Here is a 922,746-nt window from a genome sequence, read left to right on the forward strand (position 1 = left end):
ACTGCTTCTACAACCCCTAATTCAGCAACACGTTTACGTAAAATCGTTAAATTTTGCTCAATGGCTAAGTCGCGTGCTTCATTTAATGCTGCAGTAGATAGCCCTAAATTAATACTATCAGCATCAGGCTCAGTAATGTCTAATGTTGGATGCAATTGGCGAATAATTCGCTCAGCTTTAGCACGCTGGCTTACATTAGCTAAGGTTATCAACGTACCAAAATGCTCAGTATTTTTAATAGCAGTATATTGAATTTTTTCTTTACGAAGTTCGCCACGCAAACTGTCTTGTAACTGCTCTTGGCGTTTTACAAGTGCTGCATTCATATCCACTTCCATCAAAAAACGAACCCCACCGCGTAAATCCAATCCCCATTTCATTGGGTTAGCACCAAACATACTTAACCAAGCTGGAGTCGCAGGAGCAAGATTTAATGCAGTGGTGTAATTATTGCCAAGACGTTCAGCAATTTTATCTTTAGCAAGAAGTTGATCATCGGTATTAGTAAAACGAGCTAGAATTGAGCCATTCTCAAGCACGATAGATTTGGTTGGAAGATTATTGGTTTTAAGCACATCTTGAACTTGTCCAAGCACGCTAGTATTCGCTTCTTGACCGCGTGTACCGGAAATTTGCACCGCAGGATCTTCACCATAAATATTTGGAAGAGAATATAAAATCCCGATGGCCACAATAAAAATAACCATCAAATTCTTCCATAATGGATAACGGTTTAACATAGTTTTCCTTTTCTTTTCTAACGCACAGAGCCACAATGCGTGGCTCTGGAAAATAATTTAACGTTACTCTTAAAGTGATTTTAATGAACCTTTAGGAAGAACGCTCACAATGTAGTTACGATTAATCGTAATTTCTGTCGTGTCGTTTAACGCAATCACGATGCTATCGCTACCTTCGGTTACTTTAGTAATTTTGCCGATTAAACCACCAGCAGTTAAAACTTCAGTACCTTTTGCAAGCTCAGACATCAATTTTTTATGTTCTTTATTGCGTTTAGCTTGCGGGCGATAAATCATAAAGTAGAAAATTAAACCGAAGATCACGAAAATAAATAGCGTGGACATTGGGCTTTGTGCTTCCATTGTGTTTTCCTTATTAATTTAAGTTAAAAATTTTGCGTAAAATACCATAAATTGCTTCATTGGGAAAGGCGAACCATCCTCAATATTCACTGTTATATAAAATGACTGAAAATATTGATTGTTTATCGTTCATTTCTTGAACATCATTGAACTTATCAATGAAATATATACTGTGGAAAAATGATGATTGACAATATTATTTAATGGAGAATGATTTTGATCAAAATTTAGGCTCAAATTAATCTGACAGATATTTTAACTTAAAAAGATCTGTCAGATTGAGTTTGAGCTTCTATAAAGAATATTTCTATTTCACTGATAAAAAACGCTTAATTACCATTCATAACCATAAGCAGCACCAAGCATAACATCTTTCTTACCAGACATATTAGATGCACCGCTGAGTTTGATAATGTGTTTACCATTATCCGTCACGTGGGAGTATCCAACAGCTAAGGCTTGTTCGCCGCGATAATGTGTAGCCGCCGTGCCGATGGAAGATTTACCATTAGTCGAGGTTGCGGCAATAGCCCCATCGCACCAGCAATGGCTGCACCACGACGACCTCGACGATCAATTTCATCAACTTTTGTCGCTTTTGAACCTAAACCTATCGCAGTTGCATCACTATCACTTGCTTCAGAATTTACACCTATAGCGGTAGATAGATTGCCTGTAGCTTTCGCATTATATCCCACTGCAGTACCCACATAACCTGCTTGTGCGTTGTTCCCAATAGCTGTACCACCAGCACCATTTGTGCCAAATTTTTGTTCTAATTGGTAATTCGATTAATCAATGTGTTGTATTCTTCTTGTGTGAGAGTAACATTATCCTCCCACGCAGGCACACTTAAAACAGAAAAAAGAGAAAGGAAAATAAGAGAAATTTTCGCACTAAAGTGCGGTTGATTTTTGCTGTGTTTTGCTAAATTATGGCTGGCAGATTGTACATCATAAGTTAATTCCTTTTTGTTATATTTGTTTAAAAAATTTCATTGTTTCTTATAAAAAAGAAGTCGTGAATTCTACTTAAACGCTCAACAAAAAGCTATAAAATGAAGACTTATCTAAAATACCACTTCGCTAACAACACACCCGCATTCACCGCAATGTTTAGGCCTGATTTAATTGGGCTTGCGAGCGTTAAACGCACTTGCGTGTCTTCTGGCGTCGCCAAACTTTCCGTAAAACTTTCACTTAGCACAAAAACCACTTTATTTTTTAACCGCACTTTATCCAACGGTTCGCCTTGTTTATTGTGCGATACGTGAATAATTTGATAGCCTGATTCACGCAATTGCATCAAAGCCGAATCAATATAATCTGTTTCTAGCACACGAATGTATTCCGCGCCACCTTCTGCTACACGCATTGAGGCTGCTGAATACAGATTTTCCACATTATCGGCAACAATATTTTTCACGCCAAAATAAGCACAAGTACGCAATACGCCACCAATATTTTGTGCATTATTCACATTGTCCAATAGCACTAAACAATCCTCGTTACGAGGAATATCCAAATATCCTTGCAACGTAAAAGCACGCGGTTTCTTCACCAATAAGCAAATGCCACCGTGATGTTCTGTTCCGCTCACGCGAGCTAATTCTTCGCTATCTACAATATGATAAGCCTTTTTGTTTTCAGCTAAATAACTCAATACTTCGCCAATTTTGTGTGACATTTGTACGGTTGCCCACAATCGAACAATACTTTGAGCGCGTTCAGCAAATAAAGCTAAACAGGCATTTTCACCGTAAACTTTCATTTCTTCTGCACGGTTTTTCTTAATTTTTTCAGGTGCTCGAGGAGAAAGTGCACCCGTTTTCTTTTCTTTTGTTTTATAAACCGTACCCGTACTTTTTATCGTCACTTGAACCTTAGGTTTTTCTACATTTTTATTTGATGGCGCACGAGATAAAGAAAGTTGCGTAATTTTAGTTTCTTTCACTTCTTGTTTATCACGAGAAAAACGAGATTTTTCGTTTCTCTTTCCATTAAATTTATCATTAAAGTGCGGTCGATTTTGGCTTGGTTTTTCTCGATACTTTTCCCCCTCTGAGCGTTCTTGAAAGGTTTTGCCTGCGGATTGAAAAGACGGTTTGCGTTTGTCGTTCATAGGGTTTTCCTGAATTAAAATGGCTATTATTTAGCCAAAAAATGCTAAAATTTGTGAGCATTATAACGAAAAAAAGCCTTTTTTCTATTAATAAGCACGTGAAATATTGTAAACTAGCACACTAGTCTTCAATCACGAGATGGATTATGTTAATCAATAAAACCAAACGAGCTGAACAAAATTTAAATAATTTGCCATTCCTTGCTTTGCAAGCTGAGCAAATTGAATTTTTGGGTAGCCCGGCTGAATTTAAAACTCAAATTATTGAATTAATCAGAAACGCAAAAAAACGTATTTATGTCACCGCACTTTATTGGCAAAAAGATGAAGCGGGACAGGAAATCCTCGATGAAATTTATCGCGTGAAGCAAGAAAATCCACACTTGGATGTAAAAATTCTAATAGATTGGCATCGCGCACAACGCAATTTATTAGGTGCGGAGAAATCTGCCACCAATGCAGATTGGTATTGCGAGCAACGCCAAACTTATCAGTTACCAGATGACCCAAATATGTTCTTTGGCGTGCCAATTAACACGCGCGAAGTTTTTGGTGTATTGCACGTTAAAGGCTTTGTATTTGATGATACGGTGCTGTATAGCGGTGCAAGCATTAATAATGTCTATCTTCATCAACTTGAAAAATATCGTTATGACCGCTATCAAAAAATCACTCATGCCGAATTAGCTGATTCGATGGTAAATTTCATCAATGATTACTTGTTAGATTTCAGTGCCGTTTATCCACTTGATGTGACCAACCGCCCTAGAACTAAAGAGATCCGCAGCAATATTCGCATTTATCGCAAAGACCTTGCTCAAAATGGAAAATATTCATTAAAAAGTGCGGTGAAATTACCAAATGTTTTAAGCGTATCGCCATTGTTTGGCTTAGGCGCATCGGGCAACGAATTAAATCAAGTGATTGAAGATTTATTCTTGCAAGTGCAAGAAAAATTGGTGATTTGTACACCATACTTTAATTTCCCACGCACATTGCAACATAAAATAGCAACGTTGTTGGAAAATGGTAAACAAGTAGAAATTATTGTTGGCGATAAAGTCGCAAACGATTTTTATATTCCACCAGAACAACCATTTAAAATGGTAGGGGCGTTACCTTATCTTTATGAAAGTAATCTTCGCCGTTTCTGTGAAAAATTTGAGACTCAAATTGAAAGAGGTCAGCTTGTGGTGCGTTTGTGGCGTGATGGCGATAATACCTACCACTTAAAAGGTGTGTGGGTAGATGATCGTTATATTTTACTTACGGGCAATAATCTTAACCCTCGAGCGTGGCGTTTGGATGCAGAAAATGGCTTATTAATTTACGACCCACAACAACAACTTTTAGCCCAGGTGGAAAAAGAGCAAAACCAAATTCGCCAACATACAAAGGTATTAAAATATTACACTGAATTAGAAGAATTGAATCAATACCCAGAACCAGTGCAAAAACTTCTGAAAAAATTTGCACGGATTAAAGCAGATAAATTAGTGAAAATGATTCTGTAATTATAAGAAAAGTTTTATATTTTTTCTTAAATTCGCTTCCAGTATTAATCTGATAAATTCTGTGGTAATCGTTCAAGAATAGCTTTCCAATAGGTCGAAGAACGTAAATTATTTTTACGGATGCAATCCACTACTGCATCGGCATTTCCCTCAAGACAAATTTGTTGCATTTCTAAGTAAAATTGCTTTGTTAATTCACGGTGTGTTTTTTCTTTAAAAAATAACAATCCTATTCGCTGATAAACGCCTTTTAAACTATTGAAAATTAAACGATAAAAGGGTTTGTTGGCAACAACAGTGAATTGACGAAATAATTGGTAATCAAATTCTGTGTAATCTTGTGCTGTGTTTTGTAATTGCCCTAATTCAGCAAAAAGTGCGGCAGATTTTTGAGGAGAATTCTTTACGGCTTCATAAATGTAAGATTCCGACATTTTACTACGTAAAGACAGCATATTATCAATAATTAAGGGCGCGGATTGCATATCTAAAGCAATTAGGGTTTCAATAATATTCGGCCCAGCAGCATCCCAAATATTATTTACTTTAGTGGGTTTGCCGTGCTGAATTGTTAGCCAACCATCACGAGCCAAACGTTGTAAAACTTCACGTAAGGTAGTGCGAGTTACACCAATCTTATCGGCTAAATCACGTTCTGATGGTAAATTACTGCCCGCAGGAAAAACATCTTGCCAAATACTTTTTACAATATATTCCTCTGCTAAAGCAGCTGGACTTTGGGCTTTTAAAATATCGTTATTGTTTTGCATTACAATTAAAAATCAGATAAAAATCAAAAAAAATGCAATTTTATAAAAAAATTACTTGGTTTTTATTATCCTTTAAAGGGGGATATATTACAATGTTCAGGTGATAAAAATAATGGAGTTCACTATGACAAATACTCAGGCTTTTATGAAAAACTTTCTTGGGGCAAGTCCAGACTGGTACAAACTTGCCATTGTGGTTTTTCTTATTATAAATCCAATTGTTTTCTTTTTTATCAGTCCTTTTATTGCGGGTTGGTTACTCGTTGCAGAATTTATTTTCACATTGGCAATGGCATTAAAATGCTATCCGCTTCAACCAGGTGGTCTATTAGCAATTGAAGCTATTATTATCGGAATGACAAATGCCAAACACGTCAAAGCAGAAATTATGGCAAACTTTGAAGTGATCTTGCTACTGATGTTTATGGTGGCAGGTATTTTCTTTATGAAACAATTACTGCTTTATGTATTTACTAAATTACTTGTCAAAATTCGTTCTAAAATTGCACTTTCTATTGCCTTTTGTTTTAGTGCTGCTTTTTTATCGGCTTTTCTCGATGCTTTAACGGTTGTAGCTGTTATCATTAGTGTCGCAATGGGATTCTATGGTGTGTATCACAAAGTTGCATCAGGCAATAATTTAATTGATGCGGTTGATATTTCAGACGATAGAAAAATTATTGAACAACAGCACGAAATCTTAGAAAAATTCCGTGCATTCTTACGTAGTTTAATGATGCACGCGGGTGTAGGTACTGCACTTGGTGGTGTAATGACCGTTGTTGGAGAACCACAAAACTTAATTATTGCAGAACAAGCAAAATGGAACTTTATGGAATTTTTCTTACGTATGGCACCCGTGACTATTCCTGTATTTATCTGCGGATTACTCACTTGTTTCTTAGTCGAAAAATTCAAATTATTTGGTTATGGCGAGAAATTACCAGACGAAGTGTGGAAAATCTTATCAGATTTAGACCGCACTAATTCAGAAAAAATGTCTAAACAAGATAAAATTAAATTAGGTATGCAAGCGTTAATCGCAATTTGGTTAATTCTTGGATTAGCATTCCATCTTGCCGCAGTCGGTTTAATTGGTTTAAGTATCATCATTTTTGCTACTTCCTTCACTGGTGTGACGGATGAACATACTATTGGTAAAGCCTTTCAGGAATCTTTACCCTTTACTGCATTGCTCGTTGTATTCTTTTCTGTTGTTGCAGTAATTATTGATCAAAAACTTTTTTCACCAATTATTCACTTCGTTCTTTCTGCGGAAGAAAATACACAACTTGCTTTATTCTATGTGTTTAATGGCTTGCTTTCTTCTATTTCTGATAATGTATTTGTTGCAACGGTTTATATTAACGAAGCTAAAGCTGCACTGACTAACGGCGTTATTGCACCGCATCAATTTGAATTGCTTTCTGTTGCCATTAATACAGGTACAAACTTACCGTCAGTTGCAACACCAAATGGACAAGCTGCTTTCTTATTCTTATTGACTTCATCACTTTCGCCATTAATTCGCCTTTCTTATGGCAGAATGGTTTATATGGCTTTGCCTTACACGATTGTACTTTCAATCATTGGTTTACTGGCTATTGAATTTATTTTACCAGCTGCCACAATTTGGTTAGCAAGTTTAGGTTTAATTTTGCCAATTTAAGGAGAAAAAATGCTCGCGCTATTAAAACAATTTTCTGAAAAACGTTTTGTGTGGTTTTTATTGGCTTTTTCAAGTTTAGCCTTAGAATCTACCGCACTTTACTTCCAATATGGAATGGGCTTACAACCTTGTGTGCTTTGTGTTTATGAACGTTTAGCAATGATTGGCTTATTTGTAGCGGGCATTATCGCTTTACTTCAACCTCGCGTTTTCATCCTTAGATTAATCGCCTTGGTTTTAGGCTTATTCAGCAGTATTAAGGGCTTATTAATTTCGTTTCGTCATCTTGATTTGCAAATAAATCCAGCCCCTTGGAAACAATGTGAGTTTATTCCAAACTTTCCCGAGACTTTACCATTTCATCAATGGTTTCCATTTATATTTAACCCGACTGGCTCTTGTAATGAAAGCCAATGGTCATTATTTGGTTTAACGATGGTGCAATGGCTGGTGGTTATTTTTTCACTATATGTGGTTATTCTTACATTATTGTTAATTGCTCAAGTGATTAAAACACGGAAACAAAGAAGATTATTTAACTAAAAAATACGGTGAAATTTCACCGTATTTTTTATTACATTAAAATCAACCGCACTTTATTCTACGGTAACTGATTTTGCTAAGTTACGAGGTTGATCTACGTCAGTACCTTTAATTAAAGCCACATAATAAGAAAGCAATTGCATTGGAATGGTATAAAAAATTGGTGCAACAATATCATTGACTTTTGGCATCGTGATGATTTTCATTCCTTCACTTGGCGTAAATCCTGCTTCTTTATCGGCAAATACATATAATTGACCACCACGAGCTCGCACTTCCTCAATGTTCGATTTTACTTTCTCTAATAATTCATTATTTGGTGCAACGACAATCACTGGCATATCGGCATCAATTAACGCTAATGGTCCGTGTTTCAATTCTCCCGCCGCATAGGCTTCAGCGTGAATATAAGAAATCTCTTTCAATTTCAAAGACGCCTCTACCGCAATAGGATAAAATTCGCCACGACCTAAGAAAAGTGAATGATGTTTTTCAGCAAAATCCTCTGCTAATGCTTCAATTTCTGAATCAAAGGCTAACGCTTTTTCAATTTCAGCAGGTAAGGATTGCATTGCTTTAATAATTTCACGTTCTTTTTCTGCAGAAATATGACCTTTAACTTTACCAAGTGCCGTCACCAACATTAATAACGCAGCTAGCTGTGTCGTAAATGCTTTTGTTGATGCCACCCCGACTTCAACACCGGCACGCGTCATAAATGCAAGATCTGATTCGCGTACGAGCGAAGATCCAGCAACATTACAAATTGTTAATGCTGCCATATAGCCCTTTTCTTTCGCTAAACGAAGTGCGGCTAAAGTATCTGCTGTTTCGCCAGATTGAGAAAGGGTAATCAATAAGCTATTTGGACGGGTAACAAATTTGCGATAACGAAACTCTGATGCAATTTCAACATCACAGCTCACGCCAGCCAAAGATTCAAACCAATAACGCGCCACCATACCTGCATTATAAGATGTGCCACAAGCAACAATTTGAATATGCTCAACTTTTTCTAAAATGTCTTTTGCACCATTTCCGATTGAATCGACAATCACATTTTCGTGATTGATACGCCCTTCCATTGTATTAATAAGTGCGGTTGGCTGTTCGTAAATTTCTTTCTGCATAAAATGGCGGAATTTACCTTTCTCTGCCGCGTCATTTTCAAGATTAGACTCGTGAATTTCACGTTTAGCCTTATTACCGTGAGTATCATAAATATCAACTGTACGACGTGTAATTTCTGCAATATCCCCTTCTTCTAAAAAGATAAAACGGCGAGTAACACTTAATAGCGCAAGTTGATCTGAAGCTAAGAAATTTTCGCCAATACCTAAACCAATCACAAGCGGACTACCAGAACGAGCTGCGACTAAATGTTCAGGATTACGACTATCCATTACCACCATCCCGTATGCGCCCGTGAGTTGTTTTACCGATTTCTGCACAGCCTCTAAAAGGGAATCCGTGCTACGCATTTCCCATTCAACCAAATGTGCGATCACTTCAGTATCTGTTTGCGATAAAAAGACATAGCCACGAGATTTTAATAATTCTCGAAGTTCTTCATGGTTTTCAATAATACCGTTATGTACTACAGCAAAAGTACCTGACGCATGGGGGTGCGCATTAGTTTCTGATGGTTCGCCGTGAGTTGCCCAGCGAGTATGTGCAATTCCCGTTCCACCAATCAATGGTTTTTCTGATACGGCTTCATCTAATGCTTTAACTTTACCTAAACAACGAATACGTTGTAATTCATTTTGTTTATTGATTACTGCAACACCAGCTGAATCGTAACCACGATATTCCAAACGATGTAAACCATTAATTAAGATTTCCGCTACATCTCGTTGCGCTACTGCGCCGACAATACCACACATAAGTCTTCCTTATTCATTCTATTACTAAGTTTGTTTTTACATTTGCCACGCTATACAATAAAAAAACCCTGCGTAATCGACAGGGCTTCATTTCATTGATGTTATCAATTATTTAATTGCATCTTTTAATGCTTTACCAGATACAAATGCTGGCACTTTAGATGCTGCGATTTGGATTTCAGCACCAGTTTGTGGGTTACGGCCAGTACGAGCAGCACGTTCATTTACTTTAAATGTACCGAAACCGATTAATTGTACAGGCTCACCTTCTTTTAGGCTTGCAGTAATTGCATCTAAAGTCGCTTCTAACGCTGCTTTAGCTTGTTTTTTGTTTAACTCTGCAGCGTTTGCAATTGCATCAATTAAATCTGTTTTGTTCATAAATTTGTACCTTCTGTTAAATAAAAATTTGATTCTTTAAAAGTATCTTTGCGAACTCGTCGCAAAAGCTGTGCAAAGGATAATCTAACTTGAGATGAATTAAAAGCATGATTTATAAAAATTGTGACAAATCTCACGTTATTGATGAAATTCTATACCAATGTTAGATATGCCCTCAGTCCGAATTTCATTTTTTAAAGCTAAAATTAATTCAATATCACGTTTTTCACATTCTTTAAGCAAACGATAAACTTGCCATTGCACATCAAGTTCTGTTTGAATATCTTCATTTTCTTTTAGCTCACTTTCTGACCAATCTCGTCCAGTTTCTGTTTCCAATAACGCTCTTATTGTTCCCAACGAAATTAAGCTTATTTCCACCGCCCTTTCTAAGGTTTCTCCCGCAATAATAGCGTGTAAAATTTCAGCTAAAGCCTGACAGGCATCTAATGCAGGCACAACACCAAAACTATCATAATCATTCACATCGGGAATAATGCTTTCTAATTTCTCCAACTGATTTTCAAAGTTGATTTTGACATCTTTAATTGTTAAATATTCCCACACCAAATTGAGAATATTTTGATACGTTTTAGCTTCAACGCTAAGCTCGTTCATTTGACAGAACAATTTAAAATTTGGTGCCATACGTTCACATAAAGCAGCCATAAAAGTAAGATGTTGCCAACTTTCTAAGTTTTCTAAGCGTTTATGAATCGGATTTCGCATCTTATTTCCTTAATTTATAAGAGTTGGAATATTTATTAATCGCGTTTATTTTCCGCTTTACAGAGTTCAAGCGTTGCGTGAATTAATTTACGAGCGATAGTACCTGTTGGCGGTAATTCTGGCAAGGGTTGATCATAAGAAAACCATTGTGCGTCATAAATTTCACTTTCCTGCAATGTTATTTCTCCGCTTTCATAATCAGCAAGAAAACCGACCATTTGAGAGTTTGGAAATGCCCAAGGCTGGCTACCAAAATAACGAAGATTTTTTATTGAAATCCCCGTTTCTTCAAAAACCTCTCTATTCACCGCTTGTTCAAATGTTTCCCCTACTTCGACAAAACCTGCAAGCGTCGTATATATTCCTCCGTTGGGACTATAATGTCGCTTATGATTTGCCAATAGAATTTCGTGACCACGACGAACCGCAACAATAATTGATGGGCAAATCACAGGATAAGTTCGATACCCACAGTGAGTACATTGCACTGCAAGTTCATCTTGAGTTTGTTGTGTTTTATGACCGCACTTTCCACAGAATTTATGGGTTTTCAGAAAATGATTAATTTCCACTCCTCGACTTAATATATAAAATTCATCCTCTGGCAGTGAAAGTAATTTACGCAAACTCACATATTCTCGTTCGTCATTTATTTGCTCTGCAACAAGCCACAAGGGATGATTTTTCCATTCTCCAATTTGCATTGCTTTCAATCCTTCCAAATCAATATCTTTAGCGATACCAAAAGGCAATTCATTATTCACTAAATACAGATTAGAACCTTGTGTAAGCAACCAATAACCAAAATCATCTTGTTGAAGTATTTTCATTTTTTCTCCATAAAAATAACCGCACTTTCAAAAGTGCGGTTATTATAAATCTTCTTTTTATAACTCACTAATAATAAGAATGTTCGCCACGTTGATGCTCGGTTATATCTTTTGCACCTTTTAATTCATTCGGGAATAGGCTAATAAGTTGTTTTTCTACGCCATCTTTTAATGTAACGTCCACCATTGAACAACCATTACAACCACCACCGAATTGTAAAATTGCGTAACCATCTTCAGTAATTTCAATTAAGGTTATGCGTCCACCGTGATTTGCAAGCTGTGGATTAATTTGAGTTTGAATGACATATTCAACACGTTCAATTAATGGCGCGTCATCAGCCACCTTACGCATTTTGGCATTTGGTGCTTTTAAGGTAAGTTGCGCACCAAGTTCTTCGGTAACATAATCAATTTCTGCTTCTTCTAAGAAAGGCAGGCTGACCTCATCAATAAATGCAGAAAAAGTGTCATATTTCATTTCAACATCACTTTCTTCCACGGCATTCGGTGGGCAATAAGATACGCCACATTCCGCATTAGGCATACCCGGATTAACGACGAAAATACGAATATTGGTTCCTTCTTCTTGGGTGTCTAAAAGTTTTCTAAAATGCGCTTGTGCGGCATCAGAAATAGCGATTTGCTGGGTTGCTTGTTCCATAATTATGTCCTAAATACTTGAGAGAAAGTATCGGAAATAATACGCTCATCGCGTTTTTTTTTCCAGTGCTTTATATTAAGCCCGTGCCAGTCCCCACACTTGGATCTCCTCCACACCTAATTTTCGCAACAATTTTGAGATTTCATTGAGTGTAGAGCCTGTAGTAATTACATCATCCACCAGCGCGACTCGATGATAAGGAAATTCATTTTTCAAAACAGCAAGAGAAAAGGCATTTTTTAAATTCTGACGACGATCTTTTGCACTCAAACCACGTTGAGTATGCGTATGTTTCACACGTTTTACGATATTGTTCAAATTAGGAATATCCAGCCAACGACTTAATTGCCGAGATAATAAATCAGCCTGATTATAACCCCGTCGCCACTGACGAAAATGATATAAAGGCACAGGAATGATTGCTTCTGGCAATTTAAGTTGATGCGTTCGCTTAGCATTACGCACCGCAAGATATAAAAGCCGAGCTAAAGTGCGGTCAATCCAAAATTGATTTTGAAATTTAAAACGATGAATTAACACTGAAAGTGGCTCAACATAATGCCCTATAATGACCATCTTATCCCAACTAGGTTCTTGTTTAAGACAATTTCCACAATGCTGCGCATAATATTGCAATTCCGCACCACAATGACCGCAATAAGGAAAAGATTTAATTTGTTTTTGGCAACCTGAACATAACCCATTTTTTGCGATATGAAGATTGCCACGACAGTGGATACAGCGAAAATTTAAAAAATTCATTTGAACCTTATTAGTGATTACTGCAACCTAGGGTAGGTACAAGTGCTACAGTGACCTAGGGTAGGTATACCCTAGGCTAATTGTAATGCTACCCCGTTGGGGTAGATATAAGCGTTCCCCAAAGGGGAACCACGATTACCATCACTAACCGTGGGTATACTTACCCACGGCTTACAAACCGAGGGTAGATATAAGCGTTCCCCAAAGGGTAACCACGATTACTATCACTAACTGTGGGTATACTTACCCACGGCTTACAAACCGAGGGCAGATATAAGCGTTCCCCAAAGGGGAACTACGATTACTATCACTAACCGTGGGTATACTTACCCACAGCTTACAACATTCCCAAAAACAACTAAACATTTCTCTCAAACCATTCTACGTTAAAATCTATTCCTTCACGTTGAAATAGGCTCTTCATTTCATCATTGAAATGGGTTTCTTTGTGATGCTGTTTTTGATTCTTAATATAATTAATAAGTTGATATTTATCACTGTCGCTATAAGTTAATGCGCAATATCCTACTGACCAAGCCGTAAATTCTGGAAATAATGGTTTATTTTCATCTAAAAAACGGTGTGTCGATTTTTTTAATTTACGAACAAATTCAGCTACTGAAATCGTTTGGTGTAATTCAACAAATAAATGTAGATGATCTGGCATACCATTAATTCGATGAAGTATAGAATGGTGTGATTTAACAAATCCCCAAATGTAATCATAGAGAATTTTCTCATTTTCTTCATTAATGGCATAAACACTGTCTTTTGTCCTAAAAACAATGTGATAAAACAAACGGCAGTAACTCATTGTAACTTTTTCCCCGCACTTTTTTGCTTCAACGCCTCTAACGTTTCTCCTGCTTTTAAAATATGCGGCGTGACAAAAATCACTAACTCACGTTTTTGATGTCGTTCGCTTTCTTTGCTGAATAATCGTTTAATAACGGGTATATCGCCAAGCAATGGCACCTTATCTTCGCTTTTCGTAATTGTGTCGTGAAACACGCCGCCAAGCACAATGGTTTCCCCATCTTTGGCAAAAACCTGAGTATTAATTTCTTGCTTATCAATAGAAACCACCTCATTTTGTCCATAAGAAACACGAGAACCTGGTGAGTTTTGGCTCACTAATAAATCAAGTAAAATATTGTTATCTTTAGAAATATGTGGTGTGACTTCCAAACCAAGCACCGCCTCGCGAAATTCCACAGATTGCGTATCGTTACGAGTATTGCTCACAATATAAGGAATTTCTGTCCCCTGTTTAATGCTTGCACTTTTCTTATTTGTGGTTAGTAAGCGAGGGCTTGCGATAATTTCCACATTATTTTCACGCTCTAACGCGCTTAATTCTAAATCGAGCAATCGACCATTAATTTTCGCGACTTGTAATGCTATCGAGCCAGCAGGTGTCGTCGTTGTCGCAAAATTTACATTAAGATTATCCGCAATATTTTCAAAGCTATTGCCGGATAAGCTGCCCGCTACACGCGCAGCATTTTCCGTTGGATTAAAAATCCCCCACCGAACGCCAAGTTCTTTCAAACTTTCGTCCGTAATTGTCACAATACGCGCTTCAATAGCGATCTGCTCAATAGGTTTATCCATTTCAGCAATTAGTTTTTTAATATTTTGCACAGAACGAGGTTCATCTTGAATCACGAGCAAATTACTACGATCATCAAAGGTAATGCTCCCAGCTGATGAAAGCAAAGAGCCACTTCCTGTCGTTAAGGACTTCATTAATTCAGAGGCTTTAGCAAAATGGAGTTTTACCGTGTGACTCATTAAGTGCGGTTCATTTGTAGTAAGATTTCCTGCAACTTGCCCTTTGCCTGATTGCCCTCCATTCAGATAGTAAATACCCTCATCTTTATTCAAAGTAAGCTTCTTACTTTTAGCGATTATTTGTAGTAAACGTGGCATATCAATATTATCTAATCTCAATGAAATATTACTTTCTAATGCTTCATCCATCACTAAATTCACATCTTGTTGAAAAGCCAACTGTTCCAATGTTTGGGCTAAAGGTGCTTGCGATAAACGAATAAAAAAACGTTCGTTATCAGTTTTGGGATTAGCAAAAACGATTAATGGCAAACAAAAACAGACTAAAAAATAACCGCACTTTAAAAAATATTTCTTCATAATCTTCCTTTAAAAACTTAATTTTTTCCATTCACTACTATCACATTGCTCTCCGAGCTTGCGCATAAATTGAACATTGTTTTGGTCGATTTTTTCTACAATATAGCCCTCTTGAGCCACATCAACACCCTCTAAAATGCTGTAAACTTGCAAACCTTGATCTTGCAATAATGCAAAGGCTTTATCTTTAGAAATCACTACCCCCACCAATTTTAAAGCATTCAAGGGAATTTCAGCCGCTTGGCGATTTTCATCCGCTCCGCATAGATTATTAGGTACATCTGAGGAAATTATTTCTGTCTGTTCCATTACTGTTTGTGCGTTATCAAACTGAGAACGGTTACGTTGTGTTTTATCGAAAGGATCCTGCCCCCAACTGCAATTTATAAAAAGCAATACAGTTAGGAAAAACCAATACTTCATTTTGTCTCCTTCTCTAGCTGAAAAATAATCTCGGTTTGCAATGGGCTGTCTTCGGGTTTCATAAATTGCAGCCGACTTACTGAAAGCTGTGACGTATTAGCTAAAAGTGCGGTTAAAAATGTCTTCGTTTTTTCAAAATGCCCAATAAGCTGTAAATGCAAAATGGGCTGTTGCCCCATTTCCCAACGTAAATGCTGAGATAATCCGTTGCGCGCAGCTAAACGTTGAATTTGTTTATTCAAAGGAATAATTTGTGCAGCCAGTTCTGGAGAAAGTTTTCGACTTTCCGATTGCTGCTGTAAAGAAGTTAAAATTTTCTGTTGATGTAGCAATTCCGAACTTTTTTTTGCTAATTCATATTCAGTTTCAGCAAAATGTTCACTAGCCTCGATATAATCTAAAACAGGGCGAAAAATCACCGCACTTAATAACAACAAAAAGGTTAAACTCTGTATATAAACAGGCTGACTTAGCCATTTGCCAAAAGGAGTAAAAGGATCGTTAAAAAAGGTTTTCACTTATCTTCTCCAACTTGTTCCACATCAAAGAGAAAATACAATGACTGTTGTTCAGGTTGAAACTGGCTTAATTTCACATTGGGAAAATGTTTCTTTAAAAATTGATGAATCAGTTCAAATTCTCTTTGATCTTGTGCGAGACCTTCCAAACTTAAGTTATGAGCATCTTGTTTAAATTTATTCAGTTCTCCTTGCTGAAAAGGTAATTCACTTAGCCGCTGTAAACTCTTTTTTACTTGCTCTTTAGGAATAGATGTCAAAATTTCGCCAACCTGCACTGCACTACGCAACTGTTCAATTTTCTTGGCGGTTTTATAAAGTTGCTGATTAAGTTGTTCAAAAGATGTTTGCTGCGCTTGCAGATCTTGTTTTTGTTGTTCAATTAAATTACTAAAAGCCAAAGTTAAATTAATAGCAAGCAAGATAAATAAAGCGATATAAAAAGCTAAACGACGTAAACGGTTTTGATGTTGATAAGTACGCCAAGGCAATAAATTCATCGACATTTAGTTATCTACTTTTTGTTGATATAAATCTTTTTGCCATAGTGCGTTGCCCAGTGCAATAAAAGGGAGTTCTGTTTCTACTCGCTGCCAGTGTTCTGGTAATGGCGTATGACTTGAGGGAATTTGATACACAAAAACTTGTTCAAGTTGCCCTTCAAAACGTTCGGTAAATTGTTCATAAAGTGCGGTCAAATTTTCGTGAGATTGTAAAATTTGCGATTGCTGCGATCTTTCACAAATCGCCAAACAATAGTCATCTTCTTGAAATAAAAATAAGCTATTTTCTGACCGCACTTGTTCATTCAACAAATACTGAAATGCACGCAAAATAGCATTTGACGCAACATCCAATACATTAATTTTAAATGGCTGAAAATCTTGCAAATAAGTTTGAGCAGTACTTTTACGAATTGCAGTAACGTCTAATCGAAAACCTTGCTTTAACGGGGTAGAACGATAATCAAACCATAATTCATCTAAAGAAATAGGCAGCTCTTTTTCAAGCACAAATTTACATTGTTGATGACATTCTTGCGCATTTAACACTTGTGGCAACATTAATACTTTCGACCAAGTTAAGTGAGCGGGAATGCTTGCCACAAACTGTAAAGGAAAGGTTTTCCCTTGATATTGTGTTTTTAGTTGTTGTAAAAAACGATTTTTAAAATCACGATCATTAACAAAAATTTGATAACTTTGTGGCTGTTCAAGATCATCAAACCACACAAAATCAAAATAACTCTGCTTACGATGAATGCCGATTTGTAAAGTGAGGTAATTTTTCAGGGAGAATTGCATATTCTTTCCTATTCTTTAAAGGCTGAATCTTTTATACTTAACAACTAAATCATAGGTCTCTTGACAAGAATATTCATTAACCAAGCGAGAATTTTACGATGCGGATCGCAAAATTAATATTAAGCACCCTATTAACTTTATGTATTTTAGGTTTAGTGGCTGGTGGAATGCTGTATTTCTACCTAAAATCGGAATTGCCCTCAGTAGAAACATTAAAAACCGTTGAATTACAACAACCAATGCAGATTTATACGGCTGACGGTAAATTAATTGGCGAAGTGGGCGAGCAACGCCGTATTCCAGTGAAATTAGCTGATGTACCGCAACGCTTAATTGACGCATTTTTAGCAACGGAAGACAGTCGTTTTTACGAACATCACGGATTAGACCCTATCGGCATTGCCCGTGCATTATTTGTCGTAGTGAGTAATGGCGGTGCATCACAAGGTGCAAGTACGATTACTCAACAATTAGCGCGTAACTTTTTCTTAACCCCAGAAAAAACTATTATTCGTAAAGCTCGTGAAGCGGTGCTTGCGGTAGAAATCGAAAATACCCTCAACAAACAAGAAATCTTAGAGCTTTATTTAAACAAAATCTTTTTAGGCTATCGTTCTTATGGTGTTGCAGCAGCGGCACAAACCTATTTCGGTAAAGCATTGAATGAATTGACCTTATCTGAAATGGCGATTATTGCTGGTTTACCTAAAGCACCTTCAACAATGAATCCGCTTTATTCGCTAAAACGTTCAGAAGAACGTCGCAATGTGGTGCTAAGCCGAATGTTAGATGAAAAATACATCAGCAAAGAAGAATATGATGCTGCATTGAAAGAGCCGATTGTGGCGAGTTATCACGGCGCAAAATTTGAATTTCGTGCTGATTATGTCACTGAAATGGTGCGTCAAGAAATGGTTCGCCGTTTTGGAGAAGAAAATGCCTACACCAGTGGTTATAAAGTATTTACCACTGTACTTTCAAAAGACCAAGATGAAGCACAAAAAGCTGTGCGTAATAACTTGATTGATTATGATATGCGTCACGGTTATCGCGGTGGTGCGCCATTATGGCAAAAAAATGAAGCCGCTTGGGACAATGATCGCATTGTCGGTTTTCTACGCAAATTGCCAGATTCAGAGCCATTTATTCCTGCTGCAGTGATTGGAATCGTGAAAGGCGGTGCTGATATATTGCTTGCCTCTGGGGAAAAAATGACCTTATCAACCAATGCAATGCGTTGGACAGGCAGAAGTAATCCTGTGAAAGTCGGCGAGCAAATTTGGATTCGTCAGCGTGCTAATGGGGAATGGCAATTAGGACAAATTCCCTCAGCAAATTCAGCATTAGTTTCTCTTAATTCAGATAATGGCGCGATTGAAGCCATTGTTGGTGGCTTTAGCTATGAACAAAGCAAATTCAACCGTGCGACACAATCCTTGGTTCAAGTAGGTTCTTCTATTAAACCATTTATTTACGCGGCGGCATTAGAAAAAGGCTTAACGCTTTCAAGCGTATTACAAGACAGCCCGATTTCTATTCAAAAACCAGGACAAAAACTGTGGCAACCGAAAAACTCGCCTGATCGTTATGATGGGCCGATGCGTTTACGCGTAGGATTAGGTCAATCCAAAAATATGATTGCTATTCGTGCGATCCAAACGGCAGGTATTGATTTCACTGCAGAATTTTTACAACGTTTTGGCTTTAAACGTGATCAATATTTTGCTAGCGAAGCCTTGGCTCTTGGTGCAGCCTCTTTCACGCCATTAGAAATGGCTAGAGCTTATTCGGTGTTTGATAATGGCGGTTTCCTTATTGAACCTTATATCATCGAAAAAATTCAAGATAACACAGGAAAAGAATTATTTGCCGCAAACCCTAAAATTGCTTGTATTGAATGTAATGATATACCTGTGATTTATGGCGAAACTAAAGACAAAATCAACGGCTTTGCCAATATTCCTTTAGGCGAGAATGCCTTAAAACCAACAGATGACAGCACCAATGGCGAAGAATTAGATCAACAACCTGAAACCGTGCCTGAATTGCCAGAATTACAATCAAATTTCACCGCACTTAAAGAAGATGCGATTGATTTAATGGCTGCAGCAAAAAATGCTTCGTCGAAAATAGAATATGCACCACGAGTCATTAGTGGCGAACTTGCTTTTCTCATTCGTAGTGCCTTAAATACGGCGATTTATGGCGAACAAGGTTTAGACTGGAAAGGCACAAGTTGGCGTATTGCACAAAGCATTAAACGTAGCGATATAGGCGGTAAAACAGGTACCACCAACAGTTCAAAAGTGGCTTGGTATGCGGGATTTGGTGCAAACTTAGTCACTACAACTTATGTTGGATTTGATGACAACAAACGTGTACTTGGGCGTGGAGAAGCGGGTGCAAAAACAGCAATGCCTGCTTGGATCACTTATATGAAAACGGCTTTAAGTGATAAGCCAGAACGTAAATTGACACTGCCGCCAAAAATTGTGGAAAAAAGCATTGATACTTTTACAGGTTTGCTTTCTCCAAACGGTGGACACAAAGAATACTTTATTGTAGGTACTGAACCGACACGTACCTATCTTTCGGAAATGCAAGAGCGTGGTTATTACGTTCCTACAGAGTTACAGCAACGCTTGAACAATGAAGGCAATACGCCAACGCCTGCTGCACAACCAGAAGAACTCTTCTAAAAATAACCGCACTTTAGTGTGTAATAGGGCGAGTCTATTGGCTCGCCTTCGTTATTAAACAAATAAGGAATATATTATGCTAAGTTATCGTCACTCATTTCACGCAGGCAATCACGCCGATGTCTTAAAACATATCGTCTTAATGCTTATTTTGGAAAATCTTAAACTCAAAGAAAAAGGCTTTTTTTACTTAGATACGCACTCTGGCGTGGGGCGTTATCGTTTATCCTCAAACGAATCAGAAAAAACGGGGGAATATAAAGAAGGTATTGGACGCTTGTGGGATCAAACCGACTTACCCGAAGATGTTGCACGTTATGTAAAAATGATCAAAAAACTCAATTATGGTGGCAAAGAACTACGTTATTACGCGGGTTCTCCATTAATTGCTGCGGAATTGTTGCGCCCACAAGATCGTGCACTATTGACCGAGCTTCATCCTAGCGATTATCCAATTCTTCGCAATAATTTTAGCGACGACAAAAATGTCACCGTAAAATGTGACAATGGCTTTCAACAAGTCAAAGCAACGCTACCTCCAAAAGAACGCCGTGGCTTAGTGCTAATCGATCCGCCTTATGAATTAAAAGAAGATTATGATCTTGTCGTCAAAGCTATTGAAGAAGGCTATAAGCGTTTTGCCACTGGCACCTATGCGATTTGGTATCCCGTTGTATTACGCCAACAAACTAAACGTATTTTTAAGGGCTTAGAAGCAACGGGAATTAGAAAAATTCTAAAAATTGAGCTCGCTATTCGCCCTGATAGCGATCAACGAGGAATGACCGCAAGCGGTATGGTGGTAATTAATCCACCTTGGACATTAGAAACCCAAATGAAAGAAATTTTGCCTTATCTGACAAAAACATTAGTTCCAGAAGGTACAGGAAGTTGGACGGTCGAATGGATTACACCAGAGTAATTCCTCATTATAAACGCCACTAAATTTCACCGCACTTTATAGCTTAAAAGTGCGGTGAAATTTTCTGAGATTTTAAATAAATCCCACAGTTCCCAAAAGCCTATTTTTTCGCTAGAATGCACGCAATTTTTGACTTAATAAAGGATAACATTATGTTTGGAAAAGGCGGTTTAGGCGGCTTAATGAAACAAGCCCAACAAATGCAAGAAAAAATGCAAAAAATGCAGGAAGAAATCGCGCAACTAGAAGTAACGGGTGAATCTGGTGCAGGTTTAGTGAAAATCACAATTAATGGTGCACATAACTGCCGTCGCATTGACATTGATCCGTCTTTAATGGAAGACGATAAGGAAATGTTAGAAGATTTAATCGCAGCTGCTTTTAATGATGCGGTACGTCGTGCAGAAGAATTACAAAAAGAAAAAATGGCATCGGTTACCGCTGGAATGCCATTACCTCCAGGAATGAAGTTTCCGTTTTAATCGAACACTTGTCTTCCCCTGCTTGCGGGGGAAGGTGTCGCAAAGCGACGGAAGGGGGTTCCCCCTAAGCCTTCGGTAGCTTCCTCCGTAAATAGAGGGAGCGGAAAGTAGCCTTATATTTCATCTCAAATTATGCAAAGCAGTCCACTTTTAGAACACCTTATTGAAAACTTACGTTGTCTTCCAGGCGTAGGGCCTAAATCTGCGCAACGTATGGCTTATCATCTTTTACAACGTAATCGTAGCGGTGGAATGAATTTAGCTCAAGCACTCACAGAAGCCATGTCTAAAATTGGTCATTGCTCACAATGTCGAGACTTTACGGAAGAAGACACTTGCAACATTTGCAATAATCCACGCCGTCAAAATTCAGGTTTGCTTTGTGTCGTTGAAATGCCAGCAGATATTCAAGCGATTGAGCAAACGGGGCAATTTTCAGGACGTTATTTTGTTTTAATGGGACACTTATCACCACTTGATGGTATTGGACCTCGTGAAATTGGCTTAGATTTACTGCAAAAACGCTTAGTAGAAGAATCTTTCCACGAAGTGATTCTTGCAACAAATCCAACGGTGGAAGGCGATGCGACGGCAAATTATATCGCTGAAATGTGCCGCCAACACAATATCAAAGTGAGTCGTATCGCTCACGGTATCCCTGTGGGTGGGGAACTAGAAACTGTAGACGGCACAACGCTTACCCACTCATTTCTAGGTCGTCGTCAAATCGACTAATCTTCTCATACCATTATGCGTTTATTTATCGCCGAAAAACCAAGCTTAGCTCGCGCTATTGCAGATGTGCTACCCAAACCCCATCAACGTGGAGATGGTTTTATTAAATGTGGCGATAATGATGTGGTAACTTGGTGTGTGGGGCATTTGCTTGAGCAAGCAGAACCCGATGCCTATGACCCTAAATTCAAACAATGGCGTTTAGAACATCTCCCTATTATTCCTGAAAAATGGCAACTTTTACCGCGAAAAGAAGTAAAAAAACAGCTTTCTGTGGTGGAAAAACTGATCCATCAAGCGGATACACTTGTTAATGCAGGAGACCCTGATAGAGAAGGGCAATTGCTGGTAGATGAAGTGTTTAGCTATGCTAATTTAGCTACCGAAAAACGCGATAAAATTTTACGCTGCTTGATTAGCGACCTAAATCCAAGTGCGGTAGAAAAAGCAGTAAAAAAATTACAACCCAACCGTAACTTTATTCCTCTTGCCACCTCTGCACTCGCACGAGCCCGCGCAGATTGGCTTTATGGCATTAATATGACCAGAGCCTATACCATTCGTGGCAGACAAACTGGCTATGATGGCGTGCTTTCTGTTGGCCGAGTGCAAACCCCAGTGCTAGGTTTAATTGTACGTCGAGATTTGGAAATTGAACATTTCCAGCCCAAAGATTTCTTTGAAGTACAGGCTTGGGTTAATCCAGAGACTAAAGAAGAAAAAACTCAGGAGAAATCAACCGCACTTTTTAGTGCCTTATGGCAACCTAGCAAAGCTTGTGAAGATTACCAAGATGATGACGGCAGGGTGCTCTCTAAAGGCTTGGCAGAAAACGTTGTAAAACGTATTACAAATCAACCTGCGGAAGTAACCGAATACAAAGACGTTCGTGAAAAAGAAACCGCCCCTTTGCCTTATTCCCTTTCTGCATTACAAATTGATGCGGCAAAACGATTCGGTATGTCCGCTCAGGCCGTATTAGATACGTGCCAACGCCTGTATGAAACTCATCGTTTGATTACTTATCCGCGTTCTGATTGTCGCTATTTACCCGAAGAACATTTTGCCGAACGACACAATGTACTAAATGCAATTTCAACCCATTGTGAAACTTATCAACGCTTACCAACTGTTATTTCAACTGAACAGAGAAATCGTTGTTGGAATGATAAAAAAGTAGAGGCTCATCACGCAATCATTCCGACTGCCAAAAATCGTCCAGTAAATCTAACACAAGAAGAACGTAATATTTACAGTCTTATCGCTCGCCAATATTTAATGCAATTTTGTCCTGACGCAGAATATCGTAAAAGCAAAATCACATTAAACATTGCTGGCGGTACTTTTATCGCTCAAGCGCGAAATTTACAAACCGCTGGGTGGAAAGAATTATTAGGCAAAGAAGACGACACAGAAAATCAAGAACCCTTATTACCAATAGTAAAGAAAGGACAAATTTTGTATTGTGAACACGGAGAGGTAATTAGTAAAAAAACTCAACCGCCAAAGCCTTTCACAGATGCAACCTTGCTTTCAGCAATGACGGGTATTGCACGATTTGTACAGGATAAAGAACTCAAAAAAATTCTGCGAGAAACGGATGGATTGGGCACAGAGGCTACTCGCGCAGGCATCATTGAGTTACTTTTTAAACGCGGTTTTTTAACGAAAAAAGGGCGAAATATTCATAGTACAGAAACAGGAAGAATTTTAATTCAGGCATTACCAGATATTGCCACCCAACCAGATATGACGGCTCATTGGGAATCGCAACTCACAGACATTAGTCAAAAACAAGCCACTTATCAGCAATTTATGTATAACCTAAATAAAATGCTACCTGATTTAGTCCGTTTTGTAGATCTTAATGCATTAAGACAATTAAGTCGCATTAAAATGATTAAATCTGATAGAGCAAAACCTAAAAGTGCGGTAAAAAAATCGAGTAAATCAAACGGTGAAACTGATTAAAGTTAAACCAATTAATATTTTTTTTATGCAAAGCACTTGCGAGAAAATTGAATTTTCTATAACATTCACGACCAGTTTTCTTGCAAAATTGCAAATTAGAGAGAAAAAATGTATCAAGTTCTTTTATTTATTTATGTTGTTGTCGCGATTGCCTTGATCGGGTTTATTCTCGTTCAACAAGGTAAAGGAGCGAACGCTGGTGCATCTTTTGGTGGTGGCGCATCAGGTACAATGTTTGGCTCTGCTGGTGCAGGTAACTTTTTAACACGTACTAGTGCGATTTTAGCAACCGCATTTTTTGTTATTGCCCTTGTTTTAGGTAACATGAATTCACATAAAGGCAATATTCAAAAAGGTGCTTTTGACGATTTATCACAAGCTGCAGAGCAAGTTCAGCAACAACAAGCAGCTCCAGCGAAAGACAATAAAAATAGCGACATCCCACAATAAAATAGGATTAGCATAAAAATTAACGCTCTGGTGGTGGAATTGGTAGACACGCTATCTTGAGGGGGTAGTGACCACAGGTCGTGCGAGTTCAAGTCTCGCCCAGAGCACCATTTGACTAAACAAAGCCCCGCAAAACTAATCGCGGGGTTTTGTTTTATCCAGGTTTCACAAGGGTTTATAGCACTTTCACCCCTCATATCTAATCGTCTTTAATTGTCTTTAATCGCTGTTTTTAGTAACACTATTAGTAACACCAACTTATTATGTTACTATATCCATTATTAGATGCTCGCGCTAAACGTGAAGAATATCGTGCGTCACTTACGAAAGGTATCGATCCACAAGAAGAAAAAATACGCATTCAACAATAATATGAAAACTGCTTAAAATATACTTTTCATTCTGTTGCAGAAAGTTATTTTTATGGCATTTATAAAGAAAAGGCTAAAAATTCAGAAACACGAGAAAAGAATTGGGAACGATTGAAAAATCATATCTTCCCTTATATTGGTGATAAGCATCTATCAGAAATAAAAGTAAAAGAGTTAGTTAGCATTTGTGAAAAAATAGCAGATAGAAGTAACACGCTCAAAAAATACACCAGATTATCGGTGCAATAATGGATCGTGCGATAACACAAGGTATCATAGAAAGTCATAATTGCAGATTGGTCTTGAAAAACTATTAATTTGCTGCTCTTTCTTAACGACATTACGATTAAAAGAGACAGTAAGTGCGTAATAGTCAGAAATTGGTTTTAAAATGCTTGAATTTACTGACTTCGATTACATCTATAAGCAAATAGTTTTTGAGTTATTATCTAGTACATTAATTTTATTTTTTCAAGATAACAATAAATTCTTTTTCCGAAGTGTAATATTGCTCGACCAAAGCAACAGAATTTTCTTCTGCAAAAATAGAAAAATTTTCTACCGCACTTTCAAGGTTTAAAATCAACATTAGCTCATCATTTTTATCTAAATTTTTTAAGGCTTTTTTGGCACTTAAAAGAGGAATTGGGCATCGAAGTGCGGTTAAATTGAGCTGATATTTCATTCTGGAACTTGACGACGAATGCTCATATTTTTACCCATTTCAGACAACACATCATCAGCTAAAAATTCTCGCCCCATTTCAAATAAAGGTTCTTCTAACGTAATATGACGCTCATAACCTTGAATAAAGCGTTCAATTAAATGCTCATCAATATTTTGACGTTGTTCAGAAATAAGCTCTTCTAACTGCGCAGATAACGCATTCCAATTTTTATGCAAATTTTTGTGCTGTTGTTCCAATTCATCAATGGTGCTTTGTGCTTGCGGAGCCACTTTGACTAATTGAGGGAAAAAATCTAATTCTTCATCATCGTGATGTAAAGGCGCGGCACGATTAAAATAGCTTAAAATCTGCTCAACATCATTTAATACAGCCTGAGTATAGCCGTGTTTTTCTAGATAATCAGGCAAAATGCTTAACTGACGACAAAAACGTTTTACCTTGCTATGGCAGGCATAAAGCATTTCAATAGGTTCATTCCATGTAGCGAATTGTTGGGGTTCAAGAATTTGCATAAGATTTCCTTTGTTAAAAAGTGCGGTCAAAAAACGTTTCATTTTTCTACCGCACTTTCATCAATTATGATTTATCTGCTAATTGTAATGGCGGAACAGGTTTGCCCATACGAGCATAAAATTCTACTACAAAATCATCAAAACGATCATCTTCTATTGCTTGACGAATTTCTGCCATTAAACGTTGATAATAGCGTAAATTGTGAATGGTATTTAAGCGTGCACCTAAAATTTCACCACACTTATCTAAATGATATAAATAAGCTTTGGTGTAGTTTTTGCAGGTGTAGCAATCACATTCAGGATCTAACAGACTGGTATCATCACGATATTTTGCATTACGGATTTTAACAATACCATTAGTCACGAATAAATGACCGTTACGGGCGTTACGGGTTGGCATTACGCAGTCAAACATATCAATACCACGGCGAACACCTTCCACTAAATCTTCTGGCTTACCCACGCCCATTAAATAACGTGGTTTATCCGCAGGAATTTGTGGGCAAATATATTCTAAAATGCGGTGCATATCTTCTTTTGGTTCGCCGACAGCTAAACCGCCCACCGCATAACCGTCAAAGCCAATATTCACTAAGCCTTCTAGTGATATTTTGCGTAATTCTTCAAATACGCCGCCTTGAATAATACCGAATAGCGCATTTTTATTGCCTAATTCATCAAAGCGATCACGGCTACGTTTTGCCCAACGAAGTGACATTTCCATAGATTTTTTCGCATAATCGAAAGTCGCTGGATAAGGCGTACATTCATCGAAAATCATCACGATGTCAGAACCCAAATCATATTGAATTTCCATGGATTTTTCAGGCGAAAGGAAGATCCGCTCGCCGTTAATTGGGTTTTGGAATTTCACGCCTTCTTCAGTAATTTTACGTAATTTACCTAAACTGAATACTTGGAAACCGCCACTGTCAGTCAAAATCGGGCGAGGCCATTGCATAAAGTTGTGCAAATCGCCGTGTTTACGCATAATTTCTTGCCCTGGACGTAACCATAAATGGAAAGTGTTACCCAAAAGAATTTCTGCACCTGTCGCACGCACTTCTTCTGGCGTCATGCCTTTCACGGTGCCATAAGTACCTACTGGCATAAATGCAGGGGTTTCTACGCTGAACGTGCCTTGTGGACGCTCAAATACTAAACGACCACGACGGGCATTGCCGCTTGTTTTATCTAATTCATACTTCATTTTTGCTCCAACGAATAAACAGTTCGAAGATTTTTGTGAATAAAAAAGCCTGTTCAAAGTTACAGGCTTTATGCTATCATATTTTTAATGCTCTTTGAGCAGAGGCGGATCTGCTAAGATAGTCCGCCAGTTGCCGCTGTCGGGCTATTTCGTAGATCCTGAGTGTGTTAATCATACTAAGGATAAAAATATGACTAAATTTATGATTAAGTTGGTCATCATTATTCTACTTTGCCTGTTATTGAAAAGTAGCACTGGCCATTAGTAGTTGATGCCGACAAGGGATGGTAACCGCCATCTGTTGTTCTTTATTGTAAGTGCTGACTAATTACAAGTCAAACAACTTATTCTAATCCTTTTACATTTGGATTTTTAGTGATGAACATCGCATCGCCATAACTGAAAAAACGATAGTGATTCTCGACCGCACTTTTATAAGCATTCATTGTATTTTTATAACCAGCAAAAGCTGAAACTAACATAATCAATGTGCTTTCAGGTAAGTGGAAATTAGTAATTAAGCAATCCACCACTCGGAATTTTTTCCCTGGATAAATAAAAATAGAGGTATCAGAAAAATAAGGCTCAATTAAATCTGGATTGCCAAATTCTTCTGCAGAAAGCGCCGCACTTTCAATAGAACGAACAGAAGTGGTTCCCACTGCAATTACACGTTTGCCCGCTTTTTTTGTTGCAATAATCGCATTGCAAACTTCTTGGGAAACTTCCACGTACTCCGCGTGCATTACGTGATCTTCAATATTTTCCACACGAACAGGCTGGAATGTTCCCGCGCCGACATGCAATGTAACAAATTCAAAATTCACACCTTTTGCTTTGAGTTTTTCAAGTAAATTTTCATCAAAATGTAAGCCCGCTGTTGGTGCCGCTACAGCACCTGGGACTTTACTATAAACGGTTTGATAACATTCTTGATCGGCTTCTTCATCTGGACGATCAATATAAGGTGGCAATGGCATATGTCCAATGGCTTGTAATATATCTAAAAGAGCGGTTGATTTATCACTTAATTCCACTTCAAACAATGCACCATGACGCGCTTTCATTACCGCTTTAATGCCATTATTTTCGCCTAATTTATCTTCCCCTAAAAATAATTCAGTCCCTTCTTTAGGGGATTTCGATGAACGAATATGCGCTAAGAAACGATGTTCATCTAACATTCTCTCAACTAAAACTTCAATTTTGCCACCACTGGCTTTACGCCCAAACATTCTTGCAGGAATAACGTGCGTATTATTAAAAATCAACAAATCGCCTTCATCAATTAAATCTAATACATCAGAAAAAGTGCGGTGAGAAATTTCCCCGTTTTCGCCATTTAACTGTAATAAACGACAAGAAACACGATCAATTTTAGGATAACGAGCAATTAATTCATCGGGTAAATCAAAATTAAAGTCTGAAACACGCATAATAAAATTTAGGTTAAATAAAATAGGCGATAAGTCTAGTTTGAATTGAAAATGATCTCAAGAAAAAATCTTTTCTACAGGAAAGATAAAATAACCAGCAATTATGCTGGTCATTTGGGATTAATTATGAATTTGCTTTTTTAGTTGCTTTTACGTTTACATCACAATTTTTGACGATGATATTATCGCTAGATTTACCTTTTTGAATTAAATTTACAGGCACAACAGAATCAAATTTATCTAACGTTAAGCCACTATCTACATTCCAAACATAATCCCCAGAAACGAAACTTGTAAAGTCATTTTGTGATTTATCACGAGTAAAATCTTTCGCAATAATGCCATCGCCCACACTTACCATTGCAGCAACTGGTTCTTGGTTTTCAAATTGATACACCGCAGTCACAGTTTGTTTATTGCAAGAATATACAGCTGTTTTATCAGTGATTGTTGGAATTGTTTGCATTTCAGCCATTTGTGCAGATGATTTTGTCATTTCAGGTGCATCCTTTGCACAAGCAGATAATACGACGGCAGCAGCAAATGCTGGTAAAAGTTTAGTTAAATTCATTATTAAATCCTCTTAATTAATCCCCTATAGGGTGCTACTTAGATACTTTTAATTAAATAAAGTTCCATTATTAGAATAAAATTATGTTGATTTTTACCAACGATATCCTAATTTCACGCCCATATTTCGCTGTTTACCGAGTTGCGAACCTTGAGATTTAGAAATAAAAGCAGAAAGTTGGAAATGTAAAATTTCCGCTTTTAATCCCACTTCTTTTTGCCAATAACGTCCAAATGGTTGTTGCAACACCGTGAGATTTACCGTGGTTTGTACGTTGGCGTTTGAAACATCAACATAATTGACGAAGAAATAAGGCTTAACGCTGATATTATCCGTCGGGGTAAACGTATAATCGACCCGTACTCCAGCATTATAGCGATTAAATGCAAGGCTCGGTGTTTGCACTTTCACTTCCTCAGATTGATAATTTTCACGTTCAATAAAATAGCGATTAACTCCAAAATAAGGCTGAATACCCAATTGCCCTAAATGGAACGAATAACTTGCATTCACGCCATAATTTATCGCTTTTCGATGAATTTTTCGGCTTTGTTCTTCAGCCATTTTACTCGCACTGATTCCCGTTCCCACGTTTACACCAAATTGTAAATCGCCCCATTGATATTGGGCAAAACCCGACATCATCGTTAATGTCGCGTGATTTTTAACCTGTTCATCAAAGGTATTATCTGAACGGCTATGCGAGAAAACTGCCCCAATTCGTCCATTAGCTAAGGCTTTTTGCACCCCAATTTGACGTAAGTTCGTTTTCTGCTGATAAGCACGGAACGCATCAGAATCATAGCGTCTTTTATCCTGTGCGATATTTGTCCACACGGCAGATTGTGCTTGATCTACAAAAAGACGATCTAATTCATCTTGAACGGAAAGCATACTATTTACTGTCGCAGACAACTCCGATAACGCACTATTTGAATAACGGCTGATCAAGTCTTTTTGTTTGCGTTGTCTTTCCGCTTCTTCTTGAGCTAGACGTTCTTTTTCTGCTTGCTCAGCCACTGCTAAGGCTTTTTCTAGTTGTTGTGTTAAATTCAACTTAGCTAATTTTGCATTAGCAAAATCAATCTGAGCGGTTTCTTTTTCCACCAATGCAGTTGCCAAGGCTAAATTTGCGTTATCTAACGCTTTCGCTGTTTGTAAATTTGGTGTGGTTTGATAATCAGCTTTGGCAGTTTGTGCTTTTTCTTGAGAGGTTTTAACTTGCTCGTTCTTTTGGTTAAGTGCAGTTACTTTCTGATTTTGCACCGCTTGTGCCATTTGCTGTTGGGCATTAATCACCTCAAGCCCGGCTTGTAATACGTTTAACTGGCTTTGATCAGGCGGAGGCAGGGTATCAGAAAACGCCGCTCTTCTTGACCGCACTTTTGCTTTAGAGCTTTGTGTTGTTGGCACCAGCTCAGCTTGTTTTGCTTCTAATGTTCGTTCTGCTTGCTCTGATCTTACTAAGTCATTGCGCAATTCCTGCTCTTTTATTGGGTTATGCAAGCGGAATTCGCCATTATTCTTCACTAATTTATAACGTAATGCACCTGCATCAACGTGGTCATTTTCTAAAGTAAATTTGAGCTTATCTGATAACGGTTTATTATCTTTGCTTTCAACCAAAGTTAATTGCTCAAGGGTCACGGGTTCTGTGCCTGTGTTGCGAACAGATAATGTGTAATCGCCCTCAGCGTCATAGGATAATTTTAATTTATCGCTTTTATAGCCAAATAAAGATGAAGTAAATTGGAATGTGCCTTGCCCGCTCAATTTACCATTTACTGTCAATGTGTTGAAACGATGTTCTGCCGATTTTGGTGTCATTTCCGTCTCTAATGAACGGCGGCGACGGCGTGGTGCATTATTTGAGCTAGCTGAATAAGCTGAATTTAACGTAACAGTACTATTATTTAGCGTTAAATTATGCAATGTGGTATCACTAGGCATTGTCCAAGTCGCATTTTCCAACATCACTGTTGTGCCTTTGTCGCCCTGAATTTGGTGCGAAAAATGGCTGTTTTTTAAAGAAAATTGAGCTGAATCCGTTAAATGCACATTACCCATTAAAGTAGCATTATCCACCGTTGCATTTGCATTATCAAAAAGTTGAATATTGCCTGTTTGGGTGGCATTGTTGCTTAATGTAAATTGGCTGTGATTTGTTAAAGTGACATTGCCATTAAGTTTTGCTAAACCTTTAACATTCGCCGTTGCATTATCAGTTAAATTAATAGAGCCATTAATTTGTGTTGTCGGTATGGAATTAATAACTTTTGTGTCGGTTAAATTCTCTGTTTTACAAGTCGTTAATCCTGTCCAATCCGAACGTGTACAAATGGTATTTTTCTGATTTGGCACAACACCAAATGTGGCATTTGCATTATTGCTGACTGTCCAATTTCCCTCAATTGAAGAAACATTGCGAGAAACCACCGCACTTCCGCCTTGAATATAAAAGTTTTCAGCTTTAAATGTACGGTTGATCCAATCGTGATCCCACACAATTTCGCCTTGTGGTATATTTTCCATTTTTGACCAACGTTCGTTCAAATGATTGTAGGCGTGCGGTGTCGGTCTACCGCTGAAAAATAGTTTGCCTTTTGTTTGGGTAATATCGCCGTTTAAGTTTGTACCGCCTGAAAGTAGTAAAGTACTATCTTCTGCAGTGGGTTGATAAATAAGGTTTAATCGCCCATTGTGTTTATTTTCATCTGTTTCGCCAAACCAACCGTTAAATGCAATATCTCGCTTATTAGTTAATTGTTTTAAATCATCATTTATGGTGTCATAACCTGTAATAGTAATATTAGCGGCTTGAGTTGTATTATGGTTCACAATCATCGCCCCCTCGTCCGTATTTTGGATACGTTTAAAGGTTAATGAATGTCCGTTAAGATCTAAGCGACCACCACGAAAGCCGAAATAAAATTTATCGGTATCAAATTGCTTGTCATCGTTTAATTGGACAGTCCCTCTACCGCTAACCAATCCGATTTCACTAAAGGCTTGTTTTTTGCCTTGCTCGTCTGCCTGCTGATCCAAAATGACTGTACCATCGCCTACACTGATGGAACCTTTATTTTCGCCTTTCCCCTGAACGTGTAATGTTCCTTTACCGATTTTAGAAAGGCGATCATTTTCTACGCCATTGACTTTCCAAATTACGGTACTTTCATCACTGATCGATATACCCGCCCCTTTCCACGTTTCATTATGGGTAGGCGAAACTATAAAATCTCCCTCAAAATACAAACCGCCTGCACCTTGATCAATATCGCTTGTTAAAGTAATTGTTCCATTTCCTTTATCAATAAAAGCAATATTTTTACCATTACTTAGTGCTGGAGAATAATAATTATTCCCATCATATGTATAAATTGGCTCTTTTTTACGATTGGGCAAATTATAATTCGCTATCTGTACTCTATACTTTTTATTATCTTGTGCTGTAACAGAAGCAGAACCATCTTTATTATCAGTAAAAGTATAATGGCGATCCTTAGGTGTTCTAGGATTAAATATGGTATGAATATCCTTAGCATAAACTTCATCGTAAAACCATTCTTCACGCACTAACTGAAATCCATTACCTCTTCCCACAAAAGGATTTCCGCTTTGTAATACACCATTTATAAGCCATTTTTCTTTTTTTGCATCATAAATAAACATTGGCGAACCACTATCGCCTTTAGAACCACCCGTTGGTAATGGGCCATAATGATTAGGGCTAACTACATTACCACTAAAATTGACTGTACCATTACCATTTCCACTCTGAGTATGAGTATTTCCTGCAGTAAGATAATGATATGCACCTGAGACATAATATGAACTATCTAAATTCTTTTCTTCATCTTTATCTGTACGCCAATACTGACGTCCTGAGCCTATACGCACACGCTCAGGATAATCCTCTTTATTAGCATATACCTTTCCATCCACAAGCGGTGTCATACCTATCGGTTCAATTTCAGTTACAAATTTATGTAAACGAGGCATATGGTAATCCCCATCATAATGATTACGTCCCTGATCAGGCTTATAATTGTTACGCTTAGCTATTTGATAAGTAAAACGATGTTGATCGGGATTTACTCCTTCCGCACCAAAATCAGCATCAGTGTACCCTCCATTGTGAGCAACACTTACAATATATTGCTCTCCCACTAATGTTGCATAGCCACCTCGCGACACCACAGAAAAATCAATCATCGGGGCTTTTGTCATTGATGTGCCAACTAATTGCCCTTGTTTGTTATAAACCTCAATATTTTTAGCCCCAACTGTGAACTTCCCTTTATTCTCGGCAAAATCACGATAATATTGGTAGTCAATCCCAAAATAAGTGTGACCTGCCCACGCTTGTGATACTATCCCTAATGAAATGCAAGCGGTTAAAAAATTCAGACGAAATACAGTTTTTTTCATAATGTTTATTTAATTAAGTAATTTTTCGTATTAAAAAATACGTGGTTAAACGACTATTGAACAATAAAAGTGCGGTGATTTTCTAAGGGATTTCAGCTAAAAAAACGAACTAAAAGGCACAAAAGAAAATAAATGAGTAAAACTATATAGTAATTAAGCCAAAATTTCTAGGTTTTTGCTTAATACTTAGTGGGTAATCTAATCTTGCGATGTGGTAATATTGTATATAATTTACATAGGCAACTAAAGTTAAAACAATATCACTAATAAAATAACCGCACTTTATGTGAGTTTTCTCTGAAAGTGCGGTCATTTTTTCTAAGGTTTTTCTAAAATCGGTTTAAGGAAGCGAGCGGTGTGGGAGCTTTTTACTTTAGCAACTTGCTCTGGTGTACCCGTCGCAATAATTTGTCCGCCGCCACTGCCTCCCTCTGGGCCAAGATCGACAATCCAGTCTGCGGTTTTAATCACATCAAGATTGTGTTCAATGACGACGATAGTATTTCCTTGGTCGCGTAATCGATGCAGTACTTCAAGTAATTGCTTAATGTCAGCGAAATGCAAACCAGTCGTCGGTTCATCTAGAATATACAAAGTTTTACCCGTATCACGTTTAGAAAGCTCGGTCGCTAGCTTAACGCGTTGTGCTTCGCCGCCTGAAAGTGTTGTGGAAGATTGACCTAATCGAATATAGGATAATCCCACATCCATCAAGGTTTGTAATTTTCTTGCAATCATTGGAATCGCATCAAAAAACTCGCAAGCTTCTTCCACTGTCATATCTAAAACTTGATGAATTGTTTTGCCTTTATAACGAATTTCTAAGGTTTCGCGATTATAGCGTTTGCCTTTACATTGGTCGCAAGGAACATAAACATCGGGTAAAAAGTGCATTTCAACTTTGAGTACACCATCGCCCTGACAGGCTTCACAGCGTCCACCTCGTACGTTAAAGCTAAAACGCCCAGGATTATAACCACGCGCACGGGCTTCTGGCACGCCAGCAAAAAGCTCACGAATCGGGGTAAATAAGCCTGTATAAGTGGCTGGATTTGAACGTGGCGTGCGTCCAATCGGGCTTTGGTTAATATCAATAACTTTATCGAAATGTTCTAACCCCTCAATGGATTGATAAGGTGCGTAATCTGTCTTTTCCGCTCGATTTAACGCATTTTGCGCAAGGGGAAATAAGGTGTCATTAATAAGCGTGGATTTTCCCGAACCTGACACACCAGTCACGCAAGTAAACAAACCAACGGGAATCTCTAAATTCACATTTTTTAAGTTATTCCCCGATGCCCCTTTAAGTTTTAGCCATTTTTTCTTATCAAGTGCGGTGCGTTTTTTCGGAATTTCGATTTTATCTGCGCCCGATAAAAATTTTCCTGTAATGGAATTTGGATTGAGCATAATTTCATCGGCATTTCCTTGCGCAATAACTTGACCGCCGTGTACGCCAGCACCAGGCCCAATATCAATAATATGGTCAGCCGCACGAATTGCATCTTCATCGTGTTCCACAACAATTACCGTATTACCAAGATTACGCAGATGAATTAATGTGTTAAGTAAGCGTTCATTATCACGTTGGTGCAAACCAATAGAGGGTTCATCTAATACATACATCACACCAACAAGTCCCGCACCGATTTGACTCGCAAGGCGAATACGTTGCGCCTCCCCACCTGAAAGGGTTTCCGCAGAACGAGAAAGAGAAAGATAATTCAAACCAACATTGACTAAAAACTGCAAACGCTCGCGGATTTCTTTAAGAATTTTTTCCGCAATTTGGGCTTTTTGACCTGTTAAAGAAAGTGCGGTAAAAAATTCAAGGGTTTCGCCAATGCTTTTTTCCGCAATTATCGGCAAATTGGTTTTTCCAATATACACATTACGCGCTTCGGGTCGCAAACGAGAACCGCCACAATCTATACAAGGTCGATTGCTAATATTTTTTGCCAATTCTTCACGCACCGACATTGATTCCGTTTCTTTATATCGGCGAGCCATATTATTCAAAATCCCTTCAAAAGGGTGCTTGCGAATAACCACATCGCCACGATCATTCATATATTGGAATTCAATTTCCTCTTTGCCTGAACCCTGCATAATGATATGTTGAATTTTCTTTGGCAAAGATTCATAAGGGGCTTCAACATCAAAATCATAATGTTTCGCTAATGATGTAAGCATTTGATAATAATAGAAATTACGACGATCCCAACCTTTCACTGCACCGCCTGCAAGGGAAATCGTTGGATTTTGCACCACACGATCTTCATCAAAATATTGCTGCACACCCAAGCCATCACAAGTTGGGCAAGCACCTGCAGGATTGTTAAAGGAAAACAAACGAGGCTCTAATTCTGGCACAGAATAACCACAATGCGGACAAGCAAAATTTGCCGAAAAAACTAATTCTTCCGCTTTCGGATTATCCATTTCTGCCACAATTGCAGTGCCACCAGAAAGCTCTAATGCGGTTTCAAAAGATTCGGCTAAACGTGTTGCCAAATCTGACCGCACTTTAAAGCGATCCACCACCACTTCAATTGTATGTTTTTTCTGTAAAGCTAATTTTGGCGGATCAGATAAATCGCAAATTTCGCCATCAATACGCGCACGAATATAACCTTGCGCAGCAATATTTTCTAAAATCTTGAGATGTTCGCCTTTGCGATTTTTGACCACTGGCGCAAGTAACATCATTTTGCTGTCTTCTGGCAAACTTAATACTTTATCCACCATTTGACTAATCGTTTGTGCCGTTAAGGGAACATTATGATCGGGACAACGAGGTTCTCCCACTCGAGCAAACAATAAACGTAAATAATCGTAAATTTCCGTAATGGTTCCCACTGTAGAACGTGGATTGTGTGAGGTTGATTTTTGTTCAATGGAAATTGCAGGGGAAAGCCCCTCAATAGAATCCACATCAGGCTTTTCCATTAAAGATAAAAACTGACGGGCATAAGCGGAAAGGGATTCAACATAACGGCGTTGCCCTTCCGCATAAAGCGTATCAAAGGCTAAAGAAGATTTCCCCGAACCTGAAAGCCCTGTGATCACCACAAGTTTATTGCGTGGAATGGTTAAATTAATATTTTTCAGATTATGGGTTCTAGCCCCGCGAATATCAATATTTTCCATAAAATAACTCAAAAGTATGAAATAAGTGTAAATTTTGCGATCATTATCGCATATTTTAATATCTGTGCAAATATCCAGTTAAAATATATAGATCTTTTAAAAAATTTCAGGCAAAATAACCGCACTTTTTTAGATAAAAAATGAGGTTTTTTATGGCTGGAGTTAATAAAGTCATTATTGTAGGTCATTTAGGTAATGATCCTGAAATTCGTACTATGCCAAACGGCGATGCCGTTGCAAATATCAGCGTAGCAACCAGTGAAAGCTGGAACGATCGTAATACGGGCGAACGCCGTGAAGTAACAGAATGGCACCGCATTGTATTTTATCGTCGTCAAGCGGAGATTTGCGGCGAATACTTGCGCAAAGGTTCTCAAGTTTATGTGGAAGGTCGTTTAAAAACACGTAAATGGCAAGATCAAAATGGTCAAGATCGCTACACCACAGAAATTCAAGGCGATGTAATGCAAATGCTTGGTGGACGTAATCAAAACGCAGGTGGTTATGGTAATGATATGGGGGGCGCACCACAATCCTCTTACCAAGCTCGTCAAACTAACAATGGTGGTAGTTATCAATCATCTCGTTCTGCGCCACAATCAGCCACATCACAACCAGCAACACCACAGGCTGAGCCACCAATGGACGGATTCGATGACGATATTCCGTTCTAAATGACATAGATTGAAAAGTAAATGATAAAAATCTGAGAGAAGTTGAATAAAAAAGAGCTTCTCTTTTTTTATTTTAATTTTTAAATTAAAAGGACTAAGCCTATGATTATAGACTTAGTCCTTGATTTTACAGCTTCACTTTTGAGGAAGATTAATCGCTATTACTTATCTTCTGCATTACATTTTATTGAAGCGTAAAACTAATTTGCACATTTAAACTCGAAGGAAAGCCTGCTGGTCTTGCTCCCACAGAACGAGAAACGTTAATAGCGTCTAATGCCGCCTTATCTAAACTTTCGTCGCCTGAGGATTTTGTAACTCTAGCTCCACTTAGCGAACCATCAGCTCCCACATTAAAAGATACACTCACTTTTCCTTGTTTACGCATTATCTTCGCTCGAGTTGGATAACGTTTATGACTTTCAATTTCACGGCGAATTGCAGAACGGTAAGCCGCTATTTCACTCGTATCCGTTCCACTTCCTGCTACCTGTGCATTGCTATTAGCAGCGCTTGTTGTGCTTGCTTTATCATTTACGTTAGCACTTGAATCAATATTTTTATCGCCTTTTGGTAGATCTTTATTGATTGGTTTCTGTTGTGGTTTAACCTCTTTTTTAGGTTTATTCTTTGGCTTTTCTTTCGGTTTTTCTTTGGGCTTTGGCTTTTCCTTTTCGGGTTCTTTGATTTTTTTCGGTTCAGGTTTTATTGTTGGATCTTCTACAATTTCTTGTTTTTCTGGCTCTGGCTCTGGCTCTGGCTCTGGCTCAGGCTCTTTTTGTACATTTTCAGGCTCTGGAGCAGGTTCTTCCAACACCATACCTTGCAAAAGCTCCATAGAAATACTTGTAGATATATCGCCTTGTGCACTATTTGCGCTATCACTTGGCTTATTCCAATTCCACAAGATAAATCCTATAACAATACCGTGTACGATCAAAGAAATAAGCAAACCCAATAGCGAACGTTTTGTTTGCTGCATAATTATTCCTTACGGCGTAGTTGGTACAGATTGGGAGGGAGTAGATTCTTGAGAATTTTTACCCGCACTTTTTCCCTTATCTTTCATAGAAACAATTGCCACATTTTTGATTTCATTTTTAGAAAGCATATCTGTAATAGTCACAAAATCTTGGAAGGAGGCTTCGGCATCAATTTTTAAAGTGACTTTCTGATCTTTATTCCATTGAGCAATTTCTGCTTCAAGAGCTTCTTGCGTAATAGGTCTATCATTGAAATAGAGCTGTTTATCCGCTGTCACTGTTAATAATTTAGCGAGCTCGTCAGATTTAAATGCGACTGCTGTACTGGCTTTTGGTACATTTACTTGAATTTTACCTTGAGAGATAAAAGATGCAGTAATAAGCACCACAGTAAGCAATACCAACATAATATCAATGAAAGGGATAATGTTGATTTCATCAAATTTTTTCACTGATTATTCCTTATCTTTTTGTTCGTTTAATACTTTCCATTTCAAACGATTAACTTCCACTTTACGACCTAAACCGTTATAAAACACCATAGATGGAATAGCCACTAGAATACCTAATGCTGTTGCTTTTAATGCTAAAGATAAGTGCAACATAATTTCACTTGGATCAATGTCGCCACCGCCGTGACCGATTTGATAGAAAGTTAATAAAATCCCGATAACTGTACCAAGTAATCCAACATAAGGTGCATTGGCACCGATGGTAGAAATCACTGTCATATTACGGTTTAAATCAATTTCTAATGCGTGAATAGTAGAATAATGTGCCACATTTACCTTTCTTAAAAAAAGGTAACGTTCAATTACCATCGCAAGCATAATAACGCTCATCAGTAATAATAAACCGATGATAAAATAATCACTGTACTGTTGTAAAAAATCAAAAAGTTGTAGCATTTTTTTTCCTTGTTATTTGAGAATGAATTTCAATCAGGCGAGGAATTCTAACAAAGGCTGAATAATGCGTAAACCTTGAATTGAAAAATTTATGAATTTTTACCGCACTTTATGTGGAAAAGTGCGGTTATTTTTTGAAAAATTATAAGGAGCGAAGATAATCAATGATCATTTGATGATGGTCTTTTGTCTTAAATTTATCAAATACTTGCATAATATTTCCGCTTTCATTAATTAAAAAACTAATTCGATGAATACCGTCGTAAGTTCTCCCCATAAATTTTTTTTCGCCCCATACGCCAAATTGTGCCGCAACTTGATGATCAGGATCAGAAAGCAATGTGAAATTAAGTTCTTTTTTCTCAATAAATTGAGCTAATTTTTTCGGAGCGTCAGGGCTAATGCCAAGTACAACTAAACCTAGTGCATCTAATTCGGATTTACTGTCACGCAATCCGCAGGCTTGTGTGGTACAGCCTGGCGTGAGTGCCTTTGGATAAAAATAAATTAAAACTTTTTTACCACGAAAATCATTTAAAGAAACAGGTTTTTCCTGTTGATTTAATAAGGTAAAAGCAGGTGCTTGATTACCAACAGATAATGGATTCATAAAAAAACTCCTTTAATGAAAAAAATTTGCAAATCAAAGTTATTTTAGCGACTATAACAAGTGAAACCAAATAATAAAATTAAAAACCGATGGAGGTTATATGTCAGCACAAAATCCTTTATTTTCGGGTAGTATTGTTGCCCTTGTTACGCCAATGAATCATTATGGCGAAGTCGATTTTTCCTGTTTAGAAAAATTAGTAGAACACCACATTGAAGCAGGTTCTAATGCGCTTGTTTCTGTAGGTACAACGGGAGAATCTGCCACGCTAAGTATTGAGGAAAATGTAAAAGTCATTGAAAAGACCGTTGAATTTGCCAAAGGACGTATTCCTATTATTGCGGGAGCGGGCGCAAATGCGACGAGTGAAGCAATTACAATGACTAAATTATTACGAGACAGTGGCGTAGCAGGATGTTTATCTGTTGTGCCTTATTATAATAAACCAACCCAAGAGGGAATATATCAACACTTTAAAGCCATTGCGGAATGTACTAATTTACCACAGATTCTTTATAACGTTCCTAGTCGCACAGGCAGTGATATGAAGCCAGAAACGGTTGCTCGTTTAGCTAAAATTGAAAATATTGTAGGTATTAAAGAAGCAACGGGAGATGTGAGCCGAATAGTTAAAATTAAGCAGCTTGCGGGTAAAAATTTTATTGTTTTAAGTGGTGATGATGCAACAGGCTTAGAAGCAATAAAATTAGGTGCTGAGGGAGTAATATCAGTAACAAATAACATTGCAGCAAAAGATATGGCTGATATGTGCCGTTATGCACTCGTGGGAGATTTTGATAAAGCGGAAGAAATTAATGCTCGTTTAATGCGTTTACATCACGACCTATTCATTGAATCCAATCCAATTCCAGTGAAGTGGGCAGCTTATCGATTAGGCTTAATTAAATCGCCACATTTACGCTTGCCACTTACGACACTTAGTGAAGAAATTCAACCAAAAGTAGAAGATGCACTAAAAATTGCAGGATTGTTATAAAAATAAAAGGGTAAGTAATTACCCCTCACTTTTATGTATTATAGATCAGTAAAATGATCAGAAAAGTGCGGTCAGAATTTATCAAATTTTCAATTTAGTTAAGGTTAGTATATGAAAAAAATAATATTGAGTTTAATAACGGCTATTATTCTAGCTGGTTGTTCGTCTAATCCCGAAACCTTAAAAGCAAGCAACGATTCATTTCAAAAATCTGAGGCGAGCATTCCCCATTTTTCCCCTTTGGCTACTGGAGGTGTACAATTACCAAAAGCTGATGATGCTTATTCGTTACCTAATATTGAAGTGAAAAAAAGGGGAGATATTGATATTCGTCCACCATTAATCCCTCTTGCTATTATTCAAAATTCAATAACAAAATTTGATGGAGAACGCTCGTTGATTGTCTATCCAAAACAAGAGGCAAAACTATATAATCTTCAGCAAGTTAAGCGTTTGTTGAAAGAAGAGGGTATTTCATCAACAACAAATGGTTCGATTTTAACGACCGATTGGACAAAAACAGAACGAATTGGCGATAAGTCTATAGAAATAAAATATCAAATAGAACAAGTTATGACACCTGATGTGAGTGCGATTACCGTATCTATTTTGCATATGCGCCGAGATGGTATTATTTTTACACCAAATGTATCAGATAAACAATATTATACTTCGGAACGTTTAAATCGCATTGTTTTAACACTCACTACCGCATACAACAAACAATTACAGGATTTATCAAGCACTTCAATTCAATAGGGTTTCGTCACATAATAATTTTTCGAATATAATAAATGTTTAAAAATGAGACATAGATCATCCTTTTGAAAATTATTCTGATATTTATCTTTAAAGCACTTGAAAATCTAAAATAAGAACACTATTTTGTTATTAACTAGAATTTAAATCACGCAACAAAGAGGTAAATGCTATGACACTTAATATTACCAGTAAACAAATGGACATCACCCCTGCAATTCGTGAACACTTGGAGGAAAGACTTGCGAAGTTAGGTAAGTGGCAAACGCAGTTAATTAGCCCACATTTTGTTTTAAACAAAGTACCTAATGGATTTACTGTCGAAGCCTCTATTGGCACACCTTTAGGCAATTTATTAGCCAGTGCAACTTCAGATGATATGTATAAAGCAATTAATGAAGTGGAAGAAAAATTAGAACGTCAGCTTAATAAACTTCAACATAAAAGTGAATCTCGCCGAGCGAATGAACGTTTAAAAGATTCTTTTGAAAACTAAATACTGTAAAAGATAAAATCTAATCTGGCAGTCTTATTGTAAAATAATATGTCTGTCAGATTAATTTTTTCTTAAATTGGTTTTAATAGAAATAAAGACTAATGAAAGATACAGATTGTATTTATATTTTTTAACGAGATAGATATTATTTGACGGGATTAATGGCGGTGAGAAAGGGATTTGAACCCTTGATGCAGTTTCCCACATACACGCTTTCCAGGCGTGCTCCTTCAACCACTCGGACATCTCACCGTAAAAGGTTCGCAAACTATAAAGATTTACTCTGGTTTAGTCAAGTTTTTTACTATAAAAAATAAAAATCTTTAGAAGATTAGTTAAAAAATAGGCAATAAAGCTATTGATCTAATCCAGAGTTAGAAGAAATTAATAATTATTAAAACAGTTGATTTTTAATAGATGCCATATATTAATTTATCTTTTATTCTCTTTCTTAACCTTTTTATTTTAATTAAAAAAGGGATTTTCTCAAAATGATCATACCAAGATGATGGTATATCAATAATTTTATCCATTTCTTTTAAAAGTAAATTTCCTATATGACAATTTAAGTGACCGCATTTTTTGTGCCAAAATTTATATGGACCACAATAATGAGAAATAATTATTGGCATTTTTACGTGTAATAAATTTTTATTTTTAATCAAACCTCGATCTGTTGGTGTAAAATTAAATCTATTATTAATAAATTTTACTTTTCCTTTACAGATACCATTTAGAATATCTTGATCTTGGTATTTCATAACATTATTGTATTTATTCATCCAGTTTATTGATTTTTGGAAAATATTTTCTTCTTTCCATTTATTTAAATTAATTAATAATATACCTGCATTAAAATAAGAATATCCTTCTAAACCAATGGATTTTTTATAAGCTTCATTTTTTACGTCAATAAAAGTATCTCGACATGCTGCCAAATAATAATTCGTTATATCTATATCCCAAAGTTCTTGAAGTGAAGAGTTTGTTAATGTATCTACATCGATATAAATAGCTTTTTCTATATTCTTTATATATTTAGTTAAATTTAGTCTAGCGTAAGTCGCTAAAGATATGTAATCTATTGTTTTTGGAAAATTTTGAAAATCTGCCTCACAAACAGGCAAGAAAAATACTTTACAGGAGTATGAGCTTGCTAAATTATTTATTATGGTCTTATTTTCCTGATTTATTTTCATATCAAGAATATAAAAATTTATTTTTTCAGGTGTATTTTTAATAATGCTAAAAATACTTATAGCTAAATAAGTTGCATAATAGTTGTCAGATGAAAATATAATATTTATTATCTGTCTGTCTGTCTGTCTGTCTGTCTGTCTGTCTGTCTGTCTGTCTGTCTGTCTGTCTGTCATAAAATTATCTTCTGATTAACGTGTCAATTATTTTTTATTAATAGATTAAATACTTTTATTAACTTTATAATTTATTTTTTAAAACGCTCAATGCCTTTGCACGATGAGAAATTTTTTTCTTCTCAGCTGTTTCTAATTCAGCAAATGTGCAACCTTGTTCTGGACTAAAGAATAAACTGTCATAACCAAAACCATTTTCGCCTTTTTCTTCAAAACCAATCACACCACAACACTCGCCTTCGGCAATAATTGGCGATGGATCTGTTGGATGCTGTAAAAACACGATACAACTCACAAATTTGGCTTGGCGTTGATCTTGTGCAACATGAGCAAGCTCTGCCAATAATTTCTCACGGTTTTTAGCATCATTACCCTCTTCGCCAGCATAACGTGCAGAATACAAACCTGGCGCGCCATTAAGTGCGGAAACTACTAAGCCAGAATCATCCGCAATAGCAGGTAAACCTGATTTCTCTGAGGCATAGCGTGCTTTTAATAAGGCATTCTCAACGAAAGTTAAGCCAGTTTCTTCTGGGCTTTCAATGCCTAAATCTGTTTGTGCAATCACTTCAAAGCCAAAATCAGATAGGACATCAGCCATTTCTTTTACTTTTCCTTTATTGCCTGTAGCAAGTACGATTTTTTGTTTCATAATCAATCCTTTTATTGATGATAAGCTGACGTTAAATCAGCCCAGTTTTGCTCGGTAAATTGAATATTCATTCGTCCAACTTCTTTTTCGAAGGAACGTTTTAAACGGTTCAGATTCTGCACTTTCCAAAAATCTCCAGATTTTTCGCCGCACTTATCAAAATCCAGTAACCAACATTTTTGCCCTTGTTCAGCTTGTTGAAGCAAAATATTGTGTGCATTCAAGTCTGTATGGCAAATCTGTAAATCATGTAGTTTTCGAATCAAACGACCAATTTGCCTCCAAGTTTCTTTTGGCAATGTTTGTGTTTGTAAAAGTGCGGTTAAATCCTGCGCGTTTTCGATTTTTTCCGTCAAAATATCCGCTTGATAGCAAATACCTAACTTGCCTTTTTGAATACGTGCAGCAATGGGTTTAGGCACAGGTAACCCCGCTTCATACAAACGTTGCAACAAATGAAACTCAGCAAAACTACGGGTAGTTTCAAGAGCAGAAAAACGATAACGATCTTTGTTCAGTTTACCCCAAAGTCCACCGCGATAATAATGACGCAACGCACAATTTACACCAAACCAATCTTCGGTTTGCAAGAAATAAGTGGTGCCTCGACCTTTTGCACTCCCTATCACTCGTTCTTGTTTTTGCCAAAATTCTGCTTGGAAAAACTCGGTTGCTTGGTCAAAAGTGCGGTCAAAATTAAAGATAAAATATTGGTTATCTTGTTGGAATTGGTGCATTAGAACGTTGTTATGAATAGAAAATGGGGTCATTCTACTTTAAAATAGGCACAAATTAAATGATAAAGGAACGTCAATGCCACTTTTTACCGAAGCTCCAAAATCCCTTTGTATTCTCCGATTATCAGCGGTAGGCGATGTCTGCCATGCCTTAGCGGTGGTTCAGCACATTCAAGAATATTATCCCCAAACAGAAATGACTTGGATTGTAGGAAAAACCGAAATGGGCTTGCTTTCGGGCATTCCTAATATCACGCTCATTCCTTACGATAAAAAAGCGGGATGGAAAGGTGTATTGTCTTTATGGAAACAACTAAAAAATAAACAATTTGATGCGCTATTAAATATGCAAACAGCATTTCGTGCATCAATCCTTTCTTTAGGAATTAAAGCAAAATTCAAAATTGGATTTGGAGAAAAACGTTCTCGAGAAGGGCAATGGCTATTTGTAAATCGTCGCATCAGAGATCCTTTTTCCCCTCACGTATTAGATGGATTTATGGCTTTCGCTGAATATATTGGCGTACCGAAAGCAGAACCAAAATGGGAATTAGCTATCTCACAAGATGATTATAAATTTGCCGATCAATTTATTGATTTTTCTCGTAAAAATTTATTGATTTCCCCTTGCTCTAGCAAAGCAGAAAAAGATTGGCTAATTGAACGTTATGCAGAAATTGCCAATATTGCCCATCAGCATAATATCAATGTGATTTTCTGCAGTTCGCCAGCGAAACGTGAATTAGAAATAGTTGAAAAAATTACCGCACTTTGCCATTTCACGCCAACCAATATTGCAGGAAAAACAAACCTAAAACAGCTTACCGCTTTAATTTCTAAGGTTGATCTAGTACTTTCGCCAGATTCTGGCCCTGCCCATATTGCGACAACACAAGGTACACCCGTTATTGGCTTGTATGCCTATCACAATCCTTTGCGTACTGCACCTTATAATAATTTAGATAACGTGGTATCTGTATATGAAGAAAATGCCCAAAAAGAATTTGGCAAACCGTCTTCTGAACTACCTTGGGCAACCAAACTAAAAGGGAAAAATTTGATGGCAGAGATTCAAGTCGAACCCGTTATTGAACAAATGAAAAAATTAGGATTATTTTGAAAAAATGATCTGCATCTCAAAAGTTAGATGGTTAAGTTAAACGTTTTAATATAGCCAACTTGAAAGTTGTTTTTGGAAAGTAAGAGTTTTATTTTTTAAGTTAAAAATCAATAACTTGTTGTTAAATTAGTTTATATTTAGTCATAAAAATCTATACCTTAATCTCTTGCTTATTTAGTCCAATTTTTGCAGGTACAGATTGAAATCCAAAATTAGTTTAAATTTTACGCTACTAAATGCAAATGATTATAAATAAATCAATTGATTATTATTGTAATTATCATTATTATCATCGCCATTCTCCTATTTTTAATTATTACAATAAGGAAAACAGATGCGATTTTCTAAACTTTCCCTTGCAATTACAACAACCTTAGTGACAGCAAATGCACTAGCGCAATCCGTTGAATTAGACTCTATCAACGTTATTGCGACACGAGATCCAAGTAGGTTTGCTTATACGCCAGAAAAACAATCTAAAGATAGTCTTCTTTCTAAGCAAGCGACTAGTGTTGCAGCAGCGTTAGAAGACATTCCCAATGTTGATATTAGAGGCGGTTCGAGAAGCATTGCTCAAAAACCTAATATTCGAGGGTTAAGTGATAATCGTGTTGTGCAAGTCATTGATGGCGTAAGACAAAATTTTGATTTAGCACATAGAGGTTCTTATTTTCTTCCGATGTCACTTATTCAAGAAATTGAAGTAATCAAAGGGCCAAGTAGCTCCTTATGGGGTAGCGGTGCATTGGGTGGTGTTGTGGCAATGCGTACGCCAAATGCTTTAGACTTATTGAAAAATAATGACAAATTCGGGGTTAAAATTCGCCAAGGTTATCAAACTGCTAATAATTTATCGGAAAAGGATGCTTCTGTATTTGCGGCAAATGACAAATTCGATGTTCTTATTAGTGCTTTCTATAATAATGCGGATAATTTACGCATTGGTAAAGGCAACAAGCTGAATAATACAGCCTATAAACAGTTTGGGGGCTTAGCAAAATTCGGTTGGCAAATCAATGATGCGAACCGTGTGGAATTATCCCACCGCGAAACTCGTTTTAAACAAACAGCACCAAGCAATAATGAGGTGGAAAACGAACTTACCAATGAAAAAATTATAGATCAAATCAACGAGTTCCACGGACCAAGCGACAGTTTTCCGCCGATAAAAAGAAAACCATCAGAAATATCAGAGTTTTACTCTAAAGTGAAAACACGTTTTGGCAGTGTCAGTTATTTAAGTGATCAACAAATTCCTGATCAAAGCACGGTATTTAACTATTATTTAACGCCTGATAATCCTTATCTAAATACGCATATTGCGCTATACAACAATAAGACTATTGAGAAAGAACAGCGTAAAGTCAGTGGTGTGAAAGATCAGACTAAATTGACTACCCGAGGTATAAATTTACGTAATTCTTCCGAATTATCTCACATTTCCTTTGTTTATGGGGTGGATTATATGCGAGATAAAATTAGTACAGAACGCGGCACAAACAGTAATGATGCGAAGTTTCGAGCGGACCCCTATAATGCGAATTCAAACACTACAGGCGTTTATTTAATCGCCCATATTCCACTATTTGGGGAAAAATTGCTAGTTTCGCCAAGTGTACGTTATGACCACTACGATACCTCAAGTAAAACTGTAAAATATAAGGATAATCATTTATCGCCTGCCACAAAATTAACTTGGAAAGTGACCAATTGGTTAGATTTTTCTGCTAAATATAATGAAGCTTTCCGAGCCCCATCTATGCAAGAACGGTTTGTGAGTGGATCTCACTTTGGAGCAGACCTAGCTGGGCGAACTGAAACCAATAGATTTGTGGCAAACCCAAATTTGCGCCCTGAAACAGCGAAAAATAAAGAAATTACCGCAAATCTACATTTTGATAGTCTGTTTAAACAGGGCGATAAATTCAAAATTGAAGCGACTTATTTCCGTAATGATGTGAAAGATTTTATTAACTTAAAAATATTTAATGATGCAAAGACAAATACAAATGCAAGTGCAAATCCAAATACAAATGGAGCATTGTTGCCAAAAAATTCCCAGTATCAAAACATAACTAATGCCCGTTTAAGCGGTATTGAATTGCAAGCTCAATACCAAACAGAACGTTTAACGCTGTTTACTAATTATGGCAGCACCAAAGGTAAAGATAAAGATAGTGGCGAAGCTTTATCAAACATTGCCGCAAGCAAAATCGGCGTAGGGGTAAATTATGCTTTAGTAAAAGACAAATTCACGGTGGGAGCGACAATAACCCATTACGCTGCCCAACATCGAGTGCCTAAAGATCACGCTGTTACCTACCCAAGTTATATACTGACCGATCTTCGTGCTACCTATGCGCCATTAAAAGGCGAATGGAAAAACCTGCGTTTAGATTTTGCACTGGAAAACTTGTTTGATAGAAAATATCAACCAGCATTTAGTTTAATGGAAGGCACAGGTCGCAATGCGAAAATTAGTGCAGTTTATAGCTTCTAAATTTACTTTGGAAAAACGCCCTAAAGCTGTTTTCCCTCAATTTTTGTAATTTTATCAATTAATAGGACATAAGGAATGAAAATGAGACCTCGTTATTCTGTTATTGCAAGTGCGGTCAGTTTAGGCTTTGTTTTGAGTAATTCAGTGATGGCATTAGTGCCAAATGCTGGATCATTGAACCGTGAACTAGAACAGCGTCAAATTCAACCAGAAGCCAAACCTAGTGGCGAATTATTTAATCAAGCAGCAAAATCGCCTTATACCGCACAGTATAAACAAGAGCTAAAATTCCCACTTACGCAAGTACAGATTTTAGATCGAAACAATCAGGAAGTAGTCACAGACGAGCTTGCACATATTTTAAAAAATTATGTAGGAAAAGAGGTATCGCTGTCAGATTTAAGTAATTTGGCAAATGAGATCAGCGAATTTTATCGTCATAATAATTATTTAGTGGCAAAAGCAATTTTACCACCGCAGGAAATTGAGCAAGGTACGGTAAAAATTTTGTTACTCAAAGGTAATGTAGGCGAAATACGCTTGCAAAATCACAGTGCATTAAGCAATAAATTTGTATCCCGTCTCTCTAATACAACAGTGAATACGTCCGAATTTATTTTGAAAGATGAGTTAGAAAAATTTGCTTTAACAATAAACGATGTTCCAGGGGTAAATGCTGGTTTGCAACTCTCCGCAGGCAAAAAAGTCGGCGAAGCGAATTTACTGATTAAGATTAACGATGCAAAACGTTTTTCTAGTTATGTTTCAGTAGATAACCAAGGCAACAAATATACAGGGCGTTACCGTTTGGCTGCGGGGACAAAAGTCAGTAATTTGAATGGCTGGGGCGATGAATTGAAACTGGATTTACTGAGTTCTAATCAGGCTAATTTAAAAAATGCTCGTATAGATTATTCCTCTTTAATTGATGGTTATTCTACGCGTTTTGGTGTAACTGCTAACTATCTCGACTACAAATTAGGTGGTAATTTTAAATCATTACAATCTCAAGGGCATTCCCATACCTTAGGGGCTTATTTGTTGCACCCAACAATCCGTACACCAAATTTTCGTTTAAGTACTAAAGTGAGCTTTAATCATCAAAACCTTACGGATAAACAACAAGCGGTTTCTGTGAAACAAAAACGGAAAATAAATAGTTTAACTGCAGGGATTGACGGCTCTTGGAATCTTATTAAAGATGGGACAACTTATTTTTCATTATCTACCTTGTTCGGTAATTTAGCGAATCAAACTAGTGAAAAACAACATAATGCAGTAGAGAATTTTCAACCACAATCGCATTTTACGGTATATAACTACCGCTTGTCTCACGAGCAAATTTTACCAAAATCTTTTGCTTTCAATATTGGTATAAACGGTCAGTTTGCCGATAAAACCCTTGAAAGCTCACAGAAAATGTTGCTTGGTGGTCTGTCTGGAGTACGTGGACATCAAGCTGGTGCGGCTTCTGTGGATGAAGGGCATTTGATACAAACAGAATTCAAACATTATTTACCAGTCTTTTCCCAAAGTGTGCTAGTAAGCTCATTGTTCTATGACTATGGTTTGGGAAAATATTATAAAAATAGCCAATCTCTCGCACAAAGCGTGAAAAATAACGTGAAATTACAAAGCGTTGGTGCAGGACTTTCTCTTTCAGATGCAGGCAGCTATGCCATCAACGCTAGTATCGCTAAACCGCTTGATAACAATATTAATAATGCCGATAAACACCAATTTTGGCTTTCTATGATTAAAACTTTCTAAGGAGGTATGTCATGTATAAATTAAATGTAATTTCTCTTATCATTTTGACCACTTACACTGGTGCGACATATGCCTCTACACCGGATTTGCCACAACAGGACAAGGTCGTTTTGGGAACGGCGACTTTTTCTACAACTGGAAATAAAATGACGATTAAGCAAGAAACCCACACAACTCAAATAAACTGGGATAGTTTTAATATCGGCAAAGATAAAGAAGTGAAATTTGAACAGCCTGATGCCAATTCTGTGGCATATAACCGTGTAATTGGCGGGAATGCTAGTCAAATTCAGGGGAAATTGACGGCAAACGGTAAAGTTTATTTAGCAAACCCTAATGGGGTTATTATTACCAAAGGGGCAGAAATCAATGTAGCTGGTTTACTTGCAACAACTAAAGATTTAGGGAAAATCAGTGAAAATGGCAATAGCAATACCAATAAATTTACCCGTAAAACAAAAGATGGTCAGGTGGTAAAAGACCGTCTGGTGCTAAAAGACGGTCAGGAGCTAAAAGAAGGTCAAGTTATCAATGAAGGGAAAATTACGGCGAAAGATTTCGTGGTACTTAATGGCGATCAAGTTATTAATGAAGGGGAAATTGACGCTACAAATGGCAAAGTATATTTATCCTCAGGCGATAATTTCACATTTACCTTGTCAGATAGTGGTATAAGTGTGGCATTAGAAGATAATACAGTACGGGGTATTGTTAAAAATGAAGGGATTATTAAAGCAGAGGACATTACGCTAAATGCAAAAGGGCGTAAAGAAGCATTAGATAGCTTGGTTGTGAATAATGGTGTGTTAGAAGCAACTAAAGTTAGCAATAAAAACGGCAAGGTTGTGTTATCTGCTGACGATGTTCAGTTGAATAGTAAAAGTGATATTAAAGGGGAGAGTGAGGTTGCATTTACCTCAAATGGAGATAAAAAACTTAAAATCACTTCTCAAACTGGCTCAAAAGTTACCTCGCCTAAAATCAACTTTAAAGGCAAAAGCGTTAATATCAACGGTAACTTTGGACGTGAAAATAGTGGAACGCACTATAATGATGAACATAAAACATTAAAAACAGAAGTTAATATTGACGTGCCAGACACTGAAAATATTCGTATTGCGGATCAAGATAAAGATAAAACGGATACGGGTTCATTTATACAAACAGATGCGTTAAGTTCATTACTAGCTAATAATGGAAAAGTAACTCTTAAAGGAAAGGACGTTAATATTTCAGGACGTATTCATATAGATTCCTTTAGAGGTACAGATTCGCTATTAAAGCTGACTAACCAAGGTCATATTAATATTGATCATGCGGATATTCACTCAAAAGGTCGTTTATTTGTTGTAACGAGTTTGCAGAATAAGGAAGATTTTAAATCAGATATTACCATTACTGACAGCAAAATAAATCTTGGTAACGGAGCGATGGGATTGGGGCGTAGTGCCAAAGATGAGTATTATGAAACTAGATGGAAGAGAGCAGAAAGTTCACAACGCAAGAAGTTTAATGTAAATATGCGTAATGTAGTCTTTAATCAGGTTGATGATGTGGTTTTAGCGGGTGGATTTGAAAAAGTTAATTTAGATCACATCGTTGCCACAGGACAGACGAATTTTTACATTGACGGGGGTGTATCCCGTAATAGAAATGGTGTGAGTTCGAAATATGAATACGGTGTATTAGATTTAGACAAACGTACGCTGTTATCGGAGTTAGATCAACGCAGACGCCGTTGGGGATATTACAGTGATTTAGATTTAGATATGAACAAAGCTTATTGGCATCGTTTTGATATGTTTGCCACCAAAAATACAGGGCGAGCAGCTATTAAAGACACAGAAATTAATATTTCTAACAGTAATATCAACCTGAAAAATGGATTTGTGCATTTACTGGCAGAAAAAATTAAATTAGATAATAGCAAGATTGATATTACTTTTGATAAATATAATTCAGAAGACATTTCAACTCAAATTAACCGTTTAGGAATGAATGGTAAAGTGTCAATGGTAAACTCACATATCAAAATCGTGGGCGATGAGAAAAGCGATATATCTCCAAAAGCACCTTATGCTACGATGTTTTTAATCGGGGAATTAATAGGGGAAAAAAGTTCTATTTTTGTGAAATCTCATCAGGGTTACACCTTTAGAACTGATGGCGATACAAAAATTGCAGGTAAAAACAGCAAAGATGACTTGAAAATTACTGCAATTAACACAGGTGGAAGAACTGGGAAGGAAGTGATCATTAATGGTGCGCCAGGCTCAATTGATAATGATGCTAATATTGCCAATATGGCATTTACTATTGGTGATAACGCAGATACTAAAACAACCATTGAAAATGCTGAAATTACTGCCTTAGCACCTAACGGTGGAACAGCTTATTTAAGCTCCAAAGGGGTAGAAATTGATGTAAAACCAAATTCGGATTTCACATTCTTTGAACTTCCTCGTGAGAAAAACTTTAATCAGACAAAAATTAAAGGCGATTCTACCAAACTCAGTGAACGTGGTTTTGCTAGACTTTATGACAAAATTAACGGTGTGCGAGCCACCAACTTGTCTGCTGAGCAATTGAATGTTACGGACTCAAGCGAAAAAATCATTAATACAAATTTAGTGAGTAGCTTAGATGTTGAAAAACTTGTTTCTGTTGCAGTTTGTGATGCAGGTAAAGGTTGCGAAGAACAACAATTCGGCGATAAAGGTAATAATACTAAAGTGAGTGTTGGAGAGTTAGAAGCTGAACAATAACTATTCAGAACACAAGGTAAAAGCATAAAGCCAATCTGACAGACACCAATTAAATTGCGTGCCTGTCAGATTTTTTAATAGCCATTGTCGCTACATTATTTTAAACATCCACGTATAATCAATACGCCAACATTTCGAGCTTGTGCGACAGCTTTTGGTTTACTCAGTTTAATTTTTAATCCTTGAAGTTGATAACGTGATTCAAGCAACTCTGCCACTTCATAAGCCACTCGCTCAATCAACAAGAAAGGTTTACTTTCCACATAATCAATTATCACTTGGCTCACTTCAGCGTAATTTAAACAATAGGCAACATCATCCGTTTCTGCTGCTTGTTTACAATCCCACGCCATTTCCAAATCAAACACGAGTTTTTGCTTTATTTGTTGTTCCCAATCATATACACCGATTTGTGCAAAAACAGTCAATTCTTCAATAAAAATACGATCCATAAGGTTTCCTCTAAAATTATTGTAGGCGTATGCTATCAACTTTGGGTAAAATAACGAACAGTTTTTCTTGCTGGAGTACAAAATGAGCCTTTTCGCCCTTTTTTATATGCTTTTTGCCTATCTTTTAGGCTCTATTTCCAGTGCGATTTTAATTTGTCGCCTTACTGGATTGCCTGATCCTCGTCAAAATGGTTCACACAATCCTGGTGCGACGAATGTATTACGTATTGGAAATCGTAAGTCTGCCTTGGCGGTGCTTATTTTTGATATGTTAAAAGGGATGATTCCTGTATGGGCAGGTTATTATTTAGGTTTAACCCAATTTGAATTAGGGATGGTCGCACTTGGTGCTTGTTTAGGGCATATTTTCCCCATTTTTTTTCAATTTAAAGGTGGCAAAGGTGTTGCAACTGCCTTTGGAGCAATCGCACCGATTTCTTGGGCTGTTGCAGGTTCAATGTTTGGTACGTGGATCTTTGTTTTTCTTATTAGTGGCTATTCTTCATTAAGTGCGGTACTTACGGCGTTACTCGTGCCTTTTTATGTGTGGTGGTTTAAACCAGAATTTACTTTTCCTGTTGCCTTGGTATGTTGCCTATTAATTTATCGTCATCACGATAACATTCAACGCTTATGGCGTGGTCAAGAAGATAAAGTTTGGGCTAAATTTAAAAAGAAATAAAAATTCTACCGCACTTTTTTAATTTCCACTGGAGTTTTCTGTGCATACCAAGCGTTCTGTTTCAACTCGTATTGCTAAATATTTATTTATTATTTTAATTGTTGCTGGCGTGATTAGTTCTCTGAGTTTAGCGATTATAAGTAGTAATAAATATGATGCGAAAGCTATTAATATTTCTGGTTCATTACGAATGCAAAGTTATCGTTTGCTTTACGAAATGCGGACACAACCAGAAAGTATAGAAAATAATTTGCGTCGTTATCAGGTTAGCTTACATTCTTCTGCATTACTGGAAACGCAAAATCAATTTTTTACACCTAAAGCAGTGAAATTATCTTATCAAACCATTTTGCGACGTTGGGCGATAATGGAAAAATATGCACGTCAGTATGATGTGAAAAATTATAGTGAACAGCTCACAGATTATGTTGCAGATGTTGATCATTTTGTGTTTGAATTACAACGTTTTAGCGAGCAGAAATGGATTTTAGGCGTATCGGTGCTTTTTTTCGCTATGTTGTTAATTTTAGCTATGGTGTCTTATGTGATTTGGTACACACAGCGAGAAGTTGTGAAACCTTTGCATTTAATGACAAAAGCCAGTATGCAAGTGCAAATGCGTCAATTCAATCATATTCCGCTTGACACGACTAAACAAAACGAACTTGGCACGCTGGCACGTGTATTTACACAAATGTCCACAGAACTAGGACAACTTTATTCACGTTTAGAAGAAGCTGTAAACGAAAAAACGCAAAAGTTACGCCAAACTAACCGCACTTTAAGCACACTTTATCAAAGTGCTCAACTTCTGAATACAAACACAATTAACGATAAAATTTTAAATCAAGTTTTGAATTACATTTTTATTAGCGAGCATTTGAACTTCGTTAAAGTGGAAGTGATGGGAGCTGAGCATTGGGATATTACATTGGGTGAGCGAGAAACCGATAGTGCATTACAAATCGAACCCCTTTCTGTGGATAACGAAGAATTAGGTGTACTCTCTTGGCAAGCGGGACTACCTTGTCCAGATCCCCGCATTATGCAAAATTTAGCACAAATGCTTGCTCGTGCGCTTTATTTCCATAAAAATTTACGCCAGAAAGAACAGCTTTTATTAATGGAAGAACGCTCAATTATTGCGCGAGAATTGCACGATTCCTTAGCACAAGTCTTATCATTTTTACAAATTCAACTTACTTTGCTCAAACATAATTTGAAGAAAGAAGACGAACAATCAAGAGAAAAGAGTTTGACGATTATTACCGATTTTGAACAAGCCCTTTCTGGTGGTTACGCACAGTTACGCGAGCTTTTAGCCACTTTCCGTTTAACCATACAAGAAGCGAATTTACAACTCGCTTTAGAACAGGTAATTAATTCTTTACGCACTCAAACTTCAATGCAAATGAATGTAAAAAGTCAATTACCCTCACAAAGTTTAAATCCTCAACAGTTAGTGCATATACTTCAAATTGTGCGTGAGGCAACAACCAATGCAATCAAACATTCTCAAGGCACAGCAATTGAAATAAGTGCAAGAATTAATGCAGAAGGCGAATATGAAATTTTAGTTGAAGATGATGGGGTTGGCATTCCAAATCTTGAAGAACCAGAAGGGCATTACGGCTTAAATATTATGGCGGAACGCTGTCGTCAGCTTAATGCACAATTGCATATTCATCGCCGTGAGCAAGGTGGTACGCAGGTAAAAATCACTTTGCCGCATACATTATTTTAGGACATCAAAATGCAAAATTTACAGCCTTTTCATACTTTCCACATTCAATCTAATGCACGTGAAATTATTGAAGCACATAGCATCGAACAGTTACAACAAGTGTGGGCGTATTCTAAATCAGAAAATTTACCCGTACTTTTTTTAGGTCAAGGCAGTAATGTTCTGTTTCTGGATAATTTTAATGGCGTGGTGGTTTTAAATCGTTTAATGGGGATTACGCACGAACAAGATGCAAATTTTCACTATCTTCACGTCAATGGCGGCGAAAATTGGCATAAATTGGTGGAATGGTCTATTAATAATGGTATTTATGGCTTAGAAAATCTGGCTTTAATTCCTGGCTGTGCAGGATCTGCGCCTATTCAAAATATCGGTGCTTATGGCGTTGAATTTAAAGATGTGTGCGATTATGTGGATGTACTTAATTTAAACACGAATGAAACCTTTAGACTCGACACAGAACAATGTGAATTTGGTTATCGTGAAAGTACTTTTAAACATCGTTATCAGCAAGGTTACGTGATTACAGCGGTTGGATTAAAGCTTAAAAAAGATTGGCAGCCTATTCTAAAATATGGTTCGCTTGTAGACTTCGATCCAAAAACTGTCACGGCTAAACAAATTTTTGATGAAGTCTGTCATATCCGTCAAAGTAAATTACCTGATCCAAATGAAGCGGGTAATGCAGGGAGTTTCTTTAAAAATCCAGTTGTCAGTTCAGAACATTTTGAGGAAATCAAAAAACATCACAAAAATCTACCGCACTTTCCACAAGCAGATGGCTCAGTGAAATTAGCGGCAGGCTGGCTGATTGATCAATGCAATCTTAAAGGTTTTCAAATAGGAGGGGCTGCGGTTCATAAAAAACAAGCATTAGTGTTAATTAACAAAAGTGGGGCAACAGGACAAGACGTAGTCAAACTTGCCCATCACGTTCGCCAAACTGTTGCAGAAAAATTCGGTGTATATTTGCAACCTGAAGTAAGATTTATCAGTGAAACTGGCGAAGTAAATAGCGAGCAAACTATCACATAATTTTATAAACTAAGGATAACACTATGAACTTTAAAGAAATTTTAGAAACCTTGCCCAACATCGATCATCTAACGGGTTTAAATGTGATGAATGGAGAAACTATTATCCATAACATTCCTGCGATACAAGGTAAATTAGGATCGCTTCGCCTTTATAATGCGTTGGCTGAAAAATTTAACGGGAAATTAAACCGCACTTCCGCACAACAAGGCGTTGAATGGTTTGCAGAACACGTAGAAGATGCTAAAGCAAATCCAGGCAAACATCCAAACATTGATTTACTATTTAAAGTGGTTGATGAAAATCTTAATTTAACCCTCATTCCACTTTGCTAATTAATCAGAGTTATTTAGAATAATTGAACTTTTGATTGATAAACCCTGTCTTATTAACAAATTGGTTCAATAAGATAGCTTATTGTGCTATAACTAAGTACATTGATTGGCAAAAGCCAAAATAAAGAAGGGAAACGATGGATAAAGAAACACAAATGATGTTAGTTCCTCAAGGCAGTATCGAAGGTTATATTCGTGCGGCAAATGAATATCCGATGCTGACCGCAGAGGAAGAAAAGGAATTGGCAGAACGTTTGTATTATCACGAAGATTTAGATGCAGCGAAAAAACTCATTTTGTCGCATCTTCGTTTCGTGATCCATGTTGCACGTGGCTATTCTGGCTATGGTTTGCCACAAGCTGACTTAATCCAAGAAGGCAATATCGGCTTAATGAAAGCTGTTAAACGTTTTAACCCTGAAGTTGGTGTACGTTTGGTGTCATTCGCCGTACATTGGATTAAAGCGGAAATCCACGAATATGTGCTTCGTAACTGGCGTATCGTAAAAGTAGCGACCACGAAAGCTCAACGTAAATTATTTTTCAACCTACGCAAAACTAAACAACGTTTAGGCTGGTTCAACGAAAATGAAGTTGATATGGTGGCAAATGAATTGGGTGTTTCCAAAGAAGATGTGATCGAAATGGAATCGCGTATGAGCGGTGCCGATGTAGGTTTTGATTTACCTACTGATGATGCAGAAACAGAGACCTATTCTCCATCCCTTTATTTGGAAGATAAAAGTTCTAATTTCGCTGCAGAGCTTGAAAATGAAAACTTTGAAAGCCAAGCCACTGAGCAACTAAGCACGGCATTACAAAGTTTGGATGCGCGCAGCCAAGATATTATCAAAGCTCGTTGGTTAGATGATAACAAAGCAACATTACACGACTTAGCGGCAAAATATAATGTCTCTGCGGAACGTATCCGTCAATTAGAAACCAATGCACTGAAAAAATTAAAAAGTGCGGTGAGTTTTTAAATCATTTAGAAAAAGAAAACCTGCTGATTGGCAGGTTTTTTTATTTGTCATTTAAACGTAATTTCAAATCTTCAGCAGTTTGGCAAGTCTTAATCTTATCAAACTCTTGGTTCGCCTCATCATATTCCTTATTCAAATAACGTAACCATTGTTTAATTCGTGCCACGTGATAAAAACCGCTGTCATATTCATTTTCGACCTTAGCGTATTTTTGCAAGATTTTTTGAATCTCACGCCAAGGCATTTTTTCTGCATTTGATTTTAGAACATGACTTAAATTCGGAATATTCAACGCACCTCGTCCCACCATTAAATCCTGACAACCTGTTTGAGATAAGCAATCTTGCCCATCTTGCCAATGCCAAATTTCTCCGTTAGCAATAACAGGAATGGATAAACGCTCTCGGACTTTACCAATTTTTTTCCAATTAATTCTATCAGCACGATAACCATCAGTTTTTGTGCGTCCATGCACTGTAATTTCGGTTGCACCACCTTGCTCCACCGCATCAGCGATTTCAAAAGATTGAGAAATATCATCCCAGCCTAACCGCACTTTTACACTAACGGGGAATTCACTTGGCACGGCTTGGCGTAAGGCTTGAGTTGCACGATAAATCAATTCAGGCTGTTTCAATAATGCCGCACCACCATTACTGCCATTCACTGTTTTAGAAGGGCAACCACAATTTAAATCAATGCCATGAGAACCAAGCTCGATTGCACGAATTGCATTTTCAGCAAGGTATTCTGGATACTGCCCTAGCAACTGCACTCGCACAGGCGTGCCTGAAGAAGTAAAGCCCTGATTTTTTAATTCAGGGCATAAACGATAAAATACTTTTTCAGGAAGAAGTTGATCAACCACGCGGACAAATTCTGTTATACATAAATCGTAGTCATTCACTTCGGTGAGAAGTTGGCGTACAAAGGGATCTAGAACCCCTTGCATAGGTGCAAGAATAACACGCACTATTTCCAGCCTTTTGCTTTACAAATTAAATCGTAAGCGGCTTGAATCTGTTGAGTTTTTTCTTTTGCCATTTCCATCATTTCTGGCGGTAAACCTTTCGCCACGAGTTTATCTGGATGGTGTTCATTCATTAAACGACGATAAGCGCGTTTTACTGCTTGTTGCTCGTCGGACTCAGTCACACCCAATACTTTATAGGCATCATTTAAAGTTGGACCTGAAGCATGTTGGTAACCACCACTATTTTGTTGCTGATATTGGTAGCCACCTTGATATGCACCTTGTTGATATTGCTGATAAAAACTGCCTTGAGTAAAAGCTCGAGCAGCCATTTCCATCGCAATCATTTGTTCAAATTGCATACGAGAAAGACCAAGTTCTTCAGCGATCACATAAAGTACTTCTTTCTCATTTTCGTGAAGTTCTGAATCGGCAAAAGCCGCTTGAACTTGCACTTGTAAGAACATTCGCAATAAATCAGTACGTTGCCCACAACCAATGCGAAATTCACGGATCACTTGACGAATTGGGAAATCAGATTCTTTACCACGACGAAACGCATCCTGTGCTAATTTACGCCCTGCATCATCTAGTTTAAGCTGAATCATTAATTGATTAGCTAATTGGATATCTTCTTCTGTTACACGCCCTTTCGATTTGCTTAAATGCCCTAGCACTGCAAAGGTGGTTTGCATAAACAAGTCTTGACGCGTTGTTTTCTTTTTAAAGAAACTAGAACTTACCGAACCAAGTTCATACAATTTTTTATCTGCGATGGAGCCTAAGATTAGCCCAGCAATCGCACCAAAAAATCCACCAACTTTCCAACCTAAAAATACGCCTATAATTTTTCCAATAAAATTCATTCTTTCCTCTGTTAAGTCAAAGTGCGGTTATTTTTATAATGTTATTTATAATGATAACAAAAATTTATTTCTCAAGTTTTATACGCCAAATTCGGCACGATAAGCACGCATTTCTGGCAAATGGCTACTGTATCGCGGATCTTGTTCAATAAATTGCATCAAATCATCTAAATCAATAATTGATAACACTTGGCATTGATAATCACGTTCTACTTCTTGAATTGCTGAAAGCTCGCCTTTTCCTCGTTCCTTACGGTTTAAGGCGATTAATACTGCCGCAAGCTCTGCCTGATTTGCACTGATTAATTCCATAGATTCACGAATTGCAGTACCAGCCGTAATCACGTCATCCACAAGCAAAATTTTTCCTTGCAATGGACTACCAATTAAATTGCCGCCCTCTCCGTGATCTTTCACTTCTTTGCGATTAAAACACACGGGTTTATCAATACCATAACGATTAAATAACGCCACCGAAACTGAAGTGCCAATTGGAATACCTTTGTAAGCCGGGCCAAAAACAACATCAAAATCTACCGCACTTGCCTGAATTGCCGCAGCATAAAACTCGCCTAAACGCGCTAAATCTGCCCCCGTATTAAACAAACCTGCATTGAAAAAATACGGACTTTTACGCCCCGATTTCAAAGTAAACTCGCCGAATTTCAATACATTTCGGCTTAAAGCAAATTCGATAAAATCGCGTTTATATTGTTCCATTTTTTAATCCCTATAAACTATGTTTATAAGCCTAACGCTTCGCGTTGAGCGATGAAAATTTGATTACAGCCTTGTTTCGCTAAATCTAATAATGTTAATAATTCTTCATGGCTAAATGGCTCGCCTTCTGCGGTGCCTTGTACCTCAATCATGCGACCATCTTCCATCATCACAACATTCATATCAGTTTCTGCTGCAGAATCTTCCACATATTCCAAATCACAAACGGCTTGCCCCTCAACAATCCCTACAGAAATCGCCGAAACTAGACCTTTAATTGGGTTAGTTTTTAACGTGCCATTCTCAATTAAACCGTTGATCGCATCACATAATGCGACAGCAGCACCAGTAATGGATGCGGTACGTGTGCCGCCATCTGCTTGAATAACATCGCAATCTAAAGTAATCGCACGTTCGCCAAGTGCTTTGAGATCCACCATCGCACGCAAAGAGCGAGCAATTAAGCGTTGAATTTCCATTGTGCGTCCGCCTTGTTTACCTTTAGCCGCTTCACGTTGCATACGACTATGTGTTGAACGTGGCAACATTCCATATTCAGCCGTGACCCAGCCTTGTCCTTGTCCTTTTAAGAAACGTGGTACAGCATCTTCCACTGTTGCAGTACAAAGCACTTTGGTGTCCCCAAATTCAACAAGCACGGAACCTTCAGCGTGCTTGGTGTAATTACGGGTAATTTTAATTTGGCGGAGTTGATTATTTTCTCGATTATTTGGACGCATAATTATTCCTTGATATGGTTTCTAACGATGTAATAAAAAAGCGTACTATTCTAGCACGCTTTGATTTTTATTTTTGTTAAAATTCACTAAGATATTGATTATTGATAATAAAAAAGCAAGGTAAGTAACCTTGCTTTATTAATTTGGTGGAGATAATCGGGATCGAACCGACGACCTCTTGAATGCCATTCAAGCGCTCTCCCAACTGAGCTATATCCCCATAAAAGACAGCAATATGATAAAATTTGACTATGTGGCTGTCAATACGATTTTATTATGTGTTTGTTATCCGATTAAATATTAAGCGTTTTGTGCATTAATAAAATCAATTGCGCGCTGAATACGTGTAAGTACACGATCTCTGCCGATACCGACTAGGGTAACATCCATTGATGGAGATTGACCAGAGCCTGTCACAGCAACACGTAATGGCATGCCAACTTTGCCCATTCCTACTTCTAATTCAGCAGCCGTTTGCTCAATCGCTTCGTGAGTAGAATGTAAATCCCAGCTAGAAAGTGCGGTTAATTTTTCTTTTATTTTTGTAAGCGCTTCAACAGCATTGCCTTTGAAATGTTTTTTCGCTGCAGGTTCATCAAAGGTTTCAAACTCTTCAAAGAAATAGCGGCTTGAGCTAGCCATTTCTTTTAAGGTTTTGCAGCGTTCCGCAAGCATAGAGACAATTTCAGTTAATGCAGGACCATTGGTTGTATCAATGCCTTGATCTTTGTAATGCCATTCAAGATGTTTAACCACATATTCTGGCGGTAATTCACGGATATAATGTTGATTCAACCATTGTAATTTTTCAGTGTTGAATGCACTAGCTGATTTGCTAACGTGATCTAATTCAAAATAATTGATCATTTCTTCGCGACTGAAAATTTCTTGGTCGCCATGTCCCCAGCCTAAACGCACAAGATAGTTGATTAAAGCTTCTGGTAAGTAACCATCATCACGATATTGCATTACGCTCACTGCACCATGTCGTTTAGAGAGTTTTTGACCATCATCTCCATTAATCATGGAAACGTGCGCATAGGTTGGAATTGGGGCTCCAATGGCTTTTAAAATGTTAATTTGACGTGGCGTGTTGTTGATATGATCTTCGCCACGGACAACGTGTGTGATACCCATATCCCAGTCATCTACAACCACGCAGAAGTTATAAGTTGGCGAACCGTCTGTGCGACGAATAATAAGATCATCAAGTTCACTGTTGCTGATTTCAATGCGACCACGTACGGCATCATCAAATACTACCGAGCCTTCAGTTGGATTTTTGAAACGTACAACGTGAGGTTCATCTGGAGAGCGGATGTGATCGTGTAAGCAGTGGCGGTCATAACGTGGTTTTTCTTTATTTTGTTCTTGAGTATGACGAAGTTCTTCTAAGCGATCTTTAGTACAATAGCAACGATATGCTAAGCCTTGTTCAATCATTTCATCGATCACTTGGTTGTAACGATCAAAGCGTTTAGTTTGGTAATAAGGGCCATGCTCCCACGGAAGATTTAACCATTCCATTCCTTCAATAATTGCAGCTGTTGCTTCTGGTGTTGAACGCTCTAAATCTGTGTCTTCAATTCGTAATACAAATTCGCCGTTATTATGTTTTGCGTATAACCAGGAATAAAGTGCGGTACGTGCGCCACCTACATGTAAATAACCTGTAGGGCTAGGAGCAAAACGAGTACGCACTTTTACATTTGGATCTAAATTAAAAGGAGTATCTAGTTTCATTTTTATAACCTATCTTCAATAAAATATTAGTCGTTATTCTACTACGACTTGTTTGACTTCTAAATAAAAAAGCGGATTTTATGCTTATTTTTACGACAATTAAACAAAATTTAGTAAAAAGGTATTGACTGAAAATGCATTCTCCCTATAATGCCAACCCACAACATTAAGGGCGATTAGCTCAGTTGGGAGAGCACCTCCCTTACAAGGAGGGGGTCACTGGTTCGAGACCGGTATCGCCCACCACTTCTCTAAAAAGTGTTCTTAATGTTACTAAGTTTGACCAAGCGGGCGATTAGCTCAGTTGGGAGAGCACCTCCCTTACAAGGAGGGGGTCACTGGTTCGAGACCGGTATCGCCCACCACTTTTCTAAAGTGTCCTTTCCGCTCAAACTTTCCCTTTATATTTAAACGCTTTCTAGTGGGCGATTAGCTCAGTTGGGAGAGCACCTCCCTTACAAGGAGGGGGTCACTGGTTCGAGACCGGTATCGCCCACCACTTAAAAGTGTTTAAATAAACCGAAAATTTAGGGTTTTCCTTAATATTATCGGGCGATTAGCTCAGTTGGGAGAGCACCTCCCTTACAAGGAGGGGGTCACTGGTTCGAGACCGGTATCGCCCACCACTTTATTTTCAAATTATCTAAATAATTTTCTTTTCCCCTTCAATCTATTACGTTTACGTGATAAAGTGTTCAGATATTGTCATGTCTCATTTTAGTCTGTTATGCATCATAGGGAAAATTTATGATCGCTTATATTTTCTTAGCTTTATTCACGATTGCGGCAGTGATTTTTATCATAAACTCCCATTATCGTTGGACTTATTTCTTTGCTATCGCACTCTTTTCTTTTTTATTTGGCGGTATGCTTATGGTTTCCGGCCAATGGCAACGTGCTTTAAATTTTTCATCTGTGCTTTTTGTGGTACTGATGTTATTTCACCGTTTAAAAATTCATTATTACAAACAACCTTTGCTAATTTCAGATTTCTTTCTTGTGGTGGATTGGCGAAATTGGGAAACTTTAATTCATTATAAAGGTGCATTGTTTGACGTTATTGGGCTACTTTCGTTATTAGGTTATGCGATTTTTGGTTTCAATGATATCGAGTCTTTAGGGGTATTAGGTAACAGCATTGGAGCGTTATTGTTTATCCTTAGCTTTAGTTTGATGTGGCATTATTCTAAAAAGCCAAGTGCGGTGCAAGTTTGGTTAGATTCTTTGCCTGATGATGGTCGTGATGTATTTTTAAATTTACCAATGTCTTGCCGCGGTATTTTTTTCAAAGTGCCAAATTTTGATGGCAATAGCCAAAATTTTATTGAAAAAATGACCGCACTTTCATCTGATACAAACAACCTATCTGAAACAAAACCCGATATTGTTGTAACATTAATGGAATCCACGCTGAACCCTCATCAATTTGCTTTTAGTCAGCAATCTATTCCACCACTTTCCATGTTTGAACCCCAAAATGATACGGTATTTACTTCGCCATTGCGTGTACATACTTTTGCTGGCGCAACGTGGAAATCAGAATTTGCTTTTTTAGCCGGTGTGCCTTCGACTGATTTTGGCACGTTAGCAAGTGGCGTTTTTTATTCTGTTGTACCGCACTTGCAATCAGGTTTAGTGAAAAATCTAAAAGCACAAGGATATTTTTGTGTTGCCTTGTCGCCTTTTACAAAAGGTAATTACAATGCGAAATCCGCTTATGATCATTTCGGTTTTGATTTGATGTTACAGCCGCAAGATCTTGGTTATCCTGCACCTATTAGTAAAAATCTTTGGGATATTAGTAGTGAAGAAATGATGAAGTACACCCGAATGATTTTGGAAAAACAGCATCCTGCGTTAGAAAATGTAGATCAGCCAATGTTTGTTTATGTATTGACTATGCGTGAACATGGTCCATATGAATTGGGTATGGAAAATACATTTAATCTTCAAATGCCTAATTTAGGGGCTAAAAGTATTTCTGCATTGAATGACTATACTCAACGTATTGTCGCATTGAATGATGCGATTGAAGGAATGAATAACTATTTACATGAACGTAAAAAGCCTTTTGTGCTAGGTTATTTCGGTGATCACCAAGTGGCATTTGATAATGTTATCCCACCGAAGAAAGGGGATTATGCACAACCTGATTATGTGACACAATTTGTTGTAAGAAGTAATTGTAGTCATCAATTTAAGCAAGAACAAAAGTTTTTAGATCTTGCTTTTGCTGGAGGTGTCTTGATGAATGTAGCTGGATTATCAGCAGATGATGAATTTATGAAAGCGAATATGGCAATGTGCAAATTGAGTAATGGCAAATTAGAAGATTCTTCTGATATTCAGCTACTCAATGATTATCGCCATTATTTGTATCAAACATTGGCGATTGCCCGATAATTTTCTTAGATCGAGCATTATTGCTCGATCTGCTCTCCAATTTCATCCAAGGTTGAAGCTAATTGCGCACCAACTAATACCACAAGCCAACTTATTTGAATCCACAATAACATAATTGGTAAGGTTGCCATTGCACCGTAAATTAATTGATAAGAGGGAAAAGTGACGATATACCAAGTAAATGCTTGTTTACCAAGAGTGAAAAAAATCGCGGCAAGAAATGCACCATAAGCTGAATGTTTAATTTTCACTTTTTTATTCGGTACAACCGTATAAATAAGCGTAAAAATAAACCAAGTAAATAAAAAAGGCACAAAACTGAGCAATTTTAAGCCTAATGATAAATGTTCCGATTGCTCAAACATTATTTTAATATACGAACTAATCCCAATACTGACGCCAATAATAAGTGGACCAAGTGTCAAAATCATCCAATAAATCGCAAAAGAAGAAAGCGGAGAGCGAGATTGACTATTGTGCCAAATACTATTTAATGTTCGGTCGATATTATTAATCAACATCAAGGCTACCGCAATCAAGCTAATAATACCAACAGCACTCATTTTCTTTGAGTTTGATACAAATTGATCGATATATTCGCCCACCATATCACTCGCTGATGGTGCAAAATTAGTAAAAATCATTTCTTTTAATTCTCCCGTCACTTCATTGAATACAGGAAAAGCAGAGAAAATAGAAAAAATAACCATAACTAAAGGAACCATTGCTAACATTGTGCTATAAGTCAATGCGCCAGCTACTTGATTAAGTTTATTTTCTGAAAAACGTTTCCAAAAGAGCAGGCTAAATTGTTTCAATGAAATCATAAAAATCCCCCACAGCAATGTTTAAATTTTTTACCCGAATCACAGACACAAGGTTGTTTCATTGTCGGTAATGATACCGTTGGATCTACAAAATACCAACGATCTTCAATTTTCACAAAAATTGACCGTTCTTGATGGACTTGTTCACAATCTTCGCCTTGAAAAATCGCCTTAAATTCCACCGCACTTTGAGTTTTTGTAAGGCTTTCCGTTTTTAGAATTTCTAATCCTAGCCACACGGTGTTGTCCGCCCATTCTTGTAATAAACTAGTTTCTAATAAAGTTTGTTGGCTTGGTACAGTTGTTGCAACAATATAAGGTATATTTTTTAACACATAAGCCGTATAACGTGAACGCATAAGTTGCTCTGCCGTTTCGGGAAATGCTTGTTTTAAATGAAATTTGCCACAACAATCTGCATAATGATGACCAGATTGACACGGACAATTTTCTAAAGAAAGTGCGGTTGAAATTTCTGACATATTTATCTCTGTTGTTTGAATTTCGATACTTGCGATCGAATTGAGCGTTTAAAGGCTTCGGCTAATACTTCAATATCTAATGCTGCTTCTAGTTCAGCTTCATTTTCAGGTGAGGATAACAAGCGATTTAAATGACGAATTGTTATTTGCGGATAAGGACGGGCGAGCAATTTTAGTTCATCGTTTTGCTTAATTATTCCTGTTTCAATAATACGAACATACCATCCACTAAGCCCCGTTTGATAAATAATATCACGTGTATTTTCGTTTTCTGTATTTTTTGATAAACGTTCGCAAGGTTTGCGTGGCTGGGATACTTCTAAAATGGTTGAACCGATTTGATAACGATCGCCAATACACACATTGTCTTCATTCAAGCCTGATACGACAAAATTTTCTCCGTATGTCGCAGTATCCATATAAGAAAAATCTTTATTTAATAAAGCATTTAATTTATTAAAAGAATCTGCCGACATAAAAAAGAGAGATTTATCTACACCACCATGATGTTTTTTCAAACCAACATCGTTTCCTTCCGCACCAAGAGAATGAATTTTTACCGATGGCACAACTTTTTTACGAATCGCGCTTTCATACTGGCTTCCATCGGAAAAGGTTAGGGTTTCAACTTGTCCCACTTTTATAACTAAAATTTTTGCATTCATTTTATTTTTCGCTTGTTCTAGAAAAAATTTACGTGGAATTATAACCGAAAACGTTTAACTTTTTGACCGCACTTTTTTTTTTACTTATTATTCGTTATCAGAAAAATGAAAAGGAAATAATGAAAATGTTTGAAAGAGAAAACAAAATTTTCTAAAAATGTTTTATTTCTTTTCTTTACAATAAGATTTTTCCTAAGGGCGAAATCATCACGTTCAATGATAATAAGGAGATTTATTATGTCAGACGTATTTCACTTAAACCTCACTAAAGCACAACTTAAAGGCGCAACACTCGCTATTGTTCCAGGCGATCCTGCGCGCAGTGAGCGTATTGCGAAACAACTTGATAACCCAGAGTTTCTTGCAAGCACGCGTGAATTTACATCGTGGTTAGGTTATGTCAATGGTCAGCCTATTGTTGTATGTTCTACGGGTATTGGTGGCCCTTCAACATCAATTTGTGTGGAAGAACTGGCTCAACTTGGTGTACGTACTTTCTTACGTATTGGTACAACGGGTGCAATTCAACCGCACATTAATGTAGGCGATGTTCTTATCACAACCGCTTCTGTTCGCTTAGATGGTGCAAGCTGTCATTTCGCACCTTTAGAATATCCCGCTGTGGCAAACTTTGAATGTACAACCGCACTTTATAATGCAGCGAAAGCAAAAGGTATCGAGCCTTATGTAGGCGTAACTGCATCATCTGATACATTCTATCCTGGTCAAGAACGTTATGATACCTATAGCGGTAAAGTATATCGTGATTACCAAGGGCTACTTAAACAATGGCAAGATTTGAATGTAATGAACTACGAAATGGAATCCTCAACATTGTTCACTATGTGTAGTGCATTGGGTTTACGTGCAGGAATGGTTGCAGGCGTGATTGTAAACCGTACTCAACAAGAAATTCCAAATGAAGCAACAATAAAGCAAACGGAAGAAAAAGCTGTGTCTGTTGTGATCGCAGCTGCACAAGCGTTGTTAAGTTAAATTAATATTTATTTGAAGCAATAAAACCTTATTTTATTCTGCACCTTAATTAGATTTATTTTCTAACGAAGTAAGGTGCAGATTTTTTATTAACAAACTGCGATCTTCTGATCAATTTAATCAAAGTAGTCTATTTGCTCGTTGGCATTAAAACCTAAACTTGATATAAGTTCTAAATAAACTATTTCTAAAGGCTAAATAACCTGAAATATTGACGACTAAAATTAGATTTCTGTTAAATCTACATTTTTAGTCTCTTTTGAGGCTAATAATGCCAAGAGAGTCATTAATACATTGATTGCTAAATAAATCCCTACGCCCATTACACCAAATGACGCATTAATTTTTAAAGAAATCATCGCCGCAATTGTTGCACCAATAATTGATGCCAAATTATAGGCAAGAGAGGCACCTGAATAACGTACTTCCGTTGGAAATAACTCTGGCAATAGCGCAGCCATTGGACCAAATGTCATTCCCATAATCGCCATACCAATCACTAAAAATGCAAATACGCTAACTGGTGTGCCATTTTCTAAGAATAACGGCATTGCTAAACCAAGCACACCGATAGCAATAGTTACCCAAATCAACCATTTACGACGACCGATTTTATCGGCATAAACACCAGAAATACTGATAAAAATACCAAATACAATGGCACTAATTAATAACAAGCCAGTAAATGTATTTGCTGGGATACCTAAGCCAAGCGCATAACCTGCCTCAGAAAGCTTTGGCGCTGTTCGAGAATATGCCTGTGCAAAAGCCGTCATAATGTAAAACAGAGAATAAGTTGCCACCATAATAAATGTACCAATGATCATTGGTTTTAAGTGTTTGGTAAACACAACACTCACTGGTGCATTCAATTTTTTGCCTTTTTGCTCTGCTTCCACAAATACGTGGCTTTCGTGTAAAGTTAAGCGAACATATAAGCCAACTGCAACTAATAAAATGGAAGAGACAAACGGAATACGCCACGCCCATTCAACAAGTGCATTATGACCAAGTAAATAGCTAACTAAGAAGAACGTTCCATTAGCGACAAATAAACCAATTGGTGCGCCTAATTGAGGGAAAGTACCGTACCAAGCTCGTTTTCCTTCTGGCGCATTTTCTGTTGCAACTAAAGCAGCACCACCCCATTCGCCACCAAGTCCAATACCTTGACCGACACGGCATACGCAAAGCAAAATCGGCGCCCAAATACCAATTTGAGCATAGTTAGGAAGTAAACCAATTACTACCGTTGAACCACCCATTAAAACAAGGGAGGCGACCAAGGTTTTTTTACGACCGATTTTATCGCCGAAGTGACCAAATAATGCCGAACCAATAGGACGTGCAAAAAATGCAAGTGCAAGCGTAGAAAGAGAAAGTAAGTCATTAGAAAGCGGATCATCGCTTTGGAAGAATTGCGTATTAAAAACTAATACAGCGGCAGCCGCATAGATATAATAATCAAAAAATTCGATTGCTGTACCGACCATCGAGGCTAACGCCACTTTCATCGGATTATTGCGAAGTTGTGTAGACATTGTGTTTTCCTAGAAGTTTATTATAAAAAGAAAGGGGTAAATCCTAGCATTTTAACTAAGGTCTAGCAATTTTTAATATGCAATTTTCTATTTTTTTAGAGAAATATTTTGAATTTTCTAAATGTGAGTTATGTCCAGCGCAGGGAATTGTCACTAAATTAATTTGATTTTCTTTCGCAATAGTTTGAAATTTATGATCTCGTTCGCCACAAAAATAAAAAAATGGCAAAGAACTTAACCGCACTTTTTCACTAAAATCAGGTTGCTTGGATAGACTTGTCGCCAACAACATTTTGCCAATATTTTCTCCACAATTTGATTTTCGTTTTTCAACTAACTGCAGTCTTTCTTCTGCAGTCAAATGGGAAAACACGGGCTGTTGATACCAATCATTTAACACATTTTCTGGCAATTCTTGTATAAAACGTTGCGACCAAGCAAAATCTTGCTGGAAACGAGCCTGTTTTTCTTCGTCGGTTTTTAAACCTAGATTCGCCCCTTCTAAAATAACGCCTTGCAAATTAGATCGTTCCACCTGAGCTTGCAGCGCATAATACAAAGCGATCCGTCCGCCTAGAGAATACCCAACAAGAAAATAGGGTTCATTTTTTACCGCACTTTTAATTTGCTGAGATAAATACTCCGCCGTTTCTTCAAAATTTGTAACTTCAACGCCTTTGGCTTGTCCATGAAAAGGCAAATCTAGCGGAATACAATTAAAGTGCGGTAAATTTTTAATGACTTTTTGCCAGTCGTTTTTTGTACCAAGAAGTCCGTGAAGAAAAATGATGTTTATCATTGAAGGGATTATTGATAGAAGTAATAAAATATGGCGGACCAAAGCCCGCCTACAGAATACTTAAGCACCAATCACGGCGTGACTAATTTGCTCGATTAAGCGTTTATACAAACTACTACCATCACTCGGATTCGTTTTAATTTCAATTAACGTTGCCTTACGACGGCTATAAGCCTGTTTAACAATGGAATTAAGATCTGCCCAAGTATAAGGATGAGCGTATTTGAGATCGAACATTGCCGCGATTTGAGAAAAATCGCCATTATGCGGTAATCGATAGAACTGATCTTTGACTTGTTCATCCACAGGTAACATATCAAAAATCGCGCCACCATTATTATTGATCACAAAAATTACCGTTGGTTGCGTAACGTTTTTGAATAATGAGACAGAATTCAAATCATATAAAGTGGAGGTATCGCCAATCACCGCAACAACAGGTTTATTTGAACCGATACTAATTCCCGCAGCAGTAGCCAATAAACCATCAATTCCACTCGCGCCACGATTAGTATAAACGGGATAACTTTCTGGTAATTGCGTTAGTGCATCAACCAGACGAACAAGTAAACTATTACCTAAAAATAAAACACCGTTATAAGGTAAAAGTGTTGGTAAACGTAATGCGAGCGAGGCTTCCGTTAAATTTCCGCCTACTTGCTGTTCAATAAAGGTCGCACAGAACTTAGATAAAGCTAATGGCTCAAGCAACCAAGGCTTTTGGCGTAAAGGTGGATGTGCACGCAACCAATGATGTGCTTTAGCATTGAATCTTGTCAGCGAATGATGATAAGGATCTAATGCCTTACCGCTTTGTTCAACCAACCAAAATTCCCCTTTAAACGCCTGTAAGAATTGATTAATGCGTTTACTAATAAAGCGTGCACCAAATTGAATCACAATATCAGCTTGCAGAAGTTTTTCACGAACAGTTTGGTTTGCTAGCCAAATATCTTCATAAGGCGTCGTTGGAACAACACCAGATTGAATATCCGTCAGTAACACCCAGCCCATAGCACTTGCCCAAGCATTAATGCCCATCGCTTGTTCTGCAGGTAATTGACCAACCACAACGACACCACGTTTGGTACGCCAATAATCCCAGTTTTCATGCATTAATACTTCGTTCTGTTGCGCTTCTACATTCATCCAAGGCTTGGTTTGAATTAACCAGCGTTGCAACGGCAGCAGCCAAGAGTGAGAATCTACAGCCTCATCAGTTGCATCATAAAGTGGCTCGGCAAATGGCACATTAATATGAACAACGCCACCTTGTTGTTTTTGTTGAAAGGCTGCCTGTTCAAGTAGAGAAATTAACCACTGCGCAGAATAATCAGCGTTCGGTTTGGGTAAATTAACATTTGCAACCGGATACTGACCAAACATATTTTGCTGCAAAATAGCCTGATTTGCACCGCACTCCCAAAGTTCTGGTGGACGATCCGCAGTTAAAACAAATAAATTCACACCCGTTTGGCGTGCTTCAATAATGGCAGGATAAAGGTTTGCTGTTGCTGTGCCTGATGTCACAATAATTGCGACAGGGGATTGAGTTGCCTTAGCAATACCCAAGGCAAAAAAACCTAAACCACGTTCATCAAAATGCGTATGACAAGTGACTGAACCCGCATTTTGCAAACGTACGGCTTCTAGAGTTAAAGGTGTCGAACGCGAACCTGGCGCGATACAAACGTGAGAAACGCCTTGACGCATCAAGGTTTCTAAAATCACTTTCGACCAACAACGATTAAACACGCTTACCGACATTTTTTTCTCCGTTATCATTTTTCTTCTGCAAACAAGGAAATCAACCCTGCTGCTTTACGTTCAATTTCTTTCCATTCTTCCAATGGCTGCGAGCCTGCCACAATGCCCGCGCCAGCAAATACACGAATCCGATGACCCTCAATAAAGGCGGAACGAATCGCCACACAAAACTCTGAACATGCATCGCTCATCACGCCCAATGTTCCCGCATACCAGCCTCGATCAAAGGTTTCAATTTCTGACAAAATCATTTTGGCTTGTTGCTGTGGCAAACCAGATACTGCAGCTGTAGGATGAATCGCTTTTAATATATTTACATCTGCATAATGTGCGGTCAAATTTGCACGAATTTTACGAATCAAATGTTGTACTTTACGTAACGGTTTCAACTCCACATTGCTTACATCAAAACTTTCTACTTGCTTACGTAAATTCTGCGAAATATCTTCTACGACCAACCAATTTTCTTTTAAATTTTTCTCGTCATTTAACAACCAATTGGCTTGAGATTGCGTTTCTTCCTCACTTTCAGAAACCGATGCTGTCCCCGCCAAAGCTTCAGTTAGCAACAAGTTATACTCACGAGCAAATAGGCGTTCTGGCGTAGAACCAACAAAAACCGAATAAGGATTTTCAGCCCACAAAAAATGATAACAACCTTGATTTTGTTTTTCGCTTTCTGCTAAAAAATCGTACGCATTAATCGCTTGCTTTAAATGAAAAGTGGTTTCATTGGCTAATACAATTTTTGTCAGCTCTCCACTTTTAATTTCTACCAAAGCCTGATTTACCCAATCGCACCAAGTTCTTTCGTTAGCTCGAGGCTCTGTATGCAAAGGAATTTGTTTTGGCAAAGCAGAAAGTGCGGTGATATTTTCAAAAGTTTTTAGGTGGGCTAAAGTATCATTCGCACTTTGCTCATCTTTCACAAAAAATGATACCAATGCACCTTTCTCATCCTGTTCAACAAGAATTTTTGGCAATACAAATTGTGCGGTACCTTGAAATTGCAAACCACCTACCAGTGGGAAACCACTTTCTTCAATAAACTCTTGCGCTAAATTTAATTGTGAAAATGACTGCACTTCGCCAAGCGCAGCCAATGCTTTTTCTTCATCACGAAAATGTAAATAAAATTGTGGATACGCAGATTGACTTTTCAGCCAAGCCAATAAATCGACCTTGTCCAGTTTCACCTGAAAACGGACAAGTTCATTCGTTGATTGCTGTAAATATGCGTGAATTTTCGATTTTAACTCGCCTATTGCCTGCGCTAAATAACTCATTAGATTTTGTTTTAAATACACAAAAAATTAGCCGTATTCTACCGCAGATTGTTAATGACAAAAAATTTTTTTACAAAATCTTTTCAATATTGAAAATTCAGCGTAAATTAACCGCACTTTTCTCGAAAAATTTATTAGAAACAAAAGGATTTCACTATGCGATTATTCCCAAAATCCGACAAATTAGAACACGTATGTTATGACATTCGTGGGCCAGTGCATAAAGAAGCACTACGCTTAGAAGAAGAAGGCAATAAAATTTTAAAACTTAATATCGGCAACCCCGCCCCTTTCGGCTTTGAAGCACCCGATGAAATTTTAGTGGACGTGCTACGTAATTTACCATCGGCTCAAGGCTATTGTGATTCAAAAGGGTTATATTCTGCTCGTAAGGCGATTGTGCAATATTATCAATCAAAAGGGATTCACGGCGCGACCGTCAATGATGTGTATATTGGTAACGGCGTATCTGAGCTTATCACAATGGCAATGCAAGCATTACTTAATGATGGCGATGAAGTGCTTGTGCCGATGCCTGATTATCCGCTTTGGACTGCAGCGGTAACACTTTCTGGCGGTAAAGCTGTTCATTACCTTTGTGATGAAGAAGCAAATTGGTTCCCTGCTATTGATGATATTAAAGCGAAAGTGAATGCTAAAACTAAAGCCATTGTTATCATCAACCCGAATAACCCAACGGGTGCTGTATATAGCAAAGAATTATTACAAGAAATTGTGGAAATCGCTCGCCAAAATAATTTGATTATCTTCGCTGACGAAATCTACGACAAAATTCTATACGATGGTGCGGTGCATCATCACATTTCCGCACTTGCCCCTGATTTATTAACCGTTACACTGAATGGGCTATCAAAAGCTTATCGAGTTGCGGGCTTCCGCCAAGGCTGGATGATTTTGAACGGCCCAAAACATAATGCGAAAGGTTATATTGAAGGTTTAGATATGCTGGCATCTATGCGTTTATGTGCTAACGTACCAATGCAACATGCAATTCAAACCGCACTTGGTGGCTACCAAAGTATTAATGAATTTATTTTACCGGGCGGCCGATTACTTGAGCAACGAAACAAAGCCTATGATCTTATTACTCAAATACCCGGCATTACTTGCGTAAAACCAATGGGTGCGATGTATATGTTCCCGAAAATTGATGTGAAAAAATTCAATATTCACAGTGATGAAAAAATGGTGCTTGATTTACTCCGCCAAGAAAAAGTGTTACTTGTGCACGGTAAAGGATTTAATTGGCATTCGCCAGATCACTTCCGTGTTGTTACTCTTCCTTATGTAAATCAACTTGAAGAAGCCATTACAAAATTAGCAAGATTTTTGTCTGATTACCGTCAATAATGAATGCTTTGACAACATTACAAAGGGGACTGAATGTCCCCTTTTTATCGATATAAATATATTGCACTTTCCTTTTGCACTACTATAATAGTGCAAATTTATTTTAGAGGCATTTTATGACACAACAAAGATCCCCTTCTCTCTTAGGCGGTGCGATGATCATCGCTGGTACAGCTATTGGTGCAGGCATGCTGGCTAACCCAACTTCAACGGCTGGTGTATGGTTTATTGGTTCGATTCTCGCTTTAATTTATACTTGGTTTTGTATGACGACATCAGGATTAATGATCCTAGAAGCTAATCTGCATTATCCAACAGGTTCAAGTTTTGACACCATCGTTAAAGATTTATTAGGAAAAAGTTGGAATATTATCAATGGTCTTTCCGTTGCTTTCGTCTTATATATTTTGACTTATGCCTACATAACCTCAGGCGGAGGCATTACACAAAATCTGCTTAACCAAGCGTTCAGTTCTGCTGAAAGTGCGGTAGATATTGGAAGAACTTCAGGATCTTTAATTTTCTGCCTTATCCTTGCAGCCTTCGTGTGGCTTTCAACCAAAGCGGTGGACCGTTTCACAACTGTGTTAATTGTCGGGATGGTGGTCGCTTTTTTCCTTTCTACCATTGGTTTATTAAGCTCTGTAAAAACAGAAGTTTTATTCAATACGGTCTCTCAAAGCGAACAAACATATTTACCTTATTTATTGACCGCACTTCCAGTTTGTCTCGTGTCCTTTGGTTTCCACGGGAATGTTCCAAGTCTCGTCAAATATTACGATCGTGATGGTTGTCGTGTGATGAAATCGATCTTTATTGGTACGGGCTTAGCATTAGTGATTTACATCTTATGGCAGCTTGCTGTGCAAGGTAATTTACCACGCACTGAATTTGCCCCAGTCATTGAAAAAGGCGGCGATGTTTCTGCATTATTAGAGGCTTTACATAAATATATTGAAGTAGAATACCTTGCCGTCGTATTAAATTTCTTTGCTTATATGGCAATTTCTACGTCATTCTTAGGTGTAACTTTAGGTTTATTTGACTATATCGCCGATCTGTTTAAATTTGACGATAGCTTATTAGGCAGAACAAAAACAACACTTGTTACTTTTTTACCGCCATTATTGCTAAGCCTGCAATTTCCTTATGGATTTGTGATTGCCATTGGTTACGCTGGATTGGCGGCAACAATTTGGGCTGCAATTGTCCCCGCACTTCTTGCCAAAGCAAGCCGTCAAAAATTCCCACAAGCAAGTTATAAAGTGTACGGAGGAAATTTTATGATTGGGTTTGTAATGTTATTTGGCATATTAAATATTGTGGCGCAAATTGGGGCAAACTTAGGTTGGTTTGCAAGTTTTACTGGGTAAGTTTTAAAGAATGGATTTAAATTTTCAAGATATTTAAATAATTAAATAATGATCTGCACCTTATAGGTGGGTTATGTAGTCCAACTAATTCATGCAGATCAGCCCCTTAATTATTTTACTTTTTATTAGTTACAAACAATCTTCACTGCCAGTCCGCCTTGCGATGTTTCGCGATACTTAGCGTTCATATCTTTGCCTGTTTCGTACATTGTTTCAATCACTTTATCCAAGCTTACTCTTGGATTAGTGGTACGGCGTAAAGCCATACGTGATGCATTGATTGCTTTAACTGAAGCAATCGCATTGCGTTCGATACAAGGTACTTGAACTTGACCGCCGACAGGGTCGCAAGTTAATCCTAAATTATGCTCCATTGCAATTTCAGCTGCGATGCACACTTGTAGTGGATTGCCACCCAGAATTTCAGCAAGTCCTGCAGCCGCCATTGAACAAGCTACACCGACTTCACCTTGACACCCCACTTCTGCGCCAGAAATCGAAGCGTTCATTTTATAAAGTGAACCAATCATACCCGCTGCTAATAAATAGCGTTCAATGATTTCAGATGTTAATGGCGAGATAAATTTTTCGTAGTAAGCTAATACAGCTGGAATAATCCCACACGCACCGTTAGTTGGTGCCGTAACCACGCGCCCGCCCGCTGCATTTTCTTCATTGACAGCAAGCGCAAACATATTGACCCAGTCGATTACGCGCATTGGATCGTTAGATAAATTCGTATTTGCTTGCAACGCACGATAAAGTGAAGCTGCACGACGTGGTACTCTTAATGGGCCGGGTAAAATACCCTCTGTGTGAATGCCGTGTTCAATACAAGCTTGCATCGTTTTCCAAACATTCTCTATATGAGCACTGACTGCCTCTTTGCCATTCAATGCGATTTCATTTTCCAACATCACAGTGGAAAGCATTAAGCCGTTATCACTGCAATGCTTCAAAATATCTTCTGCATTTTTGTAAGGGTAAGGCACTTGGACTGTGGTTTTTTCTTCTTTGCCAAAATGGGCTTCATCGACAATAAAACCACCACCGATCGAATAATAGGTTTGGCGATAAAGCTCTGTTCGATTTTCATCAAGTGCGGTAATTGTCATGCCATTTTCGTGCAATTTTAAAAAAGTGCGGTGGAAAATGAGATTATTTTCAAAATCAAATTTTACCGTTTTTTGATCAACATTAATGGGTAAAAGCGCAGTTTGTTTCACTTTCTCGATGAAACCTGAAATCATATCGATGTCCACATTATGTGGTAAATAACCCGCTAATCCCATAATGATGGCGATATCTGTACTGTGACCTCTCCCTGTCATCGAAAGAGAACCATACACATCCACATGAATTTCAGCTGTTTGTTCAAACTGATTTCGTTTAATTAAGTCGTCTATAAATTGCTTGCCCGCTTTCATCGGACCGACCGTGTGGGAACTGGATGGCCCAATTCCCACTTTAAACATATCAAATACGCTAATCATAAATTTCTCAAAATTCGTTAAAAATTAAAGGCGATTATAATAATCCATAAACAACTGCAGAAATAGCAATTAGTCCCATAATTGTTACAAATACATTACTGAAACGTCCGCTGTAGCGTTTCATTGCTGGGATTTTGCGAATCGCATACATTGGCATAATGAATAAAATCATCGCAATGATTGGGCCGCCAAGAGATTCAATTAAGCCTAAGATACTTGGATTAATAATCGCAACGCCCCATAAGGTTAATAAGAAGAAAAGTGCGGTCGCATAATTGAGTTTTTTACGATTTACAGATTCGCCTTTCATTTTCAAATATAAGCCTTCTAATCCTTCACGTGCCCCCATATAGTGACCGAAGAATGAACTTGTAATCGCTAAGAATGCAACAAGCGGGCCAAAATAAGAGATATATGGATTATCAAATTTATTTGCTAAGAAAGACAAGATACTAATATTCTGTTCTTTTGCTGCCACTAATTCTTCAGGTGTTAGTGTTAATACACAGCTAAATACGAAGAACATTACGAAGAATAATAAAATCGTTGAAGCACCTTTTTCTGTATGGCTGATATGGCGTTCTGCGCCCTCAAACGTTTTGTATTCACGGAATTGTGAGCAAGTGAACGATGAAGTCGCTGGCGAATGGTTAAATGAAAATACTAATACGGGAATGGTTAGCCATAAAGTGGTTAAGAAACCACCTGCTGTTGGAAATTCATATAATACGGCACTATTCCATTCAGGAATTAAGTAAATAGAAAGAACAAATAAAATTAAGACTAACGGGTAAACAAGCCATTCTGTGATTTTTAACATCACTTTTTCATTAAATAACATCACGGAAATCAATACCGCAATTAATACAAAAGAGAGAATGACTCGATTTGGTGATGCCATACCAAGTTGATTTACAATAAAAGAATCTACGGTGTTAGTAATACCGTTACCGTAAATCAACAGAATAGGGAAAATCGCGAAAAAATAAAGTAAGGTAATAAGTTTACCCGCTGTTTTACCAAAGTGTTCTTCCACTACTTCAGTAATATCGCTGCCAGGATTTTTTGATGAAAGTACAAAGTAGGCTAAGCCACGGTGAGCAAAATAAGTCATTGGCCCGACGATAATTGCCATTAAAACTAACGGCCAAAATCCACCCATCCCTGCGTTAATCGGCAAGAACAATACGCCCGCGCCAACCGCCGTACCGAAAAGGTTTAACATCCATGTTGCATCAAATTTGTTCCATTTGAGTTTTTCTGTTGATTTCATAGTTTGCTCCAAAGCATAAATTACTTAAATTTGTCAATTTGTAGAGCAAAATATGCCCTAACAAAATTTGAGTATTATGTTATGCCGATAAATAGAGAATCTCAAAGAGAAAATTCTAAAATTGTGATCAAGTTAAAATTTTTTTATAAAAAGTGCGGTAATTTTCAGCGACAAAAAAATCGGTGCGATGACGACACCGATTGCGTATAAAAATAAATGAAATTAGAACCGCACTTTTTTCAATCTTAAGGCGTTCATCAATACGGAAATTGAGCTCAACGCCATAGCAGCACCAGCGATTATAGGGCTAAGAAAACCGAAAGCTGCAAGGGGTATGCCGAGAATATTGTAAATCAAAGCAAAAAATAGATTTTGTTTGATATTTTTCAAGGTTGCTATTGCAATAAAAAGTGCATCCACAAGTTGATTCACCGAATGTTGCATAAGCGTTGCAGAGGCAGTTTGTTCTGCAATATCTGAACCTGATTTCATCGCAAAACTGACGTTTGCCGCGGCTAAAGCAGGCGCATCATTTATTCCATCGCCTACCATTGCGACAATATGACCTTGAGCTTTCAGCTTTTGGATTTGTTCCGCTTTATCTCTTGGAGTTAGTTTCCCAAAGGCTTTCTTAATGCCGAGTTGTTTCGCTATGTAATCCACGACAGATTGTTGATCGCCACTCATAATTACGACATCAATATTTTGCTGTTGTAAGCGTTGAATGGCGTGCAAGCTATCGTTTTTTAAAGTATCCGTCAGCGCAAATGCACCGATGGGTTCATCATTTATGGATACCGCGACAATGCTCGCAATTTGCCAAATATCCTCTAAATTTTTAGGCAAGATTAAACCGCAATAATCGGGTTTACCGACTTTTATTGTTCCCACTTGTTCTAATTCGGCTTGAATGCCTTGACCCACTTCCATCTTTGAAAAAAGTGCGGTGGGAATTTCTAACATTTTTTGTTCTGCTGCTTGCACAATAGCTTTTGCAATTGGGTGGTTAGCTTGTCGTTCAACTGCTGCTGCAAAACGATACAAATCGTCTTCAGAATACACCGCACTTTGTGGCTGCCATAAAGCAGAGATTTCAAGCTCGCCTTTTGTTAATGTGCCTGTTTTATCAAGCACAACGGTATCCACATGGGCGGTTTCCTCCATTGCAGCCGCATCTTTAAACCATACGCCAGTATTGACTGCTTTACCTAAACCAACCATTATGGCTGCTGGTGTGGCTAATCCCAAGGCACAAGGGCAAGCAATCACAAGCACGGATACCGCGTGAATAAGTGAAGACACACTATCATTCGTCAGAATATAAGTGAGTGCGAAAGTAACAAGTGAAATCACTAAAACGACAGGCACAAACACGGAAGCAACTTTGTCAGCAAATCGAGCAATGGGTGCTTTTGAACCTTGTGCATCTGATAATGCATTCATCATATCGCCAAGTAAGGTTTGGCTACCAAGCTGATTTGCTCGATAGATAATAGAACCTTCTGTTACCATCGCCCCCGCTAATACTTTTCCACCTTTCTGTTTTTCTTCTGGACGAGACTCGCCCGTTAAATGGCTTTCATCACACCATCCATTTCCACTTTCAATTATGCCGTCTGCCGCAATACGCTCGCCTTGATTCGCACGAATGATTTCGCCGATATTGACTTGGTCAAGGGCAATTTCAGTCCATTTGTCATTACGTAAAACAGTGACTTTTTTCGGTGTCAGTTGCAAGAGCATACTCAAGCTATTTAGGCTGTGCTTTTTAGTGCGATCTTCAAGAAATTTCCCAAGACTGACAAAACCAATTACCATTACAGAAGCTTCAAAATACACATGCCCCATTGCATGATCGGCGTGGTAAAACAGCATAAAAGCAGAATAAAGATAAATAGTGAGCGTTCCTATGCTGACCAGTACATCCATATTGGCAAGTCCACCACGAATACTACCGATTGCTCCGCGATAAAATGGAATGGCTAACCAAAGTTGCACAATGCTCGCTAATGCAAATTGCCAAATCGGCGGTAACATTAAGTGATGGGAGCCACCTATCATACCAAGCATTCCAATCAGAAATGGAATATTGATTATCCAAAGTACGATTAATCGCCAAGGGATTGATGTATTTTCTTCTATTGGTAATTCGTTGGCTTGTTTGATATGGGCAGAGAAACCTGTTTTATGGATAATCTCTATAATTTGAGCTTCGCTTGCTTGCGTAGCGTCAAATACAACTTGTGCTTCTTCGGCAGCAAAATTTACGCCTGCTTGTTGCACAAATGGTTTTTTATTTAAAACTTTTTCAATGCGATTGGCACAAGATTGGCAGGTCATCCCACCAATCTGAATCGAAATTTTTTTACTCTGTGGCGTCAAATCCAGCATCTTCAATGACCTCAATCAACTGTGCAACATTGACTCGATTTTCATCAAAAGTAATATTTGCTTTACCCTCTAATTGCACATCAGCAGATTGTACACCATCTAATTCAGTTAAAACTTGAGTAAGACTTTTTACGCAACAGCCGCAATGTATGCCTTTTATGTTTAATGTGATAGTTTTCATTTTTACTCCTTGTTAGTTGTTTTATTGATGAATGCGATTGGCACAAGATTGGCAGGTCATCCCACCAATCTGAATCGAAATTTTTTTACTCTGTGGCGTCAAATCCAGCATCTTCAATGACCTCAATCAACTGTGCAATATTGACTCGATTTTCATCAAAAGTAATATTTGCTTTACCCTCTAATTGCACATCAGCAGATTGTACACCATCTAATTCAGTTAAAACTTGAGTAAGACTTTTTACGCAACAGCCGCAATGTATGCCTTTTATGTTTAATGTGATAGTTTTCATTTTTACTCCTTGTTAGTTGTTTTATTGATGAATGCGATTGGCAGGCCATCCCACCAATCTGAATTGAAATTTTTTACTCTGTGGCGTCAAATCCAGCATCTTCAATGACCTCAATCAGCTGTGCAACATTGACTCGATTTTCATCAAAAGTAATATTTACTTTACCCTCTAATTGCACATCAGCAGATTGTACACCATCTAATTCAGTTAAAACTTGAGTAAGACTTTTTACGCAACAGCCGCAATGTATGCCTTTTATGTTTAATGTGATAGTTTTCATTTTTACTCCTTGTTAGTTGTTTTATTGATGGTTAAACTATAAACCTTTACATAAGGTTAAGGTCAAGAAGTTTTTTATGAATATTAGTGAAGCCGCAAAATTAGTAGGTTTATCTACAAAACAAATCCGTGATTATGAAAAAATAGGGTTAATTAAACCCGCTGTTCGCAGTTTGTCAGGCTATCGAAATTATGGAGAAAGTGATTTAGAAAGGTTGCATTTTATTCGACACTCACGCAATGTTGGGTTTTCGTTACATCAAATCGCACAATTATTAGCACTACAAGATAATCCTAAGCGTAGCTGCCGAGAAGTGAAAGTGCTAACTGCTCAACATATTGCGACATTAAATCAACAAATAGAACAGTTACAAAAAATGGTACAAAAATTGCAGCACTGGCACGACAGTTGTCAGGGCAATGACAACCCTGAATGTTTAATTTTGAATGGCTTGAACGGATAAGTGAAAAGTGCGGTTAATATTCCCAGCTTTCTGGATCGACACCTAATTCACGCATAAGCACTTTGGCATCTTCAGGGATTTCATCATTACGCTCTTTCATTAAATCTGCATCGGTGGGTAAAGGTTGTCCTGTGAATGCGTGTAAGAATGCTTCACAAAGCAATTCACTGTTAGTTGCGTGACGTAAACTTTTTAATTGGCGGCGAGTGCGTTCATTCGTCAAAATTTCCAGTACTTTAATGGGAATAGATACTGTAATTTTTTTTACTTGCTCACTTTTTTTGCCGTGTTCTGCATAAGGGCTGATATATTTTCCGTCCCAATTCGCCATAATTTCCCTTAAGTGCTTATTGATAACCTTACAAATTGTCCGTATTCTAATTAAAAATCAAATAAATAACAATCTAGACGGCTAAACTTCCAAAATAAGTTCTTAAAAAAAGTGCGGTAATTTTTTATATTAAATGCTAATAAAAGCTAGACAGCGTAGGGTTTTAGTGGTAATTTACGCGCCATTCAAAGGGTGCAAGCCCACCATTCGAATAATCAATTCTTATTAATTCCAACATTTATTCATTATGCATTTAACAGAACTTAAAAATACGCCTGTTTCTGATCTTGTGAAACTCGGTGAGGAGCAAATGGGCTTAGAAAATTTAGCTCGTTTGCGTAAACAAGATATTGTCTTTGCAATCTTAAAACAGCACGCCAAAAGTGGCGAAGATATTTTCGGCGGTGGTGTGTTAGAAATTTTACCAGATGGTTTTGGTTTCCTTCGTTCTGCCGACAGTTCCTATCTTGCAGGCCCTGATGATATTTATGTTTCCCCAAGTCAAATCCGTCGTTTTAATCTTCAAACTGGTGATAAAATCGAAGGTAAAATTCGCCCACCAAAAGAAGGCGAACGTTATTTCGCACTTTTAAAAGTTGATCAAGTTAATGATGACAAACCTGAAGTTTCTCGTAGCAAAATCTTATTTGAAAACTTAACGCCATTGCACGCTAATTCGCGTTTAAGAATGGAGCGAGGCAATGGCTCAACAGAAGATTTAACCGCACGTATTTTGGATTTAGCATCCCCAATTGGTAAAGGTCAACGTGGTTTGATCGTAGCTCCGCCAAAAGCGGGTAAAACAATGTTGTTGCAAAATATTGCGCAAAGTATCACGCATAATTACCCCGATGTGGAACTTATCGTATTATTGATTGATGAACGCCCAGAAGAAGTGACAGAAATGCAACGTTCAGTAAAAGGCGAAGTCATTGCTTCTACTTTTGATGAACCCGCAACTCGTCACGTTCAAGTGGCTGAAATGGTAATCGAAAAAGCGAAACGTTCAGTAGAGCATAAAAAAGATGTGGTCATTTTGCTTGATTCTATTACTCGTTTAGCGCGCGCTTACAATACGGTAACCCCAGCTTCAGGTAAAATTTTGTCTGGTGGTGTGGATGCTAATGCGTTGCATCGTCCAAAACGTTTCTTTGGAGCTGCACGTAATGTGGAAGAAGGCGGCAGTTTAACGATTATTGCCACAGCACTAGTTGATACAGGTTCGAAAATGGATGAAGTTATTTTCGAAGAATTTAAAGGTACAGGTAATATGGAATTACACCTTTCTCGTAAAATTGCAGAAAGACGCGTATTCCCAGCCATTGACTTTAAACGCTCTGGTACTCGTAAAGAAGACTTACTCACAACATCTGATGAATTACAAAAAATGTGGATTCTTCGTAAGATTCTTAATCCAATGGATGAAGTGGATGCAATGGAATTCTTGATTGATAAGCTGATGATGGCGAAAACCAACGAAGAGTTTTTTGAAGTGATGAAACGTTCGTAAAAGCAACCGCACTTCTATGAAGAACAAGGGGAAAATATTATGTTTTCCCCTTTTTAATATCCGTAATATTTGACGAAATAAATGATGATAGCCGATAAGTTCATAAAAGGGGCAAAAGGTATAAATTCTTTTTTCTTTTTATGAATAAGCGAAAAACATATTCCAAGCACTGAGGCTAATAATAAAAAGTGCGGTAAGGTTTCTAAATGAATAAAACTTCCTAATGCCATTGCTAGCCAATAATCTCCCCGTCCAAAGGCTTCTTTGCAGTAATAACATTTTGCAATCCAATAGATTGCGTAGAAAACAATAAAAAAACTAGCTGCACTTTTTATGCTTTCAGATAACGTTAGCAATGAAAAGTTATTGTCTGCTCCAAATAATCCTAGAGTAAGTAACCATAAACAGGGTGTCGTAGAAATAAGTTGATAGTGCCAATCAAGATAACTGATTGTCCAAAGAATAATAAGTGTGAGTCCGATCCATACAGTAAAAATAGAATCTTTGAAGGCAATTTGTAAAAATATAAATCCAACCCCAATACTAAAAAAATACCTCAAAATATGACCGCACTTTTTTTGTTGAATAGAGGCAAAGTGCGGTTGAAATGGAGAACGGTTTTGTGGAAATAATTCAACGTAAGTCGCATAAATCTCTTGCTGCAAATGCGTAATAAAACCAGATAGATAGAACCACAATGCGATCCCTAAGATGCCGCCTAATAAAAACATTGTGAAGTAAATCATTGAATAACTGATCCCATATTAAAGATAGGTAAATACATTCCCATCATAATAATCCCAATCAGACTGCCGATGATTACCATCATTAATGGTTCTAGCATTTGTGAGAGTAAGTCAATTTGATGATTAAGTTTTTCTTGGTAATTTTCCGCAATATGTTCTAGCATCAAAGCGAGTTTTCCGCTTTGCTCGCCAATTTGTAGCATTTGTTGTGCTTCCATCGGGAAAAGATCGCTACTTACGCTATTAGAAAACGCATAGCCTTGAGAAACCCATTGCAAAATTGACCGCACTTCTTTATCTAATACCATATCGTTTACAAGCGTTTTCTTGGTTTGCCAAGTTTGTGTGCGAGGAAGAAAACTGTCTAGTGCCTGATTAAGCGGTACGCCGGCCTGCAACATAATTTGTAAACTTTGACTAAAGTTCACTAAACGTGAAAGCTTTTGAATTGTGCCAAAAATAGGCGTGATAGAAATAAGTTGATTTTTCTTTTGATGAAACCAAGTCTGGCGTTTTAAATAGAAATAATAAAATAGAAAAAAACTCAAAACGAAAAATAGCAAAATGCCAATATTTTGCTTAAGAAAATTGGATATAGAGAGCAATATTGCAGTTATTGTTGGTAACTCAGCATTATTGCCACTGTACATTTCAGCAAATTGAGGCACGATAAAAAGCAGTAATGCGAGTGTCAATAATAGAGAAATTCCTAACACCATTGAGGGGTACAACATGATTTTCTGTAATTTACGTTGTAATGCTAAAGATTGGCTGCGATGTGTGGCTATTTTTTTACAAACTACGGCTAGTTTGCCTGTCATTTCTCCCACTTGAATCAGTTGAATTTCTTGTTGTGTGAGATATTTCCCTTGTTGTTCAATGGCTTGTGAAAATGCTAAACCAGCTTCAATAGATTGAAGTAGTCGTTCAAGCCATTCATTGAGTACAATTTGAGTACAATTTTGTTGCAAAATTTGCAGACTGTTTTTTAACGGAATAGCGGACTGTAGCAACGTGGCTAATTGATTGAGTAATTCGCTAATTTCTGAATTTTTGGGCTTTGCCCCAAATTGCCAGTTTTGTTGTAATTTGATGTGAGTAATCCCGCGGCTTATTAATTGAAAGTGTGCTTGTTGTTTTGTATCCGCAATAATTGAGCCTTTTTGTTTCTGATTTAATGCGTTACTACCTTGATAATAAAAGAGTTTTTTAGTCATGAGTTTTTACCTAGCACACGTTCAAGTTCTTTTTCATCTGTTATTCCTTGATTAACTTTTTCTAAACCACTCGCACGTAAATTTTTAAAATCCGTTTGATAGCCATTCTGCTGCCAATGTAGAAATTGATACACGCCGATTCGACCTCGATAACCTTGATGGCAATCACAAGAATTTGCTAAATTTCCACCGCACTTTGAACAAAGCTTTCGTACAAGACGCTGTGCAATGACGAGTAGTAAACTGTTTTCAATTTCATGTTGCTGAATACCGAGTTGTTGTAAGCGAGAAATGGCAGAAATTGCATCATTGGTATGTAAAGTTGAAAGCACCAAATGCCCAGTTTGTGCCGCACGTAATGCAATCCTTGCACTTTCTTCATCGCGAATTTCGCCTAACATAATAATATCGGGATCTTGGCGTAAGAAAGTGCGCAATAGGCGGTTAAAATCTAGTCCAATCTGTGGATTAATTTGGCTTTGAACAATGCCATCCAGCTCAATTTCAATGGGATCTTCCGCTGTCATAATATGTTTATCAGGCGTATTTAGCCACTGAAGTGCGGTGTAAAGTGAGATACTTTTTCCACTTCCTGTTGGACCAGTGACTAAAATTAATCCTTGTGGCTGGCTAAGTGCGCGTTGAAATGCTTGTTGCTGATTTTCTGTCATACCTAATTCAGAAAAGCTAAGTTCTACTGGTTTATTTTGTTGCGCTCGCAACACGATTTTTTCGCCCCAATGGGTTGGTAAGGTTGAAAGGCGAAAATCAAGAATATCGGAAAAAGTCGTTTTAAATTGAAACCGCCCATCTTGTGGAAGTCGATTTTCACTAATATCTAATTTAGCCAGTAATTTTAAGCGTGAAATAATACGATTGGCGAATATTTTGCTTATTAAGGGTTGTGGTTGTAAAACACCATCAATTCTAAACCGCACTTGAAACTGATCAGCCAAGGTTTCTAAATGAATATCAGAGGCATTTTTTTGTAAGGCAGATTCAAAAATCTGATTAAGTAAGCGGATAACAGGTTCATCATTTTCTTGTTCAAAATGGGTTTCTTGATGTTGATAGAATTTAACTTGTTCTTCCACTTGCATTTGACGCGGAGTAAGTTGTTGTAACAGTTCTTTGAGTTGGCTGCTTTCTAACAAAATTGGTTCGACAGGTTTTCCCGTTATAAACGCAATGGTTTCACAGGCTGAAAGATTGGAGAGAGAATCAACCCCTAGCCAAAGACGATTATTTTCTTCTTTAAGTAGCAAAGCAAAATAACGTAAGAGCAAGGATTGTTGTTGCTGATTGCGTTCCCATAAATCTGGCGAGATCGTAAATACTTCGCCATTTTGAGCAATTACACGCTGAGTATGAAGTAAAGCATAGCTCGTCATTTTGTGACACTTCCGCAAAAATTTGCTGGAAATAAAGAGGCATCCGTTCCTTTGCAGGTTGTTGTCCAAGTTACACCTGCTGTAGCATTACCTTTAGCTTGCAAAATATATTCCATATTTGCCAATGTGCCATTCCCTTTTACTGTAATACCACCTGATTGAGTTTTCACTGAGGCTACATAGCCTTTTGCTGTTGTAATATCAGCTGCAATTCCATTGCTTCCTCCTGAGCAAGTAGAAGGTTTGCCTGTGCTATAAACGCATAATTCCACATCAGCCTTATAAGGCGCAGAAGCTTGCAGTAATTCGGATACCGCAGCTTTTTTGGTATAATTTTGATAAGAAGGAATTGCGATAGTGGCTAAAATAGCAATAATTGCAATCACAATCATTAGCTCGATTAATGTAAACCCTTTTTTCAAGGTTTGCAGTGTTGTTAATTTCATTCATTTTCCTTTTATTAAGCCTTTGTTGGCAACGACATTGTGAAAAGGAAAAATTTGTTTGTAAAATTGACCGCACTTTTTCTGCGATCCTGATCGCAAAAAAAGGAAAAATGTATGCAAAAACTAAAAGATATTGAACAAGGTATATTGACCGATTGTCGGCAAATTCCATCTCCGCATTTTGATAAACGCCCAAATCCGCAGGATATTTCCTTATTAGTTATTCATTATATTAGTCTGCCGCCAGAACAATTTGGTGGCGGATATGTGGATGATTTTTTTCAAGGGAAATTAGATCCTAAGATCCATCCTTATTTTGCAGAAATTTATCAAATGCGTGTTTCTGCCCATTGTTTGATCGAACGAAATGGGCGAATTACGCAATATGTCAATTTTAATGATCGTGCTTGGCACGCAGGCGTATCGAGTTTTCAAGGACGAGAAAAATGTAATGATTTTGCCATTGGAATTGAGTTGGAGGGGAGTAATGAACAGCCTTTTACCGACGCTCAATATTTTTCATTGCAAGAACTTACCAATGTAATAATGAAAAGTTACCCGAAGATTACGAAAGATCGAATTGTTGGACATTGTGATATTTCGCCAGGACGTAAGATCGATCCTGGTCAATATTTTGATTGGGAACGTTATTTATCCAGTGTGAAATAATCTGTATAAAAATTAAACATCAAATTTTGGGTATTCTGTGTATTCTAAATGCGTTCATTCTTTTACTTCTAACCAGTTGAATTAAAAGGAATAAATTTAAAGCTGAAATTTTATTAAAAAAGTTAATTTGAGTTATACAACATTACAGATTTTCTCAACCACAATTTTATCCACAGAAATATTGAATAACTCAAAGAGATGGTAAAAAGATCTTTTGTGAATAAAGCCATTTTAAAAATTGTATTTTTTTACCGCATTTTCTTCCATTTTTGTATGTAAAAAGTGCGGTTTATTTTTATTTAAGATCTTTTGGTTACAAATAACCCGATTTATTTTGAAGTTTGATGTGATAAGGATCTTTGCCCTCTTTTTACGAGATCAATTCACAATCAAAAATCCATTATTCACAAGTTATCCACAACATAGATACTTTTCGTCATATAAACAAAATAAGAATATTTTGTTGTCTAGAATTTTCCCCTCTCCGTAAAAATTGTGTATTTTTAACCGCACTTTAGGTTTAAACCCAATGTACGGTTATTTTTATTGATTTTCGTCTTTTCGATTTTTGCGATTTTTTCCAAAATATGATACTTTTTCGCCGTCAATAAGACATCAAACACAAATCAATATGAACGACGAACAGCAAAATTCAAACCAATCTGAAAATACAAAAAAACCTTTTTTCCAATCTTTATTTGGTTGCTTTTTTCAAGGCGAATTAAAAAATCGTGAAGAACTTGTGGAAGTGATTCGCGATTCAGAACAAAATGATTTAATTGATCAAAATACGCGTGAAATGATTGAAGGCGTGATGGAAATTGCGGAACTTCGTGTTCGCGATATTATGATTCCTCGTTCACAAATTATTTTTATTGAAGATCAACAAGATTTAAATACTTGTTTAAACACAATTATTGAATCCGCTCATTCTCGTTTTCCTGTGATTGCCGATGCGGATGATCGCGATAATATAGTGGGCATTTTGCACGCAAAAGATTTATTAAAATTTTTACGTGAAGATGCGGAAGTCTTTGATTTATCTTCATTATTGCGCCCCGTCGTGATTGTGCCAGAAAGCAAAAGAGTGGATCGTATGTTGAAAGATTTCCGCTCAGAGCGTTTTCATATGGCCATTGTGGTGGATGAATTTGGTGCGGTATCAGGTCTTGTTACCATTGAAGATATTTTGGAACAAATTGTTGGCGATATTGAAGATGAATTTGATGAAGAAGAGGTTGCGGATATTCGTCAGCTTTCTCGTCATACCTATGCAGTGCGTGCGCTCACCGATATTGATGATTTCAATGGGCAATTTAATACGGATTTTGATGATGAAGAAGTGGATACCATTGGCGGTCTGATTATGCAGACTTTTGGTTATTTACCAAAACGTGGGGAAGAAATTATTTTGAAAAATCTTCAATTTAAAGTGACTTCTGCAGATAGTCGTCGATTAATTCAACTTCGAGTCACAGTGCCAGATGAACATTTGGCAGAAATGAATAATGTAGATGAAAAATCTGAATAGGGTTTTATTATCAATTAAATTTATGAATAAATATTTTACTTATCTTATTGCGATTATATCAGGTTTACTCGGTGTTTTTGCCTTTTCGCCATTTGATTATTGGCCTTTGGCTTATGTTTCTTTACTCGGTTTACTTTATGTCGCTAAAAATCCTAAAAAATCCACCGCACTTTTATCCACTTTCTTGTGGGCGATGGGATTTTTCTGCTTTGGAGTAAGTTGGCTTAATGTCAGCATTCATCAATTTGGTGGTGCGTCTTTAGGGGTAAGTTATTTCCTTGTCGGTTTACTTGCGGCTTATCTTGCACTATATCCAATGCTATTTACCTATTTGGTTCAGCGTTTCAAAGTGCAAAGTGCGGTAATTTTTGCCGTGATTTGGACATTGACAGAATTTTTACGGGGTTGGATTTTTACTGGTTTTCCTTGGCTTCAATTTGGTTATACACAAATTGACAGCCCATTTTATGGCATTGCCCCTATTTTTGGCGTAACAGGATTAACGTTCTTTACTGTTTGGGCAAGTGCGGTCATTTTTAATCTCGTTTCTTCTTTGTTTAAAACGAAAAACCTTAAATTAGTTTTAGCGAATGCTTTGTTATTGATTATCATGGGGGGATTAAGTGCTTATTCATCGCAAATTCACTTTGTAAAATCTGTTGAAGATAAGGCAATTTCAGTCACGCTTGCACAAGGTAATATTGAACAAAATCTTAAATGGGATCCTAATTATTTCTATTCTACTTTGGCGATTTATCAAAAATTAATCACAGAAAATCTTGGTAAAACTGATTTAATTATTTTGCCTGAATCAGCTTTGCCAACGCTTGAAAATGCGATTATGCCATTTTTTGAGGGATTAGAGCGTGCAGCTAAAGAAACGAAAACGGAAATTATGGTTGGAACTGTATTCCAAGATACGAAATCTAGTAAGTTATTAAATTCAATTATGACTGCAGGAAACCCAGATTTTCCTTATCAACCAGATACGCCAAATCGTTATAATAAACATCATCTTGTGCCTTTCGGGGAATATGTTCCGCTAGAAAGTATTTTGCGACCACTTAATTCAGTGTTTAATTTACCAATGTCAGCATTTCAAAGTGGGGAGGCAGTTCAACCCTCTTTAATCGCAAAAAAACGTGCTTTTTCGCCAGCAATTTGTTATGAAATTATTTTCGGCGAGCAAGTGCGACAAAATTTGAAACAAGATACGGATTATTTGCTCACGTTATCTAATGATGCATGGTTTGGCGATTCTATCGGGCCTTGGCAACATTTACAGATGGCAAGAATGCGTGCTTTAGAATTAGGCAAACCGCTTATTCGTGCAACGAATACAGGAATTTCAGTTTTTGTTGATGCGCAAGGTAAGGTATTAGCGCAGGCACCACAATTTATTGAAACAACTTTGACTTATAAAATTGCACCTGCGGAAGGCAAAACCCCTTATTCTGTATTAGGAAATATGCCTTTGTATGCTTTGTCTTTATTGTTTTTACTCTTGCATAGTATGATGGCGTTTATTCGTCGCAAGATGAATATCCGATAAAAACACCAGTTAAAATGACCGCACTTTTTCACTCATATAAATAAACATTATGCGCATACCAAGAATTTATCATCCAATATCCCTTGAAAATCAAACTCAATGTTATCTTTCAGAAGACGCAGCAAATCACGTTGCTCGAGTATTAAGAATGACAGAAGGCGAACAGCTTGAACTCTTTGATGATTCTAATCATATTTATCCAGCAAAAATTATTGAGTCAAATAAAAAGTCCGTAAAAGTAGAAATTTTAGGGCGTGAGCTTGCGGATAAAGAATCCAATTTAAAAATCCATTTAGGACAAGTGATTTCTCGCGGAGAACGAATGGAATTTACCATTCAAAAATCCGTAGAATTGGGGGTAAATGTGATTACTCCATTATGGTCAGAACGCTGTGGCGTAAAACTTGATGCAGAGCGAATGGATAAAAAAATCCAACAATGGCAAAAAATTGCGATTGCAGCTTGCGAACAGTGCGGTCGTAATAGCGTGCCAGAAATTCGTCCATTGATGAAATTGCAAGATTGGTGTGCAGAAAATGATGGTGCATTGAAATTGAATTTACATCCACGCGCGCACTATTCTATTAAAACCTTACCGAGTATTCCATCTGAGGGTGTTCGTTTATTAATTGGCTCGGAAGGTGGATTATCTGCACAAGAAATTGCACAAACTGAACAGCAAGGATTTACAGAAATTTTATTAGGAAAACGTGTTTTACGTACTGAAACTGCATCACTTGCAGCGATAACTGCATTACAAATTTGTTTTGGGGATTTAGGCGAATGATGGAATTACAAGGAAAATTTTTGATCGCAATGCCACATTTAGACGATTATTTTAATCGCACGGTAGTATTTATGTGTGAGCATAATGAACAGGGTTCAATGGGTTTGGTCATTAATCAGCCGACAGATTTAAGCATTGCGGAACTTTATTCAAAACTCAATTTTATGATGAAAAATGACCGCACTTTTGGTAACGAAATGGTGGTCGCAGGCGGGCCTGTGCATACAGAAAGAGGGTTTATTTTACATAAGAATACGCTTAATGCCTTTCAGCATACTTATAAAGTCACAGAGGAACTTTCAATGACAACCTCCGCTGATGTAGTGGAAACGCTCGGTTCAACTTTTGCACCTGAAAAATATCTTGTTGCACTAGGATGTTCAAGCTGGGGGGCTGGTCAGTTAGAAAAAGAAATCAGCGATAATGCGTGGTTGGTGGCGTCATCTAAGGATCAAATTTTATTTGATATGCCCTATGAAGATCGTTATATGGCAGCCAATCAGTTACTTGGTATTCATCCTTATAATTTTGCCTTAGCGCAAGTGGGGCATAGTTAATGGGAATTACCGCTCTAGCTTTTGATTTTGGCACTAAAAGTATCGGTTGTGCCATAGGGCAAAGTATTACAGGTACAGCACAAGCCTTGCCCGCTTTTAAGGCACAAGATGGTATGCCAAATTGGGAAGCGATCGAAAAATGCTTGCAAGAATGGAAGCCAGATGTTGTCATTGTTGGTCTTCCTTTAAATATGGACGGAACAGAACAAAATTTGACTTTGCTGGCTCGTAAATTTGCGAATCGTTTACAAGGTCGTTTTGGGGTTAATGTCCATTTACAAGATGAACGACTAACCACCACGCAAGCTCGTAGTGAGATTTTTGAACGTGGTGGTTTTAAAGCATTAAAAAAAGGCAAAGTCGATGGTATTTCAGCCTGTTTAATTTTAGAGAGCTGGTTTGAATACGCTGAATATTAGGTTTACATTGTAAAAATAAACTTCATTTCAGAATGATTAAAGCGCGATTTTATAATCTCGTTTTTTCGCCACCAAATTCATCTAATAAATTTTCGGTGAGTTTGGCTAAAATACCAGTCATCAGTACAAAATCTGCATCGAAACGCTGTGCAAAATCTTCTTTCAGAATATCATCATTTTTTTCACGTATACTATCTGCAAATTTTAAACGTTTGAGGGTGCAATCCTCGTTAAAAACGAAAGTTAAGGTATCTTCCCATTCTAAGGCTAATTTACTTACTACTTTTTTGCCATCTTGCAGAAGTGCGAGAATTTCTTCATTTTCTAAGGGTTGTTTTTTACAACGAATAACGCTGTCTTCCTGATTGCCGCGAAGCTCGGCTTCTTCTAATGCAAGTAACCAATGCGGTAAGCTATCTTGAAGGATCCAATTGGTTAAAATCGTGCTGGGTTCATTAGCAAAGGCTAAAGGCACGACAGGAAGCGAGCCTAGGGATTTACGCAGTAATGCAAGTGCATCTTCTGCGCGTTTACTCGATGCGGCATCAATATGAATAAGATTATTTTCCGTATCAATCCACAGTGCCGTATGCTGATTTTTACTAAATGCACGAGGTAATAAATTCATCACAACATCGTCTTTTAATGTCTGTTTTTCTACCTTTTTAAGTTTGCGATTTTCTTTTTGTTCAAGGTTTTCAATGCGTTCATCAAGTTCACGTTTGACCACATTTGCTGGCAAGATTTTTTCTTCTTTTTTGGCGATTAATAGAATTTGTTTTCCAACAGAAAAATAGAGTAAATCACTTCCTCGTAATGGAGCAGACCATCCAAATTTACTTTGATCTTGAGCACCGCAAGGATGAAATTGACAATCTTCCAGTTGAGTTTGTAGCTGTGCAAGATCCCAATCTAGCGGTTTAGTCAGTCTATAAGTCATTAAATTTTTGAACCACATCGTAACACTTCCTTAAATATAGGGTAAAATGTGTAGCATTATAGCCCATAACAATAGGAAAAACGATGCAACACAAATTGATTGCCTTTATTGGCGGCGGTAATATGGCACAGGCTATTATTCTTGGCTTGTTGAAACAAGGTTATCCTGCCGAGCAAATTATTGTGAATGATCCGAATGAGGAAAAAAGAGCATTTTTTGCCAATCTTGGCGTGACAACTTCTGAAAATAATGTGGAAAGCGTAATCAAAGCGGAAGTTGTATTGCTTGCGGTAAAACCTCAAATGATGGCTGAAGTTTGTTCGCCACTAAGTGCGGTGGATTTTTCCGATAAATTATTAATTTCCATTGCTGCGGGGATTTCAACTGAACGCTTGAACGCATTAATTCCAAGTGCGAACGCAGTAGTGCGTGTTATGCCAAATACGCCCGCATTGGTGGGCGAAGGCATGGCAGGTTTATTTGCACCGAAAAATATGAGCGAAAATCACCGCACTTTTGCAAAAGATTTATTGGGGGCAGTGGGAAGAACGGTTTGGGTGGATGATGAAACTCAAATGCACGCAGTAACTGCCGCTTCAGGAAGTAGCCCAGCTTATTTCTTTTTAATGCTAGAAGCAATGCAGAAAGCCTTAATTAAAATGAATATTGATGAAAAAACTGCCCGTGAATTAGTGCAGCAATCAATGCTCGGTGCAGCAAAAATGGTAGCAGAAAATCCGCAAATTGCACTTTCAACTTTGCGTGAAAATGTTACTTCAAAAGGCGGCACCACCGCGGCAGCGTTAGCCGTATTTGACGCACAACATTTTAATCAAATAATAGAGCAAGCTATGCAGGCTTGTTTATCTCGTTCACAAGAAATGGAAACTTTATTCTGATGCAACTTCGTCCTTTTTATTGGCTCGCACTGAGCTTTCTAGGTTACTACTGCGCTTATGGCGTATTTTTGCCGTTCTTCCCCGCATGGTTGAAATCACAACAATATGGCGAAGAAATGATTGGCTTAGTTATCGGGAGTGCTTATATTTTCCGATTTGCGGGCGGATTATTTTTTTCATCGCTGATTAAAAAAGCCAATCATATTATTAATTCCTTACGCCTATTGGCGTTAGCATCGGCCATTATTATGGCGGCAATGAGTTTAGTTGCACATAATTTTTGGTTGTTATTTATTGCTATTGGTTTATATGCCTCTGTGAATTCAGCAGGAATGCCAATTGGGGATTCGTTGGCATCCACTTGGCAACGCCAAATCGGCTTAGATTACGGCAAAGTACGTTTAATTGGCTCTGCTGCCTTTATCCTTGGCGTAGTGGTGTTTGGTGGCATGATTGGCTGGGTTGGCGAGCAAAATATCGTGTGGATTTTAACCGCACTTTTATCTTTCTATACCATCATTCAGCTTTTAAAACCGACCATTCCCCCAAAAGATGAAATACCTGAAGGCAGCGATCAAAATCATATTGGTTTTATTGCTTTACTGAAAAATCCAATGACATTGCGAGTAATGATTGCAGTGGGACTCATTCAAGGCTCTCATGCGGCTTATTATGTTTATAGCACGATTTATTGGACAAGTATTGGGATCTCCATTTCTCAAACTAGCTTACTTTGGGGCATTGGCGTATTAGCAGAAATTGTATTATTTTTCTTCTCTCGTCGCTTATTTCAAAATATTTCTATCAGCGTGCTGCTTTATATTTCTGCGATTGCGTGCGTTGGACGCTGGGCTGTAATGGGATATATTGAAGATTTTTGGTTGATATTCTTATTGCAACTTATGCATAGTTTGACTTATGCCGTGTGCCATTATGCGATTGTTCGCTATATCACTACGCAACCGCAAAGCCATATTGCGAAATTACAAGGTTTGTATAATGGTTTATCCAATGGTGTGTTAATTGCCATTTTTACCGCGATTGCGGGAACGATTTATCCAACGTCGCCAGCGATGACATTTGTATTGATGAGTATCATCGCGGCTGCTGCATTTTTTGTGATTCCACGCAAGTTAAATGCCTTTTTGATTGTTCAGCATAAATAGGACGCATCGCTTCCTTGTAGAAAAGTAATATGAAAAATCTTGCGCTTATTGATTTGTTTCTTAATGAATATTGGATTGAAAAAGGGCTTTCAGAAAATACCGTTCAATCTTATCGTTTGGATTTAACCGCACTTTGTGATTGGTTGGATAAAAATGACTTGTCTTTGGAAACTTTAGATGCTGTAGATTTGCAAGGTTTTCTGGGTGAACGTTTGGAGAAAGGTTACAAAGCCACTAGCACCGCGCGAATGTTAAGTGCAATGCGTAAACTTTTCCAATATTTATATCGGGAAAAATACCGAGTGGATGATCCAAGTGCGGTGCTAAGTTCGCCTAAATTACCCAGTTGTCTGCCAAAATATTTAACTGAGCAACAAGTGTCAGATTTGCTCAATACGCCAGATGTGGACGTGCCTTTGGAGTTACGAGATAAAGCAATGTTAGAGTTGCTCTATGCAACGGGGCTTCGTGTAACGGAGTTAGTTTCGCTTACGATTGAAAATATGAGCGTACAACAAGGCGTGGTGCGCGTGATTGGTAAAGGGAACAAGGAACGTATTGTACCAATGGGGGAAGAAGCTGCCTATTGGGTTCGTCAATTTATACTTTATGGTCGTCCTGTTCTCTTAAATGGGCAGAGTTCTGATGTTGTGTTTCCAAGTCAGCGCGCACAGCAAATGACTCGTCAAACTTTCTGGCATCGTGTAAAACATTATGCCATTCTCGCGGATATTGATGCGGATACACTTTCCCCTCACGTTCTTCGCCATGCTTTTGCTACGCATTTAGTGAATCATGGTGCGGATTTACGTGTGGTGCAAATGTTGCTAGGACATAAAGATTTATCCACAACACAGATTTATACTCATGTGGCAAAAGAGAGATTGAAACGATTGCATGAAAGATTTCATCCTAGAGGATAATTTCGGGGTAAATTTTTATAGTTTAAAGATTGATTGTGGATTTCTTATTGATTAATTAATTTGACACACATCACAAATTTTGAATAAAAAATTAGACAGTTCAAGCATATTTTGCTATCTTTCGAAAAATTTCGACATTTATTCTATCGAAAAGTAATTTTGGATTCTAAAATGAAAAAAATCACGCTTTTTTTTACCGCACTTTTATGCTTATTTTCAACTTCTGTTTTAGCCGAATCTAATTTAATACCTAAACAATGTGAGCAATTATTTAAAGAAACAGAAAATTTGATTGCCCAAGCAGAAAAACAACCTGGAACCCACATTCAAGTAAATAAAATCAAAAGTAAACTAAACCAAAGCAAACAACAAATTCTTCAAATGGAATTAGCGACTCAGTTAAAAAGTTGTGAAGTGGGTTTAGCAAAATTAAGTAATTTGAAAAGTTATAGTGAGTAATTAAAAAAGCCTTATTGAGTACAATAAGGCTTTTTTAGTAGTTAAATTTATCTAGTCTGATAATTTCTGCAGACCGAAATGGCGATAAGTTTTCGATGTTGCAATACGTCCACGTGGCGTTCTTTGTAAAAAACCCTGTTGAATCAAATAAGGCTCTAAAACATCTTCAATGGTATCACGTTCTTCGCCAATAGCAGCAGCAAGATTATCCAGCCCTACAGGTCCACCATCAAAACGCTCAATAACTGCAGACAACAATTTTCTATCTAAATAATCAAATCCAGCATCGTCTACATCCAACATTGAAAGCGCTTGTTTTGCCACATCTACCGAAATTACTCCCCCATTGCGTACATCTGCATAATCACGCACGCGTCGTAATAAACGGTTTGCAATTCGAGGTGTGCCTCGTGAACGACGAGCTACCTCGAAAGCGGCCTGCTGTTCTAATTCAAGATTTAAACAGCCAGCACTTCGTGCCACGATAGAGGTTAAATCTTCTACAGAATAAAACTCCAAACGTTGCACAATACCAAAACGATCACGCAATGGCGAAGTCAAAGAACCCGCTCTAGTGGTCGCACCAACCAAAGTAAAAGGTGGCAAATCTAATTTAATAGAACGAGCAGCTGGCCCTTCGCCAATCATAATATCTAATTGATAGTCTTCCATTGCTGGATAAAGGACTTCTTCAATCGCAGGGGAAAGTCGATGGATTTCATCAATAAATAATACATCGTGCGGTTCAAGATTAGTTAGCATTGCAGCCAAATCGCCCGCTTTTTCTAATACTGGCCCCGATGTCGTACGAATATTCACGCCCATTTCATTTGCCACAATATTAGCAAGGGTTGTTTTTCCCAAACCGGGAGGGCCAAAAATCAACAAATGATCTAAGGCATCTTGACGGAGTTTGGCAGCCTTGATGAAAATATCCATTTGCTCGCGTACTTGCGGCTGCCCAACATAATCTGCTAATAGTTTAGGGCGAATAGCGCGGTCAATAACATCTTCATCAACCTTAGCTTGCCCACTAATAATTCTATCTGCTTCAATCATATCTTTCCTACAGTGCGGCTTTTAACGCTTCGCGGATAACTTGTTCACTGGTTAATTCTGGCTTAGCAACTCGTTTCACCATTTTTTCTGCTTCTGAAGGTTTATAACCTAAAGCAATCAAGGCTGAAATAGCTTCATCAGATGAATTTTCTGTATGCGGTTCAATAGATGGAACTGACGGAATATGAGTACTTTCTACAAAGAAATCACTTTGTTTTACACCTTTAAATTTACCTTTAAGTTCAACTAACAAACGTTCAGCAGTTTTTTTGCCAACCCCTGGGATTTTAGTGAGTTTAGAAAGTTCTTCTCTCTCTATCGCATAGGCAAATTGTTCGACCGACATGGCGGATAAAATCGCTAAGGCTAATTTAGGCCCCACCCCATTTGTTTTAATTAATTCACGAAATAAAGTGCGGTCTGTTTTTTGGGCAAATCCAAAGAGTAAGTGAGCATCTTCCCGAACAACAAAATGGGTGAATAAAGTCGTTTCTTGACCAATTTCTGGTAAATCATAGAAACTCGTCATAGGCAAAAGCAATTCATAGCCTACGCCTTGCACATTAAGTAAAATTTCTGGAGGTTGTTTTTCTAAAAGAATGCCTTGTAAGCGACCGATCATAATTCTTCCGAATGATAAAAAATTTAACGCATAGAATAAAATAAAACTGGACGAACATCCAGTTAAATTTTTAATCTAAAGCGTCCTCGGCTATATCTGGTCTTTAAAAGTGCGGTCATTTTTTCTTGCGTTTCTGTCACTTTCACAGAATTGGCAATATGTAAAGAATGTTGAATAGAATGCGCGTGTGTAATCGCGATAGCCAAGGCATCCGCAGCATCGGCTTGAGGTTTATCTGACAACTTCAAAATACGAGTTATCATTTCTTGCACTTGCACTTTATCAGCGGAACCAATGCCCACAACCGTTTGTTTTACTAAACGTGCGGCATATTCAAAAACAGGTAAATCATGATTTACTGCCGCCACAATCGCCGTACCTCGAGCCTGCCCTAGTTTTAAAGCTGAATCCGCATTCTTCGCCATAAACACTTGTTCAACCGCAAACATATCAGGTTGAAATTGCGTGATAATTTCAGCCACTCCAGCATAAATCCGTTTCAATCGGGTGGGTAAATCTTCAACTTGAGTGCGAATTGCACCACTGCCGAGATATTCCAAATGTCTTCCTGTTTGACGAATCACACCATAACCCGTTACGCGAGAGCCGGGGTCAATACCTAAAATAATGCTCATAATTTCTATAAAAAATGGGTAATTAAATTACCCATTTATTGCATCATTAAAGTTGAGATGCCACTTCGTCACTGATTTCACCGTTGTGATATACGTTTTGTACGTCATCACAATCTTCCAACATATCAATTAAACGAAGTAATTTTGGTGCGGTTTCAATATCAAGATCAACGGTTGTTGATGGAATCATCGTTACTTCAGCTTCTTGTACTTTAAAGCCAGCTGCTTCAATGCCATCACGCACTGAACCTAAATCTTCCCAAGCAGTATAGATTTCAAATGAACCATCATCTTGTGGTTGAATATCATCAGCACCTGCTTCGATAGCCGCTTCAGTTAAGGCATCTTCGTCCGCTTCTGCGATTAAGATTAAACCTTTTTTGCTAAATAAATAACCAACAGAGCCTTCTGTTCCTAAGTTACCACCACATTTAGTAAAACTTGGGCGAACCTGTGAAATGGTGCGGTTTGCATTATCACTTAAACATTCAACCATAACCGCTGTACCACCTGGGCCATAACCTTCATAGATTTTGGTTTCCATATTGGTGTCATCGCCACCGCCTACACCACGATCAATAGCGCGGTTGATAGTATCGCGCGTCATATTGTTGCTAAGTGCTTTATCTACTGCTGTGCGTAAACGCGGGTTAGCACTCACATCACCACCACCAATTTTAGCTGCGGTAACAAGTTCACGAATTAATTTAGTAAAAATTTTACCGCGTTGTGCATCTTGTGCTGCTTTGCGGTGTTTAATATTAGCCCACTTACTATGGCCTGCCATGTTGTTTTCCTTCTATTTATCTTTAAGAATATATTTTCTAATTGCTTCCGCATTATTGGAAGATTTTGTCATTTGGATTGCTTGTTCAGGGGAAACCCATTGATATGCCAAATGTTCACTTAATACTGGTTCGAATTCTTGCTCCATTGCCAATAAAAACCAATGTTCACGGCAATGCGTCACATTCGGTGCGTATTTATATCGGAAATGTGGAAAAATTTCAAATTCTATGCTCTCTTTGCAATCGAAAAGTGCGGTGGAATTTTCCGAAATTTCTAACCGCACTTCTTCCCATAGCTCACGAATTGCTGTGTTTTTTGGTGTTTCACCACTTTCAATGGTGCCAGTAACAGACTGCCAAAAATCAGGATCATCTTGGCGTTGGAGCATTAAAACTAGATTTGTATCTTTAGCGTAAATTACAACGAGAACAGATTGATTATTTTTGTATTGCATCATTAAAAATGCGGTCAAATCTGACCGCACTTCATTCCTAATATTTCAAACTTATTCTGCTTTAACGACAGAAATTGCCAACTCTTCCAACGCTTGCGGATTCGCAAAACTAGGCGCTTCTGTCATTAAACAAGCTGCAGCCGTAGTTTTCGGGAAAGCAATTACATCACGAATGTTTTCCGTGCCTGTTAAAAGCATAGTTAAACGGTCTAAACCAAATGCTAAACCTGCATGTGGCGGTGTGCCAAATTTTAACGCATCTAATAAGAAACCGAATTTTTCGCGTTGTTGTTCTTCGTCAATGCCAAGAATACGGAATACGGTTTGTTGCATTTTCGGATCGAAAATACGTACTGAACCACCGCCTACTTCATAGCCATTGATCACCATATCGTAAGCATTTGCTACCGCACTTGTTGGATCGGCTTCTAATTGCTCTGGGCTAAAATCTTTTGGCGACGTAAATGGATGGTGCATTGCGGCAAGATTGCCTTCATCATCACGTTCAAACATTGGGAAATCAATCACCCAAAGTGGTTGCCATTCGTCTAAACGAGTTAAACCTAAATCGCGACCTAATTTCAAACGCAATGCACCCATTGCATCCGTCGTAGTTTGCCATTTGTCTGCACCGAAAAATAAAATATCGCCAGTTTGTGCTTTCATACGTTCTGCTAATGCTTTCCATACCTCTTCATTTAAGAATTTCGCAATCGGGCTTTGTACGCCTTCAAGGCCAGCATTGATATCATTTACTTTCGCCCAAGCCAAACCTTTTGCACCGTAAATTCCAACAAATTGTGTATATTCATCAATTTGTTTACGAGTGATTTCTGTACCATTTGGTACACGAATGACTGCCACACGGCCGTTTGGATTGTTTGCAGGCTCATTAAATACTTTAAATTCAACATCTTTGACGATATCAGCTACATCAACCATTTCTAATGGGTTACGCAAATCTGGCTTATCAGAACCAAAACGACGCATTGCTTCTTGCCAAGTCATCACTGGGAACTTACCTAAATCTACACCAATGGTATCAAGCCATAAGCCGTGTACCATACGTTCCATAATTTCACGTACTTCTGGCGCAGTTAAGAAAGAGGTTTCCACATCGATTTGAGTAAATTCAGGCTGACGATCTGCACGTAAATCTTCATCACGGAAACATTTTACGATTTGATAATAACGGTCAAAACCAGACATCATTAAAAGCTGTTTGAAAAGCTGTGGTGATTGTGGCAACGCATAGAATTTGCCTTTATGTACACGGCTTGGCACTAAATAGTCACGCGCACCTTCTGGCGTTGCTTTGGTAAGCATTGGGGTTTCAATATCAAGGAAACCATTGTCATCCATAAAACGACGCACAAAGCTGGTAATTTTCGCACGGGTTTTCAAACGTTGTGCCATTTCAGGGCGACGTAAATCTAAATAACGATATTTTAAACGTTGTTCTTCCGTATTGTTTTGGTTAAAGTCGAGAGGTAACACATCAGAAGCATTGTAAACACGCAATTCTTTCGCTAACACTTCCACTTCGCCTGTCGCCATATTTTTATTGATTTGGTTTTCAGGACGCGCGATCACTTCACCCTTAATTTGGATACAAAATTCGTTACGTAAACCCGCAGCCGCTGTCAATGCTTCTTGATATTTCGGATCAAAACAAACTTGCACAACGCCATCACGATCACGCATATCAATAAAAATTAAACCACCTAAATCACGACGGCGATGAACCCAACCGTTTAATGTTACGTCTTGTCCGATATTGTTACGGTTTAATGCTCCGCAATAATGTGTACGCATCATTTCAAAATCCTTTGTACTCTTTTAATTATGCTCAAAAATCTGCCACAATTATAGCGGAAAACCAAGAGAGATAAAAAGGTTATTTATGCTGACAAATCAATCAAAAAAGCAAAGAAAAGTAATAAATGTTCAAAATAAAGGCTTTTTTGTGCCATATCATCAGATTTTTTGTTATATTGTGTGGCTTGTTGAGATTAAATTACGTTAAGGATAACCACATGCTATTTATCAATATTACTTTTGCCTGTATTTTAGCGATCCGTTTTTACAGTCTGTCTATTTCAATTCGTCATGAAAAAGCACTCATTGCAAAGGGTGCAATACAGTATGGTAAACGCAATTCCACACTGTTGTCCATTGCCCATGTTGTATTTTATTTTGCGGCGATCATTGAGGCTAATAACCAAAACTTGTCATTTAATAGCACTTCACAAATAGGGTTAGCGATTTTAATTTTTGCTATTGCAATGCTATTTTATGTGATTTATGAGCTAAAAGAGATTTGGACAGTAAAACTTTACATTTTACCGGAACATCACATTAACCGCTCTTTCTTGTTTAAATATGTACGTCACCCGAATTATTTCTTAAACATTATTCCCGAGTTAATTGGTTTATCGCTTTTCTGCCAAGCAAAATATACCGCATTGATTGGATTACCCATTTATTTGCTTATCCTAGGCGTGCGTATTAAACAAGAAGAAAGTGCCATGGCGCATTTATTTCCTAAATCATAATTTATTAAATTTCTTCTAAAATAATGTCCCTTTCTCTCTGCCTTTAACACATTATGGTAAAAGATACTCTATTTTCTACCCCCATTGCTAAATTGGGGGATTTCATCTTTGACGAAAACGTTGCTGAAGTCTTTCCAGATATGATTCAACGCTCCGTGCCGGGCTATTCCAACATTATTACTGCAATCGGTATGCTGGCGGAACGTTTCGTCACGGCTGATAGTAATGTTTATGATCTTGGTTGCTCGCGAGGTGCCGCCACACTTTCTGCACGTCGAAATATTCATCAACCAAACGTAAAAATTATTGGTATCGATAATTCTCAACCGATGGTTGAACGTTGTCGCCAACATATTGCGGCATATCATAGTGAGATACCAGTAGAAATTCTCTGTAATGATATTCGCTACATTGAGATTAAAAATGCCTCAATGGTCATTCTCAACTTTACCTTGCAATTTTTACCGCCTGAAGATCGTATCGCATTGCTTACCAAAATCTATAAAGGCTTAAATCCAAATGGCGTATTAGTACTTTCTGAAAAATTCCGTTTTGAAGATACCAATGTTAATAATTTGCTTATTGACTTGCACCACCAATTCAAACGTGCCAATGGTTATAGCGAACTTGAAGTGAGCCAGAAACGCACTGCACTTGAAAATGTGATGCGTACAGACTCTATTGAGACACACAAAGTGCGGTTAAAAAACGTAGGATTTTCACAAGTAGAGCTTTGGTTCCAATGCTTTAATTTTGGCTCGATGATTGCGGTTAAATAAAACAACAGCGATTTAATCTTCTTACTTGCATACAGCAATTGAAATGATTAGTATATACTTATTAAATACATAGTATATACAGGAGGGTAAATATGCTTGCTAAAGTGTTTCAAAGTGGTAACAGCCAAGCTGTTCGGATCCCGATGGACTTTCGTTTTGATGTCGATACCGTAGAAATTTTCCGAAAGGAAAATGGGGATGTGGTATTACGCCCAGTTTCTAAAAAAACAGATGATTTTCTTGCGTTATTTGAAGGATTTGATGAGACCTTTATTCAAGCACTTGAAGCGCGTGATGATTTACCGCCTCAGGAGCGAGAAAATTTATGATTTATATGTTAGACACCAATATCATTATTTATTTAATGAAAAATCGCCCCAAAATTGTTGCCGAACGAGTATCACAATTATTGCCTAATGATCGCTTAGTTATCAGCTTTATTACTTATGCTGAACTTATTAAAGGCGCCTTTAGTAGTCAAAATTATGAGCAATCAATACGAGCAATAGAATTACTTACTGAACGAGTAAATGTACTATATCCCAATGAACAAATCTGTTTACATTATGGCAAATGGGCAAATACACTCAAAAAACAAGGGAGACCTATCGGAAATAATGATCTATGGATTGCTTGTCACGCATTGAGTTTAAATGCTGTTCTTATTACACATAATGTAAAAGAATTTCAGCGTGTTACAGATCTTCAGTGGCAAGATTGGACAAAATAGATAATTCTGATTTTTTATTTTACTTATGACATAATCTGTTTAACTCAACTAAAAAAGGACAAACCGATGCAAATTTTACACACTATGTTACGCGTGGGTGATTTAGATCGTTCAATCAAATTTTATCAAGATGTTTTAGGTATGCGTTTATTACGCACCAGTGAAAACCCTGAATACAAATATACACTGGCTTTTTTAGGTTACGAAGATGGCGAAAGTGCGGCAGAAATTGAATTAACATACAACTGGGGTGTAGATAAATATGAACACGGCACAGCATATGGACATATCGCTATCGGCGTAGATGATATTTATGCGACTTGTGAAGCTGTTCGTGCAAGCGGTGGTAACGTTACTCGCGAAGCAGGGCCAGTTAAAGGTGGCTCAACCGTCATTGCTTTTGTTGAAGATCCAGATGGTTATAAAATTGAATTTATCGAAAACAAAAGTACTAAATCTGGTTTAGGCAACTAAAGTGCGGTCAATTTTTATTGTATTTTTAATAACGTAGGGATTCCTACGTTATTTTATTTTTAAGAGATAGATTATGTCCGATTCTCAAGAAATCCCTTATCACAACCAATTAAAAAATCGCTTTCGTGGCTATTTCCCCGTCATTATTGATGTTGAAACTGCAGGTTTTGATGCAAAAAAAGATGCGTTACTCGAACTAGCCGCCATCACATTAAAAATGGATGAAAACGGTTATTTGCATCCTGATCAGAAATGCCATTTTCATATCGAGCCTTTTGAAGGAGCAAATATTAATCCTGAGTCCTTGAAATTTAATGGCATTGATATTCACAATCCATTACGTGGTGCAGTATCTGAACTTGATGCAATCACGGGGTTATTTCAAATGGTGCGTCGAGGACAAAAAGATACGGATTGCCAACGTTCTATCATTGTGGCGCACAATGCTGCTTTTGACCAAAGTTTTGTGATGGCTGCTGCTGAACGTACCGGCGTAAAGCGTAATCCCTTCCACCCTTTTGGCATGTTTGACACGGCAAGTTTAGCAGGCTTAATGTTTGGTCAAACTGTTCTTGTTAAAGCCTGTCTTGCTGCTAAAATCCCCTTTGATGGGAAACAAGCCCATTCAGCGCTATATGATACCGAACGCACGGCGGAATTATTCTGTTATATGGTCAATCATTTAAAAGATTTAGGTGGCTTTCCCCATATTTCTCAAATAGATGAAACAGAAAACACAGCAGAAAATCAGACCGCACTTTAAAAAAACTAAAAAAGTGGTTGCAATCGTTTGATTTTTCCAGTAGTTTAAAAGCAATTCTTATTTGGAGATAAAAAATGAACATTATCCGTCGTCACCATCATCACCATTCAACTGAATAATCTTTCAGGTTTTTGGTGTGCTTGGAAGATTTCTTCCGAGCTGACTGGATAATAAAAATCTTACCCCTCGGAAGGCTACTTTCGAGGGGTTTTGTTTTATTTATGATATAGGAGGCATTAATTTAGCGTTATTATTTATTCAATAAAAATTTTAAAGTAAAGTATTTATCATTTAATTTACAAGGAAAAACACAATGTTATCAAACCCCGTTGTTATCTCGATCATCGTTTTGCTGGCACTTAGTTTGCTACGCATCAACGTTATTATCGCACTGGTGATTGCTGCACTTACCGCAGGATTTATCGGTGATTTAGGTTTAACTAAAACCATCGAAACCTTTACAGGCGGCTTAGGTGGCGGTGCTGAAGTCGCAATGAACTATGCAATGCTTGGTGCGTTCGCTATTGCTATTTCTAAATCAGGTATTACCGATTTAATCGCTTATAAAATCATCACAAAAATGAATAAAACACCAACTGCTGGCAATTTAACTTGGTTCAAATATTTCATTTTTGCGGTGTTGGCATTGTTTGCCATATCTTCTCAAAACTTACTTCCAGTGCACATTGCCTTTATTCCAATCGTTGTACCACCGCTGCTTTCAATCTTTAACCGTTTAAAAATTGATCGCCGTGCAGTAGCTTGCGTACTTACATTTGGTTTAACTGCTACCTATATGTTATTACCAGTGGGCTTTGGAAAAATCTTTATCGAAAGTATTTTAGTTAAAAACATTAATCAAGTAGGTGCGACCTTAGGTTTACAAACAAATATAGCGCAAGTTTCTTTAGCAATGTTGTTACCTGTTATTGGAATGATTTTAGGCTTACTCACAGCCGTATTTATTACCTACCGTAAACCACGTGAATACAATATCAATGTTGAAGAACCGACAACCAAAGATATTGAAGCTCACATTGCTAATATTAAACCAAAACAAATTACTGTAAGTTTAATCGCAATTGTTGCGACCTTCGCGACACAATTAGTCACAAGCTCAACTATCATTGGCGGTTTAATTGGCTTAATTATTTTCGCACTATGTGGCATTTTCAAACTAAAAGAAAGCAACGATATTTTTCAACAAGGCTTGCGCTTAATGGCAATGATTGGCTTTGTAATGATTGCAGCTTCAGGTTTTGCAAATGTGATTAATGCTACCACTGGCGTAACAGATTTAGTACAAAGCCTAAGTTCTGGTGTTGTGCAAAGTAAAGGTGTTGCCGCATTATTAATGCTTGTTGTTGGTTTATTAATTACAATGGGTATTGGCTCATCATTCTCTACAGTACCGATTATTACATCAATTTACGTACCTCTCTGTTTATCTTTTGGTTTTTCTCCATTAGCGACAATTTCTATTGTAGGCGTAGCAGCGGCTTTAGGAGATGCAGGTTCGCCCGCATCAGACTCAACATTAGGCCCAACATCTGGCTTGAATATGGATGGCAAACACGATCACATTTGGGATTCTGTTGTACCTACCTTTATTCACTATAATATTCCATTATTGGTATTCGGCTGGATTGCAGCAATGTATCTTTAACGATTATAATCCCCCACTTGGGGGATTCTTTATGACTGTTCAACAACTTATCCAACGCTTAGATCAAAAAGTTCAACAACTTTATCAGAGCAACTTGCCGCAAGAAGAAAAAATCTTCGCCAAATTTGACCGCACTTTATTTAGTGAAAACGGACAAACTGTTGCCTTTTATCTAAAGGAAATTAATCAAATCCTTGATAAAATAAAATCCCTACAATCAGAAAATCCTGATCATTACATCTTCATTACCAAACGCTTACTTGCCCAATGTACTGCGCTATCAGAAGCACTCACGCATAAAAATAAGCCTTTTATCATTAATACGAACCCCACTCCGCAGCCGCAAAAAAAATCTCAACATAACATTCATAAATTACCGCCAAGAGAACGCCTAGAAAAATATTACGAGGCACGAGAGCAGTTGAATAATCTTTATCGACAACATAAAGATTTAGCACAAGCTGAAAAAAATAATGATGAAAAAATACGTTATACGCAACTTGCGGAAAGTTATAAAAAACGCTTACAGAAATGCCAAGATGCAATCGATCTTTTAGAAGAATATTTGGTATTTAAAGAAGAATTAGAAAACCGTGAAAATACGGAAAATAGATGATGAGAAATAAAAAACTAATTCTTCCGAATTAGTTAGCTCGTAAAAATCGATGGCGGAGGAATAGGGATTCGAACCCTAGGAGGGCGTAAACCCTCGCCGGTTTTCAAGACCGGTGCCTTCAACCACTCGACCATTCCTCCGTGATTTAATGCGCGTGAATAATACGTTCTCTAATAAAAACCGTCAAGTAGAAATAATCATATTTATTCTAAATGATTATTTTTACTACAGCTTATAAAATAAAAAGAATTGACGTAATTTTGGTTACGCCAATTCTTTCTATTTTTATTTTTGATTATTCTGCTTTTGCACGAGTAGGTTCAGAATAAACGTGGCTAATTGCACAATGATGTCCCGCCGCACCTTTTCCATAGAAATAATAACGAGAATCCTGCCAAGCTCTAATTGGGAAAGCCTCTGGCATTTCATCACTCGCTTTCGCCAAAGTCATCTCAGCTTTAGTATGAATCACCGAAGAAATAGTACCTAAACGTCCATTAAATTCATAAGTGCGGACAAATTTTGATACGTTCTCGACTGTTTCAGGTTCATTTACATTAATTGCTGGCTCGATAGATTCAACAACTTCTTGAGGTTTATATGAATTTAAACGCTCTAAAGATTCTTGCACCTTTTTCTGTACCGATTCATTAGCTGGTTGAGTAATAAAATCTAATGCAGGTTTTACATCAAGGGATTTTTCTTCAACGACAATTCCCATTGCTGGCGTGATAAACCCTTTTTTAGTTTTCTCTTGCTCAAGCAATTCATCGACAGATAAGAAATGATTTTCTTTTGGCAGATTTACCGTTGAATAATCAATCCAAGCCTTGCCACTTGCCAATTCAGGTGAAGCCACCGCAGCAAACAATGGCATTGGCGATTTTGGCTCTTGATTACGGCGACGACGCTGATTATTCGCTGTACGCAAATGACGTGGAGTACGACGCTGACGCTCTTGATGTTCAGAACGTTGGTTCTGATGAACGGGTTTTTCATCATTTTGAACTACATCCACTTCTGGCATTTTTTCAGTCGTGTTCAAATTATTTTCAACAACTGTTTCATTATCTTCAACGCGCACGCGTTTACGTAAATCACGACGTTGGCGACGTTGAGTTACAGGCTCAGTTCTTTCTTCTTTAGTCTCAAAAACAGGTGTAGAATTTACCGCACTTTCAGCGATACTTTCTTCCACTAAGTTACGGCGTGGACGGCGTTGATTTCGCTCACGGACATTGCGAACCTGTTCTTCAGTTCTTTCCGCCTCGTTATTTTCAGAACGTGGACGACGAGAAGTGCGACGATCCTGCGAACGGCGTTGATTACGATTAGAATTGCGTGAAGTGCGGTTATTTTTTGGTTTGTTTTCTTCAGATTTAGCAGTAAATAAACCTTTAATCTTCGCAATAATTTTGGCTAACAAAGAGGGTTCATTTGATTTACGCTCAACTGGCGTTGGCGCAGCTTCTGAAATAGAAAGCGCAACTGCTGCACTTTCAACCGCAGGCTGTTCAATAACAGCTGTTGTTTCTATATTACGAGAAACCAGTGATTCTTCAGTATTTTCATCTTTCTCACAGTGAATTTTCGCTAAGTTATAGCTTAATTCATTTACTTCTTCGCCATCGCGTAAGCGGAAAACGCTAAAGTGCGGTGTTTCCATTGCTTCATTTGGTGCAACAATAATATCGACATTATGACGCTTTTCAATATTGCTGATTGCTTTGCGTTTTTCATTAAGAAGATAAGAGGCAATTTGTACTGGCACAATGGTATGCACTTGCTTAGTGTTTTCTTTTAATGCTTCTTCTTCCAGCAAACGCAAAATAGATAAAGAAAGAGATTCATTATCACGCACTTTGCCTGTTCCTTGACAACGAGGGCAAATATGGTGCGAAGATTCGCCCAATGATGGGCTTAAACGCTGACGTGACATTTCTAACAAACCAAAACGAGAAATTCGGCTAATTTGAATACGGGCGCGATCTGGACGAACCGCATCACGAATACGATTTTCTACTTCACGTTGATGGCGGATTGGTGTCATATCAATGAAATCGATAACAACTAAACCACCTAAGTCACGTAAACGTAATTGACGCGCGATTTCATCTGCCGCTTCAAGGTTGGTATTTAATGCCGTTTCTTCAATATCGCCACCACGAGTAGAACGTGCGGAGTTAATATCAATGGCGGTTAATGCTTCGGTGACATCAATAACAATTGAACCACCAGAAGGTAAACGCACTTCACGTTGGAATGCGGATTCAATTTGAGATTCAATTTGATAGTGACTGAAAAGTGGCACTTCGCCTTGATAAAGTTTCACGCGATTGATGAAATCAGGACGCACAAGTTTGATATGTTCTTTCGCTTTCTCAAAAATTTTTGGGCTATCAATAAGGATCTCGCCAATATCACGACGTAAATAATCACGAATAGCACGTACAATCACATCGCTTTCTTGATGAATTAAGAATGGAGCTGGACGGCTTTGTGAAGCTTGTTTGATCGCTTTCCAATGATGTAATAATACTTTTAAATCCCATTGTAATTCTTCTGGCGATTTTCCCACACCAGCAGTACGGACGATTAAGCCTACACCGTCAGGCACATCTAATGAACTTAATGCTTCTTTTAGTTCAGTACGTTCATCGCCTTCAATACGGCGAGAAATTCCCCCTGCCCGTGGATTATTCGGCATAAGTACCAAATAACTGCCAGCAAGAGAAACAAAAGTGGTTAATGCAGCCCCTTTATTACCACGTTCTTCTTTATTAACTTGAACGATAACTTCCTGTCCTTCAACCAAAATATCGCGTATATTCGGACGACCTTGGAAAACATAATCATCGGGAAAATATTCACGGGCAATTTCTTTTAAAGGTAAAAAACCGTGACGTTCTGCACCATAATCTACAAAAGCCGCTTCTAAACTCGGCTCAACGCGAGTAATTTTTCCTTTGTAGATATTCGCTTTTTTTTGTTCGTGTCCTGGACTTTCAATGTCCAAGTCAAAAAGGCGTTGTCCATCGACAAGCGCAACACGCAACTCTTCTTTTTGAGTCGCATTGATTAACATTCTTTTCATTGTCAATTCTCTTATTAAATATTTAAAAAACCTCAAAATAAACCGCACTTTGCTTCGTTATCGACCTCGTGTTTCTCGCGCCAGTCAATCTCACGACTGTATGTTGCTGGGTGCATTGATAAGGTTATTAAGCACAAATGTTTGCTTGATAAAACAACGCGATATTCCGCACGCGTTGCAAGCGGCTAATTTATTTTAAGAAAAATGTTGATTATCAATGTCTTATGCCGAGTGCTGCATTGAGTTTTTACCAACAAAACTTATCCTTTTTACGCAAATTCTTAGGAGCAAAAAGACGTTCTATTATCCATAGAAAACGATTAATTGGCAAGGCGAATTTACGTTCTAGCGTTACGTTCATATTACGTTCCATATTACGTTCATAGTACCTTTGTGATATGATTTGCAGCGATTTTCAAAAGGGAACAAAATGACAAAACAAAATGAAAACATCATTAATTCATCCGTAAAAATGCTGACAATTAGTGAAGATGAAAGTGGACAACGAATTGATAATTATTTATTAGCAAAACTCAAAGGCGTACCTAAAAGTTTAATTTATCGCATTGTGCGTAAAGGCGAAGTGCGAGTAAACAAAGGCAGAATTAAACCAGAATATAAACTGCAAACAGGCGATGTTGTACGCATTCCACCCGTTCGTGTCGCAGAAAAAAATGATGCGTCAATTTCAAAAAATCTCAATAAAGTCGCCGCACTTGAAAACCAAATTTTGTTTGAAGATGATTGTTTGATTATGTTAAATAAACCTTCAGGAATTGCGGTACACGGTGGCAGTGGTTTAAATTTTGGTGTGATTGAAGCCTTACGAGCATTACGCCCAGAAGCTCGCTTTTTAGAGCTGGTTCATCGTTTGGATCGCGATACATCAGGCATTTTATTAATTGCGAAAAAACGTTCAGCATTACGCAATTTGCACGAACAACTTCGCGTAAAAACCGTTCAAAAAGATTATTTAGCGTTAGTACGTGGACAATGGCAATCCCATATAAAAGTTATTCAAGCCCCTCTTTTGAAAAATGAATTATCCAGCGGCGAACGTATTGTGCGTGTCAGCGAGCAAGGCAAACCATCTGAAACTCGCTTTAGTATTGAAGAACGCTATACAAACGCTACACTTGTAAAAGCATCGCCAGTCACAGGGCGAACACATCAAATTCGCGTGCATACACAATATGCTGGGCATCCTATTGCATTAGATGATAAATACGGCGATAAAGATTTTGATAAACAAATGAATGAATTAGGATTAAACCGTTTATTTTTACACGCTTTTTCAATTCGATTTGAACACCCTAAAAATGGCGAAACGCTACGCTTTAATGCGCCACTAGATCATCAAATGAAAGCAATTTTGCAAAAGTTGCGGGAAAGCAAATAGACAATATTTCTGTTTATTGCTACACTTGCACACGGAGACAACTCGTTTCTATCAACAAATTTCATAATAACGACAACAAAGGATAGCAAAATGGCAAAAGGACAATCTTTACAAGATCCTTATTTAAATGCGCTTCGTCGTGAACGCATTCCTGTATCAATTTACCTTGTAAACGGAATTAAACTTCAAGGTCAAATTGAATCATTCGATCAATTCGTGATTTTATTAAAAAACACAGTGAACCAAATGGTATATAAACACGCAATTTCAACGGTTGTGCCTGCTCGTTCAGTTTCGCATCACAATAATAACCATCATACCGCTCCAACAGAAGCAGTTGAAAGCGTGGAAACTCAAGCAGAGTAATCACAATACCATTAATGGGTAATCAATATTTATTAAGTGCGGTTGAAAATTCTCAGGAAATTTCAACCGCACTTTTTCCATTTCAAATCGGAAAATTATTTTCCAATTCCATATTGTTTCAATTTATTCGCAATCGCAGTATGGGAAACGCCTAAACGTTGAGCCAATTTTCTCGTGCTTGGATATTCTGCATAAAATAATTTTAGAACTTGTGCCTCATAAGAACCGATGATTTCATCTAAGGTTTTATTTCCAAATTTATCCAAAGAAATTACCGCACTTTGTGGCGGAGCAAGATTTAAACTTTCGATAGTCAAATGATTATCTTGTACCAGAGAGCAGGCACGATAAAGAGTGTTATAAAGTTCACGAACATTCCCTTTCCAATCATATTTCTGCAAATAAAGAAGAAAATCTTTATCGAAAGTTGGTTTTGCAATTTTTAATTCTTCGCTGATTTCCTGTAAAAAACCTTGTGCCAGTGGCTCAATATCAGCCATGCGTTCGCGTAATGGCGGCACATTAAGAGTAAGAACATTTAAGCGATGAAATAAATCAGCACGAACTTTACCTTGCTCAACAAGCAAATGAAGTGGAATTTGTGATGTGCAAATTACGCGTACATTTGCATAATGCTCCTTTTCTTCGCCTACTCGACGAAAAGATCCATCCGTTAAAAAACGCAATAATTTAGCCTGTAAACTCAATGAAAGTTCAGCAATACCATCGAGTAAAACTGTACCCTCATTTGCGTATTCAAAAAAACCAATGGTTTCGCTGTCGCCAACTTTTCGACCAAACATTTCACTTTCGGCATCTTCATCCGGCAACCCCGCACAATTTACTGCGATAAATTTCTTATCACGACGTAAACTCTGATAATGGCAGGCTTTCGCTAACAAATCCTTTCCTGTCCCCGTTTCGCCTTGAATTAACAAAGGCACATCAAACATAGCAAAACGTTTCGCGTTTTCTACTGCACTTTTCATTGCTTCACTTTGCACAATAAAACAATCGAAAGGATTTTGAGGATCAAATTTAGAAATCGTCATATTCAGGGAATGGAGATAATTAAGATATGGCTATGATAATTTCTTTACAACAAAGTGTAAATATTATTTTACATAAGGTAAAAATGCGACCATTTTTGACCGCACTTTATATAGCTAAGGTTTTAACATTCTTTCAGCTTCACGAACACGAACAAGGAATTGTTTACGTTCAGTTGAACTCATACCGCTGCTAGTACCCGGTAATTTTACGGTAAGAGGATTAACAGCTCGACCGTTAATATGAAATTCATAATGTAAATGCGGCCCCGTAGAAATGCCCGTGTTACCAGAAAGTGCAATACGTTCGCCTTTTTTAACGGTTTGCCCTGCTTTTACTAAGGATTTGCTCAAGTGCATATAAACAGTTTGATATTCACGCCCGTGACGCAACATAACATAACGCCCAGCACCGCCAGCCTGATAAGCGACCTTTTCAACTGTACCATCTGCTGGTGCAATAACTGGTGTGCCTTGAGAAACAGAGAAATCCACGCCTTTATGGGGACGAACACGTCCTGTTACTGGATGGCGACGATTTGGATTAAAAGGGGAGGAAACGCGTGCTTGTCGCTGCAATGGATAACGAGCAAAACCTTTGCCTAAAGTTTCTCCTTGCTGATTATAATAACGACCATTTGCCGCTTGCACTGCATAATAATTTTTACCACCAGATGAAATACGTAACGCCTCAACATTACCTTGACCTGTAAGTTTATCGCCTAAATATTCACGAGAAACTAAAATGGCAAATTGAGTGCCTTTTTTTAGTTTTCTCAAACTCACTTGCCATTGTAAGGTGTTACTAAGTTGGCTAATTTGACGCGTATTAAGACCTTGTTCTCTTAAACTACTATTTAAAGAATTTTGAATCTCGCCTTTTAATACTTCTTTTCGCCAAATACTTTTCTTTTCAATAACTTGGCGTTTAAATTTCCCATCTTCGAGACGTTCATAAATACGTTCTTCTTTTTCAGAAACCAGCCAATTTAAATATTCCAAGTTATCATTTTTATTTAAAATCCAGTAAAATTGCTGACCTGCTTTTAAGTGGGCTAATTCGGGATCAAGCGCAATCAACGGTTGTACTGATGAATCATCTAAACCGGATAAAACTAAAACATCTTTTAAAGTATCCCCTTCGGTTACCGTATAGCTAAATTGATCAGTAATTCTTATGGCTTGATCGGCTGCGTCTAATAAACCATTGAGTGCATCTTGTGCGTGTTGAGGTAAAGTACCGAGATCATCTGAAGATAGTTTTACTTCATCAACTTCATCATCTTTTGCTTGCAGTTCATCATCATAAGAGGTGGCATCTTCATCAGGTTGAAGTGCGGTGGAATTTTTATTTGGCGATGTATTTAACTCGTGATATTCCCCACTGTCAGAGGTGGAAAATATGGGATTTTCTTCAGATTTGTCTTTTATTGTAAGTAAAATGCCTGTCAAAATAAGCAGAATAGCAACAAAAAACACGCCTACTTTTATATATGCGCGTTTTTTTCGTCTATCTCGAGCTAATTTTACGTGTTGCACTGGCATCCCTAAAATAAAAAAGTTTTCAGCATTCAGACTACAGATTATAAAGAAAATTCATTCCTATGGAAAAAGCATTATTCAAATGCTTAAATATTCGACATTGGATAGAAAATCTTGAGAAATCTGCCAAAATGCGTTATTTTCCCCCACCACTTTTGATAAGAGATGATTTAATGAACATCACAGGTATCCATCGCGAGCAAAACCCACAACCGCTCATTCAATTAAAAAATATCAATGTGGTTTTCGCACAAAAAACCGCTCTGCAAGATATTAATTTAAATATCTATCCCAATTCTATTATTACCATTGTGGGGCCAAATGGTGGTGGCAAATCTACGTTGTTAAAAACCTTATTAAAACTACAAATGCCCACTTCTGGCGAAGTCATTTATAGTAAAAATGTTCGCATTGGTTATGTACCACAAAAAATCCATTTGGATCATAGTTTGCCTATTACGGTTGAGCGATTTCTTTCGCTAAAAAAAGGTATTAAAACCCAAGAAATATCCACCGCACTTGAGCAACTTTCGATTTCACATTTACGCAAAAGCAATATGCAAAAACTTTCTGGTGGCGAAATGCAACGCGTATTATTGACACGTGCAATTTTAAATAAACCGAATTTACTTGTGCTAGACGAACCCACTCAAGGCGTAGACATTACTGGTCAAGCTGAGCTTTATCAGCTAATTCATCAAACCCAACAAAAATTAAATTGTGCCGTATTGATGGTATCACACGATTTACACATTGTGATGGCAGACAGTAAAGAAGTATTGTGTATTAACCAACATATTTGTTGTGCAGGTACGCCCGATGTTCTCTCAAATGATCCAACATTTATGCGTTTATGGGGAAATCAGCTCGCACAAAATGTTGGATTTTATACCCATCATCACAATCATCATCACACCTTGCACGGCGATGTGTGCGGTTGTAATTCATCAGCAGTGCATTGTCAAAATAAGGATAAATAATGTTTGAAATTTTATTTCCTGCCCTTTTAACAGGCATTGTGCTTTCGCTTATTACCGCGCCACTTGGCGTATTTGTGGTGTGGCGGAAAATGGCTTATTTTGGTGACACTCTTTCTCATTCTGCCTTGCTCGGCGTGGCGTTAGGTATTTTCTTACAAGTCAATCCTTACATTGCGATTGTGGTGCTTACCTTAATTCTTGCTATCGCAATGGTGTGGTTAGAAAGCAATACGCAATTTTCCATTGATACCTTGCTCGGTATTATCGCTCATAGCTGTTTATCTCTTGGCGTTGTGACAGTAGGATTATTACGGAATGTACGGGTAGATTTAATGAATTATTTATTTGGGGATTTACTCGCGATTAATTATACGGATTTAATTTATATCGGCATTGGCGTGATAATTGTGCTTTCAACATTAATTTATTTTTGGCAATCCTTACTTTCCACCACCGTATCGCCAGAACTCGCGCAAGTTGAAGGCATTAATATCAAAAAAATGCGTTTTATTTTAATGATATTAACCGCATTGACTATTGCCTTGAGTATGAAATTTGTCGGTGCATTAATTATCACATCCTTATTAATAATCCCTGCGGCAACCGCTCGTCGCTTTGCGAGAACGCCAGAATCTATGGTGGGCTGGGCGATTATTATGAGTATGTTATCGATTATAGGTGGATTAATATTATCAGCCTTTTATGATACTGCTGCTGGGCCTTCTGTTGTGATTTGTTCCGCGTTTTTATTTGTCTTATCGCTCTTTAAAAGAGAGCGATTATAAGCTTGCCCAACCAGTGAAAACCATTTGCGCCACAGTTTAATTCTTGATAAAGTGCGGTCAATTTTTACGGTCTTTTTAGGATAACAAAATGAACCAAGAATATTTAGATTTTGAATTGCCGATTGCTGAATTAGAAGCAAAAATTGAAGCATTACGAGCAGCATCAGATGATAAAGTTGATTTAACTGATGAAATCAAACGCTTACAAAAGAAAAGTAACGAACTCACTAAAAAAACCTTTGCCAACCTCGATGCTTGGCAAGTTTCACGTATGGCGCGTCATCCAAACCGCCCTTATACATTAGATTATATTGAACATATTTTTACTGAATTTGAAGAACTTGCAGGGGATCGTGCTTTTGCTGATGATAAAGCCATTGTTGGTGGCTTGGCGCGTTTAGATGGTCGTCCAGTGATGGTTATCGGTCATCAAAAAGGTCGTTCTGTAAAAGAAAAAGTACAACGCAATTTTGGTATGCCCGCACCTGAAGGCTATCGTAAAGCGTTACGTTTAATGGAAATGGCTGAACGTTTTAAATTGCCAATTATCACATTTATTGACACACCAGGGGCTTATCCAGGTATTGGCGCAGAAGAACGTGGTCAAGCGGAAGCTATCGCTCGCAACTTACGCGAAATGGCACAACTTACCGTTCCTGTTATTTGTACCGTTATCGGCGAAGGCGGTTCGGGCGGTGCGTTAGCTATTGGCGTGGGCGATAAAGTGAATATGTTACAGTATTCCACTTATTCTGTTATCTCGCCTGAAGGCTGCGCTTCTATTCTTTGGAAAAGTGCGGAAAAGGCATCTACGGCAGCAGAAGTAATGGGATTAACCGCAAGCCGTTTAAAAGAATTAAATCTTATCGACAGCATTGTGCAAGAACCTTTGGGTGGCGCACATCGCAATTATGCGAAAATAGCTGAAAACTTAAAACTTCGTTTAAAAGAAGATTTAGCTGAACTCAATGAACTAAGCAAAGAAGAATTATTAAATAGACGCTATGAACGTTTAATGTCTTACGGTTATTGCTAACTAACATTCTAAAAGAGCGGTGATTTTTACCGCTCTTTTTTGATCTAAATATACAACAAAGGAGAAAATATAATGAAAAACGTACTTTCGATCCAATCCCACGTAGTCTATGGTTTTGCAGGTAACAAATCCGCGACTTTTCCAATGCAGTTGTTAGGCGTCGATGTGTGGGCATTAAATACCGTTCAATTTTCTAATCACACCCAATACGGAAAATGGACAGGCATGGTAATTCCACAAGAACAAATCCGAGAAATTGTAACTGGACTTGATAATATTGAAAAACTACAAGAATGTGATGCCTTGTTATCTGGTTACTTAGGTTCTGCGGAACAAGTCGATCAAATTCTTTTTGCCTTAGAACAAATCAAACTGCGTAATCCAAATGCACTTTATTTATGTGACCCAGTTATGCCACATCCGAAAAAAATCTGCGTGGTTGCCAATGGTGTTCGCGAAGCACTTATTGAAAAAGCCATTCCAGTGGCGGATATTATGACGCCAAACTTACACGAATTGCGTCAGCTAACCGAATTTCCAATTAATACCTTTGACGATGTATTAAAAGCAGTGAATGCGTTGATTGCAAAAGGCGTGAAGAAAGTTCTTGTTAAACATTTAGGTAGTGCGGGTAAAATCAACGATCCTGATACATTTGAAATTATTATGGCAACCCCAGAGGGGGTTTGGCATTTAAGCCGTCCGCTTTATCAATTCAACTTTGAACCAGTGGGCGTGGGCGATTTAATTGCGGGTACATTCTTAGCAAATTTACTCAATGGAAAATCTGATGTTGAAGCTTTTGAAGCAATGAATAATGAAGTAGCAGGCGTAATGAAAACCACCTTTGAATTGGGTTCTTACGAGTTACAAACCATTGCTGCACGTTTTGAAATTCTCAATCCAAGCAGCAACTATAAAGCTGAAAAAGTTGCCTAATGGATTTACTTTCAGACATTGAAAAACAACTCAAAAAAGCCACCGCTCAAGCATTTCTTATCGCCTTGAGTGGTGGTTTAGATTCCACTGTACTTCTTTCTTTATTTGCAAAACTTCGTCAAAAACAACCGCACTTACCGCCTTTATCTATACGAGCAATCCACATTCATCACGGCTTAAGCCCCAATGCAGATTGTTGGGCTAAACACTGCCAAAACTTATGCGATCAATTTCAAATTCCATTGATTATCGAGCGAGTACAAGTAGATAAAACCAATGGCATTGAGGCTGGGGCGCGTGAAGCACGCTATCAAGCCATAAAAAAACATCTTCAAACACAAGAAATACTGGTTACAGCACATCATCTAAACGATCAAACAGAAACCTTTTTCTTAGCCTTAAAACGTGGCAGTGGGCTACAAGGCTTAGGCGCAATGCAACAACAAAGTGCATTATTCGGAATGCCAATTTTACGCCCTTTGTTAAGTTTTACTCGCACACAGTTAGAAGATTATGCTCAAAAAGAAAAACTCAATTGGATTACAGATGAAAGTAATAAAGATAATCGATTTGATCGCAATTTCTTACGCAATGAAATCTTGCCAGAATTACGTGAACGCTGGGCTTATTTTGATTTAGCCGTGCAACGTTCCGCACAACATTGTTTTGAGCAACAACAGCTAATTAATGATTTATTGAGTGAAGCCTTTGCAGAACATTGTCAAATTAAAAACCAATTTAAACTGTGCCAATTTCGCAAATATTCTCTCGCAAAACAGACCGCACTTTTGCGTATGTGGCTTGCGGAAAACCAACTTGAAATGCCAAGTAAACGCCAGCTTACACAGCTTATTAATGATGTTGTTTTTGCAAAAGAAGAGGCAAACCCTCAATTTCAGCTTGTAAATAAAGTCATTCGACGTTATCACGGCTGTTTATATTTAACTAAGCCGTTTTCTGATCTAACCAAATGCACCCTAAAATTAGAACAAAACACGTTAAGTTTACCCGATGATTTAGGCAATCTCAGTGTTCAAGAAAATGAACATAATCTGATTTTCCACTGGCAGGATTACTCTGTGACGCTAGAAAAAACGGACTTGCCTATTTCTATCCGCTTTGGCTATTCAGGCAAAGTTAAACATCATCCGAAACGCCCAAGAGAAGATATAAAAAAAATCTGGCAAGAATTAAGCGTGCCACCTTGGGAACGAAATCGAATTCCCTTAATTTTTTATGGCAACAAGCTAAAAAGTGCGGTCGGTTTTTTCCGTGTTTTTGACGTGTTTTAAAATCAAGTTAAAGTGGCTTTACATCTAAAAATGCTTTCAAAATTTGAGCGGTAAATTCTTTTCTTAGATAAAAACCTAAAGGCAAGGTATCTATAATTTCGCCATTTTTTCCTATGCCTTTTGTCACAGCACGACTATTTGCACCCTTCGGGCGAAGTTGCATAACCTCGCCAATTCGAGCAGTAATTTGATCCAATTTGCCAAGTACAATTAAATCCATCAATTCTTCCCAATCTTGTTTTAATTGACGTTCTTGCTCAGCGGTTGGCTTCCATAAAATTGGTGCGCCGATATGGCGTTCACGTAATGGAATATGGCGACTGCCTTCAATAGGTATCCAAAGTACACAAGAAAGTTTATGACGAACGTGGGAATTTTCCCATTTAACCCCAGAATTTTGTACCAACGGGGCAAGGCTCACAAAGGTGGTTTCAAGCGGATAACCCTCCGCATTAATCGGCAATGTTTTAAGTTCAACACCTAAATGGGAAAAATCCTGTTCGGCTTTACTCCCTGCCGTTGCACCTAAAGCGTGCTCTAATAACATTCCCACCCAGCCTTTATCACGTTTTAAATCTGGCGGGACAAGAATATGCAGTTCATCCGCTAACTCTCCAAAAGTTAAGCCAGCGATAGATTGCGCTTGGGAAAGTAATTGTTCAAGGGTTTGTGGAATCATTCGTGATATTTCTTAAAAAAGCGTGGCTTCGTGTTTTCTGTGCCTTTATCAATATAGGGAATTTTCTCTAACTGCAATAAAAAACGTTTTGCCTCTAAGCCGCCACCAAAACCAGTTAAAGTTCGGTCTTTGCCTAAAATACGATGACAAGGAATAATAATACTAATCGGATTACTGCCCACCGCACCTCCCACGGCACGAACAGCTTTCGGGTTATTAATCCGTAACGCCAGCTCTCCATAACTTGAAAGTTCGCCATAATCAATTTCACGCAAGGCTTGCCAAATGGCTTGTTGAAACGCTGTGCCTTCTGGTTTTAAGGGGATGTCTGAAAAACGCTCAACTTCGCCATTAAAATATCGTTCAAAAGCCAACCGCACTTTTTGAAAAACAGGTAATTCATCTTGCTTGAGCCATTTGGGATTAGGCGTATATTGCTCTTTTTCAAAATCAATATGTGTAATGCTCTCGCCGTCAGATAGAATCAAAAGCCGTCCGACGGGGGAAGGGTAATAAGTGTAATAAAGTGCGGTCATTTTTCGCCTTATTTTTATAAAAAAAAGCACACTTGCTGTGGAAGTGTGCTTTATTATGCTAAATTTTTTAACGGATTAGAAACTATAATTTAAGTTTAAGCCGTAAAGATTTGCGTGTGCTTGAGAAGTATAATTTGCAGTTGTATTGACTTTCAATGTACGTTCTTCACCTATTGCTTTTACTTCTTTAAAGTGAACTTTTTTGCCTTTTAAGTAAGCATAGCCAAGATCAACAGATAAGTTCGGCGTGAATTTATAGGTTGCCCCTAAACTATACCAAGTGCGATCGGTATCTGGAATTGCAGCACTACGGTGATGACGAGATGCCGCTTGATCGTAAGCAATACCCGCACGTAAGGTCAATTTTTCATAAAGATTATAACTTGCCCCTAATGCAATACGAGAGTTATTACTGTATTGTAATTCTTTATCAAACGCTTTTTTACCATTTTCGAAGCTAGCATGTAATTTTGTTAAACGACTCCAATGGGTATATTTATAACTATAATGCACAGCAAATTTGTCAGTTAATTGATGGAAACCTGAAAGTTCTAAGTAATCTGGCAATGTAAGGGTTAAATCACCTTTTTTACCTGCCTTGATAACATTTGCCTCTAAACTAGTGGCAGTGCGGTCAGTAAAATCAATGTCCACTTTAGAATGATAGGCTAAACCAATTCGGTTAGCTTCATTAAATTGATACATTACACCTGCATTCCAGCCAAAGCCCCAAGCTGCTCTATCTTGTAATGACACAACAGATTTGTCTTTAGAGCTCAAATACTCAGGAAATTTTTTGTATGGTTCGCTCAGTACTGAGAATGCTGGTTTTACTTGTGTATCATTAACACTATCCGCAATAGTACCAGCATTCCGTTCAACTTGGGCTTTAGCATAAACCGCATTTACCCCTAAACCTAGGCTCAAGCCTTCTGTTACTCGATAAGCACCACTTAAATTTAAGTTGATAGCAGTCAAGTCAGTTTTTCCACCAAATACACCAGCATCATAACTATCGCCATATTCACTTTTTAGACCGAAATTGACATTCATTCCAGCACCCACCGCGAATTTATCATTCACTGGCGCAACGAAATAAAGATTTGGCACAAAAGCACCAGGAACAACATTACGCTTTGAAGCTGAGCCGTACTTTATTGAGTTCATTTTATTACTTATTATAGCAGAAGAATTTACATCACCATTCATATTAATTCGAGAATCAACATAAACGCCACCCGTGGAAAACTGTGCAGTTTTAAATAAACTCATCAAAGCTGGGTTAGTTGCCACGACAGAAGCATTATCTGCAATAGCCGCTTCACCTGCATAGGCACGACCAAGCCCAGAAGTAGACACTTCCGCCAATTGGAAAGCCGCCGCATTTGCACCGCCTGCAGCCAATAACATTGCAGTTGCTAATAGAGATTGATTAAATTTTTTCATTTGGGAACCTTTGTTATTAATAGAAATTTGGTCAATTCTAAAACTCGATGCTACTGAGTGCAAATTTATTTCCTTATTTTTATTAGAGTTCCGACCAGTTGGCGGGAACTTTTGCATTTAATGGATTGTTTTGTTCAATTTTTGTCATTTATGGAAAAAAAGAAAAATGATAAAATACGCAAAACATTCATATAAGGAAAAGAAAATGACCGTAAAATGCAAAGCAGAAGAATCCTTAACTTGTAGCTGTGTTGATGTAGGCACGATTATTGATGGCTCTGACTGTAGCGTAGAAGTTCATCAATTTTATAGCACTGAAGCTGATGCCAATGCAGCGCTTGAACGATTAACAAAGAAAGCACGCAACATAGAAAGCGATCCTTGCGAAATTAAAAGCGAAATCGTGGCAGTTGAAAACGGCGTTCAATTAAATGCCTCTTTCACTTTTAGTTGCCAAGCAGAGGCAATGATTTTTGAACTGGCGAATCGTTAAAAACAATTAAAAATTTGACCGCACTTTTATTGAATTAGAATAGTGGACGTTTTAAAAATACGCACTATGAAAACGATTTTTAAAACGTCCACAAAATTTAATATCCCTCTTCTTGCATATTCGGCAAAAATTCCGCTTGCTGAATACGTTTCACTTGGGTACGAATTGAACCATCTGAATGTAGCTCAATTTCACGCCAACCAGGCTGTAAGGTATCAAGAGAAAAATACTGGCAATCAGGTTTAAATTGAATACAAGTCGCTGGTGTTGCCATCACTTGATAACCATTCCATTCACTGTTTACTTCTTGATGAATATGCCCATACAAAATAGCTTTCACATTAGTAAAAGGCACAAGCACTTCTGCCAATTCGTGAGAATTACGAAGGTTATGTTGATCAAGCCACGCGGAATTAGTTGGTAATAAATGATGGTGTAATACAACCAACGTATAACGTTCAGGATTTTTTTCTAAGGTTTCTTTTAATAAATCGAGTTGATGCTGGCTTAGTTGTCCGTGCGGTACACCATAAACTTGGCTATCCAACAATACAGCTTGCCAATGCTTGCCCAATAGAAGATGTTTTGCCGCATTCATTGGTGGCTGATTTAAAAATTCTGCCATTTTAGGCTGAAAATCGTGATTTCCTGGAATCCAAAATACAGGTTTATTGAAAGGTTTCATCATTTCTACAAAACGAGTGTAACCTTCATCACTACTATCCTGCACAAGATCGCCTGTAGCAAGAATCACATCAAATTGGTTATTTTCTTGCTGAATTTCCTTTAATACTTGAGCAAAACTTGCTTGTGTATTGACCCCCAATAATTCCGCACTTTCATCTTTAAATAAATGGGGATCCGTAATTTGTAATAACTTAATAACAGGCTTTTCCGCCTGATAAACAAACGTATTTTTCATTAATGCCCCCTAACTACATTTCCAACTTTGTTGTAACTGAGCATAATTTAATTGAAGCCACTGCAATCCAATCACTGCAATGCCATTATCAATTTTCCCCTCGCACATCCATTGATACGCCTGTTCACGTTTTACTACCTGTACTCGAATGTCTTCATTTTCTTCAGCCAAACCGTGAATACCTTTTGCTTGTGAGCTATCCACTTCGCCTGCAAATAAATGAATTCGCTCCACTATGCCACCTGGGCTATCCCACACACTTAAACAATGCGTTAAATTTTTGACTTGAATTCCCGCTTCTTCTTCACTCTCACGCAAAGCAACTTCTTCTGGCTTTTCGCCTTTTTCTACCATACCCGCAATTAGTTCGAGTAACCAAGGCGAACGATTAGATTCGGGATGATAAGCCGCACCAATACGAACTTGTTCAACTAAAATCACAGAATCTTCTTTTGGATCATAAGCGATAACTGCTGAGGCGGCACCTTTAATCAGTAATTCTCGGGTTACGACGCCACTTTGCCCCCCAGCAAAAAGTTTATGTTTAAATTGGATTTGTTTAAGCGTGAAAAAACCTTCATACAAAGTTTGTTCGCCCAATATTTCTATATCTTGTTGGCTAAAATGTTGAATTTCTGACATCTGTTTTCTCCAAAACTGAACGCAAAATCATACGCTTAAAAGACTACAAAAAAAATAGAAGGTTTCCACTTTTTGTTGAAAGTTTGAAGTGAGTCACAAAATAAAATACCGTGATAATTTATCAATAATCACGGCATTCTTTTTTCAGAAGTATGTAAGATAATGTTTTACTCCATTTTACGAAATAGACATTTTACAAAACCTTACTTACAATTTTTCCATCAGCCACTTGGGTTGTAATGAAGTCCCCTTGATTGACATCTTTCACACTAACAATGGCTTTACCTTGCGAGTTTTCCGCAATGGAATAACCTCTTGCCAATACTTTCAACGGGCTTAAACCATCCAGTTTTCCGCATAACGTTGCCAGTTTATTTTGACGCTCCGTCACTTGGCGATTTACGCAAAAATTTAACCGCACTTGCAACTGCTCTAAGCGTTGTTGATGACGTTGCACTTGATATGGCAATGGATTTTGTTTTAAACGAACAGAAAGTGCGGTCAATTTTTGCTGTGTATTTTCAAACTGACGCAACATTGCAAGTTGCAAGCGATGCGTAAGCTGTGCATTTTTTGCTTGTTGAACGCGTAACTGATTCTGTGGATGTTGATTGTGTAATCTTAAGGTTAGCTGTTTCAAACGCTGGCTTTTTCGCGTAAATAAACGATCAAATGCCATATCTAAACGTTGCTGTTGATGGCGAAGTTGTTGCAATAATTCATCTTGATTACGACTAACTAACTCAGCCGCAGCAGAAGGGGTCGGCGCACGAAGATCTGCCACAAAATCGGCAATCGTCACATCTGTTTCGTGACCTACCGCACTGATAATGGGTAAGGTTGAACGAAAAATCGCTCGCGCCACTTTTTCTTCATTAAAACACCAAAGATCTTCTAATGAACCACCACCACGCCCAACAATTAATACATCCACTTCTTGTCGCACATTAGCAAGTTCAATCATTTGCACAATTTCTGCGGTCGCCTCTTTGCCTTGAACCGCAGTGGGATAAATAACAACTTTTAAACTTGGATCACGGCGTGCCAAAATATGCAAAATATCTTGCAATGCCGCACCTGTAGAAGAAGTTATAATCCCAACGGCTTTACTAAAGTGCGGTAGATTTTTCTTGAGATTTTGAGCAAACAATCCCTCCGTAGCCAACTTCATTTTTAACGCTTCAAATTGCTGTTGCAATAATCCCTCGCCAGCTGGGTGCATAGAATCAATAATAAGCTGATAATCGCCGCGAGGCTCATATAAACTCACATTGGCACGCACAAGCACTTGCATTCCATTTTGTGGACGAAAAGCAACGCGCAAATTTTTCATACGAAACATTGCACAACGCACCTGTGCATTTTCATCTTTCAGCGTTAAATACCAATGCCCAGACACGGGCTGCGTAAAATTGGAAATTTCGCCCGTTAGCCAAATTTGGGAAAAATGCCCCTCCAACATCTGACGCGCGGCAGAATTCAGTTGAGAGACAGAATAAATATTGTCTGACATATTATTCAATTAACACCCAACCATCATCAACCCAGTTACAAATGGAATCTAACAGTAAATCCATTGAGGTTTCAGGATCTTCGGTTTTATTCACTAAACTTGATAAAAATGCCCAATCTAAACTTTCGCCGTCAGATAAGCGTTTTAACACTTCGCTCTCAATTACATTAAGTTCATCTAACCATTCGCCATTCGCATAAATTCGCAACGGATTTTCGGTGTAAAGCAATTTACAATTGTTGTCTTGAGAAAGGAATGCGCCATCTTCTTCTAGAATTGACCGCACTTCATCTGGATCGCACATTTCATCCGAAACTAATAACTCATAACGACGAGAACTTACCGCACTTGCTACAGCTTGTTTAAATAACGTATCAAAAGCTTCTGAATGAGCCAATTTATCTAATAAAAGCTGTTTCATTGCTTGAATATTTTCATCTGCAAGTTTACCTGTACGTTGTTCAGACTGGCTTAAACGTAGCGGCAAATCAAACTCGCTTAAATTCAAATCAGGATCTTGATGACAAAAACCTTTGCTTATGCCATCAATCAAATTACTTAAATTTGGATAACGCAAGCCAAAAGAAAAGGTTAAACAATCATCTTCAGCCACGCCATAATGTGCCATACGGGCTGGAATATACAGAATATCGCCTGGGTTCATTACTTCATCAATGACTAATTCGCCCATATCATCAAAAATTCGGATCGATTGATTTGGTTTAAATTCAGTGCTTGTATCACACCATTTACCCACTTGCCAACGACGATGACCATATCCTTGCACTAAAAATACATCATATTCATCATAATGCTTACCAACAGAGCCACCTTTCGGCGCGTAAGACACCATAATGTCGTCACGTTGCCATTGAGGAATAAAGCCAAATTTGTTCCAAAGTTGCCCTAATTCAGGCGACCATTGCTCCAAATTTTGAACTAACACTGACCATTTTTCTGGCAATTTTTGGAAATCCTTTTCGCTTAAAGGGCTAAAAAAAACTTTCCAATTATCATCAGAAAATGTCTTTACTAAACGAGCAGTAACATCTTCATTTTGTGCAAGTTCAATAATATCTTGTGGCTCAAACTGCCCAACAATTTCAGGTAAACCGTTACGAATTACAAGTGGCTTTTTCTGCCAATAATCCCGTAGAAAAATTTCTGGCGTGATATGTTCAGGTAAACAAAAATCAACAGATGAAAGTGCGGTCATTTTTAAGCTCCTTTTTCTTTATTTTTAGCGGCAGCTTGTTCTGCTGCACGTTTACGGCGAATTTCTTTCGGATCAGCAAGTAATGGACGATAAATTTCAATACGATCGCCCTCTTTTAATACATCAGTCAATTTTATTGGACGACTGAAAACCCCAATTTTATTTGTGCTCAAATCAATCTCTGGAAATTGGCTTAAAATCCCTGATTGCGTAATCGCCGTTTGCACGGTGATTCCTTCATCAACTTGAAAAGATTTCAAATAATAACGTTCGGGAAAAGCATAAGCGATTTCAATGTTAATCTGATTCATTTTTACTTCTTCATTAAAAAATTTTAACCATTATAACGGAAAAGTGCGGTGACTTTTAATGATAAATCACGTGCAATAAATTACCCCTTTGTTTCCGCCTTATAGATTGAGAATTTAAGGCTTTTTCGCTACAATACGCCACTATTTTTTATATCCTCTTTTTACATCATCAAATAAAAAATGTCAGAAATAAAACTTATTGTTGGTTTAGGCAACCCGGGCGAAAAATATGCCGATACACGCCACAATGCTGGCGAATGGCTTATTGAACGCTTGGCACGTCGTTTTAATATTTCGCTAAATCCAGAAAGTAAATTCTTCGGAAAAACTGCCCGCACTTTAGTGAATGGAAAAGAAGTTCGCCTTTTAGTGCCAACAACTTTTATGAATTTAAGCGGTAAAGCGGTTGGGGCATTGGCAAGTTTTTACCGTATTAAACCTGAAGAAATTTTGGTTATTCACGATGAACTAGATTTGCCTGCTGGCACAGCAAAACTCAAACAAGGCGGTGGGCATGGAGGGCATAACGGCTTAAAAGATATTGTGGCTCAACTAGGCAATAACAACAACTTTTACCGTTTACGTATTGGCATTGGGCATCCTGGCCATCGTGATTTAGTGGCAGGTTACGTCTTAAATAAACCATCGCCGGCAGATCGCGATGCACTTGAAAAAGTGCTAGATGAAGCCTCTGATTGTGTGGAAATGATTTTCAAAGATGGAATGGTCAAAGCGACCAACCGTTTAAACAGTTTTAAAATTTAAAAGTGCGGTTAGTTTTACAACCGTTTTACTCAAAATAAGGAAAAATTATGGGATTCAAATGTGGTATTGTGGGATTGCCAAATGTGGGCAAATCTACTCTTTTTAACGCACTCACTAAAGCTGGTATTGAAGCCGCAAACTATCCATTCTGTACTATCGAACCAAATACGGGTGTCGTACCAATGCCAGATCCGCGTTTAGATGCATTGGCAGAAATCGTTAAACCTGAACGCGTATTACCCACCACGATGGAATTTGTGGACATCGCAGGCTTAGTTGCAGGTGCTAGCAAAGGCGAGGGCTTGGGTAATAAATTCTTAGCAAACATCCGTGAAACAGACGCAATTGGTCACGTAGTGCGTTGCTTTGAAAACGACGATATTGTACACGTTGCAGGCAAAATTGACCCACTTGATGATATTGAAACTATCAACACTGAATTAGCTTTAGCAGACTTAGATAGCTGTGAACGTGCGATCCAACGTTTACAAAAACGTGCCAAAGGTGGCGACAAAGAGGCTAAATTTGAACTTTCAGTTATGGAAAAAATCCTCCCTGTGCTGGAAAATGCAGGAATGATTCGTTCTGTTGGGTTAGATAAAGAAGAATTGCAAGCAATCAAGAGTTACAACTTCTTAACGTTAAAACCAACAATGTATATCGCAAACGTAAATGAAGATGGCTTTGAAAATAATCCATACTTAGATCGCGTTCGTGAAATTGCTGCAAAAGAAGGGGCGGTAGTTGTTCCAGTATGTGCAGCGATTGAATCTGAAATTGCAGAACTTGATGATGAAGAAAAAGTCGAGTTTTTACAAGATTTAGGCATTGAAGAACCGGGATTGAACCGTGTAATTCGTGCAGGATATGCGCTTTTAAATCTTCAAACTTATTTCACTGCTGGCGTAAAAGAAGTGCGAGCTTGGACAGTTTCAGTTGGCGCAACCGCACCAAAAGCAGCTGCTGTAATCCACACCGACTTTGAAAAAGGCTTTATCCGAGCAGAAGTTATCGCTTATGAAGACTTTATCCAATTCAACGGTGAAAACGGTGCAAAAGAAGCAGGTAAATGGCGTTTAGAAGGTAAAGATTACATCGTACAAGATGGCGATGTAATGCACTTCCGATTCAACGTGTAAAAATATATAAAAAAATAACCGCACTTTTGACGCATAAATCAAGGTGCGGTTTATATTTTACAAAAGGAATATTATGTCATCTATTAAATATCGTCCAGAAATTGATGGACTACGTGCAATTGCTGTTATTTCAGTCATTATTTATCATCTTAATGAAAACTGGTTATCTGGTGGTTTTCTTGGGGTGGATATTTTCTTTGTTATTTCTGGTTTTCTGATTACTGGTATTATTATCACAGAAATTCAACAGAATTCTTTTTCGTTTAAACAATTTTATACTCGACGTATTAAACGAATTTATCCTGCTTTTATTACAGTGATGGCATTAGTGTCTTTCATTGCGTCTGTTATTTTCATTTATAATGATTTTAATCAATTAAGAAAAACCATTGAATTAGCTACAGCTTTCTTATCTAATTTCTATTTAGGTTTAACACAAGGTTATTTTGATTTAAGCGCAAATGAAAATCCTGTGTTACATATTTGGTCATTAGCTGTAGAAGAACAATACTATCTTATTTTTCCACTTATCCTAATTTTAGCTTATAAAAAATTTAGAGAAATTAAAGCATTATTTATTATAACGCTAATTTTGTTTTTTATTTTACTTGCTACCTCTTTTATTCCAGCTAATTTTTACAAAGAAGTATTGCATCAGCCTAATATTTATTATCTCTCTAACCTAAGATTTCCAGAATTACTTGTAGGATCTTTGTTAGCAATTTATCATAATCTTTCAGCAAGCAAGCAAGCAAGCAAGCAAGCAAGCAAGCAATGTTATTGCAATATTAAGTACATTACTATTATTTTCCTGTTTATTTTTAATGCATAATAATATTGCATTTATTCCGGGCGTTACTTTAATTCTCCCTTGTATTTTTACAGCATTAATTATTCATACCACATCACAAAATAACATCATTAAATTATGTTATATCTAATAAAGCAATAGTGTTTATTGGAAAAATTTCTTATTCTCTTTATTTATATCATTGGATTTTTATTGCGTTTGCTTATTATATAACGGGCGAAAAACAAATTAATAATCAATCGATTGCTATAGTAACAGTATTAACAATAATTTTTTCAGTTCTAAGTTATTATTTAATCGAACAGCCAATTAGAAAATCAAAACTAAACTTTAAACAAAGTTTTCTTTATATTTATTTTATTCCTTCTCTTTTACTCTTAGGATTTAATCTTTATAAAAGACAAATAATGAGAGTTGAACAAAAGCATATTGAACAAGAATCACCTATTTCTAATGAAAATCATTATCCTGCTAAGGTTATTATTCTAGGCGATTCTCATTCTTCACATTTAGAAGCTTTTTTAAATTATGTGGGGAATAAAGAAGGATGGAAAGCAGATATTTTCAAAGATAAATTTGAGTGTAGCTTTATTGTGAATGATCAATATCAATTAGATCCTAATTGCCAATCTGTATGGCAGAAAGATTCTCAATATAAAGCAATATTTATTTCAGCATTTTATGATTTGAAAATGGGCGGACAGCCAGTACCTCGCTTTAGACCCGAAACTTTCATTGAACCAGATTTTAAAGCGCGTTTTAAAGAAACAGTGAAACAACTAGCGATACAAAAGCCCGTATATGTTTTTGCTAATAATAGCTCGGTAAGTCGTTCTCCGCTGCGTGGTTATTTATTAGAAAATTATGGACTTGAAAAATATTTAACGCCAATTCATCGTATGGGCGATATTGATGCGAGTAACAAAATCATTCACGATTTAATCAAAGATATTCCTAATGTTTATTGGGTAGATGCTCAACAGTATTTACCAAAAGATAGTGTTATGGCAGAAGGAAAATACTTGTATGGGGATCAAGATCACTTAACAAATTTTGGTGCTTACTATATGGCAAAAGAATTTAGTAAATACCAACGAGTGATGACACCTGAACAAGTGAAAAAACTCTACGAGTAAAAACTAAAAGCGTTGAGCTATTTGCCCAACGCTTTTTTATATTTACTTAAGTACATCAACTAACTTCTCACCAATAGGTTTTCTCCAGCCAATCAGCAATTCTGGTAGTTTATCTTGAGAACAATCATATTTCCAAACCCATTTAATTAATTCATCCAAAGTACGTTTACTCGCAACAATTTCAGGGGTTAAACCTGCTGGTGTTAAGCTATTCACTTTTTCTTGCAACAATCGAATTGTTTTTTTATAACGAGGATCTTCAGAAATACGTTCAATAGGTTTTGGATAGTCATTAGAAGAAATACGTCTTGCTTGAGCAAGTAATTGCAAAATCTTCTTACCACGTACACGCACTTCATTTTCAGTTAATCCCATTTCCAACATTTCCGATATATTACGCGGATTATTTTTTGCCACTTTCCAAAGATTATCTGATTTCACAATATAAGAAAGTGCTAAATCACGCTCTATTGCCACGTTTTGTCGCCACTGTGCCAAAATTCTTAAACGAGACAATTCAAATGGATTTAATTTCCAAGCATTTGGAATATCTAAATAAGCTTTTTCTGAATCTCGTTCTTGTAATTTATGCGTTTTAGCAAGAGCCAGTTCGCAATCATCACTTACGGCTTTTTCCCAAGGTGTTTTCGCTAACTCTTTTTCAAGAATATGATAAAGCGGTAATAAATACCAAACATCGCCCGCGGCATATTGAAGTTGAATATCAGAAAGGGGGCGTTTGATCCAATTGGTACGAGTTGCACCTTTATCGATTTCTATATTTAAATATTGTTGTGCTAATTTTGCCAAGCCTGCTGATGCGCCCAGCCCAATAAAGCGTGCCATAATTTGCGTATCAATCATTGGGCGTGGAAGCTGATCAAATTCTTGTAAGAAAACTAATAAATCTTCACTACAAGAATGTAAGATTTTTAATACTTTAGGATTGGCTAACAATGCGACAAAAGGAGCAAAATCCGTAATCGCTAAAGGATCAATTAAAGAGACGCGCTCGCCATCATAAAGTTGGATTAATCCCAGCTTAGGAAAATAAGTGGAAACACGCATAAATTCTGTATCTAAGGCGACCGCACTTTTCATCTGAGCCAAATTACAAACTTCTAATAGCGCAGCATTATCCGAAATGACTCTAAAGTGCGGTAGATTTTGACATTCTTTTATCATAGTGACTTTTTATTTGAAAAGAACAAAAATGGGATATTGCTATCCCATTTTGACATTAATGTTTTGAACGTTTTGCGATCTCTTCATCGCGTAAAACCCGACGTAAAATCTTGCCAACATTAGTTTTTGGTAGTTCGTCTCGGAACTCAATTTCTTTTGGCACTTTATAGCCTGTGAGATATTGACGACAATGGTTGCGAAGTTCATCTCGGGTTAAACTATCGTCCTTTTTCACCACAAAGATTTTTATCGTTTCGCCAGAAACTGCGTGAGGAACACCAATTGCCACAGCCTCAGCCACTTTGTAATTCAGCATAACGACATCTTCAATTTCATTTGGATAGACATTAAAGCCAGAAACCAAAATCATATCTTTTTTACGATCCACAATGCGTAAGCTATATGATTCATCCATAATGACAATATCGCCAGTTGCCATCCAACCGTCTTTTAACACTTCACTGGTTGCTTCAGGTCGTTGCCAATAACCTCGCATTACTTGATCGCCTTTCACCCATAATTCGCCAGCTTCGCCAATTTTTGCATCAGAGCCATCATCTTTAATGATTTTTATATCTGTATTTGGCACTGGCACACCAATAGTGCCATTATGTTTCACAACATTAATCGGACAAGCAGAGATCAATGGCGAACACTCCGTCATTCCATAACCTTCAATGATGTTACAGCCCGTCAATTCGTGCCAACGTGTTGCTACAGACTGTTGAATAGCCATACCGCCACCTACAGAAAGTTTTAAAGCTGAAAAATCAACTTCTTTGAAATTTTCATTATTTAACAACGCATTAAATAAGGTATTTACACCAGTGATTGCTTCAAAACGGTATTTTTTCAACTCTTTCACAAATCCTTCAATATCTCTCGGATTAGTGATTAAGATCGCCGTGACACCTAACTCTAAAAATAATAAGCAGTTTACCGTTAAGGCAAATACGTGATAAAGAGGCAAGGCTAAAATAGCTGAACGAGTGCGAGAATGATCGCCAATAAATGGCTCTGCAATCCATTTTGCTTGGAAGACATTGGTTATAATATTTCCGTGTGTCAGCATTGCACCTTTCGCCACGCCTGTTGTGCCGCCTGTGTATTGTAAAAAGGCTAAATCCTCACGCGATATTTCTGGACGAACATATTGGCGATATTTACCAATACTCAATACTTCACGGAATGTTACTGCGTGCGGTAATTTATATTTCGGCACCAGTTTTTTCACATATTTCACAACAAAATTAACCAAAGTACGTTTACCAAATGAAAGTTGATCGCCCATTCGGGTAAGAATAACGTGTTTGACATTAGTATTGAAAACAACTTTTTCTAAGGTAGAAGCAAAATTTGATACCACGACAATCGCTACCGCACCACTATCTTGCAACTGATGTTCTAATTCTCTCGGTGTATAAAGTGGATTGACATTTACTGCAATTAAGCCAGCACGCAAAATGCCAAAAAGTGCGATGGGATATTGCAATAAATTTGGCATCATCAATGCCACTCGATCGCCACGTTGAAGTTTAAATTCATTTTGCAAATACGCGGCAAATGCACGACTACGCTCTTCTAATTTACGGAAAGTAAGTACTTGCCCCATATTAATGTAAGCAGGGCGATCTGGATGTTCACGCACAGCTTTGTCGAACATATCCAAAATAGATTCATATTTTGAGGTATCCAGAAATTTTTCAGAACCTTCTGGATAATTTTGAAACCAAATTTTTTCCATTTTTTATCCTAATTTGTTGGAAAATCTTCAAGATTTTATCATTTAATTCAAATAATAGTGAATTTCAGGCTGAACATACCAAGGGCGATGTCGCCATCTAAAAAATCCCCAATCATCATCTTCATCCCAATCATCTGTTGGATAATTATAAGTGGTGCTGAGTGTCCAAATTCGATATTTATCAGCTTGAACAACAGGATAAGTATAATCAGCTTGTTCGATCTTGCCTTTCTCCGTTCCTGTTAATTGCCCGCCCACCGTAATATAGCGTTCTTTTAAATTTTCAGGCTCAACAAAACCGTTGAAATACACGATAAAGCGGCCATCGGATTGCAATTCAACAAATGGTTTACCTGAAATTGATGATACGGGTAAACTTAACACTTCAATTTTTGTTTGATTTGCTAAAACGGTAGTATTGACAATTTTTCCTCCAAGTCGAACTGTTTTACAATGACAGGTTAAATCTTGAGGAAAAATCTCGCGATAGGAATTAATTGAGAATCGCTCTTTTTCTAACCCTTTTGGTGGTGCAATACAGCCCGTTAATCCGAAACAAAGTGCGGTAAAAAATAAGGTTATTTTTCCTTTCATTTTCTATCCTCCAGTTATTTAAACTTATTCACGTCCTGGTAATTTTTTCCAAGTAACCTCGTTTCGCAAATAAATCGGTTCAATCTCTAAAGCTGAAATTGTGTGTTTTTGCAAAAATTCTACTCGTGCAAGTTCTAACATATATAAGGCATTAGGTAATTCTATATCTGAGCCAGTTAGATTTTTTTCAGTAAATTGAGAATAAGCAGCCCAACCTGTCCCAACTCTAAATGCGTTATCATTTTGAAGCTGACTAATCGCTTTTTCTGGGGAACAAACTTGTTCGCTAATGATTTCTCGCCATTGAAAAAACTCTGCGAAATCTGACCGCACTTTTTCTCTCACTAATTGAGAAAAATAAACTTCATTCATTCTTGCATCAATCGCGGCAACAACATTTTCTGCTTGATGTAATTCAAATGCAGCTTGAGCCATTGCGGTTAAATTTGAAACTGGAATCACAGGTAAATCCGCCCCAAACGCTAAACCTTGTGCAATCCCAGCACCAACACGAACGCCAGTAAAACTACCTGGCCCACGCCCAAAGGCAAGCGCATCAACTTGATTTAAACCTAACCCCGAATTTGCCAAAATTTCATCAATCATAGGCAAAATTCGTTTAGTATGAGTGCGTTGTGCAAGTTCATTAATATGTGTTTTTTCGCCACGATGAAATAAGGCGACTGAACAGGCTTCAGTAGAAGTGTCCAACGCCAATAAAGTTAAATTTTGCATTATTTATTCTCGTTTATTTATTTTGTAAGAATTGTATCACTTTGTTGAGATCACGGGTACGACTTGAGTTAGGTAAACTTTTCAAAAAAGTTTTGCCATAATTACGCATTACTAATCGATTATCACAAATAATCACAACGCCACGATCTGTAACATCACGAATTAAACGTCCAACGCCTTGTTTCAAGGTAATCACGGCTTCAGGAATTTGAATGTCATTGAATGGATCGCCACCTTGCAAACGACAATCCTCAATACGGGCTTTCAACAAAGGTTCATCTGGCGCAGTAAAGGGAAGCTTATCAATGATGACTAAAGAAAGTGCATCGCCACGCACATCTACACCTTCCCAAAAGCTAGAGGTTGCCACCAAAACGCTATGGGATTCTTTTATAAATTGCTCGAGTAATTTGCCTTTTGAGGTTTCGCCTTGTAATAAAATCGAAAGGTTACTTTTTTCACGGAAGTATTCTGCTAAACCACGCATCATTGAATAAGAAGTGCAAAGAACAAAGCAACGCCCCTTATTTGCTTCAATCACGGGTAATAACATTTCGCCTAGTGAGCTTAATGTATTCACTTGATTGGTATTTGGCAAATATCGAGGTACACAAAGCAAAGATTGTTCAAGATAATTAAAGGGACTATATAAAATTTTTTGTGTCGCGTTTTCAATACCTAAACGTTGGCAGAAATGATTAAAAGTTCCCCCCACTTCTAATGTCGCAGATGTGAATATCCAAGCGGCTTCTTTCGCTTCAAGCTGAGCACCAAATTTATCGGCCACTGTCAATGGCGTAATATGTAAACCAAACTGGCGACCATTTCCTTCATACCAATAACAATAACCCACAATATTTGTTTCAGATAAACGCTTAAGCTGAATTTTAATGGATTCAACACGCTCAAAAATACTATCTAAAGTTTGGGAACGACCAAGCGATAATTTAATCACTTCAGATAAAAAATCTATTTTCTCTTGTAATAATTCAAAGGCTTTTTTCACCGCACTTTGCCTGTAAAGCTCACGCCAATTTCCACGAACATTGCTTCCATTACCCAATAATAAACGAAAATCTTGTACAACCTTCAGTAAGGTATCAGATGTTGTGCTAAGCTGTTGCATATCTTTGAGTTCTGTGCGATAGACAATATTAATATCTTTGCATAAATCAAAAAGCTGGCGTGATGTTAAAGATTGACCAAAATATTGACTGGCAATATCGGGTAACTGGTGAGCTTCGTCAAAAATAATTACTTCTGCATTTGGAATAAGTTCGCCAAAACCACTTTCTTTCACAGCCATATCAGCAAAAAATAAGTGATGATTAACCACAACCAAATCAGCATTTAATGCTTTTTTACGCGCACTTGCTACATAACATTCTGAATAATTAGGACAATCTGTTCCTAAACAGCTTTCCGCCGTACTCGTCAGTTGTGGAATAATAGGACTATCTTCTGCAAGCTCAATACATTCTGTGAAATCGCCTGTTTTAGTACTGTTATTCCATTTACGTACTTTACTTAATTCAGCTAAAACAGACTTATCGCCAAGCACACCTTGAGCAATAACTTGATCTAAACGCTCTAAACAAAGATAGTTTGCTCGACCTTTTAGCAACGCAATTTTTCCCGTGAAATTAAGGGCTTTTTTAATAGCAGGCAGATCTCGATTAAAAAGTTGATCTTGAAGATTTTTAGATCCTGTAGAAATAATGGTTTTTTTACCAAAAACTAAAGCAGGCGCGAGATATGCAAAGGTTTTTCCTGTGCCTGTTCCAGCTTCAATGACAAGGGAAGATTTATTTTGGATTGCTTTACTAACAGCATATGCCATTTCAAGTTGTTCAGTTCGAGGACGAAAACCTTTGATATTTTGGCTTAATTCGCCATTTAGTGAGAAAATATTGGCAATTTGATTTTCGTAATCCATTTAGTAAAACATATTTTTAAAGTAAATAACCGCGAAGATTGTCGCATAGAAACGCTAAATATCAAGAATAAAAATACTGCTGGTTTAAGATTACATAGAGGCTATTTTTAAAGAACGGTTATGCTTTGAATGGTTTTTGCTCAATTTAAAAGGTTAAAAATGATTTGCCATTACCTTATCTTTTGCTAGTCAGGCTAAAAGTGCGGTAAAAATTTTGGATGTTTTAAAATGAATAAAATCTTATTGAGTTTTTTCATAGATAGCTTGCTTATCCCAAAAACTGGTTCTAGAATACACGGTTTATTGCAATCAATCGGGTAAGAATATGCTGGGAAATTGCTTTTCTTTTCCTGTTCGTGTGTATTATGAAGACACTGATGCAGGTGGCGTAGTGTATCACGCTCGCTATTTGCATTTTTTTGAACGAGCAAGAACAGAATATTTGCGTATATTAAATTTTACGCAACAAACCTTACTAGAGGAACAACAACTCGCATTTGTTGTCAAATCGCTCGCCATTGATTATTGCGTGGCAGCAAAATTGGATGATTTACTTATGGTGGAAACAGAAGTTTCAGAGGTAAAGGGAGCTACGATCCTTTTTGAACAGAGACTGATGCGCAACACCCTGATGTTATCAAAGGCTACTGTTAAAGTAGCCTGTGTTGATCTAGGCAAGATGAAACCTGTGGCGCTTCCCAAAGAAGTTAAAGCTGCATTTAATCACTTAAAATAACTTTTCGGAGTATGCAATGACTGCAGAATTGAATTTTTTAGATCTTTTTCTAAAAGCAAGTATTGTTGTGCAACTGGTAATTGTGATTTTGATTTCTTTCTCAATCATATCTTGGGCAATTATCATTCAACGTAGCCGTATTTTAACGAATGCCTTAAAAGAAGCACATACCTTTGAAGATCGTTTTTGGTCAGGAGAAGATTTAAATAAACTTTATGAAGGGCTATCTAATCGTCGCGATGGATTAACGGGAAGCGAACAAATTTTTTGCGTGGGATTTAAAGAATTTTCACGTTTAAAACAAGTAAATCCAGACGCTCCTGAAGCGATTATTAAAGGCACAACGCGCGCGATGAATCTTGCGATGAACCGTGAGATTGAAAGCTTGGAAAATCGAGTTCCATTCTTAGCCACAGTGGCATCTGTTAGCCCTTATATTGGTTTATTTGGTACTGTTTGGGGAATTATGCACGCTTTTATGGCATTAAGTGGTGCAAAACAAGCAACATTACAGATGGTAGCACCAGGTATCGCCGAGGCCTTGATTGCCACTGCAATTGGTTTGTTTGCCGCAATTCCTGCAGTAATGGCTTATAACCGTTTAAGCTTACGAGTGAACGCAATTGAGCAAGATTACGTTAACTTTATTGATGAATTTACGACGATTTTACACCGTCAAGCCTTTGGTAAAGCCCCTCACTAAAAATAGGGAAAATTGACCGCACTTTAAAGAAAAAGTGCGGTAAAAATAAGTTAAAATTTTAGAGGAATATATGGCTCGTCGTCAGCGTAAAGCAATTAAATCTGAAATTAATATTGTGCCTTTTTTAGATGTGCTTTTAGTTTTAGTGTTAATTTTTATGGCAACCGCCCCTATTATTAGTCAAAGCGTTCAAGTTGAATTGCCTGATTCTGTGCAAAGCCAAGAGGTTTCTAATGAAGATAAAGTGCCTGTAATTCTTGAAGTTGCAGGTATTGGGAAATATGCGATTTCTATTGGTGGAGAACGTCAAGAAGGTTTAGCAGAAGAAATGGTTACTCAATTATCTAGACAGGAATTTGATAAGGATAATAATACACTATTTTTAGTAGGCGGAGCTAAAGAAGTACCTTATGAAGAAGTGATTAAGGCATTGAATTTACTTCATCTTGCAGGCATTAAATCTGTAGGTTTAATGACAAATCCCATTTAGCTAAGTAGGTAACACGTGCAAAATAATCGACAAAAGAAAGGAATCAATGCTTTTGCTATTTCTATCCTTTTGCACTTCATCTTGTTTGGCTTATTGATTTTAAGTTCACTTTATCACACCGTTGAAATTATGGGTGGTGGAGAAGGTGAAGGAGATGCAATAGGAGCAGTGATTGTTGATACGGGTACGGCTGCTCAGGAATGGGGGCGTATTCAACAACAAAAAAAAGGGCAAGCGGATAAACAAAAAAGCCCAGAACCTGTTGTGGAAGAAAAACCACCTGAGCCTAATCAAGAAGAGATTAAGCATCAACAAGAAGTTCAACGACAAGAAGAGTTAAAACGTCAGCAAGAACAGCAACGTCAGCAAGAACAGCAACGTCAGCAAGAAATAAAAAAACAACAAGAGCAAGCTCGTCAAGAAGCGTTGGAAAAACAGAAGCAAGCTGAAGAGGCTAAGGCTAAACAAGCTGCTGAAGCTGCAAAATTAAAAGCAGATGCAGAGGCTAAACGTTTAGCTGCTGCGGCAAAACAAGCTGAAGAAGAGGCTAAAGCGAAAGCAGCAGAAATTGCTGCTCAAAAAGCAAAACAAGAGGCGGAAGCTAAGGCGAAACTAGAAGCCGAAGCCAAGGCAAAAGCCGCTGCTGAAGCTAAAGCAAAGGCTGAAGCTGAGGCAAAAGCGAAAGCGGCAGCTGAGGCTAAAGCAAAAGCAGATGCAGAAGCTAAAGCGAAAGCCGCTGCTGAGGCAAAAGCAAAGGCTGAAGCGGAGGCAAAAGCGAAAGCAGCAGCTGAGGCAAAAGCAAAAGCTGCTGCGGAAGCAAAACGTAAAGCAGATCAAGCAAGCCTAGATGATTTCTTTAACGGCGGGGATGTTGGTGGCGGCAGTGCATCTAAAGGGGGAAACACTAATAAAGGTGGAACTCAAGGTAGCGGTGCTGCACTTGGCTCTGGCGATGGTGGTAAGGTTGGGGATCAATACGCAGGCGTAATTAAGAAAGAGATTCAACGTCGTTTCTTAAAAGATCCAAGTTTTGCAGGAAAGGTTTGTCGTATTAAAATTCAATTAGGTCGAGATGGCACGATCTTGGGCTATCAAAAAATTTCAGGTCCTGATGATATTTGTTCAGCTGCATTAAGTGCGGTGGCTAGAACGAAAAAAGTTCCAGCTGCGCCATCAGATGAAATTTATGAAAAATATAAATCGCCAATTATTGACTTTGATATTCGATAATTCTTTATAAAAATTTATTGTTAAATTTTAAAGGTAACAAAATGAAATTATTAAAACATTTAGTGAGCGTATTCGCGATTATACTTGCTATTACTCATAATGTATTCGCTGGTGATGAAGTACGCATTGTCATTGATGAAGGGGTTGATGGTGCGCGCCCTATCGCTGTCGTACCATTTGTTGGTTCTGCACCAGAAGATATTAGTAAAATTGTTGCAGATGATTTACGTAACAGTGGTAAGTTTAATCCTATTGCAGTGTCTCAAATGCCTCAACACCCAACTTCAGCAGCTGAAGTAAATCCTGAAGCTTGGTCGAATATTGGAATTGATGCAATTGTAATTGGACAAGTGGTTCCATCGGGTAATGGTTATAGTATTACTTATCAATTAATTGATACGGTTGGTGCATCAGGTACGCCAGGGGCTGTATTAATGCAAAATAGCTATACAGTGACAAATAAATGGTTACGCTATGGTGCGCATACTGTGAGTGATGAAGTCTTTGAAAAATTAACTGCGATCCGTGGTGCCTTTAGAACTCGTATCGCTTATGTTGTGCAAAAAAATGGCGGTTCGCAACCTTATGAAGTTCGTGTAGCAGATTATGATGGCTATAATCAATTTATCGTCAATCGTAGTGCTCAACCAATTATGTCTCCAGCTTGGTCTCCAGACGGCCAGCGTTTGGCTTATGTATCGTTTGAAAATAAAAAATCACAACTTGTTGTACAGGATTTGAATTCTGGTACGCGTAAAGTAGTGGCATCTTTTCAAGGGCATAATGGCGCGCCAGCCTTTTCGCCAGATGGTTCTCGTTTAGCTTTTGCTTCTTCTCGTGATGGCGTTCTGAATATTTACGTTATGGGCGCAAATGGTGGTACACCTATGCAATTAACGAGTGGTGCAGGTAATAATACTGAACCAGCGTGGTCACCAGACGGAAATTCAATTTTATTTACATCCGATAGAAGTGGCTCGCCACAGGTTTATCGAATGGATGCAAACGGTGGTAGCGTAACCGCAGTGGGTGGTCGCGGTAGCGCACAAATTAGTGCAGATGGAAAAACACTTGTGATGATTAATGGTAACAATAATGTAGTTAAACAAGATCTCACAACGGGCGTTTCAGAGGTACTTAGTACATCTTTTCTAGGCGAAAGCCCAAGCCTTTCTCCAAATGGAATTATGATTATTTATAGTTCTACACAGGGCTTAGGAAAGGTGCTACAATTGGTTTCTGCAGATGGTCGCTTTAAGGCGAGCCTTCCAGGAAGTGATGGCCAAGTAAAATTTCCAGCTTGGTCTCCATACTTAACTAAATAAAAAACTCATTTAGGAGAAATCTAATGAACAAATTTGTTAAATCATTATTAGTTGCAGGTTCTGTAGCTGCATTAGCGGCTTGTAGTTCCTCTAACAACGATGCTGCAGGCAATGGTGCTGCTCAAACTTTTGGCGGATACTCTGTTGCTGATCTTCAACAACGTTACAACACCGTATATTTTGGTTTTGATAAATACGACATCACCGGTGAATACGTTCAAATCTTAGATGCGCACGCAGCATATTTAAATGCAACGCCAGCTGCTAAAGTATTAGTAGAAGGTAATACTGATGAACGTGGTACACCAGAATACAACATCGCATTAGGACAACGTCGTGCAGATGCAGTTAAAGGTTATTTAGCAGGTAAAGGTGTTGATGCTGGTAAATTAGGCACAGTATCTTACGGTGAAGAAAAACCTGCAGTATTAGGTCACGATGAAGCTGCATATTCTAAAAACCGTCGTGCAGTGTTAGCGTACTAATTCTTGGTATTTCTAATACTTGAAAAACAGGATCCATTTTTTATTGGATCCTGTTTTGTTTTCATCGTTTGTAATTTAACCAATTAGCTTGAAAGAATGAATTTATTCTTTTGATTCTAAAATAAATGCGTTATCATTAACTCATCAACACAGTGGGTCGTTAGCTCAGTCGGTAGAGCAGCGGACTTTTAATCCGTTGGTCGAAGGTTCGAATCCTTCACGACCCACCACTCTCTGATTTAGTTGTCCAGTTGGGTTGTTAGCTCAGTTGGTAGAGCAGCGGACTCTTAATTCGTCGGTCGAGAGTTCGAGCCTCTCACAACCCACCATTCTTATTTTTATTATTCATCTCTAATATTTTAAATTTCTTTAATTTGCTTAAATTCTTGACTATTTTTAGCGGTTATTGTGGTAGAATATCCCTAAATTTTAGTCGGGCATCATTATGTTGGAAAATATTCGTATTGTTTTAATTGAAACTTCTCATAGCGGTAATATTGGTTCTGCGGCTAGAGCAATGAAAACGATGGGATTGAATCAACTTTGTCTTGTATCGCCAAAATCTATTGACGAGCAATCTTATGCACTTTCTGCAGGGGCAGAAGATGTAGTCAAAAATGCAATGATTGTAAATAGTTTTGATGATGCAGTAAAAAATTGTTCGTTAGTTATTGGAACAAGTGCGCGTTTACGTCATTTGCAAAATACCTTAATTGAACCGAGAGAATGTGCAGATAAAGTGATCGCAGATAAAGGCAAGATAGCTATTGTGTTTGGACGTGAACGTATTGGATTAACTAATGAAGAATTGTTGAAATGCCATTATCATTTGAATATTCCAGCTAATCCTGATTATTCTTCTTTAAATTTAGCAATGGCTGTGCAGTTGGTAAGTTATGAATTGCGTATGGCTTTCTTAGTTCAAAATAATAAGAAAAATTCACTTTCTTTAATAGAGAAAAACTATCCAACAGCAGATCAGTTAGCTTATTTTTTTGACCACACAGAACGTATATATCAATCTCTTGGATTTATTCAAAATCAAGGAGTTATGCGTAAATTAAAGCGTTTATACTATCGTGCGAAATTAGAGAAAAACGAATTAAATATTTTAAATGGCATGCTAAGTGCGGTTGAAAAACGAATTGATTTAACAAATGAGGATAATTGACTCAATTAGTCAGATATGTAAGTATTGCACCATTAATTTTTAGGGATTCTTTATGAAACTTACTTCAAAAGGTCGTTATGCAGTTACAGCCGTTTTGGATATTGCTTTAAATGCAGATGGCGGGCCTGTAAGCCTTGCGGATATTTCTGAACGCCAACATATTTCCTTATCTTATTTAGAGCAACTTTTTGCTAAATTACGTAAAGACGGTTTAGTTAAAAGTGTTCGCGGACCCGGAGGGGGTTATCAGTTAGGGCTACCAAGTGAACAAATTTCTGTAGGAATGATTATTGCAGCAGTAAATGAAAATATTCACGTAACGAAATGTTTGGGGCGCGAAAATTGTAAAAATGGTGTGGAATGTTTAACTCACGAACTTTGGGAAGATTTAAGTTTACGTATTGAAAGTTTTTTAAACGAGATTACCTTAGCTGAGCTGGTAAATAAGCGTAATGTAAAGCGTCAATCTCATCGTGATTTTAATAATTTGTTAGTTAATCAATAAAAAGGATAAGCCGGATATTTTTCAAATAAAAAAAGTGCGGTTATATTTAGCATAATTTAGGAGTGAAAATGAAATTACCTATTTATTTAGACTACGCAGCGACCTGTCCAGTCGATGAACGTGTTGCGAAAAAAATGATGGCGTTTCTAACCATCGATGGCACATTTGGCAATCCAGCCTCTCGCTCACATAAATTTGGTTGGCAAGCAGAAGAAGCTGTTGATATTGCACGTAATCAAATCGCTGATCTCATTGGCGCAGATTCTCGTGAAATTGTCTTTACTTCTGGCGCAACAGAATCTGACAACCTCGCAATTAAAGGTGCGGCACATTTCTATCAAACTAAAGGTAAACACATTATTACCTGTAAAACTGAACATAAAGCAGTGTTAGATACTTGCCGTCAATTAGAAAGAGAAGGTTTTGAAGTCACTTATTTGTCTCCAGAAGCTGATGGTTTAATTGATTTAGAAAAATTCAAAGCTGCGCTTCGTCCAGATACAATTCTAGCTTCAATTATGCACGCTAATAATGAAATTGGTGTGTTACAAGATATTAAAGCTATTGGTGAGCTTTGTCGTGCAAATAAAACAATTTTCCATGTGGATGCAACGCAAAGTGTTGGTAAAGTTGAAATTAATTTGGAAGAATTAGCTGTTGATTTAATGTCGATGTCTAGCCATAAACTTTACGGGCCAAAAGGTATTGGTGCATTGTATGTTCGTCGTAAACCTCGTGTACGTTTAGAGGCGATTATTCATGGTGGTGGTCATGAACGTGGTATGCGTTCAGGTACATTACCTGTTCATCAAATCGTAGGAATGGGAGAGGCTTATCGCATTGCAAAAGAAGAAATGGTAACCGAAATGCCACGTTTAAAAGCTCTTCGTGATCGTTTATATAATGGCTTAAAAGATATTGAAGAAACTTATGTAAATGGTTCAATGGAACATCGTTTAGATAGCAATTTAAATATTAGCTTTAACTATGTTGAGGGCGAATCCTTAATGATGGCGTTGCGCGATATTGCTGTATCTTCTGGTTCTGCTTGTACATCTGCTAGCTTAGAGCCATCTTATGTATTGCGCGCACTTGGCTTAAATGATGAATTGGCACACAGTTCAATTCGTTTCACATTAGGTCGTTATACTACTGAAGAAGAAATTGATTACACAATTAATTTAATGAAAGGTGCGGTAGAAAAACTTCGTGCATTATCGCCATTATGGGATATGTTTAAAGAAGGTATTGATTTAAATACCATTGAGTGGTCTGCTCACTAATATTTAGTTGCCATTATCTGACAATGGCATTCACTAGAATTGAAAAAAGGAAAGTTAAAATGGCTTATAGCGAAAAAGTAATTGATCATTATGAAAATCCACGTAATGTGGGATCATTGGACAAAAAAGATAGCAATGTTGGTACTGGAATGGTCGGTGCGCCAGCTTGTGGTGATGTTATGCAACTACAAATCAAAGTAGATGATAATGGCATTATTGAAGATGCAAAATTCAAAACTTATGGTTGTGGTTCTGCGATTGCATCTAGTTCATTAATTACTGAGTGGGTAAAAGGCAAATCTTTAGAAGAAGCAGGGGCTATTAAAAATAGCCAAATTGCTGAAGAATTAGAATTACCGCCAGTGAAAGTGCATTGCTCTATTTTAGCAGAAGATGCAATTAAAGCAGCAATTGCTGATTATAAAGCAAAACAAGGCTAATCATGTGAAAAAGTGCGGTCAATTTTGACCGCACTTTTAGCGGTGTTTGGGGGATAGATGGGTATTACATTAACAGAAAAAGCAGCTCAGCGAGTGAAAGCCTTTTTGGATAATCGTGGTAAAGGTATTGGATTACGTTTAGGTGTGAAAACATCAGGTTGTTCTGGCTTAGCTTATGTACTTGAGTTTGTAGATGTTTTAAATTCAGAAGATCAAGTTTTTGAGCAGCACGGTGTTAATATTATTGTCGATCCAAAAAGTCTCGTTTATCTCAATGGCATTGAACTGGATTATGTAAAAGAAGGCCTAAATGAAGGCTTTAAATATAATAATCCAAATGTAAAAGAATCTTGTGGTTGTGGCGAAAGTTTCCACGTTTAAGGTAATAATCTGATGTTAAATCCTTTTCAAATTTTTGATTTACCCGTTGATTTTCAGCTGGATGAAAAAGTGCTAAATGCACATTATTTAAAATTACAAAAGGCTCTACATCCAGATAATTTTGTCTCAAGTAGTGCTTTAGAACAACGTGTTGCGATGCAAAAATCAACCGAAGTGAATGATGCCTTAAAAACGTTAAAAGACCCAATTTTGCGAGCTGAAGCGATCATTGCTCTTAATACTGGCGAGCAGTTAGATCTTGAACAAAAAAGCACGCAAGATGTGGCGTTTTTAATGCAACAGTTACAGTGGCGAGAACAATTAGAAGAAGTTGAAAGCCAGCAAGATGAAAGAGCATTAAATGCTTTTGCGAAAGAAATTAAACAAGAAACTCAATTATTATTGACCGCACTTTTTGAGAGTTTGAAATCTGAACAATGGGCGAGAGCATCTCAATACTGTGATAAATTACGTTTTACCCGTAAACTTTCTGGAGAAATTGAGCGTGTGGAAGAACGAATTTTTGAATTAGATTAAATGTAGGGGCAAATGTAATTTGCCCCTACGAGATGTGAATAAATAACACTATGCAAACTCTTGAACAGCTCACTAGTCCAGAACATTCTGCTTGGATAACCATTTCCCAATGGATTGATAACGCTCGCAATCATTGTGAAGTAATTAAAAAAGATCAATCTAGTGCGGAGCGTGAGCTTTTTACTATGCAAATGCCAACATCCTCGCCAATGGGCGCAGTAATCTATGAAACAGGTGGAATTTTAATTCATTATGGTTGGTTACGTATTTTAGGTTCTGGAAGTTTTAAATTACCGCGTGGCTTGATGGATTGGAATTTCAGTAAATCTTTTAGTGAGTCAGGCGAAAAACCAAAATATTTATTAGTTGCAGATGATGTGATTGGTGGTTATTTTGCGTTAAATGGTGGTTCGTTAGGCGATAATATTGGCAAAATTTATTACTATTCGTCAAAAGATCTTACTTGGCATAATTTAAATTTTACTTACACAGAATTTTTAGCTTGGGCATTGAATGGCGATTTAGAGGCCTTTTATCAAGGACTATTTTGGCAAAATTGGCAAGATGATGTAAAACAATTAGATGGTAATCAAATTTTTGTATTCATGCCTGATTTAAACCAAGACAGAAAAATAGCAATTGATGAACGCCAAAAACAGGAAGTCAATATTGAAACCCATTACCAAGCAAGCTTTGCAGAAAAAAATAAATTTGATTTGGCGTATTCCGCCGCATAACTAGTAGAAAAAAGTATATGGCATTATTACAAATTGCAGAACCCGGACAAACAGCGGCTCCACACCAACATCGTTTGGCGGTAGGAATTGATTTGGGAACAACTAATTCTTTAGTAGCATCTGTGCGTAGTGGAAAATCCGTGATTCTTAATGATGAACAAGATCGTAGTCTTGTACCATCAGTTGTTCATTATGGCGTTGCAGAAAAGAAAGTTGGTTTGGAAGCTTTTGAACAAGCATCACTTGATCCCCAAAATACAGTGATTTCAGTCAAACGCTTAATTGGTCGAAGTCTTGCAGATGTGCAATCTCGTTATCCTAGTTTGCCTTATGAATTTGTAGCAAGTGAAAATGGATTACCTTTAATTGTTACAGCACAAGGGCAGAAAAGTCCAATTGAAGTGTCTTCAGATATTTTGTCGCGTTTAAATCATATTGCCGAACAACGCCTTGGCGGAGAACTTTCTGGTGTTGTGATTACAGTTCCTGCTTATTTTGATGATGCTCAACGTCAAAGCACTAAAGATGCTGCGCGTTTAGTAGGGCTAAATGTATTACGTTTATTGAATGAACCTACTGCAGCTGCACTCGCTTATGGATTAGATAGTGGGCAGGAAGGCATTATTGCGGTTTATGATTTAGGCGGTGGCACATTTGATATTTCAATTTTACGCTTATCAAAAGGTATCTTTGAAGTTTTAGCAACGGGGGGAGACACTGCATTAGGTGGAGATGATTTTGATCATTTAATTGCAGATTGGGTAATAGAACAAACTAAGCTAAAACCACAAACAGCAAATCAACAGCGTGAGTTAATAACCCTTGCTAACCAAGCTAAAATTACTTTGACTAATGAAAAAAGTGCGGTTATTTCTTGGCAAGATTTTTCAGTAGAAATTTCGCGGGAACAATTCAATGAATTAATTTATCCGCTTGTAAAACGTTCATTGCTAACTTGTCGTCGGGCATTGAAAGATGCCAATGTGGAATCCGAAGAAGTGCAAGCGGTGGTAATGGTTGGCGGTTCAACTCGTGTGCCTTATGTAAGAGAACAAGTTGGCGAGTTTTTTGGTAAAACACCATTAACCTCAATCGATCCTGATAAAGTTGTGGCACTTGGTGCTGCAATTCAAGCAGATATTTTAGTCGGGAATAAAACTGATTCTGATATGTTATTGCTTGATGTTGTACCACTTTCTTTAGGCATTGAGACGATGGGCGGATTAGTGGAAAAAATTATTCCACGTAATACAACAATTCCTGTAGCTCGTGCGCAAGAGTTTACTACTTTCAAAGATGGACAAACGGCAATGACTGTTCATGTGCTACAAGGCGAACGAGAGCTAGTGGATGATTGTCGTTCTTTAGGACGCTTTACTCTACGAGGTATTCCGCCAATGGCAGCGGGTGCAGCCCATATTAGAGTGACTTATCAAGTGGATGCAGATGGTTTATTAAGCGTTACAGCGATGGAAAAATCGACAAAAGTACAGTCTTCAATACAAATTAAACCATCTTATGGCTTAACTGATGAAGAAGTAACCGCAATGATTAAATCCTCTTTTGATAATGCGCAAGAAGATTTGCAAGCACGTGAATTAGCCGAGCAGCGTGTGGAAGCAGATCGTGTTATTGAAAGCGTAATTGTTGCGTTACAAGCAGATGGGGCTGAATTGCTTAGCACAGATGAATTTCATCATATTGAAACTGTGTTAAAACAATTAATGGATGTAAAACAAGGTTCAGATCGCGATGCAATTGCACAAGGAATTAAAGCCTTGGATACTGCTACCCAAGAATTTGCAGCACGTCGAATGAATGCATCGATTAATAAAGCTTTGACAGGCAAAAATTTGTCAGATATTGAAAAACCGTAAAACTGCGGTCAGATATTAAATAATTTTGAGGAAAGTATTATGCCAAAAGTGATTTTTTTACCTAATGAAGATTTTTGTCCTGAAGGTATGGTCGTTGATGCTGCAACAGGAGATAACTTATTAGAAGTTGCTCACAATGCGGGAGTAGAAATTCATCATGCTTGTGATGGTTCTTGTGCTTGTACAACTTGCCACGTGATTGTTCGTGAAGGGTTTGATTCTTTAAATGAAACGAGTGATCAAGAAGAAGATATGCTAGATAAGGCTTGGGGATTAGAAATGGATAGCCGTTTATCTTGTCAATGTGTCGTGGGAAATGAAGATCTTGTGGTAGAAATTCCAAAATATAACCTTAATCACGCAAATGAGGCTGCTCACTAATGAAATGGACAGACGCCCAATTAATTGCAGAAGAACTTTACGATCGTAATCCAGATTTAGATCCAAAAACCGTTCGTTTTACTGATTTACATAAATGGATTTGTGAACTTGAAGATTTTGACGATGATCCGAATAAATCAAATGAATCAATTCTTGAGGCTATTTTATTAAAATGGTTAGATGAATTTGAATAATCAGAAATTTGATTGAAAAAATACCCGCACTTTGATGCGGGTATTATTTTTTAAAGGTTGTTTAATTTCATTTTTGCCATTTGTTGTTCTAATTGGCTACCACTTTGTTGTGCTTGCTCAAAGCTGTTTTTCGCCGCAACTTTATCTCCTTTTGCAATTTGGATATCGCCAGTTAAAATCGCTTTGCGAGCATTAAAACTTTCGCCTTTCACTTGGTTTAATGTGCTTAAAGCATTATCTAATTGACCCAATTGAAATTGCACCGCACTTAGACGTAATGCAACAATAGATGTTAATACTTCATCTTGAGATTGGGTTAATGCTTGGTTTAAATTTGCTTCTGCTGCTGAAAAATCTTGTTTTTCAGTGGCTTTTTTCGCTTCATCTAACAAAGCAAAGACAGCGTATGCCGTTTTGCTGTTAGCTTGCACAAATTGTTCTATATTTGCTTTTTTAGCCTGTTCGTCTTGTTGCACAGAATTAATTAAAGCATCATATTGTGCGGAGGCTTGAGCGATTTGTTCTGCTTGGTGGGCTTGCCAATAACGCCATCCAAACATACCGCCCACACCTAAGATAAAGGCGACAATAATTGTTTTGCCATTCTCTTTCCACCACTCTTTCAACTGGTTAATCTCTTGTTCTTCTTCAATGGAATAAGCCATATTTTTCCCCTTTTAAATTAAAATTGAGTTTGAATATAGTCGATTATATTCACTAAATCTAAGGTTTGCTGATCTGCACCACCTTGTAAGTGTTTAACAACGACTTGTTTATTTTGGACTTCGCTTTCGCCGATAACTAATGCTAATGTTGCACCAGATTTATCTGCACGTTTAAATTGTTTTTTAAAATTGCCACCAGAGCAGTGCAACATAGTATTTAAGTGCGGTAATTCTGAGCGTACTTTTTCCGCTAATTCAAAAGCGGCTAATGTTGTGCCTTCGCCTTGATAAACAACATAAATATCCACCGCACTTTTAACAGGAACATTTGGATTAACTTCTTGTACCAACAAGACTAAACGCTCTAATCCCATCGCAAATCCGATGCTTGGCGTTGCGTGTCCGCCAAGTTGTTCCACTAAACCGTCATAACGACCGCCGCCACACACGGTACCTTGTGCACCAAGAGCAGAGGTTACCCACTCAAATACAGTTTTGTTGTAATAATCTAAACCACGCACGAGTTTAGGATTAATTTCATATTGAATATCAACAGCATCTAATAATGAACATAATTGTTCAAAATGCTCACGGCTTTCATCATCTAGATAATCAAGTAATTTTGGCGCGTTATCCAATACTTTTTGTAATTCTGGATTTTTGGTATCCAAAATACGCAATGGATTTTTTACCAAGCGATCTTTTTCTTCATCGCTCATTAAATCTTGATGGTTTTCTAAGAATCCAACCAACGCAGAACGATAATTTGCTCGTGCTTCTAAAGAACCAATAGAGTTAAGTTGAAGTGTAACATATTGATCGATACCTAATGCTTTCCATAAACGATAGGTAAGCATGATTAATTCTGCATCGATTTCTGGATTTGCAATACCGAATACCTCAACACCTGCTTGATGGAATTGACGGTAACGCCCTTTTTGTGGACGTTCATGACGGAACATTGGCCCGATATACCATAAGCGTTGTTCATTATTATAGATCCAACCGTGTTCAATGGCTGCTCGCACACAACCTGCTGTGCCTTCAGGGCGTAAGGTTAATTGTTCATTGTTATCCCAAAATGTGTACATTTCTTTTGAGACAACATCAGTTACTTCGCCGATTGCGCGCGCAAATAATGGCGTGCTTTCTACAATTGGCATACGCACTTCCGAATAGCCATAACTATTTAATACATTGCGTACTTGTGCTTCAATCCATTGCCATAATGGAGATTCTGTTGGGGCGCAATCGTTCATACCACGAATTGCTTGAATTGTTTTTGCCACGAGCTTTCCTTAAATAATTCTGTTTTTTGGATCTTGTCGTGCGATTTTCGCACGAATTTTTGCTTCTAATTGGTTCACTATATCTTCGTTATCAAAACGCTCTTTTTGACGTTCGCCGTCAAGATAATAACCGCTTTTTTTGTTACCACCCGTTACGCCGAGATCGGAGACGAGTGCCTCGCCAGGACCATTCACTACACAGCCGATAATCGATACATCCATTGGTGTAATAATATCTTCAAGGCGTTGTTCTAGTGCATTTACTGTGCCGATCACATCAAATTCTTGGCGAGAACAAGTTGGGCAAGCAATAAAATTAATGCCACGAGAGCGAATTCTTAAAGATTTCAAAATATCAAAACCGACTTTGATTTCCTCTATAGGATCTGCCGCCAAAGAAACGCGCAGCGTATCGCCAATGCCCTCAGCTAATAACATTCCTAAACCCACCGCAGATTTTACTGCACCAGCGCGTGCGCCACCTGCTTCTGTAATGCCTAAATGTAAAGGTTGTTTAATTGCTTTAGCCAGTAAACGATAAGATTCGACCGCTAAGAATACATCGGAGGCTTTTACGCTCACTTTAAATTGGTTGAAATTTAGGCGATCTAAAATTTCTACATGACGTAATGCGGACTCTAATAATGCTTCTGGTGTTGGTTCGCCGTATTTTTCTTGCAGATCTTTTTCCAAAGAGCCAGCGTTTACGCCAATACGAATCGGAATATTTTTGTCACGAGCACAATCAACAACGGCACGGATGCGATCTTCACGACCAATATTGCCAGGATTAATACGTAAACAATCCACGCCATATTCTGCGACTTTTAACGCAATACGATAGTCGAAATGAATATCTGCTACGAGCGGGACATTCACTTGTTGTTTAATTTGTTTAAATGCTTCTGCAGCATCCATTGTTGGAACAGATACACGAACAATATCTGCACCAACACGTTCTAATGATTTAATTTGAGCAACTGTCGCTTCCACATCAGTAGTGCGAGTATTTGTCATTGATTGCACGGCAATCGGTGCATCCCCACCAATTGGTACATTTCCCACATAAATTTTTGTCGATTCACGACGCTTAATAGTTGGCTGAAAAGCTGACATTATTTTTCCTAAGGTTGTGAAAGTTTGAATTTTGCTACGCGACCATCCACTTTAAGAGGATAATTCTCGCCTTTGTAAGTGATGCGCACATTGCTTGGTGCGCCTACAATTAATGAAAATTCATTGCCATTAAAGGTTAATATTTCGCCTTGTTTATATTCTTTTTGTGCTAATACGTGACGGGCGTTATCTTTTACACTAATCCAACTGCTATTTGTCAAAATTTCAATCATTAAATCGCCTTTTGCTATAGGTAACGTTGGAGAAATACTTGGATTTTCGACCGCACTTTGAATGTCTGAAACTGATTTTTCATCGTTTTTGAGTAGTGAAACGCTATTTTCTTGTGCTATTTCTGGTAACACATTATTTGTTATTTCTACTGGTTGTGAGACTGGTGCTGCTGTTTCTGGTGCAGATTTATTACTTTCTTCTGTTGTCACAAGAGCGGTGGCAGGCTGATTGTTTTCGGTAGAGGCAACATAGCTTTGCACTAAATCATCGCGTTCTTGAGTATTTTGTTGATAACTTTGCCACCACCAAAGCCCAGTCATACCAATTACAATCACGAATACTATTGCGGTTAAACGCCCGATCCAACGATTGTGAGAAGAATATTGATTAACGGCACGGGTTGAACGTGCATTTTTCCCTAAATCATTTTTTTCGGTTTCAGCAAAAACAATATTTTCCCACACAGAATCTGGCAAACGTAAGAATTTTGCATAGCTGCGAACATAACCTTTGACAAATATAGAAGGCGTTGATTTTTGAATAAATTCATTATTTTCAAGTTGCTCTAATATAGAAGGGCGTAGCGTGATTTCTTTAGCGACATCTTCAAGAGAAAGATTTAAGGCTTCGCGTGTTTGACGAAAAATCTCACCAGGAGAAAGCACTTGCTCAGTAGTTGGATTCATAAATTTAATCAAATAATTAGGCGGTAAATAAGGGCTAAATTTTAAAGTCCAATACTTGATTTGGCAATGCTTTATTTTAGGCTATTGAATTTTTCCGCACGTTTTCCATCGATTTGACGTAATTTTTCTAATGTTTGCTGATAAATATCCATTTTTTTCGCGGAATAAGCACAAAGCGCGATATTTTCAAATGTATCTGCTTGATGATAATAATTCGGCGAATTAAGGGCTAATTCAAATTGTTGCTGGGCTTGCTCAAATTTCTTTTGACTACATAGAAACGTACCAAAATTATTATGTACATCGCCTTGTTTATGATTAAGTTTTACGGCTATTTCATACTCACGAAAGGCATTTTCTATTTGCCCTTGTTGTTGATAATAATGTGCAAGTGCTGAATGTACGAGATAGTAATTTTTATCGTGTTGAAGTGCTTTGTCTAAATTGATTTTAGCCAGTTGAGGATTATTTTGCTGAAGATAGCTCAAAGCGAGTTCCACTCGCGCTTTGGCGGCAGCTTGATGATCTAAGCTAGACGCAGATTGTGAAACGCAGGCAGAAAAAATGAAAGGGAAAATAACCGCACTTAGTTGTTTACTTATTGTTTGCATTTTTCTCCTTTTAACAGGGGCAGTCGAAATATTTAATATGCTTTAATTTGTATGAAAACATAGGGCATGTGAACTTGATTAATTCACATGCCTAGAATATTAATTAACTTCTGTTACCCCAATATTTTGTCCAAATTGGCGTTTCATTGCCGTACGTTTAGTACGATCGATCACATCTCCAGCTAGCTGTCCGCAAGCCGCATCAATATCATCGCCACGGGTTTTACGGATAATCACGGTAAAGCCATATTCCATTAATGTTTTTTGGAAGCGGTCGATACGCGTATTCGAGCTTTTTGCATAAGGTGCCTCTGGGAACGGATTCCACGGAATTAAATTAATTTTACAAGGTGTATTTTTTAATACTTCTGCAAGTTGATGAGCGTGTTCAATGCCATCATTTACATGATCGAGCATCACATACTCAATCGTCACTTTGCCGTGGTTTGCATTTGATACATTTAAATAACGATTTACTGAGTCAATCAAGGTTTTGATATTATATTTTTTGTTGATTGGCACAATTTCATCACGTAATTCATCATTTGGTGCATGTAATGAAATTGCCAGTGCCACATCGATCATTTTGCTCAAATTATCTAGTGCTGGCACAACCCCAGAAGTTGATAAAGTGACACGACGTTTTGATAAACCGTAAGCAAAGTCATCTAACATAATTTCCATTGCAGGAACAACGTTTGCGACATTTAATAAGGGTTCGCCCATTCCCATCATTACCACATTTGTAATGGGTCTAACGCCAGTTACGCCAAAGTTACCAATAATTTTAGAGGCTCGCCATACTTGACCGATAATTTCTGAAACCGTTAAATTGCGATTAAATCCTTGTTGTGCTGTTGAACAAAATGTACAAGCTAAGGCACAGCCAACTTGGGAAGATACACAAAGCGTCGCGCGATCTGCTTCGGGAATATACACAGTTTCAACTTGCTGCTCGCCCACTTGCATTGCCCATTTTATCGTGCCATCGGCTGAACGCTGTTCAACGGCAACTTCTGGGGCTTTAATTTCTGCAACCGCCTTAAGTTTTTCACGTAATTTTTTATTAATGTTTGTCATATTGTCGAAGTTATCTTCGCCAAAATGATAAATCCATTTAACTAACTGATCTGCTCGAAATGGTTTTTCGCCGAGTTCTTTAAAAAATTCGCGCATTTGTTGGCGCGTTAAATCCATTAGATTAATTTTTTTAGCGGGTGCATCTGATTGCACTGACAATAATTCTGACATTTTAGCCTCGTTATTACACATTGTGGCGATAGCATTGTGCAGGTGTTTTTATCAAAAACTCACAACGAAAAATTCGCAATTAAAAAATGAACGGCGATTGTACAGATTTGTCGCCGCATAATCTAGCGGAATTGAAAAACGATGGAAAATCTTACCGCACTTTTTTGCGATCTAGATCGCAAATATTTTCAATTACAGCGGAAAAAGTGCGGTAAAATATCAGCCTATTTTTTAAGGTGACCAATAATGTTTAAAAAAGCTTTATTTATTTTATCTTTGTGTCCTTCTTTTGCGCTGGCACAGTCTTATGTTGTGTATGATTTTACCCATAATCGAGTGTTGGAAAGCCATGCGCCTGATAGTATTCAGCCTATTGCCTCTGTAACAAAATTAATGACGGCTAATGTATTTTTAGAGAATAATAAAAATCCTAATTGTCGAATCGCAATCACAAAAGAGGATACGGATCGAATTAAAGGTACAGGAACAAAATTACCTAAAAATATTCCTATCTCTTGTAACGAATTATTGAAAGCAATGCTTGTCCATTCTGATAACTATGCTGCCCACGCGCTTTCTCGTGCAGCGGGAATAAGTCGTCGCCAATTTATTAATAAAATGAACGAAAAAGCCCATCAACTTGGCATGTATTCTACTCGTTTTCACGATAGTTCAGGGTTATCTAGCTATAATATTTCCAGCCCGATGGATTTGGTTAAACTCGCTAAATATTCATTAAATAAATCGGACATTAAACGTTTATCTAATCTTAATGCAACTTATATCCAAGCAGGGAAACACAAACTTTATATTAAAAATACTAATAAGTTAGTGCGTGATGAAATCTTTGATGCGGCAGTGAATAAAACGGGCTACATTCAAGAGTCTGGTTATAATCTCGTTTTCATTAATAAACACCTATGCAAAAATGCAACTATTGGCGTAATTAGTTTAAATAACACTTCCTCTGCGTATCGTTCTAGCTTTACTAAAAGCAAATTAGAAAAATTCGGCTGCACAGCATTAAATGGAAGAACAATTCGTGATGTAGCTGGAGAAGCTCAATATGAAGATGGCTATGATGAAGTGGGATTTAATACGCTAATTCAGCAATTATCAAAATAATGTTCATAAACATAAAAAACGCGAGATAACAGTTTGTTTTATCTCGCGTTTTTCATATTTTATTCTCAAAAGGTAAATCTATAATAATTTCAATATTCTAGACTTAATTTGATAAAAAGTCATTCTAATGACAGAAAATACCTTTATTGCTTGTATGATTAAGAAAATTTTTTGTTTTATGCTTTTTTCATAAAAGCAATACATTTTGTATGAAATAATTATAAATAAATTTATCATTTTGATAATCATTTCCATTCCAAAACAACATAAAAAGTAGTACTATTATTTCCGATGAATAATTGTTGTGCTGTTGAACAATTATTCAGGCATTCAATCTATCTTTTTTAAATAAGGACATCTTATGCGAAATTCATTCAAAATTATGACCGCACTTGCACTTGGTTTATTTGCAATGCAAGCTAACGCAAAATTTAAAGTCGTCACCACTTTTACCGTGATTCAAGATATTGCGCAAAATGTGGCAGGCAATGCAGCAACAGTGGAATCTATTACCAAACCAGGTGCTGAAATTCACGAATATGAACCAACGCCAAAAGACATTGTAAAAGCACAATCTGCCGATTTAATTTTATGGAACGGCTTAAATTTGGAACGTTGGTTTGAGCGTTTCTTCCAAAATGTTAAAGATAAACCTGCTGTGGTAGTAACAGAAGGTATTCAACCATTATCTATTTATGAAGGCCCGTATAAAGATGCGCCTAATCCACACGCTTGGATGTCGCCATCTAATGCTTTAATTTATATTGAAAATATTAAGAATGCGTTAGTGAAATACGATCCACAAAATGCAGCTGTGTATGAAAAAAATGCCGCTGACTATGCTCAAAAAATTAAACAACTTGATGAACCGCTTCGTGCAAAATTAGCACAAATTCCTGAAGAGCAACGCTGGCTTGTAACAAGTGAGGGTGCTTTCAGTTATTTGGCGAAAGATTACAATTTAAAAGAAGGTTATTTATGGCCAATCAATGCTGAACAACAAGGCACACCACAACAAGTGCGTAAAGTGATTGATTTAGTTCGTAAAAACAATATTCCTGTTGTGTTTAGTGAAAGTACAATTTCAGCCAAACCTGCACAACAAGTAGCCAAAGAAAGTGGCGCAAAATACGGCGGTGTGTTGTATGTTGATTCACTTTCTGCGAAAAACGGCCCTGTGCCAACTTATATTGATTTGCTTAACGTTACTGTATCAACCATTGTTAAAGGATTCGGAAAATAATGGACTCTTTCTCGACATCAATTTGGGTTAATGATGTAACTGTTCGTTACAACAATGGTCATACTGCAATTCACAATATGACGTTCTCACTCAATAGTGGAACTATTTGTGCATTAGTGGGTGTGAATGGCAGTGGCAAGTCCACATTATTTAAAAGCATAATGGGGCTTGTGAAGCCACAACAAGGTGAAATTAAACTTTGTGATTTGCCAATTTCCCAAGCACTGAAACGTAATTTGGTTGCTTATGTACCACAATCAGAAGAAGTGGACTGGCAATTTCCAGTGTCAGTGTATGATGTCGTGATGATGGGGCGTTATGGGTATATGAATTTTCTTCGTATCCCCAAAGCGATTGATAAACAAAAAGTTCAAGAGGCGATGCAGCGAGTAAATATTGAGCATCTTGCGCATCGTCAAATTGGCGAGTTATCTGGCGGGCAGAAAAAACGCGTGTTTTTAGCCCGCGCTTTAGCACAACAAAGTCCAATTATTTTATTGGATGAACCTTTCACTGGCGTTGATGTGAAAACTGAAAATGCCATAGTTGATCTTCTTCAACAGCTTCGAGAAGAAGGTCATCTGATTCTTGTCTCAACTCATAACTTAGGTTCTGTTCCTGATTTTTGTGATCAAGTGGTAATGATTAATCGCACGGTCATCGCCGCAGGAAAAACAGAAGATACCTTTAACCAACATAATTTGGAAATTGTATTTGGTGGGGTGTTACGTCATATTAAATTATTGGGCGAAAATTTACATAATGATGAAGATAAACGTTCTGTTACCGTCTTAACAGATGATGAAAAAGCCGTTGTATTCTATGGCGAAACTAAGCAAGATCCACCTGCGCCAACAACACAGGATTGCCATTTTGAAGATTGCCCTTATAAAAGTGCGGTTAAAAATAAGAGGGATTAGGTAATGTTAGATTTATTGCTCGAACCTTTTTCCTATGATTATATGCTCAAGGCGATGATTTTGAGTACCGCAGTGGGTGGCATTTGTGCTTTTTTGTCTTCATATTTAATGCTTAAAGGCTGGTCTTTGATTGGCGATGCGCTTTCTCATTCCGTTGTGCCTGGTGTTGCAATTGCCTATGCTTTTGCGTTGCCTTATGCACTTGGTGCATTTTTTGCAGGTATTTTTGCCGCACTTTCTATTCTTTGGATTAAATCCATTTCTAAACTGAAAGAAGATGCCATTATCGGGTTTATTTTCAGTACTTTCTTTGCATTAGGTCTATTGCTCATTTCTTTAAATCCAACCGCAGTAAATGTGCACAATATCATTTTAGGTAATATTTTAGGCATTGCTGATGAAGATATTTACCAAGTCGCAATTATTATCGGTGTTTGTTTAGTATTGCTTTTATTGTTCTGGAAAGACTTATTACTGATCTTTTTTGATGAAACACAGGCAAGAACAGTAGGGCTTTCGCCATTATTTTATAAGGTTTTATTTTTTACTTTATTAAGTGCTTGTGTGGTAGCTGCATTGCAAACTGTGGGTGCTATTTTAGTGATTGCGATGGTTATTACCCCTGGCGCAACGGCATATTTACTCACTGATAAATTCAAAACTTTGTCAATCATTGCTATTATTTTAGGCGCAGTGACAAATTTTGTTGGGGTCTATATTAGCTATTATTTAGACGGTGCCACTGGCGGTGTGATTGTGACATTGCAAACATTATTGTTTTTAGTCGCTTTCTTATTTTCACCAAAATATGGCTTACTCACACGTAATAAAAAGGCGGTAGAAAATGTTTGATTGGCTTTTAGAACCGCTACAATTTGAGTTTATGCAAAATGCCTTATTGACTGCATTGATTGTTTCTATTATCTGTGCATTACTTTCTTGCTATTTAGTCTTGAAAGGTTGGTCATTAATGGGCGATGCCATTTCTCACGCTGTATTACCTGGTATTGTACTCGCTTATTTGGCAGGAATTCCTTTAGCCATTGGTGCATTTTGCTCAGGTATTTTTTGCTCCCTTGGTGTGGGATATTTAAAAGAAAATAGTCGCATAAAAGAAGATACTGCAATGGGCATTGTATTTTCTGGAATGTTTGCCATTGGTTTGGTTATGTTTACCAAAATTCAAACAGAACAGCATTTAACCCATATTTTGTTTGGTAATGTATTGGGTGTAAGTTATCAAGAGCTTATTCAAAGTGCGGTCATTTCTGCGATAATTTTTTGTCTGATTGTCTTTAAACGTAAAGACTTTTTGCTTTATTGTTTTGATCCAAGCCACGCCCGTGTTGCAGGGCTTTCTCCTAAAATTTTACATTATGGTTTATTAATTCTACTTGCTTTAACCATTGTAAGCACGATGCAAGTGGTCGGTGTTATTTTAGTGGTGGCAATGTTAATTGCGCCAGGAATTACCGCACTTACGCTTACTAAATCTTTTGATAAAATGCTATGGATTGCTATTGTCAGTTCCATTACATCAAGTCTAATTGGCGTAATATTGAGCTATCATTTTGATGCCTCAACTGGTGCTTGTATCATTCTTCTGCAAGCCGCATTTTTTGTTATAGCATTAGCTTATAGCAAGATTAGAACAATATGATTTCCTATCTTTTGAAAACGGTGCAAGCTAATTGTTTGTGCCGTTTTTATTCGATGAAATATTCTTTCAACTTCCACAAGGTATTTATTTTATATAAGTCATTCTTTATCTTATTTGATGTTCCTAATATTAAATCCTTATAGTAACGGTTCAATGATTACCCTCACAAAAATTTTGCTTAAAAGAGAAACATCAAAATTAATAACGATAAACTCAACGCAGTGTACTTTTTAATATCTACTGTTTTAACTATTTTAAAAAAGACTTTAGATTGTTTTATTCGATTTTAGAACAAACAAAAAAGCGAATCTTTCGATTCGCTTTTTTAAGTATGCCTTCCTTCTAACAAATAATTAGAAGTAAACGCGTAAACCTACACCCACTGATTTTTCTTTTTCAGTTTTTACTTCATCCTTAGCCTCAGTTGTTCTAGTTCTAGCGTAAGCACCTTCAATGTAAGTTAATACTTGTTTGTGAAGTTTATGATCTATACCGAATAACACAGCATGTTCACGTTCTTTCTTACCTTGATCTACAGAAGTGCGTTCATATTTGAAGTTACCATAGAGATTAGTATCTTCCATTAATTCATATTGGAAACCTGGAGATACGAAATAGCTTTTTTCGTGTTTATCTTTTTTAGTTTTTGCATAGCCGCTATCTAGAGAGACTAATAAGCCTAAATCACTAAAACGGTAACCTAAACTAGCTAAAGCACCATTTACTTCTTCTTTTTTCTTTGCGTTTGCTGCTGTTTTAGTCCCTTCTTTATAATTTGTATGACCGTAAGCAATACCTACAATAATGTTGTTAGCATCATATTTTGCACCAACTTGAATGCCGTTACTGACTTCACCTACAGTTACTTCACCAGCTTTCGTCCCAACGGCTGGAACTGTCTTTACATCACGTTCTTGTGCTAATAAATAATTAGCGCCTAATACTAAACCATCAATACCATTAAAAGTATAGCCAACGGTGTTACCATTAGTAGGGATATATTTTTTAGAGTTGAGAAGACCATATTCTTTATCTTCTGCGGTTGTAATTTCATCAGCAATAGTTTTTGCGCGACCAAGTTTTACTTCACCGAGTGTGTTATTTCCTAAAGTAACATAAGCATATTTGGTTGCAATATCAGCGAAGTGATCTGACTTCTTTTTAGTGTAATCTGAAACAAAACGAGTTTCTAAATAACCTTGTGCATAGAAGCCGTCACCAAGGTTATGCGTTGCTTTAATATGGAAACGTGAACCCTGATTACGTAATGTACCGTGTTGATTTTTTTGATCATCTTCAGTGTTAGTGCTTTGTTCCGCAATAACGCTTAAACGACCGCCTAATTCTACTTTAGTCCCTTCGTTGTTATAAACAACAACTGCGTTTGCTGCTGAAGCTGCGAATGCACCAACGATTAATGCTGCAAGTGTTTTTTTCATAATTTGTATTCCTTATGGTTGTTTACTATCTATGATTGAACTTTTCTCCAATAGAATTGTCCAATCGCCAAAATAGACGAGCTGCATCTTTGCAAAAAAAAATTTTGATGTCAATACTCCAAAATTTTAATTTTCTTGAAATCTGATCGAGATCACACTTTTCAAATGAATTTGATTGTTTTTTATTCTGTTTTAGGTTTAAGTATTACCTATAAATATTTTAGGTATCGAAAAATATGACGTTATATCAGTTGTATTATTCTTCTATGTACCCCATATCTTCCTCCGTGGGATTTTCTGCCCCTTTTTTTGCTAATTCATCGCAAATTTCATTTTCTCTATGCCCTGCGTGTCCTTTCACCCATTGCCAATTAATTTTATGACGTTGGATGGATTCATCTAAGGCTTTCCACAAATCTTGGTTTTTTACAGGCTTTCCAGAACTTGCTTTCCAATTATTTTTTTTCCAATTAAAGATCCATTTTGTGATGCCATTTTTCATATATTGGCTATCACTATAAAGCGTGATCAAGCAAGGTTCTTTTAATGCATTTAATGCTTCAATGACAGCGCGTAATTCCATTCGATTATTGGTAGTTTTGAAATAGCCTTTGGAGAGTGTTTTTTCATGTTGTTTATAACGCAATACGGCACCAATTCCGCCCGCACCTGGATTACCTAAACAAGAGCCATCAGTAAAAATTTCAATCTGTTTTTGCATAACAAAAAGGTTGTTGTGTAGAATGGCAAGTATTTTAATGGAAAGAGATAGGTTGAACAAATGATTAATCCCAATCGCCAAATTGTGTTAGATACGGAAACTACAGGTATGAATCAGCTTGGCGCGCATTATGAAGGACACTGCATTATTGAAATTGGTGCAGTTGAATTAATAAATCGTCGTTACACAGGTAATAATTTCCATATTTACATTAAGCCAGATCGCTCTGTTGATCCTGATGCGATTAAAGTTCATGGCATAACCGATGAAATGTTAGCGGATAAACCTGAATTCAAAGAAATTGCCCAAGATTTTTTGGATTATATTAATGGTGCGGAATTGCTTATTCATAATGCGCCCTTTGATGTTGGATTTATGGATTATGAATTTCGTAAACTTGACCTCAATGTGAAAACTGACGATATTTGTTTGGTGACAGATACGCTACAAATGGCGCGTCAAATGTATCCTGGAAAACGTAATAATTTGGACGCACTTTGTGATCGTTTAGGTATTGATAATAGCAAACGTACTTTGCACGGTGCGTTACTGGATGCCGAGATCTTGGCGGATGTTTATTTGATGATGACGGGGGGGCAAACAAATTTATTCGATGAAGAAGAATCGATTGAGTCTGAAGTTATCCATGTTGTGCAAGAAACAGTGGCAGAAGAAATAAAAAGTGCGGTAGATTTTGCACACAATTTAAAATTACTTCAACCTACTGATGATGAGCTACAAGCGCATTTAGAATTATTAAAGATGATTAATAAAAAAAGTGGAAATAATTGTCTTTGGGATAAACGATTTGGCAATGACAATGTTCATTAATCGTTTGGAATTTAAGCAGGTAAGTAAAATTTAATAAAAAAAGATTGACGAGATTTGTGTTCATCATTAAGATGCACACCACTTAGCGGAGTGGTAGTTCAGCTGGTTAGAATACCTGCCTGTCACGCAGGGGGTCGCGGGTTCGAGTCCCGTCCATTCCGCCAATTTAAAATTAATATCTTATCTCGGAGTGGTAGTTCAGCTGGTTAGAATACCTGCCTGTCACGCAGGGGGTCGCGGGTTCGAGTCCCGTCCATTCCGCCAATTAAGATAAATAAAGATAGCACCTAATGGTGCTTTTTTTGTATCTGAAATTTGCTTCATCCTTGACAAAAATAAAGTAAACTTTTAAGATTTGAAGAACTAGGGAGCTGCATACTCCCTAGTATGTTGTCTTATTAGTAAGCGTGCTGGCTCACTAATAATAAAACGACAACAAGGATAATGAGTTTAATCATTTTCTTATCCTCTTCAAACGTTGCGAAAAAGCGCAACACTCGCTTTCAAGTTGTATTCTTGAAAGCGAGATTATTATAACGTTAAGTTATAGATAAATAAACAGTGTTTAGAAAGCCATAGGATTGTATCCTGTGGCTTTTTCTTTTCTTTATGAAATCATTTTTTACCAATCCTTTAACTTCCGATATAATAGCCGCCATTTTTGACAAAATAAGAGATTTTTTATGGCAACTCCAGTCGTCGCCCTTGTTGGTCGCCCGAATGTGGGAAAATCCACATTATTTAATCGCCTTACTCGTACACGAGATGCGTTAGTCGCTGATTTTCCAGGTTTAACTCGTGATAGAAAATATGGTCACGCACATATTGCTGGCTATGATTTTATTGTTATTGATACTGGCGGTATTGATGGAACGGAAGAGGGCGTAGAAGAAAAAATGGCGGAGCAATCTTTGCTTGCTATTGATGAAGCCGATATTGTTCTTTTCCTTGTGGACGCGCGAGCTGGTTTAACGGCAGCTGATATTGGTATTGCGAATTACTTACGCCAACGTCAAAACAAAATTACTGTGGTGGTGGCAAATAAAACCGATGGTATTGATGCGGATTCCCATTGTGCTGAATTTTATCAGTTAGGTTTAGGGGAAATTGAGCAAATCGCTGCTTCGCAAGGTCGTGGTGTTACTCAATTAATGGAACAAGTGCTTGCACCGTTTGCGGAACAAATGGAAAACGCCGATGAAAATGACCGCACTTCTGAGGAAGAACAAGACGAATGGGAACAGGAATTCGATTTTGATTCAGAAGAAGATACGGCATTGATTGATGAGGCGTTAGACGAAGAACTTGAAGAAGAACAAGATAAAAATATCAAAATAGCCATTGTTGGTCGTCCAAATGTGGGTAAATCCACTTTAACCAATCGTATTTTAGGCGAAGATCGTGTAGTGGTTTACGATATGCCGGGCACGACACGTGACAGTATTTATATTCCAATGGAGCGTGATGGGCAGCAATATACCTTGATTGATACGGCTGGTGTGCGTAAACGCGGTAAGGTGCATTTGGCAGTGGAAAAATTCTCTGTGATTAAAACCTTACAAGCGATCCAAGATGCTAATGTTGTGTTATTGACTATTGACGCGAGAGAGAACATTTCTGATCAGGATTTATCTTTGCTCGGCTTTATTTTAAATGCAGGTCGTTCTTTAGTGATCGTCGTGAATAAATGGGATGGTTTGGATCAAGATGTGAAAGATCGTGTGAAATCTGAGCTTGATCGTCGTTTAGATTTTATTGATTTTGCTCGCGTGCATTTTATTTCTGCGTTGCACGGCAGTGGTGTAGGTAATCTTTTTGATTCGATTAAAGAAGCCTATGCTTGTGCCACTCAAAAAATGACAACCTCGCTTTTAACTCGTATTTTGCAAATGGCAACGGACGAGCATCAACCCCCGATGATTGGCGGTCGTCGCATTAAATTAAAATATGCCCATCCAGGTGGTTATAATCCGCCGATTATTGTGGTTCACGGTAACCAAATGGATAAATTACCCGATTCTTATAAACGTTATTTATCTAATTATTATCGTAAGAGCTTAAAAATTATTGGCTCACCCATTCGTCTTCTTTTCCAAGAAGGGGCGAACCCCTTTGCGGGGCGTAAAAATAAACTTACTCCGAACCAATTGCGTAAACGTAAACGTTTGATGAAGTTTATTAAGAAAGCGAAACGTTAAATTCGAGATAGATAAAACTTAGCAAGATTTAACCGCACTTTTAAAACTCTTTTGAGCATTAAAGTGCGGTTATTTTTTTATTTGTTTTGCAGAAGAAATGTATGGCGATATTTTAAGTGCGTTGTAATAAAAATGATGAAGCCGATTAAGCCTAATGCTGCGCCCGTATAACCGATTTCGTTTAATCCTAAATAGGTTGTCGCAAGGTTTCCAAATAATGCGCCTGCGCCAATTCCTGCATTGAAAATGCCCGAGTAAATAGCCGTAGCAATATCGGTTGCATCTGGTGCAAGTTTTAGTACGTGCATTTGTAGGGAGAGTCCGATACAAGAAATACCGATACCCCAAATAAACACAAGACAGAACATTGCTATCATTGTTTCGGTAGAGAAGAGTAGTAGCAATAGTGAGAACATCAATAAGCTCATCGAAACAATAATAAATTTTGTCGGCGCAAATCGGTAGAATCTGTTAAATAATAGGCTTGCGGCAATACCAGAGAATCCAAAAACTAATAAAACCACAGTGGCAAAATTTGGATCTAAATGCCCAATATCAATCATAAAGGGTTCGATATAAGTATAAGCGGTAAAGTGTGCTGAAATGACGATCGCCGTTGTCACATAAAGCCAAAGTAATAATGGGCGTTTCGCAAGCAAGGGTAAACTTGCAATAGAGCCAGCATTTTTACTGGGTAAATTTGGCAATAGTCGAATAATTAAAAACATAATGGATAATGCCAGTACTGCAATAATGCCAAAAGTGACACGCCAACCGACGAGCTGTCCGACAATTCGTCCAATCGGTAATCCTAAGATGGTGGCAAGTGCGGTGCCAATAGCGAGCATTCCTAATGCTTGAGTTTTCTTGTGTTTAGGTGCGATGCGCATCACAAGTGAAGCGGTAATTGACCAAAACACTGAATGGGCTAATGCAATACACATTCGAGCGAGAAGTAATATCCAGAAATTCCAAGCAATGACCGATAAAATATGCCCAACGATAAATATAATGAAAAGTTTGATTAGCAGGCTTTTACGTTCCATATTGCCGGTGGCAAGCATTGCAGGCAGAGACATAATTAGCACCGTCCAAGCATAAACTGTCATCATTAAACCAGTATCGGCGGTTTGCATATTAAAACTTTGTGCAATATCGCTTAACATTGCAACGGGTACAAATTCTGTAGTATTAAAAATAAATCCTGCGCAAGCCATAATAAACACGCGCCACGATTGAATTTTTTCAGCTTTTAAATATAACGACATTAACGTAACTTTTCTTTAATCGCATCAATTAATTGATGGCGGAATTTCTTCGTAAAATTAATTTTATATTGTGGTGAACTGCAGTTACCAAAAAAATTGATTGGCAGGGTTAAATTTTGATAGCGTTGATCCGTAGAATTTAAATTAATATCCACATTGCATTCCATTCGATTTAAATCAATAATGCCTTTTCCTTGCCCCAAAAGTGCGGGTGTTTTTAATTCAATTTTTTCAGCAATAAGTTGATTTTGTTGGAGAAATAATTGTAAGTGAAATTGTTCAAAGCGAGTGTTTAACTCTTTGTTTTTTAACAAATCATTGTTGTAATTAATCGGGAAATATTGCGCTACCATATCCAATAGATTTACACCAAGAATTTCGCCATTTTGCGCTAAAAAATTTAATTTGCCTTGAATAAGCGAGGAAGATGAAAAGCTGAAATCAAGATCAAAATCAGCGTGTCCACTTAACACTTCTGGCAAATTTAATAGTGCGAATAAGCGTTTAACGGGGAAAGTTTTGCCTGAAAAATTGACCGCACTTTGGTTGCCAATTTGTTGATATTTCAATACAGCTAAACAATCGTTATCGCATTGTGGTTTTATATAGGTCACTATTTGTTGGTGGGCTGTGTGGGTTTCAATATAACCGATAGGCTGATTATTTAGGTTTGCATCTACAAATTGAAGTAGGGCTGATTCTGATGTTGAGAAGTCTAAATTTGCTTTGTGGAAAGAAAAATGGAAAGTTTTTGTTTTTCCATAAATAGGCTTATTAAATTCAATGCGAATATGGTTTTCGCCATTCAATATTACTTTTTTTGATAAAAGCTGTTTTAACGAAAAAGGTGAAACCTCTATGGATACATTGACAGGATTTTGTGTGTTTTGAGTTAATTTGAGCTGTTGAATATTCAGTGAATGAAGTGCGGTATTACCATACAAAAGAGGCAAGAAATTAAGTTTAGCTTCAATTTTTTGAGCTGAAAATTGCGTAGTTTTTATATTTTCAAGGGAAAGTGCGGGAGAAAATAATGATAAATTGACGGATTGAACGGCAATGTTTTGTTGTGCCAGTTGTTCACTAATGGCACTTTGCACTCGGTAAAGTTGAATATATAAAAAAGAAAAGATCGCCAAAGCGACGATCCCTACGACAAGCACGAACTTTTTCATTGATTATTCCTTGTCTTCGTCAATTCGACTGGCTACCGCACTTTGTTGATTTTTATATTTTGCATCTTTGCGGCTACTGTATGGTCGTTTTGCTTCGCCACTTAATACTTCAAAACTTAACGCACCAATGACCATATTTGGGCGTAGTGCTAATGGTAATTTCCCTGAATTATAAAATTCCAGCACGATTTTTCCTTCCCAACCTGGGTCAATGCGGTGTGCGGTTACGTGTACCATTAAACCTAAACGCGCTAAAGAAGAGCGACCATCTAACCAACCGATAATATTGGCGGGTAATTTCACAGATTCAAGTGTGGTTGCTAACGCTAAAGTACCAGGATGCAAGAAAAATGCTTCCCCCTCTGGGATAATAATTTCATCGCTCATTACCGATTCAAGCTGTGCAGATACTTCTTCTTTCGGGCCGCTTAAATCAATAAAAGGCGCAGAATGTTCACGAAATACACGGAAAGAATTACCCAAGCGAACATCAATCGTCGCACCGTTGATTTTGTCATTATTTGGACGAGGAGTTAAAGAAATAATGCCATCATCGAGATAGCGTTCAATATCAGTATCGCAAAGACGCATAAGATTTCCTATTTTTGATTCAATAAATGAAGAATTTGAGCTTTTAACATATTGATTGCAATACGGTTTTTTCCGCCGCGAGGAATAACAATATCCGCATATTGTTTAGATGGCTCAATAAATTGTAAGAACATTGGACGCACGGTCGCACGATATTGATCAATCACCGATTGTAGAGAGCGACCACGTTCTTCCATATCGCGTTGTAAACGGCGAATAAAACAAATATCAAGTGGAGTATCTACGAATACAGAAATATCGGCTAATTGGCGTACTCTTTCGTCTGTGAGCAATAAAATCCCTTCTAAAATTACGATTCGTTTTGGTGTGAAATGCGTTGTTTCGTTGGTGCGAGTATGTTCTACATAGCTATAAACAGGCACATCTACGGCACTGCCATTTTTTAGATTTTTTAAATGTTGGATAAGTAAATCGCGATCCATAGAGCTTGGATGATCGTAATTCGTTTTTACGCGCTCAGTCATTTCTAAATGGCTTTGATCTTTATAGTAACTGTCTTCAGTAATGATACCAATTTCTTGGCAACCTAATTCATTACAGAGTTCTTTGTGAACGGTGGAAGCGATAGAACTTTTGCCTGATGCAGATGCACCTGTGATGGCGATAATGATACAAGAGGGATTTGACATAATCGTGTTTCGATGTAAGGAAAATTCGTGCAATTATAAAGAAAAGTGCGGTGAATTTCACGTTTATTTTTTTATCCAAATTTCAAAAAGTGTGAGCTTCATCACGGTATTATTTCTATTTTTCAAGTAGGATTCGAGCATCCTATCCAATAAGGAGTATGTATTATGAAATTCAACAAAATTTCTCTTTCTGTTTCTACCGCACTTTTAGCAGCAGGATTGGCTATTTCTGGTTCTGCTAACGCTAAAGGTCGTTTAGTTGTTTACTGTAGTGCCACCAATATTTTGTGCGAAACCACCACGAAAGCGTTCGGCGAAAAATATGATGTGAAAACATCCTTTATTCGTAATGGTTCAGGCAGTACTTTTGCCAAAGTTGAAGCTGAAAAAAATAACCCTCAAGCGGATGTTTGGTTCGGCGGTACTTTTGACCCTCAAGCTCAAGCTACAGAATTAGGCTTAATTGAGCCTTATAAATCTAAACACATTGATGAAATCGTTGAACGTTTCCGTGATCCTGCGAAAACCAAAGGTCACTATGTTTCCTCTATTTATATGGGGATCTTAGGTTTCGGTGTGAATACTGAACGTTTGGCAAAATTAGGCATTAAAGAAGTGCCAAAATGCTGGAAAGACCTAACAGATCCACGCTTAAAAGGCGAAGTTCAAATTGCAGACCCTCAAAGTGCGGGTACTGCTTATACCGCATTGGCAACTTTCGTCCAATTATGGGGCGAAAAAGAGGCATTCGATTTCCTAAAAGCCTTGCATCCTAACGTTTCTCAATATACCAAATCGGGTATCACGCCATCACGTAACTCTGCGCGTGGCGAAGCGACAATTGGGGTAGGTTTCTTACACGATTATGCTTTAGAAAAACGCAATGGTGCGCCGTTAGAATTAGTTGTGCCGTGTGAAGGAACGGGCTATGAATTAGGCGGTGTGAGTATCTTAAAAGGTGCGCGTAATATTGATAATGCAAAATTATTCGTCGATTGGGCTTTATCAAAAGAAGGTCAAGAATTAGCTTGGAAACAAGGAGATTCGTTACAAATCTTAACTAACACGACTGCAGAACAATCGCCAACTGCATTTGATCCAAATAAACTTAAATTAATCAATTATGACTTTGAAAAATACGGTGCAACAGAACAACGCAAAGCCTTAATTGAAAAATGGGTACAAGAAGTTAAATTAGCGAAATAGTTTTCGTGATAATCATAGCCGTGGGTAAGTATACCCACGGCTAATTATCGTAATAGTAGTTCCCCTTTGGGGAACAGCTTTTTACTCCCCGATAGGGGAGTTGCTGTAATTATCCTAGGGTATACTTACCCTAGGTGAAAGTCATGTTTTCTTTACTGCGAGGTTGTATGAACGCAAAAAAACTTTCCATAATGCATTCCGCTTATTTTTGGATTATTTTATCCTTGTTGGCGTTTGCGCTTCTGCCCTCTAATGCACTTGATTACGGTTTGTTTGAAAGTACTTCAGATGAATATTTAGAGGCAATGGGCTGGGTTTCTTTCAATTTAACTTGGGCTTGGTTTCTGCCTGTTATTGTGTATGGTGCTTTGCCGTTATTGAGATTGCCACGGCAAACCCAAGCAAAAACAGAGCTATTTTTGACCGCACTTTCTGTACTGTTTATGTTTATCAGTGCGACGCTGTACAAAATTAGTATGGGCTATTCTGTGATTGTGTTGCTTGTGGGATATACCGCATTGGCGACACTTTCATTGGCAAAACTGAAAGTAATGCAAGGGGATAAGTTTATTATTGCTTCTTTACTTTGCATTATTTTGTTGATTTTCTTCTTTATTGTTTATCCAACATTGGCAATTTTCGTTTCAATGTTTTATGACGGCGATACCTTTTCGCCACAGCAAGTGATGCGTATTTTAACGCAGAGCTATATTGTTCGTGTAATTACCAATTCGCTTTTCTTATCGGGCTTTGTGGGCATCGTTTCTACTGTATTTGGTTTAGCCTTTGCACTTTATACCACACGTATCGCGCGTAGAACGGCATTTATCGGAAAAATTTTCTCTATTTTGCCAATTGTTACGCCCCCATTTGTAGTGGGGTTAGGGGTAACTTTAATGCTCGGACGTTCTGGTTATGTAACAGAATTTTTAAGTGAATATTTTGGTTTTTCTAGTCATAACTGGCTTTATGGTTTTAATGGGATTGCGATTGCGCAAATTCTCGCATTTACCCCGATTTCTTTTATGATTTTAGACGGTGCATTGAAATCAGTTCACCCTTCAATTGAAGAAGCCTCTTATACGCTGCGTGCTAATCGTTATCAAACGTTCTATCAGATTATTTTTCCGTTACTGCGTCCAGCATTAGCAAATTCTTTCTTAATTGTGTTTATTCAATCATTAGCGGACTTTAGTAATCCTTTAGTTTTAGGTGGAAGTTTCGATGTGATTGCCACACAAATTTATTTCTATATTGCGGGTTCACAACTTGATTATGCTTCAGCCAGTACTTTAGGTTCGATGTTGTTAATTTTCTCGTTGGCGATTTTTATCATTCAATACATTTGGATTGGTAACCGCTCTTATGTCACTGTTTCGGGGAAATCTTATCGTGGCGATGTGCAAGAACTGCCAAACGGCTTGAAATATACTATCATCGGTATGCTTGGCTTCTGGGTAATCTTTAATATGGCACTTTACGGTAGCATTTTCTATGGAAGCTTCACTGTAAACTGGGGCGTAGATTACACTTTAACCTTGAAAAACTATGCCATGTTATTCGGGCAAGGATTGAGCGATGGGGCGTGGCCGTCACTAATCAATACCTTAATTTATGCAGGTATTGCTGCGCCATTAACCGCATTCTTTGGATTATTAATTGCCTATATTGTGGTGCGTAAAGATTTCCAAGGTAAAAAATCCCTTGAGTTCTTAACCATGCTTTGCTTTGCTGTACCGGGAACTGTGGCAGGGGTATCTTATATTTTAGCGTTCAACAATGCACCGCTTTATATTACGGGTACGGGCATTATTGTGATTATTTCAATGGTAATGCGTGACTTACCAATTGGTATGCGAGCAGCGATTGCAGGGCTAGGACAACTTGATAAATCCCTTGATGAAGCATCGCTTTCTTTAAAAGGGAGTTCGTGGAAAACATTGTGCTTTATCGTCTTGCCATTATTAAAACCAGCGTTGCTTTCCGCGCTTGTGACTAGTTTCGTTCGTGCAATGACGACAGTAAGTGCAATTATATTCTTAGTGACAGCAGACACTCGCGTTGCTACCGCATATATTTTAAATCGTGTGGAAGACGGAGAATACGGCATTGCAATTGCATACGGCTCTATCTTAATTGTGGTGATGATGACAATTATTTTGTTCTTCGACTGGATTGTAGGCGATACGCGTATCTCTCGTTCTAAAGCGAAAAAAATGAATTAACTCGTTAAGTTGTAGGTAAAAATTATGAGTAATAATGATTTCTTAGTATTAAAAAATATCACAAAAGCATTTGGTAAAGCGGTCGTCATTGATAATTTAGATTTAACGATCAAACGTGGCACGATGGTAACATTGTTAGGGCCATCAGGCTGTGGTAAAACCACCGTATTACGTTTAGTGGCAGGGTTAGAAAATCCAACTTCAGGTCAAATTTTTATTGATGGCGAAGACGTAACAAAATCCTCTATTCAAAATCGAGATATTTGTATTGTCTTCCAATCTTACGCACTTTTCCCACATATGAGCATTGGCGATAACGTCGGCTACGGCTTAAAAATGCAGGGCATTAGCAAAGAAGAACGTGCTAAACGTGTAAAAGAGGCTTTAGAATTAGTGGATTTAGCAGGCTTTGAAGATCGTTTTGTTGATCAAATTTCGGGTGGGCAACAACAACGTGTCGCATTGGCTCGTGCTTTAGTATTAAAACCAAAAGTCCTATTGTTTGATGAACCATTAAGTAATTTAGATGCAAACTTACGTCGTTCAATGCGTGAAAAAATCCGTGAATTGCAACAACGTTTAGGCATTACCTCGCTTTATGTGACTCACGACCAAACAGAGGCCTTTGCGGTATCTGATGAAGTTATCGTTATGCATAAAGGTAAAATTATGCAAAAAGCACCAGCGAAAGAGCTTTATTTACGACCAAATTCTTTGTTCTTAGCAAACTTTATGGGCGAATCCAGTATTTTCCATGGAAAATTAGAAAATGGCGTGGTGGATATTAATGGCTATCATGTACCTTTAAAAGACGCTGCACAGTTTAATTTACCCGATGGCGAATGCTTAGTAGGTATTCGCCCAGAAGCAATTTATCTTGCTGCAGAGGGCAGCGATGCACAACGTTGCGAGATTAAAAGTGCGGTCTATATGGGCAACCATTGGGAAGTGGTTGCAAACTGGGCGGGCAAAGATTTACTGGTAAATTGTAAACCAGAGGATTTTAATGTTGATTTAAAACAAGCCTATGTAAATTTATCTGATCACGGTATTTTCTTATTGAAGAAAGAGTAATCCAAGTATAAAAAAGTGCGGTGAAATTTCACCGCACTTTTGAGATTACAATTAAGGGGAAGGCTTTTCCCCTTTCTTATTTCTGTTATTAAATCGCCCAACCGGCTGCATAGAATGCAACGAGTACGATTGCAATAATCACAGTGCCTGCATTTAAGCGTTTAATATCGCCACTCACGATTCTTCCAATCACTAATGCCGCAAAACCTAACATAATGCCTGTTACGATATTGGCGGTAAGTACGATAAACACTGCGCAGATTAATCCGCTCATCGCGCCAACGAAATCATCGAAATCTAATTTGCTTACATTGCTTAACATTAATAAACCAACGTACATTAATGCTGGGGCTGTGGCGTATCCAGGCACTAAGAAAGCTAATGGTTGGAAGAAAAGCATTAATAAGAATAACACACCAACAACGATTGCAGTAATACCAGTTTTACCGCCTGCTGCTGTTCCTGCTGCTGACTCAATATAAACGGCAGCTGGTGCTGTACCGAATAAACCTGAGAATAAGCTACTGATTGAGTCTGAAGTTAGGGCTTTACCGCCATTGATAATTTGGCCATCCTTATCAAGCAAGTCGGCTTGACCTGCCACTGCACGAATTGTACCAGTCGCATCAAATACGGCGGTCATCACGAGAGCAAATACCACCGGCAAGATTGCAGGTTGTAGTGCGCCTATAAAGTCTAATTGTAAGAAAAGAGAGTTTTCGCCAAAAGTTGGCATTTTGAAAATTTCTCCGCCAAATTTTACATTTGGATCAAAAATTAAACCGACGATAGTAATAGCGATAATGACCCATAAAATACCGCCTTTAATTTTCATTTTTTCAAGACCAATAATTAACGCTAAACCAATTAAGGACATCATTACTGGGAATGAAGTAAAATCGCCTAATTTTACTGGCAAGCCAGCTTGGTTGCTGACAACTAAACCAACGCCGTTTGCCGCAATTAAAAGTAAAAAAAGTCCGATACCAATGCCTGCTCCGTGAGCGATACTGGCTGGTAAATTACGCAAAATCCATGCACGGATACCTGTGGCAGAAATTAAGGTAAACACAACCCCCATTAAGAATACTGCGCCTAGGGCAACAGGAATGGCGACCTTTTGACCGATTACTAAGCTAAATGCTGTAAAAGCAGTAAGAGAAATTGCACAACCAATTGCCATTGGTGCATTTGCCCATAAGCCAATTAAGATAGAGCCTAACCCTGCAACTAAACAGGTCGCAATAAAGACAGATTCCGCAGGAAAACCTGCTGCACCGAGCATATTGGGTACTACGATGACAGAATAAACCATTGCTAAGAACGTGGTTAAACCCGCGATAATTTCTTGACGAACAGTTGAACCACGTTGTTTGAGTTCAAATGTTTTTTCTAAAGTTGGCATAGTGTTCCTTGAAGTTAAGTAAAAAATTGGAAGTAATAAGGTGCGCTATTCTACATCATAAAAATAAGAAGTAAACGTTTGCGTAAGTTTTATTTAGGGGAAAGTGCGGTCAAAATTATGAATAGTTATAAAATAATCTATTTGCTGATTTTCTCTACAAATGAGACTGCGAGTCAGCAGAAAAACTGCTATACTTATTGCGTTTTTTAACTTGATAAAATGAAGGAAACAAAATGGCTGATTTTAATCAAATTTTAACGCCAGGCGATGTAGATGCTGGCATTATCAATGTAGTAAACGAAATTCCCGAAGGTAGCTGCCATAAAATCGAATGGAATCGTAAAGTTGCGGCATTCCAGTTAGATCGTGTTGAGCCAGCAATTTTCGCAAAACCAACTAACTATGGTTTTATTCCACAAACTTTAGATGAAGATGGCGATGAGTTAGATGTGTTATTAATCACTCGCCAACCATTAGCAACGGGTGTATTCCTTGAAGCTAAAGTAATTGGTGTCATGAAATTTGTTGATGATGGCGAAGTGGATGACAAAATCGTTTGTGTTCCAGCAGATGATCGTGATACAGGCAATGCCTACAATTCATTAGCAGATTTACCTGCGAATTTAATTAAACAAATTGAGTTCCATTTCAATAACTATAAAGCACTTAAGAAACCTGGCTCAACGAAAGTAACGTATTGGGGCGATGTAGAAGAAGCGAAAGAAGTGATTCGTGAGTCTATTAAACGTTGGAATGAGCGTTAATTAATAAACACATTTGATTGTAAAAATCCCTGATTCTTTGAGTCGGGGATTTTTTATAATGAGTTTCAAGAATTTAGACAATAAAAAAATACCTTTCGGTACTTGCTTTATTTTCAAGTGGTGGGTCGTGAAGGATTCGAACCTTCGACCAACGGATTAAAAGTCCGCTGCTCTACCGACTGAGCTAACGACCCAATTAGATGATTTTAAAGTGAATTTTAAAACCTTTAGATTGGTATTTAAATGGTGCCCGAAGCCAGACTTGAACTGGCACGCCTCGAAAGGCGAGGGATTTTAAATCCCTTGTGTCTACCGATTCCACCACTCGGGCAAATTGGAGCGGGAAACGAGGCTCGAACTCGCGACCCCGACCTTGGCAAGGTCGTGCTCTACCAACTGAGCTATTCCCGCATTTATCACTAATCAGCATTGCTGCGTGACAACGGGGCGTATTTTACGGATTTATATATTACTGTCAAACGAAAAAAATAAAAAATATTTTATTTGCTTAAAAATAACTCAAATATAGATGGTTATCATAAAAAATAACTGTGTTTTATTTAAATTTATAATTGAATATTATCTAGCAAGCTTCCTTTTGCTGTTTGTAAATATTGGATCATTGACCATATAGTTAAAATAGCGGCGATATAAAGTAAGATAATTGCTGCTATTTCCATATAGTTGTTATAACGCCATAATAATCCACCTAGTGCTAACATTTGTGCTGTGGTTTTCCATTTTCCCCACCAAGATACTGCAACTTTATTACGTTCTCCAAGTTCAGCCATCCATTCACGTAATGCGGAAATTATAATTTCGCGAGAAATCATAATAATAGCAGGAATCGTAATCCAAAGAGAGTGTTTATATTCAACGATTAGCACTAAGGCTGCAACAACCATTACTTTATCAGCAACAGGATCTAAAAAAGCCCCAAATCTTGTAGTTTGTTTCCATTTACGAGCCAAATAGCCATCAAGCCAATCAGTAACGCCAGCAATAAAGAATATGAATGTAGTAATAAAAGGGGAAGATTCGATAGGTAAATAAAATGCAATCACGAAAAACGGAATCAGAATTACGCGAAACACCGTTAGGAAAATAGGAATATTAAATTTCATAGAAATGAACCGCTCTTGGGGTTAGGGATGCATCTATTCTAAAGTATCTAAGAATATAAAAAAAGCCACATTATGTGGCTTTCTTGTAAATAATTATGGATTAAAGTTTATCTGTGTTTTGTTTTAAGTATTTTGCAACGCCTTCTGGGTTATCTTTCATCCCTTCTTTACCTTTTTCCCATTGTGCTGGGCATACATCACCGTGTTCTTCATGGAATTGTAATGCATCAACCATACGTAACATTTCATCAATGTTACGACCTAATGGAAGATCGTTTACTACTTGGTGACGAACTACGCCATTTTTGTCGATTAAGAATGAAGCACGCAGTGCAACGCCAGCTTCTGGATGTTCAATACCGTATGCTTGAGCAATTTCATGTTTTACGTCTGCTGCTAATGCATATTTAACTTGACCGATACCACCATTTTCAGTTGGAGTGTTACGCCATGCATTGTGAGTGAATTGAGAGTCGATAGAAACACCAACTACTTCTACGTCACGTTTTTTGAACTCTTCATAACGGTGGTCAAATGCGATTAACTCAGAAGGGCAAACAAAGGTAAAGTCTAACGGATAGAAAAAGATTACTGCAGCTTTTCCAGCAATGTGTTTTTTAAAGTTGAAGTTATCAACGATTTCGCCATTGCCTAATACAGCAGATGAAGTAAAATCTGGTGCTTGACGGGTTACTAATACCATAGTCATTATTCCTCTATAAAGTGAAGTTAAAATTTTGCTAAAAAAACAGCAGTAAGATTCTAATGAAAATGACCGCACTTTTATAGTCGGTTTTGTCTATTGAAGAAATTAATTTAATTTAAAGTAAGGAAATATATGCGAGCAAAATATCATCTTTCAACAACATTTATTCATTCAGGTCGTCAGAAGCGTTTTTCTCAGGGCGCGGTAAATCCTGTATTACAGCGAGCTTCTTCATTAGTATTTGACAGTATTGAAGATAAAAAATATGCAACAAAAAATCGTGCTAAAGGCGAGTTATTTTATGGCCGTCGTGGGACGCTAACACATTTTGCGTTACAAGATTTAATGTGCGAAATGGAGGGGGGAGCTGGTTGTTATCTTTATCCTTGTGGGGCAGCTGCAGTCACTAATTCTATTCTTTCTTTTGTTAAAACTGGTGATCATGTATTGATGAGCGGAGCCACTTATGAGCCAACTCAGGATTTCTGTAATATTGTGCTGAAAAAAATGCAGATCGATACAACTTATTACGATCCACTTATTGGTGCTGATATTGCAACGCTTATTCAACCGAATACAAAAGTACTTTTTTTAGAAGCACCGAGTTCTATCACAATGGAAATTCCCGATATTCCGACTATTGTGAAAGCTGCAAGAACGGTGAATCCTAATATTGTGATTATGATTGATAATACTTGGTCGGCAGGTGTTCTATTTAAAGCGTTAGAGCATGACATTGATATTTCTATTCAAGCGGGGACGAAATATTTAGTGGGGCATTCAGATATTATGATTGGTACTGCCGTTGCGAATGCGCGAACTTGGGATCAACTTAGAGAACATTCCTATTTAATGGGGCAAATGGTGGATGCGGATTCTGCTTATACGACTGCTCGTGGTATTCGTACATTGGGTGTACGATTAAAACAACATCAGGAAAGCAGTATTAAAGTAGCAAAATGGTTGAGTGAGCAACCAGAAGTAAAAACGGTGTATCATCCATCCTTACCAAGTTGCCCTGGCCATGAATTCTTTTTACGTGATTTTAGTGGAAGCAGTGGTTTATTTTCTTTTGAATTAACCCAGCGATTAACCTCAGAGCAAGTATCAAAATTTATGGATCATTTTGAGCTTTTCACTATGGCTTATTCATGGGGAGGATTTGAGTCTCTAATTCTTTGTAATCAACCAGAAGAAATTGCACATATTCGTCCAAATATTAAACGTAACCTTACGGGTTCATTAATTCGTGTGCATATCGGCTTTGAAGATGTAGATGAATTGATTGTAGATTTAAAAGCTGGATTTGAGCGAATTGCCTAAAAGTGCGGATAAAAAAATGCCTGTTTTACACAGGCGTTTTTTATAGGATTATTTTTGTTCTGAAACTAAACCAATTTGGGAACCGTCAGCAAAATGAATTGAAGTCCCAATAATATCGACTTGAATACTTTTTCCTTGTTGTAAGTGAGGACGAATTTGAGAAAGTACTGCTTCTTCATTGGTTGATAAGGTAACGGTTTCATTTGCTTTCGGTGCAATTGTTTTTCCAAATTGTAATGCGGGAAGATTTGCTATATAGAACGGTTGGTTATTTTCTTTATAAATAGTTAGCCATTGTGCTTCTGAAATTGCTTTATCGCTTAAATTTGTAATTTCATAAGTGATAGAAAAGGATTTTAAATCATCAGTAACAGAAACATTAGTAACTTTTATGTTTGCAACTTTTTGAAATTCTTCATTAGCTTGAGCAACTAATTCATCTATTTTTATTTGTACCTGTTGTTCTGATTGGGTGGTTGCTGGTTGTGCAGCTTCTGTTGTGGGTTGAGCTTTTTCTACAGCAGGTTGAGTTGTTTCTACTGCGGGTTTTTCAGCTTGTTTTTGCTCTTTATCGTTACAAGCGGTTAAGGTAATAGAACTTGCGATGATAGTTGCGAAAAGAAAAGATTTATTAAATTTCATTGTAAATTCCTTCATTATGTTTTATCAGCTAGGTTGTACTCACCTTTAAGGGTTATAATTATAGCTTATGTGGGTCCTTACGACAGTCTTTTCTTTTGAAAGTTCATAGAAGTTGTTTTATCATATTTTTCGTTTTCCTTAATCAACAGAGAAGCACAATGAAACATATTCATATCTTAGGTATTTGTGGCACATTTATGGGCGGTGTGGCGATGATTGCTAAACAAATGGGCTATCACGTAACGGGTTCCGATACTAATGTTTACCCTCCAATGAGCACTTTTTTAGAAGAGCAAGGTATTGAGATTATTCCAAATTATGATGTTGCACAATTACAACCTGCGCCTAACATGGTAATTGTTGGTAATGCGATGAAACGCGGTAATCCTTGCGTAGAATATGTGTTGGAAAATAATTTGAAATATACATCTGGCCCTCAATGGTTACATGATCATTTATTGCGAGATCGTTGGGTATTGGCGGTTTCTGGTACGCATGGAAAAACAACGATAACAGGCATGCTAACTTGGATTCTGGAACAAAATGGTTTAAAACCTGGTTTTTTAATCGGTGGTATTGCGGGTAATTTCGGTATTTCCGCCCGTTTAGGCGAAAGTCCTTATTTTGTTATTGAAGCTGATGAATATGATACGGCTTTCTTTGATAAACGTTCGAAATTTGTCCATTACAATCCACGTACACTTATCGTAAATAACATTAGTTTTGATCACGCTGATATTTTTGACGATCTCAAAGCGATTCAACGCCAATTTCATCATATGATTCGAACCATTCCGGCAAGTGGCTTGGTATTAAGTTCGGCGAGTGAACAAAGTGCAAAAGAAACTTTGGCATTAGGATGTTGGTCGCAACAACAATTTTTAGGCAAGGATAACGAATGGTTTGCTGAACGTATCACAAATGATGCTTCACATTTTGCGGTCTTCCATCATGGAGAAAAAGTGGCAGAAGTAAAATGGAATGTAGTCGGACAACATAATATGCATAATGCGTTAATGGCAATAGCGGCTGCTCATCATGCGGGTGTGGCTATTGAAGATGCGTGTAAAGCATTGGGATCTTTTGTGAATGCTAAACGTCGTTTAGAAGTGAAAGGCGAAGTTAATGGCATTATAGTTTATGATGATTTTGCGCATCATCCAGAAGCTATTCTTGCTACGCTAACTGCTTTGCGAGATAAAGTAGGTGGCGGCGTGCGAATTCTTGCCGTGCTTGAGCCTCGTTCTAACACAATGAAAATGGGGGTTCATAAAGATGAAATTGCGCCTGCGCTTGGTCGAGCTGATGCCGTGTTTATGCTTCAACCTGAACAACTTCCTTGGGAAGTGGCAGATATTGCAAACCAATGTGTACAACCTGCTTATTGGCACGCAAATTTGGATCGATTAGTGGATATGATTGTTGCAGAGGCTCAACCTACGGATCATATTTTAGTGATGTCTAACGGCAGTTTTGGTGGCATTCATCAAAAAATTCTTGATAAACTAAAACTGAAATAATAAAAGTGCGATTAATTTAGAAAATGTTTTTAAATGAACCGCACTTTTTATTTATCTGACTTTAATTTGTAATTCATAAAAAGGAACATTTATACAATGGCTGATCCACATATTAAATCACCGATGGATTTTTTAGATAATCTGACTGTCATTATTTATCGCACTGGCTTTGTGATAGCGGCGTTGGCTCTTCTTGCCATGAGTTGGTATCCAGATTTATCACTCACATTTATATTAATTGCGGCAACTTGCTGTGCATCTTCGTTACACATTTATCTCAAATCCTTCCGATTGCTTTTTCAATTTGCTACTTGGATAGGATTACTTTTTTATATTAATCATTATCCTGCTTTGGCTCTTGGTGGTGCGTTACTTACTTTAGGTGGTTTGTGTTTTAAAGAATATTTTTGTTTCCGCGTACCTTTGCTAAATTTACAGCCGATATTTGTGGCTTGCTTGTGGTTTTCGTGGGTATTAAATAATTTTATCGCACTACGAATTTTTTCTATTATTTCTGGCGTATTACTTTTAGTTTTAGCGATACAAAAATGGCGAATGCCTTTGCATTTTGATATTGGAGATAAAACTAAATATCAAATTTAGAAAAGAAAATGACCGCACTTTTATTATGTGCGGTCATTGTTTTTAGAAAGGTTTATTTAGCTAAACATTCCATGTAACTATCTGCGGTAGATTGCAAGAATGTTGCATAAGAATTTTTGCCTAAAGTGACTTTATCGCCAATTGGATCGAGTTGTCCTACATTGACTTTAGTATTTTTCGCTAAAGACTCGATCACTTTTGGTGTAAATTGAGGCTCTGCGAATAAGCAATTTACTTTATGTTCATCAATTTCTTCTTTAATGTGTGCTAAAGTTTTTGCACCCGGAGCAACTAATGGATTGATGGTAAAGTAACCTGTTTGTTTTAAACCATAAGCATCGTTGAAATAACCATAAGCATCGTGGAAAACGTAGAAACCTTTGTCTTTTACATTCGCCAGTTGTGCTGTGATTTTTTCACTTTGTTCTGCCAAAGTGCGGTTAAAATCTGAAAGGTTTTTTGCAATCAAATCTTTTTTGTCTGGGAATTGTGCAGTTAATTTATCCGCTACTTTTTGTGCAACAATTTTGCTGATAGCGGGAGAATACCAAACGTGCCAGTTTGTTGTTAAACCCTCGTGATGATCGTGATCATGATGTTCGTGATCGTGTTTATGGTCGTGATCGTGTTCGTGTTTATGGTCGTGATCGTGTTCGTGCTTATGATCATGGTCGTGCTTATGATCATGGTCGTGTTTATGATCATGTTTGTGTTCGTGCTTATGGTCATGATCATGATCGCCATCTTCATGGAAATGCTCGTGGTGAGCTTGAATTAATAAAGGTTTAACATCCGCAAGATCGGCAATGGTAATCACTTTTTTGCGTTCAATTTGACTAATTGGCTTGTCTAAAAATGAATCAACATCTTCACCAACCCATACTACTAAATCTGCAGATTTTACTTTTTGAATATCAGATAATTTCAAATTGTAGTCATGCGGAGATGCTCCAGCAGGCACAAGAATTTGTGTGCCAGTTACACCCTCTGCAATAGACGAAACAATAAAGCCCAAAGGTTTTACTGATGCCAATACATCAGCATTTGCCATCATTGGTGCGCTTAAAAGTGCGGTAGAAATGGCACTAATTTTTAAAAGTTTTTTCATATTTCTGTTTCCTTACTTGTTGATAATCATTAGTAAAGGGCAAAAGCCTACGCTCTTTTCTGTAAATTGCAATGATTTTATAGTAAAAAAGGGGGAAAATTTTTCATTTTTAAAGTAAATGGATTTCATTCGATAAAAAATGCACATTCATAGTTAATGTGCATTTTCAAAGGATTAAGATTTCTTCTTGAGTAATTTATCTATTACACGAGAAACAGCAAAAAAACCAAAAGTTGCAGTTATCATTGTGGCTGCACCAAACCCGTTTGCGCAATTCATTGTGGCTGAAATTGCACAACCTTCAGTCATTTGTGGAAATATTAAAGGTTGTGTTGAAAATACCGCATCGATACTAAATTTGCGTTTTGGATTTTGGCTAAAATTGTAATCCTTGCGTAAAACTGACCGCACTTTAGCAAGGAGCGGATCTTGAATGGTTTTACTCAGATCGGCAATTTGAATTTGGGTTGGATCAGTTTGACCACCAGCACCACCAATAGTAATCACATTAATTTTGTGACGTTTACAATAAGCAATCAGCGACGCTTTAGTTTTCACATTGTCAATAGCATCAATTACGTAGTCATAGCCTCGATTGAGGTAATCTGCTTGATTTTCTGGCGAGATAAAATCATCAATAATATTGACGGTACATTCTGGGTTAATTAATTTTACTCGCTCTGACATCACTTCAGTTTTTAATTTGCCGATTGTGCCGCTCATCGCAGGAAGTTGGCGATTGATATTCGTGACGCAAATATCATCCATATCAATTAATGTGAGTTTGCCAATGCCAGATCGTGCTAAGGCTTCAACAACCCAAGAACCTACGCCGCCAATGCCAATTATGCAAATATGGGCTTGGCGTAAGTGCGCTAAGCCATCGGGTGTATAAAGTCGTCCAATACCGCCGAAACGTTGTTCGTAATTATCTATTCTAGACATTATTGTAATACCCATACTCTACCGTAGTGTTTTGAAAGCCCTGCAATATGTCCTGCTCTAGCACCGATACCACGATATAAGTCAAAGTGATGACCTTTCACTGCACCGCCTACATCAAGTGCAACCATTAAGTGTAATTTGTGTGTGCCAAGCCAGTTTCCATTATTATCAATATCTGGTACTTCGACTAAAAGTACAGAGCCAGATGGGATAACATTGCGATCTGATGCCACTGAAGCCATTGCTACAAGAGGAACGCCCGCAGAGCCTTTCACTTTGCCACTTGGATCATTTTTAAAGAAGACATAAGCTTCATTGCGCTCTAACAAGCTTTGTACACGCGATGGATTACGATTGCCCCACTCTCGAATTGCTTGAATAGACATTTTTTCTTTTGGAATTTCGCCATCTTCCACTAATAAACGCCCGATAGCCGTGTAAGGGAAACCATTTTGTCCTGCGTAAGCAAAATAGTTAAGATTGCCATCGCCAAAATCTACATAACCACTGCCTTGTACCCCAAGTAAAAAGTTTTCCAACATGGAATCGCTATATGCTAACTCTAGTCCTTTCCCCACTAATGCTCCCGCGTAAATTTGCACTCGACTTAGACGTTTTTTCACAGGCATACGATAAATTGGATTTTTAAATTGACCTTGTGGGGTATGACGAGCATAAAGTATAGGCGAATAATAGCCTGTCATCAGTACATTTTGATACCCATCAAATCCACGCATAATTTGCGGATGGATATTAAATTGAGTGAGTTCATTAATATTTGCCCCAGAAAGAACCCAATTTGTAATCTTTTCATAATTGTCGTAAAAATTGGCGGAAAGTTTACTCGAATAATTTTTTATATTGGAAAGCTGTGTTAAAAAATCGCCTTGATTTATTACCGCACTTTGGTTTTCTATGTTGGATACAGGCACAAGCGCTGCTTGCTGATAAGTTCGATTGGTATATTTTGCACCGAATTGTTGAGGATCACTACCATTTAAGGTGGTGGGAATCTGAATGTTTTTTATGTTAGAGGTACAAGACACCAAAAGTGCGGTAATAATTGAGATAGAAAAAGTTTTGAACCAAAATGGTTTACACACCGACATTTTCAATCCTAAAGTAAGCAGAAATAAGGTCGCATACGCTATCAAAATTTACAGAAAACAACCAGTGTTATTTAGTGAAATTGCTTAATAAAACTACACATTGAACATTTTATTAACAAACAATTGATAAAGTTTTGTTTAATTCTTGCAATTAAATTTTAAGCGAGTATAGTACGCCTCATCAGACGCGGGGTGGAGCAGCTTGGTAGCTCGTCGGGCTCATAACCCGAAGGCCGTCGGTTCAAATCCGGCCCCCGCAACCAACAAATTTTGAAGCCCTGATTTAGAAAATCGGGGCTTTTCTTTTTACAGTTTAACTCGCTATGATGATCTCAATTAGATCATCTTTTTCTATGCTATAATCCCTCAAAATTTTCAAAATCGGTACCTAAATGAAACAATTATTTGCAACGACTTCTCGTGGCTTTGAAGAATTATTAAAAGTTGAACTCACTGAACTTGGTGCGCAAGAGGCAAAAGTGGTTCAAGGTGGCATTCATTATCAAGCTGATGACGAAACTTTATACCGCACTTTGCTTTGGTCACGCCTTGCTTCACGCATTTTATTTCCTTTGATTGAAACCAAAATTTACAGTGATTTGGATCTTTATGCGGCTGTTTCAGGCTTTAATTGGTTAGGGCTATTTGATGAACGAGTTACATTCTTTGTCGATTTTAATGGAACCAACCAAGAAATTCGTCATACTCAATTTGGTGCGATGCGTGTTAAAGATGGAATTGTCGATTACTTTGAACGTCAAGGTAAAACTCGTCCCGATGTAGATAAAATTCAGCCGGACGTGCGTATCCATGCTTATTTAAACCGTGAAAATTTAGTGATTTCTTTAGATTTAAGTGGAGAAGCATTACATTTGCGAGGCTATCGTGAAGATGCAGGTCAAGCGCCTTTACGTGAAACTCTAGCTGCGGCAATTGTTATGCGTTCAGGTTGGCAAGTGGGTTCTCCATTAGTGGATCCAATGTGTGGTTCAGGTACGCTTTTAATTGAGGCGGCACAAATGGAAGCCAAAATTGCACCGCAACTTTATCGTTTACATTGGGGATTTGATTTTTGGAAAGCGCATAATCAATCGGCTTGGGAAAAAGTAAAAAATGAAGCGATTGAATTAGCAGAAGAAAAACAACGTGAAATTCAACCGCACTTTTATGGATTTGACCTCGATCACCGCGTATTAAAAAAGGCGCAGAAAAATGCACAAAATGCAGGTGTTTCACATTTAATTAAATGGCAGCAAGGTGATGTTGCAGCGTTGAAAAATCCTCGTTTAAATGAAGTCGGTACGGTTATCTGTAATCCACCTTATGGGGAACGCTTAGGCACAACCCCAGCATTGATCGCGCTCTATTCTGTATTTGGGCAAAGACTTAAAAAAGAATTTTGTGGTTGGAATGTTTCTGTTTTTAGTAGCGAATCCACATTACTTGATTGTTTGAGAATGCGTGCCAGCCGACAGTTTAAAGCCAAAAATGGCCCATTAGATTGTGTGCAGAAGAATTATCAAGTTTCAGAACGAAAATCTGACGAAATTACCGCTGAAAATGAACTAGAATTTAACCGCACTTCGGAGGTGGCAACTGATTTTGCTAATCGATTACAAAAAAATATTAAGAAAATTAGTAAATGGGCAAAGCAACAAGGATTAGACGCTTATCGTTTATATGATGCCGATTTGCCAGAATATAATTTAGCCGTTGATCGTTATGCAGATTACATTGTTGTGCAAGAATATGCAGCACCGAAAAATATTGATGAAAATAAAGCGCGTCAGCGTTTGTTAGATGCGGTTACTGCAACTTTGCACGTTACAGGTGTAGAAACGAATAAGTTGATCCTCAAAGTTCGTCAGAAACAAAAAGGTACTAACCAATATGAGAAATTAGCCAATAAAGGCGAATACTTTTATGTGAATGAATATGGCGCGCAGCTTTGGGTAAATTTGACAGATTATTTAGACACGGGCTTATTTTTAGATCACCGTTTAACAAGAAAAATGATTGGAGCGTTGGCAAAAGGTAAAGATTTCTTGAACTTATTTGCTTATACTGGTTCTGCAACTGTTCATGCGGCACTTGGTGGTGCTAAATCGACAACGACCGTTGATATGTCTAATACTTATCTTAATTGGGCGGAGCAAAATCTTATTTTGAATGATATTGAAGGTAAACAACATAAATTAATTCAAGCAGATTGCCTTCAATGGTTAGAAAAATGTGATCGTCAATTTGATTTGATATTTGTGGATCCACCGACGTTTTCGAATTCTAAACGTATGGAAGAGAGTTGGGATGTTCAACGAGATCATGTGAAATTGATGAGCAACCTAAAACGAGTTTTGTCGAATAATGGCACAATTGTTTTCTCGAATAATAAACGTGGATTCAAAATGAATTTAGTTGCGTTGGAAGAATTAGGTTTAAGTGCGGTAGAAATTTCGCATAAAACATTGCCTCTAGATTTTGAACGTAATAAACAAATTCATAATTGTTGGATGATTCAACATATATAATGATTTGCTAAGTTGTAAAAATAGTCGAAAAAATAGTGAATTTTAAACAAACTGAATAAAAAACTATCGCTCAAACATTTTTTTTCAAAAAGTGCTAGACAAGATTTTATTAAATCATTAATATACGCCTCCGCAACGACGCAGTAACGCGTTCGTAGCTCAGTTGGATAGAGCGTTGGCCTCCGGAGCCAAAGGTCGCAAGTTCGAATCTTGTCGAGCGCGCCAGGTCAGTGCAATAACAGCTCCTAATGGTGGCTATAGCTCAGTTGGTAGAGCCCTGGATTGTGATTCCAGTTGTCGTGGGTTCGAATCCCATTAGCCACCCCATCTTATCTATATAAGATCTGACGGCGAGTAGCGCAGCTTGGTAGCGCAACTGGTTTGGGACCAGTGGGTCGTAGGTTCAAATCCTATCTCGCCGACCACTTTATTTTGCTCTTTAACAATATATCAGACAATCTGTGTGGGCACTTGTTGATTGACTTGTTTTAAAAATATTTTTTAATTTTGAAGTCTTAATAGGTGCTTAACTGAAAATTCATAATTACTTTTTTAAGTAGTGTTTATTTATAGCTAAGCAGTATATTGAGCGATTGAACTTGAATTGAAGAGTTTGATCATGGCTCAGATTGAACGCTGGCGGCAGGCTTAACACATGCAAGTCGAACGGTAGCAGGAGGAAGCTTGCTTTCTTGCTGACGAGTGGCGGACGGGTGAGTAATGCTTGGGAATCTGGCTTATGGAGGGGGATAACGACGGGAAACTGTCGCTAATACCGCGTAGAATCGGAAGATGAAAGTGCGGGACTGTAAGGCCGCATGCCATAGGATGAGCCCAAGTGGGATTAGGTAGTTGGTGGGGTAAAGGCCTACCAAGCCTGCGATCTCTAGCTGGTCTGAGAGGATGACCAGCCACACTGGAACTGAGACACGGTCCAGACTCCTACGGGAGGCAGCAGTGGGGAATATTGCGCAATGGGGGAACCCTGACGCAGCCATGCCGCGTGAATGAAGAAGGCCTTCGGGTTGTAAAGTTCTTTCGGTATTGAGGAAGGTTGATGTGTTAATAGTACATCAAATTGACGTTAAATACAGAAGAAGCACCGGCTAACTCCGTGCCAGCAGCCGCGGTAATACGGAGGGTGCGAGCGTTAATCGGAATAACTGGGCGTAAAGGGCACGCAGGCGGTTATTTAAGTGAGGTGTGAAAGCCCCGGGCTTAACCTGGGAATAGCATTTCAGACTGGGTAACTAGAGTACTTTAGGGAGGGGTAGAATTCCACGTGTAGCGGTGAAATGCGTAGAGATGTGGAGGAATACCGAAGGCGAAGGCAGCCCCTTGGGAATGTACTGACGCTCATGTGCGAAAGCGTGGGGAGCAAACAGGATTAGATACCCTGGTAGTCCACGCTGTAAACGCTGTCGATTTGGGGGTTGGGGTTTAACTCTGGCGCCCGTAGCTAACGTGATAAATCGACCGCCTGGGGAGTACGGCCGCAAGGTTAAAACTCAAATGAATTGACGGGGGCCCGCACAAGCGGTGGAGCATGTGGTTTAATTCGATGCAACGCGAAGAACCTTACCTACTCTTGACATCCAACGAATCCGATAGAGATATTGGAGTGCCTTCGGGAACGTTGAGACAGGTGCTGCATGGCTGTCGTCAGCTCGTGTTGTGAAATGTTGGGTTAAGTCCCGCAACGAGCGCAACCCTTATCCTTTGTTGCCAGCGATACGGTCGGGAACTCAAAGGAGACTGCCAGTGATAAACTGGAGGAAGGTGGGGATGACGTCAAGTCATCATGGCCCTTACGAGTAGGGCTACACACGTGCTACAATGGCGTATACAGAGGGAAGCGAAGCTGCGAGGTGGAGCGAATCTCATAAAGTACGTCTAAGTCCGGATTGGAGTCTGCAACTCGACTCCATGAAGTCGGAATCGCTAGTAATCGCGAATCAGAATGTCGCGGTGAATACGTTCCCGGGCCTTGTACACACCGCCCGTCACACCATGGGAGTGGGTTGTACCAGAAGTAGATAGCTTAACCTTTAGGAGGGCGTTTACCACGGTATGATTCATGACTGGGGTGAAGTCGTAACAAGGTAACCGTAGGGGAACCTGCGGTTGGATCACCTCCTTACCAAAGACGAGAGACAGCGAGTGCTCACACAGATTGGCTGATAATTGTAGACAAATGAGCAGGAGAAAACATTACCCTTGGGTCTGTAGCTCAGGTGGTTAGAGCGCACCCCTGATAAGGGTGAGGTCGGTGGTTCAAGTCCACTCAGACCCACCACTCTGAGAGTGAGTGAAGCGAAAGGTGTAGTGTAAATAAATAATAACTAAAAGGTAAATAATTAGTTATTAAATTATGATGAAATGGGGATATAGCTCAGCTGGGAGAGCGCCTGCCTTGCACGCAGGAGGTCAGCGGTTCGATCCCGCTTATCTCCACCACTTATCATCGTTAAGTAAATTAGAAAAAGATAAATTAATAATGTATTAAGGTAGTGATTAAACTATTTTAAATATTAGGTTATTTTATTCTTAGTTTTAAGTTTAATTTTAAATTTAATTTTAATTTTAATTTTAATTTTTTTTAGTTTATTTAACGATGATAACTGAAAAGTTTTATCAACTGTTCTTTAAAAAATTGGAAACAAGCTGAAAACAAGAGATTTTCGAGAGAAAGTCTGAGTAGGCAAGATAGGAAAGTGAAAGAGAGAACTGAAAAGGAAACTCTAAAAACAAAACCTGTTTTGCATAAAATCTTGATTGAACAAAAGCAATCAAGTGTTTAGTTGAATGAAGATACGCATCAAATTGACCGCACTTTGAAGTGAAAACTTAAAGTGATTGAAAACATTTGAGGTTGTATAGTTAAGTGACTAAGCGTACAAGGTGGATGCCTTGGCAATCAGAGGCGAAGAAGGACGTGCTAATCTGCGAAAAGCTTGGATGAGTCGATAAGAGGCGTTTAATCCAAGATATCCGAATGGGGAAACCCAGTAGATGAAGAATCTACTATTAACAAGTGAATTCATAGCTTGTTGAGGCAAACCGGGAGAACTGAAACATCTAAGTACCCCGAGGAAAAGAAATCAACCGAGATTTCGTCAGTAGCGGCGAGCGAAAGCGAAAGAGCCAGTAAGTGATAGCAGTATAGTTAGGAGAATGTGTTGGGAAACACAATCAAAGAGGGTGATAATCCCGTATCTAAAAACCATATTGTGGTACTAAGCTAACGAGAAGTAGGGCGGGACACGTGATATCCTGTTTGAAGAAGGGGGACCATCCTCCAAGGCTAAATACTCCTGATTGACCGATAGTGAACCAGTACTGTGAAGGAAAGGCGAAAAGAACCCCGGTGAGGGGAGTGAAATAGAACCTGAAACCTTGTACGTACAAGCAGTGGGAGCCTGAAAGGGTGACTGCGTACCTTTTGTATAATGGGTCAGCGACTTATATTTTGTAGCGAGGTTAACCGAATAGGGGAGCCGAAGGGAAACCGAGTCTTAACTGGGCGAATAGTTGCAAGGTATAGACCCGAAACCCGGTGATCTAGCCATGGGCAGGTTGAAGGTTGGGTAACACTAACTGGAGGACCGAACCGACTAATGTTGAAAAATTAGCGGATGACTTGTGGCTGGGGGTGAAAGGCCAATCAAACCGGGAGATAGCTGGTTCTCCCCGAAATCTATTTAGGTAGAGCCTTGAGGTGACACCTTTGGGGGTAGAGCACTGTTTCGGCTAGGGGTCCATCCCGGATTACCAACCCGATGCAAACTACGAATACCAAAGAGTGATACTCAGGAGACACACGGCGGGTGCTAACGTCCGTCGTGGAGAGGGAAACAACCCAGACCGCCAGCTAAGGTCCCCAAGTCTATATTAAGTGGGAAACGAAGTGGGAAGGCTTAGACAGCTAGGATGTTGGCTTAGAAGCAGCCATCATTTAAAGAAAGCGTAATAGCTCACTAGTCGAGTCGGCCTGCGCGGAAGATGTAACGGGGCTGAAATATAGCACCGAAGCTGCGGCATCAGACGAAAGTCTGTTGGGTAGGGGAGCGTTCTGTAAGCGGATGAAGGTTAATCGAGAGGTTAGCTGGACGTATCAGAAGTGCGAATGCTGACATAAGTAACGATAAAACGGGTGAAAAACCCGTTCGCCGGAAGACCAAGGGTTCCTGTCCAACGTTAATCGGGGCAGGGTGAGTCGGCCCCTAAGGCGAGGCTGAAAAGCGTAGTCGATGGGAAACAGGTTAATATTCCTGTACTTGGTAAAGCTGCGATGTGGGGACGGAGTAGGTTAGGTTATCGCACTGTTGGATATGTGCGTTTAAGTTGGTAGGTGGGAAGTTTAGGCAAATCCGGACTTCTATTAAACACTGAGAGATGATGACGAGGCTCTAAGGAGCTGAAGTAACTGATACCACACTTCCAGGAAAAGCCACTAAGCGACAGGCTTTACTAAACCGTACTGAAAACCGACACAGGTGGTCAGGTAGAGAATACTCAGGCGCTTGAGAGAACTCGGGTGAAGGAACTAGGCAAAATAGCACCGTAACTTCGGGAGAAGGTGCGCCGGCGTAGATTGTAGAGATTTACTCTCGAAGGTTGAACCGGTCGAAGATACCAGCTGGCTGCAACTGTTTATTAAAAACACAGCACTCTGCAAACACGAAAGTGGAGGTATAGGGTGTGATGCCTGCCCGGTGCTGGAAGGTTAATTGATGGTGTAATCGAAAGAGAAGCACCTGATCGAAGCCCCAGTAAACGGCGGCCGTAACTATAACGGTCCTAAGGTAGCGAAATTCCTTGTCGGGTAAGTTCCGACCTGCACGAATGGCATAATGATGGCCAGGCTGTCTCCACCCGAGACTCAGTGAAATTGAAATCGCCGTGAAGATGCGGTGTACCCGCGGCTAGACGGAAAGACCCCGTGAACCTTTACTATAGCTTGACACTGAACATTGAATTTTGATGTGTAGGATAGGTGGGAGCCTTTGAAGCAGTGACGCCAGTCATTGTGGAGGCGACCTTGAAATACCACCCTTTAACGTTTGATGTTCTAACGAAGATTGCGGAACGCGGTCTCGGACAGTGTCTGGTGGGTAGTTTGACTGGGGCGGTCTCCTCCCAAAGCGTAACGGAGGAGCACGAAGGTTTGCTAATCACGGTCGGACATCGTGAGGTTAGTGCAATGGTATAAGCAAGCTTAACTGCGAGACAGACAAGTCGAGCAGGTACGAAAGTAGGTCATAGTGATCCGGTGGTTCTGAATGGAAGGGCCATCGCTCAACGGATAAAAGGTACTCCGGGGATAACAGGCTGATACCGCCCAAGAGTTCATATCGACGGCGGTGTTTGGCACCTCGATGTCGGCTCATCACATCCTGGGGCTGAAGTAGGTCCCAAGGGTATGGCTGTTCGCCATTTAAAGTGGTACGCGAGCTGGGTTTAGAACGTCGTGAGACAGTTCGGTCCCTATCTGCCGTGGGCGTAGGAGAATTGGTTGGGGCTGCTCCTAGTACGAGAGGACCGGAGTGGACGCACCACTGGTGTTCCGGTTGTGTCGCCAGACGCATTGCCGGGTAGCTAAGTGCGGAAGAGATAAGTGCTGAAAGCATCTAAGCACGAAACTTGCCAAGAGATGAGTTCTCCCTGTCTTTAAGACAGTAAGGGTTGTTTAAGACGAAGACGTAGATAGGTCTGGTGTGTAAGTGATGTGAGTCATTGAGCTAACAGATACTAATTGCCCGAGAGGCTTAACTATACAACGCTCAAGTGTTTTTGGGAAAAGAGCGAAAGAGAAGAGAAATTAACTAAACTAAACTAACTATTCAGCTTGTTGCCGATAAGAAGAGAGACGAAAAAAGTGAAGTCGTAAAAGAGAAGAAACAAAGAGAGAAGTTATCAAAGAATTATCCCGGCGGCGATAGTGCGGTGGAACCACCTGAGACCATACCGAACTCAGAAGTGAAACGCTGTAATGCCGATGGTAGTGTGGGGTTTCCCCATGTGAGAGTAGGGCACCGCCGGGTTATCAAATAAAAAATCTAAATTTAAATTTATCTAAGACAGATAAAATTAAATTAAGTAAAAACAGAATTAAAATTAAACAAATTAGATAAAGAATAAATATAGAACCCCAGTTGAAAAACTGGGTTTTTTGTTTTTTCCTAAAAATCAGAATATTTGAATTCTTTGTAAGGTTGTTGTATTGCTGTAAAAAATTTCTCTAGATTAACCATACTTTAATAGATAAATGTAATTATTCCTAAATCTATAAATATATTCTAATACTTTTAAAGTAATTAATAGCCTATATGTATTTTGTTCGTACTCTTTACTATTTAGGACATTGCTATAAATTTATAACAGGATACATTGTAATTATGTTATGAAGGTACATTGCTTTTATATGAAAAGTTATATCGAATTATTGATAACTTGTTACATAATACTGTTACTTTAACTTTATTCTTAATAGTTTATTCTAATGATATTCTTATGGTAGAAAAATTAGTAAGGAGAGAGGGTATCGTTTTGAATAGTAATATTTGTGAAAACTAATGATATTAATCGGAAAGAAAGGAAAACAAGAAGAAATATGCGTTGGCTTTGTTGTTAGACTAGACATTAAATTATATTTAAATTTTTAGGTGAGTTTAGTTTCTATTATGAATAGTAATAGGGTAAAGATAAAATATAATTTTAATACTTATCTATAATTTCAGATATTGTATTTATTTTGGATTTATTATTTAAATTTGCTCTTCAAAGAATACTAAAATTAGTATAGGGGATTATACCTATTATCTCTACATTCTTTAATGATGTATTTATCTTAATATATCTCTTATATTAAGATAAATTTTCTGTAAATTTTTTTCAAAAAAGTATATTTATGATTAATCTTGTATAATGGACATTATAGTTAGGTTTTGCCTAATTATAGTTATGATAAAGCCCGATTAGATTCAATCGGGCTATTTATTCTAAAATTTCTGAGATAGGCTAAATTTGATATTCCTACCTGTTCCAGAAGCCAATTCGCCTAGATAAGGGTTATATGCTCGGTTAAATAAATTATCCACCGTAATCTTAATATTCATACCTTTAATTTTTTCAGGAGTCCAAGAAAGGAATAGGTTATGTAGGCTGTATCCTCTTGAAGCTGGTAATGACAAATAATATGATGCTTTGGGGTCTCCAGACGATGGCGATCGATCTTGTCTTCTTACAAACTCAGCACGCCAACCTACTGTGAGATAATATTTTGGAACATTGAAACCTAAAGTAGCAGTTGCCTTTCTAGGGGGAATTTCTGCAATCCATGTTGAGGTTTTACCCCATGGGTTTCTTGGTGAGGTGTCACGTTTTCCTTTTACATAAGAATATGTTAGCTCACCAAATAAATAAGTGGATTGATAATAAGCTTCTAATTCCGCTCCTTGAATAACATAACCAGGTAAATTACGGTAATTACTAATAATTTTAGGACAAATCTTATTATCAACATCTAAAGCATTGCCTACACAATTAACTCCTCTGGTTTTAAATATTTCATTTTTACCACGGTGGTAAAAATAAGTAGCTCTAAATTGAAAGGTATCATCCTCTTGAAATAAATTATTAAGCGTAACAATCCCTCCTCCTCTGGTCTGACTAATCATTTCTTTTTCTAAATTCAAAGAAGTCGCAGGTACAGAAGCTTTACTATATTGTGTCTCATATTGTTCATCAATAACAGGTGCACGCCAAGTTCTACTAAAATTTGTAAATAAACTTAAATAATGGTTTACATCATACTTAAGACCTAAATAATAAGACCAGCCATTATAATTTTTCTGAGAATAATTATGCCCTGCAGATATATCATTATATTGTGGTGCTAAATTTTTCTGTCCTATATTATTGATATGGTCATAACGCGCTCCTGTGCTAAAAATTATATTTTTCCATTTTATTTGATCTTGTAAATAAAACGCCTGTGTATATTGACGTCCAGATGGCATATAATAGGGTTGGAAATAGCCATAATTATAGGTTTTATCATTCATCTTCCCCTTGTGATACATTAAAGTATTTCTTGTGTTTTTTAACCATTGCAAACCAAATAGTAGTTCATGCTCAGCACGCCCAATATTTAGAGTACTTGTGTTACTTATATCAAAAGTAAGATCTGAATAAGTTATCCAACTTTTATTTCCTAATGTACCTAGGAATGAAGAAGTGACTTTCTCATGGCGAGTATCATTCTGTTCTGTTTTACTATAACTCAGCTGAACAGATAAATTAATCCACTTATTATTTTCAGGTAAATAGCGATATTTCAATGAATAACTTTCATCTTTTTGATCTCGATAAACAAGTTTACGTTTCCACGCAACATCAATCCCATAGCGTTTTATTTCTGTTTCTGTTGGTCTTGATGTCACATCTCTTTTTGCTGCCCAAGGTTCCCACCCTTTATGAATGCCATAAACACTGGATAAAGTTAATAAATGTTCAGGAGTAATTTGCCAATTTACTTTTATTAATCCAGTTTTTTGATTATTTTTTGAAAAAAGAATTTTGCTATTGTCTGGTCTTTTATAATCGCCAGCATTTCTTACAGAACCAAATAATAATAAATCAATATTTTTTTGTTCATTTTGTAAAACTAGTGCAGTGCTATAAGTTTTTTGGTTATTATTGCTATTATTTCCATACTTTAACAAACCACCTATTTTCTGGTTTTCTTTCAAGAAATCCCTAGCATCCCTAGTTTCAAATTTTACAGTTCCAGCAAAACCACCATTACCATATTGAGGAGAATAATTTCCTTTATCCACAGTTACTTTTCTTAACAATTCGGGTTCAATAAAAATAGAACCCTGTTGGTATTTTTCAAAACTTTTTGTCGCTCCATCTAACTGAACTCTAACATCTTCAGCGTCACCCATTCCATTAATATTTAATGTTTGTCCGCCAGGGCGAAACCCACCTGCCATATTCACACCTGGCAAAATATTAATTAAATTCGCTGCATTGTCAGCTTGTTGTTGTTCGATATTTTTCTGTTTTAATACTGAACGACCAGGTAGTTTATTACTATCCTCGTCAGTGTTCACAATGATAGGTAATAACTCCTCTCTATTAGAATTAGAAGAATTTTGCTTTGCGGTTACATTGAGTTGAATACCTACAAAGGTGACTAATAAAAAGATACGTTTATTAATTATAATATTCATATACCCCCTTAAATCTTAATGATAATTATTTATATCTATTCTAAATTTAACGATGATAAAAAACAAGATATTTTTACTTATATAAATTAATTGTAAGATGACGGATAAAAAAGATAAATGTCATAATCTATGAACAATGGATTTAGTTGTAAAAGATGTATTTAAAAATGAATTTCTAGAAAAATAGTGAGTTTACAGATAAAAATACCATATAAATGGTAAAATGACCCATATTTGATCTGCACCCAAAAAATTAGACTAAATCAGCAACTAACTAAGATGCAGATTTTTTATAGCCAAATACAACACTCTTTTCAAACAACAAGTCATCGAATTTTATATTCAAAATGGTAAAAATCATTCACTCATCCGTAAACATTTTCAACTTGACAGCAGAACATTGCGAGATTAGATTAACCAGTTTAATCATAGTAGAATCAATGGGTTAGCTGTGCTGGGTAAGAAGCGAAATTACTCACTTAAATTTAAACTTAACGTGATACAAACGGTTAAAAATGGGCAATTTTTTGTAGAAACTTCCTGTTTATACTTTGGTATTGCTGATCAGCTTGTTATTATCCGATGGTTACAAGTCTTTGAAAAAAGCATAAATGGCTTAATACCCAAACATGGAGGTTTCTTAAGCATGGAACCTAAATACCTTAAAATTGCCATCCAAACCGAACCACTGAAGATGAACGTTTGAAATATTGGATTTTGGAGCTGGAAGCAAAGAATGTCATTCTAAAAAAGATGAAAGGCATCTTTGGATGATGTATTACGGTGAACTATTTGAGACGTTTGAAGAAATGAAAAAACGCTCCATAAGTATATTCATTATTACGCCATGAGCTCATTCAGGGGATACTAAAAGGACTGAGCTATGTGAATGATAGAACTCAGTCCTTGAATTAAATAAGTCTAACTTCTTATGGAAGATCAAAGATACGGGGCATTATTGTTTATACTTTTAGTTCTTCAATTTTTCTCACATTTTCGATAGCTTGATCAGCCTCAATGCGTTGTATAAAAGCTGAAAGTTGAGTTAAGTGGCTGAAATCTATGCCTACTGCTCGACACCAATTTAGCATAATGTAAAGATACGCATCGGCAACTGAAATCGATTCGCCAAAATAGATATGGCTTTCTAAATGTTCATTTGCGACTGCAAGTTGATCTAAAATTTGCTCTACTGATAGCTGGCGAATAGTGTGTGAGAGTGTTTCGTTATCTTTCGCATAGTTTGGTAAACGGAATAGAGGCACAAAAGATTTATGAATATCCGCATTAAAAAATGCTAACCAGCGAGCGGCTTTGGCTTTATCACGTACCGTTTTGCTACCGAATAATTTTGAATTCGGATAAAGTTCATCTAAATAGTGCAAAATTGCTTGATTTTGCGATAGAACTAAATCGCCATCAACTAATACGGGTACTGCCCCGCGTGGATTCAATGATAAAAATTCAGGTGATTTAATTAACTCACGCGTGACAGCTTCAAATTCATAATCCGCATTTTCACGTATTTTTACCCACTCTAATGCCACATGTGGAACAAATGAGCACGCACCAATTAAACCATATAATTTCATAAAATACTCCTGTTGGTTTATGATCTATTGATGGAATTATACTGTTTTATACGAGGAATATCTAATTTATTGAAATTGCTTCTTACTATTGTTTTAATCGTAAAGTGAACTAATAATTTAGTTACTTTGATATATTTTTTAGAGTAATGTCCTAGATATTGATGTCAATTGAAAGATCGATTTTTATGATTTAAGCACGAAAAATAAGGATTGAGGGAGTATAATAATTACATATTTATGAGTATTTGGAATATTTGCTAATTATTTTTGAATTTATAAGATGATAGTATACGGAATATTAATGGAGTTCATGATATATAGGTGATACCTTTAGAAGACAGAACGTTAGGATACTAAAAAAACCTTGGGACATCCCAAGGTTTTTTAGATTATCATTAAATATAATGAATTATGCACCCAAACGCTCTTTAATACGAGCTGATTTACCTGAACGTTCACGTAAGTAGTAAAGTTTAGCTTTACGTACCGCACCTTTACGTTTAACTGCGATAGAGTCTACAGCTGGAGAGTGAGTTTGGAATACACGCTCAACGCCTACGCCGTTAGATACTTTACGCAAAGTAAATGCTGAGTGCAAGCCACGGTTACGAATTGCAATAACCACGCCTTCGAATGCTTGCAAACGACGTTTGCTACCTTCAACTACCCATACTTTAACTTCTAAAGTATCACCTGGGCGGAAGCTAGGTACATTTTGTTTTAATTGTTCTTGTTCAAGTTGTTTGATAATGTTAGACATTGTTTGATCCTTTATTGATCCTAGATGTAACTGAAACTAACTGCTATGCTCGGCTTGCACCTTTTTTAACAGTTTACGTTGTTCGTCAGTCAGAGCTAGGCTTTCTAAGAGCTCAGGGCGTCGGAGCCACGTTCTTTGTAGCGATTGTTTTAATCGCCATTTCCGAATTTCTTCGTGATGTCCCGACATCAGCACGGACGGTACAGTTAATCCTTCTAACACTTCTGGTCTAGTGTAATGTGGGCAATCTAATAAACCATCTGCAAAAGAATCTTCTTCTGCGGAGGCTTGCTTGCCTAATACACCGGGAATAAAACGTGCAACAGCATCAATTAATGTCATTGCCGGCAATTCCCCACCGGTTAGAACGTAATCGCCAATTGACCATTCTTCATCGATTTCAGTTTGAATCAATCGCTCATCAATACCTTCGTAACGTCCACATACCAAAATCAATTTCTGATTTTGAGCAAGCTCGGTTACGCCGCCTTGATCGAGTTTACGTCCTTGTGGCGAAAGGTAAATCACCTTTGCGCTTTCTCCTGCCGCTGCTTTCGCAGCATGAATCGCATCCCGTAAAGGTTGCACCATCATCAGCATTCCCGGACCACCACCATAAGGACGGTCATCCACGGTTTTATGCTTGTCGAATGTAAAATCTCTAGGATTCCAACATTCTACTTGCAGAAGATTATGTTTTACGGCTCTGCCTGTAACCCCAAATTCCGTAATCGCTTTAAACATTCCGGGGAATAATGAAATCACCCCTATCCACATAAAAAGCCTACTACATTACGTTTGTGCATACTTGAGATTAGAAACCAGCGTCCCAATCCACTTCAATTGTTTTCGTGGTGAGATCGACTCTTTTAACTACTTGTTCATACAAGAACGGAATTAACCGCTCTTGTTTTCCAAAAGCATCTTTGGTATTGGCTTTAACCACTAACACATCATTAGAACCGGTTTCCATCATCTCTGTTACCGTTCCCATTGTATAACCTTCTAAGTTTATGACTGAACAACCGATTAAATCGTGCCAGTAATAATCGCCCTCTTCCAGTTTTGGGAATACAGATAAATCCACACCAATTTCAATATTCGCTAAAATTTGTGCGGCTTCACGATCATCAACGCCTTTTAATTTAACGATGATTTCGTGATTATGATAACGCCAGTTTTCTAATTCGATGGGTTGCCATTCGCCTTTAATTTTTAAAAACCAAGGTTGATAATTAAAAATGCTTTCCGCTTGTTCTGTTGATGAATAAATACGTAACCACCCACGAATACCGTAGGTTGAGCCTAATTTGCCCACAACTTCAATATGTTGTTGTCCCATATTTTTCACCTATCTTAGCTTAAGAACTAAATCAAAAAGCAAAATTATGCTGCTTTTTGAGCTTCTTTTACCAAAGTTGCAACACGATCAGAAAGTGAAGCACCTTGAGCAACCCAGTGATTTACACGCTCAAGATTAATGCGAAGACGTTCTGCGTTACCCTGTGCGATTGGGTTGAAGAAACCTACACGCTCAATGAAGCGACCGTCACGAGGTGAACGGCTGTCAGCTACTACGATTTGATAAAATGGGCGTTTTTTAGCTCCGCCACGAGATAAACGAATGGTTACCATAACCTTCCTCTAAATGTTTAATTACTAAAAGAATATTCTCAAATTCGAAAGTTATTTAAGAATATAGCTTACTTTTTTCTCTGTATATATAGACAAAAAGCCTGCGAATTTTATACTTTTCAAGCAAAATTGCAAGTTTTGTGTGCATAAAAGTAGGTTATATTCCTCTTAATTATCATTCACAATTTATTTTGTTTTGCGATATAATACGAGGCGCTCAGCTGTTTTAGGTTAAATTTACGCGTATAGCGGTATTTTACATTAATAAAATATCAGTTAAATGAGGTTTATTATGAAAATTGGTTTTCATTCTGTGTTAATTGGATTGGCATCATTTATTGGTGTTCAACAAGGTGTAATAGCTAGTCCATCTTCTCATCAATCAATATCTACTGAATCTGCTGAGGCTTTGAAGCAACAATTTTCAATAGCTTTAGCTAAACAAGACAAACAACAAATTACAAATTTACAAAAAAAACTTACCGCACTTTTTTCTTTACCTCCCCAATTTCTTGATAATCAGATCCAAATAAGCGAAAAAATCCTCACTCGCATTTTTAAAACAGATAAAAATCTCACTCCTAAATTTCTTGATTACTTATATTTTGAGCCGATAAATACTGGCGATGCTAATTTAATTCAGGAAATGAAGAAAAACTTATTGGTATCTTTTTTAGCAAATGAGCAGGCAAAAATTTATATTCGTCAAACAGATAATTCGGAGCAATTTGTTCAGGCTTTAATGGAGCGGGGAGCGAAAGCAGATCAAATTATATTATTGTCTTTGAATGCCAAAGATATATTTCAAAAAATGATTGAACAAATGCGTCAAGATTTTCCTAATCAAACTATTTTTCCGATTACTGAAAATCGTGTAAGTTTGATTACTCCTTCTTCTGAAATTAAGCCTCGCCTTGCTTTAGCAAATATGATGTTCAATCTCCAATTTAAAGGTGTGGAAGTTGATGATTTTTCGTATCTAGATCAACCTCGAGAAAATTTACAGCACAATAATGATGCAATTCGTTACAAAACCTTTCAAGCAATGCTAGAAGGTTTAAATTAATCCCTTATCAACAGGAGTTTTTATGCTTTTATCCAAAAAATCAGCCACCTTTGCACTCAGTGCATTCGCGATGCTTTTCACTAGTGCAGCTCTTGCCAAAGAAGCACCACAAGCTCACAAAGCTGTGGAATTAAGTATTTTGCACATTAATGATCACCATTCTTATTTAGAACCACACGAAACACGGATTAATTTAAATGGTCAGCAAACCAAAGTGGATATTGGTGGTTTTTCTGCTGTCAATGCAAAACTTAACGAATTGCGTAAAAAATACAAAAATCCATTAGTACTGCATGCAGGCGATGCCATTACTGGTACACTTTACTTTACGCTGTTTGGCGGTTCTGCAGATGCTGCAGTGATGAATGCAGGTAATTTCCATTATTTTACTTTGGGTAATCATGAATTTGACGCGGGTAATGAAGGGTTATTAAAACTGCTTGAGCCATTAAAAATCCCTGTGCTTTCAGCTAATGTGATTCCTGATAAAAGTTCAATTTTGTATAACAAATGGAAACCTTACGATATTTTCACGGTGGATGGAGAAAAAATTGCCATTATTGGTTTAGATACCGTGAATAAAACCGTGAATTCCTCTTCTCCTGGTAAGGATGTGAAGTTCTATGATGAAATTGCTACCGCACAAATTATGGCAAATGCTTTAAAACAACAAGGCATTAATAAAATCATTTTACTTTCACACGCTGGAAGTGAAAAAAATATCGAAATTGCTCAAAAAGTGAATGATATTGATGTGATCGTTACTGGCGATTCACATTATTTATACGGAAATGATGAATTACGTGGTTTAAAATTGCCAGTAATCTATGAATATCCCCTTGAATTTAAAAATCCAAATGGCGAACCGGTATTTGTAATGGAAGGCTGGGCTTATTCTGCTGTTGTGGGTGATTTAGGTGTTAAATTCAGTCCTCAAGGTATTGCGTCTATTACTCGTAAAATTCCTCACGTGTTAATGAGTTCTCATAAACTTCAAGTGAAAAATTCGGAAGGTAAATGGGCTGAATTAGCTGGCGATGAACGTAAAAAAGCACTTGATACTTTAAAATCAATGAAAAGTATTTCACTTGATGATCACGATGCAAAAACCGATAAGCTTATTGCTAAATATAAAAGTGAAAAAGATCACTTAGCACAAGAAATTGTGGGCGTCATCACTGGTTCTGCAATGCCAGGTGGTTCAGCAAACCGTATCCCAAATAAAGCAGGCTCTAATCCTGAAGGTTCTATTGCGACACGCTTTATTGCAGAAACAATGTATAACGAACTCAAAACAGTGGATTTAACCATTCAAAATGCAGGTGGTGTGCGTGCAGATATTTTACCAGGCAATGTGACTTTTAATGATGCTTATACTTTCTTGCCTTTCGGAAATACCTTATATACCTACAAAATGGAAGGTTCGTTAGTGAAACAAGTGCTTGAAGATGCGATGCAATTTGCTTTAGTTGATGGCTCTACAGGCGCATTCCCTTATGGTGCGGGTATTCGCTATGAAGCGAATGAAACACCAAATGCGGAAGGTAAACGTTTAGTGAGTGTTGAAGTCTTGAATAAACAAACCCAACAATGGGAACCGATTGATGATAACAAACGTTATCTTGTCGGAACAAATGCTTATGTTGCAGGCGGTAAAGACGGTTACAAAACCTTTGGTAAATTATTTAATGATCCAAAATATGAGGGCGTTGATACCTACTTACCTGATGCAGAAAGTTTCATAAAATTTATGAAAAAACACCCGCACTTTGAGGCTTATACTTCATCAAATGTGAAGTTTAATGCTTCAACTGATGCGTTACCTAAAAAATAAAATTGAAAAATAGGCTAAAAATAGCGCGTACTTAATGCGCTATTTTTGTTATTAGTCTGAGGCTTGAAGACTTCATAGATGATTGAGAATTTTAACTATTCCATATTTAGATGATTTCTCGTAGAAAATAAATTCCCTATAAAGGTTGAAAAATAGGGTAATTTATTGCGATAATCTAGCCCATTTTTGGGAGATCTTTCTATCTTCTGCATTTTTACGCAGTTTATTTTCATTAGAAATGATCGCATTTTATTTCACTTTTATTAGATAAAGAACAATGGCGGAAAAACGTAATATTTTTTTAGTAGGGCCAATGGGGGCGGGTAAAAGCACTATCGGTCGTCAATTAGCACAACAGCTTAATATGGATTTTATTGATTCCGATGCAGTGATTGAAGAACGTACGGGCGCGGATATTAGCTGGATTTTTGATTTGGAAGGCGAAGACGGCTTCCGCAAACGTGAAGAACGCATTATTAACGAACTCACACAAATGCAAGGTATCGTTCTTTCAACTGGTGGTGGCGCAGTGCTTTCTAAGGAAAGCCGTAATTATTTATCAGCACGCGGTATTGTGATTTATTTAGAAACGACGGTGGAAAAACAATTCCAACGTACTCAACGTGATAAAAAACGTCCATTGCTTCAAGATGCAGAGAATCCTCGTCAAGTATTGGAAGATTTAGCAAAGACTCGCAACCCGTTTTATGAAGAAATTGCGGACATCACGTTGCCAACCGATGAACAAAATGCCAAAGTAATGGTAAATCAAATTGTTGATTTAATTGATAATATGACTGGACTAAATGGTTCGCTTTAAACACACCTAAGGATAAATTATGTTGTGCGTCAATGTGGAATTGCAAGAGCGTCGCTATCCTATTTTAATTGGTAGTGGCTTATTGCAAGATGAACGTAGTTACCCGATTAAACCTGGGGATCGCGTGATGATTGTAACGAATCCCACGGTTGCACAGTTTTATCTTGATACAGTTATCTATGCGTTAGAAAAACGTGGTTGCGTGGTCGATCATGTTTTATTGCCAGATGGCGAAAAATACAAAACACTTGAATCTTTAAACTTAATTTTCACCGCTCTTTTGAAAAATAATCATGGACGAGATACCACGATTATTGCATTGGGAGGCGGCGTAATTGGCGATGTTGCTGGATTTGCTGCGGCAAGTTATCAGCGCGGCGTCCGTTTAATTCAAATTCCAACCACATTGCTTTCACAAGTGGATTCTTCAGTGGGCGGTAAAACGGCGGTTAATCATGAATTAGGCAAAAATATGATTGGCGCGTTCTATCAGCCATCAATGGTTATTATTGATACGCTCACGCTTAATACCCTTCCTAAACGTGAAGTAAACGCGGGGCTTGCCGAAGTTATCAAATATGGCTCCATTTTAGATTACGAATTTTTTGAATGGCTAGAACAACATATTGATGAACTTGTCGCTTTGCATCCTGAGGCACTTCAACATTGTATTTCTCGTTGTTGCCAAATTAAAGCAAATGTGGTCGCGAGAGATGAAACAGAAAAAGGCGATCGTGCATTGCTCAATCTTGGACATACTTTTGGGCATGCCATTGAAACTCATCTAGGTTATGGAAACTGGCTTCATGGAGAAGCTGTTTCAACGGGAATGATGATGGCAGCGGCACTTTCGGAAGAACTTGGAGATATTTCTATTGCAGATGTGTCTCGCCTTGAAAAATTACTTGCTCGTGCCAATTTGCCCACCGTATCACCGGATACGATGCAGCCGGAGGACTATTTACCGCATATGATGCGTGATAAAAAAGTTCTAGCGGGTAAATTGCGTCTGGTGCTACTCAAATCTCTAGGTCAAGCTTATGTGGCGAATGATACCGATCATACCCTCGTGTTAAATGCAATTCGTCGTTGTACTCAAACGGATTAAGATGTTACGTCCGAAAAAACAATCTTTAAAACCTAAGTTAAAACACCGTCCATTTTTAAAATGGGCGGGGGGAAAATTTCGCTTAACGGACGATATAAATAAAGCCTTTCCAAACAAAAAAAACTGCTTAATTGAGCCATTTGTGGGTGCTGGAGCAGTATTTCTTAATTCTAATTTTGAACGCTATATTTTGGCAGATATCAACCCAGATTTAATCAATCTATTCAATATTATTAAAGAAAATGTAGATGGTTATATTGAAGCTTGTAAACCGATTTTTTTTGCTGATGATGCCAATACACCCGATTATTACTATGCTAAACGTCGTCAATTCAATGCCTCTACGGAGCCTTTCGAACGTTCGATTATTTTTTTATATTTGAACCGTTTTGGTTTTAACGGATTATGCCGTTATAACAGCAAAAATGAATTTAATGTGCCTTTTGGGGCTTACAAAACTCATTATTTTCCAGAAGATGAATTACGTTATTTCGCTCATAAAGCGCAAAGTGCGGTGTTTTTATGTTGTGATTTTCAAAAAACTTTTGAACTGGCAGATAAAGATTCGGTGATTTATTGCGATCCGCCTTATGCTCCGCTACAACAGGATACTAATTTTACTGGTTATGCGGGCAATGAGTTTGGTCTAGCGCAACAACATGCTTTGGCAGATTTAGCGAAATCTATACAAAAAGAAAAACAAATTTCGATATTGATCTCTAATCACGATACTAAATTTACCCGTGAAATTTATAACGGTGCAAAATTTAAACGGGTAAAAGTTCAACGTTCTATTAGTCAGAATTCAGAAAAACGCGTAAAAGTGAAAGAGTTGATTGCGATATTTGGTGCCCGTAAATAATAAAAACAAACCGCACTTTTGCTAGTTATCGATTAGATTACTTTTTTTAAATCATCCAGCGTATTAAAATTCTCGAAGTTGCCTTCTTCTTTCGTAAATTTTACTGAAATCCCGTCATTTTCTTTCATAAACTGTAAAAGGCGTCGTTCACCCGATGCTAAATAGTGTCGTAATTGTTCTTTTAGTTGAACGGACATTAAACAAAAAACGGGATGTTCACGTTCCTCATCGCAAGCATAAGCAATGAAAGTGCGGTCATTTTTAACCGCACTTTGGAGTTTATCTAAAAGATTCGTAGGGAAAAAAGGCGTATCACAAGGTGTAAAAAGGATGAAGTCACTTTTTGTCTTTTCTAGGGCTGTTAGCATGCCGCTCAATGGCCCTTGAAAATCGGGTAGTTCATCGGAAAAAACAGGAAAGCCAAATTTTGCATATTCTGTTTGACTTCGGTTAGCGTTAATTGAAATATCATGAACTTGTGGCTGCAAGCGATTAATAACATGTTGAATTAAAGATTGTTTACCTAAAATCTGTAATCCTTTATCTTGCCCGCCCATTCTGCGTGCTTTGCCACCTGCCAAAATTACCGCGCTTATTGTGATTGTCATATTTTAATCTATCATTATTTCAAGTATCATTTGCCTATTTTTTACGATTAAAAAGGAAATAGCAATGAAATGTAAGCGTTTAAATGAAATTTTGGAACTTTTACAGCCTTATTGGTCTAAAGACCCAGATCTGAGCTTAATGGAAATTTTGCAAAAAATTGCCAATGAATCAGGTTTCCAAAAGCCATTACATGAATTAACTGATGAAGTGATTATTTATCAGTTAAAAATGGATGGTACAGATAAACATGAGCCAATTCCTGGTCTCAAAAAAGATTACGAAGAAGATTTTAAAACCGCATTGCTCTGTGCTCGCGGTATCATTAAATAAGAAGGAAAGCAAATGAAAAAAGTATTACTTGCGTTAGGTTTAGGTGTTAGCACGCTTATGTCTGTAAATAGTTTTGCCGCAGATTTACAAGAAGGCAAACAATATGTTCAAGTGAGCCAACAAGCTTCACAACAAAAAGAAGTGATTGAGTTTTTCTCATTCTACTGCCCGCATTGTTACGCCTTTGAAATGGAATACAAAATTCCACAACAAGTCAAAGATGCTTTACCAAAAGATGTGAAATTTAAACAATATCATGTAAATTTCTTAGGTCGTCAATCTGAAAACTTAACGCGCGCTTGGGCGTTAGCAATGGCATTAGGCGCAGAAGGTAAAGTAAAGGCACCATTATTTGAAGCGGCTCAAAAAGATGCCTTGAAATCAATGGATGATATTCGAGCTATTTTCTTATCGAATGGTGTAACCGCCGAGCAATTTGATGGTGGCATTAATAGTTTTGCAGTAAATGGTTTAGTTAATAAACAAGTAAATGCCGCAGAACGATTTAAAGTGCATGGCGTACCTGATTTTTATGTCAATGGTAAATTCCGCGTAAACCCTGAAGGGTTAAATTATGATGATTTCGTGAAAGATTATGTGCAAACCGTAAAAGGTTTATTGCAAAAATAACGAAAAATTGGTTTAATGCCTGCCCTATTTTATAAATATCAATGAAAGAAGAGAGAATATTATGGCTGCAAGTTTTAGCGTAACGCGTCGTTTTTTTGATGACAAAAACTACCCACGTGGTTTTTCCCGTCACGGTGATTACACAATCAAAGAATCACAGGTGCTTGAGCAATATGGTCAAGCGTTCAAAGCATTGGATTTAGGGGAACGTGAGCCAGCGACTAAAGAAGAAAAAGATTTCGTCGCTTTTTGCCGTGGCGAGCGTGCAGCAGAGACTTTCTTTGAAAAAACTTGGAATAAATATCGCTCTCGTATTAACACTAAAAAACGTGTTTACACCTTATCTGGTGATGTGAGTGAAGCTGCTTCTAGCGGAGATGATTATTCCGGCGAATAAGATACATTAAATGAGGCAGGCGGAAGTCTGCCTTTTGTTTTTGAATAGCTTGTGAAATATTGCGTAATTCACGGCCGATAACTTTATTCTCCTATCTTTGTATGAAAGATCCGTCTTCATACATCCTATGAATACTAATTTCTATGCAATTACCGATTTCTCAATACAACGAACTGCTGCAAAAAAAACTTGAAAAATTAACCGCACTTTTGCGTCCTTTCAATGCACCTGATATTCAAGTTTTTGACTCTCCAACAAGTCATTATCGTATGCGTGCGGAGTTTCGTATTTGGCACGAGCAAGATGATTTTTACCATATTATGTTTGATCAAGCGACCTTGCAGCGTTATCGCGTAGATGAATTTCCAATCGCTAGCACACTGATTAATCGAATGATGCAAACCTTATTACCTTTGTTAAAACAACAAGAAGTGCTACACAAAAAATTATTCCAAATTGATTATCTTAGCACCTTGAGTAATAAGATTATTGTGAGCTTGCTTTATCATAAAACACTCACTGAAGAATGGGAAAGTGCGGCTAAAAATCTGAAAGATTTACTCGAAAAGCAAGGTTTTGATGTGCAAATAATCGGGCGTGCAAGTAAACAAAAAATTTGTTTTGAGCAAGATTATGTGGATGAAGTTTTACCTGTGAATGGCAGAAATTATGTCTATCGCCAAGTCGAGAATAGTTTTACCCAGCCAAACGCAACAGTAAACTGCAAAATGCTTGAATGGGCAATTGATTGTACCCAAAATAGCGAAGGTGATTTATTAGAACTTTACTGTGGCAATGGTAATTTTTCTATCGCACTTGCACAAAATTTCCGTAAGGTATTAGCAACAGAAATCGCCAAACCTTCTGTAGCCGCCGCACAGTTTAATATCGCTGAAAATAAAGTCGATAATTTACAAATTATTCGTATGTCAGCAGAAGAATTTACGCAGGCTATGAATGAGGTTCGAGCCTTTAATCGATTGAAAGGGATTGATTTAAAATCTTATGAATGTAATACCATTTTTGTCGATCCACCTCGCGTAGGGCTTGATCCTGATACAGTGAAACTCGTACAAAATTACGATCGCATTTTGTATATTTCCTGTAATCCACATACGCTGTGCGATAATCTTATTGAACTATCAAAAACGCACCGCATTGAAAAAGCAGCGTTATTTGACCAATTCCCTTATACTGACCACATGGAAAGCGGCGTATGGCTCATTCGCAAGTAGGTATTCAACTAATTTCTGAATCTTCAGAAAAAACATTAGCAGAATTGACCGCACTTTGTGCTGAACACAACATTATTCATGATGAACAAAGCCCACTTGCACTTGTTCAAACCGATGAACGTTTAGAACTTCGTAAACTAGACGAACCTAAACTCGGGGCGGTTTATGTTGATTTTGTAGGAGGCACAATGGCTCATCGTCGTAAATTCGGTGGTGGTCGTGGTGAAGCTGTAGCGAAAGCGGTAGGCGTTAAAGGTTCGGAATTGCCAACGGTTATTGATGCCACAGCAGGTCTAGGACGTGATGCCTTTGTGCTAGCCGCAATTGGTTGCCAAGTCCGTTTAGTAGAACGTCATCCTATTGTTTTTTTACTTCTACAAGATGGTTTAAATCGTGCTTATCAAGATGAAGAAATCGGCGAGATGTTGCAACAAAATTTGTGCTTGCTGAATGTTCAGCATATTAATGAACTTGATCCTAATATCGATTATGCTGATGTGGTTTACCTCGATCCAATGTATCCGCATAAACAAAAATCTGCACTAGTAAAAAAAGAAATGCGTGTATTCCAGCATTTAGTCGGGGCTGATTTAGATGCCGATGAATTACTTTTACCTGCATTACAATTAGCTAAAAAACGTGTGGTCGTGAAGCGTCCTGACTATGCGGAATTTCTTTGTGGAAAACAACCGCACTTTAACCGTGAAACGAAAAATCATCGCTTTGATATTTATATGGGAGCATCACAATGCTAAGAGAAAGCGCGGTTGTTATTAGCTATGAAAATGGCATTGCCAAAGTGAAATGCCAATCCCAAAGTGCCTGTGGACAATGTGCGGCTAAAAACAGTTGTGGAACATCAAGTCTCTCCGAATTAAACGGTAAACGTGGCGAGCATATTTTTCATGTGGAAACATTAATGCCATTACGCGAAGGTCAAATTGTTGAAATTGGATTAGAAGAAAAGTCGATGTTGTTGTCGGCATTATTGATGTATGTTGTACCGCTTCTAACTTTACTGATTGCGACGATGTTGTCCGATTGTATCAGCGATAATGAAATCCTGCGTGCCATTTTAATCTTTGGATTAACCGCACTTTCTTTTATTTTTGTAAAATCTTACAGTAGAAAATTAGGACAACAAACAGAATTTCAGCCTGTTTTATTGCGCATATTATCTTAAGTTTTTTATTCGCTTTTTATTATTTCTGCGATCTAGATCGCAAACTATAAAGCTAGTTGAGTAATTCTCTTTCTATTCCAGCAAAATTTCTCTTTTATTCATCGGAGAAACTATGCTGAATTTATTTAAATTGCCCATTGAAAAAAGCTCTTTAGAGGTTTGGTCAAAACTCAGTGATGATGTGGCAAAAGTTGCTATTCTAGCAATGCCTGTTATACTTTATGGCGAGCAACCGCTTTTCCTAAAAGGATTAAATATTAGTTTTTTGTGCATTATTGTTTATGCTTGTCTTGTGATGGGGCGTAAATTTCGTCAATTAGTGGAGGGGAAATAATATGTGGCTTACTATAGGGCTTGGCATTGTTGCGCTTCTTGCTATAGGCGGACTTATTTTTGCCAATTATGTGGCAAAACATTCTGAATTTATTAACCCCGATCTTTCGGGGTTTTCCGTATCTAAAGTGCGGTTATTTTTAAGGTTATTTTTATGAACAATCAGATTCCTTTACTTGGAATTACCGGTTATAGCGGTAGTGGTAAAACAACGTTGTTAGAAAAACTTATCCCAGAACTTATCGTTCGTCACATTCGCGTTTCAGTGATTAAACATAGCCATCACAATATGCAAGTTGATAAAGAAGGAAAAGATAGTTGGCGTATGAAAGAGGCGGGTTCTTCTCAAGTCATTTTAGCGAATGATGAACATTGGGCGATCATGACGGAAACACCAAAACCTGTTTCATTGGATTATTTAGCACAACAATTTGACCGCACTTTAACAGATTTAGTGTTGGTGGAAGGCTTTAAACAAGAGCCAATTTCAAAGATTTTGCTTCACCGTCAAGAAATGACAAAACCTTTACCCGAAATTGACGAATATGTAGTGGCGGTTGCGACGAATTATCCCCTTGAAATTGATCGTACTTTGTTGGATATTAACTGCATTCCGCAAATTGCCGATTTTATTGAAAATTGGTTGCACCATTTTCACGGAGCACGATGACTGAATCCAATGCCTATCGTGGTTTAGCTTGGGTAGCAGCAATGGCACTTTTTATGCAAAGCCTCGATGCGACCATTCTAAATACAGCTTTACCCGCGATATCTTCCGATTTACATAAACCCGCCTTTGAAATGCAAATGGCGATTATTGCTTATTCTTTAGCTGTTGCATTATTTATTCCTCTTACCGCTTGGGCTGCAGCAAAATTTGGAACATTGAGCGTTTTTCGTGGTGCAGTTTTTACGTTTATTTTAGGATCTATCGCTTGTGCTGCTGCGCCTAATTTAGAAAGTTTAATTTTAGCCAGAGTGATTCAGGGGCTAGGCGGAGCATTTATGATGCCCGTTGCACGTTTAGCTATTATTCAAGCGGTACCTAAACAACAATTAGTGAATGCTTGGAATTTAATGGCAACTGCAGGTTTGATCGGGCCAATTCTAGGACCTATTTTAGGTGGATGGTTAGTCATTCACGCCAGTTGGCACTGGATTTTTTTAATCAATATTCCAATTGGTGTGCTAGGGATTTTGGCATCGGGTAGCGTGATGAACAATATCAAAGGCGAGGCAGAGAAATTAGATTGGACAGGTTTTTTACTCTTTGCATCAGGGCTAGTTGGCATTACGCTTGGTTTGGATTTACTCGGCGAAAGTCAGCATAATTCAAGTGTAACTTATAGCATATTAGTTGTTGGTATTTTATTACTCGTGGCTTATTGTGGTTATGCCAAAAATAATGAAGATGCTATTTTACCTTTATCCCTTTTCCGCACTCGTACATTCAGATTAGGCATTATTGCCAATATTTTTATCCGATTATCTGCATCTGGTGTGCCCTTTTTATTGCCTTTAATGTTTCAATTATCTTTCGGTTATAGTGCGGAAATGTCAGGCTGGCTCTTAGCACCGATTGCGTTAATTTCTGTGATGTTGAAAATATTAATTGGACGAATTTTAAATCGTTGGGGCTATAAAACAACGCTAATTTCATCCGCACTTTTGATGGCTGGCTCTGTGATTTCAATGGCTTGGTTAGATAAACAAAGTTCTCTGACTTGGATCATTTGTAATCTTATGTGGTATGGGGCTTGTATGTCGATCATTTTTACTTCAATCAATACATTAGCAGTCGGTGATCTTTCAAAACAACAGTCTGGCACAGGCTCTACCGTATTAAGTATTGTACAGCAAGTTGGGATTGGATTTGGTATTGCTGTGTCATCAATAATCTTAAATCTTTATCGACATTTCTTTAGCGCAAATGATGGCTTACAACAGGCATTCAGCTATACTTTTTTAACTTCATCACTTTTTGCAATCGCCTTAGTTTGGTCGCTTATGAAATTACATAAAAATGATGGCGATCATTTACGAAAAATGCCTTAGATTAATTTGTTATAATCCATAGAATTTTTTTATTTAAAAAAAGGGAAATTTGCTTATATCTTATTGATATTTCTTGTTGGTGGAGATAGCTCCATCGTTTAACCATAAATGGTGGGGCATTCCCTGCCTAACATTGAGGTATGCTTATGAAACTAAAAGCAACATTAACTCTCGCCGCTGCAACTCTTGTTTTGGCTGCTTGTGATCAATCTAGTTCGGCAAATAAATCTACCGCTCAAACTGAAGCAAAATCCTCGTCAAATAATACTTTCGTTTATTGTACAGCGAAAGCTCCATTGGGATTTAGCCCTGCGTTAATAATTGAAGGTACTTCTTATAATGCAAGCTCACAACAAGTGTATAACCGCTTAGTTGAATTTAAAAAAGGCTCAACGGATATTGAACCAGCTTTAGCTGAAAGCTGGGAAATTAGCGATGATAGCTTAAGTTATACTTTTCATTTGAGAAAAGGGGTTAAATTCCATACAACAAAAGAATTTACCCCGACACGTGATTTTAATGCAGATGATGTTGTATTTTCATTCCAACGTCAGTTAGATCCAAATCATCCATATCACAATGTATCTAAGGGGACTTATCCATATTTCAAAGCAATGAAATTCCCTGAATTGTTAAAATCTGTGGAAAAACTAGATGACAATACAATTCGTATTACCTTAAACAAAAAAGATGCGACTTTCTTGGCAAGTTTAGGTATGGATTTTATTTCTATTTATTCCGCAGAATATGCTGATGCAATGCTGAAAGCAGGTAAACCAGAAACGCTTGATAGTCGCCCAGTGGGGACAGGCCCTTTTGTTTTTGTGGATTATAAAACAGATCAGGCGATACAATATGTTGCGAATGAAAATTATTGGAAAGGTAGAACACCTTTAGATCGTTTAGTTATTAGTATTGTGCCTGATGCAACAACACGTTATGCAAAATTACAGGCAGGTACTTGTGATTTAATTTTATTCCCAAATGTAGCGGATTTAGCCAAAATGAAAACAGATCCAAAAGTACAACTTTTGGAACAAAAAGGTTTGAATGTGGCATATATCGCATTTAATACCGAAAAAGCACCGTTTGATAATGTCAAAGTGCGCCAAGCGTTGAATTACGCAGTGGATAAAAAAGCGATTATTGAAGCGGTTTATCAAGGTGCAGGAACATCAGCTAAAAACCCACTTCCTCCAACAATTTGGAGTTATAACGATGAAGTTCAAGATTATCCGTACGATCCAGAAAAAGCAAAACAACTTTTAGCTGAAGCGGGTTATCCAAATGGTTTTGAAACTGATTTCTGGATTCAACCTGTTATTCGTGCTTCTAATCCAAATCCAAAACGTATGGCTGAATTAATTATGGCGGATTGGGCGAAAATTGGTGTAAAAACTAACCCAGTGACTTATGAATGGGCTGATTATAGAAAACGAGCAAAAGAGGGAGAATTAACTGCGGGTATCTTTGGTTGGTCTGGCGATAATGGTGATCCTGATAATTTCTTATCCCCATTATTAGGTAGCCCAAATATAGGTAATTCTAATATGGCACGTTTCAATAATTCAGAATTTGATGCTTTACTTAATAAAGCTATTGGATTAACCAATAAGGAAGAACGTGCGGAACTTTATAAACAAGCTCAAGTTATTGTCCATAATCAAGCACCTTGGATTCCAGTTGCCCACTCCGTTGGCTTTGCACCACTTAGTCCTCGAGTAAAAGGTTATGTACAAAGCCCATTCGGCTATGATGCTTTTTATGGTGTGAGTGTTGATGGTAAATAATTCATATTGATTTACTTATTCTAAGCCCTTATTTATAAGGGCTTTTTATTTATCAAAGGATTATTCTGTAAAAAATATGTTAAATCACTTTAACTTGAGTATAATGCTCAGCATTATTTCTATCGGATATGATCCCGTAGAATAATAAAAATTAATTGTTAATATAAGGAACAAAAATGGATTTCAATCGAATTATCACTCATATGAATGATCATCATCAAGATGATATGGCTGCCCTTTGTAAAAAATTTGGTGGCGAAAAGGAAATCACAGATGTGACGTTAGTTAATGTAGATTTTGCTGGTTTAGATTTTAAATATAATGGTGGCAAAACATTACGCGTGGAATTTCCACAACAAGCTGACGAAGGTTCAATTAAACAAGCGATTATCAATCTTTGTGTAGAAAATAAACCAGTTGCAAATTACGATCGTATCAAAGCTAAAATTGATGAATTTCGTCAAGAATTTAAAAGCTGTGTGCTTGCCACTTTAGATAAAGATGGCTTACCGATGGCGTCTTATGCACCAATTATTTCGCTTGATGGAAAATATTATATTTATATCAGTGCCATTGCAGAGCATTATGACAATTTAAAACGCAATCCAAATCAAGTGGAAGTGATGTTTTTAGAAGATGAAAACAAAGCAAAATCAATTATTGTGCGTACTCGCTTACGTTATAAAGCAAGTGCACGTTTTATTCCTCGCAAAGATCCAATTGTTGAACAAGTCTTAGATAAATTAGCGGAAACGATGAATGATGTAGGCGGAATTAAAACGATTCGTGAATTTACTGATTTTGATTTAGTTGAACTTACATTTGGAACAGGCCGTTTTGTAAGAGGTTTTGGCCAAGCCTATTTAATTGATGCTAATGGGGAAATTTCTCATATTGGTGTGAAAGGCAATCCACACGAAAAAGAAAGCGATAAATAATATTGTTTCTTAATGAAGATAAAGGGTTGAGTATAAATTTATACTCAACCCTTTTGTTTACGATAAATGCTAATGAAATTGAAATTTCTTTATTTTTCACCGCACTTTATTTTCATTAAGGACAAGGTTTACTCACCATAATTTCAATAACCTGTCTGTCGATATGTTGCATACTTTTTGATGCAATAGCACAGAGATTATCAATGGTTCGATCAAGATCATGTTCGACAATCCCTTCGTTGCCAGTAACATGGGTTTCATCCATTGCCATAAGTACTGATTCATAGCCCGAAGCAACGTTGGTGGAGACTTTCATTGCACAGCTATTGGCTGCACCACCACAAATGATGCCACTAATATCGCCAATCATGCTACAGATACCCATACTAGCTGTTTCAAATTTGCCTGTGAGTAAATAAGCAATACCAGCACAACTTCCCATTGATGCCGTAGTTACAGCACAAAGAGCGGAGAGTTTTGGCAATTTACTATGAATATAAATCGCCATTAAGTGGGATAAGAAAAGTGCGCGGATTCGTTTTTCTTCACTTACTTTGAGATAATCTGCAACGACAACAACAGGCATCGTTGCCGCAATACCTTGATTGCCTGAACCAGAATTGCTCATCGCTAGCAAGGTTGCGCCGCCTATTCTTGCATCTGATGCGGCTGTGGTTTCAATCATAATTTTGCTTAGCAAATCATCAGAAATTAAACCACTACCCACTTGTTTTCTCAACGTGCGACCAATATGCAAGCCATAATTTTCTCGCAAACCCTTATCTGAAAGTGCTAGATTAAGCTCTGCAGCTTGACGAATAAAACGAATTTTTTCTAATTCAACAGCATTGGAAAATTCAAAAATCTCTCGTGCAGTAATTTGTTTGAAGACTTCATAGGGATCGCAATTGGTACACTCACTAATTTTTGTTCAAGCATATTTTTGGCGGCAGTAACTTGCTCTGGCGTAATATGTTTTAATACTTCCAAACCGCCATCTGGATTACCGCCTAATGCGCCAATTGCCGCAGCTATGGGCAATCTCACCATACCTGTTCCAGGCACGGCAACGCCCAATCCATTTTTCATTAAGTTAGGAGATACTTTGGCTTCAATGTGTTCAGGTTTTTTGCCTAAATATTTCGCTGTTGTAGCAGATGCGAACGCAAGAGAAATCGGTTCGGTACAGCCTAAGGCTGGCACAACATCATTTTTAACGATTTGGAGTAATGGTTTTTCAATTTCGTTAAGTCTTTCTAAATTCATTATTACCTATCCAATTAATGCGCTTCATCCCAATTTTGACCTACACCGACTTCTACGATCAACGGAACAACTAATTCCGCTGCATCTTCCATTTGTTGTTTAATTTGTTCACGGAAAAACTCGATTTTTTCTGACCGCACTTCAAACACTAATTCATCGTGTACTTGCATAATCATTTCAATGTCGGGATCGTGACAGATTACTTCATCAAGTTTAATCATCGCTCGTTTAATAATATCCGCAGCTGTGCCTTGCATCGGTGCATTTATCGCTACGCGTTCTGCCCCTTTACGACGCATTGCGTTGCTAGAATTGATATCAGGTAAATATAAACGGCGACCAAATAACGTTTCCACATAGCCTTGTGCTTTCGCTTTTTCACGGATATCGGTCATAAATTGCTGTACACTCGGATAGCGTTGGAAATATAAATCCATGTATTTTTGTGCATCAGGACGGGAAATACCAAGTTGGCGTGACAGTCCAAAGGCGGACATCCCATAAATTAAGCCGAAATTAATCGCTTTAGCATTGCGACGTTGCTCGCTGGTGACTTCATCTAATGATACACCGAAGATTTCAGCTGCGGTGGAGCGATGAATATCCTTGCCTTGCGAGAAGGCGTTAATTAAGCCTTGATCGCCAGAAAGATGTGCCATAATGCGTAGCTCAATTTGAGAATAGTCAGCAGCGACAATAGAATAACCTTCACGTGCGATAAATGCTTGTCGAATACGACGACCTTCTTCATTCCGAATTGGGATATTTTGTAAGTTTGGATCACTTGATGATAAACGTCCTGTTGCCGTGACCGCTTGATGATAAGAGGTATGCACTCGGCCTGTTTGTGAATTGACCATTTGAGGCAGTTTATCCGTGTAAGTGGATTTGAGTTTGCTCAACCCACGATGTTCGACCAAAATTTTGGGTAATTCGTGGCTATAGGCTAATTCTTCCAATACTTCTTCATTCGTTGATGGCGCACCTTTTGGCGTTTTTTGTAAAATAGGTAGGCCAAGTTTATCGAACAAAATTTCTTGTAATTGTTTGGTGGAAGCCAAATTAAATGGCTGACCTGCTAATTCGTAAGCTTGTTCTTCAAGTGCGGTTAATCTTGTGGTAATTTCGTTAGATTGCATAAAGAGGGCATTACTATCAATCAAAACGCCTGTACGTTCCATGCGAGAAAGCACATGAAGTAATGGTAATTCCATTGTTTTATACAATTCAACAAGCGTTGGTTCTTGTTGCAATTTCAACCACAGTGCTTGTTGTAATTTCATTGTCACATCCGCATCTTCTGCTGCGTATTCAGTGGCTTGTTCTAATGGAATTTGATTAAACGTAAGCTGATTTTTTCCTTTTCCAGCGATGCTTTCAAATGCGATAGTTTCATGACCTAAATAACGTTTGGCTAAATCGTCCATATTATGACGACCCGTACTATTTAGCGTATAAGAAAGCAACATCGTATCAAATTCAACACCTTGTAATTCAATGCCATGACGGGCAAAAATACTTTCATCAAATTTAATATTTTGTCCAATTTTGTGAATATTAGGATTTTCTAAGATTGGTTTGATTGCAGAAAGTGCGGTCGATTTTTCGAGTGTTTTTGGTGCATCCAAATAATCCAATTGCAATGGTAAATAAGCGGCTTCGCCATTTTCAAGAGCAAAAGAGATACCCACTAAATTCGCAGACATATAATCAAGGCTATCTGTTTCAGTATCCACTGCAATAAGTTTTGCTGCATTGAGTTTTTCAATCCAGTGGGTTAAATCCGCTTGAGTGAGTAAGGTTTCATATTTTGTGCGATCGATTTGAATTTTAGGCGTATTTTCTACCGCACTTTGATCTTGTGAGGTCGCCTGATACTGATTGATTTTCACAGGCTGTTCAACAGCTTGAGTAATGGAATCTGAGCCATTCATCACTTCATTAAGCCAGCGTTTAAATTCGTAGCGAGCAAAATATTCAATAAGTTGATCCTTTTGGCTTTCTCCAAGCAACAATTGATCGGTTGTCACGTTAAGTTCAACATCCGTTTTGATGGTTGCCAACGTATAAGAAAGATCGGCATTAGTTTTTTCAGCCAATAATTTTTCGCCTAGTTTTTTAGCCCCTCGAATTGGCAATTCTGCTACTTTTTCAAGATTGGCATAAATTTCAGCCATACTCCCGATGCCTTGTAGTAAACCCAGTGCGGTTTTTTCGCCAACGCCAGCAATGCCTGGAATGTTATCTGCACTATCGCCCATGAGTGCTAGATAATCAATGATGAGTTCAGGTGGAATACCGTATTTTTCAATCACACCCTCGCGATCTAACAGGCTGTTATTCATAGTGTTGATGAGCATAATATTGTCATCAACTAACTGTGCCATATCTTTATCGCCAGTACTAATAAGCACTTTTTTACCCAAACGAGAGGCTTGTAGTGCGAGTGTGCCGATCACATCATCTGCCTCAACTCCTTCCACCACTAAAAGCGGAATGCCCAATACGCGAATCATATCGTGCAAAGGTTGAATTTGTTTGCGTAAATCATCGGGCATTGGCGGGCGATGAGATTTATATTGTTCAAACATTTCATCACGAAATGTTTTCCCTTTTGCATCAAAAACAACGGCTATATGAGTGGGTTGAACTTGTGAGATGAGGCTTTTTAACATATTTAACACGCCATACATCGCACCCGTTGGCTCACCTGCGGCATTAGTTAAAGGAGGAAAGGCATGAAATGCACGATATAAATAAGAAGAACCATCCACTAGCACAAGCGGATTTGTTGCAATTTGGGCCATAAAAATCTCGTTTTAAACTGAAAAAATGTGGGCATTATAACGTAATTTATGATGATGAGCGAATGGCGGATTCAATGTAAAATTTGTGACGAACGTTTTTTGCTATGGCATAATATCAGCAACTCAAATATTTAATTTAAGGAAATCAAATGTCGTTAAAATTGGTCGAAATTTTAGTTTTGGGTCAGGTCTTACGTTTAAATGTGCCAGTTGAACAAGAAGAATTATTGCGTCAAGCTGCGCGCAATTTAGATATATTGGTTTCCGAAATGAAAGAAAAGACAGGTCTTATTCAGCTTGATCGTGTGCTTTCTATTGTGGCACTCAATTTGAGTTTTGAATTAAGCCAAGAAAAAAATAAAACCGCTCAAATTGAAAATGTATTGAGAACTCGAATTCAACAATTAGATCATTCATTAGAAAATATTCGCGTTACAAAAGAACTGCGTTAAATTAATGATCAAGCTAGAGTCGTTTTGTCGTTTTATAATCAATTCATTAAATTTGACAAATAAATGCTAGTCAATGCCGAGAATTTGGGCTAGTATAAACCCATAAGAATTACCTAGAGTGTTCGTCAGTGGGCTATGTCCCTGAGCCGATACTTTAAATCTTATAAATTGGTTTCCTATCGTTGGTGTGTAGGCTTAACCTTTGACTCGTTCATTGGGCTAAGAAACCTGAAAACGATATCAACTGATTTCCTTGAACCGTCGGGTTCAAGGACTACTGCCCGCAGCGGCACTCTGGGGTCTTCCTTTTCATTTCTATGAATACGCAAAAACGCCAGCAAATCCGCAATGAAATCCGAAAAATACGTGCAAATTTAACCGCACTTCAACAGCAACAAGCTGAACAATCAGTTACTCAACAGGCGTTAAATCTTATCGAGCAACGACAAGCCAAAAACATTGCATTATATTTTTCTTTTGATGGCGAAATTTCAACAAAAGCCTTAATCCAATCCCTTTGGATGCAAAACAAAAATGTGTATTTGCCTGTTTTACATCCTTTTACTAAACATCATTTATTGTTTTTACGCTATTTACCTGATACACCAATGAAACAAAATCAGTTTGGTATTTGGGAGCCAAAGCTAAATGTTCAAAATGTTTTGCCATTAAATGAACTGGATATTTTATTTACGCCGTTGGTCGCCTTTGATAAACAAGGAAATCGCCTAGGAATGGGCGGTGGATTTTATGATCGCACGTTGCAGAATTGGCAAAATAAGCCTTTTATTCCAGTTGGTTTAGCGCATCAATGTCAGCAAGTAGAAAATCTTCCCACTGAGCATTGGGATGCCCCACTATTCGATATTTTGGTAGGTTAAAACCTATCATCAAATTTTTATTGATAGATAAAATCAAAAATATTTCAATTTTTCTCTTGAAATTTATCCAACCGAGCTTACTTAGTTTATGCGAATGGCGAAAGACGAAACTCAATTAAGGAAAGCGTATGAACATTGAAAAATTTACGACAAAATTCCAAGAAGCGTTAAGCGAAGCACAATCACTTGCTATCGGAAAAGATAATCAATTTATTGAACCCGTGCATTTATTGACCGCACTTTTAAATCAACAGGGCGGCTCTATTGCGCCAATTTTGACAGCAAGTGGTGTAAATGTGGCGTTATTGCGTAATGAATTGAAGACGGAACTAAATAAATTACCACAGGTTATTGGCAATGGCGGAGATGTGCAACTTTCACGTCAGCTCATTAATTTACTTAATCTATGTGATAAATTCGCACAGCAAAACCAAGATAAATTTATTTCGAGCGAATTGTTTTTGCTTGCAGCTTTAGAAGAACGAGGAACGATCAGCGATATTTTGAAAAAGTGCGGTGCAAAAAAAGAACAAATTTCGCAAGCCATTCAACATATTCGAGGGGGGCAAAACGTGAACGATCAAAATGCAGAAGAAAGCAGACAAGCATTAGAAAAATATACGATTGATTTAACCGCTCGTGCAGAAAGTGGCAAACTTGATCCTGTGATTGGGCGTGATGAAGAAATTCGTCGAGCCATTCAAGTATTACAACGTCGTACCAAAAACAACCCAGTGTTAATTGGTGAACCAGGTGTGGGGAAAACAGCGATTGTCGAAGGCTTGGCACAACGTATCGTAAATGGCGAAGTGCCAGAGGGTTTGAAAAATAAACGTGTGCTTTCATTAGATATGGGCGCATTGATTGCTGGTGCAAAATATCGTGGAGAATTTGAAGAACGTTTAAAATCGGTGCTCAATGAACTTTCTAAAGAAGAAGGTCGCGTTATCCTCTTTATTGATGAAATTCATACTATGGTCGGCGCAGGTAAAACCGATGGTGCGATGGACGCAGGTAACTTATTGAAACCAAGTTTGGCACGAGGCGAATTACATTGCGTGGGTGCAACCACTCTAGATGAATATCGTCAATATATCGAAAAAGATGCCGCACTTGAACGTCGTTTCCAAAAAGTCTTTGTGGACGAACCAAGTGTGGAAGATACCATTGCGATCTTACGTGGTTTGAAAGAACGTTATGAAATTCATCATCACGTGGATATTACTGACCCTGCGATTGTCGCAGCAGCAACACTTTCACATCGTTATATTTCTGATCGTCAATTGCCAGATAAAGCCATCGACTTGATCGATGAAGCTGCATCTAGTATTCGTATGGAAATAGATTCTAAACCTGAACCGCTTGATCGTCTTGAACGTCGTATTATCCAATTAAAATTGGAACAACAGGCACTACAAAAAGAAGAAGACGAAGCAAGTCGCAAACGTTTAGAAATGTTAGAGAAAGAATTGGCTGAAAAAGAACGTGAATATGCCGAACTTGAAGAAGTATGGAAATCTGAAAAAGCAACGCTTTCTGGCTCTCAACATATTAAACAAGAGTTAGATACTGCAAAAACTGAACTGGAACAAGCTCGTCGTGCGGGGGATTTAGCGAAAATGTCTGAGTTGCAATATGGTCGCATTCCTGCTCTTGAAAAGCAACTTGAGCAAGCTGAAACCAGCGAAGGAAAAGAAATGACGCTTTTACGCTATCGCGTCACAGATGAAGAAATCGCTGAAGTGCTTTCTAAAGCTGCGGGTATTCCTGTATCCAAAATGATGGAAGGCGAGAAAGAAAAACTTTTACGTATGGAAGATGAATTACATAAACGTGTGATTGGTCAAGAAGAAGCAGTTGATGCTGTCGCAAATGCAATTCGTCGTAGTCGTGCAGGGCTTTCTGATCCTAATCGCCCAATTGGTTCTTTCTTGTTCCTAGGGCCAACAGGTGTAGGTAAAACAGAACTTTGTAAAACTCTGGCTAAATTCCTCTTTGATAGTGAAGATGCCATGGTACGTATTGATATGTCAGAGTTTATGGAAAAACACAGTGTCTCTCGTTTAGTTGGCGCGCCTCCGGGTTATGTTGGTTATGAAGAAGGCGGTTATTTAACTGAAGCAGTGCGTCGTCGTCCATATTCAGTGATCTTATTAGATGAAGTTGAAAAAGCCCATACGGATGTGTTCAACATCTTGTTGCAAGTGCTAGATGATGGTCGTTTAACTGACGGACAAGGCAGAACCGTAGATTTTCGTAACACGGTTGTGATTATGACCTCTAACTTAGGTTCTGATTTAATCCAAGGTAACAAAGAGGAAAGCTATAGCGAAATGAAGGCCTTAGTGATGTCTGTAGTAGGCCAACATTTCCGTCCAGAATTCATCAACCGTATTGACGAAACAGTGGTATTCCATCCACTTGGTAAAGAGAACATTCGTGCGATTGCCAGCATTCAATTAGAACGCTTAGCAAAACGTATGGAAACTCGTGGTTATGAATTGGTGTTTACCGACGCTTTATTAGATTTCATTGGCGAAGTGGGTTACGACCCAATTTACGGTGCGCGCCCGTTAAAACGTGCTATTCAACAAGAAATTGAAAATAGCTTGGCACAACAAATTCTATCTGGTGCGTTATTACCGAGTAAGGTTGTTACTATTGATTATGTCAATTCAGAAGTTCAAGCGAGACAATAAGCATTACAAAAGTGCGGTAAAATTTACCGCACTTTTTTATGAACCTAAACGCTGACGTACAATTTCAAATAAACATACCCCTGTTGCGACAGATACATTTAATGATGAAACTGAACCAGCCATTGGAATGCTAATCAGTTGATCGCAATGTTCACGTGTTAAACGACGCATTCCCTCGCCTTCAGCTCCCATTACAAGTGCTAGTGGCCCTGTCAGTTTGCTTTGATAAATGGTTTCAGTTGCTTCGCCAGCAGTGCCAACCACCCAAATATTATGGTTTTGCTGTAAATCGCGTAGTGTGCGAGAAAGATTGGTTACACGAATTAACGGCACGGTTTCTGCTGCGCCACAAGCAACTTTACGCGAGATAGACGTTAATTGTGCCGATTTATCTTTCGGTACGATCACTGCCACTACGCCCGCTGCATCAGCTGTTCGCAAACATGCTCCCAAGTTGTGTGGGTCAGTCACGCCATCTAAAACTAATAAAAGCGGGTTTTGTTTATTCGCAAGAATTTCATCAAGATCATTTTCATTAAGTTCTTTTGCTGCTTGTACCCGAGCAATGACACCTTGATGAACTTCGCCATCGGCTTTTTTATCAAGAGTTTGTCGATTAACGAATTGCACACCAATTCCTAGGGAATAAAGTTCGTTTAAGAGTGGCTGTAGGCGTTTATCTTCACGTCCTTTAAGTACGAAAACTTCAATTAGACGCTCTGGCGAATGGGTTAAAATACTATTAACAGCATGAATGCCGTAGATTTGTTCTGACATAAATTTCTCTTTTTTTATTTGAATTTTTAATTCATTCTTAAAATAGGAAGTGAATTATTTTCGTTTTCTAGATGTTTTCTTAGAAACTTCTTTCTTTTTTACCGCACTTTTTCGTTTCTGGGATGTTTTAGACGGTAGTTCTTTAAAGACTTTCTTGGCTTTTTCTTTCGCGGTTTTTCCAGCACGACGAGGCTTACGTTCACTCCCCATCAGCGAGAAATCGACCATTTTATTTTCTAAATGTACCGCTTCAACTTTGATGCGAACTTTATCGCCTAAGCGATATTGCATTCCGCTATTTTCGCCAATTAAACGCTGTTTTGTTGCATCGAATTGGTAATAATCGTTTTCTAAAGTCGAAATATGGACTAAACCATCGATGAATAAATCATCTAAGCGTATAAATAAACCAAATCCCGTCACAGATGAAATAACACCGCTAAATTCTTCGCCAATATGATCTTGCATATATTCACATTTTAGCCAATCTGCCACTTCACGAGTGGCGTCGTCAGCACGGCGTTCCGTCATTGAACAATGATTGCCAAGTAAATCCATTTCATCAAAAGAGTAATGATAACCGCCAGTATCCGTTGTTTTACGTTTTGCGCCTTGTTCTTTAGCGAGTAAATATTTGATGCCTCGATGAAGTGTTAAGTCTGGATAACGGCGAATTGGCGAAGTAAAGTGTGCATACTCTTCCAAAGCCAAACCAAAGTGTCCAATATTGTCAGCATGATAGACAGCTTGGCTTAAAGAGCGGAGCAACATTGTTTGAATAAGTTCGTGATCTGGTCGTTCTTTAACTTTTTCTAAGAGAGCCGCATAGTCTTTTGTGGTTGGTTTTAATCCGCCTTCTAAAGTTAAACCAAACTCACTTAAGAAAGTGCGGAAAGATGTTAATTTTTCTTCGCTCGGGATGGAATGAATACGATATAACGCTGGCTCTTTATGTTTTTCCATAAAATTGGCTGCTGCGATATTCGCAAGAATCATACATTCCTCAATGATTTTGTGGGCATCGTTACGAACAACGGGTTCAATACGCTCAATTCTCCCCATTGCATTAAAAATAAACTTAGTTTCAATGGTTTCAAAATCGATCGCACCACGTTGTTTTCGGGCATTGAGTAATGCTTTATAGAGATGATGCAATTCTTCTAAATGTGGAATAAGTCCTTGATAACGAGTGCGTAATTCTTCATCGCCTTCAAGCATTTTGGCTACTTTGGTATAAGTGAGGCGGGCGTGAGAATTCATCACCGCTTCATAAAAGCGATAATCTGTGAGCTTACCTTTGGCTGAAATTTGCATCTCACACACCATACACAAACGATCCACTTGAGGGTTAAGAGAGCATAAACCGTTTGATAAAATTTCAGGTAGCATGGGTACAACTCGGTTTGGAAAATAGACCGAGTTACCACGATTATGCGCTTCTACATCCAAAGCGGAACGTAAACGTACGTAATAACTGACATCCGCAATCGCTACCCAAAGTTTCCAGCCTTTGCCATGTTTTTCACAATAAACAGCATCATCAAAATCCCGCGCATCTTCGCCATCAATGGTAACAAGCGGTAAATGACGTAAATCCACACGACCTTTTTTGGCTTCTTCTGGGACTTCTTCAGTGAATTTTTTTACGTATTTTTCCACCGCACTTGGAAACTTATGGGGAATATCGTGGTTACGCAAGGCGATTTCCACTTCCATTCCTTTCGCCATATTATCGCCTAGGATTTCAGTAATTACGCCAATTGGCTGGTTAAAACTAGCAGAGCGTTCTTGCAATTCGACAACCACAACTTGCCCCATTCGTGCGCCATTACGATGTTCATTTGGCACGAGAATATCACGACCAATTCTGCTGTCATCAGGCACCACATAGCTGAAACCGTTTTCTAAGAAAAAGCGACCCACAATTTGTTTTTTACGGCTTTCTAATACGCGCACAATTCGCACTTCACGGCGACCACGACGATCTAATCCAGCAGGTTGCGCTAAGACAAAATCTCCATGCATGACTCTTTGCATTTGATGGTTTGGAATGAATAAATCATCCTTTTTGCCATCGACCTGTAAAAAACCAAAACCCTCGCGATGACCAATTACCGTGCCTTTAAATAAATCTAATTTTTCTGGTAAGGCATAGCGTTTACGTTTGGTGAACACTAATTGCCCATCATTTTCCATCGCGCGTAATCGGCGACGCATCGCCTCTATTTGATCTTCATTTCGAATGGAAAGTGCGGTCAAAATTTCATCCCGATTCATCGGTGCATTATTGCCTCGAATAACGCTTAAAATAAATTCACGGCTCGGGATTGGATTGCCGTATTTTTCCAATTCTCGTTTGTAATGAGGATCTTGGTTGATTAAGTTTTTACGTTTTTTTGTCATTATTTTTTACAGTTTTAAAAAGTGCGGAGAGTTTGACACTGTAAGGGGGATAATGCAAGATGGGGGAGGTTTATTTATCAGTAAAACCAATGAACTTTTTCAATGTGCAAATAAACACCTATTTTTCTTTTTTATTTTTTGTTAAAGTTTCAAACCCTTAATTATTATTTATTTGACAAAAGGAACAATATTATGGCAATCATTAAGCAAGCAAAAGCAAAATAGTCTAACCCGCCTTTCTTTAATCACTCTACTTATTTCCACATCTTTTTATTCTGTTCAGTCTTTTTCACAAGATCTAAAATGGATCGCTACTTATGGTACGGTGCCGGGCGATGGTGGATATAATGTTGCCATTGGAGATGGTAGTAAAGTAACTAATTCTACAGAAAGTGGAGCTAAACCATCCATTGGAGCAGTTGCTATCGGTGGAGATACTCACGTAAAAAGCATAGGTTCTTTAGCTATAGGCTATGGGGCTAAATCTGGATCAGATGGTCAAAAAGGAAAATTTAGTACTGCTATTGGTATAAATTCTAATTCAGAAAAGGGAGGTGTTGCAGTTGGTCATTATGCTGAAGCTTTCGCGTATAGGTCTATTGCAATTGGTTCTTTATCTACAAGTAAAGATGGAGACTATTCGATAGCTTTTGGTGTACATAGCTTGGTGGAAAAATTAGAAAAAGGTAAAAATAACAATAAAATCGGCAAAAATATTGATGTTAATGTAAGTGGAACTATGACAAAAATTGACATGGCTCACGATAGTGAGAAGAATTTAATTGATAAATATGGTCAAACTTACGGTGCGATGGCATTAGGATTTAAATCTTCTTCACACAATCTTTTTGCCAGTTCATTTGGGGCGTTTTCTACAGCCACAGCTATTGAAAGTCTAGCAGTAGGCGACAGCAGCCAATCAACGGGCTACTGCAGTGCTACTTTTGGCAGTCACAGTAGGGCTTTGGCAGAAGAAAGTTTGGCATTAGGTTATGAAACTCGGGCAAATGCTTATGGTTCTGTTGCTTTAGGTGCAGAGTCTGTGGCGAATGAAGAAAATACCGTATCAGTGGGTTCTGATACATTGAAACGGAAAATCGTCAATGTCGCCGATGGCACAGAAGATTATGATGCAGTAAATGTCCGTCAATTAAATGCAGTAGAAGCTAAAATTGGTCAAGTGAATAATCAATTTACACAAGTTGATACCTGTTTAAATCGAACAGATTTACGTATTAATCGCGTTGGTGCAAGTGCGGCGGCGTTGGCTTCATTAAAACCTGCACAATTAGGCGAAGATGATAAATTTGCGTTGTCTTTGGGTGTTGGAAGTTATAAAAATGCGCAGGCTATGGCAATGGGTGCGGTGTTTAAGCTCGCTGAAAATGTGTTGCTTAATGTAGCAGGGAGTTTTTCTGGTTCGGAAAAAACCTTTGGAGCAGGTGTTTCTTGGAAATTCGGTAACAAATCAAAACCTGCAGTTTCAACACAAAGTGCGGTCAATTCTGCGGAAGTTTTGCAATTGAGACAAGAAGTATCAGCAATGCAAAAAGAACTGGCTGAATTGAAAAAAGCATTAAGGAAATAATCTTGAAACTAAGTGATTAAGGGCGTGATATACGCCCTTTTTTATTAGATATATTTAAATTTTACTAACTGTAGTGCTTTTATCAAGGAGTAAAAAGGAGATTATAATTGTCGTTAAAAATATTTTAAGTATAAAAATCGCAGTAAATTTTTTATTCATTTCCGTAATAAAAATAAAGGATCTATACTATTTACATTTATTTTTTACTCGGAAGATACTATGTCAGAACGTTCAGCCAATATTATTACCCACGATCCTTTTGGTAGCTTACTTGGATATGCGCCTGGTGGAGTGGCAATTTATTCTTCAGATTACAATACTGCAGATGATAAAGAGTTCCCGAATGATGCGGCATTTCGGAGTTATCTAGGGCGAGAATATATGGGCTATAAATGGCAGTGTGTGGAATTTGCGCGTCGTTATTTATATCTCAATCACGGTGTTGTATTTGCCGATGTTGGTATGGCGTACGAGATCTTTTCTTTACGTTTTTTACGCCAAGTAGTAAATGATGCCTCGTTTACGACTTTCTTGGCAAAATCGCCGTTATCAAACGATTATTGGTCGTTTAGATTTTTGTATGAGTGAACGAGGTTTGAAAGTTTATGAATATAATACAGATTCAGCCTCTTGCCATGCTGAAGCAGGCGATATTATGAATCGTTGGGCAAAACAAGCTGGTGGCGTATTGGGGGAAAATCCGTCCGATGGCTTGCGTAATGCGTTAGCGGATTGTTGGCAACATAGCCAAGCTTCAAAATTAGTTCATATTTTACAAGATCACGATGATGAAGAAGATTATCACGCGATGTTTATGCAACAAGCATTAGTGCAAGCAGGTTTTCAAGCTAAAATTATTCACGGCACAGGAGGATTGCATTGGGATAATCGAGGTCAATTAATTGATGATGAAAATAATCAAGTTCAAACTGTTTGGAAAACTTGGGCGTGGGAAACAATGTTGGAACAGCTTCGTGAAGATACAACAGGAATGGAAGTGGCTCCGCCTATTCGCACAGGTTATCCTGAAGATAAAGTGCGGTTAATTGATGTACTACTTCGTCCAGAAGTGTTGGTTTATGAACCACTTTGGACGGCAATTCCAAGTAATAAGGCGATTTTTGCCTGTGCTTTGGTCTTTATTCCCTAATCATCGTTATTTGTTAGAGGCAAGTTTTCATCTCACGCCAAATTTAATTCAAAATGGCTATGCGCAAAAACCAATTGCAGGTCGTCGGGGAGATAATGTTAAACTTATTGGCGAAAATAATGCCACTTTAGGTGTCACAGAGGGTAAATTTGGCAAACAAGAAAACATTTATCAACAACTTTGGTGTTTACCACAAGTGGAAGATCAATATTTGCAAGTTTGTACTTTTACTGTTGGAGGACATTATGGTGGCACTTGCCTACGTTCTGATTCGAGTCGAGTGATTGTAGGCAATAGTGATATGCAACCCTTGAGAGTGTTGAAAGATAAATAAAACACTTTGTGATATTAAGAATGGGTTTTACGCAGTGCTTTTCCAATAAAAATGCTTGCAACTAACATTGCTAAAGTCGGAACCAACCAAGCCATTCCTTCAGATGAAAGAGGGAAGTGTTTCAATAATGAATTGATGCTTTCTGGTAACATTTTAACGTTATTTAAGCTGTCACATAAACTAAAACAAACAGTTACGATTAATGTGCTATTGTATGTAAATTTTATTGATGGAAGGTTTTTGCGTAAGAATTGCAATAAAACAAGCACAATGGCTACCGGATAAATTAATAACAAAGCAGGGATCGTAATGCGAAGTAAATCAGTCAATCCATATTGTGAAACTGTGATTGTTATCGTGGTAAAAAGGGCGATCCAAAATGGATAGGAAAAGCGAGAGGAAAATTTTGCAAAATAATCAGCAGATGCGCTAGTTACACCAACAAGTGTTGTTAAGCTCGCTAACACAATAATACCTGCCATAATCCAAATGCCAGCCTGTCCAAATAATACATTTACATAGCGAGAAAAAATTTGTCCACCATTCGTTGTCCCTTCTGCAACTGCAGCACTGGTTGCACCTAGATAGAAAAGAGAAAAATATAAACCGGCGAGTAAAATGACAGAAACAAATCCTGCTGAAATGGTGTATTTCACAATATCTTTGGTTTTTGTCACATTTTTCGCTGATAATGCTCGGGCGACAATTCCACCGAAAGCGATGGCTGCGAGTACGTCCATGGTTTGATAGCCGCTAGTTAAACCGATTAATAAAGAATGGCTATTTTCATAAGCATTACTTGGTGCTTGAATTTCAGATAAAGGCGAAATAAATACGGTAATTGCCACAGCAATAAGTAACACTAATAAAGCGGGTGTCATAAATTTCCCCACGCTTGAAATGATCGTATTTGGGCTAATCATAAAGCCCATAGCGATTAAGTTAAAAATTAGTGAGAATACAAAACGAACATTCGCATTATCTTCTGCTAAGCCTAAAGGTAACCACGCCATTTCATAAGCAACATTAGTGATGCGGGGCATTGCAAAGGTAGAGCCAATGGTTAAATAAAGTATAACAAGGAAACCTGTGCCAGCCCATTTTGGTAAATCTTTAGTAAGTTCTTCGCCACGACCTAAAATCGCGACCACAACAAGCGTAATAAATGGCATTAAAACGCCAGTTAAAACAAAGCCTAAGGAAGCACTCTCCCAATGTTGTCCTGCGGAAAGTCCCTCCATAGGCGGAAAAATGATATTACCCGCACCTAAAAATAAGGCGAAGATCATCATTCCTAAAATAATAATATCTTTACGTGAAAACATAGTTTTTTAATTCTAAAAATAAAAGGACTGCATTCTACTACAAAGTAGATAAAATCCCTATTGCGTAAAATTAAAAATGTGAATTTTGTCACAATATATGGCATTTTATCGACAATTCGCTAAAAATCCCGACAAAATCTACCGCACTTTTTCCTTTAACTTCGAAAATATGCTAGGATGGCTTCCTTTGTGAATTTTTTGCTATTTATTTTTAAAGGGGTTTATGTGATAAAACTGATCCAACGTTTTTTTAAATTAGAATCTGCTGGTGGTATATTATTGCTTTTTTCAGCTGTTGTTGCGATGTTGCTGGCTAATTCGCCGTTAAGCAACCAATATAATGATTTTTTAAATTTGCCTGTAAGTTTACAAATTGGTAGTTTTTCAATTAATAAAACCTTAATTCACTGGATTAACGATGGTTTTATGGCAGTATTTTTTGTATTAGTGGGAATGGAAGTCAAAAAAGAATTATTTGAAGGCGCACTTTCTACCTATCAACAAGCTATTTTCCCTGCTATTGCAGCTATTGGCGGAATGGTTATACCGGCTGTAGTTTATTGGTTTATCGCTAAACAAGATCCAAGTTTAGCTAATGGCTGGGCAATTCCAATGGCAACAGACATTGCTTTTGTGCTAGGAATTATGGCGTTATTGAGTAAACAAGTGCCACTTCCTCTGAAAATATTTTTACTTGCCCTTGCTATTATTGATGACCTCGGTGCGATAGTTGTTATTGCATTATTTTTCTCGCACGGATTGAGTGTACAAGCACTAATTTTTTCTGCCGTGGCAATTATTGCGCTGATATTACTAAATCGTTTCAAAGTTTCCGCACTTTGCGCTTATATGGTTGTAGGTGCAATTTTATGGGCTTCTGTATTAAAATCTGGTGTGCATGCTACTTTAGCTGGCGTTATTATTGGTTTTAGCATTCCATTGAAAGGTAAAAAAGGAGAACGCCCATTAGATGATTTCGAGCATATTTTAGCCTCTTGGTCATCTTTCGTTATTTTACCGCTCTTTGCATTTGCCAATGCTGGTGTGAGTTTTGCAGGAATAGATGTGAATATGATTTCATCGCCATTATTATTGGCTATAGCAAGCGGTTTAATTATTGGTAAACCTATCGGTGTTTTCGGATTTAGTTATATTTCTGTTAAATTGGGATTAGCTAAATTACCAGATGGAATTAATTTTAAACAAATTTTTGCCGTTGCGGTTTTATGTGGAATCGGTTTTACGATGTCAATGTTCTTAGCAAGCCTTGCTTTTGATGCTAATGCGGGAGAAAGTGTCAATACCCTTTCTCGTTTAGGTATTCTACTTGGATCAACGGTTTCGGCAATACTTGGTTATTTATTCTTAAAACAAACAACCAAAATAAATTAATTCTTCATAAAATTTGCGAAAAAAATTGCACTGCAAAGAGAATTGTTTCTATTGCAGTGCAAGTATTGAATAAACCTCTCACAATTAATTAGCACACAAGAAATGTGTGCCGTTATTTGTTCGTGATTACCACTTCCAGCCCACGCCACCTGATGTACCAATATCGCCTCGAGAATTGATGGAAGCATTGAATTTCACCACTACTTTCCCTTTTTTCAAGGCAGTAGAGTAGCCTGCAGCCACTGCACTTTCCCCTTTAAATGAACCCACTCCCAAACCAAAAATTGACTCGCCTGCAGCTTGTACGGTTGGCACTCCTGCCATTGCATTACTGCCTGCAATACCACTACGATATTCGGCTGTCATTTTATTCAAGCGTTTATCTAATTGACGGAACTGATTATCGACTTTTTCAAATTGACGAGCACTCTCCACTCCTCCTGATGCTACTTTAGCTTCTATTGCTTTTAATTGAGCCACGTTTACTGCATCGGTGTCTTTTGTCCCTGCAGCAAGGTTGTTTAACTGGCGAGTAATGCCTTTTTCTGCATTCCCTACAGAAACTGCTGAAGCGGTTGAAATCCAAGACCCTGCCTCTTTGCCAATGGTTTCTCGTGCTTTCATTAAGTCATTTCTAGCCTTTTCCCAAGAATTAGATTCTTCAGTATAAGTATTGGCTAAATTTTGTGATTGTTTATCTAATTCCTTACGTTCATTACGAAGTTGTTTATATGTATTGATAATTTCATTTTTTTGAGAAGTCAGTTCTGTTTTTTCTTCTTCAGAAATGCTAGTTTTTTTCAACGAATTATTAACTGTATTGAATTTATCGACAGCTCTAAGTTGTGCTTTTTCATTTTCAACCCGTTTATCTTCAATTTCATAATAGGCTGAACGTATTGAAAGCATTGCTTTTTCGGCAGTTTCTACGGTTTCTCTTGTCACTGTAAAATTTTGATAAGCCTTTTTAGCTTCATCGGTTTCCAATAAATCATTCGCTGTTTTATTACCCATTGAGTTATATCCTACAACGCCCTCATTAACATCAGTTTTGGCATAGCTGCCTAATGCTACACCATCCATTTTATCTGCTTCACTATCTCGCCCTAATGCTAATGAACCTTCTTTATTTGCTGAAGCTCGAGAACCTAATGCAGATGAAAAATGCCCTTTTGCTCTGCTTGCTATACCTAATGATAAACTGTGTGTGCCGTATGCTTCAGCCCCTGCCCCATATGCGGTGGTATGATAACCAAAGCCTTTTGCATTACTACCAATTACTGTTGAATAATTAAATCGATTGCTGGCTTCAGGTTTGATAAGTTCAGCATATGTCTTGTTGCTTTCTAATTTAAAGTCACTTTCGTAAATAGATGTTGGTTTTTCGCCTGTAGTTTGTTTTTGTTTACCAATATAAGCGCCAAATCCCATAGCAACGCTATCTTGCCCTAAAACTTCTGTAAATTGTCCGATTGCGATTGAGTCAGAATTCAACGCTTTGGCAGCATAACCTAACGCCATTGATAATTCAGCGGTGTAATTAGTTTTTAGATCTGTAGAATTTACTAGTATTGGATTATATTCTGGCGTTACTTGTGAATTGATACCGATTGCCATACCGCCACCAGCCCTATTTACATAAGCTTTATCACCATAAAAGTTTTCTTTGTTGTTTATTGTTCGCGATACGGCTTTATGATCATAATTTTCATTTGGTACCCAGTTGAAGTAATAATAGCCATTAGAATCTTGAGATTTGTCTGAGTTATCTTGAACTGTTGGAGCAGCTGTTACGATGGAGGGATAAATGAAAGAAAAGATTAGACAAGATAAATAGGAATATCTTAAATTAGTTTGTTTGTAATAGCATAATTTAGTCTCTTAATAAAGAAGTTAAAAGGCTTTTCAGTTTACACCTAATGTATTTAAAATACGACCATTTTTTGAGCTTTTTCTGAACATTTTTCCTTTCTAATTTTTTCTTTAACAATAAATTACATTCAAAATGCTGATTTTCGGTAAAATTAATAAATAAAGGCACGTGAAGAAAACGTGCCTTTAGTCTTGTTCAAGATTTAAAAAGCGAATTTATTCCCATTCGATCGTTGCTGGTGGTTTTCCGCTGATGTCGTACACGACGCGGGAAATACCATTCACTTCGTTGATGATACGGTTAGACACTTTGCCTAATAAATCATAAGGCAAATGTGCCCAATGTGCGGTCATAAAATCGATGGTTTCTACCGCACGTAGTGAGATAACCCAATCGTATTTACGCCCATCGCCCATTACACCTACAGATTTCACTGGTAAGAATACGCTGAAGGCTTGGCTGGTTTTTTCATACCAACCGCTGTTGCGTAATTCTTCGATAAAGATTGCATCGGCACGGCGTAATAAATCGCAGTATTCTTTTTTCACTTCGCCTAATACACGCACGCCTAAACCTGGACCAGGGAATGGGTGGCGGTTGATCATTTCAGCTGGTAAGCCTAATGCTAGACCGATTTTACGTACTTCATCTTTAAACAATTCACGTAATGGTTCCACTAAGCCAAGTTTCATATAGTCTGGCAAGCCACCTACATTGTGGTGTGATTTAATCACATGTGCTTTGCCTGTTTTGCTTGCTGCAGATTCGATGACATCAGGATAAATCGTACCTTGTGCCAACCATTTCACATTAGTGAGTTTTTTCGATTCATCATCGAACACATCAACGAAAACTTTACCGATAATTTTACGTTTCGCTTCAGGATCTGATACCCCTGCAAGTTCGCCTAGGAAGCGGCTTTCTGCATCAACACGAGTGATGTTTAAACCGAATTTATCGCCAAACATTTCCATTACTTGGTCGCCTTCGTGTAAGCGAAGCAAACCATTATCCACAAATACGCAGTGTAATTTTTTGCCGATAGCACGGTGTAAAAGTAATGCAACAACAGAAGAGTCCACACCACCAGATAAGCCTAAAATCACTTCATCATCGCCTACTTGCTCTTTAATACGAGCAACGGCATCTTCGATAATGTTTTCAGCTGTCCATTTGGTTTCGCAACCACAGATGTTTACTACGAAGTTGGTTAATAATTCCAAGCCTTTTTTAGTATGCGTTACTTCAGGGTGGAACTGCACACCGTAGAAATGACGGCTTTCATCAGACATTGCCGCAATTGGGCAGGTTGGAGTCGTGCCTGTCACTTTGAAGTTTTCTGGTAAACGCGTTACTTTATCGCCATGGCTCATCCAAACGTCTAATTTTGGCTCAGAAGCGGTCAAATTATCGTTAAGATTTGCAAAAAGTGCGGTTGAATTTTCAAGTGAAACGGAAGCATAGCCGAACTCTCGGTGGTCAGACGTTTCGGTTAAACCGCCAAGTTGCATTGCCATCGTTTGCATTCCATAGCAAACGCCGAGCACCGGCACGCCTGCGTTAAACACATATTCAGGCGCACGCGGGCTGTTTTCTTCAGTTGTGCTTTCAGGGCTGCCTGAAAGAATGATTCCCGTTGGATTAAATTCACGGATTTGTTCTTCTGTTACATCCCACGCCCAAAGTTCGCAGTACACACCGATTTCACGCACACGACGTGCAATCAGTTGAGTATATTGTGAACCGAAGTCGAGGATCAGGATTTTGTGATTGTGGATGTTTGTCATTTATAATGCTCTTATTATTGATAGTGTGGACGGTTAATTTCCTCTAAAACTTTGCAAAAACCAACCGCACTTTAAACAGCAAAAGGCAGGCTAAAGCCCACCTTAAAGATTACCCCATACGATAGTTCGGTGCTTCTTTAGTAATAGCAACATCGTGAACGTGGCTTTCTTTAATGCCTGCACCACTAATGCGAACAAATTCCGCTTTGGTGCGTAGTTCATCAATAGTTGCACAGCCCGTTAAGCCCATGCAAGAACGTAAGCCACCCATTTGTTGGTGGATGATTTCTTTTAAGTAACCTTTATATGGAATACGGCCTTCGATACCTTCTGGTACGAGTTTATCTGCCGCGTTATCCGATTGGAAATAACGATCTGATGAGCCTTTCGCCATCGCACCTAATGAACCCATACCACGGTAAGATTTAAATGCACGACCTTGGTAAAGTTCGATTTCGCCCGGTGCTTCTTCAGTACCAGCAAGCATTGAGCCAACCATTACACAGCTTGCGCCTGCAGCGATGGCTTTTGCAATATCACCAGAGAAACGGATACCACCGTCAGCAATAACTGGAATACCACGATCTTTTAATGCCGCAGCAGCATCTGCGATAGCTGTGATTTGTGGCACGCCTACACCGGTTACGATACGTGTGGTGCAAATTGAACCAGGACCAATACCTACTTTCACTGCACTAGCTCCTGCATCTGCTAATGCGATTGCACCTTCAGCCGTTGCTACGTTACCCGCAACGATAGGTAAGTTTGGATATTTCGCTCGAGTTTCACGAACGCGTTGTAATACGCCTTCTGAGTGACCGTGAGAAGAATCAATTAACAGTACATCTACGCCTGCTTTCACTAATGCATCAATACGTTCTTCATTGCCAGCACCTGCGCCAACCGCAGCACCAACACGTAAACGACCAAATTCATCTTTACACGCATTTGGTTTTTGTTCTGCTTTTTGGAAGTCTTTAACGGTAATCATTCCTTTCAGTTTAAAGCTGTCATTGACCATCAATACTTTTTCAACACGATGTTGGTGCATTAATGCTAAGATTTCTTCGCGAGTTGCCCCTTCTTTTACCGTTACTAAGCGGTCTTTTTTTGTCATTACTTGCGAAACGGTTTGATGTAAATCTTTTACGAAACGAGTGTCACGCCCAGTGATGATACCGATTAAGTTATTTTCGCCATCTACAACAGGGTAGCCTGCGAAGCCGTTTTTATTTACTAATTCCGCTAATTCAGCAAGGGTTAAATCTGGCGAAACAGTGACAGGTTCAGAAACGATACCACTTTCGAATTTTTTCACTTTACGAACACGATCCGCTTGGCGTTCAATGGTCATATTTTTGTGGATAAAGCCAATGCCACCTTCTTGCGCTAAAGAGATTGCAAGTTTGGTTTCAGTTACGGTATCCATTGCCGCTGAAAGCATAGGAATATTCAAAGTAATTTCTTTAGTGAGTTTGGTTGAAAGATTGGCTGTATTTGGAAGTACTGTTGAATGTGCTGGGACGAGTAGAACATCGTCAAAAGTAAGGGCTTCTTGTTTAATGCGTAATGACATTGCAATATTCTCGCTAAGTTGAAGTTAAAAAATATTGCGACGAGATTATACAGATTTCACTTTATTTTGAAAACGAAATTTTAGGATTTATGCTATGATTTTCATACTATTTGCCATAAGGAATGAATGATGAATTTTACGTTATTGACATATTTAGCGGATTGTCAGCCAAAAGTGCGGTCTGAATTGGAAAAGTTTTCTAAAAATCTGGAGGCAGATATTCAACAATTACGTGAAATCGGTTTGGATATTCTTGTTGATGGGCAAGATTATCGCTTAGTGCCAATGCTTCCTTTATTAAATCCTCAGCAAATTTCAACCGCACTTTTTCCTTATGGTATCTATTATCAGCCGATAATTTCCTCTACAAATGAATGGATACTACAAAATATATCTTCCTTAAAAAAAGGGGATCTTTGCGTGGCTGAATATCAAACGGTGGGGCGTGGTCGGCGTGGTCGTCAATGGCTATCGCCTTTTGCCGGGCAAATTATGTTTAGCTTTTATTGGACATTTGATCCTAAAAAATCAATTGAGGGATTAAGTTTAATTATTGGTTTGGCGATTGCTGAAGTGCTAAAGGTGCAAGTGAAATGGCCAAATGATATTTTGTTTAATGGAAGAAAGTTGGGCGGAATTTTGGTTGAAATCGCTAACCATAAAAATGGTATGCTCAATTTAGTGATTGGCGTAGGTATTAATGTGTTGTTGCCAAAACAAACGGAAATTAGTCAGCCTTATGCGGAAGTATCTGAAATTGATCCTGATGCAGATCGCCAAATTTTGTTACCAAAACTTATTCAACATTTATACAAACGGTTAAATACCTTTGAGCAAAATGGTATTAATGCGGAATTTCAGCAAGCATGGCAATCATATAATGCGTTTTCAAATAATGAAGTAAATGTGCTGACTGAACAAGGTGTTATTTCAGGCATTGAACAAGGCATAGATGAACGTGGTTATTTAAAAGTGTTATGTGGTAATAAAATTCAGATGTTTAATGGTGGAGAAGTTTCATTGCGTAAGAAATAATAGCAATAAAAGTTTGACTATTCTAACCGCACTTTTAATGAAATGTTTATATTTCCATCAAAAGATCATTTTTTTAAATATTTTTACAAAAAGTACTTGCAAGGGTTTTTAAAATCCCTATAATGCACCGCACACAACGACGCACTGTTGTGAAGTTTTTTAAGTTTCCAAGTGCGTCGTTCTTTTTTGCTCTTTAACAATATATCAGACAATCTGTGTGGGCACTTGTTGATTGACTTGTTTTAAAACTATTTTTAATTTTGAAGTCTTAATAGGTGCTTAACTGAAAATTCATAATTACTTTTTTAAGTAGTGTTTATTTATAGCTAAGCAGTATATTGAGCGATTGAACTTGAATTGAAGAGTTTGATCATGGCTCAGATTGAACGCTGGCGGCAGGCTTAACACATGCAAGTCGAACGGTAGCAGGAGGAAGCTTGCTTTCTTGCTGACGAGTGGCGGACGGGTGAGTAATGCTTGGGAATCTGGCTTATGGAGGGGGATAACGACGGGAAACTGTCGCTAATACCGCGTAGAATCGGAAGATGAAAGTGCGGGACTGTAAGGCCGCATGCCATAGGATGAGCCCAAGTGGGATTAGGTAGTTGGTGGGGTAAAGGCCTACCAAGCCTGCGATCTCTAGCTGGTCTGAGAGGATGACCAGCCACACTGGAACTGAGACACGGTCCAGACTCCTACGGGAGGCAGCAGTGGGGAATATTGCGCAATGGGGGAACCCTGACGCAGCCATGCCGCGTGAATGAAGAAGGCCTTCGGGTTGTAAAGTTCTTTCGGTATTGAGGAAGGTTGATGTGTTAATAGTACATCAAATTGACGTTAAATACAGAAGAAGCACCGGCTAACTCCGTGCCAGCAGCCGCGGTAATACGGAGGGTGCGAGCGTTAATCGGAATAACTGGGCGTAAAGGGCACGCAGGCGGTTATTTAAGTGAGGTGTGAAAGCCCCGGGCTTAACCTGGGAATAGCATTTCAGACTGGGTAACTAGAGTACTTTAGGGAGGGGTAGAATTCCACGTGTAGCGGTGAAATGCGTAGAGATGTGGAGGAATACCGAAGGCGAAGGCAGCCCCTTGGGAATGTACTGACGCTCATGTGCGAAAGCGTGGGGAGCAAACAGGATTAGATACCCTGGTAGTCCACGCTGTAAACGCTGTCGATTTGGGGGTTGGGGTTTAACTCTGGCGCCCGTAGCTAACGTGATAAATCGACCGCCTGGGGAGTACGGCCGCAAGGTTAAAACTCAAATGAATTGACGGGGGCCCGCACAAGCGGTGGAGCATGTGGTTTAATTCGATGCAACGCGAAGAACCTTACCTACTCTTGACATCCAACGAATCCGATAGAGATATTGGAGTGCCTTCGGGAACGTTGAGACAGGTGCTGCATGGCTGTCGTCAGCTCGTGTTGTGAAATGTTGGGTTAAGTCCCGCAACGAGCGCAACCCTTATCCTTTGTTGCCAGCGATACGGTCGGGAACTCAAAGGAGACTGCCAGTGATAAACTGGAGGAAGGTGGGGATGACGTCAAGTCATCATGGCCCTTACGAGTAGGGCTACACACGTGCTACAATGGCGTATACAGAGGGAAGCGAAGCTGCGAGGTGGAGCGAATCTCATAAAGTACGTCTAAGTCCGGATTGGAGTCTGCAACTCGACTCCATGAAGTCGGAATCGCTAGTAATCGCGAATCAGAATGTCGCGGTGAATACGTTCCCGGGCCTTGTACACACCGCCCGTCACACCATGGGAGTGGGTTGTACCAGAAGTAGATAGCTTAACCTTTAGGAGGGCGTTTACCACGGTATGATTCATGACTGGGGTGAAGTCGTAACAAGGTAACCGTAGGGGAACCTGCGGTTGGATCACCTCCTTACCAAAGACGAGAGACAGCGAGTGCTCACACAGATTGGCTGATAGTTGTAGACAAATGAGCAGAAGAAAACATTACCCTTGGGTCTGTAGCTCAGGTGGTTAGAGCGCACCCCTGATAAGGGTGAGGTCGGTGGTTCAAGTCCACTCAGACCCACCACTCTGAGAGTGAGTGAAACGAAAGGTGTAGTGTAAATAACTAAGACATAAATGATTAGTTATTAAATTATGATGAAATGGGGATATAGCTCAGCTGGGAGAGCGCCTGCCTTGCACGCAGGAGGTCAGCGGTTCGATCCCGCTTATCTCCACCACTTATCATTGTTAAGTAAATTAGAAAAAGACAAATTAATAAAGTATTAAGGTAGTGATTAAGCTATTTTAAATATTAGGCTATTTTATTCTTAGTTTTAAGTTTAATTTTAAATTTAATTTTGTTTTAGTTTATTTAACGATGATAACTGAAAAGTTTTATCAACTGTTCTTTAAAAAATTGGAAACAAGCTGAAAACAAGAGATTTTCGAGAGAAAGTCTGAGTAGGCAAAACAGTAAAGTGAAAGAGAGAACTGAAAAGGAAACTCTAAAAACAAACCTGTTTTGTAAAAAAATCTTGATTGAACAAAAGCAATCAAGTGTTTAGTTGAATGAAAATACGCATCAAATTGACCGCACTTTGAAGTGAAAACGTAAAGTGATTGAAAACATTTGAGGTTGTATAGTTAAGTGACTAAGCGTACAAGGTGGATGCCTTGGCAATCAGAGGCGAAGAAGGACGTGCTAATCTGCGAAAAGCTTGGATGAGTCGATAAGAGGCGTTTAATCCAAGATATCCGAATGGGGAAACCCAGTAGATGAAGAATCTACTATCAACAAGTGAATTCATAGCTTGTTGAGGCAAACCGGGAGAACTGAAACATCTAAGTACCCCGAGGAAAAGAAATCAACCGAGATTTCGTCAGTAGCGGCGAGCGAAAGCGAAAGAGCCAGTAAGTGATAGCAGTATAGTGAGGAGAATGTGTTGGGAAGCACAATCAAAGAGGGTGATAATCCCGTATCTAAAAACCATATTGTGGTACTAAGCTAACGAGAAGTAGGGCGGGACACGTGATATCCTGTTTGAAGAAGGGGGGCCCATCCTCCAAGGCTAAATACTCCTGATTGACCGATAGTGAACCAGTACTGTGAAGGAAAGGCGAAAAGAACCCCGGTGAGGGGAGTGAAATAGAACCTGAAACCTTGTACGTACAAGCAGTGGGAGCCCCATCACTTAATCCGATTGGAAGGTGATGAAAAGCAACCGCACTTAAACAATGGTAAGAGGAGCGAAGCGAGTCAAACCACCCAAAAGAAGCAGTGGGATTAAGTGATGGGGTGACTGCGTACCTTTTGTATAATGGGTCAGCGACTTATATTTTGTAGCGAGGTTAACCGAATAGGGGAGCCGAAGGGAAACCGAGTCTTAACTGGGCGAATAGTTGCAAGGTATAGACCCGAAACCCGGTGATCTAGCCATGGGCAGGTTGAAGGTTGGGTAACACTAACTGGAGGACCGAACCGACTAATGTTGAAAAATTAGCGGATGACTTGTGGCTGGGGGTGAAAGGCCAATCAAACCGGGAGATAGCTGGTTCTCCCCGAAATCTATTTAGGTAGAGCCTTGAGGTGACACCTTTGGGGGTAGAGCACTGTTTCGGCTAGGGGGCCATCCCGGCTTACCAACCCGATGCAAACTACGAATACCAAAGAGTGATACTCAGGAGACACACGGCGGGTGCTAACGTCCGTCGTGGAGAGGGAAACAACCCAGACCGCCAGCTAAGGTCCCCAAGTCTATATTAAGTGGGAAACGAAGTGGGAAGGCTTAGACAGCTAGGATGTTGGCTTAGAAGCAGCCATCATTTAAAGAAAGCGTAATAGCTCACTAGTCGAGTCGGCCTGCGCGGAAGATGTAACGGGGCTGAAATATAGCACCGAAGCTGCGGCATCAGAATTTATTCTGTTGGGTAGGGGAGCGTTGTGTAAGCGGAAGAAGGTTCATCGAGAGGTGGGCTGGACGTATCACAAGTGCGAATGCTGACATAAGTAACGATAAAACGGGTGAAAAACCCGTTCGCCGGAAGACCAAGGGTTCCTGTCCAACGTTAATCGGGGCAGGGTGAGTCGGCCCCTAAGGCGAGGCTGAAAAGCGTAGTCGATGGGAAACAGGTTAATATTCCTGTACTTGGTAAAGCTGCGATGTGGGGACGGAGTAGGTTAGGTTATCGCACTGTTGGATATGTGCGTTTAAGTTGGTAGGTGGGAAGTTTAGGCAAATCCGGACTTCTATTAAACACTGAGAGATGATGACGAGGCTCTAAGGAGCTGAAGTAACTGATACCACACTTCCAGGAAAAGCCACTAAGCGACAGGCTTTACTAAACCGTACTGAAAACCGACACAGGTGGTCAGGTAGAGAATACTCAGGCGCTTGAGAGAACTCGGGTGAAGGAACTAGGCAAAATAGCACCGTAACTTCGGGAGAAGGTGCGCCGGCGTAGATTGTAGAGATTTACTCTCGAAGGTTGAACCGGTCGAAGATACCAGCTGGCTGCAACTGTTTATTAAAAACACAGCACTCTGCAAACACGAAAGTGGAGGTATAGGGTGTGATGCCTGCCCGGTGCTGGAAGGTTAATTGATGGTGTAATCGAAAGAGAAGCACCTGATCGAAGCCCCAGTAAACGGCGGCCGTAACTATAACGGTCCTAAGGTAGCGAAATTCCTTGTCGGGTAAGTTCCGACCTGCACGAATGGCATAATGATGGCCAGGCTGTCTCCACCCGAGACTCAGTGAAATTGAAATCGCCGTGAAGATGCGGTGTACCCGCGGCTAGACGGAAAGACCCCGTGAACCTTTACTATAGCTTGACACTGAACATTGAATTTTGATGTGTAGGATAGGTGGGAGCCTTTGAAGCAGTGACGCCAGTCATTGTGGAGGCGACCTTGAAATACCACCCTTTAACGTTTGATGTTCTAACGAAGATTGCGGAACGCGGTCTCGGACAGTGTCTGGTGGGTAGTTTGACTGGGGCGGTCTCCTCCCAAAGCGTAACGGAGGAGCACGAAGGTTTGCTAATCACGGTCGGACATCGTGAGGTTAGTGCAATGGTATAAGCAAGCTTAACTGCGAGACAGACAAGTCGAGCAGGTACGAAAGTAGGTCATAGTGATCCGGTGGTTCTGAATGGAAGGGCCATCGCTCAACGGATAAAAGGTACTCCGGGGATAACAGGCTGATACCGCCCAAGAGTTCATATCGACGGCGGTGTTTGGCACCTCGATGTCGGCTCATCACATCCTGGGGCTGAAGTAGGTCCCAAGGGTATGGCTGTTCGCCATTTAAAGTGGTACGCGAGCTGGGTTTAGAACGTCGTGAGACAGTTCGGTCCCTATCTGCCGTGGGCGTAGGAGAATTGGTTGGGGCTGCTCCTAGTACGAGAGGACCGGAGTGGACGCACCACTGGTGTTCCGGTTGTGTCGCCAGACGCATTGCCGGGTAGCTAAGTGCGGAAGAGATAAGTGCTGAAAGCATCTAAGCACGAAACTTGCCAAGAGATGAGTTCTCCCTGTCTTTAAGACAGTAAGGGTTGTTTAAGACGAAGACGTAGATAGGTCTGGTGTGTAAGTGATGTGAGTCATTGAGCTAACAGATACTAATTGCCCGAGAGGCTTAACTATACAACGCTCAAGTGTTTTTGGGAAAAGAGCGAAAGAGAAGAGAAATTAACTAAACTAAACTAACTATTCAGCTTGTTGCCGATAAGAAGAGAGACGAAAAAAGTGAAGTCGTAAAAGAGAAGAAACAAAGAGAGAAGTTATCAAAGAATTATCCCGGCGGCGATAGTGCGGTGGAACCACCTGAGACCATACCGAACTCAGAAGTGAAACGCTGTAATGCCGATGGTAGTGTGGGGTTTCCCCATGTGAGAGTAGGGCACCGCCGGGTTTTATTTTTTTAGTTTATTCATTGAGTAAATTAAAAAAATAAAGAATCTTTGGCAGAGATAGTGCAATAGGTCCACCTGATACCATACCGAACTCAGAAGTGAAATGTTGTAACGCTGATGGTAGTGTGGGGTTTCCCCATGTGAGAGTAAGGCACTGCCAATCATCATTTTTAGCGGAGTGGTAGTTCAGCTGGTTAGAATACCTGCCTGTCACGCAGGGGGTCGCGGGTTCGAGTCCCGTCCATTCCGCCAATTCATATCATAGTTTATTGATACCAATAGGGGCGTAGTTCAATTGGTAGAGCACCGGTCTCCAAAACCGGGTGTTGGGAGTTCGAGCCTCTCCGCCCCTGCCATAAAAAACCTTTCATTTTCAATAATTTACTACATTGTAAAAATTTTCTTGTGAGAAATTATCCTATTCTTGTAGTGTAAATGTGACATTTATTCATAAACTTTATTATGTGATCGCATTTAAATGCGTAGGAATATAATAATTTCTAATAATTAATTTTGTTTAATATTATAAGTAATAGTTTTTTGAACATTATTTTTAAATAATTTTGATCAGTTTTATAATTTTACATTAGTATACGAGTCTTAATTTTGTTGTAAGGAATAAAAATGGAAGAGTCCCCAGAATTAGAAAAATTGCCACGAATCATTACTGATGTATTGAAAATTGTGCTTTGTACAGCGTTGATTGTGCTAGCGATTGTGCTTATTATTGCCCTTGTAAAAATAACTTATACTTTATCTATGATGGTGCTTAACACTTCGTCTGTTGTACCTTATGATGTTGCTGAACAAGCAGTAATGTTTTTCTTATATTTCGGGTTTATTGGTTTGATTGTGCAGTATTTTAAAAGCGGATATCACTTCCCTTTACGCTATTTTATTTATGCTGGGATCACTGCGATGTTGCGTTTAATCATTGTTAATCATGAAAGCTCGGTGGATACCATCTTATTTGCAGGCACAATTTTGATTATGGTGATCGCACTCTGTTTGGTGTTATATTCTAATAAACTGAAAAATATATAGTTTTAGATTCAAAACAACAAAAAACGCACTTCATTTGAAGTGCGTTTTGTCTTTTTAGTTGAGCTACTCAGATTTGCTTTCTAAAAGTGCGGTTGAATTTTCTTCTGTTTTTTCTTCCGCACTTTCTGGAATGACATCCTGAATTGCCATCACTGATTTCAAACTCTCTTGGCGAATTTGTTCAGCTAATGCTTTATCGCCCGCTTGTTCAAATACATAAGATGCCATCATCAAATCATTTTGTTCTAATTGTTCAGGGCAAGCGATCACGTTTTTGAATACATCTGCTGCTTTAATAAATTCATTGTTACGAACATATAAATAACCCAAAGCACGATTGATACAGCATTTTTGTTTTTCATCCACACGTTTTGCACGTTTTTCTATTAGCTTGAGAAGTTTACTGTTATCTTCTGGTTGTAAACGTGTAATTTGAGTACAAAGAGGTAAACTGATTGCTGTATTGTCACCGAGTTTTTTCAGTATTTCAAATGTCAATTCAGTAGCTGATTCATGATCATTACAGTCAATTAAACGTTGAATAAGGCTAATTTTAAGTTCAATATTGTTACGGCGATGACGAGGTTGCTGATTCCACCAAGTTAGTAAGCCATCAATTCCTTCTTCGTTCATTTTCTCGTCGAGTAAACCATTTTCGGTTTTAGAGCGAAGAGCTTTGAATTCTTCATCATTGAATAAACCGCTATTCGCAACATTGTCTAAAATTTTATCTAGAGCTTGATAGGCTTTAGAGCGAAGATAAATTTCTACCGCGAGTTTTAATACTTCTTTATTGCGACGAGCCATTTCTAATAAGCTATCTACAGAACTGCGCGCTGCAGGTAACTTGTTTTGTTGCAATAAAATGCGAGTACGAGCAATTTCCACGAGCAAATTATCAGAGCCGGCTAATTCTGTTGCTTCAATTAAATAGCGATTTGCACTAAATTCGTCGCCACGTTGTTGAGCGGCTTCTGCTGCTTTGATGAGATTTAGTACAGGTTCAGCAGAATGTTTAGCATTTTTGCCAATTAATTTTTCTGCTTTAGCGTAATCCCCTTCATCCATTTTTACCAAGCCTTCAAGGGTTTGTTTTTGCGCTTTTACACGTTTGCGATTAGAAAACCATTGATAAGAGCTACGACTTAAACGAAAGAAACGAGTAATGCCCCATTCAAAAGCATAAATTATTGCTAAAGAAATAATGAAAAAAATCACTAAGGTAGTGATGGACATTTCTATAATACGATTTGCTGTCTCAATGCGTACATAACCTTGCTGACCAGAAATATAAGGCCCTGCTACAAGTCCTACAAGCAATGTCAGCATTAAAAAAAGCACTCTAAACATAGACTTATCCTTATTGTTGTGATTCAGATTGTGTTGGTTTAACAGCGTCTACTTTAGGCATTGTATCAATCGCCTTGTCTGCTTCAATTTCCACTTTTTGTAGATCTAAAGCTGTACGATTAAGATATTTGTCAAGTAATGTTAAACTTTTTAATTGCTCTGGTACATCTACATAAATAGAAGTATCAGTCAATCCATCTACTAATTTTAAGAAATTTTGTGTTACTTCAGCGTTTGTATCAAAATAGCTACGAACCCAAGAAGAAACAGCTTCTAGAGATTGCTTATAAAGTTCATTTTGCTGACGAGGAACTGCCATAATCGCAAGCTGTAAACGTAGACGAATGTTCTCACGAAGATAAATATCTTGATTTGGTGCAAGTAATTCTTTTTTATTTGAATTTTGTTTTGGCGAAATACGAATAAAATGATTTAGGAAAGAGGTTGCACTTTTTTCAATATTTTGTTGCCAGTCAGTAATGTTGTTGGATAATTTATCATTATTTTTAGATGTTTCATCAAAATTTACATTCAAAGCCTGTAATTCATCGACTGTGTTTGCAAGCTGTGACAGTTTTTGCATTATCGCATTTTGATCCACACTTGAAAGCGAAAGAAGTTGTTTTAAATCTTGATTGATTGCACTACGAATTTCATTTGCTTGTGAATTATTAACCTTGACGAGGGTTTCATCAGCTAATTTTAATAAAGAAACCGCTGTATCAACATCGTTATCTAAAACAAGTTTACGCAGGGCATTATTTAGTAAAAAATCAGCTTCGGAAAATAACCAATCGCTTGGTTGTTGTGCGATGGCAAGCTGACTTACTTGTTTCATTTTAGTTTGTAAGGATGTTATTTCCCCTGTTTTGCTTACAATTAATTGTTCCAGTTGAGATATATTTTCTTGTGCAGTTTTTAAACTCTGTTCTAATTGTGTAAGTCGTTTATTGTTATTGGTGTTATTTGAGGAAAGATTTGCTCCCGTTTGATTTTCAAGTGCGGTTAATTTCTGTTGAATTTCAGCTATTTGTTGCTGACCAAAATAGTATCCAGCTCCACCAATACCTAGCGCAACAAGTATTGCGAATAAACTCAATGCTGTACCCGTTTTTTTCACAATAGTTTGCGGAACAGACTGCATTGTTTCAGTTTGTTCAACAGCTGTTTTTGGCGTATCTGTAAGTTGTTCAGTGAGGTCGTTAGGTTGCTCTTTTGCCATATCAATTCCTTAATAAGTGATATTGAGTAAGGTATTTTATAATACTTTGCGTTGATAAGAAAAATATCAAGCTATCCACTAATAATAGAAAATATAGATTTTTATATCGGCAGAATTAAGCTATTTACGCAATAAAATTAGGTGCTATCCTACCACTCTTAGGTAAAAAAGTCATTTTGATTGTTGATAGGTAAAATTTATAGTATTTTTCGAAAAATTGTGATTTATGTCACATTTTTTTGCATTTATACTCCCTAAGTGGTAAATTGTTCGCTAATTTTTGTTGTTCTGGTAGGGACACCACGTGGAATGTAATCTAGCACAAGCAAAACAATGGGTTAGCGCCTTGGATCAACGCCGTTTTGAGCGTGCATTACAAGGTTCAGGCGATGCATTCCAACACGTTTTAGCGATTGCACCTTTACTTCTACACCTAAACCATCCGCAACTTCCCGGCTATGTTATTCACGCCCGCTCTGGCATTGCGAATTTCCTTGCTTCTGATTATCAAAAAAAATGGCTCACCAATGAATACGGTATTCACTATGCCGATCATAAGCCATCAACACTCAAAAGTGCGGTAAATTTTCACGAAGTTTTACCACCAATTCTAGGCGTTTATGTAATGGGTAGCTTTGGCTCAATAAGCCAAACCTCTTCTTCAGATCTTGATACTTGGATTTGTGTCCGTGATGGCTTGAGTTCAGATGAATATGCACTTCTTACTCAAAAAGCCAAGCGGATTAGTGAATGGGCAATACAATTTAATGTGGAAATTAATTTTTATTTGATGGATCAACAACGTTTCCGCAATGAACATTATGCTGACCCACTGACTATTGAAAATAGCGGATCTGCGCAATATATGTTATTGCTTGATGAGTTCTATCGCTCCGCCGTACGCTTAGCAGGTAAACCTCTACTTTGGTTGCATTTATGGGTGGAAAATGAAAAAGACTATGAAAAAGAGGTCGCTCGTTTAATTACGGAAGGGGAAATTGATCCAAATGATTGGGTAGATTTCGGCGGTTTAGGACAATTTTCTGCAAACGAATATTTCGGTGCTAGCTTATGGCATCTTTATAAAGGGATTGATTCTCCTTATAAATCTGTGCTCAAAATTTTGTTGTTGGAAGCCTATTCCAAGGAATACCCAAACACTTGCTTAATTGCCCGCACTTTTAAGCGAGATTTACTTACAGGCAATACCAATCCTGACCACCATTTTGATCCTTACATTGCCATTCTTGCAAAAGTAACCCAATATTTAACCGCACTTTCTGAATTTAAACGTTTGGATTTTGTGCGCCGTTGTTTCTATGTGAAAGCAACGGAAGATTTTGTGCGTTACCAAACTAATAATTGGCGTATTCGTTATATGGAAATCCTTGCACAAGAATGGGGATGGTCTGCAGAAACGGTAAAACATCTCAATAAGCGTCCATTTTGGAAAATTAAGGCAGTAAAAGAAAACCACGATAACATAATGAAATTTTTAATGTTGAGCTATCGTAATTTAGTGGAATTTGCACGAAAGCATCACATTCACTCGAGCGTCGTGCCACAAGATATCAACATTCTTTCTCGCAAACTTTATACTGCTTTTGAAGAACTTCCCGGCAAAGTGTCCTTACTCAACACACAGATATCTCACAATTTATCAGAAGCACACCTGACTTTTGTGGAAGTTTGCGGTAATAAACATTTTAAAGATGGTTGGTACCTGATTAATCAACCAAGGCATCATATTATGTTCTCCAAAGAACGGGTGATCGAATACGGAGAAAGTCTGAATAAATTAGTTTCTTGGGCTTATTTCAATCATTTGCTCACAGAAAAAACCGAATTGTCAATTTTTAGCAAGAATGTGACTTTAAATACATTACAACGCTTTGTCACTAACTTGCGTCAGTCTTTTCCAAGCACAATCGCCAAACAACCTAAAAATAGCGATTTATTGAATCAATGCGAAATTCGTAGCCTGTTTATTGCTATAAATCTTACCGTAGATCCAACATCCAAAGTAGAAGAAGTATTAACTGGTATTTCATCGCGAGATTTATTTAGTTTTGGATCGCTTGAACAAAGTCTTGTAGGCAGTATTGATTTTACTTATCGCAATGTGTGGAACGAAATCCGAACGCTCCATTTTGAAGGGCAAAATGCTATTTTGCTTGCACTAAAAGTGCTTTCTAACAAAATTTATCGTGGCGTTAATCGCCCAGATTTCATCCAAGTCTATTGTTATAGCGAACGTTATCGCCAAGATTTACGCCAATTAGTGATGGGATTAGTCAATCGATGCGTTAGCATCCAAGTAGGCGATATTCAACAACCTTGCCAAACGTCACGTTTACGCGTAGCGGGTAAAAACTGGCAATTATTTTTTGAAGATCGCGGGATCAGCTTACAAGAAATCGGAAATGAATCGGTCTGTAATGAAGCTGAAAGTGCGGTGGATTTTGACGAAGTTTTACAAACGCCAATTGAAGATGGCGAGACAAACCGAGAAAGTCGTCGCTATCCACCAGAAATGGATGCCTTCGCAAGCGAAGGATTTCTACAATTCTTTTTTGAAGATAATTCCGATCACAGCTTCAATGTTTACATTTTAGATGAATCTAATCATCTCGAAATCTATCGCCATTGTGATGGAGAAAAAGACGAAAAAGTGCGGGAGATTAATCAGCTTTATCAAAATGCCAAACAGGAAGGCGATAAAAATCCTTACAATATCGTTCAACATAATTTTAACTATCCTCAATTTTATCAACTACAAAATGGAAAAAATGGCATATCCATTGTGCCGTTTAAATTCCGTCCAATGAATAAGTAATATTTTCCTGTAGTTGATAGGGAGTGCAAATATATCTATACTTATTCCATCTTTTACTGGATAAATTGTGGATATGATAACTTCGCAAACACCAATCACTGTGCTAGGTGCGGGATCTTATGGAACTGCACTGGCAATTACCTTTTCTCGCAATGGTTCTCCCACTTACTTATGGGGGCACAATCCCACCCATATCGCACAAATGCAGACAGAACGACAAAATTATCGTTTTTTGCCGGATGTCATCTTTCCTGAGGATCTTCATTTAGAAAGTAATCTTGCACAAGCAATGGAATATTCTCAAGATATTTTAATCGTGATGCCAAGCCATGCTTTCGGTGAAATTCTTATAAAAATCAAACCGCACTTAAAAGCCCATCACCGATTAATTTGGGCAACAAAAGGTCTGGAACGTAACACAGGGCGTTTACTACAAACCGTAGTTGAAGAACAACTCGGAACGCAATATCCACTAGCTGTACTTTCTGGACCAACTTTTGCAAAAGAATTAGCGCAAGGTCTACCATCAGCTATTACGCTTGCTGCCAATAACGAGCAATTCGCGCGGGAATTTCAGTCTCGTATTCATTGTAGTAAACATTTTCGAGTCTATATAAATTCGGATATGATTGGCGTTCAACTTGGTGGTGCAATTAAAAATGTGATCGCAATTGGCGCAGGTATTTCAGATGGAATGGGACTTGGTGTAAATGCTCGTACAGCACTGATTACTCGAGGTATTGCAGAAATTACCCGCTTAGGTATCTCGCTCGGTGCAAATACCAATACATTTATGGGAATGTCTGGATTGGGCGATTTAGTGCTAACTTGCACCGATAATCAATCGCGCAATCGACGTTTTGGATTAATGCTAGGTGAAGGATTAGATGCCAAAATGGCTATGGAAAATATTGGGCAAGTCGTGGAAGGTTTTTATAATACAAAAGAAGCCTATGTGCTTGCACAAAGACAAGGTGTGGAAATGCCGATTACAGAACAAATTTATCAAATGCTGTTTTGTGGTAAAAGTGCAAAAGATGTAGCAATCAGCCTTTTGGGGCGAGAATGTAAAGGCGAATAAAAGGAGAAATTATGACATTAGATGTGTGGCAACATATTCGCCAAGAAGCCAAAGAACTTGCCGAAAACGAACCTATGCTTGCGAGTTTTTTTCACTCTACAATTTTAAAGCATCAAAATCTGGGCGGTGCGCTAAGTTATTTATTGGCGAACAAATTAGCCAATCCTATTATGCCAGCTATTTCTCTCCGTGAAATTATTGAAGAAGCCTATCAAGCCAATCCGTCGATCATTGATTGTGCTGCTTGTGATATTCAAGCTGTCCGCCACCGAGATCCCGCTGTAGAATTGTGGTCCACTCCATTACTTTATTTAAAAGGTTTCCACGCAATTCAAAGCTATCGAATTACCCACTATTTATGGAATCAAAATCGTAAATCCCTTGCCCTTTATTTACAAAATCAAATTTCAGTGGCTTTCGATGCCGATATTCATCCTGCAGCGAAAATTGGTCACGGTATTATGTTCGATCACGCAACGGGCATTGTTGTAGGGGAAACATCTGTAATTGAAAATGACGTCTCAATTTTGCAAGGCGTAACGCTTGGTGGTACAGGAAAAGAATCGGGCGATCGTCATCCAAAAGTACGCAAGGGTGTTATGATTGGGGCTGGAGCAAAAATTCTTGGTAATATTGAAGTGGGCAAATACGCTAAAATTGGCGCAAACTCTGTTGTGCTTAACCCTGTTCCTGAATATGCCACCGCAGCGGGTGTGCCAGCTCGAATTGTAAGTCAAGATAAAGCAGCAAAACCTGCCTTTGATATGAACCAATATTTTATTGGTATTGATGATAGCATGAATTTGAATATTTAGGGAAATAAAATGATTAATAAATATACTTAATTCTGTTTGAGCGAATAGTCCAATTTTTGGAATAAAGATAATAGTACACCGTGTTTTTTATTAAAATTTGTTGTTCTCGATCACATTTCTGAATATTGCTCGTTGCATCTTTATAACATTCATTTAACATTGAACCCTATTTAAGTGATAGCCCTAACGGAGGAACTTTATGGGTGAGATGGCATCTTTAAAAAGTCATAAAAACGGCATTATTTTTATTTTAGATATTGTGCTGTTTTTTGTGTTATTAAATGTATTACCTTTTGAACCAAAAGCTAATTCTGGTTTGGCATTATTAGCTTTTATCGCAGTACTTTGGTTAAGTGAGGCATTGCACGTTACTATTACTGCGTTATTAGTTCCACTTTTGGCTGTGGCATTGGGATTAGTTAGCACTAAACAAGCTTTAGTTGGTTTTGCTGATCCGACAATATTTTTATTTTTTGGTGGCTTTTCCTTGGCGACAGCATTGCATATTCAAAAACTTGATAAATTGATTGCCAATAAGATTATGGCACTAGCACGCGGTAATTTATTTATCGCAGTTATTTATCTCTTTTTGATTACAGCTTTTCTCTCTATGTGGATGAGTAACACTGCAACTGCTGCAATGATGCTACCGCTTGCAATGGGTATTTTAAGCCAGCTTGATCGTGAAAAAGATCATAATACTTATGTGTTTGTGCTATTAGGGATCGCTTATAGTGCATCAATTGGTGGTATGGGAACCCTTGTAGGAAGTCCACCAAATGCAATTGTAGCAAGTAATTTAAATTTAACTTTTTCTGATTGGTTATGGTATGGCTTACCAATAATGATTATTTTGTTGCCGTTGATGATTGGGATTCTTTACATTATTTTCAAACCAAAACTTCATCTCAATTTTGAACAGACCTTTGAAAATATTGAAATGAATCCTATGCGTATATTGACGTTTATTATTTTTTCAGTCATTGCTTTAACGTGGATATTTAGCGGTAAAATTAATCCGTTTATTTCAGGATTGCTAGGCTTACAAAAAAATATTGCAAGTTTTGATAGTATCGTAGCCCTATTGGCGGCAATTGTTATTTGTTCAACAGGCGTTGCAAGTTGGAAACAAATTCAATCAAATACCGATTGGGGCGTATTAATGCTTTTCGGTGGTGGATTAACATTAAGTGCGGTGTTGAAGGATTCTGGTGCAAGTAAAATTTTAGCGGATAGCATTGTCTTTATGATTGATGGGCAACATTTCTATCTTATTGGTTTATTAGTTGCGGCGTTTATTATTTTCTTAACTGAATTTACTTCTAATACAGCGAGTGCGGCGTTACTTGTACCTATCTTTATTTCTATCGCTCAATCATTGGGTATGCCAGAAATTGGTTTAGCATTAATTATTGGTATTGGTGCATCTTGTGCCTTTATGCTACCAGTGGCGACACCACCAAATGCGATTGTATTTGGCTCTGGTCAAGTAAAACAAAGTGAAATGGTTAAAGTTGGTTTCTTACTGAATTTAGTCTGTGTTGTCGTGATTGCCACTGTAGCTTATATGTTCTGGCTTAAATAATATAGGATTGTTTACTTTTAAGTTTAAATGATGATTGAAGATTATAAATTTAAACGTGAGAAGTACAATAAAGCCATTTAAATAAATGGGTTAAAGCAAATGAAAGCTTTAACCCATTTTTTATAACAGTTCTATACAAAAGCTATTTATTGTGTTCATAAGCATAAAGCGTATTGCTCATCAACATTGCAACAGTCATTGGCCCAACACCACCAGGTACTGGCGTAATATACGCCGCTTTTTCGGCTGCTTTGTCAAATTCTACATCGCCTACTAATTTTCCATCTACACGGTTAATTCCAACATCAATTACTACCGCACTTTCTTTGATCCAATCGCCAGAAATTAAATTTGGTTTACCTACCGCGACGACAAGTATATCTGCTTGGCGAACGTGGTTTTCTAAATCTTTAGTGAATCTATGTGTTACTGTGACGGTTGCACCTGCTAGTAATAATTCTAAAGACATTGGGCGACCGACAATATTAGATGCGCCTACAATTACTGCGTGCTTGCCGTGTAAATCAATGCCCGTTGTTTCTAATAGTTTCATCACACCATAAGGTGTACAAGCACGTAAAGTTGGAATACGTTGGCATAACCGCCCAACATTATAAGGATGAAAGCCATCTACATCTTTTTTAGGATCGATACGTTCAATAATGGCTTCCGCATTAATTTGTTTTGGTAAGGGGAGTTGCACCAAAATACCGTCAATATTTTTATCTGCGTTAAGTTGGTCAATAATCGCTAATAATTCATTTTGCGTAGTTGTTTCAGGGAGGTCATAAGATTTAGAGAGAATACCGATTTCCTCGCAACTTTTACGTTTATTGCCCACATAAATTTGCGAAGCAGGATCAGCACCAACGAGGATTACAGCAAGTCCCGGAGCGCGTTTTCCTTGTTCAATATAATGGGTTATTTTATCTGCCAAACGAGCTTTAATTTGTTTTGAAAGTTCAGTACCAGAGATGATTTTTGCGGTCATTGAGCTATCCTTAATATGATTATGTGATGAAAAAGAAAGCGTTTGCTATTTTAACGAACAATGATTTTTTTACAATGAAAAAGGGGGATTTTTCCTAAAGTGGAATAATTTTGAACAATCAAGTTGAAAAATCAAAAATTTCATTGACTGAAATAAAAACAAACTTATAATTGACCGCACTTGTCGGCGAGTAGCGCAGTTTGGTAGCGCAACTGGTTTGGGACCAGTGGGTCGTAGGTTCAAATCCTATCTCGCCGACCACTTCTTTCATATTTTCTTGAAATTTTTACAAAAGAAATCCTTTGAATGCGCCCTTAGCTCAGCTGGATAGAGCAACGCCCTTCTAAGGCGTGGGTCAAAGGTTCGAATCCTTTAGGGCGTGCCATTTGTTATTTGTTTAACTAGACTCTGTCTAGTTTTTTCAAATATAAGTCTTTTAGTTTGTTAGATTTTATGTTCATGATCTGCATCATTTGAGTGAAGAAGCTTAAATACACTCTTGATGATGCAGATAAAAACAATATTTTGGTTATTTAAGTATTTTCCAAGCTCTGAAGCCGTAAACGGCAATTACTACAAAACAGATTAATGGTAGGATAAAGGAGAAATTTACTGCTGGAAGTCCCATAACTTCGCCTTGGTCAATAATCATTCCTTGTAGTGGTGGCATTAATGCGCCGCCTACAATAGCCATTACTAAGCCTGCAGCTCCTAATGTCGATTCCTCTTTTAAGCCATAGAGGGCAATACCATAAATGGTAGGGAACATTAAAGACATAAAACCTGAGGTCAAAATTAGGCAGTATAGACCCCATACACCGTCAATAAAGATAACTCCGAGAATACTTAAAAAACCACCAATAGCAAAGAGCATCAGCATAAATTCTGCTTTTAAATATTTCATTAATGCCGTGCTAATAAAGCGACTGCTAATAAAAATAGCCATAGCAATGATGTTAAAGTTTTGCCCCTCAGCTTTAGTGAAACCTAAACGTTCAGCATATTGTACGATAAATGTCCAACACATAATTTGAACACCCACGTAAAAGGCTTGTGCGATCACACCCTCACGATATTTAGCTTTTTTAGCCAGTTTGCTTATTGCGCTTTTAAAGCTAATTTGTCCACTTTCTTCTACTTTTACAGCAGGCATTTTTTTCAATCCAATGATAATAAACATTGTAACTACGACAAAACCAAGTGCTATGTAAGGATCGCGAATTTCAGCTAAATCATGGGTGCGAATCCCCATTTTTTCTGCTTCAGACAGGGTGTGGTAAATCAAATTTCCTGCAGCATCACGTTTGTCAGATTCAAGATTCGTTAGGACTAACTGGGAAGCAACAAACATACCTGTTATTGAACCAAGCGGATTAAATGATTGTGCGAAATTTAAACGACGTGTAGCTGTTTGTGGATCTCCCATTGCAAGAATATAAGGATTGGCAGTGGTTTCCAAAAAAGCAAGCCCAAAGGTTAAAATATAAAGGGAGATTAAAAAGAAATTAAATGTTTCATATTGCGCAGCTGGCCAAAATAAAAATGCACCTATTGCATAAAGAGCAAGCCCCAGAAGAATCCCCGCTTTGTAGCTATAGCGACTTGCAAATAATGCCGCAGGAATAGCCATTGTGCCGTATCCTCCATAAAAAGCTAATTGTACCAATGCCGCTTCTGAGGCTGGAATTTCCATTACTGTTTGAAATACTGCGACCATCGGATTGGTAATGTCGTTGGCAAATCCCCAAAGAGCAAATAAGCTAGTAATAAGCACAAAGGGGACGATGAATTTCTTTTCTAAAACTTTGGCGTTCATAATGTTTTCCTCATGTAAGTGATGGGGTATAACAAGGTTTAGGATTCTTCAATACGTAATCCATAGGTGTGGAATTTACCTAACACTACCTGCATTTGCTCTTTGCTGAGCAGTGGAATTTCTAATCCTGTAGAGAGTAATTTCAAATACCAAGATGCTAATACTTCTACTTCTTGTGCAAGCCATAAAGCTTTATCTAGGTTTTCTCCGCAAGTGATTAAACCATGGTGTGCTAGTAAAATGGCTTTACTTTCTTTGATTCCTGTTGCGACATAACTAGCTAATTCGTGAGTACCAAATGTTGCGTAAGGTACACAAGGAATATGATCTGTGCCGCCTACGGCTACCATATAATGAATTGCAGGAATAGGTTTTTCGAGAATGGATAAGCCTGCACAGTGAATGGAATGATTGTGGACAACGGCATTTGCTTCAGGGCGAGTATGATAAACACTCAAGTGAAATTGCCATTCGCTTGATGGTAATTTATTTTCTTCGTGTTTGCCATTTCCATCAACATAAACAATATTTTCTGTCTTCATTAAGTGATATGGCATACCTGTCGGGGTAATCAGCATTCCATCTTTATAACGAACACTAACGTTTCCCGCTGTGCCTTGATTTAAACCTAATTTTGTCATTTCAAGGCAAGTATCAATGATTTTTTGTGATAATTCTGCTCTGTTCATTTTGTAGTACCTCTATTGTTTATAAAATGGGAGTAACCCCTTTTTTAATGATAATGTTGCCATATTTTGCGATCTCACCACTGACAACAACAGCATAAGCCTGTTTAGCACGGGTATAAAAATCGAAGCGTTCTAGACAGGTTAAATTTGGTGTGAAACCGACCGCACTTTCAATCGCATTTAAGTAACGAGTTTCAACATTCGGATCTAAAGAATCTCCCTCAACTGCTTTCATCATAAACAGAGGGGCATCAACATAAGCGTCAAATTCGAATAAGGGAGTTATTGCTTCAAGTAAAATATCTATAGATATACCATCAGCACGTATTACATTTTTATGTAGTGAATGTGCGGGAAAATGGGCGTCAGCTAGAACTATCTCATCGCCATGCCCCATTTCGGCGAGGGTTTTTAGTAATTCAGGAGAAAGAGCTGGGTGAATACCTTTTAGCATTTTGTTGTTCCTTCTAGTTTGGGTAAATTCGTTTTCTTGTTGGTTGCATCGCTTGCTGTGCCGCGTTTACATTTTCGTAAATGCCTACGCCTGCAAAGGTAAACATTGCGGCACCAAGTACAGTACTTTCAGAAATGTCCACAACATCAATCGGTAAATTTAAGGTGTTTGCACGGATTTGATTCCACAATACATTTTTTGAACCACCCCCAACACAAATTAAGCTTTTAGCTTGGAACTGACTGACTTGATGTAGCACGGATAAACCGTTTTTGAGTTTATTTGCCATATGTTGTAATGCGCTGACATAAATTTCTCCACGAGTAGCAAACATGGAAAGTCCGCTGATATTACCTTGTCCTAGTTGGCTAAAAATACCTTCAAAATTGACCGCTCTTTTTCCCGCATTAAAAGCTTTTTCTCCCTCTTTGATCATTGTGGTGTAATAGTGATCGCTGCCATAAACATCGGAAAATAATAATTTACCTAACCATTCTATGACGCCAGAACCCACCCATTGTACCGCTGGATTAAAGCAATTGGATTGTGCATCAAATTCAGTGGTTAAGCCTTGAGAAACAAACTCAAATCTAGGTTCTGCGTGCTGGGTTCTAGCCATTAAGATTTCCCAGGTGCCAGAACTTAACACAGGCTGATTCAGCCCTGCACCAGACCCAAACACAGCAAATTGAGTATCATGTCCACAAGAAATGACAGGTACGGGATTTAATCCCCATTTCTGGGCTAACGGTGTACGTAATTTTCCAACTTTTTCACCTGCATAACGCATAGGAGGGAAATGGTTATTACTTAAACCCAGCGATGCTAAAATCAATGGATCCCAATTACCGCTAGTAAGGTTTGTCATCATTGATGTTCCCGCCATTGTGTGATCTGTAGTGAATTGACCAGTTAAGCGTTGAGTGAGCATTGACGAAATAAAAACGAATTTAGCCATTTTTTGGAAAACATCTGGCCTGTGTGTTTTTAACCAATGTAATTTAAATAAAGTATTAAAACTGTATTGACCAATGCCGTTACGTTGATAAAGATATTTGATATCTAATTGATTAGATAGATTTTCCATTACTGGTATGGTTCGTGGGCATTTCCATGAAATAATCGGATAAAGTTGTTGATCATTTTCATCAAAAGGTGCGCCATCCACGCCGAAAGTGGTAACAGATATTCCTACAATATCTTTTAAATCAATACCTTGTTGCATTAATTGATTGAAGGTTTGAGTTGCACAAGAGGTTAATTTTTGCCAGATTTCTTCAATATCCCAAATATGATAATCAGATGATTCGATTCCTTGTTTTGTATTATTAGCAAGGTGATGAGAGGCAAGAATTTGTCCTTTTTCATTTATCGCAATGGTGCGTAAATTTGTTGCACCACAGTCAAAAATCAATGCGATAGCCATAAAAACTCTCCTCAGCGCGGTCAAAAATCATTATGTTTTTGACCGCACTTTTTTATAAAAACAAATTAGGGGTTATTTATAAAGCGGACCAAAGTTTTGGCAGGCACGATAATCTTGCCCTTCCTTGTCTTGACCAAATCCATTCCAAGCACTAGGGCGGAAAATATTTTTCTCTGATACATTATGCATACAGACTGGAATGCGTAACATTGAAGCAAGAGTGATTAGATCAGCCCCCACATGACCGTGAGTCGCTACACAGTGATTTGCTCCCCAATTTGCCATGACTGAATACACATCAGTAAATGCACCTTTTCCAGTTAAACGTGGAACAAACCATGTTGTTGGCCAAGTTTCATTAGTACGTTGATTTAATTTATTATGTACATCTTGAGGTAAGTCGATTGACCAGCCTTCCGCAATTTGTAAAACGGGACCTAAACCTTTAATAAGATTAATACGGTGCATTGTAAACGGTATGCCACCTTTGGTTAGGAATTGAGAAGATAAACCGCCCCCTCGAAAATATTCGTGAACAGCAGGGCACCAACGTGTGTTTTCTAAGCAGCGTTTTGCTTCTTCTTCGGTAACATCCCATGCTGGTTTTAAAGTTGGATTGCCTTGAGCATCTTGATGTTCTCCCGTTCCATCAAGTGCAGCTGAACCTGAATTGATTAAATGAATGAATCCACTTTCAGGTCGCCATCCAGTAACACGCTCAACCGAATCTTGGCTCCAATAAGTACGCACATCTGCGAAAATTTGAGCTTTGCCAGTTAATTGATGCCCAAATAACATTCCTATTGCATTTAAACTATCATTTTCCGTGGCAAGAATATAAGGTGGACGCACGCCATTCCAGTCATAAGTTGAATTGAGCATTGCCTCCATAAAATCGCCGTTTGGCAAATGATCAGTCCAATGACGCTGCCCTTGAAAACCTGCGGCAATGGCATTATGACCTAAGGCTTCTTCTGCATAATTTAATGTTGCTAATTTTGGATTTCCTACCATCAAATCACGAGTGATAATGGTCATTTTCACAACATTTTCCCAAAGTTCTGCACGCTCTTCCGCATTGCGTTGATTCTCTAGGCTATTTACATCAACCCCTTCTTTGCAATATTGTTTAACCCAACTCAAGGCTAAATCAACTTCTTCTTGATCATAAATTTTGCGGTCTAAACGGCGTTTAATTTCCATCATATCCACATATTCATTACGCATACCTAAATATTCTTGGAAGAAAGCTTGATTTACAATAGAACCTGCAATTCCCATGGAAACTGACCCAATAGATAAATAGGATTTTCCTCGAATACTTGCAACAGCAAGCCCAGCACGAGCAAAACGCAATAATTTTTCTTTTACATCTTCAGGAATGTTTGTGTCATCGGCTTCTTGAACTTCTGTGCCGTAAATGGAAAAGGCTGGTAGTCCTAATTGAGAATGACCAGCAAGGGCGGCAGCCAAGTAAACCGCACCTGGGCGTTCCGTACCGTTAAATCCCCAAATTGCTTTAGGCATGTGAGGATCCATATCAATGGTTTCTGAGCCATAACACCAACAAGGGGTAACGGTAATGGTTAATCCAACGTTTTCGCGTTTAAATTTATCCGCACAGGCGGCTGCTTCGGCTACACCGCCGATAGTGCTATCTGCAACTACACATTCAACGAAAGTACCATCTGTATGACGAATATGTGTTTGTAATAATTGAGCAACAGATTGAGCCATACGTATTGTTTGGGTTTCAAGAGATTCTCGAACCCCCATTCGACGACCATCAATAGTTGGACGAATACCGATTTTTATACGATTTGATTGAGTAGCAAGAGCCATAGTTACACTCCTTTGTTTGTGCTTAAGTAAGAATGATGAAATCACTGCAGAACAAATGGTGTTTTCATTGAATTAGAGTGTGAAAGAAAAATGATAAGGAAAACAGTAAGAAATGAAATTTTGTTGCAAAACTGCGAAGCAGATCACAAAAATTGACTATATTTAAGGAAATGTATATGACCGATTCTTTCAATTTTTAGTAATTTTCGGTCAAAATGGTCATCTATTTTTATAAAACGGTCATTATATCGTGTTGCTCACAATATTTTTGTAAGTTATCGGGAAGTGACCGATCAGAAAAAATGGTATTAATTTTGCTTAAATCGGCAAGTTGAATCAAACTTGTTTTTTCAAATTTAGAAGAATCAATTAACAAATAAGCACGTTCTGAAGCTTCCATCATTTTTCGTTTTAAAGAGGCATTCAGCTCGTTTGATTCCCAGATATTACCGTTTTTATCAATTCCTGAACAAGAAAACACTGAAAAATTAATATGTAATCGTTGTAATAAGTACTCAGATAAGGGACCGTAAAATGCTTCATATTTTGCTGAATAAACTCCGCCAGTAACAATAGTTTTAACATTGGATTTATTAACTAGGGCATTAATGTTAAACATTGAATTGGTTACTACTGTACAAGGAATATCGGGCATTAAATAAGCAAAATACCAACTTGTTGAGCTTGCATCTAAACCTATAACGGCATTTTCATATAGCAAATCCAAGGCTTTTTGGGCAATATGTCGTTTAGCTGTTGCATTAATATGTTTTCGAGTTTGGAAAAATGAACCTAAATCTTTGGTTTTATTACTCACTGCTCCTCCGTGGGTTCGGTGCAATAAGCCTTTGTTCGCTAATTTGTTCAAATCGCGACGAATGGTTTCCACCGAAATATCACAATGCTGTGCAAGTTCTATTACACTGGCTTTTCCTTGTTGATTTACCCATTGTAAAATTAATTCATCACGATAATTCATCTCTTTTCCCTATACGGTGGATTTAGTCGAGATTCTAGTTTACGCTTGAGTATATTGAAAATCCAAGGATAAATTATATAGGCTAATGTTGGATTGGTATTTGTTTCTAAAAGTGCGGTTTATTTTTAAAAGGTTTTTTCTAATTTTATAACAATTTCACTTTGCTTATAACGATATAACATTTTTGCATTACTTTGATGTATTGTGTGAGTGAGATTAATGCTTGGCGTAATATCATAAAATGAAAATTTAGGTAAGGATATCGTAAAAAGATATTTTTGTTCACGATCTCTTCTAGTTTTTCCTAATAATGCATTATAAGCTGCATAATTCGTATTTCTAAAAATAGCTTGCGCAGTGAGCTCAATTCCTATTTGAAAATATTTATTAATACCGAATCTTATTCCTTTTCTATTATATTGATCAATCTTTGATTCTGTTGAATATTTTCGTAAATAATCAATTCCACCAAATAATATCCAATTATTCGGTAGATTGTAAACCACTGTAGGATATAATGACAAAATTTTTCCATTATGATGGGACAACGTTTTATCTTGATATTTTTCCCATTTATATTCAGTTTGTAATGAGAAATAAAAATCAGAATTTATAGTTTTTGAATAAATTAAATTAATCCCTTTTCTTTCGCTATACCAATCACGATAAGCATATGTCTTTTCAAAAACAGGATAGAGATCGAATTGGTTAGATTGATCTTTAAAACGATAACCAAGTCCTAATGAAATATTATGTTCCGTAAATTCTGATTTTTTAGGATACAATTCACCATAAAAATATCCTTTAAATATGAACCCATTATGTTCTTTAAGTGCATGATATTTACTTAAACCCAATTCATAACTTAATCCATAACCTTTTTGTATTTTAGGGCGAGTTCTCGTTAATTCTAATTTACCCAAATAAGGGTTATCAACAATCTCTTTGGTTGTTTCATTCCCGGATTGATTTAAATTAGAATTATAAATCCCACCTAAAGAGAAAGATCCATGCCAAGATTGACGAAGAGCAATTTGAGACAAAAACTGTTTGACTCGATTCATGACATTCGGCTGTTGTGGTAAAGATATTTGTTGAAATAATGTTTGAGACTGATTATTTTGCCAATTAAAAAAATAAAGTTTAGCTAAATCTAATTTTCCGCGTGTGAAATCGGGTTCTTGTTGAACAAGTTGCTCGTAAAGTTGAATGGCTTTTTTGGTATTTCCTTGATTAAATGCAATATTCGCTTCTGCAAATAAAATCATTCCTTGTTCTGCTTCTGGATGCTGTTGATAGAGAGTTAATAGTCGTTGAATATCACCAAGTTGTTTATGATTTATAGCAAGAAAAAGTGCGGTAATAACTTCTTCTAAACTCCCGCCAACCATTATTTCTTGATTATTAATAGTGATTTTATTTAGAAAACTATCTTGTTGAATAAATTGCTGATCTTGATTCTGCTGTTTAAATTGAAATTGTGGTGAAGAATGAAATTCTTTATCTGGATATTCAGCAAAGGCAAAACAAGGAATTATTAAACAAAAAAAAGGGAGCTTACACATAGAACATCCTGTTGAAAAAGGCTTGCTTTCGCAAGCCTTTTGTTTATTAAACTTAATTTTTAGTACCGCCAAAGGCTGTGTTGTATTCAGGTTTTGAAGCAAAGGTTGCCATACCAGCTAAGCCTTCTGCTTTCGCACCATAGAAACGACCTTCTGATTTACCAGTGATACCTTCTGCTGTAGCTTTACCCTCAAAAGTTGCATTTGTTTTATCAATTTTACTCTCAATAGAAAGAGATAAATTAGGTTTGCTTAAATAACCACTAATACTAGCTCTTTCAAAATCAACATCAAATTCACCAGTCATCAATGACTTATCAAAATTATCGTATTGATTAATACCTTTAACAGAATAAACAGCTTGTCCACTAGGTAAAGTAGTTGTTGGATTGGATCCTACATAATAAACACTAACATTTTTTTCTTCAGTATTTCCTCCTGCTACATTTTCCCATTCGCCGTAGTAGGTATCCATATTACCAACTTGTTTAAAGGACAATCTTCCTAACCCAGTATGATCTGGCATAATTAAAGTCAATTTAGGCATTTTGTATAATTTTGCCACAACTACGCCATTGGAATCTTTTTTAGCAACGCCAGTAATACGCGAAATCCATTTGTCTGCACGCTCAGCCATTAAAGCCATTGATTGACCTTTGTTATTTGCTGTTTTACTTAATGCTTTTTCAGTTTTGGGACTATAATCTGGTAAGTTTCTATCATGAACTTCAATACCCGCTTTTCCATCTTTTAAACCTGCTTTAACGATAATATATTTAGTTTGCGTTGTATCTGTTGATACGCCACCGACAACTTGTGCTTGTGTAAAACCAACAACACCACAAGCCATTACTGCTACTGCAATTTTACTTAGTTTTTTCATAATAATTTCCTTATTATAGAAGGTTTATAAAATCAAAACATTAATCGTCTTGAGCCAAAATCATCATATCACAAAAACAAATATGATAATTATTTTCATTTAAAATTTTGCGGTGAAACCTAATTTGATCGTTCTTCCTGGTGCTGGCAGGCTTGAGCGTGTGAGTGGATCAAGATAATAACGATCAGTAATATTTGTTCCCACCAATTCTAATTGAAGATTTTCATTTACCTTATAGGAAGCATAAGCATCAACCACTAATACTGGATTCCAGCGGTTGGTTTCAGTGCTTCCTAAGAAGCCCGCATCTCTTAATGATTTTGCACGGCTGTCTTTTACTTGAGAATGATAAAGCCAGCGAGTACCTAATTCTAAGCGCTCATCTAAAGCACGGATGCCAAGGTTAGCCGTGATGGAATATTTTGGTGCTATCGTATGTTTTAAATAGCCTTCAGCATTGCCACCATTTACACATTCTGGAAGATTTCTTGGTTTTTTTGCATTTCCATCATAATCCCAAATACCTCGATCAAGTATTGCTGAATTTTTATCGCAGAATTTATTTTTAAGGTTATAAACGATACCTAAATCAGCAAAGAAATTACCTTGATCATATCGAGTTTGAAACTCTAAGCCAGATAACATTCGTTTATCAAACTGTTTCATTTCATAATTCACATCACGATCAAATATATTTTTCGTTAAATTATGGAAATAATTTAGACGAATATCAGCACGTCGTGCATTGGGTAATAAACCTCGTAAATCTTGCACATAACCGATCTCAATATTTTTGCTATGTTCAGGTTTTCGCTCATAGAATGGATGAAGTTCAGTAATGGAATAACCAATAGTATCTTCAAAAATACTTGGCATACGTTTTGTTTCTGTATATCTCGCATAAATACGAATATTGTCAGTAACAAGTACAGTTGCCCCAAAAGCTGGAGCCCAAGCGTGGGCTGTTCGTTTTGCTTTTTTCATTTTTTCCCATTGTTCTTCCGTTGGGTTGCGTTTTTCTAATTGGGAAAAATTGGCACTAATATACTGAATTGTTTTTTCAGTTTGGTTAGTTGCTGGATTAAATTGTTCTTCATTTAATTTTTCATTCGTGAAAATGGTATTAATAGGAGAATTATCTAAATTAAAGTTTCCATATTGATCTCTTTCCCAATAAATTGTTTTTTCCTCTCCACTTAATCCGTTTCTTTTTTCTAACATTTTAGCTATGTGAGAGTCTTCATCTGTAGGTTTAGATAAGTTGCTTTCTATTAATTTTTCATTAACATATTCCCTTCTATGTGTACTCCATATTTTTCTATCATTAAACCACTCTCTTGGTGTATTATAGTTACTTATTTTGGGTTCTGGATTATTTTTTGAGAATTCATTTTCGAACTCTGCTTCTTTAATACCAAAGTTCTTATAGTTATTATATTTTTTTATCATGTCTTCAGTAATATTTGGCAGCTCTCTATAAGTAAAGGAAATAGCCGCTGGATACCACACCTCTTCCCTTTGCTTATCCTGAATTTGCTTTCTCAACCCATCATCACGTGATTTATAGTGCGTATATTTTGCGCCAGCATCTAAAACCAACCAATCTACAGGGCTATATTGGAAATTAAAGCCTACATTTAATTCTTTACGTTTTCCGTGACGTTCGCCACTCATATGGTAATCCCAGCCTGGACAATAAATATTACTGTCTGGTTTACCGCCACCAACCCAACCACCACATACCTCGTTTGCAAGTGGAGTATTTTTGGTAAATTCATTTTCAGAATTTAGATTCTCCCATTTGTAATTACTCATTACATCAAAATTTAATTTTGGAGTAACTTCAAAACGGTTGCTAACATAAACCCCATAATGATTATCTTTCGACCATTGTGCTTGCGCTTCTTTGGTATCAAAAACACCCTTAATATTTGGTGTCTTGTTATTAGATGCTGCGTATTCTTTCCATTTCTGACGTATTTGCTTTATATATTCTTCTTTTTCAATTAAATATTGCTCGTATCCTTCTTCTCCCGGTTGTTTAATTTCAGGTGCAACAAGATCAGTTCCTACCGAATTAAATCCCATATCATCAAAAATAATATCGGAAGGGCTTCCACCTGAAGTATTGGTTTTCGCATGATTAAATACTGCATAGGCTCCAAGGCGCAAATTCACCCATTTATTATTTTCAGGGTTATATTCAAAATCTGTATTGATAGCCATTTGTTTTACATGGGCGAGTGGCCATTGCAATACTGTGCCTTGTTGATAACTGGTTTGCCATAAACGAGAAGGCATTATCTCACCATAATGCATATCGCTATGGCGCAAACCAAATTTCCATTTTGTATGATCATTAAATTTAATTGTGGCTTTGCCTAAATAGGACTCGGATTCAAAAGACGTATTTGGGACTTCTTTTTTCGGATGATAGACAATCGCTATCCAGGGAATATAAGGATCATCACTTCGATAATAATTAGGATCAAAATCATGAGCTTGTGCGTATTCATCTAAAGTTTTTCCCTCACCATAATTATGACCACCCTTTCCACCAGAAAAATAATTGCCTTTGTTACGATACGCATAAGCAAATAATCCTTCAAAATGTTCATCTTTTGTCGCTATAGCTAGCCGATAGGCATTATCATTAAAAAATTTATTGCGTCCTTTGGCTCGCGCAGGATAACGATCAGATGTTCTAAAATAAGCTGAAAATGCGCCTAATCCCATATCTTCAGGATGATCGAGTTTTCGGAAGTCTTGACCAATAGGAATAGGATAACCACGTTGCTTAATAGAATTATTAGCTGTTTCAGCTTTAAATTCGATACCAAATTTTTCACCTTTTTTAATAATGTCATCGGGTTCTAATGTGGTAAGACGGATTGTGCCTGCTGCGCCACTATCTAAAGTGCGGTTTAAATTTGGACCTTTTTCAACAGTAACACCGCTAATTAAAAATGGATCAAGATAGTTACGGTTGCTCACACCCGCAAAACCACGCCAAACAGTGATCGCTTGTTCCGTGCCATCGACTAAAACGGGAATTCGACCTTGCCCCTGTACACCACGAATATTTGGATCCAATGCACCGCTATTACGTGCATCACCGCTATATACGCCCGTTGTGCCTGTCAATAAATCCGCTACAGAATGACCTTTGTAAGTTTCAATTTCTTTCTTGCTTTTATATTCGGTTACTTGGTTTTCTGAAAACATTTTATCTTTACCTGCTTCGGCTTTACTTTCAGAAGTACCCAAAACAGAGATCGTATCAAGCTGATTTATTTGTGGGGAAGCATAGATAGTTTGATGAATGAGCAAGGTGAGGGGACAGAGCATAAAGGAAAATTTATGTTTCATCTTTCAAATCTCCATGTTAATAATAATTATTATAATTATTATTAACATGGAGATCCTATTTTTTTCGTATCATCAAAGAAAAATTATTTATTTTGTGATCGATGTAACAAAATTTTTCACTAAAAAATTTTTGACTTAAATCACAAGTGCGGTCATTTTTTGTGAGTTTCTTTTCGAGAGTATGCAAGCTACAATACGCCCCAAAATTTTATCAATGTAAATCAGAAAGAGAATTATTATGCCCTTTGCTATTGGTCAGCGTTGGTTGAGTGAAAGTGAGAATGCTTTAGGATTAGGTATTATTACCGAATTAGATCAACGAACTGTTACTATTTATTTCCCCGCAGCAGATGAAACGAGGATATATGCTGCTGCACAAGCGCCTTTAAGTCGAATTGTGTTTAGCAAAGGCGAAACATTATCCCATCAAGCTGGCTGGCAAGGCGAGATTTTAGACGTTCAAAATATGAACGGTTTGTTGTTTTATTTAGTTAAAACCCCACTAGATGAAGATGTCATTGTGCAAGAACGTGATATTTCGCCGATTATTTCTTTTAGCCAAGCGAAAGATCGTTTGTTTTCAGCGCAAATTGATCGCAGCAGTCATTTTGCATTGCGTTATCGCACGCTTTGTCATCAGCAAGCACAATTTAAATCGCCATTGCGTGGTTTACGCGGAACGCGTGCGGGTTTAATTCCTCATCAGCTTCATATTGCAGCTGAAGTCGGTAATCGAGTTAATCCTCGCGTGTTATTGGCTGATGAGGTTGGTTTAGGGAAAACTATTGAAGCAGGAATGATTTTGCAGAATCAACTTTTTGCTGAGAAAGTGCAACGTGTTTTTGTTATTGTGCCAGAAACGTTGCAACATCAATGGCTGGTGGAAATGCTTCGTCGTTTTAATTTGCATTTTTCACTTTTTGATGAAGAACGTTGCAATGATTTTGATCTTGATGCTGTTAATCCATTCACGACTGAAAGCTTAATTATTTGTTCTCTAAATTGGTTAGAAACGCATCCAAACCGAGTAGAGCAGGCACTTGATGCTCAATTTGATTGCTTAATTGTGGATGAGGCGCATCATCTGGTATGGTCAGAAACCTCGCCAAGTGCAGCTTATTTATTAGTTGAACAGCTTGCTCGTATCATTCCCTCTGTATTATTACTTACGGCAACTCCAGAGCAACTCGGGCAAGAAAGTCATTTTGCTCGTTTGCGTTTACTGGATCCAGAACGTTTCTTTGATTATCAAACTTTTGTGAAAGAGCAGGAACGCTACCAACCTGTGGTTAATGCTATTGAATCTTTGCTGGCAAATAAGGCATTAAGTGCGGTAGAAAAAAATCATATTTCTGATTTGTTGCTTGAACAAGATGTTGAGCCACTTTTTAAAGCGATTGCATCAAATAATGATGAAGAACAGCATCGTGCCCGTCAGGAATTGATTCAAGCCTTAATTGATCGTCACGGCACGGGGCGTATGTTATTTCGCAATACACGTCAAGGCGTGAAAGGTTTTCCCCACCGTGTTTACCACCAAATTACTCTCTCTGAAGAGAATGATAAAATTGATTGGCTGATTGATTTCCTTAAACTACATCGCGATGAAAAAATTTTTGTGATTTGCCAGACGGCGGCAACGGCGATTCAGTTAGAACAAATTTTACGTGAACGTGAGGCGATTCGAGCAGCGGTGTTCCACGAAAAAATGTCGATTATCGAACGGGATAGAGCTGCCGCTTATTTTGCGGATTTAGAAAACGGTGCGCAGGTTTTGCTGAGCTCGAGTATTGGCTCGGAAGGGCGTAATTTCCAATTTGCGGCAAATTTAGTGTTATTTGATTTACCGACAAATCCTGATTTATTGGAACAATGTATTGGGAGATTAGATCGTATTGGACAAAAACGTGATGTGCAAATTTATGTGCCTTGTGTGAAAGATTCGCCTCAAATTCGTTTAACGCGTTGGTACAATGAGGGGCTGAATGCTTTTGAACAAACCTGCCCAATGGGAATGGCATTATTTGTGCAGTTTGCAGATAAATTGGAAAAAGTGCGGTCAAATTCTACCGCACTTTCAGAGAATGAATTTTCTGAATTATTAAAACAAACTAAAACCGCGCGGGAAAAACTCAAGATTGAGTTAGAAAAAGGTCGCGATCGTTTATTAGAGCTAAATTCTCATGGCGGTGAGCAAGCACAAGCGTTAGCGGATCAAATTGCTGATGAAGATAATTCGCCTGAGCTTGTGAATTTTGCTTTAAAATTATTTGATATTATTGGCGTAGAGCAAGAAGATCTTGGTGCAAATAGTATTGTGATTAGCCCAACAGGGACAATGCTTGTGCCTGATTTTCCGGGTTTAAAAGAAGAAGGTGTGACGGTTACCTTTGATCGAGAACTTGCCCTTGCTCGCGAAGAAATGGAATTCTTGACTTGGGATCATCCAATGATTCGTCAAGGTATTGATCTTGTTGCTTCGGGGGATATTGGCAAAGCCGCAATGGCATTGCTTGTAAATAAACAACTGCCAGCTGGAACCTTATTAATTGAATTGATTTATGTAGTGGAAAGTCAATCGCCAAAAGGATTACAGCTCAATCGTTTCTTGCCGCCAATGCCTATTCGTCTGCTGCTTGATAACAAAGGAAATAACATTGGTGAGCAGGTTGCCTTTGAAACATTGCATAGCAAATTGAAACCACTTGGTAAAAATATTGCCAATCAAATGGTAAAAATGGCGCGGGGTAATATTGAAGCCTTGATTACACGAGGCGATCAACTGGTAAAATCTTTAGCTGAACCGATTATTACCGAAGCTAAAAATCAGGCAGATCAACAATTAAGCGCAGAAATTAATCGTTTGCAGGCTTTGCGAGCGGTAAATCAAAATATTCGCCAAAGCGAAATTGATATTTTGGAACAACAACGAACACAATCGCTGGATGAGCTTTCTAAAGCAAATTGGCGTTTGGATTGCTTGCGTATCATTGTGACGAACAAGGAATAAAAATGGCATTGATTGAATACAAGCCGCCCCTTGAACCTTATTTGGATATTATTTATCAAGATAATCATTTGTGCGTAGTGAACAAACCTAGCGGTTTGCTTTCTGTGCCGGGTAATCAACCACAATATTACGATAGTGCAATGAGCCGAGTGAAAGAAAAATTCGGCTTTTGCGAGCCAGCTCATCGTTTGGATATGGCAACGAGCGGTATTATTGTGTTTGCTTTAAGTAAGGCTGCTGATCGTGAATTAAAACGTCAATTTCGCGAACGTGAACCGAAAAAATATTATCAAGCGATTGTTTGGGGGCATTTGGAGAAAGATTATGGCGAGGTAAATTTGCCGATGATTTGTGATTGGGAAAATCGACCTCGCCAACGTTTAGACTTTATTTTAGGGAAAAGAGCGGTCACAAAATTTGAAGTTTTAGCACGTTTGCCCAATAACAGTACTCGTGTGAAACTGACGCCCGTGACAGGCAGATCTCATCAATTACGCTTGCACATGTTAGCTTTGGGGCATCCAATTTTAGGTGATAAATTTTATTCACATCCTCAGGCTAAAGCTATGTCGCCAAGATTATGCTTGCACGCAGAAGAATTGACGATTACCCACCCCATTACAGGGGAAACAATGACTTTTAATGCGAAGTCAGATTTTTAAATTTCCGTAGAAGCACGAGATCACGAATGAAAAACTTTTTAGCTCAACAAGGAAAAATCACGCTAATTCTCACCGCACTTTGTGCGCTTATTTATCTTGCTCAACAGCTGGGTTTTGAAGACGATATTATGTATTTGATGCACTACCCCGCTTACGAAGAGCAAGATAGCGAAGTGTGGCGTTATATTTCACATACATTGGTACATTTATCTAATTTGCATATTTTGTTTAATCTGTCTTGGTTTTTTATTTTTGGTGGAATGATTGAGCGCACTTTTGGTTCAGTCAAATTATTGATGTTGTATGTTGTAGCATCTGTCATAACAGGATATGTGCAAAATTATGTGTCTGGCCCCGCTTTCTTTGGGCTTTCTGGTGTTGTGTATGCGGTTCTAGGGTATGTATTTATATGCGATAAATTGAATCATCATTTATTTGATCTGCCAGAAGGTTTTTTCACAATGTTATTGGTGGGGATCGCATTAGGTTTTATTAGCCCCTTATTTGGTGTTGAAATGGGAAATGCTGCGCATATTTCAGGCTTGATTGTCGGCTTGATTTGGGGATTTATTGATAGCAAATTACGTAAAAATTCGCTAGAGTAAGCCTGTTTTATTTGGATTAAAGGATTTGCTATGAAACAATCGTTACGCCATCAAAAAATTATTAAACTGGTGGAGCAATCTGGCTATTTAAGTACAGAAGAACTGGTTACTGCCTTAGATGTTAGCCCTCAAACGATTCGCCGTGATTTGAATATTTTGGCGGAGTTAGATTTAATTCGTCGCCATCACGGTGGTGCAGCATCGCCATCTTCTGCAGAAAATTCTGATTACGTGGATCGTAAGCAATTCTTTTCATTACAAAAAAATAATATTGCGCAGGAAGTCGCAAAGTTGATTCCTAACGGCGCATCTTTGTTTATTGATATTGGTACCACGCCTGAGGCTGTCGCCAATGCATTGCTTGGTCACAAAAAACTCCGAATTGTGACGAACAATCTGAATGCCGCTCATCTTTTACGCCAAAATGAAAGTTTTGATATTGTTATGGCGGGCGGATCATTGCGAATGGATGGTGGAATTATCGGCGAAGCTACGGTGAATTTTATTTCTCAATTTCGCCTAGATTTCGGGATTTTAGGGATTAGCGCGATCGATGCTGATGGTTCATTATTGGATTATGATTACCATGAAGTACAAGTAAAGCGAGCGATTATTGAAAGTTCACGTCAGACTTTATTAGTGACCGATCGCTCTAAATTTACGCGCCAAGCAATTGTTCGATTGGGCGAATTAAGTGATGTGGAATATTTGTTTACGGATGATGTTCCCGAAGGAATTGCTAATTATCTGAAAGCTCAGAAAACAAAATTGGTGTTATGTAATGGTAAAGTGCGGTAAAAATATCTTTGATTTTCTTATTAATTTGTCGATAAAAGAAGCTATTACTCTTAATTTTTGATTTAATTGAAATTTATCTAAAAGTAATCTAAATATTCTCTCTCTGAATTATTGTCTTTTCTATAATTAAACATTTCCAAGCGTAAAAGTATTTTATTTTTTTATCAATTAAAGAAATTTCATATTTCTGTATTATCTAATTAGTTTTAGCTATCAATATTCTTTAAAACATTCTGAGCTTAGATAAGAAAATCCCTTGCAGAGCAAGGGATTTAGTAATGAATTAAAGTGCGGTAGAAATTACCAACCTTTTACAACACCATCTTTAAAGTGTTTTTGAGCTTCTTGGTAAACTTCTTCTGTTTGGTAAGATTTTACGAAATCTTGAACAGCTTTGCTGTCTTTGTTATCGGTACGAGAAACGATAATGTTCACATATGGAGAATCTTTATCTTCTACAAATACACCGTTATCTTGTGCATTTAAGCCCACTTGACCCGCATAAGTGTTGTTTACTACAGCTAAATCAACATCGTCTAATGCACGTGCCGCAACAGAAGTATCTACTTCAGTGATGTTTAATTTTTTCGGATTTTCAACAATATCTAATACAGTTGAAAGAAGGTTATTTGCATCTTTTAATTTGATTAAACCTTGTTTTTCAAGAAGAATTAATGCACGACCACGGTTTGTTGGATCGTTAGGAACAACAACTTTAGCACCGTCTTGTAATTCATTCACATTTTTGATTTTTTTAGAATAACCCGCTAATGGATAAACGAAAGTATTACCCACGATGACTAAGTTATTTAAATTTTTCGCTTTTGCATCTTCATCTAAATAAGGTTTATGTTGCATTGCGTTTGCATCTAAATCACCTTTAGATACAGCTTCATTTGGTAATGCGTAGTCATTAAATTCAACGAATTGAACGTCTAAACCATATTTTTCTTTAGCGACTTTTGCTGCAATTTCTGCAACTTGGTGCTCAGGGCCAGACATCACGCCTACTTTGATTTTAAGCGGTGCTGCTGCAGCTTCAGGTTTTTTGTCTTCTTTACAGCCTGTTAAAACGAGAGCTGATGCGATTGCAGTGATTGCAAAAAGTTGTTTTAATTTCATAGGATTTCCTTCCTGTTTAAGTTAAGGGTTGTATTTTATTAACGATGATCCACTTTTTTAGCCAGTGTATCGCCGAGTTTTTGGCTAATCATAACGAATAGCACAATAATAATGGTTGCCACCCAAGTGACATAAGGCATATTGCGATATACGCCGTAGTTGATAGCGAGGCTACCTAAGCCACCGCCGCCTTGCGTCCCCGCCATTGCAGAGTAACCAACTAAAGTGACTAGCGTAAGCGTGATACCATTAATGAGTGTCGGTAGTGCTTCTGGCAAATAGAATTTACGTATAATTTGCCATTTAGTAGCGCCCATTGCTTGAGCAGCTTCGGTTAAACCATTTGGAATTTCCATTAATGCATTAGCAGTTAAGCGAGCCACGAATGGCATTGCACAAATACTTAATGGAATAATTGCTGCTGTTGTACCTAATACGGTTCCCACGATGAAACGTGTTACAGGTAATAAGATTAAGAGCAAAATAATAAATGGTATGGAACGCCCAATATTAATAATCGTGTTTAATACAAAATGGGTGCGGTTATTTTGTAAGATTTCATTTTTTCCAGTTAAGAAAGTCCATACACCCACAGGCACGCCAACTAGTACGGCAAGTAGGGTTGATGCAAAACTAATATAAACAGTTTCATAAGTTGCGGTTGCGACAACACCCCACATTTGAGGTGTTAATTGCTGGCTGAATGTTGCCAAGAAATCATTGAACATAACCAAGCACCTCCACGCGCACGTTGTTTTCCATTAAATAAACTTTGGTTTGTGTAATAGCATCTTCATCGCCTGCTACTTCAGCAATGGTATAACCAAATTTCACGCCCCCAGCATAATCAATTTGCGAGGTTAAAATACTGAGCTCCACGCCAAATTTTTTTGATGCCTGAGAAAGTAACGGCGCATCGACTGAGCGACCCGTAAACTCAAATTTGATAATTGGATACGCTTTGCTATGTTTCGGCGTATCAGTAAGATTTTCCAGATATTCATCAGGTAGACTGATGTGGAAGGTCGAACGAATAAACTCTTGTGCTAATTCTGTTTTAGGGTTTGCAAAAATTTCACCGACAGTACCTTGTTCAACGAGGCGACCTTGATCAATGACAGCAACTTGATCACAAATCTGTTTAACAACTTCCATTTCATGGGTAATCAACAAAATTGTAATACCTAAAGTGCGGTTAATTTCTTTTAATAATTTCAGAATAGATTGCGTCGTTGCAGGATCTAATGCGCTAGTGGCTTCATCACATAATAAGACTTTAGGATCGCTGGCTAAGGCGCGAGCAATAGCTACACGTTGTTTTTGCCCACCCGAAAGATTGCTTGGGTAAGCATCTCGTTTTTCACTTAAACCAACAAGTGCTAAAAGTGCGGTAATTTTTTCTTGGATTTTTGCTTTTGGCATACTTTCCAATTCTAAGGGTAATGCCACGTTTTCAAATACGGTGCGAGAACTTAGTAAATTGAAATGCTGAAAAATCATTCCAATTTGACGACGAGCGCGTACTAATTCTCGATCAGAAAGTTCTGTTAATTCTACGCCATCAACAATAACAGAACCGCTTGTTGGTTTTTCTAATAAGTTCACACAGCGAATTAATGTACTTTTTCCTGCACCAGATGCACCAATTACGCCACAGATTTGACCTTTTTCGATATTCAACGAAACATTATCAAGCACAGTCAATTTTTTGTTCGGTAGCTCAAAAATTTTCGTAATATTATTTAGCTTAATCATATAAGCCCTTTTATTTATTGTTTTTAAATCTGTTTTGGTATTCTAGATGTCTAGATTGCTATGTCAATATGTCAGATTATCTTTTTTAGACAGATTAGTTATGACTTATATTTGCTAATAGTTTGGATTAAATAGATAATTTTCCTTAATTTAATATATATAAAAGGTAAGAGAATGAATAAGGCTATTTTTTTAGATCGCGATGGCACGTTAAATATTGATTATGGTTATGTACACGAAATTGATAACTTTAAATTTATTGAGGGTGCGATTGATGCATTGCGAGAATTAAAGAAACTGGGATATATGTTGGTATTAGTGACCAACCAGTCGGGCATTGCACGTGGTTATTTTTCTGAAGATCAGTTTTTACAGCTGACAGAATGGATGGATTGGTCGTTAGCTGAACAAGATGTGGATTTGGATGGTATTTACTATTGTCCACATCATCCTGAGGGAAAGGGCGAATATAAAGAAGATTGTGATTGTCGGAAGCCTAAATCGGGAATGCTATTGCAAGCGATCAAAGAATTAAAGATTGATCCTACGCAATCTATTATGGTTGGAGATAAAGTTGAAGATTTAAAAGCGGGAATTGGCGCGAAAGTGAAAATGAACGTATTAGTTCGTACAGGTAAACCAGTCATGGGGGAAAGTGAAAGAATAGCGGATTATGTATTAGATTCTATCGTAGATCTTCCGAGAATTTTAAAACGCTTAAAAAAATAGCCAAAAAGATCTATATTTTGCTCTAATCGCTTGTACTTTAATCAAAAGATCATTTTTTTAAATATTTTTACAAAAAGTACTTGCAAGGGATTTGAAAATCCCTATAATGCACCGCACACAACGACGCACTGTTGTGAAGTTTTTAAGTTTCCACGTGCGTCGTTCTTTTTTGCTCTTTAACAATATATCAGACAATCTGTGTGGGCACTTGTTGGTTGACTTGTTTTAAAAATATTTTTTAATTTTGAAGTCTTAATAGGTGCTTAACTGAAAATTCATCATTACTTTTTTAAGTAGTGTTTATTTATAGCTAAGTAGTTTATTGAGCGATTGAACTTGAATTGAAGAGTTTGATCATGGCTCAGATTGAACGCTGGCGGCAGGCTTAACACATGCAAGTCGAACGGTAGCAGGAGAAAGCTTGCTTTCTTGCTGACGAGTGGCGGACGGGTGAGTAATGCTTGGGAATCTGGCTTATGGAGGGGGATAACGACGGGAAACTGTCGCTAATACCGCGTAGTGTCGGAAGATGAAAGTGCGGGACTGTAAAGCCGCATGCCATAGGATGAGCCCAAGTGGGATTAGGTAGTTGGTGGGGTAAAGGCCTACCAAGCCTGCGATCTCTAGCTGGTCTGAGAGGATGACCAGCCACACTGGAACTGAGACACGGTCCAGACTCCTACGGGAGGCAGCAGTGGGGAATATTGCGCAATGGGGGAACCCTGACGCAGCCATGCCGCGTGAATGAAGAAGGCCTTCGGGTTGTAAAGTTCTTTCGGTATTGAGGAAGGTTGATGTGTTAATAGTACATCAAATTGACGTTAAATACAGAAGAAGCACCGGCTAACTCCGTGCCAGCAGCCGCGGTAATACGGAGGGTGCGAGCGTTAATCGGAATAACTGGGCGTAAAGGGCACGCAGGCGGTTATTTAAGTGAGGTGTGAAAGCCCCGGGCTTAACCTGGGAATAGCATTTCAGACTGGGTAACTAGAGTACTTTAGGGAGGGGTAGAATTCCACGTGTAGCGGTGAAATGCGTAGAGATGTGGAGGAATACCGAAGGCGAAGGCAGCCCCTTGGGAATGTACTGACGCTCATGTGCGAAAGCGTGGGGAGCAAACAGGATTAGATACCCTGGTAGTCCACGCTGTAAACGCTGTCGATTTGGGGGTTGGGGTTTAACTCTGGCGCCCGTAGCTAACGTGATAAATCGACCGCCTGGGGAGTACGGCCGCAAGGTTAAAACTCAAATGAATTGACGGGGGCCCGCACAAGCGGTGGAGCATGTGGTTTAATTCGATGCAACGCGAAGAACCTTACCTACTCTTGACATCCAACGAATCCGATAGAGATATTGGAGTGCCTTCGGGAACGTTGAGACAGGTGCTGCATGGCTGTCGTCAGCTCGTGTTGTGAAATGTTGGGTTAAGTCCCGCAACGAGCGCAACCCTTATCCTTTGTTGCCAGCGATACGGTCGGGAACTCAAAGGAGACTGCCAGTGATAAACTGGAGGAAGGTGGGGATGACGTCAAGTCATCATGGCCCTTACGAGTAGGGCTACACACGTGCTACAATGGCGTATACAGAGGGAAGCGAAGCTGCGAGGTGGAGCGAATCTCATAAAGTACGTCTAAGTCCGGATTGGAGTCTGCAACTCGACTCCATGAAGTCGGAATCGCTAGTAATCGCGAATCAGAATGTCGCGGTGAATACGTTCCCGGGCCTTGTACACACCGCCCGTCACACCATGGGAGTGGGTTGTACCAGAAGTAGATAGCTTAACCTTTAGGAGGGCGTTTACCACGGTATGATTCATGACTGGGGTGAAGTCGTAACAAGGTAACCGTAGGGGAACCTGCGGTTGGATCACCTCCTTACCAAAGACGAGAGACAGCGAGTGCTCACACAGATTGGCTGATAGTTGTAGACAAGATTAAAAACGAAGCGAAAGCAACGTTGAAAAATAAACGTTAAAAGATAAAAAGAAGATAGAGTATCTTTAATTGATGTCCCCATCGTCTAGAGGCCTAGGACATCGCCCTTTCACGGCGGTAACCGGGGTTCGAATCCCCGTGGGGACGCCAATTAAAGATAACTTTGTTAGATTATCTTGTTGTTCTTTAAAAAATTGGAAACAAGCTGAAAACAAGAGATTTTCGAGAGAAAGTCTGAGTAGGCAAGATAGGAAAGTGAAAGAGAGAACTGAAAAGGAAACTCTAAAAACAAAACCTGTTTTGCATAAAATCTTGATTGAACAAAAGCAATCAAGTGTTTAGTTGAATGAAGATACGCATCAAATTGACCGCACTTTGAAGTGAAAACTTAAAGTGATTGAAAACATTTGAGGTTGTATAGTTAAGTGACTAAGCGTACAAGGTGGATGCCTTGGCAATCAGAGGCGAAGAAGGACGTGCTAATCTGCGAAAAGCTTGGATGAGTCGATAAGAGGCGTTTAATCCAAGATATCCGAATGGGGAAACCCAGTAGATGAAGAATCTACTATTAACAAGTGAATTCATAGCTTGTTGAGGCAAACCGGGAGAACTGAAACATCTAAGTACCCCGAGGAAAAGAAATCAACCGAGATTTCGTCAGTAGCGGCGAGCGAAAGCGAAAGAGCCAGTAAGTGATAGCAGTATAGTTAGGAGAATGTGTTGGGAAACACAATCAAAGAGGGTGATAATCCCGTATCTAAAAACCATATTGTGGTACTAAGCTAACGAGAAGTAGGGCGGGACACGTGATATCCTGTTTGAAGAAGGGGGACCATCCTCCAAGGCTAAATACTCCTGATTGACCGATAGTGAACCAGTACTGTGAAGGAAAGGCGAAAAGAACCCCGGTGAGGGGAGTGAAATAGAACCTGAAACCTTGTACGTACAAGCAGTGGGAGCCTGAAAGGGTGACTGCGTACCTTTTGTATAATGGGTCAGCGACTTATATTTTGTAGCGAGGTTAACCGAATAGGGGAGCCGAAGGGAAACCGAGTCTTAACTGGGCGAATAGTTGCAAGGTATAGACCCGAAACCCGGTGATCTAGCCATGGGCAGGTTGAAGGTTGGGTAACACTAACTGGAGGACCGAACCGACTAATGTTGAAAAATTAGCGGATGACTTGTGGCTGGGGGTGAAAGGCCAATCAAACCGGGAGATAGCTGGTTCTCCCCGAAATCTATTTAGGTAGAGCCTTGAGGTGACACCTTTGGGGGTAGAGCACTGTTTCGGCTAGGGGTCCATCCCGGATTACCAACCCGATGCAAACTACGAATACCAAAGAGTGATACTCAGGAGACACACGGCGGGTGCTAACGTCCGTCGTGGAGAGGGAAACAACCCAGACCGCCAGCTAAGGTCCCCAAGTCTATATTAAGTGGGAAACGAAGTGGGAAGGCTTAGACAGCTAGGATGTTGGCTTAGAAGCAGCCATCATTTAAAGAAAGCGTAATAGCTCACTAGTCGAGTCGGCCTGCGCGGAAGATGTAACGGGGCTGAAATATAGCACCGAAGCTGCGGCATCAGACGAAAGTCTGTTGGGTAGGGGAGCGTTCTGTAAGCGGATGAAGGTTAATCGAGAGGTTAGCTGGACGTATCAGAAGTGCGAATGCTGACATAAGTAACGATAAAACGGGTGAAAAACCCGTTCGCCGGAAGACCAAGGGTTCCTGTCCAACGTTAATCGGGGCAGGGTGAGTCGGCCCCTAAGGCGAGGCTGAAAAGCGTAGTCGATGGGAAACAGGTTAATATTCCTGTACTTGGTAAAGCTGCGATGTGGGGACGGAGTAGGTTAGGTTATCGCACTGTTGGATATGTGCGTTTAAGTTGGTAGGTGGGAAGTTTAGGCAAATCCGGACTTCTATTAAACACTGAGAGATGATGACGAGGCTCTAAGGAGCTGAAGTAACTGATACCACACTTCCAGGAAAAGCCACTAAGCGACAGGCTTTACTAAACCGTACTGAAAACCGACACAGGTGGTCAGGTAGAGAATACTCAGGCGCTTGAGAGAACTCGGGTGAAGGAACTAGGCAAAATAGCACCGTAACTTCGGGAGAAGGTGCGCCGGCGTAGATTGTAGAGATTTACTCTCGAAGGTTGAACCGGTCGAAGATACCAGCTGGCTGCAACTGTTTATTAAAAACACAGCACTCTGCAAACACGAAAGTGGAGGTATAGGGTGTGATGCCTGCCCGGTGCTGGAAGGTTAATTGATGGTGTAATCGAAAGAGAAGCACCTGATCGAAGCCCCAGTAAACGGCGGCCGTAACTATAACGGTCCTAAGGTAGCGAAATTCCTTGTCGGGTAAGTTCCGACCTGCACGAATGGCATAATGATGGCCAGGCTGTCTCCACCCGAGACTCAGTGAAATTGAAATCGCCGTGAAGATGCGGTGTACCCGCGGCTAGACGGAAAGACCCCGTGAACCTTTACTATAGCTTGACACTGAACATTGAATTTTGATGTGTAGGATAGGTGGGAGACTTAGAAGTAGTCACGCCAGTGATTATGGAGTCATCCTTGAAATACCACCCTTTAACGTTTGATGTTCTAACGAAGATTGCGGAACGTGGTCTCGGACAGTGTCTGGTGGGTAGTTTGACTGGGGCGGTCTCCTCCCAAAGCGTAACGGAGGAGCACGAAGGTTTGCTAATCACGGTCGGACATCGTGAGGTTAGTGCAATGGTATAAGCAAGCTTAACTGCGAGACAGACAAGTCGAGCAGGTACGAAAGTAGGTCATAGTGATCCGGTGGTTCTGAATGGAAGGGCCATCGCTCAACGGATAAAAGGTACTCCGGGGATAACAGGCTGATACCGCCCAAGAGTTCATATCGACGGCGGTGTTTGGCACCTCGATGTCGGCTCATCACATCCTGGGGCTGAAGTAGGTCCCAAGGGTATGGCTGTTCGCCATTTAAAGTGGTACGCGAGCTGGGTTTAGAACGTCGTGAGACAGTTCGGTCCCTATCTGCCGTGGGCGTAGGAGAATTGGTTGGGGCTGCTCCTAGTACGAGAGGACCGGAGTGGACGCACCACTGGTGTTCCGGTTGTGTCGCCAGACGCATTGCCGGGTAGCTAAGTGCGGAAGAGATAAGTGCTGAAAGCATCTAAGCACGAAACTTGCCAAGAGATGAGTTCTCCCTGTCTTTAAGACAGTAAGGGTTGTTTAAGACGAAGACGTAGATAGGTCTGGTGTGTAAGTGATGTGAGTCATTGAGCTAACAGATACTAATTGCCCGAGAGGCTTAACTATACAACGCTCAAGTGTTTTTGGGAAAAGAGCGAAAGAGAAGAGAAATTAACTAAACTAAACTAACTATTCAGCTTGTTGCCGATAAGAAGAGAGACGAAAAAAGTGAAGTCGTAAAAGAGAAGAAACAAAGAGAGAAGTTATCAAAGAATTATCCCGGCGGCGATAGTGCGGTGGAACCACCTGAGACCATACCGAACTCAGAAGTGAAACGCTGTAATGCCGATGGTAGTGTGGGGTTTCCCCATGTGAGAGTAGGGCACCGCCGGGTTATCAAATACAAATCTAAATCACATAAAAAAAGAAGAACCCCGGTCGAAAGGCTGGGGTTTTTGCCTCTTTAATTTAGTATATCCATCTTCATAAAGGGGAAAGTAAAAATAATAATCTTTATTCAGAGACTAAGTTTTTAGTTTCTGTATTGCACACAATATAGTTTTAATAAATGTATCTATTTATTATTTTGATTTTTCATATTTTTTAAATAGACTTTATATATTCATTTCTAATCTCCTTCATTATGCTTAAAAATTTAGACAAAATAACTTCAAGTATTATCGCTGATCCTCAAAATAAGGATTTTACAGCTCGTGGTATTTTCCCTTTATTTTCAGCGCCTAAAACAGCTCGAATTAATATTGTAGGTCAAGCTCCGGGGTTAAAAGCTGAGCAATCTCGTTTGTATTGGAATGATAAAAGTGGTGATCGTCTACGTGATTGGCTAGGTGTGGATTACGATTATTTTTATAATTCTGGGATGTTTGCGGTTCTTCCTATGGATTTCTATTATCCTGGAAAAGGAAAATCTGGTGACTTACCACCTCGTCAAGGTTTCGCAGAAAAATGGCATCCAATGATTTTAGAGCATCTACCTAATATTCAGCTAACTCTTCTTATCGGACAATATGCTCAGAAGAATTATTTGCTTGAAAACAAAGATAACGTAGCTGATACAGTGAAAAATTATCGTCAATTCTTACCGCACTTTATGCCTCTTGTGCATCCTTCCCCTCGCAATCAGCTTTGGATCACAAAGAATCCTTGGTTTGAGGAACAAGTTATTCCTGAATTACAAATTTTAGTCAAACAGATAATTAATAAAGACTAAGTTTTTCATTTCTTACGCACACATAGTAATAACAATCTCTTTTACTTTATGGATATAATAAAGCCTATATACACAGGCTTTTTTTATAACGATAATAATGTTTTAGGAGATTTGATGAAAAATTTCAAATATTTTGCTCAGAGTTATGTGGATTGGGTTATTCGTCTTGGACGTCTTCGTTTTTCTCTTTTAGGCGTGATGATTCTTGCGGTTTTAGCCCTTTGTACTCAGATTTTATTTAGTCTATTTATTGTTCATCAGATTTCTTGGGTAGATATTTTTCGTTCAGTAACTTTTGGCTTACTCACAGCGCCTTTTGTTATTTATTTTTTCACTTTATTGGTCGAAAAGCTTGAACATTCTCGTCTTGATCTTTCTAGCTCGGTTAATCGTTTGGAAAATGAGGTCGCCGAGCGGATTGCCGCTCAGAATAAATTATCTCAAGCATTGGAAAAGTTAGAAAAAAATAGCCGTGATAAAAGTACCTTACTTGCCACAATAAGCCATGAATTGCGCACGCCATTGAATGGGATTGTGGGGCTTAGCCAGATTTTACTTGATGATGAATTAGACGATCATCAGCGTAATTATTTAAAAACTATCAACATAAGTGCGGTTAGTTTAGGCTATATTTTTAGCGATATTATTGATTTGGAAAAAATCGATGCGAGCCGAATTGAATTAAATCGCCAGCCAACAGATTTCCCAGCCTTATTAAACGATATTTATAATTTCGCCAGTTTCCTTGCTAAACAAAAAAATCTTATTTTTTCTTTAGAGCTTGAACAAAATCTACCCAATTGGCTGAATCTTGATCGTGTTCGCTTGAGCCAAATTTTGTGGAACTTAATTAGTAATGCGGTGAAGTTTACGGATCAGGGAAATATTATTCTTAAAATCATGAGAAATCAGGATTGTTACCATTTTATTGTGAAAGATACAGGAATGGGAATTTCGCCTGAGGAACAAAAACATATTTTTGAAATGTACTATCAAGTGAAAGAAAGCCGTCAGCAAAGTGCGGGTAGCGGTATTGGGCTGGCTATTTCTAAAAATCTCGCTCAGTTAATGGAAGGGGATTTAACGGTTGAAAGCGAGCGAGGAAAAGGTGCTACTTTCCATCTTACTCTCCATGCTCAGGAAATTTCTGAAAAAGAATCTGTTAAGAAAAATATTCCATCCTTGAACATTCTTTTAGTGGAAGATGTTGATCTCAATATTATGGTTGCGAAAACTATTTTAGAAAAACTTGGGCATCATGTTGATGTTGCGACAAATGGTAAGCAGGCGATCACTTTATTTGAGAAAAATGTTTACGACATTTTATTGCTAGATATTAAATTACCAGATATGAGTGGTTTTGAAATCGCCCAATATTTGCGAGAGAACTATGAAAACGGTATTTATGATTTTTTACCGCCAATGATTGCTTTTACCGCCAATGTCATGCAAAGTGAGCAAGAATATTTAGAAATGGGCATGGATGGCGTATTACGCAAACCCATTTCAATTAAGGATTTATACCATTGTCTGCAGCAATTTTTTGCTGATGAAAGTGAATCTATTATAGAAATAAATGATGATAATGAGCTTTCAGAACAGTTTGATTTAGTGCTGATAGAAACGCTTGGAAAACCCCAAATTTTAGAAAATTTATCTTTATTCAAACAAATGATGCCAAATTATCTTGTTCAATTATCAAAAGATAATATGAAAGAAACAGAAGATACCGCCCATAAAATTAAGGGGGCTGCTGCATCGGTGGGGTTAAATCATTTACGTCAATTAGCGGATACTTTAGAAAGTGCGGCTAAAAATTCTGATATTTTTAATTGCGCTGAATTGATTGATGAAATTGGGAATCTTTGGTTGGAAGATGTGGAGGATTTGCTTAAATTTTGTGAATGTTAATATCATAAAGTAGCTGTATAAAGATTATTTAAATGTGATTTAAAGATAATAAAGAGGCTTAAAATGGGAAAAATCAATTTTTATTTTAATTAGTAAAACTTCTCAAATTTCGCTGTTATTTACTTTTTATTAAAGGGAATTGATTTTGCTTTTTAATATTAAAGCGAGTAGAATTAGGCTCTCAATTTTATTTACTTTTATGTGGAAATTTATATGCCAGTATTTAATGCATTTGTTGAATTTGTCGCGAGAATTGTTGCACCAATGCAGCGTCAATTTATTAATTTTATTCGTATTGCTATTTTTATTGTAATGGCATGGATCGGTGGCTTGAAAGTTTGTCAATATGAAGCAGATGGAATTGCTCACTTTGTATCAAATAGCCCATTTTTTAGCTATATGTATGAAAAGGGGCCAAATTTAGTGCCGAATGATAAAGGGGAGTTAGTGATGGAATATACACTACACAAAAATCCTGAAGGAAAGATGGTTGCAAAAAACATCGAATGGCATAAAGAAAATGGCACCTATACGGCTTCTTACATTATTGGAGCAATTATTGTTACTGTTGGTATTCTTACTTTAGCTGGTATTTGGAATGCAACGGCAGGTTTGGCAGGAGGTCTACTGACATTTGGCATGTCAATAGTCACACTGTCATTTTTAATCACAACGCCCGAGGCTTGGGTGCCTAATCTAGGTGGAGATTTACCAACGCCAGCCTATGGTTTCCCTTATTTATCTGGAGTTGGTCGTTTAGTGATTAAAGATATTATTATGATGGCAGGTGGCTTAACAGCTGCTGCAGAGTGTGCAAATCGAATTTTAGCACGTAAAAAATAAGTTTATCGATATAAAAACAGCTCCAAATATAAATTGGAGCTGTTTTTATTATCACGACTAGTCAAATATTGATCATTATGTTTTGTATTATTAATTCATAATTTATAATGCCTTTATGCCTTAGTAAGGTGTCTAATTGTTGATATATTAAATTTAAATCTTTCCCCCAACCCCTTTAAATTTCTCTACAAATGCAGCAATTTTTTGGAAAATCGTCTGCTTTTTGGTGAGATATTGTGGATTAAGTGGACTCATTTTTGGTAATACTTCATTAAGTGCCGTGCCGTTTTCACTGGCATATTCGCGTTTTAATGAAGTGCTGATATAGCGTTTTGCTGCATCGACATTCAAATTTTCTTCTTGAATTAGGGCTTCTGCTTCTTTTTGTTGCTCGTTCTGGGCAAAAAGGAAAAAGGCATCAATCAAGCTTGCTTTATCGGGAATACCATCTAAATTTGTTTGGTTGATAAAATCGACAATCAAGCTTTCTTTCGCACGGTTACCCAAACTTGAACGAACTGTGCGGCGGATTTCATCAATTAACACCTCTTTGTCTTGGTTTTTCTTATGATGTTCGAAAATTAACGCAAGAATGTAATCCAAATTGATTTCTTGAGATTTTAATAAATCCACTTCAAACACGACATCGTCCCAATTTATCGGCGAATTATCCTTATCATTCCCCTCTTTTCTTTGGCGTAACCAATCGCGAATATCATTATAAGTTGAACGATAATCTTGCTCTGTTCTTACTGGTAAAGTGGGTACTTCAAGCATTTCTGCAATTTGTTCATCATTCACATAATGTACTTGCTTGAATTTTTCCATTGCAATCGGATCATTTAAATCGACCGCTTGTAAGGCTGCAAATTCATCGTAATTTTGCAAAATATTTTCAATACGTAAATATTCGCCAAATAATTTTACAAACTCTTTTTTATCTTGCTCTGTTTCGATTTCTGTTGGATTAGGAAAGCGATTTTGCAGCTCTTGAACAACCTCCAAATAACCACGTTGATTGTCATCACCGTTAAAATAGCTGTCATAGCTTTTCTCTAGTACGACATTTTTCGTGTTTTTATCGCCAAATAGTGTGATTGCATCAATGGTATTTTGTTCCAAATTGCGGAAAGTGACGATATTCCCAAAGGTTTTAGTTGTGTCATAAATGCGGTTGGTGCGAGAAAAAGCCTGCATTAATCCGTGATAACGCAAGTTTTTGTCCACGAAAAGCGTATTCAACGTAGGGGCATCAAAGCCTGTTAAGAACATTCCGACCACAATCAGTAAATCCACTTCCTGATTTTTCACACGTTTGGCAAGATCGCGATAGTAATTTTGGAATGATTGACTATCTACGCCATAATTCGTGCCAAAGTAGTGATTGTAATCATCAATGGCTTTCGTTAAAAATTCTTTTGCTGTGCTGTTTAGAGCAGTGGGTTCAAAGGTCTCATCTGGAATATCGCCAATCGCATCTTGTTCTTCATTTGCCGCAAAAGAGAAAATGGTGGCAATTCTTAACGGTTTTTCTTGTTCAGTCTGTAGATTTTGTAAAGTTTCGTAATAACGTTTTGCCACTTCCACACTGCTTACCGCAAACATTGCATTAAAGCCTTTACCTGTAGCGTTCAAGCGGTGGGTTTTCTGTTTAAAATTGTTAAGCAAATATTGCGAGATTTCTTTAATACGCTCAGGGTGTAAAAAGGCTTGTTTCTGCTCAAGTAGCGGTCAATTTTTCAGGATCTTTTTCTGTTTCTAAGGCTTTAAATTGTGGGCGGACATCGTTGTAATCGACCTTGAATTTCAGTACTTTGTCATCACGAATAGCATCGGTAATCACATAAGAATGCAATTCCGTACCGAATACACTGGCTGTCGTTTCCGCACCTAAGGCATTTTCAGGGAAAATTGGCGTGCCTGTAAAACCAAATTGATAGAATTTTTTGAATTTACGTTTTAGATTTTTTTGTGCTTCGCCAAATTGGGAGCGATGTGCTTCATCGAAAATAAAGACCACCTGTTTTTGATAAATAGACAGGTTTTCTTCACTTTTTATTAAATTATTCAATTTCTGAATAGTGGTTACGATAATTTTGTTATCATCTTTTTCAATATTGCGTTTAAGCCCTGCGGTACTTTCCGATCCATTCACGCTATCAGGCGAAAAACGCTGATATTCTTTCATCGTTTGGTAATCTAAATCTTTACGATCGACCACAAAAAAGACTTTATCAATAAAATCAAGTTCAGTCGCAAGGCGAGAGGCTTTAAAACTGGTAAGCGTTTTACCTGAACCTGTGGTATGCCAAATATAGCCACCACTTTCTTTATTGCTCCAATTTTTGGCGTGATATGAACTTTTGATTTTCCATAAAATCCGCTCAGTGGCGGCAATTTGATACGGACGCATAATTAACAACGTATCACTCACATCAAATACGCAGTAATTTACCAACACATTGAGCAAAGTATTCTTTTGCAAGAAAGTCGCGGTAAAATCCTTTAAATCTTTAATCAGAGTATTTTTTGCGGTTGCCCAATTCATTGTGAAGTCATAGCTATTCTTATCGCGCTTGGTCGTGTTGGCAAAATAGCGAGTATCCGTGCCATTAGAAATGACAAAAATCTGAATATATTTAAAGAGAGAATTTTCTTTATTGAAACTTTCTTTGCTGTAGCGATGAATTTGATTAAAGGCTTCACGAATTGCCACACCACGTTTTTTCAGTTCAATATGCACAAGGGGTAAACCATTAACCAAAATTGTCACATCATAACGATTGTCATAGCTACCAGTTTGCTCAAATTGATTGATGACTTGCAGAGAATTATTGGCAAGATTTTTCTTATCTAGCAAATAGATATTCTGAATGCGTCCATTATCGAACACAAAATCATAAATATAATCATCGTGAATTTTGCGGGTTTTCTCGATCAGATTATCACTGGGTTTATCCAAATATTCCTCTAAAAAACGATGCCATTCCGCATCAGAGAAAACCACATTATTTAATCGCTGTAATTGAATACGCAAATTTTTAATCAGTTCCCCGTGATTATTAAGCCCTTGTAAATACTCATATCCTTGTGCCAGTAAATCACGAATAAACTCACGCTCAAGGATCCCTTCCGTTTGGTAACCAGCATTAGGCTCTTCCACAAACTTTTTGTACTGATCTAAAACGATAAAGTGGTTGGATTCAGCGATGGTTTTGTATTGGGTCATAAGGGTTCCTTAATTCTTTTACTTTTTTAGTTTTTGTAGGGTAGGCTTTATCCCACCGTTTTATTAATGTTTTACTTGATATTGCTTACCATCTTGGGCAGTTATTAAGTAATCATTAATAACTGAAAACTAATCTAACTATTTGTTTTGTAATATGTTTTTTATATAAGTGGTTATATTTGGTATAGAGGTGTCAAAAAGTTCCGCAAGCTGATTTTGGGTTAGCCAAGCCTCATTTTCAACAACTAATAAAGCAACGTGAGATTTACCATCGTCTGTGTTGTAGATGATTAAGTCGTTCATTATTTTTTCTTAAATTTGTAGGGTGGGCTTTAGCCCACCATTTGCTATGATTAATTGGTGGGCTGAAGCCCACCCTACGGGTTACGAGAAATTCAATAACAATTCTCTGTAATACTCATACCGCTTTTGGCTTTGTTCAATCGCTAAAGGTAAGCCTTCGGTGATGGAGTTGGTGAGGGTTTCAAATTTATCTAGGATTGAAACGATGCGTTGTTGTTCTCTGAGTGGAGGTAGTGCTATGGGATAGTTTTTGATAATTCCTGAATTTAAATCAGCACGGGCACCTTGTCCTAAGGATTTTAGTTTTTCATACTCTTTACAGACCCAATGAAAAACGTATCGATAATTTGCATATTCAGGAGCTATTTGTAAATTACAGCAGTGTTGATTAGTTGTTAAAGGTATTTTGTTAATCGCTGAGCGACCTGCAGTTGCTCCAGAGATAGCAACTATTACACAATTTTCAGGAATCCATTTAGCTGATGAATTATCTAATCCTTCTTGAGTTATTGCTACCTCTGTATCCCATATTTCATTAAATTGAACTTCTTGAGTCCTTAACCAAGGAATGTCTCCATTATAGTATTCATCCTTCGTAGATAAAGGCGTCCCTCCAGATGATACTTTTTTACAAGTTTCCCCTAAACATTTCCACTCAAACCCAACCTTTTCAAGCTCTTCTTCACTTAACAATTTTTCCCGATAGTATTCATACTGCTTCCGGCGTAGTGTAAGCTCGCTGGTAAGCGCTGTCAATGCATCCAAAATTTTTACGATTTCGATTTGGACGGAGAGTGGGGGAATGGGGATTTTGATTTTCTTAAATCTTGCTTTAGAAATATTGAATCTGGTTACTCCACTAGCTGATTTCACAATCTCTTTGCGAATAGAGAGTGTTCTAAATAGAAATTTAGAAAATTCAGGCAATAACTCTATATCATCATTAAATCTTAATCCAAACGAAAAACTATTTAGATAGATTTTTTGTTCTGTTTTTGTTGTAACAGCAGAAGACATCCCCGCTTCTTCAGCAGTTTCTGAAGAACCAGTAAATAAGACATCTCCATATTTTATGGTATATTGCTTTTCATCATCAGACACATTTACGGTGTCAAGATTATTAAAATCAACTTCAATGTTATTGAAGATATTTTTGTAAGGTACATAAAGGGCATTTCCATTTTCAAAGTCAGCTTTGCTTTTTCCTGTTAGCCCACCATAAATAGAAGATATTTCGTCGAGTGTTTTCCACTCAACTTCAGCCCCATCTAATAATTTTTCTAAAAAAGTGCGGTTATTTTTCATTGTGTTTCTCGTAGGGCGGATTTCATCCGCTGTTATAATATTGATATTCTTTCGGCGGACTGCTATCCGCCCTACTGTGACTTATTTTTTCTAATGCTTTTAATGTAGCTAGATATTCCTGTTCAATGGGGGAAAGTGTTTTTAGCTCATAAGCTCTATATTCTGAAATGGCTTTTTGTTCAGCTTGTTCCCGACTGATTTTCCCAGCACTTTGCAACACACCTTTACCATATTTTCTTGCAATCGCTCAGTTGCCCATTGACGGAATTGTGTGCCACGAGATGATCGAACTCGGTATCCTACAGCAATAATCAGTGGTAACGAATAATAAGCTAATTGGCGAGAAACGTTTCGATTTCCTTCAGTTTGAACTGTCAACTTATAGTTGACGGTTGAATTTTCATCAAGTTCGCCTTCAGAAAAGATAGCTTTAATATGTTTACTGATATTTTGTTTAGTGGTCTGATATAGCTCAGCCATTTCAATTTGAGATAGCCAAATCTGATCATCAAATTTCTGTAATCTAAACTGAGCATTACCTTCACTGGTGGTATAAAGCACAATTTCCATTGTTACCCCTCAATCTCTGCCACAATCTTGTCAATCTCGGCACGCAAGCGGTCGATATTGGCAACAGTTTTACGAATTTGAGCATTGAGTTCATCAATATTGATCACTTCACGAGTATCTTTTTGTTCCACATACGAACTCACTGCAAGGTTGTATTCATTTTTGGCGATTTCTTCAATGGGAACTAATTTTGCTAAATGCGGTACATCTTCTTTATCGGCAAAGAGTTTTAGGATTTGCTCAATATGTTCTTCTTCCAAAAGGTTATTATTGGTGGCAGATTTAAATAAACCGCTGGCATCAATAAATTGGGTTTGGGTATTAGGTTTATGTTTGGAAAGCACTAGAATATTCACTGCGATACTGGTGCCAAAAAATAAATTTGGAGCAAGCGCAATCACGGTTTCCACATAGTTATTATCCACCAAATATTGACGAATTTTTTGTTCCGCACCGCCGCGATAAAAAATGCCAGGGAAGGAGACAATCGCCGCCCTGCCTTTGCCTGAAAGATAGCTTAATGCGTGTAAAATAAAGGCAAAATCCGCTTTGGATTTTGGTGCAAGTACGCCAGCAGGGGCGAAGCGTTCATCGTTAATCAGTGTTGGGTCATCCGAGCCAATCCATTTCACGGAGTAAGGTGGGTTGGAAACGATAGCATCGAAAGGTTTATCATCGCCAAATTGCGGATTCATTAAGGTGTTGCCAAGGGCGATATCCAACTTGTCGTAGTTGATGTTATGCAAAAACATATTCATACGGGCAAGGTTATAAGTGGTGTGATTAATTTCCTGCCCGAAGAATCCTTCTTCAATGATATGTTCATCAAATTGTTTTTTCGCTTGCAACAATAAAGAACCCGAACCAGCAGCAGGATCGTAAATTTTATTGACCTTGTCTTGTCCATATAAAGCCAGTCGAGCAATTAGCTTGGAAACGCATTGTGGTGTAAAGAACTCGCCACCTGATTTACCAGCATTAGCAGCATAGTTGGAAATTAAAAACTCGTAAGCATCACCGAATAAATCAATATGATTATCTTCAAAGTCACCAAAATCTAACTCGGCAACGCCTTTTAATACGGCAGCGAGACGGCTGTTTTTTATCGGTAACGGTATTGCCCAGACGGTTGCTGGTGGTATCAAAATCAGCAAATAAGCCTTTGATGTCCTGTTCGGAAGGATAGCCAGTAGCGGAGTTTTCAATATCGCTAAAAATTTGTTTAAGTTCAGTATTAAGGTTTGGATTGGTGTTCGCAGTCGCCACTACGTTTTTGAATAGCTGACTTGGATAAATAAAATACCCTTTCGTTTTAATGGCATCTGTTTTAATGTCTGGTGTAATGATTTCATCAGGCAATTTAGCGTAATTCACGCTTTCATCATCCGCTTCAATATAATTGGTAAAGTTTTCACTAATAAAACGATAGAAAAGTGTGCCAAGCACATATTGTTTGAAATCCCAGCCATCGACCGAGCCTCGAACATCATTAGCAATTTGCCAAATACGGCGTTGAAGTTCGGCACGTTGTTGAATTGCAGCTGCCATAAAATCCTCAGAATATTTTGTGTAATGAGTTGGATTGATATGTGAAAAATTATACAGGAAATTAGTCTATTCTGCGTGAATTTCTATGAGTTTGTCTTGCGGATATTTGTAAAAATAATGTCTCGTTTGCAGGTTTTGTCTAGATAAAGTGCGGTTAAAATTTACTATGTTTTTATGTAGAGGAAAATATTTGAGAAAGGGCATGTTGTACATGCCCTATAGTTTGACGTATTAGTTCATAATTCCTTTATGTCTTAACAACGCATCTAATTGTGGTTCACGACCACGGAAGCGTTTGAATAGCTCCATTGGTTCTTCTGAGCCACCACGCGTGAGAATTTCATCTAAGAATGATTTGCCTGTGATTGGGTTGAAAATACCTTCTTCTTCAAAGCGTGAATAAGCGTCCGCTGATAATACTTCAGCCCATAAATAGCTGTAATAACCTGCGGCATAACCTCCAGCAAAAATATGGCTGAAGCTGTGTGGCGCTCTTGCCCAATCTACACCTTTTATGACGGCAACTTGTGATTTCACTGATTTAAGTGTATCCAAAATTTGATTGGTTTTTTCCGCATCAAAGGTGTGATGTAAACGGAAATCAAAAATACCAAATTCAAGCTGACGTAAGATAAACATCGCAGCTTGGAAATTTTTCGCTTTTAATAATTGCGTAAGTTTTTCTTTTGGCAATGGCTCGCCTGTTTCGTAATGTCCTGAAATAAACGCCAAAGCCTCTTCTTCCCAGCACCAGTTTTCCATAAATTGACTTGGTAATTCCACTGCATCCCAAGGCACACCGTTAATACCCGCCACATCGGATACATCAATTTGCGTGAGCATATGATGGATTCCGTGACCAAATTCGTGGAATAGGGTCGTCACTTCATTGTGCGTAAATAACGCTGGCTTATTTCCTATCGGTGCATTGAAGTTGCAAGTTAAATAAGCCACAGGCGTTTCAATGCTGCCATCCAGTTTACGCTTACGTCCGATACAGTCATCCATCCACGCACCACCACGTTTGTGTTCACGCGCATATAAATCAAGATAGAAACTACCACTGACTTGCTCGTTTTCATCGATTAAATCAAAGAAACGCACATCTTTATGCCAAGTATCCACGCCTTTACGTTCAACTGCACGAATATTAAAAATTCGTTTAATTAATTCAAACAATCCCGAAATCACGCGATTTTCAGGAAAGTAAGGGCGAAGTTCTTCATCGTTAATGGCGTACAAATGTTGTTTTTGTTTTTCGCTGTAAAAACCAATATCCCAAGGTGCAAGTTCAGTGACACCAAATTCTTTTTCGCAGTAATCTTTCAATTCTTGCAGTTCTTTTTCGCCTTGTGGTTTGGCTCGTTCGGCAAGATGATCTAAGAAATCAAGCACTTGTTGTGGGTTTTCTGCCATTTTGGTGGCAAGTGAAAGTTCTGTGTAAGTATTAAAGCCAAGTAATTTCGCCAGTTCTACGCGTAACGTCAGAATTTCTTCCATAACTTTACTGTTATCCCATTTGCCAGCGTTAGGGCCTTGTTCTGAGGCTCGTGTCGCATAAGCGCGGTACATTTCTTCACGCAATGCACGATTTTCACAGTAAGTTATTACTGGCAAATAACTTGGGATTTCTAACGTAAAACGATAACCTTTCAATCCTTTACTTTCGGCAGATTGTTGTGCTGCTTGCAGAGCAGATTCTGGTAAGCCAGCAAGTTCCGCTTCGTTTTCAATGAGTTTTTCCCAACCCATTGTGGCATCTAATACGTTATTGCTAAATTGTGAATTTAATTCCGATAAGCGCGCTACAATTTCGCCATAACGTTGTTGTTTCTCTTCGGAAAGTCCAATGCCTGAAAGTTCAAAATCACGCAGTGAATTTTCAATGGCTTTCTTTTGCGCAATAGAATAATCGGCAAATTCAGCACTATTTTTTAACGCCAAATAGGCATTATAGAGCCCTTTATGCTGGCCAACCCAAGTGCTGTATTCAGAAAGTAAAGGTAAACACTCTTGATAGGCTTCACGTAATTCAGCACTATTTTTTACTGAATTGAGATGAGAAACGGGTGACCACGCACGATTTAAGCGATCATTGGTTTCCGTTAAAGGCAAAATGAAATTTTCCCAAGTAAAGTGCGGTTGTTTTAATACTTGTTCTATCGTATCGCGACAATCTTGAATTAATTTTTCAACAGCTGGTTGAATGTGTTCTGGCTTGATTTGTGAAAATGGCGGTAAGCTTTGAATGTTAAGTAATGGATTTGACATAGACATAAATGTTCCTTTTTTGAAAACTGTTCTTTTTTATGTGACGGCGAATTTTATAATATCAAGGTTGAAAAATCTAAAAAATCAGTAATAATAGTTTGCATTTTCTTTTTTATTAGGAACATTATGAAAATTATTTACATTATTTTAGGTTTTCTTTCTCTTGCTCTTGGCATCATTGGCATTTTTCTTCCTCTTTTGCCTACCACGCCTTTTTTATTACTTACTTTATTTTTCTTCACAAAAGGTTCAAAACGCTTAGAACAATGGTTTTTAGGCACAAGTATTTATCAAAAACATCTCAAGTCCTTTCATGAAAATCGATCATTAAAGAAAAATACCAAAATTTGTATTTTGACTTTTGTTACCACAATGCTACTAATTGGTTTTTATTTTACGCCAAGTGTAATAGGGCGTAGTGTTATTGTTGCGTTGATTTGTATTAAGTTTTGGTTCTTCTTATTTTGGATTAAAACCGAAAATGAATAATTTTCTCGCTTTGTGCCAGCGAAGTGCGGTTATTTTTTCTATTATTTTTACGGTGGTGGCTTGTGATAAAGTGGATAGTCCCAAGCCTATTTCGCCACAAGTTGAGACACCAAAAAATACTCAATTAGAATCTAACCGAGTTGAATTAAAACGTGGTGTTTATGGCGATTTGACTTTGCAACCTTGGCAAGCACAAAGCGAAGAACAAACTCAATTATTACGGGATCTTTTTGAAGGCTTAACAGCTTATGATGCGCAAGGTAATCTTGTTCCAGCTGTAGCAGAAAATTGGCAAACCGAAGACAATAAAACTTGGATCTTTACTTTGCGTGAAAATGCCAAATGGTCAAATGGCGAGCCTATCACTGCATCAGATTTTGTACAATCTTGGCAAACACTTTCTCAATCTGAAAGCCCAATTAAAAATTATTTGGCTTTTATGAATGTGAAGAATGCGAAGGCAGTATTGGAAAAAGCGTTATCTGTTGAATCCCTAGGATTGTTTGCCGAAAATGACCGTACTTTACGCATTGAATTAGATAAAGCATCGCCATATTTGCCTTCTATGCTGGCACACGTCAGCCTTTTGCCTCGCTATGCTAAATCGACTGAAACATTTATCAGCAATGGTGCATATCAATTACAAAGTCAGTCTGAAAATCAGCATATTTTAACTACCAATCCTTATTACTGGGCAAAAGAAAAAGTGATATTTCAACAAGTGAAGTATCAAAAAATTATAGCAGATGCAGATTTGTCTGATTTTGATGTTGTAATGAATCCGAAAAAAGTCGATCAGAATATCCAAGATTATCCGCAACTTTGTACTTACTTCTATGAGTTTAATCTTTCCGATCCTGTGTTACAAAAAAGTGCGGTAAGAAAAGCCATTGTTTCGATGATTTCTACCAAGAATTTGGTTGCAGATATTGCTCATCTTCATCCTAACAATACTTTTTTGCCAAAATCGATGCTCGGAGAGCAAGAATCTGTTTGGGAGCCAGTTGTTGCAGAGCAGCTTCTTTCCCAAAATCAAATTAATGAAACTCGTCCATTGAAATTACGTATTCGTTATGATGATTCATCTCTGAATCAAACCATTGCAATGCGATTAAATCATCAATTATCACAATCTGATTTATTACGAGTTGAAAATCAAGGGACGAGCTGGCAAGAATTGCAAACAGCTCGCACAAAAGGCGATTTTCAATTAATTCGTTCTGGCTGGTGTGCTGATTTTAATGATCCTGCAGCCTTTCTAAATTTATTCTATTCAAAAAGCCCAGATAACAAAAATGGCTATAAAAATGCGGAATTTGATCGTTTATTTGAAAATGCAATGACGACGACATCAGAAAAAGTGCGGTTAGAAAATTACGTAAAATTGAAAGAGATGATTCAGCAAGAACATTTAGTGTTACCTATTTTTCAATATAGTACGCCAGTTTATCTCGCACCAAGTATAATGGGCGCGCAAGTAAATTCTGTCGGTGTCATTTACAGTAAAGATTTGTGGAGAAAGGTTAAAAATCAGTAATCGCGCTTGCAATCAAGGAAAGAATTCTTTAAGATTGGAGGCATTGGGGACAACTCCTACATCGTCCCCTTGCGATTATCTTAGATAACTGTGCCTGAACAGCTAACTAAACAACAGATAATCAAGAAAATGAAAAAGGCAATTTTTTTCATTTTACTTACTCCTGATAAGCTCCGATCTTTGGAATACGAGACGGGGTTTCTCGTTTTTAGCAATATGCTAAAAAATCTTTTGATTATTCCATGGCATAAAGTTTAAATAAAAAAGCCATACTGTTCAATACAACAGCATGGCTTTTTTTACATGTATTATTTTATTAAATTAAATAATCTCTTCTTGGCAATGCGGGCAGGTCATTAAATGTTGTTCATCATTGTTATGCACAATGTAATGCCCCATTTTTTTCGCTTTAGTATCAAGATATTTTGTATTGTAGCGGTTTTCGCCAACATTAAGTGGAACTCGCTCAACCACGTTGATACCCGCTTTTTTCATCGTTTCCATTTTTTCTGGGTTGTTGGTCATTAAGCGAACTTTTTTTACACCGAGTAGTTCGAACATATCGGCACAGACTTCGAAGTTGCGTTCATCCGCTTTGAAACCTAAAGCAAGATTGGCTTCAATGGTATCCATTCCTTTATCTTGTAAAGAATAAGCACGGATTTTATTAATCAAACCAATTCCGCGGCCTTCTTCACGATGATAAATTAAGACACCGCGACCTTCTTCTTGAATTTGTTTCAACGCTGTCGCCAGTTGGAACCCACAATCGCATTTTAAGCTGTGAAGCGCATCGCCAGTTAAACACTCAGAATGGATGCGTGCTAACACAGGTTCGTCAGCATTAGAAATATCGCCCATTACTAAGGCGACATGTTCTTTTTTGGTATCTGGAAATTCAAATCCCACCATTCTGAAAATACCATATTCAGTGGGTAAATTGGCTTGCGCAACTAGCTGAATTTTTGCCATAAAGTGATCCTTATTCGTAGTCATTTTTGTTAGAATGCGCGCGTTATTTTTTATTATCAAGGGGCGAGCATGTTTAAAAGGCTGTCATTATATACGTTATTACTTTGTCTTGTACCATTTTTTATTTGGGGTATTTCCTATCAGTGGCATGGTAATAGCCAATTAACTCAAGCTGATTATTGGCTTTATTTGCTCACTGAAACGGGTAGCGTACCTTATGCGTTGATCACTTGTGTGTTATTTACGCTTTTATTCGCGTTTTTATTTAAAAATCCAAAACAATGGATATTAGCCGTAATTGTGATGGGGATTTCAGTTATTGCAACTCAAGCCGCAAAAACAGGGGCAAAAGCATTATTTGAAGAACCTCGTCCGTTCACGGTTTATCTAGCTGAGCAAACTCACTCAACGCCTGAAAATTTTTATAAAAATGACCGCACTTTGCGTGCAGAAATGGCTAAGAGTTTTTATTCGATGGATGCTATTACACCAGCTTGGTTAGTTCATCATTATGAAAATGAAACGGGGTATTCTTTCCCCTCGGGGCATACGATTTTTGCGGCAACTTGGCTAATGCTTGCTGTTGGCTTTACCCAATTATTGGGTAACCGTTCTTTTAAAGCAAAATTACTGGTAGCAGGTATTGCGGTGTGGGGTTTATTGATGTTGATTAGCCGTGTTCGATTAGGCATGCATTATCCAATTGATTTATTAGTGGCGACATTACTGGCATGGTTGATTAATAGCATTATTTTTGCCTTTTTGAAGAAAAAGGCGATCTTCGTCATGAAATAGTAACATTAAGAGATAATTCAACATAGGATAAAATGGGAGTTGAATAAGAGAGAGTATTGCCCATCTTGTATATCTGGTTCTGCTCTAGGCAGAAAACCAAATTGTAGAAATGAAATCAGATAATTTTTCACCAAAAAACTGATAGTTAATACTAATATTATTATCTTTATTAGGTCGAAAGACATAGCTCTGTTCCAAAGGGATTGAGGTAGATAGAGATTTATTATTGATAAAAATATTGAAAACCTAATAGGAGTAATAAAGGGCGTATTGCACGCCCTATTATTTTCAAGAAATGTACTAAATTATCAGCTAAATTTAGCCGCACTTTTATAAATGTTTCACTCTCCGTTTCACTTCTTCTTGTTTTCCTGCATTAAATGGGCGGGCATCAGGGCTGCCTAGATAGCCACATACGCGGCGAGTGACAGACACTTTTGTACTATCGTGATTGCCACATTTAGGGCAAACAAAACCCTTACTGGTACATTCAAACTCGCCGGTGAAACCACATTCATAACATTCGTCAATCGGTGTGTTTGTGCCGTAGTAAGGCACGCGATCGTAGCTATAATCCCACACATCTTCCAATGCTTTTAAGTTGTGTTGAATATTTGGATATTCGCCGTAGCAAATAAAACCGCCGCTGGCGAGTGGGGGATATGTCATTTCGAAATCTAGTTTATCGTAAGGATTTACTTTCTTTTCTACATCTAAGTGGTAACTATTCGTGTAGTAGCCCTTATCTGTTACGCCTTTAATCACGCCAAATTTTTTGGTGTCTAGACGGCAGAAACGGTCGCATAAGTTTTCGCTTGGCGTGGAGTAAAGGCTGAATGCATAGCCTGTTTCTTTTTGCCAGCGTTTAACTGCCTCACTAAGGTGGCGAACAATCGCAATGCCTTTTTCGCGTAATTGTTCATCATCAAAAATATGCCCTTTGTTATACAGCGCATTAATGGTTTCGTGAATACCGATATAGCCAAGGGAAATAGAGGCGCGTCCATTTTTGAAAATTTGTGCCACATTTTCATCCGCTTTTAATCGCACTCCGCATGCGCCTTCCATATAAAGAATGGGGGCAACGCGAGCTTTGGTATTCTCAAGGCGGACAATACGCGTCATTAATGCTTTTTTCGCAATAGCCAAACGTTCATCTAAAGTGCGGTAGAAATCTTCTTCGTTTTTAGACTCCAACGCGATATGCGGTAAATTCAAACTTACCACACCAAGATTATTACGCCCATCGTGAATTTCATGTCCGTCTTCTTCGTATGCACCTAAAAAGCTACGGCATCCCATAGGGGCTTTAAAAGAGCCTGTGACTTTGACAACCTGATCGTAATTGAGAATATCTGGATACATTCGTTTTGATGCACATTCCAATGCGAGCTGTTTGATATCGTAATTCGGATCGCCTTGAGTTTGGTTCAAGCCTTTTTTAATAGTGAAAACCAGTTTTGGAAAGACTGGCGTTTTATGATTTTTTCCGAGTCCACGAATCCGATTTTTCAAAATAGCTTGCTGAATTAATCGGGATTGCCAGCTTGTACCTAAACCAAAACCAAAGGTAACAAAGGGGGTTTGCCCATTCGAAGTATGTAGTGTATTAACTTCATATTCTAAAGATTGGAAGGCATCGAAACATTCTTTTTCAATTAATGCTTTTGCGTAACCTTCAACATCAGGCACATTCCATTCTTGGGCATGTTTGAGGTGTTTTTCGTAACTGATTTGTACATAAGGGGAAAGTACTTCATCAATACGATTAATGGTTGTGCCGCCGTAAATATGGCTGGCAACTTGGGCGATAATTTGAGCTGTCACTGCCGTTGCGGTGCCAATGGATTTAGGGGGTTCGATTTCCGCATTGCCCATTTTGAAACCACGAGAAAGCATTCCTTCTAAATTCACTAACATACAGTTAAACATTGGGAAGAACGGCGCGTAGTCTAAATCGTGATAATGAATTTCACCTTTTTCGTGAGCCTCCACCACATCGCGTGGAAGAATATGGTGTTTGGCATAATGTTTTGCCACAATTCCTGCTAGCAAATCACGTTGCGTTGGAATTACTTTCGCATCTTTATTGGCGTTTTCGTTAAGTAATTCTACGTTGCTTTGTTCAATCAAGCCTTCAATTTCTTTTGTCAGCTGACTGCGTTTTTCTCGCGCCAAATCACGATCATGACGATATTCGATATAGGCACGAGCAACCTCGGGGTAACGGCTTGCCATCAATTTATCTTCAACGATTTTTTGAATCTGATTAATATCAATCTCGCCTTGATGATGGGTGAAAATTTCATTCCCTACTTCTTGCCCAATTTGGTGGCAATAAAATTCATCGGAAATATTGACCGCACTTGCGGCTTTTTTAATGGCATTGATGATACGTTGAATCTCAAATTCCGCACGAGAACCATCGCGCTTGATGACCCCAAAGTTACTCATGATATAGCTCCAATATATAGTGTTTTTGAAATGCGAGATGCACTATATATAGATCTAAAAAGATAATCAACACACAATATGTAGTGTTTTTAGACCTTTTATCGTAAGATAATTTTGTTAAAGATTGATTTTATTAGAAAAATATCAAATCAAGTTGTTGAGATCTTTTCTCAAATGTTTTTTGGTTTTGTGATCAATATCACAATGTTTACTTTTGGGGTTATAGGTTTTGAGAAAAAATAGTCTATGGTAAAATAGATAAATATTTAACAGAGGTAAAAGTGATGACTGATAAGCTAAACTTAAATGTATTAGACGCTGCATTTTATTCGTTAGAGCAAACCGTAGTACAAATTTCAGACAGAAATTGGTTTGATATGCAACCCTCTATTGTACAAGATACCTTAATTGCAGGTGCAATTCAGAAATTTGAATTTGTTTATGAGTTAAGTTTAAAAATGATGAAACGCCAACTTCAACAAGATGCAATTAATACCGATGACATTGGGGTTTATGGATTTAAGGATATTTTGCGAGAAGCATTGAGATTTGGTTTGATTGAAGATATGTCAAAATGGGTTGCTTATCGTGATATGCGTAATATTACATCACATACTTATGATCAGGAAAAAGCCATGGCTGTTTATGCACAAATTGATGATTTTTTAATAGAAAGTCGTTTCCTATTGGAGCAATTACGTCAGAGAAATCAATATGACTAGTTTTGTACAGCTTGATATAAAAGCTGAAGAATTGGCGATTGTGAAAACTATTTTACAACAATTAGTACCTGATTATACCGTGTGGGCTTTTGGTTCTCGTGTAAAGGGAAAAGCAAAAAAATATTCCGATCTTGATCTTGCGATTATTTCTGAGGAACCTTTAGATTTTTTAGCGCGTGATAGATTAAAGGAAGCTTTTTCTGAATCAGATTTACCGTGGCGCGTTGATCTTCTAGATTGGGCTACAACGAGCGAGGATTTTAGGGAAATTATCCGAAAAGTTTATGTTGTTATTCAGGAAAAAGAAAAAACGGCCGAAAAACCGACCGCTCTTTAGACAAAGTATAAATTAAGCAGCCACCATAACCATCGCTGGGCGAATGACTCGACCATTTAAGGTGTAGCCTTTTTGCAATACGATGCTAATTTGATTGGTTTCAAATCCTTCAGCAGGTTGCATTGAAATGGCTTGATGTAAGTCAGGATTAAATGCTTCTCCGACAACACCTACAGCTTCCACACCAAAACGACTAACGGTTGAAACTAATTCTTTTAAGGTCAGTTCTACGCCGTCAAATAAGGCTTTTACGCTTTCATCTTCTTTATTTGCTGGAGTGGCAAGCGCACGCTCTAGGTTATCGATAGTATTCAAAATGTCTTTTGAGAATTTTTCCACTGCGAATTTATGTGCTTTTTCTACGTCTTGTTCAGTACGACGACGAAGATTTTCAATTTCAGCACGAGAGCGAAGTAAAATATCCTGTTCTTTGTTTGCCGCTTCTTCTATTTGAGTTTTTAGCAGCTCTTCAAGTTCTTGCACTCGGGCAATTGCTTCTTCTAAAGGATCAAGTTCTTGAGAAGACTCTGTTTGTTGTGTTTCTTCCACAACAGAGTCTTCTTGCTTTTCTACTTCTGGGGTTTCAATTTTTTGTTCTTGTTCTGACATTTTTTTCTCCGTAAATACAAAATTCGCCATAGTCGTTAGCTATAGTCTAACAAAAAACTATATAATGACGAAAATGTTAAATTCAAGTGCGGTTTATTTTATGAATAATTTATATCGTTCCTTTAAAACCATTGGGCTTGTAGGAAAACCTAGAAATGATATTAACCTACAAATGCACAAAAATTTGTTTCACTGGTTAACGGAACGCGGTTATCAAGTAATGATGGAAAAAGATGTTGCTGAAAAACTGGGGCTTCCTGCAGAAAATCTTGCAACACTTGATGAAATTGGTTGCCAAGCACAGTTGGTTATTGTGATTGGTGGTGATGGCAATATGTTGGGCCGTGCTCGCGTATTAGCAAAATATGATATTCCATTGATTGGTATCAACCGTGGTAATTTGGGATTTTTAACAGATATTGACCCGAAAAATGCCTATGCTCAACTTGAAGCTTGTTTAGAACGAGGTGAATTCTTCGTGGAAGAACGTTTTTTATTAGAAGCAAAAATTGAGCGTGCAGGTGAAATTGTATCGACAGGTAATGCAGTGAATGAGGTGGTTATTCACCCTGCAAAAATTGCACATATGATCGATTTTCATGTGTATATCAATGATAAGTTTGCATTTTCACAACGTTCTGATGGATTAATTGTTTCTACTCCAACAGGCTCTACGGCTTATTCTCTTTCCGCTGGTGGCCCGATTTTGACACCTAATCTTAATGCGATTGCGCTAGTGCCTATGTTTCCACATACATTAACTTCTCGTCCTCTTGTTATTGATGGCGATAGCAAAATATCGATTCGTTTTGCTGAACATAATACCTCTCAATTGGAAGTGGGGTGTGATAGTCAAATTACCTTGCCTTTTACTCCAGATGATGTGGTACATATTCAAAAAAGCGAGCATAAACTCCGATTGCTTCATCTGAAAAATTATAATTATTACAATGTGTTAAGTGCCAAATTAGGGTGGTTAAAATCATTTTGATTATGGTAAAAATTTTCGATTGAAATGAATTAGATAAAATACTGTAAAAAAATCATTTACTGTAAATTAAATCAGTTATATCATATTAAATATACAGTTAAAGGGTTTTATTATGCTTACTCAACTTACTATCAATAATTTTGCGATTGTTCGCCAGCTTGATATCGAATTGGCGAAAGGAATGTCTGTTATTACTGGGGAAACTGGGGCTGGTAAATCTATCGCCATTGATGCTTTAGGTTTATGTTTCGGACAAAGAGTAGAAACCTCAATGGTACGCGAAGGACAAGAACGTGCAGAAATTTGTGCAACTTTCCAACTAGAATCGAAAAATCCTGCTTATCACTGGCTGAGTGAGCAAGAATTACAAGATACAGATAATCCAACAGAATGTATTTTACGTCGTGTGATTAATGCCGACGGACGTTCTAAAGCTTTTATTAATAGTACACCAGTATCCGCTTCCCAATTAAAAGAAATTGCTCAATATCTTGTTCATATTAATGGGCAGCACGCTTCTCAATTATTGCTAAAAAATGACTACCAGCTTCAGTTAGTTGATAATTTTGCCGCGCATTCAGAACTGCTTACAAAAATGCGTGCAGATTATCATTTGTGGAAAAATCTGCAAAATCAAGTAAAAACCTTTCAACAGAAAGTGGCAGAAAATGAAGCTCGTAGACAACTTTTACAGTATCAAGTGGATGAACTGGATGAATTTAATCTTCGACCAAATGAATATTTGGAATTAGAAGATGAACAACGTCGTTTATCTAGCAGTGAACAGCTAACTCAACTTTCCCAATCGGTGCTGCAAATTTTAAGTGAAAATGACACGGTAAATATCGATAACTTGCTTTATCGTGCGACACAATATATTGATGAATTAGCTGAACTTGATCCGCAATATGCTGAAGTGCAAAATATGTTGAATGATGCGTTGATTCAAGTGCAAGAAGCAACCAGTGAAGTGCGAAATTTATCGAGTAATATCGAGCAAGATCCTCAACTTTTACAGGAAATCGAACAGAGAATTAGTCAGGCTTTACAACTTGCTCGTAAACATCAAGTTAAACCTGAAGATCTTGTGGAACATCATAAAAAATTGAAAGCGGAATTAACCGCACTTTTAGATTTTTCTGAAAGTGAAGAAATGCTGATTGAGCAAGAAAAACTGGCATTTGAACAAATGAAATCAACGGTTACAGCATTAACAGCAAGTCGTCAGAAATCAGCAAATCGCTTAGCGCAAAATGTCACGCAGTCGATAAAACAACTTACAATGGAAAACGCTGAATTTTATGTAGAGTTGAATACGGATTTAGATAAAGTGAGTGCAAATGGTGCGGATAATGTGATTTTCACTTTGCGTAGTAATTTAGGACAACAACCGCAGCCATTAGCTAAAATTGCTTCTGGTGGAGAACTTTCTCGTATTTCTTTAGCGATTCAAGTTTTAACTTCTGATCAATCGGCTATTCCAACCTTAATTTTCGATGAAGTGGACGTGGGTATTAGTGGAAAAACAGCAAGTGTTGTCGGAAAACTTTTACGTCAATTAAGTGAACGCTGCCAAGTATTATGCGTAACGCACTTGCCACAGGTTGCTTGTCATGGCCATCATCAGTTCAATGTAGAAAAATTTACTGTGGATAATAAAACTGAAACACAAATGACCGCACTTTCACAAGCTGAACGTGTACCAGCCTTGGCAAGACTCTTGGGCGGAAGTGAAATTACAGAATTAGCCTTAGCCAATGCACAGGAAATGCTAGATTTAGTTCATTAAAATGGGATTTAATTGCTATTTTATGAACTAAATAGCTTATCCCAAAATGCTTGAATAAATGACCGTTCTTTGACAAATTCAGTTTCATCTACGACAGGGGATTTACCTATCAAATTCAAATGATGAATGGTATTGCGTAAATCGACATAACATTGTTTTAGCATGTTGCATTCTGCGTAGCTAATAATTTGAGCCTCAGCCATATCATCAAAAATGCGAACATTGTCTGACCATTTTGTCAGTTGTGGGTTTTGTGGGGTATTGGCAAGCATTAAATATTGAGCGATAAATTCAATATCAGTGATACCACCGCGATCTGTTTTAAGGTTAAATTCCCCATTTTTTGAATGAGACAAATGGGCAAACATTTTTTCCCGCATCTCCACAACATCTCGCTTTAATTGCTCAATGTCTCGTAATGTAGAAAGTACTTGTTGGCGGATATGTTCAAATTTCGTTTTAAGAGATGATTCGCCAAATACTGGACGAGCACGCACAAGAGCTTGTTTTTCCCATGTCCAAGCTTCATTTAATTGATAATGGGTAAATGCAGAAAGAGAGCATCCAATTAAGCCAGCATCGCCAGAAGGGCGTAGGCGCATATCTGCCTCATAAAGTACGCCAGCGGAAGTATTTATGCTGAAAATACTTACAATCTTTTGTGCCAAACGCAGGTAAAATTGATTGCTATCAATCACTTTTTTTCTACCTGTTGTTTGGCTTTCTACAGCATCGTACAAAAATACGAGGTCTAAATCGGATTTATAACCGAGTTCAATACCACCCAGTTTTCCATAACCAATAACTAAAAATCCTTTTTCATCATTTTGTAAATGTTCAGGCACGCCAAATCTAGAAGACACTTGTTTCCAAGCTAGATTCACAACCACTTCAATAATGGCTTCAGCAAGATAGGTTAAATGATCGCTTACTTTCATTACTGGCAATGCACCTAAAATATCTGCCGCTGCTACTTTTAATACGGTTGCTTGTTTAAATTGACGTAAAGCATCAATAATCTGTTCTTCATCATCAGGTGGTAAACGAAGCAAATATTGGTGTAACTCTGCAGGATATTGGGTAAATGGCAACGGATGGCGTAGTGCTTCTGTATTAAGCAATTCATCTAATAAGATAGGATGATGGGCCAGCTGCTCTGAAATAAGTTGAGACTGCGCACAAAGTTCAATAACTTGCTGAAGTGCGTGAGGATTTTCCAACAATAATTCTAAATAAGTCGTTCTGCTCGAAATTTTCTCAATAATATTTAGAATGCGGGGAAGCAAAGTGCGGTAATTTTCTTGAGCAAAAATAAGAGTAAATACCGTTGGCATTAAATGACTTAATACATCACGCCCACGTGTACCTATAATTCTGTGATTTAGGTTATTTTTGAATTGAACAAGTTGTTCTAAAATTTCATCAATATTATTTTTTGATACACCACTCTCTAATAATGTTTGTTCAATATCCTCAAAATCAGTCTCTAAAAAATCTTGCCATTGGCTATCCGTTGGCGACGGTTCATCTTGTTCATTACCAATTAATTGATTAAATACCGCGCGCACTTTTTCTTGTTTTTGTTGCAGAGTGCGGTAAAAATTGTCCCAATTTTTTATTGGATAATATTTTTCAATGGTTTGATTATTTTCATTTAAACAAGTAAATTTTTTACAGGCTTCTACTAAACGAATTTGATCTATTTCATCGGCTGGTAGTGTTTGAGTTTGTTGATCGTTAATAGCTTGTAGAATGTTTTCTACGCGACGTAAAAAAATATAACTTTCACGTAAATCGTAGAATTGTTGTTCGGTAATTAATCCTAGTTTGGTAATTTCAGGCAATATCTTTAATAGTGAATGTTGTTGCAAATTGATTTCTCGCCCGCCTCGAATGAGTTGAAAAACTTGCACGATAAATTCGACTTCGCGAATACCACCTGCACCTAGTTTAATATTGTCTTTTAAACCACGACGGCGTATTTCTCGCTCAATTTTGCCTTTCATTTCACGTAAAGATTGAATCACACTAAAGTCAATATAGCGACGATACACAAAGGGGCGTAACATTTTTTTCAATTTTGAAACCTTGGGATCCTTTGTTTGTGCGCCCAATACTCGCCCTTTAATCATCGCATAGCGTTCCCAATCTCGACCTTGATCTTGATAATATTGTTCCATTGCCGCAAAGCTGAGAACAAGCACACCGCTGTCACCAAATGGGCGTAAGCGCATATCGGTTCGATACACAAAACCATCAGAGGTAAATTCATCTAAGGCAGAAATAAGACGCTGTCCTAAACGCGTAAAAAATTTTCCATTATCCACAGAACGTCGAGCATTGGTATTCTCAATGGACGTTTCCCCTTGTGATGGATAAGTGAAAATTAAATCAATATCCGAGGAAAAATTTAGTTCAAAGCCACCTAGTTTCCCCATTCCTAGAATATAAAGTTGTTGCGGATTGCCTTGTTCATCCATTGGCGTACCCATCTCCGCACAGGCTTGATGATAAAGCCAATCGTGGGCAGCGATAATTAAACTCTCTGCAAGTTGTGAAAGCTGAACAAAAATTTCTTCTACAGTGGCAAGATTCAAACTTTGACAAAAACTTAATTTTGCCATTTCAATATTACGGAATTGGCGTAATGTTTGATAGAGTGCGGTTTCGTCATGTACATTGGCTAACTCTCTATTCAAACGTTCAGTATAGGAAGAGCAATCTGCAAAACAGGGAGATTTTTCCCACCATTGTTTCACTAAGTGCGGGTATTTTTGCAAGACTTTTTCCACAAAGTCAGACATTGCCATAGCATAGCTTAATTGGTAAATAGGCAGTTCAGGGTGGTTTGAATTTTGTTGAATGGCGTCGTGAATTTTTTCTGGGGAAAGTTCTGGAAAAGATTGGTACAGAATTGTGCCAAGAGATTGTAATTTTTGTTCAACGAGGGCAGAAAGTGCGGTCATTTTTCTAACCTTTTTGATAAGAATCTAAGTGACGTAATACGGTTTCTTTCGCTTGTTGAGGTTGCAAACTATCCAGCCATTGTATTGGTGTTTTCCAACCGCGCAGCCAAGTGAGCTGGCGTTTAGCTAGCTGGCGAGTTGCACAAATACCACGGAAAATCATTTCTTCGTGATCGTAATCGCCTTGCAAATATTCCCACATTTGACGATAGCCTACGCAGCGAATCGACGGTAGATTAATATTTAAATCGCCACGCGCATAAAGTTTCTCCACTTCTGCTTGAAAGCCCAGTTCAATCATTTTATGAAAGCGTTGTTCGATGCGTTCGTGCAAAATATGACGATCTTGCGGCGCAATTGCAAATTGCACAAAATCATAAGGCAAGGCTTCGCCTTTTTCTTCTGTAAGCTCTGTGAGTGATTTTCCTGTGATGTAAAAAACTTCTAAAGCACGATTGATTCGTTGAGAATCACTTGGATTAATTCGGGCGGCAGAAATGGGATCGATTTTGGCGAGTTCTGTATGCAATGCTGCCCAACCTTGTTGAGCTGCTTTTTGTTCAAGCTCGGCGCGAATATTTTCATCAGCAGATGGCAAGGGAGAAAGCCCTTCGATTAAGGCTTTGTAATACAACATCGTACCGCCCACCAGTAACGGAATTTTGCCTTGCGTGGTAATTTCTGCCATTTCGCGTAGTGCATCATCACGGAAATTCATTGCGGAATAGCTTTCTGAGGGATCTAAAATATCGATTAATCGATGAGGTGCAAGGTCAAGTTCTTCTTTTGATGGTTTCGCTGTGCCTATATCCATTCCTTTATAAATGAGTGCTGAATCCACACTAATCACTTCGACTGGAAGTGAGTTTCGTAATTGAATGGCTAAATCTGTTTTACCTGAGGCAGTTGGCCCCATTAAAAAAATTGCAGTTGGTTTCATAAAAAATTTAAATTTCGTCTAATAAAGGCTGCCAATTAACAGGTTTGAGTAATTGGGTGAATGCCGTGCGATTTACTTGGGTTAGTAAACGTTCTGTCTCGCTTAATAAATTGAGTGCATCCGCTAAAGCGTTAAAGGTTTTGCATTCTAACTGTGCGCAAAGAGAGGTTAAAAATGGGGATGAATTTTCATTTTTTGTTAGCATTGTCATCACGCATTTTTGTAGATTTTGCGTGCGTAATATACTTGGTACGCGATTTAAGGTTAAGCGTAATTGGGCTTGATTTTCGATAAATTCAAAGCCAATTTTTTTGAAGTCATCTGAATATTGTTGCCATTTTTGGAAGTGTGATTCGGTTAAGCGAAACACGATTGGAATCAATAAAGGCTGTTGTTCGATGTGTATTTGTTGTAAAGCCAATTGCCATTGTAAGCGTTGTAATTTTTCCAATGAAAGCAAAAAGAAATCTTGATTTTGTTGTAATAACAGCACGCGATTTTCAATAAGTGAAAGGGCGCGTAGATGTGATGAGTATTCAATTATTTCAGTTGAGATGATTTTAGCTGTATCTGAAATATTTTGTTGTGCTGTATTCGATATATCCTTTTGTTCTGTAGGCGGTAATGTGCGTAACAATTCCCCATACAACTGCTGTTCTGTTTTACTTGGCGTTTCTTTTTTATAATTTTCGCGATAATCACGATAATCTGCTGTGACATGGCTTGATAAGCCGCGACCATAAAAAAAGTGCGGTGGATTTTGTTGGGGGTTTTCATAATATTGTGGCGCAAAGCTATTTTGCCCCGCAGCTGCACGATTAGGACGAATACTGTAATTTGGTTGTGGTTCACGCACTGTATTTTCTTCGTGATTTTCTACCGCACTTTGGTCTGTATGCCAATTAAGTTGTTCTTGATTGTTTAGTGCATTGCTGATGCCTTCGTAAATGAAATCGTGAATAAGGCGTTGTTGATGAAAGCGTACTTCATGTTTGGTTGGATGAACATTGACATCTACATCGTGTGGGTTTAAATCAATAAACAATACAAAAGCAGGATAAGCATCGCTTGGCAAATATTGAGCGTAGGCTTGTCTAATAGCGTGGTTGATCACTTTATCACGCACCATTCGCCCATTGATATAGCAATAACTTAAATCATTTTGAGTTCGGCTAAAATTTGGTGTGGCTACCCAGCCCGATAAATGTAAATCATCGTGTTTCCAATCAATTCGTAAGGCATTTTTGACAAAATCATCCCCACAAATAGCAGCGACACGTTTAAGTTGCTGATTGAGATCGGAGGCGGGGCGGTATTGGCGGATAATTTTCCCATTATGCGTTAATGTAAATGCCGTGTTGAATTTTGTTAAGGCAATACGGCGAATGACTTCATCAATATGAGCAAATTCTGTTTTATCCGTGCGCAAAAATTTTCGGCGGGCTGGTGTGTTGAAAAAAAGATTGGCGACTTCAACTGTTGTGCCAACAGGATGTGATGTGGGTTTGATTGTTGTTTCCATATCACGACCTTGTGCATAAACTTGCCAAGCTTCAGTTTGCGCTTCGGTGCGAGAAGTTAGGGTTAGGCGTGATACAGAGCTGATACTTGCTAAGGCCTCGCCACGAAAACCTAAACTTAAAATGGCTTCCAGATCGTCAAGATCGGTAATTTTACTCGTGGCATGTCGTGCCAAAGCAAGACTTAATTCTTCTTTTGGAATGCCACAGCCATTGTCACGAATACGGATTAAATTTGCCCCGCCATTTTCGATGTCGATTTGAATTTTATTTGCGCCTGCATCAAGGCTATTTTCCACTAATTCTTTTACCACAGATGCAGGGCGTTCTACCACTTCTCCAGCAGCAATTTGGTTAGCAAGTTGTGGGGAAAGAATTTTAATTGGCATTTACTTTTCTCTTAATTTAATTTTTTGTCCTGTAATAACTTTGCCATTTTTTAAATGTGGATTTAGGCTCAATAGTATATTTACTGGAATGTTATATTCCCTCGAAATAGCATAGAGTGTTTGGTTTTTTGTTACTTTATGATAGAGCGGAATTATATTTTTTTGATTGTTGTTTTGTGTATTCTTCTCTTTTTTTAAATCTTTATTGGTATTATTTACTGATCTATTTTGTTTTTTGTGAGAACTATTTTCATTAATTATTAATGGTTTATTTTTTATATCGCCATTATCAGGAATTTTAATACTTTCATTTAGCCAAAGTGTTTTTCTTTTTAATTGATTTAATTTAATAATATCAGAGACTTTTACGTGATATTTATTTGATAAGCTACCTAAACTTTCTCCTTTTTTTACAATATGGCGAATGCCACTGTCTTTAATATTATCTTCATTTATATTTTGTTCTGAAGTGCGGTTATTTTTCCCTGATTTTTTTATATCGTTTTGTTTGATGTTTTGAACTAAATTGTCTTTCACTAAGGCATTGGTTTTACCGCTACGGAATGCAACTAAGCCTTCATAAATCATATAAGCAATGCGGCGGCGATAGGCTTGAGAGTTAAGTTTTTTTTCTTCTTCTGAATTGGAAAGAAATCCCGTTTCTACCAACACAGAAGGAATATCTGGCGAACGTAGAACACCTAGACTTGCATGTTGTGGCGTACTGCGACTTAATATTGTTACTTTAGCAAAATGGCGCAAAATATGTTCGCCTAACGCATAGCCAGTACGTTGGCTATGTCCAAATTGCAGATCAAGTACAGTCTGATCAAGATATTTGTCATTATTGTGTGAAAGTACTTTTCCTGCACCACCAAGTAATTCTGAGCGTTTTTCATCGTCTTCTAGCCATTGACCCATTTCATCATTGGCTCGACGGTTTGACAATACCCAAACAGAAGCCCCACGACGATCAGACGATTCAGATGAATCAGCATGGATAGAAATAAGATAATTCGCTTTAAATTTACGTGCGATTTCTGAACGTTCAGGCACGGAAATATAATAATCACTTTTACGCGTTAATACTCCACGAAAATGTGGATCTTTATCCAATAAGGCTTTTAATTCTTTTGCAATTGAAAGGGTAACATTTTTTTCATAAATACCTAAATTTCGGCTGATTGCACCAGGATCTTTTCCTCCGTGACCTGGGTCAATCGCAATCGTAATAGGTGCTGCCAAAATAGAGAAGCTAAATGTGGAGAAAAAAAGAAAAAATAAGATTTTAGTTTTCATAAATAAGTTAATTAGAAAATGCGCTTATAATATTTTTACCCAAATTTGTTTGTGCGATTAATTCAATATTTCGTGCATCATCGTAATAATCAATATTCACTAAAATATCAGCTTCTGGCAATATGCCTTGACCTTTTTCAGACCATTCAATTAAGCAAATGCTATTAGTATTAAAATAATCTCTAATACCCATAAATTCGAGTTCTTCAGGATCTGCTAACCGATACAAATCAAAATGATAAATCATTTTTCCTGAAATATTGTATTCTTCAACCAGCGTATAAGTTGGGCTTTTTACATTACCTTGATGACCGATACCTTGTAGCATTCCGCGTGTCAGCGTTGTTTTTCCTGCGCCAAGATCACCGTTAAGATAAACCATAATTGCTTTTTCTGTATGCAATTTTAAAAGAATTTCGGCGAATTTTTTGCCGAAGCGAAGCATAGAAAATTCATCAGGGATATATTGAGTTAAGCTTTCCATAACGGGTCATTAATGAAGAAAAATGTGGGCAGATTCTACCGCACTTTTGAGGTTCATAAAAGTGCGGTGAAATTTCTAGGGATTTAATTTTATCATTTTGTGGTCAGCAAATTGCTTGACCAGCTCTGTTATGATTTGACTATTTGGTAAAACTAAATCCGATGCGATTTCAAACAACGGCACAATGACAAACTCACGGTTATGCATATCATAATGGGGAATCGTTAAGCGTTCGTTTTGAATAATTTCATTGCCGTAAAGCAAAATATCTAAATCTAATGTGCGTTCGCCCCAGCGACGTAAACGCACTCGACCTTGCTCATTTTCAATGCGTTGCAATTCATCTAATAGTGCAAGTGGGCTAAGCTCGGTTTTAATTTTTGCAACAGCATTCATATAATCGGGTTGATCTTGTGGGCCGAGCGGTTTGCTTTTATAAAAAGAGCTAGTTGTTACTAAATCTGTTTTTGGTAACTGACTTATCGCTTTAAGCGCAGAATGTAATTGTTCTACTGGCGTATTTAAATTGCTGCCTAACGCAATATATACAGTAATCATATATCCCCCTTACTCTGCTGAACGCGTTGTTTTACGACGGCGTGGACGGTAGTATTTTTTCTTTGGTTTGGGATGTAAGCGTTGTTGCTCCTGTATCAACTGTTCACGCTGTTCGCCATTACTAAATTGATATTCGTGCCACCATTTGGCTAATTCAATCGTTTCGCCACCTTCAATTTCTGCTCGCATAGCCAGTAAATCAAAGCCAGCACGGAATTTTGGATGTTCCATGGTACGCATTGGTGCTGAGCCAGTACGTTTTAATAATTGCAGTTGTAAGAACCAAATATCACGAATGACCGCAGTATGACGACGTGGTGCAGCCAAAGTACGGCAGAATAAATCTAAAACTTCATTGCCCGCCAACGCATAAGCATCATGATTATTTAAACCGCCTTCATTTTTCAAGATTTCCACTTTTTCGCGTAATGGATACCAGAAAAATGCCGCAAATAAGAATGCAGGATTAATACGAAGTTTATCCGCAACACGTTCATCTGTCGAAGTAAGGGCGGTAACGATCATACGTTCTGCAAAACTATCTTCTTTCTCTGTAAAATATGGACTTAATGCAGGGAAAAGTTGTTCAAATAAACCATATTGACGTAATAAACGATAGGTTTTTACCCCTTGTCCTGCTTGTAATAATTTTAAGCTCTCATCAAATAAGCGAGCAGTCGGAATATTTTTTAATAAAGGCGCAAGTTCACGAATTGGTTGTTCGCTTGGTTTTTCAAGGAACATATCAAGTTTTGCCATAAAGCGAATAGAGCGCAACATCCGCACAGGATCTTCTTGATAACGTGTAACAGGATCGCCAATTAAGCGTAGCTTGCCCGCTTTGAGATCCTTAATGCCCTCGAAATAATCTCGTAACGTATTATCTTGTGGATTGTAATACAGTGCATTGACCGTAAAATCACGGCGTGCTGCATCTTGTTCGATCGTACCGTAAACATTATCGCGTAGTAACATTCCTTCATTACTTTGCTTTGCTTGATTTTCATTGCGAGCATCGCTGTGATTGGCTCGGAAAGTGGCAACTTCAATAATATCTCGACCAAACATAATATGTGCTAAGCGGAAACGGCGACCCACTAAACGGCATTGACGTTGAAAAATATTTTGGATTTGTTCAGGACGTGCGTTTGTTGCAACATCAAAATCTTTTGGTTTTTTACCAAGTAATAAATCGCGGATACATCCACCGACGATATAAGCCTCGAAATCTTGACGTTGCAGTTTTTCCACAACAGTGAGTGCATTACGGCTAAAATCTCGCGGGGAAATATCAAATTGAGCCGCTTTAATCACATTTTTATCGTAGCGGCACGTTTGTTCTGATTTTTTTGTCTGCGCTTTTGGCATTGGGCTATTGGGACGCCCAACTCGTTTAGAATAAGCACTTGTTTTGGCAACCTCTTTTGATTTTTTTGTCTTCTTGCCAAACAAATTTTTGATATAAGTAAGAATAATTTACTCCGTTTTTTTAGTTGGAAATAAATGGCTTAGCTCTTTTTCTGTAAAGAAAAAGGCAAGGGGATTTTTCCGCATTTTTAAATGCAAAAAAGTGCGGCTAATTTTAACCGCACTTTGGTATTTTTCAATAGAACGAATTAACCAGCGACTTGTTTTTCGCGGATTTCAGCTAACGTTTTGCAATCAATGCAAAGATCTGCTGTTGGGCGCGCTTCTAAACGGCGGATACCGATTTCCTCGCCGCAACAATCGCAGTAACCGAAATCATCGGTATCAAGTTTTTTCAAGGTTGCTTCGATTTTTTTCATTAGTTTGCGTTCGCGATCACGATTACGCAATTCTAGACTAAATTCCTCTTCCTGAGTTGCTCGGTCTGCGGGATCGGGGAAATTGGTTACTTCATCCTGCATATGTGCAACGGTGCGAGAAGCTTCTTCCACGATTTGCTCGTGCCAAGCATTAAGAATTTTTCTGAAATGAAGAATTTGCTCTTCATTCATATATTCTTCATCTTTTTTCATTTGATAAGGCTTAACGCCTGCTAAATCTAGCAAGTTCAATGATGCTCTTGACATCTCTCACTCCTAATACATACAGAATTTAAGCGTGGATTTCACGACTTCCTGTCTTGTTATTTTAGTTTGTTCCTGACTGCTATTTTAGGAACCCAATTTTTGCGGGCGGTATAAATATCAGAAGTTGTTTGTTTTAGCAAGTAAATTTTCCTGAAAAATTTATTTTTACAATATGGATCGTAAAATTTGAAGCAACCGTTTGCATATTTAAATAAAACTAGCCTAGTCTTAGAGAGATTGGAATTAATCTTTTACAAAAATGAAATTAAACTTAATAACTTTAGCTGTCTTGCTAATTGTTGCGGATTTAACGTTGTTATTTCTACCGCAGTCATTGCTATTGCCTTGGCAAGTTGCTCTCGTTATTGCGCTTGTTTTGATTTTTCTTTTTATTTTTTGGCGTAAAAATTTCTTAGTTAGCCTTGCTTTTTTTGTTGCTTCTCTTGGCTATTTTCATCATTCGGCTTTGAGTTTATTACAACAAGCTCAACGTATTACCGCTCAAAAGCAAATGGTGGCTTTTGAGATTCAAGAAATTTTGCATCAACAGGATTATCAAACACTTATCGCCACAGCAACATTGACGGATAACTTACAAGAGCAACGAATTTTTTTAAATTGGAAAGCAAAAGAGGTGCCTCAACTATCGGAAATTTGGCAAGCTGAAATTTCTTTACGTCCCCTTTCTGCGCGATTAAATTTTGGTGGGTTTGATCGGCAACAATGGTATCTTTCAAAAGGAATTACGGCTGTTGGAACCGTAAAAAGTGCGGCGAAAATTGCTGATGTTTCATCATTGCGTGCAGAAAAATTGCAACAAGTGAGAAAGCAAACGGAAGGATTATCTCTACAAGGTTTATTGATCGCGTTAGCTTTTGGCGAACGGGCTTGGTTAGATAAAAACACTTGGTCAATTTACCAACAAACGAATACCGCGCATCTTATTGCTATTTCTGGCTTACATATTGGGTTGGCTATGGGAATTGGATTTTACTTGGCTCGTGTTGTGCAAGTATTTTTCCCAACCCGTTTTATGCATCCTTATTTTCCTTTAGTTTTTGGTGTTTTATTTGCTTTAATTTATGCCTATTTGGCTGGTTTTAGCGTGCCAACTTTTCGTGCCATTTCAGCACTTGTTTTCGTTTTCTTCGTTCAAATAATGAGGAGATATTATTCGCCTTTTCAGCTTTTTACGTTGGTTGTCGGATTCTTGCTTTTCTGCGATCCATTAATGCCACTTTCGGTCAGTTTTTGGCTTTCTTGTGGTGCAGTTGGTTGTTTGATCCTCTGGTATCGTTATGTGCCTTTTTCACTTTTTCAATGGAAAAATCGTCCCTTTTCCCCAAAAGTGCGGTGGATTTTGAATTTATTTCATTTGCAATTTGGGTTATTGCTTTTTTTTACGCCTTTGCAACTTTTTCTATTTAATGGCTTATCGCTAAGTGGATTTTTAGCCAATCTTATGGCTGTTCCAATTTATAGTTTTTTCCTTGTGCCATTAATTTTATTTGCTGTTTTTACCAACGGCGCGGTTTTTTCTTGGCAACTAGCAAATAAGCTAGCCGAAGGAATTACTGGGTTAATTTCTGTTTTTCAAGGAAATTGGCTCACGGTTTCATTTAATTTAGCATTATTTTTAACCGCACTTTGTGCAGGAATTTTTATGTTAATTATTTGGTGTATTTATCGAAAACAAGAGGCTTCACCATCAACTTGGAAAATTAAACGACCAAGATTTTTTACATTAAATCTCAGTAAACCTTTGCTAAAAAATGAACGAATCAACGTTTTGCTATGTTCTTTCGGCATTATTCTTATGTGTTTTATGATTTTGTTGTTTAAACAATTGAACAAACCAACTTGGCAGGTAGATACTTTAGATGTGGGGCAGGGCTTGGCAACGCTGATTGTGAAAAATGGCAAAGGGATTCTTTATGATACGGGTTCTTCTTGGCGAGGTGGAAGTATGGCTGAGTTGGAAATTTTGCCTTATTTGCAAAGAGAAGGGATTGTTTTGGAAAAATTGATTTTAAGCCACGACGATAACGATCATGCAGGTGGTGCTTCGACAATTTTAAAGGCGTATCCCAATGTGGAATTGATTACCCCTTCACGAAAAAACTATGGGGAAAATTACCGCACTTTTTGTACAGCTGGACGTGATTGGCATTGGCAAGGGCTACATTTTCAAATACTTTCTCCTCACAACGTTGTGACACGAGCTGATAATCCCCATTCTTGTGTGATTTTAGTCGATGATGGAAAGCATAGCGTTTTACTGACTGGCGATGCTGAAGCAAAAAATGAACAAATTTTTGCCCGCACTTTAGGAAAAATTGATGTGTTACAAGTGGGGCATCACGGGAGTAAAACATCGACAAGTGAATACTTGCTTTCTCAGGTTCGACCAGATGTGGCGATTATTTCTAGTGGACGTTGGAATCCGTGGAAATTCCCCCATTATTCGGTTACGGAAAGGCTTCAACGCTATAAAAGTGCGGTAGAAAATACCGCTATTTCGGGGCAAGTGCGGGTAAATTTTTTTCAAGACCGATTAGAAATCCAGCAAGCTCGCACAGAATTTTCCCCTTGGTATGTGCGTGTAATTGGATTATCAAAGGAATAAAAGGTACAATGCGTGCAATTTTTACTATTAGATAGCGATTATGCAAGAGCAAAAATTACAAGAAAATGATTTTTCAACCTTACAAACGTTTAAGCGTTTGTGGCCAATGATTAAACCTTTTAAAGCGGGGCTTATTGTTTCTGGCGTCGCGTTAGTTTTTAATGCATTAGCTGACTCAGGCTTGATTTATTTGTTAAAACCGTTGTTGGACGATGGTTTTGGTAAGGCAAACCATTCATTTTTGAAAATGATGGCTTTTGTCGTCGTTGGGATGATTATTTTACGCGGCATTACCAACTTTATTTCTAATTATTGCTTGGCGTGGGTATCAGGCAAAGTTGTCATGACAATGCGTCGCCGCTTGTTTAAACATTTAATGTTTATGCCAGTGAGTTTCTTTGATCAAAATTCAACAGGGCGTTTACTTTCTCGGATTACTTATGATTCCCAAATGATTGCAAGTTCTTCTTCAGGATCTTTGATTACAATTGTGCGAGAAGGAGCATATATTATTTCGCTATTCGCAGTGATGTTTTATACCAGTTGGGAATTAACAATTGTGCTTTTTATTATAGGTCCAATCATTGCTGTTTTAATTCGTTTGGTATCAAAAATTTTTCGTAGATTAAGTAAGAACTTACAAGATTCAATGGGTGAACTTACGTCTGCTACAGAACAGATGTTAAAAGGTCATAAAGTTGTGCTTTCTTTCGGAGGGCAACATGTGGAAGAAGTGCATTTTAATCATGTTAGTAATGATATGCGTCGAAAAAGCATGAAAATGGTGACAGCAAATTCCATTTCTGATCCTGTGGTGCAAGTTATTGCATCTCTCGCATTAGCTACGGTGCTCTATTTAGCTACCACTCCATTGATTGCAGAAGATAATTTGAGTGCAGGCTCATTTACAGTGGTATTTTCTTCAATGTTAGCTATGATGCGTCCGTTAAAATCATTAACTGCGGTGAATGCACAATTTCAAAGTGGAATGGCAGCATGTCAAACGCTATTTGCCATTTTAGATTTAGAGCCAGAAAAAGATAACGGGGCTTATAAAGCAGAACCTGCGAAAGGCGAGTTAGAATTTAAAAATGTGAGTTTTGCATATCAAGGAAAAGATGAACTTGCATTAAATAATATTTCTTTTAGCGTTCCAGCTGGAAAAACCGTTGCTTTGGTTGGGCGTTCTGGATCGGGCAAATCAACCATTGCTAATTTAGTGACACGTTTTTACGATATTGAGCAAGGCGAGATTTTACTTGATGGCGTAAATATCCAAGATTATCGTTTATCTAATTTACGTGAAAACTGCGCTGTGGTTTCTCAACAAGTCCATTTATTTAACGATACTATTGCGAATAATATTGCTTATGCAGCACAAGATAAGTATTCTCGCGAAGAAATTATCGCTGCAGCAAAAGCGGCTTATGCTTTAGAGTTTATCGAAAAATTACCGCAAGGTTTTGATACGGTAATTGGCGAAAATGGCGCTAGCCTATCAGGTGGGCAACGTCAGCGTTTAGCGATTGCTCGTGCTTTATTGCGTAATTCGCCAGTATTAATTTTAGATGAAGCTACATCTGCACTAGATACGGAATCAGAACGAGCAATCCAATCTGCATTAGAGGAATTAAAGAAAGATCGCACGGTTGTTGTGATTGCCCATAGATTATCTACTATTGAAAATGCGGATGAAATTCTTGTGATTGATCATGGAGAAATTCGTGAGCGTGGCAACCATAAAGCATTGCTTGAACAAAATGGTGCCTATAAACAGTTGCATAGTATGCAGTTTACTGGCTAATTTATTGATTATCGAAAACGCGAGTTGAAAAACTCGCGTTATTTTATCCGCACTTATTAGAAAGGATTTTCTATGCCCTTCTGGTATTCCAACTCCAAACTTATTTGGCTCTTATCGCCTTTTTCTTTATTGTTTTGGTTGATTAGCCAACTTCGTCGCGCCTTATTCTCTTTGGGTCTCAAATCCTCTTATCGCGCACCAAAACCAGTGATAATTGTGGGAAATTTGTCTGTGGGTGGAAATGGCAAAACGCCTGTGGTTGTTTGGCTTGTGGAAGAATTAAAAAAACGAGGTTTTCGCGTAGGTGTGATTTCTCGTGGTTACGGCAGTAAATCTAAAACGTATCCGTTATGCGTTACTGAAAATACGCATCCGATTGAAGGTGGTGATGAACCTGTATTGATTGCTAAACGCACCAATGTGCCAGTAGTGATTTCCCCAAATCGCCAGCAAGCGATTGAATTACTCTTAAGCCAAGCAGAGTGCGATATTATTGTTTCTGATGATGGTTTACAACATTATCAATTACAGCGTGATTTGGAAATTGTCGTAATGGACGCTGAGCGCGCGTTGGGAAATGGTTTTGTATTGCCAGCAGGTCCATTGCGAGAATTACCAAGTCGATTAAAATCTGTCGATTTTGTGATCACTAATGGTGGAAAAAATCAGTATTCAGATGCAGTTATGCGTCTTGTGCCTCATTTCGCGATTAATTTAAAAACCAATGAAAAACGCCAATTAAATGAATTTCAATCTGGTGTTGCCATCGCAGGGATTGGCAATCCACAGCGTTTTTTTAGTATGTTAGAAAAGTTAGGGATTCAGTTAAAGCAAACTCAAGCATTTCAAGATCATCAACATTTTGAAGCGTCTCAATTAGAAAAACTTTCTGAAAATCAACCGCTCTTTATGACGGAAAAAGATGCCGTAAAATGCCAATCTTTTGCTAAAGATAATTGGTGGTATGTCCCTGTCGATGCAGAAATTATTGAGGCTGAAAAACAACGTGAAAATTTACCGCACTTTTGGAGCAAAATAGACAAACTTGTGGCGCAATATAGAAATAGCTGAAAGGATTAATCCCCAGTTGTTTTGATTACTTGCCGATAAAGCTGAAATATTAAAGAATAAGGAATAAATTATGTCATTTACCGTGATTATCCCCGCTCGTTTTGCATCAAGTCGTTTACCTGGAAAGCCTCTTGCAGATATTGCGGGTAAGCCAATGATTCAACATGTATTTGAGAAAGCTCTGCAGTCTGGGGCGAGCCGAGTGATTATTGCCACCGATAATGAAAATGTGGCTGATGTTGCCAAAAGTTTTGGTGCTGAAGTCTGTATGACTTCGGCTAATCATAATTCTGGTACAGAGCGTTTAGCGGAAGTTGTAGAAAAATTAGCGGTTCCCGATAATGAAATCATTGTCAATATCCAAGGCGATGAGCCTTTGATTCCTCCCGTTATCGTGCGACAAGTGGCAGATAATTTAGCAAAATTTAATGTCAATATGGCAAGCCTTACGGTAAAAATTCACGATGCTGAGGAATTATTTAATCCAAATGCAGTGAAAGTATTAACAGATAAAGATGGCTATGTGCTGTATTTTTCCCGTTCGGTTATTCCTTACGATCGTGATCAGTTTATGAATTTACAGGATATTCAGAAAGTACAGCTTGCTGATGCGTATTTGCGTCATATTGGCATTTACGCATATCGTGCGGGTTTCATAAAACAATATGTGCAATGGGCACCGACTCAACTTGAAAATCTAGAAAAACTTGAGCAGCTTCGTGTGTTATATAATGGCGAACGAATACACGTAGAACTTGCGAAAGAAGTGCCTGCAGTGGGGGTGGATACCGCCGAAGATTTGGAAAAAGTGCGGTTGATTTTGGCGAAGGATTAAATACTTGGCTCCCCCTGCTTGCGGGGGGAGCTGCCGAAGGCTGAGGGGGGATAAATTTAACATCGCAAGCCCCCTTTTGCTCTTTAGGCTCCTTCCCCCGAAAGCAGGGAAGGCAAGATGTCTTTTGTTATTGGTAAAATATTCTATGTTCAATCCCAAAAAATTCCTCGCTGATGTCTCTCACGAACCTGGTGTTTATCGTATGTATGATGATAAAGATCAGGTTATTTATGTTGGGAAAGCAAAGGATTTAAAAAAACGTCTTTCAAGCTATTTTCGTAAAAATCTGAGCAGTAAAAAAACAGAGGCGTTGGTGGCGTCAATTCATCATATTGACACCACGCTAACTTCATCTGAAACGGAAGCTTTACTGCTAGAGCATAATTTTATCAAGCTTTATCAGCCTCGCTATAACGTATTATTGCGTGATGATAAATCCTATCCATTTATTTTATTAACCAAAGAACGCCACCCAAGAATTACTTCTTATCGTGGTTCTAAAAAATTTGCAGGCGAATATTTCGGGCCTTATCCTCACGCAGGGGCTGTGCGTGAAACTTTATCGCTTTTGCAAAAACTTTTCCCTGTTCGCCAATGTGAAAATTCCGTTTATTCCAACCGTTCTCGTCCTTGTTTGCAGTATCAAATTGGGCGTTGTTCCGCGCCTTGTGTACAGGGATATGTTTCCGATGAAGAATATAATCAGCAAGTTGAATTAGCTCGCTTATTTTTACAAGGCAAAGATCAACAGGTGTTAGATTATTTAATCGGTAAAATGGAGCAGGCAAGCAGAAATTTAGATTTTGAACAGGCTGCTCGTTATCGCGATCAAATTCAGGCGGTGCGTTCGGTTATTGAAAAACAATTTGTATCCAATGAACGTTTAGATGATATGGATATTATGTCTATCGCTTACCAACACGGGTTAGCCTGTGTACAGGTGATGTTTATTCGTCAAGGAAAAGTGCTAGGCAATCGCAGTTATTTCCCAAAAGTCCCCGCCAATACGGATTTATCGGAACTTACCGAAACTTTTGTGGGGCAATTTTATTTACAAGGTCATCAAGGACGAAGTATCCCGAATAGCATTATTGTGGATCGTCAATTAGCTGAAAAATCAGAGCTTGAGCAACTTCTTACGGAGCAAGCTGGCAGAAAAGTGACGATTCAAGAAAGCGTAAAAGGCGATAAAAGTAAATACTTACAGCTCGCACAAGTTAATGCTAAAGCGGCTTTAAATGTACAACTTAAACAATCTTCACGAATGTCAGAGCGTTATCAAGCGTTGTGTGAGCTGTTAAATCTTCCTGAAATTAAGCGTATGGAATGTTTTGATATAAGCCATACAATGGGAAATCAAACAGTCGCATCTTGTGTTGTTTTTAATAAAGAAGGTCCACTGAAATCTGATTATCGCCGTTTTAATATTGAAGGCATTACTGGCGGAGATGATTATGCTGCGATGGAACAAGCGTTGCAGAAACGTTATGAGCGTGATTTAGAAGAAGATAAAATTCCCGATATTATTTTTATTGATGGTGGAAAAGGGCAGTTAAATCGAGCATTGAACGTGTTCCAACATCTTCAAGTAAAATGGGATAAAAATAGACCGCACTTAATTGGCGTGGCAAAAGGTGTGGATCGTCGAGCAGGGCAGGAAGTACTGATTATCAGCAAACAAGACCGCGAAATTCATTTGCCTGATGATAGTTTGGCATTGCATTTGATTCAACATATCCGTGATGAAAGCCATAATCACGCAATAAGCGGACACCGTAAAAAACGTCAAAAAGCCTTTACACAAAGTGGTTTAGAAACCATTGAAGGTGTGGGAGCTAAACGTCGTCAGGCTTTACTGAAATATCTTGGTGGTTTACAAGGTGTGAAAAAGGCGACCTTAGATGAAATAGCCTCTGTACCGGGCATTTCCCCTAAACTTGCTGAAAGGATTTTTGAAACGCTTAAAAACGACTAATCAATCATTTCTCAAATATAAATAACGATTGCTTTTCGTCATAAAGCCATTATGATCTGTATTTTCGGATTTATTTAACTCAATTATAGGAAAAATTATGTTTGAATGGATTGCGGATCCTGAAGCGTGGATATCACTTGCGACACTTGCGGCTTTAGAGATCGTTTTAGGAGTCGACAATATTATTTTTATTAACATCCTAGTTGGACGTTTACCTGAACGCCAACGCCAGTCTGGTCGTATTCTTGGGCTTGCTTTGGCAATGCTAACAAGAATTTTACTTTTAATGTCACTAGCGTGGATAATGAAACTTACTGCACCGTTATTTACTGTGTTTAATCAAGAAATTTCTGGGCGTGATTTGATTTTATTAATCGGTGGTTTATTCCTGATTATAAAAAGTTCTGGCGAAATTAAAGAGGCGATAAATCATCAAGAACACCATGAATCTGAAAGCAAAAACAAAGTGAGTTATCTTGGCGTATTAATTCAAATTGCTGTGCTAGATATTGTATTTTCTTTAGATTCTGTCATTACAGCGGTGGGTATGGCAAGCCACCTTCCTGTGATGATTTTGGCGATTATGATTGCCGTTGGCGTGATGATGTTTTCAGCAAAACCAATCGGCGATTTCGTAGATACGCATCCAACCTTGAAAATTCTAGCTTTAGCCTTCTTGGTTTTAGTGGGAATTAGTTTAATTGCAGAAAGTTTGGATATTCACATCCCGAAAGGTTATATCTATTTTGCAATGGGATTCTCTGTTGTGGTCGAAATGATCAATATTCGAATGAGAAGATTGATGAAATAAATTAGAAGTGCGGTCGATAAAAATAATGTTTTTTATGACCGCACTTTTTCTTTTACTTATTGAAATACACTTTTTTTAGTGCCATCTCTAAACCGCGAAATTCAGCTAGACCTTTTAACCGACCAATGGCAGAGTAGCCAGGATTGGTTTTTTTACGTAAGTCATCCAACATTTGATGTCCATGATCTGGGCGCATTGGGATTAAACGAGTTTCTCCTAGATTTAATCGACGATATTCTTCATTTAATAAAGCTTTTACTACATTAAATATATCTACGTCTCCCTCTAGATGAGCTGCCTCATGGAAGGTTAGTGGATTACCTTCACGTTGAGTAGAACGTAAATGAGCGAAGTAAATACGATCAGCGAATTGTTCAGTCATTTTTACGAGATCATTATCGGAACGTACGCCATAAGAACCCGTACACATTGTAAAACCATTTGCTGGTAATGGTTGAGTTTCTACAAACCACTGCATATCTTCAATAGTTGAAACTATGCGTGGTAAGCCTAAGATTGGGCGTGGAGGATCGTCTGGATGAATCGCCATTTTGATTCCTACTTCTTGGGCAACAGGTACGATTTCATGTAAAAAATATGCTAAATGTGTTCGGAATTTTTCGGATGAAATATCTTTATAGCGATCTAATTGACTTTGAAATTCATCAAGAGTGTAACCTTCTTCTGCCCCAGGTAAGCCCGCAATAATATTACGCGTTAATTGCGTTATATCTTGCTCTGACATCTTGTCATAATAGGTTCTTGCTGCAACTTGTTCTTCTTGATTATAGGTTTTTTCTGCATCAGGACGTTTTAAAATATGAAGTTCAAATGCGGCAAAAGCGATATGATCAAAGCGCAATGCTTTAGAACCATCTGGTAATTCATAAGCAAGATCGGTTCGAGTCCAGTCTAAAACTGGCATAAAATTGTAGCAAACAGTGTCAATTCCACATTGAGCAAGATTACGAAGAGTTTGTTTGTAGTTATTAATCCATTTTTGATAATTTCCAGTCTGAGTTTTAATCTCTTCATGAACTGGTACACTTTCCACTACTGACCAGCTTAAACCAGCATTTTCTATTTCAGTTTTGCGTTTTTTAATTTCTTCAATACTCCATATTTCACCGTTAGGAATATGGTGAAGTGCAGTGACTATACCAGTTGCGCCTGCTTGACGAATATCAGATAAAGAAACAGGATCTTTTGGTCCATACCAACGCCATGCTTGTTCCATTTTTAACTCCTATAGTTTTCTAACGATCAACAACAATTGGGCTCATATTAAATAGATAACCATCAAAATTAGGATCATCTACATCAGATAATTCAAAAAGTTTTTGCTTAACATTTTCTAAATGTTGCCACATTGCTTTTTTTGCCATTACAGGATCTTTTCTCTGTAGGGCTGTAATAATATTCTCATGATCTTGTAACCAAAGGTGACGATAGCTCTGATTTGGAATATGAAGATGTAAACCTTTCCACATTTGACTATTAGTACGAAGATCCCACAGTGCTTTTTGCATTTGCAAGATAACTTCATTTTGGGTTATTTCTGCTATCGTACGATGAAAATCTTCATCTGCCACATAATCTTCATCACCTTGTTCAAGTGTATTTCGCTCTCTTGCTAGAATGTCTTTTAATTTAGTAATATCTGCTCTTGTCACTTGTAATGCAGCAAATTCAGCCATACTACTTTCTAATAATTGGCGAGCTTGTAAAAGTTCAAAAGGGCCTACATCAACCTTATCTAAAAATTCATCATTACTTGCAGCGCGTTGTGGCAATGCAATCACATACACTCCAGAACCTTTACGTACTTCAACAAGGTTTTCTAATTCAAGCATAATGATGGCTTCTCGAATGACTGTACGACTTACATCAAAATAATCAGCCAAGTCTCTTTCTGCTGGTAGTTTGTCGCCTATTTTATATTGATGATTATTTAGCTGTTGTTTTAACTCATTTCCTATTTTTTTATAGGATCGCAAGTCATCAATGTTCATAAATTTTTCCTAATTTTAATCTAATAAACTCAATTTATAGCCTTGAGTGACCGTTTTTCCATTAATAATTAATTTTCTATTTTCTTTATTAGGAAGGTAGAAACTAATTTCATTATATTTTGGTAAATAATCACCCGATTTTTCTAAAACAAGTTCAATTGTTTGACTAGTGCATTTTAGATAAATATTAAATTTTAAAAATTTACCTTTTAAATAATCGAAACTTTCACCGTCATCATCAAATATAGTAATATTCCTCTCTCCTTGATTAATAAAAGGCATAATTAATAATTGTCTATAATTATCAGATAACGTATTTTTATGACCTTTTTTTGCCATTGGAATAATGCTTCCAGCTTTTAAAAATAAAGGAATTTTTTCTAATGGTGCATCAGCTATGATTCTTTCGCCGCCATTAAACCATTTGTGTGTGTAAAAGTCATACCAACCGACGAAATTTTGTGGTAGATAGACTTCACGTTTTCGTTGATTAGGTTCCACAACAGAAGCAACGAGTAAATCTTCACCTAAAAGATAGTCATCATTTTCTTCAAAAGTATTTTTATCATGTTCGTGATCAAGGAATGTTGGTCGTAGTATTGGTTCATGATCATGATGAGCTTTCCATAATGTGTTATATAAATAAGGCATTAATATATAACGTAATTGGATAGCATCACGAATAATATTGATTATTTGTGGATACATCCAAGGTTCATTAACAGTTTTATCATCATTCCAAGAATGAATAGTGAAACGTGGATGCATTACACCATTTTGTACCCAACGTACAAATAATTCAGGATCCGGTTTATTTCCAGAAAAACCACCTACATCATGCCCAACGTTATAGAGTGCAGAAAGGCTCATACCTAATCCCATTTTGATATTGTAACGTAATGTATTCCAACTGGTACGATTATCTCCAGACCAAGTTTGTACATAACGGTTCATTCCAGGTGAGCCAGAACGTGAAATTAAATAAGGACGTTTATTTGGTGCGTACTCTAATTGAGCCTCATAGGACGCTTTCATCATTAATAATGGTTGTAGTGGGCGCAATAATTTTATTGGCATACCTTCACCGAAATAATGGCATTTTGCGTAGTTGTCCCACACTTCAAATTCATTATTATCATTCCAAGTAGCATCAATGCTGTAATCGAGTAATTGTTGTTTTATATTCTTTTTCCACCAATTCACCGTGGCTATATTGGTAAAGTCTAAATGAGAACCTTCGTCATCCCAGAACATAGATTTTTCAGGATTATCTGATTCAGAATCCTTAATGAATAATCCAAGTTTTTCCACTTCTTGATAACGTGAGTGATCTAGTAATAAACATGGTTTAATGTTTGCAGCTAACTTCATCCCCGCATTATGAAAATATTTTGTCATTTCTTTAGGGGTTGGAATTTTGTCATAATTCCAGTTGAAAACATAACGCTTTCCATTTATAGAGGTATAACCTGAAGAGAGTTGGAATGAATCACAAGGAATATCATGTTCATTACATAAATTGACAAATTTTTTTAGTTGCTCTTGAGCATCAGGCGCATCGGTATAATACATAGTTGAACCACTATAACCTAAGCTCCATTTTGGACCAAAAATAGTACCTCCCGTAAGGCGACAATATTTTTTTGTTACATCAAGTATTTTGGGACCGAGAATAACGTAGTAATCTAGATCTCCATCCTCAGCTTTATAGTTACGATAGTAAGAATGATAATTGTCAATTTCACTACCTAAGGTAAACCAACAAGGTGAAAGGTTATCGTAATATAATCCATAACTTACTTCAGGAGCATGCGTAATATAGAATGGAATGTGTTTATAAAGAGGATCTGTATGTTCAGCATTATAGCCCATTGCATCAATATTACGCATTTCAAAGCGGCGTCCATGGCGATTTAGATTTCCTGTTTTTTCACCGAGTCCATAATAATGTTCTTGAATATCTCGTTGTAAATAATGAGAAATGGTAGTATTTGAAATACCCATCAAATAGGCACCAGTTTTTCGGTCTTTAAATAATGGTTTCCATTTATCACCGTGTTTATATTCCCATTCTAGATAGAGTGGTTGATGAATTGTTACTTTTAAAAGTGCGGTTGAGATTTCAAGCGTTTTTTCTGTTTGCTTTACTTCATAATCAGGGCAGGAAAACCCTTTTAACGACCATTTATCACGACCTTGCCAATCTACATCTGATTGATTTGGTGTAATAGCCCAAGTATGAGGGACTTTAAATTCCTTATTCTTTGTAAATGCCACGCGTAATAAATCATTTTCTAACACGAAAATATGCATTTGGTAACTGTGATCGCAGGCAATATCAATGCGATGATTATGATTTTCTACAAATTGCCAATTTTTAATCGTTTTCATATTATTTTCCTAATGCGTGAATTAATAACCTAATAATATTTGTGGTAACGCTAAGCTTAATGATGGAATGTAAGCTACTAATAAGAGTGTTAAGATTAAAACTGCATAGAGTGGTAGTAGTGGTTTAATAACTTGATTAATTTTCACTCCGCCAACAGAACATCCGATAAATAATGCGCTACCAACAGGTGGTGTACAGATACCGATAGAAAGGTTGAAAGCCATTAATATACCGAAGTGAACAGGATCCATGCCTAATTCAGTCACAATAGGTAAGAAAATTGGTGTGAAGATAAGCAATGCTGGTGTCATATCCATAAATACACCCACAACTAATAAAATGATGTTGATGATTAGAAGTATGATAATTGGGTTATCTGAGAAGTTTAATAATGCATCACTAATAGTGTAAGGAATATCTGCATTTGCCATTGCCCATGACATTCCCATTGATGTACCGATTAATAGTAGCACGATTGCAGTTGTAACAACCGAATCTAAAATGATCTTTGGTAATTCTTTGATGGTCACTTCGCGATAGAACACGACAGCAAGAATTAATGTGTAGACTACAGCGAACGCAGAAGCTTCTGTTGCAGTGAAGATGCCACCAATGATACCTCCCATTATAACGATAATTAAACCAAGGCTTGGTAATGCATCAAGCGTCTTTTTCATCGCTTCTGAGCGAGTTGGTTTTGGTGATATTGGGTATTTTCTTTTTTTCGCAATGATGGCAACAACAATCATGATTGATAAGCCCATCAAAATTCCTGGAATGTAACCTGCAAGGAATAATGCACCAATAGATGTTCCTCCAGAAATTAATGAATAAACGATAAAGGTATTACTTGGCGGAATAAGTAGTCCAGTTGGGCAAGAGGCAATATTTACTGCAGCGGAAAAAGCAGGATCATATCCTTCTTTCTTTTGTAAAGGTGACATAATCCCACCCATTGCTGCTCCTGATGCTACAGCTGAACCTGAGATTGAACCAAACATCATATTTGCGAGTACGTTCACGTGTGCTAGAGATCCAGGTAAGTGACCACCGATGACTTTAGCAAATTCAATTAACCGCATAGCAATACCGCCACGATTCATAATATTGCCCGCTAAGATGAAAAAAGGAATGGCGAGTAGTGAAAAGCTATCTAATCCAGATGCCATTTTTTGCGAAATAACAGTAATAGCAGCATCAAAAGGAATAGAAAGCATAATAGTAAGCAGTGAGGCAATTCCAATTGAAAATGAAATTGGTACACCAATAAAAAGTAGGACAAAGAAACTTGAGCTAAGCACAATAATATTGGACCATTCCATTTTATTCTCCTTGATTATCTGAAAGCGGTGATGATTTAAGATTCAAATGATGAAAGTTATCTATAATATCTCTTAAAAGGTAAATCAGCATAAAGCAACCACTTAAAGGAATTGCGAGGTAAACTAATCCCATTTGGATACCTAAGACAGGTGATATTTGCCCATTGTTTACAGTGTCTATTACCAAGTTGCCTCCCCCATAGCACATAATCATTGTTGCAAAAGCTACGCTGATTAAATTAATTACAAGTTGTAATCGATGTTGAAGGCTGGGTGAGTGTTCGAATTTACTGACTAGAAGATCAATCGCTAGGTGTTTCTTTTGGCCAAGAGCATAAGCTGCGCCCATTAAGCCCACCCAAATAAAGAGAAATCTAGCTATTTCATCTGTATAAGTGCTAGGTGTATTTAATAAATAACGAGATAACACCTGCCAAACTACGCAACACACTAGAAATGAACTTAAAGCTATGCAAATCGTTGATAATGCCCAATTCATAATAGATATAAATTTATTCATCATAGGTTCCTTATGTTATTAACTTAAGTTGGTGAACCAATTTTGTGTGTTTTTTTTATTTTTGACAAGTTTTTTTATTTAAAAATGTGATCTGGATCACCAATTTAAAATAATTGGATTGACCACATTAAATTTGTTGGTCTATTATCTTTATAACATCCGAGCTGTTAGAGGATTAGTCTTTAATTTACTTATTATGGAGATGCGTTATGCAAATTAAAAAACATATGCTTTCTTGTGCTTTAACACTAGCATTATCTGCTGGCGTTGCTTTCTCAGCTTCAGCTAAAACCGTATTAAAATTAAGTCATAACAATGACAAAACTCATCCTGTTCATATTTCAATGCAATATATGGCAGATGAAGTAAAAAAATTAACTAATGGAGAAGTGGTGATCCGCATTTATCCAAATAGCCAATTAGGCAGCCAGCGTGAATCAATGGAACTATTACAAGCCGGTTCACTTGATATGGCAAAATCAAATGCGAGTGAATTGGAAGCATTTGAGCCTTCTTATGGCGCATATAATATCCCGTATCTTTTTCATGATGTGAACCATTACTATCGTGTTTTACTTGATCCTGCGGTAGGGCAAAAAATCCTTGATTCATCAAAAGGAAAGGGGTTCGTTGGTTTAACTTATTATGATGGTGGCGCACGTAGTTTCTATTCTGCTAAACCAATCCAATCTCCTGAAGATTTAAAAGGTATGAAAATTCGTGTTCAACCAAGCCCAACCGCAGTTGAAATGATCAAATTGATGGGCGCAAATCCAACACCATTAGCTTATGGCGAACTCTATACAGCATTGCAACAAAAAGTAGTGGATGGAGCTGAAAATAATGAAACAGCTTTAACATTAGCACGTCATGGTGAAGTAGCGAAATACTTTAGTCGTGATGAACACACAATGATTCCTGATGTGTTAGTAATAGGTCAAAAATCTTGGGACAAATTAACACCAGAGCAACAACAAGCTCTCAAGAAAGCTGCTGATGATTCTATGATGTATCATAAAGATTTATGGCAAAAAATGATTGCTGAAACAACTCAAGAAGCAAAAGATAAATTGGGTGTAACTTTTGTTGAAGTTGATAAAAAACCGTTTATTGATGCAACAAAGGATATGCATGATGCTGCTAAATCAAATCCTTTACTTAAGGAATATATTGAACGTATTGATAGTTTAGCAACCAAATAATTTGCATTGAGAAGGGTAGGCGCTTTCGCATACCCTTTACTTTGGGGCGAATATGAAAAAAATAGCATTTATCGGCGAGTGTATGATTGAACTCAATGGGAAACCCTTTGCGGAAATGTGGCAAAGTTATGGTGGTGATACCTTAAATTCTGCAACTTATCTTAGTCGAGTAAGTTCATCAAAAGAGATTCAAGTTCATTATGTCTCAGCATTAGGAACTGATAATTTAAGTAAACAAATGCTTAAATATTGGCAAGCTGATGGCATCCAAACAAATTGGGTTTTACAGGATGAACAGCATCAACCAGGTCTTTATCTAATCCAATTAGATGCTCAAGGCGAACGAACGTTCCTTTATTGGCGTAATCAATCTGCAGCACATTATATGGTTCAACATCCAGATTTTGCTAAGGTTATTGCAGAACTTCAGCAAGTTGATGTGATTTATTTAAGTGGTATTTCATTAGCAATCTTACCGAAAAATGACCGCACTTTTTTAATTGATCAATTATCTTCTTTAGCTAAAAAAGGCACAGAAATTGTTTTTGATAGTAATTATCGCCCAAAACTTTGGGATTCATTAGAAGAAGCACAAGATTGTTATTTGCAGCTTTTGCCTAGTGTCAATATAGCGTTGGTAACTTTTGATGATGAACAAGCATTATGGAAAGATAAAACATCTAGGGATACTTTAGAACGATTACATAAAATTGGTATACCAAAAGTGATTGTGAAGTGCGGTAAGAATGGTGCTATTTTTTCAGATAGGTATTTATCTCAATATGGGCAAGTGATGACTGAACCTATTTTAAATGTGGTAGATACAACCTCTGCTGGTGATTCTTTTAATGCTGGATTTCTGAACGGTTATTTACGAAATAAATCTCTCGATACTTGTTGTCAGCAAGGCAATCGTATTGCTGGCATCGTCATTCAGCATAAAGGTGCGATTATAGATAAAGTCGCAACTTCTCATCTTCAATCTGAATTTAATTAATGGAGTTTACTATGAATATTGCAGCAAACCATAACTTAGAAAATAAGCTAATTGTAATCACGGGGGCTGGTGGAGTGTTATGTTCATTTCTAGCCAAGCAGTTAGCACATACTAAAGCTAATATTGCCCTGTTAGATTTGAATTTCGAGGCAGCAGACAAAGCAGCAAAAGAAATTAACCAATCAGGTGGAAAAGCAAAAGCTTATAAAACTAATGTGTTAGAACTTGAAAATATTAAAGAAGTGCGTGATCAAATAGCTATTGATTTTGGCACTTGTGATATTTTAATTAATGGTGCTGGTGGGAATAATCCAAAAGCGACAACAGATAATGAGTTCCATCAATTTGATTTAAATGAAACGACGAGAACATTCTTTGATTTAGATAAATCTGGTATAGAATTTGTATTTAATCTCAATTATTTAGGTTCATTATTACCAACTCAAGTTTTTGCAAAAGATATGCTTGGTAAACAAGGGGCAAATATTATTAATATTTCTAGTATGAATGCCGTTACACCACTTACAAAGATACCTGCTTACTCTGGTGCAAAAGCTGCAATCAGTAATTTTACTCAATGGCTTGCTGTATATTTCTCAAAAGTTGGTATTCGTTGTAATGCTATCGCACCAGGGTTTTTAGTTAGTAATCAAAACCGCACTTTATTATTTGATACTGAAGGAAAACCAACAGATAGAGCAAATAAAATTCTAACTAATACACCAATGGGGCGTTTTGGTGAGCCAGAAGAATTGCTCGGCGCATTACTTTTCTTAATAGATGAGCATTATTCTGCTTTTGTCAATGGCGTAGTTTTACCTGTTGATGGCGGTTTTTCTGCGTATAGTGGAGTATAGGGGGATTAAATGAAACAATTTATGGATGAAGATTTTCTTCTTTCAACAGATACAGCAAAAATTCTCTATCATGATTATGCCAAAAATAAACCTATTTTTGATTATCACTGTCATTTAAATCCAAGAGAAGTGGCGGAAAATCGTCAATTTAATGATTTATCTGAAATTTGGCTAGAGGGTGATCATTACAAATGGCGAGCTTTGCGTACAGCTGGAATACCAGAAGAATTGATTACAGGGAAGGCTACTAATTATCAAAAATATTTGGCTTGGGCGAAAACAGTCCCCCTTTGTATTGGTAATCCAATTTATCACTGGACACATTTAGAATTACGCCGTCCTTTTGGTATAACCAATATGTTATTCAATCCGCAAAATGCGGAAAAAATTTGGCATCAATGTAATGAAATGTTGCAACAACCTGAATTTTCTTCGCGAGGCATTATGCAGAAAATGAACGTGAAATTAGTGGGGACAACAGATGATCCCATTGATTCTTTGCAATATCATCAAGCAATCAAGAATGATGAAAGTTTTGATATTGATGTTGTACCAAGTTGGCGACCTGATAAAGTATTTAAAATTGAATTACCGCAATTTAATGATTACCTTGTACAGTTAAGTGAAATTGCAGATGTAGATATTTATACGTTTGCAGATTTACAAAAAGCGTTGTTAAAACGTCTCGAATATTTTGATGCTCAAGGTTGTAAATCTGCTGATCATGGTATGGAAATTGTCCGTTTTTCAGCTATTCCAGATGAATCAGTATTGAATAGTATTTTACAAAAACGTTTGCAAAATCAACCGCTCTTGGAAGAAGAAGTTGCTCAATTTAGTACTGCAGTTTTAGTCTGGTTAGCTTCAGAATATTGTAAACGTAATTGGGTAATGCAGATGCATATTGGTGCAATACGTAACAATAATAGTCGAATGTTTGCTTTACTTGGTGCGGATAGTGGCTTTGATTCCATTGGTGATCGAAGTTATGCTGAGCCCCTCTCTCGTTTGTTAGATGCAATGGATAGGGAAAATCAACTTCCTAAAACTATTTTGTATTGCTTAAATCCTCGAGATAATGAAATGATCGCTAGTATGATCGGAAACTTTCAAGGCGATGGTATTGCAGGCAAAATACAGTTTGGTTCTGGATGGTGGTTTAATGATCAAAAAGACGGAATGGAACGTCAGTTACAACAGCTTTCTCAATTAGGGTTACTCAGTCAATTTGTTGGAATGCTAACTGATTCACGTAGTTTTTTATCTTACACTCGCCATGAGTATTTCCGCCGTATTTTATGTGAAATGATTGGCGGATGGGTTGAAAAAGGTGAAGCTCCAAATGACATTTCATTACTGGGTAAAATGATTGAAGATATTTGTTTCAACAATGCAAAAAATTATTTTAAATAGGGAAAATTATGTCATACACAACTCAACAAATTATTGAAAAACTTCGTGAACTCAAAATTGTGCCTGTAATTGCGTTGGATAATGCAGAAGATATTTTGCCGCTAGCAGATACGTTGGCTAAAAATGGTTTACCTGTGGCAGAGATTACTTTTCGTTCTGAAGCTGCGGCAGATGCAATTCATTTACTGCGTACTTATCGACCCGATTTTTTGATTGCTGCGGGCACAGTTTTAACTGCGGAACAAGTAGTTTTAGCTAAAAGTAGCGGAGCAGATTTTGTTGTTACTCCTGGGTTAAATCCAAAAATTGTGAAATTATGTCAAGATTTGAATTTTCCAATAACACCAGGGGTGAATAATCCTATGGCAATTGAAACTGCATTAGAAATGGGAATTTCAGCGGTAAAATTTTTCCCTGCAGAGGCTTCAGGCGGAGTGAAAATGATTAAAGCATTGCTCGGTCCTTATGCTCAATTACAGATAATGCCGACTGGTGGTATAGGGCTTCATAACATAAGGGATTATCTCGCTATTCCTAATATTGTTGCTTGTGGAGGCTCTTGGTTTGTGGAGAAAAAATTGATTCAATCCAAAAATTGGGATGAAATTGGACGATTAGTCAGAGAAGTGATTGATATTATTAAATAAATTTATGTCTTTAAAGTGCAAAGTGCGGTCTATTTAGAGCGCATTTTTTTCGATTAAGCTTTTTTCAAAAACTCAGATTTCAACATAATTTTGCCGCAATCGACATTATGATCGCCATTTACTAAGCGGATGTTTTTGAATTTTGTACCTTTTTTCAATACTTCTGATGAACCTTTTAATTTTAAATCTTTAATCAAAAGTACATCATCGCCATCTGCAAGCAAATTCCCATTGCTGTCTTTTACAATTAATTGATCGTCATCTGATTCTTGAATTTCATTATTATCCCATTCATTACCGCAATCAGGGCAAGCAAAATTAATTGAATCGTGGTAAACGTATTCACTTTGACATTTTGGGCAATTAGGCATTTGATCCATTGGGTTTTCCTTTTTGATTACATATAATAGGCACGCAAGTATAGCAAAAAAGATGTCTTTCGCCAAAGTGTGAAAGTTTTTGATCAATTTTGAGGAAAATGTATGAAAAAACAAATTCTTGCCTTAGTTTGTGGTGTGATGTTTAGTAGTTCAACTTGGGCACACAATTTGCAATTAGAGCAATCTTTACCATCGGTCAAAGTGAGTGAGTATGGTGAAATTGTACTTTCTGGAAAAGATATAACATTTCAACCTTGGGGTTCTGCGGAATTAGCGGGTAAAGTGCGTGTTGTTCATCATTTAGCGGGTAGAACGGCAGCAAAAGAGAAAAATCAGCCAATGATTGATGCGATAAAAGCATCTCATTTTAATCCTGCAAAATACCAAACAACGACCATTATTAATGCGGATGATGCGATTGTTGGTACAGGTATATTTGTAAAAAATAGTGCGCAAAAAGGCAAACAAGAAAATCCACATAGCCAAGTTGTGCTAGATGATAAAAGTGCGGTGAAAAATGCTTGGGGATTAAATCCTAAAGATAGTGCAATTATTGTGTTAGACAAAACGGGGAAAGTAAAATTTGTGAAAGAAGGAAAATTGTCTGATAGCGATATTCAGACTGTTATTTCACTCGTGAATGGATTAACTAAATAATGTAATACAAAGTAAAAATCCCTAAGCTTTGCGACTTAAGGATTTTTTTAATTCTGATGGCGGAGGAATAGGGATTCGAACCCTAGGAGGGCGTAAACCCTCGCCGGTTTTCAAGACCGGTGCCTTCAACCACTCGACCATTCCTCCGTGATTGATGGGCGTAGTATAATGAATATTTTATTGATGTAAATAGAAATTTGATGATTTAACTTTAGATGATGATAATTTATTCATTTTGATGAAATTAATTCCATTAATACCATTGACTTTTTTATCCCTAGCCCTTACTTTACAGAAGACTTTTTATTTATTTTACAAGGAGCTTTTATGCAATCACGTCTTATTGTGGATGCTCAAAAAGAATCGTTACTCAGCACACATAAAGTGTTGCGTAACACGTATTTTTTATTGGGATTAACCATGGCATTTTCAGCGGTTGTTGCGTTTATTTCAATGAGCTTAAACTTGCCTTATCCAAATATTATTGTGTTACTAGTGGGTTTTTATGGCTTACTTTTCTTAACCAATAAATTAGCTGATCGCCCTGCTGGTATTTTGGCGGCCTTTGCTTTCACTGGATTTATGGGATACACCATCGGGCCAATTTTAAATATGTATGTGGCACGTGGAATGGAAGATTTGATTATGCTTGCATTCGCAGGAACTGCTATCGTGTTTTTTGCGTGTTCCGCTTATGTATTGACTACGAAAAAAGATATGTCATTCTTATCAAGCGCAATGTTCGCATTATTTATTGTGTTATTGCTTGGTATGGTGGCGAGTTTCTTCTTCCAAATTCCTGCTTTATCGGTCGCAATTAGTGCATTATTTGTAGTGTTCTCAACAATGACCATTTTGTATGAAACCAGTAATATTATTCACGGTGGAGAAACAAATTACATTCGAGCAACCGTGAACATCTATGTTTCAATCTACAATTTATTCTTGAGTTTATTAAGATTACTTTCTATCTTTTCAAGTGATGAATAATGATTGAATTTTGACTTTATGACCCCACTATTTAGTGGGGTTATTTTTTGGAATAGGCAATGGAAAAACAAATTTTTGAACATTCAGTTAATGTAGAGGAAGAACAATATCAGCCTAAGCAAGAGTTTCATAATGTGGAAACAAAGTTAGATGAAGCATTAGACGGAGAGTTACTTGATGCTCAGCTTGAACAGGCATTGAAACCAAAATCCAGTTTTGGAAAAACGGTATTAAAATTTACCGCACTTTTATTTGGCTCAGCGACGGTTGCACAATCCGTGCAGTGGATTTGGGATAGCTATCAACAACATCAATGGATTTATCTTGCTTTTGCTTTAGTCAGTTTAATTGTCATTTTATTGGGGATTAAAGAGATTATCGGTGAGTGGAGACGTTTAGTTTATTTAAAAAAACGTGAGCAATTGCAACAACAAAGTCAGCAGATTTGGTTAGAAAGTGCGGTAGAAAATAGCGATGTTTTTTCTGTTCAGAACGTAGAAAAAAGTAAAGTGCTTTGTTTAGAGGTCGCAAAATCTCTAGGTTTAGAAAATGATTCTCCAGCGGTAATTCAATGGCAACACCAATTAAATGAAGCTTATTCCGCGCAAGAAATTACTTATTTATTCAGTCGTAATATTTTGTCTTCTTTTGATGCACAAGCTAAAAAATTGATTAGTAAAATGGCCGCTGAATCGGCTGTGATTGTTGCGATTAGTCCGCTTGCTGTAGTGGATATGTTTTTTATCGCGTGGCGCAATCTTCGATTAATGAATAAAATTGCTGAAATTTATGGGATTGAATTAGGGTATTTTTCACGTATTCGATTGTTAAGAATGGTATTGGTCAATATCGCTTTTGCTGGGGCAGCCGAAGTGGCACAAGATATTGGAATGGATTGGCTTTCTCAAGATGTGACAGCAAAACTTTCTGCGCGTATCGCTCAAGGAATCGGTGTGGGATTGCTTACTGCTAGATTAGGCGTGAAAGCAATGGAGCTTTGTCGCCCATTAGCATTTCAATTAAACGAAAAACCAAAGCTTTCACATATTCAACAGGAATTACTTAGCTCGGTGAAAGATATTGTTCTAGGTAAAAATAAAATTTACAAAAAGGAGCAAGTCTGATGAAAATCGAGGTTGTTTATCAACATAGTGATTTTATTATTATCAACAAGTCTGAGGGTATTAGCGTTCATAAAGATCAAGAAGAACAAGGCTTAACAGAACTTGTTGCAAAACAATTGAATGTGCCTCAAGTATGGTTGGTTCATCGCTTAGATAAAGTGACGTCGGGGCTATTAATTTTGGCACTGAATGCTGAAAGTGCGGCTGAATTTTCTCGACTTTTTTCTGAACATAAAATTCATAAAACGTATTTGGCATTAAGTAACCAAAAGCCTAAAAAGAAACAAGGATTGATCGTCGGGGATATGAAGAAAGCCCGAGACGGTGCATGGAAACTTTGTCAAACTAAAGAAAATCCAGCGATTACGCGTTTTGAAAGTGTAAATTGTGAACCTAATTTACGTTTATTTGTTTTAAAACCTCAAACGGGTAAAACACATCAATTACGTGTTGCCATGAAAAGTTTAGGTAGCCCGATTTTAGGCGATGGGCTTTATGGTAAAAATACTGAAAAAATTGACCGCACTTATTTGCATTCGGTTCAATTGGAATTTGATTATTTGAATGATTTTATTTCGGTCACTTGTTTTCCTATTCAAGGTCAATTTTGGCTTAAGCCTACAGTATTTGAGCAAATTCAGGTTTATCTGACAAAGCCGTTTTTATCAAAATAGAAATCTCTGTATAATAAAGCCAATTTCACTCTTTATTAGGAACAAAAATGAAATTTATCTCTTTTAATATAAATGGTTTACGTGCTAGACCACATCAACTTGAAGCCATTATTGAAAAATATCAGCCAGATGTTATCGGCTTACAGGAAATTAAAGTTGCTGACGAGTCTTTTCCCTATGAAATGACAGAAAACTTAGGTTATCACGTATTTCATCATGGTCAGAAAGGTCATTATGGAGTAGCATTATTGACTAAACAAGAACCTAAAGTGGTTCGTCGTGGTTTTCCAACTGACAATGAAGATGCGCAAAAACGCATTATTATGGCTGATCTGGAAACTGAATTTGGTTTATTGACTGTCATTAATGGCTATTTCCCACAGGGGGAAAGCCGTGCGCATGAGACTAAATTTCCAGCTAAAGAGAAATTTTATGCAGATCTTCAACAGTATTTAGAAAAAGAACACGACAAATCTAATCCGATTTTAATTATGGGCGATATGAATATTAGTCCAAGTGATTTAGATATTGGTATCGGAGATGAAAATCGTAAACGTTGGTTACGCACAGGTAAATGTTCTTTCTTACCTGAAGAAAGAGCGTGGTATCAACGTTTGTATGATTATGGATTAGAAGATAGTTTTCGTAAGCTGAATCCAACAGCAAATGATAAATTCTCGTGGTTTGATTACCGTTCTAAAGGTTTTGATGATAATCGAGGTTTACGAATTGATCATATTTTGGTAAGCCAAAAATTAGCTGAACGATGTGTCGATGTGGGCATTGCATTAGATATTCGAGTAATGGAAAAACCGTCTGATCACGCACCGATTTGGGCTGAATTTAAATAGGAAAGCGAAATGGATATGGCAAATTGGCAGAATTATCGTTCTACTGTGAATGGTATGCCTGCCGTGTTTACCGCAAATATTGAAGATGTTGAAAAATATCACGGTAAAGGTCTCGATAAAATAGTGCAGTTTACTATTGATTATCAGGCTGATGATGAAACGGGTTTACCCTCAGAAGTTGAATACGATAAGTTAATTAACCGTGTATTTAAAATTTTGACACAACTAACCGCACTTCCAAATGTATTTTTTGCGGGGCATTTTATTTGTAATTCTCAAATAAAAATACATTTTTATTGTAAGCACGAAAATCTTATTGTAGAAACTTTACAACAAATTGATTTTGTTAAAGATATTAATGTGCAAAAGGATTTAATTTGGGATACTTATTTTGACTTTTTGCTCGCTTCTCCATTGGAGATTAAGTTAAATGCAACGGAAGAATTGCTTGATTTATTAAAAAGTAAAGGTCGTAATTTAAGTGATACCTATTTAGTAGAGCATAGTTTTCATTTTGATGAAGAGCAGAAAATGTTCCCTTTTATGGATGAGCTTAGTTTAGGGGATTATTCTTTCACGACATTACAATATTCTGCACAAGCGATTCAGTTTAATGAAGATGACGAACCTTATTTCTTGGTAAAATTAGAGCAAGAAATTTCATTAGAAAATAGCGAAATTTTTGAACAAGTAGAACGTTTTGAAAAATTGGCTGAACAATTTTCGGGAGAGTATATCGGTTGGGAATGTGATTCTTTACTAGATAGCAATAAGCCATTGAATTAGGTGTTTGAAACATTCATAAATCATAAAAAAGAGAGAGTTACCTCTCTTTTTTAATGTAATTTAACTTTTCTGCGTATTTTACGCATTAATAAAAATACCCACGGCCATAGTAAACCAGAAGCGAATGCGCCCAAGATGGCTTGCCAGTGAAAAAAGGCAGTATGGAGTGAAAATTCAACTAAGAAAATAAGTAATCTTATAATGAAGACGAAAAGTACAACCAATAAACTTTGGAACCAAAGTGATAAATTTCGCAGAATTAAATAGTTTTTGGCAATGATGTACATACTCGTAGAAAGTACGAGAGCGTGAACGCCTAATGTAGAGCCTAATATTAAATCCCAAGTTAATCCGAGTAAAAATGACCAGCCTATACTTACTTTATTGGGAATAGCTAATACCCAATAAAGTAATACAAGTACAAGCCACGCAGGCTTTAGCATTTGGAAACCAACTGGCCAAGGTGCAAGTTCTAATACAAAGGCAATAACAAAGAAGCTTAAAATAGTGAACCATTGTAAAATAAATCGTGTTTGCATTAGTCTTCTATCCTTTCTTCTTGCTGTTCTATGGGAAGATCTTCTTCATTTTGAAGAAAATCTGTTGGAATATCTGGTTCAATAATGGTTTTTTCTTCATTTTCTGGAAAGTCTTTTTCTGTTAAGGGTGTTTTTTTCACTCTATAATTTGCTTCATTAGCTTGGCTTTCTAAACGTTTTTGCACCAGATTGCGAACTTCTTCTGGCGATATTGATTTTACTTTTGATATATCTAGGTTACTTGGCCAAAGTAAAAGTACATAACGTAAACGTTCTAATAAAGCTAAAGGTTTAGCTTTAACTATTGCAAAGTAATTAGAGCTATCACGCGAAACGCTTTGTACAACAGCTACGGGATAGCCTTCAAGAAAACGTCCACCAAGCCCAGAGGTTACGAGAAGATCGCCTTTTTCTATATCAACGGAACGAGGCACGTTATCGAGGCTTAGTTCATCGGTATGCCCAGTCCCACTCGCAATAACACGAACATCATTGCGTAGAACTTGCACTGGAATTGAGTGTGTTACGTCTGTGAGTAGCAGTACTCGGCTAGTATTTTCGCCCACGGAAATAATTTGTCCAATGACGCCTTTTTCATCAATGACAGGCTGACCTACATAAGCACCGTCTTTTTTGCCTTGATTAATAACAATTTGTTGGCGATAAATATCTGTTTCTGCAGTAAGAACTTCGGCAATTTTTTTGTATTCATCGGTTCTTAACGGAGAATTTAATAAAAGACGTAATCGCTGATTTTCAACTTTGAGTTGATCAAGTAAAAGTAAATCTGCATTTTTTTCCAAAAGCTGTTGGCGTAGTACTTTGTTTTCAATTTGTAATTTATTGGTATCAACAAGATTTTCTGAAATGCCATCTAAGATACTTCTAGGGCTATTTGCAAGATAATATAAACCGCCTATTGCCGTTTCCATTGCACTACGTGCTTTCGTTATTGAGCTATTACGTCCATCAGCTAAAATTAAGGCAATAGATGCAAAGATAGCGATAAGCAGACGAATACCTAGGGGAGGGGCTTTGCCGAAAATGGGTTTCATTAAACTTTCTCTTGTTGAATGACAAAAGTGAAAGGAAAAGTGCGGTTATTTTTAACCGCACTTTTTGTTCATATTCTAATTAAATTTCATCACTAAAAATATCGCCGCCGTGCATATCGATCATTTCTAATGCTTCGCCACCACCACGAGCAACACAGGTTAATGGATCTTCTGCGATGATAACAGGGACACCAGATTCTTTAGAAAGTAAAATATCAATATTACGTAATAAAGCACCGCCACCAGTTAATACCATACCACGTTCGAAAATGTCTGCCGCGTGTTCTGGTTGGCATTCTTCAAGTGCGGTTCGAACCGCTGCTATAATACCGTTTAATGGTTGTTGAATGGCTTCTAGGACATCACGTGATGTTAAAGTAAATGAACGTGGCGCCCCTTCGGCTAAATTATGTCCGTGTACTTCCATTTCTTTAATTTCGTCACCTTCTTGAATATAAGCAGAACCAATTTCTTGTTTGATGCGTTCGGCGGTAGGTTCCCCGATAACCGAGCCAAAAGTGCGGCGAACATAAGAAATAATCGCCTCGTCGAAACGGTCACCACCGATACGCACGGAAGAAGAATATACGATACCATTTAAGGAAATTACAGCCACTTCTGTCGTACCGCCACCGATATCAATTACCATAGAACCAACTGCAGTAGAAACGGGTAATTTAGCCCCAATTGCAGCTGCCATTGGTTCTTCAATTAAATATACTTCACGCGCACCAGCACCGATTGCTGATTCTTTAATTGCGCGGCGTTCTACTTGTGTTGCACCAGCTGGCACACATACTAATACACGTGGGCTTGGACGCATAAAATTACCGCTATGAACTTGTTTGATAAAGTATTGCAACATTTTTTCTGTCACAAAAAAGTCTGCAATAACGCCATCTTTCATCGGACGAATTGCTACAATACTTTTGGGAGTACGACCTAACATTAATTTAGCTTCTTTACCCACAGCTGCAATGCTTTTTAATGTGCCTACGCGATCTTGACGAATCGCAACAACAGAGGGTTCATCAAGTACAATACCTTGTCTTTTGACATAAATTAAAGTATTAGCTGTGCCTAAATCAATAGAAAGATCGTTTGAAAACAACCCACGAATTTTTTTAAATAACATAATTATACCGTTTAAAATGAAAGTTAGTTTTGTTTGACAAAAAGTAGAAAATGACTTTGTCAAACATACAAAAAATTGCGCTAAATGTATCAAAAAAAGCGTTGCGATTACAGTGTTTTTTAGCGTTTTTTATAGCACTTGCCATTGCCCTTTGTCTTGCAGAATTAACTGTTGTTGATGTAAGGTTTTAAGGGTTGAACGGTGTCCCACACTGATGATTGTCGTTTGTGGTAGTTCTTGTTGTAACAATTGATACATCGAAAATTCTAAACCTTCATCCATACTAGCTGTGGCTTCATCTAAAAATGCCACCGCTGGTTTGTGTAGAATTAATCGTGCAAACGCCAAACGCTGTTGTTCGCCAAGAGAAAGAATACGTGTCCAGTCTTGTTCTTTTTCTAATTGTTCAGCCAAATGTCCTAGTTGTACTTTATTTAATATTTCTACAGCTTGTGTATGTGAAATATTGTCAGCGTTATTTGGATAAGCTAATGCTGACATTAAATTTCCTTGTGGCACATAGGGCTTTTGTGACAAGAAAAGCTGATTTTGCGTAGGGCAATTTATTTCTCCCTCGGCATAGCTCCAAAGCCCCGCAATGGTGCGTAAAAGCGTGGTTTTTCCTGCCCCAGATTTTCCTTGAATAAGCAAACTTGTTCCTTGCGGTAAGGTAATGTTTAGATGTTTAATTAGTGTATGACCTAATGGATTTTGAATACTTAAATTTTTGAAAATCACATCTGTTGGATGATTGTGGATCTGTGTTTGTGATTTATTATTTGCTTTTTCAATGGCATAACAGAACCCAGTTAAACGATCTAGCGTTGCTTTATAGCTTGCAAAATTATCATAAGTACTGCGGAAGAATGAAAGATTTGCGTGTAACTGACCAAATACTTGCAAGGTTTGCATTAGATCGCCTAGTTTTATTTGCTTTTCAAAGTAACGTCCAACTTGAATTAACAATGGAAAAACAACAGAAATTTGGCTTACGACTAGGTTAAATCCTGAAAATTTTAGTGTTCTAAATATAATGACCCACATATTGTGAATGACGGCGTTGAACTGCTGATAAAGCTGATTTTTTTCGACTTTTTCGCCCGCATAAAAAGCAATGCTTTCAGCATATTCTTTAATGCGAATTAAAGAATAACGATAGTTTGCGTTTAGGCGTTCATTAATAAAATTCAATGAGATTAATGGGCGACCGAGCCAGAATGCGATGAGGGTTGTGAAAATGACATAACCAAACACTAAAAATACCATCATATGCGGAATTTCTACACCAAGTACTATCATTGGACCGGCTAATCCCCATAACAAAATCGTGTAAGAGATCATCGAGGTGACCGCATCAATGACGCCAGTGCTTAAAGAAAGCGTGGTTTTTACATAAGATTGCACATCTTGTTGAATACGTTGATCGGGGTTATCTAGGTTTTCTGATAAATACTGTGTTTTGTAATAGGCACGATGTGCCATCCATTTATCAACAAGCTGTTCGTTAAGCCATTCAATCCAGTTGATGACGAAACGTTGCTCTAAATAATAGCTTACTAATGCTGCTGAAACAGAACTTGCGGCAATGCCACAGAATAAGCCCATTTGTTGCCAAAATACATGTTCATTAAATTCTTGCAATGATGTGTACATATTTTTGTACCACTCAGAATGTACAAGGCTGATACGTACGCTAAGTAGCGTCATTGCAACAATGAGAAGAAAGAATAAGATAGGTTTTATACTACGTTTAGGCGAAAGATAACCACCTGCAAACATCCAAAATTGTCTTCCCCATTGAGTAAAACGCACCAAAAGAAAAATGCCAAAACTAAAGACGACTGAGGTGATGGCTAGCGTTTGTAAAATCCAAATAAGAGAAGTAATGGCTTCTTGGCTGTAATCCATAAATATTCCATCCGAGCTAAAAGTGCGGTGAAAAATAACCGCACTTTTTGTAAAAGGGTCAAAATTTTCGGTATTGTAGAGTCTATGCTCAATTTCGCAAGAAAAAATGTGACGAATGTAGCATTTTTTGAGTTTGGTTAAGGTTTTCAAAAAGTAACTTGGATATAATCCAAAGGAGTTAAATTTCATTTCTAAGGGGTCAATATGAGTGATATTGCGATCACTATTAGCCTTCTTGCCCTCGTCGCCGTAATCGGCTTATGGATCGGGCATTGGAAGATCCGCGGGGTTGGGCTTGGCATTGGTGGCGTGCTGTTTGGCGGCATTATTGTTGCCCATTTCACTAATCAATATGGCTTGAAACTGGATGCGCATACGCTGCATTTTGTGCAAGAATTTGGTTTAATTTTATTTGTTTATACTATTGGTATTCAGGTTGGGCCGGGCTTTTTTTCTTCTTTACGAAAATCTGGTTTAAAGCTAAATGCCTTTGCCATTTTGATTATTGTGCTGGGTTCAATTGCCGTGGTTCTTGTACGTAAAATTGCGGATGTTCCACTTGATATTGCCTTAGGTATTTATTCTGGTGCTGTTACTAATACGCCTGCGTTGGGGGCTGGACAACAAATTTTAGCAGAATTAGGTGTGCCGCAAACCACTGTAACTATGGGGATGTCTTATGCAATGGCTTATCCATTCGGTATTTGCGGTATTTTGCTTGCAATGTGGTTAATCCGCTTATTTTTTAAAGTCAAAGTGGACGATGAAGCGGCACGTTTTAATGCGGAGAGCAGTCAAGATAAAGAAAGTTTACATAATATTTCTTTAAAAGTGACGAACCAAAATTTAGATGGTCTGACGTTAATTCAAATTCCTGGATTTAGTGATGAAGAAGTCGTATGTTCACGTTTAAAACGCGATGATATGGAAATTGTTCCAAAGGCAAGTACTGAAATTCGTATCAACGATATTTTACAATTAGTGGGCGATGATAATTCGCTTGCTAAAATGCGTTTAATTATCGGACACGAAGTTGATGCACCAACCGTTGCCTATAGTGGCGAAATTCGTTCTGAGCGTGTGGTGGTAACGAATGAAAAAGTATTAGGCAAAAAGATCCGTGCCTTAGGCATTCATCAAAAATATGGGGTTGTGATTTCACGTTTAAATCGTGCAGGGATTGAGTTAGTTCCAACGGGAAATACCACACTGCAATTTGGCGATGTGCTACATATGGTCGGACGCAGTGATGTACTAAATCAGGCTATTTCAGTCATTGGTAATGCACAACAAAAATTGCTTCAAGTGCAAATGTTACCTGTGTTTATCGGCATTGGTTTAGGAGTACTCGTTGGTTCGATTCCATTCTATATTCCAGGTTTCCCTGTTGCGTTAAAATTAGGGCTTGCTGGCGGGCCATTGGTGGTTGCGTTGATCTTAGCGAGAATTGGCACGATTGGTAAACTTTACTGGTTTATGCCGCCTAGTGCTAACTTGGCGTTACGCGAAATTGGGATTGTTCTTTTCTTGGCTGTGGTCGGTTTAAAATCAGGCGGAAGTTTCTTTGATACCTTGTTGAATGGCTCTGGTCTTGAATGGATGGGATACGGTATTTTTATCACCTTTATTCCATTAATGATTACCGGTATTTTGGCTCGTCTATATGGCAAACTGAATTACCTTACAATCTGTGGTTTACTTGCAGGTTCAATGACGGATCCTCCCGCTTTAGCATTTGCTAATGAAATTAAAGAAGATAACGGTGCTGCAGCACTTTCTTATGCCACTGTGTATCCGTTAGTGATGTTCTTGCGAATAATGTCGCCGCAGTTATTAGCTGTGTTATTGTGGGCGGCATAGCCAAAATAAGTTCAATTTATACAAACAAAAGCGCGGTTAATTTCGCGCTTATTTTTTGTGTGGATTTTGCGCAAGAGGGTATTCAATGATAGAATTCCGCACTTTTATTGCGAAGTGAGAACAAAATGGCGTTAGTTGAATTTTTGATGGAAACCTTAGAAGGGTTAAAGGGAACAGATATTGTACATTTTGATGTACGTGGAAAATCATCGATTACGGATAATATGATTATTTGCACGGGTACATCGAGCCGCCAAGTTTCTGCAATGGCAGATAATTTAATCACAGAATGTAAAAAAGCAGGTTTTGAAACCTTTGGCGAAGAAGGTAAAAATACTGCAGATTGGATTGTGGTGGATCTTGGTCAAGCTATCGTACATATTATGCAACGTGACGCCCGTGAAATGTATCAATTAGAGAAACTTTGGGCGTAAATATTAGTAAAGTGCGGTGAAAAATAACCGCACTTTTTAGATAAGGATGACTTGTGAAAATCACGTTAATTGCTGTTGGAACAAAAATGCCTTCTTGGGTTACAACGGGTTTTGAGGAATATCAACGCCGTTTCCCAAAAGATATGCCTTTTGAACTGATTGAAATCCCAGCAGGTAAGCGTGGAAAAAATGCTGATATTAAACGTATTTTAGAGCAAGAAGGTAAGGCGATGTTAGCTGCCTGTGGAAAAGGCAAAGTCGTGACGTTAGATATTCCTGGTAAACCTTGGACGACACCGCAGTTAGCCGAGCAATTAGAAGCGTGGAAAAATGATGGTCGCGATGTTTGTTTGTTGATTGGTGGGCCTGAGGGGCTTTCGCCAGAATGTAAAGCCGCTGCAGAGCAAAGTTGGTCGCTTTCGCCATTGACATTACCTCACCCACTTGTTCGTGTTGTAGTGGCTGAAAGTTTGTATCGCGCGTGGTCGCTCACTACTAATCATCCTTATCATCGAGAATAATACATCCTTATTTTTAGCCAGATGAATTTAAAAAAATTTTTCAATACGCCAACTCATGAGCCGTTCCGCGATAAAAAAGCGGAGCGTAACCTTTTTGCACGCCGAACTTTAGTGGCTTTTTTGGGGATTTTGCTACTAACAGGTGTTTTATTCACCAATATTTATCAGCTACAGATTGTTAATTTCGATACTTACCGAACGCGTTCTAATGGTAACCGAATTAAATTATTACCTTTACCGCCAACGCGTGGCTTAATCTATGATCGTTACGGTAAATTATTAGCCGAAAATCTTACTTTTTTTGGTTTATACATTGTGCCGGAAAAAACTGAAAATTTAGACCGCACTTTAGATGAATTACGCTACATTGTGGGATTGACGGATAATGATATTGAACATTTTAAAAAAGAACGTCGCCGCGGAACGCGTTATACACCGATTTTATTAAAGCCGAATTTAACAGAAGAACAAATTTCACGCTTTGCGGTAAATGGCTACCAATACCCGAGTTTAGAGGTACGTCCTTATTTCAAACGCCATTATTTATATGGCGAAACAATGGCGCATATTTTGGGATATGTAGGTAAAATGAATGATAAAGATGTAGAACGTTTGAAACGAGAGGATAAATTTGCGAATTATGCGGGGACGAACGATATTGGAAAATTGGGTATTGAACGTTATTACGAGGATATACTGCAAGGTACCACGGGTTTTGAAGAAGTAGAAATTAATAATCGCGGCAAAGTAATCCGTACTTTGCGTAGCCGACCTGCTGTGGCGGGAAAAAGTATTCATTTAACTATTGATTTGGCATTACAGCGTTATATTACTGAACTTTTATCGGGACTAAAAGGTGCTGTAGTTGTGCTTGATCCGAAAGATAGTAGTGTATTAGCGATGGTATCTACACCAAGTTATGATAATAATTTATTTGTTGATGGTATTTCCTCCGAAGATTATAAACGTTTATTAAATGATCCTGCTCGTCCGCTTTATAGTCGTGCGACACAAGGTGCGTATCCGCCCGCTTCAACAGTCAAACCTTTTATTGCAGTAGCCGCACAAACTGAAAATGTGATTACACCAAACACAACGATTTTTGATCCGGGATATTGGGTATTACCTAACTCCACAAAACGTTTTCGTGATTGGAAAAAAACAGGCCACGGAGATACGGATTTGAATAAAGCGATTACTGAATCCTCTGATACTTATTTTTATCAAGTGGCTTATAATATGGGTATTGATCGTCTTTCTAATTGGATGAAGGATTTTGGTTTTGGTATGCCAACGGGGATTGAAATTCAAGAAGAAACGGCTGCCAATATGCCAACTCGAGAATGGAAACAAAAACGCTATAAACGCCCTTGGGTACAAGGCGATACGATTTCGGTTGGGATTGGTCAAGGTTATTGGACGGCAACACCACTACAAGTAGCAAAAGCGACGACGATATTGGTCAATAATGGCAAAGTAAATACACCGCATTTGATGAAAGCAATTGAGGGGGCAGTTCTAGAGCCTTATGAAGATCCGTTAATTTATCCTGATATTAGTACACCTAAAGTGACGGCTTGGGAGGCAGCGAAACGCGGTATGTACAATGTTGTTAATGCTGCAAATGGAACTGGGCGAAAAGCCTTTGCAGATGCCAATTATCGTGTTGCAGGAAAATCTGGTACTGCTCAAGTGTTTAGTTTAAAAGAAAATGAAAAATATAATGCGGTGGGATTGAAAAAAGAATTACATGATCACGCATGGTTTACCGCATATGCGCCTTATGAAAACCCTAGATTGGTTGTGACAGTGATTTTAGAAAATGCAGGTGGTGGTTCAAGTAATGCCGCACCGTTAGCGCGTAAAGTGATGGATTACTATTTAAATCAGCGTTTACCACAAGTTGAAAAATATAATGTACCTATTCAGCAAAAAAAAGATTTGTCACAAGAGAGCGAACAAATAAATGGAAGATAAAATCCCTTTTTGGTTGCGTGTTTGGCAACGTTTGCATATTGATTTTTGGCTGTTTATCGGACTTCTTGCAATAACGGCTTATGGTATGCTGGTGTTATATAGTGCATCAGGTGCCAGTGAAATGATGTTTAATAACCGAATTATTCAGGTTTTACTTGGATTTATTGTTATGCTGTTAATGGCTCAATTTCCACCAAGATTTTACCAACGCATCGCACCTTATCTTTATTTAATTGGTTTTGTGTTGTTGATCTTAGTAGATGCTATTGGCACGACAAGTAAAGGTGCGCAGCGTTGGCTTGATCTGGGATTTATTCGTTTTCAACCCTCTGAAATTGTAAAGCTTGCGGTGCCATTAATGGTCGCTGTGTATTTAGGTAATCGACCACTTCCACCTAAATTAAGTGAAACATTTATTGCGATTGCAATGATTATGATTCCGACTTTACTTGTAGCTATACAACCTGATTTAGGCACATCAATTTTGGTAAGTGCGTCAGGTTTATTTGTAGTATTTTTAGCTGGAATGAGCTGGTGGCTTATTTTAGCTGCAGTGATTGGTCTGGCTGGGTTTATTCCGATCATGTGGTTATATCTAATGCACGATTATCAACGTACTCGTGTACTTACATTATTAGATCCAGAAAAAGATCCTCTCGGTGCAGGCTATCATATTTTGCAATCAAAAATTGCGATTGGTTCTGGTGGATTAAACGGAAAAGGCTGGATGCAGGGGACTCAATCACAATTAGAATTTTTGCCCGAACCTCATACAGATTTTATTTTTGCGGTAATGGGTGAAGAGCATGGAATGATTGGTTTCTTGATTTTAATAGCGATTTACTTATTTATTATTGTGCGTGGTTTAATGATTGCTGTAAATGCTCAAACTTCTTTTGGGCGTATTCTTGCTGGTGCAACGACATTAATTTTCTTTGTCTATGTATTTGTTAATATTGGAATGGTGAGCGGTATTTTGCCTGTTGTGGGTGTGCCATTACCTTTATTTAGCTATGGTGGTACATCTTATGTTGCTATTATGGCGAGCTTTGGTTTACTGATGTCTATTCATACGCACAAAAGTCAATTTATGAAAAGGAACTAATTTCATTTTTTTCTTTCTTAAAGAGAGACTAAATGAAAAGCGTCAATACTTATGAAATTAAAAACTTGGTTAAATTTGACCGCACTTTCGCTGTTTATGGTAGGCATTAATCTTCCAGTGCAAGCGAATACACAAAAAATGTATGGCATTCGAGGTGATAATCTGTCTATTACTACTAAAATGCCAACACCAATTACTTATTCGGTGAAAGGGAAAACCTATACGACTAAAAGTGGAGATGATGCCAAATTTTATATAAAAGAAGGAGTGGCGAGTTACTACCATTCTAAGTTTAATGGTCGCAAGACGGCAAATGGTGATATTTATCGTGCTACACAATTTACTGCAGCACATAAAACATTACCAATGAATTCTTATGCTTTGGTCACAAATCTGAATAATAATCGTAAAGTTATCGTTCGTATTAATGATCGTGGACCTTTCAGTGATAAACGTTTAATTGATCTTTCGCACGCTGCAGCAAAAGAAATTGGCTTAATTTCCCACGGCACTGGACAGGTAAGGATTGAGGCGTTGCACGTTGCTAAAAATGGAAATTTATCAGGTGCAGCCACAAAAACACTGGCTAAACAAGCAAAAACTCAGGAAGCTGCCGATCGTTTAGTATTAAAATCTAACACGTTTTCCGATAAGTCGCTTCAGGCTACAAATGAAAAAAAAGGAACTGAATTTTACCGTTTGAAAATGCTTGAACTAACCTCTCGTAGCCAAGCAAATAAGTTAATTACGCAACTTGCGTTAGCGAATATTCAGGCTGAAGTAAATCGCTCGGGAAATAAATATGAAATTCATATTGGGCCTTTTGATGACAAAACAAAAATGGCACAAGTGAGAACTAAATTACAAAAAATGGCAAATAATAAGCCATTAATTGTTTATACGTATAAAAATTAATTGTAGGAAGATCTTATGTTGAAAAGAACAACAAAAATCGCATTTTTATCTGGATTTGTGGCATTTAGCACTTTTTCCGTATCTGCTGAAGATATTCAGTTTGCTGTAATGCCTCCACAAATTACGGCTCAAACGTATGTACTGATGGATTATAATTCAGGCGCAATTTTGACCGCACTTAATCCAGATCAACGTCAATATCCTGCATCACTGACTAAAATGATGACAAGTTATGTAGTTGGTGTCGCATTAAAACAAGGCAAAATCCATAATACTGATATGGTGACTATTGGCGAGAGTGCGTGGGGACGTAATTTCCCTGACTCATCAAAAATGTTTTTAGATTTAAATACACAAGTATCTGTAGCAGATTTGAATCGAGGCGTGATTGTTGTTTCTGGAAATGATGCAACAGTGGCTTTAGCCGAACATATTTCTGGCAATGTACCGAACTTTGTAGAAACAATGAATAAATATGTTCAAAAATTTGGTTTGAAAAATACGAATTTCACTACGCCACATGGTTTGGACGATCCAAATCAATATTCTTCCGCGCGTGATATGGCAATTATTGGTGCGCATATTATTCGTGATTTACCTGAAGAATATAAAATTTACTCAGAAAAAGATTTCACATTTAACAAGATTAAACAACCTAACCGTAATGGCTTACTGTGGGATAAAACTATCAATGTTGATGGGATGAAAACGGGTCACACCAGTCAAGCAGGATATAACTTAGTTGCTTCTGCGACGACACCAAACAATATGCGTTTGATTTCAGTGGTAATGGGGGTTCCAACTTATAAAGGTCGTGAAGTAGAAAGTAAAAAACTTTTACAATGGGGTTTTGCTAATTTTGAAACCTTTAAAACTTTAGAAGCAGGTAAAGTCATTTCAGAGCAACCTGTTTATTATGGTGATAAAGGTAGCGTGAAATTGGGAACGCTACAAGACCGCTTTATCACTATTCCGAAAGGTAAACAAAATGAGCTTAAAGTGCGCTATGAGTTAGAAGGTAAAAACTTACAAGCACCTTTAGCAAAAGGACAAATTGTAGGGAAAGTCGTTTATCAATTAGAAGGCAAGGATATTGCAGCGGTAAACTTACAAGTAATGGATGAAGTTGGCGAAGCCGGTATTTTCGGAAAAGCTTGGGATTGGCTGGTGCTCACTGTAAAAGGCTTGTTTGCATAAAATATCTGAGAAATTACCGCACTTTTTTAATTAAGAGATTACGTACTATGTGGGTAGTTTGCCATCCACGCATAATTTTTATTACTGAGAAATAATATGACAACGGAAAACGATTACGCAAAACTTAAAGAATTAATGGAATTTCCAGCAAAAATGACCTTTAAAGTTGCTGGGATTAATCGAGAAGGGTTAGCACAAGATCTTATACAAGTGGTTCAAAAATATATTAAAGGCGATTATATTCCTAAGGAAAAACGCAGTAGTAAAGGCACTTATAATTCGGTATCAATCGACATTATTGCTGAAAACTTTGAGCAGGTAGAAACACTTTATAAAGAACTGGCTAAAGTTGAAGGCGTGAAAATGGTTATCTAGTATGAATAATTCCCTTATCGTTCGTCAGTTAGGATTGCAAGATTATCAAGAAATTTGGCATAAAATGCAGAATTTTACAGATAGTCGAACCGAGGAAACGCAAGACGAAATTTGGTTGGTGCAGCATCCTCCTGTATTTACCCAAGGGCAAGCAGGTAAACCAGAGCATCTTTTACAACGTAGTGAAATACCTGTAGTGCAGTCCGATCGTGGTGGGCAAATAACCTATCATGCACCCGGTCAGCAAGTGATGTATGTGCTCATTGATATTAAGCGTCATGAGAATTTAAATGTACGTCAATTAGTTACCGCACTTGAACAAACGGTGGTAAAAACCTTAGCTGAATATGGTATTGAAAGCTATCCAAAACCTGATGCACCAGGTGTGTATGTGGATGGAAAAAAGATTTGTTCTCTTGGACTACGTATTCGTCGTGGTTGCTCTTTTCACGGGCTAGCATTGAATATTAATATGGATCTGAATCCATTTCATTATATTAACCCATGTGGCTATGCTGGTCTTGAAATGTGTCAATTAGCGGATTTTGTTAATCAAGATGAGGCTAATTGCGATAAGGTTTCAGCAAAATTAATTAAACACTTCGCCGAACTTTTAGGCTATAATGTAACAACTTTATAACATTTTATAAAAAGTAAATGCCCAACTTGGGCATTTTTATTTAGGAAAATACTATGTCTACTCCTTTCAAAATGGAACGCGGTGTAAAATATCGCGATGCGGCAAAAACCTCAATTATTCCCGTAAAAAATATCGATCCTAATCAAGAGCTATTAAAAAAACCAGAATGGATGAAAATTAAACTTCCAGCAAGTTCAGCTAAAATTGAAAGCATTAAAAATGGAATGCGCCGTCACGGGCTACATTCTGTTTGTGAGGAAGCATCTTGTCCAAATTTACACGAATGTTTTAATCATGGAACTGCAACTTTTATGATTTTAGGTGCAATTTGTACGCGCCGTTGTCCATTCTGTGATGTGGCTCACGGTAAACCATTACCGCCCGATCCTGAAGAACCACAAAAATTGGCAGAAACGATTCAAGATATGAAACTTAAATATGTGGTAATCACATCGGTGGATCGTGATGACTTACCTGATCGTGGTGCAGGTCATTTTTCTGAATGTGTAAAAGCTGTGCGCGAGCTTAACCCTAACATCAAGATTGAAATTTTAGTGCCAGATTTTCGTGGTCGCGTTACACAGGCTTTAGAAAAATTAAAAGATAATCCGCCAGATGTCTTTAATCACAATTTAGAAAATGTACCGCGCTTATATAAAGAAATTCGTCCTGGTGCGGATTACGAGTGGTCACTTAAATTATTGCGTGAATTCAAAGAAATGTTCCCAAATATCCCAACCAAATCTGGTTTAATGGTGGGATTAGGAGAAACTAACGAGGAAATTTTGCAAGTAATGCAAGATTTACGAGATAATGGTGTAACGATGCTGACATTAGGGCAATATCTCCAACCTAGCCGTCACCATTTGCCCGTTGCGCGTTATGTTCCGCCTACCGAGTTTGATATATTTCGTGATAAAGCTAATGAAATGGGCTTTGAACATGCAGCTTGTGGACCATTTGTTCGATCTTCTTATCATGCTGATTTACAAGCCAGTGGCGGATTAGTGAAATAATTTAAAACTACGCGGAATTAAACCGCACTTTTTGCTTCTTACAAAAGTGCGGTTTATTTTTACAACTCAGAGTAACCGCCAATATTGCCTATTCATTAATCAACTATTAAGCCTATCATCATTTCCGCAATTTTAAGGAAAAGGATATCAAGAAAATAGTATTTTTAACTTATATGATCGAGTACCATGTAAGTTTTTGAAAAAAAGAAAATATCTATAAATTATTCAATGTATAATGCAGTGTGAAGATAATATTAGATTATAAAGTTGGGGAAAATATGAGCTTATCTTGTATCGTAATTTGCTCATCGCTTATAATAACTCTATACTACTAACTTGGTAGTGATGTTATGTTTTCTTCTTTTTTGGAGAGTCGATGCAATTTGAGCGAATTTCTACTGAACAAAAAAAACTTTCTCTCATTCAGACATTTTTACATCAAAATGCGCTTAAATTAGATGAACAAATCGAGTATTTTGTTGTTGGCTATAATGATAACGAACAAATCGTTGTCTGTGGAGGTTTAGCAGGCAATATCATAAAATGTGTTGCGATTGATGAGTCTTTGCGTGGTAGCGGTGTTGCCCTGCAATTAATTACTGAATTGGTTGATTTAGCTTACACGCTAAAACGCCCACACCTTTTTATTTATACAAAACCCGAATATGCAACGTTGTTCAAATCTTGCGGTTTTTATATCATCTCTGATGCCAATCCTTATGTAGTATTGTTAGAAAATAGTGCTATGCGTTTACAAAAACAATGCTCATTATGGGAGAAAATGCGTGTGGATGGTAATCGAATTGGCTCGATTGTAATGAACGCGAATCCATTTACCTTAGGTCATCGTTATTTAATTGAGCAAGCATTACAACAATGTGATCATCTGCATTTATTTATTGTTGGTGAAGACGCATCGCAATTTTCTTACGCTGAACGATTTGAAATGGTTAAACAAGGTATTTTCGATTTACCCAATATCACTCTTCATTCTGGCTCTGACTATATTATTTCTCGTGCAACATTTCCAAATTATTTCCTAAAAGATCAATTAATTACAGATGAAAGTTATTTTGAGGTTGATCTGAAGTTATTCCGTTTACATATTGCTCAGGCTTTGGGCATAACACATCGCTTTGTTGGTACTGAGCTAAATTGTCCCGTCACTGCCGAATATAATCGCCAAATGCATTATTGGTTAAGGGATGCCGAAATGAATGCAGCAAAAATAAATGTTATCGAGATACCTAGAAAAACAGCAAGCAACCAGATTATTTCTGCTTCTACAGTACGAAAGCATTTGGCTGAAAAAAATTGGGCTCAACTCGCAGAGTTTGTGCCTATGACTACGTTAAATTATTTACAAAAGTGCGGTCGTTTTTAAATACATTTTTATTCATCAATATACGGAAGGAAAATCTATGAAAATAACAAAAGTAGCCGTTGCAGGGACACTGGAATCCAGTGATGTTCAAGTACGGGTTCAACCTTTTGATTCACTCGATATTGAAATCAATAGCTCAGTAGCAAAACAATTTGGTGAACAAATTGAAGCGACAGTTCGTGAAGTATTAGCAAAACTTGGCATTACAGCAGCACAAGTCATTGTAGAAGACAAAGGGGCGTTAGATTGCGTGTTACAAGCTCGAGTAAAAGCTGCTGCAATGCGTGCAACTGATGAAATGATTAACTGGGAGGCTGTGTTATGAAATTAAGAAGAAGTATGTTATTTGTGCCAGGCTCAAATGCCGCCATGTTAAGTAATAGCTTTATTTATAAACCAGATTCCATTATGTTTGACTTAGAAGATGCGGTTGCTCTCAAAGAAAAAGATTCTGCTCGTTTATTAGTCGCTCACGCACTTCAACATCCGCTTTATAAAGAAATTGAGACCGTAGTTCGTGTTAATCCGCTAGATTCTGAATTTGGTTTATTGGATTTGAATGCGGTAGTGCGTGCGGGTGTGGATGTGGTACGTATGCCAAAAACTGAAAACGCGCAAGATGTGTTGGATATGGATCACGTCATTACTGAGATTGAGAAAGCTTGCGGTCGAGAAGCAGGTTCGACTAAAATGCTAGCAGCCATCGAATCACCATTAGGTATCACTCAAGCCAACCAAATAGCTTTCGCTTCTAAACGTTTAATTGGTATCGCATTGGGTGCTGAGGATTACGTACGTAACTTAAAAACCGAGCGTTCACCAGAGGGGATTGAACTGCTTTTTGCTCGTTGTTCTATTTTACAAGCGGCACGTGCGGCTGGCATTCAGGCCTTTGATACCGTATATTCTAACGCGAACAATGAAGAAGGCTTCTTAAAAGAGGCTGCGTTAATTAAACAGCTTGGTTTTGACGGTAAATCCTTAATCAACCCACGCCAAATTGAATTGTTACACAACTTATTTGCACCGACACAAAAAGACGTGGAGCAGGCAAAACGCATTATTGAAGCGGCAGCAGAAGCTGAACGACAAGGGGCTGGTGTTGTTTCGTTAAACGGTAAAATGATTGACGCACCGATTATTGATCGCGCAAAACTTGTATTAGAACGTGCGAAATCAGGTATTCGTGAAGAGTAAAGGGAGATAAAAAGATGACAACAAGAGAACAACGTATTGAAAAATATCACGCTGATCGCTCAGTCTATCAAGCGGTGCCTAAATCTGAATCCCTTTCTCGTACAGCGAAAGATCGCAAACTTTGTACCTCTCTAGAAGAAGCGATTAAACGCTCTGGCTTAAAAGATGGTATGACTGTTTCATTTCATCATGCTTTTCGGGGCGGAGATTTTGTGGTGAATATGGTGATGAATAAAATTGCCGAAATGGGTTTCAAAAATCTGACCCTTGCATCTTCATCTTTAATTGATAGCCACTTCCCGATTGTCGAACATATCAAAAATGGCGTGGTCACCAAAATCTATTCTTCTGGTTTACGCGGTGAACTTGCAGAGCAAATCTCTCGCGGTTTATTGAATGAACCTGTAAATATTCATTCTCATGGCGGACGTGTTCACTTAGTAAAATCTGGCGAATTAAAAATTGACGTTGCTTTTTTAGGCGTACCTTGCTGTGACACATTCGGTAATTCCAATGGATTTACTGGAAAAAGTAAATGCGGCTCTCTAGGCTATGCGCGTGTCGATGCTGAATACGCTGACAAAGTTGTGTTGCTCACAGAGGAATTTGCTGAATACCCGCACCACCCAATCAGCATTGCTCAAGATCAAGTAGATTTAATCGTGCAAGTTGAAGCAGTCGGTGACCCGAAAAAAATTGGCGGTGGCGCAACCCGAATGACTACCAATCCACGCGAATTACTCATCGCGCGTAAATGTGCAGAAGTAATTTTTGCCAGTGGTTATTTTAAAGATGGCTTCTCATTACAAACTGGTTCTGGGGGGGCAGCATTAGCTGTTACACGCTTCCTAGAAGAAAAAATGCGTCGTGAAAATATCACTGCCGATTTCGCACTTGGCGGTATTACCGCAAGTATGGTGGCATTACATGAGGCTGGTCTTATTAAAAAATTATTAGATGTTCAAAGTTTTGACTCTGTTGCGGCTGAATCACTTGCTCGCAACCCAAATCATATTGAAGTTTCCGCTAACCAATATGCGAACTATAGTTCCAAAGGGGCATCGGTTGAACGTTTAGATATGGTTATTCTTTCTGCTCTAGAAATCGATACTAAATTTAACGTGAATGTATTGACTGGCTCTGACGGTGTGATTCGCGGTGCATCTGGTGGTCATTGCGATACCGCAGCTTCTGCACAAATAGCAATCATTGTGGCACCATTAGTTCGTGGTCGTATTCCAACCGTGGTGGAAAACGTGATTACCTGTGTAACACCTGGTGAAAACGTCGATATTCTCGTTACCGATCATGGTGTAGCAGTAAATCCTAAACGTCCAGATTTGATAGACGCTTTAAATAAAGCAGATATTCCTTTGTTTACCATTGAACAGCTTTGTGAGCGCGCTTACAGCATTACAGGTAAACCAAAAGAAATTGAGTTTACTAATAAACCTGTGGCTGTTGTTCGTTATCGTGATGGTTCGGTGATTGATACGGTGTATCAAGTTAAAGACTAGAATCAGCATTACAAGCGATCTACTTTCAATAGCCAAAATTAACTCTTGTCTTCCCATGATTATCAGGAAAGGAACCCAAAGAGTTGAAAGGGACTCAATTAGCTCTTTCAGCTTTCGCCAACACCCTATAAATGGAAAGCGTTAAGAAAATTTATTTTTATACAAAAGAGCGGTCAAATTTTGCAGCATTTTTTTACGACATTCTCTACAGAGGGTTCAGAAATTTCACTTGAAGCATTACTTAATGCTCGAGAGGAACGTGCAATTTTACAACAACAGCTTATAACACAATATGGACAAACCTTACTTTGCATCACTTTAACTGCTGTGGGTGGAGTAAAAAAAAATGCTTTGTTGGATTATGTTTTTAGAAAAGCTCTAGAAAATCTGACCGCACTTTTTACTCAGTTAAACATTACAGCAGTAAAAGAAATAATCCGTCCGTTAGAAACGGGGCATGAAGCCTATTTTGTATTACCGATAGATGCTCGTACGCTAAAAGTGCTGATGATTGAATTGGAAGAAAGCATTCCTCTTGCTCGTTTGTGGGATTTAGATGTGTTTAATGCTAAAGGCAATCTACTGAGTCGTACAGATTTTGATCTTTCTCCAAGAACTTGTTTAGTGTGCGGAGAAAATGCAAAAATCTGTGCGAGAACCCACAAGCACGAGATTGATGAGATTGTAGATAAAATTCAATCTCTTGCACAAAATCATGATTTCGCAGAACATATTGGTGAACAAGTTTATCTGGCATTAATACAAGAGGCTCGCTTATCGCCAAAACCTGGTTTAGTGGATGCCATCAATAACGGTTCGCACAAAGATATGAACCTGCATACTTTTGAGCAAAGTGCGATTAGTTTAAAACCTTTTTTTACGCAGTTTGTTCTCAAAGGCATGATGACCGCACATTTGTCTGAAAATCAAATTCTCGCTGAAATTCGTCCTTTAGGTTTATTGGCGGAAAAAGCAATGTTTAAAGTTACTGATGGCGTAAACACCCACAAAGGTGCTATTTTTTCTTTTGGTTTAGTGTGTACGGCAATTGGACGATTATTGGCACAAAAAAGTTTGGCTCAAAGTGCGGTAGATTTTGATGTTAAATTAATCTGCTCACTTGTTGCACAATTTACTCAAGGTTTAACGGATGAACTCAAAAATTATCCTGAACACTTGCCTAGTACGGCTGGAGTGCGTTTATTCCAAAAATATGGCTTAACAGGTGTCCGTGGCGAAGCAGAAAATGGTTTTAATCTCATTCAAACGTTGTTGCCACAATTTGATGAGTACCATCAGTTAGAATGGGAACATCGTTTACTGATTTTGTTGTTGAATTTAATGGCAATTAACTCCGACACTAACGTGGTTCATCGAGGTGGTTTAGCAGGATTGCATTTCATACAGCAAACAGCACGGGATCTGCTTACAGATCAACATCTTGTGACAGATAAAGTAGCACTGACACAAGCATTAATGAAATTTGATACCGCCTGCATTGAACGTAATTTAAGTTCGGGCGGTAGTGCTGATTTATTAGCACTAACAATTTTCTTTTTATCATTTAGAGGTAATTAATATGGCATTATCCAAAAATACAAAACTGGTGATTTTAATGGCTATCCCATTGATCACTTTCTTACTACCTGCTCCTGATGGGCTTTCTTTGATTGCTTGGCGATTACTTGGTGTTTATATCGCCACTATCGTTGGGCTTGTGCTTAAACCTTATGGCGAGCCCGTTATCTTATTGGCTGCAATTGCGGTTTCTGGTGTTATCATCGGTAATACTGAAGGGGCTAAAGAATTGGTTAAAGTCGGCAATATGTTGGATGGTTATAAATCTGGCACAACATGGCTTATTTTTACCGCATTCACTTTGAGTTCAGCATTTGTAATCACAGGTCTAGGTAAACGTATCGCCTATCATATGATCGGCGCAATGGGTAGCACAACCCTACGCTTAGGCTATGTTACCATGTTCTTAGATCTTTTACTCTCGCCAGCAACGCCCTCTAACACCGCACGTTCAGGTGGGATTATCTTTCCAATCATTAATAGCGTAGTGGTTGCTCTTGGTTCAGATCCAGAAAAAAGCCCGAAAAAAGCAGGGCGTTATTTGATGATGAACGTATATATGGTGGTTAAAACTACCTCTTATATTTTCTTAACCGCAATGGCGCCTAATGCCTTAGCTCTTTCATTAATGGCACCAATTCTTGGTTTTGAAACCACTTGGATCAAATGGTTCTTAGCTGCATCCGTACCCGGCTTACTCTGCTTATTCTTAATTCCATTAATTTGTTATTGGGTATCTCCACCAGAATTGAAAAAAGTGGATAATAAAGCCATTGCGAAAAAAGGCTTAGAAGAATTAGGTCCAATGTCTTTTCGTGAAAAAGCACTCAGCGTGTTATTCGTAATTGCATTATTCGGCTGGATTTTCTCTAATTCACTTCATATCAATGCTACCATTGTTGCAATCATTGTAATGGTGCTTTGTATTGTATTAAGTATCGTCACCTGGGACGATATCCTAAAAAGCAAAGGTGCATGGAATACCCTAGTATGGTATGGTGGTATCATCGGTATGTCTGGCTTGCTTGAAAAAGCTGGCTTCTTCAAATGGTTAGCAAAAACCCTAAGTACCATACTTCAGTTTGAGGGACATGGTATGATGGCGTTAATAGTGATTCTTACCTTAAGTGTCTCTGTACGTTATTTATTTGCATCAGGCGGTGCATATGTAGCTGCAATGGTACCCGTATTTGCAACGGTCGGACATGTAACAGGTGCTCCTACTGAATTGCTTGCTCTAGGCTTAGTCTTTGCTAATTCTTATGGTGGTTCAGTAACTCACTACGGAGGCGGACCAGGTCCAATTGCATTCGGTGCAGGTTATAATGATATAAAATCTTGGTGGATTACTGGCGCGATCATTGCTTTTGGTAGTTTAATTATCCATCTAACTATCGGTATGGCATGGTGGAAATTATTAATGAGTTTAGGCTGGTTATAGGCTGATCTTTTTTTAATTTAACTGCTATTTTGACGGTGTAGTAGACAAAGTAGTTGATTATAAATATATGCTTGCGCTTTCCTAAAAAGTGAGCTCTATTTAATCCTTTTGGTTTACCTTGAATATACACATCGTTGTAATCGCGATAAGCTAGTATTTCCTTTAATTTTATGAACTAATATTTACCTCATACTGCATTATATCTTGAGTATATTTATGAATATCTTATTTTTTAATGATTTACAAGCCTTTCTAGCTTATCAAAATATCCTGTTTAGTGTCTTTCACCGAATATTCACTAGCCAGAATTATCGTAAGTCTGTAAAATAGCCGACCGCTTTATTCGACTAATTATTTATAACACCTGACGATATTGTAGAAAATGACTCAAAAATTACATATTAAAACTTGGGGCTGTCAGATGAATGAATATGATTCATCTAAAATGGCAGATCTTTTATTAAGCACTCACGGATTAGAACTCACGGAAGCACCTGAAGAAGCAGACGTATTATTATTGAATACCTGTTCTATTCGTGAAAAAGCACAAGAAAAAGTGTTTCATCAACTTGGACGTTGGAAAGAATTAAAGAAAAATAATCCAAATTTAGTAATTGGCGTGGGCGGCTGTGTGGCTTCTCAAGAAGGGGAACATATTCGCCATCGTGCGCCTTATGTGGATATTATTTTTGGCCCACAAACTTTGCATCGCTTGCCTGAAATGATTAATCAAATTCGTGGCGGTAAAAGTTCTGTGGTTGATGTGAGTTTCCCTGAAATTGAGAAATTTGACCGCTTACCTGAACCTCGCGCAGAAGGCCCAACTGCATTTGTTTCCATTATGGAAGGTTGTAATAAATACTGTACTTTCTGTGTTGTGCCTTATACTCGTGGGGAAGAAGTTAGTCGTCCTGTAGATGATGTGTTATTTGAAATTGCGCAACTTGCGGAACAAGGCGTGCGTGAGGTTAATCTACTTGGTCAAAACGTGAATGCTTATCGTGGGCCAACGCACGATGGTCAAATTTGTAGCTTTGCGGAACTGCTTCGTCTTGTTGCATCAATTGATGGTATTGATCGTTTACGTTTCACAACCAGTCATCCAATAGAATTTACAAATGATATCATTGATGTGTATCGTGACACGCCTGAATTAGTGAGTTTCTTGCATCTTCCAGTGCAAGCAGGATCTGACCGTGTATTAACGATGATGAAACGTGGTCATACCGCATTAGAATATAAATCTATTATTCGTAAACTTCGTGCAGTGCGTCCAGATATTCAAATCAGCTCTGACTTTATTGTTGGTTTCCCAGGGGAAACTGCGGAAGATTTTGAGCAAACTATGAATTTGATTGCACAAGTAAACTTTGATATGAGCTTCAGTTTTGTGTATTCTGCCCGACCAGGTACGCCTGCTGCAGATATGCCAGATGATGTGACGGAAGATGAAAAGAAACAGCGTCTTTATGTGCTACAAGAGCGTATTAATCAACAAGCCGCACAATTTAGTCGTCGTATGCTTGGCACAGAGCAGCGCGTGTTAGTTGAAGGGCCATCGAAGAAGGATATTATGGAATTAACAGGACGCACTGAAACAAATCGTATTGTTAATTTCCAAGGTTCTCCAGAAATGATCGGTAAGTTTGTGGATGTAAAAATTACTGATGTTTATACTAATTCGTTACGTGGCGAAGTGGTGCGTACTGAAGATGAAATGGGATTACGTATTGCACAATCGCCACAAGAAGTGATGAATCGCACGCGTAAAGAAGATGAATTAGGCGTAGGGCGTTATCACGGCTAATTAAAATGCTGAAATATTCAACTGCACTTTGAGAGATTAAAGTGCGGTTATTTTTTAGAGATATATGGTTTAGATTTGCCAATCAATTGGTTTCATTCCATTGCTTTTCAAATATGAATTTGTTTTGGAAAAATGATGACAGCCAAAGAAACCTCGATGGGCTGAAAGTGGGGAAGGGTGCGGAGCCGTTAAAACAAGGTGACGAGTGCGGTCAATAATTTGTCCTTTTTTTTGTGCGTGACTGCCCCAAAGTAAAAATACCAGTTTTTCACGATGTTCATTAAGCACCGCAATAACTTTATCTGTAAACCTTTCCCAACCTAAATTGGCGTGTGAATGTGCCATACCTCGTTCCACGGTAAGCACTGTGTTAAGTAGCAATACCCCTTGTTCTGCCCATTTGATTAAATAACCATGTGATGGCATTTGGAATCCCGAAATATCTTGTGTGAGTTCTTTATACATATTTAATAGGGAAGGGGGAATTGCTACTTCAGGTTTTACAGAAAAAGCCAAGCCGTGCGCTTGATTTGCTCCGTGATAAGGATCTTGACCTAAAATTACTACTTTTACATCTTCAAAAGCAGTATATTTGAATGCGTTAAATACCTCTTCTTGTGGTGGATAAATTGTTTTTCCGCTTGCTCTTGCAAGATGAACCTGTTGTAGTGCGTGTTGAAAGTAAGGTTGTTCTTTTTCTTTTCCGATAACGTCTGTCCAGTTTTTCATTATTCTATCCTATTAATAAGTTTTTATTCATTATAAACAAAAACATTCATTCAATAAAAAGTTAAATTAATGTTAAATTATTGATATAAATTTTATTTAAAAATTAATAAATTTTAATTTAGATCAAATTTATAAAAATTAATTAAAAAAATAACCTGCTCTTTATCAAATAAATCTAAAATAATTTGAAATATTAAAATGATTTGATAAAATTTGTACAGTTTTATTATTTTCGTGCCAATTAGGAGGCTATTATGATTAAAGGTATTCAAATTACTCAAGCGGCAAATGACAATTTGCTTAATTCATTCTGGTTATTAGACAGCGAAAAAAATGAAGCTCGTTGCTTGTGTGCAAAAGGCGAATTTGCTGAAGACCAAGTTGTTGCAGTGAGCGAATTAGGTCAAATCGAATACCGTGAATTACCAGTAAACGTAGCACCAACTGTAAAAGTTGAAGGTGGCCAACATTTAAACGTGAACGTATTACGTCGTGAAACTTTAGAAGATGCGGTAAATAACCCAGATAAATATCCACAATTAACTATCCGTGTTTCTGGTTACGCAGTACGTTTCAACTCTTTAACGCCAGAACAACAACGCGACGTTATCACTCGTACTTTCACTGAAAGCCTATAATTTCAGTTTGAATGAAAAAAAGAAACCCCGAAGTTATTCGGGGTTTTGTTTTATCTAAAAGGTTAAAAAATTTGACCGCACTTTTCCTTTTCATCTCTAGCGATTTCCGCGCTTTTCAGGTAGAATCCGCCAGTTAAATTTATTGATTTTTTGAGAAAAACTATCTTTTATGAAGAATATTCGCAACTTTTCTATTATTGCCCATATTGACCACGGTAAATCAACGCTTTCTGACCGTTTGATTCAAACTTGTGGTGGCCTTTCGGATCGTGAAATGGAAGCGCAAGTGCTAGATTCAATGGATCTTGAGCGTGAACGTGGAATTACCATCAAAGCACAAAGTGTGACTTTAAATTATAAAGCCAAAGATGGCGAAACTTATCAATTAAACTTCATCGATACACCAGGACACGTGGACTTTTCTTATGAAGTGTCTCGCTCTCTTGCTGCTTGTGAAGGGGCGTTGTTAGTTGTGGATGCAGGACAAGGAGTTGAAGCCCAAACTCTGGCAAACTGTTATACCGCAATCGAAATGGATTTAGAAGTAGTGCCGATTTTGAATAAAATCGACTTGCCTGCCGCAGATCCTGAACGTGTAGCGGAAGAAATTGAAGATATCGTGGGAATTGATGCGATGGAAGCGGTTCAATGCTCAGCTAAAACGGGTGTGGGTATCGAAGATGTATTAGAAGAAATCGTGGCAAAAATTCCCGCACCAGAAGGCGATCCTAATGCACCATTACAAGCATTGATTATTGATTCTTGGTTCGATAACTATTTGGGCGTGGTATCTTTAGTGCGTATTAAAAACGGGGTATTACGTAAAGGCGATAAAATTAAAGTGATGTCCACAGGGCAAACTTACAACGTAGATCGTTTAGGGATTTTTACGCCAAAACAAGAAGATACGACTGTTTTAGAATGTGGCGAAGTGGGTTGGGTTGTTTGTGCGATTAAAGATATTTTAGGCGCGCCAGTTGGGGATACCTTAACCCATCAACATAATTCTGCAACTGAAGTGTTGCCAGGTTTTAAAAAAGTAAAACCACAGGTTTATGCTGGGCTTTTCCCTGTAAGTTCTGATGATTATGAAGCATTTCGTGATGCACTTGGCAAATTAAGTTTAAACGATGCATCACTTTTCTATGAACCAGAAACTTCGACCGCACTTGGCTTTGGTTTCCGTTGTGGTTTCCTTGGCCTTTTACACATGGAAATCATTCAAGAGCGTCTAGAGCGTGAGTATGATTTAGATCTTATCACGACTGCGCCAACGGTAATTTACGAAGTGCAATTAACGAATGGCGAGGTTGTTTATGTGGATAGTCCTGCAAAATTGCCTCCACTTAATAATATTGCTGAAATTCGCGAGCCAATCGCAGAATGTAATATGCTGGTGCCGCAAGAATATTTAGGTAATGTTATTACCCTTTGCGTTGAAAAACGTGGCGTGCAAACCAATATGGTATATCACGGTAATCAGATTGCACTGACTTATGAAATTCCAATGGGTGAAGTTGTTCTAGACTTTTTTGACCGTTTAAAATCAACATCGCGTGGTTATGCTTCGTTAGATTACGGTTTCAAACGTTTCCAAGCGGCAGATATGGTTCGCGTGGATATTATGATTAACAGCGAACGAGTGGATGCGTTGGCTTTAATCGTTCATAAAGATAATTCACAATATCGTGGTCGTGAATTGGTTGAAAAAATGCGTGAGTTAATTCCTCGTCAGCAATTTGATATTGCCATTCAAGCAGCTATTGGAAACCACATTATTGCGCGTTCAACCGTAAAACAATTACGTAAAAACGTATTGGCAAAATGTTATGGTGGTGACGTGAGCCGTAAGAAAAAACTCTTGCAGAAACAGAAAGAGGGTAAAAAACGTATGAAATCTTTGGGTAATGTAGAAGTGCCACAAGAGGCGTTTTTAGCAATTTTACACGTAGGAAAAGATAAATAAGGAAAATTATGTCAAATTTATTTTTTGTGATTTTATTAGCTGTGGGTTTTGGTGTGTGGAAAGTATTAGATTATTTTCAGCTGCCAAATACTTTTAGTATTTTGTTACTAATTTTGACCGCACTTTCTGGCGTATTATGGTGTTATCATCGTTTTGTGGTGCTGCCAAAACGTCATCGTCAAGTGGCTCGTGCAGAACAACGTTCTGGCAAAACTTTAAGTCAGGAAGAAAAAGCCAAAATTGAACCGATTTCTGAGGCTTCAGAATTTTTATCTTCACTTTTTCCTGTGCTTGCAGTGGTATTTTTGGTTCGTTCTTTTTTGTTTGAACCGTTTCAAATTCCCTCTGGCTCAATGGAATCCACCTTACGTGTTGGCGATTTTTTAATTGTGAATAAATATGCTTATGGTGTGAAAGATCCGATTTTCCAAAACACCATTATTGCAGGCGAAAAACCACAACGTGGCGATGTAATTGTGTTTAAAGCACCACAACAAGCGTTAATTCGTACAGGTCTTGGGGCAACGCGAGCGGCTTTTGCAGAAAATCTTGCGTTAAGTTCAAAAGATAATATGTCTGGTGTTGATTATATTAAACGTATTGTTGGAAAGGGCGGAGACCGCATAATTTTTGATGTGGAACAAAAAACATTAAAAATTGTATATGGTAAAGAAGGTAAACCTTGTGAAATTGATTGCGAAACCAAGGCGTTTGAATATACACAAAATCCAACAAATCCAGCTTTTCCTAATGAATTAGAATTGACTGAAAAAGGCGATGTAACACACAATGTGTTAATTAGTGAATATCGTCGTTATTCAGGCTCTGAATTTTTCCCACAAGAGGGGATGCAAACTGCAGAATGGCTTGTGCCAGAAGGGCAGTATTTTGTGATGGGGGATCATCGCGATCACAGTGATGATAGCCGTTTCTGGGGCTTTGTGCCTGAAAAAAATATTGTGGGGAAAGCCACTTATATTTGGATGAGCTTAGAAAAAGAAGCGAATGAATGGCCAACAGGTTTCCGTTTTGATCGTTTCTTTACAGCAATAAAATAAGATGAATCATTTAGATCGACTTGAGCGTAAAATCGGTTATCGTTTTAATGATATTGCGCTCTTAAAGCTGGCACTTACGCATCGAAGTGCGGCAACTCAACATAATGAACGCCTAGAATTTCTAGGCGATTCCATTCTTAATTTCACTATCGCTGAAGCACTTTATCATCAGTTTCCACGTTGTAATGAAGGCGAACTAAGCCGTATGCGAGCTACTTTGGTGCGAGAACCCACTTTAGCGATTTTAGCGCGCCAATTTGAATTAGGCGATTATATGTTGCTTGGTTCTGGCGAGCTAAAGAGCGGTGGTTTTCGCCGTGAATCTATTCTTGCCGATTGTGTAGAAGCGATTATTGGTGCAATGTCTTTGGATCAAGGATTGGCTGTGACGACCCAAGTGATTCGAAATTGGTATCAACAATTATTGGCAGAAATTAAACCAGGCGATAATCAAAAAGATGCGAAAACGCGTTTACAAGAATATTTACAAGGCAAACATCTGCCATTGCCAACTTATGAAGTGGTAAATATTCAAGGGGAAGCCCATTGCCAAATTTTCACTGTTGAATGTAAAGTGAAAAGTGCGGAGAAAATTGACCGCACTTTTGTGGCAAAAGGATCTAGCCGTCGTAAAGCCGAACAAGCGGCAGCAGAACAAATTTTAAAAGAACTGGACATCAAATGACCGAACAATTCGACAAAACCTATTGCGGCTTTATTGCTATCGTAGGTCGCCCAAATGTGGGTAAATCAACACTCTTAAACAAAATTTTAGGACAAAAAATTTCAATTACATCACGTAAAGCACAAACCACCCGTCACCGCATTGTTGGGATTAAAACTGAAGGGGCATACCAAGAAATCTATGTGGACACCCCAGGGCTTCACATTGAGGAAAAACGCGCAATTAACCGCTTAATGAACCGAGCTGCAAGTAGTGCTATCGGCGATGTTGATTTAATTATTTTTGTCGTAGATGGCACACATTGGAATGCAGATGATGAGATGGTGCTAAACAAATTACGCAATGCAAAATCCCCCGTTGTGCTTGCTATCAACAAAGTAGATAACATCAAAAATAAAGATGATTTATTGCCGTTTATTACAGATCTTAGCAGTAAATTTAATTTTGCTCACATTGTGCCAATTTCTGCACAGCGTGGTAATAATGTTCATGAATTAGAGAAAATTGTACGCCAATCTTTACGCGAAGGTGTGCATCATTTCCCAGAAGATTATGTTACAGATCGTTCGCAACGTTTTATGGCATCGGAAATAATCCGTGAAAAATTAATGCGTTTTACGGGAGAAGAATTGCCTTACTCTGTTACTGTTGAAATCGAACAATTCAAAGTGAATGAACGTGGTACTTATGAAATAAATGGATTAATTCTGGTTGAGCGTGAGGGGCAGAAAAAAATGGTAATTGGTGCGGGCGGTCAAAAAATTAAAACTATTGGTATGGAAGCACGTGCTGATATGGAACGTTTATTTGATAACAAAGTCCATCTTGAACTTTGGGTAAAAGTGAAATCAGGTTGGGCAGATGATGAACGTGCGCTACGTAGTTTAGGATATATGGATGAATAAAGTGCGGTAAAATTTATACGCATAATAAAAATCCCCATTATTGTGATGGGGATTTTTTTGTTTCTAATTTTTCACTGAATACACTTTAAATTTTCCTGTTTGAGCAAGAACTTGATAATCATTGAAATGTTGTTTAAGTAGCTCGGGATAAGGCAAAAATGAATTGGCGACAATACGTAATTCTCCACCTTGATTAAGATGCCATTTCGCTTGAGTGATAAGTTCTTTTACGGCTCGATAAGCGGTATCAATGCCATCATGGAATGGTGGATTCGAAATAATCAAATCAAATTTTCCTTCTATATCAGAAAAGACATCACTGGCGTGAATCTTCCCTTGTAATTGATTTTCCGAAAGTGTTTTACGCGCTGATTCTAACGCCATAGCGTGAATATCTGTCATTGTAATTTGTGTGTTAGGCGAGCGTTTTTTTATCATAGAGCCAATTACTCCCGCGCCACAGCCAAGATCAAGCACTTTTCCTTTTATTTTATTATCAATGGTTGAAAGTAACAGTTCCGTGCCTGTGTCTAATTCCGCCGCACTAAATACCCCAGGTAAACTATAGATAGTTAAGTCTTCAAGTGTTGAATGTTGATAGGTTTTCCAGAAATTTTTAAGCTCAAAGTTCGGTTTATTTTGTAGTGAAAAATGATATAAACCACAACGGCGAGCAGAGTCAATTTTTGCTATTTCCCCATAGGGTGCTAATGTTTTTTCTACTGAACGTACGCCACAACGATTTTCGCCAATAATTAATATTTCTTGACCAATAGGAGCTTGAGACAATAGTTGAAGCAGTTGGAAATTGACTTCTTGTTTGTTTTTAGTCCAATAATAAACGATTAAATCGGCTTGATCTTGAAATTCAACGGAAAAATTGACCGCACTTTGCGTTCTTGCATAGTCAAAATAGCAGCTCCAAATTTGGATTGATTGGCATTTTGAGGCTAATGTTTGAGGAAAATTATCAGAAATTCCTCCAGCAAATAATACCGATTTACCGTCAAAAAATGAAAGATGGCGTTCTAAAACTTGGCTTTCTAGAGAAATCACGCTTTGAATCCTGTGGGTTATTAGTTAAAATTATGCGTCATTTTAGCAAAGATTAATGAAAGAAATTAACACTATTTTTCAAGCAACGTTTTTAAAAATTCACTTATGAACAGACGCGATCTTCTTTTACAAGAAATGGGCATTTCCCAGTGGGAATTATATCGCCCCGAGGTGCTGCAAGGTTCCGTAGGAATCAGTGTGGCAGAGAATATTCGCTTTATCACTGTTTCCGATGAGAATATCAGTAGCTCGCCTTTGTTGGCTGATGTGCTGTTAAGCCTTGAGCTTAAAAAAGAAAATTGCTTATGTTTGAATTACGATCAAATCCAGCATATGGAATGTAAGCAACCTATTCGTTATTGGTTACTATCAGAAAATAGCGACCAAATTGACCGCACTTTAGCATTTTGTGTGCAGGCAGAGCAGGTTTATCGCTCGCCAAGTTGGCAGCAATTTCAATTTAATCACCAAGCCAAACGAGTGTTGTGGCAACAAATTCAGCAGCCTTAATTATGTCTATTATTTCTCAAATTGAAGCCTGTGATTTCGAGCGATTGTATGAAATCGAACAGCAAGCACATCTGGTGCCTTGGTCGCTGGGGACGTTAAAAAATAATCAAGGGGATCGTTATCTCAATTTAAAATTAATTGAGAATAATCAGATTATCGGTTTTGCGATTTGCCAAACCGTATTAGATGAAGCGAATTTGTTTAATATTGCGATTTTGCCTAATTATCAAGGTTGTGGATTTGGCAAATTATTGTTAGACGAATTAATCTTTCAATTAAAGGAAAGAGGTGTACAGACTTTATGGCTAGAAGTCAGAGAGTCTAACCCCGCTCGTTTCTTGTATGAAAAAATTGGTTTTAATGAAGTCGATATTCGGAAAAATTATTATCCGAAACCCAGTGGTGGACGAGAAAATGCCGTAGTAATGGCGTGTTATCTATAGATTTAAATAATTAGCCTAGATATTTCTAGGCTATATTTTTATGCTGCTTCTGCAGGAAAAACAAATGGATTTAATCCGCTGCGTGCGAAACCCTTTTCTTCCATTTCAATATCTAAGAAAATGGAGGCCAAATCATCGGCTACAGGTTCTACGTAAGGATCTTTTTCCTGGAACATCATTTTTAAGTAACTTTCACAGCTACCACAGGTTTCAGCACGAACAAGTGCAAGTTCTTCATCTAATGACCACATTTCGAGTTTGTCGTGGTTATTACAGTTGGTGCATTGTGCACGTACTAAATTCCATTCACTTTCACATAAATTACAATGTAAGTAGCGTAAACCTTGTGATGTACCAATTTGTACCATACTTGCCACAGGTAAAGAACCACAAACAGGGCAGTGATGTAAATTTTCGGCGTTCTCAACTTGGCTATTATGGGGAATTTGCTGGGCGAGCTGTAACCAATAAAGGGAAAGTGCAGCCCAAATAAAGACGGCTTTATCACTGCTGACTAAATTAAATTCTTGTGCTAATAGCTTATTTGCCATTTCTTCTAATTCGGCAGAGGAGGCTTTTTCAAGAAATTCGATTGTTGCAGAAATTTGCTCGTTAGCTTTGGGCTTTATTTCATCAAGAATTTCAGTTAAGTATTCACGCCAGATACTGTCTCGCTTAAAGGTTTTGGCATTTAGTGGCTCGATAGCATTTAACTGTTCAAGCTGTTGTGGCGGTAAAGGATTTTTTTCTAACGTGGAAAGTTGGCTTTCAACTATATCTGCAGCAAATAATAAATAATCAGATAGAGGATGATTTTGTGCTAAGTCTCTTAAACGTTTCGCTCTGCGTTGGTAAAGATTTTTAGGATTGGCAAATAAAACCGCTGGGGCTTGATATGAATTTGCTACTTGTTTAATTTCTGATTCAGATAAGATTTTGATACTCATATTCTCTCACTTTTATAATAAAAAGTGCGGTCAATTTTAACCGCACTTTTTCTTTTTCAGGATTTCAGCTTATTTGCCAAATCCTTTAAATAAGACTTTGGTTTTACCTACTTTGCCAGATTGCTCGTTGAGTAAATCTTCCTCAAGTTTTGATAAAACTTCTTCACGATACCATCTTGGGTGGTGTTTTTTCGCCCAACGAACGGTTACCCAACCTTCAACAATACCGCGAATTGATCCTTTAACCCAAAATGCCATATATATATGCACTAAGATACCAGTGAATAACATAAAAGCACTTGCAGAGTGGAGTAAAATAGCAATTCGCAATACTGGGATTGAGAAGTAATGTGAAAAATATTGACGCCACATAATGATGCCAGTGACTAATAACGTTACCATCGCCAAGTTTAATGTCCAGAAGAGCATTTTTTGACCAAGGTTATATTTACCGTTGTCAGCAACTGCGTGTTCATTCCCTTTAAGCACTTCAACGACACCTTTTGCCCAGCGAATATCGTTTTTTTCTGGAATATTGTGATCCCAGTACAATAACGCTAAGTAGATGAAAGCGAAGAACATTAAAATCCCTGTGAATGGGTGAATGGCGCGCGCAATTTGTGGTGTACCCAAAATTTCTGTGAGCCAAGCAAAGTCAGGGAAGAAAAATGCAACGCCAGTGAACATCGTCATAAAAAAGCAAATAACCAACATCCAGTGACTAATACGCGCTGGGGTTCTATGACGGATAACGCGAGTATCGTTGCTAATTTCAATTTTACTCATTGTTTTCCCCCTTAGACGGTTTATTTTCTTCAAATTCGTGATGATGATCTTCTACATCTTCTTCTACATTTGGGCCAACGGTTAAGTAATGTGCAACTTCTGCTAGAGCTAGACCACCCATTGCCACTGCAGCGAATGGTTTCAATACATCTTTCCATAAGGTCACACTCAAATCAATTTGAGGATCTTTTGGAAGACCATTGTAAAGCTCAGGTTTATCTGCGTGATGCAACACATACATTACGTGTGTACCGCCTACACCCGGAGGATCGTAAAGTCCTGCGTTTTCATAACCACGGGATTTTAAATCTGCCACGCGTTGTTCTGCGTAAATTTTCATTTCTTCTTTAGAGCCGAAACGAATCGCACCTGTTGGACAGGTTTTCACGCAAGCTGGTTCTTGTCCTACAGAAACACGATCCACACAAAGGGTGCATTTGTATACACGATTGTCTTCAGGATTCATACGTGGAATATTGAATGGACAGCCTGCAATACAATAACCACAACCAATACATTTATCGGATTGGAAATCTACAATACCGTTAGCATATTGAATGATCGCACCAGGTGCTGGACAAGCCTTTAAACAACCAGGTTCTGCGCAGTGCATACAGCCATCTTTACGAATCAGCCATTCTAAACGATCGTTTTCTTCAACTTCGTTAAAACGCATCACCGTCCACGCTTTTGCATCAAGATCAACTGGATTGTCATAAACCCCAACACATTGTGCATTGACATCAGAGCGAATATCATTCCACTCTGAACAACCCACTTGGCAGGCTTTACATCCGATACAAGTTGAAACATCAATTAATTTTGCGACTTCGACTTTATGATCTCTCGCTTGTGGTGCTGGTGTTAAACTAGATGTTGCGGAGATTTTAATAACGTCTTGCGTTTGAACGCCTTGAGCAGTTCCGGCCATATTATGCCTCCCCAACTTTTTCAATATTTACCAAGAATGTTTTGTATTCTGGTGTTTGCGTGATTGCCTCACCCCAAGATGGTGTTAAGGTATTAGTAGAGAATCCACGGTTACCTTTGCCATTCAATGCCTTCATATTCCAGTGTATTGGAAGACCTATATGGTGTACGACACGTCCATCAATTTCGAGATCTTTAAGACGTTTTGTAACCACGGCAACCGCTTTAATATAGCCACGACGAGAAGTAATTTTTACCATATCGCCTTTTTGGATGCCTTTTTCTGCCGCTAATTTTTCGCCAATTTCCACAAATTGTTGTGGTTGTGCGATGATATTTAATGCAGATTGTGCAGTCCAGCTGTGGAAATGCTCGGTTAAACGATAAGTTGTTGCTACAAATGGATAGTCTTTATTTGAACCAATAAATTCACGATCTTCTTTATAGATACGTAAAGTTGGATCTGTCACTACATTTGGATGAAGTGGGTTTGTATCAATTGGGCTTTCAACTGGTTCATAGTGTTCTGGCATTGGGCCATTTGCAATTTTATCAACGGCAAATAAACGTCCTACGCCTTCTGCGGACATAATGAACGGTCCTGTATCAGAACCTGGTGGTTGCGTACCGTAGTCAGCAATATCAAACCAGTTCCAGTTTTTACCGTTCCATTTGATTAATTGGCGGTTTTTATCCCAAGGATTACCATTGATATCTAATGATGCACGGCTATAAAGTACGCGGCGGTTTGCAGGCCATGCAAAGCCCCAGCCAATAGTACAACCTAAACCCGATGGATCTGAATTATCGCGATTAGCAGTTTGGTTGCCTTTTTCAGTCCATTGACCAACATATAACCAGTTACCTGATGTTGTTGTACCATCATCACGTAAATGTGCAAATCCATTGAGTAATTGACCTTTCTTGTACATCAAGTTACCGTTTGGATCATAAAGATCTTCAAGTGCATAACCATTTAATTCTTTGGCTAATTCAACCGCACTTGGTGAGTGTGGTTGAGCATAATTCCAAGTCATTGCTTCAAAAGATTTAATGCCTTGACCACCCTCTTTTTTATAAAGTTCGTGCATTTCTTCGCGTAGCATAGAAAGAATATCAACATCAGGTAAGGCTTCTCCCGGTTGATCGCAACCTTTCCAGTGCCATTGAGCCCAGCGACCAGAATTAACGATTGATCCGTCTTCTTCTGCGAAACAAGTAGTTGGTAAACGGAAAACTTCTGTTTGAATTTCCGCAGGATTTACATCATTTGACTCACCAAAATTTCTCCAAAATTCTGATGATTCAGTTTGTAATGGATCCATAACGACTAAGTATTTCAGTTTACTCATACCAGATAACGTTTTATTTTTATTTGGTAGTGCATTTAATACGTTAAAACCTTGTAAAATCCAACCGTGTAATTTGCCTTCATTCATCAATTTAACGTGAGTAATCGGATCATATAAGCGATCTGCTTTTGGTAAGAAATCGAATCCCCAGCCATTTTCCTTAGTGGCATTATCTCCGTAGAAAGTTTTCATCATACTAACAAAGAATTTTGAAGTATGACGATAATAGTTCACTTGGTTTGGAACGATATCTTTTGGTGTAATTGCGTTAATGTATTGCTCGTAAGAGGTATCTTTATCGTTTGGCAAACGCATATAACCTGGTAAAGACATTGGCAATAAGCCCATATCTGTCGTACCTTGAACATTGGAGTGTCCACGTAATGCGTTAATACCGCCACCTGGCATCCCCATATTACCTAAAAGTAATTGGATTATCGCCATTGAGCGAATATTTTGTGTACCGATTGAATGCTCTGTAAAACCTAATGCATATAGATGCGTCATCGTTTTATTTGGTACTGAGGTTTTACCAATTTCTTCACAGATTTGTAAGAAGAGTTTTTGTTTTACACCTGTAATACGCTCAACCATTTCTGGGGTATAACGAGAAACGTGCTCTTTTAAGATGTTAATGACACAACGAGGATGTTGTAATGTCATATCACGTTTAGCGTGACCATTTTCATCAAATTGGTAGTTCCATTTAGATTTATCGTAGTTACGTTTTTCTTCGTTGTAACCTACAAATAAACCGTCTTCAAATTTGAAACCTTCATCAATTAAGAATGAAGCATTGGTATAGTGTTTAACATATTCGTGTTGAATTTGATTTGTTTCCAATAGGTAACGGATCACGCCCATTAAGAACGTAATATCAGAACCAGAACGAATTGGCACGTGTAAATCTGCAACGGATGCGGTACGGTTAAAACGCGGATCAATAACGATGATTTTCGCACCGTTTTTCTTCGCTTCAATTGCCCAACGGAAGCCAACAGGATGGGCTTCAGCAGGGTTACCGCCTTGAACGATGATTAAGTTGGCATTTTTAATATCAACCCAGTTATTTGTCATGGCACCGCGACCAAATGATGGAGCAAGACTTGCTACCGTTGGTCCGTGTCAAGTATTCGCTTGGTTACATACTGGCACCATACCGAGCATTCGAATCCACTTTTGCGTTAATAACGCAGCTTCATTGCTCATTGCTGATGCAGTCATAATTCCTGTCGTTGCCCAACGATTAACCGTTTTTCCACTTGCATCTTTTTCAACAAAGTTGGCATCTCGGTCATCTTTCATTAAACGAGCAATACGTTTAATGGCATCTTTCCAAGAAATTCGTTCCCATTTATCAGAACCGGGCGCACGATATTGAGGATATAAAGAACGGCTTTCACTATTGACATAATCGAGTGCGCCAGCACCTTTCGGGCAAAGTGCACCACGACTGACTGGGTGATCTGGATCGCCTTCAATATGAAAGAGTTTTGAACGAGTATTTGTGCCAGTATGGCTACTTAATGAATTGTAAGGTTTGCCTGTGCTATATAACAACATACCGCAACTTACAGCGCAGTATGTACAGGTGTTACGGGATTCAAACGCGCGTAATAATTTATATTCGCGTGGCGCAGCTAATACATTTGCTGGAGCAAAGCCCAACATTGCAGCTGACGTTCCCGCCATACCTCCTGCACAGATCTTGAAGAATTTTCTTCTTGAGACCTGCATAATCACTCCTTTCAACAACAAGTTGTTGAGATATTATAGATAGTAATAAAATTCGTTTAGTAGCTAGATTATGTTGATTTCGTTAAAATAACACTCTCTAGTATATAAATCATCGAAAAAACGCTGATTTATTAGGTGGCTAGGATAGCGATTTTTTAACGATAAATCCATAATCAAATAATATTAGCTTCAACAAATATTGTGATCTAGATCATAAATATAAAAATAATTTAACAGATTTTTTACATTTAACTGATGGGCAGGTAATAAATGCAGTGCTGGATTCGACAAACTATCAACTTTTTTAGAAAGACAAAAAATACAGAAAAATTGACCGCACTTTTGCAACAAAAAGAGGACATACTGGCTGTTGAGATGCCAGTTTCTTTGGTATATAACGGCATTTCTCACGCAGTTATGATGTGTTCCCCAAACAATTTAGAGGATTTTGCTTTAGGCTTTTCTCTAACAGAGGGAATTATTGATAAACCAGAAGATATTTATGGCATTGATGTTGTAGAAGTTTGCAATGGTATTGAAGTGCAAATTGAGCTTTCCAGCCGTAAATTTATGGCATTAAAAGAGCATCGTCGTAATCTTACGGGGCGTACTGGTTGTGGTATTTGTGGTGCAGAACAATTGAATCAAGTATATAAAACTTTTCCAAAATTAGACTGTACTTTTCAATTTGATTTAAATTTGCTAGATAGTTGTCTTATTGATCTTCAAAAAAATCAATTACTTGGATGTAAAACTGGTGCTACCCATGCTTGTGCATTTTTCGATTTATATGGAAATATGTTAGCTATTTACGAAGATGTAGGTCGCCACGTTGCGTTAGATAAATTGCTTGGTTGGCACGCAAAATCGGGTAAGCCTAGAGGTTTTATTTTAGCCTCCAGTCGAGCGAGTTATGAAATGGTGCAAAAAACAGTGGCTTGTGGGGTGGAAATGTTAGTCACGATTTCCGCCGCAACGGATTTAGCAGTAACAATGGCAGAGAAACATAATTTGATTTTAATTGGTTTTGCTAGGGAAGGAAAAGGAAATATTTATAGTGGGCATCAACGACTTCACAATTAACCCCAATCAAGAGAGTGATTTGAGGTTTTGTTGTTGATTAATTTACCATCCAGCTTGTGACTGCGATAAAAATTGCAAAGATGCAAAACCAAATTATGTGTAGTTTTGTGCTTTTACGATTGACTTTTTCATTATGTAAACGCCGAGCTTCTAATCTTTGTTTGTAAATCTCTAGATCTTTTTGTTTGAAAGAAAAACCGCAATTAGGGCAATTTTCTGCATTTTCACTAATCTTTTTTCTGCATTCGGGGCATCTTGTTAAGGACATATTTGCTCTATACCTATTCAATTACTTATTTGTTAGTATTTTAATAGATGTTTTAGATTTTACAAATGTGATACAAGTCACAAATCTTATAAAATCTTTAAATTCAATTTTTGATTTGGCGTAATTTGAAATAGAATACAGCCGATTGTTTAGGGCATATGCTAAATACCTTTACTTTATCTTTTGAGGAGCCTTTCTATGTTATGGTTTTTCTTTTGTGTAGCCATGTTGATTCTTGGTTACTTTGTTTATGGAAAAATTATCGAAAAAATCTTTGTGGTTAATCCAAAACGTCAGACACCTGCTTATCAGATGAATGATGGTGTGGATTATATGCCGATGTCAAAAACTAAAATTTGGTTAATTCAATTATTAAACATTGCAGGAACTGGACCGATTTTTGGACCTATTCTTGGTGCATTATATGGACCTGTTGCAATGTTATGGATTGTAGTTGGTTGTATTTTTGCTGGTGCGGTTCACGATTATTTTTGCGGTATGTTAAGTATTCGTCACGGTGGCGCAACCATGCCATACTTGGCGGGTAAATTTTTAGGTCGTCCCGTTAAAGTCTTTATTAATACCTTAGCTCTTGTGTTGCTTTTACTTGTAGGTGTCGTATTTGTAGCAAGTCCTGCTCAATTAATAGGAACCATTACAATGGATGTATTTGGGGCTTCACAAGGAGCATTGTCACTGGGTGATGCTGAAGCAGTTCATCATGCTGTTGAAGCTGGGGGAATTAAAGTATGGGGAATGGACAAACCAACAGTTGTTGCTATGTGGACTGCCATTATTTTTGCTTATTATGTTCTTGCGACCCTACTTCCAGTTGATAAAATTATCGGAAGAATTTATCCGCTCTTTGGTGCATTATTACTCTTTATGTCAATTGGTATGGTATATGGGCTAGTTGTAGCGCATTTTAGTGCAACAGATCCAATTGAGTTTTTCCGTACAATCAATGCTGATGGCGAGGGTTTAACTTGGGCGAAATTTACACAAAATTTCCAAGTGAAAGGTGATGTTCCAATTTGGCCACTTTTATTCTTAACTATCTCTTGTGGTGCATTATCAGGTTTCCACGCAACGCAAACTCCATTAATGGCGCGTTGTGCAGAAAATGAAAGTGAAGGTCGTTTCATTTTCTATGGTGCAATGATTACAGAGGGGATAATTGCATTAGTATGGTGTATGGTTGGTCTTGCATTCTATGAAAACCCACAAGCGTTACAAGATGCAATTTCAGCAGGTTCTCCATCTAAAGTTGTGTATGATAGTTCGTTACATTTCTTAGGTCTTATTGGTGGTATTTTTGCCGTATTAGGTGTGGTTGTTCTTCCTATTACTTCTGGCGATACAGCATTCCGTGCTGCGCGTTTACAGTTAGCCGAAATTTTTAATATTGATCAACGTTCATTACCTAAACGTTTATTAATTGCTGTGCCGTTGTTTGTATTAGGTTATTTTATTTCAACCATTGATTTCAGCGTATTATGGCGTTATTTCACTTGGGCAAACCAAATGACAGCAATGGTAATGTTATGGACTGCAGCGGCATATTTATATCGTTATCATAAATTCCACTGGGTTGCGTCTCTTCCTGCGTGGTTTATCACAACAGTATGTACAACTTATTTGTTCTACAACAAAATTGGTTTCGGCTTAGATTATCAGCTTTCTGTGTATCTTGGTTTAGCAACAACCATCGTTTGTATCGTATTGTTCTTCACAATGCTTAAACCATTAGGTACGCGAGATGAAGAAGCTTATATAAATAATTAGTCAATAAAATTTGATGAAAAAAGCCGTTTGAATTGTTTATTCAAACGGCTTTTTTATTTTGATAAAAATCAGTTGCTTTAATGTGGAATTACTTGCAAGTTGAGCGAACAAATTATAAACTTGCTAGAAGTGGAGAAAAGTGGTGTTTTGTGGAGATTTTTAGAGATTTTCTAAAAATAAGTTCAATTTTTAAGGTGTAATATGTTTCGTGGTGCAACGGCGGTTAATTTAGATTCTAAGGGACGTGTAGCGATCCCAACTCGCTATCGCGCTGAAATTCTTGAAAAGAACCAAGGGCAAATGGTTTGTACTGTAGATATTCGCCAATCCTGTCTTTTACTTTATCCCCTTGATGAATGGGAAAAAATCGAACAAAAACTTCTCGCACTTTCTAACTTTGATCCTACCCAACGCCGTTTGCAGCGAGTAATGCTTGGCCATGCCACTGAATGTGAGATGGATGCTCAGGGTCGTATTTTGCTTAGTGGGCCATTACGCCAACACGCAAAATTAGAAAAAGGTTTAATGTTGGTAGGGCAACTTAATAAATTTGAAATTTGGAGCGATGTAGAATGGCATACTCAAATTGCAGAGGATATAGAAATTGGCTCCAGCGCAGATTTTGCTGCTGATGCGTTAAATAATTTCTCATTATAGAAAATAATGTAGTACTTTTATCTTAAATTTATGAATAGCGAAAATTCCTTTTCTTCATCTGAACATATTACAGTTTTACTTCACGAAGCCGTGAATGGCTTGGCATTGAAGGAGAATGGCATTTATATTGATGGTACTTTTGGGCGTGGGGGGCATTCTCGGTTTATCCTTTCTCAACTTTCTTCTAATGGTCGTTTGATAGCTGTAGATCGCGATCTTCGTGCTATTGCAGAAGCACACAAAATCCAAGACTCGCGTTTTCAGATTGAACATAACAGCTTTTCGCATATTCCTGAAATTTGTGACAAATTAAATTTAGTGGGCAAAATTGACGGTATTTTGCTTGATCTTGGTGTGTCTTCTCCTCAGCTTGATGAAGCAGAACGTGGTTTTAGTTTTATGAAAGATGGCCCGCTTGATATGCGTATGGATACAACTCAAGGTTTATCTGCTGAAGAATGGTTAAAACAAGTGTCCATTGAGGATTTAACTTGGGTGTTGAAAACTTTTGGCGAAGAGCGTTTCGCTAAACGTATTGCCACTGCTATTGTCGAGTACAACAAAAGTGCGGTAAAAAATGGCACAGAATTTTTATCACGTACTAGTCAATTGGCGGAACTTATTTCACAGGCAGTTCCTTTTAAAGATAAACATAAACATCCTGCGACTCGCAGTTTCCAAGCTATTCGTATTTTTATTAATTCAGAATTAGATGAATTAGAAAGTCTGCTTAATTCTGCGTTAGATATGTTAGCACCAGAAGGGCGTTTATCAATTATAAGTTTCCATTCTTTAGAAGATAGAATGGTGAAACATTTTATGAAAAAACAAAGTAAGGGCGAGGATATTCCTAAAGGTTTACCGTTGCGAGAAGATCAAATTCAGCGTAATCAAAAATTAAGAATTATTGGTAAAGCCATTCAGCCAAGTGATGCAGAAATTCAAGCAAATCCTCGTTCAAGAAGTGCAGTATTGCGTGTCGCGGAGAGAATTTAGCGATGTCTGAAAATAATAAGCCTCGTTATCCGTTACAGCAAATTTTAGTCGAAGATTTATTTTCTTCAAATAAATTAGTGGTTTTGCTGTTAATGGGGATTTTAGTTTCTGCAATGGGAACGATTTGGATAACCCATAAAACTCGCCAACTAATTTCTGAAAATGGAATGTTAATTTTACAGCGTCAAGCACTTGAGAATGAATACCGTAATTTACAAGTGCAGGAAGCTACGGAAGGGGATAGTACGCGTGTAGAATCTATTGCGATTAGTACATTAAAAATGAAAGTTGTTTCTTCAGAGCAAGAAGTTGAAATTAGAGAATAATAGGTAAAAAAGATGGTGAAATTTAATTCCCCGCGTAAATCAGGTAAGTCGAAAAAAACAATTAGAAAATTGACTGCACCTGAAACTGTAAAGCAAAACAAACCTCAAAAGCTGTTTGAAAAATGCTTTATGCGTGGACGTTATATGCTTTCGACGGTTCTTATTTTACTTGGCCTGTGTGCTTTAGTCGCACGAGCAGCTTATGTTCAATCTATTAATGCAGATACGTTATCGAGTGAAGCGGATAAGCGTTCTTTGCGTAAAGATGAAGTATTATCAGTGCGTGGTTCTATTTTAGATCGTAATGGTCAGCTTTTATCTGTAAGCGTGCCGATGAGCGCAATTGTGGCAGATCCAAAAACGATGTTGAAGGAAAATTCGATTGCGGATAAAGAACGAATTGCAGCTTTAGCCCAAGAATTAGGTATGACCGAAAATGATTTAGTGAAAAAAATTGAGAAAAATGCTAAATCTGGTTATTTGTATTTAGCGCGTCAAGTTGAATCAAATAAAGCTGACTATATTCGTAGATTAAAAATTAAAGGAATCATTTTAGAAACTGAGCATCGTCGTTTTTATCCTCGTGTAGAAGAAGCTGCACACGTGGTGGGTTATACGGATATTGATGGAAATGGTATTGAAGGCATTGAGAAAAGTTTTAATTCAATACTTGTTGGTAAAGATGGCTCACGTACTGTTCGTAAAGATAAACGTGGAAATATTGTTGAACATATCTCCGATGAGAAAAAATATGATGCACAAGATGTTACCTTAAGTATCGATGAAAAATTGCAATCTATGGTATATCGTGAGATTAAAAAGGCGGTGTCTGAGAATAATGCTGAGTCTGGTACTGCGGTGTTAGTTGATGTTCGTACTGGGGAAGTGTTAGCTATGGCGACCGCACCCTCTTATAATCCAAACAACCGTGTCGGCGTAAAATCAGAGTTAATGCGTAACCGCGCAATCACCGATACGTTTGAGCCAGGTTCTACGGTAAAACCTTTCGTTGTTTTAACCGCACTTCAACGAGGTGTCGTTAAACGAGATGAAATTATTAATACCACGTCCTTTAAATTAAGCGGTAAAGAAATTGTGGATGTTGCACCACGTGCTCAACAAACTTTAGACGAGATTTTAATGAACTCTAGTAACCGTGGTGTAAGTCGTCTTGCATTGCGTATGCCACCTAGTGCATTAATGGAAACTTATCAAAATGCAGGTTTAAGTAAACCGACAGATTTAGGTTTGATCGGCGAACAAGTTGGGATTTTGAATGCAAATCGTAAACGCTGGGCAGATATTGAACGTGCAACAGTTGCTTATGGTTATGGTATTACTGCGACACCTTTACAAATTGCCCGTGCCTATGCAACCCTTGGTAGTTTTGGTGTTTATCGCCCGCTTTCTATCACTAAAGTTGATCCGCCAGTTATTGGGAAACGGGTTTTCTCTGAAAAAATAACTAAAGATATTGTGGGAATTTTAGAGAAAGTCGCAATTAAAAATAAACGTGCAATGGTGGAAGGCTACCGCGTCGGTGTAAAAACAGGTACGGCACGTAAGATTGAAAATGGTCACTATGTGAATAAATATGTGGCATTTACTGCGGGTATTGCACCAATTAGTGATCCTCGTTATGCATTAGTGATTTTGATCAATGACCCAAAAGCAGGCGAATATTATGGTGGTGCGGTTTCTGCCCCTGTATTCTCTAGCATTATGGGCTATGCGTTACGTGCAAATGCTATTCCGCAAGATGCTGAAGCAACTGAAAACACAACAACGAAAAGTGCAAAACGTATTGTTTATATTGGCGATCACAAGAATCAAAAAGTGAATTAAGGAAAAATTATGAAAAAACTCACCGCACTTTTTAATTTGCCTGAATTAAAGGATGATGTAGAACTCCATAATATGGTGTTGGATAGCCGTAAAGTTAAAGCTGGCGATCTTTTTGTGGCGATAAAAGGTCATCAGGTGGATGGAAATCAATTTATTGATTCTGCTATTCATTCTGGTGCGAGTGCGGTGGTGTCTGAGACAGAATTATCTAGTGAACATTTAACTGTCGCATTTATTGGGAATGTTCCCGTAGTGAAATATTATCAACTTGCACGTCATCTTTCGTCCTTAGCTGATGTTTTTTATGATTCGCCCTCTAAAAATTTAACCCTTGTTGGTGTAACAGGGACAAATGGCAAAACCACTATTTCTCAATTATTAGTGCAATGGGCGGAATTATTAGGTCATCGTTCGGCAGTGATGGGAACCATTGGTAATGGGCTTTTAGGTCAAGTTATAGAAGCTAAAAATACAACTGGCTCAGCAGTGGAAATTCAATCGTCCCTTTCAAATTTCAAGCAAGCAGGCGCAGATTTTTCCTCTATTGAAGTTTCATCACACGGTTTGGCGCAGCATCGTGTAGAAGCCTTGCATTTTAAAGCAGCAATTTTCACGAATTTAACCCGTGATCATCTAGATTATCATCAATCTATGGAAAATTATGCTGCGGCGAAGAAACGCTTGTTCACTGAATTAGATACCCAAATTAAAGTGATTAATGCTGATGATGAAATTGGACACCAATGGCTAACTGAATTACCTGATGCTATTGCCGTAAGTATGAATGCGGATTTTAAAGTAGATTCACACCAATGGATGAAAGCAATAAATATCCATTATCATTTTAAAGGTGCAGATATTACTTTTGAATCTAGCTGGGGTAATGGCGTTTTGCATAGCCCATTAATTGGTGCTTTTAATGTAAGTAATTTATTATTAGTAATGACCACGTTGTTATCGTTTGGTTACCCATTGGAAAATTTACTCGCTACGGCGAAATCTTTAAAAGGAGTATGTGGAAGAATGGAAATGATTCAATATCCAAATAAACCAACCGTTATTGTAGATTATGCGCATACACCAGATGCGTTAGAAAAAGCGTTGATTGCTGCGCGTGAACATTGCCAAGGCGAATTATGGTGCATCTTTGGTTGTGGCGGAGACCGTGATAGAGGCAAACGTCCGTTAATGGCACAGGTTGCAGAGCAGTTTGCTGAAAAGATTATTGTGACAAAAGATAATCCACGAACAGAATCACAAAACCAAATTGAAGCAGATATTGTCGCAGGCTTTAAAAATATGGAAAAGGTGGGGATTATTCCTGATCGTGCACAGGCAATCCAGTTTGCGATTGAAAGTGCGGTAGAAAATGATGTGATTTTAATTGCTGGAAAGGGGCACGAACATTATCAAATTATTGGTTCGGAAGTTGTGCATTTTTCCGACCAAGAAATTGCACTTGATTTCTTAAAATAATCATCACTCAATTATGATTAAACTCTCTACTGTACAACTTGCACAGATTCTTCAAGCTAAATTAATTGGCGACGAAAATGTGCAAGTTGAAGAAATTAATACAGATACTCGAAAAAGCGTATCAAATAGCTTATTTTTTGCTTTAAAAGGCGAAAAGTTTGATGCACATCAATATCTTGAACAAGCGGTAGCACAAGGTGCGCTCGCGCTTGTTGTTCAGCAAGAAAATTCATCTATTTCTGTTCCTCAGCTGGTGGTTAAAGATACTCGTATTGCTTTGGGCGAACTTGCAAAATGGTTACGCGAGAAAATTAATCCACGTACTGTGGCGATGACAGGGTCTTCTGGTAAAACTACGGTAAAAGAAATGACAGCAAGTATTTTGCAACATACTGCTGCTTCTTCAGAAGCGGTACTTTTTACCAATGGTAATTTCAATAATGATATAGGTGTGCCTTTAACTCTGCTGCGCTTAACAGAAAAGCATCGTTTTGCTGTGATTGAACTTGGTGCTAATCATCAAAATGAAATTAATTACACCACAAAATTAGTTCAACCTAATGCCGCATTGATTAATAATATTGCGCCCGCACATTTAGAGGGGTTTGGTTCTTTAGCGGGGGTTGTTCAAGCAAAAGGCGAGATTTATCGAGGTTTAACAAAAAATGGTGTGGCGATTATCAATGCTGAACATAATCACTTAGCTATTTGGCAAAAAGAAATCAGTAATCACGCCATTCAATATTTCAACGGCAAGGATTATTCCGTCAAAAATGTTCAAGGTAACGAACAAGGTTCAACCTTTACGTTAGTTTCTCCGCAAGGCGAAATTGACATCAGTTTGCCTTATCTTGGAGAGCATAATGTAAAAAATGCTTTAGCTGCTACCGCACTAGCGATGAATGTTGGTGCTACGCTTGCCGATGTGAAAGCTGGATTAGAACAACGTTCACAAGTGAAAGGACGTTTATTTCCTATTCAAGTAACGCCTAATTTATTGTTGTTAGATGATACTTATAACGCGAATAAAGATTCTCTCTGTGCGGCTATTGATGTCCTAAAAAGTTATGATGCTTTCCGTATTCTATGTGTCGCAGATATGAAAGAATTGGGCGAAAACTCTCTCGCTATTCATCGTGAAGTTGGACAATATGTTAAGTCGTCAAATTTAGATTTAGTTTGTTCTTATGGCAATGAAAGTGCGGTCATTTCTGAGGCTGTTTTGGGTAAGCATTTTACGGATAAAACTGAAATGGTGGATTTCTTAGTTCCACTTATTGAAAACCAATTACAACAAAATAATAAAGTCGTGGTGCTAGGAAAAGGCTCACGTTCAATGAAAATGGAAGATGTGATCTATTCATTAAAGGATAAAATTAAATGTTAGTCTGGCTTGCTGAATATCTTGTTCGTTACGAAACCGCCTTTAATGCGATTTCTTATATTACCGTCCGCGCAATTCTTGCATTATTAACCGCACTTTTTATCTCCCTCTGGATTGGCCCAAAAGTGATCAAAGGTTTACAGATCTTAAAATTTGGCCAAGAAGTGCGAAATGATGGTCCTGAAAGTCATTTTGCAAAAAAAGGCACCCCCACTATGGGCGGTGTGATGATTTTATTCTCTATTGGCGTAAGTACGTTATTATGGGCAAATCTTGCTAATCCTTATATTTGGGTTTGCTTATTTGTATTATTTGGATATGGCGCAATTGGTTTTGTGGATGATTTCCGTAAAATTACCCGTAAAAATACAGATGGTTTAATTGCTCGTTGGAAATATTTCTGGATGTCTGTGGTGGCATTAGTGGCAATCCTTTGGCTTTATTGGCTTGGTCACGACACTGATGCAACCCGTTTAGTGATTCCATTCTTTAAAGATATTATGCCTCAATTAGGTTTGTTCTATATTGTGTTATCTTACTTTGTGATTGTTGGCACGGGTAATGCAGTGAATTTAACCGACGGTTTAGATGGATTAGCGATTATGCCTACTGCGCTTGTTGCAGGTGCGTTTGCTTTAATTGCTTGGGCTACAGGTAACGTGAATTTCGCAGAATATTTGCATATTCCGTATATTAAATACAGTTCCGAAGTGGTGGTGTTCTGTACAGCCATTGTTGGTGCGAGTTTGGGATTCTTATGGTTTAATACTTATCCAGCTCAAGTATTTATGGGAGACGTAGGTTCTCTTGCATTAGGTGGTGCGCTAGGTGTCGTAGCAATTCTTGTTCGTCAGGAATTTTTGCTTGTGATAATGGGTGGCGTATTTGTTGTTGAAGCACTCTCTGTTATTTTGCAAGTGGGATCTTATAAGTTACGCAAACAACGCATTTTTAGAATGGCACCGATTCATCATCATTTTGAATTGAAAGGATGGCCAGAACCAAGAGTGATTATTCGGTTTTGGATTATTTCCTTAATGTTAGTATTGATGGGATTAGTCACCTTGAAGTTGCGTTAATAAATGTTGTGAGGTTCGCTCTTTCAGTTTTTGAAAGAGCGAGCTTTTTACGTTATAAATTGATATTCCCATCAGCAAAATTTAAAACTTATAGTAATTAAGAAGAAATAAAATGAACGCCTATCAAAACAAAAATATTACGATCATTGGGCTTGGCAAAACAGGTCTTTCTTGTGTGGATTATCTCTTATCCCAACAGGCTAATATTCGTGTGATTGATACCCGAAAAAATCCTACTGGTATTGATAAACTTCCTAAAAATATCCCTCTTCATACTGGTAGTTTAAATCAGGAATGGTTACTTGAAAGCGATATGATTGTTATTAGCCCAGGGCTTGCGGTAAAAACACCAGAAATTCAAACCGCACTTAAAGCGGGAGTGGAAGTAATCGGCGATATTGAATTATTCTGCCGTGCGGCGACGAAGCCAATTGTGGGGATTACAGGCTCAAATGGAAAAAGTACTGTAACGACTTTAGTTTATGAAATGGCGAAAGCTGCTGGCGTAAAAGTTGGTATGGGCGGAAATATAGGGATTCCCGCTTTGTCATTGTTGAATGAAGATTGTGAACTTTATGTACTAGAGCTGTCTAGTTTTCAACTTGAAACAACTTACAGCTTAAAAGCTGCGGCTGCAACTGTTTTGAACGTGACTGAAGATCATATGGATCGCTATGTAGATTTAGAAGATTATCGCCAAGCAAAATTACGTATTTATCATAATGCCAAAGTAGGCGTGCTGAACAACGAAGATAGTCTGACTTTTGGAGAAGGCGAAAATCAAGCGGAACAAATCGTTTCTTTTGCGGAAAATGGTGCGGATTATTGGCTAAAAACGGAAAACGGCAAGCAATACTTAATGGCAAAAGATGAAGTGATTTTACCTTGTGAAGAAGCCACATTGGTGGGTCGCCATAATTATATGAACATTTTGGTAGCAACAGCATTGGCACAAGCTGTCGGTATTAATTTAGACTCAATTCGTACCGCACTTCGTCAATTTAAAGGATTAGATCATCGTTTCCAATTAGCACATCAAGCCAATGGCGTTCGTTGGATTAATGACTCTAAAGCAACAAATGTGGGGAGTACAGTTGCCGCATTGGCTGGGCTTTATGTTGAGGGTAAATTGCATTTGTTGTTAGGTGGAGATGGAAAAGGGGCTGATTTTTCAGAATTGGCTGCATTAATTAATCAACCACAGATTATTTGTTATTGTTTTGGTCGAGATGGTGCGCAGCTTGCAAAACTTTCATCACAAAGCTATTTGTTTGAAACAATGGAACAAGCCATCGCGTTTTTACGTCCAACATTGCAAAGCGGAGATATGGTATTATTGTCGCCTGCTTGTGCAAGTCTCGATCAGTTTACTTCTTTTGAAAAGCGCGGCGAAGAATTTACGCGTTTAGCTCAATGCTTAACCTAATTTAGTCACTCACGAAATAAGATGGAATTTTTACAAAATATCAAAAAAAATTACGATGAATGGACACGCATCACACCTCAAGGTTTGTTGTATGATCGCGCACTATTTTGGTTATTTGTTATTTTGCTTTTAATTGGTTTAGTGGCAGTAACATCTGCTTCTATTCCTTATAGCTCTCGTTTATTTAATGATCCTTTTTACTTTGCAAAACGCGATGCTATTTATGTGCTACTTTCTTTGCTAACTTGTTATATTTCATTACAAATTTCTTCTTCGCAATGGGAAAAATGGCACGCTAAAATTTTTTTATTTTCCGTCATATTATTATTGCTTGTCCCTTTTATTGGTACATCGGTTAATGGTGCAAAACGTTGGATTTCATTGGGGATCTTAAACTTTCAACCTGCAGAATTTGCAAAATTAGCACTCACTTGTTTTTTAGCAAGCTATTTTACTCGTCGTTATGATGAAGTGCGGTCACAACATGTTAGTGTTTTTAAACCGCTTATTGTTATGCTTGTATTAGGTTGTTTTCTTTTATTACAACCTGATTTAGGTAGTACAGTCGTGCTATTTATTATTATGTCTGGGATGCTTTTTATCGTGGGGGCAAAAATTTTACAGTTTGTAGGATTAACCGCTCTAGGAGGCATTTTATTCGTTTGGCTTGTATTGACAGCTTCTTATCGCCTCAAGCGATTTACAGGTTTTTTAGAACCCTTTAAAGATCCTTATGGTACGGGATTTCAACTAACAAATTCTCTTATAGCGTTTGGTCGAGGAGAAATTACTGGAGAAGGATTAGGTAATTCAATTCAAAAATTAGATTATCTGCCTGAAGCACATACCGATTTCATTATGGCGATTATCGGCGAAGAATTTGGATTTATCGGTATATTTATTGTTATTCTTTTATTAGGTTTATTAATTTTTCGTGCAATGAAAATTGGACGAGAATCCTTAATGTTAGAACAACGTTTTCGAGGTTTTTTTGCATTAGGTATTGGTTTTTGGATTTTCTTTCAAGGCTTTGTTAATTTAGGTATGGCGCTTGGAATGTTACCAACTAAAGGTTTAACTTTTCCACTCGTGAGTTATGGTGGTTCGAGTATTATCATTATGTCCGCCACCATTGGTATTTTATTGCGAATTGATCACGAAAATCGTTTATTTCGTATAGGTCAAGCACGCTTGCGTGATGATTAGAGATAGAAAAGATGAAAAAGAAAAAATTATTAGTGATGGCGGGTGGTACTGGTGGTCATGTTTTTCCTGCTATTGCGGTTGCTCAAACTTTACAAAAACAAGAATGGGATATTTGCTGGTTAGGCACGAAAGATAGAATGGAAGCTCAGCTTGTACCAAAGTATGCTATTCCTATTCGATTTATTCAAATTTCTGGCTTGCGTGGTAAGGGCATAAAGGCTTTATTTAACGCGCCTTTTACTATTCTTCGTGCGGTGTTGCAGGCAAAAAAAATTATTCAAGAAGAAAAGCCTGACGCTGTACTTGGTATGGGGGGCTATGTTTCGGGTCCTGCTGGCATAGCGGCAAAACTTTGTGGTGTACCAATCATTTTACATGAACAAAATGCGATAGCGGGTTTAACGAATAAATTATTAGGTAAAATTGCAACCTGTGTATTGCAGGCATTTCCAACCGCTTTTTCTAATGCTGAAGTGGTAGGAAACCCCGTCCGAGAAGATTTATTTGAGATGCCAAATCCTGATATTCGTTTCTCGGATCGTGAGGAAAAATTACGTGTCTTAGTTGTTGGTGGTAGCCAAGGGGCGAGAGTACTTAATCATACTTTGCCCAAAGTGGTGGCGCAGCTTGCAGATAAATTAGAGATTCGTCATCAAGTAGGCAAAGGTGCGGTAGAAGAAGTCAGCCAACTTTATGGCGAGCATCAAGAGAAAGTTAAAGTCACAGAATTTATTGATAATATGGCTGAGGCTTATGCTTGGGCTGATGTGATTATTTGTCGTTCTGGCGCATTAACCGTATGTGAAATTGCGGCAGTGGGAGCCGCAGCAATTTTTGTACCATTCCAACATAAAGATTGCCAACAATATTTAAATGCGAAATATTTATCAGATGTTGGTGCGGCGAAAATTATAGAACAGGCAGATTTAACGCCTGAAATTCTAGTGAATTATTTAAAAAATTTTACTCGTGAAAATTTATTACAGATGGCATTGAAAGCGAAAACAATGTCGATGCCTAATGCTGCACAACGTGTAGCTGAAGTAATTAAACAATATTCAAGCTAGGGCTTTGTGTTCTAATGATTAAAAATAAAAAAACGTTGCGAATTTTAACCGCACTTTTAGTTGAGTTTTGTCATTTGGGAGAAAAGGAAAAATAAATGAAGCATTCCCACGAAGAAATTAGAAAAATTATCCCTGAAATGCGCCGTGTACAGCAAATTCATTTCATTGGCATTGGTGGCGCGGGAATGAGCGGCATTGCAGAAATTTTATTAAATGAAGGTTATCAAATTTCAGGTTCAGATATTGCCGATGGTGTAGTCACTCAACGTTTAGCTCAAGCTGGGGCAAAAATCTACATTGGTCACGCAGAAGAACATATTGAAGGCGCAAGTGTTGTTGTTGTGTCTAGTGCGATAAAAGATGATAACCCTGAATTAGTTGCATCGAAACAAAAACGCATTCCAGTGATTCAACGAGCGCAAATGTTGGCTGAGATTATGCGTTTTCGTCATGGTATTGCTGTTGCAGGAACGCACGGAAAAACAACAACAACAGCTATGATTTCAATGATTTATACGCAAGCTAAACTTGATCCGACTTTTGTCAATGGCGGTTTAGTGAAATCGGCGGGTAAAAATGCACATTTAGGGGCAAGTCGTTATTTAATTGCCGAAGCCGATGAAAGTGATGCGTCATTTTTGCATTTACAACCAATGGTATCTGTTGTAACTAATATGGAACCAGACCATATGGATACTTACGAAGGCGATTTCGAAAAAATGAAAGCCACCTATGTGAAGTTCCTACACAATTTACCATTTTATGGTTTAGCTGTGATGTGCGCTGATGATCCTGTTTTAATGGAACTTATTCCCAAAGTTGGTCGCCAAGTGATTACATACGGTTTCAGTGAACAGGCAGATTATCGTATTGAAGATTATGAACAAACGGGTTTTCAAGGTCACTACACTGTGATTTGCCCAGATAATGAACGTATTAATGTATTGCTCAATGTTCCTGGAAAACATAATGCGTTAAATGCAACGGCAGCGTTAGCTGTCGCAAAAGAAGAGGGGATTGCTAACGAGGCAATTTTAGAAGCCCTTGCCGATTTCCAAGGTGCAGGTCGTCGTTTTGATCAGCTAGGCGAATTTATTCGTCCAAATGGTAAGGTGCGTTTAGTTGATGATTATGGTCATCATCCAACAGAAGTCAGTGTAACGATTAAAGCCGCGCGAGAAGGCTGGGGAGATAAACGAATTGTGATGATTTTCCAACCGCATCGTTATTCTCGTACTCGTGATTTATTTGATGATTTTGTACAAGTGCTTTCGCAAGTGGACGCATTAATTATGCTTGATGTGTACGCAGCGGGAGAAGCACCAATTGTTGGAGCTGATAGTAAATCACTTTGTCGTTCAATTAGAAATTTAGGAAAAATCGATCCAATCTTGGTTTCTGACACATCACAATTAGGCGACGTTCTTGATCAAATTATTCAAGATGGCGATTTAATTTTGGCACAAGGTGCGGGCAGTGTAAGTAAAATTTCTCGTGGCTTGGCTGAATCTTGGAAGAATTAATGCCGGATGGATTGATTGAAAATCTTAGCATTAGAAAAATATCATCATAAGAAGAAAAACAGGATAAAAAATGAACTTAAAACAAGAAAAAATTGCGGTGTTATTGGGCGGCACATCTGCTGAATGTGAAGTTTCCCTCAATTCAGGCAAAACGGTATTAGAAGCATTATTAAATCAAGGTTATGATGCTCATCCTATTGATCCTAAAGAATATAATGTCGCTAATTTGAAAAGTGATGGCTTCGATCGAGTATTTAATATTTTGCACGGTCGTGGTGGAGAAGATGGCACAATGCAAGGTTTATTAGAGCAAATTGGTTTGCCTTATACGGGTTGTGGCGTAATGGCTTCCGCATTAACGATGGACAAAATGCGCACAAAAATGTTGTGGAAAGCTTTTGGTTTACCTGTTGCAGATATGGAAGTGGTTACCCGAGAAACTTTTTCTGAATTAGACCCTCAGGCTGTTGTGGAAAAATTAGGTTTACCATTAATGGTTAAACCCTCTTTAGAAGGCTCTAGCGTTGGCTTAACGAAAGTAAAAGCGGTAGAAGAGTTAAAAAGTGCGGTGGAATATGCGCTTAAATTTGATAATACCATTCTAATTGAAGAGTGGTTAGCTGGCGATGAATTAACTGTGCCTGTGCTTGACAATCAAGTATTACCCGCAATTCGTATTGTTCCAGAGGGCGAATTTTATGATTATGAAGCGAAGTATATTTCTGATAATACGCAATATTTCTGCCCAGCAGGTTTAACGCCTGAACGCGAGCAAGCGTTAGCTATATTAGTAAAACGTGCTTATGATGCAGTGGGATGTCGAGGTTGGAGTCGTATTGATGTAATGTGTGATGCAAAAGGCAATTTCCGTTTGGTTGAGGTTAATACTAATCCAGGAATGACTAGCCATAGTTTATTCCCAAAATCTGCAGCGACAGTAGGTATTTCTTTTGAACAGCTTGTTGTGAAAATCTTGGAGCTAAGTGTGTAATGAACATTCTGAAAAGAAAAACGCCACAGAATATTCGTTTTGGAGAACAAAAGCCTAAATATTATTTTCATATTCGGGCTTTTGCGGTGTTGCTTGGCGTCTTTTTTTTACTTGGTGTTTATTTTAATTGGCAAAGCATTTTAGAAAAAATGGATGATAAACCGATTAGCGCATTTGCACTTGTTGGACAAAATACCTTTACTACCGATAATGATATTAAAGAAAGCCTATTAAAAATGGGCGAATTAAAAGGATTTTGGGGGCAAGATGTGGCACCGATTCAAGCTCAAATTGAGGCTTTACCTTGGGTTAAAGGTGCAATAGTAAGAAAAATGTGGCCAAATCGTTTAAGTATTTGGGTGTCGGAATATCAACCCGTTGCGTTTTGGAATCAAAATCAATTTGTTACCCTTGATGGTATCGTTTTTCAGCTTCCCTCTGTACGTTTAACAGCAAAAAATTTGCCCTATTTGGGCGGGCCCGATTATCAGAGTTTGAAGGTAATTGAGACGTGGAATCAAATTTATGTCAATTTAAAATCAAATAATATAATGGCAAAGGGAGTCAATATTGATGATCGCGGTGCGTGGCAGGTCCAGCTTGATAACGATATTGTGCTAAAATTAGGTCGTGGCGATTGGAAATCAAAACTTGAGCGATTTGTCACAATTTATCCGCAAATTGATGTGCCAGAAAACAAAAAAATAGATTATATAGATTTAAGATATACGGCAGGTGCCGCTGTAGGTATGGTTGATAGATAAAAATAACTGGGTGTGAAAATGGTTAAAGGTGTGGAAGCAAAAACAATAGTAGGTTTAGAGGTTGGCACCTCAAAAGTGGTCGCTGTGGTTGGCGAAGTATTTCCTGATGGTGTAGTGAATGTGCTTGGTGTAGGCAGTTGTCCTTCAAAAGGGATTGATCGTGGCAGTATCACTGATCTTGATGCTGTGGTGGGTTCGATTCAACGTGCTATTGAAGCTGCAGAGTCTATGGCGGATTGTCAGATTATGAGTGTGACTTTAGCCATTACTGGAGAGCATATTCAAAGCCTTAATGAAAGTGGTTTTGTGCCGATAGCAGAAAGTGAAGTAACACAAGAAGAAATCGATTCGGCACTTCATACAGCAAGCTCAATAAAATTACCAGAGGGATTGTCTTTATTGCATGTTATTCCACAAGAATATGCTGTTGATCGTCAGATGAACATTAAAAATCCATTAGGATTACAAGGCGTGCGTTTAAAAGCACAAGTACATTTGATCGCTTGTCATCAAGATTGGCAAAATAACTTAAAAAAAGCCGTTGAACGTTGTGGATTGCAAGTGGATAAAGTGGTTTTCTCTGGTTTCGCAGCGACACATTCTGTGCTAACTGAGGATGAAAAAGATCTCGGCGTGTGTTTAATTGATTTTGGTGCCGGCACAATGAACGTGATGGTTTATACGAATGGTGCATTACGCTTTAGCAAGGTAATTCCTTACGCAGGAAATATTGTGACGAATGATATTGCGCACGCTTGTACAATTTCGCGAGCAGAAGCAGAACGGATCAAAGTGAACTATGCGAGTGCATTTTACCCAGCTCGTTTGCACGGAGATAAAAAAATTGAGGTGGCAAGTATTGGCGGTCGTGCGCCTCGTTCATTAACAAAAAGTGATTTATCTTTAATTACATCGGCTCGTTATACGGAGCTTTTAGGTGTGGTAAAAGACGAATTAGATAAGTTAAAAGCTGAATTAGAAGCAAAACATATTAAATTTGAATTAATTGCAGGTGTGGTTATGACTGGTGGTGGAGCACAGATTGAAGATCTTAAAGAATGCGCTTCAAATGTTTTCCATTGCCAAGTACGTATAGCAAGCCCATTAAATATTACTGGTTTGACTGATTATGTGAATCGTCCACAATATTCAACGGTGGTGGGATTATTGCAATATAATCACAGTAATAGTGACGATGATTTAATTTCAGGAAGTGATGATTCTGAAGGAACTTTCTTTGAGTCTATTTGGCAAGGAATTAAAAAAATTGTCAATAAAGTGCGGTCAGAATTTTGATTATTTTAATTTTTCATCTACAATAAAGAGAATTTATATTTTATATATTTAGTCAGCTTATCTGGCAGTAACGGAGAACATCAATGCTATACCCAGAGTACCCTGAGTACGACAATTTTAACGAATCCGGCGCACTGATCAAAGTCGTAGGTGTAGGCGGTGGCGGTGGTAATGCCGTAAACCATATGGTAATGAATATGGTAAAACAAGAAATGGGCGGAACCTTTGTTGGTGAAAGTTCATTAACATCAGAGGAACACGGTCGCATAGTATTTTATGCCGTCAATACTGATGCTCAAGCATTGCGTAAAAGTCAAGTTCAACAGACCGTACAAATTGGTGGAGAAACAACCAAAGGTTTAGGTGCTGGGGCAAATCCGAATATTGGTCGTAAGGCAGCTGAAGATGATCAGGATGAAATCCGCAAAATGCTTGAAGGCGCAGATATGGTCTTTATTGCAGCAGGTATGGGCGGCGGCACAGGTACGGGTGCGGCGCCTGTTGTTGCTAAAATTGCTAAAGAACTGGGTATTTTAACTGTTGCAGTAGTGACTAAACCTTTTGCTTTTGAAGGCAAAAAACGTATGCAATTTGCAGAGCTTGGTATTAAAGATTTATCCCAATATGTTGATTCAATGATTATTATTCCGAATCAACAAATTCAAAAAGTTCTCCCTAAAAATGCTAAATTAATAGAGGCTTTTGCTGCTGCAAACGATGTGTTACGTAATTCGGTTATGGGTATTTCGGATATGATTACATCGCCTGGCTTAATCAATGTGGACTTTGCCGATGTAAGAACGGTAATGTCCGTTCAAGGGCAAGCAATGATAGGTTTTGGTTCAGCGGTGGGAGAACCTGGTGCGGGTAGAGCAGAAGAGGCGGCTCGCCTTGCGGTACGTAACGATCTTCTAGAAAAAATAGATCTTTCTAATGCTCAAGGTATTTTAGTTAATATTACTGCTGGAATGGATTTAGTTTTTGATGAATTTAACATTATAGGTGAGACAATAGGTAGCTTTGCTTCTGAAGAGGCGACAGTTGTTGTTGGTACGAGTTTAGTGCCTGAGATGAGCGATGAAATTCGTGTAACTATTGTGGCAACTGGTCTAGGGGAAATTGCAGGAAATGATCCAATTCAAGTTGTTCGTCAAGGGCTTTCTACGCAGAATATTGAAGGCGAAGGGCGTGTAAACATTGTTCCTGAACTTCATCGTCGTGAATCTGTTGAAGTGTCAAGGTCTGCATCAGAAGAATATCAACGACCGTTAGATAAACCGATTACAGATCGCTTGGAAGCATTTAAGAAAAATAATTTTTTTAATCCTGCACAGCGTGAAGAAAATTAATAAGTTTCAGAAAATACCTAGTAAATGAAGGTAGTAGAATGATTAAACAAAGAACATTAAAACAAAGTATTAAAGTAACAGGCGTTGGCTTACATAGCGGTAATAAAGTGACATTAACCTTACGCCCAGCTATGCCAAACACAGGTGTTGTTTATTATCGTACAGATTTAAACCCTGCGGTGGCATTCCCTGCCGATCCTAATTCAGTGCGTGATACAATGCTCTGTACAGCACTAATTAATGATCAAGGTGTTCGCATTTCTACAGTTGAGCATTTAAATGCAGCTTTGGCAGGGCTTGGTATTGATAATATTATTATCGAAGTTGATGCACCTGAAATTCCAATTATGGATGGCAGTGCGAGTCCGTTTATCTATTTGTTGTTAGATGCGGGAATTGAAGAACAAAATGCAGCGAAAAAATTTATTCGCATTAAAGAATATGTACGAGTTGAAGATGGCGATAAATGGGCTGAATTTAAACCTTACAATGGTTTTCGTTTAGATTTCACTATTGATTTTGACCATCCTGCTATTGGCAAAGATGTACGTAACTATGAAATGAATTTTTCCGCCCAAGCATTTGTTCATCAAATTAGCCGAGCAAGAACTTTTGGCTTTATGAAAGATATTGAATATCTTCAATCTCAAGGTTTAGCATTAGGTGGTAGCCTTGATAATGCGATTGTTCTTGATGATTATAGAATCTTAAATGAAGATGGCTTACGCTTTAAAGATGAACTTGTTCGTCATAAAATGTTAGACGCAATTGGCGATCTTTATATGGCTGGTTATAACATTATCGGTGATTTTAAAGCCTATAAATCAGGTCACGGTTTAAATAACAAGTTACTTCGTGCTGTTTTAGCAAATCAAGAAGCGTGGGAATTTGTAACCTTTGAAGATAAAGCGCAAGTGCCACAAGGGTATGTTGCTCCAGTGCAAGTGCTTATTTAATTGTTTTATTGTTGAAAAAGCTATATTTCTGGTAGGAAGTATAGCTTTTTTATTTCATCTCGTGCTTAAATGGCGAATCTACTAAAAGTGCGGTCAATTTCGTGGGATTTTTTATAAGGAAGCATTATGGCATTAGAATTATCTGACATTCGCCAACAAATTACGCAAATCGATCGTAGTTTGTTAAAGCTACTTTCGGAGCGTCATCGTTTGGCGTTTGATGTAGTAAGAAGCAAAGAAGTGACGCAGAAGGCTTTACGTGATGTCGCGCGTGAGCAGCAACTTTTACAAGAACTAGTGCAATTTGCTGAAAATGAAAATTATCAGCTTGAAGCACAATACATTACTTCAATTTTCCAAAAAATTATTGAAGACTCGGTATTGACCCAGCAAGTCTACTTACAGAATAAACTTAATGAACAACGTAATCAAAATTTACATATCGCTTTTTTAGGTAAACGTGGTTCTTATTCTAATTTAGCTGCACGTAATTATGCTGCTCGTTATCAAAAACAATTTGTAGAACTAGGATGTCAGTCTTTTGAGCAAGTATTTGAAAAAGTTCAGACTGGAGAAGCTGACTTTGGTGTATTGCCTTTAGAAAATACAACATCGGGTGCAATTAATGAAGTTTATGATTTACTTCAGCATACTGATTTATCATTAGTGGGAGAGTTGGCTTATCCAATCAAACACTGCGTGCTTGTCAATGATAAAACAGATTTGAGTCAAATTGATACGTTGTATAGTCATCCTCAAGTGATTCAACAATGTAGTCAATTTATTCATAGTCTTGATCGCGTGCATATTGAATATTGCGAAAGTAGTTCACACGCAATGCAATTAGTCGCAAGTTTGAATAAACCTAATATTGCAGCATTGGGCAATGAAGACGGTGGAAAATTGTATGGACTTAGTGTATTAAAAACTAATATTGCTAATCAAGAGAACAATATTACACGTTTTATTGTGGTGGCTAAAGATCCTCGCGAAGTTTCATCACAGATTCCCACAAAGACCTTATTATTAATGACAACTTCACAGCAAGCTGGCGCATTAGTGGATGCTTTATTGGTGTTTAAAAAGCATCAAATCAATATGACAAAACTGGAATCTCGACCGATTTACGGTAAGCCTTGGGAAGAAATGTTTTATCTAGAAATTGAAGCAAATATCCATCATCCAGATACAAAACAGGCTTTGGAAGAATTAAAAGGTTATAGCAATTACTTAAAGATTTTAGGTTGTTATCCTAGTGAGATTGTAAAGCCTGTGAGTGTATAAAAAAGTGCGGTCAATAAAAATAATATTTTTATGACCGCACTTTTTATATTTTTTTGTTCCGTTCTAAGGATTTATGTTGAATTTGTACTGTTTTTCCTTTGGCTTGAAAATATTCGCCTAATTGTTGAGCAATATAAACGGAGCGGTGTTTTCCCCCAGTACATCCAATGGCAATCGTCAAATAGCTACGGTTATTTTTTTCTAACATCGGTAACCAAGTATCAATGTAATGACGAGTGAGATAAATAAATTCATTGACTTCTGTATGACTATTTAGAAATTCTGCGACAGGGGCTTCTAATCCAGTCATTGGGCGTAATGTTGGATCCCAATGAGGGTTAGGCAAAAAGCGGACATCGAAAACATAATCCGCATCTAAAGGAATCCCATATTTAAAACCAAAAGATTCAACAATAATTTTTAATTCTTTTTCACTATTATAGCGTAAAAATTCGCGTAATCGTTCTGCAAGACTATGCGTAGAAAGATGGGTGGTATCAAGAATAAGATTTGCGTGTTGAATCAATGGCTCAAGATAGCGATATTCTTCATCTATTGCAGCTTCAAGAGATAGATCTTTTAATGAAAGCGGGTGCAAACGGCGTGAATCACTATATCGGCGAATCAGGGTAGCACGATCAGCCTCTAAGAAAATGATTTTAATTTGATGATGCTTTTGTAACGTTGAAAGGGTTTGCTCAAGAGAATTAGCGGAGTTTGGAATATTACGAATATCGAGACTAATGGCGACCGAAGATTGAGATTGAGATTGAGACAGAATATCAGTCAATTGAGGAAGCAAATCTAAAGGAATATTATCAACACAGTAATATCCTGTATCTTCTAATGCTCGTAAGGCTACAGATTTTCCTGCACCAGAACGCCCACTAATAATGATAATTTCCATAAATTTCCCCACTGTAATTATTCTTTCACTTCTTCAAGTGTTGTTTCTGATTGATCGATAATTTCAAAAACTTGCCAAATTTCATCCGCACTTTTAGCTGAACGTAATTGCTTCAACACATTTTTATCAGTCAGTTTTTCTATTAATGATGCTAAAACTGGAATGTAGGTTTCACATTGATTTTCTGGAATCAGTAAGGCAAAGATTAAGTCCACTGGTTTACTATCAACAGCATCGTAATCAATCGGATTATCGAGTTGCATAAACACTGCGATTGCTTTATCTGATACTGTTACGGGGATTTTTGCTTTTGGCATTGCAATCCCATTTCCTAAACCAGAATTCCCCAGTTTTTCACGTTCAAAAAGACATTCAAAACAGGCTTGTTCGCCTTGTTCTGCAAGAACTTGTTCCACCACAAAATGTGAAATAGATTCAAATAATCGTTTTTTGCTAGAAAAACTAACGCCCTGACGAATATTCTCAGGGCTTAATAGTTCAGTTATTTTCATTTTTATAATTTGAATTGTTCGCCAAGATAAACGCGTTTAACCTGTTCATCGTTCATCACTTGTTCCGGTGTACCTGTTGCGATAATTTTACCTGCGCCAACAATATAAGCACGTTCGCAAACATCAAGGGTTTCACGAACATTATGATCGGTAATCAAAACACCTAATCCTCGGTTACGTAAGTCGGTGATAATTTTTTTAATATCGCTCACAGAAATAGGATCTACACCAGCAAAAGGCTCGTCTAATAGAATAAATTTTGGATTTGCCGCTAAGGCACGTGCGATTTCTACACGGCGACGTTCGCCGCCTGATAAGGCTTGTCCTAAATTATCTCGAATATGAGCAATGTTAAATTCTTCAATTAATTCATCTGCTTTTTCACGACGTTGTTGCGGGGTTAAATCTTTACGGATTTCCAATACCGCCATCAAATTTTCATAGACAGTCAAACGGCGAAAAATCGAGGCTTCTTGCGGTAAATAACCAATGCCACGTTGCGCACGATTATGCATTGGGAGCAAACTAATATCTTCGCCATCAATAACAATTTTACCTTGATCTTGGCGAACAAGCCCAACGACCATATAGAAAGTTGTTGTTTTCCCTGCACCGTTTGGCCCGAGTAAACCGACAATTTCATTAGAATTTACGGTTAAACTGACATCCGAAACAACTTTACGACTTTTGTAGCTTTTAGCTAAATTCTCTGCAGTCAAAATTGACATAGATTACTTCCCTTTAGCTTGTTGTAATTGAGATGGAATAAGAACTGTTGTTACCCGTGATTTTCCATTACCATTAGCTTTAAGTTGTTGTTTCTTCACATCATAGGTAATAACACTGCCATTAATTTTACTATCAAGCTGCTTTAATTCGGCATTGTTAGTTAATGTTAAAAATTCGCTGCCAAGATCATAATGAACTTTATTTGCTTTTCCATCTATTGGAGTGCCATTATCTAACTGTTGATGGAATGTGACTGGCGTACCGAATGCTTCTACAGTTTCTTTTTTCCCTGATTTTTCAGCGGGACGAGTGATAACAACTTTATTTGCTTTAATGATGATAGATCCCTGTGTAATTACTACATTATCTGTGAATGTCACTACACTTTTTTCCATATCTAAGGATTGATTATCCGAAACGATATTTATCGGCTGATTAACGTCATCTTTCAATGCAAAAGCTGAACTTGATGCTAATACCATCGTTGCAAGAAAAAGAATTTTATTGCTTACTAACTTCATAATATGTTTTTACCTGTTCCTTTAATGTCGCCACTTGTTGGCGTAAATTTCCGACTAATTTTAATCCTGTAGAACTAAAATTTTTACCCTTAATTTTAACCTGTGTTTCGGAAGTCATATCCTGTGTTTTTAAATTGACGACCGCTGATTCTGTTTCAATGCGTTGCAAACGAGAATCTGATGTTAAACTTTGCACGACGACATTACCCTCTAAATACAATATTTGATCTTTTGTCAATCTTGCTTGATTTGCGCTTAATTTCCAGTTTTGTGTGCTAAAAAAATCTACATTTTGATTGGGATTTTGTTCCTTTTCATTTGATGTTGTGGGATATAAATAAACTAAAGGCGCGGTAAAAAGGGTTTGTTCATTGACTGTATAATGCTCAATTTTATCGGATAAAGCCAAATATTGTTTTTTACCCTCAGGGGAAAAAACCGTTGTTTCCATTTTATAACCCACATAATCAGGACTATCTGGTTTTTTCACAAGTTCAGATAAATCTGCGGTTTCCTGATTTAAGGAATAAAACCACGCCAAAGCACAAAGTGCGATAACGCCCAAAATTACATTCCAACGAATATTCATTTTATTTCAATCACTTATCCACAAAGTGCGGATGAAAATTTCAATGTTTTTAATCTTCCAACATTAATACCTTGAGCATTTGATAAATTTCTCGATAGGCTTTTGATGGTTTATTTTGTTCCAGTTCTTTTTGTGCAGAACGAATCAGATTGCGTAGTTGCTGACGATCGCCATCAGGATAATCATTTAGTAAATCAGTTAAAGCCACATCACCTTTTTCCACCAATTCATCGCACACTTTTTCGATTTTGTGCAACATAGCTTGTTGTTGATTATGCTTATTTTCAATTTTATCTAAGGCTTCACGAATAGGTTCAACATCAATTCCACGCAATAATTTACCGATATATTGTAATTGACGGCGGCGAGCTTCTTTTTGTAAACGCTGTGCAAGTTCAATGGCATCAAGTAAGGATTCATTAAGTGGAATTTTTGCCAGATTGTTTTTCGTGAGATTGACAATTTTTTCGCCAAGTTGTTTTAAATCTTCCGCATCGCGTTTGATTTCGCTTTTACTCACCCAAATAATTTCTTCTTGATCTTCATCTTCCCAATCGAAAACTTCTTTTTTCTTACGTTTTGCCATTTTTTATCCTTTATGAAAATTGGCGTGCATTTTACCATAAACTTTAAAAATAAGATAAAATGTTGAAAATTTTTAATAGGAAAAAATAATGAAAACAGCCGAAAATTCAACCGCACTTTTAAAAGCACAAGAACAAGAATTACGCCAAGCCGTCAGTTTTGCAGTGGCGTTAGCAACGAAAGCTGGCGCAAGTGCAGAAGTTGCGGTCACAAAAGTGAGCGGTTTATCCGTATCTGCTCGTTTGCAAGAAATTGAAAACGTAGAATTTACTAATGATGGCGCATTGGGGATTTCTGTTTATATGGGGCAACAAAAAGGCAATGCCTCGACTTCCGATTTAAGCGAAAGCGCAATTAAAAATGCAGTGGAAGCCGCACTTGCTATTGCAAAATACACCTCGCCTGATGATTGCACAGGGTTGGCTGATAAAGATCTAATGGCTTTTGATGCGCCTGATTTAGAGCTTTATCATTCTGCTGATATAGATGTTGATAAAGCGACGGAATTGGCACTTCAAGCAGAACAAGCCGCTTTGCAAGCGGATAAACGCATCGTAAATAGCAACGGAGCAAGTTTTAATTCACATACAGGCGTGAAAGTGTATGGAAATAGTCACGGTATGTTGCAAAGTTATTTATCAAGCCGTTATTCCTTATCTTGTTCGGTTATTGGTGGCGTAGAAGATGCCTTAGAAAATGATTACGAATACACGATCTCTCGTGAATTCGATAAACTCCAATCGCCCATTTGGGTTGGCGAAAATTGTGCAAAGAAAGTCGTTTCTCGTTTAAATCCTCAAAAATTGAGTACACGAGAAGTGCCTGTCATTTTCTTAAATGATGTTGCAACTGGTCTTATTTCTCATTTTGCTGCTGCAATAAGTGGTGGCAGTTTATATAGAAAATCGAGTTTCTTGCTCGAACATTTGGGTAAACAGGTCTTACCTGATTGGTTCAATATCAGTGAGAGACCACATTTATTACGTCGTTTGGCTTCAACGCCTTTTGATAGTGAAGGTGTTCGTACGCAAGATCGTGAAATTGTTGAAAATGGGGTATTACAAACTTATTTAGTGACAAGTTACAGCGGTAAAAAACTCGGTATGTCAAGTACCGGTCATGCTGGTGGCATTCACAACTGGCTTGTTAAGCCAAATTTAACTGGAGGATTGACCGCACTTTTACGTCAAATGGGAACGGGATTGTTAGTAACGGATGTGATGGGACAAGGTGTCAATATTGTTACGGGCGATTATTCTCGTGGCGCATCAGGTTTTTGGGTAGAAAATGGCGAAATTCAATATCCCGTCGCCGAAATTACCATTGCGGGGCAACTACAAGATATGTTGAAGAATATGGTTGCTGTAGCTGACGATATAGAGCATCGTTCTAACATCCAAACTGGTTCTATTTTGTTAGATAAAATGAAAATTTCTGGAAATTAAGAAATATTTTTGAAATTGAGAATAATTCTTATTGACAATGACTAAATATCTGTTACTATACGCACATCTGTTGTTGCTCCAACAGGTAGAGTAGAAAGTAAATTCGTTAGGGTTGAAAAAGGCTGAAGGTTTAAACTTCAGCCTTTTTTTTGTAAAATAGCAAACGATTTTATCCCCTGTCATTTCATAAGGAAACACAATGAAAAAACACCACGTAGATGTTTTAATCTCAGAGAATGATGTTCATGCGCGTATTGCTGAATTAGGTGCTCAAATTACAAAATTTTATCAAGAAAAACAGATCGATAGCCTTGTTGTCGTAGGGCTTTTACGTGGTTCCTTTATGTTTATGGCGGATATCGTTCGTCAGATAAATTTACCTGTGGAAATTGAATTTATGACCACTTCAAGTTATGGCACAGGCATGACCACGAATCACGACGTTCGTATTACTAAAGATTTGGACGGCGATATAAAAGGTAAACACGTTTTAATTGTGGAAGATATTATTGATACGGGTTATACCTTGGAAAAAGTGCGTGATATTTTGAATTTGCGTGATCCTGCGAGTCTTGCAATTTGTACGTTACTTGATAAACCTTCTCGCCGCGAAGTGGAAGTGCCTGTTGAATGGGTTGGTTTTGAAATTCCTGATGAATTTGTGGTGGGGTATGGTATCGATTACGCGCAACGCCATCGTAATTTAGGCTATATCGGTAAAGTTGTTTTAGAAGAATAATTTGATTTTATTGAAAAGTGCGGTTGAAATTTTAAATGAATTTTTAACCGCACTTTTTTATATTATTTCATTTCATTTCATTTCATTTCATTTCATTGCTATTTTCTCGATCACTTGCTAAATCTTTTTACAGCAAATACAGCCGTTATATTGATAATCTTGCAAGGGCAATTTTCTTATTTTTCGGCGGCTATTTAGTTTATTCAGGCGTGCTAGCCACTGCAGCCGCATTTTAATTACCAAAACGTATAAAATATAACGAAAGAAAACTTGTTATTTTTGCTGAAGTTGATAGTCTCCAAACACTTTAATCAGTTTTGGAGATTTTTTATGTTATTAGTCAATTTGGCGATATTTATTGCTTTTTTATTGCTGTTAGCACAGCTATATCGCAAAACCGAAAAATTAGGGCAAACGGTATTTATCGGTTTATTGCTCGGTTTGCTTTTTGGTGCGGTATTGCAATCCGCTTTTGAAAAACCTTTGTTAGACAAAACTTTAGATTGGATCAATGTGGTCGGTAACGGTTATGTTCGTTTATTGCAGATGATCGTGATGCCGTTGGTGTTCGTGTCGATTTTATCTGCTATCGCTCGTATCAATCAAACCAGATCATTGGGCAAAGTCAGCGTTGGCGTGTTATCCACCTTGCTGATTACCACCGCCATTTCCGCGGCAATTGGGATTGCGATGGTGCATTTATTTGATGTGTCGGCGGCAGGATTAATCGTGAGCGATCGTGAATTAGCGGCTCAAGGCAAAGTGTTAGATAAAGCAGGGCAAGTGTCTAATTTAACTGTGCCTGCGATGTTGGTGTCCTTTATTCCGAAAAATCCTTTTGCTGATCTCACGGGTGCCAACCCAACGTCCATTATTAGTGTCGTAATTTTCTCAGCATTACTTGGCGTGGCGGCTTTGAGTTTAGGCAAAGAAGATCAAGCACTTGGTGAACGAATTGCACAAGGTGTAGAAACTTTAAACAAATTAGTGATGCGTTTGGTGCGTTTTGTGATTCGCTTAACCCCTTACGGCGTGTTTGCGTTGATGATTAAAATGGCTGCCACCTCAAAATGGGCGGATATTGTCAATTTGGGCAATTTTATTGTGGCTTCTTATGCTGCTATTGCCTTAATGTTTGTGGTTCACGGCATTTTATTGTTCTTCGTTAAAGTCAATCCTGTGGATTACTACAAAAAAGTGTTGCCAACCTTAAGTTTTGCGTTTACATCTCGCTCAAGTGCGGCGACAATTCCGTTAAATATTGAAACGCAAACCGCAAAATTAGGTAACAACAATGTCATCGCCAACTTTGCTGCCACATTCGGTGCCACTATCGGACAAAACGGCTGTGGCGGCATTTATCCAGCGATGCTTGCTGTAATGGTCGCCCCAATGGTCGGCATTGACCCTTTTAGCTTCAGCTACATTCTAACCTTAATTTTCGTGGTCGCCATTTCTTCATTCGGCATCGCAGGCGTAGGTGGCGGAGCCACATTCGCCGCTATCGTCGTGCTATCTACGTTAGGTTTACCACTGGAATTAATCGGTTTACTCATTTCCATCGAACCGCTCATCGATATGGGACGTACCGCACTTAACGTAAACGGTGCCATGGTGGCAGGCACGATTACGGATCGCTTGCTAAATAAGTAACTGGAAATCAATAAAAAAATCTGCAATTGAGAATTCAGTTGCAGATTTTTTATCGCTCAATACTTTTGACTAAAAAGTGCGGTGGTTTTTTTCAGTGTTTTATAACTTAAATCGATGAATAATTTGATTTGCTGAGCCTCGCCAAACTAAACTTGGGTCTGCCTCTTCTTGAATAAATTTCCCATCAATTAATACATCAATATAAGGCAACATAGCACGTTGTTGTTCATCTAATTCATCTAGCTTATAACCCGTCCAAACCCAGATGTCTTTATCGGGGCATTCTCGTTTTACGCGTTGCACAAATGGCAATAATGTTTCTACGTTGAGGGGATGAAGTGGATCGCCACCTGAAAGCGTCAGCCCTTGGCGTTTAATGCGAGTGTCTTTTAAATCATTGATGATTTGTTGTTTCATTGCTTCATCAAATAATACACCCGCTGAAAATGACCAACTTTTTTGGTTGTAGCAGCCTTTGCAAGCGTGCGTACAGCCACTGACGAAAAGTGTGCATCTTGTGCCTTCGCCATTGATAACATCGGTCGGGTAGTATTGGAGGTAGTTCATTTCATAAAAATCCTGAAAATGTGGCTTAAATTCTCGCCAAATTCACCGCACTTTTGAATTAGTCTTTGCAATAGGGCAATAAATTCTGCATAATAGCGAGCAATCGCATTTGCGATATCAATGGAAACTTTCTCGGTCTCTCGCAACGGTGTCTGGTTTACTCGGTCAGGTTCGGAAGAAAGCAGCCAAAGTCGGAATTACTGTGTGCCGAGAAGAAGCTGGGAAAGTTTCCGCCCCTTATACTCGTTCAACCAATCTTTTAAAGAAACCATTTTCTTTTGTGATTAAGCTACTGTAATCGCCTTCTTCGATTAATCTTCCGTTATCAATTACACAAATTTTATCGAATTGTTCAATTGAACTTAGACGGTGAGTGACCATAATTAGGGTTTTATTTTCAGCGTGTTGCAGAATTAAACGTAAAATTTGACGTTCAGTTTCGCGATCTAAACCTTCTGTTGGTTCATCCAATAATAAAATTGGCGCATTATTGAGTAAAATACGTGCTAAACCTAAACGTCGTTGTTCTCCGCCAGAAAGCGGACGACCGCCATCTCCCAGCCAAAGATTTAAACTATCTTCTTGCTCAAGTAATTTACTTAAGCCAACTTGATGTAGAACTTCAATCATTTTTTTATCAGAAATTTCATCCGCACTTGCAAATTGTAAATTTTGACGAAGTGTATCACTGAATACGTGAACGCGTTGAGTTAAAAAACAAATTTGGTTACGCAATGTATTTTCTGAATAGGTAGAAATGGGTTTTTCTGCTAATAAAAGCTCACCTTGATTTGCATCATAATTGCGTACTAAAAGTTGAAGAAGTGAAGATTTCCCACTTCCAGTTTTGCCTAAAATAGCAATTTTTTTGCCCTGTTCTAAATCTAATGTAAGATTTTTTAATACGAGTGTTTCTTGTTCGGGATAGGAAAAATTTAAATTCTTCGCAGAAATTAACCGCACTTTTGTTTCAAATTCCTCGTTACCATTAAACTCGACAAGCGGTTTTTGCTCAATGATTTCGGTCACTCGCTCTGCTGCCGCAATAACTTGACCTATGTGTAAAAATGCCGCACCTAATGGCATGATTATCTCAAAGGCGGCAAGTGCAGCAAAAGTGAAAAGTGCAATATAAGCCGTGCGATATTCATCTGTACCAAAATCGGCGTTACTTGCAAACCATAGCATTCCAGAAATCAACAGACCATTAAGAAAGAGAACAAGTGCGGTAGAAAATCCGCTTAATTTTGCTTCTTTGGCTTGATCTTCCTGCCATGTTTTTTCTGTGACTGACATTTTCTCTTTTAATTTATCTTCTGCATTAAATAATAAAAGCTCGGCTTGTGCTTGGATAAATTCTAAGAACTGGGTTCGATAGGTTGTGCGTGCTTGGATTAAGCGTTCGCCAAATTGCTGTCCTAAGCGATAAAAAATGGTTGGGATAATTATTAATAAAATCAACAAAAATAAGCCTAAACCAAGTGCGAGTGGAATATTGATAAAGCTAAGTCCAATCGTCATGGCAATGATTACAAATGCAGCAGTGAAGAATGGTGCAAGTAAACGTAAATAGAGGCTATCAAGTGTATCAACATCGGACACTAAACGATTTAACAAATCGCTGTTACGATAACGATTTAATACCGCTGGGCTTAAAGGAATGATTTTTTCAAATACTTGTACGCGTAATTTGGACAATATGCGGAATGTTGCATCATGCGTCACTATTTTTTCAAAATAGCGCATGACGGTTCGCCCGATAGCTAAACCTCGCACACTGGCTGAAGGGTAGAAAAAGTTAAATAGAGTGCCTAGTCCTGCAATGGCTGTAGCGGCTAAAAACCAGCCTGAAACGGTAAGCAACCCCATGCTGGATCCCAATCCTAAAATCATCAGCACCAAGCCTAAAATAAGCGGAAATTTGGCGAATTTAAATAAACGTATAAAGGGAAGTAATGTGCGCATTATTGGATATCCTGTTGTCGTTGAGCGAGTAGTTCAGCAAAGAAACCTTCATGTTGTAATTCGGCAAATTTACCTTGCTGTACTATTTCTCCTCGTTGCATCACAAAAATTTGATCACATTGTTTCAAATCTTCAATTCGGTGTGTAATCATCAGTGTAGTTTGATGCTGGCTTGCTTCATTCAATGCTTGTAAAACAAGATTTTCTGATTGCGCATCTAAGCTTGCGGTTGGCTCATCAAGCAGAAGCAAATCGCCTTTGCGTAACAAAGCACGAGCAATGGCAAGGCGTTGCGCTTGTCCTACAGAAATGCCTAATCCACCATCTTTGATTTCGTGATGAAGTCCAAGTTTATCGGTAAATTCTTTCGCTTGAGAATGCATTAATGCTTGATTAATTTCTTCATCGTTGGCTTGAATATTGCCAAGTAGTAAGTTTTCCTTAATTGTGCCTTGTAATAACAATGGATTTTGTCCTACCCACGCAATATGTTTTCGCCAGTCAGCTAGATTGCTTTCGCGAAGTTCTTGACCATTAATTTTGAGCGAGCCTTTATAAGGTAAAAAGCCCAAAATAGCATTTATTAATGAAGTTTTACCTGCACCACTTTGTCCTACAAGTGCAACATTGTGATTTGCTGGAATTTGGAAGTTTAACGGCTTGGTTAATGCTGAACCCTGTGTCGAAAGCACCACTAAATTTTCGGCAGAAATTTCAACCGCACTTTCTAAAGAAATTGTTTTTTCATTTTGATGAACGGTTAAATAATCAGCTTCTAAGAAATCAACAATGGCATCTGCTGCACCAATACCCGCTGCGCGGTCGTGGTAATAAGTGCCGAGATCACGCAAGGGTTGATAAAATTCAGGCGCAAGAATTAAACAAAAGAAACCTGTGAAAAGTGTAAGCGGTGCATTATAGGTGCCAAATTCAATTTGACCTAAGTAGCTAAAACCAAAATAGACCGCCATCAGTGCAATGGAAATAGAGGTAAAAAATTCCAATACAGCAGAAGAGAGAAAAGCGAGTTTTAGCACATCCATTGTGGTCTCACGAAAATCTTCAGTGGCGTTTTCAATATGCTCAGTTTGTTCAGAAGTGCGGTTAAAAAGACGCAAGGTTTCTAAGCCGCGTAAGCGATCTAAAAATTGGGCACTTAGGCGAGAAAGGGTATCCATATTTTTTTGGCTGTTGTCAGCCGCAGCAATACCAACAATGATCATAAATAGAGGAACAAGCGGTGCAGTAATCATTAAGATTAAGCCTGCAGCCCAGTTCAACGGAAATACAGCAATGAAAATAACCACTGGAACAATGGCTGAAAGGCTTTGTTGAGGCAGAAAACGGGCATAGAAATTATGTAAGTTTTCTACTTGTTCTAACATAATGCTTGCCCAACTTCCAGCTGGTTTTTGATTAATTGTCGCAGGGCCGACAAGATGAATTTTATCCAGAATTTTTTGACGAATATGGTTGCGTAATAATTGTCCGCTTCGGAAACCAATTTTTTCTCGTACCCATAAAATAATAGCACGCATCCCGAAGCCGATAATTAGCCCGAGAAAATAAGGAATAAGTTCATCACGAGGCACATTTTGCATAATCAGTTTATCGAGCAACGTCGCAAGAAAATAAGTTTGCGCGACTAAAATGAGTGCAGAAAGCGTAGCGAGAGCAATGTTTGCACGCATTAATTTTTTGATAGGTTCTTGTTGTGCGCGAAGCCATTGTTGTAAATATTTTTGACGAACTTTATTCATAGGTTTATCGAGATATAGAAAAAGTTCCCCTCTTTTAAAAGAGGGGAATTAGCTAGAAAATTTATGCTTCTTGAGCATCTAAGTAGCGTTCTGCATCCAAGGCTGCCATACAACCAGTTCCTGCAGAGGTAATGGCTTGGCGATAATTGTGATCCATTACATCGCCTGCTGCGAACACGCCTTCCACAGAAGTGGCTGTTGCATTGCCTTCAAGACCAGATTTTACAACGATATAGCCATTATTCAATTCTAGTTGCCCTTGGAAAATTTCCGTATTTGGCGAGTGACCAATGGCTACGAATAAACCATCTAATTTGAGTTCTTCTTTCTCGCCAGTTTTTGTGTTGGCTAAACGTAATCCTGTTACACCCATATTATCGCCCAATACTTCATCTAAAGTGCGGTCAGTATGAAGAACGATTTTTCCTTCTTCCACTTTTTTGTACAAACGATCGATAAGAATTTTTTCCGCACGGAAGCTATCGCGACGGTGGATTAAATGCACTGTACTTGCAATATTGGCTAAGTAAAGGGCTTCTTCCACCGCAGTATTTCCTCCACCAATCACACCGACTGGTTTATTACGATAAAAGAATCCATCACAGGTTGCACAAGCGGAAACACCACGACCTTTGTAGTTTTCTTCTGAAGGTAAGCCAATATAGCGTGCAGAGGCACCTGTTGCGATAATTAACGCATCACAAGTGAAATTTTGCACATCGCCAAAAAGTTTGAATGGGCGAGAAGACAAATCTACGCGATTGATATGATCGAAGACGATTTCTGTCTCAAATTTTTCTGCGTGTTGCAACATACGTTGCATTAAACCTGAACCAGTAGTCATCTCAAAATCGCCCGGCCAGTTTTCGATTTCATCTGTAGTGGTAAGCTGGCCACCTTGTTGTAAACCCGTTACCAATACTGGTTTTAAGTTTGCACGTGCTGCATAAATGGCTGCCGTATAACCAGCAGGGCCTGAGCCTAAAATTAAAAGTTTTGCGTGTTTGGTATCTGACATAAAGAATCCTTGTTTGTAGTTAAGTAATAATATAATGCAATAAGTTGCATTTTACTGATTATAAACTTTTTGCTTAATAAAGCAGCGAATAAAGTAATCGACGAAATTTATTTGTCAGCGGATCAGCATTGCCCATTGCGCTTAAAATAGATAAAAATTGTTGTTTAACTTCACCATTTTGCGCGCCTAAGTCGGTTTTTAAAATACCGAAAAGTAGTGTCAGTGCTTCTTCATTTCTGCTCGCTTGATGAAGCTGAACAGCAAGTTTTATTGCAATTTCAGGCGTTGGATTTTTGGCATAATCAGCTTGTAATTGTTGAATTTCAGGCGTATCTGAAGCTTGAATTTGTAGCTCAATTTGTGCCTGTAATCCGTGCCAACGACTATCACGATCTTGCAATGGAATTTGATTTAAAATTTCTTGTGCTGGCTCCGTTTTTTTCATTGCAATATAGGTTTCAGAGTAGAGTAGGGCAACATCGCTATTTTTCTTATCTGAAAGTTCCCACGCATCTTTCAATAATGGCAATGCAGCTTCGTAATTTTCTACTTGCAAGAAATCTAATGCTTGTTGGAATTTTAAATCTTCCTCTTTAGGTAAAATAATGCTTAATCGTTGGATTAATGAAGATTTATCAAGCACGCTTGGAAATGCATCTAATGCCTGTGCTTCTTTAAACAAATAGGTGGTTGGCAATGCTTGGATGCGGAATTGTGCGGCAATCATTCGCTCTTTTTCACAATTTACTTTTCCAAGAATAAATTGTCCTTGATATTGTTCTGCAACTTGCTCAAGTAGCACCAAAAAATCTGCCGATTCTTTATGCGTTGGCGCATAAAAATTGATGACAAGTGGTTTTTCTAAGGATTGTTGCAGTATTTCAGTAAGATTTTGTTCGTTGATCTCAACGATAAAAGGAAAATCAGCCATGTTTTATCCTTGTGAAAAAAATAATGGCTGATTTTAGCAAAGTGCGGAAGATTTTAGAAACGTTTTACCATTTCTATTATTAAGTAAGTTTTTCTAGGATCAATTTTCCCATCATTTTAATATGTGCATGCTCTACATTAAGTGCAGGAATATATTGATAAGATTGTCCGCCATTGTTTAGGAAATTTTCTCGATTTTCTTCGTCAATTTCTTCAATGGTTTCTAAACAATCTACGGAGAAACCCGGGCAAATAACGGCAATTTTTTGAATGTTCTGTGCTGCAGCAGATTCTAAAAATTTATCGGTATAAGGTTGCAGCCATTCTTCACGGCCAAAGCGAGATTGAAACGTCATTCTCCATTGGTTTTCTGTTAAGCCCAGCTTATTAACAACTGCAATAGTCGTTTGTTTACAATGTTCACGATAATAATCGCCCATTTTTTCGTAACGCAGAGGAATACCGTGATAAGAAAATAACAAAAACTCATCGGATTTTAACCGCACTTTTATGGAGTCGGCTAAGGCATTAATGTAATTTTCATCAATATGATAAGAATGGATGAAATCAAAAGGCAGTAATCCTCGTTCTTCTTTAAGAGCGTTAGCGAAAGCATCAAATACTGCGCCTGTAGTTGAGCTAGAGTATTGCGGATAAAGAGGCAAGACAATAATTCGCTCAACTTGATTTTTAAGCAAATTTTTCACCGCACTTTGCATTGATGGATTGCCATAAGTCATGGCAATTTCTACTTGAGTATCGATATTTTGATTATCTAAATAGGCTTGTAATGCGTCTTTTTGTTGTCGTGAAATAGCAAGTAAAGGCGATCCTTGCTCTGTCCAAATGGCTTGATAATTTTTGGCGATACGTTTTGAACGCAATGGCAAAATAATGGCTTTGAGTAGAGGATACCATTTGCAACGGGGTAAATCGACCACGCGAGGATCCGTTAAGAATTGCCATAAATAACGGCTAATTGACTTTGGCGTTGGGCTATCTGGCGTGCCTAGATTGGCAAGTAATACGCCGATTTTTGCTGGTTTTGTCATAAATTGATTACGGAAAGGGTTAATCTAGAAACACAACAAAGTTTATTCTCTTCTGTGCGGATGTCAATTTGCCAAACTTGGATATTTCTGCCCAAATTAATTGGCGTGGCTCTTGCAGTTACTTTACCTGAACGAACAGGGCGAAGATGATTGGCGTTAATATCTAATCCCACCACAGTTTTGCCTTCTTCCAAACAAAGCGAACCCGCAAGAGAACCAATTGTTTCAGCTAAAGCAACCGAAACCCCACCGTGCAACACACCAAACGGCTGCATAGTACGATGATCCACTGGCATCGTCGCTTCAATCCAATCCTCGCCAAAAGCAGAAATTTCAATGCCAAGATGGCTAACTGCACTGTTAGCACAAATTTGATTTAAGTTTTCAAGGGTAAAAGTTTTTTTCCAGAGCATTTTTATCTTTATAAAAAATAAAGGTAAATTATTAGACTTACTTCATTAATAATTGCCTTTTTTAATTAATGTATCGACGGTCATTTTGATTTTTTTCAAGATTGCTTCATTATTTTTTTCATTTAATGAGCCAAACATTTTATCGTGCGTGATTAAAAATCTGACAGAAAAACTATATTCTCCTCGTTGATCCTCATTATCTTTTCTTAATACGATTAAAGGGTCATTCTTTTCTGAAATTCTAGCGTGATAAAGTTCTAAATACCAAGGGATAGCGTATTTACCCAGATCAGAACGTTTTAAACGACCAACTTTGCGATCACTATAATTTTCGTAAACTTCAACAAACCCTTGTTGTTCCCATTTATCAAGTAATTCAAAAACATCCATTGCGTAATTATCGATGTCTTCATCACTAAAACCTAGTTCTCGACTGATTTCTCTAAACAATTTATGTAGAGAAACTTTTGCTGGAATCTTTATTACATTTGCCATAATTGTAAATTTCCATAAATTTTTTTAAACGCTCTTCACGTGTTTCGCCTGTGATTCTGGTGCTTTCAATATGATTGCCCAGCTTTATCAGCTCATTAATGAGTTCTTGATTGGTTGGTGGTGAAAAATGTCTAGACATATTTCCTCCTTAGTAGTATCAAGTTTTGATGTTATTGTGGCATAAGTTCTCTTTTATTCCAATATTTCTAATAACGCCTGCACAGGATGCTTCAACACCACATGTTCATAACGTTTTACTTGACTGCGGCAAGAATAACCGGTTGCTAAACAAAAGTGCGGATCTTTTCCATGTAGTTTTTTATGCCATGATACATCGTAGATTTCTCGGCTCATTTTTTGATTTTGCACTTCATGTCCAAATACACCAGCCATACCGCAACAGCCTACTTTTTCTACATTCAGTTGTTGTCCAAATCTTCCAAAAATTTCTTGCCATTCTTTTGGACTATTCGGCATAAAAGTAGATTCCGTACAATGAGGGAATAAATACCAACCTAAAGTGCGGTCAGTTTTGGCGATGTTTTTTAACTTCTCTTGCAAATCCGCATTTTGTAATCTTTGTTTTAACCATTCGTGAGCAGTGAGAACGTGAAAATCGCCCCGTTTTTCTTGTAGTGCTTCTTTATATTCATCTCGATAAGACAGCACGATGGCTGGATCAATGCCTACAAGTGGAATGCCTAATTTTGCCATTCGATTTAAAAACTCGGCTTGGTTTTGGGCTGTTTTGCTAAAGCGTTTTAAGAAGCCTTTAATGTGCATTGCTTTGCCGTTTGGTTTAAATGGCAACAGAATTGGTGTGAAGCCTAATTTCTGCGTAAGCATAACAAAATCGCGTACCACTTTCGCATCATAGTAAGAGGTATAAGGATCTTGCACAATAAATAAAACATTGTTTTTTTCTACCGCACTTAGGTTTTCCAATTCTTCTAAGGATTTTCCTTGATAATGAATTTCTACCAGCTGTTGTTGCAAATTGGGTTCAGAAAGCAAGGGCAAATCGGTCATGCCTAGCGTTTTTTCCACTAATGTTTGCGTGATTTTTAGCTTGGTAAAATAATTAAACAATTTTGCCTGTTTTGCCATATAAGGCGCAGCGATTTCTAAATTTGCCACAACGTGATCTTTTGCCGGTCGTAAGTAGCGACTGTGATAAAAATGAAAGAATTTCGCACGGAAACTTGGCACATCAATTTTAATCGGGCATTGACTCGCACAGGCTTTACAAGCAAGGCAAGTATCCATTGCAGCTTTCACTTCGTGAGAAAAATCATAATCGCCTCGCCATTTTTGAACCGTATTGCTTAGTCTTTTCACAAGTGCGGTTAGTTTTATTTCTGTTTTACGGAAGTCTAATTGTTCGGGCGAAACATTTTCATTTGCCATCAATCGCAGCCATTCTCGCACCATCGCAGCGCGACCTTTCGGCGAAAATACACGGTTTTTACTGACTTTCATTGATGGACACATAATACTGTGTTCATCAAAATTAAAACATAAACCGTTTCCATTGCAGTTCATCGCACCCTTAAATTCATCACGCATTTGGATAGGAATTTGGCGATCCTTATCAGCCCGCATTGGCGAAAGAATAGAATAAAGTTCCTCTTTGGAATCTAAAGGCGTACAGATTTTGCCGGGGTTTAAGCGATTGTTCGGATCGAATAAGGTTTTGATATAACGAAGTTCGTGCCAGAGTTCTGGCGTAAAGAATTTTTCGCCGTAATGGGAACGCACGCCTTTTCCGTGTTCTCCCCAAAGTAATCCACCATATTTAATTGTAAGTTCTGCCACTTCATCTGAAATTTGTTTAAATAATTTCACTTGTTCTTTATCGCATAAATCAAGTGCAGGGCGAACGTGCAACACGCCTGCATCCACGTGACCAAACATGCCATATTGTAAATTGTGTTTATCTAATAAAGCACGAAATTCACTGATGTAATCCGCAAGATTTTCTGGGGGAACACAAGTATCTTCTACAAAAGGAATCGGTTTGGCTGCACCTTTTGCATTACCAAGTAAGCCCACCGCTTTTTTTCGCATTGCATAAATTCGTTCAATAGACGGTAAATCAGAACAGACTTGATAGCCAATAATGTGATCTTGATTGTGTTCAATTTTTTCATCAAGTGAGTGACAAAGTGCGGTGACTTGGCGGTCGATTTTTTCTTTATTATTACCGGCAAATTCCACAATATTTAAACCGAGAATTGGATCTTCTTCATCTTCTGTCAGAAGTTCATTCACAGAGTGCCAAATAATATCTTGTTTGGCGAGGTTTAAGACTTTGGAATCAACAGTTTCCACAGAAAGCGCATTGGCTTTGACCATAAAAGGTGCATTGCGTAATGCCGCATCAAAAGAACGATATTTAATATTGATGAGCGTGCGATACTGCGGAATTGGCAGAAGATTGAGTTTGGCTTCGCAAATAAATGCGAGAGAACCTTCAGAGCCAGTGAGAATTCTCGTAAGATTAAATTCACTTTCATCTTCATTGAATACATTTTTCAGATCGTATCCCGTTAAAAAACGGTTAAGTTGTGGCAAATCTTTAATGATTGCCGCTCTTTTTTCTTTGCAGTGTTGTGCGATTGTTTGGTGGAGCTTTTTGCTGTTTTCACTTAATTCAAGCGCATCAATGTTTTCTAAAACATCAACAGAATTGACCGCACTTGTATCTAAAATCTCACCGTTCATTAATACTGCGCGTAATGCTAAAACGTGATTAGAGGTTTTACCATATTGTAATGAACCTTGCCCCGAGGCATCCGTATTAATCATTCCACCTAAAGTCGCTCGATTGCTGGTGGATAACTCTGGGGCAAAGAATAAGCCATATGGTTTTAAAAATTGATTAAGTTGATCTTTTACTACGCCAGCTTGTACTCGAACCCAACGTTCTTTTACATTGAGTTCTAAAATGGCAGTCATATGACGAGAAAGATCCACTACTATATTGTTATTAAGGGATTGACCATTGGTGCCAGTGCCGCCGCCGCGAGGCGTAAAGCTGATTGATTGATATTCAGGTAAATTTGCCAATTTGGTTATACGTACTATATCAGCTACAGTTTTCGGAAAAAGAATCGCTTGTGGAAGTTGTTGATAAACGCTGTTATCCGTAGCCAGGCTTAATCTATCCGAATAATTTGTCGCAATATCTCCCTCAAAATGTTGGCGTTGAAGATCGTCAAGATAATCAAGTACATATTGTTCAATTTGAGGAATGCGATTTAGACTTGGCAACATAGTATTTGACCCATTTAAACATATCAGATGGAGGCTTTGATAATATCCTAAGGCTAGAATAATGTCGATCAGGAAAGAGAGGGGAGAAAGTAAAAAGTCTGTTTAAGAAAGCGTTATTTTGAATAAAAACTAAACAAATAATTCAAAATAATTTGATCTTTTTAAAATTCATAGGATAATGATCACACTTTTGAACGTTCCTTTGGGGAAAACATAAACAAAGGAATTGAGTTTGTAAAAAGGTAGCAATGAGGCAAATTCAAACCCTCGTTAAGTACTGTTTAGAAGATAACTTTGATTAAAAGTTCGGTCTAAACGGGAATAATTTTTTATTACTATTCGATGACTAAATAGAGGACATCAAAATGAAAAAAACTGCAATCGCATTAGTAGTTGCTGGCTTAGCAGCAGCTTCAGTAGCTCAAGCAGCTCCACAAGAAAATACTTTCTACGCAGGCGTTAAAGCTGGTCAAGGATCTTTCCATGATGGTATTAACAATAATGGCGCAATTCAAGAGCATTTAACACTTAGTTATGGTTACAGACGCAATACTTTCACTTATGGTGTATTTGGTGGTTACCAAATTTTAAATCAAGATAATTTTGGTTTAGCTGCTGAATTAGGTTACGATGATTTTGGTCGTGTAAAACTTCGTGCAGAAGGAAAAACTAAAGCTAAACATACTAACCACGGTGCGCACTTAAGCTTAAAAGGCAGCTATGAAGTGTTAGACGGTTTAGATGTTTATGGCAAAGCAGGTGTTGCTTTAGTACGTTCTGATTATAAATTTTATGAAGCTCCAAACAGTACTCGTGACCACAATAAAGGTCGTCATAGCTTGCGTACCTCTGGTTTATTCTCTGTAGGTGCAGAATACGCAGTATTACCAGAATTAGCAGTTCGTTTAGAATACCAATGGCTAACTCGCGTAGGTAAATTCCGTGAACAAAATAGACCAAATAGTGCAATTAACTACAACCCTTGGATTGGTTCTATCAATGCGGGTATTTCTTACCGCTTTGGTCAAGGCGAAGCACCAGTTGTTGCAGCACCTGAAATGGTAAGCAAAACTTTCAGCTTAAATTCTGATGTAACTTTTGCATTTGGTAAAGCAAACTTAAAACCTCAAGCACAAGCAACATTAGACAGCGTCTATGGCGAAATTTCACAAGTTAAAAGTGCAAAAGTAGCGGTTGCTGGTTACACTGACCGTATTGGTTCTGATGCGTTCAACGTAAAACTTTCTCAAGAACGTGCAGATTCAGTAGCTAACTACTTTGTTGCTAAAGGTGTTGCAGCAGACGCAATCTCTGCAACTGGTTACGGTGAAGCAAACCCAGTAACTGGCGCAACTTGTGACCAAGTTAAAGGTCGTAAAGCACTTATCGCTTGTCTTGCTCCAGACCGTCGTGTAGAAATCGCGGTAAACGGTACTAAATAATTTTAGTCGTTTAACGAAAGATTAAATACAGGAAAAGGCTTAAACTTCGGTTTAGGCCTTTTGTTTTAAATGAAACTAAAACCAAGCATTTTAATCAAGTTTTAACTTGTGATAGAATGCTTACCTCGTTTATTTATAGGAAACATTATGGAAACCTTAGACAAGATCAAAAAGCAAATTAGTGAAAACCCCATTCTTATTTATATGAAAGGTTCGCCAAAATTTCCATCTTGTGGTTTTTCTGCTCGTGCATCTGAGGCATTAATGAATTGCAAAGTGCCTTTTGGTTATGTAGATATTTTGCAACATCCAGATATTCGTGCTGAGTTACCAACATATGCAAATTGGCCAACTTTCCCACAATTATGGGTTGAAGGCGAATTAATTGGAGGTTGCGATATTATTTTAGAAATGTATCAAGCAGGCGAATTGCAAACTTTATTAGCTGAAGTGGCAGCAAAACACGCTTAATCACATTTAGAAAAATAAAACCCGCAATAAGCGGGTTTTTTATATAATAAATTTACCTTTCATTATTGAATAATAGATTAAGCAAACTTTAATACCTTAGAAAGTGCGGTGAAAAATTTATCGTTTTCTTCAGGTAAACCAATACTTATGCGTAAATGATTTGGCATACCATAACCAGCAATTGGGCGAACGATTACACCTTCTCGCAATAACGCATCATAAATTGGTGCGGCAGGTTGTTTGAAATCAATGGTTATAAAATTTCCTTTGGAGGGAATATAGTCCAATTGATTTTTTTGACAAAAGTCTTCATAACGTCGCATTTCTATTCGATTATTTTCAACGACTTTTTCAACAAATTCATCATCATTCATTACGGCAACAGCAGCGGTTAATGCCAAAGAATTACAATTAAATGGTTGTCTAACTCGATTTAATAAATCCGCGATTTCAGGATTAGATACGGCATAACCAATGCGTAAACCTGCCAAGCCATAGGCTTTAGAAAGAGAGCGTGAAATAATCAAATTTGAATATTTTTTTAATAAACTGAAAGAGTCTACTCGTTCTTCAGCTTTGGTAAATTCCGTGTAGGCTTCATCTAATACCACGATTACATTTGAGGGGACTTTTGCTAAAAAATCTTCAATTTCTTGTGATGTTAAAAAATTACCCGTTGGATTATTGGGATTAGCAATGTAAACGAGCTTTGTTTTATCAGAAAGTGCGGTTAAAAATCCTTGTAAATTATGCCCCCAATTTTTAGCTGGAATTTCTTTTGCAACGGCATTTATCGCTTTAGTCACTAAAGGATAAACAATAAAGGCATATTGTGAATAAATGATTTCATCGCCTTCTGCTGCGAAAGTGTGAGCAAAAAGTTCTAATAAATCATTTGATCCATTTCCGAGCGTAATTTGATTTGGTTGAACGCCAAATTTGTTTGCGATAGTTTGTTTTAGTTCAAAGCCATTGGCATCAGGATAACGAGTTAGTTTATCTAATTGTTCGAAAATTGCTTTTTTTGCACTTTCTGGAAAACCAAATGGGTTTTCGTTTGAGGCAAGTTTAACGATATTGGAAATACCAAGTTCTCGTTCTAATTCTTCAATGGGTTTGCCTGCTTGGTAAGGGGACAAGGATTTTACGCCACAATTGGCAATGTTGATGTACTGCATAGTGTTATTTGTAAATATTGATATGGGTTAGGATTAATTTTCAAATAAATTTGGGCGTAGTAAATATGCCCATTGAAAATGTTCTTTAACTATTGAGGAAGATTTTCAGCTTCAAATTTTTTCATAAATGTAATCAGTGCTTCAACACCATCTTGCGACATTGCGTTATAAATAGATGCACGCATTCCACCTAAAACCTTATGACCTTTCAAGGCTTGCAAGCCCGCAGCAGTAGACTCTGCGACAAATTTTGCATCTAATTCTGCATCGCCTGTGATGAAAGTGACATTCATTGTTGAGCGGTTTTCTTTTGCTACCACATTGCGATAAAGTTTGCTCGAATCAATATAATCATAAAGAGTTTGTGCTTTTAGCACATTACGTTTTGCGATTACTTCTAAGCCGCCTATTTCTTTAAGATGTTTAAATACGAGGGAACATAAATACCACGCAAAAGTTGGGGGCGTGTTGATCATTGAATCTGCATCACGTTGAGTTGCATAATTCCAAATAGATGGGGTTTCTTTACGTGCATTACCGATTAAATCATCGCGAATAATCACTAACGTAATACCCGCAGGGCCAAGATTTTTTTGCGCCCCTGCATAAATTACACCAAATTTACTGATATCGATTTGACGTGAAAGAATATTTGAAGACATATCTGCGACCAATACGGCATCGCCCACATTTGGTACATCAAAAATTTCTACACCACTGATAGTTTCGTTCGGGCAATAATGAACGTAGCCATATTGATCAGCGATATGGCTAAAATCAAGATCGGTAATTCGGGTTTGTTCGCCATTTTCTACGATAGTGATTTCATCAATTTCTGCAAAATTTCTTGCTTCTTTTGCCGCTGTAGCTGACCAATGCCCACTATTTAAATAAAGGGCTTTGCCTTTTTTACCGATTAAGTTCATCGGAATCGCGGCAAATTGACCGCGAGCGCCACCTTGTAAGAAAAGTACGAGATAGTTATCAGGAATATTGTAAACCTCACGTAGATCTTTTTCCGCTTGGGTAACGAGTTCCATAAAATACTTTCCGCGATGGCTTACTTCCATTACAGAAACACCTTGATTGAGCCAGTTTATAAGTTCATTTTGTGCTTTTTGCAACACTTCTGGGAAAATCATCGCAGGGCCTGCGCTAAAATTAAAGACTTGTGACATTGTATTTCCTTGCTTTTTATGAAAATAATGGTGTCTTTTTTATCACTACAAAAATCGATAATCAATGCTTTTTACTGAAATCAAAAAAATTCTTTCTATCATTCATAAAATAGAGGGTAAATTTTGACGATTGATTAAAAAAAAGCTAAATTACGGCACAGTCATTTTATTTATTTTAAAGGGAGTTGTTATGGAAATTGTGAATAAACAATCTTTTCAAGATGTGTTGGAATACGTGCGTATGTATCGTTTAAAAAATAGAATTAAACGAGATATGGAAGACAATAATCGTAAGATTCGCGATAACCAAAAACGCATATTGTTATTGGATAATTTAAATCAATATATTCGTGATGATATGACTATTGCAGAAGTACGCGGAATTATTGAAAGTATGCGTGATGATTATGAAAGCCGTGTGGATGATTACACAATTCGCAATGCTGAACTTTCTAAGCAACGCCGTGAAGCGAGTACGAAAATGAAAGAACAGAAAAAAGCACACGCAGAATTATTGAAAAATGCTGAAAAATAATAGGATAACTAGAGCCGACTGAATCAGTCGGCTTATTTTTTTATAAGCCATTCATTGCGTTAATGATTTTAATTTCGTCAAAATTGACAATATCTTCTTGGAATATTGTGCGTTCTTGAATTTTCCCTTCTTGTAATAATTTTTCTCGTTGTGTGCCTAAAAGCAATGGCGTGTCTGGCGTGTACCATTTTTTTTCTTGGCGAAAAATTAAATTACCGATGGAACAATCTGTCACTTTTCCATTTTTGATAATCATAATTTCATCACAAGTACCACGTTGAGCAAATAATGTATTAATTAAACTGCGATCTAAATATTTCAAACTATATTCAATGTCATCACAAATTACAGGTTGAAAAGTGCGGTAGATTTTTCGTTGGTATTCAAAATATTGAATTTGTGTGGTTTCGGCATTGTAATCAATGCGGCAGCGAACTAATCGATTTTGTAAGGGCGCAGGAAGTTGAATGAGTGAAAAAAGATTAAAAATTTTCACCGCACTTTTACCATAATATTCACGCAAACTACGTTCATATCGCACTTGGTGTAAATCGATATTTTGAATTTTCCCGTTTTCAATACAAAGGGTTTCAAATAGAGGGAACATTAAAGTATTCCTGTTAGTTATTGACTAGGGTAAGCATAATTAAACCGATTTTGGGGCGGTAGTTAGAAATACCCCAAGGGGGAATAACTATGCGTAACCGTGGGTACACTTACCCACGGTATAACAGATTTTTATATCGCGTAAGTTTCTGAAATAGGTAAATAGACTTTTTCTAATAATTCTTCATATTCATCTTGCACATTGCTATGAATGGTAATTCCCCCTCCACTATGAAAATAACATTTTTCATCTACTTGAGAAATAAATCGAATTGCCACCGCACTTTGTAGTGTTTTGCCATCAAATATGCCAAAAATTCCCGTGTAATAACCGCGCTTTTGTTTTTCTGCTTGTTGAATAATTTGTGTGGTTTTTTCTTTTGGTGCGCCGCTAATGGAACCAGCAGGCAAGAGTTTCGATAAAATATCCCCAATTTGATTTTGCCAGTTTTCATTCAATTTTCCGCAAATTTCAGAACTGGTTTGCAGTATTTCGCCTTTCTGGGTCTTGATACGATCGATATAACGAAATTTTTTCACCTGAATGTTTTCTGCCACCATGGATAAATCATTACGCATTAAATCAACAATTGTGTAATGCTCGCGTTGTTCTTTTTCATTTGTGATTAACTGATTTTCTGCATCGGGCAGAGAGGCGTTAATTGTCCCTTTCATGGGATAAGTAAAAATGCGGCTATCCTGAATATTGACAAAACATTCTGGTGAGAAGCAAACAAATTGATCTTGTAACCACAATTTATAAGGCGCATTGGTTTGATGAAAAATTTGTTCAAGTGAAATATTGCCTGAAATTTCAGTAGGATAAGTGAGATTCAATAAATAAGAATTGCCTTTTTGTAATTCATTTTGAACAAGTTCAAAACCTTGTTGATAATGCGAGAAAGGCATTGGATGTTTGGTAAAATTAAGAGGGAGAGGTCGTGGAGAAATTGTGCAATTTCTTTTGCCTAAAATATCAAAATAAATGCCTTGTTGTGCAGAATTTTCGAGAGGACAAATCAATGGTTTTTCTTTTTCAAAATCAATAAGAAAGAAAAATGGCGTGCGTTGTTTGCCATAATGATTAGCCTGTTCAATAAAATGTTGCATTGTGCTTTGTGCCATTTTGCGTAAAATGACCCGATTATAACGAATACCGAACTGTTATGAAATTACTCATCATTAATAATCACGATTCTTTTACTTTTAACTTGGTGGATTTAATTCGAAAATTAAATGTGCCTTATGATGTTTTAAACGTAGAAGATTTGAAAGAAAATACAGCGGAAAATTATAGCCATATATTGATTTCGCCAGGGCCTGATATACCACGCGCTTATCCACAACTTTTTTCCATGTTGGAAAAATATCATCAGCAAAAATCTATTTTAGGTGTGTGTTTAGGGCATCAAACCTTATGTGAATTTTTTGGTGGTACATTGTATAACTTAGAGAATGTTCGTCACGGGCAGAAACGAACATTAAAAGTGCGGTCAAATTCTCCATTGTTTTTTGATCTTCCAACTGAATTTAATATCGGACTATATCATTCTTGGGGCGTGCAGAAAGACGATTTTCCTCATAGCCTAGAAATTACCGCACTTTGTGATGAAGATGTAGTGATGGCAATGCAACATAAATCTTTACCAATTTATAGCGTTCAGTTTCATCCAGAATCTTATATGTCAGACTTTGGAGAGCAAATTTTGCGTAATTGGTTGGCGATTCCTGCTATCTAATTCTGAATGGGCATATAATACACCACCAAATTCCACACTTGATCTATGAAAAAGAATCAGAGGTATATCAAAGCAAATTATTAGTTCATATTGTTTCTTTCAAACTAAGTAATAAAACTACGTTACATCCTATTATTTTTGTAGATTTCCTCCGATTTACCCATCGTAAATCAACAAACATTTCCCCCGCTCTGTTTTTGTGTCAATTCACTTTACAATATTGCACTTCAAAAATATTGAAAATTTCTACATTAACAGGATAAATAATGGCAACTCAACTCAACTCAACTCAACTCAACTCAGCATAATCGCTACGATGAACTAGGATACTATTCAAAACCCTTTGCTTATACGAGTATTTCGCTTTTGGAAGGGAATGCGACCTTTGGGGATTAAAGTCGCCAGCACTCAAAGGGGCTAAAGTATTAGAATTAGGTTTTTCTTTTGGTGGTAACCTAATTTCTCAAGCAATTTATTATCCAGATACGGAATTTGTTGGCGTGGATTTAGCAGATAGTCAAATTACCCAAGGTAATGAAATTATTCAATCAATGGGCTTAACCAATGTGCGTTTAGAAACAAAAAATATTCTTGATATTACGCCTGAATTTGGCATGTTTGACTATATTATCGTGCATGGTATTTATTCTTGGGTGCCTGATAATGTGAAAGATAAAATTCTTGAAATTTGTCGTGAAAATTTAACCTCAAACGGTATTGCTTATATTTCTTATAATACCTACCCAGGTTGGAAAAGCCGCGAAGTTGCACGGGATATTATGCTTTATGCCAATAAATATACGCAAGATTTGCCACTTGCAGAACAAACTCGTCGTGGTAAAGTGGTGGTTCAATTATTTTCTGATGCGATTAAATCCATTGCCTCTGAAAAAATAAAAAATCATAGCCGAGTGGATAATTTTGATAGTATTCAAATACATAGTGATCATTATGTTGCACACGAATATCTTGAATACCACAATCATCCAATTTATCTTCATCAATTTGTGGATAGTGTCAATCAACATCAATTAGCTTATATTGGCGATACCAGTTTCCAACTTTCCTATATTTCTTGGATGCCTCACCATTTGAGAGAAATGATCGATCAATTATCTGAGACTGATTATGTCGCCCGTGAGCAATGCCTTGATTATCTTTACGATGTGGCATTTAGACGAAGTTTGTTATGTCATCAGCATTACAAGGCTATTTAATTCAAAATGAATATAAAGATATGAACAACAATGATAAGTTGATTGATGAAACTTATCATTGCACTGAGTTGTTTAATGCGCTTTGTGATGTATTAACAAGATTAGGCTATATCCAGCCTGTAAACCTATAATCTATGTATGGTTCGTTTAATGTACCGTTTTGTTTTTCATCTAAATATCAATTTAAATTGAGAACTATTTGCATTTAAATAAAATTAGGCATAGAATAGCCACAATTCAGGCTGAACTGAATAATTTGCACTCAACATAAGGAGCTTTTCAATGCAATTTAAACATTTCAAACTTGCTACCCTTGCGGCAGCACTTGCTTTTTCTGCTAATAGTTTTGCTGATATTACCGTTTATAATGGTCAGCACAAAGAAGCCGCTACGGCTGTGGCAAAAGCCTTTGAACAGGAAACAGGCATTAAAGTTACGCTAAATAGCGGGAAAAGTGAGCAACTTGCAGGTCAATTAAAAGAAGAAGGCGATAAAACACCAGCCGATGTTTTCTATACTGAACAAACAGCGACTTTTGCCGATCTTTCTGAAGCAGGGCTTTTAGCACCAATTTCAGAACAAACCATTCAACAAACCGCACAAAAAGGCGTACCACTTGCACCGAAAAAAGACTGGATTGCATTAAGTGGCCGTTCTCGCGTAGTGGTTTACGATCACACTAAATTATCTGAAAAAGATATGGAAAAATCAGTGCTTGATTATGCAACACCAAAATGGAAAGGCAAAATCGGTTATGTATCAACTTCTGGCGCGTTCTTAGAGCAAGTTGTTGCGTTAAGCAAAATGAAAGGGGACAAAGTTGCGCTTAATTGGTTAAAAGGTTTAAAAGAGAACGGAAAACTTTACGCTAAAAATAGTGTGGCATTACAAGCGGTTGAAAATGGCGAAGTACCTGCTGCGTTAATCAATAACTATTATTGGTATAACCTAGCAAAAGAAAAAGGCGTGGAAAACCTAAAAAGCCGTCTTTATTTTGTTCGCCACCAAGATCCAGGTGCGTTAGTTAGCTATTCAGGTGCAGCAGTATTGAAAGCTTCTAAAAATCAAGCTGAAGCACAAAAATTTGTTGATTTCTTAGCGAGTAAAAAAGGTCAAGAGGCATTAGTGGCAGCGCGTGCAGAATATCCGTTACGTGCTGATGTGGTTTCGCCATTTAATCTTGAACCTTATGAAAAATTAGAAGCACCAGTGGTGTCCGCAACAACAGCTCAAGATAAAGAACATGCGATCAAATTAATTGAAGAAGCTGGATTGAAATAATCCAAATATTGCGTGCGTGTATTTGAAAAAATTCACGCACGCGTTTACAATTCTCTAACAAAATTAACCGCTTGCGTGCGTGAACTGAAAGGTTCACATTCCTAAAAGGATTTAACTTTGCCTCGCAGACCGCCATTCTGGCTCACTTTACTTATCATCTTAATCGGGCTTCCGTTATGTTTGCCGTTTCTGTATGTCATTTTGCGTGCGACAGAAGTGGGATTAACGCGAAGTGTTGAGCTATTGTTTCGCCCTCGAATGGCTGAATTATTAAGCAATACAATGCTTTTAATGGTTTGTGTAACTATCGGTGCTATTTCACTTGGCACGCTTTGTGCTTTTTTACTTGAACGTTATCGCTTTTTCGGTAAAGCTTTTTTTGAAGTGGCGATGACGTTACCCCTTTGTATTCCCGCCTTTGTAAGTTGTTTTACTTGGATCAGCCTCACATTCCGCGTTGAGGGTTTTTGGGGAACAATTGGTATTATGACATTAAGTTCATTTCCTTTGGCTTATTTGCCCGTTTCCGCCATACTAAAAAGACTTGATCGTTCTCTTGAAGAAGTAAGCCTTTCGCTGGGTAAAAGCCCTGTGTATACCTTTTGGTATGTTATTTTCCCGCAACTTAAACCCGCCATTGGTAGTAGTATCTTACTGATTGCTTTACATATGTTGATCGAATTTGGTGCAGTGTCAATTTTAAATTATCAAACCTTTACCACTGCCATTTTCCAAGAATATGAAATGTCTTTTAACAACAGCACTGCTGCATTATTATCCGCCGTTTTAATGGCGATTTGTATACTTATTGTTTTTGGGGAAATTTTCTTTCGTGGAAAACAAACCCTTTACCACAGTGGAAAAGGTGTTACGCGTCCTTATCTCGTAAAAACACTTTCCTTTGGAAAACAATGTTTAACCTTCGGATTTTTCTCTAGCATATTCATTTTAAGCATTGGCGTGCCTGTGATTATGTTAATTTACTGGCTTATTGTGGGAACTTCACTCGAAAGTGCGGGTGATTTTTCAGAATTTTTATCGGCATTCAGCAATTCATTTATCATTTCAGGCTTAGGCGCATTGCTTACCGTAATGTGTGCCTTGCCATTAGTTTGGGCAGCTGTTCGTTACCGTAGTTATTTAACGATTTGGATCGACCGCTTGCCATATCTATTACACGCTGTGCCAGGCTTAGTCATTGCCTTATCATTAGTCTATTTTTCCATCCATTACGCTAACGACCTATATCAAACCTTTTTTGTGATTATCATTGCCTACTTTATGCTCTATTTGCCAATGGCACAAACTACATTAAGAGCGTCTTTAGAGCAACTTTCCGATCAAATTGAAAAAGTCGGACAAAGTCTTGGGCGAAGCCCTTTCTATATTTTTCGCACCTTGACGCTACCAGCCATATTACCAGGTGTGGCCGCCGCATTTGCTTTGGTTTTTTTGAATTTAATGAAAGAGCTTACCGCGACGCTTTTGCTCACATCAAATGATATTAAAACCTTATCCATTGCTGTGTGGGAACATACCAGCGATGCGCAATATGCTGCCGCCACCCCTTATGCGTTAATGCTCGTTCTTTTTTCGGGTATTCCTGTATTTTTATTGAAAAAATATGCGTTTAAATAAAATGATAAATAATCCGTTATTAACCGTTAAAAATCTCAATAAATTTTTTAATGAACAACAAGTTCTGCACGATATTTCATTCAGCTTACAACGCGGAGAAATCCTCTTTTTACTTGGTGCTTCAGGCTGTGGCAAAACTACATTATTACGTGCCATTGCAGGATTTGAACACCCCAATACTGGCGAAATTTGGCTAAAAGAGCGGTTAATTTTTGGCGAGAATTTTAATCTTCCAACGCAACAACGTCATCTCGGTTATGTGGTGCAAGAGGGCGTACTTTTTCCTCACTTAAATGTCTATCGCAACATTGCTTACGGATTAGGCAACGGCAAAGGAAAAAATAGCGAAGAAAAAACGCGGATTGAACAAATAATGCAACTAACGGGTATTTTTGAACTGGCGGATCGCTTTCCACATCAACTTTCAGGCGGACAACAACAACGCGTAGCATTGGCGCGTGCTTTAGCCCCTAATCCAGAACTGATTTTATTAGACGAGCCTTTCAGTGCCTTAGACGAGCATCTTCGCCAACAAATTCGCCAAGAGATGCTCCAAGCACTTCGCCAAAGCGGTGCTTCCGCAATTTTCGTTACTCACGACCGTGATGAATCCTTACGCTACGCTGATAAAATCGCCATTATTCAGCAAGGTAAAATTTTACAAATCGATACGCCACGCACCCTTTATTGGTCGCCTAATCATCTTGAAACAGCAAAATTTATGGGGGAAAGTATTGTTTTGCCTGCAAATCTACTCGATGAAAATACCGCTCAATGCCAATTAGGCAATATTCCTATAAAAAATAAATCAATCTCACAAAATCAAGGTAGGATTTTGCTTCGTCCAGAACAATTTAGCCTGTTTAAAACATCAGAAAATCCAACCGCACTTTTTAATGGACAAATAAAACAAATTGAATTTAAAGGAAAAATTACCTCCATTCAAATTGAAATTAATGGCTACGCAATATGGATTGAGAACGTTATTTCTCCCGATTTATCTATTGGCGATAATTTGCCTGTTTATTTACATAGAAAAGGGCTTTTTTACGCTTAACAATAAAGCCTTATCTTCACGATAAGGCTTATTTTTAAACAATATATTCGGAAAAAATTTGTTCAAGATGTGATATTAAACAGTCTGCGCCTAAAATATTTTCCCCTTTCCACGCCTGTTGCAAAATCTCTGGAGAAAATTGCTGGCTTGCCAATTCAGCTAACGGCAAATAACTGATATGCCAAGGCTCCCGCCCCACTTTCTTATTGGACTGCATATTCATAAAAGGCAAAGCAAAATCAAAGTGCGGTAAATTTTCGGCAAGAAATTCACTCAATTCAAAGAAGTAGCCGCCTTTTTCATATTCCCAAGGCTCCAGTTGTAAAGATTGCCCTTGTGGCAAAAGATCAGGATCAAAAATATCCACTTCCGTTCCCCAATGATGACGGCTCGCCCCCGGCAATGCAGACCAACGTAAAATCGCCTGACATTTTTGCCAGTCATCTAATTGGTTCAAATCTAATGCCTTTCCTGCATCATCGTGTACTTTTCGCTCGCCCTTAAATTTACTGTTCCAAATAAGTTTTTGGCGTTCAAAATCACGAAAACTGCTCGCAGGCTGTAAATTAAAGCCATTTTTTGCCGCACTTTGTTGCAAAGCTTGAAATGCTTGCATAGCTTGTGTTTGCAAAAAATGATTTGATGAATGAGTTGTGGGTAAATTGACTAAATGCTCACGAGACTTTCCTGTAAGCATTTCTAGGGTTAATTTCATTTTAGCTATCCAATAAATTCACTAACATTTTGTGATAAATTTCACCGCACTTGCCAAGATCTTCTATACTGACACATTCATTGACTTTATGAATGGTTGAATTTAACGGACCAAATTCCACTACTTCTGCGCCCATCAATGCAATAAAACGACCGTCTGACGTGCCACCACCTGTTTCAGCCTTTGGCGTTATGCCTATGGTTTCCTCAATAGCGGAGGTTATCGAATCTAATAATTTACCTGGTTTTGTTAAAAAGGGTTTGCCTGATAAATTCCATTCAATACGATATTTCAAATTGTGTTTTTCTAGCATTTCAGCGACTTTTTGCTTAATGATTTCATCCGTGACTTCTGTGCAATAACGCAAATTAAACTGAATATATAATTCAGCAGGAATTACATTATTACTTCCCGTACCCGCGTGAATGTTAGCAATTTGTAGGCTTGTTGGCGGGAAAAATTCATTGCCTTTATCCCATTGGTAAGTCGTTAATTCTTGCAAGAATGGGGCTGCTTTATGGATTGGGTTTTCAGCTAAATGCGGATAGGCTACGTGTCCTTGAATACCTTTAATATAGAGATTTCCTGTAATTGAGCCGCGGCGACCATTTTTGACAACATCGCCTAAGTTTTTAGCACTCGATGGCTCTCCAACCATACAATAAGTAATTTTTTCATCACGCGCCATTAACGTCTCAACCACGCGTATAGTTCCATCTTTTGCGGCAGCCTCTTCATCAGAGGTAATCAATAATGCAATGGTGCCTTTATGATTAGGATTTGCTTTTACGTATTCTTCTGCCGCCACAATCATTGCTGCAAGGGAGCCTTTCATATCCGCCGCACCACGCCCATAAAGCATGCCATCAATAATCTCCGCAGAAAACGGCGGAGACGACCATTGATTTTCATCGCCAGTAGGCACAACATCCGTATGACCTGCAAAAGCAATAACTGGCTCGCTCGTTCCGTGTTTTGCCCACAAATTCAACGTGTCATTAAAAGGCATCCATTCAATTTGAAAACCTAGCTTTTCTAAACGTTCGGCAATAATTTGCTGACAGCCTTCGTCATTCGGGCTAATAGACGGGCGACGAATTAAATCTTGTGCCAACGAAACCACTTTTTCTCTCATAAAAACTCCTAAGAAAATAACCGCACTTTAAGCAAAAACAGCCTGATATTCCTTTTCATTAAAGCCAATTAATGCCTTTTCATCTTGTAAAATAATTGGGCGTTTAATTAAAGTTGGATTCTCAGCCAACACGGAAAGTGCGGTGGTTTTATCAAGGGAATTTTTAACTTGCTCATCCAAATTACGCCAAGTTGTACTGCGTTTATTCACTAACACATCCCAGCCAAATTGAGTTTCCGCTTGGGTTAAAAAATTCAAATCTAACCCATCAACACGGTAGTCGTGAAGTTTGTGTTCGATATTGTGATCCGCCAGCCATTTCAACGCTTTCTTCACTGTATCGCAATTTTTAATGCCGTAAACTGTAATCATATTTCACCTAAAAAAGAAAAATCCTCAATCTAATCAGACTGAGGATTTTAACCCTTATACTACTTCATCTCAAATGAATTAACCTAACAACTTATTGATACGTTTAATAAACGCAGCTGGATTTTCCAAAGATCCGCGCTCTGCTAACATAGCTTGTTCAAGCAACAGTTCCACCCAATCAGCAAATTCAGTTTCATCTGCAATATCAGCCACTTTTTTCACTAAATAGTGTTCTGGATTCAGTTCAAATGTGTATTTTACTTCTGGTACAGGTTGCCCTGCGGCTGCAAACAATTTCGCCATTTGGGTCGTCATTTGATCGTTATCCGTAGAAACCACCGCTGGTGTATCCGTTAAATTGTGAGTTAAACGCACCGTTTTCACACGTTCGCCAAGCAAGTTTTTCACACGCTCAATAAAACTACCAAAGGCTTTATCTTGTTGTTTTTGTGTTTCAGATTCTTTATCCGCTAAATCGCCTAAATCCAAATCTGCTTTCGTGATACTTTGTAATTGTTTACCGTCAAATTCAGTTAAATAGCTTAACATCCATTCATCAATACGATCGGAAAGTAATAAAACCTCAATGCCTTTTTTATTGAATAATTCCAAGTGTGGGCTATTTTTCGCTGCAACATAACTATCCGCTGTAATGTAATAGATAGCTTTTTGCCCCTCTTTCATACGCAAGATGTAATCTTCTAAAGAGACAGTTTGCTCACTACCATCATTATGTGTCGAAGCAAAACGCAATAACTTTGCGATAGTTTCTTTGTTAGCAAAATCTTCTGCAGGGCCTTCTTTTAAGACTAAACCAAACTCTTTCCAGAATTTAAGATATTTTTCTGCATCATCTTTTGCTAATTTTTCTAGCATTTGTAATGAACGCTTAGTTAATGCTTTGCGTAGTGCAGCCGTAATTTTGTTATCCTGTAAAATTTCACGAGATACATTTAATGGCAAGTCATTACTATCGATTAAACCACGCATAAAACGTAGATAATTCGGCATAAATTGCTCAGCATCATCCATAATAAATACACGTTGAACATAAAGTTTTAAGCCGTGTTTATGTTCGCGATTAAATAAATCCCAAGGTGCTTTAGCTGGTACATAAAGCAAACTAGTATATGCTTGATTTCCTTCCACTTTGTTATGCGCCCAAGTCACAGGATCAACAAAATCATGGCTTAAGTGTTTGTAAAACGCTTTGTATTCCTCATCGGAAACATCATTTTTAGAACGCGTCCAAAGGGCATCAGATTTATTGATTTTTTCCCATTTTTCGCCGCACTCTTTGCCCTCATCATCGTATTCTTTCGTCAGCATTTCCACTGGCAAGCCAATATGGTCAGAATATTTACCAATAATTTCACGCAAACGCCATTCATTTAAAAATTCTTTTTCATCTTCACGTAAATGTAAAATCACATCTGTACCACGAGATTTTTTCTCAATATCCGCCACAGAATATTCGCCTTCGCCCGCAGATTCCCAAAGCACAGCTTTATCCGCCTCTTCGCCAGCCGCTCTAGTTTTTACAGTCACTTTATCTGCCACAATAAAAGCAGAATAAAAACCCACACCAAACTGCCCAATAAGCTGGCTATTTTTTGCTTGATCTTGGCCAAGTGCGGTTAAAAATTCTTTTGTTCCTGATTTTGCAATCGTCCCCAAATGATCGATGACTTGCTCACGAGTCATACCAATGCCGTTATCGCTAATTGTGATAGTGCCTTTATCCGCATCAAAGCTAACACGCACACGCAAGTCGCCATCGCCTTCATATAAAGCAGGGTTGGAAAGTGCTTTAAAGCGTAATTTATCTGCCGCATCAGAAGCATTAGAAATCAATTCACGTAAGAAAATTTCTTTGTTGGAATACAAAGAATGAATCATTAATTGGAGGAGTTGTTTGACTTCAGATTGGAAGCCACGAGTTTCTTGATTTTGTGACATAATTTTTTCCTTCATAAAGATAAAAATTGAACGTCACAGATATAAGAATAAAAAGAAAGATTTCAAGGGGAAAAGCAAAGTGCGGTGAATTTTCACCGCACTTTTATCAGGCTAACATCAATTACTCTTTTCTTTCCTTCACATTTTCAACCCAGCGTTCTATTAATCGTTTCGCCTCTTGATCCGAACCAAATTTGATGAAATCAATATCAAGTAGTTTAAGTTTTGCTGGCTCTGAAAGATGTGGATGCGCTTTGGCATGAATATTTGTTGGCAGTTGGTAAGAATCCGCCTCACGCCAATGAATTTCTTGGGCTTCAGCAGAAAGAACAAAATCGACAAAGCGTTTAGCATTCTCTAAATTGCGTCCATTTTTAATGATACTGACCGCCCCTAACGTATAGCCTATGCCTTCGCAAGGTAAAGTACCAATAACTGGCGCACCTTTATCCTTTTCACGCACATAAGTATGCATAAAACCAATATCAACAGCGGCTGCGCCCGTAGAAATATTAGCCGTTGCTAATCCAGTTTTCGTGTATTGAGCAATGTTTTTGTCAAGTTCTTTCAAATAAGCAAAGGCTTTATCTTCGCCCATAATTTCAATTAAAGTTGTAAGAATAGTGTAGCCAGTGCCCGATACTCGAGGATCTGGATATTGAATTAACCCTTTAAATTCTGGTTTTAATAAATCAGCATAACATTGAGGTTTCGCGATATTTTTTTCAGCTAGCAGTTTTTCATTCATCCCAATGCCAAGCTCCATAAGATAAATAATCGACGTAGTATCGCCACGTTGTTCCGTGAGCTTTTTGAATTGAGGCATAATTTCTTTTTGCAGAGGCGAACGATAAGTTTCTAACAAACCTGCATCTCGTGCTTGAAAGTGCGGTTCCAATGTACCGCCATACCACACGTCTGCTTGTGGATTTTCTTTTTCAGCTTTGATTTTGCCTAATACAGTCCCAGTGCTATTACGCACAAACTGAGTGTCCACATTATATTTTTTGCTAAAAGCGCGAGCGACTTTTTCACAAGTCGTGTTTTGGACGCTGCAATACAGCACTAATTTGCCTTCTGCTTGAGCAGGGGTTGATAAACTTAATCCTAATAAGCCGCAACCAAGCACGCTGGAAAGTGCGGTCAATTTAAAAGAATTTTTTAAAGAAAAAGAGAGTGTCATGATGCATCCTTACTTATATGAATACAGAAAAAAGTAAGTCAGCCCTTTAAGTAAGAAGGAGAGATTAGTTTCCTACGCCAGTGCTAACTGTTTCAGGTTCACGGGTATTTTCTCAGCGATGTCCGCACCCCGACTAACCGTGAATCAATATAAGTTGTAATACTATTTTTGTAAAGTCGGATAAGTTTATGATTTTCTTGATTGTGATATAAAAAAATTAGACTTATAATTCCTGTAAATTTGAACAGATAAAAATTTCATCATGGATATTTCTGAATTACTTGACGGACTTAACGATAAACAACGCAAAGCCGTAGCTGCTCCTCTTGGTAATCACTTAGTGCTAGCTGGTGCAGGCTCTGGTAAAACGCGCGTATTGACGCACCGTATCGCTTGGTTAATTGCGGTAGAAAATATTTCTGAAGGCAGTATTATGGCGGTAACGTTTACCAATAAAGCGGCAGCAGAAATGCGTCATCGTATTCAATCTACCCTTGCCAAACACGCACAACATCAATTATTTGGTATGTGGATTGGAACCTTTCATAGCATTGCCCATCGTTTATTGCGAGCCCACCATTTAGATGTAGGATTGCCACAGGATTTCCAAATTTTGGATTCAGAAGATCAACTTCGTTTAATTAAACGGTTATTAAAATTACATAATTTTGATGAGAAAGCTTTTCCGCCGAAACAGGCTTGTTGGTACATCAATAACAAAAAAGATGAAGGCTTGCGACCAAACGACATTGAAGATTTTAATGATCGTCAAGAACGTGAATGGATTAAAATTTATCAGATTTATCAAGACACTTGCGATCGCGCAGGATTAGTCGATTTTGCTGAATTATTAATTCGATCCTATGAATTATTTGAGAAAAAACCATTGATTTTGCAACGTTATCAACAACGTTTTCAGCATATTTTGGTAGATGAATTTCAAGACACCAATAAAATCCAATATAAATGGATCAAAATTCTCGCAGGAAAAACAGGCAAAGTAATGATTGTGGGCGATGATGATCAATCTATTTATGGCTGGCGTGGCGCACAAATTGAAAATATTCAAAAATTCTTGAAAGATTTCAAAGCAGAAACCATTCGTCTTGAACAAAACTATCGTTCTACCGCCAATATCCTAAACAGCGCAAATGAATTGATTGCAAACAATAGTGATCGTCTCGGTAAAAATTTATGGACAGAGGGTGAAAAAGGCGATCCCGTGGGCATCTATGCTGCCTTTAATGAATTAGACGAAGCAAAATTCGTTGCTTCACAAATTCAGGATTGGGTAGAAAATGGCGGAAAACTTGATGATTGCGCTGTACTTTATCGTAGTAATAGTCAATCACGGGTTATTGAAGAAGCCTTAATTCGTTGTCAAATTCCATATCGTATTTATGGCGGTATGCGTTTCTTTGAACGTCAAGAAATTAAAGATGCGTTAGCCTATCTTCGTTTGATTAATAATCGTCAAGATGATGCGGCTTTTGAGCGTGTAATTAATACGCCAACCCGTGGCATTGGCGACCGCACTTTAGATATATTGCGTAACTTAACACGCGAACGCCAAATTACCTTATGGCAAGCAGTACAAGTCGCAACACAAGAAAATATGTTGGCTGGACGAGCCTCAACAGTCTTATTACGTTTCCAAGAATTAATTAATTCATTACAACTTGATATCGCAGAAATGCCACTTTTCGCACAAACTGATTTTGTGATTAAACATTCGGGCTTATATGAAATGTATCAACAAGAAAAAGGCGAAAAAGGCGAAGTGCGTATTGAAAACTTGGAAGAATTAGTTACCGCAACCCGTGAATTTATTAAACCTAATGATGCGGAAGAAATGACCGAACTCACTGCCTTTTTAACTCACGCTTCCTTAGAAGCTGGCGAAGAACAAGCCTCTCCGCATCAATCCTGTGTAGAAATGATGACGTTACACTCTGCGAAAGGCTTAGAATTTCCTCGTGTATTTATGGTGGGCGTAGAAGAAGGATTATTCCCAAGTTTTCGTTCTTTTGAAGAACCCAGACGTTTAGAAGAAGAACGTCGTTTAGCTTATGTTGGTATTACTCGCGCGAAGAAAAAACTGACAATTTCTTATGCAGAAAGCCGTCGATTATATGCAAAAGAAGAACGTCATTTACCATCGCGTTTTATTGCAGAATTACCGCAAGAATGTATTCAAGAAATTCGTTTACGAGGGACAGTCACTCGAGCAATGAACCTTGCAAAAGTCGGGTCGGTATCCCCTGTAAGTAAAAATGAATGGAAAATGGGACAAAAAGTCAAACATGAAAAATTTGGTTTCGGCACAGTGATTAATGTTGAAGGTTCTGATAACAATACGCGTCTCCAAATTGCTTTCCAAGCACAAGGCATTAAATGGCTTATTGCGCATTTGGCAAAACTGGAAAAAGTGCGGTAGAATCCAGAAGCGTTTTATTTTTTACCGATGAATTTTTTTTTGAAAAGTGCGGTGGATTTTTACCGCACTTTTATTGTCTATTGAGTGCTGGAATGTTTAAATTTGTTTTCAAACGTATCTTAATGGTGATCCCTACTTTTATTGCCATTACTTTTATTACCTTTGCCCTTGTGCATTTTATTCCTGGTGATCCTGTGGAAATTATGATGGGGGAACGTGGCTTAACGCCAGAAGCACATCAACAAATGATGCATCAATTAGGCTTAGATCTTCCTTTATACCAACAATATTTCAATTACATCGGGAATGTGTTGCAGGGGGATTTCGGTGCATCGTTCCGCACTCAACAACCTGTTCTTAGTGAATTTTTTACGCTTTTTCCTGCTACCGCTGAATTAGCATTTTTTGCGTTATTTTGGTCATTATTAGGCGGCGTTATTTTAGGCACAATTGCCGCAGTAAAAAAAGACAGTTGGATTTCTCACACGGTTACAGTAGCATCGCTCACAGGTTATTCTATGCCAATTTTCTGGTGGGGTTTAATTTTAATTTTATATGTTTCGCCACAACTTGGTTTACCGCAAGGCGGACGTTTAGATAATGAATTTTGGATCGATACACCAACAGGATTTATGCTTATTGATAGCTGGCTTTCAGGTGTTTCTGGTGCTTTTGAAAATGCAGTGAAATCTCTAATTCTTCCTGCCATCGTATTAGGCACAGTTCCTCTTGCCATTATTACTCGTATGACACGCTCTGCGATGTTGGAAGTATTAGGCGAAGATTACATTCGCACGGCAAAAGCAAAAGGTTTAAGCTATACTCGAATTGTTATTGTTCACGCATTGCGTAATGCGTTAATTCCTGTTGTTACTGTAGTGGGATTAATTGTAGGTCAATTGCTTTCTGGTGCAGTTCTCACCGAAACCATTTTCTCTTGGCCAGGAATTGGAAAATGGATTATTGATGCTATTCAAGCCCGTGATTATCCAGTATTACAAGGTTCTGTACTGATTATTGCGACGATTATTATTGTGGTAAATTTAACCGTCGATTTACTTTACGGCGTGGTCAATCCGCGTATCCGTCATTAATTGTGGGAGAAATTATGTCTGACACGCCTTCAACTTTCGCGCCGAAAACGCCCTTGCAAGAATTTTGGTTTTACTTCAAACAAAATCGTGGTGCGCTAATTGGCTTAATCTTTATTTTACTGGTTGCCTTAATCAGCATTCTCGCGCCTTATATTGCGCCTTTTGATCCAACGGAGCAAAATCGTACCGCACTTTTACTGCCTCCCGCTTGGTATGAGGGCGGCAATCCTGCCTATTTACTCGGGACAGATGATATTGGGCGAGATATTCTTTCGCGCATCATTTACGGAACACGAATTTCCGTCTTTGCGGGATTTGTCATCGTATTGCTATCCTGTGCCTTTGGCACCAGTCTTGGCTTGATTTCTGGCTATTATGGCGGCGTGCTAGATACAATTATCATTCGCCTAATTGATATTATGCTCGCGATTCCAAACTTGCTTTTGACGATTGTGGTCGTCTCTATTTTAGAGCCATCACTCGCCAACGCCACTTTAGCTATCGCCGTTGTGTCAATTCCTAGCTATGTGCGTTTAACTCGAGCAGCCGTGATAAATGAAAAAAATCGTGATTATGTGACTTCATCTAAAGTGGCTGGTGCAGGTATTTTACGCCTCATGTTTATTGTGATTTTACCAAACTGTTTAGCCCCTTTAATTGTGCAAATGACAATGGGTATTTCTAATGCGATCTTAGAACTCGCGACACTTGGTTTCTTAGGCATTGGGGCAAAACCGCCAACACCAGAACTTGGCACAATGCTTTCAGAAGCACGTGGTTTTATGCAAGCGGCAAACTGGTTGGTTACAATTCCCGGTTTAGTGATTTTATCTTTGGTATTAGCTTTCAACTTAATGGGCGATGGCTTGCGTGATGCCCTTGATCCAAAACTCAAACAATAGGAAAACAGAATGGCATTATTAGACGTAAAAGAACTTTCTGTTCACTTTGGCGATAAAAAAACGCCATTTAAAGCAGTGGATCGTATCAGCTATCAAGTTGCACAAGGCGAAGTGCTTGGCATTGTGGGAGAATCGGGATCAGGGAAATCTGTTAGCTCTCTCGCAATTATGGGATTAATTGATCATCCTGGGCGTGTATCGGCAGAATCCTTGCAATTTGAAAACACAAATTTACTTACTTTAGATCATAAAGCCAAACGTCAGCTTATTGGTGCTGATGTTGCGATGATTTTCCAAGATCCGATGACAAGTTTAAATCCAGCTTATACTGTGGGTTTCCAAATTATGGAAGCGTTAAAAACTCACGAGGGTGGCACAAAAAAGGCGAGAAAAGACCGCACTTTAGAGCTTTTAAGATTGGTTGGTATTCCAGATCCTGAATCTCGAATGAATGTTTATCCCCATCAGCTTTCTGGCGGTATGAGCCAACGTGTGATGATTGCGATGGCAATTGCCTGCAGACCTAAATTATTGATTGCTGACGAGCCAACCACCGCATTGGACGTGACTATTCAAGCACAAATTATGGAACTCTTACTTGAATTACAAAAGAAAGAATGTATGTCCCTAATTTTGATTACTCACGATCTAGCACTTGTGGCAGAAGCGGCTGATCGAATTATCGTGATGTATGCTGGACAAATCGTTGAAGAAGGCACCGCAAAAGATATTTTCCGCGATCCAAAACATCCTTACACGCAAGCCTTGTTACGTTCATTACCAGAATTTGCAGAAGGAAAATCTCGCTTAGCGTCATTACAAGGTGTAGTACCTGGAAAATACGATCGCCCAACAGGCTGCTTATTAAATCCTCGTTGCCCTTATGCCACTGAATACTGCCGCCAAGTTGAACCTCTATTGCATCAGATCGGTTCGCGTAAAGTAAAATGCCATACTCCGCTGAACGAGCAAGGCAATCCCGTTGAATATCAAGGAGCTTAATAATGACGAATGAAATAAAAGAAAATGCGCCATTATTAAATGCGATTGGCTTAAAAAAATATTACCCTGTAAAAAAAGGCTTGTTTGCAAAAACACAGCAAGTAAAAGCCTTAGACGGTGTCTCTTTTCAGCTTGAACGTGGTAAAACTTTAGCTGTCGTGGGGGAATCTGGTTGTGGAAAATCAACGCTAGGACGTTTACTAACCATGATTGAACAACCAACCGAAGGCGAGCTGTATTACAAAGGGCATAATTTTTTAGAAAATGATTCTGAAACAAAAGCACTACGTCGTAAAAAAATTCAGATTGTTTTCCAAAACCCTTATGCGTCATTAAATCCACGTAAAAAGATTGGTTCAATTTTGGAAGAACCATTAATTATCAACACAAAACTTTCCGCCAAAGAACGGCGAGAAAAAGTTTTATCGATGATGGAAAAAGTGGGATTGCGAGCTGAATTTTATGACCGTTATCCCCATATGTTTTCAGGTGGACAACGCCAACGCATCGCCATTGCACGTGGTTTAATGTTAAATCCTGATGTTGTCGTTGCCGATGAACCTGTTTCTGCATTGGATGTTTCCGTGCGTGCGCAAGTACTGAATTTAATGATGGATTTACAAGATGAATTAGGCTTGTCTTACGTGTTCATTTCACACGATCTTTCTGTGGTAGAACATATCGCTGATGAAGTGATGGTAATGTATCTAGGTCGTTGTGTCGAAAAAGGAACAACAGAGCAAATCTTCTCTAATCCTCAACATCCTTATACCAAAGCGTTACTTTCAGCGACACCACGTTTGTCGCCAAACTTGCGCCGTGAACGTATAAAGCTGACGGGCGAATTGCCAAGTCCGATTAATCCGCCCAAAGGCTGTGCATTTAATCCTCGTTGTTGGAAAGCGACAGAAAAATGCCGTGAAAATCAACCGCACTTAGAGCAACATACTGATGGCAAATTAATCGCTTGTTTCCATATTGATTAAATTCATTTTGTCAGACTAATAAATAGGCTCATTTTTTCTCTCGCCAATAGGTTGCAAATCGAGGTTTTCCATTATTCGTAAGACCTCGATATTTATAAGTAATCACAGATCCTATCGGAGGGGGATTTTCTCGTTCGTTTAAGTTAAAACCCGAACCGATTTTAAATTCTCCCCGATGATTTTTACAAGTTAAAGCACCCATCACATTTTCAAATTGTCCTTTGCCTTTATGGTGTGCAATGACTGTACATTCTTCATCTCGTGCTGTTTTTAATTTTAAAATTTGTGAGCTTCGCTTACGTTCATAAGGAGCATTGGGGTTGCGTACAACAACGCCCTCGCCTTGCAAATTTTCGACTTGTGCAAGAAATTGATATAAATGGGTTTTATCTTTAACAGGAATTTGCTCAATAATTTCAATATAAGTTGTGGGATATTCAACTAAATACGCTTTCAATTTAGCTAAACGCTCAAATAAATTCCCCTCTGCATCAGGTACATCAAAAACATACAATTTAAGTTTTTCCCAACCCTCGCCTTTGAAAGATTTTGTGATGGATGAAATTTCCTCAAAATGATTTCGCTCACTAAATAATTCGCCATCAATGGCAAAAGGCGGAAAATCTTTAATGAAATAGGCGGGCGGCGATAAAGGTTGCCCCTGTCGGGTTAATAATTGCTTTCCATTCCAATAACCGCGTACGCCATCTAACTTTTCAGACATTACCCAACCCTCTATGGGTTGATTATTGTAGGTATGAAGAAGCATTAAATCTGAGTTAGCAAAAGCAAAAGAACTCGCCAAGAAAAGTAACAAAGTGCGGTAAAATTTCATTGTGTTTTTGAAAATTAAAAGGCTAATAAGTTTACGCAAGATAAACATATCTTGAAAAATCCCCAACCATTCAAACTTATTTTTTCGATCTAAATCGCAAAAAATCATCATTTCATCGAAAAAAGATGAATTTTTATTTACGCTAGCGAAGAATCTTCATCTGCTATACAATGCCATCGCAATTTTATGCTAAAAGGAGCAATCAATGTATTTAGATCAAATCAAAGCAGAACTTGTGGAAGCACAAGATGTGTTAAACAAATTTATTGCTGATGAAAATAACATTAAATTAATTCAAGAAGCCGCATTATTAATTTCCAACAGTTTCAAGCAAGGCGGAAAAGTGCTTTCTTGTGGTAATGGCGGTTCGCACTGTGATGCGATGCATTTTGCAGAAGAATTAACTGGTCGTTATCGTGAAAATCGCCCTGGTTATCCCGCTATTGCGATTTCAGATGCAAGCCATTTAAGCTGTGTAAGTAATGATTTTGGCTATGAATATGTATTTTCACGCTATGTTGAAGCGGTGGGTCAAAAAGGCGATGTGTTATTCGGTTTATCAACTTCAGGCAATTCAAAAAATATCTTAAATGCTATTGAAGCGGCAAAAGCAAAAGGAATGAAAGTGATTGCGATGACAGGCAAAGATGGCGGAAAAATGGCAGGATTAGCAGATGTTGAAATTCGCGTATCCCATTTCAGTTATGCAGATCGTATTCAAGAAATCCATATCAAAGTCATTCATATTTTAATGATGTTAATTGAGTTTGAAATGGCAAAACAAGCCTAAAGTGCGGTTGATTTCAATCAAGTTTTTAAAATCCCAAATTTTTTTGGGATTTTTTATTAATAGCATTTGCATAATTATGCATAAAAATGTAATATTTTTTCATCTTATAAAGCATAGAGAAGAAAAATGGCTATTCGTGTTAAAAATCTCAATTTCTTTTACGGTTCATCACAAGCGTTATTTGATATTAACCTTGAAGCTGAAGAGGGCGATACCGTTGTGTTGCTGGGCCCAAGTGGCGCAGGCAAAAGCACATTAATTCGCACATTAAATTTGTTAGAAGTGCCAAAATCTGGCGAATTAAGCATTACAAACAATGAATTTAATTTATCCAATGCAATGGCAAATCCCAAAGCAATCAGACAATTACGCCAAGATGTAGGAATGGTGTTTCAACAATATCATCTTTGGCCGCACTTAACGGTAATTGAAAACTTAATTGAAGCACCAATGAAAGTGCGTGGTGTGAGTGAAAGTGAAGCGAAAACTGATGCAATGGAATTGTTAAAACGTTTACGTTTAGAACAACTTGCTGATCGCTTTCCATTACATTTGTCAGGTGGGCAACAACAACGTGTTGCAATAGCGCGCGCACTGATGATGAAGCCACAAGTTCTATTATTTGATGAACCAACGGCTGCATTAGATCCAGAAATTACAGCACAAGTTGTAGATATTATTAAAGAATTACAAGAAACTGGCATTACGCAAGTGATTGTAACCCACGAAGTCAATGTTGCACAAAAAGTAGCAACTAAAGTGGTGTATATGGAACAAGGTAAAATCGTCGAAATGGGATCGGCTGATTGCTTTGAAAATCCGAAAACCGAACAATTTAAACACTATCTTTCTCACTAGAAATAAGGAGCTTACGATGAAAAAAACATTATTAACTGCCATTTTATTGGGATCATCTGTTGCTGCAAACGCACAAGAACTCACTTTTGCAATGGAACCTAGCTATCCACCATTTGAAACCACAAATGAAAAAGGCGAAATTATCGGCTTTGATGTGGATGTGGCAAATGCAATTTGTCAAGAAATCCAAGCAACCTGTAAATTCAAGAGCGAAGCCTTTGATGCGTTAATTCCAAATTTAAAAGCAAAACGTTTTGATGCGGCAATTTCCGCTATTGATATTACTGATGCTCGTGCAAAACAAGTGCTATTCTCTGATCCATATTACGACAGCACAGCAAGCTATGTTGCTCTTAAAGGCAAAGCAACTTTAGAGAGCGCAAAAAATATAGGTGTTCAAAATGGCACAACATTCCAACAATACACCGTAGCGGAGACCAAGCAATATACTCCAAAATCCTATTCAACTTTACAAAATGCTATTTTAGACTTAAAGAGCGGTCGGATTGATATTATTTTTGGCGATACCGCAGTGCTTTCCGATATGATTTCCAAAGAGCCAGAAATTCAATTTATAGGCGAAAAAGTAACCAATAAAAAATATTTTGGTAACGGGATAGCGATTGCAATGCACAAATCAAACAAAGATTTGGCGGCACAACTAAATAAAGGTTTAGCTGCAATTAAAGCGAATGGCGAATACCAAAAAATCTATGATAAATGGATGACAAAATAATTTATGTTTTCTGACTTTCTTTCTTTAATGTTTACCGCTGCCCTAATGACTTTAGGGCTTGCGGTCTGTTCATTGATCTTAGGCTTATTTTTAAGCCTAATTTTTACCGCACTTGAAGCAAATCGTTTTGTTGGCAAGCCGATGACAATATTTGTGGCATTATTACGTGGCTTACCCGAAATTATTGTTGTATTACTTGTCTATTTTGGTTCTACTGAATTAGTAGAAATGCTAACAGGAGAATACATTGAATTTGGGGCATTTGGCTGTGGTGTGTTTGCGCTTTCTCTTATTTTTGCGGCTTATGCTTCACAAACATTACGCGGCGCAATTCAAGCCATACCAAAAGGACAATGGGAATCAGGTGCAGCGTTAGGTTTAAGCAAAAGCTATACCTTTATTCACATTGTTATGCCACAAGTATGGCGTCACGCTTTACCAGGTTTAAGCAATCAATGGCTTGTATTACTAAAAGACACAGCATTAGTTTCATTAATTGGCGTAGATGATTTGATGCGCCAAGCGGATCTGATTAATGCCAATACACATCAACCCTTTACTTGGTACGGTATTGCTGCGTTAATTTATTTAGCGGTAACATTAATTAGCCAAGTTGGTATTCGAAAATTAGAGCTGCGTTTTACTCGTTTTGAAAGGGGCGTGAAATAATGTTTCAAGAATATTTAACTGTGATCGCACAAGGGATTCCAACGAGTTTACTACTTACTGTCGTATCCTTACTGATTGCTTTCTTTTTAGCCTTATTTCTTACTTTTTTACTTTCAATGGAAAATAAATGGATAAAAAGTGCGGTCAATTTATACCTTACTTTATTCACAGGCACGCCACTGTTAGTACAGTTCTTTTTAATTTATGCGGGGCCCGGTCAATTTCAATGGATTATTGACAGCCCATTATGGTTTTTCTTATCCAATGCGTGGTTCTGTGCCACATTAGCTTTAGCACTAAATAGTGCAGCTTATTCCACCCAATTATTTCACGGTGCAGTAAAAGCCATTCATAAAGGACAATGGGAAAGTTGTGCAGCGTTAGGATTAAGCCGATTACAGACACTCAAAATCTTAATTCCCTACGCTTTAAAACGCGCATTGCCGTCTTACAGTAACGAAATTATTTTGGTATTTAAAGGCACGGCATTAGCTTCCACCATTACCATTATGGATATTATGGGTTACGCACGCCAACTTTATGGTACAGAATATGACGCACTGACAATTTACGGCATTGCGGGCGGTATCTATTTAATAATCACAGGCATTGCGACTTTATTACTACGTAAATTAGAGAAAAAAGTATTGGCATTTGAACGTTTTGAAGTAACCAAAGCATAAAGTGCGGTAAAATTTTTAGTGATTTTTAAATCCCGACCTAGGTTGGGATTTTTTAATTGAAAAGTAAAAGCTACTTCGTCATATCTTTGCCTTGTGCTATACTTTTCCAAAATATAGTATTAACGAGGAAAATAATGAATTTTGAGCAAATTATAGAACAACGTATTAAAGCCCTAAAAGAAGCCCATATCAGTAATCAAATTGAAGGAGCAGATATGGGCGATAGCACATTTTCTACTATGCTTGAAAGAGCTAGCGCACCGATTACCAATGAAGAATTTGAACGACAAGAACTATTATTTGTTAAACAATTATTCGCCCAATAAAAAGACTACCTTAGCGAGAAATCGAATCTCTGATAATTTAATATTAATTACTACAGGTTGTATATAGTAATTTGTTAAAAGCACGTTAATTTTATATATCTCAAAATCAAAAAAGGATAAACGTGATGACAAACAAAATTTCAGTGGAGAATATACAGAGGTAAACTCAGACAATTATTATACCCTAAAAGGACAATTGAAAACTGAATCAGAATCTATGCAAGAAGGCATCGATAAGGCAAAAGAGACATTTAAAAAGGATGTAGAAAAATACAGCGAGTTATCAGAATTGCGAAATTTGATCGAGGGAGAAATCCCTGCTGCAAACAGTACATTTAATTCTCGAAAGACTGCGTATACTACATTGCAAAACAAAATGAATAGTACAAGTTCAAACAGTCAAAAACTGAAAGCCGAAGATGTACAGAAAGCCAAAGAAGCCAAAGAAAAAGCTGAAGCAAATTTGAATAAGCTAAAGGCTCGTCGTAGCGAATTAGAAACTAAACATAGCATAACGATGACATCTGATGCGGCAAATAATAACGATTCAGAGAAAAATAAAAAAGAACTCGAAGAAATTGAGAAAAAACTGACCGCACTTGATGCTCAACTTGTTACAGATGAAGGAAATCTAAAAGAAAAACAAATAGCTCAAAATAAAATTGTTTCAGTATGATTAGCCTTTTTGGCGCTGCTGATACCAATAACGGTGTGGGTGCTGCAACTGGGGTAAGTTTTGGGTTTTAGCCTATTGAAATAATCCAAAAATAAATAACGGTGATTGTTTTAAACGATCACCGTTAAATTAAAGTGTTTTATAAAAAAGATTTTTGTATTCTAAAAATTAGAATCCGTAACCCACGCCAACTTTTGCGCCATAATTATTAACTTTGGTACTATCAAAATTACCTAAACGATTGTATTCAACACCGCCATTTGCATACCAGTTGCCATCTAATTTATATTTCGCACCTGCTACAACACCATAGCCGAGCTTAATATCAGAAGAACTTTTAAACTTTTGTTCTGCGCGATTGGTGTATTTAAATTGATTAGCCGCTACACGAGCACCAACATAAGGTTGCACTTTAGAATTTGTATCAAAATCATAAAATACCGAAGTACCTAAACCTTGAATTTTTGTGCCATCAACTTTTCCGTGATGTGTATAATCAGCCGCAACGCGTGTATTTCCTACTTTATAACCCACGGATACACGAGGTTCAACTCTTGTATTATTACTACCGTTTGCTTTAGTTTGAGATAAACCGATATCGCCTTCAGCATAGATATTCGCATCTGCAACAGAAGCAAAGGTAAATGCACCAACAATAACTGCTAATAAAGATTTTTTCATTGGATAATCCTTTTATTTATTGAATAAACTGAGAAAATATATCACAAAAATTATTCGTCTTCATCGACAAAAATTAATTTTCCCTTACATTTTTTACACAAATATTCGATGTTTTCTTTCATTATTTTGTTATGCCGACGAATACTTAGAAAATGGGTTTGGCACGCACAACGATATTCAAAGGTTTTACCTTGCACATTTTTTATATCAAATTGATGACAGGTATCTGCAGGCAGCTTAAAAATTTCATTCATTACAAATTGCCATTCTTTCCCGTGTGGTTTTACGCGACCAAACATTTTATACACAATCAAATGCGCAAGCTCGTGTGGCACGACTTGTCGAATAAATTCATCTGCATTTTCTAATAACAAAGTGCGGTTAAATTTTATTTCATTTTTTTGTAGGTAAGCCACGCCTGCCTTTATGCCACGCAACTCATAATTTACCTCAGGCATTGTAAACTTTCGCTTAAAATAAGCCTCTGCCAGTTGCAAGGATTGATTCAATTTGCGTTGCACTTGCATTTTTAAGTGACGGAATGGAATTAATGATATTGATGTCATAGGTAAAAGCAAAACCGCTAGATAAGCGGCTTTTATATGATAGAATGATCAGTGGTTGGTCAGGTACGTTATTGCCTGACTGGGGGGGGCAGGTAATGCAATCATCTCGATCAGTTTGTTTTAACACTGATTGGGAGACAAAATTGATGAAAATTATCTTTATAATCGTCATCATATTTATTTTGTTACTGTATAGCTCGCCAGCTTGGTAACACTTATCAGTCAAGGCAACAAGAAACCTTGTTGCCTTTCCAATATAAGCCTTTCAAACTAAAAATTCAAGCCTATTATTTTAAACCTGCTGCAACACGTAATTCTGCTGCACGATCCACTTTTTCCCAAGGGAATTGCTCACGACCGAAATGACCATAAGCTGCCGTTTCACGATAGATTGGTTGAATTAAATCTAACATTTTAATTAAGCCATAAGGACGTAAATCAAAAAATTCACGCACTAACGATACTAATAATTCATTCGCAACTTTTCCAGTTCCAAAGGTTTCGATCATGATAGATGTTGGATCAGCCACACCAATCGCATAAGAAAGTTGGATTTCACAGCGATCTGCCAAACCAGCTGCCACAATATTTTTTGCGACATAGCGTGCTGCATAAGCCGCAGAACGATCTACTTTAGAGGGATCTTTTCCTGAGAATGCGCCACCACCGTGACGAGCGGCACCACCGTAAGTATCGACGATAATTTTACGACCAGTTAAACCACAATCCCCCACCGGTCCACCAATAACAAAACGGCCAGTCGGGTTAATGAAAAATTTTGTTTCTTTAGAAAGCCATTCACTTGGTAATACAGGTTTGATAATTTCTTCCATCACACCTTCGTGTAAGTCTTTTTGGCTAACTTCTTCAGAATGTTGAGTAGAAAGCACAACCGCATCCACACCAACAATTTTATTATCTTCATATTTTAACGTTACTTGGCTTTTCGCATCAGGGCGCAACCATGCTAATTTACCGCTTTTACGCACTTCAGCTTGTTTTTCCATTAAACGATGTGCATAAGTAATAGCTGCAGGCATTAATACATCCGTTTCATTGGTGGCATAACCAAACATAATACCTTGGTCGCCTGCGCCTTGATCTAATGGATTTTCACGATCAACGCCTTGGTTAATATCTACAGATTGTTTACCAATCGCATTAAGCACTGCACAAGAATGGCCATCAAAACCCATTTCAGAATGTTCATAACCAATATCACAAATCACTTTACGGGTTAAATTCTCAATATCAACCCACGCAGAGGTTGTGATTTCCCCACCCACCAATGCCATACCGGTTTTTACGTAGGTCTCACAAGCTACTCGTGCTTTTGGATCTTGTTTTAGGATTTCATCAAGTACTGCATCAGAAATTTGATCGGCAATTTTATCTGGATGCCCTTCAGAGACAGATTCAGATGTAAATAAATAGCTAGACATATTTTCTCTCTTATCTTTTAAATTTGGATGTATTGACGTATAGACGGCTATAATACGCATTTTTGCTTAATAAGCAAGCGGTATTATGGGTTAGTTGTTGTAATTGTGTTTACTTCAAAACACAAAATTAATTTTAATTTATAGAAATTGTGGATAAGTGTCTAGTTGCATCCTACATATCCTTGTGTTTAACTAATCCAGTGAGAGTGGTTAAAAATTTAAGCATAAAAATCAACTATAGCGAATATTTTTCAGTTTGCTTCGAAAATGGAGTGTAAAATGTGCAGGGGATGATTTTGTCTATATAGAGGGAATAGTTTGATTTTCATATTTATCCTACGATATATGTTTTATATTAAGAAAAGATTAATTTGTGGAGAGTAATTGGGCTTGTTGTTAGTTCGCTTTATTTTTACACACAAGAATAGTCATAAGTTCACGCGTTTGTTATATGTATTCAATAGGTGCAAAAAGTGCGGTCAGAAATTGAAAAGAATTTAGGAGAGTAAAATGGGAAGTATATTGGTTGATTTGCAAATTGCCACAGAAAATATAGAGGGTTTACCAGCAGAAGAACAAATTGTTCAGTGGGCAACGGCGGCTGTTCAGCCTGAGGACAATGAAGTCGAAATGACGGTTCGTATTGTGGATGAAGCCGAAAGCCACGAATTAAATTTAACTTATCGTGGCAAGGATCGTCCGACTAACGTGCTTTCATTTCCATTTGAATGCCCCGATGAAGTGGAGTTGCCGTTGCTAGGGGATCTTGTTATTTGTCGTCAAGTCGTGGAGAGAGAAGCCGCAGAACAAGAGAAACCATTAATGGCGCATTGGGCGCATATGGTCGTGCATGGTAGCTTACATTTACTAGGCTATGATCATATTGAAGACGATGAAGCGGAAGAAATGGAAAGTTTAGAAACCCAAATTATGCAAGGATTAGGCTTTGCTGATCCTTATCTAGCAGAGAAATAATCTTTATTCGGAGTAATGATGTATAAAGCAGTATTTAGTGATTTTGATGGCACCTTATTAACCTCTCGACATACCATTTCCCCTAGAACTGTTGCGGTAATTAAGCGTTTAACGGCGAATGGCATTCCTTTTGTGCCAATTTCGGCACGTTCTCCTTTGGGGATTTTGCCTTATTGGAAACAGCTTGAAACGAATAATGTACTTGTTGCATTTAGTGGCGCGCTTATTTTGAATCAACATCTTGAACCAATTTATAGCGTACAAATCGATCCCAAAGATATTTTAGATATTAATGCCGTTTTGGCGGATCACCCTTTGCTTGGCGTGAATTATTATACAAATAATGATTGCCATGCTCGTGATGTAGAAAATAAATGGGTGATTTATGAACGCAGCGTCACCAAAATTGAAATTCATCCTTTTGATGAAATAGCAACAGGTTCGCCGCATAAAATCCAAATTATTGGGGAAGCAGAAGAAATCATTGAGATTGAAATTATTTTAAAGGAAAAATTTCCACATCTGAGTATTTGTCGTTCCCATGCTAACTTTTTAGAGGTAATGCATAAGAATGCAACCAAAGGAAGTGCGGTGCGTTTTTTGGAAGATTATTTTGGCGTACAAACTAATGAAGTGATTGCATTTGGCGATAATTTTAATGATCTGGATATGCTACAACACGCAGGGCTTGGAGTGGCAATGGGAAATGCGCCAGATGAAATTAAACAAGTGGCAAATGTGATTACGGCAACCAATAATGAAGATGGACTTGCATTGATTTTAGAAGAAAAGTTTCCTGAATAATTAGAAAAGAAAGGCTCTCAATTGAGAGCCTTTTGGTTATGCTTCTTGTGAATGATACATTGCTTCAATTTGCTTGCGATAACGTTCCAAAATCACTTTTCTACGCAATTTTAATGTTGGTGTAATTTCGCCTAATTTAATGCTGAATGCTTGAGAAAGTAACGTGAATTTTTTTACTTGCTCAAAATGGGCCAATTCTTTTTGCACCGCATTAATACGCTGCTCAAACATTTTCAGAATGTCAGAATTTTTTAGTAATTCTAAACGGTCATGATATTTAATATTGAGCTGTTTAGCGTATTCTTCCAAACTATCAAAGCAAGGCACAATCAGTGCAGATACATATTTTTTTGCATCGGCGATAATCGCAATTTGTTCGATAAATTTATCTTTACCGATTTTGCTTTCGATATATTGTGGCGCGATATATTTACCGTTTGAGGTTTTCATTAATTCTTTAATGCGATCGGTAATAAATAAATTGCCTTGTTCGTCAAACTCTCCCGCATCGCCAGTTTTTAAGAAACCATCTTCTGTAAAGGCTTGAGCCGTTTCTTCTGGCTTCTTGTAATAGCCTTTCATTACCATTTTGCCACGCACGAGGATTTCATTATTTTCCCCAATTTTAACTTCCGCTTTTGGCATCAGTGTTCCTATTGAATTTGGGTTAAATTGAAAATCGTGCCAGCAAGAAACGGTTGCAGTTGTTTCTGTCATGCCATAGCCTAATTTGATGTTGATACCAATGGCGTGGAAAAATAACCCAATAGCCGGTTCTAATTTTGCTCCTCCGCAAGGCATCATTTTTATACGCCCACCCAATAATTGGCGAAGTTTTGAGAGTACTAATTTATCCGCTAAAGCAAATTGTTTCTTCAATAAGAACGGAATAGCTTTGTTATTCGCACGTAAATCAAAATGTTTTTGTCCTACGGAAATTGCCCAATGGAACATTATTTGGCGAAGTTTTGGTACTTTTTGAACTTTATCCAATACGGCGGCATAAATTTTTTCGTAAAAACGTGGTACGGCACACATTAAAGTTGGGCGAATTTCTGTTAAAGCTGACCGCACTTGATTGGTGTCTTCTAAATAGCAAAGTATTGCACCTCTATGAAGAATATAAGCCGCCCAAGCTCGTTCGAAAATATGCGAAAAGGGTAAGAAAGAAAGTGAAATATCCTGATCTGTCACATTAAGTGAAAGATCATGCGTTTCTAATTGATGTGCGAGATTAGTGTAATCTAACATGACACCTTTTGGCTCTCCCGTTGTGCCTGAGGTATAAATAATCGTAAATAAATCCGATAATTGTTTTTGGTTTAAGCGTTGGGTTAGTTCATTTTGTTGTACGTTTGAACCTGTTTCAATAAAACTTTCCCAAGTGCAAGAAAGAGTATCTTGTTGTAATTGAATGGTGGATTTCATTGCCACAATTTTTTGTAATTGTGGACAATGATGAGCAATTTCCAATGCTTGATCGTATTGCTCTTGATCTCCGACGAATAGAATTTTTACATCGGCGTGATTTAGGATAAATTCTACTTGCTGGGCTGTATTGGTTGCGTAAATAGGTACTGTGATTGCTCGAATTTGTAAGGTCGCAATGTCAGCGATCGTCCAACGTTCCATATTATGGGCAAAAATAGCGATTTTATCTTGTACGCCAATATTGTGAGCAAGCAATGCACGAGAAAGTTGATTGAGTTGCTCTTGAAAATTTTTCCAAGAGATGTCTCGCCACAAGCCTCGTTCTTTATAGCGAAGTGCGGTCATATTTGCACGAGTTTTGGCTTGTTGTTGAATACGATGAACAAAATGGAGATCGAGATTCATATTAACCCTATTTTTGATTTTAATTGAGCGAACAGTTGTACGCTAATATAATCTTAAATAAGAATAAAAGCTAGAAGAATATTGATTATTTTAAATTATTTTTAGTGATCCCTCGTTCATTTTTAGATCGTAAATTAAATTCTAGATAATAAAAAACCGCTCCGAAGAGCGGTTAATTTTTTCAAAGTTTTAATTAGCCTTTGTAGTTGTAGATATGAGCAACTAAATCTAATACTTTGTTTGAGTAACCGGTTTCGTTATCGTACCAAGATACCAATTTAACGAAAGAATCAGTTAATGCGATACCTGCTTCTGCATCAAATATAGAAGTTAAAGCACAGCCGTTGAAGTCAGTAGAAACAACTGCATCTTCAGTGTAGCCTAATACGCCTTTTAATTCGCCATTGAAAGTTTTACCTTCAGCTGCGTCTTTGATTGCTTGTTTGATTGCATCGTAAGAAGCTGGTTTTTCAAGGTTTACAGTTAAATCAACAACAGATACGTTTGGCGTTGGAACACGGAAAGCCATACCAGTTAATTTACCGTTTAATGCAGGTAATACTTTACCTACTGCTTTCGCCGCACCTGTTGAAGATGGAATGATGTTTTGTGATGCACCGCGGCCGCCGCGCCAGTCTTTAGCTGATGGGCCATCCACAGTTTTTTGAGTTGCAGTCGTTGCGTGAACAGTGGTCATTAAACCATCTTTGATGCCGAAAGTTTCATGAACAACACGCGCTAAAGGAGCTAAACAGTTTGTTGTACAAGATGCGTTAGAAACGATATCTTGGCCTGCGTATGCGTTGAAGTTTACACCACGAACGAACATAGGGGTTGCATCTTTAGATGGGCCAGTTAATACAACTTTTTTCGCACCTGCAGTGATGTGTTTACGAGCAGTTTCATCAGTTAAGAATAAACCAGTCGCTTCAACAGCGATATCAACACCGATTGCACTCCAGTTTAAGTTTGCTGGATCACGCTCTGCAGTGACACGGATGGTTTTACCATTAACCACTAAGTTACCATCTTTCACTTCAACAGTGCCGTCGAAACGACCGTGAGTTGAATCATATTTCAACATATAAGCCATGTACTCAACGTCGATTAAGTCGTTAATACCTACAACTTCGATGTCATCACGGTGTTGTGCTGCACGAAATACGATACGACCGATACGACCAAAGCCGTTAATACCAATTTTAATTGCCATAAGATTTTCACCTTTTATTTAAGTTAAACAAATCTGTTCGCTTTGAGTAATACTACTTACTCAGTAAGATTGTGTTGTAGAGTATAGCACGAGCATTTTTATAAAACTATAACCCTACTACTTTTTTGTGATCTATATCAAATCATCATTAGAATGAAAAAGTACCGTAAAAAATCACCGCACTTTTGATGATTTTTTATAGAGAAATCTGCATAATAGACTGAAATTGTTAGAAAAGGTTAAATGATCTATGTCTCAAGGTAATCTTTATATTTTATCTGCACCAAGTGGTGCGGGAAAATCTTCATTAATTTCAGCGTTATTGGCATCAGATAGTTCAACTCAAAAAATGGTTTCTGTGTCCCATACGACCCGTGCCCCACGCCCTGGTGAAGTTGAAGGCGTACACTATTATTTTGTATCAAAAGAAGAGTTTGAATCACTCATTGAGCAAGATTTATTTCTAGAATATGCCAAAGTTTTTGGTGGAAATTATTATGGAACCTCTTTACCTGCGATTGAAGAAAATTTAGCAAAAGGCATTGATGTATTTTTAGATATTGATTGGCAAGGCGCTCAACAAATCCGTAAAAAAGTGCCTTCAGTAAAAAGCATTTTTATTTTACCGCCTTCATTGCCTGAATTAGAACGTCGTTTAATTGGTCGTGGGCAAGATAGTGAAGAGGTTATTGCTGAACGAATGTCAAAAGCGATAAGTGAAATTTCGCATTATGACGAATATGATTATGTTATTGTGAATGATGATTTCGAGAAAGCATTAAAAGATTTGCAAAGTATTTTGCAAGCAGAACGTTTAACCAAAAATTATCAGCAAAAACAAAATGCAATGTTAATTCAACAGCTACTAGCCAAATAAGGCGAAATTGAGTATTATAGCGCCCTTTCAATAGAGTAATTTTTGACAAATCGGAGTAAATTATGGCTCGTGTTACTGTGCAAGATGCAGTAGAAAAAATTGGTAACCGTTTTGATTTAATTTTAACGGCTGCGCGTCGTGCAAGACAATTACAACTTAACCAAAGTGCGCCGTTAGTGCCAGAAAATAATGACAAACCAACAGTTATTGCATTGCGTGAAATCGAAAAAGGTTTGATTAATCAAGATATTATGGATGCACAAGAGTTCCAAGAAATGGCTAAAGTGCAAGAAACGGAAGAAGCAGCTATTGCATTAATTACAGAATAATCTTTTAAAAAGTGCGGTAAAAAATAAAGGTATTTTACTGAGGGTAGGTATACCCACGGTTAATTATGGTTATAGTTGTTCCCCTTTGGGGAACGTAATTTCTACCCCAAAGGGGTAATATTTAGTTAAACTAGGGTATACTTACCCTAGGCGATATTCTGTAACCGCGGGTAGGTATACCCACGGTTGATCATAGTTATAGTAGTTCTCCTTTGGGGAACTTTTGTCTTACCTAAAGGGTAACATTTCAATTACCCTAAGCGATATTTTTCAACGATAAGTAGGTCTCCTTTGGAACTGTTTGCGGATTTAGATCGAATTATTCAAGGGTATTTGCCCGCAGATAAAATTGAACTCATCAAGCGTGCGTTTGTGATTGCAAGAGATGCGCACGAAGGACAATTTCGCTCCAGCGGCGAACCTTACATTACTCATCCTGTGGCGGTAGCCTCCATTATTGCTCAACTACACTTAGATCACGAAGCGGTAATGGCTGCGCTTTTGCACGATGTTATTGAGGATACACCTTATACGGAAGAACAACTGAAAGAAGAGTTCGGTACCAGTGTGGCTGAAATTGTAGATGGTGTATCAAAACTCGATAAGTTGAAATTTCGTACTCGCCAAGAGGCACAAGTCGAGAATTTTCGCAAAATGATTTTGGCGATGACGCGTGATATTCGCGTTGTGTTAATCAAGCTTGCTGACCGCACGCATAATATGCGCACGCTTGGTTCGTTACGACCAGATAAACGCCGTCGTATTGCGAAAGAAACGCTTGAAATCTATTGTCCGCTTGCTCATCGTTTAGGTATTGAGCATATCAAAAATGAATTAGAAGACTTATCTTTTCAAGCAATGTATCCCCATCGCTATGAAGTGTTGAAAAAACTCATTGATGTGGCGCGGAGTAATCGACAAGATTTAATAGAACGTATTTCACAAGAGATTAAAGTGCGGTTAGAAAACGCAGGAATTTTTGCCCGAGTATGGGGGCGTGAAAAACACCTTTACAAAATCTATCAAAAAATGCGCATAAAGGATCAAGAATTCCACTCTATTATGGATATTTATACGTTCCGTGTGATTGTAAAAAATGTGGATGATTGTTATCGCGTTTTGGGACAAATGCATAATCTTTATAAGCCACGCCCTGGCAGAGTAAAGGATTATATTGCTGTGCCTAAAGCAAATGGTTATCAATCTTTGCAAACCTCAATGATTGGGCCGAAAGGTGTCCCCGTAGAAGTTCATATCCATACTGAGGATATGGAACAAGTCGCCGAAATGGGCATTACTGCACATTGGGTTTATAAAGAAAATGGTAAAAACGACAGTACAACCGCACAAATTCGTACACAACGCTGGCTGCAAAGTTTGGTCGAAATTCAACAAAGTGTAGGTAATTCGTTTGAGTTTATTGAGAATGTAAAATCAGAGTTTTTTCCTAAAGAGATTTATGTTTTTACCCCAAAAGGTCGAATTGTTGAGTTGCCAATGGGCGCAACGGCAGTGGATTTCGCTTATGCTGTACATTCAGATGTGGGGAATACTTGTGTTGGCGTGACTGTTGAGCATAAACCTTATCCGCTTTCACAAGCTCTTAAGTCTGGTCAAACGGTAAATATCATCACCGATCCAAATGCGTATCCTAAAACAGCGTGGTTAAATTTTGTGGTAACAGCTCGTGCGAAAACACGGATTCGTCATTATCTTAAACAACGCTGTGAAGAAGATGCCGTGAAATTAGGCGAAGTAGAGCTTAATACAGCATTACAGCCTCATAATTTAGGCGATTTTTCTATTCAACAAATTAGCACTGTATTAGATGCTTTAGCACTTTCTTCTTTAGATGAATTATTACGAGAAATTGGTTTAGGTAATCAGTCTGCCACCGTAATTGCGCATCAATTTGTGGGCGTTCCTCTTGAAGTTGTGGAGACAAAGAATCTTGAATTTGAGACAAAAACGCTCACTATTACACCAATGCAAGTGGGTAAAACCCAATTTGCTCAATGTTGCCATCCAATCCCGGGCGATCCTATTGTGGGATGTCGTACACAAGAAAACACAGTTATGGTACACCATCAACATTGTGCTAATTTAAAAAATGCTCGTCGCCAGTCCTTGGCTCAATGGGATAATGCTCAAAGTGCGGTAAGTTTTGAGGCAGAATTGCAAATTGAAATATTGAACGAACAAAATGCCTTGTTGAGTTTAATGACCGCAATTTCTGCGAGCGAAAGCAGTCTCCAAAATATTTGGACGGAAGAATTAGAGAGCAATTTATTGCTTGTGATTTTGCAAGTTTGTGTAAAAGATATTAAACACCTTGCCAATATTGTTCATCGTATTAAAGGCATTACTGGCGTTGTTAATGTCAAACGTAATATTAACGAGCTATGAACCTTGAGCTTCTCGATGCCGTCCCTTTGACCAGCCTCTCTGGTGTTGGGGCTGCCATTTCTAATAAATTGGCTAAAATCGGCATTCATAACCTGCAAGATTTACTCTTTCATTTACCTATTCGCTATGAAGATCGTACGCGAATTACGCCAATCGCTCATCTCCGCCCCGAACAATATTTTACCATTGAAGGAATTGTACAAACCTGTGAAGTCGCTTTTGGCCGCCGTCCTATTTTATCGGTAAGTTTGTCAGACGGTACATCGAAAATTATATTACGTTTTTTCAATTTTAATGCGGGGATGCGTAATAGTTTTCAAGTAGGAGTGCGAGTAAAGGCTTTTGGCGAAGTGAAACGTGGTCGCCATATGCCAGAAATTCATCATCCAGAATATCAAATTGTGCGAGATAACGCGCCTATTGTATTGGAAGAAACCCTAACGCCGATTTATTCCACGACGGAAGGGCTAAAACAAAATTCATTACGAAAATTAACGGATCAGGCTTTGGCATTACTCGACAAAGTTCAGATTGCAGAAATTTTGCCTAATGAATTTAACCCACATCAATATAGCTTAAAAGAAGCATTGAGATTATTGCATCGTCCGCCGCCAGATATTTCATTAGAAATGTTGGAGCGAGGCAAGCATCCAGCACAACAGCGCTTAATCTTTGAAGAGCTTCTAGCACATAATTTAGCTATGCAAAAAGTGCGGTTAGGAACGCAGCAATTTTCTGCTTTACCGCTACATTATCAAACAGATTTGAAACAGCGATTTTTAGCCACTTTGCCATTTCAACCCACTAATGCGCAAAAGCGAGTCGTGTCGGATATTGAACAAGATCTTATCAAAGATTATCCGATGATGCGCCTAGTGCAAGGGGATGTCGGCTCGGGAAAAACATTGGTTGCCGCATTGTCTGCTTTAACGGCAATTGATAACGGCAAACAAGTCGCCTTAATGGCGCCAACAGAAATATTAGCAGAACAGCATGCGAATAATTTTCGACGTTGGTTTGAGCCTTTCGGTATTGAAGTTGGTTGGTTAGCCGGTAAAGTAAAAGGAAAATCAAGACAAGCAGAGCTTGAAAAAATTAAAACTGGTGCGGTGCAAATGGTAGTGGGGACGCACGCTTTATTCCAAGAAGAAGTCGAGTTTTCTGACTTGGCATTAGTGATTATTGATGAACAACATCGTTTTGGCGTGCATCAACGATTAATGTTGCGTGAGAAAGGCGAAAAAGCGGGATTTTATCCCCATCAGTTAATTATGACTGCCACGCCGATACCAAGAACGTTAGCAATGACCGTATATGCCGATTTGGATACATCAATTATTGATGAATTGCCTCCCGGTCGTACGCCGATAACAACTGTAGTGGTTTCTGAAGAACGCCGCACTGAAATTGTGATGCGTGTAAAAAACGCTTGTGTTAATGAAAAACGCCAAGCCTATTGGGTGTGTACGCTAATTGATGAATCAGAGGTGTTAGAAGCTCAAGCTGCTGAAGCGATTTGGGAAGATCTAACTAAGGCATTACCTATGTTAACTATTGGGTTAGTGCACGGGCGGATGAAACCACAAGAAAAACAAGATGTTATGATGCGTTTTAAAAATGCAGAGTTGGATTTATTGGTGGCAACGACAGTAATTGAAGTGGGTGTTGATGTGCCGAATGCAAGTTTGATGATTATCGAAAATGCAGAGCGTTTAGGTTTATCGCAACTTCATCAGTTACGAGGGCGTGTCGGTCGAGGCAGTGCGGCTTCTTTTTGTGTACTAATGTATAAACCTCCACTCGGTAAAGTTTCGCAAAAACGTTTGCAAGTGCTACGAGATAGCCAAGATGGGTTTATTATTTCTGAAAAAGATTTAGAAATTCGTGGGCCGGGCGAAGTGCTTGGAACTAAACAAACAGGCATTGCTGAATTGCGAGTAGCAAATTTAATGCGAGATAGAAAAATGATACCAACGGTGCAATTTTATGCGAAATCGCTTATCCAAAAATACCCTGATGTGGCAGAAAGTCTAATCCGCCGCTGGCTCAATAATAAAGAAATCTACTCGAACGCTTAAAAGTGCGGTCAATTTTCAAAGAGTTTTAAATGGATAAAAAAGAAAAACGCCCAACTATACTCTTTTTTGATTCTGGAGTTGGTGGGTTTAGCGTATATCGTGAAGCCAAAAAATTATTACCAAATTGGCACTATCTCTATTGCTTTGATAATGCTGGCTTCCCTTATTCAGAACGTGAAGAAGAAAGTATTATTCATCGTACTTTAGCGATTTGCCAACTGATCAATCAACGTTATCCATTAGATGCAATTGTGATTGCTTGCAATACAGCGAGTACTGTTGTGCTTCCACCGTTGCGTGCCAATTTTGACATTCCTATTATTGGCACTGTACCAGCGATTAAACCTGCATCAGAAATAACAAAGACAAAACATATTGGTTTATTGGCGACGAAAGGGACTGTAAAGCGTCATTATGTCGATGATTTAATTGATAAATTTGCGCAAGATTGTGTTGTGGAGAGATTGGGATCAACAAAATTAGTCGAAATTGCGGAGCAAAAAATTCGTGGTCATTCCATTGATCTAATTAGCTTAAAAGATGAATTATCTCCGTGGGCAAATATGGCAGATTTGGATACATTAGTTTTAGGTTGTACTCACTTTCCACTTATCAAAGATGAAATTCAGTTGTGCTTGCCACAAATTAAATATTTTATGGATCCGAGCGCAGCGATTGCTAAACGGATAAAATCTTTACTCGATGATAAAAGTCTACAAGCGCAAAATGAAAAATATAATCAAATGTTTTGCACCGCACATTTTCCCGAAGAAGATCAATTCAAAAAATCTTTACATCTATGGGGATTTGAATTTTTGGAAGTAATCAAAATAGATTAAAAGTTAATAGATTAATGGTGTGATATTGATAAATTCACAATTTTTCCTAATTTCATAGGTAATTTTCTATCCAGATCTTTTCTATATGTCACTTTTTTAAAATAAATTGTGATCTAGTTCTCAAAATAATTATGATTTTTATTTAATTTGTTAAAATAGTGTTACAATACCTATCGGGTTTCTCACTATTTTATTTAATAAGAGGTAAAAATGATTATTTCATCAGCTAGCGATTATCGTGAAGCGGCACGCCGCCGTGTTCCTCCCTTTATGTTCCATTATGCCGATGGCGGTTCTTATACTGAGCAAACACTTGCGCGTAATGTGAGTGATTTGGAAAATATTGCTTTAAGACAACGTGTCTTAAAAGATATGTCTGAATTGGATACTAGTATAGAGTTATTTGGTGAAAAACTTTCAATACCAACTATTCTTGCACCCGTTGGGGCGTGCGGTATGTATGCACGTCGTGGTGAAGTGCAGGCAGCACAAGCAGCGGATAATAAGGGCGTGCCGTTTACTCTTTCAACGGTATCGATCTGTCCGATTGAGGAAGTTGCACCTGCGATTAAACGCCCGATGTGGTTCCAGCTTTATGTATTAAAAGATCGTGGCTTTATGAAAAATGCTCTTGAGCGTGCGAAGGCTGCGGGCTGTTCAACCTTGGTGTTCACCGTAGATATGCCAACACCAGGTGCGCGTTATCGTGATATGCACTCAGGAATGAGTGGTCCTTACAAAGAAATTCGCCGTGTTTTGCAAGGCTTTACGCATCCATTCTGGGCATATGATGTAGGTATTAAAGGAAAACCACACACTTTGGGCAATGTTTCTCATTATATGGGTAGACAAATTGGCTTAGATGACTATATTGGTTGGCTCACAGAGAATTTCGATCCGTCGATTTCGTGGAAAGATTTAGAATGGATTCGCGAGTTTTGGGAAGGTCCGATGGTGATCAAAGGGATTCTTGACCCTGAAGATGCAAAAGATGCGGTGCGTTTCGGGGCTGATGGTATTGTGGTGTCAAACCACGGTGGTCGTCAGTTAGATGGCGTGCTTTCAAGTGCAAGAGCGTTACCACCGATTGCTGATGCTGTGAAAGGGGATATTAAAATTATTGCCGATTCAGGCATTCGTAATGGTTTAGATGTAGTCCGTATGTTGGCATTAGGAGCAGACGCAACAATGTTAGGTCGAGCATTTGTTTATGCTTTAGGGGCAGCAGGTCGCCAAGGTGTTGAAAATATGCTCGATATTTTCAAAAAAGAGATGCGCGTAGCGATGACATTAACCAGCAATCGTACTATTGCCGATATTAAACCAGAGGCTTTAGTTGATCTAAGTAAACTTTAATTTATAAATTGAGATCAAAAATCAACCGTTTGTTGGTGGAATTATGTATTTTGCGTATGTATTTTCAACAAACGGTCGAGTTTTTCAAAAATTGTTGTAAAAAGTACTTGCAAGGGATTTGAAAATCCCTATAATGCACCGCACACAACGACGCACTGTTGTGAAGTTTTTAAGTTTCCAAGTGCGTCGTTCTTTTTTGCTCTTTAACAATATATCAGACAATCTGTGTGGGCACTTGTTGATTGACTTGTTTTAAAACTATTTTTAATTTTGAAGTCTTAATAGGTGCTTAACTGAAAATTCATAATTACTTTTTTAAGTAGTGTTTATTTATAGCTAAGCAGTATATTGAGCGATTGAACTTGAATTGAAGAGTTTGATCATGGCTCAGATTGAACGCTGGCGGCAGGCTTAACACATGCAAGTCGAACGGTAGCAGGAGAAAGCTTGCTTTCTTGCTGACGAGTGGCGGACGGGTGAGTAATGCTTGGGAATCTGGCTTATGGAGGGGGATAACGACGGGAAACTGTCGCTAATACCGCGTAGAATCGGAAGATGAAAGTGCGGGACTGTAAGGCCGCATGCCATAGGATGAGCCCAAGTGGGATTAGGTAGTTGGTGGGGTAAAGGCCTACCAAGCCTGCGATCTCTAGCTGGTCTGAGAGGATGACCAGCCACACTGGAACTGAGACACGGTCCAGACTCCTACGGGAGGCAGCAGTGGGGAATATTGCGCAATGGGGGAACCCTGACGCAGCCATGCCGCGTGAATGAAGAAGGCCTTCGGGTTGTAAAGTTCTTTCGGTATTGAGGAAGGTTGATGTGTTAATAGTACATCAAATTGACGTTAAATACAGAAGAAGCACCGGCTAACTCCGTGCCAGCAGCCGCGGTAATACGGAGGGTGCGAGCGTTAATCGGAATAACTGGGCGTAAAGGGCACGCAGGCGGTTATTTAAGTGAGGTGTGAAAGCCCCGGGCTTAACCTGGGAATAGCATTTCAGACTGGGTAACTAGAGTACTTTAGGGAGGGGTAGAATTCCACGTGTAGCGGTGAAATGCGTAGAGATGTGGAGGAATACCGAAGGCGAAGGCAGCCCCTTGGGAATGTACTGACGCTCATGTGCGAAAGCGTGGGGAGCAAACAGGATTAGATACCCTGGTAGTCCACGCTGTAAACGCTGTCGATTTGGGGGTTGGGGTTTAACTCTGGCGCCCGTAGCTAACGTGATAAATCGACCGCCTGGGGAGTACGGCCGCAAGGTTAAAACTCAAATGAATTGACGGGGGCCCGCACAAGCGGTGGAGCATGTGGTTTAATTCGATGCAACGCGAAGAACCTTACCTACTCTTGACATCCAACGAATCCGATAGAGATATTGGAGTGCCTTCGGGAACGTTGAGACAGGTGCTGCATGGCTGTCGTCAGCTCGTGTTGTGAAATGTTGGGTTAAGTCCCGCAACGAGCGCAACCCTTATCCTTTGTTGCCAGCGATACGGTCGGGAACTCAAAGGAGACTGCCAGTGATAAACTGGAGGAAGGTGGGGATGACGTCAAGTCATCATGGCCCTTACGAGTAGGGCTACACACGTGCTACAATGGCGTATACAGAGGGAAGCGAAGCTGCGAGGTGGAGCGAATCTCATAAAGTACGTCTAAGTCCGGATTGGAGTCTGCAACTCGACTCCATGAAGTCGGAATCGCTAGTAATCGCGAATCAGAATGTCGCGGTGAATACGTTCCCGGGCCTTGTACACACCGCCCGTCACACCATGGGAGTGGGTTGTACCAGAAGTAGATAGCTTAACCTTTAGGAGGGCGTTTACCACGGTATGATTCATGACTGGGGTGAAGTCGTAACAAGGTAACCGTAGGGGAACCTGCGGTTGGATCACCTCCTTACCAAAGACGAGAGACAGCGAGTGCTCACACAGATTGGCTGATAGTTGTAGACAAGATTAAAAACGAAGCGAAAGCAACGTTGAAAAATAAACGTTAAAAGATAAAAAGAAGATAGAGTATCTTTAATTGATGTCCCCATCGTCTAGAGGCCTAGGACATCGCCCTTTCACGGCGGTAACCGGGGTTCGAATCCCCGTGGGGACGCCAATTAAAGATAACTTTGTTAGATTATCTTGTTGTTCTTTAAAAAATTGGAAACAAGCTGAAAACAAGAGATTTTCGAGAGAAAGTCTGAGTAGGCAAGATAGGAAAGTGAAAGAGAGAACTGAAAAGGAAACTCTAAAAACAAAACCTGTTTTGCATAAAATCTTGATTGAACAAAAGCAATCAAGTGTTTAGTTGAATGAAGATACGCATCAAATTGACCGCACTTTGAAGTGAAAACTTAAAGTGATTGAAAACATTTGAGGTTGTATAGTTAAGTGACTAAGCGTACAAGGTGGATGCCTTGGCAATCAGAGGCGAAGAAGGACGTGCTAATCTGCGAAAAGCTTGGATGAGTCGATAAGAGGCGTTTAATCCAAGATATCCGAATGGGGAAACCCAGTAGATGAAGAATCTACTATTAACAAGTGAATTCATAGCTTGTTGAGGCAAACCGGGAGAACTGAAACATCTAAGTACCCCGAGGAAAAGAAATCAACCGAGATTTCGTCAGTAGCGGCGAGCGAAAGCGAAAGAGCCAGTAAGTGATAGCAGTATAGTTAGGAGAATGTGTTGGGAAACACAATCAAAGAGGGTGATAATCCCGTATCTAAAAACCATATTGTGGTACTAAGCTAACGAGAAGTAGGGCGGGACACGTGATATCCTGTTTGAAGAAGGGGGACCATCCTCCAAGGCTAAATACTCCTGATTGACCGATAGTGAACCAGTACTGTGAAGGAAAGGCGAAAAGAACCCCGGTGAGGGGAGTGAAATAGAACCTGAAACCTTGTACGTACAAGCAGTGGGAGCCTGAAAGGGTGACTGCGTACCTTTTGTATAATGGGTCAGCGACTTATATTTTGTAGCGAGGTTAACCGAATAGGGGAGCCGAAGGGAAACCGAGTCTTAACTGGGCGAATAGTTGCAAGGTATAGACCCGAAACCCGGTGATCTAGCCATGGGCAGGTTGAAGGTTGGGTAACACTAACTGGAGGACCGAACCGACTAATGTTGAAAAATTAGCGGATGACTTGTGGCTGGGGGTGAAAGGCCAATCAAACCGGGAGATAGCTGGTTCTCCCCGAAATCTATTTAGGTAGAGCCTTGAGGTGACACCTTTGGGGGTAGAGCACTGTTTCGGCTAGGGGTCCATCCCGGATTACCAACCCGATGCAAACTACGAATACCAAAGAGTGATACTCAGGAGACACACGGCGGGTGCTAACGTCCGTCGTGGAGAGGGAAACAACCCAGACCGCCAGCTAAGGTCCCCAAGTCTATATTAAGTGGGAAACGAAGTGGGAAGGCTTAGACAGCTAGGATGTTGGCTTAGAAGCAGCCATCATTTAAAGAAAGCGTAATAGCTCACTAGTCGAGTCGGCCTGCGCGGAAGATGTAACGGGGCTGAAATATAGCACCGAAGCTGCGGCATCAGACGAAAGTCTGTTGGGTAGGGGAGCGTTCTGTAAGCGGATGAAGGTTAATCGAGAGGTTAGCTGGACGTATCAGAAGTGCGAATGCTGACATAAGTAACGATAAAACGGGTGAAAAACCCGTTCGCCGGAAGACCAAGGGTTCCTGTCCAACGTTAATCGGGGCAGGGTGAGTCGGCCCCTAAGGCGAGGCTGAAAAGCGTAGTCGATGGGAAACAGGTTAATATTCCTGTACTTGGTAAAGCTGCGATGTGGGGACGGAGTAGGTTAGGTTATCGCACTGTTGGATATGTGCGTTTAAGTTGGTAGGTGGGAAGTTTAGGCAAATCCGGACTTCTATTAAACACTGAGAGATGATGACGAGGCTCTAAGGAGCTGAAGTAACTGATACCACACTTCCAGGAAAAGCCACTAAGCGACAGGCTTTACTAAACCGTACTGAAAACCGACACAGGTGGTCAGGTAGAGAATACTCAGGCGCTTGAGAGAACTCGGGTGAAGGAACTAGGCAAAATAGCACCGTAACTTCGGGAGAAGGTGCGCCGGCGTAGATTGTAGAGATTTACTCTCGAAGGTTGAACCGGTCGAAGATACCAGCTGGCTGCAACTGTTTATTAAAAACACAGCACTCTGCAAACACGAAAGTGGAGGTATAGGGTGTGATGCCTGCCCGGTGCTGGAAGGTTAATTGATGGTGTAATCGAAAGAGAAGCACCTGATCGAAGCCCCAGTAAACGGCGGCCGTAACTATAACGGTCCTAAGGTAGCGAAATTCCTTGTCGGGTAAGTTCCGACCTGCACGAATGGCATAATGATGGCCAGGCTGTCTCCACCCGAGACTCAGTGAAATTGAAATCGCCGTGAAGATGCGGTGTACCCGCGGCTAGACGGAAAGACCCCGTGAACCTTTACTATAGCTTGACACTGAACATTGAATTTTGATGTGTAGGATAGGTGGGAGACTTAGAAGTAGTCACGCCAGTGATTATGGAGTCATCCTTGAAATACCACCCTTTAACGTTTGATGTTCTAACGAAGATTGCGGAACGTGGTCTCGGACAGTGTCTGGTGGGTAGTTTGACTGGGGCGGTCTCCTCCCAAAGCGTAACGGAGGAGCACGAAGGTTTGCTAATCACGGTCGGACATCGTGAGGTTAGTGCAATGGTATAAGCAAGCTTAACTGCGAGACAGACAAGTCGAGCAGGTACGAAAGTAGGTCATAGTGATCCGGTGGTTCTGAATGGAAGGGCCATCGCTCAACGGATAAAAGGTACTCCGGGGATAACAGGCTGATACCGCCCAAGAGTTCATATCGACGGCGGTGTTTGGCACCTCGATGTCGGCTCATCACATCCTGGGGCTGAAGTAGGTCCCAAGGGTATGGCTGTTCGCCATTTAAAGTGGTACGCGAGCTGGGTTTAGAACGTCGTGAGACAGTTCGGTCCCTATCTGCCGTGGGCGTAGGAGAATTGGTTGGGGCTGCTCCTAGTACGAGAGGACCGGAGTGGACGCACCACTGGTGTTCCGGTTGTGTCGCCAGACGCATTGCCGGGTAGCTAAGTGCGGAAGAGATAAGTGCTGAAAGCATCTAAGCACGAAACTTGCCAAGAGATGAGTTCTCCCTGTCTTTAAGACAGTAAGGGTTGTTTAAGACGAAGACGTAGATAGGTCTGGTGTGTAAGTGATGTGAGTCATTGAGCTAACAGATACTAATTGCCCGAGAGGCTTAACTATACAACGCTCAAGTGTTTTTGGGAAAAGAGCGAAAGAGAAGAGAAATTAACTAAACTAAACTAACTATTCAGCTTGTTGCCGATAAGAAGAGAGACGAAAAAAGTGAAGTCGTAAAAGAGAAGAAACAAAGAGAGAAGTTATCAAAGAATTATCCCGGCGGCGATAGTGCGGTGGAACCACCTGAGACCATACCGAACTCAGAAGTGAAACGCTGTAATGCCGATGGTAGTGTGGGGTTTCCCCATGTGAGAGTAGGGCACCGCCGGGTTATCAAATAAAAAATCTAAATTTAAATTTATCTAAGACAGATAAAATTAAATTAAGTAAAAACAGAATTAAAATTAAACAAATTAGATAAAGAATAAATATAGAACCCCAGTTGAATAACTGGGGTTTTATATTTTAACTAATACAATTATCCAAATAATTAATTTTATTAATTAGCATATTTTTAATTTTAAGGTATTATACTGATTCCCTAATTTTTAATTTTATATGAATATTATTAATGAAACCAACCTTTCTAGAATTTAGACATCTTAAAACTTTACTGGCTTTAAAAGAGACAGGCAGCGTTTCTCTAGCTGCAAAGCACGTATATTTAACCCAATCAGCACTTTCTCACCAAATTAAATTAATAGAGGAACAATTTGGCTTGCCTTTATTTGAGCGTAAAAGTAATCCACTTCGTTTTACTTCAGCGGGAGAGCGTTTAATTCGTCTTGCGAATGAAGTAATGCCGAAAGTGATTGATGCTGAACGTGATCTTGCACGGGTAAAACACGGCGATGCAGGACAATTACGTATAGCGGTGGAATGCCATACTTGTTTTGATTGGTTAATGCCAGCAATGGACGAATTCCGTCAGCATTGGGGGCTAGTAGAATTGGATATTGTATCTGGCTTTCATACGGATCCCGTTGGTTTATTACTTTCCCATCGAGCAGATTGGGCGATAGTATCAGAAGTAGAGCATAATGATGATGTTATTTTTAAACCGCTCTTTTCTTATGAAATGGTTGGAATTTGCTCAAAAAATCATTCTTTAGCAGAAAAAGATATTTGGGAAGCAGAAGATTTTATTGATGAAACTTGGGTGACTTACCCCGTACCTGACGATATGTTAGATCTATGGCGTAAAGTGCTTAAACCAAAAGGCATTAATCCTACTCGCCGTACAACAGAACTTACTATTGCAATGATTCAACTTGTTGCGAGCAAACGCGGTATTGCCACAGTGCCTTATTGGGCTACTTTGCCTTATTTGGAAAAAGGTTATGTTGTGGCAAGAAAAATCACAAAAAGTGGCTTATACAGCAACTTATATGCTGCGATTCGCAAAGAAGACGAATCCCTTTCTTATTTAGAAGATTTTTATCAAACAGTCAAATCTCAAAGTTTCTCAACTTTACCCGGACTTTCTGTTTTAAATTTATAGACGTAATTAATGGATTTATCTCAACAAAATCAACAGCCTAACCCAATTACTGAAGCGGCTAAGGCTGCTTTTCCCTACAGCGTACCAATGATTGCAGGATTTTTATTTCTTGGCATAGCATATGGTATTTATATGAAAGCACTTGGTTTCGGATTTTTATATCCCACTTTAATGGCTTTACTGATTTATGCGGGTTCTGTTGAATTTATTGCGGCAGGCGCACTTATCGCACCTTTCTCTCCAATCAGCGTATTATTAATTACCTTAATGATTAGTGCCAGACAAATTTTTTATGGCATATCAATGTTAGAAAAATATGGCATACATATAGGAAAAAAACGCTGGTATTTAATCACAACACTGGTAGATGAATCTTTTTCCTTAAATTATATGGCAAAAATCCCACCGCACTTAGATAAAGGCTGGTATATGTTTTTTGTGAGCTTATATTTGCATATTTATTGGGTGTTTGGTGCAGTAATGGGTAACTTATTTGGCACTGTTTTACCTTTTAATTTAAAAGGCGTGGAATTTTCAATGACCGCACTATTCTTAGTTATTTTTGCAGAAAATTGGCTAAAAGAAAAATCTCACGAAAGCTCTCTATTAGGTTTAGGCATTGCATTTGCTTTTTTACTTATTATAGGAAAAGAATATTTTTTAATTCCAACATTAATTAGCATTTGGTTAATTTTAACTATGCGAATAGCTAAATTAGAAACAAAATGACACTAACAGAACAAATTATTACCATCGGAATTTGTATAGTGGCGGTACAATTTACACGTTTATTACCATTTTTTGTATTTCCTGTTAATCGCCCCATTCCACAATATATCCGTTATCTTGGAAAAGTTTTACCCCCTGCAATGTTTGGTATGCTTGTCGTTTATTGCTATAAAAATATTGAGATTTTAACTGGCTATCACGGCATTCCTGATTTGCTTGCAGGGATAGTCGTGCTTGGCTTACATTTCTGGAAGAAAAATATGTTTCTATCTATTGCCGTAGGCACACTTTTCTATATGGCTCTCGTTCAACTTATTTTTATATAATTTTCCCTTGCAAACGGTTGCTTCTTTTTCTTATCTTTTCCTTGCGTTAAAAATCTTTTATCATACCCACCGTTTTTATTTTTAATCAAAGAGAACAAAATAATGGACTTTAATTTTATTGAGTTTTTAGGTTATATGGCGACTTTTTTTGTTGCTGCATCTTTCTTATTTAAATCTATTGTGCATTTACGCATTGTAAATAGTATCGGCGCGATTTTATTTGTTATTTACAGCCTAATTATCACAGCATACCCTGTTGCATTATTAAATGCCTTTTTAGTTGTGGTAAATATTTATCAACTTTGGCGATTAAAACAAGAAAATCTCTCTAAATAAAAGAAAAGCGTTGAATTAAATTTCAACGCTTTTTTTCTGAAAAAGTGCGGTAGAATTTTACCGCACTTTGTCATTTTAATGTTCGCGAGTTTTGTAAAAAACGACATCGGGATAACGTTCTTGAGCTAAATTTAGATTTACCATTGTTGGCGCGATATAGGTTAAATTATCGCCGCCATCTAAGGCTAGATTTTGCTCGTTTTTACGTTTAAATTCTTCAAATTTTTTCCCATCGGCACATTCCACCCAACGAGCCGTGGCAACGTTCACATTTTCATAAATCGCTTCCACGTTATATTCAGTTTTTAAACGCGAAACCACTACATCAAATTGCAACACACCCACAGCACCCACAATTAAATCGTTGTTTAATAATGGACGAAACACTTGCACTGCACCTTCTTCAGAAAGTTGCACCAAGCCTTTTAACAGTTGTTTTTGTTTAAGAGGATCTTTCAAACGAATGCGACGGAATAACTCTGGCGCAAAGTTTGGAATGCCTGTAAATTTCAGCATTTCGCCTTGCGTGAAAGTATCGCCAATTTGAATGGTACCGTGATTATGCAAACCAATAATATCGCCTGCGTAAGCTTCTTCAGCGTGAGCGCGATCGCCCGCCATAAAAGTCAGCGCATCAGAAATAACCACATCTTTTCCAATACGGACGTGTTTAAGTTTCATCCCTTTTTCATATTTTCCCGAAACCACACGCATAAACGCCACTCTGTCACGGTGTTTCGGATCCATATTAGCTTGAATTTTAAATACAAAACCACTGAATTTTTCTTCCGCACTTTCCACCGTTCTTGTATCCGCTTGACGAGATTGCGGTTTTGGAGCCCATTGCGTTAAGCCATCAAGGAAATGATCCACCCCAAAATTGCCTAATGCTGTCCCGAAAAATACAGGGGTAAGCTCCCCTTTAATAAACGCATCCTGCTCAAATTCATTACTTGCACCTTGCACCAATTCCAATTCATCACGAAGCTGTTGTGCTAAATCATCGCCAACCGCGGCATCTAATTCAGGGCTATTTAAACCTTTAACAACACGAACTTCTTGAATAGTTGAGCCTTGACCAGATTGATAAAGATAGGTTTCATCTTTTGCAAGATGATAAACACCCTTAAACAATTTCCCACAGCCAATTGGCCAAGTAATTGGTGCACAACGAATTTTCAACACATTTTCCACCTCGTCCAACAATTCCATCGGATCACGAATATCACGGTCGAGTTTATTCATAAACGTGATAATTGGCGTATCACGTAAACGTGTGACTTCCATCAATTTAATCGTACGTTCCTCCACCCCTTTGGCAGAGTCAATAACCATCAAACAGCTATCCACAGCGGTTAAAGTGCGGTAAGTATCTTCAGAGAAATCTTCGTGTCCGGGGGTATCGAGCAAATTCATTAAACAATCATTATAAGGAAATTGCATCACAGAAGTGGTAATCGAAATCCCACGTTGTTTTTCCATTTCCATCCAGTCAGATTTTGCGTGAGCCGCCGAGCCTTTGCCCTTGACCGAGCCAGCGGTTTGAATTGCATTGCCGTATAAAAGTACTTTTTCAGTAATCGTTGTTTTACCCGCATCAGGGTGGGAAATAATCGCAAAAGTGCGACGTTTATTCACTTCTTGAGGATAAGCCATAATCTTCTCTTATTCATTCAAATTGTATTAAAAAATCGGCGTATTATCCTTGAAAATAGCGTGTTTTGCAAAAACACCTTATATAGAACCCTACAATTTTACAAATTTATAATGGAACACCGCGTGGGCTTACGCCCACCCTACAAATTGACAAATTTAAGGAAAATTTAATGGTTATCATAACATTTCCATTGTAGGGTGGGCGTAAGCCCACGAGTTTAATTTAAAAATTGGTCGGCTTTGTATAAAAACAAATTTTCGCTTATACTACGCAAGTTTTTTACGCTAACAACATAGGAAAAATTATGGGTTTCTTAACAGGTAAACGCATTTTAGTCACAGGTCTTGCAAGCAATCGTTCCATCGCTTACGGGATCGCAAAATCAATGAAAGAACAAGGTGCAGAACTTGCTTTCACTTATTTAAACGATAAATTACAACCTCGAGTAGAAGAATTTGCCAAAGAATTTGGCTCTGACATCGTGCTTCCTTTAGATGTTGCAACTGATGAAAGCATTCAAACTTGCTTTGCAGAATTAAGCAAACGCTGGGAAAAATTTGATGGTTTTGTTCACGCAATCGCATTTGCACCGGGCGATCAACTAGACGGCGATTACGTCAATGCCGCAACCCGTGAGGGCTACCGCATCGCACACGACATCAGTGCATACAGCTTCGTCGCAATGGCACAAGCGGCACGCCCTTATTTAAACCCAAATGCCGCATTATTAACCCTTTCTTACTTAGGTGCAGAACGTGCAATTCCTAATTACAACGTAATGTGCCTCGCAAAAGCCTCTCTTGAAGCCGCAACGCGCGTAATGGCAGCAGATCTAGGCAAAGAGGGCATTCGCGTAAACGCTATTTCAGCAGGCCCAATCCGCACTTTAGCTGCATCAGGCATTAAAAACTTCAAGAAAATGCTTTCTACCTTTGAGAAAACCGCTGCATTACGTCGCACTGTGACTATCGAAGATGTGGGTAACTCAGCGGCATTTTTATGCTCTGATTTAGCCTCTGGCATTACAGGCGAAATCGTTCACGTTGATGCAGGTTTCAGCATTACGGCAATGGGCGAATTAGGCGAAGAATAATTTTTCTTTCATTCATTTTAGGCAGGCTTCTCAGTCTGCCTTTTCGCTTTTTTAAAATATAACTATGTTTCAAAATAATTATGTTTCAAGATAATCCTCTACTCGCACAACTTAAACAACAAATCCACGACAGCAAAGAACAGGTTGAGGGCGTGGTAAAAAGCACAGATAAAGCCTACGGTTTTTTAGAGTGCGATAAAAAAAACTATTTCATCGCACCGCCATCAATGAAAAAAGTGATGCACGGCGACAAAATCAAAGCCACTATTGAAAAACAAGGCGACAAAGAACAAGCCGAGCCAGAAGCCTTAATAGAGCCAATGCTCACACGTTTTATCGCAAAAGTGCGGTTCAATAAAGACAACAAATTACAAGTGCTGGTCGATCACCCAAGCATTAATCAGCCCATTGGCGCACAACAGGCGAAATCGGTAAAAGAAGAACTGCAAGAGGGCGACTGGGTCGTCGCACATTTAAAAACCCATCCATTGCGTGACGATCGCTTTTTCTACGCCACCATTAATCAATTTATTTGCCGAGCTGATGATGAACTTGCCCCTTGGTGGGTCACATTGGCACGCCACGAACAATCGCGCTATCCCGTGCAAGGCGCAGAACATTATGAAATGTTAGATCAAAAAACACGTGAAAATCTGACCGCACTTCATTTTGTAACCATTGATTCCGAAAGCACAATGGATATGGACGACGCCTTATATATCGAACCAATCACACAAAACAACGAACAAACAGGCTGGAAACTCGTGGTCGCCATTGCTGACCCAACCGCTTACATCGCCCTAGATTGTCAAATTGAACAAGAAGCCAAACAGCGTTGCTTCACAAATTATTTACCGGGCTTTAACATTCCAATGTTACCCCGTGAATTATCAGATGAATTATGCTCTTTAATCGCCAATGAAACCCGCCCCGCACTCGTTTGTTATATCGAAACCGATCTTGCAGGCAACATCACAGCCAAACCGCATTTTGTTTCCGCTTATGTGCAATCTAAAGCTAAACTGGCTTACAACAACGTATCAGATTACTTAGACCAAACCCAAAACGCATGGCAACCAGAAACGCCAGAAACAGCACAACAAATTCACTGGCTACATCAATTTACCAAAGCACGCATACAATGGCGTAAAACCCATTCCTTACTCTTTAAAGAAAAACCTGATTACGCCTTTGTGCTGGCAGAAAACGGCAAAGTGCAAGAAATCAAAGCAGAATATCGCCGCATAGCCAATCAAATTGTGGAAGAAGCAATGATTATCGCCAACATCTGCGCCGCCCAATTCTTACACGAAAACGCAAAAACAGGCATTTTCAACACCCACAGCGGTTTTGATAAAAAATACTTAGAAAATGCGCACAATTTCTTAATGGCAAATTTAGCCAATGAACAAAATAACGCAGAACTGGCAGAACGTTATTCAGTAGAAAACTTAGCAACCTTAAACGGCTATTGCCAAATGCGTCACGACATCGACCATCTAGAAAGTGATTATGTAGCCCTACGCCTACGCCGTTATTTAACCTTCTCCGAATTTAAATCAGAATTAGCACCGCACTTCGGGCTGGGGCTAGAGGGCTATGCCACTTGGACATCCCCAATTCGTAAATATTCTGACATGGTTAATCATCGCTTAATCAAAGCCGTGCTTTCCCAACAGCCTTGCGAAAAACCACAAAATGAAGTTTTGGCACGTTTGCAAGAAGCCCGTCGCCAAAATCGCCTCGTCGAACGTGATATTGCCGATTGGCTATATTGCCGCTATCTTTCGCCGAAAGTGGCTGAAAATGTGGAATTTAATGCAGAAGTGCAAGATGTAATGCGGGCAGGCTTGCGCGTGCAACTGCTCGAAAATGGCGCATCGCTATTCATTCCTGCTGCCACCTTGCACAACAACAAAGAAGAAATACAACTAAATCCTGATGAACTCGCTCTTTACATAAAAGGCGACCGCACTTATAAAATCGGCGACATGGTAAAAGTGAAACTCACAGAAGTGAAAGAAACCACACGCAGCATTGTCGGCGAAATCGTTCAATAAATTGCCGTTCCCTTTTGCCTAAAACCTGCTTTCAATGCCAGAAAGCAGGTTTTTCTTTTAATTTTTACCGCACTTTTCAACAAAAAACACCTAAAATGAGTCATGATTAATCTTTTTTCTTGCTAAAAAGAAATAAAAGATAAATAAACCTAAACCTTATTTTAAATAAAAAATAAATTAACTTATCTGAAAAGATTTGATTTTTGTTTAAGTATTTGTTTTTCTTTTTTTTTTTTTTTTTTTTTTTTTTTTTTTTTTGAGGCTAAACTTTTCGCAAAATATCACTTTTTTATTCTCCAAATATAGAATAGAATACGCACGATTTCACTAAGAAAAGTATATTTATCATTAATTTTATTAAATATAAGGTAAATAAAAATGAACAAAATTTTTAACGTTATTTGGAATGTTATGACTCAAACTTGGGTTGTCGTATCTGAACTCACTCGCACCCACACCAAACGCGCCTCCGCAACCGTGGAGACCGCCGTATTGGCGACACTGTTGTTTGCAACGGTTCAGGCGAATGCTACCGATGAAGATGAAGAGTTAGAACCCGTAGTACGCACTGCTCCCGTGTTGAGCTTCCATTCCGATAAAGAAGGCACGGGAGAAAAAGAAGTTACAGAAAATTCAAATTGGGGAATATATTTCGACAATAAAGGAGTACTAAAAGCCGGAGCAATCACCCTCAAAGCCGGCGACAACCTGAAAATCAAACAAAACACCGATGAAAGCACCAATGCCAGTAGCTTCACCTACTCGCTGAAAAAAGACCTCACAGATCTGACCAGTGTTGCAACTGAAAAATTATCGTTTGGCGCAAACGGCAAGAAAGTCAACATCACAAGCGACACCAGAGGCTTGAATTTGGCTAAAGCTGTTGCAGGTGCGAATAACGATACAACACTTCACTTAAACGGCATTGCTTCTACTTTGCAAGATACGCTTGCAGGCACTCAGACTACAAAAGTAGAAAAAGAAGCCAATACCATTACCGATGAAGAAAAACATCGTGCAGCAAGTGTTCAAGATGTATTTAACGCAGGTTGGAATATTAAGGGTGTTAAAACTGGTATAACGATCTCTGATAACGTTGATTTTGTCCGTACTTACGACACGGTTGAGTTCTTGAGTGCGGATACAGAAACCACGACTGTTACTGTAGATAGCAAAGAAAACGGTAAGAGAACTGAAGTTAAAATCGGTGCGAAGACTTCTGTTATCAAAGAAAAAGACGGTAAGTTATTTACTGGAAAAGTTAATAAAGAGGCAAATCAAGTTAATGGTAGTACGACTGATAATGCAGATGAGGGCAATGGCTTAGTCACTGCAAAAGAAGTGATTGATGCAGTGAACAAGGCTGGTTGGAGAGTTAAAACAACTACTGCTAATGGTCAAAATGGCGACTTCGCAACTGTTGCGTCAGGCACAAATGTAACCTTTGCTGATGGTAAGGGTACAACTGCAGTCGTAACTGGCGATGCTACCAATGGTATTACCGTTAAGTATGATGCGAAAGTTGGCGACGGCTTGAAGATTGGCGATGACCAAAAAATCACTGCAGATACAGTCACACTTACTGTGAATAGTACTGATGGCGATGCAGCTAAACCGAAAGGCAAAGTGGCTGATATTGCAAATGAAGCTGATAAGAAAAAACTTGTTAATGCAGAAAGTTTAGTAACAGCCTTAAATAGCCTAAGTTGGACGGCGAAAGCTGATAAAGAAGATGATGGCGAGGTTGATAATAAAAATACTGCAAATGGTAAAGAAGTCAAAGCAGGCGAAACGGTAACCTTTAAAGCAGGTAAGAACTTAAAAGTGAAACAAGGTGGTGCGAACTTTACTTATTCATTGAAAGAAGAACTTACAGGCTTAACGAGCATTACTTTAGGTGCAGATAATGGTGCGAAAACCGTCATCAACAAAGACGGCTTAACCATCACGCCAGCGAATGGTGCGGGTGCAAATAATGTAAACGAAATCAGCGTAACCAAAGATGGCATTAAAGCGGGTAATCAACAAATTACCAATGTTGCGAGTGCTTTAACAACTTATGGTGCAACTCCAAATGGTGCGGGAACTCAACCTGCAGGTGGTAATACTAACGCAGCTAAAAATGACTTAATTAATTTAGATGCTGTTACAAACACTGCAGCAGGCGGTACTGCAACAACAGATAATGGCTTGAAAAATAAAGCTGCTACTGTAGGCGACTTAGCGGGCTTGGGCTGGGTGCTTTCATCTGATAAAACCACGAAAACTGATGGTACTGCTGAAGATAATAAACCATTCCACGCAGCGGTTAAAAACGCCAATGAAGTTGAGTTTGTGGGTAAAAACGGTGCAACAGTGTCTGCGAAAACTGATGGTAATAAACATGTAGTAACCGTTGATGTGGCAGAAATTAAAGCAAACGGTGGCTTGAAGAAAGAAGGCGACACAATCAAGCTAAATACAAAAACAAGCGATGATAACTTATTAACAGTGAATAATGATCGTACTGTTGAAGTTACGAAAGGTGCTTTCGATGAAGTGAAAACTGATGCACCTGCACCTGCAGCTGCAGGTCAAGGTGCGGATACTAATAATCGCGGTAAAGTAGTTGTGACTGGTGTGGCAGACCTTACAAAAGCAACTGATGCTGACAAGAAAAAAGTCGCGACAGTGGTTGATGTTGCTAAAGCGATTAATGACGCGGCAACTTTCGTGAAAGTACAAAGTTCAGATGAAGACATTGAAAATGATGCTGCAGGTAAGGATGATACTAAAGACCAATCCCTTAAAGCAGGCGACACCTTAACCTTAAAAGCGGGTAAAAACTTAAAAGCTAAACTTGACGGTAAGAGTGTGACTTTTGCTTTGGCGAAAGATATTACTACGGAGAATGCGACTTTTAGTAACAAGTTATCTATTGGTGCTGCTACTACAGCACCAAAAGTGGATATTACTAGTACGGATGACGGCTTAAACTTTGCTCAAAATGGTAAGGCAGGTAAGGATGCTTATGTTCACTTAATTGGTATTGCAACCACTTTAAATGAACCTGCGAGTGCGGGAGCGAAATCTACACACGTTGATTTAAGTCTTGATGACGCGAAAAAATCTAATGCAGCAAGTATTGAAGATGTGTTGCGTGCAGGTTGGAATATTCAAGGTAATGATAATAATGTTGATTATGTAGCGACGTATGACACAGTAAACTTTAAAGATGATGGTAAAACAACAACAGTCACTGTAACCCAAAAAGCAAATGGTAAAGGTGCTGACGTTGCAATCGGTGCGAAGACTTCTGTTATCAAAGAAAAAGACGGTAAGTTATTTACTGGAAAAGATAACAAAGAGACAAACAATGTTGTAAGCACTACAGCGACTGATAATGCAGACGAGGGTAATGGCTTAGTGACTGCAAAAGCTGTTATTGATGCTGTGAACAGCAGTGGTTGGAGAGTGAAAACAACAGGAACTCCTACTGCAGGTAAAGACGGCTTTGAAACTGTCACATCAGGCACAAATGTAACCTTTGCTAATAGCGATAGTACAACTGCGTCAGTGACTAAAGATGCTAATGGTATTACCGTTAAGTACGAAGCGAAAGTTGGCGACGGCTTAAAAGTGGATGCGACTAAAGGAATTGTTGCAGATACGACCGCACTTACTGTAGCGGACGGCAAAGTTACTACCCCAACTGCTGAAACCGACAAGAAAAAACTCGTTAATGCAGAGGGTTTAGCGGATGCGTTAAATAAATTAAGTTGGAAAGCAGTTGCTGGCAAAGACGACGGTGGCGAAGTTGAACCGAATGCAAATAATAAAGCTCAAGAAGTCAAAGCAGGCGAAACGGTAACCTTTAAAGCTGGCAAGAACTTAAAAGTGAAACAAGATGGTGCGAACTTTACTTATTCACTGAAAGATACGCTTAGTGATTTAACAAGTATTACTTTAGGTAAAACAGGAGCTGGTGCAAATGGTGCAACTACTCAAATTACCAACGAGGGCTTAACCATTACACCAGCGAATGGTGCGGGTGCAGGTACAAACACTGCAAATACCATCAGCGTAACCAAAGATGGCATTAAAGCGGGTAATAAAGAAATTACCAATGTTGCGAGTGCTTTAACAACTTATGGTGCAACTCCAAATGGCGGGGTTCAAACACAACCTACAGCAGGAAGTGTTGATTACGCTAAGAAAGACTTAGTTGATTTAACTAATGCTGCAAATGCTGCAGCAGGCGGTACTACAACAAATAACGAGCTAGCTAAAAAAGCCGCCACTGTAGGCGATTTAGCGGGCTTGGGCTGGGTGCTTTCAGCTGATAAAACCACGAAAGATGGCGGCGGTGTTGAAGATAATCCATTCCACGCAGCGGTTAAAAACGCCAATGAAGTTGAGTTCAAAGGTAAGGGTGCGGCGACTGTATCTGCGAAATCTGATGGCGGTAAATATGTAGTAACCGTAGATGTGAAAGAAACTGAGCTTGGCGATGGTCTTGAAAAAGAAAACGGCAAGATTAAAGTTAAGGCAAGTAAAGATGCTAACAACTTATTGACTGTGACTGCTGATGGTGCCTCTGTTACTAAAGGCGAGTTTAATACAGTGGATACTTCAGTTCCTGCTGATGATGCAACTACTGAAACTAAAAATAATCGTGGTAAGGTTACTGTAAAAGATGCTGATAAGGCAGATAAATCAGTTGCAACTGTAAAAGATGTTGCAGAAGCAATTAACAGTGCGGCAACCTTTGTGAAAACAGCGAATTTAGATACCGCACTTGATGAAGCTGATGCGAAAGATGAAGGAGAAGACGCACTTAAAGCAGGCGATACCTTAACCTTTAACGCGGGTAAAAACCTGAAAGTTAAACGTGATGGAAAAAATATTACCTTTGACTTGGCAAAAAACCTTGAAGCGAAAACCGCGACCTTTAGTGATAAGTTGTCGATTGGTTCTGGTGCGAATGCAGTTGATATTACGAATGAAAATGGCGGATTGAAGTTGGCGAAAGGTGCTGATAATGTTCAATTGAGAGGTATTGGCTCAACCTTAACTGACACTATCACAGGCACAACAACAAAAGCTGAAAATGGTGTAGATGTTAAAAATCATAACCTTGCAGCAAGTGTGAAAGATGTGTTGAGTGCTGGTTGGAATATTAAGGGTGTTACAACTGGTTCAGCAACAGGTAAGTCAGAAAATGTTGATTTTGTCCGTACTTACGACACAGTTGAGTTCTTGAGTGCGAGTGCAGATACAACAACAGTGACTGTAGATAGTAAAGATAATGGAAAAACCACTAAGGTTAAAATCGGTGCAAAAACTTCTGTTATCAAAGAAAAAAACGGTAAGTTAGTGACAGGTCAAGATGGTAAGGATGCTAACACTGTTGCTACATCTGATACGGATACTGGAACAGGCTTAGTCACAGCAAAAGAAGTGATTGATGCTGTGAACAAGGCTGGTTGGAAAGTCACTGGCGAGGGTACAACTGTTGGTAATAATGAAACAGCATTAACCAAAGACAACGCCCAAACCGTTACATCAGGCACAAGCGTGAACTTCAAAAACGGTAAGACAACTACGGCGACTGTAAGTAAAGATGATCAAGGTAACATTACGGTTAAGTATGATGTAAATGTTGGCGAAGTCTTAAAAGACAATGAATTCCTCACACAAGATGGCAAAAAACTTGTGAAGATCGGCGATGAATACTTCAGTGAGGAAGATATTGATCCGGCAACTGGTCAGCCAAAAGTGAAAGATGGTAAGAAAGTTCACGCTAAATATAAAAAAGTGAATGATAAAATCTCAACCGTTGGTGCTGATGGTACTACTACAATGGGCGATACCGTTACTTTAACTAACCAAAATCAAGGTGTGGTTACAGGTAAACAGGTGGCAGATGCCATTGCGAAGTCTGGTTGGAATTTAGGCTTGGCAAATGCTAAAGACGCTGTTTCTGCCTTTACGACTGGTGGCAAAGCCTTATCAGCTGATACGCTTGAACGTGTTAATGCAAATGACAATGTGCGTTTTGCAAATGGTAAAAATACTGTAGTGAAAGCGGCTGTTGTGGAAGATGTGGATAAAGATGGTAATAAAGTTACGAATACTTATGTCCGCACAGATGTGACAGGCTTGCCTGTTCAATATACGACAGAAGATGGCAAAGCGGTAAGTAAAGTGGGGGATAAATACTACACTTTAGATGACAAAGGCGAGCCGTCAGCAACTGCATTGACTGATGAACAAGTTGGTAAATTAAGTGTGAATTTGGTAAGCCCAACTGCAGGTAATAATCCAACTGCAGGCAATAAGCCAACAGCTTTAGGCAATCTTGCAAATGGTGCGAAAACCTTTGATTTACCTAAGACAGCGAAAGCTGCAGATGGTACGGAATTAGCATTGGCAAATGATGGTAAGTATTATCCGAAAGATAAAGTGGGGGCAAATAATGCCGCACCAACGGATGGTACAGCTTCTGTTAAAGTGGCTAAAGGCAATGTAGGATTGGCAGACTTGGCAAATTCAACATCAAGCAATGCGGCAACTGTGGGCGATTTGAAAAACTTGGGCTGGCAGATTTCTGCAGGCGATAGCTATAATGACCAAGTGAGAAATGCCGATAAGGTTAATTTCAAAGGCAGTAACGGTATTAGCGTTTCTGGTAAAACACTAGGTGACGGTACGCGTGAAATTACCTTTGAATTGGCTAAAGGCGAAGTGGTTAAATCGAATGAATTTACCGTTAAGAATGCTGATGGTACGGAAACGAACTTGGTTAAAGTTGGCGATAAGTATTATAGTAAAGAGGATATTGACTTAACAACTGGTAAGCCGAAAGTGACAGCTGGCAATACAGTTGCTGCGAAATATCAAAATAAAGGTGGCAAAGTCGTTTCTGCTGACGGTAGTGATACCGCTGTTACCCTAACCAACAAAGGTTCTGGCTATGTAACAGGTAACCAAGTGGCAGATGCGATTTCGAAATCAGGCTTTGAGCTTGGTTTGGCTGATGCAGAAAAAGCGAAAGCGGCGTTTGATGATAAAACAAAAGCCTTATCTGCGGATACAACGGAAACTGTAAATGCCCACGATAAAGTCCGTTTTGCTGATGGTTTAAATACCAAAGTGAGCGCGGCAACGGTGGAAAGCACCGATGCAAACGGCGAAAAAGTAACCACAACCTTTGTGAAAACCGATGTGGAATTGCCTTTAACGCAAATCTACAACACCGATGCGAGCGGTAAGAAAATCGTTAAAAATGGCGATAAATGGTATGAAGTGAATACTGATGGTACGGTAAGTAACAAAGAAGTGACACTTGGTAACGTGGATGCAAACGGTAAGAAAGTTGTGAAAGTAACCGAAAATGGTGCGGATAAGTGGTATTACACCAACGACAAAGGCGACGTTGATAAAAATCAAGCTGTTGATACTACTAAGGTTGCAGGCATTACTACCGATGAAAAACACGTTGTCAGCCTTGATCCTAATGATCAATCGAAAGGTAAAGGTGTTGTGATTAATAATGTGGCTAATGGCGATATTTCTCCAAATAGCAAACAGGCAGTAAACGGCGGACAGATTTTTGCATTAACTGGCAATAAAGCTCCGAATATCACTAATGTGACGGTAGAAAATAAAGTTGATGGTACGACTAAAGTCTATAAAAACGTTGTAGTGGGCGACGACGGTAAGCCATTATTGACCACTTATAATGTGGAGGGCAGAAAAGAAGTCATCACTAATTCAGTGGTTGAAGCCATCTACAATATGAATGAACAAGGGATTAAGTTCTTCCACTCTAATGACGGCACAGCCAAACGTAGAGAGGAACGAAGCAATGACTTTGACTCTAGTGCAAGCGGCATATACGCGACAGCGATTGGCGCGAAAGCTGATGCGGCAGGCAATAATGCCATCGCTTTCGGTTATGAATCAAAAGCCTTACGCGATAACACCGTGGCGATTGGTACGGGCAACGTTGTGAATGCGGAAAAATCTGGTGCATTCGGCGATCCGAACTACATCGAAGATGGTGCAAACGGCAGCTACGCTTTCGGTAACGATAACCGTATTACTTCTAAAAACACGTTTGTGTTGGGTAATGGAGTTAATGTGAAATATAAAGCCAATGGGGACGTTGATACTGAAACCGTAACCGTTAAGGACAAAGATGGTAAAGATACTACCGTTACCGTTCCTAAAGCGTTAGGGGCTACAGTTGAAAATTCTGTTTATCTCGGTAATGCTTCAACTGCGACAAAAGATAAGGGTAAAAACCTGAAATCCGACGGCACGGCGGGTAACACTACAACTGCTGGCGCAACAGGTACGGTAAAAGGCTTTGCCGGTGCGACAGCGCACGGTGCGGTTTCTGTCGGTGCAAGCGGCGAAGAAAGACGTATCCAAAACGTCGCGGCAGGCGAAATCTCTGCTACTTCAACCGATGCGATTAACGGAAGTCAGTTGTATGCCGTGGCAAAAGGGGTAACAAACCTTGCTGGACAAGTGAATAATCTTGAGGGCAAAGTGAATAAAGTAGGCAAACGTGCAGATGCAGGTACAGCAAGTGCATTAGCGGCTTCACAGTTACCACAAGCCACTATGCCAGGTAAATCAATGGTTGCTATTGCGGGAAGTAGTTATCAAGGTCAAAATGGTTTAGCTATCGGGGTATCAAGAATTTCCGATAATGGCAAAGTGATTATTCGCTTGTCAGGCACAACCAATAGTCAAGGTAAAACAGGCGTTGCAGCAGGTGTTGGTTACCAGTGGTAAAGTTTGGATTATCTCTCTTAAAAAGCGGCATTTGCCGCTTTTTTTATGGGTGGCTATTATGTATCGTTTCAACCAAATGAATTTGTGCTAAATTTCCTTTTGATGGTTAAAGTGCGGTGTTTTTAAATTGAATTAAAAGATGAAAATAAAGACTTGACAAAACCTATAAATATCCTTTAAAAGAGATCTGTAACAAAAAAATAACAAATTACATAACATCATATAAAGGGTATATTATGAATATCGTTCCGATCAGTGAGTCGGCGGTGGTTTGCTCTTTGCCACCCCCAGCTTCCATTCAACAACAACGCCAATTATGGGCGTTCGTTCGTCAATTGCAATCAGAACAAGATATTGTAGAAGTTGTCTTGGGAATGAATAATCTTACGGTTTTTACCGATTTTTTCGTAGATTTTAAGCCGCTTGTGCAACGTTTAGAACAACTTTGGGCTGAATTGAAAGTATCGGATTTTCAAGGACGCCATATTGAAATTCCTGTTATTTATGGGGGAGAGCGAGGCCAGGATTTATCTGATGTAGCGAAATTTCATCAGACAACACCAGAGCGGATTATTCAGATGCACAGTGAGCCTATTTATACTGTGTATATGATTGGTTTCCAAGCGGGCTTTCCTTATTTGGGTGGTTTACCTGAAAATTTACACACGCCACGCCGTGCCACGCCAAGAACGGTTGTTCCTGCTGGTTCTGTTGGTATTGGGGGCGCGCAAACGGGGATTTATCCTTTTGCTTCGCCAGGTGGGTGGCAGTTGATCGGTTATACTAAGGAAGCACTTTTTGATAAAAATCAAGCACAACCAACCTTATTACAAGCTGGCGATACTGTGAAATTTATTGTGGAGGGGATTGAACTATGATTGATGTGCTTGATGTGCAATCCCGCGCGACTATTCAAGATTTAGGACGTTTTGGTTTACGCCGATTTGGTATTAGCCATTGTGGGGCAATGGATAAATTAGCCTTACGTGCAGGCAATATTTTATTGGGCAATGCAGAGAACGTTCCTGCCATTGAAGTGCCTTTAGGTGGCATTACATTGCAATTTCAGCAAGATATGAATTTTTGTGTGACTGGTGCTTTTTATGAAATGACGTTAGATGATAAGCCTGTTTTTGCTTATTGGCGTTATCAAGCACGTGCCGGTCAAATATTAAAAATGACCCGTGCAAAAATTGGAATGTATGGTTATTTATGTGTTCAAGGCGGTTTTGTTTTGCCTCAAGCATTGAATTCTTGTAGTACGGATTTGAGAGCGAAAATAGGGGGCATTGAGGGACGTTGTTTGCAGACAGGCGATCAGCTACAAACGGCAAATGATCATATTTTGCGTAGCGAAATTGGTGTTGCGCCGATTCCGCTTAGCGATGTTATTCGTGCTTTGCCATCTTCTGAATATCAGGCGTTTAAACGAAAATCCCAGTATTATTGGTGGCGAAATGAATGGACGTTGCAAAGTAATAGTGATCGTATGGGGTATCGTTTTCAAGGTCAGAAATTAGAATTAAAGCAGCCGTTGGAAATGCTATCTCACGCCATTCAGTTTGGTAGTGTGCAAGTTCCACCAAGTGGTCAGCCTATTATTTTGATGGCGGATGCACAAACCACAGGCGGTTATCCTAAAATTGCTAATGTGATTGATGCCGATCTTGGGGCTTTGGCACAGGTGCGTTTAGGTTCAACGATTAAATTTGAAGCGGTTAGCTTACAAGAGGCTGCTAAATTACGCCGTAAAAATGAAATATACCTTGATCAAATTAGGAGAATTGTTGATGAAAAAAATTGATTTAAATGCAGATATTGCAGAGGGTTTTCCTTTTGATGAAAGTTTGTTGCAGTTGCTTTCTTCTGCAAATATTGCCTGTGGCTTACACGCTGGGGGTGCAAAGGAAATGCAAAGTGCGGTCAAATTTGCGAAAGAAAATCAGGTGCGTATTGGCGCACACCCTAGTTTTCCTGATCGCGAAAACTTTGGTCGTACAGCAATGGCGTTGTCTTCACAGGAATTAATCGCACATTTGCGTTATCAATTAGGTGCACTAAAAGCAATTTGTGATGGCGAGGGGGCGGTAATTAGTTATGTTAAGCCTCACGGTGCGTTATATAACCAAGCGGCAAAAGATGAAAAAATAGCGCGTGTAATTGCACAAACTGTTTATCAATTTGATCCGAATTTGAAATTAATGGGGTTAGCGGGTAGTTTAATGTTGCGTATCGCAGAGGAAGAAGGGTTGCAAACTATTTCTGAAGTGTTTGCCGATCGACATTATATGCCTGATGGGAGTTTAGTGCCTCGTTCTCAACCAAATGCAATGGTAAAATCTGATAAGGAAGCTATTCAACAAGTGTTACAAATGGTAACAAAGGGGCAAGTCAATGCCATTGATGGAAGCCTCGTGCCTGTAAAAGCAGAAAGTATTTGCTTACACGGCGATAATCAACATTCTTTGCAATTTGCTAAACGCATTGTGGAAGAATTAGAAAAAAATCATATCAAAATAACGGCATAAGCCGAATAAACACATAACATCAACTTAACAATGGAGGTGCTTTATGGCATCAATTACTCACAGACGAAATGCGGTTTTAGGGGCGGCTTTCTTAATGGCGACATCCGCCATTGGGCCCGGGTTTTTAACTCAAACCGCAACCTTTACCAATACTTTATTAGCGAGTTTTGGCTTTGTTATTTTATTATCAATTTTGTTAGATATTGGTGCTCAACTTAATATTTGGCGAATTGTTATTGTGTCTGGCAAACGCGCGCAAGATATTTCTAATGCGGTTTTTCCGAAAGCAGGGTATTTTCTTGCTGCGCTGATTGTGATGGGCGGACTGGCTTTTAACATTGGTAATGTTGGCGGTGCGGGGCTTGGTTTAAATTCTATTTTTGGCATAGCACCAGAAATAGGCGCAGTGATTAGCGGTATTATTGCTATTTTGATTTTTTTGCGTAAAGAAGCGGGCTTATTAATGGATCGTTTTGCACAATTAATGGGCTTTATTATGGTCGCACTCACGTTTTATGTAATGTTTAAAACTGAACCGCCTGTGGCTGAAGCGGCATATCATTCCTTTATTCCAGAACAAATTGATCCCATTGCTATTGTCACATTAGTGGGGGGAACCGTAGGTGGTTATATTACTTTTGCAGGCGCGCATCGCTTATTAGATGCTGGCATTCAAGGCGAAAAAGCAATAGCTGAAGTGAGCCGTAGTTCTGTTTCAGCCATTTTAATTGCTTCAACGATGCGTATTGTATTATTTCTTGCGGTACTTGGCGTGGTGTCAAAAGGTGTGTCTCTTAATCCTAAAAATCCAGCTGAAACGCCTTTTGAATATGTAGCAGGCAATTTTGGTCAAGTGTTATTTGGGGTAGTTATTTGGGCAGCGTCTATTACATCGGTTATTGGTGCGGCTTATACTTCAGTTTCTTTCTTAACGACCCTTTGTCCAACTATTGAACGCAATCGTAATCGTTGGATTATTGCCTTTATTGTGATTTCTACCGTTGTTTTAGTCACAGTGGGAAAACCTGCTGCGGTATTAGTTTTTGTGGGAACATTAAATGGCTTAATACTGCCGATTGCATTGGCATTAATTTTGTTAGCCGCTTATCGAAGTGATATTGTTGGCACTTATAAACACCCTGTTTTTTTAGCTTTTTCAGGCTGGTTTGTTGTGATTATTATGGCAATATTAAGTGGAAAAACGATTATTTCTTATATTTCTAGTTTTTTTAGCTAACTACTATTTTTGTGAAAGGATCTGCATTTCAAAGTGATGTTAAATAATCAATCATTGAAATGCAGATTTTATTTTATGATTTATTTTTTGCCTAATTGTGGCAATACGGAATCTTTAACTGCGTTTAATAAACCTGTTTGCGCATAGATACCAAGTTTACCTCGGGTATCAGACACATCTAAATTACGCATTGTTAATTGACCGATACGATCAATAGGATCAAATGGCGCATCTTCCACTTTTTCCATACTTAAACGCTCTGCTTCGTAGGTTAAGTTTGCTGATTCGGTATTTAAGATAGTGAAGTCGTTACCACGACGAAGTTCAAGGGTTACTGTGCCTGTAATTGCTTTTGCCACCCAACGTTGAGCTGTTTCACGCAGCATTAATGCTTGCGGATCAAACCAACGACCTTGATATAATAAACGACCTAAACGGATGCCATTAATACGATATTGTTCGATGGTATCTTCATTGTGAATACCTGTGACTAAACGTTCGTAAGCAATATGCAATAATGCCATCCCCGGTGCTTCATAAATACCACGAGATTTGGCTTCAATAATACGGTTTTCGATTTGGTCAGACATTCCTAAACCGTGACGCCCACCAATACGATTGGCTTCTAGAATAATATCAACTGCATTATCAAAATATTTGCCGTTTAATGCCACAGGGACGCCTTCTTCAAAAGTAACTGTGACTGTTTCAGGTTTAATTTCTACATTGTCATCCCAAAATGCTACACCCATAATAGGCTTAACAATTTTCATACCTGTGCTTAATTGTTCTAAGTCTTTTGCTTCGTGGGTTGCACCGAGCATATTGGAATCAGTGGAATAGGCTTTTTCAACGGACATTTTGTAGTCAAAACCATTTTCAATAAGGAATTGAGACATTTCTAAACGACCGCCAAGTTCTTCAATAAATTGTGCATCCAACCAAGGTTTATAGATTTTTAAATTCGGGTTCGTTAATAAACCATAACGATAGAAACGCTCAATATCATTCCCTTTGAAAGTTGAGCCGTCGCCCCAAATGTTTACATCATCTTCTTTCATTGCTGCAACGAGCATTGTGCCTGTTACTGCGCGACCAAGTGGTGTGGTGTTAAAGTAGGGAATGCCGCCTGTCGAAATATGGAATGCGCCACATTGAATTGCGGCAATACCCTCGTGAGCAAGTTGTGCACGGCAATCAATTAAGCGCGCATTTTCTGCACCATACGCCATTGCTTTTTTAGGGATTGCGTTGTAATCGTCTTCATCGGGTTGCCCTAAATTGGCAGTGTAGGCATAAGGTACAGCACCTTTCTGACGCATCCAAAGTAATGCTGCACTGGTATCTAAGCCGCCAGAGAAAGCGATTCCCACTTTTTGACCTTTAGGTAAGCTCTGTAAAATAGTATTTGACATATATTTTCCTTACTAATAATTAGGATTGAATAAATAATCGATTTTTGTGAATAAAAAATCGATAAAATATAACCGCACTTTTCCTGTTTGTCTAGTATTTTATGCATTAAGGCTAAAAATCTTTATTTGTAATAATGCATAAAAATCCCTGCTGTAAAAAGCAGGGATTTTGATCTCTATTTTGTTAATAAATCCAGTGCTTCTTGATATTTATCAACGGTTTTCTGAATAATATTTTCTGGCACTTTTGGTGCGGGGGCTTGTTTATTCCAGCCGCTATTTTCTAACCAATCGCGTACAAATTGTTTATCGAATGATGGGGGATTTGTTCCTGCTTGGTAAGTATCCACAGACCAAAAACGGCTAGAGTCTGGCGTTAATACTTCGTCCATTAAAGTGAGCGTGCCATTTTCATCTAAACCAAATTCAAATTTTGTGTCGCAAATAATAATTCCTTTAGTCAGTGCATATTCTGCAGCCGTGGTATAAAGTGCAATAGCTTTTTCTTTTACTTGTGCGGCTAAATCAGAGCCGATAAGTTTTTCGCACTCTGCATAGCTGATATTTATATCGTGGTTGCCAACTTCTTCTTTGCTTGATGGTGTGAAAATAGCTTCGGGTAATTTGCTGGCCTCAACTAAGTTTTCAGGTAATTTTAAACCGCAAATCGTGCCTGTTTGTTTGTAATCTTTTAAACCACTGCCAGTTAAATAGCCACGTACAATAGATTCAATTTTAATCGGGGTTAAACGTTTACACACGACGGCACGATCTTTGATTAAATCCGCTTCTTCTTTGGGTAGTACATCATAAACGCTGTCGCCAGTGAAATGATTGGGCATAATGTGAGCAAGTTTATTAAACCAAAAATTGGAAATTTGCGTCAGAATTTCGCCTTTTCGTGGAATGGGATCATCTAAAATAACATCAAAGGCAGATAAGCGATCAGAAGCAACCATTAGCATGCGTTTATCATCGATTTCATAGAGATCACGTACTTTACCTGAATAGATTTTTTTTAGACTTAGCGTGAGGGATTGTTGTGTCATCCTTTTGCACCTGTATGAAAAAAACTGGCGAATATTATACCGCACTTTTAATGCAAATAAAGCAAACGTTTGCTATTTTTAAAAAGAAATAAAAATTCCCTGAAATTTCAGGGGAAGTATAGGGGGTAAAATGTTTATTATTGGAAATTCAGTAAATCCTACTAATTATTGAGCGGGTGGATTGGGATTATCCAATACGTCCCACAGGCTTTCTTGTGGTGGTGTAGTTGTTTCTGCTTCAGTTGGCGTAAAAGACGGAGATGCTATTTCGCCACAGAAATTCTGACCATTATTTAGCCAAACAGGAATTGTTCGATAACTCTCACAATCCCAGCCACCGTATTGATTTATCCCCACCCATTTCACTGTTGCAGGAGGCGTAATTGCTAATTTTTCAATATTCGTACGGTTTAAATAATCTTTATAAATTTGCAATGCGCCAGAAGCACCAGTCAGTTTTGTTTCGCCATTATCATCGCGACCAAGCCAAACTGTGCTGATATTTTTTCCGTCAATTCCCACAAACCACGTATCGCGAGCTTCATTGGTTGTGCCTGTTTTGCCTGCTAAATGTAAATCAGCGTAATCTTTTTGCAAACTACGTGCAGTGCCTCGTTCAACAGTTTGTTGCATTGCAAATAATGTTTGGAATGCCGCTTCTTGTGGCACCACTTGTTTTACGCTTTTATCGTGTTGAAAAATTAGGTTACCTTGACGATCAGTAATGCTATCTACGGTTGTGAGCGAAATTCGCCCCCCTTGATTGGCAATAGTTTGATAAAGTTTTGTGACATCATAAGGCGAGATGGTATAAGAACCGAGCAACATCGCAGGCACTTTAGGAATTTCTACATTATCCCAGCCCATCGCTTTTTGTGTGTCAATAACTTTACTCAAGCCGACTTTCATTCCAATATTCACTGTCGGAATATTTAAAGAACGGGCTAAGGCATCCATTAACATTACCGAACCGCTATATTTTTTGTCATAGTTGCGTGGCTGCCAAGGTGGGCTACCTTTAACATTAATCGTAATTGGCTGGTTATTAATTAGGGTATTTAAACGGAACTGTTCTGGATTAGAAAGTGCGGTCAAATAAATAGAAGGTTTTACTAAAGAACCAATCTGACGTTTTGCCATTAATGCACGATTAAAGCCTGCATATTGGGTTTGTAAACCGCCAACCACGGCACGAATTTCGCCTGTGCGATAATCCGTTATAATCATTGCACTTTCTAAATGGGGATTTTTCGTTTTCAGTTGTAATTGCGAAACGGTATTGACCACTGCATTTTCTGCTTGGGCTTGTTGTTTTAAATCCATTGTGGAAAAAATACGTGCGCCAAGTAAGCTCGACATTTTGTGTTCGCCCAGTTCACGACGCAAATCCGCCTGTAAAGTTTGAATAAATGCAGGGTATTTACGCGAGATTTGCCCTTTCTTTTGCACACCTAAAGGTCGCTGACTTAATAATTGATAAAGTTCATCGCCGATCATTTTATGCTCAAGCATTAGCTTTAAAACAATGTTGCGACGTTCGAGGGCGTTTTGCGGATTTCGCCACGGATTATAAAGTGAAGGCCCTTTGACCATCCCCACTAAAAGGGCAATTTGATCTAAGCTAATTTCACGAATCGAACGACCAAAATAAAATTGGCTGGCTAATTCAAAACCGTGAATTTGCGTATCGCCATTTTGTCCGAGATAAATTTCATTGAGATAGGTTTCGAGAATACGGTTTTTATCGTAACGCCAATCTAACACCAATGACATCAAGGCTTCGTTGGCTTTACGTGTAATGGTGCGTTCGCGTGATAAAAATAAATTTTTGACTAATTGTTGAGTGAGTGTACTGCCTCCCTGTACCGTTTGACCTGCACGAATATTTGCAATTAATGCGCGTAAAATCCCCACTGGATTAATGCCATTATGTTCATAAAAGCGGCGATCTTCCGTTAAAATTAAGGTATCAATTAATAAACGGGGATAATTTTGCAAAGGAATTGCAAGACGATCTTCGTTGTCTGATTGCAACATCGCAATCAATTTTGGCGCAAGACGAAATTCATCAACAGTTTTGACTGTGACTAAATCTTCAATGCGAGATAACTTATTATTGCTAAAACGCAAACGTAAAACTCGCTGTGGTTCTGCTTTATCGGGGAAAGGAAAAGCGCGGCGAAGCACTACAATGCTATCATCTTCTAACTTGAAGTCGCCAGGGGCGGCTACCATTGTGGTTTGGCGATATTCGTTATCTAATAAAATTTGAATGACTTCATCAAAAGCGAGATTATCGGCAATTTTAACACTTTCTAAGCGACTATAAACTTCCGCAGGCAAATGCCAAATTTGACCATCCATTTTAGAACGAATTTGCCAATCGAGATAACCGCCGTAAAAAATCGTTAAGACAAGCACAGTGAAACTAAATTTCAGTAAAAAACCTTTAAAAGTGCGGTTATTTTTTGGCGTGTTTTTCGATGATTTTTTAGCGGAGTGTTGAGAAGTCATAGTGAGTTAAGCAATAAAATCAACATAAGATTGGAGAAAATGAATAAAATCTTGCGTACCGCAAAAAGCAAGGCTTTCTTCATCATAATAGTGGAAATCTTGTTCTAAAATTTCATCTGATTCAATGGCGAGATTGTTGGCGCGTACCATTACTTCATCAGCATTTAAAAATAACGTATATTCCGCACCGATTAAGATTTTTTCTTGATTTTCAATAAGTGATTTTGCAGAGGAAAGTGCGGTTAAAATCTTGTCTGAATTTGACCGCACTTCTGTATTGAACCAGTTAGCAAGGGCAATGTGTTCCATTGAACATTTTACGGATACATTGCCTTGATAATGTGTAAATTGGAAATCCATCTTAGATACTAAAGGATGAACCACAGCCACAAGTGCTGGTGGCATTTGGATTATTTACAGTAAAGCGTGAACCCTCTAAACCCTCAGTATAATCGACTGTACCGCCGATTAAATATTGTAAACTCATCGGGTCAATCACAAGCTGAACCCCAGATTTTTCAATGGTTAAATCGCCGTCATTGACTTTTTCATCAAAGGTAAAACCATATTGGAAACCGCTGCAACCACCCCCTGTGATATACACGCGTAATTTCAAATTAGTATTTTCTTCTTCGCTGATTAAACTTTTTACTTTATTCGCCGCTGCATCAGTAAATGTCAGTGGCACTGCAATATCATCTATCATAACTATTTCCTACTTTCCTAAAATTCCAATCCCGCCATTATCTAATAACCCTTTACTCCATTCAAGTGTAATCCAGTTTTTTCCTAGAAATCGTGCTATAATCTCGCAAAGTTTTTTCAAAAAAGTGAGATAAAAATGGCTATTCCAATTAGAACTGAAAAAGAAATTGTAAAATTACGCGAGGCATGCAAATTGGCTTCTGATGTGCTTGTGATGATTGAACCTTACGTAAAAGCAGGCATAACCACAGGCGAGCTTGATCGCATTTGTCATGAATATATGGTAAATGAACAAAAGGTTATCCCTGCGTGTTTGAATTATCACGGTTTCCCAAAATCTACTTGTATTTCCATTAACGAAGTCGTTTGTCACGGTATCCCAAGTGACGATAAAGTGCTTAAAAATGGCGATATTGTGAATATTGATGTTACCGTGATTAAAGATGGTTATTTTGGCGATAACTCAAAAATGTATATTGTGGGCGGCGAAACGAATATTCGTAGTAAAAAGTTAGTGGAAGCCGCACAAGAGGCATTATATGTTGGGATACGCACTGTAAAACCCAATATTCGTTTAAATGAAATAGGTAAAGCCGTGCAAAAATATACGGAAAGTCAAACTTTCAGTGTTGTGCGTGAATATTGCGGACACGGCGTTGGTACAGAATTTCACTGCGAACCTCAAGTATTGCATTATTACGCAGATGATGGTGGTGTGATTTTAAAACCCGGAATGGTGTTCACGATTGAACCAATGATTAACGCAGGCAAAAAAGAAGTGCGTGTGATGGGAGATGGTTGGACAGTAAAAACCAAAGATCGTAGTCATTCAGCACAATATGAACATCAACTTGTTGTCACGGAAAGTGGTTGTGAAGTGATGACTATTCGTGATGAAGAAATTGCAGAAGGTCGAATTTCACGGATTATGATTAATATGTAATTGACATTAAATTGTAAGTAGGGGCGTAGATATACGCCCTTTTTGTTTTTCTTTATAATAAAGCCACTTCTAACCACTAAAGGGCAATCAACATGCTGTTTCCTTTGTCATTATCTTCTCCTTTAACGCCAAGTGCGGTCAAAATTGAGCGAGAAAATCTCAAGCAATTTGAGCTCGAGAATTTTTCTCGTTATTCCATTTTTGAGCTGATTGAAAATCGCAGTGATTTTTATGATGCCTTATTGATTCAACTTTGGCAGGAAATGGGATTAACTGAACAACTGGGGATTTCTTTAATTGCGGTGGGCGGTTATGGACGGCGTGAGATGTTTCCTTTGTCGGATTTAGATTTTTTAATTTTGGTCGAGCAAACACCAATCCCAGAAATTGAAGAAAAGATTACCCAATTTATCCAATTTTTATGGGATTGTGGCTTTGAGGTGGGACATAGCGTCCGAACCTTACAACAATGCGAATTGGAAGGAAAACAAGATATTACGATTGCCACCAATTTATTAGAAGCAAGATTTCTCACTGGAAATCGACCGCACTTTGATGCGCTAAATGAATTGGTAAAACGTGCAGATTTTTGGTCGAAAGAAGATTTTTTTAATGCCAAAGTGCAAGAGCAAATAGAACGTTATCAGCGTTATCACAATACGGCTTATAACCTTGAGCCAGATATTAAGTACAGCCCCGGTGGCTTGCGTGATTTGCATTTGTTGTATTGGGTGGCGTTGCACCATTCGGGGGCGCTGACCCTTGAAGCCATTTTACAAAGTGGTTTTATTTATCCTCAAGAATATCAGCAACTACAAGAAAGTCGTGCTTTTTTATTTAAAGTGCGGTTCGCTTTGCATTTGATTTTGAAACGTTACGATAATCGTCTGTTGTTTGATCGCCAAATTAAAGTCAGTGAATTGTTGGGTTTTCGAGGGGAAGGCAATCAAGCTGTGGAAAAAATGATGAAATGTTTTTTCCAAGCATTGCACCGAATTTCCCTTATTAGTAATTTGTTGATTCAGCATTATCGAGAAAATGTGCTTTCATCAAATCAGGATAGCGTGATTGATCAGTTAGACGATGATTTTCAACTGATTAACCAATGCTTATGTTTGCGTAATAGCCGTGTTTTTCAAGAAAAACCAGCACGAATTTTAGATCTATTCTTTTATTTAACGCAGTACGAACAGGCCAATATTCATTCTGATACCTTGCGTCAATTACAAATTTCCTTAGAGCAATTACCACAAAAATTATGTGAAATTCCTGCTGCTCGGGAAAAATTTCTGCGTTTGTTTAATCAACCTAATGCGATTAAGCGTGCGTTTATGCCGATGCACCAATATGGCGTATTAACTGCGTATCTTCCGCAATGGCAAGCCATTGAGGGCTTAATGCAATTTGATTTATTCCATATTTATACGGTGGATGAGCATACATTACGCGTGATGTTGAAATTGGAAAGTTTTCTGTCACAGGAAAGTGCGCAAGAACATCCGATTGCCCATCGAATTTTTAGTCAACTTTCTGACCGCACTTTGCTTTATATTGCGGCGTTGTTCCACGATATTGCAAAAGGGCGGGGCGGTGATCACGCAGAACTTGGTGCTGTGGATGTTGCAGACTTTGCGCAATTACATGGTTTAGATCGTCGAGAAATTGATACCCTTGCTTGGCTCGTAAAATCCCATTTACTGATGTCAATTACTGCGCAACGCCGTGATATTCATGATCCTGAAGTCGTCATGAATTTTGCGGAAGCCGTGCAAAATCAAGTTCGATTAGATTATCTCACTTGTTTAACGGTGGCGGATATTTGTGCAACCAATGGTAATTTATGGAATAGCTGGAAACGTTCGCTTTTTGCCTCTTTATATGAATTTACCGAACAACAATTTGCACAAGGCATGAAAGAATTGCTTGATTATTCAGAAAAATCGGCAGAAAACCGAAAACTTGCACAACAAATTTTAACGCAGGATTATTCCAATATTGCACTAATCTCGATTGAGCAATTATGGGAGCGTTGCCCTGAAGATTATTTTGTGCGTAATACGCCAAAACAAATCGCATGGCATACAAGTTTGCTGGTGGATTTAGTTGAGGCATTATTAGTGAAAATTAGTAATCGCTTTTCACTTGGTGGCACGGAAGTGTTTATTTATTGCCAAGATCAACCGCACTTATTTAATAAAGTGGTGAGTACCATTGGTGCAAAAAAATTCAGTATCCACGATGCACAGATTATTACAACACAAGATGGTTATGTTTTTGATAGCTTTATCATCACAGAACTTAATGGAGAATTAGTGGAATTTGATCGTCGCCGAGAATTAGAGCAAACCCTAACAGTAGCCCTTCAAAGTGAAAAATTACCCGCACTTTCTATTACACTTAATCGCCAGCTTCAACATTTTACTGTACAAACCGACGTGCGTTTTTTACACGAAAACAAAAAAGAGCATACTGAAATGGAACTGGTTGCCTTGGATAAAGCAGGGTTATTAGCCCAAGTGAGCCAGATTTTCACTGAGTTAAATCTCAATTTATTGAATGCGAAAATTACCACAGTGGGCGAGAAAGCCGAGGATTTTTTTATTTTGACGAACCAATTTGGGCAAGCACTTGCAAGAGAGGAAAGGGAAATATTAAAACAAATTCTTGTGAAAGAAATTAACTAACTAATAGTATAGTTTTACGACGATATATTCGTTGTAGAAGATTAGGTCTGATTTTCTACAAAAAAGGACGCTTTCAGCGTCCTAATTTCAAAATGATTTCGCTACATTTTTAAAGTATCACAAGCCTTTTATTACCCTTATCACAAGCCTTACGGAACCATTCTTTAGCTTTTGAAAGGTCACGTTTAACACCTTCTCCATTGTGATACATCGTCCCCAAATTAAATTGAGCCTTTGCATGTCCCTGTGCAGCTAAAGGTTGCAAAAGTTTGAGGGCAGTTTGATAGTCTCCTTTATTAGCAGCTTCAAAGCCTTGTTGAAATTTCTGTTCTGGCGTATCTGCCTAAGCCGTAGATTGAACAGAAAAAATTGAAGTAGCTAACAATGCGCTAGTGAGAAATGTTTTTGTCAGTTTCATATAATAATCTCTAGATTGATTTATAGAAGACGCCAAAATTTTTGTTTGGCAATATATTTTTAGTATCTACTGAATTGTCAAACTAAAAACGAGTCGTCATTATACTTTGAATTTATAACCTAACTGAAACACTTTCTTGATTTTTTAACGGTTAAATAAGGCAATATGTGTAGCTATTCATAAGGTTGATATCTTTCTTGTTGTACTAAACAAATTATATTTGATGTCCTTATAAACTACTTGGGGGGAGCTGTTAAATTTAAATATAAAAACAGTGGCGTTGAAGTGAAAAATAGTGGTTCTTGAAAAATATATTTCTAGGTAAATTTGCCTTATGTTATCCTTTGCAAAAAATTTTTAGGATCACATTATGTTGAGTATTTTTGTTACTTTTCTTGGCTCGTTTTTAACATTGATTGTGATGCGACCAGTTGCCAATTGGATTGGATTAGTTGATAAGCCAAATTATCGTAAACGTCATCAAGGCGCAATTCCGCTAATCGGTGGCGTGTCGCTTTTTGTTGGTAATCTTTGCTATTACCTAATGGAATGGGATCAGCTTCGATTACCGTATCTCTATTTGTTCAGTATTTTTGTTTTATTGGCGATTGGGATTTTAGATGATCGCTTTGATATTAGCCCTTTTTTAAGAGCAGGCATTCAAGCAATATTGGCGATTTTAATGATCGATCTTGGGAATGTTTATCTTGATCATCTTGGTCAAATTTTAGGGCCTTTCCAATTAACGCTAGGTTCTATTGGGCTGATTATCACTGTATTTGCCACTATCGCGATTATTAATGCCTTTAATATGATTGATGGTATTGATGGATTGCTTGGTGGGCTTTCTTGCGTTTCTTTTGCGGCAATTGGTATTTTAATGTATCGAGATGGGCAAATGGATATGGCACATTGGAGCTTTGCTTTAATCCTGTCGATTTTACCTTATTTGATGCTAAATCTAGGGATTCCATTTGGACCGAAATATAAGGTGTTTATGGGCGATGCGGGGAGTACATTAATTGGTTTTACCATTATTTGGATTTTGTTATTGAGTACGCAAGGAAAAGGGCATCCTATGAATCCAGTAGCCGCACTTTGGATCATTGCGATTCCTTTGATTGATATGGTTGCGATTATTTATCGCCGTGTACGTAAAGGTAAAAGTCCATTCCGCCCAGATCGTTTACACGTTCATCATTTAATGGTGAGAGCAGGTTTAACATCAAGACAAGCCTTTTTATTGATTACGCTTGTTTCGGCAGTTTGTGCAACTATCGGTATTTTAGGGGAAATTTATTATGTGAATGAATGGGCGATGTTTGTCGGCTTTTTCATTTTATTTTTCCTTTATGTCTATTCAATTACGCGTGCGTGGCGAATTACCCGTTGGGTCAGAAGAATGAAACGCCGTGCAAAACGGTTGAAAAAAGCATAAAAATAAAGGCTTGTGTTATTAAATCACAAGCCTTTATTTTTTGAGAAAATTCACCGCACTTTAGAGTTTGGGCGATATGTTTTGTAGATAGAAAAAATCCCCAGCCTTTTGGCTAGGGATTGAAATCTGGAGCGGGAAACGAGGCTCGAACTCGCGACCCCAACCTTGGCAAGGTTGTGCTCTACCAACTGAGCTATTCCCGCAGTTCACATCAGTGAATGGGGTAGTATTATACAAATATTTTTAGGGCTTGCAAGGGCAATTTCATAAAAAGAAATTTTTTTGTTGAAGTTTTCGTCAATCTAATTTGATGAAATGTTCGCGATAATAAGCTAGCTCTTTAATGGATTCTCGAATGTCATCAAGAGCCAAATGGGTATTTTCTTTTTTAAAGCTTTCTAAAATTTCAGGTTTCCAACGCGCTGCAAGTTCTTTTAATGTGCTTACATCTAAATAGCGATAATGAAAATAATCGGCTAAATCAGGCATATATTTCACTAAGAAGCGTTTATCTTGGGCAATGCTGTTACCGCAAATTGGCGACGCACCTTTCGGCACCCATTTTTTTAAAAAGTCTAAGGTTTGTAATTCTGCTGCACGTTCGGTAAGTTTACTGGCTTTTACGCGTTCAATTAAGCCGTTTTCACTGTGAGTTTTTTGGCACCAATCATTCATTTTATTGAGTAATTCATTAGACTGATGAACCGCTAATACTGGGCCCTCTGCCAAAATATTCAAATTTTTATCTGTCACAATAGTGGCAATTTCAATAATACGTTCTTTTTCCGGATCTAAACCGGTCATTTCTAAATCAATCCAAATAAGATTTTGTTTATCGAATGGCATAATATCAGGTATCCTATGCAAAAATTTTTTTCATTTTACCAAAAACAAGGGAAAAAACGACCGCACTTTTATGGCTAAACGTAAATTAACTCAAAACCAAACCAGAAGAATTCAATCGAATAATGCGAAAACATTACATCGCCATAAGAAAAAAGACATTGAATGGTCAGATGAAATGTTGGGCGAATCGCAAGAAGGCGTTGTGGTCACACGTTATTCTATTCACGCAGATGTTGAAAATGAACAAGGCAAAATTTATCGTTGTAATTTGCGTCGTACCCTGTCGAGTTTGGTGGTAGGAGATAAAGTTGTTTGGCGTAAAGGCAATGAACAATTACAAGGTGTGAGTGGCGTGATTGAGGCGATTCATCCTAGAGAAAATGAAATTTCCCGCCCTGATTATTATGATGGCTTGAAACCCATTGCGGCGAATATTGATCGTATTATTATTGTATCAGCAGTATTGCCAACGCTTTCCTTAAATATTATCGATCGTTATCTTGTTGTGTGTGAAATAGCCGAAATCAAGCCATTAATTGTTTTGAATAAAGTGGATTTATTGACGCAGGAACAGCGTCAAGAAATTGAAGAACAACTTAAAATTTACCAAGATATTGGCTATGAGATTTTAATGATTTCAGCAAAGAGCGGTGAAAATATGGAAAGATTAACCGCACTTTTGGCACAAGGCACGGCGATTTTTGTTGGGCAATCTGGTGTTGGTAAATCGAGTTTAATTAATCATATTTTGCCTAGCGTAAATGCTCAAGTAGGGGATGTGAGCGAAACATCAGGCTTGGGACAGCATACCACGACATCGTCACGTCTTTACCATTTGCCACAAGGCGGTAATTTAATTGATTCGCCCGGAATTAGAGAATTTGGGCTTTGGCATTTAGATGCAGAGCAAATCACAAAAGGCTATCGAGAATTTCAATATGTTTTGGGCACCTGTAAATTCCGTGATTGTAAACATTTGAGCGATCCAGGGTGTGCGTTACGTGAAGCCGTTGAGCAAGGGAAAATTTCGCCTGTTCGTTATGATAATTATCATCGATTAATTGAAAGTTTAAGTGAAACAAAATCACAACGTCATTTTTCAGCAGTTTAACGATTGTGATTGTGCATAATAAATAAACTATTTGCCCTTTTTTATGATTTAATTCAGGCTTTTTGGTGTTTATTCTTGATTATTTTGTTTTGAAAAAGGATACTAGGGCAATTTTCTGGTTTTATATTTTTAATCATTGATTAGTCGAGGTAGCATTATGTATTCAAAAGATGTGGAAATTATTGCGCCAAACGGTTTACACACGCGCCCTGCCGCACAATTTGTGAAAGAAGCGAAAGCATTTTCTTCTGAAATTACAGTAACCTCTGGGGGAAAAAGTGCAAGTGCAAAGAGCTTATTTAAGTTGCAAACATTAGCTTTAACGCAGGGAACAATACTTACCATTTCTGCTGATGGAGAAGACGAGCAACAGGCAGTTGAACATTTAGTCGCGTTAATTCCTACTTTAGAATAATTCTTACTTAGCCATAAAATTGTGAAATTTTATGGCTATTGTTTATTTATTACTTTGTTAATAGTTTCGGAAGGTATCTATGATTTCTGGCATTCTCGCATCCCCAGGTATTGCCTTTGGTAAGGCACTTGTTCTTAAAGAAGAAAAGATTGTTCTTGATACGCAAAAAATTACAGATGATCAAATTGATGAAGAAGTCGCTCGATTTTATGAAGGGCGTGCTGCTGCGGTAGAACAACTTAATTCAATTAGAGAACGCGCATTAATTTCTTTAGGCGAAGAAAAAGCCGCAATCTTTGAAGGGCATTTGATGATTCTTGAGGATGAAGAATTAGAAGAAGAAATTCTTGATTATCTTCGTTCAAATAAAGTGAATGCAGGTGTTGCAGCGAGTAAAATTTTAGATCAACAAGTGACAATGTTATCTGAAATTGATGATGAATATTTGAAAGAACGTGCAGGCGATATTCGGGATATTGCTAACCGTTTAGTTAAAAATATTTTGGGCATGCACATTGTTGATCTTGGCGATATTCAGGAAGAATCTATTCTTGTTGCTTATGATCTGACTCCCTCAGAAACCGCCCAACTTAATCTCGAAAAAGTATTAGGGGTTGTCACTGATATTGGTGGCAGAACTTCCCATACTTCGATTATGGCGCGTTCTTTAGAATTGCCAGCGATTGTTGGTACAAATAAAGTGACTAAATTAGTCAATACGGGCGATTACTTAATTTTAGATGCGATAAATAATCAAGTTTATATTAATCCAACGGCATCTCAAATTGATGAATTAAAAGCACTCGAAGCGAAAATTTCTGAGGAAAAAGCAGAGTTAGCTAAATTAAAAGATCTTCCTGCAATCACATTGGATGGACATAAGGTTGATGTTGCCGCGAATATTGGGACGATCCGTGATTGTGACGGGGCAGAACGTAATGGGGCGGAAGGGATTGGGCTATACCGAACTGAATTTTTATTTATGGATCGTGAGCAGCTTCCCACAGAAGAAGAACAATTTATTGCCTATAAACAAGTGGTAGAAGCTATGAACGGACGTTTAACCGTGCTTCGTACGATGGATATTGGTGGCGATAAAGAGCTTTCATATTTAGATTTACCAAAAGAAATGAATCCATTCTTGGGATGGCGTGCGATTCGTATTGCGTTAGATCGGCGTGAAATTTTAAATGCACAATTACGTGCGGTGTTACGTGCTTCAGCCTTTGGTAAATTGGCTGTGATGTTCCCGATGATTATTTCTGTAGAAGAAATTCGAGAATTAAAAGCGGTTATTGAAACATTAAAAGCGGAATTACGTGCAGAGGGGAGAGTGTTTGATAATAATATCCAAGTTGGTGTAATGGTCGAAACCCCCTCTGCCGCAGTAAATGCAAAATTTTTAGCAAAAGAAGTAGATTTCTTTAGTATCGGAACTAATGATTTAACTCAATATACTTTGGCTGTAGATCGCGGTAATGAGTTTATTTCCCATCTTTATAATCCAATGCACCCTTCAGTGCTTGGTTTAATTAAACAAGTGATTGATGCCTCTCACACAGAAGGAAAATGGACGGGAATGTGTGGGGAATTAGCAGGGGATGAACGCGCGACTTTATTGTTACTTGGTATGGGATTAGATGAATTTAGCATGAGTGCGATTTCTGTACCTCGCATTAAAAAATTAATCCGTAATGTAAATTTCCAAGATGCAAAAGCGCTTGCTGATGCCGCATTACAAAAACCGACCGCTGCAGAAATTGATCAATTAATTGAAGAATTTTTGCTGGAAAATTCATTAAATTAAACAAAAGTATTTGATTTTACGTTAAAATAGCAGCCATCTTGAATGGATAGGAGATTAAAATGGGCTTATTTGACAAGTTATTTGGTTCAAAAGAAAACAAATCTGTGGAAGTTGAAATTTATGCACCGATCTCTGGCGAGATCGTTAATATTGAAGATGTTCCTGATGTGGTTTTCTCTGAAAAAATCGTTGGCGATGGTGTTGCTGTTCGTCCTATTGGTAACAAAATCGTTGCGCCAGTGGATGGTGTGATTGGTAAAATTTTTGAAACCAATCACGCTTTTTCAATGGAATCAAAAGAAGGCGTAGAATTATTTGTACACTTTGGTATTGATACTGTTGAGTTGAAAGGCGAAGGCTTTACTCGTATTGCACAAGAAGGTCAATCTATTAAGCGTGGTGATACCGTGATTGAATTTGATCTTCCTTTATTAGAATCAAAAGCAAAATCTGTCTTAACACCAATCGTAATTTCAAATATGGATGAAATTTCTTGTATCGTAAAAAAATCAGGCGAAGTAGTGGCTGGAGAATCAGTGGTATTAGCCTTAAAGAAATAATTTGTTTACGATAAAAAAAAGTCCGCCTTTGTGCGGATTTTTTATTTATTATAGTTACCTAGGGTAAGTATACCCCAGGCTAATTTAAGTGCTATCCCGTTGGGGTAGTTTTACGCTCAGAAACGACCGCACTTTCTTTGAAAGAAGGCGAGGCTGCTTTTATTACTGCAAATGCTTCTTATGAAGTGGACGGCTTAATTGAAGGCTATGCAGTGGTCGCGAAATTGCCTTGATAAAGTCTTACCAAAAAAGTATAGTCCTCTTAATCTTTTATTAAGATTTATTTGTTTTAATACACACATCCAAGCAATGGTGCTTGAAATTAACTAACTTAAAAAGGAAACGTCATGAAAAAATTTGCATTAGCAACAATCTTCGCATTAGCAACCACTTCAGCATTTGCTGGTTTTAATGGCAATAATAGTCAAGGTGGTTTTCAACAAACAGCCCCTGCTGCAATTAGCGTAAAACAAGCTTTATCTGCGGCTGATAATTCAATGATTACTTTGGTGGGTAATATTACACAACAAATTGATGACGATGAATTTTGGTTTACTGATGGGACAGGGCAAATCAAGATTGAAATCAAAAAACGCGTTTGGAATGGTTTAAACGTAGATTCAAAGGATAAAGTGAAAATTTATGGAAAATTGGATAACGAAGCCTTTGAGAAAGCAGAACTTGATGTATTGCGCGTTGAAAAAGCAGAATAATTATCTTTGAAGATAGCGGGCGTTAGCTCGCTATTTTTGTTTATAAAGTGCGGTCAATTTTTTATGAGAATTTTATTGATAGAAGACGATAATCTAATCGGCAATGGGTTACAGATTGGTTTAACTAAACTTGGTTTTGCGGTGGATTGGTTTACCGATGGAAAAACAGGAATGGTTGCTTTAACCTCTGCGCCTTATGATGCGGTGGTATTGGATTTAACCTTGCCTAAACTTGATGGATTAGATGTATTGCAACAATGGCGATCTAATCATCAAGATGTTCCCGTATTAATTTTGACTGCTCGCGATACTTTAGATGAACGAGTTAAAGGTTTACAAAGTGGTGCAGATGATTATCTTTGCAAGCCTTTTGCTTTGGCTGAAGTCGCCGCACGTTTACAAGCCCTTATTCGTCGTCGTTATGGACATCATCATTCTGTGATAGAACAGTCTGGGGTTAAGCTCGATCAGAATCAACGTTTCGTTTGGCTGAATAATCAACCTATTTCTTTAACAAGCCGTGAATATAAATTATTAGAATTATTTATGTTGAATAAAGATCGTGTGTTGTCTCGCACATCGATTGAAGAAAAATTATCCAGTTGGGATGAAGAAATTAGCAGTGGTGCATTGGATGTGCATATTTATAATTTACGCCAAAAATTGGGGAAACAATTTATTCGCACGGTACACGGTGTTGGATATGCTTTAGGACAAGTTGAAAAATGAAAAATAGAAGCATTACTTTGCGTCTTATTTCTGTGCTTTCTTTAACCGCACTTTTAGTTTGGTTTGGTTCTACGCTGGTGGCTTGGTGGCAAGTACGTCACGATGTGAATAAAGTTTTTGATGCACAACAAGTTCTCTTTGCCGAACGGCTCGCTAATTCTGATTTAAGTGCTATTTTGTTGGAATCTAGCACAAAGCTAGATAAAAATTCACAGTCGGCATTAAAAAAAAGTTATGACGATGATGCCTTAGCCTTTGCTATTTTTTCTAAAACAGGGAAACTTTTATTTAGTGATGGACGAAATGGAAAACGTTTTATTTTTAATAATAAAACGGGGTTTCATAATGCGAATATTTATGATGATGACGATAAATGGCGAATTTTTTGGCGTACGGCAGCTAATGGAGAATTATTTATCGCAGTAGGGCAAGAATTAGATTACCGTGAAGATTTAATTGAAGAAATGATTTTTGGGCAAATGTGGATTTGGTTTGCCAGTTTGCCTATTTTGATTATCGTTTTAGGATGGTTGATTCATAAAGAACTTCGACCAATTAAACGTTTAAGCCAAGAAGTGCAAAGGAGAAAATCTGGCGATGTGTCATTGCTGAATACGGAGGGGCTACCCGTTGAGATTTTACCCTTAGTAAAAAATTTAAATCAATTTTTTGACCGCACTTCAGCTATGCTGCAACGAGAACGCCGTTTTACTTCTGATGCAGCTCACGAATTACGTAGTCCATTGGCGGCATTGCGTATTCAAACTGAAGTTGCGCAACTCGCTGGCGATGATATAGCGTTACGAGAACAAGCACTTTTACATTTAACGCAAGGCATTGATCGGGCTTCGCAATTGATTGAACAATTATTAACGCTCTCTCGTTTGGATAATTTGCAAGCCTTAGAAACACTACAGCCGCTTGATTGGGAAGCCATTGTTCAATCATTAATTTCTGAGCGTTATTTTGTGGCAGAAAAACGTAAAATTACCTTGGTTTTTGAGAAAGAATCTGAACCAAAGCAAAAACAAGGGCAATCAATTTTAGTTTCATTGATGCTTAGAAATTTACTCGACAATGCCATTAAATATTGTCCAGAAGAAACAACCGTTTCAGTAAAAATTGCATCTTCTCAGATTATTATTGAAGATAATGGTGGCGGCGTTGAGCCTGAAGATTTGAAAAAACTTGGTCAGCGTTTTTATCGTCCAGCTGGGCAAAATGAAAAGGGCAGTGGCTTGGGGCTTTCTATTGTTATGCGAATTGCGGAATTACACGGATTTAAAGTGCGGTTAGAAAATGTAATAAAAGAAAGTCAAAGAATTGGCTTAAAAGCAATAATATACTTGTAGAAATGGCTTTAAAATAAATGATATTTGTGCGGTAAATTATTTTGTAAATTTTACCGCACTTTTCACTTTAGCTTTCGCTAATTTGAAATAATGACTGTATTTTGTTAATATATACAAGTTTTTGGAAACAATCCTTCAATTCCTACTGAACGTTTCCTTCAAAATCGCACTTCTATGTGCTGTCCTTTGTAGTGGTTCCATTACACATTTTTGCCTCTAGGCAATTTTTATTAAATCTATTCACTTAATCGTTAAGGGGAAAAGTTTGTCTTTATCTCAATTTATGGCAAAGAGAACGTCATTTAATCCTTTGGTAATTGGCGTTACATTATTTTTTGTGTTGTTACTGATGGCAATGATTTTTATTGCGCCAGAGCAAACTCAAGCATTATTGAATCAAGCTAAAAGTGGTATTTTTGCTAATTTTAGTTGGTTTTATGTACTCACTTTTTCAGTGTTTTTAGGATTTTTATTAATTTTATCAGTAAGTAGTCTTGGCAATATAAAATTAGGGCAGGATGAAGAAGAACCTGAATTTAGTTTCTTATCTTGGCTTGCAATGTTATTTGCCGCTGGAATGGGGGTGGGGTTGATGTTTTTTGGCGTAGCAGAACCATTAACCCATTATCTTTCTGACATTACAGCAGGTTCTGCAGAACATAAACAACAAGAGGCTTTACTTCATACTCTGTTCCACTGGGGCATTCACGCTTGGGCAGTATATGGCACCATTGCTTTAGCATTAGCTTATTTTGGGTTTCGTTATAAATTACCTTTAGCGTTGCGCTCTTGTTTTTATCCTTTATTAAAAGATCGTATTAATGGCAAAATCGGCGATGCGATTGATGTTATGGCATTACTTGCCACATTGTTTGGGATTATTACTACATTAGGTTTCGGTTCATCACAGCTTGGTGCAGGACTTGAACAAATAGGTTGGATAAGCCAGAACAGCTTTGGTTTACAAGTTGGCGTTATTGTTGTGGTGATGTGTTTAGCGGTGTTTTCTGCTATTTCTGGTGTTGGAAAAGGCGTGAAAATATTAAGTGAAATTAACTTAACTTTAGCATTTTGTTTACTTCTCTTTGTTTTAATTGCAGGACCTACGTTATACCTTTTATCTGCATTTAGCGACAATATGGGGAATTATTTCAGCAATTTAGTGCAACTCAGTTTTAAAACCTATGCTTATGAACAAGAACATACTAGCTGGTTTAGTGGATGGACTGTGCTTTATTGGGCTTGGTGGTGTTCTTGGGCTCCGTTTGTGGGTTTATTTATTGCCCGTATTTCTAAAGGACGAACTATCCGTGAATTTATTTTTGGTGTATTAGTTATTCCAAGTTTATTTGGTATTTTATGGTTTACTGTTTTTGGTAATACAGCAGTATGGCTAAATGATGGCATTGCTGCGGGCGGGCTTGGCGAATTTATTTCTTCCCCAGAAATTTTATTATTTAAATTTTTAAATTATCTGCCTTTGCCAACAGTAACAGGCTTTGTGAGTTTATTAGTGATTTCATTGTTTTTTATCACTTCAGCGGATTCAGGCATTTATGTGTTAAATAACATTGCATCTCGTGATAAAAGTTTAGCTTCGCCTGCGTGGCAAGCCATAATGTGGGGAACTTTAATGTCTGTTGTTGCAATTGTGCTTATGCAGTCTGGTGGACTTGCTAATTTGCAAACAATGACATTAATTGTTGCCTTGCCTTTTGCTTTATTAATGTTGGTAATGTGTTTTAGTTTATGGAAAGGCTTAATTGCGGATAAAAAATATTTTTCTACTAAAGTCAATCCAACTAGCATTTTCTGGAGCGGCGATAAATGGAAATCACATTTAGAGCAAATGATGAACCAAACGCAAGAGAAAGATATTTTACGTTTTCTTAAAAATACGGCGTTACCCGCTATGCGAGAATTACGTCAAGAATTAACAGGAAAATATAATTTAAGTGTAGAAATCAACAGATTATTTGAACAAGAAGAGCCAGCTTTGGAATTGGTAATTCATAAAGAATCAATGCGAGATTTTATGTATGGTATTAAATCTGTTGGGCGAGAAGTGTCAGAGCAACTAATTAACGATGAAAATCTACCGCACATTCAGCATAGCACTACTTATGAACCTTACACTTATTTTTTTGATGGACGAGTCGGTTACGATGTTCAATATATGGATCAAGATGAATTGATTGCTGATATGTTGAAACAATATGAACGTTATTTAAGTTTGCTTGATGATGTGGGTCAGGAACTAATGGCACACGAGCAAACCGAATTAGCAGAGTAATCGATTTAAAGGTGCAACGTGTGCCTCGTTTTTTGGTTATTTAACTTGATTAATCAAAAATTGGGTTAATAGCGAAACTGGGCGACCAGTTGCACCTTTATTTGCGCCTTGTAACCAAGCCGTACCTGCAATGTCTAAATGTGCCCAGCGATATTTTTTCGTGAAGTTAGACAAAAATGCACCAGCAGTAATTGCGCCCCCCCAGCGACCCCCAATATTGGCAAGGTCGGCGAAAGGCGATTTCAATTGCTCTTGATATTCTTCGCTTAATGGTAAACGCCACGCTTTGTCAGTAGTTTCTGTTGAGGCTTGGAGTAGTGCATTGGCAAGAGCGTTATCTGTAGAAACTAATCCGCTATTGTGTTGGCCAAGGGCAACCACACAAGCCCCCGTTAAGGTTGCAACATCAATAACAAGCTCTGGTTCAAAGCGTTCAACATAAGTAAGGGCATCACAAAGGACTAAGCGACCTTCTGCATCGGTATTGAGCACTTCTACGGTTAAACCGTTCATGGTAGTCAGAATATCGCCTGGGCGATAAGCATTGCCATCTGGCAGATTTTCACAACCAGCTAAAACACCAATAATGTTTAAAGGCAAATTCAACTCTGCAATGGCTTTCATTGTGCCGAAGACAGAGGCAGCCCCACACATGTCATATTTCATTTCATCCATGTCAGCGGCAGGTTTAAGTGAAATACCGCCCGCATCAAAGGTTAATCCTTTGCCGACAAGTACAATTGGTTTGGCGTTTTTATCTGGCGCATTATTGAATGTCAAAATAGACATGTAAGCACGGTTTTCAGAGCCTTTTGAGACGGCAAGATAAGCGTTCATTCCAAGTTTTGCCATTTCTTCTTCATCCACAACTTTCAATGCAAGTGCGGTAGAATTTTCTGCTAAATTTTTTGCTTGTTCAGCAAGATAAGCAGGGTTGCAGATATTTGGCGGCATATTTGCGATGTCGCGTGCTGCTTTTATGCCTGAGCTAATGGCATTGGCGTGAGCAATGGCTTGTTGTGCTTGTTCGCAATCCGCATTAAAGATGAAGGATTCTAAAACAGAGGCTTCCGTTTTTTGAGATTTGAAATGATCAAATTGATAATTAGTGTGTTCAATCGTTTCAATGGCAAAGCGGATATTCCAATAAAGATCGCGATCTTTTAATTCAATTTCAGTTAAATAAGAAACAACTTCACGCGTGTTGGTTTCTTTTAGCGTTTTTAATACAGCTTGGATGATTTGTTTATATTGACGCTCCGTGAGTTCTCCTTTTTTGCCACAGCCAACGATTAATACGCGTTTAGCAGATAAACCTTGAAGATCACGAAGTAAAACGATTTGGGCTAATTTTCCAGTTAGCTCACCTGATTTCACTAAATCGTTTAAATAGCCTTGGGTTAATTGATCGATTTCATTAAAACTTTTTGAAAATTCATTATTTTCATAGACGCCTAAAACAATGCAATCAGTGGTTTGAGAAAGTGCGGTATTTTTTGCTTGATATTTCATTTGTTATCCTTAAATTTCTGTTTAATTCAGCGAAAATAAGGTATCATACGCGACCGATTTTATCCAGTTTTCCCCCGTTTAGATTTAGAAAAACAAACGAAATAAGATGATTTTAATTCGATATTTAATAAAAGAAGTTTTCAAAAGCCAAATCGCAATTTTACTAATTTTGCTATTGATTTTTTTTAGTCAGCAGTTTGTACGTGTATTAGGTGCGGCGGCAAATGGGAATGTGCCAGCTGATTTGGTTTTCTCTTTATTAGGCTTAGGAATGCCGACAATGGCTCAGTTGATGTTGCCGCTATGTTTATTTATTGCAATTTTACTGACTTTTGGTCGCCTTTACGCTGAAAGTGAAATCACAGTGATGCGCGCGTGCGGTGTGGGGCAACGGATTTTGGTTAAAGTGGCATTGATTATGTCTTTATTAACAGCAGGTATTGCCGCTTATAACGCATTATGGCTTTCGCCTTGGGCAATTCAAAAACAAGTGAATATAGTGGAAGATGCAAAGGCTAATCCAACCGTTGGCGTGCTGTCTTCAGGTCAGTTTATTTCTACCAACAACAATAACGTTGTGTTATTTATTGATAAGATTAAAGATAACCAAATCCGCAATGTTTATTTATTTCAAATGACTCCTCAAAAACAAACAAAACCTTCAGTGGTAACGGCTGAAAAAGGGGAATTAATTGCGTTACCAAATGGCGATCAAGTATTAAATTTGAAAAATACAAAAAGGGTTGAAGGAACTTCTGTTTTGCCAGATTTTCGCATTACACATTTTGATGAATATCGTGCCTATTTAGGTTATCAAGCAGCAGAAAATACCAATGATGAAGCAGCAGAATTAACATTATCTCAACTTATCGATTTAGATTCTTCTTCTGCGAAAGCTGAATTGCATTGGCGTATTACCTTAATTTTGGCAGTGCCATTAATGGCATTGATTGCTGTACCATTAAGTCGCGTAAATCCTCGACAAGGTAGATTTGCCAAAATTTTACCCGCACTTTTACTCTATTTAATTTATTTCTTGTTACAAAGCTCTTTTAAATCTGCAGGTGCAGCGGGAAAATTAGAGGCTGAACTCTTAATGCCGCTTGTTAATATCGGATTTTTCTTACTTGCGGTGGTGTTGAATAGCTGGGACAGTAAAATAATGTATAAATTTCGCTATTTATTTAGTCAGAAAGGATCGGCAAAATGATAAATACCCTTGATCGTTATATTGGAAAAAGTATTCTTGGCGCGATTTTTGCTACTTTAATGACTTTAGTGGGATTGTCGGCGATTATTAAATTTGTCGAACAATTTCGTAGTGTAGGTAAAGGCACTTATGATATTTGGCAAGCGGTAATTTTTACTGGTTTAACTATGCCTAAAGATATTGAAACTTTCTTTCCTATGGCAACATTGCTTGGTGCATTAATTGCACTAGGTAATCTTGCTAGCAGAAGCGAACTTGTTGTTATGCAATCAGCAGGATTTTCTCGCTTTAAAATTGGAATGGCCGTGATGAAAACTGCATTACCATTAGTAGTATTTACAATGATTATTGGGGAGTGGGGAATTCCACAAACAGAACAATTTGCACGAGATATGCGCGCTAAGGCTCTTTCTGGTGGTTCTATACTTTCAATAAAAAATGGCGTGTGGGCGAAAGATGGTAATAATTTTGTATTTGTTAGGCGGGTAACGGATGATGCAAAATTAGACGATATTTATATTTATACCTTTGATCAACAGCATAATTTAACAGAATTAAAACATTCAAACCAAGCGAGTTATTCTGAAGATGAAGCTAAATGGACATTGCGTCAAGTTAATCATTCAACGATTACAAAAGATGAAATCATTACAACGAATCATTTATTAGAAACTTGGGAAACTAGTTTAACGCCAGATAAATTAGGTGCGGTTTCTTTGCGCCCGACATCATTATCTATCTCTGGTTTATATCATTACATTTCATTTCTGCGTGAAACAGGGCAAGATGTGAGTCGTTTTGAACTCACGTTTTGGCGTAAAATTTTCCAGCCTATATCCGTTGGCGTAATGATGTTATTAGCCTTATCTTTTATCTTTGGATCGCTACGCAGCGTGACAGCAGGCGCAAGGATAGTTACTGGGATTTGTGTAGGATTCTTATTTTATGTCGTTAATGAAATTTTAGGACAAATGAGCGTGGTTTATGGTATTCCAGCCATTTTCGGCGCATTGATCCCGAGCTTGCTTTTCATTGTGATGATTTGGTGGTTGTTAAGTCATAAGCGAGATTAGCTTTAAGGGGATAAATTAGTTGAATTGATTCATTGTTATTTAATAAATAGGGGAATGTTTAATTATGAATTTATTTAATGCAAATCCTGAAAATAATAAGTTTGCATAATAAATAAAGATCAAGCATTCTATATTGGTATAGACGTTTAGCCGTCTAAATGATTAAGAAAATTACTTTAAAGTGGGAGTTATTATGACAACAGCACATATCTTAGGCTTTCCTCGTGTAGGGGCAAAACGTGAATTAAAATTTGCACAAGAACGTTATTGGCGTAAAGAATTATCTGAACAAGATTTATTAGATTTAGCGAAAGCATTGCGTGAAAAAAACTGGAAACATCAAGCTGCGGCGAATGCAGATTTCGTTGCAGTGGGCGATTTCACGTTCTACGATCATATTTTAGATTTACAAGTGGCAACAGGAGCAATTCCTGCTCGTTTTGGTTTTGATAGTCAAAATTTAACCCTTGATCAATATTTCCAACTTGCACGTGGTAACAAAGATCAATTTGCGATTGAAATGACCAAATGGTTTGATACGAACTATCATTATCTCGTGCCTGAATTTCATAAAAATACACAATTCAAAGCTAATCCAGCACATTATGTAAACCAAATCCGTGAAGCAAAAGCGTTAGGCTTAAACTTCAAACCAGTGATTGTTGGTCCATTAACATTCTTATGGTTAGGTAAAGAAAAAGGCGAAACATTTAACCGTTTCGATTTATTAAATCAATTAGTGCCTGTTTATGTTGAAATCTTAAACGCATTGGTGGCAGAAGGTGCAGAGTGGATTCAAATTGATGAACCTGCATTAGCATTAGATTTACCTGCAGAATGGGTTGAAGCTTATAAATCTGTTTACGCTGAATTAAGCAAAGTGAATGCAAAATTATTATTAGCTACTTATTTTGGTTCCGTTGCAGAACACGCTGAGTTATTAAAAGCTTTACCTGTTGCGGGCTTACATTTAGATTTAGTTCGTGCACCAGAACAACTTGCAGCATTTGAAGATTACAGCAAAGTATTATCAGCTGGTGTGATTGAAGGCCGTAATATCTGGCGTGCAAACTTAAACAAAGTGTTAGATGTATTAGAGCCATTAAAAGCAAAATTAGGCGAGCGTTTATGGATTGCACCAAGCTGTTCATTATTGCACACCCCATTTGATTTAGAAGTGGAAGTACAACTAAAAGAAAAAAATACCGCACTTTATAGCTGGTTATCTTTCACGCTACAAAAAGTAGAAGAATTAAATGTATTAAAACAAGCCTTAAATCATGGTAGAGCGTCTGTACAAGCGGCATTAGATGCAAGCCAAGCGGCAGCAGATGCACGCGCAACATCAAAAGAAATTCATCGCCCTGAAGTGGCAGAACGATTAGCAAACTTGCCAAAAGGTGCGGATCAACGTAAATCGCCATTTGCAGAACGTATTGTTAAGCAAAATGCATGGTTAAATTTACCGCTTCTACCAACCACAAACATTGGTTCATTCCCGCAAACGACTGAAATTCGTCACGCCCGTGCGAGCTTTAAAAAAGGTGAATTATCCCTTGCAGATTACGAAGCAGCGATGAAAAAAGAAATCGAATATGTAGTGCGTCGCCAAGAAGAATTAGATTTAGATGTGTTAGTTCACGGTGAAGCGGAACGTAACGACATGGTGGAATATTTCGGGGAATTATTAGATGGTTTTGCCTTCACTAAATTTGGTTGGGTACAAAGCTACGGTTCACGTTGTGTAAAACCACCAGTGATTTACGGTGATGTGACTCGTCCTGAGCCAATGACAGTACGTTGGTCACAATATGCACAAAGTTTAACTAACCGTGTAATGAAAGGAATGCTTACAGGCCCTGTGACTATTTTACAATGGTCATTTGTGCGTAACGATATTCCACGTTCAACCGTATGTAAACAAATCGGTGTGGCATTATCTGATGAAGTGTTAGATTTAGAAGCAGCGGGCATTAAAGTCATCCAAATCGATGAACCAGCAATTCGTGAAGGTTTACCACTTAAACGTGCAGATTGGGACGCATACTTACAATGGGCTGGCGAAGCATTCCGTTTAAGCTCAATGGGCGTGCAAGATGATACACAAATTCACACACATATGTGTTATTCCGAGTTTAACGACATCTTACCTGCTATTGCGGCATTAGATGCAGACGTAATTACCATCGAAACTTCACGTTCAGATATGGAATTATTAACGGCATTTGCAGATTTCAAATATCCAAATGATATTGGCCCAGGTGTTTACGATATTCACAGCCCTCGCGTACCAACAGCAACGGAAGTGGAACATTTATTACGCAAAGCATTAAATGTCATTCCAAAAGAACGCTTATGGGTAAACCCAGACTGCGGTTTAAAAACACGTGGTTGGACAGAAACCATCGACCAATTAAAAGTGATGGTGGATGTAACCAAAAAATTACGTGCGGAATTAGCGTAAGTTATAATACAGAAAGTATAATTTTCAAACACAATATAATTAAAGCCGAATCTCTATGGGATTCGGTTTTTCTTATAGATAAATAAACGTTGAATATAATAAAAAAGCCTTGATTTTAGTAAAATCAAGGCTTTTTAATGTCTTATAGTGATGTATGATTTTAGTTTTTGGTGGAGCTGGGGGAAACTGATCTAGATATATATCAACTTGTTTTTAATAAAGATATTTTACAAGTCAATCAGCTTTACTACGCTTACTGCCATAAAAACAAGACGCTAATTCAGATGATATTTTGTCTTTTAGGGACGGCGATTGTATCATCAAAACTTGCATTTACTTGAGTAATTTTGCGTTAAAGAATTTGATAATAAGGATCTGAATGGCGGTAGATGTGAAAAGGGTTAGGAAAGGATCTAAAATTGCGTTGAAATCGACATCTTTAGTGTGCGGGCGTGGCGAGGGTTTGACTGCGATTTTTCATACGTAAAATTGGGCGAAAAATCGGGCTGAAATAAGGATTTAAGATTTGTCATATTGATTGATTTGATATAATACACTGGGGCAATACTAATACTATACAGGACAAAAACAGCTCTTTTAGCAATAAAAAACCCGCATTTCTGCGGGTTGTTTATTTTTGAAAGGATCTAATTTAGCAATTTGTAATCGGAGAACGTGATCACTTCTTCCCCTACCCAACTATTAATCTCTTTCAATCGTTCTTGCAATGGGATTATCTCATTGATAAAAAACACTCGCGTTGCCTTTTCAACGTCACCAAAGCCGCCTGTATTGTTAGGAACAATTCCCATCAGTTGCGGTGGCACACGGTGCGCGGCTAACACATCATCACGGCTTGTATTCTTAATGTTTAAGAAATCATCTTTGGCGATAGCATCAGACAATGGAATAACTTGCATCCCATCTTTCTTTCCGTCTGGAATATACACAAATAAATTTTTAAAGTTACCAGTGCCTTTTGTTTGTCTGATTTGTGTTTTGATCGCTTCAATGTCGTCTTTGTTTTGTGTCGGGTCGGTCATGTAAATAATTGAACCCGCATGTGCGCCGTTCAAATAATATTTGCGACGAAATAACGTTGCACTTTCATTCAAGAAAGCTGATTGTAAAGCTGCGAGATATTCCGGCACGCCATAAATCTCTTGATTTACATCAGGGTTGATCAGATTAAACACCGCATCTTTCGGGAATTCGTATTCGTCAAAGCCATTCACAATCTGATAAAAAATGCCTTTCTTCACGCCAACGCGGATATATTTTGCAAGGGGCGATTTTAACGCAATCACTTTCCCGAATGTGTTTTCAACTTTTTCAAGGTAAGCATTACCGAATACTAAGTAATCTTGCACCAGTTTTTCTAACTGCGTGCGTGGTAAAAGTGCGGTCGTTTTACAGGTAGAAAGCAAAATATTTTTCTTCACCGTGATCGCACTGTTATGATGTGCAGATGCATTTAAGGCTTTGGCAAGATAACTTAAATTAATTGGCGGGTTGTAATATTTCTCATACATCAACACGCTTTCGAAATAATTCAATACTTCTGCACGGTCAAGCACGGGAATAGGTTCACCAAAGCTGAACGCCTGTGCTTGATTCCCCGTAGAAAGTGCGGTTGATTTTTTTGATTTTTTGCTCATTTGGTAATCCTATTCAAAAGTGAAAATGGTTGATTGGTTACTTGATACATCGCCGTTTAAACCATAAGGCACATTTAAAATGCAGTTCATAATTGCCCATGATAAGTCGCCATGGCTTGCATCTTCTGAACGGTCAGAAACATAAGTAATCTTCCCTGTTCCGGTAATACGTTTTTTGACTGTCATAAAACTGGTGATGATTTCGTTACCATCAAATTTAAGGCGGCGTTTCTGAATTAAGTTTTGCGTTTTTAATACCATCTCATTTTTTAAATCGGCGTTGTAATCAAGACCGATTGCCATTGGATAGAATTTTTTAACTTCTTGGAATACGCCAGAACCCATCCCCGTTTTATCAATCACAATACGGGTGACATTGTAATCATCACAGAAACTTTTAATTCTGCTCGCTTGTGCTTCATAATCCATGCCGTGAAATGTTTGCCAATGCAAAACACGATAATCACCGCCTTCCACTTTAGGCGGAGCGATGATCGCCAATGCTGCACGGTCGCCAGTAAAGGCGGGGTCATAACCTAACCACACTTCACGATTACCAAATGGGCGTTGATAGAATGGCTTGTAATCGTGCCATTCTTCCAAGCTGTCCACTTGGCAAAGTTGCAAGTCGGCAAATTTAAACGCCGACGTGTTATCATCTGCAAACTGGCATAAAAACAACTGTTCAAATTCTTCTTTGCTGTTTTCTGCGATTAGGTCGTCAATGTTGAATAGATTGCACCAGCCTTCCATTGCATCATAAATACTCACAATCTGTTTCCATTGCCGGTCGGCACAAAGTTTCCCATTCTTTAAGTTTGCGTGAGAAATATCGATTTCGATTTTTTCTGATTTCGTACGATTGCGATTAAATGCCTTGCCTGAAAAAAACGCATAAGCAGGGTGTGCAATCGTGGTCGGCGTGGAAAAATAAGTTTGGCGATACATCTTTTGCGCCGCCATACCCGATGCCACTTTACGCATCACATCAAATTTAGGCACCCAAAACACTTCATCGAAATACAAATTGCCGTGGTAGGATTGAGCTGTAGCGGAGTTCGTGCCAAGGAAAATTAATTCAGCCCCATTTGGCAGTTTGATTGTTTCGCCTTTTAAATCTACATCTGCCGTTTGCTTGGCATAATTCACAATATACGAGCGAAACTGTAAGGCTTGTTTTTTACTGGCAGATAAGAAAATTTGATTGTGCCCCGTCGTCAAGGCATCAATAAAGGCTTCGTGGGCAAAATAGTAAGTCGCCCCGATTTGTCGGCTTTTTAAAATATTTCTGATGCGGTGTTCTTTCGCCTTGTGCCAAATTCGCTGATAATTAAACATCCCATCAAGAAAGCCATTAATCAGCAATTCCTCTTGTTCCTGATCAATGGCATTGGGTTCGGCTTTCTTGCGGTTGCCCTTGTTGCGGTTCGCCAGTTTCGGGTTTAAATCTACTTCGTTACCATCGCCAAAAGAATATTTTTTCACTCTCGCCATCCGTTCCATTTGGCGACCAAGCAAATCAATTTCTTTGTAATCTGAACCGCTCTTTTCTTCTTTCGCAATCAGCAAATTCAATCTTGTCTCAAGGGCTAATTCAACCCGACCGACAGGCGCAATATCATCCCACTTTTCTCTGTCTTTCCAACTGGCAATCGTTGATGCAGGAAAAATTAACCGCACTTTCTGACGATTTAGCCAAACAAAAAGCCGCAATCGAAGAAATGAAAGCAGGCAATGCGGAAATCCAAGCAACCTTTGTTGAACTCAAAAAGCTGGTTGAACCCGAAAATCCTCGCCCTTTAGTTTACGGTGAACAACCTGAAACTGACGGTCGCTTCTTTTAATTTATCGTAGGAAAAAACCAAATGAATAAATTTACCAAACAAAAATTTAATGCTTATGTAGTTGGTGTTGCACAAGATAACGGCGAAGATGTGGCTTTTATCGCAAATGGCGGTCAGTTTACCGTTGAGCCAACTATCCAACAAAAATTAGAAAATGCCGTGTTTGAAAGCTCCGATTTCTTAAAACACATCAATGTAGTGATGGTGCAAGAGATGAAAGGTTCCGCATTGCGTTTAGGTGTGCTTTCACCAGTGGCTAGCCGCACAGACACTAACACAAAAGCACGTGAAACCACAGACATTCACAGCTTGCAAGAAAATACCTATTCTTGCGAACAAACCAACTTTGACACGCATTTAAATTATGCAACCTTAGACAGTTGGGCAAAATTCCCTGATTTTGCCGCACGTGTGGGCAAACTCAAAGCCGAACGCATTGCATTAGACCGCATTATGATTGGTTGGAATGGCACAAGTGTAGCCGCAACCACAAACCGCACTGAACATCCATTATTGCAAGATGTGAATAAGGGTTGGTTAGTCCAAATCGAAGATAAAGCCAAAGCCCGTGTGTTAAAAGAAATTGAAAAAAGCAGTGGCAAAATCGAAATCGGTGCAGGTAAAACCTATAAAAACCTTGATGCCCTTGTCTTTGCATTAAAAGAAGATTTCATTCCAGCACAATACCGTGATGACACTAAACTGGTTGCAATTATGGGTAGCGACTTATTAGCCGATAAATATTTCCCATTAATTAACCAAGAAAAACCAAGCGAAATTTTGGTAGGCGATACCGTCATTAGCCAAAAACGTGTGGGCGGTTTACAAGCCGTATCTGTCCCATTCTTCCCGAAAGGTACTGTGTTAGTCACATCGCTCGACAACTTGTCAATCTACGTGCAGGAAGGCAAAGTGCGTCGTCACTTAAAAGATGTGCCTGAACGCAATCGTGTGGAAGATTATTTATCGTCAAACGAAGCCTATGTTGTGGAAAACTACGAGGCAGTTGCCATGGCGAAAAATATCACCATTCTTGAGGCACCTGCGCCTATTTCGCCTGTGGCAGCATAACGGAATCAATAATGCGCCCAACCAAACGCCATTTTCTGGAATTTTCTGCCGCTATTGCTAATGCGGCAGAAACCGAAGATCTAAGCGACTTTACGGAATATGACAAAATGTGCCGTATTCTTGCTCGCCATCGAAAGGATTTGAAAAACATCCAATCAACGGAACGCAAAGGCGCATTTAAAAAGCAAATTTTGCCTGACTATCTACCATGGATTAAAGGGGCGTTATCTGTTGGAAGTGGTAAACAAGATAATGTCTTAATGACATGGTGCGTATGGGCAATTGACTGTGGCGAATATCATCTTGCCTTACAGATTGCTGATTATGCCGTTTTTCACGATTTACACTTGCCAGAGCCATTTACCCGAACACTTGGCACCTTGTTAGCAGAAGAATTTGCCGACCAAGCCAAAACCGCAAGAGCAGCTAATAAACCGTTCGACGAATCTTACTTAGCGCAAATCCAACGCATTACTGCCGATTGCGATATGCCAGATGAAAGCCGTGCGAGATTATTGCGTGAATTGGGCTTGTTATTGGTTGAAAAGCACCCTGAACAAGCACTGGCATATTTAGAACGTGCTTTGGGTTTAGATCAAAAAATTGGCATAAAAGGCGACATCAAGAAACTAAAAAAACAATTATCAACAACTGAATATTGATGTTGTTTTAATGCCCCGTCTAAATCGCCTGACCGACTTGGCATTTTAGGAAAATTTTTCTTGTTTGAGCGTAGCGAGTTAAAAATTTTCCGTTAAGAAAATGACAACAAAGGGCAGAAAAGAGATTTAATCGGGGTGTGTTCTTTGGTTCTTTCTTGCACAAGCAAGAAAGAATATAAACCGAGCAAACCACGCAGCCGTCGGGCGGATTAAAAGTGCGGTCAAATTCTGACGGATTTATTGGCTGTGCTTAATTTAATCCTCACCCGACTTTTTTTATAAGGGTAAATCAATGAGCGACGGCGCAATATCAGTCAAACTTGCCCCTGATTATGAAATGGGCGAAGTGCAGCAACAGTTAAATGATTACGATACATCAGATGACATTATCAGTAATGATGGCTTCTTCCCCGATATGTCACTTTCTCAATTTCGTAATCAATACCGTGCAGACGGCACTATTACCACACAACGCTTACAAGATGCCTTAATTGAAGGAATGGCAAGCGTCAATGCGGAACTCTCCACGTTTAAAACACAAAGCAAACGCGACAGTTTAGAACAGATCACTGCCCCATCAGTCAATGGCGAAAGCGTACTGGTTTATCGCTATAAACGTGCGGTAAGTTGCTTGGCACTGGCAAACCTTTATGAACGCTATGCAAGCTATGACAGCACTAACGATGGCGAAAAGAAAATGGCACTACTCAAAGACAGCATTGATGAATTACGCCGTGATGCTCGCTTTGCAATTAGCGACATATTGGGCAGAAAACGCGTCGATGCGGAGTTAATCTAATGCAAGTTTACGCACAACAAAATGACAATTTAGATGCCATCCTTTATCGCCATTTTGGACGAAGTGAAGGCTTACTCGAAATAACCTGCGAACTCAATCCACATTTAATGGACAAGCCCATTATTCCCATTGGTACGGTAGTCAATTTGCCAGATGCCGATACAGAAAAAATCAGTGTAGCAAATGACACAATTCAACTTTGGAGCTGATATGCACGACACACCATCAAGAGCGTCTTACACATCAGGAATATTCGCTTTCTTAATTGGACGCATTGCCGATATGTTCTCAAATGTAAATTGGGCTGATGTCGCATCGATTACAGGTATTGTGATTGGTGTCGCCACCTTTCTTGTGAATTGGTATTACAAGAAAAAAGACTTTGAATTAAAAGAAAAAGAACTTAAACAACGGAGCCATCATTATGATTAAACGTTCAGCTAAATACATCTGCGCCATATCCGCCATTGTTGGACTTGTGATTGCCACTCATGGGAATGAAATTCGAACATCCGAAAAAGGCTTGTTACTGATTGGTAATGCAGAAGGTTGCATGAAAAAGCCTTATCAATGCCCTGCCGATGTTTTAACAGTCGGCATAGGCATAACCGATGCTGTTGAAAAAATTGACCGCAATAAAATTTACACCTTACAAGAAATTGCTGAGTTATACGTAAAGGGCATTAAACAATCAGAAAAATGCGTTAATCAATATGCCAACGGTCAAACCATGCCACAAGGCGCATTTGATGCCTTAGTCTCCATCACCTTTAACGTAGGATGCGGCAAATTAAAAAATAGCTCACTTTTTAAAATGGCACGCCAAGGCTACAGCAAAGCTATGTGCGGTCAGTTTGAGCGTTGGATTTATGCCGCAGGAAAACCATTAAAAGGATTGATTGAACGCCGACAAAAGGAGAAAGCCCTATGTTTAATTTCTTAACCGCCAAAGAAAGAAGCATTTTACTTATCGGGCCAATATTGCTTGTACTCTTGATTATGTTTCTGGGATTTGAGGCTAATTATTGGCGAAAAGAAATGCTCAAAGAAGAACAGCTAAAACTGAAATGGCAAAACGCTTACATTGAGTTAAATCATAGCGTTCAAAATTTTGCCGAACAGCAAGCACAACTTATTCAAGCCGTAAACAACCTCAAAGCAAAGCAAAATCAACAAACACAGAATTTAAAAAATGTACTTAAATCAAACCAAGATTGGGCTGACCGCCCTTTGCCTGATGATGTTAAACGCCTGTTCAACTCAGCAGGAAATCATTAAATCGCCGATTCTTTGTCCGCAAACCACAGAGTGCAGTGCGTATTCGCCACAAATTCGCACCAATGGTGAATTAGCCGAAGCCTATTTACAGACACAGCACCACCTTGATTTGTGCATTATTGAAAACTCAAGTTTAAAAAAATGTATAGATGAATTTAATAAAAAGGAACAGCCATGACAGATCAATTCGACCGAGCACAACAGCTTGAAGAAATGCAACGTGAAATCGCCCTTAAAAAACACCGCACTTTTAAAGCAGTAAGTCGCCTTTATTGTGAAGATTGTGAAGATTGTGAAGATTGTGAAGATTGTGAAGATTGTGAAGATTGTGATGCCCCATCCCAGAAAAACGCAGACAAATGATTCAGGGCGTAACAAGTTGCGTGGTTTCTAAAAAAGAGGGTAATAACGTACAAATTCATTACGCAAAAGAACCAGTATGGGATGAATCAACCCGAGTAAAAGTCTATTTAGAAAACTGGGATTCGCCAATTTTTGAGGGGATACCGTCTAATGGTTACAGTAGAAGAAGTTCAGGCAAAATTGACCGCACTTATTGCCAATCTTTCTCCGCAGGCACGTAGACAACTTGGGCGAAAAATCGGGCAAGCCTTACGAAAAAGCCAATCGAACCGAATTGCACGCCAACAAAATCCCGATGGTTCTGCCTTTGAACCGAGAAAACCATGTAAAGAATTTAGAAAAAAGAAAGGGCGAATCAAACGTAAAGCCATGTTCGCTAAACTTTGCACCGCCCGACATTTAAAAGTGCGGTCAAATGGTAACGAAGTTTCAGTGGGTTTTAATGGCTCAAGTGCCGCCATTGCTGCAGTGCATCAATACGGTTTAAGCGCTAGCCCATCTAAATATAAAGATTTCAAAGTGCAATTACACCAAAACCAATTGCAAGCCCAAGTAAGCCAACAGACAGAATAAATAATGAAAGTATCGCAATCATATTTCCCCCTTTTGCTTGCTCGATTATTGAGCTAAATAATTAATCTTGTTAATAGAAAAGTGAATAAAAATGAATAATTTACAACTTACCGTTTTATTAAATGCCATTGATAAAATTTCTGCTCCAGTTCGCAGTGCATCTAAAAGCGTTAATGAGCTATCGGCAAAACTAAAAGAAAGCAAATCGATTCAGCGACAACTAAATCAGCAAAATAAACAGCATCAAGCTGCAATGAAACAATATGCTTCTGCTATCAATCCATTGAAATCAAAATTAGATTCACTGAATCAAGAATTAGAGCAAGCAAAACAAAAAGCCGCATCTTATGCTCAATATATGAAGAATGCTCAACATCCTACTGCAGGACTTCAAAAGGAAGTAGAGAAAGCGAAAAGTGCGGTAAAAAACTCAAGCAAGAACAAATTGATGCAGCAAATAAATTACAGCAAGTACGCCAAGAATTAGCAAAATCAGGCATTTCTGCAGAAAAACTCGCACAAAAGCAAAGAGAACTACAGAAAAACACCAAAAGCGCAACAGTTCAAATTAAAAATCAAGAAACCGCATTGAAAAAACTCAACGCTAAACAAGTAGCTTACAATCAATACCGCGGACAAGTTGAAACTCTCAAAAATATTAGTGGAAAATCACAAATTATTGGAGCTCAAGCCTCTGCTGTGGGTACAACGATCACTGCACCAATTGTCAATTCCATTCGAGATTTTATGTCGTTTGAAGATGTTATGGTGGGGGGTCGCTCGCCAAGTTCCAGGGCTAAAAGACAAATTTGGGCAATTTACCCCTAAATACGATGAATGGAAAAATAAGATTAAACAGCTTTCAACTGAATTACCTCTTACCACAAATCAAATTGGTGACATGGTTACTGCTGCAGCGAGAATGGATATTCAGGAAAATGAATTGGAAGATTTTATTCGCTTAAATACCCAAATGGCGACAGCATTTGATGCAGAAAACCCCGATGAATTAGTAGAGTTATTTGGTAAAGTACAGAAAAACTTTAAATTAACCACCAAAGATGCCAAAGAGCTAGCCGATACTATTAACTATTTAGATGATAATGCCATTTCAAAGGGGACAGATATTATTAATTTTCTAAATAACACATCAGGAATTGGTAATTTAGTCAAAATTAGTGAAAAGAATCTTGCTGCACTTGGTTCAACTTTATTAACGGCAGGAAACGAAGCCAGTACATCAGCCAAAGCAATCGAAAGTACATTCAACCGTCTAAGTAAAGCCACTAGAATGAAACCCGTTAATAACGGACTAAAAGCGTTAGGTTTAGATCCAAAAGCGATTCAAAAAGCAATGGTAAAAGATGCTCAAGGTACGTTAATGATGATTGTTGAAAAAATAAAAAAATTGCCTAAACATTTACGGGCTGGCGTAATTAGCGATATTGCAGGCGGAAATTATAATACCCAATTAGCAGGGCTTGTTGCCAATACCGAAGAATGGCGCAGACAAATTGAACTGGCAAATAGTGAAGAAGCTAAAAATAGTATGGCTAGGGAATTCCAAACCCGAATGACTACTTTATCAGCAAAATGGCAATTATTTAAAAATCGTTTATTCAATGTAAATAGTTCTGTAGGAGCCAGTTTAAAAGATACGATGACTAGCTTAATGGACGGAGTTGGCTATTTGCTTGATAAAATCCAGACGTGGATTGATAAACATCCTAAATTAACCTCTACTATAGCAAAAACTGCAGCTGCAATCGGGGGAAGTTTAAGTCTATTAGGTGCATTAAGCCTTGCTTTAAGTTTTATACTCTATCCAGCTGCACGGCTATTTTTAGGCTTATCCAAACTAAATGTAATTCTTCATAAATTTTCAGGACATTTATCATCTGCAGGGTGGCTAATATTAAGAGGATTACTTTCTCCGCTAAAATTAATTGCACTGGCTATCAGTCCACTAGGGATAGTTAAATGCGTGGGCTTACGCCCAACCTACATTGGATTATATGTTGTTATATCAATAACCAAGCTAAAACAAGCATAAAGTGCGGTTAAAAAAGCTAATAAAAGAAAGACAAGGAATTAGCTTAAAACTAATAATATTTTGTAGAAATTTTAAAAAATAAAACCGAGCATTTACTCGGTTTTTTCTTTTTTAGAACAGATTGCTAATAAAAATCACTAAGATGATCACGGGGACAACAAATTTCACGTAGTTAAACCAAATTTTGATGAAAGTTGAATATTTTGTTGAAGAAAGTTCTTTTTTGGCTTCATCTTTTAATACAAAACCAACGAAAATAGCACAGCCAAGTGCGGTCAGCATAAAGAGAATATTTCCACTGGCGTAATCGTAGAAATCGAAAATGCTTTTGCCGAAGATGGTTACGCTTTTCCATAGATTATCCCCTAAAATTGCTGGAATATTGCCTAATAGAAAGATCCCTCCAAGCGTAAAAATAATGGCTTTACCACGACGCATTCTGAGTTTTTCTTGCAATGCCGTGATGATTACTTCATAAATTGTGATGGAAGTCGTTAGTGCGGCAATTAATAATAAGCCGAAGAAGATAATTGCAAAGAATTTACCTGCCCATAAGTGAGAAAATACGATAGGTAAACTTTGGAATACTAAAGTTGGCCCTGCGTTTGGTTCAATTCCAAATGTGAAAAGTGAGGGGAAAATCATAAAGCCAGCAAGTACGGCGATAATTGTGTTGGTAAAACCTGTAATCACTGCAGTATGGATTAAGTTTTCTTCTTTATTGAGGTAACTGGAAAGGGTAATTAATACACCAAAACCAAGGCTTAATGCGAAGAAGACTTGACCTAAAACGAAGATAAATAATTGTGGCGTAATTTTGCTGAAATCTGGTTTTAAATAGAATGTAATGCCTTCCATTGCGCCCGGTAATGTTACGTTGCGAATAACCATTCCAATTAAGAAGATAAATAGCAGTGGCATTAAATATTTTACCGAACGTTCAATCCCACCAATGATACCTTTTGCCAAGATAATGTAATTCACGATAACAAATAAGAGGGTGTAGAATATAATTTCATAAGGGCTATTGCCGATGTGAAGATCGTAGAAATTTTTGGCGATGTCTTTTGTGATGGGGGTTGAAATGTCTAATGTACCGTTAATTAGGCTAATGATATAAGAAATAACCCAGCCACCAAGCACCATATAATACGCCATAATGCCAAATGCGCCGAGTAAGCCCATATAACCTAGTATTTTCCAATATTTAGAAATGCCTTTTCCTTTGTCTAGGATTTTATCGCCGAACGCATCAATGGAGTTGACACGTAAGCGGCGACCTATCACGTTTTCAACTAAAATCATTGGGATACCGATTACAATCATTGCGATACAAAAAAGTAGAACGTAGGCGCCGCCACCATTTTCCCCAACAAGATAAGGGAAACGCCAAGTTGCACCGAAGCCAACAGTTGCGCCTGCAACCGTCATAACATAAGTGAGACGGCTCGACCAAGTTTGTCGCTGTTTATTATTTGTTGTCATTTTTTATCCTATTTCTAATAAAAGTGCGGTAAATAATTAGGCTGTTTTACCGCAAAATTAAAATTCAACTTTTTCTTTATATTCACAAAGATCTTCAATAATGCAAGATCCACAACGTGGTTTGCGTGCAATACAAGTGTAGCGTCCGTGTAAAATCAGCCAATGATGAACATCTACTTTAAATTCATTAGGCACGACTTTAAGCAGTTTTTCTTCCACTTTTACCACATCTTTACCTGGTGCAAAATTAGTTCGATTGCATACACGGAAAATATGGGTATCCACCGCAATGGTTGGATGACCAAATGCCGTATTTAGTACAACATTGGCTGTTTTTCGTCCAACACCTGCTAATGCTTCTAAGGCTTCACGATTTTCGGGGATTTCGCCGTTGTGCTTTTCGATTAAATCTCGGCAAGTTTTGATAATATTTTCTGCTTTGCTATTAAAAAGCCCGATAGTTTTAATATAGCTTTTTAAACCGTCTAATCCTAAATCTAAAATCGCTTGAGGCGTGTTTGCCACGGGGAATAGTTTCTCTGTTGCTTTATTCACGCCTTTATCCGTTGCTTGTGCCGATAGAATGACCGCAATTAATAATTCAAAGGGCGAATTATATTGTAATTCAGTGGTCGGGTGGGGATTTTGCTCTCGTAATCTTGTGAGTATTTCGATTCTTTTTGTTTTGTTCATATTTTGTAGAAATTAGTCTATTTGATTTATTGAAATTATTTGTTTAGAAGGTTGCAAGCCCCCTTCCGTCACTTCGTGACACCTTCCCCCGCAAGCAGGGGAAGGCAAGATTTTTTTGAACCTCTTTTTGTCACTTTGTGACATCGCCCTGTAAGTAGGGGAAGCAAGATTTGGTTGCCTTATTTTTTTACATTATCAATTCGATTTTTTATGGCGAGGAGCAAGCCTAAGCCTATAAATGCGCCTGGTGGCAGAATGAAAAGTAAAAAGCTACTGTCTGTATGGTAAATATGGTGCGTTAAAAATTTTGCTTGTTCGCCGAATAGATTTTCGATGCCCTCAAAAATCGTGCCTTGCCCAATAATTTCACGCAATGCACCGAGTACTGTTAAGCTAAGTGCCATTCCTAATCCCATTGAAAATCCATCCCAGATGGAATGGAGTAAGCTGTTTTTTGAGGCGAATGCTTCTGCACGACCGATAATAATGCAGTTAGTCACAATTAATGGAATAAAAATCCCCAGTGATTGATAAAGCGTATAAGTGTAAGCATTCATTAAAATTTGAACCGCTGTTACTGTGGTTGCAATGATCATCACGTAGATTGGAATACGGATTTCCTTAGGAATATATTGACGGAAAAGGGAAATGACCGTATTTGTGCAAGTGAGTACAAGCATTGTAGCTAAACCCAAACCAAGAGCGTTGGTGGCTGTGCTAGACACCGCTAAAAGTGGACAAAGCCCGAGAAGTTGAACAATGGCTGGATTATTTTTCCAAATTCCTTGAGTAAAAATGTCTTTCCAGATGGATTTTTGTTGATTTTCAACCGCACTTTCTATTTGTTCTTCTTCAAGTGCGGTATTTTTTTCAGTTAAATCTGTCATATTATTTCACTTGTGTTGAAAGCTGTTGTAACAAGGCTTGGTTATTTAGCATGATTAATGCTGAACGTTTAGTTTGATTAACCACTGCGCGAGGTGTAATGGTTGCACCCGAAAATTGATCAAATTTTCCGCCATCTTTTTTGACTGCCCATTCGCTTAAATTATGTTCATTAATCGGTTGATTTGTGAAACCTAAAATCCAGTTAGAAATTCGGCGTTCAATTTTATCGCCTAAGCCCGGTGTTTCGTGATGTTCGATTACTCGTACGCCTAACACTTCGCCTTTAGGATCTAATCCTACAAGCAAGCGAATATCACCAGAATAACCATCGGGTGCAGTGGTTTCATAGGCATAGGCAGAAACATTTCCATCTTTTTTCGCAAAATAAATTTTCTGAATGCCCAGCAAATTTTTATCTTGAGGAATAACCGCACTTTCTAGCAAATTATTGTTGAAATAATCTTGTGGAATAACCGCACTTTCTAGCAAATTATTGTTGAAATAATCTTGTGGAATAACTTGTAGAAGTAATTCTCGCTGTTGTGCTGCGATTACCGCATCAATTTTATCTTTTGTTAGGAAGAAAATTCCTGCAGAAATTATTGTGCAAAGTAGGGCAATAAAGCCTAGTAATATGCCGTAACGCGATGTGATTTTTACTGTACCCATTATTTTCTTCCTTTTGTTGGATAACCAGATACGCGAGGACGTGTGTAATGATCGATAAGTGGAACGCAAATATTACTTAATAAAATGGCAAATGCCACGCCGTCTGGATAATTTCCGTGATAACGAATGAGATAGACAAATAACCCCACTAATGCACCAAAAAAAATTTTTCCTCGTGGTGTAATGGAGGCTGTGACAGGATCTGTCGCAATAAAAAATGCGCCAAACATCATTGCACCACTCACGAGTTGGCTAATCGCACTTAAATGCGTGAAGCCAGTGAAAGCAGTGGCGGTGGCTAAACAGAAAAAGGTCACGATCATTGCCACTGGAATTTGCCAGTGAATGATGCGTTTTAAAATAAGGAAAATTCCACCCACTAAGAAAGCCACATTGACTTGCCACCAGCCTTGAGCAAAGTCGGTTCCATTACCTATAAAAATCGGTAGTTTAATTAATTCATAAAAATCATTTAATTGAGTGTGATTTTTATAGAAAATTTTTGCACTATCCAAAGGCGTTGCTTGGGTAATGCCATCAATGTTATGTGTAAGTTGTGAAAGCGTAAATCCGTCAGTGGTTAAACCTGAAAATATTAATGAAAAGGCATCCGAAAAAGTTGGTGGTTCCTGTAATAAATTAATTGGAGGCATCCAAGTTGTCATTTGTAACGGGAATGAAATTAGAAGAATTACATAGCCAATCATCGCGGGATTGAATGGGTTTTGCCCTAACCCCCCATAAACTTGTTTACCTAATAAAACTGCACAGAGTGTTCCAATGATGATGATCCAATAAGGTGCATAAGGTGGAATAGCCATCGCCAAAATTAACGCAGTCAGGGATACGCTGAAATCTGAAAGATAATTGAGCGGTTTTTTACCGCGTAATTTTATTGCAATAAACTCCGCAATGATTGCTGTACCAATGGCTAATGCGGATTGAAGCACCACGCCAAATCCAAAATAATAAATTTGCGTGAAAAAAGCGGGCATCATTGCCAATATTACCCAAAGCATAATACGCGCTGTGAGTTTTCCTGAATGGGTATGTGGGGAGCTAACCATTTTAAACATTATTTTATTCCTGATTATTTTCTAATGTTGCTTGTGTTTTTGCCAATTTCTTTGCTTTTGCTCGAGCAATCGCTGCGGCTACGGCGGCTTTTTTAGGGTCAAGTGCGGTTGAATTTTCTTCTGTTTTTTCTACCGCACTTTTTGTTTTTTCTACTTCATTTTCTGCGGTTTGAGAGTTTGAAATAGCTTCGGTGGTGCTATTTGCTTGCGCAAGTTTTTTCGCTTTTGCTCGAGCAATCGCTGCGGCTACGGCGGCTTTTTTAGGGTCAAGTGCGGTTGAATTTTCTTGTGTTTTTTCTACCGCACTTTTTGTTTTTTCTACTTCATTTTCTGCGGTTTGAGAGTTTGAAAAAGCTTCGCTGGTGCTATTTGCTTGCGCAAGTTTTTTCGCTTTTGCACGCGCAATCGCTGCGGCTACGGCGGCTTTTTTAGGGTCAAGTGCGGTTGAATTTTCTTGTGTTTTTTCTACCGCACTTTTTGTTTTTTCTACTTCATTTTCTGCGGTTTGAGCGTTTGAAATAGCTTCGGCGGTGCTATTTGCTTGCGCAAGTTTTTTTGCTTTTGCACGAGCAATCGCAGCGGCTACCGCTGCTTTTTTCGGGTCAAGTGCGGTTGAATTTTCTTGTGTTTTTTCTACCGCAGTTTTTGTTTTTTCTACTTCATTTTCTGCGGTTTGAGAGTTTGAAATAGCTTCGGCGGTGCTATTTGCTTGCGCAAGTTTTTTCGCTTTTGCACTCGCAAGTGCGGCTGCAACCGCTGCTTTTTTCGCATCGGTTGGCTGAACAGATTGTTCTTGATTTTCGACTTGAGATGCTGCTTGCTGACGAGCTAAACGGCGAGCCTTACGTTGTGCCATTAAATCTGTGTTATCAGGTAAAACTTCCCCTTTTTCTGAGGTTAGTGTTTTAATCTGCGTTGATTCTGTTTCATTGGCTTTTTTCGCTTTCAAGCGTTCGAGTGCCGCCTTGACTGGATCTTCCCCTTTAGTTTGTGCTAATTCTTCACGGCGAGCCTGTGCTGCACGTTGTGAACGTGCTTTACGCTCTTGTTCTTCACGTTCCATCCGTGCTTGTTTTGCTTCAAAGCGAATTTTGGCTTCATCTGATTTCTTTTGTTTTTCTTTTATTTGCCAGATTTTAGCTTTTTCTTGGCGGAAATATTGAATTAGAGGAATATGGCTTGGGCATACGTAGGCGCAAATTCCACATTCAATACAATCTTTGAGGGCGTATTCTTCCGATTTTTTGTGATCTTCACTGCGCGCAAACCAATAAAGTTGTTGTGGCATTAAATTTACTGGGCAGGCATCAGAACAGCTAGAACAGCGAATACAAGCCTGTTCTGCTTCAGGTTCGGCATATTCAAGATAATCTGGAGCAAGTAAACAATTGACAATTTTTGTCACAGGCGCATTGAAGTTTGGAAGCTCTAGTCCCATCATTGGCCCACCCACAAATACAGGAAAATACTTGTCAAATTGATAGCCAACATCGCTCAATATTTGGGAAATGGGTGTGCCAAGACGAACCCAATAATTACCTTTTTCAGCGATTTTATTTCCAGTAAGGGTAACGACACGTTCAATTAAAGGCTCGTCATTTATAACTGCTCTTTTTATTGCAAACATTGTTCCCACATTTTGCATTAATACGCCAATGCTGGACGAACGTGCACCACTTGGCACTTCTATCCCTGTGAGCAAATAAATCAGTTGTTTGGTAGCACCTGAGGGATATTTTGTTGGAATGATCCGAACGCTAATGTCATTTGCTCCCTGTAGTGCTTTGCGGATTGCCTCTATGGCTTCAGGCTTGTTATCTTCAATGGCAATGACAACTTTTTCAGGACGCAATATATAACGTAAAATACGAATGCCTTCTATTATTTCATCAGCGCGTTCACGCATAAGACGGTCATCACAAGTAATATAAGGCTCACATTCTGCACCATTAATAATTAAGAGTTTGACTTTTTGCTCTGCTGACTGAATTTTGGCAGCAGTCGGGAATACCGCACCGCCTAAACCTGCTATACCTGCTTGATAGATTTTGTGGATAAGTTGTTCTGGCGATAGCGTTGAAAAATCATCAATAGGATTACGTTCGATCCATTGATCTAAACTATCTGCTTGTAAATGAATTGTGGGTTCATCAAGACCTGAAGGATGGGTGGCAACATAAGGTTTAATCGATTTAATTATGCCAGAAGTGGGCGCGTGAACTGGCAACATACGCAAGCCATCGCCTTTTGTTAAGGCTTGTCCTTTTAAAACGTAATCGCCCTCTTTTATTAAGAGATTGCCTGTTGTTCCTACGTGCTGTTTGAGTGGAATGTAAAAATCCGTGCCGAGAGGCAGATGGCGTAATGGCTGTGAATTAGATTGAGATTTCATTTCTGGTGGATGAATGCCACCTTTGAAATCCCATAATTTACCGGAATTGAAACGAGATAATACGTCCGCCATTTATTCCCCCACAACCAATTTTTTTTCAAAGCCATCGACATTCATTACTGGAATAACAAGTTTTGCATCAAATTTCCAATCCCAATTATCGATATTTTTTTTCACGGGAATCATTAAAATACAATCTGTCGGGCAGGGCGCAACACAAAGCTCGCAACCCGTGCAAAGATCGGGAATAATCGTGTGCATTGCTTTATTTGTACCAATAATGGCATCAACAGGACAGGCTTGGATGCATTTTGTGCAGCCAATACACATATTTTCATCAATAAAAGCGACTTTCTCGATAGGTTCTTCTACGCCATCCATTGTTGGCACATCAACCCCTAGAATTTCGGCAATTTTTACGATAGTTGTTTGACCACCTGGAATACATTTTGTGATTTCATCGCCATTGCAAATGGCTTCAGCATAAGGCTTACAACCAGGATAACCACATTGCCCACATTGGCTTTGCGGTAAAATAGCATCAATTTTCTCTACGACAGGATCAGCTTCCACTTTGAGCTTAATTGATGCAAAGCCCAAAATTGCACCGAAAATTAAAGCAAGTAGCGTAATTACGATGAATAAAAAAGTCATTATTTCTTTCTTTTTCCTGAAAAATACTGAGACAGCCCAATAAATAAAATTAAGAGAGTTATTATCATTAAAAAGTAAATCATTTTATTACTTTACAAGTCCTGTAAATCCCATAAAAGCGAGGGACATTAAGCCTGCAGTAATTAAAGCAATGGCTGAACCGCGAAAAGTGACTGGTACATCAGCGGCGACTAAACGTTCACGAAGCGCGGCAAAAAGTACCAATACTAAGGAAAAGCCGAGAGATGCACCAAAACCATAAACGACAGATTCTGTTAAATTATGAGCAAGATTTATATTTAATAGTGCGACACCAAGTACTGCGCAGTTTGTGGTTATCAAAGGCAAGAAAATGCCGAGTAAACGATATAATGTTGGACTTGTTTTGTTTATTGCCATTTCGGTAAATTGTACCACTACAGCAATAACTAAAATAAACACTAATGTACGTAAAAAAGTGGCATTTAAGGGAATTAGAATATAGTGATCGACCAAATATGCACAAAGGGAAGCAACAGTTAAAACAAACATTGTTGCTAATCCCATTCCCACAGCCGTTTCAATTTTTTTGGATACGCCCATAAAAGGGCAAAGTCCTAAGAATTTTACCAATACAAAATTGTTAATTAATGCGGTTCCGATAATTAATAAAATATAGTGCGTCATTATTTTTTGCCTTTTGAATAGGGGCGTTATTATCCCTATTTATGGAAGCAAGAACAATAGAAAATTTTGCTAAGGGGAAATGCTAAATAGCGATTTTGGTCTTTATTCATACCACTTTCAATCATTCGGAGATTGTCCCAATTTGGCCAAGAACCAAATTGACTGCCATCGTGATTAAAGGTTGCGGAATCAATTTTTGGCCATACTAGTTGGGGAACTTGTTCTCCATTTATATTTTTATGAATTAAATATAATAACCCCCCTAAAGATCGGCGAGTGTCTTAATGACAAAGATTTGTCTTGTAAACATAGAAATAAAAACTTCTGTCTTTTTTGTGAATAAATTTTTAGTACATAAAGTCTTTAGACTGTTTTGCACTATAACGATGAATGATATTTATCGCACTTTCTTCAGCTTGTCGTCCGAATTTTTTTATTAGGGATTTTTTTAAACGGTATTTAACATTAAGCACCCGTTTTTCTTTCATTTTTTCCAAAATTAAATCATCACTCGTTGAGATTTCATCGACAAGTTGTAATTCAATGGCTTGTTGTCCAAACCAATGTTCGCCTGTTGCGATTTTGTCAATATCTAGGCAAGGGCGATTTTGTGAGACAAACTGTTTGAATAATTTATGTGTTTCTTCCAATTCTTGTTGAAATTTTTGTTTGCCTTTTTCCGTATTTTCGCCCAATACGGTCACTGTACGTTTAAATTCGCCCGCAGTCATTACATCTACATCGACATCGTGTTTTTTCAATAGTCGATGAACATTTGGAATTTGAGCGACAACGCCAATAGAACCGATAACAGCGAAAGGTGCGGATACAATTTTATCGGCAACGCAAGCCATCATATAACCGCCACTTGCAGCCACTTTATCAACGGCAACGGTTAATTTTATGCCTTTTTGTTTTAAGCGAGACAATTGAGAGGCTGCAAATCCATAATTATGCACAATGCCACCAGGACTTTCTAAACGTAGTAATACTTCATCTTCAGGTTTGGCGACATTTAAGATAGCTGAAATTTCTTTGCGAAGTGCGGTTGTTTCTGAGGCTGAAATATCGCCGCAAAAATCTAATACATATACGCAAGCTTTCTTTTCATCTTCTAAAGTATCGCCTTTTTTCAATTTTTCTTTACGTTTTTTAGCATTTTGTTTTTCAGCTTTTTTTTCTGCTTTGGCTTGCTGTTTTAGTTCTTCTTCAGAAAGATTAAAATCACGTAATAAACGAACTTGTTCATTAAATTCTTCTGATAAATCTTTAATTTCTAATTCTCCCGTTTTAGACTTGTTATGTTGGCGATAAGAAATAATCAAACCAACAATAGCAAGAATGAGTAATAAAATTGTTAAAATTTCCAAAATAAAAATTCCATAGCCTGTTAAAATATCGTTCAACATTGTTACTCCCGTTGATATTTAATGGATTAAATTTTCACGACACTGGTTTAGTGTGTAGATCGCCAACATAATAAAACATTGTGATTGTTTTTGCTATTTATAACAAAAAATTTTAAATTAATTCTTACTTTTTATATTTTCATTTTGCTTAATTTGGCATAGCATAAGCGAGTATTTCATTTATACCAAAGGAGCAATTATGAAATTACGTGCTGTTGTATTAGGTCTTGCCACTTTATGCGCAAGTACGGCAACCTTTGCTGGAATGGTTTCTACGTCATCTAACCTTGAGTTTTTAGCGATTGATGGTCAAAAAGCCTCTAAATCTCTCGGAAAAGCTAAGACATTTACTGTAGATGATACCCAAAGCCATCAGGTTGTTGTGCGTCTAAATGAAATTGTTGGTTCAGGATCGAATCAATCTCTTTTTGAATCTAATCCCGTGATTGTGACATTTCAAGGTAATGCTGAAGATTTAGTTATTTCTGCACCAGTTATTCGTAATCTTGACAGTGGCGATAAATTCAATCAAATGCCAAATATTACTGTGAAAACAAAATCAGGTAATGCTATTTCAGCGAAAGTGGATGTGTTAAAACAAGAAGGTTTATTCCCAAGTGCTAATGTGCTAAATGATCTTGCTGAATATAATGCGTCTGGTGCAGCTGCATCAGTTTCTGCATTTGCTACAACAACTTTTGTTAATTCAATGGTTGCTGCTCCAGCAGGTAATGCAAAAGCGAATAAAGGCAAAGTGGTTGTTCAGGGCGAAAATGTTACAGAGCAACAGCTCCAATATTGGTTCCAACAAGCGGATAAAGAAACTCAAACACGTTTCTTAAATTGGGCAAAATCCCATAAATAATGACCGCACTTTATACAATAAAAAGTGAGCCTTGTTGTTCACTTTTCTATTTTGATAAGGATTTGAAATGAATATTCGGTTAAATGCTAAAGTAATTTCTACAATTCCTGTTTTTATTGCCGTAAATATTGCGGCAGTGGGAATATGGTTTTTTGATATTTCTTCGCAATCAATGCCTTTGATTCTCGGCATCATTGCAGGTGGTTTGGTGGATTTGGATAACCGTTTAACTGGACGATTGAAAAACGTATTTTTTACCCTTATTGCCTTTTCTATTTCTTCCTTTATTGTGCAGTTACATATTGGTAATCCTATCCAATATATTGTGTTAATGACGGTGCTGACGTTTATTTTCACTATGATTGGTGCCGTGGGGCAGCGTTATAGTACCATTGCGTTTGGTTCATTAGTGGTTGCGCTTTACACCACATTAACTTATATCCCAGAGGTAAATGTATGGTTTATTAACCCTGTAATGATTTTATGTGGTACTTTGCTTTATAGTGTGGTCGCTATCATTGTTTACCTGTTTTTCCCAAATCGTCCTGTACAAGAAAGTGTCGCTAAAGCGTTTTGTGCGTTGGGCGAATATTTAGATACAAAATCCTGTTTTTTTGATCCTGACGAAGTGGCTGAGATTGAGAAAAAACATCTCAAATTTGCAATGAAAAATGCAAATGTTGTCACGGCATTTAATATTGTTCGCACTGCGCTTTTTTATCGCATTCGAGGGCAACATCGCCATCCGCGTACCCAGAGAATGTTACGTTACTATTTTTCCGCACAAGATATTCACGAACGCGCCAATTCTACGCATTTTGATTATCAACAAATAACGGAAAAACTAAAAAATACAGATTTGATTTTCCGTATTCAACGTTTATTAGAACTACAAGCACAATCTTGTAAAGAAATCACCGCGAGTTTGCGTGAAAATAAACCTTATCATTTTAATGAATGTGTGGAACGTGCGCTTTTAGGCACTTTGCATTCCTTTGAGTTATATCAAACTCAACATACTAATGTGCAAGATGAACTGATTGATATTCAAACCTTGTTAGATAATTTACAGAGTATTAACTGGCAACTTCGCCAGTTAGCACAAGAAACGACGGATACAGAACAATTGGCTCAAATTCATACGGAACAAATCACAGGGTTAAAAAATATCAGTGCGGTGATTTTTAGCCATTTTACTTTTGAATCGCCGTTGTTTCGTCATGCAGTGCGTTTATCTATTGTGGTATTTTTGTGTTGTGCCATTGTTGAGTTTTTCCAATTTAATCTTGGTTATTGGATTTTATTGACCACTGTATTTGTATGTCAGCCAAACTATTCAGCAACTAAAGTACGTTTACGTCAGCGTATTATTGGCACGATATTAGGTGTAGTGGTGGGGTCATTATTACCTTATTTAAATCCAACCTTAGAATTAAAACTGGGTCTTGTGGTGCTTACAAGTACGTTGTTCTTTTTCTTCCGTAGTAATAATTACAGTTTCTCGACCTTTTTCATCACATTACAAGTCTTGCTGAGTTTTGATGTCATGGGATTTGATACGGCAGCTGCGTTAATGCCTCGTTTACTCGATACTTTGCTTGGTGCAGCGATTTCATGGTTTGCCGTTTCTTATTTATGGCCAGATTGGAAATATTTGCAACTTGATAAAGTGAGTCATCAAGCATTGCGTAGCGATGCGGTGTATTTATTGCATATTATTAGCCAATTGCAATTTGGTAAAAGTGATGATCTTAAATATCGCATAGCACGTCGCAATGCCCATCAATATGCAGCCGCACTGAGTGCAACTCTTTCTAATATGAATAATGAACCAGTGAAATACAAGGCATATTTACAGAAAGGTTTTGATTTGCTCAAGCTTAATTATTCTTTATTAAGCTATATTTCTGCCCTTGGTGCTTATCGCGACAGAATGAAAAATTTGCAACAGACCGCACAGTTTTTATCTGGTTTTTATCCTGTGGCGAAGAAAATTATTTATACCTTAGAACACATTGAAGAAATCCCCGAAGCTATTTTTAGCCAACAGCAAGAAAGTATCGAAACACATTTAAAGGAATTGGAAAAACAAGAGATGACTGGGGAAGAACGCACCGTCTTTAGTTTACCGTATCAGCAATTAAATTTGATTACGCAACTATTGCCACAACTTTATGGGTATTTTAAGAAAGAGATAAACTGTCAGAACATAGGGGCGTTATAAAGATAAAAGTGCGGTTGATTTTTGAGAGGTTTTTAAAACGCTTTGAAAATTGACCGCACTTTATTTTTTATTAAGCAATAACACTGACGAATTAGTTATCATTGCCCCATATTTTTCACTGATTTTAGGAAACCTCGGGCGGTATCAAACACAGAGGATTTTCCCTGAGCTTGTAAAATCATATCAGACATTTCACGGAAAGCACCTTTGCCGCCATTAGTAGAAAGTACATAATCAACAGCATTTTTCACATAAATAGGGGCATCAGCCACAGCAAAAGAAGTTCCACACGCTGCAAAGGCGGGGAGATCTACACTATCATCGCCAATATAAGCAGTTTGCTCGGTAGTGACGCCAGCTTGTTTCATGAGATCAAAACAAGCAGTTTCTTTTTCAAGTTTGCCAAGAAAGAATAATTTAATACCAAGATCGGCAATGCGACGACGTAAAATAGGGGAGTCGCGACCAGAAAGCACTGCCACTTGAATACCCGCGTCCATCAGCATTTTTATGCCTAAACCATCGCGAACGTGAAAACTTTTGATGGCTTCGCCATTGGCGTCATAATGAAGTTGTCCATCGGTGAGCACACCATCTACATCAGTAATAACAAATTTAATATTTTCTAGTTTTTGTTGCATTGGGATTCCTTAGCTTGAAAATTCCACTAAACCCACCACGTGATTTTCATCATTAACAACCACTAGCGAGTGAATTTTTTTCGCTTTCATAAAGTCTTCTGCTTTTGATAAAAATTCGTCTTGATGAATGGTTTTTGGTGAACTTGTCATAAAGTCTTTAGCTGTTTTATTCAGCGTTTCTGCACCATTGGCGGTAAGCGCACGACGAATATCGCCATCCGTGATAATGCCTTTAAGTTGCTCGTTTTCCATTACCAAGGCAACGCCCATTCGCCCTTCATTCATCACAGTCAGACAGTCTGTAAAATTGGTGTTGGGTAAAATAGTTGGTAGGCGAGTTTGCATTTGATCTTTCACTTTACATAATAAACGACGACCAAGACTGCCACCGGGATGGAATTTGGCAAAATCCGCAGGTTGGAAATTGCGTGCCGTAATAAGCGATACGGCGAGTGCATCGCCAAGGGCAAGTGTGACAAGTGCGGATGTTGTTGGTGCGAGATTATTTGGACAGACTTCACGCTCAACAGTAATATCTAAAACATAATCTGCGTGACGTGCGAGTGTGGAATTTTTGTTACTGGTTACGGCAATAATTTTATTACCGAAATTTTTTAAACTTGGAATCAGTTTATTGACATCATCGGTTTCGCCGCTATAGGAAATTAACATCACAATATCAATTGGTTTTAACATACCTAAATCGCCGTGAAAGGCTTCTGTCGGATGTAAAAAGAAACTTGGTGTGCCAGTAGAGGCAAAGGTAGCCACCATTTTTTTACCGATTAAACCAGATTTTCCTATCCCGCCGATGACTAATCGACCTTTGCAAGCAAGGATTAAATCCACGACTTGATTAAAATCCTCGCCTAAACGCTGGCTGAGTTGCAAAAGTGCGTTGCTTTCCACTGAAAGGGAATTCTGTGCAATTTTTAGATAGTTCATTTTTCTTCCTAAAAGTGCGGTTGAAATTGGCGTTATTGTAGCGAAATCATAAAAAAATACGAATGAAAAATTAGGCATTATTATTTATAAAATTGATGAGCAATATTCAAAAATTGGGGATTTTATTGACCGCACTAGTGATTGCCCCTATACTACGCGCCGAGTTGGTTAGACAATCGCTGGTTTATTGAAGCCCTTAACCGTATTTATACGACCTAGTGGGACAAGTAAACGAGAGGAAAGTCCGAGCTACACAGGGCAGAGTGCCGGATAACGTCCGGGCGGCGTGAGCCGACGACCAGTGCAACAGAGAGTAGACCGCCGTATAAACGGTAAGGGTGAAAGGGTGTGGTAAGAGCGCACCGTGCCTCCGGTAACGGTTGGCAGCAGGGTAAACTCCACTCGTAGCAAGACCAAATAGGAATCCAATGAGTGGCCCGCTCAGGATTCGGGTAGGTTGCTTGAGCGGCAGAGTAATTTGTCGCCTAGAGGAATGATTGTCCACGACAGAACTCGGCTTATCGACCAACTCAAAATTTTTGTGGAAATGACCGCACTTTAGTTTGTTTTTCGGAATAGATTAAAGTGCGGTTATTTTTTGACGAATATTAAATTATTTTTCGTTTAATACACGTGGAAATAAAATATTATTTTCCAAATGAATATGGTGCATTAAATCATCAATAAATTCATTAATACCGCTATATAAGGCTTTCCAACTGAAACAAGCATCTGCTGGTGGCGTGCAGTTATTAGTAAGCGATTTGATCACTTCCACATCTTGCCCTGCTTCATCGTGTTCCATTTCCATTACACGAATTGGCATTGAGGCCATAGCATAATTCCCCATTTTGATCATTGGGAACAAAATTTGTTCTTCTTTCATTAAATGCTGGCTAAGTTCAGCATAAATTTTTTCTAACTGTGCGACTACGCCTATAGGACAGTCATCACGATCACCATGTACATTTTCTACTTTCTCCGCCAATGTAATTAATTCTGGGAGTTGTTCACGGTGGCGATTATGAAAACGAGTAATAATGTGATCGATCATCTCTGCATAAGATGCCGAAGTCCAATCTTTATCATTATTTTCTGCTTTACTTTGTTGTAAATCAGTTAAACGTTTTTCAATTTCAGCAAGGTTAAGATTCTTTTGTTGTGCTGCGACTTCTAATAATACAGAACCTCCGCAGCAAAAATCTAAATCATATTCACGAAAAATTTTAGTTGCACCTGGAATTGAAACAGCGAGTTCGCTAAGTTTTTTTTGGGCAAAAGACATAAATCACTCCTATATTGATTAAGTAAAAATAAATCCGATAAAAATGGTAGGATATTTTTCTGATTATGAAAAGTAGAGAGATTTATTTATTGATTAAATTATGATTTAAATCAATAAAAATACCTCATAATAATCAGCTCAAAATTTATGGTTATTTACATAAATAGGATTAATTATCACTAATGAGCCAGCTTTAAATTCATTATGTATTTTTTTATATAATTGATTTTTAAGAATTTAGGAAAATACTGATTTTCATCAATATTATTGATTGTGTTTATAAAGTGAAATCTTTTAGAATGACGACAAATCAAATTTAACGCATAACTCCGAGCTTGTTTAGCCTAAGTTTCATCGAAATACGGCGACAAGCCAATAACGCCGTGTGTTATTCAGGGATACGCTGGAAACGGTTTATCCTCTCCATATTTAGAAAGGTGTAAAATGCAATCCATTCCTATCAAGAACGTAGGAGAGTCTCGCTTAGTCGATCCTTTCCAACGCCAATATTACTATCTACGACTGTCGATTACCGATCAGTGTAATTTTCGTTGTACCTATTGTTTACCTGATGGTTATCAACCCGAAGCCAATAAACCGAGTTTCTTAACCTTAAAAGAAATTACAAATCTTGCTCAAGCGTTTGCTGAAATGGGCACAGAGAAAATCCGTTTAACAGGTGGCGAACCAACTTTACGTAAAGATTTTATTTCCATTGCTGAAAGCATTGCTAACATTGAGGGCATTCGTCAATTGGCTGTCACGACAAATGGCTACCGCATGGCAAAAGATGTGGCTGATTGGAAGCAAGCAGGAATTACGTCTATTAACGTTAGTGTTGATAGTTTAGATCCAAAAATGTTCCATCAAATTACGGGTATCAATAAATTTGATGACGTGATGCGTGGTATTGATCGGGCATTTGAAGTGGGTTACAACAAAGTTAAAGTCAATTCAGTTTTGATGAAAAATTTGAATGACAAAGAGTTTGAACAATTCCTTGTTTGGGTGAAAGATCGCCCAATTCAAATGCGCTTTATTGAGTTGATGCAAACAGGCGAAATGGATAGTTTCTTCGATAGATACCATCTTTCTGGACAAATCTTAGCGGATAAATTGCTGAAAAATGGTTGGACATTACAGCATAAATCCCACACGGATGGCCCTGCTAAAGTCTTTACGCATCCTGATTATGCGGGCGAAATTGGTTTAATTATGCCTTATGAAAAGAATTTTTGCGCAAGTTGCAATCGTTTAAGAGTGTCAGCAAAGGGCAAACTTCATCTCTGTTTATTCGGTGAAGAAGGCATTGAATTACGTGATTTATTGCAGTCACACGAACAGCAAGCTATTTTACAAGCACGTATTTTTGCCGCACTGCAAGGCAAACGTGAACATCATTATTTGCATATCGGCGATACTGGTGTAAGAAATCATTTAGCTTCTATTGGTGGCTAAAAAGCAAAGTTAGATGAATGGTAATATTCATATGCTTCCTTTTGTCTCCTATTTAAAACATTTAATATTTTAACCGCACTTTTATTATATTATGACTACATTTACACATATCAATTCTCAAGGCGAAGCCAATATGGTGGATGTTTCTGCAAAGGCAGAGACAGTTCGTGAAGCCCGTGCTGAAGCCATCGTTACCATGTCTAAAGAAACCCTTTCAATGATCGTGGACGGCAAACATCACAAAGGCGATGTATTTGCTACGGCTCGTATTGCGGGTATTCAAGCTGCAAAACGTACTTGGGAGCTTATCCCGCTTTGCCATCCCTTGTTACTTTCTAAAGTAGAAGTGAATTTGGAACCGTTACTTGAAACAAATCGAGTTCGCATTCAATCTCTTTGCAAATTAACTGGAAAAACTGGCGTGGAAATGGAAGCTCTAACCGCTGCAAGCGTTGCCGCTTTAACCATTTACGATATGTGTAAAGCTGTGCAGAAAGACATTGTGATTGAGCAAGTTCGCCTGTTAGAAAAGAGCGGTGGAAAATCTGGCCATTTTGTGGCGGAGGAAAAATAAGATGTTAAATGTATTATTTTTTGCTCAAACTCGTGAATTAATTGGCGTTGATGCCATTCAATTAGAAGATGATTTTGCGACAGCAGACGAAGTGCGTGAACACCTTGCTCAAAAAGGCGATAAGTGGGCATTGGCACTGGAAAAAGGTAAACTTTTAGTGGCAATTAATCAAACCTTAATGCCTTTAGAAAGTGCGGTAAAAAATGGCGATGAAATTGCCTTCTTCCCACCAGTAACAGGGGGCTAAATGACGGATATTCAAATTTCGGTACAAGAACAGCCTTTTGATCAAAATGCCGTTTATCAATGGCTTTCTGAACAACATTCGGTTGGTGCAACGGTTATATTTGTTGGTAAAGTACGCGATCTTAATTTAGGCGATGCAGTATCTAGTTTGTATTTAGAACATTATCCCGCAATGACTGAAAAAGCGTTGAATGAAATTGTTGCACAAGCGACAGCGTGTTGGGATATTCAACGTGTATCGGTAATTCATCGTATTGGGCTTTTACAAACTGGCGATGAAATTGTGTTGGTAGGGGTAAGCTCCGCACATCGTGGAGATGCTTACCACGCTAATGAATTTATTATGGATTTTTTAAAATCCAAAGCTCCGTTCTGGAAAAAAGAACAAACCAATCAAGGCGAGCGTTGGATTGAAGCAAGAGAGAGTGATAGAGAAGCATTAGAAAAATGGTAATCGCTTACCTGCACCCTAATTCATTAAGGTGCAGATTAAATATTTTCATTTATGTTATTTTGATAACGCGCCACTTCCCCAAGTTTGCACTTCTTCAGGGCGGTTTATTTGAAGCAAGAAACGTTTGTTTGGCTGTGCTTGCGGTTGAATTTCTTTTTCTGCTGGTGTGGAGAAAGAAATCCCACCTTTTAGCAACTGCTGAACACTACCTGTATTAAATACCGCACCTTTCCAGCCTAAGCTAAAGTCGTAGCCTGATGCGATCCAAAATTCTGTGTTTTGTCGAACAAGATGGCTATATTTCGGCATAATGGCAATATGCACTAATACACGATCACCAAGACTATTAAGTTCAAATTTCTTCACTGTGCCAACTTCTACACCTCGATAAAGAATTGGCGAACCTTCACTTAAATTCATCGCATCACGCGTTTCTAAAATAAACGGCGTGCCATTGCTAAATTTATTACGTTGTGGTGCTGTTTGCGCTAAATTAAATTGTGTTTTTGTGTTGCCATTACCAATTTCAATATCAATATAAGGTTGTAATAAACTATCAAGGTTATCTATTCCACCTGCCGAAATTTGTGGCGAGATTATCGTAAAATTAGCCCCCTCTTTTGCAATTATATTCATATAATTTGGATTTATTAGGGCTTTTGCAGTGATGCGTTTCGCTTTTGCATCAAGCTGAATGCTGTCAATTTGCCCCACATCTAAGCCTAAATAGCGCAGATTCATTCCTTTGCTAAGATTAGTTGCATCATCTGTGATTAACGTGATGACAAACCCGATGGATTTTGCATAACTTTCATTTGCATAAAGTGTTCGATTATTGCCTGAACCGCCATTATCAAAGCTAATCGCCCCTTTTAAGGAACGTGCAAGTGGCGTTGCTTGAATACTAATACCTTTTGGACTGACATCTATTTTTGCCGCACTTTCTACCCAAAAACGGCTTTTATCTGTCAATAAATGTTGATAAGCAGGATAAATATAAATGTCTACATCAAAGTTATTTGTTTTAGGTTTAATACTTAAAATTTTTCCTACTTCAAATTGACGATATAGTACAAGAGAGCCTTTATCAATGCTTGGTAAGGTTTGGGTGTGTAAGGTTATCGTTGGCGTAAGAATATTTCCTGTGATGCCATGTTCAGCATTGCTGATATTTTGATAAAGCGGATAACTGGTTTTAGCTTTTCCCAAAGCTTGTTTTGCCAGCACTCGAACGCCGCCTTGTAACCATTTTTCTGGTGTCGCGGATTCAAAACGCAATCCATCTAATCCAACGCTTATATCAAAATTGGTTGCTGCCACAAATTGTGTATCTTCGTGAATTAAATTGCGGTATTCAGAGGCAATTGCTGCTTTAAATTGTACGCCATTTACATCTATTGTTTGTGAAACAATTTGCCCAATTATCATATTGTTATAAAACACATTTTGCCCTTCGCTTACACCATAATTTTCAGGCGCAGTAAGGGTTAAAACTAACGTGTTAGGCGCATTGAGTAATAATTCATTTTCTTTAATCACGTTAAATTGATGTTTAGTTTCGCCGTCTCCCGCAATCACATCAAAATATTCGCCACGAAAGAATTTTTTTGGTTCTGCTAAATTGCCAAGATCCATTTTTTTATTGCGTAGGACAATTTTGCTATTCGCTTTAAACAAAGAGGCTTGGTTTGGATCTATCAATAAACTGCCCTCTAAAATTTCATCGTTATTTTCTACCGCACTTAGCTTGGCGAGAATCCCTATAGCATTATCTTGAGAATAAACTTCCGTTTGCCCTGCAATAAGAGCGGAAGAGGCAGGAATTGTTACCTTAATTTCAATCCCACGTTTAGCTGCTTTTAAATTGGTATAGAGCGTGAAATGACTATTTTCATCTGCTTTTGGGCTGTCAGCTGGAGAGTCAAAAGAAACCGCCCCCTGTACAACTGCATTTAAACTTTCTACATTTAGGTTTAAGCCTGCTGGGCTAATGTTCGCGTTAATGCCACTAATATTCCAAAAGCGTGAATCTTTTTTCACAAACTTGGCATAGGCTTTATCAATGACCACATCTATTTCTACTTTATTGTTTTTATTAATACGGTAATCATAGATTTTTCCTACAGGTAATTTTTTAAAATACACAGACGCACCAATAGAAATCGAACCTAAATCATCAGAAATTAAGTGAATCAATAAATCTCCCGCAGAAACTTGCGCAATAGGACCTTGTTCTTCTGCTATAAATTCATCTTCACGATCGCCATCACCCGGTTGAAGAGTAATGTAATTACCTGACACGAGAGAATCTAATCCTGAAATGCCTGCAAGTGAAACATTTGGTTGCACAAGCCAAAATTTTGTATTTTCACGCAAAATACTTGATGCTTCAGGATTGATATTGGCTACAACTTCCACTTTTTGCAGGTTATCAGTGAAATGAACTTCTTTTACTATGCCAATTTGTAATCCTTGATAACGAATTTGAGTTTTATCCGCAACGATACCTGAACCATTGGTAAAAGTAATCGTAATGCTAGTACCGCGTTCTTTCACAATTTGGAAGAATAAAATTGCCCCGATACATAATGCGATAAAAGGCAATAGCCAAAAAGGCGAAATGCGTTTTGTTTTACGTAAGTTCGCTGTTATTTCTTGACATTTTTCTTCTATTGAGGAGGAATTATTTTTCTCTGTCATAAATTTTCCAAATTAATTTGCTATCAAATTGTGAGGTGGAAAGCATAGTGCAAAATACGGCTGCACCAAAATAAAATGCGCCTGGCCCTACGGTAAAATTAATGATTTCTCCGCGTGTGACAAGCGACATCATTAAGGCTAATACAAATAAATCAAGCATAGACCAGCGTCCAACAAAATGTACTAGATGCAATAAACGCATTTGCCATTTAATAGAATGTTGCCATTTAAAATGCACGCAAGCAAGTAAGTAAAGCATAATAAAAATTTTGCTGATAGGCACGAAAATACTGGCAAAAAATACAACAAAAGCAACAAAATAACTACCTGATTTAACAAATGAAATAACCCCAGAAATTAAAGTATCTTCAGATAATGCGCCTGTTAAATAAATGCCAGATATAGGTAATAAATTTGCAGGAAAAAGCATAATAATCCCTGCAATTAAGGTTGCCCAAGTTGCTTGTAATTTTAGCTTATCCGATGTATTAAGAGGCGATTGGCAGCGGGGACAACAAATTTTTTGTTGATGATCGTAATGGATAGATTTTTGCGTGAATGTGTAATGGCAAGCAGGACATAATTCAACAGCTTGTTTTGTATAAACTGAAGTGCATTCAGGATAAAATTCCTGCCATAAGGCGGAAAGATTAAGTTTGATAAAAAGCAGCGTAGTTAAAAGTGCGGTAAAAATAAAAGGAATTAAATAAATATTAATTTCTAATGTTGCATATTCGCGTACTTTAAATATGGTTACTCCGAGTGCCACTAAATAAACATCAAACATTACCCAAGCTTTAATGTAACCAAGAAATAGTAAAACACTACGAGGTTTTATCTGAAAAATCTTAGCCAGCCAAAGCATAATAACTAAAAGTGCAAACGTAATCGGCATTACTACTGCACAAATAAAGATCATAAACGCAGTGTATTCATAACCACCCACTGCCATTTTCCAAATGCCATCCCAAATAGAGGCATCAATTTTAATACCCAATAAATGTAAACTTAATAAGGGGTAATTCAAGGAAAAGGGCATTAATATCAAAATAGATAATGCAATCATTGCACAACGATGTAATGACCACCTCGTACCACTTGCTAATAGATGATGACAACGTGGGCATTCGGCTTGTTCATTTGATTGAAGAATAGAAGGCACGTTAATGCAAGCATCACATTCTGTGCATTTTAAAATTTTAAATGGAGGCGAAGTTAGCTTTGTTTTAGGCACGCTTGTGGTCTTTCTTTATAAATCAAAAACGTGCCATTCTATCGTTGTTTTAACGTATTTGTGAAGTCTTGGCGTTATTTTTGTGTGAAATTTATTCAGCATAACGGGATCCGTTGTTAATTTTGTAAAAAGTGCGATAAACTAGGCAAATCTTTATTTTATTAATGCCTCAAGGATATAACTATGACTGACACACAATTATCATCTCAAGTTACAGATGTGCAAACGGAAGTGCAAAAATTAACCAACGCAAAAGCTATCATTACTTATTTAGCAGAAAAATTTCCTCTTTGCTTTGTTTTAGAGGGCGAAGCAAAACCATTAAAAATAGGTTTATTTCAAGATTTAGCTGAAGCATTACAAGATGATGAACGCGTAAGTAAAACCCAATTGCGTCAGGCTCTTCGCCAATACACATCAAATTGGCGTTATTTATATGGCTGTCGTGAAGGTGCAGTGCGTGTTGATTTACAGGGTAATCCTGCGGGTGTATTAGATGCAGAACATGTTGCTCACGCTGCACAGCAACTTGCTGAAGCGAAAGCACGTTTTGCGGAAAAACGTAAAGCAGAAGCCGCAGCTAAAAAAGCACAACAAAAAAAGCATCTGCGTAAACCAGCGAATAAAAACCTTAAAAAAGAGAGTAAATTATCACTAAGTGCGGTTGATTTTTCACAAATTTCTGTTGGTTCTGTTGTGAAAGTTAAAGCTGGAGATAATGCTAAAAAAGCAACAGTGGTAGAAGTATTAAAAGATTCAGCACGTGTTGAACTTGAAAACGGTTTGATTATGAACGTTGCTGCAGATCGTTTATTTGCTTAATAAATGAAAATTGACTCGGAAATGGTTATGAAATTTAAAATGTCAAAAAATGTGATTTGTTATGCGTGGTTATCGGTATGTTTGAGCAGTGCAATTCCTGCATTTGCTGTACAACCTAAGTTAAAGCCAAGTGACATTAGTACTCCAGCGATAAGTGAAGAAAACCAGCTGGCAACTAAGCGTGCAACGACGAGATTAACTCAATCCCATTATCGTAAGATTAAATTAGATGATGATTTTTCCGAGAAAATTTTTGATCGTTATATTAAAAATTTAGATTTTAGCCACAATACTTTTTTGCAGTCTGATATAGACGAACTTCGTCAAAAATATGGTAATAAGTTAGATGATCAGTTAAATCAAGGCGATCTTTCTGCTGCGTTTGAGATTTATGATGTAATGATCAAACGTCGTTATGAACGTTATACTTATGCGTTATCTTTATTAGATAAAGAGCCTGATTTAAATGGTCAAGATCAAATTGAAATTGATCGTGAAAAAGCGGCTGCTCCACAAACTGAAGCTGATGCGAATAAACTTTGGAATGCTCGCGTAAAAAATGACATTATTAATCTTAAATTAAAAGATAAAAAATGGTCAGAAATCAAAGCAAAACTTACAAAACGCTATAATTTAGCCATTCGTCGTTTAACGCAAATAAAAGCAGACGATATTGTTCAAATTTATTTGAATGCTTTTGCGCGTGAAATTGATCCTCACACCAGTTATCTTTCCCCAAGAACAGCGAAAAGTTTTAATGAAAGTGTGAATCTTTCCTTGGAAGGCATTGGGGCTACTTTACAATCAGAAGATGATGAAACTAGCATAAAATCTCTTGTACCTGGTGCGCCAGCGGAACGTAGTAAAAAACTGCATCCTGGGGATAAAATCATTGGCGTTGGGCAAGCAACAGGCGATATTGAAGATGTTGTTGGTTGGCGTTTAGAAGATTTGGTAGAAAAAATTAAAGGGAAAAAAGGCACTAAAGTTCGCTTGGAAATTGAGCCTGCTAAAGGGGGAAAATCACGTATTATTACTTTGGTGCGTGATAAAGTCCGTATTGAAGATCAAGCGGCTAAACTAACTTTTGAAAAAGTGTCAGGAAAAAACATTGCGGTAATAAAAATTCCAAGTTTTTATATTGGACTAACCGAAGATGTCAAAAAACTACTGGTTAAATTAGAAAATCAAAAAGCTGAGGCTCTAATTGTTGATTTACGTGAAAATGGCGGTGGTGCATTAACGGAAGCCGTGGCATTAAGTGGTTTATTTATTGCTGATGGCCCTATTGTGCAGGTTCGCGATGCTTATCAGCGTATTCGTGTTCACGAAGATGATGATGCTACGCAACAATATAAGGGGTTATTATTTGTGATGATTAATCGTTACAGTGCTTCCGCATCAGAAATTTTTGCTGCAGCAATGCAAGATTATCGTCGAGGTATTATCATCGGGCAAAATACTTTTGGTAAAGGTACGGTGCAACAGAGTCGATCGCTAAATTTTATCTATGATTTAGATCAGAGTCCGTTGGGTGTTTTGCAATATACTATTCAAAAATTTTATCGAGTTAATGGTGGTTCAACCCAATTAAAAGGTGTTGCAGCCGATATTAATTTCCCCGAAATTATAGATGCGAAAGAATATGGGGAAGATAAAGAAGATAATGCGCTTGCTTGGGATAAAATCCCATCAGCGAGTTATATGGAAGTAGGAAATATCGATGATATTAATAATGCAGTAAATATTCTAAATGAAAAACATCTTGCTCGTATTGCTAAAGATCCTGAATTTGTTGCATTGAATGAAGAATTGAAAGTGAGAAATGAACGCCGAGAACGAAAATTTCTATCATTGAATTATAAAATGCGTAAAGCAGAGAATGATAAAGATGATGCAAGACGTTTAAAAGATTTGAACGAACGTTTTAAACGTGAGGGTAAGAAAGCGTTGAAAGATATTGATGATTTGCCGAAAGATTACGAAGCACCAGATTTCTTCTTAAAAGAAGCTGAAAAAATGGCAGCTGATTTCGTTATCTTTAATTCAGATCAGAAAATTAATCAAGCAAACAGCCTATCCGAAGAAAAAACGGAAAGTAAAAAATAAATACTAAATGATTTTGACCGCACTTTGTTTGAGAAAAGCAACAAGTGCGGTTATTTTAATAAAGGTTTAGGAAATGGTAGTGTTTAAAAGCACCTTAAAGTTATCATTATTCGCCTTATCATTATCTATGATGATGTCGGGTTGTGTTTTAGCCGATTTGAGCAAAAATGACCAATCTAAATCATTGAACGGCATTAATCTTTCCCATTTGTCACTAGCGGAAAGAAAAGAGCTTGAAGAAGCCATTTATGCGGATCAGCAACGTTTAACGGAAGAAAAACAAACATTGCTTAATATGACGCTAACACACGAAATAGGCGATCATAAGTTACAATTTAAGCCCTTACTCGCGCGTTTATATGCTTCTCGTAAATATGCCCCGTTATGGACTGACAATGCGGCAGCTCGTCAATTGTTACGTGATTATGCGGCAATGGTGGCAAGCGGTATTTCAAAATCGTCGGCAACTTCACTAGAAACATTGGCATTGGTAGAACAACAAGGCGGATTGGTTTATGATGTGTTATTAAGTGATATTTTGTTAGATTACTTATATTACACACAAAATGTTCGTTCTCAAGCATCTAATTGGTTGTATTCATCTGCTCAGTATCAAGCACAACAGCCTGAAAATGATCATATTCAACGCTGGTTAAGTGCGGTGGAAAATAATCAACTTCTTGATTTCATACAAAGTTTAGCGGGAGAAAATCATTTATATCGCCAAACAGTTCAATCATTGCCGATGTTTATTCCGACTTCTAAAGAATCAAATATTGCTCAAAAACTGGCAATGAATGCACAGCGTTTACGCGTAATTCCTGATTTTCATAATGGGATTTTTGTGAATATTCCAAGCTATAAATTACAGTATTATCGTGATGGCGATTTAATTTTAGAATCTCGGGTAATTGTTGGCAAAAATTCGCGCCGAACACCTGTAATGTATAGCAAATTAAGTAATGTAGTTGTAAATCCGCCTTGGAATGCGCCAATTCGCTTAATTAATGAAGATTTACTGCCAAAAATGAAAGCCGATCCAAATTATATTACGGAGCATAATTATTCAATTTTAGATAATCAAGGCAATGTTGTTGATCCTGCTTCTATTGATTGGGAATCTATTGGTAATAAATTTCCTTATCGAGTTCGACAAGCGGCTGGCGATAGTGCATTAGGTAATTATAAATTTAATATGCCAAGTTCTGATGCAATTTATTTACACGATACGCCAAATCACGGCTTGTTTAATCGTAAAAATCGAGCGTTAAGTTCTGGCTGTGTACGCATTGAAAAATCAGATCAATTGGCAAGTATTTTATTAAAAGAAGCAGGTTGGACAGAAACTCGAAAAAATACAGTATTAGCAAGTAAAAAAACCACTTCTGCGCCGATACGCTCGGATAATCCTGTCTTTTTATATTATGTTACTGCGTGGATTGAAAACGGAAATATTGTAAATTTACCTGATATTTATGGTTATGATCGTCAGATTAATCTTGCTGAGATTAATTGGGATCTCGTAAAAAAATATCTTCAATAAAATAAGGGAGCTATAATGAATTATGTGGATCAGAATAAACGAAAATGGTTATCGCTGGGCGGTATTGCGTTAGGAATATCTATTTTACCAAATTCTGTATTAGCAATGGTTTCAACACCTAAACCTCGTATTTTAACTTTCCGCAACATTAATACGGGCGAAAGATTAAGTGGCGAGTTTTCTTTAGCAAAAGGTTTTTCGCCTGCGATGTTAAAAAAATTGGATTATTTAATGCGTGATAAAAGGACAAATCAAGTGCATAAAATGGATCCAAATTTATTCCATAAATTTTATAATATCCAAACTAATTTAGGCTTACGCAATGCTGAAATTGAAGTAATTTGTGGTTATCGTTCAGCCGCTACTAATGCAATGCGTCGTCGCCAAAGTCGTGGCGTAGCGAAAAATAGTTATCACATTAAAGGAAAAGCCATTGATTTTCGTATTGCGGGTGTGCCTTTGATTAAAGTGAAATCTTCTGCGGAAAGTCTGCGAAATGGTGGCGTGGGTTATTATCCAACCAGTAATTTCATTCACGTAGATACAGGCCCTGTGAGAACTTGGAAAGGCGTGTAAAACAAATGTAAAATTAACCGCACTTTTGTGCGGTTTTTCATTGGAAAAGAAATGTTATTTGACAGCCATCTTCATTTAGACCAACTCTCTGACGAGAATATTCAGCAAACACTTGCTCATTCAAAGATTATAGGTATGCTTGCGGTGAGTACTAATCTCAACAGTGCTAAAAAACTGCTGAATTTAAAACAGACTTACCCAAAGAAACTTTATATTGCAGCTGGTTTTCATCCTGAACAGCAATTACCTAGTTTAGAAGAACAAAAAGAATTATTTCAATGGATTGACGAACATCATTCCTTAATTTCTGCCATTGGCGAGGTGGGCTTGCCACATTATTCTAAACGAGAAAATCCGAATTTAGATTACGCACCTTACATTGAATTACTAGAACGATTTATTCTGATCGCGAAAAAATGGGATTTACCGTTAAATTTGCATATTGTACATAACGATGTAGAGATTGCCCTTGAATTATTGCAGAAACATAATATTCAATTTGCCCATTTTCATTGGTTTAAGACAGATGAAAAATCTTTTCAGAAATTTTTATCTACACCCTATTTTGCAAGCCTAACGCCTGATATTTTATGGAATCCTAAAACCCAATATGTCGCACAACATTTACCCCTAAATCGCTTGATGATTGAAACGGACAGCCCTTGGCAACACGAGGGATTTGAAAGTGCGGGCATTTCTGAACAATTATTGGCAGTATTGCAAAAACTAGCTGAATTAAAATCTTTGCCATTACATTCTGTTCAAAATCAACTGTTTTTGAATACTCAACAATTTTATCGATTATAAGGAGTAAAAATGAATATTGAAATTATCCCTGTTACTGCATTCCAACAAAATTGTTCTTTGATTTGGGATGATGACAAAAATGCCGCAATTATTGACCCAGGTGGCGAAGCCGAACGCCTAATTCAACGCATTGAAGAACTGAATTTAAATCTCAAAGTGATTTTAATTACTCACGGTCATTTAGATCACGTTGGTGCTGCAATGCAATTAAAACAACATTTTGGCGTTGAAATTTGGGGGTCTCAAGAAGAAGATAAATTTTTATTTGAGAGTTTACCCGAACAAGCCCAACGTTTTGGCTTACCAAATATTGAAGCTTTTTTGCCTGATCGTTGGTTTAATCAAGAGGGCGAAATTTTAAAATTAGATGGCTTTAATTTCGAGATTTTACATTTACCAGGACACACACCAGGGCATATCGGTTTTATTGAACACGAGAAAAAAGTGGCATTTACAGGCGATGTATTATTTCAAGGTGGTATTGGTCGTACCGATTTCCCTCGAGGCGACTATGAAACATTGATTTCTTCAATCCGAACAAAATTACTCCCATTAAATGACGATCTTATTATTATTGCTGGGCATGGATCTTACACAACCATTGGGCAAGAAAAGCAGACCAATCCATTTTTAAATCCTAAAACCTAAATTCTTGGAGGTTATTGATCGCTCAATTGCCAACTGAAAAATAAATGATCAATTAGCCTAAAAGTGCGGTAAATTTTTTCCACGATTTTTATTTGATTTCCAAAAATGTGAAGTGGATCACATTTTTTGGCATTATTTTCTATTATAATTAATGCCCTTAATTATTTTCTTGACAAAGGAGCAAAACAATGAAAATCATTAAGCAAGCAAGCAAGCAAGCAAGCAAGCAAGCAAGCAAGCAAGCAAGCAAGCAAGCAAGCAAGCAAGCAAGCAAGCAAGCAAGCAAGCAAGCAAGCAAGCAAGCAAGCAAGCAAGCAAGCAAGCAAGCAAGCACTAATAAAAGCTTAACCCGCCTTTCTTTAATCAGCCTATTTATTTCCACTTCTTTTTATTCTATTCAATCTTTTGCTGACGATCCAAAATGGACACCAGAGTATGGAACTGTCCCTAGTGGTACAGCTTTTGGCGTGGCATTGGGTGATGAAAGCCAAGTATTAAATCAATCTAACGGGAAACCGTCTCACGCTTCCGTAGCAATTGGAGGTTTGGCTAAAGCTCAAAATTTGGGTTCAATAGCAATTGGTTATAAATCTGAAGCAGGACTGGATAATGCGATCACAGGCGAACAAGGCGATGCGTTTAGTTATGCTATTGGGCGTGAAGCTAAAGCACCAAAAAGTGGTTTAGCATTTGGTAGTTCAGCTGAAGCTCTAGGTAATGAAGCTATTGCTATTGGTACACATTCATATAGTAAAGATGGGATTGGTGCAATGGCTATCGGTGTTGGTAGCCGAGTGGCTGTTTTGGAAAAAGGAAAAAGTAATAAAATTGATAATCAAAACAGTAAAGTGGTAGAAGTAGATGCAGAAGGTCGTGTAAATAAAATTAGTGTAGATCGAACTTCTGAAGCTGATATTATCAAAAAAAGTGGTGCAACTTACGGTGCATTAGCATTTGGTTGGAAAGCATCTTCGCATAATTTATTTGCTACCTCAATAGGTGCATTTTCTACGGTTGCTGCAATTGAAGGTACTGCTGTTGGTGGCGGAACTCAGGTCACTGGCTATCGCGGTTCTGCTTTCGGAATGCACAGCAAGGCACAAGCAGAAAAAAGTTTAGCTTTGGGTTATGAAAGTGAAGCCGCCGCTTACAACTCTGTTGCTTTAGGTGCTAGTTCTCTTGCTAACCGCCCTAACACCGTTTCTGTTGGCGATGGCAATTATAATCTTTACCGTCAAATCACTAATGTCGCTGATGGTACTCAAGAAAATGATGCAGTCAATGTTCGTCAGCTAAATGCTCAAGCTCAACGACTGACAAAAGAATACCGCTCAGGGATTGCGAGTGCGATTGCAATTGGAGGACTGCAATCTGCTTCCATACCAGGTAAACAAGGTGTTTCTGTCGGGGTAGGGAATTTTAAAGGGGAAAATTCACTCGCAGTAGGGTATTCACGTTTATCTTCTGATGGTTCAGTGAGTTTGAAAATTAACGCAGCTCTTTCATCTAGTGGCTATTCTGGCGGTGGAGCAAGCGTAGGATTTATGTGGTAATTTAAAAACACAAGTAAAAATAACCGCACTTTGTTTAAGAGATGAAGTGCGGTTTTTTTATATACAAAGAGTTTGAACTAGATCACAAATTTGTAACAATTTCTTATAAGAGGCTTATTTCCTTTTTAATCCTATGTATAATGCGTAAAAAAATGGAGCGAAAATTTTGCTTCAAATATCATAATAAAGAGGTAATTATGCAGCAAAACAAGGCATTTGATGATTGGTTAGCCAGCACAGCGTTAGGCGGTGCAAATCAATCTTATATAGAAGAACTTTATGAAAGCTATTTGAGTGATCCGCAGTCGGTGGAGGAAAGTTGGCGAACAACTTTTGATTCTTTACCAAAAACCACCGCACTTGAACAGCCCCATACACCAGTGCGAGATTATTTTCGTCGTTTAGCGCGGGAAAATCATAATGAAGCAGTGACAGTAATAGATCCTGAAGCTGGCGCAAAATTAGTGAAAGTTCTACAATTTATCAATGCCTATCGTTTTCGTGGCCATTTAGAGGCTAATCTTGATCCCCTCAATTATTATCGTTGGAAAGTGTCTTCTGTTCCTGAATTAGATTATCGCTATCACGGTTTTACTGAACAAGATCTCAACGAAACTTTCAATATTAATCAGTACGTTTACAAACGAGATACCATTAAACTTGGCGAATTAGCTCAAATGTTGAAAGAAACATATTGCGGTTCAATTGGTTTGGAGTTTATGCACGTACAGGATATGGAGCAGAAAATGTGGCTTCAGAGTAAGATGGAAAGTGTGTTAGAGAAACCGCTTTTTACATCTGAAGAACGTGTTAATTTTCTGCGTGAACTGACGGCTGCAGACGGTTTAGAACGTTATCTTGGTGCGAAATTCCCTGGGGCGAAACGCTTTTCTTTAGAAGGAAGTGATGCCTTTATTCCATTGATGAAAGAAATTATTCGCCATTCTAGTCGCCAAGGGGTAAATGATGTGGTAATGGGAATGGCACACCGTGGGCGTTTGAATATGCTTGTGAATGTATTAGGTAAAAAGCCTGAAAATTTATTTGATGAATTTGCAGGTAAACATTCCAGTGAACGTACGGGGGATGTGAAATATCATCAAGGTTTTTCTTCTGATTTCGCCGTAGATGATAAGCGAGTTCACTTAACTTTGGCATTTAATCCCTCCCATTTGGAAATCGTAAGCCCTGTTGTAATTGGTTCTGTTCGATCTCGACAAACTCGTATGAATGATACAGAACATAGCAAAGTGCTTGCTATTACTGTTCACGGAGATTCAGCTGTGGCAGGACAAGGGGTTGTTCAAGAAACATTGAATATGTCAAATGCCCGTGGGTATAGTGTGGGCGGTACCATTCGTATCGTGATTAATAACCAAATTGGTTTTACCACATCTAACCCGAATGATACGCGCTCTACAGAGTATTGCACCGATATCGCGAAAATGATTCAAGCACCGATTATTCACGTTAATGGTGATGATCCTGAAGCGGTGGCGTTTGCTGCACGTATGGCGGTGGAATATCGTAATTTATTCAAACGAGATATTTTTATTGATTTAATTTCTTATCGTCGCCACGGTCATAACGAGGCAGATGAACCATTAGCCACTCAACCAATGATGTATAGCATCATTAAAAAACATCCTACACCTCGTAAAGTTTATGCTGATCGTTTAGTTTCAGAAGCTGTAATAACTGAAGAACAAGTTATTGAAATGGCAAATAATTATCGTGATGCGCTAGATAATGGCGATCGCGTGGTATCTGAATGGCGTGAAATGGACGCGGCAAAAATGGATTGGTTGCAATATCTTAATTATGATTGGACTGCACCTTATGAAAGCAAATTTTCGCAGGAACGTTTTTTAACCCTTGCCAAACGTGTGTGTGAATATCCCGAAAGTTTACGTGCGCATCCTCGCGTAGAAAAAATCTATAATGATCGTAAAGCAATGTATCAAGGCGAAAAATTGCTCGACTGGGGTATGGCTGAAACCATGGCTTATGCAACCTTACTTGATGAAGGTGTTAATGTTCGTTTATCAGGCGAAGATGCGGGACGAGGTACTTTTTTCCATCGTCATGCCGTTGTGCATAATCAAAATGATGGTACGGGGTATGTACCATTAACACATTTACACGCCAATCAAGGTCGATTTGAAGTATGGGATTCTGTACTTTCAGAAGAATCTGTACTTGCTTTTGAATATGGTTATGCAACGACAGATCCAAAAACTTTAACTATTTGGGAAGCGCAATTTGGCGATTTTGCTAATGGTGCGCAAATTGTTATTGACCAATTTATTAGCTCTGGCGAACAAAAATGGGGCAGAATGTGCGGTTTGGTAATGCTGTTACCACACGGCTACGAAGGACAAGGGCCAGAACATTCTTCTGCTCGTCTTGAACGTTATTTGCAACTTTGTGCCGAACAAAATATGCAAGTTTGCGTGCCATCAACGCCAGCGCAGGTGTACCATATGTTACGCCGTCAGTCTTTACGTAAAATGCGCCGTCCGTTGATTGCTATTTCTCCAAAATCTTTGTTACGCCATCCATTAGCCGTATCCAGTTTAGATGAATTGATTAATGGAACTTTCCAAACGGTAATTGGAGAAATTGATGAGCTAGATCCTAAAGATGTAAAACGTGTGGTAATGTGTTCAGGTAAAGTTTATTACGATTTACTTGAACAACGTCGTGCTAATAATCAGAAAGATGTGGCGATTATTCGTATTGAGCAGCTTTATCCATTCCCTCACGAGGATGTGAAGAAAGCACTTGAGCCTTATGCGCACGTGACTGATTATGTTTGGTGTCAAGAAGAACCACTTAACCAAGGTGCGTGGTATTGTAGCAAACATAATTTTGAAGCAGCAATTCCAGAATCCGTTAAACTCAAATATGCAGGGCGTCCTGCTTCTGCTTCGCCTGCTGTGGGCTATATGTCGCTTCACACTAAGCAGCAAAAGCAGTTAGTGGAAGATGCGTTGAGTTTTTAAAGTGCGGTTAATTTAATAAAGGTTTTTATATCTTTGCTTTCCTCTGTAAATAGGGGAGCCAAGATAATTAAGATATAGAGTAAAAAAGAAGAAAAGGAAAAATAAAATGACCATCGAAATTCTTGTTCCAGACCTACCTGAATCAGTTGCAGATGCAACGGTTGCCACTTGGCATAAAAAATTGGGCGATACTGTGAAACGTGATGAAGTTATTGTGGAAATTGAAACGGATAAAGTCGTGCTAGAAGTCCCCGCACTTTCTGATGGTGTACTGGCAGAAGTTGTTCAAGCTGAGGGCGAAACTGTCGTAAGCAAACAGCTGCTAGGAAAAATCTCTACGGCTCAAGAAGGAGATGTCAGTTCAGCGACGTTAAAAGCAACGAATGAACCCACACCATCTGATCGTCAAAATGCAGCGATTGAAAATAGTCATAATCATAATGCGGATCATAGCCCAGCAATTCGTCGTTTATTAGCAGAATATGATTTACAAGCAGATCAAATTCAAGGTTCGGGTGTAGGCGGTCGTTTAACACGTGAAGATATTGAACGTGAAATCGCAAAACGACAAGCTCAGCAAGTGAAACAAGAAGCTGCCACTGAGCAAAATACAATTAGTACGGTGGCTTATAGCGCACGTTCTGAAAAACGTGTGCCAATGACCCGTTTGCGTAAACGTATTGCTGAACGTTTACTTGAAGCCAAAAATAGTACAGCAATGCTTACTACTTTCAATGAAGTGGATATGCAGCCGATAATGACTTTACGTAAAACCTACGGCGAAAAATTTGAAAAACAACATTCAGTGCGTTTAGGATTTATGTCTTTTTATATCAAAGCCGTTGTGGAAGCATTAAAACGCTATCCTGAAGTTAATGCTTCTATTGATGGCGATGATGTTGTTTACCATAACTATTTTGATATTAGTATTGCAGTTTCAACTCCGCGTGGATTAGTCACACCAGTGCTTCGTGATTGCGATAAGCTCAGTATGGCAGAGATCGAAAAACAAATTAAAGCATTAGCTGAAAAAGGTCGTGATGGCAAATTGACTGTAGAAGATCTTACTGGCGGCAATTTTACCATCACAAATGGCGGCGTGTTCGGTTCTCTTATGTCCACCCCAATTATTAATCCGCCACAAAGTGCGATTTTAGGGATGCACGCAATTAAAGAACGCCCAATTGCGCTTAATGGTCAAGTTGTGATTCGTCCTATGATGTACCTTGCTTTATCTTATGATCATCGCCTAATTGATGGCCGTGAATCTGTTGGTTTCTTGGTAACGATTAAAGAATTATTGGAAGATCCAACAAGATTGTTATTAGAAATCTAAGAAATAAAAGGCTTTCTGTGTTAGAAAGTCTTTTAAAATGAACAAAAATTTAACCGCACTTTAAATATTTAAAAAGTATATTCCAAAGTGCGGTTAGTTTTTATGTGTTTTTAATTAGAGAGAAAAATCGTCAAAATCATTCGTATCAACTTTTGAGTCAATTTGACCTACAAGGTAAGAACTTACTTCTACTTCTTGTGGTGCAACCTGTACGTTATCTGACACTAACCAAGCGTTAATCCAAGGAATTGGATTTGAACGTGTTTGGAATGGTAGTGGCAATCCAACAGCTTGCATACGGATATTGGTAATATATTCTACGTATTGAACTAAAATATCTCTGTTGAGACCGATCATTGAACCGTCTTTAAATAGATAATCAGCCCACGCTTTTTCTTGTTCTGCCGCTGCAACAAATAAATCATAGGCTTCTTGTTTACATTCTTCCGCAATTTCTGCCATTTCAGGATCGTCTTGACCTGCTGCCATAATATTTAAAATATGCTGTGTACCTGTTAAGTGTAAGGCTTCATCACGTGCGATAAATTTAATAATTTTCGCATTGCCTTCCATTAAACGACGTTCTGCAAAAGCAAATGAACAAGCGAAAGAAACGTAGAAACGAATAGCTTCAAGCGCATTAACACTCATCAGGCAAAGGTAAAGTTGTTTTTTCAAACTGCGTAAAGTCACGACGCATTCTTTGCCATCTACGGTATAAGTGCCTTCGCCGTATAAGCCATAAAGTTGGCTATCGCGGATTAAATCATCGTAGTAAGATGAAATATCTTGTGCGCGTTTGATGATTTCTTCGTTGGTCACGATGTCATCAAACACGATAGAAGGATCGTTCACAATATTACGAATAATATGTGTGTAAGAGCGAGAGTGAATGGTTTCAGAGAATGTCCAAGTTTCAATCCAAGTTTCTAATTCAGGAATAGATACTAAAGGCAATAATGCCACGTTCGGGCTACGGCCTTGAATAGAATCCAATAAGGTTTGATATTTTAAGTTACTGATGAAAATGTGTTTTTCATGTTCAGGTAACGCGGCATAGTCAATACGGTCTTGCGACACATCTACTTCTTCCGGACGCCAGAAGAAAGAAAGTTGTTTTTCAATGAGCTTTTCAAAAGTCTCATATTTTTGTTGATCGTAACGTGCAACGTTAACGTTTTGACCAAAGAACATAGGTTCTTTTAACTGGTCGTTTTTATTTTGTGAGAAAGTGGTGTATGCCATTTTTGTTTGTCCTTCAATCTTATGAGTAAAGTGCGGTCAGTTTTAACGCTTTTTTCATGCTACCGCAAGTGTCTTCGCTTATGCCTTTAGTTTATTTACTTAGCACAAGAATGGATGCTTGCAGTATCGGAGGTCTTAGCTTGTGTTATCAGAGCGGATTCACTTTAATATATTGAGTCCATAAATGTTGTAATTGTCTTCCAATTGTGAGCTGAGCATGTTTTATTACTTCATTTCTTGTATGATCATCAAAATTCTTAAAATATCCAACTAATATTCCTCCTTTTTCTAAAACGGATATATTTATATCAGCAGGAATCGGAGGAGAAGATATTTCTAATTTAATATCTGGGTATTCTTCTCGTAGCAATGATAATGAATAGGATAAAAAATCTAATAAATATTTTTTAGTAAAAGTTTTATACATATCATTACTGAAACCTATAGTAAGCAACATGTTTACCTCCTAAATCTTACACGCCCCACCAGCACAGCCGTCATCAAGATCTTCTTGAACATCTTCGGCACCGTCGCGGGTGTTTTGATAGTAAAGGGTTTTTAAACCGTATTTGTAAGCGGTTAATAAATCTTTTAATAATACTTTCATTGGTACTTTACCGTCTTCAAAACGTTTTGGATCATAGTTTGTGTTTGCAGAGATCGCTTGATCCACGAATTTTTGCATAATACCAACTAAGTGTAAGTAACCGTCATTACTTGGAATATCCCAAAGTAATTCATAGTTATCCATTAAATTTTCATATTCAGGTACAACCTGTTTTAAGATACCATCTTTTGACGCTTTAATACTTACGTGACCGCGTGGTGGCTCAATACCATTAGTCGCATTGGAAATCTGTGATGATGTTTCTGATGGCATTAAGGCCGTTAATGTTGAGTTACGTAAACCAAATTCTTGAATATCTTTACGTAAACTTTCCCAATCATAATGTAGAGGCTCTTGTGTTAAAGCATCTAAATCTTTCTTATAGGTATCAATCGGTAAAATGCCTTTTGCATAAGTGGTTTCATTGAAGTATTCACACGCACCTTGCTCTTTGGCTAAGTTCATAGAGGCTTTCAATAAATAATATTGAATGGCTTCAAAAGTGCGGTGAGTTAAATCGTTGGCTGAACCATCAGAATAGCGAACACCATTTTTCGCAAGGTAATAGGCATAGTTAATGACCCCAATACCGAGTGAACGGCGTGCAAGTGAGCTACGTTTTGCTGCCACAATAGGGTAATCTTGATAGTCTAATAAGGCATCAAGAGAACGAACCGCAAGATCCGCAAGTTCTTCTAATTCATCTAAGTTTTCAATTTTACCTAAGTTAAAGGCGGAAAGCGTACAAAGTGCAATTTCCCCATTTTCATCGTTAATGTGTTGAAGCGGTTTAGTTGGTAATGCAATTTCTAAGCACAAGTTAGATTGACGAACTGGTGCCACTTGCGGATCAAACGGAGAGTGGGTATTACAGTGATCCACGTTTTGAATGTAAATTCGACCCGTTGATGCCCGTTCTTGCATTAATAAAGAAAAGATTTCAACTGCTTTAACAGTACGCTTACGGATAGTTGGATCTTGTTCGTATTTTACATAAAGTTCTTCAAATTTATCTTGATCCGCAAAGAATGCTTCATAAAGTCCCGGTACATCTGATGGGCTGAATAAAGTAATCTCGCTGCCTTTAATTAAGCGTTGATACATTAATTTGTTTAATTGCACGCCATAATCCATATGACGAACGCGGTTGTCTTCCACACCACGGTTATTTTTTAATACGAGCAAGTTTTCTGCTTCTAAGTGCCAAATTGGGTAATAAAGTGTTGCTGCACCGCCACGAACGCCACCTTGTGAGCAAGATTTCACTGCAGTTTGGAAATATTTATAGAATGGAATACAACCTGTATGGAATGCTTCTCCACCACGAATCTCACTACCTAATGCACGAATAGCCCCTGCATTAATACCAATCCCTGCGCGTTGTGAAACATATTTCACAATAGCTGATGCTGTTGCATTGATTGAATCTAAACTGTCATCACATTCAATTAATACGCAAGAGCTGAATTGACGAGTTGGAGTACGCACACCCGCCATAATTGGCGTTGGTAAGGAAATTTTGAAGGTCGATGTTGCATCGTAGAAACGTTTTACATAATCCAAACGTGTTTCTTTTGGATATTTAGAGAATAGACTTGCGGAAACGAGCAAATATAAGAATTGTGCAGATTCGTAGATTTCTCCTGTCACACGGTTTTGTACCAAATATTTACCCTCTAATTGCTTCACGGCTGCATAAGAGAACGTCATATCACGCCAATGGTCGATGAATCCGTCCATTGTGTCCCATTCTTCACGGGTATAATCATCTAATAACGCTTGATCATATTTTCCCATACGTACTAGTTTTTTGACGTGATCGTATAAACGAGGGGGATCGAAATGACCATAGGCTTTTTTACGTAAATGGAAAATTGCTAAACGAGCAGCTAAATATTGATAATCTGGCGAATCTTTGCTGATTAAATCTGCGGCTGCTTTAATAATGGTTTCGTGGATGTCTGAAGTGCGAATGCCTTCATAAAATTGAATATGTGAACGAAGTTCTACTTGGGAAACAGAAACATTGTCTAGTCCTTCAGCAGCCCACGTAATCACACGATGGATTTTATCAAGATTGATTTGTTCTTGCGTACCGTCACGCTTTGTAACCATTAAACTTTTATTCATTGTATTAGCCTTCTTGTTGTTATTTAAAACAGGATTTAAAACACAAGATATAGTGTTTTTATGAAAACGATGCACAAGATAATGTGTTTGAGAAAAGATCGCAAGTAATAAATTCTTTGTTTTAATTCTTGACAATAGATAACTTATTTAAAAATAAACGGTTTTTGTGAGAATAAAAATTAAAATTTTTTATTTAGAAAAATAAGAAAAAGTGCGGCAAAATTTTGTTGAATTTTTCACCGCACTTTGAAGGATTAGTCTAGGTATTTGAATACTTTAATTACTTTTTTCACGCCGCTGATTTTGCTGGCAATGTCGGCTGCCGCATTGGCTTGGGATTGTGTGACGTTACCCAGTAAAAATACTTCTCCATTTTCACTAATCACTTTGACATCTGTGGCTTTAACTCGACCATCAACGAACATCTTAGATTTGACTTGCGTTGTGATCCAACTATCTTTACTTATTTGTGCAAAGGAAATTTTAGGGCCTATAGTGAGTTGGTTATAAGTATCATTAACGCCTTCAACGCCACGTGTTAAGTCCGTTGCTGTTTCCTTGACGTTATCATTTGGTACTTGACCGATTAAAAGTACTCGACCATTGTAAGATACGGCATTTACACGGCCTTCAGCCTTAATTTGGGCATCTTTTTCTACAGCATTTTCTACTTTAAATTCTAGGGTTTCGTCATCAATTTGTGTCCCTGTGGTTCGGGGATCTGTACCTACTTTAGCTGCTACAGCACCACCTCCAATCACAGCTGCAACACAGCCTTGTAGAAAAATAGTCGCCCCAAGCAGGATAGCGAGTTTTTTTAACGGGGATAATGTCATAATTAACTCCTTTTTAAATTAAATTACTATTAGTTTGAAAGTGATTTATTTTCCTGTCAAGCACTTGGGAATAAAGTCTGATCAACTAATTCACAAAGTGCATTAATCACAAAAAGATGGTTTTCTAAAATACGGCTTTCTTTGCTGGCTGGGATTGATATTTCTAAATCCTTGTCAGCTAAAATTCCTTGAATGGCATCATTGTTAGAGCCAGTTAGCGCAATAACATTAATTTCTTTGCTGACAGCGTGGGAAATCGTATTTAGCACGATTTTTTCTGTCCCCAAAGGTGCAAAAGCAATAAGTAAGTCGCCCGATTTTGCAACAGCATTAAATTGATGACAATACAATTCTTCAGGCGATTGTTCAAAAACAAGTGAAGAACCTACCGCACTTTCTAAACTCAATAGTACAGAAGGGAAGCTCGGTCTAACTAAATCGTATCGATTAAGTAAGTTTGAGACGAGAAACTGTGCATTAGCATAAGAACGCGACACGCCACAGGCTATAACCTTATTACCGCCTAATAAACATTGCATTACCATTTGTGTGGCGTTGGTAATATTTTCAGAAAGCATACTTGATGCTGCAATTTGAATTTGAATACTTTCGCTATAAATATCTTTTACTTTTTGTAACATTATAAAAAGCCGTTAATCGAGAAAATTAGGAATCCATTGAATATCTTGAGGTGTTTTGCCAAAAGCGATTAAATCAAAGCGGCAATTAGCATCTTCTAAGCTCATATTTTGTTTTGCAAGCCATAAATTTGCGGCATCCAACCATTTTTGTTGTTTTCGCCAATCTACGCTTTCTATAGCAGAACCATAGGCGGAATGACTTCGTTGGCGAACTTCAACAAAGACGATAGTTTCTTTGTCATTCATTATTAGATCAAGTTCACCACATTTGAGATTTTGATTAGCCGCAATAAATGTTAAGCCTTTTGCTTCTAAAAAAAGGCGAGCTTGATGCTCAAAGCTCGCCCCTTGCTGACGTTTTAAAGAAAACATTAGTTTGCAACTGGTACAATTGCACCATCTTGATATTGATACCAAGTCATATCGCGTTCAACATTACAGTTGGTATCAGCACTTAAAATCCCTGTTAAGCCACTTAAGCGATAGCCTGGCACTTGGCGTAATTCATTAAATTGATTAATTAGCAACCAAGCATCCGCACCCATTGCATACAAACGCATCAATTGATATTCGCCACCCGTGGATTTTGCTAACTTCTGATATTGTGGAGAATTGGTATCTTTAAAAAATGGAATATCACTAAACTGTACACCGCTCATCTGCGCAATGAAGTCAGCATTAGTGTTTGTCGCATTTGCGCTTGCTCGAGAACTGGCATAAATCGGTAAATTAGGTACGATATTTGTTAAATAACCTTTCATTTCTGCCAGTTCAGTTGGACTTGCTACGGCATAAAGTGCGGTTGTATTTGAGTTATTTTCTTGAACGAAATAAGTCACATCCGCAGGCAAATTGTAGTAACGGATATTCGCATCAGTACCTGCTAATTGCTGCCAACGTACATTAAAGGCATTGCCTACGCGTTGTCCTAAATCATTTTGTGGCATTGCGACAAGTGGATTACGCACGCCATCGTTCCACATTTTATTGGCAGCAGATTCAGCTTCATCTTCTGGAGAAAGTCCGTAATAACAAAGTTGAGGAATCGCACGAGAATTTGGTGTGGCATTTAATGCAAGCACATCTATACCTTGAATTTGAGCAGGATCCGCTAAAATCACATCAAGATTTTGTTTTAGTAATGGGCCGACTAAGGTTTTAATTCCTGCTTGTTTTGCTTGTACAATAATTTCTTGAACAGAATTCATTGAGGTATCAAATACTTGTACTGGAACGGTTGAGTTACCTTTTGCATCGTTGAAACCCGATTGAATGGTTGTACCAAGAATTTGTCCATCACCACTTAATGGCAGTAGCAAACCAATTTGTGAAAGAGTTGTTTGCTGGAAATTTAATAAAGAAAGTAATTCTTTTGGAAATAAAATTGCGGCTGAATGATTTGGATAGGCATTTTTCCAGCTTTGTAGTGTTTGGCTTAATTGCACAGGCTGACGAATATAATCGTTGTAAGCTTTGATTAAAGTGAGCCAGCCGCCTAAAGCCGCGCTGCCTTCATCAGAAGCATTATTGATTACGCCAGTATTCGCTGAACGCAATAAAGCCCAAGTTTTATCAATGTTATCTTGACGACGTTGTACATCCGTTAAATTCTTATCCATTTCTATCCGCGCTTTTACCGCTTCAATAATGTCTTTACGGTTTTCGGCAACAATAGCTAAGGTTTCGTAATAACGAGATTTTTGTGACGGGCTTAATTTATTCAAATCTAATACACGTAATTGATTTTGAGCGACCTCATTAGCATTTTTTGCAGCAGAAATTCTCGCTTCAATTAATGCTCGATCTAATTTTTGCGCATCATTTAATTCGCCTAATTCCCTTAATAACGCTTCCGATTGTTCAATTTTATTTTCACGGATTAACACGCGAGCTGCGAGCAATTTATAGGTTTGTTGATCTTCAAGTTCTTGTGTTTGCCCTAATTTATTTATATAAAATTCAGAACTTGCATTTGCATCTTGTTGTAAGGTTTGTGTGAAATTGCTGCCAAGTAGATTTGAACAGCCAGCTAAAGCCATTGACAATAAAATTGGCATTAAACGTTTTTTAAAACGTCCACCTTGTAATAGAATAGACATCTTTGCTCCATCATAAACAGACAATAGTTGTAGCAGATCTTACTTATCTCATAACTTAAAAGCAAACAAAAATGACTGATTTAACCGGAATTTTATACATTGTTGCCACGCCCATTGGTAATTTACAGGATATTACCCAGCGTGCTTTAGAGACTTTTGCGCAAGTGGATTTAATTGCAGCAGAGGATACTCGCCATAGTGGACTTTTATTGAGCCATTACGGCATAAAGAAGCCATTTTTTGCTTTGCACGATCATAACGAACAAGAAAAAGCCCATATTTTGGTGGAAAAGCTCAAGCAGGGGAGTAGTATTGCTTTGATTTCTGATGCGGGGACGCCATTAATCAGTGACCCTGGTTTTCATTTAGTACGTCAATGTCGTGAAGCTGGTATTCGCGTTGTGCCTTTGCCTGGAGCCTGTGCGGCAATTACCGCACTTTGCGCATCGGGGATTGCTTCTGATAAATTTTGTTTTGAAGGTTTTTTACCTGCGAAAAGTAAAGCGCGCAAAGATAAATTAGAAAATATCGCCGAAGAAGACCGCACTTTGATTTTTTATGAATCTACCCATCGTATTTTAGATACGCTAGAAGATATGCAATCAGTGCTAGGGGAAGAACGCTATATTGTGTTAGCCCGTGAAATGACTAAAACGTGGGAAACGATTACGGGTAATACCATTAAAAATTTACGTGAATGGCTTTTAGAAGATCCCAATCGTACAAAAGGCGAGATGGTTTTGATTGTGGAAGGCAAACCAAAATCTGACAATAACGATGAAATTTCTCCACAAGCAGTGAAAGCGCTTGAATTAATTGCAGAAGAATTGCCATTAAAAAAAGCAGCAGCTATTGTTGCGGAATTGTATGGTTATAAGAAGAATGCTTTGTATCAATTTGGATTGGCGCATTTGGAAAAATAACCTCAAAATTAACCGCACTTTATTAATCCGATTTTAATCTGTACTGTTGTACTAAACGGATATAAGCACTCATAAGATATTTACTTTAGACTGGAAAAAATATGTTAAACCAAGTTTCAAATACATTACTCACGCCAAGCAATCTTTCAACTCAAACATTACTCAATATTTTTGATGTTATGTCGCATCGCAATATTGATTATGCCGATCTGTATTTTCAACTTAGCCAAGATGAAAGTTGGGTATTAGAAGATGGTATTATAAAAGAAGGCGGTTTTCATATTGATCGTGGCGTTGGCGTGCGGGCAGTTTCTGGCGAGAAAACAGGCTTTGCTTATGCCGATCAAATTAATCTTGCTTCTTTGCAGCAATGTGCAGAAGCCGTGAAAGGAATTGCGCAAGTCAAACAGGGAAATTTGATTTCGCCATCCGCTTTTAATGTTGTAAATCTTGTTGCTCGTTATGCAGCGATTAATCCTTTGGAAAGTTTAACCAAAGAGAAAAAAATTGAGCTATTACATTTGGTTGATCGTACAGCTCGAGCTGAAGATCATCGTGTAACCAAGGTTTCAGCAAGCCTCAGTTCCGTTTATGAAGAAGTATTAGTCATGGCGACGGATGGTACACTAGCAGCAGATATTCGTCCTTTAGTTCGCTTATCTATTTCTGTGTTAGTAGAGGAAAATGGCAAACGTGAGCGAGGAAGCTGTGGTTCTGGTGGGCGTTTCGGTTTAGATTGGTTCTTTGAAGTGATTGATGGAGATATTAGAGCAGTACGATTTGCTAAAGAAGCGGTTCGTCAAGCACTTGTAAACCTCAGTGCAATTGCAGCACCAGCTGGATTAATGCCTGTTGTATTAGGTGCTGGTTGGCCTGGTGTATTGCTACACGAAGCAGTAGGTCACGGTTTAGAAGGCGATTTTAACCGTAAAGAAAGTTCACTTTTTACAGGCAAGATTGGCGAACAAGTAACTTCTCCATTATGTACAATTGTAGATGACGGCACCATTGAAAATCGTCGAGGCTCATTGACTATTGATGACGAAGGTGTGCCAAGCCAGTGCAATGTACTCATCAAAGATGGGATCTTGCAAGGTTATATGCAAGATAAAATGAACGCCCGTTTAATGGGCGTCTCACCAACAGGGAATGGACGACGTGAGTCTTATGCACATTTGCCAATGCCTCGAATGACTAACACCTATATGCTTGCGGGACAAAGTCACTTTGATGATTTGATTGCTTCTGTAGAACAGGGGATTTATGCACCGCACTTTGGGGGCGGTCAAGTGGATATTACCTCTGGTAAATTTGTATTTTCTACTTCAGAAGCTTATTTAATTGAAAAAGGGAAAATCACGAAACCAGTGAAGGGTGCAACTTTAATCGGTAGCGGCATTGAAGTGATGCAAAAAATTTCTATGGTTGCAGATAAATCAGAACTTGATTTAGGTATCGGGGTTTGTGGTAAAGAGGGACAAAGTGTACCCGTTGGCGTAGGGCAGCCAGCATTAAAAATTGATGAAATTACTGTTGGTGGAACAAATTAAGTCGAATTTGTGTGAAAGATCACAAAATGCTTATCAAAATTGGATTTTTACTGGTAATTCTATTCAAATTTTTATAGCCTCTGCTAGATTTTATTTCTTTTAATTATTTGAAATTATGTTGAAAAGAATTTTAGTTATTATTGGTTTAGCTGTATTAGCAACCGCTTGTTCTAATACACCACGAACGGCAAATCATCAGATTATTTCGGAAAATGATGATGTTCAATTAACGGGTTTAATTAATAATTTAGAAAAAGATAATCGAACAGGTATTTTTCACAAAGTGAGAACAAACCGCTCCTCGGCTTTGATGGGCGATAAGGCTCTCGCTAGTGTATATAATGAATGGGTTGGCACTCGTTATCGTATGGGCGGTACGACTAAACGTGGTATTGAATTGCCTCGTTCTACGGCTGAACAGCGTCATTTAGGTAGAAAAATAAATAAATCCGAAACTTAAAAAAGGCGATTTAGTTTTCTTCCGTAAAAATAATCACGTTGGTGTTTATATTGGTAATAACCAATTTATGCACGCAAGTACAGGGCAAGGTGTGACGATAAGTTCCCTTGATGAAAAATATTGGGCTAGAACCTATACTCAATCGCGTCGTATTATGTAATATAAAAAAACCGAACATTAAGTTCGGTTTTTTGATAAAAATTTCCTCTTTTAGTCGAGGGGATTTTTATTATTCTTTAAATTCTTCCATCATTTCTTGCGCTTTTTTTACCATATCTTCTGAACCCACAAATAATGGAGCACGTTCATGAAGTGCGGTTGGTTCGATATCTAAAATTCGACGATAACCATCCGTTGCGACACCACCAGCTTGCTCCGCTAAAAATGCAATAGGATTGCCTTCATATAATAAACGGAGTTTTCCATTTGGATAGTTGGTTGCACTTGGGTAAATATAAATGCCACCTTTTAATAAATTGCGGTGGAAGTCTGCTACAAGTGAACCAATATAGCGAGAGGCGTAAGGGCGATTGGTCGCTTTGTCTTCTTCTTGGCAATATTTAATATATTTTTTCACACCTTGTGGGAATTTGAGGTATTGTCCTTCGTTGATGGAATAAATACGCCCCGTTTTTGGCATTTGCATGTTTTCGTGAGAAAGACAGAATGTACCGATTGATGGATCATAAGTAAAACCATTAACCCCATTACCAGTGGTATATACCAACATAGTTGATGAACCGTAAACAATATAACCTGCGGCAACTTGTTTATTCCCTGGTTGTAAGAAATCTTCTAAGGTCACAGGTGTGCCAATTGGAGATACGCGACGGTAAATGGAGAAAATTGTACCGACGGAGACATTTACATCAATATTTGAAGAACCATCAAGGGGATCCGTTAAAATAATATATTTTGCATTACGGCCACGTTCTGTATCAAACGCAATAAAACTTTCTTCTTCTTCAGAGGCAAAACCAGCCACTTCTTCACGTGCCATTAATGCCGCTTTCATCGTGTTATGGGCGAATAAATCGAGTTTCATTTGACTTTCGCCTTGTACATTTTCAATACCAGATTGACCGAGAATATTTGTTAAACCTGCTTTGTTAATATCTCGATGAATAATTTTCGCTAAAAGACGAATTGACGACAAAATACCACTCAATTCCCCCTTTGCGTTTGGATATTCAGCTTGGCGTTCAACGATAAATTCACTTAATGTTTTCATAATTTTCCTTTTAGTTTTTCATAATATATTGATTAATTATAGGGAGTTTGGAGTGTAAACTCTAATGGCAGATTATCAGAATGAGATCTTTATCACAAAAAATTCACATTAATTGTTGTAATTTTTAGAAGCTATCACTTATTTGTTAATTAATTCTGGAGTGATTTTGTGAATTTGCGCTCCAAATAAACTTGGGCTACCATAACCGCACTTTATTAAGCCAAAAGGTAAAAAATGAAAATTGCATTAGGCATTGAGTATAACGGGCAAAATTATTATGGTTGGCAGAGACAAGAAAAAGTCCGCAGTGTGCAAGAAGAATTAGAAAAGGCACTTTCTCACATTGCAAATGAAAAAATTGAAATATTTTGTGCTGGAAGAACGGATTCTGGCGTAAGTGGAACGGGGCAGGTTGTTCATTTTGAAACCAATGCGGTTCGTCCAGAGAAGGCTTGGGCTTTTGGTACGAATGCTCATTTACCTGATGACATTGCGGTGGCTTGGGCAAAACAAGTCGATGATGAATTTCACGCCAGATTTTCCGCAACAGCACGCCGTTACCGTTATATTCTTTATTGTAATAAATTACGCTCTGCGATTTTAGCGGGAGGAATGACACATTGTTATTTAGATTTAGATGCGAAAAAAATGCATCAGGCAGGACAATGTTTACTTGGCGAACATGATTTTTCCTCTTTCCGTGCAGCACAATGTCAATCCCATACCCCTTGGCGTAATGTGCATCATTTGAATGTGTCTCGTATCGGGCAATATATTATTGTGGATATTCAGGCGAACGCTTTTGTGCATCATATGGTGCGTAATATTGTGGGAAGTTTGATTGAGGTCGGTGCTGGAAATCAGCCGATTGAATGGATGCAATGGCTACTTGAGCAGAAAAATCGTCAGCTTGCTGCACCAACAGCAAAACCCGATGGATTGTATTTGGTTGATGTGATTTATCCGCAGAAGTTTGATATTCCTAAACGCCCAATTGGCCCTTTATTTTTAGAGGATGGTTTATTAAATCGTACTTTGAAATAAAGCGTAATTTAATCCTTTAAATAACCATATCTGTAAAAAAGACCGCACTTTAAAAGTGCGGTCAATCTTAAGTGAATTTTATATTAATTTTGATATTCCATAGTTCACTAAAAATCCACCAACCACTAGCCATAAATAAGTTAGTATTCCTAAAACAAACGGTTTTAATCCTGCCTTTTTGATTGCGCTTGCTTGCGTCGTTAAGCCAAGGGCAGCCATTGATGAAATTAATAAGAAAGAATCGATTTCAACTAATAAGTTTACGAGTTCTTTTGGTAATAAATCAAAAGAATTAAAAATCGCAACACCAATAAAAAGTACAGCAAACCAAGGAATTGTAATTTTGTGTGACGTATTTTCTGATACTCCATTACTACGTGTTAATAACCAAGAAAGCATTAATAAAAATGGTGCGAGCATCATCACTCGGATCATTTTGGAAATGACGGCAGTATTCGCCACGATAGGATCAATATTTTCCCCAATAGCATACACTTGAGCCACTTCGTGTACACTAGAACCAACATAAATACCGAATTGATGGGCGTTAATTAAATCTTGTGACCAAGTGTAGAAAAAGGGGTAAGTAAAAATAGCAAGCGTCCCGAAAATGACCACTACGGCAATCGCCACTGAAACTTTATGAGATTCTGCTTTGGTCACAGGCTCTGCCGCCATAACCGCTGCCGCACCACAAATACTACATCCAGCCCCAGTGAGATAAACTAATTGTTTATCCATTTTTAGATAACGAATGCCTAAAAGTGCGGTAAAAAAGAAGGTTGAAATTAGCATAATCGCATCAGTGACAACAGCATTTAATCCTACATCGGCAATATCGCCAAAAGTGAGGCGGAAACCATACAGCACAATGCCAGTGCGAAGAAGCGTGCCTTTGGCAAACAAAACGCCTTTTTCCACTTGTGTTGAAAATTGCGGATAAATGGTATTGCCGATTGCCATTCCCAGCAAGATGGCAATAATTAAAGCACTGATATGATAATGATGGGAAAAATCAGTGTTTCCTAAATAGTTAGCAAGTATAGCGATAATGGCAATAAATATAAGTCCGAAATAAAAGGGACGAGTGTTCATTTTTCCTTTCCTTAGTGAGTGTTTTTGTCTTTTACCCAAGCGGTTTCATCTAAAATTTTGCCAAAATAGCTTTCGACTAAGCGACGAGTAACATCAGTTTGTGGATCAGTAAAAAGATTTTGAGGGCTGCCATATTCAATCATTTTTCCGTCATCCATTACGATAATCGTATCTGCAATATGTTTAATTACACCGAGATCCTGTCCCACATAAATATAAGATATACCTAAACGTTGTTGTAAATCAAGGGTTAAATTAAGCAATTGAATACGTACAGAAGCATCTAAATTGCCAATTGCATCATCTATTATAATAATTTCTGGTGCTAAAATTAATGCGCGTGCTAGGGCAACTCGCTGCTTTTGGCTGATAGAGAGATGCTTAATATTGAGATTTGTGTAATCAGGATAAAGTCCAACAAGCGAGAGGGTCTCAAAGATTTTTTCATTACGTTGTGCCTCTGTCCAATCTGTCGCTAGGCTTAATGGTTCGTCTAATATTTGCCCAATATTTAAACGTGGGTTGAATGCAGAATTAGCATCTTGGAAAACCATACGAATATGTTTAGCTCTAGATTGTACATCCTGATATTGTAATTCTCGATCATTAAATAAAATTCGACCAGAAGTCGGCGGAATAATACCTGCTATCATTTTCACTAGGGTTGATTTACCAGAGCCATTATTGCCAATGATCGCTAGTGTTTGTTTGCGTTCAAGGGTAAAACTCACGCTATCCACTGCATTGAATTGACTTCGACCAAATAAACTGGCGTGACCTTTGAAAGTTTTAGTTAAATCTTCCACTTGTAGTAAGGGCATTATTCATTTCCTTTGCAATTAAGTATAAAAGGGGTGGCTGTTGTTTTTTCTTTAAAATTTTTTTCTCGTAAATTAATAGGATAATGACAAGAAAATTCGTGTTGTTTTATTTTCAATCGTCTTGGTTTTTCCATACATTTTTTTTGTGCAAAAGGGCATCTTGGGCCAAGACGACAGCCAATTGGCATTTGCTCTAAAATAGGCACGGTGCCTTCTAACGTACCCAATTTAGTTTTAAATCCTAAAGGTTGAGTAAAATCGGGTACAGCATTAATTAAGGCTTGGGTATAAGGGTGATGGGGACTTTCGATTAATATTTCAGTCGGAGCGGATTCTGTATTTTGCCCACAATAAAGCACTGAAATTTGATCGCACCATTCACTAATACTTTTAATATCGTTACTCGTAAGTAAAATTGTTGTTCCCTGATTTTGGTTCATACTGGAAAGTAAACGAAAAACTTGTAGGGCAGTGGTTGATTCTAATGTATTTGTTGGTTCATCTGCGATTAATAAACGTGGCTGATTAGCGACAGCCATTGCGATCATAACTTTTTGTCCTTCGCCTTCTGTCAGTTCGTTAGGATAGCTTGCCATAATATCACGATGATCTTTAATTCCTACGCGATGTAACAATTCAATAGCACGTCTTTTTTTCCACCCAAACCATTTCCACCATTTATTTTTAAATGTCCAATTAGGAATATTTTGGATGAGTTGTTTCCCTATTTTTCGACTTGGATCAAGGCAAGATAAGGGATTTTGGAAAATCATGGATATTTCTTTACCCACTAACTTTCGGCGTTTATTAGGACTGAGTTTAAGTAATTCGATATCGTGAAAACGAAAGCGATCGGCAGTAATAATCCAATTTTCTTTGATTGCATTACAAATGACTTTAGCGATTAAGCTTTTTCCTGAGCCTGATTCGCCAACTAATCCACTGATTTCCCCTTCGTTAAGGGAAAGATTGACGCCATCTACAATTTTTATACGTCCATTGGAGGTTTGAATTTCAATATTGAGGTTACAAATGTCTAAAAGTGCCATAGGCTATTCTTGATGTTGATTGATGGCTTTAGTTAAGCCATTACTGAAAATAATACTTAATAAAATAGTAAAAATAATAGCGAAACCGGGTAAAAGTACTGTCCAAGGTGCAAGATAAAGTAGTTCCAAAGAGTCTTTTATCATTGCCCCCCATTCTGGTGTAGGTCGTTGTGCGCCAAGAGAAATAAAACTTAACGCGCTAATATCCAACACGGCTATAACAAAAGCATGAGCCACTTCTTGAATATAAATAACAGTAATATTCGGTAAAATAGTGCTTTTTAATAAGGCTTGATTGGAAATGCCTTCAAGTTTTAGCATTACAACATAATCCTTTTCTAATTCTTTTTGAATAGCGCGATAGATAGTGTGAATGAAATAAGGCAAAATCGCTAATAGCGTAGCAAACATTGCATTCCATAAACTTGGTTCCATTAATGTTGAAATAACAACGGCAATTAATAGAATAGGTAACGATAAAAAAGCATCAAAAATATGCCCGACAAAACGAGCTTTAATACCTTTCAGTAGTCCTGCAATAATTCCTAGTGCGCCGCCTATTATTGCCACTGAAAAGACAACCAGTAAAGCAGAACCTAAGGTATAACGAGTACCCATAATTAAACGACTTAATATGTCGCGACCTAAATCATCAGTACCAAAGAAAAAAGCAATTTTTCCTCTATCTACCCAAGATGGAGGCATTAATTCTTGCCCAATAAATTGTCGATTATCAGCATAAGGTGCAAGATAACTAGCAAAAAGTGCGGTAAAAATTAATGCGATTAATAAATAAAAGCTAAAAAGTGCGATGGTATTTTGACGAAAGCGTAACCAAATTTGAAAGATTGAGGTGCTTTCGCGGAATTCATCAGGTTCTTTATCTTGCATACCAACCTTTCTTTTTAAATGGATCGAGTATAAAAGTGAATATTTTAGTGAATGTATCAATCAAAATAATACATACACCAATAACAATTACACCTGCGGCAATGCTGTTGTAATCTTGTTCATTTACGGCATTAATTAACCAACGACCAATGCCAGGCCAACCTAAAGCCGTTTCTACCAACATACATTGCGTTAATACTAATGTGAATACACGTGGTACTTGTGGAACAAGCAGGGGAAAAGTATTACGGAATACATATTGATGGAGAATTTTCCATTTTGACCAACCCCGTGTTGTCGCTACTTTAGAAAAATTTTGATTCAAAATATATTCTGCTCGTTGATGAATAATACGGATAATTTCCATTGTTGGCAAAATACACAATACCAATGTTGGTAAGGCTAAATGTTGCAATATGTTTTGTACGATTTTTGTACGATAAGGTACTTCCAGAAACCACATATCAATAACAGGAAATCCCGTAATGGATTTAATTTCGTAAAGCAAATTATATTGTCCAATAGCGGCAATTTCCCAATGTGAGAGCGCGGCAACATACAGTAAAATGGGGGCTAACCAAAATATTGGAATAGATAGCCCTACATAAGATAGGATTTGTAAACTTTTTGCAAAAACTTGTTCAGAATTGACCGCACTTATAATGCCAAGTGGCAAACCAAAAATAAATGCCAAAAACAATGTAATGAAACAAAGTTCCAATGTGGGAGGAAGAACCGTAAGAATAAGGTTCATTAATGATTTTCCACCGTTATAGGTAATGCCAAAATCACCTTGTAACAAGGTGCCTAAATAATGGAAATAGCCGATATAAATGTTTTGTGTAACAAGATTCGCATTAAGAGGATCGCGCAATAAAATGACAAAGCCTAATAGCGATAATACGAGTAATAATAATGCCACCCACAGGATATGGCGAAGAGCCGACCATAACATTAGTGTTTCTCCTGAATAAAATGTAAGGTGGAAAAATCTAAGCTACCAAAAGGTGTTATTTTTACTCCTTTCACACGACTATTTGCGACTAAAATACGTTTTACATTGGCAATAGGAATAATGGGTAATTCACGTAAAACGAGTTCTTGGGCTTCATTATAGGCTTTTGCGCGTGAACTTAAATGTGAGGTGGTAATGGCGCGATCCATAAATTGATCAAATTCTTCATTACACCAATTAGATAAATTAGTGAGTTCATTTTTTGTTCCACAGCTTAAAATTGGACGCATAAAACCATCAGGATCAAGATTACCAGCTAACCAACCAGATAGAATCAAATCATAATTTTCCGATTGATTGCGTAATTGTGCAGTTAAAAATGGACGAGTTACGGCACGCACTTTAACTTTCACACCCGCTTGAGCTAAATCCCATTTTATCATTTCAGCTATTTTAAAAGGTGCAGGATTATAGACTTGTTCTTCATTAATTACCCATAAATTTAACAAAAGGTTTTTATCTGCTAATTTATTTTTGGCGATTTTGGGATTGTAATCAAACTCAAATTCTGGCGTATTGACACTTGAAGCCCAAGACACTTCAGGAATAATGTTATTAGCAACAGTTGCTGTGTTATGGTAAATGCTATGAATGATTCGAGCTCGGTTTAAACTTTGTGAAATAGCGGCACGGATTTCGTGATCTCGCATTAATGGCTTATCAAAATTAAACGCTAAATAGGCTAAATTCATACCATCAGTAGATTGCATATAATAATGTTTGTCATCATTTTTTAATAAGCCAATTTGGCTTACTTCAGGATAAGAGGCGATTTGACATTCATTATTGAAAAATTTGACTAAACGTCCGCTGCGATCAGTAGAAAGATCCACAATAATATGTTCTATCTTGGCTTCTTTTTTCCAATAGTTTTCGTTACGCACTAAGCGAACATATTGATTATATACATAATCTTTTACTTGATACGGCCCTGTGCCTACTGGATGAGTATCTAATTGAGCAAGGTTATCATCTGCACTTAATTGATAGGCATATTCTTGTGAAAAAATAATGGCATATTGGCTGGCAAGATGCGACAAAATGGAGGAATCTGGTTCAAATAATTCAATTTTTACTTGATAAGGCGAAAGTGCGGTCACAGATTTGATTTTTTCGTTAAGTTTAATGCTATCAAAATAAGGAAAACGCACTTTTCTTGCTTGTTCGTGAAACACTTTATATTGTGGATTACTATAGGTAACATTCGCCTTTGCTAAGGTTGGTAAATAAGTATTATGCCCTAATACACGATTAATCGAAAATACTACGTCTTCCGCGTTAAAATCACGTGTTGGGGTAAACCAAGGGGTTTGGTGAAATTTTACGCCGTGACGTAAATTTAATAAAATTTCTTTACCATCAGCTGAGATGGAATAAGATTGAGCCAGCATTGGTGTTAATGTTGCACTGTGATTTTTTATATCAAATAATTTGTTATAAATTTGCTCCGTGACCACATTCATACTGGTTCCTGCATCTGCCGTTTGCGGATTAAATGAAAAACCTGAAGCGTGGGTGCAATAAGTTAAGCCATTTTCAGTTAAAAATGTTGGGATACTTGGTGCGGCTTGTAATCCTATACTTTGGCTTATACAGAGCAGAAAAGATAAAAATCTCAGATTTAGACGTAACATAACAAATGCTTTGTGATAAATTATGTTGCGAATTGTAAAATATATTGGCAAAAATGGCTAGGATATTGAATGTTTAATCGGGTTCAAAAGGAAATCAATCAAATTATTAATCGTGGTTTTGACCGCACTTTGAGCTTGGCGGTGACGGGGTTAAGTCGAAGTGGAAAAACGGCGTTTATTACAAGTTTAATTAATCAACTTCTCTCTATTAATCAAAATTCGTCACAGCATTTGCCCTTGTTTGAAGCGGCTAGAAATGGTTCAATTTTGGCAGTCAAACGAGTATCCCAACAAGATCTCAGCGTGCCACGTTTTGATTATGAAAGTAATTTAAATGATTTGTCACAAAATCCGCCTCAATGGTTTCAGTCTACTCGTGGCGTGAGTGAAACGCGTTTAGCCATTCGTTTTCAACGTCAATCTGGCTTGCTACGTCATTTGAAAGAACGCAGCACGCTTTATCTGGATATTTTTGATTATCCAGGGGAATGGCTACTCGATTTGCCGTTGTTAAATCTAGATTTTCAACAATGGTCGCAAGAACAAGTCAAGGCAACCACAGGTATTCGCGAAGAATTAGCGCGAAATTGGCTTGCTATGTTACAGGATTTGGATTTAAGTGCGGTCGCAAATGAAGATGTTTTAGCCAAGATTGCGAAAAGTTATACGGATTATTTACACCAATGCAAGTCGCAAGGCATGCAATTTATTCAGCCTGGGCGATTTGTGTTGCCAAGTGATTTAGAGGGCGCGCCCGCATTACAATTTTTTCCATTAATTCATCTTTCAGAAGAACAGTGGCAAACCTTGAAAAAAACAGCCAAATCGAATAGCTATTTTGCCGTGCTGACAACACGTTATAATTATTATCGCAATAAAATTGTGAAAGGTTTTTACGAAAATTATTTTTCTAATTTTGATCGCCAAGTGATTTTGGCGGATTGTTTAACGCCTTTAAACCACAGCCAGCAAGCCTTTTTAGATATGCAAATGGGCTTAAATCAGTTATTTAATAATTTCCATTATGGCAGTAGAAATTTTCTTCATCGTTTGTTTTCCCCGAGAATTGATCGATTAATGTTTGTTGCGACGAAGGCGGATCATATTACTCGCGATCAAATGCCTAATTTAGTGAGTTTAATACGCCAAATTGTGCAAGAGGGCGGTCGCCATGTGGAATTTGAAGGAATTGATACGGAATATACCGCGATTGCGGCTGTTCGTACCACAAAGCAAGTGATTGTAAATCAGCAAGGAAAAGAAATTAAAGCGATTCAAGGGATTCGTTCTATTGATAAACAACCGATTACGCTTTATCCAGGAACGGTGCCGAGTAAATTACCAAGATCAGAATTCTGGCAAAAACAACCGCATTTTGATTTCGATAGTTTTGAACCTCAGCCTTTAGAACAAGGCGAAACTATTCCCCACCTGAGAATGGATGCAGTTTTACAATTTTTATTAAGTGATCGATTTGAATAAAAAAGTGCGGAAAATTTTTCCGCACTTTTTTCATCGTTCTAGCCCGTATTACGCATTCCAGCTGCGATACCTGTAATGGTAATCATTAATGCTTGTTCCACATCGGGATTTACTTGCTCTGGATTTTCACGGAAACGGTGAAGTAATTCTACTTGTAGTAGATTGAGTGGATCCGTGTAGATATTACGCAATGCGATTGAATCTGCAATCCAAGGTAAATCAGACATCAATTCACTTTGATGAGAAAGTGAAAGTACAGTTTGAATATCATCTTCAAGTTGCTTACGTAAATTTTCCCCTAAATACCAAAGTTCTTTTTTCACTAATCGTTGATCATATTGTTGGGAAAGCCAAGTATCCGATTTACTAAAGACCATTTCCAACATTCCGATTCGCGTTGAAAAGAACGGCCAGTTTTCACACATTTTATGAATAATATCGCCTTTTCCTTGTTCGATAATTTGACGTATAGAGGCACCTGCGCCTAACCAAGCAGGTAGCATTAAGCGATTTTGCATCCACGCAAAAATCCAAGGGATGGCACGTAAACTTTCCACGCCGCCATTTGGATTGCGTTTTGCTGGGCGAGATCCAAGCGGCAATTTGGACAGCTCCTGTTCTGGCGTCGCACTGCGGAAATAAGGCACGAAATCTTTATCGCCACGCACCACACTACGGTAAATATCGCAAGAAATCGTGGAAAGCTCGTCCATTATGTTACGCCATTCTGGTTTCGGTTCTGGTGGTGGTAAAAGATTTGCTTCTAAAATGGCGCTGGCGTAGAGATCAAAGGTTTCTACCGCTACAGCCGGTAAACCCAGTTTAAAGCGAATCATTTCGCCTTGTTCTGTTACACGTAAACCATTTTTTAGGGAACGAGGCGGTTGAGAAAGTAATGCCGCATGTGCTGGCGCACCGCCACGACCAATCGTGCCACCACGTCCGTGGAATAAAATGAGTTCAATACCAAGTTTTTCCGTTAAATTCACTAAGGCTTCTTGTGCACGATATTGCGCCCAAGAGGCAGCCATCATTCCCGCATCTTTTGCCGAATCTGAATAACCAATCATTACCATTTGACGATTATTGATAACTCCACGATACCAACCTACATTGAAAAGTTGAGTCATCACTTTTTCAGCTGCATCTAAATCGTCTAAGGTTTCGAATAATGGCACAACAGGAATATGATATGGCACGCCCGCTTCTTTTAAGAGTAAATGAACGGCTAAAACATCAGAGGCACTGCGTGCCATCGAAATAACATAACAAGCTATTACACCTTGTTTTTGTTGAGCAATGACTTTGCAAGTATCTAAAATTTCTTGGGTTTCAGGCGATGGCGTCCAGTTTTGCGGAATTAATGGACGGCGTGAGCTTAATTCTCGAATTAAGAAGGCCTGTTTATCGTCTTCCATCCATTGAGAGTAATCGCCTAAACCAATATAGCGCGTGATTTCAGCAATGGCATCGGTGTGACGAGTGCTTTCTTGGCGAATATCCATCTGAGAAAGTATCACGCCAAAACAGCTAATACGGTGCAAAATATTCAACAATGAACCGTTCGCAATAATGCGCATACCGCATTGAATTAAAGATTGATAGCAATCGTAAAGCGGTTCCCAAAGTTGATTATCTTCTAAAATAATTTCGCTTTCAGATACGCGCGGTGTGCGATCAGATAAGCGATCATCAAAATAAGCTAAGGTTGCTGTTAGCTGATGGCGTAAATTTTTTACTACGAAACGATAGGGTTCTAAATGCTCGCCGTATTTAGTGCGAAATTCATCGCTACATTTCATCATTGAAAGTTCATCGGCTAATTTGCTGATGTCTTGTAAGAATAAATCTGCCGCTTTCCAACGGGCAAAATAAAGTACTTTTTTGGTGATTTGTGCGGTGACAAATGGATTTCCATCACGGTCGCCACCCATCCAAGAGGAAATACGCACAGGTTTTAATCCCACTGGCAAATCGTAACCTAAAAATTCACGGGCGGTTTCATTTAGTTGGCGTAAAAATTCTGGTACAGCTTGCCACAAACTGTTTTCCAACATCGCAAAGCCCCATTTTGCTTCATCAAATGGTGTTGGACGAACAGTACGAATTTCGTTGGTATGCCACGCTTCTGCGATTAAACGAAGTAATAGACGCTCAATAATATTGCGTTCTTTTTCAGTTAAATCATTATGCTCTAATTTGCTTAAACATTTATTGATTTCAATGTGTTTATGAATTAATGAACGACGTGTTGTTTCTGTTGGATGTGCGGTCAGAACAAGCTCAATTAATAATTTTTCGACGGTTTTATGCACCTCTTCCACTGAGGCATTTTGTTCTTTTAAACGTTTGAAAAGTTCGCTTAAGGATTGAGAAGAACTTTGTGCAAGAGAATGTTCACGGGAAATCGTTTGATATTGTTCAGCAATGTTTGTGAGGTTTAAAAATTGGCTGAAAGCACGCGCGACGGGAATAATATTTTCATTAGAAATACTACCGAGCGTGTCGAGCAATGCTTGTCTTGCTTTATCATCGCCAGCACGAGAATTACGAGAAAGTTTACGAATGTTTTCGATTAATTCGAGAATATCTTCGCCCTGTGCATCATTGATAGTTTCTCCGAGAAAACGCCCTAACATACTAATGTTATTGCGCAGAGTGGCGTACTCTTGTGTCATAGGAACTCCTAAAAGTAAAAAATAAAATTTGTCAGTTGGCGGTAGATATAACTAAAAATAGGGTGGAGGGCAAATGCTATTCAGAGAAATTTTGAAAATAATCAAGAAAAGCTAAAAAATAGCTAAAAAAGAACCGCACTTTTTAGGGATTGTTTAAAAAATGCAGTCTATTTTTGCTAAGTTTATAAAATCGATTTAACGGATTTTCGAATGATAAGCTCAGGGGCTATATCAATACGACCATATTGTTGAACGCTTTCATCTTTGTGACTAATTCGTTCTAACAGAATATTTACTGCCTGTCTGCCTAAACGTAGTTTTGATTGATGAATGGTGGTTAATGGTGGTGCGTAGAAACGTGAGGCGTGAATATCATCATAGCCGATAATGGACATATCCTCTGGCACGCGTAAGTCTTTTTCTGTCAGAGCGGAAATTGCACCTAACGCCATCACATCGTTACAACAGAATAGGGCAGTTGGTAATTCCTCTTGAGTCAGTAAACGATTCATACATTCATAGCCATCTTCAGGCTCAAATGCACCTTCTAGTACCCAAGACGGATTGATGGTTAATTTAGCTTCTTCCATTGCTTTTACAAAGCCTTCATAACGCGTTCTTGCGGTAGTTTTATTGAGTTCGCCGCAGATAATCCCGATTTTTTTATGACCGCACTCAATGAGGTGTTTGGTTGCTAAATATCCGCCATCAAAACTATGATCATCAATCACATCGGTATTAGCATTTGGGCCCCAATCCATTACAACCATTGGAATAGTGGAAAATGATGAAAGTAAATCCAATGAATCTTGCGTATATTCAGAACACATTACAAGCAAGCCATCGACCCGTTTTTTTGCCAACATTTCTAAATGATTTTTGACTTTTTCAGGATCATTTTGTGTGTTACATAAGAACAAAGAATAACCTTGTCGATAGCAATGTTCTTCAACAGAATGAATGATTTCGGCAAAATAGGGTGCTTCACTGGTTGTCACAATCATACCAATGGATTTGGTGGTATTGACTTTTAAACTGCGTGCCACAGCACTAGGGGAATAATTAAGTTGTTTAATTGCGGATAACACCGCTTCCTCCGTATCTTTTGCAACGAAACGGGTTTTATTAATTACGTGAGATACGGTTGTGGTGGACACACCAGCCATTTTTGCCACATCTTTAATTGTTGCCATATATTTAAATCCCTAAAAAATTTTTCCTATTATAAAGGTTTGTTGAGAATTTAGTCATCTTTATTGCAAATTTTTTATAAAAAGAAGTGATTTTTTCGTATTATTCTTGCTAGAATGTCTGCGTTATTTTTTATGAGGAGAACAAAATGAGCGATTTTGGTTATGCAATGATTATGGTTGTTTTTAGTATGTCTGTTGTCGTGGGGCTTGCACTTTCAATCTTTTAATCAAATCAACTTTTTATTATCACCGCAGTTTTGTTTCTACAAAGTGCGGTGATTTTTTTCGGTGTTTTGCTTGCCCGTTTAAAATATGGTAAAACTAACGCCGTTTTATTCACAACATATAGGAAGTTCTATGTCAAATTTACAAGCAATTATTGAAGCTGCATTTGAAAAACGTGCAGAAATTACACCAAAAACCGTTGATGCAGAAACGCGCGCGGCAATTGAAGAAGTAATCGAAGGGTTAGATTCTGGAAAATATCGTGTAGCCGAAAAAATTGATGGCGAATGGGTAACACATCAATGGTTAAAAAAAGCGGTATTGCTATCTTTCCGCATTAACGATAACCAAATTATTGATGGCGCAGAAACAAAATATTACGACAAAGTGGCATTAAAATTTGCGGATTACACCGAAGAGCGTTTTGCTGAAGAAGGTTTCCGTGTTGTGCCTTCTGCAACGGTGCGTAAAGGCGCATATATTTCTAAAAACTGCGTATTAATGCCATCTTATGTAAACATTGGTGCTTACGTTGGCGAAGGCACCATGGTGGATACTTGGGCGACAGTAGGCTCTTGTGCGCAAATTGGTAAAAATGTTCATTTATCTGGCGGTGTAGGTATCGGCGGCGTGTTAGAGCCATTACAAGCTAATCCAACCATTATCGGCGATAACTGCTTTATTGGCGCACGTTCAGAAGTGGTTGAGGGTGTTATCGTTGAAGATGGCTGTGTGATTTCAATGGGCGTATTCATCGGTCAATCAACTAAAATTTATGATCGTGAAACAGGAGAAATTCACTACGGCCGTGTACCAGCAGGTTCTGTTGTTGTATCAGGTAGCCTTCCATCAAAATGTGGAAAATATAGCTTATACTGTGCTGTGATCGTGAAAAAAGTGGATACGAAAACTTTAGGTAAAGTTGGCATCAATGAATTATTACGTTCTATTGAAGAATAGTAAAAAAATCATAAAAAAAAGACCGCACTTTTAAAGTGCGGTCTGAAAATCAAAAGAAATTAAGCGGCGAATGGGTCGCGTAAAATCATCGTTTCCACACGATCAGGGCCTGTTGAAAGAATATCAATAGGTACGCCAGTCACTTCTTCAATACGTTTAATATAGTTAATACAGTTTTGTGGCAATTTATTTACATCTGTGATGCGGAAAGTATTTTCTTTCCAACCAGGTAATGTTTCATAAATTGGTTCTACACCTTCCCAATCTTTTGCCGCTAACGGTGCATATTCAACGATTTCGCCATTTGGCATTTTGTAAGCAACGCAGATTTTTACTTCATCAAAACCATCTAACACGTCTAGTTTAGTCATACAGAAACCTGAAATGGAATTGAGTTGGATTGCACGGCGAATTGCAACGGCATCGAACCAACCACAACGACGTGGACGACCTGTTACCGCACCAAACTCGTTACCTTTACGTGCAATCTCAGCACCCACATCATCAAATAATTCCGTTGTGAATGGGCCACCGCCTACACGAGTACAGTAAGCCTTGATGATACCAAGTACATAATCAAGATTGCGTGGGCCAAATCCAGAACCTGTTGCGACACCACCAGCCGTTGTATTTGAGCTAGTGACATACGGATAAGTACCGTGGTCGATATCTAACATTGTGCCTTGCGCACCTTCAAATAAAATATGCTCGCCATTTTTGCGCGCAGTATCAAGAATTGTAGTGATGTCTGCCACCATTCCCGTAATTACATTGGCAATTGTCATTACATCATCTAAGGTTTTTTGATAATCGACAGGTTCAACTTTATAGTAGTTCACTAATTGGAAATTATAGTATTCAAGGATATTTTTGAGTTTTTCGGCAAAAGTTTCTTTGTCGAACAAATCGCCTACGCGTAAACCACGACGAGCCACTTTATCTTCATAAGCAGGACCAATACCGCGACCCGTTGTACCAATAGCTTTTTTGCCAAGGGCTGCTTCGCGTGCGTGATCCATCGCCACATGATAAGGCAAGATTAAAGGACAAGCTTCAGAAATTAATAAACGTTCACGAACTTTAATACCACGGCTTTCAAGTTCGCCCATTTCTTTCATTAATGCTTCAGGCGAAACCACAACGCCATTACCAATTAAGCAAGTTACGTTTGGATGTAACATACCAGATGGAATTAAACGTAATACGGTTTTTTCTCCATTGATAATAAGTGTGTGACCTGCGTTATGACCGCCTTGATAACGAACCACGTACTTTACGCGATCCGTCAAAAGATCAACTATTTTCCCTTTACCTTCATCGCCCCATTGTGCACCTAAGATAACAACGCTTTTTCCCATAATTTCCGCCTTTTATTCGGTTAAATTAGTCAAAATAAACAGCCGTTTACTTTACTCTTTTTCAACTTTAATCTCAATGATATAAAAGAAAAAGTGCGGTGATTTTTCACCGCACTTTAGGTTTAAACTTCATTCAAATAAGGATTTGTGTAATGAGCGTACAATTTCATCAGAATGTTCACTTTGTACTAACATACAAACATTGTTGGTACTTGCCCCATAACTAATCATTCGCACATTATAAGATTGAACAGTATCAAAAATACGTTTTGCCACACCTGAAGTAATATGCAGGTCATTACCGATTAATGCAACTAATGATAATCCTGTATCGACTTTTACTGAACAGTATTGACGAAGTTCATCTAATAATTCGGTTGAAAGTAATTCCGCACCTGAAGATGCAGAGCCTGTTTTATCTAATGTTAATGCAATGCTGACTTCTGACGTAGTAATGGTATCTACTGAAATTTTATGTTTAGCTAAAATGTTAAATACATTTGCTAAGAAACCTTGCGCGTGCAACATACTTAAGCTCGAAAGAGTGAGTAAAGTTTGATCTCGGCGTAATGCAATTGCACGGAAAGTTGGACGCGGTTGAGGATCACGAGTAACCCAAGTTCCGCCCGCTTCAGGTGCTTTACTTGAACCCACATAAACAGGGATATTGCTGCGTACGGCAGGGAGCAATGTGGCTGGATGTAGCACTTTAGCCCCAAAGGTTGCCATTTCAGCAGCTTCAGCAAAGCTCATTGTGTCGATGCGTTGTGCTGTCGGAACAATGCGTGGATCGGTTGTATAAATGCCTGCTACATCAGTCCAAATTAAAACGTCTTTTGCATTTAATACTTCGGCTAATAAAGCAGCAGAGTAGTCGCTACCGCCACGGCCTAATGTGGTTGTTTTACCGCTTGGTTCACGTCCGATAAAACCTTGGGTAATAACTAATTCGCCGCGGTCTATTAATGGTTTTAAAATGCTATCGCTGTTTGATTGAGTTTGTTCATCATTTGGCGCAGCTTTACCAAAATGGTTATTGGTTGCAACAATTGTACGCACATCAACCCAAGTAGCAGATGCGTTTTGCTCTCGTAAAATCTCAATAAAAATTTGAGTAGACATCATTTCGCCGTGACTAATAAGTTCATCGGTTAATGCGGGGGAGGTTGCAAGACTCGCTGCTTCAGAAAGTGCGGTAATATTTTCAAGATATTTTTCAATAATTGGACGAATACGGCTATCGTCTTTTAATTCATTCAAAATATTCTCTTGAATTTGACGGATTTCGCCAATTAATTTTTCACGTTCTGTCGCTTTTACACCATTTGCTAAAGCCACTAATAAATTTGTTACACCAGCTGATGCAGAAAGCACAACTACGCGTGTATTGGGATCGGCAATGATAATTTTTGCACAAGCTGTCATTGCATCGTGGTTAGCAACGGATGTTCCGCCAAATTTGGCGACCGAGAGATGGGACATAAGGTACTCCTAGATGTTGTGTTTTTTTAGAATAATAGGTATAGAAATAACGATTTCATCATTTTTTGTCAAATAAATTTTAATTAACAATAAATGAACGGATAAAAGAACAATATGATTAGGAAAAATTTGGTCGTTGAGAAAGCCATATAAGTTGTATAAATGAATAAAAAATAAGTGATATGCTTCATTAATAAGCAAACAAACATAAAATTGCTTTTTTTGTAAAAAAGTATTTGACGAGGATCATCAAAATCAGCATAATACGCCCCGCAAAGCCGATATGGTTAAGCAAATTAAGTAATGGCTACATAGCTCAGTTGGTTAGAGCACAACACTCATAATGTTGGGGTCGCAAGTTCGAATCTCGCTGTAGCCACCAAATTTGCGGGACTGGCGAAATTGGTAGACGCACCAGATTTAGGTTCTGGCGCCGAGAGGTATGTGGGTTCAAGTCCCTCGTCCCGCACCATTTATCGCTTTGTAATTCAAATAGTCGTTGGGGTATCGCCAAGCGGTAAGGCACTGGGTTTTGATCTCAGCATTCCTAGGTTCGAATCCTAGTACCCCAGCCATACTATCAAAAAAGTCTTCTTTATATCCAATCAAAGATTTATCTAATTGGGGTATCGCCAAGCGGTAAGGCACTGGGTTTTGATCTCAGCATTCCTAGGTTCGAATCCTAGTACCCCAGCCATATTTTTTAACTCCCATAGTACTAACAAAAGTTAGTTTTTTGTCTTATTTAAGGTTGTTTTTGCGATCCAGATCTCAAACAGGTTTATTTGTAATGTAAAGTAATATTCTATTAATGCTATCTTGTTTTCCTGTTCATTTAGGAGAGCAATATGGAATTTTCTTTACAATACATCATTATTTTCATTTTTGTTATTTTATTTCTCATTGGCTTATTTTCATCTAAATCAAGATCAACTCGTCGTAATGCAAAGAAGAGTCGTCTTTATCTTTCGACAGAAAATAAAATTAATATTGTGAATAAAAATGATCATCTTGATGTCGTCATATTGAGTAAGTATAAAAGAAAAGCCTTGATGAATAAGAGTGAATATCAACTTTTTCTTCGTTTAGAAAAGTTGTTGTCTAAAGGTTATCAAGAGTTCCGTTTATTTACTCAGGTTTCAATGGGAGAGTTTTTAGAATCAATAGATATAGATAAAGAGGCCCATTTTGTGATAAATAGTAAACGAGTAGATTTTTTGATTGTGGATAAGAAAGGCTATGCCGTAATAGTAATTGAATATCAAGGGCAGGGACATTATCAGGATAATGCAGCTAAGCGTGATGCTGTGAAACGGGAGGCTTGTCGAAAGGCTGGGGTGATTTTTTTAGAATTTCAGCCGAACTATGGAAAAGCAGAATTAGAATTTGTTGTTGAAAATTTAAAACGTTATTTGATAAAAAATTAAAGTTTAGATATTTATTGAGAAACAATGAATATGTAAGAAAAAAGCTAAGATGAATGTCTTAGCTTTTTTGTTATTTTATTTAAATGTGTGAACTAGAATTACGAGCGTTTGAAGTCAATGTGAACCAATTTTGGTTTGAATGGGTGACGTTGCATTGCTTGTACTTTAACTGCAACTTCTTTACCACCGATCACTAATGTAATCACTTCAGAATAGAAAGATTCGTGTGCTTGCGCGTTGTTTAATTCATCGTGGTTTAAGATGATTGAAACTGGTTCTTCACTGCCACCATAAACAATTGCAGGGATTTGACCATTGTTACGCAGGCGGCGGCTCGCACCCTTACCTTGCGCAGTACGAACTTCAGCGTTAAATTTAAATGCCATTTTTATGTTCTCTTGAAATTAAATGTTAAAAGAAAGAAAATCGCAGGCGACCCAGCAATTTTCCTAAAAACCGCTCAAAGACAAGCCTTGAGAGCGGTGGATTATAGAATATCCTTATTTTCAAATCAAACTTTTTTCTAGGCTTTTTGATTTGAAAAGATTAAAATGTGAACCAATTTTTTGTCACATCTATTAATAAAAAAGCAGGAACAAATGGAATTTTTGATTGGATTTTTTACTGAATATGGTTATTGGGCTGTTCTTTTTGTTTTAATTATTTGTGGATTTGGTGTACCTATTCCAGAAGATATAACATTAGTTTCAGGTGGTGTCATTGCGGGGCTTTATCCAGAAAATGTCAATTCTCATTTGATGTTGCTAGTTAGTATGATTGGTGTGCTTGTTGGCGATTCCTGTATGTATTGGCTTGGTCGAATTTATGGTACGAAAATTTTACGTTTCCGACCAATACGTAGAATTGTAACATTACAGCGTTTAAGAATGGTGCGTGAAAAATTCAGTCAATATGGAAATCGAGTACTGTTTGTTGCACGATTTTTACCCGGTTTACGCGCTCCAATTTATATGGTCTCAGGCATTACACGCCGTGTAAGTTATGTTCGTTTTGTTTTAATAGATTTCTGTGCTGCGATTATTTCTGTACCCATTTGGGTTTACCTTGGGGAATTAGGGGCTAAAAATTTAGATTGGCTACATGCACAAATTCAAAAAGGTCAAATAGTGATTTATATATTTGTTGGTTTACTTGTAGTATTCTTTTTTTGGAAATGGAAAAAATCTAAAAAATCAGTGCAATAATAGAATAATAAACGGCTAAAAACATTCCTATTTTTAGCCGCACTTTTTAATTTTCTTCTCTCTTTTCTTTAAATAAACCTGATGTGCCTTCAGAATAATCTCTTGGTTGTTCATTTTGAGATTTATCTGTTGCAGTAATCAACTGTTGGGTGAATAAACCTTTGTGATCTTTTTCGCCCAGTAAATTATTGGAGGAGGTTGCGTAGTGGTGATAAAGTTTTTGATAATCCTTAATTAAGGTTTTGAATAATTCAGCACTTTCTGCAAAATGTTTTTCGATTTGCGCCTTTTGTGTATCAAGTTGGTTTTTGACTGTTTTTAATTCAGCTTCTGTTTTAGCTTGATGTTTTACGGAGCCTTTGGTTAAACGCACGGCAATGTAACCAATAAATAATCCAACAATAAAAGCGATACCAATCGCTACCCAAATTTCATTTGTCCAATTTTCCATAATGTTCTCCCATTAATGTGATTAAAAACTAGCAGGTTGCAATAACAACAATTTCAACTTTCCAACGAGGATCCGCTAATTTAGCTTCGACTGTCGCTCGACTTGGTGGGCTAACATGATCGACCCATTCATCCCAAGCTTGATTTAATTGTGCATAATCTTGCATATCTGCCAAGAAAATTTGCGCAGTTAAAATATTGCTTTTATTGGAGCCAATTTCTGCTAACAATTTATCAATTAATCCTAATACTTCTTTGGTTTGTTCGTAGGCATTTTGCTCTATGGTTAGCTCTGGAACTTGCCCTGCAAAATAGGCGAGGTTGTTATGAATTGAAACTTCACTTAAACGTGCATTGGGTAAAATGCGTTGAATTGTCATAGGATTCTCCTTTGGGGTATTTTCTTCTATTCTAAATAGCCTTTACTGCTTTGTAAAATCCTCTTTACTAAGCTAGAATACCTGACAGTTATTCTCAATTATTTAATTATTATGAAATTGCTTATTTCTAATCAGCACGGTGCTATTGTTATGGCATTGGTGCCTTTTATTTACGGTATGTTACTTGCTAATCCAGTATGGGCTCACTTATTTTTACTATTAGGATGGTTTTCGCTTTATTTGATGACTTATCCTTTTTTGAATTTATTTAAAGGTAAAAATCTTGAGTTATACAAAAAATGGTCTGTGATTTATTTTGCTGCCGCAGTGATTTTTGCGATTCCCGCGTTAATTTATAATTGGCAAGTGCTTTATTTTATGTTTGCCATGCTGCCTTTTGTAATAGTAAATATTTACTTTACCAAGAAAAAAGATGAACGTAATTTATGGAATGATTTGGCTGGGATCTTAATTTTTGCTTTAGCTGGAATGGGATCCTATTACTTTTCTGACCGCACTTTTGATGAAAAAATACTTTGGGTGGCGATTTATCCAGCATTATTTTTTATTGGAACAACGCTTTATGTGAAATCTATGATGCGTGAGCGAAAAAATCCACGTTATTTTTGGGCATCAGTGATTTTTCACTTATTATGTGTACTGATTTTTGTGGTTTCGCAACAATTTGTTTTAGCATTAGCTTTTGTCCCTGGATTAGTGCGAGCGGTTTATCTGCCCACTAAAAAGCTCTCTGTTATGCAAGTTGGACTAACCGAATTTGCGATTACTGCTGTGTTTTTTATTTTACTTTTAATAGCAACTTTATAAATGAAACTGAAGTTATTTTTTTACACCGTATTACTTTGTTTTAGTTTGCCTATTTGGGCAATGAAAACCGTTGATGTTACAGCGAGTCCGAAAATGGATGATCAAGCAAGAATGAATTTGGCACAAGAGTTTGCTAATAAACAGCAATGGATCTCTGTTTTCGATATTATGTATCCGATGGCGTTGGAAGGAAATATAACGGCTCAAAGCAATCTTGGTATGTTATATAATCTCGGGCGTGGCACAGCGAGAGATTATGAAAAGGCTTATTGGTGGTTTAGCGAAGCCGCAGAGAAGGGCAGCGTGAAAGGGCTAAATAATCTTGGCGTTATGTATCTGCGTGGCGATTACGTCAAACAAAATACAGAGCAGGCCATTAAGCTTTTTGAACGTACAGCTCGGGCTAAAGATACGGATGCGATGATGATGTTAAGTAATATTTATCGCTCACAAAACCAACCTAAAAAATCATTGGAATGGCTGAAGAAAGCTGCTGAATTAGGTAATCAGGAAGCAAAACAGCGTTTATCTAGCCAGCCATAATCTAAAAGTGCGGTTATTTTAATCGCACAAATTTCACGCCACTATGTTGCAATAGCAATTTCATTGGATCTTCATCATTCGAGACTGCTTTCTCACGTAATTCAATTAATTTCATCCGTAAATGGGCGAGTTCGTGAATCCTTGTCGCCACCTCTTTAATGTGTTTGTCTAACACGCGATTAATTTCTTCTGCTTGTTGTTTGGAGGCGTTTTCTAAATTCAGTAGGGTTTTTATTTCACTTAATGAAATATCTAGATTTCGGCAGTTACAAATAAATGATAAACGTTGCAAGTGTTCTTCATTATATTGGCGAAAATTGCCTGAAGTGCGTTTTGGGGGCGGGATTAAACCTTGTTGTTCATAATAACGAATGGTTTCTACGGTACAGCCTAGGGCTTTAGCAAGCGCTCCAATTTTCATCAATTTCCTTAAAAAATGACTTGATTCTAAAGTTACTTCATATTTTATCATACGCCTAAATTTTCTTAAACAAACAAGGAGTATCCAAAATGGAATTAAAAAAAATCGCCGTGGGATTAACCGCACTTTTAGGTATGTCTGTTGCTAACGCACACAATGTTTGGCTTGAACCTACTTCAGCTAAAAATGAATACGTAGTGAAATTTGGACACGAACAAACTGAAACCTATCCAGAATCTAAACTTAAATCTATCCAAGCCTTAAATGCGCAAGGAAAATTAACTGCTGTTGATTACCAATTCAGAAATGGCGAAGCCTATCTTATGCCTAAATCTGATTTAGTATTCATTCATTTCGATAATGGTGTATGGTCAAAACTACCAAGCGGTAAATACGTTGAAAAAACAAAACGTGAAGAACCAACTGCTGAATTTAGTACCAATCCTGTTAAATTTGGTAAAGCGATTTTGAAATGGGATGCTGAATCTTTCAAATCTCATCAACAAGCTTACGAATTGATTCCTCAAGAAAAACCACAAGCGAACAAACCACTTTCTATCCTTGTTTTACATAATGGTAAACCCGTTCAAGGGATTAAAGTAGGTGTAAGTGAAGATGCACCGTTCAATTTAACCAATGAAAAAGGTATCGCTCAATTTACGCCAACTAAAGGCTTCAACAAAGTATGGGCAGAGTTTGAGGAAAAAGTAACAAATAATGCGGATTACGATCGTCGCTCTGTGGAATATATGCTAACTTTTGACGCGCAATAATATGGATTTGGGATGAAAAAAATTGTTTTTTTAACCGCACTTTTTGCGGCTTGCTATCTCCCGAATACTTATGCCCATGCGCTTTATGTGTTTGCCCAATATGATGGGCAAACACTCTCTGGCAAATCCTATTATTCTGATATGACCCCTGCAGCTGAAACTTATTTAGAAGTTTTCCGCTCGGGTGTTTCAGATCCTGTTTTAACTGGAAAAACAGACCGCCAAGGCGCATTTAAGCTTTCTATTGCTGATGTGCCACATACCACCTTAAAAGTGGTGGTGGAAGGAGAGGAAGGACACCGTGCGTCTGTTGTTGCGGCTCATACCTCTGCTGAAAATCAAAGCGGTGCAGATTTAATGTTGCTTCGTGAAGATATTGCGCATTTAAAAGATAAAATTTATTTGCATGATATTTTAGGCGGAATTGGTTATATCGTTGGTATTGCTGGACTTATTGCTTTACGTAATGCGCGTAAAATTAAACAAGGACGTATTTAATGCATTTATCTGAAGGCGTGTTACATACGCCTATTTTATTAGCTGGCGTAGTGCTTGCTGTTGTGGGCATTGCCGTGGGGTTGCGTCGTTTAGAATCAGAACGTTTACCGCTCACCGCACTTTTTGCCGCTGCATTTTTTGTGGCTGGAACTATTCATATCCCCGTAGGAATTGGTAGTGTGCATTTAATTCTAAATGGTATGGCTGGTTTATTCCTTGGGTGGGCTGTTTTTCCTGCGTTTCTTATCGCACTTTTATTGCAAGTCATCTTCTTTTCTTTTGGCGGATTTGCAGTGTTAGGCGTCAATCTATGCGTGATGGCAACGCCAGCAGTGATTGCTCATTATCTTTTCCGTTCTCGTTTACAACCAAACATGGCTTTAAAAGATCGCTTATTCGTCGGTATTGGATCTGGCGTAATTGGCGTTGGCGGGGCAGGCGCGCTTGCTTCTTTTGTGCTGATGTTAGATGGTGGAAAAAGTTATCTGAATCTTGTTTGGCTCTTGCTAGTCTCTCATATTCCGGTATTTATTTTGGATAGTATTATCAGCGTAGGAGTGATTACCTTGCTTGGTAAAATGTATCCTGAAGTCATGAATCGTACCGAGAATTTCTCTTAATGAAAATTCATCACTTATTTCAACCGCACTTTAAGTTGATTTATCTATTTATCTGGGGGCTAATCATTAGTGGATTGAGTGATCTCACTTGGCTTATCCTCCTTAATGCACTTGCAGTTTCTCTCTTTTTTATTTCACTGCAGTTCAGTCAAAAATCTTTTTTGCCCTATCTTAAACGTTGGTTTGCTTTAGTTATTTTTATTGCTTTAATGTGGGCGACATTAAGTTGGCAAATTGGCGAAAATGGCATTGAACTCAATTTTCAAGGTATAGAATTAGCAGAAAAATTGAGTTTACGGAATCATTTATTGCTGATTTCTCTTTGGCTCTTTTTGTGGAATATTAATGATGCGGTGCTTGTTCAAGCCATTGGCAAATTGCCTTTGCCAGAAAAATTAATTCAACTTTTTGTGCTGACTGTACGTTACATTGCACTGCTTGGCGAATTGCGTCAAAAAATGGATATTGCTATGCGAGCTCGTGGATTTCGTCCTGGGCTTAATCGCCGAACCCTTTATGTGACCGCTCAAAGTGTCGCTTTATTATTGATTCATGCCCTATTAAAAGCCGAAACGGCGCAAATGGCTTTAAAATGTCGTGGTTTTCAGTTCGGCAAAAAGAGAGAAAAATAAATGTTAGCTGTAAATAATCTTTGTATAGAACGCAATGGTAGAGTGATTATTCAAGATTTGAGTTTTACCTTGGAAGGTCAAAAACGCCTTTTCGTACAAGGGGAAATTGGCTCAGGAAAAACCACTTTACTGCTTGCTTTGTTGGGATTTGTTCCAGTAACCAAGGGGGAAATTAAACTATTTGGCAAAGTTTGTCGTAAAGAAAAAGATTTTGCGCCATTTCGTGGCACGATTGGTATTTGTTTTCAAAATGCGGATGATCAACTTTTTGGCCCAACAGTATTGGATGATATTGCCTTCGGGCCATTAAACCAAAATGTGCCTAGAGAGCAGGCGTATCATATCGCAGAGCAGCAATTAGAACGTCTTGGTATCACACGTTTAAAAGATCGTATGGTACATACCTTATCTGGTGGTGAGAAAAATTTTACCGCACTTGCAGGTGTCTTAGCGATGCAGCCAAAAATCTTATTATTAGATGAACCCACCAATGGATTAGATCGAAAAAATACTGAAAAATTGACCGCACTTTTGCGAGAACTTTCCTTACCCATTTTGATTTCATCCCATCATCATGGATTTATTAACGAATTAGCCACAGAAATTATCAGTTTATGATTTCTATATCCATTAGGTAAAAATGCGGCTGTGATTGGTGAAGTAATAACCGATAAAAAAGTGCGTTTAGTAGGCATTTTTGGACAAAGTCGATTGTTAGATTTACCAACAAATGAACCATTGCCGAGAATTTGTTAATGATTAGATAAAATTAAAGCCTTGATAATCAAGGCTTTAACTATTTATATTTGCTCTATTTTAGGTTAGAGATGATTTCTAACTCTAATTAAAGTACTTTCACGATACTTTCACATAGATAGCGAATATTATCTTCTGTGATTCCAGCTACGTTGATACGACCAGAACGAACAGCGTAAATGGCAAATTCATTTTTTAAACGATCCACTTGTTCCCCTGTTAATCCACTGAAAGAGAACATACCGTTTTGTTCAATGATAAAGCTGAAATCTTGTTCTGCACCATATTCTTTTAATAACTGAACGAATAAGTGACGCATTTTTTTGATGCGTTCACGCATTTCAGTTAATTCATTTTCCCATTCTTGGCGAAGTTGAGCATCATTTAATACTGTTGCTACGGTCGCCCCGCCGTGAGAAGCTGGGTTAGAGTATAGGGTGCGAATAATTGATTTTACTTGGGTTAATGAGGTTGATGCAATTTCTGCATTTTCTGCCACAAGGGTAAATGCACCAACACGTTCATTATATAAACCAAAGTTTTTCGAGAATGAACTCGCCACTAATAATTCTTTGTGGTTTGCTGCAAAAGCACGTAAACCATAAGCATCTTCATCTAATCCGTTGGCTAAACCTTGATAAGCAAAGTCAAAGAGTGGCAACCAACCATTTTTAGCTGAAAGTGCGGCTAATTCTTGCCATTGTTCTGGAGTAGGGTCAATACCAGTCGGATTATGGCAACAACCGTGTAAAAGCACCACATCGCCTTCGCTTGCTTGGCTTAAATCTTCTAATAAGTGTTCCCAATCAAGGGCTTTGCGTTCAGCATCATAATAACGATATTCACGAATGGTCATACCGACAGCATTGAAAATCGCATTGTGGTTTGGCCAAGTTGGTGTGCTGATCCAAACATTTTGTGCTTTAGTTTGGCGTTTAATAAATTCTGCCGCAATGCGTAATGCACCTGTTCCGCCTAAACTTTGTACTGTTCTTGCTCGATTAGATTGGATGACTTCAGAATCTTTACCGAAAAGGAGTGCTTTTGTTTGTTCGTTATAATCCGCAATACCATCGATAGTCAGATAATTCTTGGTTTTTTCCTTATCAAATAATCGTTTTTCGGCTTCTTTTACCGCGCGCATAATTGGGGTTGTGCCTTGCGCATCTTTATAAACGCCAATACCCAAGTTAATTTTATTTTCGCGAGTTTCGGATTTGAATGCTTCGCCTAAGCCTAAGATGGGATCGGCTGGTGCCGCTTTGATATGTTCAAACATAGCTTTTCCTTATGTATGTCAGTTGTGTGGTGGATAATTTTATACTTCAGCCGTTTTATTTTATCAAGAAAGATTTTTATAAAAATTAACCGCACTTTGATATTTTTAAATATTCATCAAAAAGTGCGGTCATTTTTTACATTATTTTAGTTTTTCAATCGCCCAATTTAATCCAGATTGATAATCTTCGGGTAACTCAGAGCGAAGTTTTTCTAATTGTTGAATAATGACCGCTTTATTGGGATGAGAAAGATTGATATGCCCAACCTTACGCCCTGCCCTCACTTCTTTACCGTACCAATGAAGTTGTGCAAAAGGTATATTAAGCCATTTTGGATTATGGTTTGTGCCGATTAAATTTACCATTACACTTGGGGCAAAAATTTGTAAGTCAGGCGTTGGCAAATCAAGTAGCGCACGTAAATGTAATTCAAATTGGCTAATCGAGCATCCTAGTTGTGTCCAATGTCCACTGTTATGTACACGAGGCGCAAGTTCGTTAATCAGTAATTTGTCGCCTACAACAAAACATTCCATTGCCATCACACCCACATAGCCTAATTTATCCATAATTTTGCCGAGCATTGTTTCAGCTTGTTTTTGTTGTGCGGATTGTTCAGGAAATGCATTATCAATCACACTGTAACGCAAAATACCATTTTGTTGCAGGTTATGCGTAACGGGATAAAAACGCTTTTCGCAATTTTTAAGCCTTGCGCCCACAATAGAAACTTCATAATCGAAAGGAATAAATTTTTCTGCGATCACTTCAGCAAATAAGTCATCAGTGATGTCCGCTTTATTTTCATCGCAGATAATCCATTGACCACGCCCATCATATCCGCCTGTTCTACGTTTGACGACGACTTTCTCGCCAACAGTTTGGAAAACATCATTCCATTGCGTTTTATCTTTTAATAAACACCAAGGCGAGGTAGAAAGATTGAGTTCATCAAGTAAGGATTTTTGCGTAAAACGATCGGCTAATAATCCAAATACATGTTGATTAACGAAGTTTTTATGATTGCCGAGTAATTCAGTCAAAGGCGTTTTTTCCCAGCGTTCAATTTCCGCCGTGATGATCGCATTTTCAGGTAAGTCAAAAACTGGCGCATTGAAGGCTAAAGGTTCAACATAAATATCTAAAGGTGCGCCAGCATAACCTAACATTTTGCCGAGTTGTCCGTTGCCAAGTATATAAACCGTTGGGTATAAGGTGGAGTTTTGCATAATATTTCTCGTTAAATTTACGAAAAAACAACCGCACTTTAAAAGTGCGGTCAGATCTAAAGATGTTTTTATGTGCGTGGATCAGGATTGTCCAATACCATATTGGTTTGATTTTCGCGGAATGCTTGTAGGCGAGCGAATAACGCATCATCCCAACCTGCTAGAATTTGTGCCGCTAACAATCCAGCATTTGCCGCGCCTGCAGGGCCAATCGCTAATGTTCCGACTGGAATCCCTTTTGGCATTTGCACAATTGAATAAAGACTATCCACACCACTTAACATAGAACTTTTTACTGGCACCCCCAGCACTGGCACAAGTGTTTTGGCTGCGATCATACCAGGTAAATGTGCCGCACCGCCTGCACCAGCAATAATTACTTTGTAACCATTTTTTTGTGCATTTTCAGCAAATTCAAAAAGTTTATCAGGCGTACGATGAGCAGAGACGATTTCCACATGATAAGGTACTTTTAATTCATCCAAAATCTGAGTTGCCTCTTGCATTGTAGCCCAATCGCTTTTGGAACCCATTACAACGGCAATTTGTGCAGTTTTTGACATGCTATTTTCTCAATTTTTTAATTAAAAACGTGGTGTAGAATAGCATAGATTACATATATCGAGCAAACGTTTGCTAAATGGTTTTTATAGGAAAATACCATTGCAACTTTAAGGATAAAATTTTATCCTAGGCACAATTTTTATAAGAATAGGTCAAATTATGTTAGCCAAAGCAAAATATAGAAAAGATTACAAACAACCAGATTTTACGGTCACTGACATTTATTTAGATTTTCAACTCGATCCTAAACATACCGTGGTAACCGCAACCACAAAATTCCAACGCTTAAATAATGAAGCGACTTCTTTACGTTTAGATGGGCATAGCTTCCAGTTTTCTTCTATTAAATTTAATGGCGAGCCATTTTCTGCGTATCAACAAGATGGCGAGAGTTTAACGCTCGATTTGAAAGGCAAAAGTGCGGAAGAATTTGAGCTTGAAATTGTGACCTTCCTTGTACCAGCTGAAAATACGTCATTACAAGGGCTATATCAGTCTGGCGAAGGTATTTGTACGCAATGTGAGGCGGAAGGTTTCCGTCAAATCACTTATATGCTTGATCGTCCAGATGTATTGGCGCGTTACACAACCAAAATTACGGCAGATAAAATTAAATATCCATTCTTACTTTCTAATGGCAATCGCATTGCAAGTGGCGAATTAGAAGATGGTCGCCATTGGGTGGAATGGAATGATCCATTCCCAAAACCAAGCTATTTATTTGCTTTAGTGGCGGGGGATTTTGATTTATTACAAGATAAATTTATTACTAAAAGTGGCCGTGAAGTTGCGTTAGAGCTTTATGTGGATCGCGGTAATCTTAACCGTGCAACTTGGGCAATGGAAAGTTTGAAAAAAGCGATGAAATGGGATGAAGATCGCTTTAATTTAGAATACGACCTCAATATTTATATGATCGTTGCTGTCGATTTTTTCAATATGGGCGCAATGGAAAACAAAGGATTAAATATCTTTAACTCTAAATTTGTGTTGGCAAATCCACAAACGGCAACCGATGAGGATTATCTTGCCATTGAAAGTGTGATTGCACACGAATATTTCCATAACTGGACAGGTAATCGTGTGACCTGCCGTGATTGGTTTCAATTAAGTTTGAAAGAAGGTTTAACGGTTTTCCGTGATCAAGAATTTTCTTCAGATACAGGTTCGCGTGCGGTGAATCGCATTAATAATGTGAAATTTTTACGCACCGTGCAATTTGCCGAAGATGCAAGCCCAATGTCGCACCCAATTCGCCCTGAAAAAGTGATTGAAATGAATAACTTTTACACGGTGACAGTATATGAAAAAGGGGCAGAAGTCATTCGTATGTTGCATACTTTATTAGGGGAGCAAGGCTTTCAAAAAGGGATGCAACTTTATATTGCTGAAAACGATGGCAAAGCGGCAACCTGTGAAGACTTTGTTTCTGCGATGGAACGTGCAAATAACCTCGATTTAAACCAATTCCGCCGTTGGTATAGCCAATCGGGTACACCAGAATTGTTGATTAGCGATGCTTATGACGAAAAAACACATATTTATCGTTTAACGGTTTCACAATCCACACCGCCAACTGCTGATCAAATGGAAAAAGTGAATTTACATATTCCATTAAAAATCGCGCTTTATGATGCGAACGGCACGAAACAAATGCTACAACATAATGGCGAATTGTTGAGTGATGTATTAAATATTACTGAAAAAGACCAAGTCTTCGAGTTTCACGGCATTTATGGTCGCCCAATTCCCGCATTGCTATGTGATTTTTCTGCGCCAGTAAAACTGGATTATGATTATAAAACGGAGCAGTTATTAGGCTTGCTTAAATTTGCAGATAATCAATTTATCCGTTGGGATGCGGCTCAAATGTTATTTACCCAAGAATTGCGTCGTAATGTTGTGCGTTTCCAACAAGGCGAGGCTTTAGAAATTTCGCCTGAAATTTTGACCGCACTTTCTTATGTTCTGAACCATTATGAGAAAGATATTGAATTGGCAACCTTAATTCTCACACTGCCGAAAGAAATGGAGTTTGCAGAAAGTTTTAAAACAATTGATCCTGAGGGCATTTCAGCCGCAAGAGAATTTATGCAAGCGCAAATTGCAGAATCTTTAAAAGATGATTTCTTGTGTGTTTACACCCATATTCGTCTTGATGAATATCAAGTTACACAACAAGACATCGCCTTGCGTGCAATGCGAAATCTTTGCTTAACTTATTTGGCTTATACCAATTTGGGCAACAACCTAGTGCAAAAACACTACAATAATGCGAATAATATGACAGATACCTTAGCCGCATTAAGTGTTGCAACTAAAGCGGCATTACCTTGCAGAGATGCGTTATTAGCTGATTTTGAACAAAAATGGCAGCACGATGGATTAGTAATGGATAAATGGTTTGCATTACAAGCCACTCGCCCAGATGAAAATGTGTTGGAAATTATTCAGTTATTAATGGATCACCCAAGTTTTAACTTTAATAATCCAAACCGTTTACGTGCATTAGTAGGTAGCTTTGCAAATCACAATTTAAAAGCATTTCACAACGTCAGCGGTTCTGGCTATCGTTTCTTAACGGATGTGTTAATCCGTTTAAATGAAAGTAATCCGCAAGTGGCTGCGCGTTTAATCGAGCCATTAATTCGTTTTTCTCGCTTTGATGCTCAACGCCAAACCTTGATGAAACGAGCTTTAGAACGCCTAAGCATTGTAGAAAATCTGTCAAAAGATTTATTTGAAAAAATTGAGAAAGCGTTGCAGTAATACTTGATGATGTGAGAATAGGCTTTATGCCTATTCTCTATTCAATTACCGAATATTTTTAAATGAACTAAAAATTTTTTGACTGCAAATAATTTTCTACCGTATCTACAATGGCTTGCGTTTGAGGATCGATTTCAATATTCACAATATCGCCCACTTTACGTTGCCCCATTAAAGTTCTTTGCAAGGTTTCAGGAATTAAATTCACACAGAATTGTGTGTCTCTTACTTCGCCAATAGTGAGGCTAATGCCATCTACCGCAACAAATCCTTTCGTTAAAATATATTTCATTACATCTGTGCTTGGCAGCTCGAACCAAATTTGTCGGTTATTTTCACTAGCGATAATATCTGAAATTTTTGCGGTGCAATAAATATGACCAGATAATAAATGTCCGCCAATTTCCGTTCCCATTTGCATAGCACGTTCGATATTCACATAATCGCCCACTTTTACTGTGCCGAGATTTGTAATTCTTAAGGTTTCTTGCATCAGATCAAAGCTAACCAGATCGCCGTTAATTTCAGTTACAGTTAAACATACGCCGTTATTTGCTACTGATGCGCCAATTTCCAGATCTTTACGCATTTCAGGTGGTAATTTTACTACTTGTGTTCTAAAATTAGCCTTTTCTTTAATGGAGTGGATAGGGACGGTGCCTTGGACAATTCCAGTAAACATAATTTTTTCCTTTTCTAAAAATTTTTAGCAGTATATCAAATTTATGAATTTTCGTCTTTTATCTCAATACCACGCTGATATTAAAAAGTTGATTAAAATTTCCTTGCCTATTTTATTAGCGCAAATTGCACAAAACTCAATGGGATTAGCGGATACCATTATGGCGGGGCGAGTGAGTTCCACTGATATGGCAGCCATTTCTATTGGTGCTTCAATTTGGATGCCATTGATGTTTTTTGGGCAAGGTTTATTGTTGGCATTGCCGCCTACAATTTCTTATTTGAATGGTTCAGGCCAACACCATCGCATTGCACATCAAGTTCGCCAAGGCATTTGGCTTGTGTTAGGCGTGAGTATTCCTTTAGGTTTACTGATTTATTTCTGTGAAATTCCGCTGCAATATATGCAAATGGAAAGCAAAATGTCAGATTTAGCACGCGATTATTTACATGCCATGTTGTGGGGATTGCCAGCTTATTTGATGCTGATTAATTTTCGTTGTTTAAATGATGGGATTGAGAAAACCAAGCCTGCAATGGTCATTACCTTTTTAGGTTTATTGATTAATATTCCGCTTAATTACATTTTTATTTATGGAAAATTTGGTATGCCTGCTTTTGGTGCGGTGGGCTGTGGTATTGCGACAGCTATTGTGAACTGGGCAATGTGCTTAATGATGATTTTCTATTCCTACACGAATACTCAAGAACGTTCACTAAAAGTATTTAGTCAATTAATTGAAATGCCAAATCCGAAAACACTTAAAAAATTACTGCGTTTAGGATTACCCATTGCCATTGCAATTTGTTGCGAAGTGGCGTTATATGCACTTACGTCCTTAATGCTTTCTCCGCTGGGTGCAACTATTGTCGCAAGCCATCAAATCACATTGAATACCAGTTCTTTTATTTTTATGTTCCCTATGTCGATTGGTATGGCAACGACGATTTTAGTTGGACAAGCATTGGGTGCAGGTTCTCCACAAAATGCGAAGAAAATTGGCTATGCCGCATTATTATTAGGGCTAACTGTGACAATTATTACTGCATTAATTACGATTTTTTTCCGTTATGAAATTGCCTCTATTTTCGTAACAGATGAAATTGTCATTGCAATGGCGGCAAATTTATTATTATTTGCCGCACTTTATCAATTTTCAGATACCATTCAAATGGTGGTTGGTGGCATTTTACGTGGTTATAAAGATACCAAAATGATTTTATATATTACTCTTTTCTCTTATTGGGTAATTGGTGTGCCACTTGGTTATACGCTCGGTCGTACAGATTGGCTTGTGCCACACATTGATGCGAAAGGTTTCTGGATTGCCTTTGTGGTCTCGCTCACTTTTGCGGCATTCTTACTTTCTTTGAGAATGAAAAAAATGCAAGCTATGAACGACAACGCTATTTTACAACGTTTAGAAAAACTTAAATAAGGAACTTTATGCAACTTCCAGCTTTACAATCGGCAAAATTAATTCGTCGTTACAAACGCTTTCTTGCGGATATTGAATTGCCAACTGGTGATGTTATGACAATTCATTGTGCAAATACTGGGGCGATGACAGGATGTGGAGAAAAAGGCGATACAATTTGGTATTCACATTCCGATAGTCAAACTCGTAAATATCCCCATTCTTGGGAGCTTACTCAACTCGCAAATGGACAGCTTTGCTGTATCAATACGCATCGTTCTAATCAGCTTGTTTTTGAAGCATTGCAAAATAAGCAAATCAAAGAATTGGCAATGTATGATGAAATTTACCCTGAAGTGAAATACGGCGAGGAAAATAGCCGCATTGATTTCTTACTAAAAGGCGAGGGTTTGCTTGATTGTTATGTAGAAGTGAAATCAATCACGCTTGTAAAAGGTAATTTAGGTATGTTTCCCGATGCGGTTACTACGCGTGGACAAAAACACGTTCGAGAATTATTGGCAATGAAAAAACAAGGTCATCGAGCAGTAGTGCTGTTTGCTGGGTTACATAATGGGTTTGATCGTTTCAAAATTGCGGAATATATCGATCCTGAATATGATCGCTTATTAAAAGAAGCAATGGAACAAGGTGTTGAAGCCTATGCTTATGCGGGACAATTTGAAATTTCTAATGAAATTCCTACCGCACTTTCTTTGACAGAATCGGTGCCTTATATAAAATAATATTTTTTTGATAATTATTTTCATTTAGTTATTGACAAGATTATTGATAACAATTATCATCTAATCATTCCAACAACAATATTAGATAATCACTCCAACATTCCCGCCTATTTCCCCACAAATAGGCGTTTTTTTTATTCACAAATTGCTAAGAATCCCTATAATGAAACCTTTCAAAAAACATAATTAGGAAATAATAATGACTGACATTAATACCGTTCTCGCGGAACTAAAGCGTGGTACTGATGAAATCCTTTCAGAAGCGGATTTAATCGAAAAATTGAAAGAAAATCGCCCATTAAAAGTAAAATTAGGCGCAGATCCAACCGCACCAGATATTCATTTAGGACATACTGTTGTATTAAACAAATTACGTCAATTTCAACAACTCGGTCATGAAGTCTATTTCTTAATTGGCGATTTTACTGGAATGGTGGGCGATCCATCAGGTAAAAATGCAACGCGTCCTCCACTCAGCCGTGAAGATGTATTGCGTAATGCTGAAACCTATAAAGAGCAAATTTATAAAATTCTCGATCCACAAAAAACCAAAATCGTCTTCAACTCTGAATGGTTAAGCAAACTTGGTACAGAAGGTATGATTCGCCTTGCAAGCAACTATACGGTTGCACGTATGCTTGAACGCGACGACTTCAAAAAACGCTTTGGCAACAACCAACCCATTGCCATCCATGAATTTATTTATCCATTACTGCAAGGCTACGATTCTGTTGCATTAGATGCAGATGTGGAACTAGGCGGTACAGACCAAAAATTCAACTTACTTGTTGGTCGTGAATTACAAAAATCAGCAGGCAAAAAACCACAGGTTGCGATTACACTCCCATTACTCGTTGGCTTAGATGGCGAGAAAAAAATGTCCAAATCACTTGGTAACTATATCGGCGTAACGGAAGCACCAAGCGATATGTTCGGTAAAGTGATGTCGATTTCTGATGAACTCATGTGGAATTGGTATAACCTTCTTTCATTTCGTCCATTAAGCGAAATTGCACAATTAAAATCGGAAGTAGAAAACGGCAAAAATCCTCGTGATGTAAAAATCTTACTAGCAAAAGAATTAATTGCACGTTTCCACAATGAAGAGGCAGCAAACTCTGCAGAACAGGAATTTATTAATCGTTTCCAAAAAGGCGCGATACCTGATGAAATGCCTGAATTTACCTTCTCTGGCGAAATTGGTTTAGCTACTTTATTAAAAGAAGCGGGACTTGTTCCGTCTACTTCAGAAGCAATTCGTTCTGCTCAACAAGGCGGCGTGAAAATCAACGGCGAAAAAGTAGATAACGTGAAAGACAATGCACCAAAAGGCACAAATGTTTACCAAGTGGGCAAACGAAAATTTGCTCGTGTAACGGTTGAATAAAGTAGATACAGTTAAATAAAGTAAATAAAAAAATACCGCACTTTGGCAATAAAAGTGCGGTATTTTTTATTGAAATTTTAATTTAGTTAAACATCGCAGAAATAGATTCTTCGTTGCTAATGCGACGAATGGCTTCTGCTAGCATAGAAGAAAGTGTTAATACACGAACTTTACCGATAGCTTTCATTTCTTCTGATAGAGGAATAGTATCGGTAACAACAACTTCATCAATGGCATCGCTAGCTAAGTTTTTGGCTGCTGCACCAGAGAAAACGGCGTGAGTTGCATAAGCAAAAACACGTTTTGCACCACGTTCTTTTAATGCTTCTGCCGCTTTACAAAGCGTACCGCCAGTATCAATCATATCATCTACCAAAATACAATCACGGTCTGCAATATCACCGATAATATGCATCACTTGTGCTACATTTGCACGAGGGCGACGTTTGTCAATAATAGCCATATCCGTATCGTTTAATAATTTAGCGACAGCGCGAGCACGCACAACGCCGCCAATATCTGGGGAAACAACAATTGGATTTTCAAGATCAGATTTTTTCAAAATATCGTGAATTAAAACTGGCGAACCAAATACGTTGTCTACGGGAACATCAAAGAAACCTTGGATTTGTTCTGCGTGTAGGTCGCAGGTTAAGACACGGTCAATACCAACAATTGAAAGTAAATCTGCCACAACTTTAGCGGTAATAGGCACACGAGCAGAACGAACACGACGATCTTGGCGAGCATAGCCGAAATAAGGAATCACGGCAGTAATACGACCAGCAGATGCGCGACGTAACGCATCTACCATCACAACCAATTCCATCAAGTTATCATTGGTTGGCGCACAAGTTGATTGGATGATAAATACATCCGCACCACGCACATTTTCATTAATTTGAACTTGGATTTCACCATCGCTGAAACGTGCGACCGTCGCATCGCCTAGTGAAATATATAAACGTTCAGAAATACGTTTTGCAAGTTCAGGTGTTGCATTACCCGCGAAGAGTTTAATGTCAGGCATTTTATAAAACCTCAGGTTTAGATTGTCGATGAATATGAATTGATGATAGCGGCTTCAACATTGCGTGCAAGGGAGAAACATTGAATCCTTTCGCAACAAAGCCAAAAAATGCTTCTGGTTTTTGTCTCAATACCGCTTGCGCTTCTGCTTCATTATCAAATTCAGCAAAAACACAAGCTCCCGTTCCTGTTAGTCTTGCCGGCGCATATTGTAGCAACCAGTTTAACGCTTTTTCAACGTTTGAATAATGATTTACCACAACTTTTTCGCAATCGTTTTTATAAGATTCACTCAAAAGTTGTTCAAGGGATTTTTTCGGTGTATTACGTGGTAAATTTGGATCTTGAAAGATGACAGCCGTTGATATGGAATCATCGGGTTTTAATACAACAAACCATTTTTCGGCAGGTTCACAATAAGTGATTTTTTCCCCAACGCCTTCAGCAAAAGCAGCCTGTCCGTGTACAAATATTGGCACATCCGCCCCTAATGTTAATCCCAATTTTGCCAGTTCATCAATGGATAAATTGGCTTGCCATAAATAATTTAAAGCGACCAATGCGGTTGCTGCATTGGATGAACCGCCACCAACACCGCCTCCCATTGGAAGAATTTTATCTAAATGAATATTTGCACCCAATTGAATATTGGCTTTTTCTTGTAAAAGTTTTGCAGCTCGATAAATCAAATTATCTTCCGTTTTTAGATTTGGAATTTCTGGGGTTAAAACAATTTGATTATCTTCTTCACGGATACTAATTTCCAACCAATCGCCGAAATCTAAAAATTGGAAAAGCGTTTGTAATTCGTGGTATCCGTTCGGCAATTTTCCGTTGATATAAAGAAATAAATTCAGCTTGGCGGGGCTAGGGAAGCGTAATGACTTCCCATTTGATTGAGTTGTGTTTTGACAAAGTGCGGTAGAAAATTGATGTGATTTCATTAATGTGTTCATTAGTAAATCCACTCATCCACGCGAATTTTTAGAGTTTGTTTCGTGCTGTCATTTTTTAGCAGAATGTTTTCAGGCATCGAATTATTTGAGTGATAAGTGAGATAATCTGCTGTCCATTGAGAACCATCCACATGATAAGTAAATGCGCCAAGTAAATGGTTAGTACTGACTTGATAATCTGCATTTATTGCTGGTTCGCCTTTCAGCCAATAAGCTAAATGTTCTAATGGCACATCCATTCCAATGATCTCTTGTAATAGTAGTTTGGCATTGGCTGCAGATTGTTGATTGCCGTTGTTATCGGAAATTGTCATCCCACTTTGGTGCATTTGAATCCAAAGGGTAGATTTACTGATTAAAGAATAGAGTTTAAGCGTATAAGATTTTGGATTTTGGTATTGCCATTCAAAGCGGCTAGAAAAACGTTCTGTAGGACTGATATAACCAATTTGTCCTTTAGCTTGATAGGATTGAATTTTTTGAATCTTTTGTAAATGCTGTTGCCATATCGCATCTGTTTTATCAATATATTGCACATTTGTAGGTCGATCCATATCTAATGTACAAGCGGTTAGAATAGCAGTGGCAAAAAGTGCGGTAAGAAATTTAAACGTTTTCATATTATTCATCAAGTCAATAAGCTCGCATATTTTAAGGATTTAGTTTAATTGAGTAAAGTTACTTTTATTTGTTAATTTTTTTGGTAATTCGCTTTTGCTTGTTTAACTGCTAAGATTCTTCGTTTCGTCAATTCATTTCTGATTTCTTGTTTCTCAAATCCATCTGCAATAACTTGCTGTACATCTACTTCATTTGCCGCTTGTAATAATTGATTAATGTAATCTATTTGTGGATAGTCTTTATTTTCAAAACCTGTTCTACCTCGAGTATCAGCTAGACAGACTTGTAGAAATTCTTGAAAGTGTTGTGGTTTTCTCCACACATCAAAACGATTAAACAGCGTTATGACGGTTTCAGCTCGAAGCTCAAAGGCTTTGTGAATATGCGTGTGAAATTCACAAGTCAGTTCTGCAAGTTCTTGAAAATAACTTCGGACTTTCAAGCGTTTGCACAAGGTTCTAGTTGGTTTTATGCCAGCTTGTTCATGTCCATAATGATGAGGAAGGATATTTTGAGGCGTAAGAGCCTTACCAAGATCATGACAAATTGCGGCAAAACGGACCGCACTTTTATTTAGGATAGGGGTATTTTCAGTTAAATTAACCGCTTGTTTTAATACCAACATTGTGTGAATAAAACTATCCACTTCTGGATGATGTTTTACTGGATTTGGCACCCCATAAAGAGCATCGATTTCAGGAAATAAAACGCTTAATGCGCCTGTTTTATGTAAGGTTTCAAAATAAATTTCAGGATTTTTTTCGTTTAAGGCTTTTTCTGTTTCTAGCCAAACGCGTTCCGCCGTGAGATGTTGTAATTCTCCCGATAGGGCAAGTTCTGCCATTAGAGCTAATGTTTCCGAGGCGATTTTAAAACCGAGAGAATGATAACGGGCTGCAAAGCGTGCCACGCGCAATACACGTAAAGGATCTTCTGAAAAAGCGGGAGAAATATGGCGTAAAATTCGATTTTCTAAATCTTGTTTTCCGCCATAAGGATCGATAATTTCACCGTCTTCGCTTTGAGCCATCGCGTTAATAGTGAGATCTCGTCGAATTAAATCTTGTTCTAATGTGATTGTTGGGGAGAAATCACAAATAAAGCCCGTGTAACCTGTGCTAGATTTACGTTCTGTTCGGGCAAGCGCATATTCTTCTTTTGTTTTAGGATTGAGAAAAACTGGAAAATCTTTGCCTACTTGCTGATAACCGAGAGAGAGTAGCGTAGCGGGATCTGCGCCTACCACAATCCAATCACGATCTTTTACTGGTAACCCCAATAATTGATCGCGAACAGCCCCACCAACTAAATAAATTTTCATTTGTGATTATACCCAGCCATCGCGACGGCGACGTTTTGGTAACACATAAGGAATGAGCAAGCCGAAAAGTAAGCCTACACCTAATACTGAACCGCCATAAATAAACCATTGGATCGCAATTTCTCGTTTACCTGCATCAAGTATCGCTTCTAAATCACGATTTTTATTTTTGGTCATTTCAAGTTCACGTTTAAGTTGAGAATTTTGCTCTAAAAGATCCGCACTTTGTTGCTCAGCTTGTTTGGTTCGACGTTGCATTTCGACGGTACGCTGTTGCCAATCGCCATCTAAACGACTAAGTTTTAAGGTTAATTCTTGGACTTGCGCTTTTAATTTTGGATTTTCTTCTTTACTACTTGGCGTGCTACTTAAGTCTGAATTTAAAATCCAAGCTTCACGATTTTTATTGTCGCGAATGAGTGTGTATTTGCCTTGGCGTTCTAATACATTTACCGCTTCGCCTGCTTGAATTGAACCTGCAATTTTAAATTGTTCGCCAGCACCACGACGTAAGAAAGTACTTAAATTTTCAGTAACATATTGGGTTTCCGCATAAGCAACATTTATTGATGTACTTAAAAGTAAAGATGAGATTAAGGCTTTATAGATCTTTTTCATTTTTTCCCCTTAAACATCACAACAAAAGTGCGGTTAAAATTAACCGCACTTTTTATTGAGATCAATTAATTAAAGATAGTTCTTAGCACATAGAAAATAATGATGGCGAAAAATGCACCTGCTGGTAATGTGACGATCCAAGAACTAATGATGTTTCGGATAACCGTTAAATTCAGTGCTGCGATACCACGTGCAAAGCCGATACCTAAAATAGCTCCAACAAGTGTTTGTGTTGTTGAGATGGGTAAGCCTGTGCCTGATGCCACGACAACGGTCATCGCAGTAGCAAATTGAGCGGCAAAGCCACGGCTTGGCGTTAAATCGGTGATCCCAGATCCAACAGTCGCCATCACTTTTTGCCCCATAGTGATTAATCCTACTGCAATACCTAATGCGCCTAAGGGTAAAATCCACCATGCAAGAGTGCTATTAGAGGCAATTTTTCCTCCTTCATTTACAATGGAGACCACCGCAGAAAGAGGACCTATAGCATTAGCAACATCATTAGAACCGTGCGCAAATGCCATCGCACAAGCGGTTAATAACATTAATATACTGAAGACTTTTTCTACCGCACCAAAGGTGCCTTTACTTGCAGATTGAGTAAATGTTTTACTTTTGAAATAGAAATGGAAGAACAACATTCCGATAAGACTGATGACAAGTGAAATAATTAAAGTTTCACTATTTGAAAGATTTAAGCCTATGTGTTTTAAGCCTTTTTTCATCGTTACGATACAAAGTACAAACATGGTTATCCCCATATAATAAGGGCCATATTTTTGTGCATTTTTTAATGGCTGTTCAGTATCAAAAATAAGTTTTTGCGTACTTGCAAAGATTGCATAAGCCAAAATACCCGAGATGACAGGCGTGATAAACCAGCTACCAACGATGCTGCCAATATTTGACCAATCTACAGAACTAGGGCCAATCGTAATACAGGCAAATCCAATAATTGCACCAATAATAGTGTGTGTACCAGAAACTGGCCAACCCATTTTGGTTGCAATAAATAACCAAGCACCTGATGCAAATAAGGTTGAAAGCATACCTAAGGCTAAAATATCGGGTGTATCAACAAATTGCATTGGGTCGATTACGCCACTTTTTATGGTTTGTGTTACTTCGCCACCAGCTAAATAGGCTCCAGCAGATTCAAAAATTAACGCAATAATAATTGCTTGTTTGGCTGTTACAGTACCAGATCCTACGGATGTACCCATTGAGTTTGAGACATCATTTGCTCCAATTCCGAACGCCATAAAAAAGCCAAAGGCTGCTGTGATCCACACCAACCAAGAACCATATTGACTAATAATTTCCATAGTTAATTTCCTATGTTTTGTTGATTATGAACGCGCCAGCATTAATTCAATGCGCGAACCGACACGTTGTGCTTGGTCAGCCAAAACGCCAACCCATTCAATAATTTTATATAAGAACATTACATCAATTGGATTATAACGGCTTTCGATGGTGTAAAGCATTTTACGCAATTTGATCTGCATTTGGTCTGTATCATCTTCAATTGAATCAAGTTCTTGAATCATATCATTGACTAATTTGAGTTCACGACCTTTAAAACCCGTTTCTAATAGCTTATCCATTTCTTCGATTACTCGGTGGGCTTGATGAATTGCATCTAAACTACGTTTTACGTAATGTAAGAATTCTTCCTGCATTTCTTCAGGAATACCAAATTGACGACCAATCATACGGCCTGCAATATCTTTGGCATAATTGGCAAGTTTATCTTGTTGCGTGACTAATTCTAAAAGATCAGTACGATCGATAGGTAAGAATAAACCACGTGGCAATTTCAACCGAATTTCGCGTTTTAAACTATCTGCCTCACGTTCGCATTGAGAAATTTCTAAGCGTTTTTCTTCCGCTTGTTCCCAATTCTTTGAGAAAGTCGTTTGAAAAAAAGGAATCAAAAGATCGCTACATTCGGTCACTTTTTCAGAGTGTTTTTGTAACGGCTTGAGAGGCGAATGGGCAAATAATCCGAGAATATTATTCATTGCCATAAGTGATTTACTCCAAATTAAGGGGTTAAAAAATTCGTGCGCATATTACCTGATTTTTGTTGATAGTTAAAATTTTTCAAAAAAATTTGTAAGAAACAAGGTTTATCTTCGACTAACTAAGTAACTGGGTAATATTTCCTAGTGTGGTAAGATAAGTAACTCAATACACTTTTCGCTTTAAAAGCGAGAAAATTTGAAAGGTAAAAAAATGAAGGATTGTAAGATGCAAGGTATCGGCAGTGGCGTAAGTTTATTGATTTTACGCTTTTTTCTCGCGTGGGAGTTTTTTGAATCAGGATTAGAAAAATGGAATGGACAAAATTGGTTCGCTGAAATACAAGATCGTTTTCCTTTTCCATTTAATCTTATTCCTGCCGATATTAATTGGCACGTTGCAATGGGATCAGAATTAATTTTCCCATTCTTGCTGATATTTGGGGTGCTAACACGTTTTAGTGCATTAAGTTTAACGATTTTAATCTCTGTCGCGTGGTATAGCATTCACGCCGATTCAGGTTATAACGTATGTGATAATGGTTATAAATTACCATTAATTTATGTGGTGACTTTATTAATCTTAATTACACAGGGAGCGGGGAAACTCTCTTTAGACACGCTTATTAAGAAGGTTTATCCAACTAAAAGCTGGTTGAAATTTCTCTAATTATTTATTCAAAACTCAAACTTTAGGAGATTATTCAAATGAAAAAATTAGCAACCTTAACAGCATTAGCAGGTGCATTAACGATGGCAGTAGCGACAGCAGCACAGGCTGAATCAAAGTCAAGCAATACTGATAATACAGCAACACCTTGTGTGGGCGATAAATGTGTCAAAACGAAAGCTGCAGAAGGTAAATGTGGTGAAGGCAAATGCGGTGCAGACAAAGCTAAATCTGCTGAAGGTAAATGTGGCGAGGGTAAATGCGGTTCTAAATAAGAATAATAATTATGCTGGTGTAAGAATTTATGCCAGCTTTTATTAAAAAAGGAGTTAATTATGAAATTACAAGGTGCTGGATTAGGTTATCGTCGGAATTTAGCTGAGGATTTTTTACAACTTCCCCCAAACAACGCTATTCAATTTATTGAAGTCGCACCAGAAAATTGGAGTAAAATGGGTGGAATGGCTCGTTATCAATTTGATCAAGCAGCAGAAAGATTTCCATTAGCAGTACACGGTCTTTCACTTTCTTTAGGTGGGCAAGCACCACTTGATCGCAAATTACTCCGTAATACTAAAGCACTAATGAATCAATATAATTCATCTTTCTTTTCTGAACATTTAAGTTATTGTGAATGTGAAGGGCATTTATATGATTTATTACCTATGCCATTTACAGAAGAAGCTGTAAAACACGTTGCGCAACGAATACGTGATGTGCAAGATTTCTTAGGATTGCAAATTTCATTAGAAAATACTTCTTATTATTTGCATTCTCCAACTAGTACAATGAATGAAGTGGAATTTTTAAATGCTATTGCACAAGAGGCTAATTGTGGCATTCATTTAGATGTGAATAATATTTATGTTAATGGTGTTAATCACGGATTGCTTGATCCTTATGTCTTTTTAGATCAAGTGGATGTTAAACGTGTTAATTACATTCATATTGCAGGGCACGATGAAGAACATTCTGCTGCACAAGTTGTGGAGAATTCAGCAGATGAATCATTTAATAAAGTAAAAGGAGCATATCGCCATTTACCTGAATTATTAATTGATACACACGGTGAAGCTGTAAAAGGCACTGTATGGGATTTACTCGAATATGCCTATCAACGACTACCTACGATTCCCCCAACATTATTGGAACGTGATTTCAACTTCCCACCATTTGCAGAACTTTACGCCGAAGTTGAGCATATTGCACAATTACAGCAAAAATACGCTCACACAGAGGTAATGTCTTATGCAGCCTAAGTCATTACTGAAAGAAACTCAGCAAGCATTGGCAAATGCTATTCGGTTAGGTAATGCAGATCCTTTAAATGGTTATGCTGCAAACCGTTTAGCGGTATATACACGTTTAGTTCGTAATAATGCTTTTGGTTTTATTGATCGTTGTTTTGTTGAAGCACCATTACATATTGAGCCAGAGTATTGGAAAAATGCTAAAGAAAATTTTGTACAAAATGGTAATGCGCATTCTCCTTATTTCCAAGATATTGCAGGAGAATTTCTCTTGTTTTGTCAAGAAAAAGAGATATTTGATGCAAATATATTGGCATTGATGGATTTTGAAAATACACAATTACTTGCAGAAGTTTCTTTAGCTAAAGTGCCTGAAAAATTTGAGTGGGATAGACATAGCGTAATGCAATTATCTGGCGCAGCTTATTTAAAAAGTTATGAAGTTGATTTTTTATCAAGTGACTTTAAACAATTTGATGATACGCCAATTCAAGTTATTATATGGCGTGATAGTGATTTTAGGATTCAGCAACAAATCCTTTCAGAGTTAGATTACTGGTTGTTAAGTTATCTACAAGAACAACCAAATTCATTAGAAAATGTTTTGTCTGCACTTAATACAATGGTTGAAGACAGTACCTCAATAATCCCATTATTAGAGCAAGTATGGATGAAATGGGTTACATCTGAAGTAATTTATCCCGAACAAAGATAAAATTTTTGAAAATGCTGAGTAAGATGAAAATATTCATATTTTCATCTTATTTTTATTGACATTTCGCAATTATTGCTAATTTAGATTAGCAAATATTCACATTTTAATCTGGCTTTGTTATTTAAAATTATCAATTTTATCCGATGAAATTTGTTGTATGTTTTTCGGATTATTTTGTATTTTTAGTCGCAATATTTTAATCACAATAAATATAAATTTGTTTGTAGGTGCTTAATATGTAAAGTAAAGCATCACAAAAATCTTGATTTATTTTTATTGTATTGTATATTTAACCAGTTTATTTGAGTGGGTAAATATTATGCTACAAGAAATTGAATTAAAATTGGCGATTTCGCCACAAATAGGTATTGAATTGCCACAATATCTCGCAAAATTTACGATTTTAGAACATCAAAATTTATTTTTGGGCAACACCTATTATGATTATCCCGATTATTTTCTTGCTAAACAAAAAATGGGATTACGTATTCGTCAAGAAGATCAGGAACTTACATTAACGCTTAAAACCAACGGCGAAGTTGTTGGTGGATTGCATAGTCGCCCAGAATATAATTTATCATTAACTGAAAAAGAAACGCCAACCAATGCCCAATTAAGAGAACTTTATCCTTTTGAACAATTACCTCGTTCTACACTACAACCTATTTTCTCCACGGATTTTAACCGCACTTTTTGGTTAGTTGAATTTCAACAATCCAAAATTGAAGTGGCGTTCGATCAAGGCAAAATTATTGCTGGCGAATATGAACAGCCTATTTGTGAAATTGAGTTTGAATTGAAATCTGGAAATGTGCAGGATCTTTTTGATTTTGTGGAAACTTTGCCTTTTGAAAGAGATATTTATTTTAGTAGTGCAAGTAAAGCGAAGAGAGGTTATTTGTTAGGTTCAAAACAATTTTTGACGGATTGGTTAAATAAATGGCGTGATTTCTTAAAAGAAGAACGAGAAGAAAGTGCGGTAGATTTTTGTGTAAAATTTAATTCCGTATTGAAAATGGAACAGAAACTTTTGGAAGAAACCTTATCCTTTTCTCCCGCACTTTTTAGTCAAGATTTTATGAAAACAGTGGAGCGAGTTGGGGCATTTTTTAATCTTTATCATTATTATGATGAAAATGGAAAAATCCTAGAAACAGTGGCAATAGAGAAACAAAAAGAAACGCTATTACCAGATCTGTTAGAAAGCAATCAGAAAATCTTTGCTGAAATTCGTGACTTGATTCGTTTTCATAGTGAAACGAAAGACAATGAAAAAACTATTGAAAAATTGACCGCACTTTTGAAAAGTAGAGTTTATTTTGAGCGAATGATCAAATTAATGGAATTATCTTATGACCTAGGGTAGGTATACCTAGGCTAATCTCAGTGCTACTCCGTTGGAGTAGTTAGATGTTCCCCAAAGGGGGCTAGTATAACCATAATTAACTGAGGGGATTTAATGTAACCTAGGGTAGGTATACCCTAGGCTAGTCTCAGTGCTACCCCGTTGGGGTAGTTTGATGTTTCCCAAAAGGGAACCACTATAAACATAAATTAACTGTGGGTATACTTACCCACGGCAAATACGGAGAATGAAATGGCTAAAGCCCCGAAAACAGCTTATGTATGTAACGATTGTGGTGCAGAGTTTTCTCGTTGGCAAGGGCAATGTTCGGCTTGTAAAGCGTGGAATACCATTACGGAAGTGCGGTTAATTTCCACGGCAAAATCAAAAAATGATCGTTTTAGTGGCTATGCGGGGGAAACTCAGGCAAAAATTCAAACCCTTTCTGAAATTAGTTTGCAAGAAACACCACGTTTTTCCAGTGGCTTTAATGAATTAGATCGGGTATTGGGCGGTGGGATCGTACCGGGCAGTGCGATTTTAATTGGTGGGCATCCTGGTGCAGGGAAAAGTACATTGTTATTACAGGTCATGTGTGGTTTAGCGAAAAATATGACTGCACTTTATGTGACGGGAGAGGAATCGTTACAACAGGTTGCGATGCGTGCAAGTCGATTGGGATTGCCAAACGATCAATTAAAAATGTTGTCAGAAACCTCTGTGGAACAGATTTGTAATTTGGCGGATCAGTTAAAACCGCAAATTATAGTGGTGGATTCCATTCAAGTAATGCATTTAGCAGATATTCAATCATCGCCAGGCAGTGTGGCACAAGTGCGTGAATGTGCTTCTTTCCTCACTCGTTATGCGAAAACCCGCCAAGTTGCCATTATTATGGTGGGGCATGTAACGAAAGACGGTACGCTTGCAGGGCCGAAAGTGTTAGAGCATGCTATTGATTGTTCATTACTATTAGAAGGCGAGGCCGATTCTCGCTATCGTACTTTGCGTGGCCATAAAAACCGTTTTGGTGCAGTGAATGAATTAGGTGTATTTGGTATGACCGAACAAGGTTTGCGAGAAGTGAAAAATCCATCGGCGATCTTTTTAAGTCGTGGGGATGAGATTACATCGGGCAGTTCCGTGATGGTGCTTTGGGAAGGCACCCGCCCTCTTTTAGTTGAAATTCAAGCTTTAGTAGATCATTCAATGCTGGCGAATCCTCGCCGTGTTGCGGTGGGGTTAGAGCAAAATCGTTTGTCGTTGTTATTGGCGGTTTTACATAGACACGGAGGTTTGCAAATGGCGGATCAAGATGTCTTTGTAAATGTCGTTGGTGGTGTAAAAGTTAGTGAAACAAGTGCGGATTTAGCCTTATTGCTTGCGTTAATTTCTAGTTTCCGTAATCGCCCTTTGCCGCAAGATTTAGTGATTTTTGGCGAAGTTGGATTAGCGGGAGAAATTCGTCCTGTGCCAAGTGGACAGGAACGTATTAGCGAGGCTGCAAAACACGGTTTTAAACGTGCTATTGTTCCTTTTGGTAATAAGCCGAAAAGTGCGGTCGAAAATATGCAGGTTTTTACTGTAAAAAAACTCACGGATGCGCTCGCTGTGTTAGATAATTTATAAAAAAATCATTGCCTACTGAAAATGAAAATGAAAGTGAAATTCTGTAGAATAGTTGTTCCTTTTTATGTGTAAAGAAATAAAGAAAATGGAAAAAAAACGAAATAAAGCATTGGATGCGATAGATATAAAAATTCTGAATGAATTACAACGCAATGGTAAAATTTCCAATATCGATTTGTCGAGAAAAGTGGGGCTTTCGCCAACGCCTTGTTTAGAACGCGTTAAACGTTTGGAAAAACAAGGTGTGATTATGGGGTATCGCGCGCTGTTAAATCCAGAATTATTGGATGCGCCATTGCTAGTAATTGTTGAAATTACATTAGTACGGGGTAAGCCCGATGTGTTTGAAGAATTTAATGCGGCGATTCAAGAGTTAGATGAAATTCAAGAATGCCATTTGGTATCGGGCGATTTTGATTATTTATTAAAAACTCGTGTGGCAGATATGGCTGAATACCGAAAATTGCTGGGGACGACATTATTGCGTTTACCAGGTGTAAATGACACTCGCACTTATGTTGTGATGGAAGAAGTAAAACAAACTAATTTCCTTGTATTGAAATGATATGATTAAACAAATTACAGAACGATTTACGCCAAGACAGTATTTAGCTGAATTTTTGCTAGGATTGACCGCACTTTTTGGACTTTATTTGATTGTTGCTTGGTCAAGTTATACGCCTCTTGATAATTCTTGGGCTACAGCCAGCGCGTATGAAAACACAATTAATAAAGTGGGGACATTTGGAGCGTGGATAATCGATCTTTTTTTTGTTTTTTTTGGCTATGTCGCCCATATTATTCCTTTCACCGCTTTTCTCGTGCCTATTTATTTATTGAAAACAAAAGCAGTTAAACATCTTTCCTGCACTCGAATTATTCTGCGTAGTTTCGGATTTATTATGCTGATTATTGGGCTTTGTGTAGTGAGTATGTTGCTTTTATCAAGTAATACTTTTTATTTGAGTGGCGGCGTATTGGGTGGATCGCTTGTTGTAAATTGGTTTTATCCTGTATTAGGTAAATTCGGTTCAATTTTAATTGGTTTTGTGTTTGCTTTAATTGGCTTTATTTTTTGTTCTGGCGCATCATTAATTCGATTAATTGTTGCATTTTATTATTGGCTAACAATGAAGAATGAGCAATCAGAAAATGCTGAACAAGAAAAATCAACAGAAGAATTAGAGCAAATCGTGATTGTAAAATCAGATCGTTCAGAAACAGAAAATCTAGATCAAAATCCTCTCAATGTAGAACAAAACAGTGAAATAGAAACAGTAAAGCCATCATTAGAAGCAGAAAATATTTCAATTGACGCATCTTCATCACATTTAATTAATATTAGCGGGTTAAATCCAGAGGTTTCTATAAAATCAGAATATGAACTCGCTAACGAAGATAGTGAAAAACCGCAATTTTCTTTTGGGTTTGATTCTGAAAGCTTGCCTAGTGTGAATTTATCGAGTGATTCAGATGAACAAAGAGTAAGTAAAAATGATTTTGTAGCAGTTTGGAATAAGCCTGTAAAAACAGTTGTTCAAGAAGATCTAGCAATTAATCAAAGTGCGGATGATTTTACGCAAGTTTCTTTGCTGACAAATGATGAAATACCAACAGTTTCATTAAAATCAACGTCTGATACTGAAATGGCAGATAATCATTTTGCTGCTCAAGTTGATGAAAAGGCAGATTTAGAAAAAGATGAAGTGAAATTTAGCGTATCTTTACAGAATAATGTGGACGCAATTGAATTAGACAAAAATCAAGAGCCTAATTATAAAGGTTACAGTGGTAGTTTGATTCATCCTGCATTTCAGCAGCAAACAACTAAACGTGAAAAACCGAGTACGCCATTACCTAGTTTGAACTTGCTTTCAAAACATCCGCCAAGTGAACAACGTATTACACCAGATGAAATAATGGAAACCTCACAGCGTATTGAACAACAATTACGCAATTTTAATGTAAAAGCCAGCGTAAAAGATGTGCTTGTTGGCCCTGTTGTTACGCGTTATGAATTAGAATTACAGCCCGGTGTGAAAGCATCAAAAGTTACGAGCATCGATACCGATTTAGCAAGAGCATTGATGTTTCGTTCTATTCGTGTGGCAGAGGTTATTCCGGGTAAACCTTATATTGGTATTGAAACACCAAATCTTCATCGTCAAATGGTGCCATTACGTGATGTGTTAGATAGTAATGAATTCCGTGATAGCAAGGCAACTTTACCTATTGCTTTAGGGAAAGATATTAGTGGAAAACCAGTCATTGTTGATTTAGCGAAAATGCCACATTTGTTGGTAGCAGGATCAACGGGATCAGGTAAGTCTGTTGGTGTGAATACGATGATTCTAAGTTTACTTTATCGTGTTCAGCCAGAAGATGTGAAATTCATCATGATCGATCCTAAAGTTGTCGAACTTTCTGTTTATAATGATATTCCGCATTTACTGACACCAGTTGTAACGGATATGAAAAAAGCCGCTAATGCGTTGCGTTGGTGCGTAGATGAAATGGAACGTCGTTATCAGTTGCTTTCAGCTCTACGAGTACGCAATATTGAAGGTTTTAACGAAAAAATTGATGAATATGACGCAATGGGAATGCCAGTGCCGAATCCAATTTGGCGACAGGGCGATACAATGGATGCAATGCCCCCCGCATTGAAAAAATTGAGTTATATTGTGGTTATTGTCGATGAGTTTGCTGATTTAATGATGGTGGCGGGTAAGCAAATCGAAGAACTCATTGCACGGTTGGCACAAAAAGCCCGAGCCATTGGTATCCATTTAATTTTAGCCACACAACGCCCCTCTGTGGATGTGATTACTGGTTTAATTAAAGCAAATATTCCAAGTCGCATTGCTTTTACCGTTGCAAGTAAAATTGATTCACGCACTATCCTTGATCAAGGTGGCGCAGAGGCTCTTTTGGGTCGTGGAGATATGCTTTATTCTGGACAAGGTTCATCTGATTTAATTCGCGTACACGGAGCCTATATGAGTGATGACGAAGTAATTAATATTGCGGATGATTGGCGAGCACGTGGTAAACCTGATTATATTGATGGAATTTTGGAAAGTGTGGATGATGAAGATAATGCAGAAAAAGGAATATCAAGTGGTGGAGAATTAGATCCACTCTTTGATGAAGTAATGGATTTTGTTATTAATACTGGTACAACTTCAGTATCTTCTATTCAACGTAAATTCAGCGTAGGTTTTAACCGAGCCGCTCGCATTATGGATCAAATGGAAGAACAAGGGATTGTCAGCCCAATGCAAAATGGTAAGCGTGAGATTTTATCGCATCGTCTAGAATATTAATTTAAAAGGAAAGTAAAATGAAAAAAACAACCTTAAAATTTGCCGCACTTACCTTACTTGGTTTGAGTAATTTTGCATTGGCTGATGCGGCAAGTGAATTGCAAATGCGTTTGGCTAAAGTCGATGTTTTAAGCGCAGAATTTGTGCAAACAGTGACTTCTGGAAGTGGCAAGAATGTTCAACAAGGAAGTGGCAAACTTCAAATTAAACGCCCAAATTTATTCCGCATGGAGACTAAAACCCCTCAAGAAACCCAGATTATTTCTGATGGTAAAACCTTATGGTTCTATGATCCATTTGTGCAACAGGTAACGGCACAATGGGTTAAAGATGCGGTAAATAACACGCCTTTCGTGTTGCTTACCAGTGATGATAAGACCCATTGGCATCAATATACGGTAACACAACAAGCGGATACCTTTGTGTTAAAACCAACCTTATCAACAAGCAATATTAAGCAATTTGATATTCGTGTCGATGCCAATGGCGTATTAAGAAATTTCAGTACGACCGAGAAAGATGGGCAAACCAATCTTTATGCTTTACGTAATATTACTAATCAAGCTTTGTCTGACAGTTTGTTCCAATTCAAGCCAGAAAAAGGCGTTGAAGTGGATGATCAACGTAAAAAATAACAAATGATCATTTTAAATAAGGGCGTAGAAATACGCCCTTCAATCTTGTGAGAAATAAAAATGTCGAACTTCAATTTTGATTTTGCCGAAAATGATTTTCGTCCACTGGCAGCCAAGATGCGTCCAACGAGTCTAGAGCAGTATTTTGGGCAAAGCCATTTAATTGGCGAGGGCAAACCACTGCGAAAAGTGATTCAAGCTGGACATATTCATTCTATGATTTTCTGGGGACCACCAGGTACGGGGAAAACAACACTCGCAGAAATTATTGCTCAGCGTATTAATGCGGAGGTTGAACTAATTTCTGCGGTAACGAGTGGTATCAAAGAAATTCGTGAAGCCATTGATCGTGCAAAACAAAATCGTCTTGCGGATCGTAAAACTATCTTATTTGTGGATGAAGTCCATCGTTTTAATAAAAGCCAGCAAGATGCATTTTTACCGCATATTGAAGACGGAACTGTTATTTTCATTGGGGCGACAACAGAAAATCCCTCTTTTGAGCTAAATAATGCGTTGCTTTCTCGTGCCCGAGTGTATGTGCTGAAATCACTTACAACGGCTGAAATTGAACAAGTTTTGCAGCAAGCTGTAGAAGATCCTGAACGAGGATTGGGTAAAGAGCGGTTAATTTTAGAAGAGAATTTACTGCAAGTACTTGCCGAATATGTTAATGGGGATGCTCGATTAGCCTTGAATTGCCTCGAATTAATGGTGGATATGGCGGATGAAACGGAAAATGGAAAGAAAATTGACCGCACTTTATTAAAAGAAGTCCTGGGCGAACGTCAAGCGAGATTTGATAAACAAGGCGATCGTTTCTATGATTTAATTTCTGCTCTACATAAATCTGTCCGAGGTTCTGCTCCAGATGCTGCGTTGTATTGGTATGCAAGAATTTTAACGGCAGGTGGCGATCCTCTATATGTCGCGCGCCGATTACTTGCCATTGCTTCAGAAGATGTGGGAAATGCAGATCCTCGCGCTATGCAAGTCGCATTGGCTGCATGGGACTGCTTTACTAGAGTGGGGGCTTATGAAGGGGAGCGTGCCATTGCCCAAGCCATCATTTATCTTGCGGTTGCTCCAAAAAGCAATGCAGTTTATACGGCGTTTAATACTGCAAAACAGCAAGCGAAAGATTTACCCGATTACGATGTTCCCCCACATTTACGCAATGCGCCGACTAATTTAATGAAAGAGCTTGGCTATAGTGCAGAATATCGTTATGCCCACGATGAACCTAACGCTTATGCAGCTGGTGAAAATTATTTCCCGCCTGAATTAAAAGACACTCAATATTATTTTCCAACAAATAGAGGTATGGAAATTCAGATCAAGGAAAAACTAGAACGATTACGTGAGCAAGATAAAAGTGCGGTAAAAAAACGGTATAAATAATCTTGATTTAGGATTTGTTTTTAAGAATGGAATGAAAGTGCGGTCAATTTTGAAAACTTTTTTGAAATTGACCGCACTTTTTTACTTAATCTCTTAAGCAAATTTTCTCAAATTCACTAAAGAATGTTGGGAAGGTTTTGGCAGTACATTTAGGATCTAAAATTGTCACTGGTGTGTTTGATAGTGCGATTAGAGAAAAACACATTGCCATACGGTGATCGTTATAGGTCTCAATATTGGCGTGTTTAAATTGATTGAGTACAAGCGGTTGAATACGAATAAAATCTTCGCCTTCTTCGACTTCTGCACCGATTTTACGTAATTCGGTTGCCATTGCTGCTAAACGATCTGTTTCTTTCACACGCCAGTTATAAATATTGCGAATGACGGTTTCGCTGTTGGCAAAAAGAGCAGTGGTTGCAATCGTCATTGCGGCATCTGGAATGTGGTTCATATCCATATCAATACCATTTAATTCAGCGTATTCGGCTTGGATAAAATCCTCTCCCCAAGTGATTTTTGCCCCCATTTTTTCTAATACATCAGCAAATAAACGATCGCCTTGAATTGAATTTTTGCCAATGCCTGTTACTTTCACTTTTCCTTTAATGGCGCCAGCTGCAAGAAAGTAAGAGGCTGATGATGCATCGCCTTCTACCAAGTATTTATTAGGCGAAATATAGGATTGATTGCCTTTAATGTAGAATTTTTGGTAGTGATGATTTTCAATCTTAACACCAAAATCTCGCATCATTGCAAGGGTAATGTCAATATAGGGTTTAGAGACTAGTTCACCGATAATTTCTATTTCTGTGTCATTTTCTGCAAGTGGCGCAGACATTAAAAGTGCGGTCAAAAATTGAGATGAAATTGAACCATCAATTTTGACTTTTCCACCTTTTATCCCTTTGTTGCGAATTGCGAGCGGAGGATAACCCTCATTCTCTAAGTAGCGAATATCAGCCCCTGCTTGGCGTAGCGCATCGACCAAATGAAGAATAGGTCGTTCTTTCATACGAGGTTCACCTGTTAAGATGATTTCGCTTTCGGTTTTTCCTTTTAAGCAAAGTGCTGCGGTTAATGGACGCATTGCAGTCCCAGCATTGCCAAGAAAGAGTGAAAGATTATTCTGTATATTGAATGCTCCGCCTAATCCCTCTATTTCACAAATAGTTTTATCATCAGACAGTTGATAGCGTACGCCCAATGCTTTGAGGGCGTTAAGCATATGTCGAATATCATCGCTATCTAATAAATTGGTTACTTTTGTTGTGCCTTTCGCTAAGGCGGCTAAAAGTAATGCGCGATTTGATAAACTTTTAGAACCTGGTAAATTAATTGTTCCTTCAACCGCATTTATTGGTGCAAGAGTAATTTTTTCCATTACAACACCACCGTTTTATTTTTATAAACAAAAATTCTATCGTGTAAAGCGAGATCAAGGGCGCGACTTAGCACGGTTTTTTCCACATCACGACCAGCACGCATCATCGCTTCTGCATTATAAGTATGATCCACATTAATCACATTTTGCATAATGATTGGGCCTTGATCTAATTCATTATTAATAAAATGTGCAGTTGCACCAATAATTTTTACACCTCGTTCATAGGCTTGTTGATAAGGCTTGGCACCAATGAAAGCAGGTAAGAATGAATGGTGGATATTAATCACTCGATTTGGATAACGCGCGACAAATTCAGGGTTTAGCACACGCATATATTTAGCGAGAACAATATAATCTGGCGTATATTCATCAATTTTTTCTGCCAGTAATTTGTCATGTTCCACACGGGTTAAGTTTTCGTGGCTAATCAAATGAAATGGAATATTAAAACGTTCAACAAGTTCACGTAAATTATCGTGGTTGCCGATGACTGCCGCAATTTCTACATCAAGCGCACCATAATAATTTTTCATTAAAATATCGCCAAGGCAGTGAGCTTCTTTTGTGACTAAAATTACAATTCGCTTACATTGGGTGCTAATCAATCGACAATTCGTTCCTTCGGGTAAGCTATATTTTAGATCTTCTAATAAAGTAGCTTCGTTAAAAATACCTTCCAATTCTGTACGCATAAAGAAATGCTTGGTTTCAAAATCTACAAATTCATTATTATGCAGAATATTTAGTTGATGTTTGTAACAAATATTAGTTATTTTTGCGATTAAGCCTTTATCATCAGGGCAATCAGTGAGTAATATTTTTTTTTCGATCATAATGTTGTGTGCTATGTTTAAATAAAAAAATAGAACCCATAAAAATGAGTTCTAGTTTCAAATAGAAAAATTAAATTTCGAAATCAGATAATGATTTACCTTTGTTCAATGCATTTTGAATTGGACGTGGTGTGCGACCTTGACCCGTCCAAGTTTTATGCTCACCATTTTCATCAATAAAGGCATATTTTGCAGGGCGTGGAGCACGTTTTGTTCGAGTGGATACAGTTGTTGTGCCAAAAATTTCTCGTAATTCTTCAGGCGTAATACCTTCTTTTTCCATTAATTCTTTATATTTAGCTAAACGCTCTTTTCGCTCTGTCTCTGCTTTAATTAATTCTGCTTGATTAGCACGTTTTTCTTCGATAGCTGTTTGTAATTTTTCTAGGGCATTTTCTGCTTGTTCTAACGTTAATTCACGTACAGCTGCGCGTAAACTACGAAGATTTGTTAAACCTCTTACTAATTCGTTCATAATAAACCTCAATAAATAACATTAAATGTGGGAAAATTTATTTAATAATAGAGAAAATAAAATTTATTGTAAATATCTATTATTAAATAAATGATCGAAACAGATATATTTTTTTGTGTTTATTTTCTTTATATTTTTATTCGAGTTTATAAATTTTTTACAAAATCTGTTGGCATTTTGTTTGTTTTACGGTAATCTCTCGAATTACTACAAAAGTAGAGGTGCAATTATTATAAGTATTTTTTCAGAGTGGATAACGAAGAAGAAAAAAGAAAGGAATAGTTGCCGAAATCAAATAAAAGTCATTTTGTTTGGTTGGTGGCGTACTCGAAAGGGGCGGCACTGTCATAGTTTTTCTGATTAACTATGGAGCGCTACGGTTGTTCTGGTCTTATTCTGTCCTGTGCTTTCCGTTCTCTCCATTAATTATAGGTATTATTTAATGGAACTTATTGATTTTTCATCATCTGTTTGGTCAATCGTCCCTGCCTTGTTGGCGATAATTTTGGCGATAGCAACTCGCCGTGTTTTGGTTTCGCTTAGTGCGGGGATTGTTATTGGATCATTAATGTTAAACGATTGGCAAATCGGCAGCACATTTAATTATTTGGTAAAAAATGTGGTTTCTTTGGTTTATGCTGATGGTGAAATCAATTCAAATATGAATATTGTTTTGTTCTTATTATTGCTTGGTGTTTTAACCGCACTTTTAACCGTATCAGGCAGTAATCGTGCCTTTGCTGAATGGGCGCAAAGCCGTATTAAAGGTCGTCGCGGTGCTAAATTATTAGCGGCATCATTAGTTTTTGTTACTTTTATTGATGATTATTTCCATAGTCTTGCTGTAGGCGCAATTGCTCGTCCTGTGACAGATCGTTTTAAAGTTTCTCGTGCGAAACTTGCTTATATTTTAGATTCAACGGCTGCACCGATGTGTGTAATGATGCCTGTTTCAAGTTGGGGCGCATATATTATTACTTTAATAGGTGGTTTATTAGCGACTTATTCCATTACTGAATATACGCCAATTGGTGCATTCGTGGCTATGAGTTCAATGAACTTCTATGCAATTTTTTCCATTATTATGGTGTTTTTTGTGGCATATTTTTCTTTTGATATTGCTTCAATGGTGCGTCACGAAAAATTAGCTTTGGAAAATGCTGAAGATCAGTTGGAAGAAGAAACGGGTGCAAAAGGTCACGTGCGTAATCTTATATTACCTATTTTAGTTTTAATTATCGCTACAGTTTCAATGATGATTTACACAGGGGCAGAGGCATTAGCTGCGGATGGAAAAGTGTTTAGTGTTTTAGGTGCATTTGAAAACACAGTAGTAGGAACATCTTTGGTTGTAGGCGGATTCTGTTCAATTATTATTTCTACTTTATTAATTATTCTTGATCGTCAAGTGAGTGTTCCTGAATATGCACGTTCTTGGATTGTGGGAATTAAATCAATGTCAGGCGCAATCGCAATTTTATTCTTTGCTTGGACAATTAATAAAATCGTAGGCGATATGCAAACAGGTAAATATCTATCTTCTCTTGTGTCTGGTAATATTCCAATGCAATTTTTGCCTGTTATACTTTTTGTTCTTGGTGCAGCGATGGCGTTCTCAACAGGTACGAGCTGGGGGACATTTGGCATTATGTTACCAATTGCCGCAGCAATGGCAGCGAATGCGGCACCAGAATTATTGCTTCCTTGTTTATCTGCAGTAATGGCTGGGGCTGTATGTGGTGATCATTGCTCGCCAGTGTCGGATACAACAATTTTGTCTTCAACGGGAGCAAAATGTAATCATATTGATCACGTTACTACTCAGCTTCCTTATGCTGCCACAGTTGCAACAGCGACTTCTATTGGTTACATTGTGGTAGGGTTTACTTATTCAGGTTTAGCTGGTTTTGCAGCAACGGCAGTTTCATTGATTGTCATTGTATTTGCAGTTAAAAAACGCTAAAAATGTGATCCAATTCAAAAATTTGAATAAAAAATAATATTTTTACTATTTTATAAAATGTGGCATTTTGTCGCATTTTTTTGTTTTTATTGATGGAAGATTTTATAAAAAACTAAATTTTCATTTGTCTTTGGTTTTTTATATTTTTTTAATTGATTTTTTTATTGTTTTAGTGGCTAGACAAATTTTTTTTACTTTGTATGATGTGAAACATTGACATAACCTGTTCGTATTTTTAAAAGTGCGGTAAATTTAAGGAGTAAAAGATGAAGAAGTTATCTGGCGCAGAGATGGTGGTTCAATCTTTACGTGATGAAGGCGTAGAGTACGTATTTGGTTATCCTGGTGGGGCGGTATTAGATATTTATGATGCAATTCATACGCTAGGTGGCATTGAACATATTTTAGTTCGTCACGAACAAGCTGCGGTGCATATGGCGGATGGTTATGCACGTTCAACAGGTAAAGTTGGATGTGTGTTAGTGACTTCAGGACCAGGAGCAACAAATGCAATCACTGGAATTTTAACGGCTTACACCGATTCTGTGCCTATGGTTATTATTTCGGGTCAGGTTATGAGTAATTTAATTGGCAGTGATGCTTTCCAAGAATGCGATATGCTAGGTATTTCTCGTCCCGTTGTGAAGCATAGCTTTATTGTAAAAAAGGCGGAAGATATTCCATCTACTTTGAAAAAGGCCTTTTATATTGCGTCTACAGGTCGCCCTGGCCCTGTTGTTGTGGATATTCCAAAAGACACTGTAAATCCTAATTTTAAATATCCTTATGAATACCCAGAATCTGTCGAGTTACGCTCTTATAATCCCACAGTAAATGGGCACAAAGGCCAAATTAAAAAAGCGTTAAAAGCACTTTTAGTGGCGAAGAAACCGATACTTTTTGTCGGTGGTGGCGCAATCACTGCTGAATGTAGTGAGCAGTTAATTCAGTTTGCACAACGCTTAAATTTGCCAGTGACTTCATCGTTAATGGGATTAGGGGTTTATCCAAGTACAGATAAACAATTCTTAGGTATGTTGGGTATGCACGGTACTTTAGAAGCTAATACGGCAATGCACGAAAGTGATCTTATTTTGGGGATTGGCGTTCGTTTTGATGATCGAACAACAAATAATTTAGAAAAATATTGCCCAAATGCAAAAGTGATTCATATTGATATTGATCCAACCTCGATTTCTAAAAATGTGCCAGCCGCGATTCCAATTGTCGGAAATGCGAAAAATGTATTGGAAGAATTTTTTAGTTTATTGAATGAGGAGGGATTGAAATCTCAAACGGATCTTGAAAGTTGGTGGCAAGAAATCAACCAATGGAAAGCAAAAAAATGTTTGGAATTTGACCGCACTTCTGGTGTGATTAAACCACAACAAGTAATAGAAGCCGTATATCGCCTCACGAAAGGACAAGCCTATGTCGCTTCTGATGTAGGTCAGCACCAAATGTTTGCTGCGTTACATTATCCATTTGATGAACCTCGTCATTGGATTAATTCTGGCGGTGCTGGCACAATGGGTTTTGGTTTTCCTGCGGCACTAGGTGTGAAATTAGCTCATCCTGAAGGAACTGTTGTTTGTGTTACTGGTGATGGCAGTATTCAAATGAATATTCAAGAGCTTTCTACCGCAACCCAATATGGCATTCCAGTTGTTATTATTTGTTTGAATAATCATTTCTTGGGAATGGTAAAACAATGGCAAGACTTGATTTATTCTGGTCGTCATTCACAAACCTATATGAATTCCTTGCCTGATTTTGTGAAATTGGCTGAATCTTACGGTCACGTAGGAATAAAAATTGCTACCCCCGATGAACTTGAAAGCAAATTGCAAGAAGCATTCAGTATTAAAAATAAATTAGTCTTTGTAGATATTAATGTAGATGAATCTGAACACGTTTATCCAATGCAAATTCGTGGTGGCGCAATGAATGAAATGATTTTAAGTAAACCTCAAGAGGAGACAAACTAATGCGTAGAATTTTATCTGTTTTACTCGAAAATGAATCGGGAGCATTATCGCGTGTTGTTGGTTTATTCTCTCAACGTGCCTTTAATATTGAAAGTTTGACGGTGGCGCCAACGGATGATCCAACGCTTTCTCGAATGACTATTGAAGCAGTGGGCGATACTCAAGCATTGGAGCAAATTGAAAAACAACTTCATAAATTAGTGGATGTGTTCAAAGTGGTTAATTTAAGTGAACAGGAACATATAGAACGAGAAATTGTTTTAGCGAAAGTAAGAGCAGTGGGGTCATCTCGCGATGAAATTAAACGATTAGCCGACATTTTCCGCGGTCAAATTGTAGATGTCACACCAAAGTCTTACACAATTCAATTAAGCGGTACAAATGATAAAGTTGATGCGTTTATTTCTGCATTGAAAGAAGAAACCACATTGTTAGAAATTGTTCGTTCTGGCTTGATTAGTGTATCTCGTGGAGAAAAGAATATTCTTTAAAGTAGGGGCGTAAAGTGCGGAAATATTTTAATAGAATTTTACCGCACTTTATTATAAATACATTTGTTTTTTATAAAAAAATCGTGACCAAGTTCACAAATCTAAAAATATGTATTTGCATAACTGATAGGATTTCTTTATTCTGAACCCACTAAAAACAAGTGCTATCCTAAATAGCCGACATCTATTTTGCTTTCCGAGTAGTGCCCCATTGGGGCACTTTTTTTATTCAGTAAACAAGCATAAAAAATCCCTTTCGTAGGAAAGGGATTTAATTATCGAAATTACATTTTTTCTACGGTTTTAATACCGAGTAACGCTAAACCTTGTTTCAAGGTTTTTTCCGTTAATAATGCTAATTTCAAACGACTTAATTTTACGGCCTCATCTTCAGCATTTAAAATTGGGCAATGTTCATAGAATGATGAGAAGATGCCTGCAAGTTCGTATAAATAAGCACAAAGCACGTGTGGTGTGCCTTCTTTTCCGACAGTTTGCACGGCTTCTTCAAATTGTAGAAGTTTGATTGCAAGCGTTCTTTCTTTATCATCTTTAATAGTTAAAGGTGCAGCCAAAAGTGCGGTCGAATTTATCTCTGTTTTATTAAAGATCGAACGAATACGGGTGTAAGCATATTGCATATAAGGCGCAGTGTTGCCTTCGAAACTTAACATATTATCCCAATCAAAAACATAATCCGTGGTGCGGTTTTTGGATAGATCTGCATATTTTACCGATCCAATACCAATAGCCTCAATCACAGCTTGTTTTTCATCATTAGATAAATTGGTATTTTTTTCATTAATTAATACAGTGGCGCGTTCGATGGCTTCATCTAATAGATCGGCTAATTTTACTGTGCCGCCAGTACGAGTTTTAAATGGTTTGCCATCTTTACCAAGCATCATCCCAAAGTTTTTATGCTCTAACGAGAAACTGTCTGGTACATAACCTGCTTTACGAGTAATTAGCCAAGCTTGTTGCATATGTTGGCTTTGGCGAGTATCTGAAAAAACAAGTGCGCGATTAGCTTTTAATGTTTCATAACGATATTTTGCTGCAGCAATATCGGTTGTAGTGTAAAGGAAACCGCCGTCTTTTTTCTGAACGATCACGCCCATTGGGTCGCCATCTTTATTTTTAAATTCATCTAAATAAACAACCAATGCACCATCATTTTCTACAGCTAAACCTTGTTTTTTAAGATCTTCTACAATGCTTGGTAACATAGGATTATAAAGACTTTCGCCCATTACATCTTTTTCGGTTAAAGTCACGTTTAAGCGAGCATAGTTGTGCTGATTTTGTTGCATAGTAATATCGACTAAACGTTTCCACATCGCTCGACAATATTCATTTCCACCTTGTAATTTCACGACATAATTACGTGCTTTTTCAGCGAATATTTCATCTTCATCGTAGTGTTTTTTGGCTTCGCGATAAAAGGCTTCAAGATCTTGCAATTCCATTTCACTGGCGTGTTCGTTTTGCATTTTTTCAAGATAAGCAATAAGCATTCCGAATTGCGTTCCCCAGTCGCCTACGTGGTTAGCGCGGATGACATTGTGACCTAAAAACTCAAGGGTTCTGGCTACAGCATCGCCGATTATCGTAGAGCGTAAATGACCTACGTGCATTTCTTTTGCTACGTTTGGAGATGAATAATCAATCACAACTGTTTGTTTATTGGTAGCTTGAATACCTAAATTTTTGTGGGAAAGTGCAGCTGAAATTTCAGTTGTTAGCCAAGTTGGATTTACGAAAATATTGATAAAACCTGGGCCTGCGATTTCTAATTTTTCTGCAATATCAGATAGTTGAAGATTATCTAAAACTTTTTGAGCAAATTCTCGTGGATTTAAACCTAATTTTTTTGCTGTAGCCATAATACCGTTGGCTTGATAATCGCCAAATTGTGGTTTGCCTGATTGACGAACAAGCGCATCACAAGATTGATCAGCACCTGCAATAACCATTGCTTGTTTAATTTTATCGGATAGAATAGATTGAATATTCACGTTTTTTCCTATGTTCAAATTGAATAATAAAAATAATCGGTTATGATACCGTTCTTTGTATATTTCTCAAAGGGACAAAATGACAAATTTACAGGAAAATTTGACCGCACTTTCAGCAGATTTAGCAACGTTTGAAAGAAAAATTCAGCATTTAGCCAAAGAAATGACAATAGATCTGTCTCACTATGAAATCGATCATCTTGCATTACGGGTAAATAGTGAGCAAAGTGCTAAAAATTGGCTGATACTTTTATTAAAGTGCGGTAGAATTTTATCTGATAATATTGTTAATGGTCGTAAGATTTATCTTATTGAATTAGAAAAACCAGTTAAATTTGCCAATCAATTTGTGGATATTATTGAACTTCCACTTCCTAAAAATAAAAAATATCCAATTGAAGGTTGGGAACATATTGAGATTGTAGTGCCATTTTTACCGAATGAATCGATAAATGAATGGATTGACCGTGTTAATATGTATTTTTTATGGGACAAATTAACTCACTTAACCATTAAAGTGAGCGAGCCTAAGGTGGATGGGGAAAGATTACCAAATCCATCTATTGCAGTAAGTTTTACGGATAAAACAGTAAATCATACTTGCATTAAGGTTCATCCTTATTCTATTAAAAAAATACTTGAGGTTTAGTAAAAATGAATAAATTATCACTTGCATTCGTTGTTTTAGCAACAGTAGGCTTGAGTGCTTGTTCTTCTTTTCAAAAAGATGAAAATGCTTAAAGGTCAAATCGTTTTTAGCCAAATGGAAGGCGAAAATCTTAAATTAACTATTCGTAAAAATGATTGTTCTGGTAACCAGCAGAAAGGAGAGGAAGTTATTATTGTGCATAAGTATGATTCAACTCTTGCTATTGGGGCTTGTGTGATGGTGTCTAATAATAGCCAAGTAAAGAATATTTCATCATTTTCGCCAAGAAATCCATTTTAATTCTTAAATTAAGGATATAGATATGAAAAAGAAAACACTAGCATTAGCTATCTTAACTATTTTTAGTGTGGCTGGATGTACGAATACAGATATTTTTAGTGGCGATGTGTATAGTGCATCTCAAGCAAAGGAAGCTCGTTCAATTACTTATGGTACGATTGTTTCTGTGCGTCCTGTTAAGATCCAAGCTGATAATCAAGGCGTAATTGGTACTCTTGGTGGCGGTGCGTTAGGTGGTATTGCGGGTAGTGCAATTGGCGGTGGTCGTGGTCAAGTTATCGCAGCAGTAGTTGGTGCGATTGGTGGTGCAGTAGCTGGAAGCAAAATCGAAGAGAAAGTAAGTCAAGTAAACGGTGCTGAACTTGTAATTAAAAAAGATGATGGTCAAGAGATCGTTGTTGTTCAAAAGGCTGACAGCAGTTTTGTAGCTGGTCGCCGAGTTCGTATTGTTGGTGGCGGCTCGAACTTAAATGTTTCTGTGCTATAACTAATAGCATTAAAGTCTAATATGATTAATCAGTGCCTTAACTTAGTAAGGCACTGATTTTTTATAATTAAACTCATTTAAAATATATATTTATCGTTTATCTAAGATAAATTTAAAGGACTAAATTAGAATTTAGTCCTTAGATAAACTTGGAATTATTCAAATCTAAATAATTAACGCCATACTTTAAATTGATTAATTAATCCATTTGTTGAACTATCGTGGCTTACGACTTTTTCAGAATCTGTTAATTCAGGAAGAATTCTGTTTGCAAGTTGTTTGCCTAGTTCGACACCCCATTGATCGAAGCTAAAGATATTAAAAATCACACCTTGTACGAAGATTTTGTGTTCATACATGGCAATTAATGCGCCCAAAGTAAATGGCGTGATTTTTTGAATAAGAATTGAATTAGTCGGTTTATTACCCGTAAATATTTTAAATGGAATGATATTTTTTACATCATCTAAAGATTTACCCGCTTTTATAAATTCAGCCTCGACTTCCTCTTTTGTTTTTCCGAATGCTAATGCTTCTGTTTGTGCAAAGAAGTTTGAAAGCAATTTATTGTGATGATCCGCCAATGGATTGTGGGTTTGGGCTGGTGCGATAAAATCACAAGGAATTAAAGTGGTGCCTTGATGAATTAATTGATAGAACGCGTGTTGTCCATTTGTACCTGGTTCTCCCCAAATAATCGGGCCCGTTTGGTAATTGTTAATGACATTGCCATCACGATCCACATATTTACCATTTGATTCCATATTACCTTGTTGGAAATAAGCCGCAAAGCGATGTAAATATTGATCATAAGGTAAGATTGCTTCTGTTTGGGCTCCAAGGAAATTGGTATTCCATAAACCAACTAAGGCTAAAGTAGTTGGAATATTTTTTTCGATTGGAGCAGAGCGGAAATGTTTATCCATTTCATGTGCGCCACTTAATAACGCTTCAAAGTTTTCAAAGCCAATGGATAGTGCAATTGAAAGACCAATAGCTGACCATAAAGAGTAACGACCGCCAACCCAATCCCAAAATTCAAACATGTTATTTGTATCAATACCAAATTTTTCTACATCTTTAGCATTGGTTGATAATGCTGCAAAATGTTTTGCAACCTCATTTTCATCTTTCGCTGCTTTCAGTAACCAATCACGTGCACTTTGCGCATTTGTCATGGTTTCTTGAGTTGTAAAGGTTTTCGATGCCACTAAGAAAAGAGTTGTTTCTGGATTGACTTTTTTTAAGGTTTCTGCGATGTGTGTACCATCCACATTTGAAACAAAGTGCATATTTAAGTGATTTTTATACGGGCGAAGTGCTTCAGTTACCATATAAGGACCTAAATCAGAGCCACCAATACCAATATTCACAACATCAGTAATCGCTTTGCCTGTATAGCCTTTCCATTCACCAGAAATAATACGCAGACAGAAATCTTTCATTTTAGCTAGCACAGCATTGACTTCAGGCATGACATCTTTGCCATCAACAAGCACTGGAGTATTAGAACGATTGCGAAGTGCGGTATGTAGTACAGCTCGATTTTCAGTACGATTGATTTTTTTACCGGTAAACATTGCTTCTTTTGCGCTATCAAGAGAGCATTCTTGAGCAAGTTGGCGAAGATGTGAAAGGGTTGTTTGATTGATGTTGTTTTTGGAAAAATCTACAAGAATTTGGTTATTGAATGTTAAAGAATAATTGTCAAAACGATTTTTTTCTTGTTTAAATAAATCTAGGATGGTGGTGTTTGACAATTCAGCTTTATGTGCTTCGAGAGATTTCCACGCATGGGTGTGAGTCGGGTTAATGTTTTTCATGGTATTTCCTTTCATTAAAAATAATCAAAATTTTAACCGCACTTTCTAGGATTTTTATTAGGGAGAATGACTCCCTCTGTTCAAAAAATGCAGTGATTAATCAACATATTCAGTTATAACACGCGGCGTTAATTTTGTAATTAGCTCGTAGCTTAAAATGCCTGTGAATTTAGCTACGGTTTCAATAGGTAATTCCTTACCCCATAGAATTACTTCATCGCCTACCAAATCTTGGCTCTCTGCGCCTAAATCAACAGTGAGCATATCCATTGACACACGTCCAACAATTGGTACAAGACGGCCATTTAAATAGACAGGCGTACCTTCAGGCACATCGCGCGGATAACCATCGCCATAACCCATTGCGACCACGCCAATTTTTGTATCTCGTGGGCTTGTCCAAATACCGCCATAACCTACAGGATCGCCTTGTTTATGATGGCGAATGGCAATTAATGACGAGGTTAAATTCATTACAGGCGTTAAGCCAAACTCTTTACCGATAGTATCAGTTGGAGAAATGCCGTACATAATAATGCCCGGGCGGATACATTCTAAGTGAGATTTTGGCCAGAAAAGAATGCCGCCTGACGCCGCAATAGTACGCTCACCTTGCTTATCTTTTGTAGCGGATAAAAAACGATTGATTTGAAGTTGGGTGTAATCTGATTCTAGTTCATCGGCACGGCTGAAATGGCTGACAAAGCCTAAGTGCGGTTGAATTTGAGGGAGTTTTTTGAGTTCTTGATAAAAATAATCCACTTCATCAAGAGCAACGCCCAAGCGATGCATGCCCGTATCTATTTTTAACCAAACCTTAATTGGACTTGGTAAATTTGAATGTTTTAAAGCTTCAAGCTGTTCGTGATTATGCACCACGGTTTCAATATTATTAACGGCTAGAATAGGCAAATCTTGTTCATTGAAAAAGCCTTCAAGCAATAAAATCGGTTTAGTGATGCCGTTTGAGCGTAATGCCAAAGCCTCTTCTAAACGAGCCACGCCAAAGCAATCGACGCTTTGTTCTAAGGTTGAAGCAACGAATACAACGCCGTGACCATAAGCGTTTGCTTTAACCACAGCAATAATTTTGCTATTTGGTGCTTTTTGTTTAATTATTTCTAAATTGTGTTTTAAGGCGTGCGAACTGATTTTCGCTGTCGCCGGTTTTACGTTCATTATTTTTCCTTAATAATCATCTCGATATTCACGTTGTTCAGCGAGATTGTCGAAGCGTGAAAATTGTCCATTAAATTTTAACCGCACTCGACCAATTGGACCGTTACGCTGCTTACCAATAATAATTTCTGCAACACCTTTATCTTCCGAGTTATCGTTATAGACTTCATCTCGGTAAATAAACATAATTAAGTCAGCATCTTGTTCAATGGAGCCTGATTCACGTAAATCTGAGTTTACAGGGCGTTTGTCCGCGCGTTGTTCTAAAGTACGATTTAACTGAGAAAGGGCGACTACTGGCACTTGTAATTCTTTGGCTAGCGCTTTGAGGGAGCGAGAAATTTCTGCGATTTCTAGTGTTCGGTTATCTGAGAATGCAGGTGCACGCATTAGTTGCAAATAATCCACCATAATCATACTTAATCCACCATTTTCACGATAAACTCGGCGTGCGCGGGAACGAACGTCTGTAGGGGTTAAACCTGAAGAATCATCGATAAAAAGATTATTTTTTTGCTTAAACATTCCCACTACGCTAGCAATTTTGTTCCACTCAATCTCATCTAAATTTTGACCTGTTCGGATTTTAGTTTGATCAACGCGAGCAAGGGAAGCGATCATACGCATCATAATTTGTTCTGCGGGCATTTCTAAACTAAATACTAAAACAGGTTTTTCACTTGCCATTGCCGCATTTTCGCAAAGGTTCATGGCAAAAGTGGTTTTACCCATTGATGGACGTGCCGCAACGATAATTAAGTCAGAAGGCTGTAAACCTGCCGTTTTTTTATCAAGATCAGTGAAACCGGTTGTAATGCCCGTTACGCCTGAATGATTTTCAAGTTTGCTCAAAATATCGATTTTTTCAATGGTACTTTCTAGCACATTGATCACATTCTGCGGGCCTTCGCTAGAAGTTGTTCGTTTTTCTGCAATCGCAAATACTTCACGTTCCGCTTCATCAAGAATTAATTTGATGTCTTGCCCTTTGGGAGAATAGCTATTTTCAGCAATACGATTTCCTACCGAAATAAGTTCTCGTAATATGGCTTTCTCACGCACAATATCCGCATAAGCCAAAATATTAATGGCGTTCGGAGTATTATTGGAAAGCTCTGCTAGATAGGCAAATCCACCTACTTCATCGCTTACTCCACGGCTTCTTAAGGCTTGATCTAGCGTAATTAAATCAATAGGCGATTGATTACGCATCAGATGTTCCATTTCTGTAAAAATTAGACGATGCTGAAAAGTATAAAAATCGTCAGCAATCACACGTTCAGCAATACTATCCCAATGTTGATTGCTCAGCATGATGCCACCCAATACAGCTTGTTCAGCTTCAATTGAGTGCGGGGGAATACTTACTTGTGCCGTTTTTTTGTCAGAAGATTTGATTTGAGGTTGTGATGCCATAGGACTTATTTCGATACTAGAATGTCGCCTATAATACCGCAAATATCTATTGGGTTTAAGTGAAAAGTGCGGTAAAAAAAGGAAATAAAAAACGGTGGAAAATCCACCGCTCTTTATTTAAAGTATTCAGATTATTGATTATTCAACAATTAATGTGCGACAAACGTTAGTTTCTGTCGCACCTTGTCCACCCTGCGTTAGAAGCACTAAATCGCCTGCAGATAAATAACCTTTTTCTTTTAATGATTGTAGTGCAGCTTTTGCACCAGCTTCAGTACGGCTATCTTCACCATAGAAAACAGGGGTTACACCGCGGTATAATGCACAAAGATTTAAGGTTTCTTGATGACGAGATAAAGCAAAGATTGGTAAACCAGAGCTAATACGTGACATCAATAATGGTGTATGACCTGTGCTAGTTAAAGTAACGATTGCTGCAACACCTTTCATATGGTTTGCTGCATACATTGCAGACATAGCAACAGATTCTTCAATGGCTTCAAATTCTTTATCCATACGGTGACGAGAAACATTAATGCTTGGCATTTTTTCTGCCCCTAAACATACGCCCGCCATTGCCACTACTGTTTCAGAAGGATACTGACCTGCTGCTGTTTCAGCAGAAAGCATAACCGCATCAGTACCATCTAATACTGCGTTTGCAACGTCCATCACTTCAGCACGAGTTGGCATTGGGTTGCTAATCATTGATTCCATCATTTGAGTTGCTGTAATTACTGCACGATTTAATTGACGTGAACGACGGATTAATTTTTTCTGCACGCCAACTAATTCAGGATCGCCAATTTCCACACCTAAATCACCACGAGCAACCATAATTACATCAGATGCTAAAATAATATCGTCCATTGCCTCATCATTAGCAACAGTTTCTGCACGTTCAACTTTAGCAACGATTTTTGCATTTAAACCAGCTTGTTGAGCAAGTTCACGCGCATAATTTAGGTCAGCACTTGAACGAGGGAAAGAAACAGCTAAGAAATCAACGCCAATGCGTGCAGCGGTAATAATGTCTGCTTTATCTTTTTCTGTTAATGCATCTGCAGATAAACCGCCACCTAATTTGTTGATACCTTTATTATTTGATAATGGACCGCCAACAGTGACTTCGGTGAAAACTTTTGCACCATCAGTTGATAATACTTTTAATTGAACACGACCATCATCTAATAAAAGAATATCGCCTGGTACAACATCTTGTGGAAGCGTTTTATAGTCTAAACCAACAGATTCTTGTGTACCTTCGCCTTTTGGCAATTCCGCATCAAGAATGAATTTATCGCCAACTCTTAAGAAAATTTTACCGTCTTTAAAGGTAGAAACACGAATTTTAGGACCTTGTAAATCACCTAAGATTGCCACGGTTTTACCTAATTTTTTCGCGATAGAACGTACACGTTCTGCTCGTTCGATATGATCTTCAGGTGTACCGTGAGAGAAGTTCATACGAACTACGTTTGCGCCCGCTGCGATAATTTTTTCAAGATTGTTATCACGGTCAGTTGATGGGCCCATAGTACATACAATCTTCGTTCTTCTTAGTCTTCTAGACATTATTTACTCCGTCAATAATTACAAAACTTTAAAGGTATTATTTTATTTCGCTACATCTTAGCCAGATAAAAAATCGGTGCAGATTATACGCTTAAAAATTTGGGAAATCAAAAACAGCCCTGTTAGTTAAGGCAAGACTGTTTACTTTTTTGCCAGTTATATCGAGTTTTAAGAAAAATACTTGTTTTCAGATTAAAAATATCTATAATTCCAAACACTTTATACAGTGCGACTATAGCTCAGTTGGTTAGAGCACCACCTTGACATGGTGGGGGTCACTGGTTCGAGTCCAGCTAGTCGCACCATCTTTTCTTTTCATAAAGTATCATAAAGTTCCATTCATAACATAAAATCAATCACTTATAGTCTTTTGGTTTATTTTATTGTTTCATAGAGTATCATTCAATTTCATGATTTTAGTATTACATTTAGTATCATAACTTCAATTTTTCTGTGTTTGTAATACTAAAAATCAGGAAAAAGGTAATGTAATACCATTCCCGCTGAATTGATAATACCAAGGTTCCATATGCCGAAACTCGTTAAACCACTCACTACAACGGAAATTACAAAAGCTAAACCGAAAGAGAAAGATTATTCTTTGTCCGATGGTTATGGTCTATTTTTATTTGTTCGTGTTACCGGATCTAAGATATGGCGATTTCAATATTATAAGCCAATCATCAAAAAAAGAACGATTATTAGCTTAGGGAGTTACCCTGAATTATCGCTTGCGGATGCTCGGGTTAAGCGTGATGAGTACCGGGGCCTATTAGCAAAAAATATCGATCCGCAAGAGCATAATTTTATTCTCGAGCAGGAAGCCTTACAGGAAAAAGAAAATCTGTTTTCTACACTTGCTGAAAAATGGTTTGAGTTCAAACATCATGAGGTAAAAGCAGGGAATTTAAAACAAGTTACTTATGATGATATTGTCGATCGCGTTACTCGCCATTTGCTACCGCACTTTGGCCACATGGAGCTAAAAAACATATCTGCGCCATTGGCACGAAACAAATTAAAGTATTTAGAAAAAGAGGGGAAACTAGACACATTACATCGAGTTATCGGGTATATGAGCAAAATAATAACCCTTGGCGTGAATATTGGGTTGTTGCATAGCAATCCTATTGCTAATTTATCTGAAGGTTTTTTAAGACCCATAGCGGAAAATAACCCGACAATCCCACCAGAACGATTGTCTGAATTCTTTGCAGCGCTTCAATCCTCTAAAATGTCTTTAGAGGTTCGGTGCGCAATCGAATTGCTATTGTTGACCGCTACTCGTGTTGGCGCATTAACACAAATGGAATGGAGTGAGATTAATTTTGATGAAAAACTTTGGTACATACCAAAGCACAAGATGAAGGGGAGAGTTGGAAAGGTACAAGATTTTATTGCGCCACTATCAAAACAAGCGCTTGCAGTCCTTGCTGTAATGAAGAAACTCACAGGCAATCAAAAGTATGTTTTTACCGGGTTTAAAAACTCAAATGAGCCAATGAACAAGGAAACCCCAAACAAAGCCATTAAGAGAATGGGGTATCAAAATACACTGACGGCCCACGGATTGCGATCTATTTTTAGTACCGCAATGAATGATGCCGAATTTAACTCGGAAATTATTGAAGTTTGCCTTGCTCACTTTGAATATTCTTCCGTGCGTGGTACTTACAATAAAGCTAAGTACCTAACGCAACGGATCGAATATATGCAGTGGTGGGGGGATTTTGTTGAGGAGAGGGCGAGAGAATCTGCTGCAATGTGCTTAACATCAGATTAATTAGCCATTTGCGCCTGTTTGCAGTCGATATAACGTTGGATGTCGGTAGATCTCCAGTAGAGGAATCTGCCGATTTTTATTGGCTCGGGAAAATCCTTGTCATCTTTCATTCTTCGTAAAAGAGTAGAACGGCTAATATCTAATACTCTTGCCGTGTTTTTTAATCTTAATAATTCTTCAGTCATATTTACTCCAATAAAAACCTCTTGCATTTTTGGCAAGAGGCTTTATGTTTAGCTTTTAGACATACGCTAGACGTTGATTTAAAATATCGAGGTAATCATCCATAGCACCCACTTGTTTATTCAATAACTTCAATCGGTCTGGATCACATTCCTTCATTCCGTCAAGATAGGCTTTTAACTTATCAAGTCGTTCAGCCAATTCGTTAAGTTCACGTTGCAACCGATAAATCCAATCGCCACCGATTTTTTGCTTAAGCTCAAAACCAAAGAGTTGCCATAACTTGTCAAAAGCGTTTTCATAAGCAATCTTTTTGCCAATTTCCACGTCGAAGTTATTTGGATCTACACAAGCACTTTCACCGGTAACTGTAAATCCGGAATGCAACTTGATAACAGCAATAGTGATTGTTGTCCCATCCAGTTGATGATATGCCATATCTGCAATCTGCTGTTGCAAGAATTCAGTATTAATACTGTTCATTGTTTTTCCTCTATCAATTCCAATGATTCCCAATTAACAATATAACCACCATGTCTACTTGATATTCCTTGATCTTGCCATTTTTTATTTTTTGCTGCCTGTTTATCTGCTAATACGCACACTTTTCCAAAAGGTAGGTAATTATTATTTTTATCCTCCATAATAATACCTTCTTTTAAACCCCATTTTACGCGACTACCGACAGAAAAAGGCAATGTATAAACATTGTCAGTTACCCATTGTTTAGATAGGCGGTTATTTTCTTTATCAAAATCATACTCAAGATTTTTTTCTTCAAATTCTTTGGCTTGGCGATAATCCCAGCCTTGCCATTTAATAAGATTTTCAGCGGTGTCTTCATTATCGCCTATCCACTCTTTTAAAATGCTTTGATAAATGCCAAAATCTTCAATATCAAATTCTTCATCTTCAAAGTACTTTTTGGCTGAATTAACTTCATCTTTGTATTCTTTTTCTACCCACTCCTTTAAAAAGGCTACAAATAAATGTTCATCATTAAGTGTTGGGCGTGGAACCTCAGGTGTCCATCTACTGTTTCTAATCATTCTATTTCTCCTATTTTTTGGGGGTAATAAAAAGCTCGCTTAAGCGAGCTGGGTTGAGAGCAATAAAAAAGCCACTATTGGTTAGTGGCTTATCATGTAACTCAAAACGGAATATCATTATCAAACCCATCTTGTTCTGCTGCTGCGCTTAATGGGTCGGTTTTTTCTTTGTCTTTGGTTGGCTGTTGTGTTTCATTGTTTGCCTTGCTGTCTAGCATTTCAAAGGATTGTGTCGCTACTTTAAGTGCGGTGCGGTTATTGCCGTTTTGGTCTTGCCAGCTTTCCTGTACTAGTTTTCCTGTTACACAGATTTTTGAGCCTTTTTGCAGATATTGTCTTGCCACATCGGCAGAATTGCCATGCACCACAATAGGTATCCAATGCGTACGTTTAACTGTATTGCCTTGTCTATCTCGGTAATCATCGCCGATAGCAAGATTAAATGTGGCAATTTGCCCGCCATTTTGGAATTGGCGGATTTCTGGGTTACTGCCTAAATGACCGACTAATATCACGGTGTTGGTATTACGTGCCATTAGCGCATCTCCTGTATGAGTTGTTGATAATATTCTTGAGCAATTTCTACCCGCTCTTTGATTTTCTCGATGATTTTCTCATCACGTTTAATTATGACCGTCGTGATACGTTTTTCTTGGGGGATTTGCTCAACCAAGTCAATGTATCTGTTTGGGTCGTCATAGCTTGATAATTGGTCATAAGGAGTGGGGAGGAGGACAAAATCAATTTGCGCCTCATCACAATCCCATAGCCACATATAGCCTTGCATTTGTGCGTCATACCCCGCTTTTTTGGCTTTTTCTTCTGCCTCATCAGCAAAAAAAGGGTGTGAGCCAATATCCCAAGAACATTTAGTATCTATGATTAATTTTCGACTTGGCACATAAATGTCGCACTCGCCTGTAATCCAATCGTTTTCACGTCTTTCCGTGTTCTTTTTAAGAGGTAATCCACGTTTACGACCGCTTAACTTAATAGCTTGTTCTTCTAGTGCAATGCCTTTCTCGGTGTATTTATTCCCCTCAAAATCTCGATAACCGAATAAATCAAATTTCACTATCTTTCTCACCGCACTTTTTGCTGTAGCAGATATTCCATTACCGCTTTTAGGCTTTACCATTAAATCAGCCAAGCCAGAGCATTTAGCTTTGAGTTGGTACATTTTATTTTCCTTCTATGGTTGAAATTATTTCGGTGTGGCAGATTTTGCCGTCACAGTCTTGATTAAGATTTAGGGCGTGCGCCATATACACCACAAATGCACACACAAGCGTAATGATTAATTTGTTCATTTTTTGTTCCTTTAAAATTTAGCTACGCTTGATTACGTGGTATATTGGCTTTTCCATCCATTCAATGGAGAAGAATAAAATGGAAAAGCGATTTGAGTTTATTGATGCTTGGAATATGGCGGCGACTCTTTTGGTTCATCAGTCGTTTGAATCGAATCAGGCTCGGGTCGATGCACTGGCTGATTTAGCGGTGCGCCTTTACATTCGGTATGAAGATTTTTACCAGCAGTATCTTGAGATTGAAGCTGAGTACGAAGAAAATCAATCTTCAAGCGATGCAAATCGTCTGAATTGTCTTTCTGCTCTACGTGACTTTTTAAACGATATAAAATCAAAGATGTGATGATGGCTGTAATAAATGCCACAAGTGCGCTGATAAATAAGCTCATTTTGTTTCCTTTTTAGTCAATTTAGTGAATTTAGGGTGTAGCAATCCGCCGCAGGCTTAAAAAAGTGCGGTCGGATTTTGTGGTGTTTTAGAGAATATCTAGCTGAAAGCCTGTTGCTTTAGGGTTGTAGGCTCTAAGATATTTTAATACGCGCCAGTTATTTCCTTGCTCGCATTCAAATTGCTCTGTAATGCGCGTCAATACGTTATGTGCCTGACGGAGAGTACTGCGATATTCGTAAGCTATGTCATAAACGGATGCAGCATAGTGCGAACCAATTTGTTTTAATGCAGGGTGAAGCACTTGGCAAAGTTCCATGCCACGCAATAAAGCAAACCACGCCCAAACGAGCTGTTGTAGGTCATGCTCTGTAAATTCAAAGGTGAATTTCTCAGGTTCTGGCAAGGCGAGCTGTTGCGGTTGAAGTTGATATTTTCCTGTTTTTCTAATTGCCGGTAACACTTCAGAAGTGACCCAGCGTTTTACTTTTTTAGCTTGCTCTAATTTTGAACTCAAGACTAATGAATACATTCCGCTTTCATTCACGAAGAGAACTTGAGCACGTTTATTGATAGTATTCACGATCTCACGTTTCGTTAGGTCGTCAGGATCTACGTGATCTTTAATCGCTTTATGTGGATTTTTATATTGCAATAACTCTGCAAGCTGAGCTGCTCTAAAAAAGATCTCATTGTTTTCTACAATGGTTTGAACAGGAGTGTTTTCAAATTTGAAGATAGTAAGATTTGACATTTTGTAATCCTTTGAGTCTATTTGTATCAAACAAGCCATTTTTGAGAATGGCGTCGGGAGGCTCAAAAACCCTACTCAAAGGCAAAGGGCTGGACGTATTTCCTTGCGGTATTCTATTAGTCGCCCTCCCGACATAGTCAGGATTACGGATATAAAAAAATCGCCTGTTGGCGACTAGTAAATCTATCCGCCTTTGAGTTTTAGGTTTTGAGACCTTGAGGCGAATAGTAGTATAAGAATTTGGGCTTGTAAAGCGAAATTATTTTTTAATTGCTTCTGACAAAACGTGAAATAACGTCGGATAAAACTGCTCAACACGCTGACGAATTTCACGCATTTGTTCAAGATTTAAATTCGGCAATCTTTCGATAATCTGCTGTTGCAAGCTCACTCGTTCAGATTCTTGCGTTTCTCGCACATCACCAATCAATTTATTCAACGCGGCTTCTTCGGTAAGGTTATGGCTTTTGGCGTATTGTTTAATCCATTCTTGATGTTCTTTGCTGACTTTCATTTTTCGCTCCTTTAGGTATAAAAAAAGCTGTCAAATGACAGCTTGAAAGTGAGAACATCTTAATCCGGAAGTGGGGGCAGTGTCAAATATTAAAAAATACCGCCCTTTCGAGCGGTCAGTGGAGTAGTGCAATCAGTCTGTGCTGATTTTGTCTAGAATAGGGCTGTGATTACACTTAATTTCTAATTTTTCCATTGTTACATTCCTCGTTTGTCTGCCATTTCAAAACACACTTCATCTATCATTCGCAACGGTTTCACATGCCGTTGTGTCTCTGTACTAGCAAATGTGTTTTGAAATATCCACATTGGGATATTCGCCTGCTTGAGCTCCACTTTCGGCAACTGCACCGTTTTTCACTGGCTTTGCATGGGCAGACTTTAAACCACAGTGTTATTAAGTAGGTTAGGGCTTTTAATCTAACGACCGCTTAATACCGTTATGCACTGTGATTCTGTAGCCAAATTGTCGAAAATTCAAAACAGGTTAATGATGAGTGCCTTTCTTTATACTTGTAAGGCTCAAGTCCTCTTGTATGCGACTACATCGAGGAATACAATGCTCTCTGCGACTACAATTTAATCAGAGGAAACATTATGGAAGAGTACGCCAAACTACTTAACACTATATTGACTAAGGTTGTGTTCACTCATATGACTATGTTCTTCGTTTTCTTATTTAGCAGTTTTTACTTTATGCCTCCTGAATTAGCGGCAGATATGGATGCTAAAACCCCGATATTCTTTCCTAATTGGTTTCCTCTTTCCGCTCTAGGTAGTATTATTTTTACGCTACTTTCCACTGGGGCTTGGATTTTACTTTGTAATGGCATAAAGCTTGCTTTTACTAAATTTCGCCAAATTTCCATCACGTACTCGGAATCTGATAAGCTAATTAAGTTGCTCTCCAATCTCTCCGAACTGGAAAAGGAAATTCTTGTATCATCTTGCTTAGGCGAGCGAATTTGGAGTGAGGATTTTAAAACCAAGGTGGCTATTGAGAAGTTGATTAGCCTGAATCTCATTTCGCACTCTTGGGTTTATAATTGCTATGAAGTGAATACATTGATTAAGCCTTTTATCATCAGCGAACTTGATAAACTCACTAAAACCCATCACTAACCTGTTTCAAATTTTTAAAGAGCATCGAGATTGTGTATCTCGTTTTGATGTGAATATTCTACTTAAAGTAGATTTAATTGCAACTAAAAATTGCATAAAAGTAGAGATTTTCTCTATTGAAAGTAGTAAGTATTTGATTTTGAATTGAATTTATTTTTGACTATTTACTGAATTTGTGACCTAGATCACGGAAATAGAGTGGAGAAGTAGGGCTTTAAAAGTGCGGTTGGCGTTTAGCACAAAATTGAGAAGAAATGGCAAAATTGAGCGAATGAACTTGTTCAGTGAATAAAATAAAGTGCGGTAGGAATTACAGGCAAAAGAAAACCGCCCGTAGGCGGTTGGTGATTTGTGAAAGATTATTAGCGATGAATTCGATCTATCATAAAGTAGAGCCCAAGAAGCGTAACAAAGATAAGATTAAACAAACCAAATATGTAAACCGCTTGAGGAATCCAAGATAAATAATCGTAATATTCAAAATTTTCTAAAAAATGTAAGCTGTTTGCTGATATTTGAACAAAGCCGCCTACAAAGTACAGTAGAATACTGATGATTGCCAAATACCCGAAAAGATGTGTGAGAAAAAGGCGTCGTGTTACAGGTATTCCATTCAATTTTGGCGCATTTAACATTTCCTCATCAATTTCTGTACGACTAAATGTTGCAACTGCGGCAAGAGACGCAATATAGAAACCTGATAGCATTTGTAATATACCATTCACAATACTGATAACGCTTTTTTCTCCGGTAAAGAGAAGCGGGCTAGGGAGTAGATGATTTATTCCTAGAAAGCAAATTGTCGCTATTAAAGGCAAAATAAGATCAAAAAACGTTTTTTCTTTATGCTTAATCTTTAAATAGCGTAATGGTGTACACAGTTTACTTAAAATAAATAACATTTTGGCTACTTGTTTATGAGACAAGTTCCCCTTTTAATATTCGTAACATTGCATTTTTTAACTCTTGATGGATTTCATTCTGACACGATTGAATTGAGTTGCCAAGCGGGATTTTGTGCTTTTTAGCGAACGCCGCCCGTGAAATATCGGCGATTGTTTCATCATAATTATCTAAAGAATCTGGAATATCATAAGTTGAAGTTGTTTTGCGGCTATCTTCGGAACGGGTGATTTTTAATCGGGAATAGCCTTTCTCTTTCGCAATATCAGCCACTTTAGCAATAACATCAAGAGCTTTTCCACCAAGTTTTTTAGATGTTTTAACCACCATTTTTTCTTCTTCAAAGATTTCAACGCCATTCACGTCTAACCCTTTATATCGACTTGAACGAGTTGCAGTAATGCCACATAAATATCCCTTTTTGAATGAATCTTTAAAATTCTGAGAAGCGTAAAAATCCAATTTAAATAATGGGCGACAAGATATACTTTCATTGCTCCCTTTGCGAACAAAACTAAAATTAAGATTTTTGCTAAAATGCGCCAGAATGTCGGAAATCATGCCCCTTGTTAACCCTGGGACTTCTTCTAGAATGGCAAGGTATTTATTGGGAAATAATTTGTCTTGAATTTGGGTGTCAATTAAAAGATGTGCCGTTACTGCCACACCCTCGCCTTGCTCCTTTTTGACTGTTCTGCTTTTTCCTGTTTTTAAGTTTGAAAATGCTGGATCAGACGCACGACCATTCGAGCTTTGGAACAAAATCATTAAATAGCGATCTTCAATGAATTCCGTTCCCACAATGCTAAATGACGTTGTTTGGTTATTCCTTAAGTAAACATCAGTTGCTTTTATATTTTGAAATGGACGAACTAAATCATCCATAGTGATAATATTTCCTGCATCTTCCGGATAGGGGTTAATTGCAAATTCGCACTCAATTAAATATCGTTCATATTCGTTTAAAATGATACTCATAATTACATCCTTAGGATGGTTTAAGGTTAAAGATCAACAATATCCAGTGTTAGTTTCTATAGTAAAACTGAATACCAAAAGACTTTCCCAATGACTGATATATCTTGCAGGTCTGCTATCTCATCTGGGTGTTCTTCGCTGTTATAACTACGGATTTTCACTTGTTCGTTTGGCATATTGTAAAGTAGCTTTATGCGTAATAGCCCACCGTGATTTATTGCGTATATTTTCCCATCTCGGATTGTTTTATTACCAAGATCAATACCAACCGTTGTTCCATCCGGAATAACCGGTTCCATTGAATTTCCGTCAGCAATCACACATACCGCGTTTTCGTACTGTACTCCTTGTTTACGTAGTGTTGCTTTGGAAAAACGTAATTTGAAGTTGTTATAGTCCATTATGTCATCAGCAAAGCCGTTTCCGGCAGCAAGCCTAATATCTTGATAAAACGGAACGGCATATTCATCGCTATTTAGTGGGGTATTGCGATCCCATAAGTCGAATGAGTCAACGTCTTTCACATTAGAAGTTAGTTGATTTTCTAAAGAATCGGCTGTGCCGTATTTCAAATGAGCGGGACTAACTCCAAAGTACTTCGCCATAGCTTCAATTTTCTTATCTCTCGGGGTTGCAGTGCCTAAAGTGTAACGTCTAGCCATTTCATAAGTTACGCCAATAGCTTTTTGTAAATCCACAATATTTTTGCCTTGTTTAGCCATTAATTCATTAAGTCGGCTTGCTAAATTTGTCATAGACGCTCCTTTATTCTACTAAAGGTAGAAGATACAAAATTAAAACAGTTGATTCAATTCTATTTTTAGTAGTAGAATTGCACTACTTTAAATAGGATTAAGAGGTTAAAATGCTACCAATCGAAAAAGCTTATGAAATCGTGGGCGGTATTTCGGCTATGGCTCGACATTTCAATCTTACCCCTTGGGCTGTTTCCAAGTGGCGTGAAAAAGTGCCTGCGGAACGTTGCGCAAAGATTGAAGAACTTACAGCAGGAAAAGTTAAGAAATCCGAATTACGTCCTGATTTGTGGGATTAATTTACCAAAATTTACCCAAAAGAAAACCATAAAAACAAGGCAAAAATTATGACAATGAAGAAAGTCATTATGGAAATGATTGAGAAGATACCTGGCGGCAAAAGTGCGGTTGCAGGGTTTCTCGGATTTTCAGAGGCGGAGATGAATAACCGCTTGTATCACACAAAAGGTCAACGTTTTAAAAACGAAGAATTGATCGCACTCCAGCTTGAGTACGGATGCACTGATTTTATCGATGAGCTTTGCCGTACCGCTGGTGGTCGTTTTGTGCCTGATGTGGCAGAGGATGAATTAGACAAGGTTGAGCTTGCTAATTTACAACTGCACGAGCTTTCGGCTCGTGGCTTGTTATTTGCTTTATTAGAAAAGGCTTTAGAAGACGGTGAAATCACCTCGAAAGAAGAAGACGAAATCCGTCAAGCATTGAGTAAACATTTGGCAGCGACGCAACATTCGATTGAATGTGCGATTGTGTTACACAAGAAATAAAAAAGCCACGAGGAGATTTCGTGGCTTTAACTAACTACCTTTAATGTTATTCACAGAGGTTATCTGCATGGAAAATATTAATCCAAACGAAAAAACAAGTCAAACGCAAAACGGCAAGATTCTAAAGGCTTTGTTGAATGGCGAGCGATTGACACAGCTTGATGCTTACACCCGATTTAATTGCACTCGTCTAGGAGCAAGGATTTACGACATAAAGCAGCTAGGGCACAAAATTGAAAAGCAAATGGTGGTTGTGGCCAGTGGAAAACGTGTAGCTGAATATAGATTGGTGGTTTGATATGGAAAGACTATTTGACCACGAATTTGTAGCAAGTTTAAGCGATAGAGAAAAATTTATAGCTTACGAAGGCATAAAACAACAATTAATAGAGCAGGGCGCAAGCCAAGAAGAGTACGACAGAGTAACAGAGCAAGCAATTGAGGAATTAGGAATATGAGTATGAGATTAATGGTTCAAGCAATGAATTGTGAGGTTGGCAATCCTGCTAGAAAACTTGTGCTTTTAAAACTTGCCGACAATGCCAATGATGATGGAATTTGTTTTCCTAGTTATCAATACATTGCCGATAAATGCGAAATGTCAAAACGTAGTGCAATTAGTCACATTGATGATTTAATCAAAATGGGATTTGTCACCAAGAAAGCACGAAAAAATAAAGATGGTTCAAGTGCAAATTTATATCTTTTACACCTTGAGCAGGGTAGTGAAAAATCTGCACTAGGGGGTGAAAATATTTCACTAGGTAGTGAAAAATCTGCACTAGGGGGTAGTGAAAAATCTGCACCCATAACCAGTCACTCTTTTAACCTATCAATTAACCGTGTATCTGACGATGAAAATTCTGCTAACGCAGAGCGCACTGACGAAAATAAAAAAACGTCTAAGCGTGAAAAAATATCAGTTGATTATCAAGGAGTGATGGATGCATGGAATAAAGTTTTTAATGGTTCACCAATTCACTTGTTAAAAACATTAAGCCAAGAAAGACAAAAGGCAATTCTCAAGGTTGCCAAAGCAATGTTAGAAACACCAGATGTTGAAAGTTGTTCTGTTGAAGTGTTTACAGGGTATTTCCAAGACTTTCTTAGCCAAGCCAATAGTCGAGCCAATAAATTCTTCTTTGGCGGCCCAAATGGAGATGGATGGGTGGCTAAGTTTGATTACATCATGAAACCTAAAACTTTTTTAAATACTTGGGAAAATTCACTATGAGCAATTCAATGTATGAAATCGAATATGGGCTAATCAGTTCAATGTTAGCTGCAGGATTGACTCCACAAGCTCGAGAAGTGATGAGTTGGTTAGAACCAGAAATGTTTGCCACATTCCAACTTGGCGCACTTTACGGAAATATTCGCAAACAGGCTCGCAAAGATGATTTGATTGATATTTTACTGCTTGCACAAGACTACGGTGAAAACTTTGCAAATCTAGCGGAATTAGCAAGCGGATATGCCTACAGCGGAAATATTTTAGGGTATGCAAAGAAAGTACATTCTGCTTGGGTAAATCGTACTGCTCAACAGGCATTGTTGAAAATGGCAGGGGAGTTAGCCAATGCGAAAGAGGAGCAAGTCAACCAAATCACTCAAAATGCACTTAACCAAATCCAAAAACTTCTTGTCAGTAAAACGGAAATCAAGCCAATCGCCATGGGGGAACTGGTCGATTCTTACGTGGATGTTTTAGAAAAACGTTCAAAAAGCGATTTCAAAGAACGCTTGCTTTACACTGGCATTGAGGCGGTTGATAACATTCTTGGCGGCATAAATTCTACCGATATTGTCATTGTGGCTGGTCGTCCAGGAACAGGGAAAACAGAATTTAGTCTGACAGTGACTCGCAATATCGCCAAAAATCATGGCTCAGTTTTATTTTTCAGCCTTGAGATGGGTAACTTCCAGTTAGTCGATCGTTTGTTGAGTGCAACAGGTGGCGTGAGCGTAAAAAAATTGCGCAATCCTACCGAGCTTGATGAGGGCGACTATCATCGATTAACAAGTGCATTGCAAGAAGTGCGGTCGCAAGATGTTTACTTTGTCGATCGTGGTGGTTTATCTGCCGATGAAATTTGCGCAATTACCGAAAACCATATTAGCGAGAAAGGCGCACCATCTGTGGTTGTAATTGATTATTTAGGCTTGATGAATCACAAGCAAGAGCGTGGTGTAAATCTAACCCAAGCTATCGCAAATTCCATGAGCAAGCTAAAAGCCTTTACCAAAAACTTCAATATTCCAATCATTTTACTTTGTCAGCTTAACCGTGATGTGGATAGCCGTGCAGTAAAACGCCCTGCTAATTCAGATTTACGTGATTCGGGCTCAATCGAGCAAGATGCAAGCCAAATCATCATGCTTTACCGTGAGGGCGCATACAAGGCAGATTGTGATAATCCTTACTCTGAGGCCATTGTTACCAAGAATAGATTTGGTGGATTAGGCACAGCCTATATGAAATTTGATAGAGGTCACTTCCTCGATTGCGATCAGGCACAAGCGTATCAATTCATCAACGAGAAACCACAGCAACAAGCCAAAACCTATGCGGCTAAAAGTTATGGGAAAGGGGCATTGCAATGACAAGCTATAAATGCCCGAAGTGCGGTGCGGAATTAGAGGATTTTTATACGCCAGATTATTTTATATCAAGCAGCGAATGGGATGACGACCGTTTTCGTTGTAACGGTCACTTAATTGAGCCGATACCCTTTCCGCAGGTAAGCAAAGATAGTGTAGTTAATCGAACAAAATCTTGCGGTTATTTTGGGTTGGAAGATTTAGGTGTGGAGTGCAAAGAATGAATATTGCGATGTTATTCAAGCGTTGGGAATGATGTTATGAGCCAATACAAGCCTTTCTTTTTACGCGATCAACGCATTAAAAATAATTGCTTGGATTTAATCAAAGAGCTGCCAATAGACGATAAAAAGCCGTTGGTAGTCAAAATCCAACCAATAACACGCTCACTTGAGCAGAACTCAAAACTTCACGCACTACTAAGCGATATTAGCAAACAGTGCGAATTTAACGGTAAAAAGCGAGACATTGACACGTGGAAAATGATTATGGTATCGGCTCACAAAATTGCAACAGGTGGTCAGGCTGAAATGGTAATCGGGCTTGAGGGGGAAGTTATCAATCTACGAGAAAGCACCGCTCAAATGAGCGTAAAACGACTAGCAAGCCTAATAGAGTACATTACCAGCTGGGGCGTGCAAAATGGCGTGAGATTTAACGATAGATGGGGGCTTTAAATGAAACACTTAAATGATGACGAGATTTTAGAGTTAAAAATCGTACTTTTTATTGTGGCAGTTTGGGGAATGTTTAATATGGTGTTTAGCTAATGGCGAAAGAATATAAATGCAAAGTTTGTGGCCAACCGTTTGTAAAAACCTTTAGCTCAACACAGAAAGTTTGCTCACCTGAGTGTGCGATTAAATTAACCCGAGATAATGCGCAAAAAGCACAAGAACGAGCAGAAAAGAAAAAGCAAAGGGAACGTAAGGCTAAATTAAAAAGCCGCTCAGAATGGCTGAAAGAGGCGCAATCGGTCTTTAATAAATTTATCCGTTTACGAGATAAAAATGAACCCTGTATCAGTTGCGGTCGGTATCATCAAGGCAAATATGACGCTGGGCATTATCGGAGTGTGGGGGCCTGTCCTGAATTACGATTTTGCGAAATTAACTGTTTTAAGCAGTGCGTACCATGCAATCAGCATAAAAGCGGTAATGTCATTGAATATCGAATCAATCTCGTCAATAAAATCGGTGCGGACAAGGTAGCTTGGTTAGAACGCCAAGACCACGAGCAAAAGAAATACACCATTGAAGATTGCAAGGCGATGATTAAGTATTACAAGGCAAAAATTAAGGAGCTTACGTGAATATTGATGTGATTTCAGTTGAATTTGGTTATTGGGCTACACCTCGTTATGAGACTGAATTTCCACGTGTAGCCGCAGGGTTTGCAGAAATGAAATGTGATGCTCGTTATGATGAAAAATATCGTATGCGTCCTATAAGCGATGAATTAGGTATGGAAATTGATGGCTACCTTGGTGTAATTAGAAAAGTCACACCAGAACTTTATGATGTATTCGTTCTGACTTATATCAAGAGATGGGAAAAACAAGAAATTTGGCGATATTTACATATTTCACGGCGTGAGTATTTCAATCGATTGAAAATGGTAAAAACATCACTTTTATTGCTATTATCAACAGAAGGTAAGCAATGTTTATTTATTGCCTGAAAAGTGCGGTCGATTTTGACCGCATTTATTTCAAGGGTAGGTATTCTTTCTATTCTTGTCCTTCCTGAAGTGTGAGTTTGGGGTGTATCTTATCTAACATTTCATAAAAATTATCTTTATCTTTAGATAGCTTTAAAAGTGTAACGATAGAAGATAAATGTTCACGCAATTTAGGGTGCCCAACGTCTTCCGTTAAAAACTGGTGTAATTTTACTTTTTTTGCTTGTTTACTTGCCGATTTTTTGAGTTCTGGTAATAACTCTGGAGCGAGTCGGGCATACACGGCGTTGTTTGTAATGTGCCCGAAGAATTGTGGAAATTGATTATTATTTTTCGGAGGGAATTGAACGCCATATAAACGACATAATTCCTTGTAATAGTCTAAAGGAAAGGTTTTAACCCAAGGTTGTAATTCTTTTGCGACAAAGGCTTCAAAAATTTTTGCTAGTGCATCTTTAGCTCGTGCATCTTGATAGCCGGTGACTTCATCCACTAATGCCACAATGCCCACTTTGGCTAAAGAGCGGATTAGAATTTCTGCTTTTTGGGCGGTGTTTTGTTGCTTACCAACCAACGCCCCTTCTTCACGCGCTCGTAGATAAATATCACACACGACAGGTAAAATAGTCGCATCATATCCTTCCTTAATTTTACCGTCTTTGGTGCGATATTTAACCCCTTTGATCACATCTATAACATCTTGATTAATAAATGGTTTTAGATTATTTGCGTCCATAAACGCGGGTAGTTTGATCAATTCTTCGTTTTCCGTTATTGCGCCACCACGAGAACCACGATTTGGGCGATCTAATGCTTCAAAAACAGAAGCACTCGAAATAATGCGTAAGTCATTTTGAAGCACTGCCACATCAAGCGATTTATCACCAATGCTTAATACGCCTTCGTGAATAGCTAAAGGGAGTTCTTCTAGTGCTTTTTTATTTTCCCAGCGTGCTAGCGCTGCTTTCTCGGCTCGTTCTTTACGTTTTTCAGCCGTTAGGGAGGTAGAAGTCATATGTTTCTCCATTGCTTATTTATAACTTTTATTAGCATAATGCTAAATTATATTTAAGTAAAGCATTATTTTATGCTTTACATTCTCCAAATTTTCCTCTACTATTTTATTCAAGGTCTCAAAAGCCTTTTACACAACGGAATTAATTCACCCCGTCAGCGTGATTTTTTTATGCGTAAAATTTACCTTGTTTGTTTTATTGCCATTAAGACTTACAGCGCATAAAAAGAAAATTATCAATCAATGACCGACGGTGCGAGGAATACAATACCGAAAGGGAATAACTCCGCCAGATTGTGTACTGGTTTTGAGCCGTTGGTCGCCCAATTATGGGTAAATTATCAATCCTCTCAAAAAGGAAATACACAATGAAAAATCAAGTTCAATTTTCAGCATTTACCTTCAAATCTAATTCTGTTCGAGTCATCACTGATAAAAATCAGGAGCCTTGGTTTTGTGCGAATGATGTTTGCGATATTCTCGGCTACTCAAACTCGCGTGATGCTATTTCAAAACACTGTAAAGTAGGGGGGTAGCGAAACGCGACACCCCTACCAAAAGTGCGGTGCAAGAAATGACATTCATCAATGAACCAAATCTTTACCGCCTGATCATCAAATCCCGTAAACCAGAAGCCGAACCATTTGAGGCTTGGGTATTTGAAGAAGTTCTTCCGCAAATTCGTAAAACAGGAAAATATCAACTTCAACCGCAACAACTTGCACTACCTGAACCTGAGAAATTCCCCCGTGAATTTACAGAGCATGACCTACAACAGCTCGTTTGGGCGTGGTTTGCTTTATTGCGTAGCACGGAACTTTGCCAAGTGCTTCATCCAGCATTAAAACAAATTGGTTCGCACTACGCTGCTTCCGTTTATAGCATGGCTTACGAATATCGCAGTACTCTCCGTCAGGCCCATAACGTATTGACACGCATTACAGAGCAATTTGAATGCGAGCAAGGAAATAACTGGCGCGTATTAAAATACCTTCGAGCCTACAACCCTAAAGCAACAGGATTTCAGTTAGACATTCTATAAAACAACGAAAAATCCGACCGCACTTTTGAAAAATCGTGTGGCGGATTTTTACACCTCAAATTCACGAAAAAGGATAAATTATGTTCAGAATTATCTTTGCGGTGGCGTTGTTATTGGCAGCATACGAACTCAATTTAAACCAAGATTGCGATGGATATATTTGCGAAACATCATCACCAATTACTGCACTTCATAAACCGTTTGACAGTGCACACTAAAAGTGTATTATATGTACTATATTGCGGTTTTAGCACATAGCAAACGCAAGAAAGAATTTTACAGCCCTGATCGGAAACGGTCGGGGCTTTTTTGTTGGTGGAATATGAACATTACATTAGGCGATACAATTAAGATTGATGGTGAGGAAGTGCCAGAGTATTTGCTCAAGGCACTTTATGAATGTTTGAAAAACAAATATGCATTTTTAGCTAACAATTCTATTTGCTCTGATGTTATTCAAGCTGAGAGACTGTCAGTAAATGGTTTGAAAATCCCATTAGACGCGATTACTTATCCTTGGAATAAATAGGTTCATACTGTTCAGTATTTTCATTGTAATGAATGCCCTCATACATCCACGCCACCACCTTTTTAACTAAGATCTCATCGCTGATATTCATATAAGTATGTGCTAATTCTTCTAGGAAAGCCGCAATTTGTATTTCACGAGGGTATAAATTGGCTTTGGCGAGATCGTAAAATATGCAGCCGTTATAGTAAACGTGGACTGCTTCTGGGTGAATTTGATATTGGAGAGTTAAGCAATCTGAGGAAACGATACCGTTACTCTTTGATGATGTGAAGAATATATCAACCTTTTTGTTAATTTGTGCGTGCTTGCATAAGATATTAACGGCGTCAGTAAAGTTTTTGAAAAGCGGATATATGTCTTGGGCGATGTCTAAAATAACGATGTTGAAATAATGTCGATATTGTTCAGGAATGTTATTTAGAATTTGCTGACGAGATATTCTTGCTTTATTCATTTTAAACCTCTGTTAAGTTTGGTGTGGTAACCTAGATCTTAACAGAACTTAACGCCCACTGTAACAGGTGGGCTTTTTTATTGCCTAAAAAATTAGGGGGAAATATGCCAATTAAAGAGCCTGATGTATGGGCGTTAATATGGTCTTGGTTACAAATTAACTTGAGTTCTAGCTCTATTCAAAGCGCCCTTTGGGCATTATTTATTTCTATTTTAAGACTTGGATTTATGCGTAAAAAACCAAGTTTCCGATATGTGTTCATTGATGCAGCTATGTGTGCATCTATTGCTGGCGTAGCAGTGCCTATCTGCACTCATATTTTTGGGCATAGTGAATATTCTTCATTTCTTGGCACGATGATTGGTTTTGTTGGTACTGAAAAAATTAGAGAGTTCTTGTTTAAATTCATTAATCGGAGAATTGAAAAAGATGACAATGATGATTTCCGAAGTGACGTTCAATAAAATTTTCCCTCATGCAGTTAAGGGCGTTTATCAAGCCATTTCAGAACAAATAGAAAAAGCAGGTTGTGTGACTAAGATGCAACAAGCTATGTTCTTAGCTCAATGCGGGCATGAAAGTGGAGGATTTACAAGATTTAAAGAAAACTTAAATTATTCTTGGTCTGGGCTTTCTCAAACTTTCCGTAAATATTTCCCCGATCCACTTACAGCCAAGAGATATGAGCGCAAACCTGAGCTCATAGCCAATCGTGTTTATGCTAATCGTTTAGGTAATGGAGATGAGAAAAGCGGAGATGGTTGGAAGTATCGTGGTCGTGGACTGATTCAGATCACAGGTAAGGATAATTATGCCGCGTTTAGAAAATGGTTAGGTAGAGATATTGAGCCAGAAGATATAGCAAGTAATTTAGACTTATCAGTTAAAGCTGCTGTTTGGTATTGGAAACTCTGTGAATTAGCCGATCTTAATTCGGTAGAGAAAGTGACTCGAAGAATTAATGGTGGGCTAAATGGCATTGATGAGCGTTGCAAGCTATATCGAGCATTAATGGTAACTGATAATGACTAAGTACATTTACATAGCGTTAGGGGTTGTTGTAGTGGTTTTGTTTGGCGCATTGTGTTACCAATCAAGTGTTATAGATGAGTTGAACATAACCACAAAACAACAAGCCCAAACCATCCAGCAGCAAGAAGATGCGAACAAGGCATTGACCATTGCACTGCAACAAGAGCGTGATGCAGTCATTGAGCAACAGCAACGTAATGATGAAATAGAAAGGATAGCAACAGAACATGCTGAATCAGTTAAAACAATCATTAAGACACAGCCTTGCGCTCACACTCGTTTGCCTCAGTCTGTTCTTGACCGCTTGTACAAATAAAGTCACGACTAAAGCAGAATATATTTACCCACCTCAAGCCTATACTGTACCTTGTGTCAAAACAGCATTTACTGGGGAAACATACGGCGATGTAGTCATACAGCTTGTTAGGGTAACCGCAGAGCGAGATAAGTGTGCAAGCCAAGTAGATAATCTCAATAAGTGGATTAACCAAACCAAGACCGCCAATTAAAGTGCGGTCTTTTTTTATTGGCATATACAGACACATACATTAGGACTGATCTTGACTATCTGATGATGGCTCGAGGGTAGTCCTAAGCTATGTTTTATGGACAAAACAAAAATATATCGAGTGATTTTTATAAAGAATCGTGACGGCAAAAGGTACTCCTGAGGGGATACCCCTTTCCACGGGGTTTCGGGCGCGCGGTTTTCGACAGTTTTTTGATTTTTTTGGCGATCCACCACAATACGGTAATTAACTGCTTTTATTGCTGTTTTTAGTTTATTGGTTGTTCATTTTTAACTTAAGGCGATGCACTATGAAAGATTATTACAGCATTAGCAAAATGGCTGCTATCGCAGGATGTGATAGGCGCACTATGTCGGCTATAGTCGGTCATGTTAAACCAGAAAAAGAAACAACCAATTTCAAGGGCTATTCATTTGAGCAAATACTTAAATTATTGATTGAAGGTACTCGTCCGAAAAATGTTGATGAATTATCTCCATCGGATCAGTTGGCTTACTGGAACGCGCAACTAAAACAACTTGAGTACAAAAAACGTCGTGGCGAGGTTTGTGAGGTCGAGGACGCATCTAGACAAATGTCAATCATCGTTAAGACGATGTTGCAGCCACAAGAAACACTGGCGGACAGGGCGGAAGTCGCAGGTATGCCAATAAACTGGGTTATTTGGATACAAAAAGAAGTTGACAAAAACCGCGACGAATCGGCGGATCTAATCTTAGAGGATGAAACGGATGTATGCGAAAGCGAGTGATATTAGAAAAGATTTAGCGGAGATGATAAAAGCGCCGAATCGAATGAAAGTATCCGAAGCTGTCTCACAATATATGCGCGTGCCGCTTGGTGGTGGCTCATCTGTGAGATGGGATAAAGACCGTACGCCTTATGTCATTGAGCCGATGGACTGCCTAAACTCTCGTGAGTATGACGCAGTTATTTTTGTTGGGCCAGCTCGTACTGGTAAAACAATCGGATTGATTGATGGCTGGATCACTTATGCGATTATTTGCGATCCGTCTGATTTCCTCTTGGTGCAACTTACACAGGAGAAAGCCAGTGAGCATAGTCGTAAACGTTTAGACCGCACTTTTAGATGCTCGCCTGAGATTGCAAAAAGATTAAGCCCGCGTAAAAACGATAACAATGTCCACGATAAATATTTTAGGGCAGGTAATTTATTAAAGATTGGTTGGCCGTCAATTAACGTATTGTCATCATCCGATTACAAATATGTTGCGTTAACAGATTACGACCGATGGCCCGATGATGTGGACGGCGAGGGTGACGGATTTAGTTTAGCGTCCAAACGTACGACTACATTTATGAGTGCTGGAATGACACTTGTAGAGAGTTCGCCAGGCAAGGATATTGTTGATATAAAACATCATCCAAAAACTACTCACGAGGCACCGCCAACAACTGGGATTTTATCTTTATATAATCGCGGTGATAGACGTAGATTCTATTGGCAATGTCCGCATTGCAAAGAGTGGTTTGAGCCATCAATGGCAAATATGGTGGGTTATCGTAATGATACTGACTATGTTAAGGCGAGCGAAAACGCTCGTTTACAATGCCCACATTGTCAATCTCTCGTAGATCCTGATAAGAAACGCGCATTAAACATTGGCGGCAAATGGCTAAAAGAAGGGCAAACGATAGATAAAGATGGTATAATCCATGGCGAGGGCAGAAACTCTCGTATTGCGTCATTTTGGCTGGAAGGCCCTGCAGCCGCTTATCAAACATGGGCGCAATTAACTTATAAATTACTCACTGCTGAACATGAATTTGAAATGACTGGCAGTGAAGAAACGCTAAAGGCAGTAACAAATACAGACTGGGGATTGCCTTATTTACCACGCTCCGCACTTGAACAGCGCCGAAGTGATGAGCTGATGGAGCGCAGAGAAGAAACAGAAAAAAGAACGGTACCTTATGGGTGCCGTTTTTTATTGGCTGCGGTTGACGTACAGGGTGGGCGGAACCGTCGCTTTGTAGTTCAAATTGTGGGCTATGGCGAAAACAGCGAACGGTGGCTCATTGATCGATATAACATTAAATCATCAATGCGGAGCAATGCCGATGGAGAAAGTCTCCAGATCGATCCGTCCGCCTACCCTGAAGACTGGGATTTGCTTATTAGCGATGTACTCAATAAACAATATCGTATCGAGGGGCTAGAGGGTGGATTTATGCCAATCCTTGCAATGGCGGTGGATAGCGGCGGTGAGGACGGTGTAACAGATAACGCCTATAAGTTTTGGCGTAGATGCAAACGCGATGGATTATCTAAGCGCGTTTATCTCGTCAAAGGTGATAGTACCAAACGCCAAAAACTGATTTCTCGCACTTATCCTGATAACACCTCACGGTCAGATCGTCATGCTAAAGCACGAGGTGATGTGCCGTTGTATTTACTACAAACAGACCAGCTCAAAGATCGCATTAGTAACGCATTAAGTCGTGAGACTGTCGGCGCTAACTATATCCATTTCCCTGCGTGGCTCGGGGAGTGGTTTTTTGATGAGCTGACCTACGAGGAGCGAGGACAAGACGGCAAGTGGCGCAAACCTGGTAAAGGCAACAATGAGGCGTTTGACCTATTTTGCTACGCCCATGCAATCGCTATTTTGCGTGGTTATGAGCGTATTAAGTGGGGCGATGAGGACAATGTCCCATACTGGGCGAAATTGCCAAGCGTAAATCCTAACGTGATCCGCAAGGAATCATCCGCACCGAAAGAAGAAACTGAAAGTGCGGTAGAAATTGAACAAGTAAAACCGCAACCGAAACCAAAAACAAAAAGTAATTGGCTAAACGGTGGTGGAAGCAAAAAAGGCGGTTGGCTTTAACTCCTAAACAGCCTTAAATCGGTAGATACCGAGCCTATGAAAAGGTGGATATGTTGCGGTAATAACTCAAGCCCTGACTAGAGATAGTTGGGGCTTTTTATTATCTAAATTTGGAGATAGAAAATGCAATTAACAAATCCCGAAAATTTTAAACAATTTGTACAAAATAAAGAGGCGAAAACAATTACCACATCTGAAACAGTTGCTAAGGTTTTTGGCAAATATCATAAACATGTTATGCGAGATATTCGCGAAATCTTAGAGGCGGGAGATGACGAATTTAACCGGACCAATTTTGGTCTCGTTGAATACATCGATAAAAAAGGCGAAAAACGCCCAATGTTTGAGATGACAAAAGACGGTTTTATGTTGTTGGTTATGGGATATAAAACCAAAAAAGCAATGGCAATTAAGATCGCTTACATCAAAGCATTTAATTTTATGCAAGATCAATTGCTATCTAGCAATATGACATTGCTTGAGCAATATTACCAAGCTTTGGGCGAACATAAAGCCGAAAAACAATTAGCAAGCGTTTGTGGTAAAGCATTGAATGAATGGAAAGGTAAAAAGCCGTTGCTTGAAGCAACACTAAAAATCTTTGAAGACAAATTGCAAATTGAGTTACCACTACTTGACTAACCGCACCGTAAAAAGTGCGGTTTTTTATTGGGGCAAAAATGGCTATCTACGACAGAGACGAACTCGAAGAAAAAATCCGAACGCTTGATGAAAAGATCGAAAACGCCCAAAGCCAAGTTAGTTTTAATGGGCGATCGGTATCTTACCAAGTGTCCGAATGGACAAAACAACGTGACCGCTATCAACAAATGCTAAATGAGTTACTGGCGGAAACAAGACAGCGCGTAAAACGCCACAGAATCAAATATGCGAGATTTTAAACAATGGGAATATTAGATAAAACAATTGCTGCAATCTCGCCTAAATGGGGCGCACAGCGAGCAAAAAGCCGATATGTGATGAATGCATACGAGGCAGCAATGCCAAACCGTACACATAAGGCAAAACGCGAAAGCCAAGGCGCTAACGTATCGACCAAACAAAGTGCGGTAAGTTTGCGAGAACAGGCTCGTGCGTTAGACCAAAATCACGATATTGTGATCGGCATTTTGGACAAGATGGAAGAGCGTGTGATTGGCTCTAGAGGAATCCATATTGAGCCACAGCCGCTAAATTTAAGTGGTGATGTTGATGAGGATTTGGCAGAGCAAATCCGCAAAAAATGGGCGGAATGGTCTGTGCGACCAGAAGTTACTGGACAATTTACCCGCCCAGAACTTGAGAGGATGTTGTTGCGAACGTGGCTCCGTGATGGTGAGGTATTTATCCAACTCGTGCGTGGTTCTGTAGCGGGGCTAACCCATAGCACAGACATTGCATTTAGCCTTGAGGCATTAGAGCCTGATTTTGTGCCGATGAATACCCTTGATACGGCAAATGTAATTCAAGGGATAGAGATTAATGCTTGGCGCCGTCCTGTGTCTTACCGCGTTTACATGGATAACCCACAAGAAAACAACCGCACTTTTGGACGAGTTAAAACTGTGCCAGCAGAAAATATGTTGCACCTTGCGTTTAAAAAGCGCTTGCACCAATTGCGTGGCGTATCGATGTTGCATGGTGTAATTGTCCGCCTTGCTGACCTTAAAGATTATGAGGAAAGCGAACGTGTTGCAGCGCGAATTGCCGCCGCCTTTACGATGTACATCAAAAAAGGGGATGCTGCACTCTATGGAGATAACGAGAATTATAGCGCAGACAGCCCTGAGCGTGATTTTGAAATTGCGCCCGGTGCAATCATTGATGATTTAAAACCCGGTGAAGATATTGGTTTAATCAATTCCAACCGTCCGAACACCAACCTTGAGCATTTCCGAAATGGGCAATTAAGAGCAACGGCTGCAGGTACTCGCTCAAGTTACTCAAGTATTGCGCGAGATTATAACGGCACTTACTCAAGCCAACGCCAAGAGTTGGTGGAGAGTTTTGAGGGCTACTCTGTTTTACAAGATACCTTTGTTGCGCATATCTCCCGCCCGATTTATCGCGAATGGTTAAAAATGGCGATTGTCAGCGGTGAAATTGAGGTGCCAGTCGATATTGATCCAGCGTCACTTTATAACGCTGTTTACAGTGGCCCAGTGATGCCGTGGATTGATCCAATAAAAGAAGCGCAAGCGTGGAAAGAGCGTATTAAAGGGGGGTTAGCAACGGAAAGCCAAGCTGTACGCGCAAGCGGTAGTAATCCAGCAGAAGTTAAACGTCGCCGTAAAGTTGAGGTGGATGAAAACCGAGAATTAGGGCTGAATTTCGACACGGATTTAACCAATACGCCATTAAATGAGCGGGCATCTCCACTAAAGGACGGAGAAAACCTAGACGAATAAAACAAACCCGAAGCGTTAGTAGCACTTCGGGTTTTGAATTTCCAATTAAGAACGATTTAAAAGGAAATAATCTATGAGTATTTTAAAAACTATTCTCTCAATTATCAAGGAGTTTAGAAGAATGAATGAACAACTATCCTCACTTCGATTTTGGGGTTTGTGGTTACTGGGCTTTTTAATTGCCAGTGCCATTTTTATTAATGCAATTAAATGGTGGTAACAATGAAATGGTACAACATTAATGCTAAATCTACCGATACTGCAGATATTTCCATTTATGATGAAATTGGCGGGTGGGGGATTTCGGCACAACAATTTGCTAAGGACTTTAAAGCCTTAGGTAATAATCTAAAACAAATAAATTTGCATATCCATTCGCCTGGCGGAGATGTGTTTGATGGCATTGCTATCTACAACTTACTGAAAAATCATCCAGCCAATGTGACAGTTTACATTGACGGCTTGGCGGCAAGTATGGCGAGCGTTATTGCGATGGCGGGCAATGAGGTAATCATGCCGGAAAATGCAATGATGATGATCCACAAGCCTTGGGGCATCCAAGGTGGCGATGCTGAGGATATGCGCAAATATGCCGACTTATTAGACAAGGTCGAAAATACGCTAATCCCAGCTTATGCAAGCAAAACAGGAAAAACACCTGAAGAATTAGCAGAAATGCTATCAGCAGAAACTTGGCTCAACGGAAAAGAATGTGTTGAACAAGGATTTGCAGACAAACTAGCCGAACCACTTGTGGCGATGGCGTCTATTAAATCAAGAAAATTAGAGGACTTTGAAAATATGCCAAAAGCAATGAAAGACATGTTGTTTAAGCCACAAGGCAACGCTGGCGCATCCGCACCACAAGCAACACCAACTCCTGCACAACCAGCACCAACTGAACCGGTAAATCAAGCGCCGACAGCTCCGGTAGATAACACCGCACAAGTGCAGGCTGAATTAAATAAACGTAACGCCGACATTAAAGCGGTATTTGCACCGTTTGGTACTACGCACAATGATTTGTTAGTGGAGTGTTTAGGTGATTTATCAATTACCGCAGATCAAGCCAAAGACAAATTATTAGCAAAACTTGGTGCAGGCACAACCCCAAGTGCAGCAGTAACGCCTTATGCCGATAACGGTAACATTGTTGGTGATAGCGTGAAACAATCCTTATTGGCTCGTGCAGGTATCGACAAAGACAAAGTAAATGCTAAAGACAACGCCTACAATGCGATGACATTGCGTGAGCTTGCTCGTGCATCATTGGTTGATCGAGGTATTAGTGTATCGGGTCAAAATGCAATGAGCATGGTTGGTTTGGCATTTACTCACTCAAGCTCTGACTTTGGTCAGATCTTAATTGATGTAGCGCACAAATCCTTGCTTAAAGGTTGGGAAACCGCAGCGGAAAACTTTGATCAGTTTACATCTCGTGGCACATTAACCGACTTCCGCGCGGCGAAACGTTTTGGATTAGGTGACTTTGGTTACTTACCGCAAGTTGGTGAGGGTGAGGAGTACACCTACGGCACAATCGGCGATGAGGGCGCTAGCGTTGCATTAGCGACTTACGGGCAATTATTTAGTATTACCCGTCAAGCAATCATCAATGACGATATGCACTTGTTGACAAAAATTCCTGAAAAAATGGGACAAGCGGCACGTGCGACAATCGCTAAATTAGTGTTTGCGTTATTAACTGGTAACGCGATTGCGCAAGATGGCAAAAAATTATTTGATGCCTCGCACAAAAACTCATTTGATAATGCCGCATTAGATGTAACCAATATTGATAAAGCAATTCAAATGATGAATGGATTTGTCAATACTCGTGGTGAACCATTAGCGATTGAGCCTGATTTTATGTTGTTACCAACCTCACTTTATACTCGTGCTAAACAAGTTCTAGGTTCAGCAAGTGTGGAGGGAGCTGATATTAATTCTGGCATTATCAATCCAATCCGTGACATTGTGCCGACAGTTAAATCCGCACGTTTACAAGTTGCCGATCCAAAATCTTGGTACTTAATCAACAAAGAGGCTATTGAAGTTTCTTACCTTGACGGCATTGATACGCCATACATGGAGCAACAACAAGGTTTCACTGTTGATGGCGTATCTACCAAGGTGCGCATTGATGCAGGTGTTAATGTAATTGACTACCGTGGCATTGTAAAAGTTACCAATAAGTAACTTAAAACGCCTTAAATAACGACCGCACTTTTAAGCGAGGTGCGGTTTTTTATTATCAAAATTAAAGGATCATTAAATATGGCTAAAAACTATATGCAAGACGGAAACACCGTGCGTTTTACCGCTGCCGCTGCCGTAAAAAGCGGTGATGTAGTGATGTTAGAAAACCTTGCGGCGATTGCTGTTGCCGACGTGGAAAAATCCGCCGTTGGTGTTGGTTTGACTACCGGTGTATTTACCGTTAAAGCAAAAGCGGCTGACGACATCAAACAAGGTGCGATCGTGTACTGGTCTGCAACTGACGGAGCAACAACTACCGCAGGTAGTAACAAGCGTTTAGGTATTGCTTGGCATGCTAGTGGCGTATCGATGGGCACTGTAGATGTCAAGATCAACGCTTAGTCCGTTTGATGACGCACTCGCACAGGCGGACAAAGTCATATCAGATGTGATGATGTCCGTCTATGTTATCAACGGCAAAAAATACAAAGCTGTGCTTGATGAAAGCCCAAAACTAATGAGTGGCAATTACACCGATGATTACTTAATTAATGGCACGACGCGTACTCTCACTCTTTTTAAAGCATCAGGATATAAGCCAAAACTTGGAGATATCATTATTTCTTCAACAGAGGAATATGTTGTGCGAGGGTTTAGTTTTGAAGATGGGAAGATCGTGCTGCAATTGGAGTAAATATGGCGGTGAAAATTGAAGGGATGGCAGCATTACAAGCTAATATCCAAAAACTGGCTAATCAAGTCGCGCCTAAAGCGGCAGCAAAAGCGATTAATAAGGTGGCGAGAAGTGCAATCAAAAATGGAACAAAAAATGTATCCAAAGAGATTCATGTGCCAGCTAAATTAATCCGTAAGCGAACTCGATTATCCCAAAAAGCAACAGCGAATCGACCAGTTGCAAAAATACGAGTTGATAGAAGAAATTTACCATTAATTCGATTATTGGAAAACCCTAGACGAACCATGCGAGCGAGTAAAGGGCAAATTAGAATAGGCAAATATCAAATACAACGCGGTTTTATTCAAACTCTAGCAAATGGTCGTAAACACGTTATGCAGCGACAAGGTAAAGAGCGGTATTCAATTGATGTTGTTAAGATTCCGTTATCTAGACCATTAACAACGGCTTTCCATAATGAGTTAAAAGATTATTCAAGTCAGATCAAAGTCGAACTGACAAGAGAGTTGAGTGACATTTTAAAAAAATAGAGGATTAAATGCTAATTCATAAGAAGATTCGGCATCAAGTGTCGGATATGCTCAAAAGCAGTATAAAGGGTGTTGAGAATATTTATTCTGGGCGCCCTTTATTTATTGATATTGACCAAGAAAAAACAGCTATTGCAGTTTTTCTTGATGAGATTTCGTGCGAAGAGGTAGATCTCTGTCATCACGAATATACCGCAGCATTAAATATCGCAATTTATCTGAAAACAGCTTTAGGCGACGACGCATTAGATGATATTGCAGACAAAATCAAAGAGCGATTAAGCGTAGCTATATCTAATGATGAATTATCGGAAAACATTTCCGAAATGACTCTTATTAGCTACGAATACGAGCAAGATACGACAAATCGTACTTGGTTCGTTTCTAACCTTAAATATCAAATTAAGTATGAGGACTAGATATGCCTACACAAACAACACCTTTTCAAGGCACTAAATTTTATTTAGGCACTGGTCTAACCGAAGGCAAAGCAGTCACAGCCGTAACGGTTAAACCTAATGCAACCATTACATCAGCAGGGCATGGTGCCAAAGTAGGGGATTTTATTAAGCTAACTGGTCTTGGCTCTCTTGATGGTTATTACCCGGTAAAATCCGTTACAAACGAAAAAATTACGTTGGCTGATGAAGTGGATTGGAGTAACCAAGACGCGCCGACCTCTTTCACAACAGCAAAAGTTGCAACCGTTAAATGGTCATCTAACTTCTGCACAATCAAAAACATTGAAGGCGACGGTGACACGCTCGGGGAAGAAGATGTTACGACAATGTGTAGCGAAGGGACTGAAACCGAAGCCGGTGAAATTGAGTACGGCTCAATTAAATTAACTTTCTTCTATGCGCCAGCTACCGCAATGCAAGCTGACTTGCGCAAGAAGTTTTATGCGAAAGAAACCTTCCCTTGGATGATGATATTGAAAAATGGTCAAGGTTCTCTTTACGGCACAGGATTTATCCAAACCTCACCTAATTTTAGCGGTGAAGTAAAAGGTAAATTTGAATCTGGTGTAACGATTAAAAAAGCAAAACGCGATTATCACTTACCAGCATAGCCGCAAAGTGCGGTGAATTTTGACCGCACTTTATAAAAACTAAAACCCCGAAAGCAGCGAACTCTCGGGGTTTTTCATTCCAATTAAACCATACTTAAAAGGAATAAACTTCATTGGAAATTATAACTAACTTTCTTCCTTTATTCAAGGAGCAAGCTATGCAATATGGGTTATGGGAAACGACCTTAGCTTATTTAGTGTTAGGCGTATGTTTCATCATCGCTTGGCGACTCCCAAATATTATTAATTCAATTAAAAACAAAGGTGATAAATAATGAATCTACGTGAAAAACTTTTAGCCAATAAGCCTAAAATTACCCCAATCATTATTAATGGCGAGAATTATTATATCCGTGAAATTACTGTTGGTGAAATGAATCGTGTGCTTTATGGGCAACAACAAGAATTGGTGCACATTGCAGAGAGTCAAGGTATTGAATTGAACTTCAATGATGAAAAACACCTTACTGAGCAACTTGCTAAAATTTATGACCCGAATCGATTAACGCGTACGCTTGCTATGCGGTTGTGCGATCAAGATGGTAAAAATCTTTTTGATATGGATAATCCTGATGATTTAACCGCACTTTCCAAATTAGATAAGGTTGTATTTGAGCAATTAACGCAAGCTATTGTGGAAGATGAACCAAAAAACTCTCAAGCCGAAGAAAGTTCCAAATAAACCTCTCACTTTCTCTCGGCAAAACACTTGAAGAAATTGAGCAAATGCCAGAGCGTCATCTCCAAGAATACGAAATTTTTTATCAGGAACAGCCTTTTGGATTATGGCGAGAGGATTATCGTACTGCACAAGTTTCACATTTGCTTGCTATGATAAATCGAGACCCTAAGTCTAAGCCTCCAGAGTTATCTGATTTTATGCCGTTTTACCAAGAAAAAATGGATGATGAAGATGATGACGGAGTGGCTGATTATTTAGCAAATCGTTAAATTATCTATTGCTTCTGAATCTTATATAGATTAAAATCTATATAAATAATAAGAAAGGTAATAGCTGTATGAAACAAGAATGGGAAGTAATTTTACAAGACCCACTTTTGAACTGGTTAGAAACGCTGGCAGAAGATGACGTATTAAAAATCTATGCGGCGTTGGAATTATTATCAACAGAAGGTCCACAATTAAGCAGACCTTATGCGGATACGCTGCAAGGCTCTAAATATACCAATTTAAAAGAATTGCGAGTACAGTCTAAATTATCGGTATTCCGTTTATTTTATATTTTCGACCCTGTCAGACAAGCGATTGTTTTATGTGGCGGAGATAAAAAAGGCAAGAAAGAAAAACTCTTTTACAAAGAGATGATTGCCCTAGCGGAACAAACCTATGATGATTACCTTTCTGAATTAACTAAGGAGCAAGAAAATGAGCGTGAAATTTAAAGATCTGATGAATAATCTTCCAGCTGAAAAGCAAGCGAAAGTGAAAGCTATGGCAGACGATATGCGAATGGAGTTACAACTTTACCGTATTCGTGAAGAATTAGAGCTTTCACAAAAGCAAATGGCAGAAGCATTAAGTATTTCTCAGCCGTCAGTTGTCGCCCTTGAAAAACGTGGCAATGACATTAAATTATCATCAGTTAAACGTTACATTGAAGCAATGGGTGGTGTGTTAAATTTATCGGTTGAATTACCCACAGGAAAAACAGTTACTTTCAACTTATAGAAGGTGGTAAGTATGTTGCGTGATTTTATTCAATTTACAGCAAAATGCTTTTTTATACTGCTTATTGCATTAGGGACATTATTCCTTTTATTTGCTGTTGATTTTATTTATATTCTCGCTTTTATTGGTGTATATGTTGCTATTTTCGCAACTTGTCTTGTTGTAGCTATTATTAAAGAAAATAACCGTATTAAGAAACTAAGGATAGTTGAACAAGATAAGAATCGTGTGAAATATGTTATTATTAATTAAATTATAAGTTTCTAAAAGCTCGCTTCGGCGGGCTTTTTTTATGAGGTGAATATGTCAAGTTTAGGTTCGTTAAATATTCTTTTGAGTTTGGACTCAATTCAGTTTAATCAGGCGCTTGATAAATCATCCTATCAAACGCAAAAGTTCGCAAAACAATTTGAATTGAATTTTACAAAAGCGCAGGCCAAAGCAAAACAATTCTCAGAGCGTACTACTCAATATTTGAATAACATAGAGAAAGCGGCAAATACAATTAATAAAACGACAAGCCGTACTTTTTGGGCGGGCATTGTAAGTTCGGGCGGTTCCTATTTATCATCTGGTATTTCTGATGTGATAAAATACGCGGATAGTTATACTGAATTGCAAAACCGTATTCGCTTAGTAACAAATAGCCAAACAGCTATGGTGGCTGCGACAGAATCGGTGTTTGATATTTCTTTGAAAACCAATCAAGCTGTGGGCGCTACTGCACAAATCTATCAACGCTTTGCACAAAATGCAGATAGATTGAATTTATCTCAATTGCAAGTCTCTGAATTAACGGAGACTGTTGCAAAATCTGTTGCAATATCAGGTGCTAGTGCAGGTGCAGCTGAAGCAGCATTAATGCAATTTGGGCAAGCATTAGGAAGTGCAGAATTACGCGGTGATGAGCTTAATTCTGTGATTGAGCAGACTCCAGGTCTTGCTGACGCAATAGCTAAAGGGCTTGGCACAACAACTGGCGAGCTGAAAAACTTAGCTAAAGCAGGGAAATTAGATATTCACACCGTTATCCAAGCTTTAGTAAAAGCACGAGATACGGTTGATAATGACTTTAATAAACGCGTGAAAACGCTTTCAATGTCTTTTACAAATTTAGAGACATCGATAACTAAGTTTTCAGGTGAAGCAAATAGTGCGTTAGGTGTTACGCAAAAACTAGCTACTGGGGTCGATTTTGTTAGCGATCATCTCCAAGAATTAATTATTGGGCTTGGATCGCTGACAGCTGCACTTGCTATCGGTCATCTTAGCAAATACGGCTTGGAACTATTAAAAACGGGTTATGCTAGTGCAAAAAATGCTCTAGCGCATATTGCAGAGGCAAAAGCCATAGCAACAGCTACTGCAATGCGTACAGCGGCTCAGGTTGAAATGGCAAGCTTAAACGCACAATTTAAACTTGCACAATCTGAACAAACACGCTTTGCATTGCGTGAAAGAATGAAAGTGCAGTCTGCTCAAATTATTGCACTTGCACAAGCTGAAGCCACAGCAAAACGAAACCTTGCTACAGCAACTAATCTTGCAACGATGGCGGCAAAAGGTTTGCAAAGTGTAATGGCTTTACTTGGTGGCCCTGCTGGTGTGATTGGTATTGCTGCCACATCATTATTATTTTTTAGTTCACAAGCGGCAGAAGCTAGACAATGGGCATTAGATACATCTGTTGCTAACCAAGCTTTAGCTGAATCTTATGAGCAAATCAGCGAGGCAGCATTATCAGTTAAAATTACTGAACAGCTTGAAGATATAGAAAAATATTACGCTGAGATTAAAAAATACAAAGCGGAAATAGCAGCAAAGCAAGTTAGTGCAGATTTCGATGGTATTAGCGTTGGTGGAAATGCAAATGATGCCGAAATCAAACGTTTAAAAGATAAAATCCAAGCAACTAAAGAAAATGCTGATATTGCAAGGCTAGCACTTGAGAAAATGCTTTCTCCGCTTGGCGAGAAGATGCTGCGAGCAGGTAAAAATGTTGATGAAGTGCGACAGGAATTCAAGTTGCTTGGAGTATCAGCTGAAACTACAGATAACATTATAGCTAACTTACCGAAAAGCTTTAATGATACGGCGAATAGTGCAAACAAAGCGGCAGATAAGACATTAGATTTAAAAGATGCAATTGATAAGTTAAATGGTAAATCAACAACGCTTGCTCAAAAATTAGAGGTTGCGAAGTTAAAACAACAAGGGCAAGCAAAATCTGCATATGTTTTAGCAGGTCTCTATGAATTGCTTGGGAAAGAGGGTGCTGAATATAATGAAGTATTGATCGGCATTGCGACAGGCACCATTACCGCAGCTAATGCGGCAGATAAAGCTGTTGGTTTATCTGTTGAGACTTTGAAAAAGATTTTAGATGGTAAAGCTCAACTAGAACAAGATTTCACCAAAGAAAACCAAATAAACAAAATAGAGACAAGCCTAAAGGAAAATGGGCGTCAGTCAAAAGGATCTAAAACTGACTATGTAAAACAATTTACTTCTGATAATTCTGAAAAACTACGAGCAATGGAGTTTGAATTAACTCTACTTGGGAAAACTCGACAAGAACAAGAGTTAATGCAGTACAATCACCAGCTTGATTTAGAAGCGGCAAGGTTAAAAAACGGGATGTCGCAGAAGAATATAGCCAAACTAGATGAAGAAATTGCCAAACTTAAAGAGCGTCGTAGGATTATTCAGCAACAAACGGAAGAATCTCGTGGTAGTGCAATTCTTGGTTTTCAGCAAGGAATGAAAACAATTGAAGATCAGGTTTCTGATGTTGCAGGAAATATAAGCAACATTACCGTGAACGCATTTAATGGTATGTCTGATGCTTTAACTGACTTTATCATGACGGGTAAAACTGACTTTAACTCCCTAGCAAAATCAATCATCAAAGATATTGTTCAAATGACGACAAAAATGATTATTTTTGCATCACTCAAGGCAGCATTTGGAGGAACATCTTTTGGCAAATTTATGGGGTTCTCTGGAGGCGGTTTAGTCCCTGAATTAAAATATACTGGTGGACTTGTTGGATTTGATGAAGGGGGATTTACTGGTATAGGTGGAAAATATACGCCAGCTGGTATTGTACATAAGGGCGAATACGTCATAACAAAAGAAGCCACTGCTCGTTTGGGTCGTGGCTTTTTAGATCATCTTAATTACGGTTCTGTTCGTCGTGGTTTTGCTAATGGTGGTGGAGTCGGTGTACCAAGATTGCCAACTATGGCTTATCAACCTAAATCATCAGGGAATATAGCGGTTAAGGTGATTAATAATGGTGAACCGATGGATGCAACGGTAAGCCAACAATCAAGAAATGGACAGCTTGAAATCACCGTGGAATTAGTGCGACAAATTGCGCAAGCAGAAGCGGGAACAATGTTGCAGAAGAATATGCGCCCTGGCGGATTGTTATCTTAGGAGTAAACATGGCATTAAAAACATTATCTTGGTGTCCTCAGCCTAAATACACTGTAGAGGAAGAACCTAGACGAAAAGTGCTTAATTTTGGCGATGGTTATCAACAGCGAATGGTGGACGGACTAAATCCGCTGCTCCGCAAATTTAACCTGACATACAAGCTCAATCACAAAAGTGCGGTCGAATTTGACCGCTTTTTAACGTCGCATGGTGGCGTCACGGCATTTTTCTTTCGTGAATACGAAAATGGCGATTTAATCAAAGTCGTTTGCCCGAAATGGTCAAAAACCGTCACTAAAAGACACACGGAAATCAGCTGCACCTTTGAAGAAGTGGTGTAGTTTTTAGATAAAAAAACAAACCCCGAACACTCGCAATGTTCGGGGTTTTTATTTACCCCTTATTCCAAGTTTAACCAACTAAGGAGCAATTTTGATTAAGTATACACCAAAACATCAAGTTAAGGTAGGTGGAAAAATGAGTGAAAAAGATGCAGGCATTGCAGGGAAAATGCTAGCAAGTGCAGCAATTATTGCAGCGGTTGGTTTTGCCATTGGCGCAGCGTGCTTCGGGATTAGCTTTATTCTATGAAATGTTAGAAGTAATTGATAAGTCTAAGAAAGCGCGCCAATTTGCATACACATTTTTATTTCTGGCTTTTATTTTTGGAATATGTCCAGCTGACTTTTGGCAGACTTCAAACCGCACGTTATGACGCTTAAAGTGCGGTTAAATTAATAAAGTTTTGAGATGTAGGTCACAAAATTAGAAAAAACTTTTATAAAAACTTAAATAAATGTTTTGTGTTTCGTAGAATTAGCGAGTCTATATAGCATACGAGGAATACAAAATGAAAAAATTATTATTGTTCGCAGCTGGTTTGATGTTGACAGCTTGTAGGGACGATATTGTTAGCATTGATGACAGAGACGTTTTATTTTTTGGGAATTTATATATACAAGAGTTATCAAAAAACAAGCAATTCTCCTATGCCAGCATTATGTTATCTGATGCACAGGGAATAGGTGATTTTACATCGATTGATTTAAATATAGTTGGAGAAAAGTCTGAAAGTAAATGCTTGCGCGATACGGAGATCTTGATTAACAATAAAAGATTGCAGCCAATTACTGTAAAATTAGAAGAAAGAGGTGAGCGTGAACTATCTTATAGAGCTAAATATTCGTTTGCTGAATACCTTGAATTTTTTGTGAAAAATAACAAAGTTATGATTAGTAGTTGTGGTATTAATCATGTTTTGACCGATAATGAAAAGATGGGTCTCGCAGAGATTACTAAAGCATGGATAAAATTTACAGATAAGAAGTAATTTTTATAGAGATAATTTACAAATAAAAGCCCCTTGACTACAAAGGGGCTTTTTCATGCGGTAAGATTTTATTTCTTTTTTAGTCATTGCAAGCAATTTCTTGTCAAGATAAAACTTTTCATCTATCATTCGATACAGTTTGAACTATTTCAATCACTGTTATTTAACCTTTAATAGCACATAAATTTACCCGTCCACTTCATTTTTGGTGAGTGTTTTTATGTTGATTAGAGAAATGTGTTAGATAAAAAGAAGGCTTATAATGTCTAATAAAAAGTGTAATGTATTCACCTCAAATTTTGGCACTCTCCCTTTACGGTTTACCCTTAAAGACGGTGAACTTTTTGTATCAAAATCAGATTTAACAAAGATTTTCTATGAATTTTACCCTTCAGATTATCGCTATATTGTTGAAGAACTGATGAATAAAGGCATTACACAAATTATCGGCGATAAATCCGATGTGGTTTCAGTGGTGATTGGAGAATCTAAAATTGGTGCAGCAATTCATTTTCACGCTGTTGGTAATTTGCTTCATTTTTGTAATGAATTGATTGATGTCGATGATGAAATCCTGCGTAGTGCTGCATTCCAAGCTAGCACCTTTACAACGTGGTACATTGGAACTTTATCAAAAGCCAATAATTATTTCGGCATAACCGTTGAGGATACGCTCATGTCAGTGAAGAAACGCTTGGATAGAATCAATCCGCCTTATGTCGTGGAAGTGATGTACGATGTAGAAGATAACATCCCCGCGTGGATTGGTACGTGCGATAAGTTGCATCTTGTCACTGAAGGTCGCACCTATGAAGAATTGCAACAACGCGTGTGGGAAATTGCACCTGAAATGCATGAATTACAAGGTTACGGCAGTGAAAGTGATAATATCCGCCTTGCCTTTATCCAAACTGAAAGTCACGCAGATTTCCAACGTTTGGAGATGTAACGATGGGCAGTGGGTATTACGATCAACTTATAAAAATACTCAAGCAATATGGTTGCACATTCCTACGTCAGGGAAAGGGCAGCCATGAAATTTGGAACAGCCCAATTACTCAAAAGCCTTTCCCTGTTGCTTATACTATTACCAACCGCCACACAGCAAATGGCATTTTAAAACAAGCTGGAATTGATTTTAAAATCTAATTGACAGTCTTTCGATAAATCAATACACTTTCAATCAAGGCGTCAGAAACCTTACAAACAGCGGCAATTCCGCACCCGAAAGCATAGCGGTTTTTTTATGCGTGAAATTTAGTAACCTTGTTTGTTTATTGCCATTAAACATTCATTACGCATAACCACATCTTATCTATGCCGAGAGGGCGGAGAATAAAATACCCGAAAGGGGAATAATCCCGGTCGACTGTTTGCGACTTCTGAACCTCTTGGCGACCCTAATTTGTATTGACAGCGGATAGGGTTTTTATTAAACTCAAACTTAAGGTCTAGGGAGTCGAAACCCAATTCCTTGTATTATCAGTTCGCACTTCACTGCGTTAATGTGATTTTTTTATGTCTAATTTTTACCAATGGATAGGTGGGTATGGGAATATTCAATACCATACGCCGTTTAACTGAGCGGTTTTCGAACCACCTATCCGCCATAAAATTCGAAAAGGTATCAGTTATGACAATTCAATCCCAATTCTCTACATTCAATTTTGAATCAAATTCTATCCGCACTTTAGTTATTAACAATGAACCTTGGTTTGTTGCTAAGGACGTGTGTGACACGTTAAAAATATCTAACATAAGTGATGCTTTATTAAAGCTAGATGATGACGAAAAAGCGACTATCGGTTTAACCGACAGTCAGGCTGGAAATGGTGCTCAAAGTATTTCTATCATCAGCGAAAGCGGAATGTACACTTTGATCTTACGTTGCCGCGATGCAGTGAAAAAAGGATCTATTCCACACCGTTTTAGAAAATGGGTTACAGCGGAAGTATTACCTACTATTCGTAAAACAGGCAAATATGAATCGAAAACCACGGTAGATGATCGCACAGGATTACGCAATGCCGTGAATATGCTCGTGAGCAAAAAGGGATTAATTTATTCCGATGCCTACCATTTAATCCACCACCGCTTTAATGTGGAATCAATCGAAGATTTGACATTAGAGCAGCTACCGCAAGCGGTGGAGTATGTTCACAGAATCGTGCTTGAGGGAGAGTTGATTACAACGCCTAAAAAAGATGAGTGCTTTAATTTTGAATTTACCGAGCATGAACTCCAACAGCTCGTTTGGGCATGGTTTGCTTTATTGCGAGGCACGGAACTTTGCCAAGTACTTCATCCCGCATTAAAACAAATTGGTTCGCACTACGCTGCTTCCGTTTATGGCGTGGCTTACGAATATCGCAGTACTCTCCGTCAGGCCCATAACGTATTGACACGCATTACAGAGCAATTTGAATGCGAGCAAGGAAATAACTGGCGCGTATTAAAATACCTTCGAGCCTACAACCCTAAAGCAACAGGCTTTCAGCTAGATATTCTATAAAACACAACAAAATCCGACCGCACTTTTTTAAGCCTGCGGCGGATTCTCACACCTAAAATCCGACAAAAGGAACAGAAAATGAACAAATTAATCATTACGTTTGTGTGTGCATTTGTGGTGTATATAGCGCACGCCCTCAATCTTAATCAAGACTGTGACGGCAAAGTCTGTCACACCGAACAGACACAACAATATTAACAAACCACCGCTCTTATGGGCGGTTTTTATTGGAGATAAATTATGAACTACACAAAAAGACCGGTCACAATCCAAGCGTGGCAATTCACAAAAGAGAATTACACTAAAGGGGTTCCGCACATTTTTAGAAGTAAAAATGTTTCGTATTGGTCGCAATATGGCGGAGAGGTTATCGGAGGGGAAATTAAAACATTAGAGGGTGTAATGGAAATTTCCGAAAATGATTGGGTTATCTGTGGGGTAAATGGCGAATTTTATCCGTGTAAGCCAGATATTTTTGAAAAAACTTATATGCCAGATCCAAATATTGAAGACTATATCAATCGTATTCGTAATCTTGCAAACAATCGAGATGTTGAGGGAACACATATTGAAGCTGATAAAATCTTGTGTGAAGTACTGAAAACTCTTGGGCAAAGTGAATTGGTCGAAGAATTTGAAAAATTAGAAAAATGGTACGCGTAATAACGCTAAATGATATGACCGTCCGAAAGGGCGGTTTTTATTGGAGGAAATAATGCCAGCCTTAATTAGCAACGCATTTAAACTCGACCTCGCCAAACTCGAACAAAATGCGCTCATTGAGTTGTTTGAGGTGGATTTGCGAGGATTGAAAGATAATGACGGCATGAATGGTGAATTATATCGCTTTTATGCTGGCACTAATGAGAAATCACAATCTATCGTATGGCAAGGCAAAACATTTGAGCCATTTGCTGTAAAAGCAGATGGCTTTGAAATGTCAGGTAATGGCCCAAGTAATCGACCAACTCTTACATTGGGAAATATTAACGGATTTATTACCGCACTTTGTAACCGCTTTGATCAATGCTTGGGTGGAATTGTCAGACGCAGATTAGTCTATATGCACTATCTTGATGCGGTTAATTTTACAAACGGCAATAAAAAAGCAGATCCAACGCAAGAGGCATTAAGTCTGTTTGTTATTGAGCAAGTGGCGACGCATAAGCGGGATGTCATCTCATTTACGTTAGCTTTGCCGATGGAAACGGACAACGCTTACATATCATGCCGCACGATTACAACAATTTGCTCATGGCTTTACCGTGGCGTGGAGTGCGGTTATAACGGGGCAGCGGTGGCGGACGAAAAAGACCAACCCACCAACGACCCGAAAAAAGACAAGTGCAGCGGATTAGTTAGCGGGTGCGCGTTACGAAATAACGTGGTTAATTTTGGTGGATTCCCAAGCGTTGATAAATTGGGGTAAGTATGAACGAAGAATTAAAAAAATCCATACTGAAAATAGCAAAAGAACTGGAGCCACGCGAAATGTGTGGCTTTGTTATTTTTGCTGGTTGTGAACTTGAATTTATTAACTGTGAGAATATCGCAGACGACCCGGAAAACTTTTTCGAGGTTTCGCCTGATGATTTTCTTTCCGCTGGCATGAAAGGGAATATTGTCGCTCTCGTCCATTCGCACCCCGGCGGCGAACCTGTATTGTCTCCCGCTGATTTTCAGATGCAACAAAATACGGAACTGGATTGGTGGCTTGTGTGTGATGGGGTGATTCATGTTTTCCCGTGGGTGCCGCCTTTACTTGGGCGCGAATTTATTCACGGGCAAACGGATTGCTACACGTTATTCCGCGATTTTTATCGGTTGTCTGGCAAAGAGTTTCCTAATTTTGAACGTGATGATTACTGGTGGGAAGATGGCTTTAACCTGTATATGGATCACATGGAAGAACAAGGTTTTGAACGCCTAACCGACGTAAAAGAATTACAGGTCGGTGATGTTATCCTGATCCAAGTTGGCTCTGATGTGCCGAATCATGCGGCGATTTATATTGGTGATCAAATGGTGTTACATCACAGCCCCCGTCGGTTATCAAAGCGTGATTTATACGATGGTTATTGGCTCAAGCATACGCATAGCTTATGGAGATTTAAAAATTGGTCACAGTTAAACTTTACGGCAGCCTTAAACAATTTGGAAGTGAATTTAAGCTCGATGTAAAAGACACGGCGGAAATCATCCGTGCGTTGTGTAGTCAATTACCCAAGTTTAGACAAGTGCTTACAAAGGGATTTTTTAAGATCCGAATTGGCAAGCGTTATATGGATAATCGATACATTGAGCGTGATGTTGGTTATCAGTTAAAAGATGGTACAACGGTTCACATCACCCCAGTGGTGGCGGGCGCTAAAAAGGCGGGGCTTTTTCAAACTATTGCAGGCGCAGTGCTGGCGGTAGTTGGTTACACTTTAGGATGGACTGGTATCGGCGCAGTTGTCGGTAATATGGGGGTTGCGTTAATGCTCGGCGGTGTTGCGCAGATGATGACAAAAACGCCGACAATGCAAGGACAAGGGAAAGAAGCCGAAAAGCAGAAATCTACGTCATTTACTAATCTGTCTAACATGGCGGCGCAAGGGCGACCCGTGCCGCTGGCTTATGGGAAAATCCGTACCGGCTCATTAATTATTTCGCAAGGCGTGGAAACATACGATGTGGAAACGGCGAAAACAAGTGAAAAACCTGTCGGATTTAGAAAAGGCAGAATGTAAAACGAATTGAATTTTGACCGCACTTTTATGTGCGGTTTTTATTTTGAGAGGTACACATGGGCGGTGGTGGAGGTGGCGGCGGTCATACGCCGTATGAAGCGCCGGAATTTGGACGCAGTAAACAGGCGGTAAGAATCGTTGAGATTGTTTCCGAGGGTGAAGTTAAAGGCTTAGTTAATGGGGTGCAGTCCGTTTTCTTGGACAACACGCCAATTCAAAACAAGGACGGAACCTACAATTTTAGCAATGTGGAAGCAGAAGGGCGCATCGGTATTCAAGATCAGGACATTCTTGAGGGTTTCAACACGTCCGAAAAAGAAATTTCTGTTGGAACGCAGGTGCGCAAAAATACGCCTTTAACCCGCACGGTATCGGATGGCAAGGTATCACGCTTACGGTTAACCTTGGGTGTACAAAGCCTTTTTTCGCAAAACGATCAGGGAGACACGCACGGTGCGAGCGTAACGATGAATATTACCATCGGTCAGCGCGTAATCCCGTTAACGATTAACGGCAAGTACAGCTCACAGTATTTGCGCCAAATTGAGATTGATAATCTGCCGCCGACGCCTTTTACCGTGCGCGTCGAGCGTATAGACGAGGACAGTAAGTCTCAACGGTTGCAAAATAATACTATTTGGGCGAGCTATACCGAGATTATCGAAATGCGGTTAGCTTATCCAAATACCGCGCTTGTCGGCATCAAGTTTGATTCGGACTATTTTTCAAGTATCCCGAATCGAACATATGATGTTTACGGAATCATCGTACAAGTGCCGAGCAACTATAACCCGGAAACACGGGCTTATAACGGCACTTGGGACGGAACCTTTAAAACGGCATGGAGCGACAACCCGGCATGGGTGCTTTATGACCTGCTGAAAAACAAACGCTATGGTTTCGGTCGTCGTCTTGGTGATTTTGCCGTAGATAAGTGGGCGCTTTACAACGTGGCGCAATATTGCGATCAGTTGGTAGATGATGGTTTTGGTGGAAAAGAACCGCGCTTTACTTGTAACGCATGGATCACGGAGCAACGCCAAGCATACGACGTTATCAATGATATTTGTTCGATTTTCCGCGCAATGCCGGTGTGGAACGGGCGGGAATTTACGGTAATCCAAGATCGCCCCGCTGATCCTGTGTGGACGTACACGAACGCCAACGTTGACAAAGAGGGCTTTACTTACTCTTATTCGGCTATGAAAGCGCGCCACAACGAAATCCACGTTGAGTACGCCAACGCACAGAACAACTATGAAAAAGATGTTATCTGTGTTTCAGACGATGATTTGATCCGCCGTTACGGTTTAAACGTGAAAAAAGTTACTGCTTTTGGTTGCATCTCGCGCGGGTAAGCGTACCGTACAGGTCGTTGGATTTTGGAAACGGAAAAGCTGGAAACACGTACGGTCACATTTACCGTCGGCGCCGAGGGACTAATGCACGTCCCTGGCGATATTATCCTCGTTGCGGATAATGACTACGCAGGAACGCAATTAGGCGGACGCGTGCTGTCTGTAGCAAATAAAGTTGTAACGCTTGATCGCGAAGTGCCATTTAAATCCGGTGAACAGTTTTTGTATTACAACCAAGACGCGCAAGTCACCGGCATTAAAGTGATTGATGTCTTGGATGGAAACCGAATCGTATTAGATAAAGCGCCGACGGGACTTACAGAATACGGCGTTTGGTTGCGTCATGGAGAGAAAGTACAGCCGCAGTTATACCGTGCTTTGAGTATCAAAGAGGAAAGCAAGGGCAAGTACACCATCACCGCGCTACAACATGAACCGCAGAAAGAAGCGATTGTTGACAGTGGCGCGCACTTTGAACCCGTATCATTTAGTGAAGTGCCGGATCGCTATCGTATCCAAAATGTTGATGTGGCCGCAACGGATGACGGAATCAGATTATCATTTGAATATTTTGCGAAGAATGAATCTACCGTTAAATATCAAATCAAACTCTACCGCACTTTTGACGGTAACCGCACTTTGTATAAAGTCTATGATGATTTAACGAATACGAACATTTCCTTTACAGGGCTACCGGACGGAGATTACACCGCAGAAATTCGCGCGAAAAATGGCGTAGGCCAATTGTCGGAACCTGTCACCAAATCATTTAGCGTGAATTTTACGATCGCTGAATTGGTTACGGTTAGTAAGTTGATGGGCATCGACCTGAATTGGCGGAACCCGATTTTTGCGAATACAAATGCGGCAATCGAAATTTGGGTAAGTAAAGACAATAACTTTGCCAATGCCCGTAAATTAATCACTCTCGCATACCCTACAAATAGTTACAGTTACACCGGCTTGGGTGCTGCTGAAACGTACTATTTTTGGGCGCGCATGGTGAGTAAAGATGTCGCAGGTAAATTTACGGATGCGGTCGAGGGCGTAACAGAGCGCGATGCAACAAAGATTGTTGATTATATCCACGGACAAATCAACAAGAGCGCATTATCGCAAGAGTTAGTCAAAGAGCTAACTAACACGGCAGAAACCGCAAGAACAGCAATAGCCGGAATAACTAGCGAGACGCAAGCGCGAATCGCAACATTAAATGCGGAAGCAAATAACCGCGCTAAAGCCATCCGGGAAGAGGGTTTAAAGCTCACTCAAAAAATCGAGGCGGAATCACGTAAGGCCACTGTGGCCCTACAAGAGGAAGTTAAGGCACGCGGAACGGCTATCAATAAACTTGAGCAGGCGGATAAGCAACAAGCGAAAGCCATTGAGCAAGTTACAGCAAAAGCAAATAACGCCTTGAGCGGGCTTGATGAAGAAAAGACGGCGCGAGCGAATGCTGACAGAGCGGAGGCGGCCTCACGTAATGCGTTGACAGCGAGAGTTGTTAATGCTGAGAGCAATATTGCTAACATCCAACGATCAGTTACATCAACAACACAGAGCATAAGCGAGGTCAGTCAAAACTTAAACGCTAAGATTGACAATATCAAAATTGGCGGAAGAAACGTACTCATTAACAGCGAGTATGCGACCAAGTCATTTTTTGGTAATGCGTCTAACGTAAACATTGTACGGTCAGTATTTGCAAACAGAACTCTTACGACCATTAAATTTACATCTCAAACCAACGGAATTGCGGGGGTGATGCAATCGGCAACAAGTCGTAGGAGTAGAGTTGTAGAGGGCAAAATCTACACGTTAAGCCTCAATATCCAAGGCACTAAAGATATACAAAAGACTGGTCTTAATTACGTATATTTGATGCGTGAGGATGGGAGCAATTACAAATTAGATGCGCTACCCGTCACAGCTAGCTTGCTTGGTAGACCAACTTTAACATTTACTGCTCCATGGACGTCAAACTCTGCTTACTTGTTGGTTGGAGTAAAAGGCTCTTTTGCCGCGGGTGAATGGTTGGCTTTTCATAGTGTCAAGCTCGAGCAAGGGACAATCCCTACCGACTGGACGCCAACACCTGAGGATGTTGATAGTGCCATTGGTGATATATCAGCAGATTTGACGCATTACAAGTCATCACAAGCGACAAAAGATCAAGCTACATCAATGCAGTTAACAACCTTGACTGCTCGCATGGCGAATGCCGAAAGCGGAATATCAAAGGTTGAAAAAGCGGTATCTGACGCTAAGTCATCAACAGCAACTCAGTTAAATCAGTTAAGCGCAGAATTTAGAAAAGCGAAAACTGATTTAGATGCAAAAATCGAAGACGAAAAGACGGCGCGAGCGAATGCTGACAGAGCGGAGGCGGAGAAAAACGCGACAATGACAAGTCGTGTTGCAAACGCCGAATCTAAAATCTCTCAAGTCAGCAAAACCGTAGCGGATGTTAGCGGTAAGTTGTCATCGACACACACCATTAAAACGCAAGTAGTTGGTGGTGGACGTATGGCAATTGCAGGTATTGCACTTGGTGCGTCAAGTGATGGCAAAACGGCGGAAAGCTCAGTTATTGTTATGGCTGACAAATTCGGTGTTGTTAAAAGCGCTACCGATGGCACTGTTAAAAATGTTTTTACAGTCTCTAATAACCAGCTTGCTTTAAGTGGTGATTTACTGGCTGACGGCTCAATTATCGGGAGACATATCCAAGCAAACCAAGAGATTAGATCGCCACTAATATCTGGAGGTGAAATTGATATAAGCGGTAATGATGGGATTCTACGAGTTGGCCGAACAGGTAATTTCCTCGTTCGAGCAAGCTCTCAAAATAGAGGTTTGGTTATAAATAATGACCAGATTATTGTTTATGATGATCGTGGTAATGTTAGGGTAAAAATAGGCCGATTATGATTTTTATTATGCTTGCGATAATAGCCATGGCAGTAATGTTATGGCTATTTTTTTTAAAAAGAGGGAAAGCTAAAGTGCCATCTCAAGGAATTCAAACATTTGATAATGTTGGGAATGCTACATTTTCAACTGAGAATAGATTATTTAGATATATTGGATATCGTGATTTACCAATAGGTAATTTCAGCATATCTGTTAACACGGATGGACAGGTAGTATTTATACCCATCATATTAACATCAAATAACCAAGAATTATCGCATAGAGTGGCGATAAGTGTTGATATACCGTATATATCAAATGGTCGAATAAGCGGGAATAATTTTACGGGGACGGTTAAATCACCTATGGATTTTCGTTATAAGGGAAACCTCAGAACTAAACCATTAATCAGAATTTTTTATGGAGTCTATTAATGTTCGGATTTGCAGGATTTACAGATGTAAATGACGGATTTTTAAGCATGTCATTACAAAGACGAGGGAACGCCATTTTTAATGGTAATCTTGCTGAAATATCTGTAGCAGATAATGATATTGTTGTGATATCAGGCTGTAATGGTGATGTAGCCCAGCTTAAAAAAGTTGGTGGCAAAATCATTTTGTATAGTCCTAATGCAAAATATATAGACTATATGATATTCAACACGAGTACAGCAAAAAGTAGCGGATACGGGGTAGAGACCTACGATAGTAATGGGCGAGTTATATTTTCGTCCAATCATAAATTTCTCCGCCCTATAAAAGGCATTGATACAAATTTAAATAAAGGCGCTTTTACCGAAACCCAACCATCAGGCAGTAAATATGGGGTTATTTTGTCAAATTATGGGTTTACCTTGAATATTAACCCTGATTTTTGCCGACGTGTAATGCGTAGCGTTAGACTGGACGGGAATATCAAATTTAATGTTGTTAATTATGATGACCGTGGAGCAGGGAGAATCGGGATGAGTTACAACGATAATTCCTACTTTTTTAATGCAATTATTGTAGATATAACTAACTATTAGGAGTAAAAAAATGAAATACATCGACAAAAAAATCGAAGAGTCGAGAACAGGCGCAAGCGCAAGTTATCATGTTGTTAGTGGATTGCAAACTGAATACACTAGTGGCAATACGTTTGTGACGATCTCGTCTTATGTGTCAAAAGACAAAAAAGAGGAGGGAAAAGAGAGTTTGAGCGTTAATACGTTTACTATCCCTGGTGTGCCTGATTGGGACGCAATCCCTTACGAGTGGGCATTATCTGAGCTAGTAAAAACTCAACCAGAAGATTTCGCACCTGAAAATTATCACGGATATATCAACCCTTATATTTTTGCTGGTGGCAAAATTAAAGATTTAGAGGTAAAATAGTAAGGCAATAACGGCGGGTAATTCCGCCGTTTTTTTTGGTATTACATTTAGTATTACAAATACCGTACAAAATTTGCCACATACTGTTGATACATAGCATGACATATAAAGTCTATTTCAGCTAGTCGCACCAAATTTATTCTTCTTTATTCCCCAATCTTCAGAGAAAAATATAATAAAAACAATATCTTATATAATTTTACATGCTTAAATCCCCCGCAATTTCTTCCGCTTGTTTAATCACATAAGTTACCGCTTCTTCCTGTTTATCGGGTGGATATTTATATTTTTGTAAGGCACGTCGAACGAGTAATCGAATTCTTGCCCGCACCGCTTCTTTGTGTTGCCAATCAATACTGACTGAGCGGCGTAAAATATCGGTAATCTCTTTTGCTAGTTTAGAAAGCACTTCATCGTTCATCAATTCTTTGGCACTCTCATTTTGAGAAAGGGCATCGTAAAACGCTAATTCTGCCGTGCTTAAACCGAGTTTTTCGCCCCGCGATAAGCGTTCGGAGAAATCCCGCCCCATCTGCACAAGTGCATCAAGAATTTCCACCACGCTCAAATTGTGATTGTGATATTGCGTGAGGGCTTCTTGCAAACGTTGCTCAAAATCTTTTTGTGCGGTCAGATTTCTGCTGGCTTTGGCTTTAATTTCCTGCTTTAAATAACGCTCCATCGCTAACACCCACAGGCTTTTGGTCTCGCTGTTTTTGATCGCTTGCAAAAATTCGTCGGAAAGCAAATTAATCTGCGTTTGTTCTTTGCCTAACAAATCAAATAAATCAATGGTACCTTCAGATACAATACTTTGATTGATTAAGGCTTTAAGCTGAATTAGGCGTTCCGTTGTCCCCTTTCCGTTTTGTTCACGTTTGGCAAGCACTGCACGCACAGCATCATAAAAAGCCACTTCTTGACTATATGGTTCGATTTCAGGTAATGCCCCACATAAAGCGTAACCTTTTTTCAAGCTTCCTGCCGTTTTCAAAAAGGCTTTTTTACGTGGCTCAATATCATCTGCATTATGCCAATGTTGATCGTATGCTTTGCCTTCGTTTAGTAATTGATCCAGCGTAGCAATATGGTTTGCTGCTGTCGCAATGGCTTTTAGCAATAATGCAGGTTCTCGTTCAGAAATTGCCATCTGAACATCAAATGCTTCGCCTTCAATTGGTGTCGCAAACAAAGTTCGGATAAATTCAAGCTGTTCTTTTATTTTAAAGAACACGCTTTGCACATCTTCCGCTAATTGCCCTTTGCCAGTAGAGTTGGTGTATTGCTGTGTGGCTGCTCGTAATTCTTCTGCCAAACCAACATAATCCACGATTAGCCCACCGTTTTCGCGACTTTTGTTAGCGAATACACGATTTACTCGTGCGATGGCTTGCATTAGGTTATGCCCCTTCATTGGCTTATCAAGATACATAGTGTTACAGCACGGTGCGTCAAAGCCTGTCAACCACATATCACGCACAATCACCACTTTCAGCGGATCGGTAGGATCTTTGAAACGGCGTTCTAATGTTTGCTTTTCCTGCTTACTGTAAATATGTTTTTGCATTTCAGGCGTATCGCTTGCTGAACCTGTCATTACAATTTTAATCTCACCCTCATTGATATTATTCGAATGCCATTCAGGGTGCAGAGCGATGATCTGATTATACAAATCCACGCAAATTTGACGGCTGGAAACAACAATCATCGCCTTGCCGTCTTGTTGCTGATTGCGTTTTGCAAAATGTTGCACAAAATCGACCGCTAAATCGTGCAATCGTGCTTCTGAGCCGAGTAATTTTTCTCGCAAGCGTAATTTCGGGTTTTCTTCGCCTTCCAGCAGTTCATCAATTTCTGCAAATAATTCATCGTGATTAGCATTCTCCGCTAGCTTGATTTGGCGAGCTTCGTAAATAATCGGCACGGTTGCACCATCTTCCACCGCATCTTGCAAATCGTAAATAGATACATACTGACCGAAAACATCTTGTGTATCGCGATCTTCAAGGCTAATTGGCGTACCTGTAAAACCAATAAACGAGGCATTAGGCAGTGCATCACGTAAATGACGGGCGTAGCCTGCTTGGAATTTGCCGTTATGTAGTTTTTGGGTAAAACCGTATTGGCTGCGGTGTGCTTCATCACTGATCACAATAATATTGCTGCGTTCATTTAACACAGGGAAGCGGTTTTCCTCCTCATTTAGGGCGAATTTTTGAATGGTAGTAAAAAACACGCCACCGACTTCATTTTGTGCGAGCAGTTGGCGTAGTTGTTCTCGGTCTTCTACTTGTTGCGGCGTTTGTTTGATTAAATCTTTGCCTGAAGAAAAGGTTTGGAAAAGCTGACCGTCCAAATCGTTGCGGTCGGTAACTACCACAATCGTCGGATTTTTTAATTCAGGCTGTGTAAGCAATTTGCCAGCATAAAACAACATCGAAATCGATTTACCCGAACCCTGCGTATGCCACATCACACCAATGCGTTTATCGCCTTGCTCGCTTGTGGCAAAAATCGTGGATTCTACAGCTTCATTCACACCGTAATACTGATGATACGCCGCGATTTTCTTGATTAATGCTCCGTTAGAACCGCGTTCAAACAGCACAAAATAACGTACATAATCCAGCAGTTTTTGCGGTGTCATCAAGCCGTTTAATAGATTTTGCAATTCATCGCCAAAATCCAACCGCTTACTTTTTGCCTTTTCGTCCACGACTTTCCAAGGTGTAAAGCGTTGGAAATCTGCCGAAAGCGAGCCTAAACGTGCAGCAATGCCGTCTGAAATAATTAAGGCTTGGTTGTATACAAACAGCTCGGCAATTTCATCTTTATAGGTTTCAAACTGATTAAACGCCTGCAACAAATTTGCCGATTCACGCAGCGGATTTTTCAGCTCAAACACCACTAACGGCAGACCATTTACAAAGCCGATAATATCGGGAATCCGCTTGCCTCCTTTACGGCTGCGGATTTCCAGTTGATTGACGGCAACAAAGCGGTTATTCTCCCAATGCTCGAAATCCACCAAACGCGCCATCTCGATTTTTTGCTCATTTTGACCGAAGCTATTGGGAGCCTGATATTCAACTCGTACACCATCACGCAACAGCTTATAAAACGCCTGATTTCGCACCACCAAGTCGCCAATATCGCTTTTCGTCGCCGATTTGACCACAGAATCCACCGCACTTTCAGGCAGCTGCGGATTAAGCTTACGCACCGCCTCACGCAGTTGCTCAATAAAAACTACGCCGCTCAAATCGCCACGGGCAAACTCGCCCTCATGAACAGGCAAGTCTTTACCATAGCGATATTCCCAACCGAGTGATTGCAGGCGTTGAAGAGTGAGTTGTTCGATGTCGTTTTCGTTGAGCATATAGTGTTCCTTTTGTGTATTTGCTGTCTTTGGGGAGCTAATGGATTAATTTCTTCGTTTATTGATACTGCCAAATCTCCCCTACCCCTCTTTGCTAAAGAGGGGGATCTCTTGAGTAAATTGTCAGCAACTGGCTCATGGTTAATCTAAGAAAATTTCAATCTCTCATCACATGTTAAAGTAGAAAACCAAAATTTAAATTACCCTCGACCCATTCCCCTCTTTAGCAAAGAGGGGGATTCCTTGAGTAAATTGTCAGCAACTGGCTCATGGTTAATCTAAGAAAATTTCAATCTCTCATCACATATTAAAGTAGAAAGCCAAAATTTAAATTACCCTCGAGCCAATCCTCTCTTTAGCAAAGAGGGGGATTCCTTGAGTAAATTGTGAGCAACTGGTTCATTGCTAATCTAAGAAAATTTCAATTTCTCATCGCATATTAAAGTAGAAAGCCAAAATGCAAATTACCCTCGAACCAACCCCTCTTTAGCAAAGAGGGGGAGGGGAGATTTGGCAGAGGTGAAATCAACCTCGTGAGTAATTAAATTTCCCCATTCAATAATCTAAGCAATAATAAATCTCTTATTTCAGATAGCTTCTTATTTTCAATAGAGTTTGATAAGATCTTTTCAAAAATAGAAACAACTTTGTTTTGGAAAATATCAATAATTTCTTTTGATGGTGTAATTATCTCTATTTTAGAGAATGTGCTTGTGTTTAAATTTAAAGTTGCACTGCCACCACTTGCCAAATCTTTTAGATATTTCGTCATTGATGACTGTTTTAACGATAAATATAAAAATTCAGAGGTTTGTTCATCGTTTGGAATAATTGAATTAATTTGCTGGTTTGTATGAGATGGCTTAGATGTCATTGAAACCAATCCGACCGTAGCAATACAACTTACACAAATGCTTTTTGGTGGAATATATTTTTTAGATTGAGAATTTGCACCAGATAAACTCAAGTTATCTGTTGTTTGAGTAATAAATGCTTGATTATGCATATCTGGAATCTTAATAAATGGCACTTCATTACCATAATATTCTTTGTTGGATTTTGATGGTGTTTTCCCACAGATAATTTGACCTAAATCTGATAAGGCTTTCATCTCCCACCCCTTCGGCACTTCAACCCCATCAACTTCTACCATCTCACACGGAAACGCTTTGGCGGTTTCGGCTAATTCGGCGTAGCGGTCAGGCTGTGTTTGTGAAAGTGCGGTCAGTTCTTCGGGTGTTTTTCCGCTGATTGCCTGCATGGCTGCCAGTTCGGCTTGTTCAAGGCTAAGGCCGTCTGAAAGGGCTTGGACTTTGGCACGTACGGGATCGAAATCGATAAACCAACTTTTAAACAGCGCTTGGACGATTTGTTCTAAGGTTTGATTGATTTGGGTATTGAGTTGGATTTTTTGGTCAAGATTTCCTAAGATGTTGGCAATTTCTTTTTCTTTATCAATTCCCAAATCTGAAATTAAAATGCTTGATAAATGGTTTCGATTTAATGTAGGAACACCGGTTCCTACATTAAAACTTGTGAAATCAATACTTTTTAATAAGTAATAAATAAATCTGGGATAATGTCCTTTGAAATCTTTTACATATAATGTTGTATTTAAAGGGAAAAAATCTTTTTCAATATATTGTCCACCACCAATACTTCCGCTTCTTCCAATTACAACTCCAGGTGCTTTAACTTTAATTTCATTGTGATAACCAGCAATCCCTGTTGAAGCAACAACGGGAACACTTCCTGAAATTCTTTTGTTACTTGGTAAATCAAATCCACGCTGTAAAGTTATAAATTCATTTAATGGAATTTTACTCATACCCCAATCTCCCTAAATTCTTCTTAATCTCCGCTTCCAATTCCGCACTTTTCGCAAATTGCTCCTTCAAAAGAGCGGTCAGATTTTGCATTTTTTCTGCAAATGGTACGCCGTCGTCTTCTTGTTCTGCGGTGCCGACGTAGCGCCCCGGTGTGAGGACGAAATCGTTGTCTTTAATTTCTTCTAAAGTAGCGGATTTGCAGAAAGCGGCTTGGTCTTCATAGCCTGCTGATTGTTGCCAAGCGTGGAGGATGTTGGCAATTTTGGCGATGTCGTCAGCGGTGAAATCACGCAATACGCGGTCTTTCATATAGCCGATTTGGCGGGCGTCGATAAATAACACTTCGCCTTGACGCTTTTTGTTGCGGTTTAAAAACCAAATACAGGCGGGGATTTGGGTGTTGGTGAAGAGCTGGCCGGGCAGGGCAACCATACATTCCACCAAGTCGGCATTGATGATGGCTTTGCGGATTTCGCCTTCGTTGTTGGTTTGGCTGCTCATTGAGCCATTGGCAAGCAACAATGCCATTTTGCCGTTGGGCGAGAGGTGGTAAATCATGTGTTGTAGCCAAGCGAAGTTGGCATTGCCTTTGGGCGGTGTGCCGTATGCCCAACGTGGATCATCGGCAAGAGATTCGCTCCACCAATCGCTGATATTAAATGGTGGGTTTGCCATAATGAAATCCATCTTTTTGTCGATGTGTTGTGGCTGCGTAAAGCTGTCGGCGTTGTGTTTGCCGAAGTCGTAATCAATGCCGCGAATCGCCATATTCATTGCAGCGAGTTTCCAAGTGGTGGGGTTGAATTCTTGCCCGTAGATGGACACGTTGTTGATGTTGCCTTGATGGGCGGTGATAAAGCGTTCGGTTTGCACGAAAAAACCGCCACTGCCCATGGCTGGGTCATACACTCGTCCTGAATAGGGTTCGAGCATTTCGACAATCAAGGAAACAATGGATTTCGGCGTGAAATATTGCCCACCTCGTTTGCCTTCTGCTTGGGCAAAGCGACCGAGGAAGTATTCGTAAACGTGACCGAGAATGTCTTTTGCACCTAAATGCACGGGCTCGCCGTTGTAAGTCGGACGGGTAAAATTAGTATCGGAGAAGAGGATAATCAGCCCGCGCAGGGTGTCTTCGTTTACGGCATAGCCGCTGATGCGTTGGAGGACGCCTTTGAGTTTTTCGTTATCTTTTTCAATAGCATCAAAGGCATCATCAATCAGTTTGGCGACGCCTGAGAATTTTCCACCCCAAGGCAATTCTGCCCCAGTGTTGAGAATAGAGACTTCTTGTAAGGCTTGCCAACGTGCAGAAGCTGGCACCCAAAATACGTTATCCGCGGTGTAATAATCACGGTTTTCCAGTTCAGCGGTTAAGGCTTCTTGATACTCTTCTTCAGTATCAAAAAAAGTGCGGTCAAGATAGAGTGGATTTCCAGGTGTGGAGAGTTCCGCCTGAATTTTTTCTTGTTGATGGGTGAAACTATCGGAAATGTATTTTAAGAAGATGAGACCAAGAACGATATGTTTATAATTGGCGGCATCAAGTTGTTGGCGGAGTTTATCAGCAGATACCCAAAATTTTTCATCTAATTCATTTAAAAATGCTTGTTGTAATACGTGATTTTCATCGACAATCTTGGTCGTCTCGTCTCGTCTCGTCTCGTCTCGTCTCGTCTCGTCTCGTCTCGTCTCGTCTCGTCTCGTCTCGTCTTGCATAAATTATGCCCTCTGTAAAGTGATTTTTATCGGAAGTTTGAATATTCAAACAAATTATCAGGTGTCATTTTATCGAAAAACAGTATCAGGTTGAAAGGGATTTTTGCGTGCTAAATCCAATGATTTCCAGTAGAATGGGGCGATTATTATAAATAAGGAATAACTATGGCAAGAGAATTTAAACGTAGCGATCGCGTCGCTCAAGAAATACAAAAAGAAATAGCAGTCATTTTACAACGCGAAGTGAAAGATCCCCGTATTGGGATGGTGACGGTTTCTGATGTGGAAGTGTCGAGTGATTTATCTTACGCAAAAATCTTCGTGACTTTTTTATTCGATCACGATGAAACGGCAATTGAGCAAGGTATGAAAGGCTTAGAAAAAGCATCGCCTTATATTCGTTCGCTGCTAGGCAAAGCGATGCGTTTACGTATCGTGCCAGAGATTCGTTTTATTTATGATCAATCCTTAGTGGAAGGGATGCGTATGTCAAATCTTGTGACAAATGTTGTGCGTGAAGATGAGAAAAAACATGTTGAGGAAAGCAACTAATGTCTAGACCTCGTAAACGCTTGCGTGATGTTGATGGAGTGTTTTTGTTGGATAAACCACAAGGCATGTCATCAAATGACATTATGCAAAAGGTAAAGCGTTTATTTCAAGCGAACAAAGCTGGGCATACTGGCGCACTCGATCCGTTGGCTACGGGAATGTTGCCGATTTGCTTGGGTGAAGCAACTAAGTTTTCACAATTTTTGCTTGATGCAGATAAGCGTTATCTTGTTACGGCAAAATTAGGCGAACGTACCGATACTTCCGATGCGGAAGGGCAAGTGGTGGAAACTCGAGAAGTTAATGTTAAAACTCAGCAAATTTTGACCGCACTTGAACAATTTCGTGGTGATATTTTGCAAGTGCCGACAATGTTTTCTGCGCTAAAACATAACGGTAAACCGCTTTATGAATATGCACGACAAGGTATTACAGTTGAGCGTGAGGCACGCCCAATTACGATTTTTGAACTCAATTTTATTGAATATAACGCGCCTTTTTTAACCTTAGAAGTGCATTGTTCAAAAGGCACTTATATTCGCACCTTAGTAGATGATTTGGGTAAAGTGCTAGGTTGTGGCGCACATGTGACAATGTTACGCCGTACAGCCGTAGCGGATTACCCCATAACGGAAATGATGCCAATTGATGAGTTACAATTGCTTGCTGAAAGTTTTCCGTTAAGTGAATTGGATCGTCTATTACTGCCAACCGATACCGCAGTAAGTAAATTATCCGCTTTGCATTTGGATACAGAGCAGAGTAAAGCCATTGGTTTTGGTCAGCGAGTGAAATTTGCTAACGAACAGCAATTAAGCGGTCAAGTGCGGTTATTTTCAGCGGAGAATTTATTCTTAGGCGTGGCATTGATCGACGGGAATATTATTCGCCCACAACGCTTAATCACACAATCTGCATAACTTAATTGCCTTTCTTATAAAATTCTAGTAATCTCCCTGTAATTAATTTTTTACAATATATGTAAGATAAACATTACAGGTGAGTTTTATGGAAGCCCTTAAAGATTTACGTTCTGAAATTGATTCGCTTGATCGCGAACTTATCCAACTTTTTGCTAAACGTCTTGAGTTGGTTTCTCAAGTCGGTAAAGTTAAACATCAACACGGATTACCTATTTATGCGCCAGAGCGTGAAATAGCAATGCTCCAAGCACGTCGTTTAGAGGCTGAAAAAGCAGGCATTTCAGCAGATCTGATTGAAGATGTTCTACGCCGTTTTATGCGTGAATCCTATGCCAATGAAAACCAATTTGGCTTTAAAACCATCAATCCTGATATTCACAAAATTGTTATTGTGGGCGGTTATGGTAAATTAGGTGGCTTATTTGCCCGCTATTTACGTGCATCTGGCTATCCAATTTCTATTTTAGATCGCGAAGATTGGACGGTGGCTGAAAGTATTTTAACGAATGCTGATGTCGTGATCGTTTCCGTCCCCATTAATCTCACCTTAGAAACAATTGAACGCTTAAAACCTTATTTAACGGAAAACATGCTACTTGCAGATTTAACCTCTGTTAAGCGTGAACCGCTAGCGAAAATGCTTGAAATCCATACTGGTGCTGTTTTAGGTTTACATCCAATGTTTGGGCCAGATATTGCAAGTATGGCAAAACAAGTAGTTGTGCATTGTGATGGCCGTTTCCCCGAACGTTACGAATGGTTACTTGAACAAATTCAAATTTGGGGCGCAAAAATTTATCAAACCGATGCCACAGAACACGATCACAATATGACTTATATACAAGCCTTGCGCCATTTTTCGACTTTTGCGAATGGTTTACATCTTTCTAAACAGCCCGTTAATCTTGCTAATTTATTATCGCTTTCTTCTCCTATTTATCGCTTAGAACTTGCGATGATCGGTCGTTTATTTGCGCAAGATGCAGAGCTTTACGCAGATATTATTATGGATAAACCAGAAAATTTAGCGGTAATTGAAACGCTAAAACAAACTTACGACGAAGCCTTAACTTTCTTTGAAAATAATGATCGTCAAGGTTTTATTGATGCTTTCCACAAGGTGCATGACTGGTTTGGCGATTATTCCGAACAATTCTTAAAAGAAAGCCGTCAGTTATTACAACAGGCAAATGATTTGAAGCAAGGGTAGGGAAAGTGCGGTGAAATTTCACCGCAATTTTCTTTTACTGTCTCGCCAATCTTAAATTTTCAGGTAAATTCTCAAAATTAGAACGGAATGGATTAATGTCTAATCCGCCACGACGAGTATAGCGCGCGTAAACGGTGAGTTTTTCTGGTTTTGCGTAGTGCATTAAATCACAGAAAATACGTTCGACACATTGTTCGTGGAATTCATTGTGTTGGCGAAACGATACAACGTAACGTAATAGTTTTTCGTGATTGATTTTTTTACCAATATAGTGAATATGTAACGTTCCCCAGTCTGGCTGATTGGTAATCAGGCAGTTGGATTTTAGCAAATGGCTGACTAATTTTTCTTCGACAATTTCATCAGATACGCAATTTTTCAGCCAATCAGCGTTAAATTCGTAGCTGGTAATTTCAATATCTTGTTCATCAATGCAATCGCCTTGTAAATGATCAATTTTTTGAGAATCATAAACTGCCACTGGATTTAACCGCACTTTTACATCGCCTTGCGCACATTCGCTTAAATCGCCTTGCATAGTTTGTTGAACGGCGTTGAAGTCGGCAAATTTGCTTTGGTTGAAGCTGTTTAAATAAAGTTTAAAACTTTTTGACTCAATCAAATTTTGGCTTTGGTAATCCAGATAAATGTCTGCGATAGCCACTTGTGGCAAGCCTTTTTCGTTGAGCCAAGAGATTTCATAAGCCGTCCAAATATCGGCACCAATGGTAAAAGGCTGGTTTTGGGTAATGCCCAATCCATCGCGATTTAACGCGCGTGGCACAGGCTGTAATAAAGTGCGGTCATATTGAGAAGCGTATTCCGTTTTTTGACCTAGTTTTAAGGATTTTAAGCTGTTGTCTTGGTAATTCATTTATTTTTCCTTTATATGTTAAACAATAATTTTGCTTTCCCCTGCTTGCGGGGGAAGGTGGCGCGAAGCGTCGGAAGGGGGATAAGACTTTATCATTCCAACAGAGAGTTGAGGCTTCGACTTAAATTACAAAAAATTCCACGATAGATTCGAAACTAACCGACAGGTATCGCATTTAAAATGAAAGGTATCAAAAATCGCGTTTTTTAACGCCCAATTTGCACCACAAGAAGGGCAGCAACGGGATTTTTCAGATTCTAAAGATTGCCCACCTACACGATATAAATAATAGTAAGTCGGTATGCCAGTTTCTTTTTCTATTTCTTGAGCTAAATAACGCCCATGTTTTGAAAGTGTGCTTTGATGATCCGAAATTTCTGCCAAAGATTGTTGTTCTAATATCGCACCATTCATTTGTAATTGATCGCAGGCTTGCCAATTTTCTTGCCATTTAATCAGATCTTGGCTTAAGTGCGGTTGATTTTTCAACTGTTTATACAAAGGGATTGGTGCGAAATTTTCTCCGCTATGAATCGGCGAGCAACTTTGTAAATGGGTTGTGTAAAGCACTTGCCAAGCGGGCGACGCATTTTCTGCCGTTTGATCTGAATTGAAATCATCGCCCACAAGTTGAAAACCATCAAAAATTACACCGCACTTTTCTGCTTCTTGTAATGCTAAATTCACTTCTGCGTTATTATTTTGCGGGAAAAGACTATCTTGCTCAGGGCAAATGACACGCATAGCAAAGCCTTGTGCGCCATCTTCTTCGGCTAAATATAAAGGAATTTCACGCCCTATAATTTGCCCGTTATACCGCCATTGATCGATCACCGCATTAAGTAAACGGCTTTGTGATTCAATGTTATTTTCGACTGCAGTCAGACGAAAATAGGTTTCGATTAAATACATAAATTTTTTAATTGCTGTCCGATTTGGTTTAAGCCGTTTAAACGTGTTTCGCTTAAACGTTGTGAAATGCCGAGCTCGCTAAAAAAGGCAGTAGTATCAAATTTATTCAATTCATCCGCTGTTTTACCATTGATTTGATTGAGTAAAATCCAAAGCAAGCCATTCATAATTCTGGCTTCGCTAAATCCGTTGAATTGAAAAGTGCGGTCATTTTTAGGCATAATTTGAAACCACATTTGTGCTTCGCAGCCAGTAATAGGTTGCATTTGAGCAAGTTCATCATCGCTTGGGCGAGATAAATTTTTGCCAGCTTGAATAATCAGGCGATAGCGATCTTCCCAATTTTTAGCTTGTTTTAATTGTTCTATCATTGTAATAAATCCAGTGCTTTATCTAAGGCAGTAAAAAATGCCTCTAAATCTTCCTGTGTATTATAAGGAGCAAAAGACAGGCGCAATGTGGTGCGTTCGCCTAAGCGTGCTAAATAAGGTTGGGCACAATGTTCGCCCACACGAAGCGCAATATTTTGTTCGCTTAAAAGTGTAGAAAGATCAGAACAGTCAATGCCGTCAAATATAAAGCAAACAACGGTGCTTGGTTGAGGTGAGTTGAATAATCGGCAATTCTCGTAAGATTTTAACCGCACTTTGACGGATTCAGACAAAGATATAGCGTTCTGTTCTGCTGCGGTAAAATCCCATTTTTGTAGCCAATTCAGTATGGCATTAAAGCCAATAACCCCAGCAATATTGGGTGTGCCAGCTTCTAAACGATAAGGCAATTCGGCAAAAGTAATACGATTATTTGATACGCGATCAACCATTTTTCCACCGAAAAAGAGCGGTTGAAGTTGAGAAAGTGCGGTCAATTTTCCTGTTAAAACGCCAAGCCCATTTGGGCCATAAATTTTATGGGCAGAAAATGCGAGGAAATCGGCATCTAAATCTTGTAAATCAATTTTAATATGACTAATCGCTTGTGCTGCATCCACTAAAACCAACGCATGACTATGTTTTCTAATAAGTTGAATCAGGCGTTTAATCGGCTGTTCTGTGCCAGTGACATTTGAAACAAAATTCAGCGCAACGAGTTTTGTTTTTTCAGAAAGGGCAGAAATAAGCGCATTTTCATCAATTAGCCAATTATCTAAAATCGGCAAAACTCGAATTTTTGCACCGCACTTTTTCGCCGTTTCGTGCAAAGTAACAAAATTAGCGTGATGATCTGCTTGGCTAATCAGAATTTCATCTTCTGTGTTTAATTGCGGCAGCAATCCATTTGCCACTAAGTTTATTGCGTGAGTTGTACCCGAAGTCCAAATAACAGCACGTTTATCTTCTGCATTAATTAATTCTTTAACTTGTGTGCGAGCCTGTTCATATTGCGCAGTTTGGGCTGCATCATATTGACTACGATGCACTGAACCTGCAGAAGCATAAAATTCAGCGGTGCGATCAATTAACACTTGAGGTTTCAACGCGGTGGCGGCGTTATCTAAATAAACAACCGCATCTTCACGTTGGAAATAAGGAAATGCTTGACGGAAAGTTTGAACATCAAAAGCCATATTTATTTTTCTCCTGTCTGCGCCATTGACTTGGTTCAATTGGATTATTGTCCGCCCAAAGACCAATTTGTTTGGCTTGTGCATTTTCTTGTGCATTTTCTTGTGCTTGAAGATAAATCGGATCGTGAGAATATTGTTTATAAGCCCAAGCCATACCCTGTTTAACCATTTCTAAATTAATATTTTTATCTTGATAATAAACAATCGCCAATGTGCGTTTATAGCGATCTTTTCCTTTTTGCGCAAGGCGTACATTTTTTTGATAAACCAGATCAGACAAGGTTTTTTTCGATTTTTGCCCAAAGGCTTGGGATTTTTCTGGTGCGTCGATCTCGGCTAAACGAACTTTAATGGATTTATTACCTTTAGTGAGGCAAGTGAGCGTATCGCCATCACTAATTTTAACCACACGACAGGTATTTTTTTCGCGAGAACAAGCAGAAAGTGCGGTAAAAATAAGTAATAAACTCGTCAATAGTATTTTTCGATTTATCATTTGCAAAGTTTTTGATCTAAGTCTGGTTATTTTACCGAAAAAATGGCTCAAGTTAGCAAAAAAAAGCGTAAAATAATTTTGAAATATTATGAAAATAGTTGAAAAAGGTTGTATATGATTCAAAAATTATTTTTATTAGTTCGTTCTTTGGTCATTTTATCCATTATGTTATATCTCGGAAATCTTATTGCTTATTACATTCCAGCTGGCGTTCCGGGAAGCATTTGGGGATTATTGCTACTCTTTTTAGGTTTAACAACACGAGTAATTCATTTAAATTGGATTTATTTAGGTGCAAGTTTGCTAATTCGTTTTATGGCAGTGCTTTTTGTGCCAGTGAGTGTGGGAATTATCAAATATTCTGATTTATTGAGAGAGCAAGTTAATATTTTGCTTGTTCCTAATATTGTGAGTACTTGTGTCACGTTACTTGTTATAGGATTTTTCGGTCATTATTTGTATCAGGCGCAATCTTTTACACATAAACGCAAAAAAGTAATGAAACATAGAGAAAATCAAGTAAAACAAGCGAATTAGTATGTTAGGAAAGTTATATGCAGCAGTACATTATTTATTTTTATACATTTTTGACTATTTTTGGATTTTGGCTCGCACTACAAATTAGTAAACGTTGGAAGTCAATGATTTTTAATACTTTTGTTTTAACAGTATTAATTTTGGCGGCGATTTTAGTGATAGGTAAGATTCCTTACGATGATTATATGGCAGGAAATGCGCCTATTAATAATTTACTTGGCTTGAGTATCGTTGCTCTCGCATTGCCTCTTTATGAACAACTTCGTCAAATTGCCAAACAATGGAAAATTATTCTTTCAACGGTGGTTATAGCTTCTTTTTTAGCGATGTTAAGTGGTGGACTTTTAGCATTTCTTTTAGGCGCAACGCCCGAAATGATCGCAACAGTTTTACCTAAATCCATCACAACGCCTATTGCGATGGAGGTTTCTCGTCATTTAGGCGGCATTCCAGCCGTAACTGCAGTTGGTGTTGTGGTTGCAGGTTTGCAAGGATCGATATTTGGTTATCTTGTATTAAAAAAATTAGGTATTAAACATCAAGAAGCCATTGGGCTTTCTGTTGGTTCGGTTTCTCACGCACTTGGTACAGTAAGCTGTATGGAAACTAATCCAACTGCAGGCAGTTACAGTTCGATTTCTCTCGTGCTTTGTGGGATTATTAGTTCTATTCTTGCTCCATTTGTATTTAAGCTGATTTATTTCTTTGCTTAAATATCAATAAAAATTCAACCGCACTTTATTCATTCTAGATTTTGTTTGTTCTAGATAAAGTGCGGTTGTTTTTTACGCTGAATGGTTAGATAATGCAGAAAAACTAAATAAAACAAAGCGATATGAAATTACTTACTGTTAATTCTTCTTGGGCAGAACGTTTTCTACCCGATCCTCCACGCGAAAAAGATAATCGTCCACCATTTCGTCGCGATCGTGGGCGAATTTTACATTCTGCCGCCTTTCGTTGCTTACAAGCGAAAACCCAAATACACGCAATTGGCGAAAATGATTTTTATCGCACTCGCTTAACCCATTCTTTGGAAGTGGCTCAGATTGGCAGTAGTCTAGTTGCTCAGTTGAAATTTGTAGAAACCTTTGAAAGCCTTTCGCAAACATTAAATATTGATAAAAACGAGTTGCAAAAACAATTAAAACCTTTATTGCCAAGTAACGATCTTATTGAGAGTTTGTGTTTTGCTCATGATATTGGGCATCCGCCTTTTGGGCATGGTGGCGAAACGGCATTAAATTATATGATGGCAGAGCTGGGCGGTTTTGAAGGCAATGCACAAACCTTTAGAATTTTAACGAAACTTGAGCCTTACACTGAAAATGCAGGGATGAATTTAACGCGCCGAACACTATTGGGTGTAGTGAAATATCCCGCGTTGTTAGATGTGGCATCGCCTCAATATGCAGAACTTAATTTTTCTCGCAATATTGATCCGCGTTTTGTGCGTATTCACGATTGGATTCCTGGAAAGGGCATTTTCCGCGATGATTTAAAAATGTTTAATTGGTTGCTGGAAAATCTTTCTGAAAATGACCGCACTTTATTTGGGAAATTTAAAAAAGTGCGGGAAAATCCTGCGGAATTTTTACAGACGAGCTTTAAATCTTTGGATTGTAGCATTATGGAATTGGCAGATGATATTGCCTATGGTGTACACGATTTAGAAGATGCCATTGTAACTGGCGTGGTAAATCCACATCAATGGCAAGCAGCACATGCTGAATTAAAACAAATTCCCTCTACTTGGTTGCATAAAAATATTGATTCAATTAGCCAACGACTTTTCTCTGATAAACATTTTGAACGCAAACAAGCGATTGGTGCATTGGTAAACTTTTTTATTACTAATGTGCGGTGGAAATTAACGGCAAATTTTGATGAACCTTTGTTACGTTATAACGCAGAGCTGCCACCTGAAGTGATTGCTGCACTTGGTATATTTAAAAAATTCGTTTGGGATTATGTTATCCGTAATGTGGATACTCAGAGAATTGAGTATAAAGGGCAGAGAATGCTGACAGAAATGTTCCAAATTTTTGAATCTGATCCAGAGCGTTTATTACCAAGAAATACGGCAAATCGTTGGCGTAATGCCCCTGAAGAAAGGAAGAAGCGGATTATTTGCGATTATATTGCAGGCATGTCAGATGCACACGCATTGCGGGTATATCAACAACTTTGATTTAAGAGAGAATCCCATTGAATTGATGGGATTTTTTATGTAAACCGTATAGAATAGTGCGGTTAATTTTCACTGAATTTTTATGGGGCAGTTGTGGCATTAATTAGTTTAACCAATGGATACCTTTCTTTTAGCGATGCACCTTTATTAGATCACGCAGAACTACATATTGAACCGAATGAACGCGTTTGTTTAGTTGGGCGTAACGGCGCAGGTAAATCAACTTTATTGAAAATCATCGCAGGCGATGTGTTGATGGATGATGGCAAAATCCAATACGAAAAAGATCTTGTGGTTTCTCGTTTAGAACAAGACCCACCGCGTAATGCACAAGGCAATATTTTTGATTATGTTGCGGAAGGTGTAGAGCATTTAACGGATTTATTGAAAGAATATCATCATATTTCTGTTCAATTGGAAGAAAATTACAGTGATCAAATTTTAACTCAATTAGAACAGGTTCAAACTAAATTAGAACACGCTGATGGCTGGCGATTTGAAAATAAAATCAATGAAGTGTTGTTAAAACTGGGCTTAAATCCAAACACAAAATTATCCGCACTTTCGGGCGGTTGGTTGCGTAAAGCAGCATTAGCACGCGCATTGGTGTGCGATCCTGATGTGTTACTACTTGATGAACCAACCAACCACTTGGATGTGGAAGCTATTGAATGGTTGGAAAATTTCTTACTTGATTTCCAAGGTAGTATTATATTTATTTCTCATGACCGTTCTTTTATTCGCAAAATGGCAACACGGATTGTGGATTTAGATCGCGGTCAATTGCGGTCTTATCCAGGAAATTACGATTTATATTTAACCACGAAAGAAGAAAATCTACGCGTTGAAGCCTTGCAAAATGAATTATTTGATAAACGTCTTGCACAGGAAGAAGTGTGGATTCGCCAAGGTATCAAGGCTCGCCGTACAAGAAATGAAGGGCGAGTGCGAGCATTAAAAGCGATGCGTGAGGAACGCCGCCAACGCCGTGACGTAATGGGAACAGCCAAATTACAGTTAGATACTTCAAGTCGTTCAGGCAAAATTGTCTTTGAAATGGAAAATGTGAGCTATGAAATCGCAGGAAAAACCTTGTTAAAAGATTTTTCAACAACGATTTTACGTGGAGACAAAATTGCTCTTGTTGGGGCAAATGGCTGTGGGAAAACCACGTTCATTAAATTATTGTTGGGGGAAATTCAACCTACATCTGGCAAAATTCGTTGTGGTACCAAATTAGATATTGCTTATTTTGACCAATATCGAGCTGATTTAGATCCCGAAAAAACCGTGATGGATAATGTGGCAGATGGTAAACAAGATATTGAAGTTAATGGTGTAAAACGCCATGTGCTAGGGTATTTGCAAGATTTCTTGTTCCCACCAAAACGAGCCATGACGCCAGTTAAAGCCTTATCTGGGGGAGAGCGAAATCGTTTATTGCTCGCCAAATTACTGCTTAAACCAAATAATTTATTGATTCTTGACGAACCGACCAATGATCTCGATGTAGAAACATTAGAGCTTTTAGAAGAAATTTTGACTGATTATCAAGGTACATTGTTAATTGTGAGCCACGACCGTCAATTTATTGATAACACTGTGACAGAATGTTATTTATTTGAAGGCGAAGGATGTTTGAATAAGTATGTGGGTGGATTCTTTGATGCTAAACAGCAACAAACCAATTTCTGGGCAAGCAAAGCCGTAGAAGAACAGGCTAAAGCGAAGAAAACTGAATCGCTAAAAGAAGAAAATGCAGTGAAAAATGACCGCACTTCTAAGCCGAAATCCGTGAAACTTTCTTATAAAGAACAACGTGAGTTAGAACAACTTCCACAATTATTGGAAGAGTTGGAAACTAAAATTGCCGAACTTCAAGCTGAAATTGCCGATCCTGCTTTTTTCCAACAATTTCACGATATTACTGATGCTAAATTAAAAGTATTATCGGATGCTGAAGCTGAATTAGAAAAGGCATTTTTACGCTGGGAAGAATTGGAAGAAAAGAAAAATTTGGCTGACGGTAAAGCTTAAAAAAATAACGCCCGAAAGGGCGTTTTTATTTAGAGGAAATATCTCACAGAATTAGATTTTAATTCTGTGCTAATTATGACCGATTATTTTGCAGCTTTTAATTCTTGATAATATTGTTCATAGAATTGAATTGCATCGCCAACGTCATCTTGCCAGTGACTATTTTTTAATACATCAGCTGACGGATAAATCGCTGGATCTTCAGTGATTTCTTTTGGTAATGCTTTTTTCGCTTCAATATTTGAGGTTGGGTAACCGATAGCTAAGGTTAATTTTTCAGCTGTTTTTTTCCCTAACATGTAGTTAATCAGCTTGTGTGCGCCTTCAGAATTTTTAGCTGTTGCAGGAATTGCAAGAGTATCAACCCAAAGTACAGGACCCTCTTTTGGGAATACCATATTTAGAGGTGCTTTTTCTTTTTTAGCAATACGTACCGAACCATTCCATAATTGACCCACTTCCACTTCGCCTGAGATGAACGAGTTAGCTGGGTTATCGGAATTGAAAGAAAGTACATTTGGACGTAATTTCAATAATTCTTCATAGGCTTGTTTGATAATTGCTGGATCTTGAGTATTTGGATCTTGACCAATTTTCAATAAAGCAATGTTGAATACTTCACGTGCATCGTCTAATAACTGAACTTTGTTTGCAAATTCTGGTTTCCATAAGTCTGCCCAAGAAGTGAATTGTTCGCCTTTGTAGGTGTTGGTATTGAATGCAATACCTGGTGCACCTAAAAGTTGTGGAAGAGAGTATTTGTTACCTTTATCATAAGGTTTATTGAGCCAATCAGGATCTAATTCTTTAATAACAGGTAATTTGCTGTGATCAAGTTCTTTTAACATTCCTTCGCGTGCCATTTTGGAAACGAAGTAGTTAGAAGGTGCGATAACATCATAGCCACCAGACTCGCCTTGAGTTTTGAGTTTTGCGTACATTGTTTCGTTTGATTCTAGGCTTGAAACGATAACTTTGATGCCAGTTTCTTTAGTAAACTCATCTAAAAGACCATCTGGTACATATTCAGTCCAAGTGTAGAGATACACAGTGTCATTAGCAGCAGCCGTAGCTTTTGCAGTTTCTTGCTTAGCATCTTTATCGTTGCAAGCGGTTAAAGTTGCAGCTACGAAGCTGGCAGTAATTAAACCTGCAAATTTTTTCATTTTTGTTTGTTCTCCTGTTAAAGAGTCGTAAAAAACCACCTGCCGAATGACAGGCATAAAAAAACGCCTTGATTGTGCGTCAAGGCGTATTCTATTTTAAATTCAAAGGTTTGTGAAACCTTTTGTTAATTAATGGTTATTTTTTCGTGTAATTAGCTGGCTTAAAACGACAAGAGCTAATGAAAGCACGATCATAATCGTTGCTAAAGCATTAACTTCAGGTGTTACACCGGTTTTCACTAGAGAGAATATTCTCAATGGTAAGATTTCATAACTTACACCACTGACAAATGATGAAACCACAACATCATCTAATGAAATAGTGAAACTTAATAACCAACCAGATACAACTGCAGGTAATGCTAAAGGAAGGATAATTTTACGTAAAATGGTCACTTCACTTGCGCCTAAGTCTTTCGCCGCTTCTAACATTCTGGAATCAAAGCCATTTAAGCGAGAGAAGATAGTTACGGTCACATAGGGTAAACAGAAGGTCACATGGGCTAGTAATAAAGACCAGAAACCTAATGAAATACCGACAATCATAAATAACGCAAGTAAAGATACTGCCATTACAATATCTGGAGACATCATAACGACAAATAGCATACCGCTTACTGCTTGTTTACCGCGGAATTTATAGCGGTAAAGTGCGATTGCAGTTAATCCACCTACAATAGTAGCTAGTGTAGCCGCAAAAAATGCAATAGTTACCGAATGAATCGCAGCTTGTATTAAGGTGTCGTTATTAAATAAACGCTCGTACCAATTCCAACTAAAGCCTTTCCAGCTTAAACCATAACGATCTGAATTGAAGGAATTGGTTACCAAGATAATAATTGGGATATACAAATAAGCGTATACCACAAACATAAATGCTTTACGTAGTAAACGACTCATTATTCTAACTCCACTTTCTTATTCAATAGTTTGTTCGCGCGGTAGTACACGAAAATCAACAATGCCATTAGAACAGTTAAACCAATACTGATTGCAGAACCAAATGGCCAGTTACGAGAAATTAAGAATTCGCTCTTAATTACGTTCCCCACTAGTAATACTTTTGCTCCACCAAGTAGGTCTGCTACATAGAACATTCCCATTGCTGGCAATAATACCAATAAACAACCTGCAATAATGCCTGGCATAGTTAATGGTAAAATCACTCGGAAGAAACGTTGGAATGCATTTGCGCCTAAATCTCTTGCAGCCTCTAATAAGCGACCGTCTAATTTTTCAATCGCAGAGTAGAGTGGCAAAATCATAAATGGCAATAGCAAATAAACTAATCCAATGATTACCGCAATTTCAGTATTCAAAATGCGAACGGGTTCACTCAAAATTCCCATGTCTATCAACATGGTGTTAAGCACACCTTTCACACCGAGAAACACTTTCATTCCATAAATACGAACCAATGAGTTTGTCCAGAATGGTAAAACCACAAGGAACAATAAGAGCGGTCGATATTTAGGATGAATTTTGCTCATCATAAAAGCAAATGGATAACCTATTAGTAAGCAAATAATGGTGGCGATGCCCGACATAGACAATGAATTCCACACAACTTGTGCATAAAGTGGATTAAACAAGTTTGTATAGTTTTCAACAGTAATTGGGAACGCATAAAAGTTGCTACCGTCTCGAGTCAGAAAACTGACGGCGAATACCAACAAGTTTGGAATCAACACAAAGAAAATGAGCCAACTGAAGATAATCGCAACAGTAATTTTCTGGAATTTATTATTGATTATCTTCATCGTTGAGAACAACCTCCCAGCCCTCATGCCATGTAATGCCTACGCGCTGACCTACGCTATGATCCATATATGGATCGTCTTCATTAAAGAATTCACTTACAAGGACACGCATTCCGTTATGATCAAACTCTACCGTTGATTCTAATGTCATTCCTTTATAAGTGCGGTCAATAATATGACCGATAATCGCTTTAGAATGTTCATTTTCATCTAATTCTTCAATCACAATATCTTCAGGGCGAAGGAGTACTTGAAGTTTTTGCTCTTTCTCAACAGGCATGTCTGTGTAAATATCACAAACTCGACCTTCAACATTCGCCAGTACAACTTGTTCTGATTTACGTTCAATCACAGTGGCTTCAAATACGTTAATTTCGCCAATGAAACGAGCAACGAATAAGTTCGCTGGATCTTCATAGATTTCACGTGGAGAACCATCTTGTGCGATTTTACCTTTACGCAATAATACGATACGATCAGACATTGTAATCGCTTCTTCTTGATCGTGTGTGACGAAAATAAAGGTAATGCCAAGCTGACGTTGTAACATTTTGAGCTCTTGTTGCATTTGTTTACGCAATTTGTAATCTAATGCAGATAAAGACTCATCAAGTAACAACACTTTTGGTTTATTTACTACGGCACGAGCGATAGCAATACGTTGTTGTTGTCCGCCAGAAAGTTGAGTTGGCTTACGATCAGCCATTTCTTCTAACTGTACCATACGCAAGGCTTCTAAAACACGCGGTTTAATTTCCTCGTTTGGTACTTTTTGCATACGCAAACCGAAAGCTACGTTCTCAAAAATTGTCATATGTGGAAATAGCGCATAGCTTTGGAATACTGTATTAATATGACGTTTTTCCGCTGGCACATTGGTAATATCTTCGCCATCTAAAATAATGCTACCTGAATCCAATTCTTCTAAGCCTGCAAGTAAGCGTAAAACTGTGGTCTTACCACAGCCTGAGGGGCCAAGAATAGTGACAAATTCACCGTTATTAATTGTAAGATTGAAATCGTTAATAATAGTGTTAGAACCATAGGATTTTTTGATTGAACGAAGCTCAATAATAGGCTTGTTTTGAAGCTGATTTTCCACTAGCTTTGGTTTTCTCCCTAATTTCACCAATGATTTGGTACTGAGTAGAAATAAAACCTGCAAGACTGCAGGGGCGACATATAAAAATAGACGCCTATGATATAGTGAATTGTTAATAATTAAAAGGACTTAATGCCTTAGAAAGTAAAAAAACTGCCATTCATAAAAATAACGAGAAATTTAACCGCACTTTCGATGTATTTTACTTCGTTAATTTTATAAATATTGTTATATATCAAGATGTTTTCTATTTTTCTCGTTAAACTAAAAAAGATATTTTTAAAAGGAGCGAGAATATGATTTCTCAAACAGATAAAACAGAACTTTTAGAACGATTTTTACATTATGTGTCTTTTGACACCCAATCAAAACCTCATGCTAAGCATTCCCCTAGCTCAGTTGGACAAATGAAGTTAGCCATGCAGTTGCAAAAAGAGCTCACCCAACTTGGTTTAGAGAATGTTGAAGTAAGTAAATACGCGGTGGTGACAGCATTTTTACCCGCTAATGATCCTAACTTAACGAAAACCATCGGTTTAATTGCGCATCTTGATACGTCTCCGCAATGTAGAGGCAAAAATGTACGCCCCGAAGTGATAGAGCAATATCGTGGCGGAGATATTGCATTAGGTATTGGCGAGGAGTTTATTAGCCCTGTTTATTATTCTTTTATGCAAAAATTGGTAGGACAAACGCTTATTGTTGCCGATGGAACCACTTTGCTTGGGGCGGATAATAAAGCGGGAATTGCAGAAATTATGACCGCACTTTCCATTCTTCAAAAAGAGAATATTCCTCATTGCAATATTCGTGTTGCTTTTACGCCTGATGAAGAAATTGGTTTGGGAATCCATTATTTCCCAATGGAAAAGTTTTCCTGTGATTGGGCATATACTATTGATGGGGGAGAAGTAGGGGAATTAGAATACGAAAACTTTAATGCAGCAACGGCAAAAGTGCGGTTTTTCGGGCGAAATATTCACACAGGTTATGCAAAAGGAAAAATGCTGAATGCACTGACTTTAGCTTGTGAGTTCCAGCAAATTTTTCCTGTTGATGAAGTACCAGAAAAAACGGATGGGAAAGCGGGCTTTTATCATTTAGAAGATTTTTCTGGCGATATTGAGCAAGTAGATCTCACTTATTTGATTCGTGATTTTGATGAGCAGAATTTCGCACAAAGAAAAGCTTTTATTAAAAGTCAGGTGGAAAAATTTAATGCTAAAAAAGGTTTGAAAAAGCCTATTGAGTTAGAAATTCAAGATAGCTACCAAAATATGTATGATGTGGTAAAAAACGTTCCTCAATCAATTGAACTTGCTGATCGCGCAATGAAAGCGGTGGGAATTAAACCAAATCATAAGCCGATTCGAGGTGGTACAGATGGGGCATTTTTAGCATCTGAGGGTTTAGCATGCCCAAATATTTTCACGGGTGGTTATAATTTCCATAGTAAACACGAATTGGTTTCTTTACAAGGCATGGAAAAGACGGTTCAAGTAATTATCGAAATGCTGAAATGTAAAGATTTGTAAAGAAATGTAAAGATTTTTCTTGCTATTTTTTACAAAGCCAATATAATGGTGGCGTTTTATCAAGATTCCTTTGATAAGCTAAACTTTAAAGATTTTATTCATAAATTCCTTTTTGATGCCCCTAATTATTTAGGGGCTTTTTTTATCTAATTGGACAAGAAATAATAAAATAGCTAACAAATTTAATATTTCTTCATTTTAAATTATTTTTATCGTATTAATTTAAGTCTAAATTCTCAAGAATATATTTTATCAACTAAAAATAGTTAATAATCACAATTTTTAACGCTCTACAATATTTATTTCTATAGATTTATTTACTGATTTAAAAAACGTTAAATTTAGTGGCTAAATTGACTAAATTAGTTTAAAGAGGTCGCTGTGAAGAATAGGTATAAGAGTTTCCTATTCTAAATAGGAAACTCTTACTTTTGAGGTAATTTGTTAGATCAAGTTTGATCTTAGACAAATTAAATTTATCTAACTTTATTGAGTTAGATTGATTGCAGGTTAGTTTTCGTTAGCGTTGAAATTTATTCATTAAGCGTGACAAGTTTGGCAAGCTGCTTGGAACATCCATACCAATTTTTCTTGTTCTTTAATGTAGTCACTCATTTGTGATGCAGTACCTTCATCATTAGCATTATTTGCAAAAGAAAGAATTTCACGTTGTTGATCTAGCAATGTTTTTAGACCTTGTAATGTACCTGATAAACACTCTTGTGCGTTACTTACTGCAATATCTTCTTTAATTCGAGATATTTTTAAGTATTGGCTGTAAGCATTATTTGGTGTGTAACCTAAAGTTAAAATACGTTCAGCCACTTCATCAACTCTAGCAATTAAATTAGTATAAATTTCTTCAAATTTTGCGTGTAATGCAAAGAAGTTTACACCTTTAATGTTCCAGTGATAGCCTCGCACATTAGTATAGAAAACTTGGTAGGTTGCAAGTAATTCGTTAAGTTTATTGGCTAATTCTGCTGACTGAACTTTATCTAGTCCGATTGATGTTTTTGACATAATAATTTCCTTTTTCTAGTTAAATAATTGAGCTAACGCCCTCCCTTTGGTATGGGTATTATACGTTTCTATAATTTGCAGTGAAATTGTTCTATTCAATATAATTGATAGCCTTAGCCTTATTTGTTAATAAATTGTAATAAATAAAAACTATCAAAATAAGTGATCAAGATCACAGTTTTAATGAATATTTAATCAAACTATCGCGGCTAACAGTAAATTTTGATTTAATAGGTACAGTTATAATTTTTAATATTTTTTCTAAGGATATGTTATGCAAGAACTTATTAAGCACGCCTTGCCACAAGATGATGCACTCAATCAAGCTATTGTGAATGAACTTCGTTCACAAAGTTGGGCTGGTTTTTTAAATTATTCCCAAGTGCAACTGCTTTGTCGTAATTTTGAACTTACATCACTAAAATTAGCTATGCACTTGTTGCCACTTGCCGCAAGTTATAGTCATACTGCTATTTCTCATTTTAATGTGGGGGCAGTTGCTATTGGCGAACAAGGGGATTTTTATTTTGGTGCGAATCAAGAATTTGCTAATTCAGCCATTCAGCAAACGATTCACGCGGAACAAAGTGCAATTTCTCACGCTTGGTTGCGTAATGAACGCCGTATTTCAGATATGGTAGTCAATTATACGCCGTGCGGGCATTGTCGTCAATTTATGAATGAATTGCACGGTGCTGAAAAAATTTCAATTCATTTGCCGCATAGTCAAAATAATCCATTACATTCTTATTTACCAGATGCTTTTGGACCGAAAGATCTCGATATTGCGGCGCATCTTTTGGCGGAAGAAAATCATCATTTAGTTGCAGATCATCAAGATGATTTGGTTAATCGAGCTATTTTGGCTGCAAATCAATCTCATTGTCCTTATTCAAATAGTCCGCACGGCATTGCGATTTTATTTAAAAATGGTGATGTGGTGACAGGACGTTATGCAGAAAACGCCGCATTTAATCCGAGTTTGCCAGCGTTGCAAACCGCACTTAATTTTGCGTATTTAAATGATAAAAAATTGAGTGATATTGAACGAATAGTGATGGCTGAAAAAGCATTAAAACTTAGCCATAAAACGATGGCTGAAACCTTATTATCCACATTAACTTCAGTAGAATTAGAGTATTATTCGTTGTAAATATGAAACGCGAGTAAAATAAAAAAGGGAATAATTTCCCTTTTTTATTTATTCGCTAAAATTACCGCTCTTTTCGGTGCTTGATAACCTTCAATGGTTTTACTGTGATCATTTGGATCTAAGAAATCAATTAGACTTTCATTTTCCAACCAATCAGTTTTACGCTGTTCTTCTAATGTAGTTGTCGCTACATCAACACAACGTACGTTGGTAAAGCCAGCTTTTTCTAGCCAGTTGATTAGTGCGGCGACAGAGGGGATAAAATAAACATTTTTCATTTTTGCATAGCGATCTGCTGGTACGAGTACAGTATTTACATCGCCATCCACCACTAAGGTTTCTAATACCAATTCGCCACCTTTTACCAATTGATTTTTCAACTGGCTTAAATGATCTAATGGGGATTTACGATGATAGAGTACGCCCATTGAAAATACAGTATCAAATGCCGCTAATGGTTGCATTTGCTCAATACCAAGTGGGATAAGATTTGCTCGACGATCATTATTAAGCAGCTTGCGTACGGCTTCAAATTGGCAAAGGAAAAGCTCGGTAGGATCAATCCCCACCACCATTTTTGCGCCTTCGCCTACCATTCTCCACATATGATAACCGCTGCCACAGCCCACATCTAAAATAGTGCGACCTTGCAAGGGCGATAAGTGAGGAAGAACACGATCCCATTTAAAATCTGAACGCCATTCACAATCAATATGAATGCCAAAAAGATGATAAGGCCCTTTTCGCCACGGCATTAATTGCTTTAAATGATGGATAATTCGTTGTTTTTCTCCTGTTGAAAGGGGAAAAGTGCGGTCAGATTTCACCGCACTTTTTAGATCGATTTCGTCAGCTTGTAAATCAGGCAAAAAATCAACAATTTTGCGCCATTTCGCATAATCAGCGTGAGTTTGATTTTCCCACTCTTTTAATTGGCGCGGTAAGGTTTCTAACCAGTCTGATAAATTTGTGGTCGCAATTTGTTGATAAAAAGGGCGAAAGTCGATCATTTTGCTTCCTTATAAGCCTTTTCTGCTTTATCAAAGGTATTAAGAATATCTTGTTCTGGTTTATTGGAAAGTAATGAAATAACAATAATTGCAAGGCTGGCGAAGGCAAACCCCGGGATCATTTCATATACTTTAAACCAATCGGTATCAGTTGGAATAATTTCTTTCCATGCAAATACTGTCACTGCGCCTACCAGCATACCTGCCATCGCGCCCGATGATGTCATTCGTTTCCAGAAAAGAGAGAAAAGTACAACAGGGCCAAATGCACTACCAAAACCAGCCCAAGCGAATTCTACAAGTTTTAATACTTTGCTGTTTTCATCTTGTGCGATCCAGATAGCAAATGCAGCAATCACTAAGACCATTATTCTGCCAAGCCATACGAGCTCTTTTTCTGAAGCCTTAGGGCGAATAAAACCTTTGTAGAAATCTTCAGTGATTGAGCTTGAAGAAATTAATAATTGCGCACTTAATGTACTCATTACAGCGGCTAAAATAGCTGAAAGTAATATACCTGCGATCCAAGGATTAAATAAAAGTTTAGCTAATTCAATAAAAACCTGTTCTGGTTCGCGATTAACTGTGCCTGCAATAGCTGGATTTGCAAAGAAATACGGAATAGCGAATAAGCCAATGCCAATTGCACCTCCTAAGCAAAGCACCATCCAAGCCATACTAAGACGACGAGCTTTGATAAGTGATTTGACAGAATCTGCAGCCATAAAGCGCGCTAAAATATGCGGTTGCCCGAAATAGCCTAATCCCCAAGCGGCAAGGCTTAATAAACCAAGTGGTGTGGTAGAAGTAAATAAATCCGTGAAATCTTTATTTACTGCAGCCTCAGCTTGTTCTAATACGGCGGAAAATTGAGCGGTATCAGTGAAACTTAATAACACAAAAACAGGGGTTAAAATTAATGCAAAAATCATTAATGTCGCTTGAATGGTATCTGTCCAGCTTACCGCAAGGAAACCTCCGATGAACGTGTAAGCAATGGTTGCCGCTGCGCCGTACCAAAGTGCGGTGGAATATTCCACAGAAAATATATTTTGGAATAATTTTGCACCTGCCACGACACCTGAAGCACAATAAATAGTAAAAAACACTAAGATAATCGTAGCAGAAACAAGTTTTAATAATTTGTGTGATGAACCAAAACGATTATGAAAATATTCTGGGAGAGTGAGGGCATTATTATTTAATTCTGTATAAACACGCAAACGACCAGCCACTAAAAGCCAGTTAAAATAAGCCCCGATAGTTAAACCAATAGCAATCCAGCCTTCAACTAAGCCTGATAAATATACCGCACCCGGTAAGCCCATTAAAAGCCAACCAGACATATCTGACGCACCTGCTGACATTGCGGTGACAAAGCTGCCTAAACGACGTCCACCGAGAATGTAATCTGATAAATTATTCGTGTAATAATAGGCGAGTACGCCAATTAGTAACATTCCGAAAATATAAATAGTAAAAGTAATAAGAGTTGGGTCGAATCCAAACATTATATCAGTCCAAAATGGGTTAAAATTTCAGAAAGGGTGCATTTTACCTTATTTCGGGCTATTATTCTATTTAGACTAAATATTTGATGAAATTTAAGAAATTAGGAATATAAAATGGATGCTGTCGAGTTATTGATGAACGTAACGCCTAACGAAACACGCATTGCGCTAGTCGAAACAGGAATGTTGCGCGAAGTGCATATTGAACGCCAAGCCAAACGAGGAATTGTCGGAAATATTTATAAAGGTCGTGTCACTCGAGTGCTACCGGGAATGCAATCTGCTTTTGTTGATATTGGTTTGGAAAAAGCCGCTTTTTTACACGCCGCTGACATTGTATCTCACACGGAATGTGTAGATGAAAATGAACAAAAGCAATTTAAAGTTAAGAGCATTTCAGAATTAGTACGAGAAGGGCAGGATATTGTAGTACAAGTGGTGAAAGATCCGCTAGGCACAAAAGGCGCGCGTTTAACAACAGACATCACATTGCCATCACGTTATCTTGTTTTTATGCCAGAAAATAGCCACGTAGGCGTTTCACAACGTATTGAAAGCGAAGAAGAACGCGCCCGTTTAAAAGCATTAGTTGAACCATTTTGTGATGAACTTGGCGGTTTCATTATTCGTACCGCCACAGAAGGAGCAAGCGAAGAAGAATTACGTCAAGATGCTGAATTTTTAAAACGCTTATGGCGTAAAGTCTTAGAGCGTAAATCTAAATATCCAACCAAATCAAAAATTTACGGAGAGCCAGCTCTACCACAACGCATTTTGCGCGATTTTATCGGTACAAACTTAGAAAAAATTCGTATCGACTCTAAACTTTGTTTTGGCGAAGTGAAAGAGTTTACCGATGAATTTATGCCTGAACTAAGCGATAAACTTGTGCTTTATTCTGGCAACCAACCTATCTTTGATGTGTATGGAGTTGAAAATGCGATCCAAACAGCGCTAGATAAACGTGTTAATCTCAAATCGGGTGGCTATTTAATTATCGAGCAAACGGAAGCCATGACCACCATTGATATTAATACAGGTGCATTTGTAGGGCATCGTAATCTAGAAGAAACCATCTTCAATACCAATATTGAAGCAACTAAAGCCATCGCGCAGCAACTCCAACTACGTAATCTTGGCGGCATTATCATTATTGATTTTATTGATATGCAAACAGATGAGCACCGCAATCGAGTACTAGAATCTTTATGTGATGTGCTTTCTAAAGATCGCGTGAAAACCAATGTGAATGGGTTTACGCAATTAGGTCTTGTAGAAATGACCCGTAAAAGAACTCGTGAAAGTCTTGAACACGTGCTATGTGATGAATGTCCAACGTGCCATGGCCGCGGTCGAGTGAAAACTGTTGAGACTGTTTGCTACGAAATTATGCGTGAAATTATTCGGGTTTATCATTTATTCAGCAGCGAACAATTTGTTGTTTATGCCTCGCCAGCGGTTTCCGAATATCTGATTAATGAAGAATCTCACGGTTTGCTACCAGAAGTGGAAATGTTTATTGGCAAACGCGTTCAAGTGAAAACTGAGCAATTTTATAATCAAGAACAGTTTGATGTGGTTGTTATGTAAATGCTGCTTCAAAAAAGTGCGGTAAAAATTTTTAAGATTTTCACCGCACTTTTTATGTATAAAAACAATATTTCCTTTATATCTTAATCTATATGACGTAAAATTGAGTATCTTTTATTTAATACAGTGAGGATCTAAATATGTTTTTATATAATTCTGTAAACAAACAATACTAGTCTTTTCTTCCCATCTTGTACAATAACTACAGCTCTCTCCATTATTGGTGGAATATTCACTAATCCAGCTTTAGCAGATACTTCTCTCCCTGCCACTTCAAATACTAACTTCTCAGAAAATTTTGGAATGAAAGATATTAGTACATCTGATAGTACGAGCAATAACAATATCATTATCGGTAATTTAAAAACTAATAAAATTAATGATGTTAAAGGTACTGATACTTCTAATCCTAATCCTAAATTATCTCACGCAACTAATAATTTAATCGTTGGCGATAACAACACTTTAACGGGTAATAGTACGGTAGTTGTAGGGCTTAGTAATAATGCAACAGGCATTTCTTATGGTGGGGTAATGGTAATTTACAGGTTTATGGTTTGAGTAATACAGTAAAAGGTGCTTCAAGCCAGGTGTTTGGGCAAGGAAATGAAGTGTATGGTGTCTATCACACTGTGTCTGGTTATGGTAATAATGTAGGCAAATCTAGTGATGGTATAAGTGATAATCGCTACAATGTAGTATCTAGTTATAAAAATAAGGTGGAAGGTAGTCATAATGTTGTGTTGGGCGAAATGAATGAAGCGAAGAAAGCTGATAATACTGCGGTAGCTCATACAGTGGCGTTAGGCTATCACGCGAAAACACTTGGAAATGATGCGGTGGCAATTGGCAAGAAAACCGAAGCAAATATTGGTTCTACGGCAATTGGTGGAAACGCAAATGCTACAGGTAATTATTCGGTTGCTTTAGGGAAAGAAAGTGAGGCATCGAAAAGCTATACAGTAGCAATTGGTAAGGGGGCAAAAGCCTTAAAATCATCAGCCGTAGCTCTTGGAGATGGTGCAAAAGCTGAACACAGTAACAGCGTTGCATTAGGTTCTGACGCACAAACAACAAGATCGAATGAAGTTTCTGTGGGTAAGGTTGGCACTGAAAGATACATTGCCAATGTAAAAACAGCCGAAAAAGACACTGACGCAGTAAATAAAAAACAAATGGATGATGGCGATAAAGCCACATTGGCAAGTGCTAAATTATTTACTGTTGGAAAAATTGTTTCAGAAGCACTTAAACGTGAAGCAGGCGATGCAAAAACTTTAGCAGATGCAAAACAATATACCGACAATAAATTCAGTCCATTAAATACAAAAGTGACAGGTATCGAAACTAAAATAACTGCAACAGAGGGTAAACTTACTCAAATTGAAGATAAAGTTACTGATGTAGAAACTAAAGTTGCTGGTGTGGATAGCAAAATTGTTCAAGCAAAAAATGAAGTGGTTTCACAAATTACAGCAGAAGTTGCTAACCGTGAAGCAGGAGATACACAAACTTTACAAACTGCAAATCAATATACCGATCTCAAATTAGGCACATTGCAAACGCAAGTGCATAATTTACAATCAGATTTTAACGAGTTAAATGGCAAACTTGGTAAGTTAGACAGCAAATTAGAACGTGGCTTGGCTGCAGCTAACGCGCTTTCTGGTTTAGTGTTGCCACAAGCGATCGGAAAAGCGATTTTTTCTGCTGCAGTGGGTGGTTATGGTAGCCGTAATGCGGTGGCGATTGGCGTAGGTTACACACCAAAAGAAAATATCACATTAAAAAGCGGTATCGCCGTGAATGCAGGCAAAAACAGTAAAATTTTCTATCAAATGGGAGCTGGCTGGGTTTGGTAAGGATAAAACAACCAATCTGATCGGATAAATTAGTATCTAAAACGAGCATTTTCTGTTTAGCATCAAGTTAAATCGAAAATGCTCGTTTTTTATCCTAATTATTCTTTCATTAAATACCAGATTTTTTTCCTAACTTCGCAAAATAGATTCAATGTAAAATTTTTCATTTTAAATTTCCTTTTTTGAGTGTAAAAATAGCTACCTTAGTTTATTAAAGGAAGTGGGTTTCATTTCTTACATAAGTTTTAAAGGAGTTAAAATGAATGTTATTTCTGATCTTGAGCTTCAGCAAATTCGCACTCAAATGCTGACATTTGCACAATTGCAAGTAAATCAAGCCGATCTTGCTGAAGATTTAGTACAAGAAGCTTTTTTAAGTGCATTCAAAAATCTTGATAATTTTAAGCATCAATCTGCATTTAAAACTTGGATTTTTGCGATTCTTAAAAATAAGATTATTGATTATTTACGTCAGAAAGGGCGGTTTGTTTTAGAAAGTGAACTTGAAGATGAAAATACCAATAATTCATTTTTTGATGAAAAGGGGTATTGGAAACCAGAACATTACCCGAGTGAATTACAAGGCGAAGAAGAAACGGTTTATTCCGATGAATTTTGGCTGATTTTTGAAACTTGTTTGACTTGTTTACCCGCCAAACAGGCAAAAATTTTTATGATGCGAGAGTTTTTAGATCTTTCATCTGAAGAAATTTGTCAAGAAACGCATTTAACTTCGTCTAATTTACATACCACCCTTTATCGGGCTCGTTTACAGTTGCAAAACTGTCTTTCAAAAAAACTTTAGGAGAGATTATGCGTTGTCGCCAAGCCACTCGAATGATTTCCGAATCGCACGAACGTTCATTAGATATACAAGAAAAAGTTGGGTTAAAAGTTCATTTAGTTACCTGCTCACGTTGTCGTCGTTTTCAAAGAAATTGCAAAACCTTAAGCGAGATGATGAAGCAATTTAGGGATGCCGAAAACCATCTATAGAATTAACTGATAGGTAGCAAAAAAATAAGCGGTTGAATTTGCAAAATATTTTACAGCTTCAACCGCTTATTGTTAAAAATACTTTATTTCACTTTTCTAATAATGAAATCATTTTTCTAAGCATTTCTAATTCTTTTTCTTTCTGCTCTAATAATTCATCTTTATGAATAAGTTGTAATTTTAATTTTTCAATTTCAAACATTATAGAGTGATCACCACTATAATAATTTGCAGAAGTATTATTTCCATTTTTATTCATAAAGAAGATAACACCTTTATCATTATCAACAAGATCAGATAAACTCACATTAAATATCTGAGCAATTTGCACTAATTTATCGTATTGTAGGCGAGTTTCACCTCGTTCAATCTTGGCATAACCACTTGGCGACATATTCATTTTCTCAGCCATATCTTCTTGCGATAATTGACGAAGCTCTCTCATCATACGAATTTTATCATGCATTCCCATCTAAATTTACCCCTTTCCAAATTGAGCAATTTTTGCCGAAATTAGGTGCTATTTTGTCCTTTTTGTTGTTGTTTTTAATGGTTAAACTTCCATAAAATTTACCCGCATTTACTTATGCAATTGATGTATTTTCACACATTTAGAGGTCTTAATCTATGAAAAAATTACTTATTGTAACTATGTTATCTACTTTAGCACTATCAGCTCAAGCTCAATGGTATGTTCAAGGCGATTTAGGTGCTTCAAAAATTGATATTACTCATGTAAATAGTTCAGACAGTTCATCTTTTACCCAACGAATTAGTGTTGGCTATGCTTTTGATAAGAACTTTCGTTTAGCCGTAGATTATACAAACTACGGAAAAGTAACTGCAAATTATGCTGATGTTGTAGATGTATCTCTTAAAGGTAAATCATTAGGCCTCACTGGTTTTTATGATTTTGACTTAGCCGATTTCAAACCTTATGTTGGTGTCCGTGTATCTGCCAATGAACCAGATGTAACTGTAACTGAAAATGCAAATGCAAGATATTATCGCATAGATTTTGTAACCGAAACGAGCATAGGCATTGGTGCATTAGCTGGTGTTCAATATAAATTAACTGATAACGTGGCACTTAATACTAATATTGAATATAACCGTTTAGCCTCAGATGCTTCTGATGTGGGCGTTAAGGCTGGTTTACGTTTTAGTTTCTAATGGGTATTTTGTGAAACAGTTATTTGCAAGAGCATCAATTATAGGGGTAGCGTTATTACTTTCAGCTTGTGCAACCGTTCCTATGGCTTCTGTTGAAGAAAGTAATACCGCCAAACAATTCAGATCTCCCGAAAAAGGAAATTCAGGATTATATATCTACCGTGATTCTTTTATAGGAAAAGCTTTAAAGAAAGATCTCTATATTGACGATAAATTTATAGGTGAGTCTGCTCCTGATGTATTTTTTTATAAAACCATTAAAGCGGGAGAGCATAAAATTTCAACTGAATCCGAATTCAGCAATAATGATTTAAACATTAAAACTGAAAGTGGTAAAAACTATTTTATTCGTCAATATATTAAATTTGGTGTATTTGCAGGCGGTGCAAATTTAGAACAAGTTTCTGAAGAAGAAGGTAAGAAGGCTATTTCTAAACTAAATATGGCTGTAAGTCATTAAAATTCTGCTCTAACAACATCATTTTATTTAAACAAGACTAAGTCTATATTTAATTTAGACTTAGTCTTTTTTATCTAAAATTCCCCTCTTATTCCTACTACAATTTAAATTTAAGTAAAAAAATCTGTAAGAAATCCAATTCTTCGCCGTCTAACCTTATGTAACGTTAATTTTTACTTCATAAGGAAAAGCAATGAAACTATCAAAAACATTTCTATTTATTACCGCACTTTGCTGTGCAGCACCAACTTTAGCAATACAAAATTCAACATCATCATCTGGAGAACAAAAAATGGCAATGGAAAATACACAAAACATTCGAGAAATTTATCTTGCTGGTGGTTGTTTCTGGGGTATGGAAGCATATATGGAGCGTATTCACGGTGTGAAAGATGCGATTTCTGGCTATGCCAATGGTAATACGGGGAAAACCAGTTATCATATGATTGGGCTAACCGATCACGCAGAAACGGTAAAAGTCACTTACGATGCAAACCAAATTTCGTTAGATAAATTGCTTAAATATTATTTTAAAGTGATTGATCCAACGAGTGTAAACAAACAAGGTAACGACCGTGGCAGACAATATCGCACAGGGATTTATTATCAAGATGGGGCAGATAAAGCGGTGATCGAACAAGCTCTCGCCCAGCTTCAAACCAAATATAAAAAACCAGTGCAAATTGAGGTACAACCGATTAAAAATTACATCGTAGCAGAAGAATATCATCAGGATTATTTGAAGAAAAATCCAAATGGTTATTGCCATATTGATATTACCAAAGCAGATGAACCTGTGATTGACGAAAAAGATTATCCGAAACCGAGTGATGCAGAACTCAAAGCGAAATTGACACCGTTGCAATATTCCGTTACTCAAAATAAACATACTGAACGCTCTTTTAGTAACGAATATTGGGATAACTTCCAACCCGGTATTTATGTTGATGTCACTACAGGCGAGCCTGTTTTCTCTTCAAATGATAAATTTGAATCAGGTTGTGGCTGGCCAAGTTTTACGAAACCGATCATTAAAGATGTGGTGCATTATGAAACCGACAATAGCTTCAATATGCAACGTACCGAAGTGTTAAGTCGTGCGGGCAATGCCCATTTAGGACACGTTTTTGACGACGGCCCGAAAGATAAAGGCGGTTTGCGTTATTGCATTAACAGTGCATCAATTAAATTTATTCCGTTAGCTGAAATGGAAAAGGCAGGATACGGATATTTGATTCAATCCATTAAAAAATAAGGAGATGTAGGATGTTAGATCAGCAACTCCTTATTGGAACTGTATTTTTAGCTGGGCTTGCTTCTTTTCTTTCGCCTTGTATTTTCCCGATTATTCCAATTTATTTTGGTATTTTGAGTAAAGGCGGTAAAAAAGTCCTAAATACTTTTTTATTTATTTTAGGGCTTTCCCTTACATTTGTCAGTTTAGGCTTTAGTTTTGGCTTTTTAGGGAATATTTTATTTAGTAACACCACTCGCATTATCGCTGGCGTTATCGTGATTATTTTGGGTATTCATCAACTTGGCATTTTCAAAATTGGTTTGTTGGAACGCACGAAATTGGTGGAAATAAAAACATCAGGAAAATCGACCGCACTTGAGGCATTTGTGCTTGGTTTAACTTTTAGTCTTGGTTGGACGCCTTGTATTGGCCCGATTCTGGCTTCCGTGTTAGCTTTATCAGGCGATGAAGGCTCTGCACTTTACGGTGCATCAATGATGTTTGTTTATGTCTTAGGGCTTGCGACCCCGTTTGTACTGTTTTCGTTCTTATCTGACAGCTTGCTCAAACGTGCCAAAGGGTTAAATAAACACTTAGACAAATTTAAAATCGGTGGCGGAATTTTAATTATCGTGATGGGTATTTTATTAATTACGAATAATTTTTCGTAAAACATAACCTCAACAAAAGAAATCTATAAAAGGAAAAAAGCAATGAAAAAACTACTATCAATATTTCTAATGGCATTCAGCCTAAACGCTTTTGCACAAACTAATTTGGCAGATGTGCAACTCAAAGATTTAAACAATCAGCCAGTTACTTTAAGCCAATATAAAGGCAAACCTGTGTATGTAAAAATGTGGGCATCTTGGTGTCCGATTTGCTTGGCTGGATTAGCTGAAATTGATGATTTAAGTGCGGAAAAAGATCGTAATTTTGAAGTGATTACCATCGTTTCGCCCGATCACAAAGGCGAAAAAGACACCGCTGATTTTATTGAGTGGTACAAAGGATTGGAATATAAAAATATCACGGTGCTTTTAGATGAAAAAGGCGAAATCATTGACAAAGCAAGAGTGCGTGGCTATCCGTTCAATCTCTTTTTAGATAGTGATTTAAACTTGAAAAAAACCGTACCAGGGCATTTAGGTGCAGAGCAAATAAAAGTTTTTGCAGTGAAATAACGATAAAAAGCGGCTTATTTTTAAGCCGCTTTTTTATATCCCATTTTTACAGAGTAAAGAGACAAAATAGCTAAGATTGGCGTTTGTACATTGAGCATTTGGTAGATTGATAAAAAATATATATTATAAGCGGTATGATTTTATTGCTTGTATAAGTAATTTTTATTTTTACTGTAATATTTATTCAAATATCTTTGAAAATTAAATAAAGTGCAGTGATCTACAAAAAGGAAAATAATGGAAGAAATTATTAACGGATTGCTTATCGTACTTGTGCCGATGATGTTGGGTTACTTAGTTAAAATACAGAATCAAAATGCGTTGGCATTCATTAATAAAATTGTGATGTTATTGCTTTACATCATTTTATTTATGATGGGGTTTATGCTTGGGCAGCTAGAGCATTTAGAACAAAAATTGCCAATTATTGGTATGACGGCTTTGGGGCTGTCCGCTATCATTCTGACTTGTAATATCGTAGGCTTGGCTATTTATGACCGCACTTTGCCTAAGCCTGTTAATTACTTACAGGGAGAATTGCCATCTCGTTGGCATTCGTTAGTGGACTCAATTAAATTATTAAGTGCGGTGATTATCGGCATTGTTTTAGGTTGGTTGTGCAATGATTGGTTGCATTTCCCAAATGCCTCTAATCTTTACGTGCTTATTGCATTGATCTTTTTTGTCGGGATTCAGCTTCGTAATAACGGAATTTCCTTGAAAGAAGTTTTATTAAATAAGCAAGGCTTAATGATGGGAGCAATTTTTACCCTAAGTTCTTTAATTGGTGGCATTATTTCTTCATTTTTTCTAAGTATGCCGATTACCCAAGGTTTAGCCTTTTCATCGGGATTTGGTTGGTATTCTTTATCAAGCGTCGTGCTGACAAATGCTTGGGGACCGATGCAGGGCAGTATTGCTTTTTTCAATGATTTATCACGCGAAATTTTGAGCTTATTTTTAATTCCACTGTTTATGCAACATTATCGTTCTACAGCTATTGGAATTACAGGTGCAACGGCATTAGATTGTACATTGCCGATTATTCAGAAATCAGGTGGAATTGAAGTAACGCCTATCGCCATTTCTTTTGGTATGGTAACGAATTTATTACCGCCGTTGTTGTTAGTTTTTTTCTCAAGTTTTCCAATTTGATGGCTTGTTAATTTTAAGCGAAAAAAAAAAGGGAAATCAGCTGATTTCCCTTATTTTTACTTTATCGTTACTTTTTCCAAATAACGTGAAATTCGCGATCTTCTTCTCGGTGAGAAATTAAGAATTTAGCAAAGACATCATCCATTTCATCTTGTTCATTGACTAAACCCACCCACACTTCAGCGTATTCTTCAGGATCAATCAGTACACCAATTTCTTCTTCCCAATCATCGGCGGTTTCAACAAATTCCACACCACCGCGTTCTTCAAATTGTAGGTTGAATAAAAGAATATCGGCAGGATCTAAATTTTCTCCAGCCATTTCTAAGAAAATATCGTAAGCAATATCAATGGCTGTATCGGGATCAAGTTTTTTAATTTCTGTTGTCATAGTATTTTGTCGTAAAGGTTATGGTTAATAAAAGTGCGGTTAAATTTTTTTCTCTTTTTAAGGGTTTTATTCCATATTGGTTGGAAGTTTAATTTCTCGAATATTCATTGAAAAACCATCAATCATCAATAAGCGTCCACACAAATTCTTACCGATTTTTAACCGCACTTTAATTGCTTCTAAGGCTTGAATGCAGCCCACAATACCGACGATTGGTGCAAGCACGCCAGCTTCCACACAGCTTAATACATTTTGTCCAAATAATTTGCTGAGATCACGATAAGTAGGCGTATTTGGTTCATAAGTGAAAACGGAAACCTGACCTTCCATCCGAATTGCAGCACCAGAAATAAGAGGAATTTTTGCATGATTACATTGGCGATCCAATTGATTACGGATTTCCACATTGTCTGTACAATCTAAAACAATATCAAAGTGCGGAATGATTTCAGCCAGTTTTTCTTCGTCTAACTTAGCATTAATTGCCTCGAGGTTTATATGTGGGTTGATTTGCTTGAGTGCAATTTTAGCGGATTCCACCTTTGGCATATTCAAGCGAGCATCACAATGCAAGACTTGGCGTTGAAGATTAGAAAGCGAAACTGTGTCGAAATCTAACAGTGTTAAATTTCCAACGCCTGCTGCTGCGAGATATTGGCTGGCTGCACATCCTAAGCCACCAAGCCCAACGATCAGCATTTTGCTTGCTTTAAGTTTTTCTTGCCCGTCAAAATCTACGCTTTTAAGAATAATTTGACGGTTATAACGCAATTCTTCTTCGTGACTAAGTTCGATCATTTTTTATCCTAATAAATGATTGAAAGGCTCAATTGTCACTGTTTCGCCCGCAGAGACATTGCCACGTTCTTGTTCTAACACGATAAAACAATTGCTTTTTACAAAAGCACTAAAGAGATGAGAACCTTGGAATCCTACTGATTGCACTTCAATTTGACCTTGTTCATTGATGTAATAAAAACCCCGTTGGAAGTCTAAACGTCCCACTGCTTTTTTCAAATTCATTGTAGCAATGGCTGAAAAGTGCGGTGGTTTTTTCCATTGTTTTTGGCCTTGAAGTTTAGCGATTAATGGCTGAACAAGTTGATAGAATGTTACTAATGCGGAAACAGGATTGCCGGGTAAACCACAGAACCAAGCATTTTCTAATTTACCAAAAGCGAATGGTTTGCCGGGTTTGATTGCAATTTTCCAGAAATTTACTTTGCCTACTTTTTTCAATACTGCTTTAGTGAAATCCGCTTCACCAACGGAAACACCGCCACTGGTAATCACTAAATCGGCTTGGCTTTGTGCGGCAATAAATGCTTTTTCAAATTCAGCTTCGTTATCAGGTAATAGTCCTAAATCAATGACTTCACAGTGTAGTTTTTCGAGTAATAATTTTACGGTGAAACGGTTAGTGTCATAGATTTGTCCGCTTTGTAATGGTTTGCCGACTTCCACAAGTTCATCACCAGTTGAGAGTACACCGACTTTTAATTGACGATAGCATTTTACTTCTGCAATGCCTAGAGAGGCTAATAATGGCAAGGAAATTGGGGTGAGCGGTGCGCCTTGTTCTAATACCACATCGCCTTTCTTTACATCTTCACCAATACGACGGATGTTTTGATTTGGTTTAGGTAATTCACTAAAAGTGACGGTGCCGTCTTCATTGAGTGTCACTTGCTCTTGCATTATCACTGCATCTGCGCCTTCAGGAATCATCGCACCAGTCATAATTCTGACCGCACTTTTTGATGGCCATTCCCCTTGGAATGGATTACCTGCAAAAGATTTTCCTGCCACTGAAAGGGTTAAGGATTGTTGTAAATCCGATAAACGTACAGCATAACCATCCATTGCTGAATTATCGAAAGAGGGAACATTGATAGGCGAAATAATATCTTCTGCACAAATTCGATTGGCGGCTTCTTGTAAATTTAGGCTTTCAGTTTGAGTTGGGAAGGGAATCTGTTCGAGCATTTTCGAGCGAGCTTGATCCAATGTAAGCATAGAAAATCCTTATTTAATAAAATAAGTCGGTATTTTATCTCTAAAGACTTATTCATTCAAATTTGCAATTTTTATCATTTTACCATCCTATTATCCTTTGCTAGAATAGCCGATTATTTTTTTAGGAAAGACTATTTATGAGCAAAATTTCACTGGATGCACTGAATGTAAGAAATGCCTTGATTGAGAAAGGCATTGAAACACCAATGATTGATACAACACAGGCTAAAAATGAACGCCGAGAAAACATTGCAAAACATATGAATGAAGTGATGAAGCTGATTGGATTAGATTTGCGAGATGATAGTTTGGAAGAAACGCCAAATCGTTTGGCTAAAATGTTTATTGATGAGATTTTCAGTGGAATGGATTATGCCAATTTTCCTAAAATGACGAAAATCAAAAATCAGATGAAAGTCAGCGAAATGGTGCAAGTGAATGGCATTACACTAACAAGCACTTGTGAACATCATTTTGTGACGATTGATGGTAAAGTTTGTGTGGCATATTATCCAAAAGATTGGGTGATTGGTCTTTCTAAAATTAATCGAATTGTCTCGTTTTTTGCGCAACGTCCACAGGTTCAAGAACGCTTAACTGAACAACTTTTGACAGCATTTCAAACCATTCTTGAAACCGATGATGTCGCGATATATGTGAAAGCGACCCATTTCTGTGTGAAAGCGCGTGGTATTAGAGATACAAATAGTTATACTGTCACATCTGCTTATGGTGGGGTGTTTTTGGAAGATAGAGATACACGTAAAGAATTTTTAGCCACAGTTCAAAAATAGGAAATAATAAATTACAATCCGCACGTAAAATGTGCGGATTTTTATTTTGGGAAATTAAATATGTTATGTGCCATTTATAAAAGTAAAAAGAAGTTAGGAAGTTACCTTTATGTTGCCAATAGAGAGGATTTTTCTTCAGTTCCCAGCGTTTTACTCGAACATTTTGGTAAACCAGAATTAGTAATGATGTTTAATCTGCTTGGGCGTAAAGCATTACACAATGTAGATTGTAATGAAGTATTAGAAACAATTAAACGCCAAGGATTTTATTTACAAATGGCAAAACAAGATGATGGTTTATTTTATAGCTTGAGTGAGATCAAATAATTTGTCTATTTCTAAGATAAAAAAGTGAAAATTTGCGTTATCTCAAATTATTAAATAAAAAATTCCTTTAAAATCCACCGCACTTTTTAAAGGAGAAAAAATGAGTAGCTTTTTTGTCGCAGGGACAGATACGAATGTGGGAAAAACAACAGTAGCGCGCGCAATGATTCAAGCCTTGCAAGGGCAGGGCGTGCAAGTTGTCGGCTATAAACCCATTGCTTGTTGTGGGGAAGAGAGTATTTATCCTGTTGCTCAGTCAGAAAATACATCTGATTATGATAATTTCGTAAATGCTGATGTATTAACGCTGATGAATTCAACAAAAGAAAATGTGTCTTATCAGGATATTAATAGCTATACTTTTAGTCACTGTGCACCAATGCTCACACAAGATAAAATGCGGATTAAATTAGATAAAATTAATTGTGATTTAACGCGTTTGAATCAAACTTATCAATCTGTTGTGGTGGAAGGATCTTTTGGTTTAATGACACCAATGGCAGAAGGAAAAAGTTTTGCAGATTGGATTACTCAACGAAAAATGCCAGTAGTACTTGTAGTTGGAATTAAAGATGGTTGTGTAAATCACGCTTTATTAACGGTAAAGGTTATCCAACAGTTAGGTGTGCCTTTATTAGGTTGGATAGCGAATCGAATTAATCCATTATTAAGCCATTATGCAGAAATTGTTGATTTGCTTGTTGAACATATTGATGCGCCGCTTTTAGGTAAAATTCCTTATTTACATAAACCCGAAGAACAAGAATTAGGGCATTATTTAACGAATATAGATCGATTAATGTATATGCAAACAGAGTTCATAAAATAATAAAGTGCGGTTGAATTTTTTTAGTTTTGTATAAGGGCGAAATATCGCCCTTATTTTGTGTTTGAAAAGAAATATATTATTGTGATAATTAAGGTCTTACACCTAACATATGACAGATAGCATAAGTTAATTCACTACGATTTAATGTATAAAAGTGGAAGTCATTCACGCCTTCGCGAGATAAAATTTTTACCATATCCATTGCAACACTTGCTGCTACAAGATTACGTGTAGTTGGATCATCATCCAAACCATCATAGGCTTTAACTAACCACGCTGGAATTTTCACATTAGTGAATGATGCCATTTTTTGGAGTTGTTTAAAATTAGTAACAGGTAAAATACCGGGTACGATTTCAGTATCAATACCAATTGATGCACAACGATCACGAAAACGTAGGTAGTTTTCAATATCAAAGAAAAATTGCGTAATGACGTGGTTTGCACCTGCATCAATTTTACGTTTTAAATTAATTAAGTCTGCTTGTGCGGATTTTGCTTCTGGATGAACTTCAGGATAAGCGGCTACAGAAATATCAAAATCAGCGACAGAACGGAGTAATTCCACAAGATCTGACGCATAAAATGGTTTTTTCGCGTAACCGTTAGGTTCATCACCGCGTAACGCAACAATACGGCGAATACCACTATCCCAATAATCTCTCGCAATTTGTTTTAATTCTTCAGGTGTGGCATCAATTCCAGTTAAATGTGGTGCGGCTTCTAAGCCAGTTTCTTGTTTAATGGCTTTCACAATGCCGTGAGTGCGGTCACGTTCTCCCGAATTTGCGCCGTAAGTGACTGACACAAATTTAGGCTTTAATACTTTTAAACGATGAATTGAATCCCATAGAAGGGTTTCCATTTTTTCGTTTTTAGGTGGAAAAAATTCAAAGGAGACATTAATTTTTTTATTAAAATCTGCAATATGTTGATTTAATGTATCAATTTCTTTCGCGTAGCTCATAAGGCTTCCTTTAGGATTCTAAAATAGTATTTGTACAATAAAATAGGTTTTAATATGAGTCAATTTCAATTTATTCATTAAAAGTATGATTATTATTAATAATTCAATAAATGGATAATGATTGTTCAATAATAACTAATTTTTAGATCAAAACGTACCCAAAACTACCGCACTTTTGTTAGCAATGATTTATCCCATTTTACAACGAAAAAGAAAGTGCGGTAATTTTTTTGTGTATTTTTATAGAAAGATAAATGCGTGTTAAATAAATACAATAGATTTATTTTTTAGTGTAAAAAATTAGCATTTTATGAAAAAACGAGTATAATACGCCGACCCTGTAAATGTGCGAATTCCCATCGTACATTATTTTATCGAGATCACACTCGAAGGGGTGATGATTAAGATTAATGGTTGTGTTCATAAGAACACTGGGTATCAAACTAATTTTTGGTAATTAATTAATGAAAACTTTTGTAGCAAAACCAGAAACGGTTAAACGCGACTGGTACGTAGTAGATGCGACAGGTAAAACTTTAGGTCGTTTAGCGACTGAATTAGCACGTCGTCTTCGTGGTAAACACAAGGCTGAGTACACTCCACACGTAGATACTGGTGATTACATCATCGTTATCAACGCAGACAAAGTGGCAGTAACTGGTCGTAAAGAAACAGATAAACTTTACTACTGGCACACTGGCTATGTAGGTGGTATTAAACAAGCGACTTTCAAAGAAATGATCGCTCGCCGTCCTGAAGCAGTGATTGAAATTGCGGTTAAAGGTATGTTGCCAAAAGGTCCATTAGGCCGTGCAATGTTCCGTAAATTAAAAGTGTATGCAGGTGCTGAACACCAACACGCTGCACAACAACCACAAGTATTAGATATTTAATCACGAGGTTTAGAAAATGGCAGAGAATCAAAACTACGGCACAGGTCGCCGCAAAAGCTCTTCAGCTCGTGTATTTATCAAACCGGGCAGTGGTAAAATCACTATCAACCAACGTGAATTAGATGTTTACTTTGGTCGCGAAACAGCGCGTATGGTAGTACGTCAGCCATTAGAGTTGGTTGAATTAACTGATAAATTAGACCTATACATCACTGTTAAAGGTGGTGGTATTTCTGGTCAAGCGGGTGCAATCCGTCACGGTATCACTCGTGCATTAATGGAATACGATGAAACATTACGCCCAGCACTTCGTGCAGCTGGTTTCGTTACTCGTGACGCACGTCGCGTTGAACGTAAAAAAGTGGGTTTACACAAAGCACGTCGTCGTCCACAATACTCAAAACGTTAATTTTTATTTTCGTTTCCAAAAGAAAAGCAGAGAGAAATCTCTGCTTTTTTATTATTTGAGTTACTCTAACTTATTGATTATAAAACAATAAAAAAGATTATATTGGCAAATAGGTAATGCTTTATGGTAAAATGTTGCCCCTTAAAAACCTAGAATATTTTTGGATCTTCGGAGGAATAAATGTCCAGCGCATCAAGTAAACGTTCAGTAATGACCCTTTTTTCAAATAAAGATGATATTTATTGCCATCAGGTAAAAATTGTTTTGGCAGAAAAAGGTGTGCTTTATGAAAACGCAGAGGTTGATTTGCAAGCTCTACCAGAAGATTTAATGGAATTAAATCCATACGGCACTGTGCCTACGTTGGTTGATCGTGATCTCGTATTATTTAATTCACGCATCATAATGGAATATCTTGATGAGCGTTTTCCACATCCTCCATTAATGCAAGTGTATCCTGTTTCTCGTGCTAAAGATCGACTTTTAATGTTACGTATTGAACAAGATTGGTATCCAACACTTGCAAAAGCAGAAAATGGCACAGAAAAAGAAAAAACTTCAGCATTAAAACAGTTAAAAGAAGAACTATTGGGGATTGCACCAATTTTTCAACAGATGCCTTATTTTATGAATGAAGAATTTGGTTTGGTTGATTGCTATGTTGCACCATTATTATGGAAATTAAAACATTTAGGCATGGAATTTACAGGCACAGGAAGTAAAGCGATTAAAGCTTATATGGAACGTGTGTTTACACGTGATTCTTTTTTGCAATCTGTAGGTGAAGCTGCACCAAAAAATTTAATGGATGATAAATAATGGAATATAAATCTTCTCCTAAACGCCCTTATTTATTACGCGCCTATTATGATTGGCTAGTAGATAATAGTTTTACGCCTTATTTAGTTGTTGATGCGACTTACTTAGGTGTGAATGTTCCTGTCGAATATGTAAAAGATGGACAGATTGTATTAAACTTGTCTGCCAGTGCTACGGGCAATTTACAACTTACAAATGATTTCATCCAGTTTAATGCGCGTTTTAAAGGCGTCTCTCGTGAACTGTATATTCCAATGGGCGCAGCCCTTGCGATTTATGCTCGTGAGAATGGCGATGGCGTGATGTTTGAACCTGAGGAAATTTATGATGAACTTAACATTGAGCCAGATACTGAACAACCAACAGGTTTTGATGAAGCAGTAGATAAGCCTAAAAAACGAGAAGAAAAAAAGAAAACAAAATCAGTTTCCCATTTAAGAATTGTGGATTAAGAAAAAACGCGATGAAATTATCATCGCGTTTATTTTTATAAATTACCTTGTTTTGCAATAAAGTTGAGAATTTTTTCTTCAATGCCTTTTGTATCCAATCCTAAATCTGCCAATGCTTCTTGCTGTGTCGCTTGTGGAATAAAATAATCTGGCAAACCAAGTTGTAAAAGTGCGGTTGATTTTCCTGATGAATTTAGTACTTCCGCAACAGCAGATCCCGCTCCACCTTGAATTGCATTTTCTTCCAATGTGACCAAATAATCGTGAGTTTGTGCAAGCACATTAATCATTTCAATATCAATCGGTTTTACAAAACGCATATCGACAACCGTTGCATTGAGTTTTTCTGATAACTCTAAAGCGGATGGTAATAGAGTACCAAAATTTAAAATCGCAATTTTTTGACCTTTTCGAATTAAACGTGATTTACCAATAGGAAGCATTTCTAAAGGAGTAAGTTTTACACCAACGGCATTTCCGCGAGGGTAGCGTACTGCCGCAGGTTTTCCACATTGATAACCTGTATAGAGCATTTGACGGCATTCATTTTCATCACTTGGTGTCATGATAATCATATTGGGAATACAACGCATAAAGCTGAGATCAAATGCCCCTTGGTGTGTAGCACCATCTGCGCCAACTATTCCCGCTCGATCAATCGCAAATAGCACAGGGAGATTTTGAATGGCAACATCGTGAATTAATTGATCGTAAGCACGTTGTAAAAATGTCGAGTAAATTGCGACAACAGGTTTGTATCCGCCAATTGCAAGTCCTGTAGCAAAAGTGACAGCGTGCTGTTCTGCAATTGCTACGTCAAAATATTGTTTTGGGAAGCGTTGGGAAAATTCTACCATACCTGAACCCTCACGCATTGCAGGTGTGATACCAATAATTTTGGCATCTTTTTCTGCCATTTCGCATAGCCAATCGCCAAAAATTTTCGAATAAGTTGGTTTACTATTGTTTTTGGGTAATTCGCCACTGATTGGGTCAAATTTTGGTACGCCGTGGAAACCAATCGGATCTTTTTCTGCAGGCGCATATCCTTTACCTTTTTTTGTTTTTATATGTAAAAATTGCGGGCCTTTCAGATTACGCATATTCGTAAGTGTTGCCACTAATTCCTCAATGTTATGGCCGTCCACTGGGCCAATATAATTAAAACCGAGTTCTTCAAATAATGTACTTTCTGGCGAAAACATTACACCTTTCATATGTTCTTCGGTTTTTTTCATAAAGTTTTTGATTGGAGGAACTTTATCAAGGATTTTTTTACTGCCATCACGAAGCGTAGAGTAAAGAGAGCCAGAGAAAATACGCGCAAGATGATTATTTAATGCGCCAACGTTTTCTGAAATAGACATTTCGTTATCATTTAAAATAACTAACATATCTGTATGTAATGCCCCCGCGTGATTTAATGCCTCAAATGCCATTCCCGCAGTAATTGCGCCATCACCAATTACGCATACTGTTTTTCTACCTGCATTTTCTCGTTCTGCGGCAACGGCAATGCCTAATCCCGCACTAATAGACGTAGAGGAGTGACCAACACTTAATACATCAAATTCACTTTCTTCACGCCAAGGAAAAGGATGAATACCGTCTTTTTGGCGAATTGTGGACATTTGCTCTCGGCGACCCGTTAGGATTTTATGTGGATAAGCTTGATGTCCTACATCCCAAATTAACTGATCAAATGGCGTCTTATATACATAATGCAGCGCAACGGTTAGCTCTACAGTGCCTAAACCTGACGCTAAATGTCCGCTAGTTTGACTAACAGATTCTAAAAGATAAGCACGTAATTCTTGACAGAGTTGTGGTAGCTGATCTTTATTTAAAAGACGCAAATCTTCTGGAGAATTAATTAAAGATAAAAGAGGATAATTGTTCATATTGTTAGTCATTTTAAAAACGTGATAAATTTTGACCGCACTTTTGTGAGTGTTTAACTTTTTCTGGTAATAATGAATTCAGCTAATGCACGAAGTGCGGTTGTATCAAAAGGAATTTTTTCTAATTCAGACAAAGCACTTTGGTATAGATCTTGCGCTTTTTGTTTTGCGCCACTTAATCCAAGTAATTTTGGATATGTACTTTTATCTAAATCAAGATCGGCACCCACCTGTTTGCCAATTTCTGCACTATCGCCTTCAATATCTAAAATATCATCTTGAACTTGAAAGGCTAAGCCAATGGCTTCCGCATATTGTGTTAAGGATTGTTCTAACCTTTTGTCGGTAAAATGTGGAGAACAAATGAAACCTAATTTCAATGCGGCAATTAGCAATGCACCCGTTTTGTTACGATGAATTAATTCTAATTCACTTAAACTAATTTGTTTATGCTCAGAAATAAGATCTAAACTTTGCCCTAAACACATTCCTTGCACACCAGCGCCTTGCGCTAAAATTTGAATTAAAGCCAGTTTTTGTTCAGCAGAAATATTCGGTGTTTTGGTCAATATTTCAAATGCGAAACTTTGCAGCGCATCGCCCGCAAGAATAGCTGTAGCTTCATCAAATTGGATATGACAAGTAGGATGTCCACGGCGCAAATTGTCATCATCCATTGCAGGTAAATCATCGTGAATTAAGGAATAGGCGTGAATGGCTTCAATGGCAGCAGCAGCGTAATCTAAGGTTTGTTTCTCTGCACCAAGCATTTGACCTGTTGCGTAAACTAAGAAAGGGCGAACTCGCTTACCGCCAAGTAATAATGCGTATTTCATCGCCTCAAGCAAAGGTGCATTATGACTTTTAATGCCCTCAAATTGAGCTTCTAAAAAGCGATTGATACGAGTTTGAACCTGTTGTAATTCTTCAGAAAAGTGACCCATTAAGCATTCCCTTCATAATCATTCCCTTTATAATCATTCAGTGGCGCATCTTCTGTTTTTTGCAATAAGATCTGAATACGTTGTTCTGCTTGTTGTAAACGTTCTTGCCCTAACTTAGCGAGTTGCACACCTTGTTCAAATTCTTTTAACGCTTCTTCTAACGGTAGATCGCCATTTTCTAAATGAGCAACAATATTTTCTAACTGCGCTAACGTTGTTTCAAAATCTTGTGAAGATGCGGGTTTACGCGCCATGGAATTATCCTTTTTCACGGTAAAAATTGTTTGCCATTGTACTGTATTTTACTTGAGTTGTTAAAAAATTATTTCAAGCTAGGACCAGTGGACTTTTCACTATCTTTGCGTAAAATACTCGCCACTTTAAATACCCAAGAAATACCTAAGCTATTTATATGAAATTTATCGTTAAACTTTTTCCTGAAATTATGATTAAAAGCGAAACTGTGCGTAAACGTTTCGCAAAAATTTTAACCTCTAATATCCGCAATATTTTACAGAAATATGATGAAGAAACCGCAGTTGTACGCCACTGGGATTACATTGAAGTGCGGTCAAAAAATGAAGAAAATCGTGAAGAATTAATCGCCTTGTTACAACGTATTCCTGGTATTCATCATTTTTTAGAAGTTGAAGAAAAACCATTTACCGATTTGCATCATATTTTTGAATTGACGCTTGCTGATGTCGCGCAACAACTTCAAGGCAAAACCTTTTGCGTTCGAGTAAAACGTAAAGGAAAACATAAATTTAGTTCAATTGAAGCAGAACGTTATATCGGCGGTGGATTAAATCAACATATTGAAAGCGCAAAAGTGCGGTTGAAAAATCCAGATGTGACTGTTCGTATTGATATTGAAGATGACAAAATGATGTTGGTTAAAGCACGTCACGCAGGGATTGGCGGTTATCCAATTGGGACGCAAGAGGATGTGCTTTCTTTGATTTCGGGGGGATTTGATTCTGGCGTATCAAGTTATATGTTGATTCGTCGTGGTTCTCGAGTTCATTATTGTTTCTTTAATCTTGGCGGCGCAGCCCATGAAATTGGCGTAAAACAAATGGCTTATTATATTTGGCAACGCTATAGCGCTTCACATAAAGTACGCTTTATTGCAATTAACTTTGAAGGCGTTGTCGGTGAGATTTTAGAGAAAGTCGATAACGGCCAAATGGGGGTTGTATTAAAACGGATGATGGTGCGAGCAGCAAGTAAAGTCGCTCAACGTTTTAATATTGAAGCGATTGTGACAGGGGAGGCATTAGGACAAGTTTCTAGCCAAACTTTAACCAATTTACGCTTGATCGATGAAGCCGCTGATGCCTTAGTATTACGCCCGTTAATTACGCACGATAAAGAACAAATTATTGCGATGGCGAAAGAAATTGGTACTGACGATATTGCAAAATCTATGCCTGAATTTTGTGGTGTGATTTCAAAAAATCCTACGATTAAAGCTGTTCGCGAGAAAATTGTTACGGAAGAAGGGTATTTTAATTTCGAGATTCTAGAAAGTGCGGTGCAAAATGCGAAATATTTAGATATTCGCCAGATCGCAGAAGAAACAGAAAAAGAAGTCGTAGAAGTTGAGGCAATTTCTGTATTGGGTGAAAATGAAGTGATTTTGGATATTCGTAGCCCAGAAGAAACTGATGAAAATCCATTTGAATCGGATACTCACGAAGTCATTCAAATGCCGTTCTATAAACTTTCTTCTCAATTTGGTAGCCTTGATCAAAGTAAAAATTACGTGTTGTATTGTGAACGTGGTGTGATGAGCAAATTACAGGCCTTATATTTGAAAGAAAATGGTTTTTCAAATGTGCGTGTGTTTGCAAAAAACATTCATTAATTAGGATATAAAACTATGCGTAATCAAACTAAACAGCATCTTGAACAGCTTCAAATTACCATGCAGCAGCTTAATTTATGGCAAACGATGCCCCCTGCTGCAGAGGCTTTTTTAAGTGAGGAGCCTTTTTCAATTGATACGATGTCTGCCGAAGAATGGCTACAGTGGATATTTATTCCACGCATGCAGGCTTTATTAGAAAGTAGTTCAGCTTTGCCAAATAAAATTGCCATTTCGCCTTATATTGAAGAAGCAATGAAGGAATTTGATGAATTGCAAAAATTATTAGCCCCTTTGGTTGCTTTAGAAGCACTGCTGAACAAGAAAGAATGTTAGAAATTTTATATCAAGATGAGTTTCTAGTTGCGGTGAATAAGCCTGCTGGCATGTTGGTTCATCGCAGTTGGTTAGATCCTCATGAAACTCAATTTGTGATGCAAACTTTGCGAGATCAGATTGGTCAGCACGTATTTCCTATTCATCGTTTAGATCGACCAACATCTGGCGTGTTGTTATTTGCATTGAGCAGTGAAATTGCGAATTTAATGTGTGAACAGTTTGAGCAAAAGTACGTTCAGAAATCTTATTTAGCTGTAGTGCGAGGGTATCTACAGGGAAAAGAGCGGATAGATTATCCACTAAAAATTCAATTGGATAAAATCGCAGATAAATTTTCTCAAGAAGATAAAGAGCCTCAAGAAGCTGTGACTTCTTATGAAGGATTAAAAATAGTCGAAATGCCTTATCCTGCTGGGCGTTATCAAACGGCGCGTTATTCTTTAGTTAAATTAATCCCTCATACAGGCAGAAAACATCAACTACGTCGCCATATGAAACATATTTTTCATCCGATTTTAGGGGATACACAATATGGTGACTTACATCAAAATCGTGCATTAATGTCACATTTAGGTTGTTCTCGATTATTTTTACATTCTGATAGTTTGTCTTTTATTCATCCAATAACGAAAGAGCAAATAAAAATTACAGCAGGGCTAGATGAACAATGGCATCAATTAATGAATCAATTTGGATGGGAAAATGTTTGATATTAATTTAACACACGAACAGCAACAAAAAGCAGTTGAACAAATTCAAGAACTTATGGCAAAAGGAATTAATAGCGGAGAAGCTATTCAAATAGTGGCGAAAGCACTACGAGAAATTCATAAAAATGATAAAAAAACTCCAGAAAATTAAATTTTTTGTGATCTACTTATCATTTTTGAATATTGCTCGTTGCATAACCGTTCAAAATATTTAAACATAACGGACCTATATTAGGTGATAAGGCGAGAGTCTTGTTGATTTATTGTTTTAATAGGCGAAGCCTAGAGAGGTCTTTTATGGAAATTGGTATTGTAAAATGGTTCAATAATGCAAAAGGATTTGGTTTCATTTCCGCAGAAGGTGTGGATGCCGATATTTTTGCACATTATTCAGTGATTGAAATGGACGGCTATCGTTCATTAAAAGCAGGTCAAAAGGTGCAATTTGAAGTTATCCACGGCGATAAAGGATCTCACGCCACAAAAATAATCCCAATTTTGGATACTCAAGAATAATAACAACCCTAGATTTTTTCTCTATTAGTCCTAATTTAAAAGACAAGAATTGCAGCTTGTCTTTTTTTTATTTTAATAAATTCTTTAAACTAGTTTTCATTGCTGCCATTTGATTTTCAAATTGTGCTTTGCTTTCTCTTTCATCAATCATATAGGTAATTGTTTCCGAAAGTGTCATTTTCATTTTTCGAGAATATTTAGAAAGACGTAGCCAAACCGCATATTCCAAATCAATGGATTTTTTCTTGGTATGTTGCTTTTCTCCATTAAAAAAGCGTTTACGGCGGGCGCGAATGGCTTGATCAAGCTTAATTGGTAAGGCTGGAGAAAGATGATTTTTAATCCATTCTTCAATTTTTTCTGGATAATTTTGGGATTCTAATAATTCTTGCGCTTTGGCTTCTTGTAAACTACGTTCTTCATAACGCGTGATATTTTCCCCTTCGCGATGTTTACGAATTAGGTAAATCCATTTCCAATTTGCTTCTTGATTTTCGAGTTTTTGGTATTTCATTTTTTATCATTGAGTGACGTGGTAACTGCATTAATATACGTGTTTTTATGCTGATTTTCTAGTGGATTTTCACAAGGCTATTAAATATGCGATAATGTGGCTAATTTTTCTAGAAAGAGACCAGCCGTGAGTTCATCATTTTCTCAACAACAAGCTATGGAGCAATCCTTAAATTGGCAGGCATTGCAACCTGATTTAGCAATTCAAGATTTTCCTTTAGAACCAGTGGATTTCTGGGCATTACAACCGAATGCTACACAGGCTATCGATTTATTTTTACGCCATCCAACGCGTTCTTTATTGATGATGAAAGTCGGTGAGCCAGTTGAATATGCGGAGTTATTGCAAAATTTTATATCGCAAAACCATCATAAAGTGCGGTCAATTTTTGGTGTGAATTATGTGATAGAGCAGGGGGGTTCTTTTTCTTTTCCGTATATTTATACTGAGCCTGCAAAATCTTTAGATGATAATTTTGCCAGTCAAGGAGAGGTATTAAGCGCATTGTATTGCGATCAATTCCAGCTTTTTGGTAGTTTTCGGATTCATCCAAGTTCACAAGATATTCAATTAGTGCCAGGATTAGTGCATAAAGCTAATGGCGGAGTTTTGATTTTAAGTGCGGCAACATTGTTATCTCAATTTGATTTGTGGGGGCGATTAAAACAAATTTTGCAAACCCAAACTTTTGACTGGTATTCAGCCCATCCATTTAAAAATTTACCTTGTGATATACCAGGCTATGCGCTGAACTTAAAAGTGATTGTACTTGGTAATCGTACTGAATTAGCCACTTTGGCTGAGTTAGAAGAAAATCTTTATTCTTTCGCCGATTATGCTGAAATTGAAAGTTATGTTTCTGTGGCTGAAGTGGAGGAACAAAAAACTTGGGTGGGTTATGTACAAAAAATGGCTCAAGAGCAAAATATTGAGCTAGATTTTTCGGCGTTAAATAAACTTTATCAATTATTAGTGCGTGAAAGTGAAGATCGTTTTTTAATTAATGCATCTCCTCTCAAATTAAAAGAAATATTACAAGATGCTTCAACTTTTGCAGAAAAAACAGCATTAAGTGCGGAGGATTTTGAGGGCATTTTTCAACAAAAATTAGCACAATATGGTTTTTTAAAAGAACAAACTTATGCCGATATTTTAAACGAGCAAGTTTATGTCGAAACGCAAGGCGAAATTGTTGGACAAATTAATGGGCTTTCGGTAATTGAATATCCAGGTACACCAGTATGTTTCGGCGAACCTTCGCGTATTAGTTGTATTGTACAATTCGGTGAAGGGGAAGTGATTGATGTTGAAAGAAAAAATGAACTCGCTGGAAATATTCATGGTAAAGGTATGATGATTGCGCAGGCTTGCCTTTCCAATATCTTAGATTTGCCCTCGCAATTGCCATTTTCTGCATCATTGGTGTTTGAACAGTCTTATGGAGAAATTGATGGCGATAGTGCATCTTTGGCGATTTTCTGTGTGCTAGCAAGTGCTTTGGCTGATTTGCCTTTGCCTCAAAATATCGCAATTACAGGATCGATTGATCAATTTGGACTTGTTCATTCTGTTGGTGGGGTAAATGATAAGATTGAAGGCTTTTTTACTATTTGCCAACGTCGCGGTTTGACTGGAAAACAAGGTGTAATCATTCCAATGACAACAATCCAGCAACTGAGTTTATCTGATGAAGTGAAAAGTGCGGTAAAAAATGGCGAGTTTTTTATTTATCCTGTGGAAGATATTTATCAGGCTTGTGAATTGTTATTTGAGCGTGATTTGTTAGATGAGAACAAAGATTATACAGAAAAAACAGAGCCTTTATCTCGTCTTATTCAACGTCGTATTGAGGGACGTGCCGATTCTGAACGAAAAAGTTTTTGGCGTTTTTTCCGCTCCTAATAGAGAAAAGCGAGCATTTTTTCGCTTTTCTTTTTTTCTATATATTTCTAAGAGTGACTGCTCCGACAAGTTTTGCGAACAAGTGTTAGCTATTTACAGTTTGCTGCGTTCCTTTTAAAATACATATATCAGTTATAAACTGGATTTATCATATATAAAGGAATCTGAAATGCAAAACACTTGTACACTTAATAAAAAAAGTAGCTATTCTTATGATGATTTGCTCGCGTCAGGTCGCGGCGAATTATTTGGTAAAGAAGGACCGCAATTACCCGCACCAACAATGTTGATGATGGATCGCATTGTTGAAATGAATGAAGAAACAGGTGCTTTCGGTAAAGGATACATTGAAGCCGAACTTGATATTAAGCCTGAATTGCCATTTTTTGGCTGCCATTTCATTGGCGATCCAGTAATGCCCGGTTGTTTAGGATTGGATGCGATGTGGCAGCTTGTTGGGTTTTATTTAGGCTGGATTGGTGGCAAAGGAAAAGGGCGAGCATTAGGGGTTGGCGAAGTTAAATTCACAGGGCAAATTTTGCCAACAGCGAAAAAAGTAGTTTACAGAATCCATATGAAACGAGTAATTAATCGTAAACTAGTTATGGGAATGGCTGATGGCGAAGTTGAAGTAGATGGTCGTGTTATTTATACCGCGACAGATTTAAAAGTAGGACTATTCCAAGATACCTCAGCATTTTAATTTTTCTTTATTAATTTATATAAAAGTGCGGTGAAAATTTTTCTTAGATTTTCACCGCACTTTTCCTTATTAAATTGTAATAAATTCTTAAAATATCTATAATATTCCTGCTATTTTTTCAATTTTATTAGTGGTAAATAAAATTTATTTTAAAGTTTTTTAATAGACGTTATTATAGAAAATAATAAATTAATTTCTATTTAAACTATAAATAATATACTGAAGTAGTGGGAATATGATGGCAAATGATGATTTTCAAGAATATGTGAAGCAACTGGTAACAGAACATCGAGATAAACGAATTTATCCTTTTCAATATGAAGGAAAAAAATATTGGTTGAAACAACCTGAAAAATTGAAAGGGATTTGGCTATTATTAAAACCCCATCCTAAAAAATCTTTTAAAAATGAATTACATACTTTATTGAAGCTTGCTGAACAAAATGCGCCAGTGCCAAAAGTCTCTTATTATAGTGATAATTTTTTTGTGTTGGAAAATGTGGGACTGACTGTATCACAATGGCTATGCAATAAAAATATAGATGAACAACAGAAATTTTTAATTATTTATGATGCTTGTCTTGCTTTGATTGATTTGCATGCTAAAAATTTAGTGCATGGTCGCCCTGCTATTCGAGATATTACTTGGGATAAGGGAAAAGTTACTTTTCTTGATTTTGAATCTCGCTCAAATAGCCAAAATCAAAATTGGGTAGTTATTCGGGATATGTTATTTTTCTTTGATAGTTTATGTCGAGAAGAAAATATTTCGGACACTTTTATTCAAAAAGTAACATTATATTATCAAACACATTGTGAAGCGAAAAATTGGCAAAATATGATCGTATTTTTGCAACGTTTTAGCTGGGTTTATTATCTTTTATTGCCTTTTAAACCTATTGCAAAGACAGATTTAATTGCGATTTATCGTTTATTTGAAATTTTATTGATAAAGAAAAAATGATGAAGAAAATATTTTTTATTTTTGCATTATCAGGCATATTAGCTGCTTGTACGGTGGGTGGTGTTAGTGCTGGTGGTGGAAGTAATGGCGTAGGATTAGGTGTGGGAATCGGATCTGGTATTCGCTTCTAATAATGAAAAGTGCGGTAAGTTTAATCTTTATCTTGCATTTGAGCTTATTCATCGTTAGAATGCGATTTCCTTGTCATCGCTGAGTTAGAGATCGGCGAATGATGTATTAACAACACTACCTTTTAGGAGTAAAAAATGTCTCTAAGTACTGAAAAAAAAGCAGCAATCGTTGCTGAATTTGGTCGTGATGCGAAAGATACTGGTTCTTCTGAAGTTCAAATCGCATTATTAACTGCACAAATTAACCACTTACAAACTCACTTCGCAGAGCATAAAAAAGACCATCACGGTCGTCGTGGTTTATTACGTATGGTTTCTCGTCGTCGTAAACTTTTAGACTACTTAAAACGTACTGATCTTGCTTTATACCAAAGCACTATCGCTCGTTTAGGTTTACGTCGCTAATTTTTATTACGATACTAAAAAATCAAGCCCTCGGATTTCGAGGGCTTTTTTTTATAGTTTTATTTTATAGGTGTTCTTCAGTCTAGTATCAAAATAAATTAAATATTTGGCTGATATATTAACTTGCCATTTTCTAATTTTCACATAATAAACATACATCTAATTTTAGTTGTTTGTTATGAAATTGCTGTAATGTAATACGATGACCTACGCTGAGAATGATCATTTCGGGCAAACGCTCTTTAATTGTTTGGTAGAGTAAATGCTCGGTTGTTTCATCCAATGCTGAAGTTGTTTCATCGAGAAATACGACATCTGGTTTTGTGAGTAATATACGAATAAACGCCGCTCGTTGCAGTTCACCGGGCGATAAAATCGCTTGCCAGTCATTAAATTCAGCTTAATTAGTGGGCGATAAGTGTTGCAAAAATAATAAAGGCATAAACGAAGAAAACAACGCCTTTTTCGATATTAAATCCGAATAAAGTTAATACGCCAGAAAGTGACCATAAAATAATCGTAAATTCAATGGTCGTGAGTACCGAGTTAATCACGCCTCGCACAATTTGTACGGTACTGGTAATAAATTCTCTCGCATTTTGTTCAATACGTTGATCGATATTATCTGGTAAATATCGTTCGTATTTTAGGCGATAGTATTTCTAAAAGGCTATAAAAAAACACCGCGCTTTGGATGGAAAAGTGCGGTGTTTTTTAGAAGACTTTATTAATATTTATAGAGTTCGTTATATAAGTTACGCTCAAATTGTACTAATGGAGCACGTTTGGTTTTGCTTTCCAAATCGCCCGTTGAGTAGCCATTAATAAATTGTACAAAGGCTACTTTTTCCCCTCGAGCATTTGTCATAAAGCCGGCGAGGTTATAAACCCCTTTCAAAGAACCGGTTTTAGCAATCACATTTTTGATTAATGGCGGACTAATTAATCCACCTCGCCCACTGATCGTGCCATCTACACCTGCGATGGGAAAAGTTTCCATTAAATGTAATTTATCTTCGTTTTTGGCGATGTATTCTAAAACGGACAGCATCGTTTTAGGTGCCACAAGATTATGGCGAGACAACCCTGAACCATCGGCTAAAATACTGTTGCCAAAACGAATTCCCTGTTTTTGTAATATGGATTTAATCGCTAATGTACCTAATTGAAAGGATGCAGGGCGTTTATAGTAATTGAATGCCACAGCTCGGAATAATGAATCTGCAATCTGGTTATCCGATTTTTTCATCATTTTTTTCAGTAAATCGGGTAATGGTTTGGATAAATGTTTCGCTAATAGCTGACCTTGTTGCGGTTTTTGGGGTAACAAGATTTTACCATTAAACTCAATACCTAATTGTCTTAATTGACGTTGAATAATCGCGGCAGCATAGGCATCTGTATCTTGCACGGCAAAGCTTAAGCCAAAAGGTTTAGATTGACGTGCTAAACATCCTTTTACTTGATAGCGATTATTGTCGTGTACAACAACATCGAGCTGACAATAAGGCGCTTCATTGCTATCCGCTACATAAACTTGTCCGAATACTTGAATTGGAAATTGTGCAGGTACATTGATTTTTACTGTTTCACCGGGATTTTGATTGGCATCTAGTTCGGCATAGAAACAGTTGTTATCGATATTTGCCGCTGCAGGGGGAGAGTTGAAACACATGGTGAGATCGTTCCAAATCCAACCTAATCCTCGGTCGTGACTAGAAAAAACAGAGGTATCTAATACTAAATCGCCATTAATTTTTTTGATACCTTGTTTTTTTAATTCTGCAAGTAAGCTATAAAGCTGGCCACTTGTGAGATCAGGATCGCCAGTGAAACGCACGATTAAGTGACCCTCTAAATTCCCATTTTGGATTTTTCCATTAGTTAAAAGTGCGGTCTCAAATTGGAATTGATCGCCTAACGCGAGTTTAGCAGCGACAGCTGTAAAAACTTTTTGTGTACTCGCAGGAAGCATAAAAGTTGAGCCATTATAATTCGCAATAATTTGGTTTTGATTTATATTTTTTGCGATGAAACCTACGCTAGAGCCTTCAGGCAATTTTTGTGTTAAATCTGAAACATTAATATTGGCGAAGGTTGGCAGGCTAAAGCTTATGGAAAATAAAAAGGATCCAAGTGCGGTGGAAATTGAAGATAATTTTTTCATATTAGGTTTGTTATGGTTGCTATTTTTTTTTAGACGAACAATAATAAGCCCCGAATGAAATTGAGTAAATCATTTTCTTATTTCAAGTTTATTTTTGATAATACTGCAGTAAGATTTTAGAATTTTACTGTGGTTTTTGTTTTATTTAGTAAAAGGAAAAACAATGCAACAAATTCCAATGACTGTGCGTGGCGCAGAACAATTACGTGAAGAATTGGATTTCTTAAAAAATGTACGTCGTCCTGAAATTATTAAAGCCATAGCAGAAGCACGTGAGCATGGAGATTTAAAAGAAAATGCAGAATATCACGCGGCGCGTGAGCAACAAGGTTTTTGTGAAGGCCGTATTCAAGAGATTGAAGGTAAACTTGGTAATGCTCAAGTTATTGATGTAACAAAAATGCCAAATAACGGTAAAGTTATTTTTGGTGCAACGGTTGTGCTTGTAAATACCAATACCGATGAAGAAGTCACTTATCGCATTGTAGGCGATGATGAAGCGGACATTAAATCGGGTTTGATTTCGGTAAACTCGCCCATTGCACGAGGTTTAATTGGTAAAGAATTAGATGATACCGTTAATATTACAACGCCTGGCGGTGTCGTTGAGTTTGATATTATTGAAGTGAATTATATTTAAATAAAAAAAGTGCGGTTAAAAATGACCGCACTTTTGATGTTATTTTCGTGGAAGCTGAATTTTTGCTTCTTCGCTTGGGCGATAAAGCACCAAAATATGCCCGATAGTTTGTACTTGTGCTGCTTTAGTTTCACGCACAATCGCATCGATAATAAGTTGTTTTGTTTCGCGATCTGCACCAGCAACTTTGACTTTGATGAGTTCGTGATAATTAAGTGCATTTTCAATTTCAGCAAGTACGCCTTCGGTTAAGCCATTTCCACCAAGCATAACGACTGGGTTAAGATGGTGCGCAAGACCTTTTAAAAATTGTTTTTGTTTGGTTGATAAGGTTGTCATAAGGATTCCTAATAAAAAAGAGCGGTTGATTTTCTCAATGTTTTTCACTGATTTCAATCAGCCTTGACTTGAATTTGACAGATTGTACCCAAATATAGGCGAAACGACTACAAAAAATAGAAGATTATGGGAAAGAAAAAACGTTCAGCGAGTTCTTCTCGCTGGCTAAATGAACATTTCAGTGATCAATTTGTGCAAAAAGCGCATAAGCAAAAGTTGCGTTCACGTGCTTATTTTAAGATTGATGAAATTCAGCAAACGGATAAATTATTTAAACAAGGAATGACCGTGGTCGATCTCGGCGCAGCACCGGGCGGTTGGTCGCAATACGTGGTAAGCCAAATTGGTAGCAAAGGTCGTGTAATTGCTTGTGATATTTTGGAAATGGATCCCATTGTAGGCGTTGATTTTCTGCAGGGCGATTTCCGTGATGAAAACGTTTTGAATGCTTTATTAGTGCGTGTAGGCGAAGATAAAGTTGATGTTGTGATGTCTGATATGGCACCCAATTTTAGTGGAATGCCATCAGTGGATATTCCACGTGCAATGTATTTGGTCGAGCTTGCTTTAGATATGTGTAAACAAGTCTTGACAAGCAAAGGAAGTTTTGTTGTTAAAGTCTTTCAAGGGGAAGGCTTTGATGAATATTTAAGAGAAATTCGTTCTTTATTTAATGTGGTGAAAGTGCGTAAGCCTGAAGCATCACGCGGACGATCTCGTGAAGTATATATTGTGGCAACAGGCTATAAAGGATAATTGCTTTGATAGCTTTTCATTGCTAATGATGTGTAGTATCTTGTGACGAAATTTTTTAACTTAGGAAAGGTAGGTTAGACTTTGAACGATATGGTCAAAAATCTAGTGCTTTGGGTGGTAGTGGCGGTCATTATGATGACGGCATACCAAAGTTTTAATTCATCTTCGGTAGAAAATTCTACTGATTATACGACCTTTGTTTACGATGTAAGCAACGGACAAGTGACAGCGGCACGTTTTGATGCCAATGAAATTACGGTAACTAAAACCGATGGTTCTAAATATTCAACTGTAATGCCACCACTTGAAGACAAAAAATTGCTTGATGATTTATTAAGCAAAAAAGTGAAAGTGGAAGGCACGCCATTTGAAAAACGTGGTTTCTTATCCCAAATTTTAATTTCTTGGTTCCCAATGTTATTCCTTGTTGGCGTATGGGTTTTCTTTATGCGTCAAATGCAAGGTGGTGGCGGCAAAGCAATGAGCTTTGGTAAAAGCCGCGCCAAAATGCTGAATCAAGATCAGATTAAGGTTACTTTTGCGGATGTGGCTGGTTGCGATGAAGCAAAAGAAGAAGTGGGCGAAATCGTTGATTTCTTGCGTGATCCGAATAAATTCCAAAACTTGGGCGGTAAAATTCCAAAAGGTATTCTGATGGTTGGTCCTCCAGGTACTGGTAAAACCTTGCTTGCTCGTGCCATTGCAGGGGAGGCAAAAGTTCCATTTTTCACTATTTCTGGTTCTGATTTCGTAGAAATGTTTGTGGGTGTTGGTGCATCTCGTGTACGTGATATGTTTGAACAGGCTAAGAAAAATGCACCTTGCTTAATCTTTATTGATGAAATCGATGCTGTGGGTCGCCAACGTGGTGCGGGCTTAGGCGGCGGACACGATGAACGTGAACAAACCTTAAACCAAATGTTGGTTGAAATGGATGGCTTTAGTGGTAATGACGGCGTAATTGTTATTGCCGCAACTAACCGTCCAGATGTACTTGATCCAGCTTTAACTCGTCCAGGTCGTTTTGACCGGCAAGTAGTTGTTGGCTTACCTGATGTGAAAGGTCGTGAGCAAATCTTAAAAGTGCATATGCGTAAAGTGTCTGTTGCGCAAGATGTTGATGCAATGACGTTAGCGCGTGGTACGCCGGGCTATTCTGGTGCAGATTTAGCAAATTTAGTCAATGAGGCGGCTTTGTTTGCTGCTCGAGTGAATAAACGTACGGTAACCATGCTTGAGTTTGAAAAAGCGAAAGATAAAATCAATATGGGGCCAGAGCGTCGCACTATGATTATGACGGATAAGCAAAAAGAATCCACTGCTTATCATGAAGCTGGTCATGCGATTGTGGGGTATTTAGTGCCTGAACACGATCCTGTTCACAAAGTGACGATTATTCCTCGTGGCAGAGCGTTAGGTGTAACATTCTTTTTGCCTGAGGGCGATCAAATTAGCATTAGCCAAAAACAATTAGAAAGTAAGCTTTCTACCTTGTATGCAGGGCGTTTAGCGGAAGATTTGATTTACGGCGAAGAAAATATCTCAACGGGTGCATCAAATGATATTAAAGTAGCAACTAATATCGCACGTAATATGGTGACGCAATGGGGATTCTCTGACAAATTAGGGCCAATTCTTTACACTGAAGATGAGGGCGAGGTTTTCTTAGGTCGTTCAATGGCAAAAGCGAAACATATGTCAGATGAAACCGCTCATGCAATTGATGAAGAAGTTCGTGCAATTGTAAATCGTAACTATGCGAGAGCAAGACAGATTTTGATCGACAATATGGATATTCTTCATGCGATGAAAGATGCATTAGTCAAATATGAAACCATTGAAGAAGAACAAATCAAACAATTGATGAATCGTGAACCTGTCACTCCACCGTCTGGATGGGAAGAGCACACAGGGCAAGCTGCCTATGCAAATAGCAATAATGCTCAAAGTGCGGGTGAAAATTCGGTAGATTCTAATTCCTAATCAACTCTTTAATCAACAAAGCCTTTCTTTAGAAAGGCTTTATTTTTTCCTAATGATTTTTTTCTTCAGCGTATTCCGTTATAATCGTTCGACTAAAATTAATCTAAAAATCTACCGCACTTTATGAAACTATACGCGAACAATAAATGTCTTGATTTAAGCGTTCCTAAGATTATGGGAATCCTTAATTTTACGCCTGATTCTTTTTCTGATAGCGGACAGTTTTTTAGTTTGGATAAAGCGCTTTTTCAAGTTGAAAAAATGTTGGAAGAAGGGGCGACAATTATTGATATTGGTGGTGAATCTACGCGTCCGTCATTCCTTTATAGTGATGCGGATGAAGTCTCTGAACAAGAAGAATTGCATCGTGTTGTGCCAGTAGTGGAGGCGGTGCGAAGCCGTTTTGATTGCTGGATTTCTGTCGATTCTTCAAAAGCAGTTGTGATGCGTGAAGCAGCAAGTGTTGGAATGGATTTGATTAATGATATTCGTGCTTTGCAAGAGCCAAATGCGTTAGAAACCGCAGTAAAACTAGCTTTACCTGTTTGTATCATGCATATGCAAGGGCAACCTAGAACGATGCAGGCAAATCCTCATTATGAGAATGTCGTACAAGATGTATTGGCTTTTTTACAGAAACGTACTAATGAATGTCTTTCTGCTGGTGTTAAAAAAGAAAACTTAATTTGGGACATGGGATTTTGTTTTGGTAAGTCTGTACAGCATAATTATCAATTATTACAAAATCTGAATGAATTTTGTCATAGTGGATATCCTGTGTTAGCGGGATTATCTCGCAAATCAATGATTGGCGCTGTGCTTAATAAAGCCGTCGATCAGCGAGTGATAGGTAGTGCGGCAGGTGCGCTTATTGCTGCGCAAAAAGGTGCAAAAATTTTACGCGTACATGATGTTGCAGCAACATCAGATATGCTCAAAGTTTGGCAGGCAACAGAAAATGCCTGATGATTTTATAACGATAAAAAATTAAAGGAATTGTATTATGGCAAATCGTAAATATTTTGGAACAGATGGTGTTCGTGGAAAAGTAGGTAGTTATCCAATTACACCAGATTTCGCATTAAAATTAGGCTGGGCTGCGGGAAAAGTATTGGCTTCTCAAGGTTCTAAAATGGTTTTAATCGGTAAAGATACTCGAATTTCTGGATATATGTTGGAATCAGCCCTTGAGGCAGGTTTAGCTGCTGCGGGTTTATCTGCCGCATTTACTGGCCCTATGCCTACACCTGCTATTGCTTATTTAACCAGAACTTTCCGTGCTGAAGCGGGTATTGTGATCTCAGCCTCTCATAATCCTTATTATGATAATGGCATTAAATTCTTTTCAGCAAAAGGGACTAAATTACCTAACGAAATTGAAGAAGCCATTGAAGCGATGTTAGAACAGCCGATGGATTGTGTGGAATCTGCTGAATTAGGTAAAGCAAGTCGTATTAATGATGCAGCAGGACGCTACATTGAGTTTTGTAAAGGCACATTCCCCGCTCACTTAGGCTTGGAAGGTTATAAGATCGTGGTAGATTGTGCAAATGGTGCAACCTACCATATTGCCCCTAATGTACTGAGAGAACTTGGTGCGGAAGTCATTGAAATTGGTACGGATCCAAATGGTTTGAATATTAATGAAAAATGTGGCGCAACTGATGTGACTGCATTGCAAGCTAAAGTTGTTGAAACTAAAGCTGATGTTGGTTTGGCTTATGATGGCGATGGTGACCGCATTATGATGGTCGATCATTTAGGAAATAAAGTCGATGGTGACCAGATTCTCTTTATTATTGCGCGTGAAGCATTGCGCTCAGGTCAATTAAAAGGCGGTGTCGTTGGCACATTAATGAGTAATATGAGCTTAGAGATTGCGTTGAAAATGCTTGGTGTTCCTTTCTTACGTGCAAATGTAGGTGACCGTTACGTATTAGAAAAAATGGTTGAAAATGATTGGACGCTTGGGGGGGAGAATTCTGGACATATTATCATTGCGGATAAGAATACAACGGGTGATGGCATTGTTGCATCATTAGCTGTATTGGCGGCGATGGCACAGCATAAATTATCCTTAAATGAATTAGCAAGTGCGGTTAAATTATTCCCACAAGTGTTAATTAATGTACGTTTTGCAGGTGGGGATAATCCACTTGAAAGTGACGCTGTAAAATCTGTTGCCGCAGACGTTGAAAAACGTTTAGAAGGCAAAGGTCGTATTTTATTGCGTAAATCGGGTACAGAACCTCTTATTCGAGTTATGGTGGAATGCCAAGACGCTGAACTTGCACAACAATGTGCAGAAGAAATTGCAGAAGCAGTGAAATCTCATTAATTTTTTAACCGCACTTTATTTAGTGCGGTTTATTTTTATCAAATACTTAGGAAAGCAAATGAATATTTTTATTATGCGTCATGGCGAGGCTGAAGTAATGGCCAATAGTGATAAAACTCGTCGCTTAACTGCTTATGGTATTAAACAAGCTTTTTCGCAAGGGGAGTGGTTAAAACAGCATTTAAGCACGCTAGCAATTAATTCACTAGACCGTATTTTAGTGAGCCCTTATGTCAGAGCTCAAGAAACCTTTCATCAAGTTAATCAAGCGTTTGATTTGGAGTTAGAAAATAAACTTGAAACTTGGGAGGGAATAACCCCTTATGGCCATGCGCATTCAGTTATTGATTATTTAGAAGTGCTGAAACATGATGGGGTTAAGTCTGTATTGATTATTTCTCATTTACCTTTAGTTGGAGAAATCGTTGCTGAACTGTATGGGAAACGAAATCCAATTCCATTTTATCCTGCAACCATTGCTCAATTATTATGGGATGGTAATAAATCAGAAATATTGATGCATCAAGCATCTCCTGTAATTTATTTAAAATAAACTATTCTTTTTTTACAAAAAATAAAATTTTTATTGGTTTTTTATATAATCTATTAAAAATCAATATCTTAGATGTTGTTTTATAAAGTAATCTTTTTAAAGAAAGGTAAAATTTTACTATTACTGTTTTTCTTTTTATGAAAATTCCCGTAAACTAAACTGCATCAAAGTAATAGGGCTTTGTAATAATCAAATTATTCTATGGAGAAAATAATGAAAAAATTAACATTAGCATTGGTTTTAGGTTCAGCTTTAGCCGTGACAGGTTGTTTTGATAAGCAAGAAGCAAAACAAAAAGTTGAGGATACGAAACAAACTGTAGCATCAGTCGCATCAGAAACAAAAGATGCTGCAGCTAATACAATGACTGAAGTAAAGGAAAAAGCACAGCAGCTTTCTACAGACGTGAAAAATAAAGTAGCAGAGAAAGTGGAAGATGCGAAAGAAGTAATTAAATCAGCAACAGAAGCAGCATCAGAAAAAGCAACTGAAATAAAAGAGGCGGTTTCAGAAAAAGCAAGTGAGATGAAAGAAGCTGCATCAGAAAAAGTAGGCGAAATGAAAGAAACAGCATCAGAAAAAGCAAGTGAGATGAAAGAAGCAGCATCAGAAAAAGCAACTGAAATAAAAGAGGCAGTTTCAGAAAAAGCAAGTGAGATGAAAGAAGCAGCATCAGAAAAAGCAAGTGAAATGAAAGAGGCGGTTTCAGAAAAAGCAACTCAAGCAGTAGATTCAGTGAAAGAAGCGACAAAATAATAGGTTTAATTTAAATAACAAAATCCCTGTTAAAGAAATTTAACAGGGATTTTTTATAGATTAATCCAATTTGATTTTTACAAATAATATCCCGCCATTGAGCTATATACCGCATTTTCACTTTGCAGCACTTGATATTTTGCATTCAAAATCGCAAGTTGTGATGATTTTTCCGTATTAGCTGCAACTAACCATTCGCGCAATTCGGATACGCCCGCATTATAGCGGTTTCGATAATATTGTGTGATACGCTGATTGTAACTATGGGTTTGCTGTAAATTACTTAATGTACTTTGCGCTTGGGTAAATGCGAAATAGTTGGTATCCACATTATTGAGAGCGGTGGTAATACGTTGTTCGTAATTTAAACGAGCTGTTTCATAGTCAGCTTCAGAAATTTTAACGTTCCATTTTACGGTGTTCCAATTTAAGAACGGTAGGCTAATTCCTACTGTGCCAGCAGCCACAGGGTTATGTAACGCCGTACCAACCGTGCTTGCTGTTGAAGAAAGGCTTGCACCTAAATTAACCTCTGGGAACCAACTTTTTTGAGTTGCTTTGGCATTTTTGAATGCACTGCTTAAACGGAATTGTGCTGCTTTTACATCAGGACGATTTGCAATTACAGACACAGGCACGTTTAAGTTTACGCCTGCTGTTTTCACATTCATAATATGTGGGAACGTGATATTTAATGCTTCATTTGGTTTTAGGTTGAGAAGATTACGCAGTGTTTGTTCTGCTGTTTTGCGTTGGGTTTCAAAATTTAATTTGTTATTACGTGCCGTTAATGTGGCTTGTTGTGCTTGATCAACGCTGGCTGTATCAGCCACGCCTTGCGCTAAACGCGTTTGCATAATATTGCCAATATCCGTGTAATATTTGATCGTTTCGTTGGTTGTGCTAATTGCATCATTTAAATAAGCAATTTGATAATAAGTTGTTACTACAGAATTGATTAATGATAAACGAGCCGATTCCATATCTTCTGCAGTTGCTTTGTGCGACCATTCCGCCGCATCAACAGTATTGGCCAAACGTTGCCACAGATCTAATGTATAGCTCACATTTAAAGAACCTTTGTGTGAAATGGCAGAGTTTGTACTGATATCAACTCGACGTTGTGCCGCAGATGAAGTTGAACCATTAAATGCAGGCACTAAATTTGCACCCACTAAATTCGCACTATAAAGCGCACGGTTTACCGCCACGGCTGCTTTAGCTAAATCTTTGTTGTTTATTAATGCTTGTTCTACTACGCGATTTAATTGCGCATCATCATATAACGACCACCAATTTTCTTTTACATTATATTGCTTGGTAATTTCTTCATATTGCTTGTAATCTTCAAGGCTTGCTTGATAAGAATCGCCAATATTGGCACATCCCACCAATGCACCAGATATCAACAAAGCAAGCGTGATATTTTTCATTTTAAACATTGAATTTTCCTTTCTACGAACTAAAAAGTGCGGATGATTTTAACCGCACTTTTTTATTTATAAAATAAATATTGTGACCATTATTTATAATGAACGTTTGTTCAGTGGCAGGTATTTTAAAGTTAAATAGTAGAATTTGCACGAAAAAAATTGTATTTCCTTTACATATCAATCTATTTAGCGTAAAGTCGCGCTTCTATTTATTTTAATGCTAGGAGTATATAAAATGTTTTATTGTAATTCTGCAAGCAAGCATAATCTTTTCTTTTCATCTGTCAAACTAACCACGGCAGCCTAACTTATCAGCAGTTTGCTGATATCTTCTCAAGCCTTTGCGGCAAATAACAATTCAATTAGTAGTAATTACGGCATTAAAGAGTTTGGGCATATAGCCTAATTATTGATCATTTAAAGAATAATACAATTAATAGTAAAAAAGCCGAAGAATTTACACTTTCAAGGATCCAGTTAAAAAACAGTAAAATTTCCTATCAAATGGGGGCTGGCTGGGTTTGGTAAGCTAAACTGCCAAAAAACTTACCGCACTTTTTGCATTTATACATCGCCACGATAATTTCGTGGCGGTTTTTTATGGCAAGTTTTTACAATCTTTTATTTAAATCCAGTATTTCTATGGCAAGAACAGGAGATGAACCTTTATTTTCCCTTAGATTTGTATAGAATAGCCAAATATTTTTTTATTTTAACGAGAGAAAATGATGACAGAGACATCTTTGGGTGCTGAAAATACTCGCACTCACAATTTTATTACCCAAATTATTGATGAAGATTTAGCTTCGGGTAAACATAAAAGCGTTCATACCCGTTTTCCGCCAGAGCCGAATGGCTATTTGCATATTGGTCACGCAAAATCTATTTGCTTGAATTTTGGCTTGGCAAAAGAATACCAAGGTTTATGTAACCTACGTTTTGACGATACCAATCCAGTAAAAGAAGACGTGGAATATGTAGATTCTATCAAAGCGGATGTGGAATGGTTAGGCTTTAAATGGGAAGGCGAACCGCGTTATGCGTCCGATTATTTTGATGCACTTTATAGCTATGCCATTGAATTAATTAAAAAAGGTTTGGCTTATGTTGATGAACTTTCGCCAGATGAAATGCGTGAATATCGTGGCACATTAACTGAAGCGGGTAAAAACAGCCCATATCGTGACCGCACTATTGAAGAAAACTTAGCTTTATTTGAAAAAATGAAAAATGGCGAATTTGCCGAGGGTAAAGCAAGTTTACGCGCAAAAATTGATATGGCATCGCCATTTATGGTCATGCGTGATCCTGTAATTTATCGTATTAAATTTGCCAGCCATCATCAAACAGGCGAAAAATGGTGCATTTACCCAATGTACGATTTTACTCACTGTATCTCTGATGCCATTGAGCGTATTACTCACTCGATCTGTACATTAGAATTCCAAGATAACCGTCGTTTATATGATTGGGTGTTGGAAAATATCAGTATTGAACGTCCATTACCGCATCAATATGAATTCTCACGTTTAAATTTAGAGGGTACATTAACTTCTAAACGTAAATTATTGAAATTAGTGAATGATGGCATTGTAGATGGTTGGAACGATCCGCGTATGCCAACCATTTCAGGTTTACGCCGTCGTGGTTATACACCTGCTTCGTTACGTGAATTCTGCCGTCGTATTGGTGTGACAAAACAAGATAACGTCGTAGAGTATTCTGCACTTGAAGCCTGCATTCGTGAGGATTTAAACGAAAATGCACCGCGTTCAATGGCAGTGATTGATCCTGTTCGTGTGGTAATTGAAAACTTTGAAGGCGTGGAAGTTTTAACTGCCCCAAATCATCCAAATCGTCCAGAATTAGGCGAGCGTCAATTGCCGTTTACGAAAGAGCTTTATATTGATCGTGCAGACTTCCGTGAGGAAGCGAACAAACAATATAAACGTTTAGTATTAGGCAAAGAAGTACGTTTACGTAATGCTTACGTGATTAAAGCTGAACGTGTTGAAAAAGATGCAAGTGGCGACATTACCACGATTTTCTGTACTTATGATCCTGAAACCTTAGGTAAAAATCCAGCAGATGGTCGCAAAGTAAAAGGGGTAATTCACTGGGTATCTGCAGTGCATAATCATCCAGCGGAGTTCCGTTTATACGAGCGTCTTTTCACCGTACCAAATCCAGGGGCTGAAGATGATATTGAAAGCGTATTAAATCCAAATTCTTTAGTGATAAAACAAGGTTTTGTAGAGCAAAGCTTGGCTGCTGCAGAAGCAGAGAAAGGTTATCAATTTGAACGTGAAGGTTATTTCTGTGCAGATAGTAAAGATAGCCGTCCTGAACATTTGGTGTTTAATTTAACGGTAAGTCTAAAAGAGGGCTTCTAATTTTAATCAACCAAGTGCGGTCAAAATAAATGTGATTTTGACCGCACTTTTTATTTGTATCAACTATGCAATCCAATATGCAACTTGAACCCAATTTCTGGCAAACAAAATCCCTGCTTGAAATGACTGAATCTGAATGGGAAGCCTTATGCGATGGCTGCGGAAAATGCTGTTATCGCAAATATATTCAAGGGCGAGGCAAACGCCAAAAACTTTATTACACTCGAATTGCTTGCAACCTTTTAGATGTGGAAACTGGAAAGTGCGGTAATTATTTAGAGCGTTTTAAAATTGAAACCGACTGCACCAAACTCACCAAAAAGAATTTACCTGATTTTCATTGGTTGCCTGATACTTGCGCTTATCGTTTGCTTTATGAAGGAAAAACGCTTCCCGAATGGCATCCGCTTATTTCAGGCTCTCCCCATTCTGTAAAAAATGCGGATATTTTGATTAAAAATGGTATCCACGAACGCGATGTGATTGATTGGTTTGAATTTATTATTGACGAAGATCACACTTTTAAATAAAGCCAGTTGTCATCACTTTCAGCTTAGCTATAATCCCTAACAAGAGTTATATAGTTGTGATGTGGTGTCTATGCAAATCTCGGATTCTCTCAAACAAAAAGCGGAAAAATGCGGTATCGCGCTTTCTCATTATGATATTGATGGACATCTTATTTTCGCGAATGAAAAGACGGTTTCAACTTTTGTTGAGCTTTTGCAGCCTCCGCCAAAAACGAAAGGACAGTTTGACGATGTACTGGCTGCATTTGAAAATGAACCGATTGATTATCGACTAAATCGTCTAGATTTGCCACCATCTGTGGAATATCGTTATCAGCTGATTGATGAATCTAATGCTATTCTGTTGGAAAAAACACTTTCAAATTTATCCGCACTTTCCCTGCCTCCACTTCCTTTTGGCTATTATCAATTATCTATTTTTTCTGATACTGAACAGTACAGCGTTCGTTTACTTATTTCCCCTAAAACAGCGTTTCAACCACCCGTATTAAAAAATAAAAAAGTATGGGGCGTGAATGTGCAACTTTACAGTTTACGCTCAGAACAAAACTGGGGCATTGGCGATTTTGGCGATTTGGCCTATTTGATTGAACAAAGTGCAAAATTAGGCGCAGATTATGTGGGAATTAATCCATTACATTTGCCGTATCCTGCTGTGCCAAAATGGGCAAGCCCTTATAGTTCATCTTCTCGTCGTTGGTTGAATTTTTTATATTTAGCCATTCCTGATTTACCCGAATTTAAGCGTTGTCGTTCAGTGCAAAATTGGTTTAAGCGTGAGGATATTCAAGAAAAAATTGGTAATTTACGTAAAAGTGATTGCGTCGATTATTCTTCAATTTTGGCTTTAAAATTAACCGCACTTGAGCTTCTATTTGATTTCTTTCAACGTAGTCAATCCGCTGAAATTGTGACACGTCGAAAAATCTTTGCAGATTATTTAAAAAGCAAAGGGGAACCTTTATTGTTACAGGGCTTATTTAATGTCTTGGATTTACAAGAACACGCTGATCATCAAGCAGATGAAAATACCATCGGTTGGCTTGGCTGGCGTAAGGAATGGCAACATTTAAGTGCGGAAAAAAGAAAAGCCTTATTAAAAACACATCAGGATAAAATCCAGTTTTTTGCTTGGTTGCAATGGCTTTCGGAAGAACAACTTTCCGCATTACAAAATCTTTGTAAACAATTTGGTATGACGTTGGGGATTTATGGCGATTTAGCGGTGAATAGTTCTCGTGGTAGTGCTGATGTATGGAGCGATCCTGATTTATATTGTGTAAATGCCTCTACTGGCGCGCCACCCGATCCGTTAGGCCCTGTCGGGCAAAATTGGAATTTGCCACCTTATAATCCAACAGTGCTAAAAGCACGTGGCTTTGCACCATTTATCGATATGCTACGTGCCAATATGCAATATTTCGGTGTGCTACGCATCGATCATGTTATGGGCTTATTCCGTTTGTGGTGGATTCCAGAAGGAAAAACCGCGGCTGATGGCGCTTATGTTCATTATCCTTTTGATGAATTAATGGCGATTCTTGCTATTGAAAGTGTACGCAATGAATGTTTGATTATTGGTGAAGATCTCGGCACCGTGCCTGATGAAGTGCGGTGGAAATTAAACGAGTTTCAAATTTTCTCTTATTTTGTATTGTATTTTGCCCAACGAAATGGCGAATTTCCTCGTATATCTGATTATCCTCGAAATGCTTATGCCACTATTGGTACACATGATGTTCCCTCATTACAAAGTTTTTGGCATTGCCGTGATTTAGAATTATTTAATCAACTTGGTATTCTGAATGGGGAAGTGCTCAAGCAAAAATACGATCAACGTGTTATGGATAAACAAGCCTTATTAAATAGTTTACATCGTGATAATTATTTACCACCGCATTATGAAGGCGATGCGCTTTCTATGGCGATGCACGATCATTTAAACAGAATGATCCATCATTATTTAGCAGAAAGTAACAGCCGATTGATTGGTGTACAATTAGAAAATTTACTTAGCCAAGAAATCAGTTTTAATTTGCCGGGTACTTCAAATGAATATCCAAACTGGTGCAAGAAACTTGCTCAACCGTTAGCGTTTATTTTTAACAATGAAGCTTTAAAAACGTTCTTTGTGCAAATTAACCAAGGGCGAAATGTATAAGGAGTAAATATGACAACCGCAGTAACACAAGCAATTATTGATGGTTTTTTTGATGCGAGCAATGGCGATCCTTTTGCTACGCTTGGTATGCACGAAACAGAGCAAGGAATTGAAATCCGTACGTTGTTGCCAGATGCCAGTCGCGTTGTGGTGATTGAGCGTGAAAGTGGAAAAGAAATAACGGAACTTGATTGTGTCGATGAGCGTGGCTTTTTTGTTGGTGTTATTCCAAATTGTCGTCATTTTTTTGCTTATCAATTACAGGTTTTTTGGGGAAATGAATCGCAAATAGTCGAAGATCCTTATCGTTTTCATCCTATGATTGATGATTTAGAGCAATGGCTACTTTCTGAAGGTTCTATGCTTCGTCCGTATGAAGTGCTTGGTGCGCATTTTATGGAATGTGATGGTGTGAGCGGGGTGAATTTCCGCTTATGGTCGCCTAATGCAAGATGCGTTTCTATTGTGGGCGATTTCAACTATTGGGACGGTCGCCGCCACCCAATGCGTTTCCACCCGAAAAGCGGTGTGTGGGAACTATTCCTACCGAAAGTTTGTCTTGGTCAGCTGTATAAATTTGAATTGATTGATTGCTTTGGAAACTTGCGTTTGAAAGCCGATCCTTATGCGTTTAGTTCGCAGCTTCGCCCAGATACGGCTTCACAAGTCAGTGCCTTGCCAAATGTGGTGGAAATGACCGAAGCACGCAAAAAAGCCAATCAAGGCAACCAACCTATTTCTATTTATGAAGTGCATTTAGGATCTTGGCGTCGTAATTTAGAAAACAATTTTTGGCTAGATTACGATCAAATTGCTGATGAATTAATTCCTTATGTAAAAGAGATGGGCTTTACCCACATTGAATTTTTGCCGCTTTCTGAATTTCCGTTTGATGGTTCTTGGGGTTATCAACCACTTGGACTTTATTCGCCAACCAGTCGCTTTGGTTCGCCTGAGGCATTTCGCCGTTTAGTAAAACGTGCTCACGAAGCAGGCATCAACGTGATTTTAGATTGGGTGCCAGGGCATTTCCCAAGTGATACCCATGGTTTAGTCGCGTTTGATGGTACAGCCTTGTATGAACATGAAGACCCTCGCGAAGGCTATCATCAAGATTGGAATACCTTGATTTATAACTATGGACGTAATGAGGTCAAAAATTTCTTATCCAGTAATGCACTGTATTGGCTTGAACGCTTTGGTGTAGATGGTATTCGCGTGGATGCTGTGGCTTCGATGATTTACCGCGATTACAGCCGTGCGGAAGGGGAGTGGATTCCAAACCAATATGGCGGACGTGAAAATTTAGAAGCCATCGATTTTTTAAAACATACCAACTGGAAAATTCACAGTGAAATGGAGGGGGCAATTTCTATTGCGGAAGAATCAACTTCTTTTGCAGGCGTAACTCACCCAAGCGAAAACGGTGGATTAGGTTTTAATTTCAAATGGAATATGGGCTGGATGAACGATACGCTCGCCTATATGCAGCTTGACCCAATTTACCGCCAATATCATCACAACAAAATGACCTTTGGAATGGTGTATCAATATAGCGAAAATTTTGTGCTGCCACTTTCTCACGATGAAGTGGTTCACGGTAAATATTCACTTCTTGGCAAGATGCCGGGCGATACGTGGCAAAAATTCGCTAACTTACGTGCATATTACGGTTATATGTGGGGCTACCCAGGCAAAAAATTGCTCTTTATGGGTAATGAATTTGCTCAAGGCAGAGAATGGAATTACGAAGAAAGTTTGGACTGGTTCTTGCTTGATGAAAATATTGGCGGAGGCTGGCACAAAGGCGTGTTGAAGCTGGTTAAAGACCTTAATCAAATTTATCAAAAAAATCGACCGCTCTTTGAACTCGACAACTCCCCAGAAGGTTTTGATTGGCTTGTCGTTGATGATGCGGCAAATTCTGTGTTCGCTTTTGAACGTCGCAGTTCAAACGGAGAACGCATTATTGTCGTCAGTAACTTTACCCCTGTGCCTCGCTACGACTACCGCATTGGTGTGAATATTGCGGGCGAATATGAAGAAATTTTGAATACCGATTCAATGTACTATCAAGGCTCTAACGTGGGCAATTTTGGTTGTGTCGCAAGTGAAAATATTGAAAGCCACGGACGAGAAAATTCGATTTCAGTGTCCATTCCGCCGTTAGCAACAGTTTATTTGAGATTGAAATCAGTAGAGTAATCCGTGGGTATAAATATCCCCACGGTTAAGCATAGAAGTTCCCATTTGGAGAACCAAATAGCGGAATAGAATAGCAAATTACAACCCCAAAGGGGTTGGATTATAACTAACTTAGGGTAAGTTATTACCCTAGGAACAACGAAAGATATGTTTACGATTTACAACAACGGCAATCCTATTCCAATGGGATACTCACAAGCGGTCGAAAACAACGTGCAAATTACCAATTTCGCTCTGTTTTCCGCTGCGGCAATAGGCATCGAACTTTGCCTTTTTGACGAACAAAACCAAGAAACCCGTTTGCCAATGGTGCGTACTGGAAATGTGTGGCATTTGGCGGTAACTGGCGTGAAAACTGGTACGGAATATGGCTTTCGTATTCACGGCGAATTTGCCAATCCGCAGAAATTGATACTCGATCCCTATGCGAAAGCCGTGAATGGTAAACCTGATTTAAGTAACGAAGAAAGTCGTTCTTGGTTCTTGCTTTCGGATAATCGCGACAACGCACATCTTGCCCCAAGAGCGGTTGTGATTTCGGAAGATTTTGATTGGGAAAATGATTCCTCCCCCAATACGCCTTGGGCTGAAACTATTGTGTATGAATTACATGTTAAAGGGTTTAGCCAGTTAAACGAGAAAATCCCCGCGGCGTTGCGTGGTACTTATGCGGGATTAGCTCATCCTGTGAACTTGGCGTATTTGAAAGAGTTAGGCATAACTGCAGTGGAGTTGCTGCCTGTCAATTTCCATATCAATGAACCACACTTACAGGCACGAGGCTTACAAAATTATTGGGGATACAATCCCTTAGCTATGTTTGCGGTGGAACCTAAATATGCGGCAACAGATAATCCATTAGCTGAATTTAAAGCGATGGTGAAGGAGTTTCACAAAGCGAGTATTGAAGTTATTTTAGACGTGGTATTTAACCATTCTGCAGAATCAGAGCAAACTTATCCAACATTCTGCCAGCGTGGTATTGATGATCAAACTTACTATTGGCGCAACGACAACGGGCATTACATTAACTGGACAGGCTGCGGCAATATGCTCAATTTATCCTCTGATGTAGGGCGAAAATGGGTGGTGGATTGTTTACGTTATTGGGTGGAGCAATGCCACGTTGATGGTTTTCGTTTTGATTTAGCCTCTGTTTTAGGGCGTGATACGCCTGATTTCAACGCGTCAGCTCAGCTTTTTACAGATATTAAAAATGAGCCAAGTTTACAAAATATTAAATTGATTGCCGAGCCTTGGGATATTGGGCATTACGGTTATCAAGTCGGCAATTTCCCAAGTTATTTTGCCGAATGGAACGACCGCTTCCGTGATGATTTATGTCGTTTCTGGCTGTGGAAAAGTGGCGAAATTGGTGCATTTACTGAACGCTTTGCAGGTTCTAGCGATTTATTTAAGAAAAATGACCGTTTGCCACATACTACACTTAATTTTATTACTGCCCACGATGGTTTTACGCTTAAAGATTTAGTGAGTTACAACCAAAAACATAATGAAGCGAATGGCGAAGAAAATCGTGATGGTCGCAATGAAAATTACAGTTACAACCACGGCATAGAGGGTTCGACTGAAAATCTTGCTGAGCCGCAAAAAAGTGCGGTGGAAAATAACCGCACTTTTGCACAAAGCGGATTATTAATGAGTTTATTGCTTGCAAATGGTACACCTATGTTATTGGCTGGCGATGAGTTCGGTAATACCCAATATGGTAATAACAATGCCTATTGCCAAGATAACGAGATTACTTGGCTTAAATGGGCAGAATTTAACACAGCATTATTTGAACTGACCAAGCAAACGATTGCACTTCGTAAGCAAATTGGCAGTTTAAACCAAGATCAATGGTGGTCGGATGAGAATGTACAATGGCTTAATATTGCAGGAGAACCGATGACAGTTGAAGATTGGCAAAATCAACAAACCAAAGCATTACAGGTAGTTTTAGATAATCGTTGGCTTTTGTTGATTAATGCCAAAGCCGAAGGTCAGGTGTTTCACTTGCCTAATGGGAAATGGAAGCCCCAAATCGGTACACATAATGTAACCCTTGAAGCACAACAAGCCGAAATTTATTCAATGGGCTTTTGTATGCTGAATGACGAATAACAATAAGACTATGGAGATCCTTATGAAATATGGCGACCTTAACAAATATGATTTAGTTAAAAACACTTTGGTGCTTGTTCTCGCAGGTGGACGTGGTTCACGTTTACACGAATTGACAGATAAACGTGCAAAACCAGCTCTTTATTTTGGTGGTAATCGTCGCATTATCGATTTCGCACTTTCTAACTGCATTAACTCAGGTTTAAACCGTATTGGCGTAGTAACCCAATATGCGGCACACTCCTTGCTTCGTCATTTGCAAACAGGCTGGTCTTTTTTGCCACAAGAGAGAGGGGAATTTGTCGATATGTTGCCAGCTCGTCAGCAAATTGACGATTCTACTTGGTATCGTGGCACGGCGGATGCGGTATATCAAAATATGGCTATTATTAAAAATCACTATCGCCCGAAATATATTTTGATCTTAGCAGGCGACCATATTTACAAACAAGATTACAGTGTGATGTTAATGGATCACGTCAATAGTGGGGCGAAATGTACCGTTGGTTGCATTGAAGTGCCACGTTCTGAGGCTCACGAATTTGGTGTGATGGCAGTAAACGAAAACTTGAAAGTGAAAGCCTTTGTGGAAAAACCGAAAGATCCGCCAGTCATGGTGGGCAAACCTGATGTTTCGCTTGCCTCAATGGGGATTTATGTATTTGATGCTGATTATCTTTATAAAATGCTTGAGCAGGAAGTTAATACCCCACAAACTAGCCACGATTTCGGTAAAGATGTGTTGCCAAAATGTTTAGAAGAAGGCACGCTTTATGCTCACCCATTCAGCCGTTCTTGTATGGGACGCAACACCGAAGGCGAAATTTACTGGCGTGATGTAGGGACGCTTGATAGTTTCTGGCAATCCAATATCGATTTAGTCTCTGAAAATCCACAATTAGATATTTATGACCAAAACTGGCCAATTCGTGGTAATCCTATTCAGGCTTATCCATCAAAATTTTTCTACAAACACTCCAATATGCATCCAGTGGATAACTCACTTATCGGCGGCGGTTGTGTGATTACCGATGCTTCGATCAGCAATTCTGTGTTATTCGACCACATTAAAATTGACGCATTTTCAAAAGTGGATCACTGCGTGGTGTTACCACAAGTTAAAATCGGCAAAAATTGTGTGTTGAAAAATTGTATTATCGATCGTGAATGCGAAATTCCTGATGGTATGCAAATTGGTGTGGATATAGAAGAAGATAAAAAACGCTTCCGTATTAGCTCAACAGGCAAAGTCATTCTTGTAACCCCGAAAATGCTAAAGAAACTTGAGGGACACGAGATTGAAGAAGATGGGCATTTAGATTAGTTAGGAAAAATGCGGTCAAAATTGACCGCACTTTCTGAAACCCCTCTTTAGCAAAGAGAGGGGCTGATCGAGCGTTATTCATATTTATAGGGAAAATAAAGAACTCAATGAAAATACTACATGTTTGCTCGGAACTCTATCCGCTATTAAAAACAGGCGGGCTTGCCGATGTTTTAGGGGCATTACCCCAAGCACAAAACCAAATCGGGTTGGATGCTCGCGTTTTATTGCCTGCTTATCCTGCAATTACAGCAGGTATTCCGAATACCCAAGTGGTTGCCGAATTTGACAACTTCGCTGGGCACGTGGTGTTGCGTTATGGAGAATATAACGGTGTCGGGATCTATTTGATTGACGCACCGCACTTATACGGTCGCGAAGGCAATCCTTACCACAATGCCTATTACAATGACTACGGTGACAATTACAAACGTTTTGCTTTGCTCGGTTGGGTGGGGGCAGAATTAGCCACTGGTTTAGACAGCTGGTGGCGTGCAGAAGTGGTACACGCTCACGATTGGCACGCTGGCTTATGTGCAGCATATCTGTTCAACAAAGGCCGCCCTGCGAAATCGGTGTTCACTATTCATAACTTGGCATATCAAGGGCAATTTTCTTATCATCATTTATACGAAATTGGTTTGCCTGCGGGAATGTTTAATGTGGACGGTTTGGAGTTATTCGGGCAAATTTCTTATTTAAAATCAGGCTTGTTCTATTCTGATGCAAGCACGGCGGTAAGCCCAACTTATGCAGAAGAAATCACGACACCTGAATTTGCCTATGGTTTGCAAGGCTTGCTTTCTGGCTTAAAAGCTCAAGGTCGTTTGGTGGGGATTTTAAACGGCGTGGACGAAAATATTTGGCATCCGAACGTGGATCAATACATTCCGCACCATTACAAACTGAAATATATGGCAGGCAAAAAGAAAAACAAAGCTGAATTGCAAGCGTATTTCAATTTGCCACAAGATAAATCTGCCTTGGCATTTGTGATGGTGACCCGTTTAACCGAGCAAAAAGGTGTCGATTTATTAATCGAAAGTGCAGACGAAATCGTCAAACAAGGCGGACAGTTGATGATTTTAGGCTCTGGTGCACCGCACTTGGAACAAGGCATTCGCGATCTTGCCGCCCAATATCCAGAAAATATTGCGGTAAAAATCGGCTATGATGAAGCCCTTTCACATTTAATGGTCGCAGGTGGCGATGTGATTTTAGTGCCAAGCCGTTTCGAGCCTTGTGGCTTAACCCAACTTTATGGTTTGCAATATGGCACACTTCCACTTGTTCGTAAAACGGGTGGTTTGGCAGATACGGTGGTGGATAGCACTTCAGAAAGTATCAAAGCTCGCACTGCAACAGGTTTTGTGTTTGAAAGTGCAACGCCTGAAGCTCTCCGCCATTGCTTGCAACGCGCCTTTGCCTTATGGCAAAAACTGCGTGCGTGGGCGATGGTTCGCACGGACGCAATGGAACAAGACTTCAGCTGGCGTAAGGCTGCAGAGCAATATAGAACGCTTTATGAACGCTTGTAGTTTTATTCGTAAACTTTCTTAACAATCACACCGCTTGTGTAAGAATCTTTTGCAAGCGGTGTGATTGTGCTTGTTTTTTACAAAGATAAGCATAAAATTCGAACTACTTTTGTAGGCTGTGTGAACAACATTCACGCACTCAAAGAGCGGTCAAATTTTGATTGATTTTTGCAAACGTGCGTAAATTTTGAAAATTCATACACCCTACGTTAATCATTTCTTAGCATTCTAATAGAGGTTTTACCTATGATAATGGATAACTTTGATTCTCCATTCCAATATAATCGTCCTGAAATGACCGTTGAAGCGATTAAAAAATCAATCGTTTACAAACTCATTTTCTTAATCGGTCGCTCTCCACGTGAAGCCAGCCAACGCGATTGGCTAAATGCAACACTCCACGCTGTGCGTGATTTAGTAACAGAGGGTTGGATCACTACTGCTCGCCAAACTCGAGCAGAAGATTCTCGCCGTGTTTACTACCTTTCAATGGAATTTTTAATCGGGCGTACGCTTTCTAATGCAATGATTGCAGAAGGCATTTATGGATTAGCACAGGAAGCACTTTCTGAATTAAATGTGGATTTAGAAGAAGTTTTAGAAAAAGAAGTAGATCCAGGCTTGGGTAATGGCGGTTTAGGTCGTCTAGCGGCGTGCTTTATGGATTCTATTGCAACCCTTGGTTTACCAGGTATGGGCTACGGTATTCGTTATGAATATGGTATGTTCCGCCAAAAAATTGAAAACGGTCAGCAAGTAGAACGCCCAGATGCGTGGCTTGAAAAAGGAGCGCCTTGGGAATTTATTCGTCCATCAAAACGTTTTACTATAGAATTTGGCGGAAACATTCATTTCGAAGGCAAAAAATGTATTTGGCAAGATACCGAAAAAGTGACCGCACTTGCTTACGATCAAATGATTCCAGGTTATCAAAATAATTCTGCTGCGACATTACGTTTATGGTCGGCACACGCAGGGGAAGTGTTTAACCTTGCCGACTTCAACCGTGGCGAACATTTAGCCGCATTAGAAGAACACTCCGCAAATAAAAACTTATCACGCGTGCTTTACCCTGATGATTCTACGTGGAATGGTCGCGAATTGCGTTTACGTCAAGAGTATTTCTTAGTCTCTGCATCACTTCAAGATATTTTACGCCGTCACAAACGCACCCACGATAGCCTTGAAAACTTGGCGGATAAAGTGGCGATTCACTTAAACGATACCCACCCAGCGTTAGCGATTCCTGAATTAATGCGTATTTTAGTGGATGATGAAGGTTTTGAATGGAAAAAAGCGTGGGAGATGACGCGTAACATTTTCTCTTATACTTGCCATACCCTTATGTCAGAAGCATTAGAAACTTGGCCAGTGGAAATGATGGCGAAAATCTTACCGCGTCATTTACAGATGATTTTTGAAATTAACGATCACTTCTTAGAATATGTCCGCACTTATGTGACGACTGACAACGATTTTATCCGCCGTGTTTCTCTTATCGAAGAAGGCTACCAACGCAAAGTGCGTATGGGCTGGCTATCCGTGGTAGGTTCACACAAAATCAACGGGGTTGCTGAAATCCATTCCGATTTAATGGTGACTTCAACCTTTGCAGATTTCGCTCGTATTTTCCCAGAACGCTTTACCAACGTAACAAACGGTATCACACCGCGTCGTTGGTTAGCCGTGGCGAACCCACAATTAGCCGCATTGTTTGATAAATATATCGGCTCAGAATGGCGTTGCGATTTAAGCCAAATCGAAAAACTCAAACCGTTCGCACAAGAAAAAGCATTTAAAGAGGCTGTCGCTGACATTAAATTTGCTAATAAAGTGAAATTGGCGGAATACGTAAAACGCGAGTTAGGGGTAGAGCTTGATCCGCACGCTTTATTTGATGTTCAAGTAAAACGTATTCACGAATACAAACGCCAAATGTTGAACGTGTTGCATATTATCGCTCGCTACAATGAAATGCTTGCCAACCCTGAAAAAGATTGGCAACCTCGCGTATTTATTCTAGCAGGTAAAGCGGCTTCAGCTTATTATGCGGCGAAACAAACCATTCACTTAATCAATGATGTGGCAAATGTAATCAACAACGATGAACGTTTGAAAGGCCGCTTGAAAGTAGTGTTTATTCCAAATTACAGCGTAAGCCTTGCACAGCTTATCATTCCAGCAGCAGATATTTCAGAGCAAATCTCCCTTGCAGGCACAGAGGCTTCTGGAACTAGTAATATGAAATTTGCCTTAAATGGCGCATTGACACTCGGTACACTTGACGGTGCAAACGTGGAGATCTTGGAAAACGTGGGTGAAGATAACATCTTTATTTTCGGTAACACTGTGGAACAAGTGGAACAACTTCGTCGAGAAGGGTATCGATCATTTGAATACTACCAGAATGATGCTCAATTACGCACAGTTGTGGATCAAATTATTGAAGGTAAATTCTCACCAGAAGATCCTCAGCGTTATCATCAACTATTACAAGGCTTGCAATACCACGATTATTATCAAGCTTTTGCTGATTTCCGCAGTTATGTAGAAACTCAAAAAGCCATAGATGAAAAATATAAACAACGCGACCAATGGATTGAAAGCACCATCCAAAATATCGTGAATATGGGCTTCTTCTCGTCTGACCGCACGATTAAAGAGTACTCAGATAGAATTTGGAAAGTTGAGCCTGTTCAATTAGGTGATTAATTTTATATTCATAGCCAATAAATAAATTATCTGCATCAAGCTCGAGTTTGATGCAGATTTTTTTGGAGTGTTAGTTACAAAGAAAATTACATTAAATTTTAAGCCAAAAATTAAAGGGAGCAAGTTGATATTAGCTCGTAAAAAAGCTAGTGTAAACTGTGAAGATGATTTTATTGAGCAAGAATTAAAAAGAAAGTCAGCTAAAACAGATGTTATCCAGTCAGATATCAGCACGTAATATTTCCAGTGGAACTAAAAAAGCTTAGACTAGGGCTTGTAAATATCACACTGTTTTTCAGTATTTTAACAGCTCTTTTTATGTACTAAACTGAAACTTACATTTTCAAGAATAAAGAAAAATATTTTGGTAGATTTCATTATATTTTCGGAGTAATCGCTTAGTTTGATTCTAAAAAATTTCTATTTTATTAATATGATTTTATTTCACGGCAAATAACATAGAATAATTAACTAATTTGTGAATTAAATTCTATTGTATTAAGAGAGTAATAATTACAACCAAATATCATACAACCCCAGCTATCAAGCTTGATTTTCTTTATAATCACGAGAATTAACGTTTCTGATTTTGTATTTTCTACTACGAATGTAAACACTTTCCCCGTTATTTTAGCAAACCACATATGACTACTTTTACAGCATTGCCTATTTTCTATTTTTCTTTTATAGTGACGTTCAAAATAACTCCCATCCATCTTATATCACCGTCAAAAATTTATTCAAGTGCTAAATAGTTCAATAACAAGCCTAATTATATGATAAAACAGATTTGTTGTATCAGGCTGTATACCAAGCAAGTTTGTAGTAGTTACCGTAGTAGTTTCAGCCAAAAAATTAAAATAATTTTTTCTGTAAAAATTTCTTTAATTTATAATGAATTATTTTTATTTCTGCAGTGTATAATTGATTTACAACTTTATTTTATAAAAAATAAAAAAAGGCGTGATACTCACGCCTTAAATTTATTCAACTAATGTAATTTTTGTTTTATTCGTACCGGTTAATTCAATTAAACCATTTAAATCATTGATTGTAATATATTTGCCTTGTACGCTAATAACACCGAGTTTTTGAAAGCGACCTAATAAGCGGCTGATGGTTTCTACTGTTAAACCTAGATAATTGCCAATATCGCCACGTGTCATCGTTAAACGAAATTCTTTTGCTGAAAAACCTCGAGCAGAATAGCGTTTAGAAAGATTATGAATAAAAGCAGCCAAACGTTCTTCTGCATTCATTTTAGATAGCAATAAAATCATTTCTTGATCACTTTTGATTTCACTGCTCATCAAACGTAAAATTTGTTGGCGTAATTTTGGCATTTTTCCTGCCAAATCATCTAAAATATCAAAAGGAATTTCACATACCATAGCCGTTTCTAGAGCTTGCGCAAAACTAGGATGTTGCATTTGAGTAATGGCATCAAAACCAATTAGGTCACCGGGCAAATGAAATGAAGTAATTTGTTCTTCGCCAGATTCACTAATCGTATAGCTTTTTATTGTGCCAGAACGAATAGCATAAATTGAATTGAGAGAATCTCCTGCTTTAAACAATACTTGAGACTTTTGAATCGGTTTTTTTCTCTCTATGATATTATCAAGCTGATCTAATTCTTGTTCATTTAAGGTAAAAGGAATACAAAGCTCACTAATACTGCAATCCTGACAATGAATTGCACAACCGCCTGATTGAATTTTGCGCCCTGATTTAGCTTCTGCAACGAAATTTTTCATGTACGCCTCAAATATTGAAAAAATAGTGTAAAATTGATCTAACGCAAATATTCTACCACTAATTAGTCAGATTAAGAAGAGTAAAGCATTATGGCAGCTGAAAAATTAACAAAAAAACGTTTAGCTCAAATTTTAATTATGTTGTGCATTTTAATTATTGCATTTGTTTGGCGATATTTTTAGAAAACAGAAAATTCTTGCTTATTTTTAAAACAAATGGATTATTTTTAATAAATTTTGCTTGTCACATTCTTATATATACGTATAATTCAACCCCATTAAGCCTGGGTGGCGAAATTGGTAGACGCAGCGGATTCAAAATCCGCCGTTGAATAAACGTGTCGGTTCGAGTCCGACCCTAGGCACCATAAAAATAAAACTAGCCGTGTTAATTGCGGTTTTTTTATACATAATTAAAATGTATTAATGCTCGTGTAGAGCTTAATTTTGCAATATTTTTCCTTAATTATTTCTATATTTCTTTATTATTTGCACATCATCTTTGTTCCTCGTAGAATACGAACAATCTTTCCCTTAAAGTGCGGTGAAAATTAACCGCACTTTTCTTACAGTAAACTATCCTGAGAGATAAACGAGTATGTATCAATTATTCCGTCACGGCATTTTCCAAATGGATGCTGAAAAGGCTCATAATTTCACGATTCAATGCTTGAAATTAGCTGGTAATCCTTTATTTCAACCGATCTTAAAATCTCTTATTCATGCTCCCAAAGGCTTTCCGAAAACAGTAATGGGTGTGAATTTTCCTAATCCTATTGGATTGGCGGCTGGGGCGGATAAAAATGGTGATGCGATTGATGGTTTCGGTGTATTGGGTTTCGGTTTTCTCGAAGTAGGAACTGTTACGCCCGTTGCACAAGATGGGAATGTAAAGCCACGTCAGTTTCGTTTAATTGAAGCTGAAGGCATTATTAACCGTAATGGCTTTAATAATAATGGCATAGACTATCTTATAGAAAATGTGAAAAACGCCCGTTATAAAGGCGTGATTGGTATCAATATTGGTAAAAATAAATTCACGCCTTTAGAACAAGGCAAAGATGATTATATTTTCTGTTTGAACAAAGCCTATAACTACGCAGGTTACATTACGGTGAATATTTCATCCCCCAATACACCAGATTTGCGTCAGTTACAATATGGTGATTATTTCGATGACTTATTGCGAAGCATCAAGGATCGTCAGGCTATTTTGGCAAACCAATATAATAAATATGTGCCGATTGCGGTAAAAATTGCACCAGATTTAACAGAAAGCGAATTAGTGCAAATTGCGGATACGTTGCTTCGTCATAAAATGGATGGGGTTATTGCAACGAATACCACGGTTTCTCGTGATACGGTTATGGGGATGAAAAATGCGGAGCAGCAAGGCGGATTAAGTGGAAAGCCGTTACAGCATAAAAGTACAGAGGTTATTAAGCGATTACATCAAGAACTGAAAGGTCAGATTCCCATTATTGGTAGCGGTGGCATTGATGGGTTGCAAAATGCGCAAGAGAAAATTGAGGCTGGTGCCGAGTTGTTGCAAGTTTATTCAGGATTGATTTATCACGGTCCAAAATTAGTAAAAGATTTAGTAAAAAATATTAAATAATGACAAAAAAATACGACTTACATTGTCACAGCACCGCATCAGATGGGGTATTAAGTCCAACTGAATTAGTCCAGCGTGCTTATGCGCAAGGCGTGAACGTGTTGGCATTATGCGATCACGATACGATTGCAGGTATTGATGAAGCACAGATAGCAGCTAAAGAAGTAGGCATTGAATTAATTACTGGAGTAGAAATTTCCACAAATTGGGAAGGGCGAGGGATCCATATTGTAGGATTAAACTTCGATAAAACTCATCCCAAAATGACCGCACTTTTGCAAAGCCAAAAAGCATTACGTGAAAAAAGAGCGGTGGAAATTGGCGATAAATTAGAAAAAGCAGGTATTCCTAATGCTTATGAAGGTGCGAAAGCTTTAGCCAATGGCGAAGTGACGCGTGCTCATTACGCGCGTTATTTGGTGCAGATTGGTAAGGTATCTAATGATGGTCAGGCCTTTAAACGCTATTTAGGGCAAGGAAAACCAGCATTTGTCAAAGCAGAATGGACAGATATTCCCACGGCGATTGATATAATCCATGCCGCAGGCGGTATAGCCGTTATTGCCCATCCGTTACGTTATAACATGACGGGGAAATGGGTGCGTAAGCTGATAACCGATTTTAAGGCTTGGGGCGGTGATGGCATGGAAATGGCGGATTGTGGTCAGACAAAAGATCAACGTCAAATGCTTGCTCGTTGGGCAAAAGAATTTGATCTGCTGGGATCCGTTGGCTCCGATTTTCATTTCCCTTGTGGCTGGATTGAGTTAGGAAAAAATTTAGATTTAGTTGGGGGCGTTATCCCAGTTTGGGAAAAATTTTAACAAGCCATAATGTATAAATACCTGTTTCCTTGATTATAAAATTTATTTGGAAACAGGTATTTTTTACGTTTTAACAGATGGATGAAAGATAAATTTTAGCTTTGAGAGTTTTTTTGACTATCTAATAAATAATGTGGCGGCAACTCAGGCATTGACTCTTGTTCATCAAAGGATTCAATTTCAGGTTTGAGATAAAATTCCGCCGCTTCATGATTGCTTTTCGTTTTGCCTAATAATTGTGGCTGAAGTTTTACAAAAGTGCTATTCGGTGCAAGCCAAATGCCGATAAATGCTTGATTAAATTTAGCATCAAAATCGTGTTCCAAAACAGTATCATTTAATACAAAGTAACCTTTATCGGGTAAGGCAATATAGTTCAAAATATCGTTTGGGGAAAAATCAGGAAAGGTCGCTTGCATTTCTTTTAGCCAGCTTTGAGTATCGCCATCATTAAGTTTTAAGGTTTCAATTTCTTTAATCAGGGTAATCGCAAAATTTTTTCCTTCAATGGGTTTTTCATATTTGAAAGAGAGCATTAATGGACGTTCATTTTCTTGATAAGTGCCAGTTTCAGAAAATAAACCAATGGTATAAACATGGAACGGCCCCCAAGTGTATTCGGCATTTCCGATGGGTTGCCAATGGGCAAAAGGTGCGGCAGAAAAAAACGTTATCATTGCCACAAAAAGGGATTTCATTTTCATAATAAATTGCCGTGAATAAAATTGTGTTGATTATAACAAACCGCATCAAAAAACAAATGAAAAACGAGTAAAAAGGCGAGTAATTTTACTCGCCTTTAATATTACTGATGTTAATTTATGCGGTGAATTATTTTAGGCTACCCACCATATCTTCTGGGCGAACCCATTTATCAAAATCTTCGGCAGAAACTAAGCCTAAATTAATTGCTTCTTCACGCAATGTTGTGCCATTTTTGTGCGCCGTTTTTGCAATTTTAGCTGCGTTTTCATAGCCAATATGCGTATTAAGTGCGGTCACCAACATTAATGAATTTTCAAGTTGTTGTTTAATGCGTGGATAGTTTGGTTCAATACCCACTGCACAGTGTTCATCGAAAGATACGCAAGCATCGCCCAATAATTGAGCGGATTGTAAGAAGTTTGCAATCATCACAGGGTTGAACACATTTAATTGGAAGTGACCTTGCGAACCCACAAATGCGATGGTGGTGTCATTACCAAATACTTGTGCGCAAACCATTGTCATCGCTTCACATTGAGTTGGATTTACTTTACCCGGCATAATTGAAGAACCCGGTTCATTTTCAGGAATTAAAATTTCGCCAATTCCTGAACGAGGGCCTGATGCTAATAGACGAATATCGTTCGCAATTTTAAATAAACTCATTGCTAATTGACGTAATGCACCGTGAGTTTCAACAATCGCATCGTGTGCTGCTAATGCTTCAAATTTATTATCTGCAGTAACAAAAGGGAGGGCAGTGAATTTCGCAATGTAATCTGCCACTTTCACATCATAGCCTTTCGGCGTGTTCAAACCTGTACCAACCGCAGTGCCACCCAACGCTAATTGACTTAAATGTGGAAGAGTATTTTTTAATGCTTTTAAACCGAAATCTAATTGAGCAGCATAAGCTGAAAATTCTTGACCTAATGTGAGTGGCGTTGCATCCATTAAGTGAGTGCGGCCAATTTTTACCACGTTTTTGAAGGCTTCAGATTTTGCCGCAAAAGTTTTTTGTAAACGTTCAACACAAGGAATAGTGTGCTCAACTACTTTTTTATATGCTGCAATGTGCATTGCCGTTGGGAAAGTATCATTTGAAGATTGTGATTTGTTCACATCATCATTTGGGTGAATAATAGATTTTTCACCTAATTTGCCACCGTTTAACACATGCGCACGATTTGCAACCACTTCGTTCACATTCATATTGGATTGTGTACCAGAACCAGTTTGCCAAATAACGAGTGGGAATTGATCATCTAATTTATTTGCTAAAATTTCATCACAAGCCTTTGCAATTAAATCACGTTTTTCAAGAGGTAATACACCTAAATCATGATTAGCAAATGCAGCTGCTTTTTTCAAATAGCCAAAAGCTTCGATAATTTCATGTGGCATTGATGCGGCAGGACCGATTTTAAAGTTATTGCGTGAACGTTCAGTTTGTGCAGCCCAGTATTTATCTGCTGGAACTTGAACTTCACCCATTGTGTCTTTTTCAATACGAAATGCCATTCTATACTCCTATGAATTGAATGAAAATTAAAACTCAAGTGATTTTAACACTTCCGAGTTATTAGTGGAACGTAACAAAAACGTTAAAAATCAGTTTTGTGACATAGATCATAAAAGTGCGGTGGATTTTCAGACGTTTTTAATAATATCTATTTAATTATTTATCTTCCAAGGTTTTTTCGTTAGAATCCTAAACTTTGTATGGGGCTAGATTGAGAAAATAACGGGGCAAAAAATGGCAAAAACTGCACAATTTTATATTCTTACTGAAAATTGTACTTTAACTGTCGAAGAAATAGCCTGTAATCTTGCTGCCTCAATATGGCGTTCAGGGAAAAAAGTACTAATTAGTTGCGAAAGTGAGAGCCAAGCATTAGAAATTGATGAACTTTTGTGGCAACGAGATCCTAATGAATTTGTTCCACATAATTTATCGGGTGAGGCAACGCAATATCCTACACCGATTGAGATATCGTGGCTTGGAAAACGAAATTTACAACGTCGTGATATGTTAATTAATTTGCAACAAGAAATTCCAGATTTTAGCCACAGTTTTACCCAACTTATTGATTTTGTACCGAAAGATGATGCGTTAAAAACACAAGCCCGAGAACGTTATAAACAATTACGTCTGCAAGGTTGGAATCTTTCTACTGAAAACGTGGGTTAATAAATGAATGACATTACCTTTTATCAACGCTTTCAATTTTGAGTATTGAGCAGTAGGTTTTGAATTAATTAAAGAGGATAATTGATGACTGAACGTGAGAAAATTATTCAACAACAGAAACAACTTAAAGCGTTATTTTCAGTTTGGATGAAAGAAAAAATGAATCACGAGGTGGTTACCTTTCAAAAAACTGATGGCAAGATAGTCGAGCATTATCCTGATGGTTCGGAAAAAATTGTGGGTTATGCAAAATAAAGCGATTTTTTATTGTGGAACAAATGGTTCGGGAAAAAGTACTTTACGTTCTTTTAACCAAGATGCTGTGCAAATTGTGATTGATTCTGATCATATTGCAATGCAGATTAATCCTCAGAATCCAAGACTTGCTGATATTGATGCAGGCAGAAAAGCGATAGGGCTATTTCGTTTTGCTATTAAGCAACATATTGATTTTTCCATGGAATCGACACTTTCAGGTAATTCAATTATTCAAAGAATGAAAACGGCGAAAGAAAATGGCTTTTATGTACATTTAAATTATATTGGCGTTAATAGCGTTGAAATAAATCTTGCACGTGTTAAGGCAAGAGTTAAATCTGGCGGTCATTTTATTGCTGAAGATGTTGTAAAAAATCGTTACCAAATTAGTTTAGATAATTTATTTCTTGTTTTGCCATATTGTGATGAAATTTTTATTTATGATAATTCTAGCATTGCGCCTGAATTGATTTTTCAACTAAAAGATAACTGTATTACTCAATTTAGTGAATTTTTACCAAGTTGGTGTGAAAAAATATTGAATAATTTGAGAAATCTAGGATTTGTAAAAACTTTCTAAAACCTAACCGCTCTTTAAGGATCAAAATGCAACCAAACGACATCACTTTTTACCAACGTTTTGAAGCGGATATTCTCGCGGGGCGTAAAACCATCACCATTCGAGATAAATCCGAAAGCCATTTTAAAGCAGGCGATATTTTACGAGTGGGGCGGTTTGAAGATAATCAATATTTCTGCACTATTGAAGTGTTAAGTGTTTCACCGATTACCCTTGATGAACTGACGGAGCAACATGCGAAGCAGGAGAATATGGGTTTGGCTGAATTGCGAGAAGTGATTAAAACAATTTATCCCAATGAAAGTGAGTTTTGGGTGATTGAAATTAGGTTAGTAAACTAAAATAAGTGACGATGAGATTATAATGTATAAATTTGCTATTTTTTTAAGAAAGGATGCACAACCGAATTTTTTTAGAAACATTATTTTATCTACATTGAACAATAGTTATTTTGATAAATATGTCTTATGTAGTGCATTTTTTCAGGAAAATAAATTTAGTACTAGTTCAGAGATAATAAGTACACTTAATTCTACTCGAATAGTTAACATAGATATATATGGTTTATATAGAGGAACATGGAATAAACAATTTAACCAGTTCTGTAGTAATCTGAAAAACTATTATCAGAACTCAAGTTGTTCAACTAATTTTTATAAATTTAAGCCAAATTCCCATGCAAAAATTTTTATAGCAAGAAAACAAAATCTTCCTTTAATTTCAATAATTGGTAGTAGTAATTTAAGTGCTGGAGCATTTGCAGATAGAACTAGCAAGGAAAGATGGAATCAAGAGTGCGATGTTGTAATTTGGGACGATGGTGATTCTTCAAGTAAGAAAATCATAGAAAATATGCTAGAAAATATTCCAAGTGAATTAAAAAGTTTTATTTATATATCTAATTATGATCAAACTTATATTGCATCTGATATATCTTGTTTAGATAAAATTAATGAATTAGAAAATTTAATGAAAAATAATGCTGATATATATCCTGTATAGTTATTACAAATATATAACAGTATAAGTTTTACAAAAAGAGAAAAACAATGACACAAAAATTCGAAATGGCAGACCGTTTTAATCCGTCTGCGGTAGAACAAGCCCTTTATCAACATTGGGAAGAAAGCGGTTATTTTAAACCGTCTGAAAATGAAAATGTGCCGAGCTATTGCATTGCAATTCCGCCACCGAACGTAACAGGCTCCCTACACATGGGGCATGCGTTCCAGCAAACTTTGATGGATACGCTCATTCGTTTTAACCGTATGGAAGGGCATAACACCTTATGGCAAGCGGGGACAGACCATGCCGGTATTGCGACTCAAATGGTGGTGGAACGTAAAATTGCGGCTGAAGAAGGTAAAACACGCCATGATTATGGTCGTGAAGCCTTCATCAACAAAATCTGGGATTGGAAAGCCTATTCTGGTGGCACAATCAGCCAACAAATGCGTCGTTTAGGTAACTCAATCGACTGGGAACGTGAGCGTTTCACTATGGACGATGGTTTATCTAACGCCGTAAAAGAAGTGTTCGTTCGTTTGCACGAAGAAGGTTTGATTTACCGTGGCAAACGCTTAGTAAACTGGGATCCAAAACTTCACACCGCGATTTCTGATTTAGAAGTGGAAAATAAAGAGAGCAAAGGCTCCCTTTGGCATTTCCGCTATCCGTTAGCAAACGGTGCAAAAACGGCAGATGGTAAAGATTATTTAGTGGTCGCAACTACGCGTCCAGAAACCATGTTGGGCGATACGGCAGTGGCGGTGCATCCTGAAGATGAACGCTACAAAGATTTGCAAGGTAAGACGGTAATTCTACCGCTTGCAAACCGTGAAATTCCGATTATTGCGGATGAATATGTGGATCGTGAATTCGGTACTGGTGTGGTGAAAATTACGCCTGCGCACGACTTTAACGACTACGAAGTGGGTAAACGTCACAGCTTGCCGATGGTCAATGTATTAACCTTAAACGCAGATATTCGTGATGAAGCGGAAATTATTGGTACTGATGGCAAACCACTTGCAGGATATGAAGCGACTATTCCTACGGATTACCGTGGTTTAGAGCGTTTTGCTGCACGTAAAAAAATCGTGGCAGATTTTGAAGCACTAGGTTTATTAGACGAAATTAAACCACACGATTTGAAAGTACCTTATGGCGACCGTGGCGGTGTACCGATTGAGCCGATGTTAACCGACCAATGGTATGTGAGCGTGAAACCGCTTGCTGATGTAGCGATTAAAGCGGTAGAAGACGGCGAAATCCAATTCGTGCCAAAACAATATGAAAACCTTTACTTCTCTTGGATGCGTGATATTCAAGATTGGTGCATCTCTCGCCAACTTTGGTGGGGACACCGTATTCCAGCGTGGTATGACGTGGAAGGCAATGTGTATGTCGCGCGTAACGAAGAAGAAGTGCGGTCAAAATACAACTTAGATTCTGCGGTTGAACTTAAACAAGATGAAGACGTGTTAGATACTTGGTTCTCATCAGGCTTATGGACTTTCTCCACTTTAGGTTGGCCTGAGCAAACTAAAGAACTCAAAATGTTCCACCCTACGGATGTGTTAATCACTGGCTTCGATATCATCTTCTTCTGGGTTGCACGTATGATTATGTTTACGATGCATTTCGTAAAAGATGAAAACAGCAAACCACAAGTGCCATTCAAAACGGTGTATGTAACAGGCTTGATCCGTGATGAACAAGGTCAAAAAATGTCGAAATCGAAAGGTAACGTGCTTGATCCAATCGATATGATTGACGGTATCAGCCTTGAAGATTTACTTGAAAAACGCACTGGCAACATGATGCAGCCGCAATTGGCAGAGAAAATTGCCAAAGCAACCCGTAAAGAATTTACGGACGGTATTGCTGCTCACGGTACAGACGCATTGCGTTTCACATTAGCTGCGTTGGCTTCAAACGGTCGTGATATCAACTGGGATATGAAACGTTTAGAAGGCTACCGCAACTTCTGTAATAAATTATGGAATGCAAGCCGTTTCGTATTAACGAATGACAAATTAGATTTAAGCGAAGGCGAGATCGAGTTTTCATTAGCCGATCGTTGGATTCAATCGGAATTCAATCGCACAGTGGAAACTTTCCGTAGCTCATTAAGCCAATATCGTTTTGACCTGTGTGCCAATGCGATTTATGAATTTACCTGGAACCAATTCTGCGACTGGTATTTGGAATTGACTAAACCAGTATTTGCCAACGGCAATGCCGCACAAATCCGTGCAGCAAGCCAAACTTTGGTTCATGTGCTAGAAAAATTATTACGTTTAGCCCATCCACTAATTCCATTTATTACCGAAGAAATTTGGCAAAAAGTGAAAGGCTTTGTCGGCATTACGGCTGACAGCATTATGTTACAACCTTTCCCACAAGTGGAAGAAAACGGCTTTGATCCAGAAGCAGAAGCTGAAATTGAGTGGTTAAAAGAAGTGATCGTTGCGGTACGTAATATCCGTGCAGAAAGCAATATCGCACCAAGCAAAGGCTTAGATCTGTTATTCCGTAATTTAAGTGCAGAGAATGCAAAAATTCTTGAAAAACAGACCGCTCTTTTAAAAGCAATGGCGAAATTAGACAACGTTCAAGTGTTAGCGGCAAATGAAACTGCACCACTTGCGGTAGCAAAACTTGTTGGAAACGCTGAATTGCTTGTGCCAATGGCTGGGTTTATCAATAAAGAAGCTGAGCTTGCACGTTTAACCAAAGAGATTGAAAAATATCAAAACGAAGTTAAACGCATCGAGAATAAACTTAGCAATGAAGCTTTTGTGGCTAAAGCACCTGAAGCAGTGATTGCGAAAGAACGCGAAAAACAAGCGGAATACCAATCTGGATTAGAAAAAATCCAAGAGCAGTATAAAGCGATTGAGGGGTTATAGCTAAATATAAAAAGTAGGCATTATGCCTACTTTTTTATTTCTGATTTAATCCTAAAAAATCTCCAACTTCATGTTCGAGTTGGCTCATTGCGAGCAGAGCCTCTTGGGTTTTCTTAGCTTCATCTTCATCAATAACACTCATTGCAAAGCCCACATGAACAAGCACCCATTTGCCAAGTAAATCGGCTAGATTTCCCGTACAGACTAGTGAAATATTTACTTCACGTTGTACGCCACATACATCCACTGTGGCAAGTTGAAGATAATTTTCATCAATTTTGACAATTTGACCCGGAACGCCTAAACACATAATATTTTTATTCCTATTGGCATTTAAGCTGAAATATAGATTTATTTTACTATTAGGTAGAATAAATTATTACGATCTGGATCAATAGTTGCACATTTCAGATTATTTAGTGATTTCTATGTTATTAAAATTAATAAATATTATTAAAAACTAACCGCACTTTTTCTTGATCTTTGACGCCCGCAGAACTTTCTACTCCAGAATTAATATCCAAGCCTAAGCAATTTTGTTGAATGGCTTGTTCTACGTTATTTGGCGAGATACCGCCAGCTAAAATAATCTTGTGCTTAAGATGTTCGGGAATTAATGACCAATCAAAGGTTTTTCCTGTGCCACCTTGCTGGTTCGCTGTTTGGCTATCAAAAATATAACGATCCACATTCAAATCATCGGTAAAATCGATCGCACTTTGGGTTTCAATATTGACAGAAATCGCTTTCCAGATTTGCGTGTTTTTTGGTAGCTGCTGGCGAAGTGCGGTAATAAATGCTTCAGTTTCTACACCATGTAATTGCACCGCATAAAGCTGTAACTGGTTGGCTATTTTTACGATAAAGTCAATTTCTTGATTCTGAAAAACACCAACAAATCGAAGTGGAGCAGCGGTTACCAATTCTTGCGCTTGGCGTAAACTCACACAACGTTTTGAATGTTCTACGAAGATTAATCCACCGTAAAGCGCACCATTTTCGTAAACGATTTTGACATCTTGCGCGCGTGTTAAACCGCATACTTTATTTTCTCCAAAAATCACTGAGCGAACTGCATTATTCAAATCTTGGTTGCCCATTAAGCTGCTCCCAATTAAGAAACCATGCGCCACTTTTTGTAATTGACGAATTTGCTTGTGATTGTAAATGCCTGATTCGCTAATAATACGTACATCAGCAGGGATTCGGTCGGCGTATTTTTCAGTGAGTTCAACAACACGATTTAAATCCACAGTTAAATCATGCAAATTACGGTTATTGACACCGATAATTTTCGCACCAAGCCTAAGAGCACGTTCAAATTCTTCTTCATTGCTGGTTTCTGTCAATACGCCCATGCCAAGAGAATGTGCAAGATCTGCCAGCACACGATAAGTTTCATCATTTACCACGGAAAGCATTAATAAAATCGCATCAGCTTGATAGTAGCGAGCAAGGTAAACCTGATATTCGCTGATCATAAAATCTTTGCAAAGAACAGGTTGGCTCACGATATCGCGAACTAAAGGCAAGAACTCAAAATTCCCTTGGAAGTATTTTTCATCTGTCAGAACAGATACCGCAGAGGCATAATGTTTATAGACATTGGCGATTTCTTCCAAATTAAATTCAGCACGAATTAACCCCTTAGAAGGAGAGGCTTTTTTACATTCCAAAATATAAGTGGGCTTTTGATGCGTGCCTTTTGCTAATGCATCATAAAAAGAGCGGTCAGATTTTTGAATGTTTTGTTTAAACTGAGAAAGGGGAAATTCCTTTTCTTTTGCTTTAACCCATTGTGCTTTGTCTAAGACGATTTTTTGTAGCACCGTAGCAGAGCCAATAGGTTTTGTGAAATCTTGGGTAATCATAGTTTTCTTCTAGTTGTAGTTATAGCAACATTAATATTTCGTTAAGTTTTGTAGTGTTTCAAACGCTTTACCAGATGCGAGATGAGCTAACACATTTTGCACATTTTGTTTTAAATCATTGTAACCGAATAATTTTAATAATAATGCTGTATTTGCTGCGACAGCATTTGCGTGTTCAGCTTTTCCTTTGCCTTGTAAAAGTGCGGTGAGTATTTGGGCATTTTCTTGTGGTTCGCCGCCGCGAAGGCTTTCTAGGGATTGTGTTTTTAAGCCAAAATCTTCAGGCGTTAAAGTGATATATTCAATTTTGCCATTTTTAATTTCGGCCACTTGTGTTTCGCCGTGCAATGCGACTTCATCTAAGCCAGAACCATGTACAACAAAGGAATGTTGATGTTCTAAGACAACTGCGGTTTCAGCATAGGTTTTTACTAATTCAGGTGCATACACGCCAAGTAAATGATAAGTTGGGCGAGCAGGATTGATAAGCGGCCCTAAAATATTAAAGATAGTGCACGTTTTTAAAGATGCACGGACTGGTGCAACATGGCGGAAACCAGAATGATATTGTTGAGCAAATAAAAAGCAGACACCAATTTCATCTAATGCTTGTCGAGCTTGCTCTGGTGTGACGTTCACATTAACGCCAAGTGCCGTTAATACATCACTGGCACCTGATTTACTTGATACGCTACGATTGCCATGTTTTGCTATCTTTGCTCCCATTGATGCTGCAACAATGGCACTAGCTGTAGAAATATTAATAGTGTTTTGACCATCGCCTCCTGTTCCTACAATATCCGCAAAAGGGTAGTCTGGATATGGAAATGCTTTAGCATTTTGTAAGGATGCTGATACCGCACCACTTAATTCATCAATGCTGACACCACGTACTTTTAACGCAATCAGCATAGCTGCAATTTGTTCGTTATTGAGTTCTCCTTGCATAATGGCGTTAAAAATGACCGCACTTTCTGCTTTATTGAGTGTTTGTCCGTTGTAAAGTTGTTCTAAAAGTTGTTCGTGTTGCATAGTCTATTCCTGTTTTTATTTGTATGTGGATTTGTTAATTTTCTATATTTTATTAAACATAAATATCGTAATCTAAATCGCGCGCTTCATCGCCTGTCATTCCACGGAATCCCCAGCAATGTGCAGGCTGTTCTTTAATCGTAATTTCCACATCGTGAGCTCGAATGCCGAGTTTGTACTCTAGCTCGCTAAACAGCATTTTTATCAAGCGTTTTTTCGTACCTTCCATACGACCAGCCATCAGGTTAATTTCGATGACCGTGTAATCATCGCTGCGGTCAAAAGGGTAGTAAAAATCCTCTTTTTCTAAGCACAAAAAACGAATCGCGTGTTTGCCTTTTGGAATGTCTAAGCCGAGATGAAGACTGTTATAAATTACTTCCGCAAGTTTTTCACGACGTGGTGAAAGTTTGGATTTAAGTCCGAATACAGTGATCATATTTTCTCCTTTAAAGTGCGGTTAAAAATTACCGCACTTTTTTCTGTCTTATCTATTTAACAACCATTCAATTGATTGTTGTAATAATTGTGAACCTTGCACAGTTAAAATACTCTCAGGATGGAATTGAAATGCGCAAATGGGTAAATCACGATGACGAATTGCCATAATAATGCCATTATATTCCGCATTGACGACAAATTCTTGTGGTAAATTTTGTCCCATTAAAGAATGATAACGCGCCACAGGCATTGGATTAGCAAGATCTTTAAACATGGCTTCGTTATCATGAGTGATACGAGAAACTTTACCATGCAATACTTCGCCAGCATGAACAACGTTACCACCAAAGGCTTGAATCAACGCTTGATGCCCTAAACAAATTCCAATAATCGGTACTTGATTTTTTAAACGTTCGATCAATGGCAGTAAAATCCCTGCTTCTGATGGCGTTCCTGGCCCAGGAGAAAGCGCAAGAATGGTATCAGGTGTATTAAGTGCGGTTTCTATCAGTTTTTCTAAGTCGCAGTCATTGCGATAAATTGTGACGTTGTGACATAATACACGAAATTGATCCACAAGATTGTAAGTAAAGGAATCGAAGTTATCTAAAAATAAAATATTAGCCATAATAATTCTTCCTTATTTTGCTTGTATATTAACTTGACGAATTGCTTTTAAGACAGCTGCGGCTTTGTGGCGTGTTTCATCGGCTTCCATTTGTGGATCAGAATCCAATACTTCGCCGCAACCTGCTTGCACATGGGCTACCCCATTTTGTACGAAAGCAGAACGGATCACGATACAGGTATCAAAATGTCCATCGGACGTGAGATAACCCACCGCACCACCGTAACTATGGCGTTTTTGTTGCTCAAATTGATAAATAAGCTGCATTGCTTTGATTTTTGGCGCACCAGTTAATGTGCCCATATTCATACAGGCTTGATAGGCGTGAAGCGCATCTAACTCAGGGCGTAATTTACCCACTACACGAGAGACCAAATGCATGATGTGAGAATAGCGATCCACTTGCATTAATTCAGCCACTTTACGGGTACCACTTTGGCAAACTCGAGCAATGTCGTTACGTGCTAAATCAACCAACATTAAATGTTCCGCTTGTTCTTTGTGATCAAGGCGAAGTTCTAGTTCTAAACGAGCATCCAATTCAGGATCGATATTGCCGTGAGCATCAAAACCACGAGGGCTTGAACCTGCGATGGGGTAAATTTCTAACTGACGATTTTCTGGTTCATATTTCAACGCACTTTCTGGCGATGCACCAAACAAAATAAAGTCTTCATCATTCATATAGAACATATAAGGGCTTGGATTATTTTGTTTGAGTTGAGCATAACTGGCTAATGTATTCGGGCAAGCAAGGGAAAAACGACGAGAGGGCACAATTTGGAAGACATCACCAATGTTAATGTGATATTTTAAGGCTTTTACAATGCCAGTAAATTCAGGATCGTTAAAGTTTGTTTTAACTTCATCACTTGCTGCTTTAATAGAAAGAACGTTATCAATATTTTTTAGTTTTTGCGCGATAGAAAGCGAGGTTTTCGCAATATTGACTTGTTCTTCTTGAGCAAAACAGAAACTTTTGAGTGTCGCTTGTTGATTTTGATGATCGATAGTAATGAGGTATTCGGCAAGATAGAAACTGTAATCAGGGCAGTCGATACCATCATTTTGCAATGTAATACCATCCATTGGAATAAAATTTGCGACGAGATCGTAAGCAAATAATCCGCCTAAGAAAATAGGCGTTTGATAAAGAGTAGAAATAACACGCAGTCCGTCAAAAATAGTGGCAGATTGTAATTTGCTATCTTCATCGAGTTGATTATCAAGTGGCGAAAATTGTACAGAAAATTCTTCTTCAAAATTGACCGCACTTATTTTCCCAAGTGCGGTTAATTTTGGATAAATTTCTTTTAAAACTTGTTTTCCATTCTCATTTAATGCTTTAAATGTGACGTTGTGACCTAAGCACGTTATTTTAACCGCAGAATTGACTAAGATAAGGCTTTGTAAACTGTTTTTACTCCCGATTTCGGCAGAATCGAGTAGAAGAGAATTTGAATTTGGTTGGCAAAGTGTATTAAAAATAGCGGTGGTGTCAGCATAATAGGGAATGGGTTGCGCTGTCACTGCAATAAAGGCTTGAGCTTGAATATTCATATTTATTTATCCTTTTGGAAATTTTGTACTATTAAACTAGTGCAAAAGGAATAAGTCAAGCCTGATTTTAATTTTTTATGTTTTTTGATTAAAAAATGTGTTTTTTATTCCTTTGCCCAAGGGCGACCTCCATAATATTCTATATTTTGCTGATTTATCACTTCTAATATTTTTGCAGAAATATTATTGTTATCTTCATCTGACAAAGATAATTGAGGAAAAACACGACGATAAGGTAAGCAATATGTTTTGATAAGATTGGAAATAAAGATTACGCTCTGTAATTATCTAATAGAAAATATTTTTAGAAAATTTGGAATTAAAATAATCTGGCAGACACATTATTTTAAATAAAAGCTCTGCCAGATTTGATGATCTATAATTAGGCTTCGGTAGCGAGATTACCTAAATCCTTATCGATTAAGAACAAGCTTTTGCCATCTTCTCCAAGAAGATTTAATTTATCTAAAATACTACTAAATAATTTTTCTTCTTCATGTTGTTCTTCCACATACCATTGTAAGAAATTAAATGCAGAGTAGTCTTTTTCTTCAAAGGTTTTACCTACTAATTCATTGATTTTACTGGTAATTAATTTTTCATGCTCATAGGTAGTTTCAATTACTTCTTTTAATGATTTATATTCATGTGCAGGTGCTTCAATTGCAGAAATTACAGCACGTGAGCCAGTTTCATTTAAATAAGTAAACAATTTACGCATATGTTGCATTTCTTCAGCTGCATGAACTGATAAGAATTTTGCCGTGCCTTCAAAGCCTTGCTGATCGCACCAAGCACTCATTTGTAAATATAAATTAGAAGAATAAAACTCTAAATTCATTTGATCGTTTAATAGTTTTACTACATTTTCTGATAACATATTATTTTCTCCTATCTATTCCAAAGTTGCGAGTTCACGATCAATAAAGAATAATCCTTTGCCATCTTCGCCAACAAGATTAAATCTATCAATAATTCCACTAAATAATTTTTCTTCTTCATGCTGTTCTGCTACATACCACTGCAAAAAGTTAAAAGCAGAGTAGTCTTTGCTTTCAAAAGTAACTTCAACTAATTCATTGATTTTTGAAGTGACTAATTTTTCATGTTCTAAAGTTATTTCAAAAACTTCTCTTAATGAAGAATAATCATGTTTAGGTGCATCAATTTTTCCTAAAAGAGGCATACCGCTAGTTTCACTTACGTAATTAAACAGTTTTTGCATATGTTCTAATTCTTCATCAGCATGACGAAGTAAGAAGGCAGCAGCACCTTCATAACCGTGTTTTGAACACCATGCACTCATTTGTAAGTAAACATTAGAAGAGTAGAACTCTAAATTAATTTGGTCGTTCAGCTTGTTTATGATTATTTGATTAAGCATAACTAATTCCTTTCCATTTTGATTGATAAAATGCAATAAAGCGTAATTTGCGGCAATCATTTTAAATTCACAAATGATAATTGCAAGTTTTTTATCAAAAAAATTTTATATAACTCATTAATTTTAAAAAGAAAAATAAAAAACAATTATTATCATTTACATAATGATATATAAATTAAATATGACGTTGTCACAATGAAACTAACAAATTTTAAATTAGTATTAGATATGCCTTTATTTTCCTCCTTAGATTTGGATGAAAATTTAGATTATCGAGTAAACATGAAAGAGTTCATACCCATTTTCAGCCTAAGCCCAATAACTATTTGCATATCTGTCACGCAAAGTCCTATTTAGCTTTGGTTTGCAAAATTTATTTCTTATTGCACATACGATCCTGAAACTTTAGGCAAAAATCCAGCAGATTGACACAAAGTAAAAGGCATCATTCATTAAGTTTCGGCTGCGTATAATCATTCTGCTGAGTTTTCAATGTGTCAAATCTGAATGTAGAAAATGACATTGAAAGGTGATAAAACCAAATTCTTTAACGATAAATAATGGCTGCGGTAAACGCCAAAAACTCTATTACATCCGAATTGCTTGTAACTTTTCAGATGTGGAAACAGGAAAGTAAGGTAATTATTCAGGGTATTTTAAAATTGAAACCGACTGAACAAAACTTACCAACTTTTATTAAACCTAAAGATCGTTATCAATTAATTGACAAATGTAATATCATTCTACTAGAAAAACACGGTACAAATTTACCTGTACTTTTCTTATAACTACTTTCTTTTGATTATCCATTTAAAATTTTTCATATTGTCATCAAACTGTCACAATTATTTTCTACACTTCGCTACGCAATCTAAATAACACTCAAGGAGAATTTGTTATGTTTATGCATAAAATGAAAAAAAATCTTATTATCGTTTTAACCTTAGGTACGTTACCTTTTGCTCAAGCTAATAGCATCACTGGTGCTGGAGCGTCTTTCCCTTATCCAATTTATGCGAAGTGGGCATCTTTATATGAGAAAGAAACTGGGAATAAAGTTAATTATCAATCCATCGGTTCGGGCGGCGGACAACAGCAAATTATTGCAAAAACGGTTGATTTTGGTGCCTCTGACGATCCAATGAAATCCGAATTATTACAACAACACCAACTAGTCCAATTCCCTGCGGTTATCGGTGGTATAGTGCCTGTTGTTAATTTGCCTGAAATTAAATCTGGTAAATTAAAGTTATCAGGTAAGCTGTTAGCAGAAATCTTCCTTGGTAAGATTAAAAAATGGAACGATCCTGCCTTAGTTGCATTAAATCCAACGCTTCCTTTACCAAATAAAAACATTATTGTGATTCATCGTTCAGACGGCTCTGGAACAACATTTGGCTTCACTAATTATCTATCTAAAATTTCGAACGATTGGAAAAATCAAGTTGGTGAAGGTAAATCAGTGAAGTGGTTAACAGGTCAAGGTGGAAAGGGGAATGAGGGAATTGCTTCTTATGTTCGCCAAATGAAATACTCCATTGGTTATGTAGAGTATGCCTATGCCAAACAAAATCAGCTTACTTGGATTTCATTACAAAATCAAGCAGGGCAATTTGTACAGCCTTCTAATGAAAGTTTCATGGCAGCTGCAAGTCACGCAAAATGGCACGAAAAGGCGGGAATGGGTGTTATATTAACCAATGAAACGGGGGAAAAATCTTGGCCAATTACGGCAGCGAGTTTTATTTTATTAAATAAATATTCTGACAATCCTGAAACAACTAAAAATGTATTAGCCTTTTTTGATTGGGCATTCTCAAGAGGGCAAGATGCGGCAACTGAATTAGATTATGTGCCAATTCCTGCTGATGTGGTAGCTACCATTAAAAGTCAATGGAAAACAGAGCTAAAACAATAAAATCTCTTTATTTTATACCGCACTTTATACAAAACCTAGCACTTAACATTAATAAAGTGCGGTTATCTTAAATAATTTTGGAAAATACTTATGCTCACAAAAAGTCGGAAATATTTTAATCAAACATGGATTGAATCATTATTCAAACAGACTACGGCATTGTTTGCTTTGCTTGTGTTTATTTTACTTGCTGCTATTTTAATTTCTTTAGTCATAGGAAGCTGGGAAAGTATTAAACGTTTTGGTGGGAGTTTTCTATTAGAAACATATTGGGATCCTGTACAAGAACAATATGGGGCAATTATTCCTATTTTAGGTACGCTTATTACGGCGGGTATCGCATTATTTATCGCAGTACCCATTTCATTTGGTATTGCTATTTTTTTAACGGAGCTAGCTCCCAATTGGCTAAAACGTCCTATAAGCATTGCAATTGAAATGCTAGCTGCAATTCCTTCTATTATTTACGGAATGTGGGGGTTGTTTGTTTTCGTTCCATTATTTCAAGAACATATTCAGCCAGTACTAATTGACAATTTGGGTAATTTACCTGGATTAGAATTATTTTTTTCTGGCGTACCTTTTGGTGTTGGTTTATTTACGGCAGGATTAGTGCTTGCCATAATGATCATTCCTTTTATTGCATCCGTAATGCGGGATGTCTTTAGTATAGTACCACCAATGTTAAAAGAAGGTGCTTATGGATTAGGTGCAACCACTTGGGAAGTGGTTCGACAAGTGATTGTACCACACACTAGAATAGGGCTTGTTGGGAGTGTGATGCTAGGATTGGGAAGAGCATTGGGCGAAACAATGGCTATCACTTTTATTATAGGTAATTCGTTTCAATTGCCTAATTCCTTATTTTCACCTTCTACCTCAATCGCATCTGCTATTGCTAACGAATTTAATGAAGCAGGTGGATTACAAAAATCTGCATTGATGGAATTAGGATTACTTCTCTTTGTTATCACAACTATGGTATTGATTTTATCAAGATTAATGATTACAAAAATGCAACAAACAAAAAGGAAATAAGATGAAAACTAATCAAAACTTGCGTTTTTATTGGCGTAAAACACACAATAAATTAATGTTAGGGCTTTCCTATATTTCAGTAATTATCGGCTTATTTTGGTTGTGTTGGATATTATTCACTCTAATTACCAAAGGCATTCCAGCTTTATCAATTGATTTATTCACACAATCTACCCCTGCCCCTAATGAAAAAGGGGGATTGTTAAATGCACTGATTGGTTCGTTTTTTATTGTCGGTGCGGGTACATTGATAGGCACGCCTATAGGGGTATTGGCAGGAACGTATTTGGCAGAATATGGTCGTTATAGCCGTTTCGCACAAATTACCCGTTTTCTTAATGATATTCTTCTTTCTGCCCCTTCTATTATTATTGGTTTGTTTGTTTACAGCTTATATGTATCAAAAATCGAGCATTTTTCAGGGTGGGCTGGAGCATTCGCATTAGCTTTATTGCTTATTCCTATCGTGGTACGCACTACGGACAATATGTTATTACTTGTACCAAATAATTTACGTGAAGCAGCGGCAGCTCTTGGTTGCTCTCAATGGCAAGTTATTATGATGATTTGTTATCGAGCAGCTAAATCAGGGATTTTAACTGGCGTGCTATTGGCAGTTGCCCGAATTTCAGGAGAAACTGCACCACTATTATTTACCGCACTGTCTAATCAATTTCTATCTTGGAATATGAATGAACCTATCGCAAATTTACCTGTAGTTATTTATCAATATGCAGCAAGTCCTTTTACAGATTGGAATAATCTAGCTTGGGCAGGTGCAGCTCTAGTAACATTATTTGTGCTTTGCTTAAACATTTTCACTCGACTCTTCTTTCAACATAAAAAATAATGAGGCAATATGATTAGTCTACAAGAAACCAAAATAGCTGTGCAAAATCTAAATTTCTACTATGAGGATTTTCATGCATTAAAAAACATTAATTTACGTATCGCTAAGAATAAAGTGACCGCCTTTATTGGTCCTTCAGGTTGCGGTAAATCTACTTTATTGCGGAGTTTTAATCGGATGTTTGAGCTATATCCAAATCAAAAAGCTACTGGTGAAATTAATTTAGACGGTGAAAATTTACTCACAACAAAGATGGATATTTCTCTGATTCGTGCTAAGGTTGGTATGGTTTTCCAAAAACCAACGCCATTTCCAATGTCGATTTATGATAATATTGCATTCGGTGTTCGTTTGTTTGAAAAATTATCAAAAGAAAAGATGAATGAACGAGTAGAATGGGCATTGACTAAGGCCGCTCTTTGGAATGAAGTGAAAGATAAATTACATAAAAGCGGAGATAGTTTATCTGGCGGACAACAGCAACGCTTGTGCATTGCTCGAGGAATTGCTATTAAACCTAGTGTGTTGTTGCTCGATGAACCTTGTTCGGCATTAGATCCTATTTCGACTATGAAAATTGAAGAACTCATTACGGAGTTAAAACAAGATTATACTGTGGTTATGGTAACTCATAATATGCAACAAGCTACACGTTGCTCCGACTATACGGCATTTATGTATTTGGGTGAATTAGTTGAATTTGGTCAAACACAACAAATTTTTGATAGACCTAAGATACAACGTACAGAAGATTATATTCGCGGTAAAATGGGGTAGTTAAAAAGTAAAAGTTTGGTGAGAATGTATTATTTCTCACTTCACTTTTATGCCATAAATCAAATGAAGGAGTATTATGACAAGAAAAATTCTGATAGTTGAAGATGAATGTGCAATCCGTGAAATGATCGCACTGTTTTTATCTCAAAAATACTATGATGTGATTGAAGCGAGCGATTTCAAAACAGCGATAAACAAGATAAAAGAAAATCCTAAGCTAATATTATTGGATTGGATGCTACCTGGTCGTTCAGGTATACAATTTATACAGTAAAGCAAGAAAAGCTGCTGCGATTCCCATTATTATGCTCACAGCTAAAAGTACAGAAGAAGATTGTATTGCCTGTTTAAATGCAGGGGCTGATGACTACATCACTAAACCCTTTTCACCTCAAATTTTATTAGCTCGCATTGAGGCAGTATGGAGGAGAATTTACGAACAACAAAGTCAATTTATACAAATCGATGAACTTTCCATTGATGAAAATGCTCAGAGAGTGTGTTTTTCCAACAGCAGGAAATTAATTTAAGTAGTACAGAATTTAAATTGTTACATTTTTTTATGAGGCACCCTGAAAAAGTTTATTCTAGAGAACAATTGTTAAACCGTATTTGGCATAATGATCTAGAAGTTGAATATCGCACTGTTGATAGCTATATCGCCGTTTACTAGCCTTTAATGGCATCCAAACAGTTCGAGGATCTGGTTATCGATTTTCTAGTTATTTACGAGATAAAAAATGAAAAATATTGAATTTTATTGTTGAAATAAATTTGGCAATCATTATTTCCTTATTTACTTCGATTTTATTCTTTGGTTTGCAATAATACTTTTATTAATTTTAGCTTGGCATCATATTAATGAATATTTACTCAAATATCTCAATTTAAAGCAATTAATAAATTCTCTTTTTAAAATTAGACATTCGTCAATTAAACCTTCAAAATACAAAGAAAAATGTGCAAGTTTACGTTTGTTATCTCAAATAAATAAAAATATTAAGTATTTACCAGATGCAATTATTATCTGTCAGCATAATGGTAATATTTGTGTAATTCAATTGCGCAACAGATGTTTGATTTTTGTTGGAATAAAAAAGTCCAGAAAAATATTTTTGATGTTATTTTTTATGAACAATTTAAACATTATTTTTTCAGTCAAAAAAAGACGACCGTTAGTACTATTAACTTATAATCAACGTTATATTGAGGTGCAGTCGCACGCTTATAATTCTCATATGATTTTAGTTATCGCTCGAGATATTACAGATATGATTCATTTACTTAATTCACGCCAAAATTCTTGAGTAATATTAATCACGAGCTACGTACTCCATTAACCGTATTACAAGGTTACTTAGAAATTCTTGCAGATAATAATATTCAGAACTCTACAAAAGGCTATTTTGCAATGCAAGAGCAAAGCCAACGAATGGAACATCTATTACAACAATTTTAATTTAGCAAAATAGAAACAACTTCAGATAAGGATTTTCGTACATTTGATATGTCAGCCATGATAAATTCTTTAAGAAAAGATACAGATATATTAAATACTTATAATCATCACATTGAATTTATTATTCAGCCTAATATCATTATTTTTGGAAATGAATCTCAACTAAGAAGTGCCGTTTCAAATTTAATTTATAATGCTATTAAGCATTCTGGTAAACAGTGTCATATTCAAATTCAATGGGAAACTTGTGAACAGGGTATTAAATTTAACGTGATAGATAATGGTGTTGGCATATCACCACAGCATATTCCACATTTAACAGAACGTTTTTATAGAGTTGATGAATCTCGTAGCCATTTAACTGGTGGAAGTGGTTTAGACTAGCTATTGTGAAGCATACTTTATTACAATATCATTCTCATTTAAATATTGAAAGTACTAAAACGAAGGGTAGTAGTTTTTCGTTTATCATACCTAAACGCTTTGTCATATCAAAAAATAATAAAGAAATTCAATGATAATACACGTTGCAAGTATTAGCTGACACGGTAGTAAATAACACATCAGAAAATCGAAAATGGTGGGCTAGTGGAGAACTTAGATACATAAAAAAAACAGCTTGGTAGTTTTTCACCCATCTAAACTTTTACTATGGAGTTTGATTGCTTGATGGAAAACGTATTTTATTTAATAAGTTAAAAGTTCTAAACAGGAAACTTATATTATTTACATTATGTAGCAGTGGCTAAATCACCTAAATCTTTATCAATCAAGCATAAATCTTTATCAATCAAACATAAATCTTTATCAATCAAACATAAATCTTTAAATGCTGTAGCACTTTCACACCCATGAATGTAAATAAACGTCATAGTATGGCTCTAAATTAATTTACTCGTTCATCTTATCTGTGATGATTTGATTAAGTATAACTAATTAAGAGAGGAGAAATAATCTCTTCATAACCTATAATTAAAGTTACTTTGCATTTTTATAATTTAACATAATATACATTATACGAAATCAGTTATCAGGTTAGCGAAAACTACGAACTAAATAAATCACAGAGTTATGCACAAGTCACGGATACTAGCAAAACAAGACAAAATAAGGCTAGATAACACGTTGTAACGTGTTGTTTTATAGAGTTATTGAATGGATGAATTGAAATGTAAAGACAATGTAAAGGTGAAATAAGCTAAATCTATGCGATTACGCTACGTAAAATCTGAATAATTTTGGGGATAATTCTTCCCAGAAAAAACAACAAAAAAAGCACATTTTTCTTAAAACGTGCTTTTTAACAAAATGTGACAACGTATCGACTAACCTAGTAGTTTTGTACCATATTCATATACTTGTTGTAACAAAGATAGTTTTTCAGGATTATCTGAATGTTCCTCTGCTAAACGTTGTAAACTTGATTCAAAATCTACCGCACTTTTTTCAAGTTTATTCTGTCTATATTTCTGCCATTTAATTTGTTCAGCGCGTGTAAGGGTTTTATAAAAATGGCGAGCCCGATAATGGAACAATAATTCAGGGATACGTTTATCTTCAAAAGCTAAACCATGTTCAGCTAATTTTTCTGCTGGTAAACTACGTAAAATAGACATATTATTTTTATCAGCATTGCTGAAAAAGCCATTGTATAGCTCAGTTTCCACATTATCATTTGATTCAAATTGACGTTCTTCATTAAAAATATCCGTCACTTTTTCACGAATATCAAAAGATGCTCGTAATTTTGCAAGATTATCCAAGCATAATTGACGATCAATACCCAAGCGATTTGCTGTTTCTGGCAACAAGGTTTTGGCTGGCGCTAAAATAGGACATTTATTGATATGCACAAGCTTTAATGGAACAGGTGGAACTCCCCTTTCTTCTAATTCCGATTTTTTGGTATATAAATCTGTCCGCAATTCATCCGCACTTTTGACTAATAAATTATCGATATCGCCAGTTAAATCACAAACAATAAGTGCATTTTGATTTGTCGGATGCCAAGCTAAAGGTGCAACCCAAGTGCAATTTCTACGATAATTCCCTAACATCCCAGAAACATGTACTAAAGGTGCCATTGAGCCTATATCAACCAACTTTTCAATTTCTTTTTTACCACGGTTTTCAAAGAAATATTGGAATAACTTAGGCTGTTTTTCTTTAATTAATTTCGCCATAGCAATAGTTGCATATACATCCGCCATTGCATCATGAGCATTTTCATGCTCAATACCATTTGCTTTAGTGAGTTTTTCTAAGCGGAAACTTGGCATCCCATCATCGTCATAAGCCCAATTAATCCCTTCTGGACGCAAGGCATAACAAGCTCGTACTAAATCTAACAAATCCCAGCGTGAATTCCCGTTTTTCCAGCTATATTCATAGGGATCAATAAAATTACGATAAAATGTATAACGTGTCATTTCATCATCATAGCGAATATTGTTATAGCCCATGACACAAGTATTGGGTTGGGAAAACTCTGCTAAAATGTTTGCGGCAAATTCAGGCTCAGAAAGCCCCTTTTCATTACATTCTTGTGGTGTAATTCCTGTTACCATTACCGCTTCAGGAGCCGGTAAATAATCGTTGGTTTGTTTACAATAAAACATTATTGGTTCGCCAATAATATTAAAATCAGCGTCTGTACGAATACCCGCAAATTGTGCAGGACGATCTGTTGCGGGATTTACACCAAAACTTTCATAATCGTAAATAAAAAAGCTGAAATCTTTTGCCATGACTACTCTCTTTTACGCAATAAGTTTATCTAAATAATATAGGCAGAAAATAGCTGATAAACTAAAAATAATACCTATCCAATTTAGCTTACTGATTTTTTCTTTAAAAACTAATGCGCCAATTATCGTACCCAAGCAAATCACGCCAATATTCATTCCCGCAAAAACAAGCGTTGGATTTCCAGCAAAACTTTGATGGGCTTTTATATAGAATAAAATATTAAAGAAATTCAATACACCTAAAACGATACCGCCAATTACACTTGATGTTGTCCATTGGGCACGTTTTAAGAACAAATAGATAAACATAACGCAAGCTGCAAGCGAGAAGGAAATAAACAATGTAGCAGGAAATGCACCGCCACTTTTCGCAACTTGCTTGAATAAAATATCAATAATGCCATACCCGAACCATACACCGATTAATCCTAAAACACCTTTAAAATTCACCGCACTTTGTCCTTGATTTGGCTTAGTTAATAAACAAAATAAACCAATAAAGGCTAATACAACGCCAATGATTTTAGATTGGCTTAGTGTTTCATGAAAAATTAAAAACGCCGATAAAATGGGAAGAAACAACGAAAGCCGTTGCGCTACATCTGAACGTACAATTCCAGCAAACTCCACCGCTTTTGACATAATAATAAACACGCTAGGTAGCAATAAACCTAGTGCTAAAAAAATGGGTGAGTTTTCGCTTTGTACAATATAATCAGTAAATTCTAAGCCTTTAAAATCAGGTTTGAGTAAGAAATAACTAAAAGTAATGGCTGTGATGTAGTTGAATGCGATAGCTTGTTCAATAATAATATTTTTTTTACGGGCAATTTTTAGTAAAACTGAAACCGCTACGCTACAAAGAATGGCAAGAATAAGATTGTGCATTTATTAATCCTTAATAGCTTGTTTAATTAAACTCATAATGTATTCAAGATATTGGGTACTTTCAATGGTAATTTCATAATCCCCATTCCCCCAGTGACCTGTATTAGATACATTTTTTGCTAAATTTTTAGGATCATCTAACTCTCCATAAGGAAGATTAATCCAAATTTTTAAATTCTTTTGTTGGATACGAATATCTGCAATATTTCGATCTTTTTTGAATGCAATGTAAAGTTTTCTAGTATTAATTTCGATATCAGGATCTAAATTTAAAATGCCTTGTTTAAAATCTTCGTATAGTTCTTGAATAAAATCTGATTTATCACTTAAGTGATCAGATTCTTGATAAACTTTTATTTCTTTTAATGTAGAAAATTCTTCATTTTTTTCAATAGAAACAGCTTTAATATTCGGTGCTGATTTTGATTTATTAATAATATTGAGCGTAATAATATCATTATCAAAGCGATTAACTTCCCATAATTCAATAGGTAAATCTTTAAAATTTGTGGCTTGAATTTGGAAATCATTAAAAGTAGGTGAAACAAAAATCACCTTAGATTGTGACCAATCCACATCATTTCTTTTAAGTGGGGCTTTTTGCTTTTCATTATATTCCACAATAAAATCAGCTTTATATTCAAGCATCAAATTAAGATAAGAAATCCCTTGATCAACCACACTAGAATTTTGTTGTCTTTTATATTCAATAATGACAAAGGCTTGAGTTTCAGGATCAAAAGCTAAGGTATCAATACGCGAATTTTTAATAGAAAATTCTGAGCGAATAAAAATATAGCCACTTAATAAGGTAAGATTTTCTTCAAATAAACGCTGAATATCCTTTTCCAGCTTAAATTTTTGCTGCTTCAGCTGTGATAATTGTCCTTTTTTTGATGTAAAGATTTTCATTATTCCTTCCTTAAAGGCTTAAGTGCGGTCAAAAATCTTAAAATTTTAACCGCACTTCCCTTCTATTTTTTATTCTGTCGCACCGAATCCTCGTAAACCAACAACGTGTACATGCTCTTGGTTGCCTGCGATTTTACGCACGAGTTTATAGGTTGTTCCTTTTTCCGGGCTAATGTTTTCTGGCGCAGCAATAAGCAACTGCATATCTAAACGTTCGCAAAGCTCAAATAAGGTAGAAATAGATTTACCGTCTAAACGCGCTGCTTCATCTAAGAACAACAAGCGACAAGGCACGATATCTTTACCACGAATTCGACGGCTTTCTTCTTCCCAACTTTGAACAACCATTAAGAGAATTGACATACCTGTACCGATAGCTTCACCAGTAGAAAGTGCGCCACTTTCTGCACGTAACCAACCATCAGCACCACGGAATACTTCCACTTCAAGTTCAAGATAATTACGGTAATCTAACAATTCTTCGCCGATTGTTTGTGCTGTACGTTGCCCCATATCAATATGTGGATTGATACGTTGATAGAGCTTCGCCATAGCTTCAGAAAAGGTGATGCGGTTATCGTTGAATAAATCTTGATATTCATCTTGCTGACCAGAAAGTGCGTCCAACAACATGGCATGGGTATCACGAATATTCACTACCAAACGAACAGATTTTACTTGACCAAACGAGATGTTTTGCAAACCTTGATTGAGCATACGAATACGATTTTGTTCACGCTGAATTGTCTTACGCATAATATTCGCCACACTTTCAGAACTGATTGCCAATTTTTTCTCACGACCAGTTAATTCAGCGGTTAAACGAGAAAGCTCAATTTCCATCTGTTCAATGGCATCAATCGGATCATTGGTTTTAATAATGTCTTGACGAATACGTTCACGTAGATGCTGATACACCGCAATAAAGAACCGCACTTTATTTTCAGGTTTGCGACTATCTTCCGACACTCTTAGACTATCACGTAGATATTCATTATCTGCCACTGCTGTACGCAACGCACCTAATGCTTTATCCGACATTGAACGTAATTCATCTGCAGATAAATAAGCAAGTTCTCGGCGATTGAGGCGTTTTTCCATATCAGAGTTGCGGGATAAGCGTAAAACAACACACCAACTCACTTTCGCAGCTACAACTAATTCACGTTGAGTTTTATAATCACGTTCGGTTTTACGAATAAGACGATTTAAGTTGTCCGCTTCACTTTCAATTAATGTCAGTTGTTTTTCTACATAAGAACGACGCTGACGGCTTGTTGAAAGTTGTTGATGTAATTCATCACGACGGATACGGGCACGTTCTTCAGCACCATCATCAGCTCTCACGCCAAGATCGCTAATTTCACCAATCAACTCATTTAAGAGCTGATATTTACTATCGTAAGAGCTTTGTAACTGAATCAATACGCGATTATATTCTGCAAATTGACTTTGTTTTTGACGAACTTGCTCACGTTGCATATCTCGCTGAGCCTGCATTTGTTCTAAACGTTGGCGAAGTTTTTCATTAAGTTCAGAAGTTTCAGCCTGCCCTGCATCTTCATAACCAAAATGCGGTTTACGTTGTACAACATCAGCTAAAGCAAATGCACGTTGTTGAACTTGTTTTTGACGCTCAATCGCTTGAGTTAATTCATTTTTTAAGCCGTCGTAATTTTCTGGATCACTTTGTAAACTATTTGCAATCGGCTCTAATTGTGACAACGTTACGCCATACTGACGAATAAAATATTCATCTTGCTCTGCAATATCTAATTGCTCGCGACATTCTTCAATACGATCAATTAAATCTTCATCAGCTAATACATTGAGTTGTGGAATTAACTTGTTGAGTAATTGCAGTTTTTCTTTTGCATTATCTAATTGAATGCGTAATTGTTGTTCGCCGCTATTAAATTGGTTTAATTCACGATCAATTTCATTGCGTTCGCGATTAATTTCAGACATTAACGCTTCTGGGTTTGGCTGGAACGCAAGCGCCAAATGCAACCCAACAAATTGGCTGAAATGTTCGTGTAAACGTTGGCATTTTTGTACATCAAACGCAATTTGTGCATGTTGTTCTGCCACTTCATCACGTTCAATTTGTAATTCTTCTAAACGTTTTTCACGTGCTGCACGCCCAAATAATGGGATTTCAGGGAATCTTGAATAGCGTAATTCCCGATCAGAAACTTGCACCACAACACCTAGCTCTAGTTCTTGTGCGGATAATACGCTGTCGTCAAATGCGGTAGGATCGCCTTCAATTAAATACAAATCATCAGGACAATCTTCTAATTGCGCAAGTTGTTCACGCACAGCATTGAGATCACGCACAACAATAGCATGACGTGCAGGCCCGTAAAGTGCGGAAAAATAAGGCGCATCTTCAATGGTTACATCATCGTAAAGCTCTGAAAGCAACACCCCACCAAAACGTTCTGTCAGCATATTTAAACGTGGATCTTCTGAACCATCTGGCTGACTTAAACGAGAAATTTGTTCATCTAATTGCAAACGTTTTTGTTCAAGTTGATCACGTTGCATCGTTAGTTCACGTTCTTTCACAAGTTGTGATTGCATAAAGTTCATCACATCTTGGCTATGTTCAAACGTCTCGCCACTTTGTTGCTCTAAGCGTTCTAATGCAGCTTGAGCTGTCAGCCAAGCCGGGGCTTTACGCGCATTTTCACCATAAAGTGCGGTTAAATTTTCACGTTTTTGACGAAGCGTAGAACGGTTTTCCACTTGTTCTGAAAGTCTTGCTGAAATATCTTCAATCAACGCTTCTTGCTCTGCGTGATAATCCTCTAATTCTTCTGCCGTTTGTAAACTTAAATTAGCACGTTGATTAAAATCATTAAGTAATTTGACCGCACTTTGTTGTTGTGCATAACGTTGCTCAAGTTCATGTAATTTTGTGCGAAGTTGTGGCGTTTGTTGTGCCTGCAATTTTTGGCTTGGATATTCACGTAATAATTCTTTCGCACTTTCCCACGCCGCAGAACGAGGCATTTCCCCCGCAATTTTGCATACCAATTGATACGCTTTATCGAACTGAGATTTTGCTGCTTCAGAAATAGACATTTTGTGCTCAAGCTCAAGTACGGTTTCAGTCAAACTTTCTGCATGGGCTTCAAATTCTGTGTGATAATCTTCTACATTTTTAACACTTAAATCCGCTAAACCGCATAATGTTTTCGCTTTTTCAAGAGCTGCAATGGCTTGTTGATATTGAAGTGCACGAGTTTGTTGGGCATCTAATGCTTGTTGATAATCTGCTAATTGGGATCGTACAGCGTCAATTTCGATTTCAGTTTGCTCAAATTGAGCTTGGCTTTCTTCTAACGCATCATTCGCATCTTCAACCACCATTTTTTGTTCTTCTAAACGCTCGGTGAGTTCTGCAATATCTTCTTGATAGCGCGTGATTTTTTCTTGGTGACGCAAAGCGTTTAACACTAAGTTAAGATGATCAACCGCACTTTGGTGATCAACTTCTAAAGTACGTTCATTTTCTGCCAATTCAGCCGCTTCTCGACTTAAATCAACTAAACGATGTTGAGATAAATTCTGCTCTGCTTTTGCTTTATACCACTCGCGACGAGATTCTAATGCAGCCTCAATATTGCCACGGCGTTCATTCGCATTACGCATATAATCCGAAGCAACATAATTAGTGGTTTCAGTAATTAAATGTTTAAATAAATTGCGATCTGATTGCGTGACCTTAATCGCTTCTAAAGTCATACGGTTCTCACGCAATGCACTTTCCATATCTTGGAAAGCTTTGCGCACACCTAAATTTTCTGGCAATAAATAGTCACGTAAAGAACGTGTGATTGCACTGGAAATACCGCCGTATAAAGACGCTTCGATAAGTTTATAGAATTTGCTTCGATCTGATGCTGAACGTAAACGTTTCGGAATAATACCTAAATCGAACATCATGCCGTGATAATCAGTGATGGAATGATATTGTTTGAATTGCGCACCGATATTTTCAATTTTATCTTTGAGTTCGTTTAAATTAAGGACGCGCACTTGACGTTCGCCCACGGTTTCTGTGAAAAGTGCGGTTGGATTTTGAGATAATTCGACGCCTTGAATTGAAAACGTTTTTAAATCAACTTTTTTATCACGACCTGCAATTTGTTGCAGACGCACACCAACAAGAATACGTTGATGACGTGAGTTAATGGTATCTAATACCGCGTAACAAACACCTGGACGCAATTTACCATGTAAACCTTTATCGCGAGAACCGCCTGTGGAGCCAGCCTCTGTTGTATTACGGAAATGTAAAAGGGTTAAATCTGGAATTAATGCGGTCACAAATCCAGCCATTGTGGTTGATTTACCTGCACCGTTACCACCAGAAAGTGTGGTAACTAATTCATCTAAATCGAAAGTACGTGCAAAAAAACCATTCCAGTTAATTAAGGTTAAAGAACGGAATTTACCACGCTCTACACCATTGTTTGCCGTCATGCTAAAAGGCATAGGTGCTTCAACGATTTCTTCGACGTTTTCATTCTCCATAATGACTTCATCGTTCTCTAATTCGATTTCATTTTCTAATTCAAAAACATCAGACATTATTCTTGTTCTCCGTCAAATTCTTCGTCAATTTCATCCGCACTTTCCGTATCGTTTTCCATTAATTGTGCTTGTTTTTCCAACGCTAAGGATTCAGGTGTTGCCGCTTCCCCATCACGAATGAGTCGAGCTTGCGCCTCTAATGGATCATCTCCGCTACGTACTTCCGCACCAAAACGAAATACAGATTCAGAAATCGTAAATTTCCCACTATTCTGTTCGCCAACAGTTTGAATCATACCTAAACGACGTAAACGTCCGATTGCTGCTCGCACTTTTTCTGCCAATTTTTGTTTATCTAAGTCAGAACCACTTGAACGCTGATTAACCGCTTTTAATAATTTTCCTTCATCAGCAAGATTTAGTAATTCATCATATACTTCTTGCGTACTGAAAATGCCCTGTTGAGCTAAACGTTCTGGGCTTAAATAAAGATAACAAAGCACTTTACCAACAAGCATTTCCAGCTCAGAAAGTACTGAACGCGCAATTAATGTCGTTGCTTTCGGACGAAGATAGAAAAAGCCTTCTGGAGCACGAATGAGTTCCACGTTATAGCGGCGATAAAATCCATCTAATTCATTTTGGAAATCCATTAAAAAGGCGTGATTATCTAAATGCTCCGTGCTGATATGGCGACCAGAACGTAACAGGCTATCCACCGCTGGAAATATTGGATTTGCAATCGCCACAGCGAGTTTTGGGGAAATTACATCTTGAAGGTTGTCTGTCATAGGTTATTTCTCTATTAAAACTTTATTCAGTTACTTTCTTCGTTAATCATTATTGCCAAATCTCCCCTAGCCCCTCTTTGCTAAAGAGGGTTTGGGCATATTTAACAGAAGTAATTCCGTCGAAATTAGCTTTTAAATTATCTTAAAATCAATACTTATCAATCACATGCGCTTGCACTTCTGCGCCACGTTTATTAATTGCTTGCCAAGCTGGATAAATGCCCGATAAATCATTATTTGCCATACCAAGGCGCACTGCTTGATCAACAATGATTCGAGCTACATCAAAATGACGAGAAAGTGGATAATTTTCCAGTTGTTCTTTTAACACTAAACTCAAATCAATCGGACGGTTATTTTCACGATAAGCAATCAGTAAGCCTTGCATATGCTCTACAATTTGATCGTGTAAATCAGAAAGGGATTCGTATTGCAATTCTTCTGGCAATTCGCCTAAAGCATCATCTTCACGCAGCACTATTTCTTCATCGCGCAGATCGACTAAACGCTCAGCTTGCGCGGTCCATAAGAACCAAGGATGCTCAAAATAATGATGAATAGAATTACGTAAACGTTGTGAGAACACGCGATTTTTATCCATATCAATGGCAGTACGAATAAATTTATGTACATGGCGGTCATAACCAATCCATAAGTCTATGGCTTGTTGCCCCCAGCTAATAATTCGGTCAAGTTTTGATTGTAAATCGGTAATTAATTGATCGATAAAATACAAATCATCTCGCCCAATCACACAATCTTGAATACGCAATAATTGTGCTTGAAGTTTATCCCCTGCCGCATTTAGCGTATCTTGTAATTCGCGCAAATTCCCAGATGTTTCATCTAATAAACGTTCACAGCTTGAAATTGCCGCTTGCCAATCTTTAGTAAGAAGCTCTGCAATTTCATCTTTAATACTTTGCTGGTTTTCATCCATAATGCGTTGTGAAAGATCGATGCTATCAAAAATCTCTGCAACGGAATATTTTAATGGCGCAAACACATTACGACGCCAATAATGTTCACTTTCATTATTCTCCACGCCTTCTTCTGCAGAATCAGACGCGCGTTGAATTTCATCTGCCACAATGGAAAGTTGCACTGAAAGACGCAATGCGGAAAATTCACGCTGACGAATGTAATAATCAGACACGCCAACACCTAATGGCGTTAAACGATAAATTGCCAAGCCTTCAGTAAATTCGCTACTAAAACGATTTAGCAAACGTTGTTTCACTAATTCATTAATTGCATTATTCGCTCGTGTTGCAATGGCATCGGTGGATTGCTCAAAAGCATTCATCGTGTGGCGGAAAATATCCACAAGATCGGCTTCTAACATTTCGCCGTCTAAACGTTCGTTGTTATAAATTGCAATCGCTAGTAGGAAAACCAAGCGTTCGGTAGGTAAATTCAAAGAAAACTCGCGATCTTTTGCCCAAGAGACGAGTTCAGGAATAGTTTGGGATGTTTCAATCATTGAATTGCAAAGCGTTAAAATTGAACAAAAAATTGGAAAGATTATACAGGATTTTTTACGGATCTTAAAAATCTTCTTTTGAATTGACCGCACTTTTCCTATTTTTCACGTATAATGTGCGCCTTTCATGAATAACTAAAGATAACAGAATGACCCAGTTAGCCCAACAAGAAAAAAAACAAAGCTATAATTTCAATAAATTACAAAAACGTCTTCGCCGTAATGTAGGCAACGCCATTGCAGATTTTGGGATGATTGAAGATGGCGATAAAGTCATGGTGTGTTTATCCGGAGGCAAAGACAGTTATACGCTTCTCGATATTTTGTTGAATTTACAGCAAAGTGCACCGATAAAATTTGATATTGTTGCGGTAAACCTCGATCAAAAACAACCAGGGTTTCCAGAACACGTATTGCCTGAATATTTGGAAAGTATTGGCGTAAATTACAAAATTGTACAAGAAAATACTTACGGCATTGTGAAAGAAAAAATTCCAGAAGGAAAAACCACTTGTTCACTCTGCTCTCGCCTACGCCGTGGGATTTTATATCGTACTGCCACAGAACTTGGTGCAACCAAAATCGCTTTAGGGCACCACCGAGACGACATGTTAGCGACACTATTTTTAAATATGTTTTATGGCGGCAAAATGAAATCCATGCCACCTAAATTAATTTCTGACGATGGCAAACAAATTGTGATTCGTCCGCTTACTTACTGCAAAGAAAAAGACATTGAAAAATATGCTATCGCGAAAGAATTTCCGATTATTCCTTGTAATCTATGTGGCTCACAACCAAATCTTCAACGCCAAGTTGTAAAAGAAATGCTCAATACTTGGGATCGCCAATATCCTGGACGCTTAGAAACTATGTTCAGCGCAATGCAAAACATTACATTGTCACATATGAGTGATCCAAAATTATTTGATTTCAAAGGAATCAAACACGGACAAATGATTAATGGGATTGAAGGCGATACCGCATTTGATGAAGAACAAATCACGCCAATGCAATTTGAGGACGAAGATCAAACTGATTTTTCAAACAACGAAATGATTAACTTTAAAGAAGTGAATTAATATGTTGAATATCAATGGAATTGAAGTTGAAGTTGAAACTGACAAAGACGGTTATTTGCTTAATAGCCAACAATGGAACGAAGATGTCGCTCGCTCTATTGCGCAGTTAGAAAGTCTTGAATTAACAGATGCCCATTGGGAAGTGATTTATTTTGTGCGAGACTTTTATCAAGAATATAACACCTCCCCTGCCATCCGTATGTTGGTAAAAGCCATGGCGGAAAAGCTTGGTGCGGATAAAGGTAATAGCCGTTATTTGCAACGCTTATTTCCTGAAGGCCCTGCAAAACAAGCCACAAAATTAGCAGGTTTGCCGAAACCTGCAAAATGCCTATAAAAGTGCGGTCAATTTTCCAAAAATTTTTAAACACTTGTGTTTTTACTTATGACTTGTCTTTTTTAAGATAAGGAATAAAATACAAGCTCTTTTAAACCCTAACTAACAAAGAAATGTTATGAAAATTAGTGCAAGAAACCAATTAAAAGGTAAAGTTGTTTCAATCGAAAACGGTTCAGTAAATGCAATCGTTCACATTGATATCGGTGGCGGTAACGTGCTTTCTTCAACTGTGTCTTTAGCAGCAGTTAAAGAATTAAACTTAGAAGTTGGTAAAGAAGCATACGCAATCATCAAAGCAACTTCTGTAATGGTTGGGGTAGAATAATTTCTTCCATAAAACAGAATTGAATATAACCGCACTTTTAAAAGTGCGGTTTTTTTTATTTCTTTGATACCTATTTTAAGTCGAATTCCCCTTGTATTCATAAATTTTAAAAATATAATGATAATCATTCTTATTTCTATCTTTTATTTTAGGGAACTATACTATGTATCAAAAAAAGCCATTAATGTTGTTATTCTGCTCAACATTTGTCAGTCCATTTATTATGGGGCAAACTGTTGACACAACCAACAACCAACAACCAACAACCAACAAAAATATATTGCCCGAAATTGTTGTGTATGGCGACAATAATAAATCGCTTTCTTCCGTTAAAACACTCTCTTCTGACGAGATAAGTAAAACGCCTACATCAAACGGTAACATCACTGATTATCTTCGTTCTAATCCCCATATTCGTTATGAAAATAGTGACCAAAATGGTTTTCAACGTGGAGAAATCAAGCCTGAAAATATTTCAATTAACGGTGCCGATCCAAATCAAACCGCCTACTTTGTTGATAATGTCAATATAAATAATGATCTTGCTATTGATAACAGTATTTTTGACGGTGCTATGCAAGTTGTTCCCGGAATTAGTCACACTCAAGCTTATTTTTTTGATGCGACTATGCTTTCTAAAGTGGAAGTACAAGATAGTAATATTTCTGCGAGCTTAGGGGGCTTTATGGGGGGTGCCGTTATTGCTAAAACGAAACAATATAGCGGCACTGATAGCATAAAACTTAAATATCGCACGACAAATTCCTCTTGGGCAAAAATGGAAGCTGGAGACTCAGTACAAAAAATACTTAAACAAGTAAGACCCGATGATTCTGGTGCGGCAGAGTTACAACCTAAATACAATAAACAAACATTCAATATTTTGGCTGAAAAAAGACTAAATGATAATTTAGGAATGGTTCTTGGCTATAGTCGCAGAACATCATCTATTGAACAAAATCGTTTAATTGGTTTTGATGAAAATGCCAATAACAAAGCGCAACTAGACAAACAAAATCATCAACGACTTTCCGATAATCTTTTATTAAATTTCAATTGGACACCGCAAGAAAAAGAACGTATTGAACTCGGTTTACGTTATTCAAATTATAAAGAACTGAAATATTTTAGGGAAAATATAGGTAACAATGTAAGCGATTATCATCAAGCATTGGGGACAACACTAGCTTGGGTGCATTCATTCAACTCTGGCGTTTGGACAAATACTTTAGCATACGATCGTTTTAAAGATAAGCGAAAATCATCCTCGAATAATGTTGAAACAACATCGGTGTTAGATGAAAATTATGATCCACTTTATAATTTCGAAAAAGGCGGATATGGTAATAGCCGTTTAACCCAAGATAATTTACATTTTTCAACTGAATATGTAATGGATCCTTTTTATTTAGCTTCTACCGAGCATTCTGTTTCTATTGGTGGAATTTATCAGGCAACTAAATACCAATTTTATCGCCCACAAGATGTTCATTCAAAAATAATATCATCTACTTTGAAAAATGGGACTATGGATAATTCACCTTTATCAGAAAGTACAACATCAAAAGGTCGCGTTAAAACCACCTATCAGAATATTGTGGCTTATGCTGAAGATTTAATTAAATGGCGTAAATTTGAGTTTCGACCAGGCATTCGCATTGAACGTGATGATTATTTAAAAAATAATAATATCGCCCCGCGCTTTGTTGCACGTTACCGTCCTTGGGATAATACAGGATTTACACTAGGTTTAAATCGTTATTACGGTCGTTCTTTTGCTTCTTTAAAATTAGCGAATGGTATTTTAAAGCTCAATAATGATCAAACACGCCAGCATCAAAACTTTTCATCCCTAAAAAGCCCTTATGCAGATGAATTAAGTTTAAGTTTTGACCAAAATATGGGTAATTTAGCACTCAAACTCGGTTATATTCATCGTGATAATAAAAATCGTATCATATTGAAACGAGAGCCTGTAAAGGGAATAAAGAAAAGTAGTTATATTAATGGACGTCCGTTTGGTGTTGATATTTATACTTTCCAACTTAACAATATAGAACCTTGGAAATTAGGTAAAACTTATTGGACTATGTCACTTGGTTTTGATTGGCTAAATACAAAACGAGCTGATGGCGAAGAATTTGATCTGAATAAACCTGTTTTTTTAGATGGTAAATTAATGACTTATCGTGAAATGTTACGACAAGTTAATAGTAACACCGAAGATTGGATTGCTCGTCTAGGTATTGATATGACGATACCAGATTACGATATTACTTGGTCAAATAAAGTGTATATGAAAGCACCAATTCGTCGTTATGATCCAATTAATGAAGATAACTATGACGACGATGCTCCTCCACGCTATCGTAGCTATCATTACGGCAGACATACACAATGGGACAGTAGTATCCGTTGGCAACCCACCATTCGAGGTAAGCATAGCGTTTATATGCAAGTAGATATTTTAAATGTACTTAATAAAACACGTAAAAATAAAGTCACTACTATTTCCATTAACGATGAATACGGTGTTTATACGCCTGGGCGTGAATTTTGGCTAGAAGTTGGCTATCAATTCTAATTTTTTTCAATGTATAGGGCTTGTGGGCTTTTGAAATATCCACCAGCCCTACTCTACGCTTATTTTATTTAGCGTAGAGTTTTCTTTTTTCTAGGTAAAAATAATGAAAAAAACAACCGCACTTTTTTTGCTTATCTTTTCACTAATTGCTTGTCAATCCTTGGAACTATCGCCCAATAGTGATTTACCTTTTGATCCAAATATTCAGCACGGTAAACTATCAAATGGTCTGCAATACTTTGTATTAAAAAATACTGAACCCAAAGAACGCGTTTATATTCGATTAGTAATTAATGCAGGCTCAATGCACGAAGATGATGATCAAAAAGGCATTGCCCATTTAGTTGAACATATGGCATTTAATGGCTCAAAGAAATATCCAGAAAATCAAATTATTAATGCGTTAGAAAAACTTGGAATGAAATTTGCACGAGATATTAATGCTTTCACCGATTTTGAAAATACAGTCTATACTTTAAATTTAGATAGCAACAATCAGCAAAAATTAGAATTGGCTTTTGATGTCATCAATGAATGGATGAATAATATTACTTTTTTGCCTAAAGATGTGGATGGCGAACGTGGTGTAGTACAAGAAGAATGGCGGAGACGTTTAAGCCCAATGCTACGTATTGGCAATAAGAAAAGTGCTATTGAAATGGCGGGTTCTCGTTATGTATTGCGTGATCCAATTGGAGATATGGATATTATTAAAACAATTTCAGCTAAACGCGTCGCTGATTTTTACCACAAATGGTATCGACCAGATAATATGTCAGTAATTATTGTAGGCGATATTGATACAAAACAAGTAGTAAAACTATTAAAACAAAACCTATCCAAAGAAAACCCAATTACTAAAACAACATTGGAAAAAATTGATTTTAATATTCCTCTTATCAACAAATGGCGATTAGATTCTATTTCTGAACAAGGCACAACAATTCCGAGTATTGAATTAAGTTTTTTTGAAAATGCAATTGAAACCAATACATTAGCGAGTTATAAACAAGAATTAATTCAGCAAATTACCACTCGATTGCTTAACTTACGTTTACAGCAATGGGAAAAGGAAACAGAAAATGGCGTAGATTCTGCAAATTTTTATCGTACTCATTTAGGTAAAGAAACACTACAAAGCATTTTTTCTCTCCAGCTTATAGATACACAATATTCAAAAACAATAGATAAATTATTTGCCTTTATTGCCAGTATAAAACAACAAGGTTTTACTCAAAATGAATTAAACGGCGAGATTAAACGCTTAACTCAACTCAATGAAAAACAATTAAATATTCGTTCTGGTAGTTTAAAAATTACCGATGATCTCATTACTTCTGTGGCAAATAAGCAAGTGGTATTGAGCGTAAATGATCGTTATGAACTCAATAAACGTTTTTTATCTCAAATTACATTAGCTGATTTACAACGCACGTTAAATCAAACCTTAGCATTAAAAGCAAAATTACTATTAATCACTCAACCTTTGCCACAAAAAGCCTTGCCTTTTGATGTAGTAGAAATAGAAACTCGTTGGAACAATGCAATGGAAATGCAACAACATCAATGGGATGAAAAAAAACAACTCGAAAAATTACCGCACTTAACATTTAACACAGGCTCACTTTCTCAAGAAAAATACTGGGATCGTGGCGATATTTATGAATTTCGTTTAAGTAATGGAAGTAAATTGATCTACCACTATAGTGACAAAACTCCAAATCAAGTACATTTTCGTGCTGTTACTCAAGGTGGTTTACGTTCTATCCCAGATAAGGACTATCACTTATTACGTGCTGCCGTTAGTGTAGTTGATGAAACAGGTGTTGGAGAACTTTCTCTTTCTGCGGTTAATCAAATTTTTTCGCGTGATCCATTGGTAATTGCAACTGTGATTGATGATGATAAACAAGGTTTTACTGGTGTATCTAAACCTAAAGATTTGGAAAATTTACTAACATTGTTCCGCTTAAAATTACGTTCTTCGCCTATATCCGATCTTGCCTTAGAAAAATATCGACGTGAAACCCGTGATTATTTCAAACAAATTGATTTAGAAACACAATTTATGCAAGCCGTTTCAAAACTACGCTTTCCAAATATTGAAACTGTCTATAGTCAAAAACAAGCACAGCAATTAGCATTTGATAAAAACCAATTAAGTAACGCTTATCAACGTTATATTTTAAATAAAACAGATTTTACCTATTTTATTATTGGCGATATTGAACTTAATCAAGTAAAGAAATTGGCAGAACGTTATTTAGCTTCAGTTGAATCAAAAACTCAGATACGTCACTTTGTCCCAACTATTATTCATACACCAACTCAATCATTTATTATGAATGGCTTGAAAGAACCGAGAGCTGATGTAGAAATATACCTTACCGCAGATAATACTTGGCGAGCGGAACAAAAATATTTATTCAATATTCTTGCGGATATTGTGCAAGAAAAATTACGCTTAATTCTACGTGAAAAAGTTTCTGGTATTTATTCTGTAAATAGTTGGTTTATGCAAGATGTTCATACACCACAAATTGAGGGAAAAATTGAATTTAGTTGCGACCCTAAGCGCGTAGAGGAACTTACGCATCTTACAAATCAGGTGCTAGATGATATTGTAAAAAATAGCATTGATGAAAATTTATTACGTAAAAAACTAGCGGAACAACATACTCAGATTCGACGTGAATTTGATTCTTTAGTTTCAATTGCTTCAATTATTGAAGAAAGTTACTGGCAACAAGATAATCCAGATGCTATTTATACCGATCAACATTTAGATCAGTTAGCGACAAAAGCCACAATAGATGCGTTGGCGCAAAAAGCTCTAAAAAAATCAGGCAGATTTGTCAGCGTATTAAAAGCAACTACTTATTAGAAAATAAATGAAATCTCAATAGATCTGAAAGAGATAAAAATAACGGCGATCGCTTAAACGATCACCGTTAAATTGAAATTACTATTTAAACAGTAAATTATATTGGTTATTTTTGAGAAGTATTACTCTTCATTCAATAACTTTAATTCACGGCTTCTTACTTGATTTTTCAAGATTTCCGCAAATTCTTCCACTGTAAATGAGCCTAAATCTGCACCTTTACGTGTACGTACAGCCACTTTGCCTTCTGCGATTTCTTTATCGCCACAAACGAGCATATAAGGCACGCGACGTAAAGTATGTTCACGGATTTTGAAGCCCACTTTTTCGTTACGTAAATCAGTTTTCACGCGTAAACCTACATCGGAAAGCTGTTTTGCGACTTTCTGTACATAGTCAGCTTGGCTATCAGTGATATTCATCACAACTGCTTGGGTTGGAGCTAACCACGCAGGGAAGAAACCAGCATATTCTTCAGTAATGATACCAATGAAACGCTCAATTGAGCCTAAAATCGCACGATGAATCATTACAGGGGTTTTACGGCTATTGTCTTCTGCTACATAAGTTGCATCTAAACGACCTGGTAACGCGAAGTCTAATTGAACAGTACCACATTGCCATTCACGACCTAAACAATCGCGTAGTGCGAACTCAATTTTTGGACCATAGAATGCGCCTTCGCCTTCTTGGATTTCATATTCCAAGCCGTTATGTGCTAATGCAGCTGCAAGACCTGCTTCCGCACGATCCCACATTTCATCTGAACCGATACGATTTTCAGGGCGAGTAGAAAGTTTTACTGCAATATTAGTGAAACCAAAGGTGCTATAAATGTCGTACACCATTTTGATACAGCTAGTTACTTCGCTCTCAATTTGATCTTCAGTACAGAAAATATGCGCATCATCTTGAGTAAAGCCACGCACACGCATTAAACCGTGTAAAGAACCTGATGGTTCATTACGATGGCAAGAACCAAATTCCGCCATACGGATTGGTAAATCACGGTAAGATTTTAAACCTTGATTAAAAATTTGAACGTGTCCTGGACAGTTCATTGGTTTAATTGCATATTCACGGTTTTCAGATTGAGTTGTGAACATTAAATCTGCGTAATTTTGCCAGTGACCTGTTTTTTCCCACAACACGCGATCCATCATAAATGGGCCTTTTACTTCTTGATAATCGTATTGTTTTAATTTAGTACGCACGAAAGTTTCAAGCTCACGGAAAATTGTCCAGCCATCATTGTGCCAGAATACCATACCTGGCGCTTCTTCTTGCATATGATATAAATCTAATGCTTTACCAATTTTACGATGATCACGTTTTGCCGCTTCTTCTAAGCGTGTTAAATATTCAGCAAGTTGTTTTTTATCCGCCCAAGCCGTACCATAGATACGTTGTAACATTTTGTTTTTGCTGTCGCCACGCCAGTACGCACCAGCGACTTTTTGTAATTTGAAATGCTGACAGAAACGCATATTTGGCACGTGTGGTCCACGGCACATATCAATATATTCTAAGTGATGATATAACGCAGGCGTTGCAGTACGTTCAATGTTTTCATCTAAAATTGCCATTTTGTATGGCTCGCCGCGTTTTTCAAAGGTATCACGCGCTTCTTGCCAAGTAACACGTTTTTTCACGACGTCATAATTGGTTTTTGCCAATTCCAACATACGTTTTTCGATTGTATCAATATCTTCTTGGGTTAAAGAGCGATCTAAATCTACATCATAATAGAAGCCATTTTCAATGGTTGGGCCAATTGCCATTTTTACATCTGGGAATAATTGTTTAATAGCGTGTCCAAGCAAGTGAGCGCAAGAATGGCGGATAATCTCTAAACCGTCTTCATCTTTTGCAGTAATAATTTCTAACGTTGCATCTTGCTCGATAATATCGCACGCATCGTGACGTTCTCCATTTACACGGCCTGCGATAGTGGCTTTAGCAAGACCCGCACCAATATCTTGTGCGACTTCAAGAACAGAAACAGGATTATCGAATTGACGTTGGGAACCGTCAGGTAAAGTAATAATTGGCATTGTTTTTTCCTTATACAGTGGTCACCCATACGAAAGGTGACGTGTTCGTTTAAAATTCTATAAAAATTAACCGCACTTTTGCCCTACTTGGCTTCATTCCTACCATTGAACGAGCGAAATTAGGCAAAAAATGCGTGGCGAATTCTATCACTTTCTTAAGGTATTGTTAAATAAATGCACATATTTTACAGAAAGGAAATAATGTTTTTCTGACTAGGGGCTTTATATCCTAAAAATAAAGGCTAGAATAACCGCACTTTTAAATACACTGTTAAGGAATAAAAATGAGCAACGTATTAGTATTAAAATCTAGCATTTCAGGAAATAACTCTCAGACTAATCAATTAGTTGATTACGCTGTCGAAAAATTACAAGGTAATAACATTATCGTACGCGATTTATCTCAACAACCGCTTCCATATTTTGATACCGCAGCTGCAATTGCTGTGCGTGGGGAACCAAAAACAATAGAAGAAAAACAACTTCTGGCGTTGTCTGATGAATTAATCGAAGAATTAAAAAACGCACAGACATTAATAATTGGTGCGCCAATGTATAATTTAAACATTCCAACACAATTAAAAAGCTATTTTGATTTTATCGCACGTCCGCGCGTTACTTTCCAATATACAGCAAAGGGTCCTGAAGGTTTGTTGAAAGGCAAAAAAGTCATTGTGTTATGTGCATTTGGTGGGTTGTATGATGAAGAAAATTTAGTAACACAATATATGAAATCAATTTTAGGTTTTATCGGTATCACAGATGTGCAATTTGTTTATGCACAAGGCATTGGATTGGGTGCTGAAGCCATTGAAAAAGCACAATCATCTGCGAAAAATAAAATTAATGAACTTATCACAAGCCTTTAATCTTCAGATAATCTAAAAAATTTATTACAAACAAAAAAGTGCGGTAATTTACCGCACTTTTCTTGTTATTTTTTTCGTTCAACCCATTTTCCGTTGGTGAAATCAACAATCCATTTAGTCGCTTTTCCCTCTTTTTCAGAAGTCACATATTGCTTTTTCTCTTTACGACTAAAACGAACAATCGCTTCGTTCCCTTCAGGATCTTTTTGTGGTGCATCCGCTAAATAAGCTAATTTTTCAGGTAAACGCTCGCGATATTGCACAAGTTCTGAGATTTTAACTGGGCGTGTTTCGCGGGATTTCGGGAAGTTATGGGCTGACATAAACACGCCACTTGCACCATCACGCAATACAAAGTACGCATCAGATTTTTCACATTTTAGCTCAGGGAAATGTACTGGCTCTTCTTTCGGTGGTGCAACTTCGCCATTTTTCAAAATTTTGCGCGTGTTATCACAATTTGTACATCCCATATACTTGCCAAAACGACCAAGTTTTAAATGCATATCTGCACCGCATTTATCACACTCAACAACAGGGCCATCATAACCTTTAATTTTGAATGAGCCTTCTTCAATTAAATATCCATCACAATTTGGATTATTACCACAAATATGGATTTTACGATGGGCATCGATTACATAACTGTCCATTGCCGTTCCACATTTTGTACAACGTTTACGATCCATTAATGCTTTAGTTTCTGAAGATTCATCTAAAACATTCAATAATTCCGCTTCAGGAATTAAATTAATCGTTGTTTTGCACCGTTCTTTTGACGATAACGCATACCCAGTGCATCCTAAAAACACCCCTGTACTTGCCGTGCGAATTGCCATTTTTCTACCACAAGTTGGGCATTTAATATCGGTTTCCACAAGGCTATTTGGGCGCATACCGCCTTCAAGTTCATCTAATTCAGCTTTAGAAAGTTGGCTAGAAAAATCTTTGAAGAATTGATTCAATTCAGTTTTCCAATTTACTGAACCAGAGGCAATTTTATCTAAAGTATCTTCCATATTCGCGGTAAAATCGTAATTCATTAATTCCCCGAAAGATTCATTGAGGCGATCAGTTACAATTTCGCCCATTTTTTCTGCATAGAAACGACGATTTTCAGTACGAACATATCCACGTTCTTGAATAGTAGAAATAATTGCCGCATAGGTGGAAGGTCTGCCAATACCACGTTTTTCCAATTCTTTTACTAAAGCCGCTTCAGTAAAACGAGCAGGTGGTTTAGTAAAGTGTTGTGTTGGTTGCACTTCTTTTAAAGCAAGTTTTTCTGAAACAGCAACTACAGGCAATTCTTGATCTTCAGGATTTTTACCTATTTGTGGCAATACTTTTGTCCAACCATCAAAACGTAAAATTCTGCCTTTTGCTTTTAAGGTATAATCGCCTGCTGAAACAGTCAATGTACTACTATCATATTGTGCTGGTGGCATTTGACAGGCTAAGAATTGACGCCAAATTAAATCATAAAGACGTACTGCATCTTTTTCCATTCCCTCTAAGGATTCAGGCAATGCGCGAATATCTGAGGGGCGAATAGCCTCATGCGCCTCTTGCGCATTTTCTTTACTAGAATAGAAATTTGGTTTTTCTGGTAAATATTGCGCCCCAAAATGATTTTCAATATAGCTACGTGCCATATTTAGCGCATCTTGACTTAAATTGGTTGAGTCCGTACGCATATAAGTAATATAACCTGCTTCATATAAACGTTGGGCTAACATCATTGTCTTCTTAACGCCAAATCCTAAACGAGTACTTGCCGTTTGTTGAAGTGTTGATGTAATAAATGGCGCACGAGGGCGAGAACTTGTTGGCTTAGTGTCTAAATTTGTGACAACGTAATCAGAAACATTAAGAAAATCTACCGCACTTTGTGCCTCTTTTTGATTCTTTGGATCAAATTTCTTGCCTTTATAATCCGTGACATCCAAACGTATGGCTTGTTTATTTTGATTGTTCGTAAGGACGGCAACTTCCCAATATTCTTCAGGCTGGAACGCTTTAATTTCACGCTCGCGTTCTACTAATAATTTAACCGCAACCGATTGAACTCGACCAGCAGAAAGCCCGCGCGCAACTTTTTTCCAAAGTAACGGAGACACCATAAAGCCCACTACTCTATCTAAAAAACGACGAGTTTGTTGGGCATTAACGCGGTCCATATTTAATTGTTCAGGCTTTTCAAAAGCTTGTTTTATTGCATTTTTAGTGATTTCGTTAAACACCACGCGACTAAAACGATCATCATCTCCACCAATCACTTCACGTAAATGCCATGCAATCGCTTCCCCTTCTCTATCCAAGTCGGTTGCGAGATAAATATGATCTGCTTTTTTAGCAAGCGATTTTAATTCGGAAACTACTTTTTCTTTCCCTGGCAAAATCTGATAATTTGCTTTCCAATCGTGATAAGGATCAATCCCCATACGTTTAACTAAGGCGTTACGTTCCTTTTCTGCTTTAATTTTTGCTTTTTCTTCGGCATCCATACCTTTAGTTGAAATTGGTTTAGCTTTTTCGCCTGTACTAGAACCTACAGTTGGTAAATCACGAATATGTCCGACGCTCGATTTAACCACATATTGGCTACCTAAATACTTATTAATAGTTTTTGCTTTTGCTGGCGACTCCACAATCACTAAGGATTTACTCATTTGATTACCTAATATTACTAGAATTTTATAAAATTGCGGGTATAGTGCAAAGTTATGTAGGCAAAATCAAGCATTTTTTCAAAAAAGGTCTATAAATGGATAAACTCAATGCGATTTCTATTTTCTGTAAAATCATTGAAACCCAAAGTTTTACATTGGCAGCAAAGCAGCAAAATATTTCTGTAGCGATGGCAAGTAAATTAGTTTCACAATTAGAAGAACATTTAAAAATACGATTATTACAACGTACCACCAGAAAAATTATGCCTACCGAAGCAGGAATGATGTATTACCAACGCTGCCAAGGCATTTTGCTTGATTTAGATGAAGCAGATTCCAGCATTACTCAGCTTACCAGTTCATTACAAGGAAATTTACTGATTTCTGTTCCTCGGGATTTTGGTTTACTTTTTATTGCACCAAATTTACCCACTTTTATGGCTAAGCATCCTCATTTGCATATTGAAGTCGAATTTAATGATAAGAAAATCGATTTATTATCCGAAAGCTATGATCTTGCTCTTCGTATTGGTTATATGGAAGATAGCTCGTTGGTTTCACGTAAAATAGGAACTACTACTGTTCATTTTGTAGCATCGCCTAATTATCTTGAAGCGAATGGTATTCCACAAACGCCTGATGATTTAGAACATCATAATGGCTTACTTTATAAAAATTCAATGAATCAGGTAAATTGGGTTGGTTCACGGATAAATCAAACCCAACGTTTCAAAATCCAATCCAAAGTGGTAAGCAATAGCGGTTTTGCCTTATTAAATATGGCAAAAGCGGGATTGGGTATTGCTAATTTACCAAAATTTATTTTAGGTAGCGCCTTTGAAAAAGGCGAGCTTATCGAATTATTGCCAGAATATAAGCAACAAAAATTAGAAATTCATGTGCTCTATCCAAACAGAAGACATTTGCCAATAAAAGTACGGGCATTTATTGAATTTTTATCTGGATTGGGCTTGTGTTCAGAAATTTTGGAATATCCTGAAGATAGTCACTAAATACCATAAAAAAATACCGCACTTAAGCAACCCAAAGTGCGGTTATTTTTATACGTGTTTTTTTATAATGCTTTTAAGATGTCTTCAACACGATCTTTTGCATCACCAAAGAGCATTTGCGTATTCTCTTTGAAGAATAATGGATTTTGTACGCCTGCATAACCTACAGCCATTGAACGTTTGAACACAATCACATTTTGTGCTTTCCATACTTCTAACACTGGCATTCCTGCGATTGGGCTATTTGGATCTTCCATCGCAGCTGGGTTTACCGTATCGTTCGCACCGATAACCAATACCACATCGGTATCAGCGAAATCGTCGTTGATTTCATCCATTTCAAGTACCACATCGTAAGGCACTTTTGCTTCGGCTAACAGCACGTTCATATGACCGGGTAAACGTCCTGCAACAGGATGAATACCAAAACGAACGTTCACACCACGTTCACGCAATTTTGCCGTAATATCAGCGACTGGATATTGTGCTTGTGCCACAGCCATACCATATCCTGGCGTGATAATTACAGAACTTGCATTTTTCAACAATTCAGCCACTTCTTCTGCCGTAGTTTCACGGTGTTCGCCTTGTTCTTCGCTTGAAGAAACTTGAACATCGTTACCAAAACCACCCGCAATTACGCTCACAAATGAACGATTCATTGCTTTACACATAATATAAGAAAGAATTGCACCAGAAGAACCAACAAGCGCACCTGTAACGATGAGCAAATCATTATTCAACATAAAACCTGCTGCAGCCGCTGCCCAACCTGAATAAGAGTTAAGCATTGATACCACAACTGGCATATCTGCCCCACCGATTGATGCCACTAAGTGCCATCCAAATGCAAGCGCAATCGCTGTCATTAATAACACAGGGAAAATGCTTTCTGGATTATTCAAGAATGCAACCATCAATAATGCAGATACCACAAGTGCGGCTAAATTTAATTTATGGCGATGCGGTAACATTAATGCTTTTGAATTAATTTTTCCGCTCAATTTACCAAATGCGACAACTGAACCAGTGAAAGTTACTGCACCGATAAAGATACCTAAAAATACTTCGACATTATGAATATTCGTTAATACCGCTTGCTCTGCCACAAATGCGGCTTGTGCTGCTGCATCTAATCCTTCAGGCATTAATGCCTCATGGTGTAAACCATAGCTATTAAAGCCTACGAGTACAGCCGCTAAACCGACAAAACTGTGAAGAATCGCCACAAGTTCTGGCATTTCAGTCATTTCTACTTTTAATGCACGTTGAACACCGATTGCACCACCGATGATCATTGCAATAATGATCCAAAATGTTCCTTCAGAATGAGGTCCAAAAATGGTTGCGATAAGGGCAATTGTCATACCAACAATACCGAACCAACAACCCGCTTTAGCAGTTTCATGTTTAGAAAGTCCTGCCAAGCTCATAATGAAAAGTAATGCTGCTAAAATATACGCAGCCTGTACTAAACCTTCAGACATTGTGCGCTCCTTAACCTTTTCTAAACATTGCTAACATACGTTGTGTGACACGGAAACCACCAAAAATATTGATGCTTGCCACCAAAATCGCCACAAAAGCTAACGCATCGATAAATAGATTGCCTGTTGGCTGACGAATTTGTAATAACGCCCCAACAATAATAATGCCTGAAATTGCATTTGTTACTGCCATTAATGGTGTGTGAAGTGCATGGCTAACATTCCAAACCACGTAATAACCCACCACGCAAGCTAAAACAAATACAGTGAAATGTGATAAAAATGCAGCTGGTGCTACAGAAGCTAACCAAAGGAATAACACACCAACACCTGCCATCACACCATATTTCATACGAGGATCTGTTGGTTTAGATTCTTTTTTCTCTGCCACTGGTGCAGCTTTGGTCTCTTGTTTTGGTTGTGCAGACACTTGAATTTGTGCTGGTGGAATTTCTTCTCCATCACGAACAACGGTTACACCGCGAAGAACCACATCTTCAAAATCAATATTGATATTGCCATCTTTCTCTTTACACAAAAGTTTTAATAAATTGACTAAGTTTGTGCCATAAAGTTGAGACGATTGCGTTGGTAAACGGCTTGGAAAATCTGTATAACCAATCACTTTCACTTGGTTTTCAGTTGTAACAACTTTCCCTGCTTGCGTATATTCACAGTTACCACCAGTTGCAGCGGCTAAATCCACAATTACCGAACCTGGTTTCATTGAATCCACCATTTCTTTGGTAATCAAACGAGGTGCTGGTTTACCTGGAATGGCTGCCGTAGTAATAATAATATCGACTTCTTTAGCTTGTTCTGCGTAAAGCTCCATCGCACGACGGTTAAATTCTTCCGACATCACTTTCGCATAACCATCACCACTGCCGCCTTCTTCTTTGAAATCAATTTCTAAGAAGCTCGCACCCATACTCTGAACTTGCTCTTTCACTTCAGGACGAGAGTCAAAAGCACGAACAATCGCCCCAAGGCTATTTGCCGCACCAATTGCCGCCAAACCAGCTACACCAGCACCAATTACCAACACTTTTGCTGGTGGAACTTTACCAGCAGCAGTAATTTGTCCAGTAAAAAAACTACCAAATTCATGCGCAGCTTCAATGACAGCACGATAACCAGAAATATTCGCCATAGAAGAAAGTGCATCCAATGCTTGCGCACGAGAAATACGAGGCACTGCATCCATGGCTAACACATTAATTTTCTTCGCTGTGAGTTTTTCCATTAACTCAGGATTTTGCATACGCCAAATAAAGCTCACAAGCGTTGCGCCTTCCTTCATTTGAGCGATTTCTTCATCTGTCGGTGCATTTACTTTGAAGATAATATCCGATTGCCAAATTTCAGCCGACGAACCGATCTTCGCGCCTGCCTCTAAAAATGCTTGATCTTCAAAACTAGCTTTAAAACCTGCATCGTGTTCCACGATCACGTCAAAGCCCAATTTCAATATTTGTTGAACCGTTTTCGGCGTTGCCGCCACACGGTTCTCATTCTCAAGCAGCTCTCTAGGTACACCAATTAACATACTGTTTCCCTCTGATTGATGATTGGGTTGATGAGATTAATGAACAAACTTTCGTCTATTCATCGTTAAAATGACAAAAAGTCAAACAGATACAACTGTATCATTGATTGAATGAAAATAGGTAACGTTTTTAAGTGGTTTTACAAGATATTGTGATAGGGATCACGAAAAATCTCTATTTATAATTTTCTATAAAAAATCAAAAAATAATAGATCTATATATCCTAAGTAATAATATTAGACACTGTAGTGGATTAACATCAATACCAAGCCACAAAAAAGAAAATGACACATTATAAATAAAAAATGCTTGAAAAATCTTATTAAATTTTTGTTGCTAAAGTTAGCTCAAGAACTACTGCAGATTTGCTTAATATTCAACCTAATACATACAGCAATTCTGTTTTATCCAAATTAGCTTTTTATTGAGTGCTATTTAGTACTTGAAGCTCACGGACTTGACAGCATTAAGATTAATGAAAATTACCTAAAGGAAAAAAGACATATAAACAACATAGGAAATTTTTAGAATTAAGGTAAAGCTTGTACTCTCAAAAATATAATGGAATTGATCTAAAATACTTTTCTTTATTCTTAAAGGATATGGATTTAAGCTTAATTTGGGTATATGGAAGGGCAATTGAAAATACTGAAAAATGATGCAAGATTTAGAACCGATCTACTATAGTCCAAAAATAAATTTATCCAAATTAATCTTGTACCTTGCCATTCTTGCTATTCTTTTTTATCCTATGCTCCAATTTTGGAGGCTATTATGAAATTTAAAAATATTCTCGTTGTACTTAATCCCAGTAATGAAAAACAGTACGCCCTAGCTCGTGCAGTGCGTTTAGTTGAAGAACAAAAAAATGAAACTAAGGTAAAAATCACCGCACTTTTATCAGTCTATGATTTATCTTATGAAATGTCAGCTTTACTTTCTTCTGAAGAACGTTCAGAAATGCATCAACAAGTAATAGAAAAACACCGTCACGCTGTTCAATATTACTTAGATAAATATGCAAATCCAGAAATTGAATTACAATCTCATATTGTGTGGAATAGTAATGAAGCTGATGCAATTAACGAAGAAGTAGAAAATAATAATTACGATCTAGTCGTAAAATATACCAAAGACGAAGAAAAACTTACGTCTCTAATCTTTACTCCCATTGATTGGCAACTTCTTCGTAAATGCCCTATTCCTGTCTTAATGGTTCGTGATGGCGATTGGAAACATCAACGCCGTATTCTTGTGGCTGTTAATGTATCTGGAGAGCAAGAATATCAAGATGAATTTAATCAAGAGCTGGTAGAAACTGGTATTTCACTCGCGGAAAATCTAAATCGTGGTAATGTCCATTTGGTGGCAGCCTACCCTTCCGCGCCAATTAATATGGCGATTGATTTGCCTGAATTTAATACTTCAGGTTATGAAAACGGTATTCGAGGTCAGCATCTCATTAATATGAAAGCGTTACGTCAGAAGTTTGGGATTGATGAAGATCATACTCACGTACGTGAAGGTTTCCCAGAGGAAGTTATTCCTGAAGTGGCGAAAGAAATTGAAGCTGAATTAGTGATTTTAGGCACAGTGGGACGCACAGGTTTATCTGCCGCATTATTAGGCAATACTGCAGAACATGTAATTAGTAAATTAAGTTGTAATTTATTAGGCATTAAACCATCGAAAAAAGACGATTAAAACATTTTCCTCAATTTATAAGACGCCCTAAATATTTTGTATTTAGGGCATTTTTATACTATTTCTTATGGTATTTTTCATTTTGTGATCTCGATCACAAATCTTAAAATTTTATTTAAATAGCTATTTAAATGATAGCTATTTTCATTTAGTATTTTGCACTCATTTTTTAACTCCCCCATTCTTATTAAGGAAATATATGAAAAAGACATTAATTACAAGCTTATTGGTTTTATCTGGCATAGCACAAGCTCACGAAGTTTGGGTTCAAGCACCGACGAAATTAGCATCAGGTTCTGTATTAAAAGCAGAATTAGCTTATGGGGATTACCCTTATGTAGAAAAAATTCCTGAAGCACGTTTAAAAATTTTTGCACCAATGGAAATTATTCATCAAAATGGAGAAAAACAAACCTTAATCCAAAAAGGCGAAAACTATCAATATCAATCAGAGAACGCATTGTCTGATGGTTCTTATTGGATAACAGCCACTTATAAACCAACATTTTGGTCACAAAATGCTGAAGGTTGGAAAATGGATAATTTGAAAGGATTAGAAAACCCAACTTATTGCGAACAAACTCAAATGTTTGGCAAAAGTCTCGTTACCGTTGGTAAAAAACCATTAAATGCAGAAATGGCAATGACAAGAGTTGGTTTACCGCTAGAAATTGTTCCTTTGCGTGATCCAAGCAAAGCGAAATCAGGCGAACCGTTCCCTGTTCAAATTTTCTACCAAGATCAACCATTAGCAGGCGAAACTGTCATCGCAACCGCTGATACTATTATCGTGAAAGATCTTGAAGCAAGTACAGGTCATCGTGAACCACAAGGTTTTTCAGGTAAAACAGATAGTCAAGGACGTGTGAATATCATTCCATTAATTGATGGAATTTGGAAAATTAAAGTTATTCATAAAACACCATTTGCAGATCAACAAACTTGTCAGCAATCTGCAAGCTATAGCACATTAATTTTACCGGTTGGTAAAGGATTAGCTAAATTACCACCAAAACCAGAACACCATCATCATTAACCTTGAAAGTGCGGTGGAATTTCACCGCACTTTTGCATCCTAATTAAATAAAAAATACAGAAATAGTCTGCCTAAATCCTAAGTTATTCATCTGCATATCCAGATTTTGGCAAGGGTTTCCCATCTAAATATGCCAAATTATCTTTAAGTCTTAACCGACCTTCGGTAAACCATTTAATCACAAGCGGATAAATTTGATATTCTTGCTCACGGGTTCTAGCTTCCACTTCTTCTATGCTATCTTCGGGGAAGATTGGCACTTTTGCTTGTAAGACAATCGCACCACCATCTACTTCTTCATTGACAAAATGGACGGTTGTGCCGTGTTCATTGTCGCCTGCTTCAAGCGCACGTTGGTAGGTGTTTAAGCCTGCGTATTTAGGAAGAAGAGAAGGATGGATATTTAAAATTTTCCCTGCAAAACGTTGAGTAAATTTTGGGGTAAGAATTTTCATATAACCAGCAAGGACGATCAAATCTACTGCTAGGCTTTGCAAATAATCGCCAATGGCATCGTCCATTTCGAGGTTATTGGCAAAATTTTTGCGAAGAAAGACCGCTTGCGGAATCTGTGCTTGTTTGGCTCGAACTAATCCGTAAGCATCAGCTTTGTTACTTACCACACAAGCAATTTTGGCGGGAATATCGCCTGAATGGCAGGCATCAATAATAGTTTGTAAATTCGTTCCTTGACCAGAAATAAGGACGGCAATTTTTTTCATTTTCTTCCTTATAGAAATCAGCTTAAAAGGGCTGAATTGAAATTTAAGATTTTATTATTGAATCTCAACCTGTGCTTCGTCTTCGCCAAGAGGTGCAATTTTGCCTATAACCCACGCTTTTTCGCCCGCTTGTTCAAGCAATGCGATAGCGGTTTCAACCTCTTTTTCTGGTAATGCAATTACCATACCTACGCCACAGTTAAAAGTGCGGTACATTTCATAACGACTAATATTGCCTTTTTCTTGTAACCAGTTGAAGATCGCAGGCCATTGCCAGCTTGATTCATCAATCACTGCTTTGGTGTTGTCAGGTAATACACGCGGGATATTTTCCCAGAAACCGCCGCCTGTTAAGTGAGCAATGGCGTGAACTTCGGTCTGCTTGATCAGCTGTAAAATCGATTTTACATAGATTTTGGTTGGTGCTAAAAGGTGTTCGCTAAGCGGTTTGCTTTCTAATAAATCCGCTGGATTTGCACCGCTCACTTCAAGCACTTTGCGAATAAGTGAATAGCCGTTTGAGTGAGCACCACTTGAGCCGAGTGCGATAAGCGTGTCGCCCGTTTTTACTGCTGTGCCGTCAATAATCTCTGATTTTTCTACCACGCCCACGCAGAAACCTGCCAAATCATAGTCGCCTTCGTGGTACATTCCAGGCATTTCAGCAGTTTCGCCACCGACTAACGCACAGCCAGACATTTCGCAACCGTCAGCAATACCTTTGATCACATTTGCTGCCACATCAACGTCTAATTTACCTGTTGCATAGTAATCTAAGAAGAAAAGCGGTTCTGCCCCTTGTACGATTAAGTCGTTTACACACATTGCCACTAAATCCTGACCAATGGTATCGTGTTTTTTCAAGTCAATCGCCAGGCGTAATTTTGTGCCCACGCCATCTGTACCAGAAACTAAAATTGGCTCTTTATATTTAGTTGGTAAAGCACATAATGCACCGAAACCACCCAATCTGCCCAAGACTTCAGAGCGGCGAGTGCGTTTTACATCGCCTTTGATACGTTCGACTAATTCATTCCCAGCGTGAATATCTACGCCAGCATCTTTGTAGCTAAGTTGTGTGTTGCTCACGATTAACCTCAATCAGTAGAAATAAAAATTAGGCAGATTATATCATTAAGCAAACGTTTGCGGTATTGTTAAATTAATTCATTTAATGGCATTTTTAAAATTAAAATGAAATTGCTTGCAATCAAAATCCATTTGTACTACTTTAATAGTACAAATAAGCTCAGGATTTAGGAGAAAAAATGAAAACCACAACCGCATTAGTTACAGGCGCAACTGCAGGCTTTGGCTTGGCAATCTGTAAAAAATTGATCGAAGCTGGCTATAAAGTAATTGGCACGGGCAGACGTGCAGATCGATTAGCAGAAATCCATTCACAATTAGGCAATAATTTTCTACCGCTTGCCTTTGACATTCGTGATGAACAAGCCACAATTAACGCTCTAAGCACCCTTCCTGAAGGTTGGCAAGCGGTCGATTTATTAGTGAATAATGCAGGTTTAGCCTTGGGATTAGAGCCAGCACATAAAGCGGATTTACAAGATTGGTATCAGATGATCGATACCAACATCAAAGGATTGGTTACTATCACTCGCCTTGTGTTGCCAAATATGGTGACTCGTAATCACGGGCAGATTATCAATTTGAGTTCAATTGCAGGTACTTATCCTTATGCTGGCAGTAATGTATATGGTGGAAGTAAAGCTTTTGTCACACAATTTAGCTTAAATTTACGAGCCGATCTGGCAGGCACAAAAATTCGAGTAAGCAATGTTGAACCCGGTTTATGTGGCGGTACGGAGTTCTCTAATGTGCGTTTTCACGGCGATGATGAAAGAGCGGCAAAAGTGTATGAAAACGTGCAATCGGTTCAGCCTGAAGATATTGCTAACATTGTATTATGGCTTCATCAACAACCTGAACACGTGAACATTAATCGCATTGAAGTAATGCCAACCGCACAATCATTTGCGGGAATGAGCGTTGCAAAAGATAACTAAAAAATAATAGGAAAAAAATATGTCAGACACACTTCTTAACCCTTATTTTGGCGAATTTGGCGGAATGTATGTACCCGAAATTTTAGTGCCTGTTTTAAAGCAATTAGAACAAGCCTTTGTGGAGGCTCAAAATGATCCTACATTCCAAGCAGAATTTGCCGATTTACTCAAAAATTATGCAGGCAGACCGACCGCACTTACCCTTTGTCGTAACTTAACCAAAGGTACAAAAACTAAACTTTATCTTAAACGTGAAGATTTATTACATGGGGGTGCCCATAAAACTAACCAAGTATTAGGGCAAATTTTGCTTGCTAAACGTATGGGCAAAACGCGTATTATTGCCGAAACTGGTGCAGGTCAGCACGGTGTTGCGACCGCCCTAGCTTGTGCCATGTTAGATATGCCGTGCCGTGTTTATATGGGCGCAAAAGATGTTGAACGCCAATCGCCAAATGTGTTCCGTATGCGTTTGATGGGTGCGGAAGTGATTCCTGTACAAAAAGGCTCTTGCTCTTTAAAAGACGCTTGTTGTGAAGCAATGCGTGATTGGTCAGCAAACTATGAAACCACTCATTATTTACTTGGCACCGCGGCAGGCCCCCATCCATTCCCGACTATCGTGCGTGAATTTCAAAAAATGATTGGGATTGAGACGAAACGTCAAATTCTCGAACGGGAAGCTCGTTTACCTGATGCAGTGATTGCTGCTGTTGGTGGTGGCTCGAATGCAATTGGTATGTTTGCGGATTTCATTGAAGAAACCGCTGTGAAACTCATCGGCGTAGAACCTGCGGGTAAAGGTATTGAAAGCGGTGAACATGGCGCACCGCTCAAGCACGGCACAACAGGCATCTACTTCGGAATGAAATCGCCAATTATGCAAGATAAAGATGGACAAATTGAGGAATCCTATTCCATTTCTGCAGGGTTAGATTTTCCCTCTGTTGGGCCACAACATGCTTATTTAAATGCGATTGGTCGTGCTGATTATGTATCGATTACCGATGAAGAAGCCCTCAACGCATTCCAAGAATTAGCAAAACACGAAGGCATTATTCCTGCATTAGAAAGCTCACACGCCTTGGCTTATGCCTTGAAATTGATTAAACAAAATCCTGAAAAAGAACAACTTTTAGTGGTTAATCTTTCAGGACGAGGCGATAAAGATATTTTTACCGTTGATAAAATTTTAAATGGAGGAACGAACTAATGAGCCGTTTTGAAACGCAATTTGCGACACTTAACGTAAAAAATGAAGGTGCTTTCGTGCCGTTCGTTACCCTTTGCGACCCTACTTTCGACCGCTCTTTTAAGATCATTTGCACACTTGTCGATAACGGTGCGGATGCTTTAGAACTCGGTTTTCCTTTTTCCGATCCACTCCTTGATGGCCCAGTTATTCAATCGGCGAATAATCGTGCTTTAACTGCAGGTCATAGCAGTGAAGATAGCTTTAAACTATTGGAAAAAGTGCGGTCAAAATATCCAGAGATTCCGATTAGTTTATTACTTTGTGCCAATTTAATTTTTGCCAAAGGTCTAGATGCTTTTTATCAACGTTGCGCAGAAGTCGGTGTTGATGCTGTACTTGTAGCAGATATTCCGTTACTCGCAAAAGAAGATTATGTACAAGCGGCTAAAAAACACGGCATTCAACCCGTCTTTATTTGCCCACCAAATGCGGACGAGAAAACGATCCAAGGTGTAGCGGAAAATAGCGAAGGCTATACTTATTTAGTTTCTCGTGCTGGCGTAACCAGCGCTGAAAATCAAGCTCACGCAGCAAATTTGGACACCCTTGTAGAACAGCTTAAAGCCCATAATGCCCCACCAATTTTACAAGGCTTTGGCATTGCTCAACCAGAGCAAGTTAAAGAAGCGTTGTCTTTGGGTGCTGCGGGTGCAATTTCAGGTTCGGCAACAGTAAAAATTATTGAGCGAAATTTAGATAATCATGAGCAATGTTTAGTTGAATTAGCTGAATTTGTTCAAGCAATGAAAGCAGCAACAAAATAAGCAAAAAAGAACCCGCACTTGTGGTGGGTTTCTTTTATCTACCGAGAAAATTAAAAATTTAATACTTTATCGGCTTCCATCGTCCAGTCTGCCAGCTCTGCTAACGTGCCGATTTCCACACCGTCCGCCAACGGTAATTCAGTGATACCACGAGCATTTGTACAGGTTTTACAAAGTTTAATTGTCGCCCTTTGCGCTGTTAAAATTTCCAACATTTGTTGTAAATGATACCCTTCTGCTGGATTTTGTTTTGCTAAACCGCCAGTTACCGCATCAGACATTAAAAATACTTTTAAATTAACCGCACTTTTATGTTGCTCTTGCAACTGTAACGCCAAACGTAATGCACTAAAAAAATGCTCGTCACCATAAGGGGATGAATGGATAATAAATAGAATATTTTGCATACTCTTCTCTTTAATTTCCTTGGTATTAATAACCTTGCTGATAAATTCCTTCCAACAATTTCACTGAAAGTAAGGCGAGATTAAAGCGTTGTTCATCTGCCACAGACCAAAATTCTACGCCATTTTCTACCGCACTTATTTGACTTAAATGAAGTTTTACTGATTCTTCGCCATTTTCTTGTTCTCCATTAAGAACAGGCGTAATTAAGTCTTCTTCTAAAGCGATAAGATCACTATTTTGAGGCTGATAGTCGAAATCATAGTCTGAAAGTGCGGTAACTTTTTGTGCCAATCCATAAAATACAGGCACTTGGATTGAGTGGAATGTAGCACGATCTAATTGAGGAAAAATTCGTTGTAATTGAGTGGATAAATTAGATGTTTGATGCGGATAAACATCAAATGCTAATCTAGTTTTTCCTTCATCTAATGGAATACCATTTAATAAACGGGCTGTTTGTCCCGCAAGTTTCGTCACGGTTTCTGCATCCGTATAAGAAGCCGGCAATAAAGAGGTGACAAACACTTGATTGAGATTAGTCTCTTGTAAAATCGGGGCAAGCGTTAAGGCAAGTTGGCTTACTTGTGGATCAGGCAAGCTAACAATGTTACGTTGTCTCAGTTCAAATAATTGTGATTCATTTACGGTTGGAACAACAACTGGCACATCTGAAAGTGCACTACAAACGCCTAACATATCAATGACAATACAGCCCTGCTCTGCTGCTTGCGCAATATGGGAAACTTGCTCAAGTTTTCCAGCAAAAAAGACATAATTAAAATCAACCCATTCAACTTCATTTGGAGAAAGCTGTTCAACGCCTTTATTGCGAAAACGAATATTTTGTTCTTCTTCAAAAGGTATCATTTCAACAATAGAAACGTTACTAATTTCAAGCTCACTTTGTTCTAAACGCTCTACAATTTTTTCACTTAATTCAAATTCTGCTGCTATCGCAATATTTAAGGTTGCGTCCATTTTTCTCTCCGCTGTAAAATAATCGGCATTATTTTACACCAAAACCAGGAACGAAATAATGACACCTGCAATTGATTTACTTAAAAAACAAAAAATTCCTTTTACCTTGCACACTTATGATCATGATCCAAACAATCAACATTTTGGTGATGAAGCCGCAGAAAAATTAGGCATTGATCCTAACCGCTCTTTTAAAACCTTACTTGTGGCGGAAAATGGCGATCAGAAAAAACTCGCTTGTTTTGTGCTTGCAACGGCCAATATGCTGAATTTAAAGAAAGCGGCAAAATCTATCGGTGTGAAAAAAGTCGAAATGGCAGATAAAGATGCGGCGCAAAAAAGTACAGGTTATCTTGTGGGGGGAATTAGCCCGCTCGGTCAAAAGAAACGCGTTAAAACCGTGATAAATTCAACCGCACTTGAGTTTCAAACGATTTATGTTTCAGGCGGAAAACGGGGGCTAAGCGTAGAAATTGCGCCACAAGATTTAGCAAAAGTATTAGGTGCAGAATTTACTGATATCGTTGATGAATAAGTGATTAATTTACAAATTTAAAGGCGGATTTATTCCGCCTTTTGACTACTTTAACTCTTCCAATAATTTACCCAATCCACTCTGGCGTCTCACTGTTTGGCGAATTGCTGTTTTCCATATTTTTTCATCGGCAAATACAGTGAGTTCTTTTTTTGCACGAGTCACGCCCGTGAAAACTAATTCTCGCGACAATACTGGATTCACTTCTGTTGGAAGCACCATGACGGTATGTTCAAATTCGGAACCTTGAGATTTATGAATCGTCATCATAAAAGCAGGTTCATGTGCTGGAATTCGACTTGTCAGCACTTCTCGATTGCCAAACCATACTTTACCATTTGCCAAGCAAAGTCCAATATCGCCGTTATAAAGGCGAACATTATGATCGTTTTCAGTAATCATAATTGGCTTGCCGATATACCAATCTTGTTCATTACGGAACCAGAGCAATTTTTCCTCTCGCAACGCTAATGCAATTTCTTTATTGAGATTTTCAACTCCTAAATTGTTATTACGAAGTGCGGTTAAAAATCTCACAGAATTAAATTGCGCTTGAATAGCCTCGGCATAGGAAATGCCTTGTTCATTTTTAGCGTTAGGATCAATTTTTTGTTTACGTAAATCGTCCAACATTTTTAAGAAAGTGCGGTAATTTTCCACCGCACTTTTCACCACTTGATTCACCGCATTGCTTTCATCATTTAAGGCATTAAAGTGCAATTCTTGCGGATAATGTTCAAATAACCCAAGGCTATCGTCTGCTTTACCTTTTTGAATGAATTCAGCCAACTTGCCAATACCTGAATCTTTATCAAAACGACGGCTTTCTGTTAGATGGCATAAACAATCTCGTATTGGATTTGAACAATCAGAACCTTCCACTTTATAGCCTGTTGTCACTTGTAAATACGCAGCTTGTTCATGACTATAAGGTTGAGTAACAAATTGAGCTAATTCTCCCAATACTGCCCCCGCCTCAACAGAGGCTAATTGCGCCTGATCGCCTAATAAAATTAATCGAGTTTCAGGCTTTAAGGCATTGATAAGTTTTGCCATCATCGGCAAATCAATCATTGATGTTTCATCGACAACTAACACATCTAACTGCAAAGGATTATGACTGTTATAGCGCGTGTAATCATTAAAGGCATTCACACCTAGTAAACTATGCAAAGTGCTGGCTTTTTGTGGAATCGCATTGAAAAGTGAATCGGATAAATTCATTTTTTCTTGCATAAAACCTAACGCATTTTTAATCGACTCTTCCAAACGAGAGGCAGCTTTGCCAGTCGGCGCAACTAATTTGATATGTAATTTACAATCAAATAAGTCTTGTAGAACGAGCAATAAACGCGTAACTGTCGTGGTTTTTCCTGTTCCTGGGCCGCCTGTAATAATCGAAAATAGATTTTTAATCGCCGTTGCCACTGCCACTTTTTGCCAATCTGTTTTTTCCTGTTTTTCAGGGAAATATTTATCTAATTTTTGACGAATTTCATCATAAGAAAAGGCTAAAGTGCGGTTATTTTTTAAGGTGTTTTTTATATATTGTGCGATACGGTATTCATCTTGCCAAGCGCGATAGAAATACAGCACACCAAATTGAAATGCCATTGGTGCAATTTGATTGACGGGATCTTGCGTAAATGCCATATGCCCGCACAACGTATTTTGCCAATCTTCTACAGGTACATAACCAATTTTTTCACGAATTTCAGCTAAATAATCTTTTTCCGTTGTACGATAAGCCAAGCCAAATAAATTATGTTCTAAATAGCGATCTAATTGGCTACAAGTATTTCCCTGCGTATAACGCCAGCTACAAAGCGCGGCTAATAATATGGCTAAATTTTTGACTGGTTCTGCATAATCCGTATGGCATTGTTTATCAGCTATCAACTTAGCAAAATAATAATCACCTTGAGAAAGAATGCCCTGCTCTTTAAGTTTTTGTAATACGGATAACATTAAAACACCCCGTCTAATTCTGTGATTAATTCAACGCTTGGACGATCATAAAATACGCCAGATTGTGGCTCACCATTCATTCCACGTAAGAAAAGATAAAATACCCCGCCGAAATCTCGCGCATAATCATACTTAGGCACAACGCTTTGCAAATAACGATGTAATGCCAGCGTATAAATTAAATATTGCCAATCATAGTGACTGTGTAACATTTCTTTTTTCAATTCCTCTTGATTGTAATCAGCAAGGGTTGAACCTAAGAAATTAGATTTATAATCAACAAGATAATACTTTCCATTATGGCGGAAAACTAAGTCAATTGAACCTCTCACCATGCCCTGAATTTGTTCAAATTGAAGTGGTTCGCTTGGCAAATGATGATGGGCTTTTAACGTGCGATTAAACGCTTCAACATCAAAATGTTCCCAAATAGCCAGATAAAATGGCATTTCTTTAATGCAATCTTTATTTGCCAAATCAGCTAATGCTATTCCTATTTCATTAGAAAGTGGCGTATGTGAAATCTGTTGTAGCCAATTTTGTAGCGGTTCTGTAAAGGTTTCATCTAACTGTAAGGATTGTCTTAATTTGTCAATTTCTTCTGTATTTGCCAAGTCAGAAAAATAGCAATTTTCAAAATGGCGATGCAATGCCGTCCCGACTTGTTTACCTCGTGGTAAATCTAAAATGTTTGATTTATTTTCGTTTAAAAGTGCGGTAGACATTTCAATAGCATTTTGGCTATCGTAATCTTTTGCGTCATCAAAAACAACGTGTTTTTTACCCGCACTTTCAGTGAAATAATGCTGGCGGCGATGTGCTTGTTCAATTGAAGTAAAACTGGTTATTCGCCAATCTTGCTCAATATTGCCCGTAAATTCTGCGGCTTTAAGATCATCATTTTTTGTATTGGTTGATAAAGCCGGCAAAGCCTCTAGGTTTGGCTTAGTGCAGATTTCCACATTATCTTGCATTTTTTCTTTAAAGGTTTGCAACAACGTCTCGGTATTTTTAGAATCTGACAAATTTATTTCTTTGCCTATTTCGCCTTGGCTTAATACATAATGTAAGGCATTCCATTTTTTATCAAATTGACTAGGCAAAGCGAACGCCATTTGATATTTGGCACGGGTTAAAGCCACATAAAGTAAACGTAACTCCTCCGCAAACGTTTCTTCATAAAGTGCGTTTAAATTACGATTTTCCATATCCCATAAGGTTTCATCTCGTTCTTTAGAATAATAAATATTGATGTCTTTTTTACTTGGATCTTTGCTCGGCACAGCTAAAAATGGTAGCCAAACTAAATCGTATTCTAAGCCTTTAGATTTATGGATTGTCACAATTTTTACCAACTGGCGTTCGCTTTCTAAACGAATTTGAGCCTCTTGACGACCTTCGCCTTGAATTTGCTTTTCAAACCAACTGAGCAATGCCGCTTCAGTTTCGTGTAACGTGGCTGCTTGTTGTAAAATTTCTGCCAAATGTAGGAAATCCGTTAAATCTCGCTCGCCCGTTGCTTGGCTTAATAAGCGTTCTGAAATGCCTTGTTCCAATAAAATTTGGTGTAGCATTGCCAATATTCCTTGGCGTTGCCAAGTTTGTTGATATTGAGCAAAGCTATCAGCCCAACGTTGCCAGTCTGCCTCATTTTGCTGAATTTGATGAATATCCGCTGCATTTAAGCCAAAAAGTGCGGTCGCAATTGCGTTCAAAATTGGGCGTTCTGCCACATTCAAACAGGCTTTAAGCACCCAAGCTAATTCTTTCGCAACATTGCTATCAAATACGCTATTTTGATCAGAAAGATAAACCGACGCTATCCCTAATTTTTGCAATTCATTTTTTACTAAAGCCGCTTCATTTTTATCACGCACTAATACGGCAATATTCGCCGCTTGCAATGTTTTACAAGTATCTTCATTTTGAAAAACTGCCTGATTTTCTACCGCACTTTTTAGCCAATGTTGAATAGAAATAGCACATATTTTTGCCATTTCAGTTTTATTCACTTTGTCACTTTCTGTCAGATAAAAACGATAAGCTGGTTCGGCTTTACCGTTTAAATAACATCGCAGATGATCATCACGAGAATCAACAACAGTAAAGTTAATATTTTGATAAATAAATGGCGATTGAGGAAAATCGAATAAAGCATTTACGCCATCAACCAAATGCTTCTCTGAACGATAATTTTTAGTGAGTTCAAAGCGAGATTGGGCTTCGTCCGATGCTTTTAAATAAGTAAAAATATCTGCGCCACGGAAACGATAAATCGCCTGCTTCGGATCGCCAATCATAATAAAACCAGTATTTTTTTCTGGATTATCACGATAAATTTTTGAAAAAATAGCGTATTGTTGTGAATCCGTATCCTGAAATTCATCAATCATCGCGAAAGGATATTGGAAACGAATCATTTCCGCTAATTCATCTCCTTGCGCACCTTGCAAGGCTTCGCAAAGCAAACGCAATAAATCATCAAAGGATTTTTCTTGATGATTAAGTTTATAGTCTAAAAGTTTTTGTTGTAGGCCTTGGCGATAATGATAAAGAGTGAGTTTACTTAGTAAATCTGGTGTCATTAAGGCATTAACGCGCTTTTCAAGCTCTGCAAAAATCGGGGCATAAAAAGGCGTTGCGGGTTTTTTATCTTTATTTTTATCCGTTGATTCTTCGCAATTTTTCTCAATGGATGATTGTAGGAAATAGTCTTTCAATGTGGTATTAATTTGATAATCTCTAGGATTATTTGACCATTGATTGATTTTATTAATCCAATCCCCTAAACGCTTTACTTGGTACTTTTTACGATTTAACGATTTTAACTGATTTTTTGGATAATCTTTCTCCAGTTCATTGGTAATAATCGCTGAAATTTCATCCGCACTTTCTAACCAAAATGCCTTTAATTCATTCAACGCCTTTTGATACCCCCCCAGATATTGCTGTAAAAAGATTTGTATTGGTACAGATAACGCCTGTTTATTTTCAATCTCCACCTGCAAATCTTTACCTAAATCCGCTTTCAACAAAGACAACACATTTGCTGGTGATACTAATTCTGTCGCGATAAAATTCGCAGATTCAAAATCCAACGGATAAAAATGCTCTCGCCAAAATTCATTAGAAAAACGAACCAACAAATCAGATTGATCTTTTATTAATTCTAAATTGAAGTGAATGCCAGAATGGAAAGCATATTGCATCAACATACGGCGACAAAAACCGTGAATGGTATAAATCGCCGCCAGATCCATATTTTGTTCAGCTAACTTTAAGCGATGAATTGCCTCAAAAATATCTAAATTATCACAAAGTGCGGTAAGAAATTCATCATTTTTAAATGAGGATTTATCTTTGGTTTCTGCAAAGGCTGTGAGTTTATTAATCGCATCTGTTATACGCTCACGAATTTTTTTCTTGAGTTCTTCTGTTGCCATTTCCGTAAAGGTTACCACCAGAATTTCTTCCACATTTAACGGACGAGAAAAGTTATTTTCTCCCGCCTTTAATAAAAGTCGGAGATATAAAGAACCAATAGTATATGTTTTTCCCGTACCAGCAGATGCTTCGATTAAGCTAATTTGATTTAAAGGCAGCGTGATGGGATTCAGTGGGATTGTTTCGGCCATAGATTTTAACAGATGAGAACTAATGGCATTATTTTACAAAATTTGCAGTTAAAAATGCAAAAAAAGGACGCTTTTCAGCGTCCTAATTCTTCTTTATCTAAACTTTAAAAAATTAAAGTGCAGATTTTGCTTTTTCAACTAATGCAGCGAACGCTACTTTGTCGAATACAGCGATATCAGCAAGAATCTTACGGTCGATTTCAACAGATGCTTTTTTCAAGCCGTTGATAAATTTGCTGTAAGATAAACCGTTTTGACGCGCTGCAGCGTTGATACGTGCAATCCATAATTGACGGAATTGACGTTTACGCTGACGACGGTCACGATATGCGTATTGACCAGCTTTGATCACCGCTTGGAAAGCAACGCGATACACGCGTGAACGTGCACCATAATAACCTTTAGCAGCCTTAAGAACTTTCTTATGGCGTGCTCTTGCAATAACACCACGTTTTACACGAGCCATTATTTAATCTCCTATGTAATATTTTTCTAAAATGAACTAATCGTACGTTTTGCTTAAATAACGGCTTATGCGTATGGTAAGCAAGCTACTACTAAAACTTGATCTGCTTTCGCAACCATTGATTTATGACGTAAATGACGTTTACGTTTAGTTGTTTTTTTAGTCAAAATATGACGTAAGTGAGATTGTTTACGCTTGAAACCACCAGAAGCAGTTTTTTTGAAGCGCTTTGCTGCGCCGCGTACTGTTTTGATTTTAGGCATTGTTAAAATAACTCCGCATTTTTCGTTTAAAACAACATAATCAGGCGAACTTAAAAAGTTACTTGGAAGCACTGATCATTTCCATCATAAGGCAAATTAAATTGCCTTTTCAAAAGCAGTTAGGCTGCGTAGTGTGCCCAACATGCAGTTGTCTTTTCATTTAAGTCAAACTTAAACAAAAAGATTTGCTGAGAAATCTCAGCAAAATTCTTATTTTTTCTTCGGAGCTAACACCATTACAGCCTGACGGCCTTCTAATTTACCTGGTGCAGATTCAACGACAGAAATTTCAGCTAAATCATTTTTTACGCGCTCTAGGACATCAAAGCCAATGTCTTGGTGAGCCATTTCACGACCACGGAAACGCACGGTAATTTTTGCTTTGTCACCGTCTTCTAAGAAACGGATTAAGCTACGTAATTTAACTTGATAGTCACCTTCGTCTGTGCCTGGGCGGAATTTAATTTCCTTAACTTGCACAACTTTTTGTTTTTTCTTTTGTTCTTTAGCGGTTTTACTTTTTTCGTAAAGGAATTTACCGTAATTCATAATACGGCAAACAGGCGGTTCAGCATTTGGGCTAATTTCAACAAGATCAAGTTCTGCTTGCTCTGCCATTTCTAGGGCTTGTTGAATAGAAACAATCCCTGCTTGTTCACCATCTTGGTCAATTAAACGAACTTCTTTTACACGAATCTCTTCATTGATACGGTTTGGGCGATTTACTGCCGGCGCTTTTTTTACGGTTTTAATAATCGTATTCCTTCTATTGGTTAATAGTAAAAATCTTTTCGCTAAAAATAAAAGATTTCAAATTTGTTGCCCGCAAGGAACGAGCAAAATCTTGCGAATTCTATAGTATTCACACCACTTATGCAACAAAATTTAGCCTTTAAGCAAAATTTCTACGCTTAAACTTTCGCCAAATTCAAGCAAGTGATGAATGCGAGCAGTTTCTAAACATAACATTGTTTGATAGCCTGTTTCAGTCATTCCACTCGTTTTCTTGTGCCAAGGATTCCAAAGGACAAATTGGCTTGCATTATGATGATGCAGTGCAATCGTACGATTGAAACTTTTATCTAGGATTTGATTCTGCATTTTTTCTGCGGAATAAATGCAATCAACATTTTCAGAAATGTGACGCGGTGACGGAACGTTTTCTTGTTGTTGGTTTAAGCTATTAAAACAAGTTTCAGGTAAACCTTGTACTTCCACTTGATTAATATCCCCAATATTGAAATAGGTATGCAACGCTACTTGTGCAGGTTCTTCGCCATAATGTGTGAAAGTTAAATGACATTTATCTGTGAACACCATTACAATTTTAGCTTCGATAATATTTAAATCAGAAAACAAGTCAAATTCTAACCGCACTTTATGTGCTGAAATATCGTAATGACTCAATTGCCATAAACGAATACGAGCTGTACCGTGCACAGGTTGTTTTACGCCACCAAACCAAGGATAACAAATCGGTACACCACCACGAATAGCATTGCCATTTTCGAATGGTTCTACTTCACTTAACCATAATATATCTTGCTTCGCATTTTGTGGTTGCCAGCTAAGAAGTTGTGCGCCTTGTAAGGAAATTTTTGCTGAGCCAACAGCGTGTTTTAAATGAAGAACTGGAATATTATTATGTTGAACAAGATGAAGTTCTGGTGTCAGTGTTTTTAGTAATGTTGTTTTCATATTTATTCCTATAATTTTAAAGGTTCAGAGATAACAAAGGGCGTATTAGATACGCCCTTAATCTACGACTTTGGTTAAATTTCGTCAATAATTCGATAAACCCAATTTTCCAGTGGGTCATTCAGACGTTTCATCTCAGCATGCATTTCTTCCAACATCTCTTTTTTGATGCTGTTATATTGTGAATCATAGAATAAATTATGCATTTCTTCTGGATCGTTACGGATGTCATAAAGTTCACACACATCGGTCGCATTAAATACGAGTTTGTAATCTTTACGACGCCACATACGTTGTTCAAAATACACAAAATGCCCCGCAAGCTGACCAAGTACACCTTTTCGTTGGTTATCTTGGTGTTGACGCATAATCGGAAGAACGCTCTGCCCTTCAAAACTTTCTGGCACTTTTTGATTGGCTAAATCGAACACCGTTGAAGTTAAATCGTGAAGATAAACAAGGTTATCATCTTCTTGATTTACACGATTAGAGTTTGGATCTTTGATAATCATCGGAATATTGTAGGTGGTATCAAACATAAACTCCCCTTTTTCAATCATTCGATGTGCGCCCATTGCATCGCCATGATCTGCCGTAGCCACCAAGAAAGTGCGGTCATAAATTCCGCATTTTTGAAGATAATTGAATAATTCACCGATCGCATCATCAATTAAGGTAATATAACCCCAGAATTTTATGATGACTTCTTTCCAATGATCTTCGCTCGCCTCCCACATTCCCCACATTTTTGAAATTGTGCGGAAATGCCCTGGTTTGCCCTCTAACGGTGTAAAGAAACTCTTATCAAGCACCACATCTTCTTTTCGATACATTGAATAATAAGGTTCTGGCACGATACAAGGCGTGTGTGGCCCCCAGAAGTTTATCCATGCAAAGAATGGTTTGCCTTCATCTAATGATTCTTGAATATATTTTTTCGCTTCATCAATGATGAAATAAGGGATGGTTTGCTCTTTCGTGCCTGAAAGTAAACCGCAAAGTTCTTGTACTCGTAAATGTGGGTTATCACCAAAGTAGGCACGACTTACTTCTGGGATGTCATACCCCTTTTCTTCTAACCATTTTTTATAACGATTGGAATGTGTTGGCGGTTGGTTGAAGACTAAATTTTTATATACGCCACTACCAGGATAGCCATAACCATCAAAGTTATGCCCTTTAATCCCATAATCTTCAGGTACAGATTTCGTACCTACGTGCCACTTTCCTACAACATAAGTATTATAGCCAGCCAATTTACCGATATTCGGTTTTTCTTGGCTAATTTCGCCTATACCGCCCTTTTCCCCATTTTTAATAATGCCGTGAGAAGACGGCATTAATCCAGTAAAAAGTGAAGTGCGAGCAGGACCACAAACAGAAGCTGGCGTGAAAGCATTATTAAAGCGAACGCCCTCTTTTGCCAATCGATCTAAATTCTGGGTTTTCACAATTTGGTGACCATAAGCCCCCAACATATCTTTACGAATTTGGTCTAATAAAATGTAAATAATGTTCATTATTTCGCCTCTTTATTTCGTACAACAAATAACAGGATAATTTGTAACACCGCCCATACGCCAAGAACCATTGATGGATTACCATTTTCTGATGCCATACCAAGTGGCGAAAGGAATGTGTAAAGTGCGATTAAGCCTAAAATCAAGGATACGCTAGTCACTTTTAAATATTTCCAGTTGGTTAAATCTACGTCGCCTAAGTTTTCTTTGTTTTCAATGTAAGGTTCGCGGCGTAAGAATTGTCCTAAGATGAGCATTAATACAACATCAAATACGAATAATCCGCCCATAACATACACAAAGTTGATTTTGACATTAAACACCCAAACAATGCTGAAATACAAGATAACATGAGCAAGTAAAGCAATACGTGCCGCTTTGCCAGATACGGTTTTGTTAAACATACCCACGGCAAATAAAGCAACGATTGGAATATTCACAAATCCTGCAAAACGTTTAGTGATTAAGAAGATGCCATCTGTACCAAACATGAGTAACGGTGCGAAAATCATAGTGACAATTGCCATAATGGTAGACACTTTTTTCGCGTAAGAAATTAATTCTGCTTCTGACCGCACTTTTTTACTGATAAATGGCAATAAATCTTTGCAGTAAATGGTTGCTGCTGAATTTAAGAATGAGTTAAAGGTACTTAAAATTGCGCCAAATAATGCAGCAATAAAGAAACCTTGTAACCAAGTTGGCAATACTTTGTTTATGAGTAATGGATAAGACGCATCAATTGGATTGATACCTTCGCCTAAAATATGGAAACTCAATAAACCTGGAAGATTTAAAATAATCGGTAAAGTTAATAAAAATAATGCGGCGATCAAAATCCCTTTTTGACCAGATTTTAAGTCTTTTGCACCTAAACAACGTTGTACGATGGCTTGGTTCGTTGTCCAATAGAAAAAGTGAACCACCATAATACCGGTGAAAATCGTTGGCCAAGGTGTAGCGTCGGTTTCACTACCAATCGCATTCCATTTTTCAATATGCGTTGTTGTAATTGTATGTAAGCCTTCAGAAAAACTGCCATCGCCTAAATACATCAAGGAAAAGAATGGGACAAGCAATGCGCCAATGACTAAAATAATCGCGTTAATAGTGTCAGATACTGCCACCGCTTTTAAACCACCCAAAATTGCATAAATCGCCCCAACAACGCCAATGGCAACAACTGTGTAAGTTATTGCAGCACCATAACTTAAACCAAATGCAGTTTCTAAGTTGAAGATTTTATTGAAAGCGATTGCACCTGTGTAAAGTGCGGTTGGAATTACGATGAAAAGATAAAATACTAAGAAAAGCGTGGACATAATCAAGCGAGTTTGACGGTCGAAACGGCTTTCAAAAAACTCCGGCACAGTGGTGTAACCGTTACGCAAATATTTCGGCAGCATATAAAGAGCCAAGAAACAAAGCGGAATAACCGTTGGAACTGTCCAAGCAATCACGGAAAAATTACCTTTATAGGACACCGCATTGACACCGATAAGTTGTTCAGTTGAAAGCGATGTCAGCACCATTGAGCAGCCAATTACTAAACCGCTTAACCCACGCCCTGCCAAAAAATACCCTTTTGAAGATTTTAAATCATCCCCTTTTGTTTTTAACCAAGAAACATACGCAACCACAGTGGTTACAATGAGGAAGCTGAGTATCGTCATAAGCATATATTATTCTCCCATATCGACTAACACAGCATAAAGATAATATAACGCTCTCTAAAGGGTTATGATAATTGTCATATTAAGATTGTGAGGTGGATCACAGAAATCATAATTGAAGATAAATTCAATGGTTTTTATTTTCTGGCAGTTGAAAAAACAATAAAAAATGCGGTCAAAAAACCATAAAAATTATGACCGCACTTTGATCTGCACCCCAAAACCTAGACACCTAATTTGAGGTGCAGATCAAAGTGCGGTGTGTTTTTGTGGCATTTTTACCGCTTTACATTGGGCATAATAAGCACTTTTAGACACCTCAAAAAGCGCACAAAGTCGTTTGATCCAGCGCGATTTTAACGTCGTGACGGCTTGGTATTTTGCCTCTCGAGAGACATTAAAATCGCAATAGCTTTTTTAGAATTAGCTTGTATTCTTCCAATTCTTTGATGCGTTTTCCAACTCGTAAATGCGCTGTTGTTCGAGGGAAATCGGTTTACTGCGGGGTAAGATATAACCTTGATTCTTCGCTTCAATTTGGCTTATCCAACGATGCAATGCTGTTTCACCGATGTCTAATTCTCGACAGGCTTGCGAAACCGAATAACCACGTTCTTGAATCAATCTAACCGCTTCAGCTTTGAACTCCGGTCTGAAAAAACGTCTTGCTCTTTTCATTGTAAAATCCTCTTGTTGAGGATAGTTTTCCACCTATTGAGGACAGTGGGATTAGTATACCACTACACTTCCACCTCCTAATGGGTATAAGAAAAGCCCTGAAGGTTTCCCTTCAAGGCTTATATTATATTTCTTGCTGATTATATAGTACCACAGACTATAGATGGACATTCTAGAACATATATCTGATCTAGCATTTTGTAAATTAACACTACTTGATTGTTGTTAGCAGTTTTAACTCATATTCAACGATTAAATTTATTTTCCATAGAATTGGCAAACTTTACCAAGGATAACATAACAGGAACCTCAACCAGAACACCTACTACAGTTGTTAGCGTAGATCCTGATACTAGCCCAAATAGAGATATAGAAACTGCAACAGACAGTTCAAAAAAGTTAGATGCACCAATCATGCCACATGGAGCTGCAATTGAATATGGTAGCTTTGCTAAATATGCTATGAAAAATGTTATTGCAAATATAAACAAAGTTTGAATTATCAAAGGTATTGCAATAAGGATAATATTTAGTGGCTGATCCAATATCTTCTGTCCTTGAAATGAAAATATTATAATTAACGTCAACAATAATCCCATCATAGTGTATTTATCAAATGCAGGGATAAAAGTTTTATTTAGGTAGTCTTCCCCTTTATTTTTTATGATTATACTTCTAGTTACCATGCTTAAAATAAGAGGAACAACAATAAATAATACAATGGACAATAAAAGTGTTCCCCATGGAATATTTATATCCCCAACCTTTAATAAGAAGCTCACAATTGGTATATATGCAATCAAAATAATTAAGTCGTTACTCGCTACCTGTACTAAGGTATAACCACTATCACCTCTTGTTAACTTGCTCCATACAAATACCATTGCTGTACATGGTGCAGCGCCGAGTAAAACCGCCCCAGCTAAATATTCTGATGCCAATTCCTTATTAATAAATCCTTTATAAATAATAAAGAAAAATAAGGAAGCGATTAAATACATGGTAAGTGGCTTAATGATCCAATTTATAAACCATGTAATAAATAGACCTTTAGGATTTTTTCCTATGTCTTTTATACTCTTAAAATCAATTTTCAACATCATTGGATAAATCATTATCCAAAGTAAAATTGTTGTTGGTATAGACACGTTGTAGAACTCAAATTTTCCTAACCAATCTGGAATAGAAGGAAAATATTTCCCAATAAATATGCCTATTACCATACAAATTAACACCCAAAAAGTCAGGTTTTTCCCAAAAAAACCAATTCCATTTATTTTCTTCATTCCTAAATCTCCTCAACTTTCTCAATTAATTTATGAACCTTACTTTCAATCTCCTTAATGGTTTTTATAAACTCTTCATCATTTTTTCCCCTCTATATCTGATAAAGTCTATCACCACAAAGGTATTCTTTTGTCCATTCAATGACGGCTAGTTTTCCTGAAGTATGATCTAATATCTTGTTAATCCACTTAACTTCTTCATTTGCTTTAGCAGATAACATCTTGTTACTAGGATTTGCTTTATACAAGGATGAATTAACAATCCACCAATTTGTATGAATTGATGCCCTTGTTAGATCTTCTTCTAATCGATATGCCTCATAAAATGGGGTAGCCTCCGCCAAGCTAACGATTAATACTTCTGTCTCCTCTCCCCTTAATCTAGGTAACAAGTTTTTTACAGATTCAGGTACCTGTCCTTGTGTTCTTTGAACTTCTTGATGATAACTTAAAGTTGAGTCTAACAATAACAAGGTATGACCCGTAGGAGCTGTATCAATCACCACTATTTCATCGTCTGCTTTTTCCACGAGCTCTGCAAAAGCTCTAAATACAGCTATTTCCTGTGTACATGGTGATCTTAAATCTTCCTCAATGTAAGCGACATCATCCTCACTCATTGTTTTTCTTGCATTTCCAAGTACTTCATCTTGATATTTTTTTAATTCTTCTTTTTCATCAATATGACTCATAGATATTCCACTTGAACTATCTATCATAAATTTTATATGGTCAGCGGGATCTGTTGTAGCCAGGTGTACCTTTTTACCAAGTTTGCTTAGCTTGAGGGCAACAGAAGATGCAATAGTAGTCTTTCCTACACCGCCCTTGCCCATAGTAAAGATTACTTTTCTATTATTTTTTATAAGATCACTAACAACATCATCTAAATTAAAGAGTTTGCCTTTTACTTCCACTTTTTGTTCATTTATTTGATCTTTCTTAAGGAGATTTCTTATAGAGTCAATTCCAGTGATGTTGTATGATCTCAGGGCAATTGTGTAGGTATCAAACTCAGTTAACATCTCTGGCATATTTTCAAGGGCTAACTTTTGTTTGTTAAATATACTTTCAGATAAGTCATCATCATAATTTTCTAAGACACAATTAATCACTAATATTTGATTTTTTATTCCAATCTCAGATAGCTCCTTTGATGCTCTGGCTACCTCATTAAGTGGTGTTTTATCAGGCCTTGTAACTAATACTAGGGTTGTTAAACTCTTATCTGATAAATTTTCAACTGCCTTTTTATAGGTTTCTTTTTTAGTCTCTAATCCTGATAACTGCCCTAAACAGGATGCTCCATGCGTACTTTCACTGATAAAATCACTCCAAGCAGAAGGAAGCTGTAACATTCTAAGGGTATGACCTGTAGGTGCTGTATCAAATATAATATGGTTATAGTCTGTATTGAGCTTAGAATTTGTAATGAAATTAGAAAACTCATTAAAGGCAGCAATCTCTACTGTACAAGATCCAGATAGCTGTTCTTCCATATTCTCAATAACAGAATCAGGCAATTTGCCCCTAAAAGGTCCGACTACACTTTCTTTATAGTTATGTGCCGCTTCCAATGGATCTAGATTGATTACTTCTAAATTATCTACTCCTTTAATTGGCTTTGCTTTACCGTCTAATTCTGTTTCAAAAACATCTTGAAGATTTGAAGCAGGGTCTGTACTAATAAGTAGTACTTTCTTTCCTTCATCTGCTAAAGCCACTGCTGTTGCACAAGCTGTAGATGTTTTACCAACACCTCCCTTGCCTGTGAAAAATAGATATTTAGTTAATTTAATATTTGCAAGATTAAATTCCTTCATAATAAATCCCACCTTAGCAACAAGAGCTATTATTTCCACAGCACCCTTGATTTGGTTCTTCATCTTCACTACAGCAAGAATCATTACCTGAAGAACAACAGCTATTTTGGTTACTACTTTCAAGATAATCTTTAGCGATTTGTAAAAGTTCCATTATTTCTTCATTCTTTGGATATCTGCCTTCTATGACTATATCGTCGTCCACAAGGATTAATGGCAGCCTATCGATTCCATTTTTATCCAAAGCATCTTTTACCTTGTTATTATTGATAAATGCCATTGGTTCACTTGATAAATTGTATCTTTCAATAGTGATACCATTTTTCTTCAAGTTGTTAATTACTGTTGAAATACGTACGAGTTCAGGATCGACATTAACTCCGCAAACACCTGTATCACAACACATAGCTGGTTCATAAATTGACATTCTTTTCATTTTTTACCCCTTTCTTCAATTTTTTGAATTAAACATTATTAATGCATCAACTTTTTTTGATGTGAAGAGTATTTTTTTAGTTACCCTTAAAGGTAACTAATTTCTTGCTGTAGATGATAAAAACATCTGTATTATTTTTTGTCTTCCTTGTTCAGATATCGTGTAGTAAACCCACTTGCCTTCTTCTCTTGCTGTAACAATTCCTGACTCTATCAATATTTTCATGTGGTATGACAAGCCTGATTGCGTTAAATCTAGTTTTTCTAGTAAAACACAGGCACATTCTTCCCCATTTTTTAATAAATCTAATATCTCTAGGCGAATCGCCACTGAAAAGGCTTTAAATATCTTTGCAGTTTTTACTAAATCTCTGTTCATAAAAGCTCTCATATCAAATTATTTTGATGTGTTTGTTGTATCACTAATTGTTCTTATTGACAAGTCTTATTTCGTGAGATATTAAAAATGCTTCAGGATAATCTTGTCATCTTATATTATTGTAATTATCGTAGATCGTTTGGCGACTTAGGCTTTCCATTTTGCTTAATAATTGCATTACTAACTTGTTCGCTTTTTCAGGTCGGTTGCTATTGGAAATACCATCTGCCACGCCCACAATAAAGTGCGGTCGGTTTTCAAGACGTTTTTCAGTCGTTTTGAGTTTATATTGAAACACCGCCTCACCATTAAAAAGGACATCTTGGTTGTGTCGCTTGTTGCTACCAATTTGTTGGCAGAAGGTAATTTCGCAAAAATTTTCCATTATTCAACCGCTTGTTGAGAAGGATTTAGAAGACAATCAATCGCTTTTAGCGCATCTAACGCTTTCATTTCGAGACTTAAAAAGTACATTTTCGGCACGCCTGCATCTTGTGGGTTAATACGGATAAATCCCCCTTTTTTTGCTTTCGCCGTACGCTCAGAAAATCGACGCACAGTTGGAATGGCTTTCCCAGCTCCCAGTTCGATGACGACGAGATTTTGCACTTCTTTTAACCACGATTCTAACCGCACTTTTTTAAAATCCTGATATTGGCTTGCATAACTCCAATCATTAAACATTAATACATTTTGACGAGCAAAGCCCCCACAATAAGGACAAGGTGGTTTTTCACTGGTTAAACATAAGTTTTCATTATCCACGATAGGTTGAAAACTTGATGCAGACCAACTTAATCCTCGACAATTATTGACACACTGGAGACGATCCAAAGTACCGTGTACTTCATAAACATGGCTATCATCAAAACCAGCCTTTTGAAAATGCCCATCCACATTACAGGTAAAAACAAAATATCCATGAGATTTAGCTCCCGCCCAGCGTTTTAAAATCTGATACCCTTCGTGAGGAATAGTATTTCGGTATTGAACTAATCGATGTCCATAAAACCAATAGGCAAGTTCCTGATTATGCTTATAAGCTAGTGGTGTCGCGATGTCTTCAAAAGATATATTATGTTCTTTAAACATAGGATAAGTATTCCAAAATCCACCAACGCTGCGGAAATCGGGCAGCCCAGAATCCACGCTCATACCCGCACCAGCTGTAATTAAAATGCCATCCGCTTTGCGAATAAGTTCTACTGCATAATTTAAATCATTTTTCATAATACTTTTCTCTGTCCATTTTTCATTGGTGAAATAATACCCGCTTGTTCCAACTGTTCTAAAATTTGTTCAGCTCGATTAAAACCCAACATAAATCTGCGTTGAATCATCGAGCAAGATGCAACTTTTTGTTGTTGCACATATTTTTTTACATTCTCAAAAAGTGGATCTCTTGCCATAATTACTTTCATTGCCATTATTTGCTCCTTTTTCTTAATTAAAAGCTTTATAAATATGTAAGAAGTAAAGAATTTCTCTTTATGGAGAAATTATATGAAAGGAAGCGACAATTTGTGTCGTTTGCGAATGTTGAAAGCTGTTATTTTTAAAAGATCTTTTACAAATAAGATTATCCTTATTGCAATATGTATATTTATCTGGTTATATATACATGCAACTTTATTAAGGAAAAGAATATGAATCATCAAAATCCGATTGAAATTTACCAAGCTCAAGATGGCACAACGCAAGTAGAAGTGAGATTTGAAAATGACACCGTTTGGCTAAGTTTACAGCAAATGGCTGATTTATTTGGGCGAGATAAGTCAGTTATTTCACGTCACTTACGAAATATCTATACTGATGGTGAGTTAAATAGAGAAGCAACTGTTGCAAAAAATGCAACAGTTCAAATTGAAGGCAAAAGACAAATTAATCGAACAATCGAATACTATAATCTTGATGTAATTATATCTGTCGGTTATAGAGTTAATTCTATTTTAGGTACTAAATTTAGAATTTGGGCAACTGCACGTTTAAAAGAATATCTGACTCAAGGCTATGCCATTAACCAAAAACGTTTACAGCAAAATGCTCACGAATTAGAACAAGCACTTGCACTTATTCAAAAAACGGCAAATTCAGCGGAATTAACGCTAGAAAGTGGTCGTGGATTAGTGGATATTGTCAGCCGTTATACGCATACGTTTTTATGGCTACAACAATATGATGAAGGTTTACTTGCCGAACCACAAACACAGCAAGGCGGTACATTACCGACTTATGCTGAGGCTTGTTCTGCACTAGCAGAGTTAAAATCACAGCTGATGGCAAAAGGTGAAGCAAGTGATCTCTTTGGACGTGAACGAGATAACGGCTTATCTGCGGTTTTAGGCAATTTAGATCAAAGTGTATTTGGTGAACCCGCTTATCCAAGCATTGAATCAAAAGCGGCACATTTACTTTATTTTGTCGTCAAGAACCATCCTTTTTCAGATGGTAATAAACGTAGCGGCGCATTTTTATTTGTGGATTTCTTGCATAGAAATGGGCGTTTGTTGGATCCGAATGGGCATCCAGTTATCAATGATACAGGGCTTGCAGCACTCACTTTATTAGTTGCTGAATCAGATCCGAAACAAAAAGAAACACTCATTAGGCTTATTATGCATATGCTTAAACATAAGCAAGATCAGCAATGATAAATAGCGACCGAAGTCGCTATTTATTTAAAAAGTGCGGTTGTTTTTCTATAATTTTTTAATTTTCTCCAATAACTCGGCGACCACTTTCGGTACGCCCTCACCTGCTTTTTCTTTTATTGCAATCACTTTCTTACGGACAAATCCTGTATTGGGATTAGGATCGATCAAATAGATAAATGAACCATATGGAGTAAGATTTACCAATCCATTAGCTGGATAAACCTGTAATGACGTGCCAATAACAATCACAATATCTGCCTTTTTCACTAACTTTTCTGCTTTAGGAAACATGGGTACATTTTCCCCAAAAAAGACTATATGTGGACGCATTGGATGACCGTGATTATCCTTATCCTCTAATAGTTGATCACCCAAACATGGAACAATGTAATCGGTATTAAAACTACTGCGAGCTTTGTTCAGTTCACCATGTAAATGGAGTACGTTAGTACTTCCCGCTCGCTCATGTAAATCATCCACATTTTGAGTGATTATATGAACTTCATAAAACTCTTCCAACTCAACCAAAGCCAAATGTGCTGTATTAGGCTCTGCAGCTTGAGCATTACGACGTCGTTCATTATAAAACTCCAATACTTTTGCACGGTTTTTCTTTAAGGCTTCAGGCGTGCAAACTTCTTCTATTTTATGTCCTGCCCACAAGCCATCTTCTGCTCTAAAAGTAGGAATGCCACTTTCAGCACTAATGCCTGCGCCAGTTAATACCACGCAAATTGGTTTATTTTTTACCGTCATTTTTCACGCTCCTTTTTGTCCTAAAATTTCATCAATCTGTCTATCTCTAGTCATCATGCCAGATATATTCCCCGCTTTATAAAGGGGTTGATAAGTATAGCTTTCAATATGCAAGAATGGCTTCTCTGAAAGGCATTGGAAATATTGTTTTAGCAGTGATTTTGAGCGTAATAACACGTCATTCCGCTTGAATATGAGCACTCATTGCTTCAATACGTATTTTAAATTCATCACTGAGATAAGGACTGATAATTAAATAGACTGTTTTCTGTTCGGTTGTTGTTTCATTCGCATAAACACATGCCAAATTAAACACTTGCCATTTATAGCGATCTGCAAAAGCACCAATGACTCGGCTTTGCTCCTCATTTTCAACTTGCACAAGGGCGGCTGACTTTTTCAAACAATCTTGCAAAATATCACTTGGTGTAAAAGGCCCACAGCCTAAGTAAGATAAAACGCAATTCCAATTAGTAAATTGTTCTGTACCAAAATGAACATGTTCGCCTTGAAATTTGCCAGCACCATTTTTAGTGCGATCATCAATTAAATAATCGCCTTGGTTGAGATTTTTATGATGGGATAAAATCAATCGTTTGTATAAGGCTGAACCTTTTTCTTCACCGAAATAATGTTGAATCCATTTTACTTTATCACTCCACGCCGATGGATTATGCCAAGGGGCGGTAGAAAGTGCGTAAATATGATATTTCTTCATCAATTTATGCACACATTCGGCATTGGCTCCATTAAGCTAAAAATGCCCTCAACTTCATCATATCGCCCCTCATACTCTTGCTTGGTTTTTTCATCTAATTTTGCAATACCAGACGGAAAATCAACCATCACATTATCCATATCAATGTACACAATCTGGTTCATTTGAATGTCCTCTCTTCAGATAGATTTATCATAAAGCGCAAAGCGACAATTTATGTCGTTATACTGTTTCTTCTAAATATACACGCTCAATTTCTTGATAATTTTCACCAAAGTGAGCTATCCACCACTCCAGCATTTGACTTTCGATCACTGTTGCTGAAATTTCATAATTATCCCCAGAATCTTTCACAGTTTGCTCCGTTGATAATGGTGTTTCTGTTAAAAATCCACCAATATCCTTATTAATGCGGAAAGTTAATCGGATTTTTCGACCATAGGTAAAACCAAACTTTTGGCTTTCTACATAAGATTTCAAATTAAAATCAGGGCGTTCAAATATCATTGTACTCACTGTTACCTTAAGCAAACGATGCAAAGCCAAGTGTAAAATATCGCCATTCTCATATTGTGCAACTAAATAGCTACTTGGTCCTTGTTGTACCAAAGCCAATGGCTTGACCTGTGCCTTATGTTCTTTACCGTGAATACTCCGATAATGCACCTGTAAAAATCGATTTTGATAAAGTGCGGTGCTAATTTGAGAAAAAATTTCTGAATTGATTTTGGCAGGTAATAACGGCTGACTAGTTGGTGCAATAGCAACTTTATTAAGCCATTCTGCCCCTGATTTTTTATGGCTGTCATAAACTAAATTATATTCGGCCTGTTGAAAGAACGCTTCCATTGAGCTCATAATGCTAGAAGGCAAAATGCCATTGAGATATTGTTTAGCAAGCATAAGCACAAGTGATTGCTGTTCATTTAAAATCGGTAAATCCAAGCCTTTAGCATTTGATTTCCATCGATATCCATAAGGTTTATCACGCATATCACGTTCAATTTCAAACTGTTGAGACAAACTTTCTAGCTGGCGTTGGATTGAACGAATATCACGTTGAACACCAATATCAGCAAGTTTTTGTAAGATTTCTTCGGCGGTAATGAAACGTGTTTTTGGAATAAGGCGTAAAATTTCAAGTTGAATTTGAAGTGCGGTTAAGTTTGAGGACATTTTATCTCCCAAATTTGAAAAAAATCATTATAAAAAATGCTGGAAAATTCCAGCATTATACTTTCTAAATCCGTCTGACTTGCCAGAAGGCTTTCGACCAATAAGGGTTATTCATTGAAGAATAGACAACTCCCCCTCTGGTGGAAGCGTGCAGGAATTTGCCTTCTTTTACATAAATTCCCACATGATAGCCATTAGGGCCTCGGCCAGTTTTAAAGAAAATTAAATCACCTGTTTGAATATCTTCTTTGCGTACATGTTTACCATAATTGGCTTGTTCAGTTGTGCTTCTTGGCAAACGAAGATTAAAACGATCGAAAAAAGTTTTCTGCACAAAACCAGAACAATCTACCCCACGACGTGAAACACCGCCGAGCACATAAGGCGTTCCCGCCCATTCATGTTGTTGTTCGCTCAACATGGCTATAGCCATAATAGGATCGCCGATTTGACCTTTATAGTTCATCGCATAATCATCGTTTTGAAAACTGGAACAAGCGAATAAAAACAGAGAGGCAGTAGCGATTAAAAATGATTTATATACTTTCATACCTTTTCATATGAAAAGTGCGGTAGAAATTCACCGCACTTTTTGTTCCTTGCTATTTAGTTTTTTCTACACGAGCACGTAACTTTTGCCCTGGTTTAAATGTCACCACTCGGCGAGCAGAAACTGGCACAACATCACCAGTTTTCGGGTTACGACCTGGGCGAGATGACTTATCACGTAGTTCAAAATTACCAAATCCTGATAACTTCACATCATGACCAGATTCTAGCGATGAACGAATCTCTTCTAAAAAGTTCTCCACCACATTTTTCGTATCTTGTTTAGATAACTGATATTTATCACTTAAATATTCAATAATATCAATTTTGGTTATCGTAGCCATATTAATCCCTTAATTCAGCATTAAAGCGTTGTTTTACCTCCGCTAATACAGCTGAAATCACTGCATTAATTTCTTCATCTTCAAGTGTTTTTTCATTATCTTGGACAGTCAAGCTAATCGCTAAACTCTTATAGCCTTCAGCGACGCCCACACCTTGATATACATCGAACAAGTTCACTTGCACCAATTTTTCGCCGCCTGCTTGTTTACATGCTGCGATCAATTCCCCTGCTGGTACGCTATCTGCTAGGACTAAAGCTAAATCACGACGGTTTGCTGGGAATTTAGAAATTTCTTTTGCTTGCACCACATTACGTGCTGCAATTGCATTCCAAAGAATTTCAAATACAAAAGTTTTGCCATTTAAGCCAAGTTTTTGGCTAATAGATGGATGAATTGCACCAATAAAACCAATTTCTTGGCCATCTAATTCAATAGCAGCAGATTGACCAGGATGTAATGCATCAAATTGTTTTGCAACAAAACGAACTCTATTCCCCCCCTCTGTTAAAGAAAGTACTGATTCTAAATCGCCTTTAAGATCAAAGAAATCAACAGATTCTACTTTACCTGCCCAATGTTCAGATTTTGCCGTTCCAGTAATCACCGCACTTAAAACAAATTCTTGACGCACGCCAAATTCTGCATTGGCATCTGGTACAAAACGTAATCCAGTTTCAAATAAACGAACACGGGATTGTTGGCGATTTTGGTTATAAAGCACAGCACCTAATAAACCACTCATTAAAGACACGCGCATTGCGGACATTTCCACAGAAATAGGATTTGGCAATACAAGTGCTTCTTGATGTGGATGTAATAAACTTTGAATTTTTGGATCCACAAAGCTATAAGTAATGGCTTCTTGATAATCTGCATCTACAAGTGCGGTCTTAATTCGAGCTAAATCTAAATCAGATTCTTTGTGCTCACGCATGCGGAGATGCGCTAATGGCGCATTGTTTGGAATGCAGTTATAACCATAAATACGCGCTACTTCCTCAATTAAATCTTCTTCGATTTCAATATCAAAACGCCAGCTTGCAGAAGTTACCGTCCAAATATCATTTGCATAAGTAACATCGAAACCAAGACGGTGGAAAATTTCTGTTACGCTTTCTGTTTCAATATGATGACCTAAAAGTGCATCTAATTTACTACGGCGAAGTTGAACTGTATTGACTTTAGGAAGATGAGTTTCATTGCTTGCTTCGCAAATTCCCCCTGCTTCACCACCACAGATTTCAAGCAATAATGCGGTTGCTCGTTCCATTGCTTTACGGGCTAATTCAAAATCCACACCACGTTCAAAACGGTGTGATGCATCAGTATGTAAACCATATTGTCTTGCACGGCCTGCAATAGCTAATGGTGCAAAAAATGCGGATTCTAAAATCACATCTTTCGTTTCACTATTCACGCCACTTTCAGCACCACCAAAGATCCCTGCCATTGCTAAAGGCCCATTTTGGTCGGCAATTAATAAAGTATTTGATTGAAGTTTTGCAGTTGAACCATCTAATAATACTAATTCTTCACCTTCTTTTGCTAAGCGAACTTGAACAGGTTGTGCAACTTTGGCCGCATCAAACGCGTGCATTGGCTGACCAAGCTCAAGCAAAATATAGTTAGTAATATCAACAATAGGATCAATAGAACGAATACCACAACGACGCAATTTTTCTTGCATCCACATTGGCGATAGTGCTTTTACATTGACGTTCTTTATCACACGTAATAAATAACGCGGGCAGGCATCTGGTGCTTGTAAATCAATTTGAACTTTATCAGAAATTGTTGCTGGCATCGCTTCAAAGTGCGGTTGATTTACTGGCTGTTTATTTACCACACCAATTTCACGCGCAATACCCGCAATGCTCAAACAATCCGCACGATTTGGCGTTAAGCTAATTTCGATGGCATTATCATTTAAACCCAAATATTCACGTAAATCAGTGCCGATTGGTGCATCAACTGGCAATTCAATAATACCGTCCGCTTCAACATCAATACCTAATTCAGAAAATGAACAAAGCATTCCTTCTGATGGTTGACCGCGTAATTTGGTTTTCTTAATTTTGAAATCACCAGGTAATACCGCACCTTCTGTTGCACAAGCAACTTTTAAGCCTTTACGGCAATTTGGTGCGCCACACACGATATCCAATAAACGATCACCGCCTACATTCACTTTAGTTACACGTAATTTATCCGCATCTGGATGTTGTGCACATTCCACCACTTCACCCACAACGACACCATTAAATTTACCCGCAACGGCTTCTACACCATCCACTTCTAAGCCAAGCATGGTAATTTGCTCGCATAATTGCTCGGTGGACACCGCAGGGTTCACCCATTCTCTTACCCACTGTTCACTAAATTTCATTTGTTGTTATCCTTTTAATTCTAATCCGAGAAATTACTTAAATTGTTTTAAAAAACGTAAGTCGTTTTCAAAGAACGAACGTAAATCTGTGACGTTATAACGTAACATTGTTAAACGCTCAACGCCCATTCCCACGGCAAAACCAGAATATTCATTCGGATCAATACCAACGTTACGCAACACATTTGGGTGCACCATACCACAGCCCAACACTTCTAACCATTTACCGTTTTTACCCATCACATCCACTTCGGCTGAAGGTTCAGTAAACGGGAAATAAGATGGACGGAAACGCACTTGTAAATCTTCTTCAAAGAAAGCGCGTAAGAAATCGTGTAATAAGCCTTTCAATTCTGTGAAATTTGCTTTTTTATCCACATAAAGTAGTTCAATTTGGTGGAACATTGGCGTGTGGGTTTGATCGTAGTCATTACGATATACACGTCCCGGAGCCATAATGCGAATTGGTGGCTGCATTTTTTCCATAGTACGAATTTGCACGCCAGAAGTTTGGGTGCGAAGTAATAATTCTGGATTAAACCAGAAAGTATCGTGATCGGCACGTGCTGGGTGATGTTTAGGAATATTTAACGCATCGAAGTTGTAATAATCACTTTCAATTTCAGGGCCATTTTCAACTGAAAAGCCAAGTTCTGAGAAAAATTTTGTTACACGATTAATCGTCATAGTAACTGGGTGTAAGCCACCAGTTTCAACTTTGCGACCAGGTAAACTGACATCAACACGTTCTTTTTCTAATTTTGCGTTAAGTTCAGCCTGTTCCCACTCCGTTTTTTTTGCATTTAAAAATTCTAACGCAGCTTGTTTTGCTTCGTTAATTTTTGCGCCCATAGCCGGACGTTCTTCTGCTGACACATTACGCAATTCTTGCATTAATTGAGTAAAATGCCCTTTCTTACCAAAATATTCGACACGGATTTCATCCAAAGCCGTTAAACTTTTATCCTGAATGGATTCAATCGCTAATTTCGCTTTCTCAACAAGCTCGTTCAGATGTTGCATAGTTTCCCCTGCTTCTCTTTTCTCTATAAAATAAAAAAACCGAGTAATGATAATACCAAGTCCTTAAAAAGTAAAAGAATAATACGAAAAATCATTGGTTTATCAAAAATAAAAATGGAATAACCTTATCGCTATTCCATTTTGTCTTGTTACCAACAAAATCGTTCATTCACAAAATTTTCTGACCGCTCTTTTTGCCATTTTTCTTTATTTTTTGGATTGCCAAAAAAACGTGCTTGTTCCTGTAAACGTTGAACTAATTTTTCCTCAGCTTCTTTTAATGCTTTTCTACGATCTGCAAATTTTGAGGGCAATGCTGGTAAGAAAATCACTTCATAAGGATGAGTAATTGTCCATTTCACCGCATTTCCTGCAGCACGACTTTGTTTATCAAAATCACAAAACGCATAAGCATTAACAAACTGCCCTACTACGTGGCTGAATCCTGTATTATCCTGTACCGTTTGTTTTGGTAAATCCAATACATAAAGTGCGGTGATCAAACGGTTTTGTCCACGATAAAACCAAGTAACCGCTTCATCTCTTAAGCCAAAATCATAAGCCCGAGCGGCTAATGTGAACATTGTGATTGGGGAAATACGAGCAGGATTTTCTTCTACAAATTTTACCGCACTTTTATAACCTTTTAGCGTATTTTCACGTAACATAGGATCGATTTCTTTATGTACAAATACATTTTCTGCTTTTCCATTTTCAGCAGAATAATAAGGTTTGATATAAACATCCACAGATTTCACTGGAGTTTTACTGATAGAGCTACAAGCCGTAATAAAAAGTGCGGTTATAAAACATAGCATTTTAACAAAATTCAAACAAATCCACTGACTAAGTGAAGTTTTTATCAATAATTTCATATTTTCCTTATATAATGGCACGACAAATTTCAACATATCGTTATTATGAAAATCCACCTTATCCGCCATAACACCACATTAGAATTTAATAATGAAACAAGTTTACTCGATCATCTCGAGAAAAATAATATTCATCATGAATATCAATGCCGCAGTGGCTATTGTGGTTCTTGTCGTGTGAAGATTAAAAAAGGCAAGGTGTCTTATAAAGAAATGCCCCTTGCCTTTCTACAACCCGATGAAATTCTACTTTGTTGCTGTCAAGTAGAAAGCGATATTGAACTTGATTTATAAATTATTTAAATCTAATACATCGGTCATATCAAATAAGCCATTCGCCTTATTTTCTAACCATTTACCAGCACGCACTGCGCCATTAGCGAAAGTCATACGGCTTGATGCTTTATGGGAAATTTCTACACGCTCGCCAATATCAGCAAACCAAACCGTGTGTTCCCCCACCACATCCGAAGCACGAATAGTTGAAAAACCAATTTCATCACGTTTACGTTCGCCTGTAATTCCTTCACGGCAGAACACTCCGTGAGTTTTTAAATCACGACCTAAGGTTTTCGCGATATGTTCCCCCATAGAAAGTGCGGTGCCAGAAGGTGCGTCCACTTTGTGGCGATGATGTGCTTCGATCACTTCAATATCGCAATAATCCCCCATCACTTTTGCCGCTTTTTCTAAAAGCTTGAAGACTAAATTCACACCAACACTGAAATTTGATGCAAACACAATAGCAATTTTATCTGAAGCTGCTTTAATCGCTACTTTACCATTTTCATCAAAACCAGTTGTACCGATCACCATTTTTTTATTATTCGCTACACAAAATGCAATATGTTCAAGGGTGCCTTCTGGGCGAGTAAAATCTATTAATAAATCGAATTTATTTTTTTGGCATTCAAGATCGTCCGAAACTATTACACCAATTTGACCAATTCCTGCCAATTCTCCCGCATCTGTTCCGACTAAAGATGATCCTTTGCGTTCAAAAGCCGCTCCTAGTTCTACGCTTTCCGCAGAATGAACCGCTTGAATTAATTGACGCCCCATTCTTCCGCCAGCACCAGCGATTGCAATTTTTAATGTCATGTTACTTCCTTTTTTATTAATGAATTATTTCGTTGATGCCATTATAGACAAGCACACAACCAAAAAATAAAAATACAATACCCGCCATATTATCAATATAACGGCTGTATTGACTATATAAACGCTTGGCAATATTACGTGAAAAAATCAATGAAATCACATAAAAATAACAAAATGTTTCAACCACAATTACCATAAAAGCCAAGATAATTTGCCACATTTCAGTGATATTTACTAAGACAAGCGACATCACGCTACTAAAATACACCACGACTTTTGCATTGGATAAATTCACTAAAAGCCCTTTCACAATTTCTTTTTTGATCGTGGTTTGTTGATTGAATTCTGTTGTAGAGTGCGGTTCAAATTGAGCGTGTTTTTTACTGCGAGCCATTAAAAAACCGAGATATGCTAAGTAACTACCACCTAGAAACATAATCACGCCATGTAATGCTGGAATGGTAACGAACAACACCGCCAATCCCAACATAGAAAGCATTCCCCAAAAAGCGACGCCAAGCGTTATGCCTAAAATACCACAAACTGTATTACGACGAGAGTTACTTGCCGCCATTCGGCTTACATAGAAGAAATCAGGGCCTGGCGTCATTAAGCCAAATAAATGCACTATGATTAAATTTAGCATCACAACATCCAATACTGAATTGCAAATACGACAATCACGGCATAAATTGCCGCTAATACATCATCGACCATAATGCCAAAACCACTTTCGAGTTTTTCGTCAAAATAACGAATTGGGAACGGTTTTAAAATATCGAAAAAACGAAATAACGCAAAAGCAGCCAAAATCCATTGCCAAGATAATGACGGGATCGCCGTTAATACAATAAATACACCGACAAATTCATCCCAGACGATAGAACCATGATCATGCACACCCATATCTGCTGCGGTTTTTTGACAAAGGTAGCAACCGAGTAGAAAACAAAGTGCGGTAAAAATTAAAAAGGTTTTTAAGCCTAATAAGGAAAGTAAAATCACGCCTAAAATTGTTCCGGCTAAACTCCCCCACGTGCCTGGAGCAGGATGAATTAAGCCCGATCCAAAACCAACGGCAAGCAAATGAATAGGATTTAAAAGAGAGATTTTTTTAAGAGGATTATTTTCTGTCATTTTGATTCCTTAAAATGATCGAAACCACTTGAAAAAGTTATATTCACAGGTTTTCCATCACGTAAAAAACGAGGCGAAAAGTCGCCGCACTTTTCTGTGATCTTGCCAATGCAAGTACAAGACACATTCAGTTTTTTCAAGCGTAATTCTAATTCATCTTTAGATTCTGTCGGAATAGTAAAACAAAGTTCATAATCTTCTCCGCCAGTTAAGGCAAATTGTTCCGCTTGAACGCGATCATATTTATTCAAAATCGCTGATGAAAGAGGTAATGAAGAAAGTTCAACTTCGGCACTACATTGGCTTCGTTCAAGAATATGCCCTAAATCAGAGATTAACCCATCGGAAAGATCAATGGCTGCATGGGCAATATCAATTAACACCCGTCCAAGTTCAATTCTAGGTGTGGGTCTAAGATGTCGTTGTTGCAAAAAAACATCATCAGAATCAACCGCACTTTTGCCCGATAAAATTTGTGTTAAACCTGCTGCGCTATCGCCTAAAGTACCTGAAACATAAATTAAATCGCCGATTTGTGCTTTATGCCGACAAATCGCCTTCCCTTTTTCAACAAGACCTTGTGCTGTAATGGTAATAGATAAGTTACCTTTTGTAGTATCGCCACCAATTAATGTGACGTTGTATTGTTTTAATGTATGCAATAAACTTTGGCTAAATGTTGAAAGCCAATTTTCATCTACATTTGGCAAAGTTAATGCCAGAGAAACCCATTTTGGCAAAGCCCCCATTGCAGCAAGATCGCTTAAATTTGTTGCAACGGCTTTGTAAGCTAAATCTTCAGGAGAAATACTTGGTAAAAAATGCGTATTTTCCACCATTGTATCCGTCGTAATGGCAAGCTGATAATTCTCAGGAATAGAAACCAGCGCACAATCGTCGCCAATAGACAATTGTACAAAATCATCAACTAATATTTGTTGCTGAAAATATCCTTTAATTAAATCAAATTCACCCATTGCCATTTTTCACCTATCTTATTAAAGAAAAGGCACGCGTTAAAAACGCGTGCCATTTTCAGTTTAAAAGGATTATTTACGCCCTAATGCGGGTGCGATTTTATCAAGTACGCCATTGATATATTTATGGCTTTCATCTGCACCGAAGACTTTTGCCACTTCAATCGCTTCATTGATAACCACTTTATATGGCACATCTAACTCGAAGCGCAATTCATAAACGGCTAAACGCAAAATTGCCGTTTCAATAGGATCAAGCTCATCAAAAGCGCGGTCAGTATAAGGCGAAATTGAAAAATCAACGGTTTCAATATTTTCTACTGTTTGACGAAATAATTTACGGAAGTAAGGTTTATCTACCCCATCCATATCTTGATCTAACACAAAGGCTAATTCCACTTGTTCTACAGTATTGCCGGATATTGCCCAAGAATACAAGGCTTGAACAGTACATTCACGCGCACGACGACGAGCAGAAGGCTTTTTCACTTGTTTTTGTTCTGTCATGGTTTATGCCGCATCAATTTGTTGAATAAGATTAACCATTTCAAGTGCTGTTAAGGCTGCTTCTGCACCTTTATTACCTGCTTTAGTGCCAGCACGTTCAATTGCTTGCTCAATATTTTCTGTGGTTAATACGCCAAAAGCGACTGGGATTTCAGCATCCATTGCAACTTTTCCTAAACCGTTGCTTGCTTCCCCTGCTACATATTCAAAGTGTGCTGTACCACCACGGATAACTGTACCTAATGCCACAATCGCATCAAATTTTTTACTTTCGGCTAAACGACGAGCAACTAATGGCAATTCATAGGCACCAGGAGCACGCACGATAGTGATATTTTCATCTTTCACTTGGCCGATACGTTTTAATGCATCAATTGCACCTTCTAATAAACTTTCATTAATAAAACTGTTAAAACGAGCAATTGCTACTGCAACTTTTGCATTAGGTGCTGCGACTGAGCCTTCTAAAACTTTCATATTTTTTCCTATTATTAGCCATAATGATTTTGACCCGAGATTTTAGCATAAAATCGCATATATTCAATATTAATAAGGCTTTACCCTATTTTATTTAGGGCTCATTTTTAAGGCTATTTTATTGTTCATAGACCGCACCAATACTATATTTTTATGGAAAATTTCCTTTATTAAGGTAAACTATCGGTCATTTTAAATGAATTACATTTAGTTACAGAGGTTTAATATGTCTAAAGTGGCATCGATTGTTGATGTATTACGAGGAAAAGTGGCGATTGGCGAAACCGTCACTGTACGTGGTTGGGTGCGTACCCGCCGCGATTCTAAAGCAGGCTTATCTTTCTTAGCAGTTTATGACGGTTCTTGTTTTGATCCAATTCAAGCGATTATTAATAACGATATTGAAAATTACGAAAACGAAATTTTACGTTTAACAACAGGCTGTTCTGTGATTATAACAGGTAAAATCGTTGAATCTCCTGCAGAAGGACAAGCGGTTGAATTACAAGCAGAAAAAGTGGAAGTGACAGGGTTTGTTGAAGATCCAGATACTTACCCAATGGCAGCAAAACGCCACTCTATTGAATATTTACGCGAAGTAGCTCACTTACGCCCTCGTACCAATATTATTGGTGCAGTTGCGCGTGTTCGCCATTGCTTATCTCAAGCAATTCATCGTTTCTTCCACGAACAAGGTTTCTACTGGGTGGCAACTCCATTAATTACTGCATCAGATACTGAAGGTGCGGGTGAAATGTTCCGTGTTTCAACACTAGATTTAGAAAATCTTCCACGTGATGAAAATGGAAAAGTGGATTTCAGCCAAGATTTCTTCGGTAAAGAATCATTTTTAACGGTTTCAGGTCAGTTAAATGGCGAAACCTATGCTTGTGCATTAAGTAAAATTTATACTTTTGGCCCAACATTCCGTGCGGAAAACTCGAATACCACCCGTCACTTAGCTGAATTCTGGATGGTTGAACCCGAAGTAGCATTTGCAACGTTAGAGGATAACGCAAAACTTGCCGAAGATATGTTGAAATACGTATTCCGTGCAGTGTTAGCAGAGCGTAAAGACGACTTACAATTCTTTGAAAAACATGTAGATAAAGATGTTATTACGCGTCTAGAAAACTTTGTAAACTCAGATTTTGCACAAATTGACTATACTGATGCCATTGATGTGTTATTAAAATCTGGTAAAAAATTTGAATTCCCTGTTTCTTGGGGTATCGATCTTTCTTCTGAACACGAACGTTTCTTGGCGGAAGAATATTTCAAATCACCGGTTGTGGTGAAAAACTATCCAAAAGACATTAAAGCATTCTATATGCGTTTAAATAACGATGGAAAAACGGTGGCAGCAATGGACGTGTTAGCACCGGGAATTGGTGAAATCATCGGTGGTTCACAACGTGAAGAACGTTTAGAGGTGCTTGATAAACGTATGGAAGAAATGGGATTAAATCCAGATGATTATTGGTGGTATCGCGATCTTCGTAAATATGGTAGCGTTCCACATTCTGGTTTTGGTCTTGGTTTTGAACGCCTAATCGTCTATGTAACTGGCGTGCAAAACATTCGTGATGTAATTCCATTCCCACGTGCACCAAGAAATGCGAATTTCTAATTCAATTTAACGTTAATATTGACCGCACTTACGCCAAAGTGCGGTCAATTTTTTCAGAATTTTAAGGAAAGCAAAATGGATAAAATTAAACAACTCTTTGCCAACAATTATAGTTGGGCGAAAAGAATGAAAGAAGAAAATTCGACTTACTTCAAAGAGCTTGCGGATCATCAAACGCCACATTACCTTTGGATTGGTTGCTCTGATAGCCGTGTGCCTGCTGAAAAATTGACAAATCTTGAACCGGGCGAGCTTTTTGTTCACCGTAATGTTGCTAACCAAGTAATTCACACAGATTTTAATTGCCTTTCTGTTGTGCAATATGCCGTCGATGTACTTAAAATCGAACATATTATTATCTGTGGTCACACCAACTGCGGGGGAATTCACGCTGCTATGGCAGATAAAGATTTAGGGCTTATCAACAACTGGCTCCTTCATATTCGCGATATTTGGTTTAAACACGGACATCTTCTCGGTAAACTTTCCCCAGAAAAACGTGCCGATATGCTAACTAAAATTAACGTAGCGGAACAGGTTTACAATCTAGGTCGCACATCAATTGTCAAAAGTGCTTGGGAACGAGGACAAAAACTCTCATTGCACGGCTGGGTATATGACGTAAATGATGGATTTTTAGTGGATCAAGGTGTAATGGCAACCAGTAGAGAAACCCTTGAAATTTCCTATCGAAACGCTATCGCTCGTTTATCCATACTTGATGAAGAAAATATTTTGAAAAAAGATCATATTGAACCAACAGCAAATTGATACTTGCAATATTTCCACTAGAATTTCATTTATCTATTGTAGAATTTTATTGCTTGTAATGTCTTTTTATTTCAGCAGATTTTATAAGTTTAGGTCGAGAAAAACGATAGTGGATAAAATAAAAAAGAAGCTAATTTTCCCGAAAATTTGCAAACCATATCAGAAATAAAAAACATTTGAGCGTTTTTGCACAATTTTAGTTAATAAGATTTCCTATACTGATACCTCATGTACATCAGAAAAGGGAAAATTATGAAAAAAATGATCTCAAGCGTATTTTGTTCGCTTATTGCTGGTACATCTTATGGTTTTGGTTGCAATGGAGGAAATCTGTCACCAGCAATTTCTTGGGCGAATGCCCCGAAAGGGACGAAAAGTTTTGTAGTAACGATCTATGATAAAGATGCACCAACAGGCATTGGCTGGATGCATTGGGTCGTTGCAAATATTCCAGCAAATACGACTACTCTTCCTGAAGGTATTAAAGCTGATGGTACTAATTTACCACAAGATGCACTACAAACCCGCACTGATTTTGGCGTACCAGGCTTTGGCGGAGCTTGTCCACCCGAAGGACAAAAACATCGTTACGAAATTAAAGTCACAGCGGTAAGTGTAGAAACCCTGCCAAATGTGGCGGCAGATACACCAGCTTGGATAATTTTCTCTCCATTTATCCAACGCAAAATTTTTCTACCACGCCTAACCCAAATAACGGCAGGTTGCGTAAAATAGGATTTATCTAGTTTCAATTTATGTCTTTGTATAATGGTATTTTTTTCAGCAAGATTAGGACGAATGGGCATAAAAATTCCTTGTAAAAGTGCGGTCATTTTAAGTAATTTTTTATGAGTGTTCTAAATTATGCTAAACACTCTCCCAATTTTTAAATGAAGGAGCATTTAGAATAATCTGCTACCTATACAGATAAAATTATCGTTCAGTTATGTAATCAAATAATAGATGGAGAAGATTGCGAAGAATTTAACTGATTTATAGCTTTTGATATGATTATTTATAATAAAAAGAGCAGTTAAAAATTATGATATTTTTAACCGCCCTTTGTTTTGTTAAAGGTTAGATTGAACGCTTAACCTCAACCACTTCAAACACCTCGATTTGGTCGCCGACTTTTACATCGTTGTAGTTTTTCACGCCGATACCACATTCCATACCGTTACGAACTTCAGATACATCATCTTTGAAACGACGAAGAGATTCTAATTCCCCTTCAAAGATAACGACGTTGTCACGTAATACACGGATTGGGTTGTTACGTTTCACTACCCCCTCGGTTACCATACAGCCTGCGATTGCACCAAATTTCGGATGACGGAATACATCACGAACTTCAGCTAAGCCAATAATTTCTTGTTTAAATTCAGGCTCTAACATACCGCTCATTGCGGCTTTAATTTCATTCAACAATTCATAAATGATTGAGTAGTAATGTAAATCAATGTTTTCTGCCTCAATGACACGACGAGCTGTTGCATCCGCACGAACATTAAAGCCAACAATGATGGCATTAGATGCTGCCGCTAAAGTTGCATCAGTTTCAGTAATACCACCTACACCTGAACCAACAACTTTAACTTTTACTTCATTAGTAGAAAGTTCATTTAATGCTTGAACAATCGCTTCTACAGAGCCTTGTACGTCGGCTTTCACAATGACGTTCAATTCAGCCACATCGCCTTCAGACATATTGCTAAACATATTTTCAAGTTTCGCTTTTTGCTGACGAGCTAATTTAACTTCACGGAATTTACCTTGACGATATAACGCCACTTCACGTGCTTTTTTCTCATCACGTACAACGGTTGTTTCATCCCCCGCTGCAGGCACACCTGAAAGACCTAATAATTCAACTGGAATTGAAGGACCAGCTTCATCAACTTCTTTTCCGTTTTCATCACGCATTGCACGTACACGGCCGTATTCAAAACCACAAAGTACGATGTCGCCTTTACGTAGCGTACCTGATTGAACCAAGATAGTTGCCACGGGGCCACGACCTTTATCCAAATAAGATTCAATGACTACACCACTTGCCATGCCGTCTTTTACAGCAGTCAATTCAAGCACTTCTGATTGAAGTAGGATAGCATCTAATAAATCATCAACTCCTGTACCTTTCTTCGCAGATACTGGGACAAATTGCACATCGCCACCGAATTTTTCAGAAATGACATCATGTTGTAATAATTCTTGCTCAACACGGTCTGGATTTGCTTCTGGTTTATCGATTTTATTTACTGCAACCACTAAAGGCGCACCTGCTGCTTTTGCGTGTTGAATCGCTTCGATAGTTTGAGGCATCACACCATCATCGGCAGCAACAACAAGAACAACAATATCTGTTGCTTTTGCACCACGCGCACGCATAGAAGTAAAGGCAGCATGTCCTGGAGTATCCAAGAAAGTGATCATTTTGCCATCATCCATTTCTACGTGATACGCACCGATATGTTGAGTAATACCACCTGCTTCGCCTGCAGCCACTTTCGCTTTACGAATATAGTCGAGTAAAGAAGTTTTACCGTGATCAACGTGTCCCATAATAGTTACAACTGGCGCACGCGTTACTTTTTCCGCATTTACATCGCGATCACCTAATACCGCTTCTTCAAGCTCATTTTCATTGCGAAGAATTACTTTATGACCAAGTTCTTCCGCTACTAATTGAGCGGCTTCTTGATCGATAACTTGGTTGATGGTGACCATTTCACCCATTTTCATCATCACTTTAATAATTTCTGTCGCTTTCACCGACATTTTGTTCGCAAGTTCTGCAACGGTAATGGTTTCGCCAATCACAACATCTGCTTTTACTACTTGAACTGGTTTAGTAAAGGCTTGTTGAAGTGCGGTGCCTTTTTTTCCATTTTTACCTTTACCAAACTTAGCATCTTTTTGATTTTTACGATTAGATTCGCGCTCGTTTTTCGAGTTTTTGCTATTTTCATCGTCACGACCGCCTTTTTTTGCTTTTGCTACTTTATTTTTACCTCGACCACGATTTTCATTACGACGATCTTCTTCATCTTCTGCTTCAAGTGCATATCTTGAACTTAAATTGTAATCAGAATAGTCTTCTGAAGAAGATTCATTGTCTGAATCATCTGCTTCAGCATAACGTTTAGCTTCTTCTGCTGCACGACGAGCTTGTTCTTCTGCTTTTTGACGAGCCACTTCTTCAGCTTTACGGCGAAGTTCAGCTTCTTCTGCTTTACGTTTCTCTTTTTCAGGATCAACAAATTTAGCTTTAGAATCTACCGCACTTTTTGCTGGCTTAGCGGTTTCTGCTTTCGCTTTTTCAGCTTTTGATTTTTCATCAGCTTCTTTCTTAGTTGCCGCTTTTTCAGCTTCTAAACGAGCTTTTTCTTCTGCCGCTTTTTGTTCAGCAATTTTTTTCGCTTCCGCTTCTTGCTGTGCTTTTAATTTTGCTTCTTCTTGTTGAGCAATATCGGTTTTTACTGTGCGTTTTTTACGTACTTCTACTTGTACAGCTTTACTTTTTCCACTCGTTGTTGTACCACTCACTGTAGTTTTTGTTCTGCGTTGAATGCTTAATTTTTTTGGCACATCAGCCTTTACATCTTCAGTCATTACAGCTCTCCTTATTCTTCTTCGCCAAACCAACAAATATTACGTGCAGCCATAATTAAATCTGCGGCCTCTTCTGCGGTTAATTCTTCAATATCAGTTAAATCATCAACGCCTTGTTCTGCGAGTTCTTCAAGGGTGGTAATTTGTTTTTCTGCTAGTTTGATCGCAACGTGACGATTCATTCCCTCTAAATTCAATAAACGATCTTCAACATTCGCTTTTTTCAGAGCTTCTTCTTCAGCTACTGCTGCGGCTGTAATCGCATTTTTAGCACGGGTTTGAAGTTCTTCAACAAGATCTTCATCTTCTAAACCATCAATTGCTGTCAATTCATTCATTGGCACATAAGCAATTTCTTCTAAACTTGTGAAACCTTCTTCCACAAGGATTTGAGCAAATTCTTCATCAAGTTCTAAGGCATTCATAAATAAGTTTAACACTTTGTTATCTTCTGCTTGATGTTTTGTGTTTAACTCATCGGTCGTCATTACGTTTAGTGTCCAACCCGTTAATTGTGTTGCTAAACGCACGTTTTGACCATTACGACCAATTGCTTGCGCAAGGTTAGCTGCTTCAACGGCAATATCCATAGAATGATTATCTTCATCAACAATAATAGAAGACACATCCGCAGGTGCCATTGCATTGATCACAAATTGCGCTGGATTATCATCCCAAAGTACAATATCAACTCGTTCACCGCCAAGTTCATTGGTAATTGCCTGAACACGTGCACCACGCATTCCTACACAAGCACCAACAGGATCGATACGTTTATCATTTGATTTTACCGCGATTTTAGCACGAGAACCCGCATCACGAGCTGCACCACGAATTTCAATCATTTCTTCGCCAATTTCAGGCACTTCAATACGGAATAATTCGATCAACATTTCTGGTTTAGAACGTGTCACAAATAATTGTGCAGTTTTGCCTTCAGGATTCACTTTATAAAGTACCCCACGAACACGATCTCCCGGACGGAAGTTTTCACGTGGTAACATATCTTCACGTGCAATCATCGCTTCCGCTTTATTGCCAAGGTCTAAAATAATACTGTCTCGACTTACTTTTTTTACGGTGCCTGTTACAATTTTTCCTTCTTCTTCACGAAATTGTTCAACCACTTTTGCACGTTCAGCTTCACGAATTTTAGTGCTAATAACTTGACGTGCCGTTTGCATTGCAATACGGTCAAACGCAATAGATTCAATTTGATCTTCTACATACTCTCCAAGTTGCAAATTTGGATCATCAAATTGCGCCGCTTCCAAAGTAATTTCCTTCGTTGGTACTTTTACTTCATCTACGACTAACCAACGGCGAAAAGTATCAAATTCCCCTGTTTTTGGATTAATTGAAACGCGAATATCGGTTTCATATTCAAACTTCTTCTTAGTAGAAATCGCAATCGCACTCTCCAATGCTTCAAAAATTTTCTCACGTGGTAATAATTTTTCATTGGATACAGCTTCTGCCGCTAGTAAAATTTCTTTACTCATTTCTCTTTTTCTCCTTTTAAAATTTTGCAACAACATTCGCTTTTTGAATGTTTCCAAAGACTAAAATTTGTTCTTGATCATCAACGATTAAAGTAATCATATCCTTTTCAATACGCTCTAACTTACCTTGCCATTTACGGCGTTCCATCACTGGAATTCGCAAATGTACTGCGATATCTTGCCCAATATAACGTTCAAATTGTAGTAAGGTAAATAGCGGACGATCTAAACCTGGTGACGACACTTCTAGATTGTATTTATCCGCAATTGGATCTTCCACGTCTAAAATCGCACTCACTTGACGACTTATATCAGCACAATCATCAACCGTCACACCATCATCTTTATCTATAAATAAACGCACCGTCATAAAACGCCCCGCACGCTGACACTCAATTCCCCACAATTCACAGCCTAAATCTTCTACTGCATCTTGTAGCATTTCTTGTAAATTTTGTTCTAACGTAGCCAATTTCTACTCCTATATAAGGTGCAATTCATTGCACTATATCATAACCTTATGAAACCTTATCCTAAACAATACTTATCTCCTCTATTTTAGTAATAGTAAGAAGATAGTTTATTAAATCTCAGGCATAAAAAAAGGGTTAGGTTCATAAGAACCTAAGCCCAGTTACTAAATTTCTTATAGAAAAAAACCCCAAAACTGGGGTTCTTTTACTGAACTTATTATTGGTTGCGGGGGCTGGATTTGAACCAACGACCTTCGGGTTATGAGCCCGACGAGCTACCAAGCTGCTCCACCCCGCGTCCGAAACATGTGCGACATTATAGTGATAAAAATTTAATATGCAAGGAATTTTGTAAAATCATTGGGATAACAATTTAATAAAATTAACAATATATCTCCTAAAAGTAATCTTTTTTATATAAAAGAAAATACTGGTTAGAAAAATTTATATCATTAACACAAATTAAAATAGTCAATATAAATTCTAATTATTCAATAATTTAATTTTCTCAATCATGTTTGTTGTTGAACAACCATTTTCAAAGTTTAGCACTTTAACATCGCCACCGTTTGCCCAAACTTCTTTTGAGCCAGCAATCTCTTCGGGTTTGTAATCTCCGCCTTTGACTAAAAGATCTGGTAGAATGTCACCGATTAAACGCTGTGGTGTGTCTTCGATGAATGGCACCAACCAGTCCACAGATGCCAAACCAGCCAATACCGCCATACGAGTTTCAAGATTGTTAATTGGGCGATTTTCGCCTTTTAAGCGTTTAACAGAATCGTCGCTATTTACTGCGACAATTAAACGATCGCCTAATTTACGTGCATTTTCTAAATAAGAAACATGGCCTGGATGCAAAATATCGAAACAGCCATTAGTCATCACAATTTTTTCGCCTCGCGCTTTAGCTTGTGCGACTGCATCTTTTAATTCTGCTTCGCTCATAATGCCAAATCCAGTGTCAGGGCGAGCATGAATCGCATTTTCAAGTTCCACGGTCGAAACCGTTGAAGTACCCAATTTACCCACCACAATTCCTGCGGCAACATTGGCTAAATAACAAGATTCTTCGAAAGAACGTCCATCTGCTAATGCGGTTGCTAATACACTAATGACAGTATCACCGGCTCCCGTCACATCAAAGACTTCTTTTGCGACAGTTGGCAAATGATAAGGCTCTTGATTTGGGCGTAATAATGTCATTCCTTTTTCAGAACGCGTCACCAAAAGTGCGGTTAATTCAATATCAGAAATTAATTTTAAACCTTTTTCAATAATCTCTTCTTCTGTATTGCATTTGCCCACAACGGCTTCAAACTCAGACATATTTGGTGTCAATAATGTTGCACCACGATAACGTTCAAAATCAGTTCCCTTTGGATCGATTAACACGGGAACATCCGCTTTGCGTGCAATTTGAATCATTTTCTGAACATCTTTAAGCGTGCCTTTACCGTAATCAGAAAGAATCAAAGCACCGTAATTTTTTACCGCACTTTCTAACTTCGCTAATAAATCCTTGCAATCTACATTATTGAAATCTTCTTCAAAATCAAGGCGGAGCAACTGTTGATGACGAGATAAAATACGTAATTTAGTAATGGTTGGATGGGTCTCTAATGCAACAAAATTACAATCGATTTTTTGTTTTTCTAATAAATGGGAAAGCGCAGAACCAGTTTCATCTTGTCCAATCAATCCCATTAACTGAACGGGTACATTGAGTGAAGCAATATTCATTGCCACATTTGCTGCACCACCCGCGCGCTCTTCATTTTCCTGTACTCGAACCACTGGCACAGGTGCTTCTGGTGAAATACGGTTGGTTGCGCCGAACCAATAACGATCAAGCATCACATCGCCTAATACAAGTACTTTTGCTTGCTTAAATTCTGCTGAATATTGAGCCATTTTAAAATCTCTCTATTTGAATAACCAAAATTGCGGCGATTTTACCACAACTCAAATTTACGATAAACTACGCCCCTAACTTACGTGGAAAGAACAATGAAAAACGAAAAACTCCCTCAATTTCAACCGCACTTTTTAGCCCCAAAATACTGGCTGTTTTGGCTAGGCGTGGTAATTTGGCGAAGTATTTTATGTCTTCCCTACCCTATTTTGCGCCATATTGGTAATGGTCTCGGTTGGCTGTTTTCACATTTAAAAGTGGGTAAACGTCGAGCTGCTATTGCACGCCGCAATCTTGAACTTTGTTTCCCTAACATGCCAGAGAATAAACGTGAAGCTATTTTGCAAAAAAATCTTCGTTCAGTAGGCATGGCAATTATCGAAACAGGCATGGCTTGGTTTTGGTCGGATTCACGTATCAAAAAATGGTCAAAAGTTGAAGGCTTACATTATCTAAAAGAAAATCAAAAAGATGGAATTATTCTCGTCGGTGTTCATTTCTTAACACTAGAACTTGGTGCGCGTATCATTGGTTTACATCATCCTGGTATTGGAGTTTACCGCCCAAATGACGATCCAGCATTTGATTGGCTACAAATTCAAGGACGTTTAAAATCAAATAAAAATTTACTAAATCGTAAAGATTTACGCGGAATGATCAAAGCCCTCCGTCACGAAGAAACCATTTGGTATGCACCAGATCACGATTACGGCAGAAAAAATGCTGTTTTTGTACCATTTTTTGCAGTGCCCGATGCTTGCACAACCACTGGTAGTTATTATTTATTGAAATCCTCACAAAACAGCAAAGTGATTCCATTTGCGCCATTACGCAATAAAGATGGTTCAGGCTATACCGTGAGTATTTCAGCACCTGTTGATTTTATGGATTTACAGGATGAAACGGCGATTGCTACGCGAATGAATCAAATCGTTGAAAAGGAAATCATGAAGGGCATATCACAATATATGTGGCTACATCGTCGTTTTAAAACACGCCCCGATGAAAATACGCCTAGTTTATACGATTAAAAGTGCGGTCGAATATCACCGCACTTTTTGATAGAATTTTCTCAAATTTAAAAATTAACGACTCATCTAACCATGACAACCAATTATTCAGCTCAAGAAATTACCGTTCTTAAAGATCTCGAACCAGTGCAAATTCGCCCTGGTATGTATACAGACACAACTCGTCCTAATCATTTAGCACAAGAAGTTATTGATAACAGCGTAGATGAAGCCCTTGCGGGTTTTGCCACAAAAATTGAAGTAATTTTACACCCTGATCAATCCATTGAAGTCACAGACAATGGTCGCGGTATGCCTGTGGATATTCATCCTACGGAAGGCGTTTCCGGCGTAGAGGTGATCCTGACTAAACTGCATGCGGGTGGTAAATTCTCCAATAAAAATTATGAATTTGCCGGTGGTTTACACGGTGTTGGGATTTCTGTGGTCAATGCGCTTTCTGAACGCGTAGATATTCAAGTCAAACGCAATGGGGAAGTGTATAAAATTGCCTTTGAAAACGGCAGTAAAGTAGAAGAATTGGAAGTTATCGGGACTTGTGGCAGACGCACAACGGGAACAAGCGTTCACTTCAAACCAAATCCAAAATATTTTGACAACGCAAAATTTTCCGTTAGTCGCCTACGTCATTTATTAAGAGCGAAAGCAGTCCTTTGCTCAGGACTTGAAATCAAATTTCTTGATAAAGTAAACAATACTCAAGATATTTGGTTATATGAAGACGGGCTTTCCGATTACCTTATCGAAGCAGTAAATGGCTTTGAAACGCTGCCCGAAAAACCATTTGTTGGCGAATTTAAAGGAACAAATGAAGCCGTTAGCTGGGCATTACTTTGGTTGCCAGAAGGTGGCGAACTGATTGGCGAAAGCTACGTAAACTTAATTCCGACTATTCAAGGTGGAACACATGTTAATGGTCTAAGACAAGGCTTGTTAGATGCCATTCGTGAATTTTGCGAATTTAGAAATTTATTACCACGCGGGGTAAAACTTACCGCTGATGATATTTGGGAGCGTTGTTCTTACATTCTTTCCCTTAAAATGCAAGATGCGCAATTCGCAGGGCAAACTAAAGAACGCTTATCATCACGCCAAAGTGCGGTGTTTGTCAGCGGTGTTTTAAAAGATGCGTTCAGTTTATGGCTAAACCAAAATGTACAAGATGCTGAAAAATTAGCAGAAATTGTCATTAGTTCTGCACAACGCCGATTACGTGCGGCCAAAAAAGTCGTACGTAAAAAACTTGTTAGCGGCCCAGCATTACCAGGAAAATTAGCAGATTGCGGCTCACAGGATTTAGAAAAAACAGAATTATTTTTAGTGGAGGGCGACTCTGCGGGCGGTTCAGCAAAACAAGCACGTGATCGCGAATATCAAGCGATTTTGCCGTTACGTGGGAAAATCTTAAACACATGGGAAGTTTCGCCTGATCAAGTATTAGGTTCAACAGAAATTCACGATATCGCTGTGGCTCTAGGGATCGATCCTGATAACAATGATTTATCACAACTTCGCTATGGTAAAGTGTGCATTCTCGCCGATGCTGACTCCGATGGACTTCACATTGCCACCCTACTCTGCGCCCTGTTCTTACGCCATTTTCCGAAATTGGTACAAGACGGCCACGTTTACGTCGCAATGCCACCACTTTATCGTATTGACTTAAATAAAGAAGTCTTCTACGCATTAGATGAAAACGAAAAAGAGGCAATTTTAGATCGGTTGAAAAATAAAAAAGGCAAACCAAATGTTCAACGTTTTAAAGGTTTAGGTGAAATGAATCCATCACAATTACGTGAAACAACAATGGATCCTAACACTCGTCGCCTTGTTCAATTAACTTATGATTTAGGGGAAGATCAAGGCTCAGATACATTAGAACTGATGGATATGTTATTAGCGAAAAAACGTTCCGAAGACCGTAAAAATTGGTTGCAAGCGAAAGGCGATCAGGTTGATTTATCTGTTTAGACTAAATTAATCTCAGCAAATCCGAATTTTAATAAATTAAAAATATATCAATTAACAGAAACAAAAATGACAAATATCAACTATGAAGGCATTGAGCAAATGCCTCTACGTACTTTCACTGAAAAGGCTTATCTCAACTATTCTATGTATGTCATCATGGATCGTGCGCTGCCTTTTATCGGCGATGGTTTAAAACCCGTTCAACGCCGTATTGTATATGCGATGTCTGAACTTGGCTTAAATGCCACAGCAAAATACAAAAAATCTGCCCGAACCGTCGGTGATGTACTCGGTAAATTCCATCCACATGGCGACAGTGCTTGTTATGAAGCCATGGTATTAATGGCACAACCATTCTCTTATCGTTATCCGCTGGTAGATGGTCAAGGTAACTGGGGCGCGCCAGATGATCCAAAATCTTTCGCTGCAATGCGTTATACGGAATCACGCCTCTCTAAAATCGCTGAAATCTTGCTGAGTGAACTAGGACAAGGAACGGTAGATTATCAGCCAAACTTTGATGGAACCTTGGCTGAACCACAATATTTACCTGCTCGTTTACCTCATATTTTATTGAACGGTACAACAGGTATTGCAGTGGGTATGGCGACAGATATTCCACCACACAATATTAACGAAATCGCTGATGCGGCAGTGATGTTGTTAGATAATCCTAAAGCGGGATTAGATGATGTACTTGAAATTGTTCAAGGCCCAGATTTTCCAACAGAAGCGGAAATTATTTCGCCAAAAGCAGAAATTCGTAAAATTTACGAGCAAGGTCGTGGCTCAATAAAAATGCGTGCGACTTGGAAAAAAGAAGATGGCGAAATCATTATTTCTGCGCTTCCACATCAAGCTTCTCCCTCAAAAGTTATTGCACAAATAGCCGATCAAATGACGGCAAAAAAACTACCAATGCTAGAAGATATTCGAGATGAAGCCGATCACGAAAATCCAATTCGTATTGTGCTAGTTCCTCGCTCAAATCGCGTCGATACTGATGCCTTAATGGCACATTTATTTGCGACTACAGATCTTGAAAAAAGCTATCGTGTAAATATGAATATGATTGGGCTTGATCATAAACCAGCGGTAAAAGGCTTATTAGAAATCTTAAATGAATGGCTCACTTTCCGTCGCACAACAGTTACTCGTCGCCTACAATACCGTTTGGATAAAGTACTCTCTCGCTTACATATTTTAGAAGGTTTGATGATAGCCTTTTTAAATATTGATGAGGTTATCGAAATTATACGCCACGAAGACGATCCAAAAGCAGAGCTTATGGTACGCTTTAATTTAAGCGATGAACAAGCTGATGCCATTTTAAATTTACGCTTACGTCATTTAGCGAAATTAGAAGAAAACCAGCTGAAAGCTGAACAAGATGAACTTGAAAAAGAGCGGTTAAATTTAGAAGCAATTTTAGGATCAGAACGCCGTTTGAATACGCTTATCAAAAAAGAAATTCAAGAAGATGCGAAAAAATATGCGAGTCCACGTATGTCTCAACTGGTTGAACGTGAAGAAGCCAAAATGATCTCTGAAAGTGAGATGACGCCAGCAGAACCAGTTACTGTCATCTTATCAGAAATGGGCTGGGTACGTTGCGCCAAAGGACACGATATCGATCCTAAATCATTAAGCTACAAAGCTGGCGATAGCTATCTAGCTCACGCTTGTGGCAAAAGTAATCAAGCCGTTGTATTCATTGATAGTACGGGGCGGAGTTATGCACTCGATCCGCTTTCCTTACCTTCCGCCCGCTCCCAAGGCGAACCACTTACAGGTAAACTCAATTTACCCACTGGTGCGACCATTGAATATGTTGTAATGGCAGGCGAACAACAAGAATTATTGATGGCTTCTGATGCGGGATATGGTTTTATTTGTAAATTTGAAGATTTAATTGCACGTAACAAGGCTGGAAAAGCCTTGATTTCTTTACCAGAAAATGCCAAAGTGTTGAAGCCTAAAAAACTGATAAATTCTACCGCATTTGTTGTCGCGATCACATCAGCAGGCAGAATGTTGATTTTTCCAGCACAAGATTTACCGGTATTATCAAAAGGTAAAGGCAATAAAATTATCACTATTCCCGCAGCGAATGCAAAAGATCGTAGCGAGTTATTGACAAAATTATTGCTTATTTCAGATCAAGCAAGTCTTGAATTTTATTCTGGAAAACGAAAAATTGTATTAAAACCAGAAGATCTGCAAAAGTTCCGCGCAGAACGAGGCAGAAAAGGTTCGACATTACCACGTGGATTACATACCAATCTTGAAATTATGGTAGTCGAGCCGTAACACAACACATCACTTAAACATAACTTAGGGAGATCCAATTTATGAGCTATACTTTTAGCACGTATGAAACCCTTGCATTAGCAAGCTTAGTTTTGCTATTGGGCTATTTTTTGGTTAAACGCATTAATGTATTAAAAACATTTAACATTCCAGAGCCAGTTGTTGGCGGCTTTATTGTTGCCATTGGTCTTTTAATTTGGCACAAAATTGATGGAACATCCTTTAACTTCGATAAAAATCTACAAACCACAATGATGTTAGTGTTTTTTACTTCTATCGGTTTAAGTGCCAACTTTTCCCGTCTAATTAAAGGCGGAAAGCCACTCGTTGTATTTCTATTCATTGCTGCATTATTAATTTTAGGACAAAACGTTATTGGCATTGCAAGTTCAATGGCATTAGGAATCCATCCCGCTTATGGTTTACTTGCAGGTTCAGTAACCTTAACAGGTGGTCACGGCACTGGAGCTGCTTGGGCGGATACATTTGCACATCAATTTAATCTACAAGGTGCAACTGAAATTGCCATTGCCTGTGCAACTTTCGGTTTAGTATTCGGTGGTATCATCGGTGGTCCTGTCGCTCGTTTCTTATTAAATCGCCAAAAACAAGGCGAAAATCCTGAAAATGATGAAGTTGATGACATTCAAGAAGCATTTGAACACCCAACTTATAAACGTAAAATTACTGCACGTTCATTAATTGAAACAATTGCAATGATTTCAGTATGTTTATTAATTGGTCAATATTTAGATGTACAAACAAAAGGTACTGCACTCCAATTACCAACTTTCGTATGGTGTTTATTCACTGGTGTTATTGTCCGCAATATTTTAACCAACATTTTCCGTTTCCAAGTAGCAGAATCCGCTATTGACGTATTAGGTAGCGTAGGCTTATCCATCTTTTTAGCAATTGCTTTAATGTCATTAAGACTTTGGGAACTTGCAGGTTTAGCAATTGACGTATTAATTGTTCTGGCTATTCAAGTCGCATTTATGGCTGCCTTTGCAATCTTCATTACTTATCGAGCAATGGGTAAAGATTACGATGCCGTCGTATTAAGTGCTGGACACTGTGGTTTTGGTTTAGGCGCAACCCCAACAGCAATCGCTAATATGCAAGCTGTTACCAGCCGTTTTGGACCATCACACAAAGCATTTTTAATCGTTCCAATGGTCGGTGCATTCTTTATCGACTTAATCAACGCAGCATTATTGAAAGTCTCATTTGCCGTTGTAAATATGCTCGCGTAAAGTGCGGTTGAAATTGACAATATTTTAAAAAATGCCTTTATCTTAAATTGATAAAGGCATTTATTTCAATATAATCAATTATTTCAGCTGCAATATCAACCCCACTTGTTTTTTCAATCATTTCTAAGCCTGGGCTTGCATTTACTTCTAAAACCAATAATCCATTTTTTGAACGAATTAAATCCACACCAGCCACATCTAAACCGATGGCTTTTGTTGCTCTAATGGCTATCTGTTTCTCGTCATCGCTTAGTATAATTTTTTCAGTTTTTCCACCACGATGACAATTCGCTCGAAACTCGCCATCTTGTCCGATTCGTTGCATCGTTGCTACAACTTGATCACCAATCACAAAACAACGAATATCCGCATTGCCCGCTTCTTCGATAAAATCTTGCTGCAACATAGATATATTAGTTTGCTTAAAAGCTTCCATAATGCTCACCGCACTTTGTGGCTTTTCAGCTAAAATTACCCCAATTCCTTGTGAACCATTTAGCATTTTTAAAATTGTCGGCGAACTGATATGAGGTATCGTCGCCTGAGCTTGCACTTCACAGCCACTTAAAAGTGAATTGGGAACAGGAACACCAGTCTTCAGCAAAAGTTGCAAACTTTTCCACTTATCACGTGCATTTAAAAATGCCTGAGATGAATTTAAACAAAAAATCCCTTTGCCTTCAAAATTCTGCAAGACTGAACATCCCATTTGCGTACTTGTTGTGCCAAATCGAGGCAAAACAGCATCATAATCAGGCAATAAATAAGGTTTAGACCCTGAATTTTCTTGATAAAAAATCTGAAAGTGCGGTGGATTTTGTGAGAGTTTTAAGAGGCAACGATTCGGATCTAAAATATCCATCTCATGCCCTTGACGTTTAGCTGCTTCTTTTAAGCGTTGGCAACTATAAAGACGAGGTTCGCGGCAAAGCATTAATAATTTCATAACATTTAATTTATTATCTACAATGTTCCGTATATTACACGAATAAAAACACTTTATGTAGACGATAAAAATCAGGTAGAATTGCCTGGAATGTTTAACTCAAAAAAGGAAATCTTATGTTCGTTGTTATTTTTGGTCGTCCTGGCTGCCCTTACTGTGTGCGTGCAAAAAACCTTGCTGAAAAATTAAAAGGCGAAGTTGCTGATTTTGGCTATCGTTATGTGGATATTCATGCAGAAGGCATTACTAAAGAAGATTTATCAAAATCAGTTGGTAAACCAGTAGAAACCGTACCACAAATCTTTATTGATGAAAAACCAATTGGTGGTTGCACTGACTTTGAAGCATTAATGAAAGAACAATTTGGTATCGTTGCTTAATTTTTCTTTTAATTTACAAAAAAGCCACTTTCAATCGAAAGTGGCTTTTTCATAGAATCGTTTTAACCGTTATAACGTTTAAAAATTAATGTCGCATTTGTACCACCAAAACCAAAGCTATTTGACATGACAGTTTGTAATCCTGCATTTTCTTTCGTCTCAGTAACGATGTTGCAACCTTCAGCGGCTTCATCTAAGGTTTCGATATTAATACTTGGCGCAATAAAATCATTATCCAACATTAATAACGTGTAGATTGCTTCGTGTGCACCCGCCGCCCCTAAAGAGTGACCTGTCATTGATTTAGTTGAAGAAATCGCTGGGATTTTATCGCCAAATACATTTTTGATTGCACCTAATTCTTTCACGTCACCAACTGGTGTAGATGTACCGTGTACGTTGATATAATCAATTGGGGTATCAACAGTTGCCATTGCCTGTTTCATACAACGCTCTGCACCTTCGCCACTCGGTGCAACCATATCGTAACCGTCAGAAGTTGCGCCATAGCCGACAATTTCCGCGTAGATTTTTGCACCACGAGCAAGTGCGTGTTCTAATTCTTCCACAACCACAACAGCACCACCACCTGCAATAACGAAACCATCGCGGTTTGCATCATAAGCACGAGATGCTTTTTCTGGCGTTTCATTGTATTTAGTTGAAACGGCACCCATCGCATCAAATTCAGTTGCACATTCCCAAGATAATTCTTCCGCACCACCTGCAAAAACCACATCTTGTTTGCCTAATTGAATTAACTCAACCGCATGACCGATACAATGTGCAGAGGTTGCACAAGCAGAACTCATTGAATAGTTCACACCACGGATTTTATAAGGAGTAGCTAAACAGGCAGAAACACTTGATGCCATTGTTTTCGTTACTGCGTAAGGACCAATCGCCTTTACACCTCTAGGACCACGCACCGCATCACAAGCCACTAACTGGTTATGTGCAGAACCCGTACCCGCACCAATCACTAAACCAGTACGATCATTAGAAACTTGATCTTCTGTTAAGCCAGCATCCTCAATCGCTTCACGCATAGAAAGATAAGCATAAGCCGCTGCATCACCCATAAAACGGAACACTTTACGATCAATGTGCTCGCTTGGGTTTAATTTGATTGTTCCGGCAACATGGCTACGCATATTCATTTCAACAAACTCAGGCACAACTTCAATACCTGATTTCCCTTCTTTTAATGAAGCCAATACTTCTTCTTTGTTGTTACCGATACTTGAAATAATCCCAAAGCCTGTAATTACAGCTCTTCTCATTGCTTCTTCCTTATTGTTTTATATGTAAAAATAACGGCACAAAATTACTACGAAATAAAAATATTTCAAGCAATAATTCATTTGTTCGACCAGTTCAGAAAATTGCGTTATTATACGCAAATTTCATTAGGCAAGAAAGAAATAAAAATGACCTTTAGCGTGCAACATGCTGAGATTCACTTCAATCGAAACCATATTCCCGTCTCAGATCAATTCAATGATGTCTATTTTTCTAACGAAAATGGATTAGCCGAAACAGATTATGTTTTTCTACAAGGTAATCAACTTTGGGAACGTTGGATAAGCCACAACGAGGCTAATTTTGTCATTGCTGAAACAGGATTTGGTACAGGATTAAATTTCTTCGCGGTAACCCAATTATTCCGTGAATTTCGCCAGCAACACGAGAATCATCCTTTAAAACGCCTTAATTTTATTTCCTTTGAAAAATATCCGCTAAAAATCACCGCACTTTCGCAAGCGCACCTTGCCTATCCGCAGTTTGAAGATTTAAGCGCTCATTTGCAACGTTATTGGCCTTCATTGATTCTAGGTTGTCATCGTATTCATTTTGGAGAGACAACGTTAGATTTATGGCTTGGTAATGTATCAGAAAACTTGCCACAACTTGGCGATTATATGAATGAACGTATTGATGCTTGGTTTTTAGATGGTTTTGCGCCGAGCAAAAATCCTGGAATGTGGAATGATGATCTCTATAATCTGATGTTTCGTTTCACAAAACCCAATGGTTCTTTTGCCACTTTCACCGCAGCAAGTGCGGTCAGAAAAGGACTTGAATCCGCAGGCTTTAATGTGACAAAACGTAAAGGCTTCGGCAAAAAACGAGAATGTTTAAGTGGGCTAAAAACACAATCAAAATCTACCGTACTTTCCACACCTTGGTATCTTGCTCAGCCTGCGAAAATGGAAAAACAAGATGTCGCTATTATCGGCGGTGGTATTGCTTCTCTTTGTGCTGCCATTTCCTTAGTAAAGCGTGGGGCAAAAGTCACTATTTATTGTGAGGATGACGCGCTCGCACTCAATGCCTCAGGTAATAAACAAGGTGCATTTTATCCACAACTTAGCGATGATAATGCGCTCACCGTTGATTTTTACCTGCACGCGTTCAGTTACGGTCGCCAATTACTTGATTGGGCAATCGCACAAAACATAGCGTTTGAACACGAATTTTGCGGCGTAGCACTATGTGCTTACAACGAAAAAAGTGCGGTTAAATTAACAAAGATTTCTCAACTTGGTTTACCGAACGAAATCTTCCAAATGCTGGATGCTGAACAACTCAGTGAAAAAGTGGGATTACCACTTAATTGCGAAGGCGGTTGGATTGAACAAGGGGCTTGGCTTGCACCAAGACAATTTGTTCAAAATGCCTTTTCATTTCTTGAAAAGCAAGGTGTAATCATTAAAACCTCACAAAAAATTACCGCACTTTCTCAACAAGAAAAAGGTTGGGAACTAGAAAATACGCAAGGTCAAAAATACTGCCATGAAGTCGTCATTCTTGCGAACGGATATAAAATTACTGATTTTATTCAAACAGAAAAGCTACCGCTCTACCCTATCCGCGGGCAAGTTAGCCAAATTCCAACATCAGAAAACTTACTCAAACTGAAATCTGTGCTTTGTTATGATGGCTATCTCACTCCAGCCGATCAATTAAAAACCTCACATTGCATCGGCGCAAGCCATATTCGTGATAATGTTGATCGCCATTTTAGCGAACAAGAACAACAAGAAAATCAACAAAAACTCCAGCAAAATATCATGCAGAATTGGACAAAGGACGTGGATACTTCTGGAAATTTGGCTCGAGTGGGCATTCGCTGCTCTGTAAGAGATCTTGCCCCAATGGTTGGAAACGTCCCGAATTTTGAACAGCAACAAGCGGATTATTACAATCTATTCAACCTCCGCCGCCGTAAACAACCTATTCAAAGTGCGGCCAATTTTCAGAATCTTTTCTTAATCGCAGCCTTAGGTTCTCGCGGGCTTACCTCCGCTCCACTCTTAGGCGAAACCTTAGCTTCAATCATTTATGGCGAGCCATTACCAATAAGCGAAGCCATATTACATAACCTTTCAGCTAACCGAGCTTGGGCGAGAAAGTGGTTGAAAGGTTCAAAAGTTGAATAAATCCATAAGATTCAGAACCTTACAAAAATAACTTTGACGTGTTAAAATCAAACAAAATTTAAATATAAAAATGAATACAAAAATGCTATGCAATCAATCAATCAATCAATCAATCAATCAATCAATCAATCAATCAATCAATCAATCAATCAATCAATCAATCAATCAAATTGTAGGATTTGTTAAAACTTGCTGCAAGCCTGAGGAAGTATTTCATTTTCTTCATCAGCATTCCATTCCTTTTTCCCCCATTGGAGGAATGACCAATCAAAATGTTCTACTTAATATTTCTGGAGTTAAGTTTGTATTACGGATCCCTAATGCCGTAAATTTGTCACTTATAAATCGAGAATATGAGGCATTCAATAATGCACAGGCATATCGTGCTGGTTTGAATGTAGAAACTCCCGTATTAGATGCCAAAAGTGGCGTAAAACTGACTCGTTATTTAGAAAATAGTAAGCCGTTAAGCCAGATACAATTAAACGAACAAAGTTGTTTGTCTCAAGTTGCGAATAATTTATGTCGTTTACACAACAGTGAATTTTTTTTCGCAATGTATTTAGCGTATTCGATGAGTTCCGCCAGTATTTTTCATTGTTAGAAAACAAATCCGCTTTTTATCAAGCAGATCCTAGAATGGATAAACTTTCAGCTGTATTTTGGAAATTTGAAGAAATCAATAAAGAGATAATTTTACGTCCGTGCCACAATGATTTAGTCCCTGAAAATATGCTATTGCAAAACAACCGGTTATTTTTTATCGACTGGGAATATTCAGGCTTAAATGATCCATTATTTGATATAGCGACGATCATTGAGGAAGCTCATTTATCGAAAGAAGCTGCTGATTTTCTATTAGAAACCTATTGCAATCAGACAAATAAATATCACAAGACAGAATTTCAAATCGCTCACAAACGGTTAAAAATCCATCGTTTTTGCCAAAATGTATTGTGGTTTTTATGGACAAAAGTAAAAGAAGAACACGGCGAGAATTTTGGCGATTATGCGTTAAAACGCTTAGACGCAGCATTTAAACTATTAGAGGAATTGCCATAATGCGTGGCTATCTCTTTGGCATACTATCCGCTGTATTTTGGGCATTATCTGGATTGTTATATAATGAATTGCCATTAAGTGAATATGATGCATTAGGGAAAATAATTTCATTGCTTTTTTTAATTGATTTTTGCTCGTTATTAGTTATCGGCATAACATTATGGCGAAAAAGTGCGGTAGATTTTCAAGGCGTTTTTTGGCAACCTGCGTTATCTGGCGTATTAGGTGGGCCAATAGGAATGTCTGCCTATTTATTAAGCATTCATTATTTAACGATCTATTATGCGGCACCGCTTTCATCTCTCTTTCCTGTTTTCGCTGCGTTAATGTCTTATTGGATTCTAAAAGAAAAAATCTCTAGAACAGCGCAGTTTGGATTTGGATTGGCGGTTATTGCTTCTGCATTGTTGGCTATTGAAGTCGGGCAAAAAGCAAACTTCAATACAAGCGGTCTCATTTTTTTAGCCATTTGCATATTAGGGTGGTCATCTGAAATAGTGATATCCTCCTATACAATGCGTTCTCTCTCTGGACTTCAAGTGTATTTTTTAAGACTATGTGGTTCAACTATTGGTTATTTATTGATTCTATTTATTCTTTCCTTGAAAGATTTCTCACTAGATATACTTAGTTTTAATTATGTACAAATTGCTGGCGTAATAATCTTTGGGGCATTATCTTACGTCTGCTATTACCAAGCGATTTATCTGTTAAAACCAATCAAAGCAATGGCATTAAATATCACATATTCTCTATGGGCAATTGGACTTGGTTATCTGCTCTATAAACAGCCAATTAAGCCCATTACCTTACTACTCACCTTATTATTAAGTGCAGGAGTGATCGTTACACTTTATTACAAAGGGGAACAAAAATGAATGCAATTATTTTGGCTGCAGGCCTAGGCAGTCGTTTTAAAGACATCACACAAACCACTCATAAAGCCCTATTAGATATTCATGGAACACCTAACTTAGAACGGACACTCGCTTTTCTACGTCAAGCAAATATCGACAATATTGTCATTGTTACAGGGTATTTACACGAACAATTCGAGTATCTAAAGAAAAAATATGACTGCAGCTTGATTTACAACGAAAAATATCGTGAATATAACAGCATTTATTCCTTTTCTCTGGCACAAGACTTCTTTAGTGATTGTTATGTTATTGATGCGGATGTTGTGCTCAATCGTAATATTTTTCTAACGAAGCCACCACACAGTAAATATTTCACAGTCATCCGTTCTAAAACGTACAATGAATGGCTACCGATTTTAAATAGTAATGGGCAAGTAATACGTATTGAGATTGGATCATTAAACCAGCCCAGCTTGTCAGGGGTATCTTATTGGACAACTCGGGATTGCAATATTATTCTAAATTTGCTCAAAGAATATACAAATGAAGTGCAATTAAAAAATCCCGCACTTTATTGGGACACCATTCCGATGGAATATATAGATAAATTAAATGTTCATACAGAGCAACTTAACCGTGATGATATATTTGAGATGGATAACCTTGATGATTATCAGCATATTTTACAAAAATTGACACCAAACAAGGAAAAATAATGAAAAAATTGACTCTCAGAGAACAACAACTCGTTTGTCTCGATATCTTAGATTATTTCCACGCTCTATGTGAGAAACACCAAATTCACTATTCTCTTGGTGGTGGAACATTAATAGGCGCAATACGCCACAAAGGCTTTATCCCTTGGGATGATGATATTGATGTTTATATGCACCGCGATGAATATCAAAAATTTGTTGATGTTTGGTTTCAAGAAACTCACGAATACTACAATATGGAAACGGCAGAAGATATACTTGCTCAATATACCGGTGAAATGGCAAAAATTTTCGATTGTCGCACTCAAATAACAGATGCTAAGGGAAGAAAAAGCCCGATGTTTATGGATATATTTATCTACGATGGTGTACCGAATGAACCAAAGATCATTTACCCACTGATGAAAAAGCACCGAAGAATTAAACTTCGATTTTCTTCTTGTAAGAAAAGATGGTTAAGATCAAAAGAAAATACTTTGCAAAGAACGATACTTGGTAAATTAAGCCACTTTTTATTTTCCAAAATGCAAAAAAATTTAGCACAATTCCAAATAAAATATCCAATAAAACAATGCGATTATATTGGTCTTGTATTATCTGACTACGGTGGTTGGCAAAAATCTTATATGCCGAAAGAATATTTTAATCACATTGTTTATAAAGAATTTGAGGGGCGACAATTTCAAGTAATGAATGGATATCACGAACACTTAACGCAATATTATGGAGATTATATGAAGCTTCCACCAGAAGAAAACCAAAAGCCACATCATATTCAAGAAGCGTATATTTTGTAAGCGAAAGGGCAGATTTAATTCTGCCCTTTTTCAATTATTACTGAACCTTCCCACAATTCAAACAATACAAATATTGACCTTTAGGATCATTAAATTTAGTTAATACATTCAATTCTTTTTGTAATTTTTGAATTGGAGCTGGCAGACCAAGCCATTTAACTAACTGCTCTTGCGTACCTTTTTTAGTATCGCGCAATAAAGCACTAATTAAACTAAGGTTATCATCTGTAAACCATTCCACGCTAAAATCTTGTACGGCAGTATCTTGGCGTTGATTCACTAATTGCTCTGCTTTATTGACCGCTTCATTAAAAGAACCTATCTCATCCACCAAACCATTTTGGAATGCATCACTGCCTAACCAAACCTGACCTTGAGCAAGTTTATCTACTTGTGTTTTAGAAAGCTGGCGACCTTTGCTGACAATTTCTAAAAATCGGTCATAACCATGCTCAATTTCTGTTTGATAAATATCTTGTACGGGTTTTGCTAATGGAGAAAACGCTGATGTATTAGCTAATTCAGTGGTTGAAACACCATCTGAACTCACTCCGATTTTCTTTATGCTATTTTCAAAAGTCGGGAACATCGCGAAAATACCGATAGAGCCTGTAATAGTGTTTTCATCGGCAATAATATAATCTGCAGTGGATGAAATCCAATAACCGCCAGACGCTGCCATTGCGCCCATAGATACGATGACAGGCTTACCGATTTTCTGTAAGTTTTCTGTTTCTTGACGAATAATTTCAGAAGCAAAAGCACTACCACCTGGTGAATTAACTCGTAAAACAACGGCTTTCACTGAGTTATCATCTTGAGCTTTACGGAGAATTCGCGCAATGGTGTCGCCACCTACATTTTCTTCATCACTTTCCCCATCGATAATCGCTCCCTCCACATTCACAACCGCAATTTTATTCGGTACGTTGTAATGTTCTAAGCGATCAGGCAGTTGAGTCAAATAATCATCAAATTCGATAAGGTTCGCTTTTCCATCGCTTCCTTTGCCAAAAAGTGCGGTGAGTTTTTTATCTAAATCCAAACGAGTTACAACATCGGTTACTAATCCACGTTGTTGGGCATAAGCAGTACTATTGCCTTTTAACGCTTTAAGATCCGATAAATATTGTTTCGCATTCGGCAAAACGTTATCTTTCTTAATATTACGATTTTCGCTGACGGATAAAACATAATTATTCCACATTTCGCCTAACCAACGTTGCATATTTGCTTTTGCCTCAGCCGACATATCGTTGCGTAAAAATGGTTCAACTGCTGATTTATAAGTCCCTACGCGGAAAATATGTGGTGTAACGGCTAATTTGTCTAGCATCTCTTTAAAATACAAATTCTCTTGCGATAAACCGTGAATATCCACGCTTCCAATTGAATTTAAATAAATTTCATCAGCAAAGCTCGCTAAATAATATTGTCCTTGTGAATAATTATCTGCATAGGCGATCACTGGTTTCCCTGCATCTTTAAAGTGACTGATAGCACCACCAATAAAATCTAATGCGGGTAAATCCGCCCCTTCAAAATAATTAAGATCGAGCACTAATCCTTTAATTTTAGGATCATCTTCCGCTTGTTGAATGGCAAATACCACATCAAAAGTCGAAATTTTTCGAGGGACGTGCTCGCCATTCAATTCGCTTAACGCATCTTGCCAACGAAGTGTTTCATCACGGTTGTCCGCTAGATAGCCATCTAAATTAACTAATAATGCGCCTTCCCCTGTTAATGTTGTAGATTTTTTTCCACCGCTTGAAAAGCTAATTACCGCCACTAGCAATAGTACAAAACCTAAAAACACGACATTCATCACAAGATCACGAATGAAACAAAGTGCTTTCCAACAAAATTTTAATACTCGAAACATACAAATTACCTTTAAAAAAATTTGCCCTAGCGTATCACAAAGCCTTGCCAAAAACTATGTTATAATCTACCGCACTTTTATTCATAGGGAATAATAAAATGGATGCACTTACACTTTTAACCACAAGAAAATCAAATAAAAAATTAACCACACCTGCACCTAATGCAGAACAGCTTGAGCGTATTTTCGAAGCAGCAATGCGTTCGCCAGATCACGGAAAATTACATCCCTATCATTTTATTGTAATGGAAAACGAGAGCTTAAATAAATTGGAAACGTTACTTAAAGCTGCCGTTGTAGAATTTGATTTGGGTGAAGAAAAATTGATGAAAGCTGAAAACCTAGCACATCGCGCACCTATGGTTATTGGTGTGGTAGCAAAAATCAATCCAACTATCGTTAAAGTGCCAGATTGGGAACAAATGCTAAGTGCGGGCTGTGCAACTTACGGAATACAACTGGCTGCTCAAGCACAAGGATTTGATAACGTGTGGATTTCAGGAAAATGGGTTGAGGGAAGTGCATTACGAGAAGCTTTCGGATGTCGTGAACAAGATCGTGTGATTGCCTTAGTTATGATTGGCACAAGCATAGAAAAAGCAGAACGTGAATACCGTATTATCGATACAAAAGATTTTGTAACCTATCTATAAAATATTGCTTTCCTCAAGACTTAGAGGAAAGCAAAATATTGCATTACTCTTCTTCCAATTCATCCGCCATCGCTGCCAATATTTCTCGTGTAAGAATTGCTAATGCACGATAAAAAGGCAAGGTTGCTTGCATTTCTACTTGAGTTAAAAACTTCGCTGCACAAGGCAATAAAAAGGTTTCAAAGAATTCTTGCTGAGCGACTAAAGAATCCAAATTATCTTCAAGCCAAGAGGCTGTAAGCAATAATAAAGCAAAATGATCCGCACTTTCCACCTCTGGCATATTGTGTACAAGGCGAAAATTCATAAATTCTTCAACATCAATGCCATAAGCTGAAATAGCCGTTATCACTTTTCCATTCGCAGCAAATAATTTTTGATACTCTTGGTTCAATAAATTGAGATCAATTTTAGCTTGTAGGCTATTCAGTGCTAATTCACTTTCTTTATCAGTATTTAATGCCCAAACTTGACTCAAACCTTTTTGTTGTAACCAAACAAATGCGTTAGCGAGTACTTTATCTGTTGGAGAACGATAAAAAAGATTACCGAATAATCGACTAATTAATGAAAAATTATTAATTTGTTTTTCAGACATTACGCTTTTTCCTTTAAAAGTGCGGTCAATTTTTCTTGAGTTTTTTGAGCAGCAAGTTCAATCATTGCTTCACGAGCCTTATCATCAATTAAATGAATATCTCCAAATAATTCAAACTCGACATTTTCAATGCCACAGTAATTAAACAATCCATTAATCAAACAATGATTAAGCGATTTATCCACACCAAATTCTTTATATTTATCAACATTACTGCCAATAGTAATAAATTGCTGCATTTGCTTATTTTTGAGCAAACCCACTGATTCGCCGTTTTCTGTTTTATAGGCAAAGCCATGGCTTAATACGCGATCTAAATAGCCTTTCAAAATTGACGGAAATCCCATCCACCAAAGGGGATAAACCAACGTAATTAAATCCGCTTGAAGGATAAAATCGTGCTCTTGCTGAATATCTTCTGGAATAATACCTTTGTTAGCATTTTGCAATTCTTCATGAGATAAAATTGGATTGAAATTCATTTCATAAAGATCACGAAAAAATACATTTACACCATTTTCTTGACTAATTTGCTCAATACGATTAGCAATTGCTCGCCCAAAACTATGCTCTGAATTAGGATGAGCAAAAATAATTAAGTGATTCATTTTTCTTACCTATTTGTAGGGAAATAAAACGTGGCAAAAGTCTATCAAAATAGACCGCACTTTGCATATAAAATCATATAAAAAAAGCGGGCATAGCCCGCTCTCTTATTTGCATCATAATTATGCTGCATTTTTACGTTCTTCTTCCATACATACTGCCGCAGTAAATAATACGTCAGTTGATGAGTTTAATGCAGTTTCAGTTGAGTCTTGTAAAATACCAATAATGAAACCAACACCGATCATTTGTGCTGCTACATCATCAGAAATACCAAATAAGCTACATGCTAATGGGATTAGTAATAATGAACCGCCTGCTACACCAGATGCACCACAAGCACAAAGTGCTGCAACAATACTTAATAAAAGTGCACTAACGAAAGAAACTTCTAAGCCAAGTGTATGAACTGCAGCTAAAGTTAAGATAGTAATAGTAATCGCCGCACCCGCCATATTAATGTTCGCACCCAATGGAATAGAAACAGAATAAGTTTCTTCATCAAGGTTTAAACGTTTTGCTAATTCAATATTCACTGGAATATTTGCTGCGGAACTACGTGTGAAGAATGCAGTTACACCACTTTCGCGTACACAAGTCCACACTAATGGGTAAGGATTGCGACGGATTTTCCAGTAAACCAAAATAGGGTTTACAACAAAAGCAGTAAATAACATCGTACCGATTAATACTGCAAGTAATTGCACATAACCGCCTAATGCAACTAAACCTTTATCAGATAAGGTTTCAGCCACTAAACCGAATACACCAAATGGCGCAAAAGAAATAATCACATGAACAATTTTCGATACGCCTTCTGCAAAATCTGATAACACATTTTTAGTTGCATCAGATGCATGACGTAAAGCCAAACCTAAACCAATAGACCAAGCTAATACACCAATAAAGTTTGCTTTGAAAATCGCATTTAATGGATTATCTACCACATTCAAAATTAATGTTAGCAACACTTGACCAACAGCTTGAGGTGCAGAACTTGAATCTTCTTTCGCAGCCAATACCACTTCCGTTGGGAATGCGAAACCAGCAATAACAGCAACAAATGCAGCTAAGAATGTGCCTAAAAGGTAAAGCACAATGATTTCTTTCATATTACTTTTCGTGCCAATTTTACGGTTTGCAAGGGCAGCCATAACAAGAAAGAAAATTAAAATTGGTGCAACGGCACGCAGAGCCTTTACAAAAATCGTACCTAATACGCCAACTTTTTCAGCAAGATTAAAACCAATGGTTTCTTGTAATGGTGCTGAAATCAATGCAACAATAATACCAAGAACCAAGCCAGCGGCAATTCGTTTTACCAAACTACCGTGAAATAACAGACTAAATAGACGTGATGTGTTCATATTTTTATCTTTCTTTTAGTAAATTTAACTTCAGATTGTTACCAATCCACCTATGGGGAATTAAAGATAGCGTAAAATTTTAATGAAAGAAAATATTTTTTATTATTTTTCACTCTAAAAGTGAACTTTTTTCTAAAGTTGTTAGATATTCTCTAAAAACATACTTATAAAAAAATTTTTTATTTAACCTATTGACACCCTGTATGAAACATCAGTAAAATTTAACTGTACAAAAAAACAAGATAAAAGGTTATTTATCCATATTATTTAACGGGAGACAAGAGAATGAACAACCAAACTTTGGCTACACAATATGAAATGGATTTTTCTTATAATCCACTGCCTTTTTTCAGTGATATAGAAGATAACCTTAAATTCAACAAAAAATTAGACTTAAATCTTTACTGTATCAAACGTCCAAAACAAACTTGTTTTATTCATATAACCAACCCAAATATGTTAGCTTGGGGAATTGAAAGTGGCGATATGTTAGTCGTCGAAAAAAATGACGATCTTTATTCAGGTGATCTTGTGGTACTTGAAGAAAATAACGAATTTCATGTCTATGAATTTATGGCACATAACGGTAATTACCTTTTCATGGCATTGGATTCCACAACACCTAATTTAAATGTAAAAGATTGGTCAAATTTGCCTATTGTCGGCACCGTAACCAACACTATCCATCAAATGAAACGTCGCGATAAAATGAAATGGGCAGCCTAGTTGGAATAACTAAAGACAAATAAAAAAGTGCGGTAAAAATCCACCGCACTTTTATCTAGTATCTAGATTATATTTCAATTAATTACTCGTCACTTTACGTCTCGCAATCACTGCATCAGAAAGTTGTTGTAATAATCTTTCAGAATCTTCCCATCCAATACACGCATCCGTAATGCTTTGTCCGTAAGTCTGTGCTTTGCCATCAACTAAATCTTGACGACCTTCCACTAAATGACTTTCCACCATTACACCAAAGATTTGTTTAGAACCAGATGCGATTTGATGACACACATCTTGGCAAACCTCCATTTGTTTTTTATATTGTTTACTGCTGTTTGCATGGCTAAAATCAACCATAACGTGTGGAATACGCCCTGTTTTTTCAATATCAGCACAAACTTTTTCTACATCTTCAGCACTATAGTTAGGGCCTTTGTCTCCGCCACGTAAAATAATATGGCAATCCTCATTCCCTTTTGTAGAAACAATGGCAGAATGACCAAATTTAGTGACAGATAAGAAATAGTGGGGAGCTTCCGCCGCACCAATTGCATCTAAAGCAACCTTTACTCCGCCATTAGTGGCATTTTTAAAACCAACCGCACAAGATAAACCTGAAGCCAACTCACGATGAACTTGTGATTCTGTTGTTCTAGCCCCAATCGCCCCCCAGCTCATAAAATCAGCCAAATACTGAGGTGTAATCATATCTAAAAACTCGCCCGCAGCAGGCACACCAAGATCATTAATATCTGAAAGTAATTTCCGTGCAATACGTAAACCATCATTTAAACGATAAGTATCATTTAAATACGGATCATTAATTAAACCTTTCCAGCCCACAGTTGTACGCGGTTTCTCAAAGTACACACGCATAATAATTTCGAGGCTATCTTTATATTTATCACGTAATGGTTTTAAACGAGTCGCATATTCAATGGCAGCTTTCGGATCGTGAATGGAGCAAGGTCCAATTACAACTAATAAACGCTCATCTTTAGCCTGAATAATATTATGTGCCTCATGACGAGTTTGCTTCACTAATGCCGCAGCATATTCACTCGCTGGATATTTTTCTAATAAGGCAATCGGTGGTAACACCTGATCGACTTTTTCAATTCGCGTATCATCGTTTGCCACGACAATTTCAATTTTCTCTTTAGCCATACATCACTCTCTTGCTTTCAAATGTTGTATTTAAATTATGTAGCTAATCTACACTTATTTCTTGTACTAGTAAACTAGTTCGTTATGTTTTTAGAATAAAATCTACGAAGTTCCTATTAAACTATCTTTACAACCTGCTTGCAAGCTGAATAAACCGAAATAATTAAGTAAATAAAAGATAAAAAAATACCGCACTTTTGTACGGTACTCACAGAATTAATGACTACTTAATACTTGTGCAGGTTGTAATTTAGCGGCTCGGCTTGCTGGATAAAGGCTCGCAATTAAACTCAAGGCAAGTGCAGCGATTAAAACCATCAAAACATCCAACCAATGTAACTCGCTTGGCAAAAAATCCACAAAATACACATCGCCCGATAATAATTTCTTACCGATAATCCACTCAATACCTTGAATAAAAGTGGTAAGATTTAATGCAAGTATAATGCCTAGCACAATTCCAATTAAGCAACCTTTCATTCCTGCCTGTAAGCCATACCAAATAAAAATACATTTGATGAAAGCGTTATTCGCTCCAAGCGTACGCATAATGGCTATATCGCCTTGCTTATCTTTTACTGCCATAATCAGTGTAGAAACAATATTAAAACACGCCACACCAATCACAAGCACCATTGCGATGTACATCACAGTTCGAATAAGCTGAATATCTCGATACATATAACCAAATTTACTAATCCAATTTTGCATATATAGCATCTGCGGATAATCATTAAGCATTGATAAATCCAGATTTCTCACAGAAAAAGGATCATCTAATTTCAATTCAACACCTGTAATTTGATCTGGTTGATAAGTTAAAAACGTTTGTGCTTGAGCAAGCGGCAATAAGGCATAACTATAATCAAGCTGACCATCTAAGCGTAAAATAGCGGTAACTTGCACTGGCTCACGAGTTGGTTGAGTAAATTGTTCATCGCCGTTTTGCTGAGAAATAAGTAAGGTAATCCAATCCCCTACTTTTACATCAAGTTCTTTAGCGATACCCGATCCCAAGACTAATCCGCCTTCTTTCTCAAATTTGTTCCAACCTTGCTCTTGTACAAAATTACCAATTGAACTTACCTTATCTTCTGCTTGTTTTTCAACACCTTTGACCTGAACAACTTTCAATTTCGAGCCATTTTCTACTAATGCAGTAAAACTCACAAAAGGAGAAATGCCTTTAATTTGTGGATTTTGTTGTAAGCGTTTTTCTAAATTTTGCCAATGATGAATTGTGGGATCTTTCGCTTGAGGCGCAGAAAAAATCTCAATATGCGGCACGACTGCCAAAATCCGTTGATTAAGCTCACGCTCAAACCCATTCATCGCACTTAAGCCAACAATTAAAACTGCAACGCCCAGTGCAATACCAATTGCAGAAAATTTTGCAATTAACGCAACCAAAGGATTTTTTTGCTTGCCACGTTGATAACGCCAGCTAATAAAAAACGGCGTATTCATCATGCACCTTCCTTCAAAAGACCATCTTGCATAACCAAACGGCGTGATAATTTTTCCGCAAGCCCCATATCGTGAGTGACTAATAAAAAGGCGATATTTTGTTCTTGATTAAGTTGTTGAATCAGCTCAAAAATGCTTTCAGTGGTCTTGTGATCGAGATTCCCTGTTGGCTCATCCGCCAAAACTAACGATGGATTATTCACTAAAGCACGTGCAATCGCCACACGCTGACGTTCCCCACCAGAAAGTGCAGAAGGACGATGGGTAATTCTATGGCTTAATCCCACCGCACTTAGCATTTTTTCGGCACGATCTTTTGCTTCTGTTTTATTTTGATGACCAATCAACATCGGCATCATCACATTTTCAAGTGCGGTAAAATCCGCCATTAAATGATGGAATTGATACACAAATCCTAAATAACGATTACGCAAAGCAGCTAATTCATTAGCCGATGCTTTTTGCAAAGATTGTCCATTAATAAACACTTCCCCACTACTTGGCTGATCAAGTCCCCCTAAAGTATGCAATAAAGTACTTTTCCCTGAACCTGAGCTTCCTACAATCGCAACCAACTCTGCAGGTTCCATAGAAAAAGAAACACCTTTTAACACTTGCGTTTGATTTTCGCCCTCTTGATAAAATTTATTGATGTTTTCGCATTTTAATAAATAGTTATTCATTTTTTACTCGTTTTAACCGCACTTTAGCGGCAGATAATCCCATCAAAAACTTGCGCGAGTCTATCACACTTTTCCTTGAGCTTAAATTTCAATACACCCAAAGCATTCAAATCCTGTTTCAGAAAAATGTTTTTCAAGATAACCTTTTAAATAGCGTTGGGTTTCTTGACTAATAATAGGATCATATTCTGGGTAACCGTTATACATTACACTTAATACTGAAATACCACGAGTACGACAAGCCTCTAAACTTAATAATGTGTGGTTTATACTGCCTAATTTTCCCGATGTGACTAAAATCAAAGGGTAATTATTTGACTGAATATAATCTAGCGTCGTCGCTTCCTCGCAATAGGGAACCATTAACCCACCAGCGCCCTCCAGCAACACATAATCATATTTTTCTGCCAAAAGTGCGGTGGATCTTTCAATGATTTTTGCATCAATTTTTCTACTTTCTCGCTTTGCAGCTAAATGTGGCGAACAAGGATATTCAAAAACATAAGGGCAGGTTTTGCCTTGTAAATCTTCTTCCGTTAAATCAATCCCTTGAATCTTTCGATGCACAAGCAAATCATCAGCGATATTTTTACAACCTGTTTGAATCATTTTTTGTGTAATCACGGAAAAGCCTTGTTCCATCAACTTTTTAGCATAAATCCCTGTTGCCACTGTTTTACCCACATCAGTATCAATCCCCGATATAAAAATAACTTTGCCCATAAGCTGCCTTATTGTCTGTCCGCCGCAGAATAGCGTGCGATAAAAAATAACGGATGATAAGTCAGGCGCACTTTGCCCGACGGCATACTGAACGCCGACAAGTAATCGTCAATAAATCCATTGAGATTTTTTCTTGTCCAATTTTTTTGGTTCGTGGCTGTTACGCCTGTATATTTAAGGTGTTTGAGTACATCTAACGGCGTATCAAAGTCTAGTATTACCTTAAAATCCTCACACCATAAAAGCTCAAAATCTTTGGCTAACCAAGCCTGCCATTGGGATAAAGTCGGGTAATTTAAGCCTATATTTGTGATTTGGCGGACTTCTTTTAAATTGTCTTCGCCAAAGGTCGCAACCGCCAATAATCCGTTTGCTTTCAAGCCTGTTTTGCAATGGGGGATAAAAGCCTCGGGTTGATGAAACCATTGCACGGCAGATGCGCTTGCGATTAAGTCAAATTGTCGTTGAAAAGGAAAGTTTTCCGCATCACCGCAATAAAAATCAAAGGATTGCGGCAGTTTTTCAGCCAATTGGGTCTGCACATCGCACAAATCATTAAATAACCAATAATCCGCTGAAATCTGTTTTTGCAGCAAGGCACTCAACATTCCTGAACCGCAGCCCAATTCCAATACGTTTTCCAATGGCATATCCGGCAAATAATCTTGCAAATGCGCCATTAAATTAATCGTCATTTTTTGTTGGATTAAGGCGTGCCGGTCATAATCGTTTAATGCTTTTTGGAAAGCCTGCCGAATGCGCGATTTATTTATGGCAGTCAGTGATTCCATAGTGCCGACCAATGGGTGAATCTTGAAAACAGGTAATGTCCGCCGTCAATTTCCCGAACGGTGCAACGCGGTGTCCAATATCGGTGCTGATTGGCAGGCATAAAAATTTTATCGCCCGATCCGACCAAGGCATTTGTCCAGCGGATAAGATCTGTACGTCTATCTTGCCCGATCATCGCAAAAAGTGTGGTAAGTTCTTGATGAATTTCGTCAAACGGACGGGCGGAAAATTGTTGGTAATCTTCAAAAGATGCTTTATCGCCACAGATTCTGCGTTCAAATTTTAAACGGGTATTTTCCGTGAGGTTCTCCAATGTGCCTTTAAAAACGGCATAAGGAATGCCAAAATTGTCATCACAAGGCAAGCCCGTGCCATTCACTGCCGTTGCGGATTTTAATCTTATTCCTTGCAATGCCCTCTCTACCGCCCAAACGCCCATTGACCATGCCACTACACGAATTTGCTGATAGGCAGAAAAATCAAAATCTAACTTCAAATCTTGATAATCGTAGCAAATTAATAAATCATGATCTGTTGGCAAAATCAAATGAGCCACCGCATCAAGAGGTGTCCCCCAGCCAGCAAAATAAACTATTAAATGCTCACCTTGATGATCATAAAATTTCGTTTTCACATTATTTCCTTATAAGCATGCCACAAACTGTTTTACTTCATCTATTGTCATATCTGCCGTCAAAGATAATCGTATTCTGGATGTACCTTTTGGTACTGTCGGTGGTCTAATTGGCAAGCAATAATAACCTTGCTCTTGCAGAGTTTTCGCCTTAGCAAGGGTTACTTCGTTCTCGCCTAAAATATAAGGAACGATGCAAGTTTGGCTTGGCATTATTTGCGTTCTATGCTCCACTTCTTGGCGTAAAAATGCACTTAACTGCTCAAGATGAGTTCTTTCTTTTGAAAATTGTGGTAATCGTTCAAAAATAAAATGAGTCCAAGCCACATTAAACGGCGGCAATGCGGTTGAAAAAATCAATGGGCGCATTTGATTAATCAAACATTCTTTCAATACTTGGTTGCAGACGGCATACGCCCCCACCGAGGCTAATGCTTTACCGAAAGTGCCGACCAATAAATCAATCTCGGCAATCAGATTATCCCGTTCGGCAATCCCCAATCCGTTTTGCCCATAAACACCGATTGCGTGGGCTTCATCCACATAAAGATAAGTATTGGGAAACTGTTTTTTTAATTGAACAAGATAATTCAAATCAGCTATATCGCCATCCATACTAAAAACAGATTCCGTCACAATAAAAGTGCGGTCAAATTTTCCAGCATTTTTTTCGAGCAGATTCTTTAGATGTTCATAATCATTATGACGATAACGAAAGAATTCACATTGGCTTAAACGAATGCCGTCAATCATACTGGCGTGAACGAATTTATCTGCCAAAATCAAACTTTTCGTCGTCGTCAAAGCAGGCAAAATACCGAGATTGGCGTGATAGCCGCTGTTGAACAATAAGGCACTTTCTCGTTGGAAACGTTGTGCGACAAGCTCTTCCAAATCGGTATAAATAGGAAAGTTGCCCGTTAATAAACGCGATGAAGAACTGGTAAAAGAGGGAAAATTACCGCCGTATTGCTGCAAAAAAGACCGGCGTAAGTTTTCATCTGATGCCAAACCCAAATAATCATTAGACGACATATTTAGCATTTTGCGGTTTTCCCGCGTAATATATCGTCCTTGATGAACTAAGTCTGGAATCGAGCGATATTGATTTTGCGCACTAAGCTTTTCCAGTTGCTGTTTAAAAGCATCCATTTTTCATCCTAATGTTCATATTCCTGTGTTAAAGCCAGAATCATGCCTTTTGTTAATTTCTGAAGTTCATCATCTTTAATCACAAAAGGCGGCATAACATAAATCAATTTTCCGAAAGGTCTAATCCAAACACCTTGTTCCACAAAACGCGGAACTAAAGTTTTCATATTTACCGTACTTTTCATTTCAACCACCCCAATCGCCCCTAATACGCGAATTTCTTTGACATAATCTTTTTCAGCTAAAGGCAAAAGCTGTTGTTTTAAGAAATGCTCAATTCGCTGAATATTTTGCTGCCAAGGGCTTTCTAACAATAAACAAATAGATTCCGCTGCAATTGCACAAGCCAACGGATTTGCCATAAAGGTGGGTCCGTGCATAAAGCATTTAGCCTCACCGCTACAAATAGTTTGCGCAATTTCAGTGGTCGTAATGGTTGCCGATAAAGTTAAATAACCACCCGTTAATGCTTTACCGATACACATAATATCTGGCGAAATCCCAGCATGCTCGGCTGCAAATAATTTCCCTGTACGGCCAAAACCTGTGGCAATTTCATCAAAAATTAGCAATATACCATATTGTTTACAAAGCGCTTGCGCTTTCACTAAATAAGTTGGCGAATAAAAATACATACCGCCCGCACCTTGCACAACAGGTTCTAAAATCAGTGCGGCGATTTCGCTACCTTTTTTCTTAAGTAAATCAGCTAAAGGTTCAATGACACAATCATTCCAAGATTCATTAAATGAAATATTGGGTTGAGGAAGAAAATACTGCACGGGTAAGCTATGATGAAATAAATGATGCATCCCTGTGGTTGGATCACAAACTGACATTGCATTCCAAGTATCGCCGTGATAACCAGAACGAATAGTGGCGAATTTTTGTCGTTGCACTTCTCCTTTAGCGTGCTGATATTGAATAGCCATTTTCATCGCTACTTCCACTGCAACAGAACCACTATCAGCAAAAAAGATCTTATCTAATCCATTGGGCAAAATTTGTACCAATAATTGAGCTAATTCCACCGCAGGGTCATGGGTAAATCCGCCAAACATAATATGGCTCATTTTTGCCAACTGATTCTGTGCAGCCGCATTTAAACGAGGATGATTATAACCATGCAACGCCGCCCACCAAGAGGACATACCATCAATCAAACGACGACCATCTTTTAAAGTTATCATCACGCCATCGGCACGTTCCACCGCATAAAGCGGCATATCAGAAGAAACTGAAGAATAAGGATGCCAAATATGTTGTGTATCAAAAGCTAAAAGTGATTGTTCATCCATCATTTATTTACCATTAAAAACTTATTCGTATCGCAAGGTAGCGGCAGGTTCTACTTTCGCAGCTCGATAAGCAGGATAAAGGGTTGAAAGCAAGGAAAGTAACAGCGAAAATCCAATGACAAAAATCATTTGAACAAAGGATAATTCTGTCGGTAAAAAAACACCTTGAGGATTTACCGCACTTACAATCTCTGTTAAGTTCAAGGTAACTAAAACACCCAAAATAGCACCGAGCAATGTGCCAACAAATCCCACCAGTAATCCTTGATAAATAAACACCGAACGAACTTGGGATTTTGTTAAGCCCTGAGTTTGCAAAATCGCAATTTCCCCTTGTTTATCCACCACCATCAAACTTAAAGAGGTGACAATATTGGAAATCGCCACGATAATAATCAAACTAATCAGCAAACCCATCATATTTTTTTCCATTCTCACTGCTTGGAAAAATTCGCCTTTTTGCACACGCCAATCTGTGATTTTTTGTGTCGGGAAATGTTGTGGGAGTTCTGTAATTTGGAACGGATCATTCAGAAATAAACGATATCCCTGCGCTTGCTGAGGTTGAATACGCATTAAGCGACCAATATCTGTAATATTAGCAAAGGCTTCGTAACCAGATGCTTCGCCATAATCATAATAAATATCGCTAACCGTAAATAAACGCTGCATTGGCACCCGACCGAATGGTGTATATTGGCTATTTTCCGTAATCATCAAACGGATTTTATCCCCAACATTCACGCCCAGTTTTTGTGCCAGTTGATCGCCAATGACCAGTTTAAACTCTCCACTAGGCAAAATTTCATTAAATTTAGCCTGATCAAAAGAATCAACCAAAGGATCATCAGAAAATGATTGAATACCTATAATTTGTCCTGCGCTCACGCCTTTTGTCGTTTGATAAATCACATTTGTTGTATTGATCGGCACGGCTTTTTGGACAAAGTGCGGTAAATTTTCTAGCGTTTTTTCCGTAGAAATAGGCTGATCTTCACTGACAATTGCGTGAGGAATGGAAGATAACACCTGTTGTTTTTGGTAATTCTCTAAACCATTCATCACAGAAAGCACAATGATCAACGCCATAACTCCCAGCACAATCCCCAAACTTGCAAGATTTGTGACTAATCGCCCAAAACGATCCGCACTTTTCGCACGCCAATAACGTAGCGCAATATAAAAGGAAATAGGGAAATTCATTATTTTTGATTTAATTGCAGTACAAATTCTTCAATGTTTTGCATTACTTTGCCAACTAATGTTGTTACCGCACTATCACTCGCCCAAGCAATATGTGGTGTGATAATTAAATTAGGCATTGTTTTTGCGGCTAAAATTAACGGATTATCTTTTTCTGGTGGCTCTTTTACCATTACATCCAAAGCCGCTCCGCCTAAATGCCTCGTTTTTAACGCATCAACTAAAGCAACTTCATCAATCAAAGGCCCACGCCCTGTATTAATCAAAAATGCACCTTTTTTCATTTTAGATAAGGTTTCTGCATTAATTAAATCCTTTGTTGTTTCCGTTAATGGGCAATGCAACGTCACAATATCCGCTTGTTTTAATACTTCATCAAAGGGCGTATAACCTTCACGGCAAACAGTAGCATCCTTATGTTCTGCATAAAGTACTTTTATTCCCACGGCATTCGCCAAACGCCCAACTTCTGTCCCCAAACAACCTTTACCAAATACGCCCAATGTTGAACCACGCACATCTGTAATGGGATAATCAAAATAACAAAATTGTTTACTTTCCGACCATTTTGCTTCCCTTTGATCGCGTAACCAACCAGCTAAACTATGTTTTAAAGCGAAAATTAATCCCATAACATGTTCTGGTACTGTCGTGCTGGAATAACCTGTCACATTACGCACAGCAATGCCCATTTCTTCGGCAGCCACAAGATCAACATTATTTGTACCTGTTGCAGTAATCGCAATTAACTTTAACTTGGGTAATTGTTTTAACGTTTCTCGATCAAAAATGACTTTGCTGGTAATAACAATGTCCGCATCTTTCGATCGTTCAATGGTTTCGGCAGAAGACGTATGATCATATTCAGTCCAAGTATGTTCAAAACTTGGGCGAGGAATTGAAATATGTTTAGGAATAGCCGTGCTATCTAAAAATACGATTTTCATTAATTGCTCCTTTTTATATACAAAGTGCGGTCAAAATTAACCGCACTTTTGATGAAATTTAAATTGAAGTATCCAATTCTGGGAAAGATTTTACTAAATCGTCAATGGCTTTCATTTGAGACACAAAACCTTCAAGAGCAGAAAGTGGTAACGCTGATGGGCCATCACATTTCGCTTGATTTGGATTTGGATGCGCTTCTAAGAATAAACCTGCAATGCCGACAGCTAAACCTGAACGTGCGAGTTCCGTTACTTGCGCACGACGACCACTTGATGCTGCCCCAAATGGATCACGGCATTGAAGTGAATGGGTTACATCAAAAATAACAGGGCTACCCTTAGAGGCTTTTTTCATTACGCTAAAGCCAAGCATATCCACAATTAAATTATCGTAACCAAAATTTGTACCACGATCACAAAGAATAATTTTATCGTTACCACATTCTTCGATTTTTTCCACAATATTACCCATTTGACCAGGGCTTAAAAATTGTGGTTTTTTCACATTAATTACAGCGCCTGTTTTTGCCATCGCTTCAACGAGATCTGTTTGACGCGCCAAAAAGGCGGGAAGTTGAATAATATCTACAACATCAGCAACAGGCTGACATTGATAGATTTCGTGTACATCGGTAATAATTTTTACCCCGAACGTATCTTTTAATTCTTGGAAAATTTTTAAGCCTTCTTCCATTCCTGGGCCACGGTAAGAATGAATAGACGAACGATTCGCTTTGTCAAAAGAAGCTTTAAATACATAAGGCACGCCAAGTTTCTCTGTCACTTTCACATAAGCTTCGCACACTTGCATTGCCATATCACGGCTTTCAAGGACATTCATTCCGCCAAAAAGCACGAAAGGTTTGTCGTTTGCAACATCAATATTACCAATTTTTACAATTTTATTTTGCATAAATTTTCCTTAAATCAATGGAGGGGAAAAGTATCTTTATTAATTTCGCCTTTAAGTTCTAAAAGTTGCGTGCGGATAAATGCCGCCGTTGGATCTTTTGGACAATGTTCCACAAAAAATTCTAAATCTTTCAATGCTGAAGGATAAGCCCCCATCTGAGCTAAAACCAAACCGCGGTCACGGATATGATAAGGATTTTCAGCATCAGTAATCATTAAATTCTTAATATAGTAGTATGCCATATCGTTATGCTCTTCACGAATAAGCGCATTTTTCGCCAGTTGCTCAAAGCGAGAATAAAGTAAAGAAAGATCGGCTCTATCAAGTTCTTCGGGTTGAATTTTCGCCCCAAACCCAAATGCACCTTCATAAAGTTGTTGCAATTTTTCTTGTGAGATATAAGTGCCATCCCAAGGATCAATAAAAGCCACTTCATCTCTGACCTCAGCACGTAGAATTAGCTGTGTTGGGAAATTTACTGGATAAATAGGTAAATCCAATGCCTCAGCTAAATAAAGCACAATTGCCCCAAGAGTCACTGGCATTCCTTGACGATACTCGAGGACATAGGGCAAATATAAATTACGTGCATAGAAATACGCTTCTGGATCGCAACAAAAGCCCCAATCGCCGTAAAATAGTTGTAGCAAATGATGAATCTGCTCTTCTTTCGACCAATCTGGCGAAATTTCTTTACGTGCTTTACGCACAAGCCCACCCATTTTTCCCCGAAGTTGTGCTTCTAAACTGCCATCATCAGAGATAACAAGATAAAAATGCACAAATTTATCGTATAACGCACGTCGATAATATTTCATTACTTCTTCCAAAAACCTAAAGTGACGCGCTCATTGTCGCCATAATCACGCACGGTTTCAACCATTTCCCAATGATTTTCTTGGAAAATTGACCGCACTTTTTCGCCTTGTTGCCATCCGTGTTCAAGCAATAATGCTCCATTAAAATTCAAATAATTCGGTGCTGATTCAATAATATAACGTAAATCAGCATAACCCGCATTATTGGCAACTAATGCAGAAAGAGGTTCAAAACGCACATCGCCTTGACATAAATGTTCATCTTGAGCATCAATATAAGGTGGGTTGCTGACGATAAGATCAAACTGCCCTGTTATATTTTCAAACCAACGGCTCTGCAAAAATTCTACATTTAGCTGATTTCTTTCCGCATTAGATTTGGCTAACGCCACAACATCGGGCATAAGATCCACACCAATGATTTCTAATGAAATTTGTCGTTTTTGACAAATAGAGGAAAGCTCCGAGGCTAATGCTAACGCGATAGCGCCTGTGCCTGTTCCAAGATCAAGAATACGAAAGTGCGGTGGATTTTGTTCCAGTTTTTCCAAAGAAATTTGTAATGCCTTTTCCACCAATACTTCTGTATCTGGTCGTGGAATTAAGGTGCTTTTTGAGACATTTAATGGCAATGACCAAAATTCTTTTTCGCCAAGAATGTAGGCAATAGGTTCTCCGTTTAAACGGCGATCTAAAAGTGCGGTCAATTTTAACCGCACTTTTTCATCAATCTCAGTATCATCAAAAGCAAGGATTTGCGTACGCGGTTTGCCAGTAGCATATTGAAGAAGCACAAGCACATCAATTTTACTATTTTCAGAGGGATTTTTTTGAGCTAAATCCGCCTTCGCTTGTGCCAGCCATTCTTTATAATTCATTAATTTTCGTCTTTTAACACAATCGTGCCAACCACTAAATCAGTTAAAGAACGGCGGTCATCTCGCACCAGTGCAACAATACCGCTAATAATCAATAAGAAACTCGTCCACGCCAATAAAATATCAATAATTTCGCGACCGATGTATTTACCAAATTCAACAGGCTGATTGGTATGATAATTAAATACACGCAAGCCTAACCAGCGTTTTGCCATTGTTTGACCATAAGTTTTCATGAAATATAACTGAAAACCAGCATATACAATCGTTCCGACAACACCGGCAAAATCCCCCAATGCAAAACCGAGACCAACCATCACCCAAAGCACAAGCCCATTAATCATACTCGCAAGCCAGCGTTTAAAACGGCTGGCTTGAGTGGGTTGAGATGGCTGGAAAGCAGAAGAAAACTCCGCATCTTTTTGATTTTCAATAATCATTTTATTTTCCTTTAAAGTTAAAGGGGGCATCTGAGACCAGACTCCCCCTATCATTCATTAATTCTGTTCAGACAATGCCGCCAATTGATCCGCTTGATATTCGGTAATAATCGGCTGAATCAATTCATCAATTTTACCATTCATTACTTCATCTAAACGGTAAATAGTGAGATTAATACGATGATCAGTCACTCGACCTTGCGGATAATTATATGTACGAATTTTATCAGAACGATCGCCCGAACCTAATAAGTTACGACGCATATCTGTTTGTTCTGCAGCTTGGCGTTCTTGCTCTGCCTGAACAATACGTGACGCTAATACTGACATTGCTTTCGCTTTATTTTTGTGCTGTGAACGTTCATCCTGACATTCCACCACAATACCTGTTGGAATGTGTGTAATACGCACTGCTGAATCCGTTGTATTTACGTGCTGACCACCAGCGCCTGATGAGCGATAAGTATCAATACGCAAATCCGCAGGATTAATTTCTGGCATTTCAGATTCCGGCAATTCTGGCATTACCGCAACGGTACAAGCAGAAGTGTGGATACGACCTTGTGATTCTGTTTTTGGTACGCGTTGCACACGATGACCGCCAGACTCAAACTTTAACTGACCATACACACCTTCGCCACTTACTTTTACGATCACCTCTTTATAACCGCCTTGCTCACTTTCGTTAGCACTGAGCATTTCTACACGCCAGCGTTTACTTTCTGCATAACGGCTATACATACGGAATAAATCACCAGAAAAAATACCCGCTTCATCACCGCCAGTTCCCGCACGGATTTCTAAATAGCAGTTATATTCATCATTAGGATCTTTCGGCAATAAAAGAATTTGAAGTTGCTGTTCCACTTCTTCAATTTCCGCTTTGGATTCTTCGAGTTCCATTTGCGCCATTTCTTTCATTTCAGGATCGTCGAGCAATATTTCAGCCTCTTCAATATTTTGATTTAATTGCGTCCAACGATTAAAACATTTCACGACTTCTTCAAGTTGCGAATATTCTTTAGAATACGCACGGAATTTATCCTGATCACTAATTACAGAAACATCGCCTAATAAGGCTTCTAGCTCCTCATAACGTTCTTTTAAACTTTCTAATTTTGCAATAATGGAATCTTTCATCATTTATAAGTCACCGAAAATAAAATCGGCGTATTCTAGCCGATTTTAGGGAAAATTGACAGTGTTAAAAGCGCAGTTAAAAATCTCCGTTTTTTAAATACGCGTCACATCAAATTTACTTAAATCAATACGATCTTCTGTAGCATAAAACATAGCAAGAGCATAGCGTAATGTTTCCGCTCGTTTTGGTAAGCCTTTTTCTACATACGTTTTCACTTGCTCATACACGGCTTGTTTAAAAGGCTGTGTATCGCCCGGATTGCCATTCAAATTATCCGCACTGACAAAATAACGAAAACCAGCCGCAGTCGCCAAAATCCACTCTAATGCTTGCGGTTTCACTTCAACTTTTTCAAAATCACGCTGACGTTCTTCTGAACGTCCATCTGGCTCATACCAATAACCAAAATCTTCTAGTTTACGGCGTTCTTTGCCTGCCACTAACCAATGGGCAATTTCGTGCAATGCACTGCAGTAAAAGCCTCGCGCAAAATAAATCGCGTTATAAGGCACGTCATCATTTGCGGGTAAATAAATGGGTTCTTCACCGCCTTTGACTAAGCGAGTGTTGTATTCATCTTCAAAACATTGATTAAAAATTGCAATAATATCTTCTAATTTATGTTCCATTCTATCGACTCCTAAAAAACTGTGAGATTATATCACCAGAGGCTCATTTGTTCTTGTTTATTTTCTTCGGGTAAATTGACATGTAACCCAATCAAACGAATCGATCGCCCTTTTGCTCGCATAAAAATTTGGGGAAGTAATTGCTGAAAACTCTCCAAAGAAAGGGGCAAACCTGTTTTCTCCAAAGTTGTTACTTGAAAATCTTCAAATTTAAGCTTTACGCCAATTTTACGAAATGCAGATAAGGGTATATTACGGCTAACACGCTCAAGGCGACGAATTAGCTCTTGATAAAGATTATTCAATAAGGCTGAAGCTTGCTCAATTGTGTGAATATTTTTAATCAACGTCTGTTCTACGCCGACTGATTTACATTCACGATGGGCCTGTACTTCACGATCATCAATGCCGTGGCTAAAATCCCAAATACGTTTACCCGCTTTACCAAATTGGTTTAATAAGACAATTTGATCAAAATTTTGAATGTCAGCACAAGTTTCTAATCCCATATCGAGTAATCGTTGTGATGTTACTTTACCTACGCTAGGAATTTTCTTTAAAGGTAAGGTTTTAATAAATTCCTCGACTTCATTCGGCTTAATCACAAATTGCCCATTAGGTTTGTTCATATCCGAAGCAATTTTGGCAAGGAATTTTAAAGGCGCCACACCTGCGGAGGCAGTTAAATTCAACTCATAAAAAATTGCTTGGCGGATTTCTTGTGCGATCCAAGTCGCAGAGCCTGAACATTTTTGGCAGTGCGTGACATCTAAATAAGCTTCATCTAAAGAAAGTGGTTCAATAATATCGGTATAACGCTGGAAGATTTGATGAATTTGTGCCGAAACTTGTTTATACAACGTCATATTCACAGGCACAAGAATGAGATTAGGACACTTTTTTATGGCTTGAGCCGTAGGCATTGCGCTATGCAAACCAAATTTTCTCGCCTCATAATTACAAGTTGTTAATACACCACGCTGACGAGAAGAACCACCTACAGCAACAGGCTTTCCCAGCAAATTAGGATTTTCACGAATCTCAATCGATGCGTAAAAACAATCCATATCAATGTGAATAATTTTTTTATCTTGCAACATAAAAAGTGCGGTTAAATTTTTTCTAATATTAATCAAGCAAACAACTGTTTAAATATACATTAAAATTAATAACCTAGCAATTTAATCTTTTATAAATGCCCTTTAACGCAGCAATTCAATCAATCTCAACTTTCCCTACCTTTCTTTTTTTGTTAGACTAGGGCACGATTTTGGGGCTGATTCTGGATTCGACGGGATTAGCGAAGCCCAAGGTGCACGTCGAGGTGCGGTAGGCCTCGTAAATAAACCGCAAAAAAATAGTCGCAAACGACGAACAATACGCTTTAGCAGCTTAATAACCTGCATTTAGCCTTCGCGCCCTAGCTTCCGCTCGTAAGACGGGGATAACGCGGAGTCAAACCAAAACGAGATCGTGTGGAAGCCACCGTTTGAGGATCGAAGCACTAAATTGAATCAAACTAGCTTAAGTTTAGCGTGTCTGTCCGCATGCTTAAGTGAAATTAAAGACGAGACTAAACGTGTAGTACTGAAGGTAGAGTAATTTCGGACGGGGGTTCAACTCCCCCCAGCTCCACCAAATAACAATCCAAAGCAAACTTATCAAATCCTAAAAGCCCTTGAGAATATTGACTTCAAGGGCTTTTTTATATCCTAAGCGCAAGAGCAATTAGAGAGGAGTATTTATCTTTACTTGCGCAGAATATCGATCCGGCAATCTATCGCCAACAGCAAGAACAAGCGAAACAAAATGAGTTGAATAATACCTATGAGGCGGTGGCGTGGGCGTGGCTTGAGTATCGCAAAACCAAAAAGAACTTTTCAGATAATTATCAAAAAGACGTTATAAGTCTGATCAATCGTTGCTTATTGCCGCACTTTGGCCATTTGCCTATTTCCCAAATTACCGCGTCAATGGCATTAAAGGCATTTAAGCAGTATCAAGACGAAGGGCATTTAGAAAAACTCAAACGGACGATTCAGAAGCATAACGAAATCATCACTTATGCCCTACACTGAGAATTGATCTCTTTTAATCCAACGGCAAATATCGCAAAGGAATTTGACAGCCCAACGGTTGAACATTTTAAAACCCTTAAGCCTGAGGATTTAAGCGAATTTATGTTCACGCTACAAAACGCTCAGATTCACTTACAGACGCGTTATTTGATTTTATGGCAACTGCTCACCATGACAAGACCGAACGAAGCGGCTACGGCGAAATGGGCGGATATTGACGAGAAAAACAGAATATGGACGATTCCGGCAGAGCAAATGAAGCGCGGCATTGAACATAGAATCACGTTATCACGGCAAGCCTTAGCCCTGTTAGGACAAATTAAAAAATTGAGTGGCGGAAAAACTTACCTATTCCCCAGTGTAAAGAACCCGCAATCCCACGTTAATACGCAAACGGCAAATGCCGCGATTAAGCGAATGGGTTATGCCGGTAAATTGGTAGCGCACGGTTTACGCAGTATCGCTAGCACCTATTTAAACGATCAGGGCTTTAATAGTGATTTGATTGAAGTGGCACTATCGCACCTCAATTCAGACCGAGTAAAAACTGCCTATGACAGAGGGGAGAAATTAGAACAGCGATTTAAGCTATTACAGGCATGGGCGGATTTTGTAGAACAATCCTCACAAGGCACTTTGCCGCAATTTCACTTGAAGATTGTGGCTTAGAGACTGATAAAACATGAAGTAAAGTGCGGTCGATTTTGACGGCGTTTTACTGTTTGATAATTTAAAGAATTGGTGCGACTAGGTGCGGCGTAATTAACCGAACCGAAAGATAGTAACCCTTATTGCTATTTGTCGCACTTCTACTAATAAGGGCAACGTTAAGGGACGTTAAAAAATGGCTAAAACCCAACAATATTATAATTCTCGTCCTGAATGTTCTATTATTGATTATGAAGTTATCCCATTACCAGAAGCGGCTCTATTATGGTGTGGTGTAAAATTTGAAGATTTATCAGAAGAAGTTAATTTACTATCAAGAATATCTCAAAGTATTTATTCTCACCCTTATATACCTTGCTTAGAGAAAAAAACAAGAATAATTAACCGTGCAATTAATGAAGGTCGATTAAGAGCAGTTAGAGAGCACGGAGAAGGTGGAGAGGTCGTTATTGATCATCTAGGCAATGTTAAAAAGAATACTAACGGAAGCCCAATTATAGATCACGTTGCTTATGATCGTAGGCACTTTTGGATAGCTGATTTAAAAAATTTTATTTCTGAAAACTATCCAAACGATCGACCTAAAACAATTTTTCACGATGAGGAATTAAAAAATGTAGTAAATTTAGAAGAATATGAACGAATGAGCAAAGAATATCAAAAATTCCTAGCTGAAAATACGAATCTACAAGCAAAAGTGAATGAACTACATACAAAATTATCATCTAAAGAAAGTCAAATTAGAGATCAAGATTTAGCAATGCAATCTTTATCTATTCAACTGCAACAGTCTAAAGCAAGCCAACAAGACGCTGAAGAACGATTAGAAAAAGGTCGTAATGCGTATAGAGAATTGCTAAATAAGCACAATGCGTTATCTGCCAATCCTAACAATAAACTAACCTTAGATAACGCACTTTATTTATTAGGTGAAGTTCTTCTTGCGGTTAAAAATGATAGAAGAAAATGGACGCAAAACGAAATTACCGACAAGATTCTAGAACAACACAAGGTTTAGAGCAACGCACAATTGAAGAGTATTTTGCTAATGCCAACAAGCGAATAAAACCATAATCCACCAACGCCCATTTCAGGGCGTTTTTCATATCTGCTAAAAATCCTTAAAAATCAATCCTATTTTTCGTAACGAAAATATCTTTTTCGTTGCGATGATTCAATATTTTCACTTTTCTACAATCCACTCCGACACAACGAAACCCGAAACGGCTTTAACCATCCCAACCAGTACGGAGTAAACACAATGAATCAATCAGATCGCATTATCCGCCGCCTTGAGACCATGAAAATGTTAGGCGTAAGCAAATCCACCTTTGCCGATTGGCAAAACCCTAAATAGAAGCATTATCGTCCTAACTTTCCAAAGAAAATTCAATTAGAGGTTAATTCAGTCGGTTATCTAGAAAGTGAAATCAACTCTTACATTGCCAAACTGGCAGAAGCAAGAACATAGGAGGGCATTAATGATTATTTCCACCACCAGTAAAAATCGGTCGTTCTTCACGTTGGCGTTATGCCGATGTGATGGCATGGCTTGGTAGTTTCAAACCTGCAGCATAAGGCGGAATTATGGCAATCAATACAACTAGCGTTTATGAACAACAGAAGTTCATTCTACAGTGCTTACATGCACGCCCACATAGTACTAACGAACTACGGGAGCTGGGAATTTACTTCCCACCTGCACGAATTAAGGAACTTAGAGATAAAGGCTTTCATATTGATACTTTTTACCGCAAAGAAAGCGACAGCACTGGCTTACCCCACCGCGTTGGCGTGTATGTACTTCACGAAAATTGAGATATTATAACTAAATCTTTTCTAAATCAACATGTGATTTAAAAAAGATTTAAAAAAATCTTATGAGGAAATCAAAAATGAAAGAATGGTACTCGGCAAAAGAGTTAGAAGGGCTAGATGGATTGCCTGCTCAAGCAACAAATATCACTCGCAAGGCAAAAAATGAAAATTGGAAAATGCGCGAAGCCAAAGGTATAAAAGGCGGTGCGTTTGAATATCATATAAGTTCATTTCCTGATGTAACGAAAAATGCATTGGGCTTTACTAACGACACGGTGCGCGTCGTTAATCTGCATGAACCTTTGGAAAAAAAGACTATCCG

General features: G+C 38.0%; 838 protein-coding genes, 38 tRNA genes, 13 rRNA genes, 4 other RNA genes, 23 pseudogenes, 3 riboswitches and 1 other annotated feature (2 of these 920 cut by a window edge). Of the genes and pseudogenes, 521 read left to right on the forward strand and 395 right to left on the reverse strand.

Features of this window, described 5'->3' with window-relative positions:
• From secD to ACPT9C_RS02890, 5 genes are all read right to left on the reverse strand, one after another.
• A protein-coding gene (gene secD, locus ACPT9C_RS02870; RefSeq protein ID WP_050948862.1) for a protein translocase subunit SecD crosses the window boundary here: on the reverse strand, positions 1-740 show its 5' end (the start). Its footprint begins 1,111 nt before the window's first position; 740 of the gene's 1,851 nt are visible here — the first part of the coding sequence; its start codon is at positions 738-740; the stop codon falls past the left edge of the window.
• Between the two features lie 69 nt (positions 741-809).
• Entirely contained in the window at positions 810-1,103 is a 294-nt protein-coding gene (yajC, locus tag ACPT9C_RS02875; RefSeq protein WP_005645638.1) for a preprotein translocase subunit YajC, read from the reverse strand.
• A gap of 333 nt (positions 1,104-1,436) precedes the next feature.
• Positions 1,437-1,631 carry a YadA C-terminal domain-containing protein gene (locus tag ACPT9C_RS02880; protein ID WP_080358474.1) on the reverse strand — a complete coding sequence of 65 codons (195 nt, stop codon included), beginning with the start codon at positions 1,629-1,631 and terminating at the stop codon, positions 1,437-1,439.
• Entirely contained in the window at positions 1,556-1,813 is a 258-nt protein-coding gene (locus ACPT9C_RS02885; RefSeq protein WP_050848125.1) for a hypothetical protein, read from the reverse strand. The genes ACPT9C_RS02880 and ACPT9C_RS02885 overlap by 76 nt, the downstream gene beginning before the upstream one ends.
• A gap of 355 nt (positions 1,814-2,168) precedes the next feature.
• Entirely contained in the window at positions 2,169-3,224 is a 1,056-nt protein-coding gene (locus ACPT9C_RS02890) for a tRNA/rRNA methyltransferase (protein WP_050948863.1), read from the reverse strand.
• Positions 3,225-3,370: 146 nt separating this feature from the next.
• Between ACPT9C_RS02890 and pssA the strand changes: the two genes are divergently transcribed.
• Positions 3,371-4,738 carry a CDP-diacylglycerol--serine O-phosphatidyltransferase gene (gene pssA, locus ACPT9C_RS02895; RefSeq protein ID WP_050948864.1) on the forward strand — a complete coding sequence of 456 codons (1,368 nt, stop codon included), beginning with the start codon at positions 3,371-3,373 and terminating at the stop codon, positions 4,736-4,738.
• 44 nt (positions 4,739-4,782) lie between these two features.
• Here the strand turns inward: pssA and fadR are convergent, their stop codons facing one another.
• On the reverse strand, positions 4,783-5,508 hold the full coding sequence (gene fadR, locus ACPT9C_RS02900) for a fatty acid metabolism transcriptional regulator FadR (protein WP_050847365.1): 726 nt from the start codon (positions 5,506-5,508) through the stop codon (positions 4,783-4,785).
• Between the two features lie 124 nt (positions 5,509-5,632).
• Here fadR and nhaB point away from each other — a divergent pair, with 124 nt between their 5' ends.
• Together nhaB and dsbB are read left to right on the forward strand one after the other, a co-directional pair.
• Positions 5,633-7,177: a Na(+)/H(+) antiporter NhaB gene (nhaB, locus tag ACPT9C_RS02905; RefSeq protein ID WP_050848122.1), complete on the forward strand. Its 1,545-nt coding sequence runs from the start codon at positions 5,633-5,635 to the stop codon at positions 7,175-7,177.
• 9 nt (positions 7,178-7,186) lie between these two features.
• Positions 7,187-7,720 (forward strand): disulfide bond formation protein DsbB, encoded by a 534-nt coding sequence (gene dsbB / locus ACPT9C_RS02910; protein ID WP_021034389.1) that lies wholly within the window; start codon positions 7,187-7,189, stop codon positions 7,718-7,720.
• 53 nt (positions 7,721-7,773) lie between these two features.
• On the opposite strand, the gene glmS is transcribed toward dsbB, so the two are convergent.
• The 12 genes from glmS to ACPT9C_RS02970 form a co-directional block, all read right to left on the reverse strand.
• On the reverse strand, positions 7,774-9,606 hold the full coding sequence (glmS, locus tag ACPT9C_RS02915; protein ID WP_021034388.1) for a glutamine--fructose-6-phosphate transaminase (isomerizing): 1,833 nt from the start codon (positions 9,604-9,606) through the stop codon (positions 7,774-7,776).
• A 108-nt stretch (positions 9,607-9,714) separates the two neighbouring features.
• Complete coding sequence (locus tag ACPT9C_RS02920; protein ID WP_005630954.1) at positions 9,715-9,987, reverse strand: HU family DNA-binding protein; 273 nt, start codon at positions 9,985-9,987, stop codon at positions 9,715-9,717.
• A gap of 138 nt (positions 9,988-10,125) precedes the next feature.
• On the reverse strand, positions 10,126-10,716 hold the full coding sequence (locus ACPT9C_RS02925; protein ID WP_021034387.1) for a YjaG family protein: 591 nt from the start codon (positions 10,714-10,716) through the stop codon (positions 10,126-10,128).
• Between the two features lie 35 nt (positions 10,717-10,751).
• Positions 10,752-11,546: an NAD(+) diphosphatase gene (nudC, locus tag ACPT9C_RS02930; RefSeq protein WP_021034386.1), complete on the reverse strand. Its 795-nt coding sequence runs from the start codon at positions 11,544-11,546 to the stop codon at positions 10,752-10,754.
• 67 nt (positions 11,547-11,613) lie between these two features.
• Complete coding sequence (gene nfuA / locus ACPT9C_RS02935) at positions 11,614-12,210, reverse strand: Fe-S biogenesis protein NfuA (protein ID WP_021034385.1); 597 nt, start codon at positions 12,208-12,210, stop codon at positions 11,614-11,616.
• A gap of 75 nt (positions 12,211-12,285) precedes the next feature.
• On the reverse strand, positions 12,286-12,972 hold the full coding sequence (locus tag ACPT9C_RS02940) for a ComF family protein (RefSeq protein ID WP_050948865.1): 687 nt from the start codon (positions 12,970-12,972) through the stop codon (positions 12,286-12,288).
• Between the two features lie 358 nt (positions 12,973-13,330).
• A complete protein-coding gene (tnpA, locus tag ACPT9C_RS02945; RefSeq protein WP_050948866.1) occupies positions 13,331-13,786 on the reverse strand; it encodes an IS200/IS605 family transposase in 456 nt (151 codons plus the stop codon).
• Positions 13,783-15,126 (reverse strand): type IV pilus secretin PilQ, encoded by a 1,344-nt coding sequence (gene pilQ / locus ACPT9C_RS02950; protein ID WP_050948867.1) that lies wholly within the window; start codon positions 15,124-15,126, stop codon positions 13,783-13,785. Before pilQ ends, tnpA begins: the two co-directional genes overlap by 4 nt.
• Before the next feature lie 9 nt (positions 15,127-15,135).
• Positions 15,136-15,549 (reverse strand): pilus assembly protein PilP, encoded by a 414-nt coding sequence (locus ACPT9C_RS02955; protein ID WP_050948868.1) that lies wholly within the window; start codon positions 15,547-15,549, stop codon positions 15,136-15,138.
• Positions 15,546-16,067 carry a competence protein ComC gene (gene comC / locus ACPT9C_RS02960; RefSeq protein WP_050948869.1) on the reverse strand — a complete coding sequence of 174 codons (522 nt, stop codon included), beginning with the start codon at positions 16,065-16,067 and terminating at the stop codon, positions 15,546-15,548. Before comC ends, ACPT9C_RS02955 begins: the two co-directional genes overlap by 4 nt.
• Positions 16,064-16,573 (reverse strand): hypothetical protein, encoded by a 510-nt coding sequence (locus tag ACPT9C_RS02965; RefSeq protein WP_050948870.1) that lies wholly within the window; start codon positions 16,571-16,573, stop codon positions 16,064-16,066. Before ACPT9C_RS02965 ends, comC begins: the two co-directional genes overlap by 4 nt.
• Positions 16,574-17,371, reverse strand: coding sequence for a pilus assembly protein PilM (locus ACPT9C_RS02970; RefSeq protein ID WP_050948871.1), 798 nt, complete (start codon positions 17,369-17,371; stop codon positions 16,574-16,576).
• Positions 17,372-17,469: 98 nt separating this feature from the next.
• On the opposite strand from ACPT9C_RS02970, the gene ACPT9C_RS02975 reads away from it, so the two are divergent.
• The 9 genes from ACPT9C_RS02975 (at position 17,470) to ACPT9C_RS03015 (ending at position 25,250) form a co-directional block, all read left to right on the forward strand.
• Entirely contained in the window at positions 17,470-20,070 is a 2,601-nt protein-coding gene (locus ACPT9C_RS02975; RefSeq protein WP_118879882.1) for a penicillin-binding protein 1A, read from the forward strand.
• A 76-nt stretch (positions 20,071-20,146) separates the two neighbouring features.
• Entirely contained in the window at positions 20,147-20,992 is an 846-nt protein-coding gene (locus ACPT9C_RS02980) for a 23S rRNA (adenine(2030)-N(6))-methyltransferase RlmJ (protein WP_005652116.1), read from the forward strand.
• Positions 20,993-21,144: 152 nt separating this feature from the next.
• Positions 21,145-21,474, forward strand: a complete 330-nt coding sequence (locus ACPT9C_RS02985) for a YbaB/EbfC family nucleoid-associated protein (protein ID WP_005629464.1) — start codon at positions 21,145-21,147, stop codon at positions 21,472-21,474.
• A gap of 132 nt (positions 21,475-21,606) precedes the next feature.
• On the forward strand, positions 21,607-22,209 hold the full coding sequence (gene recR / locus ACPT9C_RS02990) for a recombination mediator RecR (RefSeq protein WP_005641249.1): 603 nt from the start codon (positions 21,607-21,609) through the stop codon (positions 22,207-22,209).
• Between the two features lie 15 nt (positions 22,210-22,224).
• The gene (locus tag ACPT9C_RS02995; protein WP_050948873.1) at positions 22,225-24,180 is read left to right on the forward strand and encodes a DNA topoisomerase III; all 1,956 of its coding nucleotides are present in this window, start codon (positions 22,225-22,227) and stop codon (positions 24,178-24,180) included.
• A 108-nt stretch (positions 24,181-24,288) separates the two neighbouring features.
• Positions 24,289-24,630: a preprotein translocase subunit SecG gene (secG, locus tag ACPT9C_RS03000; RefSeq protein WP_005691381.1), complete on the forward strand. Its 342-nt coding sequence runs from the start codon at positions 24,289-24,291 to the stop codon at positions 24,628-24,630.
• A 24-nt stretch (positions 24,631-24,654) separates the two neighbouring features.
• Positions 24,655-24,740, forward strand: a tRNA-Leu gene (locus tag ACPT9C_RS03005).
• Positions 24,741-24,893: 153 nt separating this feature from the next.
• Positions 24,894-25,001 carry an integrase arm-type DNA-binding domain-containing protein gene (locus tag ACPT9C_RS03010; RefSeq protein ID WP_374955603.1) on the forward strand — a complete coding sequence of 36 codons (108 nt, stop codon included), beginning with the start codon at positions 24,894-24,896 and terminating at the stop codon, positions 24,999-25,001.
• A 57-nt stretch (positions 25,002-25,058) separates the two neighbouring features.
• On the forward strand, positions 25,059-25,250 hold the full coding sequence (locus ACPT9C_RS03015; RefSeq protein WP_230304891.1) for a phage integrase central domain-containing protein: 192 nt from the start codon (positions 25,059-25,061) through the stop codon (positions 25,248-25,250).
• Between the two features lie 214 nt (positions 25,251-25,464).
• On the opposite strand, the gene ACPT9C_RS03020 is transcribed toward ACPT9C_RS03015, so the two are convergent.
• From ACPT9C_RS03020 to uvrA, 7 genes are all read right to left on the reverse strand, one after another.
• Positions 25,465-25,686, reverse strand: a complete 222-nt coding sequence (locus tag ACPT9C_RS03020) for a sulfurtransferase TusA family protein (protein ID WP_006996233.1) — start codon at positions 25,684-25,686, stop codon at positions 25,465-25,467.
• Positions 25,683-26,201, reverse strand: a complete 519-nt coding sequence (locus ACPT9C_RS03025) for a hemerythrin domain-containing protein (protein ID WP_050948874.1) — start codon at positions 26,199-26,201, stop codon at positions 25,683-25,685. Before ACPT9C_RS03025 ends, ACPT9C_RS03020 begins: the two co-directional genes overlap by 4 nt.
• A 64-nt stretch (positions 26,202-26,265) precedes the next feature.
• A complete protein-coding gene (gene tgt, locus ACPT9C_RS03030; RefSeq protein ID WP_118879881.1) occupies positions 26,266-27,414 on the reverse strand; it encodes a tRNA guanosine(34) transglycosylase Tgt in 1,149 nt (382 codons plus the stop codon).
• Between the two features lie 344 nt (positions 27,415-27,758).
• Complete coding sequence (queA, locus tag ACPT9C_RS03035) at positions 27,759-28,850, reverse strand: tRNA preQ1(34) S-adenosylmethionine ribosyltransferase-isomerase QueA (protein WP_050948876.1); 1,092 nt, start codon at positions 28,848-28,850, stop codon at positions 27,759-27,761.
• Positions 28,851-28,974: 124 nt separating this feature from the next.
• Positions 28,975-29,421 (reverse strand): hypothetical protein, encoded by a 447-nt coding sequence (locus ACPT9C_RS03040; RefSeq protein WP_050948877.1) that lies wholly within the window; start codon positions 29,419-29,421, stop codon positions 28,975-28,977.
• A 93-nt stretch (positions 29,422-29,514) separates the two neighbouring features.
• The gene (gene hap, locus ACPT9C_RS03045) at positions 29,515-33,852 is read right to left on the reverse strand and encodes an adhesion and penetration autotransporter Hap (protein ID WP_050948878.1); all 4,338 of its coding nucleotides are present in this window, start codon (positions 33,850-33,852) and stop codon (positions 29,515-29,517) included.
• A gap of 318 nt (positions 33,853-34,170) precedes the next feature.
• Positions 34,171-37,002 (reverse strand): excinuclease ABC subunit UvrA, encoded by a 2,832-nt coding sequence (gene uvrA / locus ACPT9C_RS03050; RefSeq protein WP_118879880.1) that lies wholly within the window; start codon positions 37,000-37,002, stop codon positions 34,171-34,173.
• A gap of 152 nt (positions 37,003-37,154) precedes the next feature.
• Between uvrA and ACPT9C_RS03055 the strand changes: the two genes are divergently transcribed.
• Entirely contained in the window at positions 37,155-37,676 is a 522-nt protein-coding gene (locus ACPT9C_RS03055; protein WP_050948880.1) for a single-stranded DNA-binding protein, read from the forward strand.
• Positions 37,677-37,860: 184 nt separating this feature from the next.
• Here the strand turns inward: ACPT9C_RS03055 and ACPT9C_RS03060 are convergent, their stop codons facing one another.
• The 4 genes from ACPT9C_RS03060 to bcp form a co-directional block, all read right to left on the reverse strand.
• Positions 37,861-38,658: a TonB family protein gene (locus ACPT9C_RS03060; RefSeq protein WP_116967526.1), complete on the reverse strand. Its 798-nt coding sequence runs from the start codon at positions 38,656-38,658 to the stop codon at positions 37,861-37,863.
• A 9-nt stretch (positions 38,659-38,667) separates the two neighbouring features.
• The gene (gene exbD / locus ACPT9C_RS03065; RefSeq protein WP_005656183.1) at positions 38,668-39,111 is read right to left on the reverse strand and encodes a TonB system transport protein ExbD; all 444 of its coding nucleotides are present in this window, start codon (positions 39,109-39,111) and stop codon (positions 38,668-38,670) included.
• 3 nt (positions 39,112-39,114) lie between these two features.
• Positions 39,115-39,567 (reverse strand): TonB-system energizer ExbB, encoded by a 453-nt coding sequence (gene exbB, locus ACPT9C_RS03070; RefSeq protein ID WP_042594194.1) that lies wholly within the window; start codon positions 39,565-39,567, stop codon positions 39,115-39,117.
• Positions 39,568-39,709: 142 nt separating this feature from the next.
• Positions 39,710-40,177 carry a thioredoxin-dependent thiol peroxidase gene (gene bcp / locus ACPT9C_RS03075; RefSeq protein ID WP_042594196.1) on the reverse strand — a complete coding sequence of 156 codons (468 nt, stop codon included), beginning with the start codon at positions 40,175-40,177 and terminating at the stop codon, positions 39,710-39,712.
• A 100-nt stretch (positions 40,178-40,277) separates the two neighbouring features.
• On the opposite strand from bcp, the gene dapA reads away from it, so the two are divergent.
• The 3 genes from dapA to hpf all read left to right on the forward strand — a co-directional run bounded on the left by dapA (position 40,278) and on the right by hpf (position 42,429).
• Positions 40,278-41,174, forward strand: a complete 897-nt coding sequence (gene dapA / locus ACPT9C_RS03080) for a 4-hydroxy-tetrahydrodipicolinate synthase (RefSeq protein WP_050948882.1) — start codon at positions 40,278-40,280, stop codon at positions 41,172-41,174.
• A gap of 111 nt (positions 41,175-41,285) precedes the next feature.
• Positions 41,286-41,933 (forward strand): outer membrane protein assembly factor BamC, encoded by a 648-nt coding sequence (bamC, locus tag ACPT9C_RS03085; protein WP_050948883.1) that lies wholly within the window; start codon positions 41,286-41,288, stop codon positions 41,931-41,933.
• 172 nt (positions 41,934-42,105) lie between these two features.
• A complete protein-coding gene (hpf, locus tag ACPT9C_RS03090; protein WP_005648863.1) occupies positions 42,106-42,429 on the forward strand; it encodes a ribosome hibernation-promoting factor, HPF/YfiA family in 324 nt (107 codons plus the stop codon).
• Between the two features lie 162 nt (positions 42,430-42,591).
• Here hpf and ACPT9C_RS03095 read toward each other — a convergent pair.
• From ACPT9C_RS03095 to ACPT9C_RS03110, 4 genes are all read right to left on the reverse strand, one after another.
• A tRNA-Ser gene (locus tag ACPT9C_RS03095) sits at positions 42,592-42,681 on the reverse strand.
• A 158-nt stretch (positions 42,682-42,839) separates the two neighbouring features.
• Entirely contained in the window at positions 42,840-43,736 is an 897-nt protein-coding gene (locus tag ACPT9C_RS03100) for a glycosyltransferase family 8 protein (protein ID WP_032821899.1), read from the reverse strand.
• A 130-nt stretch (positions 43,737-43,866) separates the two neighbouring features.
• Positions 43,867-44,454, reverse strand: a complete 588-nt coding sequence (gene rdgB, locus ACPT9C_RS03105; RefSeq protein WP_042594202.1) for an RdgB/HAM1 family non-canonical purine NTP pyrophosphatase — start codon at positions 44,452-44,454, stop codon at positions 43,867-43,869.
• Between the two features lie 11 nt (positions 44,455-44,465).
• Complete coding sequence (locus ACPT9C_RS03110) at positions 44,466-45,191, reverse strand: 3-deoxy-D-manno-octulosonic acid kinase (RefSeq protein ID WP_050948884.1); 726 nt, start codon at positions 45,189-45,191, stop codon at positions 44,466-44,468.
• 76 nt (positions 45,192-45,267) lie between these two features.
• Between ACPT9C_RS03110 and ACPT9C_RS03115 the strand changes: the two genes are divergently transcribed.
• From ACPT9C_RS03115 to ACPT9C_RS03130, 4 genes are all read left to right on the forward strand, one after another.
• Positions 45,268-46,311, forward strand: coding sequence for a glycosyltransferase family 9 protein (locus tag ACPT9C_RS03115; protein WP_050948885.1), 1,044 nt, complete (start codon positions 45,268-45,270; stop codon positions 46,309-46,311).
• Positions 46,312-46,645: 334 nt separating this feature from the next.
• Positions 46,646-48,811, forward strand: coding sequence for a heme/hemopexin-binding protein HxuC (gene hxuC, locus ACPT9C_RS03120; RefSeq protein ID WP_118879879.1), 2,166 nt, complete (start codon positions 46,646-46,648; stop codon positions 48,809-48,811).
• A 75-nt stretch (positions 48,812-48,886) separates the two neighbouring features.
• Entirely contained in the window at positions 48,887-50,581 is a 1,695-nt protein-coding gene (gene hxuB / locus ACPT9C_RS03125) for a heme/hemopexin-binding protein HxuB (RefSeq protein WP_118879878.1), read from the forward strand.
• A gap of 11 nt (positions 50,582-50,592) precedes the next feature.
• Entirely contained in the window at positions 50,593-53,346 is a 2,754-nt protein-coding gene (locus ACPT9C_RS03130) for a filamentous hemagglutinin N-terminal domain-containing protein (RefSeq protein ID WP_118879877.1), read from the forward strand.
• A gap of 95 nt (positions 53,347-53,441) precedes the next feature.
• Here the strand turns inward: ACPT9C_RS03130 and folB are convergent, their stop codons facing one another.
• Positions 53,442-53,798 carry a dihydroneopterin aldolase gene (gene folB / locus ACPT9C_RS03135; protein ID WP_005689448.1) on the reverse strand — a complete coding sequence of 119 codons (357 nt, stop codon included), beginning with the start codon at positions 53,796-53,798 and terminating at the stop codon, positions 53,442-53,444.
• Between the two features lie 82 nt (positions 53,799-53,880).
• Here folB and plsY point away from each other — a divergent pair, with 82 nt between their 5' ends.
• The 5 genes from plsY to rpoH all read left to right on the forward strand — a co-directional run bounded on the left by plsY (position 53,881) and on the right by rpoH (position 58,577).
• Positions 53,881-54,480, forward strand: a complete 600-nt coding sequence (gene plsY / locus ACPT9C_RS03140) for a glycerol-3-phosphate 1-O-acyltransferase PlsY (protein ID WP_111695380.1) — start codon at positions 53,881-53,883, stop codon at positions 54,478-54,480.
• A 40-nt stretch (positions 54,481-54,520) separates the two neighbouring features.
• Positions 54,521-56,224 (forward strand): nitrate/nitrite two-component system sensor histidine kinase NarQ, encoded by a 1,704-nt coding sequence (gene narQ / locus ACPT9C_RS03145; RefSeq protein ID WP_118879876.1) that lies wholly within the window; start codon positions 54,521-54,523, stop codon positions 56,222-56,224.
• Positions 56,225-56,233: 9 nt separating this feature from the next.
• Entirely contained in the window at positions 56,234-57,259 is a 1,026-nt protein-coding gene (gene murB / locus ACPT9C_RS03150; protein WP_118879875.1) for a UDP-N-acetylmuramate dehydrogenase, read from the forward strand.
• A 23-nt stretch (positions 57,260-57,282) separates the two neighbouring features.
• Entirely contained in the window at positions 57,283-57,594 is a 312-nt protein-coding gene (locus ACPT9C_RS03155; protein ID WP_005660660.1) for a DUF2322 family protein, read from the forward strand.
• Between the two features lie 137 nt (positions 57,595-57,731).
• Complete coding sequence (rpoH, locus tag ACPT9C_RS03160) at positions 57,732-58,577, forward strand: RNA polymerase sigma factor RpoH (protein ID WP_118879874.1); 846 nt, start codon at positions 57,732-57,734, stop codon at positions 58,575-58,577.
• A gap of 40 nt (positions 58,578-58,617) precedes the next feature.
• Here rpoH and dusC read toward each other — a convergent pair whose 3' ends face one another.
• The 6 genes from dusC to gltX all read right to left on the reverse strand — a co-directional run bounded on the left by dusC (position 58,618) and on the right by gltX (position 63,619).
• Positions 58,618-59,550, reverse strand: coding sequence for a tRNA dihydrouridine(16) synthase DusC (gene dusC, locus ACPT9C_RS03165; RefSeq protein WP_118879873.1), 933 nt, complete (start codon positions 59,548-59,550; stop codon positions 58,618-58,620).
• On the reverse strand, positions 59,550-60,416 hold the full coding sequence (gene djlA, locus ACPT9C_RS03170) for a co-chaperone DjlA (protein ID WP_118879872.1): 867 nt from the start codon (positions 60,414-60,416) through the stop codon (positions 59,550-59,552). The genes dusC and djlA overlap by 1 nt, the downstream gene beginning before the upstream one ends.
• A 78-nt stretch (positions 60,417-60,494) precedes the next feature.
• Positions 60,495-61,136, reverse strand: a complete 642-nt coding sequence (pyrE, locus tag ACPT9C_RS03175; protein WP_005686697.1) for an orotate phosphoribosyltransferase — start codon at positions 61,134-61,136, stop codon at positions 60,495-60,497.
• 23 nt (positions 61,137-61,159) lie between these two features.
• Entirely contained in the window at positions 61,160-61,876 is a 717-nt protein-coding gene (rph, locus tag ACPT9C_RS03180; protein WP_118879871.1) for a ribonuclease PH, read from the reverse strand.
• A 144-nt stretch (positions 61,877-62,020) separates the two neighbouring features.
• Positions 62,021-62,096: transfer RNA gene (locus ACPT9C_RS03185), tRNA-Ala, on the reverse strand.
• A gap of 80 nt (positions 62,097-62,176) precedes the next feature.
• Positions 62,177-63,619: a glutamate--tRNA ligase gene (gene gltX, locus ACPT9C_RS03190; RefSeq protein WP_116938145.1), complete on the reverse strand. Its 1,443-nt coding sequence runs from the start codon at positions 63,617-63,619 to the stop codon at positions 62,177-62,179.
• 170 nt (positions 63,620-63,789) lie between these two features.
• Here gltX and ACPT9C_RS03195 point away from each other — a divergent pair.
• The 5 genes from ACPT9C_RS03195 (at position 63,790) to lpt6 (ending at position 66,022) form a co-directional block, all read left to right on the forward strand.
• Positions 63,790-63,865: transfer RNA gene (locus ACPT9C_RS03195), tRNA-Val, on the forward strand.
• Between the two features lie 43 nt (positions 63,866-63,908).
• Positions 63,909-63,984: transfer RNA gene (locus tag ACPT9C_RS03200), tRNA-Val, on the forward strand.
• A 58-nt stretch (positions 63,985-64,042) separates the two neighbouring features.
• A tRNA-Val gene (locus ACPT9C_RS03205) sits at positions 64,043-64,118 on the forward strand.
• 51 nt (positions 64,119-64,169) lie between these two features.
• Positions 64,170-64,245 (forward strand) — tRNA-Val (locus ACPT9C_RS03210).
• A gap of 121 nt (positions 64,246-64,366) precedes the next feature.
• Complete coding sequence (lpt6, locus tag ACPT9C_RS03215; RefSeq protein WP_118879870.1) at positions 64,367-66,022, forward strand: phosphoethanolamine transferase Lpt6; 1,656 nt, start codon at positions 64,367-64,369, stop codon at positions 66,020-66,022.
• 17 nt (positions 66,023-66,039) lie between these two features.
• On the opposite strand, the gene ACPT9C_RS03220 is transcribed toward lpt6, so the two are convergent.
• Genes ACPT9C_RS03220 through ACPT9C_RS03230 form a run of 3 tightly spaced genes read right to left on the reverse strand, consistent with a single transcriptional unit; the run spans position 66,040 to position 67,996 of the window.
• The gene (locus ACPT9C_RS03220; protein WP_118879869.1) at positions 66,040-66,849 is read right to left on the reverse strand and encodes a virulence factor BrkB family protein; all 810 of its coding nucleotides are present in this window, start codon (positions 66,847-66,849) and stop codon (positions 66,040-66,042) included.
• The gene (locus tag ACPT9C_RS03225; protein WP_118879868.1) at positions 66,846-67,331 is read right to left on the reverse strand and encodes a YchJ family protein; all 486 of its coding nucleotides are present in this window, start codon (positions 67,329-67,331) and stop codon (positions 66,846-66,848) included. The genes ACPT9C_RS03220 and ACPT9C_RS03225 overlap by 4 nt, the downstream gene beginning before the upstream one ends.
• A 2-nt stretch (positions 67,332-67,333) precedes the next feature.
• The gene (locus ACPT9C_RS03230; RefSeq protein WP_050948900.1) at positions 67,334-67,996 is read right to left on the reverse strand and encodes an MOSC domain-containing protein; all 663 of its coding nucleotides are present in this window, start codon (positions 67,994-67,996) and stop codon (positions 67,334-67,336) included.
• 237 nt (positions 67,997-68,233) lie between these two features.
• Between ACPT9C_RS03230 and udp the strand changes: the two genes are divergently transcribed.
• A complete protein-coding gene (udp, locus tag ACPT9C_RS03235) occupies positions 68,234-68,992 on the forward strand; it encodes a uridine phosphorylase (protein ID WP_048946731.1) in 759 nt (252 codons plus the stop codon).
• A 224-nt stretch (positions 68,993-69,216) separates the two neighbouring features.
• On the opposite strand, the gene ACPT9C_RS03240 is transcribed toward udp, so the two are convergent.
• Genes ACPT9C_RS03240 through ACPT9C_RS03255 form a run of 4 tightly spaced genes read right to left on the reverse strand, consistent with a single transcriptional unit; the run spans position 69,217 to position 74,385 of the window.
• On the reverse strand, positions 69,217-70,533 hold the full coding sequence (locus tag ACPT9C_RS03240; RefSeq protein ID WP_005689473.1) for an MFS transporter: 1,317 nt from the start codon (positions 70,531-70,533) through the stop codon (positions 69,217-69,219).
• Between the two features lie 55 nt (positions 70,534-70,588).
• Positions 70,589-71,332: a 2-succinyl-6-hydroxy-2,4-cyclohexadiene-1-carboxylate synthase gene (menH, locus tag ACPT9C_RS03245; protein WP_048946730.1), complete on the reverse strand. Its 744-nt coding sequence runs from the start codon at positions 71,330-71,332 to the stop codon at positions 70,589-70,591.
• 60 nt (positions 71,333-71,392) lie between these two features.
• Complete coding sequence (menD, locus tag ACPT9C_RS03250) at positions 71,393-73,099, reverse strand: 2-succinyl-5-enolpyruvyl-6-hydroxy-3-cyclohexene-1-carboxylic-acid synthase (RefSeq protein WP_050948902.1); 1,707 nt, start codon at positions 73,097-73,099, stop codon at positions 71,393-71,395.
• A gap of 14 nt (positions 73,100-73,113) precedes the next feature.
• The gene (locus tag ACPT9C_RS03255; protein WP_050948904.1) at positions 73,114-74,385 is read right to left on the reverse strand and encodes an isochorismate synthase; all 1,272 of its coding nucleotides are present in this window, start codon (positions 74,383-74,385) and stop codon (positions 73,114-73,116) included.
• Between the two features lie 156 nt (positions 74,386-74,541).
• On the opposite strand from ACPT9C_RS03255, the gene ACPT9C_RS03260 reads away from it, so the two are divergent.
• The gene (locus ACPT9C_RS03260; protein ID WP_050948905.1) at positions 74,542-75,756 is read left to right on the forward strand and encodes a pyridoxal phosphate-dependent aminotransferase; all 1,215 of its coding nucleotides are present in this window, start codon (positions 74,542-74,544) and stop codon (positions 75,754-75,756) included.
• Positions 75,757-75,872: 116 nt separating this feature from the next.
• Positions 75,873-77,129: a tryptophan permease gene (gene mtr / locus ACPT9C_RS03265; protein ID WP_050948907.1), complete on the forward strand. Its 1,257-nt coding sequence runs from the start codon at positions 75,873-75,875 to the stop codon at positions 77,127-77,129.
• A 125-nt stretch (positions 77,130-77,254) separates the two neighbouring features.
• Here the strand turns inward: mtr and ACPT9C_RS03270 are convergent, their stop codons facing one another.
• The 6 genes from ACPT9C_RS03270 to ACPT9C_RS03295 form a co-directional block, all read right to left on the reverse strand.
• The gene (locus tag ACPT9C_RS03270) at positions 77,255-78,622 is read right to left on the reverse strand and encodes an L-serine ammonia-lyase (protein WP_050948909.1); all 1,368 of its coding nucleotides are present in this window, start codon (positions 78,620-78,622) and stop codon (positions 77,255-77,257) included.
• Positions 78,623-78,656: 34 nt separating this feature from the next.
• The gene (locus ACPT9C_RS03275; protein WP_050948910.1) at positions 78,657-79,895 is read right to left on the reverse strand and encodes an HAAAP family serine/threonine permease; all 1,239 of its coding nucleotides are present in this window, start codon (positions 79,893-79,895) and stop codon (positions 78,657-78,659) included.
• 222 nt (positions 79,896-80,117) lie between these two features.
• Complete coding sequence (locus tag ACPT9C_RS03280) at positions 80,118-82,286, reverse strand: heavy metal translocating P-type ATPase (RefSeq protein ID WP_061671299.1); 2,169 nt, start codon at positions 82,284-82,286, stop codon at positions 80,118-80,120.
• Complete coding sequence (locus ACPT9C_RS03285; RefSeq protein ID WP_005631184.1) at positions 82,261-82,467, reverse strand: heavy-metal-associated domain-containing protein; 207 nt, start codon at positions 82,465-82,467, stop codon at positions 82,261-82,263. The genes ACPT9C_RS03280 and ACPT9C_RS03285 overlap by 26 nt, the downstream gene beginning before the upstream one ends.
• 85 nt (positions 82,468-82,552) lie before the next feature.
• Positions 82,553-82,759, reverse strand: a complete 207-nt coding sequence (locus ACPT9C_RS03290) for a heavy-metal-associated domain-containing protein (RefSeq protein ID WP_012054944.1) — start codon at positions 82,757-82,759, stop codon at positions 82,553-82,555.
• A 73-nt stretch (positions 82,760-82,832) separates the two neighbouring features.
• A complete protein-coding gene (locus tag ACPT9C_RS03295) occupies positions 82,833-83,039 on the reverse strand; it encodes a heavy-metal-associated domain-containing protein (protein WP_005666693.1) in 207 nt (68 codons plus the stop codon).
• Between the two features lie 76 nt (positions 83,040-83,115).
• On the opposite strand from ACPT9C_RS03295, the gene cueR reads away from it, so the two are divergent.
• Positions 83,116-83,502: a Cu(I)-responsive transcriptional regulator gene (gene cueR / locus ACPT9C_RS03300; protein WP_005648963.1), complete on the forward strand. Its 387-nt coding sequence runs from the start codon at positions 83,116-83,118 to the stop codon at positions 83,500-83,502.
• A 13-nt stretch (positions 83,503-83,515) separates the two neighbouring features.
• Here cueR and metJ read toward each other — a convergent pair whose 3' ends face one another.
• Positions 83,516-83,833, reverse strand: coding sequence for a met regulon transcriptional regulator MetJ (gene metJ / locus ACPT9C_RS03305; protein ID WP_005631186.1), 318 nt, complete (start codon positions 83,831-83,833; stop codon positions 83,516-83,518).
• A gap of 247 nt (positions 83,834-84,080) precedes the next feature.
• On the opposite strand from metJ, the gene rho reads away from it, so the two are divergent.
• On the forward strand, positions 84,081-85,343 hold the full coding sequence (gene rho, locus ACPT9C_RS03310) for a transcription termination factor Rho (protein WP_005629550.1): 1,263 nt from the start codon (positions 84,081-84,083) through the stop codon (positions 85,341-85,343).
• A gap of 53 nt (positions 85,344-85,396) precedes the next feature.
• Here rho and ACPT9C_RS03315 read toward each other — a convergent pair whose 3' ends face one another.
• The 4 genes from ACPT9C_RS03315 to ACPT9C_RS03330 are packed head-to-tail and all read right to left on the reverse strand — an operon-like array spanning position 85,397 to position 89,143.
• The gene (locus ACPT9C_RS03315; protein ID WP_050948983.1) at positions 85,397-86,089 is read right to left on the reverse strand and encodes a prepilin peptidase; all 693 of its coding nucleotides are present in this window, start codon (positions 86,087-86,089) and stop codon (positions 85,397-85,399) included.
• The gene (locus ACPT9C_RS03320) at positions 86,086-87,306 is read right to left on the reverse strand and encodes a type II secretion system F family protein (protein WP_050948984.1); all 1,221 of its coding nucleotides are present in this window, start codon (positions 87,304-87,306) and stop codon (positions 86,086-86,088) included. Before ACPT9C_RS03320 ends, ACPT9C_RS03315 begins: the two co-directional genes overlap by 4 nt.
• Positions 87,303-88,697: a GspE/PulE family protein gene (locus ACPT9C_RS03325; protein WP_005691826.1), complete on the reverse strand. Its 1,395-nt coding sequence runs from the start codon at positions 88,695-88,697 to the stop codon at positions 87,303-87,305. The genes ACPT9C_RS03320 and ACPT9C_RS03325 overlap by 4 nt, the downstream gene beginning before the upstream one ends.
• Complete coding sequence (locus tag ACPT9C_RS03330) at positions 88,694-89,143, reverse strand: prepilin-type N-terminal cleavage/methylation domain-containing protein (protein WP_005691824.1); 450 nt, start codon at positions 89,141-89,143, stop codon at positions 88,694-88,696. The genes ACPT9C_RS03325 and ACPT9C_RS03330 overlap by 4 nt, the downstream gene beginning before the upstream one ends.
• A gap of 114 nt (positions 89,144-89,257) precedes the next feature.
• Between ACPT9C_RS03330 and ampD the strand changes: the two genes are divergently transcribed.
• The 6 genes from ampD to ruvX all read left to right on the forward strand — a co-directional run bounded on the left by ampD (position 89,258) and on the right by ruvX (position 94,658).
• A complete protein-coding gene (gene ampD, locus ACPT9C_RS03335; RefSeq protein ID WP_005691822.1) occupies positions 89,258-89,812 on the forward strand; it encodes a 1,6-anhydro-N-acetylmuramyl-L-alanine amidase AmpD in 555 nt (184 codons plus the stop codon).
• A 631-nt stretch (positions 89,813-90,443) separates the two neighbouring features.
• Positions 90,444-91,343 (forward strand): CNNM family magnesium/cobalt transport protein CorC, encoded by a 900-nt coding sequence (gene corC, locus ACPT9C_RS03340; RefSeq protein ID WP_050948985.1) that lies wholly within the window; start codon positions 90,444-90,446, stop codon positions 91,341-91,343.
• Between the two features lie 22 nt (positions 91,344-91,365).
• Positions 91,366-92,895: an apolipoprotein N-acyltransferase gene (gene lnt / locus ACPT9C_RS03345; RefSeq protein ID WP_423717151.1), complete on the forward strand. Its 1,530-nt coding sequence runs from the start codon at positions 91,366-91,368 to the stop codon at positions 92,893-92,895.
• Between the two features lie 49 nt (positions 92,896-92,944).
• Positions 92,945-93,682 (forward strand): 16S rRNA (uracil(1498)-N(3))-methyltransferase, encoded by a 738-nt coding sequence (gene rsmE, locus ACPT9C_RS03350; RefSeq protein WP_005691816.1) that lies wholly within the window; start codon positions 92,945-92,947, stop codon positions 93,680-93,682.
• The gene (locus ACPT9C_RS03355) at positions 93,679-94,239 is read left to right on the forward strand and encodes a YqgE/AlgH family protein (RefSeq protein WP_005654097.1); all 561 of its coding nucleotides are present in this window, start codon (positions 93,679-93,681) and stop codon (positions 94,237-94,239) included. Before rsmE ends, ACPT9C_RS03355 begins: the two co-directional genes overlap by 4 nt.
• Complete coding sequence (ruvX, locus tag ACPT9C_RS03360; RefSeq protein WP_050948987.1) at positions 94,239-94,658, forward strand: Holliday junction resolvase RuvX; 420 nt, start codon at positions 94,239-94,241, stop codon at positions 94,656-94,658. Before ACPT9C_RS03355 ends, ruvX begins: the two co-directional genes overlap by 1 nt.
• Before the next feature lie 49 nt (positions 94,659-94,707).
• Here ruvX and rdgC read toward each other — a convergent pair whose 3' ends face one another.
• Positions 94,708-95,616 (reverse strand): recombination-associated protein RdgC, encoded by a 909-nt coding sequence (gene rdgC / locus ACPT9C_RS03365; protein ID WP_050948988.1) that lies wholly within the window; start codon positions 95,614-95,616, stop codon positions 94,708-94,710.
• Between the two features lie 65 nt (positions 95,617-95,681).
• Here rdgC and proC point away from each other — a divergent pair, with 65 nt between their 5' ends.
• The 4 genes from proC (at position 95,682) to ACPT9C_RS03385 (ending at position 99,045) form a co-directional block, all read left to right on the forward strand.
• A complete protein-coding gene (gene proC, locus ACPT9C_RS03370; protein WP_050948989.1) occupies positions 95,682-96,497 on the forward strand; it encodes a pyrroline-5-carboxylate reductase in 816 nt (271 codons plus the stop codon).
• The gene (locus ACPT9C_RS03375) at positions 96,497-97,663 is read left to right on the forward strand and encodes a 3-phenylpropionate MFS transporter (protein ID WP_005660002.1); all 1,167 of its coding nucleotides are present in this window, start codon (positions 96,497-96,499) and stop codon (positions 97,661-97,663) included. The genes proC and ACPT9C_RS03375 overlap by 1 nt, the downstream gene beginning before the upstream one ends.
• Before the next feature lie 29 nt (positions 97,664-97,692).
• Positions 97,693-98,586, forward strand: coding sequence for a site-specific tyrosine recombinase XerD (gene xerD / locus ACPT9C_RS03380; RefSeq protein WP_050948990.1), 894 nt, complete (start codon positions 97,693-97,695; stop codon positions 98,584-98,586).
• Between the two features lie 171 nt (positions 98,587-98,757).
• Positions 98,758-99,045, forward strand: a complete 288-nt coding sequence (locus ACPT9C_RS03385) for a DUF5339 domain-containing protein (RefSeq protein ID WP_005656308.1) — start codon at positions 98,758-98,760, stop codon at positions 99,043-99,045.
• A 51-nt stretch (positions 99,046-99,096) separates the two neighbouring features.
• On the opposite strand, the gene ruvB is transcribed toward ACPT9C_RS03385, so the two are convergent.
• The 6 genes from ruvB to aspS form a co-directional block, all read right to left on the reverse strand.
• Positions 99,097-100,104, reverse strand: a complete 1,008-nt coding sequence (gene ruvB / locus ACPT9C_RS03390) for a Holliday junction branch migration DNA helicase RuvB (RefSeq protein ID WP_011961739.1) — start codon at positions 100,102-100,104, stop codon at positions 99,097-99,099.
• A 7-nt stretch (positions 100,105-100,111) separates the two neighbouring features.
• On the reverse strand, positions 100,112-100,726 hold the full coding sequence (ruvA, locus tag ACPT9C_RS03395; RefSeq protein WP_050948991.1) for a Holliday junction branch migration protein RuvA: 615 nt from the start codon (positions 100,724-100,726) through the stop codon (positions 100,112-100,114).
• Positions 100,727-100,788: 62 nt separating this feature from the next.
• Positions 100,789-101,361 (reverse strand): crossover junction endodeoxyribonuclease RuvC, encoded by a 573-nt coding sequence (gene ruvC, locus ACPT9C_RS03400; protein ID WP_050847307.1) that lies wholly within the window; start codon positions 101,359-101,361, stop codon positions 100,789-100,791.
• Positions 101,362-101,407: 46 nt separating this feature from the next.
• Entirely contained in the window at positions 101,408-102,148 is a 741-nt protein-coding gene (locus ACPT9C_RS03405) for a YebC/PmpR family DNA-binding transcriptional regulator (protein WP_005662961.1), read from the reverse strand.
• Between the two features lie 12 nt (positions 102,149-102,160).
• Positions 102,161-102,634, reverse strand: a complete 474-nt coding sequence (gene nudB / locus ACPT9C_RS03410; protein ID WP_050948992.1) for a dihydroneopterin triphosphate diphosphatase — start codon at positions 102,632-102,634, stop codon at positions 102,161-102,163.
• Positions 102,635-102,655: 21 nt separating this feature from the next.
• Entirely contained in the window at positions 102,656-104,422 is a 1,767-nt protein-coding gene (gene aspS / locus ACPT9C_RS03415) for an aspartate--tRNA ligase (protein ID WP_050948993.1), read from the reverse strand.
• A 218-nt stretch (positions 104,423-104,640) separates the two neighbouring features.
• Between aspS and ACPT9C_RS03420 the strand changes: the two genes are divergently transcribed.
• From ACPT9C_RS03420 to priC, 8 genes are all read left to right on the forward strand, one after another.
• Positions 104,641-105,159 (forward strand): isoprenylcysteine carboxyl methyltransferase family protein, encoded by a 519-nt coding sequence (locus ACPT9C_RS03420; protein ID WP_005688985.1) that lies wholly within the window; start codon positions 104,641-104,643, stop codon positions 105,157-105,159.
• Positions 105,160-105,212: 53 nt separating this feature from the next.
• Complete coding sequence (cmoA, locus tag ACPT9C_RS03425) at positions 105,213-105,938, forward strand: carboxy-S-adenosyl-L-methionine synthase CmoA (protein ID WP_021035687.1); 726 nt, start codon at positions 105,213-105,215, stop codon at positions 105,936-105,938.
• Between the two features lie 92 nt (positions 105,939-106,030).
• Positions 106,031-106,267, forward strand: coding sequence for an antitoxin (locus tag ACPT9C_RS03430; protein WP_005656316.1), 237 nt, complete (start codon positions 106,031-106,033; stop codon positions 106,265-106,267).
• Positions 106,264-106,668: a type II toxin-antitoxin system VapC family toxin gene (locus ACPT9C_RS03435; RefSeq protein ID WP_050948994.1), complete on the forward strand. Its 405-nt coding sequence runs from the start codon at positions 106,264-106,266 to the stop codon at positions 106,666-106,668. The genes ACPT9C_RS03430 and ACPT9C_RS03435 overlap by 4 nt, the downstream gene beginning before the upstream one ends.
• 66 nt (positions 106,669-106,734) lie before the next feature.
• Entirely contained in the window at positions 106,735-107,142 is a 408-nt protein-coding gene (gene gloA / locus ACPT9C_RS03440) for a lactoylglutathione lyase (protein ID WP_005688980.1), read from the forward strand.
• Positions 107,143-107,215: 73 nt separating this feature from the next.
• A complete protein-coding gene (gene rnt / locus ACPT9C_RS03445) occupies positions 107,216-107,905 on the forward strand; it encodes a ribonuclease T (RefSeq protein WP_021035684.1) in 690 nt (229 codons plus the stop codon).
• 94 nt (positions 107,906-107,999) lie between these two features.
• Positions 108,000-108,121, forward strand: a sequence feature (His leader region).
• A gap of 97 nt (positions 108,122-108,218) precedes the next feature.
• Positions 108,219-109,571, forward strand: a complete 1,353-nt coding sequence (locus tag ACPT9C_RS03450) for a Na+/H+ antiporter family protein (protein ID WP_050948995.1) — start codon at positions 108,219-108,221, stop codon at positions 109,569-109,571.
• A 31-nt stretch (positions 109,572-109,602) separates the two neighbouring features.
• Positions 109,603-110,187, forward strand: coding sequence for a primosomal replication protein PriC (gene priC, locus ACPT9C_RS03455; protein WP_050948996.1), 585 nt, complete (start codon positions 109,603-109,605; stop codon positions 110,185-110,187).
• 50 nt (positions 110,188-110,237) lie between these two features.
• On the opposite strand, the gene ACPT9C_RS03460 is transcribed toward priC, so the two are convergent.
• Positions 110,238-110,327, reverse strand: a tRNA-Ser gene (locus ACPT9C_RS03460).
• 155 nt (positions 110,328-110,482) lie between these two features.
• Complete coding sequence (gene rne, locus ACPT9C_RS03465; RefSeq protein ID WP_423717143.1) at positions 110,483-113,281, reverse strand: ribonuclease E; 2,799 nt, start codon at positions 113,279-113,281, stop codon at positions 110,483-110,485.
• Between the two features lie 430 nt (positions 113,282-113,711).
• Between rne and rluC the strand changes: the two genes are divergently transcribed.
• Complete coding sequence (rluC, locus tag ACPT9C_RS03470) at positions 113,712-114,680, forward strand: 23S rRNA pseudouridine(955/2504/2580) synthase RluC (protein ID WP_050948998.1); 969 nt, start codon at positions 113,712-113,714, stop codon at positions 114,678-114,680.
• A 90-nt stretch (positions 114,681-114,770) separates the two neighbouring features.
• Complete coding sequence (gene hfq, locus ACPT9C_RS03475) at positions 114,771-115,046, forward strand: RNA chaperone Hfq (protein ID WP_005649254.1); 276 nt, start codon at positions 114,771-114,773, stop codon at positions 115,044-115,046.
• A 95-nt stretch (positions 115,047-115,141) separates the two neighbouring features.
• Here hfq and ACPT9C_RS03480 read toward each other — a convergent pair whose 3' ends face one another.
• The gene (locus ACPT9C_RS03480) at positions 115,142-116,098 is read right to left on the reverse strand and encodes a sigma 54-interacting transcriptional regulator (RefSeq protein WP_050948999.1); all 957 of its coding nucleotides are present in this window, start codon (positions 116,096-116,098) and stop codon (positions 115,142-115,144) included.
• 114 nt (positions 116,099-116,212) lie between these two features.
• On the reverse strand, positions 116,213-117,640 hold the full coding sequence (gene mepM / locus ACPT9C_RS03485) for a murein DD-endopeptidase MepM (RefSeq protein WP_076773247.1): 1,428 nt from the start codon (positions 117,638-117,640) through the stop codon (positions 116,213-116,215).
• A gap of 170 nt (positions 117,641-117,810) precedes the next feature.
• Between mepM and znuC the strand changes: the two genes are divergently transcribed.
• From znuC to tilS, 5 genes are all read left to right on the forward strand, one after another.
• Positions 117,811-118,617, forward strand: coding sequence for a zinc ABC transporter ATP-binding protein ZnuC (znuC, locus tag ACPT9C_RS03490; protein WP_050949036.1), 807 nt, complete (start codon positions 117,811-117,813; stop codon positions 118,615-118,617).
• A complete protein-coding gene (gene znuB, locus ACPT9C_RS03495) occupies positions 118,617-119,402 on the forward strand; it encodes a zinc ABC transporter permease subunit ZnuB (protein WP_005693761.1) in 786 nt (261 codons plus the stop codon). The genes znuC and znuB overlap by 1 nt, the downstream gene beginning before the upstream one ends.
• Positions 119,403-119,490: 88 nt before the next feature.
• Positions 119,491-120,438, forward strand: coding sequence for an acetyl-CoA carboxylase carboxyl transferase subunit alpha (gene accA / locus ACPT9C_RS03500; RefSeq protein ID WP_050949001.1), 948 nt, complete (start codon positions 119,491-119,493; stop codon positions 120,436-120,438).
• Between the two features lie 72 nt (positions 120,439-120,510).
• Positions 120,511-121,377 carry a pyridoxal kinase gene (pdxY, locus tag ACPT9C_RS03505; protein ID WP_005630043.1) on the forward strand — a complete coding sequence of 289 codons (867 nt, stop codon included), beginning with the start codon at positions 120,511-120,513 and terminating at the stop codon, positions 121,375-121,377.
• On the forward strand, positions 121,377-122,669 hold the full coding sequence (gene tilS / locus ACPT9C_RS03510) for a tRNA lysidine(34) synthetase TilS (protein WP_050949002.1): 1,293 nt from the start codon (positions 121,377-121,379) through the stop codon (positions 122,667-122,669). The genes pdxY and tilS overlap by 1 nt, the downstream gene beginning before the upstream one ends.
• Before the next feature lie 7 nt (positions 122,670-122,676).
• Here the strand turns inward: tilS and mutH are convergent, their stop codons facing one another.
• From mutH to ACPT9C_RS03525, 3 genes are all read right to left on the reverse strand, one after another.
• Positions 122,677-123,348: a DNA mismatch repair endonuclease MutH gene (gene mutH, locus ACPT9C_RS03515; protein WP_118879866.1), complete on the reverse strand. Its 672-nt coding sequence runs from the start codon at positions 123,346-123,348 to the stop codon at positions 122,677-122,679.
• Positions 123,345-123,884 carry a methylated-DNA--[protein]-cysteine S-methyltransferase gene (locus tag ACPT9C_RS03520; RefSeq protein WP_050949004.1) on the reverse strand — a complete coding sequence of 180 codons (540 nt, stop codon included), beginning with the start codon at positions 123,882-123,884 and terminating at the stop codon, positions 123,345-123,347. Before ACPT9C_RS03520 ends, mutH begins: the two co-directional genes overlap by 4 nt.
• A gap of 75 nt (positions 123,885-123,959) precedes the next feature.
• The gene (locus ACPT9C_RS03525) at positions 123,960-125,330 is read right to left on the reverse strand and encodes a porin (RefSeq protein ID WP_050949005.1); all 1,371 of its coding nucleotides are present in this window, start codon (positions 125,328-125,330) and stop codon (positions 123,960-123,962) included.
• A 205-nt stretch (positions 125,331-125,535) separates the two neighbouring features.
• Between ACPT9C_RS03525 and ACPT9C_RS03530 the strand changes: the two genes are divergently transcribed.
• Complete coding sequence (locus ACPT9C_RS03530) at positions 125,536-125,823, forward strand: YfcZ/YiiS family protein (RefSeq protein ID WP_050949006.1); 288 nt, start codon at positions 125,536-125,538, stop codon at positions 125,821-125,823.
• Between the two features lie 97 nt (positions 125,824-125,920).
• On the opposite strand, the gene cpdA is transcribed toward ACPT9C_RS03530, so the two are convergent.
• From cpdA to ACPT9C_RS03555, 5 genes are all read right to left on the reverse strand, one after another.
• Positions 125,921-126,745, reverse strand: coding sequence for a 3',5'-cyclic-AMP phosphodiesterase (gene cpdA / locus ACPT9C_RS03535; protein ID WP_050949007.1), 825 nt, complete (start codon positions 126,743-126,745; stop codon positions 125,921-125,923).
• Between the two features lie 9 nt (positions 126,746-126,754).
• Positions 126,755-127,387: an ADP-ribose diphosphatase gene (nudF, locus tag ACPT9C_RS03540; protein ID WP_005630028.1), complete on the reverse strand. Its 633-nt coding sequence runs from the start codon at positions 127,385-127,387 to the stop codon at positions 126,755-126,757.
• A 193-nt stretch (positions 127,388-127,580) separates the two neighbouring features.
• Positions 127,581-128,900, reverse strand: coding sequence for an exodeoxyribonuclease VII large subunit (gene xseA, locus ACPT9C_RS03545; RefSeq protein ID WP_050949008.1), 1,320 nt, complete (start codon positions 128,898-128,900; stop codon positions 127,581-127,583).
• Position 128,901: 1 nt separating this feature from the next.
• On the reverse strand, positions 128,902-130,116 hold the full coding sequence (locus ACPT9C_RS03550) for a cupin domain-containing protein (RefSeq protein WP_050949009.1): 1,215 nt from the start codon (positions 130,114-130,116) through the stop codon (positions 128,902-128,904).
• Positions 130,117-130,118: 2 nt separating this feature from the next.
• Positions 130,119-130,427: an RnfH family protein gene (locus ACPT9C_RS03555; protein ID WP_050822795.1), complete on the reverse strand. Its 309-nt coding sequence runs from the start codon at positions 130,425-130,427 to the stop codon at positions 130,119-130,121.
• A gap of 180 nt (positions 130,428-130,607) precedes the next feature.
• On the opposite strand from ACPT9C_RS03555, the gene pth reads away from it, so the two are divergent.
• From pth to ACPT9C_RS03575, 4 genes are all read left to right on the forward strand, one after another.
• The gene (gene pth, locus ACPT9C_RS03560) at positions 130,608-131,192 is read left to right on the forward strand and encodes an aminoacyl-tRNA hydrolase (protein WP_050949010.1); all 585 of its coding nucleotides are present in this window, start codon (positions 130,608-130,610) and stop codon (positions 131,190-131,192) included.
• Between the two features lie 47 nt (positions 131,193-131,239).
• Positions 131,240-132,331, forward strand: a complete 1,092-nt coding sequence (gene ychF, locus ACPT9C_RS03565; protein WP_044332683.1) for a redox-regulated ATPase YchF — start codon at positions 131,240-131,242, stop codon at positions 132,329-132,331.
• A 73-nt stretch (positions 132,332-132,404) separates the two neighbouring features.
• On the forward strand, positions 132,405-133,163 hold the full coding sequence (locus tag ACPT9C_RS03570) for an acyltransferase family protein (protein WP_425627476.1): 759 nt from the start codon (positions 132,405-132,407) through the stop codon (positions 133,161-133,163).
• Between the two features lie 386 nt (positions 133,164-133,549).
• Positions 133,550-134,278, forward strand: a complete 729-nt coding sequence (locus ACPT9C_RS03575; RefSeq protein ID WP_425627477.1) for an SGNH hydrolase domain-containing protein — start codon at positions 133,550-133,552, stop codon at positions 134,276-134,278.
• 42 nt (positions 134,279-134,320) lie between these two features.
• Here the strand turns inward: ACPT9C_RS03575 and rnd are convergent, their stop codons facing one another.
• The 5 genes from rnd to ACPT9C_RS03600 are packed head-to-tail and all read right to left on the reverse strand — an operon-like array spanning position 134,321 to position 140,472.
• Positions 134,321-135,463 carry a ribonuclease D gene (gene rnd / locus ACPT9C_RS03580; RefSeq protein ID WP_110431582.1) on the reverse strand — a complete coding sequence of 381 codons (1,143 nt, stop codon included), beginning with the start codon at positions 135,461-135,463 and terminating at the stop codon, positions 134,321-134,323.
• Positions 135,464-135,518: 55 nt separating this feature from the next.
• Positions 135,519-137,207: a long-chain-fatty-acid--CoA ligase FadD gene (fadD, locus tag ACPT9C_RS03585; protein WP_118879864.1), complete on the reverse strand. Its 1,689-nt coding sequence runs from the start codon at positions 137,205-137,207 to the stop codon at positions 135,519-135,521.
• Positions 137,208-137,249: 42 nt separating this feature from the next.
• A complete protein-coding gene (locus tag ACPT9C_RS03590) occupies positions 137,250-137,801 on the reverse strand; it encodes a Slp family lipoprotein (RefSeq protein WP_110431580.1) in 552 nt (183 codons plus the stop codon).
• Positions 137,802-137,825: 24 nt separating this feature from the next.
• Positions 137,826-138,536: a tRNA (adenosine(37)-N6)-threonylcarbamoyltransferase complex dimerization subunit type 1 TsaB gene (gene tsaB, locus ACPT9C_RS03595; RefSeq protein WP_040034401.1), complete on the reverse strand. Its 711-nt coding sequence runs from the start codon at positions 138,534-138,536 to the stop codon at positions 137,826-137,828.
• Between the two features lie 13 nt (positions 138,537-138,549).
• Positions 138,550-140,472: an ATP-dependent DNA helicase gene (locus ACPT9C_RS03600; protein WP_040034399.1), complete on the reverse strand. Its 1,923-nt coding sequence runs from the start codon at positions 140,470-140,472 to the stop codon at positions 138,550-138,552.
• A 325-nt stretch (positions 140,473-140,797) separates the two neighbouring features.
• Here ACPT9C_RS03600 and ybgC point away from each other — a divergent pair, with 325 nt between their 5' ends.
• From ybgC to iscX, 18 genes are all read left to right on the forward strand, one after another.
• Positions 140,798-141,208 (forward strand): tol-pal system-associated acyl-CoA thioesterase, encoded by a 411-nt coding sequence (gene ybgC, locus ACPT9C_RS03605; protein ID WP_005656389.1) that lies wholly within the window; start codon positions 140,798-140,800, stop codon positions 141,206-141,208.
• Positions 141,209-141,224: 16 nt separating this feature from the next.
• Positions 141,225-141,911: a protein TolQ gene (gene tolQ / locus ACPT9C_RS03610; protein ID WP_050949013.1), complete on the forward strand. Its 687-nt coding sequence runs from the start codon at positions 141,225-141,227 to the stop codon at positions 141,909-141,911.
• 70 nt (positions 141,912-141,981) lie between these two features.
• Complete coding sequence (gene tolR / locus ACPT9C_RS03615) at positions 141,982-142,401, forward strand: colicin uptake protein TolR (protein WP_005652225.1); 420 nt, start codon at positions 141,982-141,984, stop codon at positions 142,399-142,401.
• Positions 142,402-142,416: 15 nt separating this feature from the next.
• Complete coding sequence (tolA, locus tag ACPT9C_RS03620) at positions 142,417-143,631, forward strand: cell envelope integrity protein TolA (RefSeq protein WP_050949014.1); 1,215 nt, start codon at positions 142,417-142,419, stop codon at positions 143,629-143,631.
• Positions 143,632-143,672: 41 nt separating this feature from the next.
• A complete protein-coding gene (tolB, locus tag ACPT9C_RS03625; RefSeq protein WP_050949015.1) occupies positions 143,673-144,956 on the forward strand; it encodes a Tol-Pal system beta propeller repeat protein TolB in 1,284 nt (427 codons plus the stop codon).
• 23 nt (positions 144,957-144,979) lie between these two features.
• Complete coding sequence (gene pal / locus ACPT9C_RS03630; protein ID WP_005652235.1) at positions 144,980-145,441, forward strand: peptidoglycan-associated lipoprotein Pal; 462 nt, start codon at positions 144,980-144,982, stop codon at positions 145,439-145,441.
• 154 nt (positions 145,442-145,595) lie between these two features.
• Positions 145,596-145,671: transfer RNA gene (locus ACPT9C_RS03635), tRNA-Lys, on the forward strand.
• A 23-nt stretch (positions 145,672-145,694) separates the two neighbouring features.
• Positions 145,695-145,770: transfer RNA gene (locus ACPT9C_RS03640), tRNA-Lys, on the forward strand.
• Positions 145,771-145,886: 116 nt separating this feature from the next.
• A complete protein-coding gene (gene trmJ / locus ACPT9C_RS03645) occupies positions 145,887-146,612 on the forward strand; it encodes a tRNA (cytosine(32)/uridine(32)-2'-O)-methyltransferase TrmJ (RefSeq protein WP_118879863.1) in 726 nt (241 codons plus the stop codon).
• Between the two features lie 52 nt (positions 146,613-146,664).
• Entirely contained in the window at positions 146,665-147,117 is a 453-nt protein-coding gene (gene iscR, locus ACPT9C_RS03650; protein WP_005659892.1) for a Fe-S cluster assembly transcriptional regulator IscR, read from the forward strand.
• Between the two features lie 68 nt (positions 147,118-147,185).
• A complete protein-coding gene (locus tag ACPT9C_RS03655; RefSeq protein WP_050847277.1) occupies positions 147,186-148,400 on the forward strand; it encodes an IscS subfamily cysteine desulfurase in 1,215 nt (404 codons plus the stop codon).
• Between the two features lie 59 nt (positions 148,401-148,459).
• Positions 148,460-148,840, forward strand: coding sequence for a Fe-S cluster assembly scaffold IscU (gene iscU / locus ACPT9C_RS03660; protein WP_005654861.1), 381 nt, complete (start codon positions 148,460-148,462; stop codon positions 148,838-148,840).
• 57 nt (positions 148,841-148,897) lie between these two features.
• On the forward strand, positions 148,898-149,221 hold the full coding sequence (iscA, locus tag ACPT9C_RS03665; protein ID WP_005649164.1) for an iron-sulfur cluster assembly protein IscA: 324 nt from the start codon (positions 148,898-148,900) through the stop codon (positions 149,219-149,221).
• 12 nt (positions 149,222-149,233) lie between these two features.
• The gene (hscB, locus tag ACPT9C_RS03670) at positions 149,234-149,758 is read left to right on the forward strand and encodes a Fe-S protein assembly co-chaperone HscB (RefSeq protein WP_050949017.1); all 525 of its coding nucleotides are present in this window, start codon (positions 149,234-149,236) and stop codon (positions 149,756-149,758) included.
• 50 nt (positions 149,759-149,808) lie between these two features.
• Complete coding sequence (locus ACPT9C_RS03675) at positions 149,809-150,495, forward strand: DUF2625 domain-containing protein (RefSeq protein WP_118879862.1); 687 nt, start codon at positions 149,809-149,811, stop codon at positions 150,493-150,495.
• Between the two features lie 17 nt (positions 150,496-150,512).
• Positions 150,513-152,372 carry a Fe-S protein assembly chaperone HscA gene (gene hscA, locus ACPT9C_RS03680; RefSeq protein WP_021035649.1) on the forward strand — a complete coding sequence of 620 codons (1,860 nt, stop codon included), beginning with the start codon at positions 150,513-150,515 and terminating at the stop codon, positions 152,370-152,372.
• Positions 152,373-152,411: 39 nt separating this feature from the next.
• Positions 152,412-152,753, forward strand: a complete 342-nt coding sequence (fdx, locus tag ACPT9C_RS03685) for an ISC system 2Fe-2S type ferredoxin (protein ID WP_005656373.1) — start codon at positions 152,412-152,414, stop codon at positions 152,751-152,753.
• The gene (gene iscX, locus ACPT9C_RS03690; RefSeq protein ID WP_005659903.1) at positions 152,753-152,947 is read left to right on the forward strand and encodes a Fe-S cluster assembly protein IscX; all 195 of its coding nucleotides are present in this window, start codon (positions 152,753-152,755) and stop codon (positions 152,945-152,947) included. Before fdx ends, iscX begins: the two co-directional genes overlap by 1 nt.
• Positions 152,948-152,997: 50 nt before the next feature.
• Here iscX and ACPT9C_RS03695 read toward each other — a convergent pair whose 3' ends face one another.
• The 6 genes from ACPT9C_RS03695 to ACPT9C_RS03720 form a co-directional block, all read right to left on the reverse strand.
• Positions 152,998-153,612 (reverse strand): YfgM family protein, encoded by a 615-nt coding sequence (locus ACPT9C_RS03695; protein ID WP_005691752.1) that lies wholly within the window; start codon positions 153,610-153,612, stop codon positions 152,998-153,000.
• A 17-nt stretch (positions 153,613-153,629) separates the two neighbouring features.
• On the reverse strand, positions 153,630-154,901 hold the full coding sequence (hisS, locus tag ACPT9C_RS03700) for a histidine--tRNA ligase (RefSeq protein WP_021035648.1): 1,272 nt from the start codon (positions 154,899-154,901) through the stop codon (positions 153,630-153,632).
• A 9-nt stretch (positions 154,902-154,910) separates the two neighbouring features.
• Positions 154,911-156,017 carry a flavodoxin-dependent (E)-4-hydroxy-3-methylbut-2-enyl-diphosphate synthase gene (gene ispG / locus ACPT9C_RS03705; RefSeq protein ID WP_021035647.1) on the reverse strand — a complete coding sequence of 369 codons (1,107 nt, stop codon included), beginning with the start codon at positions 156,015-156,017 and terminating at the stop codon, positions 154,911-154,913.
• A gap of 8 nt (positions 156,018-156,025) precedes the next feature.
• On the reverse strand, positions 156,026-156,937 hold the full coding sequence (locus tag ACPT9C_RS03710) for a RodZ domain-containing protein (RefSeq protein ID WP_042599460.1): 912 nt from the start codon (positions 156,935-156,937) through the stop codon (positions 156,026-156,028).
• Between the two features lie 71 nt (positions 156,938-157,008).
• Positions 157,009-157,548: a type IV pilus biogenesis/stability protein PilW gene (pilW, locus tag ACPT9C_RS03715; protein ID WP_005649140.1), complete on the reverse strand. Its 540-nt coding sequence runs from the start codon at positions 157,546-157,548 to the stop codon at positions 157,009-157,011.
• Positions 157,549-157,647: 99 nt separating this feature from the next.
• Complete coding sequence (locus tag ACPT9C_RS03720) at positions 157,648-158,799, reverse strand: bifunctional tRNA (adenosine(37)-C2)-methyltransferase TrmG/ribosomal RNA large subunit methyltransferase RlmN (protein WP_042599461.1); 1,152 nt, start codon at positions 158,797-158,799, stop codon at positions 157,648-157,650.
• Positions 158,800-159,045: 246 nt separating this feature from the next.
• Between ACPT9C_RS03720 and ACPT9C_RS03725 the strand changes: the two genes are divergently transcribed.
• The 5 genes from ACPT9C_RS03725 (at position 159,046) to ACPT9C_RS03745 (ending at position 163,747) form a co-directional block, all read left to right on the forward strand.
• Entirely contained in the window at positions 159,046-159,924 is an 879-nt protein-coding gene (locus ACPT9C_RS03725; protein WP_005669102.1) for a D-alanyl-D-alanine carboxypeptidase family protein, read from the forward strand.
• Positions 159,925-160,285: 361 nt separating this feature from the next.
• On the forward strand, positions 160,286-161,167 hold the full coding sequence (locus ACPT9C_RS03730; RefSeq protein ID WP_005669100.1) for a metal ABC transporter substrate-binding protein: 882 nt from the start codon (positions 160,286-160,288) through the stop codon (positions 161,165-161,167).
• Complete coding sequence (locus tag ACPT9C_RS03735) at positions 161,167-162,087, forward strand: ATP-binding cassette domain-containing protein (RefSeq protein ID WP_005669098.1); 921 nt, start codon at positions 161,167-161,169, stop codon at positions 162,085-162,087. Before ACPT9C_RS03730 ends, ACPT9C_RS03735 begins: the two co-directional genes overlap by 1 nt.
• Positions 162,088-162,090: 3 nt before the next feature.
• Positions 162,091-162,939, forward strand: coding sequence for a metal ABC transporter permease (locus tag ACPT9C_RS03740; RefSeq protein ID WP_021035645.1), 849 nt, complete (start codon positions 162,091-162,093; stop codon positions 162,937-162,939).
• Positions 162,932-163,747, forward strand: coding sequence for a metal ABC transporter permease (locus tag ACPT9C_RS03745; RefSeq protein WP_050848875.1), 816 nt, complete (start codon positions 162,932-162,934; stop codon positions 163,745-163,747). Before ACPT9C_RS03740 ends, ACPT9C_RS03745 begins: the two co-directional genes overlap by 8 nt.
• Before the next feature lie 353 nt (positions 163,748-164,100).
• Here the strand turns inward: ACPT9C_RS03745 and ACPT9C_RS03750 are convergent, their stop codons facing one another.
• Together ACPT9C_RS03750 and rnhA are read right to left on the reverse strand one after the other, a co-directional pair.
• Entirely contained in the window at positions 164,101-165,186 is a 1,086-nt protein-coding gene (locus ACPT9C_RS03750; RefSeq protein ID WP_118879861.1) for a porin, read from the reverse strand.
• A gap of 256 nt (positions 165,187-165,442) precedes the next feature.
• Positions 165,443-165,907 carry a ribonuclease HI gene (gene rnhA / locus ACPT9C_RS03755; protein WP_050949020.1) on the reverse strand — a complete coding sequence of 155 codons (465 nt, stop codon included), beginning with the start codon at positions 165,905-165,907 and terminating at the stop codon, positions 165,443-165,445.
• Between the two features lie 60 nt (positions 165,908-165,967).
• On the opposite strand from rnhA, the gene dnaQ reads away from it, so the two are divergent.
• The 4 genes from dnaQ (at position 165,968) to der (ending at position 168,936) form a co-directional block, all read left to right on the forward strand.
• Entirely contained in the window at positions 165,968-166,738 is a 771-nt protein-coding gene (dnaQ, locus tag ACPT9C_RS03760) for a DNA polymerase III subunit epsilon (protein WP_050949021.1), read from the forward strand.
• 87 nt (positions 166,739-166,825) lie between these two features.
• Positions 166,826-166,902 (forward strand) — tRNA-Asp (locus tag ACPT9C_RS03765).
• Between the two features lie 23 nt (positions 166,903-166,925).
• Positions 166,926-167,002 (forward strand) — tRNA-Asp (locus tag ACPT9C_RS03770).
• 419 nt (positions 167,003-167,421) lie between these two features.
• Positions 167,422-168,936 carry a ribosome biogenesis GTPase Der gene (gene der / locus ACPT9C_RS03775; protein ID WP_050949022.1) on the forward strand — a complete coding sequence of 505 codons (1,515 nt, stop codon included), beginning with the start codon at positions 167,422-167,424 and terminating at the stop codon, positions 168,934-168,936.
• Between the two features lie 77 nt (positions 168,937-169,013).
• Here the strand turns inward: der and ACPT9C_RS03780 are convergent, their stop codons facing one another.
• From ACPT9C_RS03780 to udk, 4 genes are read right to left on the reverse strand one after another with little or no spacing between them, the layout of a single operon-like run.
• On the reverse strand, positions 169,014-170,204 hold the full coding sequence (locus ACPT9C_RS03780; RefSeq protein WP_050949023.1) for a sugar transporter: 1,191 nt from the start codon (positions 170,202-170,204) through the stop codon (positions 169,014-169,016).
• Positions 170,204-171,379 carry an AsmA-like C-terminal region-containing protein gene (locus ACPT9C_RS03785; protein ID WP_050949024.1) on the reverse strand — a complete coding sequence of 392 codons (1,176 nt, stop codon included), beginning with the start codon at positions 171,377-171,379 and terminating at the stop codon, positions 170,204-170,206. Before ACPT9C_RS03785 ends, ACPT9C_RS03780 begins: the two co-directional genes overlap by 1 nt.
• A 3-nt stretch (positions 171,380-171,382) precedes the next feature.
• A complete protein-coding gene (gene dcd / locus ACPT9C_RS03790) occupies positions 171,383-171,970 on the reverse strand; it encodes a dCTP deaminase (RefSeq protein ID WP_005660907.1) in 588 nt (195 codons plus the stop codon).
• 8 nt (positions 171,971-171,978) lie between these two features.
• Positions 171,979-172,620, reverse strand: a complete 642-nt coding sequence (gene udk, locus ACPT9C_RS03795; protein ID WP_005658079.1) for a uridine kinase — start codon at positions 172,618-172,620, stop codon at positions 171,979-171,981.
• A gap of 165 nt (positions 172,621-172,785) precedes the next feature.
• Here udk and ACPT9C_RS03800 point away from each other — a divergent pair, with 165 nt between their 5' ends.
• The 3 genes from ACPT9C_RS03800 (at position 172,786) to fbpC (ACPT9C_RS03810) (ending at position 177,125) form a co-directional block, all read left to right on the forward strand.
• Positions 172,786-173,826, forward strand: coding sequence for an ABC transporter substrate-binding protein (locus tag ACPT9C_RS03800; protein WP_050847760.1), 1,041 nt, complete (start codon positions 172,786-172,788; stop codon positions 173,824-173,826).
• A 167-nt stretch (positions 173,827-173,993) separates the two neighbouring features.
• Positions 173,994-176,051: an ABC transporter permease gene (locus ACPT9C_RS03805; protein ID WP_050949037.1), complete on the forward strand. Its 2,058-nt coding sequence runs from the start codon at positions 173,994-173,996 to the stop codon at positions 176,049-176,051.
• Positions 176,052-176,075: 24 nt separating this feature from the next.
• The gene (fbpC, locus tag ACPT9C_RS03810) at positions 176,076-177,125 is read left to right on the forward strand and encodes a ferric ABC transporter ATP-binding protein (RefSeq protein ID WP_423717125.1); all 1,050 of its coding nucleotides are present in this window, start codon (positions 176,076-176,078) and stop codon (positions 177,123-177,125) included.
• 88 nt (positions 177,126-177,213) lie between these two features.
• On the opposite strand, the gene ACPT9C_RS03815 is transcribed toward fbpC (ACPT9C_RS03810), so the two are convergent.
• The gene (locus ACPT9C_RS03815) at positions 177,214-178,530 is read right to left on the reverse strand and encodes an NCS2 family permease (protein WP_050949026.1); all 1,317 of its coding nucleotides are present in this window, start codon (positions 178,528-178,530) and stop codon (positions 177,214-177,216) included.
• A 233-nt stretch (positions 178,531-178,763) separates the two neighbouring features.
• On the opposite strand from ACPT9C_RS03815, the gene ACPT9C_RS03820 reads away from it, so the two are divergent.
• Positions 178,764-179,294 carry an inorganic diphosphatase gene (locus ACPT9C_RS03820; protein ID WP_050949027.1) on the forward strand — a complete coding sequence of 177 codons (531 nt, stop codon included), beginning with the start codon at positions 178,764-178,766 and terminating at the stop codon, positions 179,292-179,294.
• Positions 179,295-179,412: 118 nt separating this feature from the next.
• On the opposite strand, the gene ACPT9C_RS03825 is transcribed toward ACPT9C_RS03820, so the two are convergent.
• The 5 genes from ACPT9C_RS03825 to ACPT9C_RS03845 form a co-directional block, all read right to left on the reverse strand.
• Positions 179,413-179,488 (reverse strand) — tRNA-Lys (locus ACPT9C_RS03825).
• Positions 179,489-179,538: 50 nt separating this feature from the next.
• Positions 179,539-179,625, reverse strand: a tRNA-Leu gene (locus ACPT9C_RS03830).
• A 4-nt stretch (positions 179,626-179,629) separates the two neighbouring features.
• A tRNA-Gly gene (locus tag ACPT9C_RS03835) sits at positions 179,630-179,705 on the reverse strand.
• 155 nt (positions 179,706-179,860) lie between these two features.
• The gene (pgsA, locus tag ACPT9C_RS03840) at positions 179,861-180,418 is read right to left on the reverse strand and encodes a CDP-diacylglycerol--glycerol-3-phosphate 3-phosphatidyltransferase (protein WP_050949028.1); all 558 of its coding nucleotides are present in this window, start codon (positions 180,416-180,418) and stop codon (positions 179,861-179,863) included.
• Positions 180,419-180,518: 100 nt separating this feature from the next.
• On the reverse strand, positions 180,519-181,121 hold the full coding sequence (locus ACPT9C_RS03845; protein WP_021035632.1) for a peroxiredoxin C: 603 nt from the start codon (positions 181,119-181,121) through the stop codon (positions 180,519-180,521).
• 135 nt (positions 181,122-181,256) lie between these two features.
• On the opposite strand from ACPT9C_RS03845, the gene metC reads away from it, so the two are divergent.
• Entirely contained in the window at positions 181,257-182,447 is a 1,191-nt protein-coding gene (gene metC, locus ACPT9C_RS03850) for a cystathionine beta-lyase (RefSeq protein WP_050949029.1), read from the forward strand.
• Between the two features lie 48 nt (positions 182,448-182,495).
• Here the strand turns inward: metC and ACPT9C_RS03855 are convergent, their stop codons facing one another.
• Positions 182,496-183,089, reverse strand: a complete 594-nt coding sequence (locus ACPT9C_RS03855; protein WP_050949030.1) for a hypothetical protein — start codon at positions 183,087-183,089, stop codon at positions 182,496-182,498.
• A 158-nt stretch (positions 183,090-183,247) separates the two neighbouring features.
• Between ACPT9C_RS03855 and mpl the strand changes: the two genes are divergently transcribed.
• Together mpl and ACPT9C_RS03865 are read left to right on the forward strand one after the other, a co-directional pair.
• Positions 183,248-184,609 carry a UDP-N-acetylmuramate:L-alanyl-gamma-D-glutamyl-meso-diaminopimelate ligase gene (gene mpl / locus ACPT9C_RS03860; RefSeq protein ID WP_050949031.1) on the forward strand — a complete coding sequence of 454 codons (1,362 nt, stop codon included), beginning with the start codon at positions 183,248-183,250 and terminating at the stop codon, positions 184,607-184,609.
• A 96-nt stretch (positions 184,610-184,705) separates the two neighbouring features.
• Complete coding sequence (locus ACPT9C_RS03865; RefSeq protein WP_050949032.1) at positions 184,706-185,212, forward strand: DUF2301 domain-containing membrane protein; 507 nt, start codon at positions 184,706-184,708, stop codon at positions 185,210-185,212.
• A 52-nt stretch (positions 185,213-185,264) separates the two neighbouring features.
• Here the strand turns inward: ACPT9C_RS03865 and znuA are convergent, their stop codons facing one another.
• From znuA to mltA, 3 genes are all read right to left on the reverse strand, one after another.
• Entirely contained in the window at positions 185,265-186,320 is a 1,056-nt protein-coding gene (gene znuA / locus ACPT9C_RS03870) for a zinc ABC transporter substrate-binding protein ZnuA (RefSeq protein WP_118879860.1), read from the reverse strand.
• A 174-nt stretch (positions 186,321-186,494) separates the two neighbouring features.
• Entirely contained in the window at positions 186,495-187,265 is a 771-nt protein-coding gene (tcdA, locus tag ACPT9C_RS03875; protein ID WP_050949038.1) for a tRNA cyclic N6-threonylcarbamoyladenosine(37) synthase TcdA, read from the reverse strand.
• Entirely contained in the window at positions 187,265-188,374 is a 1,110-nt protein-coding gene (gene mltA, locus ACPT9C_RS03880) for a murein transglycosylase A (RefSeq protein WP_050949034.1), read from the reverse strand. The genes tcdA and mltA overlap by 1 nt, the downstream gene beginning before the upstream one ends.
• A 186-nt stretch (positions 188,375-188,560) precedes the next feature.
• Here mltA and ACPT9C_RS03885 point away from each other — a divergent pair.
• The 10 genes from ACPT9C_RS03885 (at position 188,561) to rrf (ACPT9C_RS03930) (ending at position 196,946) form a co-directional block, all read left to right on the forward strand.
• Positions 188,561-188,637, forward strand: a tRNA-Met gene (locus ACPT9C_RS03885).
• A gap of 129 nt (positions 188,638-188,766) precedes the next feature.
• Positions 188,767-190,902, forward strand: a complete 2,136-nt coding sequence (gene rlmKL, locus ACPT9C_RS03890) for a bifunctional 23S rRNA (guanine(2069)-N(7))-methyltransferase RlmK/23S rRNA (guanine(2445)-N(2))-methyltransferase RlmL (RefSeq protein WP_050949035.1) — start codon at positions 188,767-188,769, stop codon at positions 190,900-190,902.
• A 148-nt stretch (positions 190,903-191,050) separates the two neighbouring features.
• Positions 191,051-191,127, forward strand: a tRNA-Arg gene (locus ACPT9C_RS03895).
• A 26-nt stretch (positions 191,128-191,153) separates the two neighbouring features.
• Positions 191,154-191,229: transfer RNA gene (locus ACPT9C_RS03900), tRNA-His, on the forward strand.
• 21 nt (positions 191,230-191,250) lie between these two features.
• A tRNA-Pro gene (locus ACPT9C_RS03905) sits at positions 191,251-191,327 on the forward strand.
• Positions 191,328-191,503: 176 nt separating this feature from the next.
• Positions 191,504-193,042 (forward strand): 16S ribosomal RNA (locus ACPT9C_RS03910).
• Between the two features lie 79 nt (positions 193,043-193,121).
• Positions 193,122-193,198, forward strand: a tRNA-Ile gene (locus ACPT9C_RS03915).
• Between the two features lie 85 nt (positions 193,199-193,283).
• Positions 193,284-193,359: transfer RNA gene (locus ACPT9C_RS03920), tRNA-Ala, on the forward strand.
• Positions 193,360-193,780: 421 nt separating this feature from the next.
• A 23S ribosomal RNA gene (locus ACPT9C_RS03925) occupies positions 193,781-196,678 on the forward strand.
• A gap of 152 nt (positions 196,679-196,830) precedes the next feature.
• Positions 196,831-196,946, forward strand: a 5S ribosomal RNA gene (gene rrf, locus ACPT9C_RS03930).
• The 16S, 23S and 5S rRNA genes sit together here with 5 tRNA genes alongside, the layout of an rRNA operon.
• Positions 196,947-197,903: 957 nt before the next feature.
• Here rrf (ACPT9C_RS03930) and ACPT9C_RS03935 read toward each other — a convergent pair.
• Positions 197,904-200,141, reverse strand: coding sequence for a TonB-dependent hemoglobin/transferrin/lactoferrin family receptor (locus ACPT9C_RS03935; protein ID WP_061832753.1), 2,238 nt, complete (start codon positions 200,139-200,141; stop codon positions 197,904-197,906).
• Between the two features lie 292 nt (positions 200,142-200,433).
• On the opposite strand from ACPT9C_RS03935, the pseudogene ACPT9C_RS03940 reads away from it, so the two are divergent.
• Positions 200,434-200,897, forward strand: a pseudogene (locus ACPT9C_RS03940) (helix-turn-helix domain-containing protein); the annotation flags it as partial.
• A gap of 206 nt (positions 200,898-201,103) precedes the next feature.
• Here ACPT9C_RS03940 and ACPT9C_RS03945 read toward each other — a convergent pair.
• The 5 genes from ACPT9C_RS03945 to rpsP form a co-directional block, all read right to left on the reverse strand.
• Positions 201,104-201,733 carry a glutathione S-transferase family protein gene (locus ACPT9C_RS03945; RefSeq protein ID WP_021035620.1) on the reverse strand — a complete coding sequence of 210 codons (630 nt, stop codon included), beginning with the start codon at positions 201,731-201,733 and terminating at the stop codon, positions 201,104-201,106.
• Between the two features lie 409 nt (positions 201,734-202,142).
• Entirely contained in the window at positions 202,143-202,493 is a 351-nt protein-coding gene (rplS, locus tag ACPT9C_RS03950) for a 50S ribosomal protein L19 (RefSeq protein WP_005648735.1), read from the reverse strand.
• 36 nt (positions 202,494-202,529) lie between these two features.
• On the reverse strand, positions 202,530-203,270 hold the full coding sequence (trmD, locus tag ACPT9C_RS03955) for a tRNA (guanosine(37)-N1)-methyltransferase TrmD (RefSeq protein WP_425627478.1): 741 nt from the start codon (positions 203,268-203,270) through the stop codon (positions 202,530-202,532).
• 37 nt (positions 203,271-203,307) lie between these two features.
• Positions 203,308-203,835 carry a ribosome maturation factor RimM gene (rimM, locus tag ACPT9C_RS03960; RefSeq protein ID WP_050948959.1) on the reverse strand — a complete coding sequence of 176 codons (528 nt, stop codon included), beginning with the start codon at positions 203,833-203,835 and terminating at the stop codon, positions 203,308-203,310.
• A 44-nt stretch (positions 203,836-203,879) separates the two neighbouring features.
• A complete protein-coding gene (rpsP, locus tag ACPT9C_RS03965) occupies positions 203,880-204,128 on the reverse strand; it encodes a 30S ribosomal protein S16 (RefSeq protein WP_021035616.1) in 249 nt (82 codons plus the stop codon).
• A 292-nt stretch (positions 204,129-204,420) separates the two neighbouring features.
• Between rpsP and ACPT9C_RS03970 the strand changes: the two genes are divergently transcribed.
• From ACPT9C_RS03970 to ACPT9C_RS03990, 5 genes are all read left to right on the forward strand, one after another.
• Positions 204,421-205,194, forward strand: coding sequence for a hypothetical protein (locus ACPT9C_RS03970; RefSeq protein ID WP_042594554.1), 774 nt, complete (start codon positions 204,421-204,423; stop codon positions 205,192-205,194).
• Positions 205,195-205,216: 22 nt separating this feature from the next.
• Positions 205,217-207,028 carry an NAD nucleotidase gene (gene nadN, locus ACPT9C_RS03975; protein ID WP_050948960.1) on the forward strand — a complete coding sequence of 604 codons (1,812 nt, stop codon included), beginning with the start codon at positions 205,217-205,219 and terminating at the stop codon, positions 207,026-207,028.
• A 277-nt stretch (positions 207,029-207,305) separates the two neighbouring features.
• Positions 207,306-207,848: a shikimate kinase AroK gene (gene aroK / locus ACPT9C_RS03980; RefSeq protein WP_021035613.1), complete on the forward strand. Its 543-nt coding sequence runs from the start codon at positions 207,306-207,308 to the stop codon at positions 207,846-207,848.
• Between the two features lie 19 nt (positions 207,849-207,867).
• Entirely contained in the window at positions 207,868-208,956 is a 1,089-nt protein-coding gene (aroB, locus tag ACPT9C_RS03985; protein WP_050948961.1) for a 3-dehydroquinate synthase, read from the forward strand.
• A gap of 1 nt (position 208,957) precedes the next feature.
• The gene (locus ACPT9C_RS03990; RefSeq protein ID WP_050847669.1) at positions 208,958-209,818 is read left to right on the forward strand and encodes a Dam family site-specific DNA-(adenine-N6)-methyltransferase; all 861 of its coding nucleotides are present in this window, start codon (positions 208,958-208,960) and stop codon (positions 209,816-209,818) included.
• A 32-nt stretch (positions 209,819-209,850) separates the two neighbouring features.
• On the opposite strand, the gene mobA is transcribed toward ACPT9C_RS03990, so the two are convergent.
• Complete coding sequence (gene mobA / locus ACPT9C_RS03995; RefSeq protein ID WP_050948962.1) at positions 209,851-210,426, reverse strand: molybdenum cofactor guanylyltransferase MobA; 576 nt, start codon at positions 210,424-210,426, stop codon at positions 209,851-209,853.
• A gap of 64 nt (positions 210,427-210,490) precedes the next feature.
• Between mobA and ACPT9C_RS04000 the strand changes: the two genes are divergently transcribed.
• The 12 genes from ACPT9C_RS04000 to ACPT9C_RS04055 all read left to right on the forward strand — a co-directional run bounded on the left by ACPT9C_RS04000 (position 210,491) and on the right by ACPT9C_RS04055 (position 219,318).
• Positions 210,491-210,757: a YihD family protein gene (locus ACPT9C_RS04000; protein ID WP_021035610.1), complete on the forward strand. Its 267-nt coding sequence runs from the start codon at positions 210,491-210,493 to the stop codon at positions 210,755-210,757.
• 12 nt (positions 210,758-210,769) lie between these two features.
• Positions 210,770-211,387 (forward strand): thiol:disulfide interchange protein DsbA, encoded by a 618-nt coding sequence (gene dsbA / locus ACPT9C_RS04005; RefSeq protein ID WP_050948963.1) that lies wholly within the window; start codon positions 210,770-210,772, stop codon positions 211,385-211,387.
• A gap of 61 nt (positions 211,388-211,448) precedes the next feature.
• Positions 211,449-211,784 carry a DUF413 domain-containing protein gene (locus tag ACPT9C_RS04010; RefSeq protein ID WP_050847672.1) on the forward strand — a complete coding sequence of 112 codons (336 nt, stop codon included), beginning with the start codon at positions 211,449-211,451 and terminating at the stop codon, positions 211,782-211,784.
• A 143-nt stretch (positions 211,785-211,927) separates the two neighbouring features.
• The gene (gene trmA / locus ACPT9C_RS04015) at positions 211,928-213,019 is read left to right on the forward strand and encodes a tRNA (uridine(54)-C5)-methyltransferase TrmA (protein ID WP_050948964.1); all 1,092 of its coding nucleotides are present in this window, start codon (positions 211,928-211,930) and stop codon (positions 213,017-213,019) included.
• Positions 213,001-213,774: a class I SAM-dependent methyltransferase gene (locus ACPT9C_RS04020; RefSeq protein ID WP_050948965.1), complete on the forward strand. Its 774-nt coding sequence runs from the start codon at positions 213,001-213,003 to the stop codon at positions 213,772-213,774. The genes trmA and ACPT9C_RS04020 overlap by 19 nt, the downstream gene beginning before the upstream one ends.
• Positions 213,768-214,202, forward strand: coding sequence for a SoxR reducing system RseC family protein (locus ACPT9C_RS04025; protein ID WP_021035605.1), 435 nt, complete (start codon positions 213,768-213,770; stop codon positions 214,200-214,202). Before ACPT9C_RS04020 ends, ACPT9C_RS04025 begins: the two co-directional genes overlap by 7 nt.
• A 112-nt stretch (positions 214,203-214,314) precedes the next feature.
• Positions 214,315-214,536, forward strand: a complete 222-nt coding sequence (locus ACPT9C_RS04030) for a hypothetical protein (RefSeq protein ID WP_050948966.1) — start codon at positions 214,315-214,317, stop codon at positions 214,534-214,536.
• 1 nt (position 214,537) lies between these two features.
• Positions 214,538-214,693, forward strand: coding sequence for a hypothetical protein (locus ACPT9C_RS04035; RefSeq protein ID WP_160315142.1), 156 nt, complete (start codon positions 214,538-214,540; stop codon positions 214,691-214,693).
• The gene (gene mobB / locus ACPT9C_RS04040; RefSeq protein WP_050948967.1) at positions 214,690-215,205 is read left to right on the forward strand and encodes a molybdopterin-guanine dinucleotide biosynthesis protein MobB; all 516 of its coding nucleotides are present in this window, start codon (positions 214,690-214,692) and stop codon (positions 215,203-215,205) included. Before ACPT9C_RS04035 ends, mobB begins: the two co-directional genes overlap by 4 nt.
• Positions 215,202-216,590 carry an MDR family MFS transporter gene (locus tag ACPT9C_RS04045; RefSeq protein WP_050948968.1) on the forward strand — a complete coding sequence of 463 codons (1,389 nt, stop codon included), beginning with the start codon at positions 215,202-215,204 and terminating at the stop codon, positions 216,588-216,590. The genes mobB and ACPT9C_RS04045 overlap by 4 nt, the downstream gene beginning before the upstream one ends.
• A gap of 146 nt (positions 216,591-216,736) precedes the next feature.
• On the forward strand, positions 216,737-218,380 hold the full coding sequence (locus ACPT9C_RS04050) for an ABC transporter substrate-binding protein (RefSeq protein WP_192888190.1): 1,644 nt from the start codon (positions 216,737-216,739) through the stop codon (positions 218,378-218,380).
• A 176-nt stretch (positions 218,381-218,556) separates the two neighbouring features.
• Positions 218,557-219,318: a HugZ family heme oxygenase gene (locus ACPT9C_RS04055; protein WP_050948970.1), complete on the forward strand. Its 762-nt coding sequence runs from the start codon at positions 218,557-218,559 to the stop codon at positions 219,316-219,318.
• Between the two features lie 115 nt (positions 219,319-219,433).
• On the opposite strand, the pseudogene ACPT9C_RS04060 reads toward ACPT9C_RS04055, so the two are convergent.
• Both ACPT9C_RS04060 and polA read right to left on the reverse strand, forming a co-directional pair.
• Positions 219,434-220,584, reverse strand: a pseudogene (locus tag ACPT9C_RS04060) (serine dehydratase subunit alpha family protein).
• A 14-nt stretch (positions 220,585-220,598) separates the two neighbouring features.
• Positions 220,599-223,391, reverse strand: a complete 2,793-nt coding sequence (gene polA / locus ACPT9C_RS04065) for a DNA polymerase I (RefSeq protein WP_050948971.1) — start codon at positions 223,389-223,391, stop codon at positions 220,599-220,601.
• A gap of 149 nt (positions 223,392-223,540) precedes the next feature.
• Between polA and ACPT9C_RS04070 the strand changes: the two genes are divergently transcribed.
• The 4 genes from ACPT9C_RS04070 to clpB all read left to right on the forward strand — a co-directional run bounded on the left by ACPT9C_RS04070 (position 223,541) and on the right by clpB (position 227,423).
• The gene (locus ACPT9C_RS04070) at positions 223,541-223,843 is read left to right on the forward strand and encodes a cell division protein ZapA (protein ID WP_044331090.1); all 303 of its coding nucleotides are present in this window, start codon (positions 223,541-223,543) and stop codon (positions 223,841-223,843) included.
• A gap of 107 nt (positions 223,844-223,950) precedes the next feature.
• A non-coding RNA gene (gene ssrS, locus ACPT9C_RS04075) (6S RNA) lies at positions 223,951-224,148 on the forward strand.
• 12 nt (positions 224,149-224,160) lie between these two features.
• Positions 224,161-224,724: a 5-formyltetrahydrofolate cyclo-ligase gene (locus ACPT9C_RS04080; RefSeq protein ID WP_050948972.1), complete on the forward strand. Its 564-nt coding sequence runs from the start codon at positions 224,161-224,163 to the stop codon at positions 224,722-224,724.
• A gap of 128 nt (positions 224,725-224,852) precedes the next feature.
• Positions 224,853-227,423, forward strand: coding sequence for an ATP-dependent chaperone ClpB (gene clpB, locus ACPT9C_RS04085; RefSeq protein ID WP_050948973.1), 2,571 nt, complete (start codon positions 224,853-224,855; stop codon positions 227,421-227,423).
• A 36-nt stretch (positions 227,424-227,459) separates the two neighbouring features.
• On the opposite strand, the gene rlmB is transcribed toward clpB, so the two are convergent.
• Both rlmB and rnr read right to left on the reverse strand, forming a co-directional pair.
• Entirely contained in the window at positions 227,460-228,200 is a 741-nt protein-coding gene (gene rlmB, locus ACPT9C_RS04090) for a 23S rRNA (guanosine(2251)-2'-O)-methyltransferase RlmB (RefSeq protein WP_050948974.1), read from the reverse strand.
• Between the two features lie 54 nt (positions 228,201-228,254).
• Positions 228,255-230,603, reverse strand: coding sequence for a ribonuclease R (gene rnr / locus ACPT9C_RS04095; RefSeq protein ID WP_050948975.1), 2,349 nt, complete (start codon positions 230,601-230,603; stop codon positions 228,255-228,257).
• 172 nt (positions 230,604-230,775) lie between these two features.
• Between rnr and ACPT9C_RS04100 the strand changes: the two genes are divergently transcribed.
• A complete protein-coding gene (locus ACPT9C_RS04100) occupies positions 230,776-232,191 on the forward strand; it encodes a YadA-like family protein (RefSeq protein ID WP_230304907.1) in 1,416 nt (471 codons plus the stop codon).
• Positions 232,192-232,410: 219 nt separating this feature from the next.
• Positions 232,411-233,675 (forward strand): annotated as a pseudogene (locus ACPT9C_RS04105) (glutathionylspermidine synthase family protein).
• A 14-nt stretch (positions 233,676-233,689) separates the two neighbouring features.
• Here ACPT9C_RS04105 and brnQ read toward each other — a convergent pair.
• Positions 233,690-235,000, reverse strand: coding sequence for a branched-chain amino acid transport system II carrier protein (gene brnQ, locus ACPT9C_RS04110; protein ID WP_050948976.1), 1,311 nt, complete (start codon positions 234,998-235,000; stop codon positions 233,690-233,692).
• 189 nt (positions 235,001-235,189) lie between these two features.
• Here brnQ and nhaA point away from each other — a divergent pair, with 189 nt between their 5' ends.
• On the forward strand, positions 235,190-236,392 hold the full coding sequence (nhaA, locus tag ACPT9C_RS04115; RefSeq protein ID WP_050948982.1) for a Na+/H+ antiporter NhaA: 1,203 nt from the start codon (positions 235,190-235,192) through the stop codon (positions 236,390-236,392).
• A gap of 126 nt (positions 236,393-236,518) precedes the next feature.
• On the opposite strand, the gene ACPT9C_RS04120 is transcribed toward nhaA, so the two are convergent.
• The 3 genes from ACPT9C_RS04120 to guaB form a co-directional block, all read right to left on the reverse strand.
• Positions 236,519-238,009 carry a YadA-like family protein gene (locus tag ACPT9C_RS04120; RefSeq protein ID WP_050948977.1) on the reverse strand — a complete coding sequence of 497 codons (1,491 nt, stop codon included), beginning with the start codon at positions 238,007-238,009 and terminating at the stop codon, positions 236,519-236,521.
• 471 nt (positions 238,010-238,480) lie between these two features.
• Positions 238,481-240,052: a glutamine-hydrolyzing GMP synthase gene (gene guaA / locus ACPT9C_RS04125; protein WP_050948978.1), complete on the reverse strand. Its 1,572-nt coding sequence runs from the start codon at positions 240,050-240,052 to the stop codon at positions 238,481-238,483.
• A 109-nt stretch (positions 240,053-240,161) separates the two neighbouring features.
• The gene (gene guaB, locus ACPT9C_RS04130) at positions 240,162-241,628 is read right to left on the reverse strand and encodes an IMP dehydrogenase (protein ID WP_050948979.1); all 1,467 of its coding nucleotides are present in this window, start codon (positions 241,626-241,628) and stop codon (positions 240,162-240,164) included.
• A 129-nt stretch (positions 241,629-241,757) separates the two neighbouring features.
• Between guaB and birA the strand changes: the two genes are divergently transcribed.
• From birA to psiE, 10 genes are all read left to right on the forward strand, one after another.
• Positions 241,758-242,663 carry a bifunctional biotin--[acetyl-CoA-carboxylase] ligase/biotin operon repressor BirA gene (gene birA, locus ACPT9C_RS04135; RefSeq protein ID WP_050948980.1) on the forward strand — a complete coding sequence of 302 codons (906 nt, stop codon included), beginning with the start codon at positions 241,758-241,760 and terminating at the stop codon, positions 242,661-242,663.
• A gap of 354 nt (positions 242,664-243,017) precedes the next feature.
• Positions 243,018-244,556, forward strand: a 16S ribosomal RNA gene (locus ACPT9C_RS04140).
• A 79-nt stretch (positions 244,557-244,635) separates the two neighbouring features.
• Positions 244,636-244,712 (forward strand) — tRNA-Ile (locus tag ACPT9C_RS04145).
• A gap of 78 nt (positions 244,713-244,790) precedes the next feature.
• Positions 244,791-244,866, forward strand: a tRNA-Ala gene (locus ACPT9C_RS04150).
• A gap of 404 nt (positions 244,867-245,270) precedes the next feature.
• A 23S ribosomal RNA gene (locus ACPT9C_RS04155) occupies positions 245,271-248,273 on the forward strand.
• Positions 248,274-248,425: 152 nt separating this feature from the next.
• Positions 248,426-248,541, forward strand: a 5S ribosomal RNA gene (rrf, locus tag ACPT9C_RS04160).
• Positions 248,542-248,589: 48 nt separating this feature from the next.
• Positions 248,590-248,705 (forward strand): 5S ribosomal RNA (rrf, locus tag ACPT9C_RS04165).
• Positions 248,706-248,717: 12 nt separating this feature from the next.
• A tRNA-Asp gene (locus tag ACPT9C_RS04170) sits at positions 248,718-248,794 on the forward strand.
• Positions 248,795-248,822: 28 nt separating this feature from the next.
• A tRNA-Trp gene (locus tag ACPT9C_RS04175) sits at positions 248,823-248,898 on the forward strand.
• A 268-nt stretch (positions 248,899-249,166) separates the two neighbouring features.
• Positions 249,167-249,586 carry a phosphate-starvation-inducible protein PsiE gene (gene psiE / locus ACPT9C_RS04180; protein ID WP_110431693.1) on the forward strand — a complete coding sequence of 140 codons (420 nt, stop codon included), beginning with the start codon at positions 249,167-249,169 and terminating at the stop codon, positions 249,584-249,586.
• Between the two features lie 63 nt (positions 249,587-249,649).
• Here psiE and ACPT9C_RS04185 read toward each other — a convergent pair whose 3' ends face one another.
• Positions 249,650-250,936, reverse strand: coding sequence for a heme biosynthesis protein HemY (locus tag ACPT9C_RS04185; RefSeq protein ID WP_110431694.1), 1,287 nt, complete (start codon positions 250,934-250,936; stop codon positions 249,650-249,652).
• 10 nt (positions 250,937-250,946) lie between these two features.
• Positions 250,947-252,158 (reverse strand): uroporphyrinogen-III C-methyltransferase, encoded by a 1,212-nt coding sequence (locus tag ACPT9C_RS04190; RefSeq protein ID WP_423717113.1) that lies wholly within the window; start codon positions 252,156-252,158, stop codon positions 250,947-250,949.
• A 304-nt stretch (positions 252,159-252,462) separates the two neighbouring features.
• Between ACPT9C_RS04190 and ACPT9C_RS04195 the strand changes: the two genes are divergently transcribed.
• The 4 genes from ACPT9C_RS04195 (at position 252,463) to ACPT9C_RS04210 (ending at position 258,475) form a co-directional block, all read left to right on the forward strand.
• A complete protein-coding gene (locus tag ACPT9C_RS04195; RefSeq protein WP_423717112.1) occupies positions 252,463-254,994 on the forward strand; it encodes a class I adenylate cyclase in 2,532 nt (843 codons plus the stop codon).
• A gap of 73 nt (positions 254,995-255,067) precedes the next feature.
• Positions 255,068-256,075, forward strand: coding sequence for an NAD(P)H-dependent glycerol-3-phosphate dehydrogenase (gene gpsA / locus ACPT9C_RS04200; protein WP_050949048.1), 1,008 nt, complete (start codon positions 255,068-255,070; stop codon positions 256,073-256,075).
• Between the two features lie 11 nt (positions 256,076-256,086).
• Positions 256,087-256,890: a serine O-acetyltransferase gene (gene cysE, locus ACPT9C_RS04205; protein ID WP_050848931.1), complete on the forward strand. Its 804-nt coding sequence runs from the start codon at positions 256,087-256,089 to the stop codon at positions 256,888-256,890.
• Positions 256,891-257,089: 199 nt separating this feature from the next.
• The gene (locus ACPT9C_RS04210) at positions 257,090-258,475 is read left to right on the forward strand and encodes a DASS family sodium-coupled anion symporter (protein WP_038439489.1); all 1,386 of its coding nucleotides are present in this window, start codon (positions 257,090-257,092) and stop codon (positions 258,473-258,475) included.
• A gap of 142 nt (positions 258,476-258,617) precedes the next feature.
• On the opposite strand, the gene folD is transcribed toward ACPT9C_RS04210, so the two are convergent.
• Positions 258,618-259,466 carry a bifunctional methylenetetrahydrofolate dehydrogenase/methenyltetrahydrofolate cyclohydrolase FolD gene (folD, locus tag ACPT9C_RS04215; RefSeq protein ID WP_042600580.1) on the reverse strand — a complete coding sequence of 283 codons (849 nt, stop codon included), beginning with the start codon at positions 259,464-259,466 and terminating at the stop codon, positions 258,618-258,620.
• 184 nt (positions 259,467-259,650) lie between these two features.
• Here folD and ACPT9C_RS04220 point away from each other — a divergent pair.
• Positions 259,651-259,727, forward strand: a tRNA-Pro gene (locus ACPT9C_RS04220).
• Positions 259,728-259,774: 47 nt separating this feature from the next.
• Positions 259,775-259,851, forward strand: a tRNA-Arg gene (locus ACPT9C_RS04225).
• 144 nt (positions 259,852-259,995) lie between these two features.
• On the opposite strand, the gene fucP is transcribed toward ACPT9C_RS04225, so the two are convergent.
• From fucP to ACPT9C_RS04270, 9 genes are all read right to left on the reverse strand, one after another.
• On the reverse strand, positions 259,996-261,282 hold the full coding sequence (gene fucP / locus ACPT9C_RS04230) for an L-fucose:H+ symporter permease (protein ID WP_050847092.1): 1,287 nt from the start codon (positions 261,280-261,282) through the stop codon (positions 259,996-259,998).
• Between the two features lie 38 nt (positions 261,283-261,320).
• On the reverse strand, positions 261,321-261,971 hold the full coding sequence (fucA, locus tag ACPT9C_RS04235; protein ID WP_118879954.1) for an L-fuculose-phosphate aldolase: 651 nt from the start codon (positions 261,969-261,971) through the stop codon (positions 261,321-261,323).
• 19 nt (positions 261,972-261,990) lie between these two features.
• Positions 261,991-262,425: an L-fucose mutarotase gene (gene fucU, locus ACPT9C_RS04240; protein WP_013526317.1), complete on the reverse strand. Its 435-nt coding sequence runs from the start codon at positions 262,423-262,425 to the stop codon at positions 261,991-261,993.
• Positions 262,426-262,438: 13 nt separating this feature from the next.
• Positions 262,439-263,851, reverse strand: coding sequence for an L-fuculokinase (gene fucK, locus ACPT9C_RS04245; RefSeq protein WP_006995377.1), 1,413 nt, complete (start codon positions 263,849-263,851; stop codon positions 262,439-262,441).
• 72 nt (positions 263,852-263,923) lie between these two features.
• The gene (fucI, locus tag ACPT9C_RS04250) at positions 263,924-265,693 is read right to left on the reverse strand and encodes an L-fucose isomerase (RefSeq protein WP_040034231.1); all 1,770 of its coding nucleotides are present in this window, start codon (positions 265,691-265,693) and stop codon (positions 263,924-263,926) included.
• Between the two features lie 229 nt (positions 265,694-265,922).
• On the reverse strand, positions 265,923-266,672 hold the full coding sequence (locus ACPT9C_RS04255) for a DeoR/GlpR family DNA-binding transcription regulator (RefSeq protein ID WP_005661551.1): 750 nt from the start codon (positions 266,670-266,672) through the stop codon (positions 265,923-265,925).
• Between the two features lie 125 nt (positions 266,673-266,797).
• On the reverse strand, positions 266,798-268,237 hold the full coding sequence (locus tag ACPT9C_RS04260) for a porin family protein (RefSeq protein ID WP_105882804.1): 1,440 nt from the start codon (positions 268,235-268,237) through the stop codon (positions 266,798-266,800).
• 52 nt (positions 268,238-268,289) lie between these two features.
• A complete protein-coding gene (locus ACPT9C_RS04265; protein ID WP_105882803.1) occupies positions 268,290-269,120 on the reverse strand; it encodes a Slam-dependent surface lipoprotein in 831 nt (276 codons plus the stop codon).
• Between the two features lie 99 nt (positions 269,121-269,219).
• Positions 269,220-272,489, reverse strand: coding sequence for a TonB-dependent receptor domain-containing protein (locus ACPT9C_RS04270; protein WP_118795198.1), 3,270 nt, complete (start codon positions 272,487-272,489; stop codon positions 269,220-269,222).
• A 238-nt stretch (positions 272,490-272,727) separates the two neighbouring features.
• On the opposite strand from ACPT9C_RS04270, the gene rapA reads away from it, so the two are divergent.
• The 4 genes from rapA to ACPT9C_RS04290 are packed head-to-tail and all read left to right on the forward strand — an operon-like array spanning position 272,728 to position 277,564.
• Positions 272,728-275,499 carry an RNA polymerase-associated protein RapA gene (gene rapA, locus ACPT9C_RS04275; RefSeq protein WP_423717106.1) on the forward strand — a complete coding sequence of 924 codons (2,772 nt, stop codon included), beginning with the start codon at positions 272,728-272,730 and terminating at the stop codon, positions 275,497-275,499.
• Between the two features lie 2 nt (positions 275,500-275,501).
• Positions 275,502-276,161 carry a bifunctional tRNA pseudouridine(32) synthase/23S rRNA pseudouridine(746) synthase RluA gene (rluA, locus tag ACPT9C_RS04280; protein WP_423717105.1) on the forward strand — a complete coding sequence of 220 codons (660 nt, stop codon included), beginning with the start codon at positions 275,502-275,504 and terminating at the stop codon, positions 276,159-276,161.
• Positions 276,162-276,187: 26 nt separating this feature from the next.
• Entirely contained in the window at positions 276,188-276,766 is a 579-nt protein-coding gene (locus tag ACPT9C_RS04285; protein ID WP_423717104.1) for a rhomboid family intramembrane serine protease, read from the forward strand.
• A gap of 30 nt (positions 276,767-276,796) precedes the next feature.
• Positions 276,797-277,564: a DeoR/GlpR family transcriptional regulator gene (locus ACPT9C_RS04290; RefSeq protein ID WP_050848924.1), complete on the forward strand. Its 768-nt coding sequence runs from the start codon at positions 276,797-276,799 to the stop codon at positions 277,562-277,564.
• A gap of 300 nt (positions 277,565-277,864) precedes the next feature.
• On the opposite strand, the gene ACPT9C_RS04295 is transcribed toward ACPT9C_RS04290, so the two are convergent.
• Genes ACPT9C_RS04295 through metN form a run of 3 tightly spaced genes read right to left on the reverse strand, consistent with a single transcriptional unit; the run spans position 277,865 to position 280,441 of the window.
• Positions 277,865-278,686 carry a MetQ/NlpA family lipoprotein gene (locus tag ACPT9C_RS04295; RefSeq protein ID WP_015701771.1) on the reverse strand — a complete coding sequence of 274 codons (822 nt, stop codon included), beginning with the start codon at positions 278,684-278,686 and terminating at the stop codon, positions 277,865-277,867.
• Between the two features lie 38 nt (positions 278,687-278,724).
• A complete protein-coding gene (locus ACPT9C_RS04300) occupies positions 278,725-279,414 on the reverse strand; it encodes a methionine ABC transporter permease (protein WP_015701772.1) in 690 nt (229 codons plus the stop codon).
• Complete coding sequence (gene metN / locus ACPT9C_RS04305; RefSeq protein ID WP_423717103.1) at positions 279,404-280,441, reverse strand: methionine ABC transporter ATP-binding protein MetN; 1,038 nt, start codon at positions 280,439-280,441, stop codon at positions 279,404-279,406. Before metN ends, ACPT9C_RS04300 begins: the two co-directional genes overlap by 11 nt.
• A 174-nt stretch (positions 280,442-280,615) precedes the next feature.
• On the opposite strand from metN, the gene gmhB reads away from it, so the two are divergent.
• The 8 genes from gmhB to ACPT9C_RS04345 all read left to right on the forward strand — a co-directional run bounded on the left by gmhB (position 280,616) and on the right by ACPT9C_RS04345 (position 290,280).
• Positions 280,616-281,170: a D-glycero-beta-D-manno-heptose 1,7-bisphosphate 7-phosphatase gene (gene gmhB / locus ACPT9C_RS04310; RefSeq protein WP_112082230.1), complete on the forward strand. Its 555-nt coding sequence runs from the start codon at positions 280,616-280,618 to the stop codon at positions 281,168-281,170.
• 338 nt (positions 281,171-281,508) lie between these two features.
• Positions 281,509-283,047, forward strand: a 16S ribosomal RNA gene (locus ACPT9C_RS04315).
• A gap of 131 nt (positions 283,048-283,178) precedes the next feature.
• Positions 283,179-283,254 (forward strand) — tRNA-Glu (locus tag ACPT9C_RS04320).
• 269 nt (positions 283,255-283,523) lie between these two features.
• Positions 283,524-286,421, forward strand: a 23S ribosomal RNA gene (locus ACPT9C_RS04325).
• Between the two features lie 152 nt (positions 286,422-286,573).
• A 5S ribosomal RNA gene (rrf, locus tag ACPT9C_RS04330) occupies positions 286,574-286,689 on the forward strand.
• Between the two features lie 249 nt (positions 286,690-286,938).
• Entirely contained in the window at positions 286,939-287,526 is a 588-nt protein-coding gene (locus ACPT9C_RS04335) for a uracil-DNA glycosylase family protein (RefSeq protein ID WP_050949284.1), read from the forward strand.
• A 114-nt stretch (positions 287,527-287,640) separates the two neighbouring features.
• Positions 287,641-289,437: an ATP-binding protein gene (locus ACPT9C_RS04340; protein ID WP_050949285.1), complete on the forward strand. Its 1,797-nt coding sequence runs from the start codon at positions 287,641-287,643 to the stop codon at positions 289,435-289,437.
• A 213-nt stretch (positions 289,438-289,650) separates the two neighbouring features.
• On the forward strand, positions 289,651-290,280 hold the full coding sequence (locus ACPT9C_RS04345; protein ID WP_005688110.1) for a YkgB family protein: 630 nt from the start codon (positions 289,651-289,653) through the stop codon (positions 290,278-290,280).
• A 153-nt stretch (positions 290,281-290,433) separates the two neighbouring features.
• Here the strand turns inward: ACPT9C_RS04345 and ACPT9C_RS04350 are convergent.
• The 6 genes and pseudogenes from ACPT9C_RS04350 to prlC all read right to left on the reverse strand — a co-directional run bounded on the left by ACPT9C_RS04350 (position 290,434) and on the right by prlC (position 299,506).
• Positions 290,434-293,509: pseudogene (locus ACPT9C_RS04350) on the reverse strand (type I restriction endonuclease subunit R).
• A gap of 66 nt (positions 293,510-293,575) precedes the next feature.
• Positions 293,576-293,812: pseudogene (locus tag ACPT9C_RS04355) on the reverse strand (hydroxyacid dehydrogenase); the annotation flags it as partial.
• An 81-nt stretch (positions 293,813-293,893) separates the two neighbouring features.
• A complete protein-coding gene (locus tag ACPT9C_RS04360) occupies positions 293,894-295,117 on the reverse strand; it encodes a restriction endonuclease subunit S (protein WP_050949287.1) in 1,224 nt (407 codons plus the stop codon).
• 141 nt (positions 295,118-295,258) lie between these two features.
• Positions 295,259-295,687, reverse strand: a complete 429-nt coding sequence (locus tag ACPT9C_RS04365) for a virulence RhuM family protein (protein ID WP_050949288.1) — start codon at positions 295,685-295,687, stop codon at positions 295,259-295,261.
• A gap of 2 nt (positions 295,688-295,689) precedes the next feature.
• Positions 295,690-297,235, reverse strand: a pseudogene (locus tag ACPT9C_RS04370) (type I restriction-modification system subunit M).
• Positions 297,236-297,466: 231 nt separating this feature from the next.
• A complete protein-coding gene (gene prlC, locus ACPT9C_RS04375) occupies positions 297,467-299,506 on the reverse strand; it encodes an oligopeptidase A (RefSeq protein WP_425627479.1) in 2,040 nt (679 codons plus the stop codon).
• Positions 299,507-299,632: 126 nt separating this feature from the next.
• On the opposite strand from prlC, the gene ACPT9C_RS04380 reads away from it, so the two are divergent.
• Positions 299,633-299,995, forward strand: a complete 363-nt coding sequence (locus ACPT9C_RS04380) for a YbaN family protein (RefSeq protein ID WP_050949289.1) — start codon at positions 299,633-299,635, stop codon at positions 299,993-299,995.
• Positions 299,988-301,532 (forward strand): peptide ABC transporter substrate-binding protein, encoded by a 1,545-nt coding sequence (locus ACPT9C_RS04385; protein WP_050949290.1) that lies wholly within the window; start codon positions 299,988-299,990, stop codon positions 301,530-301,532. The genes ACPT9C_RS04380 and ACPT9C_RS04385 overlap by 8 nt, the downstream gene beginning before the upstream one ends.
• Positions 301,533-301,853: 321 nt before the next feature.
• On the opposite strand, the gene ribA is transcribed toward ACPT9C_RS04385, so the two are convergent.
• Complete coding sequence (gene ribA / locus ACPT9C_RS04390) at positions 301,854-302,504, reverse strand: GTP cyclohydrolase II (protein WP_050847160.1); 651 nt, start codon at positions 302,502-302,504, stop codon at positions 301,854-301,856.
• Between the two features lie 69 nt (positions 302,505-302,573).
• Between ribA and ACPT9C_RS04395 the strand changes: the two genes are divergently transcribed.
• Complete coding sequence (locus tag ACPT9C_RS04395; RefSeq protein WP_050949291.1) at positions 302,574-303,299, forward strand: phosphatase PAP2 family protein; 726 nt, start codon at positions 302,574-302,576, stop codon at positions 303,297-303,299.
• A 330-nt stretch (positions 303,300-303,629) separates the two neighbouring features.
• Here ACPT9C_RS04395 and nrdD read toward each other — a convergent pair whose 3' ends face one another.
• Complete coding sequence (nrdD, locus tag ACPT9C_RS04400; protein WP_050949292.1) at positions 303,630-305,753, reverse strand: anaerobic ribonucleoside-triphosphate reductase; 2,124 nt, start codon at positions 305,751-305,753, stop codon at positions 303,630-303,632.
• Positions 305,754-306,037: 284 nt separating this feature from the next.
• On the opposite strand from nrdD, the gene ACPT9C_RS04405 reads away from it, so the two are divergent.
• Positions 306,038-306,475: an HI0074 family nucleotidyltransferase substrate-binding subunit gene (locus tag ACPT9C_RS04405; protein WP_005672289.1), complete on the forward strand. Its 438-nt coding sequence runs from the start codon at positions 306,038-306,040 to the stop codon at positions 306,473-306,475.
• Entirely contained in the window at positions 306,468-306,812 is a 345-nt protein-coding gene (locus tag ACPT9C_RS04410) for a nucleotidyltransferase family protein (RefSeq protein ID WP_005672287.1), read from the forward strand. Before ACPT9C_RS04405 ends, ACPT9C_RS04410 begins: the two co-directional genes overlap by 8 nt.
• Before the next feature lie 12 nt (positions 306,813-306,824).
• Here ACPT9C_RS04410 and grpE read toward each other — a convergent pair whose 3' ends face one another.
• Positions 306,825-307,421 (reverse strand): nucleotide exchange factor GrpE, encoded by a 597-nt coding sequence (grpE, locus tag ACPT9C_RS04415; protein WP_050949293.1) that lies wholly within the window; start codon positions 307,419-307,421, stop codon positions 306,825-306,827.
• A 100-nt stretch (positions 307,422-307,521) separates the two neighbouring features.
• On the opposite strand from grpE, the gene ACPT9C_RS04420 reads away from it, so the two are divergent.
• Together ACPT9C_RS04420 and recN are read left to right on the forward strand one after the other, a co-directional pair.
• The gene (locus ACPT9C_RS04420) at positions 307,522-308,412 is read left to right on the forward strand and encodes an NAD(+) kinase (protein ID WP_050949385.1); all 891 of its coding nucleotides are present in this window, start codon (positions 307,522-307,524) and stop codon (positions 308,410-308,412) included.
• A gap of 112 nt (positions 308,413-308,524) precedes the next feature.
• Entirely contained in the window at positions 308,525-310,201 is a 1,677-nt protein-coding gene (gene recN / locus ACPT9C_RS04425; RefSeq protein ID WP_050949294.1) for a DNA repair protein RecN, read from the forward strand.
• A 20-nt stretch (positions 310,202-310,221) separates the two neighbouring features.
• Here recN and glnE read toward each other — a convergent pair whose 3' ends face one another.
• From glnE to dksA, 8 genes are all read right to left on the reverse strand, one after another.
• Positions 310,222-313,167 carry a bifunctional [glutamate--ammonia ligase]-adenylyl-L-tyrosine phosphorylase/[glutamate--ammonia-ligase] adenylyltransferase gene (glnE, locus tag ACPT9C_RS04430; protein WP_050949295.1) on the reverse strand — a complete coding sequence of 982 codons (2,946 nt, stop codon included), beginning with the start codon at positions 313,165-313,167 and terminating at the stop codon, positions 310,222-310,224.
• Between the two features lie 4 nt (positions 313,168-313,171).
• Positions 313,172-314,107 carry a tRNA (adenosine(37)-N6)-dimethylallyltransferase MiaA gene (gene miaA, locus ACPT9C_RS04435; protein ID WP_050949296.1) on the reverse strand — a complete coding sequence of 312 codons (936 nt, stop codon included), beginning with the start codon at positions 314,105-314,107 and terminating at the stop codon, positions 313,172-313,174.
• A gap of 7 nt (positions 314,108-314,114) precedes the next feature.
• Positions 314,115-316,016 carry a DNA mismatch repair endonuclease MutL gene (mutL, locus tag ACPT9C_RS04440; RefSeq protein WP_061671329.1) on the reverse strand — a complete coding sequence of 634 codons (1,902 nt, stop codon included), beginning with the start codon at positions 316,014-316,016 and terminating at the stop codon, positions 314,115-314,117.
• Positions 316,017-317,315 (reverse strand): LysM peptidoglycan-binding domain-containing protein, encoded by a 1,299-nt coding sequence (locus tag ACPT9C_RS04445; RefSeq protein WP_050949298.1) that lies wholly within the window; start codon positions 317,313-317,315, stop codon positions 316,017-316,019.
• Positions 317,316-317,322: 7 nt separating this feature from the next.
• Complete coding sequence (gene tsaE / locus ACPT9C_RS04450; protein ID WP_050949299.1) at positions 317,323-317,799, reverse strand: tRNA (adenosine(37)-N6)-threonylcarbamoyltransferase complex ATPase subunit type 1 TsaE; 477 nt, start codon at positions 317,797-317,799, stop codon at positions 317,323-317,325.
• 75 nt (positions 317,800-317,874) lie between these two features.
• Positions 317,875-318,357 (reverse strand): 2-amino-4-hydroxy-6-hydroxymethyldihydropteridine diphosphokinase, encoded by a 483-nt coding sequence (gene folK, locus ACPT9C_RS04455; RefSeq protein ID WP_050949300.1) that lies wholly within the window; start codon positions 318,355-318,357, stop codon positions 317,875-317,877.
• A gap of 9 nt (positions 318,358-318,366) precedes the next feature.
• Positions 318,367-319,725, reverse strand: a complete 1,359-nt coding sequence (pcnB, locus tag ACPT9C_RS04460) for a polynucleotide adenylyltransferase PcnB (protein WP_050949301.1) — start codon at positions 319,723-319,725, stop codon at positions 318,367-318,369.
• A 248-nt stretch (positions 319,726-319,973) separates the two neighbouring features.
• Positions 319,974-320,411 (reverse strand): RNA polymerase-binding protein DksA, encoded by a 438-nt coding sequence (gene dksA, locus ACPT9C_RS04465; protein WP_005652560.1) that lies wholly within the window; start codon positions 320,409-320,411, stop codon positions 319,974-319,976.
• Between the two features lie 259 nt (positions 320,412-320,670).
• Between dksA and ACPT9C_RS04470 the strand changes: the two genes are divergently transcribed.
• The 6 genes from ACPT9C_RS04470 to ACPT9C_RS04495 all read left to right on the forward strand — a co-directional run bounded on the left by ACPT9C_RS04470 (position 320,671) and on the right by ACPT9C_RS04495 (position 329,533).
• Positions 320,671-323,037, forward strand: a complete 2,367-nt coding sequence (locus tag ACPT9C_RS04470) for a DNA internalization-related competence protein ComEC/Rec2 (RefSeq protein ID WP_050949302.1) — start codon at positions 320,671-320,673, stop codon at positions 323,035-323,037.
• A gap of 40 nt (positions 323,038-323,077) precedes the next feature.
• On the forward strand, positions 323,078-324,841 hold the full coding sequence (gene msbA, locus ACPT9C_RS04475; RefSeq protein ID WP_050949303.1) for a lipid A ABC transporter ATP-binding protein/permease MsbA: 1,764 nt from the start codon (positions 323,078-323,080) through the stop codon (positions 324,839-324,841).
• A gap of 72 nt (positions 324,842-324,913) precedes the next feature.
• A complete protein-coding gene (gene lpxK, locus ACPT9C_RS04480; protein WP_048949883.1) occupies positions 324,914-325,912 on the forward strand; it encodes a tetraacyldisaccharide 4'-kinase in 999 nt (332 codons plus the stop codon).
• A gap of 70 nt (positions 325,913-325,982) precedes the next feature.
• Complete coding sequence (kdsB, locus tag ACPT9C_RS04485) at positions 325,983-326,747, forward strand: 3-deoxy-manno-octulosonate cytidylyltransferase (RefSeq protein ID WP_048949884.1); 765 nt, start codon at positions 325,983-325,985, stop codon at positions 326,745-326,747.
• A 145-nt stretch (positions 326,748-326,892) separates the two neighbouring features.
• Positions 326,893-328,722, forward strand: a complete 1,830-nt coding sequence (uvrC, locus tag ACPT9C_RS04490) for an excinuclease ABC subunit UvrC (RefSeq protein WP_021035538.1) — start codon at positions 326,893-326,895, stop codon at positions 328,720-328,722.
• Positions 328,723-328,819: 97 nt separating this feature from the next.
• Positions 328,820-329,533: a TerC family protein gene (locus ACPT9C_RS04495; protein ID WP_050949304.1), complete on the forward strand. Its 714-nt coding sequence runs from the start codon at positions 328,820-328,822 to the stop codon at positions 329,531-329,533.
• Positions 329,534-329,585: 52 nt separating this feature from the next.
• Here the strand turns inward: ACPT9C_RS04495 and uxuA are convergent, their stop codons facing one another.
• Genes uxuA through ACPT9C_RS04520 form a run of 5 tightly spaced genes read right to left on the reverse strand, consistent with a single transcriptional unit; the run spans position 329,586 to position 335,779 of the window.
• Complete coding sequence (uxuA, locus tag ACPT9C_RS04500) at positions 329,586-330,770, reverse strand: mannonate dehydratase (RefSeq protein ID WP_118879892.1); 1,185 nt, start codon at positions 330,768-330,770, stop codon at positions 329,586-329,588.
• A gap of 19 nt (positions 330,771-330,789) precedes the next feature.
• Positions 330,790-331,545: an FCD domain-containing protein gene (locus tag ACPT9C_RS04505; RefSeq protein ID WP_005652574.1), complete on the reverse strand. Its 756-nt coding sequence runs from the start codon at positions 331,543-331,545 to the stop codon at positions 330,790-330,792.
• A 15-nt stretch (positions 331,546-331,560) separates the two neighbouring features.
• A complete protein-coding gene (locus tag ACPT9C_RS04510) occupies positions 331,561-333,936 on the reverse strand; it encodes a glycoside hydrolase family 31 protein (RefSeq protein ID WP_050949306.1) in 2,376 nt (791 codons plus the stop codon).
• A 21-nt stretch (positions 333,937-333,957) separates the two neighbouring features.
• Positions 333,958-335,259 (reverse strand): TRAP transporter large permease, encoded by a 1,302-nt coding sequence (locus ACPT9C_RS04515; protein WP_050848848.1) that lies wholly within the window; start codon positions 335,257-335,259, stop codon positions 333,958-333,960.
• Between the two features lies 1 nt (position 335,260).
• Positions 335,261-335,779 (reverse strand): TRAP transporter small permease, encoded by a 519-nt coding sequence (locus ACPT9C_RS04520; RefSeq protein WP_005652578.1) that lies wholly within the window; start codon positions 335,777-335,779, stop codon positions 335,261-335,263.
• A gap of 209 nt (positions 335,780-335,988) precedes the next feature.
• Between ACPT9C_RS04520 and ACPT9C_RS04525 the strand changes: the two genes are divergently transcribed.
• From ACPT9C_RS04525 to ACPT9C_RS04545, 5 genes are read left to right on the forward strand one after another with little or no spacing between them, the layout of a single operon-like run.
• Positions 335,989-336,981 carry a TRAP transporter substrate-binding protein gene (locus ACPT9C_RS04525; RefSeq protein ID WP_005652579.1) on the forward strand — a complete coding sequence of 331 codons (993 nt, stop codon included), beginning with the start codon at positions 335,989-335,991 and terminating at the stop codon, positions 336,979-336,981.
• Between the two features lie 52 nt (positions 336,982-337,033).
• Positions 337,034-337,978, forward strand: coding sequence for a sugar kinase (locus ACPT9C_RS04530; protein WP_050949307.1), 945 nt, complete (start codon positions 337,034-337,036; stop codon positions 337,976-337,978).
• 11 nt (positions 337,979-337,989) lie between these two features.
• Positions 337,990-338,835: an SDR family oxidoreductase gene (locus ACPT9C_RS04535; protein ID WP_050949308.1), complete on the forward strand. Its 846-nt coding sequence runs from the start codon at positions 337,990-337,992 to the stop codon at positions 338,833-338,835.
• A 9-nt stretch (positions 338,836-338,844) separates the two neighbouring features.
• Complete coding sequence (uxaC, locus tag ACPT9C_RS04540) at positions 338,845-340,248, forward strand: glucuronate isomerase (RefSeq protein ID WP_050949309.1); 1,404 nt, start codon at positions 338,845-338,847, stop codon at positions 340,246-340,248.
• 8 nt (positions 340,249-340,256) lie between these two features.
• Positions 340,257-340,895, forward strand: coding sequence for a bifunctional 4-hydroxy-2-oxoglutarate aldolase/2-dehydro-3-deoxy-phosphogluconate aldolase (locus ACPT9C_RS04545; protein WP_021035528.1), 639 nt, complete (start codon positions 340,257-340,259; stop codon positions 340,893-340,895).
• 53 nt (positions 340,896-340,948) lie between these two features.
• Here the strand turns inward: ACPT9C_RS04545 and ACPT9C_RS04550 are convergent, their stop codons facing one another.
• A complete protein-coding gene (locus ACPT9C_RS04550; protein ID WP_050949310.1) occupies positions 340,949-341,275 on the reverse strand; it encodes a zinc ribbon domain-containing protein YjdM in 327 nt (108 codons plus the stop codon).
• Between the two features lie 102 nt (positions 341,276-341,377).
• Here ACPT9C_RS04550 and ACPT9C_RS04555 point away from each other — a divergent pair, with 102 nt between their 5' ends.
• Positions 341,378-341,932, forward strand: a complete 555-nt coding sequence (locus tag ACPT9C_RS04555; RefSeq protein WP_050949311.1) for a YtfJ family protein — start codon at positions 341,378-341,380, stop codon at positions 341,930-341,932.
• Between the two features lie 57 nt (positions 341,933-341,989).
• Here the strand turns inward: ACPT9C_RS04555 and ACPT9C_RS04560 are convergent.
• A tRNA-Ser gene (locus tag ACPT9C_RS04560) sits at positions 341,990-342,079 on the reverse strand.
• Between the two features lie 180 nt (positions 342,080-342,259).
• On the opposite strand from ACPT9C_RS04560, the gene ACPT9C_RS04565 reads away from it, so the two are divergent.
• The 5 genes from ACPT9C_RS04565 to ACPT9C_RS04585 are packed head-to-tail and all read left to right on the forward strand — an operon-like array spanning position 342,260 to position 346,357.
• The gene (locus tag ACPT9C_RS04565) at positions 342,260-342,922 is read left to right on the forward strand and encodes a Bax inhibitor-1/YccA family membrane protein (protein WP_005649826.1); all 663 of its coding nucleotides are present in this window, start codon (positions 342,260-342,262) and stop codon (positions 342,920-342,922) included.
• Between the two features lie 59 nt (positions 342,923-342,981).
• Positions 342,982-344,046: a YcjF family protein gene (locus ACPT9C_RS04570; RefSeq protein WP_050949312.1), complete on the forward strand. Its 1,065-nt coding sequence runs from the start codon at positions 342,982-342,984 to the stop codon at positions 344,044-344,046.
• On the forward strand, positions 344,046-344,720 hold the full coding sequence (locus ACPT9C_RS04575; RefSeq protein WP_423717094.1) for a TIGR01621 family pseudouridine synthase: 675 nt from the start codon (positions 344,046-344,048) through the stop codon (positions 344,718-344,720). The genes ACPT9C_RS04570 and ACPT9C_RS04575 overlap by 1 nt, the downstream gene beginning before the upstream one ends.
• A gap of 47 nt (positions 344,721-344,767) precedes the next feature.
• Positions 344,768-345,571, forward strand: a complete 804-nt coding sequence (xthA, locus tag ACPT9C_RS04580) for an exodeoxyribonuclease III (protein WP_048955129.1) — start codon at positions 344,768-344,770, stop codon at positions 345,569-345,571.
• A gap of 9 nt (positions 345,572-345,580) precedes the next feature.
• Complete coding sequence (locus ACPT9C_RS04585) at positions 345,581-346,357, forward strand: TIGR01619 family protein (RefSeq protein WP_005657798.1); 777 nt, start codon at positions 345,581-345,583, stop codon at positions 346,355-346,357.
• A gap of 50 nt (positions 346,358-346,407) precedes the next feature.
• Here the strand turns inward: ACPT9C_RS04585 and mreD are convergent, their stop codons facing one another.
• The 4 genes from mreD to ACPT9C_RS04605 form a co-directional block, all read right to left on the reverse strand.
• Entirely contained in the window at positions 346,408-346,896 is a 489-nt protein-coding gene (mreD, locus tag ACPT9C_RS04590) for a rod shape-determining protein MreD (RefSeq protein ID WP_005657800.1), read from the reverse strand.
• Positions 346,896-347,951 carry a rod shape-determining protein MreC gene (mreC, locus tag ACPT9C_RS04595; protein WP_048954472.1) on the reverse strand — a complete coding sequence of 352 codons (1,056 nt, stop codon included), beginning with the start codon at positions 347,949-347,951 and terminating at the stop codon, positions 346,896-346,898. Before mreC ends, mreD begins: the two co-directional genes overlap by 1 nt.
• A 79-nt stretch (positions 347,952-348,030) precedes the next feature.
• Positions 348,031-349,086, reverse strand: coding sequence for a rod shape-determining protein (locus ACPT9C_RS04600; protein ID WP_044331508.1), 1,056 nt, complete (start codon positions 349,084-349,086; stop codon positions 348,031-348,033).
• Between the two features lie 129 nt (positions 349,087-349,215).
• Positions 349,216-350,994, reverse strand: coding sequence for an ABC transporter ATP-binding protein/permease (locus ACPT9C_RS04605; protein ID WP_423717090.1), 1,779 nt, complete (start codon positions 350,992-350,994; stop codon positions 349,216-349,218).
• A 204-nt stretch (positions 350,995-351,198) separates the two neighbouring features.
• On the opposite strand from ACPT9C_RS04605, the gene ACPT9C_RS04610 reads away from it, so the two are divergent.
• The 17 genes from ACPT9C_RS04610 (at position 351,199) to miaB (ending at position 369,958) form a co-directional block, all read left to right on the forward strand.
• Positions 351,199-352,854 carry a putative transporter gene (locus tag ACPT9C_RS04610; protein WP_050848840.1) on the forward strand — a complete coding sequence of 552 codons (1,656 nt, stop codon included), beginning with the start codon at positions 351,199-351,201 and terminating at the stop codon, positions 352,852-352,854.
• A 125-nt stretch (positions 352,855-352,979) separates the two neighbouring features.
• Positions 352,980-353,288 (forward strand): ribosome silencing factor, encoded by a 309-nt coding sequence (gene rsfS / locus ACPT9C_RS04615; protein WP_014326528.1) that lies wholly within the window; start codon positions 352,980-352,982, stop codon positions 353,286-353,288.
• A 53-nt stretch (positions 353,289-353,341) separates the two neighbouring features.
• Entirely contained in the window at positions 353,342-353,809 is a 468-nt protein-coding gene (gene rlmH / locus ACPT9C_RS04620) for a 23S rRNA (pseudouridine(1915)-N(3))-methyltransferase RlmH (RefSeq protein WP_005649848.1), read from the forward strand.
• Between the two features lie 21 nt (positions 353,810-353,830).
• The gene (gene mrdA / locus ACPT9C_RS04625; protein ID WP_046067519.1) at positions 353,831-355,786 is read left to right on the forward strand and encodes a penicillin-binding protein 2; all 1,956 of its coding nucleotides are present in this window, start codon (positions 353,831-353,833) and stop codon (positions 355,784-355,786) included.
• Positions 355,776-356,891 (forward strand): rod shape-determining protein RodA, encoded by a 1,116-nt coding sequence (gene rodA / locus ACPT9C_RS04630; RefSeq protein WP_050949315.1) that lies wholly within the window; start codon positions 355,776-355,778, stop codon positions 356,889-356,891. Before mrdA ends, rodA begins: the two co-directional genes overlap by 11 nt.
• A gap of 51 nt (positions 356,892-356,942) precedes the next feature.
• Entirely contained in the window at positions 356,943-357,806 is an 864-nt protein-coding gene (locus tag ACPT9C_RS04635) for a septal ring lytic transglycosylase RlpA family protein (protein WP_050949316.1), read from the forward strand.
• 15 nt (positions 357,807-357,821) lie between these two features.
• The gene (locus ACPT9C_RS04640; protein ID WP_050949317.1) at positions 357,822-359,003 is read left to right on the forward strand and encodes a D-alanyl-D-alanine carboxypeptidase family protein; all 1,182 of its coding nucleotides are present in this window, start codon (positions 357,822-357,824) and stop codon (positions 359,001-359,003) included.
• 96 nt (positions 359,004-359,099) lie between these two features.
• Positions 359,100-359,378: a DUF493 family protein YbeD gene (ybeD, locus tag ACPT9C_RS04645; RefSeq protein ID WP_006995721.1), complete on the forward strand. Its 279-nt coding sequence runs from the start codon at positions 359,100-359,102 to the stop codon at positions 359,376-359,378.
• 1 nt (position 359,379) lies between these two features.
• Positions 359,380-360,018, forward strand: a complete 639-nt coding sequence (gene lipB, locus ACPT9C_RS04650) for a lipoyl(octanoyl) transferase LipB (protein WP_050949318.1) — start codon at positions 359,380-359,382, stop codon at positions 360,016-360,018.
• 53 nt (positions 360,019-360,071) lie between these two features.
• Entirely contained in the window at positions 360,072-361,034 is a 963-nt protein-coding gene (lipA, locus tag ACPT9C_RS04655) for a lipoyl synthase (protein WP_012054772.1), read from the forward strand.
• A 376-nt stretch (positions 361,035-361,410) separates the two neighbouring features.
• Complete coding sequence (gene citC, locus ACPT9C_RS04660; protein ID WP_050949319.1) at positions 361,411-362,418, forward strand: [citrate (pro-3S)-lyase] ligase; 1,008 nt, start codon at positions 361,411-361,413, stop codon at positions 362,416-362,418.
• Between the two features lie 37 nt (positions 362,419-362,455).
• Positions 362,456-362,743, forward strand: coding sequence for a citrate lyase acyl carrier protein (gene citD, locus ACPT9C_RS04665; RefSeq protein ID WP_005639587.1), 288 nt, complete (start codon positions 362,456-362,458; stop codon positions 362,741-362,743).
• Entirely contained in the window at positions 362,740-363,615 is an 876-nt protein-coding gene (gene citE, locus ACPT9C_RS04670; RefSeq protein WP_050949320.1) for a citrate (pro-3S)-lyase subunit beta, read from the forward strand. The genes citD and citE overlap by 4 nt, the downstream gene beginning before the upstream one ends.
• Before the next feature lie 14 nt (positions 363,616-363,629).
• Positions 363,630-365,132 carry a citrate lyase subunit alpha gene (citF, locus tag ACPT9C_RS04675; RefSeq protein ID WP_105887323.1) on the forward strand — a complete coding sequence of 501 codons (1,503 nt, stop codon included), beginning with the start codon at positions 363,630-363,632 and terminating at the stop codon, positions 365,130-365,132.
• Positions 365,133-365,312: 180 nt separating this feature from the next.
• Positions 365,313-366,710 (forward strand): triphosphoribosyl-dephospho-CoA synthase CitG, encoded by a 1,398-nt coding sequence (gene citG, locus ACPT9C_RS04680; RefSeq protein ID WP_076773460.1) that lies wholly within the window; start codon positions 365,313-365,315, stop codon positions 366,708-366,710.
• Position 366,711: 1 nt separating this feature from the next.
• A complete protein-coding gene (locus tag ACPT9C_RS04685; protein ID WP_042593654.1) occupies positions 366,712-368,151 on the forward strand; it encodes an anion permease in 1,440 nt (479 codons plus the stop codon).
• Positions 368,152-368,533: 382 nt separating this feature from the next.
• Positions 368,534-369,958, forward strand: coding sequence for a tRNA (N6-isopentenyl adenosine(37)-C2)-methylthiotransferase MiaB (gene miaB / locus ACPT9C_RS04690; RefSeq protein ID WP_005687460.1), 1,425 nt, complete (start codon positions 368,534-368,536; stop codon positions 369,956-369,958).
• Between the two features lie 69 nt (positions 369,959-370,027).
• Here the strand turns inward: miaB and ung are convergent, their stop codons facing one another.
• Positions 370,028-370,687, reverse strand: coding sequence for a uracil-DNA glycosylase (ung, locus tag ACPT9C_RS04695; RefSeq protein ID WP_118879893.1), 660 nt, complete (start codon positions 370,685-370,687; stop codon positions 370,028-370,030).
• 254 nt (positions 370,688-370,941) lie between these two features.
• Here ung and grcA point away from each other — a divergent pair, with 254 nt between their 5' ends.
• The 5 genes from grcA (at position 370,942) to era (ending at position 375,939) form a co-directional block, all read left to right on the forward strand.
• Complete coding sequence (grcA, locus tag ACPT9C_RS04700) at positions 370,942-371,325, forward strand: autonomous glycyl radical cofactor GrcA (protein WP_005628746.1); 384 nt, start codon at positions 370,942-370,944, stop codon at positions 371,323-371,325.
• Between the two features lie 169 nt (positions 371,326-371,494).
• The gene (lepA, locus tag ACPT9C_RS04705) at positions 371,495-373,291 is read left to right on the forward strand and encodes a translation elongation factor 4 (protein ID WP_050847202.1); all 1,797 of its coding nucleotides are present in this window, start codon (positions 371,495-371,497) and stop codon (positions 373,289-373,291) included.
• A gap of 8 nt (positions 373,292-373,299) precedes the next feature.
• Entirely contained in the window at positions 373,300-374,349 is a 1,050-nt protein-coding gene (gene lepB, locus ACPT9C_RS04710) for a signal peptidase I (protein ID WP_050949325.1), read from the forward strand.
• A gap of 1 nt (position 374,350) precedes the next feature.
• Positions 374,351-375,034, forward strand: a complete 684-nt coding sequence (rnc, locus tag ACPT9C_RS04715) for a ribonuclease III (protein ID WP_032824232.1) — start codon at positions 374,351-374,353, stop codon at positions 375,032-375,034.
• Entirely contained in the window at positions 375,031-375,939 is a 909-nt protein-coding gene (gene era / locus ACPT9C_RS04720) for a GTPase Era (RefSeq protein ID WP_021035500.1), read from the forward strand. Before rnc ends, era begins: the two co-directional genes overlap by 4 nt.
• A gap of 63 nt (positions 375,940-376,002) precedes the next feature.
• Here the strand turns inward: era and rsmC are convergent, their stop codons facing one another.
• On the reverse strand, positions 376,003-376,995 hold the full coding sequence (gene rsmC / locus ACPT9C_RS04725) for a 16S rRNA (guanine(1207)-N(2))-methyltransferase RsmC (protein WP_050847204.1): 993 nt from the start codon (positions 376,993-376,995) through the stop codon (positions 376,003-376,005).
• 105 nt (positions 376,996-377,100) lie between these two features.
• Here rsmC and holD point away from each other — a divergent pair, with 105 nt between their 5' ends.
• Together holD and rimI are read left to right on the forward strand one after the other, a co-directional pair.
• Positions 377,101-377,505: a DNA polymerase III subunit psi gene (holD, locus tag ACPT9C_RS04730; protein ID WP_005671672.1), complete on the forward strand. Its 405-nt coding sequence runs from the start codon at positions 377,101-377,103 to the stop codon at positions 377,503-377,505.
• A 2-nt stretch (positions 377,506-377,507) separates the two neighbouring features.
• Positions 377,508-377,948 carry a ribosomal protein S18-alanine N-acetyltransferase gene (gene rimI / locus ACPT9C_RS04735; protein WP_050949326.1) on the forward strand — a complete coding sequence of 147 codons (441 nt, stop codon included), beginning with the start codon at positions 377,508-377,510 and terminating at the stop codon, positions 377,946-377,948.
• A gap of 38 nt (positions 377,949-377,986) precedes the next feature.
• On the opposite strand, the gene fdhE is transcribed toward rimI, so the two are convergent.
• From fdhE to fdnG, 4 genes are all read right to left on the reverse strand, one after another.
• The gene (fdhE, locus tag ACPT9C_RS04740; RefSeq protein WP_061671332.1) at positions 377,987-378,895 is read right to left on the reverse strand and encodes a formate dehydrogenase accessory protein FdhE; all 909 of its coding nucleotides are present in this window, start codon (positions 378,893-378,895) and stop codon (positions 377,987-377,989) included.
• A 69-nt stretch (positions 378,896-378,964) separates the two neighbouring features.
• A complete protein-coding gene (locus tag ACPT9C_RS04745; protein WP_050949328.1) occupies positions 378,965-379,681 on the reverse strand; it encodes a formate dehydrogenase subunit gamma in 717 nt (238 codons plus the stop codon).
• Entirely contained in the window at positions 379,674-380,612 is a 939-nt protein-coding gene (gene fdxH, locus ACPT9C_RS04750; protein ID WP_050949329.1) for a formate dehydrogenase subunit beta, read from the reverse strand. The genes ACPT9C_RS04745 and fdxH overlap by 8 nt, the downstream gene beginning before the upstream one ends.
• A gap of 1 nt (position 380,613) precedes the next feature.
• Positions 380,614-383,700 carry a formate dehydrogenase-N subunit alpha gene (gene fdnG / locus ACPT9C_RS04755; RefSeq protein ID WP_146114518.1) on the reverse strand — a complete coding sequence of 1,029 codons (3,087 nt, stop codon included), beginning with the start codon at positions 383,698-383,700 and terminating at the stop codon, positions 380,614-380,616.
• 270 nt (positions 383,701-383,970) lie between these two features.
• On the opposite strand from fdnG, the gene fdhD reads away from it, so the two are divergent.
• Positions 383,971-384,783, forward strand: a complete 813-nt coding sequence (fdhD, locus tag ACPT9C_RS04760; protein WP_050949331.1) for a formate dehydrogenase accessory sulfurtransferase FdhD — start codon at positions 383,971-383,973, stop codon at positions 384,781-384,783.
• A 37-nt stretch (positions 384,784-384,820) separates the two neighbouring features.
• Here the strand turns inward: fdhD and ACPT9C_RS04765 are convergent, their stop codons facing one another.
• Positions 384,821-385,051, reverse strand: a complete 231-nt coding sequence (locus ACPT9C_RS04765; RefSeq protein WP_050949332.1) for a zinc ribbon domain-containing protein — start codon at positions 385,049-385,051, stop codon at positions 384,821-384,823.
• 198 nt (positions 385,052-385,249) lie between these two features.
• Between ACPT9C_RS04765 and ACPT9C_RS04770 the strand changes: the two genes are divergently transcribed.
• From ACPT9C_RS04770 to pheA, 18 genes are all read left to right on the forward strand, one after another.
• Entirely contained in the window at positions 385,250-386,836 is a 1,587-nt protein-coding gene (locus tag ACPT9C_RS04770; protein WP_050949333.1) for a carbon starvation CstA family protein, read from the forward strand.
• A 201-nt stretch (positions 386,837-387,037) separates the two neighbouring features.
• Entirely contained in the window at positions 387,038-387,493 is a 456-nt protein-coding gene (gene mraZ, locus ACPT9C_RS04775; RefSeq protein WP_050949334.1) for a division/cell wall cluster transcriptional repressor MraZ, read from the forward strand.
• 30 nt (positions 387,494-387,523) lie between these two features.
• Entirely contained in the window at positions 387,524-388,489 is a 966-nt protein-coding gene (gene rsmH / locus ACPT9C_RS04780) for a 16S rRNA (cytosine(1402)-N(4))-methyltransferase RsmH (protein WP_050838305.1), read from the forward strand.
• Between the two features lie 2 nt (positions 388,490-388,491).
• Positions 388,492-388,815: a cell division protein FtsL gene (gene ftsL, locus ACPT9C_RS04785; protein ID WP_050838306.1), complete on the forward strand. Its 324-nt coding sequence runs from the start codon at positions 388,492-388,494 to the stop codon at positions 388,813-388,815.
• Between the two features lie 12 nt (positions 388,816-388,827).
• Entirely contained in the window at positions 388,828-390,660 is a 1,833-nt protein-coding gene (locus ACPT9C_RS04790; RefSeq protein ID WP_050949335.1) for a penicillin-binding transpeptidase domain-containing protein, read from the forward strand.
• Between the two features lie 9 nt (positions 390,661-390,669).
• Entirely contained in the window at positions 390,670-392,136 is a 1,467-nt protein-coding gene (murE, locus tag ACPT9C_RS04795) for a UDP-N-acetylmuramoyl-L-alanyl-D-glutamate--2,6-diaminopimelate ligase (RefSeq protein ID WP_050949336.1), read from the forward strand.
• Positions 392,137-392,149: 13 nt separating this feature from the next.
• Positions 392,150-393,523: a UDP-N-acetylmuramoyl-tripeptide--D-alanyl-D-alanine ligase gene (gene murF, locus ACPT9C_RS04800; protein WP_050949337.1), complete on the forward strand. Its 1,374-nt coding sequence runs from the start codon at positions 392,150-392,152 to the stop codon at positions 393,521-393,523.
• Positions 393,517-394,599, forward strand: a complete 1,083-nt coding sequence (gene mraY / locus ACPT9C_RS04805; RefSeq protein ID WP_050949338.1) for a phospho-N-acetylmuramoyl-pentapeptide-transferase — start codon at positions 393,517-393,519, stop codon at positions 394,597-394,599. The genes murF and mraY overlap by 7 nt, the downstream gene beginning before the upstream one ends.
• 112 nt (positions 394,600-394,711) lie before the next feature.
• Complete coding sequence (gene murD, locus ACPT9C_RS04810) at positions 394,712-396,025, forward strand: UDP-N-acetylmuramoyl-L-alanine--D-glutamate ligase (protein ID WP_050949339.1); 1,314 nt, start codon at positions 394,712-394,714, stop codon at positions 396,023-396,025.
• A 21-nt stretch (positions 396,026-396,046) separates the two neighbouring features.
• Positions 396,047-397,231: a putative lipid II flippase FtsW gene (gene ftsW, locus ACPT9C_RS04815; protein ID WP_050949340.1), complete on the forward strand. Its 1,185-nt coding sequence runs from the start codon at positions 396,047-396,049 to the stop codon at positions 397,229-397,231.
• An 11-nt stretch (positions 397,232-397,242) separates the two neighbouring features.
• On the forward strand, positions 397,243-398,298 hold the full coding sequence (murG, locus tag ACPT9C_RS04820; RefSeq protein ID WP_118879894.1) for an undecaprenyldiphospho-muramoylpentapeptide beta-N-acetylglucosaminyltransferase: 1,056 nt from the start codon (positions 397,243-397,245) through the stop codon (positions 398,296-398,298).
• Between the two features lie 95 nt (positions 398,299-398,393).
• Positions 398,394-399,821 carry a UDP-N-acetylmuramate--L-alanine ligase gene (murC, locus tag ACPT9C_RS04825; RefSeq protein WP_050949342.1) on the forward strand — a complete coding sequence of 476 codons (1,428 nt, stop codon included), beginning with the start codon at positions 398,394-398,396 and terminating at the stop codon, positions 399,819-399,821.
• A 70-nt stretch (positions 399,822-399,891) separates the two neighbouring features.
• Complete coding sequence (locus ACPT9C_RS04830; protein WP_050949343.1) at positions 399,892-400,812, forward strand: D-alanine--D-alanine ligase; 921 nt, start codon at positions 399,892-399,894, stop codon at positions 400,810-400,812.
• On the forward strand, positions 400,812-401,576 hold the full coding sequence (locus tag ACPT9C_RS04835) for a cell division protein FtsQ/DivIB (protein ID WP_038440021.1): 765 nt from the start codon (positions 400,812-400,814) through the stop codon (positions 401,574-401,576). Before ACPT9C_RS04830 ends, ACPT9C_RS04835 begins: the two co-directional genes overlap by 1 nt.
• 18 nt (positions 401,577-401,594) lie before the next feature.
• On the forward strand, positions 401,595-402,872 hold the full coding sequence (gene ftsA / locus ACPT9C_RS04840; RefSeq protein WP_050949344.1) for a cell division protein FtsA: 1,278 nt from the start codon (positions 401,595-401,597) through the stop codon (positions 402,870-402,872).
• A gap of 83 nt (positions 402,873-402,955) precedes the next feature.
• Positions 402,956-404,221 (forward strand): cell division protein FtsZ, encoded by a 1,266-nt coding sequence (gene ftsZ, locus ACPT9C_RS04845; RefSeq protein WP_050949345.1) that lies wholly within the window; start codon positions 402,956-402,958, stop codon positions 404,219-404,221.
• A 38-nt stretch (positions 404,222-404,259) separates the two neighbouring features.
• The gene (gene lpxC, locus ACPT9C_RS04850) at positions 404,260-405,177 is read left to right on the forward strand and encodes a UDP-3-O-acyl-N-acetylglucosamine deacetylase (protein ID WP_042593786.1); all 918 of its coding nucleotides are present in this window, start codon (positions 404,260-404,262) and stop codon (positions 405,175-405,177) included.
• 126 nt (positions 405,178-405,303) lie between these two features.
• On the forward strand, positions 405,304-406,461 hold the full coding sequence (gene pheA, locus ACPT9C_RS04855; RefSeq protein WP_050949346.1) for a prephenate dehydratase: 1,158 nt from the start codon (positions 405,304-405,306) through the stop codon (positions 406,459-406,461).
• Between the two features lie 43 nt (positions 406,462-406,504).
• Here pheA and rapZ read toward each other — a convergent pair whose 3' ends face one another.
• Genes rapZ through yjgA form a run of 6 tightly spaced genes read right to left on the reverse strand, consistent with a single transcriptional unit; the run spans position 406,505 to position 410,305 of the window.
• Positions 406,505-407,368, reverse strand: a complete 864-nt coding sequence (rapZ, locus tag ACPT9C_RS04860; protein WP_050949347.1) for an RNase adapter RapZ — start codon at positions 407,366-407,368, stop codon at positions 406,505-406,507.
• Between the two features lie 17 nt (positions 407,369-407,385).
• Positions 407,386-407,880 (reverse strand): PTS IIA-like nitrogen regulatory protein PtsN, encoded by a 495-nt coding sequence (gene ptsN / locus ACPT9C_RS04865; protein ID WP_032824651.1) that lies wholly within the window; start codon positions 407,878-407,880, stop codon positions 407,386-407,388.
• A 2-nt stretch (positions 407,881-407,882) separates the two neighbouring features.
• Positions 407,883-408,608 (reverse strand): LPS export ABC transporter ATP-binding protein, encoded by a 726-nt coding sequence (lptB, locus tag ACPT9C_RS04870; RefSeq protein WP_005670728.1) that lies wholly within the window; start codon positions 408,606-408,608, stop codon positions 407,883-407,885.
• Between the two features lie 3 nt (positions 408,609-408,611).
• Positions 408,612-409,130: a lipopolysaccharide transport periplasmic protein LptA gene (gene lptA / locus ACPT9C_RS04875; RefSeq protein WP_050949348.1), complete on the reverse strand. Its 519-nt coding sequence runs from the start codon at positions 409,128-409,130 to the stop codon at positions 408,612-408,614.
• Positions 409,111-409,719 carry an LPS export ABC transporter periplasmic protein LptC gene (gene lptC, locus ACPT9C_RS04880; protein WP_011272406.1) on the reverse strand — a complete coding sequence of 203 codons (609 nt, stop codon included), beginning with the start codon at positions 409,717-409,719 and terminating at the stop codon, positions 409,111-409,113. Before lptC ends, lptA begins: the two co-directional genes overlap by 20 nt.
• A gap of 49 nt (positions 409,720-409,768) precedes the next feature.
• Positions 409,769-410,305 (reverse strand): ribosome biogenesis factor YjgA, encoded by a 537-nt coding sequence (yjgA, locus tag ACPT9C_RS04885; protein WP_042593792.1) that lies wholly within the window; start codon positions 410,303-410,305, stop codon positions 409,769-409,771.
• A gap of 88 nt (positions 410,306-410,393) precedes the next feature.
• Between yjgA and pmbA the strand changes: the two genes are divergently transcribed.
• From pmbA to ACPT9C_RS04900, 3 genes are all read left to right on the forward strand, one after another.
• A complete protein-coding gene (pmbA, locus tag ACPT9C_RS04890) occupies positions 410,394-411,749 on the forward strand; it encodes a metalloprotease PmbA (RefSeq protein ID WP_050847225.1) in 1,356 nt (451 codons plus the stop codon).
• Between the two features lie 199 nt (positions 411,750-411,948).
• Complete coding sequence (hpt, locus tag ACPT9C_RS04895; protein WP_050847226.1) at positions 411,949-412,488, forward strand: hypoxanthine phosphoribosyltransferase; 540 nt, start codon at positions 411,949-411,951, stop codon at positions 412,486-412,488.
• Between the two features lie 330 nt (positions 412,489-412,818).
• Positions 412,819-414,141: an L-cystine transporter gene (locus ACPT9C_RS04900; protein ID WP_005690669.1), complete on the forward strand. Its 1,323-nt coding sequence runs from the start codon at positions 412,819-412,821 to the stop codon at positions 414,139-414,141.
• Positions 414,142-414,240: 99 nt separating this feature from the next.
• On the opposite strand, the gene nrdG is transcribed toward ACPT9C_RS04900, so the two are convergent.
• Positions 414,241-414,708, reverse strand: a complete 468-nt coding sequence (gene nrdG, locus ACPT9C_RS04905; RefSeq protein ID WP_050949349.1) for an anaerobic ribonucleoside-triphosphate reductase-activating protein — start codon at positions 414,706-414,708, stop codon at positions 414,241-414,243.
• 129 nt (positions 414,709-414,837) lie between these two features.
• On the opposite strand from nrdG, the gene ffs reads away from it, so the two are divergent.
• Positions 414,838-414,936, forward strand: an RNA gene (ffs, locus tag ACPT9C_RS04910) — signal recognition particle sRNA small type.
• Between the two features lie 9 nt (positions 414,937-414,945).
• Here ffs and cydC read toward each other — a convergent pair.
• The 9 genes from cydC to ydiJ form a co-directional block, all read right to left on the reverse strand.
• Positions 414,946-416,673 (reverse strand): heme ABC transporter ATP-binding protein/permease CydC, encoded by a 1,728-nt coding sequence (gene cydC / locus ACPT9C_RS04915; RefSeq protein ID WP_050949350.1) that lies wholly within the window; start codon positions 416,671-416,673, stop codon positions 414,946-414,948.
• Complete coding sequence (cydD, locus tag ACPT9C_RS04920; protein WP_061671336.1) at positions 416,673-418,433, reverse strand: heme ABC transporter permease/ATP-binding protein CydD; 1,761 nt, start codon at positions 418,431-418,433, stop codon at positions 416,673-416,675. Before cydD ends, cydC begins: the two co-directional genes overlap by 1 nt.
• 61 nt (positions 418,434-418,494) lie before the next feature.
• Positions 418,495-419,451 carry a thioredoxin-disulfide reductase gene (gene trxB, locus ACPT9C_RS04925; protein WP_005627209.1) on the reverse strand — a complete coding sequence of 319 codons (957 nt, stop codon included), beginning with the start codon at positions 419,449-419,451 and terminating at the stop codon, positions 418,495-418,497.
• A gap of 73 nt (positions 419,452-419,524) precedes the next feature.
• On the reverse strand, positions 419,525-420,382 hold the full coding sequence (locus ACPT9C_RS04930) for a co-chaperone YbbN (protein WP_050949352.1): 858 nt from the start codon (positions 420,380-420,382) through the stop codon (positions 419,525-419,527).
• 79 nt (positions 420,383-420,461) lie between these two features.
• Positions 420,462-421,433, reverse strand: a complete 972-nt coding sequence (gene hemH / locus ACPT9C_RS04935; protein WP_118879896.1) for a ferrochelatase — start codon at positions 421,431-421,433, stop codon at positions 420,462-420,464.
• A complete protein-coding gene (locus ACPT9C_RS04940; protein ID WP_050949353.1) occupies positions 421,430-421,846 on the reverse strand; it encodes a hotdog fold thioesterase in 417 nt (138 codons plus the stop codon). The genes hemH and ACPT9C_RS04940 overlap by 4 nt, the downstream gene beginning before the upstream one ends.
• 45 nt (positions 421,847-421,891) lie before the next feature.
• Positions 421,892-422,341, reverse strand: coding sequence for a hypothetical protein (locus ACPT9C_RS04945; protein WP_021035459.1), 450 nt, complete (start codon positions 422,339-422,341; stop codon positions 421,892-421,894).
• Positions 422,298-422,480, reverse strand: coding sequence for a hypothetical protein (locus ACPT9C_RS04950; RefSeq protein WP_050949355.1), 183 nt, complete (start codon positions 422,478-422,480; stop codon positions 422,298-422,300). Before ACPT9C_RS04950 ends, ACPT9C_RS04945 begins: the two co-directional genes overlap by 44 nt.
• Positions 422,481-422,533: 53 nt before the next feature.
• Positions 422,534-425,617 carry a D-2-hydroxyglutarate dehydrogenase YdiJ gene (gene ydiJ / locus ACPT9C_RS04955; protein WP_118879897.1) on the reverse strand — a complete coding sequence of 1,028 codons (3,084 nt, stop codon included), beginning with the start codon at positions 425,615-425,617 and terminating at the stop codon, positions 422,534-422,536.
• A gap of 365 nt (positions 425,618-425,982) precedes the next feature.
• Here ydiJ and ompA point away from each other — a divergent pair, with 365 nt between their 5' ends.
• Complete coding sequence (gene ompA / locus ACPT9C_RS04960; RefSeq protein ID WP_118879898.1) at positions 425,983-427,059, forward strand: porin OmpA; 1,077 nt, start codon at positions 425,983-425,985, stop codon at positions 427,057-427,059.
• A 147-nt stretch (positions 427,060-427,206) separates the two neighbouring features.
• On the forward strand, positions 427,207-427,530 hold the full coding sequence (gene grxD / locus ACPT9C_RS04965; protein ID WP_005689316.1) for a Grx4 family monothiol glutaredoxin: 324 nt from the start codon (positions 427,207-427,209) through the stop codon (positions 427,528-427,530).
• Between the two features lie 77 nt (positions 427,531-427,607).
• Here grxD and hisC read toward each other — a convergent pair whose 3' ends face one another.
• Both hisC and serC read right to left on the reverse strand, forming a co-directional pair.
• Positions 427,608-428,708, reverse strand: a complete 1,101-nt coding sequence (gene hisC, locus ACPT9C_RS04970) for a histidinol-phosphate transaminase (protein ID WP_118879899.1) — start codon at positions 428,706-428,708, stop codon at positions 427,608-427,610.
• Between the two features lie 89 nt (positions 428,709-428,797).
• The gene (gene serC / locus ACPT9C_RS04975; RefSeq protein ID WP_118879900.1) at positions 428,798-429,886 is read right to left on the reverse strand and encodes a 3-phosphoserine/phosphohydroxythreonine transaminase; all 1,089 of its coding nucleotides are present in this window, start codon (positions 429,884-429,886) and stop codon (positions 428,798-428,800) included.
• A 190-nt stretch (positions 429,887-430,076) separates the two neighbouring features.
• On the opposite strand from serC, the gene ACPT9C_RS04980 reads away from it, so the two are divergent.
• Complete coding sequence (locus ACPT9C_RS04980) at positions 430,077-430,421, forward strand: DUF496 family protein (protein ID WP_005653635.1); 345 nt, start codon at positions 430,077-430,079, stop codon at positions 430,419-430,421.
• Between the two features lie 40 nt (positions 430,422-430,461).
• Here ACPT9C_RS04980 and ACPT9C_RS04985 read toward each other — a convergent pair whose 3' ends face one another.
• A complete protein-coding gene (locus ACPT9C_RS04985) occupies positions 430,462-431,028 on the reverse strand; it encodes an aminotransferase class IV family protein (RefSeq protein ID WP_118879901.1) in 567 nt (188 codons plus the stop codon).
• A gap of 131 nt (positions 431,029-431,159) precedes the next feature.
• Positions 431,160-432,152: an aminodeoxychorismate synthase component I gene (locus ACPT9C_RS04990; protein ID WP_118879902.1), complete on the reverse strand. Its 993-nt coding sequence runs from the start codon at positions 432,150-432,152 to the stop codon at positions 431,160-431,162.
• Between the two features lie 41 nt (positions 432,153-432,193).
• Between ACPT9C_RS04990 and ACPT9C_RS04995 the strand changes: the two genes are divergently transcribed.
• The 6 genes from ACPT9C_RS04995 (at position 432,194) to fbpC (ACPT9C_RS05020) (ending at position 437,959) form a co-directional block, all read left to right on the forward strand.
• Entirely contained in the window at positions 432,194-432,766 is a 573-nt protein-coding gene (locus ACPT9C_RS04995; RefSeq protein WP_118879903.1) for an anthranilate synthase component II, read from the forward strand.
• Positions 432,767-433,236: 470 nt separating this feature from the next.
• On the forward strand, positions 433,237-433,983 hold the full coding sequence (locus ACPT9C_RS05000) for a methyltransferase regulatory domain-containing protein (RefSeq protein ID WP_374955602.1): 747 nt from the start codon (positions 433,237-433,239) through the stop codon (positions 433,981-433,983).
• Entirely contained in the window at positions 433,956-434,114 is a 159-nt protein-coding gene (locus tag ACPT9C_RS05005; RefSeq protein ID WP_374955601.1) for a hypothetical protein, read from the forward strand. Before ACPT9C_RS05000 ends, ACPT9C_RS05005 begins: the two co-directional genes overlap by 28 nt.
• A gap of 151 nt (positions 434,115-434,265) precedes the next feature.
• Entirely contained in the window at positions 434,266-435,264 is a 999-nt protein-coding gene (locus tag ACPT9C_RS05010) for an iron ABC transporter substrate-binding protein (protein ID WP_005667903.1), read from the forward strand.
• A 117-nt stretch (positions 435,265-435,381) separates the two neighbouring features.
• Positions 435,382-436,902 (forward strand): ABC transporter permease, encoded by a 1,521-nt coding sequence (locus ACPT9C_RS05015; RefSeq protein WP_005687630.1) that lies wholly within the window; start codon positions 435,382-435,384, stop codon positions 436,900-436,902.
• Positions 436,889-437,959 carry a heme ABC transporter ATP-binding protein FbpC gene (fbpC, locus tag ACPT9C_RS05020; protein ID WP_032821670.1) on the forward strand — a complete coding sequence of 357 codons (1,071 nt, stop codon included), beginning with the start codon at positions 436,889-436,891 and terminating at the stop codon, positions 437,957-437,959. Before ACPT9C_RS05015 ends, fbpC (ACPT9C_RS05020) begins: the two co-directional genes overlap by 14 nt.
• Positions 437,960-437,993: 34 nt before the next feature.
• Here fbpC (ACPT9C_RS05020) and ACPT9C_RS05025 read toward each other — a convergent pair whose 3' ends face one another.
• The 5 genes from ACPT9C_RS05025 to ACPT9C_RS05045 all read right to left on the reverse strand — a co-directional run bounded on the left by ACPT9C_RS05025 (position 437,994) and on the right by ACPT9C_RS05045 (position 443,323).
• The gene (locus tag ACPT9C_RS05025) at positions 437,994-438,674 is read right to left on the reverse strand and encodes a M15 family metallopeptidase (RefSeq protein ID WP_005687632.1); all 681 of its coding nucleotides are present in this window, start codon (positions 438,672-438,674) and stop codon (positions 437,994-437,996) included.
• A gap of 1 nt (position 438,675) precedes the next feature.
• Positions 438,676-439,809: a succinyl-diaminopimelate desuccinylase gene (gene dapE / locus ACPT9C_RS05030; RefSeq protein WP_005687633.1), complete on the reverse strand. Its 1,134-nt coding sequence runs from the start codon at positions 439,807-439,809 to the stop codon at positions 438,676-438,678.
• Positions 439,810-439,836: 27 nt separating this feature from the next.
• Complete coding sequence (locus tag ACPT9C_RS05035) at positions 439,837-440,181, reverse strand: ArsC family reductase (protein ID WP_005687634.1); 345 nt, start codon at positions 440,179-440,181, stop codon at positions 439,837-439,839.
• Positions 440,182-440,259: 78 nt separating this feature from the next.
• Positions 440,260-442,140: a molecular chaperone HtpG gene (gene htpG, locus ACPT9C_RS05040; RefSeq protein ID WP_005687637.1), complete on the reverse strand. Its 1,881-nt coding sequence runs from the start codon at positions 442,138-442,140 to the stop codon at positions 440,260-440,262.
• Positions 442,141-442,261: 121 nt separating this feature from the next.
• Positions 442,262-443,323, reverse strand: coding sequence for an ABC transporter substrate-binding protein (locus ACPT9C_RS05045; RefSeq protein WP_050949366.1), 1,062 nt, complete (start codon positions 443,321-443,323; stop codon positions 442,262-442,264).
• 52 nt (positions 443,324-443,375) lie between these two features.
• Positions 443,376-443,465, reverse strand: a riboswitch (TPP riboswitch).
• A 120-nt stretch (positions 443,466-443,585) separates the two neighbouring features.
• Between ACPT9C_RS05045 and uvrD the strand changes: the two genes are divergently transcribed.
• The 5 genes from uvrD (at position 443,586) to ACPT9C_RS05070 (ending at position 449,744) form a co-directional block, all read left to right on the forward strand.
• Complete coding sequence (gene uvrD / locus ACPT9C_RS05050) at positions 443,586-445,760, forward strand: DNA helicase II (protein ID WP_192888186.1); 2,175 nt, start codon at positions 443,586-443,588, stop codon at positions 445,758-445,760.
• Between the two features lie 92 nt (positions 445,761-445,852).
• Complete coding sequence (locus tag ACPT9C_RS05055; RefSeq protein WP_050949386.1) at positions 445,853-446,854, forward strand: ABC transporter permease subunit; 1,002 nt, start codon at positions 445,853-445,855, stop codon at positions 446,852-446,854.
• 14 nt (positions 446,855-446,868) lie between these two features.
• Positions 446,869-447,756 carry an ABC transporter permease subunit gene (locus tag ACPT9C_RS05060; RefSeq protein ID WP_076773390.1) on the forward strand — a complete coding sequence of 296 codons (888 nt, stop codon included), beginning with the start codon at positions 446,869-446,871 and terminating at the stop codon, positions 447,754-447,756.
• A gap of 9 nt (positions 447,757-447,765) precedes the next feature.
• The gene (dppD, locus tag ACPT9C_RS05065) at positions 447,766-448,758 is read left to right on the forward strand and encodes a dipeptide ABC transporter ATP-binding protein (RefSeq protein ID WP_044330457.1); all 993 of its coding nucleotides are present in this window, start codon (positions 447,766-447,768) and stop codon (positions 448,756-448,758) included.
• 2 nt (positions 448,759-448,760) lie between these two features.
• Entirely contained in the window at positions 448,761-449,744 is a 984-nt protein-coding gene (locus tag ACPT9C_RS05070) for a peptide ABC transporter ATP-binding protein (RefSeq protein ID WP_061671340.1), read from the forward strand.
• Positions 449,745-449,772: 28 nt separating this feature from the next.
• On the opposite strand, the gene ACPT9C_RS05075 is transcribed toward ACPT9C_RS05070, so the two are convergent.
• Positions 449,773-450,579 (reverse strand): DNA ligase, encoded by an 807-nt coding sequence (locus ACPT9C_RS05075; RefSeq protein WP_050949388.1) that lies wholly within the window; start codon positions 450,577-450,579, stop codon positions 449,773-449,775.
• 205 nt (positions 450,580-450,784) lie between these two features.
• Here ACPT9C_RS05075 and lpcA point away from each other — a divergent pair, with 205 nt between their 5' ends.
• The 7 genes from lpcA (at position 450,785) to ACPT9C_RS05110 (ending at position 455,317) form a co-directional block, all read left to right on the forward strand.
• A complete protein-coding gene (gene lpcA / locus ACPT9C_RS05080; RefSeq protein WP_050949369.1) occupies positions 450,785-451,369 on the forward strand; it encodes a D-sedoheptulose 7-phosphate isomerase in 585 nt (194 codons plus the stop codon).
• 126 nt (positions 451,370-451,495) lie between these two features.
• A complete protein-coding gene (gene artP / locus ACPT9C_RS05085; protein WP_014550906.1) occupies positions 451,496-452,227 on the forward strand; it encodes an arginine ABC transporter ATP-binding protein ArtP in 732 nt (243 codons plus the stop codon).
• Between the two features lie 16 nt (positions 452,228-452,243).
• Positions 452,244-452,963: a lysine/arginine/ornithine ABC transporter substrate-binding protein gene (locus ACPT9C_RS05090; protein ID WP_048951360.1), complete on the forward strand. Its 720-nt coding sequence runs from the start codon at positions 452,244-452,246 to the stop codon at positions 452,961-452,963.
• A 3-nt stretch (positions 452,964-452,966) separates the two neighbouring features.
• Entirely contained in the window at positions 452,967-453,632 is a 666-nt protein-coding gene (artQ, locus tag ACPT9C_RS05095) for an arginine ABC transporter permease ArtQ (protein WP_044330467.1), read from the forward strand.
• Positions 453,632-454,315, forward strand: coding sequence for an arginine ABC transporter permease ArtM (gene artM, locus ACPT9C_RS05100; protein WP_050949370.1), 684 nt, complete (start codon positions 453,632-453,634; stop codon positions 454,313-454,315). Before artQ ends, artM begins: the two co-directional genes overlap by 1 nt.
• A 134-nt stretch (positions 454,316-454,449) precedes the next feature.
• A complete protein-coding gene (locus tag ACPT9C_RS05105; RefSeq protein WP_050949371.1) occupies positions 454,450-454,641 on the forward strand; it encodes a hypothetical protein in 192 nt (63 codons plus the stop codon).
• A 217-nt stretch (positions 454,642-454,858) separates the two neighbouring features.
• Complete coding sequence (locus tag ACPT9C_RS05110; protein WP_050949372.1) at positions 454,859-455,317, forward strand: hypothetical protein; 459 nt, start codon at positions 454,859-454,861, stop codon at positions 455,315-455,317.
• Positions 455,318-455,485: 168 nt separating this feature from the next.
• On the opposite strand, the gene ACPT9C_RS05115 is transcribed toward ACPT9C_RS05110, so the two are convergent.
• From ACPT9C_RS05115 to metK, 3 genes are all read right to left on the reverse strand, one after another.
• Complete coding sequence (locus ACPT9C_RS05115) at positions 455,486-455,998, reverse strand: opacity family porin (protein WP_050949373.1); 513 nt, start codon at positions 455,996-455,998, stop codon at positions 455,486-455,488.
• A gap of 50 nt (positions 455,999-456,048) precedes the next feature.
• Positions 456,049-456,564 (reverse strand): SprT family zinc-dependent metalloprotease, encoded by a 516-nt coding sequence (locus ACPT9C_RS05120; protein ID WP_050949374.1) that lies wholly within the window; start codon positions 456,562-456,564, stop codon positions 456,049-456,051.
• Positions 456,565-456,851: 287 nt separating this feature from the next.
• The gene (metK, locus tag ACPT9C_RS05125; RefSeq protein WP_050949375.1) at positions 456,852-458,006 is read right to left on the reverse strand and encodes a methionine adenosyltransferase; all 1,155 of its coding nucleotides are present in this window, start codon (positions 458,004-458,006) and stop codon (positions 456,852-456,854) included.
• A gap of 510 nt (positions 458,007-458,516) precedes the next feature.
• Between metK and ybeY the strand changes: the two genes are divergently transcribed.
• Together ybeY and ACPT9C_RS05135 are read left to right on the forward strand one after the other, a co-directional pair.
• Positions 458,517-458,981 carry an rRNA maturation RNase YbeY gene (gene ybeY, locus ACPT9C_RS05130; RefSeq protein ID WP_050949376.1) on the forward strand — a complete coding sequence of 155 codons (465 nt, stop codon included), beginning with the start codon at positions 458,517-458,519 and terminating at the stop codon, positions 458,979-458,981.
• 18 nt (positions 458,982-458,999) lie between these two features.
• Complete coding sequence (locus tag ACPT9C_RS05135) at positions 459,000-459,785, forward strand: Cof-type HAD-IIB family hydrolase (RefSeq protein ID WP_050949377.1); 786 nt, start codon at positions 459,000-459,002, stop codon at positions 459,783-459,785.
• A 36-nt stretch (positions 459,786-459,821) separates the two neighbouring features.
• Here the strand turns inward: ACPT9C_RS05135 and ACPT9C_RS05140 are convergent, their stop codons facing one another.
• Both ACPT9C_RS05140 and gap read right to left on the reverse strand, forming a co-directional pair.
• Positions 459,822-461,621 (reverse strand): AMP-dependent synthetase/ligase, encoded by a 1,800-nt coding sequence (locus tag ACPT9C_RS05140; RefSeq protein WP_050949378.1) that lies wholly within the window; start codon positions 461,619-461,621, stop codon positions 459,822-459,824.
• Between the two features lie 193 nt (positions 461,622-461,814).
• Positions 461,815-462,834 (reverse strand): type I glyceraldehyde-3-phosphate dehydrogenase, encoded by a 1,020-nt coding sequence (gap, locus tag ACPT9C_RS05145; protein ID WP_050949379.1) that lies wholly within the window; start codon positions 462,832-462,834, stop codon positions 461,815-461,817.
• A gap of 250 nt (positions 462,835-463,084) precedes the next feature.
• On the opposite strand from gap, the gene gmk reads away from it, so the two are divergent.
• The 14 genes from gmk (at position 463,085) to ACPT9C_RS05215 (ending at position 478,825) form a co-directional block, all read left to right on the forward strand.
• Entirely contained in the window at positions 463,085-463,711 is a 627-nt protein-coding gene (gene gmk, locus ACPT9C_RS05150) for a guanylate kinase (protein ID WP_021035427.1), read from the forward strand.
• 62 nt (positions 463,712-463,773) lie between these two features.
• Positions 463,774-464,040: a DNA-directed RNA polymerase subunit omega gene (gene rpoZ, locus ACPT9C_RS05155; RefSeq protein ID WP_042593663.1), complete on the forward strand. Its 267-nt coding sequence runs from the start codon at positions 463,774-463,776 to the stop codon at positions 464,038-464,040.
• A gap of 291 nt (positions 464,041-464,331) precedes the next feature.
• Entirely contained in the window at positions 464,332-466,446 is a 2,115-nt protein-coding gene (gene spoT, locus ACPT9C_RS05160; RefSeq protein WP_050949380.1) for a bifunctional GTP diphosphokinase/guanosine-3',5'-bis pyrophosphate 3'-pyrophosphohydrolase, read from the forward strand.
• A complete protein-coding gene (recG, locus tag ACPT9C_RS05165) occupies positions 466,443-468,524 on the forward strand; it encodes an ATP-dependent DNA helicase RecG (RefSeq protein WP_061671345.1) in 2,082 nt (693 codons plus the stop codon). The genes spoT and recG overlap by 4 nt, the downstream gene beginning before the upstream one ends.
• Positions 468,525-468,553: 29 nt before the next feature.
• Positions 468,554-469,363, forward strand: a complete 810-nt coding sequence (murI, locus tag ACPT9C_RS05170; protein ID WP_061671346.1) for a glutamate racemase — start codon at positions 468,554-468,556, stop codon at positions 469,361-469,363.
• Positions 469,364-469,573: 210 nt separating this feature from the next.
• Entirely contained in the window at positions 469,574-470,719 is a 1,146-nt protein-coding gene (gene lldD / locus ACPT9C_RS05175; RefSeq protein WP_050949383.1) for an FMN-dependent L-lactate dehydrogenase LldD, read from the forward strand.
• 364 nt (positions 470,720-471,083) lie between these two features.
• Positions 471,084-472,622, forward strand: a 16S ribosomal RNA gene (locus tag ACPT9C_RS05180).
• Positions 472,623-472,753: 131 nt separating this feature from the next.
• A tRNA-Glu gene (locus tag ACPT9C_RS05185) sits at positions 472,754-472,829 on the forward strand.
• A gap of 269 nt (positions 472,830-473,098) precedes the next feature.
• Positions 473,099-475,996, forward strand: a 23S ribosomal RNA gene (locus tag ACPT9C_RS05190).
• Positions 475,997-476,148: 152 nt separating this feature from the next.
• A 5S ribosomal RNA gene (gene rrf, locus ACPT9C_RS05195) occupies positions 476,149-476,264 on the forward strand.
• A gap of 240 nt (positions 476,265-476,504) precedes the next feature.
• On the forward strand, positions 476,505-477,434 hold the full coding sequence (locus ACPT9C_RS05200; protein WP_050949451.1) for a LysR family transcriptional regulator: 930 nt from the start codon (positions 476,505-476,507) through the stop codon (positions 477,432-477,434).
• A 9-nt stretch (positions 477,435-477,443) separates the two neighbouring features.
• Positions 477,444-478,163, forward strand: coding sequence for an azaleucine resistance protein AzlC (gene azlC / locus ACPT9C_RS05205; protein ID WP_050949450.1), 720 nt, complete (start codon positions 477,444-477,446; stop codon positions 478,161-478,163).
• Positions 478,160-478,489: a branched-chain amino acid transporter permease gene (locus ACPT9C_RS05210; RefSeq protein WP_005649924.1), complete on the forward strand. Its 330-nt coding sequence runs from the start codon at positions 478,160-478,162 to the stop codon at positions 478,487-478,489. Before azlC ends, ACPT9C_RS05210 begins: the two co-directional genes overlap by 4 nt.
• Positions 478,490-478,591: 102 nt before the next feature.
• The gene (locus ACPT9C_RS05215) at positions 478,592-478,825 is read left to right on the forward strand and encodes a YgjV family protein (protein WP_005632089.1); all 234 of its coding nucleotides are present in this window, start codon (positions 478,592-478,594) and stop codon (positions 478,823-478,825) included.
• A gap of 75 nt (positions 478,826-478,900) precedes the next feature.
• Here the strand turns inward: ACPT9C_RS05215 and prfC are convergent, their stop codons facing one another.
• On the reverse strand, positions 478,901-480,481 hold the full coding sequence (gene prfC, locus ACPT9C_RS05220) for a peptide chain release factor 3 (protein ID WP_425622404.1): 1,581 nt from the start codon (positions 480,479-480,481) through the stop codon (positions 478,901-478,903).
• A gap of 305 nt (positions 480,482-480,786) precedes the next feature.
• Here prfC and ACPT9C_RS05225 point away from each other — a divergent pair, with 305 nt between their 5' ends.
• The 7 genes from ACPT9C_RS05225 to ACPT9C_RS05255 all read left to right on the forward strand — a co-directional run bounded on the left by ACPT9C_RS05225 (position 480,787) and on the right by ACPT9C_RS05255 (position 496,187).
• Positions 480,787-481,575 carry an SDR family oxidoreductase gene (locus ACPT9C_RS05225; RefSeq protein WP_118812660.1) on the forward strand — a complete coding sequence of 263 codons (789 nt, stop codon included), beginning with the start codon at positions 480,787-480,789 and terminating at the stop codon, positions 481,573-481,575.
• 80 nt (positions 481,576-481,655) lie between these two features.
• On the forward strand, positions 481,656-483,635 hold the full coding sequence (gene rnb, locus ACPT9C_RS05230; RefSeq protein WP_118812661.1) for an exoribonuclease II: 1,980 nt from the start codon (positions 481,656-481,658) through the stop codon (positions 483,633-483,635).
• Positions 483,636-484,013: 378 nt separating this feature from the next.
• Positions 484,014-492,422, forward strand: a complete 8,409-nt coding sequence (locus ACPT9C_RS05235) for a YadA-like family protein (protein ID WP_423717285.1) — start codon at positions 484,014-484,016, stop codon at positions 492,420-492,422.
• A gap of 236 nt (positions 492,423-492,658) precedes the next feature.
• The gene (gene pxpB, locus ACPT9C_RS05240) at positions 492,659-493,300 is read left to right on the forward strand and encodes a 5-oxoprolinase subunit PxpB (RefSeq protein ID WP_050949447.1); all 642 of its coding nucleotides are present in this window, start codon (positions 492,659-492,661) and stop codon (positions 493,298-493,300) included.
• Positions 493,297-494,226 carry a 5-oxoprolinase/urea amidolyase family protein gene (locus ACPT9C_RS05245; RefSeq protein ID WP_050949446.1) on the forward strand — a complete coding sequence of 310 codons (930 nt, stop codon included), beginning with the start codon at positions 493,297-493,299 and terminating at the stop codon, positions 494,224-494,226. The genes pxpB and ACPT9C_RS05245 overlap by 4 nt, the downstream gene beginning before the upstream one ends.
• On the forward strand, positions 494,213-494,950 hold the full coding sequence (pxpA, locus tag ACPT9C_RS05250; RefSeq protein ID WP_077643925.1) for a 5-oxoprolinase subunit PxpA: 738 nt from the start codon (positions 494,213-494,215) through the stop codon (positions 494,948-494,950). The genes ACPT9C_RS05245 and pxpA overlap by 14 nt, the downstream gene beginning before the upstream one ends.
• Positions 494,951-494,993: 43 nt before the next feature.
• Positions 494,994-496,187: an NRAMP family divalent metal transporter gene (locus ACPT9C_RS05255; RefSeq protein WP_021035413.1), complete on the forward strand. Its 1,194-nt coding sequence runs from the start codon at positions 494,994-494,996 to the stop codon at positions 496,185-496,187.
• Positions 496,188-496,267: 80 nt separating this feature from the next.
• On the opposite strand, the gene argG is transcribed toward ACPT9C_RS05255, so the two are convergent.
• The 5 genes from argG to erpA form a co-directional block, all read right to left on the reverse strand.
• A complete protein-coding gene (argG, locus tag ACPT9C_RS05260) occupies positions 496,268-497,602 on the reverse strand; it encodes an argininosuccinate synthase (RefSeq protein WP_105880424.1) in 1,335 nt (444 codons plus the stop codon).
• Positions 497,603-497,778: 176 nt separating this feature from the next.
• On the reverse strand, positions 497,779-498,651 hold the full coding sequence (locus tag ACPT9C_RS05265; protein ID WP_050949443.1) for a phosphoribosylaminoimidazolesuccinocarboxamide synthase: 873 nt from the start codon (positions 498,649-498,651) through the stop codon (positions 497,779-497,781).
• 165 nt (positions 498,652-498,816) lie between these two features.
• Entirely contained in the window at positions 498,817-501,165 is a 2,349-nt protein-coding gene (mrcB, locus tag ACPT9C_RS05270; RefSeq protein ID WP_050949442.1) for a penicillin-binding protein 1B, read from the reverse strand.
• A 6-nt stretch (positions 501,166-501,171) separates the two neighbouring features.
• A complete protein-coding gene (locus ACPT9C_RS05275) occupies positions 501,172-501,525 on the reverse strand; it encodes a YacL family protein (RefSeq protein ID WP_021035409.1) in 354 nt (117 codons plus the stop codon).
• A gap of 1 nt (position 501,526) precedes the next feature.
• Complete coding sequence (gene erpA / locus ACPT9C_RS05280) at positions 501,527-501,871, reverse strand: iron-sulfur cluster insertion protein ErpA (protein ID WP_021035408.1); 345 nt, start codon at positions 501,869-501,871, stop codon at positions 501,527-501,529.
• A gap of 135 nt (positions 501,872-502,006) precedes the next feature.
• Here erpA and map point away from each other — a divergent pair, with 135 nt between their 5' ends.
• Together map and glnD are read left to right on the forward strand one after the other, a co-directional pair.
• On the forward strand, positions 502,007-502,813 hold the full coding sequence (gene map, locus ACPT9C_RS05285) for a type I methionyl aminopeptidase (RefSeq protein ID WP_050949441.1): 807 nt from the start codon (positions 502,007-502,009) through the stop codon (positions 502,811-502,813).
• Positions 502,814-502,905: 92 nt separating this feature from the next.
• Positions 502,906-505,497: a bifunctional uridylyltransferase/uridylyl-removing protein GlnD gene (glnD, locus tag ACPT9C_RS05290; RefSeq protein WP_050949440.1), complete on the forward strand. Its 2,592-nt coding sequence runs from the start codon at positions 502,906-502,908 to the stop codon at positions 505,495-505,497.
• A 109-nt stretch (positions 505,498-505,606) separates the two neighbouring features.
• Here the strand turns inward: glnD and ACPT9C_RS05295 are convergent, their stop codons facing one another.
• Complete coding sequence (locus ACPT9C_RS05295) at positions 505,607-505,708, reverse strand: SEL1-like repeat protein (protein ID WP_230304901.1); 102 nt, start codon at positions 505,706-505,708, stop codon at positions 505,607-505,609.
• A 577-nt stretch (positions 505,709-506,285) separates the two neighbouring features.
• Here ACPT9C_RS05295 and wecA point away from each other — a divergent pair.
• The gene (wecA, locus tag ACPT9C_RS05300) at positions 506,286-507,353 is read left to right on the forward strand and encodes a UDP-N-acetylglucosamine--undecaprenyl-phosphate N-acetylglucosaminephosphotransferase (RefSeq protein ID WP_050949439.1); all 1,068 of its coding nucleotides are present in this window, start codon (positions 506,286-506,288) and stop codon (positions 507,351-507,353) included.
• 127 nt (positions 507,354-507,480) lie between these two features.
• On the opposite strand, the gene ACPT9C_RS05305 is transcribed toward wecA, so the two are convergent.
• Together ACPT9C_RS05305 and orn are read right to left on the reverse strand one after the other, a co-directional pair.
• A tRNA-Gly gene (locus tag ACPT9C_RS05305) sits at positions 507,481-507,556 on the reverse strand.
• Positions 507,557-507,650: 94 nt separating this feature from the next.
• A complete protein-coding gene (gene orn, locus ACPT9C_RS05310; RefSeq protein WP_111688984.1) occupies positions 507,651-508,199 on the reverse strand; it encodes an oligoribonuclease in 549 nt (182 codons plus the stop codon).
• A 70-nt stretch (positions 508,200-508,269) separates the two neighbouring features.
• Between orn and rsgA the strand changes: the two genes are divergently transcribed.
• The 9 genes from rsgA to ACPT9C_RS05355 all read left to right on the forward strand — a co-directional run bounded on the left by rsgA (position 508,270) and on the right by ACPT9C_RS05355 (position 517,179).
• Positions 508,270-509,310 (forward strand): small ribosomal subunit biogenesis GTPase RsgA, encoded by a 1,041-nt coding sequence (gene rsgA / locus ACPT9C_RS05315; protein WP_050949438.1) that lies wholly within the window; start codon positions 508,270-508,272, stop codon positions 509,308-509,310.
• A 157-nt stretch (positions 509,311-509,467) separates the two neighbouring features.
• Complete coding sequence (ptsH, locus tag ACPT9C_RS05320) at positions 509,468-509,725, forward strand: phosphocarrier protein Hpr (protein ID WP_005654341.1); 258 nt, start codon at positions 509,468-509,470, stop codon at positions 509,723-509,725.
• 79 nt (positions 509,726-509,804) lie between these two features.
• Entirely contained in the window at positions 509,805-511,532 is a 1,728-nt protein-coding gene (gene ptsI / locus ACPT9C_RS05325; RefSeq protein WP_050949437.1) for a phosphoenolpyruvate-protein phosphotransferase PtsI, read from the forward strand.
• A 59-nt stretch (positions 511,533-511,591) separates the two neighbouring features.
• Positions 511,592-512,092, forward strand: coding sequence for a PTS glucose transporter subunit IIA (gene crr, locus ACPT9C_RS05330; RefSeq protein ID WP_005688036.1), 501 nt, complete (start codon positions 511,592-511,594; stop codon positions 512,090-512,092).
• A gap of 137 nt (positions 512,093-512,229) precedes the next feature.
• Positions 512,230-512,325 carry a hypothetical protein gene (locus ACPT9C_RS05335; protein ID WP_005689745.1) on the forward strand — a complete coding sequence of 32 codons (96 nt, stop codon included), beginning with the start codon at positions 512,230-512,232 and terminating at the stop codon, positions 512,323-512,325.
• Between the two features lie 114 nt (positions 512,326-512,439).
• Entirely contained in the window at positions 512,440-512,805 is a 366-nt protein-coding gene (locus ACPT9C_RS05340) for a YgiW/YdeI family stress tolerance OB fold protein (protein ID WP_005688032.1), read from the forward strand.
• A gap of 63 nt (positions 512,806-512,868) precedes the next feature.
• Positions 512,869-513,534 (forward strand): response regulator, encoded by a 666-nt coding sequence (locus ACPT9C_RS05345; protein WP_005688031.1) that lies wholly within the window; start codon positions 512,869-512,871, stop codon positions 513,532-513,534.
• Positions 513,531-514,886, forward strand: a complete 1,356-nt coding sequence (gene qseC, locus ACPT9C_RS05350; protein ID WP_005689743.1) for a quorum sensing histidine kinase QseC — start codon at positions 513,531-513,533, stop codon at positions 514,884-514,886. The genes ACPT9C_RS05345 and qseC overlap by 4 nt, the downstream gene beginning before the upstream one ends.
• A gap of 265 nt (positions 514,887-515,151) precedes the next feature.
• Positions 515,152-517,179 (forward strand): BCCT family transporter, encoded by a 2,028-nt coding sequence (locus tag ACPT9C_RS05355; protein ID WP_050949436.1) that lies wholly within the window; start codon positions 515,152-515,154, stop codon positions 517,177-517,179.
• Between the two features lie 36 nt (positions 517,180-517,215).
• On the opposite strand, the gene ACPT9C_RS05360 is transcribed toward ACPT9C_RS05355, so the two are convergent.
• On the reverse strand, positions 517,216-518,691 hold the full coding sequence (locus ACPT9C_RS05360; protein ID WP_032823616.1) for a leucyl aminopeptidase: 1,476 nt from the start codon (positions 518,689-518,691) through the stop codon (positions 517,216-517,218).
• Between the two features lie 106 nt (positions 518,692-518,797).
• On the opposite strand from ACPT9C_RS05360, the gene lptF reads away from it, so the two are divergent.
• The 3 genes from lptF to metE all read left to right on the forward strand — a co-directional run bounded on the left by lptF (position 518,798) and on the right by metE (position 523,438).
• Positions 518,798-519,901 carry an LPS export ABC transporter permease LptF gene (gene lptF / locus ACPT9C_RS05365; protein ID WP_005664886.1) on the forward strand — a complete coding sequence of 368 codons (1,104 nt, stop codon included), beginning with the start codon at positions 518,798-518,800 and terminating at the stop codon, positions 519,899-519,901.
• Complete coding sequence (lptG, locus tag ACPT9C_RS05370; protein ID WP_050949435.1) at positions 519,898-520,974, forward strand: LPS export ABC transporter permease LptG; 1,077 nt, start codon at positions 519,898-519,900, stop codon at positions 520,972-520,974. Before lptF ends, lptG begins: the two co-directional genes overlap by 4 nt.
• Positions 520,975-521,167: 193 nt before the next feature.
• On the forward strand, positions 521,168-523,438 hold the full coding sequence (gene metE, locus ACPT9C_RS05375; protein ID WP_050949434.1) for a 5-methyltetrahydropteroyltriglutamate--homocysteine S-methyltransferase: 2,271 nt from the start codon (positions 521,168-521,170) through the stop codon (positions 523,436-523,438).
• 647 nt (positions 523,439-524,085) lie between these two features.
• Here metE and ACPT9C_RS05380 read toward each other — a convergent pair.
• Together ACPT9C_RS05380 and ACPT9C_RS05385 are read right to left on the reverse strand one after the other, a co-directional pair.
• A complete protein-coding gene (locus ACPT9C_RS05380; protein WP_061671239.1) occupies positions 524,086-525,096 on the reverse strand; it encodes a phage portal protein in 1,011 nt (336 codons plus the stop codon).
• Between the two features lie 9 nt (positions 525,097-525,105).
• Positions 525,106-526,773 (reverse strand): annotated as a pseudogene (locus ACPT9C_RS05385) (terminase large subunit domain-containing protein); the annotation flags it as partial.
• On the opposite strand from ACPT9C_RS05385, the pseudogene ACPT9C_RS05390 reads away from it, so the two are divergent.
• From ACPT9C_RS05390 to ACPT9C_RS05460, 15 genes and pseudogenes are all read left to right on the forward strand, one after another.
• Positions 526,761-526,940, forward strand: a pseudogene (locus ACPT9C_RS05390) (GPO family capsid scaffolding protein); the annotation flags it as partial. The pseudogenes ACPT9C_RS05385 and ACPT9C_RS05390 overlap by 13 nt on opposite strands.
• Positions 526,941-526,961: 21 nt before the next feature.
• Positions 526,962-528,011, forward strand: a complete 1,050-nt coding sequence (locus ACPT9C_RS05395) for a phage major capsid protein, P2 family (RefSeq protein ID WP_050949432.1) — start codon at positions 526,962-526,964, stop codon at positions 528,009-528,011.
• A gap of 11 nt (positions 528,012-528,022) precedes the next feature.
• The gene (gpM, locus tag ACPT9C_RS05400; protein ID WP_423717284.1) at positions 528,023-528,673 is read left to right on the forward strand and encodes a phage terminase small subunit; all 651 of its coding nucleotides are present in this window, start codon (positions 528,023-528,025) and stop codon (positions 528,671-528,673) included.
• Positions 528,674-528,965: 292 nt separating this feature from the next.
• Positions 528,966-529,472, forward strand: coding sequence for a head completion/stabilization protein (locus ACPT9C_RS05405; protein ID WP_050949430.1), 507 nt, complete (start codon positions 528,966-528,968; stop codon positions 529,470-529,472).
• A complete protein-coding gene (locus ACPT9C_RS05410) occupies positions 529,472-529,681 on the forward strand; it encodes a tail protein X (protein WP_005653052.1) in 210 nt (69 codons plus the stop codon). Before ACPT9C_RS05405 ends, ACPT9C_RS05410 begins: the two co-directional genes overlap by 1 nt.
• 1 nt (position 529,682) lies before the next feature.
• Positions 529,683-529,904: a phage holin gene (locus ACPT9C_RS05415; RefSeq protein ID WP_005689816.1), complete on the forward strand. Its 222-nt coding sequence runs from the start codon at positions 529,683-529,685 to the stop codon at positions 529,902-529,904.
• Positions 529,897-530,415, forward strand: coding sequence for a lysozyme (locus ACPT9C_RS05420; RefSeq protein WP_050949429.1), 519 nt, complete (start codon positions 529,897-529,899; stop codon positions 530,413-530,415). Before ACPT9C_RS05415 ends, ACPT9C_RS05420 begins: the two co-directional genes overlap by 8 nt.
• Positions 530,400-530,750, forward strand: coding sequence for a chemotaxis protein (locus ACPT9C_RS05425; RefSeq protein ID WP_050949428.1), 351 nt, complete (start codon positions 530,400-530,402; stop codon positions 530,748-530,750). The genes ACPT9C_RS05420 and ACPT9C_RS05425 overlap by 16 nt, the downstream gene beginning before the upstream one ends.
• On the forward strand, positions 530,665-530,928 hold the full coding sequence (gene lysC, locus ACPT9C_RS05430) for an Rz1-like lysis system protein LysC (RefSeq protein ID WP_076773352.1): 264 nt from the start codon (positions 530,665-530,667) through the stop codon (positions 530,926-530,928). The genes ACPT9C_RS05425 and lysC (ACPT9C_RS05430) overlap by 86 nt, the downstream gene beginning before the upstream one ends.
• On the forward strand, positions 530,925-531,113 hold the full coding sequence (locus ACPT9C_RS05435; RefSeq protein ID WP_423717282.1) for a TraR/DksA family transcriptional regulator: 189 nt from the start codon (positions 530,925-530,927) through the stop codon (positions 531,111-531,113). The genes lysC (ACPT9C_RS05430) and ACPT9C_RS05435 overlap by 4 nt, the downstream gene beginning before the upstream one ends.
• Positions 531,110-531,334 (forward strand): hypothetical protein, encoded by a 225-nt coding sequence (locus tag ACPT9C_RS05440; protein WP_230304903.1) that lies wholly within the window; start codon positions 531,110-531,112, stop codon positions 531,332-531,334. The genes ACPT9C_RS05435 and ACPT9C_RS05440 overlap by 4 nt, the downstream gene beginning before the upstream one ends.
• On the forward strand, positions 531,264-531,686 hold the full coding sequence (locus tag ACPT9C_RS05445; protein WP_050949427.1) for a phage virion morphogenesis protein: 423 nt from the start codon (positions 531,264-531,266) through the stop codon (positions 531,684-531,686). The genes ACPT9C_RS05440 and ACPT9C_RS05445 overlap by 71 nt, the downstream gene beginning before the upstream one ends.
• Positions 531,687-531,777: 91 nt before the next feature.
• Entirely contained in the window at positions 531,778-532,173 is a 396-nt protein-coding gene (locus ACPT9C_RS05450; RefSeq protein WP_230304904.1) for a hypothetical protein, read from the forward strand.
• A gap of 101 nt (positions 532,174-532,274) precedes the next feature.
• On the forward strand, positions 532,275-532,514 hold the full coding sequence (locus ACPT9C_RS05455) for a hypothetical protein (protein ID WP_230304905.1): 240 nt from the start codon (positions 532,275-532,277) through the stop codon (positions 532,512-532,514).
• Positions 532,447-533,739: a phage tail tape measure protein gene (locus tag ACPT9C_RS05460; protein ID WP_230304906.1), complete on the forward strand. Its 1,293-nt coding sequence runs from the start codon at positions 532,447-532,449 to the stop codon at positions 533,737-533,739. Before ACPT9C_RS05455 ends, ACPT9C_RS05460 begins: the two co-directional genes overlap by 68 nt.
• Before the next feature lie 111 nt (positions 533,740-533,850).
• Here the strand turns inward: ACPT9C_RS05460 and ACPT9C_RS05465 are convergent, their stop codons facing one another.
• From ACPT9C_RS05465 to sohB, 10 genes and pseudogenes are all read right to left on the reverse strand, one after another.
• Entirely contained in the window at positions 533,851-535,224 is a 1,374-nt protein-coding gene (locus tag ACPT9C_RS05465; RefSeq protein WP_061671238.1) for a sodium-dependent transporter, read from the reverse strand.
• 57 nt (positions 535,225-535,281) lie between these two features.
• Complete coding sequence (nth, locus tag ACPT9C_RS05470) at positions 535,282-535,917, reverse strand: endonuclease III (protein WP_005688005.1); 636 nt, start codon at positions 535,915-535,917, stop codon at positions 535,282-535,284.
• Positions 535,918-536,096: 179 nt separating this feature from the next.
• The gene (locus tag ACPT9C_RS05475) at positions 536,097-536,804 is read right to left on the reverse strand and encodes an electron transport complex subunit E (protein ID WP_050949068.1); all 708 of its coding nucleotides are present in this window, start codon (positions 536,802-536,804) and stop codon (positions 536,097-536,099) included.
• A 1-nt stretch (position 536,805) separates the two neighbouring features.
• Positions 536,806-537,474, reverse strand: coding sequence for an electron transport complex subunit RsxG (gene rsxG, locus ACPT9C_RS05480; protein WP_050949069.1), 669 nt, complete (start codon positions 537,472-537,474; stop codon positions 536,806-536,808).
• Positions 537,474-538,550: an electron transport complex subunit RsxD gene (gene rsxD, locus ACPT9C_RS05485; protein ID WP_050949070.1), complete on the reverse strand. Its 1,077-nt coding sequence runs from the start codon at positions 538,548-538,550 to the stop codon at positions 537,474-537,476. The genes rsxG and rsxD overlap by 1 nt, the downstream gene beginning before the upstream one ends.
• A 4-nt stretch (positions 538,551-538,554) precedes the next feature.
• Positions 538,555-541,014, reverse strand: coding sequence for an electron transport complex subunit RsxC (gene rsxC, locus ACPT9C_RS05490; RefSeq protein ID WP_050949071.1), 2,460 nt, complete (start codon positions 541,012-541,014; stop codon positions 538,555-538,557).
• Positions 541,015-541,596, reverse strand: a complete 582-nt coding sequence (rsxB, locus tag ACPT9C_RS05495) for an electron transport complex subunit RsxB (protein ID WP_050949072.1) — start codon at positions 541,594-541,596, stop codon at positions 541,015-541,017.
• 87 nt (positions 541,597-541,683) lie between these two features.
• The gene (gene rsxA, locus ACPT9C_RS05500; protein WP_005631902.1) at positions 541,684-542,262 is read right to left on the reverse strand and encodes an electron transport complex subunit RsxA; all 579 of its coding nucleotides are present in this window, start codon (positions 542,260-542,262) and stop codon (positions 541,684-541,686) included.
• 95 nt (positions 542,263-542,357) lie between these two features.
• A pseudogene (locus ACPT9C_RS05505) lies at positions 542,358-542,492 on the reverse strand (OmpA family protein); the annotation flags it as partial.
• 117 nt (positions 542,493-542,609) lie between these two features.
• Positions 542,610-543,671 (reverse strand): protease SohB, encoded by a 1,062-nt coding sequence (gene sohB / locus ACPT9C_RS05510; RefSeq protein ID WP_050949073.1) that lies wholly within the window; start codon positions 543,669-543,671, stop codon positions 542,610-542,612.
• Between the two features lie 199 nt (positions 543,672-543,870).
• Here sohB and ACPT9C_RS05515 point away from each other — a divergent pair, with 199 nt between their 5' ends.
• Both ACPT9C_RS05515 and yccS read left to right on the forward strand, forming a co-directional pair.
• Positions 543,871-544,536: a curli polymerization inhibitor CsgI-related protein gene (locus ACPT9C_RS05515; protein ID WP_050949074.1), complete on the forward strand. Its 666-nt coding sequence runs from the start codon at positions 543,871-543,873 to the stop codon at positions 544,534-544,536.
• Positions 544,537-544,603: 67 nt separating this feature from the next.
• Positions 544,604-546,760 (forward strand): YccS family putative transporter, encoded by a 2,157-nt coding sequence (gene yccS, locus ACPT9C_RS05520; RefSeq protein WP_050949075.1) that lies wholly within the window; start codon positions 544,604-544,606, stop codon positions 546,758-546,760.
• Between the two features lie 98 nt (positions 546,761-546,858).
• Here yccS and ACPT9C_RS05525 read toward each other — a convergent pair whose 3' ends face one another.
• The gene (locus ACPT9C_RS05525; protein WP_425627450.1) at positions 546,859-547,401 is read right to left on the reverse strand and encodes a KdsC family phosphatase; all 543 of its coding nucleotides are present in this window, start codon (positions 547,399-547,401) and stop codon (positions 546,859-546,861) included.
• Between the two features lie 9 nt (positions 547,402-547,410).
• Entirely contained in the window at positions 547,411-548,346 is a 936-nt protein-coding gene (locus ACPT9C_RS05530; protein ID WP_050949077.1) for a KpsF/GutQ family sugar isomerase, read from the reverse strand.
• A 160-nt stretch (positions 548,347-548,506) separates the two neighbouring features.
• Between ACPT9C_RS05530 and rnpB the strand changes: the two genes are divergently transcribed.
• An RNA gene (gene rnpB, locus ACPT9C_RS05535) (RNase P RNA component class A) lies at positions 548,507-548,883 on the forward strand.
• A gap of 76 nt (positions 548,884-548,959) precedes the next feature.
• Here the strand turns inward: rnpB and ytfE are convergent.
• Positions 548,960-549,631 (reverse strand): iron-sulfur cluster repair protein YtfE, encoded by a 672-nt coding sequence (gene ytfE / locus ACPT9C_RS05540; protein WP_050949078.1) that lies wholly within the window; start codon positions 549,629-549,631, stop codon positions 548,960-548,962.
• Positions 549,632-549,946: 315 nt separating this feature from the next.
• Positions 549,947-550,087: riboswitch (molybdenum cofactor riboswitch) on the forward strand.
• Here ytfE and moaA point away from each other — a divergent pair.
• From moaA to moaE, 4 genes are all read left to right on the forward strand, one after another.
• Positions 550,076-551,089, forward strand: a complete 1,014-nt coding sequence (gene moaA, locus ACPT9C_RS05545) for a GTP 3',8-cyclase MoaA (RefSeq protein ID WP_050949079.1) — start codon at positions 550,076-550,078, stop codon at positions 551,087-551,089. Its footprint overlaps the riboswitch before it by 12 nt.
• A 91-nt stretch (positions 551,090-551,180) precedes the next feature.
• A complete protein-coding gene (gene moaC / locus ACPT9C_RS05550) occupies positions 551,181-551,663 on the forward strand; it encodes a cyclic pyranopterin monophosphate synthase MoaC (RefSeq protein ID WP_050949080.1) in 483 nt (160 codons plus the stop codon).
• Position 551,664: 1 nt separating this feature from the next.
• Positions 551,665-551,910 carry a molybdopterin synthase sulfur carrier subunit gene (gene moaD / locus ACPT9C_RS05555; protein WP_050949081.1) on the forward strand — a complete coding sequence of 82 codons (246 nt, stop codon included), beginning with the start codon at positions 551,665-551,667 and terminating at the stop codon, positions 551,908-551,910.
• Positions 551,911-552,363, forward strand: a complete 453-nt coding sequence (gene moaE / locus ACPT9C_RS05560) for a molybdopterin synthase catalytic subunit MoaE (RefSeq protein ID WP_118879926.1) — start codon at positions 551,911-551,913, stop codon at positions 552,361-552,363.
• A gap of 54 nt (positions 552,364-552,417) precedes the next feature.
• On the opposite strand, the gene ACPT9C_RS05565 is transcribed toward moaE, so the two are convergent.
• Together ACPT9C_RS05565 and ACPT9C_RS05570 are read right to left on the reverse strand one after the other, a co-directional pair.
• Positions 552,418-555,063, reverse strand: coding sequence for a PqiB family protein (locus ACPT9C_RS05565; RefSeq protein ID WP_005667177.1), 2,646 nt, complete (start codon positions 555,061-555,063; stop codon positions 552,418-552,420).
• Positions 555,047-556,297, reverse strand: a complete 1,251-nt coding sequence (locus tag ACPT9C_RS05570) for a paraquat-inducible protein A (protein WP_005667179.1) — start codon at positions 556,295-556,297, stop codon at positions 555,047-555,049. Before ACPT9C_RS05570 ends, ACPT9C_RS05565 begins: the two co-directional genes overlap by 17 nt.
• Before the next feature lie 183 nt (positions 556,298-556,480).
• Here ACPT9C_RS05570 and proQ point away from each other — a divergent pair, with 183 nt between their 5' ends.
• From proQ to odhB, 9 genes are all read left to right on the forward strand, one after another.
• Positions 556,481-557,119 (forward strand): RNA chaperone ProQ, encoded by a 639-nt coding sequence (gene proQ, locus ACPT9C_RS05575; RefSeq protein ID WP_005667181.1) that lies wholly within the window; start codon positions 556,481-556,483, stop codon positions 557,117-557,119.
• 27 nt (positions 557,120-557,146) lie between these two features.
• A complete protein-coding gene (gene prc / locus ACPT9C_RS05580; RefSeq protein ID WP_005667183.1) occupies positions 557,147-559,228 on the forward strand; it encodes a carboxy terminal-processing peptidase in 2,082 nt (693 codons plus the stop codon).
• A 73-nt stretch (positions 559,229-559,301) separates the two neighbouring features.
• The gene (locus ACPT9C_RS05585) at positions 559,302-560,771 is read left to right on the forward strand and encodes a L,D-transpeptidase family protein (protein ID WP_005667185.1); all 1,470 of its coding nucleotides are present in this window, start codon (positions 559,302-559,304) and stop codon (positions 560,769-560,771) included.
• A 15-nt stretch (positions 560,772-560,786) separates the two neighbouring features.
• Positions 560,787-561,347 carry a YcbK family protein gene (locus tag ACPT9C_RS05590; protein WP_005632553.1) on the forward strand — a complete coding sequence of 187 codons (561 nt, stop codon included), beginning with the start codon at positions 560,787-560,789 and terminating at the stop codon, positions 561,345-561,347.
• Positions 561,348-561,398: 51 nt separating this feature from the next.
• A complete protein-coding gene (locus ACPT9C_RS05595; protein ID WP_005667187.1) occupies positions 561,399-562,154 on the forward strand; it encodes a TatD family hydrolase in 756 nt (251 codons plus the stop codon).
• Between the two features lie 9 nt (positions 562,155-562,163).
• Positions 562,164-562,802: an MBL fold metallo-hydrolase gene (locus tag ACPT9C_RS05600; RefSeq protein WP_005667189.1), complete on the forward strand. Its 639-nt coding sequence runs from the start codon at positions 562,164-562,166 to the stop codon at positions 562,800-562,802.
• Positions 562,803-562,990: 188 nt separating this feature from the next.
• Positions 562,991-564,355, forward strand: a complete 1,365-nt coding sequence (locus ACPT9C_RS05605; protein ID WP_425627451.1) for a YadA family autotransporter adhesin — start codon at positions 562,991-562,993, stop codon at positions 564,353-564,355.
• Positions 564,356-564,552: 197 nt separating this feature from the next.
• On the forward strand, positions 564,553-567,360 hold the full coding sequence (gene sucA / locus ACPT9C_RS05610) for a 2-oxoglutarate dehydrogenase E1 component (RefSeq protein WP_005667196.1): 2,808 nt from the start codon (positions 564,553-564,555) through the stop codon (positions 567,358-567,360).
• Positions 567,361-567,466: 106 nt separating this feature from the next.
• The gene (odhB, locus tag ACPT9C_RS05615; RefSeq protein ID WP_050949083.1) at positions 567,467-568,696 is read left to right on the forward strand and encodes a 2-oxoglutarate dehydrogenase complex dihydrolipoyllysine-residue succinyltransferase; all 1,230 of its coding nucleotides are present in this window, start codon (positions 567,467-567,469) and stop codon (positions 568,694-568,696) included.
• A gap of 114 nt (positions 568,697-568,810) precedes the next feature.
• Here odhB and nrdB read toward each other — a convergent pair whose 3' ends face one another.
• The 7 genes from nrdB to ACPT9C_RS05650 all read right to left on the reverse strand — a co-directional run bounded on the left by nrdB (position 568,811) and on the right by ACPT9C_RS05650 (position 576,254).
• Positions 568,811-569,941, reverse strand: a complete 1,131-nt coding sequence (nrdB, locus tag ACPT9C_RS05620; RefSeq protein WP_005650087.1) for a class Ia ribonucleoside-diphosphate reductase subunit beta — start codon at positions 569,939-569,941, stop codon at positions 568,811-568,813.
• Positions 569,942-570,089: 148 nt separating this feature from the next.
• Positions 570,090-570,398 carry a hypothetical protein gene (locus tag ACPT9C_RS05625; protein ID WP_050848624.1) on the reverse strand — a complete coding sequence of 103 codons (309 nt, stop codon included), beginning with the start codon at positions 570,396-570,398 and terminating at the stop codon, positions 570,090-570,092.
• A gap of 9 nt (positions 570,399-570,407) precedes the next feature.
• The gene (gene nrdA, locus ACPT9C_RS05630) at positions 570,408-572,678 is read right to left on the reverse strand and encodes a class 1a ribonucleoside-diphosphate reductase subunit alpha (RefSeq protein ID WP_050949084.1); all 2,271 of its coding nucleotides are present in this window, start codon (positions 572,676-572,678) and stop codon (positions 570,408-570,410) included.
• A 254-nt stretch (positions 572,679-572,932) separates the two neighbouring features.
• A complete protein-coding gene (gene dolP / locus ACPT9C_RS05635) occupies positions 572,933-573,514 on the reverse strand; it encodes a division/outer membrane stress-associated lipid-binding lipoprotein (protein WP_032823584.1) in 582 nt (193 codons plus the stop codon).
• A gap of 56 nt (positions 573,515-573,570) precedes the next feature.
• A complete protein-coding gene (locus ACPT9C_RS05640) occupies positions 573,571-574,155 on the reverse strand; it encodes a D-sedoheptulose-7-phosphate isomerase (RefSeq protein WP_032823582.1) in 585 nt (194 codons plus the stop codon).
• Positions 574,156-574,167: 12 nt separating this feature from the next.
• Positions 574,168-574,527: a YraN family protein gene (locus tag ACPT9C_RS05645; protein ID WP_050949085.1), complete on the reverse strand. Its 360-nt coding sequence runs from the start codon at positions 574,525-574,527 to the stop codon at positions 574,168-574,170.
• Entirely contained in the window at positions 574,527-576,254 is a 1,728-nt protein-coding gene (locus ACPT9C_RS05650; RefSeq protein WP_050949086.1) for a penicillin-binding protein activator, read from the reverse strand. The genes ACPT9C_RS05645 and ACPT9C_RS05650 overlap by 1 nt, the downstream gene beginning before the upstream one ends.
• Before the next feature lie 71 nt (positions 576,255-576,325).
• Here ACPT9C_RS05650 and rsmI point away from each other — a divergent pair, with 71 nt between their 5' ends.
• The 3 genes and pseudogenes from rsmI to ACPT9C_RS05665 all read left to right on the forward strand — a co-directional run bounded on the left by rsmI (position 576,326) and on the right by ACPT9C_RS05665 (position 579,347).
• Positions 576,326-577,177 carry a 16S rRNA (cytidine(1402)-2'-O)-methyltransferase gene (gene rsmI, locus ACPT9C_RS05655; RefSeq protein WP_050949087.1) on the forward strand — a complete coding sequence of 284 codons (852 nt, stop codon included), beginning with the start codon at positions 576,326-576,328 and terminating at the stop codon, positions 577,175-577,177.
• A gap of 101 nt (positions 577,178-577,278) precedes the next feature.
• Positions 577,279-578,727, forward strand: coding sequence for a metalloprotease TldD (gene tldD / locus ACPT9C_RS05660; RefSeq protein WP_050949088.1), 1,449 nt, complete (start codon positions 577,279-577,281; stop codon positions 578,725-578,727).
• A 115-nt stretch (positions 578,728-578,842) separates the two neighbouring features.
• A pseudogene (locus tag ACPT9C_RS05665) lies at positions 578,843-579,347 on the forward strand (NlpC/P60 family protein).
• A 69-nt stretch (positions 579,348-579,416) separates the two neighbouring features.
• Here ACPT9C_RS05665 and fbp read toward each other — a convergent pair.
• Complete coding sequence (gene fbp / locus ACPT9C_RS05670; RefSeq protein WP_118879925.1) at positions 579,417-580,418, reverse strand: class 1 fructose-bisphosphatase; 1,002 nt, start codon at positions 580,416-580,418, stop codon at positions 579,417-579,419.
• Positions 580,419-580,652: 234 nt separating this feature from the next.
• Here fbp and truA point away from each other — a divergent pair, with 234 nt between their 5' ends.
• A complete protein-coding gene (gene truA, locus ACPT9C_RS05675) occupies positions 580,653-581,462 on the forward strand; it encodes a tRNA pseudouridine(38-40) synthase TruA (RefSeq protein WP_425627452.1) in 810 nt (269 codons plus the stop codon).
• 78 nt (positions 581,463-581,540) lie between these two features.
• Here the strand turns inward: truA and ACPT9C_RS05680 are convergent, their stop codons facing one another.
• The 6 genes from ACPT9C_RS05680 to ACPT9C_RS05705 are packed head-to-tail and all read right to left on the reverse strand — an operon-like array spanning position 581,541 to position 587,967.
• The gene (locus ACPT9C_RS05680) at positions 581,541-582,557 is read right to left on the reverse strand and encodes a YeiH family protein (RefSeq protein WP_021035347.1); all 1,017 of its coding nucleotides are present in this window, start codon (positions 582,555-582,557) and stop codon (positions 581,541-581,543) included.
• A gap of 11 nt (positions 582,558-582,568) precedes the next feature.
• Positions 582,569-583,378, reverse strand: a complete 810-nt coding sequence (locus ACPT9C_RS05685) for an ATP-binding cassette domain-containing protein (protein WP_118870489.1) — start codon at positions 583,376-583,378, stop codon at positions 582,569-582,571.
• Positions 583,378-584,427, reverse strand: coding sequence for an oligopeptide/dipeptide ABC transporter ATP-binding protein (locus ACPT9C_RS05690; RefSeq protein ID WP_005689229.1), 1,050 nt, complete (start codon positions 584,425-584,427; stop codon positions 583,378-583,380). Before ACPT9C_RS05690 ends, ACPT9C_RS05685 begins: the two co-directional genes overlap by 1 nt.
• Before the next feature lie 3 nt (positions 584,428-584,430).
• Positions 584,431-585,318, reverse strand: coding sequence for an ABC transporter permease subunit (locus ACPT9C_RS05695; RefSeq protein WP_005689227.1), 888 nt, complete (start codon positions 585,316-585,318; stop codon positions 584,431-584,433).
• A complete protein-coding gene (locus ACPT9C_RS05700) occupies positions 585,308-586,273 on the reverse strand; it encodes an ABC transporter permease (RefSeq protein ID WP_044345764.1) in 966 nt (321 codons plus the stop codon). The genes ACPT9C_RS05695 and ACPT9C_RS05700 overlap by 11 nt, the downstream gene beginning before the upstream one ends.
• Entirely contained in the window at positions 586,273-587,967 is a 1,695-nt protein-coding gene (locus tag ACPT9C_RS05705; protein WP_118879923.1) for an ABC transporter substrate-binding protein, read from the reverse strand. Before ACPT9C_RS05705 ends, ACPT9C_RS05700 begins: the two co-directional genes overlap by 1 nt.
• Positions 587,968-588,036: 69 nt before the next feature.
• On the opposite strand from ACPT9C_RS05705, the gene ACPT9C_RS05710 reads away from it, so the two are divergent.
• Complete coding sequence (locus ACPT9C_RS05710; protein WP_050949093.1) at positions 588,037-589,449, forward strand: YcjX family protein; 1,413 nt, start codon at positions 588,037-588,039, stop codon at positions 589,447-589,449.
• A gap of 38 nt (positions 589,450-589,487) precedes the next feature.
• Here the strand turns inward: ACPT9C_RS05710 and ppc are convergent, their stop codons facing one another.
• Together ppc and purR are read right to left on the reverse strand one after the other, a co-directional pair.
• Positions 589,488-592,127, reverse strand: a complete 2,640-nt coding sequence (gene ppc / locus ACPT9C_RS05715; RefSeq protein WP_423717278.1) for a phosphoenolpyruvate carboxylase — start codon at positions 592,125-592,127, stop codon at positions 589,488-589,490.
• Between the two features lie 182 nt (positions 592,128-592,309).
• Positions 592,310-593,320: an HTH-type transcriptional repressor PurR gene (purR, locus tag ACPT9C_RS05720; protein ID WP_032824085.1), complete on the reverse strand. Its 1,011-nt coding sequence runs from the start codon at positions 593,318-593,320 to the stop codon at positions 592,310-592,312.
• Between the two features lie 357 nt (positions 593,321-593,677).
• On the opposite strand from purR, the gene dapD reads away from it, so the two are divergent.
• Positions 593,678-594,505 carry a 2,3,4,5-tetrahydropyridine-2,6-dicarboxylate N-succinyltransferase gene (gene dapD / locus ACPT9C_RS05725; RefSeq protein WP_118879922.1) on the forward strand — a complete coding sequence of 276 codons (828 nt, stop codon included), beginning with the start codon at positions 593,678-593,680 and terminating at the stop codon, positions 594,503-594,505.
• A 59-nt stretch (positions 594,506-594,564) separates the two neighbouring features.
• Here the strand turns inward: dapD and purA are convergent, their stop codons facing one another.
• Together purA and lysC (ACPT9C_RS05735) are read right to left on the reverse strand one after the other, a co-directional pair.
• Positions 594,565-595,863 (reverse strand): adenylosuccinate synthase, encoded by a 1,299-nt coding sequence (purA, locus tag ACPT9C_RS05730; RefSeq protein ID WP_111688999.1) that lies wholly within the window; start codon positions 595,861-595,863, stop codon positions 594,565-594,567.
• A gap of 129 nt (positions 595,864-595,992) precedes the next feature.
• Complete coding sequence (lysC, locus tag ACPT9C_RS05735; RefSeq protein WP_061671234.1) at positions 595,993-597,345, reverse strand: lysine-sensitive aspartokinase 3; 1,353 nt, start codon at positions 597,343-597,345, stop codon at positions 595,993-595,995.
• A 305-nt stretch (positions 597,346-597,650) separates the two neighbouring features.
• On the opposite strand from lysC (ACPT9C_RS05735), the gene ACPT9C_RS05740 reads away from it, so the two are divergent.
• The 5 genes from ACPT9C_RS05740 (at position 597,651) to ACPT9C_RS05760 (ending at position 598,772) form a co-directional block, all read left to right on the forward strand.
• A tRNA-Met gene (locus tag ACPT9C_RS05740) sits at positions 597,651-597,727 on the forward strand.
• A 5-nt stretch (positions 597,728-597,732) separates the two neighbouring features.
• Positions 597,733-597,817, forward strand: a tRNA-Leu gene (locus ACPT9C_RS05745).
• Between the two features lie 28 nt (positions 597,818-597,845).
• Positions 597,846-597,920, forward strand: a tRNA-Gln gene (locus ACPT9C_RS05750).
• A 47-nt stretch (positions 597,921-597,967) separates the two neighbouring features.
• A tRNA-Gln gene (locus tag ACPT9C_RS05755) sits at positions 597,968-598,042 on the forward strand.
• Positions 598,043-598,193: 151 nt separating this feature from the next.
• Complete coding sequence (locus ACPT9C_RS05760) at positions 598,194-598,772, forward strand: DUF2726 domain-containing protein (protein WP_061671233.1); 579 nt, start codon at positions 598,194-598,196, stop codon at positions 598,770-598,772.
• A gap of 98 nt (positions 598,773-598,870) precedes the next feature.
• Here the strand turns inward: ACPT9C_RS05760 and rplY are convergent, their stop codons facing one another.
• On the reverse strand, positions 598,871-599,158 hold the full coding sequence (gene rplY / locus ACPT9C_RS05765; protein ID WP_050847556.1) for a 50S ribosomal protein L25: 288 nt from the start codon (positions 599,156-599,158) through the stop codon (positions 598,871-598,873).
• A 213-nt stretch (positions 599,159-599,371) separates the two neighbouring features.
• Between rplY and ACPT9C_RS05770 the strand changes: the two genes are divergently transcribed.
• Positions 599,372-599,977, forward strand: coding sequence for a DedA family protein (locus ACPT9C_RS05770; protein WP_005660522.1), 606 nt, complete (start codon positions 599,372-599,374; stop codon positions 599,975-599,977).
• A gap of 46 nt (positions 599,978-600,023) precedes the next feature.
• Here the strand turns inward: ACPT9C_RS05770 and ACPT9C_RS05775 are convergent, their stop codons facing one another.
• Positions 600,024-600,428 carry a YhcB family protein gene (locus tag ACPT9C_RS05775; RefSeq protein ID WP_114934815.1) on the reverse strand — a complete coding sequence of 135 codons (405 nt, stop codon included), beginning with the start codon at positions 600,426-600,428 and terminating at the stop codon, positions 600,024-600,026.
• Positions 600,429-600,456: 28 nt separating this feature from the next.
• Positions 600,457-600,807 (reverse strand): RidA family protein, encoded by a 351-nt coding sequence (locus tag ACPT9C_RS05780; RefSeq protein WP_005660525.1) that lies wholly within the window; start codon positions 600,805-600,807, stop codon positions 600,457-600,459.
• Between the two features lie 111 nt (positions 600,808-600,918).
• Between ACPT9C_RS05780 and ACPT9C_RS05785 the strand changes: the two genes are divergently transcribed.
• Both ACPT9C_RS05785 and ACPT9C_RS05790 read left to right on the forward strand, forming a co-directional pair.
• Positions 600,919-601,635 carry a YwiC-like family protein gene (locus ACPT9C_RS05785; protein WP_061671231.1) on the forward strand — a complete coding sequence of 239 codons (717 nt, stop codon included), beginning with the start codon at positions 600,919-600,921 and terminating at the stop codon, positions 601,633-601,635.
• Positions 601,636-602,178: a tetratricopeptide repeat protein gene (locus ACPT9C_RS05790; protein ID WP_061671230.1), complete on the forward strand. Its 543-nt coding sequence runs from the start codon at positions 601,636-601,638 to the stop codon at positions 602,176-602,178.
• Between the two features lie 13 nt (positions 602,179-602,191).
• Here ACPT9C_RS05790 and ACPT9C_RS05795 read toward each other — a convergent pair whose 3' ends face one another.
• Complete coding sequence (locus ACPT9C_RS05795; RefSeq protein WP_061671229.1) at positions 602,192-602,599, reverse strand: Cd(II)/Pb(II)-responsive transcriptional regulator; 408 nt, start codon at positions 602,597-602,599, stop codon at positions 602,192-602,194.
• Between the two features lie 89 nt (positions 602,600-602,688).
• Between ACPT9C_RS05795 and ACPT9C_RS05800 the strand changes: the two genes are divergently transcribed.
• The 6 genes and pseudogenes from ACPT9C_RS05800 to ACPT9C_RS05825 all read left to right on the forward strand — a co-directional run.
• Positions 602,689-603,372 carry a DUF4198 domain-containing protein gene (locus ACPT9C_RS05800; RefSeq protein ID WP_061671228.1) on the forward strand — a complete coding sequence of 228 codons (684 nt, stop codon included), beginning with the start codon at positions 602,689-602,691 and terminating at the stop codon, positions 603,370-603,372.
• A gap of 12 nt (positions 603,373-603,384) precedes the next feature.
• Positions 603,385-603,870, forward strand: a complete 486-nt coding sequence (locus ACPT9C_RS05805; RefSeq protein WP_061671227.1) for a hypothetical protein — start codon at positions 603,385-603,387, stop codon at positions 603,868-603,870.
• The gene (gene cbiM / locus ACPT9C_RS05810) at positions 603,870-604,490 is read left to right on the forward strand and encodes a cobalt transporter CbiM (protein ID WP_061671226.1); all 621 of its coding nucleotides are present in this window, start codon (positions 603,870-603,872) and stop codon (positions 604,488-604,490) included. Before ACPT9C_RS05805 ends, cbiM begins: the two co-directional genes overlap by 1 nt.
• Positions 604,490-605,122: an energy-coupling factor transporter transmembrane component T family protein gene (locus tag ACPT9C_RS05815; protein ID WP_061671225.1), complete on the forward strand. Its 633-nt coding sequence runs from the start codon at positions 604,490-604,492 to the stop codon at positions 605,120-605,122. The genes cbiM and ACPT9C_RS05815 overlap by 1 nt, the downstream gene beginning before the upstream one ends.
• Positions 605,123-605,740, forward strand: coding sequence for an energy-coupling factor ABC transporter ATP-binding protein (locus ACPT9C_RS05820; protein ID WP_061671224.1), 618 nt, complete (start codon positions 605,123-605,125; stop codon positions 605,738-605,740). It abuts the gene before it with no gap.
• A 6-nt stretch (positions 605,741-605,746) separates the two neighbouring features.
• Positions 605,747-605,878: pseudogene (locus tag ACPT9C_RS05825) on the forward strand (hydrogenase expression/formation protein HypE); the annotation flags it as partial.
• Between the two features lie 88 nt (positions 605,879-605,966).
• On the opposite strand, the gene ACPT9C_RS05830 reads toward ACPT9C_RS05825, so the two are convergent.
• From ACPT9C_RS05830 to purE, 3 genes are all read right to left on the reverse strand, one after another.
• Positions 605,967-607,157, reverse strand: a complete 1,191-nt coding sequence (locus tag ACPT9C_RS05830) for an amino acid aminotransferase (RefSeq protein WP_061671223.1) — start codon at positions 607,155-607,157, stop codon at positions 605,967-605,969.
• 141 nt (positions 607,158-607,298) lie between these two features.
• Positions 607,299-608,387 carry a 5-(carboxyamino)imidazole ribonucleotide synthase gene (gene purK, locus ACPT9C_RS05835; RefSeq protein ID WP_061671222.1) on the reverse strand — a complete coding sequence of 363 codons (1,089 nt, stop codon included), beginning with the start codon at positions 608,385-608,387 and terminating at the stop codon, positions 607,299-607,301.
• A 68-nt stretch (positions 608,388-608,455) separates the two neighbouring features.
• On the reverse strand, positions 608,456-608,950 hold the full coding sequence (gene purE / locus ACPT9C_RS05840; protein WP_050949108.1) for a 5-(carboxyamino)imidazole ribonucleotide mutase: 495 nt from the start codon (positions 608,948-608,950) through the stop codon (positions 608,456-608,458).
• 160 nt (positions 608,951-609,110) lie between these two features.
• Between purE and pepN the strand changes: the two genes are divergently transcribed.
• Positions 609,111-611,720 (forward strand): aminopeptidase N, encoded by a 2,610-nt coding sequence (pepN, locus tag ACPT9C_RS05845; protein ID WP_050949109.1) that lies wholly within the window; start codon positions 609,111-609,113, stop codon positions 611,718-611,720.
• Between the two features lie 67 nt (positions 611,721-611,787).
• Here pepN and ribE read toward each other — a convergent pair whose 3' ends face one another.
• Entirely contained in the window at positions 611,788-612,402 is a 615-nt protein-coding gene (ribE, locus tag ACPT9C_RS05850) for a riboflavin synthase (RefSeq protein ID WP_006996444.1), read from the reverse strand.
• Between the two features lie 43 nt (positions 612,403-612,445).
• Between ribE and hmrM the strand changes: the two genes are divergently transcribed.
• From hmrM to tyrS, 3 genes are all read left to right on the forward strand, one after another.
• On the forward strand, positions 612,446-613,840 hold the full coding sequence (hmrM, locus tag ACPT9C_RS05855; protein ID WP_050949110.1) for a sodium-coupled multidrug efflux MATE transporter HmrM: 1,395 nt from the start codon (positions 612,446-612,448) through the stop codon (positions 613,838-613,840).
• Between the two features lie 8 nt (positions 613,841-613,848).
• Entirely contained in the window at positions 613,849-614,565 is a 717-nt protein-coding gene (gene sfsA / locus ACPT9C_RS05860; protein WP_005647288.1) for a DNA/RNA nuclease SfsA, read from the forward strand.
• Positions 614,566-614,764: 199 nt separating this feature from the next.
• Entirely contained in the window at positions 614,765-615,952 is a 1,188-nt protein-coding gene (gene tyrS, locus ACPT9C_RS05865) for a tyrosine--tRNA ligase (protein ID WP_050949111.1), read from the forward strand.
• A gap of 82 nt (positions 615,953-616,034) precedes the next feature.
• Here tyrS and ACPT9C_RS05870 read toward each other — a convergent pair whose 3' ends face one another.
• The 7 genes from ACPT9C_RS05870 to ACPT9C_RS05900 all read right to left on the reverse strand — a co-directional run bounded on the left by ACPT9C_RS05870 (position 616,035) and on the right by ACPT9C_RS05900 (position 622,530).
• Positions 616,035-616,982, reverse strand: coding sequence for a ribose-phosphate pyrophosphokinase (locus ACPT9C_RS05870; protein ID WP_005657007.1), 948 nt, complete (start codon positions 616,980-616,982; stop codon positions 616,035-616,037).
• Between the two features lies 1 nt (position 616,983).
• Entirely contained in the window at positions 616,984-617,925 is a 942-nt protein-coding gene (gene ispE, locus ACPT9C_RS05875; protein WP_423717291.1) for a 4-(cytidine 5'-diphospho)-2-C-methyl-D-erythritol kinase, read from the reverse strand.
• Between the two features lie 11 nt (positions 617,926-617,936).
• Positions 617,937-618,557 carry a lipoprotein insertase outer membrane protein LolB gene (gene lolB, locus ACPT9C_RS05880; RefSeq protein WP_162690726.1) on the reverse strand — a complete coding sequence of 207 codons (621 nt, stop codon included), beginning with the start codon at positions 618,555-618,557 and terminating at the stop codon, positions 617,937-617,939.
• Between the two features lie 71 nt (positions 618,558-618,628).
• Complete coding sequence (locus tag ACPT9C_RS05885) at positions 618,629-619,879, reverse strand: multifunctional CCA addition/repair protein (RefSeq protein ID WP_048954423.1); 1,251 nt, start codon at positions 619,877-619,879, stop codon at positions 618,629-618,631.
• 6 nt (positions 619,880-619,885) lie between these two features.
• Complete coding sequence (locus ACPT9C_RS05890) at positions 619,886-620,497, reverse strand: TIGR04211 family SH3 domain-containing protein (protein ID WP_048954422.1); 612 nt, start codon at positions 620,495-620,497, stop codon at positions 619,886-619,888.
• A gap of 65 nt (positions 620,498-620,562) precedes the next feature.
• Positions 620,563-621,825: an inorganic phosphate transporter gene (locus tag ACPT9C_RS05895; RefSeq protein ID WP_021035309.1), complete on the reverse strand. Its 1,263-nt coding sequence runs from the start codon at positions 621,823-621,825 to the stop codon at positions 620,563-620,565.
• A 24-nt stretch (positions 621,826-621,849) separates the two neighbouring features.
• Complete coding sequence (locus ACPT9C_RS05900) at positions 621,850-622,530, reverse strand: TIGR00153 family protein (RefSeq protein WP_005647270.1); 681 nt, start codon at positions 622,528-622,530, stop codon at positions 621,850-621,852.
• 223 nt (positions 622,531-622,753) lie between these two features.
• On the opposite strand from ACPT9C_RS05900, the gene ACPT9C_RS05905 reads away from it, so the two are divergent.
• From ACPT9C_RS05905 to ACPT9C_RS05950, 10 genes are all read left to right on the forward strand, one after another.
• Entirely contained in the window at positions 622,754-623,194 is a 441-nt protein-coding gene (locus ACPT9C_RS05905) for an HvfX family Cu-binding RiPP maturation protein (RefSeq protein WP_005653243.1), read from the forward strand.
• A gap of 38 nt (positions 623,195-623,232) precedes the next feature.
• Positions 623,233-623,469 carry an HvfA family oxazolone/thioamide-modified RiPP metallophore gene (locus ACPT9C_RS05910; protein ID WP_032824069.1) on the forward strand — a complete coding sequence of 79 codons (237 nt, stop codon included), beginning with the start codon at positions 623,233-623,235 and terminating at the stop codon, positions 623,467-623,469.
• 60 nt (positions 623,470-623,529) lie between these two features.
• Entirely contained in the window at positions 623,530-624,453 is a 924-nt protein-coding gene (locus tag ACPT9C_RS05915; RefSeq protein WP_005623843.1) for an HvfB family MNIO-type RiPP peptide maturase, read from the forward strand.
• Positions 624,443-625,159, forward strand: coding sequence for an HvfC family RiPP maturation protein (locus ACPT9C_RS05920; RefSeq protein ID WP_005660567.1), 717 nt, complete (start codon positions 624,443-624,445; stop codon positions 625,157-625,159). Before ACPT9C_RS05915 ends, ACPT9C_RS05920 begins: the two co-directional genes overlap by 11 nt.
• A gap of 319 nt (positions 625,160-625,478) precedes the next feature.
• A complete protein-coding gene (locus ACPT9C_RS05925; RefSeq protein WP_050949113.1) occupies positions 625,479-626,525 on the forward strand; it encodes a CYTH domain-containing protein in 1,047 nt (348 codons plus the stop codon).
• 231 nt (positions 626,526-626,756) lie between these two features.
• Positions 626,757-628,133 (forward strand): DNA repair protein RadA, encoded by a 1,377-nt coding sequence (gene radA / locus ACPT9C_RS05930; protein WP_050949114.1) that lies wholly within the window; start codon positions 626,757-626,759, stop codon positions 628,131-628,133.
• Positions 628,134-628,218: 85 nt separating this feature from the next.
• Positions 628,219-628,698, forward strand: coding sequence for a leucine-responsive transcriptional regulator Lrp (gene lrp / locus ACPT9C_RS05935; RefSeq protein ID WP_005653255.1), 480 nt, complete (start codon positions 628,219-628,221; stop codon positions 628,696-628,698).
• A 1-nt stretch (position 628,699) separates the two neighbouring features.
• A complete protein-coding gene (locus tag ACPT9C_RS05940; RefSeq protein ID WP_050949115.1) occupies positions 628,700-631,459 on the forward strand; it encodes a DNA translocase FtsK in 2,760 nt (919 codons plus the stop codon).
• Positions 631,460-631,476: 17 nt separating this feature from the next.
• Complete coding sequence (gene lolA, locus ACPT9C_RS05945) at positions 631,477-632,094, forward strand: outer membrane lipoprotein chaperone LolA (RefSeq protein WP_050847573.1); 618 nt, start codon at positions 631,477-631,479, stop codon at positions 632,092-632,094.
• 60 nt (positions 632,095-632,154) lie between these two features.
• Positions 632,155-633,495 carry a replication-associated recombination protein A gene (locus ACPT9C_RS05950; RefSeq protein WP_050949116.1) on the forward strand — a complete coding sequence of 447 codons (1,341 nt, stop codon included), beginning with the start codon at positions 632,155-632,157 and terminating at the stop codon, positions 633,493-633,495.
• Between the two features lie 85 nt (positions 633,496-633,580).
• Here the strand turns inward: ACPT9C_RS05950 and aroA are convergent, their stop codons facing one another.
• The 3 genes from aroA to ACPT9C_RS05965 form a co-directional block, all read right to left on the reverse strand.
• Positions 633,581-634,879 (reverse strand): 3-phosphoshikimate 1-carboxyvinyltransferase, encoded by a 1,299-nt coding sequence (gene aroA, locus ACPT9C_RS05955; protein WP_050949117.1) that lies wholly within the window; start codon positions 634,877-634,879, stop codon positions 633,581-633,583.
• The gene (gene purU / locus ACPT9C_RS05960) at positions 634,879-635,715 is read right to left on the reverse strand and encodes a formyltetrahydrofolate deformylase (RefSeq protein WP_050845835.1); all 837 of its coding nucleotides are present in this window, start codon (positions 635,713-635,715) and stop codon (positions 634,879-634,881) included. The genes aroA and purU overlap by 1 nt, the downstream gene beginning before the upstream one ends.
• A gap of 70 nt (positions 635,716-635,785) precedes the next feature.
• A complete protein-coding gene (locus tag ACPT9C_RS05965; protein WP_050845834.1) occupies positions 635,786-636,190 on the reverse strand; it encodes an H-NS family nucleoid-associated regulatory protein in 405 nt (134 codons plus the stop codon).
• A 208-nt stretch (positions 636,191-636,398) separates the two neighbouring features.
• Positions 636,399-636,575, forward strand: a riboswitch (Lysine riboswitch).
• Positions 636,576-636,632: 57 nt separating this feature from the next.
• On the opposite strand from ACPT9C_RS05965, the gene ACPT9C_RS05970 reads away from it, so the two are divergent.
• The 3 genes from ACPT9C_RS05970 to ilvN all read left to right on the forward strand — a co-directional run bounded on the left by ACPT9C_RS05970 (position 636,633) and on the right by ilvN (position 640,632).
• Positions 636,633-638,153: a Na+/H+ antiporter NhaC family protein gene (locus ACPT9C_RS05970; protein ID WP_050949118.1), complete on the forward strand. Its 1,521-nt coding sequence runs from the start codon at positions 636,633-636,635 to the stop codon at positions 638,151-638,153.
• Between the two features lie 266 nt (positions 638,154-638,419).
• Complete coding sequence (locus tag ACPT9C_RS05975; protein ID WP_050949119.1) at positions 638,420-640,141, forward strand: acetolactate synthase 3 large subunit; 1,722 nt, start codon at positions 638,420-638,422, stop codon at positions 640,139-640,141.
• On the forward strand, positions 640,141-640,632 hold the full coding sequence (ilvN, locus tag ACPT9C_RS05980) for an acetolactate synthase small subunit (protein ID WP_005691276.1): 492 nt from the start codon (positions 640,141-640,143) through the stop codon (positions 640,630-640,632). Before ACPT9C_RS05975 ends, ilvN begins: the two co-directional genes overlap by 1 nt.
• A gap of 284 nt (positions 640,633-640,916) precedes the next feature.
• Here ilvN and argS read toward each other — a convergent pair whose 3' ends face one another.
• Entirely contained in the window at positions 640,917-642,650 is a 1,734-nt protein-coding gene (argS, locus tag ACPT9C_RS05985) for an arginine--tRNA ligase (protein WP_050949120.1), read from the reverse strand.
• A 79-nt stretch (positions 642,651-642,729) separates the two neighbouring features.
• Between argS and ACPT9C_RS05990 the strand changes: the two genes are divergently transcribed.
• The 3 genes and pseudogenes from ACPT9C_RS05990 to ACPT9C_RS06000 all read left to right on the forward strand — a co-directional run bounded on the left by ACPT9C_RS05990 (position 642,730) and on the right by ACPT9C_RS06000 (position 644,086).
• Positions 642,730-643,299, forward strand: a complete 570-nt coding sequence (locus ACPT9C_RS05990) for a VOC family protein (protein ID WP_050845831.1) — start codon at positions 642,730-642,732, stop codon at positions 643,297-643,299.
• Between the two features lie 5 nt (positions 643,300-643,304).
• Positions 643,305-643,599: pseudogene (locus ACPT9C_RS05995) on the forward strand (hypothetical protein).
• 22 nt (positions 643,600-643,621) lie between these two features.
• Complete coding sequence (locus ACPT9C_RS06000; protein WP_011272483.1) at positions 643,622-644,086, forward strand: glycine zipper 2TM domain-containing protein; 465 nt, start codon at positions 643,622-643,624, stop codon at positions 644,084-644,086.
• Positions 644,087-644,259: 173 nt separating this feature from the next.
• Here ACPT9C_RS06000 and pgi read toward each other — a convergent pair whose 3' ends face one another.
• From pgi to pyk, 4 genes are all read right to left on the reverse strand, one after another.
• Complete coding sequence (pgi, locus tag ACPT9C_RS06005; protein WP_050949121.1) at positions 644,260-645,909, reverse strand: glucose-6-phosphate isomerase; 1,650 nt, start codon at positions 645,907-645,909, stop codon at positions 644,260-644,262.
• Positions 645,910-646,005: 96 nt separating this feature from the next.
• Complete coding sequence (alr, locus tag ACPT9C_RS06010) at positions 646,006-647,088, reverse strand: alanine racemase (RefSeq protein WP_050949122.1); 1,083 nt, start codon at positions 647,086-647,088, stop codon at positions 646,006-646,008.
• 9 nt (positions 647,089-647,097) lie between these two features.
• Positions 647,098-648,513, reverse strand: a complete 1,416-nt coding sequence (locus tag ACPT9C_RS06015; protein WP_258172536.1) for a replicative DNA helicase — start codon at positions 648,511-648,513, stop codon at positions 647,098-647,100.
• 129 nt (positions 648,514-648,642) lie between these two features.
• Positions 648,643-650,079 (reverse strand): pyruvate kinase, encoded by a 1,437-nt coding sequence (gene pyk, locus ACPT9C_RS06020; protein WP_041175346.1) that lies wholly within the window; start codon positions 650,077-650,079, stop codon positions 648,643-648,645.
• A 228-nt stretch (positions 650,080-650,307) separates the two neighbouring features.
• Here pyk and ACPT9C_RS06025 point away from each other — a divergent pair.
• Positions 650,308-650,384, forward strand: a tRNA-Val gene (locus ACPT9C_RS06025).
• Positions 650,385-650,608: 224 nt separating this feature from the next.
• Complete coding sequence (locus ACPT9C_RS06030) at positions 650,609-651,862, forward strand: tyrosine-type recombinase/integrase (RefSeq protein WP_118879919.1); 1,254 nt, start codon at positions 650,609-650,611, stop codon at positions 651,860-651,862.
• On the opposite strand, the gene ACPT9C_RS06035 is transcribed toward ACPT9C_RS06030, so the two are convergent.
• The 9 genes from ACPT9C_RS06035 to ACPT9C_RS06075 all read right to left on the reverse strand — a co-directional run bounded on the left by ACPT9C_RS06035 (position 651,859) and on the right by ACPT9C_RS06075 (position 656,060).
• Positions 651,859-652,047, reverse strand: coding sequence for a helix-turn-helix transcriptional regulator (locus ACPT9C_RS06035; protein WP_162627466.1), 189 nt, complete (start codon positions 652,045-652,047; stop codon positions 651,859-651,861). The two genes, ACPT9C_RS06030 and ACPT9C_RS06035, sit on opposite strands and share 4 nt — an antisense overlap.
• Before the next feature lie 55 nt (positions 652,048-652,102).
• Positions 652,103-652,528 (reverse strand): Gp49 family protein, encoded by a 426-nt coding sequence (locus tag ACPT9C_RS06040; RefSeq protein WP_114934819.1) that lies wholly within the window; start codon positions 652,526-652,528, stop codon positions 652,103-652,105.
• Positions 652,525-653,094, reverse strand: coding sequence for a hypothetical protein (locus ACPT9C_RS06045; protein WP_114934820.1), 570 nt, complete (start codon positions 653,092-653,094; stop codon positions 652,525-652,527). Before ACPT9C_RS06045 ends, ACPT9C_RS06040 begins: the two co-directional genes overlap by 4 nt.
• A 101-nt stretch (positions 653,095-653,195) precedes the next feature.
• Positions 653,196-653,630, reverse strand: coding sequence for a single-stranded DNA-binding protein (locus tag ACPT9C_RS06050; RefSeq protein WP_114934821.1), 435 nt, complete (start codon positions 653,628-653,630; stop codon positions 653,196-653,198).
• Positions 653,630-654,274, reverse strand: coding sequence for a translocation protein TolB precursor (locus ACPT9C_RS06055; protein ID WP_114934822.1), 645 nt, complete (start codon positions 654,272-654,274; stop codon positions 653,630-653,632). The genes ACPT9C_RS06050 and ACPT9C_RS06055 overlap by 1 nt, the downstream gene beginning before the upstream one ends.
• 1 nt (position 654,275) lies before the next feature.
• The gene (locus ACPT9C_RS06060) at positions 654,276-654,404 is read right to left on the reverse strand and encodes a hypothetical protein (protein WP_257004071.1); all 129 of its coding nucleotides are present in this window, start codon (positions 654,402-654,404) and stop codon (positions 654,276-654,278) included.
• A gap of 98 nt (positions 654,405-654,502) precedes the next feature.
• Complete coding sequence (locus ACPT9C_RS06065; protein ID WP_114934823.1) at positions 654,503-654,793, reverse strand: hypothetical protein; 291 nt, start codon at positions 654,791-654,793, stop codon at positions 654,503-654,505.
• 87 nt (positions 654,794-654,880) lie between these two features.
• Entirely contained in the window at positions 654,881-655,546 is a 666-nt protein-coding gene (locus ACPT9C_RS06070; protein WP_423717277.1) for a P22AR C-terminal domain-containing protein, read from the reverse strand.
• A 259-nt stretch (positions 655,547-655,805) separates the two neighbouring features.
• The gene (locus ACPT9C_RS06075) at positions 655,806-656,060 is read right to left on the reverse strand and encodes a hypothetical protein (RefSeq protein ID WP_061723155.1); all 255 of its coding nucleotides are present in this window, start codon (positions 656,058-656,060) and stop codon (positions 655,806-655,808) included.
• 596 nt (positions 656,061-656,656) lie between these two features.
• Between ACPT9C_RS06075 and ACPT9C_RS06080 the strand changes: the two genes are divergently transcribed.
• Entirely contained in the window at positions 656,657-657,181 is a 525-nt protein-coding gene (locus ACPT9C_RS06080) for a hypothetical protein (protein ID WP_425627453.1), read from the forward strand.
• A gap of 362 nt (positions 657,182-657,543) precedes the next feature.
• Here ACPT9C_RS06080 and ACPT9C_RS06085 read toward each other — a convergent pair whose 3' ends face one another.
• The 3 genes from ACPT9C_RS06085 to ACPT9C_RS06095 are packed head-to-tail and all read right to left on the reverse strand — an operon-like array spanning position 657,544 to position 659,817.
• Complete coding sequence (locus tag ACPT9C_RS06085; RefSeq protein WP_118879916.1) at positions 657,544-658,083, reverse strand: hypothetical protein; 540 nt, start codon at positions 658,081-658,083, stop codon at positions 657,544-657,546.
• Between the two features lie 13 nt (positions 658,084-658,096).
• Positions 658,097-659,062: a hypothetical protein gene (locus ACPT9C_RS06090; protein WP_114934829.1), complete on the reverse strand. Its 966-nt coding sequence runs from the start codon at positions 659,060-659,062 to the stop codon at positions 658,097-658,099.
• Between the two features lie 56 nt (positions 659,063-659,118).
• Complete coding sequence (locus ACPT9C_RS06095; protein ID WP_425627454.1) at positions 659,119-659,817, reverse strand: LexA family transcriptional regulator; 699 nt, start codon at positions 659,815-659,817, stop codon at positions 659,119-659,121.
• A 110-nt stretch (positions 659,818-659,927) separates the two neighbouring features.
• Between ACPT9C_RS06095 and ACPT9C_RS06100 the strand changes: the two genes are divergently transcribed.
• The 10 genes from ACPT9C_RS06100 (at position 659,928) to ACPT9C_RS06145 (ending at position 664,886) form a co-directional block, all read left to right on the forward strand.
• Positions 659,928-660,116 (forward strand): transcriptional regulator, encoded by a 189-nt coding sequence (locus ACPT9C_RS06100; protein ID WP_005679233.1) that lies wholly within the window; start codon positions 659,928-659,930, stop codon positions 660,114-660,116.
• Positions 660,117-660,164: 48 nt separating this feature from the next.
• On the forward strand, positions 660,165-660,605 hold the full coding sequence (locus tag ACPT9C_RS06105) for a YmfL family putative regulatory protein (RefSeq protein ID WP_114934831.1): 441 nt from the start codon (positions 660,165-660,167) through the stop codon (positions 660,603-660,605).
• A 67-nt stretch (positions 660,606-660,672) separates the two neighbouring features.
• A complete protein-coding gene (locus ACPT9C_RS06110; protein WP_048952997.1) occupies positions 660,673-660,903 on the forward strand; it encodes a helix-turn-helix domain-containing protein in 231 nt (76 codons plus the stop codon).
• A gap of 1 nt (position 660,904) precedes the next feature.
• A complete protein-coding gene (locus ACPT9C_RS06115; protein WP_162790435.1) occupies positions 660,905-661,063 on the forward strand; it encodes a hypothetical protein in 159 nt (52 codons plus the stop codon).
• Positions 661,060-661,839: a helix-turn-helix domain-containing protein gene (locus tag ACPT9C_RS06120; RefSeq protein WP_232043360.1), complete on the forward strand. Its 780-nt coding sequence runs from the start codon at positions 661,060-661,062 to the stop codon at positions 661,837-661,839. The genes ACPT9C_RS06115 and ACPT9C_RS06120 overlap by 4 nt, the downstream gene beginning before the upstream one ends.
• Entirely contained in the window at positions 661,836-663,209 is a 1,374-nt protein-coding gene (locus ACPT9C_RS06125) for a replicative DNA helicase (RefSeq protein WP_118879914.1), read from the forward strand. The genes ACPT9C_RS06120 and ACPT9C_RS06125 overlap by 4 nt, the downstream gene beginning before the upstream one ends.
• A complete protein-coding gene (locus ACPT9C_RS06130; RefSeq protein ID WP_114934833.1) occupies positions 663,206-663,430 on the forward strand; it encodes a hypothetical protein in 225 nt (74 codons plus the stop codon). Before ACPT9C_RS06125 ends, ACPT9C_RS06130 begins: the two co-directional genes overlap by 4 nt.
• A gap of 36 nt (positions 663,431-663,466) precedes the next feature.
• The gene (locus ACPT9C_RS06135) at positions 663,467-663,883 is read left to right on the forward strand and encodes a recombination protein NinB (protein WP_042593421.1); all 417 of its coding nucleotides are present in this window, start codon (positions 663,467-663,469) and stop codon (positions 663,881-663,883) included.
• A gap of 92 nt (positions 663,884-663,975) precedes the next feature.
• Positions 663,976-664,518 carry a recombination protein NinG gene (locus tag ACPT9C_RS06140; protein WP_118879913.1) on the forward strand — a complete coding sequence of 181 codons (543 nt, stop codon included), beginning with the start codon at positions 663,976-663,978 and terminating at the stop codon, positions 664,516-664,518.
• Positions 664,515-664,886 carry an antiterminator Q family protein gene (locus ACPT9C_RS06145; RefSeq protein WP_114934835.1) on the forward strand — a complete coding sequence of 124 codons (372 nt, stop codon included), beginning with the start codon at positions 664,515-664,517 and terminating at the stop codon, positions 664,884-664,886. The genes ACPT9C_RS06140 and ACPT9C_RS06145 overlap by 4 nt, the downstream gene beginning before the upstream one ends.
• 49 nt (positions 664,887-664,935) lie before the next feature.
• On the opposite strand, the gene ACPT9C_RS06150 is transcribed toward ACPT9C_RS06145, so the two are convergent.
• A complete protein-coding gene (locus ACPT9C_RS06150; RefSeq protein WP_114934836.1) occupies positions 664,936-665,901 on the reverse strand; it encodes a P63C domain-containing protein in 966 nt (321 codons plus the stop codon).
• A gap of 368 nt (positions 665,902-666,269) precedes the next feature.
• On the opposite strand from ACPT9C_RS06150, the gene ACPT9C_RS06155 reads away from it, so the two are divergent.
• The 4 genes from ACPT9C_RS06155 (at position 666,270) to ACPT9C_RS06170 (ending at position 667,472) form a co-directional block, all read left to right on the forward strand.
• The gene (locus ACPT9C_RS06155; protein ID WP_423717276.1) at positions 666,270-666,437 is read left to right on the forward strand and encodes a BRO-N domain-containing protein; all 168 of its coding nucleotides are present in this window, start codon (positions 666,270-666,272) and stop codon (positions 666,435-666,437) included.
• Positions 666,438-666,475: 38 nt separating this feature from the next.
• Complete coding sequence (locus ACPT9C_RS06160; RefSeq protein ID WP_423717275.1) at positions 666,476-666,943, forward strand: P22AR C-terminal domain-containing protein; 468 nt, start codon at positions 666,476-666,478, stop codon at positions 666,941-666,943.
• 80 nt (positions 666,944-667,023) lie between these two features.
• On the forward strand, positions 667,024-667,161 hold the full coding sequence (locus ACPT9C_RS06165) for a hypothetical protein (RefSeq protein ID WP_192888187.1): 138 nt from the start codon (positions 667,024-667,026) through the stop codon (positions 667,159-667,161).
• Positions 667,162-667,265: 104 nt separating this feature from the next.
• Positions 667,266-667,472: a hypothetical protein gene (locus ACPT9C_RS06170; RefSeq protein ID WP_101160772.1), complete on the forward strand. Its 207-nt coding sequence runs from the start codon at positions 667,266-667,268 to the stop codon at positions 667,470-667,472.
• Here ACPT9C_RS06170 and ACPT9C_RS06175 read toward each other — a convergent pair.
• Positions 667,450-667,929 carry a hypothetical protein gene (locus tag ACPT9C_RS06175; protein ID WP_101160776.1) on the reverse strand — a complete coding sequence of 160 codons (480 nt, stop codon included), beginning with the start codon at positions 667,927-667,929 and terminating at the stop codon, positions 667,450-667,452. The genes ACPT9C_RS06170 and ACPT9C_RS06175 overlap by 23 nt on opposite strands.
• A gap of 104 nt (positions 667,930-668,033) precedes the next feature.
• Between ACPT9C_RS06175 and ACPT9C_RS06180 the strand changes: the two genes are divergently transcribed.
• The 36 genes and pseudogenes from ACPT9C_RS06180 to ACPT9C_RS06355 all read left to right on the forward strand — a co-directional run bounded on the left by ACPT9C_RS06180 (position 668,034) and on the right by ACPT9C_RS06355 (position 696,603).
• On the forward strand, positions 668,034-668,393 hold the full coding sequence (locus ACPT9C_RS06180) for a phage holin, lambda family (protein WP_032827954.1): 360 nt from the start codon (positions 668,034-668,036) through the stop codon (positions 668,391-668,393).
• The gene (locus tag ACPT9C_RS06185) at positions 668,359-668,961 is read left to right on the forward strand and encodes a glycoside hydrolase family 19 protein (RefSeq protein WP_112072224.1); all 603 of its coding nucleotides are present in this window, start codon (positions 668,359-668,361) and stop codon (positions 668,959-668,961) included. The genes ACPT9C_RS06180 and ACPT9C_RS06185 overlap by 35 nt, the downstream gene beginning before the upstream one ends.
• On the forward strand, positions 668,954-669,277 hold the full coding sequence (locus ACPT9C_RS06190) for a DUF2570 family protein (protein WP_101160782.1): 324 nt from the start codon (positions 668,954-668,956) through the stop codon (positions 669,275-669,277). The genes ACPT9C_RS06185 and ACPT9C_RS06190 overlap by 8 nt, the downstream gene beginning before the upstream one ends.
• Positions 669,189-669,470, forward strand: coding sequence for an Rz1-like lysis system protein LysC (gene lysC, locus ACPT9C_RS06195; RefSeq protein WP_112072223.1), 282 nt, complete (start codon positions 669,189-669,191; stop codon positions 669,468-669,470). The genes ACPT9C_RS06190 and lysC (ACPT9C_RS06195) overlap by 89 nt, the downstream gene beginning before the upstream one ends.
• Positions 669,471-669,780: 310 nt before the next feature.
• The gene (locus tag ACPT9C_RS06200) at positions 669,781-670,242 is read left to right on the forward strand and encodes a DUF1441 family protein (protein WP_114877436.1); all 462 of its coding nucleotides are present in this window, start codon (positions 669,781-669,783) and stop codon (positions 670,240-670,242) included.
• Positions 670,223-672,343: a phage terminase large subunit family protein gene (locus ACPT9C_RS06205; protein WP_118879912.1), complete on the forward strand. Its 2,121-nt coding sequence runs from the start codon at positions 670,223-670,225 to the stop codon at positions 672,341-672,343. Before ACPT9C_RS06200 ends, ACPT9C_RS06205 begins: the two co-directional genes overlap by 20 nt.
• A 123-nt stretch (positions 672,344-672,466) precedes the next feature.
• Positions 672,467-672,985: a Rha family transcriptional regulator gene (locus tag ACPT9C_RS06210; protein WP_112072221.1), complete on the forward strand. Its 519-nt coding sequence runs from the start codon at positions 672,467-672,469 to the stop codon at positions 672,983-672,985.
• Positions 672,986-673,023: 38 nt separating this feature from the next.
• Positions 673,024-673,245 carry a hypothetical protein gene (locus ACPT9C_RS06215; protein WP_015701513.1) on the forward strand — a complete coding sequence of 74 codons (222 nt, stop codon included), beginning with the start codon at positions 673,024-673,026 and terminating at the stop codon, positions 673,243-673,245.
• Positions 673,246-673,248: 3 nt separating this feature from the next.
• Positions 673,249-674,751, forward strand: a complete 1,503-nt coding sequence (locus ACPT9C_RS06220; protein ID WP_114934844.1) for a phage portal protein — start codon at positions 673,249-673,251, stop codon at positions 674,749-674,751.
• 73 nt (positions 674,752-674,824) lie between these two features.
• Entirely contained in the window at positions 674,825-674,971 is a 147-nt protein-coding gene (locus ACPT9C_RS06225; protein ID WP_154017416.1) for a hypothetical protein, read from the forward strand.
• Between the two features lie 2 nt (positions 674,972-674,973).
• The gene (locus tag ACPT9C_RS06230; RefSeq protein ID WP_118879911.1) at positions 674,974-676,950 is read left to right on the forward strand and encodes a ClpP-like prohead protease/major capsid protein fusion protein; all 1,977 of its coding nucleotides are present in this window, start codon (positions 674,974-674,976) and stop codon (positions 676,948-676,950) included.
• 78 nt (positions 676,951-677,028) lie between these two features.
• A complete protein-coding gene (locus ACPT9C_RS06235; RefSeq protein WP_015701510.1) occupies positions 677,029-677,352 on the forward strand; it encodes a DUF2190 family protein in 324 nt (107 codons plus the stop codon).
• Entirely contained in the window at positions 677,333-677,644 is a 312-nt protein-coding gene (locus ACPT9C_RS06240; RefSeq protein WP_015701509.1) for a hypothetical protein, read from the forward strand. Before ACPT9C_RS06235 ends, ACPT9C_RS06240 begins: the two co-directional genes overlap by 20 nt.
• Positions 677,645-677,646: 2 nt before the next feature.
• Entirely contained in the window at positions 677,647-678,177 is a 531-nt protein-coding gene (locus ACPT9C_RS06245; protein WP_015701508.1) for a phage tail protein, read from the forward strand.
• A 47-nt stretch (positions 678,178-678,224) separates the two neighbouring features.
• Positions 678,225-678,596 carry a phage minor tail U family protein gene (gpU, locus tag ACPT9C_RS06250; RefSeq protein ID WP_230304754.1) on the forward strand — a complete coding sequence of 124 codons (372 nt, stop codon included), beginning with the start codon at positions 678,225-678,227 and terminating at the stop codon, positions 678,594-678,596.
• 2 nt (positions 678,597-678,598) lie between these two features.
• Positions 678,599-679,249 carry a hypothetical protein gene (locus ACPT9C_RS06255; protein WP_118879910.1) on the forward strand — a complete coding sequence of 217 codons (651 nt, stop codon included), beginning with the start codon at positions 678,599-678,601 and terminating at the stop codon, positions 679,247-679,249.
• A gap of 274 nt (positions 679,250-679,523) precedes the next feature.
• Positions 679,524-679,931: a hypothetical protein gene (locus ACPT9C_RS06260; RefSeq protein ID WP_038440705.1), complete on the forward strand. Its 408-nt coding sequence runs from the start codon at positions 679,524-679,526 to the stop codon at positions 679,929-679,931.
• A 44-nt stretch (positions 679,932-679,975) separates the two neighbouring features.
• Positions 679,976-680,200, forward strand: coding sequence for a phage tail assembly protein T (locus ACPT9C_RS06265; RefSeq protein WP_038440708.1), 225 nt, complete (start codon positions 679,976-679,978; stop codon positions 680,198-680,200).
• 68 nt (positions 680,201-680,268) lie between these two features.
• Complete coding sequence (locus ACPT9C_RS06270; protein WP_015701504.1) at positions 680,269-680,652, forward strand: type II toxin-antitoxin system RelE/ParE family toxin; 384 nt, start codon at positions 680,269-680,271, stop codon at positions 680,650-680,652.
• A complete protein-coding gene (locus ACPT9C_RS06275) occupies positions 680,636-680,938 on the forward strand; it encodes a helix-turn-helix domain-containing protein (RefSeq protein WP_005651224.1) in 303 nt (100 codons plus the stop codon). The genes ACPT9C_RS06270 and ACPT9C_RS06275 overlap by 17 nt, the downstream gene beginning before the upstream one ends.
• A gap of 12 nt (positions 680,939-680,950) precedes the next feature.
• Positions 680,951-681,190 carry a hypothetical protein gene (locus ACPT9C_RS06280; RefSeq protein ID WP_015701503.1) on the forward strand — a complete coding sequence of 80 codons (240 nt, stop codon included), beginning with the start codon at positions 680,951-680,953 and terminating at the stop codon, positions 681,188-681,190.
• Between the two features lie 51 nt (positions 681,191-681,241).
• Positions 681,242-684,379 (forward strand): tape measure protein, encoded by a 3,138-nt coding sequence (locus ACPT9C_RS06285; protein ID WP_425627455.1) that lies wholly within the window; start codon positions 681,242-681,244, stop codon positions 684,377-684,379.
• 8 nt (positions 684,380-684,387) lie between these two features.
• Positions 684,388-684,720 (forward strand): phage tail protein, encoded by a 333-nt coding sequence (locus tag ACPT9C_RS06290; RefSeq protein ID WP_038440713.1) that lies wholly within the window; start codon positions 684,388-684,390, stop codon positions 684,718-684,720.
• 91 nt (positions 684,721-684,811) lie between these two features.
• Positions 684,812-684,970, forward strand: a complete 159-nt coding sequence (locus ACPT9C_RS06295; protein WP_005651234.1) for a hypothetical protein — start codon at positions 684,812-684,814, stop codon at positions 684,968-684,970.
• A gap of 259 nt (positions 684,971-685,229) precedes the next feature.
• Positions 685,230-685,709, forward strand: coding sequence for a hypothetical protein (locus tag ACPT9C_RS06300; protein WP_118879908.1), 480 nt, complete (start codon positions 685,230-685,232; stop codon positions 685,707-685,709).
• Positions 685,710-685,971: 262 nt separating this feature from the next.
• The gene (locus ACPT9C_RS06305) at positions 685,972-686,658 is read left to right on the forward strand and encodes a DUF1902 domain-containing protein (RefSeq protein ID WP_202863403.1); all 687 of its coding nucleotides are present in this window, start codon (positions 685,972-685,974) and stop codon (positions 686,656-686,658) included.
• Positions 686,659-686,660: 2 nt separating this feature from the next.
• Complete coding sequence (locus tag ACPT9C_RS06310; protein ID WP_046949806.1) at positions 686,661-686,858, forward strand: type II toxin-antitoxin system HicA family toxin; 198 nt, start codon at positions 686,661-686,663, stop codon at positions 686,856-686,858.
• A gap of 484 nt (positions 686,859-687,342) precedes the next feature.
• Complete coding sequence (locus ACPT9C_RS06315; RefSeq protein ID WP_118879907.1) at positions 687,343-688,221, forward strand: P22AR C-terminal domain-containing protein; 879 nt, start codon at positions 687,343-687,345, stop codon at positions 688,219-688,221.
• 240 nt (positions 688,222-688,461) lie between these two features.
• Entirely contained in the window at positions 688,462-688,884 is a 423-nt protein-coding gene (locus ACPT9C_RS06320) for a hypothetical protein (RefSeq protein WP_204724794.1), read from the forward strand.
• 52 nt (positions 688,885-688,936) lie between these two features.
• Positions 688,937-689,650, forward strand: a complete 714-nt coding sequence (locus ACPT9C_RS06325) for a phage minor tail protein L (protein WP_114934850.1) — start codon at positions 688,937-688,939, stop codon at positions 689,648-689,650.
• 2 nt (positions 689,651-689,652) lie between these two features.
• The gene (locus ACPT9C_RS06330; protein WP_112102023.1) at positions 689,653-690,402 is read left to right on the forward strand and encodes a C40 family peptidase; all 750 of its coding nucleotides are present in this window, start codon (positions 689,653-689,655) and stop codon (positions 690,400-690,402) included.
• Positions 690,339-690,953, forward strand: a complete 615-nt coding sequence (locus ACPT9C_RS06335) for a tail assembly protein (protein WP_112072211.1) — start codon at positions 690,339-690,341, stop codon at positions 690,951-690,953. The genes ACPT9C_RS06330 and ACPT9C_RS06335 overlap by 64 nt, the downstream gene beginning before the upstream one ends.
• Before the next feature lie 56 nt (positions 690,954-691,009).
• Positions 691,010-695,128, forward strand: a pseudogene (gene gpJ, locus ACPT9C_RS06340) (TipJ family phage tail tip protein); the annotation flags it as partial.
• 110 nt (positions 695,129-695,238) lie between these two features.
• Positions 695,239-695,658 carry a hypothetical protein gene (locus tag ACPT9C_RS06345; protein ID WP_112072210.1) on the forward strand — a complete coding sequence of 140 codons (420 nt, stop codon included), beginning with the start codon at positions 695,239-695,241 and terminating at the stop codon, positions 695,656-695,658.
• Positions 695,658-696,254, forward strand: a complete 597-nt coding sequence (locus ACPT9C_RS06350; RefSeq protein WP_112072209.1) for a hypothetical protein — start codon at positions 695,658-695,660, stop codon at positions 696,252-696,254. Before ACPT9C_RS06345 ends, ACPT9C_RS06350 begins: the two co-directional genes overlap by 1 nt.
• A gap of 10 nt (positions 696,255-696,264) precedes the next feature.
• Positions 696,265-696,603: a hypothetical protein gene (locus ACPT9C_RS06355; protein ID WP_112072208.1), complete on the forward strand. Its 339-nt coding sequence runs from the start codon at positions 696,265-696,267 to the stop codon at positions 696,601-696,603.
• 199 nt (positions 696,604-696,802) lie between these two features.
• On the opposite strand, the gene ACPT9C_RS06360 is transcribed toward ACPT9C_RS06355, so the two are convergent.
• The 3 genes from ACPT9C_RS06360 to ACPT9C_RS06370 all read right to left on the reverse strand — a co-directional run bounded on the left by ACPT9C_RS06360 (position 696,803) and on the right by ACPT9C_RS06370 (position 703,530).
• Positions 696,803-699,982: a type I restriction endonuclease subunit R gene (locus ACPT9C_RS06360; RefSeq protein ID WP_061671219.1), complete on the reverse strand. Its 3,180-nt coding sequence runs from the start codon at positions 699,980-699,982 to the stop codon at positions 696,803-696,805.
• Between the two features lie 541 nt (positions 699,983-700,523).
• Entirely contained in the window at positions 700,524-701,810 is a 1,287-nt protein-coding gene (locus ACPT9C_RS06365) for a restriction endonuclease subunit S (protein ID WP_050949126.1), read from the reverse strand.
• Positions 701,803-703,530 carry a type I restriction-modification system subunit M gene (locus tag ACPT9C_RS06370; protein WP_425625112.1) on the reverse strand — a complete coding sequence of 576 codons (1,728 nt, stop codon included), beginning with the start codon at positions 703,528-703,530 and terminating at the stop codon, positions 701,803-701,805. The genes ACPT9C_RS06365 and ACPT9C_RS06370 overlap by 8 nt, the downstream gene beginning before the upstream one ends.
• 165 nt (positions 703,531-703,695) lie before the next feature.
• Between ACPT9C_RS06370 and rbfA the strand changes: the two genes are divergently transcribed.
• The 3 genes from rbfA (at position 703,696) to tyrA (ending at position 706,215) form a co-directional block, all read left to right on the forward strand.
• Positions 703,696-704,082 carry a 30S ribosome-binding factor RbfA gene (gene rbfA, locus ACPT9C_RS06375; RefSeq protein ID WP_005628626.1) on the forward strand — a complete coding sequence of 129 codons (387 nt, stop codon included), beginning with the start codon at positions 703,696-703,698 and terminating at the stop codon, positions 704,080-704,082.
• The gene (gene truB, locus ACPT9C_RS06380; RefSeq protein WP_118879929.1) at positions 704,082-705,002 is read left to right on the forward strand and encodes a tRNA pseudouridine(55) synthase TruB; all 921 of its coding nucleotides are present in this window, start codon (positions 704,082-704,084) and stop codon (positions 705,000-705,002) included. Before rbfA ends, truB begins: the two co-directional genes overlap by 1 nt.
• Before the next feature lie 88 nt (positions 705,003-705,090).
• Positions 705,091-706,215 (forward strand): bifunctional chorismate mutase/prephenate dehydrogenase, encoded by a 1,125-nt coding sequence (gene tyrA / locus ACPT9C_RS06385; RefSeq protein WP_050949129.1) that lies wholly within the window; start codon positions 705,091-705,093, stop codon positions 706,213-706,215.
• Between the two features lie 34 nt (positions 706,216-706,249).
• Here the strand turns inward: tyrA and queF are convergent, their stop codons facing one another.
• From queF to ACPT9C_RS06410, 5 genes are all read right to left on the reverse strand, one after another.
• Complete coding sequence (gene queF / locus ACPT9C_RS06390) at positions 706,250-707,089, reverse strand: NADPH-dependent 7-cyano-7-deazaguanine reductase QueF (RefSeq protein ID WP_050949131.1); 840 nt, start codon at positions 707,087-707,089, stop codon at positions 706,250-706,252.
• A 126-nt stretch (positions 707,090-707,215) separates the two neighbouring features.
• Positions 707,216-708,001, reverse strand: coding sequence for a Zn-ribbon-containing protein (locus ACPT9C_RS06395; RefSeq protein WP_050949133.1), 786 nt, complete (start codon positions 707,999-708,001; stop codon positions 707,216-707,218).
• On the reverse strand, positions 707,992-708,372 hold the full coding sequence (locus ACPT9C_RS06400) for a SufE family protein (RefSeq protein ID WP_050949134.1): 381 nt from the start codon (positions 708,370-708,372) through the stop codon (positions 707,992-707,994). The genes ACPT9C_RS06395 and ACPT9C_RS06400 overlap by 10 nt, the downstream gene beginning before the upstream one ends.
• Positions 708,369-709,568, reverse strand: a complete 1,200-nt coding sequence (locus tag ACPT9C_RS06405; RefSeq protein ID WP_050949137.1) for a cysteine desulfurase — start codon at positions 709,566-709,568, stop codon at positions 708,369-708,371. Before ACPT9C_RS06405 ends, ACPT9C_RS06400 begins: the two co-directional genes overlap by 4 nt.
• Entirely contained in the window at positions 709,558-710,064 is a 507-nt protein-coding gene (locus ACPT9C_RS06410) for a thermonuclease family protein (protein WP_050949138.1), read from the reverse strand. Before ACPT9C_RS06410 ends, ACPT9C_RS06405 begins: the two co-directional genes overlap by 11 nt.
• A gap of 114 nt (positions 710,065-710,178) precedes the next feature.
• Between ACPT9C_RS06410 and ACPT9C_RS06415 the strand changes: the two genes are divergently transcribed.
• The 4 genes from ACPT9C_RS06415 to ACPT9C_RS06430 all read left to right on the forward strand — a co-directional run bounded on the left by ACPT9C_RS06415 (position 710,179) and on the right by ACPT9C_RS06430 (position 714,829).
• Positions 710,179-710,601, forward strand: coding sequence for a CidA/LrgA family protein (locus tag ACPT9C_RS06415; protein ID WP_038439755.1), 423 nt, complete (start codon positions 710,179-710,181; stop codon positions 710,599-710,601).
• Between the two features lie 17 nt (positions 710,602-710,618).
• The gene (locus ACPT9C_RS06420) at positions 710,619-711,314 is read left to right on the forward strand and encodes a CidB/LrgB family autolysis modulator (RefSeq protein ID WP_005652869.1); all 696 of its coding nucleotides are present in this window, start codon (positions 710,619-710,621) and stop codon (positions 711,312-711,314) included.
• Positions 711,315-711,436: 122 nt separating this feature from the next.
• Positions 711,437-712,792 (forward strand): anti-phage deoxyguanosine triphosphatase, encoded by a 1,356-nt coding sequence (locus tag ACPT9C_RS06425; protein WP_050949140.1) that lies wholly within the window; start codon positions 711,437-711,439, stop codon positions 712,790-712,792.
• 93 nt (positions 712,793-712,885) lie between these two features.
• On the forward strand, positions 712,886-714,829 hold the full coding sequence (locus ACPT9C_RS06430; protein WP_050949142.1) for an ABC transporter ATP-binding protein: 1,944 nt from the start codon (positions 712,886-712,888) through the stop codon (positions 714,827-714,829).
• An 83-nt stretch (positions 714,830-714,912) separates the two neighbouring features.
• Here the strand turns inward: ACPT9C_RS06430 and ACPT9C_RS06435 are convergent, their stop codons facing one another.
• The 4 genes from ACPT9C_RS06435 to potA all read right to left on the reverse strand — a co-directional run bounded on the left by ACPT9C_RS06435 (position 714,913) and on the right by potA (position 718,857).
• A complete protein-coding gene (locus ACPT9C_RS06435) occupies positions 714,913-715,995 on the reverse strand; it encodes an extracellular solute-binding protein (RefSeq protein ID WP_050949276.1) in 1,083 nt (360 codons plus the stop codon).
• Positions 715,996-716,124: 129 nt separating this feature from the next.
• The gene (potC, locus tag ACPT9C_RS06440) at positions 716,125-716,895 is read right to left on the reverse strand and encodes a spermidine/putrescine ABC transporter permease PotC (protein WP_050949143.1); all 771 of its coding nucleotides are present in this window, start codon (positions 716,893-716,895) and stop codon (positions 716,125-716,127) included.
• Positions 716,895-717,755 (reverse strand): spermidine/putrescine ABC transporter permease PotB, encoded by an 861-nt coding sequence (gene potB / locus ACPT9C_RS06445; protein WP_041175343.1) that lies wholly within the window; start codon positions 717,753-717,755, stop codon positions 716,895-716,897. The genes potC and potB overlap by 1 nt, the downstream gene beginning before the upstream one ends.
• Positions 717,739-718,857, reverse strand: coding sequence for a spermidine/putrescine ABC transporter ATP-binding protein PotA (gene potA / locus ACPT9C_RS06450; protein ID WP_050949144.1), 1,119 nt, complete (start codon positions 718,855-718,857; stop codon positions 717,739-717,741). Before potA ends, potB begins: the two co-directional genes overlap by 17 nt.
• Positions 718,858-719,153: 296 nt before the next feature.
• Here potA and pepT point away from each other — a divergent pair, with 296 nt between their 5' ends.
• Positions 719,154-720,392 carry a peptidase T gene (pepT, locus tag ACPT9C_RS06455; RefSeq protein ID WP_050949145.1) on the forward strand — a complete coding sequence of 413 codons (1,239 nt, stop codon included), beginning with the start codon at positions 719,154-719,156 and terminating at the stop codon, positions 720,390-720,392.
• A gap of 540 nt (positions 720,393-720,932) precedes the next feature.
• Here the strand turns inward: pepT and ACPT9C_RS06460 are convergent.
• Positions 720,933-721,415, reverse strand: coding sequence for a Dps family protein (locus tag ACPT9C_RS06460; protein ID WP_050949146.1), 483 nt, complete (start codon positions 721,413-721,415; stop codon positions 720,933-720,935).
• A gap of 274 nt (positions 721,416-721,689) precedes the next feature.
• Here ACPT9C_RS06460 and cdd point away from each other — a divergent pair, with 274 nt between their 5' ends.
• Positions 721,690-722,568: a cytidine deaminase gene (gene cdd, locus ACPT9C_RS06465; RefSeq protein WP_050949147.1), complete on the forward strand. Its 879-nt coding sequence runs from the start codon at positions 721,690-721,692 to the stop codon at positions 722,566-722,568.
• Positions 722,569-722,612: 44 nt separating this feature from the next.
• On the opposite strand, the gene cmoB is transcribed toward cdd, so the two are convergent.
• Both cmoB and putP read right to left on the reverse strand, forming a co-directional pair.
• Positions 722,613-723,578, reverse strand: coding sequence for a tRNA 5-methoxyuridine(34)/uridine 5-oxyacetic acid(34) synthase CmoB (gene cmoB, locus ACPT9C_RS06470; RefSeq protein WP_118879930.1), 966 nt, complete (start codon positions 723,576-723,578; stop codon positions 722,613-722,615).
• Entirely contained in the window at positions 723,575-725,089 is a 1,515-nt protein-coding gene (gene putP, locus ACPT9C_RS06475) for a sodium/proline symporter PutP (protein ID WP_050949149.1), read from the reverse strand. The genes cmoB and putP overlap by 4 nt, the downstream gene beginning before the upstream one ends.
• Positions 725,090-725,203: 114 nt before the next feature.
• Here putP and rng point away from each other — a divergent pair, with 114 nt between their 5' ends.
• From rng to ACPT9C_RS06500, 5 genes are all read left to right on the forward strand, one after another.
• Positions 725,204-726,679: a ribonuclease G gene (gene rng / locus ACPT9C_RS06480; RefSeq protein ID WP_050949150.1), complete on the forward strand. Its 1,476-nt coding sequence runs from the start codon at positions 725,204-725,206 to the stop codon at positions 726,677-726,679.
• Positions 726,680-726,982: 303 nt separating this feature from the next.
• The gene (locus ACPT9C_RS06485) at positions 726,983-727,240 is read left to right on the forward strand and encodes a hypothetical protein (protein WP_061671209.1); all 258 of its coding nucleotides are present in this window, start codon (positions 726,983-726,985) and stop codon (positions 727,238-727,240) included.
• Positions 727,237-728,541: a YadA-like family protein gene (locus ACPT9C_RS06490; protein ID WP_230304879.1), complete on the forward strand. Its 1,305-nt coding sequence runs from the start codon at positions 727,237-727,239 to the stop codon at positions 728,539-728,541. The genes ACPT9C_RS06485 and ACPT9C_RS06490 overlap by 4 nt, the downstream gene beginning before the upstream one ends.
• A 259-nt stretch (positions 728,542-728,800) precedes the next feature.
• On the forward strand, positions 728,801-729,346 hold the full coding sequence (locus tag ACPT9C_RS06495) for a sigma-70 family RNA polymerase sigma factor (RefSeq protein WP_021035264.1): 546 nt from the start codon (positions 728,801-728,803) through the stop codon (positions 729,344-729,346).
• 8 nt (positions 729,347-729,354) lie between these two features.
• On the forward strand, positions 729,355-729,537 hold the full coding sequence (locus tag ACPT9C_RS06500) for a zf-HC2 domain-containing protein (protein WP_050829135.1): 183 nt from the start codon (positions 729,355-729,357) through the stop codon (positions 729,535-729,537).
• Positions 729,538-729,625: 88 nt separating this feature from the next.
• Here the strand turns inward: ACPT9C_RS06500 and ACPT9C_RS06505 are convergent, their stop codons facing one another.
• On the reverse strand, positions 729,626-730,009 hold the full coding sequence (locus tag ACPT9C_RS06505) for a helix-turn-helix domain-containing protein (RefSeq protein ID WP_021035262.1): 384 nt from the start codon (positions 730,007-730,009) through the stop codon (positions 729,626-729,628).
• Between the two features lie 155 nt (positions 730,010-730,164).
• Here ACPT9C_RS06505 and ACPT9C_RS06510 point away from each other — a divergent pair, with 155 nt between their 5' ends.
• The 6 genes from ACPT9C_RS06510 to ACPT9C_RS06535 all read left to right on the forward strand — a co-directional run bounded on the left by ACPT9C_RS06510 (position 730,165) and on the right by ACPT9C_RS06535 (position 734,746).
• Positions 730,165-730,710 carry an opacity family porin gene (locus ACPT9C_RS06510; RefSeq protein ID WP_050949152.1) on the forward strand — a complete coding sequence of 182 codons (546 nt, stop codon included), beginning with the start codon at positions 730,165-730,167 and terminating at the stop codon, positions 730,708-730,710.
• Complete coding sequence (locus ACPT9C_RS06515; protein ID WP_050829132.1) at positions 730,664-731,170, forward strand: DUF2846 domain-containing protein; 507 nt, start codon at positions 730,664-730,666, stop codon at positions 731,168-731,170. The genes ACPT9C_RS06510 and ACPT9C_RS06515 overlap by 47 nt, the downstream gene beginning before the upstream one ends.
• Before the next feature lie 193 nt (positions 731,171-731,363).
• Positions 731,364-732,425: a bifunctional peptide-methionine (S)-S-oxide reductase MsrA/peptide-methionine (R)-S-oxide reductase MsrB gene (gene msrAB / locus ACPT9C_RS06520; protein WP_005631817.1), complete on the forward strand. Its 1,062-nt coding sequence runs from the start codon at positions 731,364-731,366 to the stop codon at positions 732,423-732,425.
• Between the two features lie 11 nt (positions 732,426-732,436).
• Positions 732,437-733,078 carry a cytochrome c biogenesis protein CcdA gene (locus tag ACPT9C_RS06525; RefSeq protein ID WP_005656594.1) on the forward strand — a complete coding sequence of 214 codons (642 nt, stop codon included), beginning with the start codon at positions 732,437-732,439 and terminating at the stop codon, positions 733,076-733,078.
• A 42-nt stretch (positions 733,079-733,120) separates the two neighbouring features.
• Complete coding sequence (locus ACPT9C_RS06530) at positions 733,121-733,591, forward strand: redoxin domain-containing protein (protein WP_005662382.1); 471 nt, start codon at positions 733,121-733,123, stop codon at positions 733,589-733,591.
• 237 nt (positions 733,592-733,828) lie between these two features.
• The gene (locus tag ACPT9C_RS06535; RefSeq protein WP_050949153.1) at positions 733,829-734,746 is read left to right on the forward strand and encodes a lysine exporter LysO family protein; all 918 of its coding nucleotides are present in this window, start codon (positions 733,829-733,831) and stop codon (positions 734,744-734,746) included.
• Positions 734,747-734,813: 67 nt separating this feature from the next.
• On the opposite strand, the gene ACPT9C_RS06540 is transcribed toward ACPT9C_RS06535, so the two are convergent.
• The 3 genes from ACPT9C_RS06540 to moeA all read right to left on the reverse strand — a co-directional run bounded on the left by ACPT9C_RS06540 (position 734,814) and on the right by moeA (position 737,153).
• A complete protein-coding gene (locus ACPT9C_RS06540; RefSeq protein WP_005628170.1) occupies positions 734,814-735,137 on the reverse strand; it encodes an HI1450 family dsDNA-mimic protein in 324 nt (107 codons plus the stop codon).
• Between the two features lie 66 nt (positions 735,138-735,203).
• Positions 735,204-735,935 (reverse strand): molybdopterin-synthase adenylyltransferase MoeB, encoded by a 732-nt coding sequence (moeB, locus tag ACPT9C_RS06545; RefSeq protein ID WP_042593396.1) that lies wholly within the window; start codon positions 735,933-735,935, stop codon positions 735,204-735,206.
• A gap of 3 nt (positions 735,936-735,938) precedes the next feature.
• A complete protein-coding gene (gene moeA / locus ACPT9C_RS06550) occupies positions 735,939-737,153 on the reverse strand; it encodes a molybdopterin molybdotransferase MoeA (protein WP_423717273.1) in 1,215 nt (404 codons plus the stop codon).
• Positions 737,154-737,290: 137 nt separating this feature from the next.
• On the opposite strand from moeA, the gene folE reads away from it, so the two are divergent.
• From folE to bioD (ACPT9C_RS06565), 3 genes are all read left to right on the forward strand, one after another.
• The gene (gene folE / locus ACPT9C_RS06555) at positions 737,291-737,947 is read left to right on the forward strand and encodes a GTP cyclohydrolase I FolE (protein ID WP_423717272.1); all 657 of its coding nucleotides are present in this window, start codon (positions 737,291-737,293) and stop codon (positions 737,945-737,947) included.
• 60 nt (positions 737,948-738,007) lie between these two features.
• Positions 738,008-738,274 (forward strand): YcgL domain-containing protein, encoded by a 267-nt coding sequence (locus ACPT9C_RS06560; RefSeq protein ID WP_005688423.1) that lies wholly within the window; start codon positions 738,008-738,010, stop codon positions 738,272-738,274.
• Positions 738,275-738,374: 100 nt separating this feature from the next.
• The gene (bioD, locus tag ACPT9C_RS06565) at positions 738,375-739,103 is read left to right on the forward strand and encodes a dethiobiotin synthase (protein WP_423717271.1); all 729 of its coding nucleotides are present in this window, start codon (positions 738,375-738,377) and stop codon (positions 739,101-739,103) included.
• 88 nt (positions 739,104-739,191) lie between these two features.
• On the opposite strand, the gene metF is transcribed toward bioD (ACPT9C_RS06565), so the two are convergent.
• On the reverse strand, positions 739,192-740,070 hold the full coding sequence (gene metF / locus ACPT9C_RS06570) for a methylenetetrahydrofolate reductase (protein ID WP_032823490.1): 879 nt from the start codon (positions 740,068-740,070) through the stop codon (positions 739,192-739,194).
• A gap of 464 nt (positions 740,071-740,534) precedes the next feature.
• On the opposite strand from metF, the gene rplM reads away from it, so the two are divergent.
• The 4 genes from rplM to ACPT9C_RS06590 all read left to right on the forward strand — a co-directional run bounded on the left by rplM (position 740,535) and on the right by ACPT9C_RS06590 (position 742,643).
• The gene (gene rplM, locus ACPT9C_RS06575; RefSeq protein WP_005628896.1) at positions 740,535-740,963 is read left to right on the forward strand and encodes a 50S ribosomal protein L13; all 429 of its coding nucleotides are present in this window, start codon (positions 740,535-740,537) and stop codon (positions 740,961-740,963) included.
• A 16-nt stretch (positions 740,964-740,979) separates the two neighbouring features.
• Positions 740,980-741,372, forward strand: coding sequence for a 30S ribosomal protein S9 (gene rpsI / locus ACPT9C_RS06580; RefSeq protein ID WP_005631594.1), 393 nt, complete (start codon positions 740,980-740,982; stop codon positions 741,370-741,372).
• 180 nt (positions 741,373-741,552) lie between these two features.
• The gene (gene sspA, locus ACPT9C_RS06585) at positions 741,553-742,191 is read left to right on the forward strand and encodes a stringent starvation protein SspA (protein ID WP_110437617.1); all 639 of its coding nucleotides are present in this window, start codon (positions 741,553-741,555) and stop codon (positions 742,189-742,191) included.
• Positions 742,191-742,643, forward strand: coding sequence for a ClpXP protease specificity-enhancing factor (locus ACPT9C_RS06590; protein ID WP_423717269.1), 453 nt, complete (start codon positions 742,191-742,193; stop codon positions 742,641-742,643). Before sspA ends, ACPT9C_RS06590 begins: the two co-directional genes overlap by 1 nt.
• 35 nt (positions 742,644-742,678) lie before the next feature.
• Here the strand turns inward: ACPT9C_RS06590 and dxs are convergent, their stop codons facing one another.
• Genes dxs through xseB form a run of 3 tightly spaced genes read right to left on the reverse strand, consistent with a single transcriptional unit; the run spans position 742,679 to position 745,742 of the window.
• Complete coding sequence (dxs, locus tag ACPT9C_RS06595; RefSeq protein ID WP_423717267.1) at positions 742,679-744,556, reverse strand: 1-deoxy-D-xylulose-5-phosphate synthase; 1,878 nt, start codon at positions 744,554-744,556, stop codon at positions 742,679-742,681.
• A 41-nt stretch (positions 744,557-744,597) separates the two neighbouring features.
• The gene (gene ispA / locus ACPT9C_RS06600; RefSeq protein ID WP_118795092.1) at positions 744,598-745,488 is read right to left on the reverse strand and encodes a (2E,6E)-farnesyl diphosphate synthase; all 891 of its coding nucleotides are present in this window, start codon (positions 745,486-745,488) and stop codon (positions 744,598-744,600) included.
• Positions 745,488-745,742: an exodeoxyribonuclease VII small subunit gene (gene xseB, locus ACPT9C_RS06605; RefSeq protein ID WP_005652741.1), complete on the reverse strand. Its 255-nt coding sequence runs from the start codon at positions 745,740-745,742 to the stop codon at positions 745,488-745,490. The genes ispA and xseB overlap by 1 nt, the downstream gene beginning before the upstream one ends.
• Positions 745,743-745,900: 158 nt before the next feature.
• On the opposite strand from xseB, the gene thiI reads away from it, so the two are divergent.
• The 5 genes from thiI to cspD all read left to right on the forward strand — a co-directional run bounded on the left by thiI (position 745,901) and on the right by cspD (position 748,923).
• Positions 745,901-747,358 (forward strand): tRNA uracil 4-sulfurtransferase ThiI, encoded by a 1,458-nt coding sequence (gene thiI / locus ACPT9C_RS06610; protein ID WP_111689024.1) that lies wholly within the window; start codon positions 745,901-745,903, stop codon positions 747,356-747,358.
• 15 nt (positions 747,359-747,373) lie between these two features.
• Positions 747,374-747,694 (forward strand): YqcC family protein, encoded by a 321-nt coding sequence (locus ACPT9C_RS06615; protein WP_111689025.1) that lies wholly within the window; start codon positions 747,374-747,376, stop codon positions 747,692-747,694.
• Positions 747,688-748,407 carry a tRNA pseudouridine(65) synthase TruC gene (truC, locus tag ACPT9C_RS06620; RefSeq protein WP_118879931.1) on the forward strand — a complete coding sequence of 240 codons (720 nt, stop codon included), beginning with the start codon at positions 747,688-747,690 and terminating at the stop codon, positions 748,405-748,407. Before ACPT9C_RS06615 ends, truC begins: the two co-directional genes overlap by 7 nt.
• The gene (locus ACPT9C_RS06625) at positions 748,400-748,558 is read left to right on the forward strand and encodes a YoaH family protein (RefSeq protein WP_111689027.1); all 159 of its coding nucleotides are present in this window, start codon (positions 748,400-748,402) and stop codon (positions 748,556-748,558) included. The genes truC and ACPT9C_RS06625 overlap by 8 nt, the downstream gene beginning before the upstream one ends.
• A 146-nt stretch (positions 748,559-748,704) precedes the next feature.
• A complete protein-coding gene (cspD, locus tag ACPT9C_RS06630; protein WP_021035241.1) occupies positions 748,705-748,923 on the forward strand; it encodes a cold shock domain-containing protein CspD in 219 nt (72 codons plus the stop codon).
• 67 nt (positions 748,924-748,990) lie between these two features.
• Here the strand turns inward: cspD and matP are convergent, their stop codons facing one another.
• Positions 748,991-749,437 (reverse strand): macrodomain Ter protein MatP, encoded by a 447-nt coding sequence (matP, locus tag ACPT9C_RS06635; RefSeq protein WP_005628871.1) that lies wholly within the window; start codon positions 749,435-749,437, stop codon positions 748,991-748,993.
• Positions 749,438-749,563: 126 nt separating this feature from the next.
• Between matP and ACPT9C_RS06640 the strand changes: the two genes are divergently transcribed.
• The 5 genes from ACPT9C_RS06640 to rpsO all read left to right on the forward strand — a co-directional run bounded on the left by ACPT9C_RS06640 (position 749,564) and on the right by rpsO (position 753,542).
• Positions 749,564-751,339 (forward strand): AAA family ATPase, encoded by a 1,776-nt coding sequence (locus tag ACPT9C_RS06640; RefSeq protein ID WP_061671208.1) that lies wholly within the window; start codon positions 749,564-749,566, stop codon positions 751,337-751,339.
• Positions 751,340-751,508: 169 nt separating this feature from the next.
• Positions 751,509-752,042 carry a bifunctional 3-hydroxydecanoyl-ACP dehydratase/trans-2-decenoyl-ACP isomerase gene (gene fabA / locus ACPT9C_RS06645; protein ID WP_005652828.1) on the forward strand — a complete coding sequence of 178 codons (534 nt, stop codon included), beginning with the start codon at positions 751,509-751,511 and terminating at the stop codon, positions 752,040-752,042.
• A gap of 235 nt (positions 752,043-752,277) precedes the next feature.
• A complete protein-coding gene (locus ACPT9C_RS06650; protein WP_050949164.1) occupies positions 752,278-753,006 on the forward strand; it encodes an RIO1 family regulatory kinase/ATPase in 729 nt (242 codons plus the stop codon).
• Positions 753,006-753,137, forward strand: coding sequence for a hypothetical protein (locus ACPT9C_RS06655; protein WP_005689651.1), 132 nt, complete (start codon positions 753,006-753,008; stop codon positions 753,135-753,137). The genes ACPT9C_RS06650 and ACPT9C_RS06655 overlap by 1 nt, the downstream gene beginning before the upstream one ends.
• A gap of 135 nt (positions 753,138-753,272) precedes the next feature.
• The gene (gene rpsO / locus ACPT9C_RS06660) at positions 753,273-753,542 is read left to right on the forward strand and encodes a 30S ribosomal protein S15 (protein WP_005652821.1); all 270 of its coding nucleotides are present in this window, start codon (positions 753,273-753,275) and stop codon (positions 753,540-753,542) included.
• Between the two features lie 133 nt (positions 753,543-753,675).
• Here rpsO and ACPT9C_RS06665 read toward each other — a convergent pair.
• Together ACPT9C_RS06665 and dacB are read right to left on the reverse strand one after the other, a co-directional pair.
• Positions 753,676-754,204 (reverse strand): annotated as a pseudogene (locus ACPT9C_RS06665) (hypothetical protein); the annotation flags it as partial.
• Between the two features lie 65 nt (positions 754,205-754,269).
• A complete protein-coding gene (dacB, locus tag ACPT9C_RS06670) occupies positions 754,270-755,709 on the reverse strand; it encodes a serine-type D-Ala-D-Ala carboxypeptidase (RefSeq protein WP_050949165.1) in 1,440 nt (479 codons plus the stop codon).
• Positions 755,710-755,872: 163 nt separating this feature from the next.
• Here dacB and greA point away from each other — a divergent pair, with 163 nt between their 5' ends.
• Positions 755,873-756,349 carry a transcription elongation factor GreA gene (greA, locus tag ACPT9C_RS06675; RefSeq protein WP_050949166.1) on the forward strand — a complete coding sequence of 159 codons (477 nt, stop codon included), beginning with the start codon at positions 755,873-755,875 and terminating at the stop codon, positions 756,347-756,349.
• Positions 756,350-756,388: 39 nt separating this feature from the next.
• Here the strand turns inward: greA and yhbY are convergent, their stop codons facing one another.
• Positions 756,389-756,688 carry a ribosome assembly RNA-binding protein YhbY gene (gene yhbY, locus ACPT9C_RS06680; protein WP_005674664.1) on the reverse strand — a complete coding sequence of 100 codons (300 nt, stop codon included), beginning with the start codon at positions 756,686-756,688 and terminating at the stop codon, positions 756,389-756,391.
• Between the two features lie 126 nt (positions 756,689-756,814).
• Between yhbY and rlmE the strand changes: the two genes are divergently transcribed.
• From rlmE to ACPT9C_RS06710, 6 genes are all read left to right on the forward strand, one after another.
• Positions 756,815-757,444 (forward strand): 23S rRNA (uridine(2552)-2'-O)-methyltransferase RlmE, encoded by a 630-nt coding sequence (gene rlmE, locus ACPT9C_RS06685; RefSeq protein WP_050949167.1) that lies wholly within the window; start codon positions 756,815-756,817, stop codon positions 757,442-757,444.
• Positions 757,445-757,534: 90 nt separating this feature from the next.
• Positions 757,535-759,427 (forward strand): ATP-dependent zinc metalloprotease FtsH, encoded by a 1,893-nt coding sequence (gene ftsH / locus ACPT9C_RS06690; protein WP_423717266.1) that lies wholly within the window; start codon positions 757,535-757,537, stop codon positions 759,425-759,427.
• A gap of 123 nt (positions 759,428-759,550) precedes the next feature.
• On the forward strand, positions 759,551-760,393 hold the full coding sequence (folP, locus tag ACPT9C_RS06695) for a dihydropteroate synthase (protein ID WP_423717265.1): 843 nt from the start codon (positions 759,551-759,553) through the stop codon (positions 760,391-760,393).
• A gap of 37 nt (positions 760,394-760,430) precedes the next feature.
• On the forward strand, positions 760,431-761,765 hold the full coding sequence (gene glmM / locus ACPT9C_RS06700; RefSeq protein WP_423717264.1) for a phosphoglucosamine mutase: 1,335 nt from the start codon (positions 760,431-760,433) through the stop codon (positions 761,763-761,765).
• Positions 761,766-761,823: 58 nt separating this feature from the next.
• Positions 761,824-762,318 carry a phosphohistidine phosphatase SixA gene (sixA, locus tag ACPT9C_RS06705; protein WP_423717263.1) on the forward strand — a complete coding sequence of 165 codons (495 nt, stop codon included), beginning with the start codon at positions 761,824-761,826 and terminating at the stop codon, positions 762,316-762,318.
• Between the two features lie 213 nt (positions 762,319-762,531).
• Positions 762,532-763,074 carry a histone gene (locus tag ACPT9C_RS06710; protein WP_042593393.1) on the forward strand — a complete coding sequence of 181 codons (543 nt, stop codon included), beginning with the start codon at positions 762,532-762,534 and terminating at the stop codon, positions 763,072-763,074.
• Positions 763,075-763,151: 77 nt separating this feature from the next.
• Here the strand turns inward: ACPT9C_RS06710 and tdeA are convergent, their stop codons facing one another.
• Positions 763,152-764,516, reverse strand: a complete 1,365-nt coding sequence (tdeA, locus tag ACPT9C_RS06715) for a toxin/drug exporter TdeA (RefSeq protein WP_042593394.1) — start codon at positions 764,514-764,516, stop codon at positions 763,152-763,154.
• Between the two features lie 716 nt (positions 764,517-765,232).
• Here tdeA and glnS point away from each other — a divergent pair.
• The 9 genes from glnS to ACPT9C_RS06760 all read left to right on the forward strand — a co-directional run bounded on the left by glnS (position 765,233) and on the right by ACPT9C_RS06760 (position 779,735).
• Positions 765,233-766,900, forward strand: coding sequence for a glutamine--tRNA ligase (gene glnS / locus ACPT9C_RS06720; protein ID WP_050949171.1), 1,668 nt, complete (start codon positions 765,233-765,235; stop codon positions 766,898-766,900).
• Between the two features lie 77 nt (positions 766,901-766,977).
• A complete protein-coding gene (locus ACPT9C_RS06725) occupies positions 766,978-767,430 on the forward strand; it encodes a YcgN family cysteine cluster protein (RefSeq protein ID WP_050949172.1) in 453 nt (150 codons plus the stop codon).
• 70 nt (positions 767,431-767,500) lie between these two features.
• Positions 767,501-769,591 carry a 4-alpha-glucanotransferase gene (gene malQ, locus ACPT9C_RS06730; protein ID WP_050949173.1) on the forward strand — a complete coding sequence of 697 codons (2,091 nt, stop codon included), beginning with the start codon at positions 767,501-767,503 and terminating at the stop codon, positions 769,589-769,591.
• 9 nt (positions 769,592-769,600) lie between these two features.
• On the forward strand, positions 769,601-771,796 hold the full coding sequence (glgB, locus tag ACPT9C_RS06735; RefSeq protein WP_050949174.1) for a 1,4-alpha-glucan branching protein GlgB: 2,196 nt from the start codon (positions 769,601-769,603) through the stop codon (positions 771,794-771,796).
• 147 nt (positions 771,797-771,943) lie between these two features.
• Positions 771,944-773,923, forward strand: coding sequence for a glycogen debranching protein GlgX (gene glgX / locus ACPT9C_RS06740; RefSeq protein WP_050949175.1), 1,980 nt, complete (start codon positions 771,944-771,946; stop codon positions 773,921-773,923).
• A gap of 22 nt (positions 773,924-773,945) precedes the next feature.
• On the forward strand, positions 773,946-775,247 hold the full coding sequence (gene glgC / locus ACPT9C_RS06745; protein WP_050949176.1) for a glucose-1-phosphate adenylyltransferase: 1,302 nt from the start codon (positions 773,946-773,948) through the stop codon (positions 775,245-775,247).
• A 107-nt stretch (positions 775,248-775,354) separates the two neighbouring features.
• Entirely contained in the window at positions 775,355-776,785 is a 1,431-nt protein-coding gene (gene glgA / locus ACPT9C_RS06750; RefSeq protein WP_050949177.1) for a glycogen synthase GlgA, read from the forward strand.
• A 246-nt stretch (positions 776,786-777,031) separates the two neighbouring features.
• A complete protein-coding gene (locus ACPT9C_RS06755; RefSeq protein ID WP_050949178.1) occupies positions 777,032-779,497 on the forward strand; it encodes a glycogen/starch/alpha-glucan phosphorylase in 2,466 nt (821 codons plus the stop codon).
• Positions 779,498-779,564: 67 nt separating this feature from the next.
• Positions 779,565-779,735: a DUF5384 family protein gene (locus ACPT9C_RS06760; RefSeq protein WP_154685861.1), complete on the forward strand. Its 171-nt coding sequence runs from the start codon at positions 779,565-779,567 to the stop codon at positions 779,733-779,735.
• Positions 779,736-779,813: 78 nt separating this feature from the next.
• On the opposite strand, the pseudogene ACPT9C_RS06765 reads toward ACPT9C_RS06760, so the two are convergent.
• Together ACPT9C_RS06765 and fnr are read right to left on the reverse strand one after the other, a co-directional pair.
• A pseudogene (locus ACPT9C_RS06765) lies at positions 779,814-780,406 on the reverse strand (IS1595 family transposase).
• A gap of 74 nt (positions 780,407-780,480) precedes the next feature.
• A complete protein-coding gene (gene fnr, locus ACPT9C_RS06770) occupies positions 780,481-781,254 on the reverse strand; it encodes a fumarate/nitrate reduction transcriptional regulator Fnr (RefSeq protein ID WP_050949179.1) in 774 nt (257 codons plus the stop codon).
• Between the two features lie 282 nt (positions 781,255-781,536).
• Here fnr and ACPT9C_RS06775 point away from each other — a divergent pair.
• The 3 genes from ACPT9C_RS06775 (at position 781,537) to rnm (ending at position 783,696) form a co-directional block, all read left to right on the forward strand.
• Positions 781,537-781,622 (forward strand) — tRNA-Leu (locus tag ACPT9C_RS06775).
• Between the two features lie 230 nt (positions 781,623-781,852).
• Entirely contained in the window at positions 781,853-782,872 is a 1,020-nt protein-coding gene (gene pyrD, locus ACPT9C_RS06780; RefSeq protein ID WP_050949180.1) for a quinone-dependent dihydroorotate dehydrogenase, read from the forward strand.
• Entirely contained in the window at positions 782,872-783,696 is an 825-nt protein-coding gene (gene rnm / locus ACPT9C_RS06785) for an RNase RNM (RefSeq protein ID WP_050949181.1), read from the forward strand. Before pyrD ends, rnm begins: the two co-directional genes overlap by 1 nt.
• Positions 783,697-783,791: 95 nt before the next feature.
• Here rnm and ACPT9C_RS06790 read toward each other — a convergent pair whose 3' ends face one another.
• Together ACPT9C_RS06790 and fumC are read right to left on the reverse strand one after the other, a co-directional pair.
• Positions 783,792-784,400, reverse strand: a complete 609-nt coding sequence (locus ACPT9C_RS06790) for a chalcone isomerase family protein (RefSeq protein WP_050847104.1) — start codon at positions 784,398-784,400, stop codon at positions 783,792-783,794.
• Between the two features lie 127 nt (positions 784,401-784,527).
• Complete coding sequence (gene fumC / locus ACPT9C_RS06795; protein WP_050949182.1) at positions 784,528-785,922, reverse strand: class II fumarate hydratase; 1,395 nt, start codon at positions 785,920-785,922, stop codon at positions 784,528-784,530.
• Positions 785,923-786,157: 235 nt separating this feature from the next.
• Here fumC and ACPT9C_RS06800 point away from each other — a divergent pair, with 235 nt between their 5' ends.
• The 6 genes from ACPT9C_RS06800 to valS all read left to right on the forward strand — a co-directional run bounded on the left by ACPT9C_RS06800 (position 786,158) and on the right by valS (position 791,344).
• Positions 786,158-786,592, forward strand: coding sequence for a DNA polymerase III subunit chi (locus ACPT9C_RS06800; RefSeq protein WP_050949183.1), 435 nt, complete (start codon positions 786,158-786,160; stop codon positions 786,590-786,592).
• 84 nt (positions 786,593-786,676) lie between these two features.
• Positions 786,677-786,847, forward strand: a complete 171-nt coding sequence (locus tag ACPT9C_RS06805; RefSeq protein ID WP_011961939.1) for a hypothetical protein — start codon at positions 786,677-786,679, stop codon at positions 786,845-786,847.
• Positions 786,837-787,430 carry a zeta toxin family protein gene (locus ACPT9C_RS06810; RefSeq protein ID WP_050949184.1) on the forward strand — a complete coding sequence of 198 codons (594 nt, stop codon included), beginning with the start codon at positions 786,837-786,839 and terminating at the stop codon, positions 787,428-787,430. The genes ACPT9C_RS06805 and ACPT9C_RS06810 overlap by 11 nt, the downstream gene beginning before the upstream one ends.
• 26 nt (positions 787,431-787,456) lie before the next feature.
• Positions 787,457-787,771 (forward strand): N(4)-acetylcytidine aminohydrolase, encoded by a 315-nt coding sequence (gene yqfB, locus ACPT9C_RS06815; RefSeq protein ID WP_050949185.1) that lies wholly within the window; start codon positions 787,457-787,459, stop codon positions 787,769-787,771.
• Positions 787,772-787,793: 22 nt separating this feature from the next.
• The gene (locus tag ACPT9C_RS06820; RefSeq protein ID WP_050949186.1) at positions 787,794-788,432 is read left to right on the forward strand and encodes a phospholipase D-like domain-containing protein; all 639 of its coding nucleotides are present in this window, start codon (positions 787,794-787,796) and stop codon (positions 788,430-788,432) included.
• 47 nt (positions 788,433-788,479) lie between these two features.
• Positions 788,480-791,344 (forward strand): valine--tRNA ligase, encoded by a 2,865-nt coding sequence (valS, locus tag ACPT9C_RS06825; protein ID WP_050949187.1) that lies wholly within the window; start codon positions 788,480-788,482, stop codon positions 791,342-791,344.
• Between the two features lie 34 nt (positions 791,345-791,378).
• On the opposite strand, the gene hybG is transcribed toward valS, so the two are convergent.
• The 8 genes from hybG to ftnA (ACPT9C_RS06865) form a co-directional block, all read right to left on the reverse strand.
• On the reverse strand, positions 791,379-791,654 hold the full coding sequence (gene hybG / locus ACPT9C_RS06830) for a hydrogenase maturation factor HybG (protein WP_050949188.1): 276 nt from the start codon (positions 791,652-791,654) through the stop codon (positions 791,379-791,381).
• Positions 791,655-791,784: 130 nt separating this feature from the next.
• Complete coding sequence (gene trpCF / locus ACPT9C_RS06835) at positions 791,785-793,215, reverse strand: bifunctional indole-3-glycerol-phosphate synthase TrpC/phosphoribosylanthranilate isomerase TrpF (protein ID WP_118879819.1); 1,431 nt, start codon at positions 793,213-793,215, stop codon at positions 791,785-791,787.
• A gap of 30 nt (positions 793,216-793,245) precedes the next feature.
• Positions 793,246-794,247 (reverse strand): anthranilate phosphoribosyltransferase, encoded by a 1,002-nt coding sequence (gene trpD, locus ACPT9C_RS06840; protein WP_050949190.1) that lies wholly within the window; start codon positions 794,245-794,247, stop codon positions 793,246-793,248.
• Positions 794,248-794,299: 52 nt separating this feature from the next.
• Entirely contained in the window at positions 794,300-794,686 is a 387-nt protein-coding gene (locus tag ACPT9C_RS06845; RefSeq protein WP_050949191.1) for a tautomerase family protein, read from the reverse strand.
• A gap of 48 nt (positions 794,687-794,734) precedes the next feature.
• Positions 794,735-795,316 (reverse strand): aminodeoxychorismate/anthranilate synthase component II, encoded by a 582-nt coding sequence (locus ACPT9C_RS06850; RefSeq protein ID WP_050949192.1) that lies wholly within the window; start codon positions 795,314-795,316, stop codon positions 794,735-794,737.
• A 12-nt stretch (positions 795,317-795,328) separates the two neighbouring features.
• The gene (gene trpE, locus ACPT9C_RS06855; RefSeq protein ID WP_425627456.1) at positions 795,329-796,876 is read right to left on the reverse strand and encodes an anthranilate synthase component I; all 1,548 of its coding nucleotides are present in this window, start codon (positions 796,874-796,876) and stop codon (positions 795,329-795,331) included.
• Positions 796,877-797,258: 382 nt separating this feature from the next.
• Positions 797,259-797,756 carry a non-heme ferritin gene (ftnA, locus tag ACPT9C_RS06860; RefSeq protein WP_050949194.1) on the reverse strand — a complete coding sequence of 166 codons (498 nt, stop codon included), beginning with the start codon at positions 797,754-797,756 and terminating at the stop codon, positions 797,259-797,261.
• A gap of 15 nt (positions 797,757-797,771) precedes the next feature.
• Entirely contained in the window at positions 797,772-798,260 is a 489-nt protein-coding gene (ftnA, locus tag ACPT9C_RS06865) for a non-heme ferritin (RefSeq protein ID WP_041175333.1), read from the reverse strand.
• Between the two features lie 562 nt (positions 798,261-798,822).
• On the opposite strand from ftnA (ACPT9C_RS06865), the pseudogene ACPT9C_RS06870 reads away from it, so the two are divergent.
• The 7 genes and pseudogenes from ACPT9C_RS06870 to phoR all read left to right on the forward strand — a co-directional run.
• Positions 798,823-798,894: pseudogene (locus tag ACPT9C_RS06870) on the forward strand (YcgN family cysteine cluster protein); the annotation flags it as partial.
• A 279-nt stretch (positions 798,895-799,173) separates the two neighbouring features.
• Positions 799,174-800,178, forward strand: a complete 1,005-nt coding sequence (gene pstS / locus ACPT9C_RS06875) for a phosphate ABC transporter substrate-binding protein PstS (RefSeq protein WP_111692001.1) — start codon at positions 799,174-799,176, stop codon at positions 800,176-800,178.
• A gap of 90 nt (positions 800,179-800,268) precedes the next feature.
• Positions 800,269-801,216, forward strand: coding sequence for a phosphate ABC transporter permease subunit PstC (pstC, locus tag ACPT9C_RS06880; protein WP_425627457.1), 948 nt, complete (start codon positions 800,269-800,271; stop codon positions 801,214-801,216).
• A gap of 1 nt (position 801,217) precedes the next feature.
• Positions 801,218-802,066, forward strand: coding sequence for a phosphate ABC transporter permease PstA (pstA, locus tag ACPT9C_RS06885; protein ID WP_105905544.1), 849 nt, complete (start codon positions 801,218-801,220; stop codon positions 802,064-802,066).
• Positions 802,067-802,075: 9 nt separating this feature from the next.
• On the forward strand, positions 802,076-802,843 hold the full coding sequence (gene pstB, locus ACPT9C_RS06890) for a phosphate ABC transporter ATP-binding protein PstB (RefSeq protein WP_021035192.1): 768 nt from the start codon (positions 802,076-802,078) through the stop codon (positions 802,841-802,843).
• 76 nt (positions 802,844-802,919) lie between these two features.
• A pseudogene (gene phoB / locus ACPT9C_RS06895) lies at positions 802,920-803,587 on the forward strand (phosphate regulon transcriptional regulator PhoB).
• Between the two features lie 3 nt (positions 803,588-803,590).
• A pseudogene (gene phoR, locus ACPT9C_RS06900) lies at positions 803,591-804,820 on the forward strand (phosphate regulon sensor histidine kinase PhoR).
• A 213-nt stretch (positions 804,821-805,033) separates the two neighbouring features.
• Here phoR and ACPT9C_RS06905 read toward each other — a convergent pair.
• From ACPT9C_RS06905 to mukF, 7 genes are all read right to left on the reverse strand, one after another.
• Positions 805,034-805,174 carry a hypothetical protein gene (locus tag ACPT9C_RS06905; RefSeq protein ID WP_162624071.1) on the reverse strand — a complete coding sequence of 47 codons (141 nt, stop codon included), beginning with the start codon at positions 805,172-805,174 and terminating at the stop codon, positions 805,034-805,036.
• Positions 805,175-805,627: 453 nt separating this feature from the next.
• The gene (sbcB, locus tag ACPT9C_RS06910) at positions 805,628-807,049 is read right to left on the reverse strand and encodes an exodeoxyribonuclease I (protein WP_050949199.1); all 1,422 of its coding nucleotides are present in this window, start codon (positions 807,047-807,049) and stop codon (positions 805,628-805,630) included.
• A 12-nt stretch (positions 807,050-807,061) separates the two neighbouring features.
• On the reverse strand, positions 807,062-807,937 hold the full coding sequence (locus ACPT9C_RS06915) for a DMT family transporter (protein WP_050949200.1): 876 nt from the start codon (positions 807,935-807,937) through the stop codon (positions 807,062-807,064).
• Positions 807,938-807,940: 3 nt separating this feature from the next.
• The gene (locus ACPT9C_RS06920; protein WP_021035187.1) at positions 807,941-808,849 is read right to left on the reverse strand and encodes a DUF5655 domain-containing protein; all 909 of its coding nucleotides are present in this window, start codon (positions 808,847-808,849) and stop codon (positions 807,941-807,943) included.
• A gap of 69 nt (positions 808,850-808,918) precedes the next feature.
• Positions 808,919-813,451: a chromosome partition protein MukB gene (gene mukB / locus ACPT9C_RS06925; protein WP_050949201.1), complete on the reverse strand. Its 4,533-nt coding sequence runs from the start codon at positions 813,449-813,451 to the stop codon at positions 808,919-808,921.
• The gene (mukE, locus tag ACPT9C_RS06930) at positions 813,451-814,185 is read right to left on the reverse strand and encodes a chromosome partition protein MukE (RefSeq protein WP_005637804.1); all 735 of its coding nucleotides are present in this window, start codon (positions 814,183-814,185) and stop codon (positions 813,451-813,453) included. Before mukE ends, mukB begins: the two co-directional genes overlap by 1 nt.
• Before the next feature lie 148 nt (positions 814,186-814,333).
• Positions 814,334-815,668: a chromosome partition protein MukF gene (gene mukF, locus ACPT9C_RS06935; protein WP_050949202.1), complete on the reverse strand. Its 1,335-nt coding sequence runs from the start codon at positions 815,666-815,668 to the stop codon at positions 814,334-814,336.
• A gap of 149 nt (positions 815,669-815,817) precedes the next feature.
• Here mukF and ttcA point away from each other — a divergent pair, with 149 nt between their 5' ends.
• The 5 genes from ttcA (at position 815,818) to ACPT9C_RS06960 (ending at position 822,883) form a co-directional block, all read left to right on the forward strand.
• The gene (gene ttcA / locus ACPT9C_RS06940; protein ID WP_050949203.1) at positions 815,818-816,750 is read left to right on the forward strand and encodes a tRNA 2-thiocytidine(32) synthetase TtcA; all 933 of its coding nucleotides are present in this window, start codon (positions 815,818-815,820) and stop codon (positions 816,748-816,750) included.
• A gap of 1 nt (position 816,751) precedes the next feature.
• Positions 816,752-817,087, forward strand: a complete 336-nt coding sequence (locus ACPT9C_RS06945) for a TusE/DsrC/DsvC family sulfur relay protein (protein ID WP_050949204.1) — start codon at positions 816,752-816,754, stop codon at positions 817,085-817,087.
• A gap of 118 nt (positions 817,088-817,205) precedes the next feature.
• Positions 817,206-817,415 carry a TOBE domain-containing protein gene (locus ACPT9C_RS06950; protein ID WP_005631673.1) on the forward strand — a complete coding sequence of 70 codons (210 nt, stop codon included), beginning with the start codon at positions 817,206-817,208 and terminating at the stop codon, positions 817,413-817,415.
• Positions 817,416-817,578: 163 nt separating this feature from the next.
• Positions 817,579-819,999: a TonB-dependent receptor plug domain-containing protein gene (locus tag ACPT9C_RS06955; RefSeq protein WP_061832707.1), complete on the forward strand. Its 2,421-nt coding sequence runs from the start codon at positions 817,579-817,581 to the stop codon at positions 819,997-819,999.
• 103 nt (positions 820,000-820,102) lie between these two features.
• On the forward strand, positions 820,103-822,883 hold the full coding sequence (locus ACPT9C_RS06960; protein ID WP_050949206.1) for a M16 family metallopeptidase: 2,781 nt from the start codon (positions 820,103-820,105) through the stop codon (positions 822,881-822,883).
• 122 nt (positions 822,884-823,005) lie between these two features.
• Here the strand turns inward: ACPT9C_RS06960 and thrS are convergent, their stop codons facing one another.
• Positions 823,006-824,937 carry a threonine--tRNA ligase gene (gene thrS, locus ACPT9C_RS06965; protein ID WP_050949207.1) on the reverse strand — a complete coding sequence of 644 codons (1,932 nt, stop codon included), beginning with the start codon at positions 824,935-824,937 and terminating at the stop codon, positions 823,006-823,008.
• Positions 824,938-825,221: 284 nt separating this feature from the next.
• On the opposite strand from thrS, the gene ACPT9C_RS06970 reads away from it, so the two are divergent.
• A complete protein-coding gene (locus ACPT9C_RS06970; RefSeq protein WP_050847130.1) occupies positions 825,222-825,806 on the forward strand; it encodes an FMN-dependent NADH-azoreductase in 585 nt (194 codons plus the stop codon).
• 65 nt (positions 825,807-825,871) lie between these two features.
• On the opposite strand, the gene topA is transcribed toward ACPT9C_RS06970, so the two are convergent.
• Positions 825,872-828,478 (reverse strand): type I DNA topoisomerase, encoded by a 2,607-nt coding sequence (topA, locus tag ACPT9C_RS06975; protein WP_118879824.1) that lies wholly within the window; start codon positions 828,476-828,478, stop codon positions 825,872-825,874.
• 95 nt (positions 828,479-828,573) lie between these two features.
• Between topA and ACPT9C_RS06980 the strand changes: the two genes are divergently transcribed.
• Positions 828,574-829,491 (forward strand): LysR family transcriptional regulator, encoded by a 918-nt coding sequence (locus ACPT9C_RS06980; protein ID WP_050847132.1) that lies wholly within the window; start codon positions 828,574-828,576, stop codon positions 829,489-829,491.
• Positions 829,492-829,553: 62 nt separating this feature from the next.
• On the opposite strand, the gene pntB is transcribed toward ACPT9C_RS06980, so the two are convergent.
• Entirely contained in the window at positions 829,554-830,978 is a 1,425-nt protein-coding gene (gene pntB / locus ACPT9C_RS06985; RefSeq protein ID WP_005637794.1) for a Re/Si-specific NAD(P)(+) transhydrogenase subunit beta, read from the reverse strand.
• Between the two features lie 10 nt (positions 830,979-830,988).
• On the reverse strand, positions 830,989-832,527 hold the full coding sequence (gene pntA, locus ACPT9C_RS06990; RefSeq protein ID WP_050949209.1) for a Re/Si-specific NAD(P)(+) transhydrogenase subunit alpha: 1,539 nt from the start codon (positions 832,525-832,527) through the stop codon (positions 830,989-830,991).
• Between the two features lie 775 nt (positions 832,528-833,302).
• Here pntA and uspE point away from each other — a divergent pair.
• Both uspE and ACPT9C_RS07000 read left to right on the forward strand, forming a co-directional pair.
• Positions 833,303-834,232, forward strand: a complete 930-nt coding sequence (gene uspE / locus ACPT9C_RS06995; protein ID WP_005656626.1) for a universal stress protein UspE — start codon at positions 833,303-833,305, stop codon at positions 834,230-834,232.
• 199 nt (positions 834,233-834,431) lie between these two features.
• The gene (locus ACPT9C_RS07000) at positions 834,432-835,268 is read left to right on the forward strand and encodes a DUF4198 domain-containing protein (RefSeq protein ID WP_050949210.1); all 837 of its coding nucleotides are present in this window, start codon (positions 834,432-834,434) and stop codon (positions 835,266-835,268) included.
• Positions 835,269-835,351: 83 nt separating this feature from the next.
• On the opposite strand, the gene purN is transcribed toward ACPT9C_RS07000, so the two are convergent.
• Both purN and purM read right to left on the reverse strand, forming a co-directional pair.
• Positions 835,352-835,990: a phosphoribosylglycinamide formyltransferase gene (purN, locus tag ACPT9C_RS07005; RefSeq protein ID WP_061671202.1), complete on the reverse strand. Its 639-nt coding sequence runs from the start codon at positions 835,988-835,990 to the stop codon at positions 835,352-835,354.
• Between the two features lie 54 nt (positions 835,991-836,044).
• A complete protein-coding gene (gene purM, locus ACPT9C_RS07010; protein WP_061671201.1) occupies positions 836,045-837,079 on the reverse strand; it encodes a phosphoribosylformylglycinamidine cyclo-ligase in 1,035 nt (344 codons plus the stop codon).
• Positions 837,080-837,258: 179 nt separating this feature from the next.
• Here purM and ACPT9C_RS07015 point away from each other — a divergent pair, with 179 nt between their 5' ends.
• From ACPT9C_RS07015 to trpA, 3 genes are read left to right on the forward strand one after another with little or no spacing between them, the layout of a single operon-like run.
• Entirely contained in the window at positions 837,259-838,017 is a 759-nt protein-coding gene (locus tag ACPT9C_RS07015) for an SDR family oxidoreductase (RefSeq protein WP_050949213.1), read from the forward strand.
• A 19-nt stretch (positions 838,018-838,036) separates the two neighbouring features.
• Complete coding sequence (gene trpB, locus ACPT9C_RS07020; RefSeq protein WP_050949214.1) at positions 838,037-839,230, forward strand: tryptophan synthase subunit beta; 1,194 nt, start codon at positions 838,037-838,039, stop codon at positions 839,228-839,230.
• A complete protein-coding gene (gene trpA / locus ACPT9C_RS07025; protein ID WP_005662346.1) occupies positions 839,230-840,036 on the forward strand; it encodes a tryptophan synthase subunit alpha in 807 nt (268 codons plus the stop codon). Before trpB ends, trpA begins: the two co-directional genes overlap by 1 nt.
• Positions 840,037-840,086: 50 nt before the next feature.
• On the opposite strand, the gene ACPT9C_RS07030 is transcribed toward trpA, so the two are convergent.
• Positions 840,087-840,443: a DsrE/DsrF/TusD sulfur relay family protein gene (locus tag ACPT9C_RS07030; protein WP_005662349.1), complete on the reverse strand. Its 357-nt coding sequence runs from the start codon at positions 840,441-840,443 to the stop codon at positions 840,087-840,089.
• A gap of 25 nt (positions 840,444-840,468) precedes the next feature.
• Positions 840,469-841,422: an oxidoreductase gene (locus tag ACPT9C_RS07035; RefSeq protein WP_050949215.1), complete on the reverse strand. Its 954-nt coding sequence runs from the start codon at positions 841,420-841,422 to the stop codon at positions 840,469-840,471.
• Between the two features lie 58 nt (positions 841,423-841,480).
• Between ACPT9C_RS07035 and ybaK the strand changes: the two genes are divergently transcribed.
• On the forward strand, positions 841,481-841,957 hold the full coding sequence (gene ybaK / locus ACPT9C_RS07040; protein WP_050949216.1) for a Cys-tRNA(Pro) deacylase: 477 nt from the start codon (positions 841,481-841,483) through the stop codon (positions 841,955-841,957).
• A 45-nt stretch (positions 841,958-842,002) separates the two neighbouring features.
• Here the strand turns inward: ybaK and recD are convergent, their stop codons facing one another.
• The 16 genes and pseudogenes from recD to ACPT9C_RS07120 all read right to left on the reverse strand — a co-directional run bounded on the left by recD (position 842,003) and on the right by ACPT9C_RS07120 (position 859,208).
• On the reverse strand, positions 842,003-843,925 hold the full coding sequence (gene recD, locus ACPT9C_RS07045) for an exodeoxyribonuclease V subunit alpha (RefSeq protein ID WP_118879825.1): 1,923 nt from the start codon (positions 843,923-843,925) through the stop codon (positions 842,003-842,005).
• The gene (gene recB, locus ACPT9C_RS07050) at positions 843,925-847,560 is read right to left on the reverse strand and encodes an exodeoxyribonuclease V subunit beta (RefSeq protein ID WP_423717259.1); all 3,636 of its coding nucleotides are present in this window, start codon (positions 847,558-847,560) and stop codon (positions 843,925-843,927) included. Before recB ends, recD begins: the two co-directional genes overlap by 1 nt.
• A 112-nt stretch (positions 847,561-847,672) precedes the next feature.
• Complete coding sequence (gene rplT / locus ACPT9C_RS07055) at positions 847,673-848,026, reverse strand: 50S ribosomal protein L20 (RefSeq protein WP_005596075.1); 354 nt, start codon at positions 848,024-848,026, stop codon at positions 847,673-847,675.
• A gap of 65 nt (positions 848,027-848,091) precedes the next feature.
• Positions 848,092-848,289, reverse strand: coding sequence for a 50S ribosomal protein L35 (gene rpmI / locus ACPT9C_RS07060; RefSeq protein WP_005596065.1), 198 nt, complete (start codon positions 848,287-848,289; stop codon positions 848,092-848,094).
• 210 nt (positions 848,290-848,499) lie between these two features.
• Positions 848,500-849,045: a translation initiation factor IF-3 gene (gene infC, locus ACPT9C_RS07065; protein ID WP_425613348.1), complete on the reverse strand. Its 546-nt coding sequence runs from the start codon at positions 849,043-849,045 to the stop codon at positions 848,500-848,502.
• A gap of 129 nt (positions 849,046-849,174) precedes the next feature.
• Positions 849,175-849,987 carry a D-hexose-6-phosphate mutarotase gene (locus ACPT9C_RS07070; protein WP_050949219.1) on the reverse strand — a complete coding sequence of 271 codons (813 nt, stop codon included), beginning with the start codon at positions 849,985-849,987 and terminating at the stop codon, positions 849,175-849,177.
• Between the two features lie 74 nt (positions 849,988-850,061).
• The gene (locus tag ACPT9C_RS07075) at positions 850,062-851,507 is read right to left on the reverse strand and encodes a sulfatase-like hydrolase/transferase (protein ID WP_050949220.1); all 1,446 of its coding nucleotides are present in this window, start codon (positions 851,505-851,507) and stop codon (positions 850,062-850,064) included.
• On the reverse strand, positions 851,507-853,186 hold the full coding sequence (locus ACPT9C_RS07080; protein ID WP_050949221.1) for a solute:sodium symporter family transporter: 1,680 nt from the start codon (positions 853,184-853,186) through the stop codon (positions 851,507-851,509). The genes ACPT9C_RS07075 and ACPT9C_RS07080 overlap by 1 nt, the downstream gene beginning before the upstream one ends.
• A 417-nt stretch (positions 853,187-853,603) precedes the next feature.
• Positions 853,604-853,858 carry an IS3 family transposase gene (locus ACPT9C_RS07085; protein ID WP_005662443.1) on the reverse strand — a complete coding sequence of 85 codons (255 nt, stop codon included), beginning with the start codon at positions 853,856-853,858 and terminating at the stop codon, positions 853,604-853,606.
• Between the two features lie 245 nt (positions 853,859-854,103).
• Positions 854,104-855,144 carry an ACR3 family arsenite efflux transporter gene (arsB, locus tag ACPT9C_RS07090; protein WP_042600632.1) on the reverse strand — a complete coding sequence of 347 codons (1,041 nt, stop codon included), beginning with the start codon at positions 855,142-855,144 and terminating at the stop codon, positions 854,104-854,106.
• Positions 855,145-855,236: 92 nt separating this feature from the next.
• Entirely contained in the window at positions 855,237-857,030 is a 1,794-nt protein-coding gene (arsA, locus tag ACPT9C_RS07095; RefSeq protein WP_202860973.1) for an arsenical pump-driving ATPase, read from the reverse strand.
• Positions 856,981-857,403, reverse strand: a complete 423-nt coding sequence (gene arsD / locus ACPT9C_RS07100; RefSeq protein WP_005662454.1) for an arsenite efflux transporter metallochaperone ArsD — start codon at positions 857,401-857,403, stop codon at positions 856,981-856,983. The genes arsA and arsD overlap by 50 nt, the downstream gene beginning before the upstream one ends.
• 96 nt (positions 857,404-857,499) lie before the next feature.
• Positions 857,500-857,781, reverse strand: coding sequence for an ArsR/SmtB family transcription factor (locus tag ACPT9C_RS07105; protein WP_005662456.1), 282 nt, complete (start codon positions 857,779-857,781; stop codon positions 857,500-857,502).
• Positions 857,782-857,908: 127 nt separating this feature from the next.
• A pseudogene (locus tag ACPT9C_RS07110) lies at positions 857,909-858,166 on the reverse strand (PP2C family protein-serine/threonine phosphatase); the annotation flags it as partial.
• Positions 858,166-859,011, reverse strand: coding sequence for an SIR2 family NAD-dependent protein deacylase (locus ACPT9C_RS07115; protein ID WP_118879826.1), 846 nt, complete (start codon positions 859,009-859,011; stop codon positions 858,166-858,168). The gene ACPT9C_RS07115 and the pseudogene ACPT9C_RS07110, both read right to left, overlap by 1 nt.
• The gene (locus ACPT9C_RS07120; RefSeq protein WP_005662463.1) at positions 859,008-859,208 is read right to left on the reverse strand and encodes a DNA translocase FtsK; all 201 of its coding nucleotides are present in this window, start codon (positions 859,206-859,208) and stop codon (positions 859,008-859,010) included. Before ACPT9C_RS07120 ends, ACPT9C_RS07115 begins: the two co-directional genes overlap by 4 nt.
• Positions 859,209-859,427: 219 nt before the next feature.
• Here ACPT9C_RS07120 and rhuM point away from each other — a divergent pair, with 219 nt between their 5' ends.
• Positions 859,428-860,432: a RhuM family protein gene (gene rhuM, locus ACPT9C_RS07125; protein WP_050847951.1), complete on the forward strand. Its 1,005-nt coding sequence runs from the start codon at positions 859,428-859,430 to the stop codon at positions 860,430-860,432.
• 48 nt (positions 860,433-860,480) lie between these two features.
• Here rhuM and ACPT9C_RS07130 read toward each other — a convergent pair whose 3' ends face one another.
• The 8 genes and pseudogenes from ACPT9C_RS07130 to ACPT9C_RS07165 all read right to left on the reverse strand — a co-directional run bounded on the left by ACPT9C_RS07130 (position 860,481) and on the right by ACPT9C_RS07165 (position 868,265).
• Positions 860,481-861,191: an SIR2 family NAD-dependent protein deacylase gene (locus tag ACPT9C_RS07130; protein ID WP_050949224.1), complete on the reverse strand. Its 711-nt coding sequence runs from the start codon at positions 861,189-861,191 to the stop codon at positions 860,481-860,483.
• Positions 861,192-861,194: 3 nt separating this feature from the next.
• Positions 861,195-862,073, reverse strand: a pseudogene (locus tag ACPT9C_RS07135) (5' nucleotidase, NT5C type).
• 58 nt (positions 862,074-862,131) lie between these two features.
• Positions 862,132-863,085, reverse strand: coding sequence for a helix-turn-helix transcriptional regulator (locus tag ACPT9C_RS07140; protein WP_005662473.1), 954 nt, complete (start codon positions 863,083-863,085; stop codon positions 862,132-862,134).
• A gap of 64 nt (positions 863,086-863,149) precedes the next feature.
• Entirely contained in the window at positions 863,150-863,635 is a 486-nt protein-coding gene (locus ACPT9C_RS07145; RefSeq protein ID WP_050949225.1) for a C40 family peptidase, read from the reverse strand.
• A gap of 52 nt (positions 863,636-863,687) precedes the next feature.
• A complete protein-coding gene (locus tag ACPT9C_RS07150) occupies positions 863,688-863,978 on the reverse strand; it encodes an integration host factor subunit alpha (protein ID WP_042602652.1) in 291 nt (96 codons plus the stop codon).
• A 1-nt stretch (position 863,979) separates the two neighbouring features.
• Positions 863,980-866,367 carry a phenylalanine--tRNA ligase subunit beta gene (pheT, locus tag ACPT9C_RS07155; protein WP_050949226.1) on the reverse strand — a complete coding sequence of 796 codons (2,388 nt, stop codon included), beginning with the start codon at positions 866,365-866,367 and terminating at the stop codon, positions 863,980-863,982.
• 33 nt (positions 866,368-866,400) lie between these two features.
• Complete coding sequence (pheS, locus tag ACPT9C_RS07160) at positions 866,401-867,390, reverse strand: phenylalanine--tRNA ligase subunit alpha (RefSeq protein ID WP_021035163.1); 990 nt, start codon at positions 867,388-867,390, stop codon at positions 866,401-866,403.
• 149 nt (positions 867,391-867,539) lie between these two features.
• A complete protein-coding gene (locus ACPT9C_RS07165; protein ID WP_050949227.1) occupies positions 867,540-868,265 on the reverse strand; it encodes a hypothetical protein in 726 nt (241 codons plus the stop codon).
• Between the two features lie 45 nt (positions 868,266-868,310).
• Here ACPT9C_RS07165 and yfaE point away from each other — a divergent pair, with 45 nt between their 5' ends.
• Positions 868,311-868,559 carry a class I ribonucleotide reductase maintenance protein YfaE gene (gene yfaE / locus ACPT9C_RS07170; RefSeq protein WP_050949228.1) on the forward strand — a complete coding sequence of 83 codons (249 nt, stop codon included), beginning with the start codon at positions 868,311-868,313 and terminating at the stop codon, positions 868,557-868,559.
• Here the strand turns inward: yfaE and dapB are convergent.
• From dapB to ribH, 6 genes are all read right to left on the reverse strand, one after another.
• Positions 868,554-869,366, reverse strand: a complete 813-nt coding sequence (gene dapB / locus ACPT9C_RS07175; RefSeq protein ID WP_050949229.1) for a 4-hydroxy-tetrahydrodipicolinate reductase — start codon at positions 869,364-869,366, stop codon at positions 868,554-868,556. The genes yfaE and dapB overlap by 6 nt on opposite strands.
• A 16-nt stretch (positions 869,367-869,382) precedes the next feature.
• Positions 869,383-870,012, reverse strand: a complete 630-nt coding sequence (locus ACPT9C_RS07180; RefSeq protein ID WP_050949230.1) for a LysE family transporter — start codon at positions 870,010-870,012, stop codon at positions 869,383-869,385.
• A complete protein-coding gene (locus ACPT9C_RS07185) occupies positions 870,012-870,503 on the reverse strand; it encodes a phosphatidylglycerophosphatase A family protein (protein ID WP_050949231.1) in 492 nt (163 codons plus the stop codon). The genes ACPT9C_RS07180 and ACPT9C_RS07185 overlap by 1 nt, the downstream gene beginning before the upstream one ends.
• The gene (gene thiL / locus ACPT9C_RS07190; protein WP_050949232.1) at positions 870,500-871,486 is read right to left on the reverse strand and encodes a thiamine-phosphate kinase; all 987 of its coding nucleotides are present in this window, start codon (positions 871,484-871,486) and stop codon (positions 870,500-870,502) included. The genes ACPT9C_RS07185 and thiL overlap by 4 nt, the downstream gene beginning before the upstream one ends.
• Positions 871,487-871,552: 66 nt before the next feature.
• On the reverse strand, positions 871,553-871,987 hold the full coding sequence (nusB, locus tag ACPT9C_RS07195) for a transcription antitermination factor NusB (RefSeq protein ID WP_050949233.1): 435 nt from the start codon (positions 871,985-871,987) through the stop codon (positions 871,553-871,555).
• Between the two features lie 3 nt (positions 871,988-871,990).
• Positions 871,991-872,464, reverse strand: coding sequence for a 6,7-dimethyl-8-ribityllumazine synthase (gene ribH, locus ACPT9C_RS07200; protein WP_050949234.1), 474 nt, complete (start codon positions 872,462-872,464; stop codon positions 871,991-871,993).
• A 226-nt stretch (positions 872,465-872,690) separates the two neighbouring features.
• Between ribH and asnS the strand changes: the two genes are divergently transcribed.
• The 3 genes from asnS to ACPT9C_RS07215 all read left to right on the forward strand — a co-directional run bounded on the left by asnS (position 872,691) and on the right by ACPT9C_RS07215 (position 875,600).
• On the forward strand, positions 872,691-874,094 hold the full coding sequence (gene asnS, locus ACPT9C_RS07205; RefSeq protein ID WP_050949235.1) for an asparagine--tRNA ligase: 1,404 nt from the start codon (positions 872,691-872,693) through the stop codon (positions 874,092-874,094).
• Between the two features lie 75 nt (positions 874,095-874,169).
• On the forward strand, positions 874,170-874,865 hold the full coding sequence (gene can / locus ACPT9C_RS07210) for a carbonate dehydratase (RefSeq protein ID WP_050949236.1): 696 nt from the start codon (positions 874,170-874,172) through the stop codon (positions 874,863-874,865).
• 252 nt (positions 874,866-875,117) lie between these two features.
• Complete coding sequence (locus ACPT9C_RS07215; RefSeq protein ID WP_230304878.1) at positions 875,118-875,600, forward strand: YbhB/YbcL family Raf kinase inhibitor-like protein; 483 nt, start codon at positions 875,118-875,120, stop codon at positions 875,598-875,600.
• A 342-nt stretch (positions 875,601-875,942) separates the two neighbouring features.
• Here the strand turns inward: ACPT9C_RS07215 and infB are convergent, their stop codons facing one another.
• The 5 genes from infB to hldE all read right to left on the reverse strand — a co-directional run bounded on the left by infB (position 875,943) and on the right by hldE (position 882,366).
• A complete protein-coding gene (gene infB / locus ACPT9C_RS07220; protein WP_050949237.1) occupies positions 875,943-878,477 on the reverse strand; it encodes a translation initiation factor IF-2 in 2,535 nt (844 codons plus the stop codon).
• Positions 878,478-878,488: 11 nt separating this feature from the next.
• Complete coding sequence (gene nusA, locus ACPT9C_RS07225; protein ID WP_021035153.1) at positions 878,489-879,979, reverse strand: transcription termination factor NusA; 1,491 nt, start codon at positions 879,977-879,979, stop codon at positions 878,489-878,491.
• Positions 879,980-879,995: 16 nt separating this feature from the next.
• Complete coding sequence (gene rimP / locus ACPT9C_RS07230) at positions 879,996-880,451, reverse strand: ribosome maturation factor RimP (protein ID WP_050949238.1); 456 nt, start codon at positions 880,449-880,451, stop codon at positions 879,996-879,998.
• A 222-nt stretch (positions 880,452-880,673) separates the two neighbouring features.
• Positions 880,674-880,750: transfer RNA gene (locus ACPT9C_RS07235), tRNA-Met, on the reverse strand.
• 185 nt (positions 880,751-880,935) lie between these two features.
• On the reverse strand, positions 880,936-882,366 hold the full coding sequence (gene hldE, locus ACPT9C_RS07240) for a bifunctional D-glycero-beta-D-manno-heptose-7-phosphate kinase/D-glycero-beta-D-manno-heptose 1-phosphate adenylyltransferase HldE (protein WP_061671200.1): 1,431 nt from the start codon (positions 882,364-882,366) through the stop codon (positions 880,936-880,938).
• Between the two features lie 96 nt (positions 882,367-882,462).
• Here hldE and ACPT9C_RS07245 point away from each other — a divergent pair, with 96 nt between their 5' ends.
• The 4 genes from ACPT9C_RS07245 to gltS all read left to right on the forward strand — a co-directional run bounded on the left by ACPT9C_RS07245 (position 882,463) and on the right by gltS (position 888,935).
• On the forward strand, positions 882,463-883,398 hold the full coding sequence (locus ACPT9C_RS07245; RefSeq protein WP_050949240.1) for a Kdo(2)-lipid IV(A) acyltransferase: 936 nt from the start codon (positions 882,463-882,465) through the stop codon (positions 883,396-883,398).
• A gap of 72 nt (positions 883,399-883,470) precedes the next feature.
• The gene (parE, locus tag ACPT9C_RS07250; RefSeq protein WP_050949241.1) at positions 883,471-885,369 is read left to right on the forward strand and encodes a DNA topoisomerase IV subunit B; all 1,899 of its coding nucleotides are present in this window, start codon (positions 883,471-883,473) and stop codon (positions 885,367-885,369) included.
• A gap of 66 nt (positions 885,370-885,435) precedes the next feature.
• Positions 885,436-887,679 carry a DNA topoisomerase IV subunit A gene (gene parC / locus ACPT9C_RS07255; RefSeq protein WP_050949242.1) on the forward strand — a complete coding sequence of 748 codons (2,244 nt, stop codon included), beginning with the start codon at positions 885,436-885,438 and terminating at the stop codon, positions 887,677-887,679.
• A gap of 41 nt (positions 887,680-887,720) precedes the next feature.
• Complete coding sequence (gene gltS, locus ACPT9C_RS07260) at positions 887,721-888,935, forward strand: sodium/glutamate symporter (RefSeq protein WP_015702357.1); 1,215 nt, start codon at positions 887,721-887,723, stop codon at positions 888,933-888,935.
• A 37-nt stretch (positions 888,936-888,972) separates the two neighbouring features.
• Here the strand turns inward: gltS and ACPT9C_RS07265 are convergent, their stop codons facing one another.
• Complete coding sequence (locus ACPT9C_RS07265) at positions 888,973-889,881, reverse strand: RimK family alpha-L-glutamate ligase (protein WP_050949243.1); 909 nt, start codon at positions 889,879-889,881, stop codon at positions 888,973-888,975.
• A 116-nt stretch (positions 889,882-889,997) separates the two neighbouring features.
• Between ACPT9C_RS07265 and ACPT9C_RS07270 the strand changes: the two genes are divergently transcribed.
• Positions 889,998-890,261, forward strand: coding sequence for a GrxA family glutaredoxin (locus ACPT9C_RS07270; RefSeq protein ID WP_005650929.1), 264 nt, complete (start codon positions 889,998-890,000; stop codon positions 890,259-890,261).
• Positions 890,262-890,323: 62 nt separating this feature from the next.
• On the opposite strand, the gene fabB is transcribed toward ACPT9C_RS07270, so the two are convergent.
• Positions 890,324-891,544, reverse strand: a complete 1,221-nt coding sequence (gene fabB / locus ACPT9C_RS07275) for a beta-ketoacyl-ACP synthase I (protein WP_050847971.1) — start codon at positions 891,542-891,544, stop codon at positions 890,324-890,326.
• A 147-nt stretch (positions 891,545-891,691) separates the two neighbouring features.
• Between fabB and mnmC the strand changes: the two genes are divergently transcribed.
• From mnmC to licD, 5 genes and pseudogenes are all read left to right on the forward strand, one after another.
• The gene (gene mnmC, locus ACPT9C_RS07280) at positions 891,692-893,704 is read left to right on the forward strand and encodes a bifunctional tRNA (5-methylaminomethyl-2-thiouridine)(34)-methyltransferase MnmD/FAD-dependent 5-carboxymethylaminomethyl-2-thiouridine(34) oxidoreductase MnmC (RefSeq protein ID WP_050949244.1); all 2,013 of its coding nucleotides are present in this window, start codon (positions 891,692-891,694) and stop codon (positions 893,702-893,704) included.
• 70 nt (positions 893,705-893,774) lie between these two features.
• Positions 893,775-894,766: pseudogene (gene licA / locus ACPT9C_RS07285) on the forward strand (phosphorylcholine kinase LicA).
• On the forward strand, positions 894,766-895,644 hold the full coding sequence (locus ACPT9C_RS07290) for a DMT family transporter (protein WP_118879827.1): 879 nt from the start codon (positions 894,766-894,768) through the stop codon (positions 895,642-895,644). The pseudogene licA and the gene ACPT9C_RS07290 overlap by 1 nt, the downstream one beginning before the upstream one ends.
• Complete coding sequence (locus ACPT9C_RS07295; RefSeq protein ID WP_050949246.1) at positions 895,641-896,342, forward strand: NTP transferase domain-containing protein; 702 nt, start codon at positions 895,641-895,643, stop codon at positions 896,340-896,342. Before ACPT9C_RS07290 ends, ACPT9C_RS07295 begins: the two co-directional genes overlap by 4 nt.
• On the forward strand, positions 896,342-897,139 hold the full coding sequence (gene licD / locus ACPT9C_RS07300) for a lipopolysaccharide cholinephosphotransferase LicD (protein WP_050949247.1): 798 nt from the start codon (positions 896,342-896,344) through the stop codon (positions 897,137-897,139). The genes ACPT9C_RS07295 and licD overlap by 1 nt, the downstream gene beginning before the upstream one ends.
• Before the next feature lie 37 nt (positions 897,140-897,176).
• On the opposite strand, the gene sppA is transcribed toward licD, so the two are convergent.
• On the reverse strand, positions 897,177-899,024 hold the full coding sequence (gene sppA / locus ACPT9C_RS07305; RefSeq protein ID WP_118879828.1) for a signal peptide peptidase SppA: 1,848 nt from the start codon (positions 899,022-899,024) through the stop codon (positions 897,177-897,179).
• Positions 899,025-899,122: 98 nt separating this feature from the next.
• Between sppA and ACPT9C_RS07310 the strand changes: the two genes are divergently transcribed.
• Complete coding sequence (locus ACPT9C_RS07310; RefSeq protein ID WP_112122523.1) at positions 899,123-899,677, forward strand: NAD(P)H nitroreductase; 555 nt, start codon at positions 899,123-899,125, stop codon at positions 899,675-899,677.
• Positions 899,678-899,720: 43 nt separating this feature from the next.
• Here ACPT9C_RS07310 and ACPT9C_RS07315 read toward each other — a convergent pair whose 3' ends face one another.
• From ACPT9C_RS07315 to sstT, 3 genes are all read right to left on the reverse strand, one after another.
• The gene (locus ACPT9C_RS07315) at positions 899,721-900,275 is read right to left on the reverse strand and encodes a TorD/DmsD family molecular chaperone (protein ID WP_050949250.1); all 555 of its coding nucleotides are present in this window, start codon (positions 900,273-900,275) and stop codon (positions 899,721-899,723) included.
• The gene (locus ACPT9C_RS07320; RefSeq protein WP_050949251.1) at positions 900,275-900,883 is read right to left on the reverse strand and encodes an NAD(P)H-dependent oxidoreductase; all 609 of its coding nucleotides are present in this window, start codon (positions 900,881-900,883) and stop codon (positions 900,275-900,277) included. The genes ACPT9C_RS07315 and ACPT9C_RS07320 overlap by 1 nt, the downstream gene beginning before the upstream one ends.
• Positions 900,884-901,003: 120 nt before the next feature.
• Positions 901,004-902,248, reverse strand: a complete 1,245-nt coding sequence (gene sstT, locus ACPT9C_RS07325; protein WP_050949252.1) for a serine/threonine transporter SstT — start codon at positions 902,246-902,248, stop codon at positions 901,004-901,006.
• 285 nt (positions 902,249-902,533) lie between these two features.
• Between sstT and ACPT9C_RS07330 the strand changes: the two genes are divergently transcribed.
• A complete protein-coding gene (locus ACPT9C_RS07330; RefSeq protein WP_050949253.1) occupies positions 902,534-902,974 on the forward strand; it encodes a LexA family protein in 441 nt (146 codons plus the stop codon).
• A 78-nt stretch (positions 902,975-903,052) separates the two neighbouring features.
• On the opposite strand, the gene aroG is transcribed toward ACPT9C_RS07330, so the two are convergent.
• The 17 genes from aroG to dinB all read right to left on the reverse strand — a co-directional run bounded on the left by aroG (position 903,053) and on the right by dinB (position 918,959).
• On the reverse strand, positions 903,053-904,141 hold the full coding sequence (aroG, locus tag ACPT9C_RS07335; RefSeq protein ID WP_050949254.1) for a 3-deoxy-7-phosphoheptulonate synthase AroG: 1,089 nt from the start codon (positions 904,139-904,141) through the stop codon (positions 903,053-903,055).
• A gap of 216 nt (positions 904,142-904,357) precedes the next feature.
• Positions 904,358-905,608, reverse strand: a complete 1,251-nt coding sequence (gene lolE, locus ACPT9C_RS07340; RefSeq protein ID WP_050949277.1) for a lipoprotein-releasing ABC transporter permease subunit LolE — start codon at positions 905,606-905,608, stop codon at positions 904,358-904,360.
• Positions 905,608-906,291, reverse strand: a complete 684-nt coding sequence (lolD, locus tag ACPT9C_RS07345; RefSeq protein WP_005693575.1) for a lipoprotein-releasing ABC transporter ATP-binding protein LolD — start codon at positions 906,289-906,291, stop codon at positions 905,608-905,610. The genes lolE and lolD overlap by 1 nt, the downstream gene beginning before the upstream one ends.
• Positions 906,292-906,372: 81 nt before the next feature.
• Positions 906,373-907,014 carry a dethiobiotin synthase gene (gene bioD, locus ACPT9C_RS07350; protein WP_050949255.1) on the reverse strand — a complete coding sequence of 214 codons (642 nt, stop codon included), beginning with the start codon at positions 907,012-907,014 and terminating at the stop codon, positions 906,373-906,375.
• Between the two features lie 8 nt (positions 907,015-907,022).
• Positions 907,023-907,805, reverse strand: a complete 783-nt coding sequence (bioC, locus tag ACPT9C_RS07355) for a malonyl-ACP O-methyltransferase BioC (protein WP_050949256.1) — start codon at positions 907,803-907,805, stop codon at positions 907,023-907,025.
• Complete coding sequence (locus ACPT9C_RS07360; protein ID WP_118879829.1) at positions 907,793-908,440, reverse strand: pimeloyl-ACP methyl esterase BioG family protein; 648 nt, start codon at positions 908,438-908,440, stop codon at positions 907,793-907,795. Before ACPT9C_RS07360 ends, bioC begins: the two co-directional genes overlap by 13 nt.
• Positions 908,441-908,449: 9 nt before the next feature.
• Complete coding sequence (gene bioF, locus ACPT9C_RS07365) at positions 908,450-909,592, reverse strand: 8-amino-7-oxononanoate synthase (protein ID WP_050949258.1); 1,143 nt, start codon at positions 909,590-909,592, stop codon at positions 908,450-908,452.
• 8 nt (positions 909,593-909,600) lie between these two features.
• Positions 909,601-910,890 (reverse strand): adenosylmethionine--8-amino-7-oxononanoate transaminase, encoded by a 1,290-nt coding sequence (bioA, locus tag ACPT9C_RS07370; protein WP_050949278.1) that lies wholly within the window; start codon positions 910,888-910,890, stop codon positions 909,601-909,603.
• A gap of 21 nt (positions 910,891-910,911) precedes the next feature.
• Positions 910,912-912,093, reverse strand: coding sequence for a lipoprotein-releasing ABC transporter permease subunit (locus ACPT9C_RS07375; RefSeq protein WP_050949259.1), 1,182 nt, complete (start codon positions 912,091-912,093; stop codon positions 910,912-910,914).
• The gene (locus tag ACPT9C_RS07380; RefSeq protein WP_050949260.1) at positions 912,093-913,040 is read right to left on the reverse strand and encodes a 2-hydroxyacid dehydrogenase; all 948 of its coding nucleotides are present in this window, start codon (positions 913,038-913,040) and stop codon (positions 912,093-912,095) included. Before ACPT9C_RS07380 ends, ACPT9C_RS07375 begins: the two co-directional genes overlap by 1 nt.
• Positions 913,041-913,098: 58 nt before the next feature.
• Positions 913,099-913,953, reverse strand: a complete 855-nt coding sequence (kdsA, locus tag ACPT9C_RS07385) for a 3-deoxy-8-phosphooctulonate synthase (protein ID WP_005654784.1) — start codon at positions 913,951-913,953, stop codon at positions 913,099-913,101.
• Between the two features lie 14 nt (positions 913,954-913,967).
• A complete protein-coding gene (locus ACPT9C_RS07390) occupies positions 913,968-914,771 on the reverse strand; it encodes a SirB1 family protein (RefSeq protein ID WP_050949261.1) in 804 nt (267 codons plus the stop codon).
• Positions 914,771-915,649, reverse strand: a complete 879-nt coding sequence (prmC, locus tag ACPT9C_RS07395; RefSeq protein WP_050949262.1) for a peptide chain release factor N(5)-glutamine methyltransferase — start codon at positions 915,647-915,649, stop codon at positions 914,771-914,773. Before prmC ends, ACPT9C_RS07390 begins: the two co-directional genes overlap by 1 nt.
• The gene (locus ACPT9C_RS07400; protein WP_050949263.1) at positions 915,649-916,089 is read right to left on the reverse strand and encodes an RDD family protein; all 441 of its coding nucleotides are present in this window, start codon (positions 916,087-916,089) and stop codon (positions 915,649-915,651) included. The genes prmC and ACPT9C_RS07400 overlap by 1 nt, the downstream gene beginning before the upstream one ends.
• 57 nt (positions 916,090-916,146) lie before the next feature.
• The gene (gene prfA, locus ACPT9C_RS07405; RefSeq protein WP_050949279.1) at positions 916,147-917,229 is read right to left on the reverse strand and encodes a peptide chain release factor 1; all 1,083 of its coding nucleotides are present in this window, start codon (positions 917,227-917,229) and stop codon (positions 916,147-916,149) included.
• Between the two features lie 93 nt (positions 917,230-917,322).
• A complete protein-coding gene (locus ACPT9C_RS07410) occupies positions 917,323-917,859 on the reverse strand; it encodes an elongation factor P hydroxylase (protein WP_050949264.1) in 537 nt (178 codons plus the stop codon).
• Between the two features lie 32 nt (positions 917,860-917,891).
• The gene (gene dinB, locus ACPT9C_RS07415) at positions 917,892-918,959 is read right to left on the reverse strand and encodes a DNA polymerase IV (protein ID WP_423717290.1); all 1,068 of its coding nucleotides are present in this window, start codon (positions 918,957-918,959) and stop codon (positions 917,892-917,894) included.
• 172 nt (positions 918,960-919,131) lie between these two features.
• On the opposite strand from dinB, the gene ssrA reads away from it, so the two are divergent.
• The 6 genes and pseudogenes from ssrA to ACPT9C_RS07445 form a co-directional block, all read left to right on the forward strand.
• Positions 919,132-919,497, forward strand: a transfer-messenger RNA (tmRNA) gene (gene ssrA, locus ACPT9C_RS07420).
• 80 nt (positions 919,498-919,577) lie between these two features.
• A pseudogene (locus ACPT9C_RS07425) lies at positions 919,578-920,606 on the forward strand (tyrosine-type recombinase/integrase); the annotation flags it as partial.
• Between the two features lie 175 nt (positions 920,607-920,781).
• Complete coding sequence (locus ACPT9C_RS07430) at positions 920,782-921,624, forward strand: hypothetical protein (protein WP_050949266.1); 843 nt, start codon at positions 920,782-920,784, stop codon at positions 921,622-921,624.
• 243 nt (positions 921,625-921,867) lie between these two features.
• Positions 921,868-922,077 (forward strand): annotated as a pseudogene (locus ACPT9C_RS07435) (helix-turn-helix transcriptional regulator).
• 116 nt (positions 922,078-922,193) lie between these two features.
• The gene (locus ACPT9C_RS07440) at positions 922,194-922,424 is read left to right on the forward strand and encodes a helix-turn-helix domain-containing protein (protein WP_050949267.1); all 231 of its coding nucleotides are present in this window, start codon (positions 922,194-922,196) and stop codon (positions 922,422-922,424) included.
• A 77-nt stretch (positions 922,425-922,501) separates the two neighbouring features.
• Positions 922,502-922,746, forward strand: partial view of a helix-turn-helix domain-containing protein gene (locus ACPT9C_RS07445; RefSeq protein WP_080358487.1) — the 5' end (the start) only. The gene runs 418 nt beyond the window's last position; only the first 245 of its 663 coding nucleotides appear in the window; the start codon lies at positions 922,502-922,504; its stop codon lies off the right edge, out of view.

It is taken from the genome of Haemophilus sp. HN_Hi16 (genome assembly GCF_049823435.1).
GTDB lineage: Bacteria > Pseudomonadota > Gammaproteobacteria > Enterobacterales > Pasteurellaceae > Haemophilus > Haemophilus influenzae_D.

Excerpts from the sequence above, each read along its gene's own strand:
- yajC (WP_005645638.1), bottom strand. The coding sequence starts at position 1,103 with ATGGAAGCACAAAGCCCAATGTCCACGCTATTTATTTTCGTGATCTTC.
- ACPT9C_RS02890 (WP_050948863.1), bottom strand. The coding sequence starts at position 3,224 with ATGAACGACAAACGCAAACCGTCTTTTCAATCCGCAGGCAAAACCTTT.
- pssA (WP_050948864.1), top strand. The coding sequence starts at position 3,371 with ATGTTAATCAATAAAACCAAACGAGCTGAACAAAATTTAAATAATTTG.
- fadR (WP_050847365.1), bottom strand. The coding sequence starts at position 5,508 with ATGCAAAACAATAACGATATTTTAAAAGCCCAAAGTCCAGCTGCTTTA.
- nhaB (WP_050848122.1), top strand. The coding sequence starts at position 5,633 with ATGACAAATACTCAGGCTTTTATGAAAAACTTTCTTGGGGCAAGTCCA.
- dsbB (WP_021034389.1), top strand. The coding sequence starts at position 7,187 with ATGCTCGCGCTATTAAAACAATTTTCTGAAAAACGTTTTGTGTGGTTT.
- glmS (WP_021034388.1), bottom strand. The coding sequence starts at position 9,606 with ATGTGTGGTATTGTCGGCGCAGTAGCGCAACGAGATGTAGCGGAAATC.
- ACPT9C_RS02920 (WP_005630954.1), bottom strand. The coding sequence starts at position 9,987 with ATGAACAAAACAGATTTAATTGATGCAATTGCAAACGCTGCAGAGTTA.
- ACPT9C_RS02925 (WP_021034387.1), bottom strand. The coding sequence starts at position 10,716 with ATGCGAAATCCGATTCATAAACGCTTAGAAAACTTAGAAAGTTGGCAA.
- nudC (WP_021034386.1), bottom strand. The coding sequence starts at position 11,546 with ATGAAAATACTTCAACAAGATGATTTTGGTTATTGGTTGCTTACACAA.
- nfuA (WP_021034385.1), bottom strand. The coding sequence starts at position 12,210 with ATGGAACAAGCAACCCAGCAAATCGCTATTTCTGATGCCGCACAAGCG.
- ACPT9C_RS02940 (WP_050948865.1), bottom strand. The coding sequence starts at position 12,972 with ATGAATTTTTTAAATTTTCGCTGTATCCACTGTCGTGGCAATCTTCAT.
- tnpA (WP_050948866.1), bottom strand. The coding sequence starts at position 13,786 with ATGAGTTACTGCCGTTTGTTTTATCACATTGTTTTTAGGACAAAAGAC.
- pilQ (WP_050948867.1), bottom strand. The coding sequence starts at position 15,126 with ATGAAGAAATATTTTTTAAAGTGCGGTTATTTTTTAGTCTGTTTTTGT.
- ACPT9C_RS02955 (WP_050948868.1), bottom strand. The coding sequence starts at position 15,549 with ATGAAGTATTGGTTTTTCCTAACTGTATTGCTTTTTATAAATTGCAGT.
- ACPT9C_RS02965 (WP_050948870.1), bottom strand. The coding sequence starts at position 16,573 with ATGTCGATGAATTTATTGCCTTGGCGTACTTATCAACATCAAAACCGT.
- ACPT9C_RS02970 (WP_050948871.1), bottom strand. The coding sequence starts at position 17,371 with ATGCAATTCTCCCTGAAAAATTACCTCACTTTACAAATCGGCATTCAT.
- ACPT9C_RS02975 (WP_118879882.1), top strand. The coding sequence starts at position 17,470 with ATGCGGATCGCAAAATTAATATTAAGCACCCTATTAACTTTATGTATT.
- ACPT9C_RS02980 (WP_005652116.1), top strand. The coding sequence starts at position 20,147 with ATGCTAAGTTATCGTCACTCATTTCACGCAGGCAATCACGCCGATGTC.
- ACPT9C_RS02985 (WP_005629464.1), top strand. The coding sequence starts at position 21,145 with ATGTTTGGAAAAGGCGGTTTAGGCGGCTTAATGAAACAAGCCCAACAA.
- recR (WP_005641249.1), top strand. The coding sequence starts at position 21,607 with ATGCAAAGCAGTCCACTTTTAGAACACCTTATTGAAAACTTACGTTGT.
- ACPT9C_RS02995 (WP_050948873.1), top strand. The coding sequence starts at position 22,225 with ATGCGTTTATTTATCGCCGAAAAACCAAGCTTAGCTCGCGCTATTGCA.
- secG (WP_005691381.1), top strand. The coding sequence starts at position 24,289 with ATGTATCAAGTTCTTTTATTTATTTATGTTGTTGTCGCGATTGCCTTG.
- ACPT9C_RS03010 (WP_374955603.1), top strand. The coding sequence starts at position 24,894 with ATGTTACTATATCCATTATTAGATGCTCGCGCTAAACGTGAAGAATAT.
- ACPT9C_RS03020 (WP_006996233.1), bottom strand. The coding sequence starts at position 25,686 with ATGAAATATCAGCTCAATTTAACCGCACTTCGATGCCCAATTCCTCTT.
- ACPT9C_RS03025 (WP_050948874.1), bottom strand. The coding sequence starts at position 26,201 with ATGCAAATTCTTGAACCCCAACAATTCGCTACATGGAATGAACCTATT.
- tgt (WP_118879881.1), bottom strand. The coding sequence starts at position 27,414 with ATGAAGTATGAATTAGATAAAACAAGCGGCAATGCCCGTCGTGGTCGT.
- queA (WP_050948876.1), bottom strand. The coding sequence starts at position 28,850 with ATGCGTGTTTCAGACTTTAATTTTGATTTACCCGATGAATTAATTGCT.
- ACPT9C_RS03040 (WP_050948877.1), bottom strand. The coding sequence starts at position 29,421 with ATGAATTTAACTAAACTTTTACCAGCATTTGCTGCTGCCGTCGTATTA.
- hap (WP_050948878.1), bottom strand. The coding sequence starts at position 33,852 with ATGAAAAAAACTGTATTTCGTCTGAATTTTTTAACCGCTTGCATTTCA.
- uvrA (WP_118879880.1), bottom strand. The coding sequence starts at position 37,002 with ATGGAAAATATTGATATTCGCGGGGCTAGAACCCATAATCTGAAAAAT.
- ACPT9C_RS03055 (WP_050948880.1), top strand. The coding sequence starts at position 37,155 with ATGGCTGGAGTTAATAAAGTCATTATTGTAGGTCATTTAGGTAATGAT.
- ACPT9C_RS03060 (WP_116967526.1), bottom strand. The coding sequence starts at position 38,658 with ATGCAGCAAACAAAACGTTCGCTATTGGGTTTGCTTATTTCTTTGATC.
- exbB (WP_042594194.1), bottom strand. The coding sequence starts at position 39,567 with ATGCTACAACTTTTTGATTTTTTACAACAGTACAGTGATTATTTTATC.
- bcp (WP_042594196.1), bottom strand. The coding sequence starts at position 40,177 with ATGAATCCATTATCTGTTGGTAATCAAGCACCTGCTTTTACCTTATTA.
- dapA (WP_050948882.1), top strand. The coding sequence starts at position 40,278 with ATGTCAGCACAAAATCCTTTATTTTCGGGTAGTATTGTTGCCCTTGTT.
- bamC (WP_050948883.1), top strand. The coding sequence starts at position 41,286 with ATGAAAAAAATAATATTGAGTTTAATAACGGCTATTATTCTAGCTGGT.
- hpf (WP_005648863.1), top strand. The coding sequence starts at position 42,106 with ATGACACTTAATATTACCAGTAAACAAATGGACATCACCCCTGCAATT.
- rdgB (WP_042594202.1), bottom strand. The coding sequence starts at position 44,454 with ATGAAACAAAAAATCGTACTTGCTACAGGCAATAAAGGAAAAGTAAAA.
- ACPT9C_RS03110 (WP_050948884.1), bottom strand. The coding sequence starts at position 45,191 with ATGCACCAATTCCAACAAGATAACCAATATTTTATCTTTAATTTTGAC.
- ACPT9C_RS03115 (WP_050948885.1), top strand. The coding sequence starts at position 45,268 with ATGCCACTTTTTACCGAAGCTCCAAAATCCCTTTGTATTCTCCGATTA.
- hxuC (WP_118879879.1), top strand. The coding sequence starts at position 46,646 with ATGCGATTTTCTAAACTTTCCCTTGCAATTACAACAACCTTAGTGACA.
- hxuB (WP_118879878.1), top strand. The coding sequence starts at position 48,887 with ATGAAAATGAGACCTCGTTATTCTGTTATTGCAAGTGCGGTCAGTTTA.
- ACPT9C_RS03130 (WP_118879877.1), top strand. The coding sequence starts at position 50,593 with ATGTATAAATTAAATGTAATTTCTCTTATCATTTTGACCACTTACACT.
- folB (WP_005689448.1), bottom strand. The coding sequence starts at position 53,798 with ATGGATCGTATTTTTATTGAAGAATTGACTGTTTTTGCACAAATCGGT.
- plsY (WP_111695380.1), top strand. The coding sequence starts at position 53,881 with ATGAGCCTTTTCGCCCTTTTTTATATGCTTTTTGCCTATCTTTTAGGC.
- murB (WP_118879875.1), top strand. The coding sequence starts at position 56,234 with ATGCAAAATTTACAGCCTTTTCATACTTTCCACATTCAATCTAATGCA.
- ACPT9C_RS03155 (WP_005660660.1), top strand. The coding sequence starts at position 57,283 with ATGAACTTTAAAGAAATTTTAGAAACCTTGCCCAACATCGATCATCTA.
- rpoH (WP_118879874.1), top strand. The coding sequence starts at position 57,732 with ATGGATAAAGAAACACAAATGATGTTAGTTCCTCAAGGCAGTATCGAA.
- djlA (WP_118879872.1), bottom strand. The coding sequence starts at position 60,416 with ATGAATTTTATTGGAAAAATTATAGGCGTATTTTTAGGTTGGAAAGTT.
- pyrE (WP_005686697.1), bottom strand. The coding sequence starts at position 61,136 with ATGGAACAATATAAACGCGATTTTATCGAATTTGCTTTAAGCCGAAAT.
- rph (WP_118879871.1), bottom strand. The coding sequence starts at position 61,876 with ATGCGTCCAAATAATCGAGAAAATAATCAACTCCGCCAAATTAAAATT.
- gltX (WP_116938145.1), bottom strand. The coding sequence starts at position 63,619 with ATGAAACTAGATACTCCTTTTAATTTAGATCCAAATGTAAAAGTGCGT.
- lpt6 (WP_118879870.1), top strand. The coding sequence starts at position 64,367 with ATGATCGCTTATATTTTCTTAGCTTTATTCACGATTGCGGCAGTGATT.
- ACPT9C_RS03220 (WP_118879869.1), bottom strand. The coding sequence starts at position 66,849 with ATGATTTCATTGAAACAATTTAGCCTGCTCTTTTGGAAACGTTTTTCA.
- ACPT9C_RS03225 (WP_118879868.1), bottom strand. The coding sequence starts at position 67,331 with ATGTCAGAAATTTCAACCGCACTTTCTTTAGAAAATTGTCCGTGTCAA.
- ACPT9C_RS03230 (WP_050948900.1), bottom strand. The coding sequence starts at position 67,996 with ATGAATGCAAAAATTTTAGTTATAAAAGTGGGACAAGTTGAAACCCTA.
- udp (WP_048946731.1), top strand. The coding sequence starts at position 68,234 with ATGTCAGACGTATTTCACTTAAACCTCACTAAAGCACAACTTAAAGGC.
- ACPT9C_RS03240 (WP_005689473.1), bottom strand. The coding sequence starts at position 70,533 with ATGTCTACACAACTTCGCAATAATCCGATGAAAGTGGCGTTAGCCTCG.
- menH (WP_048946730.1), bottom strand. The coding sequence starts at position 71,332 with ATGATAAACATCATTTTTCTTCACGGACTTCTTGGTACAAAAAACGAC.
- menD (WP_050948902.1), bottom strand. The coding sequence starts at position 73,099 with ATGTCGGTAAGCGTGTTTAATCGTTGTTGGTCGAAAGTGATTTTAGAA.
- ACPT9C_RS03255 (WP_050948904.1), bottom strand. The coding sequence starts at position 74,385 with ATGAGTTATTTAGCGCAGGCAATAGGCGAGTTAAAATCGAAAATTCAC.
- ACPT9C_RS03260 (WP_050948905.1), top strand. The coding sequence starts at position 74,542 with ATGCGATTATTCCCAAAATCCGACAAATTAGAACACGTATGTTATGAC.
- mtr (WP_050948907.1), top strand. The coding sequence starts at position 75,873 with ATGACACAACAAAGATCCCCTTCTCTCTTAGGCGGTGCGATGATCATC.
- ACPT9C_RS03270 (WP_050948909.1), bottom strand. The coding sequence starts at position 78,622 with ATGATTAGCGTATTTGATATGTTTAAAGTGGGAATTGGGCCATCCAGT.
- ACPT9C_RS03275 (WP_050948910.1), bottom strand. The coding sequence starts at position 79,895 with ATGAAATCAACAGAAAAACTCAAATGGAACAAATTTGATGCAACATGG.
- ACPT9C_RS03280 (WP_061671299.1), bottom strand. The coding sequence starts at position 82,286 with ATGCTGGATTTGACGCCACAGAGTAAAAAAATTTCGATTCAGATTGGT.
- ACPT9C_RS03285 (WP_005631184.1), bottom strand. The coding sequence starts at position 82,467 with ATGAAAACTATCACATTAAACATAAAAGGCATACATTGCGGCTGTTGC.
- ACPT9C_RS03290 (WP_012054944.1), bottom strand. The coding sequence starts at position 82,759 with ATGAAAACTATCACATTAAACATAAAAGGCATACATTGCGGCTGTTGC.
- ACPT9C_RS03295 (WP_005666693.1), bottom strand. The coding sequence starts at position 83,039 with ATGAAAACTATCACATTAAACATAAAAGGCATACATTGCGGCTGTTGC.
- cueR (WP_005648963.1), top strand. The coding sequence starts at position 83,116 with ATGAATATTAGTGAAGCCGCAAAATTAGTAGGTTTATCTACAAAACAA.
- metJ (WP_005631186.1), bottom strand. The coding sequence starts at position 83,833 with ATGGCGAATTGGGACGGAAAATATATCAGCCCTTATGCAGAACACGGC.
- rho (WP_005629550.1), top strand. The coding sequence starts at position 84,081 with ATGCATTTAACAGAACTTAAAAATACGCCTGTTTCTGATCTTGTGAAA.
- ACPT9C_RS03315 (WP_050948983.1), bottom strand. The coding sequence starts at position 86,089 with ATGATTTACTTCACAATGTTTTTATTAGGCGGCATCTTAGGGATCGCA.
- ACPT9C_RS03320 (WP_050948984.1), bottom strand. The coding sequence starts at position 87,306 with ATGACTAAAAAACTCTTTTATTATCAAGGTAGTAACGCATTAAATCAG.
- ACPT9C_RS03325 (WP_005691826.1), bottom strand. The coding sequence starts at position 88,697 with ATGACGAGCTATGCTTTACTTCATACTCAGCGTGTAATTGCTCAAAAT.
- ACPT9C_RS03330 (WP_005691824.1), bottom strand. The coding sequence starts at position 89,143 with ATGAAATTAACAACACTGCAAACCTTGAAAAAAGGGTTTACATTAATC.
- ampD (WP_005691822.1), top strand. The coding sequence starts at position 89,258 with ATGCAAAAACTAAAAGATATTGAACAAGGTATATTGACCGATTGTCGG.
- corC (WP_050948985.1), top strand. The coding sequence starts at position 90,444 with ATGAACGACGAACAGCAAAATTCAAACCAATCTGAAAATACAAAAAAA.
- lnt (WP_423717151.1), top strand. The coding sequence starts at position 91,366 with ATGAATAAATATTTTACTTATCTTATTGCGATTATATCAGGTTTACTC.
- rsmE (WP_005691816.1), top strand. The coding sequence starts at position 92,945 with ATGCGCATACCAAGAATTTATCATCCAATATCCCTTGAAAATCAAACT.
- ACPT9C_RS03355 (WP_005654097.1), top strand. The coding sequence starts at position 93,679 with ATGATGGAATTACAAGGAAAATTTTTGATCGCAATGCCACATTTAGAC.
- ruvX (WP_050948987.1), top strand. The coding sequence starts at position 94,239 with ATGGGAATTACCGCTCTAGCTTTTGATTTTGGCACTAAAAGTATCGGT.
- rdgC (WP_050948988.1), bottom strand. The coding sequence starts at position 95,616 with ATGTGGTTCAAAAATTTAATGACTTATAGACTGACTAAACCGCTAGAT.
- proC (WP_050948989.1), top strand. The coding sequence starts at position 95,682 with ATGCAACACAAATTGATTGCCTTTATTGGCGGCGGTAATATGGCACAG.
- ACPT9C_RS03375 (WP_005660002.1), top strand. The coding sequence starts at position 96,497 with ATGCAACTTCGTCCTTTTTATTGGCTCGCACTGAGCTTTCTAGGTTAC.
- xerD (WP_050948990.1), top strand. The coding sequence starts at position 97,693 with ATGAAAAATCTTGCGCTTATTGATTTGTTTCTTAATGAATATTGGATT.
- ACPT9C_RS03385 (WP_005656308.1), top strand. The coding sequence starts at position 98,758 with ATGAAAAAAATCACGCTTTTTTTTACCGCACTTTTATGCTTATTTTCA.
- ruvB (WP_011961739.1), bottom strand. The coding sequence starts at position 100,104 with ATGATTGAAGCAGATAGAATTATTAGTGGGCAAGCTAAGGTTGATGAA.
- ruvA (WP_050948991.1), bottom strand. The coding sequence starts at position 100,726 with ATGATCGGTCGCTTACAAGGCATTCTTTTAGAAAAACAACCTCCAGAA.
- ruvC (WP_050847307.1), bottom strand. The coding sequence starts at position 101,361 with ATGAGCATTATTTTAGGTATTGACCCCGGCTCTCGCGTAACGGGTTAT.
- ACPT9C_RS03405 (WP_005662961.1), bottom strand. The coding sequence starts at position 102,148 with ATGGCAGGCCATAGTAAGTGGGCTAATATTAAACACCGCAAAGCAGCA.
- aspS (WP_050948993.1), bottom strand. The coding sequence starts at position 104,422 with ATGATGCGTACACATTATTGCGGAGCATTAAACCGTAACAATATCGGA.
- ACPT9C_RS03420 (WP_005688985.1), top strand. The coding sequence starts at position 104,641 with ATGCTATTTATCAATATTACTTTTGCCTGTATTTTAGCGATCCGTTTT.
- cmoA (WP_021035687.1), top strand. The coding sequence starts at position 105,213 with ATGGTAAAAGATACTCTATTTTCTACCCCCATTGCTAAATTGGGGGAT.
- ACPT9C_RS03430 (WP_005656316.1), top strand. The coding sequence starts at position 106,031 with ATGCTTGCTAAAGTGTTTCAAAGTGGTAACAGCCAAGCTGTTCGGATC.
- ACPT9C_RS03435 (WP_050948994.1), top strand. The coding sequence starts at position 106,264 with ATGATTTATATGTTAGACACCAATATCATTATTTATTTAATGAAAAAT.
- gloA (WP_005688980.1), top strand. The coding sequence starts at position 106,735 with ATGCAAATTTTACACACTATGTTACGCGTGGGTGATTTAGATCGTTCA.
- rnt (WP_021035684.1), top strand. The coding sequence starts at position 107,216 with ATGTCCGATTCTCAAGAAATCCCTTATCACAACCAATTAAAAAATCGC.
- ACPT9C_RS03450 (WP_050948995.1), top strand. The coding sequence starts at position 108,219 with ATGTTATCAAACCCCGTTGTTATCTCGATCATCGTTTTGCTGGCACTT.
- priC (WP_050948996.1), top strand. The coding sequence starts at position 109,603 with ATGACTGTTCAACAACTTATCCAACGCTTAGATCAAAAAGTTCAACAA.
- rne (WP_423717143.1), bottom strand. The coding sequence starts at position 113,281 with ATGAAAAGAATGTTAATCAATGCGACTCAAAAAGAAGAGTTGCGTGTT.
- rluC (WP_050948998.1), top strand. The coding sequence starts at position 113,712 with ATGACAAAACAAAATGAAAACATCATTAATTCATCCGTAAAAATGCTG.
- hfq (WP_005649254.1), top strand. The coding sequence starts at position 114,771 with ATGGCAAAAGGACAATCTTTACAAGATCCTTATTTAAATGCGCTTCGT.
- ACPT9C_RS03480 (WP_050948999.1), bottom strand. The coding sequence starts at position 116,098 with ATGACGATTTCTAAATTTGATCCTCAAAATCCTTTCGATTGTTTTATT.
- mepM (WP_076773247.1), bottom strand. The coding sequence starts at position 117,640 with ATGCCAGTGCAACACGTAAAATTAGCTCGAGATAGACGAAAAAAACGC.
- znuC (WP_050949036.1), top strand. The coding sequence starts at position 117,811 with ATGAACATCACAGGTATCCATCGCGAGCAAAACCCACAACCGCTCATT.
- znuB (WP_005693761.1), top strand. The coding sequence starts at position 118,617 with ATGTTTGAAATTTTATTTCCTGCCCTTTTAACAGGCATTGTGCTTTCG.
- accA (WP_050949001.1), top strand. The coding sequence starts at position 119,491 with ATGAACCAAGAATATTTAGATTTTGAATTGCCGATTGCTGAATTAGAA.
- pdxY (WP_005630043.1), top strand. The coding sequence starts at position 120,511 with ATGAAAAACGTACTTTCGATCCAATCCCACGTAGTCTATGGTTTTGCA.
- tilS (WP_050949002.1), top strand. The coding sequence starts at position 121,377 with ATGGATTTACTTTCAGACATTGAAAAACAACTCAAAAAAGCCACCGCT.
- mutH (WP_118879866.1), bottom strand. The coding sequence starts at position 123,348 with ATGATTCCACAAACCCTTGAACAATTACTTTCCCAAGCGCAATCTATC.
- ACPT9C_RS03520 (WP_050949004.1), bottom strand. The coding sequence starts at position 123,884 with ATGACCGCACTTTATTACACTTATTACCCTTCCCCCGTCGGACGGCTT.
- ACPT9C_RS03525 (WP_050949005.1), bottom strand. The coding sequence starts at position 125,330 with ATGAAAAAATTTAATCAATCTCTATTAGCAACTGCAATGTTATTGGCT.
- ACPT9C_RS03530 (WP_050949006.1), top strand. The coding sequence starts at position 125,536 with ATGACCGTAAAATGCAAAGCAGAAGAATCCTTAACTTGTAGCTGTGTT.
- cpdA (WP_050949007.1), bottom strand. The coding sequence starts at position 126,745 with ATGAAAAATACGTTTGTTTATCAGGCGGAAAAGCCTGTTATTAAGTTA.
- nudF (WP_005630028.1), bottom strand. The coding sequence starts at position 127,387 with ATGTCAGAAATTCAACATTTTAGCCAACAAGATATAGAAATATTGGGC.
- xseA (WP_050949008.1), bottom strand. The coding sequence starts at position 128,900 with ATGTCAGACAATATTTATTCTGTCTCTCAACTGAATTCTGCCGCGCGT.
- ACPT9C_RS03550 (WP_050949009.1), bottom strand. The coding sequence starts at position 130,116 with ATGACCGCACTTTCATCTGTTGATTTTTGTTTACCTGAACATATCACG.
- ACPT9C_RS03555 (WP_050822795.1), bottom strand. The coding sequence starts at position 130,427 with ATGAATCAGATTAACATTGAAATCGCTTATGCTTTTCCCGAACGTTAT.
- pth (WP_050949010.1), top strand. The coding sequence starts at position 130,608 with ATGTCAGAAATAAAACTTATTGTTGGTTTAGGCAACCCGGGCGAAAAA.
- ychF (WP_044332683.1), top strand. The coding sequence starts at position 131,240 with ATGGGATTCAAATGTGGTATTGTGGGATTGCCAAATGTGGGCAAATCT.
- ACPT9C_RS03570 (WP_425627476.1), top strand. The coding sequence starts at position 132,405 with ATGTCATCTATTAAATATCGTCCAGAAATTGATGGACTACGTGCAATT.
- ACPT9C_RS03575 (WP_425627477.1), top strand. The coding sequence starts at position 133,550 with ATGAGAGTTGAACAAAAGCATATTGAACAAGAATCACCTATTTCTAAT.
- rnd (WP_110431582.1), bottom strand. The coding sequence starts at position 135,463 with ATGATAAAAGAATGTCAAAATCTACCGCACTTTAGAGTCATTTCGGAT.
- fadD (WP_118879864.1), bottom strand. The coding sequence starts at position 137,207 with ATGGAAAAAATTTGGTTTCAAAATTATCCAGAAGGTTCTGAAAAATTT.
- ACPT9C_RS03590 (WP_110431580.1), bottom strand. The coding sequence starts at position 137,801 with ATGAAAGGAAAAATAACCTTATTTTTTACCGCACTTTGTTTCGGATTA.
- tsaB (WP_040034401.1), bottom strand. The coding sequence starts at position 138,536 with ATGCAAAATTTAACTTTATTGGCGTTGGACACTTCTACTGAAGCCTGT.
- ACPT9C_RS03600 (WP_040034399.1), bottom strand. The coding sequence starts at position 140,472 with ATGGATTACGAAAATCAAATTGCCAATATTTTCTCACTAAATGGCGAA.
- ybgC (WP_005656389.1), top strand. The coding sequence starts at position 140,798 with ATGCTGGGAAATTGCTTTTCTTTTCCTGTTCGTGTGTATTATGAAGAC.
- tolQ (WP_050949013.1), top strand. The coding sequence starts at position 141,225 with ATGACTGCAGAATTGAATTTTTTAGATCTTTTTCTAAAAGCAAGTATT.
- tolR (WP_005652225.1), top strand. The coding sequence starts at position 141,982 with ATGGCTCGTCGTCAGCGTAAAGCAATTAAATCTGAAATTAATATTGTG.
- tolB (WP_050949015.1), top strand. The coding sequence starts at position 143,673 with ATGAAATTATTAAAACATTTAGTGAGCGTATTCGCGATTATACTTGCT.
- pal (WP_005652235.1), top strand. The coding sequence starts at position 144,980 with ATGAACAAATTTGTTAAATCATTATTAGTTGCAGGTTCTGTAGCTGCA.
- trmJ (WP_118879863.1), top strand. The coding sequence starts at position 145,887 with ATGTTGGAAAATATTCGTATTGTTTTAATTGAAACTTCTCATAGCGGT.
- iscR (WP_005659892.1), top strand. The coding sequence starts at position 146,665 with ATGAAACTTACTTCAAAAGGTCGTTATGCAGTTACAGCCGTTTTGGAT.
- ACPT9C_RS03655 (WP_050847277.1), top strand. The coding sequence starts at position 147,186 with ATGAAATTACCTATTTATTTAGACTACGCAGCGACCTGTCCAGTCGAT.
- iscU (WP_005654861.1), top strand. The coding sequence starts at position 148,460 with ATGGCTTATAGCGAAAAAGTAATTGATCATTATGAAAATCCACGTAAT.
- iscA (WP_005649164.1), top strand. The coding sequence starts at position 148,898 with ATGGGTATTACATTAACAGAAAAAGCAGCTCAGCGAGTGAAAGCCTTT.
- hscB (WP_050949017.1), top strand. The coding sequence starts at position 149,234 with ATGTTAAATCCTTTTCAAATTTTTGATTTACCCGTTGATTTTCAGCTG.
- ACPT9C_RS03675 (WP_118879862.1), top strand. The coding sequence starts at position 149,809 with ATGCAAACTCTTGAACAGCTCACTAGTCCAGAACATTCTGCTTGGATA.
- hscA (WP_021035649.1), top strand. The coding sequence starts at position 150,513 with ATGGCATTATTACAAATTGCAGAACCCGGACAAACAGCGGCTCCACAC.
- fdx (WP_005656373.1), top strand. The coding sequence starts at position 152,412 with ATGCCAAAAGTGATTTTTTTACCTAATGAAGATTTTTGTCCTGAAGGT.
- iscX (WP_005659903.1), top strand. The coding sequence starts at position 152,753 with ATGAAATGGACAGACGCCCAATTAATTGCAGAAGAACTTTACGATCGT.
- ACPT9C_RS03695 (WP_005691752.1), bottom strand. The coding sequence starts at position 153,612 with ATGGCTTATTCCATTGAAGAAGAACAAGAGATTAACCAGTTGAAAGAG.
- ispG (WP_021035647.1), bottom strand. The coding sequence starts at position 156,017 with ATGTCAGCTTTTCAGCCAACTATTAAGCGTCGTGAATCGACAAAAATT.
- ACPT9C_RS03710 (WP_042599460.1), bottom strand. The coding sequence starts at position 156,937 with ATGAATCCAACTACTGAGCAAGTGCTTTCTCCTGGTGAGATTTTTCGT.
- pilW (WP_005649140.1), bottom strand. The coding sequence starts at position 157,548 with ATGCAAACAATAAGTAAACAACTAAGTGCGGTTATTTTCCCTTTCATT.
- ACPT9C_RS03720 (WP_042599461.1), bottom strand. The coding sequence starts at position 158,799 with ATGTCAGAATTATTGTCAGTGCAATCAGATGCACCCGCTAAAAAAATT.
- ACPT9C_RS03725 (WP_005669102.1), top strand. The coding sequence starts at position 159,046 with ATGTTTAAAAAAGCTTTATTTATTTTATCTTTGTGTCCTTCTTTTGCG.
- ACPT9C_RS03730 (WP_005669100.1), top strand. The coding sequence starts at position 160,286 with ATGCGAAATTCATTCAAAATTATGACCGCACTTGCACTTGGTTTATTT.
- ACPT9C_RS03735 (WP_005669098.1), top strand. The coding sequence starts at position 161,167 with ATGGACTCTTTCTCGACATCAATTTGGGTTAATGATGTAACTGTTCGT.
- ACPT9C_RS03740 (WP_021035645.1), top strand. The coding sequence starts at position 162,091 with ATGTTAGATTTATTGCTCGAACCTTTTTCCTATGATTATATGCTCAAG.
- ACPT9C_RS03745 (WP_050848875.1), top strand. The coding sequence starts at position 162,932 with ATGTTTGATTGGCTTTTAGAACCGCTACAATTTGAGTTTATGCAAAAT.
- ACPT9C_RS03750 (WP_118879861.1), bottom strand. The coding sequence starts at position 165,186 with ATGAAAAAAACACTTGCAGCATTAATCGTTGGTGCATTCGCAGCTTCA.
- rnhA (WP_050949020.1), bottom strand. The coding sequence starts at position 165,907 with ATGCAAAAACAGATTGAAATTTTTACTGATGGCTCTTGTTTAGGTAAT.
- dnaQ (WP_050949021.1), top strand. The coding sequence starts at position 165,968 with ATGATTAATCCCAATCGCCAAATTGTGTTAGATACGGAAACTACAGGT.
- der (WP_050949022.1), top strand. The coding sequence starts at position 167,422 with ATGGCAACTCCAGTCGTCGCCCTTGTTGGTCGCCCGAATGTGGGAAAA.
- ACPT9C_RS03780 (WP_050949023.1), bottom strand. The coding sequence starts at position 170,204 with ATGTCGTTATATTTAAAAGCTGAAAAAATTCAATCGTGGCGCGTGTTT.
- ACPT9C_RS03785 (WP_050949024.1), bottom strand. The coding sequence starts at position 171,379 with ATGAAAAAGTTCGTGCTTGTCGTAGGGATCGTCGCTTTGGCGATCTTT.
- dcd (WP_005660907.1), bottom strand. The coding sequence starts at position 171,970 with ATGCGTCTTTGCGATACTGATATTGAACGCTATCTCGATGATGGCATT.
- udk (WP_005658079.1), bottom strand. The coding sequence starts at position 172,620 with ATGTCAAATCCCTCTTGTATCATTATCGCCATCACAGGTGCATCTGCA.
- ACPT9C_RS03800 (WP_050847760.1), top strand. The coding sequence starts at position 172,786 with ATGAAATTCAACAAAATTTCTCTTTCTGTTTCTACCGCACTTTTAGCA.
- ACPT9C_RS03805 (WP_050949037.1), top strand. The coding sequence starts at position 173,994 with ATGAACGCAAAAAAACTTTCCATAATGCATTCCGCTTATTTTTGGATT.
- fbpC (WP_423717125.1), top strand. The coding sequence starts at position 176,076 with ATGAGTAATAATGATTTCTTAGTATTAAAAAATATCACAAAAGCATTT.
- ACPT9C_RS03815 (WP_050949026.1), bottom strand. The coding sequence starts at position 178,530 with ATGCCAACTTTAGAAAAAACATTTGAACTCAAACAACGTGGTTCAACT.
- ACPT9C_RS03820 (WP_050949027.1), top strand. The coding sequence starts at position 178,764 with ATGGCTGATTTTAATCAAATTTTAACGCCAGGCGATGTAGATGCTGGC.
- pgsA (WP_050949028.1), bottom strand. The coding sequence starts at position 180,418 with ATGAAATTTAATATTCCTATTTTCCTAACGGTGTTTCGCGTAATTCTG.
- ACPT9C_RS03845 (WP_021035632.1), bottom strand. The coding sequence starts at position 181,121 with ATGGTATTAGTAACCCGTCAAGCACCAGATTTTACTTCATCTGCTGTA.
- metC (WP_050949029.1), top strand. The coding sequence starts at position 181,257 with ATGCGAGCAAAATATCATCTTTCAACAACATTTATTCATTCAGGTCGT.
- ACPT9C_RS03855 (WP_050949030.1), bottom strand. The coding sequence starts at position 183,089 with ATGAAATTTAATAAATCTTTTCTTTTCGCAACTATCATCGCAAGTTCT.
- mpl (WP_050949031.1), top strand. The coding sequence starts at position 183,248 with ATGAAACATATTCATATCTTAGGTATTTGTGGCACATTTATGGGCGGT.
- ACPT9C_RS03865 (WP_050949032.1), top strand. The coding sequence starts at position 184,706 with ATGGCTGATCCACATATTAAATCACCGATGGATTTTTTAGATAATCTG.
- znuA (WP_118879860.1), bottom strand. The coding sequence starts at position 186,320 with ATGAAAAAACTTTTAAAAATTAGTGCCATTTCTACCGCACTTTTAAGC.
- tcdA (WP_050949038.1), bottom strand. The coding sequence starts at position 187,265 with ATGTCTAGAATAGATAATTACGAACAACGTTTCGGCGGTATTGGACGA.
- mltA (WP_050949034.1), bottom strand. The coding sequence starts at position 188,374 with ATGTCGGTGTGTAAACCATTTTGGTTCAAAACTTTTTCTATCTCAATT.
- rlmKL (WP_050949035.1), top strand. The coding sequence starts at position 188,767 with ATGAAACAATTATTTGCAACGACTTCTCGTGGCTTTGAAGAATTATTA.
- ACPT9C_RS03935 (WP_061832753.1), bottom strand. The coding sequence starts at position 200,141 with ATGAATATTATAATTAATAAACGTATCTTTTTATTAGTCACCTTTGTA.
- ACPT9C_RS03945 (WP_021035620.1), bottom strand. The coding sequence starts at position 201,733 with ATGAAATTATATGGTTTAATTGGTGCGTGCTCATTTGTTCCACATGTG.
- rplS (WP_005648735.1), bottom strand. The coding sequence starts at position 202,493 with ATGTCTAACATTATCAAACAACTTGAACAAGAACAATTAAAACAAAAT.
- trmD (WP_425627478.1), bottom strand. The coding sequence starts at position 203,270 with ATGTGGATAGGGGTGATTTCATTATTCCCCGGAATGTTTAAAGCGATT.
- rimM (WP_050948959.1), bottom strand. The coding sequence starts at position 203,835 with ATGGGACAACAACATATTGAAGTTGTGGGCAAATTAGGCTCAACCTAC.
- rpsP (WP_021035616.1), bottom strand. The coding sequence starts at position 204,128 with ATGGTAACCATTCGTTTATCTCGTGGCGGAGCTAAAAAACGCCCATTT.
- ACPT9C_RS03970 (WP_042594554.1), top strand. The coding sequence starts at position 204,421 with ATGAAAATTGGTTTTCATTCTGTGTTAATTGGATTGGCATCATTTATT.
- nadN (WP_050948960.1), top strand. The coding sequence starts at position 205,217 with ATGCTTTTATCCAAAAAATCAGCCACCTTTGCACTCAGTGCATTCGCG.
- aroK (WP_021035613.1), top strand. The coding sequence starts at position 207,306 with ATGGCGGAAAAACGTAATATTTTTTTAGTAGGGCCAATGGGGGCGGGT.
- aroB (WP_050948961.1), top strand. The coding sequence starts at position 207,868 with ATGTTGTGCGTCAATGTGGAATTGCAAGAGCGTCGCTATCCTATTTTA.
- ACPT9C_RS03990 (WP_050847669.1), top strand. The coding sequence starts at position 208,958 with ATGTTACGTCCGAAAAAACAATCTTTAAAACCTAAGTTAAAACACCGT.
- mobA (WP_050948962.1), bottom strand. The coding sequence starts at position 210,426 with ATGACAATCACAATAAGCGCGGTAATTTTGGCAGGTGGCAAAGCACGC.
- ACPT9C_RS04000 (WP_021035610.1), top strand. The coding sequence starts at position 210,491 with ATGAAATGTAAGCGTTTAAATGAAATTTTGGAACTTTTACAGCCTTAT.
- dsbA (WP_050948963.1), top strand. The coding sequence starts at position 210,770 with ATGAAAAAAGTATTACTTGCGTTAGGTTTAGGTGTTAGCACGCTTATG.
- ACPT9C_RS04010 (WP_050847672.1), top strand. The coding sequence starts at position 211,449 with ATGGCTGCAAGTTTTAGCGTAACGCGTCGTTTTTTTGATGACAAAAAC.
- trmA (WP_050948964.1), top strand. The coding sequence starts at position 211,928 with ATGCAATTACCGATTTCTCAATACAACGAACTGCTGCAAAAAAAACTT.
- ACPT9C_RS04020 (WP_050948965.1), top strand. The coding sequence starts at position 213,001 with ATGGCTCATTCGCAAGTAGGTATTCAACTAATTTCTGAATCTTCAGAA.
- ACPT9C_RS04025 (WP_021035605.1), top strand. The coding sequence starts at position 213,768 with ATGCTAAGAGAAAGCGCGGTTGTTATTAGCTATGAAAATGGCATTGCC.
- ACPT9C_RS04030 (WP_050948966.1), top strand. The coding sequence starts at position 214,315 with ATGCTGAATTTATTTAAATTGCCCATTGAAAAAAGCTCTTTAGAGGTT.
- ACPT9C_RS04035 (WP_160315142.1), top strand. The coding sequence starts at position 214,538 with ATGTGGCTTACTATAGGGCTTGGCATTGTTGCGCTTCTTGCTATAGGC.
- mobB (WP_050948967.1), top strand. The coding sequence starts at position 214,690 with ATGAACAATCAGATTCCTTTACTTGGAATTACCGGTTATAGCGGTAGT.
- ACPT9C_RS04045 (WP_050948968.1), top strand. The coding sequence starts at position 215,202 with ATGACTGAATCCAATGCCTATCGTGGTTTAGCTTGGGTAGCAGCAATG.
- ACPT9C_RS04050 (WP_192888190.1), top strand. The coding sequence starts at position 216,737 with ATGAAACTAAAAGCAACATTAACTCTCGCCGCTGCAACTCTTGTTTTG.
- ACPT9C_RS04055 (WP_050948970.1), top strand. The coding sequence starts at position 218,557 with ATGGATTTCAATCGAATTATCACTCATATGAATGATCATCATCAAGAT.
- polA (WP_050948971.1), bottom strand. The coding sequence starts at position 223,391 with ATGGCCCAAATTGCAACAAATCCGCTTGTGCTAGTGGATGGTTCTTCT.
- ACPT9C_RS04070 (WP_044331090.1), top strand. The coding sequence starts at position 223,541 with ATGTCGTTAAAATTGGTCGAAATTTTAGTTTTGGGTCAGGTCTTACGT.
- ACPT9C_RS04080 (WP_050948972.1), top strand. The coding sequence starts at position 224,161 with ATGAATACGCAAAAACGCCAGCAAATCCGCAATGAAATCCGAAAAATA.
- clpB (WP_050948973.1), top strand. The coding sequence starts at position 224,853 with ATGAACATTGAAAAATTTACGACAAAATTCCAAGAAGCGTTAAGCGAA.
- rlmB (WP_050948974.1), bottom strand. The coding sequence starts at position 228,200 with ATGTCAGAACAAATCTACGGCATTCATGCTGTTAATAGTATTTTAACC.
- rnr (WP_050948975.1), bottom strand. The coding sequence starts at position 230,603 with ATGACAAAAAAACGTAAAAACTTAATCAACCAAGATCCTCATTACAAA.
- brnQ (WP_050948976.1), bottom strand. The coding sequence starts at position 235,000 with ATGTTTTCACGTAAAGATATTATTATTTTAGGAATGATGATCTTCGCC.
- ACPT9C_RS04120 (WP_050948977.1), bottom strand. The coding sequence starts at position 238,009 with ATGGCAATCGGTATCAATTCACAAGTAACGCCAGAATATAATCCAATA.
- guaA (WP_050948978.1), bottom strand. The coding sequence starts at position 240,052 with ATGACAAACATCCACAATCACAAAATCCTGATCCTCGACTTCGGTTCA.
- guaB (WP_050948979.1), bottom strand. The coding sequence starts at position 241,628 with ATGTCATTACGCATTAAACAAGAAGCCCTTACTTTTGACGATGTTCTA.
- birA (WP_050948980.1), top strand. The coding sequence starts at position 241,758 with ATGAATTTTACGTTATTGACATATTTAGCGGATTGTCAGCCAAAAGTG.
- psiE (WP_110431693.1), top strand. The coding sequence starts at position 249,167 with ATGGAAGAGTCCCCAGAATTAGAAAAATTGCCACGAATCATTACTGAT.
- ACPT9C_RS04185 (WP_110431694.1), bottom strand. The coding sequence starts at position 250,936 with ATGTTTAGAGTGCTTTTTTTAATGCTGACATTGCTTGTAGGACTTGTA.
- ACPT9C_RS04190 (WP_423717113.1), bottom strand. The coding sequence starts at position 252,158 with ATGGCAAAAGAGCAACCTAACGACCTCACTGAACAACTTACAGATACG.
- gpsA (WP_050949048.1), top strand. The coding sequence starts at position 255,068 with ATGATAACTTCGCAAACACCAATCACTGTGCTAGGTGCGGGATCTTAT.
- cysE (WP_050848931.1), top strand. The coding sequence starts at position 256,087 with ATGACATTAGATGTGTGGCAACATATTCGCCAAGAAGCCAAAGAACTT.
- ACPT9C_RS04210 (WP_038439489.1), top strand. The coding sequence starts at position 257,090 with ATGGGTGAGATGGCATCTTTAAAAAGTCATAAAAACGGCATTATTTTT.
- folD (WP_042600580.1), bottom strand. The coding sequence starts at position 259,466 with ATGACCGCAAAAATCATCTCTGGTACTGAACTTTCAAAACAAATTAAA.
- fucP (WP_050847092.1), bottom strand. The coding sequence starts at position 261,282 with ATGAACGCCAAAGTTTTAGAAAAGAAATTCATCGTCCCCTTTGTGCTT.
- fucA (WP_118879954.1), bottom strand. The coding sequence starts at position 261,971 with ATGAACAGAGCAGAATTATCACAAAAAATCATTGATACTTGCCTTGAA.
- fucU (WP_013526317.1), bottom strand. The coding sequence starts at position 262,425 with ATGCTAAAAGGTATTCACCCAGCTCTTTCTCCTGAATTACTAAAAACC.
- fucK (WP_006995377.1), bottom strand. The coding sequence starts at position 263,851 with ATGGCTATCGCATTGATTTTTGACTGTGGTGCAACAAATTTACGCACC.
- fucI (WP_040034231.1), bottom strand. The coding sequence starts at position 265,693 with ATGGCTCTTGCTACTCAATCAAATCGTATAAAAATCGGTATTCGTCCA.
- ACPT9C_RS04255 (WP_005661551.1), bottom strand. The coding sequence starts at position 266,672 with ATGAATTATCGTGATGAATTAATTTTACAATGGGTAAATCAACAAGGA.
- ACPT9C_RS04260 (WP_105882804.1), bottom strand. The coding sequence starts at position 268,237 with ATGTGTAAGCTCCCTTTTTTTTGTTTAATAATTCCTTGTTTTGCCTTT.
- ACPT9C_RS04265 (WP_105882803.1), bottom strand. The coding sequence starts at position 269,120 with ATGAAAAAACTAAGTAAAATTGCAGTAGCAGTAATGGCTTGTGGTGTT.
- ACPT9C_RS04270 (WP_118795198.1), bottom strand. The coding sequence starts at position 272,489 with ATGAAACATAAATTTTCCTTTATGCTCTGTCCCCTCACCTTGCTCATT.
- rapA (WP_423717106.1), top strand. The coding sequence starts at position 272,728 with ATGCCCTTTGCTATTGGTCAGCGTTGGTTGAGTGAAAGTGAGAATGCT.
- rluA (WP_423717105.1), top strand. The coding sequence starts at position 275,502 with ATGGCATTGATTGAATACAAGCCGCCCCTTGAACCTTATTTGGATATT.
- ACPT9C_RS04285 (WP_423717104.1), top strand. The coding sequence starts at position 276,188 with ATGAAAAACTTTTTAGCTCAACAAGGAAAAATCACGCTAATTCTCACC.
- ACPT9C_RS04290 (WP_050848924.1), top strand. The coding sequence starts at position 276,797 with ATGAAACAATCGTTACGCCATCAAAAAATTATTAAACTGGTGGAGCAA.
- ACPT9C_RS04295 (WP_015701771.1), bottom strand. The coding sequence starts at position 278,686 with ATGAAATTAAAACAACTTTTTGCAATCACTGCAATCGCATCAGCTCTC.
- ACPT9C_RS04300 (WP_015701772.1), bottom strand. The coding sequence starts at position 279,414 with ATGTTCAATGATTTCTTGGCAACATTCAGCCAGCAATTAACACCTCAA.
- metN (WP_423717103.1), bottom strand. The coding sequence starts at position 280,441 with ATGATTAAGCTAAATAATATTACGAAAATTTTTGAGCTACCGAACAAA.
- gmhB (WP_112082230.1), top strand. The coding sequence starts at position 280,616 with ATGAATAAGGCTATTTTTTTAGATCGCGATGGCACGTTAAATATTGAT.
- ACPT9C_RS04335 (WP_050949284.1), top strand. The coding sequence starts at position 286,939 with ATGCTTAAAAATTTAGACAAAATAACTTCAAGTATTATCGCTGATCCT.
- ACPT9C_RS04340 (WP_050949285.1), top strand. The coding sequence starts at position 287,641 with ATGAAAAATTTCAAATATTTTGCTCAGAGTTATGTGGATTGGGTTATT.
- ACPT9C_RS04345 (WP_005688110.1), top strand. The coding sequence starts at position 289,651 with ATGCCAGTATTTAATGCATTTGTTGAATTTGTCGCGAGAATTGTTGCA.
- ACPT9C_RS04360 (WP_050949287.1), bottom strand. The coding sequence starts at position 295,117 with ATGAAAAATAACCGCACTTTTTTAGAAAAATTATTAGATGGGGCTGAA.
- ACPT9C_RS04365 (WP_050949288.1), bottom strand. The coding sequence starts at position 295,687 with ATGGAAATTGTGCTTTATACCACCAGTGAAGGTAATGCTCAGTTTAGA.
- prlC (WP_425627479.1), bottom strand. The coding sequence starts at position 299,506 with ATGTCAAATCCATTACTTAACATTCAAAGCTTACCGCCATTTTCACAA.
- ACPT9C_RS04380 (WP_050949289.1), top strand. The coding sequence starts at position 299,633 with ATGAAAATTATTTACATTATTTTAGGTTTTCTTTCTCTTGCTCTTGGC.
- ACPT9C_RS04385 (WP_050949290.1), top strand. The coding sequence starts at position 299,988 with ATGAATAATTTTCTCGCTTTGTGCCAGCGAAGTGCGGTTATTTTTTCT.
- ribA (WP_050847160.1), bottom strand. The coding sequence starts at position 302,504 with ATGGCAAAAATTCAGCTAGTTGCGCAAGCCAATTTACCCACTGAATAT.
- ACPT9C_RS04395 (WP_050949291.1), top strand. The coding sequence starts at position 302,574 with ATGTTTAAAAGGCTGTCATTATATACGTTATTACTTTGTCTTGTACCA.
- nrdD (WP_050949292.1), bottom strand. The coding sequence starts at position 305,753 with ATGAGTAACTTTGGGGTCATCAAGCGCGATGGTTCTCGTGCGGAATTT.
- ACPT9C_RS04405 (WP_005672289.1), top strand. The coding sequence starts at position 306,038 with ATGACTGATAAGCTAAACTTAAATGTATTAGACGCTGCATTTTATTCG.
- ACPT9C_RS04410 (WP_005672287.1), top strand. The coding sequence starts at position 306,468 with ATGACTAGTTTTGTACAGCTTGATATAAAAGCTGAAGAATTGGCGATT.
- grpE (WP_050949293.1), bottom strand. The coding sequence starts at position 307,421 with ATGTCAGAACAAGAACAAAAAATTGAAACCCCAGAAGTAGAAAAGCAA.
- ACPT9C_RS04420 (WP_050949385.1), top strand. The coding sequence starts at position 307,522 with ATGAATAATTTATATCGTTCCTTTAAAACCATTGGGCTTGTAGGAAAA.
- recN (WP_050949294.1), top strand. The coding sequence starts at position 308,525 with ATGCTTACTCAACTTACTATCAATAATTTTGCGATTGTTCGCCAGCTT.
- glnE (WP_050949295.1), bottom strand. The coding sequence starts at position 313,167 with ATGACCGCACTTTCTGCCCTCGTTGAACAAAAATTACAATCTCTTGGC.
- miaA (WP_050949296.1), bottom strand. The coding sequence starts at position 314,107 with ATGAAACCAACTGCAATTTTTTTAATGGGGCCAACTGCCTCAGGTAAA.
- mutL (WP_061671329.1), bottom strand. The coding sequence starts at position 316,016 with ATGCCAATTAAAATTCTTTCCCCACAACTTGCTAACCAAATTGCTGCT.
- ACPT9C_RS04445 (WP_050949298.1), bottom strand. The coding sequence starts at position 317,315 with ATGAAAACTAAAATCTTATTTTTTCTTTTTTTCTCCACATTTAGCTTC.
- tsaE (WP_050949299.1), bottom strand. The coding sequence starts at position 317,799 with ATGGAAAGCTTAACTCAATATATCCCTGATGAATTTTCTATGCTTCGC.
- folK (WP_050949300.1), bottom strand. The coding sequence starts at position 318,357 with ATGATTACTGTATATATTGCGTTAGGCAGCAATTTAAATACGCCAGTA.
- pcnB (WP_050949301.1), bottom strand. The coding sequence starts at position 319,725 with ATGCCAAAAGCGCAGACAAAAAAATCAGAACAAACGTGCCGCTACGAT.
- dksA (WP_005652560.1), bottom strand. The coding sequence starts at position 320,411 with ATGTCAAGAGCATCATTGAACTTGCTAGATTTAGCAGGCGTTAAGCCT.
- ACPT9C_RS04470 (WP_050949302.1), top strand. The coding sequence starts at position 320,671 with ATGAAATTAAACTTAATAACTTTAGCTGTCTTGCTAATTGTTGCGGAT.
- msbA (WP_050949303.1), top strand. The coding sequence starts at position 323,078 with ATGCAAGAGCAAAAATTACAAGAAAATGATTTTTCAACCTTACAAACG.
- lpxK (WP_048949883.1), top strand. The coding sequence starts at position 324,914 with ATGCCCTTCTGGTATTCCAACTCCAAACTTATTTGGCTCTTATCGCCT.
- kdsB (WP_048949884.1), top strand. The coding sequence starts at position 325,983 with ATGTCATTTACCGTGATTATCCCCGCTCGTTTTGCATCAAGTCGTTTA.
- uvrC (WP_021035538.1), top strand. The coding sequence starts at position 326,893 with ATGTTCAATCCCAAAAAATTCCTCGCTGATGTCTCTCACGAACCTGGT.
- ACPT9C_RS04495 (WP_050949304.1), top strand. The coding sequence starts at position 328,820 with ATGTTTGAATGGATTGCGGATCCTGAAGCGTGGATATCACTTGCGACA.
- uxuA (WP_118879892.1), bottom strand. The coding sequence starts at position 330,770 with ATGGAACAAGCATGGCGTTGGTATGGACCAAAAGATCCTGTTTCTTTA.
- ACPT9C_RS04505 (WP_005652574.1), bottom strand. The coding sequence starts at position 331,545 with ATGAACATTGATGACTTGCGATCCTATAAAAAAATAGGAAATGAGTTA.
- ACPT9C_RS04510 (WP_050949306.1), bottom strand. The coding sequence starts at position 333,936 with ATGAAAACGATTAAAAATTGGCAATTTGTAGAAAATCATAATCATCGC.
- ACPT9C_RS04515 (WP_050848848.1), bottom strand. The coding sequence starts at position 335,259 with ATGGAATGGTCCAATATTATTGTGCTTAGCTCAAGTTTCTTTGTCCTA.
- ACPT9C_RS04520 (WP_005652578.1), bottom strand. The coding sequence starts at position 335,779 with ATGAATAAATTTATATCTATTATGAATTGGGCATTATCAACGATTTGC.
- ACPT9C_RS04525 (WP_005652579.1), top strand. The coding sequence starts at position 335,989 with ATGCAAATTAAAAAACATATGCTTTCTTGTGCTTTAACACTAGCATTA.
- ACPT9C_RS04530 (WP_050949307.1), top strand. The coding sequence starts at position 337,034 with ATGAAAAAAATAGCATTTATCGGCGAGTGTATGATTGAACTCAATGGG.
- ACPT9C_RS04535 (WP_050949308.1), top strand. The coding sequence starts at position 337,990 with ATGAATATTGCAGCAAACCATAACTTAGAAAATAAGCTAATTGTAATC.
- uxaC (WP_050949309.1), top strand. The coding sequence starts at position 338,845 with ATGAAACAATTTATGGATGAAGATTTTCTTCTTTCAACAGATACAGCA.
- ACPT9C_RS04545 (WP_021035528.1), top strand. The coding sequence starts at position 340,257 with ATGTCATACACAACTCAACAAATTATTGAAAAACTTCGTGAACTCAAA.
- ACPT9C_RS04550 (WP_050949310.1), bottom strand. The coding sequence starts at position 341,275 with ATGGATCAAATGCCTAATTGCCCAAAATGTCAAAGTGAATACGTTTAC.
- ACPT9C_RS04555 (WP_050949311.1), top strand. The coding sequence starts at position 341,378 with ATGAAAAAACAAATTCTTGCCTTAGTTTGTGGTGTGATGTTTAGTAGT.
- ACPT9C_RS04565 (WP_005649826.1), top strand. The coding sequence starts at position 342,260 with ATGCAATCACGTCTTATTGTGGATGCTCAAAAAGAATCGTTACTCAGC.
- ACPT9C_RS04570 (WP_050949312.1), top strand. The coding sequence starts at position 342,982 with ATGGAAAAACAAATTTTTGAACATTCAGTTAATGTAGAGGAAGAACAA.
- ACPT9C_RS04575 (WP_423717094.1), top strand. The coding sequence starts at position 344,046 with ATGAAAATCGAGGTTGTTTATCAACATAGTGATTTTATTATTATCAAC.
- xthA (WP_048955129.1), top strand. The coding sequence starts at position 344,768 with ATGAAATTTATCTCTTTTAATATAAATGGTTTACGTGCTAGACCACAT.
- ACPT9C_RS04585 (WP_005657798.1), top strand. The coding sequence starts at position 345,581 with ATGGATATGGCAAATTGGCAGAATTATCGTTCTACTGTGAATGGTATG.
- mreD (WP_005657800.1), bottom strand. The coding sequence starts at position 346,896 with ATGCAAACACGATTTATTTTACAATGGTTCACTATTTTAAGCTTCTTT.
- mreC (WP_048954472.1), bottom strand. The coding sequence starts at position 347,951 with ATGAAACCCATTTTCGGCAAAGCCCCTCCCCTAGGTATTCGTCTGCTT.
- ACPT9C_RS04600 (WP_044331508.1), bottom strand. The coding sequence starts at position 349,086 with ATGTTATTTAAAAAAATTCGTGGGTTGTTTTCAAACGATCTTTCTATT.
- ACPT9C_RS04605 (WP_423717090.1), bottom strand. The coding sequence starts at position 350,994 with ATGGATTACAGCCAAGAAGCCATTACTTCTCTTATTTGGATTTTACAA.
- ACPT9C_RS04610 (WP_050848840.1), top strand. The coding sequence starts at position 351,199 with ATGAGTGATATTGCGATCACTATTAGCCTTCTTGCCCTCGTCGCCGTA.
- rsfS (WP_014326528.1), top strand. The coding sequence starts at position 352,980 with ATGGCGTTAGTTGAATTTTTGATGGAAACCTTAGAAGGGTTAAAGGGA.
- mrdA (WP_046067519.1), top strand. The coding sequence starts at position 353,831 with ATGAATTTAAAAAAATTTTTCAATACGCCAACTCATGAGCCGTTCCGC.
- rodA (WP_050949315.1), top strand. The coding sequence starts at position 355,776 with ATGGAAGATAAAATCCCTTTTTGGTTGCGTGTTTGGCAACGTTTGCAT.
- ACPT9C_RS04635 (WP_050949316.1), top strand. The coding sequence starts at position 356,943 with ATGAAATTAAAAACTTGGTTAAATTTGACCGCACTTTCGCTGTTTATG.
- ACPT9C_RS04640 (WP_050949317.1), top strand. The coding sequence starts at position 357,822 with ATGTTGAAAAGAACAACAAAAATCGCATTTTTATCTGGATTTGTGGCA.
- ybeD (WP_006995721.1), top strand. The coding sequence starts at position 359,100 with ATGACAACGGAAAACGATTACGCAAAACTTAAAGAATTAATGGAATTT.
- lipB (WP_050949318.1), top strand. The coding sequence starts at position 359,380 with ATGAATAATTCCCTTATCGTTCGTCAGTTAGGATTGCAAGATTATCAA.
- lipA (WP_012054772.1), top strand. The coding sequence starts at position 360,072 with ATGTCTACTCCTTTCAAAATGGAACGCGGTGTAAAATATCGCGATGCG.
- citC (WP_050949319.1), top strand. The coding sequence starts at position 361,411 with ATGCAATTTGAGCGAATTTCTACTGAACAAAAAAAACTTTCTCTCATT.
- citD (WP_005639587.1), top strand. The coding sequence starts at position 362,456 with ATGAAAATAACAAAAGTAGCCGTTGCAGGGACACTGGAATCCAGTGAT.
- citE (WP_050949320.1), top strand. The coding sequence starts at position 362,740 with ATGAAATTAAGAAGAAGTATGTTATTTGTGCCAGGCTCAAATGCCGCC.
- citF (WP_105887323.1), top strand. The coding sequence starts at position 363,630 with ATGACAACAAGAGAACAACGTATTGAAAAATATCACGCTGATCGCTCA.
- ACPT9C_RS04685 (WP_042593654.1), top strand. The coding sequence starts at position 366,712 with ATGGCATTATCCAAAAATACAAAACTGGTGATTTTAATGGCTATCCCA.
- miaB (WP_005687460.1), top strand. The coding sequence starts at position 368,534 with ATGACTCAAAAATTACATATTAAAACTTGGGGCTGTCAGATGAATGAA.
- ung (WP_118879893.1), bottom strand. The coding sequence starts at position 370,687 with ATGAAAAACTGGACAGACGTTATCGGAAAAGAAAAAGAACAACCTTAC.
- grcA (WP_005628746.1), top strand. The coding sequence starts at position 370,942 with ATGATTAAAGGTATTCAAATTACTCAAGCGGCAAATGACAATTTGCTT.
- lepA (WP_050847202.1), top strand. The coding sequence starts at position 371,495 with ATGAAGAATATTCGCAACTTTTCTATTATTGCCCATATTGACCACGGT.
- lepB (WP_050949325.1), top strand. The coding sequence starts at position 373,300 with ATGTCAAATTTATTTTTTGTGATTTTATTAGCTGTGGGTTTTGGTGTG.
- rnc (WP_032824232.1), top strand. The coding sequence starts at position 374,351 with ATGAATCATTTAGATCGACTTGAGCGTAAAATCGGTTATCGTTTTAAT.
- era (WP_021035500.1), top strand. The coding sequence starts at position 375,031 with ATGACCGAACAATTCGACAAAACCTATTGCGGCTTTATTGCTATCGTA.
- holD (WP_005671672.1), top strand. The coding sequence starts at position 377,101 with ATGAACAGACGCGATCTTCTTTTACAAGAAATGGGCATTTCCCAGTGG.
- rimI (WP_050949326.1), top strand. The coding sequence starts at position 377,508 with ATGTCTATTATTTCTCAAATTGAAGCCTGTGATTTCGAGCGATTGTAT.
- fdhE (WP_061671332.1), bottom strand. The coding sequence starts at position 378,895 with ATGAGTATCAAAATCTTATCTGAATCAGAAATTAAACAAGTAGCAAAT.
- ACPT9C_RS04745 (WP_050949328.1), bottom strand. The coding sequence starts at position 379,681 with ATGAGTAAAATTGAAATTAGCAACGATACTCGCGTTATCCGTCATAGA.
- fdxH (WP_050949329.1), bottom strand. The coding sequence starts at position 380,612 with ATGGCCGGAACTGCTCAAGGCGTTCAAACGCAAGACGTTATTAAAATC.
- fdhD (WP_050949331.1), top strand. The coding sequence starts at position 383,971 with ATGCAGTGCTGGATTCGACAAACTATCAACTTTTTTAGAAAGACAAAA.
- ACPT9C_RS04765 (WP_050949332.1), bottom strand. The coding sequence starts at position 385,051 with ATGTCCTTAACAAGATGCCCCGAATGCAGAAAAAAGATTAGTGAAAAT.
- ACPT9C_RS04770 (WP_050949333.1), top strand. The coding sequence starts at position 385,250 with ATGTTATGGTTTTTCTTTTGTGTAGCCATGTTGATTCTTGGTTACTTT.
- mraZ (WP_050949334.1), top strand. The coding sequence starts at position 387,038 with ATGTTTCGTGGTGCAACGGCGGTTAATTTAGATTCTAAGGGACGTGTA.
- rsmH (WP_050838305.1), top strand. The coding sequence starts at position 387,524 with ATGAATAGCGAAAATTCCTTTTCTTCATCTGAACATATTACAGTTTTA.
- ftsL (WP_050838306.1), top strand. The coding sequence starts at position 388,492 with ATGTCTGAAAATAATAAGCCTCGTTATCCGTTACAGCAAATTTTAGTC.
- ACPT9C_RS04790 (WP_050949335.1), top strand. The coding sequence starts at position 388,828 with ATGGTGAAATTTAATTCCCCGCGTAAATCAGGTAAGTCGAAAAAAACA.
- murE (WP_050949336.1), top strand. The coding sequence starts at position 390,670 with ATGAAAAAACTCACCGCACTTTTTAATTTGCCTGAATTAAAGGATGAT.
- murF (WP_050949337.1), top strand. The coding sequence starts at position 392,150 with ATGATTAAACTCTCTACTGTACAACTTGCACAGATTCTTCAAGCTAAA.
- mraY (WP_050949338.1), top strand. The coding sequence starts at position 393,517 with ATGTTAGTCTGGCTTGCTGAATATCTTGTTCGTTACGAAACCGCCTTT.
- murD (WP_050949339.1), top strand. The coding sequence starts at position 394,712 with ATGAACGCCTATCAAAACAAAAATATTACGATCATTGGGCTTGGCAAA.
- ftsW (WP_050949340.1), top strand. The coding sequence starts at position 396,047 with ATGGAATTTTTACAAAATATCAAAAAAAATTACGATGAATGGACACGC.
- murG (WP_118879894.1), top strand. The coding sequence starts at position 397,243 with ATGAAAAAGAAAAAATTATTAGTGATGGCGGGTGGTACTGGTGGTCAT.
- murC (WP_050949342.1), top strand. The coding sequence starts at position 398,394 with ATGAAGCATTCCCACGAAGAAATTAGAAAAATTATCCCTGAAATGCGC.
- ACPT9C_RS04830 (WP_050949343.1), top strand. The coding sequence starts at position 399,892 with ATGAACTTAAAACAAGAAAAAATTGCGGTGTTATTGGGCGGCACATCT.
- ACPT9C_RS04835 (WP_038440021.1), top strand. The coding sequence starts at position 400,812 with ATGAACATTCTGAAAAGAAAAACGCCACAGAATATTCGTTTTGGAGAA.
- ftsA (WP_050949344.1), top strand. The coding sequence starts at position 401,595 with ATGGTTAAAGGTGTGGAAGCAAAAACAATAGTAGGTTTAGAGGTTGGC.
- ftsZ (WP_050949345.1), top strand. The coding sequence starts at position 402,956 with ATGCTATACCCAGAGTACCCTGAGTACGACAATTTTAACGAATCCGGC.
- lpxC (WP_042593786.1), top strand. The coding sequence starts at position 404,260 with ATGATTAAACAAAGAACATTAAAACAAAGTATTAAAGTAACAGGCGTT.
- pheA (WP_050949346.1), top strand. The coding sequence starts at position 405,304 with ATGGCATTAGAATTATCTGACATTCGCCAACAAATTACGCAAATCGAT.
- rapZ (WP_050949347.1), bottom strand. The coding sequence starts at position 407,368 with ATGGAAATTATCATTATTAGTGGGCGTTCTGGTGCAGGAAAATCTGTA.
- ptsN (WP_032824651.1), bottom strand. The coding sequence starts at position 407,880 with ATGAAAATAACTGAACTATTAAGCCCTGAGAATATTCGTCAGGGCGTT.
- lptB (WP_005670728.1), bottom strand. The coding sequence starts at position 408,608 with ATGTCAATTTTGACTGCAGAGAATTTAGCTAAAAGCTACAAAAGTCGT.
- lptA (WP_050949348.1), bottom strand. The coding sequence starts at position 409,130 with ATGAAGTTAGTAAGCAATAAAATTCTTTTTCTTGCAACGATGGTATTA.
- lptC (WP_011272406.1), bottom strand. The coding sequence starts at position 409,719 with ATGAATATTCGTTGGAATGTAATTTTGGGCGTTATCGCACTTTGTGCT.
- yjgA (WP_042593792.1), bottom strand. The coding sequence starts at position 410,305 with ATGGCAAAACGTAAGAAAAAAGAAGTTTTCGATTGGGAAGATGAAGAT.
- pmbA (WP_050847225.1), top strand. The coding sequence starts at position 410,394 with ATGAAAACAGCCGAAAATTCAACCGCACTTTTAAAAGCACAAGAACAA.
- hpt (WP_050847226.1), top strand. The coding sequence starts at position 411,949 with ATGAAAAAACACCACGTAGATGTTTTAATCTCAGAGAATGATGTTCAT.
- ACPT9C_RS04900 (WP_005690669.1), top strand. The coding sequence starts at position 412,819 with ATGTTATTAGTCAATTTGGCGATATTTATTGCTTTTTTATTGCTGTTA.
- nrdG (WP_050949349.1), bottom strand. The coding sequence starts at position 414,708 with ATGAACTACCTCCAATACTACCCGACCGATGTTATCAATGGCGAAGGC.
- cydC (WP_050949350.1), bottom strand. The coding sequence starts at position 416,673 with ATGCGCACATTACTTCCCTTTATACGTTTATTTAAATTCGCCAAATTT.
- cydD (WP_061671336.1), bottom strand. The coding sequence starts at position 418,433 with ATGAATAAAGTTCGTCAAAAATATTTACAACAATGGCTTCGCGCACAA.
- trxB (WP_005627209.1), bottom strand. The coding sequence starts at position 419,451 with ATGTCAGATACCAAACACGCAAAACTTTTAATTTTAGGCTCAGGCCCT.
- ACPT9C_RS04930 (WP_050949352.1), bottom strand. The coding sequence starts at position 420,382 with ATGGCTGATTTTCCTTTTATCGTTGAGATCAACGAACAAAATCTTACT.
- hemH (WP_118879896.1), bottom strand. The coding sequence starts at position 421,433 with ATGACAAAACCAGCAAAAATCGGCGTATTACTTGCCAATCTAGGCACG.
- ACPT9C_RS04940 (WP_050949353.1), bottom strand. The coding sequence starts at position 421,846 with ATGCTCTGGAAAAAAACTTTTACCCTTGAAAACTTAAATCAAATTTGT.
- ACPT9C_RS04945 (WP_021035459.1), bottom strand. The coding sequence starts at position 422,341 with ATGGCAAATGTAATAAAGATTCCAGCAAAAGTTTCTCTACATAAATTG.
- ACPT9C_RS04950 (WP_050949355.1), bottom strand. The coding sequence starts at position 422,480 with ATGTCTAGACATTTTTCACCACCAACCAATCAAGAACTCATTAATGAG.
- ydiJ (WP_118879897.1), bottom strand. The coding sequence starts at position 425,617 with ATGTTGCCAAGTCTAAATCGCATTCCTCAAATTGAACAATATGTACTT.
- ompA (WP_118879898.1), top strand. The coding sequence starts at position 425,983 with ATGAAAAAAACTGCAATCGCATTAGTAGTTGCTGGCTTAGCAGCAGCT.
- grxD (WP_005689316.1), top strand. The coding sequence starts at position 427,207 with ATGGAAACCTTAGACAAGATCAAAAAGCAAATTAGTGAAAACCCCATT.
- hisC (WP_118879899.1), bottom strand. The coding sequence starts at position 428,708 with ATGCAGTACATCAACATTGCCAATTGTGGCGTAAAATCCTTGTCCCCT.
- serC (WP_118879900.1), bottom strand. The coding sequence starts at position 429,886 with ATGTCACAAGTCTTTAATTTTAGCGCAGGCCCTGCGATGATTTTCCCA.
- ACPT9C_RS04980 (WP_005653635.1), top strand. The coding sequence starts at position 430,077 with ATGGAAATTGTGAATAAACAATCTTTTCAAGATGTGTTGGAATACGTG.
- ACPT9C_RS04985 (WP_118879901.1), bottom strand. The coding sequence starts at position 431,028 with ATGTTCCCTCTATTTGAAACCCTTTGTATTGAAAACGGGAAAATTCAA.
- ACPT9C_RS04990 (WP_118879902.1), bottom strand. The coding sequence starts at position 432,152 with ATGGCACAAAGCACAATGCAACATTTTATTGAACAGGCTAATCATTAT.
- ACPT9C_RS04995 (WP_118879903.1), top strand. The coding sequence starts at position 432,194 with ATGAAATTACTCATCATTAATAATCACGATTCTTTTACTTTTAACTTG.
- ACPT9C_RS05005 (WP_374955601.1), top strand. The coding sequence starts at position 433,956 with ATGTCATCAGCATTACAAGGCTATTTAATTCAAAATGAATATAAAGAT.
- ACPT9C_RS05010 (WP_005667903.1), top strand. The coding sequence starts at position 434,266 with ATGCAATTTAAACATTTCAAACTTGCTACCCTTGCGGCAGCACTTGCT.
- fbpC (WP_032821670.1), top strand. The coding sequence starts at position 436,889 with ATGCGTTTAAATAAAATGATAAATAATCCGTTATTAACCGTTAAAAAT.
- ACPT9C_RS05025 (WP_005687632.1), bottom strand. The coding sequence starts at position 438,674 with ATGAAATTAACCCTAGAAATGCTTACAGGAAAGTCTCGTGAGCATTTA.
- dapE (WP_005687633.1), bottom strand. The coding sequence starts at position 439,809 with ATGAGAGAAAAAGTGGTTTCGTTGGCACAAGATTTAATTCGTCGCCCG.
- ACPT9C_RS05035 (WP_005687634.1), bottom strand. The coding sequence starts at position 440,181 with ATGATTACAGTTTACGGCATTAAAAATTGCGATACAGTGAAGAAAGCG.
- htpG (WP_005687637.1), bottom strand. The coding sequence starts at position 442,140 with ATGTCACAAAATCAAGAAACTCGTGGCTTCCAATCTGAAGTCAAACAA.
- ACPT9C_RS05045 (WP_050949366.1), bottom strand. The coding sequence starts at position 443,323 with ATGACACTCTCTTTTTCTTTAAAAAATTCTTTTAAATTGACCGCACTT.
- uvrD (WP_192888186.1), top strand. The coding sequence starts at position 443,586 with ATGGATATTTCTGAATTACTTGACGGACTTAACGATAAACAACGCAAA.
- ACPT9C_RS05055 (WP_050949386.1), top strand. The coding sequence starts at position 445,853 with ATGTTTAAATTTGTTTTCAAACGTATCTTAATGGTGATCCCTACTTTT.
- ACPT9C_RS05060 (WP_076773390.1), top strand. The coding sequence starts at position 446,869 with ATGTCTGACACGCCTTCAACTTTCGCGCCGAAAACGCCCTTGCAAGAA.
- dppD (WP_044330457.1), top strand. The coding sequence starts at position 447,766 with ATGGCATTATTAGACGTAAAAGAACTTTCTGTTCACTTTGGCGATAAA.
- ACPT9C_RS05070 (WP_061671340.1), top strand. The coding sequence starts at position 448,761 with ATGACGAATGAAATAAAAGAAAATGCGCCATTATTAAATGCGATTGGC.
- ACPT9C_RS05075 (WP_050949388.1), bottom strand. The coding sequence starts at position 450,579 with ATGAAATTTTACCGCACTTTGTTACTTTTCTTGGCGAGTTCTTTTGCT.
- lpcA (WP_050949369.1), top strand. The coding sequence starts at position 450,785 with ATGTATTTAGATCAAATCAAAGCAGAACTTGTGGAAGCACAAGATGTG.
- artP (WP_014550906.1), top strand. The coding sequence starts at position 451,496 with ATGGCTATTCGTGTTAAAAATCTCAATTTCTTTTACGGTTCATCACAA.
- ACPT9C_RS05090 (WP_048951360.1), top strand. The coding sequence starts at position 452,244 with ATGAAAAAAACATTATTAACTGCCATTTTATTGGGATCATCTGTTGCT.
- artQ (WP_044330467.1), top strand. The coding sequence starts at position 452,967 with ATGTTTTCTGACTTTCTTTCTTTAATGTTTACCGCTGCCCTAATGACT.
- artM (WP_050949370.1), top strand. The coding sequence starts at position 453,632 with ATGTTTCAAGAATATTTAACTGTGATCGCACAAGGGATTCCAACGAGT.
- ACPT9C_RS05105 (WP_050949371.1), top strand. The coding sequence starts at position 454,450 with ATGAATTTTGAGCAAATTATAGAACAACGTATTAAAGCCCTAAAAGAA.
- ACPT9C_RS05110 (WP_050949372.1), top strand. The coding sequence starts at position 454,859 with ATGCAAGAAGGCATCGATAAGGCAAAAGAGACATTTAAAAAGGATGTA.
- ACPT9C_RS05115 (WP_050949373.1), bottom strand. The coding sequence starts at position 455,998 with ATGAAAAAATCTTTATTAGCAGTTATTGTTGGTGCATTTACCTTTGCT.
- ACPT9C_RS05120 (WP_050949374.1), bottom strand. The coding sequence starts at position 456,564 with ATGACATCAATATCATTAATTCCATTCCGTCACTTAAAAATGCAAGTG.
- metK (WP_050949375.1), bottom strand. The coding sequence starts at position 458,006 with ATGTCTAGCTATTTATTTACATCTGAATCTGTCTCTGAAGGGCATCCA.
- ybeY (WP_050949376.1), top strand. The coding sequence starts at position 458,517 with ATGGGAAGTATATTGGTTGATTTGCAAATTGCCACAGAAAATATAGAG.
- ACPT9C_RS05135 (WP_050949377.1), top strand. The coding sequence starts at position 459,000 with ATGTATAAAGCAGTATTTAGTGATTTTGATGGCACCTTATTAACCTCT.
- ACPT9C_RS05140 (WP_050949378.1), bottom strand. The coding sequence starts at position 461,621 with ATGAATCTCGATCTCCATTTTGTTCATCGTATTCAACAACAAGCCAAA.
- gap (WP_050949379.1), bottom strand. The coding sequence starts at position 462,834 with ATGGCAATTAAAATTGGTATTAACGGCTTTGGTCGTATCGGTCGTATC.
- gmk (WP_021035427.1), top strand. The coding sequence starts at position 463,085 with ATGTCTCAAGGTAATCTTTATATTTTATCTGCACCAAGTGGTGCGGGA.
- rpoZ (WP_042593663.1), top strand. The coding sequence starts at position 463,774 with ATGGCTCGTGTTACTGTGCAAGATGCAGTAGAAAAAATTGGTAACCGT.
- recG (WP_061671345.1), top strand. The coding sequence starts at position 466,443 with ATGAACCTTGAGCTTCTCGATGCCGTCCCTTTGACCAGCCTCTCTGGT.
- murI (WP_061671346.1), top strand. The coding sequence starts at position 468,554 with ATGGATAAAAAAGAAAAACGCCCAACTATACTCTTTTTTGATTCTGGA.
- lldD (WP_050949383.1), top strand. The coding sequence starts at position 469,574 with ATGATTATTTCATCAGCTAGCGATTATCGTGAAGCGGCACGCCGCCGT.
- ACPT9C_RS05200 (WP_050949451.1), top strand. The coding sequence starts at position 476,505 with ATGAAACCAACCTTTCTAGAATTTAGACATCTTAAAACTTTACTGGCT.
- azlC (WP_050949450.1), top strand. The coding sequence starts at position 477,444 with ATGGATTTATCTCAACAAAATCAACAGCCTAACCCAATTACTGAAGCG.
- ACPT9C_RS05210 (WP_005649924.1), top strand. The coding sequence starts at position 478,160 with ATGACACTAACAGAACAAATTATTACCATCGGAATTTGTATAGTGGCG.
- ACPT9C_RS05215 (WP_005632089.1), top strand. The coding sequence starts at position 478,592 with ATGGACTTTAATTTTATTGAGTTTTTAGGTTATATGGCGACTTTTTTT.
- prfC (WP_425622404.1), bottom strand. The coding sequence starts at position 480,481 with ATGGCTTATCCTCAAGAAGTGAATAAACGTCGCACTTTTGCGATTATT.
- ACPT9C_RS05225 (WP_118812660.1), top strand. The coding sequence starts at position 480,787 with ATGGGTTTCTTAACAGGTAAACGCATTTTAGTCACAGGTCTTGCAAGC.
- rnb (WP_118812661.1), top strand. The coding sequence starts at position 481,656 with ATGTTTCAAGATAATCCTCTACTCGCACAACTTAAACAACAAATCCAC.
- ACPT9C_RS05235 (WP_423717285.1), top strand. The coding sequence starts at position 484,014 with ATGAACAAAATTTTTAACGTTATTTGGAATGTTATGACTCAAACTTGG.
- pxpB (WP_050949447.1), top strand. The coding sequence starts at position 492,659 with ATGAATATCGTTCCGATCAGTGAGTCGGCGGTGGTTTGCTCTTTGCCA.
- ACPT9C_RS05245 (WP_050949446.1), top strand. The coding sequence starts at position 493,297 with ATGATTGATGTGCTTGATGTGCAATCCCGCGCGACTATTCAAGATTTA.
- pxpA (WP_077643925.1), top strand. The coding sequence starts at position 494,213 with ATGAAAAAAATTGATTTAAATGCAGATATTGCAGAGGGTTTTCCTTTT.
- ACPT9C_RS05255 (WP_021035413.1), top strand. The coding sequence starts at position 494,994 with ATGGCATCAATTACTCACAGACGAAATGCGGTTTTAGGGGCGGCTTTC.
- argG (WP_105880424.1), bottom strand. The coding sequence starts at position 497,602 with ATGTCAAATACTATTTTACAGAGCTTACCTAAAGGTCAAAAAGTGGGA.
- ACPT9C_RS05265 (WP_050949443.1), bottom strand. The coding sequence starts at position 498,651 with ATGACACAACAATCCCTCACGCTAAGTCTAAAAAAAATCTATTCAGGT.
- mrcB (WP_050949442.1), bottom strand. The coding sequence starts at position 501,165 with ATGACTTCTCAACACTCCGCTAAAAAATCATCGAAAAACACGCCAAAA.
- ACPT9C_RS05275 (WP_021035409.1), bottom strand. The coding sequence starts at position 501,525 with ATGGATTTCCAATTTACACATTATCAAGGCAATGTATCCGTAAAATGT.
- erpA (WP_021035408.1), bottom strand. The coding sequence starts at position 501,871 with ATGATAGATGATATTGCAGTGCCACTGACATTTACTGATGCAGCGGCG.
- map (WP_050949441.1), top strand. The coding sequence starts at position 502,007 with ATGGCTATTCCAATTAGAACTGAAAAAGAAATTGTAAAATTACGCGAG.
- glnD (WP_050949440.1), top strand. The coding sequence starts at position 502,906 with ATGCTGTTTCCTTTGTCATTATCTTCTCCTTTAACGCCAAGTGCGGTC.
- ACPT9C_RS05295 (WP_230304901.1), bottom strand. The coding sequence starts at position 505,708 with ATGTATCACAATGGAGAAGGTGTTAAACGTGACCTTTCAAAAGCTAAA.
- wecA (WP_050949439.1), top strand. The coding sequence starts at position 506,286 with ATGTTGAGTATTTTTGTTACTTTTCTTGGCTCGTTTTTAACATTGATT.
- orn (WP_111688984.1), bottom strand. The coding sequence starts at position 508,199 with ATGCCATTCGATAAACAAAATCTTATTTGGATTGATTTAGAAATGACC.
- rsgA (WP_050949438.1), top strand. The coding sequence starts at position 508,270 with ATGGCTAAACGTAAATTAACTCAAAACCAAACCAGAAGAATTCAATCG.
- ptsH (WP_005654341.1), top strand. The coding sequence starts at position 509,468 with ATGTATTCAAAAGATGTGGAAATTATTGCGCCAAACGGTTTACACACG.
- ptsI (WP_050949437.1), top strand. The coding sequence starts at position 509,805 with ATGATTTCTGGCATTCTCGCATCCCCAGGTATTGCCTTTGGTAAGGCA.
- crr (WP_005688036.1), top strand. The coding sequence starts at position 511,592 with ATGGGCTTATTTGACAAGTTATTTGGTTCAAAAGAAAACAAATCTGTG.
- ACPT9C_RS05340 (WP_005688032.1), top strand. The coding sequence starts at position 512,440 with ATGAAAAAATTTGCATTAGCAACAATCTTCGCATTAGCAACCACTTCA.
- ACPT9C_RS05345 (WP_005688031.1), top strand. The coding sequence starts at position 512,869 with ATGAGAATTTTATTGATAGAAGACGATAATCTAATCGGCAATGGGTTA.
- qseC (WP_005689743.1), top strand. The coding sequence starts at position 513,531 with ATGAAAAATAGAAGCATTACTTTGCGTCTTATTTCTGTGCTTTCTTTA.
- ACPT9C_RS05360 (WP_032823616.1), bottom strand. The coding sequence starts at position 518,691 with ATGAAATATCAAGCAAAAAATACCGCACTTTCTCAAACCACTGATTGC.
- lptF (WP_005664886.1), top strand. The coding sequence starts at position 518,798 with ATGATTTTAATTCGATATTTAATAAAAGAAGTTTTCAAAAGCCAAATC.
- lptG (WP_050949435.1), top strand. The coding sequence starts at position 519,898 with ATGATAAATACCCTTGATCGTTATATTGGAAAAAGTATTCTTGGCGCG.
- metE (WP_050949434.1), top strand. The coding sequence starts at position 521,168 with ATGACAACAGCACATATCTTAGGCTTTCCTCGTGTAGGGGCAAAACGT.
- ACPT9C_RS05380 (WP_061671239.1), bottom strand. The coding sequence starts at position 525,096 with ATGAGCAAAAAATCAAAAAAATCAACCGCACTTTCTACGGGGAATCAA.
- ACPT9C_RS05395 (WP_050949432.1), top strand. The coding sequence starts at position 526,962 with ATGAATAAATTTACCAAACAAAAATTTAATGCTTATGTAGTTGGTGTT.
- gpM (WP_423717284.1), top strand. The coding sequence starts at position 528,023 with ATGCGCCCAACCAAACGCCATTTTCTGGAATTTTCTGCCGCTATTGCT.
- ACPT9C_RS05405 (WP_050949430.1), top strand. The coding sequence starts at position 528,966 with ATGAGCGACGGCGCAATATCAGTCAAACTTGCCCCTGATTATGAAATG.
- ACPT9C_RS05410 (WP_005653052.1), top strand. The coding sequence starts at position 529,472 with ATGCAAGTTTACGCACAACAAAATGACAATTTAGATGCCATCCTTTAT.
- ACPT9C_RS05415 (WP_005689816.1), top strand. The coding sequence starts at position 529,683 with ATGCACGACACACCATCAAGAGCGTCTTACACATCAGGAATATTCGCT.
- ACPT9C_RS05420 (WP_050949429.1), top strand. The coding sequence starts at position 529,897 with ATGATTAAACGTTCAGCTAAATACATCTGCGCCATATCCGCCATTGTT.
- ACPT9C_RS05425 (WP_050949428.1), top strand. The coding sequence starts at position 530,400 with ATGTTTAATTTCTTAACCGCCAAAGAAAGAAGCATTTTACTTATCGGG.
- lysC (WP_076773352.1), top strand. The coding sequence starts at position 530,665 with ATGTACTTAAATCAAACCAAGATTGGGCTGACCGCCCTTTGCCTGATG.
- ACPT9C_RS05435 (WP_423717282.1), top strand. The coding sequence starts at position 530,925 with ATGACAGATCAATTCGACCGAGCACAACAGCTTGAAGAAATGCAACGT.
- ACPT9C_RS05440 (WP_230304903.1), top strand. The coding sequence starts at position 531,110 with ATGATTCAGGGCGTAACAAGTTGCGTGGTTTCTAAAAAAGAGGGTAAT.
- ACPT9C_RS05445 (WP_050949427.1), top strand. The coding sequence starts at position 531,264 with ATGGTTACAGTAGAAGAAGTTCAGGCAAAATTGACCGCACTTATTGCC.
- ACPT9C_RS05450 (WP_230304904.1), top strand. The coding sequence starts at position 531,778 with ATGAATAATTTACAACTTACCGTTTTATTAAATGCCATTGATAAAATT.
- ACPT9C_RS05460 (WP_230304906.1), top strand. The coding sequence starts at position 532,447 with ATGTTATGGTGGGGGGTCGCTCGCCAAGTTCCAGGGCTAAAAGACAAA.
- ACPT9C_RS05465 (WP_061671238.1), bottom strand. The coding sequence starts at position 535,224 with ATGACAACAAATAATAAACAGCGACAAACTTGGTCGAGCCGTCTCACT.
- nth (WP_005688005.1), bottom strand. The coding sequence starts at position 535,917 with ATGAACAAAACAAAAAGAATCGAAATACTCACAAGATTACGAGAGCAA.
- ACPT9C_RS05475 (WP_050949068.1), bottom strand. The coding sequence starts at position 536,804 with ATGACAGATTTAACTGAAAAAAATACCGCACTTGAAGAAGAACAAATA.
- rsxG (WP_050949069.1), bottom strand. The coding sequence starts at position 537,474 with ATGGGTACAGTAAAAATCACATCGCGTTACGGCATATTACTAGGCTTT.
- rsxD (WP_050949070.1), bottom strand. The coding sequence starts at position 538,550 with ATGTTTAAAATGGTTAGCTCCCCACATACCCATTCAGGAAAACTCACA.
- rsxC (WP_050949071.1), bottom strand. The coding sequence starts at position 541,014 with ATGGCGGACGTATTATCTCGTTTCAATTCCGGTAAATTATGGGATTTC.
- rsxB (WP_050949072.1), bottom strand. The coding sequence starts at position 541,596 with ATGACTTTTTTATTCATCGTAATTACGCTACTTGCTTTAATTTTCGGT.
- rsxA (WP_005631902.1), bottom strand. The coding sequence starts at position 542,262 with ATGACGCACTATATTTTATTAATTATCGGAACCGCATTAATTAACAAT.
- sohB (WP_050949073.1), bottom strand. The coding sequence starts at position 543,671 with ATGTTGAACGATATTTTAACAGGCTATGGAATTTTTATTTTGGAAATT.
- ACPT9C_RS05515 (WP_050949074.1), top strand. The coding sequence starts at position 543,871 with ATGAAATTACGTGCTGTTGTATTAGGTCTTGCCACTTTATGCGCAAGT.
- yccS (WP_050949075.1), top strand. The coding sequence starts at position 544,604 with ATGAATATTCGGTTAAATGCTAAAGTAATTTCTACAATTCCTGTTTTT.
- ACPT9C_RS05525 (WP_425627450.1), bottom strand. The coding sequence starts at position 547,401 with ATGCAACAAAAACTAGAAAATATTAAATTTGTTATTACTGATGTAGAT.
- ACPT9C_RS05530 (WP_050949077.1), bottom strand. The coding sequence starts at position 548,346 with ATGAACTATCTAAAAATTGCACAGAATTCCCTTTCAGTGGAAAGCAAC.
- ytfE (WP_050949078.1), bottom strand. The coding sequence starts at position 549,631 with ATGTCTTTTGCCCAAAAAAAACTTAGCGAACTCGCTGTTTCAATTCCA.
- moaA (WP_050949079.1), top strand. The coding sequence starts at position 550,076 with ATGCAATCCATTCCTATCAAGAACGTAGGAGAGTCTCGCTTAGTCGAT.
- moaC (WP_050949080.1), top strand. The coding sequence starts at position 551,181 with ATGACTACATTTACACATATCAATTCTCAAGGCGAAGCCAATATGGTG.
- moaD (WP_050949081.1), top strand. The coding sequence starts at position 551,665 with ATGTTAAATGTATTATTTTTTGCTCAAACTCGTGAATTAATTGGCGTT.
- moaE (WP_118879926.1), top strand. The coding sequence starts at position 551,911 with ATGACGGATATTCAAATTTCGGTACAAGAACAGCCTTTTGATCAAAAT.
- ACPT9C_RS05565 (WP_005667177.1), bottom strand. The coding sequence starts at position 555,063 with ATGACAGAGAAAAATAATTCCTCCTCAATAGAAGAAAAATGTCAAGAA.
- proQ (WP_005667181.1), top strand. The coding sequence starts at position 556,481 with ATGACTGACACACAATTATCATCTCAAGTTACAGATGTGCAAACGGAA.
- prc (WP_005667183.1), top strand. The coding sequence starts at position 557,147 with ATGAAATTTAAAATGTCAAAAAATGTGATTTGTTATGCGTGGTTATCG.
- ACPT9C_RS05585 (WP_005667185.1), top strand. The coding sequence starts at position 559,302 with ATGGTAGTGTTTAAAAGCACCTTAAAGTTATCATTATTCGCCTTATCA.
- ACPT9C_RS05590 (WP_005632553.1), top strand. The coding sequence starts at position 560,787 with ATGAATTATGTGGATCAGAATAAACGAAAATGGTTATCGCTGGGCGGT.
- ACPT9C_RS05595 (WP_005667187.1), top strand. The coding sequence starts at position 561,399 with ATGTTATTTGACAGCCATCTTCATTTAGACCAACTCTCTGACGAGAAT.
- ACPT9C_RS05600 (WP_005667189.1), top strand. The coding sequence starts at position 562,164 with ATGAATATTGAAATTATCCCTGTTACTGCATTCCAACAAAATTGTTCT.
- ACPT9C_RS05605 (WP_425627451.1), top strand. The coding sequence starts at position 562,991 with ATGAAAATCATTAAGCAAGCAAGCAAGCAAGCAAGCAAGCAAGCAAGC.
- sucA (WP_005667196.1), top strand. The coding sequence starts at position 564,553 with ATGCAGCAAAACAAGGCATTTGATGATTGGTTAGCCAGCACAGCGTTA.
- odhB (WP_050949083.1), top strand. The coding sequence starts at position 567,467 with ATGACCATCGAAATTCTTGTTCCAGACCTACCTGAATCAGTTGCAGAT.
- nrdB (WP_005650087.1), bottom strand. The coding sequence starts at position 569,941 with ATGGCATACACCACTTTCTCACAAAATAAAAACGACCAGTTAAAAGAA.
- ACPT9C_RS05625 (WP_050848624.1), bottom strand. The coding sequence starts at position 570,398 with ATGTTGCTTACTATAGGTTTCAGTAATGATATGTATAAAACTTTTACT.
- nrdA (WP_050949084.1), bottom strand. The coding sequence starts at position 572,678 with ATGAATAAAAGTTTAATGGTTACAAAGCGTGACGGTACGCAAGAACAA.
- dolP (WP_032823584.1), bottom strand. The coding sequence starts at position 573,514 with ATGACATTATCCCCGTTAAAAAAACTCGCTATCCTGCTTGGGGCGACT.
- ACPT9C_RS05640 (WP_032823582.1), bottom strand. The coding sequence starts at position 574,155 with ATGTTACAAAAAGTAAAAGATATTTATAGCGAAAGTATTCAAATTCAA.
- ACPT9C_RS05645 (WP_050949085.1), bottom strand. The coding sequence starts at position 574,527 with ATGTTTTCTTTAAAACGTCAGCAAGGGGCGAGCTTTGAGCATCAAGCT.
- ACPT9C_RS05650 (WP_050949086.1), bottom strand. The coding sequence starts at position 576,254 with ATGTCTATTCTATTACAAGGTGGACGTTTTAAAAAACGTTTAATGCCA.
- rsmI (WP_050949087.1), top strand. The coding sequence starts at position 576,326 with ATGACTGATTTAACCGGAATTTTATACATTGTTGCCACGCCCATTGGT.
- tldD (WP_050949088.1), top strand. The coding sequence starts at position 577,279 with ATGTTAAACCAAGTTTCAAATACATTACTCACGCCAAGCAATCTTTCA.
- fbp (WP_118879925.1), bottom strand. The coding sequence starts at position 580,418 with ATGAAAACATTAAGTGAATTTATCGTTGAACGCCAAGCTGAATATCCA.
- truA (WP_425627452.1), top strand. The coding sequence starts at position 580,653 with ATGAAAATTGCATTAGGCATTGAGTATAACGGGCAAAATTATTATGGT.
- ACPT9C_RS05680 (WP_021035347.1), bottom strand. The coding sequence starts at position 582,557 with ATGAACACTCGTCCCTTTTATTTCGGACTTATATTTATTGCCATTATC.
- ACPT9C_RS05685 (WP_118870489.1), bottom strand. The coding sequence starts at position 583,378 with ATGCCCTTACTACAAGTGGAAGATTTAACTAAAACTTTCAAAGGTCAC.
- ACPT9C_RS05690 (WP_005689229.1), bottom strand. The coding sequence starts at position 584,427 with ATGGCACTTTTAGACATTTGTAACCTCAATATTGAAATTCAAACCTCC.
- ACPT9C_RS05695 (WP_005689227.1), bottom strand. The coding sequence starts at position 585,318 with ATGCAAGATAAAGAACCTGATGAATTCCGCGAAAGCACCTCAATCTTT.
- ACPT9C_RS05700 (WP_044345764.1), bottom strand. The coding sequence starts at position 586,273 with ATGTTATGGTCGGCTCTTCGCCATATCCTGTGGGTGGCATTATTATTA.
- ACPT9C_RS05705 (WP_118879923.1), bottom strand. The coding sequence starts at position 587,967 with ATGTTACGTCTAAATCTGAGATTTTTATCTTTTCTGCTCTGTATAAGC.
- ACPT9C_RS05710 (WP_050949093.1), top strand. The coding sequence starts at position 588,037 with ATGTTTAATCGGGTTCAAAAGGAAATCAATCAAATTATTAATCGTGGT.
- ppc (WP_423717278.1), bottom strand. The coding sequence starts at position 592,127 with ATGACACAAGAGTACGCCACTCTGCGCAATAACATTAGTATGTTAGGG.
- purR (WP_032824085.1), bottom strand. The coding sequence starts at position 593,320 with ATGGCAACAATTAAAGATGTGGCAAAAATGGCTGGTGTGTCCACCACA.
- dapD (WP_118879922.1), top strand. The coding sequence starts at position 593,678 with ATGTCAAATTTACAAGCAATTATTGAAGCTGCATTTGAAAAACGTGCA.
- purA (WP_111688999.1), bottom strand. The coding sequence starts at position 595,863 with ATGGGAAAAAGCGTTGTTATCTTAGGTGCACAATGGGGCGATGAAGGT.
- lysC (WP_061671234.1), bottom strand. The coding sequence starts at position 597,345 with ATGTCCCATCTCTCGGTCGCCAAATTTGGCGGAACATCCGTTGCTAAC.
- ACPT9C_RS05760 (WP_061671233.1), top strand. The coding sequence starts at position 598,194 with ATGGAATTTTCTTTACAATACATCATTATTTTCATTTTTGTTATTTTA.
- rplY (WP_050847556.1), bottom strand. The coding sequence starts at position 599,158 with ATGGCATTTAAATTTAACGCTGAAGTTCGTACTGCGCAAGGTAAGGGT.
- ACPT9C_RS05770 (WP_005660522.1), top strand. The coding sequence starts at position 599,372 with ATGGAATTTTTGATTGGATTTTTTACTGAATATGGTTATTGGGCTGTT.
- ACPT9C_RS05775 (WP_114934815.1), bottom strand. The coding sequence starts at position 600,428 with ATGGAAAATTGGACAAATGAAATTTGGGTAGCGATTGGTATCGCTTTT.
- ACPT9C_RS05780 (WP_005660525.1), bottom strand. The coding sequence starts at position 600,807 with ATGACAATTCAACGCATTTTACCCAATGCACGTTTAAGTGAAGTTTCA.
- ACPT9C_RS05785 (WP_061671231.1), top strand. The coding sequence starts at position 600,919 with ATGAAATTGCTTATTTCTAATCAGCACGGTGCTATTGTTATGGCATTG.
- ACPT9C_RS05790 (WP_061671230.1), top strand. The coding sequence starts at position 601,636 with ATGAAACTGAAGTTATTTTTTTACACCGTATTACTTTGTTTTAGTTTG.
- ACPT9C_RS05795 (WP_061671229.1), bottom strand. The coding sequence starts at position 602,599 with ATGAAAATTGGAGCGCTTGCTAAAGCCCTAGGCTGTACCGTAGAAACC.
- ACPT9C_RS05800 (WP_061671228.1), top strand. The coding sequence starts at position 602,689 with ATGGAATTAAAAAAAATCGCCGTGGGATTAACCGCACTTTTAGGTATG.
- ACPT9C_RS05805 (WP_061671227.1), top strand. The coding sequence starts at position 603,385 with ATGAAAAAAATTGTTTTTTTAACCGCACTTTTTGCGGCTTGCTATCTC.
- cbiM (WP_061671226.1), top strand. The coding sequence starts at position 603,870 with ATGCATTTATCTGAAGGCGTGTTACATACGCCTATTTTATTAGCTGGC.
- ACPT9C_RS05815 (WP_061671225.1), top strand. The coding sequence starts at position 604,490 with ATGAAAATTCATCACTTATTTCAACCGCACTTTAAGTTGATTTATCTA.
- ACPT9C_RS05820 (WP_061671224.1), top strand. The coding sequence starts at position 605,123 with ATGTTAGCTGTAAATAATCTTTGTATAGAACGCAATGGTAGAGTGATT.
- ACPT9C_RS05830 (WP_061671223.1), bottom strand. The coding sequence starts at position 607,157 with ATGTTTGAACATATCAAAGCGGCACCAGCCGATCCCATCTTAGGCTTA.
- purK (WP_061671222.1), bottom strand. The coding sequence starts at position 608,387 with ATGCAAAACTCCACCTTATACCCAACGGTTTATATACTTGGCAACGGA.
- purE (WP_050949108.1), bottom strand. The coding sequence starts at position 608,950 with ATGTCAAAAACTGCACAAATTGCCGTTGTAATGGGTTCCAAAAGCGAT.
- pepN (WP_050949109.1), top strand. The coding sequence starts at position 609,111 with ATGTTAGCCAAAGCAAAATATAGAAAAGATTACAAACAACCAGATTTT.
- ribE (WP_006996444.1), bottom strand. The coding sequence starts at position 612,402 with ATGTTTACTGGAATTGTCCAAGGCACCGTCCCTATCCACTCCATTAAA.
- hmrM (WP_050949110.1), top strand. The coding sequence starts at position 612,446 with ATGAATTTTCGTCTTTTATCTCAATACCACGCTGATATTAAAAAGTTG.
- sfsA (WP_005647288.1), top strand. The coding sequence starts at position 613,849 with ATGCAACTTCCAGCTTTACAATCGGCAAAATTAATTCGTCGTTACAAA.
- tyrS (WP_050949111.1), top strand. The coding sequence starts at position 614,765 with ATGACTGACATTAATACCGTTCTCGCGGAACTAAAGCGTGGTACTGAT.
- ACPT9C_RS05870 (WP_005657007.1), bottom strand. The coding sequence starts at position 616,982 with ATGCCTGACATTAAACTCTTCGCGGGTAATGCAACACCTGAACTTGCA.
- ispE (WP_423717291.1), bottom strand. The coding sequence starts at position 617,925 with ATGAAATCACATCAATTTTCTACCGCACTTTGTCAAAACACAACTCAA.
- lolB (WP_162690726.1), bottom strand. The coding sequence starts at position 618,557 with ATGAAAACGTTTAAATTTCTTACCGCACTTTTTGCCACTGCTATTCTA.
- ACPT9C_RS05885 (WP_048954423.1), bottom strand. The coding sequence starts at position 619,879 with ATGAAAATTTATTTAGTTGGTGGGGCTGTTCGCGATCAATTATTGGGG.
- ACPT9C_RS05890 (WP_048954422.1), bottom strand. The coding sequence starts at position 620,497 with ATGAAAAAGATCTATAAAGCCTTAATCTCATCTTTACTTTTAAGTACA.
- ACPT9C_RS05895 (WP_021035309.1), bottom strand. The coding sequence starts at position 621,825 with ATGGAAATTATTAGTCAATATGGTTCTTGGTTGGTGTGGATCACAGCA.
- ACPT9C_RS05900 (WP_005647270.1), bottom strand. The coding sequence starts at position 622,530 with ATGGCAATGAATAATATTCTCGGATTATTTGCCCATTCGCCTCTCAAG.
- ACPT9C_RS05905 (WP_005653243.1), top strand. The coding sequence starts at position 622,754 with ATGCAAGGTATCGGCAGTGGCGTAAGTTTATTGATTTTACGCTTTTTT.
- ACPT9C_RS05910 (WP_032824069.1), top strand. The coding sequence starts at position 623,233 with ATGAAAAAATTAGCAACCTTAACAGCATTAGCAGGTGCATTAACGATG.
- ACPT9C_RS05915 (WP_005623843.1), top strand. The coding sequence starts at position 623,530 with ATGAAATTACAAGGTGCTGGATTAGGTTATCGTCGGAATTTAGCTGAG.
- ACPT9C_RS05920 (WP_005660567.1), top strand. The coding sequence starts at position 624,443 with ATGCAGCCTAAGTCATTACTGAAAGAAACTCAGCAAGCATTGGCAAAT.
- ACPT9C_RS05925 (WP_050949113.1), top strand. The coding sequence starts at position 625,479 with ATGCTACAAGAAATTGAATTAAAATTGGCGATTTCGCCACAAATAGGT.
- radA (WP_050949114.1), top strand. The coding sequence starts at position 626,757 with ATGGCTAAAGCCCCGAAAACAGCTTATGTATGTAACGATTGTGGTGCA.
- lrp (WP_005653255.1), top strand. The coding sequence starts at position 628,219 with ATGGAAAAAAAACGAAATAAAGCATTGGATGCGATAGATATAAAAATT.
- ACPT9C_RS05940 (WP_050949115.1), top strand. The coding sequence starts at position 628,700 with ATGATTAAACAAATTACAGAACGATTTACGCCAAGACAGTATTTAGCT.
- lolA (WP_050847573.1), top strand. The coding sequence starts at position 631,477 with ATGAAAAAAACAACCTTAAAATTTGCCGCACTTACCTTACTTGGTTTG.
- ACPT9C_RS05950 (WP_050949116.1), top strand. The coding sequence starts at position 632,155 with ATGTCGAACTTCAATTTTGATTTTGCCGAAAATGATTTTCGTCCACTG.
- aroA (WP_050949117.1), bottom strand. The coding sequence starts at position 634,879 with ATGGAAAAAATTACTCTTGCACCAATAAATGCGGTTGAAGGAACAATT.
- purU (WP_050845835.1), bottom strand. The coding sequence starts at position 635,715 with ATGATCGAAAAAAAAATATTACTCACTGATTGCCCTGATGATAAAGGC.
- ACPT9C_RS05965 (WP_050845834.1), bottom strand. The coding sequence starts at position 636,190 with ATGAACGAATTAGTAAGAGGTTTAACAAATCTTCGTAGTTTACGCGCA.
- ACPT9C_RS05970 (WP_050949118.1), top strand. The coding sequence starts at position 636,633 with ATGGAACTTATTGATTTTTCATCATCTGTTTGGTCAATCGTCCCTGCC.
- ACPT9C_RS05975 (WP_050949119.1), top strand. The coding sequence starts at position 638,420 with ATGAAGAAGTTATCTGGCGCAGAGATGGTGGTTCAATCTTTACGTGAT.
- ilvN (WP_005691276.1), top strand. The coding sequence starts at position 640,141 with ATGCGTAGAATTTTATCTGTTTTACTCGAAAATGAATCGGGAGCATTA.
- ACPT9C_RS05990 (WP_050845831.1), top strand. The coding sequence starts at position 642,730 with ATGACAAATTTACAGGAAAATTTGACCGCACTTTCAGCAGATTTAGCA.
- ACPT9C_RS06000 (WP_011272483.1), top strand. The coding sequence starts at position 643,622 with ATGAAAAAGAAAACACTAGCATTAGCTATCTTAACTATTTTTAGTGTG.
- pgi (WP_050949121.1), bottom strand. The coding sequence starts at position 645,909 with ATGAAAAACATTAACCCGACTCACACCCATGCGTGGAAATCTCTCGAA.
- alr (WP_050949122.1), bottom strand. The coding sequence starts at position 647,088 with ATGAACGTAAAACCGGCGACAGCGAAAATCAGTTCGCACGCCTTAAAA.
- pyk (WP_041175346.1), bottom strand. The coding sequence starts at position 650,079 with ATGTCTAGAAGACTAAGAAGAACGAAGATTGTATGTACTATGGGCCCA.
- ACPT9C_RS06030 (WP_118879919.1), top strand. The coding sequence starts at position 650,609 with ATGCCGAAACTCGTTAAACCACTCACTACAACGGAAATTACAAAAGCT.
- ACPT9C_RS06035 (WP_162627466.1), bottom strand. The coding sequence starts at position 652,047 with ATGACTGAAGAATTATTAAGATTAAAAAACACGGCAAGAGTATTAGAT.
- ACPT9C_RS06040 (WP_114934819.1), bottom strand. The coding sequence starts at position 652,528 with ATGAACAGTATTAATACTGAATTCTTGCAACAGCAGATTGCAGATATG.
- ACPT9C_RS06045 (WP_114934820.1), bottom strand. The coding sequence starts at position 653,094 with ATGATTAGAAACAGTAGATGGACACCTGAGGTTCCACGCCCAACACTT.
- ACPT9C_RS06050 (WP_114934821.1), bottom strand. The coding sequence starts at position 653,630 with ATGGCACGTAATACCAACACCGTGATATTAGTCGGTCATTTAGGCAGT.
- ACPT9C_RS06055 (WP_114934822.1), bottom strand. The coding sequence starts at position 654,274 with ATGTACCAACTCAAAGCTAAATGCTCTGGCTTGGCTGATTTAATGGTA.
- ACPT9C_RS06060 (WP_257004071.1), bottom strand. The coding sequence starts at position 654,404 with ATGAACAAATTAATCATTACGCTTGTGTGTGCATTTGTGGTGTATATG.
- ACPT9C_RS06065 (WP_114934823.1), bottom strand. The coding sequence starts at position 654,793 with ATGAGCTTATTTATCAGCGCACTTGTGGCATTTATTACAGCCATCATC.
- ACPT9C_RS06070 (WP_423717277.1), bottom strand. The coding sequence starts at position 655,546 with ATGTCAAATCTTACTATCTTCAAATTTGAAAACACTCCTGTTCAAACC.
- ACPT9C_RS06075 (WP_061723155.1), bottom strand. The coding sequence starts at position 656,060 with ATGAAAGTCAGCAAAGAACATCAAGAATGGATTAAACAATACGCCAAA.
- ACPT9C_RS06080 (WP_425627453.1), top strand. The coding sequence starts at position 656,657 with ATGGAAGAGTACGCCAAACTACTTAACACTATATTGACTAAGGTTGTG.
- ACPT9C_RS06085 (WP_118879916.1), bottom strand. The coding sequence starts at position 658,083 with ATGTTATTTATTTTAAGTAAACTGTGTACACCATTACGCTATTTAAAG.
- ACPT9C_RS06090 (WP_114934829.1), bottom strand. The coding sequence starts at position 659,062 with ATGAGTATCATTTTAAACGAATATGAACGATATTTAATTGAGTGCGAA.
- ACPT9C_RS06095 (WP_425627454.1), bottom strand. The coding sequence starts at position 659,817 with ATGACAAATTTAGCAAGCCGACTTAATGAATTAATGGCTAAACAAGGC.
- ACPT9C_RS06100 (WP_005679233.1), top strand. The coding sequence starts at position 659,928 with ATGCTACCAATCGAAAAAGCTTATGAAATCGTGGGCGGTATTTCGGCT.
- ACPT9C_RS06105 (WP_114934831.1), top strand. The coding sequence starts at position 660,165 with ATGACAATGAAGAAAGTCATTATGGAAATGATTGAGAAGATACCTGGC.
- ACPT9C_RS06110 (WP_048952997.1), top strand. The coding sequence starts at position 660,673 with ATGGAAAATATTAATCCAAACGAAAAAACAAGTCAAACGCAAAACGGC.
- ACPT9C_RS06115 (WP_162790435.1), top strand. The coding sequence starts at position 660,905 with ATGGAAAGACTATTTGACCACGAATTTGTAGCAAGTTTAAGCGATAGA.
- ACPT9C_RS06120 (WP_232043360.1), top strand. The coding sequence starts at position 661,060 with ATGAGTATGAGATTAATGGTTCAAGCAATGAATTGTGAGGTTGGCAAT.
- ACPT9C_RS06125 (WP_118879914.1), top strand. The coding sequence starts at position 661,836 with ATGAGCAATTCAATGTATGAAATCGAATATGGGCTAATCAGTTCAATG.
- ACPT9C_RS06130 (WP_114934833.1), top strand. The coding sequence starts at position 663,206 with ATGACAAGCTATAAATGCCCGAAGTGCGGTGCGGAATTAGAGGATTTT.
- ACPT9C_RS06135 (WP_042593421.1), top strand. The coding sequence starts at position 663,467 with ATGAGCCAATACAAGCCTTTCTTTTTACGCGATCAACGCATTAAAAAT.
- ACPT9C_RS06140 (WP_118879913.1), top strand. The coding sequence starts at position 663,976 with ATGGCGAAAGAATATAAATGCAAAGTTTGTGGCCAACCGTTTGTAAAA.
- ACPT9C_RS06150 (WP_114934836.1), bottom strand. The coding sequence starts at position 665,901 with ATGACTTCTACCTCCCTAACGGCTGAAAAACGTAAAGAACGAGCCGAG.
- ACPT9C_RS06155 (WP_423717276.1), top strand. The coding sequence starts at position 666,270 with ATGAAAAATCAAGTTCAATTTTCAGCATTTACCTTCAAATCTAATTCT.
- ACPT9C_RS06160 (WP_423717275.1), top strand. The coding sequence starts at position 666,476 with ATGACATTCATCAATGAACCAAATCTTTACCGCCTGATCATCAAATCC.
- ACPT9C_RS06165 (WP_192888187.1), top strand. The coding sequence starts at position 667,024 with ATGTTCAGAATTATCTTTGCGGTGGCGTTGTTATTGGCAGCATACGAA.
- ACPT9C_RS06170 (WP_101160772.1), top strand. The coding sequence starts at position 667,266 with ATGAACATTACATTAGGCGATACAATTAAGATTGATGGTGAGGAAGTG.
- ACPT9C_RS06175 (WP_101160776.1), bottom strand. The coding sequence starts at position 667,929 with ATGAATAAAGCAAGAATATCTCGTCAGCAAATTCTAAATAACATTCCT.
- ACPT9C_RS06180 (WP_032827954.1), top strand. The coding sequence starts at position 668,034 with ATGCCAATTAAAGAGCCTGATGTATGGGCGTTAATATGGTCTTGGTTA.
- ACPT9C_RS06185 (WP_112072224.1), top strand. The coding sequence starts at position 668,359 with ATGACAATGATGATTTCCGAAGTGACGTTCAATAAAATTTTCCCTCAT.
- ACPT9C_RS06190 (WP_101160782.1), top strand. The coding sequence starts at position 668,954 with ATGACTAAGTACATTTACATAGCGTTAGGGGTTGTTGTAGTGGTTTTG.
- lysC (WP_112072223.1), top strand. The coding sequence starts at position 669,189 with ATGCTGAATCAGTTAAAACAATCATTAAGACACAGCCTTGCGCTCACA.
- ACPT9C_RS06200 (WP_114877436.1), top strand. The coding sequence starts at position 669,781 with ATGAAAGATTATTACAGCATTAGCAAAATGGCTGCTATCGCAGGATGT.
- ACPT9C_RS06205 (WP_118879912.1), top strand. The coding sequence starts at position 670,223 with ATGTATGCGAAAGCGAGTGATATTAGAAAAGATTTAGCGGAGATGATA.
- ACPT9C_RS06210 (WP_112072221.1), top strand. The coding sequence starts at position 672,467 with ATGCAATTAACAAATCCCGAAAATTTTAAACAATTTGTACAAAATAAA.
- ACPT9C_RS06215 (WP_015701513.1), top strand. The coding sequence starts at position 673,024 with ATGGCTATCTACGACAGAGACGAACTCGAAGAAAAAATCCGAACGCTT.
- ACPT9C_RS06220 (WP_114934844.1), top strand. The coding sequence starts at position 673,249 with ATGGGAATATTAGATAAAACAATTGCTGCAATCTCGCCTAAATGGGGC.
- ACPT9C_RS06225 (WP_154017416.1), top strand. The coding sequence starts at position 674,825 with ATGAGTATTTTAAAAACTATTCTCTCAATTATCAAGGAGTTTAGAAGA.
- ACPT9C_RS06230 (WP_118879911.1), top strand. The coding sequence starts at position 674,974 with ATGAAATGGTACAACATTAATGCTAAATCTACCGATACTGCAGATATT.
- ACPT9C_RS06235 (WP_015701510.1), top strand. The coding sequence starts at position 677,029 with ATGGCTAAAAACTATATGCAAGACGGAAACACCGTGCGTTTTACCGCT.
- ACPT9C_RS06240 (WP_015701509.1), top strand. The coding sequence starts at position 677,333 with ATGTCAAGATCAACGCTTAGTCCGTTTGATGACGCACTCGCACAGGCG.
- ACPT9C_RS06245 (WP_015701508.1), top strand. The coding sequence starts at position 677,647 with ATGGCGGTGAAAATTGAAGGGATGGCAGCATTACAAGCTAATATCCAA.
- gpU (WP_230304754.1), top strand. The coding sequence starts at position 678,225 with ATGCTCAAAAGCAGTATAAAGGGTGTTGAGAATATTTATTCTGGGCGC.
- ACPT9C_RS06255 (WP_118879910.1), top strand. The coding sequence starts at position 678,599 with ATGCCTACACAAACAACACCTTTTCAAGGCACTAAATTTTATTTAGGC.
- ACPT9C_RS06260 (WP_038440705.1), top strand. The coding sequence starts at position 679,524 with ATGAATCTACGTGAAAAACTTTTAGCCAATAAGCCTAAAATTACCCCA.
- ACPT9C_RS06265 (WP_038440708.1), top strand. The coding sequence starts at position 679,976 with ATGCCAGAGCGTCATCTCCAAGAATACGAAATTTTTTATCAGGAACAG.
- ACPT9C_RS06270 (WP_015701504.1), top strand. The coding sequence starts at position 680,269 with ATGAAACAAGAATGGGAAGTAATTTTACAAGACCCACTTTTGAACTGG.
- ACPT9C_RS06275 (WP_005651224.1), top strand. The coding sequence starts at position 680,636 with ATGAGCGTGAAATTTAAAGATCTGATGAATAATCTTCCAGCTGAAAAG.
- ACPT9C_RS06280 (WP_015701503.1), top strand. The coding sequence starts at position 680,951 with ATGTTGCGTGATTTTATTCAATTTACAGCAAAATGCTTTTTTATACTG.
- ACPT9C_RS06285 (WP_425627455.1), top strand. The coding sequence starts at position 681,242 with ATGTCAAGTTTAGGTTCGTTAAATATTCTTTTGAGTTTGGACTCAATT.
- ACPT9C_RS06290 (WP_038440713.1), top strand. The coding sequence starts at position 684,388 with ATGGCATTAAAAACATTATCTTGGTGTCCTCAGCCTAAATACACTGTA.
- ACPT9C_RS06300 (WP_118879908.1), top strand. The coding sequence starts at position 685,230 with ATGAAAAAATTATTATTGTTCGCAGCTGGTTTGATGTTGACAGCTTGT.
- ACPT9C_RS06305 (WP_202863403.1), top strand. The coding sequence starts at position 685,972 with ATGTCTAATAAAAAGTGTAATGTATTCACCTCAAATTTTGGCACTCTC.
- ACPT9C_RS06310 (WP_046949806.1), top strand. The coding sequence starts at position 686,661 with ATGGGCAGTGGGTATTACGATCAACTTATAAAAATACTCAAGCAATAT.
- ACPT9C_RS06315 (WP_118879907.1), top strand. The coding sequence starts at position 687,343 with ATGACAATTCAATCCCAATTCTCTACATTCAATTTTGAATCAAATTCT.
- ACPT9C_RS06320 (WP_204724794.1), top strand. The coding sequence starts at position 688,462 with ATGAACTACACAAAAAGACCGGTCACAATCCAAGCGTGGCAATTCACA.
- ACPT9C_RS06325 (WP_114934850.1), top strand. The coding sequence starts at position 688,937 with ATGCCAGCCTTAATTAGCAACGCATTTAAACTCGACCTCGCCAAACTC.
- ACPT9C_RS06330 (WP_112102023.1), top strand. The coding sequence starts at position 689,653 with ATGAACGAAGAATTAAAAAAATCCATACTGAAAATAGCAAAAGAACTG.
- ACPT9C_RS06345 (WP_112072210.1), top strand. The coding sequence starts at position 695,239 with ATGATTTTTATTATGCTTGCGATAATAGCCATGGCAGTAATGTTATGG.
- ACPT9C_RS06350 (WP_112072209.1), top strand. The coding sequence starts at position 695,658 with ATGTTCGGATTTGCAGGATTTACAGATGTAAATGACGGATTTTTAAGC.
- ACPT9C_RS06355 (WP_112072208.1), top strand. The coding sequence starts at position 696,265 with ATGAAATACATCGACAAAAAAATCGAAGAGTCGAGAACAGGCGCAAGC.
- ACPT9C_RS06360 (WP_061671219.1), bottom strand. The coding sequence starts at position 699,982 with ATGCTCAACGAAAACGACATCGAACAACTCACTCTTCAACGCCTGCAA.
- ACPT9C_RS06365 (WP_050949126.1), bottom strand. The coding sequence starts at position 701,810 with ATGAGTAAAATTCCATTAAATGAATTTATAACTTTACAGCGTGGATTT.
- ACPT9C_RS06370 (WP_425625112.1), bottom strand. The coding sequence starts at position 703,530 with ATGCAAGACGAGACGAGACGAGACGAGACGAGACGAGACGAGACGAGA.
- rbfA (WP_005628626.1), top strand. The coding sequence starts at position 703,696 with ATGGCAAGAGAATTTAAACGTAGCGATCGCGTCGCTCAAGAAATACAA.
- truB (WP_118879929.1), top strand. The coding sequence starts at position 704,082 with ATGTCTAGACCTCGTAAACGCTTGCGTGATGTTGATGGAGTGTTTTTG.
- tyrA (WP_050949129.1), top strand. The coding sequence starts at position 705,091 with ATGGAAGCCCTTAAAGATTTACGTTCTGAAATTGATTCGCTTGATCGC.
- queF (WP_050949131.1), bottom strand. The coding sequence starts at position 707,089 with ATGAATTACCAAGACAACAGCTTAAAATCCTTAAAACTAGGTCAAAAA.
- ACPT9C_RS06395 (WP_050949133.1), bottom strand. The coding sequence starts at position 708,001 with ATGTATTTAATCGAAACCTATTTTCGTCTGACTGCAGTCGAAAATAAC.
- ACPT9C_RS06400 (WP_050949134.1), bottom strand. The coding sequence starts at position 708,372 with ATGATAGAACAATTAAAACAAGCTAAAAATTGGGAAGATCGCTATCGC.
- ACPT9C_RS06405 (WP_050949137.1), bottom strand. The coding sequence starts at position 709,568 with ATGGCTTTTGATGTTCAAACTTTCCGTCAAGCATTTCCTTATTTCCAA.
- ACPT9C_RS06410 (WP_050949138.1), bottom strand. The coding sequence starts at position 710,064 with ATGATAAATCGAAAAATACTATTGACGAGTTTATTACTTATTTTTACC.
- ACPT9C_RS06415 (WP_038439755.1), top strand. The coding sequence starts at position 710,179 with ATGATTCAAAAATTATTTTTATTAGTTCGTTCTTTGGTCATTTTATCC.
- ACPT9C_RS06420 (WP_005652869.1), top strand. The coding sequence starts at position 710,619 with ATGCAGCAGTACATTATTTATTTTTATACATTTTTGACTATTTTTGGA.
- ACPT9C_RS06425 (WP_050949140.1), top strand. The coding sequence starts at position 711,437 with ATGAAATTACTTACTGTTAATTCTTCTTGGGCAGAACGTTTTCTACCC.
- ACPT9C_RS06435 (WP_050949276.1), bottom strand. The coding sequence starts at position 715,995 with ATGAAAAAATTTGCAGGTTTAATTACTGCCAGCTTCGTAGCTGCAACT.
- potC (WP_050949143.1), bottom strand. The coding sequence starts at position 716,895 with ATGAGTCGTTTACTACGTAAAGCATTTATGTTTGTGGTATACGCTTAT.
- potB (WP_041175343.1), bottom strand. The coding sequence starts at position 717,755 with ATGAAGATAATCAATAATAAATTCCAGAAAATTACTGTTGCGATTATC.
- pepT (WP_050949145.1), top strand. The coding sequence starts at position 719,154 with ATGATTTCTCAAACAGATAAAACAGAACTTTTAGAACGATTTTTACAT.
- ACPT9C_RS06460 (WP_050949146.1), bottom strand. The coding sequence starts at position 721,415 with ATGTCAAAAACATCAATCGGACTAGATAAAGTTCAGTCAGCAGAATTA.
- cdd (WP_050949147.1), top strand. The coding sequence starts at position 721,690 with ATGCAAGAACTTATTAAGCACGCCTTGCCACAAGATGATGCACTCAAT.
- cmoB (WP_118879930.1), bottom strand. The coding sequence starts at position 723,578 with ATGATCGACTTTCGCCCTTTTTATCAACAAATTGCGACCACAAATTTA.
- putP (WP_050949149.1), bottom strand. The coding sequence starts at position 725,089 with ATGTTTGGATTCGACCCAACTCTTATTACTTTTACTATTTATATTTTC.
- rng (WP_050949150.1), top strand. The coding sequence starts at position 725,204 with ATGGATGCTGTCGAGTTATTGATGAACGTAACGCCTAACGAAACACGC.
- ACPT9C_RS06485 (WP_061671209.1), top strand. The coding sequence starts at position 726,983 with ATGAAAGATATTAGTACATCTGATAGTACGAGCAATAACAATATCATT.
- ACPT9C_RS06495 (WP_021035264.1), top strand. The coding sequence starts at position 728,801 with ATGAATGTTATTTCTGATCTTGAGCTTCAGCAAATTCGCACTCAAATG.
- ACPT9C_RS06500 (WP_050829135.1), top strand. The coding sequence starts at position 729,355 with ATGCGTTGTCGCCAAGCCACTCGAATGATTTCCGAATCGCACGAACGT.
- ACPT9C_RS06505 (WP_021035262.1), bottom strand. The coding sequence starts at position 730,009 with ATGGGAATGCATGATAAAATTCGTATGATGAGAGAGCTTCGTCAATTA.
- ACPT9C_RS06510 (WP_050949152.1), top strand. The coding sequence starts at position 730,165 with ATGAAAAAATTACTTATTGTAACTATGTTATCTACTTTAGCACTATCA.
- ACPT9C_RS06515 (WP_050829132.1), top strand. The coding sequence starts at position 730,664 with ATGCTTCTGATGTGGGCGTTAAGGCTGGTTTACGTTTTAGTTTCTAAT.
- msrAB (WP_005631817.1), top strand. The coding sequence starts at position 731,364 with ATGAAACTATCAAAAACATTTCTATTTATTACCGCACTTTGCTGTGCA.
- ACPT9C_RS06525 (WP_005656594.1), top strand. The coding sequence starts at position 732,437 with ATGTTAGATCAGCAACTCCTTATTGGAACTGTATTTTTAGCTGGGCTT.
- ACPT9C_RS06530 (WP_005662382.1), top strand. The coding sequence starts at position 733,121 with ATGAAAAAACTACTATCAATATTTCTAATGGCATTCAGCCTAAACGCT.
- ACPT9C_RS06535 (WP_050949153.1), top strand. The coding sequence starts at position 733,829 with ATGGAAGAAATTATTAACGGATTGCTTATCGTACTTGTGCCGATGATG.
- ACPT9C_RS06540 (WP_005628170.1), bottom strand. The coding sequence starts at position 735,137 with ATGACAACAGAAATTAAAAAACTTGATCCCGATACAGCCATTGATATT.
- moeB (WP_042593396.1), bottom strand. The coding sequence starts at position 735,935 with ATGATCGAACTTAGTCACGAAGAAGAATTGCGTTATAACCGTCAAATT.
- moeA (WP_423717273.1), bottom strand. The coding sequence starts at position 737,153 with ATGCTTACATTGGATCAAGCTCGCTCGAAAATGCTCGAACAGATTCCC.
- folE (WP_423717272.1), top strand. The coding sequence starts at position 737,291 with ATGAGCAAAATTTCACTGGATGCACTGAATGTAAGAAATGCCTTGATT.
- ACPT9C_RS06560 (WP_005688423.1), top strand. The coding sequence starts at position 738,008 with ATGTTATGTGCCATTTATAAAAGTAAAAAGAAGTTAGGAAGTTACCTT.
- bioD (WP_423717271.1), top strand. The coding sequence starts at position 738,375 with ATGAGTAGCTTTTTTGTCGCAGGGACAGATACGAATGTGGGAAAAACA.
- metF (WP_032823490.1), bottom strand. The coding sequence starts at position 740,070 with ATGAGCTACGCGAAAGAAATTGATACATTAAATCAACATATTGCAGAT.
- rplM (WP_005628896.1), top strand. The coding sequence starts at position 740,535 with ATGAAAACTTTTGTAGCAAAACCAGAAACGGTTAAACGCGACTGGTAC.
- rpsI (WP_005631594.1), top strand. The coding sequence starts at position 740,980 with ATGGCAGAGAATCAAAACTACGGCACAGGTCGCCGCAAAAGCTCTTCA.
- sspA (WP_110437617.1), top strand. The coding sequence starts at position 741,553 with ATGTCCAGCGCATCAAGTAAACGTTCAGTAATGACCCTTTTTTCAAAT.
- ACPT9C_RS06590 (WP_423717269.1), top strand. The coding sequence starts at position 742,191 with ATGGAATATAAATCTTCTCCTAAACGCCCTTATTTATTACGCGCCTAT.
- dxs (WP_423717267.1), bottom strand. The coding sequence starts at position 744,556 with ATGACTAACAATATGAACAATTATCCTCTTTTATCTTTAATTAATTCT.
- ispA (WP_118795092.1), bottom strand. The coding sequence starts at position 745,488 with ATGGGTCACTTTTCTGAAGAATTACAACAGGTTCAAACTCGTATCAAT.
- xseB (WP_005652741.1), bottom strand. The coding sequence starts at position 745,742 with ATGGCGCGTAAACCCGCATCTTCACAAGATTTTGAAACAACGTTAGCG.
- thiI (WP_111689024.1), top strand. The coding sequence starts at position 745,901 with ATGAAATTTATCGTTAAACTTTTTCCTGAAATTATGATTAAAAGCGAA.
- ACPT9C_RS06615 (WP_111689025.1), top strand. The coding sequence starts at position 747,374 with ATGCGTAATCAAACTAAACAGCATCTTGAACAGCTTCAAATTACCATG.
- truC (WP_118879931.1), top strand. The coding sequence starts at position 747,688 with ATGTTAGAAATTTTATATCAAGATGAGTTTCTAGTTGCGGTGAATAAG.
- ACPT9C_RS06625 (WP_111689027.1), top strand. The coding sequence starts at position 748,400 with ATGTTTGATATTAATTTAACACACGAACAGCAACAAAAAGCAGTTGAA.
- cspD (WP_021035241.1), top strand. The coding sequence starts at position 748,705 with ATGGAAATTGGTATTGTAAAATGGTTCAATAATGCAAAAGGATTTGGT.
- matP (WP_005628871.1), bottom strand. The coding sequence starts at position 749,437 with ATGAAATACCAAAAACTCGAAAATCAAGAAGCAAATTGGAAATGGATT.
- fabA (WP_005652828.1), top strand. The coding sequence starts at position 751,509 with ATGCAAAACACTTGTACACTTAATAAAAAAAGTAGCTATTCTTATGAT.
- ACPT9C_RS06650 (WP_050949164.1), top strand. The coding sequence starts at position 752,278 with ATGATGGCAAATGATGATTTTCAAGAATATGTGAAGCAACTGGTAACA.
- ACPT9C_RS06655 (WP_005689651.1), top strand. The coding sequence starts at position 753,006 with ATGAAGAAAATATTTTTTATTTTTGCATTATCAGGCATATTAGCTGCT.
- rpsO (WP_005652821.1), top strand. The coding sequence starts at position 753,273 with ATGTCTCTAAGTACTGAAAAAAAAGCAGCAATCGTTGCTGAATTTGGT.
- dacB (WP_050949165.1), bottom strand. The coding sequence starts at position 755,709 with ATGAAAAAATTATCTTCAATTTCCACCGCACTTGGATCCTTTTTATTT.
- greA (WP_050949166.1), top strand. The coding sequence starts at position 755,873 with ATGCAACAAATTCCAATGACTGTGCGTGGCGCAGAACAATTACGTGAA.
- yhbY (WP_005674664.1), bottom strand. The coding sequence starts at position 756,688 with ATGACAACCTTATCAACCAAACAAAAACAATTTTTAAAAGGTCTTGCG.
- rlmE (WP_050949167.1), top strand. The coding sequence starts at position 756,815 with ATGGGAAAGAAAAAACGTTCAGCGAGTTCTTCTCGCTGGCTAAATGAA.
- ftsH (WP_423717266.1), top strand. The coding sequence starts at position 757,535 with ATGGTCAAAAATCTAGTGCTTTGGGTGGTAGTGGCGGTCATTATGATG.
- folP (WP_423717265.1), top strand. The coding sequence starts at position 759,551 with ATGAAACTATACGCGAACAATAAATGTCTTGATTTAAGCGTTCCTAAG.
- glmM (WP_423717264.1), top strand. The coding sequence starts at position 760,431 with ATGGCAAATCGTAAATATTTTGGAACAGATGGTGTTCGTGGAAAAGTA.
- sixA (WP_423717263.1), top strand. The coding sequence starts at position 761,824 with ATGAATATTTTTATTATGCGTCATGGCGAGGCTGAAGTAATGGCCAAT.
- ACPT9C_RS06710 (WP_042593393.1), top strand. The coding sequence starts at position 762,532 with ATGAAAAAATTAACATTAGCATTGGTTTTAGGTTCAGCTTTAGCCGTG.
- tdeA (WP_042593394.1), bottom strand. The coding sequence starts at position 764,516 with ATGTTTAAAATGAAAAATATCACGCTTGCTTTGTTGATATCTGGTGCA.
- glnS (WP_050949171.1), top strand. The coding sequence starts at position 765,233 with ATGATGACAGAGACATCTTTGGGTGCTGAAAATACTCGCACTCACAAT.
- ACPT9C_RS06725 (WP_050949172.1), top strand. The coding sequence starts at position 766,978 with ATGCAACTTGAACCCAATTTCTGGCAAACAAAATCCCTGCTTGAAATG.
- malQ (WP_050949173.1), top strand. The coding sequence starts at position 767,501 with ATGCAAATCTCGGATTCTCTCAAACAAAAAGCGGAAAAATGCGGTATC.
- glgB (WP_050949174.1), top strand. The coding sequence starts at position 769,601 with ATGACAACCGCAGTAACACAAGCAATTATTGATGGTTTTTTTGATGCG.
- glgX (WP_050949175.1), top strand. The coding sequence starts at position 771,944 with ATGTTTACGATTTACAACAACGGCAATCCTATTCCAATGGGATACTCA.
- glgC (WP_050949176.1), top strand. The coding sequence starts at position 773,946 with ATGAAATATGGCGACCTTAACAAATATGATTTAGTTAAAAACACTTTG.
- glgA (WP_050949177.1), top strand. The coding sequence starts at position 775,355 with ATGAAAATACTACATGTTTGCTCGGAACTCTATCCGCTATTAAAAACA.
- ACPT9C_RS06755 (WP_050949178.1), top strand. The coding sequence starts at position 777,032 with ATGATAATGGATAACTTTGATTCTCCATTCCAATATAATCGTCCTGAA.
- fnr (WP_050949179.1), bottom strand. The coding sequence starts at position 781,254 with ATGAAAAATTTCGTTGCAGAAGCTAAATCAGGGCGCAAAATTCAATCA.
- pyrD (WP_050949180.1), top strand. The coding sequence starts at position 781,853 with ATGTATCAATTATTCCGTCACGGCATTTTCCAAATGGATGCTGAAAAG.
- rnm (WP_050949181.1), top strand. The coding sequence starts at position 782,872 with ATGACAAAAAAATACGACTTACATTGTCACAGCACCGCATCAGATGGG.
- ACPT9C_RS06790 (WP_050847104.1), bottom strand. The coding sequence starts at position 784,400 with ATGAAAATGAAATCCCTTTTTGTGGCAATGATAACGTTTTTTTCTGCC.
- fumC (WP_050949182.1), bottom strand. The coding sequence starts at position 785,922 with ATGGCATTTCGTATTGAAAAAGACACAATGGGTGAAGTTCAAGTTCCA.
- ACPT9C_RS06800 (WP_050949183.1), top strand. The coding sequence starts at position 786,158 with ATGGCAAAAACTGCACAATTTTATATTCTTACTGAAAATTGTACTTTA.
- ACPT9C_RS06805 (WP_011961939.1), top strand. The coding sequence starts at position 786,677 with ATGACTGAACGTGAGAAAATTATTCAACAACAGAAACAACTTAAAGCG.
- ACPT9C_RS06810 (WP_050949184.1), top strand. The coding sequence starts at position 786,837 with ATGCAAAATAAAGCGATTTTTTATTGTGGAACAAATGGTTCGGGAAAA.
- yqfB (WP_050949185.1), top strand. The coding sequence starts at position 787,457 with ATGCAACCAAACGACATCACTTTTTACCAACGTTTTGAAGCGGATATT.
- ACPT9C_RS06820 (WP_050949186.1), top strand. The coding sequence starts at position 787,794 with ATGTATAAATTTGCTATTTTTTTAAGAAAGGATGCACAACCGAATTTT.
- valS (WP_050949187.1), top strand. The coding sequence starts at position 788,480 with ATGACACAAAAATTCGAAATGGCAGACCGTTTTAATCCGTCTGCGGTA.
- hybG (WP_050949188.1), bottom strand. The coding sequence starts at position 791,654 with ATGTGTTTAGGCGTTCCGGGTCAAATTGTCAAAATTGATGAAAATTAT.
- trpCF (WP_118879819.1), bottom strand. The coding sequence starts at position 793,215 with ATGATTACCCAAGATTTCACAAAACCTATTGGCTCTGCTACGGTGCTA.
- trpD (WP_050949190.1), bottom strand. The coding sequence starts at position 794,247 with ATGCAACACGAACAACTTTTAGAACAACTTTACAACGGACAAACACTC.
- ACPT9C_RS06845 (WP_050949191.1), bottom strand. The coding sequence starts at position 794,686 with ATGATCACTGTATTCGGACTTAAATCCAAACTTTCACCACGTCGTGAA.
- ACPT9C_RS06850 (WP_050949192.1), bottom strand. The coding sequence starts at position 795,316 with ATGGCTAATATTTTATTTTTAGATAACTTCGATTCCTTTACTTACAAT.
- trpE (WP_425627456.1), bottom strand. The coding sequence starts at position 796,876 with ATGAATATTCAAGCTCAAGCCTTTATTGCAGTGACAGCGCAACCCATT.
- ftnA (WP_050949194.1), bottom strand. The coding sequence starts at position 797,756 with ATGTTATCAGAAAATGTAGTAAAACTATTAAACGATCAAATGAATTTA.
- ftnA (WP_041175333.1), bottom strand. The coding sequence starts at position 798,260 with ATGCTTAATCAAATAATCATAAACAAGCTGAACGACCAAATTAATTTA.
- pstS (WP_111692001.1), top strand. The coding sequence starts at position 799,174 with ATGAAAAAAAATCTTATTATCGTTTTAACCTTAGGTACGTTACCTTTT.
- pstC (WP_425627457.1), top strand. The coding sequence starts at position 800,269 with ATGCTCACAAAAAGTCGGAAATATTTTAATCAAACATGGATTGAATCA.
- pstA (WP_105905544.1), top strand. The coding sequence starts at position 801,218 with ATGAAAACTAATCAAAACTTGCGTTTTTATTGGCGTAAAACACACAAT.
- pstB (WP_021035192.1), top strand. The coding sequence starts at position 802,076 with ATGATTAGTCTACAAGAAACCAAAATAGCTGTGCAAAATCTAAATTTC.
- ACPT9C_RS06905 (WP_162624071.1), bottom strand. The coding sequence starts at position 805,174 with ATGACGTTTATTTACATTCATGGGTGTGAAAGTGCTACAGCATTTAAA.
- sbcB (WP_050949199.1), bottom strand. The coding sequence starts at position 807,049 with ATGGCAAAAGATTTCAGCTTTTTTATTTACGATTATGAAAGTTTTGGT.
- ACPT9C_RS06915 (WP_050949200.1), bottom strand. The coding sequence starts at position 807,937 with ATGCACAATCTTATTCTTGCCATTCTTTGTAGCGTAGCGGTTTCAGTT.
- ACPT9C_RS06920 (WP_021035187.1), bottom strand. The coding sequence starts at position 808,849 with ATGAAAATCTTTACATCAAAAAAAGGACAATTATCACAGCTGAAGCAG.
- mukB (WP_050949201.1), bottom strand. The coding sequence starts at position 813,451 with ATGTCTGATGTTTTTGAATTAGAAAATGAAATCGAATTAGAGAACGAT.
- mukE (WP_005637804.1), bottom strand. The coding sequence starts at position 814,185 with ATGACAGACAACCTTCAAGATGTAATTTCCCCAAAACTCGCTGTGGCG.
- mukF (WP_050949202.1), bottom strand. The coding sequence starts at position 815,668 with ATGATTGAAACATCCCAAACTATTCCTGAACTCGTCTCTTGGGCAAAA.
- ttcA (WP_050949203.1), top strand. The coding sequence starts at position 815,818 with ATGACCCAGTTAGCCCAACAAGAAAAAAAACAAAGCTATAATTTCAAT.
- ACPT9C_RS06945 (WP_050949204.1), top strand. The coding sequence starts at position 816,752 with ATGTTGAATATCAATGGAATTGAAGTTGAAGTTGAAACTGACAAAGAC.
- ACPT9C_RS06950 (WP_005631673.1), top strand. The coding sequence starts at position 817,206 with ATGAAAATTAGTGCAAGAAACCAATTAAAAGGTAAAGTTGTTTCAATC.
- ACPT9C_RS06955 (WP_061832707.1), top strand. The coding sequence starts at position 817,579 with ATGTATCAAAAAAAGCCATTAATGTTGTTATTCTGCTCAACATTTGTC.
- ACPT9C_RS06960 (WP_050949206.1), top strand. The coding sequence starts at position 820,103 with ATGAAAAAAACAACCGCACTTTTTTTGCTTATCTTTTCACTAATTGCT.
- thrS (WP_050949207.1), bottom strand. The coding sequence starts at position 824,937 with ATGCCAATTATTACTTTACCTGACGGTTCCCAACGTCAATTCGATAAT.
- ACPT9C_RS06970 (WP_050847130.1), top strand. The coding sequence starts at position 825,222 with ATGAGCAACGTATTAGTATTAAAATCTAGCATTTCAGGAAATAACTCT.
- topA (WP_118879824.1), bottom strand. The coding sequence starts at position 828,478 with ATGAGTAAATCCTTAGTGATTGTGGAGTCGCCAGCAAAAGCAAAAACT.
- ACPT9C_RS06980 (WP_050847132.1), top strand. The coding sequence starts at position 828,574 with ATGGATAAACTCAATGCGATTTCTATTTTCTGTAAAATCATTGAAACC.
- pntB (WP_005637794.1), bottom strand. The coding sequence starts at position 830,978 with ATGTCTGAAGGTTTAGTACAGGCTGCGTATATTTTAGCAGCATTACTT.
- pntA (WP_050949209.1), bottom strand. The coding sequence starts at position 832,527 with ATGTTAATTGGTGTACCTAGAGAGCTGCTTGAGAATGAGAACCGTGTG.
- uspE (WP_005656626.1), top strand. The coding sequence starts at position 833,303 with ATGAAATTTAAAAATATTCTCGTTGTACTTAATCCCAGTAATGAAAAA.
- ACPT9C_RS07000 (WP_050949210.1), top strand. The coding sequence starts at position 834,432 with ATGAAAAAGACATTAATTACAAGCTTATTGGTTTTATCTGGCATAGCA.
- purN (WP_061671202.1), bottom strand. The coding sequence starts at position 835,990 with ATGAAAAAAATTGCCGTCCTTATTTCTGGTCAAGGAACGAATTTACAA.
- ACPT9C_RS07015 (WP_050949213.1), top strand. The coding sequence starts at position 837,259 with ATGAAAACCACAACCGCATTAGTTACAGGCGCAACTGCAGGCTTTGGC.
- trpB (WP_050949214.1), top strand. The coding sequence starts at position 838,037 with ATGTCAGACACACTTCTTAACCCTTATTTTGGCGAATTTGGCGGAATG.
- trpA (WP_005662346.1), top strand. The coding sequence starts at position 839,230 with ATGAGCCGTTTTGAAACGCAATTTGCGACACTTAACGTAAAAAATGAA.
- ACPT9C_RS07030 (WP_005662349.1), bottom strand. The coding sequence starts at position 840,443 with ATGCAAAATATTCTATTTATTATCCATTCATCCCCTTATGGTGACGAG.
- ACPT9C_RS07035 (WP_050949215.1), bottom strand. The coding sequence starts at position 841,422 with ATGGACGCAACCTTAAATATTGCGATAGCAGCAGAATTTGAATTAAGT.
- ybaK (WP_050949216.1), top strand. The coding sequence starts at position 841,481 with ATGACACCTGCAATTGATTTACTTAAAAAACAAAAAATTCCTTTTACC.
- recD (WP_118879825.1), bottom strand. The coding sequence starts at position 843,925 with ATGTTATCCGTATTACAAAAACTTAAAGAGCAGGGCATTCTTTCTCAA.
- recB (WP_423717259.1), bottom strand. The coding sequence starts at position 847,560 with ATGGCCGAAACAATCCCACTGAATCCCATCACGCTGCCTTTAAATCAA.
- rplT (WP_005596075.1), bottom strand. The coding sequence starts at position 848,026 with ATGGCTCGTGTAAAACGTGGTGTTATTGCAAGAGCACGCCATAAGAAA.
- rpmI (WP_005596065.1), bottom strand. The coding sequence starts at position 848,289 with ATGCCTAAAATCAAAACAGTACGCGGCGCAGCAAAGCGCTTCAAAAAA.
- ACPT9C_RS07070 (WP_050949219.1), bottom strand. The coding sequence starts at position 849,987 with ATGAAAACAACATTACTAAAAACACTGACACCAGAACTTCATCTTGTT.
- ACPT9C_RS07075 (WP_050949220.1), bottom strand. The coding sequence starts at position 851,507 with ATGAACATTATTTACATTTTATTAGACCAAATTCGTAAAGATATGTTG.
- ACPT9C_RS07080 (WP_050949221.1), bottom strand. The coding sequence starts at position 853,186 with ATGCTTATGACGATACTCAGCTTCCTCATTGTAACCACTGTGGTTGCG.
- ACPT9C_RS07085 (WP_005662443.1), bottom strand. The coding sequence starts at position 853,858 with ATGAAAAGAGCAAGACGTTTTTTCAGACCGGAGTTCAAAGCTGAAGCG.
- arsB (WP_042600632.1), bottom strand. The coding sequence starts at position 855,144 with ATGAAGAAAATAAATGGAATTGGTTTTTTTGGGAAAAACCTGACTTTT.
- arsA (WP_202860973.1), bottom strand. The coding sequence starts at position 857,030 with ATGAAGAACCAAATCAAGGGTGCTGTGGAAATAATAGCTCTTGTTGCT.
- arsD (WP_005662454.1), bottom strand. The coding sequence starts at position 857,403 with ATGAAAAGAATGTCAATTTATGAACCAGCTATGTGTTGTGATACAGGT.
- ACPT9C_RS07105 (WP_005662456.1), bottom strand. The coding sequence starts at position 857,781 with ATGAACAGAGATTTAGTAAAAACTGCAAAGATATTTAAAGCCTTTTCA.
- ACPT9C_RS07115 (WP_118879826.1), bottom strand. The coding sequence starts at position 859,011 with ATGAAAAATGATTTAAATTATGCAGTAGAACTTATTCGCAAAGCGGAT.
- ACPT9C_RS07120 (WP_005662463.1), bottom strand. The coding sequence starts at position 859,208 with ATGGCAATGAAAGTAATTATGGCAAGAGATCCACTTTTTGAGAATGTA.
- rhuM (WP_050847951.1), top strand. The coding sequence starts at position 859,428 with ATGAATCATCAAAATCCGATTGAAATTTACCAAGCTCAAGATGGCACA.
- ACPT9C_RS07130 (WP_050949224.1), bottom strand. The coding sequence starts at position 861,191 with ATGACGGTAAAAAATAAACCAATTTGCGTGGTATTAACTGGCGCAGGC.
- ACPT9C_RS07140 (WP_005662473.1), bottom strand. The coding sequence starts at position 863,085 with ATGTCCTCAAACTTAACCGCACTTCAAATTCAACTTGAAATTTTACGC.
- ACPT9C_RS07145 (WP_050949225.1), bottom strand. The coding sequence starts at position 863,635 with ATGAAAGTATATAAATCATTTTTAATCGCTACTGCCTCTCTGTTTTTA.
- ACPT9C_RS07150 (WP_042602652.1), bottom strand. The coding sequence starts at position 863,978 with ATGGCTACGATAACCAAAATTGATATTATTGAATATTTAAGTGATAAA.
- pheT (WP_050949226.1), bottom strand. The coding sequence starts at position 866,367 with ATGAAATTTAGTGAACAGTGGGTAAGAGAATGGGTGAACCCTGCGGTG.
- pheS (WP_021035163.1), bottom strand. The coding sequence starts at position 867,390 with ATGCAACATCTGAACGAGCTTGTTGAGAAAGCGAAATTAGCGATTGAA.
- ACPT9C_RS07165 (WP_050949227.1), bottom strand. The coding sequence starts at position 868,265 with ATGAAATTATTGATAAAAACTTCACTTAGTCAGTGGATTTGTTTGAAT.
- yfaE (WP_050949228.1), top strand. The coding sequence starts at position 868,311 with ATGAAAATCCACCTTATCCGCCATAACACCACATTAGAATTTAATAAT.
- dapB (WP_050949229.1), bottom strand. The coding sequence starts at position 869,366 with ATGACATTAAAAATTGCAATCGCTGGTGCTGGCGGAAGAATGGGGCGT.
- ACPT9C_RS07180 (WP_050949230.1), bottom strand. The coding sequence starts at position 870,012 with ATGCTAAATTTAATCATAGTGCATTTATTTGGCTTAATGACGCCAGGC.
- ACPT9C_RS07185 (WP_050949231.1), bottom strand. The coding sequence starts at position 870,503 with ATGACAGAAAATAATCCTCTTAAAAAAATCTCTCTTTTAAATCCTATT.
- thiL (WP_050949232.1), bottom strand. The coding sequence starts at position 871,486 with ATGGCAATGGGTGAATTTGATTTAATTAAAGGATATTTTCAGCAACAA.
- nusB (WP_050949233.1), bottom strand. The coding sequence starts at position 871,987 with ATGACAGAACAAAAACAAGTGAAAAAGCCTTCTGCTCGTCGTCGTGCG.
- ribH (WP_050949234.1), bottom strand. The coding sequence starts at position 872,464 with ATGAAAGTTTTAGAAGGCTCAGTCGCAGCACCTAATGCAAAAGTTGCA.
- asnS (WP_050949235.1), top strand. The coding sequence starts at position 872,691 with ATGTCTAAAGTGGCATCGATTGTTGATGTATTACGAGGAAAAGTGGCG.
- can (WP_050949236.1), top strand. The coding sequence starts at position 874,170 with ATGGATAAAATTAAACAACTCTTTGCCAACAATTATAGTTGGGCGAAA.
- ACPT9C_RS07215 (WP_230304878.1), top strand. The coding sequence starts at position 875,118 with ATGAAAAAAATGATCTCAAGCGTATTTTGTTCGCTTATTGCTGGTACA.
- infB (WP_050949237.1), bottom strand. The coding sequence starts at position 878,477 with ATGACTGAAGATGTAAAGGCTGATGTGCCAAAAAAATTAAGCATTCAA.
- nusA (WP_021035153.1), bottom strand. The coding sequence starts at position 879,979 with ATGAGTAAAGAAATTTTACTAGCGGCAGAAGCTGTATCCAATGAAAAA.
- hldE (WP_061671200.1), bottom strand. The coding sequence starts at position 882,366 with ATGGCTCAATATTCAGCAGAATTTAAGCAAGCAAAAGTACTTGTATTA.
- ACPT9C_RS07245 (WP_050949240.1), top strand. The coding sequence starts at position 882,463 with ATGAAAAACGAAAAACTCCCTCAATTTCAACCGCACTTTTTAGCCCCA.
- parE (WP_050949241.1), top strand. The coding sequence starts at position 883,471 with ATGACAACCAATTATTCAGCTCAAGAAATTACCGTTCTTAAAGATCTC.
- parC (WP_050949242.1), top strand. The coding sequence starts at position 885,436 with ATGACAAATATCAACTATGAAGGCATTGAGCAAATGCCTCTACGTACT.
- gltS (WP_015702357.1), top strand. The coding sequence starts at position 887,721 with ATGAGCTATACTTTTAGCACGTATGAAACCCTTGCATTAGCAAGCTTA.
- ACPT9C_RS07265 (WP_050949243.1), bottom strand. The coding sequence starts at position 889,881 with ATGAAATTATTAATGCTTTGCCGCGAACCTCGTCTTTATAGTTGCCAA.
- ACPT9C_RS07270 (WP_005650929.1), top strand. The coding sequence starts at position 889,998 with ATGTTCGTTGTTATTTTTGGTCGTCCTGGCTGCCCTTACTGTGTGCGT.
- fabB (WP_050847971.1), bottom strand. The coding sequence starts at position 891,544 with ATGAGAAGAGCTGTAATTACAGGCTTTGGGATTATTTCAAGTATCGGT.
- mnmC (WP_050949244.1), top strand. The coding sequence starts at position 891,692 with ATGACCTTTAGCGTGCAACATGCTGAGATTCACTTCAATCGAAACCAT.
- ACPT9C_RS07290 (WP_118879827.1), top strand. The coding sequence starts at position 894,766 with ATGCGTGGCTATCTCTTTGGCATACTATCCGCTGTATTTTGGGCATTA.
- ACPT9C_RS07295 (WP_050949246.1), top strand. The coding sequence starts at position 895,641 with ATGAATGCAATTATTTTGGCTGCAGGCCTAGGCAGTCGTTTTAAAGAC.
- licD (WP_050949247.1), top strand. The coding sequence starts at position 896,342 with ATGAAAAAATTGACTCTCAGAGAACAACAACTCGTTTGTCTCGATATC.
- sppA (WP_118879828.1), bottom strand. The coding sequence starts at position 899,024 with ATGTTTCGAGTATTAAAATTTTGTTGGAAAGCACTTTGTTTCATTCGT.
- ACPT9C_RS07310 (WP_112122523.1), top strand. The coding sequence starts at position 899,123 with ATGGATGCACTTACACTTTTAACCACAAGAAAATCAAATAAAAAATTA.
- ACPT9C_RS07315 (WP_050949250.1), bottom strand. The coding sequence starts at position 900,275 with ATGTCTGAAAAACAAATTAATAATTTTTCATTAATTAGTCGATTATTC.
- ACPT9C_RS07320 (WP_050949251.1), bottom strand. The coding sequence starts at position 900,883 with ATGAATCACTTAATTATTTTTGCTCATCCTAATTCAGAGCATAGTTTT.
- sstT (WP_050949252.1), bottom strand. The coding sequence starts at position 902,248 with ATGAACACATCACGTCTATTTAGTCTGTTATTTCACGGTAGTTTGGTA.
- ACPT9C_RS07330 (WP_050949253.1), top strand. The coding sequence starts at position 902,534 with ATGAACAACCAAACTTTGGCTACACAATATGAAATGGATTTTTCTTAT.
- aroG (WP_050949254.1), bottom strand. The coding sequence starts at position 904,141 with ATGGCTAAAGAGAAAATTGAAATTGTCGTGGCAAACGATGATACGCGA.
- lolE (WP_050949277.1), bottom strand. The coding sequence starts at position 905,608 with ATGAATACGCCGTTTTTTATTAGCTGGCGTTATCAACGTGGCAAGCAA.
- lolD (WP_005693575.1), bottom strand. The coding sequence starts at position 906,291 with ATGAATAACTATTTATTAAAATGCGAAAACATCAATAAATTTTATCAA.
- bioD (WP_050949255.1), bottom strand. The coding sequence starts at position 907,014 with ATGGGCAAAGTTATTTTTATATCGGGGATTGATACTGATGTGGGTAAA.
- bioC (WP_050949256.1), bottom strand. The coding sequence starts at position 907,805 with ATGGAATCACTGACTGCCATAAATAAATCGCGCATTCGGCAGGCTTTC.
- bioF (WP_050949258.1), bottom strand. The coding sequence starts at position 909,592 with ATGGATGCTTTTAAACAGCAACTGGAAAAGCTTAGTGCGCAAAATCAA.
- bioA (WP_050949278.1), bottom strand. The coding sequence starts at position 910,890 with ATGGATGAACAATCACTTTTAGCTTTTGATACACAACATATTTGGCAT.
- ACPT9C_RS07375 (WP_050949259.1), bottom strand. The coding sequence starts at position 912,093 with ATGAATTTCCCTATTTCCTTTTATATTGCGCTACGTTATTGGCGTGCG.
- ACPT9C_RS07380 (WP_050949260.1), bottom strand. The coding sequence starts at position 913,040 with ATGAAAATCGTATTTTTAGATAGCACGGCTATTCCTAAACATATTTCA.
- kdsA (WP_005654784.1), bottom strand. The coding sequence starts at position 913,953 with ATGCAAAATAAAATTGTAAAAATTGGTAATATTGATGTTGCAAACGAC.
- ACPT9C_RS07390 (WP_050949261.1), bottom strand. The coding sequence starts at position 914,771 with ATGAAATATTATCGACGTGCGTTATACGATAAATTTGTGCATTTTTAT.
- prmC (WP_050949262.1), bottom strand. The coding sequence starts at position 915,649 with ATGAATTATAAAGAATGGCTGGCACAAGCGAAGGCGGATTTAGCTCAA.
- ACPT9C_RS07400 (WP_050949263.1), bottom strand. The coding sequence starts at position 916,089 with ATGATTATTGAAAATCAAAAAGATGCGGAGTTTTCTTCTGCTTTCCAG.
- prfA (WP_050949279.1), bottom strand. The coding sequence starts at position 917,229 with ATGAAAGATTCCATTATTGCAAAATTAGAAAGTTTAAAAGAACGTTAT.
- ACPT9C_RS07410 (WP_050949264.1), bottom strand. The coding sequence starts at position 917,859 with ATGGAACATAAATTAGAAGATATTATTGCAATTTTTAATCAATGTTTT.
- dinB (WP_423717290.1), bottom strand. The coding sequence starts at position 918,959 with ATGTTGCAAGATAAAAAAATTATTCACATTGATATGGATTGTTTTTAC.
- ACPT9C_RS07430 (WP_050949266.1), top strand. The coding sequence starts at position 920,782 with ATGGCTAAAACCCAACAATATTATAATTCTCGTCCTGAATGTTCTATT.
- ACPT9C_RS07440 (WP_050949267.1), top strand. The coding sequence starts at position 922,194 with ATGGCAATCAATACAACTAGCGTTTATGAACAACAGAAGTTCATTCTA.